We start from the raw sequence: 878,276 nt of genomic DNA on the forward strand, positions 1-878,276 counted from the left end.
TAGACGGTTCCTACGGCGAGGGAGGGGGTCAGATAATAAGGACTGCAGTTGCCCTTTCAGCGGTGACTGGCAAACCGGTCAGGATAACCAAGATCAGGGCCAACAGGCCCAATCCGGGTCTGAGGCCCCAGCACCTCCACGGAATCCTCGCCCTAAAGCAACTCAGCGGGGCGAAGGTCAAGGGGGCCCAGGTCGGCTCTACGGAGCTTGAGTTCATCCCGGGGGAACTAAAGTTCGAGCACGTGAAGGTGCCGATAAAAACTGCCGGGAGCATAACGCTTGTCCTCCAAGCTTTGCTCCCGGCTATGGCGTTCGTCGGCGGGAGTTTTGAGATAACCGGCGGTACAGACGTTCCGTGGAGCCCGCCGGTTGACTACCTCAAGAACGTCACCCTCCACGCCTTGAGGAGGATGGGGCTCAACGTCGAGCTTGATGTAAGGAGGAGGGGGCACTACCCGAAGGGTGGCGGGTTAGTTGTTGGGAGCGTTGAACCCTGGGAGGAAAGGAAGCCTCTCAGGGTTCTCAAAGCTGGGAGAATAAGGGGGTTCTCCGGGATAAGCCACGCCACTAACTTACCGGCCCACGTCGCTGAGAGGCAGGCCAAAGTAGCTCGGGAAAGGCTGGGGGAGTTCTACAACGTCCCCGTCGAGATAGAAACCGAGGTTTCCCGGTCTCTCGGTCCAGGGAGCGGGATAGTGGTGTGGGCCGAGACCGACGGGCTTAGACTCGGCGGGGATGCACTCGGAAAGCGTGGAAAGCCCGCCGAGGTCGTGGGAAGGGAAGCTGCAGACGAGCTGATAGGCAGTTTGAAAACTGGGGCCTCGGTTGATAAGTTCCTCGGCGATCAGCTGATACCGTTCCTGGCCTTCGCTGGAGGAGAGGTAGCGGTTTCGGAGATAACCAACCACCTTCTCACCAACGTCTGGGTGGTTGAGAGGTTCCTTGGAAAGATCTTCAAAGTTGAAGGGAACGTTGGGGGCCCGGGAAGGGTTGAGGCCCGCGGTGTTTCGTTCTGATTTTCTTTTTCAATGGGTCCTTCCCTTCGAGGTCTGGGCGGACTATCTTTTATCCTCCTTGTAACGAAAATGTCTACCGATAACGATTTAAATCTTGATGCCATTTCCCCTAAAAGGGGTTGGAATGAGGAGGTACCTCGCGTCTTTGTTGCTGCTCGTGCTGTCACTGTTCCTTCTCGCCTCCGCATCGAGCTACTCCCCCCTTTCTCCGGTTCAGATAGAAAAAACAGTCTCTGGTGGGGCCGGAGTTTCTGGGCCTCTTGGTCGGGAAGTGCCACAGATCCGTAACATGCCCGACTCATACTTTGTGGTTTCCCCCGGTCCTGAAGTTTACCTTCGTCTGGCCGTTTTCGACTCTCCGGGAGATAACTGCCGGTGGAAAACTTCTGAGGTGATAAACTCAAGCAGGAGCTCTCCTCCGAGTGATCAACCCCCGGAGATCCCCGTGAAATCACTCAGAACAATCAATGTCTACTATCCCGCCAACCTCAGCTTCATCCTTTCTCCACTCTACCCCAGGAACTTTTCAGTCCCGGTGGAGTACAATCCACTCCTGGATCTTTACATACCAAAGGGACCCCTCTCCAACTACTCCATTACATACTGGGAGACGGAGAGGCCTTCCTCCGGCGAGTACTTCCCGGCTCCGGAGGGTTTGTTCAAGTTTTATATGGGATTCCCCTATAGTTTGATGCATCTGGCTATGGCATTTGGAGCTGCGGACAATCCGGATTATGAAAACCTGCTTGCCCTTGAACGCTTCTTTAGGGAGAACTTCATCGTGAGTGAGGATTCAAACTCCGACTGCGAAGGCCTGTTTGACATGGCCTTCAGGACAAGGCGGGGAAGTTCCTACGACATAGCCTCTGCCTTCGCTGTAATTGCCAGGATGATGGGGTTTCCGACGAGGCTGGTGGCAGGCTACAGGGTTCCGGCCTCCGAAGATTACCGCATCGTCCCATTCTCCAACGTGACCTACTGGCCGGAGGTGGAGTTCAGGAATCTGGGCTGGGTCAGGTTTGATCCCGTTCCCTCCTCCCCGGTTGTCTTCACTGAGGCTTCCTACGACAGACACTTTAAAATCAGGAACATTCAGGGAAAAGTTTACTGGGATGGTTCTCTGAGGGAGCCGCCTTTTGAGATCGATCTTGAGAGAAAAACCGTCCTCTACTTGCCAGTCTGGGGAGGCACCTTCCGCTACCTCCGCCTCGTTCCCGGGGACGTGGGGATAGATGTTGTAGATCTCCCGCCGTTTCTTTCCCCCGGTGAGGAAGCCCGTGTGAGGGTGTTGCTTGTTCACGGACTAGAATTCACGATTTCTTCTGAGGTTCCCGTTGAGAGGAAGGGGGAGTACGAGCTCTCCATAAGGGCCCCAGATACTCCGGGGGTTTACTGGATCACTTTCACTTCTAAGGGGTTCTCCGTTAAGTTCCCCATAGTTGTGACCGACAACGTCACGGTTACTGTTGAGGGGTACCCCAGTGAAATAAGGGCCGGTTCGAACTTCACGGTCTTCGGGAGGGTTCTCTGGCATGGTCAGGCCCTATCAGGCGGAACCGTGGAAGCGGTTCTGGGCCTCAGGAAGGGAGAGGCGAGGTACGTGGTTGGACGTGCCGAGGTGAGAAACGGGAAATACACCATCCATGCGTCGGTTCCCAAGGACATAGCGCCAGGGAACTACTGGCTCGTCGTCAGATACCTCAACTTCCCTTACCTTGGCGATAGCGACCCCGTCGTGAGGATTCTTCCAGCCGAAAGGATAACGATAGGTTCTAGCGGGCTCGTTCCGGCCGGCGATTTCAACCTCACCGGAACGGCGCCAAAGGACGTTCCCATAGACGTCTTGCTCGATGGACAAAAAGTAGCCTCCGTCGTGCCCAAGAACGGCCTCTTTTCGGTTCCCCTCAACGCGTCTCCGGGGGATCATGAGCTTAAACTGATACCCAGATCGGGTGAGCTGGAGCCTTTAGAGACCAAGATCACTGCGGTAAAGGTCAATCTCGACATGAAACCCTACTCTTCAATGGGCAGGGACTATCTTAAGCTCATTGGAACCGTTGAGGGCATGAAAGACGGGAAGCTGGAGATCCAGACTCCTTCGGGGAAGGTTCCAGTAGAGGTCAAGGACGGCAGGTTTGAGCTCAACCTGCCCGTGGAATTTCCGGAGGAAGGATCGAGCGGAGTTAATACACTTCCGTTAAAGTTCCTGATCGATGGGACGACGATCGATGAGAAGGAGATAGCCCTGAGCTCTGGCAGGATACTCCCCAATTTGCCCACCGTCGTGAAGTCCAACGGTAAGTTCTTCGTCGCCCTTCCCGAGGGTTTGGAAGGCGAGAACCTGAAGTTCAGCATGGGGGCCTTCGACTCATCCGGAAGGTCGCTGTCCGGGAAGCTCGGGCTTAACCTTGGGGGAAAGAGAATAGAGCTGCCCCTCAAAGGCGGCATCGGCCACTTGGAGATTCCGAAGGCGGACTTTGAGGCCCCAAAGGTGAACCTCCCCTCTGTGGGGGATAAAGTTCCGTCCATAAACCTCCCATCCCCCGATGTGAGCGCCCCGATAGGTATCTCCGGGTTCAGTCCCTCCTTCGGAGGCAACTTCATCCTGTTCCTCATACTGCCCTTTGTCCTCCTGGGCGCGGTTCTCCTCGTGAGGGCAGGGGTTTCCGGTGGGGTTCCTGTCTCCCTTGACAGGCTTAAGTCCCTCGGAAGTCCTGAGATAGAGCTTGAGCGGGAGGTCTACCTTCCTGGGGAGAAGGTTAAGGTAGTTCTGTCGAGGGAGTCGGATCTCTACGTCGACGGAAAGCACGTCGGGCACGGCAGGGTATTCTCTCTCAGCCTCCCCGAGGGGGTTCACACCCTAAAAGCTGGAAGGAGGGAGAGGATTGTCTACGTACTGCGGCCCAAGAAGGCCGTCATAAAGCTCTACGAGGATTACTTCCTGCCCTTCGCTGCATCGCGGGGAGTACGTGTTGCCGACTCTACTCCAGAGGAGATAAAGGCCGCCCTCCTCTCAAAGGGGCTGCAGGAGGGTCCGCTCTCGCACATCACCCGGATCTTCGAGCTGGCCAGATACGGCGACGTCGAACTCTCGCGGGAGGAATTTGAGGAGTTTGTGGAGGCCCTCAGAAGCTTGGAGGTGGTCAAATGAAGTTCCGGTTCACTGCTGGTCTTGCGGTGTTCCCGATACTTACAGTGGTTTCACTGTTTATCTTCACACAGCCTCCCCTTGACGCGTACTCGGGTCTTCAGACCCCGCTCCTCTATCTGTTTGGAGTGCTCTCCCTTGCAAGCCTCGCGGGTGCCTTCGACCTTCCGGTCATCCCCGGCCTTTTGAGGGGGCTTGCGGTTTCAATGTTCGTGTACACGTACCCCACTTATCCCCCCTACGATCCTTCGCGGCTCCACTTCCAGACGGGCCTCGCGGTGCTGATCTTTGGATCAGTCCTTGCCAAGGAGGCATCCCAGACCCCTAGGAAGTTTGACCTCCTAGTTAGGGGTGTGGGGCTCTTCGTTGCCTTCCTCGGACTGTCCCAGCTTTTGAAGGATATGGGGGCGCCTCCGTGGCTCTCCAGTATTTTCTTCTACCTCGGCTTCGCCCCCCTTGTGGTTTACTCCCTCGGATTCGGGGAGGCCCTTCTTGGAGGGGACTACATCGAGAAGAGGGCGAAGGGGCTCATAATAGCCTTCGTGCTGATAGCCCTCTACGTGGGTGGCAGAGACTACTTGAGGGAGCTGTTCCCGGAGATTGCTTTTCTCATCGACCTTGCCCTCTTTGTCGCGGTATCGGTCGTTGTGCTCCTCATCGTGGGGAGGTACTTCATGGGTAGCGACCTGGAGCCGTTCCTCCTTGGTGAGTGGGAGAAGCACGAGGCCAGGGTTAAAATAGTGAAGGATGAGGCCCTTAGGGAGGCCAAGAACGCGATTGACGAGTTCGTGGTGAGAAAGAACAAGCTCCCCCTAATCGCGTACCTCTCCTACTACGGCTCCAGGGCGTACGGGAGTCCTGATGCGCTGATGGAGGTTATCAAACCCCTCGTCGAATACGAGGGTACATCTTACTCCTCCCTAACTCCTGGCTGGCTGGTTAAGAAGTACGAGAGGCAGGACATGGAGAGGAGGATCAGGATAGTTGAAGAAATAATCGGGAGGTTGAGGGGATGAGTCAGGTTGCCCTTCCGGAAAACGCCGAACGGGTGGAGACGTACTCTAAAATGGCCGATATAGTCGTCAAGGAGATCTCAAGGGTCTACATAGGGAACGAGCCGGTGGTGAGAAAGGCCCTCGCGGCCTCGCTTGTTAACGGCAACGTGCTCTTCGAGGATCACCCGGGCCTTGGAAAGACCCTTCTGGCCAAGGCCTTCGGAAAGGCCCTTGGCCTCAACTACCGCCGCGTTCAGTTCACCCCGGATCTGCTTCCGAGCGACATACTGGGTACCAAGGTCTGGCGCCAGAACCTCGGAAAGTTCGAGCTCGTTAAGGGGCCGATTTTCACCAACGTCCTCCTCGCGGACGAGATAAACAGGGCACCCCCAAAGACCCAGGCGGCCCTGCTTGAGGCAATGGAAGAGAGGCAAGTAACTATTGAGGGCGAAACCCTCGTCCTTGAGAGGCCCTTCTTCGTGATGGCCACCCAGAACCCGATAGAGTACGAGGGGACCTATCCCCTCCCCGAGGCCCAGCTTGACCGCTTTGCCCTCAGGATGAGCGTCGGCTATCCAAAGAGCCTCGACGACGAGATAGCCATACTGGAAGCCAGGATCAGGTGGGCCAAGGACGATCCGACCGTTGACATGGAGCCGGTCATAGACAGGGGGACTTTCCTGGCCATGCAGGACTTCGTGGAGAACAACATCTTCATCCACAGGGAGATCCTCAGGTACATAGCGGAGATAGTCAGGACAGCCAGGGCCGACGAGAGGGTTGAGGCCGGTCCGAGCCCGAGGGGAGCGTTAACGCTCCTCAAGATAAGCAAGGCCAATGCCATGCTCAGCGGGAGGGACTTCGTTATCCCGGACGACGTTAAAGCCTATGCTGTTGAGGCTCTGGCCCACAGAATGGTTCTCAAACCGGAGTACTCATTTGAGGACGTCACCACGGAGTCCATAGTGGAGGAAGTCCTCAAGAGGGTGGAGGTCCCGAAGAAGTTCAAACCGGGGGAGGAGGCTTGAGGTTAGCCAGATCCCTCTTTTACACCTCTGTAGGCCTGGCCCTCCTTGGAGCCCTCACCGAGATGACGGAGGTAATCTACCTCTCGCTCTTCCCGCTCTTTGCCCTGGCCATTGGACTGGCCATTCGGCCCCCTGCTGGTGTGGCCGTCGAAAGGGAAGTGGGGAAGGGGCCGTACCGCCCGGGCGATGAGATACCCCTGAGGATAAGGCTTAGGGTGGAGGGCGGAATGGGCTTCATCCTCCTCCGCCAGCCGCTCCCTCCTGAGGTCGAGCTTGTGGAGGGTTCTAACGTATGGGCAGTTTTCAAGGGACCCAGGAAGCTGGAGAAGGAGTTTACCATTAAAATCCGCGTTCCGAGGAGGGGACGCTATACTCTTCCCCAGGCGGAGGTCTACGTTGAACCCCTGCTGAAGTTTGGGCCTGGGGGAGTAATCCCTGCAGGAGACGTCCTGACTGTAACGGTTCTCCCCCTTGTAAAGCCGCCCAGAAGGGTTAGAACCGTAAACACGCGCTCCCAGATACCCATTCCCCTCACCAGCTACTCCCTGACCGGTCCGATCTCCACGGACTTTAAGGAGATACGGGAGTACCGGCCAGGGGATCCTGTGAAGTTCATAAACTGGAAGGCGAGCGCGAGGAGGGGCGATGTTTTAGTGAACGAATACGAGAGGGAGGGCAAAAAGACCGTCATGTTCTACGTCGATGCCAGGGCGGCTATGGGGGTTGGGAGCTTCATGGAGAACCCCCTTGAGTACGCGGTGTCTCTGGTGGCCTCTTTAGCCTACTACTTCCTCCGGAGGGGGTACAACGTCGGCCTCTACGTTGTTGGTAGGGGGGAGCTCCTGATGCCTTCCCCTGGCAACAGACAGCTCTACGCAATGGTCAAGAAACTCATGGAGGTCGAGCTGAGCCAGGGAACGGGCGAGGGTTTTGTCGGAGCTTTCAAAAAGAGTGAGAGGGTTCTCATCCAGTACTCCCCCCTTCTGGTCGTCGTGTCAAACCTCCTGGACTCGGAGGAACTCAGGACCGCCTTGAAGTCCGTAATGAAGTACTACAAGGGCAGGCCCCCGGCCATGGTCTTCGACCTGTTCCCGTACTCAATGTTCGAGGGAAAGGAAGTCGAGCTCATAAGGCTGAAGAAGCTCGCGGTGGAGAACGATCTCCGTGGACTGGCCCACGTTTTCCAGTGGGACGTTAGAAAAACTGACGTTTCCTCAGTCCTCTCAAAAACCGTGAGGATGGTGAGGTGAAGTGATAAAGGCAACGGCGTACTCTCTCAAAGCCCTCCTTGTCGTTCCCCTTGTGCTGGGCCTTGTGGATGCGGTGCTGGCTGTTCCGGGGGCAGGTGAGCTGATCTCATCGTACTTCCCGTTCATCTCCCCTCGCATACTCCTTCTGTCCCTCTTCGGAGCGCTCTTTGTTTCCGCATCGGTACTCGGGAGTACCGCCAGGATCATAAAGTTCCTCTCCTGGATCTACGTTATACCTCCTATCCTCGTTCTCGGCGTTTTCAACAGGGTTATGGAGTACTTCGGGGTAAATCTTAGCCCCTGGGGTCTCAACTTAACCTACCTGGCTTACTTGGTGGTATCCCTCCCCCTGGCCCACACCCTCGATGATACCGTTAAGCGTGCCAACCGGCTGGAGGAATGGGGGGTAGAGGGCTACGACGGGGCACTCCACGGGGTTCTCGGTTCAGTTGTTCTTCTGTTGCTCTCAGCGGGGGTGCTCTCACTCCTCTACTACAAGGAGGTGGCCCTCTCGGTTTCCCTTCCCCCTTATTCCCTTACGGTCGTTGTCTTCGTACTAGGGCTGGCGGCCCTCGTTGGATTCCTGCCGGGGCATGCCAGAAAAACGGTCGCCTTCGTTAAGGCGAAGGTAGAGCTTGGACCAGCTTACGAAGTCTCTGTCTCCGAAATTTGGGGAAACACCGTTTTGACAATCAAGGACTACGGCAACAGGCAGCTCAGGGAGTTTACGTACTCTTTTGATCTCAACGGAAAACCCCCGGACTCAGTGCTCCTGATGAGGGATGGAGTTGAGAGAAAAGTAAGGAAGGTCAGGGACGTGGTTGTGGACGGAGTCAGATACGTTGTATACTCCAACGAGAGATCTGAGGCCATCTGACGGTTTTCCTTTCTACTCCTTCACTTCGACCCCGTAGACCTTCTCTGGGTTCTCAACGTGTATTCTGTACACGTCCTCCTCTGTGAAGATGCCGTTCTGGAGGAATGCTTTCGTTCTCTTTGGTACGGTCTTGGGTCCGAGAACGGCTCCGGGTCTTCTCCTATCGTCTATGTAATCGGTCTCCATCATGAACCGGTTTCCCTGCTCTATGGCAGCTTTGATGTTCTTCCTGCTCGCTATCACGCTCGGAAAGACGCCGACCTCTTCGGCGACCTTTACAAGAGGAGGCGAGAAGTGCTTGACGACCTTGTGGGGCTTTATCCCCACTTCATTCACGTATCTTCCGAGCTCCCTGAACTTCTCCTCATCAAAGCTCTCAGTGTGCAGCTGGACCGCGCAGTCTGCCTCCTTGGCGAGTCTCATGCCGTACTTCATGAGCTCTATGCTGGCTTCCCAAATTTCATCGGGAACCGGGTAGTGCGGCCTGCCTATTTCACCTATTCCTATCGCCTTTCCCTCCAGGCAGAGCCCCTGGGCGTACTCGAGCGCCTTCATTACCTCGTTCTTCGCGTACTCGAGGCCCTTTTCCCTTGCCAGATAATCGAACTCTGCCGGGTGAACCCCAACGACCGCGTAGGCTTTAACTGGGGTCTCCCTGTTTATCCTTTCAACGAGCTCAAGGTGGAAGTCCATCGCCTTCATGAAATCCTCAGCCTTTAGCCCCGGGAAGCCGTAGTCGTGAGCCGTTTTGTAGACCACGACGAGGTGCGTTCCTCCAGCTCTGTGGAACTCCTTAACAGCTTCCAGAAAGAGGCCGTGGTAGGGATCAACGTGAAAGTGGTCGTCCCAGATTATCATACCATCACCTCACGACTGGTATATCTCCAGATCCTCCCCCTTCTCACAGGGGATCTCCCTTTCAAGAATGAGGGCAACTTTGTCGCCTGAGATCGCGAACTCAACTTCCCTGTGATCCTTCTCTATCCTCATCACAGGGCTCGCTTTCCTCCCCTTGACCTTGTAGCCCGGATAGATTATCCCCTCAACGACCTCCCCCACCAAAACTTGGCGATTTAAAACCGTCAGTTTCTTCTCCACGCGGAACCTTCCTGTGGGTCTCCTGGAGACTACCTCAACGCTCTGGTTACCTCTCCTCAGGAACCCCAGAAGGCCCATCAGAATTCCCCCCAATTCTCTCGCCCCATGAGACGATGTCCTTTGGAGACACCAGTACCCTGTTGATGTCATACATAAGAGTGAAGATCGACTTTTTGAACCTGATGTCTAAATACTCTCCAGTGTCCTGAAGGTGAACCACGGATGTGGCTATGTCCTCGAGGATCGGGAGTGGGTTGAGTTCAAGATTCTCCAGAATCGGCACATCAACGATGTAAACGTTGAACCTAACATTGGTATCCATTGAGGATTTTATGGAGTTGATTAGAGCGTAAACTGAACTGAAATCGTTGTGAAATGCCAAGTACCTCTCCAATCCAGGGTTTATTAGGAGGTGTTTTTTCTTCTCCCTTAGGTAGTCCCTTCTCTTTCTCGTGTACACCTCGGGATCATCTGATACATTTATCCTCCCTGCCACTTTCCCATAATCCTCTGAACCCCCTATCTTGATTACTTCCACTGAATTCAAGTCTATACCTAGTCCCATCATTTCCATGTGCTTGACGTAGAGAGGGAATATATCGAGGACGTCCTCAATGATAATGCTCATTCCCATCTTTTTTGCGTACTTTGAGAGGACGTATAACGTCATCTCCGCCCCCATGGATGATTCGTTCTCGATTAGAGTCATGCCTCCTGGCTTCAGCTTTTTCAGAAGGCTCTCAATACTGTCCAGTAACTGTAGAGGGCCGTTAGGTTCTTCCAATCAGATCACCTCCAAGTTGTATTGGGATGGTTTTCCCCACATCCTTGAGATTGAGGCTTTTTACCACCTTTACCTTTGCCCCTGCAGGCATTGGTTCCATGCTCATCACGGCCGTTGCCACTCGCTCTATTTCATGCAGAACAGTGGGGCTCATGTCCTCCAGTATTTCTTTGTTAACTAGATAGAATGCTTTTCTGGTTGGGGCCCCCGTGAACTTCTGAATTGTTAGTATTATTGAATATCGGTCTCTTAAATTCCTGGACAGTAGGAATAAGTGCTCTACGCCTACAACTAAGTTTATGAAAGTTCCCTCCAACTTGGCCATCGCAGGCTTAACGGCCTTCATGTACTCTCTTGTGTACACCCTGGGGTCAGGGTGAAACTTTACAGTTGCCAGAACCTTCCCCACATTCTTTCTTCCTCCGGTCTTTACGACGAGGACGTCGCTGAGGTCTATTTCAACGTCGAGCTTTTCTAGATGGGTTTTGAGGATGTAGAGGGTGTCGAAGTTATCATCTATTAGGAGGGGGATGCCCTTTTCCCTGCAGTACTCGATGAAGAACTTGAGCGTGAACTCCGGTATGTACGAGGGGACGTACTCCAGTAGAACCGTCTCCCCCGGGTGGGTTTTTTCCACTATCCCAACCGCGGGCTCGAGCTCCATGATCTCACCTTATTGTACATTGCATCTACGTTGATATAAATGTTTTGAGGGATGCCATCAGCTCTTCTAGGAATACCTCGACGTCTTCAACGGTGTTGTAGATGTGCGGCGATGCCCTTATCCCGTAGTGTCCCAAAACCCCGCGGTGGCTGACAGCTATTCCATTCTCCGCGAGCTTCTTGTGGATCTCCTCTTCTCTCCCGTAGCTCAGGCCGGTTTTTATCGTAACTATCGCCGAGCCCTCTGTGAACACCTCAAGTCCCGCGCTGATTGCCTCGTCATTTATCCTCTCAGTTTGAGGTCAACGGAGTTCACATCTCCCTCAAAGTCGAGGACGTCCGTTAGGAGTTTACTTACCTCGTGGAGAACCGTTAGGGGCATGAGTCCTATGCTTGCGGTGTTGAGGTAGGCTCTAAACTTCCCCAGTGCCGGAAACATGCTTTTCCTCATAGGAATCCCTAGTATGGCTGGATCTTTCCCTTCTTAAAGAATTCGGAAAGAAGAGACGGACTGCGGTCAGATAACGGCAGGAACCCCAGGAATCCTCGGAAACGGCTGCACTTCGGCTATGTGTCCTGCCCCCACCATGTAGCGGATGAGCCTCTCGACGCCTATACCAGCTCCTGCACTTGGCCTCAGGAGGCCAGCCTTCGCGACCTCAAGGTAGGGCCTGAAGGCTTCGAGGCTTATTCCTGCCCTCTTCATCTTGCGAACTATCACCTCATACTGCCACTCCCTCTCGCCGCCACTCGAGACTTCTCCATAGCCTTCCGGCAGGTAGAGATCGTAGTTCCTGAAGTGACCTGGTCTCTCTGGATCCTCCCTGTCGTAGAACTCCCTCTCGATGTCAGTTACCCAGAATGGCTCCTCCATCAGCCTGCTAGCCTCGTCCTCGCTTCCGAACTCCTCGACTATCTCCTCCAGCGTGAAGCGCTTGAAGGGTGCCCTCACCCTGGGAACCTCGCGCTCAAGCCCCCAGCTTCTTGCCTCCCTGAAGAGGCCGCTGATGAGTCCCTCGATGAGGGTCATGACGTCGTCCATGCTCGCGCCGGCTATCTCAAAGTCGAGCTGGGTGAACTCGTAGGCGTGCCTGCCGTCGTCGGCTTCTCTACCTTCGAGCCTGATGTTTGGGGAGAGAATGAAGAGCCTGTCTATCCCCATTGCGACAGCCATCTGCTTATGGAGTATCATGCTGTGGGTCAGCCTCAGCTTGGAGCCGTAGACTTCGACCTCAGGCGGCTTCAGTGCCTCCTCCGCCGCCGGATCCGGCCACAGGGGGTCGGTTATTGAGCTGAGCATCACGGGGAGCATCCACTTGAATCCCTTGCCTACCAGATATCTTGTCATATAGTCAATGGTCCTCGTCTGAACTTCCATTATTGGTTCAATCTTTCTTGTAACAATTTGGAGAGCGTTCATATTTATCACCTGATTACTGTCAGTGACTTCATCCTTTATGGCTTTTATGCAAATAAACTTGAATTTTGGGCAAAAATCGACATTTAATCAACGATTGTTTTGATTTTATGACAAGTTTTTATGGACAAATTGACGTTTAGGATATCCCCTTGGCGATAGCATTATAACGTTCCCCGAGAATCATGTACGGTGGTCAAAGCATGGGAGTCTACATATTCACCCCCGAAGACCTCGTTCGCTATGGGTCTGCAACTGAAGAACAGCTTGAGGTTCTTAAAGAGGCCATTTTGAGCAGGAAGGACATCCTCATCGCCGGTTCCAGCAGATCTGGAAAGACGAAGCTCGTTGAGGCCTTGATCCACTTCATCCCGGACGACCGAAAAGTAGCCGTTGTCACGGCCTACGGCGAGTTCAAACCCTTTAGGCCCAACATAGTCGTCATAGACACCCAGTTCGACAGTCAGCCTCTAGAAAGGCGCACTTCCGATGTTATCGAAAAGATAAAGGCGATAAATCCCGACTACGTCGTCATTGACACGATTCACACCATCGACGTTGCCCGGGTGTTCAGGGAGCTGATCGACGATTACGCATTCATCGTTACTTCCCTGGCCCTTGCGGACGATATAAAAGCCGAGGTGAAGCACTGGCTCCGCCTGGACGATGAGACCTTCGACAAGTTTGACATCGTGGTTGAGCTCAAGAGGGACTGGAGAACTGGGGCAAAGAGGATAAACAGGATATACCTGGTAAAGGATGGGGCTCTGGAACTTATCGCTTGAGCTCTCTTATCAGTGAATCCCACGTGTCCCTTACAGCGCTCTTCGTCCCTTTTCTAGCCTTTCTCCGGTTTTCCTCCGTCAGGTATCCCCTCCTCCATGCCCAATAGAGAACCCCGTTGAGGAGCAGCGTTGCCGCAACCGCCACACCGAGTGCACTCACCGTAACGCCTCCTATGGTCTTCTGGGTTCTCCTGAACATCCCAAGGGAAACGTAATCGTCCGGGCTCATGCGCCTCATTGGCAGGAATGTTCCCTTCGTCCCAGCCTCCGGGTTGAGGGAGAGCATGTGGTTCCACGTGACGACGTACATCCTCAGATGGGTTCCGTTTACGGAGCAGTTTTGAATGATGCTGTTTTCATCGGCCAGTACGCAGCTCCCGTTAGGGAATAGCTTCCCGTGGATGGCCGTGTGTCTATAAGTCTGGAAGTAGAACGTGCCGTTGTTCGGGTTCACCCTCACGACTTCTATGTCCTCGGTCGCTCCTCCGTAGACTAGCCCCCTGAGGAAGCGGTAGAGTTTGTCTATAAGGGAGTTTGAGAAGTACTCGTCCTGCCAGACGATGTAGTAGTATATTGTTCCGTGGCGATCCACCATGTAGAGAATGCCCATGGGCTCGTCGCCGGGAGTTGTGTGGACAACCGGAGCGTACCACTCCACCCTGTCGCTCTGTCCTGGAAGGTATCCTTCCAGAGAGTAGCCGCTTGAGACGAGACCTACGAACCAGAAGATGATGACGTTTAAAATGAGCCAGATGGTGATTGCTACCAATTTCTTTTTTGGGATCATACCCACCACTTCAATAAAAAAATAGAGGGATGATCATCCCTTAAGCCTTTCTATGACCTCGCGGAGGTTGGCGAGCATATCCTCAATGTCCTCGAAGGTCATGTAGCCCATGTTTCCAATCCTGAAGGTCTTCTCAGCAACGCTTCCGTAGCCCTTGGCCAGCTCGAAGCCCCTCTTCCTCATGGCATTGTAAACGTCAACGCCCTTCATGCCCTCTGGAACGACAACGGCGGTGATCGTCGGGCTCTCGTGGCCGGGTTCAGCCAGAATTCCAAGGCCCATCTCCTTGACGCCTTCCCTGATCCTCTCGCTTCTCTTCCTGTACATGCCGAGCCACTCCTTCTTTCCGCCCATCTTCTCAACTATCCTGAGCACGACGTTGAGGCCGAATATCTGCGGTAGCGGTGGGGTTGAGGGCGTTCCCTTCTTCTTCTCGTTGAACTTCTTGTACAGTGGTAGATCGAAGTACCAGCCGCGCTCCGGCATCTTCTCAGCTATCTCAAAGACACGCTCGCTGACCGCTGCCACCGCCAGCCCAGGCGGAACGCCAAAGGCCTTCTGGCTGCTCGCGAAGACCAAATCGATTCCCCACTCGTCAAACCTTATGTCGGCCCCACCCATGGCTGAAACAGCGTCGACGAAGAGGAGCTTGTCGTGCTCGTGAACTACCTTGGCCAGCTCAGGGAGCGGGTTTAAAACACCGGTGGAGGTCTCGTTGTAGGTTATGGTAACTGCATGAACGTCCGGGTTCTTCTTGAGTGCTTCATCGAGCTCCTCCGGCTTTATTGCCTGCCCAGGCTCTTTCTCAAGGACTACAGCCTCCCTCCCGTTGGCCTTGACTACATCTGCGAAGCGCTTTCCAAATGCGCCGATGACAGTGACGAGAACCTTTCCTCCGCGCGGGACGGTGTTTCTGACGGCGGCCTCCATGAAGCCCGTTCCGGAACTCGGGAAGAGGATTACCTCTCCTTTGTTTGCCTCAAGAAAGGCCTTGAGCCTGTTGAGGGTATCAACGTGAACCTCCTTAGCTTCGGCCGAGCGGTGGCTGAACATCTGGACGCTCATAATCGCGAGAACCTCGGGGAAGCATGCAACCGGGCCGGCGGTGAAGAGCTTGTACTTCGGCTTGACAAGCTCGTAAAGCTCCCTGTAAGCGTCTTCGTAGGTCATCTCAAACTTCAGCTCCACCAGCATCACCTCAATCCTAAATACTGGCACGGATAAAAAGGGTTTCGATAGGAAGAAACCCCTTGTTTTCGGAACCTTTTCGTTTTTGAAAAGAATCCTACAAAAAAAGTCCGGGAAGATTATTTCCTACGCCCAAGCAAAATATAACCAAGATGGGCAGCAGAAGGAGCCTCGGAATAATCCCCGTTGATGAGAAAGGTCTCTCTACCTTCGGTGGATTTCATTCCTATTGGTGTATATCTTCCCGCCTTCCATCCAGTAGTTTGCAGTATACATAACACTTGCTTCCTTCAAGAATAGAGGAGGGCGGTCGCCCGCCCTCCAAGCGGTGGTTGCCATGGCCAGCGGCTGCGGTGGTAACCGTAATGTCATCCCTCTCCGGTCCTATGGCAGGCAACCCAGTGCTTCTTCTCAAACTCGATGACCTTGGGTCTAACCTTCCAGCATTTATCAGTTGCAAGTGGACAGCGGGGAGCGTAGTTGCATCCAGTGATTTCGTATATCCCCTTTTCTTCTTCTTCCGGTTTAATTTCCCCTTTGAACTCCCATTTTACGTTGAGGTCCGGCACGCTCTCCAAGAGCATCTTGGTGTACGGGTGAAGGGGATTCTTGAAGACCTTCTCAGTGTCTCCAAACTCCACTAGACGTCCCCTGTACATTATTAGAGTCGTGTCGCTGATGTAGTATCCCAGGGCAAGGTCATGGGTTACAAAGAGAACTGAAGTCCTCAGCTTGTCTCTGACTTCTCCGAGAAGGTTCAGAACGTCTATTCTCGTGCTCGCGTCGAGCATTGAAACCGCCTCGTCCGCAACCAGGAGGGAAGGTTCGACAAGCAATGCGCGAGCTATTAGAATGCGCTGGAGCTGGCCGCCGCTGAGCTGGTGGGGATATTTTCCAAGGACTTCGTTGGGGTTTAGCCCCACGTCTTCCAGGGATTTAGCTATTAGCTCTTCTCTCTTCTCTCTGCTTGTGTGTGGGAGGAAATTCTCAAACACCAAATCAAATGCTCTGTCCACGGGGTACAGCGGGTTAAAGCTTGCGAACGGGTCCTGAAAAACCGCCTGTACGTGCTTGTAATAATACTTTCTGAGCTTATCTCCCTTGAATTCGTTAATATCCTCCCCCCTAAACAGGATCCGGCCTGAAGTGGGTTTTAAAAGCCTGAGGATGAGCTTCCCAACTGTAGTCTTCCCACTACCACTCTCTCCAACGAGTGAGATAATCTCTCCCTCTCGAATGTTAAAGCTGACATCATCAACAGCCCTAATCTGGAAGCCTCCAATGAAGCCTGAAGTGAAGAGCTTAGTTAAATGCTCGATCCTAACTAACGGCTCACTCATTCCTCCTCACCCCTAATAAATGGCAAGCGGCCAGGTGATTATCCCCAACACTGACCATTTTGGGTTCAGTATTTTGACAGACATCCATCGAGTAGGGACATCTTGGGTAAAAACGGCAGCCAGCTGGAGGATTAAGTAGACTAATCGGATAGCCGGGGATACCCTTCAATTTGGTCTGGTTATAATGCACTCCGATACGAGGCAGGGACTCAATAAGCAGAGACGTGTATGGATGTGCCGGCGAGTTGATGACCTCCTCTGTAGGCCCGATTTCAGCTACCTTGCCTGCGTAGAGTATCATAACTCTGTCGGCTATCTTATCTAGCAGGGAAAGGTCATGAGTGACAAAAATTATTGCCTTTACAATTCCCTCCCGCATGAAGTAGTGTAGCAACTCGAGAACGACCCTCTGCGTCGTTACATCAAGTGCCGACGTAATCTCATCCGCAATTAACAAGTCAGGATTCATGAGCGTTGAAACCACCATCGTAGTCCTCTGCCTCATGCCCCCTGAAAGCTCTATGGGATACATGTCGGCGACTTTTTCACTTAGCTTTACCATCCTGAGCCTTTCTCGAAGAAGCTTTTCAACCTCCTTCCTGTCCTCTGCCCCATGCTCCCTGGCTAAATCCCAGACGATGTCTTTGATCTTCTTCGTGGGATTGAGGGCGTTCATAGCGTACTGGGGGATGATTGATAATTCGGTGTATTTTATCTTACGCTCCTCTTCCTTGTCCAACTTCATTAGGTCCTTACCCTTGAAGATTGCCTCGCCGCCCATGTGGGTCATTGGGGGCTTCCTAAGGATAAGGGAGTTGACGAGGGTGGATTTACCGCAACCGCTCTCCCCAGCAATACCAAAAACCTCCCCCTCCTTAACGTCAAATGAGACGCCATCAACAGCCTTAACGAAGCCAACGGGGGTCTTATAATAGATTTTGAGGTTCTTGACACTCAACAAACTCATTCCCCACCCCTCCTGAGTCTCGGGTTGAAGACCTCATCGAGGCCGGTGTTTATGAAGTATAGACCTGTTATCAGAAGGGCTATAACTAGTCCCGGCGTGATTGCCCACCACCAGTATCCAAGCTGTATTGCGTTCCACAGTACTGCGTTCTGGAGGATGATTCCGAGGGATACCCCCTTGGTCGGACCCAGGCCTATGAAGTCAAGACCCACTGCGGCCAGTATGGCACCGCCGAACTGGAGGATGAAGACCATGAAGACGTAGGAGATCATGTTGGGCATTATTTCCTCGAAGATTATGGCCAAGTCTCTCATCCCTGCTATCTTAGCCAGCGCCACGAACTCTCTCTCCTTCAATGAGAACGTCTGTGCCCTAACGGCCCTTGCAGTCCATGGCCAGGCGGTAATCCCTATTATAATGCTCTCTATCAGGATGCCCCTGTACGTCACATAGGCGGCTATAATGATTAGAAGGGCTAGGGTGGGTATCACGAGCAGGATGTTGGTTAGCATCATGAGTATTTCGTCGGTCCAACCGCCTTTGTATCCTGCTACAAATCCCACCAGGAGGCCGATTAACGTTGCGAGGCCTCCCCCAACGAGACCCACGAAGAGTGAACTCCTAAGGCCATAAACAACCTGACTGTAAAGGTCCCTTCCAAAGCTGTCGGTTCCGAGATAATGCTTTACCTTAACTACCCCGTGGGGTGTGAATATCTCCCCTATTCCTCCAGGTGGAATGTTTGGGGTTGAAGCTTTTGTGATGCTCCTTTCCCCAATTTTAACAACATAGTATCCTAGGGGGTCAAATTTGGAAAACATCGGACCGATTAAAGCGAAAATTATGAAGAAGCTCACTATTGCAACGCCTATCTTAAACTTGTTGTTCCTCAAGGCGATCTTCAGAGTGTTGCTCCTCATTCATTCTCCCCCCGTGTAGGAGTACTTAACCCTCGGATCGATCACAACGTAGAGTATGTCTATCACGAAGTTGGCAACAAGGACGTTCAGAATTATCATGAGGAAACATCCCTGTATGAGGAAGTAATCCTGGTTGAGTATTCCCTGCATCAGGACGTAGCCTATTCCAGGATATGAGAAGACTACTTCTGTTGTTAGGGCACCTGCAACGATGAGGCCGAGCTGGAGCGCGAGTCCTGTTACCTGGGGGAGCATAGCGTTCCTGAACGCGTGCTTTAGTATGAGTTTCTCAGATGAGCCCAACGCCTCAAGATAGCGTGCGTAATCTGCCTCTACTTCGTAGATTATCATATTTCTCATACCTATTGCCCAACCTCCGAGCTGGACGAGGAAGAGGCTGAGGAAGGGCAGCGTCCAGTGGTGTAAAAAGTCCTTGATAAACGCCCAGCTCAGTGATGGCATTATGCCGTAGCTGTATGCACCCGAAACAGGGAACCAATCCAGCTTAACACCAAAGAAGTACGCAAGGACTATTGCGAACCAGAAGTATGGTGAAGCTGTCAGGAAGTAGAAGACGGGCATTAAAAATGAGTCTATCTTCTTGCTCTTACCTGCCAGGGCCCCCAGCCAGTTTCCAACTATCCAGCTGAGAACTATTGAAGGCACGAGAAGGGCAATATCATATGGTAGGGCACTCTTTATGATTTCAGCCACCGGCTTTGGATAGTAGTAAATGCTTACGCCTAAATCTCCGTGGAGAAGGGCCTTCCAAAACGAGAGATATTGTTCCCAAAGGGGCTTATCCAGACCAAAGGACTGGATGAAGTATGAGTGGAGATGTTCGGCAACGTTTGGCAGGGTAGCAAACCTCGATAAAAGCACGGAAACCGGATCCCCCGGCATAAACCTTGGGATTGCCCAGTCTATCGTGACCGCGAAGAAGAAGGTTAGTATGTAAATTGTTATCTTCCTCATGAGGTACCTCTTTATTCCGCTCACAGTTTTCCCCTCCGTCTTTCTCTCACTTTTGATCTGATGAGATTACTCTGGTTTTTGATTTTAAAAGCGCAAAACTGTAAAAAATTGAAAGTGTCGGGAAGTCACCCCTTCTTCCTTCTGAGAAGCAGTGGGACTACTGCGAGACCGACAATTGCCGCCGGCCCACAGATTCCTCCTCCCTTCTTTGAGGAACTGGTGGTAGGTGTGGTCTTGGAAGTTCCAGTAGTGCCACTAGCCGTGCTGGTTGTCCCGGTCGAAGAAGTAGCGCTCTTGACGGGCTTAATGTGCAGGAGAACCTTTAGGCCACCCATCTGCCAGTAGTTGTTCCAGGAGATTGGGTATGCGTAGGGGTTCTTCTCGGTGGGCCAGTTGGTCCAGTGGGCCGGGCTGGCCTCAAACCAGGCGCCGTTGTATATTATAGGAATGGCAGGTACGTCCTTGAGCATTATCTCTTGGAGCTCTTTGTAGTACTGGAGCTTCTTGTTTTTGTCCTTCTCCGTGTTTATGAGTTCGAGGAGTTTGGTGACATTATCGTTCTTGTATCTGCCCCAGTTTCCTGAGTAGGAGGGCTTCCCAACCGGTGTGACGTTCGGGTAGAGAACCCAGTTGAACCACTGCCACGGTGTCGCGTAGACCTGGCTTCCAAAGTTGTTTATTGCCATATCGAACTCTCCCTTTGTCAGGTCTTCCCAGTACTTGCTGTAGTCCGGGAACTTGGGCTCCACGCGTATTCCCACCGCTCCAAGCTGGTCGCTGATGATCCTGATCATTTCCATCCAGTCAGTCCATCCGTACGGGACTATTATCTCGAACTTCATTGGCTTTCCGTCGGGGAATTCCCTATAGCCATCACCGTTTGTATCCTTAAAGCCGAGGCTGTCGAGTATCTGCATTGCTTTCTCAGGATCGTACTTCCAGCCGTATTTCTCCTCGAGGTCCTTCGCCTTTATCTTTTCAAACACTGGAAGTGGGGGAAGTCCAATGGGATCAGCCGGGAGAACCTGGTTCTGCTCTGCCCTTGCGGCGATCTCCTTGGGGTCTATTGCATAGGCAAGGGCCCTCCTGAACTCCGGGTTGTTAAGTGGTTCCTTCTGGGTATTGAGGAATAGGAAGGCTGTGTTCGCTGAGAGGTGATAGGGCTTTTTATCATACCAGGTTACTATTTTGTAAGTGCTCTTCACGTCTGGAACGCCGGGGATGAAGAAGTTGCTCCAGTCGAGGTCACCCTTAACAAGCATCGAGAGGGCCACGTTGTTGCTGTAAACTATGACGTAAACGATGTACTTTGGAGCCGGCTTTCCAAAGACTTTTATCCCCCACCAGTCGTCGTTTCTAACCCAGATAGCTCTCATCTGGTCGGTCTTGTAGAGTTTGTACATGCCGGAACCAACGGGGTTGTCGGTGTTGGGGTAAGAAATTGGATCTTTAATGTTCTTCCATATGTGCTCCGGGATTATTGGAACGTTGTATATCCAGTACTTCCATTCTTCATAGTGGGGCTTGCTGAATATGAACTGGACGGTTCTGTCGTCTACAACTTTTACTTGGCTGAGCCAGCCCCAGATTTGGGACCACCCAACTCCCCCGTTTTCCTTGGCGATCTCAAAGGTGAACTTTACATCCTCCGCGGTCAGCGGCTTTCCATCTTGCCACTTGAGATTGGGTCTGAGCTTTATCTCGTAGGTGTTGTCACTTATCCACTGGCCTGATTCAGCGAGCCAAGGCTCGAGTTTGTCGTTCAGCGGATCGTAGATAAACAAAGTCTCGTAGAGGAGTCCTATTGTCCCGGTGACTGCAGCCCATGGGGTCAGTGGGTTGAAGTTGTTTGGCTGGCTCCAAAGGCCACCACCTACGTAGAGGGTCTCATCCCTCGGTAGCTCCTTTGCACTGACGTATCCAGCAGAACTCAAAACGTTTGCAAATACCACCAGGGCTATTAGAGCACCCAACAGTTTCTTCATGGACACCACCTCGACCCCGACTTCATAATTAGAGGGGTCTGTAATGTAATAGATAGTGAGTACTTATAAATTTTCCCCCAGATTTTATAATAACCTGGGCAAGAATTTATAAAATTGCCCAAACATTTATAAAATTGAACTCCCCAATTATCCAGTAGAGGTAGCAGTGTAATTTGACTGGAGGTGTATACGATGATGCCGGAAGAATTCCTCTGGGGAGTTGGGCAGTCGGGCTTTCAGTTTGAGATGGGCGACAAGCTCAGAAGGCATATAGATCCCAACACAGACTGGTGGAAGTGGGTTCGCGATCCGTTTAACATAAAAAAAGAGCTTGTAAGTGGTGATCTTCCGGAGGACGGAATTAACAACTATGAGCTTTTTGAAAACGACCACAAACTTGCAAAAGATCTTGGTCTCAACGCTTACAGGATTGGGATAGAGTGGAGTAGAGTCTTCCCTTGCCCAACTTGGACCGTGGACACAGAAGTTGAACTTGACACCTACGGACTCATAAAGGACATTAAAATAGACAAGTCCACTCTTGATGAACTTGACAAACTGGCCAACAAGGAGGAGATCATTTACTACAGGCGCGTTATCCAGCATCTGAGAGAGCTTGGCTTCAAGGTCTTTGTAAACCTCAATCACTTCACACTTCCGGTATGGATTCATGATCCACTAGCTGCGAGGGAAAAGGCTCTCACAAACGGGAGGATAGGGTGGGTTTCCCAGAGAACGGTAGTTGAATTTGCCAAGTATGCAGCTTACATTGCCCATGCTCTTGGAGACCTCGTGGATATGTGGAGTACTTTCAATGAACCGATGGTCGTTGTTGAGCTTGGCTACCTAGCCCCTTATTCTGGATTTCCCCCCGGGGTCATGAACCCTGAGGCAGCAAAGCTGGCTATTCTCAACATGATAAATGCCCACGCCTTGGCCTATAAGATGATAAAGAGGTTCGACACCAAGAAAGCTGACGACGACAGTAAGTCACCGGCGGAAGTTGGCATAATCTATAACAACATCGGCGTCGCTTATCCCAAAGATCCAAACGATCCTAAAGACGTTAAAGCGGCCGAAAACGACAACTACTTCCACAGCGGACTGTTTTTTGACGCCATTCACAAGGGGAGGCTCAATATGGAGTTCGATGGCGAAAACTTTGTAAAAGTCAGACATCTAAAGGGGAACGACTGGATAGGGCTCAACTATTACACCCGTGAGGTCGTCAGATATTCGGAGCCCAAGTTCCCGAGCATACCGCTGATATCCTTCAAGGGAGTCCCCAACTACGGCTACTCCTGCAGACCTGGCACAACGTCCGCTGATAACAGGCCAGTCAGCGATATAGGGTGGGAGGTCTATCCGGAGGGTATTTATGACTCAATCGTCGAAGCAAGCAAGTATGGTGTTCCAGTTTACGTTACCGAAAATGGCGTAGCCGATTCGGCTGACATGTTAAGGCCGTATTACATTGTCAGCCACGTTTCAAAGATAGAAGAGGCAATCGAAAATGGCTACACTGTAAAAGGTTATATGCACTGGGCGCTTACAGACAACTATGAATGGGCCCTCGGGTTCAGCATGAGGTTCGGTCTCTACAAGGTTGACCTGATCTCCAAGGAGAGAATCCCAAGGGAGAAGAGCGTTGATACCTACAGAAAAATAGTACAGTACAATGGAGTTCCAGACGATCTTAAAGATGAATTCCTTAAGGGGGAGGAGTGATGAAGACCATAGCGGTTGATGAAGACACTTGGGAAACGATAAAGAAGCTCAAGGCCAAGCTCGACGCACGTTCATACGATGAGGTGCTCAGAAAGCTCATTGAAGCATGGCACCTTGTAGAGTTTGACCTCAAGACGGAAAAGGTTGTCCTCGATGACGACGAAGCGGAGCTCATAATTAATCTTATAAAAGATAGAGAGAAAGCGAGGGAAAGGGGAGATACCCATGAGAAGGCTTCCCAAGAGGGTAGTCTTTGACCCACCTGCGCTGGTGGAGATAAACAGGAAAAGAAACCGGGATATCTTAGAGTTTATACTTGCCGAGTTCGAAGTTTTTGTACCTTTTCCCTCCCTCCACGCTTATTTTCTTGGAAAAGCCTACCTTGGTAGGAACGTCGAGGAAGACCTCTCCAGTTTTGAAGAGATTTACCGGACTATTTATCCCGATAGAGACCTGTTGATAAAACTGGTAACTGTAGAATCCTCCCTGATAAAAGAGGGAGTTTTCATGCCCCTAGAGGATCTCCTAACGGGCGTTTCCGCAATAATGGTTGAAGGTCTCCTCGTCTCAACTGAGCCCGAGAGATTCAAACCACTCAAAAAGTACGGCCTTGACTGCGTGAGTCTTGAGAAGTTCTTTGAGGAGGTCAGCGAGCTGGCGAAGGAGGAGATAAAAAAGAAGAGGTTAGGGGTAGAAATTGGCACCGTTAAATAAAGGTACTTTCGAGAGATTTTTATACTCGTTTCTTTATCATTGGTTCATGGAGCGCGGACGCCTTGCGGGGATATTGCTGCTCATAATCTCTGCCTTCACGGGTACGATGGCCTTCCGCCTCGCCACCCCTGCGATAGCATTCTACACGCGCGACATCCTCAAGGCCTCGATGCTCTCCGTCTCAATGGTCTCGATGTCCTTTGTTCTTGCGAGGGCCCTAACGTCCGTCTTCGGGGGTCTCCTTCTGGAGAAGGATAAAAGACTCGTTTACGTTGGTGCGCTGGCAATGATGGGCAACGCCCTGGCCGTCCAGCTCTATCCCCTAACCTCCACTTGGCTTCAGGTTGCTGGGATTAAGCTCCTGAACGGCTTTCTCAACGGCCTGAGCTGGCCGATGGCGCAGTTCGTAATAGCAGTGACAACTCCCGGCGAGATAAGGGCGAGGGTCACCTCCGTCTACTTCTTCTTTGGAAGCATAGCCTCTCTCCTCGGTAACTACGTGTATGCTTACACCCTTGGATGGGGCCTGAGCGGGCAGATGTGGATTTCCTCGGCCTTCTTCCTGATAACCGGTCTCATAATGGTGATCAGCTATGTCCTCTTAGGTGGATGGATAACCCCCAGGAGAAAGAAAACGCCCGACGGGGAGAAACCCTCCCTGAACCCGAAGAGGGTTTTGGTCATAGCGTCTCTGATGGCCGTCATAGTGGCCTTCACCTCCGGAGAGATAACGTACGTCTATGTCTCCGAGGCACTGGGATTAAACAAAGCCACCACAGCGACGTTGATTGGGTGGACTGGTTTCCTGGCGGCGCTGCTCAGCTACGGCGTTTCGTGGCTCGCCGATGTGGGGAGCGAGAGGAGAACTGTAGTGCTGACCTCACTCCTAGCGGCAGTATCCCCTATTCTGGCCGCGGTGAAGAGCGCCCCGACGGTGTTTACTGGAATTTTCCTGGCCCTTTTTGCATTCCAGAGCTTCCGCCCGGTTTCGAGGAAGGTGCTCGCTTCCTATCACCGTTCCTCCTTGGCTATTGGAGGAGTCAACGGGGTACAGAACTTGTCAACGTTCCTTGGAGGGATGCTCTTCGGAGTTGCTTACTCTCTGGGGGAGTTCCATGCGTTCTTGACGGTCAATCTGGCCCTTCTAAGCTTTCTTCCCTTTTCACTAGCCCTTCTGAGGGAAGCCGTTAAGCTTAAAGAGAAGTTGGGATAGATGATGCTGCGCTCTTTCCAAAACTTTTATAAAAGCGAGGGGGAGCTAAGTTTAGGCTTAGCTTACGCTCATTTGGAGGTGAGAGTATGGGACTGAGACCAGCCAAGATTGATAGGGACGTTGACAAGCCCGCTTACACGAGAAGGGAGTACATACGCGGTGCCCCCGGTCCGAAGATAACGATCTTCGACATGGGCAACCTCTCCGCCGAGTTCGAGTACGAGGTCAGCCTTCACGCCGAGCAGGCCATGCAGATAAGGCAGAACGCCCTCGAGGCCATCCGTATTCAGGTGAACAGGTACCTCCAGAAGAACGTCGGAAGGAGCAACTACCACTTCAAGATAAGGGTCTTCCCGTTCCAGGTTCTTAGAGAAAATCCGATGGCCACAGGAAGGAAGGCCGACCGTTACGGAAACGGTATGAGGAGGCCATTTGGGAAGCCAATCGGACTCGCCGCTCGCGTCAGGAAGGACCAGAAGATCCTAACCGTCTGGGTGAACGAGAACCACCTCAAGTTCGCCCTCGGCGCCATGCACAGGGCCAAGATGAAGCTCCCATACAGCGCCTACTACAGAATCTACGACAAAGAAGGCAACGACATCACCACCAAGGTTCTCTCCACGATGAAGCGCTGAAGCGCGTTTAAGCCCTCCGGGCTTTCTTTACCAACTTTTGTTGCGTTTCTTGTGATCGGTTTTCTGGCAGGTTTTCCGTATATTCATAATGATTATTAACGATGCCGCCCTAAACCCAGTGGTGGGAGGATGGTAAGCTCGTACTTTATGAGCCTGCTCCTTAAGATCGGCGTTCCGGAGGACAGGCTCCTTGTTCTCGAGGGCAAGGGGGGCATAGTCGAGGACGAGTTCGAGGGAATCAAGTACATCAGATTTCGGGATTCTGCGAAGGGCTTCCGCAGGGGGACGGTAGTCTTCGAGAACGGAGAAGTCGTTCTTGGTTTTTCCCACATAAAGCGCGTCGTCCAGCTTGAGAACGGGATAAAGCGGGTCTTCAAGAACAGGCCCTTCTACGTTGAGGAGAAGGTCGACGGCTACAACGTCCGCGTCGTTAAGGTTGGGGATAGGGTTCTTGCCCTAACGAGGGGAGGTTTCGTCTGCCCGTTCACGACCGAGAGGATAGGGGACTTCGTTAACTTTGAGTTCTTCGGGGACTATCCGAACCTCGTCCTCGCTGGAGAGATGGCCGGGCCTGAGAGCCCGTACATAGTGGAGGGACCGCCCTACGTTATGGAGGACATTCGGTTCTTCCTCTTCGACATCCAGGATAAGGGAACTGGAAAGAGCCTGCCAGTGGAAGAACGATACAAGCTGGCGGAGGAGTATGGAATACCGCAGGTGGAGCGCTTCGGTCTCTTCGACCGTTCACGGATAGACGACCTCTACGGGCTCATCGAGAGGCTGAGCCGGGAGAATAGGGAAGGCATCGTCATGAAGACGCCCGACATGAAGAGGATAGCCAAGTACGTGACGCCCTACGCCAACATCAACGACATAAAGATAGGCTCGCACATCTTCTTCGACCTCCCACACGGCTACTTCATGGGGCGGATAAAGAGGCTCGCCTTCTATCTAGCCGAAAAGCACGTTAAGGGCGATGATTTTGACGAGTATGCTAAAGCCCTTGGAAAGGCACTGCTGAGGCCCTTCGTCGAGAGCATTCACGAGGTCGCCCAGGGCGGTGATATAGAGGAAGTCTTCACGGTGAGGGTCAAGAACATAAGCACAGCCCACAGAATGGTCACCCACTTCGAGAGGCTTGGGGTCAAAATTCACATCGAGGACATTGAAGATTTAAAGAACGGCTACTGGAGGATAACCTTCAAGCGAGTCTATCCAGATGCGACGAGGGAAATCAGGGATCTATGGAAAGGGCTGGCGTTCGTGGATTGATGGAGTTTCAGGATAAGAAGAAAGTGTGGGGTATTCCTTGTTACATATGGAACAATTCAAGGGTGGGCTTAACGCTCCCTAGAAGGCCGGTGTTGGAGCCCGTAGAGGAATTCTGGAACGTCCTTCCCTGAGAGCACCCTGACGTTCCGCGGGTATCTTCCACTTTTAACGTTTCTTCCAGACTTCACCTCGACCCTGAGGCCGTCTGCTATTGCATCTATCTCGTAGGAGTTTCTGTAGTAGAAGACTTCTCCAAAGATCCGGTAGAGGTGTTCCTGAACCAGCCACTCGTAGAGTGTATCTTTGCCCACCTCTCTGCGCGTCCAGAGCGCCATGGCCTTTGACACCAGCGGGTCCCTGAGGGCGAGCTTCCTCTCTTTTCTTGGATATACCCTGCCATCGCCCCCGAGGTAGGGGATCTGGAGGAGCACTCGGAGGGCCTCGAAAATCTCAACGTAATCCCTTGCCGTGTGGGGGGATATTCCAACGGCCTTTGCAATGGAATTGAATGAAGTCGGGGAGGGAGCTTTATCGATTATGGCTCCCATCACTTCCCTTGCAAGCCCGGTAGAGCGCTCAAGGGCTTTCAGGTCGGCCTTTATTAGGCTCACGAGTTCCTCAACTCTCAGGGTTCCGTTCAGGTAGGCCAGATAACCTCCGGTTTTGAGGTAGTTTTCGAAGACCTCCTCGGCCTTCCCCGGGAAGAAGTCGTCGTAGAAGAGGCCGTAGTAGTCCCTGAAGCTCAGGGGTGTTACAGATACGTCCTTTCCCTTTCCCCTTCTCCCGCCGAAGGTCTCAACGTACCTCCCGATGAAAAGGGAGATTGAACCCGTAACGGTAACGACATCGTTCCGGAGCTCCCCGCTGTCTATTAGGAACTTTATTGCTTTCCACCAGTCGCGGACGAGGCTCACCTCATCGAGAAAGATGAAAGAGCTCTTTACCCCTTTTCTTTTTTTGAGCTTAATGTAGTCCCTTAGAATCTCAAGAAGGTCCCTGTAATCCTCAAGGACATCGCAGCTGAAGTAAAAGACTTGGTATGGGTTATCCTGTATCAGTTCCCTGATGAGGAGTTTTATCCCTAGTGTTTTTCCCACCCTCCGGGGGCCGACCACGAAGTTCAGAGAGAACGGTTCCCTGGAAAGCTCGTCGAGCCACTTTGGCCTTATCCTGTAGGGCAGGTTTTCGAAGAGGAGCCAGCTTATGTCGGGTTCTCCAAACCACCATGGGTTCTGTGTTTCAATCATGTTGGGTTATAGCACGGAGACAGTTATAAAGATTTTGCAGTATAAGTGCAAATGCATTTATAAGGAATTTGTATTTCAATTGCAAATACGGTTCGAATGCCCTTTGAGATGTTATTTCGGCTTCGCGAAGTCCCCTTTGCAATAATTTTTCACACTCCTCAAACTAAAAAAGGGTGGAAGGGTTCGAAAGCCTTTTAAATAGTCTCCATAGACCCCAGTTCAGCGTTGAAGTGACCACAGCGAAGGATGACGGAAAAATGGCCTGGCACGTCTTCATTCCAGATTCGCTCCTCGAAGAGACCGACGACCCGAAGATCAGGACGTACAAGGTCGGACAAATCGCTAGAGCCTGCGCAATCTTCGGCGTCGAGCACATCTGGATCTACAGGGCTGGCGGTAGGGACGGAAGGTTCATCAAGACTATCTTGGAATACGCGGAAACCCCCCAGTACCTCAGGAAGAGGATCTTTCCCATTATGTCCGAGCTCAAGTACGTCGGCGTTATACCTCCGCTAAGAACGCCGCACCACAAGCTCAAGGGGAAGCCGAAAGTTGGAGAAATCCGCGAGGGCTTCGCCTTCAGGAGAGGCAAGCGGGTCTACGCGGATATCGGCCTCGGCGACCTTGCGATGGTCGAGGGGAACGTTGAAGGGCGTGCAACGTTCAGAATCGTCTCGGTAAAGCCGCTCAGAGTGATGCCAGCGAAGCCGGAGGATTACTGGGGGTACAGGGTGCACCTGAGCAGAAAGTCTCTGGCGAAAACACTTAAAAAGGCCAGGCTGGATTTGGTCATCGCGACCTCGAGGAAGGGTCGCGACATAAGAGATGTGAAGCTTCCCCCGCTGGAGGGGGAGGTCGGATTGGTCTTCGGCTCACCGAGGAAGGGCGTGATGGAGCTCCTCGGCGAGGAGGATTATAGCTTTGATCTAATCCTCAACACAATTCCAAATCAGCGGACGGCTACCGTCCGCACCGAGGAGGCGTTGCTGGCTACGCTCGCGGTGTTTAATCTCATAAGGAGGGATTGAGATGGGAAAAATACACAGGCCAAGGAGAGGTTCACTGGCTTACTCCCCGAGAAAGAGGGCTAGGAGTATAGTCCCGAGAATTAAGAAGTGGCCGCAGGACAGCGAGGTCAGGATGCTGGGCTTCGCCGGCTACAAAGCCGGTATGACCCACATCCTCATGATCGACGACAGGCCAGGGCTCACGAAGGGCAAGGAGATCTTCATGCCTGTTACGGTGGTTGAAGTTCCCCCGCTCTTCGTCTACGGCATAAGGGCCTACAGGCAGGGCTACCTCGGTCTCGAAACTGCAACCGAGGTCTGGTTCCACGAGCTCAACGACCACGTCAGGAGGAGGATAAAGACCCTCCCGAAGGACTACAACGAAGATGCATTCCAGGCCAAGCTCGGTCAGCTTGAGGATCTCGTCAATGAGGGCGAGATAGTCGACGTTCGCCTTCTCGTCCACACCCAGCCGTGGCTCATCAAGCTTAAGAAGAAGCCGGAAGTCATGGAGTACGCCATAGGCGGCGACGACGTCAAAGCGAAGTTCGCCTACGCCAAGGAGAAGATCGGCAATGAGCTCCGCGCGGGCGAGGTTCTCCATGAGGGAGAGCTCCTCGACGTCATAGGCGTCACCAAGGGTAAGGGAACCCAGGGTCCGGTCAAGCGCTGGGGCGTCAAGATACAGTTCCACAAGGCCCAGAGGGCTGGCAAAGGCAGGCACATCGGCAACCTCGGCCCGTGGCACCCGACCAGGGTCATGTGGACCGTTCCGCAGGCAGGTCAGATGGGCTTCCACCACAGGACCGAGTTCAACAAGAGGCTCATAGCAATAGGCGAGAACGGCAAGCTCAAGCTCGACGAGAAGCACGAGATTGAGATAACCCCAAAGGGCGGCTTCCCGCACTACGGAATCATAAGGAGCGACTTCCTCCTCATCCAGGGAACCGTTCCGGGTTCCTTCAAGAGGATCGTCAGGGTGAGGCCCGCCATAAGGGCACCGAAGAAGAGGCCGCCGGTTAAGAGGCCGCAGATAACCTACGTCAGTAGGGAGTCCAAGCAGTGAGGTGAGATAGATGAAGGTTAAGGTTTTCAATCTCGAAGGCGAGCCGGTAGAGGAGATTGAGCTCCCCAAGGTCTTCAGCACTCCTTACAGGCCCGATCTCATAAGGAGAGCTGTCATCGCTTCCTGGACCCACAGGATACAGCCGCAGGGCAGGGACCCGCAGGCGGGCAAGAGGAGGGTCACCGAGAACATCGGAAAGGGCCACGGGATGGCCAGGGTTGAGAGGATAAAGACCTCCCCGAGGTTCGCTGCCTTCGTTCCCTTCGCCGTCGGCGGAAGGAGAACCCACCCGCCCAAGGTCGAGAAGATAATTTGGGAGGACATCAACAAGAAGGAGCGCAGGCTCGCTATAATGAGCGCCATAGCGGCAACCGCTAACTACGATCTCGTAAAAGCGAGGGGGCACGTCGTTGACAACGTTCCGCAGGTTCCGATAATAGTCACCGACGACCTTGAGAAGGTCTTCAAAACCGCTCAGACCCGGGAGATATTCAAGAAGCTTGGCGTCTGGGATGACATAGAGAGGGCCAAGAAGAACACCAAGATCCGCGCCGGAAAGGGCAAGATGCGCGGAAGGCGCTACAAGAAGGCAAAGGGCCCGCTCGTCGTCGTTGCCAAGAACGAGGGCATCGTCCAGGGAGCCAGGAACCACCCGGGCGTTGACGTGGTCACCGTTGAGAACCTCGGCGTTGAGCTGCTCGCTCCGGGTACACACCCCGGAAGGCTTACCATCTGGACCAAGGGTGCGATAGAGAAGCTTAGGGAGATCTACGGGTGATGGAGATGGATCCGTACAAGATTATCGTAAGGCCGGTCGTTACCGAAAAGGCCGTCTCCCTCATTGAGAAGGAGAACAAGCTCACCTTCATAGTGGACAAGAGGGCCACCAAGCAGGACATCAAGAGGGCCGTGGAAGCGATGTTTGAGGTCAAGGTTGAGAAGGTCAACACGCTCATCACCATGAAGGGCGAGAAGAAGGCCTACGTGAAGCTCAAGCCTGAGTACAACGCAAGTGAGGTTGCTGCCAGGATAGGATTGTTCTGATGGGGTGAGTGAGATGGGAAAGAGTTTGATTCAGCAGAGGAGAGGTAAGGGAACCACGACCTTTAGAGCCCCATCCCACAGGTACAGGGGCGCGGTCAGGTACGTTCCGCTCAACCTTACCAAAGAGAAGACCCTCGTTGGCAAGGTCGTCGAGATACTCCACGACCCGGGAAGGACCGCTCCGGTCGCCAGGGTTAAGTTCGAGAACGGCATGGAGAAGCTCATCATAGCCCCTGAAGGGATACTCGTCGGTGAGGAGATAGCAATCGGGCCGAACGCCCCGATAAAGATAGGCAACACCCTCCCGCTTGCAATGATACCCGAGGGAAGCTACGTCTACGACATCGAGGGCGTTCCTGGGGACGGAGGAAAGTACGTCAGGGCCGGCGGTTCCTACGCCCTCGTCGTCAGCAGGGAGAAGGACAAGGTCATAGTCCAGCTTCCGAGCGGTGAACTCAAGCAGTTCAAGCCGAGCTGCAGGGCGACCATCGGTGTCGTTGCCGGCGGCGGAAGGCTCGAGAAGCCGATAGTCAAGGCAGGTAAGGCTTACTACATAGCCAAGGCAAGGAACAGGTTCTGGCCGAAGCCGAGGGGTGTCAAGATGAACGCCGTCAACCACCCGCACGGTGGTAAGGAGCACCACATCGGAAGGCCCTCGACCGTTTCGAGAAGAGCCCCGCCCGGAAGGAAGGTCGGTCACATAGCCGCGAGAAGAACTGGTAGGAGGAAGTGATGAAGATGGCGAGAAAGAAGGAGTTTAGGTACAGGGGTTATACCTTCGAGGAACTCCTCAACATGTCACTTGAAGATTTTGCCAAGCTCCTCCCGAGCAGGCAGAGGAGGAGCCTCAAGCGCGGTCTCTCCCCGGAGCAGAAGAAGCTCCTCAGGAAGATACGCCTTGCCAAGAAGGGCAAGTACAACAAGCCTATAAGGACCCACAGCAGGGACATGGTCATCCTCCCAGAGATGGTCGGCATGACCATCCACGTTCACAACGGAAAGGAGTTCGTTCCGATCGAGATCAAGGAGGAGATGATCGGACACTACCTCGGTGAGTTCGCCCTTACGAGAAAGATAGTCCAGCACGGATCACCTGGTGTCGGTGCAACCAGGTCATCGATGTTCGTTGCAGTCAAGTGAGGTGGTTTAGATGAGCAGGGGCAGGTTTTCCTACTCATTCCAAAATTTTGATCCCGAGAGGATGGCGAGGGCAAGCGGAAGGGACCTCAGGATTTCACCCAAGCACAGCGTTGAGCTCCTCAGGGAGATAAGGGGCATGATGCTCAACGACGCTCTCCGCTACCTCGACGACGTCATAGCCCTCAAGAGACCGGTTCCGATGAAGAGGCACAACGACAGCCAGGGCCACAAGCCGGGCAGAGGCTTCGGTCCCGGAAGGTACCCAGTCAAGGTTGCCAAGGCCGTCAAGAAAATACTCCTCAACGCCAAGAACAACGCCGAGCAGAAGGGCCTCGACGTGGATAGGCTCAAGATAATCCACGCCGCAGCTCACAGGGGCCCTGTTCTCAGGGGATACATTCCGAGGGCCTTTGGTAGGGCCACACCGTTCAACGAGCAGACGACCCACATAGAGGTAGTCGTCGAGGAGATTAGGAGGTGAGACTTTTGGCGATCGAGAGATATTTCATCAAGGAGAACGTTAAGGAGATGCTCATCGACGAGTACCTTGAGAAGGAGCTTAGAAGGGCTGGCTACGGCGGAATAGACATAAAGAAGACCCCGCTCGGAACCAAGGTTGTCATCTTCGCCGCCAGCCCCGGCTACGTTATTGGAAGGGGTGGAAGGAAGATAAGGGAGCTCACCAGGATTCTTGAGAGGCAGTTTGGCCTCGAGAACCCGCAGATTGAGGTCGAGGAGATCAAGAACCCCTACCTCAACGCCAAGGTCCAGGCTGTAAGGCTCGCCCAGGCCCTTGAGAGGGGCATCCACTTCAGGAGGGCGGCTTATTCAGCGATAAGGGCCATCATGAGGAACGGCGCTAGGGGTGTCGAGATAAGGCTTAGTGGAAAGCTCACCGGTGAGAGAGCTAAGAGTGTTCGCTTCTACCAGGGCTACCTCGCCAAGGTCGGAAACCCCGCCGAGACCCTCGTCAGCAGGGGCTACGCACAGGCTCTGCTCAAGCTCGGTGTCATAGGTGTCAAGGTCTCGATCATGCCGCCCGATGCAAGGCTTCCTGATGAGATAGAGGTAGTTGAGAAGCCCATAGTCGAGGAAGAGGTGAGCACCAATGAAGCCGAGTGAGATTAGGGAGATGAGCATTGACGAGATCGATGAGAAGCTCAGGCAGCTCAGGCTTGAGCTGGCCAAGGAGCGGGGCATGCTCACCATGGGGACTTCCACCGAGAACCCCATGGTCATCCGGAACCTCAGGCGCGACATCGCGCGCCTGCTTACCATAAAGAGGGAGAAGCTTAGGGAGAAAAGGTGAGGTTCGGTGCCAAGGATTGTTAACCCTCTGGATGAGATGCTCTTTAAGGAGGTCCTGAAGGAGCAGCAGAGAATCCGGGTCTACATAGAGAGGGCCCGCTACGGAAAGCTCAAGACCATAATCGAGGGCATAGATGAGAAAGAGTTCGACCTTGAGGACATAGCAAAGAAGCTGAAGGCGAAGCTGGCATGCGGCGGGACCGTGAAGAAGGGAAGGATAGAGCTCCAGGGAGACCACAGAGAACGGGTCAAGAAGTTGCTCGGAGACCTTGGGTTCTCCGAGGATCTCATAGAGGTCGAGTGACGGCCAGAAACATAATATGGCACGAGCTCATAGGGCTGAAAGCAAAGGTTATAAGGGCATCTCATCCAGAGCTGGTTGGCATCGAGGGCTACGTCCTTGATGAGACGCGTAACACTCTCACCATAGGCGGTGATAGGGTCTGGACCGTTCCGAAGGACGTCGTCGAGTTTGAGTTCGAGACGGCCGCCGGCGAAAGGATTAGAGTCGATGGGAGAAATCTGGTCGGGAGACCCGAGATGAGGTTGAAGAAGAGGTGGCGAAAATGAGAGAGATCGGATTGAAGGTTCAGCCTCCAGCTGAGAAATGTAACGATCCAAACTGCCCCTGGCACGGGCACCTCAAGATACACGGCAGATATTTCGAGGGAGTTGTAGTCAGTGACAAGGGTAAGAAGACCGTCGTCGTTGAGAGGCAGCACTACAAGTACCTCAAGAAGTACGAGAGGTACGAGCTCAGGAGGAGCAGGGTTCACGCCCACAACCCGGAGTGCATAAACGCGAGGGTTGGGGACAGGGTTCTCATAGCGGAGACCAGGCCGATAAGCAAGACCAAGAGCTTCGTTGTAGTTGCCATAACCCAGAGGGCAGAGAGGGCAGAGGAGGTGTGATGGATGGCCAAGAAGGGTGCGGGTGCAACCAGGGGAATTAGCCCCGTCAGGCCCACCAGGGCCCTTCCAATCGGTGCGTACCTCAAGGTCGCCGACAACAGCGGCGCCAAGGTCATCCAGATCATAGGCGTCGTCGGCTACAAGGGCACCAGGAGAAGACTCGCGAGCGCTGGCGTTGGCGACATGGTCATCGCCACGGTCAAGAAGGGAAGGCCCGACATCAGGCACCAGGTCGTCAGGGCAGTCGTTGTCAGGCAGAGGAAGGAGTACAGAAGGCTTGACGGCATGCGCGTTAAGTTCGAGGACAACGCGGCTGCAATAGTCACCCCTGAAGGTGTCCCGAGGGGTACCGAGATCAGGGGTGCCATAGCTAGGGAGGCCGCCGAGCGCTGGGTCAGGCTCGGCAGCATAGCGAGCATAGTGTTGTGAGGTGAGAGAGATGAAGCTCGATTCCAAGAAACCCGGGAAGCAGAGGAAGTTCCTCTACAACGCTCCCCTTCACCTCAGGCAGAAGATAATTGCCGCTCCCCTCAGCAGGGAGCTCAGGGAGAAGTACGGTGTCAGGAACCTTCCGGTTAGAGAAGGGGACAAGGTGAAGATCGTTAGGGGAGACTTCAGGGGCAAGGAAGGGAAGGTCATGGAAGTTGACCTCAAGAGGTACAGGATTCACGTCGAGGGTGTCACCCAGACCAAGGTCGACGGCACCGAGGTTTTCTATCCAATCCACCCCTCGAACGTGATAATAGTTGAACTCAACCTCGACGATGAGGAGAGGAAGAAGATAATTGAGAGGAGGGCTGCTTGATGGCGAGAAAGGGAGCCAAGAGGCACCTTAAGAGGCTTGCCGCTCCGACTTCATGGTACATCCACAGGAAGGAGTACAAGTGGGCCGTGAGGCCCAGGCCGGGACCGCACAGCATGGGAACATCAATTCCCCTGCTCTACATAGTCAGGGACTACCTCGGCTACGCCAAGACCGCCAGGGAAGCCAGGAAGATCCTCAACGAGGGTAAAATCCTCGTTGACGGCAGGGTTAGGAAGGACTACAAGTTCCCGGTCGGAATCATGGACGTTATCTCGATTCCCGAGACCGGCGAGTACTACCGTGTTCTTCCAAACAGGATCGGAAAGCTCATACTCCACCCGATAAGCGAGGAGGAAGCGAAGCTCAAGCCCTTCCGCATCAACAACAAGAGGATGGTCAAGGGTGCAAAGGTTCAGCTCAACCTCCACGACGGGAGCAACCACCTCGTTGGATTCGCCGAGAAGGACTCATACAGGACCGCTTACACTGTCCTCATGAAGGTCCCCGAGAGGGAAGTGGTCGAGGTCATACCCTTCGAGATAGGGGCCTACGTCTTCGTTACCCAGGGTAAGAACGTTGCCAGGAAGGGTAAGATCGTCGAGGTCAGGCAGTTCCCAATGGGCTGGCCGGACGTCGTCACCATTGAGGACGAGAGCGGCGAGAAGTTCGACACCCTGAAGGAGTACGCCTTCGTTGTCGGTAAGGACAAACCCGTTATTTCCCTTCCGTGAGGTGAGATGAGATGGAGATAAACAGAGAGGCAATCCTCGCTGACTGGGAAGCTCATCCTATGAGGAAGCCCAGGATCGCGAAGGTCACCATAAACATTGGAGTTGGCGAGAGCGGCGAGAGACTTACTAAAGCCGAGACCATGCTTGAGAACCTCGTTGGCCAGAAGCCGATAAGGAGGAGGGCCAAGCAGACCAACAGGGACTTTGGAATCAGGAGGGGAGAGCCGATAGCCGTTAAGGTCACCCTCCGCGGTGAGAAGGCCTACCAGATGCTCGACAGATTGCTTGAGGCCGTCGACAGGAAGCTCAAGGCGAGCAACTTCGATGAGCACGGAAACTTCTGCTTTGGAATTCAGGAGCACATCAACATCCCGGGCGTTGAGTACGATCCGGAGATCGGTATCTTCGGCATGGACGTCTGCGTCACCCTTGAGAGGCCCGGCTTCAGGGTTGCAAAGAGGAAGAGGCAGAGGAAAAAGATACCGACGAGGCACAAGATGACCAAGGAAGAGGGTATCGTCTTCGCTATGGAGGAGTTGAAGGCCAAGGTGGAGGGATTGTGAGATGGCGAAGGCTGACTACAACAAGAGGAAGCCCAGGAAGTTTGGGAAGGGCGCGAGGAGATGCATGCGTTGCGGCCAGTACGGCCCGGTTATCAGGATCCACGGCCTTATGCTCTGCAGGCACTGCTTTAGAGAGATAGCCCCCAAGCTGGGCTTTAAGAAGTACGAGTGAGGTGAGAGGAGATGACTTTGCTTGATCCGCTGGCAAACGCGCTTTCACACATGACCAACAGCGAGAGGGTTGGAAAGAAGGAGGTCTACCTCAAGCCCGCCTCCAAACTCATCGGAGAGGTTCTCAGGGTTATGCAGGAGAACGGCTACATAGGTGAGTTCGAGTTCATAGACGACGGAAGGGCCGGTATCTACCGCGTTCAGCTCATAGGCAAGATCAACAAGGCTGGAGCGATTAAGCCGCGCTTCCCGGTGAAGGCCAGAGAGTACGAGAAGTGGGAGAAGAGGTTCCTTCCGGCCTTCGAGTTTGGAATACTCATAGTCTCCACATCCCAAGGTGTTATGACCCACAAGGAAGCCATCGAGAAGGGAATCGGCGGCAGACTGATAGCCTACGTCTACTGAGGTGAGAGAGATGCCGATAGACGCGTGGGTAAGGGAAGAGGTTGAGATTCCTGAGGGAGTCGAGGTTACCGTTGAGGGCAACACCGTCAGGGTCAAGGGCCCAAAGGGTGAGGTTGAGAGGGAGTTCAGCTATCCCGGTGTTCAGATATTCACCGAGGACGGTAAGGTCGTCGTCTACAAGGAGTTCCCGAGAAGGAAGGACATAGCCATAGCCAGGACGTTCAGGGCCCACATAGCCAACATGATCCGCGGTGTTACCGAGGGCTTCACCTACAAGCTCAAGGTCGTCTACAGCCACTTCCCAGTTACTGTCAAAGTCCAGGGAGACGAGGTGGTCATAGAGAACTTCCTCGGTGAGAAGAACCCGAGGAGGGCCAAGATCCTTCCGGGCGTTACCGTCAAGGTCATGGGACAGGAAGTCCTCGTCGAGGGCATCGACAAGGAAGCTGTCGGCCAGACCGCTGCCAACATCGAGCAGGCGACCAGAATAACCAAGTGGGACAGGCGTGTCTTCCAGGATGGAATCTACATCGTTGAGAAGGCTGGTAAGCCGATAAGGTTCTGAGGTGTGAGAAATGAACGAGAAGGCGAGACTCCTTAGGATAAGGGCTAGGATCAAGAGGAAGAAGCCCCGCTTCCTCCGCCAGGAGTGGTGGAGGTATCCCAAGTTCAAGAACAACCCGAAGTGGAGAAGACCCAAGGGAATCGACAGCAAGATGAGACTCAAGAAGAAGGGCAAGCCGCGCTCACCGAGCATAGGCTGGAGCTCACCAAGGGCCGTTAGGGGTCTTCACCCCAGCGGCTACGAGGAAGTCCTAGTCCACAACGTCAAGGAGCTAGAAGCTATCGACCCGACCAGGCAGGCAGCTAGAATAGCGGGAACCGTAGGGGCGAGGAAGAGAGAGATGATAGTCGCTAGGGCCAAGGAGCTCGGCGTGAAGGTACTCAACCCGTGAGGTGAGGGTCATGCTCAAGATGCAGAGAAGGATTGCCGCTGAACTGCTCAAATGTGGTGAGAACCGGGTCTGGATCGACCCGGAGAAGATCGACGATGTGGCCTCCGCGATAACGCGTGAGGACATCAAGAGGCTCATCCACGACGGCGTCATAAAGAAGAAGCCCGTCAAGGGCCAGAGCAGGGCCAGGGCGAGGGCCTACCAGGAGGCCAGAAAGAAGGGCCGCCACAGGGGCCCGGGAAGCAGGAAGGGCAAGAAGACCGCCAGGATGGGCAAGAAGGAGCGCTGGATGATGACCATAAGGGCCCTGAGGAAAGAACTTAGAAAGCTCAAGGCCGAGGGCAAGCTCGACGAGCACACCTACAGGAGGCTCTACATCAGGGCCAAGGGCGGCCAGTTCAAGAACAAGAGGCAGCTCTACCTGTTCATGCAGGAGCACGGTATCTTGAAGGAGTGAGGTGAGAGAGATGGCACACGGACCGAGGTATAGGGTTCCGTTCAGGAGGAGGAGAGAGGGTAAGACTAACTATCACAAGAGGCTCGCCCTCCTCAAGTCTGGAAAGCCCAGGCTTGTCGTGAGGAAGACCCTCAACCACCACATTGCCCAGATAGTCGTCTACGATCCGAAGGGTGACAAAACGCTCGTTTCAGCCCACACCAGGGAGCTCATGAGGGACTTCGGCTGGAAGGGCCACGGCGGGAACACGCCGAGCGCTTACCTGCTCGGTCTTCTCATAGGCTACAAGGCCAAGAAGGCAGGCATAGAGGAGGCCATCCTCGACATAGGCCTTCACCCGCCGACCAAGGGTTCGAGCATCTTCGCAGTCCTCAAGGGCGCCGTTGATGCTGGTTTAAACGTCCCGCACAGCGAGGAGATCTACCCCGAGGACTACAGGATAAACGGTGAGCACGTTGCCAACTACGCCAAGGCCCTCAAGGAGGAGGACGAGAGCCTCTACAGGAAGCAGTTTGGAGGCTACCTCGTCAGGGGCCTTGAGCCCGAGAAGCTCCCCGAGCACTTTGAAGAGGTTAAGGCAAAGATAATCGAGAAGTTTGAGGGGGCGAGAGAATGAGCGACCCGAGAGAGATGGCCCAGCGCGTTCTTGAGGAGTGGGAGCCGAGGACCAAGCTCGGCAAGCTCGTCAAGGAGGGTCAGATAACTGACATTCACGAGATATTCCGCAAGGGTTACCAGATCAAGGAGCCCGAGATAGTTGACGTCCTCCTTCCCGAGGTCAACCTCAGGGAGAACCAGGAGGTACTGGACATAGCCCTTACAGTGAGAATGACCGACAGCGGCAGGAGGATCCGCTTCAGGGTTCTCGCGGCAGTTGGCAACAGGGACGGCTACGTCGGTCTTGGAATAGGCCACGGAAGGGAAGTCGGTATTGCCATCAGGAAGGCCATTAACTACGCCAAGATGAACATCATCGAGATCAAGCGCGGCTGCGGAAGCTGGGAGTGCAGGTGCAGGAGGCCGCACTCGATTCCGTTCGCCGTTGAGGGCAAGGAGGGAAGCGTTAAGGTCAAGCTCATGCCGGGGCCGCGCGGTCTTGGACTGGTCATCGGTGACGTCGGCAAGAAGATACTCAGCCTCGCTGGAGTTCAGGACGTCTGGTCTCAGACCCTCGGTGAGACGAGGACAACCGTTAACTTCGCCAAGGCTGTCTTCAACGCGCTCTACAACACCAACCGCGTTGCCCTTAAGCCAGAGGACATCGAGCGCTACGGTATCGTCGTTGGAAGGGAGATGCCAACGAGCTTCCAGGTTGAGTGAGGTGAGAGGAGATGGCAAAGCTTGCACTCATCAGGCTTAGGAGCGGGATAAGGGCTAGGGGTGAGGTAAGGGACACCCTCGCCATGCTCCGCCTCCACAGGATAAACCACCTCGTCCTCGTCGACGACACCCCAAGCTACAAGGGCATGGTCCAGAAGGTCAAGGACTACATAACCTGGGGCGAGATAGACAAGGAGACCCTTGCAAAGCTCATCAGAAAGAGGGGCAGGCTCATAGGGAACAGACCGGTAACCGATGAGTACGTCCAGGAGAAGCTCGGCATGAGCATCGAGGAGTTCGCCGAGAAGGTCGTCAACGGCGAGATGAAGCTCACCGATTTGCCAAACATCAAGCCGGTCTTCAGGCTCCACCCGCCGAGGGGTGGCCTTAAGGGCGGCAAGAAGCGCAGCTTTAAAGAGGGCGGAGCACTCGGCTACCGCGGCGAGAAGATAAACGAGCTCATTGAGAGAATGCTCTGAGGTGGCGAGAGATGATAAGGAGGAGGAAGAAGGTTAGGAAGCTCCGCGGAAGTCACACTCACGGATGGGGCTGCAAGAAGAAGCACAGAGGCGGAGGAAGCAAGGGCGGTAAAGGTATGGCAGGTACCGGAAAGAGGAAGGATCAGAAGTTCACCTGGGTCATAAAGTACGCCCCTGACAGGCTCGGCAAGCGCGGCTTCCACAGGCCCAAGGCCGTTCAGTACACTCCGCAGACCATAAACCTCAGCGACATAGACGAGAACCTCCAGCTCTTCCTCGACATGGGCGTTGCCTACGAGGAGGAGGGGAAGATAGTCGTCGACACCACCCAGCTCGGCGTCGACAAGGTTCTCGGAACCGGAAAGCTCACCAGGCCCCTCGTGGTGAAGGCCTACTACGTCACCCCCAAGGCCGAGGAGAAGATCAAGGCCGCTGGTGGCGAGGTTCTCCTCGCCTGATTCATTATTTCTTTCAAAGCTTTCACGGGTGTTGAAAAATGGGCGTCCGCGAAGTGATCTACGCGATCGAAAGGTGGTTCCCCGAGGTTGAAAGGCCCAAGAGGCGGGTTCCACTCAAGGAGAAGTTCATGTGGACGGGCACGGCCCTGTTGCTGTACTTTATACTGGCTGAAATCCCGCTTTATGGAGTACCCTCATCGGTTCAGGACTATTTCGCGACCTTAAGATTTGTGCTCGCGGGTAGGAATGGATCGCTCTTAACCCTGGGTATTGGTCCCATCGTTACCGCTGGTATAATCCTCCAGCTCCTCGTCGGTTCTGAGATCCTCAGGCTCGACCTCTCAAATCCGGAGGACAGGAGGTTCTATCAGGCCCTCCAGAGGTTGTTCTCAGTTTTCATGGCCTTCTTCGAGGCGGCCATATACGTCCTCGCTGGCGCGTTCGGCAGGATAGGGGTTGATATGACACTGGCGATAGGGATACTCGTCATAGTCCAGCTTGGACTGGGTTCGACGATCCTTATCATGCTCGATGAGCTCGTGAGCAAGTGGGGCATAGGAAGCGGTATCAGTCTCTTCATCGCCGCCGGAGTCTCACAGCAGGTCATGGTTAAGTCCCTCAACCCGCTTCCGCTCCCCCAGAACCCCAACGAGCTCAGCGGTGCCCTTCCAGCCTTCATCCAGCATATAGTCAACGGCGATCTCAGCGGGGCAGTTTACAGGCCGGGACTTCCCGACATAATCAAACTACTGGCGACCATCGTCGTGTTCATGATAGTCGTCTACCTCGAGAGCATGCGCGTTGAGATACCACTCAGCTATGGAAGGGTAACCGTCCGCGGGAGGTACCCGATAAGGTTCATGTACGTCAGCAACATCCCGATCATCCTCACTATGGCCCTCTATTCGAACGTTCAGCTCTGGGCTAGGCTCCTCAACAACTACGGCTACACTTGGCTCGGAACGTTCCAGGGCAACACCCCGGTCTCTGGTATTGCCAAGTACACGGTTCCACCGTACGACGTCTACCAATTGATCCACAATCCCCTTCAGGCAACCATCTATGCACTCCAGACGATATTCTGGTCGGTGCTCTTCGGTTTCCTGTGGGTTGAGCTGACCGGTCTCGACGCGAAAAGCATAGCCAGACAGCTTCAGAGCGCCGGACTTCAGATCCCCGGATTCAGGAGGGACCCCAGAATACTGGAGAGGGTGCTCAACAGGTACATCCCCTACGTTACCTTCTGGGGTTCGCTCACCCTGGCGATAGTTGCAGTGCTGGCGAGCTTCCTGGGTGCCCTGGGTACTGGAACCGGTATCCTCCTGACGGTCGGTATACTCTACAGGTTCTACGAGGAAATAGCCAGGGAGCAGGCTACTGAGATGTTCCCGGCTTTGAGGAAGTTCTTCGCAACCAAGTGATTTCCCCTTTTTCCACTTTTGTCTTCCCAAATCTTTTAAAGAAAGGCCCCTACTTTTAGCTGGATCAGTATCAAGGTGGTGTTCATGCCGTTCGTCGTCATGATAACGGGTATTCCGGGTGTTGGCAAAAGCACGATAACGCGTCTCGCTCTTCAGCGGACCAGCGTAAGGTTTCGGCTGGTTAACTTCGGGGACATAATGTTCGACGAGGCCGTCAAGCAGGGGCTCGTGAGCCACAGGGATGAGATGAGAAAGCTCGACCCAATGCTTCAGAAAGAGCTCCAGCTCCGTGCGGCCCAGAGGATAGTGGAGATCGCCAGGAAGGAGCCGGTCCTGCTGGACACACACGCCACAATAAGAACACCCATGGGCTACCTTCTCGGTTTCCCGAAGGAGGTCATAGAGACCATCAGACCGAACTTCATAGTTATCATCGAGGCCACTCCGAGCGAGATACTTGGAAGACGGCTGAGGGATCTTAAGAGGGACAGGGACGTTGAAACAGAGGAGCAAATACAGAGGCACCAGGATCTAAACCGCGCTGCCGCGGTCAGCTATGCGATGCATTCCGATGCCCTTATAAAGATAATCGAGAACCACGAGGACAAAGGCCTTGAAGAGGCCGTCAACGAACTTGTTCAGGTACTCAATCTGGCGGTGAGGGAATATGATTGAGGGGATATACTCTTTCCTTGATGACCTGTTCGGGGGGTACATAGTTCAGCATCCCCTACTGGCGATAACCTTTGCGGGGTTCGTGATAGGTGGATCGTATACGCTGATCTACTACTTCTTCACCGACGTTGAGAAGACCAGAAAGCTCCAGGAAATGGCCAAGCAGATTCAGAAGGAAATGCGCGAAGCCCAGAAATCCGGGGATGAGAAGAAGATACGGAAAGTCCAGCAGAAGCAGATGGAGCTCATGAAAATGCAGAGTGAGATGATGAGGGACACGATGATACCGATGTTGCTGACGCTCCCAATATTCTGGATATTCTTCGGATGGCTCAGGAGATGGTACGCGGAGGTGGCGATAGCAAAGTCCCCCTTCAACTTCTTCCTCTTCGACTGGTTCCACAGCATGTACCACTCAGCCCTGATGCCCGACGAGCTGGGATACTTTGGCTGGTACATTCTTTCGAGCTACATAATCGGTATGGTCATGAGGAAGTTCCTCGACATGGGTTAAATTTAAAAATGATCCCCAAAAAGGAAAGGCGAGGTGAGAGAAATGAAGCCTATGTACAGGTCAAGGTCATGGAAGAGAAAGTACGTCAGGACTCCAGGTGGAAGAACGGTCATACACTTTGAGCGGAAGAAGCCGAAGATAGCCCACTGCGCCATGTGCGGCAGGCCGCTCAACGGCGTTCCGCGCGGCAGGCCGAGCGAGCTCAGGAAGCTCCCTAAGACCGCTAAGAGGCCCGAGAGGCCCTACCCGAACCTCTGCCCGAGCTGCATGAGGAAGGTTATGAAGGCTCAGGTCAGGGCTGGTATCGCTCTCTGAAGGTGTTTCCATGCCCAAGGGCTGCCTCGTCATAACCGTCAGCGGCCTGGCCGGCTCGGGAACAACGACCCTCTGCCGGAACTTAGCTAGGCACTACGGGTTTAAGCACATCTACGCTGGATTGATCTTCCGCCAGATGGCGAAGGAGATGGGGATGAGCCTGCAGGAGTTCCAGGAGTACGCAGAGCTTCACCCTGAGATCGACCGCGAGGTTGATAAGAGGCAGGTCGAGGCAGCCAAGGAGTGCAACGTCGTCATTGAGGGTCGCCTCGCGGGCTGGATGGTTGAGAACGCTGATCTGAAGATATGGCTTGACGCTCCGATAATGGAGCGTGCCAAAAGGGTCGCCCGCAGGGAGAACCTCTCCGTTGAGGAGGCCTTCGTAAGGATTGCCGAGAGGGAAAAAGGTAACAGGAAAAGGTATTTAAACCTCTACGGCATTGACATCGAGGACAAATCGATTTACGATTTGATCATCAACACGGCCCACTGGGGCCCCGATGGGGTCTTCGCCATCGTGAAGGCCGCCATCGACCACCTTTCCCCCGTCGGTGACGCGGGGGTAAAGAAAAAACGGTAAGGAGGTGGGATGAATGCCAGCTATTGAGGTTGGAAGGGTTGCCGTCGTTATAGCCGGAAGGAGGGCCGGGCAGAAGGTCGTCGTCGTTGACATCATCGACAGGAACTTCGTCCTCGTTACCGGCGCTGGACTGAACAAGGTCAAGCGCAGGAGGATGAACGTCAAGCACCTCGAGCCCCTTCCGGAGAAGATCAACATCGAGAGGGGAGCCGACGACGAGACCGTCAAGGCCGCCCTCGAGCAGGCTGGAATCGGCCTTGAGTGAGGGGCTTCCCCTCACAACTCTTACTATCCCCGTGAATTCTTCTTGTTCTTTGTCACCTTTTGACTGTTCTTGGCATGAAGATTCTCTGTTATTGAACGTTTTCACATATCGCTTTACGTATTAGGTGGATTTATAAAGTAGAGAGCGAACTTAGACCGATAACGCTCACTGGTGATACTCATGGCGAGGGACGAAGTGAGGAGAATCCTTCCCGCTGACATCAAGAGGGAGGTCGTTGTGAAGGATGAGAAGGCAGAGACCAACCCCAAGTGGGGATTTCCGCCGGAGAAGAGGCCCATTGAGATGCACATGAAGTTTGGCATAATAAACCTCGACAAACCCCCCGGTCCCACGAGTCACGAGGTCGTTGCGTGGATTAAGAAGCTCCTGAACCTGAGCAAGGCCGGCCACGGGGGAACGCTCGACCCGAAGGTGAGCGGCATTCTGCCGGTAGCTCTCGAGAGGGCAACGAGGGTCGTGCAGGCATTGCTCCCAGCTGGTAAAGAGTACGTTGCGTTAATGCACCTTCACGGCGACGTTCCTGAGGAGAGGATACTTGCTGTTATGAAGGAGTTCCAGGGGGAGATAATCCAGAGACCTCCGCTTAGGAGCGCAGTAAAGAGAAGACTGAGGACGAGGAAGGTTTACTACATAGACGTGCTTGAGATAGACGGCAGGGACGTCCTCTTCAGGGTGGGTGTTGAGGCCGGAACATACATCCGTTCGCTCATCCACCATATTGGCCTTGCCCTTGGCGTTGGTGCCCACATGGCAGAACTCAGAAGAACAAGGAGCGGCCCCTTCAAGGAGGACGAAACGCTGGTGACGCTCCACGATCTCATCGACTACTACCACTTCTGGAAGGAGGACGGAATAGAGGAGTACTTCCGGAAGGCAATCCAGCCGATGGAGAAGGCTGTGGAACATCTGCCCAAGGTCTGGATTAGGGATTCAGCCGTTGCCGCTGTTACCTACGGAGCTGATCTGGCCGTTCCGGGCATAGTCAAGCTCCACAAGGGCATAAAGAAGGGCGACCTCGTTGCGGTGATGACTCTCAAGGACGAGCTTGTTGCCCTGGGTAAGGCCATGATGACGACCGGGGAGATGATCCAGAAGAGCAGGGGCATAGCCGTCGACGTGGACAAGGTCTTCATGCCGAGGGACTGGTATCCGAAGATGTGGTAACTCTAAGAGCAAAAATTGCAAAGAGAGCAAAATACTTATATAGCTCTTTATTTGTAATTATCTTTGGTGAGTAACATGCCTGTTGTGGGAAGAATAATTCCTGAAGAAAAATCATTGGAAGGTTTGTTATCTGAAAGCAATCGAATGTTTGAAATCCCTAAGTATCAGAGGAGATATAGTTGGGGAGAGGAGGCATTAGAGTTTTTAAGGGACATTTTTACAGTAGCTAAACACAAAGAATATTTTATTGGACCGATGATATTTATTGATAATGAGACACAAAACTCTAACACTAGAGTTTATGAAATCATTGACGGCCAGCAGAGGCTAATCACAACAGCAATGATTATAGCCATTATCCGAGATATGTTGTATATTTTGTCAGAGACTGTTGATGATCAGAATCTTAAAAGCGAAGCCCAAAGTGCTGCTTCGGGCCTTAATAGGCTAATTCTTCTTACAAACTATAGAGGAAGAGCAGTTGGTTCAAAATTTAAATATTCAGCTTATGATGAAGCTATTTTGAGAACATTAGTTGACAAAGGAGTTGTTAATTGGGTACATAATTACTTAGTAAATAATCAGTCATTTGTTCCTAGAGAGGTTAGTAAACATTTGAAGAAACTTCTACGTGAGATGGGATATGGAAAATATTCAACAGTAATCTCAACTTATCTTGATCTATTTGAAGAAATTCCTAGTTTGTTATTTGGAGTTGATCCTGAAAACGAACTAATCTTGACACCAGAAATTATTACAATGGTGGATATGTTTATTGAAGTTCTTCAAAACGTCAAGACTGTTGTACTTATTGTGAATAATGAAAACGATGCATTTTTAATTTTTGAAACTTTAAATGATAGGGGTGTTAGATTGGGTCCATTAGATCTGATAAAGAATTATCTTTTGATGATTTTAGCCAGAGAGACAAATGATAATGATAAGATAACTTTATATTCTAACCTGTGGGATGAACTAACGGGGGATAATAGTGATGCTGAGAGATACATATGGTATTATCTTTTAGTTAGGAGATACAGAGATTCTCCTGACTCACCTAAGCTTAGCAAGAAGAATCTATATTCAGAGATTAAGAACAAAATACATACATCAGAGGACGTTGAGAATTTTATCATGGATCTTAAGAGAATCTTTGAGTACAAAGATATTCTTCGCGAGAAGTTCCCTTATGAGTATGATGATTTAGGTGAAGTGCTTACTAGAATTGAATCTCTGGGAGTGAAACAACACTTGCCCTTGGTATTTTCTCTAATACTTTGTGATTCTATTGAACCTAAACTTGCTTTTCAGTATCTCTTTGATTTTTATAAACTCGCACTAAGATTTAAAATAACAAAAACAAATTGGAACAAAATAGAGAGAAGAATAGGGCATTTAATCAATGCAATATGTAGTTCTGACTATGAGAAGTATCAAGAAATTCTTATACAGATAATGCCTTCGGATGAGGTAACTAGGCAATCGTTTATTGAGTATGTTGCTAAAAAACGCAATGACAACGTTGCACGGGAAGTTTTAGTGCGGATTAATGAATACATTCTTTCAAAGGAGAGTAGGCACCTAAGATCTAAACAAGGTCTTACTGTCGAGCACTTAATTCCAATATCGTCTAGTGAGCAGTATCCTGAAATCGACATGTTAGGTAATATCTTGTTAGTGGACAGGGAATTAAATTCAAAATTAAAGAATAAACCTGTACCAACAAAAATCAAAATTCTTCTAGACGAAAAAGGAGATGATCTCCCCCTAAACAAAATAATGCTTGAGAACTTCAAACAAGCATCCAACGACATTAGCAAAGTTAGAAAGGTTATCAAAGATAGAACTATAAACCTAGCTGAACTTTTTGTTGAGGCAACATCGATATAATTCTTCAATATAATTTGTTTCAAAATTCCTTCTTTTTCCCTTCTTCTGGTGTTTCCCATGCAGGGAAAGAAAGGTCTCAAGCTAATAGTTGAGACCGTTGTTTTTGAGATTATCGTACTCATGGTGCTTCTCTTTTTTGCCGCCCGCAGTAGTGATGTGCCTGTTGATGTTGGGCTACTCGCGACGATGTTTGCCCTGTTGATCCCTTTTGGGATTTCTGCTGTCTTCTTCCTTGGCCGATACCTTGAGAAGCACGACTATCGGCGGGAAGACGTTAAGCGGCTCTACATAGCCCTTGAGGAGACCTGGGGCAGGGACAGGTTCGTGAAGGACGTGCAGGAGATAATTGGTTACCACATAATAGCTTGGTATCTGCTCGGCATGGCCTTTTTCATGACTGGAAACGTTGTGGAAGCGGCAATTTCTGTTGTCGCCATATCCCTCAAGATTTTTTCATTCACTCCCCTCTTCCTTCTCATGTGGCAGTGGATAATAGACATTCCTTTCACTTTGTACGCTCTCGCCTCTGGAAAGGAATGGACGGTAACATCTGCTAGGAACACCGGCCTGTGGATTATACAGGCCTCCATATTTGGCGCTGGTTTGCTGGTTGGTATCTATTTCCTGGGACATACCGTAGAGAACTCTTCCCTTGAGATTGTCGAGCGCCTTTTAAAGTTGGGCAGAAACGGTCACATCATCAAAAACCTCCTCCTGCTGTCCGTGCAGAGTGCCGTCTTTGGTGCCGTTGAGGCTTACTTCTTCCCAAAGCGCAAAAAGCTGGCCTTCCTTGTCCTCATCGCTGTTGCGGCCTTGGGTACGGTCATTGTTTGGGACATGCTGTTGGGTGCTTGAACCCCTTCACCTTTATAAACCCATTACCCAATCTCCGACCATGGGTCACTACTACTCAGAAGAGCCGAACACTCCGCTGAAAACAAAGACGATCGAAGTCTGTGTTAGGGGGTACTGCTTCAAGTTTGTCACGGCCAGTGGGGTCTTCTCATTCGGAAAGCTCGACAGGGGCACCGAACTGCTCATTGAGAGCATGGTACTGGATGAAGATTGGAGGGTCTTGGATCTGGGTTGTGGCTACGGCCCAATAGGCATCGTAGCCTCCCGCTTCGTGGACTACGTCGTCATGACTGACGTGAACAAAAGGGCTGTGAGTATAGCAAGGAAAAATTTAAAAATCAACGGCATTAGGAACGCTGAAGTGCGCTGGGGGAGTCTCTACGAACCCGTTAGAGGGGAAAAGTTTGACACCGTAATCACAAATCCCCCGGTTCATGCTGGCAAGGACATCCTGAGGGAAATAGTTATAAACGCCCCACAGCATCTCAACGACGGGGGGTTGCTTCAGCTGGTCATCCGTACCCGACAGGGCGCAAACTATATTAAGGCCCTGATGGAGGAGAGCTTTACCGAAGTGAGAGAGCTGGCTAAGGGAAGCGGATATCGGGTGTATGCCGGGATCGCCTAGCCTGGGATGGCGCGGGCCTTGAGAGCCCGTGTCCGCTTGGACACCGGGGTTCAAATCCCCGTCCCGGCGCCAAAATCCTCTACGAAGGATTGACTGGAGGTGTATTGATAATGACTGAAAACTTCAGACACATCGTCCGTGTTGCGGGAGTTGATCTGGACGGAAACAGGCAGTTGAGATGGGCCCTTACGGGAATCAGGGGTATAGGCATAAACTTCGCCACGATGGTGCTCAGGGTTGCAGGGATAGACCCGTACATGAAGACCGGTTACCTCACAGATGAGCAGGTGGAGAAGATCGAAAAGATCCTTGAGGATCCGGTCGCCCACGGAATCCCGGCCTGGGCCGTCAACAGGCCGAAGGACTACGAGACCGGTAAGGACATGCACCTCATCACAGCGAAGCTCGCTATGGCCTGGCGTGAGGACTTCAACAGGCTCAGGAGGATCAGGTCATACAGGGGCATCAGGCTTGAGCGTGGGCTGCCCGTTAGGGGCCAGAGAACCAGATCGAACTTCAGGCACGGTAGCACTATCGGTGTGAGCAGGAAGAAGAAGTGAGGTGGTGTAAATGGGAGACCCCAAGAGGCAGAGGAAGAGGTACGAGACTCCCTCTCACCCGTGGATTAAGGAGAGGCTCGACCGCGAGAGAGTCCTCATGAGGAAGTACGCCCTCAAGAACAAGAAGGAACTCTGGCGCCACGAGACCCAGCTCAAGGAGTTCAGGCGTAGGGCGAGGAGGCTTCTCGCGGCCCGCGGAAAGCAGGCCGAGATCGAAAGGGAACAGCTCCTCCAGAGGCTCAACAGGCTCGGCCTCCTTCCGGCCGATGCCGTTCTCGATGACGTCCTCTCGCTTACCGTTGAGGACGTCCTAGACAGGCGCCTTCAGACCCTCGTTTACAAGAAGGGTCTTGCCAGGACCATCAAGCAGGCAAGGCAGCTCATAGTCCACGGCCACATAGAGGTCAACGGTCAGATAGTCCGCTCCCCGGGATACCTCGTCCTGAAAGCTGAGGAGGACGCGATAACCTACGCCAAGAACTCTCCGTTCTCTAAGGAGAGCCACCCGGAGAGGGTTGTTATTGAACAGGCTCAGAAGGGTGAGGCCGCATGAGCGAGCAGACACAGGGAGTTAGCCTTAAGAAGAAGGAGAAGTGGGGCGTGGCCCACATCTACTCCTCCTACAACAACACAATAATCCACATCACCGACATCACCGGGGCCGAGACCGTCTCCAGATGGAGCGGTGGTATGGTAGTCAAGGCCGACAGGGACGAGCCCTCGCCTTACGCGGCCATGATAGCAGCTAGGAGGGCCGCAGAGGAGGCCATGGAGAAGGGCTTCGTCGGCGTTCACATCAAGGTCCGCGCCCCTGGAGGGAGCAAGAGCAAGAGCCCTGGTCCGGGTGCCCAAGCGGCTATTAGGGCCCTCGCCAGGGCGGGTCTCAGGATCGGAAGGGTCGAGGACGTCACCCCGATTCCGCACGACGGCACCAGGCCGAAGGGCGGAAGAAGGGGCAGACGCGTCTGATCCCACAACTTCTTTTTTTGGTGGTGCCCATGAGCAAAACCATGAAGCCCAAATTTGAGGTTCTTGAAAAACGGGAAGATTCCATAAAGTTCATTCTCAGGGGGGTTGATGTCGCCTTCGCCAACGCCCTTAGGAGGACTATCTTAGCTGAAGTTCCGACTTTTGCAGTTGACGAGGTGGAGTTCTTTGAGAACGATTCAGCCCTCTTCGACGAGATAATCGCCCACAGGCTTGCCATGATACCCCTCACCACTCCCCACGAAAGGTTCTCCCTCGATGCCCTTGAGCTTGATGATCACACCGTCACCCTCTCCCTCGAGGCTGAAGGGCCGGGCATGGTGTATTCCGGCGACCTGAAGAGCGACGACGAAGGGGTAAAGCCCGCCAACCCCAACATACCGATAGTTAAGCTCGCCGAGGGACAGAGGCTCACCCTGAACGCCTACGCTAGGCTCGGGCGCGGCAAAGACCATGCCAAGTGGCAGCCTGGCTTCGTCTACTACAAGTACCTCACAAGGGTGCACGTGAGCAAGGATATCCCAGACTGGAAGGAACTCAAGAAGCTTGCCGAGAGGAGGGGGCTTCCCGCTGAGGAGAGCGACTCTGAAGTCGTTATAACTACGATAAAGGCTTTCTACCTCCCCCGCAAGTTTGAGCAGTACGAGGGTGACAAAATCCGCGAGGAGATCGTGCCCAATGCGTTCGTCTTTACCGTTGAAAGCAACGGAGAGCTCCCCGTTGAAGAAACAGTGGCCACAGCTCTCAAGATACTCATGAGGAAGAGCGATAGATTTATAAGTGAACTCCATAAATTAGCCGACTGACGCGGGGGTTGCCGAGCCTGGTCAAAGGCGGTGGACTCAAGATCCACTCCCGTAGGGGTTCCGGGGTTCAAATCCCCGCCCCCGCACTCTCATTACGCTCACCCCGTCGGACCTGTCGGTTTCCCACTGTGAGAGAGTGATAAGGAGGTATGTTCATGGTCAAGAGAACCGGACCAACTGACATAAACCTGAGGAGGCTCATCCGCTACCTCCGAAAGAAGTCGAACGAGGAAGGGGTTAACGTATGGAAGGACATAGCCTGGCGCCTTGAGAGGCCCAGGAGGCAGAGGGCTGAGGTGAACGTCAGCAAGATCAACCGCTACACCAAGGATGGAGACGTTGTTGTCGTTCCGGGAAGCGTCCTCGGTGCAGGAAAGCTCGAGCACAAGGTCACCGTCGCCGCCTGGAAGGTCAGCGAGACCGCTAAGAAGAAGATAGTCGAGGCAGGTGGAGAGGTCCTCACGATTGAGGAGCTCATTGAGAGAAACCCGAAGGGTAGTGGAGTAACCATAATGGAGTGATGGGCCATGAGGATAATTAACGCTGAAGGACTCATACTCGGAAGGCTCGCCTCGAAGGTCGCCAAGATGCTCCTTGAGGGCGAGGAGGTAGTCATAGTCAACGCCGAGAAGGCCATCATCACCGGAAACCGCGAGGACATTTTCGCCAAGTACAAGCAGAGGACCGAGCTCAGAACCAGAACCAACCCGAGGAGGGGCCCGTTCTACCCAAAGAGGAGCGACGAGATCGTCAGGAGAACTGTCAGGGGCATGCTCCCCTGGAAGACCGATCGCGGAAGGAAGGCCTTTAGAAGGCTCAAGGTCTATGCAGGCGTTCCCAAGGAGTTTGAGGGTAAGGAGCTTGAGACCATAAGCGAGGCCCACATGTCTAGATTGGCCACGCCCAAGTACGTTACCGTTGGAGAGGTTGCGAAGTTCCTCGGTGGAAAGTTCTGAGGTGAGAGGAGATGAAGGTCATTCAGACTGCTGGTAAGAGGAAGACGGCCGTTGCGAGGGCTACCATAAGGGAAGGAAAGGGCAGGGTTAGGATCAACCACAAGCCCGTTGAGATCATTGAGCCTGAGATAGCCAGGTTCACCATCATGGAGCCGCTCATCCTCGCCGGTGAAGGGATAGTTAGCAAGGTCGACATAGACGTTAAGGTCGAGGGCGGTGGCTTCATGGGTCAGGCCGAAGCAGCCAGGGTTGCCATAGCCAGGGCCCTCGTTGAGTGGACCAACGACATGAACCTGAAGGAAAAGTTTATGAAGTACGACAGGACCATGCTCGTTGGAGACAGCAGGAGGACCGAGCCCCACAAGCCCAACCGCTCAACAAAGGGTCCGAGGGCCAAGAGGCAGAAGTCGTACCGCTGATGCCTTTCCTTTAAAAATTTGAGGTGATACGGGTGATAGTTCCCGTCAGGTGCTTCACTTGCGGTCGCGTGATAGGCGACAAATACTACGAGTTCAAGGAGAGGGTTGAGAAAGGGGAAGATCCCGAGAAGGTGCTCGACGACCTCGGGATCGAGAGGTACTGCTGCAGGAGAACCCTCCTGAGCCATGTCGAGCTCATAGACCAGGTAATGGTCTACAAGGTCTACTGAAAAACCGGCCTTTCTGTGGGGCCGTGGGGTAGCTTGGTCTATCCTCCCGGCTTGGGGTGCCGGAGACCCGGGTTCAAATCCCGGCGGCCCCACCAAAATTTGCACTGGTTGGGTTGGCAGGTGGTGGTCATGTTCAAGTATACCCGCTTTGAAAAGGCCCGGATAATAGGAGCAAGGGCTCTCCAGATAGCCCTCGGTGCCCCGGTCCTGGTGGACGTTCCGGAAGGGGCTACTCCGCTTCAGGCCGCGATAATCGAGTTCGAAAAGGGAATAATCCCCATCACAGTAATACGTCCGAGCTGAGGGAAGATGACGGTCATAGAAAACGTCATGGGCAGGATTGCCGTCCTCAGGGGTGGCAAGTACTCCGTCGAGGTGGATGTGGTCACCGACTCTGGCTTCGGCAGGTTCGCAGCTCCCATTGACGAGAATCCCTACCTCTACATCGCGGAGGCGCACAGGGCTGTCAGCGAGGTCGATGAGATAATAGGGCCTGAACTGATAGGCTTCGATGCCAGCGAGCAGGAGCTGATCGACAGCTATCTGTGGGAGATAGATGGAACCGAGGATCTCAGCCATATAGGGGCCAACACGGCGCTGGCGGTTTCAATAGCCGTTGCAAAGGCCGCGGCCAGCGTGAGGAAGATGTCGCTGTACAGCTACATCGGCGGCACATTCACAACTGAACTGCCGATCCCGGTGCTGAGCTTCGCTGAGAGCGATGACTTTGAGTACTACGTACTGGTCAGGGATATCATGGAGATAACCGACGTCATTGATGCGATGACAAAGGTCGCTGAGAAGGCCTCCGACAATTCACTTGAAACCCTTTCAAAGGCGAGTGAGGAAGCTGGTGAGGAGCTCGGTCTCGAAGTCTCCCTCGGGATTGTCCAGAAAAAGCCTATGGGGCTGGAGGAACTAATGACTCTGGTGGAGGACAACAACATCGCCTACGTCAAGCCCATTGGCGACGAGGAACTGTTCCTTGAGCTCATAGCGGGAACCCACGGTGTTTTCATCGACGGCGAGCATCTCTTCAGGGAGAAGGGCATCATCGACAGGAGGTACTACAACGCCCTCTCGATAAAGCCCATAAACCTGGGCACGCTCACGGATCTTTACAATCTGGTCAACGATGTTAAATCCGAGAGGATAACCCCGATCCTGGCCGAGGCCAGGTATGAGTCGGCCGACGAGGCCCTTCCCCATCTTGCAGTGGGTCTTAAGTGCCCGGCCATGGTTCTGGGGAAGGACTCGGTGGCCAAGATAAACGAACTAAACCGCATAGCCGAGGATCTCGGCGAAAGGGGTAGGTTGATAACGTTTGAAGGATAGCAAAAAAAGGAGGTTGAGAAAGATGGAGGAGTATTTGGTTCCGCTCGATCAGTACCTTGCCGCCGGTGTCCACATCGGCACCCAGCAGAAGACTCAGGACATGAAGAAGTTCATATACAGGGTCAGGCAGGACGGCCTCTACGTCCTCGACGTTAGGAAGACCGATGAGAGGCTTAGGGTTGCCGGGAAGTTCCTTGCCCGCTTTGACCCGGAGAGCATCCTCGCCGTCAGCGTCAGGCTCTACGGCCAGAAGCCGGTCAAGAAGTTCGGTGAGGTCACCGGTGCCAGGACGATTCCGGGCCGTTTCCTCCCGGGAACCATGACCAACCCGCAGGTTAAGAACTTCATGGAGCCAGACGTCCTCATCGTCACCGATCCGAGGGCCGACCACCAGGCCATGAAGGAGGCCGTTGAGATAGGCGTTCCCATAGTGGCCCTCGTTGACACTGAGAACTTCCTCAGCTACGTTGACCTTGCTATTCCGACCAACAACAAGGGAAGGAAGGCACTTGCGCTCATCTACTGGATCCTCGCGAGGGAAGTGCTATACAACAGGAAAGAGATCGGTAGCAGGGACGAGTTCAAGATACCCGTTGAGGACTTTGAGATGAGGATCGTCAGGAGCTGAGGGGAAGATTTTTAACTTCCCCAGATTTACTCTCCCTCGCGCGGGGGTGCCCGAGCCTGGCCAAAGGGGGCGGACTTAAGATCCGCTGCCGCAGGGCTGCGCGGGTTCGAATCCCGTCCCCCGCACCAAAGGTTTAAAAAGCCGGAACTGTAGGGAGTTTGATCAGGATCATGGGGTGATCATCAATGGCGAGATTCCCTGAGGCTGAGGCAAGGATCTTTAGAAAGTACGTGTGCATGCGCTGCGGCGCCACCAACCCGTGGAAAGCCAAGAAGTGCAGGAAGTGCGGCTACAAGGGCCTTCGCCCGAAGGCAAGGGAGCCGCGCGGTGGAATGGGACGCTGATCTTAAACCTTCCTTCCTTTTGTGTATTTTTATGCGTTCGATCTTTTTTGTGCTCGGTTTAATGATCGAAAAAAGTCCTAGGTGTTCACAGCCCTTTGAGCTTTGACAGCGTTTCTTCTAGGAATTCGACACCTTCTTCAAGAAGCTTCTCGCCCTCTGGTGTGAGCTCGTAGTACTTCCTCGACGGCTTTCCAGTTTTGCTCTCCTGCCACTTAGCCGTCACGTAGCCTTCTTTCTCAAGCTTGTACAGGACGACGTAGGAGCTGACGGTCGCCGGCTCGAATCCAAACGCTTCTTTTATCTTCTGCTTCAGCTCGTAGGCGTACATTGGTCTCTCCTTCAGCAGTCTCAGGATGTAGAGCCAGAGGACTTCCTTTGTGATCTTTCCCCTCAATCTCTCCATGGGAGTCGTCATGATACCACCCGAAATAATTCATGCCTGGTAAATATTTCAACGCGGTATAATTTAAAGCTTTGGGAACCAGAAAACTATTTTAACCCTGAAAACCAGTTCGTACGAGGGGATAGCCATGCAGCTTGATCTAAACGGAATGATTGGAGATTTGGGCGTTGGTGGAATAGCCGGCTTTGTAACTGGGTACGCCCTCAAAAAGTTCATGAAGATCGTGATGACAATAATCGGGGCCTATGTGCTCAGTCTCTTCTGGCTTCAGCAGAAGGGGGTTATAACAATAAACACCGACAAACTGTTTAACCTCACCGGCAACGTTACCTCTCAAGTTGTAAGCCTCGGTCAGAAAGTAATGGGTATACTCCCAGGAACGGGGGCATTTATAGGGGGCTTTTACCTGGGCTTCCAAAAAGGGTGAAAGGATCAGGGCTTTCCGCGGTACAGAATTCTCACGATCTCCTCTGGCAGGTTCTCTCTCTTTATCCTCTCTTCAACGATTTTCTTGTCGTAGTCTATCTCTATGAACTTGGTGTGGAGGGTATCGACGTCAACGAGTGCGAAGGTTTCCTTGTGCTCTCTTCCAGGAGGATGACCGAGGCTTCCGGGGCATACCACCCTTCCGTATCTGGTCATTGCGTTTACAGGGTACCTCGGAGAGGAAACGAAGAGCACCTCATAGTCCTTAACGGGTCTCATTATGGTTTCGTAGTAGCTGGTCGGCTGATCTGGAAGGATTTCGCCGTTGAGGGGATCCATTGGACTACCGTAAACGCCGAAGATGTCGTTCTTGCCCATCCTGTCTACTAGGTACACGGGGAGATCCCTGATGGATTCTCTGCCCTCATGTCCCAGCTTTTCCCAAGTGTATTTCAGGGCGGTTTTTTCGTGCTCGGGAATGTCGAGCCTGTCTATGTAATCCGGTCCCTCCGCATGCGGATCACTGGCGGCTATTATCTGGTCGAATTTCCCCCTTATCATCATGACCTTGTTGTCCCTTAGGAGATCGTCGAGGGCGTCGAGAACCTCCCGCGGGTATGGAAAGAGACCGACTATGTTGCCGAGGATGTAGTATTTCTCGATGTTGTAGCCTTCCTCCTTGAGCTCCTCTATCTTCTCGAGCGCCTTGGTGAGTGCGGGAAGGTTCCCGTTTATATTCGCGAGAACAGCCACGTACGTCATGCCCTCACCCCCATCCATTTTTCTTACTAAACTATACTAAAAACTCCCACCTATTTAAACCTTTCGTGTACGAAGGGGGTAGCCGGGGAACACTATCGAGTACTCAAAGAACACCTTGGGAGTTTAATTCTGAGCAACGGCATCACGATTTTGGCTGGAAAAGCTCCGCAGAAAATGTTGGTGCGGTGGCCGGGATTTGAACCCGGGCCAGCGGCGTGGCAGGCCGCTGTCCTAGCCAGGCTAGACTACCACCGCACTCCAGCCCGTTAGATACTCATTTGGGAGTTGTTTATAAATCTTTCGGTTCATTCCAAAGGTTAAATTTATAAAGCGTCCCCGAGAATGGTTAGCTGGCAGATGCCCCGGTGGCCTAGTCTGGATAGGGCGCGAGGCTGCGGACCTCGAGGTCCGGGGTTCAAATCCCCGCCGGGGCGCCATAGAACCTTTGCTGGGCAAAGTTTCATCAAAGAGTGTAGCTCTTTCTAACTAAGAAGCAAATTTAACGTGATTTTCTCTTTAATGTGCCGTTTTGAACGTGAGAACTCTTGAGGTGTCCATTTGGAGTTTTGTTTAACTCCGAAAAATCGACGCCCGAAGGGCGTCAAAAAAGTGTAAACATCTTTTTGGGACTCTTATGTGATTGTTCTCCTTCTGAAACAGACTGGTTTAGTGTAAAATCCTTGGATATGGTCTTTTCTAAGAGGAGCTACAAGCTCTGGTAAGCTTCTGAAAAAAGCTCCCTCCACTCTCAAACTCTTATTTCTCAAAGCTGGAAACTGTGTTTCTCGCCTTCCTTTTTCTTAATCTTCCGCGGACTAACATACCAAAAGCAGACGTCCTTCGGACGTTAAAAAATGGTAACTCCTTCATTATACCCATTTCTTCAGAATCTTTGCTGGCGTCCTCAGAGGGCCTTAACGTTCTAAAAAGCTAAAATAACAGGAAAAATTCACCATCAAGCCCTCAGCTTCGCCAGCGCGTCCTCTGCCGCCTGGAGTATCTGGTATCCAACGGGCGAGGCGGTGAGGAGCGGGTGGGTAGCTATCTGTAGGGTGTAGAGCTCGCTCGCCGTGAGCCTCTTCTGTATCGCAAGGGCGAGGACGTTTATCATCTCACCGACGCTCTTTCCTCCGGCTATCTGGGCCCCGAGGATCGCCCCCCTGTCGCGGGAGAAGATGAGCTTCACCGTCACCATAGAGGTGTCCGGGAACTTCGCCGGATGTCTGTCGGGGCCTTTTCCGTAGCCAACTACTACCTCGAAGCCCTCCTTTCTGGCGGCTTCCTCTGTAAGACCTGCCGCCGCAAGGGTCAACCCGGCGACGTGGGTGGAGTATGCTCCTATCGTCCTCCTGTTCTCCCTGACTATCTGGAGCTTGAAGAGGTTGGCACCGGCAATCCTAGCCTCAAAGGTGGCCGTTGAGGCGAGCATGAGGGGATATGGCTTCCCCGTGAAGAAGTCCCTGTGCTCTACGCAGTCGCCGACCGCGAAGATGTCCGGGCAGGAGGTTCTCATGTACTCATCAGTCCAGATGCCGTAGCGGGTAACCCTCAGCCCCGCTTTTACGGCGAGATCTACGTTGGGGCGGTAGCCGATCGAGAAGATCACTAGATCTGCATCGAGCTCCCTTCCGTCGATGAGTTTGACCTTTTCTACCTTTTTGTCCCCGAGGAGCCTTTCGATCTGTCCATGGACTACGTTGATGCCTCTTTCCCTGAGCCTTTCCTCCACCATTTCGCTGAACTCTGGATCAAAGGAGCTCCTAAGGAGCCTGCTTCTCACGACTATGGTCACGTCCTTCCCGAGCTTCTGGATCTCGTCTCCGACTTCGAGGGCAATGAATCCGCCGCCGATTATCACGACTCTCCCGGCGTTCTCGAGTTTCTCACGGAATTCCTTGAGGTACTGATAGTCCTTGGGGACAGTGTAGACCCCTTCAAGATCCGATCCTGGAAACTCCGGCTTCACGGGCTTGGAGCCGGTGGCAATGACGAGTTTTTCCCACACTATCTCCTTTCCAGATCTCGTTCTTAGGGTCTTCCTCCGCGGGTCTATTTCCGTGACCTCGTCGGTGAGAATTTCGACGCCTAGGGGTTCAAGGAACCGCTCTACAGGCAGGATGTCGTCATCTACGCCTTTGAGGGTTCCAAAGACGTAGGGTATCCCGCATGGAATCATTCCCGTTTCTTCCTTTTTTATGACAAGAACGCTCTTGTCGGGATAGAACCTCTTCGCGGAAATTGCGGCGGTTAAGCCACCGGCACTTGCACCGACAACAACTACGTCGTACTTCATTTCCGTCACCATTTAGAAGTTCTCAGATAAATATTAAACACTTTCTTTAACTTTCGGTTCAAAACTTAAGCACATTTTGGAAGATGAAAGAACAGGAAAGGGCATCACTCACCGGTGGCGCCCTTAAGCGCGTCCTTGCATGGACAGCGCCGCTCCTTTGGAATGTACTTGATGGCGTTCATGAGCAGGTACTTTATCTCCTCGCCCTTCTGGGCCATGAGATCAACAACCTCCTTGTGGGTGAGTTTTTCGGTGCTTATTCCCGCCGCGAAGTTGGTGACAATGGCCACGCTGGCGTAGCATATTTCAAGCTCCCTCGCGAGCGCTGCCTCGGGGCACTGGGTCATTCCCACGACGTCCGCTCCGAGTATCTTGAGTGCCCTTATCTCGGCCCTGGTTTCGAAGCGCGGTCCCTCCATACAGGCGTAGGTCCCGGTTGGATGGTACCTGAAGTTCAGCTCTTTTGCCGCATTTATGACCGCCTTCCTCAGCTCCGGACAGTATGGGTCGGTGAAGTCAACGTGGGCAACGAACTTCCTGTCGTGCGGGCTCTCGTCACCGTCGTAGAAGGTGTAGTGTCTCGTTTTGGTGAAGTCCATTAGCTGGTCTAGGACAACGAAATCTCCCGGCTTCATCTCTAAGTTTAGGGAGCCAACCGCTGAAGTTGAGAGTATTCTCTCCACCCCAAGTTCGTAGAGCGCCCATATGTTTGCCCGGTAGTTTATCTTGTGCGGGGGAACACTGTGACCCTCGCCGTGCCTGGCTAAGAAGGCTATCTCCTCTCCGTTGTACTCCCCTATCTTCACCCTGACTTCCCCGTAGGGTGTTTTGACGGTCTCTTCACGGACGTTCTGGAGCAGCTTTGGATCGTAGACGCCAGAACCCCCAATAATCGCTATCCTCGGCATTTCTATCACCGGAGAAATTTGGGCAGGATCTATAAAACGTTAGCGCTTTTGTCTCTCTCTTTTTTATGCAGCGTGGCGCTCTCCTCAAGCTCCCTCTCGGGGTGCTCTCCGATGGATCCCCCCAGGATTCTCACCAGTATCTCCCCCATAAGCCACGAGCCCCACTCCCTGTCTGAGACGTTTTTGACGGCATCTATTGCCCCGTCTATATCGCCCCGCCTCAGTCTTTCTAGCGCTATCGCCCCGAACGCTAGGGATCTCAGGTATGGATCTTCCACCGGATCGGCGAACTTTTCAGCGAGATCGAACTCCCCGATCTTCGCCAGGTACGTTGAAACTTTGACGAGAACCGTTTCGTTTTCCGTATTCCTGCCTAGGTACTCAACCGTTTCTTGATACGATCTCGAAGGCCGTCTTTCGAGTATTGAATCCAGAATGGATTTTGCAAGGACGTCGAAGTTCTCTGGGGACAGTCTCAGAGATGTTACGAACTCATGGAGCTTTTCGGGCCTTTGAATCAGGAGGCCGGCCAGATATGAAGCCAGCTCCGCTATTCCCGGCAGTTTGGACGAGTTCAGTATCTCGGCCGCGCTCTTCGCCTCCCCCTTTTCCACCAGCCCAGCCAAGAACGATTTGAGGAGGTTCTTTCCCAGGCGCTCCGAAAGCTCTTTTGCCGCCTCTACGAATTTTTCATAGGTTGCGTAGGGGGTTGAGGCTTCTTTGAGTCTTTTGGCCGTCTCCTCGAGCGCCAGCTCTAGCCAGTAGCTGTTCTCAATCTTGGGAAGAAGCGATAGTGCACTCGCAAACTCCTCTCTTTCTAGGTGGGCTTTTAGGATTTCAAAAGCCGCCTGGGATTTCGTGGGCTCTTCTGTTATTGAACTCAGGACGGTTTTGGCAGAGCGCAGATCCCCTTTTTTTGTGAAGTATTTGGCGATCTCCAGAAGGCTCGTGTTCCGGATTGCATCGTCCTCTATATCAGTCGCATACAAAATTGCGTCCCTTCCCCTCCCAGATGCCAGAGCTTCTCTTATTATTTCGACCAGGAGCCTGTCCTTCACGTTCCCTTTCAGCAGTGTGGCGGCTTCATAGGCCCTGTGGAGCATGTTAGCAGAGAGTTCTTCTGCTCCCGCAACATGGAGATACCGTGCTATACTTACCATTGCCCTCACTATGAGAATAGGGTTGTCGATGTAGTCGAGGGATGATATCGCGTATCGAAATGCCCTCATATAGCCTTTATATCCATTCTCCTTCATTTTAATGGCCAGTCTGGCAAAAGTTATCGTCCTAACGTATGGATCGGGAATGTCCCCGGCTATTTCAAGAACTTCCCGGTAGAGGTCCTCATTTTTATCTTGCCCTTTTTCCACCAGGTTCACCGATACTATAAAAACGCGTTTTAATATTTAATATTTGCGAATTCTAAAAGCTTATTTTACGGGGCAATCAAACAACGAAACATCAGCTCATCTCATCGTAAACGACGCTGACGGTCTCTCCATCGTCAAGGACTACAAAGCTCACCCTGGCTTTCTTCCCCGTTTTCTGGTCGACGACGAGGAAATCGGGGTTTTTGAGGTATTCGCTCTTGGGGAGCTTCCAGACATCGCTGTAATACTCCCTGAGCTCTTTCAAAAACATGGAGGGCTTCCTCTTTATCACGGTTGTCATAGGTATCACCATTCATAGATACCACTTTAAAGTATAAAAAGATTTCGGAAAGACAATCGTTAAACATTCATTCGACGATCGTCTAAATAATTCCAGATCAGCCCTGGAGCATCTCAACGTACTCGAGCTCCTCTGGAATCGGCTTCCTGCGGGCCCTCTTCATGTCTTGGAGGGTCCTGTAGTAGTAGACCATCATCATCCACTCCATTCTCTCACCTCCTCTCCTTCTCATACATTTCATTCTTCTCTCTATAGGCTTAAAAAAGTTTTTAGTTCGAATTTTTGCCATATAGAACCCATATGTTCTTCTGAACCACAAAAAAAGAGTGTTGGACGCAGATTGGATTTGATGTACATAATTGAACGATAACAGCGGTTATTCTCTGGTCGTTTTAATAAAATGAGTACATTCTGCAGCCGCTTCCGAGGCATAAGGGTTATTAAGGATCCGCACCTTCAGGGTTCTGGAGGGAGAACTATGGCACTTGAGAAACTGGGTAAAGCACTCAACAGTGCCCTCAGAAAGCTCGCGAGATCGAGCACCGTTGACGAGGCCCTGATAAAGGAGGTTGTGAGGGACATACAGAGGGCGCTCATCCAGTCCGACGTTAATGTAAGACTTGTTCTGCAATTGACGAAGAGGATACAGGAGCGGGCCCTCAATGAGAAGCCGCCCGCAGGAGTCAGCCCAAAGGAGCACGTTATTAAGATCGTCTACGAAGAACTCACCAACTTCCTCGGCAGGGAGGCCGTTCCCCTTGAGATAAAGGAGAAGCCCACTGTTCTTCTTGCCGTTGGAATCCAGGGTTCTGGAAAGACGACCACAATAGCAAAGCTCGCCAGACACCTTCAGAAGAGGGGATACAAGGTCGGCCTCGTCTGTACTGATACTTGGCGTCCTGGTGCCTATTACCAGCTCAAACAGCTGGTTGAACCTTTCAAGATCGAGGTCTTCGGTGATCCGGAGGAGAAAGACGCAGTTAAACTGGCCCGGGAAGGTGTGGCATACTTCAAGGAGAGGGGTGTCGATGTTATAATAGTTGACACCGCCGGAAGGCACAAGGAAGAGTCTGGTCTCATTGAGGAGATGAAGCAGATAAGCGGGGCAATAAACCCCCACGAGGTAATCCTTGTAATAGACGGTACCATCGGCCAGCAGGCGTACAACCAGGCCCTAGCTTTTAAGGAAGCGACGCCGATAGGTTCGATAATAGTCACAAAGCTCGATGGGAGCGCGAAGGGTGGAGGTGCCCTCTCAGCGGTCGCGGCAACTGGGGCTCCAATAAAGTTTATAGGCGTCGGGGAAAGGGTGGAGGATCTCGAGCCCTTCGATCCAAAGCGCTTTGTTTCCAGGCTCCTCGGCCTTGGGGACATTGAAGGATTACTGGAGAAGTTTGAAGAACTTCAGCGGGAGCAGGAGCTGAAGGAGGAGGACGTAGAGAAGTTCCTGAAGGGGAAGTTCAACCTCAAGGACATGTACGCCCAGCTTGAGGCCATGCAGAAGATGGGGCCGCTTAAGCAGATCCTCCAGATGATCCCGGGCCTTGGCTACTCCCTTCCGGACGATGCCGTCAAAGTTGGGGAGGAAAAGCTGAGGCGCTACAGGATAATAATGGACTCCATGACCGAGGAAGAACTTGAAAACCCAGATCTGATAAACTACTCCAGAATAAAGCGTATCGCAAGGGGTTCGGGGACTTCAACTAAGGAGGTTAGGGAACTCCTTGCCCAGTATAACCAGATGAGAAAAATGTTTAAGAGCTTGGACAAGAGAAAGCTTGCCAAAATGGCCAAGAAGTTTGGCGGATTCGGGGGGTTGGGTATATGAAGAAGATGGAGGCAATAATCCTCGTTGTGGCGAGGCCCGGAACAGAGGAGAGGGTTCACGAGAAGCTTAAGGATCACCCTAGCGTTAAAGAAGTCTACAGGGTTTACGGCGAGTACGACCTCATCCTTCGAGTGGAAGTCGACGGCATTGAGGAGCTGGACAAGTTCCACGACGAGGTTCTCAGGAAGATACGTGAGATCGAGCTGACGGAGACGCTTATAGCCAGCACCTACGGAATTAGGGCATAGAGGGAATGAGGTGGGAGCGTGGCCGCCGATCCAGCGAAGCGTTTGGTGGCCACGGTTGATCTTTTAACTCTCGATATTTCAATCGAATCCGAAGTCCGCTTCAAGTGCCCGGAGAACTGCGGAAAGTGTTGCGTTAATCTGGAGATTCCCCTCAGGGACGAGGACATTGAGAGGATCGAGGATCTTGGGTACGGTGCTTGGGAGTTCGTGGATTATGAGAAGATGTTCTACAGGGGTGACAAGTTCCTCGGCTACGCCCTCAAAAAGCGCCCCTTCGACGGGGCTTGCATCTTCCTTGATCCCGAGACTAAACGCTGCAGGATCTACGATCACCGCCCCCTTGCGTGCAGGCTCTACCCCTTTGTCTTTGTGAAGCACGGGACTAAAATGGAGATCTACATTCGGGAGGACTCCTTCTGCCCCGGGATAGATCACCCCGAGGGGGAGCCCGTTGATGAGCGGTTTATACTGAGGGAGTACGGTGACGTTCTGAAGGAATACAGGGACAAGTTGTTGAAGGACCAGGGTGAATGAACGACCGAAACCTATTTATACATTTTTTTGTTAATCAGAGCCCACCGGAGGTGAGATAATGACACAGTTGAAGTCAGTAAAGGAAAAGCTTAGACTGGTAAACATGCTGAGGCTCCTCAAGAAGAGTTACACCTACGAAGAACTTTCAAAGATCACGGGATTGCCGATAACCGTCCTGAACCGGTACGTCAGGGGCAAGGTCCTTCCGAGCGCGGAGAGAACGAGGGCCCTTACCGAACTCCTCTCCCCCTACATAAACCTCAGGGGAGAGGTTAAAAAGAGGCTCAAGTTTGACAGCAGGGGTTTCTTTGATACGATGTCCGTCCTCAGCGACACGTCCTTGATGACCCTCCTTTCGGAGGAGCTGGCGGGCCGGTTCGTTGACCTGAACCCGGACAAGATCTTAACAGCCGCCACCGACGGCATACCCTTCGCGGTTCACATTGCGAGGGAGCTCGGTGTGGACGTCGTCTACGCAAAGAAGAAGAAGGAGGTTGGGGTAGAGAAGTTCTACGAAGTCAACTACGTCCCGAGCGCTTCTGGAAGTATAACCACCCTCTACCTGCCCACCTGGGCCCTCAGCAAAGGTGATAGGGTTCTCATAGTTGATGACGTGGTCAGGAGCGGGGAGACCCAGAGAGCCCTCCTGGAACTCTGCCATCAGGCCGGTGCAAAGCCGGTCGGCATGGTGTTCCTCGTCAGCATAGGGGACATCGCGGAGAAGTTTGGGGAAGAGCACGGGATCCCCGTTGAAAGCGTCATAACCCTGGAGAGATGACCATGACCAAGTTTTTGATATACAACGCGGCCGGCTTGACGATCCCCGTGGAGGCCGAGCCCGGCCTCCCGTTCCGCTTTGAATGCTCCAGCGAGGAGTGTGGAAAGAAAGTCGTCATCGAGGGAAGGATCGTGGAGGTTTCCCGGTCCAGCTTTGAGGAGGTTATGAACGAAGTCATCAGCGAAAACTCCGACTTTAAGCCCATAGAAAAAATTGAGGTTAGGAGATACCTGTTCGTGGGGAAGGTGAACGGCATCGAGGCAAAACTCCCTGCTGAGGCTATGGCTGACTTTGCCAAAAGGTTCATAGAGGGGCTGGATTCGATCATGATCCTGAAGTAGGTTCCTCGAGTTCTATGGTAAAGCTCTCCTTCGCGACGTCCATCACCACGCTCGTGTTCGTCTTTTCCACCCCGTCCAGCGAGAGCACCCACTTAACGAAGTGGTTCATGTCCGCTCTGTCCCTGAACTTGGCGACGATTATTATGTCGTACTCCCCGGTTACGTCGTAGACCTGCATTACCCTCGGGTTCTCCGCCAGCTTTCTCTCTATCCTTACGATTTCCCTCCCCTCTGCCTTGATCCCTATCACCGTCGTCAGCCCAAAGCCCACCTTCTCGTAGTCTATGTTAACACAGAATCCCTTTATGACACCCGTTTCCTCCATTTTCTTTATCCTGTTGTACACTGTGCCAACAGCGACGTTCAGTTCCCTCGCTATCTCCCTGTACGAGAGCCTCGCGTTCTTCTGAAGTAGAGAGAGTATCCTCCTGTCCAGCTCGTCCATGTTCATCCCCCATGATGTTCACCGTAAACTTTAAATACCCTTCCCCGGGAGGGAATAGCGGGCAGTGGACCGGTAGCCTAGCTAGGATAGGGCGGCGGCCTCCTAAGCCGCAGGTCCGGGGTTCAAATCCCCGCCGGTCCGCCAGAGTTCTTCTCGCTAACTCCACCGTTTAACAAAACCCATTTATACGGGTTCTCCTTATTGTGTCCGGTGATGGTATGGCGTTCCTGAAGGTCGTTCCGCTTGAGGATGCGATGAAGATAGTCAATTCCATGAAGCTGGAACCTAAAATCGAGGAAGTCCCCCTTGAAGAAGCCTTAGGACGAGTTCTCGCGGAGGACGTTGTTTCCCCCATTGATGTTCCCCCTTTTGACAGGGCCACCGTTGATGGGTACGCCGTCAAAGCTGAGGACACATTCATGGCGAGCGAGGCGGAGCCAGTTAGGCTCAAAGTGGTTGGAGAAGTCCACGCTGGTGATTTTCCCGATTTTGTCCTCGATGCGGGAACTTGCGTTTATATCTCAACGGGCGCCCCCCTTCCACAGGGAGCCGACGCCGTCATCCAGTTCGAGGACGTTGAGCGGGAGGGGGACGAGGTTGTAATCTACAAACCCGCTTATCCCACTATGGGAGTTATGAAGCGTGGTGTGGACATTCCTAAGGGCAAGCTGATCCTGCGGAGTGGAACACGCCTGGGGTTCAAGGAGACGGCGCTTCTATCTGCGATTGGGATGGCGAGGGTTAAAGTCTACAAAAAGCCCAGGGTGGCGGTTATAAGCACCGGGAGTGAAATCGTCCTCCCTGGACAAGAACTGGAGCCCGGTAGGATCTATGATATCAACGGTAGGGCCGTTTCCGATGCGATAAGGGAACTTGGCGGGGAAGCCTGCTTCCTTGGAGTCGCCAGGGACGAGGAGAAGCGCGTTGCCGAGCTCATACTTCAGGGGATTGCGGAATGTGATATGGTGCTTCTCAGTGGGGGCGCCAGCGGGGGGATGCGCGATCTGACGAGCTCGATCATCGAAAGGCTTGGTCGGGTTTACGTACACGGTATTGCCATACAGCCGGGTAAACCGACTATAATAGGGGAGATAGACGGAAAGCCCGTCATCGGCCTGCCGGGCTACCCGACCAGCTGTCTCACGAACTTCACTCTTCTCGTTGCCCCCCTCTTAAGAAAGCTTATTGGCAGGGAAACCGAGGTCAGAAAAACAAGGAAAAAGCTTGCCCACAAGGTTTTCTCCGTCAAGGGAAGGAGGCAGTTCCTTCCGGTCAGAATAGAGGGGGATACGGCGGTTCCAATACTGAAGGGCAGCGGTGCGGTTACCAGCTTTGTTGAGGCCGACGGCTTCATCGAGGTTCCCGAGAACGTTGAGATACTTGAAGCCGGGGAAGATGTGGAGGTCACGTTATTTGGTTAGAGCCCAAACTCCTCCGCCCATTTTTCGTACTTTTTAACGAGGGACTGCGTTATTGGGCTCTTTATTTTTCTCAGACCATATTTGAAGTCGTCCATTTCCAGGGGCCTTGTTGTGAGCTCCTTTCCCGCAAGTGAACCCACAAGTTTTGGGTTGGATAGCTCTGGATTCATCTCGCTTAGCATCTTCATCACGGTCATCCTGGCCAGGTTCGCAAGGTCTCTACCCGAGAACAGCCTTCTCACGGCGGTTCTTGCAACCGCCCGAAGGTCGGCCCTTACCGCAAAGCCCCTGAGGTGTATCCTCAATATGTCGACCGCCGACCTCTCATCTGGCAGGGGCACGTAAATCCTCAGCGGAAACCTGGATAGAATTGCTTCGTCAAGATCCCAGGGCCTGTTCGTGGCCGCGAGTGTTATCACCCTGTCTCTTGAGTTCCTCCTCTTGAAGCCATCTATCTCAACCAGGAACGTTGAGAGAACCCTTCTGGCGGCGTCTTCCAGGGAGGAGCGCTTCATTGCCAGGGCATCGAATTCGTCTATGAAGACTATGCTTGGACTCTTCCGACGTGCGAGTTCATAGACGGATGCCGCCAGCTTGGAGGACTCACCGAAGTACTTGCTCAGGACGTTGCTCACGCTGACGTTTATGAACGTGGCCCCAATGCTGCCCGCCACGGCACTGGCGAGGAGGCTTTTTCCCGTTCCTGGAGGTCCGAAGAGCAGTACTCCCTTCCACGGCTCGAGCTTCCCTGGAACCCTGGCCAGGTTGAGGCCTATCGCACTGGCCAGGATTCTCTTTGCATCCCACAGACCCCCTACATCATCCCAGGTCACGGTGGATCTCGATATGAGGTCGCTAATCTGAAAAGTGCCCTTCTGACGTGGTGGGGAATCCTTGAGTTCCTCAGCCCTCTTCTCCCACTGTGCCGCGAGCTCTAGATAGTAGTCGGAGAACTCCAGGTTTTCCGAGGCCATGTTCCTCAGTAGATCGGCGCACCTGATAGCGAGTAGCCTCGCCCTTGAGAAGTCCCCTCTCTCGATGGCTTCCTGGTACGCCTGCTCGTATCTGGCTATACGTGCTCCATAGGATACCTGCATCTTATTCTAGTCCTCTCCGAGTTTTATAGCGATTTTGTGTAGGTAGTTGTGTAGTTCCTACCCAATCAAAAACCTTTTTTAGGCCTCGGCCTTTCTCAATTGAGGTGAAGGAACATGCTCGACATAAAGCTCATCCGCGAAAATCCGGACGTTGTGCGGAACGACCTCATCAAGCGCGGGGAAATTGAGAAGCTCAAGTGGGTAGACGAGATTCTGGAGCTCGACGCAAAGTGGCGCGAGAACCTGAAGAAGATAAACCAGCTAAGGAAGGAGCGCAACCAGCTGGCAGTCCAGATTGGCAAGAGGAAGAAGGCAGGGGAGCCCGTGGATGATCTCCTCGCGAGGAGCAACGAGATAGTGAAACAGATCGAGGAGCTTGAGAAAGAGGTCGAAGAGCTGAGGAAGAAGATCGACTACTACCTCTGGAGGCTTCCAAACATAACCCACGAGAGCGTCCCGGTCGGAAAGGACGACACCGAGAACGTCCCGATAAGGTTCTGGGGTAAGGCTAAGGTCTGGGAAGGATTCATAGAGAGCTTTAAGGAGCAGAGCCTCGGGAAGATGGACTACGAGGTTCTCAGCTGGAGGCCCAGGCTCCACGTCGACATGCTTGAACTTCTCCGCGGTGCCGACCTCGAGAGGGCCGCCAAGGTGAGCGGTGCTCGCTTCTACTACCTCATGAACGAGCTGGTAATCCTCGATTTAGCTCTCATCCGCTTTGCCCTCGACAGGCTCATCGAGAAGGGCTTCGTCCCCGTTATACCCCCCTACATGGTGCGCCGCTTCGTTGAGGAGGGCGTCACCAGCTTCGGCGACTTCGAGGACGTCATCTACAAGGTCGAGGATGAGGACCTCTACCTCATCCCCACTGCCGAGCACCCGTTGGCTGGAATGCACGCCAACGAGATAATAGAAGGAAAAGACCTTCCGCTCCTCTACGTCGGCGTCTCCCCCTGCTTCAGGAAGGAGGCGGGAACCGCTGGAAAGGACACAAAGGGAATCTTCCGCGTCCACCAGTTCCATAAAGTAGAGCAGTTCGTCTATTCCAGGCCGGAGGAGAGCTGGGAGTGGCACGAGAAGATAATAGCCAACGCCGAGGAGATATTCCAGGCCCTTGAGATACCCTACCGCGTCGTGAACATCTGCACCGGCGACCTCGGTTACGTGGCAGCTAAGAAGTACGACATAGAGGCCTGGATGGCGGGGCAGGGCAAGTTCAGGGAAGTGGTGAGCGCGAGCAACTGTACCGAGTGGCAGGCGAGGCGCTTAAACATCCGCTACCGCGACAAGACCCACGAGAAACCCAAGTTCGTCCACACACTCAACTCCACTGCAATAGCGACTTCGAGAGCTATTGTGGCCATCCTGGAGAACCACCAGACGGAGGAGGGCGTCGTAAAGCTCCCGAAGGCCCTCTGGAAGTACACCGGCTTCAAGGAGATACTGCCGGCGAGCATGAAGGAGAGGTGCTGCCAGGATTAAACCCCTCCCCTTTCCCTTACCTTCCTCCTCACGTTCGGGTCGCGGTCGGCTATTACCTTCAGCGCCTCCTCGAAGCTCATCCAGTCTGGAACCTCCTCGTCTATGTAGATGCCGGTTCTCCCTATCGCGTCCCTTCTAGTTAAGACGTGAACCCTCTCGTTCACTATGTCGATGCTGACGCCGAGAGTTCTAGCAACTTCAGGTTCCCTTCCAACGACCTCCCTCTCGACGTGCCCCTTCTCCGTCGGGATTATCAGAATCAGCTTTTTGTTAACCCCTGGGGCGCGCCGCTTTGTCTTCACTCCCCATAGATCGACAGTTCCGCCCCAGCGGTAGAACTCCAGCTCCCTGTCGGTTGGCTCGATGAGAGGGAAGGTTACCGTTGTTTCCTCGTCTATCTCTATTACCCCCTTGATGAGGTGCCAGGGGGTTGCCATTACTATCTTCCTTCTCCCAACGAGGCCCTCAAGGGCGAGCTCAATGAGGTAACTCGGCACCCTAAACGGAATGAAGATGTCTATGTCACTGTCTCTCCTGACGTCTCCCCTAGCAACGCTGCCGTAGAGCTGGGGGTCGAACCCCTCAAGGCGCTCCATTATCGCCAGGGCCTTCTCCCTCTTCTCCCAGAGGTAGCGCCAGCGCTTTGGGGTGTAAACCACCTCGCGCTCGTCCCAGATTCTAACGACCTTCTCCCTAGGCATCGTTCTTACTCTCAGGGTGCTCCTTAAAAACGTGCCTCAGGTTTTTAAGGAAGTTGATTAAAGGATCCCCCGGTGAAAGAAATGCCGGTGATCGGAATAAACCTGACGAAGATAGAGTTTGAGAAGAGGGGCGTTCCCCCGATAGGCGGCAGGATAGAGGTCAACCTCACACCCAAAGTAAGGGACATGAGGCTGGGCGAGATAAGGGCACCAACCGGGAGGACTCACGGTGTTGAGATCCTCTTCAAGTACGAGATAACCTACAGGCCGGAGATAGCGGAGGGCCTCATTGAGGGTGCCGTTATGTACCTCCCCGCGAAAAAGGAAGACATCGACAGGATCCTCGACACTTGGGACTCCGAGAGGAAGGTTCCCCCAGAGGTCTTCGCCGAGGTTATAAACTTCATCACAGCCGAGATAAGCCCCATGCTCTTCGTCGTGGCCAAGGAGATGAGGCTTCCCTATCATATACCCCTGCCGAGGGTTGAGATAAAGCCCCCGGGGTGATAGTTTGACGGTAGTAATTCCAATGCGCGATGGATTGGACGAGAGGAGGCTTAGAGTAGCCGCGAGGTTCATACGCGAGGGGGAACTCGTCGCGTTTCCCACTGAGACCGTCTACGGTCTAGGTGGGGATGCGCTCAACAGGGATGCCGTCCTGAAGATATTCAAAGCCAAAGGGAGGCCCGCTGATAATCCCCTAATCGTCCACATAGCGGATTTTGAGATGCTCTACGAGCTGGCGCGGGAGGTTCCAAAGGAAGCGGAGCTTTTGGCTAAGCGCTTCTGGCCCGGCCCATTAACCCTAGTGCTTCCAAAGGCCGAGAAAGTGCCAAAGGAAACAACTGGGGGATTAGACAGCGTTGCCGTTAGGATGCCATCTCACGAGATAGCACTCGCCCTCATAAGAGAAAGCGGAAGGCCCATAGCGGCCCCGTCGGCCAACATAAGCGGAAAGCCAAGCCCAACCCTCGCTGAACACGTGATTGACGACTTCTACGGCAGGATAGCTTGCATAGTCGACGGCGGCGAGACCCCTATAGGGGTGGAAAGCACGGTTATAGATCTGACAAGTTGGCCTCCGGTTCTCCTGAGGCCTGGAGGTCTTCCCCTTGAGGAGATAGAGAAGGCCGTTGGGGAGATCGAGATCCACCCGGCGGTGAGGGGAAAGGAGGTTGACCTAGCTAAGGCCCCGGGGATGAAGTACAGACACTACTCTCCCAGCGCGGACGTCATAGTCGTGGAGGGAAAGAAGGAGAGAGTTCACGAGAAGATACGCGAGCTCGTTTCATCTTTCAGGAACGAGGGGAAGCGCGTTGGTGTCATGGCAACTGGGGGCTTCTACGAGGCCGACGAGTTCTTCGACCTCGGCGGGAGCGAGGAAGAAGTGGCGAGAAACCTCTTCAAGGCATTGAGGGAGCTTGACAAGCGGGGCGTTGATATCATAATCGCTGAGGGCATTGAGGAGAGGGGTTTAGGCCTCGCGGTGATGAACCGCCTCAGAAAAGCGGCCGGATACAGGATTCTGAGGGTTTAAGCACTCGACCCCTTCAGTTCCCAACTTTTTCAGCGTGGATAAGCTTAAATAGATAGACCAGTTAAGTGGGTTGATGGGTAGTCCCCATTAAATCAAGAGGTGAGAAAGTTGGCGCTGATTCCTGAGATGGCCTCCCCCGAGGATCTCGAGCACATGGGCTTTGAAAAGCTCGAAGGCGGCGAAATAAAGGAAGGCCTTAAGCTCATTCTCCGGGCCGCTAAGAAGTATGAAGATGAGAAGAAGCTTGAAGACGCGGCCAGACTGTACTACTACTTCGGCTACTTCTTCCTGAACAGGCTGGGAAAGCCGGAAATGGCGAGGAAGCCCCTCCTTAAAAGCGCCTCTCTCTATATCAAGCTCATCGAGGCGGAGCTTGACAGGTTCGAGGTCGACATGGTGAGGCTCAACGAGTTCTGCTCCAAAACCCTCTCGGTGTTCGCCACTGTCGGCGACGAGAGGAACCTCAAAAAATACGCGAAGTACTTTGCGGAGATATATGAGGATCTCGGAAAGGCTTACATGGACAACGATGAAGTTGAGAACGCTATCAGGGCCTATGAGGATGCCTTCCGGTACTACAAGGCCCTGGGGGATCCAGATTCCACAAAACGCATTGCCGATTCGCTCATAACCGCCTACGGGAGGCTGACCGAGGAGAAGGTGGCCGCCAACGACAGTGCGGGAGCTGCCGAGGCCTTTTACAGGCTCTCCTTCTATCTGCTGGAGATATTCGGCTACGACACCCACTACGTCGAGATAATGGACACCGCCGCCAGGAACTACGAGAAGGCCAGTAAGGTCTCCTACTCCCAGGGGGATCTTGACGGAACTACCACCCACCTCCTCAACGCCCAGTACGCTTACATGCTTGCCGGAAACAGCAGCAGGGCCAAGCTCATAGGCATAAACAACATCAGGATGGCGTACCAGGTGGTCGGCTCATACCAGAGGGCGGGTGACGATAGAAACACCGCCAGAAAGCTTCTGGAGCTTGCCCAAGCGCTCCTGGCTGTTGGTAAATACAAGGAGGCGTTCAAGGCCTATCACGAGGCAGTGCGCCTTGACAGCCGCATAGACAACAGAATAATTATGAGGGCGGCGCTTTTGAAGATATACGGTGCCGAAAAGAGGAGCGCGGGAATACTGTCAGCAGTTGGCGACGTGGAGTACTACCTCGAAAGGGGCAACCGGGAGAGGGCCATTGAGCTTGCCGATGGAACCCTGCGTGCTGTCCCAGAGCTTGAGTCTCTAATCAAGATGCTCCACGAGGCGGAAGGGATAAGCGTGGAAGAGTGATCACCCTTCGAAGGCCTCACTAAAGAGCGCCTCTGCCAGTCCCCTCAGGGATGTTCCCCTTCTTTTGGCTATCCTCTCCAGAGCTTTCTGAGCACCGCTGCCGTACTGTGCGGCCTTTTTCTCTCTGCTTGCTATCTCAGCTGGCAGTCCGAGCTTGAGGGCCAGCTTTCTGAGGATGGCCTTTCTAACTCCCCCGCTTATTTTGAGCTCCAGGGGGATGTTGAGGGCGGTCCACACCACCGGCATCGACAGGAACGGGTACCTCCCCTCAACTCCGTTGAGCATCGCTATCTTGTCGTCCCTGGCCAGGTTCCTCTCTGAGAGGTTGATGATATCCTCCTCCATCAATTCGGGCCTTTCGAGGTACTTTGCGTAGCCCCCAAAGAGCTCGTCCGCCCCCTGTCCGCTCAGGAGAACCTTCACACCATCTTTCCCTGCCAGCCTCGTCGCGAAGTACAGTGGGATGCCTATAGCGAGGTTCATGGGGTTGGGCTCCTCTATGGTGAAGGCTATCCTGGGAAGCTCCTCCTCCACCTCGTCCTCCGTGAACACGTACTCCCTCAGCTCAAGACCGAGGAGTTCGCTGGCTTTCCTCGCCCATTCGAGATCCTGGCTTCCCTCCATCCCGGCTGTGTAGAGGATGACGTCTGAATACTTGGAGGCCAGTAGCGCCACGATGGAGCTGTCAAGACCGCCGGAGAAGAGCACACCCGTCTTTTTTCCACACCTGATCCTCACCGAATACTCCAGGGAGCTCTTGAGGGCCTTTAGGGCGTGATCATGGCTGAGGGTCTTCCCTCTCAGCTCCAGGACGTCGAAGAGCTTTTTCCTCTCTATTCCATTCTCCGAGATCGTCACCAGTTCCCCCGGGCTAACGGGAATGGCCTCTTCCCCTACCGCCCACAGGACCTTCTTCTCGCTGGCAAAGAAACCGTTGGGGGAGTAATAGAGGGGCCTTATCCCTATGGGGTCACGGAACAGGTGTATCCTCTCCCCGTCGGAGATCCCGACCGCGTAGTCTCCCTCGAGCATTCTCATTGCCCTAGCCGCGGCCCCCTCGATTGAGAGTCCCTCTCCGAGCATGTTCTCTAGAAGGCGGAGTATAACTTCGCTGTCAACGTCGCTCTCAAACTCCACTCCTTTCCCCTCAAGGAACGTCCTGAGTTGGGAGTGATTGTATATCTCGCCGTTGTGCACCAGAACGAGGTCGTTGAAGAAGGGCTGGGTGTAGCTCTTTGAGCCCGTCATGCCGAGCCTGCACTGGAAGAGTCCGATATCTCCATCGGGGATTCCATCGAGGTCGCTGAAGTCCATGCTCTTCAGGAACCCCTCGTTGGTCCACACACCGAAGCTGTCCGGCCCCCTGTGCTTTCCCGAAAGGATCATCGTGATGAACTTCTCCCTCAAGCCCTTTCCTATTCCCCCGCCTACAAGACACACGGCTCTCACCCCAGGGCGTTGGTTGGGCCGTTAGAAAAGCCTTCCCCATTCTCACTTGAAAATGTAGCCAGAGGCGTGAGGAAGAAATGAACGGAAATCCATCAGGTCAGGTCTCCGCATGTACAGTAGTGCTCGTAGGTTAGGGTTTCCAGTTCTTCAAAGCCCCTACCATCCACGGCGGACGCGTAGACTACCCTGACGGGGGGCGCAATTTCGGGGAAAAACGAGCACATCTTGTAAGCCATGAGGCCGCTCATGCTCGGGTCGAATTTGAGCCTCGCGGTGAGGTACTCAACGTCCTCAAGGTACCTCCTGTGCATGTTCAGCTCTTCATCTTTCAGTGTATCGATCTTGTTCAGCACCGGAACCGTGGTGGCCCCTAATCTGAGGTCTATCATGAGGGCGAAGAACCGCACGAAGCAGTAGTCGTGGGGCCTTCTGAGTATCTCCGGGCTGAAGAGATAAGCCACCAGGGGCTCGCTGAGGGACTCCATAAGCCTAACACCGAATTCATGGAAGAGAAAGCTCTCCATCTGCCCGGGGGTGTCTATAAGGGTGTAGTCCCGTTCGTTAGTCAGGGAAATGATGCGGGAAGCTATCCCTGGAACGTGGCTTAACAGCCGGTCGTAGCTCTCCACTATGGCCCCGTTGGGTCCGTAGCCCTCTTCCATTATCTCCTCCACCGTCACGATATCCCTCACGTCCAGGTCGGGCCTGTATGGGAGCCTTCTGACACCTGTGTCGAGGTTAACGTAGGCGACGGAGCTTCCCTCTTTCTCAAGGTACTTTCCAAATGAACCTGCCAGCGTGGTCTTCCCGCTTCCTGCCGTGCCGAGAAAGGCCAGTATCATGGCCCCTCCCTCAGTACATAACCCTGGCTTTGAATCCTGCTATCCTCACGACTTCTTCGGCGAGACTCATGAAGGCCTGGGCTCCCTCCGAATCGGGGGCGTATTCAACCACTGGAACGCCTTCCAGGGTCGCCTCCCTGACCTTTGGATCCTCGGGGACGATCGCCAGGAGGGGGACCTCCATGACTTCTTCCGCCGCTTCCGGCGGAATGTCGTTCTCACTCCTTCCGTACCTGTTTAGCACGAACCCGAGGACAGCTAGCCCGGCCTTTTTGAGCACGATGCCCACCTTCATCGTGTCGGTTATGCATGAGATCTCGGGGTTCGTTATCAGGATAACCTCTTCACCGCTGAGCATCGCGTTCATAGCGTCCATCTGGAGACCCGCGGGGCAGTCTATAAGCACGAAATCGTAGTATCCCTTGAAGGGCTTTATCACTCCGGGCAGCTTCCTTGGGTCCGCCCTCTTCACGTGCTCCCAGTCTATAGCCGCCGGGATGAGGTCTACGTTCTCAAAACTAGTCTGATAAACGGCGTCCCCAATCTCCGCGCTCCCGGCTAGAACGTCGTGAATCGTGGTTTCAGCATCGTCTATTCCCATAACTAGGCTTAGATTGGCCATGGTTAGATCCGCATCGATGGCCAGGACCCTCCTACCGAGCTTTCCAAGGGCTATCGCCAGATTTGCCGTCGTCGTGGTCTTTCCCGTGCCCCCCTTCCCCGAGGCGATGGAGATCAAATGTCCCATGGTTCCACCCGTAGGGTTTTCATCTCAACCTTTATCTTCTTTTCTCTCGAACTCACCGGCTCGCTTTGGATGCTAAACCTTATGAACCGTTTGGTCAAGTGGAAGCGGGTGAGAGAACATGAGGGTTTTCGTTCCAGATACGAGCGTGATAGTTGACGGCAGGCTGACCCAGTTCCTCTCAACCCTCGGCGAGAAGGTCAAGGTCGTCGTTCCTGAGGCTGTTGTGGCTGAGATAGAGCATCAGGCCAACGAGGGAAAGGCCATCGGCCACGTCGGCCTGGAGGAGCTTAAAAAGCTCCGCGAAATGGCGGAGGAGGGCGTGATCCTCCTTGAGTTCTACGGGGACAGGCCGGAGCTTTGGCAGATAAGGAGGGCCAAGGCCGGCGAAGTAGACCACATGATCCGCGAGGTCGCGAGGGAGCTGAGTGCGACGCTTATAACCGGCGACAGGGTTCAGAGGGACGTTGCAATAGCGAAGGGCATCGATGTGATCTATCTGACGGCAAGGAAAGACGTCAGGCACCGCCTTGAGGACTTCTTTGATGACACTACGATGAGCGTCCACCTCAAGGCCGGCCTTCCTCCTATGGCCAAGAAGGGAAGACCAGGTGAGTGGCGGCTCGTCAGGATCAGCGAGGGGGCGCTCTCCGACGATGAGCTTGAGGAGATAGCCGACGACATAGTTGAGAGGGCCAAACGCGACCCCCAGAGCTTCATAGAGATGGACGAACCGGGGGCGACCGTGGTTCAGCTCAGGAACTACCGCATCGTCATAGCGAAGCCGCCCTTCGCGGACAGGATCGAGATCACCGCCGTTAGACCCGTGGCCAAGCTGAGCATAGAGGACTACGGGCTGAGCGAGAGACTCATGGAGCGCCTCAAGGACAAGGCTGAGGGAATCCTCATCGCAGGTGCCCCCGGCGAGGGAAAGACGACCTTCGCACAGGCTTTGGCTGAGTGGTACGCGGGAATGGGCAAGATAGTCAAGACCATGGAGAAGCCCAGGGATCTCCAGGTAAGCGAGGAGATAACGCAGTACACCGCTTTGAACGGAAGGATGGAGCTGACTGGTGATATACTCCTCCTGGTGAGGCCCGACTACACGATATTCGATGAGATGCGGAAGACCAGCGACTTCAAGATATACTCGGACCTCAGGCTGGCTGGAGTTGGAATGGTTGGAGTGGTTCACGCGACTAAACCGATAGACGCGGTGCAGAGGTTCATAGGCAGGGTCGAGCTTGGGATGATTCCGCAGATAGTCGATACGGTGATCTTCATCAAAGCCGGAAGAGTGGCTAAGGTTCTAACCCTTGAGTACCTCGTCAAGGTTCCGAGCGGGATGAGGGAGGAGGATCTAGCGAGGCCCGTCATAGAGGTTCGCGACTTCGAGACCGGCGAACTCGAGTACGAGATCTACACCTACGGTGAGGAGGTAAGCGTCGTCCCGGTGAAGAAGGAGGAGAAGGCCCCTGCTCTCAGGCTCGCTGAGAAGAGGCTCAAGCAGGAGATCAAGAAGTTTTTACCGGACGTCAACACCGAGGTGGAGATAGTCAGCCCCCATAAGGCCGTCATATACGCCGACGAGTTCGACATCCCAGCCATAATCGGCAAGAAGGGGAAGCGCATTACTGAGCTGGAGAAGAGGATAGGGATAAGCATTGATGTCAAGAGCTTCGCAGAGCGCGAAGCTGCTAAGCCGAAGGAGAGGGTCCCGGTTGAGGTCGAGGAAAAGAAGAAGACGATAGTCCTCCGCGTTTCGCCGGACTATGCAAAGAAGCCGCTCAAATTCTACGGCGGCGAGCAGTACGTCTTCACCGCGACGCCGAGCAAGAAGGGCCTCGTCAAGGTGGGCAAGAGCACGCCGATAGGCAAAGAGCTCAAGAGGCTCTTGGAGGCGGGAATAGAGATCTGGGCCTCAACCTGAATCCTCTCTTAATTTTGTCGTTTCTGCTTTTCCTCGTTCTTCCGTCCGCCCCGGCAGGTTTTTTAACCCTTTCCATTAGTGGGTAACATGCTGGTTCTGGCCTCTGGGAGTCCAAGGAGGAGGGAGATCCTCGGGAGGTTCGTGGGGGAGTTCGAGGTAGTCCCAAGTGCAGCGGAGGAGAGCTGTTCCATAACGGATCCAGTGGAGCACGCGAAGGAGCTGGCCAGGCGGAAGGCGCGGGAGGTCCACCGCCGCCTCGGGAAAAACGCGACGGTCATAGGGGCAGATACAGTGGTCAGCATCGACGGGAGGATCCTGGGGAAGCCCGGGGATGAAGAGGAGGCATTCGGAATGCTCAAGACGCTGAGCGGGAGAGTTCACAGGGTCACCACCGGCTACTGCATCATCCACCGCGGTGAGGAGCACTGCGGGGCGGTCGTCACAGAGGTCAAGTTCAGGGAGCTGGACGAGGGCATCATCAGGGCTTACATAGAAACCGGCGAGCCGATGGACAAGGCGGGAGCGTACGGGATACAGGGGCTCGGGGGCCTCTTCGTCGAGTGGGTTCGGGGTGACTACTACAACGTCGTCGGCTTTCCGATGGAGATAATCTGGAAGCTCAGAGAGCTGGGTTTTAGAGTCTTATCAAAATGAGGGAGCCTTGATCCTAAATATCTCCTTCTATTTTGCTTTTTCTGGCAGTCATGGGATTTTTGTGGATCCGGGACTCTTTAGTAACTTGTTGTTATTATCAAACAGGTGGTTACAGATATCTGGTGATCTTGTGACGAAATTTTTTCGAAATTTTGAGAGGGGATTTGTACTGGTTTTTTGATACCCCTCCCACTGCAAATCGAGGATTTTGGCATAAAAGGGCATGAAAAGGGACTAATTTGTATTTGGACCCTTAACACCGTCCGGGAAGTCTCATGTTCAAGAGAGTGCATGATTCTGGGGAGGTGATTAGAATGGATTATCCAATGTGAAGTCCCTTTAGAGTCCTTGAATTGGGAGCTTCTGGGGGCTCTTTGAAGTACCCTTTGCGGAAAAGCTTATAAGATTGGAGCGCTCTCATCAGTTTAGGGGGCAAAAGAAGGAAAAATCCGCCCTGTTGCAATAAGACTCTAGGAGAATTGAAACTACGGAACATGGAGGACATTCAAATCTTCATAAAGAGGTTGCAATAAGACTCTAGGAGAATTGAAACCTGTAAAAGGGCCTGAGCAAAAATCAAGGCCCCATAAGTTGCAATAAGACTCTAGGAGAATTGAAACCCTGGTGGCCTGCAATGGAAGAAGCTACGCGATGGTTTGTTGCAATAAGACTCTAGGAGAATTGAAACTTGGAAGCGTTCCACTACCTCTATTCCCGGCCATTGCCATGTTGCAATAAGTTGCAATAAGACTCTAGGAGAATTGAAACTCCTCAAGGGCCTCAAGAACGTCCTCCGAGGCTTCCCTTATCTTCTCAAGTTGCAATAAGACTCTAGGAGAATTGAAACTGAACGCCTTCGCATAGGGGTTGATCGGTGTGATTCCCGTTGCAATAAGACTCTAGGAGAATTGAAACATGATGACAAGAGTAACAAGAGCAAGCAAACCCACGTTGCAATAAGACTCTAGGAGAATTGAAACCAAATAAACGACAACTACGCCCTCATTGAGCTCCAGGTTGCAATAAGACTCTAGGAGAATTGAAACTGATTAGTGACATTGGGAGTTTGTAGAGGTACTGTGTGTTGCAATAAGACTCTAGGAGAATTGAAACAATTGGGGGAAGCTCCGGGCTCCGTTGGTGTTCGTTTGTTGCAATAAGACTCTAGGAGAATTGAAACCCGCCGCTCTAAGAACTACTTCGCGCGCCTGGTCGGGTTGCAATAAGACTCTAGGAGAATTGAAAGCAAGCTCAAGGCGCACGGTTATTCTCTCAAGGTCAAGTTTCAATAAGACTCTAGGAGAATTGAAAGAAGCTTAACTAAATGTCCCTGGTCCAACATCTCAATAAGTTGCAATAAGACTCTAGGAGAATTGAAACTATAAAGGAAGAAGGCATTGAGGGTGAGTTTGCCGCCCTTCTTCTTGGGGGGTTTCATTTAAAGAAGATCCCCGAAAAGCAGATCCTCTTTCCTCCCCCCTGCCTTGAGGAAGATCTTCTCGCTCCAGCCGACGTCTCCGACTCTTCGAGGTGTGTGGGCGTCGCTGGCGAAGGTCAGCTTTATGCCCCTCCTCACGCACTCCTTAACGAACTCCAGATCCGGGACTCTATAGCGCGAGCTTATCTCAAAGGCCTTTCCGTTGGCCTCCGCCAGCTCGAGTATTTCCTTAAGCTCCTCGTTGCTGGGAAAGCCAATGTGCGGAAAGTTTGCCCCGAAGTGGCCGATTACGTCAACGTTCTCGTCCATCAGGGCCGCCTTGACGAGTTCTACGTATTCCCCCGGCTCATCGAGCCACTCGTGGACGCTGGCTATCACGTAGTCTAGCTTCTCCACCATCCAGTCCGGTACGTCAGTTCCGCCGGGGACGATGTTTCCCTCCACTCCGGCCAGAACCGTGATACCGCTCTCTTCGCCCCACCTCTTCACTTCACGAACGTAGCGATTGAAGCTCCTCGGCCCGAGGTAGTGGCTGTGGTCAGTTATCCCAAGCAGACTGAAGCCCTTCTCCTCGGCTGAGGCTATATTGTCCGCTATTCCTCCAACTCCGTCCGAGTAGACCGTGTGGGTGTGGGTGTCGTGGGGAAAGGCAAGCATCATCATCGCCCCCCTAAAGTTCCAGGCGCTTAAGCCTTTTTTGGTGGTGGACAAAATATCCAATGTAAAGCGCTGACTTTAACTTTGACAAACCTTTAAATATGCCTGCGCCCAAGATAGTGCGGTGGTGAAAATGGTCGAGCGCTCGAAAGTCCGCGTTGTCATTGCTAAGCCGGGTCTGGATGGCCACGACCGCGGCGCCAAGGTCGTTGCGAGGGCCCTCAAGGACGCAGGCTATGAGGTCATCTACACGGGAATAAGACAGACCCCGGAGCAGATCGTTGAGACCGTGATTCAGGAGGACGCCCCGGTTCTCGGCATCAGCATCCTCTCTGGTGCCCACATGGTTCTCATTCCCAAGATACTCAAGCTCCTTGAGGAGAGGGGCCTGAAGGTGAACGAGGACGTCGTGGTCTTCGCCGGGGGAATAATCCCGCCCGACGACGCAGAAGAGCTCAAGAAGATGGGCGTTGCGGAGGTCTTCGGACCGGGAACGCCGCTGAGCAAGACGATAGAGTTCGTTGATAAGGCGGTCGAGAACCTCAAGAGGTTCAAGGCTTAACTTTATATCCCCTTTGGATAATTTCTCCAGTGATGGCAATGCTAGAGGAACTGGTCCGCAACGCTATAGCAGGGGATAAAAAGGCCGTGGCAAGGCTGATTACGCTGGTCGAAAACGACGAGGAGAAGGCGCGGGAGATAATCAAGCTCGTGCATCCCCACACGGGAAAAGCCTACGTCGTCGGCATAACCGGCCCGCCTGGGGCCGGGAAGTCAACGCTTCTTGACAAGCTCATAAAGCTGGCTAGAGAGGAGGGACACAGGGTTGGCGTCATAGCCGTCGACCCGACTTCTCCCTTCACCGGCGGTGCCCTCCTCGGCGACAGGCTCAGAATGCAGAGGCACTCCACCGATCCGGGGGTTTTCATAAGGAGCATGGCCACCAGGGGCTCCCTCGGCGGTCTGGCGAAGGCCACCAACGACGCTATAAAGGTTCTCGACGCCTCCGGCTACGACGTCATATTCGTTGAAACGGTCGGCGTCGGCCAGACTGAGGTTGACATCGTCAGGACGGCCGATACGGTTGTTCTCGTGCTCGTTCCGGGTTACGGCGACGAGGTTCAGGCACTAAAAGCCGGCCTCATGGAGATAGCGGACATCTTCGCCATAAACAAGGCCGACCGGGAAGGTACGGAGATGCTTCACCTGGAGATTCGGATGGCCGTTGAGTTCGAGCGCGACCGCTGGAGGCAGCTCGGATGGGAGCCGCCGATAGTGGAAACCACTGCGTTTACCCTAAGGGGCGTCAGGCCCCTCTGGGAAGCGATTAAGAAGCACAGGGACTTCATGATCTCCAGCGGGAAGCTGAACGAGAGGAGAAGGCTTAGGGCCGTTGAGGAGGTCAAGGCGATAGTGGCCGACTCCGTTGTTTCCCGCGTTGAGGATAGGCTCCGCTCCCCTGAAGCAGAGGAGCTTATTGAGAAGGTTCTGTCTGGGAGGATAGACCCCTACTCTGCCGCGGACATCGTTATGGAAAGGGTTTTTGACGGGAGGTGATGGCATGTTCAAGAAGATAGACCACGTTGGTATAGCCGTTAAGAACCTTGAGGAGGCCATAAAGGTCTGGGAGGGCCTCGGCCTCAAGGTTGACGAGATAGAGGAAGTCCCCGACCAGAAGGTCAGAACCGCGATAATCCACGTCGGGGAGAGCAGGATAGAGCTCCTCGAGCCCACTTCTGAGGATTCACCGATAGCCAAGTTCATAGCCAAGCGCGGCGAAGGCATACACCACATAGCCCTCGGCGTAGACGACATCGAAGGACATCTTGAAAAGCTGAAGGAAGCAGGCTACCGCCTCATCGATGAGAAGCCGCGCATAGGGGCCGGCGGTGCAAAGATAGCGTTTGTTCACCCCAAAGCCGTGACGGGTGTTCTTCTGGAGCTCTGCCAGAGGGACTGACTTTCTCTTTTTTAACGTCGCTGAGGTTCAGCGTCCCCGCCCCAGTTTGATATGGGAACATTGTTGGTTAGATTGTGGATTCTGGAGGTTTAATTCTTTCTCATGTTACTTTAAGGATGGATGTTATATTTTGACGTACTTCAATGTAACATTATTCCGAAAAATTTATATACAATGAACCCTTCCTTTCCGTGAACCGGGTGTTACCTTATGGTTCAGGTGTTTAAGGTAAGTAATGTGAGGGGTGCCACTGGGGAGGGGGAAGTGGGCTCATCTTTCATATATCCCAATCAGTTAGTTGGGTTTCTTGAGTCCAGGCTCTCCCAGGGAGTCCCCGTTTTCCTCATAACCCGTGATTACCCGTTGCTTCTTCAGAGGTTTTGGGATGAGGGTTCCCTCTTGAAAGCCGTTTGGATCACGACCATTGAGCATCCTCATGCTGTACATCCTCGGGATCTCCATAAAATCGAGGCCGCTGTAATAAGGGATACTTCAATCAGAAAGTCCGACGTTGTTCTGGACGGGTTCGAGTACTTGATGCTTGAGAACGGTCTGATACCGGCTTTGAAGTTCGTTTCCAAGGTGAGGGATATAACTTTAGTAAACGGCACTCGATTCTACGTGGTTCTGAGTGATGCTCTGACTGAGAGGGAGAGGGCACTCCTGAAGAGGAGCATGGGCATTCTTTGATTGGGGGAGAACGGTTGGTGGTTGGGGGGGTTTTAGAAACGTGGAATGGTGCGGTGGCCGGGATTTGAACCCGGGTTACCGGCTTGGGAGGCCGGTGTCCTAGACCAGGCTAGACTACCACCGCGCGGGTTTTAGTATTCCGGCGGTATTTAAAAAGTTTACCCCGGAATGCCTCCCCAGTCTGGCTACCCTGATGAACAGTAATGTCCCTCAAGGGATCCTAAAGGACAAAAATCGCTTCTTAAACTTTTCGTAAGCCCTATAAACCTCTTACCTCAGTTTATCCACGAAAAGCTTATATAGGTGAACCCAAACCGGGGGGTAGTGGCAATCATTCTGAAAAACTGTAAGGGGGCATTTCTCGGTGGCGGCGAAGAAAGAGTTTAACGTGTTTATGCACGAGCTGGTTCCGGAGCACAGGATACTCAGCGAGGAGGAGAAGGAGGAGCTCCTCAGGAAGCACCGCATAAAACTGTCCCAGCTTCCTCAGATAAAGGCTTCTGATCCAGCCGTCGTTCAGCTTGAGGCAAAACCCGGGGACGTTATTGAGATAAAGCGCAAGAGCCCGACGGCCGGCGTATATTACTACTACCGTCTTGTTGTGGAGGACTGATTTTGAGGTGAGATCATGAGCGCGAGAGGTCCTACCGTTGTTGATGTTACTCCCGACGATCTCTGGCTCGTTATGGAATCCTACTGGAAGGAGAAGGGGCTCGTAAGGCAGCACCTCGACTCATACAACGCCTTCATCGACCAGGGCCTTCAGGAGGTCATAAACGAGTTCGGCGGGGTTAAACCTGACATACCGAACTTTGAGGTTAAGTTCGGCAAGATCCGCCTCGGCGAACCCATCTTCCAGGAGGCGCAGGGTCAGAGGAAGCCCCTCTACCCGATGGACGCTAGGATAAGGAATTTGACTTACTCCGCTCCGCTCTTCCTTGAGCTTATACCGGTCATCAACGGCATAGACCAAGAACCCGTTGAAGTCCGCGTTGGGGAGCTCCCTCTGATGCTGAAATCGAAAGCCTGCAGGCTCTACGGCCTGAGCGACGAGGAGCTGATAGAGCTCGGTGAGGATCCGAAGGATCCTGGTGGATACTTCATCATAAACGGCTCCGAGAGGGTTATCGTCTCTATCGAGGATCTTGCCCCGAACAAGACCTTGGTTGAGAGGGACGAGAGGCAGAACAAGGTCGTTGCCAAGGTCTTCTCCTACAGACACGGTTACAGGGCCCTTGTGACTGTGGAGAGGAAGAAGGATGGAATACTCTATGTCAACATACCGAACGTTCCCAAACCCGTCAAGTTCGTCTACGTCATGCGCGCCCTCGGGCTCCTCAGCGATAAGGAGATAGTCGAGGCCGTTAGCCACGACCCGAGGATCCAGCAGGTTCTCTTCGACAACCTCGACGATGCGAGCGACATAAGAACCCAGGAGGAGGCCCTCGACTACATAGGAAAGCTCTCCCTCCCTGGCCAGCCGAAGGAGTACAGGCTCAGGAGGGCCGAGCACATCATAGACAACAACCTCCTGCCCCACATGGGCGTCGAGCCTGAGAGGAGGAGGGCGAAGGCATACTACCTTGGCATGATGGCCCTTAAGGTTCTCGAACTTTCACTCGGCCTCCGCGGTGAGGACGATAAAGACCACTACGCCAACAAGAGGTTGAAACTGGCTGGAGACCTCCTCAAGGATCTCTTCCGCGTCGCCTTCGGCCAGCTCGTCAAGGACATGCAGTACCAGATGACCAAGACCTACCAGAGGAAGGGCGAGAAGTACACCTTCGAGAACATCCAGAGGTTTGTTAGGAACTCCGTCAGGCCCGACGTCCTGAGCGAGAGGATAGAGCACGCCTTGGCAACGGGTTCCTGGCCGGGAGGAAGAACCGGTGTGAGCCAGCTCCTCGACAGGACCAACTACATGTCAACCCTCTCACACCTCAGGCGCGTTACTTCTCCGCTCAGCAGGGATCAGCCCCACTTCGAGGCCCGTGATCTTCACGGAACCCACTGGGGAAGGATCTGCCCGACCGAGACTCCAGAAGGTCCGAACTGTGGTCTCGTCAAGAACCTTGCCCTCATGTCCCAGATAACCACGGGAATCCCCGAGGAGGAGGCCAGGAACTACCTCCTTGATCTCGGTGTCGTCCCTGTTGAGGAGAGGAGGCCAGCCCCTGGCCTCTACCGTGTCTACCTCAACGGCGTTCTCATTGGAACCATTGAGGATGGGGAGGCCCTTGTTGAGAGGATAAGGGCCGACAGGCGGAGCGGAAAGATAAGCGACGTTGTTAACGTGGCAATTTACGAGGAAGAGGACGTTAAAGAGGTTTACGTCAACAGCGACGACGGAAGGGTCAGGAGACCGCTCATCATAGTAGAGAACGGGAAGCCGAAGCTCACTCGGGAGCACGTTGAAGGCATAAAGAACGGCACCCTCACCTGGAGCGATCTCGTGAAGATGGGCGTCATCGAGTACCTCGATGCTGAGGAAGAGGAGAACGCCTACGTTGCCACCTGGCCGTGGGAAGTAACCGAGGAACACACCCACCTCGAGCTCATGCCCGCTGCAATCCTCGGTATCCCTGCTTCCCTCGTTCCCTATCCGGAGCACAACGCCGCCCCGCGTAACACCTACGGTGCGGGTATGGCCAAGCAGAGCCTCGGTCTCGGCTGGGCCAACTTCAGGATTAGGGTTGACACCCGCGGTCACCTCATGCACTACCCGCAGGTCCCGCTCGTTAACTCCAGGATAATGAAGGCGGTAGGTTTCGAGGAGAGGCCAGCAGGTCAGAACTTCGTGGTCGCGGTCCTCAGCTACGGCGGCTACAATATGGAAGATGCGGTTATTATGAACAAGGCCTCCATCGAGAGGGGTCTCGCCCGCTCAACCTTCTTCAGAACCTACGAGGCCGAGGAGAAGAGGTACCTGGGCGGCCAGACGGATCGCTTTGAGAAGCCCGATCCGACCATTAAGGGCTACCTGGGCGACAGGTACTACCGCAACCTCGACGAAGATGGTATAATCTTCCCGGAGTCAAAGGTTGAAGGAAAGGACGTTCTCGTTGGGAGAACTTCTCCGCCCAGGTTCCTTGAGGAGCAGAGCGGCCTCGGTGGAATCGCCCTCCAGGAGAGGAGGGAAACCAGCGTTGCGGTGAGGCCCAGCGAGAGGGGCATCGTTGACAAGGTCATCATAACCGAGACCGGCGACGGAACCAAGCTCGTGAAGGTCACAGTTAGGGACCTCCGCATTCCAGAATTTGGTGACAAGTTCGCTTCAAGGCACGGTCAGAAGGGTGTTATCGGACTCATTGTCCCACAGGAGGACATGCCTTGGACCGAGAGTGGAATCGTGCCAGACCTCATCGTCAACCCGCACGGTATTCCGAGCCGTATGACCGTCGGACAGCTCATAGAGGCCATCGGTGGAAAGGTCGCCGCGTTGAAGGGAAGAAGGGTCGACGGTACCGCGTTCATCGGTGAGCCGGAGGAGAAGCTCAGGAAGGAGCTTGAGGAGCTTGGCTTCAAGCACAGCGGAAGGGAAGTGATGTACGACGGAATCACTGGAAGGCGCCTCGAGGCCGACATATTCGTCGGCGTCATCTACTACCAGAGGCTCCACCACATGGTAGCGGACAAGATGCACGCGCGCTCACGCGGTCCGGTTCAGGTGCTCACCAAGCAGCCCACCGAGGGAAGGGCCCGCGAAGGAGGTCTCAGGTTCGGTGAGATGGAGAGGGATGTGCTCATCGGCCACGGTGCCGCGATGCTTCTCATCGAGCGTCTCCTTGAGGAGAGCGACAAGACTGAGGTATGGGTCTGCGAGAACTGTGGACACCTCGCACTTGAGGACAAGCGCAGAGGAAAGGTCTACTGTCCGGTGTGCGGTGAGGAAGAGAGGATCAGCAAGGTCGAGATGAGCTACGCGTTCAAGCTGTTGCTCGACGAGCTGAAGGCGATGGTGATAAGGCCGTCCCTCAAGTTGAAGGATAGGGTGTGAGAGCCATGCAGTCGATGAAGAAGGTTATCGGTAGTATCGAGTTCGGAATCCTCTCACCTCAGGAAATCAGGAAGATGAGCGCGGCCGAGATAACCGTTCCAGATACCTACGACGATGACGGTTACCCAATCGAGGGCGGGCTGATGGACAAGAGGCTCGGTGTCATCGACCCGGGTCTTCGCTGTGAGACCTGCGGTGCCAGGGCCGGGGAGTGTCCCGGCCACTTCGGTCACATCGAGCTCGCCAGACCTGTTATCCACGTCGGCTTTGCGAAGACCATCCACCGCGTTATGGAGAGCACCTGCCGCGAGTGCGGAAGGATAAAGCTCACCGATGAGGAGATAGAGGAGTACATGCACAAGTTCGAGGTTGTGGGAGACAGGAAGAAGGCCAAGGACAGGCTCATCAAGGAGATCCACAAGAAGGCCAAGGAGAGAATGATATGCCCGCACTGTGGAGCACCTCAGTTCCCGCTCAAGTTCGAGAGGCCCACCGTTTACTATGAGCTCAGAAAGGACGAGGAGGGGAACGAGTACAAGCACAGGATGATGCCGAGCGAGATAAGGGACAGGCTTGAGAGGATCCCCGATAAGGACCTTCCACTCCTCGGCCTTCACCCTGAAAAGTCCAGGCCCGAGTGGATGATCCTCACGGTCCTTCCAGTCCCACCCGTTACCATGAGGCCTTCCATCACCCTCGAAAGCGGCATCCGCGCCGAGGACGACCTCACCCACAAGCTCGTTGACATAATCCGTATCAACAACCGTCTCAAATCCAACATCGAGGCCGGTGCACCACAGCTCATCATCGAAGACCTCTGGGATCTCCTTCAGTACCATGTGACTACCTACATCAACAACGAGACCTCGGGGGTTCCTCCGGCGAAGCACAAGAGCGGAAGGCCCCTTAAGACCCTCGCCCAGCGTCTCAAGGGTAAGGAAGGCAGGTTTAGAGGGAACCTCAGCGGTAAGCGTGTCAACTTCTCGGCAAGAACCGTCATAAGCCCCGACCCGATGATAAGCATCAACGAGGTCGGCGTTCCGCTCGCGGTCGCGATGGAGCTCACCGTTCCAGAGAAGGTCACCGAGTTCAACTACGAGAAGCTAAGGCAGAGGGTTCTCAACGGGCCTGAGAAGTACCCAGGGGCCAACTACGTCATCGATCCCGAGGGGAGAAGGATCCGCCTCATGGAGACCAACCTCGAGATGATAGCGGAGAAGCTCGATATAGGCTGGACCGTCGAGAGGCACCTTGAGGATGGGGATATCGTCCTCTTCAACCGTCAGCCTTCCCTTCACAGGATGTCCATCATGGCCCACCGCGTTCGCGTTATGCCCTACAGGACCTTCCGCCTCAACCTGCCTGTCTGTCCGCCGTACAACGCGGACTTCGATGGAGATGAGATGAACCTTCACGTGCCCCAGACCGAGGAGGCGCAGGCTGAGGCTAAGATCCTTATGGAAGTCCAGAACCACATCATCTCCCCGAGGTACGGTGGCCCGCTCATAGCCGGAATCCAGGATCACATCTCCGGCGGCTACCTGCTAACAAGGGAGGGGGCGTACTTCACGAGGATGGAAGTTGAGGTGATGCTGACCTTCGCGGGAGTTGACGTTGATGAACTCCCAGCCCCTGACAAGTTCGAGAACGGCGAGCCCCTCTGGAGCGGCAAGACCGTTTTCTCGCTCCTCCTTCCGGAGGACCTTACGATATGGTACCGCAACAAGCTCTGCGACGAGCCGGAGCGCTGTGAGGCCATCGAGAAGCTCATAGAGGAGAAGCTTGTTCCGGATCCGGAGGAAGTCAGAAAGATAGCCTACGACGGCTTCGTATACATCCAGAACGGAAAGCTCCTCAGCGGTGCCATTGACAAGAAGGCCTACGGAAGGGAGGACGGAAAGCTTCTCGACCTCATAGTCAGGGAGTACGGTGTCGACAGGGCCAGGCAGTTCCTTGACCAGGTCACGAAGCTGACCATCTGGGTGATAACCCACAAGGGCTTCACGACCGCCATAGACGATGAGGATCTCCCGAGCGAGGCCCTCGACAGGATACACGAGATAATACGCGAGGCTGAGGAGAGGGTCAACAGGCTCATCGAGGCCTACAAGAACGGGGAGCTTGAGCCCCTCCCGGGTAAGACCCTTGAGGAGACCCTTGAGAGCAAGATCATGGCAGTTCTGGCTGAGGCGCGTGACAACGCCGGTAAGGTCGCCGAGCGCTACCTCGGTATGACCAACCATGCGGTCATCATGGCCAAGACTGGAGCGAGAGGTAAGATACTCAACATCACCCAGATGGCCGCGATGCTCGGTCAGCAGTCAATCCGCGGGAAGCGCCTCTACCGCGGCTACCGCGGAAGGGTTCTCACCCACTTCAAGCCGGGTGATTTGGGGGCCAAGGCGAGGGGTTTCGTTACGAACTCCTACAAGAGCGGTCTGACGCCGCAGGAGTACTTCTTCCATGCGATGGGTGGTAGGGAAGGTCTCGTCGATACCGCCGTTAGAACTGCCCAGAGCGGTTACATGCAGAGAAGATTAATCAACGCCCTTCAGGATCTCAAAGTAGACTACGACGGAACAGTCAGGGATCCAACGGGAATAATCGTCCAGTTCAAGTACGGTGAGGACGGCATCGATCCGATGAAGAGCTGGGGCGGCAAAACGCTCGACGTCGACAGGGTGATCATCAGGAACCTCGTGAAGATGCGCGGTGGAGGGAGGAGGTGATTGAGAATGGTCGCCGCTAAGACTATCAGGGATATGGTCTGGAAGTCGGAGCTCCCCGACAACATCAAGGAAGACCTCTACAACAAGCTCGTCGAATACAACAAGAAGTACAAGCTTAAGAAGGCGGAGGTCCAGGCCATCATCGAGGACGCCGTGAGGGAGTACGAGAGATCCCTTGTTGAACCAGGTGAACCGATAGGAACCGTCGCCGCTCAGTCCATAGGTGAGCCCTCAACTCAGATGACCCTCAACACCTTCCACTACGCTGGTGTCGCCGAGATCAACGTCACCCTCGGTCTCCCGAGAATCATCGAGATAGTTGACGCCAGGAAGAACCCGTCGACACCGGTCATGACCGTTTTCCTCGATGAGGAACACCGCCACGATCTTGAGAAGGCCCGTGAAGTCGCCAGGAGGATCGAGGGTACCACTATAGAGAACCTGGCCAGGGAGACCAGCATCGACATCCTTAACTTTGAGTTCATAGTCGATATCGATCCGGAGAGACTTGAGAAGGCCGGCCTTGACATGGACAGGATCCTCAAAAAGCTCTCGGGTTCATTCAAGAGCGCTGAGTTCGAGGCCGATGGCTATTCCCTCATAGTTCGGCCCAAGAAGCCCGGGAAGCTCTCCGACCTCAGGAAGCTTGCCGAAAAGGTTAAAAAGCACCGCCTTAAAGGCCTCTCTGGCGTCGGTAAGACCATCATCAGGAAGGAAGGCGACGAGTACGTGATCTACACCGAGGGCTCTAACTTCAAGCAGGTGCTCAAGGTCCCGGGCGTTGATCCTACCAGAACGAGAACCAACAACATATGGGAGATCGCGGAAGTGCTTGGCATTGAAGCTGCCAGAAACGCCATTATAGAGGAAATCGTCAACACGATGCGCGAGCAGGGTCTTGAAGTTGACATCAGGCACATAATGCTCGTCGCCGACATGATGACCCTGGATGGGGTCATAAGGCCGATAGGAAGGCACGGTATTGTTGGCGAGAAATCGAGCGTCCTCGCGAGGGCGGCTTTCGAGATCACCACGCAGCACCTCTTTGAGGCTGCCGAGAGGGGTGAAGACGATCCCCTCACCGGTGTGGTCGAGAACGTCCTCATAGGACAGCCGGTTCCCGTGGGAACCGGGATGGTCAGGCTGACAATGAGCCTTCCCCTGAGACCGAAAAGGGAGTAGGGAGGTGTAGTTAATGGTTGATTTCGCCTTTGAGCTTAGGAAGGCTGAGGAAACTGGAAAGATCGTCATGGGAGCCAAGAAGAGCATCCAGTACGCGAAAGTTGGTGGGGCAAAGATGATTATAGTGGCCAAGAACGCCAGGCCCGATATCAAGGAGGATATTGAGTACTACGCCAAGCTCAGCGGGATTCCGGTTTACGAGTTTGAGGGGACCAGTGTTGAGCTTGGAACCCTGCTGGGAAGGCCGCACACGGTTTCGGCCCTCACCGTAATCGACCCCGGTGAGAGCAGAATACTTGCACTTGCTGGGGGTAAGGAGTAATGCCGCTCAAGCTCAATACGGATCAGATCAAGTACATAGCCCTCTTCGAGAGCATGACAGGGGCAACAGTGCTCGACTGTCTCATAGACACCAACAGGAACAGGCTCATCTTCGTCATAAAGAAGGGTGAGATGGGCCTTGCCCTCGGAAAGAAGGGGGCCAACGTTAAGAGAGTGCAGAACATGCTCGGGAAGGACATCGAGCTCATCGAGCATTCGGAGAACCCCGAGGAGTTCCTGAGGAACATTTATAAAAGCCTCGGGGTTAAGGTTAAAAAGATCCACATCACCGAAAAGAGAGACGGAAAGAAGGTCGCCCTACTCGACATAAGCCCGCGCGAGAAGCCTCGCGCGATAGGCAGGGGCGGCCAGAACATAAACCTCGTGAAGGATCTGATGGAGAGACACCACGGTATTAGTGATGTGGTAGTAATCTGAGGTGATGATCATGGCTGGAAAGAAGGCTCCGTACGGAGAGTTTGCCGGAAGGAAGCTCAAGCTCAAGAGAAAGAAGTTTCGCTGGAGCGATATAAGGTACAAGAGAAGGGTTCTCCGCCTCAAGGAGAAGAGCGACCCGCTTGAGGGTGCTCCCCAGGCGAAGGGGATAGTTCTTGAGAAGATCGCCGTTGAGGCTAAGCAGCCCAACTCGGCTATGCGCAAGGCAGTCAGGGTTCAGCTCATCAAGAACGGTAAGGTCGTCACCGCCTTCACCCCGGGTGACGGTGCCATCAACCACATCGACGAGCACGACGAGGTCATCATCGAGGGCATCGGCGGTCCAAAGGGCGGTTCGATGGGTGATATCCCAGGAATCAGGTACAAGGTCGTCAAGGTCAACCGCGTTAGCCTCAAGGAGCTCGTCAAGGGAAGGAAGGAGAAGCCGAGGAGGTGAAGTGAATGGCCAAGCCGCTTACCGAGAGGTTCTTCATCCCGAAGGAAGTCAAGGTCATGGGCAGATGGAGCGTTGAGGATGTAACCGTTGAGGACCCGTCCCTCAGGCCCTACATCAACCTCGACGCCAGAATACTCCCGCACAGCCACGGAAGGCACGCCAAGAAGGCCTTTGGCAAGGCCAACGTTCACATCGTTGAGCGCTTAATCAACAAGGTCATGCGCAGCGGTGCCAGCAGTCACAAGGTCGGCGGCCACTTCATGAGGCGTGAGCACCGCTCCCTCATGAGCAAGAAGATGAAAGCCTACGAGGCCGTCAAGGAGGCTTTCATGATCATCGAGAGGAGAACCAAGCAGAACCCGATCCAGGTTCTCGTAAGGGCTATAGAGAACTCCGCCCCTAGGGAGGACACAACCACCATCGCTTTCGGTGGAATCCGCTACCACATGGCGGTCGATGTTTCCCCGCTCAGGAGGCTCGACATAGCCCTCAAGAACATTGCCCTCGGTGCTTCGGCCAAGTGCTACAGGAACAAGACCACCCTCGCTCAGGCCCTCGCGGAGGAGATCATCGCTGCCGCCAACAGGGACCCGAAGAGCTTCGCCTACAGCAAGAAGGAAGAGACCGAGAGGATTGCCCAGTCCTCACGCTGAGGGCTGGAGACTTTTCTCTACTTTCTCCAAATTTCCCCTTACTCGCTTCCAAACGCTTTTTAAATCCCTTAATCGGAGTTTTTTTGGGTGGTAAGATGATATTCCTAATTGGATTCTCCGGGGATGAAGTGAAGTTGATAAGAGAGGCCTTTGAAGGGGTTCCGGTCTATGAAATACCCAGCTACTGCAGGGACTGGGTTCTTAGCGAAGTTGTTGAAAAGGCGGACTCTCTTAAGGGGAGCGGGAACTGGCACGAACGGAAGTTCTTCCTGATGCACAACCTGAGCAACGAAGAAGTCAAGGAAGCGCTGAAAAAGATGAAGTCCCTCGGCTTCAAAGGAGTCATCTACGCAACCACGACCCCTAACTCCATGACCATGAAGCTCGACGAGCTGATAGAGGAATGGCTTGAGGAGGATGCCTACTTCCGACAGCTCAGGAGGATGAAGAAGGGGCCGTATCTGGACATCGGGGGAGGGCCTGGTTAGATTTCAAGAGGTATACCTTCAGCTTTTACCGTTCTTATGAAGCTGTCGTTCCTCTTTTTGAATTCATCCGGCTTGATGATCACAGGACTTATAAGTTCTCCGTATCTGAGGAGCACATCCGTTACCAGCCCAATTACTTCGTCAAAATCGACATCTCCAACTATCAGAACATCAATGTCGCTCTCCTCATCATAATTTCCTCTGGCGTAGGAACCGAATAGAAAGACCTCATCTATTGAACTTCCAAAACGTTCCTTCAAAAGACTTAAAAACTCGTTAAGGGCCTGAGCTTTCTTGTCCATTTTCACACCCAAGGGATGTTGTGAAGGGTCATTTAAACCCTTCTCCCCAGTATTATACCCTCCGGTAGGAGGGAAATATATAAGTACCCGGAGGTAGGAGGGAAATGGAGCTTCGGGACTATTTAATGCCTGGGGAGTATATTCTAGCGGTTGTTAAAAAGATAGACGCTACGGGCAACTTTAGAAACCTGGCAGTCACAAATAAGCGCTTTATCCTATTTAATACTAAACGCAAGATGATTCCTTTTGGGAAGGATAAGGAGGAAATCTCGAACATGCACTCGATAGTTTTTGAAAATTCTCCTGCGATTCAGATTCTTGAGAATGAAGAGCGTGTTGAGATCTCCATCTGTCGCTTCTTTAACAGAGATTTAATGAAGCAGGTGGAGAAGAATGGAGAGACGTATTACTGTTCTTTCGCATATAGCTTTTCGATATATACTACATTCAATGGACCATCTCTCTCTGAAATTTCCTCTATGATCCGGGAAGCATTAAGGCCACTAATTAAAAGAGAGTTAATTGGAAACAGAGGAAAAGAATGGAAGTCCGTGTCTTACCTATTATTCAGAGAAGACCGATAAGGCGGAAATCTCGATTAAACTTTGATGTCCGCTTTTTATCTCCTTATCAAGCTCTTCCCGACCATATTCCCAGGCTTCTCAACGCCGAAGAACCTCAATATAGTCGGCGCTATGTCCATCAAGCTCGGCTCCTCAAGCTCAACTTTATCAAAGCCCCAGAGTATTAGCGGGACCTTCACCACTGGCTCGTTCATAGAGCCATGCATTCCCTTTACCCAGTGGCTCGCACTCTTAACCCCTCTGCACATCCGGTGGGAACAGAACCAGTAGCCCGGTTTGGCCGAAACTATAAGCTCACCGCTGTTTGGGCTGTCCAAGTGGGGAAGCTCCTCGCGGAAAAAGACCTCCTTAACGCCAGGTGCTCTTCTAAGAACTTCAAAGGCCTCCTCGCTCTGGTTTGGGTCTTTGAGGTAAACGTGGACGCCTCCCCCGGAGGAGACCCTCAGAACTTCGATTCCTCTCTCCCTTAAGTATGTCTTCAGGTTCACCCAAGTGTGGACTTCCTCCTGTCCGTGGTCGGCGAAGATGATGAAGGCGTACTCCTCCTTCAGCCTCTCCCAGAGTGTCCTTACTGCTGTATCAACGGTCTCAACGGCCTTCATTGCACCATCGCTTAGCGGCCCGTGGTCGTGTTGCATCCCGTCTATCGAGGCGAAGTGAACTAGTAGAAGGTCGGGTTTGCACTCCTCATAGAGGTATAGGGCCGAGTTGAGTACCCAGAGGTCTTTCCTCCAGTCACGGCCGTGTTTTCTGTACATCTCGTTGCTCGCGAAGAACGGGGGGAAGATCCTAACGTCTGTGCCGCTGAAGGGTGGCATCGTGTAGCCCGAAACCGAGGCAGTCCTAACTCCTCTCCCCTTCAGAATGTCAACTATAGTGGGGGCCTTGATGACCTTGTGGGGATTGAACGCAACCTCGTATTCGTAGAAGTTAACCTTCCTGTCGGCTATCCTGTCGTAGTAGCCGTTCTCAACTACACCGTGATCCCTTGGCCACACGCCCGTCATGACGCTCGTGTGGACTAAATCAGTCAGCGTGGGAAATATTGAATCAACAACAGCGAAGTGTCCGCTTTCGGCGAGCTCGCTGAGGAAGGGCATGTGCTCAAGGTTGTAGATACCGTTCCCGTCGAGGCTTATGAGGACTAACTTCTTCCTCACTCCTTCTCCCCCTTTTGAGCTTTTTCGATCTTTTCAAGGGTTTCGCTGAGTTTGTCAAGCTCTTCCCTGAGCTTTTTAACTTCTTCCGCCATTCTTTTGAGCTCTTTGACGTTCTCATCCATCTTAATCACCGTCAGCCTGACGTGCACTCCTCACCGCTCGGTGGGATGGAAGGCTCATCATCCGGTTTGGGCAATCACGTTAAAACATTTCCCAGCCACTCGTCTAAAGTTTTCTGCCTTGCGAGCGCTCCGAGGACGTAGCTTCTCTGAAGGTACCTCTCAAAGGGATGCTCTAACCTTCTTCTGATGACATCCAGGGCCTCGTTTAGGGTTTCAAAGCGGCCTATTGGATTGCCCATCGCCTTCTTCACCCCCAGGCGGAGCTGCCAGACCCCAACCGGGGCGTAGTATTCTGGGGTGACCTCTCTGAAGACAACCGCTCTTGCCTGTCTCCTCCTAGCGCGGAGGGCTTCGAGGACGCTCAGGCGGGCGGCGTGATATGCACCCGCTGTTTCCCTGACGTACTCCTTCCTCCCCCGGAAGTCCTCGTAGTCGTGGATCACCCTAGGTTCTTCGGCACCGAAGAGCGAGCCCTTCAGCCAGACCTCCAGGAGCTCAAAGGCGTAGGTTTCAGGCATCAGCAGAACCGTGTAGCGGTTCCCCATGAAGCGGTAGAAGTAGACCTCGTAGTCGTTTATCTCCGGGTAGTGGAGGATCTCGCGCCTTAGGTTCTTGCCTATCGTGTCCTGGACGGTGGTGATGCTCCAGCGTGTTGGTACGAGCCTCTTATCAACGCCGAGCAGTCCCGCGGAGAGGAGCCTTATGATGTAGTACTCGTCGAAGCCCCAATTGTAGAGGCGCATTATTGCTTGCTCAGCCTTCAGCTCGTCGCTCACAACGTAGTCCGTCCTGCGCGGTATCCTCGGGTTCTCCGTCAGCTCAAAATCCAGGAGCTCTGCCTTGGGTCCCACAGGTGGGGCAAACTCGCTGGGAATGACCTTGAGAACCGGCTTTCTCCTGAGGAGTATCTCGCTGTCCACGGGCTTGACGCTCATAGCCAGCTCCTGAACTTCGCTGAGGATTCTTCCGCTCTTTCTGACGCTAACGTCGGCTTTGGTCTCACCCATCACAAGCATGGAGCGGTAGTAGAGGATGTCCTTTATCGTCTTGTTCTCCCACTTGAGCGGATTGTCGAGGTAGTCAGTCTTCCCCTCAATTGGCGGCACAAGGGGGCCTATTCTGACCTTCGGATAGCCGTACTCACCGACGAAGACGCTTGGTGGTGAGGAGCCGAAGAGATGGCGTTTATTCAGCTTCTGCTCCACATTACGAGCTACCCTGAACCTCTCAAGTATCGGGCAGGTCGGCCTTCCGCAGAGGAGCTTTCTGCCCTTGCAGATGGCGCAGAGTTTGGAGTTGAAGAGTTCTGACATCACGCCTCATATAGTTTTTCTCGTTTAAAACTTGCCCCGTGTTTTTGGATAATAAATCCGTTTAACATTTGGGGGACATGTCCTCTGTTGTGTTTTCCTAAACTCTTATATACTTCGATGTACTTAGATGGCCTGAGGTGTTTTTATGTACGGCAACTGGGGAAAGTTTCTGCGCGTCAACCTCTCCACTGGGGAGGTGAAGGTTGAGGAATATGACGAGGAGCTGGCCAAGAAGTGGCTCGGAAGCAGGGGTCTGGCCATATACTACCTCCTGAGGGACATGGATCCGAAGGTCGACCCCCTGAGCCCTGAGAACAAATTGATCATAACGCCCGGCCCGCTGAGCGGTACGAGCGCTCCCACGGGTGGAAGATACAATATTGTTACAAAGAGCCCAGCTACGGGCTTCATAACAATGGCCAATTCGGGCGGCTACTTTGGGGCAGAGCTCAAGTTCGCGGGCTGGGACGGCATAATAGTTGAGGGCAAGGCCGAGAGCCCGGTCTACATCTACATAAAGGACGACCAAGTTGAGATTCGCGACGCTTCCCACCTCTGGGGCAAGATCGTGAGCGAGACCGAGGAGACCCTCAGAAAGGAGATAGGGAGCAAGAGGCTCCACATAGCCAGCATTGGTCCCGCTGGTGAGAACCTCGTCAAGTTCGCCGCCGTTATAAACGACGGCCACAGGGCCGCAGGCAGGGCCGGTGTCGGAGCTGTCATGGGGAGCAAGAACCTAAAGGCGATAGCCGTCGAGGGGACGAAGAGTGTTCCAATAGCCGACAGGCAGAAGTTCATGCTCACCGTCAGGGAGAAGATAAACAAGCTCAAGAACGACCCCGTTGCGGGTGGGGGACTGCCCAACTACGGTACCGCAGTCTTGGTGAACATCATCAATGAGAACGGCCTCTATCCAACCAGGAACTTCCAGACGGGTGTGTTTGAGCTCGCCTACGAGCACAGCGGTGAGGCAATGACCAAGAAGTACCTCATAAGGAACCAGCCCTGCTACGCGTGCCCGATCGGTTGCGGCAGGGTCAACAAGCTTCCGACAGTTGGCGTAACTGAGGGACCTGAGTACGAGAGCATCTGGGCACTGGGCGCTACACTGGGAATAAACGACCTCGCTAGCATCATCGAGGCCAACCACCAGTGTGACGAGTACGGTCTTGATACCATCTCAACAGGCGGAACGCTCGCGGCCGCTATGGAACTCTACGAGAAGGGCTACCTCACTGACGACGATCTTGGAGATGCTCCTCCCTTCAGGTGGGGCAACACCGAGGTTCTCCACTACTACATTGAGAAGATAGCCTACAGGAAGGGTCTGGGAGACAAGCTGGCCGAGGGAAGCTACCGCTTCGCCGAGATGTACGGCCACCCGGAGTTCTCGATGAGCGTCAAGAAGCTTGAACTCCCTGCCTACGATCCGCGTGGAGCAGAGGGACACGGCCTCGGCTATGCAACCAACAACCGTGGCGGTTGCCACATCAAGAACTACATGATAAGCCCGGAGATCCTCGGCTACCCGTACAAGATGGATCCGCACGACATAAGCGACGACAAGGTGAAGATGCTCATCCTGTTCCAGGATTTGAGTGCAGTAATTGATGCCGCTGGCCTGTGTCTCTTCACGACGTTCGGCCTCGGCGCGGACGACTTCCGCGACATGCTGAACGCTGCTCTCGGCTGGGACTTCTCCACGGAGGACTACCTCAAGATCGGTGAGAGAATCTGGAACGCCGAGAGGCTCTTCAACCTCAAGGCCGGCCTCGACCCGCTCAAGGACGACACCCTGCCGAAGAGGTTCCTCGAGGAGCCGATGCCAGAGGGCCCGAACAAGGGCCACGTGGTCCGCCTGAAGGAGATGCTGCCGCGCTACTACGCCCTCCGTGGCTGGACCGAGGACGGAAGGATCCCGCCTGAGAAGGCGAAGGAACTTGGAATAGACGAGTTTATGTGATTCCCTTCTTCCCATTTTTGTCCAGCAAGCTTTTTAACATAATTCCGGCAAAGAGATGGATTAATCAGGTGGTACCATGGTGAAGGTTAAGGTGTTCGCGACTCTCATAGATATCGCTGGAAAGCGTGTTTTTGAAGTAAACGGTCCCCAGACCGTTGGGGAGCTTCTTGATGAGCTTGATGGGTTATTCCCTGGCTTCAAGAAGGAGCTGGAGCGGGGTTTCATAATCCTCGTCAACGGGAAGAACATAGAGCACCTCAACGGCCTTGACACCCCCTTGGGGGAGGAGGATACGGTTAGCATCTTCCCACCGGCCGGAGGCGGTTGAAGTGGCGATAAAGTTAAACCTTGATAGGGAGTATACCTTCACCCTTTGGGACGGGAAGGTCATAGTGAAGCCGAAGCTCGACATGAAGTACCTTTACATAGAGGTCACCAGCCGCTGTAATTTAAAGTGCGAGATGTGCTTCAAGCAGTACTGGGAAGACACCGAGGGGGATATGGACTGGGATCTCTTTATAAAAATCCTGGACGATGCAGAGGAGTTTCCGGAGCTTAAGATGATCTACTTCGGTGGAATAGGGGAGCCCACGGTTCACCCGCGCTTCATGGACATGGTTCGCGAGGTTAAGAGGCGCGGCTTTGCGCTGGGCATGAGCAGCAACGGGACCCTGATGACCGATGAAATGCTTAGGGAGTTCGCGAAGCTAGGCGTTGAGCTGATATACTTCTCCATGGACACGGTTCCAACTGCTCAGAACGCCATAACCCTCGGCCATCTTGCCGCTGCAGCAACCGCGGACAGGATAAGGAGGCTCGTGAAGTACCGGGAGGAGTACGGAACTCACAGACCTAGTATAGGGGTTGAGGTGGTCGTTACGAAGGAGAACTACAGACAGCTACCCGACATGGCCCGCTTCCTCCTCGATCTTGGCGTGGATTCCATGCTCGTGTCGAACCTGCTCCCCCTAACTGAAGAGCAGACGAAGGACATCGTCTACGATGGAAGCGTTGATATGAAACCCATCCTCGACGAGCTCTACAAGATCGCGCACAACGGGCTCTACATAAAGCTCCCGTACTTCGAGCTGAAGACTGAAAGGAGCTGCGACTTCGATGAGAACAACGTTGCAGTTGTCAGATGGGACGGGGAAGTTGCCCCCTGCTACCGCTTCCTCCACAGCTACTACGAATACATATTCGGTCGTAAGAAGAAGGTGAACGCATACTCCTTCGGCAACGTGAAAGAAAAGAGCCTCGCGGAGATATGGACGAGCGAGAAGTACACATGGTTCCGCTTCACCATGAAGAACTACATGTATCCCTCCTGTACCGACTGCCCGCTGGTTGATGCCTGCGACTTCGTCAAGACGAGCGACATCGACTGCTGGGGCAACGAGCCGAGCTGCGCCGACTGCCTCTGGGCCAGAAGAATAGTTCAGTGCCCGATACCCCAGCACAACTTCGGTAAGTTCTACTGAAGAGGTTCCAAAAAGCTTAAAAACCCTCAGCGGCTCATATACCTCGGGCGCAAAATGCCGCGGTAGCCTAGCCTGGTAGGGCGCCGGCCTGCTAAGCCGGTGGGCGGTGCCCACAGGGGTTCAAATCCCCTCCGCGGCGCCAAAAATCTTCTTGGGATCAATGCCGGGATAGCCTAGAGGTGAGGCGGTGGACTGCAGATCCGCTTTACGGGGGTTCAAATCCCCCTCCCGGCTCCAGGTTTCTCGATTTTCAGTGTTTATGGAGTGAGTAGAAATGCTTTTCAATAAATATCGTTTCAAAACACGTAAACGGTGGGAGAGGCTAAAACCTTCTCCTCCTTCCTCCCCACCTTCTTCGGTACTCGCTCTCCAGTTCCTCGTTTCTGAACTCTTTGGGGGTTTTCTCGCTGAGGGATGACCTCCTCACCTCCACCCCAGCGTCCTTGGCTATGTACCTGAACTTCCTGAGCTCGCCCGGCTGGAGGAATGTTATGGCTCTTCCCCTCTTACCCATTCTTCCCGTTCTCCCAATGCGGTGGATGTACTGCTCCGGGTTCATTGGGATGGAGTAGTTTACGACGTGGCTTATGTCCCGAACGTCCAGACCCCTGGCCGCGACGTCCGTCGCGACGAGTATCCTGGTCCTCCTTTCTTTGAACCTCTTGAAGGTTCTTTCGCGGGCTGCCTGGTTCATGTCCCCGTTGAGAGCTTCTGCACTGTAGCCGTCTCTCCTGAGCCTCTCGCTCAGCTCACGGGTTTCCCTTTTGGTCTGGCAGAAGATTATGCCGTAGAAATCCTCGGTGAGAACTTCCCTGAGCTTTCTGTACCTCCTCGCCGGAAGGACTTCCACGTACTCTTGGTCGACCATCTCTGGAACAAGCTCGTCTCTGCTGACTATCACGACCTCGGGGTTCCTCATGTACCTCTTCGCCAGGAGGAGGATCTCCCTCGGCATAGTAGCTGAGAACATCAGGATGCGCTTTTCCTCGGGGGTGTTCCTCATTATGCTCTCTATGTCATCGATGAACCCCATGTCGAGCATCCTGTCGGCCTCGTCGAGGATGAAGAACTTGACCCCGCTCAGGTCGATGGTGCCGCGCCTTATGTGGTCGAGAACCCTTCCTGGAGTTCCGACGACGACGTGCGTTCCCCTCTCAAGCGCCCTTATCTGGGGCCCTATCGGCTGGCCGCCGTAGACAGCGTAAACGTAGACCCTCTTCCTCCCGCGGAGGCTTTTGATTTCATCCGCCACTTGGAGGGCGAGCTCCCTGGTGGGCGTGAGGATTATCGCCTGAACGTTTTTCTCCTTGGGGTCTATCGCCTCTATTATCGGAAGCGCAAAAGCAGCTGTCTTCCCGGTCCCGGTCTGGGACTGGCCGATTATATCCTTCTCGCCCGAGAGAAGCAGGGGTATGACCTCCCTCTGAATGTCCGTTGGTCTTTCAAAACCCTTTTGCCTGACGGCCACTAGGGTGGCCTCGGATAAACCTAACTTTTCAAAACTCATTTTTCTAACTCCTTGTACGTTGCTCAAACGCATTCCTCCTCAAACGGAACGCGCCGAGAAGAAACGCGGTCTGGCGGGCCGGGGGGGATTCGAACCCCCGACCACGGGATTAAGAGTCCCGCGCTCTAACCATGCTGAGCTACCGGCCCTCAACCCGAAACCATAGACGGGAAGTTGCTTTATAAATTTTTTGGTTCCTTTGAGTGGAGCGGAGACAGAAAAATTTATAAAGGCCGCTCAACCCTTATAGTTTGGCAACGCGGGGGTTGCCGAGCCTGGTCAAAGGCGCGGGATTGAGGGTCCCGTCCCGTAGGGGTTCCGGGGTTCAAATCCCCGCCCCCGCACCATTCAGCCCTTTGCTTCGCAAAGCGCTGGCGGAAAACACTGTGCTCTTCTGAAAATTAAATTTGAGCGGGGTTTGCGCATTACTTGCTGTTACACAAGTGTTTGCCTTCAACAAGGCGTCCTGTGGACGCCAGAACAAAAAACAAACCTCTTAAAAGACTGATTTTAAAGTTAAACCCCTGCTAATGCGTCACAAAAAGAGTGCACGCTTGATGCTTAGCATTTTAGGAGGAGAGCATTTTTGATTAAACCTTGTTTTAACGCACGGGACGGTAGTCTCGTTGAGTTTGATCAAGGCTTGTGGTTCCTTCTAAAATTGCTCTTCTACGAGGATTTTCACGATATACGGGCTAAAAACAGGCGAATTCCCGTAAGTATCGCTCAATTAGAAATGAGTTTTCCCACCTTAACGCCCTTCGGGCGTCGATTATAAAACAAACTCACAGCTGACAAGCAAATAAAAGTAGAATTCACACCAGAAACGCCAGTACCAAAGAGAAAACATCTTCCCAACAGCTTACAAGAGGAACCACCAACTTTTATGAAACTTTGCTTTCAAAGTTTCAGCGTCGCTTTCACTCGTTCAAGCATCCTTAACGGATGGCGGAAAAAGAGCGTGCTTTCTGAAAATGTAAATTTGAGAGGAGTTCGCGCGTTACTCGCCTTTCTAACAGTGTTTGCTCCCATAGAGAAAATAAAAACGGTCAGTTTTCACTTTTCCCCGAATATCTCCTGCTCTATGAGCCCAACTATGTCTTTGTGGATGTCTTCGATGCTGTTCTGGGCGTTGACTATTCTCATCTCCGGGAACATCTCGGCGAGCTTGAGGTAGTTCTCGCGCACCTTCTTCTGAAGCTCCACTATTTTATCGAACTCCGTCTTTATGCTCCTGCCGTTTATGCGCTTCATGCTCTCCTTAACCGGCAGATCCAGGAGTATAACGAGGTCCGGCCTGATTGCAAACCTGTTGAGGTCTATAAGCCACTCGAGGTCGAGTCCCCTGGCCCACTGATATGCGAGCGATGAGTAGAAATACCTGTCTGAGATCACAACTTTCCCAGCATCTAGGGCGGGTTTTATAAGCTTGTGAACGTGTTCAGCCCTGTCGGCGGCGAAGAGAAGTGCCTCGGCTTCATGGCTTATCCTGGCACCGTCGATTATGCCCTCCCTTCCACCCGTCAGAACGAGCCTCCTGATGAGCTTTCCAAAGGCCGTATCTGTCGGCTCCTTCGTGAGGATTACCTCGTACCCCCTCGTATTGAACCATTCCGCCAGCATTTTAGCCTGTGTTGACTTACCGGCGCCATCGATGCCTTCCATGACCACAAAAATGCCCACTGCTCTTCACCTCCGGTGATGGAATGGGGTGGGAAAGGGGCCTTTTAACGCTTTGCCCCGGATAAAAATTCCATCGCGAAAATCAAATGTTCTTCTTGAGGTAGTCCGCTAGGCTCCACATGCTCCCGAACTCGGTTTCTTCTCCATCAATGTGGAGCTCAACAACGCCATCCGGCCTAAAGCGCAGGCCGAAGTCGTAGTTTTCCTTCTTCAGCTTGTGGAGAAACACCTCCTTCGGCTTGGGAGGAAGGTAGCTGGTCATCATGTCGTTTATGATCTCAACTTCCATGCCGAAAGCCTCCGAGAGCCTCGGGAAGAAGAGAACCGCGGGCGTGTTCATTGCATCGACGAGTACCCTCTTCTCAAGCTTGAGGCGGTACTTCTTCAGAAGATCGTTCATGAAATCATCCAGGGCGTTGGGATAGTAAACGGTCGCTCCAATGTCGCTTGGATGGGCGTCTATGAAGCTCCTGCCCTCAAGTACGGTTTTTATCTCGTCCACGTCCAGGCCGCTTACTTCAACCCTCACTCCACCGTAATAGTAGACGTAGGCAAGTGGCAGGCCCTTCTTGTGGGCGAAATCCTTGAGGGCTATAAGAGGGATTAACCTGACGTCCATTATCGTTGATCCGGTGCTCACTATTCCAACCACCATGGCCCTCTTCCCATACCTGGAAAGAGCCCTTCCGTCCCTACCGACTATTGTTGTTCCGTGGGCGATGGTTCCTATGGCCCTGCCCAGAAGGGCGAGTTCCTCCGGGTTGAACTTCTCTGAGTGGTACAGTTCCATACATTCACCCCCGTGTATCACCATGAGTGTTATCCTTTTTCAAGGTTTTCCTTAATACAAAGGCGATGCCCATGATAAACTTTGTGGTTCAATGTCCTTAAATATCCTACGGAGTACTCACCATCACCGACAAACTATTTAATACACTCTCCCAATGATCCCCGGAGGCGATACCATGGAGCCCCTTGAAAGACTTGAGAAGCTCCTCGATGGAGAGCAGTTTGAGAAGATAAAGTCCATAGACAATCCGGAACTTCACGCTTTTTTGGCGGAGTGGATTGAGTGGCTTGAGCCCGATAGGGTTTTCGTCTGCACAGACAGCCCGGAGGATGAGGCCTACGTCAAATGGAAGGCCCTGTACTACGGCGAGGAAAAGATGCTCGAGATGCCCAACCACACCGTCCACTACGACAACTACTACGACCAGGCCAGGGACAAGGCAAACACCGCCATCCTCACTCCGGGCGGAAAGCCCCTTCCCTATCTCAACACCAAGGACCGGGAGGAGGGCCTTAAGGAAATACGCGAGCTGATGAAGGGCATAATGAAAGGGAAGGAACTCTTTGTGTGTTTCTTCGTTCTCGGGCCCAGGAACTCGATATTCACGATCCCAGCCGTCCAGCTCACAGATTCGGCTTACGTTGCCCACTCCGAGTTCATCCTCTATAGGAAGGGCTACGAGGAGTTCAAGAGACTGGGCAGGAGTGCAAGGTTCTTCCGCTTCGTCCACAGCGAGGGCGAGCTCGACGAGAGGAAGACGAGCAAGAACCTCGACAAGAGGAGGGTGTACATCGATCTTGAAGATGAAACGGTTTACTCCGTCAACACCCAGTACGGCGGCAACACGATCGGCTTGAAGAAGCCCGCCTTCCGCCTCACCATCGCCAGGGCCGTCAATGAGGGCTGGCTGAGCGAACACATGTTCTTGATGCGCGTGAACGGCCCGCACGGCAGGAAGACCTACTTCACCGGCGCCTATCCGAGCATGTGCGGAAAGACATCAACCGCCATGATAAGCTGGGAGAACATAGTAGGTGACGATCTAACCTTTATCCTGCCGGTCAACGGCGTGGCCAGGGGAGCGAACGTTGAGAAGGGAGTCTTTGGAATCATCCAGGGCGTCAACCCGGAGGACGATCCGATAATCTGGGAGATTCTTCACTCCCCCGTCGAGATAATCTTCTCAAACGTCCTCGTCAAGGATGGAAAGCCCTACTGGAACGATATGGGCGTTCCTATTCCGGATGAAGGTGAGAACCACAGCGGAAAGTGGTGGAAGGGCAAGAAAGACGCCGAGGGCAACGAGATACCTCCGAGCCACAAGAACGCGCGCTTCACCGTCTCGCTCGAGCACTTCCCCAACGCGGATTTGGAGGCCCTTGAGAGCCCGTGCGGCGTTGAGGTTGGAGGAATGATATTCGGCGGCAGGGACGCGGACACGTGGCCTCCTGTTAGAGAAGCGTTCAACTGGAGGCACGGCGTAATAACAATGGGTGCCGCCTTAGAGAGCGAGACCACCGCGGCAACCCTCGGAAAGGAGGGTGTTAGAGCCTTCAACCCGATGGCCATCCTCGACTTCATGAGCGTTCACCTCGGAGACTACATAAGGAACTACCTCGACTTCGAGAAGCGCGTTAAGAAAACGCCGAAGATTTTTGCCGTTAACTACTTCCTCCGCGAAAACGGGAAGTGGCTCAACCACAAGCTGGACAAGGGCGTCTGGCTCAAATGGATGGAGCTTAGGGTTCACGGCGACGTCGATGCGATAGAGACGCCCATCGGTTACATCCCGAAGTACGAAGACCTGGCCAGGCTCTTCAGGGAGGTCCTCAACAAGGAGTACACGAGGGAGGACTACGAGATGCAGTTCAAGATAAGGGTTCCTGAGCTTCTGGCGAAGATAGACCGCATCGAGGGGATATACAGGAAGCTCGACAACGTGCCTGAGGAGCTCTTCCAGATTCTCGAGGAGGAGAGGAGGAGGCTCCTCGAAGCTAGGGAGAAGTACGGCGACTACATAAGTCCATTCGCCCTTGAAGGGGTGTGAAGTCTTCTTTTTTCTTCACTTTCGTCATCTGCCGAGCGGCAAGACTTTTTAAGCCTTGGTTCCATTTGGTATCACTGACAATGATATACAGGTGGTTGCCATGGCGGACGTTTCGCACACTGTTGAGGATTCAATAAGAAAGAAACTGCCGTATCCCCTTGAGGATCTGGTTGATCTGGCGTACAACTACTGGTGGAGCTGGAACAGGCGCGCTACTAAACTCTGGGAGTACATTGATCCCGAGCACTGGCGCGAATACAAAAACCCTGTTAAACTTCTCCTTGATACTCCCAGAGAGCGCTTCAGCGAGCTGGTTAGGGACGACGACTTTATGAACCTCTACGAGCTTGTTATGGATCAGTTCACAGCTTACATGAACCCCCGCTCGACGTGGTTCTCGACGAACTATCCCAAGTGGGACAAGCCGATAGTGTACCTCTGCATGGAGTACGGAATAAGCAAGAGCCTCCCGATTTACTCTGGCGGTCTGGGCATCCTGGCCGGCGACCATGTTAAAACTGCGAGCGACCTTGGACTGCCGTTTATAGCCGTTGGCCTGCTCTACAAACACGGCTACTTCCGTCAGGAAATCGATGAAAAGGGCGGCCAAAGGGAGATATTCCCAGAGTACCGTCCGGAGGAAATGCCCATAAAGCCCGTCGTTGGAAAAGACGGGAAGCCCCTCTTAATCGAGGTTCCAATTGAGGATAGGATAGTCCACGCCCGGGCCTTTGAGGTGAACGTCGGGCGGATCAAGCTCTACCTTCTCGACACTGATGTCCCTGAAAACAGTCCAGACGACAGAACAATCTGCGACTACCTCTACAACGCCGAGACAGACAAGAGGATAAAGCAGGAGATACTCCTGGGCATCGGTGGCATGAGGCTTCTTAGGGCCATAGGAATTGAGCCCGGTGTGGTCCATCTCAACGAGGGCCACCCCGCCTTTGCCAACCTCCAGAGGATAGCCTGGTACATGGAGAAGGGCCTGAGCTTTACGGAAGCCCTGAGCATCGTGAGGGGCACTACCATATTCACCACCCACACTCCCGTTCCCGCCGGTCACGACAGGTTCCCGATTGAAGAGGTCAGGAAGAGGCTCTCGGGATTCCTCGCGGGTAGGGATGATCTCCTGGAGCTCGGCCGCGAGGGTGACCAGATCAACATGACCCTTCTCGCCATCAGAACATCAAGCTACGTCAACGGCGTGAGCCAGCTCCACGCAGAGGTAAGCAAGGGAATGTGGAAAGACCTCTGGCCCGGGGTTCCCCTCAACGAGATCCCGATCGAGGGGATAACCAACGGCGTTCACACAATGACTTGGGTCCACAACAGCATGAGGAAGCTTTTCGATCGCTATATTGGCAAGGTCTGGCGTGAGCACACGAACATTGAGGGTATCTGGTACGCGGTTGAGAGGATCCCTGACGATGAGCTCTGGGAAGCCCACCTCGAAGCCAAGAGGCAGTTCATCGAGCTCCTGCGGAGAAAGGCCATCGAGAGGAACAGGCGGCTTGGAATAGACGATCCGATACCAGCGATCGATGAAAACGCCCTTATAATAGGCTTTGCCAGGAGGTTTGCCACCTACAAGAGGGCCACACTTTTGTTCACGGATCTTGAGAGGCTTAAGAAGATAGTCAACAACCCTGAGAGGCCGGTTTATCTCGTCTTCGGCGGCAAGGCCCACCCCATGGACGAGGGGGGTAAGGCCTTCCTCAGGAGGGTCTACGAGGTTTCCCAGATGCCGGAGTTCAGGGGTAAGATATTCGTCATGGAGAACTACGACATGGGAAGCGCGAGGCTCATGGTTGCTGGCGTTGACGTTTGGCTCAACAACCCGAGGAGGCCCCTTGAGGCCAGCGGGACGAGCGGAATGAAGGCCGGACTGAACGGGGTTTTGAACGTCAGCATCTACGACGGCTGGTGGGTGGAGGGATACAACGGAAAGAACGGCTGGGTGATCGGTGAGGAGACCACCGAACCTGAGACTGAGGGAGATGATCCCAAGGATGCAGAGAGCCTCTACAGACTCCTGGAGGACGAGGTTATTCCGACCTACTACGACAACCGTGCCCGCTGGATCTACATGATGAAGGAGAGCATAAAGAGCATCGCCCCGCGCTTCAGCACCCACAGGATGGTGAAGGAGTACATGGACAAGTTCTACTCCAAGGCCATGAGCAACCACATCTGGCTGACGAGGGAAGGATACAGGGGAGCCAAGGAGATAGCCGCATGGAAGGACCGTGTTACATCTGCCTGGGACAGCGTTGAGATAAGGGAGGTCAAGGTTGAGGGAGGAAAGCTCTCGGCTAGGGTCTATCTGGACGGTCTCAAGCCCGAGGACGTCAAGGTTGAACTCTACTACGGCGTCAGGGCTGAAGGCTACGAGATAGAGAAGCCCCACATAGTTGAGCTGAGGCACCCCCGCGAGCTGGGACAGGACGAATGGCTCTACGTCTACGAGGGCGGTGCCCTGAGGCACCTCGGCGACCCGTGCTGGCACTACGCCGTCAGGGTTCATCCACACCACGAGAAATTGCCCCACAAGTTCCTGCTCGGGCTCGTCAAGTGGGAGGGCTTGGACTGATCTTTCTCTCTTTGTCTTTGTCATCCACAAAAGGATAAACGTTTTTAATCCTCTGAGTGCAAGATTATGGGAAGGATACAACGGGGGGTGGAGCATGGATCAAATTAGGAAGTGGACGTTCTATCTGATAATCCTGGTAGCGGGTTTTGCAATGGGCATAGGAACTGTGGGCCTCTTTCCCCAGATGTGGCTGAAGTACGGGATAAACGGCTTACTGGTTCACATAGCCTTCCTCGCTGTGCTCACCTACTTGGCCATCCTCGAGGCAGAGAACGTCATGAAATCCGGCTATTACTTCACCGAACTCTACACGAAGATCTCGCAAAAACCCGGAATGATCCTGGCTATCCTAACTGTAAACGTGATATTCCTCTCGTACTATACTGCCAACACTGCCCTCTCGATCCTGGTCCCTGTCCTAGGAACTGGAACCGTAGCCAGGCTTGTAGCAAAGCTCGTGATGATCATTCTGGTAGGGCTGATCATAACCCGTGCCAAGGATAAGACCTTTGCCATAATGGCTATAGGTGCTCTGATCCTCGTCTTTCTGGTGCCCCTGCTGACCCTCCTCTTTAAGACTCAGATCGCTTCGAATGCCGAATACCTGAACTTGGCATGGAACATGCTAGTTGCTAAGAAGGCCATCTCTGCAGAGATGATTCGGGCGGCGGCAGACAGGGCGCTCTACGGGGTTGGCCTCGGCTTTGGATTCTATATCATGTTGGGGAGCTTTATGAACGAGCGCTTCAATGCCCGGCTCATCATAGGAACCGGTGTCTTCCTCCAGCTGATCCTTGGTATCCTCTCAACGTTTGCTGTAATCTATGCAGTTACACCTTCAGATCCGGACCTGTTTATTAAGTACGCTGGGGGCGGTGAGGAGGCGGCCATCGAGCTGATGGGCAGTTTTCCGAAAATACTCTCGAACCACAGCTTCCTACTAGCGGTTATGGGCCTTACTATCTTCATGGCGGGCCTTACCAGTCTGCTTCCGACGGCTGAGGTTGGCGTTCAGATCATAGAATCAACGTTCCGGATGGGCAGATCCAGGGCGGCGCTGTACCTGCTGGCCGCCGTTGCCGTTGTAGGTGTCTTTGATTCGCCTCCCTCAATAGCCGACGTGCTTCTGAAGGGCGTCACGACGTCCCTGGCAGTAACCGCGATCTTCGAGGCCTACCCCTTGATTTCAGGAACGAAGAAACCAAAGACTGCCCAGCTTGCGGTAATCGGAACCGCGGTGCTCCTCTTCGTTCTGGGCTTCATAACCCAGTCTTACTACGACGCGAAACTTGGGGGTGCCTACTACATTTCAATAGTCCTGGCAATATTTGTGGCGGCCCTGGGCTTCCTTGGAGAGGGGCTTCTTCCTGGCTCGTAGGCCTCTTTCTTTTTTAAGAAACTTTTCTCGAGAAATCTAAAAATTGGGGGAAGAAAGATCACTTGTGGGCAAAAATCGCAACGACTTTCTCCCCAACCTCGTCGATCCTGACGAAGCCAAAGCGCTCGAACTGGACGATGTCGTCCACATTGACATCAGCGTCGCTCTCCAGCAGGCCCTTTCTGATGATCAGCTCCTCTCCCTCGGGAACGAGAACCTCACAGGGCTTCCCTTCCGTGACCCAGTGAACCATCCTCCAGCGGTTCTCCCTGGCGACCTCGTATTCAACGCTGTGGAACCTCGCCTTTATGCTCTCCCCGCTAACTTCAAGGATTTCAACGTTGAAGAGATCCTTAAGGCGGACGAAGCTTCCTGGCTTGAAGAGCTCCATGTCGTCCTTCGAGACGTAGACCGGCTTTCCGGGCTCGAACTTAAGCTTTCTGGTTCCTCTCTCAGGATGGTCCGGGTGGAGCGGTATCTCCGCTGTGAATTCCCTGGCTCCCTCGATGTACATCGGGATTGGGTCGGCGACGAAGAAGTAGCGGTTGGCTATGGGCTCGATTATGCGCCTGTTTATGGCGGCTAGATTGTCCCAGCTTATCGTGGTGTCGCTCCTCTTTAACCCAACCTCGATGATGAGCTCCCTTATTGCCTCAGGCCTTATGCCGCGCCTTCTCAATGCCCTTATCGTTCCCAGGCGCGGGTCGTCCCAGCCGAGGTATTTTCCTTCCTGAATCCCTTTCCTCGTCTTGGACTTGCTCAGGATGACGCCCTCTATCGAAAGCCTCCCGTGGTGAACCGTAACAGGATATTCCCAGCCGAAGTACTCGTAGACGTAGCGCTGCCTCGTCTCGTTCTCTGCGTGCTCCTGGCCGCGGAAGATGTGGGTAACGCCGAGCTCGTGGTCGTCTATCGCTGATGCGAAGTTGTAGAGCGGCCAGACGCGGTACTTATTGCCAACGCGCGGGTGGTCCGGGTTGTCGATTATCCTCAAAGCGGGCCAGTCCCTAACTGCAGGGTTAGGGTGCTTGAGGTCGGTCTTAATCCTAACGACGGCTTCTCCTTCCTTGTACTCGCCGTTCAGCATCTTCCTCCAGCGTTCGAGCTGAACCTCCACCGGCTCCTCGCGATGGGGGCAGGCTATTCCCTTATCGCGGAGCTCCCTGAATTTTTCCGGCGGGCAGGTGCAGACGTAGGCCTTGCCCATCTTTATGAGCTTCTCGGCGTAGTCGTAGTATATTTCAAGCCTGTCGCTCGCTATGTGCACCTCGTCGATCTTGAATCCGAGCCAGTCTAGGTCTTCTTTGATCCATTCATAGAACTTCGGTTCGGGCCTCTTCACTTTGGGATCTGTGTCGTCGAAGCGCAGTATGAACTTGCCGCCGTAGAGCCTCGCGTACTCGTGGCTGAGTATTGCAGCGCGGGCGTTCCCGAGGTGGAAAGCACCATCAGGGTTGGGCGCGAAGCGCGTAACGACCTTGCCCTTCTCTGCCTTCGGAAGCGGGGGAAGGCCTTTCTTCTCCTCCTTCTTTTCCTTCTTCTCCTCAAAGAACTCCGGATAAATCTCCCTCAGCTTAGCCTCCTGCTCCTCGATGGAGAGGGCGTTCACCTTCTCCACTACCTCGTTCACCAACGGGATTATCTCCCTGGCCTTGGGCCTCAGCTCCGGGTTCTCTCCGAGAACCTTCCCTATGACCGCTTTGGGGTTTGCCTTTCCATTGTGCTGGTATGCGTTGATGAGCGCGTACTTCCAGATAACGGTCTCAGTCTCCATTTTCACCACCGGAAAGAGAAGAGAGGGGGAAGTTATAAAGTTAGCCCAGGATCACTCCGCAAAAGTCAGGATCCTGAGGTCTATGGGCCTTCTGACGACGTTGGCTTTCCTGGCGCCAACGAGATAGCGGACGTTGTTCTCGCTGACTATGTCGATGAGCCTCTGGGTTATTATGCCGTTGAATACGATCGCGTAGACGTTCTCCCTGCTGGATATTGTGCTGAGAAGATCCCTGACTGGTATCTCCGCAATCACGTTCATGTTCTCATCAAGGAGAACCGCGGTTCCCTCCTTCTTGACGCGCTCTATGAACTTCTCGAACCTCTGGAGCTCCGAGCCCTTGGGCTGCTGGATGGGTCTGATGATCCTGGCTTCCTCCCTCTCCCTGGGTTTGTGCTCAACTTCCTGCCTCTGCTGGGGGACTTTCCTCTGCTCTTCTGCGTGGACTTTTCCTGATGTCGTAACAACGGCTTTGATCTCCTTGGTCTGAGCGCTCTTCTCCTTCTCCTTCAGGATGTCGTAGAAGTTCTTGCCCCTGTGGAACATCTCTGTTATCACCTGCTCCGCTGGAATCTTGCTTCTGAGGGCCTTAACAAGCTCCTTCTTGGTGAGCTCCTCGACCTCTTTGCCTTCGGGCGCCCTCGCCACGTAATCAACGTCGGCAACCTGGAGTAACTCTTTGAGTATGAGTTCTCCGCCGCGGTCGCCGTCGGTGAAGGCGGTAACGATCCTCTCCTTGCTGAGCTTGATTATCGTCTCGGGAATCGATGTCCCCTCGACTGCTATTGCGTTCTTTATGCCGTGCTTGAGAAGGTTCAGCACATCTGCCCTACCCTCGACGACGATTATTGAGTCGGAGAACGGTACGTGGGGCCCTGCTGGAAGCTTCTCCGGGCCGTACTCAATGAGCTCCTTCGCCCTTACCGCCTTTTTGACCTCCTCTGTGAGCTCCTGGGTCTCAGGGATCTCCTCCTCCATGAGGGTCTCGAGTATCTCCTTGGCCCTCTCTATGATGTACTTCCTCTTGGTTGCCCTGACGTCCTCTATGCGGAGAACCTTGATGTGCGCCTCGGCAGGCCCAACGCGGTCGATGGTTTCTAAAGCTGCCGCTAGGATGGCCGTTTCAACCCTATCTAGACTTGAGGGAACGGTTATGGTCCCGTAGGTTTTTCCAGCCTTTGTGTGAACTTCAACCCTTATCCTTCCAATCCTTCCAGTTTTCTGGAGCTCCCTCAGGTCGAGATCGTCCCCGAGAAGCCCCTCGGTTTGACCAAAAATAGCGCCAACAACATCGGGTCTTTCAACAACGCCGTTCGCCTCAAACTCGGCGTATATTATGTATTTGGTCGTTCCAAACTCGTCCTTGGCTGACATGTTATCACCTCTTACCTTTTCTGCCTTCCTCTTTTCGGACAAAATCTGGTGGAGGACGTGCTTCTTCCTCTTCATTGAAACCCCTCCAGTTGGGGGCCAGAAACGGAGACGTAAAGGCTGTAAAGGTCTTCCACACCCTTTATGTCCTTCTTGACGATCTTTCTGAGTTCCTTCCTCGTCTCTGCGTCCACCCTGCAGGGATACCCCTCAAGGTAGGAAAGGAGTTTTTTCGCAAGCTCTTCCCCTTTCCTGTCGAAGTCTGTAAGGATCATGACGTTCTTGTAATGTGATGCGATGAGAGCTATTTCAGCGAGCGGTAAGCGTGACAGCCTTATTACCTCCGCTCTGACCCCCAGATTCCTCAGAGCCACCTCGTCTCGCGGGCCCTCAACTACGATGGCCCCCTCAAACTCTCGCAGTTTATCTATAAGCTCCAGGAACCTTTTATAGTTTTCGGGGTACATGCACCGTCGCTTGAATGACGGCCGATTGCAGTTATAAGCTTATTGGGTGCTTTTTAGTACACTCAGCAGACCTCTCTAACCCTTCCGTGGTAGGCCATGGGTTCCTCGTAGAACTCTTCGATGAGTCTCTGGAGCTTCCTTGAGAGTTCCATCTGGTTGCTCCACGAGCCCTCTATTTTCCCCTTGGCAGCCATCCTCCCCAGGAACTTTTTCATCTTCTCACTCAGCGGCGAGGGCTTGCAGCGCGACCACGGCGTTCCGGGCAGGGGCATGAAGTAGTGGGCGCGGACCTTTCCGCCCTTCGCCATTATCCATCTCATAAGTTCGATGCTCTTCCTCTGACTCTCCTCCGTCTCGTTGGGAAGGCCGACTATGAAGTCAACGACCGGCTCGAAGCTGTACTCCAGCATGTACTCCACTGCCCTCTGGACGTGTTCGACCTTGTGAATCCTGTGCATTGCTTTCAGCATCGCATCGTCGCCGCTCTGGGCACCTATGGCCAACCTCCTGTTGTCAGCGTAGTCTATTAAGAGTTCGAGCGTCTCAGGCAGGACGAACTCGGGTCTTACCTCGCTAGGGAAGGTGCCGTAGAACAGCCTCCTGCCTTCTTTCCTCAGCGGTTGGAGGGCTTTGAGAAGGGCCTCAAGCTTGTTGAGCTTCAGTATGGCCCCGGGGCTTCCGTAGGCGAAGGCGTTCGGTGTTATGTAGCGCATGTCCTTCATCCTGCGCGAGTACTTCACGATTTGATCTATCGGTCTGTGCCTCATTCGGAGGCCCTTAATGTATGGAGTTTGACAGTAGTAGCAACCGAAGGGACAGCCCCGGGTTATCTCTATTGGAGAGATCAGGCGAACGCTCTCTGGGTAAGGTGGAAAGCGCCAGAAGTCCTCCACTTTAGCAAAGCCCGTAAATGTGAACTCGCCGTTCAGGTAGAACGCGAGTCCTCTGATGCTGACTAGCTCCTTCGTTATTCTGTAGCCTGTCCTCTTCAGGGTCGTGAGAAGCTGATAGAGAACCTCCTCGCCCTCGCCGATAACCGCGATATCAAACCCGAGCTGGTTGAGGGTGTGCCTAGGCATCGCTATCGCGTGGTAGCCGCCTGCAACGAGGAGCGCTCCGGTTTCTTTTAGGAGTTTGACTTCTTCCCTCAGCGAACCCCATATCTCCTCAGTGAAAAAGGAGTACAGAACGACTTTTGGCTTGGCGTTCAGGATTTCGCGGAAGTCTTTGGTTATCAAAAGCTCGCTTAAATCGAACCCCTGGCTCTCCAGGGCTCCTAGGAGATGGACGAAAGCGTTGTGGTTTCTCTTTGTCATTCTGACGGCTATTTCCGGCATGGTTTGTGGGAGAAACAAGTTGCTTAAAACGATAACGGTACAAGAACGGGAACTTGGAAAGGAATGAAAAAAGGACCAGAGGGCCTTCAGGTCCTGATGGCGAGCTTGATGTCCTCGGCCTTGACGGTCTTCCTGCCAGCGTGCCTGGCGAACTCAGCGGCCTTCCTGGCGACCTCAATAGCGTACTCCTCAAGGTGCTCGGCGAGAACCTTGGCGGCCTCCTCGCTGACCCTCTCGGCGCCAGCCTTCCTTATCAACCTGTCGATTGGAGCAATCGGCAACTCAGCCATTTCCCACACCTCCGTAAAGGGATTTTCAGTATCCTTTTAGCTACAGAAACTATATAAAGGTTTCGGTGGATCGGGGGGTTCAGGGGGGTTCTATCAAACATCGGCCCGAGTGGGTGGGGGATGACAATAAAAAACCGGGATGTCTGGACGGTCCACTAAAAAAACGTGAAATGGGTGGAGTAACGAACTCTCTTTAGCTCGCCCCAATCGGCATTTAAAGCTTGTAGCGCCTTTAGTATGACACCACCTATGTGGGGGTTGAACCCCTAGTTCGCAATCGACTCTGAACATCGGATCTGGCAGGGAGTTTTCTTTCATGGTTAAGAAAGCGGTGCTGAAACTTTGCCCAGCAAAGTTTCATCAAAGTTCGCGGTTCTTGTTAGAGTGTTGCTTTTGGGAGGATTTTCTTTAGAAACTTGTTTTCTCGCCGTGAATTCCAATTCTTAGGGGCTTGTTGTCTGTGAGTTTGCTTTTTAATAGACGCCCGAAGGGCGTTATACTGTGAGTAAACCCCGTTAAAACTGCCAATTTGTGATGAGAATCACTGGAACCCAGCAGTTTAAAAAGAACATTCACTCTTTGATGAAACTTTTCGCCAGAAAAGTTTCTATGGTGGGCCCGCGGGGATTCGAACCCCGGACCTCCACCTTGTCAGGGTGGCGTCATAACCAGTCTAGACCACGGGCCCGCCCAGGGATGGTGGACCGGCCGGGATTTGAACCCGGGGCCTCCGCCTTGCCAAGGCGGCGCTCATACCAGGCTGAGCTACCGGCCCACTCCCACCAACGCCGTAATCACCTATCAGGGTGGGTTTATAAATTTTGCGGTGTGGAGGGGAAAAGGAGGGAGGGAAAAGAAAGCATCAGATGTTTCCTATTCTTTGAAGAACCATGCCCTCGATCTTGATGGGCTCGGTTCTCCTTGCAAATACTATCGCCTGATCGAGCCTAGCCTCGCTCTCGGCATGGACTGTGAAGAGCGGATCCCCTTCCTTGACCTTCTCACCAACTTTGACGTAGAGTTCCACACCGGCTCCCTTGTCCTCGGGAGCGCCGGCGGCTCTGGCAATCCCCGTTATTGCCCTGTTGTCGATGCCGGTTACGTAGCCACTCGTCGGAGCGACGAAGGTGTAGGTCTTGTCTCCAACAGCTATGTCCTCCGGCTTGATGTCCGGGTTTCCTCCCTGTTCCTCTATGATCTCCCTCATCTTTTCATAGGCCTTTCCGCTCTCAAGGATCTCCCTAGCCATCTTCTTGCCCATTCCAGCGGGGGCAACGCCGCCCATTTCGAGGAGTATCCCCGCGAGACCGAGGGCCTTTTCTATGAGGCTTCCAGGACCTTTGCCGGTCATGAGGGCCGAGAGGGCCTCCCTGGCTTCGAGTGCCGGGCCGACGGTGTGCCCTATCGGCTGGCCGCCGTAGGTTATTGCCACCTCAACGTACTGGCCGAGCCTCTTTCCGAGCTCAATGAAGTCCCTCGCAAGGCTCCTAGCCTGTTCAACGGTCTCCACTTTAACCCCCTTTCCGGTGGGGATGTCGATGAGGACGTACTGGCTCCCCATAGCGTACTTCTTCGACATTATGCTGGCGAGCATGAGGCCGGTCGGATCGACGCTGAGGGCGCGCTCGGACTTGATCGTTATATCATCTGCTGGAGCGAGGTTGAGGGCGCCTCCCCAGACCATACACGCCCCCACTTTTTCGACGATGCGCTTGATTTCCTCAAGCGAGAAGCTGACGTTCGTGAAAACTTCAACAACATCTGCAGTTCCCGCGGCGCTGGTGATTGCCCTCGAGCTGGTTTTGGGTATAGTGAGGCCAGCCGCCGCCACTATTGGAACGACGAGGATGTTGGTCTTGTTTCCCGGGACGCCGCCTATGCTGTGGACGTCCATTATCGGCTTCCTGTCGATGTCGAGCATGTCACCGGTTTCCGCCATCGCTATGGTCAAAGCAGCTATCTCGTCCATATCAAGGCCGTTTATCTCAAGGGCAGTCACGAAGGAGCTTATCTCGATGTCCCTGAGCTTTCTGTCAACGATGTCCCTCACGATGGCCTCTATCTCGACCTTTCTAAGTTTTTCACCGTGCATCTTTTTCTTGATGTAGCGGACGCTCTCGGGGGTCCCAGCCGGGGCTATTTCGACGGCCTCCCCCTCCGAGAGGCTGTGGAGCTGGAGGATGTCCCTGCTTATCCCAACCTCCCCCGGGCCTACCAGGTTGCTTATAACGAGGCTCCCGTAGATGGGTTTCTTCCCGGACTCTATCCTGACGAGGTCATCCGGGTGGAGCTTCGCCTTCTTTGCCTCCTCCTCGTTTATGAAGACCGAGTACCTACCGCTGTACATGTCCAGTATCTTTACCTTGGCTCTCATGCGGTTTCCCTCCTTCTTGCTGTGGCTGGCATAAAAGTAGGGCAGAACCCTATTTAACTGCTTCGATAGGCTCCCCAATAAATGCACACCTTTTTAAACCCCCTGCCGCAACTATGACCAACGCAGCCCCACGCCTCAGGAGAGGCCTGGGGGCGTAAGGAGGAATAGACATGATAAAAATCTACACCATAAGCGGTTACGAGGAAGTCGGCAAGAACATGACCGCCGTTGGGTATTCAAACGGCGGAAAGGAGGAAGTCGTTATAATCGACATGGGCATAAGGCTTGACAGGGTTCTCATCCATGAGGACGTGAACATACAGGAGTTCCCGACGAAGGAGCTTCAGAAGCTCGGGGCGATCCCCGACGATTCGATTCTGCGAAACAAAAAAGTGGTTGCCATAACGTTCACACACGGCCACCTTGACCACATTGGGGCAATTGGAAAGCTTGCCCCCCATTATCCAGACGTTCCCATCTACGGCACCCCCTACACAATAAAGCTCGCCAAGAGCGAGGTCAAGAGCGAGAAGTACTTTGAGGTCAAGAACCCGATGTACGAGACCGAATTCGGGGAGATAGTTCAGGTGAGCGAGAACCTCGCGATAGAGTTCGTCAGAATAACCCATTCGATACCCCAGGCTTCGATGGTGGTCGTTCACACGCCGGAGGGAGCCGTCATCCACACCGGGGACTTCAAGTTCGACAACAACAGTCCCCTCGGGGAGAAGCCGGACTACAGAAGGCTCAAGGAGCTCGGAAAGGAGGGAGTCAAGGTCCTCATTCCCGAATCAACGCGCGTTTCTGAACCCACCAAAACCCCGAGTGAAGCCGTTGCCCAGATGTTGCTTGAGGACTTCTTCCTCTACGAGGGCATGGAGGCAGACGGACTGATAGCAACTACCTTTGCAAGCCACATAGCCCGCCTCCAGGAGCTCATATGGATAGCAAACAAAATGGGAAGGCAGGCGGTCTTCATCGGCCGCTCTCTGGCAAAGTACACTGGTATAGCCAAGCAGCTGGGCCTAATCAAAATGAAGGGGTCGAGGGTTCTCAGGAGCCCGAACGCAATAAGAAAGGTCCTGGCGGAAGTTTCGGGGGCGAGGGAGAACTACCTGCTCATAGTTACGGGCCACCAGGGCGAACAGGGGGCGGTCTTAACGAGGATGGCCAACGGCGAGCTCTACGACATCGGAAAGCGCGACACGGTGGTTTTCTCCGCCGGCACCATCCCCAACCCGCTCAACAGGGCCCAGCGCTACATCCTCGAGACCAAGCTCAGGATGAAGGGCGTTAGAATGATCAAGGATCTTCACGTTTCTGGCCACGCCAGCAGGGAAGACCACCGCTACCTCCTTAGAATGCTCAACCCCGAAAACATAGTCCCTGCACACGGGGAGTTCCAGATGCTGACCCAGTACGCTGAGCTTGCCGAGGAGGAGGGATACCTGATCGGCAGGGACGTCTTCGTGTCGAGGAATGGATACACGGTCGAGATAAGGTGAGGGCAAAACTGATAAAGGGTTCCTCTTTTTTTTCCTTGGTTTAGACTCACACTCACTCTCATGGGGTGGTACGATGAGGAAGTATGACGAGCTGTTCGCAAGGATCAAGGAGAAGGCGAAAGACGTTGATAGGGTCATCTTAGAACTCGTTCCTGAAAAGGAGCCGCTTGAGCTTTACAAAGCTGCGAGGCACTATCCGCTCGCAGGGGGAAAGCGCGTAAGGCCCTTCGTCGTCCTCCGCGCGGCCGAGGCCGTTGGTGGCGACCCGGAGAAAGCACTCTACCCAGCGGCTGCCGTTGAGTTTATCCACAACTACTCCCTCGTCCACGACGATATAATGGACATGGACGAGCTGAGAAGGGGGAAACCCACTGTCCACAAGGTCTGGGGCGTCAACATGGCGATTTTGGCCGGAGACCTGCTCTTCAGCAAGGCCTTCGAGGCGGTAGCGAAGGCCGATGTTCCGTCTGAGAAGAAAGCGAGGATCCTCGATGTTCTCGTCAGGACTTCCAATATGCTCTGCGAAGGCCAGGCCCTTGATATAGAGTTCGAGACGCGGGAAGAGGTCAGCGTTGAGGAATACCTCAGGATGATAAGCGGCAAGACCGGGGCTCTCTTCCAGGGCTCGGCGGAGATAGGGGCCATAGTTGGAACCGACAACGAGGAGTACATTCAGGCCCTCTCAAAGTGGGGCATGAACGTCGGAATAGCCTTCCAGATATGGGACGACGTCCTCGATCTGATTGCAGACGAGGAGAAGCTCGGAAAACCCGTCGGAAGCGACATAAGGAAGGGCAAGAAGACCCTGATTGTCAGCCACTTCTTTGACCACGCGACCGAGGAGGATAAGGAGGAGTTCATGAAGGTCTTTGGCAAGTACGCGGGAGACGCTAAGGGTGACGCGCTGATACACGACGATAATGTGAAGGAAGAAGTCGGGAAGGCCATCGAACTCCTCAAGAAGTACGGCAGCATAGACTATGCGGCAGACTACGCCAAGAACCTGGTGAAAGAGGCCAACGAGGCCCTCAGGGTTCTTCCTGAGAGCGGAGCTAGGAGAGACCTGGAGCTTCTAGCAGAGTTCCTCGTCGAGAGGGAGTTCTGAGCCTTTTTTACTCTTTTACCTCCCTGTTCCCCCACCCGCTAAATCCTTAAATACCATTTCGACACCTATCTTAACGGTGGTTGCCGTGGATGTTCTCGAACTTCTCTCCAGGTTAGTGGCATTTGAGACTGTGAACGACCCAGAGAGGGGAATAAAGCCCTCCAAGGACTGTCCCGCCTTCATAAGAGACACGCTTGCCTCGTGGGGGATAGAGAGCGAGATAATAGAGCGCGACGGCTACTACGCGGTTTACGGGGGGGATAGGGGAAGGAAAGCCAAAGCTACTCTTCATGGCCCACTTCGACGTAGTGCCCGTAAACATGGAAGAGTGGGAGACCGACCCGTTCAAGCTCACAATCAAGGGGAACCGAGCCTACGGTAGGGGCAGCGCCGACGACAAGGGCAACGTTGCTTCAATAATGCTCGCACTGAAGGAGCTCTCGGAGGAGAAGCTCGATGGGAAGGTTCTATTTGCATTCACGGGCAATGAAGAGATCGGCGGCAGGATGGCCATGCACATCGCTGAAAAGCTCGCTCAGGAGGGCAATCTTCCAGGGTACCTGGTGAACGCCGACGGAACCGGGATGAAACCGATAATTAGGAGAAGGAAGGGCTTTGGAGTTACTATTCGCGTCCCTTCCGAAAAAACGAAAGTCAAGGGCACCGTAAGGAGAGAAACCTTTAGGATAAGAACGCCGGTGCTGGAGACGAGGCATTCTGCTTATTTCCTCTCCGGCGTTGATACTCACCCGCTCATAGCAGCCTCGCACTTCCTCAGGGGCAGAGAAGCGTTTGCCGTTTCTCTCGAGGGAAAGTTCCTCAAGGGCAACGTCGTGCCGAGCGAGGTGACCCTTACCTACGTGATCCCCGGTGAGGGCGAAGAGATGGAGGTTGACCTCGGCCTCACGGGGCTCCTCAGGGCGGTAGTGCCATTCGTGAGGGCTCCGATAAAAGCGGAGAAGTACAGTGATTACGGCATCTCGATCACACCCAACCTGTACTTTATCGAAAATGGAAAGCATGTTCTAAAGTTCGACGTGAGGGCGATGAGCCGCTCGAAGGACGAGATTGAGCGGGCGATGAAGGAAGTGGTTGAGTTCAACCTTCCCGGGGCGGAAGTCAAAGTTGCCACCAACGAAAAGGCGGGATACCTCTTCACCCACCCGGAGGAGAAGATCGTCAAGATAACGCTGGAAGTTCTTGAGGAGCTCGGCGAGAAGGTGGAGCCTGCTGAGGGGCCTGGGCATCGGATTCAAGGTTCTTCACTCCCCATGGTGTAAAAGCCATAGACTTCGGCCCGCGGGGATGGAACATCCACGGCCCGAACGAGTACGTTGAGATAGACTCGCTCCAAAAGATGCCAGCGCTTTACGCGGAAGTGGCGAGGAGACTGGTGAAGGGATAGTTGGAGATGCTTATCTCTCGGCAACCAACCATCCCACAGGTGGATGCTTGGCTCCCTTTTTCCACTTTTTATAGGCCCTATTCCACCGCTCCAAAAGTTCAGCGCGTTTTTCCCTGTCTTTTATCCGTTCCACGTACTCTCGTGGAATGTAGGCGAGGTAGTGAGGAAGGTTGGGCTCAAAGACTCCGCTCTCGATAATTTTCCCTCCGGCACGCTTTACAAATTCCTTCAGCTCTTCCATTGAGAAGTAGTGAAGGTCGTCCTTCTCACCGAAGAGAGCTTCAAATATCTCCTCCCTTAGATTGTATAAATCAAGGTGGGCCATCTGGCGCTCGTTGTTGGCTATCGGAAGGCTCTCTGCTATGAAGACCCTCTCGGAAACGCGGAGCATTTCGGAGATGACCTTGACGATGGTTTCTTCATTTTTCAGGCTTCTAACACCGTGGACGAGAACGGCCAGATCAAACGCCTTAAAGGGAAAGGGCAGTTCTCTTGCGTCAAGCTTCATGGGGATTACCCTGTGTTTCACTCCAGTTGCGGATGTTATTTCCTCGAAGAAGCGCCAGCGGGCTTTGTCTACGGCCACTACTCTGCCGGTTTCACCTACGAGGTAAGCGAGCGGAACGGTGGTTATCGCATGGGCACCACGCCGACTTCGAGAACGTTCATTCCTTCTTCCAGGGAAGAGAACCTGAGGACGCGAAAGCGTTCGAGCACCTCCTTATGAATCCAGTCTGGAGGTAAGGGTGGCTCGTTTCGGGGAGGAATTTTGGAAAGGACGTCTTTCTCAAACTTTTTCTCGATGGTGGGCATGGAGAACACCGGAGATGGCTAAAGTGCTTCCCTTTAAAGTGTTTTTGGAGAAAAGGTTTTATAATGTGGGGTTGAGTTTATGACAGGCGAGAATTTTATATTTGAGAAAATTCCTTTACAAACTCTAGAAAACTTTTTAGTTGGTAACACCAACCTGCTTATGGTGAAACAGGATGTTACCTATTAGCGAGTTGAAGCAAATTTTAGAGGGGGTTAAGAAGAACTCCAAAAATTCAATAGACTTATTCAGAGTCCCTCACACAGCCTGGGTAACTCATCCCGATACCAAAATCTCATTAGAAATGCCTGTTCTTGTCGACTTCCCGAGGATCGCATACGAGACAATTGGAACTTTCATCATTAATTATGTCTCTGAGAAAATTGAAGAAAGCGGGCTAAAAGAGGGATTACATAAGATTCTCGAGGAGAAAGAAGATTCCACTACACCAATTGGCTATGCAACCTCTGTATTACGGACGTTGGGCATTGAATGGGATGCGTATCCTTTGGGAGAAAAGTTGATACTAAGTGTTGACCCAGATGGATACTACAAAAATGTCTGGCCACATAAGATTCTAAGTTTTGTTAAACTGCTAAATGAGGGACAGGATTATCCGAGCAACATCTATGAAGTTGCCTCTATTCTGACACCTCAATTACCCCCAAGTGGCATTTCCACACCTTCAAAAGTTGCATTGCCTGCCATATTCTTTAATTTTGGCGCTACCACAGCCTTTAACGCGGTAATTGAATTGAATGCCCTTAAGAATGAGATACTTCAACTATACAAGCTAACCATATCTATAGGTGAAACTCCCGAGGACTACGAGTGGCAGATAGCCACAAAGAATCACTTAATGAAAATATTTACAGACATGCTTACCATTGTCCAGCATCTGGAGCTACTCTTAGAGTCCGGCCATTTTCACTCAGGATACTACCTAATGCGTTCACTCATAAGGGACTTGGGGGACGCTTTACTAACGGCCTCGCTCATTCAATACTATTCATTAATAGCTCCTAAGCTTGACGAAACCGCTCTAACAGAGGAAACAAAAGAAGATGCTGTTTGGAGTGGATTAACTTATGTAAATGAGAATTTTATTGAAAAGTGGCTTAGGGTGTACTATGATAGTTATGGGAGGCCGTTTGTAGGAGAGGTTATTTTAGAAAATCCCGAAGAAGAATCAAAAGAATGGAAAATCAAGTCATTATCGGATCTTAGAGAGGAGTTCAAAAAAGACATATTTTACAAATTGTTTTCAACAGGTTTTATAGAAAGGAAAGCAAACAAGAAAGTCCAAAAATACTCCGTAGTCGGTTTTTCGGATAGGATTTGTTATGAGTCCGTGGACATGTTTATTAAGACAGGGAAATCCCCGATAGATGTCGTTTTAGATGAGCATATTAAGTTGCCAACAAAAGCGAACCTTAAAGATACTTCCCAGTTTCCAGTTTCAAATGAGTATCACAAACTCAGTGATGTAGTTCACAATCCGGTTTTAGTCGACTTTCCACCGTATAGTTCCACTATTGAATATCTTGGCTTTCTCCACCATTTGAAGATACTTAGAAAGATTTTTGATAATGTACTGAGGGCCTACTTAGAGAGACATAAGCGGGAAAGAAAGATTATGAGAAAAGAAGAGAAAAACTAATTACTCCACGAACACCGCAGGCTTCAGCGGCATGGCTTGCTTCTTCTTTCCTCCTTTGTCCTCCTCGGCGTTGATGACTATCTCGATGCCAAGTTCTTTCTCAATGAAGTCCTTGGCCTCCCTCAGCGCCTTCTCCTCGTTGATCCTCGTGACGTCAAAGGCTCTCTCCTTGATGAGTCTCTGTATCAGCTTGCTTACCTCCTTGCCGTGCTTCCTCATCTCTGGATCCTTCATCAGCTCTGACATAGCGGATTTGAAGTCCTTCTTTTCAGCAACAACCTCAACAACCTTCCACTTCCACTCCGGAGCGGTGTAGATGTATGCCCTCTTCGGGTTCTCTATCTTTGCAACGTTTATGATCTCCTTGATGTCCTCGATGAGGGACTTGACGAACTCCTCCTCTGCCTCAACGGTTTCGTTCCACCACTCAGGAACCGGCTCGGGCCAGGGAGCGAGGCTCACGAAGCCCTCCCCGCCGAGCATCTCCCACAGCTCCTCGCTGATGTGCGGCGTGAACGGTGCCATCAGCCTGACCCAGACGTCGGCGAGCTTTCTCAGGACGTAGCGCTTCGCCTCGTCGTCCCTCCCCTCGGTTCTCCTCATGTACCAGCGTAGATCGTTGAGAACTGTATAGAATGCCCACTGCACTGCTGTCCTCGTCCTGAACTCCTCAAGGGCCTTAGTTGCTCCATCAATGGCCTTGTTCAAACGGTGGAGCATCCACCTGTCTATGTCCTTCAGCTCAACGCCTTCCTTGACATCGTAGGTTGCGAACTCGCTTATCAGCTCGTAGAAGCGCTCCACCTGCCTGCGGAGCTTTCCGACTTCCTTCCTCTTCCAGTCGAAGTCGCTGTCGTGCTCGGCCAGTCCCATAATGTAGAGCCTGACAACATCCGCTCCGTTCTCCTCTATGGCATCAATGAAGTTCAGGACGTTGCCCTTGCTCTTGCTCATCTTCGTGCCTTCCAGCGTTCCGAAGCCGTTCACCGCTATTCCCTTGGGCCAGTGCTTCCTGTCGAAGATGGCAGTGTGGTTGAAGATGAAGAACGTCAGGTGGTTCGGTATGAGGTCTTTGGCGGAGCAGCGCCAGTCGAGCGGGTACCAGTACTCGAGCTCCTCCTTCATCTCGTGGATAACCTCGGCAGGAATTCCGGTCTTCTCGCTCAGCCTCTTCTCCTTCTCCTTGTTGAACTCCTCCCTGAAGATGTAGTCGAAGAACTCCCTGTCAAGCTTCTCTGGGTCGAGCTTGCCCTCCTTCCTCAGCTGGTTCATGTGCCTGCTTATGGTGTAGTAAGCCATGTAGATGGTCGAGTCGCTCAGACTCTCGATTACCCAGTTCGGATCCCACGGGAGCGGCGTTCCAAGGCCGACCTTTCTGGCGCAGGCCTTCTTGTCGAGCCAGTCTATAACGGCTTCAAACTGTGCCCTCCTGCTCTCTGGATAGATGGTCATGTTCGCTAAAGCTTCCCTCGCCTTCTCCTTCCACTCTGGGTTTCCGTAGTCTATGAACCACTGGTCGTGGATTATCTTGATGACCGCCTGGTTTCCGAACCTTGAGATGACCGGCTTTTCCGCGAACTCGTACATTATCTCTGCGATGCCCTTCTCCTGGAGCTCCTTCGCTATCAGCTCCTTAGCCTCCTGGACAGGTTTGCCGGCATAGGGCTCAATCTTGAAAACTCCCTTGTGGTACTCGGCCTTGTAGATGTTCTTGGTCGCCTGCTCGAGCTTCTCAACATCCTTTTGGCTCTCAACACCGAGCTTCTCGGCCTCTTCGACAGCTGGGAACTCGCCGTAGCCTTCCAGCTTTATCAGCGAGATGTAGCTTATCTCCTCAACCACGCGCGGGTCGATGTCGTACTTGAGCAGAATCTCGGTCTCCTTCTTTAAGTCTTCAAGCGCTACATGGTCGAAGGGCGCGTGGGCAGGAACGCTCATAACAACTCCAGTTGCGTTGTCAGGGTCAACGAACTCCGCGGGTAGGATTATGACCTCGTCGCCGGTTACCGGGTTCTTGACGTACTTTCCGATGAGCCTCTCACCCTTGAACTTCTCAATGACCTCTATATCCCTGTCCTGGAAGGAGAGCTTGTAAGCGGCTTCCTTGCTGACGATCCAGGTCTCCTCTCTGTCGCCCTTCTTGACTTTGACCTTCACGTATGTGACTTCAGGGTTCAGCCACATGTTGGTGACGCCGTAGACAGTTTCGGGCCTCAGGGTGGCGGCCGGGAGATAGATTTCCTCGCCGTTTTCCTCGAGAACGAACTTGATTATGACGTATTCGAGTATCTGGACATCTTCACCCTCCATTATGTCGTGATCACCAAGAGGAGTGCCAACGACCGGATCCCATCTGACCCTGTGCGCTCCCTTGACGACAAGACCCATATCCTTGAGCGTCCAGAACTGCCACTCTATGAACTTGCTGAAGGGCGGGAAGAGGTTTGTCGTGTGGAACTCGCGCGTCCAGTCAACGGAGAAGCCGGCCCTTATGAAGGTCTCCTTCGCTGCCTTCATGAAGTACTTGACTATCTCCTTCGGATCCTCGAACTTCCAGAGGATGTCCTCGGGGACCTTGTAAACATCCCTGTAGATGTGGATGGTCTTGGGGTCGCGGTTCTTTATCCTCTCGGCTATTCCGACTATCGGCGCGCCCGTGATGTGCCACGCCATCGGGAAGAGAACGTTGTAGCCCTGCATCCTCTTGAAGCGCGCTATAACGTCCGGTATCGTGTAGGTCCTCGCGTGGCCGACGTGGAGGTGGCCCGAAAGGTACGGGAACGCGACCGTTATGTAGAACTTCTTTTCCTTCGGCTTCGCGTTTCTGTCCGGCTCGAAAACCTTTTCCTCCATCCAGCGCTTCTGCCACTTCTCCTCAATCGCCTTGAAGTTGAGCTCAGCCATGTCCAAAACCTCCTTTAGCTTCGATTTTCAATCCTAAGGATCCATATGGAACTCCAAAAGAGCGAGACTTCAGAATAGGGGGGCTATCTAGGCAATCAGAGCGAAACGCCCGGTGAACGATGGAGAAGGTACTCCCCCCTCATCGGCATCGGAGCGAGTAGCGGTTTTGGGTATTTAAGTTTTTTGGAGAAAGAAAGGAGAAAAGAAGTCATGCACTCCTCATGAAGAAACCGATATCCTCAGGCTAGACCGTCCAGTGTCAGTGCCCATTTCGGAAACCCTTTCCGTGGCCTCCCCTGTGAAGCTCCCTTTTTATAAAGTGGAGAGCTTTATAGAACTCCTTTATGGTCTCCCTATTGGCCATTATGATATTGAGGGCATCTGCATATTTTCCCTGATCCGAGAGTTCTTTGACCTGCTCGTAGACTCCCCTGAATGCATTCAGCCTTTCCTGGAGCCTTGCCGCGTTTCCACCGTTGGAGTTTACCCTCTCGATAACCCTCTGAGCGAACTCCATAGCCCTCTTCCCTCTTCTTAGGAATGCGTTGACGATTCTGTCCGCGTTTGCATAGGCGAGCTCCTTCCTTATCTCAACGAGCTTCTCATCCAGCTGCTTCTTGAGCTCTCTCGCCACTGCGAGGTCTTCCTTGGCTTTCTCAAGGTTCTTGTTCCGCATGTCCTCCATAACCTGTATGTAAGCCTCTTTAGTCTGGTTGAGGAGCTCAGGAGCGTTGCCAACGTCAATTCCCTGCTTCTGAGCCCTTTCAATTGTCTTCTCGGCGGCTTTGAAGTAGCCATTCATCCTTCTGATCTCCCCTGGAAGCTCCCGGAGTTCCTCTCTGGCGGTTTTCACAGCCTTAAGGATGACTTTGTAGTGCCTCATGGCGAGGATTCCGTTGGCTATGGCACCCTCGTAGTAACCGTTCTGATAATCCCCAACGGCAGTTTTCCTGTACTCCTCAGCTTTCTGGTAGTGCTCGAAGATCGTTGAATTGGTGCTGACGTTCGCCTTCTCAATTATTCCCGATGTTATGTTGTGGAGTCTCTCAAGGTTCGAGATTATCTTGCCCGCAACGAGCTCCATCTCCGTGGCGTTGGTGCCCTGGATCTCCTGCGGCAACGAGCCCTTGCTGCTTTCATCCGCAAGGACGGCTCCCGCAGGTACTATGGCCGCCACCAGCAGCCCTATTATCAACAGTGCCTTCAGGCACTTCATAGCCATCACCTCGATAGCGGATAGTGCCGAACTCCTATTTTAGGGACGCGGTGAAAAATTGGATGAAACGAACGTTTCAAGGGATTAAAGGTGTTTAATGGCATTAAAAGCCCAACAAAAATTTCAAGAAATCTATCTCACCAGTTGAAACGATATGAACCGAATAAAAGTTAAAATTTCAAGGAATGGGGTAACAGGGGTCAGAGGACAACCAGCCCCCTGTCCGCCCTCGTCAGCCTTTTACCTCTACCATCCACAACCGCAACGTCGTCCTCTATCCTGACCCCACCGAGGCCTGGAACGTAGACCCCGGGCTCTATGGTGAAGGTCATGCCCTCTTCCAGGACTACCTCACCGTCGGGTCCTATGAAAGGCTCTTCGTGGACATCCAGACCGAGGCCGTGGCCCGTTCTGTGGGTGAAGTAGTCGCCGTAGCCGGCCTTCGCGATGATCTCCCTTGCGGCGGCGTCTATCTCCTTCGCCTTCTTCCCCACCTTAACTGCCCTGTAGGCCGTCTCCTGGGCTTCTTTGACAGTGTTGTAGATCTCAATCAGTTTCTCATCGGGTTTCCCAACTGCTATCGTCCGCGTTATGTCCGAACAGTAGCCCTTCCATCTTGCACCGTAGTCAAGGATAACCATGTCCCCCTCCCTTATCCTCCTGTCTCCCGGGGCGTGGTGCGGGTTGGCGGCGTTCTCCCCGCTGGCCACTATCGGCTCAAAGGATATCCCGTCACTCAGCTCCCGTATCCTGAGCTCGATATTTAGAGCAAGATCCCTCTCACGCATTCCAAGAAGATCCCAGCTCAGGATCTCTTCAAAAACGCGGTCAACTACTTTCGCCGCGTGCTTCATCATCTCAATTTCCTCTTCGTCCTTCCTCATGCGGAGCTCTCGGATTACACTGCTGAGGGGATAGAACTCGAAGTTCCTGTTTCCGAGCCGGATGATGTTTATCAGCCAGTCTGCGCGCATGGTGTTCTCGATGAGAATCCTGCCGGATGAAAGCTCAAGTTCCCCGAGAATCCACGCGAGTTTGTGGTAGGGGTTCTCCCCATCCCTCCAGAACGTAGCCGGAAAGTTTCTCACGACGTTCTCGTAGAGGCTGGGTGCGAGCAGCTGATATTCCCCGTCGGCATTCACCGCCAAAACGGTAAGCCTCTCTCCAGTTTCGTGGAGATGCAGGCCCGTAAGGTAGTAGAGGTTCGTGCCTGGGCTTATGATGGCTCCACCGAACCCTCTTTCGTTCAGCAGGGAAACGAACTTTTCAAGGCGCATTTTTTTCACCACCACCGAATACTCCCTGAGATTTTAACGCTTTTTGTCAGAAGAAACCAAATCCCAGCACCGAGGACTATCCCCGCAACCGTATCCCAGATCCAGTGCTCGGCCAGAAGAACCGTGGAAGGGGGCACCAGGAACGGAAAAAGCGAGAGGAACCTTGCACTTTTCTCCCGTCTCATGAAGAGGGCGAGGAAGCTCACAGTCGCTATCGTACAGTGGGGAGAAGGGAAAACGAACTGGGGCCTGGCTAGCCAGCTCGGAGGGGAATACTTTCTCGGAAGGTCAGGGTAAATATGGTGGGGAGCGTTTACGTGGGCAGTCAAGAATATTATTGAAAGTACAAGGAAGGAAAGGGCGTAGGCTTTGATAAGGATCTTGCATTCAGGGGGATCCCTCAGGAGGAGATAGAGGAACGCCACAACCATCGGTCCGCTAAACCCGAAGTGATAGACCGCGTCCATAACGGTGTAGAGTACGGGATGGGACTTGGTCCACAGGAGAATGGACAGAACGAAATCCCTTGAAGTTCCCGGGAGCTCAAGGAGCAGACCGTTCCAGCTGATGCTCCAGCGGCCCAAAAAGGGGTAAACGATGCTGTAAACCTCCCAGAACAGATATACCGCAAGAAACTCCACTACGAGCCTCTTCCTGTCGTTCATTGAATCGTCCCCTGAATGTAAAGGGACGCCCACTTAAAAAGCTCACCACCGTAATCTTTATAAATACTCCACGCTTCCCATAACTTGGGTCGAGCCGCCGTAGCTTAGTTGGTAGAGCGCCGGACTGTTAATCCGGCGGTCCCCGGTTCGAATCCGGGCGGCGGCGCCATCAGTGGGCCCGTAGCTCAGCCTGGTCAGAGCGCGCGGCTCATAACCGCGTGGTCGGGGGTTCAAAGCCCCCCGGGCCCACCATTACAGCCCTTGCTTGCGCAAGCGCTGGCGGAAGAGTGGTATGCGATTCTAACAAGCTAGTTTTTTGTATATCCATGCTTTCTCCGGAGCTACCAAAAAAAAAAGATCGAGCTTCTGATAAAGAAGTCGGTGGGGTTTTCAGAGCCTCCCCAGTATCTCGCCCTCCACTTCAGGATCGCTCAGGAGTATCAGGACGAGGGCGGAGAGAGCGAACAGCGTTGCTCCCTGGGCTATGACCCCGAGCATCATCCAGAGGAGTGAGAAGATAAGATCCACGAACGATATGTACTTTCCAAAGCCTATCCCCCACTCTTCTCCTCTCCAGAGCCCCCATAGAATTGCTACGTGGAGGAGGCCCACAAAAACGCCTCCTGTGGCCTGGAGGGGGTAGTTTGTTGAGAGAGCGGCTATGCCGAAGAAGTAGAGGGCTATTGAGAGGAAGGATACCATCACGGCACTCTTGGGTCTGATTCCAAACTTCACTATACCACCTCACAGTTTTCCGAGGAGCATGAGAAGTCCGAAGGCCACGAACAGAATCCCCGCCCCCTTGTGGAGGAGATCGACGGGAATGAAGTCTCCGAGCCTCTCACCGATGTACGCCCCGATAAAGTTCACAAGCGCCAGTCCAAGTATTGCCCCGATGAATGCTGTCTTCCATCCGTATTTAGTCGCAAATGCCATCGTGGCCAGCTGGGTCTTGTCGCCAAGCTCCGCGAGAAAAACTGCGACAAAAATGTAGAGAAGGGAATTCATGCTCCGCCCCCTCAGAGCGTTTCTAGGGCCTTCTCCATCCTGTCCATTGCCTCAATCAGCTGTTCCTTCTTTGTGGCGTAGCTGATCCTTATCCAGCCTTCGCCCTGTTTTCCGAAGGCCGTTCCGGGGATGACAACTACTCCGGCGTTATCAAGGAGCCAGTTGGCGAAGTCTTCGCTGCTCATGTCAAGCTCTGGGTTTATCTTGGCCCAGATGTAGAAGGCTCCCTTGGGCCTGAAGGCCTCGATGTGCGGAATGGCCTTAAGTCCCTTCAAAACTAGCTTTCTTCTCTCCGCATAGGTCTCCCTCATTACTTTGAGGGCGTCCCAGCTCCTCTTGTCGCGGAGGGCGGTTATCCCGGCTATCTGGATGAAGGATGTAACATTGCCAACGATGTAGGCGTGAAGCTTTATCATGTCCTTAATAACCTGGGGAGGGGCTATGGCGAATCCTAGCCTCCAGCCGGTCATGGCAAAGGTCTTTGAGAAGCTGTTGGCGAGAATTGTGTTGTCTGGGGCGTACTTTATCATCGGGTGGTGTTTAGCCCCCTCGTACAAGAAGTGCTCGTAGGGCTCGTCGCTGAGGATGTATATGTTGTAGTCCTCCGCTATATCCGCTATCGCCTTTGCCGTTCGCTTGTCTATGGTTGCACCGGTCGGGTTGTTGGGGTAGTTCATCACAAGCATCCTGGTTCTCTTCGTCACCATCTCCACGAGTTCGTCCGGGTCGATACGAAATTCGTTCTCCTCCCTCAGAGGTATGCGGAGTATCCCAGCTTCCGCTATTTTTGCATCTTCTACGTAGCAGACGAAAGCCGGATCGGGGATGATAACATCGTCGCCCTGCTCCAGAAGGGATTCAAATGCCAGGTATGTCGCCTCATAAGCGCCGGCCGTGACTATTATGCTGTTCGGGTCAACGTCCACCTTGTAGAAGTCGCGGTAGTACTCCGCTATGGCCTCCCTAAACTCGGGTATCCCCGCGTTGGGGGTGTAGTGGGTGTAACCCTCATCAAGGGCCCTTTTGGCGGCGTCCTTTATGACCTCTGGGGTGTCAAAATCAGGCTCCCCTATGCCGAGGGAAATGACGTTTTCCATCTTCCTTGCCTTCTCAAAAAGCTCCCTGATCTTGGATCTCTGGATGAGGTTTATCCTGCCGGCCATGAAGTACTTCCTTTTCTTGTATCTCATGAAGATCACCTCAGCATTTCGAACTCAGGTGGGGGCTCCTTATAAAGTTAACCTGAAAGAAGGGTCGATTTATCGAAAATCGGCCTACAAAACCTCGACTAGGGCGGATTTTTCAAAATATATCTTCGCTTCTTCCTCTGTGCATTGAATCGGGAGGGTGGAACTTAAACCAAGCCTCTTTACGACCTCCTCCGCCTCGTCTCCGGTACCGAAGACGACGAGGTAGTTGAGCCCCTTGCCGACACCGCGGGCTTTGATGGCGTCGCTTATCTGGAGGGTTCCCGCCAGTCGGAGCAGGAGCTCCCCCCCTAGAGTCTTTGCGTGGTTTGTTTTTCTCTCGAAGGCCCTTCTGGCGAGTATCGCCGCATGGACGACCTCTTGATAACACTTGGCCCTCACCAGCTGAACTTTCCCTCCGAGCAACGGAAGAACAGCCTCTGGATCTTCAACGATGACGGCCTCTACGACTATTCCATCCGCGACCTCCCTCATGCTCTCCCCCACTGAAAGTTGGATTCGCATTTATAACAATTGTCCTAGTATCATGTCCAGAATTATTCATCCAAAATTCTTTTTGTTAAATCGATAATATCCAAAAAATTTTTGAAAAAAATATTATGTTAATATTATTAACAAGCCGCAAAGTATTTAACTACTTAAATCACTAACTAAAGTAGCGACTCACTGGACTGGGTGATACAGTATATGACAAAGATGCGCATCATAAGCGTGCAGGTGCCGCAGAGTTTCATCAACGCTATGGATCAGCTCGTGAGGCGCGGTATCTATCCCAGCAGGAGCGAGATAATAAGGACCGCACTCAGAGAGTTCCTGAAAAGAGAGATGAACATAGAGCTTCCAGAGGACGAGGTTCCTGGGTATGTTATAAAATAATCCGCCGCACGATGGAGAGGGGGTAAGAAATATGGTGTTTAAACTGCTGGAGCAGGCCGGGATAAAACTGGATCTGGACGAGGGACCGAAGGTCGAGAAGAGGGAGGATTTCTTTGATGAAAACCTCGACGACTTCATAAAGATATCAATAGTCGGCGTTGGTGGCTCTGGAAATAATACTATCACCAGGCTCTACGAGCTCGGTGTTGAGGGTGCCGAGTTAATAGCCATGAACACCGATGCCCAGCACCTTTCAAGGGTCAAGGCCCATAAGAAGCTCCTTCTCGGCAAGGAAATAACTCACGGAAAAGGATCTGGAGGAGATCCAACCGTTGGTTATAAGGCCGCCGAGGCGAGCGCCCACGAGATAGCCAAGACGATTGGGGACGTTGATCTGGTTTTCATAACCGCTGGTATGGGCAACGGTACCGGAACTGGAGCGGCTCCGGTGGTTGCGAAGGTCATCAAGGAGCACGCGAGGAACAGCGGCAGGTTTAGGGAGCCCCTAGTTGTCAGCGTTGTCACGTTCCCGTTCAAGACCGAGGGGACCATACGTCTCGAAAAGGCCCGCGCTGGAATAAAGGCCCTCCTTCAGTACTCTGACACCGTCATAATCATTGAGAACGACAAGCTCCTTAAGCTCGTGCCGAACCTCCCGATAAGCGCCGCCTTCCGCTTTGCCGACGAGATAATCGCCAGAATGGTTAAGGGAATAACCGAGACCATAAAGCTCCCCTCAATGGTTAACATAGACTTTGCCGATGTCTACAGCGTTATGAAGGACGGTGGAGCGGCTCTCATAGGAATTGGCGAGAGCGACTCCAAGAACAGGGCAGTTGAGGCGGTAAAGGCCGCCCTCGAGAACAAGATGCTCGACGTCAAGTTCGGAAGCGGAAACAAGGCTCTCGTTCACTTCACCGTCGGTCCAGACGTTAACCTCGGGGAGATAAACGAGGCCATGGAGATCGTCTACAACAACCTCGGGGCTAAGTCTGAGATCAAGTGGGGAGCCAGGGTCGACGAGGACATGGGCAAAGTCGTCCGCGCAATGGTCATAATGACCGGTGTCGAGAGTCCGCACATCCTCGGTGGTGAAACTGCGCTCACCACTGAGAAAGACGCGGTCGTCGTTCCAAAGCCGACTTCATTCCCATTTGAGGGTTCCAAGTCAAGGGGCTCCAAGGACATATACTCAATCATCTCGGGGCAGGATGACAGGATAAAAGACAGGGCAAGTGATGAGAGAAAGAAGAGGATTGAGGAGATCTTTGCTAACTCTGGCATCGAGGAGCTTTGATTCTTCCACTATTTAATTCCATAAAGTTTTTATCGTTCGAATCCTCAACTGGTTAGGCTTTAGTAGGAGAAGTGCGGGTGGTAGAATGGCCGTTGTAATCAGTGTGGCCAACCAGAAGGGTGGCGTTGGAAAAACGACTCTGACCATGAACCTCGGCTACGGCCTTGCCAGGGCAGGCAGAAGGGTGCTTTTGATAGACGTTGATCCACAGTTCAACCTAACCTTCGGCCTCATAGGGATGGACGTTCTCAAGTACGAGGGCAACAACGTTGGAACCCTCATGAGCAGGGAGAGTGATGTTGAGGATGCCGTAGTAGAGGTCACCGAGAACCTTCATCTGATCCCGAGCCACCTCAACCTTTCTGCTAAGGAGATAGAGATCATCAACGCATACAACAGAGAGAGGAGGCTCGTAAAGGCCATCTCGCCGATCCTGCCGGACTACGATTACGTTCTCATAGACAACCCCCCGAGCATGGGCATCTTCCTTGTCAACTCCCTCACTGCCTCGGACTACGTCCTGATACCCTTGGAGCTCAGCTACTTCGGCGTCATTGGCATGCAGCTCATGTTCAACCTCATGTCAATGATAAGGGAGGAGACCAACGAGAACCTCACCCTCATGGGCCTCGTGCCCAACAAGTTCACAAGGCAGACGAAGGTTCCCCAGACCCGGCTCAGAGAGCTCAAAGCGGCTTACCCGGACGCACCGATACTCACGACGATACCAAAGGCGGTAGCCCTTGAGAAGGCCCAGGGGGAGGGCGTTAACATATTCGAATACGAGCCGGATGGAAGGGCCGCGCGGGCCTTTGAGAAGCTTACGAAAGAGGTGATTTCAATTGCCGAAGGAGAGTAAAATTCCCAAGCTGTTTTCCGGTTCCGTTAACGATCTGACCAAACCTTCAAAACCCAAAAAGGAAAAGGACAAGGAGGATTTAAAGACCCAGAAGAAGCAGAAGACCCTCTACATAAGCCTCGACATAAACCGGAAGCTCATCGAGCTCTACGGTGATGAAGGGAGGAGGCAGAGCATCATAGTTGAGGACGCCGTCAACCTCTACTACTACCTCAAACAGGCTCTCGGCGAGAAGAAGTTTGAGGAGCTTATGAGCGCAGTCAGGAGAGAAGACCCCGACTTCCTGAGGGACTACATGGGAAGGTTCCGCCTCTGATGTTTTCTTTCATTCACAGAACTCCTCAACGATTCTCTGGAGGATTTTGCTAGTCTTTGCCCGGTCGCTCCGGTAGAGGTAGGGGATCCTTATGACCTCCGCGTTTATCCCATGCCTCCTCAGCTCCTCCTTTAACCTCCTGCAGTCGAAGGTCTGATCCGGCCCGATGGCCACTATGTCTGGGTTTATCCTCCTGACCATATCGTAGTCTATCGCCCTGGGCGAACCTATGTAAACCTCATCGACGTATTTTATGGCCTTCAACAGCTCTGCCCTGTCCTCCGCCGGGTTCACGGGGTTTCTCCGTTTGTTCCTCCGGACGGTCTCGTCGTGGGCTACTATAACTACCAGCTCGTCCCCGAGCTCCTTTGCCTGTTTCAAGAAGTGGACGTGGCCCACGTGGAGGATGTCGAAGACTCCCCCCACGAGAACCCGGATCTTCTTTTTCCCTCCCTCCGGCTTCTCCATATCAGCCCACCGTTAGCTCCCATATCCTATCCTTGGCGTGGTGGATGTTCTTCACGGCCTTTCCTTTGGGCTTCTCTTTCATCGTCTTCCCGTCCATGAGGGCTATCCCTATCGCGAGGGGCCTTCCGTAGTCTTCCTCTACCACAAAGACGAAGTCTCCTTCTCTGATGTTCTCATCGGCGTCGGTTATTCCGGCGGCCATAACGTCCGCACCGTTTAGTATAAACTTGACGGCACCTGAATCGACAACGACGCGCCTCGGCCACTTCCTCAGGTCTTCCTCGTTGGAGAGTTCGTAGAGCGCTATTACCAGTGGGAACAGGAGTTCCTTCCTCCTTATGAAGAAGGGCTTGCCGTTCACGAGGAGGATCTCGGTGGTCTTGTCGAACTCCGCTACCTCGACCCTGTCCTTTTTGTCCAGCATCTTCTTCGCTATCTCCTCACCAAAGATTTCGCCCATCTCGCGGATTATCTCCTTCACTTCCTTCTTGCTGAGCGGGTGCTTGACCTTCAGCTCCACCTTCTCACCCTCCTATCTCTTCGTATATTCTCTTTGCCGCTTTCCCTGGATTCTCACTCTCATAAATCGCGCGCCCGACGATTATATAATCCGCGCCCGCGTTGAGGGCTTCCCTGGCGCTTCCGCCCTGCACCCCAACTCCAGGAGTGATAACTTTAATCCCTGGCATAAGCTTTGACCGGGTATACCTCACCCTCTCGGGCCTCGTCGCGGGGGCGATTACGCCGAAGGGTCCAAGCTCGTTGGCGAGTTCAATAAGCCTGTCGGTTACGGGCTGGATGAACTCCTCCGCTCCAGGATGGCTCATTTCGACGACAATTATCGTCTTTCCAAGCTCCATGACTGCCTTAACGCTGTCCCTTCCAACGAAGCCGTGGGCGATGATATAGTCCGCCCCAGCCTCGAAGACCTTACTTGCTATCAGCCTGTTCGTGTTGGGTATGTCTGCGAGCTTCAGGTCGGCTATGACTGGAAGTCCGGTTCTTTCCTTTAGTTCGGTAATGATCTCCAAACCGGAGCCTATGATAAGGGGCCAGTTTACCTTAACCGCCCACAGGTATTCCGCAGTACTCTCCGCTATCTCCAGGGCTTTCTTGAGCTCGTAGACGTCGAGTGCTAGGATGAGTCTGCTGTTCCCCATGGGTTCACCTCACGAGCGACTTTATTTCCTCTGGGATGTGTTCGCCCTTCAGGAAGAGTGCAACGTGATAGGCGCTCTTCATGGCATCCGCCGAGTTCTCGGCCCAGGTAACGACGACCATGTCACCATCTTCGGCTTCGAAGGCGTTCTTTATATCCTCGGCCAGCTCCGGCATCGTCTCGGAGAGGGCGCGCATGTCCTCGGGGAACACGGGCTCTCCGTCTTTAACGGTGAGAACCATGGCACCTTTGGCAAAGTACCTCACGGCCTCGTCTCGAAGCTCTATGCTCTTGAAGCTTCCTGGTTTTCTGATCAGAATGGCGTAGGCCGGGAACCCCTCCACCTTTCCTGCTTTGTGAACCTCGGAGAAGTGCTTCTCTATTTTTTCTAGAATCTCCTTTCCTCTATCGCTGAGCGAATGACCCCTTTGGGTGGATCTGATAAGATCAAGAAAGCCGAGCTTTTTCAGGATCGTCCTGACGCTTCCCTCCCCGAGATCGAGCATCTCCGAGATGAGCTTTCTGCCGGTGGGTTCCTTAAGAAGAAACATGGTCGCTATAACGTCCTCGAGTGTGAACTCAGGATAGGCTCCTCTCTTCCAGCTCATCGGCTTCCCTCCGAAAGAACTAGGACGGGGAGAATTAAAAGTTTGTGGAGAAAAGAAGGAAGGGAATTCAAAGCCACTTGGGCTTCAGTCCGGCCCACATCCTGGCCTTCTCGTGGGCGATTATCCTCGGTATGTTCGGCTTCTCCTTCGGTCCGGGGTTCTTCATGTAGAAGGCGTTGACCTCGTAGACCGTTCCGAACTCCTTCTTCTCAACGGCCATCTTTCCGAGCCTCACGAGGTCGACGAGCAGGCCGGCGAGGGCTGGGCTGTCGTTTATCCTTCCAGTGATGACGAGCTCATCGTGGGCGCCGTTGAAGCTGACGTACTCGATGTGCATGGCGATGAACTTCTTGTCGCCGAGGGGCTCGAGGAAACCGGTCGGCTTGATGTAGTGCGGGGCGTCGTAGCCGAGTAGATCCTTAACGATCGAGCTCTTCGTGAACTCCTTGCTCTTGTTCCTCTCCTTGTCGGTGAGTGCTAAGAAGTCGTTGTTGCCGCCGATGTTGAACTGGGCAACGTCGAGAACGTAGCGGTTCCTCTGGGCGAGGTGGCTGAGAACGTCTGCGGTGAGCGGTGTCGCACCGGTGGCTCCGTCGTCGCCGAAGATAACGAGGTTGCTCTCCTTTGCGAGCTCAATGTAGACCGGGTCGTTGGCTATGAGGGTTGGAATGGCGTTCACGAAGGCCGCTCCGCCGACTTCCTTGGCGTACTTGGCTGCCGCGTAGACGTAGACCTGGGTGGCGGTGAGCCTCTCGCGGTTGTCTTCCTCGATGGCCTTCTCGAGCTCCTCCCTGCTCTCGAAGGGGACGAATGCCTCGGTGGTGCAGACGTTGACGAAGACGTCCGGCTTGAGCTCCTTCCACTCGCTAACGAGGTGCTCAACGGCCTCCTTGAGCGTTATCTCGTCGTCGAGGCCTGTTGCCTCAATCGGAAGGTTCCTGAGGCTCCTCAGGTGGATTCCCTTCCTCACGGTTATCCCCTTCAGGCTCTCCGGGGCCTCTGGATCGTAGGCCTTAACGACCTCGTGGAGGTCCTTTCCAACCTTGCTTGCGTCTACATCGTAGGAACCAACGATTTCGATGTCCTTTATCTTGATTGGGAGCTCGTCGGCCATTGGAACGCCGTAGGGCTCCATCTTCCCTGCCTTTATCTTCTCAAGTCCGCTCGCAAAAATGCTAGCAACGAATCCCTGTCCGAGTATAACAACCCTAACCATTTCATCCACCTCCTGTGCTGGTCTAAAATATTTTACAGCAGTTAAATAGTTTTCGCTTGCAAAACTTTCTTTGAGATGAAATAAGCTGTCAGGAGAACACGGGTGTTTGTGAGCAGGGCCAGTGTGATGAAAAGAACTTTTATGGAAAGACCCGCTGGGTAGAGGAGGAACAGCATGGTCAGAAAGACCCTTTCGTCCCTCTTCCCGGGCAGTTTTCTGAGCGCTGGAACATCAGCGTAGGCATCCCTGCAGAATGCCCCCTTGAACCTCTCCGTCGAGTAGCTTACCATCACCGAGCCAAGGAGGGCCAGGAGCGCCACCAGATACCATACCGGCTCCCTGAGTGTGGTGTATGCGAGAAGCGCGAGAAAGCTCCCGTCCACGTAGCGATCCAGGAGGGAGTCTATGTACCCCCCAAGTTTGCTCGTTCTCAGCTGAGCCCTTGCCAGTTCCCCATCCACGCCGTCGAGGATTGAGCTGAGCTGGTAGAGTATCCCCGCTAGGGGCAGGTTTACGGGAGTTGTTAGCGCAGAGATAATGCCCAGGAAGAACGTTACCACCGTCATCTGATTCGGAGTGACCTTCTCCACAAGCAGTTCGCTGACTCTTGTTGAAACTCTCCTGTTCAGGTGTCTGCTTATGAACCCGTCCCCGGTTCCCTTCACCGCCGTCCTGATGAGCATTCTCCTCGCCCTTTTGATCTCTTCGGGGGTGTCAACATCAGTCCATCCGAGGCCGTCAACGAAAGTAACTGGAACCTTTGCGCGCCCGATAACTTCGCTCAGGGGGTAGTCGCCGTTCTTCTCGCTTTCGAGGATTGCTGTAACTTTGAAAATCCCCTCATCGAGGACGAAAAATCCGGTGTCTACGGCGTCCCACTCCTTGAGCCCCTTCCCTATCCTCAAGACCCTTCCGTCCTTTACCGTGACTTTTGTTGCCTCGTTGATATCAACCCACCTCGGCTCCCTGTCCGCTATCAGCCCCTCGCCCCTAACTGCCTTCTCGATGAACCCCCCCGAATACACGTGATCGCTCATCACGAGAACGAACTTTCCCTCAACCTTTTCCCTGGCGAGATGGAGCGAGTGGCCGTTGCCCTTCTCAGGCTCGGGGTTTACGACGAGCTCAGTGTCAAAGCCGTGCTTCTCTATGAACTCCCTGTAAAGTGGTGAGTACTTCTCGTTGGTAACCACTACGAACTTTTTGACGCCGCTTTCCTGGAGTAGTCTCATCGTTCTGTACAGAATCTCCCTTCCCGCTATCTTGACCAGCCCCTTGGGTTTTCCACCCATCCTCGTCCCGAAGCCGGCTGCGAGAATCACTGCCGTCCCTGGCACCATCCCCATCACCTTTTTAAGTGTGGCTCTAAGTCCGGTAATGTTAAGGTGGCCATGATTTGAAGCTTTCGGGTGAGAGAGATGCGCGTTGCAGTCCTCTACTCAGGCGGGAAAGACTCGAACTACGCCCTCTACTGGGCTTTGAAGAAGGGCTTTGAGGTTAAGTACCTCGTCTCGATGGTGAGCGAGAGTGAAGAGAGCTACATGTACCACGTGCCTAACATCCACCTCACCGAGCTTCAGGCTAAAGCTGTTGGAATCCCCCTCGTCAAGGGCTTCACCTCCGGCGAGAAGGAGAAGGAAGTCGAGGACATGAAGGCCGTTCTCGAGGGGCTGAAGATCGATGGGGTAGTTGCAGGTGCTTTAGCGAGCGAGTATCAGAAGCAGAGGGTCGATAGAGTTGCAAAGGAGCTGGGCATTGAGAGCTTTGCTCCTGCCTGGCACCGTGATCCAGTCGATTACATGAGAGAGATAATCAGCATCTTTGATGTTGTCATAGTCGGAACCGCCGCCTACGGTCTCGACCAGAGCTGGCTCGGCAGGAGGATAGACGAGAAGGCCTTTGAAGAGCTGATAAAGCTCAATGAGAAGTACAAGGTTCACGTTGCCGGGGAGGGCGGCGAGTTCGAAACCTTCGTGAGGGACGCACCGTTCTTCAGGGCGAGGATAGTCTTCGACGAGGTTGAAAAGAAGTGGGACGAGTGCAGCTATTCGGGCGTGCTGGAGGTGAAGGGGGCACATCTGGAGCCGAAGGGGTGAACTGCCGCTGGTAAAAAGTGATAGCGGATAAAGTGAGGCTCAGCCGAACAGCCACCTCCGTATCCAGGAGCGCCTTCCCATGTCTCTTTTGACCAGGATTACCGTTTTCCTGCATTCCTTTCCGACCTCCACTGGAACTTCACCGAACAGAGCCTTCCGGAGAAACGTTCCCTCCGATGCCCCCATTATCACCATGTCGTACTCCTCGCATCTGGAAAGGATTGCCCGCTTGGGGTTCTCGGCCCTGATTATTTCCAGGTGTCCCCTGGCACCGTTTAATAACCTCATAATCGGCTCAAGACGGCGCTCTATCCTCTTTCTGTCTTCTCCCTCTCTGTCCACGTAGAGGATCGTGACACTTGCATTGTTCTTAATGGAAAATATCCTTGCCACATCTGCGGCCAGAAGGCTGTGAGGTCCACCGCTAGTGGGGAAAAGGATTTTCTTGATCTCCTCATCTTTACCTGGCTTCACGAGGAGAACGTCGCATGGGACTTCCACCAGCCTGTCGAGGTTGCTCCCGAGGATGTAGCCCAGCCTAGAGCGTCCCCTCCAGCCGAGGATGAGCAAATCTGGGTTTTTATTCCGTATAGCGCTCATTATTCCACGGTAGACGCTGTGGGCGTAGTAAACGACTCCCCTGATGTTTACCTTTCCACTCAACGAGGCTTTGACTTCTCTAATCAGCTCGAACGCAGGCCCGGCAAAGCGGCGTGCCTCCTCAAGCGGCGTCTGCTCCGGGACAGTAACGACGGTAACTATCGCCAGTTCTCCGTTTTTAGCTTCTGCTATCGTCTCACCGATTTTGGCAATGTAAGGGGCAGTCTTGGGGTTTGAGACCGCTGCAAGAACCTTGTAGCCCTCGGGAAGCCACTCCCCGAAGACCACCTCCCTTTCGTGCGTCTTCCTTGCCTCCTTTGCTCCCTTGTACTTCGTGCTTATGACGAGGCCCAGTCCCAGCCAGCCCAGGGTTACGAGCCATGCGGTTGGGCTGACGTTGAAGACCCATACTGAGAGAACTGCCTGGAGAATTATGGCTATTATCGGAATGGCCGGGAAGTAAGGCATTAGGAAGCCGTATTCGAGTTCGCTTCCCCTCTCGTGCCTTATCTTTATGACAGCCGCGTTGACGAGGAGGAATATGAGGAGGAATACTATGTCGGCGCTAGCGGCTACATCCTCTATCGGGAGGGCCATCGCAACGGTTATGATTATGATCGAGGAGAGGGCGAGGGCTATGTGAGGCACCCTCCTAACTGGATGAATTCTCGAGGCGAACTTCGGAAGCCTTCCGTCTCTGCTTATAGCGAACAGAACCCTCGTTGAGGAGTATATGGTGGCGTTGAGGGCGGAGGTGGAGGAGAATATCGCCGCCAGCGTTATCAACAATCCACCATAGGGCATCAAATCCTTTATCGCCTCGCCCATCCCAACGGCACCGTGGGAAGCGAACCACGCTGTTAGGTTCTCTGGAGAAACGTCCGCTCCGACTATCGCGGCGAAGGCGAAGAGGAGGTATGTTGTAGTTACTGCAACGACCGAGTAGAGGATGGCCTTTGGGATGCTCTCCTTGGGGTCAAAGGCTTCCTCTCCGGCGTGGGCTATGACCTCGTAACCTTCAAAGCCGACGTAGGTGAATCCCATCGCCGCCAGAACCTTGCCCCAGCCGTTGGGGACGAAGTAGGTGAAATGTGAAAGCCTTTCCGGGTGTAAAATCGTGTAGAAGACTGCGAACAGGCCTATGAATATGAGCGTTGACATCTGGCCGATGGTTATGAGGTTCTCTATGTTTCCTGTCTCGGAGACACCGATGTAATTGATGGCCACAAAGACGATTATTATGAAAAGGGCCAGCGCCTTTATGGCCAGCTCGCTCCCGATTCCGAGGGAGGAAAACCAGTCCGTTCCTTCGAGGAGGAACACTGTGTAGGTTGCGAAGGTTATAGCGTACAAACTCCCTGCAACCGTTAGGGCGAACCAGTTGAGCCAGCCTGAAAGAAAACCTACCAGCCCCTTAAAGGCCTCGTCTATGTAGGTGTAAGCTCCACCCGCCGTTGGAATGGCGGAGGCAAGCTCTGCGAAGGCCATTGCCGAGAAGAGCGCCACGAGACCGTTTAAAGCGAAGGCCACGAGGATTCCGCCGGGGCCAGCGAAGCCAATCGAGATTCCCGTTGCCACGAAAACCCCAGCCCCTATCATCATCCCCATGCCCATCATCATGAGGTGCCATATTGACAATCCCCTGGACAGCTGGACTTCCTCCTCCATGTTACCGCCTCCTCGAGATTACTGCGCTCCTAACAGAGTGCACCTTTTGCCTGATCCGGCGCTTTCTCAAAGATTCTCTCTGTTTCTTTAGTCCTTCGATTATCCTCCGGGATTTCTGGAGCAGATAGAGCATGAACGCGTACGAGCCCGAGATTATTGTTATTCCTATTATTTGAGAGCCGTTCAAGTTACCCCCTCCTTTGGCTAGGTTGTTCTCTGTTAATATCTTTAAGATGAACGATGAAGTTAAAAACAGTTCGGGTTCTTGATAACTTTTCCAAAATGCGCATGCTGGTCTCGAGTCCTTTTGATGTTGCCCAGATGACTCCTGAGGGGTTTGATCTGGCTTCTGGTTTATCACGGTCCTATTATGCCCCTTGAGAAATGAATGTATCCACCCTGCTGTTCTGGATATTAAGAAGGCCCCGCCGGAGCCGAAGTGAGTTAGAGCTTCGATATCCTTATTTTATCCTCGTGAACCGTAACTATCTTGCCGTAGAAATCGATGTCTCGCGTGACCACGTTTTTGAGCATCGTGTAGATAAAATTGATGTTTTTCGGTTGGAACCTGAGCAGGATGAGGCCGGGTATTTTCAGACCTTCGACGAACACTATCATCCCAAAATCTTTGTCAAAGGTCACTAGAACTCTGTTTTCCTCGGTGGCCATCCTTGCGACTTCTTCATCGGTGATGCCCCGCTTTATATCGTAAACTGAGACAATGTCTATTCCTTCCCTTTTCAGCCGCCTGACGACTCCGTAAGGGACGTTTTCGTCAGCCAGAAACCTCAACGTACTGCTCCTCCTTGAGAATTATACTTGCGTATCGTATCGCCGCGAGAATGTCCTCCTTAGTGAGTTGGGGGTAGTTTTCAAGGATTTCCTCAAAGCTCCAGCCGTTGGCAAGAAGTTCGAGTATAAAGTAGACCGGGATTCTGGTGCCCTTTATTACGGGTTTCCCCCCCATCTTTTTTGGATCTATCTCTATCCTCTCCATCATCATCGGAGACTGATAGTCAGGGGGGGCTTAAATACCTTGCGAAGGGAGAAAGGAAGGAGGCATCAGCCTCCTCTGACGTCCAGCCCGAACCACACCTTCGAGCAGCCTCCTGAAACACCGCAGACGTCGAAGTCCAGCGACCAGTACTTGCTCGGGATTCCCGATGTTGAATCCCAGTCGAAGTAGTCGTCGTCGAAGACTACCGTTATCCCAACGTTGCCCATCGGGTCGTCGTCGTTGCCCCACTTTCCGGAATCCTCTTCCCAGCCGGAGTACTCCATGTAGAGGAAGGGAACCCTCGCGTCGTCGCGCTCCAGCATAGCCAAGCTAGGCTTCAAGGAGAGCTTGTTCCCGCCGATGTGCTTGTGGAAGAGCTTTGACGCTGAGCAGGGCTGGCGGTTGAAGGTTGCCCCCTCACTTGAGCTCACCGGATAGGAGTAGGCGTATCCAATGGGGACCAGAACATCAACCTCGACGTTGTGGAGCCCTTCCGTTTCGCCAAGGCTCTCGAAGCCGGAACAGGCTCGGGCGTAGTAGTAATACTCGTCGTCCCCAATCTCGGTATCCTTCGTGAAGTCCACCTCCAGGAGCTCTGCCTTGATGTTGTCGTACTTGAGGAGCTTTGGCACTTCCACCTCGTAGATGAGGTAAGTTACCCGCATGTTGCCGTCCTTCGACTCTGCAACCACGCGGTAGCCCCTCGTGAAGTCGGCCTCGTTCGGATGGAGCACGTAGACTGCGTTTCCAACCTTGTCCGGCTCGGCACCGGCCAGCCAGTTGAAGACGCTCCCCCACAGCTCGTCCCCGCTCTGGCCCGTCGCCAGCCAGTTCATCCAGGTGGCCCCTTTGTATGCGTAGTCCGCAGCGGTTCCAATCTCCCCGGTCGCCATTCCCACGGCGAAGTCCGTGAGGTAGCCGGCAGTCTTGGTGACGTATTCCCCTGGCTCGTCCCTGTCCCATCCTGCAGTCTCGAGGACTATAATCTTGTACTTCTTCGCCTCATCCATGGGCATCGCGAGGATTGGGTAGCCGTTCACGAACGGCCTGCCGAGCGAGCCGGTCATCCTCTCGTCGTGATACAAAAGTCTGCTGTTGTCCTCAGCCTCGACCCAGTGGCCGATTGGGTAGCCGAAGGTGTAGAGAGAGCTGTGGTTTATCGGGTAGGCCTTTCCCTCGGGCCAGGTCATCCCGTAGGCCCACGAAGAGAGCTGTATCTCTCCCTCTGCGTAGTCCCCGTTTTCTTTTATAAAAACGTCCTCCACAACCGCCACCAGGTAGCGGTCAACGTCCTTCTCGATGCCCATTCCCTCGCTCGCGTCAACCCAGAGGTTGCTTTTGGATGGGAAGCGTTCAATCCAGTTCGTTGCCCAGAAGCGGAACTTCCTCCACGGGACGAGGCTGTAGAAGTTCTCTATCCTGAGGCTGACCTTCTTTCCGAGCTGGGTGTCCTCAACGGTTACGTTTCCATCCCGGAAAAGGCTCCCAGACCCGTCCTTCAGCTCGTAGCTCCCATCCTTAACCTCGAGTATCCAGTCTGCTTTTCCCTCGTCGCTGCTGTCTATGAAGCCCGTGAAGGATAGCCAGTTCTCTTTCCTCAGGTAGAACTCCAAAATCAGGTCGTAACCGTTGCTCGTGGCTCTGATGCTCACCGGCTCATCCTCGATACCAAAGAAGGCGCTGGTGTAGTAGTCTATCCTGCCCTCTTTAGCCTTGATAACGAAGCTCTCCTTTGAGGGGTAGCTGAAGGTCTGGAGCTTGGAGCTCATCGGAACGGCCTCTACGCTCATGTATGTCTTCTCCGGAAAGATTGATGAGAAGTTCTCTATCGTGAAGCTCGCAGAGGAGCCTTTCAGCTCAACCTTTCCCTCCTGGAGCTTCAGAAGGCCGTTTCCGGTGATCTCGTAGAGCGTGAAGCTCCCCTCGCTTATCCCGCCGTAGAGGTGGACCTCCCAGCGCTTCCCAAACTCGTTTCCATCGCTCAACTTCACTACAGTTGGCCGGTATGTTATCTTCTTTCCGGTTACGGGGTCCATGATGAAGGGGACGTGGATATACTCCCCGAGGAGGCTCTCGTTCCTGAAGTGGAGAGTTAGAGTCACGCTTTTTCCGGGTTCTTTTGATGGCGTAACCAGGCCAACCCACTCGATAACTTCCTTTTCACTTGGAACGCTTGCCATCGAGCTCAAAGGGCCAACGTAGGTCATGTTAAGGGGGTTTATGGGGGCAAGCTGGAGAACGGGCTGGAGGGTTATGTTCAGGACTATGTCCTCCGGTAGGGAGAAGCCCGGCCCACTTCCCTCGATGGTCTTGTTGTCCTCGCATCCGAGGTCTTCGTCCATATCCCCCGCGCATATTGGCAGTCCATCTTCGTCGAACTGGACGCTCCCGTTCGACACCGGGGTCTCGGTTGTTGTTTCCGTAACCGTTCCAGTGCCGGTTGTGGTGGTTTTGGTTGTGGTTGTCGTCTCGGTGTCTGTCTCGGTTACGCCTCCCGTGGAAGTTCTCTCGCTCGTTCCGGTCTCTGAGGGTGTTCCGCTGGTCGTCTGCCCCCCTCCATTCGAGGTGGGGCCGTTGCTTATGCACCCGCCGATGATGACTAATGCAACCATCAGAATAAAAATCAGAACACCATAGGTTCTTTTCATCACGACACCTCCGCTCCAAACCAAGGCGAGAAAAGGAAATCGAATGCCTACAGCGGTTTGGATTATATCCATTTTGTTCCCATTTTATTTAAAAGTTTCCTCCTGGGTGCGTCAGTTGGCGTCGTGAACTGCAATATAAAGGCTTTCGAACGTTAAGACTTGAATAGAAAAGACTTTTATTTGAGATGGTGTTCATCTTAAATCGGTGGTGTTATGGAGCGTCTTGAGTATTCGGCGCACTTAAAGTGGGACGGCAACGTCGGCAGCATGGCGAAGGTCAGAGAGTTCGAGTTTTCCATAGACACGAACACAGACGGCCATAACGCCGGCCCAAATCCTACAGAGTATCTATTGGCGGCAATCGGGGGCTGTTTAACCGTCAACTGGGGCAGGCTGATTAGGAAGATGCGCCTCGACGTGCGGGGCTTTGAGCTGGAGGTCAGGGGCTGGCGCGGGCTTGATGAACCCCAGCTGAAAGAGATAACCTACAAGATCACCGTTTTTACAAACGAAGCTGAGAAGAAGATTATGCGCGTTAAGGAGCTGGCTGAGAAGTACGGGACGGTCTTCAACACCGTAGGTGCAGAGAAAATCAGGGGGGAGGTGAAGATAGTAAAGCCATCCCCATAAATCATTTCCCTTGCATTCCAGCGCCTTTTCGGAGCCCCTCGGTTTAATCTCTCTTCCCATGCATCTCCGCTGCAACGGTTGTTGTACTCTCCTCTTCGTATTTTCTTTTTCCCTTTTCAAATTCACCAAATATTTTTCATGTAAATCCCAATTCAATCGAACCAATGTTTATAAGTCCCTCAGATCCCCACTGTTCGGTGAGCCTAATGAAGGAAGATTATCCAAAGTTATTTGAACCGATAAACATCGGAAAGGTCCAGCTCATGAACAGGGCCGTTTTTCCACCGATATCCACGAACTTCGCCCTTGAGAACGGCCGCCTAACAGAGAGGTTCGTCAGGCACTACGAGAGGAGAGCTAGGGGAGGAGTCGGCCTCATAATCGTCGAGAACACATCGATAGACTTCCCAGAGGGCAAGCACATGCCCTTTCAGCCGAGGATAGACTCAAAGGCCGTCCTCAAGGACTGGGAGTGGCTGGCTTTTGAGGTTCACAAGTACGAGGACGTCAAGCTCTCCATAGAGCTCGCCCACGAGGGCTGGAAAAAGGACGGAGTTGACTACCTCTCCCCCGAGAAGATAGAGGAGTTGGTGGAAAAGTTCGCATACTCCGCCAGATTAGCGATGGAAGCCGGCTTCGACATGGTGGAGATACAGGGCGCTCACGGTCTTCTCGTGAACCAGTTCCTCTCACCGCTGACCAACCACCGCGACGACGAGTGGGGACAGAAGACGCGCTTCGCCAAGGTCGTCAGGAAGCGGATAGCTCAAGAATGCGGCTGGGACTTCCCGGTGACGATAAGGCTGGCAGTTGATGACTTCCTCGAAGGCGGAATAAACCTCACGATGGGAAGGGAGATAGCGCTGGAGCTGGCGAAAGCCGGCTACGACATGATACAGGCGGATATCGGTCTCGGTCCGAAGGAGAAGCGCCTTGAGCCTATGCACTACTCGCAGGCCTGGCGCGCCTATCTCGCTGAGAAGATCCGCCCGCTTCCGGTTCCGGTTGCAGCCGTTGGAATGATAAGGGAGCCCGCCGTTGCGGAGAGGGTTCTCGAAACGCAGGCCGACCTGGTGGTCCTAGGAAGGACTCTCATAGCCGACCCCGACTGGGTGAAGAAGGTCGCCGAGGGAAAGGAACATCTGATAAGGAGATGCATCGGCTGTAGCGAGTGCATCAAGGCAGTTCACGACGAGAAGGGGCCGATAAGGTGCGGAGCTAACCCGAACGTCGGAAACGAGGAGGAGATAACTCCAGCTCCCGAGAAGCGCGTAATAGCTATCATAGGCGCCGGACCGGGCGGACTTGAGGCAGCTAGGGTTGCCGCGTTGAGGGGTCACGAGGTTCACCTGTTCTACGAGACCTTCGGAGGACAGCTCGTTCTGGCGAAGGTTCCACCTGGGAAGGACAAGATAGGATGGCTCATAGAGTACTACCGCAACGTCCTGAGCGAGCTTCCGAACGTCCACCTCCACGAGGGAATGGCCACAAAGGAGGACGTCCTCGCCGTAAAGCCCGATGCGGTCGTCATAGCCACCGGGGCAAAGCCGTTCCTCCCGTGCAGTGGGGAGCGCGGGCTGATAACTCCCTTTGACAAAATCCTACGCGGGGAGGTCAAGGTCGAGAACAAGAACGTCCTCATAGGTGGCGGAGGCCTTGTCGGCGTCGAGACAGCTATCTACCTCTCCCAGTTTAACAACAGGATAAAGATAATCAAGCGCAGTCCAGCCATACTGCCAAACGTCGAGAGGATTACGCGCGGATACCTACTCCGCGAGCTTGAGGAGAAGGGAATTCCGATAATTGTCAACAGGCGCTTCGTGAGTGCGGGAGAGGGCTACGCGATAGTTGAGAACACCGAGACAGGGGAGAAAGAGATGATCGAGTGCGACGTCATAGTCGGGGCCTTCGGCATGCGCCCGTACGTTCCCTTCGTCATAGACGGAACCGACTACCACATAATAGGCGATGCGAAATCCGTCAGGAACATTGCCAGCGCCGTTCGCGAGGGCTATGAGGTCGGAAAGAGGCTCTGATGCCTTTTTCTCTTCTTAATTTAGTCATGGAAAAGTTGATTAAGTCTCACTTCGATTTTGATTCAGTGACCGAAATGCTCGGGATGGGCTGCTGTAAAAAAGCTAAGAGGGGTGTAACCCCTGAGGTGCGGGAGAAGGTCAGGGAGCTTTTAAGCAGGGCCGAACTCGTGGAGAAAGGTGGTAAAGTCGTCGTCTTCGTGGACGGGAGGAAGGTTGGGAAGCTAAAGTTCATAGCACCAGTCGAGGAACTCCAGGTTGAGAGCGTCTGGAAGAGTCCCTTTGGAACTAAAGTGGAGCTGAGCTGGAACGGGAGGTTCGTCGGCAGTTTACTGCTGAGGGAAGGTCTATGAAAGAAGAGGCGAAGAAGCTACTAAAGTTCGAGTTCCTCAGTCAGGGAGCTCTCGGCGGTGCCGAAGGGCTCGCGGAGGCGTTCTTTGAGGTGATAATCACAAGGATGGGAGCATCCCCCTTCATGATAGGCCTCCTCGGGAGCAGTGCCTACGTCTCGAACCTCTTCTCCCCACTCTGGGCAAGGAGCTCGCGGAAATTCGGAGCGAAGAAGCTCGTAATAATCTCCATGCTTCTGGCGTCGCTTTTCATATTCCTTTCCGCGTTCTCCCAGAGCGCCTTAGCGTTTCTCATTTTCGTCTTCCTTTACTACATCGCCTACGGTGTCAGGGAAGTCCTCTACCCCCTGATAGTTGAGAAGGTCTACATGGACATCCAAATCCTTGGCCATGCGGAGGCGACTTACACGATACTCTACACCATCGCCGTTGGAGTTGCTGGTTACATAATGGACGTCGAAAGCTACAAGCTCGCATTCATCCTGGCTGCGGGCCTGCTCTTCATCGCGGCCCTCTCAAGGCTCCCCTTCCCAGACGTTAGGGAGGGTGAAGAGGAGGACCTCGAGCTACCGTACAGGGATAAGCTGATTCTGGGTATGGTGGCAATGTTCATGGTAGCTGGGACAGGAATGCTGATGATGCTTCCTGCCATTCCAATCCTAGAGGTCAGGGTTCTAAACCTCTCCAACGCCGTAATCGGAATTGCAATGGCAGTAAACAGCATGACGTACGTTTTCTTTTCCGAGCTGTGGGGCAGGGTCATTGAAAAGCCGTCCCATGTAATCAGAGTCTTCCAGCTCGGTTTCATTGCCATCGGTGCCATGGCAGTGGTTTACTTTCTTAGTACCTCCGCTTGGTATGTTTACCTCGCGAGTGCCCTCTGCGCCATCGGAGGCTCGGCCGTCTCGATAGGCTGGCAGGCCTTCTCGATGGGGATCCCCGATTACAGGACGGAGGACCTCTCGGCGCTCCACCTGACGACCTGTGGGATACGGGGGCTTTACGCGCCCCTGCTTGGGAGCCTCTTTATTGAGCTCGTCGGCGTTAGATGGACTTTTATAATCGCTTCAGTCCTCGTTGTGAGCTCTCTCTTCATAGCTGAAGCCTTAATAAAGCCTCTAAGGGAGCGGTTTGAGCTCTAGACTTCTCATTTTTGTCCAAAACCTTAGGTTTATGTTTGAAAAGCTTTTTATATGAATTTAAATTCATTAGAATTGGGCGATTGCAATGTCAGTCAAGGGTACAGTCTTCATAGATTTTTCAAGATGTGTTGGGTGCAAGCTCTGCGAGATTGCTTGCTCTCTAACCCATGAAGGAGTAATCTCCCCAAACCTGTCAAGAATCCACGTACTAAACTACAACTGGTTCAACATCCCTCTTAACTGCCGCCATTGCGAGAAGGCTCCCTGTGTTGAGGTCTGCCCAACTGGAGCACTCTTCAAAGACGAAGACGGCGTAGTGATGATCAACCAAGAAAAGTGCATTGGATGTAAAATGTGTGCAATAGCCTGCCCCTTTGGAATTCCACAGTTTGATGAGGTCACTGGTGTCATGTTCAAGTGCGATCTCTGTGCAGACAGAATAGCTAAAGGAGAACTTCCAGCGTGTGTTGAAGCGTGCCCTATGGATGCCCTTATGTTCGGTGACATAAACGAGATAGTCGCTAACAAGAGAATCAAAAAGGCTGAAGACATCGGGAAATCGCTAAAGATAATTTGAGATTTGTACAACAAGGTATGGAGGAGATGTTAGAACTCTTCATGGGAGGATGCTGAAGATGTCTGGATACACTGGGGAAATACTCTTCGTTGATTTGAGTTCTGGGACTTTTAGGACAGAACCAACGGAGAAATACGCCAAGGACTTCCTTGGTGGGAGGGGAATCGCCACCAGAATCCTCTATGAAAATCCCGACGCACTGGCCTTTATGACCGGACCACTGACCTCGTTCGTGCCTTCTGGTTCAAGAATGGACGTGGTAGGGATATCTCCAGTAACGGGACTGATCGGGGGAAGCAGTACGGGTGGTGAGTTCCCCGTTGCCCTGAAGTTCGCAGGCTACGACGGAATAGTGGTAACCGGAAAGAGCGAAAAGCCCGTTTTCATAAGAATAGAAGACAGTGAAGTCTCGATAGAGAGCGCGGGGGAACTCTGGGGCCTCAACGCTTTTGAGACCATAGATACACTCACTAAAGACGACCCAGATCTTAAAGTTGCATGCATAGGCAGGGCAGGCGAAAACGGCGTGAAGTTCGCGGGGATAGCATTCTCCCACAGAAACCTCGCCTCAAGGGGTGGACTCGGTGCCGTCATGGGCGCCAAAAAACTCAAGGCCATCGTCGTTCATGGTACAAAGGCGGTCAGTCCCCACGATCCCAATGAGCTTATGTCCATCTTTGAGAAGATAAAAGAGAGCATAGTGAACAGTGGAGAGTTCCTACGCTTCAAGGACTGGCACGTGAACTTCGTCCCAACGATCCTAAAGCTGAAGATGCCCTACTTCGGGGACTATGAGAGAGAGTGGGAAAAGGCTGAAGAGGCCGCCATGAAAGCTAAAGAATGGTTTGAAAGGCACACGGTCGGTAGGGCCAGCTGCTTCTCCTGCCCGCTGAGATGCTGGGGAGTAGTGAACTACGAGGGAGAAACCCTGCCCATAAACCTCTGTCAGGGAACTTTTCCGGCCGTAACCTTCACTCTCAAAACGGAGGATCCAGAGCTCGCCTGGAGAATTTACCGGAAGTGCCAGAGCGAAGGACTGGACATGATGAGTGCAACTGCTGTTATTGCCTACGCCTCCCGTCTTGGCTTAGTGAGGCTCGGAACCGAGGAAGTCCTTGAGCTTATCGAGAAGATAGTGACCAGGCAGGATGAAGGCAACATTCTTGCCGAGGGCATTAAAAAGGCAAGCGAGCACTTCGGCGTTCCAGCAGTTTACATGAAAGGGGGAATGGAGTCCTGGAGCAGCGATGTAAGGCCCTTCGTTGGTTCTGCACTCGCAGCTGCAGTGGCGGACTCAGGAAGCGTCAACCGTGCCCTCTACGGCTTTCCCGAGTTCTACTACCACATAAAGAAGGAGCAAGCCGAGATGATGGCAACCAGGTTCGTCGGGGACGTTGAGGCAGCCTATCCGTGGAGCTACTCGGAGAGCAAAGTCCGCTTTGCAGTCCTCTGGGAGAACCTTCACATCATAGCTGACTCCCTTGGGGTCTGTGTGATAGCGCTCCTCACCACGCCGCTGAAGCTGTGGGCGGAGGCCTACGAGGCCGTGACTGGGGAGAAGATAGCTGAGGAGGAGCTCATGACAGCGGCTGAGAGGATAAGAACCCTTGAGAGGCTCTTCACCCTCAAGCACGGAGACGGAAGGGACGACCTCTCCCCAAGGCTCTTCAAGGACGAGCCGAGGTTGGATAAGGAGAAGCTGGAGGAGATGAAGCGTGTTTATTACTCCTTGCGCGGCTGGGACGAGAAAGGAGTTCCCAAGCCTGAGACGATTGAAAAACTCGGGATAAGTGGCCTGGTAGAACTTTAGCGGGAACTCTCCCGAATTCTTTATCTTTTTGCCCTAGATGAATGTTAGGAACCTCAGTTTCTGGTAGGAGCAAGTGGTGCTCTGTAGGATGACGCTGTTCTTCAATGATGCACTTGAGACCATGTTCACGCCAGTTCTTGCCGAAAGGGGAAGTGTCACTGCCCCCATACTGCGCGGTCCGATATATTATAAACATGGTTTTCTCTTTGTCAGAACATCATGTTACAACCAGAAACATGTATAAAGGCTAAGTAAACCTCCTTTCAAGTACTTTTTTGTGTATCCCCGAGCCGGTCAGGAAGAATGCCACTGCAAAGAGAGCCAGCATTGTCAAATCAAGCCAGACCGGTAAGTAGCCGCCCCCAAGGGAGTGCCTCACTGCATCCACATAGTAGGTCAGCGGCGAGACGAAGGAGAGGGCCCTTCCATAGGTCGGTAGCTTATCCAGTGGGACGAAGATGCCGCTTATGAAGAGTAGCGAGAACTTGACGAGCGAGGAGAGCATCATGACGTCGGCTGGAACGTCCGTCGGCGGGTAGGAGGACATCAGTACGGTCATTGCCGAGAAGCATGCTAGGGCAAAGAGTGTGCTTCCAAGGAAGAGGGCAAACCCCGGGTGTATCCCGAGGTAGAGCATCGTCGGTACTGAGACGGCTAGAGAAACGCCGAGCCCGAAGTAGAACGAGGCCTGAAAGTCACCCAGGAGGACCGTGGCGAGCGAGACCGGGGCGGTTATAAGCCTCTCGAAGGTTCTTCCCCTGCACTCCCAGGGTATTATAGTCGGCCCAACGGCGGTCGAGGTGAAGAAGACCGTCATTCCCATCAGCCCGGCGAAGAGGGTCTCCCCGCTCAGGTTCCTCCCGATTACAAAGGCCAGGAACAGAAAGAACGGGAAGAGCAATCCCATTATCACGACCGGCCCTTTGAGATAGAATATGAGCATGTCCTTCTTGGCTATCGCAAAGGAGCGCTTGAACTGGTCAATCGCGTTCATTCTTACCACCCACCAGCTCGACGAAAACGTCCTCGAGGGAGGGCGTCAGCGTCTTTAAGCTCACTATCCTCAGCTTATTCTCCTCCGCGTAGCGGACGATCTCCTTTATCGTTGCGTCCGGATCCTCTGTTTGAATTCTAAGCTTATCGCCCTTTCTCTCGATCTTTGACGCGCTGGAGATCCGAATTTCCGAGGGCATCGGTTCAAAGCTGGCCTCCACGAAGATGTGCTTCTTGCTCAGGGTTTTGAGCCTCTCAGGGGTGTCTATCGCTATCAGCTTTCCCCGCCTGATTATCGCCACTCTGTCACAGAGCTCGTTTACGTCGGCCATGTTGTGGCTCGTAACGAAAACAGTCTTCCCGTTCTTTCTCTCCTCCTGGATTATCTCCTTTATCATCCTAGCGCTGATGACGTCGAGCCCGCTCGTGGGTTCGTCGAGGAAGTAGAGCTCAGGATCGGCTATCATGGCCATCGCCAGACTTAAGCGCTGCCTCATGCCCTTCGAGAAGCCCCTCACCTTGGTGTCCCTCTTCTCGTAGAGGTCAAAGAGCTTGAGGAGCTCTATCGAGCGCTTCTCTATCTCCGTTTTGGGCATACCATAGAGCTCGCCCATGAGCTTTAGGTTCTGCATGGCCGTTAAGTCCACGTACGGGTTGGCAGTCTCGGGCACTATTCCCATCCTCTCCCTAGCTCTTATCTTCTCGCCCTCGTTGAGCATATCGTAGCCGAGAACCCGCACTTCGCCCGAGCTCGGCTTTAAAACCCCCGTCAGCATCCTTATGGTTGTTGTCTTTCCAGCACCATTGGGCCCGAGGAAGCCGAAGATTTCGTTCTCCTTAACTGAAAAGCTCACGCCGTCAACTGCCAGAAACGAGCCGTAGTACTTGGTAAGATTAACGGCCTCTATTGCGTTTTTCATTTTCATTCCCCTATGAAGTCTATTTCAGACATACTAAAAAAGTTGGGGTCAAATAAGAAAAGTTGAAGGGACATCACGGGGAGGGAATTCCCTCCTCGACCACCGCTCTGCACTTCCAGAGGCCGGCTATGCTCCTCCAGGCTTTCACGTAGCCGACCAGGAACGGTATCTGGACGATTGGAGTGACCGCCGGTGCTATAGCCATCAGCCCGGTTCCGGCGGCGAGTGCTATTGCCATGGCCGTTCCCTCGTTCTTTCCGACTGAGGTGAAGGTCATCGCCATGTGGTCTTTGTATGGTATGCCTATGGCCCTGTCAACGAAGGTCATGAAGAGCAGGGCGAGGGTGTAGTAGAGAACCAGCGGGACGAGGGCGAGGCCAACTATGCTCGGCTTGCTGGCTATGAGCCTGGCCTTCTCCATGAAGATGAGGAAGACGATGGTGTACATACCGAGGAGCGAGATGGCCGGGAATGCCGGCTTTATCCTGAGGAATCCCTCCGTTCCGAGCTTTTTGATTAGGTACCACCTTGTCAAAACGCCGAGTATCATTGGGGTTATGACGACTATGAGGATGGTCTTTATGAGGAGCCAGACGGATATGCTGACGTGGTAGCTTGAGGCAAAGATCTTGAGCCATCCCGGAACTGTAACTATTGCCAGCGTGAAGCTGAGGGCGACGACGATCGTTGCGAGCTCTATGTTGCCCTTCGTAAAGCCGGTGTAGGCTATGCTCATCGAGGAGCACGGAACGACAACGGCCAGGAGAAGGCCGAGGGCGAGCTGGTGGTTGATCGGGCGGAAGAGTTCGGTGAGCCATATCGCTCCGTACATGATGAGCGGCGAAATGATGAGACCCATTGTGAGGGCTATGGTGAGCTGCTTCCCGAGCTTCGCGCTGTTCTTGAGCTCGCCGAGGCGAAGGTTGATCATCATCGGGTAGATCATGCTGATGACGACGAGCATGTTGAGGGTTTTGAGAGTGCCCTTGTACTTCTCCACCTCGGCGTGAGTGCCGACGTAAAAGCCGGCTATCATAGCGAGAGTAACGTAAACCGGAAGGTATTTGTCTAGATGGTTCTTCAGCTTAAGCCAGTTCATTCCCCTTCACCTCCGCACCTGCATTTTGGTTTGAGGAGCAATACCGGCCGGAAGGTCTTCTTCACGACGCGCATGGCTGTTGAGCCGAGGAGCTCCTTGGAGAAGCCGAGCTTCCCGTGGGTCGGGAGGAGTATGAGCGAAACGTCCTCTTCTTCAGCAACCTTAACTATCTCCTCCCAGGGAACTCCGAATCTAACAACGGGCTTGACCTTCTCGGTCTTGAAAACCCTCTTGACGTCCTCCACTTTGGCTTGGAGCTTTTCCATGACCTTTTCCCTGAGCTTCTCTTCAACATCTTTCAGCTCGAGCTCCTCATTCTCGTAGAGGAGGGAGTAGCCGTTCATGAGATCCTCAATGGTTCCCTCGTCTATGACGTGGAGCAGGATAACCTCGCCCACGGGCACTTCGTTGACCTTTTCGAACCGCTTGGCGGCCTTCTCGGCCCCATCACTGAAATCAGTCGGAAACAACACTTTCCGAAACATGGATCTCACCTCATTTGGCAATTTTTTCACTCCAAATTGATTTCATCTTTAGGGTAGCCTAATCATTTAAAAGCATTGCTGGTCAAAATTGGGTAAGGTGTGGTAAAACATGGGATTGATTAGAGCTTCTCGAGAATCGCCTTAACCCTCTCTACTAAATGGACCGCGGCCAGTCCAACATCGTCTACGACCTCAACGGAAGGCTTCTTTGAGCAGGGCATTTTAATGCCTAATGCCTTCTCGAGATTGAGATGCTCGTCGTAGTGTACTCCAAGAGCTTTAGCACGCTTTTTACCGCACTCCTCGGAACAGGAGTCCACAACTACCACGTATTCCGCATTTTTCGTGTTATTTGTGGGGCCCCTAACTTCCGCGGCATCCTCACTCAACGGACAGAGGGCGACATCACTACCGAGCTCTTTAAGGGACTCCCTGGCAACCAGCTCGGAGAGAGAATCCTCACACACGATTATGCACACTTTGGGAGCCTTCATGGTCAACCACCGGCAATGTTCTCTTCTGCTCCAACCCGTATATGCCTTTTCATCATCCACGCAAAGAGCCTGACGAAGAGTATCATCAGGAGCATGTCGCTGAAGGGGCCGCCCAAGGCAGTCCCAACCGCGGCCATTGGGCCGGAACGTCCCTATTGCTATGGCCGTTGCGAGTGTCATGTTTGAGCCGGTGGATTGACATCTTTCCCGCCCTGAAGGGCGAGGCTTTCGGAAGAAAAAGTAATATTTTTCATATTTATGCCCAAAAATAAAAGGCTCAGGCGAGCCAGATGAAGCCGACAACCCTTCCGTCCTTTACTAGCTGGACTTTGGTTCCCCACTTCCCGAACCAGTAGGCACCAACTTCAACTTCCTTCGGGTCAACGTCCTCCCAGAGTTCCCCTATTATTCTCCCATCAACGACGATGGGAATGTGAACGCTCCCCCACTTTCCGATCCATCTTGCGCCCTTGCTGGCTTTTGAGAGGACTTCCTTGGCTCTGGCCTTTATCTCCTCGTAGTCCGGCTCACTCTCCATGGTGTAGCCGAATCTCCCAACCTTCCACTTCCAGCCCGGGACCCCAAACGGCATCTCAACCACCTCCGCAGGGTTTTCAAATCATCAAACAACGAAAGAGTCATGGAGCAGGGAGGGCCTTCCTCCTTCCCCTAAGCTTCTTGCCCGTTCCGTAGAGGAACGCGAGCAGGCCAGCTCCCACAGCCCCAACGCTGACCGCGTAGAGCATCTCCGGAACCCTAGCGGCGAATATCTTCGCGGTTATCTCAACGAAGGCCAGGCTGAGTATTGCGAGCATGGTGTAGCGGACGTAGAGCGGCTTTATCCTGTGCATGAGGAGTGCTCCAGTTATTCCGCCGAGGAATCCCGCGGTCGCTATTGCCACCAGGGTTCCCGTCGCTATCGGTATGCTCGGCAGGAGAACCAGGTATGTCGCAAGGGTGACGCTCGAAACGCCGAGAGCTGCTGCAGCGGTGTTCGCTGAGACCTTCTTCGGGTTTCCGAAGAGGTAGGAGAACGCTATGAGCGCTATTGGAGCCGCGTCCATGCCTATCAGTCCAGCGGTAAAGCCCTCCACCGCTCCAAGGAGGTATATCTTCCAGCCGTCGCTGCTCTCAATCCTTCCGGACGAGAGCATGCGATAGAGCGCGAAGAGCAGGAAGAGCGCAAATGCCACCAGCACGAGAACCCTCGGGATGTGGATGTTTATGTACGCTCCGAGAGGGACGAAGATAGCAGCTGGAACGAAGACTTTTGCCACCTTTCTCCATTCAATAAGGCCCCTCTTCCAGTTCAGACCGGTTGCCACCGTCAGCTCGGCCGTGTTCTGAGTGAGTCCGAGGAGCATTGCGGCGTGGACGCTCAGACCGAGGGCTATGTAGTTTGGTATGAGCACTCCAGCTGCTCCCATGCCGGCTATTGCGAAGATGCTCGCGAGGATGTAGGTCAGGATCGCAACGCCTATCATCTTTCACACCTCCAGCTTTTTCTCCACTTTGTAATATCACAAAAGTATTTATAAAGTTTTCTATAATATTGTAGCTAGACTTGTCCTAAAGCGGTAATTTTATAAGGTTTAAGGGTTAACAAATAACGGTGAGGAAGATGCCTAGGTGGATGATGGCTGAGATGGGGAACCTGAAGACGCTCATGATGCTCCTCAAGCCACTTCTGGCCGAACCGAGGAGGAGCATCATTACAATCCTGAGTGAAGGCGTTAAGGGTACCAACGAGATTTATCAAGCACTTCAGGCAAGAGGTCTAAACATGCCCCGCTCAACGCTCTACTACCACCTCTCCGCCCTTGAGGATGCGGGAATAATCGAGATGGCCGGCTACCGTGAGGAAGGGGGTGGTGCCCCGGAGAAGCTCTGGAAGCTGAAGGTCAGGAGGATCGGGATAGACCTCGTAACCGGGGAGATATTCAAGGAGTGAAGACGTGCATATGCACAAGGTTTATATTTGAAGAAACTTTCATAGAAGGTGGTGATGGCATGAGGATCGCACTTCCTGTTGATGAAAACCTCGGACTGGAAAGCCCGATGAGCGGGCACTTCGGAAGGGCTAAGTACTTTGCCTTTGTGGACGTGGAAGACAATGAGATAAAAGGAATTGAAGTCGTTCCCGTTCCCTTTGAGGAGCACGGCCCGGGTGATCTGCCGAACTTCATGAGGGAAAACGGCGCCGAGGTCGTCATCGTCTATGGAATGGGAAGAAGGGCGATGGAATACTTCAACCAGTTTGGAATAACTGTCGTAACCGGGGCCTACGGAAAAGTCGGGGATGTTGTTAAGGCGTTCATCGAGCAGGTTCTCGAAGTCGACCCGTACTGGAAGGAAAAGATAGAGCGGGAAAAGGAGAAGAGGGGCCACTGCGAACATTGAACGTTGTTGCCCTTTTGCGCTCTTAATTTTGAGCCTCTTTTGGATTTTAAAGTTCAAAGAATCTTGAGAATCATCTTCAGTGCTATCAGGTAGAGAATCACTCCGATTATCTGTTTCACCTGCTCTGAGCTCATCTTGAAGTGCATGAGGTGGGTTCCAAGCCAGCCGCCCGCTATCGCTGAGATGGAAACAACCCCCAGGAGCTTCCAGTCGAGGGCACCCATACCCCAGTAAGTTAGGAAGCCGCTCAGAGATGAGAAGAAGACCACCAGAGCTGTTGTGGCGGCCACCTTTTTCGGCTCGTATCCGAGCATTATGAGGGTCGGACTTATTATACCGCCCCCGCCGACGCCGAGCAGTCCGCCGAGGAATCCCGCCAGCCCTCCGATGAGCGAGCCCTCGACGATGTGGTTTCCACTTCCCTCCCTCGGCCTCGGTCTGAAGAAGATCATCATGGTTCCGGAGTACAGGAGGAAGGCGATGAAGACCCAGAGAACGTACTTCTTGGGTATTAACTTCCCGGAGTATGCCCCGAGGGGGGCGAAAATCGTGGCCATAATCAATATTGGGAGGCCGAAGCGGTGGTCGAGCTTGCCGTGCTTGATGTTTTTAACCGTCGCCGAGAGCATTGAGAGGGTGTTTATAAAGAGGCCGGTGGGCTTTGCCACCATGAGCGGTATTCCGAGCCACGTCATAGTTGGAACTATGGCTATCGCGCTTCCGACTCCTCCAATGGAGAAGACAACGCTCAGAATGAACGCTATGATGCCGATAGCTATGTAGTCCATTAGGCCCACCCATTTTGATTGTTCCTCCGAATGAAATTAGATCCATTTAAAAAAGTTTTGAGGCGTTGAATTATTTTGGTGGGAAAACTTTTTTAAGTCCACCTAAACCCCGTCGTGTGGAATAAAGAACAGACGGGGGGAGGTTCATGGAAAAGCTGAGGGAGTTCAATCCAGCGGTGTTCGCCAGCGTCATGGGGACGGGGGCAGCGGCCATAGCATCATACCGCTATGCAGGCTACCTGAGCTGGTTGCGGGAAGTTGGGATGGGGCTAACTTACTTAAACTTTGCTCTGTACTTTATCCTGCTCGTTCCGTGGCTTTTGAGGTGGGTGTTCTACAGGCACGAAGCTTTGGAAGACCTCAGGCATCCCTCCAAGGGCCACTTCTACGGCACCAGCGGAGCGGCGACCATAGTTCTTTCGGCCCAGGCATTGGCCATACTGAAAAACCAGACCCTAGCATGGTACCTGTGGCTCTGGGGACTGGTTCTGACGTTCATATTCGCGTTCTGGATGTCATATGAGGTCTTCATAGCGGGTGAAGTTGACCTCAGGCATCTCTCGCCCGCCTGGTACATACCGCCCGTTGCGCTGGTCATAGTTCCCTTCGGAGCGGCCTTCATGAGAACGACTTCGGGCTACACTCAGGAATTAACCGTCATCGTTAACTACCTCGGCTGGGGAGCCGGCTTCTTCCTCTACCTGGTGCTCTATGCAGTTGTCACACTGCGCTTCATCAGGCACGAACTCATGCCTCCCCAGATGGCCCCCCTGATCTGGATGAACCTCGGTCCCATCGGGGCAAGTATAACGGCCCTCTTTGCCCTGATAGAGAATTCCACGATTCCGATACCGAAAGAACCCTTCATGGCGTTCGCCTTTTTCCTCTGGGGGCTCGGCTTCTGGTGGCTCGTAATGGCAACCGCTATGACACTCCACTACATCAAGAATCTGAGTCTTCCGTACAGCGGCTCGTGGTGGGCCTTCGTTTTCCCGCTGGGGGCCTTTGTGAACGCCACAAAAGACCTGGGGAGTACTTTTGGATTGAACCTCATGTCCTACTTTGGATTCCTGCTTCTCTGGCCGCTCTTGACAATCTGGCTGGTGACCATAATAAAAATGGTCAGTCCTGTGAGGGGCGAGAGGAGCTGATGCACTCGCTCTCTTTCTCCTCCAGTTCTATTATTTTTCTAAGTATGCACTCGAGGACGTCCAGTTCCTTCTTGATTCCTTCAAACTGACGTTTTCTGTCCTCATCTGCTTCGTTCACGAGCTTTTCCACGATCTCCTTTAGGGGCTTTATCTCCCTCTCAAGCGTGTCCTTGGGTATCTTCAGGAACTTCTCCAGGAAGATCGGCATGGCCGTAAAGTACTTTATCCTGCCCCGTCTCCTGCAGGCCACGAGGTACTCCCTTGTAAGCTTGCTGAGGGCTATTGAAATCGAGGATCTGCTCAGTCCTGTTTCTTCCGCGAGGGTGGATATCGTCATTGGTTTTCCATGGAAAAGAAGAACGGCATAGACCCTGGCCTCGGTTGAACCGTAGCCCCATCTTGTAAGCATCCTCTCAATTATCTCCACGAACTTTGTCTTGTCCTTTGCCTTCACTGACATTCTTCGTCCCCCTCACAGATTAAGATTTTAGAACGCTCCCTATAAAACTCTTACCCAAAAAGAAAAACGAAAAGAGTTTGGAAATCGAAGGAATCATTCCTTGGCAGTGGCTATTATGGCACCGCCTATTAGTGCGATCCATGCACCGATAGTCCAGAAGCCGCCATCGAAGGGCATCGTTATAAGAGCCAGGATGACGATCGTCCATCCAACCGCTCCGGGGCTCTTCTTGTAGTAGTAGGCCAGGCCCATCATGATCAGGCTCAGGATTATCTCCGTCCAGCCGACGACGCTGGCACTTCCATAGTGCCAGCCGTAGAACGACTTGTTAGCCAGGACGACTATACCATCGAGCAGTATCAACAGGGCACCTGTAAGGGCCGTCCAGAGACCGGTTTTCGCAGAGGCCATCCCAATCACCTCCAGGGGTTTTCATTATACGGTCTCTTTAATACTATTTAAATTTTTCGGTTATTTTTGATATGTCAGAAATAACTAACATAACGAAAACTTTATACGTAAATGTCATCGACCCTCTATCGGTGGTGGGGATGAGCGCTGGAGAGGGTGTTGAAGCTGAAATTAGAGAGTCAGGGGGAAATCAACTCAGCACCGCATTAACCGCTTTCAAACTCATACTCGGGAATCCGCTGGCGAGGGCTCTGTTGCGTCCGACTTTGAAGAAGTACAACATAAACGGCAGAGAACTGCCTGCCCTCTACTGGGCGCTCAGCGTCTATGCCGGCGAGAGCCTCAACGAGCCGATGATGATACGCTTTCAGGCAGACGTCCTCAAGGTTCTCCTCAAGCTGGGCATAAAACTCGCAAGAGGTGACGAAGAGGCAGTAAAGGAAGCCCTGCTGAGGGACCCACACATAAGGCGCGGCATCTGGGTAGTTCTGGAGGGGATAGCCAAATACGGAATAACCGTTCCGCAAAAGTTAGCCGGACCGTTCCTCATAGTTTGGAACTTCACCAACATGTGCAACTTTCGGTGCAAGCACTGCTACCAGAGAGCTGACAGGCCACTTCCTAGCGAGCTCTCCTTGGAGGAGAAGCTGAACCTCGTTGACCAGCTCGACAAGGCTGGAGTCGCGGCGGTAGCTATAAGCGGTGGCGAGCCAACTATTCACCCGGACTTCTACCGCATCGTTAAAGAACTCGCCAGCAGGGGGATCCACACTTCAGTTGCCACGAACGGCTGGACGTTCGCCGACAAGGAGAAGCTACAGAAGGCGGTTGACCTTGGTCTGAAGTACGTCGAGGTGAGCGTTGACTCTGCAAAGCCGGAGAAGCACGACGAGTTCCGCGGAATTCCAGGGGCGTGGGAGCACGCTACAAAAGCCCTTGAGAACGCTGTTGAGCTGGGCATCAGCCACGGGATGGCAGTGGTTATGGACAAGGAAACCTTCCAGGAGATAGACGACATCCTGGATTTGGCAGAGAACATAGGAGTGAAGCGCGTCATATTCTTCAACCTCGTTCCAACGGGAAGGGCGGAGGAGATGGTGAAGGTCGACCTAACGCCAGAAGAGCGCGAGGAGTTCATGAAGGAGGTGTACCACCAGATGAAGAAGAGGAAGCTGGAGATACTGACGACGGCACCGCAGTACGCAAGGGTTACGCTCCTTGAGAGCAAGGGAAAGAACATCACCCCAGCCCACTTCTACATAGGGGAAAACAACGCCGTCAAAACCCTGGCGGAGTTCATCGGCGGTTGTGGCGCCGGAAGGATATACGCGGGCATAGAACCGGATGGAAGCGTCGTCCCATGTGTCTTTCTGCCGTTGCCAGTTGGAAACGTGAGAACCAGAAACTTCAAGGACATCTGGGAGAACAGCAGAATATTCAACCTGCTGAGGGACAGGGACAACTTTACCGGCCAGTGCAGGAACTGTCCCTACAGGAACATCTGCGGCGGCTGTAGGGCGAGGGCATACCACTACACCCTCGATTTACTCGGCGACGACCCAGGATGCATAATCAACAAGCGCCTCTGGGAGCAGATCGTGAAGGAAGGAAAGCCCAAGGGCATCAGTGAGGTCAGCTGGGTGGACGAGAGCGTCGTCCTGAGGGGGCCGGCCCTCTACATACCGAGCTATTACAAAGCCGTTGAAGTAACCGGGGAGAAGCTCCTCTCCTCGGTCTCAACGGGTCAAGGAGTCAAGGCCTATCGCCGCTAAACTCTTTTCAATTTTCCTTTCATTTACCCAGCAGACCTTTGATTATCAGCCCCGTTGCTTCTTCCTCGGTTAATCCCTTGGCCATCAGTTGGATAAGCTGGGCGTCGTTTATCCTGCCTATGGAAGCTTCGTGTGTAAGCTCCGCCTTATCGTTCTTCACCCTCAGGAGCGGCACAGTTTGAACGTCCGCGTTCCCTTTAACTATCTCGTGGCACTCCACATGGCCTTTCGCATAGTCCCCCAAGCCGTAGGCCTCGTTCACGACGTTCACCTTAGCTTCGTCGAAGGCTATGACAGTGCTCTTGAGGTTGGCCCTTGAGTGGGCTCCCTCAAGGTAGGCGACCTCCCTGATCTCAACGGAGTCATCTTTAACCGCCTTGACCCTCGACTCGAGCTCAAGGACTGCCCTCTCGCCGAGCTTGACTATCATCTCAAGCTTCAGCTCCTTAGCCCTGTGCTTTGTAAGTGAGAACTTTCCAGTGTAGCGGGCGTTTCTTTCGAGTTCAACCTCCGTCTTTGATATCATCCTCACGCCTTCGCCATGAATATGCTCATCTTCGTAGGAAATCCGGGAGTTCTCACCGGCTTTTATAACCGTTAGAGCCTCGTGGGTAAAGTCCTTCGCGTAGGGGAAGATGCAGTGGGAAAGGAACTTCACCTTAGAGTTCCTGCCGGCCTTGATGTTGAAGACGATCTTCTGATAGCCCTCACTCTTCAGGTAGCCTGTGCAGAGGTGTATCGGGAACGGAAGCTCTACATTGTCTTCTATCTCAACATCCGCCTTGACGCCGTTCTCTATCTCCTCTCCCTTTATCCGAACCCCTGGGGCGTTGTTGAAGCCGATTATCTTCTCCCCGCTTATGATTATCGCCGCTATCCTGTCGCCGAAGAGAGAGGTGTCGAGGCCCTCCTTCTCGTAAACATCTATTAAGGCCTCGTACTCCTTAACGCGGTCAATCCTTATCGTCATCCCCCACCATCCCCGTCAGAAAGCATCTTCCACAGGTCTTCTTGTAGTAATCGACCACCTCACGGGAGAACCCCTTCTTGAGGAGCCTGCCGGCGCAGACGAAGTAAGCAAAATCCGTCTTGGCCGCTATCTCTTCGTGGTGGGTGATGAGAATCACAGTGGTTCCCACCTTTCTGAAGTACTCCAGAACGTTCTCAATGAGTTCTCCCGCTGTTATGTCGAGGCCAGAATCAGGTTCATCGAGTATCGCATACCTGGACCTCAGCAGGAGGAGGGATGCCAGCTCAATCCTCTTTCTCTCGCCGCCGCTCAGGCTCTTATCAACGAAGCGGTGGGCGTAAAGTTCGTAGGGGAGCCCAACTAGCTCGAGGACTTCTTTAAGTTCGTTTTTGTCCACTTTGACCTTTCCGCCGAGGGTGAGGTACTCCTTAACCGTTATCCCGTCGTAGCGTGCAGGCTCCTGCCAGAGCAGAGTAATCCCGAGCCTCGCTCGCTCTGTTACGTTCAGCCCGGTTATATCTCGCTCATCAAGCAGAACTTCGCCCCCGGTGGGCTTCACGACTCCCATTAAAACCTGGGCTATGGTCGATTTTCCCGCCCCGTTGGGGCCAAGGATGGAATAGCTCATGCCCTCTTGGAACTTCATGTTTATTTCGCTTAGAATCCTCCGCCCGTTCCTCTCGTAGGTGATGTCCCTTAAACACAGCATAGGCATCAAAAGAATCTCATATGAAAGAAATTTAAAATTTTCTGGACAGTTCTGCCCAGAACCCTTGGTTGGAAACTAAGACATATGAAAAAGATTTTAAATAAATGTAACCTAGCATAAACTGAGGTGAGTGAAATGGCCGACGTTAAGGCCCCGATCATTGGAAAGGATGCCCTCGGGCGCGAAGTCAAGGATCTGAGCGTTATTCCATGGTGGGGCATTGATAGAAAGGAGATAGAATGGTATCCAAAAATAAACTACAGTGTCTGCGCCCGCTGTGGCCTCTGCTTCGTTACCTGTGGGAGGAGGGTCTTTGACTGGGACACCGAGGAGGGGAAGCCAGTCGTTGCTAGGCCCTACAACTGTCTCGTAGGGTGCAACACGTGCGCGATGGTCTGCCCCTGCAACGCCATTGAGTTCCCGCCGAAGGAGTACGTTAAGAAGCTCGTCGTGGAGCATGGAGTCATAAGAAAAGCCTTCGAAATAACGAAGCCCCTGACGAAGAAGAGGGAAGAGAGCACCAACGGAGCGGAGAGCGTGTTCAATCCCTGAGAAGGTTTAGAACGTCTTTAACATTTTTCCCAGCTTCCACCTTGATTATTCTGACTCCACCAGCGTCAAGTATCGCCTTTCCCTTCGGGCAGTCCATTGGGGTTAACAGCACGTTCACCCCAAGGTTGACCAGAAAAAGAGCCACCTTGGAGCCGGCACCGTAGGGCTCTCTTCGGTATGGGTTCTCGACAACTTCCACGTTTTTCACTTCCCCATCCTCAAGCTCAACAACTGTGAAAGTTTCAGCCCTTACGAGGCTCTCATGAACCCCATCATCCAATCCGCCTTTCGAAGTCGGAATGGCCACTCTAGTCATTCTTCTCACCGCAGATCGTGTTTTTATCTTCGCACCTTCCAGCCTCAAGCTGAACGGTTACGTGGGTTATTCCAAAGCGTTTAAGCTTTTCCTCAACCTCGTCTATGAACCTCTGCGCCTCCCTTATAGGCATGTCGTCGACTTCGACGTGGCACTCGAAGTGGATTTCCTTTTCCCCTATCCGCCAGACGTGGAAGTGGTGGGCGTTCCTGATGCCGGGGATGGCCTCGATCTCTTTTTTGATCTCGTTTAGATCAATATCCGGTGCCGCCTCCATAAGCACTTCAATGCTCTCCTTTAATATCTCGTAGCCCTCTTTGAAGATGTAGAGCGAGATCAGAATCGTAACGAGGGGGTCTACCCAGAGGACCTTCCACCGTATTATCGCGATTCCGCCGACAACAACCGCAACCGATGAGAGGGTGTCGCTAAGGAGGTGCAGATAGGCGGAGCGGACGTTCATGCTCTCGTGTGCGTGACTGTGAAGGAGGAGAACTGAGATCAAGTTGGCGAAGAGGCCTATCAAAGCAACGCCGAGCATAAGCGGGCCGTCTATCGGCTCCGGGTTCTTGAAGCGTCTGTATGCTTCAATGAGAAGGAAGAGCGCAACACCGACCAGAACAGCGGAATTAACGAACGCTACCAGAATCTCGGCCCTCTTGTAGCCAAAGGTATACTTCTCGTTCCTCTCCCTTTCGCCGATCTTTATGGCCAGATAGCTCGCGAGGATGCTCATAGAGTCGCTGAAGTTGTGGAGGGAATCGCTGAGGAGGGCGAGACTTCCAGAGATTATGCCGCCGATGACCTCGGCTAGGGTTATTACAATGTTGAGGGCAAAGGAAAACAGCATCCTGCCCTTAAGCTCGCCGTGGTGATGATGGTGGGCCATTTTCTTCCACCATTTCGATCTATGTTCACCCGTTAAAAAGATTTTCGTTATGTGAACGGATAGTTTAAAACTCAGCCATTTTTAAGGTGGCGCTACTAAAGCACTTCGGTGATACCATGCACGAGTGGGCGCTTGCCGATGCTATAGTGAGGACAGTCCTCGATTATGCCCAAAGAGAGGGAGCAAGCAGGGTGAAGGCGGTTAGGGTTGTTCTCGGTGAACTTCAGGACGTTGCCGAAGACATCGTGAAGTTCGCGATGGAGCAGCTCTTCGCAGGGACGATCGCGGAAGGAGCTGAAATAGAGTTCGTTGAGGAAGAGGCAGTATTCAGATGCAGGAACTGTAACTACGAGTGGAAGCTCAAGGAGGTAAAGGAGGAGTTCGACGAGAGGATCAAGGAGGACATACACTTCATTCCTGAGGTGGTTCATGCATTCCTCGCCTGTCCCAAGTGCGGAAGCCACGACTTCGAGGTCGTTAAGGGAAGGGGCGTTTACGTGGCAGGCATAAAGATCGAGAAGGAGGGGGAGGCATGAACGCGATAGACCCGAGGGAGATAGCGATAAACGCGAGGCTCGAGAGAGTTAAGCGCATCATCCCGGTGGTCAGCGGAAAGGGAGGTGTCGGAAAGTCCCTCGTCTCAACGACCCTCGCCCTAGTTCTCGCGGAGAAGGGCTACAAGGTCGGCCTCCTCGACCTCGACTTTCACGGGGCAAGCGATCACGTGATTTTGGGTTTTGAGCCCAAGGAGTTCCCGGAAGAGGACAGAGGGGTTGTTCCTCCGACGGTTCATGGAGTAAAGTTCATGACGATAGCCTATTACACTGAGGACAGACCGACCCCCCTTCGCGGGAAGGAGATAAGCGACGCCCTCATTGAGTTGCTCACGATAACTCGCTGGGACGAGCTGGATTACCTCGTCATCGACATGCCGCCTGGCCTCGGCGACCAGCTCCTCGACGTTCTGCGCTTCCTCAAGCGTGGAGAGTTCCTCGTCGTCGCTACACCTTCAAAGCTCTCCCTCAACGTCGTAAGGAAGCTCATCGAACTCCTAAAGGAGGAGGGGCACAAGGTCATCGGCGTCGTCGAGAACATGAAGCTGGACGATGAGAAGGACGTTGAAAGGCTCGCTGGGGAGTTCGATGTTCCCTACATGGTGGGCATACCGTTCTATCTCGACCTCGACTCGAAGATTGGAAACGTTGAAGAGTTGATGAAGACGGAGTTCGCGGGGAAGATAAGGGAGCTGGCGGGGAAGCTTTGACTTCCCTTATTTTATTTCCGGTGATTGAAATGAACGCCCTTGAGGAAGTTTTCTCCGGAAAGAAGAGGATCGTGATATGCGGAATCGGCAACGAGGTAAGGGGCGACGACGCCTTCGGCGTCCTCGTTGCGGAGAGGCTGAAAGAGCTGGTGAAAAATCCCGACGTTCTTGTCCTCAACTGCGGCGAGATGCCTGAGAGCCATGTAGGAAAGATCACAGACTTCAGACCGGATTTAGTGGTGTTCGTTGACGCAATACACTTTGAAGGAGAAGTGGGGGAAATCATAATCGCAGACCCGCTGAAAACATTGGGGGAGGTCATATCAACCCACAAGCTTCCTCTGAGGCTTGTGGCGAGCTATCTGAAAGAACAAACTGGAAGTGATGCAGTCCTTATCGGCTGTCAACCGGGTTCGACGGGCCTCTTTGAGGAGCCGAGTGAGCTGATAAGGGAGCGGGCTGAGAAGCTAGCCAGGCTTCTCGCCGAGATTTTGAGGTGACTATGGTGGATGCCTCGATTATCTGGCTTGTGGCGGGAATATTTGCCCTAGTCTCATTCGCTCTGGACTTCAGGGCTGAGGAGAATGTTAGCCAGAAGCTAGTGGATCTCTTCCTTGGGCTGGGCTTTCTCGCCTGGTACATCGGAAGGGATTACGCAGGGGCAGTCTTCATGCTTGCTGCAGCCATTTTGTACTACCCTCAACTCAAAAGGAAGTTGATCAGGTGGAGGCACGGGTGAGTCTCCTCAAATCCCCCCTCGTGTTCACGTTGAAAAAGCTCTCCCGCCAGTCCTCCGGCAGTTTTTCGATCTCGATGTAGCAGGCGTCGCTCTCCCTTATCGCCTGGTTTATAGCGTAGTTTCCTGACTTTATCCGTTTCTCCAGAAAGTCCCTAAAAGAACCCGAGTAAGCGGCGTGGAGGGGTTCAAGGTAACCGTTGCTCCACCTCGGTACGCAGGCGGACTTTTTGGCCTCTTCAAAGCGCTCAATGATGAAGTCTACGAACTCAGGAACGAGGAGCGGCATGTCGCCGGCAACGAGAAAGGCATCCCCGAGGCTCAAAGCCGTGTAAATACCGCCCATCGGCCCAACCATCAGCTCATCGACCACAACATCGTACCCAAAGCCCTCCATCTTCTCCGCGTTTTCCTTTGAGGCAACTAGGATTATCTCGTCTATTCTCCTAGCCTGCTCCAGTCTCTCAAGGGTGTAAAGAAGGAGGGACTTCCCGTTGATCCTGAATAAAAGCTTGTCCCCGCCGAAACGCTTTGCCCTGCCTCCGGCCAAAACAGCACCCATCATGACCATCACGCGATTTGAGGTTCTAAACCACTGGTTTTAAAAAGCCCTATAAGAGCCTTGCCCAACTTCAGAACGGTGGGGAAAATGTGTCTCGCAGTGCCTGGAAAGATCATCGAGGTCAACGGCCCGGTCGCGGTGGTTGATTTCGGGGGAATAAAGAGGGAGGTGAGGCTCGACCTCCTGCCCAATGTTAAGCCCGGAGACTGGGTGATAGTCCATACCGGCTTTGCAATAGAAAAGCTGGACGAGAAGAGAGCGATGGAAATCCTGGAAGCCTGGGCAGAGGTTGAGAACGCGCTGGGGGGATTCTGATGGAGAACCCCTTCAGTAGCTACCGCTCCCGCGAAGTCGCCTCCAAGCTCGTGGAGAGGATCAAAGAGGAAGCAAAAACCCTCGACGGCGAAATCAGAATAATGCACGTCTGCGGAACCCATGAGGACACGATAACGAGGCACGGGATTAGATCTCTCCTCCCGGAGAACGTCAAAGTAGTCAGCGGGCCGGGCTGCCCCGTCTGCATAACCCCCGTTGAGGACATCGTGGCGATGCAGCTCATAATGAGGAAGGCGAGGGAAGAGGGTGAAGACATCATCCTGACGACCTTCGGGGATATGTACAAGATTCCAACGCCAGTGGGGAGCTTCGCCGACCTAAAGAGCGAGGGCTTCGACGTCAGGATCGTGTACGGCATCTATGACACCTACAGGATAGCGAAGGAGAACCCGGACAAGACGGTCGTTCACTTCTCACCGGGCTTTGAGACGACCACCGCTCCGGCGGCCGGAATGCTGAACTCAGTAGCCCAGGAGGGGCTTGAGAACTTCAAAATCTACTCAGTTCACCGCTTAACCCCTCAGGGAATCGAGGTTTTGATAAAGCAGAAGAGCAGGATAGATGCACTCATAGATGCCGGCCACGTCTCTACTATAATCGGTGTGAAGGGCTGGGAGTTCCTGAGCGAGAAGTATGGAATTCCCCAGGTCGTTGCGGGCTTCGAGCCTAACGACGTCCTTATGGCGATACTCATGCTCATAAGGATGTACAAAGAGGGCGACGCGAGGGTCGTGAACGAGTACGAGAGGGCAGTTAAGTATGAGGGCAACGTTGTGGCACAACAGCTGATCGACAAGTACTTCAAGGTCGTCGATGCCAAATGGAGGGCCTTAGGGATCTTCCCCGGAACGGGCCTTGAGGTCAGGGACGAGTGGAGGGACTTTGAGATAAGGAACTTCTACAAGGTCGAGATTCCGAAGAACCTGCCGGATCTTGAGAAGGGATGCCTCTGCGGCGCCGTGCTGAGAGGCTTGGCGATGCCAACGGACTGCCCGCACTTCGGAAAGACCTGCACGCCGAGACACCCCGTCGGGCCCTGCATGGTGTCCTATGAGGGAACCTGCCAGATATTCTACAAATACGGAGTGCTGTTTTAACACCAAAGGTTCAAAACTCCCCTACCGTTTTCAACTTTTGGTTTTGGAAACCTATAAAGCCTCCAAAGCCCCAATGAAAAGCGGTGGGAGGAATGAGGGCTTATCATTTTCACGTTCAGGGAATCGTTCAGGCGGTCGGGTTTCGGCCGTTCGTCTATCGGATAGCCCACGAGCACAACCTTCGGGGCTACGTGAAGAACCTCGGCGATGCAGGCGTTGAGATAGTCGTTGAGGGGAGAGAGGAAGACATCGAGGCCTTCGTCGAAGACCTCCATAGAAAGAAGCCCCCATTGGCGAGGATTGACAGGATTGAGAAGAATGAGATTCCACCCCAGGGATTCGACCGCTTCTACATCGAGAAGAGCTCCAAGGGTGGAACGGGAGGGGACTCGATAATCCCGCCTGACATAGCGATCTGCGACGACTGCCTGAGGGAGCTCTTTGACCCGACCAACAAGCGGTACATGTATCCCTTTATCGTCTGCACGAATTGCGGGCCAAGGTTCACGATAATAGAGGATCTCCCCTACGACAGGGAAAACACCACGATGAAGGAGTTCCCGATGTGCGACTTCTGCCGGAGCGAATACGAGGATCCGCTCGACAGGCGCTACCATGCTGAACCAACGGCCTGTCCCGTCTGCGGCCCTTCCTACAGACTCTACACCAATGACGGGCAGGAGATATACGGCGACCCGCTCAGGAAGGCGGCCGAGCTGATTGACAGGGGCTACATCGTGGCAATCAAGGGGATCGGCGGAATACACCTGGCTTGCGATGCAACAAACGAGGAGTCCGTTGCCGAGCTGAGGAGGAGAACCTTCAGGCCACAGAAGCCCTTTGCTATAATGGCCAAAGACCTCGAGACCATCAAAAGCTTCGCCTACGTCAGTAAAGAAGAAGAGGAGGAGCTGACCTCCTACAGGCGACCGATACTAACGCTCCGCAAGAGGGAACCCTTCCCGCTCCCGGAGAACCTCGCGCCGGGCCTCCATACCATCGGAGTCATGCTCCCCTACGCTGGAACCCACTACATTCTCTTCCACTGGAGCAGGAGCAAGGTCTACGTCATGACGTCAGCCAACTACCCTGGGATGCCGATGGTTAAGGACAACGATAGGGCCTTCCAGGAGCTTAAGGAGATGGCAGACTACCTGCTCCTCCACAATAGGAAGATACTGAACCGCGCCGACGACAGCGTGATAAGGTTCGTCGACGGAAAGAGAGCCGTGATAAGGCGCTCCCGCGGTTTCGTGCCCCTCCCGATAGAGATACCCTTCGAGTACAACGGCTTAGCCGTTGGGGCTGAGCTCATGAACGCCTTCGGTGTGGCAAAGAACAGGAAGGTCTACCCGAGCCAGTACATAGGCAACACTGGGAAGGTCGAAGTCCTAGAGTTCATGAGAAATGCCATAGCCCACTTCAGGAAGATTCTGAGGGTTAAGAGCCTCGACCTAATCGTAGCCGACCTCCACCCGACATACAACACAACTAAGCTTGCGATGGAAATGGCGAACGAGCTGGACGTTGAGCTTCTCCAGGTTCAGCACCATTACTCTCACATAGCGAGCGTTATGGCGGAGAGGAACCTAGATTCGGTCATCGGGATAGCGCTCGACGGCGTTGGCTACGGAACCGATGGGAACACGTGGGGTGGCGAAGTCTTGTACTTGGGCTACGAGGACGTCGAAAGATTAGCCCACATTGATTACTATCCCCTCCCTGGAGGAGATTTGGCGAGTTACTACCCTCTGAGGGCCCTTATGGGGATACTGAGCAAAGTTTACCCGATTGACGAGCTTGAAGGGATAATAGGGCGTTGCTGTCCGAAGGCCGTCGATAGCCTCAAGTACGGAAGGGTAGAGTTCAACGTGGTTTTAAACCAGCTTGCCAAGGGGATAAACACCGCATACGCCTCGTCAACTGGAAGGGTCCTCGATGCAATAGCCGTTCTCCTCAACGTCGCATATAGGAGGCACTACGAGGGAGAGCCGGCTATGAAGCTCGAGAGCTTCGCCTTCAAGGGCAAGAACGACCTGAAGTTTGAGGTTCCAGTTGAAGGAGAGCTGATAAAGGGCGAGGAGCTGTTTGAGGAGATTCTTGAGGTGGTTGAGAGGGCCCCACCAGCGGACATAGCTTATTCCTCCCACCTCGCCCTCGCGAGGGCCTTCGCCCAAACAGCAGTGGAGAAGGCGAGGGAGTTCGGGGTGAGGAACGTGGCTTTAAGCGGTGGCGTAGCCTACAACGAGCTGATAACCAAGACAATAAGGAAGGTCGTGGAGGCGAACGGGCTTAACTTCCACGTGACAACCGAGGTTCCGAGGGGCGACAACGGGATAAACGTCGGCCAGGCCTTCCTCGGGGGTCTTTACCTAGAGGGATACCTGAAGAAGGAGGATCTGATGCTGTGAGAAAGGATATAAGCAGTGGAGACTTAGAAGTTTGGGGGAGAGCGCGAATGCCGATCCTAGAGAGGAATGAGCTCGAAGGAATACTCAGGGAGGTGAAGGCAAAGCTCCAAGAGATTCTTGGGGAAAACCTAGTTGAGGTTATCCTCTTCGGCTCCTATGCGAGGGGGGAAGCTGAAGAGTGGAGCGACGTGGATGTTCTCGTCGTTGTGAGGCAGTGGCCAACGCTTGAGGAGCTCGACAGAATGGCAGAGGCGACTAACAAATATGCCATCGAAAAAGGAGTGGTGATAGCGCTCATACCCTACGTCGAGAAATCGGAGATGAGCTCGGACCCACTAATACTTAACGTGATGAGGGAGGGCATAAGGGTATGATCAATTATCCTGCCATAATACACAAGGCCGAGGAAAGCCTGGAAGCGGCCAAGGCTCTTCTAGAAAAAGGGGCCTATGAATTCGCTGTTTCCAGGGCGTATTACACGATGTTCTACTGCGCAGAGGCCATCTTATTAACAAAAGGCATCTCGGTTTCGAAACACTCTGCCGTCATAGCACTCCTCGGGAAGGAGCTCGTGAAAACTGGGGAAATCCCATATAAGTTCTTCACCTATCTGAGGCTGGCCTTCCAACTTAGACCGGTGGCAGATTACTCCTTTGAGACCCACCTGTCGGAAAAGACGCCAGCGCCCAAATCAAAAGGGCAAAGGAGTTTTTGGACTTCACGCGCTCATACCTGAGGGAGAAAGGCCTGATAGGTGATTGAGATGGGTGAAAAAATAAAGCTCGAACACGGAGCCGGCGGAGAGATAATGGAGGAGCTTTTGAGGGACGTTATCCTCAAAACTCTGACGCTGAAGTCAGCCGGCGGAATAGGGTTGGATGCACTAGACGACGGTGCCACAATACCATTCGGGGACAAGCACATGGTATTCACCATAGACGGGCACACGGTAAGGCCCCTCTTCTTCCCCGGCGGGGACATAGGTCGCCTAGCGGTCAGCGGGACGGTGAACGATCTGGCCGTTATGGGAGCTGAGCCGATAGCTCTCGCCAACTCGATGATAATCGGCGAGGGCCTCGGCATGGAGATACTGAAGAGGGTTCTCAAGTCGATGGACGAGACGGCAAGGGAAGTCCCGGTTCCAATAGTCACGGGCGACACCAAGGTCGTTGAAGATAAGATTGAGATGTTCGTGGTAACAGCCGGAATAGGAATCGCGGAACACCCGGTGAGCGACGCCGGGGCGAAGGTCGGTGACGTTGTGTTGGTCAGCGGGACGATAGGCGACCACGGCATAGCGCTGATGAGCCACAGGGAGGGCATAGCCTTCGAGACCGAGCTGAAGAGCGACGTCGCACCGATATGGGACGTTGTTAAGGCCGTTGCCGACTCAATCGGCTGGGAGAAGGTCCACGCGATGAAGGACCCGACGAGGGCCGGTCTGAGCAATGCGCTCAACGAGATCGCCCGTAAGAGCAACGTCGGAATCCTCGTAAGGGAAGCTGACATCCCGATAAGGCCTGAGGTGAGAGCGGCGAGCGAGATGCTCGGTATAAGCCCCTACGATGTCGCCAACGAGGGCAAGGTGGTTATGGTCGTCGCGAGGGAGTACGCGGAAGAAGCTCTTGAAGCCATGAGAAAGACCGAAAAGGGCAGGAACGCGGCAATAATCGGCGAGGTGATAGACGACTACCGCGGCAAGGTTCTGCTCGAGACGGGAATAGGTGGAAAAAGGTTCATGGAACCCCCGGAGGGAGACCCCGTTCCGAGGATATGCTGATCCCTCACTTTTCTTCCCTTGAGAACAGCCTCCAGAAGGAGACCATCGAGGCGCCGTAGAGAATACCCGTTACGAGGAACGGGATCGTGAGAGAGCGGTCGAAGATTAAGCCGCCGACGTACTGGCCAATTCCAAAGGTGGCCGTCCAGGAGAGGTTTCTCAATGCTAAGGCAGTTGAGCGCTCCTCGGTGGAGAAGAAGCGCATCATGAATGCGTCCCATATTGGGTTCACTATGTTCATGAGGATCGTCCTCACGATGTAAACTAGGGCCGCCAACGGAAAGGTCGGCAGGAAGGGCATTCCTGCTATCAGGACTGTTGCGCTGCCGTTGAAGCCAACTATGGTCTTAACGCTCCCGAGCTTATCTGCTAAAGCCGGAAGGAGGAAGGTGCCGAGGCCCATTATGAACTGCTGAATCGCGAAGAGGCCGCCTATGCTCTCCAAGCTGGTGCCGAACTTCCTGTTGAACCACAGACCCATGTATGGAATCGTTACACCGGCCCCGAGGCCTATTAATGCACTGGGAAGCGAGAATTTGAGAATCTTGATCACAGTCTCGCGCTCAAATTTTATCTGCCGTCCCTTCCTGTCAAGTATCGGATGTACAAGGGAGATAACAGCCAGTTGGAGGAAGATAAAGCCTACCGATACCATCAGCGTATCCCTGTACGGGTTCTCGCCGTCCAGGACTCCTGGGAGGAAACCTCCAAGGAAGGTTCCAAAGGCGGCTCCGAAGGTTCCCATAGCTGAGTTGAGGGAAAAGAGGTAGTGTCTGTTCTCATCTCTCGCCTCCTCGCTGAGGAGGGACATTAAGGCGGGCCCCTCGAGAGCCATGCCCACGCCGAGGAGCACGGATGCAATGGCCAGGAATAGAAATTCCGGTAAGAATACCTGGATGAGTCTTCCCGAGGCGAAGAATGTAAGGGCGAGGATTATGCTCCTCTTGTAGCCGATCTTCACCGAGAGCGGGCCTGTAAAAAGAAGGAGAACCGCCTGGGCTATCGTGGAGAGTGAGAAGAGCACGCCCATGTTCGTATAATCCATACCGAGGGACTTGAAGTAGAACGGGACTATGAACCAGGCTATATTGCCCCCTAACCAGCCGAAGAAGGAGTACAAAACCACTAGATAGGCGTCGCGGCTGAACCCTGCGTATCTGCTCAGCGGCATGGGGAAAGCTCTGAACTTCCGTTTATAAATTTGTCGAAACGATGAGATACAAATAGCACCCATGAGCTATTTTTGGAATGGCTGCCAGTTGGTTTCGTAGAGTGTGTCTCTGGGCTTGAAGGCACTTTTTATAGGGGGAGCCCCAAAGTAGGGCGGTGGTATCATGGCAATCATGGGGCTGTGGCACGGCACGTACAGGGGAGAAAGGTTGCCTAAGGAGAGATGAAGGGAGCGAGACCCACTTCTTACTCGTGACGATGTGGGATTCCATCAAGAAGTTCGCGGGTGAGAATCCAGAGTTGGCGAAGTACTGCCAGGAAGACGACGAGTTTCCCCTGGAGGAGGAAGAGTACGTCCAGCACTGCAAGATATTCTACGAGAAGTGAGATAGCCTTTTAATTTTTGAATTCCAATCCTTTTTTGGTGGTGTCAATGAGGAAGTCCCAGCTCCAGGCTGGGTTAGTAGCTCCCCTCGTGGCTTATTCCGGCATCCTCACGGCGATCTACGTGAACCGCTCGTGGTGGAAGTTGACTGACAACGCGATAAGCGACCTCGGAAAGGTCGGCCTTTCTAACAAATGGCTCCTCAACGTGCCGCTCGTGGTAACGGCGGCATTGGCAATATACTACGCCGCAGGCCTTCTTGAGACGGCAAGAAACAGCATTGAAAAGGCTGGAACCGGGATGCTCATAGCGGGCTTCGCCTTTCTGGCGTTGATAGGCATCTTCCCGGAGGGAACTTCACCGCACTACTACGTCAGCTGGTGCTTCTTCCTGACGGCCGGATTCGGCTTTCTGATAGCGGGTGTGGGAATGGGTCTCGCCGGGGAGAGGGGGATGCTTTACTTCACGGTGGCTCTCTTCGTCTTGGCCTGGATTCTCTCCGTCTGGGCCATGAGAACATTCAGGGGTGTTGCAATCCCCGAGTTCGTCGGGGCACTGACGATAACGGTATGGCACTATGTCGTGCTATTGAAGTTTTGGGGGGATGAATATGCGGCACTACGAGCTCATAAAGATTAAGGAAGATGGGAAGGTGGAGATCCCGCTGGATTTCGCCTACGAGCTCGGGCTCGTTAAGGGAGCCTACTTCCTGGTAGAGGTTGATACCGACCTCAAGGAGGCCCACCTCGAGAGGATAGCCCTTCCCGGGAAGAGGCTGGTCGAGGTTGAACTCGTTGTGGAGGACAGGCCGGGGGTTCTGGCCAAGGTCAGCGGGCTCTTTGGAAAGCACGGGATAAACATCCTCTTCAACGAGAGCGAGGAGCTGGGCGAGCTGGGTCTCGCTGCAATAGTGGCAATAGTGGACGTCAGCGGGAGCAGGATTTCACTTGAGGAGCTTGAAAAGGCCCTCAAGGGACTGGAGGAGGTCAGGGAGCTAACCCTGCGAGAGGTGGAGTAGGAGGAGCAGAAAGAGGGCGAAGAGGGCCGCCCCGATGTTCACATCCTTCGGCGTTATCTCCCTTTTTGGGAGCTTTACTTCAAGCAAACCGCTCGCCTTGAGCAGGGTGAAGAGCAATACTCCCCCCAGGAGCAGGTAAGCGTCAATCGCCTTGGGAACAGCTCCGAGCGAGATCCCAGCGAGGAGCGCCGCGAGCGCCATCATGAAGGACGGGAGGACCAGCGCGCCGCTCCTCCCCCCTTCACCATGCATGAGATAGTAGTTGAGCTTCGTGAAAGAGGCGAGAGTCCCCAGACCCGCCAGATAAAACAGTTCCTTACCGTACGGCAGTCCCTTAAGGAGAACGGCCTTCGCGGGAGAGCCGACGAACGGCCATATCCCGCCTATTGCAAGGCTGAGCATCAGTGTAGAGAGCATTAAGAGAGGGTCGCCCCTGTAGGAGAGCTTTTCCAGTTTCCTGCTCTTGGCTTTGTCCACCATAGCCCCTGCAGAGAGGAAGAGGCCGCCCTTGAAGAGCATGTGGGCGAAGGCGTAGTAGACGGCTCCGAGCGGGTTGAGCGTTCCTATTCCGAGGAGGACGTAGCCCATCTGGCTGACGGTGTGGTAGGCGAGGAGCCTCTTGACGTCCTTCTGGAGGAGCGCCATGGCAACGCCGAAGAGCATGGATGCGAAGGCCGTGCCGAGCAGAACCTCCCTAAAAGTTCTGCTGAGGGGAAGGTAGAGCGAGAGGAGCACCATGCCGTAGGCTGGGGCCTTGACGACCGCCCCGGAGAGGAGCGCCGAGACAGGGGAGGGGGCGTTGGCGTGGGCATCCGGAAGCCAGAGGTGGAGGGGGAAGATACCGGCCTTGAGGAGGAGCGAGGCTAAAGCGAGTGCAACGGCCGCCCTTATCTCCGCTGAGGGCGGAACCCGGGAAATCAGCTCGAGGTTTAGATAGCCAGTCTTGAGGTAGATAACGCCTATCGAGAACACGAAAAAGTAGGAAGCTAGGAGCGAGAGCATTAGGTACTTGTATGCCGCCCTGGTTGCCCTCCTCTCTCCGGAGAGGCCCACCAACGCGAATGAAGACACCGAGGCTATCTCCATGAAGATGTAGAAGTTGAAGAGATCCCTGCTTATGAAGGCCCCGAGGAGGCTGGCATGGACAAGAAGGAGCAGGACGAGGGCCTTTACTTCCCTTTTGAAGTAGCTAATGGAGTACAGGGCAACGGCGGAGAAGAGGATAAGCTCGCCAAGGATAAGGAGGGAGTTGTAAGCGTCGAGGGCGACCTCTATCCCCCCCACCCTCGGCCAGTTACCCACGACCCCGCTCCCTTCACCAAGGGCGAGGTAGACGAACCATGGGAGAAGCGCGCCGGCCAGGAAGAGGTACTTAGCGTACTTTTCCATTCTAACGGGGATTGTTAGGGCTGTAAGGAAAGCGAAGAGGAGTGGAACTGCAACGAGGACGGCTATCACGCCCACTCCCCCCCGTTGCGCAGTATCATCGCAAGGGCCAGCGCGGTTATAGCCACGTCAACGACGAGCGTTGTCAGCATTAGCGTGGCAGGAAGCGGGTCAACCGGAGTGGAGGGCATTATCGGGAAGTCCCCTCCCTCGACGTAACCTGTGCCTATGAAGAACAGTATCAGACCGAGGGAAACCACGTTGATGGAGAGCACCTGCTTTATCGCCTTCTCCTTCGATATCAGACCGTAGAGACCTATGAGCATCACGATTATTCCAGCGGTCTCGGCGTTAATCACGGTCAACCCACCTCGCCAAGATGTAGAAGACGAGGACGAAGGAGGTACCCACCTTGAGGGCAACGCCTACGTTGAATGTCATTATGGTACCTCCCGGGATGTAGGGGCGGAGGAAGTTGAGGAAGAAGGCCCCGAAGGCTAAACCCATGAGTGCGACCCCTACTATAAAGAGGGCCGCAGAAGATTCTACGAGCTGGACCGTCCTGAGCGGGAAGTGCTTTCTCGTTCTCCTGTAGCCGTAGGCGGTCATGAGCAGGATAACGCTCACGGCGAAGATTACCCCTGCCTGAAAGCCGCCGCCGGGGCTCTCGTAGCCGTAGATGGTGAGGTAAGCTCCATATGTGACCAGGAAAGGCGCCACGAGCTTTGTCGTCGTCCTCACGACGAGGCTCATCTTCACTTCATTCTCCTCCCGAGGAGCAGGTAAAAGGCGGTGGCCGCCGCGAAGAGGAGGGTAGCTTCGCCAAGGCTGTCGTAGGCCCTCCAGTCTGCCAGTATGGCCGTCACGAGGTTCGGGATTCCAACCTCGCGCCAATTAGTTAGGTAGTAGGCGTAGCTCCCCCCTGAAACTTTGGTGTAGTCAAGCCTGAGGAGCTCCAGCAGGAGGGCCGAACTGATGAGCGCTCCGATGAGGCGCTTCACTCCCCCACCTCCTTTATCGTGTAGAGGAATAGCCCCGTTACTATCGCCCCAACCACGACGGCCGAGAGGGCAACATCGGGAGCTTTAAGCTGGATCAGGACGATTACGAAGGCTAGGCTGAGGAGGCCGTAGCGCAGTACCGCGGAGGTGAGTTTCTCAGCCTCCACCACCGAGGCCGATAGGAGGATTATCGCAATAAGCAGGACTTCATGGATTGTCCCAGGCATACATGTCCACCACCGCTTTCGGCTTTACCCCACTCTTATAGGCGGCCCTCGCTATCGCATGGCTGACCATCGGGTTTATCATGGCTATCATGAAGGCTATCACGAGGAACTTGAGCTTTCCCGTGAGGGAGAAGTCCGAGGCGAGTGCCAGGGCCAGGAGTATGCTTATCGCCCCACCAGTGTCGCACTTCGCTGTTGCATGTAGCCTCGTGTAAACGTCGGGGAAGCGGAGTAACCCGAGGGCCCCGAAGAGCATTATGAAGAGGCCGAAGAGGAGGAAGAGGAAAGCTATCACGCCCTCACCTCCATGTACTTAGCTATGATGAGCCCGCCCACGGCGTTGACCATGAGGAGCACTATGCTCACGTCGAGGAGGTAGGGGGCATCGTAGAGGAGCGAGAGCATTGCTATTATCACCACGGCCTTCGTCGTTGCCGTGTTCAGTGCAACTGCCCTGTCAGCCAGCGTCGGGCCGAAGATAACGCGGTAGCTAACCAGCGTCGCGGTAAACACTAGGAAAGCCACCGCGTATGGTAAAATCACCAGAAGATTTTCTTCAGCCATTCCTCAAGCTCCCCCTTTATCTTCATTCCAGCCTTCTCCTGGTCGAGGGTTTCAACATCAATCCAGTGCACGTAGAGGTAGGCCTCACCGAGCTTCTTGTTGACGTCCAGTGTGAGGGTACCCGGTGTTAGCGTTATGGAGTTCGCGAGGACGGTCAAGCCCGTGTTCGAGTGAAGGTCAGCCTTCACCTTAACTATCCCGGGGTTTATGTCCATGAAGAGGACGTTTTTAACGACCTTAAGGTTGCTCTCAAGCAGGCGAAAGGCCATGATGAAGAGGTACTGCGGGACGAGGAACAGGAATATGTAGGCCGCCTTTGAGAGCAGATGTCCCGTCTGCCTTATGTCGTCCGTCAGAAAGTCCCTCGTTACCGTGGCAATGGCAAGCGTCACCAGGGCCCCGGTGATCAGATGGGAAGGTGAGAACTTCCCGCTTACGACGAGCCAGAAGGCAAATAGGGCCAGCCACGTGATCCCCACCCTCTCCCAAGCCGGAAGCTTTCTCGCCTCGTAGCTCTCGTAGAGAACCCTGCCCCTAACCTCATCCAGTCTCTCACGTAGGTAGAAGTGCACCCTGCCCATGTATCGATTTCTACCCCAAACCTAAAAAGGGTTTTGACGGAGCTATGTCTCCGCATCCCAGAGAGCCAGCCCGTTGTCCTGCGGTTTTCTCTCCAGAGGTTCCCCTAAGAGCTCCTGAATGAAGACCTCCGCAACGAAGACCTCTCCTTCAACCAGATGGCCGCCGTAGAGCCTTCCGTCCGGGCCTCCAAGCGAAACGTGGATGTGCGCGAAGGGTTTTCCCTCCTTGAGGCTTATGTTTCCCATCAGGGAAACCAGCTCAAAGGTTCCCTTCAGTTCGATCACTTTGTATTCCCCGGCTTTCTCATCGAAGTAGCCTATTTCGGGGTTCCTCAGGCTTCCTATCGCGTTGATGATTCCTATGAGAACGTTGTGCTCCTCGGCGAAGCGGTTTATGTAGCTTAAAAGCTCTTCCCCCTCTGGAACCCTGAAAAGAAAGTTCCTTCCCTTTGAAAACCTCATCACCCTCACCTAAACCCTAATAAACCGCACCCGATTTAATCCTTTGGGTGAGAAGATGGACGCGAGAAATGCTGTGATGAGGATTCTCCCAGAGCTTAGGGAGCTTGAGGAGGTGGATTTTTCGAAGTACTCAAGCCGGTACCTTCCGCTAATCAGCGCCTTTGCTGAAACGGGTAGGACTGGTCTGACCGAGTTCGAGGCTTTCGTGAGGGAAAACGGCCTCGAATCTTCCACCGTCGGAAACTTCCTCATCTCGCTCTTCCAGTACCTCCTGATCCGCTACCGTCGTTACAACGAGTACTCCGTCGTTAAGCCGGCAATTAAGGTCTTCATCACCCTCAAGGGCTGGCTGAACGAGAACGGCTTTGAAAAGGAGTGGAAGCTCCTCCTCCACAACTTCGCCGGGTACATCGTGGACATGGCCGGAAAAACGGCCGAAAGGGAGGACTGCGAGACGGCCCTCGCTTACTTTACCACCGCCTACAGGCTTGCGGAGGAAGCTGCAGAGAACTTTAAGGAGAAGTACTTTGGGGAGCTCAGGGAGAAAGCGGGGGAGATGCTGAAGTCCCTCCACGAAAGGTGTGGGATTGAAGGAGAGCCCCCTGAAAAGAGGGAGAAGGGCTGTTAAGCCTTCCCTTCCTCGATCTCCTTCTTGAAGTACGCGTACATCGCATCGTAGAGTGGAAACTCCTTCTCGAGGGTCTCGTAGTCGTCCTTGGATATCATTCTGTAACCCCGTGCGAGAATATCCAAGGCCACCGCCAGCGGCTGGGGATTCTCCACGTGGGTGTCGGCCTCCCTAACGATCTCCGCTATCTTCAAAACGGCTGGATCGGTTATGTTGTACTTCTCTACGAATGCGTCGAAGGAGCATTTACCGTCGTGGTGGCCGAGCTCAACGCCCTTGAAGTCGAAGGGAATTCCCTCTGTTATGGTCGAGGGGTCGGTGTCGCGGGGCACGAAGATGAACTCCGCCTCGGGGTCGATAAAGCGCTTTATAAGCCACGGGCACGCCACGCGGTCCACGTGGACGTGCTCTCTCGTCACCCACTTCATAACATCGCCTCAGATCGGGTTGGCGCTCATACTATTTACGGGTTTTGAGGGGAAAATTCAGAGAGAACCGGCCGATGAGAAGCTACCTCTCCAGCGTTACCTCCGCGTAGCTCCTTGGATCCTCCCATATCTTTACCTTTATCTTCCTCACGTTGTCCCCCGCCTTCTCGGCTATCCTCTCCGCGAACCACTCGGCTATGTATTCAGCCGTCACATTGGGCTTGTCCAGAACAACGGCCTCGTCTTTGGGGAGCTCGAGCCTCTTCCCGTTCTTCTCGATAACGAGAACACCATCCTCTCTCTCGACGACCCACCCCTCACTCACGAGGATCCTGTGGTCGAGGAGCTTTATGAGCTTGCTCAGGTGGTTGAAGTCGAATATCATACCGTTCTCGTTGAGTTCGCCCCATATCTCGACGTCGACGTTGTAGGTGTGGCCGTGTATGCGGAGGCACTTGCTCTCGTAGGGCAGAGCGAGGAAGTGGGAGCTGTCGAAGTCCTTGTGCCAGCCTATCTTTCTCTCACTGATTCTGAACCCCATGCTCTCACCTCCCAATAAATCCATCAAAGGCGTTATAACCCTTTTTGCCCAAACGGCATGGTCTCTCAAAGGGTCAAATTGTTTAAGAATATAGACTTTCACACCTCCTGTATCGAAGGTACGCGGGCAGATCAATCCTCTCCTCCAGTCATTATCAATGGGGGGTTGTGTTGCTTATAGTTGCTTGGTCATGAGTTTAAAAAAGTGTGAATTTGCAGTAGTTAAAAATTATTTAAACGATAAACTTTAATAGTAGAAGGCATTAAGAATCAATCAATGACTAGTTATTCAAATGAGGACATAAAGAATACACTGAAACAGTATTTTAACAGAGTATCAATCTTAACAACTCAAGTTCCAATACAGCTCAGAGAGGTGTTGCTCCCAGAATATATGCTTTATCAAGGATTTAAGAGCGTGGTTTATATTGATGATAGTGGTAAAGTTGGATTTGAGATCCTTCGAAAGCGAGCAAGTAGGGTTTCCATAAAAATCAAAAAAACCAAAAAAAACTGTGGAGGAAGAGATATTCGGGATTTCAGGCGTTAATGGTGCATTTGTGGTAACCGGGAAGGATTCGGGATTTTGGAGGATTATATTCACCAATCATGGCTTCATTGGGAGATATAAAAATCAACTCCCTGAAGATTCAACAATTTTTGTACTGGCTAATGATACGATCCCTGTAAAAGTAGAACACAACGGAGAAGCAAAGTTAGTGGATGTGGGAATATATTGGGTAGTCAGAAAACAACGGCATGTTAAGCACATTCCCTTTGCATGGATTTTTGGGAAGTCTTCTACTCTTAAAGAGATTAGCCCACTCTCTCACGCCGAGTCTGATTTCTACTTTATACTTTTCAATAGACTCTATGAGATAATCACAAATGGTTATCAGAGGATTATTGATAAAATCGCAAAACTCAAGGCTCTTGAAATGTATATGGAACTCATAGCTAGGATAGAAGACGAAATCAGAAACACTATATATACAACTAAAGCTGATGAGCAAGTTTTTCAGGATATGCTCACACGATACAAATTTTTCTTATGGCCCGGTGCAATGATGATAGAGAGCCAACCGACACTTCAAGGAGAACTCCTAAGAAGACCAGATTTTCGTATTCAAACAAAGGAAGGTAGAGAAATTTATGTCGAGATTGAACCTCCAAGATATAAGCCGTTTATTGGAACAAGGAAATCTACCCGCCTGAAAGGTGCCCTAAATCAAATTTCAGACTGGAGAAAGATAATAGGCAATAACAGCAATGTTTTATACATGATAATTATTGGGCTTTTTGAAGAGTTAACTGAAGAAGAGAAAAGAGCGTTGAGCTCTTTTAATGAGTCACAAGATAATTTGGTCGTTGTAACTTGGGAATACATACTTGAAAATGTTGAGAAAATCAAAGAGGGGATTAATAAAGAACTTGCTGGAGATATGTAAAAATAAAAACGTCAAATACCTCTGCTCCGCATATATGCAGGCAGATCAATCCTCTGCTCCAGCCACTCCCTCGTGAACCCTGTGACCACGATCGGCACTCTCCTCAGCTCCTCGACGTTTCTGGCCCCGACGAGGAACATGGCATTGCGGATCTCCTCTATGTAGCGCCTGAGGATTTTTATGACCCCTTCAACGTCGCCCTTGACAGCCGGCTTGAGGAGAGGCAGGGCAACCCCTGCGAAGGTGGCTCCCATGGCGAGAGCCTTCGCCATCGCTATACCGTCCCTCATCCCGCCTGTGGCTATTATTGGAAGTTCTGTGGCGTACCTAACTTCGGCAACGCTGATGGCGGTCTTTATCCCCCAGTCCCAGAAGCGGAGGGCCAAATCCTTCCCCAGCTCGTCCTTTGCCCGATAATACTCAACGCCGCTCCAGCTCGTCCCGCCGAGGCCGCCAACGTCTATCGCATCAATGCCGATGCTCTCCAGTTTTATCGCGACCTCCATGGAAACTCCCGCGCCTGTCTCCTTAGCTATTATCGGGTACGGGAACTCGGCCTTCAGCTCTGCCAGGGCGTTGAGAACACCCCTGTACTGGGTATCTCCCTCCGGCTGGACGCTCTCCTGGAGCGGGTTCATGTGAATTGCCAGAGCATCGGCCTGGATGGTCTCAACGGCCTTGAGCGCCTCCTCGATGCCGTAGCGCTCGGGAATCGTCTCGGAGAACTGGGGAGCGCCGAGGTTCCCAACGAGAAATACATCCGGGGCGACGTCCCTAACGTAGTAGCTCTCCCAGGTTTCGGGCTTCCTTATCATGGCCCTCTGACTTCCAACGCCCATCGGTATGTTGAGCTCCTGAGCGGCCTTCGCTAGCGTCTTGTTTATCTTCCCAGCCAGCTGAGAACCCTTCGTTCCTCCGGTCATTCCCGCTATGAAAATCGGGTAGTCGAACTTCCTTCCAAGGAACTCGACGCTCAAATCTATCTCGTCCTTATCTATCTCGGGAAGGCTCATGTGGACGAAGTGCACATCTTCAAAACCGTTGCTCACGTGAGCCTGAACGTTCCGCTTTAGGCAGTGCTCTATGTGCTCGAACTTTCTGATGACCGTGAGTTCTTCCTTATCAAAGGCCTGCATTCGCACCACCGAAGGGGAAAGGGGGGTGGAAGTTAAGAGGTTTTTGGAGCACCGGCTGGCGGTTTGACCCTCGATAATCTCCGCAAACGTTTATATATTTCAAAAACAAAGTTGACTTATTACGTTCTTATTCAAAAGGAGATGCGTATGATGTCAACCACCACTGGAACTGAAGAAAGCTATGCCCTGTTTATAGACCTCGACAGGGAAAAAGCCGTCAGGAAAAGACTGGCGCCTTCTGAAGTTAAAGCCTACCTCGGCGGCAGGGGCTTCAACTCAAGGAAGCTCTTTGAGATGGTCAATGGAAAGATAGACCCTCTCGGCCCGGAGAACGTTCTCGCCCTCGGAAACGGCACCTTCGCCGGCACTGTCCTTCCAATGACCAGCAGGCTCCACGTGAGCACAATATCCCCTCTCTCGGGGATACTCGGTGACGGGAACGCCGGCGGGGAGTTCGCGGCGATGATGCGGTATGCGGGCTACGACCAGATTGTCGTGCTCGGAAGGGCGGACAAACCGAAGTACGTCTGGATCGAAGATGAAACCGTCGAGTTCAGGGACGCGGAAGGACTGTGGGGGATGAAGACGGGGGAGCTGGTTGACGTCCTCCGTGATGAGCACGGGGACGATGTAAGTGTGGCCGGTATAGGACCGGCTGGAGAGAACCTCGTCAGGTTCGCCACCACCATGGTGGACAAGTACCACGCGGGGGCGAGGGGAAGCGGGGCCGTCTGGGGTTCTAAGAACCTCAAGGCGATAGCCATCAGGGGGACGAAGGGCGTTGAACCCGCCGACCCGGAGACCTTCTACGGGCTTGCCAAGGAGGATCTGGAGTACTTCAAGAGGAGCGAGTTCGTGAGGAAGATTTACTCCGTCATAGGTACCCACTATGGTCTTCTAAGCTGGCACCCGGGCTGGAGGTACTTCTCGAAATATCTCGGCCCTGACGAGCTTCCGAAGGGCCTTAGACCCGAGGATTTAGCAGCTTACGAAGTCGGCAGAACTCAGTGCTACTCCTGCCCCCTAGCCTGCAAGGACGTCTACTACCTTCCGAAAACTGGAGAATACGGCACGTCGAGCGAGTTCGAGTCCATCTACGCCCTCGGCTCGAACAACTGCATCACTGACACCGAGGCCGTCCTCCAGATGGAGCACATGGCGGACGAGTACGGGATGGACGTGATAACCCTCGGCGACACGATAGCCCTCGCGAGGCTTTTGCACGAGAGGGGAATCCTGAGCGACGAAGTTCTCGACGGCGTTTCCCTCGAATGGGGAGACGCTGAGGGGCAGATCGAGCTGGTTAGGATGACAGCCTACAGGAAGGGCTTTGGGAATATGATCGCAGAGGGCTACCGCAACTTCGCGAAGCTCGTCGACAGGGAGGCTCTGGCATACAGCTACGACGTGAAGGGTCTCAACAGGGGCTGGTACGAGGTCGATTTCATGAACGGAATCTTCACCCTCGCCCACGCCACCTCGACTAGGGGAGCAGACCACCTCAGGGGCCGCTCCTGGGCCTACTGGGAGAACGATGTCAACATGGACCCGGAAGCGGTAAGGGGAATGCTTGAGGCAGGGCTTCCCGATTACCGCGTCGATCCCGTTGGGGCGGTCATAGCGGGGGAGAGGGCCTGCACCCTAGCGGATTCCCTCGGAAGGTGTAAGGGTTCGATAAACATGTGGTTCCAGGCAGTTCCGCTCGTTTGGAAGTACCCAATCTTCAGGGGGACTGCGATGCTCCTCACGGCCTTCACGGGAATGGAGTTCAGTGAGAAGGACGTTGTTGAGGCCCTTGACAGGATATACCTGACGGAGATGGCCATAAACGTGAAGCAGGGCATCAGGAAGAAGCACTACAACGTGAAGTTTCCGCCCGAGCTGGCGAAGACCGAGAAGTTCAGGAGGCAGGAAAAGCGGCACTGGGAGATGGTGGACGAGTACCTCGAGAGGAGGGGCTGCGACGTGGAGACGGCCCGTCCAAAGGGGGAAACGCTGGAGAGGCTCGGCATTGGCTACGTGGCGGACGAGATAGAGGGAAAGGAGTTCCCTGAGTGGGACGGGCCAGCCCTCTGGCCGCTGGAGAGCTATCCTGGGGGTGAGTGAATGCAGATTCTGGGTATCATCTACGAGAACTGCACAGGTTGCCACCTGTGCGAGCTTGTATGCTCCTACACTCACGAGGGAGTCTTTAACCCGCTGCTCTCGAGGATAACCGTTCTGACGAAGCCAGAGGTTCAGGCCTCCGCCCCTGTCTACTGCCTCCAGTGCAGGGACGCCGCATGCGAGAGAGTCTGCCCGGTGGATGCAATCCACCTCGATGGAAAGGTCGGGGCTTATCTCATAGACTACTCCCGTTGCATAGGGTGTCGCGAGTGTGCCTATGCCTGCCCGTTTGGGGCCATAAGCTTCGACTTCGACGTCAAGCCGATAAAATGCGACCTATGCGGCGGCGATCCAGAGTGCGCCCAGGTCTGCCCCCGCGACGCGATAATTTATGGCCCGAAGGAGAAGGTCATGAGAGAGCTGAAGAAGGCCAAGGCCGCGGGGGTTTCCTACGGAATATACGGGCAACTATCAGGTGAACCTTCTCCTTATCGGACCAAAAAGGCCGAAGAGGCCACGGCACTCCTCAGGGAGATATGGAAAAGGAACGAGGGGCTTGAGCTGTGAACGGGAGAGAGTACCTCCTCCACGTCCTCTCTGAGAAATGCACGGGCTGCGGGGACTGTGTGGAAGCCTGCCCGATGGATGAGCCGGCGATAAGGATACCGGAGGTCTCCGGCGGCTGGGACGTCGTCGTATGCAGGCACTGCAGTCCAGCCCCATGCGTGGAGGCATGCGAGTTCGGGGCGCTCTGGGTGAAGGATGATGGAACGGTGTTCCTTGCCAGGGAGTTATGTACCTCCTGCAAGGCCTGCACCGCCGTCTGCCCTTTTGGGGCTGTTTTCCTTGGGACGACGGGAGAGATGGTCAAGTGCGACCTCTGTAAGGGAAAACCGAGGTGCGTGGAAGCCTGCAGGGAGGGGGCGCTCATTTACGATAGGTTCACTGAGAAAAAGGCCTTAATGGAGGAGAAGAAGCCGGTGAAGGAGCTTCTGGCCTTCAGGGGGCTGGTCTGAGGTGTCTCCAGGGGGAACGGTCATCATCGGGGGCGGCGTTGGAGGAATCTACACCGCTATGAACCTGATAAAGGAAGGGGTCGAGCCGGGGGAGATAACTCTCATCGCTAGGGAGTGGCCGCCCTACACGAGGCATAGGCTCGCGGAGTTTCTGGCATTGAGCGCGCCCTTCGATAGCATAGCCCTGAGGCTCGCCGGGAGGCTTCAAACGATGGGCGTTAATGTCTTGGAAGGGGCGGAGGCTCTTTCGCTGAACCCAAAGGAGCGGAGAGTTACGGTGAGACTCAACGGCAGAACTCTTGAAGTAAGCTTCACCAACCTCGTCATCGCGACCGGAGGGAGGCCGGCCGTTCCCCCGATTCCGGGCGTGAACCTCAAAGGCGTCATCTCCTTCCACGGGGTTGAGGATGTTGAGTTCCTCGAATCTCTGCCTGCTCAGGAGGATGTCGTTGTCATCGGAGCCGGCCTCGTGGGGCTGACGGCGGCGGTTGCCATGAGGAGGCGCGGGCAGGGGGTAACCGTCGTGGAGGCCAGGGAGAGGGTTCTTCCCGGACTGATCGAGCCGGGGCTTTCGGAGTTCGTCGAGGAGTATCTGAGGCGGGAAGGGCTTGAAGTCCTGACTTCAACCCTCGTCAAGAGGATTGAGGGGAGAGAAAGAGTCAAAGCTGTAGAGCTGAGCGATGGGGGAACCCTAAATGCCGGGGCGGTCGTTCTGGCGACGGGTGTGAGACCGAACTCGGCTCTCCTGAGGGACGATGGTAGGACCATCGAGGTGGACGGGCGCGGCGAGACTGCTATACCAGGGGTTTACGCCCTCGGCGACTGTGCCTTGAGCAGAGACTTCGTAACCGGGAAGTTCACATACAGACCGTTGGGCTTCGTTGCGGCCCACTACGCGAGAGTAGTTGCCAGAGCCATAACGGGGAAGCCCGTGGAGGGTAGGGGAGTAATCCCCACTATCTACGAGAAGATAGGCCGGCTGGATGTCTACAAGATCGGACTCGGGAAGGGAGAAGCCGAAGGGCTTGGGCTTTCAACGGAAGTTGAAGTTTATGGGGGCAAAAAATGGGCAGAAGCGAATCTGTTTGACTTAGAGGGCCGTCTGGTCGGCTGGCAGCGGGTTCAGGTGGGACACTTCCACTCCACTGGCTCTGCGAACGCATACCTCGCGATAAGGGGGATCCTGAGAGACAAGCTTATTAACCCCCTCGTTTAAGATCCAGGGGTGGTTCTATGGAGAGCAGCGTGAAAGAAGTTGTTCTTCTCACCGGCCCGCCGCTCAACGGCAGGGACGAGTACATAAGCGAGGCTCTCAAAAAAGCCAGTGGAGGGAGCTATGCCTACTACCACGTTTTTGACTACATCAGGGAAGTCGGCAAGGAGAGGGGAGTTAAAATAACCAGGAAGAACGTCCTCGACTTTGCCATAACCCACCAGGACTTGATGAACGAGATACGCGACGAAGCCTTTGAGCGGGTGAGGAGGGAGATAGATGAAAGCGACAGGGAGTATCACCTCGTTTCGACACCCAGTTTGTTCCGCTGGGGAAGCGGTAGCGTGATAGGCTTCACCACCAGCAACCTCAAGCTCCTGAAGCCGAACCGCGTGATCATAATCCTCGACGATGTCCTCTCGGTCAGGAGGCGGATCATCAACGATCCCGAGTGGTTCGAGCGCTTTGGAAACGACCCCGAGAACATAAAGCTCACAACCCTCGTCATGTGGCGGGAGGATGCCATCAACCACGTGAAGACCCTCGTCCACGAGCTCAAGAAGGAGGGGCTGGAAGTCCGCTACATTCTCCAGTTCGGCATAAGGCACCCTCCTGAAGTGTTCCTCGACCTTCTGTTCCACGAGAGGGAGAAGCCCCTCGTGTACCTAAGCTACCCTATGACGGGCCACGAGGATGAGTACTACCACCGTGTCAGGGGCTTTTACTCCAAACTCAGCGAGCACTTCACTGTCCTCGATCCAGGGGCCCTCGACGACTGGTGGGTCGTCGCCGAGTACGACGCTCAGGTCAACGCCGATCCATCGATAAAGCGCATTAAGATAAAGCACCTCCTGGATGGTGAGGAGGTTGAGGAGCTGGACAGGGAGGACATAGAGCAGGCGACCGACATACTGAGGAGACAGCTAGTCGAGAGGGACTTCAACCTCGTCGATGTCAGCAAGGCTATAGCGGTCTACCACTACGCTGAGGGCGTCTCTGCGGGCGTTATCAGCGAGATGGCCGAAGCTTACAGGACGCTGGCGGCAATATACCTCTACTACCCGTTCAAGAGGAGGCCAAGCCCGTTCATGGAGTTCTACGGCATGCAGAACCCATCGCGGAGGACGATGTTCAAGGACGAGGACGAGATGATAAACGCAATGGTGGAGGAGAAGGAGTACTGGGCGAAGGTCTGAATCTTCTCGTGTTTTCATTCCCCCGAAAAAGACCTAAAAAGGGAGACACTCAGAACACTTGGTCGAACTCACTCTTTAACTCCTCGTATGCTTTTCTCTTATCTTTCCTGTCGAAATCGCAGGGGAGAACCTCGTCCCATCCCACTCCATCGAAGAGGGGCCTTTCGTTGGTGGAGAAGAGCAGGTAGCGGTCGACGTGGTACCTGAAGGATGCGTAGTGATTGGCGAATCTTGCCATGCCCTCGTGCCTTCTGCCCATTATTAGGGTGTAGAAGAACTGGGCTACGAGCACCAGCCCTGCGACAATCCCCAGTGCATAAAAAATGAACCCGTACATGATCGCAAGCGGAATCCTCAACAGGGCTTCTACTCTTTCTCCCAAGGTTTTACCCTCCTGATTACGATTCAGGAAGGTATCAAGAGAATCATTTAAAAAGTTAACGCCGCGCTTTTGTAATGGCGATGGAACAGAAACAAGAAACGAAGAGAAAAGGGAGGAGAATCACTTCTTCACCCATCCGCGGTCCTTCATGGCCTGGTAAACCCTGCTGACCGCGACGACGTAGGCGGCGTCCCTCATGTGGATGTTCTTGTCCTTGTGGGTGTTGTAGACCTCCCAGAAGGCCTTGGTCATCTTCTTGTCGAGCTTCTCGCGGACCTCCTCCTCGGTCCAGTAGTAGCCGTTTATGTTCTGGACCCACTCGAAGTAGCTGACGGTGACGCCACCGGCGTTGCACAGGAAGTCCGGAATCTGGAGGATGCCCTTCTCGCGGAGGATGTCGTCTGCCTCTGGCGTAACTGGACCGTTGGCAACCTCGGCGACGATCTTGGCCTTGATGTTGTCGGCGTTCTTCTCGGTGATGACCTCTTCGATAGCTGCCGGAGCGAGGACGTCTACCTCGAGCTCGAGGAGCTCCTCGTTGGTGATGTTGGTCGCTCCTGGGAAGTCCTTAACTGAGCCGTGCTCCCTCTTCCACTTGAGAACCTCGTCCGGGTCGAGGCCGTCCGGGTTGTAGATGCCGCCGCGGCTGTCGCTGACGGCGACGACGGTCATGCCGAGCTGCTCCTTGGCGAGCTTGGCGGTGTAGTAGCCGGCGTTACCATAGCCCTGGACGGCGATCTTCTTGCCCTTGAGGTCGATGCCGAGGGCCTTGGCGGCCTCCCTGATGGTGAATATTGCACCCTGGGCTGTTGCTGTACCCCTACCGAGTGAACCGCCAATGCTGAGCGGCTTTCCAGTGATGACACCGAAGGCCGGGCCCTTCCTCCTCATTATTGTTTCATACTCGTCCATCATCCAGCCCATGATCTTCGGGTTGGTGTAGACGTCGGGAGCCGGAATGTCGGTCCACGGACCGATGACGTCATAAACGGCCCTTATGTAAGCGCGAGCGAGCCTCTCCTGCTCCCTCTCGGAGAGCTCCTTCGGGTTGACGATGATGCCACCCTTACCTCCACCGTAGGGGAGGTCGACAACTGCAACCTTCCAGGTCATCCAGGTAGCGAGGGCCTTAACGGTGCTGAGGGTCTCGGCCGGGTGCCACCTTATACCACCCTTGGTCGGGCCGCGAGCCCAGTTGTGCTGAACGCGGAAACCGGTGAAAACCTTAACAGAACCGTCGTCCATCTCTATCGGAACGCTAACTTCGACGATCCTCATGGGCTTCTTAAGCCACTCGAGGGCCTCTTCGCTTATGTCCATGTACTGAGCAGCCCTCTCAAGCTGCTTAACGGCCATCTCAAACGGGTCAATCTCGACCATCTGTACCACCTCAGTTTCGGTAATCTGCGAAACGGGTTAAGGCGTTTACATATATAAACCTTTCGATAAAATGGCTGGAAAAGGGTCTGTTTAAAACAAAAAGTTAACTACTGAAATTTTCCAGTGAAAGAGCCCTTTTCATCAAAGATTCAGCCAAAAGGAGCGATGTGCATCGAGGATTTTGTATACATTAGAGAACGTTTAAGTTCATCGGAGTCCATAAAAATAAAGGGATGTCCTCAGCGAGAAGTCGGTCATCATCTTTCAGCTCACTCTCGTTTCAATCATCGGACAAAAATAGTCCGGGGGCAGATTAAAAGGATTTTTGGTTCGTCTCACTCACCCTCATGCCACTTAAACGACGGTGAAAGCGGCGCTGAAGCTTTTGGGAAAAGCTTCATCACAAGTTTGGATGTTTTTGAGAATCGGCCTTTTTGATAAGTGAATTCTGCGGAAAACTGGTATGGTGGGCGGGTTTGTTTTCCTTTAACGCCCGGAGGGCGTTGTACTATGAGTAAACATCTTGAAAAACCGCTGATTAAATGTGAGAACTACTGAAAACCCAGCACCCTAAGGGGACATTCCTTCTTGATGAAACTTTGCAGGGCAAAGTTTCTATGGAGCCCCGGGCGGGATTTGAACCCGCGACCGGCGGATTACAAGTCCGCCGCCCCGCCAGGCTAGGCTACCGGGGCACCGTTCTAAGGAGCCCCATGAAAAATATAAATCTTTCGGCTTTTCCGAAAATGTTTTAATGTTTGCCTTCCTGTTAAACTTTGGTGTTTAAAATGAAGAGCTTCCTCACTGATCAGCAGGTTAGGATTCTCCGGTTGAGGGCGAAGGGGCTGAGACAGAGCGAGATAGCCGAACTCCTCGGTACCAGCAGGGCCAACATAAGCATACTGGAGAAAAGGGCCCTCGAAAAGGTGGAGAAAGCGAGGAACACCCTTTTGATCTGGGAGCAGATCAACGCGCGACTCAGCGTTGAGGTGAGGGAGGGAGAGGATATATTTGATGTTCCTGAGAGGCTCTTTAAAAAAGCCGACGAGCTTGGGATAAAGGTTCCGTACAGCACGGCGGAAATAATAGCGTTTCTCGTGGAGCACGCTCCCGTCCACGACAGGCTCGCGAAGAGGGACTTCACGCTCTTTCTCGACGCCAGGGACAGGCTCAGGATAAGCGAGTGTCTACTTGAGGACTTCGATGAGATAGGGAAGCACAAGGGAGGTAAAGACGCCGTTTAGGGCCATCGCCAGGCCGCTCACTGCTCCAGCAAGCTCGTCGTCCAGGATTATCCTGGCCGTGCCGAGGCCGTGGGAAGTGACTCCCATAGCTAAACCTCTGGCTATTCTGTCCCTAACCCCTGCCGCGCTGAGAAGTTCAACACCTATCGCGTTGCCCAGTATTCCCGTGAGGATCACCAGAACTGCAGTAAGGGCAGGAATTCCACCTATCTTCTCGCTGACCCCTATTGCTATGGCAGTCGTCACGCTCTTCGGCGCTATGCTGAGGAGGACTTCGCCGCCCCCGCCAAGGATTTTTGCGATGTAGAAGGCGCTCAGAATCGCCACGCTTCCTCCGGCGACGATCCCAATGCTTATCTCCCGCGCGTAGGCCTTTATCGTCTCCCTCCCCCTGTAGACTGGGATCGCGAGGCTGACCACAGCGGGCCCCAGCAGGAACTTCAGTATGACCGCGCTCTCCATGTAGGATTCGTATGAAAACCCGCCCACCCAGAGGAGGGACGCTATCGTGAGTATCGAGAGGAGAACGGGGTTGGTGTAGAAGGCTCTCCTCCTCGCGTGGAGTTCAGAGAAGAGGTAGAAGACGATCAGTGTTACTGCTATCCCGTAGGGGTTCATTCTTTTTCCCTCCTCATGAGCTCTACGGTCTTTGCGGTGACTAGAATGGTGATCAGAAAGCTTATCACCAGCGCCCCGAAGACCGGAATGGCCTGGCTCTTGAGCAGACCAACGTAAGTCACTATCCCGACCCCGGGTGGGACGAACATGACGCTCATGTTCCTCACGAAGAGCTCCGCCTCGTCCTCGACCCACTCAAGCTTCACCACGCCGCCGAGGAGCGCACCCAACAGGTAGAGCATGCCGAGGACGCTGCCGGGGATGGGGAGGTTCAGCGAGGAACTGGTAAACTCGCCCAGCGTGTAGAAGCCGAAGATTATGGCCAGTCCGCGGTAGGGCTTCATAATTCACGTTGCGGTGTTGGGGTATAAAAGCCTCCCGAAGGCGAAAGGCCCATAAGGACGGACGCTTTAACACTCCCGGTGATACCATGCTCCTCGGGAACTACCGTTTTCCAGGGAGGTACGGCCCCGAGTGGGGCAGCGGTGGAATTTTCGGCCTGAGGTATCACAACGGGACTCTGTACTTCACGCTGGCTTTCGAGGCAGAAGCACATTTCATCGACATGAAAAGTAGTGAAGAGAGAACCTACGACTTCACCCTCGTTGGAGATGCCCCAACGAGCGGCGGCGACACCTACAACGCCGTTGAAACCGTTGACGAGTTCATCTACTTCGGCGGCTGGGTTCACGCCCCGGCGGTCTATCGGGAGGACAGGAGGATACTCTTCCACAACAAGTACTCCCACGTGCACGCCTACGACACTGAAGAGGGATCGATAAAGCTCCTCTGGAAGGAATCAATACATCACGAGACGGATTGGGCCGGTGAGGTGAGTGACATTACCTACGACCCGTACAACGACAGGCTCCTGCTCGCGAGGGAAGATGGGCACAAAAACCTCGGCGTCTACTCCCTGGACAGGAGGACGGGGAAGGCCGAACCCCTCTTAACCGAGCCTTCCCCCAAGGGAACGCGCGTCCACGACGTTACCTTTTTTGGTGTTGGGAACAACTTCACAGAGGGGCTGAGGGGGTTCAGGGCGCTCGACCTGATAAGTGGGAAGTGGGACTCTTTCAAGCCTGGAAAGAGCGTGGACGGGAGGCCCTACGAGAGACCCGAGCTCGGGGCAATGTCTTCAGCTTACAACCGGATCTTCGCCTTCGTTCGCGGCGGGCTCTTCGCTGGCAACCCGTACATGGGCGAAGAGTTCGCCTTCTACCGCCTCTTTGACTTCCCGACGTTCTACGCGCCTTTCCGCGTGAACGCGATAAACGCCGGCGGTGGAATCCTAACGGCCTTCAACGCTCACCACGATGCGACATATAGGAGGAACCCAGCCGACGCTGGAATGGGCTGGGACTTCACGAATAACATCGTGGGACCGAGCGTTCTCGTTTACATCGCTCCGCCGATGGTGAAGATAGTTGGAACCTTTGGGGCCAGGGTAACGAGCATTGAGAAGATGGACGGGAAGATTCTGATAGCGGCTAACACGGCTCCAAACACCGGGGCGATTGAGGCGACACCCTTCGACACCGGGAACCGTGACATAGTGGTTCTGGACGAGAAGGTACTCCAAGATAGGCCGCCGGCGGTGAGCTTTTCAGTCCCCCTGGGCCTCCTGAGAAAGGCGAGAAAAAGAACCTTTGGGGGCATTCCCCTCGATGGATACAGGAGCGCCAGGGCAATCTTTTACGTGAAGGACGACGTGAAGCTGAAGGTTTATGAGTACGACCTCTCGCTCCCCGGGGAAACGGCAGAAGAAGAAACCCTTGATCTCAAGGCCGGAAGAAACGTGGTTGATCTGAGGACTTTCTCAGGGGCCGTCAGCTTCGAGTTGGAAAAAGAGGTAGAAGGGAGGGTAAGGATAGAGCTCCTCTGAGTTTCTTTTTTACAGTTTGAACTTGCTGATGATGTCCCTTAGCTTCCCAACGATGGCTTTCAGATCATTGGCAGCCCTCTGGAGTTCTTCTATTGCCGCAGTCTGCTCCTCGACTGCTGAGCTGACTTCTTCTGCCGAGGCAGTGGTTTCTTCAGCACTGGCAGCCAAATTCTCCAAGGCTTTAAGAGCCTTATCAACCTCCTCCTGCGTCCTAATAATCTGCTCCTTCACATGCCCAAGCCTAGCCCCAGTATCACTAATCAACTCAGCAATATTCGTCAAGTACTCAGTAGTCTCCCTAAGAGTCTCCGAAGACTCACCAACAACACTAACACCCTTCTGCGTAGCATTCACAGCATCCCTAATCTCCTCAGTCATCTTAGCAATAATGTCCTTAATGTTGTCCGCAGCCTTCTTACTCTCCTCTGCAAGGTTTCTAATCTCCTGAGCGACAACAGCAAAACCCCTGCCAGCTTCTCCAGCCCTGGCCGCTTCAATAGCAGCATTGAGGGCCAGCAAATTAGTCTGTTCTGCAATACCAGTAATCACGTTCGTGATCTCTTCAATGCTCCTGCTCATCTCGTTGACCCTGCTGACGGCATGCTCGATCTCGCCCATCATTTCTTGGATACTCTGGATCTGCTGGGCTGAGACTTCACCCTTCTCTTTTCCTTCTTCGGCAATGTTGACGACCTCGTTCACTGCCCCCTCAAATTCTTCCATTGCTCTGACGCTTTCTTCGCTCATGTCAGCCACTAATCTCATGCCTTCGGTGATTTCGTTGATGTTCTCCTGCTGGCGCTGAGCTTCAATACTAACCTGCTGCACGGCTTCATTCACCTGATTGATGGCCTCAGTAACATCACTCGAAACCTGGGCAAGGACGTTTGCCCTCTTGTCCAGCTCGTTCGTGACGTTAACGATCTCACCGATGAGACCTTTGAGCCTGTGGGTTGTGTCCCTCAGGTCCTCAAGAACATCCCTCAGTTCACCTTTTGCTTCAACGCTCAGCCCGTTGCTTAAGTCGCCCTCAGCAAGGCGCTCAAGTTTGGCAGCTATGGTGTCTAGGGCTCCAACGAGGTCCTTCCCCACGGATTCGAAGGCTTTTATGAGCGCTCCAATTTCGTCGTCCTCGAGGTACTGTATCCGCTTGAGCCTCTCCCTGACTTCACTCAGCCTTCCATCTGCCAAGGCCTGTGCCACGTCGCGGAGCTGTTCTAGGGGCTTTAGTGTGCTGTTTATAGTCTTGTAGGCAATGCCCAGGATGACCAGGCCGAAGATCGCGGCGAGAATCGAGCCAAGGAAGGCATTCTTTATACCTGCGTCCACGTCTGAATTTATCTCTTTAGTCACCTTATCCGTGTTTTCTTTGAGGGATGCATCTATGGCGTTCATCATTGGATCAGTGAGCTCGTGTATGGGGACTGTTGCCAGAACTATCCAGCCTGTTGTTTTCATCCTCTTGTAGCCCGCTATCTTGTCCACACCTTTGAAGGTGTACCTGACCCAGCCGGTATCTTTGTTCTTGTCGAGTTCATCGGCGAGGCTTGCCAGGTTTGGATCGTCGTGAATGTTGAGCTTCTGGACGAGGCTCTCATCGGGATGGACTATGATAGTCCCGTCCTTGTTGGAAATCGCTATGTACCCGCTCTGGCCTATCTTTATCTGCTTGGCCTGCTCTATCAGAGTGGAGACGAAAACATCAACGCCGATGACACCAACGAACTTGCCGTTGATGTAGACAGGCTCCGAGAAGGTCACTATCCATTTGCCAGTTGACGCGTCTTTGTAAGGCTCCGTCCACACCGGGCCGTTCTTCGAAACCGCTTCCTTGTACCATGGCCTCACGCGGGGATCGTATCCCTCAGGAAGCGGCTCGTCGGGCCACATGTACATTCCACCGGTAGTGCTTCCGAAGTAGACGTAGGCGACGTTGGAATCAAGGTTCTTGACCATCTCAAAGCGCTTGAGCAGAAACGCTTTGAACTGAGGGTCGCTTTCGTCGTACTTCGAATACGCCTCCTGAACGTCTTGAACGGCTACATCGCCCATCATGCGCATCTTGTCAAAGTAGTCGTCGAAGAGCTTGGCCCCCAGCTCGGCCGCACTTATGGCTATAGTACCTGCTTCCTCAGTGACCGGCTTCTGGACGCTTTTTTCCATTTCCTTGGGCAGGACTTCGTTGAGCTGAACGTGAAGCGTTTGGTGGATACTGTCCCTCATCCTGAGCGTTGAGTACCCGACGGTGGCAGTACCAATGAGAAGTGTTATAAGAACTGCGGCTATTATGGTCACAGCTATCTTCTTTCGGAACTGCAACGGGATCACCTCCACTCCTGAAAGCTCTAGAAGTAGTTTATGACTTTAATTGTTAAATTTCTTTTGTGTAGGGACTTGTGTAGGTGGTTACGATGATGAGAGGGGAGAACACATGAAATAAAAACAGAACAAGGATAGTTAGGAACGGCTAAGAATGGGAGAAAACGTTGTTCCAGCTCATGCTCTCCTCCACGAGTTCGGCCACTGTGAGCCTCTTCAGCGACTTTATCTCCGGCTCAAGGTCTTTCAGGAGTTCGGTGAGCTGGTCTTTATCCATCTGCTCTTCGTCGAAGATGACAAAGCCGTTTTTGGAGTAGCCGTTGAGGAAAACCCTCCAGATGCGGGTGTCTTTTTCAAGTTCGTACTGCTTTATCTGGGCACTCTCGGGGTTTATCTTCCCGAACTTAAGGTCGAGCCTCACGAGGTTTTTCTTGAGGACGGTCTCGCTCATTCCAACCACCTCACTCCCTGTTCAGGCCGAAGTAGTCCTCAATATCTATGTAGGTCTTCCGGTAGACCTCGCTGTTCCTCATCTTCTCCACGAACTCCTTTGAGCGGAAGTACTTGTCCTTCTTGTAGTCCCAGTCTGGGTGCAGGGCCTTCCACTCCTCCCAAGTGTAGCTGAACTGGGCCTGCACCTTGTCCCTGTAGAGCTCTGGGATGACGTTGAAGGTACAGAACGGAACGATTCTTCCGTCGGGCATCGCGTAGTGGATGACGCAGCGCTCAACCCTCTCAACGTCGTAGTTGTACTCGTCCATGAAGTGCATCATTCCGATGAAGAGGGCGTTTTCGTGGAACTTTCCGAGGGCGTCGTAGTTGCCGTGCATGAAGGCGTTCTTTATGAGGTCGAGAACCTTGAGGCCCTTGGGAGCGTACTTCTCGTCATAGAAGCTCTTGAACTTCATGAATATCTCAGCGCCGAGCTTGAGCTTTCTCAGCTTGCCCATGGTCTTCCACTGCTCTACTTCTTCCGCCTTCTCTTCAAGGAACTCGACGAAGCCCTCAACGTCGAGGAACCTCGGGATGGGCGTAACCCTCTTGTTCTCCCTGTCGAGGAAGACGTAGGTGGCGGCCCCGCAGGCGAAGTGGCTTGTCATGTAGTACTTGCTTCCGGTGAAGGCCTCAAAAAACCTTGCTATATGACCAGCTATCGGTATCGGGTACCAGTCGTCCTTGGATATAGCCCCGTTGGTCTGCTCTTCTATCCTCCTGATGGCGCCTGGTATCGTTATCCTGAACCTCTGACGCTCCTTCTTCGGAACCCTGCCGACCTGTGAAATCGGCTGGAAGTTTACACCGCGGACTATGTCGAGGTGGTTTAGTCCAAAGTTGATTATAGCTCCTAACTCGTGGTCGTTGACGTTTCTTATCGTTGTCGGGACAAGGACTATTCCCGGCCCACCAGCCTTTCTGACGTTCTCGAAAATGAGGGGAATCTCCCAGTGGTTCTTCCAGTTGGTTTGGGGTGTCATTCCGTCGTAGCTGAGGTAGAGGGTGTTCGTTCCGGCTTCCCTTATCCTCTTAACGAGTTCAGGATCGAAGGCGAGCTTTATTCCATCGGTGTTGAGCTGGACGTGATCATAACCTTCCTCCTTTGCCATCTTGAGGATTTCGATGAGGTCTTCCCTAAGGGTGGGCTCTCCGCCCGTGAACTGGACTGCGTTGGCGCCTATTGGGTGCTCCTTCTTCGCATTCCTGAGCATCATTCTTATCTGCTCGAGGGTGGGCTCGTAGATCGGCTGGCCCTCCTTGGCATAGAAGAAGCAGTACCAGCAGCTCAGGTTGCAACGGTTGGTGAGGACGATGTTGAGCAGACTAGTGTGCGAGCGGTGTCTGGGGCAGAGGCCGCAGTCGAGGGGGCAGTTGACGCCGCTGTTCTCGACGTTGGCGCTGAAGAGCTCTTTCTCCTCCCATCTCCATCTCTTGAAGCGGTTGTACTGCTCAACGTCCTCGTAGTAGAGGTCGGTTATCAAGCCCTCAGGGCACTTTTTTGTTATCCACACTTTGCCGTCCTTCTCCCAGACGAGGGCAGGTACAACCCTCCTTGTCTCGGGACAGAGGGAATACGTCCTGTGGGGGAGCTCTCCCCCATAGCCCCTGCTGGCCTTTTTCAATCCTTCATAAAACTCATCCTCGCTTATCTCAGGAAACTCAACGATGTCCCTTATCCTCTTAGTTGATTCCGCGAACTCTTTCTCCCCGCTGGGGATTTCACCAATGTTCTCGGCCATGATTCATCACCTTCTCTCGACAACTTCAGCTTCTAGGCGTTGGTTCAATTTGAGGGTATAAAAGCTTTTGCGTAAATATGAAGATTTTACTTCATAGGTATGGGGCATTTTTGGGTATTCCGCCTGCACAAGCGTTAAAAACACACCGATGAATCACCGGTGGGATGGAAAATGCCGGCTAGGGAAATGAGGGTTGAGATGTTCCTCAGGGCGCTCCTCAGGAGGGACTTCTCCAAAGCCAAGGTTCATCTGGAGAAGCTCCAAAAAATGGCTGGGAACGACGAATGGGGCAGGGGCTACGCGAGGGCTGTGAACGGTTTTCTCAGTGCGATCCAGGATAACGACCCCGATTCCCTTATAGTCCAGCTCATAAACGAGCACGACCGGGAGAAAGCCGAGAAGCTCATGGAGCACTTTGAGTCGATACTCAAACACGAATTCAGGGACGACTATGAGAAGGGCTACTACACCGCTTGGGTTGAGTTCCTGAAGGCGTACCTCTCCCAGAAGACCCTTGCATGAGGTGCTCGTATGGGAAAGGAGGAGCTCATGAAGAGGCTTGAGAGGAGGATAAAGGGCTGTCAGAAATGCCCCCTGGGCCAGCTCAGAACCAACGCCGTTCCCGGTGCGGGAAGCTACGATGCGGAGGTAATGTTCGTGGGAGAGGCCCCGGGGTACTGGGAGGACCAGAAGGGACTCCCCTTCGTTGGGAGGGCCGGAAAGGTTCTCGACGAGCTTTTGGGGGCCATAGGTCTCAGCAGGGAAGAGGTGTACATCACCAACATAGTCAAGTGCCGCCCGCCCGAAAACCGCGATCCAACTGAGGATGAAATAAAGGCCTGCTCCCCCTACCTCGACAGGCAGATAGACATAATCCGGCCGAAGGTCATAGTCCCTCTGGGCAGGTACTCGATGGGCTACATCCTTCGGAAGTTCGGCTTTGAGCCGGAGCCGATAAGCAAGATCCACGGAAAGACCTTTGAGGCGCACACCCTCTTCGGGAAGATCGTTATAATGCCGATGTATCACCCCGCCGCAGCCCTCTACAAGCCGCCTTTAAGGGAGGAGCTGAAAAAGGACTTTGAGAAGCTTAAAGAGGTAATAAAGTCAGATAAATGAATATTTTCCGATCTTCCTGATTACTTTTTCGAGTTATTTTGGCTGGTCTGGCGGTTTTGTGGGCTGAAAACTCTTATCTCGAAGCTTATTTTGCGAAAGGTTTTTATGGATTAAATGGACAATTATGTACTTGAGAATCCCCTTAAATGCAGTGGTGTCAAAAAGTCAGCAACTCCACTCTAAACTTGGAGTGGCCTCGTCGTGGATTTCAGGGAAACTTCGGCTTTCGAAGAAATCTTTCAGAAGAATCTATATTTGGTCTAAATATCTTTGGTTCAAACCCGCTGGAGGTGAAAACGTGTCGGACTTCGGTGTGCTGTCTTTGCTGCCCCCGCTTGTTGCTATTGGTCTTGCTATATGGACAAAGCGGGTAGTTTTGGCTCTGTTAGCCGGTGCCTGGATTGGGGGCCTTATGGTGGAGGGATGGAACCCAGTGACGGGAACCACCCAGACCCTTGAATGGGTAGTCGGCAGCGTGACGAGTGATTGGAACGCTAGGATATTGGTGTTTGACTTCCTGATAGGGGCAGGAGTTGGCTTGATCTACAAGTCTGGTGGAGTCCATGCCTTGGCAAAAGTCCTGGGAAGCAGGATCAAAACGAGTCGGGGCGCCGCGGTGCTGGGGTGGCTCATGGGCGTCCTGGTGTTCTTCGATGACTACACAAACACGATCATCGTTGGCAACACCATGAGGCCGATAACTGACAAGACCCGCGTTTCTAGGGAGATGCTGGCTTATATCGACGATTCCACGGCCGCGCCGGTCGCTGGCCTGGCACTGATATCCACGTGGATCGGCTACGAGCTGGCCATGATAGGTAAGGGCTTTGATGGTGCAAAGGTCGCTTACAATTCCTACGATGCGTGGCTTTCAAGCCTTCCCTTCAGGTTCTACTCGATCCTGGCGATAATCCTCGTCTTCATAGTAGCATACACCCACAGGCACTACGGAAAGATGCTCCATGCAGAATATCGCGCTAGGACAACGGGAAAAGTCCTCCGTGACGGGGCCAAGCCTTTGATGACCACCGAGACCGATCTCGGAGCCCCCCAGCCAAACGGAAGTCCCTGGGACTTCGTTATACCGATCCTCACCCTTGTGATAGTCTCGATCATCGGCCTCTGGTACACTGGAGCGGCCAACCTCTACGCCTACGATCAGGGGCTTGACTGGTGGACAGACCTCGACAACCCCTTCGGTGTGAGCTTTACCCACTACAGCTTCGTCGATGCATTCAGGGAAGCTGACGCCGCAACTGCCCTGCTCTGGGGTTCCTTCACCATGGTTCTGGTAGCAAGCATAATGCTCCTAGGAAGGAAGAAGATGACGATAGAGGAGTGGGAGGACACGGTTATCCGCGGTATGAAGCAGATGCTCTTCGCCAACACGATACTTGTCCTTGCATGGACTCTCGGAACCGCGGCAGACGCAGTTGGAACCGGGAGCTACGTAATCAACCTTGCCACCAGCTCCGGTCAGAACCTCGGCCCGTGGATGCCGCTGATAATGTTCCTGGCGGCTATGTTCGTGGCCTTCACCACCGGAACGAGCTGGGGAACCTTCTCCGTCATGGTGCCCCTGGGTGTCCAGCTGGGTCTTGCCTTCACCGGCGGCCAGGTGAACGACATAGTCTTTGCAACAATTGGAGCAACCTTCACCGGTGCCATCTTCGGCGACCACTGCTCCCCGATAAGCGATACCACCATCATGAGCTCCATGTTCAGCGGTTCCGATCACATAGACCACGTTACCACCCAGATACCATACGCCTTCACAGTGGCATCAATAGGCGCAGTCCTCTACCTCCTGTTTGCCGCGGGAATCCGCAGCTGGGTAATCCTCCTGACTCTTGGCATAGTGCTTCTCGTTGGCACATGGTACTTCCTGAGCGAGTGGTACGGCAAGAAGTACGGGATTCCACACGGAAAGGTGCCGATATACGTTGTCGAAGAATGAGCCCCTTTTCTTTTTTATTGCCATCAGACCAGCTAAAAGAAAAAGTCATTTCTGGAAGGCTGAAGAGACCAGTCCAACTGAGAACCCAACCCACGCCAGCAGGTAGCCCGATCCGATTCTAAGACTGCCCGTGCTCCTCCCGTTTCCGTAAACCAGTGCGAGCGTCAGGATCACCATTCCCACCAGGCCTATCCCATGACCGAACTTCCCTTTGAACAGGCCTGTAACTGCCCCGATGATTATGAGGGGAAAGGCGATGAAGGAAAGGAGCATTCCCGGGACTCCTCCCTTTTCTTCCAACCGAAGGTTTTGGTTGAGGACGTCCCTATTAAGGTACACGTTCCTGGCGACGTCTATGAAGCTCAGTCCTGCAGAATCCTTGTTGTCAGAATGCTCTCCAACGGAGGCTACCCCGAACATCTGGATTCCGGGTTCCTTGCTTCCGGGGGTGAACCATGGCATCGTCATGGCAACGATGACCAGCAGCGCCGCTAGGAAGGGCACTGGTTTCATGCTATCACCTCTTTGGTGATCTTAATTAAGCGAGCCGTTTATGAGCTTTTCGGCGTTAAAATTACTCTTTCCGTCTTTAGATCGGATACTCAGCCCCAAAGTTGTAATCGAACACGCGGGATACCATCTTCCCCAAAACTCTTTTATTTGTGTGGCCGTACCCCTGAGGGGTGTGGGGAGATGAGAGAAATTCAGAAAGCGGTCATTGGGCTGGTATCCTCTTTCAGCCCGGAGGAGACGGGCCTCAAACTATCCGGGATACTCGTTACACGCGAGAAGAACTCAGCATACAATTTCTCCCTCTTTGACGTGAGCGAGAGCGAGGTAGTCCTCATGCTTCAGATAGGGAGCGTTGTCGTTTACCTGGCCTTCGAGGGTGAGGAGGAAATCGATGAGGAAGAATACCCTGAACTCGTGGAAGAACTCATAGGGAAGTCCCTGCCAGGGGTTAAAGAACTCATCCGTACGATTGAGGGTTCAGGACTCGCGGAACCAAGGATCGTTTACGACGAGATGAGCCCCGAGCTTAAGGAGTTCATGTACGACGTCCTGATGAGGTATCTAAAGGGAAGGTCGGTTTACGACCAGACCGAGCTCGCATGATTGTCTGAATGACGGGTTTTTACAGGATTCTCATTGAGTTTCCGTCATCTTTCCAATTCGATGGGGAAAAGAGATTTAAGGCTGGTGACCTTCCCATATCCGATGCCCAATGACAGTCAGGAGTGAGTGTTTTTGGCGCTGAAGGTTCCCCCTTCTTCCTGAGGGTTAGTCTAAAGACTACAGGGCGGGATTGTTTTTGGAGTGATTAGGGGGGCTTTCTTTTGGCCGCCGTTTCGTTAGTGATTTTACAACGGGCCTAGCCAGGATAGGGAATTCCAGTTCGGATTCAGGCATCATACTCATTATTCCCTCGCTTTTGGGATTTCTTTCCAGACTTGGAGGAGATTTTAAGCGCGTATTAAAGGAGGTGTTGAAATGAAAGCCGTTCTGCCCGATTCGAAGATACCGAAGAAGTGGTACAACATACTGCCCGACCTTCCGGAGCAGCTGGCACCGCCGCTCGACCCGGAGACGGATGAGCCGATGGAGCCGGAGAAGCTCCTCAGGATTTTCGCTGGGGAGCTCGTGAAGCAGGAGATGAGCACGGAGAGGTATATTGAAATCCCCAAGAAAGTGCGCGAGCTCTACGCGAAAATAGGCCGCCCAACCCCGCTCTTCCGCGCCACGAACCTTGAGAAGGCCCTCGACACTCCAGCGAGGATTTACTTCAAGTACGAGGGAGCGACCGTGACTGGAAGCCACAAGATAAACACCGCACTGGCACAGGCATACTACGCGAAGGAGCAGGGTATAGAGAGGCTAGTTACAGAGACGGGGGCAGGTCAGTGGGGAACCGCGCTGAGCCTCGCGGGAGCGCTCCTCGGGCTGAAGGTCAGGGTTTACATGGCAAGGGCAAGCTACCAGCAGAAGCCATACAGGAAGACCATAATGCGCCTGTATGGAGCTGAAATCTATCCGAGCCCGAGCGACAGAACGGAGATAGGAAAGAAGTTCCTGGCTGAGGATCCGAACCACCCGGGTGGCCTAGGTATAGCGATAAGCGAGGCGATTGAAGATGTTTTAAGGGACGAGAAGGCCCGCTACGCCCTGGGAAGTGTCCTCAACCACGTCCTCATGCACCAGACGGTCATCGGCCTTGAAGCAATGGAGCAGATGAAGGGGTTTGAAGAGCCGGACGTCATAATCGGATGCGTCGGTGGAGGCAGCAACTTCGCCGGCTTGGCTTACCCCTTCGTCAGGGACGTCCTGAGTGGAAAAGATGACTACGAGTTCATAGCCGTCGAGCCAAGGGCAGCTCCATCGATGACGAGGGGAGTTTACAAGTACGACTACGGCGACTCCGGAGGATACACACCGAAGATGAAGATGCACACCCTCGGACACACCTACTACGTCCCGCCGATACACGCTGGCGGTCTGCGCTATCACGGGCTTGCACCGACGCTTAGCGTCCTGATAAACCACGGGATAGTGAAACCGGTAGCGTATCACCAGAACGAGGTCTTCCAGGCGGCCGAGCTGTTCGCGAAGACCGAAGGAATTATCCCGGCCCCGGAGAGCGCCCATGCCATAAAAGGGGCTATAGACCGCGCTCTGCAGGCAAAGAAAGAGGGAAGAGAAGAGGTCATCCTCTTCAACCTCAGCGGGCACGGCTTCCTCGACCTTGGGGGCTACGAGGATTACCTCAACGGGAAGCTGGAGGACTACGAGCCGGACTACTTCCCGGCGCTTGAATGATGGGAGGTCTTTTGGCTTTTGTTATTTCCATTCATTTGAGCCTGAGGAGGATCTTTCTCGGATAGAAGTTCAAACTCGCCCTCGCCTGCGGAAATTCCATTCCAAGGTTTATTCCGAGGCTCATCAGATCCCTCGGCCCGCGGACTTCCCATCTGCTCTCGGCCGAGCTCGTTATGAACCTTGGAACGGAGTACTTATCGACGAGCTGCCAGGTCTTGGCCATGAAGCGGAGGATCTGAACCCTCTCGTAGGGATTCGCCCTTAGGAGCGGTGCCAGCGAGAAGCCTATAGCGACGTTCCTCCTCGCGGCTATTCCGGCCAAGACGTGGTCAAAACCTGGATCCTTTCGCCCCAGCCAGGGGCTTATCAAAGCGTCCACGCCGGCCTCAAGGGCCGCCCGGTTGACCCTCATGTCCCCTCCCTGGACGTAGATAAGTGCCTTTAAGTTCCTGTTCTTTACTTCCCTGATCAGGCTCGGTTTTTTAGTTACTAGCAGGAGGGCGACCTTTCCGTACCTCCCCCGGAGCTCTTTGAGCTCTTCCTTGAGAGTGGGCCAGTCTGGGGAGTTCTCCAGGACGAGCGTCTTCGTGAAAACGACCTCGTCGAACCATTCTTTGGCCAGCTCGTAGGCTTCCTCGCTCCTCACGTCCATCTCGATGAAGTTGTCACGGGAGAACGAAACCTCCTCTGCCTCGGGGGAGTATTGGCTCCCGCTCATTCCTCCAGCCACTCCCTCACGGCTTTGACAACGGCTTCCTTTCTCATCGGAAAGGCCTTGGCCTTTATCCTGATCTGAATAACGTCTGCACCCTCATCTATCTCGACCTCGCCGAGGTAGGCCTTCTGCTTGTTGAAGCGGACGTAGAGGGTCCCCTCCTCATCAACCTTCTCATCGATGTGCTCGAGGAGGTAACTCCGGTCCTCTTCGCTCAGCAGTTCCTTGAAGTATTCTAGGAACTTTCTCACCGCTCTGCTCCTCTTGATCTCGGCGTTGACTACTTTGATGGGGTTGCCGAAAAAGCCCGCGGTCTCGTCAATGTCAAATATTATATCTTCGTCATCTATGTCCTCAGGTATGAAGGTCGCTATCGCCTCCAGAACCTTGTCCTCGTCCTCCGTTGCCTGGATGAAGGTTGTGAGCCTGATGTGGTGTGCCCTAAGTTTTGTCATTTTTTCCCACCGGGGAGGGGTGCGATGCCGGGCTTAAAAACCATTCCGCTGTTTATGGTCTCGAGGGGGAAGGGAGTGGCCCGAAGACCTCACGCCGGAACACCCACCAAATTGCCCCGCCTCTTAACGCTGAGGGCCAAAAATCCTGCAAGCAGGGTTTTAACAACGTCTACGGCCACAAAGGGGAGCACTCCAACCTCAAAGGCTCTTTCGGGGCTGTCCAGGAGGAGGGTCAACCTGGCCCAGCCGAGGAGGTAGATAACACCCAGGGCGAGCAGGCCGAGTGCAACGTGACGGAGCAATCCCCTGCTCTCGTATGCGAGACCTGCAACTGCCGCGGCTATCGGGAAGGCCATCAAATAACCCCCTGTGGGGCCGTAGATTACAGCTGGGCCTCCGCTGAACTTTGCAAAAACTGGAAGGCCAACGGCACCGGCTAGAAGGTAGGTTATCTGGCTTAAAAATCCCCTCTTGGCTCCCAGGAGGAACCCGCTGAGGAGCACGAAGAGAACTTGAAGGGTTACAGGCACTTCTCCGAGGGGAACGCTTATCCATGCCCCAAGGGCAGTCAGCGCTCCGAAGACCGAGGCGTAGCTTATGTCCTCAACGTCCACATCCCTCACCGACCCTTCGATTACGTTAACTTTTAAAATGTTTTAGGTTAACGAAGTTCCATGAAGCCCCTAAGAGACAGCCCCCAAAAGAGGAGGATCCTAGAATTCCTACGGAAGAACGACACCGTCAGCGGGGAACTTATAGGGAGGGAGCTGGGGATATCGAGAACCGCCGTTTGGAAGCACGTTGAGGAGCTCAAGGAGCTGGGATACGGGATAGAATCCACTTCCATTGGGTACCGGCTCGTTTACGATCCGGGAATACCTTACCCCTGGGAACTGGACGTTGAGTCGGTTTACTACAGGGTTACGAGGTCGACCATGGATGAAGCAAGAAAACTGGCGGAAAAAGGCTCTCCCTCGGGTCTCTTCGTGATAGCTGGGGAGCAGAGAAGCGGAAAGGGAAGGAGGGGTAGGGGGTGGCACTCACCTCCGGGGGGACTGTACTTTTCCCTGATCCTCAGGCCTGGTATGCCCATGGAGGACGTTAGAAGAGTTGAAGAGTCGGCGCTTCTGGCCGTTGAAGGATTCATGAACTCCCTCGGTCTGAATGCGGACGCATCTCGGAGGGGGATTATTGTAAATGGAAGAAAGATCGGGGGGATTCTAACTGAGGCCTACGGGGAGGTCGATGAGGTCAGGTTCGTGATCCTGGGGGTGGGCATCAACGTGAACAACCCCGTGCCAGAGGGGGCAACCTCCCTGTCCCTGGAGCTAGGGAAAAGTCCCAGCCTCCTTGAAGTTGCAAGGAGTCTGTTCGGGGTTCTGCTCAAAGAGCTGTCGTGGGCGGTGGGAGGGTGATAGAGTTCATTGACGTCAGTTATAGGTACCCGGACGGCACGGAGGCTCTGAAGAACGTCTCCCTCTCCATCGGAAAGGGGGTGACAGCCCTCCTCGGACCCAACGGGAGCGGAAAAACTACGCTTGCCCTCCACATGAACGGGATCCTGAAGCCTACGAAAGGGACTGTTCTCGTCAACGGGACAGACACGAGGAAGGCCAAGGCGGCCGAGCTTAGTAAGGTGGTTGGCTACGTCTTTCAGAATCCTGAGAGGATGTTCTTTGAGGAGACCGTGCTCAGGGAGGCCGCCTTCGGTCCTTCAAACCTCCAGTTGCCGCGGGAAGAGGTGCTGGAGAGGGCTTTCTCAGCGCTTAGGGCCCTTGGACTCGATGGTTACGAGGAGAGAAACCCGCTCTCCCTGAGCGGCGGTGAGCAGAAGAGGCTTGCAATAGCCTCGGTTCTTGCCATGGATCCTGAGTACATTGTTGTGGACGAACCCCTGGCCGGCCTCGACTGGAATGGAAGAACCGAGGTAATCCACGCCCTCCGAGAACTCGCGAAAAGGGGGCGGGGCGTGGTCGTTATAACCCACGATGCCGAGCTCGCCCTGGAGCTGGCTGAGAGGATCGTTCTGATGGATAAGGGAAGGATGGTTTTCGAGGGGAGCGTGGGGGAGTTTCTTGCCATGGATCTTGAAAAATACGGAGTGAAAACCCCTGATTTCCTGAGGATATCGAGGGAGCTCGGACTCGGCTCGGTTAGGAGCGTTTCGGAACTCCTGGAACTTTTAAGGGGGAGGACGTTGGGATGAGAAGTAAAGGTGGGCTTGGCCTCTCCTCAGAATTTTTTTGTGCGGTTCTTGTCTCAATTACCGCTCCTTTCATGGGGATGAGGGGCCTCCTCCTGGTTCTGGGCTTTCTGCTGATTGGAATGTGGCTGATGGAGGTTGAGTTCGGGGTTCTTCTGGACGGTTTAAAGGTAGTTCTCCCGTTTATCGCTATTGCGGTGGTGTTGAGACTCACTTTTGGGGTGGGAAGTTCCTCAACTCCTACTGGGTCCCTTGAGTATTTCCTCAGGCTTCTCCTGATGTTCCTCCCATTCTTGATCCTGGCAGAGACATCAAAGCCCAGTGAGCTCAGGGACTTGCTCCTGAACCTGGGGTTCCCCCTGTGGCTGGTGATCTCTGTGTTTTTACTAATGAAGAACGTGGAGGCCGGTAAGAGGATCCTGAGGGAGGTGAAGATCGCCCAAACCTCCCGGGGGATGGATTTTAACCGGGGAAACTTTGTGGCGAGACTCTGGAACTCGAAAACCCTCGTGATTCCCCTGGTTGCGTGGGGGCTGGTGAGGTCTGGCGACCTTTCGAGGTCACTTGAGGCCAGGGGCTTCTCGCTTGAGAAGAAGCCGACGACCCTCACTGATGGGGGAATTGGGGGAAAAGATATTCTGACAATGGGAGTGATGCTTCTTATCCTTGCAATAGCTCTAAAACTGTAAAAGAGAAGTGCAATTAAAAGATAGAGCTGGATCACTTAGTCTTGCCCTTGTTGGCCCTTACGCTGGGCCTGACCTTCTCGGCACCCTTACCCTTGTTCCTAAGTCCCCTGCTCTTCCTGCCGGCGCTGGTGAGGCCGCGGAAGACGCGTCCCTTGTGGGCCTTGCCGGCTATCCAGTTGATCTTCGGGTCGCTCTTGATGACCGGGTGGTGCGGATCAACGAGAATGACCTCGAACCACTTGTACATACCGTCCTCTCCGACCCAGTAGGAGTTGAGAACCTCAAGGTTCGGGTACTTTCTAGCTGCTTTCTCCTCGGCTATCCACTGGAGGCTCTTCTTCGGTGAGTACTTGACCATACCCATCTTGCTCGGCTTCCTGCCGCCCTTCCACCTAGGCCTCTTTCTGCCGCCCTTCCTAACCCTGACGCGGACGATGACGTAGCCCTGCTTGGCCTGGTAACCGAGGCTCCTAGCGCGGTCGAGCCTCGTCGGCCTCTCGGCGCGGACGACGACCGGCTCTCTCCTCCACTTTATCATCCTGACCTTGAGAAGGTCCCCAACGTAGCTCTTCTTCGGGCTCTTCCAGGCTTCCCTAATGTACTTGTACATGCTCATCTCGTTCACCTCTTCTTCCCTGTTTGTGGTTCTCCCTTACGGGAACATCCCGCGGGTCTGCCCCGCCTAGTCGGTCGAGGTTGGAGGTTGAGTTTTTAAGGGTTGCGATCCGTGGTAGGATGGCATACCGGGACTCTTGGGGGATTCGTTTTTATGGATGGGCCTAAATAAGGGGCGGCTTTATTTTTCTTCGATTTCGTGGATTCCCCCCTCTTTGGTCAGGTTTTTGAGTTTCTCGAGCTTCATCAGCTTGTAGTCCTTCTCTGGTGACGGTGCAAGATAGATTGGCGTGGTGGAGTTTCCCATGAACTGCCATGTTCCTATGAGCTTGAAGTAGACGTGATCCCCATCGTCCGCTGTTTTACCAACCCACACGTCGACGGTAACTCCCTCGAGTTTCTGGTTGAACTGGAGGGTGAGCGTTCCTGTTTCCAGCTCTTCAGAACAGGTTGGATTTCCTATCTCCTTTCCTGTTAGGAACTTGTACATCTTTCCGTCAAACTCGTATACTTCAACCTGTCCAATTTCGGGGGTTACGTAGGTGAAGGCAACTGAACAGTCGGTAAGGATCTCCCCCTTGATCTGGTATACCCCCTCATATTCACCGTGCTCGCTCGAACCCCTTTGAAGGGTTACCGAAATGAGCTTTGGAGGGGCAGGATTGGCCTTCTCCATGATATCCCCCCAGAACACCCCCACCACCAGCACCGCGGCGAAGAAGGCCGTGGCTATGACGGCGACTTTTCGGTCCATCCTACCACCCTAACATGTTCGTCATCCTGTTTGATATAGCTTTTGTGCAGGTAGTTACTCTGCCATGGAATAAAGATGAAACCCGGTTCTTCTGCAAACCTTAAAAAGTCCCGGATTCATATGAGTCACAGGTGGTAGCATGGACATCCTGGGCTGGCTGGTGTTTTTCGCGTACGCTCCTGCTCTGATCCTGCTTTGGTACTTCTACCATGAGGACAGGCTCGAGCCTGAGCCGAAAAAGTACGTCCTGATGACGTTCCTCTTAGGTGCCACCCTTTCTGTGGCGGTAGCGTTTGTTGTGGAGGCGCTTCTTACACCCCGGTGGGGATACCAGAGGTCCCTCCTTCCTGCGGGGGCGTTCTACATGGCCCTCGTTGCGGGTGTGGTTGAGGAGCCTTCAAAAGCCCTGGCGATCCTTTATCCTTTCAGGGCTGGCCAGATGGACGGCATAATGGACGGCGTTGTTTACGGAGTCGCGGCAGGGCTCGGCTTTGCGGCGACCGAGAACTTCCTCTACGGACTGGGATACGGCCTCCATGTAACCGTGTTCAGGGCGTTCCTTACCCCATTCGCCCACGGCACCTGGAGCGCCATAGTGGGGGTCGGCTACGGCCTGCTCTCTGAGGGGAAGGCAGATTCAGTGGGGGGCTTCCTCATGACTGCCATGCTTCTCCACTTCCTCTGGGACTACTTCGCCTTCCTCAGCGTTGCCGTTCCTGCCTACGACATAATGCTGATACTGCTCCTCTTCGTCAACGTCGCCATCCTGAGGTACCTCCTCCTCATGGGGAGGGCTGAAGACGAGCAGAAAAGGTGGTACTACGTCCTGCGGGGTATGTGGAGGTGATAGTGTGAAAGATCCGCGTGAACTCGTGGAGGAGGCGCTCTTCGAGGCGAGGCCCTACGTTGAATACAGCGATCGGCTCAGATCCGTGATCCTATCGGCTCTTAAGGAGACGGGTGATGTTGAAGAGCTTAAGGCTAGGATCGAGTCCCTTATGGAAAAAGAAAGCGAGCCGTTTAAAACTGATCTCAGGATATTCCTGCAGAAGCTTGAGGGCCTTTTGGGATGATATCTTTGACCTTTTCTTTGTTTTCGTCTTTCTGAATGAGATTCAAGTCCAGAATGGACACTTTAATCCAAAATTCTTCCCTTGGAGTTGTTAAAACGTACCTTAGCAAAGATTAAAAACCATGAACTAAAAAATCTAAACTTGGGAAACTCTCGCGAGGTGAAGAAAGTGAGAAGAACCTCCCTGTTGCTCCCGGTTGCTTTGGCCCTCATTGCGGTGGGTGCGGTTCACTTCTTGATGGTCTACACACTGGAGGAGAACGAGAGTTCTGTGAATTCGTCCCTTGAATACAACATCTCACCTGAGGCCCTTGGTGAAGCCTACGTTTACACGTATCATATGAGGGGCTCGGGCTTCATGACGCCCTCTGAGGATGGTGTGGGTATAATATGCCCCGGGAAGTTTGGAGCCTTTTATGGGGTGGACATCAACCGCGAAACGGTCTTTATAACGGCTGAGAATTTAACCAACAAAGCCAGGAGAGGCCTCAGGGATCCGTACCTCATAGTTGAACGGATTCTCAAGGATCAGAGATCCAAAGTGATCAAGGAAGAAAACGGAACTCGGGTTTTGAAGCTGTACTGGAACACCTCCGAGAAATACGGTCCTGAAACTGTTGTAATCCACCACACCCTCAGGGCGGTGTTCCAGAACGGCTCCCCCGTTGAGGTCTACGAGAGTCATACCAATGAAATCGTAAACGACTCACCCAGTGTTATCGTGGACTACGTGGACACTAGGTCGGTTTACACCATAAGAAAGACTTACTGTTGGCCCGATATCTTCGGCAGGAATAAAACCGTGCTGAGGTGGTACCTAGAATTGTTGTTCAAAGGAGTCTCCAGGCCTAGTTAATTGATTAAGAACTCGACTATAAACCTCTACGGGGGAGAGTTCTATTATCTATCCTGCTTTTTCCGAGTATTAAAAACCGAGTCCGAAAAGTATTTAAATCATCTTGAATGTTCGCCGATGGTATACCTGGGGGGGAGATAATGAAAAAAACCCTCTTGATCTTTTTAATAAGCTTGGTGATCATAACAGCCGGCTGTCTCGGAGGGGAGACGACAAAAACCAGCCCGACTAGTTCAGTAATAACTCACTCTGAGAAAACTACTTCCTCCACCACGGCAACCCACGGAAGTACTGAGGGGCTTACAAAGGGGGACTTACTGTCGGTTCTTGACAACATAACGACAGTGAGGTACACGATAAAAATGACCGGGGACGTAGAGCTAACCAACCTGACTTCCAATGAAACTATCGACGGGGAGATCTACTCCAACTTTACTGGGAGCTTCGATCTAAAGAACAGCCTTGGCTTTTGGGATCTTAACATCAGCGTAAAAGCTCCAGGAACGAATGGGGGAATGGAAAAGGAGATGGGCATGAAGTACTTTGTTAATGGTACGAAGACCTATGTGAACCTTAACGGACAGTGGTTCAGGGTTAACACTAATATCCCAGCCTTTGAGCATCGGAGAGAAGCTTCCTTGGAGATAGACTACGTTAAGAGAATTCTCAGAAAGACCGACTCAGTACTCAGGAAAACTGGGGCCGGGTACGTCCTAGTATCTAACGTCACGTTTAATGACTTACGGGGTATCCAAGCTGAACTCGGAAACCTCATTGGGGGCATCTTTGGCATGAGGGTCACCACAAACAAGGGGGTGGGTAGGGTGTACTTTGATCAAAACGGAACGCCCCGCGTTATAAAAACGTACATTGACTTCACGATTACTTTTAAAGAGGATCTGCGTTTTAGGTACAGAATCCACAAAACAACGGTGATTACGGACATAAACAAAGCCAGGGTGCCCGTACCGCGGGGGATTGAGGACGCACCTCTTCTCAACGATGGCTCCTCGATCTGACGCCTATCTCCACTTTTTGCAGACTATTTAAAGTAGTCCGCAAAATTTGAATACAAAAAGTATTTAAGGATCCCTTCGATGTTTCTCTGGTCACAACAGCAGGAGGTAACGCCATGAGGAAGATACTGGCGTTGTTTATAGTGGGGTTTGTGGTCTTTGCAAGCGGGTGCGTGGAGGAGAAAACCGGGCTCACGAAGGAGGATATCCTTAACGCTTTGGAATCCATAAACACCATGGAATACGGAGAGAACATCACCATAAGCATGCACGCGAAAGATCCCATGAGCAATGAAACCCTGAGCGTTAGGGAGAGTATTGCCATCCGCGCGCTCATCGACGGCACGAAGAACGTCTCTTTAGTTCGCGGAAACGTTACAGTCCACGCTAACGGTGATGCTCTGTACATACCATTGGAGGCTTACGTCAACGGCACCAGCGCGTTTATAAACATAAACGGAACCTGGTACGACGTGAGGAACATGACCCAGGCATACGAAGAACTTTATCAGGGTAATGCAGACATTAAATACTTGGAAAAACTCATACGGGAGAAGGACATAGAGATAGAGCAGAGGGGAGACCTTTACGTGTTCAGAACAAACATCACCTTTGATGAGCTCATGAACGTCCTTAACAGGAGCACCGTCCTCCACAACTTGATGGACATGGCAAACATGAGCGTCAGAACGAACGAGGGATGGATCGAGGTTGGCTTCAAAGAAGACGGAACACCGGTTTATCTCAAGGACTACTTCAACATCACTATGACGTTCCACGTTTCACAGTCGATGATAGTGAACTCCACCATCGACCAGAGCTCCATTAACCCAAGCATTGAATTCATAATACAGGACAGCGAGAGGATATTCAGCATAAACGAGCCGCTGAACATAACTAAGCCGCAGGGAGTTGAGAACGCAGAGCCGTTGGTCAAATCACCGTTTGTAGGGTAGATGAGAACCCTTTAAGAACTTCAACTTTCTATTTTTTCAATCCCCTTTTTCTGGAGCCTCTTGGAATTTCAGGCGGAAAAAACAAGGGAAAATGGGTTTAAGATGTCTTCAGCTAAGCCCCCCTCGTGGCCACTATTTTTATTCCCTCCCACTCTGCAACTACCCGGCCGATCTCAATAGGTGCCTTTAGCTTCAGTCCGGCCAGGAACCTCATCAGTTTGGGTATCTTATCCTTCGGCACAGGTTCGGCAGTCTTGACGCTCACCGTTGGGAGGGCGCCCCCTTCAACGGGCACAACGCTCATCACGATCCTCTTCGGACTGGTAACCTCCTCTATCGCCCACTCCTGACCGCGCGGACAGGTGTGCCCTGTGACGTCCACGATCTTCCCGTTCTCCACTTTGACCTCGATCGAGCATCCTAGGGGACAGACGATGCAGGTGAAGCGGTAAACTTTCATGCCCCCACCACCTCGACGGTGAGCTTTTCTCCAGCCTTCTGGATTTCCTCCGCCTTAAGCTTCAGCCTTATCATCTCGGCCGGCTTCACCACTGGTAGGCGGAGGCGCTTCCCTATCTCCGGAACCCTTACCTCGACGTCCTCCATCGGCCTTGCAACGCGAAGGTAGAGGTGTACATCGCGGTCGCCGCTTAGGTAGTGCGGAGCTATTAGGCGTACGTTCTCACCCTTCTCCACCTTCACCCAATTCCTGCTCTCTATTCCTCCCTTATCAATGAACTCTTTGGCAGCTTCGGCGGCAAGTTCGCCCTGCTCAGCCACGTAGTCAACGAGGTCGTTTATGAGGAGGGAGTTTCCGGCAACGAATATCCCTGGAACGCTCGTCTCAAGTCTATCGTTTACGATTGGGCCGCCCGTTGCCGGGTCAATTTCAACGCCTATCTTCTTCAGCTTCTTAACGCTCGGAACCAGCCCTGCGGATATGACCAGGGTGTCTGCCTCGATCCAGAACTCGCTTCCCGGGACTTCGTTGAAGTTCTCGTCCACTTTAACCACTTTGACCCTCTGGACTCTTCCCCTTCCGCGGACTTCAACGACCTTATGGCTCAGGTAGAGCGGGATGTTGAAGTCCTTCAGTATCATCACGTTCCTTGCAAGGCCTCCCGGATAGGGCATGAGCTCAACGACGGCCTTAACCTTCGCGCCCTCGAGGGCAAACCTCCGCGCCATTATCAAGCCGACATCACCGGAGCCGACTATCACAATCTCCTTGCCCGGAAGGATGCCGTAAACATCCATGAGGGTTTGGGCCTCTCCGGCTGTGTAAATTCCTGCAACGCGGTCTCCGACTATGCCGATCTCGAAGGCGTGCCTCTCCCTCGCTCCGGCCGCGTAGATGATCGCCTTCGCCCAGGCCTGATAAACTCCAGCGGGCGAGGTGAAAATCACAACCTTCTCAAGGTCGGAGTAGTTCCTTATCTCAAGAACCCTGGAAGAGGTTCTGTACTCAACGCCGAGCTCTACCATTCTCCTCGCCAGCCTCGACGCAAACTCCGGCCCGGTCAGCTCCTCCTTGAAGTAGTGGAGGCCGAAGCCGGGGTGTATGCACTGCGGGAGGATTCCGCCCAAGTAATCGTTCTCATCGAGGAGGAGCACGTTGAGTCCGAGCTCCTTGGCTTTTACGGCAGCTGCCATTCCAGCTGGGCCGCCGCCTATGACAACGACGTCGTAGGAAAGCATTGGAATCTGCGGCATCGGCTCCATCATGCTTCATCCCCCCTGAGAAGGGCCTTGACGTCACCTATTCCAATCTCGCTTCCCCTTCCCTTGAGGGTTATTTTCCAGGGCTCAACACCGTATTCTCTGGCGAGAAGCTGGACGATTCTCGGCCTGCAGAAGCTTCCCTGGCAGGTTCCAGTTGTTGCCTTCGTCCTGAACTTGACGGAATCGACGCTCGGCGTTTTAACCCCTATGAACTTCATCCTCTCGATGGCCTCTAGGATATCCCCCTCGCTCACGTGGTTGCATCTGCACACTATCTTTCCATAGGCAGGGTTCCGTTTTACCATCTCGTTCGCCTTCTCCGGCGGAAGCATGAAGAAGTGCGTTATCTCCTTTCTGTACGGATTCCACCTCTCCTTCTCCACGAGTTTAACGCCGAGGTCGCGCTGGATGATCTCAGCGACCTCGTATGCTATGGCAGGGGCGCTCGTTAAACCCGGGGAGCGTATCCCCGCTACGTTTATGAAGCCCTGAACCTCCTCTTCGGCCTTGATTATGAAGTCCCCACCTGTTGGCTCAGGTCTTAAACCTGCGAACGTCCTTATCACCTTGCTTTTAGGTGGGAGGTTTGGCCAGAGCTTCCTGGCTCCTTCCCAGACCTCCCTGAGGCCCTCCTCAGTCGTGGCGAAGTCCTCCTTCTCCTCGGGCGGAAGATCCTGGGCGTTCGGCCCTATCATCATGTGGCCGCTGACCTCGGTGGTTACGACTATTCCCTTGCTTACGGGCGTGGGTGTCGGGAAGAGAACCCTCCTCGGTCCGGGAACATCGTCGTCAAAGAGGTAGTACTCGCCCTTCCTCGGGTGTATCTCGAAGTAGTCTATCCCGGCCATCCGGGCGATTTTGTCCGCGTAGAGACCGGCGGCGTTTATAACAATGTCCGCCTCGATGAAGCCGTTGTTGGTTTCGACCCCCTTCACCTCGCCGTTCTCGACCTTTATGCCTGTAACCTCGGTCTCAAGGTGCGTTTTAACTCCGTTCGCCACGGCGTTCTCGACTAGGGCTATAACTGCTGGAATCGGAGCTATCTGCCCGACTATCGGAACCCAGAGGGCGCCTATAGCCTCTTTGGTAAGACCCGGCTCGAGGTGGAAGAGCTCATCCCCCTCGACTATCCTCATCTCGGGGACGCCGTTTTTCCTCCCCCTCTCCAGGAGCTTCTCAAGCTCGTCGAAGTCCTCCTCCTTCGTGGCGACTATCAAAGCACCGTTCCAGACATGGGCTATCTGAAGCTCCTTAACCCACTGGTGCCAAATCCGGTTCCCGCGGATGCAGAGTCTTGCCCTCACCGGATACTTCTCGGGATCGTCGTCGTAGCCGCCGTGGATGAGGGCGGTGTTGGCCTTGCTGACTCCCCATCCGACGTCGGGAGCTTTCTCTATTAGATGAACCTCAAGGTTCTCGTATCTGCTCAGGACGCGCGCTATGCTAGCGCCGCTTATTCCAGCGCCAATTATGGCCACTCTCGTCTTCATGCTCGCACCTCCAAACTAAAACGAAAAACGGATTTTTTCATTTTAAAGCTTTCTCTAACCTTTGGTTTAGCCTATGGACTGTCAGAGGACGGTTTTGAACATAAAAAGGGAGGACAAGGGTGAACACCAGGAAAATGAACAGTTATGTTCCTCATGTTACTTGGCCCCAACTACCCTAGCCCAGCCCATCGCCCTCTTCACAGCCTCCTTCCAGCCGCGGTAGAGCCTTTCGCGCGTCTCCTCATCCATCCTGGGTTCGAAGACCTTCTCGGCTTTCCAGAGATCCTTTATCTCTTCAAGGCTCTCCCAGTAGCCGATGGCCAGTCCTGCGAGATAAGCGGCTCCGAGTGCTGTGGTTTCCTTCACAACGGGCCTTATGACTTTTCTGTTCAGTATATCCGCCTGGAACTGCATGAGGAAGTCGTTTGCAGTGACTCCTCCGTCGACGCGGAGGTCCTTAATCTGGACGAGCTTTTCCATCTCCTCAACGACGTCCCTCGTGAGGTATGCGATGGCCTCAAGCGTCGCCCTCGCCAGGTGCTCCCTGCCGGTACCGCGTGTTATGCCGATTATCAGCCCGCGCGCGAACTGATCCCAGTAGGGCGCCCCAAGGCCGACGAAGGCGGGAACGAAGTAGACCCCCTCGTTGCTCTCAAGCTTCGTTGCAAGCTCCTCGGTCTCCGAGGCGTGTTGGATTATCTTTATTCCATCCCTGAGCCACTGAACGGCGGCACCGGTCACAAAAACGCTTCCCTCAAGGGCGTAGCTGACCCTTCCCCTGAGGCCCCAGGCTATCGTCGTGAGTAGGTTCTCGGAGTAGCGCACCATCTTTCCAGTGTTGGCCAGGATGAAGCTCCCCGTTCCGTATGTCGCCTTCACCATTCCAGTCTCGAAGGCTGCCTGGCCGAAGAGAGCCGCCTGCTGGTCGCCGGCGTCGCCGCTAACGGGGATTTCAGCACCTAGGATTTCCCTCTTCGTGTAGCCGTAGACCTCGCTTGATTCCCTAACCTCGGGAAGGACGCTCTCAGGGATGTCGAAGAGCTCCAGCAGTTCTCCGTCCCACTCCAGCTTGCGTATGTTGAAGAGCATCGTCCTTGAGGCGTTGGAGTAGTCGGTGACGTGCTTTCCTGTGAGGCGGTAGATGAGGAATGTATCGACAGTTCCAAAGAGGACTTCGCCCCTCTCCGCCTTCCCCCTGAGGCCGGGCACGTTGTCGAGGAGCCACTTGAGCTTTGAGGCAGAGAAGTAGGCATCGGGAACAAGGCCCGTCTTCTTCTTTATCATAGCTCCGTACTCGCGCTTTATCTCCTCTACCATCTCCGCGGTTCTCCTGCACTGCCAGACTATCGCGTTGTATAGCGGCTTTCCCTCTCTGTCCCATACGAGCGTCGTTTCGCGCTGATTTGTGATGCCTATGCCCGCTATCTGGCTTGGCTCGATTTTGGCCCTATCAATTGCGGTTTTTATGGCCCTAAGCTGGGCCTCCCAGATTTCCTCGGGATTGTGCTCAACCCATCCAGGCTTGGGATAGTGCTGGGGGAACTCGTACTGCCCAACCCCGTGGACGTTGCTCTCCCTGTCGAAGATTATCGCCCTCGCCGATGTGGTCCCCTCGTCAAGAGAGAGTATGAACTTGTCCATCCATGCTCACCAAAAATGATAGACGACTGGAGAATTTATTAGGGTTTCCGCGTTCACCGTTTTGGTTTCCATCGCCCAAAAATAAAAGGACACGATCCCGTAAAAGCTACCTCACCTCAACCCGAGCCCGGTTAGGTAGTTGAGCATCCTCTCAACGTCGTTGACAATGAGAACGTCGAAGAGACCGCCGAGCCTCACCAGATTGTCGTTGGCATAGTAGAGTTCCTCGTTGAGCGACCAGAGGGCTATCCTGAGGCCAGCACTTCTTGCCATCTGAAGGGCCCCAACGGTCTTCTCAACACCGAGGAGGGCCATCGCGTCAATCGGGGGGTTGAGGGACCATGGTTTTAGTTCGGCTATTAGATGGGGAAGCTGCGCCAGTGCCTCCTCCTTGTCTACTAGGATCCCAATCTTGGTCTCATCGTCGTACTTGCGGTATTCGCGGAGGGCATCGATGTTGAAGGACGAGACGAGGATTCTATCGGGGTTATTCGCCTTTATAAGCTCCGCAGTCTTCTCCACCGCATCGATGTCCTTGAGCTCGACGTTGATTATAACGTCCTCCGGAAGGGCCTCAAAGACCTCCTCAAGGGTGGGGATCCTCTCCCCGTTCCCGAAGTCGAGGGACTTGAGCTCCTCAAGCGTCATCTCCTTGACCTTACCGCTTCCGTTGCTCACCCTGTCAACGGTCTCGTCGTGGATAACCACCACTTCCCCGTCCTTTGTGAGCCAGACGTCGAGTTCAACTCCATCTGCTCCGGCCTCTACAGCTTTTTTGAACGCCAGAAGGGTGTTCTCGGGGTACTTCGCGGAGTAGCCCCTGTGCCCAAGAACCAGGGTTTTATTCCAGTTCACCATTAGAGTTCACCTCCGTCATCTTGGCCCCTGCGGTAGAAAAACCTTTCTCAACATAGCGGGATCGTCGGAGATCACGACGTCCGCGAGGGGCTCTAACCGGGGAACCCAGAGGAGTTCGTCCATTTTGTAGTTCCACAGGTACAGCTTGAAACCCCTCTTTCTCAGTGTCCTCAGCAGGGCAGTGAACGGACCGTAGCCCACGTACGAAACGCCGTCTATCGGCACGTGGATGGAGTAGAGTCCCCTCAGCCTCGGGATCCACGCGACGGAGGAATAGCCGACGATAGAGAAGCCCACCCGGCAGTAGGGGCATTCATGGAGCAGTGCCCTGGCCGTTCCCGGGTCATCGGTGGAAAAAACAGTTCTCTCCACTGCCCCATATTTCTCGATGAGATCAAGGGCCTCTTCCCCGGCTTCCGCCTCCTTCACGTCCACGTCGAGGTGTACTGGGGGAAGCTCCCTCAGCAGGGCATCAACCGTTGGGATAAGCTTTCCAAGGGGGTGGAGCCTTCTGAGCTCTGGGAGGGTGAGGTCTTTGAGGTAGTAGCGCTCTTTTCCAACCGTGAAATGTTCGTCGTGGTGCACCACGACCTTTCCGTCCCCGGTCGTTCTCACGTCGAACTCTATCCCCTGGGCGTACCTTATGGCCCTCCGGAAAGCCGGCAACGTGTTCTCCAGTTCTCCCCTGAAACCCCTGTGTCCAAGGATGAGCACTCCCATCTTGCCCTATTATGTTCAAAAAACCCTTAAAAATCCTTCTTTCCATCCCTCAAGGATTAAAATAGAGGGGTGATGAACTTGACCGAGTTCAGGTACAGCAGAATCTTCCTGCTTGGTTTCGGTTTCTTCGGTATAAGCATAATCTGGGCCCTCTACAACGCGTACATTCCGATATTCCTCCAGGACACCTTTGGAATGGGCAAGACTGTAACGGGCTTCATCATGACCATCGACAACCTTTTTGCGGTTCTCCTGCTCCCCTTCCTCGGGGCCCTTAGCGACATGACGCGGACCAGGTTTGGGAGGAGAAAGCCGTACATACTCCTCGGTGCTCCATCCGCCGCGCTTATGTTTGCCCTCATTCCGATAGCAAGGGATCACGGCAGTCTGGCCCTGTTCATGGGGACGATAATCCTGATGAACTTCTTCATGGCACTCTTCCGCTCCCCCGTCGTTGCCTTCATGCCAGACATAACCCCGAGTGAGAAGAGGAGCCAGGCCAACGGCATAATCAACTTCATGGGCGGACTCGGGGCTCTGCTTGCTTATTTCGGCGGTAAAGTTCTCTACGACATTAACTACGCCTATCCATTCTACGCCGGTGCGCTCATAATGCTCCTCGCCAACCTTTTCGTTGTCCTTTTCGTTCCCGAGCCCGAGGAGTACCGCGTTCCCGGAAAGAAGATCAGCATCAGAAAGCTCCTCTCCGAAACTTCTCACAAGAGCTTCGGCGAACTCAAGGAAAACCTCAAGGACGTCTTCGCCAGCCACGAGAGAAGCCTGCTCGCTATTCTGCTGGCCATCTTCCTCTGGTTCGTTGCCTTCAACTCCCTCGAAACGTTCTTCACCAGCTACTTCAAGTACCACCTCTTTGGCATCCCCGTGGGGGCCCCCGAGACGGAACTGACGCGGAAGATAGAGAGCACTGGCGCCTTCATGCTCGGAGCGGTATCACTCAGCTTCATGCTTTCGGCGATCCCCGCGGGGTTCCTCGGCGCCAGGATCGGCAGGAGGAAGACCATAACGATTGGCCTTGTGATAGTGGCCCTCATGGTGATCACCGCCTACTTCCTCGGTCAGGCCCACAGGCCCGAGAGCCCCTCCCTTTCGGATCCCGTCGTCATGGAGTTCATGGGGCTCTTCTTTATAGCGGGTATTGGGTGGGCCATGGTCAACGTCAATTCCCTGCCGATGGTCGTCGACATGACGACCGAGGAGAAGCTTGGCGGCTACACTGGCCTCTATTACTTCTTCAGCCAGGCCGCCAACCTGGTCGCCCCACCGCTCGCGGGCATTTTCATCGACCTCCTCGGTTACTGGACTCTCCTGCCCTTCGCCACGGTATTCTTCCTCCTGGCGGCGCTGGTAGTCCAGTTCGTCAGGAGGGGAGACGTGGTCAGAACGAAGGGCGGCGCCCTCGACTACGTTCCGGACATGGATTGACTCTCCTCTCCCTTTCCTTTGTGTGGAGTGGGAGATTAGGAATGGTTTATTGAGTAATTGAGGTGGGTGGTTGCAATGGAAGGAGATAAAGGATTCAAGTGGGGTGTTGTCCTCGGCCTCGCCCTGTTGGGCTTCAGCAGGAGCGTTGGATGGGCGCTGAACAAGGGGCTCTCTTTTCCCCTGCTTTCGAGCTACACGGAGTCCCCCCTTGTGAAGGGAACAATACTGGCCCTTGAGGGCCTTATTGGAATAATAATCCCGCCGCTCCTCGGCTATTACAGCGATACCCTCCGGTCGAAGCACGGCAGGAGGAGACCGTTTGTCATGATGGGCGGTGTGCTGGCCGGGATCGCCGCGCTCTTCATATACACAGCCTACGCATTGGGCATCCCCCTCGCCTGGTTCGCCCTGTCTCTGGCGTTCTTCTACTTCTCGATGCACCTCTACACTGCTCAGTACCGGGCGCTGATGCCGGATACCGTTGAGAGCGGTCAGAGGGGGCAGGCTAGTGGGATAATAACCCTATTCGAGTGGGCCGGGAACCTCTTCCTCTTTGGACTTGCGGGCCTTTTGATCGCGAAGGCCGTTGCCGAAACTGGGGAAAAGGAGGGCATACAGGCCCTTGCTCAAACTCCTTACCTCAAGATCCCGTTCCTCGTTACGGCGCTCTTCCTCATCGGTGCGGCGCTCTTTGTGTATTTCGTGGTCAGGGAGCCAGAAAGCCCGGAGGTTGAGGAGAACGAGAGTCTCGGAAGCTACCTAAAGAGCATAGTTGAGAACAGGGACTTTCTCAAGTTCTACACGGCCCAGACCCTCTGGTGGATGAGCTTCGAGTTCATAGGGGTATTCCTGTACGGAATTCTGGCCTTCATACTCTACGGTTCGGCGGGTGAAGAGAACATAAAGGCAGTTACCTCCCTGGGCCTATATTTAATGGCCCTATTCAACGTCACCGTGCTCATCGGGGCCCTTCCAGGGGGCATTATCTATGACAAGCTCGGGAGGAGGTTGAGCATAATCCTCGGCGGCGTCATCTTCGCGATCCCCCTGCTGTGGGGGTGGTTCATAACGACCAAGGCAGAGATAACGATAGCCCTCGGAATAGCTGGAGTAGGCTGGGGAATCCTCATGGCGGCGTCTTACCCAGTCATAGGCGACCTCCTGACCAGGTTCGAGAAGGAGGCCTTCACTGGGAGATACTACGGCTTCTTCGAGGCAACGCGCTCCCTGCCGGTTCTGCTGGCTGGGATCATCGGTGGAGCGGTGGTTCAGCTGGCCGGGAATAACTACCGCGTTCTCTTCCCGCTCGGCGCCGTACTGGTCCTCCTCGCGATGCCGATGGTGTGGATGATGAAGAACCTGGAGGCGAAGGGGGTGGAGAGATGATAGGCCCGTTTCTCTCCATCATCGTTTTCCTCGTGTTCGTTTTTATCGCGTTTGTAGCCTTCGTGGGCTACAAGATGGTCAGGCCTCCGAGGCTCATCGAGGAATGGACGCCGAAGGATCTGGGCTTTGACTACGAGGATGTAACATTCGAAACGGAGGACGGGCTCAAGCTCAGCGGCTGGTGGATCGACAACGGGAGTGATAAAACCATCATCCCGCTCCACGGCTACACGGCGAGCAGATGGTATTCGCTCTACATGAGGCCGACGATAGAGTTTCTCTTGAGGGAGGGCTACAACGTCCTGGCCTTTGACTTCCGAGCCCACGGAAAGAGTGAGGGGAAGTACACCACCGTTGGGGATAGGGAGTTGCTCGACGTCAGGGCCGCCGTGGAATGGCTGAAAAAGACTCACCCGGAGAAGGCGGGCAAAATCGGACTCACCGGCTTCTCAATGGGGGCTATGGTCACCATAAGGTCGCTCGCGGAGATCGAGGAGGTCTGCTGCGGCGTTGCCGACAGTCCGCCGATGGACCTGGACAGGACGGGAGCGAGGGGACTTAAATACTTCGCAAACCTTCCTGAGTGGCTTTACCTCTTCGTTAAGCCCTTCACAAAGCTCTTCAGCGGCGGAAAGGAAATCCATCCCATAGAGTATGCCGATAGGGTGAAAAAGCCCCTCCTCCTGATAGCAGGCGAAAAGGATCCCCTCGTTAAGGTCGAGGAGGTGAGGGAGTTCTACGAGAGAAACGGGAAGATCAACCCGAACGTTGAACTCTGGATCACTGACGCCCCCCACGTCAGAACCCTAAAGCTCCACCCCGAGGAGTGGAAGGCTAAAGTCGGAGAGTTCCTGAGAAAGTGGGTGGGCTGATCTCCTCTTTTTTTGGGTTCTGAAAAGGTGAAAAATACCGCGTCACTGGAGCCTCCTGATCGCCCAGCGGTAGAGGAGCACCGCAACAATGAGCATTCCAAAGGCTCCGGCCGCCAGCCAGACCACATCGGGCGCGATTTCCTGGGGAGGCCTGTGGTATATCTCAAGGAGGCGGAGGTCTTTGAGGGCCCTTCCGAGCGGGAAGTACTCGGCTATTGGTTTAGCCCAGTTGGGAAGTATGCTCTCGGGTATGACCACCCCTGCGAGGAAGAGGAGGGGCATCGAGATGAGGTTCACCACGGCGTTCGTGGCCTTCATGCTCCTCGTTCCCATTGCTATCGCCAGACCCAGGCTCATCGAGAACACTGCCGCGAGAACTATTATCGCCCAGCCGAGGGGACCCGGGAAAACCGTCTCCCCAAAGACGAGCTTTGAGTAGCCCACGCCTATCAGTATGCTGACGGTTATCACGATGAAGGTCGAGATCATCTTGCCGGTGAGGAAGTCCCAGGCCGTAGCCGGGGAAGCCGCTATCCTCCTCAGCGTTCCCTTCTCTATCTCCTCGAAGACGAGGCCAGATACCGTCAGCATGGTCGCAAAGAGGAACTGTATCCCTATGAAGCTCGTGACGTAGAACTGCATCGGAGAGGCTTTCTTTCCCCTAACCGCCTCCTCCCGGAAGCTGAGGGGATCTATCATGCCTACCAGATAGGGCTTTATGCTCTCTATGGAAAAATTGGCGGCGTTTCCGGGCATGTATTTCTCCATGTAGCCCAGAGTTATGTTGAGCCTCTTGTAGGCCATTTTCCTTTCGAACTCGGAGAAGAAGCCCTTGACAACCCCGCTCGTTATCTGATACTTCTGCGGGTCGCTCCTGTCGAAATAAGCTAACACGGTTCCCCGAAGGCCCCGGCTCAAGTTCTCGCCGAAGCCCTCTGGGAACACCAGCAGTACGCCGACCCTGCCGGACTTGAGTGCCTCGATGCCCGCGCTCTCGTTCGGGTACCGGGTTACCCTGAAGACCCTCGTCCCATCGACGGTGACGTTCTCCATTATCCCCACGACGTCCCGGGCCGAGAGGGGGGCATCCTCGTTGAAGTAAACCGCCCCGACCTTGACGACAACCGGGGGACTGGAGCCGCCCCATATTCCTCCGAAGAGGGTTATCCACATGAGGGGAAAGACGAATATCCAGAATATCGTCATCTTTTCCCTGCCCACTTCCTTCAGATCCTTCATTACTATGCCCTTCACTGCCCTCGCCTTCATCTCAGCCCCCTCCCGGTGAGCTTCAGGAAAACGTCCTCCAGGGTAGGCTCCTCCACCCGTATGCTCTTGATCTCGCTCCCAGCACTCACGAGCGCTTCAACGAGCCTCGGTAGGACTTCCCTCGCGTTCTCCACGGCCACTCTGATGTAGTTCTCCCCTTCTATCGCCCGGAACTCTTTCTTGAGGAGCTGAACTCCCCTCAGGATCCCCTCAACGTGAATTACACTCTCACTGCCCGCCGTCCTCTTGAGCTCCTCCGGGGTTCCAACTGCTATCACCTTCCCCTCGTTCATTATGGCCACCCTATCGGCGAGCTCTTCTGCCTCTTCCATGTAGTGGGTTGCCAGCAGAACAGTTTTTCCCTCGTCCCTGAACCCCCTGATGATATCCCACAGCTCCCTCCTAGAAGGAACGTCGAGGCCCACGGAGGGTTCGTCTAGAATGAGGATTTTGGGTTCGTAGAGGAGCGCTACGGCCAGGTTTAGCCTCCTCCTGAAGCCGCCGCTCAGCTCCTTCGCCCTCTTCTTTGGTGGAAGCTTGAGCCTCCCGATGAGATCCCCTACCCTCTCGCCGGGAACGTTGTAGAGGTCGGCATAAAAGCCGAGGTTTTCCTCGACGGTAAGAAGATCGTAGGCCAGGCTCTCCTGGGGTACGTAGCCGATAAAGCGGGCCGTCTTTTTGGATAGGGGCTCGCCGAACACTTTAACCGCGCCAGAGTCGTAGGCAAGGCCCTCAGCCAGAATCCTTATCAGCGTCGTCTTTCCAGCCCCGTTTGGGCCCAGAAGGGCGAATGTTTCTCCCTCCTCAACCTCAAGGTCTATCCCCTTCAGGGCCTGAAAGTTGCCGTAGCTTTTCTTCAGGCCCCTGATCTCAATTGCCCTCAATCACCTCACCTGTAATCTAAACCGCTCTCATGGGATATAAAACCTAACGAAACTCTGTGGTTCAGAACGGCCTCGGCTAACCCTCTTCTCCTCACCGCTCAGCGTGGCTAACGCTCGTCATCGGCCTTCTTAATTTTGGAGAACCCTTTTAAAAAGAAACCGGAAAATTCACCGGGGGATGAAGAGCGTTTACCGGTCTGATTCGCTACCGGATGAAGAGACTGGCACTGGCAGACCCCAACAAGAGAAAAGAAAAGGGATTGGTTCAGTAGTCGACCTCTCCCTTCTCCTTGAGCTCCCTGTACATCCTCCAGGTGATTATCGGCTTCTTAGCCGCCAGAACGTCGTCCACCCTTCTCACTGCCGTGTTGTGCGGGGCCTCCTTGACGATTTCCGGATTCGTGTAGGCCTCCTCGCTTATCTTCTTGAGGGCCTCAACGTAGGCGTCGAGCTCCTCCTTGCTCACCGTCTCAGTCGGCTCAATCATGAGGGCCTCATGGACTATCAGCGGGAAGTATATGGTCGGTGCGTGTAATCCGAAGTCGAGGAGCCTCTTGGCAACGTCAAGAGCCTTAACGCCAGTCTCCTTCTTCATAGGCTCGGCTGAGAAGACAGTCTCGTGCTTCCTGAGCTCCTTCCCCGGAAGCTCGTAGCCCCTCGTTCCATTAAGCTTCCGGGTGATGTAGTTGGCGTTGAGAACCGCTATCTCGCTGGCCTCCCTCAGGCCTTCCCTTCCCATTATCTTTAGGTAGGTCAGGGCCCGAACCATTACGGCGAAGTTGCCGTAGAGTTCCTTCACCTTGCCTATGCTCTTCGGAACATCGTAGTCGAGATAGTAGCGGTCGTTCTCCTCATCGTAGCTAACCAGCGGAACCGGCAGGTAGTCCTTGAGGAAGTCCTTAACACCAACCGGACCGCTTCCAGGGCCGCCTCCGCCGTGCGGCGTCGAGAACGTCTTGTGGAGGTTGAGGTGGACGACGTCGAAGCCCATATCGCCGGGCCTGACCTTTCCAAGGACTGCGTTTAGGTTGGCCCCATCGTAGTAGAGCAGACCACCGGCTTTGTGAATGATCTTGGCAATCTCAAGTATCTCGTCCTCGAAGATGCCGAGGGTGTTCGGGTTGGTCAGCATCAAACCTGCCGTTCTCTCGCTCACCGCGTTCTCAAGGGCCTCAAGGTCAACGGTTCCGTTCTCGTTGGAGGGTATCTCAATGACCTTGAAGCCGGCCATGGCAGAGGAAGCGGGGTTGGTTCCGTGGGCGGAATCCGGAACTATCATCTCAGTCCTCTGCGTCTCCCCCCGGTCGAGGTGGTAGGCCCTTATTATAGAAACGCCGGTGAACTCGCCGTTGGCTCCAGCGGCGGGCTGGAGGGTGAAGCGGTCCATTCCGGTTATTTCCTTCAGCCACCCCTCGAGCTCCCACATCACTTTAAGCGCTCCCTGAACGGTTCTTTCGTCCTGGTACGGGTGGATGTAGGCAACACCCGGATGGGAGGCTATTTCCTCGTTTATCTTGGGGTTGTACTTCATGGTGCACGAACCGAGAGGATAGATGCCAGAATCGACGCCGTAGTTCATCTCGCTTAGGCGAGTGTAGTGCTTGACTACCTCCGGCTCGCTCAGCTCTGGGAGGTTGAGTGGGCTCTTTCTCCTAAGCTTCTCGGGAATCTCAACCTCAACGTCCTCGATCGGCTGTGGGAGGGTGTAGCCGATCCTCCCGGAGCGTGAGAGTTCAAAGATGGTTGGCTCATCCCATTTGGCCTGGCGGAACATCTCAATCACCTTCCCCCAGCTTTATAACGTCAACAATCCCAACGTCAAAATCTCCGTTTAGGGTGAAAATCTTCCTAATACCAAACTTCAGGGCCGTGGCAAGGATCAGGGCATCGTTCGGGAGGAGGCGGTGCTTTTCCATCAGCTCGTTGGCGATCTTCACGGTTTCTTCGTCAACTTCGAGCACCGTTAAATCACCCTGCATCAGGCCGCCAAGCAGGAAGTTTGTATAGAATGCTCTGTAGTATTCCAGTAGCTCTTCGTTCTTCTTGAGCTCTCTCTTGACGTCAAATGCCGAGTAGCGGCCCTTTTCTTCCACGTACTTTGCTGCTATGAGCTGGAAGGCTACCTCGCTGAAGATTATCGGGTTTATTGCCAACTGGTGCTCTCTCACTAGCCCTCCAAGCTTCTCCTTAACCTTCTCGTTGCCGCGGAGGAGCTCGAGTATGACGTTGCTGTCAACGAGAACCCGCTCTCTCAAGGACGTAGTCATAGTAGGCCTCCTCCAGCTCCTTGATCCCTATTTTTCTCTGCTTCAGTATGCCAAAGCTGGCCTCAATAAAATCCCTGATGACCTCCACTTTGACCCTCTCACCATCCTTCAGGTTGAGTGGTTTGACGGGTTTTATAACACCCCCCTGGTATACGGCCTCAACGGGCATTCTCCCACCTCACAGCTCCGCCTCGCCTATTATCTCCTTTAGAGCACCGATGAGACCATCAACCCACTCCTTTCTCGTGGTTTCGGTAGCGGCGAAGAGCGTGGTCTCTCCAAGCTCCGGGAAGTGCTCTCCGAGGTAGTAGCCGCCGTGGATTCCTTTTTCAAGGAGCCTCTCGTGGATAACGCTGTAGGGAACCTCAAACTTAACCGGAACATCCTTGAAGTTGATGCCCTCAAAGGGAACCTCCGCAACCTCACCGAGGCGCTTCTTCAGGTATGCAGTGTTCTTGAGGATGACCTCGCCGAGCTCCCTAATTCCCTTTGGCCCTAGGGTAGCGAGATGGATGGCGGCGGCAACGGCAACGAGGGCCTCGTTTGAGCATATGTTCGACGTTGCTTTGGCCCTTCTTATGTGCTGCTCCCTCGTCTGGAGCGTCATCACGAAGGCCCTCTTTCCGTCCGCGTCCTTCGTCATGCCGATTATTCTTCCCGGCATCTGCCTTATCAGCTTCCTGTCGTTTCTAACCGCGAAGATACCGGCTCTGGGCCCGCCGAAGTTCATGGGGTTGCCGAAGTAGGCCGCTTCACCGACAACGATGTCTGCCCCAAGTTCTCCCGGTGCCTCGACTATTCCGAGTATCGTCGGATCTACGCCGACCACAAATAGCGCGCCAGCATCGTGGGCAATCTCCCCGATCTCCCTTAAGTTCTCCTCTAGGAGGCCGAAGAAGTTCGGCATCTCGACGTAAACGCCTGCGGCTCCCTTAACTGCCTCCTTGAGCTTCTCAACGTCCATCTGGCCCCTCTCGTCCCAGGGAACCTCTACCGTCTCAAGGGCCGGGCCGGCCGTGTAGGTCTTGAGGACGAGCTTTTTCTCGGGGCTTAGGGCCTTCGGAACGACGAACTTTTTCCTCTTCGTAACGCGGGCGCTCATCAGGGCCGCTTCCGCCATCGCCGTTCCCCAGTCGTACATCGAGGAGTTCACGATGGGAAGGCCTACGAGCTCGGCTATGAGGCTCTGGTACTCGAAGAGTGCCTGGAGCATGCCTTGGCTTACCTCGGGCTGATATGGAGTGTAGGCCGTGAGGAACTCGCTCCTCTCGATGAGGTACTTGACGTGTGCAGGGACGTAGTGGAAGTATGTCCCAGCTCCCAGAAAGCTCGGCATCTCGAGGACTATCTTGTTTTTGCTCAACGTCTTGTTGAGCTCCGTGAAGACCTCGTATTCGCTCTTCCCCTCTGGGAGGTTGAACTCCTTTGCCATTCCCTCAGGGACGTCGGAGAAGAGGTCTTCAATCGAGGTGAACCCGATCTCTTTCAGCATCTCATCCTTATGGGCCAGGTTGGGAAGGTAGTGTTTGCCCATCTTGATCACCCTTTGAGCTTTAAGATGCTCGTTGAAAATTGAAGTACCGGTAATATATGCTTTGTGGCCCAGTGAACTTGGTTGGGGCAATGAACAAAGATGGGTATCTCTTGCGTTAAAGCTTTAAAAACCGGCTCCACCCCAGTTTTATGGGCGGGAAAAAGGGATTCGTGCTGGTGCTGGTTTTTCTAGTACTGGGAAGTGGCTGTCTGGGAGGCGGAGGGGATAATTTAAAACATGGGCCTGGAACCGTCCCGTGGATACCCGATGGAAGGATAGACCCGGGGGAGTACACGGTGCGGAAGAACTCCGATGGCATGTCCATATACCTCCGCGCTGAGAACGACACCCTCTACGTCGCTATCTCCTCCGAGACCCGGGGCTGGGTGGCAATCGGCTTTGGAGGCGGGCCTGGCATGAAAAATACAGACATCGTGATAGCCTACGTCCTGCCCAACGGAACCGTCGAAATAAGGGATTCCTACTCAACGGGCTTTTCCGGGCCTCACAATCCGGACACGTTCCTCGGGGGACGCGATGATATAGCATCTTACGGCGGGCGGGAAAACGAGAACGGGACCGTTGTGGAGTTTTCACGGCCCCTGAAAACCGGCGACGAATACGATTATCCCGTACCCATTGGAAGGCCTTTCAGGGTGATTTGGGCCTACGGACCAACTGATGATTTTCAATCGATGCACATAAAAGCGGGGCACGTTTATGTAACGCTGGAGGGAGAGGGATGATAATAGCTTTCGACTTCGACGGAACTCTTGCCGATACCTACTCATGCATCGAGGAGGCCTTCAAGCGCGCCCTGGAGAGGCGCTACCGCTGGCTTCCCGGAAAGGCTCTCTGGGCTAAAATTTTGGCTAAGATCGAGCTCCAGTTCGAGAGGCCCTCTTTCGGGAAGCACAAGAAGAAGGGCAAGCCACCTTTCTTCCTCAGGACTAAGTTCTTTGAAACCTGGTTCGAAGAGAGGGCGAAGCTGACGAAGCCGATAGACGATTCCCCGGAGCTGTTGAAGAAGCTCAAAGAAGAGGGCCACACCGTCATCTCCTTCTCTGCGGAGGACTTCATAGACGGCATGAAGGTCAGGAGGCTTAAGGAGATGGGGATCTACGACCTCTTCGACGATGTGATAGTCTTTGGCAGGGAGCTGACGATAGACGAGGCGTTCAAGCTTGTCCGCGAGAAATACGGGGATGATATCTTCATCTGGGTGGACGACAAGCCCTGGCGCTTCATAGGGCACGGCGATGAAAACACCGAGTACGTCTGGTACTACTTCCCCTTCACGGCGAAGTTCGTGGAGAAAAATAGGGAGCGTTTGGCTCTGATCCCTCACCTGCACGTGGTAAGGGATCTCTGGAGCATCTTCGACGTGATAGAGAGGGTCAAGCAGGAGCGCTCAGTCTGAGTCGGCGTTGGTGTACTCCACAGTGTCCTCTATGAACTCGTCAAACGTCTCTTTGTCCGTTTTTTCGAGCTCGAATGTGAACTCCCTCCCGAGGGACCACCTAACGGCCACGTGCCCCTTTTCCCCCTCAACGATGACTATCCCGAAGGGAAGGTCGCCGGCCCAGTGGTGCTTTGTAAAGGAAACGTCAAAACCCCTCTTTTTGAGCTCCTCAAGGATTACCTCCTGGGTCTTGTGGGGCCCGTAGGGACTCCTCGCTTTTCCAATGTAATACATTCTTACCCACCAGTGTATAGTTTGGGGCAGGATTTAAAATCTTTTCGGTTTCCCTAACAAGTTTAGAGGGAACAACGTTTTAAAGAGTGCCTTCGTAGGGGGGTTCGATGAGGTGGAAGAAACTATCACCCCTGGTACTCCTCCCTTCACTCGTCTTTCTCATCCTGTTCTTCTACTACCCCATAGTCCTGATCCTAGAGGATGGACTCTCCCCGGGGGCCCTGATGGATGTAATCGGGGACTCCTACTACCGGAGGGTGATCCTCTTCACGTTCGAACAGGCGGTTGCCTCGACCCTCCTGACGCTCGCGCTCGGCTTGCCCGGGGCGTACATCTTCGCCAAATACGACTTTCCGGGAAAGCGCTTTTTGAGGGCCCTCCTAACAGTTCCCTTTGTTATGCCGAGCATAATGGTGGCCCTCGGGTTTATCGTACTCTTCGGGAGAAATGGTGTGATAACCAACCTCATCGGGCACGATCCCGGGATAATCTACTCGTGGAAGGGAATACTCCTCGCCCACGCCTTCTACAACTTTCCTGTCGTCGTGAGGATGGTCTCAGCTCTATGGCAGAGGATAAACCCCCACTACGAGGAGGCCGCCATGAGCCTTGGGGCGAGGGGCTTTACCCTCTTCAGAAAGGTGACGCTGCCGATGCTCTACCCAGGAATATTCGCCTCGGCGATGTTGACTTTTATCTTCTCCTTCCTCAGCTTCTCGATCCCGCTCATAATCGGCGGCTACCGCTACGCGACGATCGAGGTGGCAATATTCACAGAGATAATGACCCTTCTCGACTTCAGGAGGGGCTCTGCCCTTGCCGTGATTCAGCTCTTGCTCAGCTTCACCTTCATGTACATCTACCTAAAGAGCCTTGAGAGGTATTCAAAGGCAGAAGAGCAGAGGATCTTCCAAAAGGCGAGACGTATAACTCCTGGGGAGCTCCTTGGGATCAAGGGAGCTTTGATCGTCGGGTACTCTCTAATCGTGGGGCTCTTCATCCTGGCCCCACTTCTGGCGATAATCTATGAATCTTTCACCTACGGGGGGAGGTTTACCCTTCAGTGGTACAGCCACCTGTTCGATTCCAGGTACAACCCGATGTTCGCCTCGGACAGCCTGCATGCAATAGGGTACACCTTTGTTTTCGGCTTCTCAACTGTCGTGCTTGGCCTTTTGGTTGCCCTTCCGATAGCATACTCCATGAGGAGGTGGAGCTTTCCAGGGAAGAGGCTTTTTGACACCGCCGTCATGCTGCCCCTAGGCTCCTCTGCAATCGTTATAGGGCTTGGCTACATAAAGGCGTTCCATCGGGAGCCCCTCCAGCTTATAGGAAGCCCTTACCTCATAGTCTTTGCCCACACGGTGATAGCATATCCCTTCGTCCTGAGGGCATTGTCAGCGTCGCTCGGAAAGATAAAGAGGAACCTGCGGGAAGCGGCAATGAGCTTGGGTGCGAGGGATCTAACGGCCTTCCTGAAGGTTGAGCTTCCATTAGCCGCTGGGGGGCTTCTCGTGGGAGCGATCTTCGCCTTCGCCATGAGCATAGCCGAACTCGGTGCAACCTACATGATCTACCGGCCTGAGTACACCACGGTTACGATAGCGATATACAAGTACATCGGGACGAGGCAGTTCGGGCCCGCGTCGGCGATGGCCGTTGTACTTATGGCCGTAAGCCTCGCTGGCTTCCTCCTTATCGAGAGGACGGGTGAGGAGATATGGTAGAGGTAAGGCTCGAGGGAATCAGGCTCACGCGCGAGGGGTTCACCCTTGAGATACCTGAACTCGAAGTTAGGGACGGGGAGCTGATGACGCTCCTTGGACCGAGCGGATGCGGAAAGACGACGACGCTGAGGATAATAGCAGGGTTTGAAAGATCCGGGGGTAGGGTGTTCTTTGACGATGAGGACGTGACCGAGAAGGAGCCTTACGAGAGGAACATCGGGATAGTCTTCCAAGACTACGCACTCTTCCCCCACATGACGGTATTTGAAAACGTTGCCTTCGGGCTCAGGTTGAAGAGGCTCCCGAAGAGCGAGATAGAAAGACGGGTGAGGGATGTCCTTGAACTCGTTGGATTAACCGGAATGGAGAACAGATATCCGGAACAGCTGAGCGGCGGCCAGCAGCAGAGGGTCGCCCTGGCAAGGGCGCTTGTGATAGAACCGAAGGTTCTCCTCCTCGATGAGCCCCTAAGCAACCTCGACGCTAAGATCAGGGAGAGGCTCAGGGGGGAGATAAAGAGGATCCAGCGGGAGACTGGCACTACAACCATCTACGTTACCCACGATCAGGAGGAGGCCATGGCAATAAGCGACAGAATAGCAGTGATGAAAGACGGGAGGATCCTCCAAGTTGGGGAGCCCCTTGAGCTGTACTACCACCCGAAGACCGAGTTCGTTGCGAGGTTCCTCGGAACCGCCAATATACTCGAACTTGAGGCGGAAGGAGGCAAAGCTTCTCTTGGAAACCTGTGCTTCAGCCTGGGAGACGTTAGCGGAAGGGTGAAGGTGTTCTTCAGACCGGAGAGCGTGATGATAAGTGAGGGGGAGGACGCTGAGGTGGTTGGCTATGAGGTCCTTCCCGGGAGGATGAGGATGACCCTTGAGATTGAAGGCCAAAAAATAACCGCCGAGAGACCCCTTCCGGAGCTCCCGTTCAGTCATAAAAAAGTGCCAAAAAAAGTGGGGGTAAAGATCCTGGAGTACTCAACTCTTCCTTGAGGAGATTATTTCCTCGGGACTCTTGTCCTGGATCATCAGCGCAGTCCACTCCCTTATCCAGCGGTTGAAGTTCTGCCTGACGTACTCCGGATCAAGGCTGACGGGTTTTATCTCGTCAGGGGAGACGGCGTACTTGTAAACCTCCGGAAGCTTGACGTTCGGGTTGACCGGGTACATCCACTGGTTCGTGGGCACTTCGCTCTGGAAGTCCTCGGTGAGAAGCCACTCTATGAACTTCTCGGCCAGCTCCTTCTTCTTCGTCCCCTTGATTATCCCTGCCCCCTCAACCTGGAGGTAGTTGCCCTCTGTGAAGGCGACTGCCCTGACGTTGGTGTTGTTGTCGTAGTAGACGGTTGCAGCCGGGGAAGTTGAGTAGCTGAGGACGAGCGGATAACCCTCCTGCATGAACTTTCCGTACCAGGCATCGCTCCAGCCCTCGGTTATGACGACGCCGTTCTCCTTGAGCTTCTGCCAGTAGTTAAGATAGCCGTCGTCGCCGTAAACCGCTATCGTCCAGAGGAGGAAAGCGGCTCCGGGTGAGCTCGTCCTGGGATCTTCTATAACAAGCTTGTCCTTCCACTCGGGCTTGGTGAAGTCTTCGAGGCTCTTCGGCGGCTCACTCACCTTGTCGAGGCGGTAGTTTATGGCGATGTAGCCGTAGTCGTAGGGTATCAAGTGGTAGGTCGGGTCGAGCTTGTCGATCAGCCACTTTGGAACGATGTCTATGTTCTTTGGCTTGTAGGGCTCTAGTATTCCCGCCTCTATTGCCCTAGCGGCGAGACTGTTGTCTATTCCAATGACAACGTCCGCTTGGGGGCTGTCCTTCTCAAGGATGAGCCTGTTCAGGAGCTGGCCAGCATCTCCAACCGTTACCAGCTTTACCTTTACCCCGTACTTCTGCTCGAACTTTGGAAACGCGGCCTTGGCGACGTACTCAAAGCTCTCGTAGGAGTAGACAACGAGGGTCTGGGGCTTTAAGGCTGTAGTTGAAGTGGTAGTTGTCGATGAGCTGGATGAGCTTGGGGAGCTGCTGGTCACGTGGGATGAAGCAGTAGTTTGCGGAGCGCTGGTGGTTGTGGTGGTGGTTTTGTCCTGGCCGCCCCCGATGCAGCCCAAGGCGAAGGCGACCATCATAATCAACAGCAACCCAACGGCTTTAGACTTCATACCCTCACCCCTACAACCTGGTTGTTGTTTTCGATAACCCCTTCAAGACCCGGTTAATAAGTTTTGCTGGGCATAACCGGGTAATCCGCAGTTATCCGAAGCAGTGGTCTGAAAGTTGCAATCTGGGATTTTTTCCGAAGATGTTCGAATGTGGTATCAATTTGTCAAAATTTAGGCGAAGATTGTGATGGGCCTCCGAAAGGATTTTAAAGATGTCTGCCATAGAGATCCAATGTCCTATCTTGTCCCCGTGTGCATTTGTTTTCTTGGGGAAGCCCAAATAAGGGGGTGAATGGAATTGGAGCAACAGAGGGATCAATGGGCAACTAAGATTGGTTTGATTTTGGCCATGGCCGGCAACGCCGTTGGCCTTGGTAACTTCGTCAGGTTCCCAACGCAGGTCGCCCAAAACGGTGGCGGCGCCTTTATGGTGCCGTACTTCATAGCACTGTTCTTCCTTGGTATTCCAGTGATGTGGGTCGAGTGGGTTGCCGGTCGCTACGGTGGCAAGTATGGTCACGGTACCCTCGGCCCAACGTACTACCTGATGTCCAGGGAGAGCCTTAAACCAAGAACCGCCCTGTGGTTTGGTGTCTTTGCAGGGATGCTGGCGTTTGCGCTGACGGTCCTCCTGAACAGCTACTACCTCCACCTTATCGGATGGTCAGCGGCTTACACCTACTTCAGCGCAGCAGGATCGTACTTTGGCCAGAACACCGGTGAATTCTTCGGCAACTACCTGAGCAACCACGGTGAAGTGATGCTCTTCTGGGGCATAACCGTGATTCTCCTTGCCATAGCGGTTGGCCAGGGTGTCAGCAAGGGTATCGAGAGATGGGTCAAGGTAATGATGCCGCTCCTGTACATCTTCGCTATCCTTATGGTTGGCTACATCTTCGTCCTTGGCTCACCGGTTGATCCCAACTGGAGCACTATAGATGGCTTCAAGTTCATCTGGAGCCCGAACTGGAGCTACCTCGGCGACCACCTCTGGGACGTCATGCTTGCGGCAACTGGACAGATATTCTTCACGCTCTCGCTCGGTATGGGTATCATCCAGAACTACGCTTCCTACTTGGGTCCGAAGGATGACGTTGCCCTCTCTGGAATAGCCACCGTTTCACTCAACGAGTTTGCGGAGGTCGTTCTTGGCGGTTCAATAGCCATCCCGCTCGCTACCGCCTACTTCACTAGGATCGTCGATGCGGACCTTATCATGAAGGCCTTTGGTAGCGACCCCAAGACTCTGATGACCCTGGGAGTGCCTCAGAACGTTGCCAATAGCGGCAACACAACGATGATTTCCAACTACCTCAGTGCGCACTGGAGTTCAATATTATCTGCCCTATCACAGCACAAGGACATAGGTCTCGGGGCAATAGGAAAGACCTTTGGCCTTGGGTTCTCCTACGTCAACCTGCCCAACGCCTTCGTCAGTATGGGAGAAGCTGGAAGGTTCTTTGGTGCACTGTGGTTCCTCCTCCTGTGGTTCGCTGGCTTCACTTCCGCCATAGCAATGTACAACTACCTCGTTGCCCTGCTTGAGGAAGACCTCAACATCAAGAGGAGCACCGGTACATGGATAGTCTTCATACTCTACTTCCTCATGGGTCTGCCTGTCGTCTACATCAGCGGCTACATGGACCAGGTCGACTCGTGGGTCAGCTTCCAGCTCACGCTGCTGGCGCTTGTGGACATCATAGTCGCGGTGTACCTCTTCAAGCCCGACAACTTCTGGAAGGAGCTCCACGAGGGTGCATGGATGAAAGTGCCTGAGTGGTACAAGTGGGTTACCCTCTACATCGCGCCCATACTGCTGCTCCTGCCGCTGATTGGAACCTTCAAGAGCTTCGTAAGCGGAAGGATTGGAGTAGCGCCGTGGACGGCAATACTGTCAATGTTCCTCATCGGTGCCATCGAGAGCTACTATGCCATCAAGAAGAAGTACGGCGAAGAGCTGGAGAAGAACGAGGTAATCATAAAGGTCTGAGGTGATGGCAATGGGAAGCTGGGCAATCTACATGCTGACCGCTTGGATCATCATCCTAGGGATGGTCTACTGGAGCGTTACAAAGCTCATGAAGTCGGAGAAGGAAGCGCAAGGGTCTTAAGCCCCCTCTTCTTTTATATTTTGGAGGTGTTCTCGTGAAGAGTAAGGAAGTTCTTCTTGAGACAGCCGAGGTTCTGGAGTCAGCTCTGGATAGAATCGACAGGCTCAAGGTCCTCTCTCAGAAGGAGAAAGAAACCGTCAGGAGGAAGATAGAAAACGCGGCTTCGAACTTTAGGAAGGTGGCGGAAGAAGCCGAGAAGGAAAACGAGGAGCTTGCGGAGTTCTTCTTCAAGAAGGCGAAGGAGTTCAAGCTTAACAGCACCGATAAGAAAATCGAGGAGATGGGAAAGAAGAACTACATGAAGCTGGCGAGCAGGATCGAGCTCTACTCCCTCTCCGCGGAGTACGACTTTAAACCGGAGAAGCTCAAGGAGCTCAAAAAGGAGTACAGGAAGTACCTGTTCGGGATGACATCGTTCTTCGTCCTAACGGGCATTTATCTAAACCAATTCCTGGCTATAACCGCCTTAATCCTGGCGATACCCATAATCCTCTCGATGCTCTCCCTTCAGCGGAGGGGATACCTGGGTCTTCTCCTCGCGTACTCGGCCATTCCAATACCTGTGATAGTAGGGGCCATGGCCCTGAGCTATGGAATGAGAACCCTAAACGACCCGGCGAAGATTGCCAAAATAGCCCAGCACCTCGGCAAGAGCACGGCATTTGCGAAGGGCTACCTCGTGGTCATTGTACTGCTGGCCGCTGTTGAGCTCTACCTGGTTCTGAGTTCCGCGGTGGGCCTCTACAGACACAGGCACGCTTTCCTCTGAAAAATAGAAGCCCTCAATAGAGGGCCTCGTCCCCTTTTTCTCCGGTTCTTATCCTTATCGCGTCGTAAACCGGCAGCACGAAGATCTTTCCGTCCCCGGGTATTCCCCTTCTCGCGTTCCGGGTTATGATGCCGACCACCTGATCAACGTCCCCGTCCTTCACGACTATCTCAAGCTTCACCTTGGGCAGGAGGTCGTAGGGAGGAACCCCTCCTTGAACTCCCCTTCCCTGAACGGAGGAGACCGTCATGGGCACGAAGCCCGCGCTCTTCAGGGCCTTCTTGACGTTCTCAAAATCTTCGGGCCTTAAAATAGCCTCGATCTTCTTCATGGTACCACCTTGAAGAAATAGGGTAAAGTCCGGAAAAGGGTTTCGGAATAGTCATTGAACCTGCTCGATGAACTTCCTGATCCTCTTTGCTGATATCTTCGTCTTTCTTGCGATCTCCTCTGGATCTGCGTTCTTCAGATCCTCAACGGTTTGAATCCCCGCCCTTTTGAGCTTCGCAAGCGTTTTCGGCCCTATTCCCTTTATGGAGAGGAGATCGGTTTTTTCTGTTTTTCCGGATTTTGCTCTTTCCTTCCGGGTTTTGGAAACCTTCTTGGTTTTGGAAGCCCTTACTGCTCTTTTCTTCTTCCTCTTCGCTTTTACAGCCTCCACGGCTATCTCAGTGGAGTAGGCCCTCTCCTCAGCTGGCTTCTCCGGTTCCTCGGTTTTCTCTGGAGGGACCTCTGGAGGCTCAACGTAGTCCTCAAGTTCGGGGGCGTTTTCCGAGATGTAGTGCTCAACGATCACCGGCTTGAATGCACTGTCGCGTTCCTCAAGCTCCTCAAGCACCTTTTCATCGAATTCGCCGGTTTTAACGTATCTAATCAGCTCGTTGGCCAATCTGTGGAAGTCCCTGCTGTGGACAAGAACCCTTCTCCTTCCGTACTCCTTGGCCTGTCCCGTCGTTATGAGGAACTGCCAGTCGCTCGCCTCCAGTATCAACAGCTCCCGGGCCAGCTGCTCGATTGCCCTGTTGGTCAGCTCGTCCCTCCCGTAGAACCTGCTGGCTACTGCGACCATCCTGTCCTCCGCGCGGTATACGTGCTCCCACGTCCACTCCGTCTCCTCGTTCCACCAGGTCGAGTGGTCTGCGTTGGCACCCCACGAACCCTCTGGCAGTTCTATCTCGTGCCTTTCACCCGAATAGCTATCGAGGAACTTCGAGAGGGTCGTCGTCTCTATTCCCCTGCTCGCCATCAGCTCCAGCACCCTCCCGAGCCACCTCACTCCCTCAAACCACCAGTGGCCGAAGAGCTCGGTGTCGTAGGGGGACACTATGATGCCTTTCTCTCCGAACTTCTCCTCGTGTTCCCTCAGGAGGCCCTCAACGAGGGAAACAAAGTGCCGGGCGTGCTCCTCAACCCTCTCCATGGCCTTCTCCGGGTCGTAGAACTCCTTCTCGCCTATGTCGACGTCCTTGCTCGTTATCCTCCAGTACTGCCCGCCGCTCTCCGGTGCCTTCTTGTGGAACTCGCGGTAGTGGAAGTCCCCGGGGTAGCCGAAGTGGGCGCTCCATACCTGATGCCCCGTCTCCCTGTTGCGGGCGAATACCGCAACCCTGGAACCTTTGATCCAGTACGGCCTCAGGGTGGTCTTTTCGGCATCGGCCAGAAGAACCTCCCCATAGACCTTACTAGCCGGGCCTTCATCGATGAGCTTGCTCTCGACGAAGAAGTATTCCAGTCCGAACTCTTCCAAAAAGCGCTCTATCCCCTGTCTCCTTATTTTTCTCCCCCCTGAAAGCTCCCACTCGCCTTCCGGACGATAGGCGCACTCGGGAAGCCATATTCCCTTTGGTCTCCTGCCAAAGTGCTTCTCGTAGGTGGCAACGCCGTTCGCGATCTGGGCCCTTATCGCCTCGTCCCTTCCGAGGAGTGGAAGGTAGCCGTGCGTTGCAGCTGATGTTATGATCTCTAAGTAGCCGGCGTCCTGGAGCTCCCTGAGCTTTCCTATGATGTCCCCGTTTATTGCCCTCCAGTAGTCGTACACCCTTCTGAAGTAGTTCAGCATGAACGATACTGCTTTCTCATCGTACTTCCCGGACTCCAGGTCTTTTTCCATGGCCTTCAGCTTCCTATCCATGTACTTTTCGAACTCTCCCTTGATGTATTCATCCGTCAGCTGCTCCGCCAGAACGGGCGTGACGTTTATGACTATGTTGAACTTCACGCCGCTTTCCCTGAGCCTCTCGAACTCCATCAGGAGGGGAAGGTAGGTTTCGCTGATGGCTTCGTATATCCATTCCTCGCCGAAGGGCCACCTTCCGTGCTTCTTGACGTAGGGAATGTGGGTGTGAAGGACGAAGGTGAAGTAGCCTCTCATGTGTATCACCGGGAGTGTTTACACTTTGCAGTATTTAACGTTAGTGTGTCCCCTTCTGGCGGCCGATCCATATGGATACATTGGTTCATCCCAACCGAAAGACTATTTAGTTCGAGAACCGAAATCCCCCGGGTGGTACCATGATCCCCGAGGAAGTGGAGAGCGGATTGATAGCGGGTTCCATAGGGATACTCCTTTTGGGGGCCATCATAGCTGTACTCGGCAGTTCGGTGAACGGGGTCACAAAAGGGGGATGGATCGTATACGACATCGGCGTTGCGGGAATCTCCTGGGTGTTCCTGGACAAGGCCTTCGATGAGAAAACCTCCGAGAACCTCAGGGTAGCCCTTGTTATAGCCGCGGCGATTATAATCGCGTTCGGCTTCAGAATCCTGGCCGGGTTCTGATCTCCTTTTCGTTTATTTTTTAATGAATGCTACGGGCTTAGGCGTTTAAGCTCTGCCCGATCGTTCTTCTCCAGCCACTCCAGAAGCTCCTTCGCGAACTCGAACTTCTTCCTCTTGCTCTCCCATATGGGGGAATGATCCCTAAGGCCCGGCTTGCTCCATTTGCCCACCAGTGATCCAAAATCGAAGCCCACGAGGGTTATCTCCCTGACCCCAAGCTCCTCAGCCAAGAAAACTGCCCTGTCGCCGTCGGTGAAGCCTCCGAAGTTGTAGACAATGTCGAGCGGCTCTGTCTGGGTAGTCCCAAGTATTCTGGAGAACATGGGGACGTAAACGGTTAGCTTATCAACGTTGTCACCGTGGGCATGAATGACCATAAAAGCTCCTCTGTCGTTGGCTATCTTGAGATCCGGGATTCTGCCGTCGAGATCGGTAACGATAATGTCCGGCACGATGCCGTTCTCAAGGAGGGCTGACGTTGCTCCATCCGCCGCTATCAGCGTCCCGTCCGAGAAATCGAACTTCTCCAAGGCCTTCTCAAGGCTCGGGCCGGCACCGAAGACATAAGCTTTTCTTCCTACAACAGCCCCCAGCTCTTCCTTCAGAATGTATTTGTCCCCCTCCAGGAGAAGCGCGCGGAGTATCTGGGCGGCTTTTCTGTCCTCTTCAATCGAGTACCCCATCTCGCGGACTATGCGGAGGTAGAAGGGTTCCCAATCTTCCCATCTCATACCCCCTCCTCCGATGGGCCGCTTATTAACCTTTGCCGCTGTCATTAGATTTGCATTGTAGGAAACTAAGGGACATTGACAATTGTACAAAGACAACTACGAAAGATTTAAAACGTTGGTGGTCATAAAAGATCATTGGTGAAATCCATGAAGAAAACCAAGATTGCAGTTTTGGTTGTTTTTTTGGTTGTTTTTTCTGTAGTTGCCAGCGGCTGTATTGGAGGCGGCGGTAGCAACACCACGAGTTCGAGCCAGTCCACTACCCAGAGTCAGGGCACCTCAAGCTCTGGTCAGTCCCAGACGACGTCGAGTTCCAGCGCTGGAGTTGCGGAACAGCTCGTTATTGGAGTTACCGACAAGGTTACTGACCTCGATCCAGCGAACGCCTACGACTTCTATACCTGGGAGGTTCTCAACAACGTCATGGAGGGCCTCGTGAAGTACAAACCTGGAACCCTGGAGATAGAGCCCGGCCTCGCCGAGAAGTGGGAGGTAAACAACGACTCAACCGTCTGGACATTCCACCTGAGGAAGGGTCTTAAGTTTGACGACGGAAGCCCGTTCACGGCCCAAGATGTGGTCAGGAGCATAAACAGGATCATGACCATAAAGGGAGATCCCTCTTGGCTCGTAACCAGCTTCGTTGACCACGTCGAGGCCAAAGATGACTACACCGTCGTCTTCTACCTCAAGCACCCGACTGCCTACTTCCTGGCCCTGCTCACGACCCCACCGTACTTCCCGGTGAGCCCGAAGTACGACAACGACAAGATCGACAGCGACGCCACCTTTGGCGGAATCGGCCCGTACAAGATAACCAAGTGGGTCCGCGACCAGGAGCTCGTCCTTGAGGCGAACCCCAACTACTACGGCGACCAGCCCAAGACCAAGAAGATAATCATCAGGTTCTACAACGACGCCTCGACAATGAGGCTCGCCCTCCAGAACGGTGAGATAGATATAGCCTGGAGAACCCTGAGGCCGACCGACATAAAGAGCCTCAAGAAGAACAGCAAGGTCAGCGTTATAGAGGTTCCCGGAGCGTTCATAAGGTACGTATGTCTGAACACCAAGATCGACCCCACTAAGGAAGTTAAGGTGAGGCAGGCCCTTGCGGCCGCGATCAACAGGCAGGAGATATCGAACGTCGTCTTCCAGGGAACCGTTGAGCCTCTCTACAGCCTTATCCCGAACGGAATGTGGAGCCACAAGGACGTCTTCAAGGATGCTTACGGAGACGCCAACCTCGACAAGGCTAAGCAGCTCCTCCAGGAAGCCGGCTACTCCAAGGACAACCCGCTCAAGATAACGCTCTGGTACACACCGACTCACTACGGTGACACCGAGGCTTCCCTGGCCCAGGTTCTCAAGAGCGAGTGGGAGAAGACGGGCATGATCAAGGTCGATATAAAGAGCGCCGAGTGGAACACCTACACCGACTACGCTAGGAAGGGCCAGATGCAGGTTTATCTCCTCGGCTGGTACCCGGACTACCTCGACCCAGATGACTACACCACTCCGTTCCTCGACGGAGACGCCAACGGCTGGGCTGGAACAGGCTACAACAACACCCAGATGAACACCATACTCAGGAAGGCCCAGACCATAACCGACCAGAACCAGAGGGCTAAGCTGTACGAGCAGGCCCAGGACATCCTGGCCCAGGACGTTCCGTACATACCGCTTATACAGGGCAAGCTCTTCGTCGTGACCCAGAAGAGCGTTAAGGGCGTCACCATCGGTCCGGACATGATATTCCACTACAGCACCGTCTACAAGACGGGCTGATCTCTCTTTTGTTTTCTTTTTGTCTGTTTGTATTGAAGTAAAGGGGTGATCAACGTTGGCTCGGGGACTTGGCAGGTACATCTTAATCCGGGCGTTGATGATAATCCCCATGATACTCATCCTGTACACGATCGTTTTCCTGTTCCTGAGAATTCTTCCCGGCAACCCCATTCTCGCGGTTGTGGGAACGAAAAATATCCCGCCTGAGCAGCTTCACCACCTAGAGCACCTTGCCGGTTTGGACAAGCCGCCTTACGTCCAGTACTTTGACTACCTCTGGAAGATGCTCCGCGGTGATCTTGGCGTGACCCTCGCGTCCCCGATGGGAAAATCGGTCGCCAGCTACATAAAGCTCCGCCTTCCAGCTACGGTTGAACTCACGATCTTCGCCTTCACGGTCAGCGTTCTCCTTGGGCTGGCCACCGGTGTTCTGGGCGCCGTTAAGAAGGGGACGAAGGTTGATACCGGGATGAGGGTCTACAGCATAATCGCTTACACCCTGTTCATACCATGGTTCGGCATGATGCTCCAGTACCTCTTCGGCGTCAGGCTCCACTGGCTCCCAACCTCCGGGAGGATCGATCCGGGGATAAACTTCCATTCAATAACAGGCTTCTACGTTCTCGACGCCCTCTTTCAGGGCAACTGGGCGGCTTTGAAGAGTGTTTTAGCGCACCTGGTTCTGCCCAGCATAACCCTTGGAATAGTCCTCAGCGGCGCCTACACGCGTCTGGTCAGGAACAACATGGTCGATGTCCTCAGCCAGGACTTCATAAGGGCGTACCTCGCCAGGGGTGTTCCCGAGAGGAAAGTCCTCTGGTATGCCCTCAAGAACGCCTTCATCCCCGTGGTAACGCTGATGGGACTCCAGTTCGCGATACTCCTCGGGGGTGCGGTTTTGACGGAGACGACCTTCAACTGGCCTGGCATGGGAACGTTCATCATGGAGAGGATAAACTACCGCGACTACAACTCGATCCAGGGTGCTGTGATAGTCTTCGCGCTCTTCGTCGGCCTGATCAGCCTGATAGTGGACGTCATCTACGCCCTCCTCGATCCGAGGGTGGAGTACTAAGGGGGGAGGAGAATGAGGGTGATAGACTATCTGGTAAAGCCCCTCCGTGAGAGGAGGCCTGGTAGGGGACTCATGATCTTTGGGCTGTCGGTGGTTTTAGTCGTTCTCTTCATGGCCCTGCTGGCCCCGTGGATCTCCCCTTACGACCCGACTGAAATAGGTCCGGACATATTCTCTCCCCCCAGCTGGAAGCACCCGATGGGGACCAACAGCCTCGGACAGGACGTTTTCTCAAGGATAATCTGGGGATCGCGGATAATCCTCTACGTGGTTGCCATCGCCACAACCCTCTCTATAGTAATAGGAGTCCCCCTTGGCCTGCTCTCTGGGTACCACGGCGGCAAGACTGACAGAACCCTGAGCATGATAATGGACAGCGTCTACTCCTTTCCGTCCCTCATACTGGCCATAGTCATAGCCGTCGTTCTGGGCCCCAGTCCCATCAACACAGCCGTGGCAATAAGCTTCGTCTACGTGCCCACCTACTTCAGGATGGTGCGCGGCCAGACCCTCAGCCTCAAGGGACAGCTCTTCGTCGAGGCGGCGATGGCCATGGGCGTTAAGGACAGGGAGATCATGCGCAAGTACATACTGCCGAACGTTCTGCCCACCGTTTTGGTGGTGTTCACGCTGAGCGTTGCCGATGCCATCCTGACGGAGGCGGGTCTGAGCTTCCTGGGACTGTCCGTTACGCCGCCAACTCCCGACTGGGGCTACGACCTCCATGTTGGACAGCCCTTCCTGCTGGACGGCTACTGGTGGCTGGCCTTCTTCCCGGGAATAATGATCATGCTCCTGGCAATGGGCTTCGCCATGATAGGCGAGGCAATAAACGAGAGGTTTTCCCTTGGAACGAGGTGATGATGATGCTCCTTGAAGTCAAAAACCTCAGTGTGTACTACTACACGCTCTCGGGGGTTGTCAAAGGTGCGGAAAACGTGTCCTTCTCCCTGGAGGAGGGGGAGTGGATAACCTTCGTCGGAGAAAGCGGGAGTGGAAAGTCAACCGTGGCCCAGGCCGTCATGAACCTCGTTCCGTCCCCCGGGAGGATAGTCTCGGGTGAAGTTCTTTTCAGGGGCAGGGATCTGGTGAAGATGAAGCCGGAGGAACTGAGATCCATACGGGGAAAGGAGATAACAATGGTCTTCCAGGATCCGATGACCAGCCTCGATCCCCTTAGAAAGGTTGGAGACCAGATAGTCGAGGCAATGGTCGTTCACGGTGTTCCTGAGGATGAAGCCAGGGAGAGGGCCAAGGATCTCTTTGAAAAGGTCAATCTCCCGGCGGACAGGCTGGACTACTACCCCCACCAGCTCTCGGGTGGACAGAGGCAGAGGGTCAGCATAGCCATAGCAATGGCCTTCAACCCGAAGCTCCTGATAGCCGACGAACCGACGACCGCCCTCGACGTCATAGTCCAGGACGCCATCATGGATCTCCTCGACAACATGAAGTCCGAGGGGACTACGATCTACTTCGTCACCCACGATATCTCCCTGGCAGCTGAGAGGAGCGACAGGATAGCCGTCATGTACGCCGGAAAGCTCGTCGAACTCGGAACTGTGGAGCAGATAGTTGAGAGCCCGCTCCACCCGTACACCAAGGCCCTTCTAGAAGCCGTCCCGGATCTGTGGAAGGAGGGAGAAGTTAAGGCCATCCCCGGTTACCCGCCCGACCTGAGAAACCCGCCGAGGGGCTGCCGCTTCCACCCGCGCTGTCCCCTTGCGAGGGCAGGGGTGTGCGACAGTGAAGAACCGGAGCTCAGGGAAGTTGAGAAGGGACACCTCGTTGCCTGCCACTTCCCAGGGGGGTGGAAGGAATGAGCGAGCCCCTCCTCAGGGTCGAGAACCTCAGGAAGTACTTCCCAATAAAGAGGAGCGTAATGGAAGCCCTCAGAAAAGTGCCACCGAGGTACGTAAAGGCCGTTGACGGCATAAGCTTCGAGATAGAGAGGGGTGAGGTTCTGGCCCTCATAGGCGAAAGCGGCTGCGGAAAGACGACCGCCGGAAGAACGGTCCTGCGGCTGATAGAGCCGACCGACGGGAGGATAATCTTCGATGGAACGGACATAACAAAGCTCTCGAAGGATGAACTGAGGCCCTTCAGGAGGAGGATGCAGATAATCTTCCAGGATCCTTACTCCAGTTTAAGCCCGAGGATGAAAATCGGGGATGCCATAGCTCACCCCCTCCTCGTTCACGGACTTGCCGACAAGGAGGAGGCCAGGGAAATCGTCCTGAAGATGCTCAAGCGCGTCGGATTGACCCCCGAGGACGAGTTCTACGACCGCTATCCCCACCACCTCAGCGGTGGCCAGAGGCAGAGGGTCGTTATAGCCAGGGCGATGGTGCTGAAGCCAGAGTTCGTGGTTGCTGACGAGGCTGTCTCAATGATAGACGTCTCCATGCGCGCCTCCATACTTGATCTCCTCGAGAGCTTCGAAAGGGAGTACAACCTCAGCCAGCTCTTCATAACCCACGACATAGCCGTCGGAAAGCTCATAGCGGACAGGATAGCGGTGATGTACCTCGGAAAGATAGTCGAGATAGGCCCCACTGAGGAAGTCCTCAAGAACCCCGCTCACCCCTACACAATGGCCCTCATCCAGGCCGTCCCCTCCATAGCCGTCAGGAAGAAGGAGAGGAAGTTTAAGATAGCCGGCGAGGTTCCAAACGCCGCGAACATACCGCCTGGCTGTCGCTTCCACCCAAGGTGCCCCTTCGCGGACGAGAAGTGCAGGAGCGAGGAGCCGAAGCTGATCGAGGTGAGCCACAACCACTTCGTCGCCTGCCACCACCCGCTCGGGTGAGGCCCTTTCTTTTTAATCCTCCTCCTTTGATTTCCCCAGCCTGAGCTTTCTATCAATCTTAAGCATCTCCCTCCACTGCCTCCCGGGCCAGTAGATCTGGCCACAGTCCTTACACACGTAGAACTCTTCGTATTTTTCATAAACGCTTTCCGGTACTCTGCCCTTTACTTCTTCCTTCGGAACCCTCTCTATCGGCCCATTGCACTTTGGACAGCGGGCGTTCGCCGGGAAGAGCTCCCTGAACTCGACGCCAAATCTCCTCAGCTCCTCGACCTGTCCCTCCAGGGAGTTGGAGGAGAGGAGAAAGACTTCTACCCCCGCCGCATTAGCCTTCTCCGCAAGCCCCTCATCGCGGGTTATAATTACCCTGCCCCCCTCAAGGGCTCTCTTAATGATGTCATCATCGTCAACTATCCCGTAGAGGGTATTGTAGCCGTACAGCCTAAGCCATCTCGCCAATCTTCCAAGCATCATGTCGGCGATGAACTTCATGGCTATCGCTGGGATTTTGGTAATTAAGTTAAAGTGCCTTCCGGTGGGAACGCTTATAAATCGGTCCTGTATTTTACAGTTATAAAACACCTTGATGCCAGGTGGTGAAAATGCTCGTCTACTTCATCGGCACCGGCGGAAGCGAGGGAATTCCAGCACATCTATGCACCTGCTCCTCATGCAATCAAGCCAGAAGATTCGGTTTCGCCCAGAGAAGACCCTCGACGCTCGCGGTGATCACTGAAAACCAGAAGGCAGTCCTCTTCGACGTTGGCACTGACATAAGGGACTTCCTCAACGTTCCGCTTGAAGCTATCTTCCTGACCCACTGGCACCACGATCACATCTACGGCCTCTACAAGCTCCGCTGGATGGCAAAGGAGACTGAACTCTACGCCCCAAAAGGACACGCCGATGCCCTCATCCTCAACGACCCCAAAAACCTGAGGCCGAAGACGCTTAAACCCGGCGATACTCTGAAAGTTGATACGCTTAAAATAACGGCCATAAAGCTCAACCATGACGTTGAAACCCTCGGCTACCTCATCGAAGAGGACGGGAAGAGCGTGGCTATTCTCTACGACACCAAAGGCCTCTCCGAAGAAACCTGGGAGTTCCTGAAGGAGAGAGCACCGCTGAGGCTCGCTATTGTGGACGCGACCTACCCGCCGGGAACCGACGATCCTAATCACAACAACGTGGATGAAGCCGCGGAAATTGGCCTCCAACTGGCGGAGAGAACCGTTTTAAGCCACATTTCCCATAAAAACCTTCCCTTCTTGGAACTGGTGGAGTACGTTAGAAAGAGATGGGGAACAAAGGTTCTTGTCGCCTACGACGGGATGGTGTTCTACGTCTGAACTTTTCCATAGATCTTCTCTGAATAATCTGAGTAGAGGGCGAGAACGACCATGGAAGTCGTTTCCGTGTTCGTGTCGCCTACGGGGGTTATTTTCCCGTTTTCCAGTTGGTAGCCTGTGATTATTCCTCCATTCCGCGCTTGGAGGTTGGAAATTGCCCCGATGCATCTCTCATAAACCTTCTGGCCGCTGGAGGGCTTTCCCAGCATTCTATAAAGATAGACGAAGAGGGCGCACTTGTAGGTCTGATAAACGCCGCCGAAGGCTTTATCCCGGAAGCCGTTTCCATCCCACATCGCGAGGAGCGAACGGTAGAACCGCATCGCGCCGGTTCTGTTTCCACTTAAGGTCTCGTTGATGGCCGCATAGGCAAGCAGGTCTGCGTAGTCATCCCAATCGCTCATTTGACAGGAGGGGTTCGCCCGCTCACGTTTTACGGTGAACTCCGCTTGGAACTTCCGGGAGTAGACTTTTCCCATTATATCTGTCTCCGAGCAGAAAAATCCCTCTATCGGCCGTCCAAGGAGAACATCGACCTTCCCGCTTCGGCCGCTCGAGTAGTTCTCGTTGAGGTTTTTCTGGATCCGTTCCCCAAGCGGCGAGCCGAGGAGGATCAGCGCTCTCGCCGCCAGCAGGTTGTCGTTTGCCACGTAGATGGTCTCGTTGTCGGGATAGGCCGTTACCGCCGCCCTCAGCAGTCCCGCCTCCGGAACGTACTGGGACTCCAGGAAAGAGCGGAGGGCTGATTCGTTTAGTTCTGTGGCATTTCTGGTTTTAGGCCTCTCCTCAAGTCGGTGGAGCCCGAGGAAGGACGCCCCAACCAGCAGTAACACGACCAGAGCGGCTATATGTTTCTTCATTGGTAAAACCTTTTGCTTGCCCCATAAAGCTTTTTTGCAGAACGTCCAAAGGGCAACGGTGGTGGGATGCGCGTCCTTGAGCTCGCTAAGAGGAGGAAGACCATCAGGCAGTTCCTCCCGGACAGGCCCCCAAAGGAGGAGGTAATGAAGGCGATAAAGGCTGCGAAGGAAGCTCCTTCCGGGATGAACGCCCAGCCATGGAAGTTCGTCGTTGTTGACGACGACTGGCTGAAGGCTAAAATCCGCGAAGTCTGTGAGAGGGAAGAGGAGAAGTTCTACTCAAAAACCAAGGGCGATCTGATGGCCTGGCTGAACGCGAAGGGCTTCAAGCCGGAGAAGCCGTTCCTGAGTGAAGTGCCTTACCTGATCCTTGTCTTCGGCCACACGAAGGCACCGTACTGGCTCCAGTCAACGTGGATCGCCGTCGGCTACCTCCTGCTGGCGCTTGAGGAACTCGGCCTCGGAACCGTGACCTACACCCCACCGAACCCCAAACCCGTGGAGGAACTGCTGAACGCCCCGAAGGATTACAAGCTCCAGACGATACTGCCCGTCGGATACCCGGCGGATCCAAAGCCGAAATACGAGAGGAAAAAGCTGGAAGACGTGGTGAGCTTCAACGGCTTCTGAGGTGTCTTTCCAGCTCTTTCAAAATTCCCATCTGCTCCCAAGTCTCAACCGCTCCCGGACGGAGCGAGCGGACTCTCATCAGTGCCGTTCTCAAAGGAAGATCCTTGGAGTACATGAGCCAAGCTACCGCCACCGTTCCGCTCCTTCCCAGGCCGCCGATGCAGTGTATAAGGACTCTCTTTCCTTCCTTAACCCGCTTTTCAATCCAGCGGAGAATTCCGAGGAGCTGGTCAAGGTTTGGGGCCGTGAAGTCCGCTATCGGGCTGTGGAGAATCTCAACTCCTCTTTTCTTCCATTCTTCGAGGGAGTAGGGGACTTCGTGCTCCTCAACGAGAACCACTACGGCATCAAACTCCTCTGCCACTTCATCGATCTCCTTCTCCGTCGGCATTCGGGAGAAAGCCACATTCTCATCGATGAACTTTGCAGAGGGCCACATCGTCTCACCACACCCTCGTCCCGACGGGCACTTCCTCTGGAACGGGGAGGAGGTAGACTTTTCCCTCCTCGGTCTCAGCGACGATCAACATCCCCTGGCTCTCGACACCGCTCAGCTTCTTCGGCTTGAGGTTGAGAACGAAAACAAACTTCTTCCCTTCCAGCTCCTCCGGAGAGTATTGGTCGGCTATGCCCGTTATTATTGTTCTCTCCTCGCTGCCGAAGTCCACTTCGAGCTTAATGAGCTTCTTCGTGCGCTTCAGCTTCTCGGCTTTCTTAACCATACCGACGCGGAGGTCGAACTTCCAGAACTCATCAACGTCGTAGAGCTCCATGGACTTCACCGAAGATAATGAGGCGGAGCATATTTTAGGGTTGCCCTTCCCATAGGAGGATTTCATCTCCCATGCTCTCGGCAATTAGCCTTCCATCCCTCTCAAAAACCCACGCGCCGCCGGGAGGATGGCTGTTCACGATGAAAGCCTTAACGCCGAGTAGCCTAACGCGCTCCGACATGGCTCTGACGTCTTCCTCGTTGGGCTCCCCGTAGTCGGGCGAGTATTCCATGGGCACGAAGAGGAGGTCTGGCTTTTTCCTCCTCACCCATTTGGCTATGCGCTTGTTGTAGAAGTCGCCGCAGATGATAATGGCAACCTTCCCGAACTCGGTTCTGGCAGTTTTCACCGTGTTGCCGGTGCAGAACTTGTGGGGTTCTTGGAACTTGTGGTGCTTGAGGAGGACTTCGCCGTTCCGCCCAATGAGCAAGGCCGAGTTGTAAATGCAGTGCTTGTATGGCTCAAGCAGGCCGAATACGATGTAGACGCCGTTCTCCCTTGCGAGGTTGCTCACCCTCCTGAAAATCTCATCGTAAAGCCCCGCCCCTGAAAAGTCCCACTCTCTAAAGCCCGTCAGGCAGTACTCGGGAAAAACGAGAAAGTCTGGATCCTGCTCTAAGGCCTCGCTAAAACGTCTTTTGAACTCCCTCCAGTTGGCCTCGAAGTTTCCATCTTCAACGCGCATTGGAATTAGAGCAACTCTCATCTCAGCTCCCTCGAAGCGTTTAGGAGCTCTTCTGCCAAGCTTTCGGGAATCTCTTCCGGTTTTTGATACTTTGAAAGCTCTTTAAAGAGCTCTTGAAGCCGTTTGAGGGCCTCAAGGTTGTCCTTTACTCTTGTCCTCATCTTTTCGGGCTCATCGTTTGAAACGTCGGTAAGAAAGCCATCTACGCTGGACAGGGCTTCAGAAAGAGTTGAATATTTTCTCTCACCTGTCAAGTCGTATAGCTCCGAGAAGACGTTCCCAAGGGATAACACGTTTTCTTCATAGCGAATCAGCTGAAGCCGTAGGTAGGCATCTGAGGCGTTATGCTCAATGGAGTGTTCAAGAAAGTCGGCCATATCGGAGAGCACCAGCCTGGAGCGGAGGGAGTCGAGGTAGACGCTCTCTACAAGCCTTTCGTTCTTTTTCCTGCACCCTGCCCACGCGTAGGTGGCGGCGAGGAGAGCAATGGCCAGCAGGAGTGCGATTATCTTGAGGGTGCGCTTTTTCTTCATCCTAAATCACCTACTTACCACTAACCTGCAAAAACTTTAAAACTTTTTGTCCACAAAAATGCTTAGCTCTAGGGGGTCCTGAAATGAGAACGTATTCCTTTGGAGTCGAGACGGTTCCGGCCGCTTTAGCGGGTGATCTGCTTATTGGAAGCGTTCACAACGGGAGGAACTACAGGATCATGCTGGCGAGGGCTAGAGGGGAAGAAATACTCGAAACGCGCTTTCTAGGTGAGAGAAACGACTGGGAAGGACACGCTATAGCGCGAATTGAAGACGGCTACGTAATAGGGGGAGCCGTTGAGGGAAAGGCAACGCCTGATGGAGGAGAAGGATGGAAGGCCTACATCGCAAGACTCGATGAGAGCTTAAACCCCCTCTGGGAGCGGGAGATTGAAATTAGGGGCAACGAATGCGTTTACTCAATTTTGCCGGCTGGCGGTTCAATCTTCATAGCCGGCGAGACGGGAAGGCCCAGAAACAAGGGGTTCTTTGTTGGAAAGCTCTCTATGGAAGGAGAACTGGATTGGCTGAAGGATTTTGGCAATTGGGAGGACGTTGTGACGGCATCCCTTCTTCCAGGGGAAAGGCCGAGGTTAGTCGGGAACGTTAAAGATGAAGGCTGGAAGGTCATCACCTTTGATTTCGCTCCTAACGGGAACTTCTTAGGCCAGGAACTCCTCGCGGAAGATGGGATAGCGCTCACCGCGGCACTTTGGAACGGCAAGCTCATCCTGGCCGGTTATGATGGAGACGACCTCTGGGTCTGGGGTGGGGGATGGGAGGTAACCATTCCAAACGGCTCCGCAACATCTCTCCTCCCACTTGAGAGCCGCCTCCTCGTTGGGGGAGAAATTGAAGGTAGGGCCATCGTTATGGAGTTTGGCTCCAATGGGGAAATCCTCTGGAAGAAGCCCCTCTGGGAGCGCGGCTGGGTTGAGGTTCTGGCTCGTGAGATTGCGGCAGGGGTGAAGGAAGAAGGCGAAAGGACCGTCATGGCCCTCGAAGCGATAGGGAGATAAACCCCGTTCCCTAAAACGTTGGGGGGGTTCAACATGGATCTAATCAGGAAGTTCAAGCTCCTGATGGCCCTGATAAGCACGGGCTTCCTTGGGAACCTGCTCGTTATCTACTTCCTCTCCAGGGGCTTCAGCTACGCCCAGATAGGCCTTGAGACCTCTATAGGTGTCCTTGGGGCTTTCCTCTTTGAGGTTCCAACTGGAGTCGTGGGCGACAAAATCAGCAGAAAGCTGAGCGTCCTCATGGGATTTAGTATTCACGCCCTCGGGAGTGTTATTCTCCTCTTCCTCCGCAACTTTCCCATGCTCCTGCTCTACGCCCTCATCTCCTCCCTCGGTGCCTCATTCGTCAGCGGAAGCTTTGAGGCGTGGCTCTTCGACGACCTGAAGCACATCGGGAGGGAGAAGGAATACAGAAAAGTCATGAGGGACGCTAAAAGCATAACCATTCCGCTCTCAGCAACAGCGCTGATAATCGGAGGCTTTCTGGCGCAGTTCTACGGCTTCATCCTTCCCATAATCCTGAGCCTCGTCGTTGAGCTTTCGGCGATAGTCCTTATACTCTCAATTCCTGAGTACGAGTTCAAGAAAACTGAGAGAGACTATCTGGGCCACACATTGTCCTCTTTAAGGGAGCTCTTCCAGCCGAGGCTCTTCTGGTTGATCCTCCTCTCCATAGTCGTGAGCATGCAGGCCAACCAGTTCAGAAAGTTCTTTGAGCCCTACCTTGGAGATATACTAGCAAGAAGCCTCGGAACAACCCTCATGGGCACTCTAGGACTCCTTGGTGTTGTCGAGGTCACGGTTAGGACGGTTCCGAGGCTGGTCGGAGTCCGCCTCCGCGACTCCTGGAGCAGAAAAGCCTACTCCCTCGCCCCCATCCTGATTCCAGTGTTCACGGTTCTCTCCGTGGTCTACCCCAACCCCCTCTGGATAGTCACCCTTGGGATAGTCCTCACAATCCTAACGGCGGCATTCAGCTTCAACCTCAGCGTGGAGTTCCAGCACAGGATACCAAGCGAGAAGAGGGCCACCCTGCTCTCCCTTGACAGGATGATCGCGGGATTGATGATGGCCCTTTTCTATGCCGTTTATGGCTTCGCTGTGGACAAACTGGGCCTGGCTGAGGCGAGGCTAATGTTTGCCGTGATTCTGCTGGTAGTTGGGGCAAGTTTCAAGGTCGGGGAAGTTCTGGGATTCCTTGGGGAACACCTGAGGTTGAGCCACCTTGAGGGAAGCGGGAACTGAATCATGCCTTGCTTCCCCTCCTTTTCAGCATTGAAAGTTCAGCGTAAACGATCCCCAGCATGGAGAATCCCACAAAAGTTCCCCAGAGCAGACCGCCGGTGGAGTATACGCCGCTGAGATAATCAGCGGCCTTAATTAGCTCGTTCCTGAAGATCACTGGGAGCAAGACTGCAAAGAGAGCCGCAGTTCCCAGGATCACCTTTCTGGCGCTTTCATACTTTACATATGCCCAGGGGAGCATATTCCCAAGCCAGTGAATCCCCATCACCAGAAGGAGACTGCCAGTGTAGAGGTAGGCCCAGCCGAGGACAAACCCGATGAGGATGTTGAAGAGGAGCGTACTCCAGCGTCTGGTGGGATGCGAGAACTTGTGAGAGATTCCGAAGAAGATGGAAATCCCAACGAGGCCAGCCAACGGATTCCAGAGCGATAGAAGACCTAGGAAAACGTAGCGGTAGGTCAACTCCTCAGGCAGAGCGGCGCTTATAACCTGGATAACGGCTGCCTGAGCGAAGGTAAGGCTTTTCACGAGCTCCAGCTCTTTCCTTTCTTCCTCGCTTTTAGGGTGAAAAAAATCCCGGAATTCTGGGATGGCTGGGATGGAGCTCAAAAGTGCCAGCGAGAAGAAGGGCAGAAAATCCTTTAGGGGGAAATCCCAGCGGACGAAGTAAATCCCTGGACAGAGGAGGGTCACAAAGATCGCAAGGAAAACCGTGAAGAGTGATGTGAAGAGCCAGTAGCCGGCTATCTCCCCAAATTTTCTTTGAAACGCCTTTACAAGGGGCTTGGTATACAAACCCTTTGTTACGAAGAGGAGAAACGCTAGGATGAATACAATCAGTGGGTTCATGGCATCACCATTCTAGTTTGAGGTGGTATTTTAAAAATCTTTTCATAATAGTAATGATTGTTTCCATAGTTAAAACAACGAATCTCTCCCGGACTTTCTTTCTGCCAAAAACCTCCTCAGCATCTCTGCCTTCTCGATCCTTCCAAGCTTCAGGTAGGCCTGATACTCGTACTCTAAGTCGAGAACGGGTATTTTCATGCCCTCAACTTCCACGAAGCGCCTGTACCTGTTTACGTCCACAGGCTCCTCCCACTCATCGTTGACCCTCTTCTGAATGTCGCCCATTATTTCGACTTTGATCCCATCGATCATCAGAGCCCCAAAGTGCGAGCGGATTCTCTCGCTCTCCTTAAATTTGACAGGTTCGATTACAAACTCAGAAAAGAGGCGTTCGATTTCATAAGCTCCCTCTCTGTCCGTTTGGATATCAATATCATGGGGCTCAACAGGGATACCTTGGAGGGCAAAGCCGAGGCTACCGGTAACCGCCCAGGTGACGTCGCTTTTGCTCAGCCTTTCATAGATCCTTCGGAGGACTTTGAGATGTTTCTGAGGAATCATCGTTTGTACACCTCGTCGATTTATAGCTCAAACAGGATAAAAACCTTGGGAACTCTGACAGTCACGAATTTTCGTCACAGCTCCTCAACAACCACCAAAACGCCCCTCGTAGGTCGCTATGGATCTCTGCACAGTCAGCATGGTGCTATGAATGCCTCGCTTTTGAAATCTCGGAAACATCATCCGCTAATATCGAGAGGAGAGCTCCGGCAAGGGGAACATAGTGATGATACCCCACCAACCTGAAAGTCTGGGGTTTAGTGCTATGAACACGCGCCCTGGCGGCTAAAAAGCTGACCAAAAGGGCCTTTGCAGTACTTAATGAGGAGGGCAAACTCATTGGGACAGTCATCTTGAGCGGAATAGAGTTCAGGAACGGAACGGCGGAAATAGGGTATGTTGTAGGAAAGAATACTGAAATCAGGCTACGCAAGTGGGCACTGACCTCCTCCCCGTCCTAAAGAGCGAGGCTTTCATAAGAAAAGGTAACAAATCCTAAGCGTGTACAAAAACATTTTATACTTCTGATACTAAGTGAAAACTGGTGATTATCATGAGAAAAATTGTGGGAATTCTCGTGGTAGTTATGGTTCTTGCTTCGGGGTGCCTTGGGAACGATGGGGTGAAAACGAAAACACCCGGGACATCACAAACGGAATCCCCCAAAACCACCGTTTCTCCTGGAGAAGGGAACCCCGACAACCCGTCCCTGGCTATCGAGAGAATCGCTCCCTCTGATCCTCTCTGCGGTTTGGACCCGAGTGAAGCTATCTCGCAGTTTATTGGGGCTCTTCAAGATGACTACTCGCTTAAACCTACCGAGCCTGATTTTCCGGTTCCAGAGGGAAGCCTTGCCAGCGAGGTCTTCGAGGTTTCTGAGGTCTCGGGAGCTTACGTTGCAGTTTTTGCTTATCCCGACTATTACTCAGCCTCCAGCGCCTTGGAAGACCTTAGAGAAAAGCTTAACATCAAAGCAAACACCACAGACGGATTCCAGTGGGAGGGAAAAGGCAAGGATGCACTTTACTCGGCCTTTTCAATGTATTTCGGAGGGTTCTATCTAGTTGTCTTGTTCAAAGTGCCATACAGCCAAGATCTGATTGACGAGGCTGAGTACACCCTCAAGGATCTTATGTTCCATACAATGTGGGTTGGTCCCTCTCCGGGGAAGATGCTGGGCTTCTTTATGCATACGAGAGTTCTCAACCAGACCTGGGGAAGTAATGCCTTCTCCGGCGATCTCCTATCGATCAGTGGACTAACTCCAGAGGGGGCAAGGATTGAGGCGGCCGTTTATAGAGAGGGATGCGGTTGGGAAGTCTATGATACACTGAAGGAAAAAATTGAAAAGCTGGGGTTCAGGGAAAAAGCTCTTCCACAGCTTAAATCTCACGATCCCGCTGGGGAGGTCGTCCAGAGGGCCTACTTTGAGGGGGATCTCGGAGTGTACATAGAGCTGTACCGGGGGCCGGGAATGGACAGAGTGATGCTCCTCTACGGGAACAAGAGTGCCGTAAAAACGGCGGTTTTGAACATGTGGTCGGAGGGTAGTTCTGCCGGCTGATTTCATTTTATTTAAAAGGCGTGTCTTTGAGAGGAGCGGGGAAATTCAGAGCCTGGCGGTTCTGGCATCTTCCATGGCGGTTGCCTCATCACTGTTCCTTCTGAAGACCGTCAGGAAAGCAAAAGCATAAAATCCAACGGGCAGACTTACCAACAGGTGAAACATCATGGAACCAAAGATTCGTGAAGCTAAACCCGAGGATAAACCCTTCATTGAGGAGATAGCGAGGCTGACATGGGGCGGGGAGGATTATTTAGCGCGCGTCTTCGATGAGTGGGTTGAAGACGGGAACTTCTACGTGCTTGAACTTGAGGGAAAGGTAATCGGAACCGTCAAGCTGACGTTCCTTCCAGGAAAGGTCGGCTGGCTGGAAGGGCTGAGAGTTCATCCTGATTATCGCGGCAGGGGCTATGGAAAGCTCCTCCATGACTTTATCCTGTGGAAGGGCGAAGAACTTGTGGAAGAGGGAAAGATCGAAGCCCTGGAATTTGCGACTTACTTCCTCAACAGGGAGAGCATAGAGATGGCAAGAGGAAGCGGGTTTATAGTTAAAGCGCGGTTCTTCGCGGCGGGCGCGAGGGTTGGCGATTTTGAACCCGAAGAGCCTACGATGATAGAACCAACGATGGAAGACTTAACGCTGGGCCTCATTCCAGTCGGCTGGCGTTTCGTGAAGCGGAGCGAAGAGACCCTTGAGTGGATACGAAAGAACGCTGAGCTCTATGACTACAACGGCCTCCGCTTCATAGGGCCAAAGGATGGAACAACGTTCACCCCCCTCGACCCGGGCCCTGCTGTCCTGAGGGCTCTCCTGCCGGCGATGGCGTGGGTGGCGAAGGAAAGGGATAAAGAGCAGTTCGACCTTATGTTGCTCAGTGCGATAAAGCCTGTTCTCCCAGGCTTTAAAAGGGCAGGGATTTGGATATGGGACGGTTCAGAGGAGCCGAACGTTCTTGTTTTCAGGAAGAAGCTGGTTTAGTTCCTTTCCTTCTTAAAAACCAGCTCCCTCCAGTTGATATCAACAAAAAACTCCCTCGTTAGGACATTCGCGATTTCCTCTGGGAGGCCTTCCTTCTTAAGGGCTCTTTTGAAAGCCCTCCTTCCCCGGCGGACAACCCTGGTTAACCCTGCGATTTGAAATAACAGCCTTGGAATATGCAAAAATAGAAGCTTGAGAAGAGAACGAACTAAATTCACTCCTCTTTCTCCTCCTCTTCAATCTCGACTTCTTTGACTTTTCTCGGCTTGGTGGGGATGTTTATGCTGACGTTACCGCCTTTCTGCTTTATCATGTTCACGAGGGCTTCGGTGAGTGTCTTAGCGACGTTTATGCTGGCCATGTACTCCTTCGTCAGCTCGAGGGCGGCCTCTTTATCCATCCCGGCCTCCACGAGGTTCTTGTAGAAGTCAGCCACGCTTTTGCCCATGGCGGCCATCTTCTCCGGGTCGTAGAGCTCCCTGAGGAGCTCCTTTATCGGCCCCATAATGCCCTCCATCAGGGTTCCGACCCGGTCCATCATCATGGCTACCTTGTCGAGATCCCTGTCGCCTTCGACGGCATCTATCAGGTCTTCAAGCATGTCCACCTTCCGCTCGAGGGCCTCAAGCTCCTCTGGTGTCTTTGCGTTCTTCATCTCCTCGGCAATTTCTTCAATCAGTTTCTCAATCTTCTCCGTGCCCACCATATCAACCACCTCAATAATCATTAGTCTGCTCAAACCTAATCGGCATTCCGATCAGCTCTAACCACCTCTTGACCACGTCGCGGGAGAGGACGTAAACTCGGCCCTTGGAGCTCTCAGAAGAAACCTCCTTCACAACGCCCAGTTTTTTCAGCTCCTCAAGCTTCGCCCTTACAGTGTTCCGTGAAGCCTTTCCGCGCCTCCCCTTAAGTTCCCGGGCTATCTGGCTAACGTTGGCTCTCCTGAGATCGAAGAGAATCTTCACAATTTCCCTGGCTATTGGATCGTGCTTTATCTCGGGGATAACAACGTCTATGCTCAGCCCGCCGTATTCGGCATAGAGGTTGAGGAGCCTGAGGTAAGACTGGGCCAGCTGGGAGACTATCTCGAAGCTCTTTCTGAGGGCATCAAGAGCCTCCCTGAGCTCCTGGACTTCCCTGGCCAAGTCTTCATCGGGCATGTTCGTTATTTGGATGCTCAATCATTTAGGGATTGTGGTCAGAGATGAGCAGTTTTTGTGCTTTCCCAGATAAGTCCGACTTCCCCTTTTCCGTTCCCACAACAAATCCAGCCAGGTTCGCCGCTGAGTGGAAGGTGAAGGCCGTTAGGAGCGAGCGCGTTACTGCAAAGAGGTAGCCAGCGGAGAGTCCAACCAGGAATGCTCCCAAGAGGGTCAAAATCTTTCCGACGAGATTTCCCTCGAAGGCCATCCAGTGGGGAAGGGCGAAGAGGATCGCTGAAAAAACGACCGCACCCCAGAACGCCCCAGAGCCTAAAAGGTAGCTCTCCAGGAGTTCCCTGTAAAGGCTCTCCTCCCCAAGGGGAGCGAGGACGAGGAGAAGAAACCACAACTCAACTTTTCTCTCGGGAAGCTCCGGCGGGGTAATCTCCACTCCGAGCCGCTTTTGGACTAAGTTAAGCACCAGCGAGAGTAAGAAGCCGCCCAACAACGCCTCTGGAAGGTCTGATAAGCTTGAATTCATAGGAATCCCGAGGAGAATGATCAAAATAAGTGAAAAGGCTAGAAAAGAGGCCTGGATAACGAATCCTGTCGCCTGCTTATGCTTTCGGGCAACGAAGAAAGAAACCAGGGAAGATGAGACGAAAACGATGAGCCAGAGCAGGAGCGCGATAAGGTACTCAATCACCCCCAACCACCTCGCGGAGGATTTTAAGGGCCTTCTCAAGCTCTTCAATTCCTTCCTCAGTAAGCTCCACGAACTTCCTTGGTCGCTTCCCGAAGCCGTAGTAAGTCCTTACAATTCCAGCTTTTTCGAGGGCTTTCAGGTGAAACTCGACGTTCCCCGGCGTCATCTTGAGCGCCTTAGCTATCTCTATGAAGGTGCTTCTCTCCCTCGAGAGGAGGTAGAGGGCTATGGCAAGCCTCGTCGGGTTGCCGAGTGGCGAAGTGGAGAGTTTTCTAAGCTTTTCCGCCCTCATCTCACTCCCTCATGGCTTTTCTGATGTAGAGGAAGGCGACGAATGCGAAGGCCATTGAAATAACCATCACCGCGAGAGCGAGCCTGGGAAGGGGGAGCTTTCCTACTAATGATATTGACGAAAGGATTATCAGACCGCCGAGAAGCACCTCCCATTCAGCCCTTTTCACGAAGACGAAGTCCACAGCGGCCATAAGGAGAAGCGCGAGGCCAACAAATGCTAACATCCACTCTCCCTCGGAGGTGTAAGCTAAGCTGGCAACTAGTGCCGAGATAATCCATGCTGAGATCTGAGCGACTAGGTAGGCCTTTTTTTTCTCCCTTTTCATTCCAAGAACCCGCTCTATAGCCTCGACTTTCTTGAAAACCCTCTCGTTTTCAACAATGAACCAGGCCACCACCAGTATGGAAAGGATTGACGAAGCCCAGTCCCAACTAATTCCCGCGTAGGAGTTAAGGATGAGCGTCAGCAGGTAGAGCAGGGGAAGCACAGCCGCCCAGAAGAGGAAGGGAAACGCCAAATACACCCTCTTCGCCAGGTTGAGTTCCTCCTCCACAGCCTTTAACGCCTCAGCGAGTTCTTTCTCCTCCATCCCCATCACCGGATAAAATTGGTATCTCCACCTATTTATAACCGGCCGAAAGTTTGGGGAACAAAGCCAAAGCGCGATCATACACGGGGACAATCGAAGGCCTTTTAACTTCCTCCGGCGGAAACACTGGGATGAGGGATGAGTATGGAAATCCTCCGCGTTTCTAGAGATAACCTAAGCGATTTTCAGGCTATGTACGTCGAGTTCTTTAAGGAACTCAGGGGAAAGCAGGGATGGAGCGCGGGCGATGAAGAGGAGTACCGGAAGGAAGCCGAGGAATACTTCAATAGAGGGGATATAATCTTCCTCGCATTTGACAAAGCTCCCGCGGGGTTCATCAGGATTTCGAGCAGGGACGGGAGCTTCTGGATCGAGGAACTATACGTTAGGCCGGAATTCCGTGGAAGGGGGATCGGAAGGGCGCTCGTCGAGCGGGCGGAGAAGGAGGTTCTCAAGCACGATGCTTTTCTCTACCTCCTCGTCCTCCCCCAGGACAAGAACGCGATAGGTTTCTGGAAGAGGATGGGCTACACAACGATAAACACGATAGAGCTCGTCAAGGAACTTAAACCTGGAGAGAAGGGGTTCCACACGGTTGAAATCCTTGGAGAAGGCTTCAGGATCTTTAAGTGGAGGGACGAGAAGTTCAGCGATGGGGAGATCCGCTTCATGGAGTTGCTGGAGGAGTTCTACTCGAAGGGCGGAACGAAGGAGGAGTTCCTCAAGCTGGTGAACAGGGCCCTTGAGGGGTGGCTTAAGAAATGATTAAGCCAGCCAGTCAAAACGAAAAGAACGGCTTCGGGAGTGTTGCCAGTGGGACGAGAAGCGCTGATCTACGTGAAGGCCTCCACAAAGGTTAAGGCCTGGTGATCTCTCCTTTTCCTTATGCGCTGGAGCGAGATCCCGAGAGATGCCAAGGCCTACATGATCTACCATACTCTAATAGCGCCCGGGCTAATAACCTGGACGCTCTTCCCGCTCTACCTCATGATGACGGGCTATTCGATCCTGGAAGTCGGGGCGTTCTTTACGGTAGTTAACATAGCCTCAATCCCGCTCACCTACATATTCGGCAGGCTCTTCAACCGCTGGGACATCAAAAAGGGCCTGATAGCGATAGACATCCTCGACGGGATAGCCTACGTCATGTACGGCCTTGCAAAAGGAGCGATAGCGCCGCTGATGCTCTTTGGCGGTAAGCTGATCGACAAGCTCTCCACTCTCTTGTATCCTCTCTACCAGGCCTACGAGCAGGTGATCTATCCAGAGGACAAGTACGAGGAGATATTCGCTTGGCATCTAAGGTTGCCCGAGATAGCAACTTTAGTGAGCTTTCCGATAATGGGCTACCTCCTCGGCTATGTTTACAACAAACCGAAGCACTACCGCTTAACCTTCCTCTTCTTCGGCCTATTCTCGGTTGTTACCGTTACTTATCTCTGGCTCTTTCTGCCTTCGGTGGGAAAGGAGGAGAGGATAAGCCCTGAGGGCTTCACTTTCAAGGCTGGGGAGTTCAAGCGTTTGATCGCGTTTGAAACGCTCCTAGCTCTAGCCTGGGGATTGGCTCCTGAGTTCATCCTCATAAACTATGTTGTCTTCGTCCTCCATAAAACGGTCTTCGAGCTAACGCTCATAGCCGTTGCCTGCAGTCTGATGAGAATAACCGGAACTTACGCCAGCGAGAGAGTCCCTAAGGGCAGGGGCTTCCACGCGATAGCCGTAGGAATGTTCCTCAACGCCTTCTACGCCTTGGTGATGGCCTTTGCACCACCCTTCTGGCTGGCATTAGTAGTCTACGCCATCGGGGACTTCGGAAATGCGCTCTGGTTCCCCTTCTACCGCTCGTGGCTCTTCAAGCTCATCCCGAAAGAGAAGACAACCGAGTTCCACGCGGCGATATCGAGCTATCGGAGGGTTCTCGGGCTGATAACACCGCTCCTGGCCGGCTTTCTTGCGAGCCTACATCCAACACTGCCCTACGGCGCTAGCCTTGGTGGATTTATAGCGGCAGGACTTTTCCTCCTGTGGATCGCAAAGAGAAAGTAACGGACTCACGCCCTTCCCATCTGAGAGGTGTAGAGCCTGTAGAAGTAGCCTTTCCTCGCGAGCAGTTCCTCCGGAGATCCTTCCTCCACTATTCTCCCATCATCAACTACTACGACCTTGTCAGCGAAGCGCGTTATCCCGAGGCGGTGAGCGATTATTATGCTCGTCCTTCCCTCCATCAGCCTGAGCATGGCATCCTGCACCAGCCTTTCGGTCTTCGGGTCAACGCTTGAGAGCGCCTCGTCGAGGATGACTATGTCGGGATCCTTTAGAAGTGCCCTCGCGAGCGATATGAGTTGCCTTTCCCCAACGGAGAGGAGCTTTCCGGCCTCCCCCGCGGAGGTGTTGTAGCCCTGCGGGAGCCTTTCTATGAATTCGTGGACGCCGAGCCCTTTGCAGACCCTTATCACGTCCTCCTCACTCGCCTCCGGGTTCGCCATGAGGATGTTCTCCATTATCGTTCCCGGGAAGAGGTAGGTCTCCTGCGGGACGTAGCCTATTCTCTTCCTCAGGCTCTTCCTGCTTATCTCCTTCCCGTCGAGGCCATCGTAGCGAAGCTTCCCGCTCGTAGGATCGTAGAAGCGCATTATTAAGCTCGCCATCGTGGTTTTTCCAGCGCCAGTCTTTCCAACAACGGCCACCTTTGTAGCGGGAGGAATGTGGAGGTCTATCCCCTTGAGAACAGGGATGCCATCCTCGTACTCGAACCAGACGTCCTCGAACGTGAGCTCGCCCTTCAACCTCTCGACGTCCCTTCCCGAGTAGTCCTCGACGTTTCCATCCTCTAATACCTCGTATATCCTCTCCAGCGCGGCCAGAGCTGACTGTAGGCTGTCGTACATGCTTACGACGTTGTTTATGGGCCCGCGGAATCGCTGGGCGTACTGGATGAAGGCAACCACAACGCCGACGCTAACCGCGCCCTGGTGGACAAGGTAGCCGCCGTAGGCTATGACTACTATGACCGAAATCAGGCTTGTTATATTCATGAGCGGCCAGAAGATGCCCATGTATACAGCCACCCGGAGGTATGCCTTTATCGTCTCCCTTGAGGCCTTGGAAAACTCCCTTTCTGCTTCACCCTCCCTGCCGAAGGCTCTTATCGTCTCAATACCCGCGACGCTTTCTTCCACGACGCTTGAGATCCTCGCTATCTTCTGCCTCGTCTCCCTGTAGGCCCTCCTCATCTTCCCCCCGAAGTAATAAGCGACAAGGACCATCAGCGGGACGCTCGTTAGCGTTACGAGGGTCAGCTTAACGTCGAGGAGGAGCATGGCGATGATTATGCCTGTGAGGCTGAGCAGACTCCCAAGGCCCCCCAGAAGGCCCGAAACGAGGACGTCGTTCACTATTCCCGTGTCGTTCACTATCCTCGACACGAGGTCCCCGGTTGATTTGTCCTTGAAGAAGTTCAGACTCGAGCGAAGAACCTTCTCGTGTAGCCTCGCCCTTAAATCACGGAGGACTTTCTGACCGAAGACCTCGATGTAGAAGGTTTGAAGCGTCGCGAAGAACCACTGAGCCACGAGAGAGGCAAGGTAGAGCAGGCCTATGACCCAGAAGCGGGAATAGTTGTTCACCAAAATGTAGCGGTCAATCGCTATACTCAGGATGTACGGGGGAGCGAGCGTGGCCAGGGCGGAGCCCACTATGCTCGCAACGACTATCGCGAGGGTTTTCCTGTGGGAGAGGGCTTCACCTATGAACCTCCTGAGGAGCGAGAGGGACGACTTACCTTCCATTCCACCCACCCCTTCCGAGCATCTCGCTGAAGAGTCCCCCCGCCTTTGCGAGCTCCTCTGGGCTTCCGTCCTCGACAGCCTTACCGTCCACCATAACGATAACCCTGTCGGCGAGCCTGGCCATTGAGAGCCTCTGGGAGACGATTACTGCAGTCCTGCCCTTGAGGATGTCCCTAAGATCCCCAATCAGGCTCTCCTCTGTCTTTGCGTCGAGGTTCGAGACCGGGTCATCAAGGAGGATTATCTTGGGCTCGAGGAGGAGTGCCCTCGCCAGAGCGATTCTCTGCCTCTGGCCTCCGGAGAGGGTTACGCCCTTCTCGCCGACAACAGTGTCGTAACCCTCTGGAAGCGAGGAGATGAAGTCGTGGATCTTCGCTATTTTGGCCGCTCTGATGATCTCTTCAAGGCTCGCGTCGGGCTTCGCTAAAGCTATGTTCTCCCTTATGCTCCTGTTGAATATGAAGGGCTCCTGCGGGACGTATGCCACTATCTTCCTCAGGCTGGAGGTCTTTATTTTCCCCACGTCCACGCCGTCAATCAAGACTTCGCCCTTGTCCGGCTCGTAGAAGCGCGCTATGAGCTTCAGCAGGGTGCTCTTCCCGGAACCGGGCGGGCCGGTTATTAGGACTCTCTCGCCCGGCCGGATTTTAAGGTTAAGTCCTTTGAGGACCGTCTTCCCGGTGTGGTAGGTTAGGTAAACGTCCCTGAACTCTATTTCCCCGCGCGGGCTGGTGAGCTCTACAGCGTCAGGCGGGTCTATATGTTTCGGAGCGGAATCAATCACCTCAAAGAGCCTTGAGGCAGCGGCAAGACTCCTCTGGATGTCGCCTATCGTGAAGCCCAAAGCCCTCAGCGGCCACGTCATGGTGAGCATGTAGGTCAGAAAGGCGGTAAGCTCGCCAACGGTCAGGTTTTGGGCCATTATGGCCCTCCCGCCATAGTAGAGCATGGCACTCATCGCAATTCCCATTATCAGGAAGGGCGCGTTTCCGTAGAGGGCGGTTATCTTGGTCGCCTCGACGTTGAGGGAATAGAGCTTCTCGTTCTCTTCCTGGAACTTTCCCTGGATTTCTTCCTCCACCGAGAGGGCCTTTATCGTCTTAACCCCCGCTATGCTGCCCGTTGAGACCGAGGCTATGACTCCGGTCTGGTGCCTCACTTCATCGTATATAGGTCTCACCTTTTTCGCGTACGTGGTGTTTAAAGCAACCACTAGGGCTATCGTGATGAGGGCAACACCCGTAAGGGCAGTGTTCATTCTTGCCATGTAGTAGAGCGAGATTATGATGAGGAAGACTGAGTAGACGAACATCCTGATGCGGAACGATAAAAAGCGCGTTATCCTCTCGGTATCGTTGGTTATCCTGCTTATGAGCTGGCCCGAGTAGGTCTTATCGAAGAACTCCATCCTCTGCCTCTGGATGGCCTTGAATGCCTCCATGCGGAGGTGGTAGACAGCGTGCTGGGCCGCCCTTACGAGGAGATAGCGACCGCTGAAGCTGAATGCCCCGTTGAGAACAGCGACGAGGAGGACGAGGAGAGCGTAGCGGATAGCTACGCGGTACTCTCCGGTGGTTATTCCCCCGTCTATCGCCCCCCTTATTAGGACGGGGATTACTCCGTTGGTGTAGGACATCAGGAGGACCAGGGATAGGCCCGCGATGAAGTGAAACTTGTGCTCCCTTAGATAGCCCAGCAGCCTTTTGAGTTGCCGCACCGAGTCGCCCATATTGGAAACGTTGCGTCCGCTACTATAAATATTTGCCGGTTAAGACGTCCATCTGATAATGCCTTCAGCACGCCCAGGGCTTGACCATTAGTGCCGATGTGGTTAAAAACCACGTGAAGACCACCAGAGCGAGCTCGTGAAGCTGTTTTTCGTAGTATTCGTGCTGAAGGAGATACGACAGGCCGGTTGCGAGGGAGAGAAAGTAGAGCATCGTTACAAAGCCCCAGTCTTGCAGAGGCCAACCGGGACGAGGAGAAGACCGAAGAGTAAGTGGCTCTTCGCGTGCTCCCTTATGGCCTCATAGCGCTCAAGGAGAAGGTAGCTGAGGAGCAAGGGGGCTATCAAAATAGCTAGAGCAAGAATCCAAGTGGAGGTAACGCAGTAAAACTTAACACAGGGGATCCCGCCAACCCTTTGGGTAGTCCGGTAGAGGTCGGCGACCTTCCTGTGGATTCCGAGGGATGCCTCAACTAGAAAGACGAAAAGGGAATACGCCACTGACGGGGCTGGCCTTCCCCTCATTCTCCTCTCCTCAGAACTCTGGAATCCTTATAGGTGCCTGGAGCTCCTTCTCGTTCTTCTCAAGGTTAGTCGCGAGCATCCGTATTCTCTCACAGCCTTTGATTTCCCTGATGAACTCTGCAACGCTTTTGGGGACGAGCTCCTCCCAGGGTTCCCCCTCAACCATGCGCCTCCTTATCTCGGTAGCAGATAGAATGTCCTTCCTGAACATCGGCTGGACGATAACTTCGTAACCCTTCTCGCGGAAGAGCTGAGCCACCAGGGAATTTCCGGTAAAGACCACGTCGAAGCGCGGAACCATGCTCACCACGTAGGTCGCCCAGATGGCGTTGAAGTTTATGTCTGGCAGAGGGATGAGGTAGTATCTCTTCTCCGTTAAGCCTGCCTCGTCGAGCGCCCTTATGAGCATCTCCATCCTTTCGCTCGTCGTGAATGGGTTTTTAAGCGTGTGACTTGCCTGTGCGCTTCCAACTCCTATTATCACTTCATCAACCTGCGAAAAAACGAATTCGAGCGCCTTTATGTGTCCGTTGTGGACGGGCTGAAAGCGGCCGACGAAGAGGCCTCGCTTAACCATTGCTTTCACCTCCCCTGTTGTCTAACATTACAAACGCATTCAATTCCCTCGGCAGTTGATGCCCCCTCAAAATCGGAGTCCATGGAGACCAGTGAAAGCTCATAAAATTTGGCGGTTGCGAGGATTATCGCATCGTTTGGCAGGAGGCCGTATTTCTTCAGGAAACCGAAGGCCATATCAGTGATCTCTTCGGTAACCGGCAGTTCCACGAAGTTATCTCTCAAGAATAGATAGAGCTTCTCGATTTTATCCTCGTGTGCTTTTATCTCCTCAGTGTTATTTCTAAGGGTCAAGTAGCTCTTCCCGGTTACCTGTTTAAGGAACACAAAGAGAACTTCGCTGAAGATCACAGGATTTATGAACTTTGGATCGTTTTCTACTGACTTCAACAGCTCCTTCGCCCGGGAGTTCCCCCTGAGAGCCTCCAGGATGACCGAGGAATCAACCAAATATCTCCTCATAGAGCTCCATCCTCAGCTCTTTTGCTGACTTCTCCGAGGGCATCATTCCGAATACGTCATCAATCTTCACTCTCTGCTTTTTCTTGGCCTTCCAGAGGGACTCAAGAATCGCTGAGAGCTCCCTCTTGAAAATTTCCTCCATTCCGTCTGGAACCATAACCCGGACCTTTACTTCTCCCATTTTCTCACCACTTCTTTATTTTCCCCAAAGCTGATAACGTTTTCTCATAACAGCTTTTCAGCTACTCCTATAAACTCCCCCATCTTTGGAAGGATATCCACAATCTCATCCGGGTCTGGAGGGAAACCCACGTCATACTGGGTCTGGTGTCTTAAGTTTCTAACGTAGTCCAGATACCTCACCCATTTAACGTCGAGAAGGCCGGGCTTTACGTAGAACTCCCTGAGGTAGGCTGAAATGCAAGTGTGGCTCTTCTCCCTCCATCCATCTTTGAGAAGCAAAGCCCTGGCGGCGTGAAACAGTGCAAGGTACGCCATCACGAGCGCACCGTCGTATATTCCCATCTCAAGGTTTCTTCGCGAGGACTCCAAAAAGGAGCGTGCTTTGTGGATGCTGAGGCGGGCAAGCTCTGGCTGGGGCTCCATTCTTCTCAGATAGCCCCTTTCCACACATTCTTCAAACCTCATCAAGATCACCCCACAGCACGATGGAGGACAGTTTGATACTCCAGTACAGGTAGGGGTTTTCCTCCTTCAGGCGGGCAAGTTTTTCCTTCGTAAGCACCAGGAGATCAACTTCTCTGCCAGTAACGGTCTCGAGCTTTTCTTGTAGCTCCATAATCCTGAGTGGATCATTTTCCTTGGTTAATACCCAGACGTCGAGATCACTCTCAGGCCGGTTTTCACCGCGGGCAAAACTGCCATAAACACCGAGGGCAAGCATCCACTCTTCTCTGAGTGGGAGAATTTTATCCCTGAGGGTCCAGAAGTTGAGGAAGCGCTTTGTTTCCCTGAGCTCTACTCCAGACCTTAAGAAGAACTTCCTCCCCTTCTTCTCCAGCAACCCAAGCTCAAGTAATTCTTTGAGGTAAAGAGAAACCAGCCCCTTGCTGATCCCCAGTGCATAACTTACGTCTTCAACCCCAAACTCCCCCTTTTCCAGTATGTATTCAAGTATCTTCTCCCGCTTCTCCGTCGATGCAATTCTGTGGATCATGGTAGAGACTCTCGTTCAAGATTTTTGAACCTTTCGTTCAAGATTTTTGAACGAGCCTCACCCTTACTTTATCACCAACCTTGAGGCCCAGCCTCTCAGCAGCAGAACCCTGGTTAACCGCTATCTCAAGGTAGCCGTGGCTTCCCGGGAGGGCCAAGAGCTCACCGGGCTTGACCTGGCCATAGGTATCGAGGTAGGGAACTTTAATGTCAAAATCAACGAGTTCAACCCTACTCGGACTTCCGTAGTCCTCAAGGTTCAGGATAACGTTTCCGAAATCGTCTATGTAAATAACCTTGAGAAGCCAGGTGTCGTTCTCTTTCCTCGGCCCGACGTCGAGCTTAACGAGGCTTTCAAGCTCTATCTCACGGGCGAACTCATCAGGGTGGATCCCTTTATCTATCAGAGCCCCCGCCGGTCCGAAGACGTCCCTCCCGTGGAAGGTTGAACTAACATCCCAGCCGGTAAATCGTTTGAGCCTTCCAATATCGATCTCCCAGGCCCTATTTGGTCTGATGTGTTTGAGCGGGAGCGTGGCTAAGCCGTTGTCGGGGACGACGAGCCATTGTTCACCCTCGATTATCAGGGCTCTCCTCGAAGTTCCAACTCCAGGGTCTATAACGCCGACGTGGACGGTTCCTTCTGTGGAGTACTTAACAACCTGCTCCATGACGAAGGAGCCCTCGATGATTGAGTGGCGCGTTATGGAATGTGTTACATCAACGATGGTCGCGTTTGGATTCATCCTGAGCATGGCCACCTTCATCTCGCCGACGTAGGGGCCTCTCATGCCAAAGTCGGTCGTCAGCGTTATCACCCTCACCACCGGAAAGGATTTATGTGATCTGCCTTAAGAGGTTGCCGGAGGGAGAGCATGATAGCGGTGCTCAGGCTCGGACACAGACCGGAGAGGGACAAGAGGATAACGACCCACGTGGCTTTAACCGCGAGGGCCTTCGGTGCCGAAAAGATAATCATAGCGGCCGAGGAGGACGAACACGTCAGGGAGAGCGTTGAGGACGTCGTGAGACGCTGGGGAGGGCCGTTTCAGATAGAGTTCAACCCGAGCTGGAAGAAGATCCTCCGCGAGTGGAGGGAATCGGGAGGGGTTATAGTTCACCTCACGATGTATGGAATACACATCGACGACGCCATTCCGAGGGTCAGGGAGGAGCTGAAGGCTGGAAAAGACGTCCTAGTGGTGGTTGGGGCAGAGAAGGTGCCGAGAGATGTTTACGAGATAGCCCACTACAACGTGGCCGTTGGGAACCAGCCCCACAGTGAGGTCGCGGCTTTGGCGGTCTTCCTCGACAGACTGCTGGAAGGTAAAGGCCTCAGGAGGGAGTTCGAGGGGGCAAAGCTTAAGATAATTCCCCAGGAGAGGGGGAAGAAGGTCATCGAGCTGGAGTGATGGGCATGGTGCTCAACAACTACCGGGATAACGTTAGGGGCTACCTTGAGGCCATCGTTAGGCCGCTGGCTAAGATGGGAGTTACTCCGAACACTATAACCTTTGTTGGTCTTCTAATAAGCCTCCTCGGAGCTTACCTTTTCTACATTCGGAGCCCGAGGCTGGCGGCATTGGTCCTGCTGATTGGATCCGCGATAGACGCCCTCGACGGAACATTGGCGAGGATGACTGGGAAGGTGAGCCGCTTTGGGGCGTTCCTCGATTCCACCTTCGACAGGATCAGCGACGGGGCAGTTCTGTTCGGCATAGCCCTCGGGAACCTTGCGGACTGGCGCTGGACCTTCCTGACGTTCATAGGTGCCTACCTGGTCAGCTATGAGCGCTGTCGGGCCGAGCTTGCCGGCTCGGGAAAGCTGGCAGTGGGAATAGCGGAGAGGGCCGAGAGACTGCTAATCTTGATAGCCTTCTCCCTCGCGGGTATCGATTACGTGAAGTGGGGAGTTTACCTCGTTGGAATCCTGGCATGGATAACGGTCTTCCAGAGGATGTGGGCCGCTTACAGAAGGCTCAAGGAGTAATGGGCAAGAACGGGGGATGACGAGAATTTCGCTAGGCGAGCCTTACGGCGATGAAGAGCCCTGCCGTTACCGACCCATCTTTTTCTCTTTCCTGAGGAGAAGTTCGGCGGTGAGGGCTCCCTGGAGCTTTCTCATGCAGGAAGAACAATACGCGGGAGGTCTTCTGTCCCAGTCATCTATGTCGCTGGGGGGATTCATAACGCACTCATTGGGACAGTGTTCAAGCTCGAAGCTGTGGCCGAGCTCGTGGAGGACGCCCTTGAAGATGCGGGACTTCATAAGCTCCTTGTCTTCGCTCTCGAAGGGCTTCATCGACAGAACCATTATCTTCATCCCGAGGATATCCTGCTGGAAACCAAGAAACTTCTCGTATATGTGGAAGTACTGGTTGCGCGAAACCAGGGGAAAGGTAGTCAGGCCGAAGATACGCCTCATCTGGAAGCTCTCATCCTTGTGGATCTCCTGGAGAAGCCTCGCGTAGAGGGCCTCAATGAGTGCCTCTAGGGGGTACCCCTTAACCTGCTTGTCCCCAACCGGGATGTTGATCAGATATCCAGGGCCAACTTCCAGTTTTCCAAGGTACAGGAACCTGATCGGGAGGTCGTTCTGGGCTAGATATCGGTTGGCCTCGTCGAAGACTTCGAATATGAGGTTTTTGTCCGTGAAGTTCCCGATGTAGGTGGCGCCTATGTAGCTCAGTCGTCGGTCCCTTGGATACTGCATAGTGGGGGAACCTCCTGGAAGTTATTAAGTTTTATGGGCAAACGCTTTAAGGTCTCTTTGAGATTTCCTAATGCCCCCGGGAAACCGCGGGGAGCGAGCGCTCGGCGAGCCGTGAGTTCCCTTCGCTCCCCGGGGGCACAGCTTCATTCTTCCTCAACGTAGGGAGCTGTAATGACCTTCCTTATCTCCCTCGCCTTCTTCGGGCCTATGCCTTCAACTTCCTTCAGCTCCTCCTCTGTGGCGGTGAAGACCCTCTCAACGCTGCCAAAGTGCCTTAAAAGCCTCTTTGCAAGGGTAGCCGAGACGTTTGGAAGGCCCTCGACTATGAGCCGCTGCCTCTCGGCAAGTGTTAGTGCCTTCTTCTCGCTCCTCACCCTTACTTCCTTCTTCCTCTCCTCCTGTTCGCGCTTTGCCAGGAGGTAGATGAACTGTGCCGTCTCCTCCGGCCCGGAGGAGAAGAGTATCGGAACCCCCCAGTCGAGGGTCACCGCCGCTATCGCACCCCTTATGGCGTTGGGGTGGACGTTCCTTATGCCGTAGAGGTTGCCCTCGATGATTATGACTGGCTTCTCGTAGGCCCTCTTCAGCCTGTCAACCTGGTCGAAGAGGCGACCGTCTATTATGGACTGGATGAAGTCGTTGGCGCTCTTCCTCTCTATCCCAACGTCCTCGCTCACAACGTAGTCTGCAACATCGAGGGTTCTAACCTCAACCTCCGCTCCAAGTTCCCTCAGATGCTTAGGAACTCCGCTCCTCAGCTCGCGGTTGTCCACGTAAACAACTATCCCCTTCGGCTTTCTCACAAAGATGGGCTTTATCGGAAGATCCTCGGCGGTTTCTTTCGGCTTCTCGCTGGATTTTTCTTTCGAGGCCGCGGAAACGGCCCCCTCAACTCCGTCAGCATTTATGGCCTCGGCCTTTTCAGGTTTCTTCGGCTTCAGAAAAGCGTCCAGCGGGGTTATCTTACCCTTAGCCATCTCGGCACTCCCCTTGGGTTCGTTCTCACCTGATTTCACAACCTCATCTGCCCCTGCATAGGAGCGAACCTTCCCGGACTTTTCCAGCTCCCTCGCTATCTTCTTTATCGCGCTGAACATTCCCCTCTCCTTCCTTTTAGAGGCCCAGTAGTAGGCTTCATCTCTCGTTCCCTTCGCCATCAATATTACGACCTTCCCTGGCCTGTGTCTTCCCGTTCTTCCCCTCCTTTGTATGCTCCTTATGGCTGATGGTACGGGCTCGTAGAATACCACCAAATCCACTTCGGGAACGTCGAGGCCCTCTTCACCCACGCTTGTGGCAACCAGAACGTTGAACTCCCCCCTGGAGAAGCGCTCCAACGTTTCCTTCTGCTCCCTCTGGCTCATGCCTTTATCCTTTCCCCTGCTGGCCTGCCCTATGAACCTCTCAGCAGAGATTCCCATCGAAGTGAGCTCCTCGACGATTTTCTTTCCCGTATCGCGGTAGTTCGTGAAGACGATTATCTTGGAGTTCGGTTTTCTCTCCAGTTGCCTTTTGACGAGCTCCTTCAGCTTCTCCATCTTGGGGTGGTCTACTCCGCTCTCCTTCGCCTGGACGAGGAGGTAGATGACCTTTCTCATGCGCGGGTCTTCCATGAGCTCCCTGCTCGACTTCGTCCTCCTGTCCTCGCGGAGCTTTCTCAAATATGAGCTCAGGGCTGTGAGGCCCTGGGTTTCTAGGAGTTCAATCGCGTGGAGGAGCTTTACGGCCTTCGCCTGATGCATTCTGAGCCGTCCTATCTCGTAGTTTCCTCTTGCAACTTCCTGGTTTATCTTTGAGCCCGCCTGGAGGACTTCCCTCTTTGATATGTCAGGAGAATAAGTAGAAACGAGCTTGAAGTGGGCGAGGGGCTTGAGGGTCTCCTTAAGCATCTCGCGGAGGAGCGAGCGAACCTCCTTGTATATCCCGGGGAGATCCACTTTAACCCACTCGAACGCTATCCTCTGAACGTAGGGCTTAACGTCGGGCGAGCTTTCGGTTCTGATCTCGATCCTCTGGATTCCGAGGTTCTGGATTATCTCCCTTATCTTTTCCTCGTCGCTTCCTGGAGATGCGGTTAATCCAAGAACAAGCGGGTGTTTTGCTGTCTTGAGGTATTCCTTCGCGATGAAGACGTAGGAGTAGTTCCCGACCGCGCGGTGAGCCTCGTCTATGACGAGCAGAACAACATCCTCGAGGGAGATCTTTCCTGTGAGAATGTCGTTCTCGATGGTTTGGGGGGTTGCGGTGATGACAACGCTGTTCTCCCATACTTCTTTCCTCTTCTCCGGGGAGAGCTCACCGGTGAGGACGTTTATTTTATCTGGCTGAAGGCTGAACAGCCTTTTGAAGCTCTCGGCGTGCTGGACAGCTAGAGGTTTGGTAGGGGCGAGCATTAGAACCTTCCCGCCGTACTTTGAGAGCCTGTAGTCGGCTATGAGCATGGCTATCAGGGTTTTTCCAAGGCCCGTCGGGAGGACAACGAGGCAGTTCCACTCTTTACAGTGGGCGTATATAACCTCCTGGTAAACGCGCGGTTCTATTAGATCCCTTCTGAGGTACCCCATATTCTTGGGGACGGTGGGGAGGATAAAAAGCTTCTCATGGGATACTGAACAGCAAGCCCGTTGTCGTCAGGGCGAGCTGGAGCGGGGACGTCCCCGTGAGGAGAAACGCGTTGTTGACAACCGGCAGGGCTTTTAACAGGACGAAGAACGGGGGAAAGTATCCCGCGGCAGGCACCCTCTCCGCTAGCTTGATGGAGAGGAGTATGAGGGCGATTCCGAGGATCGTGAAGAGGGCGAAGCTTCCAAAGAACAGGGTCGGATTGGAGATCCGGGAGGCTATAACTGGGTTCCCCTCAGCGAATCCCCTTCTCACGCCTGCCCACGTTGTAAGGGCGTCGAGCACTGAGAAAACTGAGAAGGCCAGTGCGTATTTCAGCCCCTCAGTTTTAACCCCCATTTTGATCGTACTTTTTACGCTCCCATTCCTTAAATACTTTGTGCATTAGTCAGAACCTACATGTGTAGGTACACATGTATGCTGGCAAACGTTTTAACTCCCCCATCTAAGTGGGCAACATGCTCCTCACTAGGCACGCGAGGGAGAGGCTCATCAAGAGGCTCGCAAAGAGGAGAAGCTCCGAGAGGGTTTACCGGGCCCTGTGGGACTTCCTAGATCGCTCGAAAAAGCTCATGATTAACGACGAGGTCGTGATCTTCACCGACGGGAGGAAGAGCCTCGTCTGCGTTAAGCTACCCTGCGAAAGGCTTCCACTTGAGGAAATTCGGACGAGGGTAAGGGGAATAAGCGAACCCTACGAGTGCGTTTTTCCAGACGGAAAGCTGGGGAAGACGACAGTTCCCTCTAAATTCCTCGAGATGATACCCGACGGAATCTACTGCTTCTACCTCAACCGCGAGAAAAGGTCGCTCTACGTTGGAAGTGAAAGCCCGCTCCTGGCCGTAACCCTGAGGCCAGCCAAGAGATGGGAGAGGGACTCGTGAGAAAAGCTCTTATCCCGTCGTTCTAATTTAATCCGGTGAGATCATGGATGTGAAAAAGCTCGTTAAAGCCCGCGATCGTGTGGTTCTTTGGAAGCTAAAGATAACGAGGGCGGCCAGCTACCTCAGCATCGCGAACAGCTTTATGATCCTATTCGTCTTCGCTAAGGAACTCTACTCAATTCCCTGGATAGCGGAGAACTTCAGCTTCCGGGAGTTCGTGCTCCTGGCCTACGGTCTGGCCGTTGTCGGCTTCATAGCCCTTGCGGAGATCGACTGGCACTTCATGTACAAGAGGGAGCAGAGCTACGCCCTAACGCGGAACCCCCTCCTCCCCGCCCAGTGCTTCACCGCGGAATACCTCCTTGAAAAGGCCGCTGAGGAGGGCAGGATAACGGAGGAAGAAGCGGAAAAAATAATGGCATCCCTCAGGCTGGCTGGCTGTCCTCAAGGGGGACGACGGTTATCTCGCCGAAGGGCTCCTCCTGAATGAGGTCCACCTTCCCCATGTTGGAGAGGAAGAGCAGGTACAGGAACGTCCTCGCTACTATCTTCGGACTCGGGTCGAAAACCAGCTCCCAGAATTTTATCGGTTCCCCTTTTTCTCTGTAGAGCTTGACCACAATATTGTGGAGCCGGTAAACGTGCTTCTCGATGTCAACGCGGAAGTCGTCGACCACGAACACCTGCTCCTCTATGTTATCCTTCTTCCGCCTGCGCGGCTTCCTCTTTTCTGCCTCCTCAAGCGCGTCCATCAGGGCCTCAAGAAGATCATCGAAGGTGTAGTAACGTTCGCTCCGCCTTATTGGGGGAGCCAGAGGTTCGACTTCAACTCGTATGCGTTCCTCCGGTTTTTCTTCCTCCTCGCCGTCTTCTTCGTTGAGCAAAGCCTCGGTCTTCATCCTAACAAGAATTGAAGCGGCTAAAATTGCCCTCGCCGAGATGCGTAAATCCAGCTCCCTCATCTCGCGGAGCATCTTTATGTACTTCTCCGTTAGGTCAACGATGTCTATGTTCCAGGGGTCAACTTTACCCATCTTGACGAGCTGGAGGAGGATGTCAACGGGAGTTACCTCAGGTTCGAATCGGGATTCCATGGTATCACCCCACCTTTATCCAACCTCTCTCAAAACGCTTGAACTTTCTCTTTGCCCTATTGAAGGCTCTCTTAACCTCCTCAACATAAGCCTTCTCGCCGTAGAGAACCACGCCGTCGCTTAGGGCGTCCATTATAAGGGGATGTCCCTTAGCGAGCATCCTTCTGACCTCACCTGGCGTGTAGCCTTTTACATCGAGAGGGGCCCGGGTTTTATCGAGATCGTAGAGGAGTTTAAGCCTCTCGACTGGGTTGCTTGGGAGGTCGTCTGCTACAACAAGAACGTCAACGTCGCTTCCCAGACCAAATGAACCCTTGGCCGTCGAGCCGTAAAGGATAACCAGACGGACTTTGAGGGCCCGCTTGAGGCTTTCAACGTACTCCTGAACATCACTGAGGTAGGGGATGTCACCGGGCTTCATCATCAACCCTCCCCACGAACTCAATAACTCTCTTGGCGGCGTTTATAGCTTCCAAGGCGTCGTTCTTTCCGTAGTACTCGTGGGGGGCACCTTCAACGTATGCATCCGGATAGCGGGGAGGGATGTAATGCCTGTCCAGAAGCCTTGCAACGTCAAAGAGCTCTTCCGGAACATCAACCCTCTGCGATAGTACGTCCAAGAGCTTCTTTATCGAATGTCCGTATGCCATGATTCCAAAGCCAAAGAGGGCCGCTTTTACGGCGTACTCTGCCGCCTGCTGGGCTTTAAAGCACGCCCATGAGTAAAAGCCCCCCCTAATGTCATTCTCGGCACTTTTTAACGTGTAAAGGGCCTGGTCGAGCCACCTCTCGTACTCCTCGCGGTCAAACATCCTCAGACCCCCAAATGGCCGAACATCTCCGCGTGCTCGGCCTCGCTCTTTTTCCTCGCCTCCTCGAGGATCTTCATGGCCTTCTCAAGGCTCAAGGCGACGACCCTGCTTATGCCGTTCCTCATGCTCACCCCGATGATCTTGTCGGCGTTGGCCATCATGACGTCGCGGAGGGTTATCACTATGAACTGGCTTGACTGGGAGGATTCCTTTATGAGATCGGCGACGCGCTTGACGTTTGCATCGTCGAGGTGGGCGTCTATCTCGTCGAAGAGGTAGAACGGGGCCGGCTTGTAGCGCTGTATGGCGAAGACAAATGCCAAAGCAGTCAGAGCCTTCTCGCCGCCGCTCATCGCTTCGATCCTCTTGACGTCCTTTCCTGCAGGTTTGGCCTCTATTTCAAGACCTCCCGCGAAGGGATCCTCTGGATTCTCAAGGATGAGCTTCGCGCTTCCCCCAGGTGAGAGCTTGGCGAAGAGCTCCGAGAAGTTCTTCGCTATCTCGTTGAGCGTCCTCATGAAGACCTCCCTCTTCTGTCCCTCGATCTCGGCTATGAAGTCCTCTATGCTCTCCTTCTCAGCCAAGACCTGCTCGCGCCTGCTGCTGAGCTCCATGTACCTCCTCTCAACGACCTCGAAGTCCTCTATGGCCTTCATGTTAACGGGCTCGAGGGAGCGTATTTCCTCTTCCATTTTCTCTATCTCTCCCTTGAGCTCCTCAAGCTCCTCCGGCTCCGGGATCTCATCTGGCTTTATCGACTTCACCAGCTTTTGATCGAAGTGCTTAAGCTCGGCCTGCCTCTCCTTCAGCTCGTTCTCGTACTGGGCGAGCTTTATTTTCAGTGTGTTCGCCTCTATCCTGAGCTCCTGGATCCTGTTGGAGAGCTCGTCCTTCCTCTCGCGGAGCTCTACTATCTCGTTCCTCAGGCTCTCGCGCCTCTCGCGGAGCTCCTTGAGCTCGTCCTTGACGTTCTCCTCGGCCTTCTTCAGCTCTTCAAGCTCCGCCTCGAACTTCTTTATTGCCTCCTCATTCTCGGTTATGTTGGCTTTGAGGGCGTTTATCCTGTTGATCAGGCCCTCTATCTCCTCCTCAAGGTCGGCCTTTCTCGGCAGGAGCTCGTCGTTTATCCTGCTCTCCAGGCTTTCGAGCTTGCTTTCGACCCTGCTCAGCTCTTCCCTGAGCTTGGCGATCTCGCCCTCGACCTCCCTGATCTTTGCGTTCAGCTCCCTTGCCTCTGGGTTTTCGAGGGCCTTCTTGAGCTTCTCCCTCTTCTTCTCAAGCCTCTCTATTCTTCCACGGAGCTTCGCCATCTCGCCAGTGTACTCGTGTATCCTCTCGTTGAGCTTCTCTATCATCCTCTCGATTTCGGCTATCTCCTCCGCCAGGGCCTTGTCTTCCTTTAGGAGCCTCTCCATGTCCCTCTGGGACACCTGAAGGTCCTTGCTCAGCTCGCTCTTTTTCATGCGCAGGTTGAAGAGTTCGTTTTCAAGCCCCCTTATCTCGAGCTTGAGGGCGTTGACGGCAGACTCCAAGCTCTCTTTCTCGCGCTCCAGCCTCTCGACCCTCTTCTTTATCTCGTCAGTGTTAATTCCAAGCCTTCCGCGCGGACGGTAGTGGCCGCCGGTTATGGCGCCGCTCTTTTCTAGGAGCTCCCCTCCAAGGGTGACCATCCTGACCTTTCCGATTCCAACGGTTCTTGCCTCGTCCATGTCCTCGACTATGAGCGTGTCGCCCAGGGCGTAGGCCACGGCGTTCTTAAAGCGCGGGTCGTACTGGACGACGTCGAGGGCGGGAACCCCCAGAGGGGGCCTGGATTTCATGGAGCGGGGCTTTATCTTGTTGAGGGGGAGAAAAGTCAGCCTCCCGAGCTTCTTCTCCTTGAGGAGTCTTATTGCCTCCTCGGCGACGCGGTCGTCCTCAACAACAACGTTGTCGTAGTTGCCGCCGAGGGCCACTTCAACCGCTAAAGCGTACCTTTCGTCCGAGACCTTTATGAGCTCTCCGAGCGTGCCGTAGAGGCCTGGGATATTCTGCTTTTTGAGGAACTCTGCCGCCCTGTTGCCCCGAACTTCCCTCTGGGCCTCGGCTTTGATCAGCTCTTCCTTGGCCTTGGCGAGATCGGATTCAACCTTTTTGAGCTTCTTTGCCTTCTCTTCAAGCTCCTTCTCCGCCTTCCTGAGTCTGCCCTCGGCTTTGTTCATCTTGCCCTCTATCTCGACGAGCTCGGAGCGCTTCCCCTCAAGCTCTTCCTTCGCCTTGGCTATCTCCTCCTTGAGGGCGTTCCTCTTCAACTTCGCCTGGGTTATTCTCGTTTTCCCCCTCTCGATTTCCTCTTCGAACTTCTTTACCTCCGCCTCCCTGGTGTAGAGCTCCTTCTTGGCCTCTTCGAGTTCGTTTACAACCTTGTCGAACTCCTCCCTGGCAACCGCGTAGCTCCTGTCTATCTCACCCAGCCTGACGACGAGTTCGTTCCTGGCCGTTTCCTTCTCCTTTATCTCGACGAGGAGCTTCTCCCGTCTCTTGCTCCAGCGCGTTATTGCCCCCTTGCTCTTCTCAATCTCGTCGGAGACCTTTTTCAGCTCCTCCTTGGCCTTGGCGAGCCTTCTCTGATCCTCTTCAATCTCCTTCCTCGCGTTCTCGATGTTCCTCTTGGCCATCTCTATCTTGGATTTTACCTCGCTTATCTTCCTCGTGACCTCAAGAATACCGTCCTCGCTCTTCTCCTCCAGCTCCCTCTCAACTTCGTTCAGCTCCCTCTCCTTGGCTATTATCTCCTTAACTAAAGCTTTCAGCTCCTCTTCCACGGAGCTCGTTTCCTTCTCGATGAGCGTGTCTCTTTCCTCGCTATCAGCTATTAGGGATTCGAGCCTCTTGATCTCCCCGAGGAGGAGGGCAACCTTGGCGCGCTCAACCTTCTCCTTGAGATCCAGATATCTGAGGGCGTCGTTCCTCTCCTTCTCAAGCTTGTCTAACTGCTTCTTCACTTCTTTGATGAGGAGATCGACTCTGGCTAGGTTCTCTTCGGCCTGCTTGAGCTCTTCGATGGCCTTCTCCTTTTTGGCGTCGTATTCCGCTATTCCGGATATCTCGTCGATGATGAGCCTCCTTTCGGTTGGGGACATCTTGATGAACTTGGTTATATCCCCCTGGAGAACGAGGTTGTATCCCTCGGGCGAGATCATCGCCGCACTCAGAAGATCGAGTATCTCGCTCCTCGTTGCCCTCTTTCCGTTCAGCCAGTAGTTGCTCCTTCCGTCGGGATAGACGCGCCTCTTAATGACTACCTCGTCCTCATCGATGGGGAAGCCTCTGTCCTCGTTGTTGAAGTACATGGCAACCTCCGCATACTTCGCCGCTGGTTCTGCCTTGTTCCCGGCGAAAATAAGATCGCTGATCCTCGTTGCGCGCATGGCCTTAGCGGAGAGACCACCGAGGACGAAGAGAACGGCATCGCCGATGTTGCTCTTTCCAGAACCGTTGGCTCCAACTATCGCCGTGAAGCCCTTTGAGAGCGGAACAACGACTTTTTTGTTACCGTAAGATTTGAATCCCTTCATTTCAATCTTCTCAATGTACGGCATATTCGACACCTAAGAGCGTGAATGGCATCAGGGCTTATATAAGTTTGCCGCGGCCTGTGGGTGCCTATAACTGTCGGGAATACCCCCGGCTCGGATAAATTACCATGGCGAATGAAAAAGGTTTTATATGTCTTTGTTCAGAGAATAGAGTGGTGAGATGCATGCAGATCGTAGAACTCGATATTAAACTGCCCTACGAAGGAAGGGGAAAAATTCTAGGCCGTCTGTACGGCAAGGTTAGGGGCAGGATCAGGGATATACATTTCTTCCCGCCCGACGTGAGGGGCATCAGCGAGATCAGGATGGAGGTAATCGAGGAGGATGCTTCAAAACTCCTCTCCGAGCTCAAAAAGATAGTTGGGAACGGAAAGGTGACCTCAAAGGTTCTCTCCGAGGCCTGAGCCTCACCCTTTTATTCCTCTGTTCAGCTCTATCAGCTTTTCTCTGGCCTTCTCGATCGAGCCGGCCTTCTCTATAGCGGTCCCCGTGACTATTATGTCGGCACCTGCCTTCACGGCTGCCCTCGCCTGTTCTTCGGTTCTTATTCCACCACCGACTATGAGCGGAACTTCTATAACGCGCTTCACCAGCGCTATCATCTCCGGCGGAACCGGCTGTGGCGCGCCGCTTCCGGCTTCAAGGTATACCAATCTCATTCCAAGGTACTGGCCGGCAAGGGCGTAAGCTGCCGCTATCTTCGGCTTGTGCCTTGGGAGTGGCTTTGCATCCCCAACCCAGCCGACGGTTTCGCCGGGCTCGACGATGAGGTACGCCATCGGGATCGGCTCTATTCCATAGCGCTTCACCTGAAAGGCCCCAAGAGCCTGGGCCCCGGTTATGAAGAACGGGTTCCGCGAGTTGAGGAGGCTCATGAAGAAGATTGCATCGGCGTATTTGCTTATTCCCCCATGGGAGCCGGGGAAGAGTATCACAGGGAGGTTCGAGTTCTCCTTTATTCCCTTCACAACGCCGTCAAGAACCTCTCCTTCGGCTCCAGTAGAGCCTCCCACCATTATGGCATCGACGCCTATTTCTTCGCTCATCCTCGCGAGCTCTCCCGCAACTTCGGGTGAGACGTCGTCCGGATCGAGGAGGACGAAGTGGAGCTTTTCCCTCTCAAGCTTTTCGCGAATGTAGGTTTCGACTTTTCCAAGTTTAATCATCATCACACCTCCATAAACTTTCTAATATCGTCTTCACTGATGGATTCATCGATCAAGAGACAGTCAACATCAAGTCGATGGGCATGCGCGCACATAGGCCGGTCCCGAGTTATGAGCGAATAACCCTTCTCAATGGCGAGGGCAAGGAAGTAAGTGTCGAATCCTGAGGGAGATTCAATGGCCGCAATGCCCTTAGCGGTACTGTATAGCTCCTCTTCCCTCACCACTTCAAATGAGTTCTCGACGGCGTTACCAAGCCTTACTGCAAGTTTCTGATCGCCGCTTAGCCTCTTGGCAACGCTGATAACCTCGACTATCGCCACACGGGGAACTGCAATCTTCTTTCCCCTTGAAAGTGACAGTACAAGGCGGCACTTGTCAAGGATACCCCGCTTCTGTTTTAACTGAGGGTGAGTGGAGTTGTAAAAAAACGCCCCTATAATGACGTTTGTATCAATAACGAACCCTTTTTCTGCCCCTGACATCTTCCAGCACTTCCTCAATACTGGCGTTAACGGGGATTCCATTTATTTCCTCCAGCATGTCCCAGATCGTCTCACCAACGATGATCTTAACCTTTGCTCCCTTGGGCAGGTTAACCCTTTTGAGGGGCCTGAAACTCTCACCATCGTAAACAGCCTCAATGACCGTCCCCATAATCCCACCGTATTCTTGATACTTCCTCCCCACTTTTAACGGTTTTCCAGCGAAGGCTCATGCCCTCAAGAATTCTGACCAAGACCTTGTCCGGCTCTTCATCAAAGCGATAGAGGTTCGTGCTCACCTTCACATCCCCGGCCCCAAAGCCTTCAACTGGCTCCCCAAACTTCGAAACCTCCACTGAGAGCTTTTCTTCCAGCCTTTCTTCGCTGGGGATTAAGTAAGCCCTCAGAAGTTCTGCCTCCTTCAAGAGGTAGTCGATGTGCCAGTGGAGCTTCTTTTTTCTTGAAAAGTGCCTTGCAACGCGCTTTTCAAGCGAGTTCATGGCGGAACCAACGTAGACGTAGTAACCGGCCTTCAGAGAGAACTCCCTAGCCTTCGTGTGCACCGTTTTATCCCTGTCAAGCCTGATGACAAGTAGGTAGGATCCCTTCATGGGCTCGACTTTCCGGCAGGGTTTATAAATGGTTCCGCCGACTCAGCTTAAAGGTGTTCGACATGGACGAAAAGGAAGGAAAAAGAAAGCGCCCGGTGGACGACTTCGCCTGGCAGGAGTACGACAGGGAAGAGTTCAAGCGAACCTTTCCCGCCCTTGCAAGGGAGCTTGAAGAAGATGCGGAACTTCAGATAACCGCCTACAGGACGTCGGAAGAAGCGGCGCTGAAGGATGAGGAGGTCGAGCTCCAGGACTTCTCTGGCTACAACCCCACGGTAATCGACTTCCTGAGGAGATGCGAGACCGACGAAGAGGCCCTTGAGATAATCAACTGGATGGAGGAGAGGGGTGAGATAACCCCTGAGATGGCAAAGGATCTTAGAATAACCCTTACCAAGAAGGGTGTGAGGGCTTTTGGTCCCAAGAAGGAGTGGGGCTGGTACGAGAAACACGGCAGACATTGAGATGCCCATCGAAAAGTTAATATCCCCCTCTTCCCTTAGATTTGTCGGTGGGCCTCATGAACTTCGACCCCGTTTCTGAGGCTAAGAAGATTGAAGAGCGGATAATCTCCTGGAGAAGGGACTTCCATATGCATCCCGAACTCGGTTATGAAGAGGAGAGAACCTCAGAGATAGTCGAGGAACACCTCCGCGAGTGGGGATATTCAGTTAAACGCGTTGGAACCGGGATAATAGCTGACATGGGGAAAGGCGAGAGGACGATAGCTTTGAGGGCCGACATGGACGCCCTCCCGATTCATGAGGAGAACGACGTCCCGTACAAGTCCAAAGTTCCAGGAAAGATGCACGCCTGCGGCCACGATGCCCACACGGCCATGCTCCTCGGGGCGGCCAGGATAATAGCGGAACACAGGGATGAGCTGAACGGAAGGGTTAGGTTAATCTTTCAGCCGGCGGAAGAGGGTGGAAACGGAGCGGTCAAGATGATAGAAGGTGGTGCCCTCGAAGGCGTCGATGCCATCTTCGGCTTCCACGTCTGGATGGACCTTCCAAGTGGGCTTATCGGCATCAGGGAAGGGCCGTTCCTGGCTGGAGCGGGGATATTCAACGGGAAGATCATTGGAAAAGGCGGGCATGGTGCGTCTCCACATGAGACGATTGACCCGATTCCAATAGCGGCCGAGGCGGTTCTGGCGCTTCAAACGGTAGTCAGCAGAAACGTAGATCCAATTGAGACGGGAGTTGTCAGCGTTACATCCATTCACGGGGGAACCGCATTCAACGTCATCCCCGAGGAGGTCAAGTTCAAGGGAACCTTCCGCTTCTTCAAGCCGGAGATAGGCGAGCTCATTCAGAGGAGGATGGGGGAGATCCTCGATGGTGTTACAAAGGCTCACGGGGCAAAGTACGAGCTGAGCATAGAGGAGCTCACGCCGCCAACGATAAACTCCAAGGAGATGGCCGACTTCGCCAGAAAAGTGGCTGAAAAGTACGGCCTGAGGTACGGGGAGGTCAGGCCGACGATGGGAGCTGAAGATTTCGCCTTCTACCTGCAGAAAGTTCCGGGAGTGTTCCTTGCCCTTGGCATCAGAAACGAGGGGAAGGGGATAATCTATCCCCACCACCATCCGAAGTTCGACGTTGATGAGGAAGTCCTCTACCTCGGAACCGCGATGGAAGTCGCTTTAGCCTTCGAGTTCCTCCGCTAAAGCCGCTTCGCTATTATCGGCACCTTTCCCTTCTTTTCCGCTCCTAAAGCGTCGGCGGTTCCTTCGTCCAGAACGGTTAAAACGCTCTCAAATCCAAGCTCCCTTGCGCGGCCTATGGCTTTGGGGATATCTTCTAAATTCCCCCAGAGGAAGAGGCTCGCCTTTCCGGGTCTTCCAGGCAAGGGCTTGAGGACGTAGTGGGAATCTCCGATTTTTCCGGCCTCCGCGAGCTCGTGAACGCCTGCGAAGAGATCCCTGAAGCTTGAGAACCACATGTCGTAGGAACTCTGAAACCTGCCCGCTACAAACTCAAGGTCTTCCACGTCCTCCCAGGGGAAGAACTCCAAGGTTTTAACTTCTCCCGCGTTAAATCTAGAGGTCTCAACTTCCACTAGCCGGTTCTCGTAGAGAACTCTATCAAAACCCAGCTTCTTGTAAAAGCCAGCCGCTTCCTCGCTCGGCTGGGTCGTTAGGAGTTCCGCCCTATCCGCAAAATTTCGCTCAATGTACTCGATGAGCGCCCTTCCCACTCCCCTGCCCCTGAAGTCGGGGTGAACCTCTATGAGGTCGAGGTGGGCTATCCTCTTTATCTCGCCTTTTATTGGCTCCTCCGAGAGAAATACTTCCGCTTCCCCGACTATTCTCCCGTCCAGCTCGGCCACTATCGGATACTGCCCATCGAGGAGGAGGGCGTTGATATGGACTGAACAGGTCTCAACGCTCATCCAGGGGCCGCCGCGGAGGTATCTTTCACGAACGGAAAGGCCTGAAAGCTCCTCCCCTGCAGTGTGAACGTTGACGATCCCTTTAACGTCGTCGAGGGTGGCCTTTCTGATCACGGGTTCCATGAGCTCACTCCTCCAGATAGCCAAACTTTCTGAGGATGTGCATCACTGCCTCCGCTCCACCGTCACCGTAGGGCTTCTGGGTGACGTAGTCTGCTTTCTCTTTCACACTCTCCGGGGCCTGGGCTATCGCGACGCGGTAGCCAACGACGCGGAAGGCGTCGAGGTCGTTCTCCCCGTCGCCAACGTGGGCGACCTCCTTTGGAGAGATGCCTAGGTACTCACAGGCCTTCTCTATTCCAGTCCCCTTGTTTATCCATGGCTTCTTCACGTGGATTGCAAAGCCCGAATCGACGGCAACCAGGTTGAGGCCGAGTTCCCTGATGATCTCCCTGACGGCCTCAACGGGGATTGTTCTCCTTATGACAAGGCCGGCTTTCCTCTCCATCGTTGAAAAGCTGAGCTCAGCTTTAGGATAGCGCTTCTTCAGCTCGCTCCAGAGGATCCACTCCTCGTCCATGTCGGTTAGAAAAACGCGCTTTCTCATCGTCCCTTTCCCTTTAAGCGAAAGGGCTCCTCCGTCCTCCGCTATGACCGGCCCGCTAGTGCCGATGAAGATCGCCGCTGCCTCGGCGAAGGGAACGGAGTTTCCCGTTACGAGCATAACCGGAACGCCAAGGCTCTCGGCAAGTCTTATCGCTTTCAATGCCTCAATGCTCAGCCTTCTATCCCGATAGGTTATCGTGCCGTCTATGTCGAGAGAAATCGCCCTTACCTTCATTCTCTTCACCAGAGAAAGGAGGAAAGAGGTGTATTAAACCTTTCCGGCGAAGGTCAGGAATTCCCTACCAAGGGCCCTTACCGAGTAAGCCCTCAGCTTTCCATCGAGGAAGTCTTTTATCGCCTCAAGGGTCTTCTCGCGCCTCTTGAGTTCCTTTAGAGCTTCGTTAGGGGTTACTTCCTTAAACTGAACCTTTGTTCCGGGCCTGCTCTGGGCGAGACGGGATAGATCGGCGCTTATCACCGTCGCTATCTTAGCGTAGCCTCCAGTGGTTTGAGCGTCCTTCATCATAACTATCGGCTTCCCGTTGGCCGGCACCTGGACGCTTCCTGAGATGAGGGGGCCGGTAACAATGTCAGCTCCCTTCTCCGAATGCTCAACACTCGGCCCGTCCAGACGGTAGCCCATCCTGTCGCTTTCGGGAGTTATGGTGTAGGCCGAGTTCAGGAAGGTCTCGATGCCCTTCTCCGTGAAGTGGTCCAAATCCGGGCCGAGGACGACGCGGACTTCCACCTTATCGCGTGAGTAGTTTGGCCTCAGCTTTGGGGGAAGAAAGCGACCCTCCCTGCCCGTTAAGAGGGCGTAACCAACACTAAGCCTGTCGCCGGTCTTCAGCGGCCTCCCAAGATCGGCACGGGGATAGGCCGAACAGCTTCCCAAAAGCCTCTCGCACTTTATCCCACCGGCGAGGGCTATGTAACCGTAGAGGCCGCTCCTCAAAGTTCCGACTTCGAGGATGTCGCCTCTCTTCGCCCAGTAGCTCCGCCAGGCTTCAATGGGGACTCCGTTTAGCTTGACTTCAACGTCCCCAGCGACGGCGAAAACCACAGAGGCGTTAAACTTTATCTTTGGCCCCGCAAGGAGAAACTCGAGGAGAGGCGCATCACCGGGATTCCCTACTAGGTAGTTGGCTATCCTCGCAGAAAAGCCATCCATGAAGCCAGAAACCGGAACACCGAGCCTTCGGTAGCCGGTCCTCCCCGCGTCCTGAACGGTTAAGAGCGATGGAACGCTGATGAGTTCAATCATTACCCATCCCCCCACTCGGCTTTGTGGATCTCCCAGAACTCCTTCTCGCCTATAGGCACAAAATTGACTTCATCCCCCGGCTGGAGTAACGTGGGTGGGTCTCTGCCTGGATCGAAAAGTCTCAGCGGGGTTCTCCCTATGAGCCGCCAGCCGCCGGGGCTTTCGATGGGATAGATGCCTGTCTGCCTTCCAGCTATCCCAACAGAACCCGCTGGGACCTTCAGGCGGGGCTTTTCGAGCCTCGGAATGGTGATCCTCTCATCAACGGGGCTAAGGTAAGCAAACCCGGGCAGGAAGCCGAGGAAGTGGACACGGTATGTTTTTCCGGAATGTAACTCTATCACATCATCAACGCTCAGCCCGTTGTACTGGGCGACAAATTCGATGTCCGGCCCGTATTCGCCGCCGTATAGGACGGGTATCTCGATTCTCCTCCCCATAAAAGCCTCGGCACTCACACCGAGCAGTGGCTGGATGGCCTCTCTAACGTCTTCAAATGAAGCCCTCAGCGGGTCGAAGATAACCGCCAGGGAAGAGTAAGCGGGAACGGTCTCTACCAGCCAATCGAAGTCTTTTTTCTCAATGGCCCTTGCAACTGCGTGGACTCTCGCGTTTATGGAGTCGTCTATGACCTCACCGAAGGAGATGAGAATGGCCGAATCTCCAAGCGGCTTTATCTCCATGCTCTCACCTAACCACTTCCCTCATTGGAGCTACCTTAATCCCTTCCTCCTCAAGCACCTTCCTGATGTGAGCGGCTATCTCAACAGCTTTCGGGTTGTCCCCGTGGAGGCAGATAGTATCGACCTTCAGCTCGATCCACTCGCCGTTTATCGCTTTGATGCCGCCGTCCTTGACCATCGAAATTACTCTTTCGGCTATCTCTTCCCTGTCCTCTATCACCGCCCCCGGCTTCGAGCGTGAGACGAGGGTTCCGTCGGGGTTGTAGGCCCTATCCGCGAAGACTTCATGGGCAACCTTAACCCCCATCTCCTCCGCGATCTCCGCCGGCCTTGAGCCGGAGAGTGTTACGAAGATCAGGTTTTTGTCGAAGTCGGCTATCCCCTCGATCACACCTCTCGCTAGTTCTTCCTCCGTCACAAGGGCGTTGTAGAGTGCTCCGTGGGGCTTGACGTGCTGAAGCTTAAGACCCTCAGCTCTGACAAAGGCGTAGAGCGCCCCAACCTGGTAGAGAATGTAGTTCCGCGCCTCTTCCTGAGAAAGCCTCATGTACCTCCTGCCGAAGCCGAGAAGGTCTGGATAGCCGGGATGGGCGCCAACCGCTACGCCTTTCTCCTTCGCCAGCTTTACCGTCTTTCTCATGACGAGCGGGTCTCCAGCGTGCCAGCCGGTCGCTACATTGGCGCTGGTGATGTAGTTCATCACCTCCTCGTCGAGGCCGAGCTTGTACCTCCCAAAGCTCTCGCCGAGGTCGGCGTTGAGGTCAACCTTCATGCTCCCACCGAATCCGTTTCGACGCAAATCTAAAAAAGCCTTTCTCCAAGCTTTCCTCATGGGCGATGAAAAGGAACGAACGAAAAAAGCCGTCATAGACTCGGCCTTCTTCATTCAGGGAGCGGATGTTGAAGGCTTAACTACTCCTGGCGTCGTTGAAGAGGTTAAAGACCCCGAATCGAGGCTCTTCCTAGAGGGTCTCATCAGCGCTGGAAAGGTGAAAGTAGTTCTCCCATCGAAGGAAAGCGTGGAGGCAGTAAAAGAAGCCGCTAAGAGGACGGGTGAACTTGAAGAGCTGAGTGAGGCCGATATTGAAGTCCTAGCGCTGGCCTACGAAATCAACGGAATCCTCCTCACCGACGACTACAACCTCCAGAACATCGCGAAAACCCTTGGAATAGAATTCAAAACCCTAAAGCGCGGGATAAAAAGGGTAATCCGGTGGAACTACGTCTGCATAGGCTGTGGAAAGAAGTTCGAGGAGATGCCACCGGGGGGTATATGCCCGGACTGCGGAAGTCCTGTAAGGCTGATACCGAAGAGGAAGCGGAAGAAGCGAAAGGGAAAAAGGAGGACTCAAGGATAGATATCAACTACTATTCTGTCCGGGTTCGAGAGGGTGAAGTCCCTGTATGGAAGATACGGACTGTTGAGTTCTACCACGATGAAGGCCGTGTTCCCGCTCTGGGTTGCATAGATTATTGGGGCCGTGTTCGAACCAGTGTAGGAGTAATACCAGCCGTTGTAGGTTGCCCATCCTAGGTCGGCGAGCTGGGCATTGTCAACCTGGATAACGAGGTGGTAGCCGTTTGAGTAGGATGTGTAGTAGACGTGGTACCCAGTTAACTGGCTCAGGTCGAGGACAACGCGGAAGTAGCTTCCGTGGTCGGCAAAGCGGATTCTCGTTACAGTCGGTAGTGGGTCGTGGACGGGAACGCCGAAGTAGCGCTGGACGCCGTGGAGAATGGCAGAGGCGTACTTCCACTGGTAGGTCTCGTCGCTTATTATCCCGGCATCGTAAGAGTTGGTCACAAAGCCGGTCTCGATTAGGATGGCGGGCATTTTGGTGTACTTGATGACGTAGTAGCCGGCGCTCTTAACCCCCCTGTTCTTTAGGGGTATCAGCTTGGCAATCTCTTCGTCAACGTAGGTGGCAAGGACAGTTCCCTTGCTTGAGGTGTAGTAATGGTAGACCTCAAAGCCAGTGGCCGAGCTTGGACCGGAGTTGGCGTGGATGCTGATAAAGATGTCGCAGCCGGCGGAGTTGGCTATTTGAACCCTTCCCGAGAGGGTAACGAAATAATCGCCATCCCTTGTAAGCACAACGTTGGCCCCGTCCATCTCTAGAGCTTTGGCGACTTTCAGTGCTATGGCGAGGTTGACGTCCTTCTCCACGACGTAGCCGACGGCTCCAGGGTCTTTTCCGCCATGACCGGCGTCAACGCAGATTGTATATCCGCTCAGATTGTATCCACTTGCTCCCACCTTTGGTGTCCAAAAAAGAACACCAACGATCAATATAGTCACTAATAGGGCCTTGAATTTCATTTATTTCACCCCCAATGCATTAGTGTCCAAACATTTAGCGGTTGGAAATTATAAAATTTACGGAGAGATGTGGACGGAAGGCTAGATAAAAAGAACGACAGACATCAAAGGCGCAAGTATGGAAGAACTTCGTCGTAAACCTTGCTCCAGTCCACGATACCGACCCTTTTCTTAACGCCCTTTCTTATGAGGTCGAGTATCTCCTCGACGACTTCTTCCGGCGTTTTTCCAGTGGTGTCAACCTCGATAACGTTCTCGTTCTCTTCAAGGGCCTCTACGAGGATTACATCCACAAGCTCGGCCTCGACGTTCTCCCCGAGCTTCTCCCTGCTGTACCCTCTCTCCTTCAGTCTCTCGGCTATCAGCTTGGGATTCGCCCTGAGGACGATAACAAGGTCCGCGTTGAGGAAGTGGCTTAGATGACCGTCGGCGACGACGTTTTTGCCCTTAAAGTCTCTCTCGAAGTTGTAAGCAAGTTCATCCACCTCTACCTCGAGTTCATCCCCCTTCATCTCTCCTATACCCCTTTCGACGGCGTAGTCCCTGAGGTTAACGTATTCGTAGCCGAGTCTCTCAGCTAAAAGCTTCGACACGGTCGTCTTTCCAACTCCAGGTGTTCCGGTTACCGCGATTATCATTATCCCACCCTCCGTATTTGTCCAAAATTGTCCGAGTGAGTTTAAAATCACGTCCCGGACGGGCTCGGCGCTCATAGGGTACGTCATCGCCTGAACGGCTAAGCCCGTCTTGGATTCGTCACTGCCCGCCCGGGACGGCGTCAGATGACGTTTCTCTTCACGGATCCGCGCAATTCGCTGTCATCATCCGCATGGGTTCATCTCATATAATAGGATATAAGCTTTCTCAGCTCGGGATCTCTCCTGAGCGGGAGCTTGAGGAAGCGCCTCAGCTGGTTGTTTTCAGCAATTAAACCCGAAAGCTCGATGGCCAGGATCTTGTTGTCCTCGCTCAGTCCGTAGGCTTTGAAGCGGAGCGGTGCGTATTCCTTTTCCAGCTTCCAGACTTTTCCTTCGAGTTCCCCCACTTTCTTTTCAAGCTCTTCAAGATCTCCCTCCTGTTTTCTGAACTCGCCGGTAAGGGCAATCTCAACAACCTTCTCAGCCGGAACTCCATAGCGTTCGCTAAGCCCCTTTATCTCGCTCCAGAGCTCGGCGGAAAGTTCTATCTCTATCTTCCCGAGGCCTTTCTGGGGTTTGATGGTGAGCTTCATTTCGTTCACGCTCCATGAACGATTCGTTCACGCTTTGTGAACTTTCCTCTTCTCCAGCTCCTCTCTCAGCCTCTCGTTCTCCTCTCTCAGCTCGCTTCTCACAGCCAAGAACCTTTCCTTATCCTTTTTTGCTTTCTCGTAGAACTCTCTCATCTCTTCCAGCTGGTTCTCCATCTCGGATAGTTTTTTCTCAAGCTTCTTGAGCTTTTCACGTAGGTACTCTTCCCTTTCCGCCCTAAGGGTTTCCTCGGTTTTCTCGAGGTTATCCAGGATAAGTTTCTCGACATCCAGTCCTTTCAGGGCTTTGAACTTCTCTTTGGGTAAAACCACAACTATCTCGCTCATTTTCTTCTCCTCTCCAGCTCGGTCTTCCTGTCGTAGCAGGTGATGTAAAAAGCCAGCAGGCCCTTCCATTTACCGTACGGCTCAAGGATCTCCCTAACGTTTTTCTCCTTGACTTCCTTCACGCTCTTTCCGAATATCTTGGCTATCCCCCTTCTCAGCCCCAAATCTCCAGCTGGGTAGGTGTTCTTCCTCAGACCGTAGGCAAGGAACAGCTCGGCCGTCCACTTTCCTATCCCATGAAAGCCAGTTAGATAATTTATAGCTTCTTTCTCGTCCAATTCCCACAGATCGAGCTTCAGCTCACCCTTCATGTAGAGTTCCGTAAGGTGCTTTATGTATTCCGCTCGATAACCGAGCTTGGCTTTTCTAAGCTCGTCGAGAGTTAGAGAGGCTATCCTTTCGGCCGCTGGAAAGGCGTAGATCTCATCGACTTTTTCACCGGCAATTTCCACGAGATTCCTTATCGTCCTCTGCGCGAAGTCGAAGTTTACCTGCTGTTGCGCTATCACCTCAACGAGGGCCTGATATTGGGAAGGTGCGGCGGGAACCGTTAGACCCTTGAACTCCTCGGCGAGGAAAGAAAAGGGTGAATCACCTATCTCTGAGTAGAACGAATCAAGGTCGGTGTTAAGGCCGAGGATGAAAGAGATCTTTTCCCTTGCTTCTTTTCTCTCCCTCTTACTCCATGTCCCGGGGAAGAGAAAATCCCCGTTGTATGTTGCGACCCCGATTACACCGTTTTCCAATCTGAGGGCCTGATAGAATGTATCCCCTTCGAGCTTCCACGTGCCGTTCTTTATCATTTCGCTTGCGGTCTTCCTAAGGTCAATCACTCCCTCCACCCCATCACCCTCGACTGGTAGTGCTGCTTTGGGAAGATTGTGAGTGGGTCGATCCCTTCCTTCCTCAAGAAATACCTCAACTCGACCTCATAGTCGCTCTTCTCAAGCTCCTCGCTCTCGCGGATTTCAACCATGAAGAGCTTCTCGGTTAATTCCCTTATCGTCTTGTAACCGAGGCCAAGGAGGGGCCTTATGTAGGCGACGTTGAAGCGATCCTCGAGCGAGCGGGCTTTCGGAAGGTCAAGGAAAGGAACCCTGTCGTCCCTCCGCGTTCCGTCGCTTATCCTTTCGACTTCAGGAAGGGAGGCCAGGGCCTCAAGGGCCTTTTCGTGGATGAACTGGATGGCGTTGTTTGGGTGTCCGTCTTTCACTGCCATTTCCGCGGCTTTTTCTAAAATCTCCGTTGGCAGATAGAGCACCCTGTGCTCAAAGCCGAGTCTCTCAGCCGTCTCCCTCGCGTACTTCCAGCTGTCAAGGATGCCAAAGTTCACCGTGACGAGCTCGACATCGTAGCCCATTCTGGTTAGAATCCATGCGGCCAAGCTCGAGTCCTTGCCCCCGGAGTAGAAGTGGTGCACGATCATGGTTTCACCGGAGGAGGTTTGTATGTCCCCTCTTAAATCCTCCCCCGAAAGGGTTATTAGGAAATCCGGGTAATACCATATTGGTGAATGTAATGCCAGTTGTCACTAAGAAATACCAGGTTACGATCCCCAAGGAAGTTCGAGAGAGTCTGGGCATCAAAGCAGGGGATGAGGTGGTTTTTGTACGCAAGGGGGATTCATATGTACTGATGAGGCTGGATGACCTTTTGAATGAGTTCACGGAGATCATGGAAGGGGTCGATGAGACTGTTGAGGAGAGCAGAAGGGGTATTGCACGAGGTATCGAGAGAACCCTGAGGGAGCTGGAGGGAGAGGAGTGAAAGTTGTACTCGACACCAACGCTTTTAACGACAGAAAATTCCTTGAGTGGCTCATGGGATCCCCCTTCCAACCGGTGACGAGTTCTGTGGTCTACATGGAGGTTTTGTATAGGTATGCCAGGAGAAAGGGATTGCCTGAGGCCAGAAGCAAAGTGAAAGCAGTTTTCGAGTCCCTTTCCTTGGAGATCCTAGACTTCGATGAAGAATCCGCGGAAATAGTCGTTCAAAATGCCCTCGGCCGCTGGGACTTCTCCAAGAACGCGAGGGATTACATGATAGGTTCACTCGCGCTGAAGCTGAACGCCCCGCTCGTCACACACAACAAGAGGCACTTCGAGTGGCTCCCAGAGGTGTACACACCCGAGGAGTTCATGGAGAAGTTTGGATCTTGAGTGGGTACAACATCTTTAAAAGGCCAACCTTTATAAGGCCTTCAGCAAACCGCGAGAAGCTTAGAGGTGAGAGATATGGAAAAACGCTTACCCGGTAACGTGAGGAGGGCCATCCGTGCGAGATACTACGATATTCCCCCGCGAGCGTGGGTGGGGAAGAAGGGATTAGATGACGGCGTGATCGAGGAGATAAACACCCAGCTTGAGAAGGACGGAGTCCTCAAAGTTGAGATAAGGAAAGGCGCGCTCATAAGCACAGGGCTTGATAGGAAACAGCTGGCTGAGAAGGTCGCGGAGCTCACCGACAGCGAGCTCATTGAGGTTCGCGGCAAAAGGTTTATATTGTTCAAGCCGAGGGAAGGCTGGGAAAAGTATTTAAGGAAGCTCCAGAGAAAGGAGCTTTCGAAGGAGAAGCGGGAGGAGAAGCCCGTTCGCAAGGTCAAGCTCGACATCGCTGGATTCAGGAAGAAATTCAGAAAAGGGAGGGATTGAAGTATGGCGACGGTTTATGACGTTCCCGGTGATTTGCTCGTTGAGAGGGTTGCCAAGGCCCTGAAGGAAGTGGAAGAGATAAAGCCGCCCGAGTGGGCCCCCTTCGTCAAGACCGGAAGGCACAAGGAGAGGCTTCCAGAGCAGGAGGACTGGTGGTACTACCGCGTTGCCAGCGTCTTCAGGAAGGTCTACGTTGACGGGCCCGTTGGTATTGAGAGGCTCAGGACCTGGTACGGGGGAAGAAAGAACCGCGGTCACGCTCCAGAGCACTTCTACAAGGCCGGCGGAAGCATTATAAGAAAGGCCCTCCAGCAGCTTGAGCAGGCTGGCTTCGTCCAGAAGGTTCCGGGCGAGGGAAGGGTTGTTACCCCAAAGGGCCAGAGCTTCCTCGACAAGATAGCCACCGAGCTCAAGAAGGAGCTCGAAGAGCAGATTCCGGAGCTCAAGAAGTACTGAGCTCCGTTCCCCAACTTTAACTTCCCCTTTCTAACCTGGTTTCTCCCGCGAACCCAATACCTTTTTAACCGGGGGACCAACCTAAGCATGGAGGTGAGACCATGGCCGAGGACATCGAGGAGATCAGGAAGAGGAAGCTCATGGAGCTCCAGAAGAAGTACCTCGAACAGCAGAAAGCTCAGGAGGAGGCCATAAAGCAGGAAATGGAGCTTGAAGCTCAGCTTGAGGCGATAATGCGGAAGATCCTCACCCCTGAGGCAAGGGAGAGGCTCGGTCGGGTTAAGCTCGTAAAGCCCGAACTTGCGAGGCAGGTCGAGCTCATACTGGTTCAGCTCTACCAGGCGGGCCAGATCAGGGAACCGATAGGTGATGATAAACTCAAGAGAATACTGGCACAGATCGATGCCAGGACTAGAAAGGAGTTCCGTATCAAGTGGTAGCGGAAGGTGACCGGATGGACGTCAAGAGGATCATAGAACTCCTCGATTCCAAAGGCGAGGTGAGCCTCGACACCTGGAAGGCCGTCTCGGTTAAGAACAACCGGGATGGGACAGTGGATATTCTCTATCGCAACCTCCACCTTGGAAGCGATGAAGATCCGGTCTTCCTCTGGATATACGCCAACCTAGTTGAAGACGGCGACGAAGACGTTAGGGTTCTCGAAAGGATAACCTTCAAGAGGGAGGATCTGGCGTGGATACTCCGCTACATCCCTGCCAAGAAGAACGGGAAGAGAAACCCTGAGGAAGGTTTATAAGGCCTATCCCGATAGGGCCGGCCGTGGGGGTGTTTGAGTGAGTAAGAAGAGGGTCTGTCCTGTTTGCGGCTCCACGGAGTTCATCTACGATCCAAGCAGGGGAGAGGTCGTCTGTAAGGTTTGCGGTTACGTTATTGAGGAGAACGTCGTTGATATGGGGCCCGAGTGGAGGGCCTTTGATGCGAGCCAGAGGGAGAAGAGGGCACGCGCGGGCGCCCCAGAGAGCATACTCCTTCACGATAAGGGCCTCTCCACGGATATAGGAATAGACCGTTCCCTTACCGGCTTGATGAGGGAGAAGATGTACCGCCTGAGGAAGTGGCAGAGCCGCCTGAGGGTCAGCGACGCCGCCGAGAGAAACCTGGCCTTCGCCCTGAGCGAGCTGGACAGGCTGGCCAGCAACCTGCGCCTTCCGAGGCACGTTGAGGAGGAGGCCGCCCGTTTGTACCGTGAGGCCGTTAGAAAGGGCCTGATAAGGGGCCGCTCCATTGAGAGCGTCATAGCGGCCTGTGTCTACGCCGCCTGCAGGCTTCTCAAGATCCCCCGAACCCTTGATGAAATAGCTGAAGTTTCTCGCGTCGACAAAAAGGAGATAGGCAGAAGCTTTCGCTTCATAGCGAGACACCTCAACCTCACCCCAAAGAAGCTCTTCGTTAAGCCGACAGATTACGTCAGCAAGTTTGCAGATGAGCTGGGATTAAGTGAGAAGGTTAGAAAGAAGGCCATAGAGCTCCTTGAGGAGGCATACTCCCGGGGTTTAACCAGCGGGAAGAGCCCGGCCGGCCTCGTTGCGGCGGCGCTCTACATAGCCGGCCTCATGGAGGGGGAAAAGAGAACCCAGAGGGAAGTGGCCGAGGTGGCGAGGGTCACGGAGGTCACAGTCAGGAACAGGTACAAGGAGCTCATAGAAAAACTAAACCTGAAGGTGCCGATGGGCTGATCAGCCGAACCAGCTTTCCAGTGTCTTCTGCTTCCCCGCTTTTACTGCTTTCTTCAGTCTTTCAAGACCGTTCTTCACCCTCTCCTCGCTGAAATCGTGCTCGTCGCACAGGAACTTGAGGATTCTTTCTTCATCGGGCTCTCGCCACTTGAGCTCGTATTCGTCGGTAACCGGGGGATTGAGGAAGAACTCCTTTATGGCGTAGAGGTCGACCTCGCTCTCCTTCTGGTACCTGGCGAGGGGGTCTTTACTCCTCTTGACTATCGTCAGGGCCTTCTTTGGCCCGATGCCCTTTATCCCGCCGGGGTTGTAGTCGGTTCCTATTAAAATCGCCATCTCGATGAGCTTCTCCCTGTCTATGCCTAGTTCTTTGAGCACCTCATCCAGAACGACCAGTTCGGGCTTGACATCGACGTAGACGTTCTTTCCGGGGAGCTTTCTCCTCCCGGTTATCGTGAGGTTTCTCACGAGCCTTGGGGCCCCGAAGAGGAGGGAGTCGTAGTCCTGACTGGCCGATGCGTAGACCCTCTTTCTGGCCGCCATGTACGCCGCCTGGGCTTCTCCCTCGCTTGGGGCCTGTACAACGGGGATTCCCATAAGCTCCAGGAGTTTTTTGGCGTCGTTGATTAACCCTTCATTAACGCGCGTCGCCCTCATGGCGTACTTCTTGGCTTCTTCAAGGTCTCCCCTTTCTAGCGCTTCGTGCCACTTCTCTTCGGCCTCTTCTCGGGCTTCCCTTCTCTTTTCTATCTCCCTCTTCTTGAACTCAGGAGGTTTGCCGTCAAACACATAAGCGGGCTTCACCCCAGCTTCCATGAGGTTTATGGTCCTGTAGAAAAAGCCGCTGAGGTGGGAGGTTATCCTTCCCTTTGAGTCCATTAGCGGTGTTCCATCGCGCTGCCTTATGATCGAGAGGAACTGGTACATGGCGTTGAAGGCGTCGATAGCAACTTTTCTGCCGTAGAGGTTCTCGATTCCAATCTCCTTCCGAGGCACAAGCTCTCCGATCTGTACTCCCATCCTTCCCCACCTAGAGAAAAGTTGGGATGAGGGATATTTAGCCTTTGCTTCTGCCCACATCCCCCTCATTGATTGGAGGACCACTGTTTATTTATTCCATGCTCAATAATGAACCTCTCCTCCTCTGAGATCCTCCGCCTCTCCTGGACGTATATCCATCCGAGGACGAATATTACGGCCGCCATGCTAATCAACGTCTGCCATCCCAGGGCGTTGTAGTCCGCGGTTATAACCAGCTTTCTGACTATGGCCACAACGCCGAGTTCGGCCACGCGGCGCATGCTGACGTGGTGCTCCTTGATGTAGAGGGAGAGCAACTCAAAGAGCTCCAGGAGGATTATGACGAGGAGGAACTCGTGGAGCGCCTCCTCCACGTCGGTGCCGTGGAGCATGATAAGCGTGAGGTCGTAGAGCATGTATGCAACGTAAGCCATGGTGAGGAGTGCCAGGATTATCACGACCAGGTCAAACGCAAGGGACATCCACTTGAGTGCCGCAGTCTGAAGGGGGGTCAGCTCTCTCTTTGGCTTTTCGATTATCCCCATTAGACCACCCTAACTGATTGCATCCCTTGGTTTAAATCCTTTTTTGCCTTTAACGGCTGTCGATTCAATCATCGTCAAAATGAGAAGGGAAAGGTTTTAACGGCTTTCACAGACGTAAAACTGTAAATGTCATCTGAGGTGATAGAGATGGTTGACCAGAACATAGTTGCCCTGTTCAGACCGAAGAGCATCGCCGTTATCGGCGCTTCAGAAAAACCTGGCAAAATCGGATACGCTGTCATGAAAAACCTCGTTGAGTACGGCTATGAGGGCAAGATCTACCCTGTCAACATCAAAGGGGTAGAGATTGAGATAAACGGAAGGAAGTTCAAGTCCTACAAGAGCATCCTCGACGTTCCGGACGAGGTTGATATGGCCGTCATCGTCGTCCCGGCCAAGTTCGTTCCCCAGGTGGTTGAGGAGTGCGGAAAGAAGGGCGTCAAAGTTCTCCCGATAATCAGCTCTGGATTCGGTGAGCTCGGCCCAGAGGGCAAGAAGGTTGAGGAGCAGCTCGTCGAGACTGCCCGCAAGTACGGCATGAGAATCCTCGGCCCGAACATCTTCGGCGTCGTCTACACCCCCAAGAAGCTCAACGCCACCTTCGGCCCGACCGACGTCATGCCGGGCAAGCTCGCCCTCATCAGCCAGAGCGGTGCCCTCGGTATAGCCCTTATGGGCTGGACCATCCTTGAGAAGGTTGGCCTCTCGGCGGTTGTCAGCATTGGAAACAAGAGCGACATCGATGATGCGGACCTGCTTGAGTACTTCGAGGATGATGAGAACACCAATGCAATCCTCATCTACATGGAGGGCGTTAAGGACGGAAGGAAGTTCATGGATGCAGCTAAGAAGGTCAGCATGAAGAAGCCTATAATCATCATAAAGGCCGGAAGGAGCGAGCGCGGTGCCAAGGCCGCAGCTTCCCACACCGGTTCACTCGCCGGTTCAGACAAGATATACGAGGCCGCGTTCAAGCAGAGCGGCGTACTCAGAGCTCTTACCATCGGAGAAGCCTTTGACTGGGCGAGAACACTCAGCAACCTCCCAGAGCCCGAGGGAGAGAACGTGGTCATACTCACCAACGGCGGTGGAATAGGCGTTATGGCCACCGATGCCGCCGAGGAGGAGGGACTTCACCTCTACGACAACCTCGAGGACCTCAAGATCTTCGCCAACCACATGCCGCCCTTCGGAAGCTACAAGAACCCGGTCGATTTAACCGGTATGGCCGGAGCAGAGGCCTATGAGGGAGCCGTCCGCGATGCACTCGCCAACCCGAACATGCACAGCATAGCCGTCCTCTACTGCCAGACAGCGGTCCTCGACCCAAGGGACCTAGCAAAGATAGTCATCCGCGAGTACAACGAGAGCGGAAGGAAGAAGCCGCTCGTGGTAGCCATCGTCGGCGGCATAGAGGCCAAGGAAGCCATTGACATGCTCAACGAGGAGGGCATTCCGGCCTATCCGGAGCCGGAGAGGGCCATCAAGTCCCTCGCGGCCCTCTACAAGTGGAGCAACTGGAAGAAGAAGCAGAAGAAGGAGTGAATCTCCTCTTCTCTTTTCTGGATATTTTACCCAAAGATTTTTATGTGCATCAGGAGTAATATTTGTGATGTCCTATGTACAGGAAAATAGTTTACGTTCTGGGATTTTTGCTGTTATCCCTGGGTGCAGTCCTAACGGCAACTTACAGTCCAGCAAACTGCGGCGGCCTGGCCTGCATGCTTCCATCATCCGTACTCTTTGACGCAAACTTGAACACAACTCCCGAACTCGCCTCTTCTGGGGGAGGTTTTGTCTTTACCTCGAATTACTCACTGAACGTCTCAAGATTTGTCGTGGTTCTAGACTCTCCCGCGGGGACTTCGTTCCACATCGAGAATGACGCTCTGGTTCTAGAAAGCGGTCCACTGAAGAACCTGACCTTCATCTATTCCAACGGAACCCTTGAAATCCGGAGAGATGAAAGGGGAAAGAAGCCTGTGAATCTTCGGCGGCTGATCTTCAGAAAGGGCCTCAAAGTGGAGTCCCTGACCGTTTACGGCGATCCGAGGGAGTACCTTGACTTCGAGTACTGCTCCAAGCACTTCGATGAGCTCAAGAGGGAGTGCGAGGAGAGCGGTTCTCCCGCGTATCAGCTCTACTCTGGTCTTCTTCTGATGGTTTTCGGCCTTGCGGTCTTTGGCTTCGGCATGCTACGGGGAGTTCCTGAAGTGATTTAAGCCCTTCCCCCAATTTTATTGTCGGGTGGTCTCATGCTCATAACCCTGATGAGCGATATTCACTCCAACTGGGAGGCCCTTCAGGCGGTCTGGAAGGAGGTTAGAAAAGCGGATGTGATACTCTGCATGGGTGATTTGGTCGGCTACGGAGCGAATCCAAACGAGGTCGTGGAGTTCGTCAGGGAGCAGATGGAGAAGAGGGAGTTCCTCTGCGTCCGGGGCAACCACGACAACGCGATAGCCTTCGGAGCGGAGTGGGGCTTCAACCCCTACGCGAGGGAAGCGGTTCGGTGGCACCAGCGGGTCATGGGCATTGAGAACCTTGATTTCCTGAGGAGGCTCCCAGTGAGACAACTGTTCACCGACGACACCGGGAGGAGCTACCTTCTCATCCACGGCTCGCCAAGGGCACCTCTCGATGAGTATCTCTTCCCCTGGCTTCCGGATAGCGAGTTTAACTCCGTTTTGAGCTACGTAAGGCAGGACGATCTCCTTGTCGGCCACACTCACGTCCCAATGCTGAAGCTGATAGGGGAGAGACGCATCATCAACCCCGGTGGTGTTGGTCAGCCAAGGGACGGGGACTGGAGGGCTGCTTACGCCATCATAGACACGGAAGAGGAACCGCCGGATAACGTGGAGTTCCGCAGGGTGGAATACGATGTGGAAGAAGCGGCGAGGAAGATAGTGGAGGCGGGCCTTCCGCGGTTCCTCGCGGACAGGCTCTTTGAGGGCTATTAACGGTGCCTTATACCGCGGAGCTTGGACTTAACCGCGAGCTTGTTGGAGTCGATGATGATCACCTCACCTATGCTCCTAACTGCGCTCACCGGTATCAGAAGGAGCCCCTCGTGATCGGTGACGAACTCGCTGGTGTCGAGGTCTTCGTCGGGCTCGGCCACGATGACGAGAAGCTCTCCAGTTTCCTCATCGAAGCTGAGGTCGTAGACCCAGCCGAGTCTTACACCCGTATCTGTAATCAGCTCCACATCCCTGAGCTTTGAGGCGAGGATCTTTACCATCTTCTTTCACCCCTTGTTTTATGCACATTCCTTTGTGGATTTAATCGTATAAAACTTTTCCGATGTCTTTATACCGACGGAATTCAGGGAAAGTCTTTCCCACAAAAGCAAAGGAGAAAAAGCAGGGAGTTCAGATCCCGGCTCCAATGTCCTCCGCGATGTCCGGGAGGTCGAGGGTGAGGAGCTTGACCTTGGTCGGGATTCCGTCCCTGCTCCAGCCCCTTGCCTGGTAGTATTCATCCAGCATCCTGTCGAGCTCCCAGGGCGGGACGTGCAGGCCCTTGCTGACTCCCTCTGGGATCGGCTCCCACATGATCCTGTACGGGAGCGTGTCGTCCTTCCTGCTGAAGCCCTCCCTGACGTTGAATGCCCTTGCGACGTTCATGATCCTCTCTCCGACGGTTATTATCTCGGCCTCGCTCATGTGCATTCCGGTCACTGCCTCAATGAGCTCCGGGAAGCCCTCGAGGAAGTACATGTGCCTTGAGAACTTGCACACTCCAAGGGCATCGTAGACCGCCATGAGGTTCTCGTGAACGGCTATCTCGTATCCCTTGTTCTCGCCCTTCGTCCTGTCGATTCCGTCGAACTTCCACCACTTGCCGACGAGCTCGGTTCCGTAGGCTCCGGCAGTTAGGTGGTCGGCACCGCGGACGCTGACGGCGAACGCTAAAGCCATTCCCTTTATGCCGCGGACGTCGTAAGCGGGCGGCTCCATTCCCTTGACGTGCATGGCGAACTTCCAGCTCTCCTTTCCAAGCCTCTCGCTGGCCCTCTTGACACCATCGGCGAGGAGCTTTCCGAGGTTGCCCTCGCGGTAGGCCATCTTTCTGAGGGCCTCAACGGCTGCCTCACCGTTGCCGAAGGTGAGCTCTATGCCGTCCGTGTCTTCCTTGGTGAGGAGACCGCGCTCATAAGCTTCCATTGCCCAAGCTATCGTGACACCGGCCGAGATGGTGTCGAGGCCGAGCTGATCCGCGAGGTAGTTGAGGTAGGCAACGGTTTCAAAGTCGTCTATCTCAAGCACACCGCCGAATGAGTAGAGGGTCTCGTACTCGGGACCGTCGACCTCAAAGGTTCCCCACTTCTGGCTCTCAACGTGGACGTACTGGCTGCACGGCTTGTTACAGAGCGGGCACGGCTTCCTTCCCTTCCTGTACTTCGGTGCCCAGAAGTAGGGGTCTATGCCGATGTGCTCCCTGCCCTCCTCCTTGGCCTTCTCGTAGGCCTTCTTGAAGAAGCCCATCTGCCAGTTCCTGACCGGGAAGGTGCCCCTCTCGCGGTTCATCCAGTCGAGGAACTCGCCGCTTCCGTAGTCCATGTCGGCCTTGGTAGCCGGGTGGTCCTTGAAGATGAGCGCCCACTTCTTTATCAGCTCGCGGAGCTTCTCTGGATTAGCTATCGGAACCTTCTTGCTTCCCTTTACAAGTATTCCCTTGAGCTTCTTGCTTCCGAGAACTGCACCCGGACCGCCTCTGGCGGCCTGCCTGTCGTCGGTCTCGATTATCGAGATGAGGCTTAGCCTCTCGCCGGCGGGACCGATGAAAGCGGTAGCGTAGCCGGGATACTCTTCCTTGGCCTTGCTCCTGGCCTCTCCGGTGGTGAGGCCCCAGTAGCCGTCGGCCGGGACTATCTTTACCTCGTCATCGTTGATAACGAGGAGAACGGGTTCATCGCTCTGCCCCTCAATGATGAGCATGTCGTAGCCGGCTCTCTTGAGCTGAACTCCGAGCTCGGCACCGGCCATAGATCTGCCGTAGCCGCCTGTGAGCGGGCTCTTGAAGTTGAAAGCGGTCTTTGAACCGGTTCCGATTCCGGTGTCAACGAAGAGACCGGGGGTTATTATCATCTTGTTCTCCGGCCCGAGCGGGTCCGCTCCTTTCGGAACCTCGTCGTAGAGAATCCTGGTTCCAAAACCGACACCGCCGAGGTACTTCCTCGGGAAGCCCTCTGGGAGCGGTTCGACTTTGGTCTCTTTGGTAGTCAAGTTGACCCTAAGGATCTTTCCCCAGTATCCACTCATATAAGATCACCCACGCTCAGTAATGTGCAGGTTCTAATAAACCTTTTGGGTTCACAGAGAGCTTTAATTCTCTCCAGATCTGAAAACACTCCCGTTTAACGAAAAAGGCCAAATAAGCTTCCATATTTAGCGCCGGCACATGAAAGAGTTTTCGGGCTCTGGTGAAAGAGCGAAAATTCTTGCATGAAAAATTGATAAACCCGAAAATTCAGAGCTTCCACGGCTCAAGGGATATCCCCCTATCGTTCAGAAACTGAGTCACCTTATCTACCTCTTTCTCGTCCTCTGCAAAGATTATCAGCCCTATGTACTTCCCAAAGCCCTTTGGGGACGAGTGTATCCTGACGTTGAATTCCTCCAGGGCTTCTTTGAGGAGAGGGGCCAGTTTGCTCTCGTCGGTTATCTCCGCCAAAAACTTCCTCTGGACGAACTTCCTCTTTCCAAGCCTCGGGAGAACCTCCTTTTCGAGCATTGCCTTCATCTCCCTCGGCATGCCTGGGAGGACGAATATCTTAACGCCATCGTGCTCAATGAAAGCCCCCGGCGCGGCACCTTCGGTGTTCTCAAGCGGCTCCGCCCCCTCCGGCAGGTAGGTCATCTTCCTCCGGCCCTCGTTGAGGTTTGGATCGTCTATGTATCCCTCCCTATAAAGCTTCTCGTAGAAGACCTTTATCCTCTCTAGACACTCCTCACATTGGACTAGCTTTCTCTCAAGTGCCTCAGCAACAGCCAGCATTGTAACGTCGTCGTGGGTCGGCCCGAGGCCGCCTGAGATGACGAGGACTTCAGGTTTTCTGCCGAGTATCTCCATAACAGCTACCTTTATCTCCTCAACGTCATCGCCAACCGTTGTTATCCTCCTCACCCAGTAACCCCTCTCCGTCAGCTTTGATGCTATGAACGCCGCGTTGCTGTCAACGGTGTTGCCGCTCAAAAGCTCATCTCCGATGGTCAAAATCTCAGCGAACATCTGGCCTCACCTCAGCCTAGTTCCGAATCCGTCCCCCCTGATGGCCCCAGCCAGTCTTCCGGGGATTTTCCCGTTCACAAACCAGACCTCCGAGTAGTTGGCCATCTCGTAGGCCTTCCTCAGCTTGTTGCATATCCCCCCGGTGACGTCCGTTCCGGAGGCTGTGCAGTTGAGGCGATCTAGAAGGCTAGGAACTTCGTCTCTGGCAAGCTCCTGAATGAGCGTCCCCTCACCGGGTTTTCCGTCGTAGATGCCGTCAACGTCCATGAGGAATACGGCTTTCTTCGGCCTGAGCATCTTCGTGAGGTACGCCATTATTTGGTCGCCTGAGAGGATGTCTATTCCTTGGGCAACATCAACCGCTACATCCCCGAAGAGAATTGGGACGAAGTCCAGTTCAAGGAGCCTCTCAATGACCTCTATGTCGGCGTAGATTATTTCTCCCCTTTCCGTTAGGAAGATTGAAGACGTTGAAACCGAAAACGCTGGCAGGTTTTGGGAGAGGAAGATGTCGATGAACCTCGCGTTCGCCCTCAGCATCGACTGATGGGTGAGGGAAAAGCCCCTCCTCTTTCCCTGATCCGCTTCCCAGTTCCCAGAGAGACCGTCCCGTATTGCGTGCTCGCTCGCGTGGTAGTGGCCGAAGCTGCCGCCGCCGTGAACCACTATGAACTCCTCGTTTGGATAGAACTCGGCAATCTCCCCGGCGATTCTCCTCACGGTTTCAGTGTCAAAGTTCTCCGCTTCCCCAGCCTTGTTGCTGAAGACGCTTCCTCCGATCTTTATGAGTATCATGGCAACACCCAAAAAAGAGTTGAAAAAACAGTTTAAGAGTTTGTTGGACCCACTCAGGCGAGCTTTACTTCCATCATTTCAATACCAGGGTTAAGGGCTTTTGCAACCCTAACAACGTCCGTTCCGCTGGCCCTTTCAATTTCGATCACTGTTGTCGTAAGCTCAGCTACCAGGGGAATTATGTACGGCGAAACCTCTTTCATTAGAGTTCTGTTTATAAAGCAGAAACCCTTAACGCGCTCATCTCCGACGTGGGAAAGCATTGTGTTTACTATGTTCAGTATCCCCCTCCTTGACTCGGCGAAGAGCATCATGAGCTTTTCAAGGCCCAGGACTATCATAACTACATTGCCATCCTTTACCGCGCTTTCGTACGTTCTGGAGAATGCCTTTTCCCCAACCGTCGATCCCGTTATATTAAGCTGGCCTATAACATTACCCACAACGGTTCTACCGCCTATCTTTATAACGTCGATATCTTTGAACTTTTCCACGTTCATTCCATTGAGCCTCATGTGCTGGTAGTGAAGGTAGAGCGTATCGAGGATGTCAACGATAACTACTTTATAATGCCTTTTCTCTGCCCATGAGGTCAGATAGTAGAGGCTCCTAACGGGTGTTGAATATCCGGAGTACTCAATCATTACTATCTCCCCGAACTTTATACCATCGAGTACTCCCTCAAACTCACCCACGGCCTTCTCCATCCTCTCACCCCCATGATGGTGAAGGACATAAAGCTTATCTCACCGAACGGAATGGAATGTATGGAATATTTTAAAACTTTTTGTGACTAAAAATGTCCAGGCCGGCTCAAATCTATAACTCCCATGATTGCCTTTAAAACAGAAAAAGGAGCCATACACTTCCAAAAAATGATTATGGGGTGGTATAAGCGGATTATACCTCCACCTCCTCAATCCTTAAGCCTTCCCTGCTTATCCTCGTCACCATCGGTGTCCCGCCCGCTATCGTTATGGCGGTTGCAACCTCGCTCTGCTTTCCTGGTGCGAGTGCGTACATACAGCCGCCTCCTCCAGCCCCGGTGATCTTAGCTCCAAGTGCACCCGCTGTCCTGGCCGCATAAACCAGCTCGCTCAGCTTTTTAGTTGAGACGCCGAGGGCATCGAGGAGGCCATGGTTTATGTTCATCAGCTTACCTAGGGTCTGGAACTTCAGCTCTCTATCAAGGTCGGAAGTGATGACGTCTTTGGCCTTATCAACGAGTCTGCCCATTGAATTCAATATTGGCTCGAATATCTCTGGCATCTCCTCGTAGTTTCTCCTGACCATTGCCACGAGCTCCTTAGTCGAGCCGCTCGAACCGGTGTAGCCTACAACGATCGGGAGCTCCATGAAGGGTAAATGCCCAAACTTCCCACCCTTGTAGTGAATGAAGCCGCCTATGGCAGAGACCGTCGGATCTATGCCGCTCGATGCACCCTGGACGAGGAGTTCAACTTTATGCCCGAGCTTTCCAACTTCCTCGTTGCTCAGCTCGAGGCCGAGAAGCCTTGAGACGGCACCGATGGTGGCCACAGCAACCGCCGCGGAGCTTCCCAAGCCAGCGCCAACGGGAATCTGGGAGGTTATTGAAACCGTTATTCCCCTCCCGTTTACGTCCGCCTCTTCCTTCACCAGCTCTATCGCCTCCCGGACGTAGCCGAGAACTTCAGCGGCTTTTCCATAGTCGCTCTCGAAGTAGATGCTGTCCTCTGTAAAGGAAACTATTAAGCCCGGCGTCCTTATGTCGTGGGCCTCTATCTTTATCGCTCCAGTGTCGTTGAACTCAGCCCGAACGTACGTCCTGAGGTCTATGGCCGCCGCTATGGCCGGCTTCCCATAAACGACGCTGTGCTCCCCAAAGAGGATAATTTTAGCCGGTGCCGAGGCGAGAACCCTTTTAGCGCTCATCTTTGACCCTCCAAAAGCCGTTTTAAAGCATCTTCAAGCTGTGGGAGATCATTCTGGAGTGTATACCAAACTATCGAGAGATCAACACCGAAATAAGCGTGAATCAGCCTGTCCTTCATACCAGCTATCTCTCTCCAAGGCACTTCGGGGTGCTTCTCCTTGAATTCGGAGGGCAAATTCTTTGCGGCTTCGCCGATGATTTCAAGGTTTCTCAAAACAGCGTCTACTGTCTTTTCATCCTCGATAAAATCCTCATATGCCATGCCTTCGGTGTATCTTTGTATCTTTTCAATGGCCTCAGGAACCTCTTCAACGTAGAGAAGGGGGTCTCTCATAGGTATTTCACCTCTCTCAAAACATGCTCCTTGATCCTTTTTTTGAGAGCCTGTGGAGTTACCAGGTCAACCCTTACGCCCAGAAGGCTTTCAAGGTACTCCTGAAGGCGGATAAAGTCTATCATCCCAATCGGACTCTCAAACTCGACCAGAATATCCACGTCGCTCTCCGGCTTCTGCTCACCTCTCGAGTACGAGCCAAAAATCCCGATTCTCTTTACTCCGAACCTTCTACGAAGCTCGCTCCTATGCAAGCGGAGAATCCTTTGGACATCGGAGAGGTTTCTTACCCTGCGAGTCTGCATGGTAGAAAATATTGAAAAACCCTTATCACACTTTCGCTAGCGCCTGAAGACTATGCTCGCGTATCCCACAACCGCCTCTGTGCTCCTGCTGACCTCGAAGCTCGTCGTGTAGTGGAGGAGTTCAGCCTCAACCGCTCCAGCCAGGCGGGAATAGACTATCGCAGTCCCAACTCCGCCCGGTCCGCACATCGTGTGGTTCATCTCTCTTATCCCCCTGAACATTCCCTTGACGTCGAAGTCGAGAATCCTCCTGATTATCCTGAAGTCCCACTCCTTTATCCTGTGGGGAAGTTCGTCAGCTCTAACTCTGAAGGGCACGTAGCCGTAGACAGGGCCGTAGTGCATGAAGTCCGTGCTGGCTATGACAACCACGTCCCTGCCGAGTTCCCTGCTCGCCTCGAAGATGGCCCTTCCGAGGTCTTCGGCAACTTCTTCGTCCTGCATTCCAAGGACTATCGGCACGATTTTGACTTCCTTTCCAGCCTTCTCAGCTAGATACTGTATAAACGGAACCTGAACCTCGATGGAGTGCTCGTATCTATGCGCGAGGTCGTCCAAGTCGGCTATGCCCGAAATCTTAGCTATCTCCTTTGCCAGCTCTCCGTCAACCTCTATCTCGCCGAGCGGTGTTATCCACGTGCCCGGTGGGTGGATTGCTATGGGTGAACCAAGACCGGTGTGGTTCGGTCCGAGGATTATGAACGTCTCTGGAAGGCCGTCCTCAAAGATAGCCTTGTAGGTTCTGCTCGCTGTGTAGCCCGAAAATATGTAGCCGGCATGAGGCGCAACTCCAGCCGTTATCCTCCTCTCGCTTCCTTCTTCCCCAAGGTCTTTGAAAAACTCGTTCAGCATTCTAACTAACTCCTCGTCAGCGGGGTAGAAGCTTCCGGCAACGGCGGGATACCTGACTGTCATACTCTCACCCCCAATTGTTAGTCATCCTCAGGGTTCAAATACCTTGGGTTAACTTGAGCCCCGAACCAGTTAGGGGGAGTAGGATCTTCGAGCCGTCTGGTATCTCCCCAGTTTCAACGAGTTCCCACAGTGCCGCCAGGACGACCGCCGAAGTCGGCTCCACGAGGAAACCCGCTTTTCTGAGCCACTTCAGTGCGTTTTCTGTCTCGTACTCGTCGACACTCACGCATGTCCCTCCCGTTTCCTGCAGGGCCCTCTTCATCTCTTCTCTCCTTGGGGGCTCGGGAATCGCTATTCCGTCGGCAAGAAGATTTTGAATCGGTGAGCGCTCGCAGAGGCTTTCGTATCCCGAAGCCTGCACCGCTATCAGCCTTGGGATCTCGCTAACGACGCCCATTTTCCTTAACTCGAAGAATCCCTTCCAGAGGCCTAGGAGGAGTGTTCCACTTCCGGTTGGGGCGAAGACGTAATCAGGGACTCCAACCTGCTCGTAAGCCTCGAAGGCGGCAGTTTTCGTTCCCTCGATGAAGTATGGGTTGAGCCAGTGTGAGGCGTAGGTTATCCCCTCGCTCTCTGAAAACTCTACCGCCCTCTCGTGAACTTTCATCCTGTCCCCATCTATGAAGTGGAGAACCGCACCGAGCCTTTGTAAGAGGGATATCTTCTCCGGGCGGGCGTCGTAGGAGAGGAATACGTGGACGTTTATGTTGGCGGGGAGGGAGTAGAGGGCCAAGCTGAGCGCCGCGTTGCCCGAGCTGTCTATCGCAACCTCGTCTATCCCCTCCTCAAGGAGCTTTGAAACCGTTACCCACGTCCCCCTATCCTTGAAAGATCCGCTCGGCTGGAGGTATTCGAGTTTGAAGATGGCCGTGACGGTCTCCAGGTTCAGCTCGCTCACTGGCGTTATCGCGGGCGTTGCTGGGGGGAGCAGAGAGCCGCTTATCGGGAGGAAGTTGATGTACCTCCTCATATCTAGGTACGGCTGAAGGTTCCCGAAGAAGTCGAAGTAGTTCCTCTCGACCAGCAGTGTGCCGCCGCAGCCGCACCTTAGGATGAACCTCTCGTCGTACTCCTTTCCACACCGCGTACACTTCAGCATTCTCCCACCCAAGGGTTTTTAGGTTTGAGTTCCATATTGACCCCAGAGACTAAAAAGGTGATGGGTATGGGTGAAAAGTTCGTTTCGGCTGAGAGGCCCCAGACTGAGGAGGGATACCAGTACCACATAGCCTGCAAGCCGGGGGACGTTTCAAGGTACGTTCTCCTTCCGGGAGACCCTGAGAGGGTTCCAAAGATAAGCTCCCTCTGGGACGAGGCCAGGGAGATTGCCTTCCACCGTGAGTACAGGACGCACACCGGGAAGTACAAGGGCGTGCCTATAAGCGTGACCTCAACTGGAATAGGTGGGCCGTCGGCGGCGATAGCCGTCGAGGAGCTGGCGGCTATTGGAGCTGACACCTTCATCCGGGTGGGCTCTACTGGAGCCATACAGCCGGGAATGGAGATAGGAGACCTCATTATAGCTAAGGCCGCCGTAAGGCTCGAGGGAACCTCCAAGCAGTACGTACGGGTTGAGTATCCTGCTGTGGCTGATCTTGAGGTTACCCTTGCCCTCATAGAGGCCGCTGAGAGCCTCGGAGTACGCTACCACCTTGGCATAACGGCCTCGACCGACAGCTTCTACCTGGGCCAGGGCAGGCCTGGTTTAAACGGCTACTTCCCGAGCTTCGCGAGGAACATAATGGACGACCTCAGGCAGGCCAACGTTACCAACTTCGAGATGGAGGCGGCGACACTCTACACCCTCGCGAGCATCTACGGCCTGAGGGCAGGCTGTATCTGCGCCGTCTTCGCCAACAGGGTTACCAACGAGTTCGGCAAGGCCGGCGAGAAGGAGGCGGCTTTGGTTGCGAGCGAAGCAGTTAAGATACTCTCCGAGTGGGACGAGGAGAAGGAGAAAGCCGGAAAGAAGGTCTGGCATCCGGGATTGAGGCTTAGAAGGTAACGCGGTGAGGGTTTTGGATGAGAGGCTGATCGAGGTTAAGAGCCTCATCAACAAAGGCGACCTTGGGGCGGCACTCGCACTGGCCGGGAGAATAGATGATCCATACTGGAGGGACTACGCCCTCAGGTGGGTGGCTGAGGCCTACGCCCAGGAGAACCCTGGGAAGGCCCTTGAAGTCGCTGGAAAGATAGCGACGGAGTCCCTGCGTGATGAGGTCTTCAGGGATCTTTCCTACATTTTCTCCAAGAACTGGATGTTCAAACCTGCCATCGAGGCGTCGAAGAAGATCCGGAGCGAATTCGTGAGGAAAAAGGCCCTTAAGGCGGTCTCCGCCATGCTCGCAAGGGCGATCGTGGAGAAGGGAAGTGCCGGCATGAGCCTCAGCGAGCTCGGCCTCGATGAGGGGGATATAGAGGTTCTCAAGCCTCTTCCCCCCGGAATCAGCCTTAAGAACGGCAAACTGATGCCGGGGGCAGAGCTCCTCCGTATGAAAGGGGAATTCAGGAACGCCGTTGTTTCTCAGAACGAGGTGGCTAAGGTAGCTCCACCAAAACCTTCGGTTAAGCCCCTCGAGCCCCAGCTGGGAGGTTACCTCGTTGGGTACTTCAAGCTGATCGCGGATCTGGCCAACGCCGAGGAGCTCCAATACTGGGCGTCCCTAGTGGGGGAACCCCTGAGAAGTCGCCTTCTGGAGGATCTGGGGCTCATCTACCTGAAATCTGGGAATTTCGAAAAGGCGGCGGAAATCTACGAAAAGGCCTCTCGTGTGAGCCAGCTGGGCTTTCTCCTGGCCCTCAAATGTCTGGAGAATGGCGATGCCAAGCGGGCCGTGGAGTTCGCCGAGAAGATAGCGGATCCTGTTAAGCGGGTGGTTCTCCTTGAGGAGATGCTGAGAAGAGGCTTTCTCGATGAGGAGCTTGCTCGAAAGGTTTTGACTCCCAAAAGCGACTACGTCTTAGCGAGGCTCCTTAAGTTCTTTGCCTTTGAACTCTTGGAGGAGTCAAAGATGAGAAACGACTCCGAGCTGAGGGAGCTCTCGAAGCGGATCTTTGATCTTGGGGTGAAAATTCAGAGGGAGTATGAAGCCCGGCTGTTTTAGCTACCAGTCCTCGTCCTCTTCCCAGTCCTCTTCTTCCCACTCCTCCTCCCAGTCTTCGTCCTCGAAGTCCTCCTCGAACTCCAGTTCCTCCTCCAGATACTCCTCGTCCTCCCTTTTGGAAACCTTCTTTTTGGGTGGGATCATGGGACTACCTCCTGAAAAATTTCGTGCGATCGGATTTAAGACTTTCTCCAGGGGAAGGTTTTTGAGCGTTCCCGGAGATGAACGACCATGCGGGTGGCCGTTATCACCGAGGATGCGCGGGTCTACTATCTCATCGTAAAAACCCTCAAGGCTTACGGGATAGGTTTTCACAGCCTTAGACCTGGGGAAAAGATACCCTTCGACGTTGAAGCAGTCCTTACTGACGAGAAGAGCTTTGGTAAGGTGGATTTTCCTGTTAAGATAGTGGTGAGGGACGAGAGCTTTGTAGACGAACTCCTGGCAGTTCTTGAAGGTAGGGAGAGGTTCAAGCAGGTTTTCATCGCCATCGATCCGGGAGAGAGGCCGGGTCTGAGCGTCGTCGCAGACAACAGGGTTCTGGAAGTCCACAGGCTCAAAGGTCCGAGGGACGTGGGAATCATAATCGATCTTTTGGAGCGCTATCCGGGTGCGAAAATAAAAATCGGCCACGGAGCGAAGAGGCAGCGGACGCTGACTTTGAAGGCCCTCGGTCAGCTCCTCGGCTACGATTATCCCGTGATCCTGGTCAACGAGGCGAGAACCACGCCTAGGGTCGGCAACACCGAGGCCTCTGGAGTTCAGGACATAGTCGCCTCAATAAACATTGGGCTGAGACGGGGAAGGGAAACCACGATAGCGGACCTCCTTGAGGTTAAGGAACCTACCAAAAGGGAACTCGAGGACATAAAGCGCAGGAGCAGGGAGCTGAGCGGGAACGTGACGATATCAACTAGCTTGGCCAGGGAAGTCGCCCTCGGGAACATGACCCTTGAAGAGGCCATAGAGAAGCAGCGGAGGAGGAAGGGTTAGCGGAGAGGTTTTATACCCTCTCGTCCTATAACGAAGCGTTGGGAGAGATGTTTGGGGGTGATCATTATGATATTCGGAAGGGAGGAGAGTGTGGACGAGATCAAGCTCAGGGTTGCAGAGGCTCTCAAGGTCGACGTTGGGAGGGGCATAGTCCGCTTTGACAGGCCCTACCAAAAGAAGCTCGGTGTCAGCACGGGCGACATAGTCGAGCTCGTAGGATCGCGTTCAACTGCTGCCATAGTTGCCAACGCCCACCCCGACGACAGGGGACTGGACATAGTGAGGATGGACGGGTACATAAGGAAGAACGCGGGGGTCAGCATAGGGGACTACATCACGATACGCCGCGCCCAGGTTCAGGAGGCCAAGAAAGTGGTTCTCGCCCCGGCCCAGAAAGGTGTGATCCTCCAGATCCCGGGGGATCTGGTCAAGGGAAACCTCCTCGGGAGGCCCGTGGTCAAAGGGGACATAATCGTCGCTAGCAGTAGGGGTGAGACCGGTTACTACGGCGGTTCCCCCCTGGACGACCTCATAAGGGGCCTCTTCGAGACGATGCCCCTCGGCTTCGGTGAGCTCAAGTTCGTTGTCGTCAACACCATCCCCAAGGGGATAGTTCAGATAACCTACAACACTGAGGTTGAAGTTCTCCCTCAAGCGGTGGAGATCAGGGAGGAGAGCATCCCAGAGGTTACCTACGAGGACATCGGCGGTTTAAGCGACGCCATCCAAAAGATCCGTGAGATGGTTGAGCTCCCGCTCAAGCACCCTGAGCTCTTCGAGAGGTTGGGCATCGAGCCGCCCAAGGGAGTTCTGCTTTACGGTCCGCCCGGAACTGGTAAGACTCTGCTCGCTAAGGCCGTTGCCAACGAAGCCAACGCTCACTTCATAGCGATAAACGGTCCGGAGATAATGAGCAAGTACTACGGCGAAAGCGAGGAGCGCTTGAGGGATATCTTCAAGGAAGCTGAGGAGAACGCCCCGAGCATAATCTTCATTGACGAGATTGACGCAATAGCGCCGAAGAGGGAGGAAGTCGTTGGGGAGGTTGAGAAGCGCGTTGTTTCACAGTTGCTCACCCTCATGGACGGCCTCAAGAGCAGGGGCAAGGTGATTGTTATAGCCGCCACCAACAGGCCCGATGCACTCGATCCAGCCCTCAGGAGACCTGGAAGGTTCGACAGGGAGATTGAGGTAGGCGTTCCGGATAAGCAGGGCAGGAAGGAGATACTTCAGATCCACACAAGGGGAATGCCGCTCGAACCGCCCTTTGAAAAGACGGAGGTCCTTAGAATACTCGATGAACTGGCCGCGAGGGGAGGCCAGTACCTTCAGAGCGCGGAGGTCATGAAGAGGCTGGTTGCGGAAGCGGGGAGCGAGGACGAGATAAGGGAGGTTCTCAAGAGGAACAGCGAGATCTATTCGGAAGTCAGGGCCAGGCTCGTGGACAAGATGCTAGAGAGAATCGCCGAGAGGACTCACGGCTTCGTCGGTGCTGATTTAGCGGCCCTCGCCAGGGAGGCCGCGATGGTGGTTCTCAGGAGGCTCATAAAGGAGGGCAAGGTGAGCCCCGAGCAGGAGAGGATACCGCCGGAGGTTCTCCAGGAGCTCCGCGTTCGGGAGGAGGACTTCTACGAGGCCCTCAAGATGGTCGAGCCGAGTGCGCTCAGGGAGGTTCTCATAGAGGTTCCGAACGTCCACTGGGAGGACGTCGGCGGGCTTGAGGAAGTCAAGCAGGAGCTCAGGGAAGCGGTAGAATGGCCCCTGAGGTACCCCAAGGCCTTTGAGAGGCTTGGGGTGAACCCGCCGAAGGGGATTCTGCTCTACGGTCCGCCTGGAACCGGCAAGACCCTACTAGCCAAGGCGGTCGCCAACGAGAGCGAAGCCAACTTCATAGCCATAAGGGGGCCTGAAGTGCTGAGCAAGTGGGTTGGGGAGACGGAGAAGAGGATAAGGGAGATCTTCAGGAAGGCCAGGCAGGCCGCCCCAACCGTGATATTCATCGATGAAATAGACGCAATAGCCCCCGCCAGGGGAAGCTACGAGGGCGGAAGGTACCTCGACACCCTCCTCAACCAGCTCCTCACCGAGATGGACGGAATTGAAGAGAACAGCGGTGTGGTCGTCATAGCGGCGACCAACAGGCCGGACATCATTGATCCTGCACTCCTCAGGCCGGGAAGGTTCGACAGGCTGATAATGGTCCCCGCTCCTGATCAGAGGGCCAGGCTGGAGATATTCAGGGTGCACACCAGAAGAGTTCCGCTGGCCGAAGACGTTGACCTCGCGGAGCTGGCGAAGAGAACCGAGGGTTACTCCGGTGCCGATATAGAAGCCCTCGTAAGGGAGGCGGCGATGATAGCCCTCAGGAGGGCGGCTTCATCGGCTTCGAGGGAAGCTCTGGAGAGCCAGAGTGAGGAGTTCCTCGAGAGCCTGAAGGTTACTAAGAGGGACTTCGAGCTCGCCCTGAAGAAGGTCAAGCCGAGCATAACCCCCTACATGCTGGACTACTACCGGAACTTCGAGGAGAGCAGAAAGAGGAGGGCCGAGAAGGAGAAGCGGGGGGTCGATTACTACACGTTTTGACCCCTCCCCCCGAAATCTTTAAATACCCTTTATCCAAAGCGCCATTGTGGTTTTTCTGTTCTATACAGACCATCAGGGGTGTTACTGTTGAACGGGAGTCTAAACGCCACGAAGGGCACAACAACCGTAGGCGTAGTGTGTAAGGACGGAGTGATCCTAGCGGCCGACAGAAGGGCAACGCTCGGCAACATGATAACGTCGAAAGAAGTCACCAAGGTGTTCCAGATAGACGACCATCTGGGCATAGCCGGCGCCGGTCTGGTTGGGGATATACTCGGCTTAACCAGGCTTCTAAGGGCCGAGGCCAAGCTTTACCGGGCCAAGGTGGGAAAAGAGATGTCGGTCAAGGCCCTTGCCACCCTGCTCTCGAACGTTCTCCACGGAGGCAGGGGCTATGCCTACTTCGCGTGGTTTCTGGTTGGAGGCTACGACTCTGCCCCAGCACTCTACTCAATAGACGCCGCGGGCGGAGTTACTAAGGAGAAGTTCGTGGCGGCGGGTTCTGGTATGGAGTTCGCCCTTGCAATACTTGAGGATGGATTCTCGGAGGATATGGGTCTTGAAGAGGGGATAAAACTCGCCGCCAGGGCCGTGAAAGCCGCGATAAAGAGGGACGTTTACACCGGAGAAGGTGTTACCCTCGTGACGATCACGAAGGATGGGTATAAGGAGCTCAGCGGGGAGGAACTTGAAGCGATTCTGAAGTGAGGTGGTACCTTTGATCAGGAGGGAAACTTTTGTAGAGGACATTCTAAAGGACATAAGGGCAGTGATAGACCAGATGGTCCCGAGGGAAGCCAAGGTTACGGAGGTTGAGTTCGAAGGACCTGAGCTAGTCATCTACGTCAAGAACCCCGAGGCAATAATGCGCGACGGCAACCTCATCAAGAGCCTTGCCAAGGTTCTAAAGAAGAGGATCAGCGTCAGGCCAGACCCGGAGATTCTCCTGCCCCCGGAGCAGGCCGAGGAGCTGATAAAGCAGATAGTCCCGCCGGAAGCGGAGATAACGAACATAAGCTTCGATCCATCGGTGGGTGAAGTTATAATCGAGGCGAGGAAGCCGGGTCTGGTCATAGGCAAGAACGGCGAGACGCTCAGGGAGATAACGCAGAAGGTTCACTGGGCACCAAAGGCGGTGAGAACTCCGCCTATTCAGAGCCAGACCATCTATTCGATCAGGCAGATACTCCAGGCCGAGGCGAAGGACAGGAGGAAGTTCCTCAGGCACGTTGGCAGGAACATCTACCGCAAGCCCGAGTACAAGAGCAAGTGGATAAGGATCACCGGTCTTGGAGGGTTCCGCGAGGTCGGAAGGAGTGCCCTTCTCGTTCAGACCGACGAGAGCTACGTCCTCGTTGATTTTGGTGTCAACATAGCCGCGCTGAGGGATCCGAGCAAAGCCTTCCCGCACTTCGATGCCCCCGAGTTCCGCTACGTTCTCGACGAGGGCCTTCTCGATGCCATAATCATCACCCACGCCCATCTCGACCACAGCGGAATGCTTCCCTACCTCTTCCGCTACAAGCTCTTCGACGGGCCGATCTACACGACCCCGCCAACTAGGGATCTGATGACCCTCCTCCAGCAGGACTTCATCGAAATCCAGCACATGAACGGCGTCGAGCCGCTTTACCGGCCGAGGGACATCAAGGAGGTCATTAAACACACCATAACCCTGGACTACGGCGAGGTTCGCGACATAGCGCCGGACATAAGGCTCACCCTCCACAACGCCGGCCACATACTAGGTTCCGCCATAGTCCACCTCCACATCGGAAACGGCCTCCACAACATAGCGGTCACCGGCGACTTCAAGTTCATCCCGACGAGACTCCTTGAACCGGCGGTCTCTCGCTTCCCGCGCGTTGAGACCCTGGTGATGGAGTCGACCTACGGAGCCAGCAACGACTACCAGATGCCGCGCGAGGAGGCCGAGAAGAGGCTTATAGAGGTCATCCACCAGACGATAAAGCGCGGTGGAAAGGTTCTCATTCCCGCTATGGCTGTTGGAAGGGCCCAGGAGATAATGATGGTCCTTGAGGAGTACGCCAGGATTGGTGGCTTCGAGGTTCCCATTTACCTCGACGGAATGATATGGGAGGCGACGGCGATTCACACCGCCTACCCTGAGTACCTGAGCAAGAGGCTGAGGGAGCAGATATTCCACGAGGGCTACAACCCGTTCCTCAATCCGATATTCAAGAGCGTCGCCAACTCCCGCGAGAGGCAGGACATCATAGACTCGGGAGAGCCGGCGATAATCATCGCGACCTCTGGTATGCTCGTCGGCGGGCCGAGCGTGGAGTACTTCAAACAGCTCGCATCCGATCCGAAGAACACAATGATCTTCGTCAGCTACCAGGCTGAGGGAACCCTCGGAAGGCAGGTGCAGAGGGGCCTCCGCGAGATACCGCTCGTAGGGGAAGATGGGAGGACCGAAGTCGTCCAGGTCAACATGGAGGTTCAGACCATAGACGGCTTCTCAGGTCACGCCGACAGGAGGGAGCTGATGAGCTACGTGGCAAGGCTCAGACCGAGGCCGGAGAGGATAATCACAGTCCACGGCGAGCCTCACAAGTGCCTTGACCTCGCTTCGAGCATACACAAGAAGTTCAACCTCTCCACTAGGGCCCCCAACAACCTCGACGCCATAAGGCTCAAGTGAAAACTTTAAATCCCTCCTCCTCTTTTAACTATTGGTGTTAGGAATGGTAGCCCCCGGCCCAATGAATAACGCCGATTTTGCCATCATCGCCCCTTACGTCTACACCGCGCTTCTGTTGAACGCGGCCCTCTGTGTCCTCGCGTACCGGGAAGTGCGGGCGGTCTGGGAAGAACTCCCCCCTATGAAGTGGAGGACCATATCCTTTCTCCTGGGCCTCATGGCCGTTCTCGTTGCTTCCCTCCTTGAGTTCCCGTTCATAGCGCCCCTGAAGTTCGGGGAAAAAAGTGCTTCTCTCTTTGCCCTCTTCCTCCTTGGAATGGCGGTCGGCCCTATAGAAGAGTTCTCAAAGCTTCTCCCGGTTAAGATCTTCCACGAGGAGCTCTGGGTGCTCTGGAAGAAGGCCGTGGGAACGGCGTTTTTCTTCGGCCTGATCGAGGCAGTCCTTTATTCCATCGTCCTTACGGTGGCTGGTGAGCCCGTTATGGCTCTCCTGAGGTTCGTTCTCGTCGGATTTCACGTTGCCCTCACCGCTATCTCTGCCACCATCCTCCTGGTTGAGGGGAGCTGGGGTGGCTACATCAGGGCTTCCGTTTACCACTCACTATACGATCTCCCTGTTCTCCTGTTTGCGGGAGGCTACACCGGTCCCCTCCTCTACGCCCTGATGCTCGTGGGAGTTGTCGCTATCATAGCGATCATCGTGGACTTCGCCCTCTCCGTGAAGAAGGCCGGACGGCTGAAGGTGGGGGAAATACCCGGGGAAGGCTTTGTTTACCCGCCTTTTGGCGATTTTGATCTCTGATTTTCCCTTGATTTAATTCAAAAGCAGGAAATATGATGCCTCTTCCGCCTCACCTCTTCGCTTTGAACCTTTCCTGGAGTTCGTAGAGCTGTGCAACTCTCTCTATCGTGTCGGCCTCTTCAGGACTCTTGTCTTCCCTCAGGGCCACGTAGCGCGGGAAACGAAGGGCAAAACCGCTCCCGTACTTTGGACTCTTCTGTATCTCCTGGTAGGTGACCTCTATAACCACCTTGGGCTCCAGTTCGACGTATTTTCCCTCCTCCCTGACTATCAGCGGCTTGAGCATCTTTGTGAACTCGGCCAGATCCTCATCGGTGAAGCCGCTGCCGACCTTCCCAACCGGGACGAACTCGCCGCTGTGGGGATCGAAGGCCGCGACGAGGAAAGAGCCGAGGAGGTGCGCCCTCCTTCCCTCTCCCCACTCGGCGCCTATAATGACCAGATCTAGATCCTCCATCGTGGGCTTCACCTTGAGCCACTTCTTGCCCCTGTTGCCTGGCTCGTAGATCGAATCCAGTCTTTTTGCCATAACCCCCTCATGTCCGAGCTCCAATGCCTTCTCGTAGAATTTCTGAGCTTCCTCAACGCTGTTCGTCACCAGCTGTACGGCGAGCTTTATCTTCTCGCTCTCCTCGATGAGGTTCTCAAGTCTTCTCCGCCTTTCCTCAAACGGGGTCTCTATGAGGCTCTCCCCGTCGATGAACATCACGTCGAAAAGGTTGAGCTCCAGGGGGATCTTCTCAATCATCTCCTCGATGTTGTACTTTCTCCTGAAGCGCCTGAGGACGTACTGGAAGGGCCTTGGTCTTCCGCCTTCGCCGACCGCTACAAGTTCGCCTTCCACTATCGCCCTTTCGGCTTTGATGCTCTCCAGGACTGCTGAGACAACATCAGGGATTGCCCTCGTGACGTTCTCCAGCCTGCGGGAGTAGATGACGACGCTCTTTCCGTCCTTGTGCACCTGAACCCTGGCCCCGTCGTACTTTATCTCGAAGGCGGCCTTTCCACCCATCTCAAGGAGGGCTTCCTTGACGTCCGCGGCGTTCTGGGCCAGCATCGGTCTTATAGGCTTCCCTACCTGAATCCTCACCTTGGACAGTCCATCGTTGCCCTCAAGTTTGGCTATCTTTGCCACGTGGCCAAAGTCGCTCGTGAGCATGTACGCCCTCTCAACGAGCTCTGGTTTGACGTTGAAGGCGCTCGCTATGGCGTCTCTAAGTATCCCCTCGGCAACCCCGGTTCTCATGGTTCCGAGAACGGTCCTCGCCAGGTATTTAGCTTCCTCGCCCTCCGCGTCCATGAACAGGTTCGCCAGGTACTTCATCTTTCTGTCCTGGCTCCCCTCCCCGCTCGCCTCTGCGATCTTGATGAAGGTGTCGTAAACGCGTTTTATAGTGAGGGGCTGGGAAAAGAAACTCTTCTGCTTTTTCTTTTTGACTGCCAGGGCTATGCTCTCACCCAGATCCCCCGTGTCTTTGATTGAGTTCTCTATTTCGCTCTCCGAAACTCCCGTTGCCATGGAAACTGCCTTTATCAGAAGCTTCTCCCCAACACCCAGCTCCCTCTCATCCCAGTCCGGGAAGACCTTGCCCAGGATGAGGTAGGGAACCACATCGAGAAGCTCGTCCGGCGTTCTCTTCAGAAAATCTGCGACGAACTTTGTCTTGAGGGTTTTCAGCGTGGTCTTTTCAAGCCTCCTGTAGAGGTCGGCGAGCTCGGAGTACTTCATGTCTGCCATGATTATCACCTGTCTTAACCTTGAATCGAAAAGATAAAAAGTCAGCGCTTCCGCGGTGAGAGCCCCCACTCAAAGGCAACCGTCAGGAGAAAGCCTGTTGAAAACGACACCAATGGATTCAGTCTTCCCTCGAAGAGGAGCCAGAGGGCAAAGCCTCCAGCGAAGCCCGATAGAAGGGTTCCCCATTGATAGACTCCCTTCATGTTGGCGTATGTGGCGAGGGCCACGAAGAGGAGTGTGAGAAAGATTAGGTACCCGTTCATTCCGATCCCCCCTCGAACCATCTTCCAACCTTCGGTCTCTCCCAGTGTATCCCGGTTATGTCGTAGGGCACACCTAGATCCGCAAGGAGGCTTTTTACGTCATCCACCTCGTTCTTCCTAAGCAGGGCGAAGAGGCCCTTCCCGAGCATTATCATCGAGCTCGGGTTCTTCAGGACTTTATCGATCTCTCTCGCGAGCTCCATGAGGTCGCCAGTGAGGAGGCCCGTCCCCTCTGCAAAGGACCTTGCCAGGACCATCATTCTCTCCGGCCTTGGATCCTTCAAAAGGGCATCAAGGGCCTTTGAGCCCTCCACCTCAATAGCCTTCACGACGTCCCCGTCTAGGACTTCCCTCGTGTGGAGGGGGCCTAGGGGGACGACGAGAACCCGGTAGTCCTCGAAGAACAGGTTGTCCACGACCCCTATTCCTGGGCCCCCCGCCTTTACCCTGACTTCAATTCCCCCTGCGAGCTGGCCCACAACGTCGCCCAGTCCGCCCTTGTGGATCACCTCTGCCTCGTGAGCCAGCTTCGCCGCGGAGAGCCACGTGCCTCCAAACGCGTAGCTCAAAGCTAAAGCAGTTCCAAGGGCGCCCCCCGCGCTGTTTCCGAAGCCGTGGCCGTTGGGAAAATCAAAGTACTGCCATATCTCAACCTCCCCAAGGAAGTCCTCGGGAACGAGATTTTCGGCGACGTAGTAGGTTATCTCTGCATCCCTCTTCCCCACTGGCTCCCCGTTGAAAGCCGCGTGTATGTGTCTCTCCAGCGTCCCGCCCTCAATACTTGCAAAGACGTTGGTTCCTTTGTCAAGGTTTATCCCCGCCCCGAGGGAGCCAGCCTTCAGGGGATCATCGTGGAACCTTGGGACGAAGAAGGCAGTTATGTGAGCCGGGATGAAAGCCCTGACCAGCATTCACTCACCCCCTTTGACTTCAACAATGTCCCCGTTTCCCGGTGGAAGCGTTGCCATGATATCCTCCTCGCGCACCCTGTAGCCCCACTTCTCAAGGAGGTGCTTAATCTTCTTAACCAGCTCGCTCTTCTTTAGTCCTCCGGGCCTTATCACAATGTACCTGTCGGTGTGAGCCTTTATGGCATCAACAGGCGCGCAGACGACGTAGTCTTCACCTTCGTAGTTCACAACTCCAACCGCGAGCTTGAGCGGAAGCCCGTGAAGCCAGTTCCTCTTCCCGTACACCATGAAAGCACCCTTGCCGAGGTACTCACCGCTCGGCGTCTGCTTGGTAACCTGGTTGGGATACGCCCAGTATGCATCTTCGCTGTAAACGCCCCTGCTCCAGGCCTTGCTCATGGAAACCGCGAACTGGCAGGCCTCGAAGATGGTTTTCTCTCCAGCCTTCTGGCCGTCCTTGATAACGACGTGGGGAGCACCGTAAACGTCGGCGTGGCAGTAGAGGTCGTTCTCGTCCATGTGCCTCTTGATGAGTATCTCGTTCGTGCTCGCGTCCTTTCCGGCTAAAACGAGGAAGCCCTCACTTGATATAAACCAGCGGAACTTCTCGAACCACTTCTTCTTTCTTCTCTCGATTCTCTTAACGTTGAGTTCCTTCTTCATCTCCTCCTCGATGAGCTTCTCCACCTCGTCGAGCTTCCTCTTCGTGTCCTCGTAGGCCTTCAGCGCCCCCTCGTACTTGTGCCTGAACTTCTTGGCCTTCTCGTAGTAGAGTTCGGCGTTCTCGCCTATGCTCTTATGGAGGTAGAGCCTCACCTTTTTGCCTTCGAGCTCTATCGTTACCGCCTTCTCCTTCGGGTCGATCCCCTTAACCATGAGCGCCACTTTGTTGCCCGCCTTCTTGCCCTCCTCTATCCGTTTCTTGAACTCGTCCCAGCCGAGCGTTTCCGTTGCCTTTCTGAATTCCTCCAGAAGGCGCTCCACGAGCGAGAAGTTGGCGTAGATTAAATCTCCTATCTCCTGGTTGGCCTTCGCTCCCTCCTCGAAGCCCTTCAGCATCTCCTCCTGCTTTTTGAGGGTCATTAGGAGCTGTCTCTTTTTTCCTTCTAATCTCTTCGTCTGCTCAAACCGGGCCTTCTCAATCGTTATCTTTCCAAAGTATTCGTCGAGGGCCTCGCTGAAGGTGGGGAAATAGCGCTTCTCAAGCCCCTCGTAGATCTTCAGCTCTATCGGAACGACGTCGTGCATCGCTCCGTCTTTGAAGACTATGTTGGGCATCGGCTCGTCGTTGAAGGTCTTCATCATGGATTCGTAGACTTTCCTCAGGTCATCGTCGCTTAACTCCTTCACGGGCGTAGTCTTCTCGAAGCCGGCCCTTCTCGAAATCTCCTCGGCGTACATGCCGCCCATGTTGAGCTTTCTAGCGAGAGCGCGGACGAGCTCAAGCTCTTCCTCCTCGCGCATCAGCTCAAGGAAGCGCTCAGGAGTAACCTCAAGAGGGTTCTCTCTAGCTGGAGGATACTGGTAGTCCGCCTTCGGCATTATCCGTCTGTCCTTGTACTCCTCGTAGCGGAGGGCGGCGATGATTTTGTTTTCAGAGTCCACGAGGAGGATGTTGCCCTTCCCGAAGAGCTCCCCCACGATGGTGTACTCCCCTATCCTGATCTTCACAATTCTATCGAAGGAGTGCTGTTCGATGGCGTCTATGAAACCGCCGCTCAGGTGCTTTCTCAAAAGCATCGTGAAGCTTGATGGCTGTTTCGGTGCTTCCTTCACGTAGCTCGTGACGTGGAAGCGCTTTCCTGCCTGTAGGATCAGATCTGCCCTGCCCTCCTTAGTGCGCAACTTTATCCTAATCTCGTCCCCGTCGTGGTAGACCTTGTCAACGCGGGAGCCAACGAGCCACTGGAGCTCCCTAACTATGTAGCGTATGTCAACGCTGCTCATTCCCTCCTTCATTCTCCCACCGGTGTAAGTTGGGGGAGGAGTTTAAATGGTTGTGCCCGAGGCTTTATAAGCTCCACAACTGAGTAGAGTTAGGTGAACCAAATGAAGACCGAACGCGCGAAGGAGATACTCCTTCAGCTTTTGAGAATACCCTCGCCTTCTGGAAGAGAGGACAGGGTTATGCTCCACATCATGGAGTTCCTCCACAGACTTGATTACGACGTCCACATCGAGAGCGACGGCGAGATAATAGACCTCGTTGTGAACCCAAACGCGGACCTCTTCTACGAAGTCCACGTCGATACAATACCCGTTAGGGCCGAGCCCTTCGTGAGGGGCAACATCGTCTACGGAACCGGTTCCAGCGATATAAAGGGCGGTGCAGCTGCGATTCTCTTGATGATGGAGAACCTGAAGAAGGAAGGGAAGGACCTCAACGTTGGAGTGGTTTTCGTCAGCGACGAGGAGATGGGAGGAAGGGGAAGCGCCCTCTTCATGGAGCGCTACAAGCCCAAGATGGCGGTGGTTCTCGAACCGACTGATCTGGAAGTTCACATAGCCCACGCAGGTAACATCGAGGCGTATTTTGAAGTTGATGGAAAGGAGGCCCACGGTGCCTGTCCTGAAAGCGGCGTCAACGCGATAGAGGAGACTTACAAGATGCTCGAGGAGATGAAGAAGCTCGAACCCTTCAAGCAGAAGGGGAAGTACTTCGACCCGCACATAGGCATCCAGGAGCTCGTCTGCGAGAACCCGGTCTACCTCATCCCGGCCCTCTGCAAGGGAAGGCTTGAGGCTAGGCTTCTGCCGGACCAGGAAGTTGAGGACATACTGGACCTCCTCGACCCGATATTCGACGAGTACACGCTGAAGTACGAGTATACAGAGATTTGGGACGGCTACGAGCTCGATGAGGATGAGGAGATAGTCCAGCTGGCGAAGAAGGCCATGGAGAAGACCGATGTTGATGAGTTCGGCGGAATGAGGAGCTGGACAGATGCTATAAACTTCATGTACAACGGGACTAAGACCATCGTCTTCGGCCCCGGCAATCTCGACATCTCCCACACGAAGAACGAGCACATCGACGTTAGGGACGTAGTAGCTGCAAGCGAGTTCCTAAAGGTTCTCAACGAGCTCTATGGTGAGTGAAGGCAACCCTTATTAGGACTGACCCCCCACCAGTAACTGGTGGGGGGTAATGCTCTTCAATCCAAAACCCAAAACAAGGAGAGACGAACTCTACGACCGCGAGGAAGAGCTCTCAATTCTGGAGGGTTCTCTCAAAAAAGGCGTTCCTCTTATCGTCCTGCTCGGCATAAGGCGCCTTGGAAAAAGCTCTCTCCTCAACGTCTCCCTCGGTGAGGTCCCGGTTAAAAGCGTCAAGATAGACGCCAGAAAGGTTTATTCCGCCTTTGGAAGCGTCCCTGGAAGCGCCCTGGCAAAGCTTATTCTCGAAGGCTACATCAAAACTTCGCCCCGTGAGAGGGTTAAAGATGCTTTAAAGGACATCAAAGGTGTTCGCCTAGCGGGTGTTGGCCTTGAAATCCGTGTGGATAGCAGCGTAAACCTCTTCAAGGTCCTCGAGAGGATTGACTCAATGGGAGAAAGGTTCGTCATAGCCATAGACGAGGCCCAGTACCTTCGCTTTTCCCGCTCCCGCTATGCCGAGCTGATAGCGTGGGCGGTTGACGAACTCCAGAACGTCGGATTCATCCTGACCGGCTCGGAAGTCGGCCTTCTGGAGGACTTCCTCCGCCTTCACGATCCGGAATCGGCGCTCTTCGGCAGGGCCCACGTTGAGGTGAAACTCAGAAGGTTTGAGAAAAGCCAGAGCCTCGATTTTCTCAGGAGGGGCTTTGAGGAGATTGAACTCGACATAGATGAGCACGAAATTGAAGAGGCCGTTGACGAGCTCGACGGCATAGTCGGCTGGCTGACTCTCTACGGCTACAACCGCTATCTCGGCCTTTCCCACGGCGAATCCCTCCGGAAACTGAAAGACGATGCCAGGAGGTTAATCCTCAGTGAGTTCTCAAAGCTTAAAGAGCTCTCCCCCCGCTACGGGCTCGCCATGATGGCGGTCGCCAACGGCAGACACAGATGGAAGGAGATAAAAGAGGCCGTCGAACTCCTCGAAGGCAAAAGACTGGACGACAAAAACTTCTCCAACGTCCTCAACAACCTCGTCCGCTACGGCTACCTTGAAAAAAGGATAGACGGATACTTCATACCCGACCCCCTCGTTGAGCTGGCGTTTAAGTAACCCCCACCAGTAACTGGTGCCCCTTCAGAGCTCAGGACTCCCCGTCTTTTTCTTTGCCATTTTCCTCACCCTTCTTATCCACCCAGAAGCGCCTCGTCCTTATGAACTGCCTCTCGCGCTCCATCAGGGCGACCAGGAGTGCATCCCCCTTATACTGGGCAAGAATCCTTGCGGCAGTATCAGGTCCGGTTCCATAGCTGGCAAGAGCTAAGACAGCGTCGAAGCCGTAGGAGTCTACGAGGTCCGCAGCCTTCAGCAGCTTTCTGTAAACCCTTTCCTCCTTTCTCTCAAGCGGTCTTCCGTGCCTGACCTTATCAAGAACCGGCAGGAACTCCTCCGCGTCTATCGGGTGGGCGACGGCCAGCATCTTCGAGCCGCAGCGGGGGCACTCCCTTTTTTTGATGCTTCTAAGGCGGGCAACCTTCGTCTTCGAGTGCCAGCCGCAGTTGGTGCATACTAAAACCACCTCGTGGTCTAGGAGTCTATTCCTAAACAGTTCAAGGATTTCGTCCCTCTCAAGCGCTCCGCTCAGAAGGAACTCTCCTCCAACGGTTACGTTCAGCTTTGCAAGCGTTGACGGCTCCCCTCTCAAAGCCGTCTTCACTCTCAGCGAGCCCCTCTTCAGCATCTCAAGAACAAGCTCTGCCTTTTTCACGTCGACTTTGTCGTGGTAGAGCTCGTTCAGGGTTTCCCTCTCTATCACCGTCCCCTCGAAGAGCCTCTCAACACGCCTTATCTTCGCGTCTCTCCGCAGAGCCCCGAAGCGCTTCGCAACGTTCAGCATCCTCCAGCGGTAGGCGTGAGAGTCTCTCAAAGCCCTAGCCACGATGAACTCGACGCTCTCCGGCTCCTGGTAGAGGTAGCGCTTGACTTCGTCGGGGTTAAGCTGGAATGGCGTCTTGAAGACTATCGCATGCGCTTGAGCCCTGACGGAGAAAACCCTTCCGTAGCGGAGGATTAGGAGTGAGTGGACTATCCTGCCTATCGCCTCGTTTGCCCTGTTGCCGAAGTCCGCGTGGATAACGAGCGCTTTCGGCGTGCTCTCCACGACTATATCGCGGTCCGTCGAGAAGGGTTCGCCCTTTATTTCTCCGAAGGCCCTCCTGAGCTCCTCCTCGCTGAACTCAACTCCTCCAAGGAGGGAAAGCGCGTTCTTGAAGTCAAATGCCAGCTCTCTCTTTAGCCTCCCAACGGCAAAGGCGACACTGAAAGGAACCGGTATCATCTCGCCCTCCCAGCTCGGTATGGCGCTCTCAATGCTCGAGCTCTCGCGCGCCTTGATGATCTTGGCCTCGTCGTCTATCTCCAGAACTATCCAGCTGCGCCCGTTCATGACGAAGTCCATCCCTTCCTCCAGATCCATGACGAACCTCTCGTCCAGCCTTCCGATTATGTGACCGCTCCTCGCGTCGAAAACCCGCCAGGAGACCTCGTCCGGTATCGTCGAGAGGTTCTCGTAGTAGTACTGGAACGCTCCCCTCCTGAGGTAGAGCAGGCCGGTTTCCTCGTCGTAGCCGATCAGGCGGGCATCTTCGAGCACCTTGAGAGTATCGAGATAATCCTCCCAGGTTAAATCCCTGTAAACGTAGGCCCTTCTGGCTATTTCATAGGGCCTCTCTCTCGGCAATCTCTTGTATTCAACGAGCAAGCCGACGACAAAATGTGCCAGAACGTCCAGACCGCCAATAGGCTCAACGGCCTCAAAGCGGCCTTCCAGCGCGTGCTTCGCTATGACTAGACTCTGGAGATAGTCCTCAACGTTGGAGGTTATCACGTAGGCCTCGCTGACCTCCCCAATGCGGTGCTTCGCCCTCCCGGCTCTTTGAACGAGCCTGTTAACCTGCCTCGGGCTCATGTATTGAATCACGACATCGACGTCGCCGATGTCTATGCCAAGCTCCATCGATGAAGTGCATATCAAAGCCTTTATCCTGCCTTCCTTCAGGCCCTTCTCGGCTTTAATGCGCGCTTCCCTGGAGAGCGAGCCGTGGTGGACTTCAACCGGTTTGCCCCAGGCCTTCAGCCTGTGGGCAAGGATTTCCGCGAACTGGCGCGTGTTCGTGAATATGAGGGCTTTACCGTGCCTCTCGACTATCTCCCAGAGGAGCCTCAGACGGGCGGCTATCTCCGGCGAGAGGCTCAGCTCCCGGCCGAGCTTTTCGTCTTCCTTGGTCGGAGTTGGATAGAGAACATGGAAGCGGTAGGCCTTCTTCCAGTTGGGCTTCACTATGACGTCAGCCTTCAGCCACTCCCTCACTTCCTCCTCGTTGCCGACGGTAGCGGTCATTCCTATCCCTCTAAAGTCCGCTATCTCCTCCAGGCGCTCAAGGCCGAGGAGGAGCTGGGCGCCGCGCTTGTTATCAACGAGCTCGGCTATCTCATCCACGATAACGAACTTGACGTTGGTCAGGTGTTTTCGGAGGGATTTGACTGTTAGAATCACGCCGAGGGTTTCCGGAGTTATTATGAGCATCTGTGGCGGGTTCTTGGTTTGTTTGGCTTTTCTGTATGCGGAGGTGTCGCCATGGCGCACCTCGACGGTTATTCCGAGTTTCTTCCCCCACCACTCGAGCCTTTCGAGGAGGTCGCGGTTGAGGGCCTTGAGTGGGGCGATGTAGAGAGCTGAAATCGGCTTTAGCCCATTCTCAAGGATTTCGTTGAAAACTGGAAGAACAGCGGCTTCAGTCTTCCCCGAACCTGTGGGGGCTATTATCAGAACACTCTTTCCGGAACTAACCTCGCGGAAAGCGTCCTGCTGGAGCCTGTTGAGCCTTCCAAAGCGCTCCTTTATGGCCTTCTTGAGGAGGGGGTGCATGTTTTCTACATCTGCGGGACGGTTTATAATTTCTACCGACCGCTAGCTTTATAAGTGATATATCGTTCGATAGGTCGGTGATAAAAATGAGGGTAGTCGAGAAGGGGCGGACATACGACTTGGCCTACGCAAAGAAGGCGATGATGGTGGTTGTCATCCTCCCTCTCCTCGTCATGTACACGGAGGCCATGCTGACACCCGCTTTACCAACTATCCAGAAGGAGTTCGCGATAAACCCAAACGACGTCAGCTGGATTCTGACGATTTACCTCCTCGTTGGAACCGTCAGCGTCGCCCTATTCGGAAAGCTCGGCGACATGTACGGAAAAAAGAGGATGTTTCTGGTAGCGCTCGCCTTCTACACCATTGGCGTCATTCTCAACGGCTTCGCGCCGAGCTTCAGATGGCTCCTTGTCACGAGAGCCATCCAGGGCTTTGGAATGGCCATATTCCCCCTCGCCTTCGCGCTCGTCCGCGAGGAGTTCCCGCCGAGCATGGTGCCGCAGGTCCAGGGGATGATAAGCGCGATGTTCGCGGTGGGTATGGTCATAGCCCTCCCGCTTGGGGCATGGGTCACCCAGAACTACGGGTGGAGGTGGACGTACCACTCGGCGGCGCCCTTTGCAGTCCTCATGTTCTTCCTCGCTTGGTACGTTCTCCGTGAGAGCCGCTACGTAAACCCCGGAAGGATCGACTGGGTAGGCGCGTTCCTTCTCACCGTTGCCGTTGTGCCAATGCTCGTCGCCGTAACGAGAGCTCCCAACGTCGGCTGGGCGGCGAGGGAAACGCTTATACTCCTTGGAATAGGTATAATCGGCACGATATTCCTCGTCCTCTGGGAGCGGAGAGTGGAAAACCCGATAATTCCCCTTCGCATCATAACCGCCAGAAACCCAGCCATAGCCAACCTGGGGATAATGTTAGCAGCCTTTGGACTCTCGATGATGAGCCAGGCAAACACCTACCTCCTCCAGATGCCGGAACCGTACGGTTTCGGAAAGACGATACTCCAGAGCGGCCTGTTAATGACCCCAATGGCCCTCGTCATGCTCATCGTTGCCCCGCTCGCCGGGAAGTTCATGCCGAAGATCGGAGCGAAGCCCATAGCAATAGCGGGTGCCCTCACCGGAAGCGGTGCCCTCGCGGTAATGTCCCTCTACGCAACGAAGATGTCGCTCTGGCAGTTCGTGACGATGATAACCGTCGTAGGGGTGGGCATAAACCTCATGAACATCTCCCTCATCAACGTGCTGGTCTTCTCGGTGCCGCCGAGAATGATGGGAGTTGCAACAGGCTCCAACAGCCTCTTCAGGAACTTCGGCTCAACCTGGGGGCCAGCCATAGCGGGAACGGTGATGAGCACCTACTACGCCCTCTTCCATCCGCCTGGGGCTCCCCCCTTCGTTAAAATAAAAATTCCAACAGAGAGGGCCTACGAGGTGCTTTTCGGCAGCGCCGCAGGGATTTATTTCATCCTTGCCCTGCTTGCTCTGGCCATCGTTGAGGTCATGAAGGGCGGAAGGATACGCGAGGTGGAAGAGGAAGGAGAAAAAGAAGTGGTCGTTGAATAATGGTTCTTTTTTCTTTCTCTTCTGTTCCCATTCATTCCCCGTAGAAAGCCTTCAAATACAGCTTCCTTATCTCCTCCGGTTTTGGTTCCACTGGATTAAACGCTATCAGCCCGTCATGGTAAGCCTTCTCCACCATCTCGTCGAGCTTTGCCGTGAATGTTTCTTCATCAACAAGGTCATTAAGCTTTGGAACCCCAAGCTGCTCGTTGAGCTCTTTGACCGCTTGTATCAGCTCCTCCGCGCTCTTCAGTCCAAGCTCTCTCGCTATCTCATCATAGCGCTTCCTCGCGTACTCGCTTCTCTCGGCGTTGAACTTCATCACGTAGGGTATCAATATAGCGTTGAGAAGGCCGTGCGGTCCCATCCACGCTCCCTTGTGGCTCATGGCATGTGCCAAACCAAGGCGTGCGTTGAGGAAGGCTATCCCAGCCATCGTCGCCGCGTAGTGCATCCTTGCCCTCGCCTCGGCATCACCTTCAAGGGACTTTGGAAGCCACTCGAAGACGGTCTTTATAGCCCGAATCGCCATCGCGTCGCTGAAAGGTCCCGCAACATTCGTCGTGTAAGCTTCTATCCCGTGGACAAGGACATCCAAGCCGGAGTTCCGGGCGACTTCCTTCGGCATCCTCCTCGGTAGCCTCGGGTCGAGAATAGCCACATCCGGCGCTATCTCCGGGGTGACTATGTTGTACTTGACCCCACCTTTCTTCAGCACGCTCGCGGCGGAAACCTCGCTTCCGGCGCCGCTCGTTGAGGGGACCGCTATGAGTGGAGTCTTTAACTTTGGAACGGGCTTTGGCTTCGAGAAGCGGTCGATGAATGCTATCTCCTCGAAGACGAGGTCAGGGGCATCGTAGAAGACCTTCAATGCCTTAGTCGTGTCGATGACGCTGCCACCGCCGAGGGCTATGAGAAGGTCAGGCTGGAACTCCCTCACCTTCGGCAGTAACTCCTCCACCGCCTCGACACTCGGCTCCGCAGGAAGGCCCGCTATGCTCATGGTCTCTGCGCCCGCTTCCTTAACGTAGTCCTCGGCCTCGCTCAGGAATCCTCCTCTCTTCATGGAACCTGAGGACAGAATGAGAACGCGCTCGTGGTTCCTGGCCTCGTTCTTGAGGCTCTCCAGTGAACCCTCACCTTCAACTATGCGGGTCTTAAGCCAGAACATGGGCACCACCAATGTTGGTTGATTGGTCGACTTTTAATCCTCTCGCATGGGGGAAGTACTGGGGGTGCAAAACTGCAACATGCGATGAATAGTTGCGTCAATGATGTCACCAATCCGAGTACTGTGCGTGGAAAGGATGAACCACCAGAGGGGCCCCAACAGGAGCTCGATTTCCAAAGGGTTTTTCTACCCTTGAGGTTTTAGTGTTTTCCATGAGAACGTTCATCATTAAGGCAAACACTACCGTGACTTCCCCGGACTTCTCGCTCAAAGACCTTCCCGGGACAGGAGGGAGGATAGATCTCCTCTGCAGGTTCCTCAACAGCGCATTCCTCCTCTCGCACGGCATAAGAAAGGACGTCAGGGTCTTCATGACGCTCTACGGCAAGCCCAATCCCCCGAAGACCGTCCACTTCGAAGGACCAAGACTGAAGGTTCGCCTCAATCCAGACGAGAGGAGCACGGCGTTAATCCTCAAGAGGGCCCTTAAGGCAGGAAAGGACCTGCGGGATCCCCTAAAGGAATTGGAAGTCTTCCCGGGAGTTTACGTCAGCAACATGACTTTCGAGGATGTGATACGGAGGGTAATGAAGGACTCGTCGCTCTACTACCTCGTCGAGGATGGAAAACCTATAACGGAAGTCAGATTTCCTCAGAACCCTGCATTCATTCTCGGAGACCACATTGGCCTCAGCAAAGATGATGAACGATTCCTTGAGGGCATAGTGGAGAAGGTTAGGGTGGGGAGGAAGAGCTACCTGGCCTCGCACGTAGTGGCTTTCGTCAACATCTGGCTGGATGGGATAGGACACAGAAATGAGAAAGGATAAAGAAAAGCCTCATCCCAGCTTGAATAGCTTCTTTAGATTCCTCTCGAAGGGCGGCCAGACCACGCCCCTATCGGTTATTATTCCAGTCAGGTACTTGTGGGGGGTGACGTCAAAGGCCGGGTTGTAGACGTCAACGTCCGGCGCTATCTTACAGCCGCCGCAGGTGAGAACCTCTTCCGGCTTGCGCTCCTCTATGGGTATTTCCTTCCCGCTCTTCAGGCTCATGTCTATCGTTGAGAGCGGTGCAACCGTGAAGAACGGAATTCCATGTTCTTTTGCCAGAACAGCCAAGGTATACGTTCCAATCTTGTTGGCGAAGTCCCCGTTGGCAACGATCCTATCTGCTCCGACTATTATCGCGTCAACTTTGCCCTGCTGCATCACAAAGCCCGCCATGTTGTCGGTTATCAGCTTGAGCGGAATTCCATCGTAGTGGTACTCCCATGCGCTCAGGCGGGCGCCTTGAAGGACGGGCCTTGTCTCGTCCACCCAGAGGAGCTTCAGAGCTCCATCGCGGTGCATGACCCTCAAAACGGCCCCAACAGTTCCGAGTTGAACCGTTGCAAGGCTTCCCGCGTTGCAGTGCGTTAGAACATTACCCTCGGGGAGAACATCCGCACCGTAGTGGCCCATCCTCAGGTTGGCCTCAACGTCCTCGTCGGCTATCTTTTGAGCCTCAGCAACGATGAGCTTCTTTATCTCATCAAGGCTATCCTCCATGTGCTCCTCAACCAGCTTCTTCACCCTGTTGAGGGCCCAGAAGAGGTTGACGGCTGTGGGCCTCGTGTTCTTGAGCCTGTCGTAGGCTGAGTAAAACCCGTTCATGAACTCGTCCTTGGTCTTGGCCTTCGTCGTGTCCGCGTAGAGTGCCAAACCGAAGGCGGCAGCAGCGCCTATTGCCGGCGCTCCGCGGACTTTCATCGTAACTATCGCATCGGCGACCTCGTCAACGGTCCTGAGTTCTATCTCCCTGAACTCCCTCGGGAGAAGGGTCTGGTCTATCATGATGACCTTTCCTGGCTCATATCTAACGCTCCTTGGTAACCTGGTGAGTTCTTCCGGCTTGTACCTGATCTCCATACCCATCACCCCAAAGTGTTTAAGGGAGGAACTTAAAGCTCCTTCGGTGAGCGGAATGGTGCTGAGAATATTCGTAACGGGGCCAGTTGGAGTCGGAAAAACAACGCTCGTTGAGCGGGTGGCTAAAGAAGCCGACCGCTGGGGCTACATCGTCGGCGGAATGATAACCCAGGAAGTGCGCAGGGGCGGAAGGCGCGTCGGGTTCAAGATAACTGCCCTCGACACCGGCGAGGAGGGAACCCTCGCCAGCATTAGGGGCACCTCACATCTCCCTGGCGTTCCGTTCGGGAAGTACATCGTCCACGTCGATGAAATCGAGCGCGTCGGCGTTTCTGCGATAAGAAGAGCCCTAGTAGAGGCAGACCTGATAGTCATAGACGAGATCGGCCCGATGGAGTACAAGAGCGACGAGTTCGCCAAAGCCGTCGGAGAAGTCCTGAAGTCGGAAAAGCCTCTTCTTGCGGTCGTCCACCGCAAATTTGCCGACAGGTTCAGACCGCTTGGAGAACTTCATGCGCTTAGCTTTGAGAACAGGAACGCAGAATTTGGAATAATTTTGGATAAGGTAATGAAAGAACTGAAGGGAATCAGAGGTTGAGGGAGTCCTTACAGCTCTCGCAGACCCACTTCTCTCCTCCTTCAATGTAGACCTTGTAGAGCGGGCCGTACTGACCGCAGATCTCGCAGATGCCGTAGACCTCGGTCTCCTCCTCCGTCTCTTCCTCTTCCTCACTGTTGTACGTGTTGAGTGCCGTGAGCAGATCCGCAGCCGTAACGAAGCCGATGGGTTTCCCGAGTCTGGTGACGAGGAGCCTTCTGACACCCTTGTCCATCATCCTGTCGATCGCGTCCTGGATGCTGTAATCGTCTTCGATTGTTATGGGGTTCTTGGTCATGACGTCCTTCACTTTGACCTTCTTCGGATCCTTCCCCTTGGCAACGACCTTGTCAAGGATGTCCCTATCAGTGATAATCCCTACGATCTCATCGTTTTCATCAACGACAACGGCACTTCCCACCTTGTTACGTGCCAACACCCTCGCGACCCTGTGCACGGTATCGTTTGGCTTTACGATTACTGCCTTTCTCTTGACCACCTGACCCACCGCGATCTCTGCCAACTCTATCACCCCATCAGTGGGGGTTACTCGCGACTCTTAAAAACGTTTTGGGATTTCCTCTTAAGAAGCCAGTATGCGACCAGAAAAACGATAATGAACGTTATTATTGCTAGATACAACGGAAGGGAACTCCAGTTAGAACCGTGAGTTTGGGCTACGCCGCTTACTGTGCCATTTGAAACCGTATGTAAGGGCGTGGTTGTTGCTGCAGGCGGCCTTGTGGTGTTGGTGCCTGTGATAACGAACTTGGATATGTTTTCACTCACCGAATAGCTCTCAGTGACGTTTGTGGTGTTTGTGATGGCGAGCGTCCCCGCGGGTTTAGCTCCAAGGAACCTCTTTGAAACTGCATACACGACGGTGGAGATGAAAGCGGCCAGTCCCAGGCTTATCACGTGGAGCCTTTCTATAGTGTGCAGTTTTTTGCTCACCTTCGTAGCATCGCGCCGGGGGACTATGAGGATCGGCCTGTTGGATGCACGGTAGAGCTTCACCTCTTGGAGCTTTTTGCCGTACTTCTTCCCTGCCAGTTCAACGAGTCCCACCCGTAGCATTCGCTCTATGTGGTAGCTGACCGTGGAGAGGGGGAAGTTAAGCTCCTCCGCTATTTGGGTTATCGATTTCGGCTCTTCCTCAATAGCGTGAAGAATGGCCAGTGCCTTCTCGTTTGTTATGATCTGCGCAAGAAGCTTCGCGCTTTCGTCGTTGATGTCTATGACATTGCCGTCTCCCACTAACGCCACCAGAATAAGATTGGGGACGATAGGTATTAAAACTTTCCACAGGTTCAAGGCGGCTTGAAGTAAAAGGGGTTAGAGTAAAAGGAAAGGGATTTAATCAGTTCACGGCTTCTCGAGAACGATCTCGATGGTCGAGGTGTTGGCAGTCCTGCCGTCGGCGGTCGGAAGCTCCTCGGTGCCGATCTTGATCTCCTTAACCCTGACCTCTGGGAGGAACCTGTTCCTGACGATCTCGGCGACGTCAACGGCCCTGCTGATAGCCCTACCGCGAGCCTTCACGGTGACCTCCTTGGCACCCTCGTTGAACTGGGTGATAACGGCCAGGACGTAGTTCATAACCGGCTTCTTTCCAATGTAGACAACGTGCTCCTCAGCCATTTCTGGCACCTCCGGAAGTTTTGTCGTTAGGCTATCGCCGGGATAGGGTTAAATACTTTTCGGTTTTCCCATCGACACGAAAGGGAGTTGCCCCTCTGCAAGGGGATTCCGCGAAAGGCCGCTTCACATCTTAACATTATTGTGCCAAAGAAAAGGTTTTAACCCCTTTAAATTGACATGTAGATGGTGATAAAATGGCCGTTCATCCGATCGACTACCGCTATGGAAGCGAAGAGATGAGGCGCATCTGGGACGAGGAGAACAAGCTTCAGAAGCTCCTTGACGTCGAGGCTGCCCTAGCGAGGGCCCACGCAAAGCTTGGCAACATCCCGGAGGAGAGCGCGAGAGTAATCTCTGAGAGAGCGAACACGAGATGGGTTAAGCTCGAGAGGGTTAAGGAAATCGAGGCGGAGATACACCACGACATAATGGCGGTAGTTAAAGCTTTAAGTGAGGTCTGCGGCGAGCATGGCAAATACGTCCACCTAGGTGCAACTTCAAACGACATAATAGACACCGCGAACGCGCTCCTCATAAAGGAGAGCCTTGCTATAGTCGAGAGAGACCTAAGGGAGCTGCGCTCAGTCCTCAAGAAGCTAGCGAAGGAGCACAAGTATACCGTCTGCATCGGAAGGACGCACGGTCAGCACGCCATCCCAACGACATACGGCATGAAGTTTGCGATATGGCTTGATGAGGTGCAGAGGCACATAGACAGACTCAACCAGCTCAAGGAGAGGATCCTCGTGGGTCAGATGAGCGGCGCGGTTGGAACCATGGCGAGCTTCGGAGAGAAGGGGCTTGAGATACAGAAATTGGTTATGGAAGACCTTGGTCTCAAACCAGCGAGGATAAGCAACCAGATAATACAGAGGGATGTTTACGCCGAGCTCATGGCCTTCCTTGCCATCGTTGCCTCAACTCTCGACAAGATGGCCCTAGAAATCAGGAACCTCCAAAGGACCGAGATACTTGAGGTCAGCGAGCCCTTCGGGAAGAAGCAGGTCGGCTCTTCAACCATGCCTCACAAGAGAAACCCGATAAGGAGCGAGAAGGTGAGTGGCTTAGCTAGAGTTCTCTACTCCAATGTGATCCCCGCTTTGCTGAACAATCCGCTCTGGCACGAGAGGGACCTTACCAATTCCTCCGTCGAACGCGTTGTTCTACCAGAGAGCTTCGTTCTCCTCGATGAGATGCTGAGGAATATGATAAAGGTGCTCTCTGGCCTCGAGTTCTTCCCGGAGAACATAAAGAGGAACCTCTATATGACGAGGAACCTCATAATGGCCGAGCCGCTGATGCTGAAGCTCACCGAAAGGGGCATGGGGAGACAGGAGGCGCACGAGCTTGTAAGGAAGCTGGCCATGAAGGCCTTCAGCGAGGGCAGAGACCTTCTTGAGATCGTGAGGGAGGACAAGACCGCGAGGGAGCTCCTGAGTGAAGAGGACTTCAAAGCACTAAAGCCTGAGAACTACATTGGGCTTGCACCGCGGATAGTGGACAATGTAATCGCGTTTATAGAGGAGAAAGAGCGGGAAGAAGTATCTAAAGGCCAGTAATCTTTCTTTAGGCCTTTCTACTGCCTTTTTCTTTGGGCATTCTTTTAGAGTATTTTCTACAATTTATCTCTCAGATTTCTCAGTGAATTATTACATTTAGTATTCTTAAATCTGAAACCTTAGATAAGATGTTTTTCATTTATTTTAATATAAAAATAAAATAATAATATAAAATATCTAATTTTTATTAATATTATGGCTTTTAAAATAAACCTAGAAATCTAAAGTTGTTTAAAAACTATTATAAATAGTAAAAAATGGTAAATTTATACTACTTAACAATGTTAAATGAACAAAGGCGAGCATTTGGTTGCCTGGAATGTTGGGATGCCAAGAACGTCAATTGTTCAAGTGTGAAGCCCGCTATTACATGACCAGTTTTCTATTACAATGAAAGGTAGTTATCCACCTGATGAGGGCATCCAGTATGCCCATTTAGGAAACTACCGATATCATATTGATCTGCCTCCCTGAAATACTTAATAAAAGCCAGAATGCAAGGAGGACTGTGATCATTTTTCACTATGCTTGTTATAAGAAGCCCAAGGCCTACCCCAATTATCCGCGAGCACCTTCTAACACCCATCAAAGTTAGAAGGAAAGCTGAGGTCATGAAATAATCAAGAGATAAAACCCTTCTCAGGAGGTTAGATGGAAGGTCCTTTTGGAACGTGTCTGAAGGGAAATGTTGAGGGTACTGTTTGCAGCGCTGTTAAAGGCCCTATGGCCGCAACTAGGCAGATAGTTTACTCAGCTACACATTATTGGGGTACCAATGATAAACGTCGTCTCCTCAGAGAACCCGTCTCCTCAATTTGGCTTTTCAACTGCATTGAGCTTCCTAATTAATTAGATATCGCTTTGAAATTGAGTAGTTGATCAGGAGATACAAGAAATCCCTCTGCATTGAGGGGTTTTAAAAGTTGAGTTTATGGCTTCCGTAGCTTTAACCCTCGAATGACTGGATGGGTTTTTGTTCCTGCTGTCCTCTTGCTTAATCCGTGAGCACTTTCCGTGGTGTTTTTCTTCCAGCAGATCTAATAAGAGCTTCTTGAAAAACTGTTCCCATCTCTGCTTGAATGCCCCATTAAGTGCTCGTTTTTGTTCTTTAGTTTTAGATATAATGTATCTTATATGACAAACTAAAGTACAGCAAAGAACATCAAAACAAGGGGGAGCTCACAACCATAATAGCATCTAAATTGGAGTCCATGAAATATAAGAGAGGCCACGCCACAATACCCCAATGGGGGCAGAAACCGGGGCAGATACATAATGGCCTTGTACCACAGTCAGACATTATATCTCAAACCCTGTTCCTGAGGCATGGTACAAAGCAACCTCAACAGATTTGAGGCGGTACTCATACTGTAACAAGGCCATGGACAGGTTCGAGGCCTTTTCTCAAACGTAGGGGAGGACTACAATGAAGCCAAAAACTGATATCCCACCTGAAATTGCCGTTAGGTACCTTCACTTATCTCACTGTGTAGCTGAGATACGGAGGCCCAGGTTGAAAGCCTACACAACCCGTGCTGACTCTCAGCCGTTTATCGAGGTGAACCGACAGACAAGGAAGTTGGAGCTGGTTAAAAAAAGCCCGCCCGTACGAGGAATGGTAGGGTTATAGTCACCGTCACAGGCCAGTCTGAGCTTGAACTGGTGACGGGTAAGCCGCTAGAGTGGGGCTCCGCGCGTGTTATTCTAAATCCAATTGCTAGGTCGGCACTAGCCCGATCAATAACCACCTTTGCTCGTAACCAAAAACTGGTGGTGTAAGAGCGGGCTTTAATTGAAAAATTTCCATTACCCCCAACGGGTTCCCATTATGGTATCAAGCTAAGGTATCAGTGAATAATGAATTAATTTTTTTATTTTTATAAAGTTAGAATTTTAAGTTTAATATAAGTATAAAATTGCCATTTTTTAACATTTTTAAAAATAATTTAAATAATGGCTATCAAATTTTCAAAATTTAAAACTATAAAATGTATAAATTTAAAACATATACAAAAATTCTAAAAAAATATTTTAAATAATTATTAATATTACGTTTTAATAATGTAACAAATCACAGAAAAATTCATGACATAAGAAAACGGGAGGGGTACAAGAACAAAAATCCAATATGTTGAAAAATCTACAAGAAAGCGCTAAAGCGGGGCTATATGCTAACCGATTAGTATTAAAACGATGGGAGAGTATTCTTATGGAGGGTGAGGGTGATGAGGTTACCATCACATAAGACGAAGATAGTGGCTACGATAGGTCCAGCGTCGAGGGATAGAAAGACTCTAGAGTCGCTGATAAAGGCCGGAATGAGCGTTGCCAGAATAAACTTCTCCCACGGCACGTTTGAAGAGCACAGGGAGACTATCAAGAGAATAAGGGACGTTTCTGTCAGACTTGGAAGACGCGTTGCCATACTCGGGGATCTCCCTGGGGTCAAGATCAGGGTGGGTGAGATCATAGGCGGAAAGGTGGAGCTGAGGAGAAACCAGACGGTAACTCTAACGATTAGGGACGTTGAGGGCATGGAAGGAATGATCCCCGTGGAGTTCAAAGAGTTCCCGAGGCTTGTGTCCCCAGGGGACACCATCTACCTGAGCGACGGCTTCATAGTTCTCAAAGTGGTTAAAGTAACGGGAACGGACGTTGTCTGCAAGGTTTTGGTTGGGGGCGTCTTGTATTCTCACAAGGGAATAAACGTTCCAAATGCCAGGATACCCCTAGAGGCAATAACAAAAAAGGATCTCGAGATTCTGGAGTTCATGATAGAGAACGGCGTCGACGCTGCGGGAGTAAGCTTCGTCGGTTCTGCCTACGACATCCTGAAGGTCAGACACTTCATAAGCGAGAGGGGAGGCAACCTCTTCATTGTGGCCAAGATAGAGCGCCCGGATGCCATCAGAAACTTTGACGAGATACTCTCAGCCGCGGACGGAGTGATGATAGCTAGGGGTGACCTGGGTGTGGAGATGCCTATTGAGAAGCTTCCCATACTCCAGAAGAAGCTCATAGAGAAGGCTGTCACTGCTGGAAAACCGGCTATAGTCGCAACGCAGATGCTGGAGAGTATGACTGTGGAGAAATTGCCAACGAGGGCCGAGGTTACAGACGTTGCCAACGCCATCCTCGACGGTGCCGACGCCGTTATGCTCTCGGAGGAGACCGCAGTGGGCAAATACCCTGTGGATGCCGTGAGGATGATGGCAAGGATAGCAAGGGCCACCGAGGCCTACAGGGAGAGCTTTGGAAACGTGAGGATGCTTGAGTGGAAAGAAAAGATTCCAAAGAGGGGAACGATAAAGGACGCGGTTACTAGGGGCATAATAGAGGCTCTCCAGGTAATCGATGCAAAATACATCCTCACTCCCACAAAGAACGGCTACACTGCGAGGCTGATTTCAAGGTTCAGGCCAAAACAGTGGATCCTTGCCTTCACCAAAGACGAGAGGGTGGCAAATGGGCTTATGTTCAGCTACGGTGTCTATCCCTTTGTTGTTGAAAGCGACAATGAGTGCGAGATAGTACGCCTTATAAAGGGCCTGGGATTGGTGAAGGAGGAGGATACAGTTCTCTTAACAAAGGGGGCACCAATCGGAAAGACCGTTGGAACGAATACGATAAGGATATTCCAGATCCCGTGAGGCTTGTTTTCTTTTTGATTTTTCTTGAATTTTCAAAAGGAAAATAAAAAGTTGGTAGTTTTTAGATCTTGATCCTCTTCCACACGGTTCCCTGCGGCGTGTCCTCGAGCTGGATTCCAAGGTTTCTAAGCTCGTCTCTTATCTTGTCGGCCAGGTCGAACTTCCTCTCCTTCCGGAGCTGGGCACGGACGTCGATGAGGAGCTTTATCAAAGCTTCCTCCTCTCCGGCCTTTTCTTCGCGGAAGTAGTCTTCGAAGATTCCGAAGACCTCGCTGACAATCTTGAAGAACTCCCATGCCTTCCGCAGGATGCTCTCCTTCGGCCTCTCGACCTGGGTAAGGTAGCGGTTCACGGCGTTGCTTACCTCGAAGACTGCCTTGAGGGCTTCAGCCGTGTTGAAGTCGTCGTCCATAGCATCGTAGAACTTCTTCCTGCCGTCCCTTATGGCTTCGTAGGCCTCGAACTCCTCATTATCCCACTTGAAGGATATCTCCGCCCTCTCCATAGCCACGCGGATGTTCTCAAGGGTGTTATACAGGCGCTCAAGGTTGTTCTTGGCATGTTCAAGGCCCTCCTCCGTGTAGTCGAGAGGTGAGCGGTAGTGTCTCTGAAGGACGAAGAGCCTTATTACCTCCGGATCGTAGCGCTCCAGCGCTTCCCTAATCGTCACAAAGTTGCCGAGACTCTTGCTCATCTTCTCGCCGTTCACCATGAGGAATCCGGTGTGCATCCAGTAGCGAACCCACTCGTGGCCGGTGCACGCTTCCGTCTGCGCTATCTCGTTCTCGTGATGCGGGAAGATTAGGTCGCTCCCTCCCCCATGGATGTCGAAGCTCTCGCCGAGGTATTTCGTGCTCATCGTGGAGCACTCGATGTGCCAGCCGGGCCTTCCCTCGCCCCAGGGACTCTTCCACTTGGGTTCGCCAGGCTTGGCCTTCTTCCAGAGGGCGAAGTCCTCGGGGTTCTTCTTGCCCTCGCCCGGCTCAACGCGCGCTCCCTTAACGAGCTCCTCAACCTTTATCTTGCTGAGCTTTCCGTAGTCCTTGAACTTCCTGACCTCAAAATAAACGCCATCGCTTCCCTCGTAGGCGTAGCCCTTCTCCTGGAGCTTCTTCACGAAGTCGATGATATCGTTAATGTGCTCGGTGACGCGGGGGTATATGTCCGCCGGTTTAACCTTGAGAGCTTTCATATCCTCAAGGAAGTATTTGAGAAACTTCTCCGCGAGTTCCTTCGGGTCTTCGCCAGTCTCGTTGGCCCTCCTAATTATTTTATCGTCTATGTCCGTGAAGTTCATGGCCATTAGGACAGTATAACCCTTGTGCTCGAGGTAGCGCCTTATCACATCGAAGGCAATGTATGTCCTCGCATGGCCGATGTGGGTGTAGTCGTAAACCGTTGGACCGCAGACGTACATCCTGACCTCGCCTTCTCTCAGCGGCTTGAACTCCTCCTTCTGCCTCGTTAGGGTGTTGTATATTTTTATGGCCATTTTCTCACCACCGGGACAACTTCACCGGGAGTTTTATTAGGTTATCGCCGTCCAAATATGGGTAGAACGTCGCGGCAAAAGCTTAAAAGTGGTGGCCTTAAATGCCACTCAGGAATTAGAGGAGGTAATGATCATGACGAAGGTTCAGAAGGGAGACGTCGTAAGGCTTCACTACACCGGAAAGGTCAAGGAAACCGGCGAGATATTTGACACTACCTATGAGGAGGTTGCCAAAGAGGCCGGGATCTACAGCGAGAAGGGTATCTACGGCCCGGTTCCAATAGCGGTTGGGGCGGGTCACGTTCTCAGGGGATTGGATGAGCAGCTTGAGGGCCTTGAGGTCGGGAAGAAGTACGAGATAATCGTCCCGCCCGAGAAGGGCTTTGGGAAGCGCGATCCCAAACTCATCAAGACCTTCACCCTCGGCCAGTTCAGGAGAAGGGGAATGTACCCGATTCCGGGGATGGAGATTGAGTTTGAGGGCAGCGACGGGAAGAAGCTTAGGGGAAGGGTTCTAAGCGTCTCAAGCGGAAGGGTTCGGGTTGACTTCAACCACCCCTACGCCGGCAAACATCTCGTCTACGAAGTCGAGGTCGTTGAGAAGGTGGAGGATCCTATAGAGAAAGTCAAGGCCATGATAGAGCTTCGCCTGCCGATGGTCGACAAGGAGAAGGTCGTAATAGAGGTGGGGGAGAAGGACGTCACCGTGAACTTCAGCCCTGTACTGGAGAGCGTCGATAAGAACACGCTCGTCCTCGGCGAGATACTCCTTGAGAGCGACCTCAAGTTCATAGGCTACGAGGAGGTCAAGTTCAAGCCGACGGTTGAGGAACTCCTAAAGCCATCTGAAGCGGGGGGAGAATCTGAAGAAGCCGGGGAAGGCGAAGAAAACGAAGGCACTTCAGAATCTCCGGAAACCGTTGAGAATGCCACGGAAACCCCACAAGAGGAGGGAAAAGAGGGCGAGGAAACAGTGGTAGAAGACGAGAAGGTTGAGGAGGTCCCGTCTGAGGGCTCTCCACAGGGAGAAGCGTCCGTAGAGGCCCCGGGAGAACAATCCCACTCTGAGGATGAGCAGGAGGAGTGATCCTTCTTCCTTTCTCTTCCAATTTCCGCGAAGTTTATAATGTTCGATGCAGAATTCTTCAGAAGGTGAGAGTATGCCTGCCCTGAGTAGGGAGAGATTTGAGGTGTTGATCCGGGATCTCACCAGCAGGTTTTCACAGGCCGACGAGAAGAAGATACGCGAGGTTCTCCCGGCTTTCGCCAGGGTTACTGAGATCCCAGTTTCTTATCTGAATCCCTCGTCGCGGTATCATCCCGTCCTTATCTTAAAGAAGCGCTTTGGCAACTTGGAAAAGGATGTCAGAGTTTCCCTCGTTGATTTCAGGATACTCAATAAGTACAACATGCCAGGGTGGAGGAGGGAAGTCGAGTTCAGGCTCGACAGGGATGTTGTTCTGAGGGAGCGGGTTGGAGGTGTAGAGGCCCTGCTCATTGGGGATCCCTCACTCGTCTCTCGCATGAGGGACGCGGTGGTGAGGATCCTCCAGCAGATGAACTTTAGGCCGAGAAACTTTGTGATGTTCTACAACCAGATCTACATGGACTTTGGCAACAACAGGTTCATCCACATCGAGATCCTGGGAAGCGACCTCCGCCTGAGGCTTGTAAACCTTAAGTTCACGGACGCCAGCAGGATCCTTGGAAAGGCCATCCCCTACATGGACTCCGTCTTCGGCAACAAGAACCCCGAGTTCTACAAGCTCCTTTTCGTCTACGCCTCTGAAACCACCGGGAGCTTTGACTGGTTCTTCCACAGGTATATAATGCCCAGGCTGAACCCTGAGCAGAGGGAGTTTCTGAACGAGATGCACGACTACCACAACTTTCTGAGGCTCCTCTACACCTACGTTGCAAGGCTCAACAAAGATCGTCTTGGGGACGAAGTTGGCATCAGGGTTGTCAGGAGGGCGAACCCCAACAGGCCCCTGGAGATAGGCATAGCCTTCACCAACAGGGGCATTGAGGTGAAGAGGTATCCGAGCACGACGACGATAAGCTTTATGGTGTAACTTATGGGTGTTCGGAGAAATCCCTATGTTCTTTTTCTTATCCTTCTGCCGGTTTCTTTTGTACCCCGACTCTTTGGGGGCTTCCTGGAAAGCTGGGCCCTCTGGCTGACTCTGTGGTACCTCATCATCCCGCTAGTAGTTTCCCTCTCTCTCGGCTTCAAGCTGAGGGATCTTGGACTTGCCCGTCCAAGTGGAGGATGGAGGGCTTTCGGTGTCCTACTGATGCTGGCGGTCGTTCTCAGCTTTGCCGGCATCTTCGTTCCTTCCATGAGGGGTTACTACCCCCGATTTGCCTATTCGAGCTGGTGGGAGTTTGGGGAGAAGGAAATGATTATGGGTCTCGTAATGTTTGCCCATGAGGCATTTTTCAGAGGCTTTCTGCTATTCCCCCTGGTAAGGGAGAATAAAGAGCTCGCCATCCTTGCTCAGGACATTCCGTACACTCTGGTACACCTTGGCAAACCCGGGGTGGAGGTGCCGTACTCCTTCTTCGCTGGCATCGTTTTTGGGTGGCTTGATTTAAAGTCTGGAAGCTTCCTTTTGAGCTTTCTGCTCCACTGGCTCGGCTCGGCGTTCTTTGACTTCCTCTGTGCCCTCGTTAAGGCGGGAGTGATTCCGCTGTAATCCTTCAGAAAAGTTTGGAATGAGAGAAAAAAACTTCACTGGAGCATTCCCTCAAGCTTCTCCACGAACTTGATGCTTCTCCTGAGGTCTGCGAAGTATTCCTTGGCCTTCTCCACGTGCTCCTTCTCGACCTTTCCACCCCTGGCAAGTATGCTGGCTGGTGCTAGAAGCTGGACTGCATAGCGCAGGCTGGTCTTCTCGCCGAGCTCAGCTAGGTATTCAATTGCCTCCTCGCTTATCTCAATCTTCTCTTCCTTCGCGCGGATCTTTACTATTTCCCTGACCTCCTCCTTCTTGTACGGTTCGGTGTTTATTATGAGGAGCCTGTCGAGCATGTCTATGGGGATCCCGTGCGGAGCTTTTATGTCGGTGCCCCTTATCGTCGTCATGCCCCTGTTTGTGGCCAGGATGAGTATCGGCGCGAGTTCGCTTTCCATGGCCCTTGCCAGGAACGAGAACGCCTCGATATCGAGCATGTGGCACTCGTCGATGAAGAGAACTCCCGGAACGAGAACGGCCCTTCCTTCCTCTATCCACTTCTTGACGGTTTCATCAACCCTGCTCCTGACTTCATCACTTATCTCTGCCCCCGTGCTGAAGAGCAGGCCGAATATGTTGCCGCGGGCGTTTGCAACGTCTAGGTCGTGAAGTGTGACGGTGTAGGTGAACTCCTTGATCTTGAGAACCGGGCCGCTCGGGAGGTTGACCTTCTTCTTGAAGAAAAGCCCCTCTTCCTCCTTCGTTGTTCCAACCTTGGATATCCTGCCGGTTTCGGCATCGATCTGGATAACGTCCCCTTCCTCGATGTCGCTCTCCATGAGCTGGTAGGCGATCTCCCTGCCCGCCCTTATCGTCTTCTCGTCGTCCTTGGTGCGGAGGGTTATTATCACACTCTCGGGTATCTCAACGTAGGGGTTGAAGGGGTGCTTGGTCTTCCTGACCTCTATCTTTTTGACCTCTCCCTCGTAGACCTTCCTCTCCTCGCTTATCCTGACTCCGATGGCTCGTCTCATGGCCTGCTTAAGGAACTCCGTTTTGTTCACCTCACTTGAGTAGATCTCGCTTCCAGCTATCTGGACGAAGGGCACATCTTCGCCTAGTTCCCTGGCTATGCCCATGGCTATGGCTGTTTTACCGCTTCCCGTAGGGCCCGCCAGCAGTATTCCCTTGCCGGCCAGTTTGCCCTTCTTTATTAGCTGGACCGCTATTCCAGCCGCTTCCCTCGCCTTAACCTGTCCCACCATTCCGTCGGCCATGAACTTCGCCTTGCCGTTCTCGTCGAGGCCGAGGCCCCTTATGTGGGAGTGCATCCCCACCCTCTCGAGGCTCCTTGGCGCGGCCACTTCTTCGATGATGGGCATGGTCTCACCCCCTTTATCTTTCCAGAAGTTACTAAAAAGGGGATGGGTTTAAAAATTTGACGGGCTCAGGCCGTCGATCCCGGGCATCGTTCACCCCAAAGGCCAATCTCATCATAGCCTTGAATAGTTAAAGTGAGGGGATTTAAGTGTTCCTCTTAAGGATCACCCATGCCACCCGTACTCACCTATCAGTGGAACGAACGCAACGCCGCCGTGGTTTTTGACCCTTACCGATTCATCTGGGAGCTTAATAACTTCCAAAAGATCCTGCCAGAGGTGGTAGTTTCCCACGGGAATTATCAACTTTCCGCCCGGCTTCAGCTGCTCAACGAGCGGCTTTGGAATATCCGGTGCCCCTGCCGTAACTATGATCCTGTCGTAGGGAGCTTTAGGGGGAAAGCCCTTCGTCCCATCCCCCTGGATGACGTGGACTCTGTGGGAATAACCTGCCCTCTCAATGTTCTTCCTTGCGAACTCGACCAGCTCAGGAATCCTCTCGATGGTGTATACGTCGGTCTTCACGAGCTCCGCTATCAAAGCCGCGTTCCAGCCGCTCCCGGTTCCAATCTCCAGAACTTTCATTTTGGGCCTCAGTTTAGCCAGCTGAAGCATTATGACTACCATATGCGGGGCGCTTACCGTCTGGCCCGCGGGGATTGGGAGGGGTTCATCAACGTGTGCGTATCCTCTGTACCTCTCCTCAACGAAAAGATACCTTGGGATCTTGAGAAGGGCCCCTTTGACTTCCCCATCTTTCAGGATCTCCTCAAGTTCCAGCCTTTTGACTGTCTTCTTCCAGAGTCCCTTCAGCTCGTCCTCATCCATAGCTATCACTCCAAAATTAGGATGAGGATGGCTTAAGGTTGTCCCTCAGAGGGCGCTGAAGAGGACACCGAGGAGCTGGGTTTGGCTTCCTCCGCTCGTAATGCCCATCATCCTCTCCATTAGAACCTGACCGGCGTACATGCCCGCGGCAAAGATCCAGAGGAGTATCACGAAGTACTTGAGGGCGACTATCCAGTGGCCGCCGTCGGCGGTCTTTATAGCGAGGGCGGAGAGGAGAGAGTGGATTATCATTATCGTAAGCATAACGTACATGACGAAGCTCATTCCAGTCGGCGGAATGACGTGGATTATGTCGCCTATGTACTCCGTCGGGATCTGGAGCTGGCCGAAGAGAGTGTTTATAGACGCTGCGACCTGAAAGGAGGCCGCAAGGGCAAAGGCGAAAGAGGCCGTGAGTCCGTAGATTATACCTATGAAGCTGGCCATGCTCTGCTGCCTCTTTCTCCTCAGCCTGACCAGCCGCTCGAAGTTCCTGCTTATGACCAAGCCAACGTAGTCGGGCTCGGCACCGAGCCTTATTGCCTCCCTGAATATCTCGGAGAAGATTCCAATGAGCCAGCTTCCGGTTCCGGCTATGAAGAAGTCCCAGGCCCTCTCCCGGTCCACTCTGATTGCCAGCCGCCTGTAGAGGGCCCTTATGTCGTCGGTAAGCGATCCAAAGTCGTGGGCGCTTAGGTACTTGAGGACGAGGACGAGGGAGGTGCCGCTCGCGGCCAGTGATGAGCTCAGACTCCTTATGAATGCGGCGAAGTTCTCGTCCTTTCTAAATATTGACTCTTCCTCCTTGGCCGCGAGGTGGCCAACGTAGTAGAGGGGGGTGAGCACCAGGGCCACTACGAAGGGCTTGGGTATCTCAAACCGCGGTCCTATGAAGAGATAGTACGCTAGGCCGGTTATGACGATCCCAAGAACGGAGATCTGAGCCGCCCTCTTCAGGCGCTTCATTCTCTCGGTCTCTATCCCCTTGGTGCTGGCCCATATCGGATCCTCCGGCATTCTGAACTTTATGACTAGGAAAACACCTATCTCAGCCGCCAGGATGATTGCCAGGGTGTAGAGGGAGAGCTTTCCTATATCCTGACCCGTGATCAGGGGTCCTATGATGATGAAGCTGGCCATGAAGACGACGGAGATGATTATTGACTCATAGATCTCTTTGAACACGTCCAGATCGTAGAGGGCGCCCTCGTAAAATGTCTCGTAGTCGTCCATAACTGTTTTCTGCTCTTGGAAGAGGTACTCCTTCATGTCGACACCGCTGTCGAGGGAGTATGCCAGCCTGTCGAGGAAGTCCGCGAAGACCTTGCTCGGGGTTCTTCTCGCGAGAAAGCGGAAGGCCTCGGGCATGGATCTGTGGAGCTTTTCCACGATCACGTAGACTTTCTTGAGCTCGCTGGCTATTGCCCCTAGCTTTGGATCGTGGGCGAGTATCCTTATCAGGTCGGACCTCCCCATCTCGCTCGTCGAGAGGACAGCGAAGTAGGTTATGAAGTAAGGAATGTGGGAGTTTATCGAGATCTTCTTTGAGTCAGCCACTATGTAGGGGTAAACCGCGGCGTATATGAGGAGAATGACCGGGATGGAGTAGAGGAGGAGTGAGAGGGCGGACGATATCATCAGAAGGTTGGAGAATATGGCCGCGACTATGAAGAGAACCGCTGAAATGGCCACGTAGGGTATGAGGATCTTGCGTATGTAGGTCTTCATGTCAAGGTCTGCCTTGGTGAAGATGCTGATCTTTCCGTCGCTCACCTGGATCCCCCCTCAGATCCTAAAGCTCAGACCCTCGATACCGCGCTGGTAGAAGGCCTTGATCTCGCGGTAGACGTCCCAGTAGTTGGTTATGCCCAGCTCTCCCATCCTCTGGAGAATTCTAGCCCTAAGGAAGAGTTCGTTGTAAATCTCTTTGGGGTCCTCGTAACCCGCGACCTCTGCTATCTTGTTCTCAAGGATGTAGGAGTTGTTGAAACCGCGGAATATGTGCTTGTCAGCCACAGGGTCCCACTCAAAGACGTTCCTCGTCGCAACACCGCCGAGCTCCTCGTAGTAGCCCTCTATCTCAACGACGCTGATCGTCCTTCTGAGGAACTTACCCTTGACGTAGACGGCCTGCTGGAAGACGGCTATGTTGAGGTTGTCGATGAAGGTTATCGGGACGTTTATAGGGGAACCGGTGAAACGCTGTATCATCTTCTTGATGTCACCTGCGTGGAAAGTGCTCATGACCGGGTGGCCGGTCTGCATTGCTTGGAAGGCTATGGCACCCTCGGCACCACGGATCTCACCGACGATGATGTAGTTCGGCCTTGAACGCAGTGCCGCCTTCAGGAGGTCGAAGAGGGTGACCCTGCTCTCCTCCGGGCCCCTCTCACGCGTTATGAGCCTCTGCCAGGTTGGATGCGGCACCTGAACCTCCGGCGTGTCCTCAGCGGTGTAGATCTTTGAACCCGGCTTGATGAAGGGTATTATCGAGTTCAGGAGCGTTGTCTTACCTGAAGCGGTCTCACCGCAGACAAAAACACTCATGCCGTATTCAAGGGCTATCCACAGGTACGCCGCGACCTCAGCGCTCAGGGTTCCCCAGTTTATAAGCTGGACGATGCTTATCGGGGTGGCTGAGAACTTACGGATGGTGGCGCTCGGTCCCTTGAGGGAGATATCCGGGGAGTAGATTATGTTGATACGCGAGCCGTCGGGGAGGGCGCCGTCGACTATCGGGTTCCTGTCGCTGACCGGCCTTCCTATGCGCTCCGCGATGTTCTTGAAGTAGTCGGCCAGCTTAACGTTGTCTCCGAAGGTGATGTTGGTTGGTAATGCCTCGAATATCTTGTGGACGAGGGAAACGTAGTTCGCACCTATGATGTGGATATCCTCTATGTACGGATCCCTTGCTAGGGGTTCGAGGGGACCGATTCCTATGATATCCCTCTTGATGAGGTAGCGGAACTTCTCCATCTCCTCCTTGGTTATCGTGAAGGCCTCCTTTGTCCCCCCTATTTTCTGCTTGCTTTTCACCAGTGCCAGAACAGCCTCATCGAAGAGGGAATCTAGGAACCTCTCGAACTCTTCCTGATCCTCTGGAATTTCCCTGGTTGGAGCTATCTCAAGGATCTTGTCTTTAACCATCTCGTACTTCCTTTCTTCGTTTATGTTCTCGATCCTGGGCTCGATGACTATGTACTTTTTCTCTGTTTTAGGGTCGCCGTATATGTGGATGAATATTGGATCTCCGACGGGATAGAGGATGTTGGGGTACATTATGTCCTTCATGTCTCTGCTGAGCTGGGCGTAGAACTCGGGCAGTTTTCCGTATTTTTTCCTGAAGTTTTCCACGTACCTCCTGAGGTGTGGGTTTCTCTGCATGGCATCTTCCAGGGTGTCGCTCTTGATCATCTGCGCGGCCATATCACACCACCGCCGCTATTTCTACTATCAGTCCTACCTTGGGTTCGACGCGGAAGGGGATAATCTTCTGGAAGATGCCCTTGGCGTTGTTGTACTTGACTATGGTTGCCGAGTTCTTCAAGTCACCACCAAAGACCTTGACGTTGAGCCTCACCAGCATGGTGGCCGCTTCCTCGAGGACGAAGAGGGAATCTCTGTCGATCTCCTCAGTGTTTGCGGTCAGTATTATCACCTTGTCCAGGGAGGCAAGCTTCTTCACGTAGAGGAGGAAATCCCTAACGGCGTTTGGATCCTGCTCCCTGGATAGGAGTGATGAGAATGAGTCGATTATCATGACGTTCGGCTCCCAGAGTCGGGGCTCACCGAGGAGCCTGCTGAGAAACTTCCTCTTCTCGCTTATTCCACTGAGAAGTGGATACAGGGAAACAAAGACGAGCTTCTTTCTGATTAGAAAAGGGATTATGTCGTAGCCGAGCGAGCCCATCTGCTTTATGTACTCAACGGTGGTGTACTGGCTGGAGATGTAGCTGGCAGTGTAGCCGTTCATGAGGAAGCCGTAGAGCAGCCTCTGGACGAATATGGACTTACCAGTACCCCTGTCTCCCTCTAAGAGCATGATTGTCCCTGCGGGGATTCCTCCACCGAGACGACGGTGAAGCTCGTCGCCCTTGAGTTCCATCTTGAGCAGTTCCTCGACCACGATGATCACCACCGTCAACGTTTGATTTTAGCCGATTTCAGGGCTTCACGTCCGATCACTTCTTGAATACCAGCGATCTCTTCTTGCCGTTCTCGAGCACTATTTGGATCCTGTGGTACCCGGTGTCTATGGTGGTTTGAACGTGGATGACTCCCACATCGTACGGGTTGAGGGATGTTATCTCGTTGTTGTTCACGTCCGTGAAGGTGAGGTTCGCCGGTGGGATGATGTTGCCGTCGATGAAGACCTGCACGGAGTCGCTGCTGAACGGGAAGCTCACCTTTCCAATGTTTTTGATGTAAAACATGTACTTCCCGTCGGCATCTGTGGGAATGTTGTTGGGATCGTTGATTATCGCAAAGTCCGTCCTGAGCTTGTCAGCCATCAGGGCTCCGTTATCGTTTATCCCGTGGGCTATGTCGTTGGTTACGTAGGCAAGAGCCCCCGCAACACTGCCAGCGACGATTATCGCCACGATGAACATTATCAGCTCGCTCGCTGGCCCTCCTGCTGCCATTAGCTCACCTCCGTTGGACAGTATGTAGCGGAACTTACCAAAGTTACACCTGGCGCCGTTGAGGAATACTGGTACGCGAACCAAACAATGCATCCATTGGGGAAAGACACGGTCTCGTTGTGAACATTAGTAGTATCTACGAGGGCATTAACGACTACGTAACTGAGATTTCCCCCAGGGAGTAAGTAGCCTCTGTCCAGATTACCGATGTATATTCCATCATCAATGACATCAAACAAAGCCCTCACTGTGGTGCCGTTGTTCCCAAGTACAACTTCAAGGTCATCGGCAGATCCATCGTTATCATAATCTCCCCTTGAGAGACTCACTACATTGACGTTAAAGTACATCTGAGATATCCTCAAACTGTACCAATCCTCCCTGGCGGCCTGGACGTTGCTGTAGCTGCTGTCCCATGCGGAGTAGAGTGTGCCGGCGGCCACTAAAAATGAAATGAAGATTATCGCTGCACTCGCTGACACACTGAACCCCATGGCCCTTCCCCCGCCGCTGTTTTGCTGCCACGCTCAGATTCCGTAGAACTCATCGAGCGTCTTTTCCAGGAGCTTTATCTCCCTCTCCAGCTTGTCGAGAACGTCTCTGTTGATTCTGAGCCCTCTAAGCCTCTCGATGAAGAGCAGACTTATGAGGTGGTCCTGCACGGTGAGCTTGTCCGCCGGCTTCCACTCCGGGTCCCTGTGGTGCGGCCTGGTTCCCTTCGCGTAGCGGAGCAACTGGTTGAGCACTTCCTCGCTTATCCAGCCTATCTCGTAGTAGAACTCAAGGACCCTCTCAAGGTTCTGAATGCCGACCCTGTCGATGAGGAACCCGAGCCACTTGAGGGCTATCATGGTTGATACGACGTCTTCCGGCAGTTTCTCAAGTCTGGCCTTCCTGGGCTCTTCCTCGAACAGCAGGTTGGCAATATCCTCGGGAATCTGAAGTTTCTCGGCCATCTCAACACCACCTTCCTCTTTTTCTTCCTCAACTTCGGGGGAAGGAACCTCCTCAACTTCAACCTCGGACGGAACCTCTACCTCTTCATGAACGTGAGCTTCCTCCACAATTTCCTCGGGGGCGGTTACCTCTTCAACTTCTTCAATTTCTTCCTCAACTTTCTCCTCTTCGGGCATTTCCTCAGGCACTTCGGCCTCTTCAACGACCTCGGTTTCCTCGGGAACTTCTTCCACTACCGCCTCCTCAGGAACGGCTACCTCTTCAACTTCTTCAATTTCTTCCTCAACTTTCTCCTCTTCGGGGATCTCTGGGGCAATTTCTTCAACTTCAGGTGCCGCCTCCTCTGGGACCTCCTCAGGAGTTTCCGCCTCTGCTTCGGCGGCTTCGACACTCTCCACGGCCTCGGCGAGTTCCTCTGCTGTGACCTCCTCGCCGCTTTCGAGCTTCTTCTCCAGCTCCTCGACCTTGGACTTTGCCTCTTCAATCATCTCAGTTGCGGTTTTTCCTGTGAGCTTAGCTTCAAGCTCCTCGATCTTCTCGCGAAGCTCATCGAGCTTCTTCTTGGCCTCTTCGGGTATGGCTTCCTCTTCACCTTTTTCGAGCATCTCTTCGAGCTTCCCTATTCTCTCGTGAACCTCCTCAACCTTCTCTGTGACCTCCTCGGCCCTCTTCTCGTGAACCTTGAACTTGGTCTCCTCGAGGCTTTCTATGAGCCTGCTCAGCTGAAGGCCGAGGTCGCTCAGCCTCTTGCCAAGTTCATCCACCCTTCTGCTCAGCTGTTCGTACTTAGTGGCCTGGTTGCCGTAGGTTTCGAGCACCTTCTTGACTATCTTGTCGAGCTGCTCTGGCGTGAGCTGGTCCTTTCTGGCTATCAGCTTCTCCCTGAGGTCGTTGATGACGACCGTTGGCACCTTGCCCTTAAGTTCTGAGAGCCTGGCGTTTATGTCTGCCTCAGTGACGAACCCTGCTATCTCCATCGATCACACCTCCGCGAGCACTTCGTAGATTATCGAGTCGAGGTCTACACCATACCCAGCGAGCACCTTAATGTCGTTCTTGACCTGCGCAAGCTCCATCTTGAGATCCTCCAATTCCTTTCTGAGCTCCTGTATCTCGTTGCTGAGCGGGTTCTCCTGTCCCATCTGCTCTTTGAACGGATTGATCTCCTGGCTGATGACTTCGTAGAGCATCATGACGTCCTTTATGGTTTTGTCCAGCCTCTCGATGTCGTCTCTGAGCTCCTGGATCTGCTTCTTCAGGGTGTCGATGCCTATCTTCATCCTCGGGAGGTCGTTTTCGATCTCGTTTATCCTTTCCATGAGCTGGTTTATCTGCTCGTTCTCTTCCCTGCTCTCAACCCTTTCCTCAAGCTCCTCTACTGCAATCTCCTCTTCGGGGGCGGTCAGTTCTTCTTTCTTCTTTTTCCCTCCAAATAAAGATGAAAGGAAAGCTAGGGCCATCTGACCACCCCCTCACTGGAGTTCGAGCACCTGCTGGGTGTACGAGTGCGGTGTTGTGAAGTCTATAACCCCCGCGGCACCGTTTTCGGGTATGACCTTTCCTGTAACGTGCGTGGCCGGTGGGAGTCCGTGGCCCTTGCCGAAGTCGGTTGTATCTATGAGTATGCCTGCTATGTCTCCCCAGTTCAGGACGGGGTTGTCTTGGCTATCCTTCATACTCCTGTCCGAGTCCTGGACGACGGCGATTCCGAAGCTGGTTCCGCTTACGCTACTCCAGGTGGATATACCGAAGATGTTGTCAATGTCCCCAGTGTAGAACGCAGTGGGATCGTAGTTGAAGACGGTCATCTTCGCACCGTCGGTCAGCACTACCTTAACGTTGCTGAGGTCTATGCCCCCGCTTCCGGCATTGGGAGTGACGTAAATGACCATTCTGGTAATGTTGGATGACGTGGGGTTGGCGGAGTTAACGTAGCCGTAGACGTCCATTACCCGTATACCGCTCGCCACCTCCATGGTCGTCTGCCTGCCGGTACTCATGGCCTTCTGCTGGAGGTAGCCGCTGGTGGCTATGAGTACCCCTGCTGCCACCGCGGCAACCAGGACCATTGCGATGAACACTATGAGCGTTCCAATACCTATCGCACCCTTCTTCTTCATCTGCCATCACCTCACTGGAGCTGCATCACGTTCTCGCCGAAGGTCGCCGGCGTGGTGAAGTCAATGACTCCTGCGGATCCCCTCTCGGGTATGACCTTTCCTGTCATCTTCGTGCTCGGCCCGATGCCGTTTCCGCCATCGTGCTGGAACATCGTCGTCCAGATGCAGAGCGCAACGGTGTCGCCGAACTCCAGCGTGGGGTGGGTGTCCTGCATCTTGCTTCCTATGTCGTTTATAACGACTATTCCAAAGCTGGCTTCGTCCTGTATGGGGCCCCATATGGTTATCTCGGTACTGTCAAACAGGTCCTTGACGTTCCCAGGATTCAGGAACTGTGACGAGTAGTTGTAGACCACCAGTCTCTTTCCGTCGCTCAGGACTATCTTTACGTTGCTGAGGTCGATGCCCTCGCTCCCGGCGTTTGGAGTAACCATTATGGCCATCCTCTCTATGAGGCCGCTGCTCGGCGGGTCTGCTGGAGTGTAGCCGTATATGTTGACTATCTTTATACCGCTCGCTACTTCCTGGGTCGTCTGCCTCCCTGTGGCCTGAGCCTTCTGCTGGAGGTAGCCCGCTGTCCCTATGATAACCCCTGCCGCTACTGCCGCCACTAGCACCATGGCTATGAAGACGATCAGCGTTCCAATGCCTATTGCTCCCTTCCTACGCATAGCACCACCTCCTGAAAATCTCAAAGAACGAAAAGGAAAGCTGAAGAAGCGAAGGTTCACTGGAGGTCAACGATGTGGGCGGTGTAGGTGCTTGGTGTGGTGAAGTCGATGACGCCTGGAGCGCCGAACTCAGGTATGACCTTGCCGGTTATGTGGGTCCTCACAGCTATTCCGTTAGTTCCACCATAAAGGGCTTTCTGGACATCTATGAGGAGAGCTGCGATGTCTCCTTTGTTAAGGGTGGTTCCTCCGTCGAGTGCTGACCCATCATAGTCCTGGATGATCATAGCAACATAGTGGGTCTCGTTGGCGTAGCTCCAGTAAGTTGCAGTTGAGTCAAAGATGTTGGTGACACTCGTTCCATCTACGGTGGGGGGGCTAGTTTGGTCGTGGAACTTGAGGTAAACCTGCTTGTCCTTGTTGGCAAGGAGGATCTTGGTGTTCTTGAGGTCTATGCCGGCACTGCCAGCGTTCGGGGTAACGTAGACTGCAAGTTTAGTGATGTAAGTCTTGTCAGGAGTGTATCCGACCACCTTCATGACTTGTATTCCGCTTGCTACTTGTTCGGTGCTTTCTCTGCCGGTGCTTGAAGCCTTCTGCTGGAGGAAGCCGCTCGTGTTGATGAGCACTGCCGCGGCCACCGCCGCCACTAGAACCATGGCTATGAAGACAATAAGAGTGCCTATTCCTATAGCACCCCTCTTCTTCATGATCTTCATCTCACATCACCTCCTCACTGTAGGTTAACTATGGGCGTGGTGTAGGTGCTTGGTGTGGTGAAGTCGATGACGCCCGGAGCGCCGAACTCTGGAACGACCTGTCCAGTGATGTGCTTTCTTACGCCTATCGCACCGAAGAGATCCTTCACGTCAACTGTGAGGACGACAATGTCCCCTGCGTTTATGGTTGGAGAATTCTCCTGAACGCTGGTATCGTAGTCCTGGATGACGATAATTCCGAAGTAGGTTGCGTCGGTTGCTGTTGTTGGCCATGCATTTGCGCTGAATATGTCGTTGTTAGTACTGTCAAACAAGTGCTTGTCCTTGTCATACCTCAGAACAGCCTGCTTGCTTCCATCACTGAGAATGACCTTAGTGTTGCTGAGGTCTATGCCGGCGCTGCCAGCGTTCGGGGTAACGTAGATGGCGAGCTTGATGATACCGTTGTCGCCACTGTTGTAGTATCCGGTGACCTGCATAACCTGTATTCCGCTTGCTACTTGTTCGGTGCTTTCTCTGCCGGTGCTTGAAGCCTTCTGCTGGAGGAAGCCGCTCGTGTTGATGAGCACTGCAGCCGCTACCGCGGCCACTAGAACCATGGCTATAAACACTATCAAGGTTCCAATACCAATCGCACCTCTTCTGTTTCTGGCCTTCATCAGCCATGCACCCCCTAGGGTTGTTTGCACTCATGATTACAAGCCGTAGATATAAATCGCTTTTTTGTTCTTAGTAGTGTAGGTGGACATGTAGGTGCATATGTAGGTAACTGTTTAATTTTTCTTGAAGTGGGGTTTGGATCAAACGATTTCATGTGGTTCTGGAGAAATTTTTTCGGGGGTTCTTGAATGTTAAAATGAATACAAGGATAAACCAAAAACGTTATATACTATACAATCGAGAGATAGTTACGGTGCACACCTGTAGGTCGTTCCAGTAAAATCAGGGATGGTCAAAGGAGTCAGTAGACCCAGCTAATGCCAGTGGGGGGTGAAGGGGGATGGCGGTGAGAACCATGATAATAGATCCGCAGGTGCTCAGGTCTATACACCGAAGCGAGCTCAGGAAAAGAATACTGCTGTACCTGAACGAAATATACCCTTCTGCCACGTATCTCTCGGAGATAGCGAGGGTTGTCGGTTCTGATCCTTCTAATGTCCGCGGTGCCCTCGTCGGTCTCGGCAATCGCTACAACGGCGAAAGTTCTCTCGTTTATCTCGGTCTGGTGGAAGAGATCAGCAACAACGGCTTCAAGTACTACCGGCTGACTGACTACGGAAGGCAGGTTGTAGAGTACCTGAGGGAGTACTACAGGTATTACAGGAAGTTTATGTGAGGTGACGGGGATGGAGGAAGTGAAGCGCAGGGTGGCCGTCGTTGACTCCAACATCGAGCAGATGGTCAAGATGTCAATACTCCACGTAATCCAGCTCGGAACGAAGCACGGCGTTTTTAAAGTCCTCTCAAGGGGACCTACTCAGAGGGAAGTCCTCGACAGCGTTGACCTCCCGAACAGGAAGCTTCTGATGGAGTTTCTGGATACCCTGAGGGCGATAGGGATCGTGGAGGAGCAGGGAAATCAGCTCAAGCTCAATGGGTTCTCATACCTCCTGAAAGTCCCGCAGGAGCACTACGATTCGCTTCTACCCGGATGGGTTTCCATCCTTGAAGAGATATACAGAATGGTCGATTATGCGTTCATAACCCCAACCCATCCGCACGTTCTCATGGACTTCGACAAGGACGCCGACTTCTGGGACATAAGGATGAACACTGACTTCGCGACCCTTTACAGGGATGCGATAGCCGCTGCCGGGGAGATAAGCAGTGGGGCGAGTGTCCTGGATCTTGGGTGTGGTTCGGTAGCACCCTACGATTTTGGAAAGAGAATAGGGTACACGGGCTTCTACACTGGCGTAGACTATTCGTCAGCCATACTGGAGATAGCCAGGATGAGGGCCGAGGAGAACAGCCTCCCAGTCGAGCTTAAGGAGCTGGACGTGAGGCTGATAAGGCCCGTCAACGAGTACGACACCGCAGTGATAAGCTTCCTTCTTGAGTACCTGAAACCGGAAGACTACGGACGGGTTCTCAGAAGGACGCTTGAAGCACTGAAGCCTGGAGGAAAGCTCGTGATCGTGGAGCCCTTCAGGGACAGGTTCAAGCATATTGAAGCCCTTGAGTTCTTTGAGAAGCTCAACAAGGACTTTAAGCGGTTCCCAGAAGCTAAAGAGGTTATAGGTGCTGTGGAGAAAGAGGGGTTCGATGTAGCAATAAAAGAGTATGGAAGGAGCATGATCGTGGTTAGCCTGATGCCCTGATTTTGGATTTTTTACAATTTGTCCCGGTATTTCATACGGGAATTTGTATATTTTGCAGGGATTCTAACGGGTCCGGTGGTGTAGCTACATACCTACCTACACAGAAGGGTTTTAGGGGTGTTGTTTAAATCTGGTGAAGTAAGGAGGGGACGTCAATGGCAAGGGTGCTCATAGCGGACGACGCTCTATTCGCGCGGATTCTCCTAAGGAAGATATTCACCGACGCAGGGCACGAAGTTGTTGGAGAAGCCTCAACAGGTAAGGAGGTTGTCGAGAAATACGCGGAGCTGAGGCCGGATATAGTGACCCTGGATATAATAATGCCTGACATGGACGGTATAGAAGCCCTCAAAAAGATCATCGAGATGGATCCCAATGCCAAGGTGATAATGATAACCTCCGTCGACAGTGAGAAGAAGGTTATTGAGTGCATAAACGCCGGGGCATCGGGGTATATAATCAAACCCTTCGAGCCCTCACAGGTGCTTAGTGAAGTAAACAGGGTGCTTTCAAAGCGGAGGGCATAGAGGCCGGCCGGGGAAGTAATGCCTTGGGGGCGTTATTTCAGAGTGCTTGGCGGCATGGCCCGGCCGGCCCACAGCGATCTGGGGGTGGAAGCATCTCCCGGCTGTATATGAACGAGTTCATTGAGGAAGCAAGGACCAAGTTTGAGGAACTGGAGGATCTGATGCGGGAGCTCAGAGACGGGGTAGCCGGAGGAAGGGAGATTGGGCCGGTCCTGAGGAGAATGATCCGGGAGATTCACACGATAAAGGGGCTAGCCTCCCTGGCTGGTTTTCCAACCCTTAACAAGGCCGCCCACTGGCTTGAAACCCTCCTGGAACTGGCCTCTGAAGGGGAGCTCAAACCAGGGGAGGATTTTCTGAACGTCGTTGGTGACTTTATATCGGCGATGGAAAGAATTCTGAACTCAATCGAGACTTCGGGGGAGGAAGGTGATGCTGGCATTGATTACCTGGTGACCCGCGCTACTCTTCTTTTGAAAAAATCCAAGGGAAAAGGATCTGTTTTCGCGTCCCTAAAGGAAAAGGGAAGAACGTACCGGGTAGTTCTGACTCTTGACAGCGTCCCTGAGAAGATTCCATCCTGGCTCTTTTCCATCGTCTCAAAACTTCAAACGGCCTGTGAGATATTGAGCTCATCGCCAGACGTGGAGGAGGTGCTTAAGGGAAACGCAGAGCTCTCAAGCAGGTTTGAATTTCAAGTGCGCACCGCCCTTGATCCGGACAGGCTTAGGGATCTTCTCCTTGGGTGTGAGGGGGTCAGAAGCGTGGAGGTGGTGGAAGGTGAAGAAGTCGAAAAAATCCCCCTCCTTATCAGGGTTTACTTCAAGGAGGAGGCTCCTCTTAAGGCGGCACGTGCTCTTCTTATCCTTAAGGATCTCAGGGATCTTGGAAAGGTCGTATCGGTGAATCCACCTGAGGCGGAACTTAAAAACGGCATCCTTCTGGGCGGTAGGGTCTTGGAAGTCCTGATTGAAACGTCCAAGAGGCCGGAGAGAATAAAGAACGCTATCCTTGCCCACCAAGATGTGGACACGGTCGAGATTTTGGAGGATTTTGATGTTGAGACCCTGAAGCCTAAAAACGAAAGGCCCCCCTCTAAACCGGCTCGCGCTGTGGTAGAAAGGCCCTCTCTGGGGGAGAAGTCCGTCAGGATCAACCCCACCGTTCTGGACAGGCTTATGGCCGCCGTGGAGGAGTTTCTACTTCTGAAGGAGTGGCTGGAGGAGGCCGATGAGGGCGATCTGGGGGAGATAAGGGAAAAGTTCAAGAAGTCCTTTGAGGAGCTCAGGAAGACCGTTTTGGAGATGAGAACCGTCTCGCTTCGCGATGTTCTGAAGAGCCTCATCCCCGGCATCAAAGGACTGGCCAGGGACCTGGGAAAAGAAATCAAGGTTGTTGTTGATGGAGATGATGTAAGGGTTGATCGGGGGATCGTTGAGGTTCTCTTGGAAAGCCTTGTGCACATACTCAACAACGCGGTTGTTCACGGTATAGAGAGCCCTGAGGAGAGAATCCGCAAGGGAAAACCGCGGGAAGGTACCCTCCGCATTTCGCTTTCTCAGTATTCCGACTACGTTGAGGTATCCGTGAGCGACGACGGCAGGGGCATAGACCTTGAGACGATAAGGAAGAGGGCGGTTGAGAAGGGTGTGGTACCTCCTGAGAAGGTGGATCGGCTCTCCAAAAAGGAGGTTCTTGGACTCCTCTTTCTTCCCGGCATGAGCAGTGAGAAAGTGGCTTCCGAGAGGTCGGGGAGGGGCATAGGCCTCAGCGTTGTTTGGGAGGCTGTGAGAGCGGTTCACGGAAGTATAATCGTAGACACCGAGCAGGGAAGGGGCACGACTTTCAGGATCCGCGTTCCCTATACTTTCTCCGTGATCCCCGCGTACATCCTGGATGTGGGGGGCAACCTGTACGCGTTTCCCTCCTTGGGTGTGCTGGGGGAGGTAAGGGTTGAGAAGGCCCTCGTCCGGAAGTTGGGCGGGGGTTACCTAACCGTTGCTGAGGGAGAGGTTCTCCCGGCGGTTATGCTCCACGACCTCGTGGACTTCGCAGCTTTTCCGGGCGAGGAGCTTTCAGGTCTTATCTTTGATGCCGGGAAATCCAAGGTTGTCCTATTGGCAGACAGGATCGTGGACAAGAGGGAGATAGCCGTTAAACCACTGAGGGAAGTCCTTCCTCCTTCCCTTCTGGGAGAGGGGAAGCTGTACACGGGGATCACCCTGCTCGGTGGGAAGAGGATCGTGCCCGTATTGGATCACCTCGAAATCCTGGGGGTGCTCGGCTATGAGCCTGGTGGGGAAGCTTAAGCTCCTTTTTGAGAGCCTTTTTGAGGATGTTCTAACCCGCATAGATCCGGAGGGAAGACTGAGGCTTTCTTCGGTTAGGGTGGTCCCCTCCACAACCCTTGTCCGGGAGGCGCTTCTGGAGGGCATTAACGCCGTCTGCTTTACGCTGGGAAACCCGCCGGAGGTTATAATCGCCTTTAGCTTTGAAGGTTCATCGAAGGTGTGGGAAGACCTCATCAAGGGCGGCATTGGCTCGGATCTCCTTCACTCCTCTGATCCGACCGCGTTCCTGAGTTCCCTGCTCAAGGAGACCGGCAACATAATAGTGGGCCCCCTCTCTACCAGATTTTCGCGGGCCCTGGGAAGGGAGGTGCTACCGAGTGTTCCCTTCACCCTGAACGGCGTCGATAACTTGGAAAAGCTCCTTCAGATCATGGGTGAGGGGCCGCTTCCGGTGTTTAGGGGGAGGATAAGCGACGGCCATGTCGGCTCCATACAGGTTTACGTTATCCCCTCACGGCGCTTCCTCAGTGAGCTCAATGAGAGGCCAGAGATCGTTGAGAGGGCAAGGGGCCACCCCAGGGGGAGGGGCCTTGGGAGAAGAGGGGGGATTGAAATTGCCTGAGGGGAAAGTTCGTGCGCGGGTTATGGTTGTTCCAGACTCATCCCCCGGTGGAAGTGCCGATACCTGGAAGGAGGCTGAGCTCTCCATCGAAGGTGGCCTCAGAATCCGCTACTTGAAGGACGGGCTCTTCTCCGGTGAGGACTTCTTCTCGTTTTCCTCCGTTGTTGATCTGGGTTTCAAAGTTCCCTCCCACATTGGTACTGGGGACGTGTTCGCGGTTAGGTTCCAGGGAAAAACCCTTTTCATGGCGCCGGGTAGCAATCCCCTCATATACAGTCCCTCAAAGTTCCGGGATTTCATCCATGGAATCTTTGAGGCCCTGCTGAGGGGAAGGCCAGTTCTGTTCTGGGAGGGCGGTGAAGTTCCGGTTTGGGAGAGGGGATACCTCGGTGCGGTGGGAGTTGGGAAGCTTTTGATCATCGGGCCCAACAGGGCGCCGATTCTGAGCTTTCCCTCCGTTGTAAAGGCCCGAACAGAGACCGTGGATGGAAAGATCGCCTGGTTCCTGGAAAGGTACACCCCACTGGGCATCTCCGGGGTCTACCTGCACATTCCCGAGAGGAAGACCCGGCTATTTGTCCTCAGGTACCTATCCCGGTTCGGCGGCGCCGGGTACCTCCCGGAACTTGCCAGGGAGTTCCCGGATGTCCTGGCGGATCTCAAAGTGCCCGACGTTTCCCCGGAGGAGAGGGAAGTTCTAATGGCGCTCATGTCCGGTATAGATCCCCTTGAGCTTCCCGGTCTCCTGAGGATGGACGTCAGAAGGGTCGAGGAGATATACGACAGGTTGATAAGGAAAGGCCTCCTAAGTCTTGTTGGCATAAGGAAAATAGTGGAGCCGACACCGCTCGCTGAGACGGCGGTAGAACTGGAGGAAGGTGAAGGGGAATGAAGAAGACCGTTGCGTTCACTTTGCTCGCGGTGCTTTTCCTGCTTTTGGGGACTTCAGTCCAGGCGGAGATGTACCCAGTGGTGTTCCAGGGCAGCGTTGGTGAGGATATCCCCTACCAGAAGACAATAGAGGCAGTCGCTTTCGGGAACGGTACCGTCTACGCGGCGTGCGACTATCGGATGCAGGCTGGAAAGGAGCTCATAGGTATCTACTACCTTGGCCTCATGGGGGCGTACTCAACAAACGGTTCGAAGCTCTGGGTCAATGGCTCTGGCTACGTTGTTAAAATCCAGCCTGTCGGAGACGGTGTCCTCGCAGGAAGCCTTGGAGGCTTCGTTTTCTTTGATAAAGATGGTCACATCGTAGCGAACGCCCCGACGATAAACAAGCTCTACGATTTCGTTGTTGGGGACGGCTACGTATATGGTGTCGATGGGGACGTGTGGTATAGCAACGGAACCTACAGCAGTTCCGGGGAGGTTTTCAAGGCGAAGCTGTATGAAAACGGAAGCGTTGCCCTCTACAAAACCGGATGGGTCCTGAACCTCACATCGATGCCGAGCAGGGTTAGGCTTGGGGATGTGGTGTACGTCGGCTCGGGCATGCCCTCTGGCTACTCCACCGGTTACAGGTTCGGTGCCGTATACGGCGTTTCCTACGATGGAAAGCTCCTCTGGACAATCAGAACAGGTGATTGGGTCAGGGATCTTGAGGTCTGGGACGGAAAGGCCGTGGCAGGGGTTGGCTCCAACGACGGAAGGGGACGGATTCTTCTGGTTGATGAAAGCGGAAAGGTCCTCTGGAACGAGAGCGCTTTTTCCATTGACGACCTTCTGGTCAGCGGGAACACCCTCTACGCCTCTGGAATAGACGAGGACGGCAGGGGAAGGGTGGCCGCCTACGATCTGGGGAAGAAGAAAAAGCTCTGGGAGATCACCCTTCCGTACAGGGCGAAGGTTCTCGCTTACGGTGATGGAAAGCTCGCCGTCGGAATCGGAAAGTTTGAGAGCAGGAAAGAGGGGAACGTAACTAAGGTCTACAGTGAGGGCGGCCTTTACGTCCTCGATCCCAAGAACGGAAAGACCCTCTGGAAGAGCACGGACTTTGGCTACGTTAGAAGCCTCGCCGTCAGCGGCAACCTGCTTGCGGCCGGAACTGCCAGCTCATATTTCTACGTCGTGGATCTGGATAAGATCAGGTCGTCCTCGGGCATCTGTGGGCCAGGTATCTTTCTCCTTACCATCCTGCTCTCGATGGCCGTTGTGAAGGGAGGTGGTGGAGGTGCCTCCTGAGGAAGAGCTTGACGTTAGGGAGGCCCTCGCAACAGGTGAGAGGCTGGACGAGATCATTGTGCGAGCCGCTCACGACCGCGATCTCCTTGAGGAGCTCATCAAATACCTTGACGACGACCTCTGGACAGTCCAGAAAAACGCCCTCATAGCGATAGTTGAGGTCATTGAGGATTACGAGGAGCTTTTTGATCCACTCCTGCGGAAGCTCCTCGTTATGATAAGGAAGAGCGAAGCGGTTCCCCTAACGATAGAGGTGGCGAGGGCCATAGGAAAGCTCTCCAAGATAAAACCCGACCTCGTTAAGAACGCCGTTCCGGTGATATTCGCAAACTACCGCATAGGGGATCCGAAGATCAAGATAAACATGGCGTACGTCCTTGAGGAGATCATGCGCCAGAATCCGGTCCTCATCGGCAACATGCTCAGGGATATCGTTAACCTTCTGAACTCCCCCGACGAGACAGACAGGCTCACCGCACTGAACTTCATATCCGCCCTGGGGGAGAACAGTCCGAGGTACATCACCCCCTTCCTGCCCAGGCTCCTCTCCCTGCTCTACGATAAGGACGAGATAGTTAGGGCAAGCGTTGTCGAGACGCTGGTGGAGGTGGCGGTGAACAGCCCCAAGTTCAGGAAGATAATTAAGGCAAAGCTCGCCGAGCTTAACGATAGAAGCGAGCTCGTTATGGGCAGAGTTCGGGACGGGCTCAACAAGATCGCCCTCGCTGAGATCGAGGAGATTCATGATGAGTCCGAGGAACCTGAGGAGTCTGGGGAGTCTGAGGATTAGCCTTCCTCCTTGCCTTCTTCTCTTTTAGGTATGGGTACCTCATGATGTTGCCGCAGTTGAGGCACTTCACTACCACATGGCCGTTTCTGAGCCTGACCCTGGCGTTGATCCCGGGGACGAGGAAGGAGTGGCACTTCTTGCAGTAGCGTCTCTTCCACTTCCTCGGCATTCTTATCTTGGCCTTCTGCTGGACTGCTAGGGCTATTTCAACGTAGCGGTTGGCGAGCTCCCTCTCGTAGGGAAAGACCCTCTCCGCCAAGGTGAACAGTGTCTCGACTCTCTCCCTCGCCACTCTTTTCTTTTCCCTCTGCTCCTTTTCCCGAATAAAACGCTTTTTTCCCATTCGTTCTCACCTAACAAGTCTGAGCTTTCCGGCGGCCGGTTCGTAGAGATAGCCCTCCCTTATGAGCATCTCCAAAGTCCTTGCCGCCCCCTCCTGGCTGAAGCCGGCCTTAATCAGTGCTCTCTCGAACTCGGCCCTGCTCACGGTTCCTCTGAGGGTCGTCGACTCCAGATCCCTGAAGATGGTGAGTGCTTTTGCCGCCCTCCTGTCCGAGGGCACGTACCCCCTGTAGTTTTTGAGGAGCCTCTGCACCTCGCTCTGGGGAAGGGACGACAGCACGGTCATCCAGTCGTTGAGGATTTCGTCGTTTATAGTTTGAACGGTGCGGATATGGCTTCTCCTAACGTTCCCCTCAAGTCTGGCGATGGAGCCGAAGAGGCGGAGACTGAGCTCATAGCGGCTTCCAACGTCAAAGACTCCCCCCGGGATAGTTAGGACGTCGAACTTCCACCCGTACTCGCTCCGCTTCTCCATGAGCCAGTCCTCGAACTTTCTCCTGAAAGCTTCTCCAGTCCCCTTCGAAGCCGACAGTGCCGATACCTTCTCCCTCTCGAGGAATACAGTGACGATGAGGTTGGGCAGGTACTTCCTTATCCTTCCGCCCTCCTCAAGGTACGGCCTTTCGTCCTCCTCTGGTATGAATACGAAGGGAGTCTCTGCCTTTCCAGTTATGCTGTCCCCTGGATGGGCCCTCTTCGGAAGGGCCAGCAGTCCTACGGTCCGTTTCTCTAAAATGGCCCGTTCGGCTCCCTTCGACAACCTCCCCGGCGAGCGGGGAACGTAATACCTGAGGGGAGTGTTGTTCGGGTCAAACACTTTAAAGTCCAGATCCAAAAAGTTATCCACGAAGTTTTCCTTTCTGTTCTTTCTGAACCGAAGCTCCCGCGGCAGGAGGGAGTGGAGAAACTTGAGGATGCGCCACAGGGTTAGAACTCCGCTTTCCCTGCCTTTGTAGCCCAGAACAGAGAATTCGTAGCCCTCTCCCCAGTCCCTAGGAGATTCGAGGATTCGAGGACTCCCGTAGAGGGAATAAATAAGGCCCAGCTGGAAGTCGTGGTTAGCATAGATCGACGTTGAGATGAGTTCTTCAACCTCCTCCGGCTTCAGGGCCATATCTTTGTACTCCTTCCAGTACTCCGAGTAGTCCTCAGGGGTTATGGAGGTCGCCCTCACCATCCTCATGTTTCCCCAGGGGTAGGCATCGATGACGCCGTGCACCACCACGTAGGATCCGGAGAGGAACTTTCCGGAAAGAACGGTCTTTTCGTCTATCCGGACTGCTACGTATGACCTCGGCGAGTTTGCGGGAAGCTCCCTAAGCTCGCCCGGGCTGAGTGGAGAAAGCAGGTAGTAGGCGGCATCCTTCGGCGCGTTTGGAGGTTTTCTCAGGAGAAGGAAGCCCGAAACTTCGACTTCCTCCCCGTTTGGAATCCTCTGTATCCTTTCCTGAAAGTCTCTAACCCTCTTCTGGGGCGTGAGTGCTTCCCTCTCCTCCCGAAGGAGCTCTGCGAGTTCAAGGTACGGATCCTTCATCACCATCCGATAGGGAGGGGGGCTGATAAAATTTTGGTCTGCAGGACCGTAAACTTTATAAACCCCCGGCGGCAGGTATGTATCGGTACGGCGGTCAGGGCGGCGGGGTTACACCCGGTCTCGTTTCGACCCCGGAAGTTAAGCCCGCCAGCGATCCCGGGTGTACTGCCCTCCGGGAGGGGGCGGGAAACCGGGGACGCCGCCGGCCACTATATTCTCTCTATCCAATTCCTCCTAGACGCTACTAGTTCTTACTGTCCCAACTGGTAACGGCCTACACAAAACCTATTTAAGTTTTGGATCCCTTAATTCTCCGAGGCGTTATGTTCGACAAGGGAAAGTCAGGCATTACCTGGGACTACCTGAAGGAGAGGCATCCTGAGATCCTCTCGGAGCTGAAGACCCTTAGGGAGTGGGATACTGTAAAGTCTATAGTTCCTGAGTCCGAAAAGCTTGATGATTACTCCCTTCTTGCCCTCCAGGCTTTGGCTTCTCTCATCCGTGAGTTTCATATAGAGAGGAACATTCTGGGTGAGAGGATCGAGATCCTAAACGGGAAGCTTGAGGATCTCAGAACCGAGGTGAGAGAGAGCAACTCCTCCCTTGAAAAGCGCATAAAAGCCCTCGAAGATGCCATCAGGGACATACAGAGGAAGATGCTTTTCGTCGAGGGAGTGAGCAATCTAATTCCTCGCATCAACGAGCTTGAGGAGAAGATGGAAGCAAATCAGGCAGAGCTCCTTGCCAGGCTGGAGAAGCGCTACGCTCAGCTCATTGAGGAGAGGGTTGACGAGATGATCAACCAGCGCCTTCAGGAGTTCGAGAGATCCATTCTCGGCATCAGCGGCGACCTCGCCAAGACCCTCAGGGAGATGCAGGAGAAGCACGAAACACTTGTTATTGAAAACTACCGCCTGAAGAAGGAAGTGGAACCCCTCAAAGCCGCACTCAGGGCCCGGGAGAGCGAGATAGCTGAGCTCAGGAAGAAACTTGCCCGGTGCAACGAGCTCAACAAGAAGATAGACGAACTCCAGAGGAGGGTCAAGGAGTACGAGGAGCGGGTTGGAACGCTCTCCCCGATAGAGAAGGAGCTTCTTGAGATAACTGGTGCCCCGACTCCAGAAGGAGCCATAGCCCTCGTCAAGAGGATGAAATCGGAGTACGTCCCCAGGTCTAAGCTTACCCCCCTCCTTGCTGAGGTCAAGCGCCTTAAGTCAAGGATTGAGGAGCTGGAAGATGAGAACCGCTCCCTTAGGGAGAAGAACGAGAAGCTCGGCCAGGCCCTCAAGATGCTCCTTGAGAGGGGAGAAGAGGAGGGCGAATAGGCCTAAAGAACTGCGACCGCCCTTACGGGACTTCCAGAGCCGCCCTTTATTTTCAGCGGAAGCGCTATGAATGTGAACTCTTTGCCCCTCAGTTCTTCGAGGTTCCTCAGGTTCTCGAAGATCGGCACTTCCTCGCTCAGGAATATGGTGTGCACAGCATCACTCCCTATGCTCATTGCGTCGGTTCCAACTGCCTTTATCCCCTCCGCTACTAGGAAAAGCGCCACCTCTGCCGAGAGTTCCCTCCCGCCTGTCAGAATGAGGACTACCCTGTCGTAGTAGCCTGAATCTGGGATCTCATCGAGCTTTACTTCGCCGTCCCCGCCGCGGACATCGATGACGACTCCCCTTCCTATGAATCGCTCCAGGGGCAGTTCATCGACGGTCTTTCCGTTTGGAATGAAGTGCGCTGGGGCGTCAACGTGAGTCCCCGCGTGCTCCCCCAGTTTGAGGACGTTCATGTAGTAACCGTCCCTCCATATCAGAGCCCAGGGCTTGACACTGATCGGGGGATCCCCAGGATAAACCTCGGTTTCCTCCCCCAGCGGAAGGGAAAGATCCACTATCATGGCCTCACCGTTCAAACTACGCCAAACTCCATAAAAACCTTCCTCCACCGGCGTCTTTGTTCGCTCTTAGACGGGTCAAATACTTTTTAACCTTGGAACCGTTATTGTTCAGGGTGGTCCATGTGAACTGCACGAAGAATTACTGCGTTAAGGACATCTCTTTAGCACCGAGCGGGGAGAGGAAGATAGACTGGGTCTCCCGCTTCATGCCCGTCCTCCAGCACATCAGGAGGGACTTCGAGGAGAGAAAGCCGTTCAAGGGAGTGAGGATAGCGACGACGCTCCACCTTGAGATGAAGACGGCTTTTCTGCTTCTGACGCTCAAATCGGCTGGGGCTGAGGTTTCTGCCGCTGCAAGCAATCCTCTGAGCACTCAGGACGATGTTGTTGCGGCTCTGGCTAGAGCAGGGGTTAAGGTCTACGCAATCAGGGGCGAGGACAGGGAGCAGTATTACGAGTTCATGCACAAGGCCCTCGACATCAAACCGAACATCATCATAGACGACGGTGCCGATATGGTAAGCACAGTCCTCAAAGAGAGACAGGAGCTCATCCCTGACCTCTGGGGTGCGAGCGAAGAGACCACAACCGGCGTCATAAGGCTCCGCGCTATGGAGAAGGACGGTGTTTTGAAGTTCCCGATTATAGCGGTCAACGATTCCTACACCAAATACCTCTTCGACAACCGCTACGGAACCGGTCAGTCAACGTGGGACGGCATAATAAGGACCACGAACCTCCTCGTCGCCGGTAAAAACGTCGTCGTTGTCGGCTACGGCTGGTGCGGCAGGGGCATAGCCATGCGCGCGAGGGGACTCGGAGCGACTGTCATAGTGGTCGAGGTCGATCCGATAAGGGCACTGGAGGCGAGGATGGACGGGTTCATAGTCACGAACATGATGGAGGCCGCTAAAATAGGAGACATTTTCGTGACCTCTACCGGCGATATCAACTGCATAAGGCGGGAGCACTTCGAGGTCATGAAGGACGGCGTCATAATGGCCAACGCCGGCCACTTTGACGTCGAGATAAGCAAGCCTGACCTTGAGGAGCTGGCGGTTGAGATAAGCGAGCCGAGGCCGAACATAACCGAGTACAAGATGGCCGACGGAAGGAGGCTCTACCTCCTTGCTGAGGGCAGGCTGGTGAATTTAGCTGCTGCAGACGGCCATCCTGCGGAGATAATGGACATGAGCTTCGCCCTCCAGGCTAAGGCCGCTGAATACATCATGGAGAATCATGAAAAGCTTGAGCCGAGGGTCTACGTCCTCCCGAGGGAGATAGACGAGATGGTGGCGAGGATAAAGCTGGCCTCGATGGGGATCAAGATTGAAGAGCTGACGGAAGAGCAGAAAAGGTACCTGGAGAGCTGGGAGCACGGGACTTGATCTCTTTTCATTTTGAGGTGGGACGATGGATTTCGAACCCTTCAAAATTGTCCCAGTGGGTTACCTGAGAAATGACGAGAGGCTTCATGAGACGTCCATTGAAGTCCTCCCTGAGTTTACCGAAGCCATAGAGGGCCTCCGCGAAGGAGACTGGATAAAGCTCCTCCTCTGGTTCCACGAGAGTGACGGACCTGAAAAAAGAAGGATCCTCAAAGTCCACCCACGGGGAAATCCCAGGAACCCTGTTAGAGGTGTCTTCGCGACGCGCTCACCGTACAGGCCGAATCCAGTAGCGCTCTACACCGTCCAGATACACCGAATAGAGGGCAATATGCTCTACATCGATTGGATAGACGCCCGCGATGGAACACCTGTCGTTGACATAAAACCCTTCGTTGAGAGGCTTGACTGCCCTTTCGACGAAATTGAGGAACGGGAACTTGATCTCGATAAGGCATTCTGGATTGGAAAGCTTAGAATAATTCCGCGGAAAAGCGAGCACCTGGATGAGCTTGAGGAGGTTTCACCCGAAGAGTACGACTCCTTAATCATTGAAATCGGCCCCAAGGCTACGACGCTGAGTGCCAGGGAGCTGAAAGACTTGATAAACTTTCTAAAGGAAGTTTATGATAACCTCCCAGTTGAGATTAAGGACAGGCTCGGTGAGCCCGAATGCTGAGGGGAATCATCTTCGACGTTGACGAGACCCTCGTTTACTACGAGGGCTACGACCATAAGAGGTGGTTCGAGGAGTGGGTCAGGCCGGAGCTTGAGGGGCACGGGATAAGGCTTGACTACGAACTCTACTCCAAGACCGCCCGTCTGGAACTTCCAAGGACTTACGTGAAAAAGTTCGGCATAGATCCTGTGGAGCTGTGGAAGATAATAGATGCCGTAAACAACAGATACCGGAAGAAGATGCTCGCTGAAGGAAAGATAAAGGCTTTCCCCGATGTTTCGGCACTCAAAGAACTTAAAAAGCTCGGTTTAAAGCTCGCGGCAGTCAGCAACGCCTCACTCGAAAATACCCTCCTCGTGCTGAGAGCCTTCGACCTCCGGAAGTACTTCGACGTTATTCTCGGGAAGGACTACTCCAACCTCGATGGGGTGAAGCCCAGCCCGTACCTCATAGAAAAGGCACTAAAAGAACTCGAACTTCCGCCGGATGAGGCCCTCGTTGTGGGAGACAGCTCAAACGACGTCCTCGCTGCTCACGGAGCTGGGGTAAAGGCCGTAAACGTGGTCCGCTTTGGAAAGGTCGATGGGGCGGACTACCACGTAAAAAACCTATGGGAACTTGTTGAACTCGTTGAAAGCATGATCCGATGATCTTTTTCTTAACCTCTCAGTCTCCCTTGAGCGGGAGGTGCTCTTTTCTAGTTAGTGAAAAATCCTTTTATGTGCCACTTTTGCATAGCCGGAAAAAGAGGAGATGGGGTTAGGGTCCGAACTTCTCTTCAATGTACGCCCTTATGAGCTCCTTGGTCGCTAGGAGACCCTTTACGTGCGTCCTCTCCATGCCGTGGCTCGCGTGGACGCCCTGGCCGATGAGGGCAACCCTGAAGTCCCAGCCGGCCCTTAGAGCCGCGCTCCCGTCGGAGCCGTAGTAGGGGAAGACGTCCACCGTGTAGGGGATTCCCCTCTTCTCGGCGAGCTCGATCAGCTTGGTCGTCATCTCGTAGTCGTAGGGGCCGCTTGAGTCCTTCGCCGCTATTGAGACGGCCGTCTCCTTTCCGACTACACCCTCGCCGACGACGCCCATGTCGACGACTAGGAGTTCCTTAGTGCTCTTTGGATAGCCGGCTGAGCCTCCGTGTCCTACCTCTTCGTAGGGCGAGAAGAAGAACGCCACCGGGAGCTTTTCGAGAGCTTCCGCACCGAGATCTAGCATGAGGTCGATGAGTACTGCAACGCTCGCCTTGTCATCAAGGAAGTGGGCTTTGACGAAGCCGTTCACGTACTCAAACTTTGGATCGAAGGCTATGAAATCCCCCGGCCTTATTCCGAGCTTCTCAGTGTCCTCCCTCTTCTCGACCTCTGCATCCAGTCGGATGTACATGTTCTCCTCCTTGCGCTCTTTCTTTCCCACTTCCCTGTTGACGTGGACGCTCGGGTTCTTGAGGAGGAGAGTGCCCCTATAGCGCTTCCCTGAGCGGGTGATTATAGTGCAGTACTCCCCCTCAAACGTTGGAAGGAGTAGACCGCCTATCCTCGTGAAGCTTAGGTGTCCGTCGGGGAGGATCCCCTTCACCATCGCACCGAGAGTATCAACGTGGGCCGCTATCACAAGCTCGGGCTCCGGGTGGTTGCCCGCTATTAGGGCACCCTTGTTGGTGTAGTAAGTCTTAATCCCGGCATCGTTAAGCTTCCCCTCGATGTGGGACAGGACCTCCTTGGTGTAGCCCGTGGGGGAGGGTATTTCCAGTATCTCCTTCAAAATCTCGACGACGCGCTCCATGATGACCACCGTTCAAAAATTGTTCGAAGGGTTGAAAAGGGAATCGGTTAGAAACCGATGGCCCTGAGGGTTGTGAAGAAGACGAGAGTGATGAGCGTCAGAACCACGGTAACCCCAATCCCCTCCTCTGCCTTCAGCTTATAGTGGGCCAGGATGACGTTCGCCATTATGGCCGGCGGCATCGCTGACTCCACCAGGACGGCGTAGTAGACATCTCCAGCGCCCTTCAGGGTCAGGAAGACGAAGATGAACGGGAGGACGTTCCTGAAGAGACCGACCTCGACGAGGTGCCTCAGCCTGAACTCGCGGAGGTCTATTATCGATCCGAAGTAAACCAGCAGGAGCGGGATGCTCCACCAGCCGACTTCCTTCACTGGGTTCAGGAGCCACGCCGGGAGCCGCACACCAGCGAGGACTAGGGCCAGCGCCAGAAGGTTTGCGGCCGTTGGAGGGAACTTAAGGGCCCTGACCAGGCTGTTCTTCACCGAGGCCCGGCCGCTTGAATAGTGAGCCGCTATGAACGTCGCTAGCGGGAGAACGATGAGGCTGTTGGTGGTGGAGTAGAGTATCGCGGGCGTTATGTCGTCCAGGAAGAGGCTCGCTATGGGGAAGCCCATCGCCGCGGTGTTCGGGTAAGTTGAGAGTATCATGAGCGCCCCGCGCCAGTTGTCGTCTTTTACAAAGCTTCTCGCGTAGATGTAAGACATGCCAAGGCTCAGGGTTATGATGAGGACGACGTAGATGAAAACGAGCCGTATGCTCAGGAGGTAGCCCAAATCCTTGCTCGCCACGTTGCCGAAGACGAAGAGTGTGAGCAGTATCCTGGTTGAGAAGACGTTGAGCCACTGGAAGGGCCTTTCGTCCCGGACCAGCCACTTCAGGACGCACCCAACGGCTATTACGGCGAGCATCTCGTAGATGTTCATGGTGAGAGCTCGGGCTTAGCGTTTAAAAGTCTGTCGAGTATGTCCGAAAAATAAAAAAGAGAAAACGGAGAGGGGGCTCACTCCTTCTTCTCAACCCTGTGCAGGGGCCACCAGGCTTTCTCCCCAAAGAGGGCCATTGTGGCCGGTCCTATGAAGTACACCGCCAGCGTTGCCGTTAGGAGGACGCCGAGGGCCAGTGCAAAGCCTATCTCCCTGATGCCCCACGTTGCACCGGTCATCAGTGAGCCGTAGGTAGCCGTGAGCACGGCCGCTAGACCTACCACTAGAGTGTCCATGGTTCCCGCCGCGACTATCAGGGCATCCTCGGGCTTTCTCCTCTCGAACTCATCCCTGGCCTTCACGAGGTAGAAGCTGTTGTAGTCGATGCCGACACCCATCAGCACGATGAAGACCATCAGCGGCAGGAACCACATGACCTGCTGTCCGAAGACCCTCTCGAAGAGCCAGCTCGATATCGTTATGCTGAGGAGAACTCCAGTGGCTATCGTGCCCATAGTTGCTATGACCGCCGGCAGGCCCCTGAGCGTCGGTATGAGCGACAGGAACATCAGGAGGAGCGCCACTGGGAATATCCTGTGCCAGAAGACGTCGTTGATGAGGTTGCTGAGGTCGAGAGCTAGAGCCGTGTTCCCCCCGACCATTTCACCGGCGATACTTCCGGAGTCCTTCTCTCCCTTTACGATGTCCCTTATCTCCCTGACCATCTCCTTTGAGCGCTCGTCAGTGGCGCTGTACTTTCCAACGACCTGGATGAGAACCTTGTTCTCCTTCTCGGAGAGATAGCGGTCTCCGCCAAGAGATTTCAGGGTTTCGATGTCGCTGGTGTTGATGGCCTTCCCGTAGGGCATGGTGAAGGTGTAGACGTGCTGAACCCCTTTTACCCCGGCTATCTTTTCCGCTATCGAGTTTATCTCCGCCAGATCATCCGCGCTGATCCTGTGGCCGAGGTCGAGGACGACGTAAGTCGGTGAGCTGACCCCAGCTCCGACGGTTTTGTCGCTCAGGTCAAGGAAGTGGTACGTCTCGCTGTCCTTGGGGATGAAGAGCTTGACGTCGTGGGTTCCGTGGAAGTTGGTGAAGTTGTACGCCGCCGGAACTGCTATGAGAAGGGCTATTATCGTGACGACCTTGGCGTGCTTTACCGCCCATTCAGCTATTCTGCTCCTCTCGTGGAGGTCAACGTTTCCGATGTGGTGCTCGATGTGCCTTGGCCACCAGAATATCGGCTTGTCCCCTATCAGGACGGTTATCGCGGGGATGAAGGTCAGGCTCGCGAGGAGGACTATGATGACGGCCAGGGGCGCTATTACGCCCATCGTCTTGAATATTGGGAACTCCCAGGCGAGGACAAAGCTGGCGAAGGCTATGATGTCCGTTGATGCGCTCGCCAAAACTGCATCCTTAGCCCTCTTTAGGGCCTCGCTCGCGGCCCCGTCGTGGTCGTAGCCTTCAGCCAGGTACTCCTTGAAGCGGTGGAGGTAGTAGGTTGAGTAGTCTATACCGAGACCGAGGGCGGTGGTTACCGTGAGCATCTGGGCCCAGCTTCCAACGTCGAGGATGTCTCCCCTGGCGAGCAGGTAGAGCATTCCAAGGGCGGTCAGGGTAGAGGTCGCAACGCCCGTGAACGGCAGGAGCGTCGCGAGGAGGGCCACCCCCATCAGGATCAGGAGCACGAGCAGGGCACCAGCCACGCTGAACTTCGTGGTCTTGTCGTTGTCCTCCTTTCCGTACTTGATGGCCTCGTAGGTCTGTATCGGGGTTCCCGTGACGTAGGCCTCGACTTCCTTGAAGTCCTTTCCGAACTCCTTCAGGGCCAGTTCCTTGACCTTGAGAGAGCTCTCGTACTGCGCTTTGCTGGCCTTTTCCAGGTCGCTGATCCCCTCGCCGCCCTTCGGGGTGAAGAGTATCAGCATCGTCCTGTTGTCCTTGCTCTTCAGCATTTCTATGTAGTCCCTGGCGTTTTCGTAGAGCTTGGAGTAGAGATCGTCCGAGAGGGGTTTGACTTCGTCCTCGGTTATGGAATCTGGATCGTCCAGGTGCTTCATGGAGATATCGATAACGAGGCCCGCGTCGAGATCCTCCGTCACCGGGTTGTCCTTGAGGTTCTCGGATATTATTTCGAGTGCTTTTTCCCTTACGAGGGCCTCTGTTCTGCTCTCATCAATCGGGTATTCCGAGGCCACACTCTCGGCTATCTCAATGACCTTTCCCTTCACATCCTTGGGGAGGTTCCTCTCCTTCATCTCCTCCTCAACGCCCTCAAGGAAGAGGGCCCTGGCGATCTCACCTGGGGATGAGCCCTCGTAGAGCCTTTCAACCACTTCCTCGATGGTCCAGTTCCCGGGCAGATCGACGTTTCCCGCCAGGCTGACCACGACCTCAACGGTGGCGTTCTCAATTCCCTCTCCCCTTGCGAGGCCTTGGGGGTTGCTTAAAGCCGCGTTTAATATCTCCTCCGCCGTTTTCTCGGAATCACCAATACCTTTCTCCTCCAGCTTTTCGATGAGGCCGCTCAGCAGGATCTCTCTGGTCACTCTTTCGAGCTTCTCCGCGTCTCCCCCGCTCTCATAGATCTCCCTCAGGTACTTTTCGTCTATTACAACTCCTTCCTCCGCGAACGCTTTCTCCGCCGCTTCTATGGTCGCTTCCTCAAGGGAGGTCTCGTTTTTGGCAATGCCCTCCGCAACGTTCACAATGACATTGGCGAGTTTGGCCGGGTCTTTGACTTTTCCCTCCAGCCTCTTTGAGACCTCTTCAGCGAGCACCTCTCTGGTCACGGTCTCGGGATTCTTCCCCTCGTAGAGCTCCCGGAGGTATTTCTCGTTCAGGAAGACGCCCCTTTGGGTAAGGATGCCTTTGATGATTTCGATGGTGGCGTCCTCGAGCTCTTCAGCACTCGTTGAGATTCCCGGATTGGAGGCGGCGGTGTCGACTATTATCCCGGCCATTCCCTCGGGGTTCTCAGTCCCTTTCTCTGCCAGCTCTTCGGCTACGGCTTTTCTGAGCACCGCCTTTGCCACCTCTGAGATCCTGGCTTCGTCACCACCGCTCTCGTAGACCTCCCTCAGGAGGGACTTGTCCGTGGGAACGTTCTCCTCCTTTAGAATGGCCGCTGTGGCCTCGATGGTTGCGTTTTCGAGGAGGGCGCCGTTTGAAGTGAGGATCCCCTCCGCGTTGGGGTCGTATGTCATGGTCGCGTTGACTACGATGGGTGCAATTGACTTGGCCTCGTTTCCAACCTCCTCCATAAGTCCCTCTTCGAGGAGGGTTCTTTCGAGATCTTTCGTCGGACCTTTCCTGAGGAGCCCGGTGAGAACCGCCTTTGGGTCGGGAAGCTTGAGGAGCGGACTATCAGGCTGGGTCTTTGAGAGGTACTCCATGGCAAACTCAGCTGTCTCTTCCTCGACGGCTTTGGGAGTGGGATTGGGGCCCAGGGAGATGGAGACGTTGACCAGGAGTGAGAGGGTCTCCGAGTTTATCTCCCCGAAGCCGGGAACGGTCATGCTCTCCCCGCTGGCCGCTATCACCTCGGGGGTGTTTTCAAGGGCGGCTGTGGCCAGCTGGGAGGAAACCCTGGGTAAGAGATCCTCCGGAAGTTCTTGGACAGCGTAGGGGCTTCCGTGTGTTCTATCAAAACCCTCAACTGCAAGGTAGAAAGCGTAGGCGTAGGCTTCGGCCAGCTTTCTCTCGCCTGGATCGCTGAGGGTGGAGAGCACTATCCCTGAGGTAACGTTTGCAAGGGCGCCGTCCGTTACACCGGCGCTTCCGTAGTGGGAGTAGATCTGGCTGGTCGCGTTGAAGACGGCGTAAACGAACTCCACAGAAGTTCCGGTTGCGTTGGCAACGGCCTCGGCGGTGGTGGGATCGAGGGATCCGCTGGAGTAAACCCCTGCCGTGGTGAGGGCCCTGTAGACACCCACCGTGCCAGCGTAGGCCCTTCCGTAGGTTTCGTTGAGGGCGTAGAGGCCCCTGTTTATCTCCCATATTGTGGCGTTGAGGGCCTTAAGGGTCTCGCTTGTCCTGCTCAGGTTCTCGTGAAGCACAACGTAGGCCGCGTCGGTCGAGTTGATTGCCGTGCTGAGGTTTGCCATTTTGCCGTACAGGAGGGTCAGGTTCTCCATCAGCTCGGAGTAGACCTGGGCAGTCTGGTTCAGGGCGCTGGAGAGCTCGATCATCTGAGCTTGGAGTTGGGTCAAGTTGTAGCTGAGCTCGACGTAAGCGCCGGAGGTCTGGTTGATCGCATTCTGGAGTTCAATCATCTTACCGTATGCCTCTGTGAGGTTCTCCCTTAGTTCAAGGTACACCTTCGCCGTCTCCTGGATAGCTTCTTTCGTGTCGCTGATGCTCGCCGCGAGGTCGCTCATGTTCCTGAGAATGGTTCCGTAGGTTTCGTTCATCTCAACCGTCGTGTTGTAGAGCGAGGAGGTCAGATTGGCCGCGATCAACGTTACGTTCAGCGCCACTTCATCGGACTTGTTCCTGAGCAGATCAACGGCGTCGTAGTAGCTGGTGAAGTTGCTCCCGTACGTTTCTGCCTTGCCCTTGAGCCTCTCGTAGGCTTCCCTGGCCCTCGGATCGTTCACGTCTATACCAGTTACTATCATGTACGTCTGGTTCGTGCTCTGGGAGAAGCTCGGGAACTCCCTCTCGAGGGTGTGCTGAACCTTCACCGACTCAACATCGTTCGGAAGGAACTGGTCCATGCTGTAGTTGGTTACATCATGGAGCCTGCTTGCGAGCGGTATCGAGAGGAGTACCGCTATTATCCAGACGGCCACTATAGCCTTCGCGTGCTTTACAATCCACTCGTTCCACGCCATATCCACCACCAATGTCGCTTTTCAACATGGTGTTTCTTAACATGTCGAAATCCGACATGTCGTTTGGAGAAGCCTTTATAAACCTTTTGCCCGAAGTTTGGAACAAAGGTGGTGAAAGATGAGCGAAGACGTTGAACGACGAATAATAAAGGGTCTGTTTACGGTGCCTCTGAAGGACATAATACTTGTTATAGTTGGCCTTAAGGGTGAGGCCCACGGCTACGAGATACTCAAGGAGCTGGAGAAGCTTGCGATAGGTCTGTGGAAGCCCAGCCACAGCAACCTCTACACGATCCTCAACAAAATGGTCGAGGAAGGCCTGCTGGAGCCTAGGGAAGAATACCGGGGAAAGGTCAGGAGGGTGAAGTACAGCCTCACCCCCAAGGGATTGGAGTATTTGAAGGTCTCCAACGATCTGGCTTTGAGGGTTCTGTACACGGCCGTGAACTATCACGAAGCCCTCAAGCGGAAGCTGGATACTCTCGGTGAGAAGAGGGAGATGGACAAGGAGGCCGTCAGGGAGTACCTCGAACTGCTGAAGAGCATACGGGACATTCTGGACGAGGAGATAAAGACGATAGAGGAAAAGCTCTCCTAATGCCTCCCCTTTTTTGCCTTTTCCGGATTCCTGCGTTTCTGGTGGGGTTCCGTTCCTCCCCAGTGTCTCGGATGATTGGGGTCTCGGGCTTTAACTCCGGACCGATAAACTTTTATATACCTACAGCACTAGTTGAGTACAGAAAAGTGTACTACAAAAATCTGTACCTGGTGGTAGCATGGACGATTTGAAGGCCCAGCTCGAGGAGCTGAAGAAGAGGCTGGAGGTGCTTGAGGAGAACATCGACCCAGTTGACGAGGTCATGCTCTCCATAAAGGCCCGTCTGAAAAAGCGGCTTGAGGGTGGGGTTCTGCCTGAGATAGACGAAGAGAAAGCCGCCAAGACCCTGAAGGCCCTCGCCAACCCCGACAGGATAAGGATCCTGAAGATGCTCGCCGAGAGACCGATGGGCTTCAAGGAGATGAAGGAGATCCTGGGTGTCGAGAGCCCAACCGTTTCTCACCACCTCAAGCTCCTCGTCAGGACTGGAATGGTGAGGAAGGGTGATAAGTATGAGATTTCGCCCAACGGACGTTTGTTTTTGCGCTTGCTCGAGATTATAACTGCCCTTGAGGAGGTGGAAGAATGATGTACGGTTTCCAGGAAGAGAGTGGCTTCCGGTTCAGACTGGCCGAATATCTGAAAGCTCTCACGGCGCTCCTGCTTATACTCTGGCTCTTTAAGGGGCCGCTGAAGCTTGAAGCATACAACGACTACATGGTGTATGCGATAATAGCGCTCATCTTTGTCTTCGAGCTCCTGAGCGTCGGGAAGTGGTTTGGGGTAACGATAAGCGGGGTCGTTTTTGCCCTCGCCAAGGCCTCCTTTTGGACGAGCGTATTCCTGTTCTTCGGGAAGTGGCTGGGGTTATCCAAGACCTTCACAGGTGAGAACGCCACCATAACCGCGGGCACGATGTTCGCCTACGCGGTCGTCCTCTCCATAGCCGGCCTTCTGCTGACCAAGTTCGACGAGAGGAGGCTTGAATGGAAGGTTGAAAGGAATGCTTACGAGTTCAACGGCGCCTCTTTCGGCGGGGTCAGGCTCAATGGAAGCGGCAAGGCCTACCCGGTGAAGTTCGGAAGGAAGCTCGTTGGCTGGGTCATCGACGGCGACCTCACCGTGGAGGCAGAGACGCCTATTGGGAAGGTCACGAGAAGGCTTCTCTCTCCGGTTGCAGTCTGGACTTCGGAGAAGATTGCCGAAAAGAAGACCTCGCCAGATCCTGGTTTCGTCAAGAGGGCAAACGAGCTGATAAACCCCGACAGGCTCTACCACCCCAAGGACAAGGCGAGCGTCGTTGATCTGGGGATTGTAAAGGTCTACGAGGGCAGCGGCTTCGAGTACGTGAAAGTGCCCTTTGTGGAGGTCATAAGCACTCCCGCGGGGGAGGAGGTGAAGATAGGGCCGATGAGGTTCCGCGAGGGCAGGGTTGGAAGGTTCGTGGAAGAAATGCTCACCATAAGGGAACTCACCAACGGCTTCCAGCTAACCAAGGCCGGCGATAGGCTGACCATCAAGACTGAGGAGTACACGATAGAGACCGACGGGAGAAAGGTAACGTACAGAAGCGGCGATGAAACCCTGAGCCTTGGAGAAACCGTCTCCCTCCGTTCGGGAGACATCTCCGTCACCGTCGGCAGGGGGAGGGCCAAGCTCAGGATAGAGGACGTGGTTATCTCCGCCCGCGATGGAACTGTGAAAATCCGCGTCGGGGAGAAGACCCACACGATTGAGAGCAGGGAAGCCTGCAGCCTCGTCCTCAGGAAGGCGAAGGAGATAGTAGAGGAGCAGGGCGTTGAAATGGTAGAAGGTCTCGGCATAGACCGCGGAAAGCTGAACGCGCGCGTCAGGGAGCTGATAGACGAGCTGATGAGGTATTTGGGGTGATGGCGGTGATCTTTGAAAACGTGAGGGAAGTTGAGATATCTGCCGTGAACGGCAGAGTGGAGATTGAAGGCTGGGAGAACGACCACGCGGAAGTAAGTTACACCGTACACGGGGAGGCAGAGGTGGAAGTCGAGCGGAAAGGGGGGAAGCTCATCGTCAGGGAGGAGCCGAAGAAGAAGTTCCTCAACCTCTTCGGGAAGAGCGGCTGGGCCGAGGTTAGGGTAAGGGTGCCAAGAAAAGTCGCCGTGAGAGCCTCTACAGTGAACGGGGAAATAAAGGCAAAAAACGTCTCCTTCGAGAAGGTCTCCACTGTGAACGGAAGGATAGAGCTTGAAGACTGTAATGCGGGGGAGATAAGCAACGTGAACGGGAGGGTGAGGGCGCATTTAGCGTTCGCGAAATCCCTGAAAGTGGGCAGTGTCAACGGGCCGATTGAGGTTGAGATAGAGGAGCTTGAGGGGAACGCGAAGATAAGCACGGTGAACGGGCATATCAGAGTGGGTCTCTCCGACTTCTGCGATGCGACCATAAAGGCGGGCCGCGTGAACGGGGCGGTAACCTTCGAGGGCATTGACCCCGAGAACCCCGTGATCGGCACCGGCGATTACGAGGTGAAGGTCTCCACGGTGAACGGCGACATAACTGTTGAGCTGGTTTAGCTTTCTTTTTCTGCTCACTTCTGCGCGGAAGGCGGAAGTGGACTGAGCGGTCTAGTGCAGTTGTAGTAAGGGGGTTAGGGAAGATGCTCGACGACTTGAGGTCACTCGGAAAAAACTTCTGGCTATTCGCGGTGGGGCGCTTTATTTCACAGCTCGGCTGGGCGGTTCAGGATGTTGCGTTGCCCCTCTATGTTCTCGACAAGACCCACAGCGGGGGCATGATGACCGCATTCATCCTCGCCGAGATGATCCCGGCCATGATAGTAATGCCCTTCGCCGGGGTCGTGGGCGACCGCTACAACAGAAAGAAGCTGATGGTTTGGTTCGATATCGCGAGGGGGATTCTCCTCTTCGGCGTCCTGGCCTTCAACCTTCTGGAGCTGAACCAGCTTATAGTCGTTCAGGTTGTAATGGCAGTCATGGGCACGTTCTTCGGCTCCGCCACAAGCGCGATGTTTCCGGATCTTGTGGAACCAGATGAGCTTGAGAGGGCCAACTCGGTGAACTCTTCCATGAACATACTGGCGAGGCTGGTGGGGCCGGCCCTCGGCGGCTTTATCTACGCAGTCGGCGGCATAAGGCTTGCCATACTAATCAACGCGGTCAGCTTCTTCGGCTCCGGCCTGTTTGAGGCCCTCATAAAGTACGAATGGAGGACAAAGGAGCTTGAGAGCTTCTCCCAGGTTGTAGACGATCTGCGGGAGGGGATCTCGTACCTGCTTTCGAACAGGTATCTGAGGACCCTCATGTTCTTTGCCCTGTTTATGATGGCTTTCGGACAGCCATTTGGAGCCGTTCTCATGCCCTACTCATTCAGGGAAGTCCTTAAGTTCTCCAGCTATCAGTTCGGTCTTCTTGAGAGCGCCTTCATGCTCGGCGCCCTCGCCGGGAACATGCTGATAGGGATGAAGTTTGGCAGAAAGGCTGGAATGTATCTCTTCCACGCGCTCCTCTTCGACGGCTTCATGATACTTCTCTTTACGTGGGCAATAAGCCCGCTCTCAGCTTTTGATCGGACGGGGGTGTTCCTCTTCCTGGCGACAATCAACGTGCTCTGGGGGGCGGTTGAGGCTTTCTTAAGCGTCCCCTTAAACTCAAAGATTCAGCGCGCCGTCCCTAGTGAGCTGAGGGGGAGGGTGTTCTCTGCCATGGCGGTGATGATGCACGTTTCCGGGCCCCTCGGCCTGGTTGCAGTTGGGCCTCTCCTCGACAGGTTCCCAGCATGGGGGGTGTCACTCGGCCTCTGGGCCGGAATGGGTGCCGTGGTCGCTTATTTCTGGATGAATCACAGGGAAACCCTTCTTGCGGATGTGGGGGGAGAAAAGAATGGGAACGCGGAGGTTACTTAACCTCCTTTACCTTCCCCTCCCTCTTCTCTATGACCCTTGCCATTATAAAGAGCAGGTCACTGAGCCTGTTGAGGTAGACGAGTGCGTTCTGGCCGAAGCCGTAGTCGAGGACGAGCCTTGCAACCTTCCTCTCCGCCCTTCTTGCAACGGTCCTGCAGATATCGAGCTTGGCGCTGGCTATGGTTGAGCCCGGCAGGACGAAAGCCCTCATCTGGAACTCTTCTTCATACTTATGAATAAGCTCCTCCATCCACTTTACCTCTTCTTCCCCTATCTTTGCGTACTTCCCCTTGCTCGCCAGCTCTGCCATTAGGTCGTAGAGCTGAACCTGGATCTTTTCGAGGATCCCAACCATCTCCTCTGGGACGTAGTGCTTTGCCTCGCCGATGAAGCTGTCCAGCTCGTCTATCGTTCCGTTCGCCTCCATAATCGGCGAGTACTTTGCAACGCGCTCCCCGGTGAAGAGGCCGGTCAAACCCTTATCTCCAGTTTTCGTGGTAATGGACATTTTGACCACCAATCTCGATGGGGCAAAAACCTTTATTGCCTTTTTGGATGGGTGGGTTTTTATACTCCCTCGACCGTCGCCCAATGGGGTGAGAGAAATGGAGATAAGAGAGTTTCAGGACATGATAAGGGAGATCTACTTTCACAAGGATTCGAAGCGCGGCGTTGAGAGGACGTTTCTCTGGTTCGTCGAGGAGATTGGTGAGCTGAGCGAGGCGATAAGGAAGCGCGATAGGGAATCGATGGAGGAGGAGTTTGCAGACGTTCTGGCCTGGCTTGCGAGCCTTGCTAACCTGCTTGGGATTGATCTTGAGGAGGCGGCGAAAAAGAAGTACCCCGGCGTCTGTCCATACTGCGGGAAGAAGCCCTGTGAGTGCGAGGAGAAGTGACTACTCGTAAACGTTCTCCCGCTTTCCAAATTTAATAATCAAAATCAACAACTCATCTTTTTCAAGCTCGTAAATTACCCTATATCCTCCCAGACGCACTCTGAACGTGTTTTTACGGCCTTTGAGCTTTTTAATATCAAATCTTTCCGAGGGAATTGGGTTGAACCTGAGTTCTTCAACAAACTCATAAAATCTTTGTTTGATGCTATCAGGAGCTTGTTTTAAGCTTTTTAGTACATTTCGATGAAGAATCACTCTGTAGGACATAAAAAGTCCCTCACAGTCCGAGCTCTTTCTTCGCTTCTTCCCATAAGATCCCACTCTTTCTGGCCTCTTCAGACAGCTTGTCAATCTCTTGGAGTTCGTCCTCGGTGACTTCTTCCTCCTCAAGCTCCTGAATTTTCAGCTTGAGAAGCTCTTTTTCGATCTCATCCAGCTTTTTTCTCATTAATTGAATGTCTCGGAGGATTAGGGAGATGTTCACACTATCGCTCATGTCCTCACCACTTGTCGTTCTGTTTCGGGAAACTTAAAGCTTACGAGTCTTTTCGACCATCATCTAAGCGAAAAGATTTTTATACTCCGGAGAGCACTATCCTATGCAGTAAACCGAGGTGGTGTGCATGCATGAACTTGTGGAGTTCGCCGTTGAGAAGGCCCTCGAACTGGGGGCGGATTATGGGGAAGCGCGCTTCGAGGAGAAGAACGGCACTTCCCTGGCAATGAAAAACGGAAACCCCGAGGGGCTCTCGATAGAGGCAGACAAGGGGATTGGCATCAGGGTTCTCGTAAACGGTGGAATGGGCTTCGCCTCAACCAACGTTCTAACTAGGGAAAGCGTGGCCGAGGCGGTGAAGAAGGCCGTAAAGCTCGCTAAGGCCGCATCGAAGGTAAGGAACGAGCCGATACGCTTCAGCGAGGAGGACTTTCACGAAGTTTACTATGAGGTTAAGATGAGGAAGGACTTCCGCGGCGTTTCTCCGGAGGAGAAGCTTGAACTCCTGAAGAAAATCGAGGAGGAGGTAAAGGCTACCGGCGTAAACGTCCCGATGCGCTATCTAATGTACTCTGACCAGGTGTGGCACAAGATCTTCATGAACAGCGATGGGGCTTTGGTTGAGAGCGTTATTCCGCGCGTCTCAACGGTCTACAACCTCGTCGTCTTCGAGAACGGCCAGATGGAGCAGGCTCCATTCGTCCAGAGGGCCTTTGCCGGCGGGCTGGAACTTCTCGAGAGGGACGAACCCTGGAAGTGGGCTGTCAAGGATGTTCAGGCACTCAAGAGGCTTATCCAAGAGGGGCAGAAGGCACCCGAGGGGAAGGTTGACCTCGTGATAAGCCCCGAGGTCGCTGGAATAGCAGTACACGAGAGCGTCGGGCACCCCTACGAGTCAGACAGGATATTCGGAAGGGAGGCGGCCCAGGCGGGAGAGAGCTTCGTAAAGCCGGACATGCTCGGCGAGAGGATTGGAAGCGACGTCGTTACCGTCATTGAAGACCCAACGATACCGAACAGCTGGGGCTTCTATCTCTACGACGACGAGGGCGTTAAAGCCCGTCCGAGGTACCTAATAAGGAACGGAATCATCACCGAGTTTCTCACCAACAGAGAGTACGCCTACAAGCTCGGGCAGCGCTCAAACGCGGCCGCTAGGGCCATCAACTACAACCGCGAGCCGATAGTGAGGATGGCGAACACCTACCTAGCTCCAGGCGATCACTCCTTCGAGGAGCTGATTGAAGATATTAAGCTCGGCGTCTACATGGTGAGCTTCAACGAGTGGAACATAGACGATAGAAGATACCAGCAGAGGTACATAGGCAGAGAGGCTTATCTCATCGAGAACGGCGAGATAAAGCACCCTGTCAGGAGGCCCATCCTCGAGATAACGACGAGGGCTTTATGGAGCAGCGTCGATGCCGTTGGCAAGGATGTCGAGTTCTATCCAGGAACCTGCGGAAAGGGCGAGCCAGGACAGGGCGTTCCAGTCTGGATGGGCGGTGCCCACGCGAGACTACGCGATATTCCGCTTAGGAGGCCGTGAGGTGGTGGAGATGTTCGACGTTAACGAGTTCATCCTCAAGAAGGCGAAGGAACTCGGCTTCGGTGACGTGGTTGTCCTGAGCTACGAAACAAACCGGAGGCAGGTCCGCTTCGCCAACAACGAAATAACCATCGCCAAGAACTGGCACGAGAGGAAGGTCGAGCTCTTCGTGGAGCTGGAGAAGCGCGTTGCAGGAACGACGATAACCGAGCTGAGCGAGGAGAACATCGAGCGGACACTCAAAACGCTCCTCTCCAACATGAAGGGCATGGCCCCGAAGGAGGACTACTACGGCATAGCCGAGGGGCCGTTCGAGTACAGGGACATCTCGGAGACCTTCGATAAAGCCATAGTCGAGCTCGACGAGCCGAACGAGTACGTTGAGAGGGCAATAAACGCGGCCCTTGAGGAGGGGGCGAAGAGGGTAGCCGGAGTGCTCTACACCGACCACGACAAGATTTACCTCACAACGAGCAACGGCGTTGAAGCCTTCGACGAGGGCACCGGGATAGAGATAAGTGTTCGCGCCTTCATCGGCGATCTTGAGAGCGGCCACGGGACGAACTCGGTTCGCGTTCTCAAGAAGTTTGACCCCGAGAGCGCCGGAAGGAAGGCCGGTGAGATAGCAAAGCTCGCCCAGAACCCGGAGCAGGGGCCGGAAGGGAAGTTCGACGTCATCTTTGACCCATTGGCCTTCGCCAACCTGCTGAGCTACATGAGCTTCATGACGTCCGCCTATGCCGCAGAAGCTGGTTTCTCATTCCTCGTGAACAAGCTCGGGCAGAAAGTCGCCGCCGAAGGGGTCACCATCAAGGACGTTGGAAACATGCCCAACGGCTATGGAACCAGGAAGTTCGACGATGAGGGCGTTCCAACGAGGGAAACTGCAATAATCGAAAACGGAACCTTCAAGACGTTCCTCCTCAACACGAGCCTCGCCAAGAAGTACGGGACTGAAACGACTGCCAACGCCGGTCTTGTAATACCCCACGCCTGGAACATAGTCCTTGAGCCGGGCGACTACTCGAAGGAGGAGCTATTCAGCGATGTGAAACAGGGAATTTACATCACCAACGTATGGTACACGCGCTTCCAGAACTACGTTGCGGGAGACTTCTCAACCATTCCAAGGGACGGCATCTTCCTGGTTGAAAACGGCGAGCTGAAGCCGATAAGGAACATAAGGGTGAGCGACAATCTCCAGAGGATTCTTGAGAACATCGTAGCCCTCGGAAGAGACCTCTACCATATCCACTGGTGGGAGGTAAACACCCCGGTCTCGGCGCCGTACGTGCTCGTCAAAGATGTTGGTATAACCAGGGCGACGAAGTGAAGGTTGTGAGGTTTCATCTCTCCAGTTGTTTTTTCTTTTCTTCTGAAATCCCCATTGTAAGGACAAAGGAGCTGAAAGCGGCTTTTGGATGGACGTTGAAAGAGGGCCAAAACCTTATTAGCTTCCAAGGGGTGGTGTTAATTGGTGAGAGACTGTGCTTGAGATATTGAACGTGCTCATGCGCCTCTTCACTTGGGGGCTTGCCGTATACCGCTGGGGGAAAAGAAGGGAGGGGTTCATGTTTCCCCTGACCCTCGCCCTCTGGATAGATTTTCTGGCGGCCCTGACTCAAAGGGCAATCTTAACCGACCTGGGATGGACCCCCAGTGCAAACGCGCTGGCTCCTTTACTGAGCACGTTCGCTGTGCTGGAGGGTACGCTCTTCATCACGGTGGCTCTCCTCGTTCTAGACAGCTTTGATACACTCAAGGGGCAGCTGACCGTCCTTGTAAGCTCCGTTATTGGGCCCGCCTACGTCCTGGTGGCGGTTCTGCTCAACGAGCCCTCAACGATCCTCTTCGCGTTTCCCCTTCCCTTCATGGGGGCCTCTCTCATCCTCATGGGATACGCCCTCATCAAGGAAGAGGTCGGTGTTAAAAGCGTGGCCACTCTGTTCCCCTTGGGAGCATTGTTTTTGGGCATCATAAACCTCACGTACCCCATAACAGTTAAAACCTCTCTGTCCGGTTATCTCTATGCACTGGGAGCCATCTTTAGGGCGATGATATTCATAGGGATGCTGAACTACGCATTCCTTCCTGTGAGGCCTCCCGAGAAGCCCATAACAGAGCTCCCCACCGGGGCATTCTACTCCTCGGAGGCGAAGGTCCTCAGGATCCTCCTCCAAAAGATGCAGTCCAGCGGAAACGGCATTCTCATAACTAGAAACCTACTGCGGGGCCTCAAACCCAGGTTTCCTGTTTTTTGGGTGAGCAAGGTCTCAGAAGGCGAAATGGCTGAGGGCATCATGACGATATCCCCGACGGATATGGGCATCCTGATCGACCTCATAAGGAAGTACCTCGAAAAGGGCCACTCCCTTGTGGTTATAGACTGCTTCGAGTACTTGATGATGGAGAACGGCTTTGAGAGCGCCCTTAAGTTTCTGCTCTCCCTGAAGGACTACGCGTCCAAGTACGGGGGCACCCTAGTCCTGGTTACAGATCCCTCCGCATATCCAGAAAAGGAGTGGAGGATAATAACCCGGGAGCTGGAGAAGCTGGAACTGTAGCCCTCGCTGGAACGTTTTGGCATAATCAAAGAAGAAGCAAAGTTCCCGGATAAATCCGATGCGTTGTTCAAAGGCTTAGGATCTGGAGATATCTCTGCATATGCTTCGATTCTGTGGTTTTCAATGGTTGATATCTTCCCGCATGGAAACTGAAACTGGAGTCCGAGTAGGCCCCTAAACGTTTTTATTTTCCCTGCTCAACTCCTACCGGTGAGAAAATGATAGAGTTCGTGATCCTCCTCGGCGTCATCGGCGGCTGGTTCATAGCCGCGACCACACTGCTCCTGATGCTGGTTTTTGGAAAAATGTGGGGACTTCTTGGGGTCTTCCTCCTAGTCCTGGGGGTAGAACTCAATAAGTTCTTAAAACGGAGGTACATGGGGGTTATAGTCTCAAACTCACCGCGTGCTCGTGAGGTTGCGAGGCACATCTTCGAGATGAACGAGCTTATAATCCTCTCCTCCTACGCGGCGGCGCTGTTCCTTTACATAGTGGTTCAGAAGTACGTCGAGATCGTAATCAAAGTTCCCGCGGGGTGATCGCATGTTCAACGTGGTTATCGTGAGGTACGGCGAGATCGGAACGAAATCGAGGCAGACGAGGAGATGGTTTGAGAACATCCTCATGAACAACATCAGGGAGGCCCTCGTCAGCGAAGGGATTGAGTTCAAGAAGATAGAGGCTAGGCATGGAAGGGTTCTTGTGAAGACTAACAGGGCAAGGGAATCGGTAGAAGTCCTCTCCAGGGTTTTTGGTATAGTATCGCTCTCGCCGGCCATGGAAGTCGACGCCGAGATGGAGAAGATCAACAGGACTTCCCTGAAGCTCTTCAGGAAGATGAAGCGCGAGCTTGGCCTTGAGAGACCGAGGTTCCGAGTTACCGCTAGGAGGATAACGAAGGAGTTCCCGCTCAAGAGCCCGGAGGTTCAGGCCAAGGTCGGTGAGTACATCCTCGAAAACGAAGAGAGTGAAGTCAACCTCCATGAGTACGATGTAGAAGTCGGCGTTGAGCTGATGGAGGGTAGGGCGTATATCTACGTCGAGAAAGTGAGGGGCTGGGGGGGTCTTCCGATAGGCACTCAGGGCAAGGTCGTTGCCCTTCTCAGCGGAGGTATAGACTCGCCGGTTGCCGCCTTTCTCATGATGAAGCGCGGCGTGGAGGTCATTCCAGTCCATATTTACATGGGCGAGAAGACGCTTGAGAAGGTCAGGAAGATATGGAGCCAGCTCAAGAAGTACGGCTACGGTGGAAAAGGCGAGCTGATAGTGATAAAGCCGAAGGAGCGTGAGAAAATAATTCAGAAGCTCAAGGAGCTCAAGAAGGAAAAGTACACCTGCGTCTTCTGCAAGTATATGATGGTAAAGCATGCGGATAGAATTGCGAGGGAGTTCGGCGCAAAGGGGATAGTCATGGGCGACTCCCTTGGCCAGGTGGCAAGCCAGACTCTCGAGAACATGTACATAGTCAGTCAGGCGACCGATCTGCCGATTTACAGACCGCTCATCGGCCTCGACAAGGAGGAGATAGTTGAAATGGCCAAGAGGATCGGCACCTTCGAGCTGTCGACGCTTCCCGAGGATGAGATACCTTTCATACCTAAACACCCGGTAATAAGGGGTTCCTGGGAGGAGTTCAAAAAGATATACAGGGCAGTGTTTGAGGAAGAACCGAGAAAGAGGGAATGCTGAGGGATGGAACATGGAGTTGACAAAGCTCGCAGGCTACGTTGCCCTTTCCCTTCCCGCTATTTTCATTATCGGGCTTTCCCTGGTTATTCACCACAATCCCTGGTTCTCGTTCACCGACAACGCACTCAGCGACATGGGCTCACTTGAAAATCCCGCTAGGTGGTGGTTCAACGGATTCCTGATGGTATTCGCGATCTTTACTATGGTACCATCGATCATCGCCTTCAGAAACGGCCTCAGCTACATGATGCCCATAGCGGCGGTGTTTTTATTCCTAGTTGGGGTTTTTCCTGAGGAAACCTCCCTCCACGCTCCCTCCGCGGTGCTCTTCTACCTTTTAGCCCTGGGGGACATAGCGGTGATGGGCTTCAAACTGGGGGAAGGAGGAGTAAGGGTTGGATACGTTTGGAGTGCCTTGGCAGGGGTTACTTTTCTCTTAATGCTGTACCTAGCCGGTGTCGTGGCCTTCCGGGGTCTTGCAATACCCGAGCTTGTGGGGGCCACCACAATACTCGCGTGGTTCGCCTACCTGGGTTTTCTTCTTCTCAGGGGTTTTAAACTTTAAGTTTTGAAAAGAGCCTTAAGGCGTTGAAGGAATGCTCTGCCATGAGAGCGGTAGCGTTGCTCAGCTCTGGAATAGACTCACCGGTGGCCATATATCTCATGCTCCGGAAGGGGATAGAGGTTGTTCCCGTCCACTTCAGGCAGGATGCTGTGAAGGAAGGGAAGGTCTTGGAAATAATTGATGTCCTGAGGAGATACGGAAAACTCGGTGATCCGATCGTTGTTGACTTCTCGGAGGAACATATCCCGGCTTTCAGGAGACTTCAGGAAATCGGCAAGACCCGCTATACCTGCGTCCTGTGCAAGTGGCTGATGGTGAGGAAGGCCTGTCAAGTGGGGCATGAGATCGGTGCACAAGCTTTAATAATGGGTGATTCCCTCGGTCAGGTGGCAAGCCAGACCCTCGACAACCTGCTGGTTGTAAGCTCCGTCAGCGACCTTCCGATTCTAAGACCGCTGATAGGATTTGACAAGGAGGAGATAGTAGGGATTGCGAAGGCCATAGGTACTTTTGAGATTAGCTCAAGGAGGGAGCCTCCCTGTCCCTTCACGCCGAAATACCCTGTTGTCCGTGCCTCCTTCGCGGAATTTCTGGATATAACAAGGGCCGTGAGAAAAGTTTTATAAAGCAACATATCAAGCGATATATCCGTGAAAGAAAAATGGAGAAGCCGAAGTTTAAGGGACACCTCAGAATTCTCGTTTTGAAGCTTCTCGCGGAGCGACCCCTTCACGGCTACGGCATAATGGCGGAGCTTGAAAAGAGGTACGGAATGCCCCACCCAAGTCCCGGAACCATATATCCCATACTTGCCTCCCTCAGGAGGGCCGGTCTCATAGAGATCGCCAGCGAAGGCAAGAGGGAGAAGAAGCTCTACCGCATAACGGAGAAAGGAAAGGAGTATCTCAAGGAGCATGACTACGAGGTCAAAGAAGCCCTTGAAATGGCAGAGAGCTTCAGAGAGTTCGCCAGGCTTGGAGGAAGAGAACTCGCGGAGGTTCTTAAGGAGGCATTCGGTTCCGTTAGCAAGCTGAGCGAGGAGCAAAAGGCGGCCCTAGCAAAGGAGTTTGAAGAGTTCGCGAAGAGAGTTAGGTTGATTCTGCTGGGGGAGATCCAGGGGAAAAACAATAGCCCGTGAAATTGAGTTCAGAAGTGAGAACCAGGGTTTGGCGCCGGGGCAGGGATTTGAACCCTGGCGGGCAAACGCCCACGGACTCTCCAGGCCCGCGCCTTCCCAGGCTAGGCTACCCCGGCGCATAAATGAGAGGAATTAAGAGATGAGCTCGATCTCGATGGTGACATCCTCGGGAACGCGGATGCGCATGATCTGGCGCATGGCCCTTTCGTCTGCCTCAATGTCGACGAGCCTCTTGTGGACGCGGAGCTCGAACCTGTCGAAGGTGGCGGTGCCCTCTCCGTCCGGGCTCTTTCTGGTGGTGATCCTTATCCTCTTGGTTGGGAGCGGTATCGGGCCGCTCATCCTGACGCCGGTCCTCTCTGCTATCTGCTTGATCTGGTCAGTGACCTCGTTGAGGGCCTTAATGTTGGTGCTCGCAAGCTTAATCCTTGCCTTCTGCATTTCCGTCCCTCCTAAGAGTTCAAGGAAGTAAAGGAAAGGTCAGAGAAGGCCTTCACTCGGCCTTCTGGATGGATATAACCATACCCGCGGCAACGGTCTGGCCCATGTCACGGATGGCGAACCTGCCCATCTGCGGGATCTCCTTGACCGGCTCGATGACCATCGGCTTGGTCGGCCTGAGGATAACGATGGCCGAGTCACCGGTCTTGATGAACTGCGGGTTCTCCTCGACGATGTTTCCAGTCCTCGGGTCGAGCTTGGCGAGGAGCTGCTCGAACCTGACGGCGACCTGGAGGGTGTGGGCGTGGAGGACCGGGGTGTAGCCGACGGTGATAGCTGTTGGGTGGTTGAGGACGATGATCTGGGCCTTGAAGGTGTCCTTCGGCCTGACGACGGTCGGCGGGTTGTTGGTGTGTCCGGCAACGTCACCGCGCTTTATGTCGTTCTTACCGACGCCACGGACGTTGAAACCGATGTTGTCGCCTGGGTAGGCTTCCTGGAGCGGCTCGTGGTGCATCTCGATGGACTTAACCTCACCCTGGATCGGCTTGTGGAAGATCGTTGAAGCCGGCTCGAAGATGACGACGTCACCGACCTTGAGGACACCGGTCTCAACACGACCGACCGGAACGGTACCGACACCCTTGATGGAGTAAACGTCCTGGATCGGGATGCGGAGCGGCTTGTCAGTCGGCTTCGGCGGCTCTGGGATCTGGTCAAGGGCCTCGAAGAGGGTCGGGCCGTTGTACCAGGGCATCTTGTCGCTCTTCTTAACGATGTTGTCGCCTTCCCAAGCGCTGGTCGGGATGATCTGGACGTTCTTGTAGCCGAGCATCTGCAGGAGCTTCTTGACCTGGTCGGCAACCTGCTTGAACTTCTTCTCGTCGTAGTTGACCATGTCCATCTTGTTGATGCTGACGATCATGTGGTTGATACCGAGGGTCCTGGCAAGGAAGGCGTGCTCCTTGGTCTGCGGCATGACACCGTCGGTGGCGGCGACGACGAGAACTGCCGCGTCGGCCTGGCTGGCACCGGTGATCATGTTCTTAACGAAGTCCCTGTGGCCCGGAGCGTCGATGATGGTGATGTACCTGTGCGGGGTCTCGAACTTGGTGTGGGCGACGTCGATGGTGATACCCCTCTCGCGCTCCTCCTTGAGCCTGTCCATGACCCAAGCGAACTTGAAGGACTTACCCTTCTCACCCATCTGCTCGAACTTCTGGATGATGTTCTCCGGGATGTTCTGGCTGTCGAACAGGAGCCTTCCGACGGTGGTACTCTTACCGTGGTCGACGTGTCCGATAAAGACAATGTTAATGTGTGGCTTCTCCTTAGCCATTTTCAAACACCTCCAAATTTTGGTCTAGCCTCATTGACTAGGATGGCTTTTTAAATCTTTCGAACCTCGGCCCCCTCGGGCGGGAAACCCGCCGTTTTCGGGGGGACCTCATGAGTCCCGGTGTTGATTTAAAGGGGAGGTTTAAAAAGTTAACTAAAAGCCGGTTCTCCTCTAGCGGAGTTCTTTTTATTTTTCATGGTTTGTGTCCATAAGGTACCTTATGCTCTCCGCAAGGAGTCTCGCGTGCTGTCTTTCAGCTTCCGCGAGCATTTTAAACGTGTCTCCGTTGGTCATCAGTTTTTTCGCTAGATATTCGTAGACCTCTGCCATTAGAAGCTCGTTTTCGTGTAGAATCGAGAGAAGATCCATTAATCTAGAACTTCTTATCATGGGTTTTACCCTGTTTTCAAGCAGGATAACCTACATTGGAGGCAGATCCACGTTTTTTGTAGGTTCTTCCCTGAAGAGAGATTTGTACGTCTTTAACAGTATTTCAGAGTGTTGGAGGCGCTGGTTGGCCAACTCCTCGAAAACCTTTGGAATTCTATCGTCCCAGACGATGTCTCGGATAGTTCTGGCGAGCTCGGAGTACATCTCGGCTTCCTCTAGTTCACCCTCAATCCAGTAGGAGATTAATTCCTTCTCGTCTAGTCTCATCAGCTTTCCTAGGAGGTCTCTCAGTTCGGGGATCAGATTATCGTCGGTCTTTTCCATGGATCTCCCCAAAAATAATGCCAAAAGAGAAAATAAAAAGTTACTCTCACTTTGAAGATATTACGACAAAGCCATCCATTACAAGCAAATCTAAACCGGCTTTTCTGAACGTTTCCAGCGCGTCCCGGGGTGAGCAAACTATCGGCTCTCCGTGCATGTTGAAGCTCGTGTTGAGAACCGCACCAATTCCTGCTTTTTTGTTGAATTCTTTAATTACTGAATAGTACAATTCATTAGACTCTTTCCTTACAGCCTGCGGCCTCGTTGTTCCGTCAACGTGTACAACGGCTGGGGCAAGTTTCCTAAATTCCTCTGTGGCAGTGTAGCTCATCGTCATGAACTCGTTGGGCCTTCCGTTAAGGTCTTCAAGGTATTCTCCTGCCTTCTCCCAGAGCACCGAGGGTGCAAAGGGCTGAAAGACGTCCCTTTTCAGGGCAACGTTGAGCCTCTCCTTTACTCCTTCGTCCCTCGGATCGGCCAGAATTGAGCGGTTGCCCAAAGCCCTCGGCCCGAACTCCATCCTCCCCTGGAAAAGGCCGACGAGCTTTCCATCTAGGAGGGCATCGGCGACGAACCCGGGAATATCGGTTACCTCCGCGTACTCAAATCCCTCCTCTTTAAGAACGCTCTCTATCTCTTCACTCGAATACTCAGGTCCCAAATAGACGTGCTCCAGCTTGAATGGTCTCCACTTCCCATCTAGCCTCTCGAACTGAGCCTTGACGAAGACCGCCGCCCCAAATGCTAGGCCTCCGTCATCCATAGCTGGGAACACCCAGAGGTCCTCGTCTCCAAAAACGTGCCTTAAAACCGCGTTGGCCTTGACGTTCTGGGCAACACCGCCAGCGTAGGCCACCGGCAGGGAGTAGCCTTTAAGGTTGAGTCCGAGCTCTTCAACAAGCTTTTCAAGGTGGGCTTGGGCGCTGGCGGCTATCTCTATCGCCTTCCTCTGGAGCTTTCCATCGAGCTTTCCGTGCTTCATCTGAGTGGCTATCTCCTTTGCATGCCTGAGAGGGTAATTGAACAGCTCAGCTAATTTTCTCGTCGCCTCGATGCCAACAACTTTGAGGTGGTTCTCGAAGGTCAGGCCGTTTAACTCGATTATTGAGCTTAAATCGTAGGTGGGCTTTCCGTAGGCAGCTAGGCTCATCACCTTGCCCTCGTGCCTCATCGGCTTAAATCCTAGGAGTTCAGTAACGGAGGCATAGAAGTCGCCGAGGGAGTCTAAATAGGTGCTCTGGGCTATCCTGATCATCTCGCCGTCTCTGGCTATGTAAACCGACGAGCTAAGCCCGTCTCCTGCCGCGTCTATGCTCAGGACTACCGCATCCCTCCAGCCTGACGTGTAGTATGCAGAGGCCGAGTGGGCAAGGTGGTGTTCGACGAAAAGAACCTTCCGCTTAAAATCCGGCCCGAGGATTGATTTTAGGTTCTCCTCAAGTTCTATAAGTCTCTTCTGCTTTCGGAATATGCCTGCTATTGCTATTACCTCAACGTCCTCTGGGGAAGCCCCGGCCATTTCAAGGACTTTCTTGATGCTCAGCTCAGGGAAGCCGCGGTACTTTTTAATTCGGTTTAAGCGCTCCTCGTTCACCGCAAAGATTCTGTCGCCGTCTATCAGAACGGCTCCCGCGTCGTGACCGTCGTGGACTCCGAGGATCATTGTCGCCACCATAAAATTAAATTTTGAAAATTAACGCCGATTCAAAAATGGGAAATCAATAAGTTCTCGCGAACCTCGCGATGAACTTGGCTTCCCTGCCGCAGACCGGGCACTTCTTGCTCTCCGGGGCTTTGGCCTTCTCCTCCGGATAGGGAATTCCGAGCATCTTGGCGTCCAGTTCCTCCTCCATCTTGAGGCCGCACTCCTCCTCACCGCACCAGGGAATCTCGACGATTCCGCGCCTGTCCTCGAATACCTCTTTGGCCTCCTCGATGGTATCGACGCGCTTGATGTGGCTCTCGAGGAACTCGCTCGCCCTCTGGTAGAGGTTCTCCATTATCTCGTCGAAGGTTTTCCTAACGGCCTCAACGAGCTCCCCCCTCTCGACGACCTTCTTGGTGAGAGTGTCGCGCCTCGCTATGACGGCCTTCTTTCCTTCCACGTCCCTCGGGCCGACCTCTATCCTCACCGGAACTCCCTTCATCTCCCAGTCGTAGTACTTCCTGCCTGGTCTTATGTCGCGTTCATCAACGTGAACCCTTATTCCAGCGGTTCTGAGTTCATCGGCTATCTCGCGCGCGTAGGCGAAGACGTCGGCTTCGGCATTCTTCTTCGGTATCGGGACGATGACGACCTGTATCGGCGCTATCGTGGGCGGGAGAACTAGACCGTTGTCATCGCCGTGTATAGCCATAACAGCAGCCAGAAGCCTCTCGCTCATTCCGAAGGTCGTCTGGTGAACGTACTCGTGCTCTCCCTCCTCCGTCTCGTACTGGATGTTGTAGGCCTTGGCAAAGTTCTGCTTGTAGTTGTGCATCGTGCCTATCTGGAGCGTCCTGCCGTCGGGCATCATCACTTCAGCGCCGAGCGAATAGTACGCCCCGGGGAACTTGTCCCACTCCGGCCTCTTGGAGACTATGTACGGAATCGCCAGGAATTTGGCGAGGTTGTCGAATATCTCAAGGTCCTCCTTTATCTGTCTCTCCGCATCTTCGTAGCTGTCGTGGGCCGTGTGGGCCTCAAAGAACCTGCTTATCTCTCTGACCCTGATGAGGGGCCTTGTGTGCTTGGTCTCGTAGCGGTATGTGTTGACTATCTGGTAAACCTTGAAGGGAAGGTCAGCGTGGGATCTTATCCAGAGGGAGAACATCGAGTACATAGCGGTCTCGCTCGTTGGGCGGAGGATGAGCCTAACATCAAGAGGATCCAATCCAGCGTGGGTAACCCAGTAAACCTCCCCTTCGAACCCCTTTATGTGCTCGGCCTCCTTCTGAAACTCTGTTTCAGGAATTAAAGCCGGGAAGAGAACCTCGTCGTGGCCTGTTCTTTCCATCTCGGCGTGAATGAAGCGCTCTATGTTTCTCATGATTTTAAGTCCGTACGGGAGCCAGATGTTCATTCCCTTAACCGGATAGCGCTTGTCCTGGATTCCAGCGGTCTCGATGAGCTCGTTGTACCACTCGCTGAAATTCTCGCTCCACTTTTCCCTCTTAACTTTACCCGCCATCTGCACCACCTAGCCGTTGCAGGGAAAAGCTGTTTATTAAGTTTTTTTCGATAGAAGTCGAGGGCGGAAAAGTTGGGAAAGAAAGGGGATCTAACCCTAAAACTTTAGAACCCTGGCGAGGACTATGAGCGGGTCCCAGACTGGGGCAAAGGGTGGTGCGTAGGCCAAGTCCGTGAAGAAGGCGTCCTTCGTGGTGAACCCTGCGGTTAGCATAGCCGCGGCCGTGTCTATCCTCGGGAGTATCTCGGCACCTACAGCCTGCACACCGAGCAGTTTGTTCGTCTCGTTGTCGACTACGCCCTTGAGCCATATCGTCCTGGAGCCAGGATAGTAGTGGGGCTTTGTTCCGGCCTTTATGAAAGCAGTCCTGACATCGTAGCCCTCCTTTATTGCCTCCGCCTCAGTAAGACCTGTCTTTCCTATCTCGAGGTCGAGGAACTTGGTTATACTAGTTCCAAGGACGCCGGGGAAGTGGACTTCCTTGCCCGCTATGTTGCTTCCGGCCACGTAGCCCATCTTGTTTCCGGCTGGGGCGAGGGGCATCCATACACGTCTGCCCGTTATCATGTGTTTTGTCTCGGCGACGTCTCCGGCGGCGTAGACGTTCTCGACGCTTGTCTGCATTTTATCGTTTGTCCAGATTGCCCCTGTCTCTCCCACCCTAACACCAAGCTGCCTGGCCAGCTCGGTGTTTGGCTTTATCCCGGTGGCCACTATGACGAGGTCGGCCGGGTACTCGCCGGCGTCGGTGATGACCTTCTCGACCCTTCCGTCCCCTTCAAAGCGCATCGTCAGCTCCTCAAGGCGGAGGTTGAGGTTTTCCCTGAGCTTCCCCTCCACGACTTCGGTTATCTCCTTGTCGAAGGTCTTTCTGAGAACCCTCTCGCTCCTGCCGATGAGGGTGACGTTCTTCCCGCGTTCAACAAAGGCTTCTGCCATCTCAATGGCGATGTAACCAGTTCCGATGACGGCGACGTTCTTAACGTCGTGCTTCTCCATGTACTCGGTTATCGCAACGGCGTCGGGCGGCAGGTCTGCTGTGAATACTCCTTCCAGGTGACAGCCCTCTATCGCCGGAACCTGCGGCGAGGCACCGTTTGCGAAGACGAGGTAGTCCCACTCGTAGGTGTGCTCCCCATCTGGTTCTCTCACGCGCACGCGCCCCTGCTCGACCTCGATTACCTCAGCCTTCATGTGGAGGTCTATGCCGCGCTTTTTGATGAAGACCTCCGGCGGATAGTGCATGAGCTTCTCCTTGGGCGAAATACCCTCAACTACGTAGGGGATACCACAGGGAGCGTGGCTCACCCATTCCGTCGCCTCGAAGACCTTGACGTCCCACTCGGGCTTGAGCCTCTTGACGCGCGATGCGGCGCTCATTCCTGCCGCTCCACCGCCTATGATAACAACGCGTTTCCTCTCCATACCAACCACCAGCGGGCTTTCGAACCATCAGTTAAAAACATTAGGTGACAGAAATGTCCTCAGGTCTTTCTTAGTATTATCTCGTAAGTCCTGTCCCCCTTCATCATGCTTAAGACGAGGCTCTTGTCGTAGTCTATGAACTTTGCTCCAGTGAGCGAATAGCCTTCCCCCTCAAGGAACTCCCGGATTTTAAGGCCTAGATCATCAAAGAGCTCCGCAGCCAGGGTTGCCAGGCTGGGCTCCTCGATCTTCAGCTCACCGTGGTATCTCCTTGCCAACTCAAAAACATCGACTTCTTCACCCATCACGATCACCATTCCCTACTCGTCGCAAACCTTTTTATTACCTTCCCGCATACCCCCATATTGGCTGGAGGTGAGAAAAATGGCGGGATTGAAGTTCTGCCCAAAATGCGGCACTCTCATGCGTCCGGACAGGAAGAAGAACGTCTGGGTCTGTCCAAACTGTGGCTATGAGGAGCCGATAACTGACGAAGACAAAAAGAATGCTAAAATAACACAAAAGGTGGAGCACAAGCCTGACGAGGGAATAATCGTGGTCGAGCAGGACGTCAAGACCCTTCCGACGACCCACGTAATCTGCCCCAAGTGCGGCAACGACACCGCCTACTGGTGGGAGATGCAGACCCGTGCTGGAGACGAGCCGAGCACGATATTCTACAAGTGTACCAAGTGCGGCTACGTCTGGAGGGCCTACGAGTGAGGGAGCTCACCGAACTTGAGAGGGAAACCCTCAGAAAGCTCGCGCAGAAGGCCCTGAAGGAGCTTGAGGAGGCCTACCGCAGGGTACCCGGTACCGACAACGGAAAAGCTTATCTATTCCGGGGGAAAGAAAGGGTTAGGCTAATGCTTGGGATACTGAATAAGGAGGGATAAAGATGGCGTTTGAGATCGTTTTTGATGGGGCAAAGGAGTTCGCGGATCTCATAGCGACCGCAAGCAACCTGATAGACGAGGCCGCATTTAAGGTCACGGAAGAGGGCATAAGCATGCGCGCCATGGATCCCAGCAGGGTTGTTCTCATAGACCTGAACCTTCCGGAGAGCATATTCTCCAAGTACGAGGTCGAGGAAGAGGAGACAATCGGGGTTAACATAGACCACTTCAAGAAGATACTCAAGCGCGGAAAGGGCAAGGACACCCTCATCCTCAGGAAGGGCGACGAGAACTTCCTTGAGGTGACCTTTGAGGGCACTGCCAAGAGGACTTTCCGCCTTCCGCTGATCGATGTGGAGGAGCTGGAGCTCGACCTTCCGGAGCTCCCGTTCACTGCCAAGGTGGTTCTCCTCGGGGAGGTTCTGAAGGAGGCCGTTAAAGACGCCTCTCTAGTCAGCGACGCCATGAAGTTCATAGCCAAGGAGAACGAGTTCACAATGAAGGCCGAGGGTGAGACCAACGAGGTCGAGATAAAGCTCACCCTCGAGGACGAGGGCCTTCTTGACCTTGAGGTCGATGAGGAGACCAAGAGCGCCTACGGAATAAGTTACCTCGCAGACATGGTGAAGGGCATCGGCAAGGCCGACGAGGTGACGATCCGCTTCGGCAACGAGATGCCGCTCCAGATGGACTACTTCATCCGCGACGAGGGCAAGCTGACGTTCCTCCTCGCTCCCAGGGTTGAGGACTGATACCTTTTCTTCTTTTGATAATCTCCTGAACGGTGGAAAGCCATGGACATCGTCAAGCTCAGGGAGATGCTAGAAGGAGAACTCTCCAGCGATGAGCTCTCACCTCTGGATGAGGGCTTTTACAGGGACTACGACAGTCTCATGAAGGCCCTAAAACTGGGCGCCGAGAGCTCAAGGGAGAGGGGAGAGGAGATCGAAGAGAGGCTCTACCTCGAACAGCTTAAAATAGCCGAGGGGCTGATGAGGGAGATACTTCGGGTGAGGCTTCACAAGCTCGTCGATATGGCGTTCTCGGGGACTCCTCCTGAGCTTGTGGATGAGGAGAAGAGGATGTTCCTCGTTCTAAAGGCCTTCGTGGAACGGGGTGAGCTCCCTGGAATTGAAGTGGTCTCCCCGGAGAGCATACCTTCAGAGTCCGAAACCGCTAATGAAGAACCTTCGGTCTCCCTTACCAGCAAAGCTCCCACGGAAGCGTACATTGTTACCGAGGATGTTCCCCGGATTCTCGACGAGAACCTTAACGAGTACGGTCCGATAAAGGCCGGTGATCTCGCGGTTCTGCCAAGGAGTATCGCGGATGTTCTTTTAAAACGTGGGGTTGCCCAGAAAATCAGGCTCTCATTTTGAATTCTTTTCCATTTGGGAATAAAGAAAAGTGGAAAGGGGTCAGCCGTACATGGCCATGTAGTACTGGAGGGTGTACTGGGCGAGCACGGCGTACTTGTAGGCCTGCTTCATGTAGTACTGGCTGACCATCGGGTCGTAGAGCGCGTACTTCATCGCCTTGCCCCTGAACTCCTCCGACTTCTGGATGTAAGCGTTCGTGACCGCGGATATCCTGGCAACGGTCTGGATCGGAAGTGTCTCCATGGCCTCGGTGAGCTCGGCGTAGTATTCAGTCACGGTTTCCTCGTACTTGGACTCGATCTTCTTCACTTCTTTGGTTGCCTCTACCTTCTGGTTGAGAACGAGTACCGTGTCAGTGTATCCGTAGTTCGGGTTTATCACGGTGATGTGGAGGAGGTTGTCCCCGGCTTTGACTTTGTACTCGAACTTGACCGTTCCGAGGGTGGTGTAGTAGTACATGCCGTTGACGTACACCTTGGTGCCGCTGGTTATGAGGTCACCGCTGTTCGGATCGCGGAGTTCGAGGGTAACGTTAACTGTGTTGCCTGGCTTGATCTCGCCCTCAACGTACGGAACCACGGCAACCTGCGGGGTTCCAACGTCAACGATGACCGGGGCGTAGTCTATGAGCTCCCCTGTCTCGGCGTTGACGACTTCGACGACGCCAAGGTAGGTTCCGGTTTCGTCCACTTTGGCCATCAGGTTTATGGGCATCTCCCCGTTGTTATTGACCTGAACGTTAGAGGGCTCAACCTGGAGGTCTCCGTTGTCTCCAAGGAGCTGGTAGTAGAACAGGTAGTGGATCGGGTTGTAGCCGACGGTGTCGTAGCCGTAGACCGCTATTAGGTAGTAGCCCGGAGCAGGCATGAAGGCCTCGTAGTACTCGTAGCTGGTTGGACCAATCTGGTCAGTGTAGAGCTCGTAGTTCGTGAAGTTCATGAGATCATCGTAGGTCGGGAAGTAGTACACGTAGAGGTCGAGGTCTGCGCTTGGATCCTCTGGCTGGGTTATGCCGACGCGGAAGTAGTAGTCGCTTGAGGTGACGGGGATGACGCCGATGACGTCCCACCCATCCTGGGTGACGTTCCTGTCCATGGCGTAGGCGAGGTCGAGCCTTCCGAGACCGAGGCCGGTGACGTTGACCTCAACGTCGCCGTACCCTCTGTTGACGAGCTCGGCCTGGGTCTTAACTACGCCGGGCTTGTCGGAGTAAGTCCTGACGATGTGCGGTGAGACTCCAAGTGAAGCAGCCTCAACCTCTATCTCGTAGTGGGACTCGTTGTAACCTGTCCTCGGCTTGGTGAAGGTGCTCGTGTAGGCGGTTATCTCCCAGGTTCCGGGCTCTGGATCCTTGATAACCCAGGTGTATTCCGGAAGTCCTGGACCGACGAAGTAGTATCTCGGGACGTAACGGGCAACGACGGCTCCCTCTGGCCTGGCTATCATGAGGGTCGTCCTTCCCATCGGGTTTCCGTTCTCATCGAGGGGAACCCTGAGGGTGACGCGGAGCTCCTTGGTTCCCGGAGCGACCTGGAAGTAGTAGTGCTTGGCGACGCCCGGAAGGGCAGTGTCGCTCAGAGAGGCGTGGCTCTCACCGTTCGGGTTCATCGGATAGTCCACGATGACAGGGATGAAGCCGTCGATGTAGCTCGTGTCAGGGTCGTCGATGTAGACGAGGCCGACGTAGATGTGGCCCGGCTGGAGCTTCGAGTAGTCGATCTGGATTGAGAAGGCTCCGATGGTCTGGTTGCCTGCCACAACCATGCTGGTGCTCGGTGTTATCCAGTCGACGTTGGTGCTTATTTGGTAGGCCTTCTCAGATCCGGTGTACCAGAGGCCCCATCCTGGGTAGTAGTCCATCGGGTAGAAGTAGAGCGGCACGCTCTCCGGGAACTCGTTCCTGATGTAGACACCGCGGTAGAAGTACGGGAGTCCAAACTCGCCGTGGAAGTAGCTGTTGAAGTCAGCGTAAGCGGGGCTGAGCGGTATCTTCTCTTTGTCGAGGGCATTCCTGAAGCCGGTAAAGGTCGTTCCGCCGTAGATGTAGGTGGTGGGCTCCTTGCTCAGGTTCTCAAGGGCGGCTATGGCGTCCTCGACCTGTATAAGGCCAAAGCCCTCGTCGATCATCGTCGTCTCTTCGAGGTGCTTTCCGGTCATCTCAAGGGCGCGCTTTATCATGAACGGGTCGTACCTGAGGCCGTGGGCCTTTGCATAGCTGATCATGAGGGCGACGGCACCGCTGACGTGAGGTGTTGCCATAGAGGTTCCATCCCAGATGCCGTAGTACCTGTACCACTTGCCTGTTATAATGGTATTCCAGAGCGGCAGACTTGAGAATATCATCTCACCAGGCGCGGTTACGTCCGGGTCGAGCAGACCGTCCATCCTCGGCCCCCTGCTTGAGAAGCTCGCCATGGTGTCGGCAACGCCGTCAACACCGTAGAATATCTGCCAGCGCTGGCTTGAGCGGTATGCGCCTACGGTTATGACAAGGTCGCTGTCACCTGGGGCGTGGACGGTGTTGGTGGTTGGTCCCTCGTTGCCGGCGGCTATGGCGAAGGTAACTCCAAAGTAGTCGGTTAGGAGGTTGGCGAAGAAGATCTCCGGGGTCTCAAGACCGTCGTTTATCTCTCCACCGCCGCCGAGGGACATGCTTATGACGTCCGCACCGTTAAGGGCCGCGTAGAACATTCCGTTGATGATCCAGCTCGTTCTTCCAAATCCAAGTTCGCCAGGGAGGACCTTAACTTCCATGAGCTGGGCGTTGGGAGCCATTCCATAGACGTCGCTGAAGACTGGATCATCCGGGAGACCAACACCAGCTATAGTACCGCTGACGTGGGTTCCGTGGCCGTGGGCATCCCACATGAACATTGCGTAGCCGATTCCCTGCCCGTAGGGTATCGTGTACGGGTAGTTCTCGTCGTTGCTCATGTCCCCGATGTGCACCCTTGAGAGGGCAATGTCGACGAGAGTCGGGGTCTGGAAGTAGTCGCCGGTCAGGTTAAACAATCCGAGAGGCTGGTCGTCGGTAAAGTCATTGTTGAGGTTGTAGTCGATGTAAGCAACGAAGTTTCCGCTCTGGTTGACGACGAGGACGGGGTAGACGTCGCTGAGGTCTCCGAAGAGGCCAAGGTCGTATGGGTCGTTCGGAGTGCCTGCGAAGTTGTTGAGGTCGAAGTACCTCTCCGGAAGGAGTCCGAGGTAGTACTCGTCTCCGCTTATGTTTCCGACGTAGTAGGAGGTCATTGTGTACTCAGTGGTTGGGTTGTGACCATAGTATTTGGCATAAACACCCCAGTAAACCGGAACCGTCATGTCAACTGTGATGGTTCCATTCTGAACCTCGTCAGTGGCGTAGTAGAGCTGGGCGATTCCCTCATCGCTTGCGTCGTAAACGTCTATGATCTTCCTCCTGCCGTCAAGGGTCCTCTGGAGGAAGGGGTGGCCGACGTCGATTCCAGTATCAAGAACCGCAACGGTAACGTTCTCACCGAGAACACCGTAGTCGACCCAGGTGTTGTAAGCTTGGGTGGTGAAGACGCTCAGGAACATGTTGGGCATCTGGGGGGCGTCCTTTGGTGGGAGGGCATCGGGCTCCTTTACAGGCTCGGGGAGCTTAACCATCCTGTCCTCCCAGATCCCGATTATCCCATCGATCTGCCTGAGCTTCTCAAGGTTCTCCCTCGGGATCGTGGCAACTATAAACTGGTACTCGGGTTTGCTTATGGGGTCGATCTTACCGATCTTGGATATCTCGTCGTAGACCTTCATGGTCTTGTCCTTCGCCGGCGCTATGATGAGCCTAAGCTCCTTTTCGTCTCCTTGGAGAAGCTTTTCAATCTGCTTATCAACTGGCATAAGTTTCGCAGTGGTTGGATTCTGATTTGCAACCGTTGGAGTGGCGGCAGCTGGCGCTGAAGTCACTGGAACGATGGCCAGGGCCATAATCAAAACAACCAAGACGCTAAGGGTCTTTCTGCTCATAATTCAAGACACCTCCATGCAGTAGTGTGCAGTGGTGTATACACTAAGGGGATTATTAAATTTTCCGTTTTCTCTGGCACTTATTTCCCGTGAAGCTTCAGGATTAACGAGGCCCAACAAGTTACAGTGGTGTGGAAAGTTAATTCCCCGTAGAATTAAAGAGGGGGACGTTTTTATTCATCAAAGTCGATGAAAATTCACTGATCACCTCAATTTTCTCTTGGATCGTTTGGATACATGAGAACAGGCAGAAGAATTTGGATCTCCCTAAGATTATTCCCCAGAGTCCCCCAGACCCCTTAAAAAGTTGTCCCCTCCCTCCGGGGGGTTAATTTTAAATAGGGTTTACTTATATCACCACCGGTAAGTACTTTAAAAAGGAGGGATCGCCATGAGCGAATACAAATTTATAAGGTGGTTTGAGGAGCTCAGGAAGACCGACGTTCCCCTCGTCGGTGGAAAGGGTGCCAACCTTGGAGAAATGACCAACGCGGGAATACCCGTCCCGCCCGGATTCTGTGTCACCGCCGAAGCCTACAAGTACTTTGTCGAGAACGTCAAGCTCGAGGACGGTACCGTTCTCCAGGACTGGATTATGAACATCATCGCCCAGACGAATGTTGATGACTCAAAGCAGCTCCAGGAGAACACCGCCAAGATCAGGCAGAAGATCATCGAGCTCCCGATGCTCCCTGAGATCGCCCAGGAGATCGAGGACGCCTACAAGAAGCTCAGCCAGAGGTTCAACAAGGACGCCGTTTACGTCGCCGTTAGGAGCTCGGCCACCGCCGAGGACCTTCCGGAGGCTTCCTTCGCCGGCCAGCAGGAGACCTACCTCGACGTCTACGGCGTTGACGACGTCATAGACAAGGTCAAGAAGTGCTGGGCCAGCCTCTGGACCGCTCGCGCTACATTCTACAGGGCCAAGCAGGGCTTCGACCACAGCAAGGTCTACCTCTCAGCCGTCGTCCAGAAGATGGTCAACAGCGAGACCAGCGGTGTCATGTTCACCGCCAACCCGGTCACCAATGACAGGAGCGAGATAATGATCAACGCCGCCTGGGGCCTCGGTGAGGCCGTCGTCAGCGGTAGCGTTTCCCCGGACGAGTACATCGTCGAGAAGGGCACCTGGAAGATAAAGGAGAAGTACATCGCCAAGAAGGAAGTTATGGTCGTCAGGAACCCGGAGACCGGCAAGGGCACCGTCTACGTCAAGGTCGCCGACTATCTCGGCCCCGAGTACGTTGAGAAGCAGGTTCTTACAGAGGAGCAGATCGTTGAGGTCGCCAAGATCGGCGCCAAGATAGAGGAGCACTACGGCTGGCCGCAGGATATCGAGTGGGCCTACGACAAGGATGACGGCAAGCTCTACATCGTCCAGAGCAGGCCGATCACCACCCTTAAGGAGGAGGTTAAGACGGAGGAGACCGAAATGACCGAAGAGATGAAGGTCCTTCTCAAGGGTCTTGGAGCCTCACCCGGCGTTGGTGCCGGTAAGGTTGTCGTTATCTTCGACGCCAGCGAGATCGACAAGGTCAAGGAAGGAGACGTTCTCGTTACCACAATGACCAACCCGGACATGGTTCCGGCAATGAAGAGGGCTTCCGCCATCGTTACCGACGAGGGCGGAAGGACCTGCCACGCGGCCATCGTCAGCCGTGAGCTCGGCATTCCAGCCGTCGTCGGTACCAAGGAGGCCACCAAGGTCCTCAAGGACGGCATGCTCGTCACCGTTGACGGTACCAGGGGTGTCGTTTACGAGGGCATAGTCAAGAGCCTTGTCAAGGGCAAGGAAGAGGAGAAGGCCGCCGGCGGCCAGGTCGTCGTTGCCGGTGCCCCGCTCGTCACCGCCACCGAGGTCAAGGTCAACGTCTCAATGCCCGAGGTTGCTGAGAGGGCAGCCGCCACCGGCGCCGACGGCGTTGGACTTCTCCGCGCTGAGCACATGATCCTCGGCATCGGTGCCCACCCGGTCAAGTTCATCAAGGAGGGCAAGGAGGAGGAGCTCATCGAGAAGCTCGTCGAAGGCATAAGGAAGGTCGTTGAGGCCTTCTACCCGAGGCGCGTCTGGTACAGGACCCTTGACGCCCCGACCAACGAGTTCCGCGAGCTTCCGGGCGGAGAGGACGAACCGGAAGAGAGGAACCCGATGCTCGGCTGGCGCGGAATCAGGCGCGGTCTCGACCAGCCGGAGCTCCTCAGGGCCGAGTTCAAGGCCATCAAGAGGCTTGTCGACGAGGGCTACGACAACATCGGCGTCATGCTCCCGCTCGTCAGCTACCCGGAGCAGGTCAGGCAGGCCAAGGAGATCGCCCTCAGCGTCGGCCTCGTTCCGCACAAGGACGTCGAGTGGGGCGTCATGATCGAGACCCCAGCCAGCGCCCTCATCATTGAGGACCTCATCAAGGAGGGCCTTGACTTCGTCAGCTTCGGCACCAACGACCTCACCCAGTACACCCTCGCCATCGACAGGGACAACGAGCGCGTCTTCAAGCTCTACGACGAGAAGCACCCGGCAGTCCTCAAGCTCATCGAGAACGTCATAAAGGTCGCCAAGAAGTACGGCGTCGAGACCAGCATCTGCGGCCAGGCCGGAAGCGACCCGAAGATGGTCAAGCTCCTCGTCAGGATGGGCATCGACAGCATTAGCGCCAACCCGGATGCCGTCGAGCTCGTCAGGAAGACCGTCGCCAGAGAAGAGGCCAGGATTCAGCTCGAGGCCGCCAGGAAGGCCCTCAAGGAGTGAAGCCTTCCGGCTTCCTTCTTTTCTACTTCGTTTTGAACCGTTTCACATTTCTAGTCCCTACGGGGCTGTATTCCCATAGCTGGCTCTTTTATCCACGATAAGCTTTTTATACTAACGTTTAGATTGCTATCTGATCGAACATGCGGAGCGAGAAAGTAGAGCGGATGCGCGAACAGATACTCAACGGCCCGATAATTAAAACGCTTATCCTGTTATCCTACCCATTGATTATCAACCAGCTCGTTCAGGTGCTCTACAACCTCACAGATACGTTCTGGCTCGGAAAGCTCGGAAGGCTTGAACTCTCCGCCCCTGGAACGGCGTGGCCTCTCGTGTGGTTCTTCATGAGCATAGGGATGGGCTTTGCCACAGCAGGCTTCGCCTTCGTGAGCCAGTACGTTGGGGCAAAGGACTACGAGAAGGCCAACCGCTATGCAGGAGCGCTCTACTCCCTCATGCTCATCTTTGCAACGGCAGTTGGAATTCTCGGCGTCATACTAGCTCCCTATCTCCTCAGTTTGATGGGCGTCAGCGACACGATATTCCCCTATGCCCTCCGCTACACCCGCGTGATATTCGCCGGGATACCGTTCTCATTCACCCTCTTTGCCTTCAACTTCCTCCTGAGGGCGGTTGGTGACACTAAAACCCCTGTAAAGATAAACGTCGGTACAGTTCTCCTCAACCTCTTTCTGGACCCCTTCTTCATCTTCGGCTGGGGACCCTTTCCACAGCTTGGGGTCGTCGGCGCTGCGGTAGCTACTATGCTCTCTAACACCCTAGGTTCCCTGATCGGCGGCTACCTGCTCTTTACCGGTAAGGTGGGCATACACCTGACGCCGGAGACCCTTAGGCCCGACATCCACTTCTACTCGCGGATATTCCGCGTCGGCCTGCCTTCGAGCATTGGATCATCAACCACTGCCCTCGGCTTCGTCATCCTGGCGAGGGTAATCTTTACCGTTGGACGGCTCTATGGAGAAGCACATGGCATTCCACACTACGAGGACGTTGCCTTTGCCACGTACAGCATAACCAACAGGCTCACCAACTTCATGTTCGCCTTCTCCGACGGCATCAGCATGGCGATGGGGACGATGGTAGGGCAGGCCATCGGTGCCGGCCTCTACGAAAGGGCCAAGAGGATAGCGGAGAAGACGATGTTGATCAACTTCACCATCCTGAGCATTGGAACGCTCCTCTTCGCGTTCTTCCGCGTCCCAATATTCAGGTTCTTCATCAACGATCCGGCGATAATAGCCGAGAGCGGGAAGGTGGTTCTCTACTTCTCTGCCTCACTTCCATTCTTCGGGGTATTCGCGGCCGTGAACAATACGTTCAACAGCGCGGGACACACCAAGAAGAGCATGGTCATAGGGATGGTCCGCCTCTGGGGCATAAGGCTCCCGCTCAGCTACGGCCTCGGAGTTCTCATGAGGGACACCGCCGGAATGTGGCTTGGAATGGGCCTCAGCAACGTCCTTGGAGCAGTCATAGCGCTCGCCTGGTTCCTCAGGGGCAGCTGGATGAGGGCGATAATCGAGGGGGAAGCCCATTAACTTTTTATATCCTCGCTTCGATGCCCATCTTACCGTGATGGGGATGGAGCGCGGAAAGATTCAAGCGATGCGTGAGCAGATACTCAACGGGCCGATAGAGAAGACCCTCCTCAAGCTAGCTTACCCCCTCATCGTCAGCAACCTCGTTCAGGTTCTCTACAACATAACCGATACCTTCTGGCTTGGAAAGCTTGGAAGGGAAGCATTAGCGGCCCCAGGGACGAGCTGGCCGATAATAGGGACGCTAATGGCCCTTGGCATGGGGTTCGCTACTGCCGGCTTCGCCTTCGTTGGGCAGTACATTGGGGCTGGGAACTACGAAAGGGCCAACCGCTCAGCTGGAGCGCTTTACTCACTAATGCTCCTCTTCTCAACGGCGACGGCAATAATAAGTCTCGCGATCCTTCCTTACGCGCTCCAATTCATGAAGGTCACACCCAACGTCTACCCCTACGCCAAGGCATATGCCACGGTAGTTTTCGCGGGCGTTCCCTTCTCCTTCACGTTCATGGCCTTCTCTGCCCTTATGAGGGCCTCTGGAGACACAAAAACTCCTGTAAAGATAAGCATGCTCACAGTGGCTATGAATATAGTGCTCGATCCTCTCTTAATCTTTGGAATCGGACCCTGTCCGAGGTGGGGCGTTGCGGGGGCGGCGGTAGCAACGGTTATCTCCAACGCAACCGGCGCCGTGATAGGTGCAAGGCTCTTAACGAGCGGAAGGGCCGGCCTTCACCTCACGAGGGAAACACTTAAACCTGACACGGAGTTCTACTCGAGGATCTTCCGCGTTGGCCTGCCTTCGGCCGTCGGTCAGTCTGCCAACAGCTTCGGCTTTGTTGTCCTTACGAGGATCATCTACGGCTACGGAGATGTGACCTACGCGGCCTACACAATAACCACCAGACTGGTGAACTTCATAACTAGCATAGCAAGGGGCGTCAGCATGGCGATGGGGACGATGATAGCCCAGAACATCGGGGCGGAGAAGTACGAGAGGGCAAAGAGAATAGCGGAGAGGGCAATGGTGATTAACTTCCTCATTGCGTCCTCTGCAGTCTTGACAATAGGCCTTTTTAGAGTTCCCGTCTTCAAGGTCTTCCTCGATGACCCAAAGGTCATAGCCCAGAGCGAGTACGTTCTCAAATACTTCCTGATATCAGTCCCGTTCTTCAACGGGATCTTCGTCGTCGTAACGAGAACCTTTAGCTCCGCCGGACACACGAAGAAGAGCATGGTGCTCAGCATGCTCCGCCTCTGGGGCTTCAGGATACCCCTGAGCTACCTCTTCGGCTACGTAGCTTCGATAACGGTTTTTGGTCTTAGAATTCCTCTCGCTGAGCTCTTTGGGATGAGCCCCAAGGGAGTCTTCTTCGGGATGGGTATGAGCAACTTTCTAGCGGCGATAGTTGCTTTCCTCTGGTTCAGCAGGGGGACGTGGATGAAGAGGATAATAGAAGAGGAAGTCAGGAGAGAGCCTTAATAACAAACGCGAGGAGATCCGTGAGCTCCCTTGCCCTCGTCTCCGGCGATGCCCCCATGTGGCCGCTCTTCGTTTCAACTCTAAGATAGACTGGTGCACCTGTCTCCTTCAGCTTCATGAAGAACTTGAGGGCGTGCGCTGGATGAACGCGGTCATCGTGGAGACCTGTGTAAATGAGCGTCGGCGGGTAGCGCTTGTTCGGGTCGATGTTGTGGTATGGGGAGTACTTCAGCAAGAACTCCCTGTCCTTCGGGTCATCGGGGTTTCCGTATTCCGGAACCCAGACGCTACCGATGTAGAGCTTGTGGAAGCGCATCATGTCGATGACGGGATAGCCGATTAGCGCAGCGTCCATTACATCGGGCCTCTGGGTGAGGGTTGCTGAAACCAGAAGCCCACCGTTGCTCCTTCCCCACGCGGCAACATTATAGCCCTTCTCCTTGAGCTTCCCAAGGACTGCTATGAAGTCATCGAAGACGTTCTGCTTGTTTTCCCTCATTCCAGCTCTGTGCCATTCCTCACCGTATTCTGAGCCTCCGCGCAGGTTGGCCATGGCGAATGTTCCACCGCGCCTGATGAACGGAATCGCCTGCGGGAAGAAGCGCGGGGTTAGGGAGATGTTGAAGCCGCCGTAGCCGAAGACCCAGACCTTTTTGTTGTCATCCTTTCCCTTAACATGGAAGTAGTGAATTTTAGTTCCGTCCCTGCTCACCGCGAAGTCCTCTTCAACGGCAAACTCCCCCTCGATTTCCTGCTTCTCCACGAGCCTAAGCTCACCTTTGAACTCGTAGAGCCTGTAGGGAACCGTAAAGCTCTCGTAGCGGAGCAGGACCTTTTTACCGTCTGAATCAAGTGGATAAACGCTTCCAGGAAGTTCAAAGCCGAGCTCACTTATCTTCTCACCTTCAAGGGAGTAAACCTCAATCCTGTGGCTCGCATGAACGAGCCTGCCGGCGAGGATTTTGTCATCCAGGATCACGGCCCACTCGAGCGGGAACTCGCTTTCTGGAATGACCTCGATGGTTTTCTCACCCTCTATGGCAACGACCTTTCCGAGGCCCTTTCCTTCCCTCGTGAGAACGTAGAGCCTGCCGTTGATGACATCGATCGGCTCCGCTGGAACTTCGGCAGAGTAAACCTTCTCCCATAGGTCGGGGGCCTCAATCGGTCCAATGTAGATATCGGCCTTGTTCCAGCCGAAGGTGACGGTGAGCATCGCCCACTTCCCGTCGGTGCTCCTTCTGAGACCCATGAAGTAGCCTGAACCCAGACCCTTTCCAAAGACCATCCTCTCTCCGTTTTCGTCCCCCCAGAAAAGCCTTACCGCGGGCGCTTTAACTCCATCTGGAGTCTCCCCGTGCCTGTAGAAGCGGCTGAAGTAGTATCCGTTCTTGAGGAACGTGACGTTCCACACCGATGGCTTGAGCTCGTCTATAAGTTCGCCGCTTTCGAGGTCGATAATCCTCGTTATCCCCTCGTCCGCCCCTCCGATTGAGAAGCTGTAGGAAAGCCGTTTGCCCGTTTTATCAACGGTGAAGCCCTGGAGAAGAACCTGGTCGTTTACTTCCTCTTCCAGCTCCTTTGAGTCGATTATAACGTCCCCACCGAGCCACCTTATTATCTGCCTGTCTTTTTCGCGGTACATTGCGATAGTGCCCTTTTCAGTCAGCATTGCACTTCTGAGGATTGGGATCGAGTACAGCCCCCAGACCTCTGGGAAGAGCTCATCGCTGAGATCGCCCACAAACCCTCTGAAGCGCTTGTTCTCCTCCTCAACGAGCTTCAAAACGCGCTCGTCCTGGAGGTTCTCCATCCATGCATAAGGGTCTTCCATAGAAACCACCGAAGGGGTATATGAAAATTGGAATATAAACGTTTAGGCAGTGGTATTAGTGATCATTTGGCGGAGATCCTGTTCTTCAGATCCTCAATCAGCTCGATGAGCTCATCAACGTCCTTGATTTCCTCAAAGCTCTCCTTTGGAATCAGGGGAACCTCAGAAACGACTTCAAGCTTTGACTTCTCAAGAACGAAGAGGCCGCCGCTGTTTATTATCCTTCCCACTTCCGCCACCATCTCTGCGCGCTTTACAGTCGAGCGGGTTTTCTTCTCATCTATGCCAGTCAGTATGGTGAACTCGTCCTCCTTGGAGAGGGCGTTGAAGGGAGCGCGCTTCACCTTCACCACGCCCATACCCAGCTCGGTGAGCTTGTCGAAGACCTCCTTTTCCAGGGGCGTCTCGGGTTTGGAGGGCTTGAGCTCCCCCTCAACCTTAGCCCGGAGCACGTCTATGGGCTCCGCTATGGGCTCGTCGAATATCTCCTCCATTCTCACAGCGACTTCGAGCGAAACCGCCCCCTCCTCGCGCTCGTAGTTCAGGATGCTCTTCCTCGAAACCCCGAGGAGAGAAGCGAGCTCGCCAACGGAGTAGCCGTGCTTCTCGCGGAGCCTGCGCAGAAGTTCCCCGTTTATCCTCACGTACAATCCTCCGCGCTCGGCGAATATCGCCGGAAGTTCACCTTCTATTATGACCCGGTAGAGGGTGGCTGGGCTCAGCGCGTATATTCCAAAGCGCTCGTATATGACGTCCTCCTCCAGCTCGGAGTTCTTCGTCTTAAGTCCCACTATGAGCGGGGAAGCCTTGAACACCTTTGAGAGCCTCTTTAAGTCCTCCGCCTGCTCCTCAGTGACCGTATCTATGTTGGTGGCGACCTTGACGAAGAGGAGCGTCAGAAGCCCGCTGGCGACCAGATCAAAACACCCTCCTCTAAGCTCGACGCGCGCAACCTTGAAGCCACCCCTCTGGAACACCCTTGAAACGATCTCTATGAGCCTTTCCCTGTCCATCAAGGTTTAAATATGAGAAGGAGCTTTTAAAGTTAAGGTGCAAGCCATGAGGCCCGTTGTTATCAAAGGTGACAGGGTCAGCCTGGGAGTGCTCACAAGGGAGGATCTCCATACCGTCTGGAAGTGGTACAACGACAGGAGGGTGAGAAGGTACCTCTCCTTCCCTCACGAGGTCTTCTTCTACGAGGATGAAATGGAGTGGTATGAAGCCATAAGGCGGGAGAAGAGCAGGGAGAAGGTCTTTGCCATCGTGAAAAACGAGGAAAAGACCCTTGTGGGGTTGATAGGCCTCCACAACATCGACCTCTACAGCAGGAACGCCGAGCTCGGCTACTTCCTTGGCCCAGAGCACTGGGGGATGGGGTACGCGACGGAGGCTGTTTTTCTGGCCGTCAGATACGCCTTCGAATGGCTTAACCTGAGGAAGCTCTATGCTAGGGTTTTTGAGCCCAACGTCCCCTCCAGCAGGATCCTTGAGAGGAACGGCTTCACCCTGGCTGGAAGGCTCAGGGAGCACCAGTACGTACCTGGAAAGGGCTTCGTTGACGTCCTCCTCTACGAGCTGCTTCGTGAGGAGGTGTAGGGACTTGTGTGAGTACGTCTACGCCAACGGGAAGAAGTGCAGGCTGAAACCGCTGGAGGGCTCGAAGTTCTGTCCTCTCCACGTTCCCTACGAGGAAGGAGAGTCCCTTTTGGGTGATGGGATAAGGGAGATAAAAAGGAAAAAATTCGAGGAGAGACTCAAAGCGGGGAGGTCATACTTTGAGGGCGTTTATCTCTACGATGCCGTCGTTAAGGATTTCAACTCAGAGAAAGCCATTGTGTTCAAAAACTCCCATGTGAAGACCCTCATCATTGAAGGCTCCACTCTGAAGGGTCTGATAGTGGTGAACTCAAAGATAGAGCGGGTAATAATCTTCGAGACGAAGGTGGAGATGCTCTTCTTCAAAGGGTCCGAGATATTCGGTCTCAACATCCTTCGCGTTGATTTCACCGGCCACATCTCCATAAGAGACTTAGAGGTCAGGTACCTCATGATAAACTCCACCCGATACGTCAGAGACGGTGAGGGCGGAGAAGAAGAGGCTTACGGTGAAAAGAAGGGCATCATCGGAACTATAGAACTCTCGGGCCTCAAAAACGTTAGGAGAATAGGAATCAACACGCGGTATCCCCTTCTCAGGAAGATATTGGAGGAGCACGGTGTAAGCGTCTCCGAGAACCGTGAGCGCATGGTAAGGGTGGTGTCCCTGATCCTGAGGGACGTGAGCTTCGACGTTTCCCCCCGCTTTAAAAGGCAGGTCAGACTTGCCGTAAGCGGCCTCTCCGGCCAGCTGGTAATGGAGAACCTTGAGGTCTTCGGCCATGTGGAGATACGGAGGAGCAGGCTCAGATCACCTGAGTTTATACACGTGAGGATCGAGAGCAACCTGATCCTGAGGGGATCATCCTTTATAGCGGACCCCTCGTGGAACATAACGGTACTGCCGAACCTGCCGATAGAACTCATCATTGGCGGTTTTATGATCGTTGAGGACTGCGAGTTCAGCAATCCCCACGCGGCTGAGGTCTTCTACCGCCTCGCCAGAACGAGCTGGGAAAGGAGCGGGGATTTCGAGAAAGCCGATGAGTACTACTATCTTGAGATGGTCGCTAAAAGAAAGATAAAATCCCTTGGGCGGAGAAGAGGGTGGAGGAAGATACTTCAGAGGCTTGAGGTCGCCTTCGAGTGGCTCTTCGCTGATTTGACCTGCAAGTACGGAACCGACTGGAAGAGGCCCGTTATAATCTGGATCATTGCAGTCAACGTGCTCTTTCCGATCCTCTTTTACGCGACGGAAAGCGTGGAGGGTATCTCTGGGGCAATGGGATCCCTGGACTACGAATACTTCAGCATAGTCACTGCCACCACCCTCGGCTACGGAGACTACCACCCGATAGGTGTTGGCAGGGCCATCGCCTCCCTTGAAGCGCTCTTCGGAATGTTCATGTGGGCGGTATTCCTCACGGTCTTCGCGAGGAAGTACATGAGGTAGAAACCTTTAAGCTACCTAGGCGTTCTACACTCCGGGGATACGTATGACGGAGAAAAGACTAAGAGTGGGCCTCGTAGTCAATCCCATAGCCGGAATGGGGGGAAAGGTGGCCCTAAAGGGAACCGATGGCGTTGTCGAGGAGGCTATAAGGCGTGGGGCCAGACCAATCGCCCCCGACGTGGCGAGGCTTTTTCTGAACGAGCTCAGCAACTACGAGGAAAATGAGCGGATAGAGTTCCTGACGGGCCCTGACGGACTCGGTGAGGATATAATACGGGAGTTCGAGTTTCCCCACGAGGTCATAATGCACAGGGAGATAGGCTACCGGGAGGTTCTGGGAGTCAAAATTCCTGACACAAGCGGCGACGATACGAAGGAGCTTGTAAGAAGGATGCTCGGAGCGGTTGACATCATAGTCTTTGCCGGCGGTGATGGAACCGCCAGGGACGTCCATTCCGTTGCTGACAAAAAAGTTCCGATCCTCGGTGTGCCGACCGGTGTAAAGATGTTCTCCGGGGTCTTCGCGGCTTCTCCAGAGGACGCAGCGAGGCTCGTCGTCGAGTTCCTCAAGGGAAACGCGGAGCTTGTCGAGAGGGACGTCATGGATCTCGACGAGAACGCCTTCAGGCACGACGAGGTGAAGCCGAAGCACTACGGAAAAGCCCTGACGCCCTACGCGGAGCTGCTCCTCCAGGGCGCTAAGGAGCCCACCAAGACCGACGAGGCAGAGGACGCGGATTCCATGATACGGGCCCTCGCGGAGGAGCTTGAGGACGGCGTTTACTTCCTGGGGGCAGGTTCAACGGTCAAAAAACTAAAAGATCTCCTCGGCATAAACGGCACTCTCCTGGGCGTCGACGTTGTTGAGATAAAGGACGGGAAGGCGAGGCTTCTTGTTAAAGATGCGGCCGAGAAAGACCTCCTGAAGTTCGTTGACCGGAATCCAAAGATAGTGGTCACCGTTATAGGCGGGCTGGGCTTCCTCTTCGGCAGGGGCAACCAGCAGTTCTCGGCGGAGGTTCTGAGGCACATACCCAAGGAGAACATCATAGTCGTCGCCACGCCCTCAAAGCTGAGAAACGGCATCGTGAGGGTCTATACTGGGGATAAGGAGGTCGACGAAAAGCTCAGAGGGTACATGAAAGTCCGCGTTAGCCCCTGGATGGAGAGGATGGTGAAGGTGGTTTGAGCGGACGAACCAGAAGCCGTTTATACAACCTCCCCCTATTCTTAACCTGTGATGCGTATGAAGTACAGCCGCATAGCGGTTCGACTTTTCGAGAGGGAGGGCCAGGATGTATTCTACGACCCCGTTTACCACGGCAGAACCCTCAAGGTCTTCGGAATGGACGAGTGGCCTGGAAAGGCCCTCCAGTACTTTGTGGGAAAGTACTGGGAGATAGGCTACGGGACGGTGGTCTTCGACACCACAGGGACTTTTCGAGAGGAAGGCTTTGACACGGTAATTAAAGTGAAGGACGGTGAAGGAACGGGCCTTGATCCGCTGGCCCTTGCTTCGAAGGGCATCTTGGACGGCTACACTGCGGCCACAATAGTTCAGACTATCTACGGCCTCGACAGAACACTCACCGAGAGGCTCTACGCGGACTTCCTCTCGGGAAAGGTCAAGAGCGTTCCGGAGGCGGCGAAGTCGGAGAACAAGTACTCAGAGGTCATTCAGGAAAGCTACACCCCCCTTGACGAGGCTTTTTACAGGGGAAATGCTCCCGAGTTCGGTAAAAACATTTTAGTGAACCTGGGGGAGACGTACAGCGTAAGCCTCGCGGGAATGGCTTTTCTGATAATGGGCGCGGTCATCAGAACGAGAAGAAACGTAATGGTGGGTGTTAACGACGCCGCCGTTCTCGCATACACGGAGATAGGCAGCGCCGCTGTGCCTCTGATAACCAAGCCCCTGAGGAGGAGGGTGGCGATTCTGGCAACACAGTACGCCCTTGAGAGCGTGATGAACCTGGCCGGCCCGAGCCTGCTACTCTACCACGATCCGGACACTCAGAGCGTCGTCTACGAGACCAACGGGGTTCCCCCGGGTCCGATGAGGAAGTACGTCCACAAGGGGCAGGCGGCATTTATATACCGCACGCCGGAAACGATAGACGTGGAGTGGGGGAGATGGCTTTCTAACCCCCCAGGTTCTTTACCAGCTCCTCCATAACCCCGAGGAAGGTCTCGACCTCTTCAGAGCTGTTGTAAACGTGGAACGAGGCCCTAACAGTGCCGTTTATTCCGAGCTTCTTCATCACCGGCAGGGCGCAGTGGTGGCCGGAGCGGACCATTATGCCGTGTTCGTCGAGGACAGCGGCAACGTCATGCGGGTGGAGCGGGGGAACGTTGAAGCTCACCACCCCGGCGTGCTTCTCCATGTCCCTCGGCCCGTACCACGGAACCTCAAGTTCGTCGAGACCCTCGGTGATGCGCTTTACCAGCTTGTGCTCCTGCCTCTCGATTTTTTCTATCCCAATCCTCTTGATGTACCTTATTCCCGTAGCGAGCCCTATGGCTCCCCCTATGTTCGGAGTGCCGGCTTCAAAGCGCTCGGGTGGTTCGGCCAGCCTGTAGTTCTCAAGCCACACGTCCTCTATCGTCCCGCCGCCTATGAGGGGCGGTTCAAACATATCGAAGACCTCCTCGTTTACGTAGAGCACCCCAATCCCGGTCGGTCCCATTGGCCCCTTATGGCCAGAAAAACCAAGAAAGTCCGCGTGGAGTTTTCTCACATCAACCTCCATGTGACCGGCGCTCTGGGCCGCGTCAACGACGAATACCGCCCCCTCCTCCTTCGCCATCCTTCCGAGCTCCTCAACCTCGTGGATGACCCCTAAAGCGTTCGAGACGTGCTGGACGGCGACGAGCTTGGCACCTTTTATTTTCTTCTCCGCATTGTCCAAGTCGAGGTTTCCCTTGTTGTCCCCCTCTATGAACTCCAGCCTGAGACCTTTCTTCTTTGCCAACCTCTGCCAGGGGAGTAAATCTGAGTGATGCTCGTAGGGCGTCGTAACTATCTTGTCTCCCTTTTTAAAGAGGTGCTCCAGCCCGAGTGCTACTAAGTTCAGGCTCTCGCTCGTGTTCTTCGTGAAAACGATCTCCTCGAACTTCGCGTTGATGAAGTCCGCCACAACCTTCCTGCTCTCCTCGTACTTGTGCGTCGCCATCTGGGAGAGTCTGTGTACTCCGCGGTGGACGTTGGCGCGGTACTTCAGGTAGTACTCGTTCATCGCCTCGACAACGGGCTTTGGAGTGAGAGAGGTTGCAGTGTTGTCGAAGTAGATGACCTCGCTCGTCAGGGGTATGTCCTTCCTAACGTCTTCGGGGATTCTCATGATACCACCTCCAGAATCCCGGCGCAGTCGTATACGGTTTCGGCCAGCTCCTTTCCTTTCCTGGAGTCTTCAAGGAGCTTGATTATTATCTTCCCGCTGGGATAAACGCTCGTCTCGTAGCCATCCATCTCAAGGATGAGCATCATACCTGGAATGAGCTTTTTCACCGTGTAACCCCTTTCCTTAAGACACTGGGCGGTTTTTGTCAGGTCTATCTTAATGGGCTTCTCCCATGAATAAGCTCCGACAACTATCCCCCTCATGGTGGTGCAGGGTTTTGCTATCATCATTCCACGCTCACCTGAGGCTTTTTGGCGCCTCGGAATTTATACGTTTCCTAAACCAAAAGTTGAGGGCGGATGTGTCCAAAGGTTTTAAACCACCGGTTTAGGAAAGTCTAAAAATTGGGTTCTCCCAAATCCCGATCATGAGGGCCGGTGAGATTGGAAGGTGGAGGGAGCTCTGGTATCTGCTGCTTATAGTCCTCCTATCATTTGGGATAAGTGGGGTCGCTCTGTCCCTGCTGGGAATGTCCTACTTTATTCCCCAGTTCCTCACCTTGGCACTAACGGATTCCGTGAACCCGTGCACCTTCGCGGTGTACACCCTCTTTCTGATAGCCCTGTCGGTTAAGGGCGTCGACAAAAAACGCCTTTACCTGGTCGGTTTCTCCTTTGTGGTGGCAGTTTACATCTCCTACTACACCCTCGGGCTTGGTCTGACGTTTATAGCTGGAAAGATACCCGTTAAGTGGGCCGGCTACTTTGCGATAGCCTTCGGACTCTACACGATAGTTACCGGAATAGCGGAGCGTTCAAGAACGGGGGATAAAAAGACCCTGAGGAAAAAGATGTTCTCGTCCGATACAACCGTCCTCGGGGCGATGATACTGGGTATCAGCGTTTCCACTACTCTGCTGCCGTGCTCAGCGGGTCCTTACATAGTTTACGCCGCGGTTATAGCCAGATCCTCTATGGGGCTGGCGGCCCTCTTGCTGGCCCTCTACAACATCATCTTCGTTCTTCCCTTGATGGTGATCCTCTTTGCCATGGGAGGATTGAGGGAGAGCAAAGAGTTCTCCAGGGCCATGGTCAGGCACTCGGCCGAGCTCTCCATATTTGCGGGAGCGCTCCTGATCCTTGTGGGGCTCTGGATTCTGGGAATTGTGGGGTTCTAGCGAAAGGCTCTTTAGAGGAACTTCCAAGAGGGCACGGGTGGTAAAATGAAGATAACCCGCTTCGGCGTCTCAATCCCGGATAACCTCCTCAGAAAGTTCGACGAGATAATCGAGGAGAAAGGCTACGCCAACAGGAGCGAGGCCATCAGAGACCTCATCAGGGACTTCATAGTCCGGCACGAATGGGAAACCGGCGATGCGGAGGTGGCGGGAACCATAACGATGGTCTACAACCACGATGAGGCGGACGTCGTCAAGGAGCTTCTCGATCTCCAGCACGACTACTTGAGCGAGATAGTCTCAAGCATACACATACACATGGATGAACACAACTGCCTCGAAGTCGTTATAGTCAAGGGGAAGGCAAGCAGGATAAAGGAGATAGCGGACAGACTGCTGAGCCTGAAAGGGGTAAAGCACGGAAAGCTCGTCATGACTACAACGGGGAAGGAGATAGTGTAGTCATCGAAAGATTTAAAAAGGCCCTCCTGGAGGTATAGGTCGAGCGCTCGGGCAGTGCCGGGGTAGCTTAGCCTGGTCAGAGCGCTCGGCTCATAGGGCCGCTCCCCTTCGGGGGAGCCTGAGAAACCGAGAGGTCCGGGGTTCAAAGCCCCGCCCCGGCACCACCAAGCCTTTTCTGCGGCGTTTAATGCTGGACACAGCATTTGAGAACTCCAGAGCTACCTCGAAAAGCTTTTATTGATGCTCTCAAACTTATAATGTGGGGGATGGGTTATGGAACCGAACGAGTTCAAGCTCACGGAGGAGGGAATAAGGGCAGTACTGCCCCCCCTCGAAGCCGAGATAATGGAGTACATGTGGAAGGTAAAGGTCGCCACCGCCGGAGAGGTCTACGAACACCTCAAACCAAAGCATCCTGACATGAGGCGCTCAACGGTCAGCATCCTCATGAACCGCCTCTGCGAGAAGGGCCTGCTTTCGAGAAGCATCGACCACGGAAGGGGCGGCATGAGGTACGTCTACTCAATAACCACCACCAGGGAAGAGTTCGAGGAGAGAATCGTCCAGAAGATCCTGGACGCACTCATGAGCAACTTCAGGGAAGCCACCTACGCCTACCTCTCCAGGATCAGGCGTGACTGAGGGATTGGGGATGCTGCCTGTCCCAATACTGCTGACCTTCCTGCTCGCGTACCTATCCGCTGGAAGGCTGGGGATAACGATTATTGCGGCCCTTCTTGGGGGGGTCCTTCTTATCGGAAAGCTCTCGCTCTCCCAGAACCACCGCAACTGCACCCCCCTCCGAGAATCTGCCCCTCAGGGGTTCGCCAGGAGAGTCCAGAGGATCCTCGATAGGGCAGGTGTGGGGGGGCTTGAGGTTTACACGATAGACGACTACATTCCCAACGCGTTCTCCTACGGCAAAAGGGTCGTTCTTTCCCTGGGCCTCTTTGAAATCCTCGATGACGATGAGATACTCGGCGTCGTTGCCCATGAGGTAGGGCACGTAAAGAACAAGGACACGCTGATCTTTCCCCTCGTCGCTTATTTCCGCGTTTTCATGATACTGAGCTCAATAGCCTTGTTTTTTATGACGCTGAACCTGTGGGTGGGGCTTTTAGCGCTTTTCCTGTACGTGTGGTACGAATTCGAAAGATCCAAGTTCCTTAAGGACAGGGAGTTCAAAGCGGACTACGTGGCGCTCCACCTCCTAGACACTCCCCTGAGCCTCAAGAGGGCCCTTGAGGAGCTCAAGTACTACGAGGACATAAGGGCCGCCGTCAAGAACCAGACCCTTCCGGGAATCGAGCCGAGTATAGAGAGGAAGTCGAGCCCCAAAAAGCGCTACTGGACTCCAAGCTTCATAGTCTTTCCAACCCATCCCAGCTACGATGAGAGGATATTCAGGATAGTGGCCTACTCCCACAACTTCTCCACCAAGTAAGCGGGGTGGTCCTTTGGGAGTCGAGATAATCCTTGACCGGGAAAAGGCCGAGAGGATAAAAAGAATCCGACCGACCAAAGACGAGTACTTCATGCTGATAGCAAAGCTCGTTTCCCTTAGGGCAACATGTCCAAGACTCCGCGTTGGAGCGGTTGCAGTCAAGGACGGCTACATTCTGGCGACCGGCTACAACGGTGCTCCTAGAGGAATGGATCACTGCATTGACGTTGGCTGTCTCATCGTTGACGGCCACTGCCATAGAGCGGTTCACGCGGAGCAGAACGTCATAGCGATGGCGGCAAGGAAGGGCATAAGCCTCGAAGGGGCAACGCTCTACGTCACACACTTCCCCTGCGACACCTGCTTCAAGCTCGTGATAAACGCGGGCATAAAGGAGATAGTATACGAGGAGATGTATCCAAATAAGGCCACTGAGATACTCCTGAAAGAGGCTCGGGAAAAGGGGATAATAAAGATAAGGCAGTTCAAACTGCCGAAGGAGCGCGTTAAGCTCTTCCTTGAGGAGCTCTTTGATGGAGATCTTTAGCCCTTCTTCTCGATCTTTTCAAGCTTCTCGTTTATCTCCTCCAGCTCTATGGCCACTTTCCTAGTGAGCTCCGTTATCTCCCTCTTCGTCCTGTCTATCTCCACGTAGAGCTGGAACATGAGGAGGAATATCAGCCCGATGGAGACTACGAAGAGGGCATCCAGCCCCCTTCCAAGGCCGAGGAGGTCTTTAATCTCCATTGAAACCTTTAGTGGGAAGAGGGCAATCAGTCCGAACACTGTGAATATCACAAGCCACGAGATAACACCGGACCAGTCTATCCTTCCCTGCCGGTAGTCGTTCAGCATCTTAACCAGTAGATAGCCGATAACCACGAGAGCTACTATCTGGGCCATGTACATACCCATCACCTCACCTTGTCAAACAGAAGGTTGAGGGCTATCTTAACACCCTCCAAGACGTTAGTTCCCTTCTTCATTGAATATTCGGTGTAAACTGCCTTAATCGGGACTTCAACGATTCTGCACCCTTTCTTGGCGGCCTCGATTATTATTTCGCTTGAAACTGCGTATCGGTCGCAGGTTATTTTAATCCGCGAAGCACAGCTCTTGTTGAAGCATCTAAGTCCGCTCTGGCTGTCGCTGACGTATTTGTGGGCAAAGAGAGCGGTTATGGCATCGAGCACGAAGTTCCCGAACTTCTTCACAAAGGGCATCTCGCTTACGTCTCCCTTGAGCCTCGAACCAACTGCAAAATCGGCTTTTCCTTCTGCAACGGGCTTCATGACCCTCAATGCGTCGCTTATCAGATGCTGGCCGTCGGCGTCGAAGGTTACAACTAGTTCCGCCCCCTTTCTGACAGCGTAGCTCAATCCAGTTCCGAGGGCCCCGCCAAGGCCTCGGTTTACGAGGTGAGTGAGAACGTGAACCCCGTAGGAGCGGGCTATTTCCTGGGTTTTATCCCGAGAGCCGTCGTTGACGACGACTATCTCCTCCCTCTTGAAGTACCTCAGCAGGTCTTCGAGAACCTTCCCGATGGTCTTCTCCTCGTTGTAAGCAGGGACAACGACGTAGGTCGAATATAGACGCTTTAGCAGATCCCGAAGATCCGAGATCGTTGCCACCTCGAAATTGGGTTCTGACTCCACGGCAAAACTCATTCTCCCCGAGTCGTGGGAGGTTATCAGGACGCTCAGCGTTCCGGCCTTTCCAGCGGCTATAACATCGTACCCGTGATCACCGACCACCAGGGTTTTCTCGGGAGGGATCCCGAGGTCTTGGAGGGCCTTCTTTATCTGCCCCGGCTCCGGTTTGAGATCCTTCGGGGGAACGTCCTCCCTGGCAACGATGAGGTCGAAGTAGTTGGAAATCCCGTTTCTTTCGAGGGCAATTAGTGCCGCTTCCCTTGAGCTCCTCGTCACAAGAGCAAGCTTTATCCCCCACTTCTTTAGATCGTCCAATACATCCCGAACACCATCGAAAAGAAAGCTCTCCTTCATTCTATCGACTTCAAGCTCAACCTGGATTGAGTGAAGCTCCTTGAAGTCTATTCCTGTCTCCTTTGAGATCCTTATCAGGCTCTCGTACATGGGGGTCAGATCTCCGATTAGATCTTCGGATATTCCCATCTCAAGCAGACGTTTCTTAAGCTCCTCCTTTATCTCCGCAAACGACCTAGGGGCCCCCACGAGGGTACCATCAAGGTCAAAGATGACCAGCCTTATGTCCATGGGAACCACGCCTCTCGGCTTTATTTTCAATCCAGCACTCTTTAAAGGACTGGTATATCGTTCCCCATTCGATATAATCAAGGGCGTTTCCAAGGGAATTCTTCAGTCTGGCCGCGAACCGTTTCATTTCCTCCATGTCCTTGAACTCCGCTATTATCATGACCTGCGTCCTGCCGGTGGTTCGGTAGAGGCTCTGGACGTTCTCTGTGGCGGCAAACTTTGCCAGGATCCAGTCTATTTCCGGTCCCTCGACCTTCAGCTTAAGGAGCATAAAGACCCGAACGTACCTGTCAAGGAAGGCGTGATCGATCACGGCCGAGTAGCCCTTTATAGCCCCCAGTTTTTCAAGCTTCTCAAGCCGGTTTTTAACGCTCGCGGGGGACAGGTTCACCCTCCTTCCCAGCTCGGTGAGGGTAATCCGGCCCTCCCTCCTGAGAATCCGCAGTATCTCCCTGTCCTTCTCGTCTATTCCTGGCATTTCTTCCACCGGAGTAGAGTTTGAGAAAGCAAAAAGAAGGAAATCAGCGGGTTATCTTCACCTGGTTCATGAGCTCAAGCGGCTCCGGGTGTTTCTCGAAGTAGTCCCTGACCGGCTTGAGGAGTTCGATGAGGTATTCCGCAACTCCGTTCTTGAGGTCGAGCGGGTGGAGCTTCCCTTCTGCAAAGTCCCTCTTGAGCTCCTCAAAGGTGGTGTAAGTTACATCTCCACCGAACTTCGCCGGGCGGTGGATGGTGAACTCCGTTGGCTCTTCCCTGAAGATTATGTATTCTGCCCAGTCCAAGACGGGGTTGTAGTTTACCTCTCTAGCCGGGCAGAAAGCCTTTCTGAGCTTCTGCTTTATCTCCTCGGGACTGTCATGGATGAAGACGGCTGAATACGGCTTGCTCTTGCTCATCTTCATCTGGGTCTTTAACTCCTTGAACTGCTCCTCGCTCTCTATCGGCCAGACGGGCGGCTCCTGGAGGCCGAGGAGGAGGTGGTGGTGTAAAGCTACCGGCTTGAGCTTCTCGCCCTTCCACTCGAGGGCGTGGTACTTGAGCTTCTGAGCAACTTCAATCGCTATGACGTGGGCCTTTCTCTGGTCCATTCCCGCATGGGCAATGGTGACGCCCTGGTAGAAGATGTCGGCGACCTGCATTGCAGGGTAGATGAGCTTGGCGAAGTCTATGGCCTCTCCCATCTGACGGCCCATGATGGTTATGGAGCGCATCATTCTGGCAAGGGTAACGTTCTTGGAGATGTCAATGACGGTCTGCCAGTAGTCGCCCTTCTCGAGTATCTCGCTCGCTAAGACGAACTCGACCTTATCCGGGTCGCCTCCCATGACCTTAATGCTCTGCTTCATGCCCTCCTTGAAGTAGGTGAGCGCTACCTTTTGGATGACCTCGAGGTCTCCACCGAGCTTGTCGTTTATCCAGCTGTGCCAGTCGGCAAGGAAAATTCTCGTCTTGACACCAGCCTTCTGGAGGTCGGCTATCTTCGCTCCGGCCATCAGTCCGGTTCCGAGGTGAATGTAACCGCTTATTTCAAAGCCTATGTAGTGCTGCATCGGGATTCCAACCTCGAGGAGGTGCCTGAGGTTCTCCTCTGTCAGGAGCTCTTCCGTTGGTTTTCTCGTGATGAGCTCGATTCTTCTCTCCATGTCCATTCTAACCACCTAAACGATGAACGGCTTTGAGTTTAAGGGTTTTGCGGCCGAAAGCTTAATTAGGTTTCGTGACTACACTGGTCTGAACGTTATGGGGGTGTTCGACATGAAGATTCTGTTTCTGAGTGCCGACGAGTTCGAGGATCTTGAGCTGATATACCCGCTCCACCGCCTTAGGGAGGAGGGACACGAGGTCTACGTGGCCAGCTTTAAGAGAGGGAAGATCACAGGGAAGCATGGCTACACCGTTGAAGCTCAGCTCTCCTTTGATGAGGTCGATCCAGATGAGTTCGATGCGCTCGTTCTTCCAGGTGGCAAGGCTCCCGAGAGGGTTAGGCTGAACGAGAAGGCAGTGAGCATAGCCAAAAAGATGTTCGAAGATGGAAAGCCCGTCGCCAGCATCTGCCACGGGCCGCAGATACTCATCTCAGCCGGCGTTCTCAGGGGCAGGAAGGGAACAAGCTACGCTGCCATACGGGACGACGTGAAGAACGCCGGGGCGGAATGGGTTGATGAAGAGGTAGTCGTGGATGGAAACTGGGTCAGCTCAAGGCATCCAGGAGACCTGTACGCTTGGATGAGGGAGTTCGTGAGGCTCCTTCGCTGAGGTCTTTTTTGTATTTTTTACTAATTTTTGCAAATTTTTCAAATCATGGCCCGTTATTTTGCACCAACCAGTGCATTTCGAAGGGCCAGCTCCCTTAAACCTTCCTTGTACATATTCCAATTTTGTGGGTTTTCGGTAAATTTTTGTAATATTCTGAAGACATGCACTCGACTTATTGGAAAAAATCCAATTAAAAATCATTTATCTTATGAAAAATCCAAGATCTTGTTAACTATTTTGGAAAATCTTTAAATAGGATGAGAGCGCAGTAAACTAAGGAGGTGATGAGTATGAAGACCTGGGAAGGAGTCAGGATGTATGAGAACGTTGTCTGCAAATCACCGGAGGATCTCTTCCTGCTCATCCAAGAGGCACTGCGCATAGGTGATGGGGCCCTCGTAAGGGTGTTCTCATCGAGCGGAAACTACTACTTCCATCTCCTCTTCGACGACGAGAAGCTTCTCCTGGGTGAGGCCCGCTCTTTAAGAACCAACGGCAGGATAACGGGCAGGCCAATGCTCAGCATGCTGATGGAAGTCCTCAAGGAGCCGTTCGTAGCCGATGTGATGGCCCTTACGGACTCGGATATAAAGAACACCCTGCTGGCCAACATAGACCTCTACGAATCCACGCCAAAGGTACTGCTCTTCGAAATGTTCACACCAAGGCTGTGGCAGTCCCCCTTCACCCCCGAAGCAGGAGTAAAATCAGAAACATCGCTCTCGCTTGAATAAGGGGGCTCAAATCAGCCTTCCTTTTCTATCAGTGCGTAGAAGAAGCCTATCGTCCCGTGCCTGTGGGGCCATGCCCTCATCGTCCCTTTGAGAAAGCCGGGATCGTAGGGGCCATCAAGCGGAATCAGCTTTGCGTCCCCATGCCTTCCAAGGAACCACTTCACAACCTCCTCGTTCTCTTCTGGGAGCATCGAGCAGGTGGAGTAGAGGAGCCTTCCATTGGGTTTTAAAAGCTTCCAGGCGCTTTCCATAAGCTCTCTCTGAAGGGCCATCACTTTGGAAATGTTCTTTTCCCTTAGACGCCACCTCAGCTCTGGGTTCTTCGCTATCGTTCCGTCGCTGGTGCACGGGGCATCGAGCATCACTCTGTCCGCTACCTCTTCCCCGAGGATCTCTGGGGCTTTCCTTCCGTCGGCTTTGATTGTTTCGGCGATTTCAACATCCGCTCTTTTGAGAACCTCGTCCATGCGCTTTATTCTCGCTTTATCCACGTCGAAAGCGTATATCTTTCCCTCGTTGTTCATGAGTTCAGCCATGTGGGCCGTTTTTCCTCCGGGGGCCGCCGCCAAATCGACCACGGTTTCACCCGGTTCCGGAGAGAGAACTAGCGATGCGACAGCCGCGGCTTCCTCCTGCGCTATGGCCCAGCCCTTGTTAAACAGCCACTCGGGATTGAATGGATCGAGGATTCTGATTACGGTCTCAACCCTCTCGCTTCTCTTGAAGCGGACTCTCTTCTTCCTTAAGTAGCCCTCCACCTTTTCGACGTCCGCCTTCAGGCGGTTCACCCTTATGCTCGTTGGGAGCGTCTCGTTTAGTGCCTTGAGAAGTTCTTCGGCCTCTTCCCCGAGAAGGGCGCGCATTCTCGCTATGAACCACTCGGGAAAGAGGTAGTCCCACTTCAGCCGTTTCTCTTCGGAGTCTATCACGGGAACGTATTCGAGAATCTTCGGAAGGAGGTCGTAGTAGTAATACCCGGCGTAGGGGTGCGTCCTCTTTGAGAGGAACTGGGCGATTCCCTTGAGGTGCTGGATGGTCTTCCCGTTAGGGTCGCGGAAGACTGCCACCTCAACAGCCACCCTCAAAGCGGCCCTGAGCCAGGGATCGAGGATGAGAGGAGAAACGCCGACGAGTTCTTCAATGACTTCATCTATCAGGCCCAAGCGCCTTTGGACTGAGTAGAATATTCCCGTCAGCTTGGAGTTCTCCCAGCCATCGATTTTGTACTTCGCGAAGGCCTTTCTCTTGGCCCCCTGGCTCGGCTTTACTTCCTCGCCGAGCTTGACCGCCTCAATGAGCGCGTAGAGCTGTCTGTCGCTGAGCTTGAGCTTCCCCATCTCAATCCCTCTCAAAGCGGTAGATATCAACCAAAATCCTCTCGATCCTCTTCCTGTGGAAGTGGAACTGGGCTGGAATTTCGAACGGTAGTGTTAGGCGGTGGGTGATTTTAAAACCATTGTCCCGGGTGAAGACTTCTATGAAACGTCTCACTTCCGGTTTTGCAAGGTGAATTGAGTAAACGGCATCGCCCAACTCGAAGGCCTTAAGTAGGAATGGCCTGTCTGCATGGGGGTTCTGACTGCCGAAGGGAGGATTCATAATAACCGTATCCACCTTCCTGGAGAACTCGGAGACGTCCGCGTTTATGAACTCGATTTTATCCTCAACCCCAAGCGAGCGAGCATTTTCCCGGGCTACCTCAATGGCTTTTTCATCCTTTTCAACGGCGTAAACTTTCTTGGCTCCTATCAATGCGGCGCCGATGCTTAAAACTCCGGTTCCAGCCCCCAAATCCGCGACGATCTTCCCCTCAACGTCGTCCAGAGAATAGGCTAACCACAGCAGTTCCGCGGCCACATCGCCGGGGGTCCTGTACTGCTCCAGTTCCGGTCTAGGACGTTCAAAACCTCTCAGCTTTGAAAGGAGCATTGCGAGGTGCTTTTTCTTTATTTTCATATTCATAACTGCTGTTAATCGCAATTTATTTATATTTTTAGTGTATACACAGTAGAAGGGGAGAACAGAGATGAATTTGATACCGACGGGAATACCCAGTCTTGACGGGGCTCTGAGTGGTGGGTTTCCAAGAGGTTCCACAATTCTTCTCGCAGGAAATCCTGGAAGCGGAAAGACTCACTTAGCTGTTCACATCCTCTACAACAACATGAGAAGAGGGTTGAGAGGAGTGTACGTCTCCTTTGCGGAGACAAAAAAGCAGTTCTACAGGAACGCCCATCAGAGCGGGATCGATCTATCGAAAATGGAAGAAGCCGGCCTGTTTAAGTTCTATGACATGCTCACCGTCCCGCGGGATGAACTTGAGGGCATGATCGCGTACCTTATCAGCGACATAGTTGAGTTCAAACCGGACATTATAGTTTTTGACTCTGTTACGGTCTTTGGTCAGATGTTTGGAGAGGCTCACCTGAGGTCCTTCCTTCATTCTGTAATCGGCCGAATAGTGAACGCATTGGACTCGCTGGCTATCTTAATAGACGAGATTCCCTACGGTGAGAGAAGGGTCGGCTTTGGGCTTGAGGAGTTCGTCGTTGATGGCGTCATCGTCCTTGAAATGGAGCGGATGGGCGAGGTTATACGACGGTACCTCACAATACCCAAGATGCGTGGCAGGCCGCTCAGGCGCTCTGCCTACGAGTACGTTATAACGGAGGACGGTCTTGAAGTTCTCGCCATCCCGGAGCTTGAATTTGCCGAGCCGGAGGTTCTACGTTCCCGCTTGGATACGGGGGTCCCCGGCCTTGATGAGCTGCTCGGTGGGGGTCTTTACGAGGGGAGCATCACCCTCATAGCCGGCCCAACAGGTTCTGGAAAGACTATCATGGCACTCAATCTGGCATCGAACCTCGCCAGCTCTGGCAAGAAAGTCCTTTACATTGCTTATGAGGAAAGTCTGGCCGCCCTCAGGGACACCCTTGAAAAGTTAGGTCTCAAGGAGAACTTTAAGATAGTTTCAATGATCCCAGAGGGGAGAACTCCTGTAGAGTACTACGCTCTGATAAAAGGGCTCGTTGAAAAGGAGGGCTTTGATGTTCTTGTAATAGATTCCCTATCGGCAATGCAGACTCACATGGATAAAAAAGAGTTCATAAAGGCAGTTCGCTACCTTCAGCTCCTCACCAAGGAGAAGGGAATCACGTTCATACTAACGTACATCACGGGGGGTGCTTATCAGCTGACCTCCACGGGGTTCAGTACACTCTCGGACAACCTCATATTCCTCACGTATGAAGTACCTGAAAAAGTCGGAGAGTCTCTCAAAAGACACATCCTTGTCCTCAAAGCGAGGCGCTCAAAGAACGACCCAACGCTGAAAAACTTTATCATTGGGGAAGGGGGGATAAGGATTGAGTAAGCTGAATGCCGAGATTAACAGGGCCCTCGTAGTTGCCACAGCTAGGGAGCTCCTAACCCAGCTCGGCCCCCATTTTCTTCCGACGGTTGAAGCGTATCTAAAAGCTAGATACAACGCGGATCTTGAGATAGCTGGTGAAGACCCGAAAAAGTTCTACCGTGCCATAGAGGAGCTCTTCGGAGAGTTCGGCGCGGCGATGTTCTTCTACAACCTCCTGATGGAGCTCCACCTCAAGCCGGATAAGAGAGATAAGGAGACCGTGATCTCTCTTATAAAAGAGTTTGCTGGTGTTGAGGATGGGGAATGAGATTGTCAAAGCCCTTAAGGAGAAGTACTCTTTTCTGTCCCTGATGCTGGACAGCATCGAGGGGGCTATCTCAGGCTTAGAGAAGGGGAAGGATCCGGAAGATGTTTACCACACCCTTGTGACCTTTCTCGGAGAGTTCCCGACTAGGGCAATGCTTCAGAAGCTTGCCGATGAGGAAGGCCTCAACATAAAAGTCAAGGATAAGGAGAGCGCCATTGAGGTCATCAAATTACTCGGCGGTTGAAGAGGACCTTGAACCTCGATGCCATCTCTTCCAAAATCCTTATCGCAAGCTTCTGCTCATCAGGTAATGCCGTCTTTTTGATCCGCTCGAGCAGGGGCACATAGTCCCTGAGAAGTTTCGCTTTCTCGGCCGGAATGGAAGTGACAATGGCTTCAAGTACCATTAGCGCGTCGAACCTGAGCCTATCATCTTTGAGGAACCTCCTCAGCCCGGGGAGAACCATTCTGGCGGTCTTCTCATCCCACGTTTCCAGGAAGTAGTAGCTGAAGAACTCCAGCGCGGATATAGCCCTCCTCTTTTCTCTAGAAAGGTAGCCATCCAGAAACTTTCCGACTATTTCGTCCCTCCTTTTACTCTTCAAAGCCAGCGTTGCCAATGTCCTAGTGGCCCTTAATCTCATCCATCTGTTTTTTGTCGAATGTGCCACTTCGAAGAGCTTCGCCACAACCGGCTCCAGAATGAAGACTGCTTTTGGTTTGAGCTTCTCAGATAACTTTGAGAGCGCCCAGAGGGCGTCCATTTTCTCTAACTTGCTCCCTTCTTCGAGCTTTCTTTCGAGTTCAAACACCACTTCGGGCTTTCTCAACGCCAGATCCACCAGTTTGCTGGTTTTTCCGGAGGTTAGGACAGCTTCCAGCTCTCTCCTTGTTTCCTCATCGGGCATTCTGGGAATTTGTTTCGATATTTCAGCGTTTTTGGTCAGCTTTTCAAGGTCGAGCTTCCCGCCCCTGAACTTGTGGAGGTCCGGCATGTTTAGGGTCTTCTGGGCTTTGCTTTCCGGCGGTGGGGAAGGATATTTCGGCCCGGGCAGTATTCTCTCGTTTATTTTTAATCTCTCTTTCTCCATTCTTTCAAGCTCTCCCTCAAGCCATTTGAGGACGTACGTGTCCCCCACGGCCAGCGCAAGATCAATTGCCTCATAAAACCTCTCGTTTATCAGGAGTTCCTGTATCTTCTCCTTAGCTTCCTCTGGCTGGTTTTTGTAGTACCTGTATATTGAATCCTCAAGCTTCTCCGCAACAATTCTGGCCTTTTCCCTGAGCTCGGACCTTCTCCCAATGGCCAGATTCTTCACGAGGGTCAGAACGCCCGCAACCTCGTCCACGAGTTCTTCCTGTAGGGGACAGTCCGATACCTCGAGGAGGATGTTGAGGGCGAAGTCGGTGAGGGCAATGTCTTCCCCGGTGAGCATATCCTTGATCTCTGAAAAAATCATCTTCAACAGCGAAGAGTCGCCGGTGTATGAGCTCGTGTTTAGAGTGAGCCTCAAACCCATTGCCTTCAACCTTGGATTTCTGGAGTGCAGAAGCCTGGATATTACATCGTAAACCCTGGGATCGGAAGAGGTTACCCTGACGTTCTCCAAAATTGATGGGATCTCCAGGAGAACAACCTCATTCCCGCGTTGCTTTACGAGGTCTTTGAGAGCGTGATTGAGCTTTACGAAGCTCCTGGGATCTAGGGGGATCCCTGTAATCAGGGCCCTTATCGTCCTGAGGGCGCGGATCAAGAGATCATCATCCCCCTCCTTTGCGAGGTCGATTAGGGTATCCAGCAACACTTTGACCAGTCCGAGCCTTCTTACGTCGGGCATCCCTTTTAGAGCCTCTTCCAGCGCTATAAGGGCGGCCTTTTTCAGTTCCTTATCTTTCCCGTGAAGGATGGACAGAAGGGCGCGCAATGCATCATCGCTGCTCAGGACTAATTCAGCAGCCTTCCCGATCCTCCAAGAAGCTAGGTGCTCTTTGAGGGGTCCGGGCTCCCCTTCCATTTCCCTATTCTGTCCGAAGTTAAACCTTATACGCTTTTTGCCATTTCTAGATGTCATAAAAATAAAAGATAATTCCAACGATAAGTTCCAACATTGCTCTATATATGCAGGCTCACACCAAGGGGCTCGTCCTCCCCCCTTTCAACGCCGAGTATCTCGTCGAACTCGTAGTCTTCGCGGAGGCCTAGGAGGATTTCAACTTCCCTCGGGGTCAGCACCGGCTTCCTCCAGTTCTCGTAGTCATCTATTGGGACGCGTGGGCAGGCAACGACGACGTATGCGTCAAAATCGAACCCCTCTAGTGCGGGATAGTTTATGTGGTTCATGGTTATCAGCCTGGCGTACTTTCCGTGTCCGCGGAGGAGCCTGACTATCCTTCTGGCCTCGGCAAGCCGGAGCTGGCCCTTCTTCGTGCTCGTTACTACTCCGAACCTTTGGGCGTCCATAGCCTTCGCTATCTGCGCCCAGCGCTTTCTAACGAGCCTCTCGGCCTCTTTGTCCAGCCAGATTGCATCGCCCGAGTAGGGGTTAACGGCGAGCGTGGGCTTCTTAACGGCCATCGCAACGCCAATCGGGTGAAAATAGCCGGCGCCGATGAAGAGAATCCCATCAGCGTCAACCTTAGCCGCGCTGAAGTTGCATCCCAAAACCTGCCCCGGCCAGCTCACCCTTGAATCGCCCCTCCCGATGAGCACTTCAAAGCCGTTCTCTTCGAGAAACTTCCTCGCCAGTTCAAGCCGGTGAATGTGCTGTGCAGTTGTGACGAGGGCAATCCTCTTCCCGAGCTTTCTGATTTCATCGAGGTTTTTCTCAAGGGCTGGGATAACATCCACCTTCGCAAACGCGGGTACGAATATCGTTGGAACCTCAAGGTGGAGGGTCATGTATGAGTGTCCAAGATGAATCAGCGCGTCGCACCCGAGCCTCTTCGCCTCGCCGTCAGCTGGATCGCAGGCTCCGTAGTTTATATCGCCGCTTATTATGGCCTCTATTTTGTTCTCCTCCAGAAAATCCGCAAGTCCCTGAGCTTCCCTCTTGAGCCCCTCCGGAGTTTGAATGAGAACCTTCGTTGCTCCCAGATCCCTCAAAACTCTCAGAACTTCTTCCCTTCCTATCTCGTGCATCTTCCTCTCCCGACCCCTCTGGACATTTTGGTGATTTAAACCTTTGGAAAAAAGCACGATGGAATTATGCACATATTTTAACCATCCACGATTAATAGTGGTAAGCAAAAACATTTATTAGGCATCAATGTACATAGAAGATGCACATCTATTGGAGGTGGCTGAAATGAAGCGGTTGGTAGGACTGATACTGGCTTTTGCCGTGGTTGCCCTTGTTTTCCAGCCGGTTGGTGCCACCGGAAGCAAGGGGGGAAGCAACTACTACCATCCGTATCCCTACGGTCTCAAACCGGGGGACATAGTTATCGGTCACAACCCCGTTAGCAGCATCATAATCCCCGGCTACTGGACGCACACGGGAATGATAGCGTACTACGACTACTACGCCAATGATTGGGTGGTAGTCGAGGCATGGGACAACCCCAGTGCGGTCAGGCTCGTTTACCTCTCGGACTTCATGAGAAGGTACGACACCCTTGCGGTTCTCCGCGTCAACACCAACGACTACGTCAGGCAGAATGCAGTCTACTTCGCCCTCCAGCAGCTTGGAAAGCCCTACGACTGGGGCTGGTACACCAAGCAGGTCTACGGCGACAGCTACTACTGCTCCGAGCTCGTCTGGGCGGCTTACAAAGCGGTCGGCGGTCCGGACATCGACGACCACCCAGGATTCTACTTGAAGTACCTCTACGGCGTTGCCCCCCAGGAAGTTTACGACGATGACGACACCTACGTGATCTACTACCACTCTGCCTGATTCCCTCCCTTCTACCTTTCTTCCACAACCGATCAAAAAGCTTTTATATCCTTCACTCCAACAATACCTCGAAGTTCGATGCATCGAGGTGATTAGTATGGAGACCGTCGAGGGGATCGCTGTTGTGACGACCGAAACTATCCCCGGCTATCGCATTGTGGAAGTAAAGGGCATAGCCAGGGGAGGCATAGTAAAGGCCACCCACATAGGGAGGGACATAATGGCCGTCCTGAGGAACATCAAGGGTGGTGAGGTTAAGGAGTACACCCAGATGATGGCCGAGGCGAGGGAAGAGGCCCTGAAAAGGATGGTGCTTCACGCTAAAGAACTCGGGGCCAACGCGGTCGTGAACGTCCGTTTTGCCACTTCAAACGTCGGTTCAAGCGTTGCCGAAGTTTATGCCTATGGAACAGCGGTAGTGATCGAGAAGGAGGAGTGAACATGTACCTCCCGCCCTTTCCCGTTCTTGGCGGGCTCCTCGCTTGGGCGACGGTTTACTTCATCGGCTTCAAGAGAACGCAGTGGGGTGACTTCCTCCTCGGCCTGGCAGCTTTTCTCCTGGCGATGGTGGTGCAGAGCCCCGTTCAGCAGCTCCCTCTAATAGGAATGGGAATCCAGAAAAACGCGGATATAGTCGCGAGGGGTACCGTTTTCATCGTTGGAACCGCCCTCTGGGTCGGTCTCGTTGCGGGCTTTGTGCAGGAGGGCGTTAAGTACTTCCTCGTAAAGGACAAGAGCACCAGAACGGCGTTCTTCGTGGGACTCGGCTTCGGGATTACTGAGGTCGTGTTTGTAACAGTTGCGCCCATAATCGCTGTGGCCTCCGTTGGAGGGACGCTGAATGTCCCGCTAATTCAAGCACTCCTCTCGCTGATAGAAAGATACTCTGCGGTGCTCTTCCACATCGGGACAACGGTTTTCCTGGCTTACGCTGCCAGGAAAGGTTTTGGGAGATGGGGGTTCCTCTCCATGGCGGTTCTCCACGGCTTCGTGGACTCACTTGCCACTTACATCCAGCTCCTTTCCATCGAGAATGATAAGCTCGCCATGAAGTTTGCCCCCGGCTTCGAGGCCTTATTCGGCCTAATAGCGATAGTTTTAATTGCATACACGCTGCCACTCGCCAGGATAGAGAAACCGGAAGAGGAAAAGATGATATGGTGAACGAACTTGCTCGGGAAGAGTGAGGAAAAGGCACTCAAGAAACTCAGGAAGGAGCTTCGCTCCGGCCTATACTCCTACCTAGTGCTTTCCATCCTCGAAAAGGAGGGGGAGCTCCACGGCTACGCGATAAGGAAAAGGCTGGAGGAGCTGAGCGGTGGAGAACTCGTCCCGAGTGAGGGCGCTCTGTACGACCTCTTGAAGAGCCTCAAGAAGCTCGGCCTCCTCCAGGACAGCTGGGCTGAAGTTGGGGGAAGACCTAGGAAGTACTACTCCATCACCGAGATGGGGAAAAACGTACTTGCCCGGATGCGGGATGAAATAAGGGTTATCGAGTCTGTTCTTGAGAAGCTGGGGGGATTGGAATGAACGAAATGGCATTTGAAGTTTTTATCTCACTCACCCTTCTGGCAGCAGGTTTGCTGACCTACGCCTTCAGGAACAAACGGAACTACTTCATAGGCTTCAGAGTGGGCTACACCTACATGTCCGAGAGGGCGTGGAGGGAGACCAACGCATTCGCGGGACTTTTTATGGCGGTCTTCTCAATATTCCTGCTCGGGCTTGCACTCGCGGGGGTTGAGATTCCCGTCTTCACTCTGGTTATGCTGGCGGGGGTTATTTTACTCATGGTGGCGGGCTTCAGAATAGCCAAAAGGGCCTACGAAGAGGAGGAGCTTTCAATAGAAGCCCCAGAAAAGCCGCCTGAGAGAATACGGGTCAGTGTTAAACCATATCTGACACTCCAACTCCTGGGACTGGCCGCGTATTTCATTCTCCTGGCCCTTCTCTGGGATAAACTCCCGGAAAAAGTCGCGATTCACTTCAACGCCTCAGGAAAACCAGATAGCTTCGCCTCAAAGACCGTTGGTGTCCTTCTGTTTCCGCTGGTTGTCTATCCTCTCTTTCTCGTCATGACATACCTCCTCAGGGAGCCTGCTTTCGTGCCTCAACTGAAGTTCAGTGAAAGGGGATGGAAAGCCTTTGCGGAACTTATGACGGTCATGGCCCTGGGGCTGGTCTTCCTGGATGCCATGCTCCTGCTCTACAACGCAAGCTATGTCTCCTCTGAGTGGATAGGTTACTCGGTCTGGGCTTTCCTGGCCGTTACATTTGGGATGATCTTCAGGCTTTTGTGGAAGAGGTGAGGCAACTTGAACCTGTACTTCATCCTCAGGGTTCTCTACGGCGTTTTCCTTGGACTGGCTTTCATGATAGGAGGCATACTGACCGCAACCTCCAAGGGCGAACCAGGGATAGGGTTCAGAATTGGATACACCTACCTCAGTGAGCGAGCAAGGAAAAAGGCGAATAGGGTGACTGGAATCGGTCTGATAGTACTTGGTGTGCTGTTTATGCTCTCCTCGTTCTTCCTGCCGCTCTACGGCATGTTCGTCCTCCTCATCGGAGGAGTCGCCGTTGTCCTTGCGATCGGCTACGTCGTGGCCAGGCGCGAGTACGAGCTTGAGGACATCTCCAGGGAAGCGCCAGAAAAACCTGGGAAAAGGGTAGAACCGCCCAGGCTCGGGAAGTACTTGGTAACACAGCTGGCCCTCGCTTTCCTCTTCCTTCTCATGTCCCCAAAGCTCCCGAGGAGGATGACCTTTGTCCTCGGCTCAGTGATGGCCCTCTTCGTGGCCCTGACGCTCCTCGCATCCCGGCCGCTCGTCTTCCAGCTCACCCCAAAGTTCTCGGGAATAATGGCGCGCGGCTTTGCGAAGGCCCTTACGCTGATCTCTGCACTCATGACCTTCGAAGTCTTTCTCGTATGGATGGGCTTTGAGGATGACGTTCTGGGAATACTGCTACTTCCGATTTTCCTGCTGGTTATTTTCTACGCGGCCTACGTCATGCTGACCTCTGCCTACGAGGAGGGCTACTACTAACGGGGCCCATCTTCCGTTATCTTTAAATAATTTCACCAATTTTCTTTCGTGGTGATGCCATGTCCCTTGAGGAGCTCTACAAATACGCCCGGAACTACATGGATCCGAAAAACGAAGGGGCAAGAAGGAGGTTCAAAGGGCTCGTGGAGTTCTTCAAAACTCTGGACTTACCAAGGGGTGGACGAATTCTAGACCTCTGCGCCGGGACAGGGATAGTCGGCGCGGCCCTCGCCAAGGCAACAGAGGCCAAGCGCTTGACCCTCGTGGATCTCAGGAGGAAGGATCTCGGAAGGGTCTGCGAGTGGCTGGAAATTGGAGGGGTAAAAGTCGACGTCGAGACGGTTGAGGGGGACATCCGGGAGCTTCCAGAGCTGGTGGGGGAGCATGACATAGCGACCCTCTTCGGGAACAGCATGATACACTTCGACCCCTTCGATGCCGTGAAGATTTTCTCCGGCGTTGCCTCGGTTCTGAGCGATGACGGGATTTTCATGATCGAGGACACGGACAGGGTCTACCGCTTCCTCTACCTCGTGGGATACAAGGAGTTCTTCGTGGAGCAGAGGGAGGAGGACTACTCCCTCGCTTCTGTTCACGAGGGCTACGACATCAGGAGGGGCACGTTCAGGAGGGGCTACTACCTGCTCCCGGGCTTCAAAAAGGTGGGGACTTTCGACTACCACCACTGGGATTTAGCAACCCAGCTCGCCATTGGAAGCATCTTCTTCAGGGAATACCGCATGATACTCCCCTCAGAGCACGGCTTCTCAAACGTAGGGCACGTCTTGGTCTTTGAGGAGCCGAAGGAAAGCTTATAAACTCTCGCGGAGATTACCCCACAGGTGAGTACATGGGGGAGAAGAGGCTCGTGCGCTCAAAGAGAGACCGCATGTTCCTGGGGGTTCTAGGCGGCCTCGCGGAGTATCTAAACGTAGACCCAACACTGGTCAGGCTGGTGTTTGTGATACTCCTCGTTTTCAACCCGGTCACGATGGTGATACTCTACCTCCTTGCTGCCATCGTCGTGCCCGAAGAGGGGGAGAATGAAAAACCCGTTGAGGAGAGGCTCAACGACATCATGAGGGAGGCGGAAAAAGTAGTCTCGGGTGAGGAAGGAAGTGAGATCATAAAAATCGTGGCGATCGTTCTCATCCTAATAGGTGCCATGTACCTTGCGGTTTTCGCACTGCCGGCGCTCTTCATATTCCGCACACCAGTCGGGACAAACCTGCTGGCGATCCTCCTGATACTGCTTGGGATAATCCTCCTTTTCAGGGGTGACTGAAATGGGGAAGAGGCTTGGGGCCCTCCTCGTCCTCCTCGGGCTCCTTCTCCTTCTTAGGCACTCTGCCCTTGGGATGGAGCTTAGAAACCTTCTGGAGCCGTACCGATACGAGATCAAAGAATATTTCTGGGGAATAACGTTCATAGCCGCGGGGCTTTACATGATAACTGAAAGGGCCCTCAGGAAGGCCGTTTTGACGCTCTACATCATCTACCTGCTGCTCTACCTGGTGGTGTGAATGGAGCGCTGGAGGATCGTTAAGGCTTTCACTCTGGGTCCCATGCTTGAGGCTGCTATCCCCAAGCCCGGCAATGTGAACCGCTTCGCCGACTTCGAGGATCTCAGCCTGTACCACTTCCTCTTCGGCAACACTTCAGTTTTGCCTGTGTACTACGAGGCAATCAAAACCGGGGAGCTCGTCAGGAAGGGAATCATCGAGCCGAACGAAGCAGGCATAGGAGAGCTGATCAAGAGGGCCGTTTCCGAGTCCAGGAAGGCCCAGGACGCGAACCCAAACTTCGGAGTAATAACGCTCTCCATACCGCTGATGATGGGCCTCGCAATGGCCAGGAACATAATGGAGGGACCTGAAAAAGCGGCAATGCTCCTCAGGGAATCCACGGTCAGGGATACGATGGAGCTTTACAGGGCGATAAGGATAGCCAATCCAAAGGGCATTCCAAGCGGGGTCAAGTACGACGTGTATTCAGACGACTCGTTCAGGGAGCTCTTCCGCGACGGGATCGACCTCTGGGCCCTGGCGGAGATGAGTTGCGAGAGAGAGCTGATATTCTGCGAGTGGGTCAACTCCTACGGGCTGAGCTACCAAACCGCCGACAGGCTTGTCGAGCTGTTGAAGGAGTTTCCCCTTGAGGAGGCAGTGGTGATGGGGTTCATCGAGCTCATGGCTGAGGAGACAGACACCCTGATACTGAGAAAAGCCGGGGCTGAAGAGGCGGAGAGGGTTAAGGATGCCGCGAGAAAAGTGCTCACCGGCGATATGACCGTTGAGGAGCTGGATACGTTCCTTCGTGAAAAAGGGGACCTCAGAAACCCCGGAAGTCTGGCGGACATAACGGCGGTTTCGCTGAGCCTCCTTGCCCTTTCCGGTCTGAGGGTGGAAATGAGAGGAGGAAAAGTCTTCGGCGTCATTTGATCACGGTGAGCCTCTTCGCCCCGCCCAGGCCCAAGCCAATGGCGCTGCTGTCTATGACGACCGCGTCCCCTCCGAGCTCCTCCAGAAGTCTCACTTTAAGCCCCGAGAGCTCCAGGAGCTCCTCATCGCCGCCGAACTCTTCCCTCACCTGCTCCTTCACGAACTCGTAGGCCTCAACGCCCATGAGAACGACGTCCGGCTCGTAGCCGTCGAGCTTGAGCTCGTTGGCTTTCTCCTCGATCCCGCTGAGAACCCTTATCAGGTCGCCGCGCATTTTCAACACCGGGAAAAATAGGGGGAGGAGGTTAAAAAGCCTTGCTCAGCCCGAGGATTACCTTGTTAGCCATGGAGTTCGTGTACAGCCAGCGGCTCTTTTAGGGCCGTTGCCGAGAAAATCTCCGCCGCGGCCTTGGTCAGTTCCTCGTTACCCATGGCCATGAAGACCCTCAGCAGACCGGTGTTCTTGACCTCAGCGACCTCGACGTAGAGGTACTGCTCATCCTTCCTGTAAAGCGCAATCATCACGGGCTTAAAGTCCTCGTTCTCACGGGGCTCCCACCAGTTCTTGACCCTTTCAAAACCAGACTCCTCAATGGAGCGCTGAAAGGCCTGAGCGAACTCCTCTGGATTGCATGAGCACGTCGCGTTGAGGCCCCTCATCCTGGGTATCATTCCTCCTGTCTTCAGAAAATCACTCTCGTTTATGGTTATGATGTTCTCCATGATCTTCCAGCTCCCGTTTTGAATTGGGATCATATATTGAGCCAGGTAAATCTTGCCGGCCGGGAAGTCCCTAAACTGGCCAAGGACGCTCTTACCCCGGATAGTGTAACTAAATCTGGCCGTCGATGTTCTGTTGGAGACAAAAACCTCCCACTCGCCGGTAAGCGCACACGGAGGCTTTATACCCAGTTCTTTGGGCCAGTCCTTGGAGAACGCCTTTCCGTAGCTCTTCCCCTCCAAGAGATGAACCTCGGGGGTGAGCTCCATCCCCATGAAGAACAACGATTTTCCGCTGGTGGCGTTGAATATCATCGCGCCTCCACCCGCATTGGCCAGCTCAAAGCTCGTGTTTGATATTAAAGTGCAGGAGGGGGATTTTGGCTTCTCCACTTCAGTTGAATTCAAATTCTGGGAATCGTCTCCAGAGGAAGGCTGGTTCTCCATTGCGGTGCCCTTCTCGCTCCCCCCTTTAAAGTGGAGGGCCGCCACCCCCGAGAGGAGGGCGAGGACGAGGAGAGCCGCCAGGATTTGGGATTTTTTCATGTGGATCACCTCCAAACTTAGCTGGAAAGAAACAGCTCTGAAACGGCTTTCACGACGTTCTCATCGCCCATGACCATGAGAACCCTCGCGGCGTCCATGCCGTTTATGCCGGCCACTTCAAGGTACAGGTATCCTTTGGATCCCCTGTATGTGAGCCGATGAACCTCGGAAAACACACTGTTTCCGTCGACCCTCGCGGAGGAGATCTGCTTAAATCCCGCCTTCTCGATCCGGCCCTTCAGGTCCGAGAGCACGGATTCAACGCCGCAGTGGCACGGCAACGTAAAGTTCTTGACCCACTTCTCTGGATGGCCGCAGACCGAAAGGAAATCCACCACATTGGAGCAGTAGACGTGATCCCACCTGTCCCACGAGGCGTTCCCTGTGGGCACGACGTACATTGCCAGGTAAACCCTGCCCGCCGGAAGCTCCGCCCTTTCGCGGAGGCTCTCCCTCCCGTTGCACGGGGAGTTCATCAGGCTAGTCTCGGAGGAGTTGGACGTGCAGAGCAGGGCATTGTAGAACGCCTTGGCCGTGGAGTTTGCCTCAAACACGCCCTCGCCGCCCTGGACGTAGCAGGGGGGTGTGAGGTTCAGCTCGGACGTCCAGTTTCTAAGGTATAACCTGCCGTAGCTCTGGGATGCTTTGAAATCAACCCTGGGAATGAGGGAGATCCCCTCTGTAAACCTTGTCCAGTGTCCATCAAGCCTCTCGGCAACTGCCAGGGAGCCGAAGGAGTTGAGGGCATCGGGAGGCGCTCCAGAGGGGCAACTTTGATCCGTGATGTTTCCATTTTTTGTAGAATCCTGGCTCACTGCAATTCCCGCGACCACCAGAAGAACCAGCAGGATTAGGATCCACCGAACGCCTTTCACACGGATCGCCTCCCGAAATCCGGCGATATTAGGATAACTTTCTCACCACTCCCCTTAGCCGGTGCCGGTATCACGACCCCCCCCCAACAGGAGGAGTCCAAGAAACAGGGCAATCGTTGGTTTCCCCTTCACACTCCGCACCTCCGGTGGTGACTGCACTGTGGAGTTGAACTTCATCTTATTTAAGGGTTTCTTCACATTCGAAGTGATAACCGGACAAAAACGGATTAAACCAAAATCGACCATGAAAAGTTGTCCATTAATTTTGAACTCGGATGTTCAGGCTGATCGGAAAAGAAGGGATCAGAGCCCGAAGGCCCCCTTGATGCCGTTGATTATCATCTGAACCGCCATAGAGGTCAGTATGAGACCCATCATCCTCGTCATGACCTTGATGCCGACCCTTCCGAGCCTCTTCTGTATCCTGTTCGAGGAGCAGAGGATCAGCCACACGGTAAGTCCTATTGCCACTATGCTCCCTATCACCGTGGCCTTTTCTGCCAGACCTCCGCTTTTGGCCATGTAAATCATAACTGTGGTTATCGCGCCCGGTCCGGAAATCAGAGGTATAGCGAGCGGGATTATCGCGACTTCCTCCAGGGTAACTACCTCCTCGCTGAACTCCTCCGTCTCCTCGCTGCTTATCTTAACCGTTGAAAGCTTTCCCGAGAGCATCTCCATGGCCATCTTGAAGAGAAGGATTCCACCGGCTATGGCGAAGGCGTCAACGCTGGAACCAAAGAACTTGAATATCCACTCGCCGATAAGGGCAAAGGTAACCAGCGTGATGATGACTGTCAGTGACGTCTTCGTGGCTATTTCGCGCCTTTCTCGGAGGCCGAGATCGTGGGTAACGCTCAGAAACACTGGAACGGCTCCCACGGGGTTGGTTATCGCGAACAGCCCGCCGTACAGGAGCACAAAATACTTGAGCAGCTCTATCACACCATCACCGTAGGGGCCAGATGGGAGGGGGTTAAAAAGTTAATCCCTCCCCTTTTCCGGAAGTATCTCAAAGGAGTACGTCAGCTCGGCCCCGCTGAGCTTAACGTGGGCCGAGGCGGAGCAGTACTTGTCCTGGCTCAGCTCTATCGCGCGCTTGACCTTCTCCTCCTTCACGTTACCGTATACCCTGTAGTGGAGGTGCACCTTCTTGTAAATCCTCGGGTGCTCTTCCCTCCTCTCGCCGCTTATCTCGACTTCAAGGCCCTCTATCGGCTCCCTCATCTTTTGAAGTATCATTACGACGTCGTAGGCAGTACAGCCCGCGACGCTCAGGAGGAGGAGCTTCATGGGGCTTATCCCGCCCTCCCCGAGTATCACCGAGCACTTATCGTCGGCTATCCTTCCTATAAACTGGTAATCCTTAAACCACTCGACCTTTCCCCTAACGGGTTCCGACATGAGCACCACCGCTCCCCTCTCTGGGAAGGGATTTAAAGTCCTTTCCCAAACCGATGGTGATGTACATAAGACCGTTCGATCCCTGGAAGGCGAAGCTCTGCACATGCCCGTTCAAGTACACGCTGAACGTTTACACCGGTTGCGACCACGCCTGCGTCTACTGCTACATAACGGGCTACATTCCCAACGCCTTCCGCGTGAGGATTAAGGAGGGGCTCCTGCCTAAGCTTGAGAGGGAGCTGAGGAAGTTCGATAAGCGCTACATTATAGCCCTCTCATATTCCTCGGATCCTTATCCGACCATAGAGCGCGAACTGGGGATAACGCGAAAGGTGCTGGAGCTTTTCAGGAGGTACGACGTTAGGTGCCTTCTCCTCACGAAGTCCGACATTTTTGAGCGCGATCTGGACATTCTGAGCGGGCTTCGCTGTGCGGTTGGGATAACGGTGACAACCGTCGATGAGCGGAAGGCCAGACTTCTGGAGCCGAACGCCCCCTCACCCAAGGACAGGATCCGCGCGCTTAAAAAGGCTAAGGAAGCCGGAATTCCGGTTTACGCCCGCATAGACCCGATAATCCCGTTCTACACGTGGGAGGACTTTGATGAGACCCTCGATGCGCTCTCCTTCGTTAGCCACATAACCGTTTCAACCCTCAAGCTCCGCCCTGACTCAAAGAGGAGGATGTTCGCCAAGTTCCCGGGGCTGATGGAGAAGCTGTGGCCGCTCTACGAGAAAGGAGAGCGCATTGGGGGTTACTACTACCTGCCGCGCGAGTTCAGGCTCAAAATACTGAGGGAGGCCGAGGAAAAAATCCTGGAGAAGGGGATAACCTTCGGCTCGTGCAGGGAGGGCTACCGCTCCTTTCCAAGTTGCGACGGTTCACACCTCGTTCCCTGAGTTTTCTGCTTCGGCCTCTATCTGCTCCCTCTGGATCCTCCTGAGTTGACTTTCGTGGGCGGCTTTAACGAAGCCCTCGTAGAGGGACCTCATTTCGGGGAGGAACTGGGGGTTCCACTGAACGCCGATGTAGAAGCCGTCCTTCATCTCAATGGCCTCGGCTATGCCGTCTATCGAGAACGCAACCGACCTGAAGCCTTCGCCGACCCGTTTAATGCCCTGGTGGTGGAAGCTGTTGACGTGGATGAAGATCTCGTTGGTGCTTGCCACATCGAGCCGATCCTTGAGAATATCGTAGAGCTTCGAGGCGGTCTTCATCCTTATGCTGTGGAGCCGCTGGGATGGATCGGTCTCCCTAGGATCCCAGCTGTGCTTGATCGCCTTTGGGATCTCCTTTTCGAGATCCTGATAGAGGGTGCCGTTCATAGCGACGTTCATTATCTGCATTCCCCTGCCCACTCCAAGAACCGGGATGTCCATCTTGAGGGCCCTTTTGAAAAGCTCTATCTCAAACTTGTCCCTCTCATAGTTCACACTTCTCATGTAGGGGGATGGGTCCTCGCCGTAGAAGTAGGGGTGAACGTCGGGACCCTCTATCAGCAGTATTCCGTCCGCTATCGCGGTAACGTTTGATGGATCCCCCCTGCTCAAAAAGGCCGCGGGAATGCCGCCAGCTTCGCTCACCACTGAGAAGTGCCGCAGGAGCCACTCAGAATTTATATTCCTTTCATTCCCAACTATGATTGCAATCAGGGGCTTCACAATCACCACCAGAGGAAGTCCCCGGAAAATTATAAAAAGGTTCTGGAAGGTTTAAAAGGGCTCAGCCCTTGACCCTCTTCATCTCTTCCTTGATCGTCTCCGCGAGCCTTCTGACGCCTTCCCTTATCGTCTCCTCGGGAACATAGGTGAAGTTGAGCCTCATGGTGTTCTTCTTGTCCCTGTGGACGAAGAACGCCTCTCCCGGGACGTAGGCCACTCCCTTTGCGACGGCCCTCTCCATCATGAGCTTGGTGTCGATTCCCTCTGGCAGTGTCACCCAGACGAACATTCCGCCCTCGGGCTTCGTCCATTCGACTCCCTCGGGCATGTACTCCTCGAGGGCCTCAAGCATGGCGTCCCTGCGCGGCTTGTAGAACTCGATTATCTTCGGTATGTGCTCATCGAGGTAGCCGTTCTCGACGTACTTCCAGGCTATTGCCTGCCCAAAGGTGTTAGTGCAGAGGTCGATGCTCTGCTTGGCTATCTCCATCTTCCTTATGAGGTGCGGGTGGGCCGCCACCCAGCCGATCCTGAAGCCGGGGGCCAGTATCTTGGAGAACGTGCCGAGGTAGATGACGCGCCCGTAGTCGTCGAAGTGCTTTATCGGCGGGGTTGGCTCCCCGGAGTAGCGGAGTTCGCTGTAGGGCCCGTCCTCAACGATCAGGAAGTCGTACTCGTTGGCAAGCTCAAGGAGCTTTTTCCTCCGGTCAACGCTCATCGTTACTCCCGCGGGGTTCTGGAAGGTCGAGACGGTGTAGACAATCTTAACCCTCTTTCCCTGCTTCCTTAGCTCTTCAAGCTTCTCCTCCAGCAGGTCAACCCGCATGCCCTTGTCGTCGAGAGGGATCGATATGAACTCGGGGTCGTAGTACTTGAAGGCCTGGATCGCGGCCAGGTAAGTTGGGGCCTCGACGACTATGGGGTCGCCGGGGTTGAGGAAGACCCTTCCTATGAGGTCGAGCGCCTGCTGGGAGCCGGCAACGGTCATTATTTCGACTTTGCTCATTGGGATATCGTATCTCTTCTCCATCCACCTTGCGAGGGCAAGGCGCAGGGGTGTGAAGCCCTTGGTTGTCCCGTACTGAAGGGCCTTGTCGGCATGTTCCTCAAGAACTTCCACGGCGATCTTCTTTATGGTCTCCACGGGAAAGGTCTCAGGGGCGGGCAGACCCCCGGCTAAACTTATAACATCGCTCGTCTCGACAAGCTTGAGGAGTTCCCTCACTTCGGAGGCCTTCATCAGCATTGCCTTCTCCGAGAAGAACGAGTCGAAGTTTATGGGCTCGGCGGAGAGCTTCTTCTCAAGTTTTTTCATTTTTTTCTCCACGTTCCTCCCTCCCGATGATCATTTCAATTCATCAGTACTGAACTGTACATGAGTAGATTGGGGGCAGTGGTTATAAACTTTTCTTTAAAACCGGACCGATCTTTTTCTATTTGTAAAGAAAAACCCTGGATAAACTTCATGTGCATTCATGACGCTTTTGGTGGTTGAATATGCAGAACAGCACTCTAACGGAGGTTTTTGGACTTGGCATGGAAGCGGATTCAGATACTTTTAGACAAGATCACGGCAGAAGAAGTTCTGTGGCGGGCCGGACGGGATTCGAACCCGCGGCCACGGGGTTAAAAGCCCCGCGCTCTAACCAGGCTGAGCTACCGGCCCAGACCCGCGGATTGATAAAGGCTGAGCTTTTATAAGCTTTACCCCTCTCACCGCTTGTAAACCCTGACATCAACTACAACGTGCCAAACTCCTGGAGCGTAGCGCTTGATGATCAGCTCGTTGAGCTTTTCCGTCTCGTAGCCGTGCTCCTTCGCTATCCTCTGGAACGTCTCGAAGGGCTCCTTTGGCATGAGCCTCTCGGGAACGGTGTTGTGGTAGTGGATTACAGCTTCGTCCTTCGCTATGCTGAGGGCCTTTGGAATGAATTCGTGGGTTGTCACCACGTACCCCATGAGAACCCTGTCGGCGATGTTCTCACCTGGAAAGTCCCTGTTGTCCATGTTGTAGGCCGTCATCCTGTCCCATACCCCGTTAAGCTCTATGTTCTCCACGAGAAAGCTGAAAGTGTATGGGCTCTTCTCTATCGCTATAACCCTCGCCCCCTTGTGGACTGCCATGGGGAGGCTGAGGTGCCCTACCCCCGCGAACATGTCCACAACCAGCTCCCCCGGCTTTGCCACCTCGGCCATTCTGACCCTCTCCTTGACGTTGGCCGGGGAGAACATGATCTTTGCCACGTCGAGCTTGTATTTTATCCCGTTCTCCACGTGGACAGTTACCGTGTCGCTCCCGTAGAGAACCTCGTAGTTGGTCTCGCGGAACTCGCCGCCGATGCGGCCCTTCCTCAGGACGGTCTTGGCGCCGATGACCCGAGCGTAGACCTCCGCTATGCGGTGCTTGTACGCTTCAAGCTCCGGGCGGAGCGGCAGGATCAAAACTTCTCCTATCTGGACCCAGTGTTTGGGGAGCGTATTCACTAACTCAGGGGGGAGCTCGTGGGAGAGGATCTCCCTTATACGCGGCTTTATGAGCTGTGTTCTCTTTGCCATCGATGATCCGTTGGGGGAAGGCTTTATTAGCCTTTTCCGTCATTTCGTCAAAAAACGAGGAAAAAGCTTTAAAAGGCGAAAGACCAAACTATAGCCGAGAAAGGTGTCGACCGGAGGTCGATGAAGCGTATGGACGAAGACCCTTCAAGTAGTAGCTGGTTCTCCCGGATATTTAAAGGAAGGAAGGAGGAGTTCCTTCTTGAACAGGAGTTGAGTTCCAGAGCGTACGAGGAATACCGCAGGCTCCTCCTCAGGGCAAGGCCCGAGATCGAGGGAAATAACATCTACGTCAGGCTTCCTGACGGCGAGGTCGAGCTGTCCCACGGCAAGCTCATTGTCAAGGCAAAGGACAGGAATACTGCAGAGAAGATACTCAGGAACCTCCACCACTACGAACAGCCCCCAAGCCTTTGGCCGGCCTACGGCCTCAGCTACTCCCTGAGGAAGGCCGGAAAGCCTCGAATAAGGGCATGAGGGGGAGTTCTTTTTTCGGGGCAAAGGGTTTTAAGTTCCTTCTTTTACCCCCTCTGCGGATGACGACCCTTGCCCAGTCTGATTTGTGATGACGTCGGTATTAGCTGACGCCGGGGCGGCGAGGTTCGCGGGCCGATGACCCGCCCCCCATCTGGAGGGAGTGACATGAGCGGCAACGGAAGCAATGGGGACGATGGCTTCATTGAGTTCTACGCGAGCGAGGCCTTAACCTGCCCGCGGAGGATATACTTCCGCCTCATGGGATACCCCGAAAGGTGGCCGGAGTTTGTCAGGGTTCGCCTGAACCAGGGGATAAACACCCACAGCGTTCTCGGGGAGATCCTGCAGAAGCGCTTCGGCTTCGAACTTGAGAAGCACCTCGTCCTGCGCTCCAACAAGCTGGGGTTTGAGATCCACGGCAGAATCGATGCGTTTAGGGATTTCCCGATAGAAATAAAGGGGAAGACCAGCCTTCCAAAGACCCCCTACGACTACCACATGGCCCAGCTCAACATCTACCTCCGGTGGGCAGAGGCAGAGTACGGCTACCTCTACTACATCAAGCTCCACGACGAGCCTATGAAGATCATAGGAAAGCTCGACTTCTCGGACTTCCCAGTGGTCAGAGGGCCGAACTTCAGGGTCTTTGAGGTTCCCTACGACAAACACCTCTTCAGGGAGACGTTGAGGCACTTCTACAACGTGAAAAAAGCGTACGAGAAGGAAAAGCCCCCAAAGGGTCAGTACTCTTACATGTGCAAGTTCTGCCCATATAGATACCTGTGCTATCCCGACGAGGAATGAGTCTGTGAATTGCAACCTCAAAGGTCAGCCTAATCTCTGTGGTTGCCAACCACATAATTTCGAGCAAGCTTTGTGGTTAGTAACCGCAAAGTTTAAGGGAGTTGTGGACAAGGATTGAGCATGAAGATCGAGGAACTCAAAAACGTTCTGATCTCTCAGAGGGAAGAACTTCTGGACTTCGTGAGCAGGGAAAGACTAGTGGAGAGGGACGTCGAGAGAAGCGCTAGGGAGTTCCTTTCCTTCCCCAACGTTCTCGCCATACTCGGCGTGCGGCGTTCTGGAAAATCGGTTCTATCATGGCGCCTCGCGGGGGAAGACGCTCTTTACGTCAACTTCTTCGACGAGAGATTGATCGGCTTCAAAAGCGGGGACTTTGAGAGGCTTCTCAGTGCTGCACGGGAGCTCTGGGGGGAGCCCACAACTATAGTCCTCGATGAGGTTCAGGAAGTAGAGGGCTGGCAGAAGTTCGTCTCACGCATGAGGGTGAACAAGAGGATCATCGTCACCGGCTCGTCCTCAAAGCTCCTCTCCGGTGAGATGGCCACCTATCTGACCGGGAGGCACGTTGAGCTCACGCTCTTTCCGTTTTCATTCCGCGAGTTCTTAAAGCTTCGCGGGGTCGAGCTTGGGGAGAACTGGGAGCACTCAGATAGAAAGCTGGCAGAGATAAAACGCGTCCTCAGCGAGTACCTTGAGATGGGAGGTTTCCCCGAAGTTGGGAAGTTCGGAAAACTGTACCTGAATCAGATATACCGCGATCTCGTGGAGCGGGACGTGATAATGAGACACAACGTAAGACACCGGGAGGCTCTAAGGGAACTCGCGAGGTACCTGATTTCGAATTATTCCTCTGAGTTCACCTACTCCAAGCTTGGTTCGATAGTTGGCCTAAGGGACGTTCACACAGTCAAGGATTACGTTTCATACCTAGAGGAGGCTTATCTAATCTTCACGCTGATGCGCTTTTCTTTCAAGCCCAAAGGCCAGCTGCTAGCCCCTAGAAAGGTCTATCCGGTAGACACGGGCATAGCAAGGACGCTCTCCCTGAAGGCCCATCCCGAAAGGGGAAAGCTCATGGAACTGGCGGTGTTCCTCGAAATCCAGCGTTCACTGAGCTACTCTTTTATCCCTGGAGAAGTCTATTACTGGAGGGACGATAAGGGAGAGGTGGACTTTGTAGTTCGGTTGTCTCATACATTGCTTCCCATCCAGGTGACTTTCTCCCTTGAAGACGCACATGCAAGAGAAATTGGAAATCTGGTGCGGGTTTCTAAACTTCTCCGGTCAAAGAAGGCCCTCGTGGTCACATGGGAGGAAAAGGAGAAGAAGACCATAGACGGTGTTGAAATTGAAATCCTTCCCTTATGGGAGTTCCTGATGAAGGGGCTCAGCCCCTTCTTACCCTCCACTTGAGTCCTCTATCAACGACTGCCTCTATTTTTCCTTCGTTGTACAGCTCCGCTATGAAGGCCCTCACCGGGACTAGGTTGAGGGCGAGCTTCTGGGGCGTGACTTCGACGCCGTAGTGCTCCATTATCCTGAACGCCAGCTCGTCCATGCCCATTGGGCTCTCAAGTAGTCTCAGCATCAGCGATTCAGTTTCTTCCACCCGGTTAAGGTTGAAATCGAGCAGTTCGGTCGCTTCCTCCCCTTTAACGGGCTTTCCATGGGAGGGTATCAGGAGGTACCCCTTTTCTGAATAATTCCGTAATTCCCTAATCGAGGTTTTAAATAATTCTGGGTCAATGAGGTAGGGCAGACCAACGGAGATGATGACCCTCTCGCCGAAGAAGGAGTCGCCGGCGTAGAGAAGGCCGTTCTCTTCATCGAGAAAGCCCGTCATCCCCGGGGAGTGGCCGCTGAGTTTGATTGCCTTCATCCCGAAAATTTCGTCCCCCCACTCGAAGACCGCGTGAACCTTCACCTCATCCGGGAACTGGAAGATGAGAAAGCCGCGCGGTGCCTTGGAGCCGAAGGTGAGCATTTCTCTGTTCAGCGGGCTCTCGGCGATGGAGAACTCAAAGCGGTGCATGAAGAGGGGAGCCTCCAGCCTGGGAGAAACGGCTATGTGATCGGCGTGTCCGTGGGTTGCTACCTGGGTCTTGATTTCCACGCCGAGTTTCCTGATCTCCCTCCTAAGATCCTTGTGCCGCCCGCTCCCGTGGCCGGGATCAACCAGAACGGCCCCTCCCTCAAGAACCCTGACGAGGGTCGAGGGGCTTCCGGGATAAAGGTACGCAGAATCACCGAGTTTTCTAAGCGCCATGTTACCACCGTAGAAATTATGGATGGGAGAATAAAAGGTCATCGATGAAATTGAAAAAAGCAGGGAAAAGGGACTTCAGACGTGTCTTGGGTAGAGGGTCTTCTTGCCCTCGTCCTTGGCCCTCTTGACTGCCTTCTCAATGAGGGCCTTGATCTCGGCCTCGAGGGCGTCGTAGAACTCTGGGTTAACCCTCATCTCGGCATCAAGGCTCTTAACGTAGTCCTTAACCTTTGACTTAACTATCATTTCGGCCATTTTTTAACACCTCCTACAGCGGGCTGTCGCGAGGACAGCTCCGCCCATAACTGGTAAGAAGAGTTTATAATCTTTCCTCTGTCCCCATCAAGCAAAAGGTTAAATCCTCGAAGTCCTATTGATATCAAGGTGGTGGGATGAGGATAGCCCTAATTGACGGGGAGCACTATCCCGACGTGGTGAAATGGGCTCTCGGACAGCTTGGAGATGTCTGTTGTGCCGTCTTCCTGGGGGGAACGGAGAAAATAGGGAGTCTGGAAGAGGTTAGGCAAAAGCTGGGCATCAGGATTTATTACGAACCATCGGATTACCTCACGGCGCTTTTCCTTGCCCTCCGGGAGAACCCAAAGGTGGAGGAAGTTGTTGACCTCAGCGACGAACCCGTTCTCAACTACGAGGATCGCTTTAGGATAGCCTCCCTCTGCATGCTTTTTGGGGTTCGGTACCGCGGCGCCGACTTTGTGTTCACACCAAAGCCCTTGAGGAAGACAAGGAAGCCCAGCATAGCCGTTATCGGTACTGGAAAGAGAATCGGAAAGACTGCCGTGAGCGGGTTCGTCGCGAGAACTCTGAAATCTATAGCTAGGCCCGTTGTCGTTACGATGGGGCGCGGAGGGCCGGAGGAGCCGGAGGTAATAGACGGGGAGAAGTTTGAGATAACCCCCAATTTTCTCCTGAAGATGGTTGAGATGGGCAAGCATGCGGCGTCTGATCACTTTGAGGACGCACTGACCTCCCGGGTAACGACGATAGGCTGCAGGCGTTGCGGCGGAGGTATGGCTGGCTTCTCCTTCTTCGACGTCGTCGACAAGGGGGTAGAACTCGCGGAGAGCCTTCCCCATGACCTCATAATCCTCGAAGGTAGCGGGGCAACTTTTCCAGCCTACCGGGCGGACGGCTATATCACGGTTGTGGGTGCGTCCCAGAGGGCGGATTTCATCGGGAAGTACTTCGGCCCGTTCAGGATCGCCCTTGCGGACATAGTGGTCGTTACTGGATCCGATGTCGTCCCCGGGGAGCGGCTGGCTGGGCTGGAAGGGGTGATCCAGAGAATCAACCCGAACGCGGATATACACTTCACAGCATTTAGACCGAGGCCCCTTGGGGAGGTCGCCGGAAAGAAGCTTGCGCTGGTGATGACATCACACACCGCCCTTTCCCGGGCAGGGGAACACCTAGAGGCCATGGGTGCTGAGGTTCTCCACGTTTCTGGCAATCTCTCGAACAGACCCGCACTCCTTGAGGATCTGAAGGCTTTCCAGGGCATCGATGCGGTAGCCGTTGAACTGAAGGCAGCAGCGGTGGATGTAGTAACTAGGTGGGCGGTGGAGAGGGGGATAGAGATTGTCTACCTCGACAACGAGCCTGTCAATATAGACGGAAAAGACCTGAGGAGCGCGGTTCTTGATCTGGGAAAGAGGATCCTCTCAAAGGGGGACGGGGGATGATAATAGTAACGGACTCAGAGCGGAAGGTGAGGCTTCCCTTTTCTAGGGGTATACTAACGCGCTCGATAACGCTCGCTGGTGTCGACGTTGGCATAGCCTACGCGATAGCCGCAGAGGTTCAGAAGGAGCTCGAGAGGAGGAGGAAGTACGCGGTTACGAGCGAGGAGATAAGGGAGATCACCTATTCAAAGCTCGTTGAAAGGGGTCTGAAGGAGGCCGCGGAGAGGTACCTTTTCTGGAGGACCCTCAGAAGGAGAAGGGTGAGGCTTGCCGTTCTTCTTGGAGGCGCTACGGGAGTGGGAAAATCAACGATAGCAACCGAGCTGGCCTTCAGGCTCGGAATAAGGAGCATAATAGGCACGGACACAATAAGGGAAGTTATGAGAAAGGTGATAGCGAAGGAGCTTCTCCCGGATATCCACGTTTCGTCCTTCATGGCTGAGAGGGTTGTGAACACTCCGAAGGGCATGGATCCGCTTATCTATGGCTTCGAAACGCAGGTGAAGCACGTTTCAGTTGGGATAACGGCCGTCCTGGAGCGTTCAAGAAGAGAAGGTTTAAACGCCCTGATAGAGGGGATCCACGTTGTTCCGGGGTTTATAGAGCCCAAGGAGAACGAGTTCATGTACATCATCACCGTTCCGAGCCAGGAGCATCTTGTATCCCACTTCTATGAGAGGGCCAGGTATTCGGTGAGGAGCGCCGAGAGGTACGTGAAGAACGCGGACAGGATAATGCGGATACAGGAGTACCTTGTGGAGCGCGCGCGGGAGTTCGGGATACCCGTTATAGAGAACGTCGAGCTCGAGAAGACCGTCTCGACAATAATGGAGGATATGATGAAGAGGCTGGGAAAGGGGGAGAGCAGGGAGGGAGGTTAGCTCTTCCTCTTCCATATCCCAAGGAGCTTCTTGCTCCCCCACGTGGACTGAACCTCCCAGACAACGACCATGTCTGTGTAGATGTCGATGAGGTTGAAGCTGTTCCCGAAGGGGTTTCTGTGTAGCTCCCAGCTGACGGAGCCGGCGTTGACTATCGGGGTGTTCTCAATTTTGACCCCATAAGCGTTCCCGCCGTGTCCAGTGAGGACCAGCTCGGTTCTCTCCTCGGTCAGCACCTTCAGAACGTCGCCCGCGTCTTCCAGAAAGCCTATTTCCCTGCTCTTAGGTATTGGAATGACGTTGTGGTGCATCGCCACTATTCTGAACTTCCCCTCGTACTCCTCGAGGATCCTCCTAAGCTTCCTCTGCCCCATCCTGCCAACCACGCCGATGGGTGTCTCGTACTGGGCGCTCAAGACTGGTATTATCACGACGCCGTTGAGCTCCAGTATTTCCGGCTCCCCGAAGTACTCCTGGAACAGCTCGTAGCCGAGGTAGGTTATGTCGTTGTGCCCCGGAACCACGATCTTCGGCGCCGAGAGCGACTTGTAGTACCCGTAGGCCTTATCGTAGTAGCGCTCTATGCCCGCATCAACGACGTCCCCGTTGTGTACAACGAGATCGGGCTTCAGCCTCTCGTTTATCATCCTGATGACGTTATCGAGGGTTCTCTTCCTGAAGTAGATCCTGTCCGAGACGTTGCTCTCGCTCACCTGGACTATCCTCAGAACGCGCCTCCCTCCTGGAACAAAGATCTTGGGCTTTATCGGGCTGTGCTCCTTCTCGATCTCGTCCCCGGTTACGCGCCGTATGTTGACCCTTACGCTTCCATCTTCATGGAGCTCTATGATGTTGTAGCTGTTCACGTCCCCCCTCCGCGTCTTCCGGCACGAGGTACATCCAGCGTTGTCTATGACGAGGTCTTCCACGCGGTACACGTTGGGAACGTGCTTGTGGCCGCAGGTGTAGAGCGTGACTTCGTTTCTGAGGAGGAGATCGAGGACATCCCCCGCGTTGAAGAGGACGTTCCGCTCCCTTCCCGTGTCTGGAAGGGGAACTAGGTGGTGGTGGGCAGCTACTATCTTGAACTTCCTGTCAGAGTACTCCTCAAGCGTCTCCTTGAGCCAGCGGAACTTGTTGCCGCCGATCCGGCCGTCGCTTAGGTCCGGAATGGTTGAATCCACCCAGATGACGACCCCTTCCTTGAACTCGTAGACCCCGTTTAGGGGACCGATAAACTCTTCAAAGAGTTTGTATCCAACGTTCCTGACATCGTGGTTGCCTGGAAGAACGACCAGCGGCTTTTTTATTTTCTTCAGCTGGTATGCGGCCTGTTCGTACTCCTCGCGAAGACCCTGGTTGGTTATGTCGCCCGTGTGGATAACAAAGTCGAAGTTCCCGCGGTTTATTTCTTCCACGATGAGGTCGTAGGCGTAGCCTTTGAAGGCTCCCTCGTTGGTTATGTGGGTGTCGCTTATGTGGGCTATCCGTATCATGGCCATCACTCCGTAGCTATCGCCGTTTCGAGCTTTCTCCTGCTCGCTTCAAGGAGGTCCGTTATCGAGAAGATGCCGGTTATCTTTCCCTCTTCCTCCACTAGGATGTGCTTGATGCCCTTCTTGCTCATTATGTCGAGGACTTCCCGCAGGGGGGTTTCGGCCGAGACCGTTACGAGCTCCTTCGTCATTACCTCTTTCACCGGGGTCGTGTTGGGGAGCCCTGGAACCACCACGCGCCTTATGAGGTCCCCCTTTGTGAGGAATCCTATCACGAAATCCTCCTCATCGACAACCACCAGCGAGCCTATATCGAACTCCGTCATGACCTCTCCCGCGCGCTTTACTGTGTCGTCGGGCCTTACCCCAATAAGTTTCCGGCTCATGTACACCTTTATGGGGGCCCTCATCTCCATACGGATCACCGGAAACAAATTAAGGCGGAAAAGTATAAAACCCTACCTCAACCGAGGACGAGTTCCTGAACGCTGAAGGTCTCGTCTCCGAAGTCAATATCAACGTAGAACGCGGTGCCGTTCACTGCGTTCTTCCATTCTGCCCTGTGATAAAGCTCCAGCGTTGATGAGCCCACCGCAAAGAGGTTCTCCCTCCTAAGAACGATCTGCCTGACGTAGTCCCAGTTCTCGCGCTTCAGCAGGTAGGTGGGCTTTGAGTAGGCCGTCACGAAGCCGGCGGCGTTTCCAGAGGGGCCCAGGAAAAGCGTCCCTGTGTTGAAGCTGGTGTTCGCTGTTTTTGCAAGTATTGAGTAGTGCTTTAGAACCTCGTCCCTCTCAAAGGAATCCAGCTTCCTGCACAGGTAGGCACCCATTGCATAGCTGTCGGAGGCGCCTTCAAAGTGAGTCTCCTCGAAGTCCGCCAGTTTTATCACCTCTGCCTTGTTGAGGTCGCCGTTGTGGTAGACCCAGTACGAGAACCCCTTTCTGCTGGAAAAAGCGAACGGCTGGACGTTGAACAGGTTTTTTGCACCTTGGGATGCCGCCCGTGTGTGGGCGATAACGGCCAGGAACCCTTGAAGGGAGTCTTTAAGCCTCTCAACGCCTTCAATGTCTTCGAAAATGGGTCTGCTGGAGCGGTAGTGCATCACCGATTCCTTCTTGAGGAGCGCGTACCCCCAGCCGTCCCTGTGGGCCTTTCCCTTTCCCCTAGCTTCCTTGTAGGGATCGTTTTCAGAAGCCTTAACGAGGGCATCGAGGAGGGGCTTGATCTTTTCACCTTCCCCCACTGCGAAAAGAACGCGGCACAACTTGATCACCGGTATCCCTTGGGGTGGAGAGGCTAAAAACCTGCCGAATCCAAAACGTTTTTTAGGGTGTGGTGTTTAGTGTACTAGTGGCATAAGTGCAATCGGTGAGTTCTAATGGTGGAGAGCAAATCCAGCGTTCTGGACTCTTCACATCTTTCATCGAGATCATCGGTGGCAATGGACCTCGGCCCAATAGCCGAGAGCATAATGCGAGTCCTGAAGAAGATCAACGCCCACAGGAGCCTTTATGAGAGCAACGAGGAGGCGGTAAAGCAGCACCTCATAGGGGAGATAATGAGGGCCCTTGGATGGGAATGGAACGACCCGGAGGAGGTAAGGCCCGAGGCCAGGACGGAGGAAGGAAGGGCAGACTACGCACTCATAATCGGGGGCGAGATCGTCGCTTATCTGGAGGCGAAGAACCTCAGCGTTAACGTGTTCAAAAGAGAGGACCCCCTCCGTCAGCTCGCCAAGTACTGCTTCAACACCGGCGTTAAGTACGGGATCCTCACCAACGGGGCCATGTGGATAGGTGTTAAGGCCTTTGAAGTTGGATCCAGCTTGCGTGAGAGGATACTCGTCAAGGTGAACATCCTCGAAGAGCCCCCGATGAAGGCAGCACTTAAGCTCTCCCTTCTCTCTAAGGGCCGGATAAACGAAATGGAGAGGCTCTCGTCCCTTCTGAAGGCCTTAGAGCTCAGCTTTATGGGGCTCATAAAAGAGGGTTACCCCAGAGAGGCGCTCTTCGAGTACCTCAAGGTCGACAGGGGGAAGAGGATAGTGCCCATATACCTCCTCGAAGGCCACGAGATCCCGAAGGTGGCCTACGTCTACGACAACGGCTGGAAGATGCTCCCGCTTCCCGAGAGAACCATGAAGGGTGTTCTCCTCGCTGTTCTTCTCTACATGGGGCAGAGGGCCTTTGGAGATGAAAAAAAGGAGATAATGGCCGCCTACGAACAGCTCAAGAGGATTCCCCTGGAGCAGAGAAAGGCCCATGAGATACTCCTCAGGCTTGAGGAAGAGGAGAAGCTCAACATCTCTGTGGAGCTATGAGGCTCGTTATAAGAAGGGATGATCTGGTGGGGATCATAAAGAGCGCAGGGGAGAGTGAGGGGGAGATCTGCGGCTTCCTCCTCGGCAGGATAGAGGGTTCGGCAGTCTTCGTTGAAGAGGTAAGGGGGACTAGAAACAAGCTCAACTCGCCTATTGCCTTTGAAATCGATCCCCTTGAAACTGCGGAAGTTCTCGACGAAGCCGAGGGGAAAGGGCTTGAAGTCGTTGGGGTCTTCCACTCCCACCTCGAGTGTCCGCCAGTGCCCTCGGGAAAAGACATTGAGGGCATGGATCTTTGGAGGAACGTCTGGCTGATAGTAACTCCCTCCGGAGGATTCCAGGCTTGGATCCTTGAAAACGGCGAAGTAAAAGAAGTTAGAGTTGAAACTAGGTAGCTACTCCCCGAATACCTTCCACAGCTCGTCGGTTTTTGGCCTTGGGAAGGGCCGTTCTTCCCCATCCACTATTGCCACGCGCTTCTTCTCGGCCAGGAACTCCCCGATAACGGCCGCATTTATGCCCTTTGAAAGCAACCTCTCAACGACAAACTTCGCGTGATCCCTTGGAACTGCCGCCAGGAGGGAACCCGAGCTTATCAGCGCGAGCGGGTTTAGGCTGTAGAACTCGCACACCTTGAGAGTTTCGTCCCTGATTGGCACCCTGTTTGGGAACACCCGAAAACCCAAGCCTGCCGCATCGGCCATTTCGTAGATTCCATTTGCTATTCCTCCCTCCGTCGGGTCGTGCATGGCGTTGGCGTAGTCCCGAAGAACCGTCGCCTCAGGAACGATGCTGATATAATCTATGAGCGAAGAGGCCCTCTCCACGAAGTCTCCTCCGAAGGCGCTGGCCAGTTCCTCCCTTTTCTCCCGCGCTATTATGGAGGTTCCCTCAAGCCCCGCCCATTTCGTCATGACTATTGCATCCCCGGGTCTCGCTCCATCGGATCTGACGAGCTTTTCCTTCTCAACCTCCCCCAGCATCGTGCCGATCACTATGGGCCTGTTCAAACCAGGGGTTACCTCGGTGTGGCCCCCCACTACGGAAACACCGATATTACGTGCCGTTTCGACGATATCCCCCATCAATCCGGAGAGTAACGCCTCATCTCCGTTCTCGGGCAGGAGTATCGTGACTAGGAACCACCTCGGCCTCGCACCGAAGGTAGCCACGTCGTTCGCGTTTACGTGGACGGCATAGAATCCGATGTCCTCAACGGCTCCGGTTATGGGATCTGTTGAAGCAACCACTATCTTTTCGCCGAAGTCTATCGCCGCCGCGTCTATCCCCTGGCCGGGACCGGTTATGACCCTTGGATCCGATTTCTCAAGCCGTTTAAAGACGAGTTCCTCCAGCTTCTCGGGCGGAAGCTTTCCAGGTGGAAGACCCATCATTATCACCTCACACTCCAGATCACAAGGAACATTAGGATGTAGGTGAGAACGGAGAGGATTATATGAACCTTGGTCCACAGCCCGGATCTCCTTCCGTTGAGGAAGATCAGTGCACCGCTCAGCATGGCGGCGCTCATGAGGGTGAAGGTAAGCCAGCCGAGGGTGTGGTGGTCCAGGTTCATCTCAAACCCTCCCAACCGGGAAGATGTAGAGGGGCCTGCCCTCCGTTCCGAGGATCTCTGAGACCCGCTCATCGTCGAAGGCCCCAACCGCCACCGTTCCGAGTCCGAGGGCGGTGGCCTGCAGGTATATGTTCTCCCCTATATGCCCGGCTTCCATGTGAACGTACCTCACTCCCCGTTCCCCGTAAACTTCGGTCGCCCTCCCATAAAAAGCCACGAGAACTATGTCGACGGCCGCATTTCCGACCCAATCCTGGTCGAGCGCTGCCCTCTCCAGATCATCCCTGTAGTCTCCCCTCTTGATGAACATCAAGCTGTGCCTTTGGGGATTGTACTTGTAGATGCCGGGTTCCAGACCCTCCACGTTCCCAGCCACCACGAACACTTCGAAGGGGTAAGTGGCACCGGCGCTCGGGGCGGCGCGCTTTCCATCTGGGCTCGTTATCCCCTGTGCTGCCCAGAGAAGCTGGGAGAGCTCCTCAAGCTTCAGGGGCTCGGGCAGGTAATCCCTCATGCTCCTCCTCCTGAGTATGGCCTCCTCAACAATCATCTCCCCCTTAAACCGGGGTTTTGGAAGGGCTATCTCCTCTCCCGAGGCCGTTCCGCCGCTCTCCCTTGGGAGGTAAGGCTTCACTAGGAGGAGTGAGCTCAGCACGATGACCGTGAAGACGACGAACCAGCCGATCCCCCTGTAGTTCCAAGGCATGTTGAAAGTTTGCACCGGAAACTTTTAACATATTCGGACGGGGTAGTTCACCCCTTGTCAAAAAGTTTGGGAAGAAATCCGGGGAAAGGCCGCCAAAAGAAAGTCAGGCGGCGGTGTAGTAGTACTCACCCATCTCCTTCTGCTCCCTGTCCTTAACGGAGCCCTCCTTGTTGGCCCTCGGCCTTCCGGTGTCGGGGTCGCGCCTGAAGGTTATTCCAATGTTCGCTAGGAAGCGGTTCATTCCATCCCTCATGCCCATCGGCGGGAGGGCCCTTCCGTGCTTTCCAGGCTCGCCCTCGAAGACTATCAGGCGGTCGCTGAGGTAGTCGACCATCATGACGTCGTGCTCGACTATCAGAGCGGTCTTCTCGTTCTTTGCCATGAGGGAGCGGATGGCCTTTGAGACCGCTAACCTCTGCTCGACGTCGAGATGTGCCGATGGCTCGTCAAGGAGGTAGAGGTCAGCGTCCCTGAGCAGGCAGGCCGTTATGGCAACGCGCTGGAGCTCACCGCCCGAGAGCTCGTTGACCTGCCTATCGTAGAGTTCCGGAATTCCGAGCGGGTTGAGCAGTTCCGTCTTGTAGAAGTTGCTCATGAGCTTAGCGGCGTCTATTTTGCTCAGCAGGTCAAAGACAGTTCCCTCGTAGTCGGTCTTGATGTACTGGGGCTTGTAGCTAACGGTAAGCGACCAGTCAACCTCCCCCTCGGTGGGCTTCTCGACTCCAGCTAACATTTTCACGAAGGTCGTCTTTCCGATACCGTTGGGCCCGACTATGCCGACGACTTCGCCAACGTAGAGCTCTCCACCCTCTGCCTCAAGCCTGAAGGAGCCGTTTTCGTACTCCTTAACGAGGCTTGGGTACTGGACGAGGATTTCACCCTCCTGGCTCTTCCTCTCGCTCTTCTTGGTGAAGCTTATCTCGAAGGGTCTGAAGCGGACGTTCTCGTCCCTCAAGTATCCCCTAAGGAACTCGTTTATGCCGTTCCTCGTCGATTTCGGCTGGGAGAAGATACCGTAGGCGCCTGGCTTGCCGTAAACTACATGGATGATGTCGCTCATGTAATCGAGGATGGCCAAATCGTGCTCAACCGTTAGAACCGCCTTCCCTGAATCGGCGAGCTTTCTTATCGTCTTGGCGATCCTGAGCCTCTGCCTTATGTCGAGGTAGCTTGAGGGCTCATCGAAGAAGTAGAAGTGCGCATCGCGGAGGAGAGCGGCGGCTATGGCGACGCGCTGGAGCTCACCTCCCGAGAGCTGCCTTATGTCCCTGTCGAGGATGTTCTCCAGTTCGAGCTCCCTCGCGACTTCATCGAGCCTTCCGCTCTCGTCGGCCCTCTTGAGGAGGTCTCTAACTTTGCCCTTAACCGCCTTAGGTATCAGATCGACGTACTGGGGCTTGACGACGGGCTTTATCTCCCCGTTTTTCAGCCTCTCGAAGTAGTTCTGGAGCTCGTTGCCGCGGAAGGTCTTGATCACGTTGTCCCATTCCTCGTTGTCGCCGCAGAGGTTGGGGATAAGCTGGCCCGAGAGGATTTTAACGGCGGTTGTCTTACCCGTTCCGTTCGGACCGAGGATTCCAACCACCATGCCGTCCTTGACGACGGGGAGACGGTAGAGGACGAAGGCGTTTATCCCGTACCTGTGAACACAGTCCTCGTCGAGCTGTTCCGGGAGGTTGACTATGGTTATCGCGCCGAAGGGGCACTTGTGAACGCAGATTCCACAGCCGGTACAGCTGGCCTCCTGGATAATCGGTCTGTAGTTCTCCTCGTCGATTATTATCGCTTCCCCGCCCATTCTGTTGACGGGGCAGACTCTCTCGCAGAGGAAGTGCCCGCACTTGTCGGGGTTGCACTTGTCGTAATCGATGACCGCTATCCTGCTCATCCTCACCACCGGGCCGGACTGGGAAAAGGTATTTTAAAGGGTTGCGGGGGTGAAACGGTAGCTCCTCCTATTTTGAATGACCCACTGTACTCCAACGCAACTAATGGACAAAAAATGTAAAATACAAGCCCTCACATTTTCCGCTTTCTCCAGAGAAGCGGGAGAAGCGGCAGGAATACAATTAGCCCTGGCCCGCAGGTGACGTTGAAACTGAACCCGTTTGAAGTTTCCGAAGTCGAAGTAGTGGGTTTGGAAGAAGGCTGGGATGAAGGGTGGAATCCAGTTTGGCTCTCCGTTGTGGTCTGCTGAGTATGTGGGGAGGATTTAGTTGGTGCCTCTGTTTGTGTGGGCTGGGTTGTCCGAGTTTGGGAGGGGGCAGTTGAAGTAGACGCTGAGGTGCAACCCCACGCGGTTTCAAACTTTGGGGTGACATTGTAGATTTCGGCGTCTGTATCGTGGATCTGGGCGTTTGAATCTTCCACCTCGGGGTTTGTCCCGCTCACTTTGGCGTTAGAATCGTGCACTTCAACGGAGGCTTCCTCATCCCAATTCCATCCAGAGTACTGGGGAACGCGACTAACGTTAATGAGACCTACATAAGGTCCACCGGCGAATACTGCGGTTCCGTCCTCCCGGATTTTGACGCTCGTCGTGTACATTGCCCTGGCCCACTTAAGGTTGCCGTTCGTGTCGAGAGCGAGCAAATAGGAATCCCCTGCTACCAAAATATCCCCGCCGGGGGTTAGAACAACCGCGTGAGCGTAGTCATCCTCGCTTCCGCCGTACGTCTTCTGCCACTTAACGTTGCCGTTCCCGTCGAGTCTCAAAAGCCAGAAATCCCTTCCGCCAGCACCGAAGCCCTCGGTGTCCCCTGCGACGATAATGTCGCCGTTGGGAGCAATTGCAACTGCACTAGCTTCATCCCACTCTTCTCCCCCGTAAGCCTTTCCCCATTTGAGGGTTCCATCCTTGTCAAGCTTCAAAACCCACGCGTCAGACCTGCCAGCACCAAAGCTACCTGTGTTCCCAGCTAGGATAATGTCGCCGTTTGAAGAGATTGCAACTGCGAGAACAGCCTCTCCGCCGCTTCCGCCGTACGTCTTCTGCCATTCAATTTTTCCGTTCTTGTCCAGCCTAATAACCCAGACATCATTCTGACCAGAGCCGAAGCTGTAAGTGTATCCTGCCACTATAACGTCGTCGTTGGGAGCTACAGCAACCGCGAGGGCTACATCAGGGTTGCTTCCTCCGAATGCCTTTCCCCATATCACGTTTCCATCTTTGTCGAGCCTGAGAACCCACGCATCATCATATCCCGCGCCGAAGCTTGAGGTGTCCCCTACGACGATGATGTCCCCGTTTGGGGCTACATCCACAGAGTAAGCCCAATCGTAACCCCTTCCTCCGTAAGTTCTTCCCCAGTTGGCATTCCCGTTTTCGTCAAGCCTCAAAACCAAAAAGTCCTCGTTACTAGCGCCAGAACTACCGGTTCTTCCTATGATAACTATATCGCCGTTTGAAGCTACGGCAACCGCATTAAATTGGCCGTCTTCGGAATTCTTCACCCAATAATGAGCGCCTCCTGTGGTGGCTTTCGCTGATGGCGTCATAAGAGCCGCCACTAACATCACGAGCCCTAATAGGGCAATAATGTTCTTTTTCATTTTCTATCTCCCCTCAGCACTCAACGTGAAAAAAGAAAATGTCACTCCCTCCGCCTTCTCCACAGAAGCGGTAGAAGGGGTAAGAGGGCGATTAGTCCGGGCCCGCAGGTGACGTTGAAACTGAACCCCTTTGAGGTTTCTGAGGAAGTGCCCGCCGATGAAGACCGGGATGGGGTGTGGAATCCCGTTTGACTTTCCGTTGTGGCCCGCTGGGTGTTTGTGGGAGAAGGCTTGGTCGTGGTTTCCGTTTTTGTCCGGGAATTAGACGAGCTTGTCTTCGTATGGGGTGGCGAACTTGCTGTGGAAGTTGCCCCACCCTGGCCTCCGGGCGAGAGCTTGATAACGTAGACATCGTTACTTCTAGTTTCAATTGAATAGGTGTATCCCACTATTATGTAGCCTCCATCACCAGTCTGCCGAATAGAATACCCTTTATCCCAAACGCCGCCTTGTGTGGGATCGTGGACACTTTCCGCATCGAATGCCTTTTCCCATTCCAAGTTCCCATCGGGGTCAGTCTTGATCAGATAAACATCGTATCCCTTTGAGCTCGAGAATGTGTACCCGACGATCGTGTAACCTCCATCGTCAGTCTGCAGGACAGAGAAGCCACAATCAGCGTTGCTTTCCCCGAATGTCTTTTCCCATCTTAGGTTTCCCGTGGGATCGACCTTAATCAGGTAAACATTGTAACCACCTGAATCGGATGAAAATGTAGTTCCGGCTATTATGTAATCACCATCCGCGGTTTGCTGGACGGAGAAGCCTCTGTCATCCCCCTCCCTTCCGAAGGTTCTTGTCCATTCTATATAACCACCTGAATCAGTTTTAACCAAATAAACATCGTTACTTTGAGTTTTAGTTGAATATACGTATCCAACTGTTATGTAGCCTCTATCTTTGGTCTGCTGGACGGGATGATCGCCAACATGCCCAAAAAAATTGTCACGGATTCCGCCGTACTCGTTTTCCCACTCAATGTTCCCTTTTGAATCAATCTTGGTCAAATAGATCGAATTGGGTGTGTATTTGCGTCCAGTGATAATGTAACCCCCGTCGTCGGTCGGCTGAACAGAGTGGCCTTCAATCGCCCTCTCCCCTCCAAACGCTTTTTCCCATTCCAGATTCCCGCTGGAGTCAGTTTTGATTAAGTATACTTTTCTACCGCTCTTGAGCGATTCTGTATACCCAACAGTGATATAACCCCCATCGGGGGTCTGCTGAACGTCGTAGGCACCATCATTGTCGTCTCCTTCGAACCTCTTCTCCCACTCGAGGTTTCCCTTTGAGTCGATCTTGACCAAGTAAACGTCGTCTGAGCCTTGAAGCACCGTGGTTCCAACTATTATGTACCCACCGTCTATAGTCTGCTGCACCGAATAACCGTAATCATGGTCGATCTCCTTTCCAAAGGTTCTCTCCCACTCCACCTTCACTCCCGCCTCGGACTGGGCGTGTACTGAGGCAACCATAAAGGTCAAAAAGAGAATTATCGCCACGCCAATTAGTGGTTTGCCAATCTTTCCCCTCCAGGCCTTGGGGGGCCCGTTTTGGGCAAAAACAGGGATTTTCATAACGCTCCCTTCCTACCCTTTTAGACTGCCGCCCCAAGAATCTCCCAAACCGGAAGAACTCAGGGTTAAGCGGTCTTGTTTTATATTGCCGCTTTCAAAGTATTTATAAGTTTCTGAGGGATGACTAAATATCAACATTAAGCCCATATATACTTTACAAAAACCAGCTAAAAACTGAAAAAGTTAAAGTTAAAACCGCAATGATCGTCATCCTAGGATGCCCCCTTGTTTCCGGCGAGTAACATGAAAGGAAAAGACTCACGCTTCCCTCTCTATCCTGTGGAGCAAAACCTTAAGCCGCTCGATGAAGTCCTCGCCAATCGGGATGCCCTCCTTCAGCATGAGCTCGACCTGAGAGATGGCGTTCTGAAGCTCATCGTGCTGCTCCTTCGTGTAGAACTTCAAGTCTTCAAGGGCGTTCAGGAGCTCGGCCTTGTCGTTTAGCCTCGCGCTCAAGAGAGCAAGCTTTGCAGTTTTTTCAACGGCCTCCTTTGTTAGCCTCTTGATTTCCTCCCTGGAGCGGCTCCTCTTCAGGGTTTGCTCGGTTTCCTCAAGGCTCTTCTTTAACTCCTCGCGCTCCCTGTGGAGGATTTCAAGATCCTCCAACGCGCGCAAGAACTCTTCAACGCTCTGGTAGCGCTCCTCCTTCCTCTTTGCGAGAAGCTTCTCGATTATCCCGTCGTACCTTGCTAGGGCTGGGTTGATCTTCGATGGTGGAACGGGTTTAACATCCTTCGCCAGGATCTTGCCCACGATCGCCCCCGGCGTGTATCCCTCGTAGGGGAGCTTTCCAGTTAAGAGCTCGTAGAGGATGACGCCGAGCCCGTAAATGTCAGTTCTATGATCTGGAGAGCCATAAGTCCCCTCGTCGAGCTGTTCTGGAGCCGCGTAGAGCGGTGAGTAGCCGCTGTGAGTTGAGAGCGAGCTCCTTGCGCTTATCTTCGCCAGCCCCCAGTCGGTTATCTTCGGGGTTAAGTCACTCCTAAGGAGAACGTTGAGGGGCTTGAGGTCGAGGTGCCAGATGCCCTTCGAGTGTGCGTGTTTTAAACCCTCAGAGATTCCCCTGATGAGCTTTAAGGCGGTCTTCTCATCAACCGGCTTGGGATACCTGTCAAGGTCTCTGATGGTCTCTCCGTTGAGGGGTACCCCTTCAATGTATTCCAGCTCAAGGTACGGAACAGGCAGAATGTCGGCCTTGTAGAGCCTCACGATGTTTGGATGGTTGAGGTGGTACCACGCGGCAATCTCCTTCAGGAAGAGTGAGCTCGTCTTCTCGTTTATGCGCGGGATTTTTAGGGCGACGATTTCGCCGTCGGATTTTCTCTTAACCTTGAAGACTTTGGCGAAACCACCCTCACCGAGGAATTCGAGGGGCTCGTACCTGTCGAGGAGTTGGGGCGGGAAGCCGGGGAGAAGGGGCGGTTGAATCGTAGAAGCTGGTGTGGGTTGTGGTTTGGGCTTCTCCGACGGTTCTTGCGTGGGGCGTTTCTCCAGCTTAGCCTCCGGCTTAGAGGAGGGTTCACTGGGTTTCTTTTCACCTCTTGTCTTTGCTGCGACCCCGCCAAAGAGTGCTAAGAGGATGAGGGCTCCGAGAGCGTACGGGAGTTTGGATGAGCTCCCTGAAGAGGAACTTAAGGGAGTCGTTGATGAGGGAGAAGTTGAAGACTGGATAGGGCTTGATGTTGTTGTAGTCGTAGTGGTCGTTGTTGTGCCGGTAGTTGTCGTAGTGGGCTGAGAAGTCACTGCAGTGGTAGTTGTTGTAGTTGGGGTTGTGGTGGTTGTTGGTGATGTTGTAGTGGTCGTTGTACTGCTCGGCGTGCTGGTTGTCGCGGTTATGGGTTTCAATTGTGGAGTTAGCAAGAGTGTTTTTCCGGCAGTTATCGTAATGTTCGCGGAATAACCCTCGTATCCTTCCTTGACGAGCCTTAACTCATGTTTGCCCTTTGGAAGCTTATAGTCAGTAATAGGAGTCGTGCCAATGAGGGAACCGTCCACGTAAACTTTGGCCCCTTCTGGGGAAGTTATTGACAAGTACCCGAAAAGGGGCGATAATGCTGGGGAGAGCGTCTTGTTTTCTCCGGGGTTAAGGGTTATCGTGGTAGTGTAGTTCTCGTAATCCTCCTTTGAGAGTTTTACCTGGTAGGTTCTGGGGTTAAGCCTGAGGTTTATCGGTGTTGTTCCTTTGTAGGTTCCGTTAATGTAAACCTCAGCTCCGCTTGGGGTAGAGTTTATTGAAAGAGTTACTGGTTTTGGACTCAGAGTAGCTTCAACAGTAGTTGTCTTGCCTGGTTCAATAGTTACAGCGGTAGAGTAATCCTGGTAGGTTTCTTTTCTGATTTTTACCTCGTGTTTTCCCGTTGATAATTTGTAGTCTTTTAGGGGAGTCTCCCCTATATAAGAGCCGTTAATGTAAACTTTAGCGTTTGAGGGGGTTGATATGACAGTTATATATCCAAAGCGAGACTCAAGAGTGACGTTAATAGTCTTGATCTCTCCAGGATGAAGAGTTACTGTCTGAGTATAGTTTTCGTAGTCTTCTTTGGAGAGTTTTAATTGGTAAGTTCCATGGTTGAGGGTTAGTGTTAGTGGTGTCACCCCTTCATAAGTTCCATTAATGTAAACCTTAGCCCCGCTTGGCTTAGAGTTAATTGAGAGGATGGCGGAACTGTATTGTGTCTCTACATGAGGGCTCCATAATTGGGGATAAGCAGTGGAATTTCCCACTAAAGCCTGGGAATCCTCTGTTATTGCACTTGAAGAAGTGATATCAGCAGATGCGACAATTGAAATTGCGTTTGAGTCCATACAAAAGTCACAACTTGCCAATTCCCCGGAATAAGGTAACCTAAGAACCCAGGCATCCGACCAATCAACGCTGAAGCTGGAAGTGTAGCCAGCGACGATAATGTCACCATTTGGAGCCAAAGCAACTGCTAATGCCTCTTCACTAAACATTCCTCCGTAAGTCTTCTGCCACTTGATATTTCCCTCACTATCAAGCCTGAGAACCCAAACATCCTCTTTGCCAGCGCCGAAACTGTCAGTTTTCCCAGCAACGATGATGTCCTCATTTGGAGCGATTGCAACCGCGTAAGCCTCATCCCAATCACCTCTCCCGTAAGTCTTCTGCCATTTCACGTTACCATTCTCGTCAAGTCTAAGAACCCAAGCGTCATCATTATAATATCCGAAGCTTAAAGTGTAGCCTGCTACGATAATGTCCCCATTCGGAGCTATAGAAACCGCGGTAGCCATATCTCCCTCTTCCCCTCCGTAAGTTTTCTGCCATTTTATATTGCCATTCTCGTCAAGCCTGAGAATCCAAACATCATAACCACCAACGCCAAAGCTTTTAGTCCAGCCTGCTACAATAATGTCCCCATTAGGAGCTATGGCAACTGCTTCAGCCACATCACTATCACTTCCTCCGTAAGTCTTCTGCCACTTGATATTTCCCTCACCATCAAGCCTGAGAACCCAAACATCCTCTTTGCCAGCGCCGAAACTGTAGGTGCCCCCAGCAACAATAATATCCCCATTTGAAGCTAAGGCAACCGCAAGAGCCCCATCCTCACCGCTCCCTCCGTAAGTCTTCTGCCATTTCACGTTACCATTAGAGTCGAGCCTCAAAACCCACACATCCATTCCTCCAGCGCCAAAGCTTTCAGTCCAGCCTGCTACAATAATGTCCCCATTAGGAGCTATAGAAACCTCAGAAGGATAATCATTCCGGTCTCCTCCATAGGTTTTTGCCCAGGCAACACTTCCGTTCGGGTCAAGCTTCATTACAGAAATATAGTTTCCGAGGGCTCCAGTTGAGCGAGTATCCACAACCGCAATGATGCTCCCGTCTTGTAGGACTTTAACATCGTTGATGGCGTTGGCATCTCCAGTACTCATCCCCCCGTAAGTCTTGGCCCAGTAACTATCCTCTGCGGTTGCTTTAGCAGTGGGTATCATAAATGACCCTACTATGAGAACGGCAAACATCAGCGTGACGAGCCTTTTCATTTTTATTCCTCCAGGCCCGTTTCATCCCTGAAAATTATAACTTTGTTCCTTTTATTGGTTTCTTCCTAAGCGGACAAAATTTCAATCCATTGTTTAAATGGGAGACATCAGGGGTTGTGGGGCGAAGCCCCACTTCGGGGGTTTGAGAGTACAGGAAGCTTTTGGGAAAAGCTTCACCAAAAGCTTGAATGTCCTTTGGAATTGGTTTGGTAGTGTTGGATTCTCTAGGCAAATGGGCAGAGAAGTGCGGGTTTTCTTCTTTTTTTTTAACGCCCGGAGGGCGTTGCACATGAGCAAACCCTTTGGAAATTTGCAAATTAGATGTAAGAATCCCACTAAAATTGGGGCAAGTGCGAACGGGCATTCACTTTTCAAACCAATCCTGTTAAAAGCAATCAATCATTTTCCGCCAGCGCTGAAACTTTGCAAGCAAAGTTTCATCAAAGTTTGTGGCTCCCATTAAGGGTTCTGCCTTTGAGTGATTTCTCTTGAAAATTTGTTGTTGGAGTGGAATTCCAGTTTTAGCGAGCTTGTTCTCTGAGAGTTTGCTTTATAATCGACGCCTGAAGGGCGTCAAGGAGAGATAAACTCTTTTTAGTAGGCCGAATTTTGGAATTCATGCCTTTTTAGCCTGTGTATTACGAAAATCATTGTAGAAGGGCAATTTTAAGAAGAACCACGAACTTTGATCAAACTTTTGCTTGGCAAAAGTTTGTTTTCTGGCGGGCCGGGCGGGATTTGAACCCGCGACCTTCGGCTCCGGAGGCCGACGCCCCGTCCAGACTAGGCCACCGGCCCACGACCCGAGGATAGTATGGTCGAGCGTTTAAAAATCTAACCCGCAACTAAGCTTTTTAAGACCCTCGGCTAAATCCAATGGAGGTGGAGTCAATGACGATAGTCGATGTCAGGATCCTTGTGGAAGGTGCGAGCGACGTTGAGGTGGTAAGCAAGGCCCTCCAGGGGCTGGCCCTTGGGAGCGAGTACAACATAACGATCTCCTCGATAATCCCAACGACCAACATAGAGATAGCCAAGAGCGCCGCCGCTGGAGCAGATCTGCTCATAATAGCCACGGACGCAGACAGGGTTGGGAGGGATCTAGCGGAGAGGCTCTTTAACGAGCTCGGGCAGATGGTCGGCCACATAGAGAGAATGAAGCTCCCGCTCGGCCACGATTTGGAGCACGTCGACGTTGAACTCGTCAGGAAGGAGCTCAAGAACACTCTCGTGAGGGCGGGATTGAAGAGCCTTCAGGTTCTTCCTGAGTACATGGAGCTGAGAAAGGAGCTTTTGGACGTAAAGGGAAGCTACGACAACCTGGCCAGTCAGTACGAGGCACTAGAAAGGGAGCACGAGGAGCTCAGGAAGAAGTACGAGGAGCTCAGGAGCGAATACCTCAGGGTCAAGCAGGAGAACGAGAGCCTCCAGGCACTTCTTGAGAAGAAGACGAGGCCCGTCAAGATAGAGGAGGCCTGGAAGGCGCTCTTCCCGGCGGAGCCTGTTCCTCCCGAGGAGTACCTCGCGATAGCAGTTGAAAAGCTCGGCCTCAACGGAAAGATAGTCGTTGGACAGGGCTTCGTATACGCCGAAGACGAGGAGGCGGTGAACGAGCTGCTCAAAACGGTTTACCTCAGCATAGCAATCTCTGGAGAGCTGGCCAAGACAACCGAGACCAAAGAGAAGAGCGAGCCCGTGGAGAGAAGTCCCGAGATCATTGCAGAACAAACACTCGAGGTCGAGGAGGAAGAGGACGAGATAAAGAAGCTCCTCTCAAGCGTTGGAGGCGGCGAGAGCTGAGCTGATAGCTATGGAGCAGGGAGTAGACGATATCGTAGAGGAGTTCGCCACATACCTCGACCTGGAGGGAAAGAGCGGGCACACCATTCGAATGTACACCTACTATGTAAAGCGCTACCTGGAATGGGGCGGGAGCCTGAACTCGCGCTCCGCCCTCAGGTTCCTAACGACCCTCAGGAAGAGCGGCTACTCCAACAGGAGCCTCAACCTCGTGGTTCAGGCCCTCCGCTCCTACTTCCGCTTTGAGGGGGCGGACGATGAAGCCGAAAGGCTCAAGCCCCCGAAGGTTCCGAGGAGCCTTCCCAAGGCCCTGAGCAGGGAGGAGGTTAGAAAGCTCCTCTCCGTGATTCCTCCAACTAGAAAAAGGGACAGGCTCATCTTCCTTCTCCTCTACGGTGCCGGCCTGCGCGTCAGCGAGGTCTGCAACCTCAAGATAAGTGATGTTGACTTTGAGAGGGGTTTTATCGTTGTGCGCGGGGGTAAAGGCGCAAAGGACAGGGTTGTGCCGATCTCCGGTACCCTCCTCGATGAAATCCGTTCCTACCTCTCAACTAGAGACGACGACAGCGAGTACCTCATAGTCGAGGAGAGGCGCAGGAGAAAGAACAAGCTCTCCCCTAGAAACGTTTGGTATCTCCTGCGGAAATACGGACAAAAGGTCGGAGTAAAGGTCACCCCCCACATGCTCCGCCACAGCTTTGCAACACACATGCTCGAGAGCGGAGTTGACATAAGGGCAATCCAGGAGCTCCTCGGCCATTCAAACCTCTCAACCACCCAGATCTACACTAAGGTTACAGTTGAACACCTCAAGAAGGCACAGGAGAAGGCGAGACTGCTCGAATCCCTCCAGGAAGGAGAGTAGGAGGAGAATAAAAAGAAACGGTCAGTCCTCCCAGGGCTCCCTGTACTTAAGCGCCCAGCCGAACTCCTCCTTCAGGATGTCTATTGCCGCGTACGGCGGGATTATGCTCTTCTCGGTGATGATAACGTCCACGTACTCCGGCGGCGTTACGTCGAACGCTGGGTTCCAGACCTCTATGTTCTTCGGCCACTCCTTGAGCTCCTCCTCTGGGATGACTTCGGTTGGGTCGCGCATCTCTATCTCAACGAGCTGACCGAGCATGGTCTCGGGGTGGAACTTGTAGGTTTCAGCGGCAATCATCGTCCAAACCCTGTGCTCCTTGGCTGTGAGGGCTATTAGCGCGGTTCCGATCTTGTTGATGACCGCTCCGTTGGCGGTGATGCTGTCGGCGCCCATGACCACCTTATCTGTCATCTTCATGTAGTGCCTAGCGGCCGAATCAACAACGTAGATAACCGGAATGCCGTAGCTTGCCAGCTCCTTCGCCGTTATCTTGCCCTGCCACTTGGGCCTCGTCTCGGTGACGATGACCTTTATCTCCTTTCCCTGCTCCCACGCGGTCTTCATGACGCTTATGGCAGCTTTGCTGTGGCAGTGGGTCATTATGACGTCTCCATCTTCTATCCTCTTGGCGCCGATCTCACCTATCCGCTCCACGGCCTTCTCGGAGTTGTGGATGAACTCCTTTGCGGCCGTTATTATGACGTAGCGGAGTTGATCAAGGTCGGCCCCGCTGGAGTAGGTGACCTTACCGCGGTGCATGACGTAACGGAGGGCGTTCGGTAGGGAGACCGCCGTTGGCCTCGTCTCGTAGAGTATCTTTGAAGCTTCCTTCATCTCCTTCCAGAATTCCTCAATGTCCTTGGCTTTGCTCTCCTCGGCCTGTCGCTGAAGGGCGTAGGCGGCAGATCTGGCTATTTTTCCAGCGCCCCTTATCTCCATGTTCCGTATCTTCTCCGCTATTTCAAGGACTTCCCTGACCACAGGCATGTCAACACCTCCAAGTGTGCATTAATGGGTAATTTGGAAGTTGGGGCAGGGGGTTTATATCGTTTGTGCAGGCTGAAGAGGAAGTTTTTTAAAGCGATCCCTCAACACCACTCGGGAAAGGGCAGGGCCCAATGAATCCCGCTGATGAATGGAGGTGGGAGGAAATGGCTACGTTCAAGGTTGTTGTGTCAAACCCCAAGACCGGAACCGCAAAGCAGATCGAGCTGAGCGGAGACGCGGCTGACAAGCTCGTGGGAAAGCGTATAGGCGATGAGATACCCGTCAGCGAGCTCGGAATAAACCTCTCGGAGATCTTCGGCGAGGAGATCCCGGCCGATGCAAAGCTCAAGATCAAAGGCGGAACCGACAAGGACGGCTTCCCGATGAGGCCGGACGTTCACGGCCCGAGAAGGGTCAAGATCCTCCTCTCAAAGGGCCCGGGCTTCAGGCCGAAGGAGAAGGGCGAGAGGAGGAAGAAGACCGTCAGGGGCAACACCATAAGCCCAGAGATAGTCCAGATAAACGCGGTCCTCGTTTTCTGAGGACCCTCTTCTTCCTTCCGGGTTCCTTTTAGTTTCCAAATTTCAGAACTCCTCAATTTTCCTGGGGCTGGATTCTCCAAACGCCGAAACGTCAAAGACCTGGTTTAGCTCCTCAAGCACTGCCTCATAGAGGTGCCTGTTATCCCTCAGTTTTTCCCTCCCGAGGATCAGGTACTCTTCCCAGGGTTCCCCCTTTAGGTTCTTCACTGCGGCGAGGAAAATGTAGCCGGCCCATGCCAGAGGGTAGTTCGATCCCTGTCCCATCCTTATCATCTCCCCCGCGTCCTCCTCGGCTTTCTCAAGCTCTCCACTCCCTATGAATGACACACAGCGGTAGGCAAGGGTGTCAACTGCCCTCCGGTAGTTCCTCATCCTCTTGAAGTACTCAGCTGCCTTACTGGAGTGCTCGACGGCCTTTTCGTAGTCACCGAGATGGTAGTACACCTTCGCCAGCTCCATGTGGGCCAGATTCTCGAAGAAGGGAATGCCGTGAAGTCTCGCCACATCCACCGCTTCGCTGTAGTACTTTAGGGCCTCCTTCGGTTTGCCCATCCATGAGTTTATGTCCCCTATGTGGAGGAGGACAAGCGCCTCAAGCTCAGGATTGCCGCCGATTTCCCTTAGAATCTTCAGCTCCATAAAAGCGCTTTCCATGGCTTTCTCGGGCTCGTTTTTGTAGTAGTGGAACTTGGTGAGCGTCATGTAATACCAGAGCTTAACCTCGGGATCCTCAGAGGCCTTAGCGATTTCCTGGCTCTTTTTGAGGTATTCCTCTGCCTCCTCCAGCCTGTTCATCTCCAGGTAAGCGTCAGCTATTGAGGTGAGCACATCCGCCTTGAATACGCCGTCAACCTTGCCTTCTACCCTCAGCCAGATATCCAGGGCTTTCTCAAAGAAGCCGTTCTGGAAGTAGAGGTGGCCGAGCTCGAGGTCAACGTAGGGGTTCCCCTTTCCTGCGGAGAGCACCTTGAGATATGGCCCCTTAAAGCTCCTCACGAGACCCTTAAATCTCCTGAGCCTCAGCTCCACGAGCCTCTTTATCAATTCCTCATCCCCGAGCATGAGGGCGTACCTGAAGGCACTTATGAACGCTGTCTCTTCTCCTTTCTCCATCAGGTATTCCACGTATTTCCGGTAATACTCTCCCCCCTCTACCTCCCCGACCCTCTCCACGAAGCTTCTTATGAGGTCATGGAGGAAGTACACCCCACCCCTCCTTTCCACAAGCCCCTTTCTGAGGAGGGAGTGCAGAACGGGAAAGAGTGACTTCTCCCCGTAGAGCTTTTTAAGTGCTCCATACTCGAGGGGTTCCTCGAAGAGGGATATTACCTGAAGGAGGAACTTTTCTTTATCGCTCAACCTTGAATAGACCTCCTCCAGGAGGAATTCAAAGAAGTTCTCCGCTGCGGTTTCCACTCTTCCAGGATACGCCTGGGAAAAGAGTGTTAAAGCCAGCGGATGTCCTCTCGTGAGCCTGTAGATCTCTGCAAAGTCGCGGACGTCCACGTTCCCTCTCTTGGTCTTGAGGAGCCGGTATGAACTTTCAACGTCAAGACCGTCCAATTTGAGGTAAAAACTCCCCAGAATCCCGAACTTCGGCCTCTCCCTGGAGAGGATCACCGCCTTTCCCCTCTTCATTCTTTCGGCAAGAAACGTTATGAACCTTCCAAGCCTTTCATCCCTGCATCTGTGGAAATCGTCGATTACGATAACGGCGCCGGTCTCGTCAATCCCCTCCAGGGCTATTTCGAACAGCTCCCTTTCCTCGGTATTTCCCGTTCTGAGATATTCAATGAGACCCCGGTAGCCAAGACGGTTCAGGTGGAGGCCGAGCTGCCAGGTGAAGTATTCAAAGCTGTCTCCTTCCCTTACAGGATACCAGAGGGCATCGGGGAACGCTTTGGCCGCTAGGGTGGTCTTCCCTATTCCGGCCATCCCGTAAATGACAACAACAGGCTCTTTCACGGAACTGAGGAGATTAAGCTCCCTCCTCCTCCCGAAGAACTCCTCAACGACCGGTGCCTCATCCTTAACGATCCTAGTGCTGTAGTCTTCCTCTCTCTCGGCCTCCACCCTAATTCCCTCGGGCTCGAAGTTCACTCTAAGCTCGTCAACCCTGAGGGAGTACTTCCTCACGTTCCTGTTCCCGATCCTGACCCACCTTCCCTCCACCAATCCTGCCTTTTCGAGGGCCTTCAGCCTTCTCGACACGTCGGTCTCGTCTCTTCCCAGAATTTTGGCGAGCTCCCGCGGGTTGAATGAACCTGAGCGGAGAATCGAGAGTATCTCAAGATTGACTTCACTTGAGAGGAGCTTCAGAACCGACGGTACGTTTTCCTTCCTCTGCGGCACCCCGACCACCTTCGAAGGGAGCTCTCACAGCGACCGTTGGAGTCCAACCCTAATAAGGCTTGCTTTGGGTTTGAAGTTTTTCCTCAAACCCACCTCGTAAGTAGTTCGCGTGCGTATTCTCCATGGGGATCACCATGGGAGTCGGTCCAAAGGTTATACTCTCGGTTATCCTCGCCGGCCTGCTGGCGTTCTCGCTGGCAGGCTACGCCGGAGCTTTCGGCGGTGGCGGGGGAGAGGGGAAACTCGAGTATAAGGTGTACAACAAGGACCAAATCATGAGCGGCGCCTACAAGGTCTACGGAAATCCGAAGCTCGGCTTCTGGGTGGCGAAGGTCGTTCTAAGGAACACTGGAAAAGGTGACATCACCGACATCAGGATAACGTACTCGATAGACCGCTATGCAACGCAGAGCGAGAAGAGCTACCCAATCCTAGTCTCGAACGGCACGATAGTTGACCTGTACTTCCCAATCCTCTCGAGCGAGGTGACAAAGCTCACCGCCTCAACGCCGGTCAACCTCCACATAACCATCCGCTACAAGGTCAACGGTGAGGAGAGGGAGGAGACGATAACGAGAAGCCTCAGCATACTCGGAGTTAACGACTTCGTCTTTTCCTCGCTCTCTCCGGAGGAGAGCACAGGGAGCTTTTACGACACCTTCAACAACGCTCCCCTTCTAGCGGCGTGGGTTACACCGAGCGACCCCGTTGTCAGGGAGTTCGCGGACATGGGCAACAAATTAGCGGGAGGAGCAGGGGCGAGCCTGAGCGACGATGAAGCTATCAAAAGCCTCAGCGGGATGTGGGAGCTGGCATTGAGGAACGGCTTCTCCTACAAGACCGAAGCTACCGAATACTGGACCGGCAAGTTCTCGGAGCACATAATGTTCCCCAGGGATGTCATAAGGGACAAGAGCGGAACCTGTGTTGACCTCGCCCTGTGGTTCTCCTCGTTGGCCATGAGCCAGGGCCTCAAGGCTTACATCGTCCTCATGCCCGGCCACGCCTTCCCTCTCATCGAGCTCCCAAGCGGGGCGATAATCCCGGTTGAGGCCACGGCCATAAACAGCGGCGTCTCCTTCCAGGAGGCGGTGCAGGTCGGCATGGAGAAGAGCTGGCAGATGGCCATGAGCGGGCCCCACTTCATACTGAACATAGCCGAACTGCAGAGCGAGGGGATAGCGCCTCCTGAGCTTCCCCAGCTCCCGGCAGACATACTGAGCAAGTGGGGCATAACCCTTGGAGGAGCGAACCAGGGAGCCGGGGGCAACACCGGCGGTGGATACGGTGGGGGAAACACCGGTGGCAATGAAGGTGGCAACAACGGAGGAAACGAAGGGAATACCGGTGGCAATGGAGGGAACAACGGCGGGAACACCGGAGGAAACTGGGCCACCTACAACGGGAACTACTTCTCCTTCCAGTATCCGGCCGACTGGGGAGCTCCCGAGGACTATGGAGGCTACGTTTACATGACGAGCCCGGACGGCGAGTTCGAGTTCATGGTGCTCTACGCTCAGGGGGCAGGCGTTCAGGATATGGTCTACGCATTCGAAAACAGCCTGCAGGAGGGTGGAATAACCATAAATGCGAGGCAAGAAACGCAATCAAGCATAGCGGGAATGACGGTTTACACCGTTATATACTCGCTCTCGTCGGACTATGGAGACTACGCGGCTCTGGCTAGATACTTCACCGCTGGGGGAATGGGCTTTGCGGTCGTTTACGACATAGACAAGAGCAGCGCCAACTACGACGCCTACAACCAGCTCGGAGAGTACATGGTTAGCACGTTCCAGGTGGGGTGATGGCGATGAGGAAGTTGGTCCTTGCCGTGTTGCTCCTCTTGATCTTTCTGCCTCTGGTATCGGCCGAGATAAAGATCGAGGAGTACAAGATAGACGGCACGATGAAGGTGAGCATTGACAATGCCGGAAACGCGCACGTCACGGAGGTTTGGAAGTTCACGCCCAACCTCTACCTCCAGATGAAGCAGGCCTATCCAACCACCTACATGCTGAAGAGGGAGTTCGAGAACAAGAGGGCAGATGTGGAGTACAAGGACATGAAGATCGAGTGGGACGACTCGAACAACCAGCTCAAGAGCACCTACACCGTTCTGGGGGCGGCGGTGAACAAAGGCTCCTACTGGGAGTACAAGCCGGAGGAAGGCGACCTCACCCTCTCAAGCACCAACGGGAACGTCGTTGTCCTGACGGCGGCACAGCCGATCTTCGGTGGAGACGGGAGGTTGATAGAGACCATAACGGTTGAGTTGCCAAAGGAAGCTAAGAACGTCCGCTTCGAGAACGGCGTCATAAAGTACGAGCTCCAGGAGAAGTCCGGTGGGGGAAAGACCCTCTACCTGGCCCTCGCCGCGGTCTCGGTCATAGGTCTCATAGTAGTCAACCTGCCCCTGCGGAGGTAGCGGCGGAATCTTCAGGCGTCTTTTTATTTTTTCAACTGAAGGGGGCGGGCCGATGCTTGAGAGGGTAAATAACGAGCTCGTTAACTTCATAGTGGCAAGAACAGGGCTCAGCAGGGAGACCGTGGTGAGGGTTCTAAAGGCGGAGGAGGCTTTCTTTGAGCTTGAGGTTGAGAGGGCCTTGAATGGGGCCCAATCCCCAAGCAAAGGGGGTGGATCAGGAACCTCCAACGGTCGGAGTAACCCAACCATTGAGCATGACCCATGACACGAACGTCACTGAGATGGGGTGAAGTTGAGGAACGTTACCGCCGAAATCAATGGGTTGGGTATCATGCTGGTCCAGCGGAACGTTGATCCCAATCCGGAACCCCCCCGGAAAAGCCATCACGGTCTTGATTTCTTTTTTAGATCAAGAGCTGGATTTATAAGCAGTCTCCGCATAACCTTTTTTCGGGCGATGAAGAGATTCATCCCTCCTGACGGGGACTCGCTCCCCCCGAGATGAAGACGCGGTCCCCCCTCGAGCCCCTTCTGGAGGTGGAAGGGTGAGGATAAGCTCGATCGAAGGGTTTCCGAGGGAGATCATCCCGATTGAGATTCCCCCTCACGTCGTAATGCTCCGTGGGATAAGCTGGGACTCCAACGTCTACCTAGTTAGGGATGGGGATGGAGCACTCATAATCGACACCGGAACTGGTGTGAACTGGCACGTCTACGCGGAAATCTGGGAGCGAGGAGGCTATCTTGACGGAGTTAAGAAGGCGGTTATATTTAACACCCACGAGCACTTCGACCACGTCGGCGGGAACTCGGTGCTTAAAGACTGGCTGGAGAGAAAAGGAATCGACGTCCTCTTCGCGGCTCATCGGGTAACGGCTGAGACACTCGAAAAGGGCGACGATTATGTGATCCTTGCCTACTCCTACGGGAGGAGATTCGAGCCGCAACCGGTGGACCTCAAACTTGAAGATGGGGAAGCGCTGAAAGTGGGCTCGCTGAGGCTTGAACTCCTCCACACACCCGGTCATACCGCCGGGAGCTCCTGTTTGTATCTTGACGACGGGAGGAACAAGATCATGTTTACGGGCGACACGGTCTTCAAGGGCACCGTCGGCAGAACGGATCTTCCAACGGGAGACGGCTGGGCGCTCAGGGAAAGCCTCGAGCGGCTCATGGAGTTCGAGGTGGATTTTGGCCTTCCCGGGCACGGAAAGATTATTGAGAACTGGAAGGGCAATCTTGCTGAGGTTCTGGGGTGGCTTTGATGAGGAAGGGTTCCGTTAAGGAAGTGCTCGCGAAGATAAAGTACGATCCCCGGGAGAACGAGGATGATTACTACATCGTCATTGAGCACAGGGGGGCTTACGGAAACGTCAAGAGAATCCCGGTAAGGTTGATAGAACTTGGCCACGGATACTTTTTCGTGGATGAGGCTCAGATACCGTACCACCGCATATTGAAGGTTGTGAGAAAGGACGGAAGGGTGGTATGGGAAACGAGAAAAAACAGATAGCTACACCAGGCCTTCCATGTTGGCCTGAAGTATGGCCCAGTTTGTTGGGGTGAACGCCTCTTTTTCAGCGGAGACCACGAGATAGAACCCGTTTTCTATTGCCAGGTCGCGTATTAGAAGAACGAACTTAATCAGCTCCCTCTCCTCGAAGTCAAGAAGAAGGTACTCAACTCCCTCGAGCAGTATAACCTTGAATCCCTCTGATTTCACCCATTCAGCGAGGGTTTCCACGTTCGTGAGGAGGAGTTTGGAGGACATGACCCTGACCCCGGTGGCCTTAAGGGTACCTTCCGAGAGCCAGAGGACGGGAACCTCTCTCTTCATCCAGCTCCGGAGCTTCTTTGGATGTTCCCGTGTTATAACCACACCGTTCCCTTCCCCGATGAGATCCAGGAAGAAGTATCTAGCTTTTATCTTATCAGTAAAGAGGTATCCGCCCGCCTCAAGCTCACCGGGTATGAGTCTTCTTCTCTTCGTCCGAAGCACCATCTCGTAGGCCTTCTTTATCCTCTCATAGTGGGAATGTTCCATTATGGATAGCTGAACAAAGAGGCCCCTGGCATCTTCATCGACGGCCTTCTCCGAGAGAATTTCATAGGCTCTCTTAGCAAAGAGCTCGCTCTCCATACAGTACTCCAGGGCTTTGAGGTAATCCTCAACCTTCTCAAACTCTGTGTAGAACGGGACGACTTCCACGGGGGGAGCTTCCACCTTTACAGGCTCCTCGTCGGGAAAAACCTTTTTGAAAAGAGCGTAGAGTTTGTTCCTGTGATTCCTGCTCTCATCGCTCATTTGAATAAAGAGAACCTTTATGCTAGGCCGTTTAGCCTTTTTGGACAGTCTAGCGTAATAGTCAGCCTCGCCTTCCTCATCGAATATCGCGTAGCTTAAGGCCTCCTTAAAGGAGAGGGATTTGAGCTTTTCAACGACTTCCTCCAGGTATTCGTCAAGTTCTCTATCCTCAATTGTAGGCATGCAGTTGCACCTGTTGTCCTATAGGGGCTCCATTAGAAAAGCTTTTCTACTCCATGTTTTTCATTCGCCGGGGGAGAAGATGATTGACGCCCACTGCCACATCGAGATGTTCAAAGGAAGGGCCGGGGAAGTGGTTGAGGAGAGCAAAAAGCACCTTAATGCCGTAGTGGACTCGATAACAGAGTACAGAAAGTTCCACGTCTGGAAGAGCTGGGATCTCCTAAAGCCTTACTTCGACTTCGTCTTTCCAACACTGGGTTATGCTCCTAACGAGGCCAGAAGGGGAAACTGGGAGAAGGTCAAACGGGTGGAGGAATTTATAAGGGATCACGCCAATGATATAGTGGCTGTCGGTGAGATTGGACTCGACTTCTACTACGCTAAAACAGAGGAAGAACGGAAGAACCAGAGGGAGATCTTCCACCACTTCTTAAATCTGGCGGCCGAGCTTGACAAGCCCGTTGTCCTGCACGCGCGCGATGCCGAGAAGGAGGTTTTCGAGGCCATTCAGAAAGCTGGAGTTAAAGCCTACTTCCACTCCTACAGCGGGCCGAAGGAGCTTGCCCTGGAAATAGCAAAGGAGGGCCATATAATTGGAATAAACACGGGGATAGACTTCATCCCCGCGGTCAGAGAGGTGGCCGAGATAATTCCGCTTGAGAGCATCGTTGTCGAAACGGACGCTCCCTACATGAGCCCGTACAAGGGCGAGAAGAACTATCCCTGGAACGTGGAGTACGCGGTGAGAAGGATATCCGAGATAAAAGGGCTTGGGTTTGAAGAGGTTGAGAATGCAACGGAAAGGAACACGGTTAAGTTCTTTGGGCTGAGATTAAAAGAGTAAGGGGGAATCGGTATGGCCGTTGAGGTTCCGGAGGTTGATGAGGTTAGGGAGCTGCTCGAAGGGCTTGGGGAGAAAGCGCTCATCGCCAGGCTCGACTCGTTCATAGCTCTGAACGAGGGGCTGGAGAGCAAGAGGGGCGAGGACTTCATCAGGGTTTCGATTCTGGGCTTCCTTGAGGGGCTTCTCGTAAGTCTCAGGAAGAAGTATCCCGACGAGCAGAGGATTGAGGCGCTCTACGAGAGGATAAGCGCGAGGAGACAAGAGCTGGACGAGCTGTTCAGAAAGCCCGCAATGCAGAACTTGAACGTATAACGGCATGCCCCGATACCTGCAGTACGGGTCGCAACTGGCCAGGAAAAGCCCATTGTATATCTTCCAACATTTCGCAGGCTTACCGAAAGCCTATTATACTTTGAGCGAGTTATATGAAATATGAATACACGCAAGAGGGGCCCAAACGTCGCTCTCCAATAACGGCCCCCTCAAATCAAGTTTCAATTTCCCCCTCGACGTTCGGACTCTTCTTGCCAAGGGGTGATACGTATGAAGAAGCGGGTTATCCTGTTGATCTATCTTCTTCTGGTCTCTTATTTAAACGTGGGCTTCGTGGGCTTTGCACCCGTTAGTGCGAGTGGGAACGTCGTTTTTTCCGATGACTTCAATGACAACAGCCTCGATACCTCCGAATGGACGGAAGACGTTGTTGGGAGCGGAAATTCTTACACCGAGGCCAACGGTGAGGCGAAGTTTGTGGTCTACGGCCACCAGGGCTGGGACTATGGACACGCGGTTCTGAGGAGCAGGGGCATCCATCTGAACAACTGGAGCTCGATAACCCTCTCCGGAAGGTGGAAGTTTACCAACCCGGGAACTGCCGAGATGCTCGTGAGGGTTGAGGACCTAAACTCCAGCAACTTCGTGGGGATTCACTACGTAAGCTGGCCGAGCGAGCAGGTCTCCTACCGCTACTACGGCAACAGCGTCAACGAGGCGAGAACTATACCCCGAAACTACGCCACATTCAAGGTGGTCATCCACAAGGACCGCTTCGAGTTCTGGGAGAGCGGGGCGCTCGTTAAAACGATTTACACAACGAGTATGGCCAACGCGACGGACTTTCAGGTCGTTATCGGCGGCTGGGACTACTCGGCCTATTACTCCCACGTGTACTTCGACGACATAGCGGTTGAGTACACCCTGGAAACGCCACCGGAGAATCCACTGAGTATTACGATAGTTTCTCCGGAGGAGGGAACCTACAGCACGACCACGATAGACCTCAACGTCACGGCAAACAAGCCGGTCGACGAGTGGCGCTACTCCCTGAACGGGGGGAAGAACATCACGTTCACGCCGAACACCACAATAGAAGCCCAAGAAGGCGAGAACTCCCTTGAGGTCTACGCTTTAGCTGGCGATGAGAGTGTCATGGCCCAGGTGAACTTTTACGTTGAGGTGAAAGACACGACCCCGCCGGGGACGGTGAGGAACCTCCGCCACGAGGTCGGGAGCGACTACATCCTCTGGACGTGGGAGAACCCGGATGATAAGGACTTCGACGAGGCCCTCGTTTACATCGATGGGGAATTCGAGGGTGGAACAGCCGACGGCGAGTGGCTCCTCGACGGCCTCTCCCCGGGCGAGACCCATACCATAGGAATCCTCACGAACGATACCTCCGGAAACGTGAACACGACGTGGGTGAACGATACGGCAACGACTCCCTCTCCCTCGGAGACCGTCTACGTCAACGAGAGCGGCTGGTGGTATGAGGGGGGAACCTTTAACCCGAGCGAGACGCCCCTTCAGAGTGGGATAGACGCCGCCTCCGAAAACGGGACCGTTATCGTGCTCCACGGAAACTACGGTGAGAGCGTCGAGATCGACAAACCCCTCATGCTCAGAAGCTCCGGCCTGGCCGTAATCGAGGGCGATGGGAGCGAGTTGGACGAGGGCGTGAAGCCCGTCGTTTACGTGGGTTCGGATAACGTGACCCTGAGGGACCTAACGATCGTCTCGTCTATATCAAACATAGGAATATGGCTCGACGGTGTTCATAACTGCACCTTTGAGGGAAGCAACGTCACCATAACCGAGGCGAGCGAAGATTTCCGCTACGGGGTTTACCTGAGCTACGGCGGGGGCAACACGGTTAGAAACAACGGGATAAGTGTCTTTGGCTCCCAAGGAGTCGGAGTTTACGTCTACGAGGAAGAGGGCAGGAGCGGTGTTTACGGCAACACCGTGACCGTTAATGGAGACAGCGCGGACGGAATTGAGGTCTTCTACACCTCCGCAGACGTTCACGGCAATTCCCTTCAGATTTCAGGGATCGGTGAAAACTCCGGCTATGCGCTCTACCTCTACCTTGCCGGCAACTCCGGCGTTGAGGACAACGACGTTGCCACTTCACTAAACGAGGCGAACGCGTGGGCAATAACCGTTGTTGAGGAGTTCAGCGGTACGCTCAGTGGAAACCAGATAAACGACCTCTCCGTGGAGATAAGGTGTCCCGGGGACTGCATGGTTAGGGGCGTTGGGGAAAGCGAAAGGCCGGCTCCTCCAGAGGGCTACTCCGACATAGGCGAGTTCATTGAGGCGAGCGCCGACACCTGGCTCTACCTAACATTCCACTACGATGATTTCACTCTCGAAGGCCTCAAAGAGGATTCGCTCGGGATATGGCGCTTCAGCGAGGGCTGGACGCTCGATGGGGTCAGCGACCCGAGCCTCGATACTGTGGAAAACACCGTGGGAGCCAACTTAACGCAGTTCAGCATCTTCGCCCCCCTGGCCCAAGCCGAAGAGGACACGACGCCACCGGTTCTCACATTAGTCGAGCCGACGCCCGAAGACGGCTCCCTCCTCGGCGACTCGATCGTAACCATAAACGTTACAGCTAACGAGAACCTCACCTCAGCTTTCCTAGAGTTCGACGGGGTAAACCACACGATGAGCGGGAGCGGGAGGGAGTGGAGCTACACGCTGAGCGTTCCCGACGGTTCACACTCCTTCAGGGTTTACGGACAGGATTTGGCCGGAAACAACGGGACGAGCGAGGAGCGGAGCTTTGAAGTTGATACTCAAGCACCGAGCTACTCCAGTGTGGGGCAGGACAAAGAGGACATTCCACAGGGCGAAACCCTCCACGTTTATGCCCTCTGGAGCGACCCGCATCTGGAGGAGGCTCTACTGCACACCAACATCAGCGGCTCGTGGGAGGTCTTGGACGGGTTCTCCTTCGAGGGAACCTCTGGATGGAGCAACTTCTCGATAAGCGCAGACGAGCCGGGCCTCTACTGCTGGTACATAGAGGGCTTGGATGAGCTTGAGCACTCGAATGAGACGCCGGTTCACTGCTTCGAGGTCCATTCGCCTCCGGAGGTGGTCTCCTACTCGCCCGAAAGTCCCGTCGAGAGCTACGTCGGGGATTCCGTTACGTTCACCGTAACGGCCAATGGAGTAGTGAACGTCACCTGGTACGTCGGTGAGGACGAGGTTAAGAGCGAGGAGAACGTCCAGACGTCGAGCTACACCGGTTCAATGCCAGTAGAAGGGGAGTACAGCGTATATGTGGTAATCGAGAACGCCTACGGGAGCCTCACCCATTACTGGACATGGTACGTCTACGAGAGGCCGGGCTTCGTTATCTCTTTTGCCGACCCCACTCCCGAAGACGGCGCGATGCTGAACGTGAGGAGCGTTACGATAAACGTCACCTCTTCGCTTGACCTCGACAACGCCACCCTCGAGTGGAACGGGGCAAACGAGAGCATGAGCGGTTCCGGAAGGAGCTGGTGGCTGACCAAGGAGAACCTGCCGGATGGGGATTACGCCTTTAGGGTCTACGGTTCGGCGGACGGCGTTACCAACAGAACCGAAGAAAGGACGATCGAGATAGACGCGACGCCGCCGGAGCTTTTGGAGAGCGGGCAGAGCGCAGATCTCCTTAGGGTTGGGGAGAGCGTTACCCTCTTCGCGAGATGGAGCGACGTCCACTTGGAGAGTGCCGTCCTCTGGAGCAACACCACCTTCACCGACGGCGTTTTCATCTGGGAGGAAACACCACTGGAAATAGCTGACGGCTGGAGCAACTGGACGGTGAGCATCACCGAGGAGATGGCAGGAAAGACCTTCTGCTGGTACATGGTTGCGAACGACACCTTTGGCAACGAGGAACAGAGTGACGAGCTATGCTTCTCCGTTGAAGAGAGGCTGAGGATAACCTCTTTCTCGCCTGAGGGAGAAGAGGCCACCTATCCTCCCGACGGGAGCGCCGCTTTCTCCATAGCGCTTAACCAGATAGCCAACGTCACCTGGTTCGTCAACGGAACGGAAGTCCTAAACAGAGAGGGCAATTCTTCAACCTACATTAACTCGACGCTGGTAGTCGGCCTCTGGAACGTGAGCGTCGTTGCCAGCAACGAGAACGGGGAGGTTTCACACTGGTGGTTAATGCGCGTTGAGGAAGCCGACACGACTCCACCGGCGCTCTGGTTCGTCGAGCCGACACCCCATAATGGTTCGGTTCTCAACGATTCCAGGGTAATCATAGCAGCCTCCTCCAGCGAGGATTTGAGAGAAGCAACACTTTACGTTGACAACGTGGCCTACGAGATGGAGGGCTCAAACAGATCGTGGAGCGCCGAGATCAGTCTAACGGACGGAACCCACGTGCTAAGGGTTCAGGGAATTGATCTGGCCGGGAACAGCGGGAGTACTGAAAGCAGAGAACTCGTAGTGGACACGACACACCCGGAGATAGCCTTCGGATTACAAACACCGAAAAACGGTTCATTCGTGAACACGACTGCCATCCAGTTCGTTGTTTCTTCCAGCGAGAACCTCTCGTCGGCGGTTCTGGTGCTCGACGGCGAAAGCTACGAGATGACCGGAGGGGGAACCGAGTGGACGCTTGAGCTCACCCTACCTGAGGGACTTCACACCTTCCACGCTGAGGGGAGGGACCTTGCGGGAAATCCCGGATCAACGGGATGGAGGAGCTTCACTGTAGACACGACTCCGCCGGAGATAGCGTTTGTTCCGCCAACACCTGAGAACGGGAGCTCTCTTGGAACCGGAGACGTGACGTTCTCCCTGAACTCGTCGGAACCCCTGAAAAGCGCTACCCTTCACCTAGACGGGAGCACGTATGATATGGTGCAGAATGGGGACCTCTGGACCCTTCATTTGACCCTGGGGGATGGGGATCATACCTTCTACGTCACGGTCCGTGACAGAGCCGAAAACCTAGGTATGAGCGGGATCAGCAGTTTTGAAATAGACACGACCCCACCCGTCCTTGAGCTAGTCTCTCCAACACCAGAAAACGGTTCATTCGTAAACAGAACCACTATCACCGTAGAAACGAAGGCGAACGAGAACCTGAGCTCCGCGATACTCGAATTCGATGGGGTAGACTACACCATGGGCGGATCTGGAACAAAATGGAGCATTACGATCGAAGCCTCCGAGGGCTCCCACAGCTTTCTAGTTTACGGCTTTGATGAGGCTGGCAACCGCGGATTCACGGAGAGGAGAAGCTTCGTCATAGACGTAACACCTCCGACTTTGAAGCTGATAGGGTCAACGCCAAGGGCAGGTTCGATCCTTAACAGAAGCGCTGTGGAATTTGAAATAACCTCTAGCGAGGCCATCTCAAGTGCCGTTCTCGTGCTCGACGGAAAAGAGTACGTAATGGAGGGCTCTGGAGAGTCATGGAGAGTAAGCCTGAGCGTTGAAGACGGCCATCATGAGTTCTACGTAGTAGGGAAGGACCTCGCGGGGAACGAGGGCAAGAGTGAGGAGAGGCCCTTCACAGTCGATACGGCCCCTCCAGAGATAGAATTCAAGCCGCCCACCCCCACAAATGGGTCGGTTGTAAACACGGAGGAGGTACTGGTACGGGTAACCTCCAATGAGATCCTGAAGGCGGCATTCCTGGAGCTCGATGGTGTGAACCACACGATGACAAATTACGGAGCAGACTGGAGGTGCAGCATTGCTGTTTCAGAGGGAGATCACAGGATCAAAGTGTACGCGATAGACCTTGCGGGGAACCTGGGAGGGAGCGGGATACTGAACTTCAGTGTGGATTTAACCCCTCCCAGTGCAGCGTTCATTGCTCCGACTCCCGCCAATGGCTCTCTGACGTCCTCCAATATCGCCGAATTCAGGGTGGTCTCCAGTGAGGGGCTGTCTAAAGCCGTGCTCCACCTGGATGGGGAGACGTACCCAATGGAGAGACACGACCCATACTGGACCGCAACTCTAACCCTCTCAGACGGCATTCACGTGTTCTGGGCCGAGGTAACTGACGAAGCCGGCAACGTCGGGTTCACAGAGGGAAGGACCTTCACAGTAGACACAACCCCACCCACTCTGACGTTTGTGCCCCCAACTCCTGAAAACGGCTCACTCCTCGGAGCGTACGTCTACAAGTTCGCGGTGAACGCGAGCGAGAACCTCGCCTCCGCGGTGCTCGAGCTAGACGGTGCGAACGTCACCCTCTTCGGCTCCGGGATGCACTGGGAGTCCGGGTGGAGATATATCCTCAATGATGGCTTCCACAGGTTCAGGGTTTATGGAACGGACCGTGCAGGAAATCTCGGCATCAGCGAACTCCACGTTTTTGAAGTGGACATCACCAAGCCGAGCGTGGGTGAGGGCTTTGTGAACCTCACAATCACTTCCTCCACGGGGGATGTAATCCACGCAAAGGCAGAGAGGAAGAGCGGAGCGGGCACTGTTCTCAACGCGACCGACGCCCACCCCGGCCTCTACACCGTCGATTTCAACCCCAACGCCAACACGCCTCAGGAAGGGTGGTACCGGCTAGAGACGGGCCCATATGAAAGCGGCGTTCCGTTCCTCATTCCCTTCAACACAAGCGAGGAGGCCTACGTGATATACTCCATTGAGGTCGCCGATGCCACAGGGAACAGGGGCTACCACAAGTACATCTACCTAACCGTCGAAGACACGACGCCGCCCGGAGGTATGGGATACTTCGACGTCAGCACGTACGTCGGCGGTGCTATCGTGAGCTGGATCAATCCGAACGATGAGGACTTTGACCACACGGAGCTGTGGGTGAACGGTAGCCTTGTGGGCAACTTCACAGGCGAGCCCGGAAGCGGGATGGAGCAGGCGGTTTCCCTCACGCCCGGCGGCACATACAACGTCTCCGTGGTGCCAGTTGACAGGTACGGCAACAGGGGAGTTCCATCGTGGAGGGTCGTCACCATCCCCTACCCGGACCTGAGCAAGGCCTCCTACGTCCTGCCTACACCGGAGGACGGCATGGAGCTTCCAGCGAATACATCGAACGTGACGGTGAAGGTGAGCTCCCCTGAGAGGATAGCCTCGTGCAGGATAGTGTGGGACGGAGACAGCTACAACGTCCCGGTGGAGCACAGGTTCGTGAGATACATCGACGAAAAGGGAAGGATGCATTCGAAGCTCGTCTACACCTGCGAGAAGACCTTCTCGGGGCATCTCAACGGGGGGCACTACTTCTACGCCCTCGTTTACGACGGCTACGGGAACAGCAGAACCCTTGAGGTTCGCCACATAAACGTCCAGTGGCCGTGTTTCGAGGACTGCAGCCTGGAGGTAACGTCTCCGAGAGAGAAGAGCAACGTCATGAGCCTGCTGGTTCCGATAAACTTCACAATGGTTGGAAACGCCCTGCCGGAGGGGTATGCCCTAACAATAGGGGGACTCGATTACAAAGAGAGCTTCCTCCCCAACATCAGCCACACGTGGGTGGGGGATGAACTGAAGATCACCGGAAGCTACGTCTTCGACATGAGGCCCCTCCTCGAAAAGCTTGGAAAGCTTCTTGAGTCCGGGGAGCCCCTGAGACTCACCATAACAGCGGAGGGAAGATGCGGAAGGAAAGTGAGGGGAGAAACCGTCTTCACGCTCTGCAAGGGCAACAGGCCGCCGGAGATGAAGGTGAATCTCCACACCAACTACAGACCGGATGAAAGCGTCGTTCCGGAGATAAGGGTCAACGACCCGGACGGAAACCTTGAAGGCCTCTACATCTCCATAAACGGAGGGCCCTACGTGAGGTACACCGAGGGAACGGACGTCTCCGAGAACCTAACCCCCTACGCAGGGAACATCGTCCGGATAAAGGCCGTCGACCTCTGCGGAGCCGAGACGGTTGAGACGTTCAAGGTCGAGGTGTCGGGGCCGCCAGTCAGCGGCGACTGGGTGGTGAACGGGAGCCAGGCCTGCTACGGCATGGAGTACACCGTGAACGGGAGCATTCTGATAACCGAAAACGGCTCCCTCACACTGAAGAACTGCAGGATTCACGTTCTCGGTAAGGGGGTAGATGTCAACGGCACCTTCCGCGTTCTCGGGGGTTCGTTCGTGGAGGGCTTGTCCCTGAGCCTGAGGGGGACGGGGGGAACGCTCGACGTCGAGGATTCCGCACTAGGGGGCTTCAAGAACGGCGAATTCACTGGAACCGTCTCCACCCTCAATTCTCACCTCATCGGCAACTTCGCCTTCACCTCTTCGGAGGTTAGCCTCGAAGGGAGCGAGATCGAGGGAGGGGCAACCGTCAGCGGGAGCTTAACCGTGGAGGGGAGCACCTTCCACAGTGGAGCGGGGCTCAGATACCTCAGGAACGGCCTCCCCGGAGAGAGCCTGAGCGTGATCAACAGCACCTTCGTTGATGGCGATAGGGGAATCGAGGTCATAGGGGACCTCTCCGACTGGCACTGGACCCTTAGGGACCTGGAGGTAGAGAACAACCGGGGATGCGGCCTCTACTTTGAGGACCCGAGCTACTCCTACGCCACCCAGACGGTAAAGGGGGCCGTGGTAGGGAACAACGGGAAGGGGGTCTGCATCAGGAACGCCCGGCTGAGGTTTGAGAACTCGGTTGTGGAGTCCAACGATGATGCAAACTTCGACCTCGACCTCGGAACGAACTGGCTCTGCCTGGTGAGTTCAAATGTAACCGGGAGCAGGTATGCCTTTCTCGCCAAGAACACGGGCGGTATAGAGATGTGGGACACCAACGTGAGCGGGAGCGTCTCGCCGTATCCCACCTACCTCATCGTCCACGTGAGCGGTGGGAAGAGGACGAGCTTTGAGAATGGAGACGCGGGCCACTTCTACGCCTACGTTGACGGTGAGCTCGTCGTTAAGAGCTACCACCTCCAGGACGGCAAGATAGAGGTTCATCCGGGAGGAACCCTCCGCGTCGAGGACACCGACGGGATTCCGGCAACGAACCCGCTCGACGATGACGCGAGCGTGCTCAAGAAGATGACGATAAGCGGGGAAGCGGGAAGCGAGGAGTCAACGCTCCTTCTGCTGAACTCGAAGCTTGAAGACACCACCGTCGAGAGCTACTCAAAGGAGGTTCTCGTCAGGGGCTGCCACATTGAGGGCGGAAGCCTTGCGTTCAACACGAACCTCTTCTGGAGCCAGGAGGATACTGAAACGCTGAACGAGGTCATTGGAGAGGGCTCGGAGTGGTTTTACTCCACCTCAATGCCTGCTGAAGACTGGATCTACACGACCTCCACCGCTGGAATGGAAGCGAGCGATGGGCCCTTCTACGCTGATTCCTCTAGGTCCCACTTTACTGGTGGAACCGAGGTGGGGAAGTTCACCGACCTCTACCTCAAGAAGGTCGTTACGCTCGATACGCTCCCTGCCCAGGCCTGGCTGAACTACTACGCGGTAAGCGGCGTGGAGGTATACATCAACGGCAGGAAGGTCGTTGATGAGCTCGACCACAGGGCCCAGCTCTCCTACGCCTACGGCTGGGGAGGAGGGGTAATAACGGCCCACCCGCTCATGGACGTCATTGATGTGGGCGGCTACCTCAGGCGCGGTGAAAACGTGATAGCGGTGCACGTGAGAAGTCCTACCCACTACCCATACCTCCAGCTCGGTGCCTTCAAGGCGACGCTCCACGTGGTCGAGGGGATGGCCGGATTAACTGACAGCGTGGTGAGGGCACCAATCACGGGAGCGGCGGCGAGGCTCATCGTGGCAAGGGACGAGGTGGACTCGAACATCACGTTTACCTACTACGCCAGAGTTAGGATAAGCGATTCGACGCTCCATGGAGGCATCAGTGTAGCGGGCAACCTCGAACTCCTCAGGAGTGAGGTGATAGGAAGCGAGAGCGGCCAAGGAATACATCTAGGGGCGGTGTTTAACGCACTCGTTAACGAGAGCACCGTGAGGGGCTTCTCCCAGGGAATCTACGCGCAGCCCGGAAGGAGGGGGACCTCGACCCTCGGCATCTACTCGAGCAGAATAAGCGGGAACGGCGTTGGAGTCCATGCTCGCGGCATCAACATGACGGTGAGGAGCAGCTACATAATGCACAACAGCGAAGGAATTGATCTCAGCCACGTTGAGGGAAGGGTGGAGGACAGCCTGATCTTCGACAACGGTGTTGGTATACTCGTCCATCCCTACGTCGGTGGGGGACTCCTCGTTGACCACGACACCGTGGTGGGCAACGACGTGGGTCTCTTGGTGAAGGACGGAAACGGTGAGGGCGTCGCGATAACGAACAGCCTCATTCAGAACAACGACTTAGGCCTCCTCGTTAACGGCAGCGCGTCAATAATAGCCATGAACAACTCCATCGTCAACACCCGCGGGGTTCACGTCGTCAGGAACTCCGGCTACACAGTATTGAAGAGGACTGACTGGGGCGGCCACGAGCCGGTTCTCGTTGAGAACTACACCGGCGGAACCATGTACACCGTCGACGGCAAGGAGAGCGAGGACTACGACATTCTCGTCGAGAGCGGAACTCTGACCCTTGGAGACATAGTTGAGACCGGAAGCGGCTGGGGCTCAAGCCTCCTCGGTGCCTTCCTCTCCGTCTATCCGATGAACGGGGACGAAGTTAAGGGAGTTGTAACCCTCGCAGGGAGTGCCAGCTCGAGGAGCAAGATAGTCAAAGTGAACTACACCCTTGTATGGAATGGCACGGAGGAGCTGATAGGGGAAGCGACGCTGAATTCCCACGAATACCGCGACTACGTCACCTTCGACTCCCTCGCGAGGAACCTCACGGGCGTCGGCTACCTAAAGTTCACGGCGGAGGACGCGGACGGAACGAGCGTGAGCGCGGTTAGAAAGGTGTACTTCGGAAACGCCCACATAGATATAGTCTCGGTCTCAGTAAACCATCCAACGGCCGTCTACGTCTACCGCCGCTACCACGAGGGAGAGAAAGAGACCAGCATGCCCTACGACGAGCGCTTTGCCAACGTCACGGTTACCCTCCGCAACACGGGCAACCTGACGGGAGTGGTCAAGGTCGAGCTCGTCCTTCCGGGGTACATAGAGCGCCACACCGGCAGGGTAAGTCTCTTGGTTGCAGTTCCGGGGGGAATGAGCGGCGAGTTCCACGCGCTGATCCCGATAACCGTCTACGACCCGATAACGCTGAAATGGGACCCTCTCCCTGACGAACTGCCCTCTAACCACAAGATACCTATGGACGTTAAGCTCTACGACCTGGACGGCATCGTGAGGGACGAAGCCTCCAAGGAGATAGGCTTCGACCTCGGCCCGGTGTTCAAGATAGAATCGTACTCAGCCTACCCGTACACGCGCCAGTTTTGCCAGAACGAGCCCGGACACTGCCACGTGAAGGAGTTCTCGGAGGGAACGACGTACACCTACGACGGGGACGGAGATGATGACCTCGAGGCGGCGGAGAGCCACCACTTCAACCTCGACATAAGGAACGTTGGAGACAAAACGGCATACATAAAGCTGGTGGACGTGAGGGATCAGATACCCGAGCGCGATCCAAACGCCCACTACAAGTTCCTCAGGATGATGTCGGTAGCCATAGAGGAGGAGAACAGCGTCTACACCCTCGACGTTGAGTCAGCAAATTTAACGGGCCTCGCTCCCCCTGGAAGGCTGAAGTGGATATGGGGGGCATGGATGCCCTGGTGGCACGACGATCCGCCTAAGTGGATACCCCCCGTCAACTTCTCGGGCGACTACATGACCTCGGTTGCCGTTAACTACGTCCCCTACGAGAACGGCCAGCCCTCTGACTGGATATACACCACCTACTCAATAAACTACGAGAAAACCCCGGTGAAGGCCCTCAACAAGACATTCGCCCCCTTCAGCGAGTCCCTCGGGCCGGTTCAGATAGACGTGCTCGGCATCAACGGGAACAAGACCTACATGAGGCTCAGAAACACGGACGAGAACATCTACTACAGCTACTACGCCGAGGGAGCCTACGACATGAGCCCAGAAGGCTACGTGTGGTACCACGTCATACCGCCCGGCTTCGAGTTCAAGGCAATAGTGGATCAGAGCAGGGAACCGGGAACGGTCATTCCCCACTACAGGGTCAACGCCGGCGTTGACTACTCCCTTCTGTTCAACGAGCTCCAGCTCGCGGCCATAGCCACCGAAGGGGCCCTCAAGGTCTACGACATAGACGTTCCCGTCGAGACCATAGTGATGGCCATAGCCAAGTCGGGGCTGAAGATAGGGAACATCGTCGGAAACATAGACTTCCCCGACGACCAGACGATAGAGGAGTACTCGAAGAGCAGCTCGGCAGTCCAGGTGAACGCGATGCTCTCCGCCGACAACACCACCATCGTTCCCCTGACGCTGAACGACTTCGCGCGCTGGGAGGAAGACTACGGGATGGATCAGAACTACTACTACAACCTCACCCACCTCTCGGAGATTCCGCTCGATGCGAAGGTTAACGTGCTAACCACCCTCGCCAAGGCTATAATCACGGACGAGGAGCTCCAGACGGTCTTCATAGAGACGGTGCTCGAGGTTGTGGACAACGACGTCCTCAACGACATCTACAAGAACGTGCAGGAGATGAAGGAGCCCCCCGATCCTGGGGATGAGGTGGAAGAGAACCTCAACGACATGAGGGACGATATAAACGAGATGCTCGTGGAGTACCTCAAGGAGGAGATAAAGAAGCAGAAGTCCTTCCAGGAGCTTGATCCCAAAGAGCAGAAAAAGGCCCTCAAAAAGAGCGGAAAGAGCATCGCTGCCGCGATAGAAACCTTTGAGAAGATGGGCGAATGGGCCTTTTACAACATCTACGCCGTGATGACGAAGCCATCCCCCATGCAGATACAGGTTCTCGACCCACCGGCCAACTACACGGTCGAGGCGGAGAAGATGGACACTGTGGTTCTCCTCGGCGGTGAGGGCGGAAACCTCGACGGCTGGGGCAACGTGAGCCTCACCTTCGGAAACCCCGACGTTTACCGCGCTGAGTACATAGTGCCGACGCCAGCCACCAGGGTCGGCCCGCTCTTCAACGGCACCTTCGAGAGGATGGGGCTTGAAATCCATGGCCGCAGGGACGGGGAGATGAAAGGAACCGTGACGGTCAGGATAACCCCCGACGCCAGGAATGCCTCAATGGTCTTCGCGTTCTTCAGGAACGGGGCCTTCGCGAGGGCTTTCATCGGTGCATACATGACGAGGATTGAGTCATTCAACGTCAGGATAGAGAACAACACCGTGCTCATCATCGCGGAGGGCGAGCTGGCCGCCCTTCCGGAGGACAAGGAAGTCCACATAACCCTGAACGTCGGAAGGATTCTCACCAACGCCACCATCGTCAGGAAGGGCCACTACGGGGTCGTTGAGTTGAAACCGGCCTTTGGCATAGACCCCTCAAAGGTCGAGACGTCCCTCGGTGGAAACGCTACCATCTCCGAGGACAGTACAGGAAGCGGAGTGATAATCGTTGCATCTTCCGGGAACGAGACAATAGAGCCGCCTGAGATAGCCGTGAGCCCGATCGAGCTCTATATCGGTGGGGCTATAGGGATAGAAACCTCGAAGCCGTGTCTCGTGAGCTGGACGCTCGGAAACCGCACTGGAGAGGGGGCTCTCGTCCCAACCGGAGACCTCGAGCCCGGCAACTACACCCTCGGGGTGATCTGCACCTACGGGAACCTCACCGTGAGGAGGGAGTTCTCCATGAGGGTCCTCAAGAGGCCAATCGTTGAGAGAAAAGCATCGGGAGACGTAGTCTCCGGAAGAGGAGGTGAGTGGATAAGGGTCATAACCAATACAGACTTATACAGGCTCTACTTCATTCCAGCATCAAGCGTGAGTGGCACGGTGGTGGTTCGCCAGAGCCCTGGCGGGGTAGAGAACTACCTCACCTACGCCCTCTTCAACGTGACCCACCCTGAGAACTGGTCGCTGAGGAACGTCACGCTCCGCTTCCGCGTCTCCAAGAACTGGCTGGCGGAGAACAACGTGAGCGTCGATAAGGTTCTCCTCCTCCGCTGGGAAGGTGAATGGGTGGAGTACAGGCCGGAGTTTGAATACGAAGATCTCAGGTACGTCTATTACAAGGTCAGCGTTCCGGGATTGTCCCTCTTCGCTGTGGCGGAGAAGATCGAGGCCCCCTCACCGGGAACCAACGGGACAAGCGAGACGGAAACAACAATCACCCCCGGCCCAACGGGGACCACATCAAGCTCCCCATCGCCGCCGAGCGCTTCAGGAGGAAGCAACCTCCCATACTACGCATTAGCAATAGCGGTGCTGGTACTCATTGGACTCTACCTCTACAGGAAGCGGTGAGTCCTTCTTTTTCCTTTTTTGCTTCTTTTTCTCCCCCTAAAGCACTCCTGCAGTTTTAAGGGCTTCCCTGATGTCTTCAAGGGCCGTTTCGCCGAGAGAGAGCGACGGGAGCCTTGGTTTGCCTACGGCCAGTCCCCTCATCTCCATCGCGGCCTTTATGGCGCTTATCTGGTTGTACTTCTTGACCACGACCTCGTTCAGGAGGTTCACTTTCAGCTGGAGCTCCCTAGCCTTCCTGTGGTCTTTTTCTTTGAAAGCCTTCCACAGCTCAACGCAGAGCTCAGGTGCAACGTTCGCAACGGCAACAACCGCGCCTTGGGCGCCGAGAACCCAGGAAGGATACATGACATCGGCCGTTCCGGCTAGGATGGTAAACCTGTCGCCGAGCCCCCTGACGAGCTCGCCTATTCTTCCCATGTTCGCGTCGGAGTCCTTGATGCCGATGATGTTGGAGTGCTCCTCCGCAAGGCGCTCGATGACCTCAATGGGAATGTTCAGGCCGGCAAATTTTGGAACGTTGTAGAGCAGGATTTTTCCGTCGAGTTTGTCAGCAAGAGTGGAGTAGTGTGCAAAAAGCTCCTCGGAGGACGGTTTGAAGTAGTAGGGCGGGCCTATCAGAAGAAAGTTGGCACCGAGGTCGAGGAGTGCCTTTCCGAGCCTCAAAGCTTCTCTCGTTGAATTCTCGGTGGCTCCAGCGACTACCGGAATCTTTGATGGAGCTTCCTCCCTGACTATCTCAACAACACTCAGCTTTTCCTCAAAGCTCAGGTAGGGAAACTCCCCGTTGCTCCCGAGGGAGACGAGGCCGTTCAGGCCGGAGCTGATGAAGTAGTGAACGAGCTCCCTGAGAACAGGCTCGTTGATGTTTTCGTTCTCGTCAAAGGGCGTTATATGGGGAACGAACACTCCTTCCAGCATAGGCATCGGGTAGAGTAGGAGCGGGAGGTTAAACGCTTTTCGCGGGGAAAGGCTTAAATAGTTATTGGCCGAGTATAATACCATGCCAATAACTTTCATTGACAGGGAGAAAGAGCTCACCTTCATGGAATCCCTCTGGAATAGGGATAACTCCTTCCTACCGATCTACGGCAGGAGGAGGGTTGGAAAGACCCGCCTGGTTAAGGAGTTCATCTGGGGAAAGCCCTCAGTCTATTATCTGGCCAGGAACAGCACCTACCGCGACAACTTGCTCGAGTTCTCAAGGGTGGTTCTTGAGAAATACCCAAGCCCCTACCTCACCCCTTCATCATTCTCAGGCTTCGTTGACGTCTTCAGATATTTGAGCGAAAAAGGAAAGGTCATCGTGGTCATCGACGAGTTCCCCTACCTAATCCAGTCCGATAGAAAAGTCTTGAGCGAGTTCCAGTACATAGTGGACGAAGTCGTGAGGAACTCTAAAATCCACCTCATCCTCGTCGGTTCGAGCGTTGGCATGATGGAGGAGCACGTTTTGAGCCAGAAGAGCCCCCTCTACGGGAGGAGGGACGGGCAGATAAGACTCCAACCGTTAGACTTCTTCAGCTCGTGGAAGCTATTGGGGGTTGACGTGGAGGAGGCCGTTAGGATATACGGGATAACCGGGGGAATTCCCGCTTACCTTCTCCTCTTCAGGAGGTTCGAAGACGTTAGGGCGGTTGCCTTCACAAAGCGGGGCTTCCTCTACGCTGAGGGCGACTTTCTCCTGTCGAGCGAACTGAGGGAGCCGAGGGTTTACAAGCTGATCCTCAAGGCCATAGCCGAAGGGAGGAGGCGCTTCAACGAGATAAGCAACTTCACCGGAATCCCGCGCTCGAACCTCTTCAAGTACGTGGAAGCCCTTGAGAGACTTGGCTTCCTCCGGCGGGAGGTTCCCGTAACTGCTTCACCAAAGACCAAGAACACGCGTTATGCCATAGCCGACAACTACATGGCCTTCTACTTCCGCTTCGTCGAGCGTTATAGAAACGAGGTCGAGCTTGAGAGCTTGGACTTTTGGGGAGAGTTCCTTGAGGATTACACCCGCTACCTTGGAGGGGTGTTTGAGGGAGTTGCCAAGGAGTTTCTCCTGGGGCTTAACAGGGCTGAAAAGCTTCCCCTCAGGTTCACGAAAATCGGCCGCTGGTGGCATAAGAGCGAGGAGATCGACCTCGTTGCCCTTAACGAGCGGGAAAGGAAGGCGTTGTTCGTCGAGGTGAAGTGGAAGGACCTCAAAGAGAGGGAGGCGAGGGGAATTCTGAAAGATCTTGGGAGGAAAGCAGAGCTGGTCGGACTTAATGGATGGAGTAAAGAATACGGGTTGATTGCCAAAAGGCTTGAAAAGAAAGAAAACCTAAGACAAGAAGACTTTTTGGCCTGGGATTTGAGAGACTTCGAGAAGGTAAAAACCTATCTTCCGCTCCAGTAGAACTCCCGAAAAAGCTCAACTTCCTGAATGTAGCTCCTCCTCAGCTTTAACGCCGTGTGAGCCCTCTCAAGCTCTCTGCCTAGGTAGAAGGCGTGCCTCGGGCTTATCTCGAAGCGCTCCAGAATCGTGTCGATTATCGCGTTCGGTTCGTCTCCGACGATTGTCAGAACTGCCTCGGTGCCCCTGTGGGCGTTCACCCATATCCTCCCGTCTTCCACCCAGATGCGGAAGTATATCGGCTCAAGCTCAACGGGTTTTTCCTCCGCCTCTATGACTTCTCTTGCAGGCTCGAATTGCCATTCGCTCTCCCTCTTCTCCTTGAGGATAAGGAGGTCGAAACCGAGGTTTTTTGGAATATCGAAGAGATCCATATCAACTGCCCTTCTCAGCTCCCTTACTGAGCCTTTGACCTTCGCGCTTACCTCCGTCGTCAGCAGGAGGTTTATCGAAAGTTCCTTCGCGATCCCCGCGAGAAGCGCGTTCATCCCAACGCTGTCGGCATCGTAAAGCTCCACAACGTTTCCAACGCCAGCTAGGAGAACGTCTTCGGGATTTCTCTCGCGGTAGAGCTGAAAGGCCGCTATTGAGCGCGCTAGATGGGGGACGTGTTCAAGGATGAGGTCTGGGATGATAGTTTTGTAACCGAGGTCGAGGGCTCCCTCTTTGAGCTTTTCAAGGAACTCAACCCTTTCGGCAGGCTTAGTGGGGAAGTAGCCCTTCCTTTGGTTGGTGGGGATTAAAACAACGGGCTTCTCCGTTACGAGGGCCTCAAGATTGCCCTCATCTACGCTGAGGAAGAGGTCAGCATAGTCAAGCGCGCTCTCGATTTCGGACGTGTTAAGCGAATCGAAGCTGATGGGGACGTCGAAACCTGCCTCTTTCAACCTCTCACGTATTTCAGGGAGTTTTTCAATAAAGTTGAGGTTCGTCTCGCCTGCAACCATGCCGATGTCGATTATATCCGCTCCCTCACGGAGGTAGTAGAGGGCCTTCTCCAGGGTTTTCTCGACGCCTAACTTGGGAGAATCGACCACCTCTCCTAAAATCCTCGCTGGAAAGTCCCTCCCAACTGGCAGGTTTCCAATGAGGACGTTCCAGGGCTTTTTCAGGGCTTCCTCAATGTAGTTCCTGTTCCTCGTCTTATTCCTGATGTCCTCAACCCTCTTGAGCGCATCGAAGGAGAAGAGCTCATCTGCGGGAATCTCCTTGCTGAGCTTGAAGCCCTCTTCTAAGGCCTTTAAGACCTGCGATAAATCCATCGCGTTCCTCGGCCCTTTGTAAGCTGGAATCCCAAGCTCGTCCTCGATAAGCTGGGCAGAGCCCCTAACGAGGCCAGGGACGAGAATAAGGTCGTATTCCTCGCTTTTTACTCCGGCCTTTTTCAGGTATCTCGCAATCAACTCTGGAGTGAGAAAAGCTGCCACGCTCACGGGGGTTACAAAAACGTCGTAGCCCTCACTGTACTTCCTCACAAGGGGTTCGGCGAGCCTGCCAGTTACGAGGAGAATTCTTCTGGGTTTCTCCATAGGTTGGGGTTGGAGGAACGACTTTTAGGGGTTGCGGTCTTCGGGCGAAAGGTTTTTGTTCCAGGGGAGAAATCAACTAAAGGTGGTAATATGGAGGCAGATGCCGTTGGAATCGTGTTCGGTGAATCCAGCACCGACCACTTCACGTTCATAGTGAACCCGAGGAACGAGCTTCCGCGCTTTGGGGAGTTCCTGATAGTCAAAAATCGGGATGGGGACGAGGTTCTGGCGCTTCTGAAGTCGATAAGGAACGTAAACTGGCTGATGGACGCTGGCAGGGGAAGCTACGACTACGTTGAGAAGACCGTTAACGTCTTTTCCAAAGGAGTTCTGGACAAGAGCGAGGAGATATTAGCTACTGCCAAGGTTCTTGGAGTGCTTAGGAGACACGACGGCGAGTTTCTGCCGAAGCCGGCCCCGAACCGTGTCCCAATAAAGCCAGGGGAGAAGGTCTACCTGGCAAGGGACGAGGACTTGGCAAGGATTTTCTCAAACGGACACATAAGGCTCGGCAGGCTCATAGCGAGGAAGGACATCGAGGTAAAGCTCGACGCCAACAGGCTGGTTTCAAGGCACTTCGCGGTTCTGGCGGTTACAGGTGCTGGAAAGTCCAACACGATAGCAGTTCTCGCGAAGGAGATGGTGAGCAACGTCAATGCTACCCTTGTTCTCCTCGATCCGCACGGTGAATACCAGAGGCTCAGCTGGCCTGGGGCGCGCGTGAACCCGATAAAGGCCACGATAGATCCAGGCAGGATAAGGCTCAGCGAGTTCGCGGCTCTCCTTGGAATAGCCGAGAACGCCAGCCTGCAGAGGCGCTTCCTGGGACTGGTCTACAGGACCGTGAGGGAGGAGATGAGACGCGAAGGCCAGGTCGTTGGGGGACTTGACTTCATACACGCCATGGAGGACAAGATAGAAGAGTGGATACGCGTTTACGAGAACACCGACGAGAAGGTGATTTATTATTACGACGAGAAAGGTGTGGAAGTGCCGAGGAAAATACAAGCTAAAGACCTCGACTCACTGATAAGGCTGAAGGACTACCTGAGCGAGCTCCGCGCCAACTTCGGCGAGTTCATAAGCCCGATTGACGTTCTCGGAGAGATAAGGCCCGGAATGGTGAACGTGATCGACCTGAGCGGCATGGAAGAGGAGCAGATGATAACCCTAGCGAGCTTTGTCCTGCGCGGAATCCTCAAAAACAGGATAGACTACGTGAAGGGTGTTAGAACCAACGACAGAAACCTCGTCAGGGAAGTCGCCGACAGGTATCCCGCCCTCACCCGGCCGGTTCTCGTTATAGTTGAGGAGGCGCACATATTTGCTCCGAGGGGCGAGAAAAACCCCGCAACGCTCTGGCTCGGCAAGATAGCACGCGAGGGGAGAAAGTTTGGAGTAGGCCTCGGCATAGTCTCCCAGAGGCCGAAGAAGCTTGACGACGACATACTGAGCCAGACTAACACCAAGATAATCCTCAAGCTTGTCGAACCAAACGACCAGCGCTACGTCCAGCAGGCGAGCGAGCAGATAAGCGAGGATCTGCTCAACGACATAGCCTCCCTCGGCGTCGGTGAAGCGGTCATAGTCGGCTACGCGATAACGATTCCGGCGATGGTGAAGATATACAGCTTCGAGAAGGACATGAACGGCCACTACGGCGGCGGGGACATCGACATCGTCGGAGAGTGGCTCGAGGGGAGAGATGACGAGGAAGACGTAACCGAGGAGGAGGCCATAGCGGAGCTCCCGCTGTGAGGTGTCCGTATGAAGTTCGCTCATATAGCTGACGTCCACCTTGGGAGGGAGCAGTTCAACCAGCCCTTCAGGTACAACGACTACCTCAAGGTGTTCCGCGAGGCGATAGAGAAGTCGGTGAACGAGAGGGTCGATTTCATACTCATCGCCGGAGACCTCTTCCACGTCAGCAGGCCCTCACCGAGGACGATACGCGATGCCGTTGAAGTCCTTGAACTCCCTATGAAGAAGGACATTCCCGTCTTCGCCATAGAGGGCAACCACGACAAGACCATAAGGGAGACGTCAGTTTTCGACCTGCTTGAGCACCTTGGGCTTCTCCACACCGTTGGGCTGAGGAGGGAGCCGGGTAAGGGCGAGTTCATCAGGAGCAAGAAGCTGTCCGAAAACCGCTATCTCGTTTGGGGCCAGGTTGGGGATGTTGAGATATACGGGCTGAGGCACCACACGCGCTGGCAACTCATAAGGAACGACGGTGCAGTAAACGTCCTCAAGGCGCTCTTCAAGGGCAGAAAGGGGATTCTGATGCTCCACCAGGCGGTTGACTACCTCGCCAAGGACACGCCCTACCAGGACGCCTTCGACCTCAAGTTGAGCGAGCTTCCTGATGGCTTCTCCTACTACGCCCTCGGCCACATCCACGTTCACCGCGTTGCTGAACCGTCACAGACGGGTTTGAGCGGACCGATAGTTTATCCCGGCTCGCTGGAGAGGACGGAAGTTAGGGAAGCCAGTCATATAATTCGCTACTCCTCCAGGGACAGAAAGCCGAAGGTTATTGACAACCGCGACGGGCCGAAGGGATTCTACATCGTGGAGGACTTCCAGCCTGAGTTCATAGAGGTTGATGCGAGACCATTCTACTCGGTTAGAGTGGAGGGCGAGAGCAAGGCCGAGCTCAGGAAGAAGGTTGAAGAGGCCGCCTCGCTCATTCCGAAGGATGCCCTAGCGGTCATAACGCTCGAGGGAACGATAAAAGGCGGAGTGAGCCTCGCGGAGTTCAATGACCTTCTGAAGGACTCTGGATTAAGGTACTACACCTTCAGGAGCAGGGTCGTTGGAGAGGCAGTCCTCTCGAAGGAGAGGCTGAGCGAGGAGGAGCTGTTCACCGACTGGGAGAGGGAGCTGCTCCTGCACCTCCGCGTTCCCCCCAAGGAGTTCTCGGAGGGGCTTACCGAGTTCGTCTCCTGGCTGATGGAGAGGTACAAGAAGGGCATCCCGAAGAACACTCCAAAGAAAGCCGCCGAAGTCCAGAAGGGAGGAGAAAAAGAAGAAACCTGGGAGAAAGGGGACGAAAAGCCAAAAGCCGTGAAGGGACCCACGAAGGAGGAGAAACCCAAACCCACGGAGGAGAAAGTTCCCAAAAAGTCTAAGCCCGTTCCCAAACCCAAGAACCCGTCGAGCCTCGATGCCTGGCTGAGGAGGGGTAAGCCGTGAGGATAAGGAGGTTGAAGATCAGGAACTTCAGGGCGCACGAGAAGAGCGAGGTCGAGTTCAACGACGGCATAAACCTGCTGATAGGGCAGAACGGGGCGGGAAAGAGCTCGATCCTCGAGGCGATATTTGCAGCGCTCTACATGGGGCATCCGAGCTTTCCAAGGGGCTACCTCCAGGCGAACACGCGCGTCAACGCGAAGGGCGGCATAGGACTAACCCTTGAGTTCGAGCACGATGAGAAGAGCTACAAAATCCACAGGGACACCAAGAAGAGCGAGCTGATAGAAGATGGAGCTTTGATAGCGGAGAAAAGCTCGGACATAGCGCGCTGGGTCGAGAGGAACATCTACCCGATACAGGTCTTCACGAACGCGCTCTACATACGGCAGGGCGAGATTGAAGGCATAATCACCAACCGCGAGATAATGGAGAAGGTTCTGAGGAAGGTTCTGGGCATAGATGACTACGAGAACGCCGAGAAGAACGCAACCGATGTAATAAGGGAGCTGAAGAGGAAGAAAGACTACCTCAAAAAGCTCATCGAGAGGAAGGCCGAGGTTGAGGAGAGTCTCCGCGAGGCCGAGAAGCGCTTCTCCGAGACGCTGAGGAGGATAAGCGAGCTGCGCGAGAGGGAGAGGAAGCTCCAGGGAGAATTTGATGAAGCTGAAAAGGAGTATTCAAGGCTCAGGAGCCTGAAGGAGGAGCTGGATAAACTGGAGAAGGAGAAGGCCATCATAGAGCAGAGGATAAAGGCCGAGAAGGAAAGGATAAAAGACTACGAAACCCAGATCGAGGAGGCAAAGAAGGAGATAACGGAGCTTGAGGAAAAGGCTGAACGGCTTAAAGATCTCGAACCCGTTGAGAAGGAGTACGTGAAGCTAAAATCCCTCTTATCTCTCAAGGACGAGCTCTCGAAGCTCAGCCTCTCTGAGGCAAAGCTGGCCGAGAAGAAGCGCTCTCTTGAAGAGAAAGTCGCTAAGGTTGAGGAAGTTCAGAAAAACATCGAGGAGCTTGAGAGAGAGGAGAAATCCCTCAGGAGGGACTATGAGGAACTGAAGAGGAAGAACGGTCTCTACCAGCGGGCCCTCCAGCTGACGGCCGAGGCGGAGAGGTACAGGAATGAGCTTGAGAAGGCTGGAACCACTCCGGAGAAGCTTGAGAAAGAGCTGGAAGAGGTTGAGAGCGCTAAAGAGAGGCTTGAAGACCTCCGTGAGGAGATGGCAAGGACAAGGGAAGAGATAGCGAGCTTAACCGGGCAGAAGGAGAACCTCTTAGAGAACCTCTCGAAGCTTGAGGGTGCCAAGGTCTGCCCGCTCTGTAAGAGGCCAATCGAGGAGCACGAGGAAGGGGAGATAAAAGCGGAGTACGACGCCGAAATAAGCTCCATCGAGAAAAAGCTGGAGAAGCTCTCAAAGAAGCTTGAAAAGCTTAGACAAGAGGAACTCAAACTCAGGGAGGTCATAAAAGGGGAGTCGAGGCTCATACGGCTGAAGAAGACGGCCGACCTTTTACAGGAAGTTGAGGAGAAACTGTCCAAGTACGACATAGAGGAGCTTGAGAGAGCCGCCGAGGAATTTGAGAACACGAAGGCCAGGCTCATCGAGATAAAGAGGGAGCTGAGGCACCTCAGGGAGGAGCTGGAGGAGCTTGAGAAGGCTAAGGAAGAGCTGGAAAGGGTGGAGAAGAGGCTCGAAGAAATAGGGAAGGAAAAGGCGGAAATTGAGAAGAAGCTCCAGGCTGAAGGTTTTGGCTCCTTTGAGGAAGTTGAAGGCAGGATTAAGGAGCTTGAACCTGCTTACAGGGAGTACCTTTCGCTTAGAAACGTTCCTTCCCAGCTCGAAAGGGCGAAGAAAAGGCTGGCCAGCCTTGAGGGGAAGCGCAGGGAATCGGTTGAGAGGCTTGAAGGGCTCAGAACTGAGCTTAACGTGGTTAAAGGAAAGATAAAGAAGCTCTCGGAGGAGTTTTCACTAGAGGCCTACAATGAGGCAGAGAAGAGGTACATGGAGAGCGCCAAGGAGCTTGAGAAGGCAAAGGCAGAGCTCAAAGGTGCCGAGGAGCTTAGAGATGAGGTCATGAAGCTCCTCGACGAGCTGAAGGTCAAGAAGAGGGAGATAGAGAAAGCGGAGAAGGAGATAGAGGCCGTCGAGAAGGCCATAGCTGACATGATCACCTTCAAGGAAAAGGTGGCCAGGCTCAAGGCTGAGGAGGAGCTCCGCGGGCTTGAGGAGGTTCAGAAGATAGCGGGCGAGACGTTCTCAGAGATGACCGAGGGCAAATACCAGGGAGTGAAGCTCAAGCGGGAGAAGAAGTACGGGAAGGAGAGGATAGACCTGAAGGTGCTCTACGCTGGCAACGAAGTTGGTCTGGAGTTCCTCAGCGGCGGCGAGAGGATAGCCCTCGGACTGGCGTTCCGCCTGGCGCTCTCGCTGTATAAGGTGAGAAACCTTGAGCTGCTCATCCTAGACGAGCCGACGCCGTTCCTCGACGAGGAGAGGAGGAAAAAGCTCGTTGAGATAATATCGAGCCAGCTGAGGAAGATACCTCAGGTTATCATAGTTTCGCACGACGAGGAGCTGAAGGATGCGGCAGATTACGTGATAAGGGTGGAGAACGTAGGTGGAAAGAGCAGGGTAGAGGTGGAGAGCCTTGGAGCGTATTAGCGACGTTCACGTCAGGGAGATCAGGGAGTTCCTTCTGAAGAGCCTCAAGGACGTTGAGAGGCTCAGAAAGGCGGTGGGAAAGTACTTCTCATGGAAGCCGCTCCCTACTCAAAGGGAGGCGAGCGTTTACGCCGTTGACGGCAGTAGAATGATGAAACGCCTCAGCGGGGCGATAGTCTACGCGGTTTCAGCTTCGGCCATTGGGGAGAAGCTCTACTACTGGAACGACATCGGCATGGTCTTTCCCTACAAGAGCGTCGACGACCGCGTTGCCCTCCACATGGACATCCTGGAGAAGAGGATGGGTGCGATGGCCCTCGAACTAGGTGCTGACTTAGTTCTTATGGACGGCACGATAAGCAGCGCCATAATCACGCCACCAACTTACGTAACGTCCACGACGAGAGACCTCTACAGCAGGCACGGCGACAAACTGCTTAACGCGGCGCTGGAATTCCTAGACTTCCTAGACGAACAGTGGGTTGAGTGGAGGGAGAAACTCAAGGAGGAGGGCGTCCTCAACGGCTTTTCACTTCCTTCGAGGAGCTGGAACGGGGAAGAGGTATTCTCGATTCTGATGAAACGCGGGGCGAAGAGCATAAAGGGCAGCTTCTGGTGGGTCAACGACAAGGAGGACCTTATAGTCCTCTTTGAGTACCTTGAGTATCTCCACGCGCTGGACAGGCTCCTTGGGGGAAGGGTAGCGGCGATAGCGAAGACATTCTACAAGTCTGATGTCGTGAAGACAGTCAAATCGAGGGAAGGGGACAATCTCAAGGGCACGCCGATGATAATCGACACCCCCGTTGTCGCTTCACTCTCTGAGGAAAGCGGCTATCTACCCTTTAGTTATCTCAAGGAACCAAAGGGCGGCTTTCCAAGGCTGGTGGCGGAGCTGATGGCCCGCGGAAGGTTCCAGAACCTTAAAGACACCTTAATAATGGAGGGGGGGAAGATAGTCGGAGCGAGAATACGGCCTGCTTACGTGCGCTTTGCCGAGGGAGGACTGATATACCTCCTGGAGGTTCCCGAAAAGCAGGACTTCGAGAGAACCCTCTCGGAAATCCTCTCCGTTGCGGAGGACGAGTATGTCATCCCCCTTGAGTACGCCCACCACTCGGTCGTGATAAAGAAGAAGGAGTTCGACGCCTACGTCAACGCGGTGCTGAGCGCGCTGGTCGGAGAAGATGAGCGCTTCCTGAGCTTTCTGCGCTACGGGAGGGAGCCGCTGGAGTGAGGGGAATGATAGCGGTCGGAACCTGCGGCTTCTGCGAGGCCCACTCGAAGTACTACCGCGACTTCGATGCAATCGAGATACAGCAGACGTTTTACCGGATCCTTCAGGAGAAGACGCTGAGAAAATGGAGGGAAGAAGCTCCAGAGGGCTTCACCTTCTCAATCAAGGCGTTTCAGGGAGTAACTCATCCCCCGAACAGCCCCACCTGGAGGAGGAGCAACGTCAGGCCGCCTAAAGAGGCGGGTCTCCTTAGGCCGAACGCGGAAGTCCTCCACTTCTGGAGGCTGACGCTGAAGGAAGCGGAAACCCTCGGCGCGAAGTTCATACTCATACAGCTGCCTAAGAGCTTCAAAGAGAGCGAGGAGAACTTTGCGAACGCGGAGAGGTTCTTTGGGATGATCGACAGAAAGGACTTTGAAATAGCCGTTGAGCTGAGGGGCTGGAGCGAGAAAGGGGTTAAACGCTTCGTTCGGGAGTTCGACTTAATAGATGTTACAGACCCCCTCCTTAGGATTCCATTGCATAACGGCAGCATCAACTACTACCGCCTGCATGGGCGCTATGATAAGGGAAGGATAGTATACAACCACACCTACAGCGATGAGGAGCTTGAGAAGGTACGGGAGAGGGTTCTCAGCTGGAACCGGGAAGAGAGCTTCGTCTTCTTCAACAACTCGAACATGTGCAGGGATGCGAAGAGGTTCAAGGAGATGGCACAGTGCAACAAACTTAACCGTTTAGTGCAGTACTACAATAAAGCTTAAAAGCTTGAAAATGAAAGATTAAGTGGCGAGTTATTATGAGCTATGAGGATAGAGTACAGTTATATGAGCAAATTGAAGAAATTAGAGGTCGCCCGTTAATTGCATACTATACCAGCCTAAGACCTAATGCTTCTGGCCAAATAGCGTCCGATGTCATACCGCATTTTGCCCGACAAATATCCAAAATCTCAGAATCCACAAAGGAAGTGGATATTCTAATAGTAAGTTATGGAGGGGATCCTACTGTAGCATGGCGCCTAATCACTATGTTAAGAGAACGCTTTGATAAAGTAGGTGTTTTAATACCCTTTGCGGCATACAGTGCTGCAACACTTTTGGCACTTGGAGCAGACGAAATTGTGATGCATCCATTTTCAAATTTGGGACCTGTAGATCCCCAGCTCACTTATCCACGGAAAAACCCTGATGGAACCGTTGAGCAGATTCAATTTGGAGCGGAGGATTTGAGGCACTTCCTAGACTTCGTAAAAAAGGATGTTGGGGTATCCGACCAAGAGCCGCTAGAAAGAGCATTTGAATTGATTTGTACAGATGTAGGATCAATTCCTATTGGTGTTGCCAAAAGAAGTTCTTATCTTGCACTCTCTCTTGGGGAAAAGCTACTAAGTTTACATATGAAGGATCAAAACAAGGTTAGAGCCATATCTGAGGCTCTTAATAAGTCTTTTTATCATCATGGCTACCCAGTGGGAAGAAGAGAAGCCAAGGAAATAGGATTACCCGTAACTGAGCCTAGTGAAGATCTCGAAAAGTTAATGTGGGAGGTATGGAAAGACATTGAAAAAGAAATGGAATGTGATAAACCGTTCGAGCCCATCGAGCTCGTCCTGAATAGTCCAGAGGCCGGGAAACTACTCAGTCCAGTAACGCAGATAGACATTCCAATGATAAATGGGCCTCCAGAGATCGCCCAACAAATTTATACACAAATAATGCAAGGAGTAATGAGCTCAATAAAAGTGCGTGAGATTAACCCTGTTCCTTACGAGTTGTTAATAGCAACAATAGAAAGCCCCAGAGCTAGAAGTGAGTTTAAAGTAAAAGGAAAAATCTTGGCAATGCGCTTGCCGGACCTGCGTATCACAGTAAACGTTTTAAAGACAAGTGGTGAATGGGCATATGAAGATATATAAGGAAGTATATAATCTCAATTAAATTTATCCAAGAAACTTTCAGGTGGTGTGGATGATTAGAAAAAAAGAGATATATTCTTCATTCGCCCAAGAAAGTGTCCTAAAGAACTTGGGGCCATTCAGGATGGTCACCCAAGATAGATCTCTAAAGGGCTCTTATACTATACTCCAGAGGACATATTCTGGGATTATTGCTGGGCAACAGAAAACATTTCATGGGATGGAGATACCCCCTAAAGAGTACTAATCCTGAATGTTAAAGGAACCGGGTTCTTTTACTTTACAGTTTTCTACTCTACTATTTGCAGCTTCCAGTTAGTTGGTCTTGTGATGGATTTGCAATTGACAAATAAGCCAAATACTCAGTACGTTTGCCCCTTCCAGACAGAAGAGCATAGAAAAGAAAAAGAGGCTCAGTAGGCGAGGTTCCTCTTCTTCTTCCACTTGTGGGACCAGCTGTACTTCCTCATTCTCCTGCTTCTGCCGAACCCGCAGGCGGCGCAGTAGCCCTTCTTGACGTTGAAGGCCCTCCTACCGCAGCGCCTGCAGCGGATGTGAGTAGGAGTATGGTTCCTCCTGCCCTTTGGCTCTGTTCCCGCTCCCATGCTATCACCTCGCTAAGGTTCACTCAATCTCAACCGGGGAAATGGCGAGGACGTTGTCTCCCCTAACGACAATTTTACCGTAGCTCTTCACGACCTCGCCGTCCTGGATGTAGTCGGCCTCGGCGAGGACGACGTTCAGGTGGATGTCATAACCGATGAGCTTGCCCCTAAACTCCCCTCCCCTCTTGAGGAGCACGAGCACGTCCTTCTCAAGGGACCTGTGGATAACATCGAGTGGTCTTTCCGCCATTTTCACGCACCTCCAAATAATCAAAGCTCATAGCCTAAACGAGGGAAACGGTTTATAACTCTTTCTCTATTCATCGGCAGGGAGAACAAAAATTGCGAAGTCTTTTCTCGGAATGCTTTGATCAAACCACCTTTATCAACATGAAAATAAGGAGATCCGTCTTTAGGGAGCTGAGAAAAGTGGGTTTTCTACTTTTTATTTCCTTTCTTTTTTAGTAATTTTAATTAAATGCATACTTTTTCTGATTGTTAATTTGAATAGACAGAAGGTTTAAATACTATGAGTGCGCTGAATTATATTGACAGCCCTGTTGGAGGGGTTAGATGCGGCAAAAAATGGTGTGGTTCGTACTTGGGCTCATGATTGGAAGCCTGTTCTTAGTAGCGGCATATCCTCAGGGAAGTAGTCCTAAGAATGATACACCCCCTTTCCAAAAGATTGAGAATAGCATCCTAGTTTACTATATTGGAAATGAAACTCCGAGCTACTTTCTCAGGACAGCAAAAGTGACTGGGTTCAGGAAAATCAAAACCCCACACGTATTGATAGTGGAAGGGTCATACGTAGAAAACAGCTCCCAGCTCAAGCAGTTCATAAAGGAAGAAATTCTCTCTGGAATTCCTGTAATAGTGAAGGACAATCCCGAACTGCTTAAAGGCATTTTCAAAGGCCAGTTCTATCCCAGAATAGTGGGAGGTCGAAACCCAGACGGAACACCTCTCGGATAAGGAGAGAGTCTACGGCTACGTTACATATCCGCTTCCGGAGGGCATTCTAATAACCAAGGTATTCATTTCAGTTGATTCAAGTCCCAGGGCAATTGAGAACGCGTATAATTGGGCCGTTGAAAACCTCCAACCCCATGCAGGGTCGCTTGAGATTGAGCCCTTATCCTCTGGAGCATACTGGGAATACCAGGCCCAACTTGATCTAACTACTGTAGACGACTGGAAGCCATATGGTAGATTCAACATTAGGACGATCTACTATTACCTTATGAACGACAACTCTGCATCTTATGGCTGGTTTGATATTCACTTAAGGCAACAGTCCGTTCCGGGAAAGGAATTGGGATGGTCTGAGTGGAGAACAGCAGACATGTATACATGGATAGACACAGATTACTACAACTCCGATGGATTCCTATCCGATTACTCTCCTACAACAACGTATGGGGTTAGAGCAGTAACCGTCTCAATAGGCGCTGGTGCAGGAGAAAGCAGAGCTCAAGCTAGCGCATCTCAATCTTGGAGTTATACTATTCGGGATGTCGTGGTTCATGATCAGAGTGATTTCTCTCAAGAACTTGCAAAATGGTGGCACGATGTTGCAGAAGATAAAGCAGTTGGTAAAGACACTTACATGATAGAGCCCGGAGCAACTCTAAGGTTCCCAGAATCGGGAGCCAAGGAATGGAAAGAGCACTATGGGATCAGATATGCAAAGCCTCCCAAATGGTGGGGACTTGGGCGGAATTGGCATTACACCACTGAAAGTTGGATTGAGGTCCATATCGCAATGGGGTGATTTAAAGGCTTTATTTTTTTATTGTTCTTCTTTCTTATGGATGAAATCATCACAAACCCTTCTACAATTCCTGATTCAAAAACTGTATAAGCCTGTCACATCTACCTTAACCGGATTTTCCTCTCAGGAATGAAATATCCTCTCCTGAACTGGGGGGCTCTGTTTCCATTTAATTTGTTTGGCACACTGACAAAGGTCTTCCCAAAAGCTTTTTATGAAAATCCCCGACCCACTCTCCAGGTGGTGAGCGATGGGAGAAAAGCCCGACAAGTACGAGGTTCTTCAGGATTTGATGAGGAGAAGGGGCTTTGCCTGGGGTAGCTTTGAAATCTACGGCGGCTCACGCGGATTCTATGATTACGGCCCGCTTGGAGCGGCGATAAAGCGTAAAATCGAGCGGAAGATAAGGGAGGCCTTCCAGAGGGAGGGCTTCTTCGAGCTTGAGACGCCGGACATAACGCCTGAGAAGGTCTTCATAGCTAGCGGCCACGTAGAGAAGTTCGTTGACCCGCTGGTGGAGTGTAAGAAGTGCGGGGCAAGGTTCAGGGCGGACCACCTCGTTGAAGAAGCCCTGGGAATAGACACAGAGGGAATGAGCGCCGAACACCTTACAGATCTCATTCGCGAGCATGATATTCGCTGCCCGGAGTGCGGCGGTGAACTCGGTGAAGTGTGGTACTTCAACCTCATGTTCGAGACGAGGATAGGTCCCTACGGCGACCAGAAGGGTTATCTAAGGCCCGAGACTGCCCAGGGAATATTTGTGAACTTCAGGAGGTTGAACGCCTTCGCAAGGAACAGGCTTCCCTTTGGAGTCTTCCAGATAGGGAAAGCTTATCGCAACGAGATTTCGCCGAGACAGGGAATGTTGAGGCTTAGGGAGTTCACGCAGGCTGAAGCTGAGATATTCTTCAACCCCAAGGAGACAGAACATCCGCACTTCGACGAGGTCAAGGATGAAGTTCTCAGGCTTTACCCGATTGAGAACCAGCTCAAGAACCTTGGGATGATCGAGATAACCGCGGAAGAGGCAGTCAAGAGGGGCTACGTAATGAACACTTTCTTCGCCTACTACATGGTCATGGTCAAGAGAACGCTCCTCGACATAGGCATCCCGGAGGACAAAATCCGCTTCAGGCAGCAGCTCCCCGAGGAGAGGGCGCACTACTCCCGCGACACCTGGGACGCCGAAATCCATAGCGAGCGCTTCGGCTGGGTCGAGTGCGTCGGAATAGCCAACAGGGGAGACTACGACCTCAGCAAGCACATGAAGATGAGCGGGGCCGATTTGACCGTCCTCATCCACTACGACGAGCCGAAGGTAGTCAAGCACCTCAAAGTGAGCCTCAACATGAAGCGCGTCGGGCCGAAGCTCAAGAAGGACGCCAAGAGGATAAACAACATCATACAGGGCTGGGACGAGGAGAAGAAGCGTGAGCTGGTTGAGCTCCTCGAAAAAGATGGAAAGGTCACGATCGAAGGCTATGAGCTTGAGAAGGATGACTTCACCATCAAGGAAGTCGAGGAGAAGATAACCGGTGAAAAGATCGTTCCCCACGTCCTTGAGCCGAGTTTTGGAATAGACAGGCCCTTCTACCTTCTCCTTGAGAACTCGTTAGTTATCGAGGAGGACAGGACGTACCTCAAGATCAAGAAGGACATGGCACCGATCGAGGTGGCGGTTCTCCCGCTTGTTGCCAAAGAACCGCTCAAGAGCATAGCCTACGAGGTCTTCAGGACGCTCCAGAAGGAGGGCTTCATAGCCGTTTACGACGAGAAAGACACCGTCGGAAGGAGGTACCTCCGCTACGACGAGATAGGAACGCCCTACTGTGTAACCGTCGACAACCAGACTCCAGAAGACAACACTGTAACCATCAGAGACCGCGACACGAGGGAGCAGATAAGGGTTAAGATCGAGGAGCTGCCGGGGAAGCTTAGGGAGCTGATTTTCGGAGGTTAACACGCCTCCATGATTATTTTTTCCACATCTTCTTTTAGCTCTCCAAGTTGGGAGCTAACGATAACCCATACAACCGAGAGATCAACGCCGAAATAGTGATGAACAACGACGTTTCTCAGGCCCACTATCCTTCTCCAGGGAATGGACGAATATTTCTCCCGAATATTCTCAGGAACGTTCTTCGCAGCTTCTCCGATTATTTCAAGGTTTCTTAGAACCGCGTCAACGGTTTTTCTGTCCTTTACAAAGGTTTCAAAGTCGTAGCCCTCGATGTATTCTTCGATTCTTTCAATTGCCTCCAGGATATCGGTGAGGAAGAGACACGGATCACGCTTAGACATAGACCAGCTCCCTCTTTATATGCTCCCAGAACTTCTTCCGGCTCATTGCGGCATTCTTTGTGACGAGATCGACTTTCACTCCCAGCAGGGACTCAAGGTAGTCCTTTAGGTCCACTATTTCCCAGCCTATTGGGATCTCAAATTCAACGAGGATATCAAGGTCGCTGAGCTCGCTCTCCTCGCCCCGCGCGTAGGAGCCGAATATAGCTATAGTTTTAACCCCAAAGCGCGAATGGAGCTCATGTTTGTGCTCTTCCAAAATTCTCCTGATCTCTTTCAATTTTCGAGCCATCATTTAACTTGTAGGACTTCAAAAAATAAAAATGCTTTGCTGGCTATCCAACAACCATTTGAGAAATTTCACCCACTCAGGCACATGAGAATCCTGATACTTGCTACCATATCCCTCTCAGCCGGCTTCATTGGCTCCCTCATGAGCGGCGGGAGCATCGTGATATTCTTCTTGCTGACCTTTCTAGGAATCCCTGTGCAGAGCGCCGTTGGCTCTGCGCTGACTTACTACCGCGGCGGTGCCATTGAGGTGAGAACCGCTCTGTATCTGATTACCTTCTCCGTCCCGGGGGCAGTAGGGGCAGTTATCTCTTCTCGTCTCTCCCTGTGGAACCGGCCGGTGCTGTGTCGCTGGCTCTGCTCCTTGTGGGACTGTATTTCTCGATCCCACCGGACTCGGAGGTGAGTGGGAATGGGATGAAGAAGACCAGTTCCGCCTGGGTCTCAGGGGTGGGGTTCTTCATCGGGGTCTACATCGGAATTCTGGGAATAGCATCAACGCTCATAGTGATAGCAGCATTGAAGGCCTTTTTCGGAATGGACATGCTGAAGGCCAACGGTACGGCGAAGGCCCTCATCTTTTTCAACAATTTTGTCGCGACCGCAGTGTACGGGCTTAGGGGGTTAGATAGACTACGCCCTGCTTCTCCCGGTTGTCGTTCCGGTCTGCGTTGGCGCGTGGCTTGGTGCCAGGATCGTCCTAAAACTTGGAAGCGGGAGGCTCAAGTGGTCTATCGCCCATGTTGCCACAACACCATTAAGGCCCCTGGAGGATAACATGAGCGGGAGAAAAGTGGGGACTCATATGAATCCCGTCTTCTTCAGTCCCCTTGCGTTGAGCTCCTCGTCTATAACGCCCCGGACTGTGCTCTCAAGGGCCTCCGAGACCAGCTTTTCCAGGAGCTCCTTCATCTGATCGATGTCGTGTCTTATTCCCTCAAGGAGCTTTATGTACTCCCTGGCCATCTCAAGCTGGCCCTCCTGGCGGATCAGCTGCTCCTTGAGGTGCTCGAAGTCCTCTTTCATGACCTCGTAGCGCCTGAGCTCCCTCTGGGCCTCGTCGAGCTGACGCCTCAGCTGGGAGTTCTCCTCCTTCAGGCTCTTGAGAAGGGTCTCCTTCTCCCTCAGCTGGCTTGCAAGATCCTCGTACTCGCTCTGGAGCTGGGTCATGTGTTCTATCTCCCTCAGCGGGGGAACCTTTCCATCACCGAGGATTATAACGTCGGGTCCAACGTTCACTATGTCCCCCGGCTCTATCCTGATTTTGGTCTCGTTTGTGAAGACTCCCTGGCCTTTACCGAGGTTCTCGACTATCTTCATCTTGAGAATGAAGTAGAACTTCGTACCCTCGACCTCAACGTTGATATCGGTAACGTAGCCGAGTATCCTACCCGTGGTCAGCGAGATAACGAACTTGTTCACCAGCTGATTAGCGCGATCGCTTCCAGTTACCATAAGCACCACCGGTTAAAGTGCTTCTTTCAAATACTTAACTTTTCCGCAAGAGTTTATTAACCCTCCACCACAGAGGAATGGGGGTGAGAGGGTGATAATATTCGTGGGGAGATCGAACGTTGGGAAGAGCACTCTGATCCACAGGCTCACAGGGAAGGAGGTCAGGAGGGGAAAAAGACCTGGAGTAACGAGGAGACCGATTGAGATAAACTGGAGGGGCAAGAGGGTCATCGACATGCCGGGCTTCGGCTTCATGAGCGGGGTCCCCAAGAGGGTTCAGGAGAGGGTGAAGGATGAGATAGTCCACTTTATAGAGGATCACGCTGAAGAAATAGAGCTCGCCGTCCTGGTAATAGACGGAAAAGCCGCCCCGGAGATAATAGAAAGGTGGGAGAACCGGGGGGAGATACCGATAGACGTTGAGTTCTTCCAGTTCCTCAGGGAGCTTGAGATCCCGACGCTGGTGGCGCTCAACAAGGTGGACAGGGTTAGGAACGTCGAGGGAACCGTGAACTTTCTCGCCGAGAAGTTTGGGATAACCCACACCGAGGCCAGGAGGATAATCATTCCTATTTCAGCAAAGTTCGGGAGGAACATTGAAACCCTGAGAAGGGCCATAAGCGAGACCCTGGAAAAGGGGAAGAAAGCCTCAGAGAACCTCGAGAACGACGTGGGTGATGGTCTCTCTGACCCCGTCGAGTGAGGCTATCTCCTCAAGGATTTCATCGAGCTTGCTCTTGTCAGCCTCAATGATGAGGTCAATGTCACCGGTGACGCGGTAGATCCTCTTTATTCTCATCTTTTGAAGGGTTTCATAGACGTGCTTCCTCTTGGTGGGCTCAATGCGGACGAAAACGAACACGTCCCCTTTCCTCTCTCCGAGGAGTTCAAGGGCCTTATCGGTCAGGTCTATAAAGCCCCTGCCGGTCCTTATGTAGCCGAGCTCCTTGAGGACCTTGAGGTGATTGCTGAGTGCCTGCCGGGTTATTCCAAGCTCGTTGGCCAGCTCATCCTGAGTCTTCTCCACGGTGTAAACTTCAACGGGTTTGCCCTCTTCGTAGAGCTTCTTCAGAAGTTTGACCTGCCTTGGGGTAAGGGATTCCCTTTCCATCGAATTCACCTCCATGCGATCAGCTTTACTCAGTTAGCATTTCTGGTTTTATTTTGTCAAGCAACACTGAGTAGAGGGGCAGAGAATTTTATAAGTCTTTCCCATAAGATCAGGCAGGGGAGAGCATGGAGGGAGAAATCACCTCAAACAAGGCCGTTTACACACGGAACGTGCCTGAGGACAGGCTTCAGCTGGTTGAGATCATTGACAAGAGCAGGGCAAAAGTCGTCATGTTCATCGGCGACGTTGACAGCGGAAAGACCACTACCCTGACCTTCGTGGCCAACGAGCTGATAGGGAAAGGATACAGGGTTGCCATCGTCGACAGCGACGTTGGACAGAAGGGTATCCTACCGCCTGCAACGATAAGCCTCGGGATCGCTGGTGGGAGGTTTTCAAACCTGAACGAGGTAGCGCCGGTTGCGCATTACTTCATAGGGACAACGACTCCAAGCCAGCATACAGCAGAGACGGTGGTTGGGGTCAAGAGGCTCGTTGAGCTGGGAAAGTCAATGGCAGACGTTGTCCTGATTGACACAACGGGCTTCATCAGCGGCCGGGGATTTGACCTTAAGAGGCTCAAGATAGAGGCCACAGAACCCGACTTAACGGTTTTTATTAAGGGAAAAGGCGAGAGGGAGGGGGACATAAGGAGGCTGATGGATAGCGTCTCCAATCTGACCAACACGTTTCTTCTCCAGAGGAGCGGGGAGGTCAGAAGATACGATCCAGCTGAGAGGAGGGAGATCAGAAGGGTCAAATGGAGGAAGTACTTCGAAGGCTCCAGAACGGTTGAGGTAGATCTCTCCCATCTCAGAGTCTCAGGGACTTCAATGTTTTCAGGGAGGCCCCTTACACCCGAGGAGAGGGAGCTTATAGAGAGGATCCACGGATGGGTAGTGCTGGACGGATGGAAAGGAAAGGAGGAATACGCCGTAATAAAAGCGGGGGACGATGGAAAGCGGTATTACAACCGCTCCGTCATCAAGGCAGTGGATTTTGAGTCCCTCAGCAACCTCCTGGTAGGGTTCATAGACGGGAGGGGGCTGTGCCTTGGGCTGGGCATTCTGAAGTGGCCGAGGCTGAGCGAGGGGAAGCTTGAGGTCTTGACCCCTCTGAGCGAAGGAGAGCTCGCCAAAGCCACTGAAATACGGTTTGGAAGGATAAGGGTCACAGAAACGGGGGAGGAGCTGGGTCTTCTGATGCGCGATGAGCTTTAGCAAACATTTTTAAATCTCCCCCCGATTTTTATTAGGTGCGTCTAATGGAGGTCAGGGCTTTTGTAGAGATAACCAGGCCGCACAACTGCTCCTTGGCTGGCATAGTCGGTATTCTGGGTTCCATCGTTGCCCTCGGCTCCGTTCCCCAAATAAAAACTGCGTTGCTGGTGTTTCTAGTGGTGACCCTCGGATGCGCTGGTGGGAACACGATAAACGACTACTTCGACTACGAGATAGACAGCATCAACAGGCCGGAGAGACCCCTTCCCAGGGGTGCGATGAGCAGAAAAACGGCTTTCTGGTACGCGATGTTTCTCTTCGCCATTGGCCTCCTGACGGCGTGGTTGATATCAACTTACGCCTTCCTCTTCGCCCTCGCCGCTTACGTCCTCATGTTCCTCTACGCGTGGAAGCTCAAACCGATGCCGTTCATAGGCAATCTCGCCGTTGCTACCCTGACCGGAGCTACGCCCCTCTACGGGGCCATCGCAGTTGGCAGGTTTGGACTTGCTGGAACCCTGGCCGTCTGTGCCTTCCTCGTCAACGTCGCCAGGGAGGTCGTCAAGGACATTGAGGATATGAAGGGTGACCTTCAGAAGGGGGCAAAGACACTGCCGATAATAATCGGGCCAAAAAAAGCGGCCTATGTGGGAGCTGGCTTCGGAATAGCCACGGTTATAGCCTCTTTCCTTCCCGTGAGGGCGGGAGTCGGAGTGGGGTACTACGCCATGGTTCCCGTGGATCTCATTATTCTCTACGCGGTTTATCTGATAGCCAGGAACCAAGATAAAAGAACCGCTCACAGATCCCAGATCCTGCTCAAGGTGAGCATATTCCTGGCCGTTATGGCCTTCCTGATAGCTGCACTCGTGTGAGGTGGTGAGAATGGAGTTTAAGGACGAAATCGTCAAAAACCTGGAGAGCGAAGGGCTCTGGACCGTGATCACTTTCAAAACTCCCCACGGCCCGGGAGAGACTATGAAAGAGCTCTCAAACGCAGTAGAGGAGGCCGGCTGGAGGATAACGTTCAAAGCCAACTGGTGGACGGCGGACATACCCTACGGCCTCATAAGGATCGACGCCGTCAAGGATGGAAGGGAGAAGATAATCCTCGGAAAGTGGGTTCTGGGGAGCGAGTACTCCCTGATAAAAATAGAGAACATGGATCTTGAAAGAGGTAAGGAAGAGTTCTTCCGTATGGTGGACAGCATAACGTCGACGCTCATACACGACCCGGTGATAAGAACCATGAGGGAGCAGTACTGACCGCTTTTTCTTTTCCTTTGAGGTCGAAAGAAAATGGACAAAGTAGAGCCTCAAAGGGGCTCGTAATAACCGGTCTCCGGCTCGTAGATCTCCCCCTCGGCGAGCAGCTGGGTTATTGCCTCCTCGACTATCTCCTCATCGAAGTCCTTTGAGAGCTTCTTAACGATGAAGCGGTGGGAGAGTGGTTTTCCTTTCTCTGTGAGGAGATCCATGACGGCTTTCTTAGCCTTTTCGAGTTCTGGGTTCTCCTCGGGCTTTTCCTCCTCGACCGGCTCCTCAAAGAGCTCCTCCTCAAGCTCCGCGCTCCTCTGCTCAAGCATCAGTGTGTAGAGCTCGTCTATGGTGAGGAGAAGATCCTCATCCACCCCCTTGTTCTTGGCTATTACCTTTGCCTTGGCGGTTATGCCGTAGCGGTCGTAGATGTCGAAGGCTATCCTGGCCTTTCTCGCGTGTTCGGCCTTCTCCTTGAGGGTCTCAAAGCGGTGGAGGATCATCATGTTCGGGTGAACCGTGGAAACGCCCTCAACGAGTATCTGCTTGTCGTCGCGCCACTCGGCAACCTTTCCGATTACCTGAACGAGATCACCCTTCTTGACGAGCTTGACGAAGCGGGTGTTGTCGCGGAAGGCGAGAACCCATATGGTCCCGGTTCCATCGTCGATCTGGAACTTGCCGTAGGTCTCGTCGTCGCTTATGAAAGGCTCGCGCACAACGGTGGCAACCACTTTAACGCGGTAGACTTTCCTGGCGTCTTTGGTTATGATGTAGTTCGGCTCCAGGTCGCCGTCGCTCTTTATGTAGTAGCCGTCTATGATGTCCCGCAGGTAGACCCTGCTGGCTGGCAGGCGCTTCTTCATGCCTCCTCACCCCCTTCCCAGAAGGCAGTCTTTGCCTCTATCTTCGGGAGGTACTCCCTCTCTAGCTTCTGTATCTCCTCTAAGCTCTCCAGATCAGCGCCGCTGAAGTCCTGGAGCACCTCCCCATAAATGTGGATCCCTTCGTCGTTCCTGATGACCCTGCCGATAACCCTTACAAGCTGTCCTGGCTCTGGAAGCACGTTCTCCTCGCTCTCGATAAGAATGACACCGGTTCCGTCGTCGAGCCAGAAGGTATAGTCCATTTTGTCTATCTTGAAGGCCTTTCCTATGAGGGCGACGCGCGTGTCGTCTTCCTTTATCTCGGCGATCTTCCTCTCAACGGCGGGCTTCCTCCGCCTGAACCTGGGCTCGCCTTCAACTTCCATCTAGATCACCCCTCAACCTCTTCGAGCCTCTTTAAAGCTTCCCTGAGCTGGCTCCTCTCGATGGAGATCTCCCTCTTGAAGTCTATCTCGTCCCAGCCGAAGGCCTTCAGGATGAGACCGAAGAACTTGTCGTCGATGACGTTGCCCCTCGTCACTATCTCCTTCCCGAGAACCGTGTAGAACTCCTCCTCCGCGAGCTTTCTGGAGGCCTCCTTGGGAGTAGCCCCGGCCTCGATCAGTTCCTTCTGCTTCTCGTAGATCTCCTCGGGATCCACGCCGAGAAGATCCGCCGCCTCGTCCCCGAAGAGTGTAACCCTTATGTAGCCGCTTCCGTCGTCGAGGCCGAAGTCAACGACGGTCATCTTAACCGGTTCGACTTCACCGTGCTCCGGGCAGATCCATGTCTCGGTGGCTGGATCGTAGTCAACCTTCCTCCTGCACTGGGGGCAGGCGTCGTAAACTGTGACGCGGTAGAGTCTAGCCACAGTTCCCCTCAGCTCTATGAACTTCTCTCCTCCCATGAGGTCGCCTATCTTAACGCGCTTGTAGTTGTAGCTCCTGACCTCTTCAATGGGCGGTATCTCCTCAACGCGGGGATCGTCGGTCGGGTTAACGATTATCCTGCTTCTGAAGTTGACGTGGAGCTCAACTCCGTTTCTCCCCTCGCGGACGCTCGGGTTGATGACCTTAACGACGTCGCCGGGGTTTATTTCGTTGTAGTACTTTCCAAACTGCGAGTCCCACAGGACGAGCCTGACCTTTCCTGTGGCGTCGTAAATGATGAGGTTGGCCACAACGCCTTTTCCGCCGTCCCTCCTCGTGTATTCCCTTGGTGGATACTTCCTGAGAACCCTGCCCACGACGTTGACGCCGGTCATCCCGGGAACAAGGTCTCCGAGCTTAAGGGCCTCTTCCTCCTCTTCAAGACTGATTCCAAGTTCCTCTGCAAGGAGAAGCGCAGCGGCGTGTTCTCCGACACCCTCACGCTTCATGATCTCCTTGAGTTTTTTCTCTATCTCTCCCTCACTCATGCCGGTCTTTGACCGGACGAGTTTGAGGATGTCCTCCTTTGTAAGCACTGCCATAAAACTCACCTAGATGGTAATTCATGTCCCCGTATTTAAACCTTTCCGGCTTTTGGAGAGCCGGAGAAGTGAGAACCTGCCGCAACGTGTAGTGCCCTCTTTGGCCCGTTTGAGGGCATTAGCATCTCGTTCTTGTGCTTCGGCCCAAGGATCTAGACAACTCACTTCTGGTTATCATTGAAGAAATGAAAATGGCCGGAGGGGGACTTAATTGCCTCACGTCTCGTTTTCCCGTTTTATTTCGTGAACTAAAACTTTCAGTCTTTCTATGAAGTCTTCGCTAACAGGGAGGTTCTCTTTCAAGAGGGTCTCGGCCGTGCTTATCGCGCTGAGGAGGTCGTTCAAGTTCTTCACCGTGTAGAACTTGAGGTCGTTGAGGGTGTTGAGGAGTTCGGCTTTGTTGTTGAGTTGCGCGTACGCGAGGGCCAGTTTTCCGAGTGTTTCAACTACTATTCTCCTGTTTTTCCGAATTTCCTCTGGTGTTGTGCTCTTCTTCAGTGCCGAAACACTCCAGCTGAGGGTCTTTTTGAGTTCTTGGACTTCGCTTTCCAGCTCAGCTTTCCGCCTCTCAACTTCTTCAAGCTTTCCAACGTCTTTTAAGAACTCGTCAACGCTCTGATAGCGCTCCTCCTTCCTTTTGGCTAAGAGCTTCTCGAAGATTTCATCGTATTTTGCCAGCTCCGGATCGATCTTTGATGGTGGAGTGAACCTGTAAGTTTCGTCAACTATCTTTCCGAAGACCTCTTCATAGGTGTAGCCCTCAAAGGGAAGCTTTCCAGTTAGGAGCTCGTAGAATATGACGCCCAACTGCCAGATATCGGTTCTCGCGTCCGTGTGGCCGTATTTTCCGGGCAGGAGGTGCTCTGGAGCCGCGTAAAGGGGAGTGTAGCCCATTACGCTCCTGCTTGAGCTCATTGTTCCAATTTTTGCCAGGCCCCAGTCAGTTATTTTGGGAGTTAAATCGCTCTTGAGGAGGACGTTTTGAGGCTTTAAATCACGGTGGTAGATTCCTTTAGAGTGGGCGTGTTTTAATCCTTCGGCAATTCCCCTGACGAGTCTCAGTGCAGTGCTTTCATCAACGGGCTTCGGGTACTTTTCCAGGTCTCTGATGGTCTTTCCGTTCAGTTTGAAGCCCTCAACGTACTCCATTTCAAGGTGCGGTACTGGGAGGATGTCCGCGTCGTAGAGTTTGACGATGTTCGGATGGTCGAGCTGTAACCATGTGGATACTTCCCTGAGGAAGGTCTTGCTCGTCTTCTCATCTATACGCGGGATTTTAAGGGCCACGATTTGGCCGTCTTTCTTTCTCCTTACTTTGTAAACTTTGGCGAAGCCGCCCTCACCGAGGAATTCTAAGGGCTCGTACTTGTTGAGGAGTTCTGCCGGGAATTCCGGATGATAGTTCGATGGTTGAGATGCTGAAGTTGCTGCCAGTTGTGGTGTGGGGCTCTCCATATGTTCTTGGGCGGGGTGTTTTCCTTGTGTGGCCTCTGGTCTCCGAGAGGGTTCACTGGGTTTCTTCCCGCCCCTTGCCTTTGCAGCTATCCCTCCTATGAGAGCAAGGATGAGGATTGTTCCGAGAGCGTAGAGGAGTTTTGATGAGAATCCTGTTGAAGAGGAGCTTACCGGAGTCGTTGATGATGGGGAAGTTGAAGACTGAATGAGGTTTGATGTTGTAGTGGTTGTGGTAGTTGTTGTAGTGGTCGCTGTTGTGCTTGTGGTAGTCTTGATTATGGGCTTCAATTGTGGAGTGAGCGAGAGGGTTTTCCCGCCCGTTATCGTAATGTTCGCGGAATAACCCTCATAACCCTCTTTAACAAGTTTTAACTCGTGCTTGCCCTTCGGCAACTTGTAGTCTGTGATTGGAGTCGTGCCGATGAGTGAACCATCAACGTAAACTTTAGCTCCTTCAGGGGAAGTTATTGATAAGTAACCGAAAAGAGGTGATAGTACTGGAGAGATCGTCTTGCTCTCCCCTGGGTTAAGGGTTATTGTGGTGGTATAATTCTCGTAATCCTCTTTAGAGAGTTTTATCCGATACGTCCCGGGGCTGAGGGTCAGATTTAATGGGGTTATCCCCTCGTAAGTTCCGTTAACGTAAACCTTAGCACCTGCTGGATCTGAATTAACCGAGAGAGTCGCTGGTTTGGGGGTTAGCTGGGCTGTTATTGTCTTGTTTTCCATTGGAGCAAGGGTTACTGTGGTAGTGTAGTCCTTGTAGTTCTCTTTGGAGAGTTTTACCTGATAGGTTCCGGGATTGAGGGTTAAAGTTAATGGTGTTACCCCTTCATAGGTCCCGTTAATGTAAACTCCTGCTCCACTTGGCTCAGAGCTAACTGAGAGGGTTGCGGGCCCATACTGCGTCTCCACCTGTGGACTCCATGAATGAGGATAGGCGTTTGAGTATTCAACTTCGGCGTTAGTCTCGTGGATTTCTGCGTTTGAGTCTTCAATGGTTGGGTAAGGCTCATTAATCTGGGCGTTTGAGTCTTTGTAGAAGCTACAGCCGGGAAGGTTCCCGTCCGGTGGGAGGCGGAGGAGCCAAGCATCTGCTCCAACATCAAGGATGGTAGGTTCTGCTCCATTGTCTCCTGCGATGATGATATTCCCATTATCCATGATAGCAACTGCGTGAGCATCATCAAAATCGTTTCCACCATAGATCTTTTCCCATTTAATGTTCCCATTATCATCAAGCCTGAGAACCCAAACATCAGTCCCGCGAGCACCAAAGTTTGAAGTTACTCCAGCTATAATAATATCTCCGTTGGAAGCGATGGCAACCGCATAAGCCTCATCATAAATATCTCCCCCATAAGTTTTCTGCCATTTAATGTTCCCATTCTCGTCAAGTCTCAAAATCCAGGCGTCATTATTACCAGCACCAAAGCTACGAGTCTCTCCAACGAGGATAATGTCTCCATTTGGAGCAATGGTGACTGCGTAAGCCCAATCGTTGTCTTTCCCTCCGTAAGTTTTCTGCCATTTTATGTTTCCATTCCCGTCAAGTCTGAGAACCCAAACATCACCATATGCAACGTCAAAACTCCACGTTTCTCCTGCCACAATGATGTCTCCGTTGTTAGCCAAGGCAATCGCGTAAGCCCTATCGATACTACTTCCCCCATAAGTCTTCTGCCACTCCACCTTTCCGTTCTCGTCCAGACGAAGAATCCAAACATTGGGTCCGTTAGTTCTAAAACTCCTAGTGTATCCAGCAACGATAATGCCCGCATTTGGAGCTATAGTGACTGCATGAGCTTCGTCATCATACTCTCCCCCATAAGTTTTCTGCCATTTTATACTCCCATTCTCGTCAAGCTTCAAAACCCAAACATCTTTACCCCCAGCGCCGAAACTTTCAGTCCAGCCTGCTACGATAATGTCCCCGTTATTGGCAATAGCAACTGCTGAAGCTGAGTCATTTTTGCTTCCACCGTATGTTTTTGCCCAAGCGAGGCTTCCATCTGGGTTGAGCTTCATCACAAAAGCGTCGTATCCTCCTGCTCCGGTTGAGTTGGTATAACCAACCGCGATAATACTCCCGTCCGACCAAATCTTGACGTCATTGATAACGTCAGTGCCAGCCCCGCCGTAGCTCTTAGCCCAGTAATAGTTGTCTCCTGCGACGGCTTTCGTTGGAAGTATTACGAGCGACCCCACCAGAACGGCGGCAAGTACCAGCGTGATGAGCCTTCTCATCTCCCTCACCTTCAGCGTTTTGTGAACGTGGAAAAGAAAAAACTTTTCCCTTCATCTTCAAAATCTTCCTAACTTAACCTTATGGGAGTGTTTTCCTTGATTTTTCCTTTAAAACTTCTTCCAAATCCCAAAGGTCGTAAACTCCCTCAAGCCCTTTCTTCCCTTTAACCTTCCTCGCCACGAGGATTGGGAAGGCCTTCCCCCTGTACCCAGTGGCTTTTATCCTCTCCCCTAACCACTCAAGCTCCCTCTCGGCCTCCTTCCTGTTCAGCTCTTCCCACTTAACCTCAAAGAAGGCTGCCTCGCCCCTCCCAACGGCCACAACGTCTATCTCGAATGACTCCTTTCCCTTCTCTTTATCCTTGAACTTTCCCCACAGCTTTCCCCGGCTTTCAATCTCAAAGGGAACAAAGAGATCTGCCAGCGCTTCTATTAGCTCCTCAACCTTCCTCCCGATGTATGAGTTGAACTCGTTATCGTTCCACCTCAGCGCCCCCCGCTCGATCTTCCCGTAGTTCCTCCAGAGGAAGCGGAACCAGAAGTGAACGAGGTTCTGAGAGATATAATAGCGGTTTCTGCCCCTCCCGAAGGCGTCCTTCTTCTTCACGATCAGCTCGTAGTCCTTCTCAAGCGCGTGGAGGTACTTGGTGAGGCTCGTTTCCTTCACCGAGAGGTGGGAGGATATCTCGCCGAGGGTGTGCTTTCCCTCGCTTATCGCCTGGAGGATGCTGAAGTAAGTTCGGTACTCCTTCCCAAGCTCCTCCTTGAGCATGAGCATTACCTCAGGGAACATTGGATAAGGCTCCTCAAAGAACATCGTCCTTATGAAGTCCTCAACGGGCATTGAAAAGCGCTCAAGGGTCTCGTAGTACTTCGGAAGCCCGCCGAAAACCGCCCACATCTTAACGGCATCCTCAACACCATAGCCGAGGTCTTTCATAATCTCCAGGACGGTTTGAAAGTCAAGCTCCCTCAGCTTCACCACGATGTCGAACCTGCCGTAGAGAGGGCTGTTGTAGTCCTCTATGAGCTTCTTTGACATTGAGATTAGGGAGCCCGTAACAACGAGCTTCGCCTCCCGGTGCTTGTCGAGGAGCCTCTGGAGGTCATAGACGAAGGAGGGATTAACTTTGAGAGCATTCTGGAGCTCATCTATGAAGACGGTCTCCCCCTCCCTCATCAGGAACTCTACGATGCCCTTCATGGTGCCTATCTCCGGGATGTAGCGCCTTTCCCTTATCTCCTCCAGCCAGTCCCTACATATCAGGGCCTCGTTCTTCTCTGCTGGTATGAAGAGCGTTATGGGATTTAGGGCCTCCTCCACGAGTCTCGTCTTCCCCACTCTTCTCCTCCCTATTATCGCAGCTCTCTTAGCCTTCCTCAGGAGTTCAACCTCCTTCTCCCTGTCGTAGAACTTCATGGTCATCCCCGGCCGTTGTTTATACCTGGCAGGTATAATACCTAACAGGTATAAAAATGTTGAGGATCAGCTCCCAACCTCTTAATATTCCTCATGCTCGTTCAACTTACTTCCTCACCAGCGGGCTCTTGACCTTCCTGAACTTCCCCTTGAGATCCTTCATTCTCTTCCTTCCCTTCCAGCTTGGCAATGATGTCGGTGTACTCCGCGTGCACGACCCTCTTGAAGGCCTCCTTGATGACGTTCGGGTCGTTCTCAGGGAAGCCGTAGAGCTCAGCGAACTTCTGAGTCGTTCCCAGAAGTTTGGTCCTCTCGTAGGGCTCCGCGTAAACAAGTCCCATCTCAACAAGCTTCTTTATGTGCTCGTAGGCCTGGCTTCCGCGGAGTTTGATTATCTTACTCTGCTCTATCGGCTGGAGGTAGGCTATCAAGGCGAGAGTCTTGAGCTCACCCGTCCTGAGGTCGGGTCTGGGCATGAGGTGAATTACCCTCTGGCTGTACTCCTGCTTCACCTGCATAACGTATTTGTCCCCGAGAACCCTGACAATCTCTATCGCGCTCTTCCTCTCCGCGTACTCGGCCGCTATCAGCTCTATGAGCTTTTCGAGGTAGTCAATGGATTTTATCCCAAGGGCCTTTGAGAGCTCCTTCAGACTGAGGGGTCTTCCAGAAACGAAAAGTGCAGCCTCGACGAGGGCCTTGTCTTCGAGCAGTCCCATGATTCTCACCACCGAAGGGTTTGGGCGCTTAGTTAAATAAAGGTTTGGGGTGTTGGGTGGGGGCGTATCGTCCATGAAAGCACAAAAATCAAGAGAAAACGGGAGATCACTTCTTTCTTCTTACAAAAACCATTGGAGTGAGAGCGGCTAGGGCTACGAACCCCGGCCCGCAGATGCCGCTTCCCCCTTCGCTGGATGTTGTTGTGGGGAGCTTCTCCGGTTCTCCCGCCTTAACGAAGAGGTAGTAGAGCTTGTTCACGGTTTCCATGCTTTTCGTGCTGTTCCATGGGAGGAGGTAGGTTTTTCCGCCAACGAACAAAAGGGTGCCGTTGTTTTGAAGGGCGATCCTAACTATCTCGGGGGTTGCGCTGACGTTGTACTCGCCCTCGATGATTCCCACCAGCTTACCGTCGTAAACAATCCCGATGGCCGGGACACCGGTTATACCCGTCAGCCTGCTGATGTTGGTAAGGACTTTCCCGTTGTGCTGGTTCCCGTTGAGTTCGTAGTAGGTGAACCTGTCGTATCCGTATGTTTCCGGTATCAGCTTCTTCATGTGCCTGCAGTGTGGGCAGGTGCTCATGCCGTACATGTAGAAGTGGATCTTTGATTTCTCAAACTTCCAATCCGCCGCGCTCGCCAGCGGGAGGAGCAGGATGGAGAGGATCAGGAGGATGGCAAACGCGGACTTTAACTTCTTCATTTCTATATCACCATTCAAAATACCTCCCGAGCGTTATAACGTTTCTCCCTCCACCAGATTTTTATACTCCGCGGACGTGCATTAATCAAGGTGAAGGGAATGGAGATAGGCGTCACGATATATCCCCAGTTCATAACGAAGGACAAGACCCTCGCGTCGATACTGGCGGACGTTAAGATAAAGGAGTACGACTTCGTCTCGGTGTTCCCGCACACCCTTGGACTGATCGTCAACGGCCAGGTCGTTGAGAAGAAGCTCCGGAACATTGAGAACACCCTGAAGGGGGTTGGAATAGACTACATCATAAGGATGCCCACCTCAATGAACCTCAGGGATCACATCTACCACACCAGGCACTTCCGCGTGGCCAAAGCCATAGCGGACGTCTCCATAAAGCTCGGGGCCAAGGTTATAGTCATGCAGAGCGGCAAGACCGGAAGGCTTGACCTTGAGATAGAGGCCCTCCAGCAGCTCGCGGACATGGTGAAGCCCTTTGGAATAAAGATAGCCCTGGAGAACACTTACAGCGTTAAGGACACCCTATACGTGGTTGACAACGTTGGGAGGGACAACGTGGGCTTTGCCCTCGACGTTGCACACGCCTTCCTGAGCGCCCAGGGTGACGAGAACAAACTACTTGAGGACGTCAAGCTCGGAACCGACAAAACGATCATCCTGATGATACACGACAACTTCGGGAAGCTCTTCCCCCAGGTCGAGCCGGAGGATGCCCTGGCGTACGGCGTCGGTGACCTGCACCTGCTCCCCGGGGAGGGGAAGATACCCTTCGGCAAGGTTCTCAAGCTCTTCGGGGACGTTCCAATACTCCTGAAGGTCAAGGATCCCGAGAAGTTCTCAAAGATACCGACGAAAAAAGGATTGATAGAGCTCCTGACGAGCCTCTGAACCTTTTAAACTCTTTAAATTTAAAGTCGGGAGGGGGGCTCACTCCTCTCCAAAGATCAGGTCGACGAACCACTTCTCGTCGAAGGGCCTCAGGTCGTCGTAGCCCTGACCAACGCCCACGAAGAGAATTGGAGCGCCTATCGCGTGGCTTATGCTCAAAGCTGCTCCTCCCCTTGCATCGGCATCTAGCTTGGTGAGTATGACCCCGTCTATCCTAACCGCCTCGTTGAACTGCCTGGCCTGCTCTATTATCGAGTTGCCCGCCAGGGAATCCCCGACGAAGACGACAAGATCGGGCTTGGTGACGCGGACGATCTTCTTCATCTCGTCCATGAGGTTTCTGTTCAGCTCGTTCCTACCTGCGGTATCGACGAGCACCACATCGATCCCCCTGGCCTTGGCGTGCTGGATGGCGTCGTAGGCGACTGCCGCTGGGTCGGCCCCGTAGGAGTGCTTTATCACCTTAACGCCAACGTTCTTCGCGTGCTGTTCCACCTGCTCTATCGCCCCCGCACGGAAGGTGTCGCTGGCCGCTATGACAACGCCCAGACCGTTCTTCTTGAGCCAGTGGGCAAGCTTGGCTATGGTGGTCGTCTTCCCGGAGCCGTTGAAGCCGACGAAGACTATCACGTAGGGCTTTTCTCCCTTCTTTTTGATCTCCTCCAGAAGGTCGATCCTCTTCGGTGGAGTTAGGACTTCAAGAACGGCCTCCTTAACGGCCCCCTCGATGATCTTGCCCTTGTCTGTTCCGATTCTAACCTTCCTCCCCACGAGCTTCCTCTTTATGCTCTCCCTCAGCTCGTCAACGACTTCTAAAGCAACGTCCGCCTCAAGGAGCTCTATCTCCAGATCCTCAAGGGCCCTCTCCACGTCCTTCTCCTTTATCTCAACCTGGAGGAGCTTTCCAAGAAAACCTGGTTTTTTCTCTTCCTTTGCGGAAACCTCTTCTTTCTTCTCAGCTTCAGCGGGCTTTGTTCCTACCTCAGGAAGCTTCTTCTCTTCTTCCTCAACCTTCTCCTCGACCTGCTTTGTGAACTTCTTAAGCTTCTCCCTGAGCTTCCCGAACATTCTCACCACCGCTCACCGGGCAACTTATTCCTATATATGAGTATCGGACGCCTCAGCGATAGCTGGTGTCATCACAGCTCAGACCCGAAGCCACACATCATCGGCCTTTCCTAACAAGTTTCGAGGACTCAACCACCTCACCGTTCTCGAGCTTATATAGGTTGACCACTTCGGTGTCAACGGTTTCACGCCTGTAGGCCACGAGGTAATCGACGAAAAACCGTATCCTGTACCGGCTTATCGAATCGCCAATGTACTTGCCCTCGTAGAGGAGAACAAGCTTATCCCGATTCGACTCAAGCCATGAGTAGAGCTTTTCCTGGGCGGTTTTCGATCTAGAGAGGGGATTCACGATGAGGTAGGCGTCAAAGCCCGGATTTTCCAGGGGATCCCCTATGAAAACCTCTCCTTCAACTTGGAATGGCAGGCTCTCGGCCAGTATTTTCCACCCTTCTCTTCCCCACTCGTTCAGGAATATCCTCGCGAGCCTCTTGGCGTTTCCCGTCATCATTATTCTCCCTGATTTGAGGTAAACTAGGTCTGTCAGTTTCAGCGGCACTCCCACACCCCCTCACAAATCGGAGTTTTAAACTATTAACGGGCGGGAATTCAAAAGTTTTTCGTCAGAATTTCTATGTATGGCAACAACTTTCATTTACGAACTCGACAAACCGCAAACTATATATCTGGGGCGGTGTCATCATCACCGACAACCAATTTAGGGGTGTTTGCATGAAGAAAGCCATCTTTGCCCTGTTGTTGATAGGGCTCGTAGGATTTAGCGTCGTGGCCAGCGGCTGTATCGGCGGCGGTGGAGGCGGAAAGACCAGCACCACCAGCTCAAGCCCAACCAAGACCTCCACCGAGGCCTCTGGAACTGGTACCACAACCCAAAGCCCAAGCCAGACCGCAACCTCAGGCCAGGGATACAAGGGCGCCATAGCCATCGTTTATGACGTTGGCGGCAGGGGAGACCTGAGCTTCAACGATATGGCCTACCTCGGGGCCAGCAAGGCCGCGAAGGACTTCAACCTCCAGCTCGTCGAGCTCCAGAGCAGCAGTGAGGACGACTACTACAAGAACCTTGAGACCCTCGCCAAAGAGAAGAAGTACGCCCTCATAATAGCCGTTGGCTTCATGATGACCGAGTCGGTTGAGGCAATCTCCAAGAAGTACCCCGACCAGAAGTTTGCAATCGTTGATGGTGACGTTTACGACAGGCCGAACGTTATGAGCATCAAGTTCAAGGAGAACGAGGGTTCCGCCCTTGCCGGTGCCCTCGCGGCCCTCATAGCGGCCAACGACAACAAGAACAAGGTTGGAATCGTTCTGGGTATGGAGATACCCGTTCTCTACAAGTTCGAGGCCGGCTACCGCTTCGGTGTCAAGTGGGCCGAGGACTACTACAAGCAGAAGCAGGGCAAGGACGTTAGTATAGACGTCATCTACCAGTACACCGGATCCTTCAACGATGCCGCCAAGGGTAAGGCCGCGGCCGACGCCCAGCTCCAGGATGGGGCATGGGTAATATACCAGGTCGCCGGTGGAACCGGTCTCGGAGTCTTCAACGCGGTTCAGGAATACCTAAAGTCCCACGGGGATAAGAAGATGGGACCGCCTTTCGCCATCGGTGTTGACTCAGCCCAGGACTGGATCAAGCCGGGAGTCATCATAGCTAGCATGATGAAGCGCGTTGACGTCGGTGTCTACAACGCCGTCAAGGCTGCCCTCGACGGTAGCTTCAAGGGCGGGGCCCTTGAGCTCGGTCTCAAGGAGGGCGGTGTCAAGCTCAGCACCGTCGACGACGTTATGACCATGTTCAACTCCCTCCCCGAGGACCGCCAGAAGGACAAGCTCAAGGAGCTCGGCTTCAACAGCAAGGACGAGCTGAGGCAGTTCCTTGAGAACACGAGGAAGCAGGTTCCCGACTGGATATGGCAGGCCGTCGACGAGCTCCAGCAGAAGATCATCAGCGGGGAGATCAAGGTTCCGGCTCCGACCAACAAGGACGGAATCGAGAAGATCAGGAGCGCCGGCACCTGGCAGGAGATGGAGCAGCTCGCGGGCTGACCTTTCTTTTATTCTCTCTTCCATTTTGAGGGGGTGTTTCTGTGAGCCGGGAAGGACAGCCGATCATAGAGATGAAGGATATAGTCAAAGTCTATTCGGACGGAACCAAAGCCCTTAGGGGCGTGAATCTCACCGTTTATCCCGGAGAAATCCTGGGTCTCCTCGGCGAGAACGGAGCCGGAAAGACGACTTTAATGAAGATCCTCTTTGGCATGCTCAAACCGACTTCTGGTAAAATCGTTGTGAAGGGGCAGGAAGTTCGTTTTAAGAGCCCCTCCGATGCCATTGCGATGGGCATCGGTATGGTTCACCAGCACTTCACCCTCGTTGAGGTTTTTGACGCTCTACACAACATCATCCTCGGTATGGAGGGTCACGGTCTTCTCTCCAAGATCGACGTTGGGAAGGCAAGGGAAAAGCTCCAGAAACTCATGAACGACCTCAACTTTCAGGTTCCCCTCGATGTCCCGATCGAGGATCTACCTGTCGGGGTTCAGCAGAGGGTCGAGATTCTCAAGATGCTCTACAGGGACGTTGACGTCCTCATCCTAGATGAGCCCACGGCCGTTCTGACGCCAATAGAGGTCGAAGAGCTGTTCCAGGTTCTCAGGAAGCTCAAGAGCGAGGGGAAGACGATAATATTCATCAGCCACAAGCTCAACGAGGTAATGGAGATAACCGACCGCGTTACCGTGATCAGAAAGGGGGAGGTTATAGGAACCGTCAACACGAGCGAGGCAACGCCGCAGCTCCTGGCAAAGATGATGGTCGGGAGGGACGTGGTTCTGAGGATAGAGAAGCCGCCGAAGGAGCCTGGAAAACCCGTCCTTCAGGTGAGGGACCTCTGGGTCAAGGGTGACAGGGGGGAAGAGGCGGTAAAGGGTCTGTCCTTTGAGGTTAGAGAAGGCGAAATATTCGGCATAGCCGGCGTGGAAGGCAACGGACAGACCGAGCTCATTGAAACTATCACCGGGCTGAGAAAGCCAGAGAAGGGGGAGGTTGTCCTGAACAACACCCCTATAACCGGGAGATCCCCAAAGGAGCTCTACGACATGGGGATGGCCCACATCCCCGAGGACAGGACCAACATGGGGCTCATCCTCGACATGACGGTGACGGAGAACTCCATCTTGGGTCTCCAGTGGAGGAAGAAGTTCCAGCGCTGGAAGGGGGTTATCCACTGGGGAAAAGCCAGACAACACGCGGAAAAGTTGATCGAGGACTTTGACATCTCCGCGCCTGGAACAGGAGCTCCGGTAAAGAGCCTTAGCGGGGGCAACCAGCAGAAGCTCATCGTGGCAAGGGAGGTCAGCAAGGAGCCTGTTCTGATCGTGGCCTCCCAGCCGACGAGGGGTGTTGACGTCGCATCAACGGAGTACATAAGGAACTACCTCGTGAGGCTGAGGAACGAGGGAAAGGCCGTTCTCCTCGTTTCGGCCGACCTGGATGAGGTTCTCCAGCTGAGCGACAGGATGGGGATAATCTACGAGGGAGAGTTCATGGGCGTTGTAAAGCCTGAGGAAGTTACTATCGAAGAGATAGGCATGATGATGGGAGGTATCCGCTATGAAGAGCTCGGAAAAGCCAGGAGTGAGTGATGTACTCTCCAAGATCAACGTGAAAGCCTTCGTCGAGAGTCTCATAGCAATAGCCATCGGCTTCGCCATAGGCGCGGTTATCCTAGTTGCTTTCGGCTACGACCCCGTTAAAGCGTACAGCGCCCTCTTTAGGGGAGGCCTCGAGTCAACCGACAACATCGCCGCTACTCTTCACTACTCAACCCCGATCCTCCTAACGGCCCTGACCTTTGCAGTCGGAGCCAGAACGGGAATCTTCAACATCGGTGCCGAGAGCTCCTTCTACTTTGGAGCCATAGCGGCGATAGCCTTCACGAACATCTGGGGCAACCTCTGGTTCGGTCTGCTGATGGGAATGATCCTCGGCGCCCTCTGGGCCCTCCCGGCTGCTCTGCTTAAAGTCTACCGCGGGGTTCACGAGGTCATCTCCACCATAATGCTCAACTGGATAGGCTGGTACTTAATGCTCTACCTGATAGTCGGTCCCTATGCAAACCCCATGAACCCAATCAAGACTATAAAGGTCCCAGATAGCGCGAGGCTTCCCCTCATCGGAGACACCATTCTGTCATGGGGCTTCTTCATCGCGGTGCTGGCGGCTGTGGTTACGTACTTTATCCTCTGGCACACAACCCTGGGCTTTGGAATGAGGGCCAGCGGCTACAACCAGAGGGCGGCTAGATACGGGGGAATTAACCCGAAGATGGCTATCATCTGGTCTTTTGTAATCGGAGGGATGGCGAGCGGCCTTGGTGGAGCGATGAAGATAATGAGTGAGTTTCCTGGATACGCCATAAGCCAGGGTGGGGCGAACATCTACGGCTTCGGCTTCGACGGAATCGGCGTCTCCCTCGTCGGCAGGAACCACCCGCTCGGCATAATACTCTCGGCGATCTTCTTCGGAATGCTGAAGGCGGGAACCTCATCGATGCAGCAGACTGGTGTTCCCCTTGAGATAGTCAAGGTTATCCAGGGCATCATAATCATCACCGTCGCCATCCCCGGCCTCTACGATCTGCTGAAGAAGAGCGTTAAGAGGGGGGCTGCCTGATGGACGCGGGAGCGATCATCTTCATACTCAAAACCTCCCTCATGGCAATGGTCCCCATAGTCCTGACGAGCGTCGGAGCCGCTTGGAGCGAGAGGGCCGGAGTCGTCAGCATAGGCTACGAGGGCGTCCTTCTTGCCAGCGCATTCTTTGGGGCCATATTCGCGGAGATGACGGGACATGCGAGCGTGGGCCTCCTTGGTGGTATTCTGGTTGGGGTGCTCTTTGGAATGCTCCACGGGGCCCTCACGGTCTACCTCAAGGGAGACCACGTCATTCCCGGCATAGGAATAAACCTGCTGGCCGCGGGCCTGGTTCCCTTCGGAATCATAGCCTACTGGGGAACCGCCGGTCAGCACCAGCTCCCCGATTCGGCAAAGCTGTGGCACATTAAGCTGGGCCACAACGGTGAGATAAGCCCCATGGTCATCATCACGGTGGTGATCGCCCTGGTGACATGGTGGGTGCTCTTCAAGACCCCGCTCGGCCTCCGCGTCCGCTCCGTTGGTGAGAACCCAGAGGCGGCGGATGCGCTCGGAATAAACGTCGAGAAGTACCGCTTCTGGTCGACGGTCTACGGCCACGCTCTAGCTGGACTGGCGGGGGCATACATGAGCGTGGACTGGCTTGGGATGGTCCACAAGACGATGTCCGGGGGAAGGGGCTTCATAGCACTCGCCAACATGGTCTTCAGCAACTGGAACCCGCTGATTTCGCTCATCGGCGGCTGGCTCTTCGGATTCTTCGACGCATTAGCTACGTGGCTGGCACCGAAGCACATGGTACCGGAGCAGTTTATCTACATGCTGCCCTACATAATGACCCTGATAATCGTCGCGGGAATAATAGGAAAGGCAAAGCCGCCCAAATGGGACGGAAGGCCCTACAAGAGGGAGTGATCCCTCTTGTTCCTTTTCAACTTTTCAAAATATAGCCAAGGGCCGTTCCTAGTGCCAGACCGGCGAAGAGGGCTGAAAGGATATAGGCTGAATCTGTGCCTCCGGAGTTCTTCTGAACGATCACCTTCTCTCCGGCGGCTTTTAGAACGCTCACCGTGTTCTCCTTAAGGATCTCAGTGTAGGGTTTACCCTCCCAGAAGACCACAACTCCCCCAGTGGGCTTTCCGCTCTTTTCCGCGAGCTCGAAGGCGGCTTTCTTAAGCTGCTCCGGGCTCTGGAGGGAGTAGAGGACGAGGTCAGAACGTTCGGCGGTGGGAAGGAGATCATCAACCCCCAGGGCCGGTACTTCTTCCTCAGGCTTTATCGATGCAACCACCTTTATCCCGAGCCACTCCACCGCGTACTGCACAGGGGGCATGTTCACAACGGCGCTCTTGTTTCCCTCCAGAAAGCCAGCGTAGGCCTCTTTTATGGCCTCCACCTTCACCCTGAACGACTCGAACCCGGCTCTGTATTTATCCGCGTTGCCAGGATCGACCCCTTCAAGCGCCTTCTCTGTGGCCCTCGCTATCGCCAGGGCGTTGTCGGGATCAAGCCAGACCCCGTGGGGGTTGTCCTTGTCGTTGTACCATCTCTCGGGCAGATAGCGGAAGCCCTCGGCCCTGTAATCATCTATCAGGAGCACCTCCGCCTTTATAACTCCTTCTTCCTTGAGTTCTGCGATTTTAGCCTCAACTGGGAGGTGGCCGCCCGTTGTGACTATCACGCTGGCCCCCCGAAGGAGATTCACCTGCTCAGCGCTGAGCTGATACTCGTGGGGATCGGCACCGAGGGGAATTAGGGTTACCACGTCAACCGAGTCCCCAAAGGCCTCTCTCACGATGGAGGCTATCGGTCCTATGCTCGCGACGACCAGGGGCTTTTCCGATGCCTCTGTCGTCGGAATGAAGAGCCCGCTTAAAGCGATTACAACGGCCACAGTAATCAGCGCCCTGCGCATGTTAGATCACCCTAACCCATCATAACCGGCTCCCTTTAAAAGACTTCCACAAAAAACATAAAAACTTCAGTTTTTCAATTCCTACTCGGTGATAACATGAAGAAAGTATTTGCTGCAATAATAATTCTGGCAATACTTGGCATTAACATAACCCTCGCCGCGCCCGTTGAGAGCGGCACTGTGTACGTGGATGAGAATGTAAAGGTCCAGATACACCCGAACGAGGAACTTCTGGGAATAGTCTACTACTTAGCTTTCGGCAACGACACCTTTGTGATAGACAGAGGGGACTACATAAATGAAGTGGAAGCCCATTTTGGAAAATATCGGAACTCCACGGCTGTGATTGTCCTTAAGGACTACCTCTCCCGTTTCGACAGCATTTATCAGAGGGACGCGTACTTAGCTACAATTGAGGCCACCCTCCTGCTCTGTTCGGAGCCTCCTGAGCTGAAGATGTCTGAAGAGGAAGAAGATGCATCCGGGGATTATCTTGATTATCTTAACTGGTTCAAAAACAAATTCCTGCCAGCCCTGAGAGAGTTTGCCAACGAAACCAACTTCACGGAGTTTTACCGGACTCATCAGGATTACTACATGGAAGACCTGAGGGTATACAAAGGGGCACTCTCCCTTCTCCCCCCTGACGAGTTCATGGAGGAGTACGCTGGTGTCTCCAACGTCACGTACGTCTTCCTTCACCCGTATTTAGTGGCTATCCACGGCCACAACTGGATGAACACGGAAAACAACAGGACTGTGTGGGGAGCGGCGGGCTTCCTTCCGCTCGTGAGGAGGACGCCTCAGAGAACTGTGTGGAGCTACAAAACCGCCCGCGACACCATGATGGGACTCCCCCTCAACAGGGACCTCATAAACAGCACCGGCCTCGACGAACTGCTGTATCTGACGTTTATTTACCACGAACTTGGCCACGATATCACACTTCCCGCCCTCTATCTCTCCAACGTCGAGGAGTACGAGTACCTCCAAGACGTTATAGCGGAAGACATGGAGTATCTGGCAAAATATGACCTACACTTCTGGAATCCTATAGGGATGATTTACGAGGGCTTCGCAGACGCCTGGGCCGACTATGCCACAAGCCACGTCAACCACAACTACACCCTCCTTGCGATGCAGATGCAGAAGGCCTGGGGTGAGTTCTGGATCGAGCGGCTTTACAACGAGATTCAGAGCTGTGCACTCGAAGTTAAAAGTGGAGAGCTCAAAAACATCTCCCTCTGCGTCCCTCGCGCGCTGGAATCCCTTGAGGAGTTCGCATCCCCCGAAAACGTCACAGAGGTATACAACCTTGAGGTGCCGGTTACACCCTTAAGAGCTATCGATAGGGGGTGGATGGGTAATAGAGTCGTTGTAATCTATGGAACTGCAAATCTAAGCCCGACTGAAAGGGAAAACATCAAAAGCTTCGCTGATGAGGTCGCGGAAACCCTGAGGGAATTCTACAGGAAGGGCGGCGGAATAGACGATGTTGTCGTCAAACCCGACGTAAACGTTACCCCTGCAGACCTCAGTTCTTACCTTGTACTCATCGGAACTCCTTCAACCAACAGGATCGTTGACATCTTCGACGACTACTTCCCGGTCCGGCTTGAGAAGGCCGGCGGGGAGTGGAGAGTAGTCCGCGGGAACAACGTCACCAGCTTCCTCCTCCTTGACGAGGAAAGTCCCCTCAGAGCAGTCTACGGCAACACCTCCGTCGCGGCGGGTGGACTAAAGGAGGTTGAGGAGGCTGCCCTTTTGATGGCGTCCGTAAACCCATACAACACGGACCATTACGTCGTCTGGATATCGGGAACGGACGAAAACCTGATTCAGCTTTTCAAAAACCCCACGTACTACCTGAGCAGCTACGAGATATGGACACCCGGGGCCATTGAGGTCGGGTTCTACAACAAACCCCTCGCGGAGAGGCTCAGCGAGTCGTTCAACGCAACCCTTCTATTAAGCCCGCAGACAACCACAACGACTACAACAACCGTCAGGACCGTCACTACCACGGCCCCCGAAACGACCACCACGACCAGCACAACTACCACGTCAACAGCTGCATCAACCACAACAACCTCCACGACCTCGCCATCTAAAAGTCAAACCACGAGCCCGGCGAAGACTTTGAGAACTACCGTGACGGACGAAAACATGTGCGGGCCGGCGGCCATTGCCGTTCTGGCTCTCTTTCCGCTTCTAATTAGAAGGAGAAGGTGAGGAAAAGTGGAAAAGCTTATTCCTTTTCTTTTTTTCCGTTTCCGTTGCTCTTTATGTGGGGCTTTCCAATGGCTATCGTGAAGCCCTTGAAGCTGTCGTCCTTTCTGTTAAACTCTATCGCCAAAGGAAGGCCGTTGTCCTCGTTGAAAACGACCCTCACGATTCTCGCCCGCGAGTGGTCGCTGAGGTAGCTTTCCTTTAGCTCCTCGTAGTTATCTATCACCTCGTCGATGCTCTCGCTGTGCATGTCATAGATTTCCCTTGAATAGACGCTGTGGTTCTTGATCTCCTCAACCTTCTTCTCCCTGTCCAAGCTACCACTCCCTCAGGCTTTGCGCCATTTGCCGTCCGAGAGCTTAAAAACGTTCCTCTTCTCCGCCATCCTGAGGGCTTCGTCAAGCCTCCCCCTTGGGACGTCGATTCCATGGAGCTCCTTGAAGAGGTCGAGGATTTCATCTGTGGTTAGAGCGTCCTTCTCCTCGAAGAGGTTGTTGACGAGGTTTATCATGTCCTCAACGAAGTTCCATGGGAACACTATCCATGCCCAGTCGATTTCCTCACCGTAATAGTCCGGTTTGAAGCGCGAGCCCTTTATCGTGAGGAGCGTCGCAGCTTTGACCTCCGCGGGTTTCTGACTCTCGACGTAGTTTTTAGCCAGCGTGAGGCTCTCGCCGGTGTCGCTGATGTCGTCGACTATTAGGACCTTCTTGCCGCTCAGGTCGTAGTTGCTGCCGTACTTCAGCTTCGCCTTTCCATCGGGGGTAGCTGTGACTCCCCAGTGCTCCACCTTGAGGCTGACGAGGTCCTTAACGCCCAGGTAGTCGCAGTAGAGCCTCGCGGCTACCCAGCCGCCCCTTGCAAGCCCAACCACAACGTCGGGCTTCCATTCATCTTCGAGAACCTTCCAGGCGCCTTCCTTCGCCCACTTCTCTATGTCTTCCCAAGAAGCCAGATAAGCCGGAAACTTCTTCATTGGATTTCCCTTAACGAAGCGGGGGTGACGATATATTTAAGCCTTTTGGCAGGTTTTGACATGAAAATGAAAAAGGGTTCACTTCCCGAAGAGCTTCACGTAGAGGTTTATACCGCTCTGGAACGCGGCGAGCCCGTTGAGCGTCGTGAATATCCAGTCCCTCCCCGCGTAGGCGTATATCGTCAATAGAACTGAGGCCGTGAAGTATATCAGGATGAACCCCATGTTCAGGGGGCACTCCTTCTTCTTTATCGTCTCTACCGTCTGCGGAACCCACGAGCCAACGAGGAGCAGCATTCCGATGAGTCCGAGTATCTCCGCTGGTGTCATTCTCTCACCCCCTAGCTCCGCTCTGGAGGCACTAAAAAACGTTGTGGACTTAAAAGGCTCAAAAAAGTTCTGGAAAGGGGCTTGGATTGACAGATTGAGACTAAACCGTCGTCGCCATCCGGGACATTGCCCAGGTCTTAACGTCATCGTCCAATATGTCGTTGATTATCCTCATCGCCTCGGAGACGTTGCCCCTCCTAGCAAGATCGAGGGCAACCTCCGCCTGTATCTTCGAACGGTTGGGGAGATCCCGGATGAACTCGGCCACCTTCAAAGCTTCATCGTGAAGGCCGAGGGAGAGGAAGTCAAACGCGAGGGCCATGAGGATCTTGGTGGCGTCTCCCAGGGGGAGATCTGAGGTGACGTTGACTGCCATCTCAACGGCCTTTGAGTAATCCCTTCCCTCTCTTGCAAGCTGAACGGCTATCTTGGAGAGGGCCTTTGCCTTGACTTTGTCGTCGGGTATCTCGCCGGCCATATCGATGGCCTCTGAATAGCGACCGGAGTTAAGGAGCCTCATTACTGTATCGTAGAGAGCCCGCGAGCGGTACCACACCTGCATGGTTCTTCCCCTTAATTCCTACGCCAAAGAGGTTTTAAAACTCCCGGTCGGCAACTTTAAAAGAAAGCAGGCCCTATTAACTCGGGTGAGCGGAAGTGAGAAATGAAGTCTGGAAGTACCTCACGTTCATCCTTGTGCTCGTTCTTGGAGTCTTTGTAACCTCAACCACCATCCTCTACCTTCAGAATCAGAGCATACAGGGTTATATCCCCGGAAACGCCACATGTAAAACCGAAGTAACCGTTGGAAACAAGACCCTTGAAACTGCCTTAAATGCAAGGATTGGAGAGCTGGAAGCACAGATTCAAGCCATGATGCTGGAGAGGGAGAGAATAAATGGCACCAACGTCACCATCGCCGTCGTCCCGATTTTTGGGGTAATAGACGAGCAAACTGCCCTCGACACAATTTCCACTCTGGAGGAGGTTGGAAAGGACAAATCGATCGGGGGGATACTCCTTTGGATTGAGAGCCCCGGAGGAGACGTTGGGGCGGTGAGGGAGATATACCAGGAGGTCCTTGTAGTCAGGTCCAGAAAGCCCGTCGTGGCGTACACAGGGGGTATGGCCGCCTCTGGGGGATACTACATAGCCGTCGCCTCGGATAGGATAATAGCGGATCCGCTGGCGGAGGTCGGAAGCATCGGGGTCATCTACGTCCACTACAACATGAAGAAGAACTACGCGATGAACGGTATAGATGTTGACGTTTTCAAAACCGGGCCCCACAAGGACATGGGCGCAGAGTGGAGGGCCCTGACGGAGGAGGAGAGGAACAAAATCAGGGGGATGATAGACGTCTACTTCCAGAGCTTCCTGAGCGCCGTGGGCATGGGACGGAACATGACGATCAACGAGACGAAAAAGTACGCGACCGGGGAGACGTGGTTCGCCACGGACGTTAACGGAACCCTCGTGGACGACACGGGCAACCTCCAAACAGCCATTCACGAACTCGAAAAGCTTATGGGTGTGGAGGGTGCAGAGGTTAAAATGTACGACTCCCCAACCCACAGCTACTCCCTTGGCGTCATGGGGGATGCCGCCCTCTACCTGGATCCAAGGTACCTCGCTCTGAGGGGGTGATGGAATGCTCTGCGAGGAGAAGCTTGAGGTCTTCGAGAACGGTTTCGAGGACGGAAAGTTCAACCTGCGGATCGAGTTTTACGGGAGGGACGCGAGGAAAGTCCTGCTGGCGGTTATAAGGGAGCTCTACCTCCCCGAGTACGGCGAGGCCTACGTCTATCCCTTCGAGTGCGCCAAGGAGTTCTGGGGGCTGGCACTGGACGCCGAAGGGATAAGAGCCGAGGAGTTCAGGCCGAACCCGATAAAGTTCATGAACCAGAGCGTTAAGAGCAGGCTTGAAAAAGCGCTGGGCGAGATAAGCGCCCCCCTTAAACCCGATCTGGAGAGGGCAACCGTCCATAAGTTCAAGAGCGGCTACCTAGCCGTCGGAAAGGACTTCGTCCTGGACGAGGGGAGAGGGGTTCTCTTCGTGTTCAACAAACCTGGGGCGGGAGAGCTTCTGTTAAAGTATCTGGGGATGCTCGATGAGAAATGAAACCCTCGCATGGGCAGTTATATCGGCCGTCGTTCTGTATCTGGTCTGGCTAGTTGTACGGCCCGTCATCTCACCCATACTCCTGGCCCTTACGATAGCATACGTTACTTACCCCTTCCACGAGGGCCTCTCAGAGAAAATTGGAAGAAGGAAATCCGCCTTTCTCCTCGCTTCCATACTGGCAGTCCTTTCTTTTCTATTTCTCCTCGGCTTTGTCCTCTGGATAAACGACGTCAAGTACCAGATTGTAAGGTACATGGAGATCTTTTTCAGCTGGCTCCAGTCGGTAACCGTCTCCTCCCCAAAGGTGAACGAGGTTCTAACGGCCATAACGGAAGGGGTCAGCACGAGGATCGAGGCTTATATAACAAGCTACACGTACTCGATCCCGAAGCTGACCCTTGAGATCTTCGTCATGCTTTTCGTTTACTACGGCGCCCTCATAAACGCGGAGGAAATCAGAAAGGAACTCTACGCCCTGCTGCCTCCTCATAGGAAGGAGTTCGGTGTGAGGCTCATCGAGGCCGCCAAATACACCCTAGACACCCTTCTGAAAAGCTGGCTCACCCTGAGTGCCATAAAAGGTGCCTTCACCGCCCTCGGGTTCTGGGCCTTCGGGATAGCACAGGTGAGCGGGGCAATCGCCCTCGGGATCCTCACCGTTTTCATAGAACTCCTCCCCCTCATAGGAGGCTGGTTGGTGTGGGTTCCAGGGGTGGTATACCTCGTTCGCTCATCCCACATTGCACTGGCGCTGATATTTGTAATCTACTCGGTCGTCTTCATCTCACCCTTCCCCGATCTCTTCCTTGCCCCAAAGATGACCATCAAAAGGAAAGGCCTGAACGCCCTCATCTCGCTCCTCGGCATCTTCGGAGGGCTCTGGGCCTTCGGACTAGTCGGCATAATAATCGGACCGGTTTCCCTCGGTCTCCTCGCGACGGTAATAGAAGAGTGGAAGAGCAGCGTTGAATAATGAAAGAGCGTCACGGTCGGAACCGCTTAAGGAACGCGGCCATCTTAACCGCATCTAGGGTTTCTTTAACATCGTGGGTTCTAACTATATGAGCCCCGTTGAAAACGGCTATCGCCGTTGCCGCTAGACTTCCTGGGAACCTCTCAGAGGGGTCTTTTCTGCCGGTTATCGCCCCGATGAAAGATTTCCGCGAGACACCGATGAGTATGGGCCTTCCCAGCATCTTAAGCAAGTTTAGATTAGCTAGTATCTTTGAGTCCCACTCGTACCAGGGGGGCCACTCCGGACGGAGGAAGCCTATCGCCGGGTCGACCGCGATATCATCGATCCCGGCCTTCTCCGCGATAACCAGGCTCTCCTTGAGGAGATCCAGGACAGTATGCACCGGGTCGCTGAAGTCCCTAACTTCGCCATGAGCACAGAGGACAACTGGAACGTCGTAGTCAGCTGCAACTTCCGCCATCCTCGGATCGCCCTTAAGGCCGGTCACGTCGTTTATAACATCGGCCCCTGCCTTGATGGCCTCCTCTGCAACTCTTGCATTGGTCGTGTCGATGCTTATCGGGACATCAACGTGATCCCTAACGGTCTTCACCGCCCAGACGGCCCTTCTTATCTCTTCCTCGACGGGGATCTGGGTTTCGAGGTAGGGAGCGGTGGACTTTGCTCCTATGTCTATAAAGGAAGCACCATCCTCCACCATCTTAACGGCCGCCTCAACGAGCTTCTCCTCATTGTTTCGGACGCTCCCTTTGTAGAAGCTCTCCGGCGAGACGTTGATGACGCCCATTATCCTCGGTTCGCTCAGCTCGATTCCCGCGAATTTCATACCACCACCGCACCCATTAGGGAAGTGATATAAAAGGGCTTTTCCTAAAATCGGGAGGTGGTGTTCATGATAATCCGCACTCCAAAGAGGCTTCATCTGGGTTTAATTGATCCATCAGGAGAACTGGGAAGGCGATTCGGTGCCATGGGAGTCGCTCTATCGGGAGGGTACGAAGTCAAGGTAACCCCAAGCGATGAGCTGAGAATAAACGCCCCGAAGGAGGACGAGGAGACGATAGTGGAAGTCCTGAAGGCCATGAACGGGGCGTTTGAAACTGGGACCGGGTACTCCATAGAGGTTCTCAGGGCCCTTCCGAGGCACGTGGGACTCGGCTCGACAACGCAGCTTTCCCTCGCCGTTGGAACGGCGGTGGCGAAGCTTAATGGGCTTAAAGTCAGCACGGAGAGAATAGCGGAGGTGCTCGGGAGGGGAAGGAACAGCGGAGCGGGTATTTACACCTTCAAAAGCGGCGGCCTCGTCATCGACGGCGGGGTCTCTGGAAGGAATGTCCCCCCGCTGATAGTGAGGCACGACTTCCCGGAGAGCTGGGCGTTTTTGCTGGTAACCCCAGAGCTCAAACCCGGCTTTGATGAAAGGGAGGAACAGCCCATAATGAGCTCCGTTGGGGGAGATCCTCTCGCGGCTAGGGAAATAAGCCACAGGATTCTTCTGGGCCTTCTGCCTGCCCTCATCGAGAGGAACATCAGGGACTTCGGGAGGCACCTAACCGCTATTCAGAGGCTCGTCGGGAGGCACTTCGGAAGCCACCAGGGTGGGGAATTCAGGGAGGACGTCAAGCCGATTATAGACTTTCTCACGGAGAAGACCTACGGCTACGGCCAGAGCAGCTGGGGACCGACTGTTTACGGCCTCATTCTGAGGGACGGGGGGGAAGAGCTCGCGGAGGAAGCCAGGGATTACCTGAGGGAGCACGGGATAAAAGGAAGCGTCGAGGTGGGAATGCCCCAAAACACCGGAGCAGAGGTTGTGAACGAGAACGCGTTCCTGGAGAGGCTGATAAAGTCTGTCTCGTCGGGGTGATGAGATGACCCTCGATCGCTTCATTAACTTCACGCCAAAGGAGAATCGCGAAAAGGTATCCCGCCTGAAGGAGGTACTCTCGGAGCTTGGTGTGGACTGCGCCAGAAGGATTGAGGAGAGGGTTGACCTCCAGTTTGATGCGCTGAGGAACCTTCATAAAAACCTTGGAAACGATGAGCTGTTCCTAAAGCTCGTTCTGGCGAACTCGGTGGTGAGCTACCAGCTCAGCGGGAAGGGGGAAGACTGGTGGTGGGAGTTTTCGAGGTATTTCTCGGGGAAACCCCCTGAAGGGGAGATATGGAAGGCCTACTCGGAATTTTTATCCAGTTCCAGAACAAACAGGCGGCTCGTGGCTGGGAAAATCGGGAGGCTCAAAAAGCTCGAACCATTCCTTACCTCCCTCTCCCTCGACGAGTTGAGAGAGTACTACACGAGGGGAATGGTGAAGCTCAGGGATGACATTGCAAGAACTCTTGGATCGAAAAAGAGCGCGAAAACCATCGTCTTTGCCGTCAAGATGTTCGGCTACGCCGGCAGAATAGCCTTTGGCGAATTCGTACCGTACACCATAGAAATTGAAATCCCAGACGACGTCAGGATAAACGCCTACACGAGGAGGTTTACGGATGAAAAACCTGTTCTTTTCTGGGCTAGAATTGCCAGGGAGACAGAAATTCCACCGCTTCACATAGATTCGATCCTGTGGCCCGTTCTGGGAGGGAAGAAGGAAGTTCTCAGGAGGCTTGAGAGGCACTGTGGGGAGCGGGCAAAGCTCATCCTTGAACTCACTAAGCTTTGAACTTCTTTATTTGTCTAGTCGGAAATTTTAAATACTACTGATCTTATTAAGGTGGGTGGTCTCCCTGTCCAGTGAATTTATCAAAGGATTCAAGCGAAGCTTTCAGCGGTGGACTATCCTGCTGGCGTTTGGAACTGCGATGATTCCATCGTTCTTTATTTTCAAAGCTGGTAAGAGGCTTCCCCTCCGGGAAAACGGATACGTGGTGAAGATCATCGCTGAAAACGTTAATCCCCCACTGCCCCTGGAACTTTCGGCTCAGGCGGAGGTTTTGTTCCTCTTTCTTGTTATTCTAGTGGGAGCAAACGCCATAAGGGATGAGCTCAGAAAAAAGGCAGGTGAATCATCAGTTGTTGATCTCCGGTATTTTCTGGGCAAGTTTGTAGGTCATGCCGTTCTCTTCTCCGTTGCTTCAATAATCTCGGTTCTCATTGATGCCGTGCTCCTTATCTACGTTGGGGCCCCCTCCAGTCGTGTTCTGCTCAAAGATGTGCTCCTGGAGGGAATGGTGTTCTCCCTCATGGTCATACAACTCCTCGCGCTGGGTTATCTCCTTTCAACTGTTTCCTCAGAAACCTCCACTCCTCTGATCTTGGCCCTGGTGGCCATGTACGTAATCTTTGTTACAGTCCCAATGGCCGTGGAGTTTATGCTCTACCTGACCTACGCCCCGATGGGAGAGCTGGTTAAAGACCCGCGGATCGTGGATGCGGAGGTTAGAACGTTAGTTACTCGTTATCTTTTCTTTGAGCCGAATCTTCAGATGTCGGAGATAATCTCAGGGGCATGGGAAGGAGGTGAAAAGTATATCGGAATGTCATTCGCCCTGCGTAAGGGGATATACAACATAGCAAACTTGCTTGTAATGTCGGTGATCTACCTATGTCCTGCAGCCTTTCGAGTTTATAGGTCATCAAAGAAGAATCCTGAATACCGCTGAGTCCCATCGTGATCTTGCTTTCTCACTAATCTAACAAGCAAAATATTTTTATACTGCCATTAATAAACCGCAGTGAAACCTTTGGAGGTGTTGGCGTTGTTGTGGGGATTTAAACTGGAATTCAAGCAGAGCCTCAGGAGCAAGAAGTTCATCGCCACGATAGTGATAATGATGCTCCTCTACGTGCCGTTCTTCTACATAATACGGCAGGACAGCGACATTGGCACTATGACAACCGGGGAGTTCATTACGGGCATTATCCAGTTCCTCGGTGGAATGGCGACGTTTTTTATAGCGATTCTTGCCCTCCTGATGGGCGCAACCGCCATAAACTCGGAGATAGAGAAGGGAACCCTCAGAGTGGCAATGAGCAAGCCCGTTTCGAGGCTGGGCTACATAACCGGCAAAATGCTGGCCCAGATAACCACGCTCCTAATAGCCCTCCTGATCTCCGCGCTCGTTGGCATAGTTGGCTTCATGGCAATCGGTGCGCCCGTCAACGGCACGGTGGTGAGGGAGGTAATCCTGCTCAACCTGCTCCTTTTAGTGGGCCTCAGCCAGCTCCTGCTCCTCGGCTACCTCATATCGACCGTTGTCAAGTCATCCACCAGCGCCCTCGGACTGGCCCTGGTCCTCTTCTTCGTCATATCCCTCATAATGCCGAGCGTAGTTGGGTACATGGCAATGACCTCCGCGGATCACCAGAACAAGGGATTTGAGGAGGTGTACAAGGACTACGCCACAAAGTACCTGTTCTTTGAGCCCACCACCCAGCTCAAGATCATCATGAACGAGGTCGAGGATCATGAACACCAGGAGTGCTACAAGATCGTCAGACGCGTTGATTTAACGACCTACAAGGACGAGACCATCAATAAAACAAAGGTGGAGAAATGTGAATACAGCAGTTACGAGGAGTCTCACATTGAGGGGAACTACAGGTACTATACAACCTGCACGTGCGAGCCTAGGTACGGAGGCCTGATCTACGCCATAAACAAGAGCATGACGAACTTTCTGATCGTCGTTGGGATGGCGGTTCTCTACACGGGGCTCGCCCTGATCCGCTTCCTCCGCATGGATTTGAGGTGATGGGGATGATAGAGATAGAGAACCTGGTGAAGAAGTACCGCGACGTTCAGGCCCTCAACGGCCTCACCCTCACCGTTAAGAAGGGTCAGATCTATGGCTTCCTTGGCCCCAACGGTGCCGGGAAGAGCACAACTATACTGAGCACCCTCGGTCTCATCCGTCCGCAGGGAGGAACCATAAAACTTCTCGGTGAGGAGGTCTTCAGAAACGGAAGCTATCGTGAGAGTACCTTGGTGAAGGTCAAGAAAAACATCGGCTACATGCCGGAGCACGCTACCCTCTGGGACTTCCTGACTCCTATGCAAACCCTCAGCATAATTGGGGAGTCGTTCGGCATGCCGAAATCGGAGAGGGAAAGAAGGGCCAGGGAACTCTTGGAGATGCTGAACCTCTGGGAGGTCAGGGACAAGAAGATCGGCAAGTTCTCAAAGGGAATGAGGCAGAGGGTCCTCCTGGCCCAGGCCTTGATAAACGACCCCGAGCTCCTCATTCTTGACGAGCCGATGACGGGCCTCGATCCAAGGGGAATAGCGGAGTTCAAGGACATAATCAGGGAGCAGAAGAGAGAGGGCAAGACCGTGTTCTTCTCCTCACACATCCTCGCCCACGTTGAGGAGGTCTGCGACACCGTTGGGGTCATAGTAAAGGGAAAACTCCGCGTTGAGGACAGCATCGACAGCATAAAACAGAGCTTCCTAAAGAAGGCCGGCTACCTGATCCTGCTTGAGACTGACAAACCGGTGAGATTCGACATGACCGACTGGAAGATCGAACAGGTCAGCCCAACCAAGTACAAGATAAAGGCTTCCGGAGATATCAGGCCGAAGATAAACGAAATCGTTTGGAGTCAAGGAGCCAAGATTCTCCAGCTCATGGTTAGGGTCCCCAGCCTGGAGGAGATCTTCCTGAAAATGGTGGAGTGAGGGCTAAACCTTTGCCCTCTCAAACTCTTCTTTTCCCTCGAGCGGTTTTGTAGCGTCGATGCCCCACTTCGCCGTGAGGCTTTTAGTCGCCGAGGGGTCTAAGGAGCTTCCCCTGGCGTTGGGGACGATAACCAGATCCCTGTCGGCCTGGAAGCGCGTCGCTATGGCCCATTCAACTTCCCTGTCGTCGTAGATGTTTATATCATCATCAACGACAACGACGTGCTTTAAGCTGGGGTGTCCAACGAAGGCGGCGAGGATCGCGTTCTTGCCGTCTCCGTCGTGCTGTTTGGTGATCGAAACTACCGCGTGGAGCCACATTGCCCCTCCCTCGGTTAAGCGGACGCCGTGAACCTTTGGCACTACTTTTTTAACGCTGGCATATATCTGGGGCTCCTTCGGAAGGCCCATCAGCATGAAGTGCTCGTAGCCGCCCGGAAGGAGAGCATGGAAAATCGGGTTGTCCACGTGATACATCCTCTCAAAGACCACCAGTGGTTGCTTTCTCACGTAGTCGTAGGTTCCGGTTATGTCGACGAACGGTCCCTCATCGACGAGCTCGGGGGTTATCTTAGCCTCGAATACGAACTCGCTCTCAACAGGAACCGGGATCCCCCCGAGGTCAACTACCTCAAGCGGCCTTCCGAAGGCCTTCTCACTCATCCTCGACGCTATCTCAAGCTCGCTGATTCCGTAGGCGGTGCTAACTGCCCCCGCTAGGAGAAGGTGTATCGGGTTGCCCACCACTATCCTGACTTCCAGCTCCTCCCCCAGCTCGGCTTTCTCCTTCCACATGGCGTAGAGATGCCTTGGGACGAGCCTTATGGCGGCAGTTTTTTCATCCCTCACCATTATCCTGTGAAATGACATGTTGACGAAACCATCATCGTCCTTGGCTATAACCATAGCGGAGGTAAAGTACTGTCCGCCGTCCTTCGGATAGTACTTCGGAATCGGCAGTTCTTTAAGCGAGAAGTCTCTCGTGGAATTCTCCAGGAACGGTGCACTCTCAACGGTTTTGTATGGTGAAGGGCTTTCCATAGCATCGGCGATGAAGTGGAGAAGATCCTCCCGCTTAACACCGAGGAACTCCGCTATCCTCTCTCGGGTGCTCCAGATGTTTCCGGCGACCCTTCCTCCCTCAACGTCCTCAAAGAGAACGGGCCTCGTGCGATACTTGAGGAGGTACCTCGTTATCTCCAGCTCCTTTTCCACAGGCTCGTATATCCTAACGACGCTTTCCCCAAGGGAGTTCAGTATCTCCTCCAGCATTTTATCACCACTTTAGGTTTCCAAAAAACCTATAAATCCCTTTTCATCTACCTCCACTTTGACTGGCTATGTCTATGGTCACCATGCGGATCCCGGATAGGTCAACAAGGGTGTACGTCGAAAAGGCCGAGCCGAAGGTTTACTTCAAGATCTACGATCTTCTAACCTACAAGAAGGACTATGGGAAATGGGAGAAGCCGGAGAGCCTCTACGACCCCTATACCAATAGTTTTCCAGTCGGCCTTATTCCTAGAGTGAAGAAGTTTCTGAACTCCAAAGGGTATAGGGTTAGGATAAAGGACGAGCGCCGGGTTATGGGCGAAGAGCTGGACTCCCTCTGGAACCCCAACTATAAGCTCAGGAGGTACCAGGAGAGGGCAGTCAAAAAAGCCTTGCGGGAGAAGATGGGAGTCCTCGCCCTGCCGGTGGGAAGCGGAAAGACCATAGTGGGCCTCGGAATAATAAACCGGCTCAATCTCTCAGCCCTCATCGTGGTTCACACCAAGGAGCTTCTCTACCAGTGGGCGGACAAGGTGAACGAAGTCCTCGGCATCGAGGCGGGGATTATCGGCGACAACAAGTGGAAGGAAGGCCCTGTAACCGTAGCTATGATACAGACCCTTCTCTCCAGGGGTGCAGACAAGCTTCAGGGGAAGTACGGCGTTGTGATCTTCGATGAGTGTCACAGAACCTCTGCCGCGGAGAAGTTCTACAAGCTGGGCCTTTCCCTCCCCCAGGTCTACAGGTTCGGCCTCTCGGCGACCCCCTGGAGGCGGGTTAGGGGGGAGGAGATAAAGATCGAGGCCGTTGTCGGGCCGATAATCTACGAGGCCAGGGCGGAGGACCTCATAAAGGAGAAGTTTCTATCCAGACCGCGCTTTGAGATAATCCACTACGAGTCGGAGATGCCCTCTTTCAGCGAAAGGTACAAAGAGCTCTACGAAGACGTGGTGATGAACAACGAGCCCAGGAACAGGGCCATCGTGGAAAAGGCGGCGGAACTAGCCAGGAAAGGACATAGGGTCCTAATAGACGTTAGGAGGCTTGAGCATGGCAAGATCCTCAAGGAGATGCTCGAGAAGAAGGGAATAAGGGCGGAATTCCTGAGCTCCCAGAGCCCCAATCGGTGGGAAATACTTGAGGAGTTCAAGGAGGGAAAGATACCCGTTTTGATCTCGACGCTGCTCAAGGAGGGTGTTGACATACCTGAAATCTCAGCTATAATCCTTGCCGGCGGTGGGAAGAGCGACATAATGACGATCCAGACCATAGGAAGAGCTTTGAGACCCAAAAAAGGTATGAAGGCTGTTATAGTGGACGTAGAAGACGACGACCCGCTACTCTTCACTCACTTCATAGAGAGGCAGAAGGCGCTTAAGCAGTACTACGGGAAGTACTACGACAGCGAGGCCGAGAAAGTTTACAGGGAGATAAGCCAGTCTCCCAGGAAGGCGGCGCGCGCTAGAGCGTGAGCGTAGCGCGAGAAGACGGCTTTTTTGAATTCCCTTACTCCCCTTTCATCTGCTTCAAACTCGATCCCTTCGTAGTCGATTCTCCAGAGGACGAGGTTTTCAGGGGGAGCGGGGGGAATCTTTCGGTCGAATCTTCCGGAGAGCATTCCCGAGACTTCCTCTGGGGTCAGGAGGCCGAGCCCGCAGAGGGAAATGGAGTTCACTATCCTCCTCACCATCTCCCAGAGGAAGGATTTTCCTGTAACCTCAACTATGTAGTATCCGCTTCGGGGGATGATCTCCACCGAGGTGATCTCACGGATGGGCTCTTTTCCGGGTTCGAGCTTTGCAAAGGCGGAGAAGTCGTGGGTTCCCACAAAGAGCCGGGCACATTCCGGCATTGCATTGGGATCAAAACCCCTGTCCACAAGGTAGTAGCGGTAGGTCTTCGACTTTGCCCAAAACCGAGGGTGGAAATCGTCGGGAACCTCCGTCCACCCCAGAACCCAGACGTCCTTCAGATGGTAGTTCAACACCTCCGGTTTGGCAAGGTAGGCTTTTTCCGGTACTGGATCGAAGGAAACCACGTTGAAGAAGGCAGAAACGCCTCTATCAGTCCTTGAGGCACCTTTGAAGTTCGAGGTCGGAGGATCCTCTATGATCCCCAGCTTTTGAAGAACTCGAATTATCTCCCCTTCAACCGTTCTGAGCCCCGGCTGTCTCTGAAAGCCGTAGAAGGCGGTCCCATCGTAGGCCACGCGGAGGGCAATCCTCATCGTATCACCCGGAAAACTGGTAGAGTCTCCAAGATTTGAATCCAGGTCATAATCGGGCTTTAAAAACATTATTACCCGGTGGATTTTGTCTTAAGAATTATTTCAGCCATTCGTCAAGGACGCTTAAACGCCAGTGAAAGCGGCGCTGAAACTTTGCCAGCAAAGTTTCATCGGAAAATCTCTTTCTCTCAGAAATGCAGAACACTAAGCGTGACTCTTTCGTGACGCATTAGCAAGGGATTTAACTTTAAAATCAATATTTTAGGAGGTTTGCTTTTTGTTCTGGCGTCTGAAGGACGCCTTGTTGGGAGCAAACACTCTCAAATTGGATTTTCGAGAATAAATCCTTTGGAACTCGTATTTTAAAAGAGCACATTTTCTTCCGCCAGCGCTTTCGTCAGAAAGGGCTGAATGGTGGGGCCGCCGGGATTCGAACCCGGGTCACGGGCTCCCAAAGCCCGCAGGATAGACCAAGCTACCCCACGGCCCCATGCCCGGGAATAGGGCCCCTGCAAAGCTTATAAAGTTTGCGGGTTTTAATTTTCTGGCCCGGGGGGAATGTAATGAACGGAAAAACGCATAAAATAAAGGTGTCCGTGATAATACCAACGTACAACGAGAGAGACAACCTGGAGGAGCTCTTCGAGAGGATCTCCGATTCACTGGGGAGGGCGGGCTACGATTTTGAAATCGTGGTGGTCGACGATGACTCCCCTGACAAGACGTGGGAATACGCCGAAGCACTGGGAAAGACCAAGGGCTATCCAGTCAAAGTCATCCGAAGGATAAATGAGAAGGGCCTTTCTTCCGCCGTTATCAGGGGCTTCAAAGAGGCCTCCGGGGATGTTTTTGTAGTGATGGACGCGGACTTACAGCATCCGCCTGAGAAAATACCTGAACTCGTCGGGGCCATCGAAGAGGGAGCGGATATAGCAATAGCCAGCAGGTACGTGCCCGGAGGAGGGGTTAAGAACTGGTACTGGTATCGGAAGCTCATTTCAAAGGGCGCCATAATGATAGGGCGCATTGCACTTCCCAAGATAAGGAGCGTCAAGGACCCGGTAAGTGGGTTCTTTGCCCTTAAACGAGAGGTCGTCGAGAACGCGGAGCTGAACCCAATAGGCTTCAAAATACTCATGGAGATTCTGATCAAAGGTACCTACAAAAGGGTCGTCGAGGTCCCGTTCACCTTCGGATTGAGGAAAGCGGGTGAGAGCAAGCTGAGCGGAAAGACGATGATAAACTACCTCAAGCATGTCTACCGGCTTATGAAGTGGGAGGGCGAACTCGACAGACTGATAAAGTTCAGCATCGTCGGAACGTCCGGCATATTCGTAAACGAGGGATTTCTGTGGTTCTTCGTCTCGGAGCTGGGGATGGACAAGTATGTGGCCAACGTACCGGCAACCGAGCTTGCGATACTAAACAATTTCCTCTGGAACGACCTCTGGACTTTCAGAGACCTTAGAAAGCGTTCCCTGTGGAGAAGGCTCCTGAGCTTCCACGTTGCGGCATTAACCGGGGCCATCGTCCAGTGGATCATATACGCGCCCCTCGTGTACTTGGGGATAAACTACCTCCTAGCTAACCTCGTTGGCATAGGTGCATCCTTTATCGTCCGCTTCCTCTTCAACAGAAACGTGACTTGGGGATGAGGGATATCCTCTGTTTGGAATTATTATCTCGGAGAAAATTTTATAAACTATTTTAATGTAAGTAAGTTGCAAAATAACAATAATGAATAAAAGTAGGAACTAGTCCGACTGAAGGGCGATATAAACACCATCCATATTACCTTTGAGAAACTACAGTTTCGAGATAAACTGAGCGGGGAGATACGATGAAGCTAAAGGTGTTTTTAAGGCACTACTTAAAGTCGTTTTCATTCTTTGCCATCCTGGTGCTCCTTGTTTCTGTTTTTCCTGCAGTGATCGTGGCCACGCTAGAGATCGCTGGAAACCCCAGTCACGAAGGCTTCTCCAATACATACCTGGTAATGGAGCTTGAGAGGGGTCTCAGCAGCGGGAAAATAGAATACCTGAGATCAAACGACCGCTTAATTTTCAACCCAAACTTTGTTGAAGTCTACCTGGGAAATAGAACTGACGAACTCCGACTTGGCGACGTTGAGAGAATAGTCGAGGAAGCGGGGCTCAAACCCGAGATCTACTATCCAGCATTCGTCGACGGGAGGCATGTCCTTCTGGTTCCCCTCGACGGCCCAATTGGAGAAGCCGACTGCTACACTTCACCAAACAAAAGAATCACAAAAGGCACCATCCCATATTCACCGTGGATAACCACGAAAAAGGGATACACAAGGAATCCACTCTACAACATTACGATAGAGTGTGCACTCCCCTTAAACACTTCCAGTGAAAAAGCCCGCGTTCTCTCATCCCTCCTTGACTATTCGCAATATGAAGAGTGGTGCATCTCCTCGGGAAAACTCTTGAGCAGGTTTTTGAACTACACTGAAACCGATCAGAACCTCAAGAATGTCGGCGCTGGGGAGTGGATTTTCGTTATTCTCCCTGGAAAAGTTGATGTTAACGCATTTTACGACCTCATCCTTCCCAAATTCAGAGAACATAACGTAAGTCCGTCTCTGTACGTCATCACCCCCGAATGGGTAAAGGCAACGGAAAGTCAAAAAACGCCTGTGAGCCATATCCTGGAGTACCTAATCTTGCTCCTCCCAGTCACTCCCGCGATATTGATCCTGTTCAAGCAGGAACAGGCAAACGAGCTGAAAATGAGGGAGGTCATGGGGGTAAATGGAGGGAGTGACTTCGTAGTCGATGTCTTAACAGCGGGCATAGTTCTGCTGGGAGCAGGGACATCATTCCTATTGCTGGATAGAGCGATGGGATTGGCAACCGCTTTTATTGTGCTGGTTCTCTTTTCTCTGAGGGTGTTCCTAACAGGCAAGGAAATAACTCAGTGGAGGGAGATACTTGTCTTCATCTCCCTGTTGGGTGTCCTCGGAATAGCCTCCTACTTCAACATGGCGCTGAGGATCAAGGCAACTAACGTCCTCACTCTGGGACTCCCCCTATTTGACATTAACAAACGGGAATCGCTGTGGATATCTCTCTTCAGATACGGGCCCCTTGCTCTAATGGGGATTGGAGGGGTGTCAATACTTCCCCTGCTGATTGAAATCAAAGGGAGCATAGGGCAGAGGGGAATTACACGGACAATAGTGCCCAGCGTCCTTCCCCTAGTACTGCTTTTTCTTTATACCGGCTTCATACTGTCCACACCCCTCACCTCAATAGTGAGTGGAATTGACATGACCGTAGGTGCTACAGGCATCGTGGGATTCAAATACACTCCAAGCAGATTCAACCAAACAAATGAAGCCTATGACGCTGTAACGGCGGTCCTAGAGGCGAGAGAAACACCCTATACAACAATATGGAACGCTGGAAGTGTTGTCAGAGTGGACAGTGAACAGTTTATTGAGGGGCGGGGAAACCTGCCCTGCTACAAGGAGGATTTTTTGGAGTTTTTAAGAAATTCGGCACGAAGGAGTTCCTTGGCAGGAAAGCTCTATTCCCTGCTCTCGTCAAACAGAGGAAAACTCATAACAACGGAGGATCAGCTGAACTTGAAGTTCCAAGGCTTCAAAAAGGAGAAAGGTCTTCTCGCCTTTGGGCTTTCAACGGAAAACGGCATGGTCCGTACATTTTCGATACCATATAAAGTAGTCGACCTTCCCAGTGACGTTGGCTTTGCAGACACATTTGTGGAGTGCTCTGTATTTGGCAAGGGGGATGAATCCCAAAGATTGTACCCGCAGTACATCCTGTTCTATGGGGATATGGATACGATCAAGGCTGTCAACTTAACAGCCTCCGAATATAAAGACGTAATCGGCGAGTTTGCCTCGGTTAGAACGACCAGTGGAACTATCATTCAAGAGTATTCAAAAATAAGCGGTACACTCCCCATGCTGCTCTCAGCAATCCTTATGATTTTAACTTCCGCTGTAGTCGGAGCCAGGGACGCAGAGAGGGCTGCTGTTGTACACTGCCTAACAGAGATAAACGGTGGGGATATTAAAGAGCTATTCCTTCCACTACTCCTTCTACTCCCACCGCTCTTCCTGCCATTCACCATTTTCAGAGATGCCTACGAAGTGTACTCCATGGGCTTTCTCCCGGATGCAAAACTCCTGTGGTATCTAACGCTTCCAATGATTGGTTTCACAGCAGGAATCCTAATTTACAGCGCGGTGTTTGGGGCAAGGATTAAGCGGGGGTGTGAATTTTGAATGGTTTCCAATCAATATCAGTTGAGAACCTGACGGTAGTGTACAGGCAGCGTAACGGCAGGGGCTGCCCGCACTCAAAGAATTCACCGGTACTTTCCCGAGGGGCGCGCTCACCGTTGTCTTTGGACCAAGCGGTTCGGGAAAAACGACCCTCCTAAAAGCCATCGGGACTCTCCTTCCCCCAACGTCTGGAACGGTTTGGTACGGCAATACTAACCCGTACTCTCTAAGCAAAGAGGATCTGAGGAATCTGAGAAAGAGGATAGGCATAAGTTTCCAAGAACCTATCTTTGTCCCCTCATTAACTCTTTGGGAGAACATAGAACTAGCCCTCAATGCCGCCGGAAAGCTCAATGCTGAACACAAAAAACTGGCCCTCAATCTCGCAGATGAACTTGGAGTGAGACAGCTTTTGAACAAGAAGGCACACCAGGTCAGCGGAGGTGAGAAGCGAAGAATAGCGATAGTCATGGCACTTTCAAAGAACCCGGAGGTTCTGATAATGGATGAGCCCACAGCGTATCTCGACGGGGAGTCGACAGAACGCCTCCTGTCCTTGATACAACGCCTAAAAGAGGACCGTATCATCATAGCAGCAACCCACGACCCGGAACTTGTGAAGGTAGGAAACGTCACATACAGGCTCCGTTACGGAAAGAAAATATCCGAGAGGTAGGTAGAAAGAAAAATCACTCCCCGTACCTCTTTTTCTTTGCCGCCCCAACGAGCCCCCTGAAGACGGGCGCCGGGTTCATCGGCCTCGACTTGAACTCGGGGTGGAACTGGGTCGCTATGAAGTATCTGTGATCGGGAAGCTCAAGGATCTCCATCCTCCTTTCGTCGTCGCCAGCTATGCCGCTGAAAACGAGGCCCGCCTTTTCAAAATCCTCCACGAACTCGGGGTTAACTTCCCAGCGGTGTCTGTGGCGCTCGTAGATGAGCTCCCTTCCATAGAGGCTGTAGGCCAGGGTCTCCGGGAAAACCTTCACCGGATATGCGCCGAGCCTCATCGTCCCCCCAAGCCTGTCAAGCTCGCGCTGCTCGGGCATTAAATCAACGACGGGGTAAGGCGTCTGGGGGTCTATCTCGGTCGAGTGCGCCCCTTCAAGTCCGAGGACGTTTCTCGCGAACTCCACAACGGTGAGCTGGAAGCCGAAGCAGATCCCGAGGAACGGGATGTCGTTCTCCCTGGCGTACCGTATGGCCATCATCTTGCCCTCCGTACCCCTGGCACCGAAACCGCCGGGGACGATTATTCCGTCCACCCCTTCTAGGAGACCAACGCCGTGCTTCTCCACGTCCTCGGCCTCGACCCACCTTATTTTCACCTTTACGCCGTTTGCCACGCTAGAGTGCTTCAGGGCTTCCTTGATGCTCAGGTAGGAGTCCGAGAGCTTTGTGTACTTGCCAACTATGGCTATCTCAACGGTATCGGTGAGGGACTTGTACTTCCCAACCATCTCGCGCCAGGCTTTCAGCTCCGGCTCCCTCTCCGGAAGGCCCAGCCTCTTGGTGAGGTAACGGGGGAGGCCCTCCTTTTCAAGCATCAGCGGGACTTCGTAGGTGTCCTCCACGTCGTAGGCGCTTATGACTGCTTCCTCAGGAACGTTGGTGAAGAGGCTTATCTTCCTCCTCGCGGACTCCTCAAGGGGCTCTTCCGAGCGGGCCACTATGGCATCCGGCTGGATTCCAAGGGAGCGGAGTTCTTTGACGCTGTGCTGGGTCGGCTTTGTCTTCTGCTCGCCGACAACTCGGAGCTTGGGTACGTAGGTTACGTGTACGAATGCCACGTTCTCTCTTCCCTCTTCGAGCTGCATCTGCCTTGCCGCCTCGAGGAAGGGCATGCTCTCTATGTCGCCGACAGTTCCGCCGATTTCAACAATGACTACGTCGTGATCCCTCGCTATCTCCCTTATGCGGGATTTTATCTCGTCGGTTATGTGTGGAATGACCTGAACTGTGGCCCCCAGATAATCGCCTCTCCTCTCCCGCTCTATGACCGCGGAATAGATCTTGCCCGTGGTTATGTTGTGGTCAAATGTCAGGCTGGTGTCGAGAAAGCGCTCGTAGTTGCCCAGGTCGAGGTCAACCTCCCCGCCATCATCGAGAACGAAAACTTCACCGTGCTGGTAGGGGTTCATCGTTCCGGCGTCGTAGTTCAGGTAGGGATCTATCTTGATGTTGGTCGTCCTGAAGCCGCGGGCCTTCATGAGCATGCCGAGAGAAGCGCTGGTGATACCTTTTCCAAGGCCACTAACGACACCACCCGTGACAAATATGAACTTCGCCATGGCAAAACCTCCAACGGTTATGTCTGTGGTTGATTGGGGAGTGTTTAAAAGTTTTTGTCCGCCGCTGGAAACCATTAAATACACCTTGTACAACACAACTCGGTGGGGGTATTATGGAAACTCCTCGTATTGACATTGGGAGGACTATCCGCGATAAAAAGTTTCTGAGCTTGATCTTTATAGCAGTCCTCTTGACATCGATTCTTCCGTTTCCGCTCCTCATTGACTTCACGAGGGATTACAGCAAGATGCACGAGCTCATGGACAGGATGGTGAAGGAGGATGACGCGATAGCATGCCACAGGACACTGGATATTATCCCGAACACTCGGAACCTCACCCTGAAATGCGATGATGAGTACTACCACCCAGATGAGAGGATAACGGAGTGCTGTGGACTTTCAGTCTATCAGAGCACGTATCAGGAGTACCGTCGGGTGGTAGACCGGGTGAAGAGGGATCTTCCAAAGACCATTGTAGCTTCGATATGGATACTGCTGTCGGTTCTGTTCTCCTACTACGCACTCATCGATGCCGCGGTATCTATATCCCAGAAAAAAGAGGTCTCCATCGGGGAGATCATTAGATCCTCTCTCAGGGCATTTCCGGCTCTCATCGCTTCAGAGGTCTTAACGTTTCTCGTTGTGTTGGTGTTGCTTCTCATTGTTTCCATACCGCTGATTATCTTTGGCCCCTTAGCCAGGATCATCGAAGTGATAATCGGCATGCCTGCCCTTCTCCTAGTGGTCCCTGCCTACTACTTCATCCGGAAGGTGTACGTGCTCGATAGAATCTGGAACGTCGTGAGGAACAACCCCGGAGGTTACATCGTCCTTGGCATAGTTGGGCTGGTGTTTGCTGAGCTCTCAAAGCTCCAGTACTATCACTATTTCGGAGCCACCACGCTTCTCCTGTCTGCGGCTATGTCGACCGTTGGGCTCATAGTGTATAGCCTGGGAGGATTGGAGGTCTACTTATCCGCCGAGAAAAGCGAAGGGGAGCGGGAGGAAAATCCCGAAGAAAAGCTATTCTAACTCCACCCCGTTTCCTTCCTCTTCCCCCTCGATCTCCCTTATCTCGTAGACCTTCAGCGGAACCTTTTTGAGGGCCTTCCCAACCACGGCTTTGGCTATTCTCTCCGCGTGCTCGATGCTCTGAGCGTTGAAGACCTTGAGAGTGAGGTACATCCCAACCAGACCCACGGAGCCTATTACAAAGGCGCTCTCGAAGTGGGCCCCGCAGACGGGGCACTGGGAGTAGCCTATCTCAACCCTCACGAAGTCGAGGTTCTCCTTGTTCAGCGCCTTGGCCACCTTGCTCACTGCCACGTTTATGGCATCCTCGCTCGTCTCAACGTCCCGGACTATTATAGGGGCCTCAAGCACAACCACGTAGTCTCCCATCCTTCTCACCTCAGCCAAAGGCGAACAGCCTGTCGTCCTCCCCTCTGAAAACCCCGAGTCTTACACCTGCGTCGATAAAGCCGTGGGCGTAGTTTAGAGCGGCGAAAGCGGTAACGTAATCCCCCCTCTCGTAGTAGTACCTCGCGTCCTCAAAATAGCTCCTGGCCATGGTCAAAAAATCCTCCGCGACCTTCATAAGGAGGCTCTTCTCGTGGACTGCCACCTCAAGGGTTTTTAGGGCCTCCTCCGTTATTCTAAAATACTTCTGGAGCTTCTCCTCTGTTATCTCTCGCTCCACCGGTCTCGCCTCGGAGATGGTTGAGCCGCGGTTTTATAAACCTTGCCCACCATCATCATTAAATACCATCCCAACCAAACTCGGGCGGTGGAAGCGATGATAAAGGTCGTTCTCTTCGACCTGGATGACACCCTCATAGACACTACAAAACTGGCCGAGATGGCGAGAAAAAACGCTATTGAGGGTATGATTCGAGCGGGAATGCCCGTTGACTTTGGAATAGCCTATCATGAGCTCCTTGAGCTGATAAACGAGTACGGGAGCAACTTCTCGCACCACTTCGACTACCTGCTGAGGAGGCTCGATCTCCCATACAATCCGAAGTGGGTAGCCGCGGGGGTCATAAACTACCACAACACGAAGATGGCCCACTTAAAGACGGTCAAAGGGGCAAAGAGAACCCTGCTCCGCCTTAAGGAGATGGGACTCAGGCTCGGGGTCATCACCGACGGCGATCCGATAAAGCAGTGGGAGAAGATACTGCGAACTGAAATAGAGGACTACTTCGACGAAGTCCTCATCTCCGACTTCGTCGGCGTGAAGAAGCCCCACAGGAAGATCTTTGAGAAAGCGGTGGGACGCTTCGGGGTAAGTCCTGAAGAAGCCCTGATGGTCGGGGACAGGCTGTACTCCGACATCTACGGGGCAAAGCAGATCGGCATGAGAACGGTGTGGTTTAAATACGGCAAGTATGCTAGCAGGGAGCTGGAGTACCTCGAATACGCCGACTTTGTGATAAGATCCCTGGAGGACGTCGTTGAGATAATAAGGGGGATCGAGAGTGAGGAGAGGGAAGAGCGTTCAGATAAGGAAGTTCATGCTGATTGACTCCGCCTACAAGTCGAGGATCCTGAGCGGGAATAAGGTAACGACGATACGCTACGGGGACTACGAGGCAAAACCTGGGAAGGAGGTTTACCTTGTTATAACTCCAAGCGACACAGTCATTGCCAAGGTAAGGATAACCAAGGTGGAGAAGAAGAAAGTTAAAGAGCTCACCAACGAGGATGCCAGGCTGGACGGCTTCTCCGACGTTAAAGAACTGTTGAGGGCACTGAACAAAATCTACGGGGAGCTCTACGGGGACGACGAGGTTACGATCATCGGCTTCGAGGTCGTCAAGCGCTTCGATGATGGAATTCCGCTCAAGTGGCTGAAGGGCCTCAACTACCGCGAGCCGGTGGAGATAGCGCGCCTCTACCTTGAAAACCAGGGCAAGCTCAACCTCAACCGCGAAACTGACTTCATCCTCAGGCGGATTTACAACGAAGGGCTTGGGAAGGCGGTCAGAACTTTCGGGCCGAAGAAGGTTCAGCAGGCGCTTCTTAAAGCCTATCATGCCCTCTACAACGAAGGACTGATCTAGGGGGGTTCTGGGTGAGGGGTTTTCTTGAAATCCTTGCGATATCACTTTTTCCAACTCTCGAAGGCAGGTACGCCGTAGTCTACGGGATCGGAAGAGGATATCCGCTCTGGGAGACGATAACCGCTTCAAGCATCGGTGTTCTTCTTCTATCTCTGCTCCTGCCGCTCTTTCTTCCGTACATAGACGGGATGATGACTTGGCTAGAGGGAACCCCTCTGAGGAAGCTCGCCCGCCTGTACCTCTACTACGTGGGGAGAGTAAGGAAGAAGGCCCATCCGTACATCGAGAAGTGGGGTTTCTGGGGTCTCCTGGTTTTCGTCGCAATCCCCCTGCCCGGGACGGGAATATGGACCGGCGCCCTGGCAGCTTACATCCTGGGCATAGAGAGGGGGCGTGTGTTTCCGGCCCTGCTCCTGGGGGGCTTCATGAGCATGGGCATAACCCTTCCCCCCAGCCTCGGGATCTGGGGGTGATATCTTGTTCTCGGTCTGCATGCGGGACTGCTACGACACCTGCTCAATAATAAGCGAGTTCAGGGATGGCAAGCTGGCAGTTAAGGGTAATCCAGAGCACCCTATAACCGGGGGCTTCCTCTGCCCGAAGGGGGCGCTTCTCCCCAGGTGGTTCCAGTCAACTGAGCGGTTAAGGGCCCCTCTGATACGTACAGGGGAGAGGGGAAGCGGTGAGTTCGAAGAGGTGGGCTGGGATGAGGCAATAGCTCTCGTGGCTGACAAGCTTAAGGAAACGATAGAGAGTCACGGGAGCGAGAGCGTTCTGGTCTACCAGTACGCAGGTGATAGGGGTGCTGTTAACTACGCCTTCCCTCTGAGGCTCTTCCATTACTTAAACACAGCTATGCTTGACCACGGGATATGTGACAGGGCCGGGCAGGAGGCGCTAAGGGACGTCTATGGAACCGCCGTTGGTCTCGATCCGGAAGAGATTAAGAACCAAAAGCTGATCGTCTACTGGGGCCTCAACCCCTTCTGGACGAACCTCCACGGCTTCATGCTCGCCAAAAAGCACAGCCTTGAGATCTGGACGGTTGATGTTGTGAAAACCGAGACGGCAAAGCGCTCCCACCGCTTCTTCCAGATAAGACCGGAAACAGACGTCCTCTTCGCATTGGCCGTCGCAAAACTGATGATAGAAAACGAGCTCTACGATGGGGAATTCGTGAGGGAAAACGTCTATGGTTTTGAAGAATTCAAGAATTATGTAAAACCACTATCGCTTGATTATGTAATTAAAGAAACCGGCCTCTCGGGGGAAGAGATCGAGGATTTTGCCTTTGGATTTGCAGAGAAGAGGGGCATAATCCACATCGGCTATGGCTTTCAGCGCTCCCTCTCAGGGGGAGAGGCCGTTAGGGCAATAGCGATCCTTCCAGCGCTCGTTGGCCACCGCTTCGGCTTCATCTACGACATGAAGACTATCGATAAGTCCTACGCGGAGGGGGCGTTCCTGAGAACCAGACCCGCCAGGAGAATCCCCCAGATGAAGCTCGCCGAATACATCGAGAATGGTGAGATAAAGTTCCTCTACGTTTACAACTCCAACCCGCTGGCCAGTCTGCCCAACCAGAATCGACTCAGGAGGGCCCTTAAAGAGAGCGACGTTTTCGTAGTCACCCACGACATCTTCCTTACGGATACGGCGCTCTACTCAGACGTAGTTTTGCCGGCGAACACCTTCTTCGAGAGGCTCGACATAGCCGACAGCTACTACCACCGCTACGTGGCTCTGAACGAGCCGGTTGCAAAGCTCTACGGGAAGAGCAACAGCGAGGTCACGAGGCTTCTCGCGAAGGCCCTCGGCATCGAGAGCCCCCACCTCTACGAGACCGATGAGGAGGTTGTACGGAAAATACTGGAAATCAACGGCCTGAGCTGGAAGGAGCTGAGGAGAAGGGGCTTCGTCAAAGTTCCTGAGAAGCCGAGGAAGTGGAGCACCCCAAGCGGAAAGATAGAGTTCTGTTCCCAGAGGGCGATATCAAGGGGTCTTTCACCCTTCCCGGAGTATCGGAAGAGAAAGGGGAAGTATCCGCTGAAGCTTCTAACGCCAACGTACAGGATGACGATAACGAGCCAGTACCACAACACATACGGAATGATCGATCCAAACCTCTACATGAACCCACTCGACGCCGGAGAGAGGGGGATAAGGGAGGGCGACGAAGTTGAGGTCTTCAACGATAACGGAAGGGTAAGGACCACCGTGAAGCTCACTGAGGACGTTCCCAGAGGTGTGGTGATCCTCTACAAGGCCTTTTGGGTCAAGCTCCTCGGCTGGAATGCGAACTTCCTGACGGCTGACGAGACCGTTGAGGGATACGGAGACGGATCCGCCTACCACTCTGCATGGGTGGAGGTAATAAGAGTCGGCGCTTAACATCGGAAGGGCGGGAAGCGTTCGGCCCTCTTCACATCAGCCCGAACCGGGGCCCCATCACGCGATAAGAGGCAGTGGAGATGGAGGGATATCGGGCCTGAAGCGATGCTTGTGGGCTGATGGTTCAAGAAAATTTTAGGATTTTCATGCTCCCAGCAACACGCGCTCAGAGCATCACCACGACTTCTTTAAAACTCCTCCGCCTCTTCCGCGGCTTCACCTCCTCTTTGGGCCTGCCAACGGGGATAACCCCGACGAGGTAGTAGTTTTCATCGAGGCCGGCGAGCTCTCTAACCTTCTTCTCGATTCCCCTGAAGTTGGTAACGCCTATGTAGACTGTTCCAAGGCCCAGCTCAACGGCCTTGAGCATGAGGTTCTGGATTGCCATCGCCGCGCTCTCCACGCTCCAGATGAACTCAACCTCGTCGAACTCCTTCCCTTTGAGGAAGCGAACCCTCCTGTCTATAAAGACGGCGATGTAGACCGGTGCCCTGTACATTCCTTCCTCATAGATTCCCCTCTTGAGCTTCTTGATCTTATCCTCCGGAAGGTTCACTGCGCGGTAGTATTCGACCATGCCCTCCCCGATGAGGTCGTAGATCTTTTTCCTGGCTTCAGCGCTCTTGAAGACGACGAACAGCCAGTTTTCAAGGCCGCTTGCAGTCGGCGCACGTATAGCGGCTTCTACGAGTGCCGTTATCTCATCGTCGCTCACCGGTTCCTCCAAGAAATACCTCACTGATGCACGCCTCATGATGGCTTCATCAAGCTCCATCTTCCCACACCGGGGAAAATGAACTTTTAGGCTTATCAAAGTTTCCGGAACCAAAGGTTTAATAGCCCTTTTCTCAGACCTCTTTAAGGTGGAAGATATGTACGGATGGCGCGGAAGGCTCGGCCTTATAGTTCCCTCCTCAAACACAACGATGGAGATGGAGCTTCACGGTTACCTCCCCGAGGGGGTTTCCCTTCACACATCGCGGATGCCCCTGAGGAACGTTACGGAGGAGGAGCTCGTTAAGATGGGCTCACTGGCCGTTGAGAGCGCGAAGCTCCTGCGCGATGCAGGCGTTGAGCTCATACTCTACGGCTGCACGAGCGGTTCATTCATCGGCGGAAAGGACTATGAGAAAGAGATCGAGGCAAAGATAGAGGATGAAGTCAAAATACCCGTTATAAGCACGAGCACGGCGGTGATAGAGGCGCTAAAAATCCTCGATGCACAGTCGATACTCGTGGTAACCCCCTACACCGACGAGATCAACCAGCGGGAGAAGGAGTTCCTCGAGGCCAACGAGTTCGAAGTTCTGGACATCAGGGGGCTCGGCATAGAGGACAACCTGAAGATAGGTCGGCTGGAGCCATACGAGGCCTATCGCCTCGCGAAGGCAAGCTTCATGGACGAGGCGGATGCTATATTCATCAGCTGCACCAATTGGAGAACCTTTGAAATAATCGAGGCCCTTGAGGAAGACCTTGGTGTTCCGGTCGTTACTAGCAATCAGGCCTCACTCTGGCTCGCCCTCAGGGAAATGGACGTTATGGAGAAGATTCCGGAGCTGGGCAGGCTGTTCGTGGAGTATTAAGGATTTTTCATTCTCCCTTTGGTTTCAATACGTGTTTCAAGCCTCTCTTGGATTTCACAAATTGTAAGTTGCAAACTGCCAGAGATTATCCTCGTGATAAACCACTATCAAACCCTCCTCCTTTGGAATTCCAGCGAGCTTGTATGCTCCTTCTGCTGTTGAGAGCTCGTGATAAGTGTAAGCGTTGTACGCGAAAAAAGAAAAGAGAATGAAAATTATTAAGATAGCTAGGGAATGCTTTATCACTGTATCACCTTCTCCCTAATTACAGTGATAGCCGTTTATGTAATCAAACTTTCTTCTGTCTATTCTTCCTGGAGGGTATATTCTCAGCTCGGCGTGAATATTATCGTTCTTGTCTATCCATCTTATCCACGCGTACACTGTTCCAGCGTCTTTGAAAATGCGAAATCTTGCTCTAGAGTTTCTTCCAATAGCTTTCTGAAGTTGGGGTGAGTTGAGTTTCTGAAGGATCTGCCTTATCGAGACTTCTTTTAAATCCCACGTGGTGTTTTTTGAACAGTGCCCAGCCAGTGTGTCTGAGAGCGTGATGTTCCCAGGATAGTGAATCATTCTTTTAATAGTCCCATTGTCCGCGGGCAGGAACTCCACGACAACACCCCTTGTGAAATTTAACATGGGGCTCGGTAGGTAAAGCAACCCTTTACCATAATAAGCATCGTCTGTGGGGAACATTTTGTCCCCATAGACATCTACAATTGTTCCAGTAGTAATCTCTGAATCTTTGAGAATGGCGATTTGAGTGTAAGTGACATTTTCCTTGCCCTTGATTACTTCTTCAATCGACGGGTAAATGCTCTCAATCTCCTCATCCCTGTAAATCTTGTCCTTGTAGAGGAGTTCTCTGCAGTTATTGCAGTTTTTGACGTCATTCAACTTTTCTGGGCTCGTTGCTAGGAGTGAGTAGTTAAAGGGAGTCTTGCAGGTTATCTTACTTTTCTTCATTCTCGGCCAGATCTTCAAGAATTTGTACGTCTTGAAAGTGTAAATGCTGAGGGCCTTGCTATCTGGGGCATACAAAGCGAACTGGTACTCTCTAAAGCCATTAAAACCAGTTTGAGAGTAATAGTAAGCCGCTATTAATTGAGAGTTTTCCCTAACTTGAGCTGGAATCTCCTGGTAAAGGTCGTTCATACGCTCTGAGGGGAGGTAGAAATAACTGAAAAGCAGGAGGAAAAATAAAAGGAAGCTAAGGGCTACTACACCTTTCCTCATCCCCATATCACCCTTACCACATGCCCTTTTACTCGGTTATGTTTGCTGGGATGTCCGTGCCCTCCATCGTGGAGTATGCAGGTGGGAGCTGCTCTTTCATGGATATGCCCTTCCAGTATCTGGTGAGGGCTATAAAGCCGGCATGAGCCCCCGAACCGTCAGGGTTTGCATAGTACATCAAACTAATAAAGGCTGTTTGTGTTCCCTCAAGGTATTTAAGAGCACCAAGCCCAGTGCTCACGGTTTTGTCTGTAAAGCGGAAAGGTCTTAAGTCAGTTGCCTTCCCGCGCCCTGTAATCCTGATATTGCCGGGATAAAGGGCCTCATACGTGGAGATCTCGTTGTTGACAGCGACTTCGGCATACCATACAAATTTTTTCCCTGGGTTTTCCTCCAAACTTGGAATTGCCAGTACTTTCCCAGAGCCAACTGAACCGTGAACTGCATCTCCCCCTACGAGCCTTATTCCCCCGACCCATAATTCTCTCCCAGCCCAGCAGGCAGTAAGGCTCCTCAATGGTTTATCCCAAAATTCCCTGTTCACATCCTCCGCTCTTGGGAATTTTAGTGGGTTTTCTCTTGTGTACCATTTTCCGTTGAAGAGGAGTGCTGGGGTCTCTTCTGGGGCTTTTTCGAGGAGTTTTAAATCGAGTGCGAGGGGCGAGTAGTTCAGGGGTGTTTCAACGCTTTTAACATCGTTCCCCCATGGCAAAATTGGGTTCTCTGAGTAGATGGCGTAAACTTTCAGCTTCCTAGTTTCTGGATTGTATGTAGCGAACTGCCAGAAGCTCGTATCATGATACACGGCAATGAGTTGCTCGTTCTCTGCAATCCTCGCCATTTTGTAAGCCCTAACTGCCGGAGGAAGAGAGTTAAGATAAGCTAAGTACCCGATGAAAAGAAGGAAAAGAATAAAAGCAGCGAAGAGCTTTCTCTTCATCTTAGGTTATCCCCCTTTTTCTGGTTGTTGTTTTGATTCTAGAGGTTTTCTGACTCTCCTCTTCTCAGTTGATTGAACAGTGAGTTATGTAAACCCTCCTGAAGTGTATTCTCCTGAGAGGAATGGGGTCTTTTCCAATTTTCAAGTAAGCGTAGGTGCGTTCTTCCGGGATTATCCATTCAATCCACGCTGTGTCAGGATCCCATATAGAAACTTTGAACCTCCACGCTTTCTCTGAGTACTCTCCAAACTCTTTGATCCCCCTTATAATATCCTGAAGCTTGGGGTTTTCAGCCGTCCATAGTGTACTGCTATTGACATCTTGTTGATAAATGGAATGGAGCGTTACATTCTCGGGATAATGTATGGCCACTCTGGGTCTATCGTCCAAATAAATGGTTATCCATGTGGCTTTCTCAACGTCTTTTCCCTGGCTGGGCAGGATAAGTGCTCCGGGGTATCCTTCAAAGCCTATGTCTCGAATAGTATCGCCCGAATACATGCTAACTGCCCCAATGGAAATTTCCTGGCTTTTTATTCCAGTAACCTTCCAGTAATTTAAGTCAGGTCTCAGAAGTTCATCTAATCTTGGCTGAAGGTTTTCAATCTCCTCGTTCCTGTAAATCTTATCTTTATAGAGGAGTTGTCTGCAGTTGTCGCAGTTTGTGAAGTCTTTCAGCTTTTCTGGGCTCGTTGCTAGGAGTGAGTAGTTAAAGGGAGTCTTGCAAGTTATCTTGCTTTTCTTCATTCTTGGCCAGATCTTCAAGAATTTGTAAGTCTCGAAAGTGTAAATACTGAGGGTCTTGCTTTCTGGATTGTAAAAAGCGAACTGATACTCTCTGAACCCGTTAAAACCTGTTTGGGAGTAGTAGTAAGCGGCAACAAGCTGGGAATTTTGCCGGACTTGTTCTGGAATCTCCTGGTAGAGATCGCTTATGCTCTTTGAAGGGAGGTAGAAATAACTGAAAAGTAGGAGGAAAAATAAAAGGAAGCTAAGGGCTGCTACGCCTTTCCTCATCCCCAGATCACCTCCATGAAGTAGCCGACTCCGGTATACGGCCCTGTCTTGGGTGTGAAGTTTTCGTCAATCCTGAGATTAATATTGAGTAACGGTCTTCCCTTCATGTAATCCAGTTTTGATAGCCAAGGTGGCTCATTTGAGCCCGTAAGAATTGTGTATAAGGTTTCCCAAGCGGAACAGTGCCAAATCTGTTTGTCGTTCTTTTCGTCATATATATCCACAGAGGGATCTCCCCATTGATTCGTAGTGTATGGCTTCCAGTCACCGTATTCATTTGTTAAGTATTGGTGGAATTCTTCGTAATCTTTTGGCGTGCTCAGCTCGCTCCAGGACCATTCGTGCTTCATGACTGAAGGCGGGGCGGCATCGTAAACTGGATGCGGTGCTACTAGAATCGCGGCGAGGGGATTGATTAGGGCGGCATATTGGTAGACGTCAAAGTATGGCTCGTGCCAGTAATAAGACCTTTGATTCCAGTCCTCGTACTCGTCCCCAAGCCAGAATACGTAGTGCCCGAGTTCGTGGGCGAGCGTTCTGCCCCAGCGCACGTCCCCAATACTGGTAGTACCTGTGGGAGGCGTGTACTCCTCGAACTTCTTAGACCTCATGGCGTTACCTCCCACTCAAAATGAGATTCTATCTTCTCCAGCACGGTTTTCCATAGTCATGTCTTTTCACGCTTCCATTGCTGTAAATTGTGATTTGGGAAACCATTCTGCATTCTCCCAGTTCATCAACAATGTTCCAAGGATCGGGGTTAAGGACGACTTCCCCGTTCATCACGAGGATCCCCCAAGCTGAGTCAAAGTACTGGGAAACATTGGTTGGAAGGTTTGTGCGCTCAATCTGAGGCAAGTTGAGCCTTGGAGCATAGCCGTAGACAGTGCCGATTGGATACTCTATCTCAATAAGGTCATGAGTACCGTTGTGCGGCAGAATTTTCAATACGAATGATGATGCACACTTGCCTTTCGATGGAAATACGAGATATCCTCCAGTGACGTTAGTGTGCCCCAGCCTTACGAGCTCCCAGCCATCCCCCAGGGCAGCCTTGCACTCTGGACAGAGGGTTATGAATTCCCGACAGGGGATAGATTTTAGAGCTCCTTCAAAAATTCTTATTGTGTCGTTGGACTTTACTAATAGTTCCTCTTTAACACTCTTGAGGTTCCCAACTCTTTTTGCTTCAAATGAGAGGGGCGAATAGTCAGCGTACGTTTTAACGCTTTTTTCGTGATGCTCCACTTTTGGGATTATGTTCCCCTTCAGCTTGAGGACGTGAAGTGTTAGGGTTCCATTCTGATATGTTGCTATCCTCCACTCGTTCTCGTGATGTTGCATGAGAATTATCCCCTCATTAATTCCCGCATTATTTAGAACACATGAAGGCGTATTGAAGCAAGTGGTAGCTTCATGTCGTTCCCATAATACTAATGAAGATGCCAGTAAAAGGAAAAAGACGAGAGAAAGTGCGAGGAGTGTTTTCCTCATCCCCAGACCACCTCCATGAAGTAGCCGACGCTGATATGTGTCAATCTGCACCTCTGGAGCATACCATTCTCTGAGGTTGCACACTTCTTTATGGTAGTGCGGGTCTTGCCGTTCCTCATCCGCACCGGTACTCCCTTATGAATTTAGAGTTTCTCCAGTAAACCTTACCTGCCGGATATACTCTCCATTCACTGTAAATTCCCTTTCCCACGTCAGTCCAAGTAACCCACGCTTCTAACCGCTCGGTACCCCATTTGGAAATCTCGAACCTGAACCTAGTGGGAGTGCCGATCGTTTTCCTGACTTTTTGAGAGTTCAAAACCTGAGTGAGATTGGCAAGAACTTCTCTTTTGAGCGTCCATGTGGTATTATCTGAAACTGGAATCCTGTAATACTCTGACAAGCGGATTGTATCGTTCAAGATGACGTTCTCTGGATAGTGGATTATGCGCTTCACCGTCTCGTTGTTCAGGGGCAGGAACTCAACTATGATTCCCCTTGTGAGATTCTTCATTGAACTGGGCAGGTAGAGAAGCCCGTGAGCGTGCCATACGTAGTCTGTGGAGAACATTTTGTCACCTGATGCAAGCACCATTGCTCCAGTTGAGAGTTCCGAGGATTTGACAAGGGAGAGCTTAACGTACCTTGTACTCCTGTTGCTTCCAACTATCTGCTCAAGAGACGGGTAAATGCTCTCAATCTCCTCATCCCTGTAAACCTTACCCTTGTAGAGGAATTCTCTGCAGTTATCGCAGTCCTTGAAGTCCTTCAACTTTTCTGGGCTCGTTGCGAGGATGGAATAATCGAGGGGAGTCTTGCAAGTTATCTTGCTTTTCTTCATTCTTGGCCAGATTTTCAGGAGTTTGTAAGTCTTGAAAGTGTAAACGCTGAGGGTCTTGTTTTCTGGATTGTAAAGAGCGAACTGGTACTCTCTGAACCCGTTAAAACCAGTTTGGGAGTGATAGTAAGCGGCAACAAGTTGCGAGTTTCTCCTAACTTGCTCCGGAATCTTCTGGTAGAGATCACTCATGCTCTTTGAAGGGAGGTAGAAATAACTGAAAAGCAGGAGGAAAAGTAAAAGGAAGCTGAGGACTGTTAAAGCTCTCTTCATCCAAGGTCACCTCATCTGAGTTCAATATTTGAAATGCACCCTAAGTCTGTAATGTTGGTGGGGTTGGTACTTTTGGCCTCTACTTGGCAATATCCGCCGTTTAGTGATCTTCCAAAGGCGTAGTACCCAGGAACCCGCTTTAGAGTCTCGTAGAAGATTAGCTGAACATACTTAGGATTCTTTGTCTCAAGTTTTTTGATTATTTCTTTGGCCATTTTCTGGTCGACGTCCCGGTATGTAAAAGCAATTCCTCCTTTCGCCAAACCCCTAAGGATTACTCCAGGATAGTATGCGAGTACCTCAGAACTATTCTGATTCCCAGGCTTTTCCTTTACCCACAGGAGTTTTGTGTCCTTGTAGGAGGGGAAGACGAGTACGCCGTTCACTCCAATACTCCCATACCCCACGGTATCCCCAGCGAATCTACTGTCCCTCCTAAGGACTTCTTTTGACCTTATCCACATCTCTTTACTTGTTCCGAGCGCGTAAATCTGGTAAAACGTTTCATTCGGCTTAATGACTTCACTGAGATTCCACCAGTACGAGCCATCAATCTCATCATCGTACTTCCATCCGATGGTCTTGAAGAGTAATGCCCTCTCGTGGGGCGTGTAATCCTTCAAAACTTCCAAGTCCAGTATTACTGAAGAGTAATTCACAAGGGTTTTCGAGCTTTCAACTCTCCTGCTCTTCAACCAGAAGGGGGTTGACTGGCTAACAGTGTAAAGCTTGAGCATGTTAGTCTTCTCGTTATATGTCGCGAACTGCCAGAGATTGTTCTCGTGATAGACTGCTATTAAGCCCTCCTCTTTTGGTATTCCAGCGAGCTTGTAGGCTCCTTCTGCCGTTGAGAGCTCGTGATAGGTGTAAGCGTTATACGCGAAGAAGGAAAAGAGGAGGACAAAGAGTATTCCGAGGGAGAGTTTCTTCATTTTTGAGTCCCCCTCCAGTTAGGGTAGTTTCTCCCGTATGTCGCTCCCATACCAAGTGCACACGTACCCGCCGAATTTCCTGAACCCTGCGCGCTTGATTTTTCCTTGGGGGTATATTCTCCAAATCCCCTCAACGCCTTTCCTGGGATTCACCCAGGTTGTCCACGCTTCAATTCTTCCATCCTCTCTCGTGATCGAGAACTCAAAGCGGATGGAGCCTTCAATATTACTCACGAGTTCCTCCGACTTCAATTTTTGAACAATATCCTTCAAGGAAACTTCCTCCAGCGTCCACGTTTTATTACTTGGAGCTTTGACTTTCGCCGTTGTTGAGAGTGTAACATTGCCCGGATAATGAGCGACCACCCTAATCGTACCGTTCTCTCCAGCGATGAACTCCAGTATTACACCCCTCCACGGAGCACCCATAGAAGAAGGCAAGTGAAGCAAACCCCCATAACCCAAGGGGCCTCGTAGTATTCCTTTATCTCCTACCCATTCTACTATTTTGCCCGTTGAGATTTCTTCGTCCTTGGTGAGTACAAGGTTTACGTAAGTAGTGTTCTCCTTGCCTTTGATGACTTCATTAATTGACGGGTAAATGCTCTCGATCTCCCCATCCCTGTAAATCTTACCTTTATAGAGGAATTCCCTGCAATTGTTGCAATTTTTGAAGTTTTTGAGTTCTTCTGGAGTAGTTGCAAGGATTGAGTAGTTGAAAGAAGCCTCACAACCTACTACGTCATCCCTCATAGCTGGAATAAATTTGAGAAGCTTTACTATTTTGAAAGTGTAGACCCTAATTTTCCGCGCTTCCGGATCGTACAAAGCGAACTGGTACTCTCTGAATCCACTAAAACCGGTTTGAGAGGAATAATAAGCGGCAACAAGTTGCGAGTTTCTCCTAACTTGCTCCGGAATCTTCTGGTAGAGATCACTCATGCTCTTTGAAGGGAGGTAGAAATAACTGAAAAGTAAGAGGAAAAGTAAAAGGAAGCTGAAGGCTGCTATACCTTTCCTCATCCCCAGATCACCTCTAAATAACCCTATCCGAGTTTTCCTGATCTTTCATCGCCACAACACCCATTGCATTTGAGGGTTACAGCGATCCATATTGCCTCATTACTGCATTTTCTAGAGGCTCCATCCACAGGCCTGCCAATGAAAAGGGCCATTCTTCCCGATCTATCCCATTCCATGTTTTGCTCCCACGCTTTACGAATTCCTTCTGAATCTTCAACTTCAGATGTACAGTTTGAAAACCTCTGCATGCTCCCTTCCAAGTTCTTCTTGCCTTCTTTGCTGCAGATTGCCATCCCAAGTCTGCCCCCAAAGAGGAAAAGGCTACATTCAGGGGCTGTTCTCGTGCTCAGGTTCAAAACTGTCCCGTCAAAGAAGGTTAGGAGTGTCTCTGAGTTGTTGTTCTTTCTCGTAATCACTGCGGAGACAGTCGGTGAACCAGTCCCAGTAACGTCTGGTGGGACTAAAATACTTCCAGGTCCTGCTGAAGGATATCCAAAATCTGAATTACAGACTCTAATTTTATCGAATCCCATCCAGAAGTCGTCTTTCGAGTAGAATAGGCCAATTATTGTGGCATTAGTCCCCGATATGCTTTGGAAGACAGCAGTCTGATTGGTATTTGGCTTGTAGTGCCATTTTCCATTGAAGAGAAGCGCTGGAGTATCCCCATTCCACCTCTTGATCAATTTTGGGTCAATGGTGAGGAGTGAGTAATCGTATTGGGTAGTATAAACCTTGAGCTTCTTCGTGAGCCTGGGTATTATGCTAATTTTCTCGCTCAGGGAAACTATCGCGACTTCTTGGGTTTGAGGGTTGTATAACACCAGTTCCCATTTTGGTCCGAGTGTTCCTTTTTTCACGTAGGATCCGATGAGGGCTTCATTTCCGTTTTCCTTTGAAAGCTGGAGCATTTTCTCCGGATTTGTGAGGGTCTGGTGAACCTGGTATGCCTTAAGGCTCCAAACGGCCAGGAACAAAATGAAGAGGAAAGAGATAAGTTTCCTCATCCCCAGATCACCCTGTTAGCTACAGCGGTAACCGAGGAGGGACTTAAATCTTCTTTCGCGGGTTAGTTCGGTGGGATAAACTTTCAACCCTCCATAAATTCTGTTCTTTCTGTCTATCCATATTATCCAAGCTTCAAGTCTCGGTGTCTCCCCCCATAATGGTTCTTTTGATATTTCAAATCTAACCCTTGAGTCTTCCTCGATGACCTTTTGAAGCTGTTTAGAGTCGAGCTTTTGGAGAATTTGTCTTATTAGAACTTCCTTTAAAGTCCAAGTCAAGTTCTGCGTGATATTAACACGGTAGTACTCCGTAATTTTGAACTCGTCTGAGAGTGTGATGTTCCCAGGATAGTGAATCACTCGCTTGATGGTCTCGTTGTCCACGGGCAAGAACTCTATAACAACACCCCTTGTGAAATTTAACATGGGGCTCGGCAAGTAGAGCAATCCCCTCCCATGCCAAATGTAATCCGTGTAAAAAATTATGTCCCCAGTTGAAGATGACAGCTCCATTGCTCCCGTGCTTATTTCCGAGTCTTTGAGGAGGGAGAGCTTCACGTAAGTGGCATTTTCCTTGCCCTTGATTACTTCTTCAATTGACGGGTAAATGTTCTCGATCTCCTCATCCCTGTAAATCTTGCCGTTATAGAGGAACTCTCTGCAGTTATCGCAGTTTTTGAAATCCTTCAACTTTTCTGGACTTGTTGATAAGAGGGAATAGTTAAAAGGAGTCTTGCAAGTGATTTTGTTTTTCTTCATCCTCGGCCAGATCTTCAAGAATTTATACGTCTTGAAAGTGTAAACGCTGATGGTCTTGTTTTCTGGATCGTACAAAGCGAACTGGTACTCTCTGAACCCGTTTAAACCAGTTTGAGAGGAATAATAAGCGGCAAGAAGTTGAGAATTTTGCCTGACTTGTTCTGGAATCTTTTGATAAAGGTCGTTCATACGCTCTGAGGGGAGGTAGAAATAACTGAAAAGCAAGAAAAAGAGTAAAAGAACGCTGAGGATTACTAGGCCTTTCCTCATCCCCAGGTCACCTCCATAAAGTAACCGACTCCGGTATATGGCCCCGTTTTGGGTGTGAAGTTTTCGTCAATTCTGAGATTAATATTGAGTAGCGGTCTTTCCTTCATGTAATCCAGTTTTGATAGCCATGGGGGCTCATTTGATCCCGTGAGAATTGTGTATAAGGTTTCCCATGCAGAGCGAGTCCATTGTTCGATTATCTGTTGAGTTTGGGGATCCATATCACCTGCCCACTGGTACGTAGTGTATGGCTTCCAGTCACCGTACTTGTCTGTCAGGAATTGGTGGAATTCCTCGTAATCCTTGGGAGTGCTCAGCTCGCTCCAGGACCATTCGTGCTTCATAACCGAGTCAGGAGCAGCGTAGTACACATCCCTATCGAAATAGCATGCAAAATCATCGCACGTTATATAATTCCAATAGTAAGAGTTCCCCCGCCAATCCATGTACTCGTCTCCAAGCCAGAATACGTAGTGGCCGAGCTCGTGGGCGAGCGTTCTGCCCCAGCGCACGTCCCCAATACTGGCAGTGCCGGTAGGCGGCGTATACCGCTCAAACTTTTTGGACATCATAATATGACCTCCCCTCCAGTATCCTCCAGGGTCTGCCCTTGGCCATCCCTGATAGAGAAATTCCCCTTCAGTCTGTGGGAGAACTCCAGTCTCGTGCACCCTCACGTCTGCATCATTCCAGTGCCTCTTGTTGTCCCATATCTGCACGCTGGTTATCATCGCGTACCCGTCGGTGTAGTCGTAAACAAAATCGCTCGCCTTCCTGATGCTGTAAATCAGATTTTTCTTGTCCCCCTCGCTCAGGGGCCACTCTGTAGAAACCTTGAGACTAATCCCTAGAATGTCCCTCTTCGCCGGGTCTTTTCCAATCATCAGCTCGACGATGTTTGGAACCCCATCGCCGTCGTAGTCTCCGTAGGAGTCGTTATCGTTGCTTTCATCGCGCAGGGAATCGTCGTTGAGGTAGTACCCGTCGGTGGGATCGAACCTCCAGGGAAGCCCCGCCGCTTCGAGCTCCTCGTTCAGCTCGACCTCGCGCCAGTAGGGGATCCCATCGCCCTCGCCGCCGGAACCCAGAACAGTTACCACGAACCAGATCTCCCCGTCTGGGGCTCCATCCGAGGAGTACGTGACGACCTGCCCTTTGATCTTGGTCTTCTTCCCTCCAAGGGAGAGGACAACGTCCCCCTGGGGCGAACCGGGAGACATTGCGCTGAGGAGCCGGCTCACCCTCGCACCGTGCGTGTTCACCAGGGTGAAGTTCTTGAGCTTCCCATTGGGCAGTTCAACGGTCACCAGTTCCACACTCCTAGGCCTGGAGACCTGTACCCATCCCCTCTTGGAGGGGCCTCTTACCTCCTTCACTCCCTCAGGGGAGACAGCGCTGATGACTTTCCCGTTGATCCCGTTTTTCTTTAGAATGTTCTCATACTTGGAGTACACTTTCACGTCTTTGCCCGGGTCATGTGCCGAAATACCACATGAGCCGTCGCCGCATCCGCTGAGGTGACCGTAGCCGTAGTACTGTTTCTCATCGCCTGGATAATCATCGCCGCTCCAGGTTCCCGTTCTGAGATTGTAGTGTATCGTAGCTGCGTTTCCTGGGCCGGGGGATATATCAATGGGATCGTCTGGGTCGTCGTCCCTATCACGGAGCTGGAACGTTATATCCACGATCTCGGCACTATCCGGAACGTCGAATACAGCTTCTCCTACTGCATAGTTTTGCAAGTTGCCTAGGATGTCAATTCCTGGCACGATTTTGCCAGTATAAGACTCGGTGTCTTTGGTGTCGCTTTTGAAGTTCAGCGTTTTTGATGAATCCCAATCCCCTGACCTCGCGGTTATATCGACGCTCATGTCAGGATCAGAATGCAGGATTGGATCGGGAACTGCATCGATCGCCTTTGCGCGTAGAACGTAAACCATGATCCGAGCGTCTCCAAAGGGATCCATGTCTTCGAGATCCATGATACCATCGCAGTCAGCGTCCAGCTCTAAAGTGGCGGTTTGGGTTTTTGAACTAATGCCTCCGGGATAGACTATCTCAGCTTTAAACGAATGCTGGCCGGAGAACACTCTCAGGGAAACTTCCTCCACAGTGGGGGTGTATGGATGCACCTCGAATCCACCGCTGTATTTTTCTATTCCATCCACGTATATCTTTAGCGTCCCTACTGCAGTTGTTCCTCCATAGTTGTTCAGGCTTACCCCAATCCTGACGTATCCCCAGCAGGCCACAGGCTGAATGTCCATTCCGGTTATCACTGGCTCAGGAGCAGGTGCGCCGGAGGCTATATTCTGGCCAATGAAAGTCCCTGTCCCTACCACCAGTATCAGGAGGGACAGAACAAGGCCGAGTGTTTCTTTTATTCTCCTCATTGTTCTAGCACCTCGAATGTTTTCGAATACTGTATATACTTTCTCATATTTAAAATTTCTGAAAACTTGATATAACAGGATAATAAAGGCCCCGAAACCCTTTTAAGATCCTCAGACTGTTAGTCACTGAGGGTGATACATATGGTCACGGGGATCCTTGAGAAGGCCAGGGAGCTTTCGGTGTTCACAGCGTACAACACGAACGTTGATGCGATCGTTTATCTCAACGGTGAGATCGTCCAGAGGCTCATAGACGAGTTCGGTGCGGAAGCTGTAAGGCGGAGGATTGAAGAGTACCCAAGGCAGATAAACGAGCCCCTTGATTTCGTGGCCAGGCTTGTTCACGCCCTCAAGACAGGGAAGCCGATGGCAGTTCCTCTCGTTAATGAGGAGCTCCACTCCTGGTTCGATTCTCACTTCACCTACGATGTTGAGAGGATGGGCGGTCAGGCTGGGATAATAGCGAACCTCCTCGCCAACCTCGACTTCAGGAAGGTTATCGTCTACACCCCTCATCTGGCGAGAAAGCAGGCTATGATGTTCGTTCCAAAGAGAAACCTCTTCTATCCCCTCGTCGAGGATGGAAAACTCGTTCTCAAGCATCCCCACGAGGCCTACCGCGAGAACGACCCGATAAAGGTCAACAGGATTTTTGAGTTCCGCGCTGGAACGACCTTCAAGCTGGGGGAGGAAAGAATAACCGTCCCCTTCTCGGGCAGGTTCATAGTTTCCGCTCGCTTTGAGAGCATAAGGATCTACACTGAACCTGAGCTGAAGCCGTTTCTCCCAGAGATCGGACTGATGAGCGACGGAGCAATCCTATCGGGCTATCAAGGGATAAAGCTCCGCTACTCCGATGGCAAGGACGCGAACCACTACCTCCGCGAGGCCAAGAAGGACATCCTCCTCCTCAAGCGGGAGAAGGACCTGAAGGTTCACCTTGAGTTTGCCTCCATCCAGAACCGCGAGCTGAGAAAGAAGGTGATCTACAATCTCTTCCCGCTCGTCGACAGCGTTGGGATGGACGAGGCAGAGATAGCCTACGTCCTCAATGCCCTAGGCTACTCCAAACTCGCCGACAGGATATTCACCTACAACCGCATCGAGGACACGGTTCTCGGTGGAAAGATACTCATAGACGAGATGAACCTCGAGCTTCTCCAGATCCACACGATCTACTACATCATGTACATCGCCCATTCCGACAACCCACTGAGCGAGGAAGAGCTCAGGCAAAGCCTCGAACTGGCCACAACCCTGGCGGCGGCTAGGGCCTCCCTCGGGGAGGTAACCTCACCGGAGGACTTCAAAGTCGGCCTCAACGTCCCTTACAACGAGCGCGGCGAATACGTCAAGCTCCGCTTTGAGGAGGCAAAGAGAAGGTTGAGAACCAAGGAGTACAAGGTCGTCATAATCCCAACCCGGCTCGTGGAAAACCCCGTCTCAACCGTCGGCCTCGGTGACACTATCTCAGCAGGGGCCTTTACGAGCTATCTCGCAATGCTGAAGGAGAAGGGCGAGCTCTGAACTCTGCTTTCCTTTATCTTTGGGGCACTTCGATGCCTCGTGTCAGTTGGGAATGGGGAGGGAATTTTTGGAACTATATGATGTACCAAATGCTTATAAGGATTGGTACAGTATAATGTACCATGAATGCTGAGGAGATAAAGAGATACATTCGGCTGTTCCACGAGAGGGAACTTCCGAGAATTTTCAAGAGGGAGCTGAAGCCGCGTGTCTACCCCGGAAAGGCCACGGTGGTGATCGGACCGAGGCGCTCCGGAAAGACATACCTGCTCTATTCGCTCATTGGGGGGGAGAGGGAGAGGCATGTCTACTTAAACTTTGAGAACCCGCTCCTGTTTGGGATCGTTCCGAAGGATTTCCCGGCGGTAGTTGATGCATATTTTGACCTGTATCCAGAGAACATCGGCAAGGAGGTCTTTTTCTTCCTAGACGAGGTCCAGAACGTCCCGAACTGGGAGCTTGGAGTAAGGTATCTCCTGGACGAGGGGTTCAAAGTTGTCTTAACGGGTTCATCTTCGAAGCTCCTCTCAAGGGAAGTCGCGACGCAGCTCAGGGGGCGAGGCATTTCTTACACCCTCCTGCCACTTTCATTCAGGGAGTTCCTTGAGTTTAAGGGAGAAAAGGTGGAACAAAGGGACCTTTACGGACGGAAAGTGCATAGGCTCAAGAAACTCCTTGAGGAGTACCTCAAGTTTGGGGGATTCCCCGAGGTGGTGCTCTTCGATGATAAAGTCCGGATCCTCGAGGAGTATCTATCTGTGATGATAACCAAGGACATCGTGGAAAGACACGGGATAAGGAACTTTGGACTCATTGATGCCATCATAAAAGTGGTTCTTTCAAGTTATTCAAAGTACTCCTCCTACAGTTCAATACACCGGTACCTGAGGTCAGAGTTTGGAACCTCAAAGACCACTGTTTTGGAGTATCTAAAGGCCCTTGCGGATTCTTTCTTTTTCTTCTTCCTGCCTAAGTATAGCCCCTCTGAAAAGGAAGTTCAGCGAGCTCCTAAAAAGGTCTACCTGGTGGACACGGGACTTTCAATCTTCTCCAAAAAGGACGTCGCCAGGGACATGGAGAACGCAGTTTTCTTGGAGCTCCTGCGGAGAAAGCACTACTGGGAACCCGAATGGGAGCTCTACTACTACGGCGGTTCCGGGGAGAGGAAAGTGGATTTCCTTTTGGCAAAAGAAGGGAGACCAGTTGAACTCATACAGGTTACGTTTTCGCTCTCTGAGAGTCTTGAGAGGGAAGTAAGCGCCCTGATCAGTGCCGGAAAGGCTGTAGGATGCAGACGTCTCACCATCGTGACGTGGGATGAAGAGGAGATGATAGAGAAAGACGGCATGAGAATCAGCGTCGTCCCGCTCTGGAAGTTCCTGCTTTCCTCTCCCAGAAGGCCAGCCTCTCAAGCCCATCCATGAGACCGGCTTCCCTTAAAATCGCCTTCAGATTCCTGAAGCGGGAGCGCATCACGAAGAGCTCGTAAAATCCTTCGAGATTTCCCCAGTGGCCGTAGGCTGAGAGCGCTAGATACATGACCTCCTTCGGGGTGAGCTTCCTTCCGAGACTCTCGTTGAGGACACTGAGGGCAGGTTTTATCCTGCCAAGCAGTCCCTCCCGTTCTATGAGGTGGAGCATCAAGTCCTCTACTGTGGGCTTCTTCCATTCTATAAGCTCATCCTCGAAGGGCAGGCCGATGACGAGCGGGACGACCTCCGTCATCCCCACCTTGTATCCTGCTCTTCCTTTCTCGGCCCCAACCTGGGCCAGCTTCCCCTCTATCGCCTGGAGCGCTGATTCCCTGTCCTCGTCTATATCCACGGCGGCTCCTATCCTGTTAACCGAGAAGTTGAAGACTTCCATGGCACGGATGAAGTTTCCAAGGTTCCTGATAACCCCGGAGTTGCCCTCACTGGGTATCACAGCAACGTAGGTTTCGTCCGATGCCCTCTTGAGGAGGTCGAAGTTGTCCCTCTCGAATACACGCTCGATGAACATCAGGTTTTGAGGGACTTCTCTGCTCTCCTTGAGCTCGAAGAGCTTCTTGAAGACGGCTTTGAAAAATTTGGCGTCGGTCTTCCCTTCCACGAAGAGCACGCTGACCCTTGATTCCTCTCCAGAAAAGCCGCCCCTGACGTCGAAGTCGAGGTATTTCCTCAGCTCATAGACTTCCTTCAGCGTCAGCGCTTTCCCTGTATCAGAGTAGATGAGAACGTTCTCCTCCCCCTTCCGAAACTTTCCCGCCAAGAGGTCGATGAGCTCAAGGCTGGCGGTGACGATGGTTTCATCGCCCTTTAGTGCCCTTACAAACTCCAGCAGTTCCTCTCTGTTCTTTCCGTACTCAGGGAAGAGAAACGCGGAGTGGGCTTCGTCCAGGTTCTCGTACTTTCCTCCGGTTACTACCTTCATTCACTTCACCATATCGACTGTTATAGCGCCTATAACGGCGAATGTGCTGATTAACACAGTCGCGTTTAAGTACTGGACCGTGTTGAAGTGCGCGACTGAGTTTATCCCGTAGAGGTAAATCAGGAGAGCAGAGGCAGTGTAGGAAATCCCCGCGACTGTAAAGAGCCTTTTGGGGATGTGGAAGAGCTCCTCCTTTCGTATGTTACCTATTCGGGACTTAGTTAAAAAGAGGTACGCTATTCCCAGCGTCATTATGAATATCGTCAGCGAGCGCTCTATCGAGATGTCCTTCGCCACGTCCCACAGCTCTCCCGTGAAGAGGAACGGCAGGGCAAAGGTGACGGCGCCTATCAGCTCTTGGGTTACGTCGTCCCATCCCAGCTTATCTGGAATCTTCTCCCTTGTCATGCCCGATTTAAGCGATTCCACTTCGTCCACCAGCTCTTCAAGTAGCTTCTCAACCCTCTCATCCTTCTCCTGAATCCCGCGCTCAGGTTCGGGGCTCATCATCCCTTCAGTATTGGATTCACTCATCATCGCGGTATCTGATCGGATGGGGACGTTATAAACCTTGAGCCCCCATAGAATCGCTGGAAAGAAGGGGGAGGCAGAAAACTCAAAGCCTGAACTGGTCCACGCTCTCGCGGAGCTCGCTGGCTATTTTCCTGAGTTCGACGGCCTCAGCGTTTAAGAGCTCTATCTCTGCCCTCTGCTCCTGCATTGCGGAGTTGACCTCCTCGGCGCTTGCTGTCGTCTCCTCCGCACTGGCCGCGAGCTCTTCGAGGGCCTTCAGGGCTCTCTCAACTTCCCTGTGGGTGCTGAGGGTCTGCTCCCTTACCTCCGCAACCCTTTCACCGACTTCCCTTATCATCTCCGCTATGTGTCCGAGGTAGCTCAGGCTCTCGTTGAGGGTTTCCGTTGAGTCGGAGACGGTTTCGGCTCCCTTCATGGTTTCCTGTACTGCCCTCTCAACCTTTTTGTTCATTTCGTTGATTATCTCTCCGATCTTCTCCGCGGCCTCTTTGCTCTCCTCTGCCAGGGAGCGTATTTCCTGAGCGACGACGGCAAAGCCCCTGCCGGCGTCTCCAGCTCTAGCCGCTTCAATAGCCGCGTTCAAAGCGAGCAAGTTGGTCTGCTCGGATATGGTGCCTATGGCCTGGGTTATCTCCCCTATGCGCTTGCTCATCTCGCTTACCGCGTTGACGGCCTCCTCGATAAACTTCATAGAGCGCTCTATGCCTTCCACTTTGGATATTGCCTCATCCCCCCGAACTTTGCCTTCCGTGGCGGTCTTAACGACTTCCCTTATTGCCTCCTCGAACTCCTCCATAGTCCTGAGAGTGTTCATTGTGGTGTCCGAAACGACTCTCATGCCCTCGGTTATCTCGTTTATGCTTTCCTGCTGTCTCTGTGCTTCAACGCTGACCTGTCCGATGGCCTCACTCACCTGATTGCTTGACTCGGTGACGTTTCCAGCTATACTGGCCAGCCTGTCCGCCCTGCGGTCAAGCTCCATGCCAACCTCTTTAATGTTGCCGATCAGGGCCTTCATCTTTGAAGAGGTTTCTCTGAGGGCGTTTATAATGCTCTGGAGATCACCCTTAGCTTCTTCATTTATCGAATAGTCCAGCCTTCCCGCCGCTATGGCCTCCAGCTTGGATATAACTCCGTTGAGCGTTCCTATAACCTCGCGAGATATCTCCTCGAAGGCCGTGATGAGCTTCCCGATCTCATCGTCGCGGTGGGGGTAGTCTATTGCCCTGACTTCCTCCCGCGCCTTCTCCAGCTTGCCCTCGGCTATGTAGCCCGCGGCCGCGGTGAGCTTCTCCAGCGGGCGAAGGGCGCGCTTGAGGTACCTTACGCTGAGGAGAACAAGGCCCACCGCGAGGGCCGTGGCCATTGCCGTCCCGTAGAAAGTGTTCTTCGAGGCATCTTTCTTGGCTCCCTCCAGGGCGTTAACGAGTCCGCTTATAAGCTCGTTCTTTGGGGCCACGGCAACGACGGCCCAGCCCAGGGTCTTGGTCTTGGAGAAGGAGACCACCATGTCTTTGCCATTTAGGTTCATTTCAAAAACGCCGCTGTCTGAGGATCTGAGGGAGTTCTCAAGGGAGGAGTACCTTTCGTCTTCAAACACGTTGAGCTTTCCAACGAGGTTTTCGTCGGGATGGAGAACAACGGATCCGTTGGGGGCAACGGCGAAGAGATAGCCGGTTTTTCCAACTCTGGTCTTCAGCATCTCCTCCGAGATGCTTGAAAAATCAACGTCTATACCGAGAACCCCCTTTATTTTCCCCTTATATTCAACGGGCGTGACGTAGGTAATGACCACTTTTCCGGTTACTTCATCCCTGTACGGGCCCACCCACGTGGCGCCGTTTGAGATGGCATCCTTGTAGAGTGGAGAGTTCGTGGCGTTGTACCCATCTGGGAGCTCAGCGGGGGGATATATGAAGACCCTTCCAAGACTGTCGAGGTAGTAGGCGTTTATTATGGCCTCATCGGACTCCTTTAGCTCCTTCATCTTTGAGATCACAGTGCTCTTGAAAACGCTCCCCTGAGAATACATGGGGTTGAACTCCTCATTAACGTAGAGCGATCCGACGGAGTCGGCGTAGGCATTTCCCAGAAGGCTGAGGGGTCTCAACTTCTCGTCTATCGCTAAAGCATACTTCTCACTTTCGAGCAGGGCCAACTGCTTGGCGTGGTCTGTCAGGGTTGGACTAACCTCCCTCTCTATCTCGTGCCCCATCGTGTTGACGGTCCTGAATTGGGCAATTGCCATTATCAAGATTATCAGCAGGACGGTGCCGAGAAGTGCAGTGTAGAGCTTCTGTCTGAATTTCACGAACATCCCCTCCTGGATAATATCCACAATTTACGTGAGTTCCTTGGAGGTTCTACCACAATAACCTTCGCCCCTTGGGATCTTTTAAGTTCTTTGTGTAGAACCATGTGTAGGTTCGAACTACGAACGTAATTTCCGTTCGTGACTTTGTATCAACCGTAAAGACGACACCCCGAGCTGGAGGGGAAGCCCGACTAACGTTTTTAAACAGAGGTGTGAACCTACCGCGGGTGAGAGAGATGGTAGTAAAAGAGTGTCCCGAGTGCCACGGTACTGGAAAAGTCAAGGTCGGCGAGAAGGAATGCCCGGTGTGCAATGGGTGGGGCTACGTTCCAGCTGACTTCAAGATCGGGGACAAGCTGAAAGGTTACAGAAACCTGGATTACCTCGGCGTTGAAGATGAAGTTGACGAGGTTCCCTGTCCTGAATGCCACGGTAAGGGGACGGTTCCGGTCTACGACACCTGCCCCACATGCGGCGGGACTGGCAGGGTTCTGGCCTGCGACATCTGCGGGAAAATCAAGGGGCCCTGGGAGCCCGGCATGGAGACGACGTGGGTCTGTCCTGACTGCCTCAGGAAGTACAAGGTGGTTTACATTCTCGACAAAACGTGCGATTATGAAGATGTTGAGGTTGGCAACGTTTACAGAGGGACCATAGACCGCGTCGAGCGCTTTGGAGTGTTTGTAAAGCTCAACCCACATGTCACGGGCCTCATCAAGCGGAAAGACCTTCTCGGCGGCAGGGAGTACAAGCCCGGAGAGGAGATACTCGTTCAGGTTCTCGACGTCAGACCCGACAAGCGCGAGGTCGACCTCGTTGAATCCGCCCTCAGAAACTACAAGACCGTCGTCGTGAGGAAGGAGATACCCGTTACCCCGATAGGGGAGCTCACCAAGGACATGGCGGGTGAAACCGTCCGGCTCCAGGGAAGGGTTACACAGATACAGGTCACCGGTGGGCCGACTGTTTTCACCATAACCGACGGAACCGGGATAACATGGGTTGCCGCCTTTGAGGCCCCGGGGGTTAGGGCCTATCCGAACATCAACGTCGGCGACATCGTGGAGGTAATCGGTAAGGTGGCCTTCCACGCGGGGGAGATCCAGATCGAAGCGAGCGACATGGCGAGGCTCTGGGGCCCGGATGCGGCGAGAGTGAAGCAGCAGATAGAGGCCGAACTCGACAGGAGGGCACAGCCCGAGGACGTTGGCTTCTTGGTGGAGAGCGAGGTTCTTGAGAAGCTCAAGCCGAAGATAATGAAGGCGGCATTCATGATAAGGCGCGCTATCCTTGAAGGCAGGCCGATACTCCTCAGGCACCACGCAGACACGGACGGCTACACCTCCGGCCTCGCGTTGGAATACGCCATAGTCCCGCTCATCGAGAAGGTTTCGCCGGATCCTGGAGCACGGTGGAAGCTCTTCAAGAGGAGGCCGAGCAGGGCACCCTTCTACGAGCTTGAGGATGTCCTCAAGGACATAATCTTCATGGTCGAGGATCACGAAAAGTTCGGCGACCCGCTTCCGCTGGTGGTGATAGTGGACAACGGCGGAACCAGCGAGGACATCCCTGCCTATAAGCGCATAAGGGCTTACGGCGTCCCGATAGTGGTCATAGACCACCACGATCCAAGGGAGTGGGTGAGCGAGGACAAGGCCAAGGTGGACGATTACGTCGACGTTCACGTCAATCCGCACCACGTCAAGCGCGGCTACTACGAGCTAACCGCTGGAATGCTCGCTACCGAGGTTGCGAGGTTCATCAACCCCGAAGTTGAGAACAAGATAAAGCACCTCCCGGCAATAGCCGGAACCGGCGACAGGAGCAAGGCTCCGGAGTTCTACCAGTACCTTGAGATAGCGAAGAAAGCTAAAGGCCTCGACGAGGAGGATCTGAAGAAGATAGCCGAAGTTATCGACCACGAGGCCTACTTCTGGAAGTTCATGGACGGACATGGCATAATCGACGAGATACTCCTCCTCACTGGCAACCTGCAGAGGCACCGCGAGCTCATCAACGCGGTCTATCCAGAGGTCAAGGAGAAGCAGGAGAAGGCTCTGAGGGCTTCCCTGCCGCACGTCAAGAGCGTCGTCCTGCCGAACGGCATAAGGTTCAACACGATAGACATAGAGCTCTTTGCTCCGAAGTTTAGCTATCCATCCCCGGGCAAGCTCTCGGGATTAATCCACGACCACTTTAAGGAGAAGTACGGCGAGGACGCTCCGATACTTACCCTCGCCTACGGACCCGACTTCGCGGTGGTTAGGGCAGCGGACGGAATGGCAGCTTATAACTTCGACCTCAACGAGATAATCCCTAAGCTCCAGGAGGCCCTGCCGAGCGCGGGCGTCGAGGGCGGCGGCCACAGCTACGCGGGTTCTATAAAGTTCTTCGAGGGTATGAGGAAAGAAGTTCTTGAGGAGTTCGCGAAGCAAGTAGTGAAGCTGAAGAAGGTTTGAGATTTCATCTTTCTTCTGCCAACCTTTTTAACCCCCTGCGAGAAGGTACTTCGAAGAAAGATATGGAGGAATGTTGATGAAAATCGTTCTGGAAGTCACCTTTAAAATGGGGGGCGTTTCTTACCGCGGCTACAGATGGGAGGAGGATGCCCTCGTCTTTGAGTTCGAGAGGCTTGGAGATGCTTTCATTCAGGTTCTCAGCACTAGGAAGGTCGATGCAGAGGTAGAAAAGCCACCCGCGAAAGTCCTCGTCGAGCTCAAGACCAAGGAGGGCGGAAAGGTCTTCGAGGCATTCGAGAGGGAAGGGATCTACATAGCCTCTGAACCGTGAATTTTTATATTCCTTATTCTCACTATTCCCTGGTGGTTCTCATGAAGCTGGCCTCATTCGACGTCTGGAACACGCTCCTCGACATAAACGTCATGCTCGACGCGATGGCGGTTGAGCTCTCCAAGCTGATGGGAGCCTGCATAGTGGACGTCGTGGAGGGCATGATGCTCACCAGAGAGAGAATAAAGCGGATGAGGGCCGAAACTGCCGGCGACCCTGCCAGGGCTCTGGAGGAGAGCCAGGAGCTTTTGGCGGAGCTCCTTGGAATCGACGTTGAGCTCGTCAAGAGGGCCGCGGCAAGGGCGGTTATGAAGGTCGGGGACGAGATAGTGCTCCCGGGAGCGAAGGAAGCTCTTAAGGGAGTTAAAAAGAAAGACCTCAATGTAACTGTCACAGGGAACGTGATGTTCTGGCCCGGCTCGTACACGCGCCTCCTTCTCGAACGCTTTGGGCTGATGGACTACATAGACAGGACCTTCTTTGCCGACGAGGTTCTGGCGTATAAGCCTATGAAAGAGATGTTCGAGAAACCGCTCGAGGTTTTCGGTGTGAGGCCGGAGGAAGCAGTTCACATCGGCGACACGAAGGAGGAGGACTTCGAGGGAGCTCTAAGGGCAGGAATGTGGGCCGTCTGGATCAACCCGGAAGCAGGGGGAGTTAGAAGAATCCACGAGCGGGGCTTTGAGGTGCCATCAGTTGAGGGGATTCTTGATGTGATGGGGGAGATTGAGGGGAATGGTTAGATATTCGAATCTGTAAATTTACGGACAAAAAAAGTGAACTTGAAGTCCTGATGAGGCCTACCTCGCCAGCTTCGCCTTTACGTAATTCCGAGCTGCATAGTACTGTTTCTCATCAGCAGTGTGGAGTTCTGCATTGAGGGCCTCAGCCAGGGCTATGTAGAGGGCATCGTAAATCGTGATGCCCTCCTTAAGGGCTATCTCAAGGCCCCGCTCGAAGAAGTTCTCAGCCCGGAACAGGAGCATCCCCTCCCCTAGGAGCCTCAGAACCGTTACAAGGCTTTTGGCGTTCTCCTCCGTTATTCTGTTCCTTCTGACGGCCTTCCAGATGGCGTTCATTCCTTCGACGAGCGCGTAGTCCAAGGTTGCCGTGTCCGTCCCAAGACCTATTTCCTCCCAGCCGGGTTCTTTGAGGAGGACTTTGATGAGAACGGATGCATCAGCGACTATCACGGTCATCCCTCACGGATTTTGCCCCAAAGCCCTTTTCAACCGAGACGGGAGTGCGCTTCAGTATTTCCATCGCCTCATCTATCTTTTTCCTCCGCTCCTCTTCGTCTATTCTTTTTCGTATGAACTCCCTTATCTCCTTACTCCAGTTTATGTTAAGCTCCCGCATCTTGAGCTTCAACTCGTCGGGAACCCTAACGGTTATGACCGCCATGTGATACACCTCGAAATACATTTTGTATTGCGAGGATAAAAGGGTTTTGGCCACTCAACGAATCCTTGAAATACTCCAGAGTAGCAAAGACCGGGAGAGAAATTAAAATCAAACGGAAAGGAAAACACCAGTACTGGGTTCACTTGAAGACTTGAATTTCACCCCTTCCCCTTCGGCTTTAACCAAGCCCCAAGCCCAACCTGCCTCGTCTTCTGGTAGCGTAAATCCTCAGCCCGGTAGCCAAAGGCCTTCAGAATCCTCTCCACCGCAGGGAGAACCTGGTTTTCGATGTAGTAATCGGCGTCGTACTTGTGTTTCGTCGGGTCGAACTCGTCGAAGGGAATCGCCCTGTCGCCTATCCTTCCAGAGCCCTTGAGCACGATGTAGCTGATGACCGTCCCTGGCCGGATTTTAATTCCCTTCGCTGCCAACCTCTTCGCTATGGCCACGTGCGGGCCGGTGGCCTTGTAGTCCTTTAGATCCCTCGTTATCTGCTCGTGGATAACGAGCTTCTCCGGAGGAACCTCGTACTTGCTAAGCTTTTCGGTAACTTCTTTAACAATGCTCACGGCCTCCTCAACGTTACCGTCCTTCAGAAGGGCCTCCAAAACTCTCGCCTGCGTCTCCTTGGCTATCTCGCTCCAGTCACGCCTCACGATTTCAAGTCCACGCGTCGTTATCTTGCCTTCCTCGTCTATTAAAGCGTACTTCTTCTTGGTGACGAAGAAACCGCGCTTGTAGAAGCCTTCGTACTCAAGCTCAAGAGCTCCAGGGAGTTTGGAGTTGATATCCTTAAGAAATTCCATCGCCTTCTTTTTGACAGTTTCGGCGTCAGCCCCGGGGATTGTGGAAAAGAAGCCATCAGTATCCGCATATAGGACTTTAAATCCGTATTTTTCCTCTATTTCTCCAATGGTCATCGTTATGTACTCCCTTCCCCAGGCAGTGACGCTCTCGGCACACTCCTTGCAGTACCAGCGAGCTCTTGCATAGCCATAGTAACCGTAAAAGCTGTTTGCCAGGATTTTAATCGCCCGCTGCCTGTAATCGAGGAGCTTCTTCTCGATTGGGTCAATTGTCACCTTCATCTTCCTCTTTATCTTTTGTCTCTCCTCGAGCAGGTCTCCGAGGAGGCTTGGGATAAAACCTGGAAAGTCCTTGCAGAAGCGATGACCAACCTGAGGAGCGGTGTCATACTCCCTGCAACCCTCGCGGTTTAGAGTGTCGGGTGAAACGTTGTGAGTGATTATGATAGAGGGATACAGTGAGCGGAAGTCCAAATAGACTATGTTCTCCCACAGGCCCCTCTCTGGTTCCTTGACGTAGCCGCCCGCGTATCCACCGCGCCTCTCATCGTACTCCCTTCCAGAGGGCTTGTTCGGGGCCAGCTCGTTCCGCTCGTAGGCCTTTCTCAGGAGGAACCACTCGACCAGATTGCCCGTACTTGAGCGCGCGACGTCCCAGAAGCTCTGGCCGACCAGCCGGGAAAGCTGTGCCTCCATCGGAAAGAACTCCTTTCCGAGCTCGTAGGTAACCTTCGCGTCCTCCATTGAGTAGCGAGCGACCCTCTCAAGTCCCTCGTTGGTTTCCCAGGCGGTAGCTATCTCCTCAGCGTAAACCTTCTCCTTCGGCTTTCCAAAGATGGCCTCGTAGACTGCCTCAAGCGTATAAGTGGGCAGGTTTATCGTTCTTCTTATCACGGGATAGAGGTCAAAGTGTATCCTCCCCTTCACCTCGACGGCGAAGCGGTCGCCCATTCTCTGGATTTTCGGCTCGCTCCCATCCCTTCCAAGGATGAAGTTCAGCCCGAGCTTTTCAGAGCGCTTCTTCAGGTAGGCGAAGTCAAAGTTGTCGCCGTTGTAGGTTATGAGCACGTCGGGGTCCTTCTCCTTCACAACGCGGAGGAAGCGCTTTATCATCTCCTTCTCGGTTGAGACGGCGTCAACGTAGGGGAGGTTGATCTTCTTCCAGGTTATAACCCTCGCCCCTTCCTCGTCGGCGTAGCTTATCATTAGAATGGGCCCCTCGGCGAACTCCTCGCCCTCGTGGTAGAGCGTCTCGATGTCGAAGGCGAGCATCTTAAGCTCCTCGTCACCTTCCATTGGGATTAAGCCCTTGTCGATGAGGTACCTCTTTGCGAAGGGTATGTCGTACTCGTAGATGTCGATGACAACTGGATGCTTCCTTATCTTATCCCTTATCGCCGGAACGTCCTGCGGGTGGGTGAAGTAGAGCTTCCAGACCTCAGCCGGCCTGCCGAGAAACTTCTTCTCCACTTTCTCGGCACGCTTGACCTTCACTACAGTCCCGTGTCTCTCGGCGGTTATCTTCTTGACTTCATCAATAGCAGAGTCGTCCTTCAGGAGGGCATAGATGTAGGGCTCAAAAGTCCGGTCGTAGTCAATCTTGAACTCGCCGTTTTCCTTCTTGAAAATCCGTATGACGGGCTTTCCATCCTCGGTGATATAGTCAGTATCGAGGATCATCTTCCATCACCGAAATGATAACCGCTAACTCCCAGCTCCTCCTTTACTTTTTTCAGTTCCTCAATCTCAAGTTCTGCCTCCTCTTCATCGAGAAGCGAATATTCAACGCCAAGTTTGTCGAGGAGGAATGCTAGCTCTTCCATCTTCATTCCGAGCAGTTGAGCGGCTTTCTCAAAGGTTACCTGGTGACTCACCAGGAGACCAACTACCTTGAGGAACCGCTCCTTTTCGTGATAGTCCTTGAAGAGGGGGAAGTTGAACACCATGCGGTCTATCTCCTCCATGCTCCCACCGCACTCAATACGAACTCTAACCTAATAAATTCACCGCCACCTTTTTAAGCCACCTTTCAGAGGAGCGAGCATGGAGCTGTTTTACCGAGTGAGCTTCCAGGAAGTGGTCGCCGATGCCTTAAGCCTCGTGGAAGAGCGTGAGCTGTCATCGAAGCACGCCTTGGAGAGGGTCTTCAGGAGGGTAGCAGGGAGAGACAGAGAGAAGGCTCGAGGCTTAGCCCATGCCTACGTCTTTGAGATCGAGAAGTGGAGGGCTAAAATAGACTTCATGATCAACTCCGTCCTCAAAGGCTCGAAGGTTGAAGACCTCGATCCTTACCTCGCCAACCTTCTCAGAATAGGAACTTTTGAGATACATTTCCGCAAAGTTCCCCCAGCTGTGGCTACGGACTCTATAGTCAGGGTTGTCAAGGAGAAGTTTGATTTTTCCAAAGCCAAGTTCGTCAACGCCTTGATGCACTCGATAGAAAAGTTCGACGTCGAGAAGGCTTTGAAGAGGCTAAAGGAGAGGGATAGGATAGAATGGCTCTCCGTCCGCTTCTCCCATCCTCGATGGTATGTGGAATACGTTATAGGCCTCTTCGGCTACGAAGAAGCGGTGAGGCTCCTCCTAAGCAACAACAGGCCGCAGAGGTACTACGTTAGGGCGAACACTCTAAAGACAGATGTTGATTCCCTCCGCGACTACCTTGAGGAGAAGGGGGTTAGAACTGCATTAACCCCAGTTCCGGACGTTCTCAAAGTCCTCGAGTACAAAACGCCCGTTACGAGGCTGGACTGGTACAAAGAGGGTAAGTTCGTAATCCAGGATTTAGCGAGTGCCTACGTAGCCCACGTACTCTCTCCAGAGCCGGGGGAAAGGTTGCTCGATCTGGCCGCCGCCCCAGGCTCAAAGACCTTCCACGCCGCTGCGCTCATGGAGAACAAGGGCGAGATTATAGCGGTGGACTACTCCTACGACAGGCTTATGCGCATGAAGGAGAAGGCGAAAATTCTGGGTGTTAAGAACGTCCGCTTCGTCCACGCCGACGGCCAGAGCTTCAAGGACAAGGGGAAGTTCGACAAAATCATCCTCGATGCGCCCTGCTCAAGCTCCGGAACCTACCGTCAGTTCCCGGAGGTGAAGTGGCGCTTCGACGACGCCAAAATCAGGAAGATAATCAGCGTCCAGAGGAACATGCTCCGCAATGCTTACGAGAACCTCAAAGAAGGCGGAGAGATGACTTACTCAACCTGCTCTATCAGGATGGATGAGGACGAGGAGAACGTCCTCTTCGCGGTCAATAAGGTTGGGTTGGAGCTTCTGAACTACGACTTCAGCTGGGGCGATAGGGGCTTCCTCGAGATTGGGGAGAGAGTTTTCAGAGCGTGGACTCACAGGCATGACTGCAACAGCTTCTTCATTGCGAAGTTGAGAAAGGGTTAAATCTCCATACAGCGAAGGGATAAATATGGAAACAGTAAATTCCCCTCAAACGGATGAAATTTTTGCACTGGCGAACCTGCTTAGAACCAGATATAGCCACAAGAAATCAAGAAAGTCAGTTAGACAACTAAAGGGGACTTGGAGGGAGCTTTGTGAGTACCTTGAGGAATACAGGGACGTTCCTGGACAGTAGCGTGATCGTTAACCTCATTGTCGAAACCGAGCTAACGAAACTCGCAGAGAACGTTATTGAACACCGCCCTCTTTTGACCTCCGAAACCGTCATAGATGAGAGTATCTACGTAATAATCCGGAAGCTCTTTGCACTTCATGGTATCAGGAATCGCTTTGACGTTAAGGAAAAGATAACCACTCCGGAAGGCAAAGAAATCATTAGAGAAGCAATAGAGCTCGTTATGAACCTCCTTGAGGATAAGGGCGTGGGTGTACTCCGGGATGCAGACATATACCTAACTATGGCCACGATGGAGAAATACGGCCTTCTCCCGCATGATGCAAAGATACTGGCCACAATGTTTCAAAACGGGATTAGACGGCTGGCAACATTTGATAGGGACTTCAGAAATGTTTCTGGAATTGTTTTACTTCCAGAAAATTACTGGAGAAGAAAAGAGTGATAGTTTAGCCCCAGAACCTTCACACCAGCGGCTTCCTCCTAACCGGCCCCCAGGGTTTTTCTTCCTCAAAGACCTCAGCAGTAAAGCGGTAGACCTTCGTGTCCTCATCGAGCCAGCAGTCGGGCGGAAGGCCGGCCTTCCAGCATGTCTGGGCCAAAAACTCTTCCTCGTCCCAGCCCCACTCGATCGGTACCTGAGGGAGAAGTAGGCCGGAGTAGATGCCCTTCTCAACTATCAGCCCATCCCTGCCGACCTTGATCTTCTTCGGCCTCTCCTCCGGCGGACCTTCTATGGGCTCCGGGGGCGTTAGGACGCTGACCTCTACAACTAAGTCGTCGAGCTCGCTCTCCCTCACCGGCGGGAAGCGAGGATCATCAACGGCGGCATAGATAGCAGCCTTTATCGTCGCCTCAACGAGCGGATATACCGGGAGCGGGAATCCTATGCATCCCCTCAGCGCCGTCTGCGGAGGGGCGTGACGGTTGTTGAGCGTGACGAAGACGCCCATCTTCTCCCACAGCTCAGGCGGGGTGTCTTCAGGTGGCTTGATGGTCTTCCCGTGCCTCACGTATTCCTCAACGGCCCTCCTCGCGAGCCTGACGAGGAACTCACCCCATTCGTCTTTTATGCGGTACATCCTCTCACCCCACGTTAGTTTAGGGCGCTCCCGCTTATTAGGTTAACCTGCCGCAAGGTTTAAAATGCGCCGAAACGACTTAAGTCGGGTGTCGAAAGTGGTTATTGTGGAGTTCGTGGTGGTTCCCCTCGGTGAGAAAAGCCTGAGCCGGTACGTAGCTGAAGTGGTAAAGTTTTTAGATAGGAGGGGGGTTAAATACCAACTGACGCCCATGTCAACGATAATTGAGGTTTCGACTTTGAAGGAGGCCTTTGAGATAATTGGCGAAGCTCACGAACTCATGTTCAAGCTTGGGGCCGAGAGGGTATCAACAACGGTGAGGGTCGACGACAGAAGGGACAGGCAGGTCCATATGGAGGACAAGGTGAAATCAGTGCTGGAAAAGGCCCGCGGGGGGTAGTGATGAAGGTTTTAGTGCTGGCCATCGATAGGGATGATGACTTCGGTAAAAAAGCTGGGGTTAAGGGTCCGGTTGTGGGTAAGGGCAAGTGTATAGACGCCGCGTTGAAGCTCAGCCTCGCCGATCCAGAGGACAGTGATGCAAACGTCGTCTACGCCGCGGTTAGGCTCTACGATGAACTGAAAAAAAGCGGCGAGTTTGAGGACGTTGAGGTCGCCCTTATAACCGGCCACCCCGATGTCGGCGTTAAAAGCGACCTGGAGCTCGGCAGGCAGCTCGACGAGGTTCTTGAAAGGTTTCCTGCTGATGGCGTTATACCCGTCACCGACGGTGCCGAGGATGAGCAGGTCTTCCCGATCCTCTCCTCCCGCCTTCCAATAGTGAGTTCCAGGAGGGTCGTTGTCAAGCAGAACGAAACCATTGAGACCACCTACTACGTTATCTACCGCTACATCAAGGAGATCCTCAGCGACCCGGAGGCTTCAAAGGTCTTTCTTGGCATCCCCGGTTTGATATTCCTGCTGTATGGTGTTGGAAAGCTCATATCCGTCAGCTACCCCCAGAGCATGAGCATAATCTCAAACATTGTGGTGGGCATAATACTGCTCTTCATCGGTGGCTACGCTTTTACCAAGGGATTCCGCATTCAGATATTCAAGGCCATTATGAACGAGTTCATTCAGGTCATCTTTGGCGTCTCGGGCCTCCTCATAATCATAGCCGGCATGATAAACTCCTACGCCAACATAGACGTATACGCCCAAGAGCTGTTGAATGAGATACCCCAGCCCGGGCTCATAAAGTTCATACTCTACGTCCACTCAATAAACACCACTATCATAATCGGTATAGCTGTCATCCTCATAGGTCGCATCGTTCAGGCATACCTCAGAAAGGATCATCATATATGGTACAACATAGCCGGACTGCTGATACTGCCTACTTTCTGGATAATAGTGGATGTTACAAGCCGTTATGCACTTTCGGTAATAAACTTCCACTCTTTCAAGACCATAATGGAGATCTCGGCGGCCTTTGCCGACGTGATATTCAGCGTAATGATCGCGACGTTTATTAGGAAGTACTTCATCGAGTGGGCCAGTGGTGGTGAGCTTGAAGCTGGAAGAAGCGATCAGGAAGTACGAGTTGCTGAGAAAGCAACGTGAAAAAGAGCTTGAAGAGTTAAAAGACCATTATCTCAAGAGAGTCACGGAGATAATCCGAGAGATCCTTGAGGCGTTAGATGAGCTTGAAAGGAAGGAGCCCCCAAAGGACGTTGATCCTCACCTCCTCAGCATTGCTCTGAGGGAGAGGAACGCGTACGTTTCTGCACTCAGACGCATCCTCGGGGGGATAAACTCGCTTGAGGAGCTTGAGAGGCGGCTGGGGGAGATCTCCAAACTCCACGTTGGCCATGGTCGGTATCTGATAGCCCTCTTCAAAAAGGATGTCTACCGTGTAAACAGGCTTCTCAAGGAGCTAAGTGAGGTCTACACCGAATACACTCTCAAACTCCGGGAAATCTCACTTCCCGATCTAAAGATCGTGGGGATCAAGAGGGAAATGGACGAACTGAGGGGGAGGATCTCTCAGACCGAAAGGGAACTCAAAGCCCTAGTGGAGTACTCTAAGGGACTTGGATCAGAGAAAACTTCCGAAAAGGGGGAGCTGGAACCTTTGGAGGAGAAGGAAAATGAACTCCAGGTCAGGATCAGAACCCTCCAGACCGAGATAAGGTCGAAGGCCTCAAAGCTCCAGAAGCCCCTTAAGAGAATGCGCATTCCAGAGGCTTCTCCCTTCCTTGAGGACACGTCCTATTCCCTGCGGTATCCTGAGGAGTTCCTGGAACTCCTGAAAATGGTTTATCCCTCCCTTGATGGGAAGTCCAAAAAGTCCGCCGACTGGCTTATCAAGAACCTCCCATCCAAGATTGAGGAGATAAACACCCTGAAGGAGCAACTTGAGACCGTTAGGAGGGAGATTGAGTCTGCGAAATCGGCATCCAGGAGATCAGAGGAATTGGCTCTGGAAGTCAGAAGAAAGATCTCGGAGCTCGAAGAGGAGCTTAAGAAACTCCGCAGTCATTACCGTTCCATTGAGGGGGAGCTTGCAGGGGAGATAAAAGTTCTCGAAAGGATTTTGGGAGAGAGAGTTGAGCGGGGCTAAGTTTATAAATTAGGATGCCCTAATTAAATACGGTGGTGATAATGCTGAAGGTTGACCGCCTGCGCTTCGGAACCGCGGGGATACCTCTCTCAACGCCGAAACGCTCAACCATAGACGGGATAAAATGGGTGAGGGAGCTTGGATTGGACGCCATGGAGCTTGAGTTCGTTCGCGGGGTCAATATGAAGCCGGAACTGGCTAAGAAGGTAAAGTACGTTGCCAAGAAGAACGACGTTCTCCTAACCGCCCACGCTCCGTACTACATCAACCTCAACGCCAAGGAGAAGGAGAAGGTGGAGGCAAGCAAGAGAAGGATAATCCAGAGCGCGGAGCGTCTGTATGAAGCAGGGGGGTGGAGCGTCGTATTCCACGCGGGCTACTATCTCAAACAGCCGCCCGAAAGCGTCTACCAGAGGATTTTGAACGAGCTGAAGGAGATACAAAAAGAGCTCATGGACAGGGGAGTTAAAGTTTGGGTGAGGCCTGAACTGACCGGAAAGCCCACCCAGTTCGGAGATTTAAAGGAGATAGTGAAGCTCAGCGAGGAGCTTGAGATGGTTCTTCCAACGATAGACTTTGCCCACGCACACGCGAGAAACAAGGGGGAGTGCAACAGCACCGAGGAGTGGCGCGAGATGCTCTCATACATGGAGGATCACCTCGGAAGGGAAGCTTTGGACAACATGCACATCCACATGAGCGGCATAAACTACGGGCCCAAGGGAGAGAAGAACCACCTGCCGCTCCGGGAGAGCGATATGAACTGGGAGGATTTACTTAAGGTCCTGAAGGAGTTTAAAGTTAAAGGCGTAGTGATAAGCGAGAGCCCCAACATCGAGGAGGACGCCCTGCTGATGAAGAAGAAGTACGAGGAGATAGAAGCTTAATTCCTTTCTATCCTCCCGTATTTCTCCAGAATCTCAACTACTTTCTCAACCGGCAGTGCGTACCTCACGTGCCCGTTTCCCTCAACGGTTTCTGCCTGAAGGAGAGCGTTTATTATCGCCTCCTCCGTAGCTTCAGCAGTGGCCCTGAACAGGAAGCTAAGGGCGTTGTCCGGCAGAAAGCTCACTAACTCTGGCTCCTTACCAATAGGGACAGTTTGAGCTGTCGAGAACGCCAGAACCACATCCCCGCTCCCGTGGTAGGCGTAGCCACCGGTTCTGGCGAGCCCAACAACGGCCCTTTTGGCAACTCTCTTCAACTGCCTGGCAGTAAGGGGAGCGTCGGTAGCAACTACCATTGAGATGCTGCCCTTACCGGAGGTGCCCCTGCCAGGATAATCCTTCAGGAGTTCTCCCACAGGGACTCCAGCTATCGTCAGGTCTTCCCGCCTTCCGAAGTTTGCCAGGACAAGGGAAGCGACCGTGTACTCCTCCCCACCTATTTCAACGACCCTTGAGGAGGAGCCTATGCCGCCTTTGAACTCGAAGGCGCTCATCCCGGTTCCGGCTCCAACGGCACCCTCCTTAAAGTCGAGTGATGCATTCTTAACGGCCTCGAAGTAGTGTTCCTCCTTAACTGCCAGCTTCCTGATGTCGTTGAGGTAGGAATCGTTGCACTCCATAACGACTGGCGAGACGCTCTTCAGGTCGGGGTTAAGGTCAATCATGTGCCTGACGACGGCGTTAGCCACGGTGTAAACACCCAGCGTATTGGTTAACGCTATCGGCGTTTCGATGTAGCCGAGTTCGTCAACCTGAATGAAACCTATCGGCTTTGAGAAGCCGTTCATGACGAAGGTAAAGGCGAAGAGTTTCTCCTTAAATGGGTTCTTCACCGGAGGCAGAAGCACGGTAACGCCCGTTCTAACATCGTCTCCCTCAATGAGCGTTCTGTGCCCAACTTTAACACCGAGATCTGCTATGGAGTTCATCCTTCCATGCTCATGGAGACCAATCCTTATACCAAGGTCGGGAGCCTTCATACCGATCCCCAGTGAATTAATGCTGGGGGTTTTTAAGACTAGCTTTAAAAGCTCTCTTCAAAAAATAGGATGGGCGATGAAGAGTAGCAAGCAAACTGAAGGCTCACGGATGATGACGTGAACACCCTCCGAGCCCGCTCAGACCCTTCTGTGGTTCCCAATGTGTGTCTCAACGACCAAATTCGACCGGTTCTCTAATCTCCCTCAGAGAAATTTCCAGAATAATTAGGCCGGGCGAACGCTTCTCAACCTTTGGTTTAGAATTTTCGGGTTTAAAAACGCTTTTTTATCCTCCGCCGGAGCCTTAATTGAGGGGATAGATATGAGCACGTGTATATTTATGTTCACCGGAGGTGGTTCGGTTGAGGTACGTTAAGCTTCCGAAGGAGAACACCTATGTCTTCCTCGAAAGACTTAAGGAGTGGGGCAAGCTCTACGCCCCAGTTAAGATCTCCGAGAAATTCTACGATTTCAGGGAAGTTGACGACGTCAAGAAGGTCGAGTTCAATTACAACAGAACGGTAATGCCACCGAAGAAGTTCTTCTTCAAGCCTAGGGAGAAGCTCTTTGAGTTCAACATCAGGAACGCCGAGTATAAGGAAGTCATCGAGGAAGTTGAGCCCTTCGTGATCTTTGGAGTCCACGCCTGCGACATCTTTGGCCTGAAGATACTCGACACGATCTACCTCGACGAACTTCCGGACAAGTACTACAAAGTTCGCAGGGAGAAGGGCATAATAATCGGCATAAGCTGCATGCCCGATGAATACTGCTTCTGCAACCTCCGCGAGACAGATTTTGCGGATGACGGCTTTGACCTCTTCCTCCACGAGCTTCCTGATGGATGGCTCGTTCGCGTGGGAACCCCAACAGGCCACAGGATAGTCGACAAGAACATCAAGCTCTTCGAGGAAGTTACCACCCGTGACATCTGCAACTTCCGCGAATTTGAGAACAGGCGCGCTCAGGCTTTCAAGTACCACGAGGACTGGAGCAACCTGCGCTACCTGCTTGAGCTCGAGATGGAGCACCCGATGTGGGACGAGCAGAGTGAGCTCTGCCTCGCCTGCGGCAACTGCAACACCACCTGTCCGACATGCAGATGCTACGAGGTACAGGATATAGTCAACCTCGACGGGGAAACCGGCTACCGCGAGAGGCGCTGGGACTCCTGCCAGCTCAGGAGCCATGGACTTGTGGCTGGCGGCCACAACTTCAGGGCCACCAAGAAGAGCCGCTTCATGAACCGCTACCTCTGCAAGAACTCCTATAACGAGAAGCTCGGCCTCAGCTACTGCGTTGGCTGTGGAAGGTGCACCTACTTCTGTCCAGCTGGCATAAGCTTCGTCAAAAACCTGCGCACGATCATGGGGCTTGAGGAGAAGTCCTGCCCGTCCGAGGTAAGCGAGGAGATTCCGAAGAGGGGCTTCGCATACGCGACCGGGATAAGGGGTGATGACGTATGAGCGAGAGCCTTAACCTTCCAAAAGAGATAATGATGCCCGAGGAGAACCCCTACGCACTCCACAGGGCCAAAGTCCTCAAGGTCTATCAGCTCACCGAGACCGAAAAGCTCTTCCTGTTCCGCTTCGAGGATCCCGACTTGGCGGAGAACTGGACGTTCAGGCCCGGACAGTTCGTCCAGCTCACCATCCCCGGCGTCGGCGAGGTTCCGATAAGCATATGCTCCTCCGCCATGAGGAAGGGCTTTTTCGAGCTCTGTATCAGGAAAGCCGGAAGGGTGACCACCGTAGTTCACCGCCTTAAACCCGGAGACACCGTCCTCGTCCGCGGCCCCTACGGAAACGGCTTCCCCGTTGATGAGTGGGAGGGAATGGACCTGCTCCTCATCGCCGCTGGTTTGGGAACGGCACCTCTGAGGAGCGTCTTCCTCTACGCCATGGACAACCGCTGGAAGTACGGCAACATAACCTTCATCAACACTGCCAGGTATGGCAAAGATCTCCTCTTCTACAAGGAACTCGAAGCCATGAAAGACCTCGCCGAGGCTGAGAACGTCAAGATAATCCAGAGCGTCACGCGCGACCCGGAGTGGCCGGGTCTCCACGGAAGGCCCCAGAACTTCATAGTCGAGGCAAACACCAACCCGAAGAAGACCGCGGTGGCCATCTGCGGCCCGCCGAGGATGTACAAGTCCGTCTTCGAGTCCCTCATCAACTACGGTTACAGGCCCGAGAACATATTCGTGACGCTGGAGAGGAAGATGAAGTGCGGAATAGGTAAGTGCGGCCACTGTGTTGTTGGGACGAGCACGAGTCTCAAGTACGTCTGCAAAGACGGGCCCGTCTTCGGATACTTCGACATAATATCAACGCCCGGCCTGCTTGACTGAGGTGGTGATGATGGGAGAGAAGATAAGGATCGGGTTTTACGCTCTAACGTCATGCTACGGCTGTCAGCTCCAGTTCGCCATGATGGACGAGATACTCCAGCTCATCCCGAACGTGGAGGTAGCCTGCTGGTTCATGCTGGAGAGGGACTCCTACGAGGACGAGCCGGTTGATATAGCCCTCATCGAGGGGAGCGTTTCAACCGAGGAAGAGATCGAACTCGTCAAGAAAATCCGCGAGAACGCCAGGGTCGTGGTTGCCGTTGGCTCCTGCGCCGTTCAGGGAGGCGTCCAGAGCTGGGAGAAGGACAAACCGCTGGAAGAACTGTGGGAGAGGGTCTACGGTGATGCGAAGGTCAAGTTCAAGCCAAAGATGGCCGAGCCGGTGGAGAACTACATCAAAGTTGACTACAAGGTCTACGGCTGTCCGCCGGAGAAGAGGGATCTCCTCTACACACTCGGAACGCTCCTCATAGGCTCGTGGCCCGAGGACATTGATTACCCGGTCTGCGTTGAGTGCAGGCTTAGGGGAAACACCTGCGTACTCCTCGAGAAGGGCGAGCCCTGCCTCGGCCCGATAACGAGGGCCGGCTGTGACGCGAGGTGTCCAGCATATGGAATAGCCTGTATCGGGTGCAGGGGAGCGATAGACTACGATGTAGCATGGTTCGACTCCCTCGCCAGGGTCTTCAAGGAGAAGGGGCTGACCAAGGAGGATATCCTGGAGAGGATGAGGATGTTCAACGCGCACAACCCGAAGCTCGAGGAGATGGTTAACAAGATATTCGGGGGGGTGAAGGAATGAAGAACGTTTATCTCCCGATCACAGTCGACCACATAGCGAGGGTCGAGGGAAAGGGGGGCGTTGAGATCATCGTCGGCGACGGTGGAGTGAAGGAGGTCAAGCTCAACATTATCGAGGGGCCGAGGTTTTTCGAGGCCATAACCCTCGGCAAGAAACTCGACGAAGCCCTGTCTGTTTACCCGAGGATATGTTCCTTCTGCTCTGCCGCACACAAGCTCACTGCCGTTGAGGCGGCAGAGAAAGCAGTTGGCTTCACTCCGCGCGAGGAAATCCAGGCCCTCAGGGAAGTTCTCTACATAGGCGACATGATAGAGAGCCATGCCCTCCACCTCTACCTCCTCGTCCTTCCCGACTACATGGGCTACTCCGGGCCGCTCCACATGATAGACGAGTACAAGAGGGAGATACGCATAGCTCTCGACCTCAAGAACCTTGGGAGCTGGATGATGGACGAGCTTGGCTCAAGGGCCATCCATCAGGAGAACGCGGTTTTGGGAGGCTTTGGAAAGCTCCCGGACAAGAGTGTGATTGAGAAGATGAAAGAAAAACTGAAAGAGGCCCTTCCAAAGGCAGAGTACACCTTCGAGCTCTTCACAAAGCTTGAGCAGTACGAGGAAGTCGAGGGGCCGATTATACACATTGCCGTCAAACCGAGGGATGAAGCTTATGGCATCTACGGCGACTACCTCAAGGCCTCGGATGGTGTGGAGTTCCCGAGCGAGGAGTACAGGGAGCACATAAAGGAGTTCGTCGTCGAGCACAGCTTCGCCAAGCACAGCGTCTATAGAGAAAAGCCCTTCATGGTGGGAGCGATATCGCGCCTTGTTAACAACTCAGATCTCCTCTACGGAAGGGCAAAGGACCTCTACGAGGGTCACAAAGATCTCCTGAGGGATACCAACCCCTTCGCCAACAACCTCGCTCAGGCCCTTGAGCTCGTCTACTTCATAGAGAGGGCGATAGACCTCATCGATGAGGCACTCGCGAAATGGCCGATAAGGCCGAGGGATACAGTTGAGATACGGGACGGGTTCGGCGTCTCGACTACCGAAGCCCCGCGTGGAGTGCTCGTTTACGCGCTCAAGGTCGAGAACGGAAGGGTTTCCTACGCGGACATAATCACACCGACGGCCTTCAACCTAGCCATGATGGAGGAGCACGTGAGAATGATGGCTGAGAAGCACTACAGCGACGACCCGGAGAGGCTTAAGTACCTCACGGAGATGGTAGTTAGAGCATACGATCCGTGCATCTCCTGTTCGGTTCACGTGGCGAGGCTTTAGCCTCTCAACTTTTTTAAGTTTTCAATCCTATTTCCAATGGTGAGGGTATGGAGAAAGTTGTGATTGAAGTTGAAGTTCCAGAGGAATACGCAGAGGAGTTCAAGCGGGAAGTTGAGGAGATGGCAAAGTACCTCAGGAATAGAAAAGCCTTATGGGAAGAGATGAAGAAGCTAAAGGGAATCCTGAAGACAGACAAATCGTGGGAAGAGCTGAAGGAGGAATACTATGAGGCACACGTTGGTAGACACCTCCGTTCTGGTTGAATACTTGAAGGGCAACGAGCGTGCTGAGAGGCTCCTTTCAGAGCTGTTTAATGGAGAGAACATCCTCTACATAAACTCAGTAGTCTTTAGTGAAGTAGTCTACGTGATGATGGGCATTATTCAGGAAGATCCCCAAGGAGCATAAAACGGAAGCCAGACAAGTTGCCGGAGGAACTTAGGCTTGTCTTCTCCGCACTTTCGAAGTATGGTTGAGACTACGAGGAGGACAACTGAAATCGCACGCGAGCTGATAGAGAAGTACGCTCTCCTTCCCAACGATGCCTGATTTTGGCCACCTGCATCGAGCATGGCTTTTCTTTAACCACGATGGACGAGGACTTTAAAGCTCCTGCTGAAAACGAGAAGGTGGAGATCGTGAGCGGCATCGAAGTTTAAAGCTGGAAACGAAAAAGAAAAGACCTCACCCTTTTTCAAACTCCTCGTACGGGAACTGCAACTTGTCGAAAAAGGCGAGGCCCTCGTTTGAGGCAACATAGATGGCCGCTATGGGTTGCGTGACCACTACGATCGTGTCCCCACTTTTGCGGGTGTTAGTTAATGGCACAGTGAGCGTCTTGTTTGTCCAGAGGACCAGGTAATCCTCCGTATCTGGAAGGGAAAGGTTGGAGGGTGTGTCCGGTGGAAGTATCAGTATCCGGTAAGTCTTTCCAAAGGCGCTGAACTCGCTCACGCTGAGGCCAACTGGAGTTAGTCGGTACCCGTTTTCGACTTCCTCAACACTAAAGTGTACCTCCTGCATAACACTCTCGGAAGGTTTTCCCCTCCAGAGGAGGTCGAGGGAGCCGGGGGTGCCGTTCTTGAACCGTATCAGAAGGGACACGTGGTTCCAACCCTTTTTGAATCCGGTGTCTGTTGAGTAGGTGGGTATCAGGTAAGTGTTGTTCCCCAGGGGAAAGGCGCTCATGTTGACGACATCATTACTCGCCTTTAGGAGTATTAAAGTCCGCTCCTTGGTCATGAAAATGGACCTGTTGCTGGGCAATATGTAGTATTCTGCAACCCTGAGGGACACGGCCTTCCAATCGGCAATTGCCTTCGATCCTTCGGGTTCTACTTGGATGGTGAACCGGCTTTCGTTTTTGTCCTCACCCACTCTAAGCGTGCACCCGCTTGAGAATACTATTACGGCCAGGAGCAGGGCGAAGACTGCCCACCGTTTTTTCATCTTTATCCCCCCACTTATAGATGTCATGACTATGCTTTATAGTTAGTTGAGTATTTAAGCTTTTCAATGGGTTTAAAAGTATCCTCTCGAAGTATGTCCGGTGGGAGAATGAGAGCCCTGATCCTAGCCCTCGGAAACGAGCTGATGAAGGACGACGGGGTTGGTCTCAAAGCCGGCAGAATCCTCGCGGAGAAGGGATACAACGTCCTTGAGGTTGGAACGGACATATTCCGCCTGGCCAGCCACTACCGGGGAGAGGAGAGGCTCATAATCATAGACGCCATACTGAGCGACAAGCTGAGGCCAGGTGAGGTAGTCCACTTCTCAGGGGAAGAAGTCTTCGAGAAGCTGAAGGCTGAAATCCGGAGCGCCCACTTCATGGGCGCGATAGACGGCCTCAAACTCCTCATGGCGCTCGATGAGAGGCTGAAAGGGGTGGAAATCCACTTTATAGGTGTTGTGGCCAAGGACATAGATCTTGGAATGGAGCTGAGCGATGAGGTGGATGGAGCAGTCCCGAAGGTCGTCGAGATGGTTGAAAGACTTGCCAAATAGGGATCTAATGAGAACTCAAATTGAAAGAATCAGGAGAAGAGCCCAGTGATCGTGCTCTCCTCCTCCACGGCCTTTTTCACCTTCAGCTCCATTCCGAAGGCGTTAGTAACGGTGCCCTCCTTGGCGGCCCAGAGGCCTGCGGGAAGGACCAGGACGTCTCCCCTCAGCTCCTTCTCGGCCCTTCCAACCACGACGTAGGCCCTGCTCTCCGGAATTCCCGTTACACCCGCCTTGATGAGTCCGGCGGCGTTCACTCCCTCGTGGAGGATCAGCGTCGGGACGTCGAGCGGCTCAGCCGGCCCCTCAAGTATCGCGACATCGTAGCCCTCCTCAACCATCTCCTTGCCCTTCAGGAGTATTTTGAGGAGCGGGTACTTTTCGGGGTCTGCCTTCAGGAGGACGCGCCTTGCCTTTCTGACCTCCTCAAGGGTGGCCGTTGAGAGCCCGCCCTCAACTGTTGAACCTATAGGAATGCCACGCTTCTCAGCGAACTCCTTGAAGAAGGTTATCTCCTCATTTGTCAGTTCCGGCGTAAGGATGAGTGCGTAGTCGTTCTCCTCCATGAACCTCTTGGCTTCCTCCCAGCTCACGGACTTTCCGTTGAGGAGTGGCTGGATTAAATCCTCTGCCCAGGGTCTGGCGAAGCGGCAGAGGTCGCAGAGGTGTTTGTTCCAGCTATCCTCTGCCCTCGAAGCCCTAACGAGCATGCCGTCGTAGACCTCTATGTTCATCTCGCAGGCGAAGGAACAGCCGTTGCAGACGGTTTTGATGGGGGTGGTCTTCCACGGGCCGGGCTTGACGAAAGGCAACCTCTCCGTTATCGCTCCAACGGGACAGACGTCTATGGTCTCACCGATAAAGAGCCCTTCAACGTCCCCCAGCGTCTCGCCGAGGGGCGGCGAAATCCTCGTCTTGAAGCCGCGGAAGAGGTAGTCGAGGACTCCCTCACCGGCAACGTCGTGGGTAAAGCGAACGCACTGGCCGCAGAGGACGCACTTGTTGTTGTCGAGGACAACGAACGAGTGGCTCTCGTCGATCTCAAACTTGTTCTGCTCACCCCCGAAAGTATCCTGCTCCGCGTTGTAGAGCGTGGCATACTCCCTCAGCTTGCACCTGAAGACCTCCATACAGCCGCAGCTCATGCACCTCTTGGCCTCTTCAAGAACCTGCTCCTCAGTTAGGGAAGGCTCGACCTCCTCGAAGTTCCCCTTCCTGATTTCGGGATCGAGGAGCTCCACCCTCGCCCTCGGTTTTCTCTCAACGCCCTCGTAGTCCTTCTCCGTGACCTTCTTCCAGTGGTTGTAGGGCCTCAGGTCGAAGAGCACGCGGTAAAGGTCATCGTCGGCCAGAACTTTCTCGATGTGCTTCTCGGGCTCAAGCAGAACTTCCCTAGCCTTCTCAAGCTTGCCCTTGAGGTAGAGGTCTATCATCAAAGCGGCTCTTCTCCCCGTGGCGATGCTCTCTATGACCGTTGAAGGCCCGAGGACGAGGTCTCCGCCGGCGAAGACACCCGGAATGCTAGTCTGAAGGGTTACCTCATCAACAACGGCCCTCCCGCGCTTCGCCTCTATGCCGAGACCCCTGAGGAAGTCCTCGTCGCAGTACTGGCCTATCGCCAGGATGACGTTGTCGGCCTTAACGCGGAACTCTGAACCCTCTATCGGTATCGGCCTCCTCCTGTCGCTTGCGTCCGGCTCTCCGAGGTGCATTTTTATTAGCTCGACTTCCTCAACTTTGCCGTCTCCGAGTATTCTGACCGGGTTCGTGAGGAAGAGGAACTCGACGCCCTCCTCGATTGCCTCCTCAACTTCCCTCGGGTTGGCCGGCATCTCCGCCCTGGAGCGGCGGTAGACGACGGTAACCTTAGCTCCAAGCCTCAAAGCCGTCCTCGCGACGTCCATGGCAGTGTTCCCGCCGCCGACTACTATAACGCGCTCGCCGAGCTCAACCTTCTCGCCGGTGTTGACCCTCCTGAGGAACTCTATGCCGTGCATCACTCCACCAAGCTCCTCTCCTGGAATGCCCATCCTCCTGCTCCTCCAGGCCCCGACGCCGAGGAAGACGGCATCGTACTCCTCACGGAGCTCCTCAAGGGTAACGTCCCTCCCGAGGGCGGTGTTAGTCTTCACTTCAATGCCAGTGCCGATGACGGTCGCTATGTCCCTGTCGAGGACGTCCCTCGGGAGCCTATAGGGCGGGATTCCGTAGCGCATCATGCCGCCCAGCTTCGGCATGGCCTCGATTATCGTTACCTCGTGGCCCATAGTGCGAAGGTAGTAGGCACAGGCAAGGCCAGCTGGCCCACCGCCAACCACTGCTACCCTCTTTCCGGTCGAAGGGGGAATCTCGGGCATCCACGGGCCGTGCTCAAGGTCGTAATCAGCGGCAAAGCGCTTGAGCTGTCTTATCGCTAAAGGCTCGTCAACTAGGTTCCTCCTGCAGGCCTCCTCACAGAAGGCAGGGCAGACCCTCCCGAGAACCGCCGGGAGAATGTACTTCTCCTTCATCAGCTTCACAGCCTCGTGGTACTTGCCCATCGCTATCAACGCAAGGTACCCCTGAACGTCGCTGTGGGCGGGACACGCGTCCTGGCACGGCCCTATACAGTCGCCGTAGTGGTCTGAGAGGATCAGTTCAAGGGCAGTCTTCCTCATCGAGATAACTTCTTTGCTCAAGGTCTCGACGGAAAGCCCTTCCATCGGTTTGAGGGTACAGGATGTCGTTACTCCCCTCGGCGTGCTAACAAGGCAAAGCCTACAGGAGCCGTAGGGGTCGAGCTCCTCGCTGTAGCAGAAGCCCGGAACGTGCTCCCCAATTTCCCTGAGAAACTCTATGAGGGGCTTTCCATCGGGAACCTCCGTTTCCTTACCGTTGAGGATAATCTTGACCATCACTCATCCCTCCCGGTGAGGATCTCTATAGCGTTGAACCGGCACACCTCGTAGCAGGTGCCGCACTTGATACACGCCTCTTGGTCAATGAAGTGGGGCTTGAGCCTCTCGCCGCTGATAGCTTTGACCGGGCAGAATATCGCGCAGGCGGTACAGCCGGTACACTTGTCGGCGATTATGACGTACCTTATGAGCGGCTTGCAGACCTTTGCCGGACAGCGGCCGTTTATGTGCTCGATGTATTCTTCCCTGAAGTAGCGGAGCGTCGTTAGGACGGGGTTTGGAGCCGTCTGCCCGAGCCCGCAGAGCGAGCCGGCCTTAACCTGGTAGGCGAGCCTCTCAAGCTTTTCAAGATCCTCCTCGGTCGCCTCTCCCCTCGTGAACTTGTCAAGGATTTCCCACATCCTCTTGGTGCCTATGCGGCAGAAGGTACACTTGCCGCAGGATTCCTTAACCGTGAAGTCGAGGAAGAACTTGGCAACGTCGACCATACAGGTGTCCTCGTCCATGACGACCATTCCGCCGCTGCCCATTATAGCTCCCGTCGCGTTCACGCTCTCGTAGTCAACGGGAGTGTCAAAGAGCTCTTCCGGAATACAGCCGCCCGAAGGGCCGCCGAGCTGGACAGCCTTGATCCTCTTGCCCGTCTTCGTCCCCCCGCCGATCTCGTAGAGTATCTCGCGGAGCGTTATTCCCATCGGAACCTCAACGTTGCCGCCGTGCTTTATCTTGCCCGACAGCGCGAAGACCTTGGTGCCTTTGCTCTTTTCCGTTCCAAGGGAGGCGTAAGCTTCCCAGCCGTGCCTTATTATCCAGGGCACGTTCGCCCATGTTTCCACGTTGTTTATGTTGGTCGGCTTTCCGAAGAGCCCCTTCTGGGCGGGGTAGGGCGGCCTTGGCCTCGGCATGCCGCGCTTTCCTTCAATCGAGGCTATGAGTGCCGTCTCCTCACCACAGACAAACGCCCCGGCACCCTCTTTGATGACTATGTCAAAGGAGAACCCGCTACCGAGGATGTTCTCGCCGAGGAAGCCCCTCTCCCTCGCCTGCTGGAGGGCTATCTTCAGCCTTCTTATGGCCAGCGGGTACTCTGCTCTCACGTAGATGAAGCCCTTTGTAGCCCCGATCGCGTAGGCACCTATTATCATACCCTCGATAACTCTGTGAGGGTCGCCCTCAAGGACGTTCCTGTCCATGAACGCTCCGGGGTCGCCCTCATCGGCGTTGCAGACTATGTACTTCTCGTCCCCCTTTGCTTGGCGGGTGAACTTCCACTTCAGACCAGTTGGGAATCCCGCACCGCCTCTACCCCTGAGGCCCGATTTGGTGATTACCTCTATTATCTCCTCGGGCTCCATCTTGAGGGCCTTTTTGAGGGCCTCGTAACCGCCAACGGCTATGTACTCGTCTATGTTCTCGGGATCTATGTAGCCGGAGTTTTCGAGGACGATCTTCTTCTGCTTGGCAAAATAGCCATCAACGTCCCACGTCTTTCTCTCGCCGTTCTCCCACCAGTCGCGCTTGACTACCCACTCCTCCACCGGTTTTCCGTTGATGACGTGCTCCTCTATGATCCTCGGGACTTTCTTCGGGTCAACGTGACCGTAGGTAATGATCCCGTCCCCTGTGATTACGTCAACCAGCGGCTCTCGGTAGCACATGCCGACGCAGCCGACTATCTTGAGCTTGATGTCTAGCTCCCTCTCCTCAAGTTCCCTCTTTATCGCCTCGTAGGTCTCCTTTGCCCCGGCCGCTATTCCGCACGAGTTCATGCCGACCGCTATGGCCTTGACCTCAGACATCGAGCTTCCCCTCCCTGAGCTGCTTCATCAGCTTCCTCACCTTCTCCGGATTGAGCTTGCCGAAGACCTTCTCATTGATCATTATGACCGGCGCGAGGCTGCAGCAGCCGAGACAGGCGACGCGCTCAAGCGTGACAAGGCCGTCCTCCGTCGTCTGGCCCTCCTCTATGCCGAGCTCCTCCTTTATGGATCTGGCTATGTTGACAGCTCCGTTGACGTGGCAAGCAGTGCCGTGGCAGATTTTGACGACGTACTTCCCGAGCGGCTCGAAGCGGAACTGGGCGTAGAAGGTCGCGACACCGTAAACCCAGCTGAGTGGAAGCCCAAGGTAGTTCGCTATCTCCTCCATAGCCTCCCGGGGGAGGTATCCAAAGCGCTCCTGCGTGCGCTGGAGGAGCGGAATAAGCGAGCTCGGCTCTGGGGGATAAGAGCGTATGTAGCCGAAATCAGACGCCATTTTCCTCACCACGTACCACCATTTTAGAAAAACCTCGACTCCAATGTTTATAAAAGTGCACTAAAGTACAAGTTTGTAACATTTGGTTCAGAACCATTTGTTTGGAAAATCCTTAAATCGGTGCTTTACAAATATCAAGTATAAGGGCCTATACGGCGGTGGTGCCATTGAGATATATAAAACTTCCTTCCGAAAATTTTGAGACCTTCTTCAATTCGCTTAGGGAGTGGGGCAAAATCTATGGGCCAGTTAAGAAGGGGGAGGTTTATTCTTTCCAGGAGGTTCAGGGGGCCGGGGACATGGCCCTCGACTACAACAGGACAATGCTACCGCCGAAGAAGTTCTTCGTGAGACCAAGGGACCAGATACTCCACCTAAAGAACGGTAGATGGGAAAACGGTGTCGATGATGAAAGGTTCGTTCTCTTCGGCCTCCACTCCTGCGACATCCACGGCCTTAAGATACTCGACAAGGTGTACCTTGGAGAACCGGCCGACCCATACTACAAGGCAAGGCGCAAGAACGCACTCATAATTGGGATAAGCTGCATGCCCGACGAGTACTGCTTCTGCAAGAGCCTGGGAACCGACTTTGCCATGGACGGCTTTGACCTCTTCCTCCACGAGCTTCCGGATGGATGGCTCGTTCGCGTGGGGAGCGTGAGGGGGCATGAAATAGCCTGGGAGAACGAGGAACTCTTTGACGAGGTCACCGAGGAGGACATCCAGCACTTCAAGGAGTTCGAGGAGAGGCGCGCTTCTTCATTCCAGAGAAAGCTCAGCAAAGAAGGTTTGGCAGACATGCTTGACCTGGCCTACAACAGTCCCGTATGGAAGAAGTACGCGGACATATGCCTCGCCTGCGGCAACTGCAACATGGTTTGCCCCACTTGCCGCTGTTACGAGGTGTGTGACAAATGGATCAACGCCTACGAGGCTGTGAGGGAGAGGCGCTACGATTCCTGCTTCATGGAGAGCCATGGTCTCGTTGCCGGCGGCCACAACTTCAGGCCTACGCGATTGGACCGCTTCAGGCACCGCTACTACTGCAAGAGCTACTTCGACCCCTCAGCGGGCTTCAACTGCGTCGGCTGTGGGAGGTGTGACGAGTTCTGTCCGGCCGGGATAGAGCACGTTAAGGTTCTCGACGAGGTGAGGGGGTCCCTGCAATGAGCGAAAACCCCTACGTTTCCCATGAGGCGCGCATTCTGGAGGTAAAAGACTTAACTCCCAGGGAGAAGCTCTTCACCCTCCGCTTCGTTGACCCAGAGGTGGGAGAAAACTTCAACTTCAAGCCGGGCCAGTTTGTCATAGTGGACGTTCGGGGCTTCGGCGAGTTCCCGATAAGCCTCTGCTCATCCCCAACCAGGAAAGGCTACATCCAGCTCTGCATAAGGAAAGCCGGCAGGATGACGAAGTTCGTCCATAAAATGCGGGAGGGGGAGATAGTTGGCATTAGGGGGCCCTACGGCAACGACTTCCCAATGGAAGAGATGGAGGACTCAAACCTCGTTCTTGTCGCTGGCGGCCTCGGGATGGCGCCCCTGAGGTCAGTCCTGTGGTATGCCATTGACTCAGGGAGATATGAACAGATCTGGCTCTTCTACGGGACTAAGGCCTACGAAGACCTGCTCTTCCGCGACGAGGTAGTCCACCTACTAAAGCATGGGGATGCCGTGAACTGCAAAGTGAAGCTCGCCTACGAGGTTGAGAGTCCCTCGTGCGTCTACCTTGAGAAGGGCTTCTCGGACAGGGTTTGCCGGGGCGTTGTGACGGACCTCTTCCGCGGTGAGGAGTTCGACGTTGAGAACACCTACGCCCTCATCTGCGGCCCTCCGATAATGTACAAGTTCGTAGTGAGGGAGCTCCTGAACAGGAAACTCTCTCCCGGGAGGATTTACATGACCCTTGAAAGGAGAATGCGGTGCGGAATAGGCAAGTGCGGCCACTGCGTTGTTGGGACGAGCACGAGTCTCAAGTACGTCTGCAAAGACGGACCTGTCTTCACCTATTGGGACGCGCTCTCCACAAGGGGGTTGATATGATGGGGAAGCTCAAACTCGGAGTTTTCGAGCTGACGGACTGCGGAGGCTGTGCCCTCAACGTGCTTTTCCTCTACGAGAGGCTCTTCGACCTCCTGGAGTACTACGAGATAGGCGAGTTCCACATGGCGAGCAGCCTTCAAGATGGTGGCCATTACGACGTTGCCCTCGTTACAGGAACGGTTTCCACCCACAGGGATCTCGAAGTTCTCAGGGAAGCGAGAAACCGCTCGGACTACCTCATAGCCCTCGGGACCTGCGCGACACATGGCAGCGTGCAGGGAAGTGTTGAAATGCCGATTAAAGAGAAGCTGAAAGCGATTTACGGAGATGAGGGCAACCCGATGCGGGCGATGGACTCGAAGCCGGTCGTCGAGTACGTGGCCGTGGATTTGGCAATTCCTGGCTGTCCCTACGACAAGGAGGAGCTGTACCAGGCGCTCATGAACATAGCGAAGGGCATAGATCCGGTTCGTCCAGACTACCCCGTCTGCGTCGAGTGCAAGCTCAACGAGTACGAGTGTGTTCTGGTGAAGAAGGGCCTCCCATGCCTCGGCCCGATAACCCTAGGCGGCTGCAACGCGGTCTGCATAAAGTCCGGTCTCGGCTGTATCGGCTGCAGGGGCCCACTGCCGGGCGAGGTGAATCCAGCGAGCGAGTACGAGATACTCAAGAGCAAGGGCTACGATGACGAGTACATCATGAAGAAGTTCAAGACCTTCGCGAGGTGGAAGCCATGATAATCGAGATTGGGGAGTTCACCCGTGTAGAGGGGAACGGGAAGGCCGAGATAATCATAGAGGACGGCGAAGTGAAGGACGTGAGACTGAAGATCGTTGAGGGGCCGCGCTTCTTCGAACTCCTCACTCTCGGGAGGCACTACTACGATGTACCAGACCTTGAGGCGAGGATATGCGCCATATGCTATCTCGCCCACAGTGTCGCATCGGTCATGGGGATAGAGAGGGCCTTCGGAGTTGAGGTTCCGGAGGAGATTCAGCTGTTAAGGGAGCTTGGTCTCATCGGGGAGTTCCTTGAGAGCCACGCATTGCACCTTTACCTCCTCGTCGCCCCTGATGTCTTCGGCTATCCCGATGCCATTAGGATGGCAAGCAAGCACGGCGAGCTTGTGAAGGAAGGGATAGCACTCAAAGCCTTCGGGAACAGATTGAGGGAGCTGATAGGCGGGAGGGAGATAGGCGGGATAAACGTCAAGCCAGGTGGCTTCGGGCGTTATCAGACTACTGAAGAGCTTGAGACAATTGAGGAAGAAAGTGGGGCTCTGCTGAGGCTCGCTAAAAGGGCTGTGAGGCTCTTCGCGTCGCTTGAGCCCTACGGCGAAAGGGCGGAGCACTTCGTAGCCACCAACGGCTACCTGTGGGGAGAGAGACTGATCGCCGAGGACAAGGAACCGTTCCACTACACCGAGAGAATAGAGGAGCACTCCCTCGTTTACAGCTTCGCCAAGCAGAGTTGCTACAACGGCGAGAGCTTCCTCGTTGGTTCCCTCGCAAGGCTCCTGCTAAAGAGCGATCAGCTGACGCCGGAGGCGAAGAGGCTCTTCAAGGAGCACGAAGATAAGCTTTCAACGGGATACGTCAGCTACAACAACCTTGCCCAGGCTATCGAGCTAGTTTACTCCCTTGAGCGGGCAGGAGAGATAGCGAAGATTCTCCTCGACCGCGGCATCTCCGGCGAAAACGTTCCAGTGGAGCCGAGGGAAGGGGAAGGAATAGGGTACGTTGAGGCACCGAGGGGAGTTCTGATACACCACTACCGCACCGATTCCAAGGGCAGAATCGTGCACTCGAACATCATAACGCCAACGGCGCTCAACCACGCCATGATTGAGGAGAGCCTGCTGAAGGAGGCTAGGGTTCTCTACGGTGAGGCCGATGAGGAGGAGATGATAGGCAGACTGGAGGAGACGGTAAGGGCCTTCGACCCATGCATATCCTGCTCGGTTCACATAGTGAAGCTTTGAAGTTTTCTTTTTTCTTCTGAGATCCTATGGAGATGGGAACGTTTTTAACCTTAATATCGATTTTCGATATCGGTGTTCGATATGATCCGGCGCGTTCTCCTTGGCTTCATGGGTCTGCACATCCTCCACCATGCGAGCCGGGAGGAGATCACGGGAAAGTTCGTGATGGAGGAACTGGAAAAGCACGGCTATAAAACGAGTCCCGGGACGATCTATCCCCTCCTCCACAAAATGGAGGACATGGGGCTTCTTCAGAGCAGAACCGAGGTGAGGAACGGAAAGCGGGTGCGCCTCTATCGAGCAACCCCGAAGGGGGAAGAACTGCTTGAAAAAGCCAGGAAAAAGGTCAAGGAACTCTGCACTGAAATCCTGGGGGAATGAGGTATGGAGGATAGAGAATCCTCAAAGGCCAACGAAAGGAGGATCTTTGGGATAAGCTGGAACGTTTTCGTTCTGGGTCTCGTCAGCTTCCTCAACGACATGAGCAGCGAGATGATAAGCCCGGTGGTTCCAAAGTACCTCACGGACGTCCTCAAAACGGGTGAACTCCTCGGTGGAACGCTGATGGGAGCAATAGAGAGCTTGAGCTCACTCTTCAAGGTGGCCTTTGGCTACATCAGCGACAGGTTCAGGAAGAGGAAAGTCTTCATCTTCACTGGCTATGCACTCTCAGCCTTTTCAAAGGGTGCGCTGGCCTTTACCCGGTACTGGTGGGACTTTCTAAGCTTGAGGATCCTTGACCGCGTCGGTAAGGGCATAAGAACTGCCCCAAGGGATGCCCTTATAGCGGAGTCCTCGGAAAAGGGGAAAACTGGAAAGTCCTTCGGCTTCCACAGAATGATGGATACCCTCGGCGCCGTCACCGGCCCGCTCGTCGGAATAGCGCTCCTCTACCTGATGCGCGGCATGATCGCCGAGAAGGCCTACCGCTACCTCTTCCTGTTCTCCGCAGTTCCGGGGCTGCTCTCCCTTCTGATAATAGCCCTCTTTGTAAAGGAACGCGGTAGAGAAGTCAGGAAAAAGATAACAGGAATTTCCGCGCTGAAAAGCAGAAACCTCAGGCTCTTTCTGGCGGTGGTTGCAGTCGGGGCCCTTGGAAGGTACAGCTACGCATTTACCCTGTGGAAGGCCTCTGAACTGGGGTACTCGCTCAGGGATGAGATGGCCTTCTACGCCCTCTTCAACCTCATGTACGCGGCCGCGGCCTATCCGATCGGCTTTTACTCCGACAGGGTGGGGAAAAGGAAACTGATAACGGTCGGCTTCATGATAGCAGCGCTGGCCTCTCTGGCTTTTGCCTACGCAGAGGACCTGCCCTCACTCATAGCCGCCTTCGTCCTCTACGGCCTCTACATCGCTATTGAGGATACGGTTCCAAGGGCGTACATGGCGGATCTGGCCGGGGACTTTGAGAAGGGGACGGTGATAGGTACCTACCACACGGTCTTTGGCATCTTCGTCTTTCCCGCTTCGGTCGTGGCGGGCTACCTGTGGCAGAACTACTCCCTCAGCCACTCCTTCCTCTACGCCGCGGCAATGAACCTCCTTGCCTTTGTCATGATGCTCTCAGTTCCGGAGAGAGATTGACATTTTTTCAATTTCTGACCCTTCTTTCTATTCAATCTTGTCAAAAAGACTAAAAAGGGTCCCTTAAACTTACTTCGGTGAGAGCTTTGAAGATCCTAGTACTGGGCACCGGCGGGACGATAGCCAGTGCAAGGACGGAGATGGGGTATAAGGCCACCCTCGGCGTTGATGAAGTTCTTCAATTGGCTGGAATTGAGAAGCGGGACGGTTTTGAGGTGGAGACGCGTGATGTGCTCAACCTGGACAGCACCCTGCTCCAGCCAGAGGACTGGGAGGTCATAGGGAGGGCCGTCTTTGAGGCCTTCTCCGAGTACGATGGGATAGTCATCACACACGGCACAGATACCCTCGCGTACACCTCCTCAGCCCTGAGCTTCATCCTGAGGAATCCGCCCGTTCCCGTCGTTTTAACTGGTTCGATGCTCCCGATAACCGAGCCGGGGAGCGACGCCCCCAGAAACCTGAGGACTGCTTTGACGTTTGCGCAGAAGGGGTTTCCAGGGATATACGTCGCCTTCATGGACAAGATAATGCTGGGGACGCGCGTTTCTAAAGTCCACTCCCTCGGCCTGAACGCATTCCAGAGCATAAACTATCCCGATGTTGCCTACGTGAAGGGAGGCGAACTGCTGATAAGACACAGACCGAGGGTCTTTGGAAAGGGAGAGCCCGAATTCGATCCCCCCGTTGACCCCAACGTCGTTCACCTCCGCTTAACCCCAGGTCTCTCTCCGGAGGTGTTCTTGAAGATCTCAGAAGCCGTCGATGGGATAGTCCTTGAAGGCTATGGGGCCGGGGGGATTCCCTACAGGGGAAGGGATCTTCTCTCGGCAGTCTCCAGAACGGCCTCGCAGAAACCCGTTGTCATGACCACTCAAGCCCTCCACGGGGGTGTGGATCTAACGAAGTACGAGGTTGGGAGGAGGGCCCTGGAGGCCGGCGTCATCCCAGCCTACGATATGACAAAGGAGGCGACCCTGGTAAAGCTGATGTGGGCCCTGGGCCACACCAAGGAGGTCGAGAACGTCAGGAGAATCATGACAACGAACATAGCAGGGGAGCTCAGCATCGAAAAGGAAAGGCTTGGGTGATCAACCCAGAATTTTCACTTAGTTCTCGTTCCCAGCTGGGGGAGTCTCTGACTCTCTGGGGAGTAGATGAATTCGATGGTAGAGTCCGAGGATGGAATGTATTGACAAGATTCAAAATTTATTCTTAATTTTATCAAGTTTTATGGGTTTTTCCGGAACTTATTTATAGAAAAAACGCGTATTTTATCTAGTAAAATCATGATCTCCGATTCCTTTTCTTCTTGAGTCGGAGATCCCAGTTCATTGAATTTTAATCATCTCCGCATTGGGAGGTAGGGAGATGAGGCGAGAAAAATTCGTCTCCTGCTTGTTTTTGGTTATCGTTCTAGCGTCCAGCCTCCAGGTTCTAAACTACGACCGGGCAGGTGCTTTTCCAGTGGTGCACAACGTCAACACGGGCGAGATTTTTCAGAGCATACAGGAAGCAATAGACGACCCTGAAACCAAAGACGGGCACGTCATCGAGCTCGATCCAGGAAATTACAGGGAGAGCGTGGTCGTCAGCAAAGGGGTGATCATACGCTCCGCATCGGGAAACCCGGAGGATGTCATCATAGAGACCTCCGAGCCAGGGGTTCCGGTATTCAGGATTACCCACGACAACGCGGCCATAAAAGCCGTCACCCTCACAGGAGCCAAGAAAAGCGGGACTTACGCGGTGGTAGTTGAGAAAAAGGTATACAACTGCCAGATCATCAACGTCAGGATATTCTCAAGCTACGGAGGAATTTACCTCGACGAAGGGGGAGCTAACCACAGGGTAGCTATGGGCTACTTTGAGAGCGTCGCCATTCCAGTAACCCTCAACTCCGTCTCGACCACCGAGGTCTCCATGAACTTCATGAAGGGTCCCGATAGGGGGGTTGTGCTGCTGTCATCAAGCAGAAACTCCATCACAAACAACACCATAACAGACCCAATCTACAACGGCATCCTGCTGAGAGACGGCTCGGCCGTCAACGACGTAAGCGGGAACGCCATTTCAGGCAGTCAGGGGGACGGGATAATGCTCTACGCGAGCCACAACAACACTATCGAGTCCAACAACCTGACCCAGAACGTTCGTGGGCTTGAGATAGTCGGAGGGAGTCAGGGGAACATCGTCAGGGACAACTTCATCACCGGGAACGACCTTGGGGTCTACATCGCTGACACTAACGGAAACCTGCTCTACAACAACTACCTCTCGAACGGCCAAAACGCCCGGGACATGGGAGAGAACTACTGGAACACCACGAAGAGGGATGGCCCAAACATAGTGGGCGGCCCCTACATAGGCGGCAACTACTGGAGCGACTACGGGGGAGTTGACAAGGACGGCGACGGGATAGGCGACACAGAGGTTCCCCACATCTCCGGTGGGGGCGTGAGAACCGGGGACTGGCTTCCCCTCGTCAAGACGAGGCCCGAAGGGGGCCTTCCGGACTTGATTGTAACGGACATCTGGAAAGAGGGCGGAAAGCTCTGGTTCCAGGTGAGGAACGTCGGAGATGGTGACTCAGGCCCCTTCGATGTGGCCCTCCTCCTAAACGGTGAACCCGTGAAAACTCTCAGCGTTGAAGGCCTCAAGGCCGGGGAGTTCAGGGATGGAAGCTTCGACCTGCCCGAATGCCACGAGGGAGTTCTGAATGTAGGCGTGTGGGCAGATTCAGGCGGAAAAGTCCACGAGGGCGACGAGGAGAACAACGCCCGCCTTGAGGAGTGGAAGTGCGACGAGGAGCCGCCGAGGATAGTTGGCCTGAAGGTGGTGGAGGTCGGAAGGGACTACGCGGTTATCTTCGTCGGCACGAGCGAGGAGAGCAGGGTAAAGGTGAAGTACAGCCCGGACACGCTCCCAAGCGAGGTTGTCGACGACGAACTCAAGGAGAAGCACGTCATAAGGCTTGAAGGATTGCAATCGGGAACGCTCTACTGGTTCATTGCGGAGGTCTCGGACGGGAGTGGAAACTCGGCCGTCTCCGAAAAGGCCTTCTTCAAGACGCTACCGGTTCCGGACGGAGAAAAGCCGACTGTTGAGCACCTAACGCTCCCCATGAGACCAGGAAAGCCGCTTAGGGCTTACGTGAGCGACAACACCGGTGTTGACAGGGTGGAGTTCTACGTGGACGGAAGGCTTGTGGGGGTTGACTACTCCCCGGGGAACTTCTCCATGATGTACCTCACCCCCGGAATCCTCGGGATGGCCGGGATTGGTGGGGAGAACTACTACACGGAACACGAGGTCATGGTGAGGGTGTGCGACATTAGTGGACTGTGTGACAACATAACCGAGGTATGGAGGCCCTCCTACGATGTCCAGAGCGTTGAAGTGGAAGTCGTTTCCCCGCCCGACCGCTACACGATGAGCACCATCCAGGCGAACAGCACGGGAAGCGTTGAGGTGAGCGTTTACGCCGCTGAATACGAGCTATCCATGAGGGACTGCCCCTCCTCGGAGCTGGGCCAGCTCATGTGCCTCAACAGCCCGGGAGAGCTCATCCCCCATCCAGTTGACAGCCTAACCCTCTACATATTCGGGCCAGAGGACTACGAGGTTAAGAGGGTTTTCTACCCCCACACGGACGAAGACACCACCTTCACCTACGAGTGGGACGTGAGGAACCTCGAGCCTGGGCTGTATCTCATAGCGGCCATGGCCAACTCAACCAACGGGGAGAGCTACTTCTCAAGGGCTGTAACGGTCGAGATAGCTTCCCCCCGGAAGGAGTACTCCTTCCACCAGGAGGTCAGGAGGGTTGGAAACTACTTCAACGTCACGCTAAGCGTTAGGAACACGGGGGAGGTCCCCATAAGATTAAACGAAATAACGGAGACCCTAAAGGGCTTCCAGGCTGTTGTCAAGGACGGAGCCGGCTACACCATGAGGGGGCGCTACTACGTGGAAGGGCAGTATGAAGAGGTCACCTTCAGCTTCAACAACACCATCCTCGAGCCGGGGGAAATGGCGAGGGCGAGCTACCTTGCGGTTCCCATTCTGTATTCCCATACGGTCTACAGGGGAATCGGTGTACCCGTTGTGGTCGAGGTTGATGGAGACCTGGAGACCTTCCACCCATCCCAGACCGTAAGGGGTGAAGGGGGTCTCGAGGGCATATACGATGCCGCGATAAACGCAATGAGGCAGAGCGACTACCTCATAGTCACGAACCCCGAGAACCTATACTATACAAACGAAAACACAAGCAATGTCCAGAAGGTTTTCTCGGCGATGGCGGAACTGGCCACCCTCCGGAACGGCGTTATAGGCTACCTCGGGGGAGGGGGAAAGATAAGGAAAGACGTTAAGAAGGCGCTCATAGCAATCGGCGACCCCAACGGAGATGGAAAGGGCGACATCGTGATATACCATCCCGACAGCGGAAAGCTCGTAGTTCACAGCCTCCTGGGCGGTGAAGAGAGCGCAGAGCTGGCGAAAGGAGCTGGAGGGTTAGCCCTTCACGACCTCGACGATGACGGAAAGGACGAGATAATCCTTGCCGGGGAGTACGGGTTCGTGAAGGTGTACGGCAAGGAGCGGGTTAGGGACAAAAACGGGAACCAGAAGGAGAAGTACGTGGAAGAGAGCTATTCCCCCAATACAAGAGCGGAAGGGCAAGCGGACGTTGCCTGCGGGTACGTTTATGGGTCAACGATATTCGACGTGTACCCCACCTGCGCGGTGCTGGACGGCTCCCACGTGTACCTGATAACATCCAGTCTCCAGGAACCCATTCGGCTTCTCTCTGGTGAACATGACATTGGAACGGACAGAGGTAAGAGGGTCTTCTTTGCCGACGTGGGCGGCGACAAGGGAGACAGTCTGCTCGTCCTGCTCTCAACGGGGGAGCTCAGGGAGTACTACATCATAGCCGATTCGCTGGAGCTTCGGAGAACAATCCAGGTTCCCTACTCAGACGACAACGGCTACGCCACAGGCGACATAGACGGCGATGGAATGGATGAGTTCGTTGTCTTTGATGCGGAAAACAATAAGATTGAAGTCTACACAATGGACGGCCTTGAGGAGGAAGTCCCCTTCTACTTTGGAACAACCCATGAGATTTCCATAGGGTCCGGAAGCATGGCCACCCCAATATCCGCCTACGTCGGGAGCGTTATCATGGGCGGTATCAGGATTGGAAACGTCCTTCCCGGAAGGGGCGAGGAAATAATCTTCCCCAGCTCCGACGGTGAGTGGCTGGAATTCCACACATGGGACGAGCTTCAAAACTTTGAGCCGCTGTCCTTCACGCTCATACAGGAGTGGAGCAACTACCTCACGGACGGCTGGCTCGACCACGGCTACCTCGTCATAGTGGGCGAGACGGAGATAGTGCCGGCGCTTAAGGCGAGCTACAACCCGATATGGCTCGACTGGGGTAGGGTGAAGGTCATCAGGACAACCGACGTCCCCTACGCCAACACCGAGGGAGACGTCCTTGACCCCGAGCTGATAGTTGCGAGGTTCCCGGGAAACAAGGCGGGCGACATACTCAAGGGCATGGAGAACGCCATAGCCGTGGCGAGGGGGGAGTGCTCCTTCGACCGCTCCCACGCGCTCATACTATCGGGATGGCCCGAGTCGAGGGGCGGCGGCTCAGATCATATTGACTTCTATGAGACCAGCCTTGCGGTTTACAGGGCACTTAGAGATCAGGGCACCAATGTGGCGATTCTTAGAAGCACCCAGTACCCGGACGAGGAAGTGAACAGCCGTAAAGTATCACACAGGGAAGACGTCGTGAACGCTTTCTTCACCATTGCCCGCGAGAGGGACATAATACACCTCGAGGGACACGGAAACTGGAACGTGATAGATGATCTCTACGTCAGTGACTTCTCGGGAAGGGCGGAACCCTTCGGCGGAACCTGTCCCTTCGTTTACGCGGAGTCCTGCCTGACAGGGGACTACACGAAGGGGAAGAGCGTGGCCGAGGCATTCCTCCAGGCCGGGGCGGCCGTCTACCTGGGATCAACTGAACTTGTCTGGAGTGCACCGTGGACGGCAAGGGCCAAGAGGCTCTACCGGAAGTGGGACTCCGGAGAAAGCATAGGCATGGCCCTCAGGGAGCTGAAGAGGGAGATGGGAGGCTGGGAACTTGAAGACGATACGGACATGGTATGGGTGCTTGAGATGCACCTCTACGGCGACCCCAAGCTTGGATTGGGAGTATCCACACCAGAGGAGAGGAGAAACTCGGGAACCCCGAAGAGCCTGGAGTTGCAGACTCCGGAGTACAGCATAGAGAGGACGGACGAAGGTGATGTGATGAGCATCGAGGACGGCTCCTACGTGGAAGTGCCCGGCAACCCCCTGCTCCCCTACTACACCTACACCCTCAATGTTCCTGCCGGGAGCAGGGTAACAAGTGTGAGACTTGTGGAGAAGGAGGTCAGGGAGAGGGTGCCCCTAAACCCGGCCATCGCGAGGATCGGAAGGCTCGGAGGGGAGGCAACATCCAACTCCACCACCGTTAACCTCACCCTTCCGGACTACAGGTGGCGCATCATCGAGAACCCCGATGGCAGCACAACGCTCGTCATAAAGGTGTTCCCCGTCAAGTACAACGAGCTCACCGGAGAGGCTACGATCTACGGCTCCCACCGCTTCGAGATATCCTATGTCGAGACCGGGGTGAGGCTTGAATCCTTGGTGCTCAGCGGGGAGAGGATAAAGCGCGGGGATACCATCAAAGCGGGCCTCATCCTCACGAACAGGGAAAGGGACGACGTTGTATTAACCGCGAGGATCAGAAAGGCTTCGGACAACTCCGTGGCCTTCGAAGCTCCGGCGAGGCTCCTCGAAGGCTTCGGCGGCGTCGGAAGGTTCTCGATGGAGTTCGGCACGGAGGGCCTTGAGGGAGGGGAGTACTACGTTGAGATGGAGGTGAGGGATAAGGGAGGAAACGTCCTCGACAGGAAGACTGCCTACTTCAGCGTGAGCTTTGCCGAGCTGGTGGTGAGCCTGTATCCAGCAGGGGAGCTCTCTCCGGGGGAGGAGTTCACGGGCGTGATGGAGATAACCAACGTAGGTGACCTTCCGGTTAGCGGAAGCGCGCACATAACCTCTTCCGAGGGGGAGGAACTTGTCAGGAACGTGACGGTGATGCCCGGCCAGAGGGTAACCGTGGAGGGAACCTTTACTGCCGGAAAGGAGTGGGCTAACCTAACCGGCTACGTCCTGTACGATGGAACGATGAGCGAGCCAGCTTACTTCTCGCTCTCCTTTGCAAAGCCCGAAGAAGAAAAGCCGCCTGAGACTACCACAACAGCCCCATCCTCCACGTCATCTCCTTCACCATCGCCAACAAGTTCATCAACGACTCCCCCTGAGGAGAGCCCCTCAACAACCCCAGGGACACCGGGGCCCACGATCCCCGGAGGGATGATGAGGATTGCCGCACTGCTCCTCGGAGCCCTTGTCCTCTTCGCCATCCTCCTGAAGAGGAGGTGAGGCTTTCTTTTCCCCACTTTTAAAGGAGGAGTTCGGAATGGAAAGGGTTCGAGTGGTATCGCTCGTTTTTGTTTTTCTGCTCTTTGCCGCCGTACCCGGCGCGGCCTGCCGCTGGTAGACTTGGACTCTGAAGAGGGGAACCTAGCCGCCTTGGATGAGGAGTTATTTCAAGAACTTCCTCCCCTAATACACTCAAGACTAAACTTTACAGAATTATAGGGGGAGAAATTGGGGCTTAAGAACCCTCCAGCATTTTAATCTCTTCGTCCCCAACTATCAGAGGTCTCTTGGACTCTATAACGTAGCTCAGCTCCCATTTTACATCTCCTTTGTTCATGCCCTCCGCGTAGCGCTTTGCCTTCTCCTCTGCATCCTCAATGCTTGACGCTTCGATGATCCTCCTCACGTACCACTTCCTTTCTCCATATCTGAGCTTGAACTCGGCCATGTACATCGACACCACCGCATTAAAATGCATCTGTCGGGTTAAAAATCCTTTCCCCGGGGTTAAACGATCTTCCTTAACAGGACAAAGGTTATTAACTGAAAAAATGAAACCAGTGCGGTGAAAAAGATGGGAACCGAAGAGCACAAAAAGAAGGCCCCCAAGAGCTTCAAGTTCGCCGTCATAACCGTCAGCGACACGGCAAGCAGAGGGGAGAAGGAAGACAAGAGTGGGAAGTTCCTCGTTGAGGAGCTTGAAAAAGCCGGCAATGAGAGGGTTCTCTACAAGATCGTGCCAGATGAGAAGATGGAGATTATTGGAGCTATCGTTGATGCCTTCCGCGCCGGAGCCGATGTTGTTGTTACCTCGGGAGGGACAGGAATAGCGAGGAGGGACGTGACTATAGAGAGCCTCAGACCCCTTTTCGACAAAGAGCTATCATTCGGCGACATTTTCAGATTGGTGAGCTATGAGGAAATTGGAAGTGCCGCCCTAATGACGAGGGCAACTGGGGGAGTAATAAGAAGCTCGGGAAGGGCCATGGCAGTGTTCTGCCTTCCAGGGAGTCTTGGGGCCGCTAAAACTGGGATAAAACTCATACTGGCGGAGGCAGGGCACGTGCTAAAGCACGGCCGTGAATAGTTTTAAGGACAAGTATGCAAGGATATAGTGGGTGGGAACATGGAAAAAGCGGATGCGGTGGGAACCCTCACCCCAAAAAATAGCAGTAACTCCTCGTTAAATCAGGACAAGAAACAAAAAATAAAACGGTTCAGAGGAATACTCGGGAAGATCAGCGAGGAGACAATACTATGGGCCATCAAGGAGGCTGAAGAACTTTGAGCGGCCTTCTATTCATCGACACCAGTGTCCTCGTGGAGTATTTGGTGGACGGTGAAAAAGCCGGAGTAGCTGAGGAAATACTGCTGGGTTCCTGGGTATTTTTAACGTCCCCTACAGTTTACAGGGAAGCCTTGGGTGCGCTGGCCCTCATAGTCGGCAGAGAAAAGTTGGGAATAAAAGGAAAGCACAGCCTGAGAAAATTCGTGGCCAAGAAGGGATGGGAGCCGTTTTCGAAAGTGGTAGCATCTCTGAATGGCCTTCTTGATGAGCTTGGGATCGTTATAGTCGGCGATTCATTTAGGAGAGATGAACTGTATGAGACAATGAAAAAATACAACTTGATGCCGTCTGATGCTCAGATCGTACTGACCTGTCAGAATCACAACGTTAAAAACATTGCCACGTTTGATTCTGACTTTAAAAGGGTAAGCTGGCTTAAAACTCTGGGGGTGTAAATATGAGGGAGTTCAAAAAGCTCACGCCTTATAAGGAGGCCCTTTCCCTCCTTCTGAACGATCTGGGGGAGATACCCGAAACCGAGGAGATTCCCCTGGATGAAGCCCTTTGGAGGGTTCTGGCCGAGGACATTGTATCGCCGATTGACCTTCCACCCTTCAGCAGGGCCGCTGTCGACGGCTACGCGGTTAGGGCTGAGGACACCTTCCCAGCTAGGGAATACAACCCCGTCGAGATAAGGGTCGTTGACGAGATAATAGCCGGGGAAGAGAGCAACACCGAGGTTACCCCCGGAACGGCAGTCAAGCTTCTGACCGGTGCCAAAATCCCTGAGGGGGCAAACGCAGTCCTCATGCATGAGATGGCCGAGAGGGACGGCGATGTAATCCGGGTTCTCAGACCGGTTGCACCGGGCCAGAACGTTGCGATGAAAGGCGAGGACGTACGGAAAGGAGAAGTTGTTCTAAGAAAGGGACATATCCTAAGGCCCCAGGATATCTCGATTTTAAAGGCGCTCGGCTTTAGGACAGTCAAAGTCAAGAGAAAGCCGAGAGTGGGGATAATAGTCACCGGAAGCGAGCTCATCGAGGAGTTTGATGAAGAGGCGCTGATGCACGGCAAAATCCTCGAGAGCAACTCGGTGATGCTCAAAGGGCTTGTTGAACAGTACTTCGGTGAGCCGAGGTTCTACGGTGTCTTTCCCGACGATGAAGGGGAGATCGGTAAGGCGATAGAGAAGGCCCAGGAGGAGAACGACCTCGTCCTTGTAACCGGTGGCTCCGCCTTTGGGGACATGGACTTTGCGCACAGGTTTGTTAAGCTCCTCTTCCACGGCACCACCATAAGGCCGGGTAGGCCCATCGGGTACGGCGAAAGGACGTTCGTGATGAGCGGCTATCCCGTCGCCGTCTTTGCTCAGTTCCACCTCTACGTCAAGCACGCACTTGCGAAGCTTGTCGGGGCGAGGAACTACGAGGTGAAGGTCAGAGCAAGGCTCACTGAGAGGGTTCCGAGCCAGCTTGGGAGATACGAGTTCGTTAAAGTGTGGTATGAGAATGGAAAAGCGAAGCCGATAAAGAAGAAGGGGAGCGGCATAATAAGCTCCCTGGTGGAGAGCAACGGGTACATAACCATTCCAGAGGACAGTGAGGGATATCTGGAAGGAGAAGAGGTTGAAGTGGTTCTCTATTAGCCTCAATCGGCCAGAAATACTTCCCATCTTGGTCTTTTTGTTATATCTCTGACTTCCTCTGGGATCTCGGAGAGGGATAGTGAATCCAGAACCTCAAGAACCTCGCTTATTTCTCGCTTTCTCTCTTCCATGATGGCCTCCAGATAATCCGACCTGGCCCAGGGCAGAACCTCTTTGATCGGCTCTTGGTTTTTCCCCGTCACCACCGCCTTCATGGTCATCGTCGTATTATGCAATTTGATAGTATATAAGGGTTTTCTATTCCAATTTTTCATTTAGCCAGTTTGCTACCGCAAAATATGTTAAACTACTGGGGATGGTACTCAGAACACGTGGAGGGCTGTGGCTTTAAAGCTCACCCAGACCTCTTTCCCCTCCCCCAGTTCCATCTCAACCATCGAGGAGCGGGTTATGAAGGCCCTTAGCTGAAGACCGTCCACGTTCAGGTGCACCCTCACCAGAGGGCCCAGCTCTTCGACTGACTCGACAACACCCCTGAATTCGTTTCTGGCGGAGCTTCTTAGGGGTTTTAGAGAGAGGATTATATCCTCCGGCCTCAGCCCGACCCTCATCCTCCCGCTGATCTCAATGGGAAGTTCTATCTTGATCCCGTTGGCTTTCAGTGTTCTCCCCTCTGCAGTCCCCTCGATTATGTTCTCGAAGCCCAGAAATCTGGCCACTTCTTCATTTGAAGGCCTTGAGAAGACGTCCCTCACTGAACCAACTTGAACGAGCCTCCCGTTGAGCATGACACCAACGCGATCCCCCAAACCAACGGCCTCTTCAAAGGAGTGGGTTACATGAATGGCAGTGAAGCCGATTTCCTTCCTCCAGCGCTTCATCTCCATCATCAGGGCTGAGCGCGTCTGAACGTCGAGGTTTGCAAAGGGCTCGTCGAGGAGTATCAGCGGCGGCTCCACGGCGAGCGCCCTCGCTATCGCCACGCGCTGCTGCTCTCCTCCACTCAGAGTTTTGGGCTTCCTGTGGAGCAGGTGACTTATCCCCAGCACTTCGGATATCTCGCGAACCTTCCTGCGGGTTTCTTCTTTTGGGACTTTTCTGACTTTTAGGCCGAATGCAATGTTGTCGTAAACGCTCATGTTTGGAAAGAGGGCGTAGTTCTGGGGCACGTAGGCGAGGCCGCGCTTTTCAGGAGGTAAGCCGGTAATGTCTACCCCATTCAGGAAGACCCTCCCAGAGTCCGGCTCGATTATCCCCGCTATCACTTCAAGGAGAACCGTCTTTCCGGCACCACTCGGGCCGAGTATTATGAAGTGCTCTCCCTCTTCAACGTCGAAGCTTATATCTCGCAGGTGGAACTCACTGTAGTCCTTTGATACGGACTTGACCTCAAGCATCCTTCATCCTCCCGGCCATCCATCTAAGAATGACGAAGACCGTAAGGCTCATGGCTATCAGAACAACGGAGATCGGCCTTGAGGCCCTCAGTCCGTAGTTGTTGAAGTACTCCAAAACGAGAACCTGGGCAGTCTTGGGGTAGTAGGCGACGACGAGTATCGCTCCGACTTCGCTTATGGCCCTGGCCCACGTCATTATGGCCCCGCTGAATATTGAGGGAAGCGCCATTGGAAGGGACACTGAGAAGAAGGCCCTGAACCTCGATGCGCCCAGGGTTCTTGCCACGCTCTCGAGCTTCTCATCGACGGCGAGGAATCCATCCCTGGCGGCGTTGATTGTGAAGGGTGCCGAAACGAAGAGCATCGCCGCTATTATCCCTGTGTAGCTGTCCAGGATGGATTTCGAGAACGTGACGAGGAGCATTATACCGACGACCGAGTGGGGTATCACTATAGGGACGTCCATCAAGGCCTGAACCAGGCTTTTGCCGGGGAATTCGAGCCTAGCCAGCGAGTAGCCTAGAGGGATCCCCAGGATGAGCGCTATTAACGCCGTCGCGGTCGCCGTTAGGAGGGAGTTCTTGAGTGCCTCAACCACAGTCGGATCGTGGATGGTTTTCCTGAGCATGCCAATGTCGAAGGCCTGTTTTTCAAATATCACTATGAGTGGGAGGGCTATGTACACTACCAGGAAGCTCCCAATGGCCGCGAAGAGGTAGAGGGTGTAATCGCGCCTCATTGCAGAGTCCCTATGGAAATTCTAGTATTTAAGGGTTCTGGAGGAGTTAAATAAGTTCGTTAACGGATCTGGCTGAAGAGCGGATCGCGGGCGGGGAAGTCAGGGTCATTCTTATATAACCAAAGGGAATCGGTGTTGGATATTATATTTGGAAATCATCGGAGGAACACTGAATATTCTTTTACATCTTCGCCGTTTCAATTCTTGGGTAGACCTCAGGTCACGCAATAGCCGAAAATATGGTAGTGCAGAAATGACTCAAAGTAACTCAGGGGCAGGCCGATCAGAGAAATCAGCGTGGACAGGAAGAAGTTCCCCCGCGAGATGATTAGCAGGGCCACCCACACGAGAAGCCAAAAGGTGATGTAGATTAATCTAGGGGGAATTATGGATTTTGGAGACAGTTCCTTACGGATCAGGTTTTCTACGCCCCTCTCGTTCTTGATAAGATACTTCTTCGGCTCCGGCCATCCCCTCCTCTTCATCCCCCTGTCGCCCATGGCAAGGAACGCCTCTCCTCCTTTAAACAGAAGGAGATAAATGTAGGGCTTCTCGCTTGGTAGAACAAGGGATTCGACGTCAAAATCAGCGGAAAGGGCAACGCTTAAGTTGTGGAAGCTAAATCCCCATTCATTCAGAACCCGGAGGACTTCCTCAGGCTTCTCATCCTTGAACTTGAAGACCAGTCCTTTGTACCTGGGCCTTGTGACGCGTTCGAGGAACACGATGACCACCCTAGAGAATCGTTTTTAGATTACTAATCATGTTTATAAAGCTGTCGGCGCGAACCATCAGGTAACTTTTTTAGGGGGGCCGCCATTCTCCAAACGATGAAGCTCAGGATGAACCCGGAGGCTAAAGCCGTCTACCGCTCCATCCGCGACGAGATCAAGAGGCGGTTAGTCTTGGAACCAAGTGCGGCTTTTCTAGACCGTTTTGAACCAACCTCCGACCCTGGTGAGATAACCCGAAGACAGAAGTACCTCCGGGATAACCTCCCAAAAGTCCGGAGGGAGCTGTTGGAGTATATACCCAGAGTGAGAGCGATAAAGCTCCGCAGGGACTACCTCCATGACAGGATCCTCATAGTGGATGAAAGCGAGGTTGAGAAGGCCGAGAAGCTCGGCCTCTGCGAGGTCTCTTCAGATCCAAGGGACGCTGAGGGCTATCCCCTGGTTCTCAGCACCGTGGGTTACGGCATCGATGTCGATCTGGCTCCATCCCAGATAGCGCCGGAGCTCTACATCCTCCCACTTTGGGAAAATCGGGAGACGCTGACGGCCCTTGAGGAGATAGGCAGGCTGACTGGTGAGGGAAGCATTGCAGGACAGATACTCTCGGCCATCGGGGATATCGAAGCCGTCATGGAAAAGAGAACCTTATTGGACGGTCTCGAAGAGCTGGTGGCCCAGAAGGAGAGGGAGCTGAACGAGAGGATCTCGGAGAGGCTTGAGAAGTTCAGCCTGACGTTGAGCGGAAGGGATCTCCTTTCATTCCTGAACGAGCTGAAAGAAGGAAATTACGAGGCCATATTCCGGCACTTCGGGGACGTCGAGAGCGAGATCATGGCTATGATAAGCGAGGCAGAGATGGAGCTGGGGGAGAAACTGGGGGTAAGCTTTGAGATATTCTCGCGGGAAGAACTCTACCCGGTGAGGGCTCCGCCGGAGAGGATTGAAATCCTAAGGGAAGAGCTTGAGAATGAGCTGAAAGTTGAATTATACCTCAAGAGCCGGGAAGCCGTTGAAAAGATACGTCCCCTCCTTCCAGCGCTGAAAGAGGAGATCGATAGGGTTTATGAACTCGACTTCCTCAGGGCGGTTAAGGAGTTCACTGAGGGCTTCTCCTTCCCGGAGATGTGGAGTGGAGGCCTTGCATTCGTCCGGGGGAGGCACATATCCATAAACGACCCTCAACCTGTCAGCTACGTGGTGGGAAAAACGCCGCATGAGTTTGATGTCCGCGGAGCTAACGCAATCGAGGACGAGAGGATAGTGATATTGACCGGAGCTAACAGCGGCGGAAAAACCAGCCTCCTTGAACTGATAACGCAGATAGTCGTTCTGACCCACATGGGGTTTCCAGTTCCGGCCGAGAGGGCCTGGATTGAGCCCCTTGAGGAGGTTTTCTTCTTCAGGAGAAAGAGGAGTGTTTATGGTGCAGGGGCCTTTGAAACAGCTCTCCGCTCCTTCGTAAGGGCTCTAAAGGGCGATGGGAGAAAGCTCATCCTAATAGACGAGTTCGAGGCCATCACCGAGCCTGGTGCAGCCGTTAAGATAATCGGGGAACTCCTTAAGGTGGCGAATGAGAAGGATTTCTACGTTGTGATAGTCTCTCACCTGGGAGAGGATCTGAAGAAGGAGCTCCCCTTTGCGAGAGTGGACGGAATAGAGGCCAAGGGACTGGATGAAAACCTGAACTTGATAGTGGACAGACAGCCTGTGTTTGGAAAGCTCGGGAGGAGCACACCGGAGCTCATAGTGGAGAGGCTCGCGAGAAAGAAGCGGGGAACGGAAAGGGAGATATTCGAGAGGGTTCTAAGGGCTTTTAGGGAATAAAGGATGTGTAGGTTCTTGTGTATGTAGTTACCACACTTTTTGGTTGTTGGAATATTACTTAGACCCATTAGAAATCCTTAAATACTATGAGAACCTAGACGTTTGGGGGATGAGCCATGAAGGGCAAAGCTACGGCATTGATGTCACCATCAATAGCTTTTATCTTCACTGTTGCACCTGCGGCCTTCGCGGGCCTCTTGGGGGCACTGATCGGCGGAGTACTGGGAATAGCGGTGGCGTTCTTCCTCACCAAGGACGCCTTCGAGGTAAAGGAGATACCCACCGACGTTCTAAGATACAAGCGCGAAATAGATGAGCAGATAAAGGCCATAACAGAGATCCTCGACAGGATAGCGGAGGGAGACCTGACGGTTGAGGATACGGAGCTCTCAGGCCACCTCGGAGAGATAAGAGAGGCGGTAGAGAAGATGCGCAAGAACCTTCAGAACATGGTTATGGCAATACAAGACGCCACTGAGACCGTGGTGGAGAGGAGCAAGCTCATCAAGGAAAACGTTGAGCAGATAAGCGAGGCCATACAGCAGGTTGCAGAGGCCATAAACCAGGTCAGCATTGAGGCCCAGCGCGAGCAGGAGAACATCAACCAGATGACCGAGACCATGAGGTACATAGACGATATTGGAAAGGAGACAGTCAGCACCATGGAGGAGTTTGAGAGCTCAATGCAGGAAGCCGTTTCCCTCGCCAGAGACGGCGGCCAGAAGGGGCAGGAGGCGGTGAATCAGATCGAAGAGATAAGGAACATGATGGGCAAGATCGATGAGACAGTTAGAGGAGTCGCCGAGATGGGCAAAAACATAGCCAACATTACGAACGTCATTACCAATATTGCCGAGCAGACTAATCTCTTAGCTCTGAACGCGGCTATAGAAGCGGCCAGGGCCGGTGAAGCTGGAAAGGGCTTCGCGGTGGTTGCGGATGAGATAAGGAAGCTGGCTGAAGAGAGCAAGAGTGCCGCCGACGACATCAGAAACATAGTCAACAAGATAATGGAGAAGATACAGGAGAGCGTTGAGGTGACTGCCAAGAGTGCCGAGACAGTCGAGCAGTCAACTGAGGTCCTCAAGGAGAGCGTTTCCTACCTCACGAGCATAGCGGATCTGATGGCCGAGATGGAGGTCAAGGCCAACGAGCTGAAGAACAAAGTCCTTGAGGAGGGCGAGAAGATAGAGGAGGGCCTTAGGTTCCTTGAGAACCTTGCCGCCAGCGCTGAGGAGACGACGGCAGCGGCAGAAGAGGTAAGTGCAGCGGCAGAGGAACAGACGTCGGCCCTCGAAGAGGTCCGTGCGGCGATAGCCGAATTTGAGAGGGTCGTTGAGAATCTAGAGGCAGTCGTCCACAGGTTCAAAGTTTGATCAGACCTTTACCGTTTTCCACTTCCCTTTTCTGAAGATCCACCAGTAGAAGGCCGCGCTTGTGAACGTTTCAAGACTCATTGCAAGCCACGCCGCTATTACTCCCAATCCCTCAAAGTGGAAACCGAAGAAATTGAAACCAAAGCCTAGCAGATATGCAGGGACTATCCTGAAGAGGAGCTTACTCACTGCCGTTACGTACATGGGGCTCTTGGTATCGCCGGCTCCCCTTAGGGAACCGCTGAGGACGAACACCCAGCCGAGCGGGATCTCGCTTATCCCAACGATTATGAGGTAGATGCTCGCGAGCCTGAGAACCTCCGAGTAGTTGGGGTCGCTGGGGTTGAGGAAAGGCATGACAAGGTACCTGGGAAAGACTATCAGGACGAACGCCATAACCGACATAAAAGCAGTTACCATCTTAAGGGCTTCTTTAACTGTCTTCTCTGCCTTCTTTGGGTCCCCTTCGCCTAGGCTCTGTCCCACGAGTGCTGAAGCTGCCACGTTGAAGCCGAAGGCGGGCATGTAGGCTATGCTCTCGACCCTGAGTCCGATCTGGTGGGCGGCGAGGGCAACGTCGCCAAAGCGCGTTACTATGCTCATGTAAAGGAAGTTGTAGAAGCTGAAGAGGCCCCTCTCGACGAGCGCTGGAATGCCGATTCTCAATATCCTCTTCGCCATGTTGACCTCTATGCGCCAGTGTGGTTTGAGTGTGAGGATCAACCTGTTGTCCAAAAGGAGATACGTCCCAATGAGGAAGGCGGTGCTTATCCCTATCCCCGACGCCCATGCGGCTCCCACGGGCCCTAGCTTTGGAAACCCAAACTTTCCGTAGATCAGAAGGTAATCAAAGGTGGCGTTTATTACGTTCATCAAAATCCCGAGTTTCATTGGGGTCTTGGTATCTCCTGCTCCCCTGAGGGCGGAGTAAAAGGAGAACGCAACGAACCGAATCGGATAAAATAGAAAGACCACCTTGAGATAAGAGTAAGCCAGCGACAGGAGCTCTCCCTTGGCCCCCATTATCCTGAGGACATCGTCGCCGAAGAACCAGCCGAAGAGGAGAACCGGAATTCCGAGGAGGAGGGAAAGATAGAGGCTCTGCTCCAGCACCCGCTCTGCACTATCGAAGTCCTTTGCCCCAACGAACCTCGCGACGAGGGCCAGCGTTCCAATGGAAACCGCCATCATGATGGGCATCATGAACCAGCTCACCTGGCCTCCGAGGCCCACAGAAGCGACCGCCAGAGCGCTCACATGACCGACCATAAGCATGTCAACTAGGTTGAGGAGGGTCTGCGAGATGTTCCCCATTATGGCCGGCCACGCTAAAGACCACAGTCTCTTCCTGAGATCGGCGTCCATGATGCCACCCTACGATAATAATCTACACGATAAAAGAACGGTAGAATATTTAAGAGTTTTCCTTGGGTGAAAAGCTATGCAGAAAAACGGATCAGAACGGGTAGAAAAGACAAAGGGGCTCACTCGCCCCTGATCTTCATGATCTTGATCCTGCCGAGGGTCTCCCAGTACTCGACGTTTATGCCCTCGGTGAGCTGGTCCTTGATATCGTCCTCGACGCCGGTCTCGATCGGGACGTCGAAGGTCTCGTAGGTCTCCATGTCCATAAGCTGGACTGTGTCGGGGGTGAGGGCTATAATCTGGCCGACCCTCTTGTCGATGATCGGAACCTCAACCTCGGCGCTGGTGGGCTTGACGATGCTCCTGACCTTCTTGTCGAAGATTCCAACCGCCTCTATCCTGGCCTTGGCCGAACCGTGCTTGCCGGGTGAGGAAACGGTTATGTTGGCGATTCTGCAGGGCTCACCATCGATGAGGATGTACCTTCCGGGCTTGAGCTTGCTGACCTGAACCTTGGTCTTGTCTCCCATTTTCCATACCTCCTTAAAACGTTCTACGTGGAGTCTGAAAGGGCATTTAAAAAATTTTTGAAAACATCAGCGGCCACCCCTGGACTGGGCCAGAAGGTAGCCGTTGAAGAGGAGGGGCAGGAACAGCATGAGGCTTAACAAAACACCGAGGGTTACGTAGGTTCCCCCGGTCTTCAGCATGTAGTAGACACCAGCTAGGCCAACGAGGAGGGTTCCCAGTATCGCCGCTGTTACTGTTCCCCTATCAAAGGGTGAGGCTCCTTTGATCAGTGGAACGGCCTCTATGGCCATGATGATGGCACCTACGGCGAAGGGAACGGTCAGGAGCATCTCGCGGATTCCCACAACTATCGAGATAAGCCCAAGGACTGCCGTGCCAGCACTCAAAAACGTGACGCTCCCGACCCTCCTGAGCTGGAAGACCTCCGCCGAGATCTGAGCACCTATCTCTACGAGGACTATGAGGGTGGTGAACCCGGCGAGGAAGAGCGAGCTCATGAGAAGGAATATTATGTTTGATGCTTCTGGGAGTTTGCTCTCCCTAATGACCTTGGAGAGGAAGTAGAAGTTTTCGATGGCCCTCATTGGGGGCTGGGTGCTACTGTTTGCATAAATCTGAGCTTTGCGCGCCGTCTGAAGCTTTTTGTTGGCCACCGTAAGCGTCTGATTCATCCTGGCTAGGGTCTGGTTCATCTTTTTGAGGGTCTCTTTCAACTGCTGCTGCTTTTTGAGGATCTCGATAGCCTTGTTTGGATCGGACTCGGGGTTTGAGAATATCCTGGCAAGTTCCTCATGGATCTTGCTGTACTGGATCTTGGCGCTCTGGTAGTTCCTGTACTCCGTCATGTATGTCGTGTACGCGTCGTCGTAGCTCTGGTAAGCCGCACCTATGGCGTAGGCGGTCGTCAGTGCGGCCGCAAAGCTCAGGATTATCTGAAGGATTATCACGGCACCCAGGAGCTTCTTGAGGTCAAGCTCTGCCGGAGCGAAGCTCCCCAAAACATAGTAAACACCCGCACCTAGACCGAGGCTCAGCAAAACCGTGATGAACATGAGCACGAGGCCCCTCACGGTGAGCGGGTGGTTGAAGGAGAATATGGCATCGCGATAGGCGTTCAGTTGCTGAAGGGCGTTCTCCGTTCTGACGAAGCTGTGAACTTCCTGGCGCATGACCAGCGTCGCGGCGATGGCGAATATTATGAAGAGAACAGCCATGGCCCCTATGAACTCAACAGAGCGGCCTTTGAGGAGCACCAAGAAGACCCATATAACAAGGATGACGCCTATAATAACGGAGGCAAGGGCCCTGCTGTTGAGCTCAAAGATCTCCCCCAGGGCGCGGGAGGAGAAGTAGAGGGTCAGGCCGCCCATTATCATAAGGAACATCAAGAGGGTGAGCGTTACCGCTGGAAAGCGGGCGACTTTAACGAAAAATTCGTGGATCAGATACCTCGTCCTGCGCGTTGCCTCAAGCTCGCTGAATATCAGGAGGAGCCCGATGGCGAGAACGATCAGCGAGATAGCGAAGCCCTTGAGTCCGAAGGTTATGTAGTACTTCGGCATCAGCAGGAAGTTCCATATTCCGAGAACGTATCCGGTTATTAGGAGAGCCATCAGGATTGATATCTTCCTCATTTTGACCACCCCAATTCAATTCCCTGGCAGTGGGGGAAGTTGTGTTTAAAAATATAAAAGCGTTATGGGCTCTAAGATTTTTGGGGACACAAAGTCATGGAGGGCAACGTTATGAAAATCCTTGGAATAACGGACGTCCACGGTAAGACATCGAAGGTGATGAAGCTCGTTGAGGTGATTGATGATGTATCCCCGAGCATCGTAATGATCGCGGGGGATATAACAAATTTTGGAAACTCCGACCGCGCGAAAAAGGTTCTCGAACCCTTAACGACCCTTGAAGTTCCAATAGTTGCGGTCTTCGGGAACTGCGACGGAAGGGACGTGCCCGGCATTTTGGAAGAGATGGGGATACTAGCCCACGGAAGGAGAGTGGAGGTAAACGGGCTCGGGATCGTGGGGATCGGTGGATCCAACGTAACACCATTCGGCACGATTTGGGAGCTTACGGAGGATGAGATAGGCTCAATCCTGGAGAAGAACTACCTGCCCGGCAATGTCATTCTGAGCCACGCCCCTCCCTACGGAACCCGGGCGGACAGGACCCACTCCGGGGTTCACGTTGGAAGCAGGGCACTGAGAATGTTCATCGAGGAAAAACAGCCGCCCTTCGTCCTAACTGGGCACATCCACGAGGCGAGATCCGTAGATAGAATCGGGAGAACTCTAATCATAAACCCCGGGCCGCTGTTCAGGGGGTACTACGCGGTAATTAAGATTGAAAAGGATAGAGTGGAAGCGAAACTAGAGAAGCTGTGATCAGATCAGCCCCTCCGCCTTCGCCGCCTCTTCCGGCTCCTCGTTCCTGTGTATGACCCTGATGAGGGCCTTTATGAACGGCTCGGGGTTCTCACGCTGGAAGATGTTCCTTCCAACGACGGCCCCAGATCCTCCAGCCTCGATGACCTCCCACACCAGCTTGAGGAAGTCCACTGGATTTTCTGTCTTCGCCCCGCCGCTGAGGAGAACCGGCACTCCAGCGGCGGCATCGACGACCTTGGCGAAGGTCTCCCTCGAGCCAGTCCAGTAGGTCTTTATCATGTCGGCACCGGTCTCGGCCGCCGCTCTTGCGCCGTACATAACAACCCTGTAGTCCTCCTTTTTGCCGTACTTCTCGTTGATGTACGGACCCCTCGGATAGGCGAACTGCACAACAGGGAAGCCGAGGTCGTGGGCGTAGCTCGCTATCTCGGCGAACTGGCGCATCATAACGTCTTCAGCTGGACTGCCCCAGTAGACAGTAGCCGCTATGGCATCGGCGCCGAGCTTTACCGCGTCCTCGACAAAACCCAGCTGGCTCTGGAGGAGCTGTTCATCCTTCGGCCTGAGGTTGGTCTTGCTGGTTAGCTTTATCATCAGCCCCCTGTCGGGCTTGACCTCATCGCCGGCCATCCTTACGATGCCGGGGAGCATCATGACGCCGTCCACGCCCGCCCGCATGACCTTCCTCACGATGACCCTCGGGTTCACGTGCTCCCAGACGGGCTCGAAGTCTGTCGGTCCGTGTTCAAAGCCGTGATCCATTGCGAATATCAGTGCCCTTCCGTCCCTGCGGAAGAAGCGCTTCAGCCTTCTCCTAACACCAACGCTCTGGTATGCATCCATAGTAATCACCGTGAGTGATATATGTTGGTGATGATTTAAGGTTTTTGCCTTCACCAAAATGTCAAGATAACTACAGCAAAGCTTATATCAGATCATGACAGGATTAAACAGTGCAATGAAGGCCCACTGGCTTGAGTCGGGCATTAAATTTAAGGGGTGATCCCAATGGGTAAGAGTCTGTTTCGGCGCTATCTAGACTACCCAATTCTCCAGAAGATTCTCTGGGGATTGATACTGGGTGCCATCGTTGGTCTGGCTCTTGGAAAAGCCGGTTACGCCGATGCCACCAAGGCGTATATCAAGCCCTTCGGCGACCTCTTCGTCCGCCTGCTGAAAATGCTCGTGATGCCCATTGTGCTCGCGTCCCTGGTGGTGGGTGCGGCGAGCATCAGCCCGGCGAGGCTCGGCAGGGTTGGCGTCAAGATCGTCGTCTACTACCTCATAACCTCGGCCTTCGCCGTCTTCTTTGGCCTCATCATGGGCAGGCTCTTCAGCGTTGGAACGGGAATCCACCTCGGAACCGGAACCGGCAAGGCTATAGAGGCCAAGGCGCCGTCGCTGGTTGATACCCTGCTTAACATAGTACCAACCAACCCCTTCGGTTCGCTCGCCAAGGGTGAGGTTCTCCCGGTGATCTTTTTTGCGATAGTCCTGGGCATAGCGATAACCTACCTCATGAACCGTGAGGACGAGAGGATCAGAACATCTGGAACCACACTCCTCAGGGTCTTTGACGGTCTCGCCGAGGCCATGTACCTCATAGTGGCGGGTGTCATGCAGTACGCTCCGATAGGCGTTTTTGCCCTCATAGCCTACGTCATGGCGGAGCAGGGGACGAAGGTGGTTGGGCCTCTCGCCAAGGTAGTTCTGGCCGTCTACGTCGGCCTGACCCTCCAGATACTCCTAGTCTACTTCGTCCTGCTTAAGATATTTGGCATCGATCCAATGAAGTTCATTAGGAAGGCCAAGGACGCCATGGTGACGGCGTTCGTTACGAGGAGCTCGAGCGGAACCCTTCCAGTTACCATGCGCGTTGCTGAGGAGGAGATGGGCGTTGACAAGGGAATCTACTCCTTCACACTCCCGCTTGGCGCGACAATAAACATGGACGGAACGGCCCTCTACCAGGGTGTCACTGTGCTCTTCGTCGCCAACGCCATCGGCCACCCACTAACCCTAGGCCAGCAGCTCGTCGTCGTCCTAACGGCGGTTTTGGCGTCGATAGGAACAGCGGGCGTCCCTGGTGCCGGGGCCATAATGCTCGCCATGGTTCTCCAGAGCGTCGGCCTTGAGCTCACAGCGGGCAGTCCAGTGGCATTGGCCTATGCAATGATCCTTGGAATCGACGCCATCCTGGACATGGGCAGAACCATGGTCAACGTGACCGGTGACCTTGCAGGAACCACGATAGTTGCCAAAACAGAGGGAGAGCTGGACGAGAGCAAGTGGTGAGCTTTCCTTTTCCTCCACTTTTCTTGGGATACTGTTTTAAGAGCACTTCCCCAATTCGGCCCGGTGGGGTCGTTGGAGTGGAAGATTATTCACCTTGAGGAAGTTGATTCTACCAACGAATACGCCAAGAAAATAGCCGGAACTTCCCCCGAGGGCACTGTTGTAGTCGCAAAAAGACAGAGCTCCGGCAGAGGGAGAAAAGGTCGGTCCTGGGCTTCTCCTGAGGGGGGCCTGTGGATGAGCGTCGTTCTAAAACCAGGAAAGATAGACCCGAGGCTGGCCTTCGTCGGGGCCCTCGCGGTTGTGGATGTCCTCGGAGATTTTGGCATAAATTCTGGAATCAAGTGGCCCAACGACGTCTGGGTCGGCGGAAGGAAGATAGCGGGCATACTCGTGGAGGGAAGGGGGAGCGAGTACGCGGTTCTCGGGATAGGCCTCAACGTCAACAACCCCATCCCGGAGGAGCTTAAGGAAAGCGCCACCTCGATGATGCATCACGTTGGAAGGGGGCTCCCCCTTGAAAAAGTCCTAGAAAGGCTCCTGTTCCATTTGGGTGGATGGTATCGGGTCTACCTGGAGCGACCCGATCTGCTCATGGCGAAGGTCCGCGAGAGGACGTTCATACTTGGAAAAACAGTGCGGGTGGTGGAAGAGCACAGCGTCATTACCGGGCGCGCCCTCGACGTTCTGGACGACGGTTCTCTCCTTCTTGAGGTGGGAGGTGAGCTGAGACGGGTGATCTACGGGGACGTCTCAATTCGGCCCATTTGACTGGATGCTTTTGCTGGGAATAAGGTTAAATACCCGTACGTGGCGCTATGTAGCGGTAAAGTCTGAAGGAGGTAATAGGTAATGTTAATGAGAAAGCTTTCTGCCCTTTTGCTGGGTTTAATCCTCCTCGCCCCGGCCTTTGGACTGGCCCTGGGGAACGGGGATGTGCAGGACGATGGGAACACGTTCGTTCAGGATTACACGTTCCATGTGAGGCTTTTTGAAAACGGAGACGCCAACATAACCATAACTACCACGTGGCTCGCCCCGAAGAGTGAGATCCGCAACCTAGTGGAGAAGTACCTCAACTACACGAACGGTAGCCTGTCAGAGGCCATTGAGATCTACAAACAAAACCAGCTCCAGTCCATCCAGCGGGGCCTCGAGAGTATGGGCGTTAAAATCGAGAACGCCAGCATTCGGGTTTTCAACTTTGACAGTGGGGACAACATAACCATGGTCTTCAACGCGATTGGTAGGGGGGTCTCAAAGTACTACTCCCACGGCAACTTCTGGGAGGTCCTCGTTGATCCCACCAGGGGTTTCTCGACGGCCTTCCCGGACACCGGCTACCCCTTTGGAATCAGGATGCACAGCAAATTCATAGTTGACCTTCCGACGAACGCGACGCTCCTTTCCTACCCAACTGGCTACCGGAAAACCTACAACCAGAGCTCCTTCGAGGTCGTGCCCGATATCGAGGGCAACACCGTGATAGTTGAGTCAAAGATCAACCTTGAGCCCTACCTCTCCAACGAGGGGTACCAGTGGCTCTTTGGCGACTACAAGGGGTTCTCCATAACCTACCAAACGCCCTACAAGGGCAACGAGACCTACACCAAGAGGATCATGAGGGAGCACGTCACGGTTGAGGTTCTGAAGAACGGAACCACGATACTGACCATGAGGGATGAGTACGTGGAACCCATGGGCGAAATACTCATGAAGAAGCTTCAGATCCTCCAGTACGGCAAACAGAAATTCGAGCAGCAGCTCCTTAAGTACCATGCCCAGATGTTCGCCCAGATGGGCGCCGTTGTGGAGGGTGCGGGGATCAACATCAAGAACCTCAACACCACCGACCCCCTCGTCGTCGAGGCCAGGTACATACTGTCCAACTACACAAAGCTCGTGAACGGCACGTACGTCCTCACCCTCAACCCCACCATGGGTCTCAAGGATATGGTCTACCTCAGAACTGGTTCCGAGTTCAACTACTCCTTCAGCGCCGAGATAAAGCTTCCCAAGGGCTGGAAGTTCGTTTCCTATCCGAACAGCACCACAAGGAACGTTCACGGCAACACCTTCGTGATGAACGTGAAGCCCGAGGGCAACCGCCTCATCATCAACGCCACGACGTTCCTGTTCTATGGTGCATCGGAAGAAGACGTCAACAGCCTCCTCGGTGAAGTAGGCTCCGTTGAGGTGAAGTTTAAGAAGGGCAGGAGCGGCATCTGCGGTCCTGCATTCTTAGTCGGGCTTGCGATAGTGCCCCTTCTGCTGAGAAGGCGCCGCTGAGCGGCTTTCCTTCTTCTGCTCTTTTCGATATCCATTTAAATGAAAACTCCAAACTCCTTTGGGTGATGAAGGTGACGAGGAAGCTCTACTACGAGAACGCCTACTTGAAGGAGGCAAAGGCGAAGGTTCTGGAAGTGAGGGACAGCGCCCTACTTCTCGACCAGACGATATTTTACCCGACAGGTGGCGGCCAGCCCCACGACAGGGGGACGATAAACGGCGTTGAAGTCCTCGATGTTTACAAGGATGAGGAAGGCAACGTCTGGCACGTCGTTGCCGAGCCTGAGAAGTTCAAGGTTGGAGATGAAGTCGAGCTAAAGATAGACTGGGACTACCGCTACAAGCTGATGAGAATACACAGCGCTATGCACCTTCTCGACCACGTGCTCAACGAAGTCCTAGGAAAGGGCAACTGGAGGCTCTACGGGAGCGGAATGAGTGCCGAGAAGGGGAGATATGACATAGAGTATCCGGAGAACGTGAACCAGTACAAGGAGAGGATAATCGAGCTCTTCAACCGCTACGTCGATGAAGGTGGCGAGATGAAGATATGGTGGGAGGGAGAAACGCGCTACACCCAGATAAGGGACTTTGAGCCTATTCCCTGCGGCGGGACTCACGTGAGGGACATAAAGGAGATCGGCCACCTGAAAAAGCTCAAGCGCTCCAGCCTCGGAAAGGGAAAACAGAGGCTAGAGATATGGCTTGAGGAGTGAGCATCTGGGTTTTCTGAATCCTCACTCCTTTTGAATGCTGATTTCGCACCCGTAGTCTTCGGGGAATATGGACTTGACAACCTGGAGACCAATCTTTTCCCGAGAAAAGACGACCATAAGGGCCCGTGTGGCGTGTTCCCGGAGTTCCTTCAGCGTTTCAAGGGGTATAATGTCCGCATTGACCATATAGATGGTTATTTTCTCCCTCTTTCCAAGGTGAGGCCGTATTAGATATCCGAATATGCCCTCGATCTCTCGCGGATCTCCCCTCTTGCTCGAAAGAATCTTTTCAAAGCCGACCACGATCCTGAAGAGATGCTCGCCCTCTACTTTGGCCAGCAGTTCCTCGTAGTGCTTCTTTCTAACTGGAGGCTCTTTGGTCATATCAACCCTTCCGACCACCTTCCCCGTGGGCAGGATCCCACCCATCTTTATCACTGCGGCGCTGTCAATAATGGAGGTGTCCCCTCCGGACAGGAGGATGTGGGTTCTAAAAACGTGGAGCTGATCGAGGTCGTCAACTATGATAAAGCCCTTCCCGCTCTTCAGCACACCACGGATCAAGGCCTGGAACACGAGGTAAGCGGGCTCTTCCGAGCGATATTCGACGACCACGTCTTCTCCTGGCCTCAGTCTTTCAATAAAGTCAGAAAGGGTGAGATGTTGACTCTCACACATAGAGATCCCCCATGTTTACACTACCAAAAAGAGAATAAAAACCTTTTTAGTCCCTATGGTTTTTCAAAAGATGCTGCACGCCGACAGAGGAGAAAAAAACTTTTAGGAGGTCAAAAAGAAAGAAAAGGGAGATCATCCGCACGTCAGGAGGCCAATGAGTATCAGAATGAATCCGAGGATGTTGCCCGTAAGCAGGTCACCACCAATGGGAGGGTTAGCTTTCCTTTGGCCTCCTTGACTTTTCCTTCATCAAACAGCTTCTCGGCCTCCGCTAGGGGGTGTGTTATCAGGAAGTAGGTCAACAGTACAACTATAACCAAGAGCCCCAGACCTACCGCTGCAGATCCCACCCCCAGGAGAAGTGCTATGGGCACTATACCGAGCAGTACCCCAAGCCAGACCAGTATTCTAGTTGCTTTCAGTATTCCGCATCCCTAGTCATCCTTCCCCATGGCAGACATGGGGGATTTCAACAACGTTCACGGGCGATCCCTGAGGCGCCCGTGGATGCCAACCACCCGGGGAAGGATGGTTGGCACCGGCATAAATAGGTTATATTGATACTTATAAGTGTTACGTTTTATTTTTGGCTGTGGAATATTTTTCTGACGATATTGCTTATGCAATCTTGTTAACATGTCCCCTCGGACATGCCCCAATAGGCCAGATTGCCAGTAGATTCCAGCCTCGGGATATGAACTCCAAAATATATCCGCCGTGGCATTGTGCATTAGGGGGAATAGTAACTTTTAGAGTAATAACCTGGATCACTTATCCTGAAACCGACCGCTTCTCTTCCATGAAGGGAAAATGGTCTGCTTGAGGAAAAGTCAAAGGTTCCCGTTTCTCTCGTTCACCTGGCCTTCTCGAACACATAGAAGTACCGCTCAAGACTCTTGTGAACCCTCTGGTAGTACATCCCTACCGTCCTGAACCCCACAGCTTCGGCCTCCCCCTTCCCGTCGAACTCTATCGGAAACGCTATCGCGAGCCTGCCGCCGTCCTCAAGCACGTTGTAGATGCTTCTCAGAGCCTTTCTGTAAAGCTCGTCTCTCTTTCTTCCAGCGAGTGTCGCGGCGGTTCCGTAGGGCGGATCGGTAGCTACCGCCTCAAACTTCTTGTTCGGGAATAGCTCCTCCAGCCGCGTAGCATCTCCTAGCTCCAGGGTGTAGTCTCTCACTCCGTAGTTCCTGAGGTTGGTCTCGGCCCCTTCTACCATCTCTGGCCTTATATCCACTCCGTAGACCTTCAGGCCGAGCAGGCCTGCCTCTATGAGTATTCCGCCGGCACCCATGAATGGATCTAGTATTTCCCGCTTCGCCTTCGTCAGGTTCACGAGGGCCCTTGAAAAGCGCGGATGGAGAGAAATTGGCCTGAAGAACGGCCTGTGGTGGGCCTTCCTCCTTTCGAAGTCTTTGGGGTCAAAGTAGCGGAGCCTTATCCCTGCGTAGAGCTTCTCGCCGCAGTAGGCCCTCACTAGATTATCCGGCTTTGAGAGGTTAACCTTGAACCCTTTGGAGTGTATAACCCCACCCAGCTTCCGAGGAAGGTCTAAAACGTCGTGTTCGCAGTTGGCCATAGTCTCTGTATCCACTTTGAAAGTCCCCTCTATCGGCCATTCCACTTCATCGGCCTTTTTGAGGAGTTCATCAACGGAATCCGCCTCGATGGTGAGCTCTCCATACTCGTGGGCTAATCCGAGCCTGTCGAGAAACGGGTAAGCTTTCTCATCAGCCTCGACCTTGAGGAGGAGGTAGTCCTCCCCGGTTATCTTACCGCCGCCCAGCTCAAGCATTGCCCTGACTTCATCCCTTGCCATCTCGGGCAGACTTCCGAGTATCTCCACGTAAAGCATTCAACCACCTCACAGGACGTTGAGGTACTTGTGAACCTGGAAGCTGAGCCCGACGTTCTTCCTCCCCATTATTTGGGCCGCCTCGCGGTAGAGCCCCATCAGCTTTTCCTGAGTTATGTTGATGGGCTCCCTCGGCTGGATGACGAGCGGGGCAAGGTCTTTCAGCAGTGAAGCGTACCAGCGGACGTTCTCCACTTTAGTCTCTCTAGTAACGACGAGCTTGGCATAGGTTTTCACTCCAGCTTCCTTCAGGATCCTTATGCTCTCCACTTCACGAAGGACAAGACCCTTCCAGTCCTCCGTCGCTCTGGCCGTCTCGTCCTTTATGTCGACGCTCGCGTAGTCCGTCAGCGGCGCTACTTCTCTAATCAGCTCTGGAAGACCCCCATGGGTCTCGAGGAAGTTGTCGAAGTCGAGCTCCTTCATTCTCCCCATCAGAGCTTTCAGGGGCTTTACCTGGAGTGTTGGCTCACCACCGGTGTAGCTTATGGAGTGGATATCCCCTGTATCGAGCCTTAAGACCGCATCAACCACCTCATCAACGCTCGCCGGGTTTGGCTTGTACTTGAACTTTCCCGTGAAGGGCTCAACCTCGTACCTCCAGCGGGAAACGTGGGAAGCATCGATGTACTCCTTTGAATCGCACCAAAGGCAGTGAAGGTCGCAGCCGGCGAAGCGAACGAATATCTGCCTCCGTCCGAACGCTGAGCCTTCGACGCTTCCGCCTTCCCCCTGCCAGCTGTTGAAGACCTCCGCCATGATGACTTTCATCGTATCACCTCAAAGCTCATCGACGTCCACTCCCTTCACATGCTCGCTCACAAAACCCTCCAGAATTTCAACCCTTACTTCCCTATTCTCACCCCTCATGTCGGCCATTAGCCTTACAGCCCTCGCGTAGTCCCAAAGGCGCCTCTTGGCGCTTTCCTCTGCCCTCTCTGCCATAACGATGAGTTCCCTCTCCTCGGGATGGGCGCTCATCCACTTCACAACCTTTCTCGCATCCTCCTCTGTGAAGAGGCCCCTCTTTTTAAACAGCATCCTGCCACCCTCCATGGCTATGTGATTGTTTAATCATGTGATTAAATAATTAAACGATTAAACATATTTGAGCAGGACTTCCACGGCTTCCTCGAAGAGCTCCTTTTCCTCCCCATCGAGAACGCTTTCAAGGTAGTGAACGGCCGAAATATCCAGGATCACGTAGGCGGTGTTTCTGTCAAGTCCTAGGTCGTAGGCGTCGTAGTAGACCCTCTTCTCTCCCAGGGCTTCGTTCATGAGGTCGACAAAGTTGGCTATGTCCTCGACGCTCAGTTCGTCCCACTTGCTCTCCATCTCGTCAAAGTACTCCTCTAGGGTTTTTATCGTCTCAAGGTCGAGCTTGAGAGTTCCTTCAACGAAGGGGAACTCCCCTACACGAAAAACCTTGAGACCCTCCTCGTCTCTCACCGCTATATTGTTCCACAGAACGATCCCTTTTACGGGGTTGCGTCCATACCTGCCCTCCAAGTAGGAGAATCTCTCAAGGACGAAGTCCATGTCGTCTATAAAAATCTCCTCGTCATTGAAATGGATTATCTTGCTCACCGTTCCGACCATATCACGCACCGCTCTGAGTTTGGCATGCGGTATTAAAGGCTATCGGCCCGTCAGGTTTTTAGTCGGGTGAGTCTATTACTAATGCCCGACGAGTATCGGGTTGCGATGAAGTCGGGACCCCCAGGGGGGCGACATTCCCAAAGCCCCCCTTTCGCTTCCTCCAAGGGCCTTTCCGCAGGATTTTTATATGCCCTCCCGTACAACGTTGAGGTGTTGTCATGGTCACGCTCATCATCGCGGAGAAGCCCAACGTTGCCAGGAAGATAGCCTATGCACTGGCAGAAGGCAAGCCGGTTAGAAAAACCATTGGGAAGGTGAGCTACTACGAGTTCACCCGCGATGGGAAGAGGATAATCGTGGCTCCTGCCGTCGGGCATCTCTTCTCCCTCGCCCCCAAGGTGAAGACCTACGGCTACCCGATCTTCGATATCGAATGGGTGCCCGTTTATGTGGCTGAAAAAGGAAAGAGCTATGCGAGGGACTACATAAAGGCCCTCGCAACCCTGGCAAAGCGGGCCGATGAATTCGTGGTTGCCTGCGACTATGATACCGAGGGTGAGGTGATAGGTTATACCGCTTTGAAATACGCCTGCGGCGTCGATCCGTCAAAGGCAAAGCGCATGAAGTTCTCTGCCCTGACAAAGAAAGACCTCCTGAAGGCCTGGTACAACCTCGAACCGACTATCAACTTCGGCATGGCCGATGCTGGTGTTGCCAGGCACGTCCTAGACTGGTACTGGGGCGTCAACCTCTCAAGGGCCCTCACATCGGCCATAAAGCGCGCAAGTGGGAAATGGATGGTTCTCTCGACTGGAAGGGTTCAGGGGCCGACCCTGAAGTTTCTGGTCGAGAGGGAGAAGGAGATCCAGAACTTCAAGCCGACACCGTACTGGGTCATCAAGATGACTCTGGAGAAGAACGGGGGGCAGTACACCGCCAACTACGAGAAGGAGCGCATCCTCGACGAGAATGAGGCCAAGAGGATAGTCGAGGAAGCTAAGAAGGGGCCTGCTTTTGTGGAGAAGGTAGAAATCAAGCAGCAGAAAAGGAATCCCCCCGTGCCCTTCGACCTCGGAACCCTCCAGAGGGAAGCCTATTCCGCCTTCGGCTACACTCCAAAGAAGACTCTGGAGATAGCACAGAAGCTGTACGAGAAGGGCCTTCAATCGTACCCGAGAACAAGCTCCCAGAAGCTCCCCAAGAACCTCAACTTCAGAACAATACTCCAGAATCTCGCCAAGTTGCCCGAGTACAAGCCCTTTGCCCACGAGCTTCTGGGTAAGGAGAAGCTCAAGCCCGTCGAAGGAAAAAAGGATGACCCGGCGCATCCGGCCATATATCCAACCGGCGAGCTTCCAAAGCCCAGCGACCTCACTAAGGATGAGGGGAACATCTACGACCTCGTTGTGAGACGCTTTCTGGCGCTCTTCATGGAGCCCGCATTGAGGGAGACGATGAAGGTCATCATAAACTCCAACAACCACCGCTTTATCCTCAGCGGGGCGAGAACCGTCAAGGAGGGCTGGCTGAAAGTATACGGCAAGTACGTTAAATTTGACGAGGTTATCCTTCCCGCTTTCAAGGAAGGAGAACCCGTCAGGGTCATTCAGATAAAGCGCGAGAAGAAGAAGACCAAACCGCCAGCGCGCTACTCTCCAGCGGCGGTCATTAAGAAGATGGAAGACCTCGGCATAGGAACCAAAGCGACGCGCGCCCAGATCTTGGAAACCCTCTACCAGAGGGGATACATAGAAGGCAAGCGGAAGATAAAGGTTACCCCTCTTGGGATGCGTGTTGTCGAAGCCCTGGAGAAGAACGTACCCGACATAGTCAGCGTTGAACTGACGAGAGCCTTTGAGGAGAAGATGGAGGAGATAATGGCAGGGAAAGCGAACAAGGATCAGGTCATCGAGGAGAGTAAAGACCAGCTGGTTAAGATCCTCCAGATCTTCAAGGAGAAGGAGCTTGACATCGGCAGGATTCTCCTGGAGAGCACCGGGACTGGGGTAACGACAAGTAAAGAGACCGCAAAGAAGGCCAGAGCAGTGAAGGAACTCACCGAGGATGAGGAGAAGGAGATCCAAAAAGCTGTGGATGGGGAATCCGCATCCGGATCTTCCAGAAAGATTGAACGTAAGCCCCTCGTGATCGGTAAGTGCCCCAAGTGCGGCGGCGATTTGGTCGTTAGGTACAACAGGAAGACCGGAAAGCGCTTCGTCGGCTGTTCGAACTGGCCCAAGTGCGACGTAACTTACCCCCTCCTCCAGCGGGGTGAAATAATTCCAACCAACAAGACCTGCTGTGGTGGGGCGCCCGTCGTGAAGATCCGCGAGAAGGGCCGCGAGTACGAGATATGCGTTGATATGAACTGCAAGGACTGGAGCAGAAAGAAAAAGAAGTAGTCAGAGTGCGCTGAGGGAGATTCCCATAAGAACAAACAGTGCGAACGCGATCATGATCTCCACTACGATCGTCATTATCACGGCCAAGAACGCCCTGAGCCAACCCGTGTCGAAAACTGTCTTTACCACCCAGATATAGGCTATTGGTGCCAGTATCCATCCAAGGACGGGAATAATGCCGATGACCATTGCGAGAATCCCGCCTCCAACAACCGCCACCACGGATTTGCCGATCGTGGCTTTTTCTATACCAACCAGCTTCGCCCCGAGGTATAAGAAGAAGCCCGCTATAAAGAGCGCTATGAATATTGCCAGCAGTCCAAGGGCGCCAATTGCACCTACGGCTATTATACCGGGCCCAGCATGTCCTGGCATGCTTCACCACCCCCTTACGAAAAATTGGGCCTTCAACATCTTCATTATTGATCGATGGGCTATATTAGGGTTTTGATGGTCCATGCTCCACGAAGAAAACCTTATTAGCGAACAAGTTGAAGTTTTCAGGAGTGGTTGCATGGGCGAGGGGCTTGCTGAGGATGAACGTGTCCCAAGGGTTCTGCTGGACAGTGCGAGGGAGGTACTTGGCCAGCTCAGGGAGAGGGTGCTGAACAGAACTGTGGATTTGGGGCTTCTTCTAGATGTCCAGTCCCTTTTCATCCTGGGGCTTTCAGATGCAAGCCTCTACGCCTTCGCGCTCCGGTTTGATGATCTGGTTGAGGAATCCTACGGGATCTTCCGTGAAGGGTATGTCCTGCTGAAGCATAACGGGCTCCTCGTAAGCGATCCCGAACTTGATCTCCAGCTTGGCATGCTGAAAAATTTGGATGTTAAAAGGGGATTTTCGCTCGACCGGCGGCTTTCAATGCTCGGAAGCCCCAGGGAGATACAGGTGTGGGTGAACAGGATAATCAAACTGAGGAACGCCTTGTATGGAGTTTTCCCACGCGACCCTCTGCGGGAGCTTGGCTATGGAATGTCCAAGGAAGATAGGAAGTTCCCCATGCTTCTAAAGGCCGTTACGCGGGTTTATGAGATGAGTCCCCCGACCGTTGAGGCCCTGGCGAAGTTGCTCTACCTTGAGATGGAGCTTGGATTAGACCCCTCCAAACTTCCCTGCAGGAACGGCCGCTGTGAGGAGATTCTCTCCCTCGGAAGCGTTGAGGGTTTTGAAGTCGTGAATTCCGGGGACGTTGAGCTTTACTACCGCTTCAAAGAGGGGAAGCATCTGGATTCTCCGTGGGGCAGAATCACCATGGGGGAGCCGGTTGAGATAGTAATATTCTCAAAGGAAAAGAAAAGGGGCTTCAGGTGCGTCAGAAGTTAAAGAAGCTGCCTGAGCAGGGAGATCCTGCGCTTGCTGAGGAGGACCTTCGGGTGCTTGAGGAGTGCTTTGATAACCTCCCCGTAGTCGCCTCCCGCTATCTTCTCCGCGTCGGCGCCGCTGAGAACCTGAATAAACAGGTCGAGGTCCTCGTCGGTGAGCTTCTCGGTTACCTTTCTGACCTTGAGGACTTTTTCAAGCCTCTTTCCGTCGGTCTCCCACCACTCCTTGGTGTAGTTCTGGAGGAGGGCAATGTTCTCCTCTTCGAGGGCCCTGTTTATCCACTTGCTCGCTATAGTTCCTGCTTCCATGGCCTCGGCCATTCCGCCGCCGTGCATCGGGTTGACCTGCCTGGCGGCATCGCCGACGACGATAACGTTGTCCTTGGCAAGCTCCTTGACGAAGCCGCCAACTGGAACAACGCCGACGTTAACCTCGAGTATCTTCTTAGCTGGAATGTTGTTCTCCTTGAGCCACTTGTCGAGGTAGTACTTGGCGGTCTCCGGGTGGTCTGAGGCTATACCAATGCCAACGTTTGCCCGGTCCTCGTCCTTCGGGAAGACCCATACGTAGCCGCGCGGAGCGACCTCGTTGCCGAACCAGAGGTGTATGAGGTCTGGGTCGTAGCCCTCTATGAGCATCTCGTACTCATAGCTTGAGTCGAACTCATGCGGGGGAGCGTAGGTGTTTATCCCAGCTTTTCTGGCTATGGTGCTCTCAACACCGTCGGCGGCGACGATTATATCAGCATAAATCTCAACGGGCTCATTCTCGTGCTTGGCCTTGATTCCAACGACTTTACCGTCCTTCCTGATGACATCGAGGGCCTCTGTCCTTGAGAGGACATCTGCTCCGGCCTTTGCCGCATAGTAAGCTAGCATCTTGTCGAAGACCTTTCTCTCAAGGATTACGCCGCTGGCTTCCTTGTACCTGAGCTCCAGCTCGTGGCCGCTTGGGGAGTAGAGCTTGGCACCATAAATCTCACGGTTTATGTAGCGCTTGTCGTAGGGGATGTCGTACTTGTCGAAGACCTTTATGCTTATGCCCTCAGCACACTGCTTGGGTGAACCAATGGCAGGCTTCTTATCGATGAGAAGGACCGAGTGACCGGCTTTAGCAACGTTCCTGGCTATTATCGGGCCGGCTATTCCCGCACCGACCACAACGACATCGTATTTCCAGCTCATTCTTTCACCTCCAGGGGTTCAGCGCTGAGCGCTCCAACGGGGCATGCGTTGATGCATATCCTGCAGCTTATGCACTTGTCCTGGAAGAACTCCCAGCCGCTCGAGTGGACTTCAATGGCGAGGGTCGGGCAAACACCGGCACAGCCGCCGCAGAGGTAGCACTTATCCTCGTTGACTACGACTCTAATCTTCTCCGGCATTGGTTTCACCGCCGTTCCTTTGTTTCAGCCTTTCTTCGTCGATTTTAATGAGGCCGTCTTTTATTATTAACGGTACGAATCTGTCCAGTTCCTGGGCCTTCACGAGAACTTCCCTCTCCTTGAGGTTGAGCCTGTCGGAGAGCTCGTCTACAGTTGCTTCCCCTGTGAGAAGGACGTAGTGGAGAATGGCCAGTTGCGTCATGTCGCCGATCTCACTGAGGTAGGTCTCTTTGATCCTCGCCATCAGTCTGTCCCTCTTGTGCTCGATGCTCTGCAGGAGCGAGAGAACTTTGTTGAGCTCCCTGGTCAGCCCCAGGAACGCTTCTATCTGGGAGTGGAGGTCCTCAATCTCAACGTCAAAAGAAGAGACGTCAACCGTGGCCCTCTCAAGCGAGCCTCCGTCGAGGTCGAGCCCAGTGTACCAGAACACGTTGGGGGTTATCGTTGTTACGAACGTTTTTGATATGTTTATCTCGTAGTACTTTCTGGCGGGGCCGATGAAGGGCCCTTCCCTCTCGTAGGAGCGGAGGATTCCTTCTCTCTCCATGATCTTGAGGTGCTTGGCAACGGCGGTCGAAGAAACGCTAACTTTGTTGCTCAAGAAGCTGAAATAGCACTCGGTACAAGTCAGATGGCTTAAAAGGTCTCGGCGGACCTTGTTTCCCAGGATGTAAAACACGTCCGGTCCTGTCTCAGGCATGACCCACACCACCCAAATCTGTGACGTAAAGCTTATATAGTGAACATTTAACCTTAGGTTGCAAACCGGGGATTATGCTCCTGGCTAGGTTTCACTCGAAACGTTATAAACCTTTAGATATGGAGGTGTTTGGACATGGGACTGATTAGCGATGCCGACAAGAAGGTAATTAAGGAGGAGTTCTTTTCAAAGATAACCAACCCCGTTAAGATCATCGGCTTCACAGGTAAGGAGCACTGCCAGTACTGCGACCAGCTCAAGCAGCTCGTTCAGGAGCTCGCCGAGCTCAGCGACAAGCTCAGCTTTGAGTTCTACGACTTCGACACTGAGGAGGGCAGGAAGATAGCGGAGCAGTACAGGATCGACCGCGCTCCAGCTGTAACCATAACCCAGGACGGCAGGGACATGGGCGTTCGCTTCTTCGGCCTTCCGGCCGGCCACGAGTTCGCGGCATTCCTTGAGGACATAGTAGATGTCAGCAACGCCACCACAGACCTCATGCCCGAGAGCAAGGAGGAGCTCGCCAAGATCGAGAAAGACGTCAGGATACTCGTCTTCGTTACCCCGACCTGCCCGTACTGCCCGCTCGCCGTCAGGATGGCCCACAAGTTCGCCATCGAGAACACCAACGCCGGCAAGGGCAAGATTCTTGGAGACATGGTCGAGGCCATCGAGTACCCGGAGTGGGCCGACAAGTACAGCGTCATGGCGGTTCCGAAGATCGTCATCCAGGTGGACGGCGAGGACAAGGTTCAGTTCGAGGGCGCCTATCCTGAGAAGATGTTCATGGAGAAACTTTTGGCTGCCCTCGAGTGATGCCTTCTCCTTTTTGTTCGTTTTCTTCCCTCTGGCTTCCGTGTTAATTCGGCGCCTTTCTAGGATCGAGTTTTCACGGAAAAGTTATAAATCCTCCTACTCAGCCCATATTGGGGGAGCCAATGGGCATGAGGATCGGCGGTGTAAACGTCAGGTTTACCGGTGAACTCGACGACGGTTTTGAGGACGCTTTTGGTGGGCTCTTCGCGAGGCGCTACCTCCCCGACGTAAGACCGGGTGAAGGAGACCCCCAGGTTGTAATTGAGCGCTTTAAAGGTAGCGAGTTCAGGGTCTTCAGCGCGGCCTACGACTACCTTGGAAGGGACGAGTACAAAATAGAGTCGGGGGTTCCCTCCGCCTACGGCAACGAGGCCCCGGTGTTCTTCATACTTCAGGCTGCGGCAAGGGCCGCCGCGAAGTCTGGAAGGATGTTCGTAACTGACTCCGTCGGCGTCGTTGCACCCGGCGGCAAGGCTATTTTGTTCGTGGGTTATCCCCACACCGGCAAGAGCACGATGTCCGTTCTCGCCCTTTCCCAGGGACTCCCGGTTCTGAGCACGGAAAACACCGTAGTCGAGGTCAGGGACGGAAAGCTCTACATCGTTGGCGGGACCGACGTTCTCGTCTACGACCCGCGCGTTGAGGGCATCTACGACGTCGACGTTCCCTACGACGAGCAGACTAGGAGCGGCTACAGGATAAAGGACCTGAGGAACGACCTCGAGAGAAAGCGCCTCCTTGAAAAGGGCGTTGAGATAGACATGATGGTGGTCCTTCACGCGGCATTCAACTGCATGGAGGCCAGCTTCTCCAGGATAAAGGGGAGGAAGGTCAGGAAGACCCTCTGGTACTTCTCGACAGCGCTCATGAAGGGCCTCGACTACTACGAGCCCGCACCGCTCCACGTCCCGATGAACGAGGAGATAAGTAACAACCTTCGCGAGTTCCTGGAAACGGCATCGGAGAACTACTCTAACAGAATGTACGAGGCCTTCGGCAACCACAGGACGGTTTTCGAGAGGGTTCTTGAGATGGAGTCCCTCCCATGACGCCCCTCTGAGTTTTTCATTGATCTGAAGTGTGATCTGGGAAACGCGTATAACTTCATCCGTCCCTATTCAATTAGGTGATGGGGGTGGATGTTGGAACGGCTGAGGATGTTAGGATCTACGTTCTTGCCGATGACTACGCTGGATATAACAGTCCATTCTGGGCACAGCATGGGGTTTCTTTTCTCATCGACGCGCAATCGGGGGGAATCAGGCGGAGGATCCTTTTCGACACGGCCTCCTACGCCGAGCCGATCCTGTTCAACATGAAACTGCTCAAGCTCGATCCCGGCGAGATAGACGCAGTCCTCCTCTCTCACAGCCACTTCGACCACACAGGGGGCCTTTTGGGCATCATGCGGGAGATAAAAAGGGAAGTGCCGGTGTTTGCCCACCCCGATATATTCAAGGTGAGCTTTGCAATGGATCCGGAGTTCGTCTATGCTGGAATTCCGCCGCTCAGGGGAGGAACGAGGGAGAAAATCGAAGAGCTTGGAGGGATATGGATCCTCAGCAGGGATCCTATACGGATAATGCCCGGGATCTTCACCCTCGGGGAGGTTCCGGTTGAGCAGAGGGCCGACTTCGAAAAGGAGACCTCGATAGGGCTCTACAAACTTGAAGATGGAAGGGTGACTAAGGACGACGTAAGCGATGAGATAGGGCTTGCGATAAACACCAGAAAGGGGCTTGTCGTGGTTGGGGGCTGTTCCCATCCCGGCATTGTGAGTATGGTGAGGCGGGCAAGGGAGATAAGCGGAGTTGAGCGCGTTCATGCAGTTGTTGGCGGTTTTCACTTGATAGACGCTGACGATGAGAGGATTCAAAAGACCGTGGAGGCTCTGAAGGGGATGGGAGTTAAGAAGGTCTACGCCGGCCACTGCACGGGCCTTAAAGCTGAGGCTCTCTTTGCCAGTGAGTTCGGGGAGAACTTCGAAAAGCTCCACGCGGGGAAGGTGTTGGACCTTTAGTGGAGCCTTTTCTAAATTTTGTCTATCTAGGTCTTATTGTAACCAGGGATCCTGGGCCCGTGTTGACGCAGTCATCGGGAAGCTTTCAATTCTCCTAGAGTCTTATTGCAACGTGCCCGTCCTCAGTTACTAAAACCACCTGCTTAAGCTTTCAATTCTCCTAGAGTCTTATTGCAACCCGTCACCCTTCTTTTTAACCCTCTTTTTGTCTTTCTTTCAATTCTCCTAGAGTCTTATTGCAACCTTTTTGATGTACTCGACGATCTGTTCGGCCATTTTGCTTTCAATTCTCCTAGAGTCTTATTGCAACAATAACTCTTTTAAGAATGTCCGGGGAAGCTCATATCTTTCAATTCTCCTAGAGTCTTATTGCAACGGCCTGCACTAGTGGGGGCCTCGGAGGTCAGCTACTCCCTTTCAATTCTCCTAGAGTCTTATTGCAACAAGCTCGCCGAGGCGTGGGAGCTCATGGGGACAGAGTACTTTCAATTCTCCTAGAGTCTTATTGCAACCTGCAAATTAGGGGATCCTGAACAGCCAAACTTTTACTTTCAATTCTCCTAGAGTCTTATTGCAACCATAGCTCCCTCACCCGAGGATCACCGCTAAGAGACCTTTCAATTCTCCTAGAGTCTTATTGCAACTGACCTCTCAGAGTTTCCGAAAGGCAATATTATTGATTCTTTCAATTCTCCTAGAGTCTTATTGCAACCTGATGGTGGAGTGTGTGCTATCGACGAGCTTGATAAGACTTTCAATTCTCCTAGAGTCTTATTGCAACTGATTTTTCCGTCTTCCCGTTCCTTGAGGTGTACGATCTTTCAATTCTCCTAGAGTCTTATTGCAACAGCCCCCGCCCTACTCGTCGTCCCCAACTACGGAGGCCTTTCAATTCTCCTAAGAGTCTTATTGCAACCTTTCTTTTCATCTGCTTTACTGCCAACCAGAAAGTATCTTTCAATTCTCCTAGAGTCTTATTGCAACTATGACCTGAGCGGCAACACTGCCAGGTACCCAGCTAACTTTCAATTCTCCTAGAGTCTTATTGCAACCCTAACTGGACAATACCTACACTCCCAGTCAAAAACTTTCAATTCTCCTAGAGTCTTATTGCAACCGGACATTTCTCAAGCGGCGAGTGAGGGCTAGCCTTTCTTTCAATTCTCCTAGAGTCTTATTGCAACTTCAAAGTGGAGCTTCCGGCTTGTAGTGACGGCAATACCTTTCAATTCTCCTAGAGTCTTATTGCAACAGAGGAGAAGATTCAGGCGGCGCGGCAGCTCAAACAGACTTTCAATTCTCCTAGAGTCTTATTGCAACCCAGATCAGGGTGGGTGTACTCCTCTGGGAGGTTGCTCCTTTCAATTCTCCTAGAGTCTTATTGCAACTTTGAGGTTAAGGGCCTCTTTTCCTCCGATGTCGGCGTCTTTCAATTCTCCTAGAGTCTTATTGCAACCTCATGCTGCTCTCATTGACCGGCTCAACCGTGACGCTCACTTTCAATTCTCCTAGAGTCTTATTGCAACTCCGAGGCCCTCTCCTTCTTCGAATGCTCTTATAATCTCCTTTCAATTCTCCTAGAGTCTTATTGCAACAAGAAGCTTAGGGCGGCGGGTTGGGAGCCGGACCCGGCTTTCAATTCTCCTAGAGTCTTATTGCAACGAATTCTACGTGAGGTATAAGGAGGCCTTCGAGCCTTCTTTCAATTCTCCTAGAGTCTTATTGCAACACAACGGTGATCTGGAGGGAGCTAGGTATCTTGACAGTCCTTTCAATTCTCCTAGAGTCTTATTGCAACCTTTCGTTTGGACGATTGCGGTGGCTTCAACTTCATCTTTCAATTCTCCTAGAGTCTTATTGCAACTTGACCGTCAAAGTAGTTTCTAATCACGTCCCTTACTGCATCTTTCAATTCTCCTAGAGTCTTATTGCAACCCTCCCACCGTTTCCATTTTCCACCCTCCTTTAAAGCTTTCAATTCTCCTAGAGTCTTATTGCAACTTGAGGGTGCAGGCTTCATAAATAGTTGCATACTCCCTTTCAATTCTCCTAGAGTCTTATTGCAACAGAAGCCCCTAAAAGGGACGGAGAAGGCTGAACCAACTTTCAATTCTCCTAGAGTCTTATTGCAACAGGGCAGATTTTTCCTTCTTTTGCCTCCCTAAACTGATGAGAGCGTTCCAATCTTATAAGCTTTTCCGCAAAGGGCGCTTTAACGAGCCCCTAGAAACCCCCAATTTAGGAACCAAGAGGAGAGTTTACTTGCGGATCTTAGCTCTTGATCTCGTTATGCTGTTATGCACAACTGTGAACATAAGATCTCCCGGGCATTTTTAGGGGCTCAAACATTAATTGGTCTGTTCTCATGCTTTTTTATGCCAAAATATTCGATTTGCACGAGGAAGAGGTACTAAAGAAGGCATCACACCCCTCACTTCAAAATTTTGAAAAAATTTCGTCACAAAATCCTAAATATTCATAACTATTTGGTTGATAATAACAACAGGTTACTAAAGACTTCCAGGAACCAATCAGCTGATATCTTCCAAATTAATTTGTTAATAAAACCCGCTTTGAACAACAGGATGCTTTAAACGTGATACGGCCAAAACTATAAAACAGTCGGGCCGTTAGCATATACGGTGATGGAATGTACGTCATAGTGGTCTACGACGTCTCGGTTGAACGGGTCAACAAAGTCAAAAAGTTTCTGCGTCAGCACCTCCATTGGGTCCAAAACAGCGTCTTTGAGGGTGAGGTGACGAGGGCGGAGTTTGAGCGCATAAGGGAGAAGATAAGAGAACTTATCAACGAGGATGAGGACTCCGTTGTCATCTACAAACTCCGCTCAATGCCAGAGAGGAAAATAATAGGGCTGGAGAAGAACCCCCTGGAGGACATTATCTAGACTTCTCCCATGGCTTATCTATCGCAGCACATATGGGTCTGAAGGGGCAAGAATCACATTCATCGGAACGACGGGGGGTTATCCACGCCGGGAACTTTCCCTGGTCAAGTTCCTCAACGCCCCTTATTACAACCCAGGCTCGCCTGAGTAATTTGTCGAATAATTCTTTGTCCTTCTCCACTTTGAAGTGTTTAAAGTCCAACCCATCTCTGTTAAAAACATATATGTAACCTTCCTCCAGGCCAGCCATGGTGAGGTAGGCGTTGAGTTGTTCTTTCCATGTCCATGATGGTTCCTCCATTTCCTTCAGGCTACCCGGCCCGTTTTCCTGATTGAAACCCTTGAGCTTGAACTCGAGTATTTTGTCTCCCAGTATTGCGTCGGCCCTCCCCACAAGGATCCATCCATCGGAGATCTTGTACTCCAATGGCACCTCAAACTCTATGTCGCCTACCTCCACATTCTCCTGAACCCACTTGTGAAGCAGAGTACCCAAGAGCATGTCTCCAGTGCGTTCATACTTGGACGTTCCGAGATATATTGAAAGAGCTGCCTTTCTGAGGCAGAAACTCAGAGAAGTGACCCATATCCTTCGTGGAGACTTTCTTCCGGCTATTTTGTCCTTTATCTCTCTGTTAAGTGTTTTAAGCTCGTCTGGGATTTCCATTCACACCACCTCCACCATACCAAACCCGTGAGGATTCCTCATCCCAATTCCAAGATCGTACGCAACCCGGAGAAACTCCTCCTCACCCCACATTCTGAAATCAAACTCCCAGGCGCGGGCGTAGATTGGCTTTCCTGTTTTCTTGTCCCTCTTCATGAAAAACTTCTTGCTCTTTGGCCTCTTGGTCAGCACCTTGATCCTGAAGTCTCTCTCGTAGGGTTCACCGTAGACCATCATGTACTTGGACTTCAGGTTTTCAAAGAGGAGCTCCTTCCATAACTCGGGCTCGTCCTCAAAGGGACTGTTCGGCTGGCCAACAGGAGAGAGATCCCACTGTCGGAAGCCGTTGGGCGGGTTGTTGTGGTAGACGCTGACGGGTGAGAGGGTTTTAAAGCGCTTTCCCGACAGGCGTTTCGGGGTCTCTTCAAGCTCGGCCGTGTAGCTCTGGAGTTTCTGTCCTTTTACGTGAAGTTCGTTGGGTCCGTATCCAAGTCCCTCAATCAGAGTGCGGAGAATGGTAATTTCTGCAGAACCGACGTAGAGCTCCACCGTTCCCGACTCAACTATAATGCCTTCACTAACGCTCTTGGCATTTCCCACGGGCCTGAACTTCGATGTGACGAACTTGACGTCCCTCTTGTTGTTGTGAATCCTGCCCGCGACTTCCCTATCGGCGAGCTCAATGGCGTGAAGGAGGAAGGAGTAGAGGTAGCGAGGATAGTTGTAGGGAATGAGGAAAGGAGGTTTGAAGCGGAGGAGAAGTTTAATCCTCATAACATCTTTCCCCCTTGATCTTCAGGTAAAGCCTTCCAGCATTGGTTGCTTTATATCTTGGAGCCCTTCCATCGGGCTTTTCGGCTTTAACAAGACCGTATTTTGTCATTTCTTTCAGCTCATTACTGATAGTTGCCGGGGAAACCCCAAGCTCCTCAGATATCTTCCTCACACTTTTACCATCAAGGAAGCCACAGATTATCCTTGTCCATCTTCTGTTGGATGGTGCTAGAAACGGCCCCAGTTCAAGAGAAATATGTCCTGAGAGGTTCTCAAAGTCGCTTTCTACTATAACTCTAACGTCCTCGATGGTCAAAAGTGCCAGGAGCGTGGATACAATGAGCGGCCTCATGCCACCCGAGAGGACTGCCAGAATGAGGCGATCGTTGGTCAGGTTGTCGTTTATAGCGTGGGATATCTTGGTTACTATCTCCTCGCCGTTAAGAGGGACCTCCAGGATCACCATGTGCTCTCCCCCAATTATGGGGGAGGTTATGTTTTTTATTGCGTTGATTGCGTTGACGGTTCTTTGCTCCCCCTGATATCCCTTAGGAACGATCGCCAAGAGCTTGTCCCCGGCTTCGAGCCCATTGGCGCCTTCCCTCTTTCTCACCAGTGCCCTAACAATGAACCTCTCATCAAAGCCCACCGGAAAGACCACGAGCAACGTCCCACCCCCTAACGTTTAGGACTTCAAAGATCTCTCTTCCAAGGGTGCTGCCAGTTCCACCCCTGTTTAATGCCGCAGCGTAGTTGTCTGCAACGACCAGAGGAAGCAGAAGCGAATAAACGCCTTTCAGGTTTCTTCTCATGACTTCTTCTGCTTCTTGCATAAATTCATTCCACTTTTTCCATGGGAGTTCCCTAGGTAGCCTTTCTCCCGAAAGCTCTTCGAGTACGGATAAACAGTCATTACAAAGCTCAAGGTTCTTTGGTTTCTCAGGGCTTCTGTACCTAACCCAGTCGTGATGGTGGAGGAGTATCGCGACGGACATTACATCCCCCACTCCCCCGTATTTCCCGAAGACCTCTCCCGCCACAAGAGCAGAATAAAACTCATGAAATCGGAACTTTTCCCGTCTTTTCTGAAATCCTTCGAGGCACTTTCCAACGTCGTGAATGATGTGGGTTTTTTTCAGAACTTCCCCTGCGAGCTTAGGATCCACGTTCAAAACCCTGGAGAGGAAGCTAGCATAGCCCCTGCGAAGATACAGTCCCTCAATGATATCGAGGCCCCGCCTTATGTGGGCTTCCATCGTTTCTACACATGTTCCATTCTCAAAATATGCACACGCGTTCATTGGATACCACGCTCCCAGTCGTACTCGCCCGTGAAGACAACCTCAACGTTCTCTCCTAATGCAATTGATTTCGCCACTTTGTAGGCATCGTTTAAGTTCTGCATCTCTCCCTTCCAACCCTTTATCTCCACGACTCCCCTGGAGTAAAGCTCCACCAGCTTGGAGGGGCTTATCAGTACGGCTTCACCCCCCACTGAAAGCGGAATTAGGAATCCTCGCATAACCGGAGTGCCACTGGCGGTTAAGTGCTCTATCGCACTTAGAACATGGGGTGCTCTTTTGGTATGATCCGCCATGAGCTTGACAAGAGTCCCTTTGAGCTTCCGATTAACGTTCTTTGTGATGGATGTTAGCTTCTCCCCGTGAACCTCCGTAACTATTGCCTGATATGTGTCCGGCACCCTCGGAAGGAGCTGGCTTTCCTTCATCAACTTTACTGTCTTTTCGACTTTATCCTCTGGATATGGTCCGCAGGGTGCATCTTCAAGGACGACTATTTTCGCTTTCATTTCACTCCCATATCGGGCCACCCTTCCAAAGCGCTGGAGGAGGGAATTTATAGGTGCTCTGTCCGTGACCATAGTGTCAACTGAAAAGTCAACGCCCGCTTCGACCGCCTGCGTTCCGATGAGGAGGAAATTCCCATCTTTTATCCACTCTCTCAAGCGTCTGACAAGCTCCCGTTTGTGACTTGGTGTCATTCTGCCATGGATCAGCATAATTCCCTCGCTTTCAGGCCAAATATATGGATCGTTCTTGGCTTTGTTAAACAGCTCAACGGCTCTTTTAACCGAGTTCACTATAATTGCGTTTCTCTTTCCCGGTTCTATGAAATCGAGGGGATTTCCTTGCTTGAACTCGATATCAACCTCTTTTTTCAGCTCTCTCTCGATGAATGGATCGTCCTCCTGGGGGGATAAAACGCGGAAGTCGTAGCCGTTTTTCTTTGCGTATTTCTCGAAGATTCTCCTGTGAGCTTCCGATAATGTGGCGGTCATAACCACGATGGGAACTTTCTGGGATGTGAGGAACTCAATAACTGATAGAAATGCAGTCACCATTGATTCGTCCTCAAGAAGGAAGTGGGCTTCATCGAAGATTATCAGCGAGGTCAGTATCGAGGCCTGGGTTAAGTAATCATAGCCAAACTCCAAGCCAGCTTTAATCCTGTGCCTCTTCTTTGTGTTGAGCTTTAGCAGATCCCATGTGAACGTGTCCGCGGTGGTGATGTTGAGCGGAAAGAGGTGGAGGAACTCACCGCTTGACCCCATCATCTTGGTTCTGGAGAACCCAAATGCCTCCTCCGCTGTTTTCTGGATGTCTTCTATGATCGAACGCATTGGGAGAACGTGAATTACCCTATCAAAGATGGAGGCGTCCCAAAGGGAGTGAACCGCCAGGGCAAAGCTTAGGAGAGTTTTTCCGTAGCCTGTGGGGGCCTGGAGAACTAAAAAAGGTGGATTCTCGGAGGAGGTGATAAGATGAAATGCCTCCTCAAGTAGGGGCCTTCTCTCCGGCTCGAACCCCTTTGCCTCCGCGAGCTTCAGGAGTGCCTTCTCAAAAGCTTTCAAAGTAGCACCCCCAGGTGTTCCTGCCACATGAAGGTTTTCATAACCTTCCGAAACTCCCCACTTGCCCTGCCGCTACCCTCCAGAAGGGCCCTGCCCTGCCGGAACAGTCTGAAAACGGCGTCTCTGAGTAACTCCCGCCTTCCGCTGTTAATGGCCCTGTACAGGTCTTTGAGGAAGATATATGCCAACATCTCACCGTCACCGTTGACGCCCTTCCAGAGTTCCTTTTCTGCGATATCCACAAGGGCCCAGAGAGGGTATTTCCGAACCGTAGCGTTCCTATCTTTGAGCTCTACGAGAAGGGGCAGGCCTCCAATGCCGACGGACTCTATTCTCTTCACGTATTCGGTCATGTACTCGCTTAATCCCGTCAAGTTAAGCTGTATGGTCTTGAGCTCGGTGTAAACCTGTCCTTCAAGGCTTATCAGGTGTAGTGTCACAGGATAAACTTCCTCAGCGACGTTCCGTCCTTCCTCAGCGAGCTTCATCGCCAGCTTCATCTCGTAGAGCTCTTCCGTGCTCAGAGAGATTCTGCCCGAGGCTCCGGCACCTGTTAAGGGGAGGATACCTTTCTCAATGACATCCTCAACCTCATAGGGCCAGAAACCCTCAATCCCCGGCTTTGTCATCAGGTAGTACTTTCCCCCTATGAAGCCTGCGAAGCCCGTGAAGAAGCCTAAGGCTATAAAAGAGAACCACAGGGGATCCATGCGTATCTGGGCCTTCTGGCTGGTTGTAGGACTTAGAAATCCGCTCTGGCGTTCGTAATACTCCGGTTGCTTGATTATCGCCGGCAAAATGGCCTGCTCCCTGTTGTACACTACTCCGAGATATGTCCCGTTTTTATCTGTTTTTATTGTGGATAATGACTCAATTGGGTCTATCTTTCCGTCCCTGAGCAGTTTTATGGTTTCCTTAACCACAAGCTCAAAGAGTTCACCGTAGGTTTCAGGAGCACTCCTCCCGAACCATGCCTTCAGAACCTTGTCAAAGGAACTTCTGTCATTTCTTCCCATTTTTGAAGTGTGAACCTTCATCCTGTTACCAAGGGATTTCAATGCCCCCTCAATTGCATCGGCAAGCTCTTCTTCGTCGGGTTCAATCCCGGCGTCCATTATAACCCACGACATGCCCAAGGCGAGCAGTTCTCTGGTTAGACCTTCGTAGGGATAGCTTGAGAGAGCCTCAAGGAGCAAGGACAACCACCTCCCCATCGAGTTCTGCAATCGACAGTCTCCCTTGGACCTCAACTGTTCCTTCGGGGTAAAACATTACCATGCGTTTGGCGTTGGAGTAGTCGCCGATTCCTGAGCGCCAGTCAACGACCATTTGGAGAGTTCCTTTACCCTGCACGTTAACTCCCTTAAAGGGGAATGCATATGCTGTTTTGACATTATTTGCCTCGCGAAGCTGCACTTTTCCTTTCTTCACGTCTTCAACGCTGACTATCGACTCTCTTGAGCCAAGCCTCGTTATTCCCCATGATGCTCTCTCTAGGTCTTTTGTACTGTAGGTACTCTCGGAGAGAACGTCCTCATCAACAAAATACGCGGCTGTTAGGGAGTTGGTGGAGTCTCCATAGAAAACTGCAAAGGGGAACGAAGTTACTGCACTCTGTACTTTCCCGCGGTAAATTGTATTGATTTTCAGGAGGGAACCATAGAGCTTTGGTCTGCCCTCCGTCTTAATAGTGACCCACTTAAAGAGGCTCATTACGGATTCCGCTTTGCTTTTGAAGTTTTTCTTCTCGTAAGTGGTCTCTCCTCTGTTGCCGCTGATGTGGAGGAGAGGGTACGCTATTGCACCTATCAGTGTGGTCGGTGGAACGTAACGCAGTGCAGTGCGCATCTTGCTCTGAGGGAGAGCGCGGAGGGCTATTATCCCGGTGGGCCTCAGCTGAACTTTTAAAAATAAAGTCAAAGGAACCACCTCAGAAGGCTCCCTTTTCGTGGAGGTAGTCAATCGCCTCCTTCAGAGCCTCTTCTGGGACTTTCTCCTCTCCCGCCACGGCAAGGAAGCTCTCTTCCCCAAAGCTCCTGAGGACTTCCAGCCTCTTCTTAGTTTTCACTATATAGTCGTCGTAAATTGGCGAGGTGACGACGAAGGGATAGTCCGTGGCTGCCACAACAAGCTCCGTTATGCCCCCAACTGGGAAGAAGCGGGAGAGCTTAGCTCCAAACTGACTGGATGATAGCATTCTGAAGAGTGCCTTTAGCGACGCCTCGCGTCTCTTCTTTATCTCGTCTTCATCGAGTATGGGTTTTGATGTTATCGCGCTCACGCCTACTGCGTCAAGGTCCAGGTTGAATGTGAAGCCGTAGAGTGCGGTGCCAGTTTCAACGTAGTATATCATCTGCTCGGAGGCGTTACCCTTCTTGCTCGATGCGTCCATCTGCGCGTGCCTGGCGTGAAGTTGAGGCTCAGATGTGGCGAAGAGAGCAACTGACTTGACTGGGAGGGCGTAGCTTACCTGGAAGGCGGAGCTTCTTCTAACCGGTGGCTTCTCAGCGTATAGAAAACCACCAACGTCTTCAACAACGCAGGCCTTTACAATGGCTTCTTCGATAGATTTGGGATTATCCGGAATTGGGTCGACCTTTTTCTTAAGATGCACTTTGTTCATGGACTTGTAGAACTCGCCCCTCTGGCAGTCATCACAGACGGGTAGACCTGCGGAGAGAGCCTCCCTAACGAGGTGCTCCTGGTATGCATGGGCTAGGCTTTCGCCGCTCATGGCTGGCACATAGACCGTCTTCAGTTTACCCTCCTCCTCAACTAGGTAAGGAACGCGCCTGTGCTTGCCGTAGTTTCCGGCCGTTTCGACCATGTTGAGGGCCTCAACGTTGGCCTCAAACCTGACTCCAACGCTTAAAAACATCATTCACCACCTCCCGAGTTTTCCTTCCTTGAGGGATACGCGAGAGCGAGGGTTGCCACGAGTTTGGCAACTCCCATATCCGAGCGAACATCGTCGAGGAACTTCTTTATCTCCTCATCGCTTGGAATTCCCGGCACGGGGATCTTATTCCCGTCCTTCTCCACGTACATTCTCCCGTTCTTGTCGATGGGGGCGCTCTCTCTAATTGACCTAAATGCCCTGAGAGCCTCAAGAAGGGCTACTTCAACGGGTTCCGGATTCAGTGCGTTTCCAATCCTGTCTACATAGCTGAAGTTCTTCGTCTGGACAAAGAACCTCAGCATTTTCACGATTCCTCCATACTCTGTGTTTACCATGCGGTTCACCTCAATCATAGTAAATGCATTACCGGGATTTAAGGTTTACGTTTAGTTTATGTTTAATCAGGACTAGGAAGATGTTTAGAAAAATTTAAACATAATCCTCTCGTCTGCAAAACTAATACTAATCAAGCCATTTTTTTGTAGCCACTATCCGAGGGCGTGTGCATTCGTTCAGGAACATCTAAACACTTCAGAACCACGCCACCAGCGGTTCGTACTCCTTAACTCCAACGAGATGCTTTATCAGTTTATACGCCTCAAGCCGTATCAGCCTCTGCTTCGTGACGTTCTTCTTCAGCCCTGGATGCCTCACACTCTTGCCGAGCTCCCTGTTGTAGTGCTCAAGGATGGTCCTCATTCCTTCCTTCGTCAGCAAAACGCCGTTAAGCTCGCCCCTGAAGTGCTCCCTCCTGATTATCCCCTGCTTCACGAGGCGCGTCGCTATCCTGTCGGCTATTATCGGCTTGAAGATTTCACTCAAGTCGAGAGCGAGAGAAAACCTCCTCTCGCCCGGCTCATGGAGGTAGCTCACCGTCGGAGCAAGCTGGGTGTTGTAGAGCTCGCTCACGATGGTGGCGTAAAGGCGGGAATTGAGGAAGCTTATCAGCGCGTTCATCTCGTTCCCCGGCGGCCTTCTCGTCCGCTTGACTATCTTGAAGCCCTCCGGCAGGTGTTCGTCCCAGCGGGCATAGTACTCCCCTCTTATCCTCGCCTCGACGTTCATTACCTCGGTTATTTTCTTCGCCCTCTCAAGCTCTTCAAACAGCTCCTCCAGAAGATTGGGAAAGCCATCGGCAACTTTCCAGCGCTTTAGGTTCTTCTCCATGTTGAGGGCGGAGCCTTTCACGAAGAGCTTGGCAAGAGTTAGGCGCTTTTCCCGGTTGAGGTAGTGCTCGGCCTGTGCCACGACCAGGTTCCCGGAATGGAGCTTCTCCCGCGGGTAAAAGCTTCCGTCGTAGTGGCCGTAGTGGTTGAAGAAGTGGACGGCTATTCCCTTCTGCGCCAGGAAATGGAGGGCCTGTGAGCTTATGTTAACGTGGCCGTAGACGTAGATGTCGTAGATGCCCTCAACAGCGAGGGGCTTCCTTCCCTGGGCGTTCTCGAAGTATAGGGTGTTCTCCCGCCGGAAGAGGTTCCCGTCGGATAACAGGGTGAGGGAACGCTTTCTCATCTTACCACCTCACACCCAGCACAGCTCGTAGTAGGCGCATTTTTTGCACCTCTTCGATTTAACTGGCTCTGGTGGAGCGGGGAGTGATTTTATCCGCTGGACTTCTTTGATCGCCGCTTCAACTTCATTCTCCCTGCCGTTGAGAGTTATCTCCTTCGTCTCGTTGAGTTTTGGATAATGGAGAACCGCTTTTGCCTTGATGCCGAGCCTCTTGAGGTAGTAAAGGTAGTAAAGCGCCTGCATCTCGTGAGCTTTCTCCATGCTCTTGCCGAGCTTGACCTCATGGACTTCTATGGTATCTCCTTTCCTGATGAAGTCTATCTTTATGCTCCCGATCTGCACTTCCTTCTCCTCGTTGGCGTAGTGTTGCTCATGAAGGAACCTCCCGAGGTCAACCCACTCGCTCTCCTGCTCCATTGTAATGCCCTTGGAGAAATACCACAGTTTGGTAGGGCAGATGAAGAGGTAGTTGATTTCTGTGCCGCCGATGAGGAGCTCGTGGAGGGGATACTTATTCATTCCATCACTTCCTTATGATTACGGTTGTCTAATAAACCTAATTTCTTGTCATATGGGAGGTCTATGAAACGGATCCAGGGATACTTGGAGATTAATGGCTCTCCGGGGCAGTAATTCAAACACAGGTAAATGGGAACATTCACCATGTACTGAAAGACTCTCCGGATGAGAGCTAGTCCCTGATAATGTTGGGTTAGGTTTAATATCTTCTCGTGAAAGTCGATTGGTATCACGGGCACTGTAGCTAGGCCTTCTCTAATCCCCCCAATCCCGTAAATATCTCTCCAATCCCCCACATCTAATGAAAATATCCCTCTATCCTGGACTTTTTTATGAATCCTTGTTGCTAGGTCCAATTTTCTTTCGAACATTGGACTTATGTTGAGCCAGTATTCATTGAGGATCTCTTTATACCTAGACTCGGGAATTGTCTTGTACTTGGTGAGTATTTTCCTAGTTTCACGTATCAAATCAGGATCATACGGATGATGACTAGAGATTTCAAACACTTCAATAGTCGCAGGAGTGTTCTTGGTACTGTCCCTTCTTCTATTGATTCTGCCTGCAGATTGAACCAAGGAATCCAGGGGCTGGACTTCAGTGTACATCTTGTCATAAGATATGTCTACTCCTGCCTCTATAACCTGGGTCGAAACTAAGATAATGCCCCTTTTGCAGTTAGGATTCCTTGTGTCACCTTGTTTCACTTCCTCTAATTTACCTTTGCGATCTTCTGCGATAAACCTAGCGTGGAATAGGTTGACTTCAATGTTAATTCCCTTCTTTTTTACAAATTCTTTAATCTGTAAAAAGACATGTTGAGCCTTCCTCACAGTATTTACCTTTACAATTATGTTCTTTCCACCCTGAGCCTCATGAATAATCTCTGCAAGTATTTCTTCATTTAACCCAATGTCACCGCTATCATTTCGTTCGAGTAGGAGATCTGTATTGTATCTAAGTTGAGTTCTATCTGGAATGTGAATCTTATCAGCTATGTTTAGATAGCTCTCTAAATTCACAAATCCTGTTTCACTGAGTCTTTCCTTTAAAAACGTTGGAATAGTAGCAGACATGACTAACATTCTTTCGCTCTCAAAATACTCTGATTCCAGCATCCTCACAAGTATTGCTAAGGGTAAAAAGCCATAGAGTTGAGGTTCGTCGATAACAATGAATGACTTTTGATTAACAAACACTTTGGGTGGGTATCTACCTGAGTTCAGATAAGGTAATAGCACCTGATCCAATGTGGTGAATGCAATTGGACGTAGAAGAAATTTGTGGATCTTGTATGTTTTCTCTAATGTGTCATCTTCTTTTAGCTGTTTTGAGAGTCCAAGAAATAGAGAGGTATACCAAACTGGTTGTAATGAAGTATCATCTCTCGCGACATTTTCTGTGAATCTATTGAATATATCCTCAATTATCGTAGTTATCGGAAGTGTATAGAGTAGCCTCGAAGACTTTGTTTTCGTGAAATAGAAGTATGAAAAGCTTGTTTTTCCAAAACCTGTTGGTAATTCAATATATGCCTTTTCTGGGAGAGAAGTCGCAGATATCAATCTTTCATGAGCAGGAGTGAAATTAGGGTTGTAGGCGTGATTCACCCGTTCCATAAACCTCTTGCGACCCTTATCACTTAATTCAAGTTGAAATCTTTCTTTAAAACCTGCAGACTTCCAATCTGAAAGATTTAAAGAGCCAGAAAGCGTAGAAAATAACATTTTGAATCTAGTGTCCGTGGGAACCCTTTGAAGTGATCTTAAGTTCTGTTGCTTAAGTTTAAGCATAAACTCCTCAAGTACATATTTCTCTGGAACTTTAACAGTCATTTTAAGGGTTAATGGCTGTAGTAACTCCTCAAAATTCTTTGGCAATAAAAAGAAGGATTCATCTTTTCCCAGAAGGAACTCCTTTTGATGTTCTGGTAGGAGTATTGATGGCCTTGAATGATGAGATGTAATGACCCAAAATACAAGTCTTTTTAAATCAGGCACGCTAAGATTTGTTGTCCTAGAAAATTCCTGTTCTAGTGCTTTGGATTCGTTTAGAATTCTAAGGGCCATCCATGCTGAAAGAAGTGCATGTCCTCTAGCTCCTATGTTGGCCCTAAGAGTATGTTGTATCCCTAAAGTTGCTTTTCCAATGTCATGAAGATATCCGATGAACATTCCTAATTTCATGAGCTCAGGAAATTTAAGAGAAAGGAAATGAGCTATGTATCCCATAGTCTCTGTAAGGTGAATGGTTAATGGTTGCCCCGGTCGAGCTAGAACATTACTATGTTCCATGATCCCACCTTCAGCGCGTGGATTCTCCTCTGAACCTTTATTGGTCCCCCATTTAGTGAATACGCAAAAGTTCCCGTTTTCTTGACTCTTCTTGTTCCTGTTTCTGATACCAATTCCAGTTCAACGGGAACTAGTCCCACCGTAGCCCAGTTGCTAGTTGTTGGATCTGGAAGTGCAATTTTCTGGTTTGCTAGTGTAACGGGCAATATAGAATCAACGCTAGTGGTTTGAACAGGCTCGACTTCTCTAGGATTGAATGAGAGTATTTCTCTGATAAATGCAATAAATTCGTTTTTTCCTAGGGATACTGGATAAACAAAGTCCCTCGTTTCGAGTCTTTTCTGGAGTTCAGCGCTAAACTTTTCATTGTTTGAATGAACAAATATGGTGTAATCCGGTCTAATCAGTAACTCCATCTTAACTGGGCTGAATATGATATTTTTCTTATCATTCTCAAACTTCCATAGCCGCACGTAGTCCAATGCTTTTTTGGGAGTTTTGTTGAGTTTTATGGCCACTTGTATTGTGTTTTGCAAATTTAGAACCTCTAATGGAGAGTATCCCATTATAGCTCCTAGCATCCCAAGTACTGTTGGTTTTGGTGGGAAAGGATAAGTAGAGAGATAACTGGTAACGAACGGACTTCTAAAGTGTGCAAATTCTCCCGTAACCCTGAAAGCCACTAAGTCGGCTTCCGCGTTCACCGCCCGTTCACCCGGTTTTGTTGCTGTAAATATTTATCTATCTCCTCTTTGATGGAGGATATTGGCTTGAAGACTACCCTGCCTGCAATGTCAGTCTTTGACTTTACAGTCTTCTCATCTTTACTATTCAAGATTGCTTGTAGCTCATTAGTGTACTCATCAGCAGACTTCACAAAGTAGCTTTCCCATATCCCAATGGTTATGCTCTCAATGTCTGAAGCCCAGAACTTAATGCCCTCTGCTAGAATCTCAAGGTCTATGTCAAATTCAACTTTCCCAGTGGAGATTGTTCTGTATCTGGTTTCTCCTGTGTGGGGATCTTGGTATGGAACTAACCGTATGTCTTTGACACTGACCTGAAAAGCCCTCATGATTTCGTCATATATCCCCACGTTAGGCTTTAAGTATGTTCCAACAACAAGCATTTTTGGAATAAGCGGGCTCCGATAGTTTCCTGTCTTTCCAAGGTGGAACAGTGCATCAAAGAAGTAAGCAAGTCTTTTTTTCTTTTTGTTGTCATCAATCTCCACAGAAAATCCATTGAATTCCCATTTCCCGAGCCTTGGCACATCGATCCAGAATGGTAGTAGGAAGGTGTTTGTGTATATCTCTTTTGTAACCATGCTTCCACCACTTTCTTTTCCCGTGGTGCTGATAACTGATGTCATGAAATCGTAGTCCCCAGGATACTCAAAAATTCCTCTGGCGCCTATGCTCCTGATGGGACCAGGTCTAGTGATGGCACCGGGAGCACTGCTTATCTCCTTAAGCCTTTTTTCATCGGCATTGAAAAGTTTCTTAAGGCCTGTCTTATAGTTGTCTACCCCACCACTCACCGGCAACATAACTCCAAAGAGGTCTACGTCGATATATTTCTCCAGATCTCCTTCTAATTCATCTTGTCTTTGCTTTTTCCTTGAGATATCCACTGGAAGCTCCAGCACATCTTCCCAGTAATCTCTAATCATCCTCATAATGCTCTGGGGGGACATTCTTGGAACAATCGTGCCATCTTCTAGGTGGATTTTCTTTACGTCGATATCATTTGTCCCGCCTTCTCCAGCGTTTATATTGGAGAGTTCCACTCTAAACACGTCTACGACTTCCGTCCACCTGCTTTTTAGGATGTTATCTAATATCCCTCCTTCGTTCATGGCTTACCACCCCCTTCTTTAAGTGGTGAGAAAAATCCAAAATATGCACCTGTTACAAATAATTCTCTAGCTCTACTATCCGTCACGATTTTTGGGAAGTCCTTGTGTTTTGAAAAGAGAGTCCCAATCTTCTCATTTCCGGGAATCTCTCCGTTTTCGGTTATTTTCTGGATCATATGCCTGACAGTGTCGGAGAGCACATTTATGTTTGGGGTATCTAGCTTCATGATCTTCGCTTTGTAGCTGTTGAATCTGGTCTTATCCGCCTCTGCAAGATTTCTCCACAGCTCTCCTAGGGTTACTCCAAAGTTATATATCTCCTTATATACATCCACATTTCTCTTCTTTGACAAACTATCACCCCCGCACAGGCTCAGGTAAGAAGAAATGAAATATTTTCCATAAAGCTTTGGATTCTTGGCTTTTTGAGCTATTGTCTTTGCCATGGTTTTTATAAAGAGCACATTAAGAGATTTAATATCAAAGTTAGCATACATAGAAGCCAGCATATTTGCTAGTACTATTTTGTGCTGTTTTGTCTTCTTGGATGCTTTCATATATTCAGCAACTGTGCGCTGGAACTGGTTTGTGTGAAAGTGGTACTTGCCAAACTGTGCTAACTTACTGAAATCTGTTAGGTGATATGATGCAATAACTCTTTCAGCTTTTCCCGGGAGAACTAGGTATAACCACAGCTCGCCGGAGTTGATCTCCATTAGGATCTCATCTATATTCTGTCTGTTAGTTATGTTCCAAACCGCCTCAGGTAACGCAAAAAGACCCTCAGCTTTGTCTCTAATTTCATCTAAAACCATCTCTGCAAACTGTATTCCCTCATCAGTATAGCCATAAGGATAAGCGAGAATGTTTGCATGATATTTACTCCTAATGGCAAACTGTGTGTAAGGGCTTGTCAGTCTTAGAAGTTTATACGCACACGTAACACATACCATTTGCTTCCCTTCGGGGGAAAAGTTTGGAAGGAAATTTAGAGTTTTTTCTGACTGAATGTTTATTGGGAAGAATATCTTAACATCATTCCATTGATGAGCCCTCCCACATAGGGGGCAATGATAAGTGTCTTCAGATAGAGAAGGCTTATCTCCAAAGAGAAGTTTTTCTATTATCCACTTTCTGGCATCAATGTCAGTGATTTTGTCCTTTGGTATAATCACAATGCTCTTGATGCTCTTATCAGTTTCGAATTTCTCAACTAATGCGAGTGCGCCCTGAAAGTTAAGATTGATGCCCTCTTTTTTTAGCAGGTTTCTCAAATGCTCCACAACTAATTTTTTAAGCTCTTCTTTCTCTTCTCTGTTTAATGAAGTGAGTTTCTTACTGTTAAATTTATTCTTCAAAATCTCATTTTTAATGTTTGATATAGCAAATTTGCTCTTTTGATCTTGTTTTTTAATGATAATTCCACCATACTTCTTAATATTTCTCGAATTTAGTATCGGATGATTTGCCCCGACTGCATTTTTAGCTTTACCGGATAAATTAGCTAATGGAAAAATCTTGAGCCTCACATTAATATCTGCTTCCTTGTAATCCTGCTTTTCTATCTCATAGACGTATATCAGCGTAGAGCGGAAATCTACTGCGAACTTAAAGAAGTCCATTAACTTATCTAGAGCATCCGCTCTGTTTTTAAGGAGCACCTCCTTTACAAGCCCCTCGAAGGAATCTAAATCAAGGCCATCTTTTTTAGCAAGGTATTCCCCGTATCGTACCATTGCTTCAATCACTCATACCCCTCCTTCCAGCGCCTTTTCACCCTCTCCTTCCGTCCATCAACCTTCACCATCCCAAACCCAATCGAGTTCTTCTCGCCGAAACCAGCGAGGTAGCCTGCCCTCAAGAGACCTTCGTCTCCGTAAGCCTTGAATACAAGATGCCACGCGGTCTGGAAGATGCCGGGCTTGACCTCAAAGCGCTTTGGTTTGGAGCTTATGATTTTAATTTCGAAGTCCTCCGGGGGCTTCAAACCAAAGATATGGACGTACTTCTCGCGGAGGTTCTCTCTTATCAGCTCATAGAACCCAGGTTCGGCTGGACTGAGGTCGTAGCTCCTCGGCTTTCCAAACTGCATCCTCTTCGTCGTCACGGCTATCGGAGAAAGCGTCACGAACTTCCTTCCGCTCAGCCTCTCGGGCTCGGCTAAAGCCTTGACTTCTTCGACCGTGAACTTCTCCCCCCACAGCTCGACCTCGGGCTTTTCTAGGAGCCCCTTGATGAACGCCTCCGCGATCTCCGGAACGGCTGTGGAGAAGTAGAAGAACCCGCGGTTGTAGCCAAGCAGACCGCTCCTGTCCTCTGCCAGCTCCCGCCTTTCGGCCATGAAGAGGGAGTACGTAAAGAGCTTCGGAACCTTGGGGTTGTGGAGCCTTAAACTAAGGTCCGGATCAACGCTCCCTATCTTTCTGTAAACAAGACCCTGGAGAAAGCGCATGTTGTTGAAGGGGATTTTAAAGGGCTCTTCCTCCGGTTGAAGTCTTATTAGGAACCTCAAGGTACCACCCCGTAACAGACGAACTAGTACGCATCTGGTATGTGCTGGATGCTTTTAAGGTTTTCCTCCGATCCGATGTTTGAAGATGACTTGGTGATGTTGTTGATTGTATCCCAATTGAAGTGGATCCTGGGAGAATCGCGGCTGGACCGGGAGTTCCAACGTACTTTTGTGTCCACAAAGAATTTAAACTCCTGGGGTAGTTCAAATACTAAACAGAAGGGGAAAATTAAATGTGGCAATCCCAACGCGGAGGTGTGCACTTTGGGAGAAGCTACTCACCGCAGGTTTGCATGGATCGCGGTTCTGCTTCTGGTTCTGGGGTCACTGGAATCCCTGTGGACTATAACCTATGCTGAGACATTTCCTTTGGGCTGGCACGTAGAGCACGGTCAGGTGAACTCCTGGAATGGCAATCTAAAAACGTCCGAGATAAATCACGGGGCTCTGGAAAGCGAACTGAAGGTGGGCTACGCCATAGTAACCACCAAAGCGATAGTCAACGGCAGCGGGGAGCTTCCCAAATACGTTGAATACCTCAAAAGCAAGGGCTTTGAAGTGTATCTCCTGACAGAGGACGACTACGGTTATGCGGAGGGGCAGGAGAGGGCCGTCAACATAAGGAACTGGCTGAAGGAGCACTACAAGCCCCTCCACATCACGTACGTGCTCCTGATAGGCAACCCCGATCCGGACGATCCGAGCGATCCCAACGACACCTACGGCGACGTCCCCATGATTATGGCCTGGCCAAGGGTTAAGTACACCGATCCGAGAACCAACGAAACGCACTGGTACAACTCCACCCCCACGGATTACTTCTACGCAGATCTAACTGGAAACTGGGATCTCGACGGGGACGGCTACTACGGTGAGTACCCAGACGATTTTGGGAAGGGGGGTGTCGACCTCTCCCCAGAAGTCTTCGTTGGAAGGATACCCGTTTACGACGGCAACTACACCGCCCTCGATTCGATACTGGACAGGATCATGGCGTTCAAAGGGGCTCCGAAAAAGATCCTCCTTCCAATGGCAGTCATAAACTACGAGAACGAGGACAACTTTCCGGGATACGCCAGAACTGACGGCAGGAAGCTACCATACTACCTCGGTCAGCTCGCTGAGGCCAGGAACTTCAGCGTGACAGCGATGTATGAGGGTGAGGGCCTTTCTCCGGTTCCAAGGGATGCAGCTTACTACACCTACAACATAAGCGAGGAGAACCTCATAAGGGAGTGGAACAGGGGCTACGGGATCGTTATGTGGCTGGCCCACGGGTACAGGGAGGTCGCCTACAGAAAGGTCTGGGCCCGCGACGACGGTGACGGGATCCCTGAGAGCTCGGAAATGGAGCTGTATCCTCTGATCGACGTTTCCTCAGCTTCCAAGCTTGAGCCGAAGAACACTTTCCTCTTTGAGGCCTCCTGCCTCAACGGCTACCCAGAGGACAGCCACAACCTCCAGTACACCCTCCTCAAGTCCGCCGCCATAGCAATCGTCGGCGCCACGAGGCAGAGCTGGTACTCAATAGGGATGTGGGAGCTCAACGCAGTCCCGGATGACCTGAGCCTTGGGTACGTTTACGTCAAAAACCTCATGGAGGGAATGACCGCGGGAGAGGCCCTCTACATGGGCAAATCCAGCTTTTCTGCCTCCGATCCAAAGTGGATCATGAACCTCTTCAACTTCAACCTCTACGGCGACCCCTCCCTGGGTCTCGATGGCGTTGGAATCTCAAAACACGGGAGGAACATAATCTTCGTGGACGACGATAAGAAGGACTTTCCCAAGGCGGACTACACAAGCATAAGCGCGGCGCTGGAGTATGCTCTTCCAGGGGAGACGATAGTGGTTTACCCGGGCCTCTACAATGAGACCGTGAGAATAACCAAACCCAAGATCACCCTAAAGGCCGTTTTTCCAGCGTGGACTGTGATAAACGGCTCTGTTTACATCTCCTCGAACCTCGTCACCTTTGAAGGTTTTACGATCAAGGGCAACCTTCAGGTGAGCGATGCCAAGGGGGTAAGCGTCAACGACCTCCTGGTGAAAGGTAGCCTCGGGGTGGGGAACTCATTCAAAGTCCTCATGAGCAACATCCGAGCTCAGCCGGGGTGGGGCGCGGGCACGCCCCTCGACATAACAGGTTCCGCCAAAGTCACCCTGATCCACGTTAACCTGAGTGCCGCTGGAAGTGACATGCCGGCTATGATATTTGACTCCTCCGAGGTGGAGATAGCCGACAGCCAGCTGGAGCTGGGGGAGGGCCTTTATCTGCGGTACGCCACCATAGTCCGTCTTAAGAACGTTGAGGTGATTGGGAGGACGCTGGACATCAAGGGGGAAAGACCCTTGGAGTACACCACCCACCTCTTCCAGAACGTCACCCTCAACGGTTATCCCGTTGTCTACGTGGCCAATTCCAAGGGGAAGAGGATAGAGGGAATCCAAGTGGGTCAAGTGATAATAGCGAACTCGACCGACGTTTACGTGGATTCAGTTAACGTCACGCCCGGAACAACTCAGGTGGCCTTCTCCGATAACGTGACCATCTCCAACAGCAATTTGACGGGCAAATCGGGAGGTTTCGTGGACATAAAGGACTCAGTTCACGTTTCTATCATCAACTCCTTCACGGCTGGCTCCCTGTGGATAAGGGGGAGCAGGCCGGAGCACTTCACCACCCTCAAGATAGACAATGTGAGTACCTACGACGGCGGGAGGATACTCCAGATCAGGAACAGGCAGGGGGAAACGGTGAAGGTGGATCCCGCGGGAGGTTCTGTATATCAGCTCATCATCACGAACGTAACTGACTCCAAGATCATTGGAACCGTCAACGTCACAGACTCCATTGAGATGTATGGTATCGGGAATTCAACGGTTGAATGGATGGGGAGTTCGCACAGCATATACCTCCGGTTCTCAAGGGGAGTACTGCTAACTCGTCTCATAGGGCCTGAGCTGGAGGTGGAAGACTCGACTGGAATAACAGTGACCAACTCCACGATAGGGAATCTGGACATCCATGGAAACGACCACTTCAGCCCAGAGGAGAACCTGGTGGAAGGGTGCGTGATCTGGTATCTCCGCATAAACACTGCGGATCCCATGGTGGTTAGGAGAAACACCATTTCTCACCTCATTATCTCAAGGAGCTCAAAGAAAGTTCTCGTTGAGAAGAACGTGATATCACCTCTATCGGAGTGGATGGCCGGTTACCCTGGCATCAGGATATCAGGGTCGGTCATAATCCGCTCCAACGTCATAAGCGGGTTCCGGGAAGGAATATGGTTCGCCCGATGGGGCAACACCCCGGAACCCAGCATCATATATGACAACTTCTTCAACAACACTGAGAACGTGTTCCTCCAGTATGACAATGGCCCGGTGAACTTCTGGAACCTCACTCTGAAGGAAGGGCCCAACATAGTCGGCGGCTCGTTGATAGGCGGAAACTACTGGGCAGATTCCAACGGGACGGGCTTCAGCGAAACCTGCACCGACTCCAACTCCGACGGTATATGCGACTCCCCTTACGTGATAGACGGGGACAACGTGGACTACCTCCCGCTCTCAACGCCGGGAAGGCTGAGGATACGGCTCTGGGATCTCTTCGGCCACCTTAAGCTGGAATTACCCAACGGCTCGAATGTGATTCTAAATGGATTCTATTTGGGCAAGAAAGGCGACTTCTACCTCCCACCAGGCCGGTACAGAGTTAACGTAACAAACCCCTACTACGAGGATTACAACACCACAGTTGTCATCCAGCCAGGGCAGACGGTAACATTGAGTCCTGAGATGAAGCCCCTCTTCGGCTTCCTCAACGTGGACTCAGTCCCAGGGGGGGCGGAGGTCTACATCAACGGCTCATTCTCGGGGGTGACACCGCTCAGCAGGGTTCTTCTGTCGCCTGGAAACTACACCATCCGCATTGTCAAGGGCGGTTATGAAGAATACTCATCGACGGTAACGGTGGTTAGAGGCCAAACAAAATCTCTGCTGGCGGTTTTGAAGCCCCTCCCGCCGGCGTATCTTAAGGTTACCTCGGTCCCCAATGGGACCTCTGTTTACGTTGACGAGTCTTTAAAAGGATCGACCCCACTGTGGCTTGAACTCACCCCCGGCAACCACACTATCAAACTTGTTAGAGATGGATATCAGGACTACGAGGCCAACGTCACGCTTGTTTCGGGTAAGGTTACGGAAATTAAAGCCGTACTAATCCCCAAACCTGCCGTCCTCTTCGTAAACTCAACGCCCACAGGAGCGGCGGTTTATGTGGACGGGGAATACGCTGGGGAAACCCCACTGGCCCTAGAACTCCCGTCCGGCAACCACACAGTAGAACTCTCCAAGGGAGGTTATGCAAACTACACACTCCACGTCAGCCTGTCAGCTGGGAAAGAGAAAAACGTAAGTGTTAAACTGGATGAAATTCCGCCGACAACAACCATCCCTGTGAGCACCACAAGCACTACGACTTCCGGCAACGGGACTTCGCCCAGTTCCAATGGAACCAGTACCAAGCAGAACTCTTCCGGAGGTATCTGCGGCCCGGCGATCCTGCTGGCCTTAGCTCTGACGCCCCTCTTAATTAGAGGAAAGGAGTGATGTGGGTCAGGGAAGGGCGTGCTCATCACACTCAGCAAAGCAAAAGCTCATCATCCCCTGTAGGTCCGGCCGGAATCCCCGCTTCACCCGTCCGCGGAGTGGGCGGGATGCCGGACCCGGAGGATTTTCGGTGGGGAGAATAAAAACTTCACTCCTCCAGGAGCCCCTCGATGATTTCCCTGACCTCACGAAGGCTCTCAACGACGTGGTCACCTTCAACGCCCTCGTGGGGGTTTATCGCTATGCTGACGTCGGCTTCCCTGAACATCGCTATGTCGTTGTAGCCGTCGCCGACTGCAACAGTTAAACTGGGCTTCAGCTCCTCCTTCAGTTTTCTGAGTATCGCCCCCTTTCCCCGAAAGTCGACGTGTGGTCTCACCTTCCCTGTTATCACACCGTTCTCGTCAAAGATCAGCTCGTTGGCGAAGACGTAGTCCGCACCGAGCTCCCTCCCCACCTTTGAGGCCAGGCACAAAAGCCCGCTGCTGATTATCGCTATCCTGAAGTTTTCTCTCTTTAAAAATTCGATGAGCTCTTCTGCGCCCTCCATGTACTCAACGGTATTGACCCACTCCAGGATTTCCTCCTTTGTATGCCCCTTCCAGAGGGAGGCGTCGAGCTCGGCCCAGGTTGCGTAGTCTATCTCGCCACGGAAGAACATCTCCGCGTACTCCTTCCCCTTCTCCCAGGTTCCAAAGCGCTTGTGGAGCTCGACCCAGCCGGAGACTGATTTCACGAGCGTACCTTCAAGGTCAAAAGCGGCCAGCATAACTTCCCCCACATCGATCACCCTTCACAGTTTGAGCCGGAGGTTATAAACCCTGCCGCCGGGCTAAGCTTAAATACATGATGACACTAAGATTAGTGGGGTGAAGCAGTTGTACGTGGGGGAGATTCTCAAGAGCCTCGACAGAGTTCCATCCGGTGTTCCGGGTCTTGACGAGCTCATAGGCGGCGGTTTTCTTCCGGGGAGGGTCTACCTTGTCACCGGCCCGCCAGGAAGCGGTAAAACCACAATCGGTGTTCAGTTTCTTGTCGAAGGGGCCAAAAACGGCGAGAAGGGAGTTTTCATATCCCTCGTAGAGAACCCCAAGATAATACTCCAAGATATGCTCAGGTACAACTTCGGACTGCTCGGCTACGCCAAATCAAAGGCCATAACCTTCCACGACCTTGGGCGGTTGCTTTTGCGGGCGGAGTACAGGCTCACATGGAACGAACTCTTCAATCAAATCCTTCAGATAATAAACGAAGAGGGGATAAAGAGGGCGGTTATCGATTCCTTTACTTCCATGGAGCACCTCGTCAAAGATCCCGGGAACAAACGCTGGGCCCTCGGAAGGTTCATACGCGCTCTCCAGGAGCTTGAAACCACGACACTGATAACATCTGAGATGCTCCAGGGCGACGCCTACACCGACGAGCACTACCTAGCGGACGGCGTCCTCGTGATCCACCACTTCATGCGCAACTACCAGATGGTCAGGGCCCTCCAGATTCTGAAGATGAGGGGTGTTCCCCATGACAGCAACCTCAAGAGAATGCGCTTTACAGACGAGGGTATTAGGGTGTACAACGAGGGGCCGTTCTGAGGTGGTAACATGGCGAAGAAAACCGATAATGAAAAGAAGGAGATTAAATCTCTGCTTGAGGAAGCGTACAACTTCGGCTACTTCGTGGGCTACAAGGGGCACAGCGAGTGGGTTTCCTGGGTCGGCGAGAAGAAGAACGAGCTGTACAAGAGGGCGGAGGAGCTGGGTGTTTACGACATAGTTAAGAGCGCCTACAACCGGGGAAAAGAAGACGGGATCCGAAAGAGAACGGAGGACATAAACCTGGGTCTGGTGGAGAAGGGCAGGATCACCGAGGAGGAGCGGTCAAAGCCCAGGGTGGAGATGCCCTCTGCCCCAGAGGCAGTGGAGGAAACCCGTAAGAGAATGGAAGTCGAGTTCGCCCGCTTTCTTGAGACCACAAAGCTCATCCTTCCTCCCGAGTTCCTCGACACCCTTAAGCATCTGGAGCTTCCAAAAATGCTCAAACTCGGGGAGGAGTGAGGTATGGCTCTGCCTCGGGAGTTCCTTGACCGGGCGCGGGTATTCAACCCCGACCGGGTTCTTCACGATATCGTGGAGATAAGTCAATTCCACAGGATTCAGGGTTCAAAAGAACTCGTTGAAGCCGTTAGATACATCAAAGAGGAGCTGGCGACGTGGGGAGTGTCGGCCGTTCTTCATGAGGAAATATACGATGGGAAAAGATGGTATCTGACTCTGAGGACTCCAATAGCGTGGGATCTTTTGGGGGCAGAGATTGAGATCGACGGCAAAAAGCTGGATTCTGCGAAAACTCCTCTCGTGGCCATGGCCCACTCACCACCGGGGGAGGGGGAGGGTGAGATCCTTCCGATCCTCCGGGAGGAAGATTGGGAAAGGGCAGAGGGAAAGGTCGTTCTCGTTGGAAGGAACTGGAGGGATTCTTACAAAAAGGCAAACGAAGCCGGTGCTAGGGCTTTCATAGCCTATCGCAGGGGCACCGGAAGCGCCATTCCATACATCGGACTCTTCCTCTCAAAGGAAGACCTTCAGTGGGCCAGGATACCGGCTCTGGCCATCCCCGAGAGCTGGGCTTTGGAGGTAATAGACAAGACGAACTCCGGCAAATCCGTGGGGGTCAGATTCTCCGTCAGATCCCAGATCAAAGAGCGCGAAATCCTCCCAATTCTGTACGCTGAAATCGGAAAAGAGCCCTTTATCCTGTTCACCGCCCACATCTGCCACCCGAGGCCTGGTGCCAACGACAACGCGAGCGGTAGCGCAATGCTCATTGAGCTGGCGAGGGCCCTTTCCAGACTCTACAACGAATCCTTCCGCTTTGGTTTCGCCTTCCTGTGGATTCCGGAGTACTATGGGACGCAGGCCTTCATCGAGCGGTACGCGTCCCCCGAGAAGTACTATGCGGTGATAAACCTCGACATGGTCGGCGGGAGTGAGGACCGTTCGGGTTCGACACTCATGGTCGTAAGGACGCCCCTCTCAAGGTTCTCGGTGGTCTCGGGGGTTCTCGAGTACTTCGTCGATGCCGCCAATGCCTCGGGGATAAAGAGCTTTTCGGGATCCGCACTCCCGGCCCTAAAGTCCAGAACCTATCCCTACGAAATGGGAAGCGACCACGACGTCTTCAATTTCTTTGGGGTTCCCTCTGTGATGCCGATAACGTGGCCCGACCGCTTCTATCACTCCAGCGAGGATACACCGGACAAGATAAGCAGGGAGACCCTCTCGATCATTGGGATGGCAGTCCTGGCCTCGGCCCTCTTCCTCTCAACCGCCAGCGGTGAGACGCTCCAGAGGTTCGCCAGGGGCTACGCCATGAGGTACCTCGGCGAGCTCGGGATGGAAAGGGAGACCGAAGTTGCGGAGAGGCTTGTAATGGGGGGCCTTGCCAGGGACACGTCTTTCCTGGGAATAAACATCGGACATAGGTTTGAGGAAAACGGCTGGCTCAGATGGAATGTGAGGGGAAGAATAACGGAGGAATACATACGTGGCAAAGATCCCTCCCTAGCGGACAGGTTCAAAGAGCTGACGGAGGACAGAAGGATACTAGTTTACCTCCACGAGCTCCTGATGCTCGGCGAGATTCTGCCGGAAGAAGAATCCTACCGCGCGCTGGAGGAGGAGTTCGGTTCAATTGACAGAGAAAAGCTAGGAAAGCTCCTGGACATACTGTTCCAGACGGGGATAGCGGAGAAGGTTTAGTCCGAGATCTCTTTTTCTATCTCGTTTATCTTGGTGATTATGCTTTCCTTTATCCTCTCGATAAGCTCCCGCGGGGAGGTGGCCGTATAGACGTAGCCGAGCCAGCCCTGCTCTATCAGGGTTCTCTTAAGGACGCCCTTTCTGTAGAGGTTAAGAACGTGCTCTCTGACGGATCTTTCACTTATCCCGAGCTCCTGCTGTATCTCCGTTATTCTCATGGGGCGCTTTCTCTCGAGGAGGAGACGATACACCCTGAGCTCGGTCTTTTTGAAACCCAGGGATTTGAGGAGCCCTTCCAGCTTCTCGTAAACCTCGTCCTTTGTAGACATCTTTTCTCCCCTATGAAGTTTTTCTTTCATATCATTTAAAAACTTTGCGTCATTCTTTTCAATATCCGGAAGTTGGCTGAAAAATTTCTAATTTGTCTGGCGATCTTTCAAAAAGATATCGACAAACAGGGGGAAAAGTTATAATGATGTCAATGTGGGCCGGGCACAGAGGCCCGCGTTCATTCATCGCGCGGGTGGATGCTCCCGGCCCTGTGGGCTCGGCGTGAGCACGCTCCGCTCACAGAACCCGATACCTCGCGGAGGCGGGTAAACCGAGCCCATGAGGAGACGAACTGTCCCCTCACTGTCGGCAGTTTGAATTAAGGTTGGGGTTCTTAAAAACATAGCGGGGATTGCTTTATCGGGCGGGATTTGTAAAAGAAGAAGTCACTCCAGGGGCATTCCAATGGTCTCTTTGTGAACCTTCAGCACCACCATAGTGTGGGTTGACTCAACACCCTCCACATCTCCTATCTTGTCAAGGAACTCGTTGAGTTCGTCGCTGTCCCTTGTACGTATCTTGGCTATCATGTCGTAGTCCCCGGTGGTCTCGTACACCTCGACTATCTTCCTGTACTTCTTGAGTTCGCTGGCCACGTGGGAGTACATACCAGCCTTGGCCTTTATGAGAACGAACGCGAGTATGTTGAGGCCCAGCGATCCTGGGTCGAGAACCACCGTAAACTTCTGTATCACTCCCCTTTCCCTCAGCTTCTTAATTCTCTCGTAGACCGTGGATTCCGCGAGATTAACCTCACGTGCTATTTCCCTGAGGGGAGACCTGCTGTTTTCTTGGAGGATCATCAAAATCTTCTTGTCAATCTCGTCAAGTCCCGTTCGCACTGGGATCACCCCTAAAAAATTTTCGGCACACTATATAAAGATGCCGATCTACTCCCTGCCTAACTTTTATAAAAGCCCCCAACCCCTTAACTTTGGAGAAAAGGCCAGGGGTGGTATCAATGCCAACGAACGTGACAGCGGAGTACCTAGCGGCCGAGGAAGAGTACAGGAACGCCAAGACCATTCCTGAGAAAATCCGCGCTCTTGAGAAGATGTACGCCACCGTTCCAAAGCACAAAGGAACCGAGAAGCTCAGGCTCCAGATAAAGAGGAAGCTCTCCGAACTGAGAAAGGAGCTTGAGAAGCAGCGACAGATGAAGAAGGGCGGCGGTGGGCCCTCCCTCGCGGTGAGGAAAGAGGGTGCCGCCCAGATAGTTCTCGCCGGCCTCCCGAACGTTGGAAAGAGTTCCCTCATGAAGGCCCTCACCAACGTCGATGCGGATGTGGCTGACTACGCCTTCACGACGGTGGAGCCGATCCCTGGAATGATGCACCACAAGGACGTTCAGATACAGCTGGTTGAGGTTCCTGGTTTAGTTGAGGGTGCCGCCCTTGGAAAGGGAATGGGACCACAATTGCTAAGCGTCATAAGGAACGCCGATGCCATAGCGATTGTTGTTGACATCTCTCAGGATCCACTCAGGCAGATGGAAATCCTTCTGAAGGAGTTCGAGAGAGCAGGGATAAAGCTCAACAAGAGGAAGCCCAGGGTAGAGATAAAGAGAACTGCCATGGGCGGAATCGTCATCAACGGCCAGGAGAACATCAAGGGAGATATAAGCGAGGTCATGAGGATGCTCCGCGAGGAGAGGATTCACTCCGCGGAGATAACCGTCAAGGAGCCGGTAACCCTTGAGGAGTTCGCCGACGCGCTCGATGAGAGCCTCGTCTGGAGGAGGGCAATAATCATCGCCAACAAAGGTGACGCTCCGGGAAGTAAGGAGAACTACGAGAAGCTGGTCAAAGCCTACGGTGACCGCTTCAAGATAGTTCCGGTATCGGCGAAGAGGAAGATACAGCTGGACAAGCTGAAGGATGAACTCTACGAGCTGGCTGGCATAATCAGGGTATTCACCAAGAGCCCCGGAGAGGAGCCAGCTTACCCGCCCGTGCCGCTCAAGAAGGGCTCAACTGTTATGGACTTGGCGGAGAGGATCCACAAGGACTTCGCCAGGAACTTCCGCTACGCTAGAGTTTGGGGCAAGAGCGTCAAGTTCCCCGGGCAGAGGGTTGGGGCAGACCACGTATTGGAAGACGGGGATATTGTGGAGATTCACGCTAGATAGAGTAAAGTTTTTGACAAGTTTTTACAAATCCTGGAGTGGTGGTTTTATGGAGAAGGCCGTTCCAGTGGACTTCATGGATCTCCTGGGGCCAAGACCCTCCGAGGAACTTCGCCTGCTCGCGGCCATTGAACTCTACCGGGAAAACAAGCTCAGTCTGGGAAAAGCCGCTGAGTTCGCCGGTATAAGCGTCAGGGAGTTCCTCTATGAACTCAGAAAGAGAAATATCCCGCTGAACTACGATGTTGAAGAGGTCCAGCGGGACATAGAGGTGATAGAGGGCCTTTTATGAGGGCTGTCTCCAACACCAGCCCGCTGATCGGGCTCTCGAACATAGGAAGGTTGGAACTTCTAAAGGACGTTTTTGGTGAGGTATTCATCCCGGCCCGCGGTGGCAAAGGAGTTTGGAGAACCTCTTCCAGATTGGATGCACATTAAAGAGCCAAAAGACAGGCCTCTGGTGAAAACCCTCATGAAACTTCTGGGTGCGGGCGAGTCAGAGGCCATAGCCTTGGCAATAGAGATGAGAGCGGATTTTCTTATTCTAGACGACCTTAAAGCAAGGAAGATATCTAGGGAGATGGGAATTCGGATTATAGGGACCGGGGGCGTAATACTGCTCGCCAAGAAACGGAAGGTCATTGGGGAGGTTAAGCCTCTCTTGAAGGAACTTTCCGAGAAGGGTTTCAGGCTCTCCGACGAAGTAATAAGAACCATTCTGGAAGCTGCCGGAGAGGATTAAAGAGAAAGGAGTTTACCTGCACCACGGCCCCCTACACCTTCTCCCGTCCTTTCCAGTCATCGCGTCGAGAGAATACTCCTTCCCGTCCAGGCTGTCCATTATGAGCCTCTCACCGCTCTTTTCATATATCCAGAAAACTTTGTAGGCCCTTTCATGACGAATTATCTCTATTCTCGGCAGCCACCATGAGACGACGCGGGAATTACCCCACGTTATTGCACTCTCGAAGGCCTTTCTCTCCGCCTCCTCATAATTGACCAGCGGCTCCATCACCTTCTTTTCTTCGACGTCCCATTCATAGAGCTCAATGAAGCCGTCTCCCCTCTCCGCGCCCAGCCGATACAGGTCAACGTAGGCGAAATAGTCGAAGACCCTGTCGCTCCTCCCGAGGCGTTTGTAGAACAGCCTTAGGTGGAATATGCGGTAGGGATACAGGACGAAGTCGGGATTCGGTACCTCTGGTTTGAATATCGGCCTCATTACAGCAACCTTCATCTCACTCCCCCTACAGTTTACAATCCCCGGCTAATTAACTCTTGCGGAAGGTCTGACGATATTTTTGAACATCTCGTCAAATGTCTGGAGCTTTTTCACCAATAATCTTATATTTACCGGGGCCATATAAGTATCTTGATGCCTGCCTCTAGGCATCCATGTATCGAGGTGGTTTAAAATGGGGCTGAGTGGTGAAGCCTGGGCAACGCTGTTGGTTCCAACGATTTTGGGTTTTTTGGTTATGATTTTGTACGGCTACTGGGACAGAATAACGGGGAAGGAGTACTACGTCGACGCCGATATTCTAGCCTACGACGAAGATCTCATAGAACAGCTCAAGGAGGAGGGTAAGGCATGAACGGGCAGATACTCATCGGCTTCCTGTTCTACCTGGGTCTGCTTGCCTACATAGGCTGGTGGGCCAACAAGTACACCAAGACCGAAGACCAGTACTTCGTCGGCGGCAGGAAGGTTCACGTTTTAGCGGCCACCCTCTCGGACAAGGCCAGCGACTTCTCCGGCTGGCTGATGCTGGGATATCCTGGAAGCGCCTTCAAAGCGGGTCTAGGAGCATTTTGGGCTGGAATAGGCTGTCTCTTCGGTACCCTCGCTGACTATGTTCTCATTGGTCCGAGGCTCAGGATTTATGCCGGTAAGTTCAGGGCGATAACGGTTCCAGACTACCTTGAGGCAAGGCTCAAGGACAACACCAAGCTCATAAGGATCCTCAGCGCGCTTATCATAATCGTCTTCATGACGGCTTATGTTGCCGCCCAGTTCGCGGCTGGCGGAAAGACCTTTGCAGAGGGCTTTGATGTAAGCGTAAACACTGGAATCATCATAACTGTTATCATCCTGACTGCGTACGTTATCACCGGTGGTTTCTTTGCGGTGGTTTGGACCGATGTTGTTCAGGCCCTCTTCATGCTGCTGACCCTCATTGTCGTCCCATTCCTGGCTCTGGCGGAGATAGGCGGCCTCGACAAAGCAACTGACATAATAGCCTCCGCCGACCCCAACAAGCTCCACCCCTTCGGCGGAGCAACCGGCTGGGCTGCGATAATCTTCGCCATAGGCTACGCCTCATGGATAGTCGGCTACCTCGGTCAGCCGCACATAGTTACGCGCTACATGAGCGTTGAGGATCCGAGAAAGCTCAGAAGGCCCGGTATCTTCATCAGCGGCATCTGGACAACCATAGTCCTCTGGGGAGCCTTCTTCGCGGGATTCCTAGGCTTTGCGCTCTACCAGGCGGGAATGCTTAACGTCAGCGATCCCGAGCGTGTTGTTCCGGCAATGGCCGTTGAGCTCATGCCCGGCTGGATAGCGGGCTTCGTCATAGCGGGCATAATCTCAGCAGTTATGAGCACCGCCGATTCACAGCTCCTCGTCGCTTCCTCGGCGATAGCGAGGGACTTCTACCACAAGGTCCTCGGCAAGGAGCTCGGCAAGAAGCAGATGGTCAACATCTCCAGGATTGTCGTTGCCGTCGTTGCGCTGGTCGGCCTCTGGTTCGCCATAAGTGGCCCGAAGGTCATCTACCAGATGGTTGCTACCGCGTGGGGTGGCCTAGCTGTCGGCTTCGGCCCGATACTAACGCTGAGCCTCTGGTGGAAGAAGGTCACCAAGGAGGGCGGAATCATTGGAATGGCCTACGGTCTGATCAGCGAGGTCATCTTTGAGGCCAAGATATACGGCTGGGCCTTCACCAAGGACGCTCCGGGCATCTGGGGAACGATAGGCGGCTGGTTCCAGGACGTTCCTGTGTTCTTCATCAACTTCTTCATAACCCTGCTCGTCATCATAATCGTCAGCCTCCTCACCAAGCCGCCGGAAGACGTCGTCAAGCTCCATGAGGAGCTCTTCAGGAAAGTTCCCATCGAGACCGGAAAGAAGACGGTGATGGAGACGAGAGCCAAGAGCCAGGTCGAGAACGTCGCCGACTTCCTGATTGAGAAGGGCCTCGCCTGATTTCTCTCTCTGTTTCTCCCTCTTCACTTGCCTTAGTTTATTTAAACCAAAGGTTTTAAACCATTTTTGGACAGCCTAACATTTATAAACATTGGTGTATATGAAAGAACGCCTATTGTAAACTTTTCGAGGTGGGAGCATGAGACCGCTCGACCTGACCGAGAAGGATCCTTCTAAGAAGATCACGATCTATTTCGAAGGGAAGCCCTACGAGGCCTACGAGGGCGAAAAACTTCCGGTGGCGATGCTCGCCAACGGGGTTTACTGGCTCACCACAAGCACGGAGGGTAGACACAGGGGGGCCTTCACCTTTGGCCCACTCCCGATTACCGTGAACGGTGTCAAGAACGTCAACGGAAGGAAAGTGGCCCTAAAGGATGGTATGAGGATTGAGAGACAGCGGTATGAGGAGTTCCAAGAGCAGGTTGAGATAGACGAGAACAAGCCCGTCCTCCGCTACGTTGTGGACGTCGCGGTCATCGGAGCCGGTCCAGCCGGCCTCGGCGTCGTGGAAGAAATCGAGGGAAAGCTCACAGTTGCCCTCATTGAGGAGAGGGGCTGGCTTGGTGGCGACATGTGGCTTAAGGGCGTTGATCAGGAGGGCTTTGGAAACCCGAGGGAGGCAATAGAGAAGCTAACAGACTTCCCGGAGAACGTCCGTGTCTTCCTCAAGACATCCTCACTTGGAGTATATGACAAGGGCGAGTACTTCTTGGTTCCCGCTGTGAGGAACGACCAGCTGATTGAGATAATGGCGAAGAGAGTTGTCCTTGCAACGGGGGCCGTTGACGGCATAATGCTCTTCGAGAACAACGACTGGCCGGGCGTTTTCAGGAGGAGCGATGCGCTGGAAGTCATGAACGTGTGGGGCGTTGCTCCCGGAAGGAAGGTCGCCGTCACCGGTGCTTTTCCAGATGAGATAACCCCCGAATTAGAGCGCTGGGGAATTGAGTACATCGTTGTTCCCAACGTCAAGAGGGTTGAAGGCGAAGACAAAGTTGAGCGCGTCATAGACGAGAACGGCAACGTCTACGAGGTTGACGCGCTGATAATGGCCGACGGCAGGATCCCGGACATAAACCCGGTAACCCAGGCAGGAGGGAAGCTCCGCTTCAAGCGCGGCTACTACAGGCCGGTTTTAGACGACGAGCACAGGATAAGGGACGGAATCTACGTCGCGGGAAGCGCCGTGAGCATAAAGCCGCACTACGCGAACTACCTCGAAGGGAAGCTCGTTGGAGCCCACATCCTGAGGGAGTTTGGCTACGAGAGCGAGCCGTGCATATACGAGGAGAAGCTGAGGGAGTACGAGCCAGTGGCAAGGCCGATTCCGAAGCTCCCGCTCGATAGCTTCAACGGCGAGGACGTCCAGATATGCGGCTGTGGAGTCACCCTCGGAAAGGTTGACGAGGTCGTGAGGAGCGGAATAACAGATCTGCAGATAATCAAGCGCCTAACCCATCTCGCGATGGGCTTCTGTCAGGGCCGCTTCTGCCTCTTCAACGGCACCCTTCTGGTAGCTCAGAGGAGCGGAATGGGAATGGACAGGCTAGATATACCCGTCGCGAGGCCGCCCATAAAGAACGTCAAGATGAAGGTTGTCGCGGGGAGGGAGTGAAGATGCCGACGAGGGAGCTTCCCGAGAAGAGCGAGATAACGATAATCGGCGGCGGAATAATTGGGGTAACCCTCGCCCACGAGCTCGCTAAGAGAGGCGAAGAAGTTACCGTCATAGAGAAGCGCTTCATAGGTTCCGGCTCGACCTTCCGCTGTGGAACTGGAATAAGACAGCAGTTCAACGACGAGGCCAACGTCCAGGTTATGAAGCGCTCCGTCGAGCTGTGGAAGAAGTACAGCGAGGAGTACGGCTTCCCCTTCAGCCAGACCGGCTACCTCTTCCTCCTCTACGACGACGAGGAGGTTGAGACATTCAAGAGGAACATCGCGATACAGAACAAGTTCGGCGTCCCAACGAGGCTCATAACCCCTGAGGAGGCTAAGGAAATTGTTCCCCTCCTCGACATAAGCGAGGTAGTGGCCGCTTCCTGGAACCCGACGGACGGAAAGGCCAGCCCGTTCCACTCGACGGCGAAGTTCGCCCTCCACGCTGAGGAGTTCGGAGCGAGGCTCGTTGAGTACACGGAAGTGAAGGACTTCGTAATCGAGAACGGCGAGATAAAGGGCCTGAAGACGAGTAGGGGGACGATAAAGACTGGAATAGTGGTCAACGCCACCAACGCCTGGGCCAAGCTCGTCAACGCGATGGCGGTGATAAGGACGAAGATACCGATAGAGCCGTACAAGCACCAGGCGGTGATAACCCAACCCATAAAGAATGGCTCGGTTAAGCCGATGGTCATCTCCTTCAGGTACGGCCACGCATACCTTACCCAGACGGCACACGGCGGAATAATCGGCGGCGTCGGCTACGAGCTCGGACCAACCTACGACCTCAACCCGACCTACGAGTTCATGCGCGAGGTGAGCTACTACTTCACCAAGATAATCCCGGCTCTGAGGGAGCTCCTCATCCTGAGAACCTGGGCAGGCCACTACGCTAAGACTCCTGACAGCAACCCAGCTATAGGCAAGATCGAGGAGCTGAGCGACTACTACATAGCGGCTGGCTTCTCCGGCCACGGCTTCATGATGGCCCCGGCTGTGGCGGAGATGATGGCCGACCTCATAACAAAAGGCAGGACGGATTTGCCGGCCTGGTGGTACGATCCGTACCGCTTCGAGAGGGGCGAGCTCCGCGGAGTTGCCCTTCAGATGGGGTGAGGTTTCGTTTTTCACTTCTTTTTAAATACTGCCACGGTTGGTTTCTCTGTGAACCAAAGGTGAAAAACCTTTTTATGAAAAAATCCTCATAAACGGCTTTTCTCAATCTACATCGGTGAAACTTCATGCGCCTCACTGAACATCCCATTCTCGACTTCTCGGAAAGGCGGGGCAGAAAGGTGACGATCCATTTTGAAGGCCAGCCAGTAGAGGCCTACGAGGGAGAAACCATTGCAATGGCCCTCCACGCCGCGGGAATCAGAGTTCTCAGCCACAGCGCGGAGAAGCACAGACCGAGGGGTCTCTTCTGCGCCATTGGAAAGTGCTCCTCGTGTCTCGTTAAGGTAAACGGTGTCCCAAACGTCCGCTCGTGCATAACCCTTGTCGAAGAGGGCATGAAGGTGGAGATGCAGAGGGGCAAGGAAACCCTTCCGAAAGGCGCCAAACCTCCCGCATGGAAGGATGCACCGCGCTATAAGGCGGACGTCGTCGTAATCGGCGGCGGACCGGCGGGACTGATGGCGGCCATTCACGCTGCTGACGCCGGTGCGAGCGTCATCCTCATCGACGAGAACCCCATGCTCGGCGGCCAGCTCGTCAAGCAGACGCACAAGTTCTTCGGAAAGAGGGAGCAGTTCGCGGGAGTAAGGGGAGTGAAGATAGCCGAAATCCTCGGGGAGGAGGTAAAGAAAAGGGGCAACATAGAGGTTTTCCTCGAAACTTCGGCCGTTGGAGTCTTCCATGAGGGAGAGGAGAAGCTCGTTGCAGCTGTGAGGAAGAATAAAGAGCTTTTAGAATTTTTAGGAAAGACCCTCGTCGTGGCAACGGGCGCAATGGAGAAGATGATACCCTTCGAGAACAACGATCTGCCCGGAATCTACGGCGCGGGGGCGATACAGACCCTCATGAACACCTATGGCGTCAAGCCCGGCGATAGAGTCCTCATCGTCGGAGCGGGCAACGTCGGGCTGATTCTGGCATACCAGCTCATCCAGGCCGGCGTTGAAGTGAAGGCGATAGTCGAGGCGATGCCAAAGGTCGGGGGATACTTTGTGCATGCGGCCAAGGTGAGGAGGCTCGGAGTTCCGATACTCACGAGACACACGATCCTGAGGGCAGAGGGTAAGGACAGGGTCGAGAGGGCTGTAATAGCTCAGCTCGACGAGAACTGGAGGCCGGTTCCCGGAACGGAGAAGGTATTCGAGGTGGACACAATAGCGCTCGCCGTTGGACTGAGGCCGAGTATAGAACTCCTCCACCAGGCGGGCTGTCAGGTGAAGTTCGTGCGCGAACTGAGCGGCCACGTGGCGGTCAGAGACGGGAGGATGGAAACCACAGTCCAGGGAATATTCGTGGCAGGTGACTCCGCGGGAATAGAGGAGGCCACTACTGCCATGCTCGAGGGCAAGATAGCCGGAATCGCCGCTGCGCTCAAGGCCGGAGCCGCTTCTCCCGAATGGCTGGCGGAGATAGAGAAGGCCCAGCGCGATCTCCTGGAGTTCCGCTCCGGTCCCTTTGGAAGGCACGTGCTTGAGGGAATAAAGAAGGTTCTCGTGGGGGTCGATGGATATGCCTGACGTTCCCTCCTACCTCAGAAGGGGCTACATAACGCCAGAAGAGCTCTTTGGGATGATTCCAAAGCCGAGCGAGGAGAGGCTCAGGGCAAAACCGGTAGCGGTTCCGGAATGTCCGCAGGAGATACCGTGCGCCCCGTGCAGGGAGGTCTGCCCAACTGGGGCCATAAACATGCCGACGCCAAACGATCTCCCAATCGTTGACTACGAGAAGTGCGTCGGATGCTCCCTCTGCGTTCAGATATGCCCGGGTTTGGCGTTCTTCATGGTGCACTACGTCGGGGACAAGGCAAGGATAACGATGCCCCACGAACTTCTCCCGGTTCCAAAACGAGGTGATGAGGTAGTCCTCCTAAACCGCATGGGCGAGCCGGTTGGAACGGGAAGAGTCATCCTCGTCATACCGCGCGAGAAGAGCATGGGCGACACGGCAGTGGTCACGGTGGAGGTACCCATCGAGCTCGCCTGGGAAGTGAGGGCAATTAGAGTTCCGGGAGGGAAGAGGAATGACTGAAGATCCAAAGGGGAAGATAATCATCTGCCGATGCAACGACGTCACACTCAAAGAGATCGAAGACCTCATAGAGGGGGGAATAACCGACATCGAGGAGATAAAGCGCCTCACGAGGATTGGGATGGGCCCCTGCCAGGGGAGAACCTGCATTCCTCTAGTGATCTCGATAATCGCCAGAAAGGCAGGTAAGAAGCCCGGCGAGATTCCGGTTCCAGCAACGCGCGTTCCCGTCAGGCCGGTGATGATGGGAGTTTTAGCGGGCGAGATGGGTGATGACGATGAGGAGTGAAGCCAAAACCGTCATTATCGGCGGCGGCATAATAGGTCTCAGCATAGCCTACAACCTTGCCAAGCTCGGCGAGAGCGATGTGGTTGTCCTCGAAAAGGGCTACCTCGGAAACGGCTCGACATTTCGCTGTGGGACGGGGATAAGGCAACAGTTCAACGACGAGGCGAACATCCGGATGATGAAGCGCTCCGTCGAGCTCTGGAAAGGTCTGAGCGAAGAACTCGGCATGGACGTCGAATTCACACAGAGCGGCTACCTTTTCCTCATCTACGAGAAGGATGAGCTTGAGGCATTTAAAAACAACGTCCGGCTCCAGAACAGGTTTGGAGTTCCTTCGAGGATAATAACGCCCGAGGAGGCAAAGGAGATAGTCCCGCCGCTCAACACCAACGGCGTTATAGCGGCCGCGTGGAACCACACCGACGGAAAGGCAAACCCGTTTAAAGCTGTTTTCGCCTATGCGGAAGCCGCCAAAAGGCTGGGCGTTGAGATATACGAGTACACGGAGGCGAAGGACATCAGAGTTGAAGAGGGGAAGATAAAGACAGTCGTGACCAACAGGGGCGAGATAAAGACTGGCAGGGTTATCAACGCAGCCAACGCCTGGGCGCCGCTCATAAACAAAATGGCTGGGGTGCCGATAAAAATCCCGATAGAGCCCTACAAGCACCAGGGGGTAAAAACCGAGCCAATAAAGCCCGGTCAGATAGAGCCGATGGTGATATCCTTCAAGCACGGCGGCGTTTATTTGACCCAGGAGGCCTACCAGGGGGGCGTCATCGGCGGCTACGGCCTCAAATACGGGCCGACCTACGACATAACTCCGACCTACGAGTTCCTCCGTGGAGTCAGCTACCGCTTTTCTCAGATAATACCAGCCCTGAAGTACGTGAACGTCATAAGGATATGGGGCGGCTTCTACGCTGAAACTCCAGACCACAACGCGGCCATCGGAAGGATAAACGAGATAGACGAGTTCTACATAGCGGCTGGCTTTTCCGGCCACGGCTTCATGCTCGCTCCGGCCGTTGCCGAGGCCCTAGCGGAGTTCATCGTGGATGGGAAGACTGACAAGCCGCTCGACTTCTACGATCCGTACCGCTTTGAGAGAGGGGAGCTTAGGGGTCAGGCACTTCAGATGGGCTGAATTTTCTTTTAATCTCCTATTTCCAGTCCGGCCTCCTTGTTCACCTTTTTCCAGTTTCTTCCGAAAAGGAAGGGTAGCTTTCCAGGCTTAACGATGCGCTCCCACCTTTCGAGGAGCTTTTCCTCCTCGAGGAAAGCCCACTCCGTTAAGGTCTTTAAGTCCTCTGGAGTCTTCTCTATCTCCCTCGCCCTTTGGATTAACTCCGCCTGGAGGGTGTCCCTCTCCCGGGAAAACTCGTCTATGCATGAGCGGTAGTTCGTCAGGAACTTCCTGTGAAAGGCCTCGAAGCGCCACCAGTAAGTATTGGGGTCGTACTTGTCGGTTGGCTTCTTTCCGAGGTCGGGAAGGCCTCCTTCAAAGCTCACCGGCTTGAAGATGCTGAGACATGGGTTGGAGGTGCCCGTGAACCAGTGGAGGCCCTTCCCCAGCTCCGAGACCTGTGAGGATGCCGTCTGAGAGGGTCTCGTTAAACCCCCGTAGTGCATGCATACGTCCCTCATAGAGCCCTTCTCCGGGCTGTATGGCTCGAACGAGTGGGAGCGCAGAAGGGACATCATGTATTCGAGCGTTATCTCGCCCTCTTTCTCCTTCAGCTTCCCAAGGGTGAAGGCTCTCCTCTCCCTTCCGTGGGCAAAGTGCGTGTAGAACCTGTCCGAGAAGTGCTTCGCAAAGTTAAAGTCCCCCTTTCCCGCGAGCCTCTCAACGCCCTCGGAGGCCATGTCCCAGTCCTTCTCTATTGTCAGAGCGTTTGATATCGAATAGACTCCCTCGATCCTCTTTGCCGCCCACTCCTTGCCGACGGTCTCAAGAACCCACGCTTCCCTCGGGTCTGCGATTATGAAGGAGCTGAAGTAGTAGAGCTTGTGGTTCTTGCTCCCGTTCCCGCCCTGCAGGCCCTGCTCCACAAGCGAAACTATGAAGTTCAGCGCCTCCCTCGCGCTCTTCGTCCTTTCAAGGGCGAGGCGGATCATGTCCATGCCGGTTATTCCCTTTTTCGGGCCTTTGACCTTCGTGAAGACAGCGGTGTTCCCTATGGCAACTTCGAACTCGTTGACGCCCATCTCTGCCCCCCACATCCACCAGGGACGGGAGAGGATGACCGCGTATGTTTCTTTCACCTGCGGGAATTCAACATAGGTCAGCTTTGTTTTCTCCTCCTCGTGCTTCATCCTGGGAATTAGCTCCAGAACTTGAGCTTCGTTCGGTTCCCTGTCGCTGTTTTTGGCGAAGATGGTTACCCCTTCCTTGGTGGCCTCAGGGGAGGCCACGAGAACATCACACATAGTTTCACCGCTAATTTCTTAGGGGAAGTTTTATAAGAAACTTCCTGTAGGGCGAGGTGATGCCAGGCCTGAAGAGGGAGCAAGCTCTGCTACAGGGACACAGGGAGAAAGCCAGCAAGCACAGGAGGATTAGGGTTAAGCGGAGGAATGTCGTCATCCTAGCCCTCTCCATGTTCGTCGCCAACGTGGCTTTTGGAATGGCATTCCCCTACCTGAGCGTCTACATGCAGTACCTTGGTGCGACTATGTTTATGGTAGGCCTTCTAAGCGTGGCATTCAATCTGACATCTACGGTATTCCAGTACCCCTTTGGCTGGCTCTCCGACGCAACGAGAAACAGGAAGGGCTTCATAGCGTTCGGTGCCGCTTCTATAGGGCTGTTCTACGCGGTGATGCCTTTCACTACCTCGCCGCTTCAGGTTTTAGTACTCCGAACACTTCAGGGAGCGTTCGGCTCGGCCATGACCCCCGCCCATTCCGCCCTCATTTCGGAGCTTTCAACAAAGGCTGGCTCAATCTTCGGTCTCTTCAACTCCATAGAGAACGCCGGCTACATGGTGGGAAACTTCGTGGGATCTGTTGTGGTTGAGTACCTCGGCATAAAAAGCCTCTTCGTTATCTCGGGTCTTCTCCTCTTCCTTTCAGCCGGAATAGTTATTCTCGTCAGGGAAAGGCCCGCCGGGAGAAGGGGCCTCATCGGAATGATACTCGTCCAGGAGGGAAGGGAGAGCTGGAGAGCAACTGTGAGAGGCTCCTCATTCGTGAAGCTCATGAGGGGCCATCTGGGACTCTTCTATCTTACAGTCTTCCTCGTGATGGTGGCAAGCGGACAGTTCTACAGCGTATCCTCCGTCTACTTCAAGAGAGCCTTCGGAGAGTGGAGCGTTGGGGTTCTGTTTGGAATAGAGAGCCTTGCGGCGGCCCTGAGCGGGTACTTCCTCGGGAGGCTGATAGACAGGTACGGTGCAAAGAGGTTCTACCTCGTCGCGATAGCCGGTTACGCCTTCGCCTTCGTCCTCTATGCCATCGTCAGAAACGTCTGGCTGGCCTTCGGAGTGGCGTTTCTATCCGGAATTAAGTGGATACTGACGATAAACTCCACCTCCGCCTACGTTGCCCAAAATGTGGGCGCATCCGAGCGCGCCCAAGGCATGGGGCTTCTAAACGCCATGATGAGCCTCGGGTGGGTGGTTGGGCCGCTTATAGGCGGTTATCTTTCGGGGATAAGCTTCCAGGTCAATTTCATCAGCACCACCATTCCTCTGGGCATCGCCTTTCTTCTGGCACTCAGGCTCCCAGAGTGAGGACATTAACCTCTTAAACCCTGAGTCCGATTCCACTCCGGTGGGAGAATGGCGTCCCTTGAAGAGCTCTACTCGTGGATTAAGTGGCCGATGGATCCTGGTGATGAGAGGGCACAGAAAAGGTTCCTCGCCGCCAAGGCTTTCTTCAACTGGGCCGTCAAGGAGAACATGCTCCCCGATAGAAGGAAGATTCGAATTTTGGATCTCTGCGCGGGGACCGGCCTGGCCGGCGCCGCCCTCGCTGAGGTTTTGATGGAGTGGGGGAGGGAAGTCAAGCTGACCCTGGTTGACAAGAGGAAGGAGGATCTTCTAAAGGCTGAGGGATGGCTCGATGGCCTTGAGGTGGAGGTCTACGGCGCTGTAATGGACTGTATGGAGAACCTCAGAAAACTGGGGACGTTTGACGTCGCGCTCCTCTGGGGACTCACCATGCCCCACTTCGACCCGTTCCAGACCGCGGACCTCTTCAGGAACATCGCCAAGACCCTGGAGGGAGACGGAGTTTTCATGCTTGAGGAAACGGACAGGATCCACCGCATATTTTACAGGGGAGCCTATCAGAAAATGCTCATGGAAAGCAGAACGGAAGATTCTGAGATCGTGTCCATAGACGCTGGCTACAACGTTAAGAGGGGAACGATAAGACGAATCTACTACCGCCTTCCTGGCTTTGAAAGGCTCGGTGAAGTGGAGCACCGCTACTGGGATCTTGCGGGGCTGGCTGGGATAGGAAAAGCCCTCTTCAGAGAAGCGCGGATAATAACCCCGGGAGAGCACTCCATTGCCCACGTATCCGACGTGATATACCTAAGAGAACCAATCCCCAGGGTCTAGCGGGCGTAGTACTCCGGGCGTCTGTCCCTGAATATCTCGTTGTAATCGTTCAGCCTCTTGTCCCTGGCAAGGCTCAAATCGATCTCGGCTATTCCTATTTCCTCCCCATCCTCACTGCCCTCAACCAGAGTCTCGGCCCTGGGTGAATTTATCTGACTCCTCCCTATGAAGCGGAGCCCCCTCTCTTCACCCACACGATCCGCTGTTATCGTGTAGACCCTGTTCTCAAGGGCCCTTATCGGCATGGCCCTCGGGGCGTAGGGCATGACGAGGTTTGCTGGATGGGCTATGATCTCGGCCCCCTTGAGTGCCAGAGTCCTTGCGCTCTCCGGGAAAAACCAGTCGAAGCATATCATTACCCCCACTCTCGCAAAGCCGAGGTGAAAGACCTCAAAGCCCAGGTTTCCAGCCTCGAAGAACTCCTTCTCGCGGGCGAAGAGGTGAACCTTTCTGTACCTCCCTATGTACCCTGATGGCCCCACTATGACCGCCGAATTGTACAGCCTGCCGAACCGATCCCTCTCGGCTGTTCCAGCCACTATGAAAATCCTGTACTTCCTCGCCAGCCGGATTAATACCTGGGTGGTTTTCCCGTCAGGAATTGGGGAGGCGACCTCCATGACCTCATCCCTGCTCTTGAAGTTGTATCCAGTATCAAAGAGTTCGGGGAGGACGATGAGCTTGACATCGTTCTCAGCGGCCTCGGCTATGAGCGCCTCGGCCTTGGAATAATTGGCCTCTGGATCCAGGAAAACGGGTTTCATCTGACCGAACGCTACTTTGACCATCACCATCCCACCCGGTTACATTCTGCATTCTCAGTAAATAAAGTTGTCGTGATCTATTGTGCTGATTTATCGAAGAGAATCCCACTGGGATTAGCTTCTATTAGGTTATCCAACCTTCAACTATCAAATGCGTTATTTAAAGTAACGCATTTTGAGTTTAGACCATGGATCTCAAGTACAAGCGTGAACAACCGATTTATTAGGGCAGAAAAAATTGGAAATGACAAACAACTTAACGTCCCCGTTTTTCCTGTAAAAATGCTTCCCATCCGGTATTTCTGTCGTTCATCTATCCTCTCCCGTATCGAGGAAAAAGCTTAAAAACCCTCCCGGCAACACCGGGCTGGTGACGCTCATGAAGAGGAGACCGAGGAAGTGGAAGAAGAAGGGCAGAATGAGGTGGAAGTGGATCAAGAAGAGGATCCGCAGACTTAAGAGGCAGAGGAAGAAGGAGCGCGGACTTATCTGATCCCTTTTTCTCTGTTTCACCTTTTGCGGTGGTTCTATGGGTAGTCTCTCTGAATACTTCGCATCGCTTTCCCTGGAACTGAAAACCTCCGCTGGAAGGCTTCTCGTTATAGCCGATCCCCACATCGGCTTCGAGTTCTCGCGGGGCCTGCGTGTAAGAACTCATTTTGAAGAGGCTCTGGCCGATTTTATCCTGGAAATGGATCCAGACCTCATCGTGATCCTTGGCGACGTTAAGGAGCCCCTTGGCCTCGGTCTCGGGATGAAGAAGCTCTTAATGGAGTTCTTTTCCCCCTTAAAGAACCTCAACGTTGTGATAACGAAGGGCAACCACGACGGCCGAATAGAGGACGCGGTGAGGCCCTTTAAGAACGTCTGCGTGGTTCCCTACTTCACCACAGACGGCCTGCTTTTTCTCCACGGGCACACGGCCCTCCCCGACGTCCCCTTTGAGGAAGCTTACCTCGGCCACATACATCCGGCTTACACCTTTAAGAGCGGGGGGATCCGGAGAAAGACAAAAGTCTTCGTTAGGGCGGGGAGGTTCCTGATACTTCCCTCGGTTAATCCGTACATAGAGGGCTTTGACATTAGAGAGGGCATCGGGATGGTGCCGTTTTTAAGGGGGGAAAGGGAACTCGATCTCTTCCTACCCGAGGGCTTGCATATCGGTAGAATTCAAGTTTGAATCACGGATAAAAATAAAGAACAAAGGCTGGACTCTATCCATCTGCATTTTATCTTTGTGGTATTTGAGTCCGACCCGATTTCAGCCCTTATTCCATGTTACCAACGAGATAACCGCGCTGGCCAACGCGGCGATCGAGGTTTATTTTATCTTTTTTCTAATTTTAGCCTATTACTCAGACGCTAAACGGTGGAAGGAATTATATTTAAGCTTTGTTGTCTTAAAAATCCAAAATCTCTCCCAGGCTTCTGAATATTCATCAAGTACCTACACAAATGCCTACATGTGGTCAGCTGTGTACTTGGAAATGATGCATAATATCTTAAGCCATGATAGGAATTCTCCAAAACCGGGGGATGGAGAAAATACGCTAAAACAAATTGGGACTACATCATACCCATTCCGTACTTCATCATCTTGTTGACGAGCTTTCTGCCTTCCCTAGTCAGGTCAACGACCTTCCTTATCATGACGAGCTTGAGCAGTCCCTTGTCCATCAGTCTATCGTATATGTCCTCGAGCTCCTTCTCGCTTATTCCAAACATCTCGTGGAGGGTGAGGGGATCCATACCCGAGTAGAGGGCCATCAACACCTGTTGCTCCATTTCATCGAGGCCGCCGAGTTCTTTAAGCTCCCTCTCAAGCTCCTCCTGGAACTCGGCCTTTATCTGCGGGAACTCCTCAGCGGCCTTCATGAGAAGCTCCACGTAGTCCTTCCTGTACGTCAGAAGATACCTGAGGATGTAGAGCCTCAGCTTCTTATCCTCAACTAAGAGGTACGACACAACGCTCTCGTTTTCGAAGAAGTGCTTTATCTTCCATGCCTCAACCTTCCTATCCCCCATTTCGATTTCTTCGATGTCCAAATCCTCCATATCTGCGAAGAGGGACACCGGCCGGCCCTCAGCGAGGACTATTATGTTGCGCTCCTTTCTGGCCCGCCTTATCGAGCGTACGACAACTATCTTAAGAACTCCGTCCTGCCACTTTGCCTCCATGTTCAGAGCTCCGCCCCTCATCCTGGCGAGAAGGAGCTTAACAGGGGCGCCGTTTATTAGAACCTCAAAAATTTTGTGAACGAACATCTTGAACGTCTTCTCATCGTATATGAGCATGTTCTTCCCTATCGTCAAAAACAGGGTCTTCTCGCCGGAGGGTAGATAGAACTTAAGGCCGAAGTACGGGAGCTCAGGATCCGATTTTACCTCGTCGGGGATTTTAATGCTGATATCCGCGAGCGCCGAAAATGGAAAGATGTCCTCACCAATTACCTCTCCCATCCTGAGGTATTTGAGACCTATTTTGTCGGACTCTATGTACGCTAACGCATCCCTCCATCTAATACCGCTCGAACCCTTCCACGTGGACTGAATAGCGGCCCTAACCCTGGCCTGCATTATTGGCATGGTTATCCCTCTCTTCAAATGTTCATGTTCATCTCTTCGAGGCGCTCTTCAAGCCTTTTAACCTTTTCCTGGAGCTTTTTCACCTCGTTGGAAAGCTTTATTTCCAGCGGGGTTATGGCTGGGCTCTCTCCGGCTTTCTCAATTAGCTCGTCCAGGATCGTCATGGCGCTGTTGAGGTATTCGGTTATCTTTATCAGCGCCTCCTCGTGAGTGAGCGTTATAATACCCTTGTCTTTAGTTTTCACTGCAACTGGAAGCTTCGCCTTGGCAACGTAGCTCATCATTAGCTCCAGCTTCTCCTTGTCCTTCCTCGATGGAAACTTCATGAGCCAGAGCCTCTTGAACTCGTCCAGCTCGTTCAACACCTTGATAAGGAAGGCGTTGTAGTCGTCCTCACTGACGTAGCCCAGAGCGTATCCCCTTGCGAAGTCCAGGAGGGTTAGAAGGCGGTTCTTCTTGTCCTTGGCTTCGTCAATTATCTTGCCCATCCTCTCGTTCAGGATCTCCCTGAGCTTTCTGACGAGTTCTTCTTCGCTGGCCGTAGGCTTTGGTACCGTTCCCTGGATCTTAGTAGGGGCACTCTCCACCTTCGGCGGGGACGCTTTTTCCTGAACTGGAACTTCCTGAAGTTCCGGCCTGCTGCTCCTGAGAAGCTCGTATATCTCGCTGGTGTATGTGCTCATCATCTTTGATATCAAAACTACCACGACCAGTATCGTTCCTATGAAACCCCCGAGGATCAACAACAGCGTCGCTGTGTCCATACCACCACCTCCTCAAAACACGGTCTCCATGACCTTACCCCCGGAGACCTTCCTCATGCGGACTTTACCCGTACTGACGTCCAGGTATATGGTTCTTCCACCCCTTCCCCCGGTGTCCTCGGCGACGAGCTTTATTCCGCGTTTTCTGAGCTCTCTCTTGGCTACTTCCACGTTTTTCTTCCCGATCATTAGGTTCTCGTTGTTGACGTTGGAGAACATGTGGGCCCCTCCAAAGAGCTTTGCCTCCAGTCTTCTGGGCGACGCTCCCAGCTTTACCATGTCCCTTATCAGAAGCTCCAGACCCGTGTCCACGTACTTGGCGGGATTTCCCTTGCCTCCGTAGCGTGAGCTCTCCGGGAGGAGCGCGTGGAGCAGACCGCCTACTTTGGTCAGACGGTCGTACAGAGTAATACCTACACAGGAGCCTAACCCGTAAGTGCTTATTATGCCCGTTTTTTTCGCCACCGCGTGATCCCCTATACCAACCTTGATCTCCACCCTTCGTCACCACCGCTTTAAAGATTGGAAAGGAAAAGGGCGTCAGAGCTTGAAGTTTGAAGTCTCCTTGCGGAGCTCGTCTACTATGTTCTTGAGCTCCTCAGCGGCCCTCTTGAGTTCTTCTATTGCTGCAGTCTGCTCCTCGACTGCTGAGCTGACTTCTTCTGCCGAAGCAGTGGTTTCCTCAGCACTGGCAGCCAAATTCTCCAAGGCTTTAAGAGCCTTATCAACCTCCTCCTGCGTCCTAATAATCTGCTCCTTCACATGCCCAAGCCTAGCCCCAGTATCACTAATCAACTCAGCAATATTCGTCAAGTACTCAGTAGTCTCCCTAAGAGTCTCCGAAGACTCACTCACAACACTAACACCCTTCTGCGTAGCATTCACAGCATCCCTAATCTCCTCAGTCATCTTAGCAATAATGTCCTTAATATTATCCGCAGCCTTCTTACTCTCCTCTGCAAGATTTCTAATCTCCTGAGCAACAACAGCAAAGCCCCTGCCAGCTTCTCCAGCCCTAGCTGCTTCAATAGCAGCATTGAGGGCAAGCAAATTAGTCTGTTCTGCGATCCCAGTAATCACGTTCGTGATTTCTTCAATGCTCCTGCTCATTTCGTTGACCCTGTTGACGGCATGCTCGATCTCGCCCATCATTTCTTGAATGCTCTGAATCTGCTGGGCTGACACTTCTCCCTTCTCTTTTCCTTCTTCGGCAATGTTGACGACCTCGTTTACTGCTCCTTCGAATTCTTCCATTGCTCTGACGCTTTCTTCGCTTACGTCTGCTACTAGCCTCATGCCTTCGGTGATTTCGTTGATGTTCTCCTGCTGGCGCTGGGCTTCAATACTAACCTGTTGTACAGCCTCATTCACCTGATTAATCGCCTCAGTAACATCACTCGCAACCTGGGCCAGCATGTTGGAGTGCTTCTCAAGCCTCTCCGTGAGTTCGACTATGTTGCCAAGGAGAGTCCTCATCTTGGCACTCATGTTCTTGAGGTCCTCTATGACCTCCCTCAGCTCACCCTTTGCCTCCACACTGAGGCCGTTACTGAGGTCACCCTCGGCAAGGCGTTCAAGCTTCTCCGCTATTCCCTGCAGTGTTCCGACCACGTCCTTGGATACTGCCTCGAATGCCTTTATGAGAAGTCCAATCTCGTCTTCTTCAAGGTACTGGATGCCGCGCAGCTTCTTTTTAACTTCGCTGAGCTTTCCTTCAGCAAGGGCCTGAGCCGCGGCGCCGAGCGCGACGAGAGGCCTGAGGGACGAGCTGATGAGTTTGTACGCGAGTGCTATCATCACACCGGCTATTGCCAGTATCAAAACCGCCGTCATTACGGCGTTCTTCTGGGCACTCTGCTTGGTTTCATCTATCACCTTTAAAGTGGGGGCGCTTATCTCACTTATGGGGACCTTAGCGAAGACGTACCAGCCTGTGTTGGGAATCTTGGCCCCTCCTGCAACCGCCGTCACCCCATTGAAAGTGTATATGACAACATCTTTGTCCTTACCGCTCCTGATGATATCTGCAACAGCCTTCAAGCTCGACTCCTTGAAGACGTTGAGCTTCATTATGTAGTCATGGTTGGGATGCATGTAGATAGTCCCGTCCTGGCCAACGACGTAGGCGTAGCCGCTCTGACCGATCTTTACCTTGTCTATGGCCTTGGTTAGTTCGTCTATGAAAACATCCAGACCTATGACACCCGCCAATTTCCCATTGTAGTAAACGGGAATTGCATATGTGATGACCCACTTGCCCGAAGAGGCGTCCTGGTACGGCTCGCTCCATGCTGGTCCGTTGACCTGAACCGCCTTCTGGTACCACGGTCTTACACGCGGATCATAGCCCTCCGGGAGCGGCTCGTCGGGGTACATGAACATATTGCCGTTCACATCTCCGAAGTAGACGGCACTGAGCTTGGGCTCGGCCTTGGCAATAACTTCAAAGTGCTCCAAAATTATCGGCTTTAGTTTTTCCGCGTAGCCGGGATCGCCAAAGCTGACCCCCTCGTCCTTGAGGTCGTTGAGCGATATGATGGTCAGCTCCCTCGTTGCCCGTCCTAGAGCCTCAACTGAATCAAAGAATCCCGAAAACTGTTCTGCTAAAGATTCTGCTTTAGCGGTGACAGCCTCCTTCGCCTGGTTCTCCACAACGGGCTCCATTTTCTCTTCGATGATCTTGGAAGTATGATTGCCTGTGTAGAACATCATCGCAGTGGCTATGAAAGTCACCAACAGCAAGGCAACGACCACGATGCCAACAACTTTCTTCTTGAACTCCATATCACTCACCCCGTTTCCTTCACCTGCTCCTCCAATCTCTTCACCAGCTTATCGAAGGACTCTTCATCTGGTATCAGGTAAAAATGGCTCTCGAATCCGATGTTCTCCTCGTAGAAACGGGTCTTGAAAAGCAGGACGTTCTCGACGTTCCTGAGGTCTGGCCTGTTGAGCTCCTTCTCGATGTCGTAGAGCGAGGTTATCGGCTTCGGGGGACTGAGGGACACGGCCTCTCCGAGGAGCTTGGCGAGTATGTCCGTGTAGACGGAGATGAGGATGTTGCCCACCTCAGTTATGGCCGACTTGCCCATCTCGTCGAGCTCCTCCATGCCCGAAGGATCCATCCCCATGAGGGCCGCGGAGAGGTTTATTGCGCTCCTCGTTGGAAACTGGAGTACTGTGATGCCGTTGAGACCCTCCGTTATGTCGAAGGCCACCACGAAGCTGTTGGAGATTCCGTTATGGGCCAGATGTCTGAGGAACTCCACCCTAGAGAGAACCTTGACGTCGGGGGGCTCCATCTCTATCGTTCCCCCGATCATCTGGGAGAGCGACGTAAGTGCATGGGACATCGCTATGTTGGAGGCCTCACGAAATATGTCCTTATACCACTCGTCTATCTTCATATCATTCCCCCCGTGAGCTTTTCTATGACCTTCATCATATCCTCAGGCTTCGGAAGGATGAAGAAGTGCTCCTTAAACTCCACTCCCTCAATACTTATGGTGGTTCCCAGAAGGATCGTGTAGTCACAGTACTGGCCTATATCCGCCAGGGCGAAGTCGAGGATCGCCGGAAGGAAGTCTATGGCAATCTCAGGGGGAGTCTGCTCTATGGTGAGCCCTAGAAACTCGCTGAGGGCGTTGGCGTAGGCTGATATGAGGATGTTTCCCATCTCCATTATCGCCGACTGCACCATTTCGTCTATCTCAGTCGTCGTTCCGGGTTCCTGCATCATCATGAGATCAAAGAGCCTGCAGGCATCCTCAAAGTCGAGCACGAAGAACGCATGCCCGCTGAATTCCTGTCCAAGCCCCACGTAAACGGCGACCTTAACGTCCTCCCCCACTTTCTCGGGGAGGGTTTTGATTGAGGTAACTTCGAGGCCGGGAACCGTGATGTTAACGGGGTGTCCTATCATCTCACTCAGCGCGTCCGCTGCCCTGGACGCCCCTATGTTGAACGTCTCGAGCAGGGCACTCTTTTCGAACTCTCCCAGTTCTTTTATTCCCTTATCATAGTCCACCGCCGATACCTCCCAGCAGACTGTTTATGTCCACGATCAGGACGACACTTCCATCTCCGAGTATCGTGGCTCCGGCAAAACCTTTCAAGTTGGAAAGGGCCTTTCCAAGGGACTTGATAACGATGTCCTTCTTGTGGAGGAGCTCATCAACCCTGAGTGCTATCTTCTGAGCCCCGAAATCCACTATAATTGCTGGGAACTCCTCTGACTCGGGGTAGGGCAGGTTGAAGAGCTCATGGAGCGATATAAGGGGTATGATCTCGCCCCTCAGGACGATTACCTCCTTTCCGCCGATGGTCTTTAGATCGTCCTTTTTGACCTCGATGGTCTCGAGTATGTTGTTTATCGGGATCGCGTAGGTTTCGTCCTGCACCTTTATGAGAAGGGCCTGTATGATGGCCATGCTTATCGGGAGCTTGAGCGTGAAGGTTGTACCCTTTCCGACCTCCGTCTTGACGCTTATGCTTCCGTTGAGGGCCTTGATGACGTCCTGGACGACGTCCATTCCGACGCCCCTTCCTGAAACGTCCGTGACTTTCTCCGCCGTGCTGAAACCTGGGAGGAATATCAGGTTTATCGCCTCGTCTTTGCTCATCTCAGCGGCCTGTTCCGGCGTGATGAGGCCCTTCTCGATGGCCTTCTTCTTGACTTTTTCTGGGTCTATTCCCCTGCCGTCGTCCCTGACGATGATAACCACGTGACTCCTCTCACGCTTGGCTATGAGTTCCAGCCTTCCTGCACGCGGCTTTCCAAGCTTCTCCCTCTCTTCCGGCGGTTCAATTCCGTGGTCTATTGCGTTTCTGAGCAGGTGAACAAGAACGTCGCCGAGCTTGTCGAGAATAGTTCTGTCGACCTCTATCTCAGTTCCTTCCATGATGAACTCTACTTCTTTTCCTTCTTTCCTCGCCAGGCTCCTCACCATGCGCGGGAACTTGTTGAAGACCTCCGCAACGGGGGTAAGGCGCATCTGCATTATCTCATCCTGGAGCTCTGTCATCAGCCTCGACGTCGTTGAGAGGGTCTCTATGAGCTCCCTATCGCCTAAGCGCTCTGCTATCTGTTCAAGCCTTCCCTTGTTGATGACGAGCTCTCCAACGAGGTTCATGAGCTTGTCTAGATGCGCCACATCGACCTTTATGAGCTTGGACATCTTTATCTTCTCGCGCTTTGGAGGCTGGGAAGCCTTTGACTCTGGCTTCTTTTCGGGTTTTGTTCCTCCCGCAGTTTCCCCAGTTTTCTCGCCTTCTTTTGCACTTTCTCCGCCTATAACCACGTCTTCAACATCTGGATGCTTCAGAACAGCCGCCTTTATCTCATCGATGGACTTTTGGGGAATCATAACCACTTCAAAATACGTCCCATCTATCAACTCACCGTTCTGAATGGCGTCCCGCGAGGGGTTAGTCTCAATGACCTTTCCCATACCTTGGAGATCCTGGAGGATCAGGAAGGAGCGTATGCCCTTGAGGGGAGCGTCCTTCTGGAGGATCACCTTGATCTTAACTTTTCCGCCGCCGGGGGCTTCGCTAGGAGCCTCTTCTGCCCTTTCTTCAGCACTGCCTCCCCCTATGGGGGTTATGACGACCTCCTTAACTTCCGGATGCCTTGTGATCACTTTCTCTATCTCCTCAGGTGAAAACTCCGTCCTAACCCTGAACTCCAGCTCGTTCTCCTCCGCGGAGCCGTCCTCTATGATCTTCCTGTCGGGTTTGGTCTCAAGAACGTCCCCCCTCTCCTCAAGGTCGTTGAGTATAAGAAAAGCCCTGACGCCCTTAAGCTGGGCATCTGGATGGAAGATAACCTTTATGAGGTACTCATTTCCACCCCCGACCTCCAACGGCTGGGGGGCTTCCTTGGGTGCTTCTTTCTCCTCCGGCGCCTCAGCGGTTTCAGGGGGAGATTCCTCAGCTTTTTTGGACTCTGCACCCTCCTTTTTCTTTCTCGTGTATCCCTTCAGTAGCTTATCGGCCTCGGCAAATATCTCGCTTATGTCCACATCACCCTCGCTCCCAGTCTCCTCTATGTTGTCCACCATTGTTTCGATTGCATCGATGAACTCTAGAACGAGATCAACGACCTCGGGTGTGGCCTCCACCACTCCGTTCCTTATCGCGTCAAAGAGGTTCTCCATCTTGTGAGCGGTCTCGCTGAGCTTCATGAAGCCCATCGTGGCCGCTGTCCCCTTGAGGGTGTGTGCGTCCCTGAATATCTGGTCTATGCTCTCCTTCTTCGCGGCCTCGTCCCCCTTCTTAACTGCATCCTCAAGCTTGAGAACCGCGTTGCTTATGCTGTCTATCCTGTCCCTGGCATCGGCGAGGAACTCCTCAATGTACTGCGACATGTCCTCCATATCCCTCACCTCGGGATCTTTCTCAGGGCCATAACAATGGTATCCGCGATTTTATCCAGGGGCACAATGTAGTCCACCATACCAGTCTCGGCTGCCGCCTTCGGCATTCCATAGATTATCGATGTCTCTTTGTCCTGCGCAATCGTTATTCCTCCCTTCTTCTTGATGGCCACTATTCCCTCCGCGCCGTCCCTGCCCATCCCCGTCATGACGACCCCAACGGTTTTTCTGCCGAAAACCTCCGCAACGCTTTTCATCATCGGATCGGCGGCAGGTCTGACGCCGTGGATCTTGGGCCCCTTGTAGAGTTTTATGGTGGGCTTGCCTCCCCGATTCACAACCTCCATGTGATAGTCGCCGGGGGCCACGTAGGCCCAGTTCTTGTAGACGACTTCCCCGTCCTCGGCTTCCTTGACGTTGACCCTGGAAATCCTGTCGAGCCTCATTGCGAACGACCTCGTGAATCCGGGGGGCATGTGCTGGACCAGCAGGATCCCGGCGTCCAGCTCTCCAGGTAGCTTCTCAAAGACCTTGAGCAGAGACTGGGGGCCACCAGTGGAGGCCGCTATTGCGACCGCCCTTCTTGCTGCTTCTTCCCTCTTCCTGACTTTTGTCAGCTGCTCCCGGAGGAGCCTCCTCCTCTTGAACTGGAGGAACTTGATCGGAACCTTTGCGGCTTCCTTCACCTTGGCTATTATCTCATCCTTCAGCTCCCTCATGTTTATCGAGATTGACGAGGAAGGTTTGGGGATGAAGTCCACGGCTCCGTACTCCAAGGCCTTTATCGTCGCATCCGCGCCCTCCTGAGTGAGAGCGCTGACCATTATGACAGCCGTCGGGTATTTGTTCATGATGAACTTGAGGGCATCGAGGCCGTTCATCCTGGGCATCTCGACGTCCAGGGTTATCACGTCGGGCCTGTGCTGTTTGACTTTCTCTATTGCCTCAACCCCGTCCCTGGCCTCACAGCATACCTCTATCTCGGGATCGGACTCCAGGATATCCTTGAGGACCCTTCGCATGAAGGCCGAATCATCTACGACTAGGACCCTGATCTTCTTTCTGAGTGGCATAGGACCACCTTTAAGAGGAGAGGACTCTGTTGACTTCTTCAATCACTTTCGGAGCCTGGAACGGCTTGACTATATAGCCCTTGGCGCCGCTCTTGAGAGCCTCCATGACCTTGGCTTCCTGACCAACCGCGGTGATCATTATTATCTTGGCGTTGGGATCGATCTTCATGATCTCCTTGACGGCGCTGATGCCGTCCATCTCCGGCATGACTATGTCCATGGTCACAAGATCGGGCTTGAGTTGTTTGTATTTCTCAACGGCCTCTTTTCCGTTGCTTGCTTCGCCAACTATCTGATGTCCGGCCTGAGTCAGGATCTTCTTGACCAGCATTCTCATAAACGCCGCATCATCGACGACGAGCACTCTTGCCATCCAAATTCACCTCCTTCTTGGGTTCGGGTTTTTCACATAGATCCTTGCAACCAGATCGTAGAGTTTGAACAGACGGGCAGCGTTGCCCAGAATGGTTTCAGTCTTCCCAAGGATGAGATAACCGTGATCCTCAAGGGATTCGTAGAGGTTGGAGAACACCTGCTCCTGTGCCTCGCGGGTCATGTAGATCAGGACGTTGCGGATGAAGATCATATCGAACCCCTTAGGGTACGTATCGGACAGGAGGTTGAAGTGCTTGAACTGAACGTAGCGTCTGATCTTCGGCGAGATCCTGTAGTGGTCTCCCATAGGGAGGAAGTACTTGGCGATGAGGGGCTTTGGAACGCTCTTCTCAACGACCTCTTTGGGGTAGGCCCCCCTGATTGCCGTGTTCAGTGCCTCCCTGTCGATATCTGTGGCAAGTATTTTGAGCTTGAACCTGGACATCTGATCGCCCAGGAATTCGCTGAACATCATGGCTATTGAGTAGGGCTCCTGGCCGGTCGAACAAGCGGCGCTCCAGACGTTTATCGTCATGCTGTAGTGCTTCTTTTTGAATTCGATAAGCTCCGGAAGGACCTTTCTTTCGAGGGTTTTCCAGACTATCGGATCCCTAAAGAACTCCGTGACGTTTATAGCCACAGTGAGCAGCAGGTCGTCGAGTTCCTGCTTGTTCTTTTTTATCAGGCGGTAGTACTCCATGAAGTCTGTTATGCCAAGCTTCCTCATCCTGGCCCGGATTCTCCGAAGTAGGTAGGAATCCTTATAGGCATCGCTACTAGTGTTCAGATGCCTGAAGAGCTCCTGCTTAATGAGCTGATAGCCCCTGTCTTTGACTTCCATCGCAGTAACCCCCGCCTGTTGGGATGGGTTCAAAGATCTGACCTGGGAATTAAATTTACTACAATTACTATGACCCGGCCAATTAAAAAACCCTTGCGTGTATGTGTATGTGTAGGTGCATATGTAGGTTGTTACGAGCTTTTTTCGGTGAAATTGATAAGCTTTGCTTTGGAAACGGTCAACGAAAACTTTTTATGCCCTTATTGAATAATAGACAGTGTTTACAAGAGTATTTTGATCAACCTACAACAGAGGAATAGAATCGGACTTGGACAATCTTCAAGTGCGGTGGTACCTATGAAAGCGGCAACAATAGGTGCGGTCACAGCGGCGCCCGTAGTCACTGGGATACTGGCTTACGGAGGTCATCCCCTAGTAGGCCTGGCCAGCGGTGTGATGGTTGGAGTCATAGCGGCCGGCTATATTGAAAGATTCTACGAGCAGAGAAACAAGTACGCCCTGGTGAAGAGGGTTCTCAGGGCTATGAGCAGGGGTGAGAGAGTTCCCATTCCCCCTGAGCTCAGCGATATCCGGGAGTACCTAGTGCCCCTCGCGGGAAAGGAGAGCAGCGATCTCCGCTTCCTCGTGGAGGATCTGAAGCGGGTCGCGAAGGGGGATCTCACGGGCAAAGTGCCGATCACGTCCGGACTTCTCCAGGCTTATGATAATGTGAAGAAGAGCTGGATAGAGATGCTGTCCAACATGAAGGAGACCCTTGAAGACGTCAGGAGTGAGCTGGAGGGAATTAAAGAGGCATCGGATTCTCTGAATGCTCTAGAACGCACGTATGATACTCTGAACGAGTTGATATCACGCCTCGAAACCCAGAGCGTCAAGATCGCCGAGCTCAATGACCACATACAGGCCCTTTCAGCAGCTATAGAACAGATAAGCACTCAGACACAGCAGGTCGCGGAATTCACAATAGAGTCAGCTAACGCCGCCGAGAAAGGAAAGGAGATTTCAGATGAGGCAGCTCTGAAGGTTGAGAAGATCAACAACGTCAGCAGGGAGATGGAGAGTGCGGTAAATATACTCTCTGAATACTCCGAGAAAATCGGTCAGATCGTCGACGTCATCACTGACATAGCGGAGCAGACGAACCTCCTCGCGCTGAACGCCGCTATCGAGGCCGCAAGGGCAGGTGAGCAGGGCAGGGGCTTTGCCGTCGTTGCCGACAGCGTTAGAGAGCTCGCGGAGCAGTCGAGGAGCTCCGCCAAGCAGATAGGGGATCTTATAAAGGAGATGCAGGAAAGCGTGAGCGGCGTCGTGTCATCAATACACGAGAACACGAGGGTGACCCAGGAGGTAGGGGAGTCCATACAGCACCTCATAGCGGCATTTGACGATATCGCGAGGAGGGCGAACGAGATAGCCAACATGATGAACGAGATCTCCAAGGGTGTTGACCAGCAGGCGAGCGCCGTCCAGTACCTCGTGAGTGCCGTGGATGAGATCTCCGCGGTCAACTCTGAACTCTCCGAGACAGCTCAGGAGGCCGTGGAGGTCTCCAGTGAGGCGGTGTCGAGGGTTGAGCCAATCAAGGATATGCTGGGCCGTCTGGTTGGGAAGCTCGAAGGACTTATAGGTATGGTTGCGCGCATTAAGGTTTGAGGTGAAGGGATATGGCCGAAGTTCAGGTCGTTGCCTTCAGGGTCGGAAACGAGGAGTTCTGCCTTGAGATATCCAAGGTTAGAGAAATAAAGGAGATGATGCCCATAACCAGGGTCCCCAACGCTCCCGAGTACGTGGAGGGCGTCATAAACCTCAGGGGCCAGATAACCACGGTCGTCAACCTGAAGAAGAAGCTGGGCTACTATGACGACGAGGATCTCAGCAACAAGAAGATCATCATAGCAGAGGTCAAGGGGGAGATAATCGGCATAATAGTCGATGCAGTCTCGGACGTGGTGACTCTGACCGAGGATCAGATAGAGCCAACGCCGAAGACCCTGGTTTCAAGAATGGACACCCGCTTCATAAAGGGCATAGCGAAGATAAACAACGGGGAAAGGCTCCTCATAATGGTCGACCTGGAGAGGCTCTTCGGAGAGGAGTGGTGATCAGAGATCCAGCTCCTTCAGGAGCTCTTCGAGCTCTTTTTTTGAGGGTTTCTTCTCGGCCTCTCTTGCATCTTCCACGGTCTCTTTTCCACCCAGCCTTGCCATCAGCATCTCTACCTGTTCTTCCAGCTTTCTGAGCTCCTCGAACTGGATTCTAAGCTTCTCGTAGAACTCCTTCTCTATGGGGGTTACGGGAACGGGTTCGTTTATCATCTCCGCCAGGGAATCAAGTTCTCCCGCAACTTTGTATACCAATCTGTGGATTTCAATAAAGCTTCTCTCTGGGTTGAGCTCCTTTCCGTTCCGTTCGTCTTTCATGGGCAGATTAAGCCTTTTTACGAGTATTATCGCATCTCTGAAGCGGGAATAAACACTCTCATCGGGAACTGACACAACGGCAAGCTTCCTCAGGTTCTTGAGGAGTCCTATGAGGTTCTCCTTTAGGGAGTCGAACTCTTCCTTTCCTTTCCCTGTTAGAACGTACACCTTGGCAATGTCGCGGAGCGACAGAAGGGCCCTCTTTGCCTCAAGGAGGCCCGAGCTTATCTTCTCGGGCTGAAGGGTTATGGCAGTCGTGATCAACTCGAGGAATTCCTCCACTTCCTCCTCTTTCCGTCTCTCGATGAGGTCCTCGAGGTGCTCTATCTCTTCCTCCACCTCCCTGAGGAGCTCCTCCTTCAGCTTTTCCTTGAGCTCCTCTTTCCCCTCAAGGACCTCGCTTTCTATCTCCTGAATTTGGGATTTAAGCTCGGAAACCTCTTTGTTGAGGGCGCCAAGTTCGTAAGCTGTCTGGACACTCTTGTTCTCCAGCTCTTTGAGCTTTGTCTTGAGCATCTCATCAAGCTTTGAGACCTTCTCGGAGAGGGACTTTATCCTCCAGTCCTCGGCTGATTCGCCCTCCATCCGCTTCAACCGGTCAAGCTCGGATTTCAGCGAGTTTATCTCCTCTAGAATCTCCTTCCTGAAAGACTCGATGTTCTCGATGGAGCTCTGTGTCTCGTTCTTGAGCTCAAAAAATCTGGACTTAACCTTCTCAGATATATCCATGGCGTAGTACACTGCGAACCCTGCGCCGATGATGGCCACTATCGAGAGGTACTCTAGCATGCCGATCACCGTGTTTCCACTGTATTAGTTTTCCTCCAACACTATTTAAGGCTTAGGCTTATGGAATTGAAGTTTGTCCAACGTGGAAGTTCAGAGGCACACCCTTCGAATCCCTCTGAAAAAAAAGGAAGCACAAAAAGTCCAGGTTTGGAAAGGGTGAAAATTGTCTATTCTAATTAACGAAGATAGATCCTCAAGCTTCCCTTTCACCGCTCTTCCTCTTAAACACAAACTCGCAGTACTCATATCCCTGTGCTTGGCAGTGAACTTCCTCTCCCTCCCACGGATCCCCAGTGTACTCCTCAAGGAACTGGGCTATCTCGCCCGCATAGTTTACGTGGGCAGGATACTGGAAACTCCTGAGGCGCGGGAACAGGTTTTTGCCTCTCAGGATTATGATGTCATCTGATATCTGGACAATATCGAGTTTACCGCCTCCTGAAGCTTCTGTCCCTTTGATAAAGCGTTCGAGAGTCTCCCTTAAGGTGGCATGGATATTTCTGTAGGTAGCTCCAGCTCCGCGAAACTCATAGCGTCCCCAGAGATAGAGAAACTTCTTACCCTCCCCTGGGCCTAGGTACTGATAGACGAACTCCACTAGTGAAGCCTCACTCTCCTCAGATATTATCTGAACCCTCGAACTCCCAGACCAGAGATTGCCCTCCTCATCAAGGGTGAGGTTCTCTTTGATATCCTTGAGAGTGTAGTAACTTTCCCAAAGGTCTTCGATTCCTCTCTCGGTTTTCTTATATGGGAGATACTTAGTGGGAAGTCCCACTGGATAGGGAGACCTCAAGATCTTGATCTTTCCCTCTTTAACCTCCAAAACGTACTCAAAGCCCAAGAGGAGCTTTGCCAGGTCTCCCTTTTCAAGGACTTCCGAGTTAACACCGGCAAAGACCTGCTCGTTGAGGCCTTTTATGGAGTTGACGAGTCTTATGATGATCCTTGTGTAAGCATCCCTATCCGCCTGGAGGGAGTACAGAACGGTGAGATCATCTATAATCAGAACATCGTAGTCCCCGGTTGAAAGCTCGTTCCTTATTATTCCCACGGTTATCCCAAGGTCACGGGGGTTTGGAATGACATCCTTCCCGGACTTGGACTGGGGCGCGTAGAGGTTGGTAAACCCGTCGAGGATCTTGGCCTGTCCTTTTTCCAGGTACTCCCCGTAGTCGATTCCATAATAGGAGAGCCAATCCCTGAGAATGGCGGGATCCTGTCTGAACTCTGCCACGAGAACCCTCAACCCCTGCTTTAGGAGAGCGTACGCTATCTGGTGCATAAAGAGAAGGTTGTCTTCTTCAAAAGAACCTACAATAGCTACGTTTAGACCCCGCTTGAACCCGCCTCCGAGTGCCTCGTCAAGCCTTTCTATCCCCGTCGAGAGCAACGCCAGCACCACTCCCGGTACGGCCGGGGCCCTCTTAAGTTTTTCTAAAAGGGGTTTGGTATCTGCGTATATCAAGATTGATTTTAGAAATTTACCATGTTCAATGGACTCAATATCTGATTTTTCATCGATTTCTTGTAAACAGACAAGTACAAAGAGAAAAGTGAAAATACCGATCAAGTAAAGGTGACCCCTTCCAGGCCAGTTTTTCTGATGATATAGGTGTCCTCGTGCTTGATAGCTCCCTCAGGGATCATCAGCGGTGCGTGGATTATGCTCAGAACCATGTTCTCTGCAACCTTGGTAGCCCTCGTCGGGACTACTATGGTCGGCATCGGGAGTTCCTCGATGAGAAGGCCAACGCCGTGAGTGTAGCCCGCTATGTAGGCATCACCGAAGCCCTTCTCTTTGAAAAAGTCCGAGATCTTCTTTTCAACCGAATTCAAGGTTGCCCCAACGCGGGTCTCCTGAAGGGCAAGCTCAAGGGCTTTCTCTTTGACTTCGATAGCCCTTCTAACCCTCTCTCCCGGTTCCCCGACGATGAAGGTTCTCGCGGTGTTCGCGTAGTAGTGATTCCAGTCGGTTCCGATGACCACCGTGACAACCCCGTTCTCCTTCACCTTCAAATCTCTGAAGGGCTCGGCGTGCGCCCTTGGGGTTGTTGAGACGTAAACCTTCGGCTCCTCACTTCCGCTGCTCATGAGCTCGCGGTAGACCTCGGCCGCTATTTCGGTCTCGCTCACTCCCGGTCTTATAACCTCTTCAGCGACCTTCATACCCTTTTGCGCTATCTTTCCTGCTTTCCTGATGTTCTCTATCTCCCAAGGCTCCTTTATCATCCTGAGACTCATTGTGAGTTCGAGTATATCAACCACCTCAACCATAGGGTTGAGCCTCTCAAAGAGTTTGATGAAGAGCATGTACGAGTCCCTCTCAACGCTAAACTCATGTCCAACTCTAGAAAAGCCGTTGCCGTTGACCCACGTCACAACGCCGGCCATTAAGTCCTCAACGCGCTGGAACTCGCGCACATCCTCGATCCAGCTCCTCCTCTTGAACTCCTCGGCTTCGCCTTTAACAACGAAGACCGTCGGCTCTCCCTCCGCTGGGATGAGCAGGCTCGGGCGGAGCCACTTGGTTCCGGTGAAGTAGATGAAGGTGGAGAGCGTCCTAATGACGGCCCCATCGATGTCGTTCTCCCTCAGGAGTTCCTGAAAGCGCTCGACCCTTCTTCTGAAGATTTCCTCATTGCCCCTCACTTCAATCCCTCCAGTCGAGTAACCGCTTCTCCCCTTTTATCCCTTTGTAGGGGGCTATGTCCATCGTCATCTCGAGTGTTCCGATGTATTCGCCCTTCTCGTTGAAGAGGGGGACGTACTTGATGTAAACGTACTTCAGCCCGAGCCTTATCCAGAAGGTAGCTTCCTTCTTCCTGCCCTCCTTAAATGCCCTGAGGATTTTGTTTACGATGTGGACGCTCTTCGGGGGGTGGCAGAGCTGGACGGGCCTTCCGAGGACGCTGAGGGAGCGGCCGAATATCCTCTCACCCGGGGAGAAAAAGCGAACACGGTCGTCTTTGTCTATGAAAGTAACGTCAACTGGTAAAGCTTCAAAGATGGCCTTGAGTTCCTCGATGTTTACGTAGCCAGTTCCAAGGTCTATGTCCCCTTCCCTCTCAAGCTCGCTTCTGTCGAACTCTAAGGGCTGGCCCTTAAGGGCTTCCTGGACTTCCTTCGGAAGGCCGAGTAGCTGTTCAATGCTGAGTTCAGGATTTATCTCCCAGGGGTGTAGGGGTTTAACGTCCTCTCCAGGATCCCATTCAGACGGATTAACCTTGTAGTAGCCATATTCCGCTTCCTGCATCCTGATGGCCTTCCACTCGCCGTCGCTGAGGAGGGCCTTAAGGGTTGGGTAATAGATGTTGTTTTCCCTGAAGACCATGTCGCTGAGGGCGAAAGATGCCTCGCCGGCCTTGTTCTTGAAGCGCTCCACGAACTCCTCCCAGGGCATCTCGTCCTTCTTCCTGAGGAGTTCGGCGAGGTATTTGATCATGAACCTTATCTCGTCGTGCTTCGTCCAGAGGACGGTGGCTATCGCGGTTAAACCCCTCCGCTCTATGTAGGGGAAGGTTAGCATCTCCTCGCGGTTGTAGTGGGTGAAGCCGACCTTTCGGAGGTTGCCCACTATCTCCTCAAGCACTCCCAGGATTTCCTTCCTCATGCGCTCGTCCTTGGTCGTTGCCAGAGTTCTCGCGTAGAGGTTGAGCATTTCGGCATCTTTCATTATCTCCTTGTTCTCAAGGTAGAGGGTCTTGAGAGGATGACCGTCCGGCAGATCCTTCTCCTCAAGCTCGTCGGTTCCCTTAACCGCTTCCCTGAAGAGTTCCACGTGGAGGTCGCACATCTTGGCTATGTCCTTTGCAGATACCCCCTCCTTCACGAGTTCCTGCTCTATTAGGGGTATCTCCAGCGGCGATATCCCACTTAGGACAGCTCTAAACTCATCTTTAAGCTTCTCAACGCTCTCTCCCTCGTGTATCCTGAGGAGGAGCTTTTTGAGCTGTTCTTTCTTATATTCGCGATTGTTTAAAAGCTCCGTCATGTTCTCACCTTCATGACAGGTGTCATATCATCGGTTTATAAGCATTGTTGGTCAAATTTGCCCAGAAATGTTTATATGCCACATGTCATATCTGGGTTCGGTGAAGGACTATGATGCTGGACGTTCGTGGGTTGAAGGCGCCGCAACCAGCGGTTATGATAATAGAGGCCCTTGGAAAGCTCGAAACGGGCGATACTCTCGAGGTCATAGGCGACAAGCCCTTCGTTGACCTGCTTCCAAAGCTGGAAGAAGCTGGTTATCAGATAGAGGTTAAGGAGGTTTCAGGCTTCTTCGTGCTTAAGGTTACCAAAACAGAAAACTCGAAGGAGCTTAAGATGGAGGTTAAGGAGGAGTGCGACGATAAGCTGGAGGAAATAACCGAAGACACCAACGTCGCAAAGCTCCTGAAGGCCTATCCCGAGTCACTTAAGATACTCGTCAAGTACGGCTTCTCTCCCCTTGAAAACCCCGTAATGAGGAAGACACTGGCCAGGACGATAACCCTGAAGGGGGCGAAGAGGCTCATAGGGATGAGCGACGAGCGCTTTAGGGAGATGATGGAGGAGCTGAAGGGGCTGAGAAAGAGGTAGCTTTCCATTTTTAGATTTTTACATAATTATTTTTATCTTCAATTCAACAAAACTTTAATGCTTCAACTGGGAAAACCTTAAATATTCCACGTGTCATAACAGCTATCATGAAAACCAACGCCTTCGAAGTCGCCTCGCGCTACATCTACCCATCCATCCGGAGACGCCTCGTGGAGGTGCTCCGCGAGAAGGGCCTAAAGCAGACCGAGATAGCGGAACTGCTTCACATTACACAATCGGCGGTTTCTCGTTATCTTAAAATGGACAGAGGGGCCCTTATAGATATCTCGGCCTTTCCCGATGTGGACCGAGAGATCGCTGAACTCGCCGAGAGAATACTCGACGAGAGACCCGGGGAGTATGAGATACACTCCTCGCTCGTTAAGCTCTCGCTGGAGTTCCTTGGAAAGGGCTATGCCTGCACTTTCCATTCTCAAATCGACCCAGAGGTGAATCCGGTGGAGTGCAGGGTTTGTATTGAGCTCTTTGGCTGACGAAGGCAACACGATAGAGAGAAGATTTGAGAAAGAAAATCAATAAGGAGAGAACAACGGGGTCCCCTTGGAACCCGCACCGAGGGCTGCTTGAATGCCCGTTTGCGGACATTTAAGGCACTGATCGGTCTCACTCGATTGGTAGACTGTTCTTCGCTTTCCTCGGCTTCTTCTTTTCAATGACCTTCTTCTTTCTCTCTTCGATCTTGGTCTTTCTCGCTTCGAGCTTTTCAGCCTTCGTTGCCTCTATGTCCCTCTTAAACGCCCACTTGAGCAGTGGTGGCGTTATCAGCACGGAGACTGTTATGAATATCAACGTTGCCGCGATGAACTTCGGGGCGTCTCCCTCTGGAATGGCCCCCCCGTGGATGGCAACCATCAGGTCAACCAGGGCCACCTCCGTTCTGGGGATCGAGCCTATGCCCATCTGAAGGGACATCCAGAAGTTGTCGCTCGTGAAGAGGAAGTCCCTTCCGCGGCCCCACGTGGTTATCCAGGCCCCGAATCCCCTTCCAACGACCTTTCCAACGATGGCGATTGTCGAGAGCACACCAGCGAGGATCAACGCATCAGCGTTCTCAAAGACCTTGAGGTTCAGCATGGCGCCGGTGTGTACGAAGAAGAACGGGATTAAGAGGCCGTAGCCTATGGCCCTGACGTCCTCCATGAGACGCTTTCCTTCTGGGAGCTTGGAGAGTACTAGGCCCATCATGAAAGCTCCCTCAATGGCCGCCGCGAACCACCCTTCGGCCAGGGCCGCGAAGAGGAACATCATTCCCAGTGCCATTCCGAGTATTCCCTTCTCGACGTGCAGCCTCTCAGCGAACTTGATGTAGTAATCGATGAGATACCAAGCCACAACGCCGGTTATTATAAAGAACGCCACTATCTTCGCCGTGAGGTTTATCAGACTTCCCGTTCCAACGGCGAAGATTATGAGCGCGATGCCGAGAAAGTCGTCCATGACGCTCGCGCTCAGCGAAGCCGCACCCACTTCGCTCCTCAGAACCCCGAGGTCCATCATGACCCTGACAGTGAGGCCGATGCTCGTTGCCGTGAGCAGAACGCCACCGGCGAAGGCTTCCCTGCTGGGATAACCCATGGCCATGAGGGCGTACCAGCCCATTACAAGCGGAACAAAAACTCCCAGCACAGTTGAGATAGTGGCCGTTACGCCCGTCTTCTTGAGCTGTTCTACATCCGTATCCAGGGCTCCCAGGAAGAGCAGAAAGATTATACCCAGCTTTGCGAGAACCTCCGAGACCTCGCTGGCGCTCGTGGTGAAGCTCCCCCCGCTGACTATGGGGAGGTACTGGGGAGCGACTATCCCGAAGTAGACGAGGTTTCCCAGGATCATGCCCATTATGAGCTCTCCAAGGACCCCTGGCAGTTCAAAACGCTCTATTACGCTGTCCCCTATCTTGGCCAGTATCAGGGCTACTCCGATCGTGAAGAGGAGCCATGTTGCGTCCATTTTACCTCACCCACCCTGAGCAGTCTCAAGAACTCATCTATAACAATGCGGAGGCTTATCTCACCGACCAGGCGATCGTCCTGCACAACCGCGAGGACCTGGCTCTTGTACCTCCTCATCTTCGTCAGGGCATCCAGAACCGTGGCGTCTTCGTCTATGGTCAGAACGTTCCTCTCAACGACGTCTTCAGCTTTCTCAGCCCCTCCAAGTATTGAACGCATCGTTCTGCTCGTCATCCCGAGCTTGAACTTATGTGCATCCAGGGGCAGGAAGACGTCTACGATGTCCAGGTACCTGATGGCCCCCACGAGCCTCATGCTCTCCCTGTCCTCAACGACCCAGACGTGGTGTCTCGTCCTGAGCAGTTTGAGGACATTGAGTATAGGGGAGTCAGAGGTAACTACTGGCATGGAAGTTATTGGGGGCATTATGTTCCGTATTTTTATCGAATGGAAGCTCTGAAGAGCTCTTTCGACGTCCTGCACAGACATCACCAGAGTTATAATCTATAAAAACTTCCTTTAAGGTTTTCTGGGCATTGGGGGCCTTCAATGAACGTTTAAGTTCACCATTCGTCTTATCCGACGCCGCTCCCTTTGATCCAGCCCAAAGGTTTATAGCAACCTCACCTAAGGAATTCTGGAAGATGATAACATGGTTGTGCTATACAGCTTCTTTATGGGTCTCGGTGGTCTCTTAACCCTGAGTGCGATATTCCTCACATGGAACCTCTCCCAGAGAGTTGAACTCGGCCGCCTTGGGAAGAGGCGGATCTCATGGTGCATTCTCCTCGGCGGCCTCTTAACCGCCATCGGTTTCTTCGGGATGATGGAGAACGTCGAAAGCAACATCGTGGCCTTTCTAGTGATCTTGGGGCCAGCGCTCATAGCCTACGCCCTCTCCGAAAGCGGTCTCGTTAAGGCCACGTCCGCCCTCCTTATCCAGTCTTTCCTCCTCCTTCCTCTGGTTCTCCTCCGAAAAGACCTCATTATGGACGTTGTTGAGCTGGGGTCAACCCTGTCCCAGCTGCTCTTGATAAACGCAGTCGTCGGCTACGTCAGAACTCCTCCTGAGTACAGAAGCCTAGCGGGCCTCTCCGCGTGGGGAGTCCTGATATCGGTCTGGTTCATCAGCTTCGACGCAGTAAAGCTGGCCGGTTCTGTGATTTACCTGATCTCCGTTGCCCTCTGGCTCTACACCCTGCTGAGACTCCACACGGTATCCATCGAGAGATTCCACAACTCTGCCCAGGAAGGGTTATAAGGGTGCATTCAGAGTCCCGAGCGGTGAGAAAAATGAAGGTTTACACACCAAACCGCGAGTGGCCCGAGCACTACAGGCCGGTTCTTGAGGAGCTCTCGAAAATAACCGATCCCGTGACGGGAGGAGACATCCTGGACTCCGGGGTTATAGCTGGACTTGAAGTGGACGACGACACTCTCAAGGTTTGGCTCAACTTCGAGAGCCACGCCGAATACAACATAACCGGGGAGAGCGCTATAGCCTACTCCAAGATAATCGGCGACATAATGGAGCGCTTTGCCCTCGTCAGGTTCCAGAACGTCTACGTTTACGACCTCAAGAACAATCCTGTGGGTGTTTTCGAGAACAGGAAAGGCTACCGCGCAGAGGATCTCTCCAGGTGAACCGGATGGGGCTTCTTGGCTTTTTTAAGTCCCCAAAAAGAGGAGTGAAAGATACCCTTCCCCCCGAAGTTAAAGGCGTTGTGAACGTGCTCAGAAGCGTTGTGGATCCCGAGACCGGAGTCAGCATAGTCGATGAGGGACTGGTCTACGGCCTTACCGTAAGCGGAAAAAACGTGGACGTGTTTCTGCTGATGGCGCGCTCTACCCCCGACTGCCACTTCTGCCAGATGCTGGCAATAAACGTCCAGAACAGGATACTGCGTGATGTTGTTAGAGTCCTGAAGGAGGCGGGGTTTGAAAACGTCAAGGCTTACAACGAGCTGGGCCTCCTCCTTATCGAAGGATAAACTGCCCCGATATTTTTATTCCAGAAGAGCGAAGTTAGTCGAGAAGGTTATTAACAGTACCGCCTGCATATTAGAAAAGATTAAGTGTTTTCGCTTTCGATTTTTAATGCCACAAGGAGTGTGAAAGCCATTACCAGGACTATCTCGTAGGTTTCTCCGAGTGCCACCGAGGGCCAGTGAATAAAGGTTCCGAACAGGGCAAGCAGAAAAATCAGAACCGAGCCATACCTGATCCCCTGCTTTTTGCTTCCAATTCCGTAAATCAGCGTCCCTAGGAAGAACTGGACGAAGAAGTATGTTGAGACGAAAACGTGAGGCCCAGTTCCGCTGTGGAAGACTCCTATGAGCGCCAGGAATACCGCCGAGACGCTGATGTAGGCCCCTCCGACTGTCTGGGGCTTGTTTTCAGCAATCAAGATTATATAAACGGCAAAGGCAAGGACGAAAAAGGATGTCACTATAAGCCCGTAGTTGTATATCCACGGCGATGCCGCCTTTGACGGATCGCCGAGGTCGCTTAGGGCATTGCCAAAGAAGGAGAACCACCCGTTCCTGCTTATGCTCCACGCGACGAAGAGCCAGTAGACGATGCCACCAGTTAATCCAGACCATTTGAGGATTCTCAGGACGTTCATTGAACTCCCTTAACAGACTTGGGTGTTCACCAGATAAGGATTACCAGTGCGGAGACCATTAAGGCAATCAAGAAAAAGGGAACTGAATAGCGATGGAACTCCCTTACTCCAACTTTACCTGTCCTAATCGCTATTAGGTTTGCCAGCGAGCCGATTATCAGGCCGGTTCCACCGACGTTTACGCCAGCGGCCAGCGGGAGCCACTCACCCCCTCCAAGCAGGAGAACCGTGGCCGGGACGTTGCTTACCAGCTGGCTCAGAAAGGCGGAGGTCAGAAAAAGGCCGAGTCCGGAGTGGGGGAAGAAAATCCTCGAGGAGGAAAGGATGAGTGCAATTTCCCCAGAGTCCGCAAAGATGAAGGCAAACGTCAGGAGAAGCGCCCAGTCAAAGGCGAGGAGAACCTTCCTTTCAGGCAGTAGAAGGACTCCGAGGGTAATTGGAAACGTCCAGAGCGCCTTCCCCTCATGGGCAAGGACAACATCTACCGCGAGGAGGAGTATAGAGATCCAGAGGAGGGATTTGCGAACGCTCACCGGGGGAAGCTCCCTTTGTTCAATCTCACCTTTGAGGATGAAGTAAGCGAAGAGCAGTAGGAGCAGAAGCCAGGTGAAGACGAAAGGGAGCATTCGAAGGACGAAGTAGTGGAGAGGAACCCCGTAGTGGTTCCATATTATGACGTTCTGCGGGTTCCCTATGGGGGTTAAAGCCGAACCGACGTTGGCCGCTATGGCTGAGAGAACGATGAGGCCGCTCAAGTCCTTCTCCGCGATCCGGGACAGGGTTACTATGAGGGGGATGAAAATCAGCATGGCGGTGTCGTTCATTATAACTGCTGAAGAGAGCGCTATCGTTGGAAGGAGAACGAAGGCCAGCCTCCTCTCGGAGCCGCGAGATAGGGAGATTAACCGACACGAGAGACGCGTGAAAATTCCCGACAGCTCAAGCCCCATTGAGAGGAGTATGAGGGAGCCTATCAGGGAAAGACTCCCCCAGTCTATCAAGCTGAGCGTTCTCCGGAGGAGGGAACCATCCCTGAGAAGGAGGACTAAGTAGAGGATCATTAGAGCGGAGAGGAACCACTCCCTCCTTGCGAAATCCATGAGTCCCTTATAGTCCATGGCGCCTTATCTCCTCTGTGAGCCCGTAGTCGGGGACTATCTCTTCCCCATCTGCCGAAACTCGGACGTGGATGACTACGAAGCTTCTCCACGCCACCGGAACAACCCAGCAGTTTTCAGGTTCTCTAAACTCTGCCGCTGGAAGGACCTGGGCTTTCCCCAGGATTCCCTCGACTTCCTCCTCAATTCCTTCAACATCAAACGGCCCCGAACTTCTGGGACAGCCCTTGGGGAGGGGCATTTTCCTCCCCGGGTCGTAGTGGAGCCTGTCGACGGCAAAATTCAGATATAGAACCGGGATGTCAACCCCATCTGGCTTCATAATAGGCTTTCCAGCTCTGAACAGGGGAAGGGCTTTCCCAACCAATTCAACGGCCCTCCCAGCCTTCTCAACGTCAACAGTACCGCCACACGGTCGGCCGTGGAGATGTGGAAGCGGCATATTTAGTTCACCGGAGTATAATCAGGCAAGGAATGTATATGTTTTGCGTCTGGAAGAGATAACAGGGACAACGGATCCCTAGTGCATTGAGCGAGAAGGAATGAGAAAAGCAGGAAAAGCCCGCATCACTGCTGCGGGCAGACGTCCTGCTCCTTCGGCGGGTTCGGGTCGAGTCCCTTCCTCTGCCTGATCTGCCTGATGATGTTGGTCGCGAGCTCGCTCGGAACCCTCTTGAATCCTGCGTGCTCGGTGCTCCAGAGGGCCTTTCCGCTGGTGGCACTCCTGAGGGCTCCGGCGAATCCGAACATCTCCGCCACTGGGGCCTCGGCGATGATGATCATGACCTCGCCCTCCTGCCTCATGTCGATGAGCTGGCCGCGCCTCTGGTTGATCTCCCTGCTGACCGGACCCATGTACTCGTACGGGATGTTGATGATGACCTTCTGGTAGGGCTCGTAGAGGACCGGGTTGGCCTTCATCATGGCGCAGTGTATAGCGGTCCTGATGGCAGGATAGATCTGGGCCGGACCGCGGTGGACGTTGTCCTCGTGTATCTTCGCGTCGTGCAGGCGAACCATCACCTTCATGACCGGCTCCTTGGCGAGCGGACCCTCGTCCATAGCCTGGTGGAAACCGTCAACGAGGAGATCCATAACCTCGTTGAGGTACTGGATACCCTTGGTGTTGTCGAGGAAGATGTTGCCGTTGTAGACGTCGACGATGCCCTTGGCAATTTCGTAGTCCATGCCGAGTTCCGCCAGCTTCTTGGCGACGGCCTTCGGGTCCTTCGGCCTGCCCTCTGGGATCTCTCCCTCGCGGATGGCCTCGTATATCTCGTCCGGAAGCGGTTCGACGGTGATGTAGAACCTGTTGTGCTTGTTGGGGGATTTTCCTTCGACGATCGGGCTCTGCTTGGTGACGCTCTCGCGGTAGACGACGATCGGCGGTGAGACGTCAACGTCGAGCTTCCATTCGGTCTTGAGCCTGTGGAGCTTGACCTCGAGGTGGAGCTCACCCATACCACTGAGGAGGTGCTGGCCGGTCTCCTCGTCGATCTTGACGTGGAGCGTCGGGTCCTCCTTGGCGAGCTGTCTCAGAGCTTCAACGAGCTTCGGAAGGTCCTTAACGTTCTTGGCCTCGATGGCGACGGTAACGACCGGCTCGCTGGCGTAGTGGAGGGCCTCGAAGGGCTCAACCTGCTCAACGGAGACTGTCTCACCGGCCATTGCATCGCGGAGACCGGTAACGGCGACGATGTTGCCGGCCGGGACGGCCTCCATGTTGACCCTCTCGGGCCCCATGTAGATACCGACTTGCTGGATCCTCGCCTTCCTCTTGCTATTGATGAGGTAGACCTCCTGGCCGGTCTTCACTGTTCCGCTCCAGACACGTCCGGTAGCTACTTCACCGGCGTGCTTGTCGAGGATGATCTTGGTGACGACCATGACCATCTTGCCCTTCGGGTCGCACTTCATCATGCTCTGGCCGACCTCGCTCTCGACGTCGCCCCTCCAGAGGTGCGGGATCCTGTACTTCTGGGCCTGGAGCGGGTTCGGGAGGTGCTTGACGACCATATCAAGGACAACGACGTGGAGCGGAGCCTTCTTCCTGAGGGTCTTGAGGTCGCCGGCGTTGGTGAGGTCGATGATGTCCTTGAAGGAAACGCCCGCCTTCTTCATGAACGGGACGCTGAGGGCCCAGTTGTAGTAAGCGCTACCAAAGGCAACGCTACCGTCGTTGACGTTAACCAGCCACTCCTTCTTGAACTCCGGCGGGGCGTACCTCTTTATGAGCCTGTTAACGTCGGTGATGACCTTGACGAAGCGCTCCTGCATCTGCTGTGGGTTGAGCTTGAGCTCCTTAATAAGGCGGTCAACCTTGTTGATGAAGAGAACCGGCTTAACGTACTCCCTGAGGGCCTGCCTGAGAACGGTCTCGGTCTGGGGCATGACACCCTCAACGGCGTCGACGACGATGATGGCACCGTCAATGGCACGCATGGCCCTTGTAACGTCACCACCGAAATCGACGTGACCCGGGGTGTCGATGAGGTTGATGAGGTAGTCCTGGCCTTCGTAGTTGTGAACCATCGAAACGTTGGCCGCGTTGATGGTAATTCCTCTCGCCTGCTCCTGCTCGTCGAAGTCGAGGACGAGCTGCTTTCCGGCAAGCTCCTCGCTGATCATTCCGGCACCGGCGAGCAGGTTGTCGCTCAGCGTGGTCTTACCGTGGTCAATATGAGCGGCAATACCCATGTTCCTGATCCTCTCGGGCTGGGTCATCAACTCTTTAATCTTCGCAATCATCTCTTCCCTTCTTCCCATTTACACCACCTTCTAACCTGATGATCTTGTTCACCTCTCACTTTAAAGGCCCAGTTATAAATCTTTCCCACGACCGAAAAGCCCGACGGATGGAAATTTTTTCTCCCACCTCCGGGGAGTTCCAAAGATGAAACCCGCCCAGAGGAACCCTTCTCAAAAGGAGAATTTGGCCCGGAAATGACATAAAAAGAAGCCAGAACCTCAGAACACGGAGTTAAGCCTTCCTCCGTCTACTGGGATCATAGCGCCGTTTATGTAGCTCCCGAGATCGCTCGCAAGGAAGGCCACCAAGTAGCCTATCTCCTCCGGTTCTCCCAATCTTCCGAGCGGTATCGGCTTCGCGTACTCATGAAGGGCCTCCTCAACGGTCTTTCCCTCCCTCTCCGCCCTATCCCTGGCCAGCTGTATCATCCTGTCGGTCCTTATAATGCCGGGCATTATGCCGTTCACGGTTATGCCCTTCGGCCCCAGTTCTTTAGCTAAAGTCCTCACGAGACCGGCCATTGAGATTCTGACCACGTTGCTCAGCGCTATGTTTGGTATCGGCTCCTTTATGGCCACACTGGTGGAGTAAACTATCCTGCCGAAGCCTTTCTTTTCCATTGCTGGAACAAGCGCCCTCGTTAGGTAGACCGCCGGATAGAGGAGCAGCTTAACGGCCCCCTCCCACTCCTCCATGTCCATCTCCATGAAGTAGCCCGGCTTGGGTCCGCCGGTGGAGAAGAAGAATACGTCCGGCTCGCCGATGTCTCCAAGCTCTTTCACAGTTCTCTCAAGGTCTTCCCTCTTTGTTAAATCCGCAACGATGTAATTAACCTCAACGCCGCTCTCGGCCCTTATCTTCTCCCTTGCCCTCTTGAGGTTCTCCTCGCTCCGCGAGAGGAGTATCACGTCCGCTCCAGCCTTCGCCAGAACCCTGGCAACTCCAAAGCCTATGCCCTTGCTTGAGGCGGTCGTGAAGGCCAGCTTTCCGGAGAGGTTTATGCCCAGCACGGTGATCACCGATGGGTGTACACCCAGCCCCTAAAAAACATAACTGGGCAGGATTGGACAAAAGTGCCACGCGATAAAGCTTTGATTGGTGATTTCTGCGGGGGCAGAAGGAGTTTGTGGGCCTTTCCGGCGGGTTTTCAAGAGAAGAACATCAGGCCCTCTTCATCACGACGAATTCCCTGTAGTCCATGACCTTGACGAAGCCCTTTCTCTTATAGTATGAATAAGCCTCAAGCTCGGGGAAGGTTATCACGTAGGCGTCCTTTCCAAGCTCCCTCAATCTCTCCACCGCGAACTCAAGAAGCTCCGAGCCGTAGCCCTTCCCCTTATACTCCGGATGAACCATAAAGAATTCTATAAAGCCCGTTCTCTCGTTCTTTATATCCTCGGGTACCCACCAGACGTCCTTGCCCCCGAGGTTGTAAACGAGGGCCACAACCCCAATGATTCTCCCCTCCTCATCCCTCAAGACGTACAGTTCATCGAACTCCTCCCCAAGCCGGAAGCGGAGGAAGGGCTCATAGACTTTTCTGAATCCATCAAAATCATCGGGAGAGGGCTTGTTCTCGACCCACTCAAGTGCTGGATAGGCCCCTTTGGTGGATCGGTAGACCTTGAAAACGAACTTCACCAGTTCATCCTTAAGGGAAAGCGGCTTCTCCACTTTTTCAATCCCCATACCCTCACCGCTTCCATTTCAACGGTCATTTAAAAGAAACTTTTGGTTCGAGAGGAAAGCTTAAATATTAGGAAAGCCTAACTAATTTGGTGATGATCGTGAACTATCTAGAAATAAAAGTGATTGACGAGAACGGGGAGGAGAAACCCCTTAAGGACTTTATCCTTGGAAGATGGACCGTGCTGTACTTCTACCCCAAGGACAACACCCCCGGATGCACTACAGAGGCGAAAGAGTTCACAGAGCTGATCGAAGAGTTTGAGAAGCTCGGAGTCCAGGTTATCGGTGTTTCAAGGGATTCGCCCAAGAGCCACAGGCGCTTCAAGGAAAAGCACGGGCTCAAGGTCAGGCTCCTCAGCGATCCAAACGCAGAGCTCCACAGGGCGTTGGGGGCGTGGGGCAGGAAGAAGAGCTACGGGCGGGAGTATGAGGGTGCGATCAGGAGTACGTTCATCCTTAATCCTGAAGGAGAGATCGTCTGGAAGAAGATAAACGTCAGGGCGAAGGGACATGCCGCCAAAGTTCTAGAAGAGGTCAAAAAGCTAATAGGGAACAGGGAGTAATCAATGGGGGTGATACCATGAACGAGCTTGAAGCCCTAGCCCTGGCACTTGAAGTTGAGAAGAACGAGCTCAAGTTTTACCTGAAGCTCGCAAGAAAGGCCAAAGACGAGAGGGCTAGGAAGATGTTCCTCTTCCTGGCGAATGAGGAGGCCGAACACTGGAACCTCTTCGAGGAGAAGTTCGTCGAAGAGCTAATAGAGAAGTGTGAGCTTCCGGCCGTTGACAGGGAGCTTGCCGAAAAACTGGTCGTTGAAGAACCTGAGACCCTCAGCGAGGTCGATGCAGTGAAGGTCGGCATGGAGCAGGAAAAGCTCACCTGGGAGTTCTATGAGAAAGCTGCAAGAGAAGCTGAGCATGAGAGCGTTAGGAGGATTTTCGAGGAGCTAGCAAAGGTTGAGAAGGCCCACTACGAGCTCCTGAAGGCTCAGTACGACGCAGTGATGAAGACGGGCATATGGATGGACTACCAGGACTTCAGCCTCGAGGTGGACTGATCTTCATCCTTTCACAAGCACGTTGACGAGCTTTACCTCTTTTCCCAGTCTCTTTTTCAGCGCCTCGATGATCTCCGGATCTTCAACGTCAACGACGCTCTCCCCGGTGATGAGGTTTATATGGGGTTTTGTGTTGATCTCAACCCTCGTTTCCCCTTCTATTGAAAACAGTTCAACGAGTCCAAGCTCCCTGAGCGTAAGCAGGTTGGAGTAAAGAGTCGAAAAGCTAACCGTAGGGAAGTCATCCCTTATCCGCTCAAGGAGGCTGTTCATGGACGGATGCTCGCTTCCCATTTCATCCAGAACTTCTATCAGCTTGAGCCTCTGAGGCGTTAGTTTGTGACCCCTTTTCTTCAGCGCGTTAACAGCTTCTTCCTTCCACATATTTGGGCGTGAGGTTTTCCAGTTTATAAGGCTTCCTATTTAGAAATTACTTCTAAATAGAAAGATTTATTAAGTAGGAATTACAACTGTCAACTGGTGAACCCAATGTCAGAACACAACAGAAGGCTCGTCAAGAGAGCGGGCATAGATGTGGAGAGGCTCTTGGACATGCTTCTGAGAGCCGCCGCGGCGGAGTTTACAACCTACTACTATTACACCGTTTTGAGAAACCACGCGGCCGGTCTCGAAGGGGAGACCATAAAGGAGATCGTTGAGGACGCGCGCCTTGAGGACAGGAACCACTTTGAGGCTTTGGTGCCGAGGATATACGAACTTGGAGGAGAACTCCCGAGGGACATTGCTGACTTTTCAAAGATGGCGTGGTGCCGCGATGCTTACCTTCCGGAGGAGCCTACGGTTGAGAACATCCTGAAGGTTCTCCTCGAGGCTGAGCGCTGCGCTGTTGGTGTGTACACGGAGATATGCAACTACACCTTCGGCAAAGACCCAAGAACATACGACCTGGCTCTGGCGATCCTCCACGAGGAGATAGAGCATGAAGCCTGGTTTGAGGAGCTCCTCACCGGAAAGCCGAGCGGCCACTTCAGGAGGAGCAAGCCGGGGGAGAGCCCCTACGTCTCAAAGTTCCTGAGGTGAAGGGTTATTAAGTTTGAACTCGACCTTAAGGTGGTGATACCATGCTTGCCAAATACCCATTTGAACTCCCCAAGGATCGGCCCCTCACCAAGACGGAGATAGCGCAGGCCCTCCGCTGGGCGATTGAAGCTGAACTAGATGCCATAAACATCTACGAACAGCTGGCAGAGGGAATAGAGGACGAGAGGGTAAGGCACATCTTCCTGGATGTTGCCAACGAGGAGAAGGAGCACTTCGGAGAGTTCCTCGCGGCACTCCTTGAGATCGATGAAGAGCTTGCAGAGTACCTCAAACACGGCTTTAAGGAAGTCGAAGAGGAAACGGGTATAAAGGTCAAACTCTGACTGCTTTCCCCCGTTTTTCAATGTTTTTCACTTTGATTTCAGATTAATCTTGGCGGTTGACGTACCTTAACGGACTATGAAAAACATTATTAAGGTTTGATGTTCATATTATCTCGGTGATGTCCATGTCTGAACCACTTGTTAAGCATGCATATGAGACGGAGAAGAAAGCCGCCTCCAGCTATACCGACGGGTTGAAGCTCATACGAGGGCAGGGGCTTAGATACACCAAGGTCGAGGAGATAGTCGGGAGGATAGCCGTTGACACGGTTATACACAAGCATCTCATGGAGGCTATCCTCGACGCCCAGAAGGAGCTTGAGAAGCTCGCCGGTGAGGGGCCCATTGAGGAGGTAAAGGATGTTGAGCTCTCTCCAGAACAGAGGGCCTTGGTGAAGCGCTTCGCCGAGATGCACCTTGAGATTGAGAAGGACATGATAGAGACCTACCAGAAGATGGCCGAGAAGATGACTCACCCACTCTTCAAGGGGATCGCCGAAGCACTCGTTAAGAACGAGCAGGAGCATCACAGACTTCTCGCTGAACTCATAGCCAAGTACAAGGAGTGATCTAAGAACCGATCTTGTAGGTTCTTCACTCTCCCCATTTCTTTGCGAAGTAAAAGGTGTAAAGCGACTGGATTTATTGGGAAGTGACCCTGATGGCAACTCTTGATAAACCGCTCCCCTACGTGGGGATGAAACCTGTTCAGGTGATAACCGCGATAGTTATCCTGATAGTTGGATACATCGTGGCAAAGATAGTGGTGGCCTCCTTCAAGAGAGGCTTAAAAAAGACGAAGCTCCCTGAGCTCGTCGTCGAGTTCCTTGGAAGGTTCCTGAGCGCGCTCCTCTACGTGGCGGTGATACTGTTAGCTGTGAGGGCGCTCGGCATCGCGGTTGGCTCTGTGGTTTTGGGCCTATCAGCTGTTATAGGCTTGATCCTGGGCTTCGGCATGCAGGACACGCTCACCAACTTGGCAGCGGGCGTGTGGATCGCAGCCCTCAGACCGATAGATATAGGCGAGGTCGTTGAGGTCGCTGGGAAGACCGGCAAAGTTAATTCTGTCGGCATAATGAGCACCGAGCTCTTAACCCCAGACAACGTGCTCATAACGGTCCCAAACAAACTTGTTTGGGGAAGCGTGATAACCAACTACACCCGGATGCCCATTAGGAGGGTGGACGTTGACGTCGGTGTTGCCTACGGAACCGACCTCAACAGGGCCATAAAGATAGCCGTGGAGCTCATGAAGAACCACCCGAAGGTTCTCGATGATCCAGAACCCGGCGTCGTCATAACCGCCCTTGCAGACTCGTCGATAAACCTCCAGCTTAGGGCGTGGACAAAGACGGAAGACTACTGGGCCGTCAAGGGAGACCTCACCAAGGGCATCTACGAGTCCTACATGAAGGAGGGCATTGAGATACCGTTCCCGCAGATGGACGTTCATGTGAAGGAAATGCCCCAGTGAGGCCCTTTTTGTTTTATTCCCGCGATTACCCAAGCATCGAATCGAGGAAGAGCATCACATAAAACCCAATGAAGAAGCCGAGGGTAACTAACGTCTCGTTTTCCTCCCTCTTGTATATCTCGGGTATCATCTCCTTCACCGTAACGTAGAGCATTGCCCCACCTGCCATTCCAAGTCCATATGGTAAGAGAGAATGGAAGGCCGTGAAGAGGAGAGCCCCGAGGATGACCATAATCATCTCGGCGACACCGCTCAGTGCGCCCATTATTATGGGGACGAGGCGCTTCTTCTGGAGGGTCGCTAGGGGAAGCGAGACGACAGTCCCCTCAGGAAAGTCCTGGATTCCGATGGCTATGGCGGTTATTAACCCTGTCTTCAGGTCATAAACGAGTGAAGTCCCGACCGCCATTCCTTCCGGTAGGTTGTGGATGATGACCGCCAGAACAATAAGCCACACCACTCTGAGCTTCTCCTTGAACTCCTTGGGGCCTTCGTAGCCCTTTACTAGGTGCTCATGGGGAACGAAGCGATCGATGGCGTAGATCAGTAGAACACCCAAGAGGATTCCAACGCCAGCTGGAGTAAATTTCCCAGTGGATTCTATCGCGGGCAGGATCAAGCTTGTAAAGCTCGCAACGATCATAACTCCAGCGGCGAAGGATAGGCTGACATCCACGCCCCACTCGGGCATTCTGTTGGCGAATATTGCGAGCAGGGCCCCAAAAGTTGTCATCAGTGCAACGAATATACCAGCGTAGACCGCCACCACCAGGAGACTGCCGCCCGAGATTGAGAGAAGCCACGACGAGAGGTTCGTTATAAACCCTTCCAGCATTGTTAGGCCCACCTAAAAACATTGGGAGAGCAAAATTTTATAAAGCTTTCGTTCTGCGAACCCTTCTGCTTGCCAGTAAAGTAAAGGAGAGAGCTCAAGGTCCGACGTGCATCATCTGGCCGTACATCTCCCAGTCGAGGAGGAGCTCGTATTCAGCTTTCAAGTTGTAGTAGTGGCCCCACTCCATATCGCTCAGATAACGCATGAGCCTCTTCTTCTCCTCGGTATCTACCATCTCCTCAAGCTTGGCGTAGAAGTTGGCCGCTATCTCCTCAGCCTTCATAGCCCAGCGGATGAGGTCTATGATGTCCTGCACCCCGTTCAGCTCCCTCGCTACCGGCTGGAGCTCCGGCCCTATGTGCTCCTTCGGGAAGATAACCTCCTTCCCAGGGAACATGTTGGCGTAGATCCTTCTCAGAAGCTCCTCGTGCTTCTTTTCCTCCCCAGCCAGCCATTCTATCTTCTCCTTGAGCTCCTGGATGTCGATCCTCTCGGCGAGGCTCTCGTAGAACTTTCTAGCTCCTATCTCGGCCTTTATGGCCATCCCGAGGAGCTCCTCGAGGGAGAAGTCCTTCATCTTTTCGAGGGGAAGCCCCTCTTCAAGTTCAGGTGGAACCATGGCTAATCCCTCCATCCAAACTTTGACTTTCAACATTATAAGGTCTGGGAAGGCTAGAGATCAGTAGGCTCAACGCCCTCCCGTATTCTCTTCTCGATCTCGAACGCCCGCCTCGGGTTGCCGATAACGACGGCGCCAACGACCCTTTCCTCGTCCGTGAAAACTTTGACTCCCTCATCTAACCAGCGGCCCTCCCCACGGGTTTTTCCAATGATTGCCAGGGGGAGATCACCGAACTTAAAGAGGGCCGAGCGGAAGGTGAAGTCATAACTGTCCTCCTTTCCAACCAGAAGGTTGGCCAGAACGCCAGCATGGCCGGTTGCACATTTTGCGGTGCCGCAGATTGTTCCACCGTACTCCGCACAGTCCCCTATCGCATAGACGTCCTTCGCAGACGTCCTGAAACGCTCATCTATGAGGATTCCCCGTCCTGCGTGTATTCCGCTTCTAACTGCGAGCTCCTTGTTGGGGACTATCCTAAAGGTACATACCTTGAGTGCGTCTGCGATATGCCCTTTATCGGTGTCCAGGCCCTTTTCATCTGCACTCAGAACGTTTGTGTTGAGATAAAACTCGACGCCGGATTCCTCAAGTTTCTCCCGAAGGATCCCCGTGAGTTTGTCGTCCAGTCTGAGAAGGCTTCCCCCTCTGTGAACGAGCCTGACTCTGTAACCTGCTTTAGCTATGTTCCCCGCGAGCTCAAGTGCTATAAAACCTCCTCCCAAGATCGTTTCCTAAACAAAAGGTCGGGGACAGAATTGAGCACTTCAAAAACAGAAACGTCCAAAAAGAAAGGATGGGATCACTCGAGCTTCTTGTAGCAGAACCACCAGTCGTAGCACTCGATCTCGCCCTTGGCCTTGGCCTCTTCCCTGGCCTTCTTCTCCTCGAGGTTGCTGGCAGGTGGAACGATAACCTTGTCGCCGATAAGCTCGTTGTTGGGCCACTTGTGCGGAAGGGCGACGCCCTTCTCGTCGCTGATCTTGAGGGCCTTGACAAGGCGGAGTATCTCGTCCCAGTCCCTGCCGACCTCGGCCGGGTAGTAGACGATGGCCCTTATGACGCCCTTGTCGTCGACGACGAAGACTGCCCTGGCGGTTATGGTGGCACCGCTGGGTATCATCCCGAGCTTCTCTGCAAGGTCGCCCCTGTCGTCGGCGATGATCGGGAAGGTTATCTCCTCGCCGAGGTTCTCCTTGATCCACTCCATCCACTTGATGTGGCTGAAGACCTGGTCAACGCTGAGTCCGATGGGCTCAACGCCGAGCTCCCTGAACTGGTCAACCCTCTTCTGCATGCCGTAGAACTCGGTCGTACAGACCGGGGTGAAGTCAGCCGGGTGGCTGAAGAGAACGAACCACTTGCCCTGCTCGGCGAAGTAGTCCGGGAGCTTTATCACTCCGTGGGTGGTCTTGACCTCAACCTCTGGGAACTTTTCTCCTATGACGACCATCTTACATCACCTCTTCCTTTTTCCTGTGTCGTCTTCACTATAAACCAATGTGGTTCGAATATATAAAGCTTTCGGTTTGTCTAACGGCATCATTATGGGATCCGGAAGTACCATTTTTCGGGGATTTAGGTTCCAGTTTTAGAACAAAATCTTATAAGAAAAGGAACAAATTTTTGAGCATGAGAAGCGAAGACGAGAAGTTCATGAGGCTCGCCCTTGAGCTGGCGAAGCGAGGAGAGGGCTGGGTGAACCCGAATCCAATGGTTGGAGCCGTTATAGTCAAGAACGGAGAGATAATAGGCGTCGGCTGGCACAGGAAGTTCGGTGAGAAGCACGCCGAGGTAAACGCCATAGAGGACGCAAAGGCCAAAGGCCACGATGTCAGAGGGGCGACGATGTACGTAACCCTAGAACCCTGCTCCCACTGGGGGAAGCAGCCGCCCTGCGCCGACAGGATAATCAGAGAGGGCTTTGAGAGAGTTGTTGTAGCAATGGAGGACCCGAACCCGCTCGTCGCTGGCCAGGGAATAGAGAAGATGAGAAAGGCAGGTATAGAGGTCGAGGTGGGGCTTTTAGAGGAGGAAGCCAGAAAGCTCAACGAGATTTTTCTCAAGTACATAACCACCAAACTGCCCTTCGTCTCGATAAAGCTTGCCCTCACGCTCGATGGATTCATAGCCACTCAAACAGGTTCCTCCCAGTGGATAACAGGAGAAAAAGCCCGCCATAGGGTACAGAAGCTCAGGAGGAAGCACATGGCAATAATGGTAGGTTCGGGAACGGTCCTAGCCGACAACCCAAGGCTCAACTGCCGGCTTGAGAACTGCCCTGAGAAGGTTAAAGTGATCCTTGACCGGTCGGGCAGGATAGCGGACGAAGTAAGCAATGGAAGAAAGTTCCGTCTCTTCGAGGACGGGAGGGTTATTTTCTTCACAGAGATGCCAGAGAAGTTCGAGGGGATAGCCGAGGCCTACTCGATAACTGAACCAGCGGAGATTCTGAAGAAGCTCGGCGAGCTCGGGATAGACAGCGTCCTGATAGAGGGCGGCAGGATAGCCTGCGGGTTCCTGCCTTTAGCTGATAAGTTCTACCTTTTCTACGGGCCTAAGCTCTTTGGCAACGGGATAAAGCCCTTCGAGTGCCTAAAAGTCAGCGACGCCAACGAGGCCCCCCTGCTGAGAATCGAGTCAATCGAGAGGCTGGGTGAGAGCTTCCTCGTCACCGCTTATCCGGGTGATAGGAATGTTCACGGGGATAGTTGAGGGAACCGGAAGGGCCCGCTACTCCGCTGGGAAACTCTACGTTGAGCTCCCCTTCGATGTGAAGGAAGGGGACAGCGTGGCTGTAAACGGGGCTTGCTTGACTGTTGTTTCCTTTGACGGAAAAACTGCAGTCTTCGACGTTGGTGAGGAAACCCTCGCGAGGACGAACCTGAGGGAGGCCAGGGTTGTCAACCTTGAAAGGGCCATGCCAGCCAGCGGCCGCTTCGATGGACACATAGTTACTGGCCACGTTGACGGGACGATAAGGTTCGTGACAAAGAGGAGGAGCGGAAACACGACCTGGATGGCCTTTGAGATGCCGAAGGAGAAGTGGGGGGTTGCGGAAAAGGGTTCCATAGCCCTAAACGGTGTTTCCTTAACCGTTGCGAGGGTTGAGGTAAGCCGCTTTTGGATCCAGGTCATCCCCTACACCCTTGAAAAGACGAACCTCGACCTCCTGAAGCCGGGCGAAAAGGTCAACTACGAGATAGATGTTCTAGCGAGATATGTGAAGAGGATACTTGAGCGCTAGCCCGTTTTTAGTTCCATTTTTAGAACAAATTTTTAAAAGATGTGGAACAAATTTGTGACAGGGGAATGAGAAATGAACTGGGACTCAATCAAAAACGCAGTTCTTGAGGGAAAGCCCGTTGTTCTCATCGACGACAGAAGGGAGTTTGAGGCAGATTTGATTTATCCGGCCGAGATAGCCTCTCCGGAGGTCGTCAACTTTATGCTCTCCATGAAAGGCCTCCTCTGCCTTACGATGGACATGGACGAAGCCTTAAAGAAGGGCTTCTTCCCGCTTCCGAGCAAGGAGGGAGAGACGAACTTTCTGGTTCCAGTTGACTATAAGGAAACCTTCACGGGCATAACTGCGGAGGAAAGGGCTTTAACAGCTAGAAAGGTTGCAGAAGGGCTTGGTGTTGAGGCCTTCCGCTATCCTGGCCACCTCCACCTCCTCGGCGGGATAGGCCTCAACAGGAGGAGGGGGCACACCGAGAGCTCCCTCGAGCTTATGGAGATACTCGGCTTCAAGAGGTACGCCCTTATCGTTGAAATTCTCGACGAGGAGGGGGACTCTCACAACAGGGAGTACGCCCTAAAACTAGCAGAGGAGCACGGTCTTCCCGTCCTCACCACAGACGACGTCTGGAAGGAGTTCGTCAAGAGGAAGCAGCTGATGAGGATTTACGCCAACGCGAGGCTACCAACTCACTATGGAGAATTCAGGATAATAGCATTCGACAACGAGCTCGACTTTAAAGAACATGTCGCCATCGTCAAGGAGCCCTACGGGGAAGTTCCGCTCGTCAGGGTTCACTCCAAGTGCCTGACCGGGGACACCCTGACGTCACTCAAGTGCGACTGCGGCAGCCAGCTCGCCAACGCCCTCAGAATGATATCGCAAGAGGGGGGAATACTCCTCTACATGGATCAGGAAGGCAGGGGGATCGGCCTGAAGGAGAAGATAAAGGCCTACGAGCTTCAGGACAGAGGTCTAGACACAGTCGAAGCCAATAAAGCCCTAGGACATGCAGAGGACGAGAGAACCTACGAGGCGGCATTCCAGATGCTCCGCGCGCTGGGAGTCTCGAAGGTTAGGCTGATAACCAACAATCCCCGGAAGGCACAGGCCCTTGAGGAGTTTGGGATAGAGGTTGTGGAGACTGTTCCGGCCCCTGGTGAGGTCACGGAGTACAACAGGATGTATCTTAAAGTCAAGGCCGAGAAGCTCGGCCACAAGCTTCCCTTCGAGGTCTGATACCCCGTTCAATTATTTGACGGCATAAATGCACAACGGAGATTTGGAGAGGGGTGAACGGTATGGACGTTCGGATCGTTGAAGGAGAATTTAAGGGTGAAGGGGTAAAGATCGGCATTGTCGTCGCCAGGTTTAACGATCTCCTGACTGACGAGCTCCTCAGCGGCGCACTCGACTGTTTCGAGAGGCACGGAGTTGAGGAGGTTGATGTCGTAAAGGTGCCCGGAAGTTTCGAGATACCGCTTGTTGCCAAAAAGCTCGCCGAGAGCGGAAAGTACGACGCGGTTCTCACGCTGGGAGCAGTCGTCAGGGGAGAAACGAAGCACTTCGATCTGGTTGCCAACGAGGTCGCCAAGGGAGTCGCCAGTGTCTCCCTCCAGAGCGGAGTTCCTGTTATCTTCGGCGTAATAACAGTCGAGGACGAGCTTCAGGGCTTCAACAGGGCTGGAGTTAAGAGCAACAAGGGCTTCGAGTACGCGATGGCCGCTTTGGAGATGGCAAACCTGATGAGGAAATTGAAAGGATAAGCCCCCTTTTCGGCAGAATGACGGAAATGCCTCTCCAAAGTTTCCATTTTTCATCGCTTTTCTGAAATCTCTTCGGAAAAAGATATAAGCCCCCTCGAGTTCTTCCGCCGACACACTTGGGGTGTCGACCATGGACGTGATATGGACGACAATAGGGATTTACATGGTAGCGATGCTAGGGGTTTCAGCGTACGCGCGGAAGTACGTCAAGACCTCGGCCGACTTCCTCCTTGCTGGAAGGAGGCTGGGACTGGGACTTACGGTGGGTACCCTCGCAGCCACCCACTATGGTGGTGGCTTTCATCCTGGGCGGAGCTAGCTGGGGAGCGACCTACGGGTTAGGCGGCATCTGGTACGGCTTCGCCTGCGGTCTCGGGCTTCTGATTCTCGGACTGACCCTTGCGCGGCCAATGCGCCTTCTCGCCCGCTACACTGTCCCCGAAGTCCTTGAGATGCGCTACAAGAGCAAAGCGATCCGCCTGCTCGCGGCGACGCTGTCTCTGCTGGCGCTCGTTGGCATTCTAGGGGCGCAGGTATGGGCAGCTTCGGCGGTCTTCGAGGCGATAGGCCTTCCTGGAACTGCGGGGGCGGTGTTCGCGACGCTCGTGTTCATAGCCTACACCGCACTCTCGGGACTGTGGGCGGTGGCCTTAACGGACTTCATCCAGATCATAATCGGGAGCATAGGAATACTCGTGGCGGTAATCCTGGGCCTGATTAAGGTCGGGGGCGTCTCGGGACTGAAGAGGGCACTGGACGGGATAAGCGGACTCCCGCAGCCGGCGGGACAGTACTTCAGCTTCACCTCGCTCGGCCCGTCACTGCTGGCACTGACGCTGATAGCGACGGTCATGTACACCCTCATCGGCCAGGACTTTTACCAGAGGCTCTTCGCGGCGAAAGACGAGAGGACGGCCAGGAAAGGCGCGGTGTACGCGGGAATCCTGCTCATGGCACTCTCAGTGCTCCCTGCCCTCGCGGGGATGCTGGCCATAGCCCTTTCCGGCAACCCCGGGACGGTGATAGACTCGCCGAAGACGGCAGTCCCGATGCTGGTCATTTCGGTCTTCGGCGGCACCGTGGGAGCGATATTCGTGGCGGCGGTACTTGCGGCCATTATGAGCACCGCGGACTCGCTGCTCTCAGCGGCGACCTCGCACATAGTCAAGGACTTCTACGAGGGGCTGGTAGGAAAAGCCGGCGACGAGAAGAAGCTCCTGAGGCTCTCGATGCTCACCACGATAGTGGTCGGGCTGCTGTCGCTGGGGGCGGCACTGGCGATCCAGGGGATTGTGGAGCTCCTCATATACTCCTACGACGTCTACACCTCCGGCGTCTTCGTCCCGCTGGTGCTCGGCCTCTACTGGAAGAGGGTAACCAAGGAAGGGGCTTTGGCAGGAATGGTCGCCGGGTCTCTGGTGGCGGTGCTCGGAGCGGCGGGAGTCCTGAACTTCCCGTACTGGGAGTACATCTACGTGAGCGGGGCGGTTGTTTCTGCCCTCGTTATGGTGGCCGTCAGCGTCATGACTGAGGTCGAAGAAATCGACGAGGAGCTTGAAGCGGCATTTGGTTAGCTACTCAGCCGTTCCAAGCTCCCATTCCTCTTTCCTTTCCACCACACCAATCGCCAGCACCCTGTTCTCAAAGGGAAGTCTCATAGCCCTCTCCGCCAGCTCCCTGGCCGTTGAGAAGCTCATCTCTACCTCCTGAAAGCCGTCAACGTTGTAGGTCGCCGTCAGGAAAGCTTTTCCTTCTTCGAGCTCAATCTCCCTCACCCAGAACTCTTCCCTGCCGGCAAAGCCCAGCCATCCCCTTCTTTCCCCGCGCTGGATTATCCCAGCTATCCTCGGAGTGTTGTAGCTATCTCTCTCGTAGTCAAGCGCATCCAGGACGTGAACGAGGGCCTTCCTCGGCCTCTCCCACTCGAGGGCCTGAGCGATAAAGTCCGTGTGGAGGCCGTTGGTGACGACCGCGTACTCTCTCGTCAGCCTTACAACGGGGTAGCTTACGTAGGGGTTATCAGTCTCGGTCTGGTTGATTATGTAGGCGGCATTCCCCTTCCTCGCGGCTTTTCTGTTCGGGAAGGAGCGGGAGCAGAGGAGGTAGAAGGCGAAGGGTTTCCCCATGTTCAGCCCTATTCCGAGCGTTCTCCCCACGTACCTCAAGTTACCACCTCCCCAAGCCTGTCCTCCTCTTCGGCAAGCCTGAGCTCCCTCGCAATCCTTCGCCCCATGCTGAGCCTCTCGCCCCAGTAAAGCTCCGAGTACCAGTGGTCGGCGTTGCTTCCACCGTCTATGCGGGAGGCTATACCTATCGCCCTGAAAGAGCCGTCGTAGGCGAAATGGAGGGCGAACGGACCGATAACTCCCGACGGTTCAAGCTCCCTCATGGCCTCGACGAAGGCCGTTCCGTAGTCGTAGAGCTTCGGAAGTAGCGACTCTCTAAGGGCTACCGCCCTGTTGCCGGATATCGTGTAGGGAAGAGGCTTCACCGGCCAGCGGGCGTTTCCGTCCGCTATTAAAACTCTCTCGTCAACGCCGAGGAGCTCAAGCCTCTCCAGGATGGGCGAGTAGAAGAAGTGGACGTAGAGATAAACGCCCGGAATGAAGCGCTCGATTCTGTAGGGTTCTTCAAGCGTTGAAATTCTCTCCTCAAGCTCGCTTCCCCTAGCTATAAAGTGGCCGCTCCCTCCCCTAGGTCCCTCGATTCTGACGAAGTAAAGTTCGTCCGACTTAACCTCCTCCAGCTCAACAACCTCTACCCTTGGAATACCAGCTCTGTCAAGGGCCCTATCCTGAAGCTCAAAGGTCGTCTCCCACTTGAGGAAGTGCCTGTTGCCAAAGAACTTCGCTTTGGCCTTTTCTATCGCCTCCAGGCCGAGGTAAGCAACGAAGGAGCCGTGAGGAACAACGATGCCATCGTCGTTCAGGATGGCGCTCATGTCCTCTGTAACTACGAGATCATCAACAATCGGAAGTGAAGAGTAGAAAGCCCTTCTCTTGGGAGAAACGTAGAGCCTCGTCTTAAATCCTTCTTTCTTCGCCCCCAGGAGTATCTGAAGCGAGGAGTGGGAAGCTATGGTCGAGACTATCACGCTATCACCTCCCTAAGCTCCTCTTGGCTCAGGAGCTTTCCATCTTTCATAACACGCATCGTGTCGCCGCTCAGTTCGTCTATTAGGATAAGCTCACCGTTTCTCCGGCCGAACTCCAGCTTGAAATCAACGAGCTGGAGGCCTTTAGAAGAGAAAAAGCTCCTCAGGATCTCGGCGACCTTAAGCGTTGTCTCCTTCATCTCCTTGACTTCCTCTTTCCCTGCTATCCCCAGCTTTACTGTGGCTTCCTCTGTTATCAGCGGGTCCTTGAGGGAGTCGTCCTTCAGGGTGAACTCCACTATCCCGAGCGGCTTCAGCTCCTCCACCCAGCCCCTGTATCTCCTCAGGAAGCTCCCGTAGGCTAATTCGCGGTAGATGACCTCGAGCGGTATCCTCTCCGCTCTCAGGAAGCGCGCCCTCCTCCCGCCAATCCGCTCAACGAAGTGCGTCTTTATCCCCTTCTTCTCAAGCAAGCCGAAGAAGAACTCGGTTTCATCGAGGACTGCACTTCCCTTGCCCTTTCTCTCGCCCACAACCTCGTTGCCGCCGGTGTCCTCCCTTCCTCCCTCACCGAGTATCGAGTCCTTGAAGTAGAAGACGAGGTAAGGGCCGTCCTCGTACACATCCTTAGTCTTTCCGCGGTAGATGGGCCTCACTCCCGCTCACCCGCGAGCATGTCGTTGATGAGCTTTATCGCGCAGAGGTCGCCGCACATCGAGCAGGCCTCGGTCTTAGTCGGCCTCTCCTTCCTTATCTCGATGAACCGCTCCTTGTCCATTGAGAGCTCGTACTGCCTGGCCCAGTTGAGCTTCCCCCTCGCCAGCGCCATAAGGTAGTCCTTCCTGAAGTCGGCCTCGAAGCGGGTTAGATTGACCGCGTGGGCCGCTATCTTCGCCGCTATTACGCCCTGCCTAACGTGCTCCACATCTGGAAGGCCGAGGTGTTCAGCAGGAGTCACGTAGCAGAGGAAGTCAGCTCCGTTGAGGGCCGCTATTGCCCCACCTATCGCGGCCGTTATGTGATCGTAGCCAGGGAAGATGTCAGTAACTATCGGCCCGAGCACGTAGAAGGGCGCGTTGTCCGTTGCAACTTTAGCCAGCTTTACCTGGGCCGCTATCTGATCTATGGGGACGTGGCCCGGCCCTTCGACCATCGTCTGGACTCCAGCCTCTCTAGCTCTCCTCACGAGCCTTCCGAGGGTGTAAAGTTCGGCCATCTGGAGCTCGTCTCCAGCGTCAGGAAGGCCACCGGGCCTAAGTCCGTCGCCAAGGCTCAGAACAACATCGTACTCCTTGGCCAGCTCAAGAAGGTAGTCGTAGTCCTTGTAAAACGGGTTTTCCTCGCCCCAGTGGAGTATCCAAGCGGCCAAAAAAGTCCCACCGCGCGAGACCATACCGACGGTTCTCTTAGTTCTCTTCATCTTCTCGACGACCTCTTTTGTAACGCCGACGTGGATGGTCGTGTAGTCCACTCCGTCCCTGAAGTGCTTCTCAACGGCCTTCCACATGTCCTCCTCGGTCATCTCTATGATGGCCTTGCCTTTAGCGAGCATCTCCTCCGCGGCCTGGTAGATGGGGACGGTACCAATGGGAACATCAACGGCGTGCATTATGGTCCTCCTTATCTCGTCGAGGTCGCCTCCTGTGGAGAGGTCCATTATCGTGTCGGCGCCGTATTTCACAGCTACCTTTGCCTTCTCTATCTCGGCCTTAACGTCAACGATGTCCCTCGAGGTGCCTATGTTCGCGTTCACCTTAACCCTAACTCCTTTACCCACTGCCACGGGCTTAACCCAGTCGTGGCGGACGTTGCGGAAGATGACGGTGTGGCCTTTAGCGACGTTCCTCCTCAGCTTCTCAGCGTCGATTCCCTCCCTCTCAGATATGAACTCCATTTCCTCCGTTATGATTCCCTTTCTGGCTTCCTCAAGCTGGGTCATGTCCATCACCCGGTTTTAAAACCAGTTTATAACAAAGTTTTTAAATTTCAAAACTTAGTTTTGAGTGCGGTTTAAAAGGTTTTAGGTGGTGGTCATGAGGGAGGTAGAGATAAGCAGGGCGATAGTTGAAGCGTATTTCAACGACCTTCTCGGGAACCTCCAGCTCGACGTTGCCGTAGTCGGAGCCGGCCCATCTGGGGTGGTCGCGGGTTATTACCTCGCCAAGGGCGGCGCGAAGGTGGCCATCTTCGAGAAGAAGCTCTCCATAGGAGGTGGAATCTGGGGAGGAGCTATGGGCTTCAATCGCGTCGTCGTCCAGGAGAGCGCGAGGGAAATACTCGACGAGTTTGGAGTTGACTACAGGCCGGCTGGAAACGGACTCTACGTTCTCGATGCGATAGAGCTCGCCTCGACACTAGCGAGCAGGACGGTGAAGGCTGGTGTTAAGGTATTCAACATGATTGAGGTGGAAGACCTCCTCGTTAAGGACGGCAGGGTCTCTGGACTGGTTATAAACTGGACTCCAGTTATGATGACGGGCCTTCATGTTGATCCTCTGACTGTTGAGGCTCGCTTTGTGGTTGATTCAACGGGTCATGGAGCGCAAATAAGTCAGCACCTCCTCAAGCGCGGGCTGATAAAGGCCATACCCGGGGAGGGACCGATGTGGGCGGAGAAGGGCGAGGAGCTCACCGTAGAGCACACGAGGGAAGTCTTCCCAGGGTTATATGCAACGGGAATGGCAGCGAACGCTCTGGCTGGTGCACCGAGGATGGGCCCGATATTTGGCGGAATGCTCCTGAGCGGAAGGAAGGCGGCCCTTGAAATCCTCCAGAAGCTTGGAAAGTGATGGAAATGGCCGTGCTTATCATAGCTGGCCTTGATACTGGTGGAGGGGCTGGGCTTAAGGCGGACATCGAAACTGTTTCAGCTTTGAACGAGCACCCGCTTCCAGTGATTTCCGCCATAACATATCAGAACCCCAAGGAAGTCAGGGGCATATTTCCAGTTCCGCCAGAAGTCATCGGGGAGCAGGTAAGGGCTGTCAGGGAGGTCTTTGATGTCACGGCCGTTAAAATTGGCCTCCTCCACGGCGGTGCGATAGACGTTGTGGCAGAGGAGACGAAGGGACTGACGAGGGTTCTCGATCCGGTTATAGCCTCCTCATCGGGCTTCCAGTTTTTGAGTCCCGAAGATGTGGATGTGTTGAAGAAAAAGCTCGTTCCGGGCTCCATAGTCACGCCGAACGTCCCCGAGGCGGAGGCTCTGACGGGAGTTAAAATAAGCTCGGTAGGGGATATGAAAAAAGCCGTGAGGGTTCTCGTGGAAGAGCTGGATGCCGAGGCGGCAGTTATCAAAGGCGGACACCTGAACTTCACCGACGTCCTCTACTGGGATGGGCGAGATTTTGAGTTCCCTGGGGAGAGTGTTAAAGGCTTTACGCATGGAACCGGCTGTGCCTTCTCCTCAGCATTAGCAACTTTCATAGCCAAAGGCTTAGAGCTTCCAAGGGCAGTCGAGATGGCCAAGCGCTTCGTCGAGGGGGCGATAATGTTTTCAAATAGGGAGGGAAAGGCCGTCAACCCGCTCTGGGAGCTCCAGAGAGACGCCCAGAGATGGAAAGCAATGAGAGAGCTTGAAACTGCCGTAGATAAGCTTGTGAAAACCGGCGAGCTTTTAAACAGATACATCGCTGAAGTCGGCACGAACTTCGCCCTGGCAACGGACTTCAACGAAGTCTTCGCGGTTAAGGGAAGAATCGTCCGCTACGGCAAAACGATAAGGCCAGTGGGGCTGGTTGAGCTTAACGCCAGCGACCACCTGAGGAGGGCCCTCCTAAAGATGAGGGAGTTCTATCCCGAAGTTAGGGCCGTAATAAACCTCCGTTATTCAGAGGAGCTAGTTGAGAGGGCAGAGAAGCTCGGGCTCAAAGTTTCCTTCTATGACCGGAGGGAGGAGCCGGAGGAAGTAAAGAGGGCTGAGAGAGGTACAATGGAGTGGGGCATCGAGAGCGCCGTGAGGAGGCTCGGGGAGAAGCCCGACGTGGTTTACCACCTCGGCGACTGGGGGAAGGAGCCGATGGTGCTGGTCTTTGGGGGGAACGCGGAGGAAGTCGTCGAGAGGGTGCACAGGCTCATTGAAGCCTGAAGGCCACTCAATCTCCCATTATCTTTTCCAGCCTCCTGCAGAGGTCAAGGTGGAAGAGGAACTCTCTCCGGATGTCACTGTCCCGGAATATCAGTTTAAGCTCGTTCAGCCTCCTCTTTCCCCCGAACTCCCCGTAGACCAGCGTCCCGTTTACCTCGATAAGGCCAAAGACTGCGGCTAGGTTGAAGATGAGCGTCCTGAGCTGGTAGGCCGAAACTTCGTGGGTTCCGAGCTTTGCCGTTGGATACTCGAAATAGAAGTACTCCAGTCCCTCCATTCTGGCGACGTCCGTTATCGCTAGATCTGCTGTCAGGAAAACAACCAAGGACGGGCTCATCTCGTCGTAGTGCTTGAGGGTCTTAACTATCAGCTCATCGTTGTTGTGGCCTTCCCCATAGCGCTCAACGATTATCAGCCTGTCCCTCAGCGCTTCGAACTCCTTAAGGGCTATGTACGCCGCCTTCCTCGATTTCTTCGTCCTCCTGTTGCTCAGCTCCCTAAGGAGGTGCCCGTTCCTGACGGTCTCCATAATTTCGTGGAGGTAGTTTGAGCGGTACTTGTAGTTCATGGCCCCCTCTATCTCGTTCTTCACGTCCTCGGCGATGGCAATCTGATAGCCGTCAAGGGGATGGTAGTTCGATATAAAGCGGTGGTAGAAGACGTTAGTATCGGGGGCAAAGACGACGCCCTTTTTGAGAACCCGGTATAGTTCAAGCATCCTCTCAAAGCTCTCTATGTTGTCGTAGGTTATTACGCCTGAGGAGATGAAAGCCTCATAGAAGTCCGAGTATGTGGGCAGTTCGGGATGCCTCACGCGGAAGTCCCTCTTCTCGGCCTTCACCTGGACGGTGTAGCCCCTCTCGGAGGGCTTAGCCGTGAAGAGGAGAGCATCATAAATGGGAAAGGAAACGCGGACTTCGCCCATCTCTTGGAGGAGGTTGACTAGTATCTGAAGCTCGGGCTTCTCGATGACGACATCATCGGTCATTCTCCTCACCCAGGAAGTTCTTGAGCACCTGCATGTGCTTGGGAAGCATCATATATGGTCTATTCGGGAACTGGACGTCGAGGAGGGCCATGTAGAGTATTTCCTTGACTTTTGACTCCCTGCTGTGAATTATCGCGGCGGCCACCAAAGCCTTCCTTCCGGAGGTCATGTTCAGGACTATGTCGCCATCTTCCTCCTTCAGCTCCGAGAACAGGTTCTTGAGAACCCGGTCGGCCTCTCTGAAATCGTCGTCAGGTATGACGAGGGTTCCCACCTCGGGGGAGAATCCGTAGGCATTCGAGATTTCCTTTACCGCCTCGGTTATCTTGGGGAGGTTGTGCGAATACCTCCTCTCGGTCACAATGTAGACCTCCCTCGGCCTCTCGCCCCCCATGACGGAGGCGTAGTAGGTGTTCACCAGCGCCCAGGGCGTTCTTCCGAGAAGGGCTATGTGGACGCTCATTCCACCATCACCATCCCGTAGAGGACGCTTTCGGAGAAGTCGATCTCAACCAGCGAGCTTACCTCAATCCCGATGGCGTCTATGCTCGGCCTCACCTTCTCCGGCATCCTGCAGGGCTCACCCCTTTCGAATGGGCAGTCGTCGCAGAGGTTGCAGTTGCCGGGAAAGAGTGCCATCGCATAGAGCTTCCCGTCCCTGAATAGCTCGGCCTCCCTCTTCAGAAGCCACAGAAGGACCTTTCTCTTCTCGTTTTCGAAGTCCTTCATATCAATCTCAAACTTCACGAGGAGGGCTTTCCTGAAAGACTGCACCCACTCTTTAGCTTCTTTCCAGTCAGGAGCATACGGCGGACAGCTCGGTCTCTTCCCGTACATCGGGCATGCCCGGCACTTCCACACCGGCCTTGGTGAGACCCTTATCCTCTCCGCTGGGATTTCCCTCTCCCATACCACCCGCATTTTTGCCACAGAAAAGAGTAGGGAGGGAAAGGTTAAAACGTTTCCTCAATCCATCAGCCTGCCGCCGTTGACGTCTACCACCTCTCCGGTAACGTGGTCGTTTTCGAGGAGGAAGATAACAGCGTGGGCTATGTCCTCTGGCTTCGCTATCTCACCGGTCAGAGAAAGCTTCCTGAGCTTCTCCTTTATCTCCGGGCTTATCAGCCCAGTATCGACCGGGCCGGGTGCAACAGCGTTGACGAGTATGTTCGGGGCGAGGTGCCTCGCGAGGTTGAAGGTGAGAGCTATCAGCCCGCCCTTCGAGGCCGCGTAGTGCGGCCCGACGGTTCCGCCGTCCTTGCCTGCTATAGAGGCTATGTTCACAATCTTGCCCTTCTTCATGTACCTGAGGACTTCCTGGGTAACTATGAAGGCCCCCTTAAGGTTGACCCCAAGGACTGCATCCCAGTCTTCATCGGTAACCTCCATCGGCGTTAGCGCCCTTCCGAGGATTCCAGCGTTGTTGACGAGGATGTCTATTCCCCCGAAGCGGTCAACGACTTTCTCCACCATGGCCTTTACTTCCTCCCGGCTCCTGACGTCGGCCTTCACAACCATTGCCTCTGCCCCAGCCTCCCTGCAGAGCCTCTCGGTCTCCCTTGCCCCACCCTCGTCGCGAGCGTAGTTTATGGCCACCTTCACCCCCTTCTTCGCAAGTGCCACCGCTATTGCCCTCCCAATCCCCCTAGAGGCCCCAGTAACTAGGGCAACTTTTCCGGCCAGCTCCATACCATCACCGCAGAAATTTCGGTGCTTTCTCCCAAAAACCTTTTTACTCCCAACAGCGTAACCAAAATCATGAGGGGCGTGCTTCCGCTGCTGCTTGCTCTACTGGTTGTCGCTTCCGGATGCCTCTCAGGAGGAGGTGAGAAGATGGAAAAGACCCTCGAGGTAGGCTCCGTCTTCCACGACGGGGAGTTCATACCGAAGGAGTACACCTGTGAGGGGGATGACATTAACCCGCCCATCTACATCGGAAAGCTTCCCCCGGAGACTAAATCACTCGTCCTCATCGTGGACGACCCCGACGCCCCGGGAGGAACGTTTACCCACTGGATAGCCTGGAACATACCCCCAACCGGTGAGATTCCCATGGGAGTGCCCAAAGAGAAAGCGATTAACGAGCCGATCCGTGCTACCCAGGGAAAGAACGACTTCGGGAAGATCGGCTACAACGGCCCCTGCCCGCCGAGGGGACACGGAGTTCACCACTACCACTTCAAGGTCTACGCATTAGACACCGAACTGCACCTGAAGGGCGGTTCCAGCAGGAGCGAACTGGAAAAGGCGATGGAAGGGCACGTGCTAGCGTGGGGGGAAGTCGTGGGGCTGTACGAGAGGAAGTGACTTCTCCTGTTTTCCCCTGCTCTTTTTAGACCGCGACCGGCTTCGTGCCAAAACAAATTCAATTATGATGTTTTTCTCACAATTTGGTGGTCTGTATACACGAGCTCTACACAGTTCTCGCCGAGTACTACGACACGATCTACGGGGAGAGGGTCGAGAGGGTTAAGGGCGAGATAGACTTCGTGGAGGAGATCTTTAGAGAGGACGCGGAGAGGGAAATCAAACGGGTTCTCGACCTCGCCTGCGGCACGGGCGTCCCGACCCTTGAACTTGCCATGAGGGGCTACGAGGTTGTGGGTTTGGACCTCCACGAGGAGATGCTGACGGTAGCGAAGGAGAAGGCGAAGGTTCGAGGGCTGAACGTCAGGTTCATTCAGGGCGATGCCCTCGATATCAACTTCGAGAACGAGTTCGACGCCGTCACGATGTTCTTCTCATCAATTACCTATTTCAATGATTCCGTAATTCAACAGTTATTTAATTCTGTGAAGAGTGCGCTCAGGCCGGGAGGAGTCTTCGTAGCTGATTTTCCATGCGGGTTCTACGGGGGAAGCAACGGGCCAACAGTATGGGACGAAAAGAAGGGGGATGAGAGGCTGATAATTACGGACTGGCGGGAGGTAGAGCCAGCGTTCCAAAAGCTACACTTCAAGAGGCTTGTTCAGATCATCAAACCGGACAGAAGCATCAGGGCAGTCTTTGTGGACGATGAGCTCAACATCTATACGCCGAGGGAGATGAGGCTTTTGGCAGAGAAGTACTTCAGTGAGGTCAGAATTTACGGGAACATGCATCGCGGGCTGAAGCCGAAAGAGGGGAGGTACTGGCTCGTCGCCATCAAGCGACCCTAAAATTTTTAAACCCCTGCCCATTCCTGTACGTGGGTGATGCCTATCGTCCATCGAAAGAGGGGAGCGTGGTCTGAAATGGGGCTACACAGCAACGGCGCTGGTGAGTTCTCTAAGCTCGGCGACCCTCGGGCCGTACTTGAGCCTCTGGCTTAAAGCAATCGGCTTGAGCTTTTCTGAGATAGGTTTAGTCCAAAGCGTTTCTGAACTCACGCAGCTCCTCACGGACTTCCCGACGGGAGGCTTTGCCGACAGATACGGCAGAGTAAAGACGTACTCCGCTGGGAGCATTCTCTTTGGGCTGGGATTGACCACCATAGCCCTATCCGACGGCCTAAAGCCCGCGCTTCTTGGGGCTGGTCTCTCTGGCCTCGGGAGTGCACTCATCAGCGGAACGATGGTACCCTGGCTCTACGACGCCCTCGGCGACAGAAAGGCTGTCAAGGAAGTTCTAGGGAGGATAAAGGAGCTATCCGGCCCGGTGAGGTTCATCGGTGGCTTCCTCAGTGGTTACCTTGCGTCATTTGCTCCCAACGTTCCAGTGCTGACAGCGGGACTGCTTTCAATTACGTCGGCGGTTCTAGCTGTCCTCCTGCTTCCAGATAACAGGGGCAAAGTTGAGCTTGGCTACTTAGGGATCCTGAGAAACGGACTCAGCGAGGTACTTCGAAACCGGGCCCTTCACCTTCTCCTGGCGTCATCATTCCTCCTCAGCTTCACGGCCAGAGCGTTCTTTACTTTCTGGATGATCCTTCTCGAAAAGAGGGGGCTCCCAACCAAGTACATCGGGCCCCTGTTCGCCTTAATGCTCCTCTCGACCTCGGTCGGTGCGGTTGCCTCAAGAAGGCTTGAAGCAACGCCCAGTGTTCTGGGGGCACTGACGGCCCTTCTCGGCGCAGAGATCCTGCTCTTAGGCATCTCTTCCAATCTGTGGGCCGGTATCGCACTGCTCTTCGCGGTGGAAGTTACGCTGGGAGCCAGAGGGCCATTAATGTCAGTGCTCAGAAACGACTTTATCCCAAGTGGGACTCGCTCTACAGTGAACTCAACACTGAGTACCACAGCAAGCGCTTTCATGGCAATTGCGAACTTTGTGGTTGGGAGTCTCGCCGAAAGTTTCACTCTTGGATGGGCATACGTTTTGGCCGGCCTCCTCGGCCTACTTTCTGCCTTCCCCATCTTGGGATTAACCTTTTTAAAAGCCCCTGACGAAGGGGAGAACATCCATGAAAAACAACGGAGGATGATATAATGTTGCCTAAAACCTACGACCCCAACGAGATTGAGCCCAAGTGGCAGAAGTTCTGGCTCGACGAGAAGGTGTATAAATACGAGCTCGATGAAAAGAGGCCGAGCTACGCGATAGACACCCCGCCCCCGTTCACGAGCGGAACGCTCCACCTCGGCCACGTGCTCAGCCACACCTGGATCGACATCATAGCCAGGTATAAGAGAATGACCGGCTACAACGTGCTCTTCCCGCAGGGCTTCGACAACCACGGGCTTCCAACGGAGCTGAAGGTCGAGAAGGAGTTCGGTATAAGCAAGGACCAGCCGGAGAAGTTCCTCCAGAAGTGTATCGAGTGGACGTGGCAGGCCATCGAAGCGATGAGAAACCAGTTCATCCGCATAGGATATTCTGCCGACTGGGAGCTGGAATATCACACTATGGACGACTGGTATAAAGCAGCTGTGCAGAAGTCGCTCATCGAGTTCTACAAGAAGGGGATGCTCTACCGCGATGAGCACCCGGTTTACTGGTGCCCGCGCTGCAGGACGAGTCTCGCCAAAGCCGAGGTCGGCTACGTTGAGGAGGAGGGCTTCCTCTACTACATCAAGCTCCCGCTGGCAGACGGTTCCGGTCACGTTCCGATAGCCACCACCAGGCCCGAACTCATGCCTGCCTGTGTTGCCGTGTTTGTGCACCCCGATGACGAGCGCTACAAGGACGTGGTTGGCAAGAAGGTGAAGCTCCCGATATTCGAGAGGGAAGTCCCGGTTATAGCCGATGCAGACGTTGACCCCGAGTTCGGAACCGGGGCGGTCTACAACTGTACCTACGGTGACGAGCAAGACGTGGTATGGCAGAAGCGCTACAACCTGCCGGTTATCATAGCCATCAACGAGGACGGAACGATGAACGAGAGGGCCGGGCCTTACAAGGGACTTAAGACGGAGGAAGCAAGGAAGAAGATAGCCGAAGACCTCGAGAAGATGGGTCTTCTCTACGACAGGAAGAAGATACACCACCGCGTTCTGAGGCACACCGAAAGGAGCTCCTGTATGGCCCCGATTGAGCTCCTGCCCAAGAAGCAGTGGTTCATCAAGGTGAAGGACTTCACGGATGAGATAGTCAAAGTCGCCGAGCAGATCAACTGGTACCCACCCGACATGTTCCTCCGCCTCAAGGACTGGGCCGAGTCAATGGACTGGGACTGGGTCATCAGCAGGCAGAGGGTCTTTGGAACACCGATACCGTTCTGGGTCTGCGATAACGGTGAGGTAATCCTCCCGAACGAGGAAGACCTGCCGGTTGACCCGCGCTTCGACAAGCCTCCGAGGAAGTGCTCTGACGGCAGCGAGCCCAAGCCCGTAACCGACGTCCTCGACTGCTGGGTCGACTCGAGCCTCACAGCACTGATCATAAGCAGGTGGCACGATGCCATCAAGGGAGATGCTGAAGGAAAGCGCTGGTTCGAGCACAACTTCCCGACGGCCCTGAGGCCACAGGGAACCGACATCATAAGGACGTGGGCGTTCTACACGATATTCAGAACCTGGGTTCTCACGGGAGAGAAGCCCTGGAACGACATCCTAATCAACGGTATGGTCGCCGGCCCGGACGGCAGGAAGATGAGCAAGAGCTATGGAAACGTCGTTGCTCCAGACGAGGTCATTCCGAAGTACGGTGCAGACGCTCTTAGACTCTGGACCGCCCTCGCTCCACCCGGAGAGGACCACCCGTTCAAGTGGGAGACAGTCGACTACAACTACCGCTTCCTCCAGAAAGTCTGGAACATCTACCGCTTCGCGGAGAGGCATCTGGAAGACTTCGATCCTGCAAATGCTCCGAAGGAGCTTGAACCTCTCGACCGCTGGATACTCAGCAGGCTCCACAGGCTCATCAAGTTTGCAACTGAGGAGATGGAGAAATACCGCTTCAACCTGCTCACAAGGGAGCTCATGACTTTCGTCTGGCACGAGGTTGCGGATGACTACATCGAGATGATCAAGTACAGGCTCTACGGCGACGACGAAGAGAGCAAGCTGAAGGCAAAGGCTTCGCTGTACGAGCTGCTCTACAACGTGATGCTCCTCCTCGCTCCGTTCACTCCACACATCACGGAGGAGCTATACCAGAACCTCTTCCGCGATAGGATAGGGGCCAAGAGTGTCCACCTCCTTGAGTGGCCGAAGTACGACGAGGCCAGGATTGACGAGGAGGCCGAGAGGCTCGGAGAGCTCGCCCGCGAGATAGTCGGCGTTATGAGGCGCTACAAGAACGGCCACGGCCTTGCCCTCAACGCCAAGCTCAAGCACGTCGCCATTTACGCGACCGACTCCTACGAGAAGCTCAAGACTATTGAGAAGGACATCGCAGGAACGATGAACATTGAGAAGCTAGAGATAATCAGGGGTGAGCCAGAGCTCGAGGAGAGGATCACCGAGATAAAGCCGAACTTCAGGACGGTTGGGCCGCGCTATGGAAAGCTCGTGCCGAAGATAACCGCCTACCTCAAGGAGAACGCGGAAGAAGTTGCGAAAGCACTCAAGGAGAGCGGAAAGATCGAGTTTGAGGTTGACGGCCAGAAGGTCGAGCTGACAAAGGACGACATCGTGCTCAGGAAGGCAGTCTTCAGCGAGGGAGAAGAGGTCGAGACGGCGGTAGTTGGAGACGCCGTCGTTCTCTTCTTCTGACCTGTTTTCATATTCCTTCCGATTCTTGCCTTTTTGTCTGATAATATTCCGGGAAAGCATTCAGAGTAAGTGCAGTGCCTTTCTCAGCAGTTGTAGCACAGCATCGCGGCTCTCTTTAGGAGTATGACCCTGTAGAGCCTGCCGTTGATTATCCGCGGATTGGATATCTTGTTGAGGTGGTGGATCCTCTTCCTCTCCAGGGCAATAAGGCCGAGCTCGCGGAGAACCTTCACGAAGTCCTCCCAGCGGATTTTCAGCCATCTGGAGTACTCGTCGAAGAGCTCCTTCTCCACGACGCGGTAGATCCTCCCGTCCACTTTATAGCGGATGGCGTGTTTTGGCAGCTCCTTCCTGAGGCGCCAGCGCGCATGGAGGGGTTCCTGCATCTCGTAAACTGCCCTGTCCATGTCCTTCCCTTCCACCATCATCTTCAGGATTATGCCGAGGATACGGTTTATCCTGTCGGGGACGCCAACAATGTCCCCCTTCAGAACGATCTTTCTCCTGCGAACCTTTATTCCAGCGTTCTCAAGCTCTTCACCGATCTTCGGGGTTGTCTTCTTCTTGGTGCCCCCGGTATCGACAATGCCGCCGATTATGAAAGCCTTAACTCCAAAATCTTTCTCATTCAGAACTTCCTCTGCCCAAGGGTCGAGGAGGACGACCTCGTCTATTCCCTTCCCCTTCAGGAATTCCGCGGTTGGCCCTTCGTAGATGGTTATCCTGTCGAGAGGGCCGTTGAACATCTTTTTGAACTCGTCGTTGGCCCAGGTGACGGCCAGCTCGCTCCCGGTGAAGTAATCCCTCAAGAGACCGTAGCTCTGCGTAACCTGCAGGCAGATCTTGCCCTTCTCCTTTTGTGTGTGCTTCTCCCAGTGGTAGAGGTCGATTATGAAGTACGGCCAGTTTGGAAGCTTCGAGCGAAGTTCCTCAGGCGTAAGGACAGGTTCGAACTTCTCCTTCATGCAGAGCGGAGCGTAAGCGTAATAAGAGCCATCAACGCGGTTTCCGTCGAGATCCCAGGCCACCACCGTCTTCTCCGGAACCCTGAAGATTGCTCCCTTCCCGTGAACTATCTCTATCGCAATGTCCTGGAGCTTGTTTTTAGATTTCCTGAAGCGCTTTGATAGGGTTCCTATGCTCTCTATGCCCCTTTCCCTGAGGGCCTCTCTGAAGACGTCGGCGAGCGTCATCATGGGCATCGGTTGAGGGTTGGGCCGGGGTTTAAAAAGATTGCCGGGGCCTCCCATACGAAAGATTTTTAAACGCTCCCCCTTCCCTTATATCGAGCCCCGGTGGTGTAGCCCGGTCAAACATGCGGGCCTTTCGAGCCCGCGCCCCGGGTTCAAATCCCGGCCGGGGCACCAGAATTGTGCTTCTCTCATCCAAAGGCTGTTCTTCCAGTGAGAGCCGCGCTCTAATGGCATCTTCAATGAAACGAGACCTGTTATAAGTCGCACTATCCAAGAGTTTGAGGACCTCTGGATCTAAAGTGATGTGAACGGGAATTCTACGCCTTCTCAGCCCTCTTTTAGGCATGTAAAGCACTCTCCACGGCTCTATTTGTGTGGCCACACGTGGCCACATGTGGCTACACGCCGAAAATCCGCGCCCCATTTTTATAGCCATTGTGGTCATGAGAATCACCTCGGCAGTTCTTCAGAACGTCCTCTGCCTGTATCTGTTGAGTAGTAAATGATGTATTCCAGGTACTTGTGGCCGGGTGATTTTCGCGATAATCTGTGGCTAAACCCAAGTAGGGAATCAACGATACGATGAAATATTTTAAGGTTGAAAATATGAAAAAGAAAGGCTAGAACTAGAATATGGTCTCTGCAAAGGCACTAAAGAACTCGGTGATTGGATATGGGACACCGAAGAAGGCACTGAAAAAAGTTGTTGAATATGCTATTATTGGGGTAGTTATTAGAGTTGTAGTACTTACCCTCTTTTGACTTTTGAGTATTACTAAGGGGAACAAGTCTATTCCGGTTTTGATGATGGCTTTGTTTGCAGCACTTCTTACCTTATTCTCACTCCAGCCAATTGCTGTTGTAAGTACTGACCATGTGAACACTGCAATGAAAATGAAGCCCATTATGACTTGCACCATGAGCACTACTTCTATATTCTCACCTCCTAGGGAAACTCGGCCCTCGCAAGAGCGAGGACTCGTTTTCCCCAATATAATTGTGGTTGTTTTGTATTTATAAAACAAAGCAAGAAAGTATGTACAATAGTCGTAAAACATTCCAAAAATTGACGTAATTCAGGAGCGAAATGTTCTTATATGTGCTCGTAATAAGAGTATTGCATTATCAAAAGGAGCGGGGGAGGGCCTTGGAATGGGAAAAGGTGTTACTGTAGCGTTGGTGATTCTGCTAGTTCTTTCTCTAGGTGCGAATGTTGTAATGTTTAAGTCTCACGCTGATTTGGCCTCTAAGGCTCTTGAAGCTGAGCAGCTTCAGTCTGAGGTCAAGGCTTTGAGGACCAATATAACGCTCTTGCAGAACAACATCTCAAGCCTTCAGGCGCTCGTCGAGATGCACAAGCGGAATGAGGCGACGCTGGAGAAGGTGAACAAGGAGCTTGAGAATGAGCTTGTTGAGTTGAAGAACAAGTACAACTCTCTTCAGCTAACGCTCCAGGACTATCAAACAATGGAAGCCAACTATGAGAAATACTACGAGTTCTCAAGGAAGTATTTCATGCTTCAGGACTTCTTGGAGAGCGTGCTGACCTCTGACCAGGAAACTGCGCTGAAGCCGCACGTTCTGGCCGCTGTTTCCCACCCGGATTACACTGCCAATTCCCTGGCAGATATTACTGAGTACGTCGCAGATCATGTAAAGTATGCGCAGGATCAGCCGGTTCCACTCCCCCCTTCTCCAGAGGAACTTAAGTATGGTTATTATTCTCCAATGACGGCTCCAAATGTGTTCTTGCCGCCAGCGGATACAATAGAGAAGGGTTATGGTGACTGTGATGATATTAACACACTCCTTGCAGCCATGGTCAAGGTGTACTTCAAAGATGTCTATGGCCATGATTATGCTGTCTATCTCGTCGTAGGGACTCGCAGGCACGGTTCCGGCCATCTCTTTGTGATGGTGCCTGTCAAGAGAGGCAAGATTGTAATTCTGGACGCGTCAGGATCGCCATACTGGACTGGAAAGTCGCTCCTAGACTCCCTCCTTGGTAATGATGCCGCCGAGGCAAAGCCTATCAGAGAGGCATGGGATGAGTACAGGGACCGTATTGGTTCGTCTTTTGACGAGATTGAAATATACTACATTGACTTTTATGGTGATGCCAGGAAAATGTTTGAGGGCACTCCTGCGGAGATGCTCAACTGGTTGGAGGAGAACACGCAGTAATGACGGGGGTTGGTCGGCTGCTGTGAGGTGAAATAATGGGAGGAGATCCTTTTTCCGGAATTGGGGACAGTTTCGAGGATGCCATCGGATTCCTTCTCATTTCTCTATTGGCTGGAATTTTTGGAATGATATTCACAATTCTTGCCAATGTAGCTATTCAAATGAATATTCCAGAGGCCACGTCTTGGACCTTGAGGATAGGGAGTTTGTATCTTTTGATGATTGGGTATTGTAGATATCTTTGGAGTCTTTGCTCTTGGAATGATGGGTCTTTTTGCATCTATATCTTATGTGGTTGGTAGAATTGTTGGGTATGCCGTTATGTATTGGTTCTTTTCGTTGATACAGCAGGCGATTACCATAATAAAAATCCCAACTACCTCCATCCTACTGAATACTCTCCTCCTTTTTATATTATTGGTGGCTAGAATCAGTATGGAAGGAGGCCAGACCACTTGGGGGTGGTGAATATGGAATATGAAAAGGTGCAAGTATATGGTGTGAGTTTAGCAGACATTGAGCAGATACTCAGGAGGGAGGGGTTCCAAGACACCCTCCTCCAAGTGCAAAAGCCTGGACAAGTTTTTGGTCTTGTAAAGCGTTTGAACCCACCATGGGAAATGCATGTTCGTGGGTTTGAAGATGGACATTTGGAGGCAGAGATTGAGATTTCCAGAGATTACTTGGAGCACTTGAATGACAGCTATAGAAGGTCCGCAGCTACAGAGTTATCTCAGCTTCTTAGTAAGTATGGCATTCCGCATACTGTTAAAAGGGACAGCAATGTTAAACTTGATTTAGAAGTTCCCGAAACATTAACACCCTGGAAGCCAATAGTGGCGGCCTTGGGCGTGATAATACTCACTTCGTACATTCTACGTAAAAAAGAATAAGGGTAATTTATTCTTTCTCCTTTATCACCCCCGGGAACATGTCCTGATTCTCTGCAATGATGACCTTTAGCAGCCGGACAGCCCTCTCGATACCTGTCCACGACCTCTACTGGGGATCCGGGAGGGCGATATGGAACAACGACCACGATACCGCTTACCTCTACAATTCCCAGGGCGAGCTGGTGGACGAGTTTAGCTGGTGAGCATCACTCTGAAAATCTTTTTAACCCTCTCTCCAATCCCTCTCCGATGCTCGCCGTAAAAGTCCCCAAGCGCGAAGCAGAGAAGGTTAGAAGAAAGCTCCTCGAACTTGGCGTTCTGGCTAAAGGGTACTCTCCAAAGCGCGAAGGCGATTTTGTGTTCTTCCCCGTCACGGAGCCGGTCGAGGGATTTGAACTCGTCGAGGCCGAGTTTGAGAAGACCGAAAAAAGGCCCCACAGCTACCGTGAGGTTGTGGAAGTTCCTAACGAGCTGAGGCCCCTCCTCCCGAGTTCGTTTGACATAATAGGAGACATCGCGATAATCGAGCTCCCGAAGGAACTAATGGAACACGGAAAAGCCATCGGGAAGGCTATCCTCAAAGTCCACCGCCACATAAAGGCTGTTTTTGCAAAGGGAAGTAAGGTTTCAGGGGAGTACCGCGTGAGGGAATTGATCCATCTGGCGGGTGAGAAAAGAACCGAAACGCTCCACCGCGAGAACGGGATAAGGCTGAGGCTCGACGTTGCGAGGGTTTACTACACGCCGAGGCTCGCCACAGAGAGGATGAGGGTCTTCGAGAAGACCCGGCCGGGAGAGATAGTCTTTGACATGTTCGCCGGCGTTGGACCATACTCAATCCTCCTGGCGAAGAAGGCAAAGCTCGTCTTCGCCTGCGACCTCAACCCCTGGGCGATAAAATATCTCGAAGAGAACAGGAGGCTCAACAAAGCTTTCAACGTCATCCCCATCCTTGGAGATGTCAGGAAGGTCGCAGGCAGGGTGAAGGCCGACCGTGTTGTAATGAACCTCCCCAAGTTCGCGGATATGTTTTTGAAGGAGGCCCTGATGAGCGTTAAATCCGGCGGGGTCGTCCACTACTACGGCTTCGGTCCCGAGGAAGATCTTTTCTCCGAGCATGAGGCGAAGATAAAAGCTGTGGCGCGGGAACTGGGGCTAAAAGTGGAGTTCCTCGACGAGAGGAAGGTCCGTCCTTATGCGCCTAGGCAGTTCAACATCGCGATAGACTTCAGGGTTGAGTGATGTTTTCTGCACAGAACAATCTTTTTAAATAGAATGTTTTATGTATAAAACATGATTGAACGTGCAACATGGGAAGAGGTAATCTCGGACTATCTGGAGCTGAAGGTTGAGTATACCAGGCGGGAAATCCAGGTTAGACTCCCCCGGAGCCGCGCCCTGGCCATTGTCGGGCCGAGGCGTGCTGGAAAGACTTTCTTCCTCTTTCAGCTGTGGGACGAACTCGATCCGGAGAGGGGAAGAAGCCTCTACGTAAACTTCGAGGATCCACGCCTTATGGGGGCAACCGCTGAGGACTTGATGGAGATGCTGAGGAGCTATTACTCCCTGATGTCCGTTCCCAAAGGCGAGAAACTCCTTTTCCTGCTCGATGAAGTCCAGGTGGTTGAGGGCTGGGAGCGCTTCGTCAGGTACGCCCTCGATATGGGCCACAGTGTAGCCCTGACGGGTTCCTCCTCAAAGCTACTCTCAAAGGAGATAGCAACCGTCCTGAGGGGAAGGGCGATAACGGTGAACCTCTACCCCTTTTCGCTCTCGGAGGTTCTGAGGGTTAAGGGACTTGAGAAAACCCTTCCTGGTCTTGAGGTAAGGGGAAAGCTCTTGGGAGCCGTACGGGAATGCCTCGAGTGGGGCTGCTATCCGGAAGTCGTCTTTCAGCAGGAGCTCAGGCGCGAGATTCTGCGCGAGATCCTTGACGTCACAATTTACCGCGACGTTGTCGAGAGGTGGCGCGTTGACAACCTCAAAGCGCTGAGATTTCTCTTCAAGCTCCTGGCATCATCAAGCCACACCTCGATAACCAAGCTCCACTCCACTATGAAGAGCCTGGGCATAGCTGTCGGAAAGCCAACGCTGGCCAATTACGTTGAGTACCTCAGCGACGCCCTGGTTGTGTTCCCGCTCAGGGCCCACGTGAAGTCCGAAAAGAAGAAAGAACTCCTCGGCTTCAAGCCGTACTTCGTTGACAACGGCCTGCTCCATGTTCTCGGAGTCAGCGACCGCGGGAGGCTCCTGGAGAATCTCGTGTTCACCGAGCTTCTCAAGCGTGATCTCACGCCGAACGAGGACTTCTTCTTCTACGTAACCGGGGGTGGAGGGGAGGTTGACTTCATAATCCCCGGGGAGGAGCTGATACAGGTCTCGTGGAAACTCCATCCGGAAAACAGGGAGAGGGAGCTATCGGCACTTATTGAAGCCTCTGCCGAAACAGGGATTAGAGAGCTAACGGTGGTCACGTGGGAAAAGGGGAAAGAGCGGATTGCTAAGCCCGGGGGACGCGTTATCAGGCTTCTGTCCGTGGAGGAATGGATAAAGAAAGGGTAGTCACTTCCCCGCTATCTTAACTCCCTCGAACTTTATGTGGGGCGTTATCATCGTGGCCATGAAGGGCATGATCGTCTGCTCCTTGGTGACTTCACTAGCCTGCTGGAGAAGCTCGTAGACGTTACCCGCTATCAGGAAGACGCTCGCACCCTTAACCTCGCCGTCCTCTATGAGGAAGGCTGGATTTGCCGTTACCGCGAAGTTTCCGTTGTCCGGGTTGCTTGAGTGCGCACCCTGGAGGCCGTCAACGAGGTAGCCCCTATCTATTTCGGAGATTATGTCCTCAAGGGGGCGCTTGCCGTTCTCGATGACGACGCTGTGGAAGCCTATGCTTATTCCGCCGCTCTTCGTGTCCCTCTTTCCGTTTCCGGTGCTCTCAGTGCCGTAAACCTTTGCCCAGTAGTTGTCCCAGACGAAGCCCTTGAAGGTTCCGTTTTCAATGAGAACGTTCTTCCTCGTCGGGACGCCTTCACCGTCCGCTATAACAGGTTCAAGGGAGAGCGGGTGGAACGGGTCGTCGTAGAGGGTAATTACATCACTCGCTATCTTCTCCCCAACCTTTCCGGCGAGCGGCGTGGTCTCCTTGACTAAGCGTTCACCGCTGAAGGCCGGAAGCAGGGCATAACTGAAGAGCCCGGCAATCGCCCACGGGCCGAGGATCAGCGGCACTTCCTCGTTCTTGCTCGGCAGGACGTTGTAGGCCCACTGGACCTTCTGGGCGGCTCTCTCAACAACCCCCTCAACGTCGAGGTTGAGGTCTCTCCTCGCGTCGAAGTCGAATATCCCCGGTGTTACAACGCTTCCCTTCCTCCCGACGAACTCGAGGAAGAAGAACGCCGCTCCGCCCTCTTGGGAGACATCTATCCCATGGGAGTTAAGGATTCTCCTCTCCTCCCAGCTCACGCCGCCCTCACCGCCGGCAACGACGAGGTTCTCGTCCTTCTCGCGGGCGAGCTTGACACCTTTGACCAGCATATCAACGAGGGCATCAGGCGAGGCCTCCTTGAGCTCGTAGTTAGGCTTCGGCTTCTCCCTGTATTTTCCGGGCCCTGGCAGGGAGACCCACTTTTCGTCGGGGGAATTAAGCTTCGCCATCTTGGCAGCCTGCTCTATGGCCTCCTTTACCTTCTCGGGCTCGTCGCTGTCTACAATAGCTAGCCCGAGGCGCTTGTCCTTGATTCCGCGAATTATCGTTAAGGCTCCGCTCCTCGTCGAGGCCATCGAAATCTCGTTGAGCTCAACACTAGCCGAGACATCCCTTGAGCGGTAAACGGCTATCTCAAGCTCGTCGAAAAACTTCTCGCCGAAGCGTATGAGATTCTCCATCTCCATCACCTCAACCGATGATTATTCCTCCGTCGAAGCGCATGTGCGGGCCACCCGAGCTGACGAAGGCAGTCTGCCCCTTACCGCAGAAGCCGACCTCAATGCCGAAGTCCTTGCCAACCGCTGAAATCTTCTTGAGCGCCTCGATGGCGACTCCAGTGATTGAGGTGTCCCTTATCGGCTCGGCGATTTCGCCGTTCCTGATTACGTAGCCCTCCTGGATTCCGACCTGGAAGGCGCTGTTCAGCTGAGCCTGACCACCGCGGAAGTCAACGACGTAGTAGCCGAACTTGATGTCCTCTATCAGCTCTTCAAAGGAGTGGTCACCGGGCTCGAAGAGCGTGTTGCGCATCCTGATTATCGGCGGGTAGCGGTAGCTCTCAGCCCTTGCATGCCCGTTCGGCTCCATACCCCACTTAGCAGCATACTCGCGGTTGAGCATAATCTGCTTGAGGATTCCGTTCTCGATGATGTGGATGTCTTTAACCGGAACGCCCTCGTCATCATAGCGGTCGTTTCCAAAGCCCCCATCCACGTAGCGCTCGCTCATCGTTACGTACTCTGGAGCTATCTGCTTGCCGATTAAGTCCTTGAACGGCGAGTTTATCGTCAGGTCAGCCTCGGCAAGGTGGCCAAGGGCCTCGTGCGCTATGATTCCGACCACTATCGGACCGGCAACGATGGGGAACTCACCGCGCTTCGGAGCTACACCCTTGAGCTGGCTCCACATCTTTCTCTTCAGTCTCTCGGCTACTTTCTCGTTGGGCTCTCTCTCGGTCATGAGCTCCCATCCGTAGTCGACGGCCCCAATGCTGTCCCTCGCCATGGCAAGCTTCCCATCGGCCTTGCCGGTAACGTAGGCCCCCTGGTAGAGGTAGTTGTAGTCCCACTCTATCCTCGTGCCTTCATTGGTGAGGAGGATCTTCTTACCTCCGCCATCCTCGTAGCGTATCTGGACGCTCTTAACCGCCTCGTCCTCCTTGAGAAGCTTCTCCAGCTCGCGGAGGTGGTTCACCTTCTCCTCGATGTCGACTTCCCTCGGCTTGACCTTCATTCCGCTCTCAACGAAGTCCTCGACAGGCTTTATCTCTGCCAGCTCTATCTTCTCCTTCTTCGTCTGTGCTGCGGCTTTAGCTAACTTGTAAGCCTCTTCAATCTTCTTCTCGAGGTCGGTCAAATCGCTGGTTGAAGCGAACCCCCACGCTCCATCAGCTAGAACCCTAATCGCCAGCCCACGGTGGAGCTTTCCGGTAAAGCTCGTAAAAACACCGTCCTTGAGACCGAGCGTTGTCTTCTTCAGATCCTCATAGCGGAGCTCTATGTACTCCGCCTTTAGATTGTCCTCAGCCCATCGAAGGGCCTTTTCAAGTGCCTCCATGGTCATCACCGTTGATGTTTGTCCAAGGTATGTTCTCCCCAGGATATAAAAGTCTTTTGAGGGCTTCGATGTGAGTCGAAATGGAAAGCTTTTCAACCTCAAACGAAATTTTAGGTTGGTGATGGAATGAAAGCCGAAATCAAAAACCTCATCGACCGCGGAACATACCGAAAACTCCCGCTCTTCGATGGGGAACTGCCGGAGGGGAGCTACGCCCAGATAGTAGAGGTCAAACCGGGGCAGACGGTTAAGAAGCACTACCACGAGCGCCAGTACGAGCTGTTCTACATTATCAGCGGCGAGGCAAAGCTTGGAATAGGGGATACCGAATACCTGGCAAGGCCTGGAGACATTTTCCTCGTCAAGCCGAAGACCGTTCACTGGGTCGTCAACGAGAGGGACGAGCCGTTCAGGCTCTTCGTCGTCAAGCTGAACTACTACGGCGACGACTCGGTATGGCTGGAGGAGTGACGTAAGCTGGTGGGATCATGAAAGAGCGTGTTATTGGCATTCTGGGCGGGATGGGACCTTTAGCGACGGCCGACCTTTTCAGGCGGATAGTCGAGAAAACGCCCGCGAAGCGCGACCAGGACCATCCGAGGATAATCATCTACGACAACCCAAAGATACCGGACAGGACTGCCTTCATCCTTGGAAAAGGCAAGGATCCGAGGCCGGAACTCATAGCCAGCGCCAGAAAACTCGAAAGCTGGGGCGCGGACTTCATAATAATGCCCTGCAACACGGCGCACTTCTTCGCGGAGACAATCCAGAGGGCGATAGGGGTTCCGCTCGTCAGCATGATAGAGGAGACGGCGAAAACCGTCAAGGGGATGGGACTGAGAAAAGTCGGTCTGCTCGCCACCGACGGAACCATAAAGGGCCTCGTCTACCACAGGGCGCTCCTGAAACACGGCGTCCAGATAGCGGTACCCAACAGGAAAGATCAGGGACTCGTTATGAAGGCCATCTACGATGGGGTGAAAGCTGGGGACATCGAGACGGGCAGGAGACTGCTTCTGGAAGTGGCGAAGAGGCTGGAAAAGCGCTCCGACGGCATCATAGCCGGCTGCACTGAGGTGAGCGTGGCGTTAAGGCCGGGGGATTTAAGGGTCCCCCTCATCGACCCGATGGACGTGATAGCAGAAAAAGCAGTAAAGCTGGCCCTTGGCCTTGAGGACTTCTAAATCCACCCCTTTCTCCTGAAGTACACCAGCATGCCGAGGGCGATGCCAAGCATTAGGAGCAAAACCACCGGGTAGCCGTAGCGCCACTGAAGCTCGGGCATGTGCCGGAAGTTCATTCCGTAGAGGCCGGTTATGAAGGTCAGGGGGATGAATATCGTCGAGACAACAGTAAGGATCCTCATGACCTCGTTGGTCCGCATCGAGATTGTGGAGTAGTAGAACTCAACGAGGCTGTCCGCGAGCTCTTTCTGGGTTTCGATGATACCGAGAATATCACGCACGTGGTCGTGGAGTTCCTCAAACTGCTTTGCTGTTTCATCCCCAAAGAAGCTCGCTCCCTCCATCCTGAGCCGTCTGAAGAACTCTAGGAGGGGAAAAACTGTGCGCCTCATGAAAAGGACCTCGCGTCTCATGTGGTGGATCTTTTTAAGGATCACCTGGTCGGGTTTCCTGAGGATCAGGGATTCGGTTTTCTCCATCTCGGCGCTTATGCGCTCCAATATTGGGACATAGTTTTCTACTATGGCTTCCAGGAGCGCAAAGAGGAGGTAGTCGGCGCCGCGCTTTCTAATGAGTCCCTCCCCCTCGCGGATCCTCTCGCGAACTCTGTTGAACACGTCCCCCTTTACCTCCTGAATCGTTACAAGGACGTTGCCCCTAAGGATGAGACCGATCTTCTCCCTCTTCAGACCTCCCTCCACCTCGTAAACCTGGTGGAGAAGAAGAAAGAGGTGATCGTCGAAGAACATGGCCCTGACCTCTGGGGCCTTTCTCCTCATGGCCCGCACGATGGTTTCATTGAGTTTGAAGTACTCCCCTATGGACTCTATCTCCTCGAGGCCGGTTACGTTTACCCAGACCACAGGATAATCGAGGTACCTTTCGAGCTCCTCCAGCGATCCAAGCTTCCTGCTCATGAAGTCCTCATTGGAGTACGCTATCAGGGTTATCCCCGGCTCGGCCATTATTCTCCTCTCCTTCTGAGGAGGAGCGGTACGATAGCTAGTCCAATGAGAGCGGCAGGACCGCAGATTCCCCCACCACCCTTCTTGCTGGAAGTAGTGGTGGTCGTTGTCGTAGTCGGCCCAGAAGTCGTCGTGGTATCCTCGCCGAGCGGGGCGGTAGTCGAGATAATGCCAGTTGTCGTCGTGGTCGCGGTTGAGGAAGTGGTCGTTGTCGTTTGAGCCTGGGAGCATGCGTTCAGGATCTCCTCGTTAAGGTTCTTGGTATTGAGTTTCGCCGCCCTGGCCACCACGCTAACACTCGGGGGGTTGCTTACCGCGGCCCCCTCCGCAACGGATATGTTAGCGTCCATCACCTTGAACGGGGGCCTCCTGAATGCCAGGGAACAACCGCTTCCCAGATCATCGAGGCTCACGTCTCTCAGGATCCCGATTAGGGGATAGTTTTTCACCAGGTTTCCGAGCTGGTTTGCCTTTCCGTCCACTCCTCCAGCCAGAACGAGTTCACCGTTGGGACCGCTCGTCAGGGCCCTTATCCAGTCCATCCCTGCCCCTCCGAACGTGATCCACCTCTTAACGTCTCCCCACGTGTCCATAACCACCAGCCAGGCCTGGGCTTCCCCGGTTGAATACGATATGCCCCCGAGAACGAGATCCCCCGAGGGCAGGAGGGTGACGGCGTTTGCCCATTCCTCCATTGGACTGCCCACAGCTTTGGCCCACTTAACCCTGCCCGAGAGATCTGTTCTGACGACTAGGAGGTCAACCGCCCCGGAGCCGAAGGACGAGGTGTAGCCGACCAAGGTCACCCCAGCTCCGTCCAGCTCGGCGTCGTAGAGCTTTTCAGTGCCGTTTCCGCCGTATGTCCTCTGCCATACCACCTTTCCATCGGGCGTTATCTGTGCAAGCCAGAAGTCTGGAGAGCCAGTTTTAGGGGAGTTTTTTATCCCCGCGATGAATATCTGACCCCCCGGAAGGGCCATTATCTTCACCGGTAAGGCGGTTTCGTTGGGCGTCAGCAGGTATGCCCCTCTAACGTTTCCATCCTGATCCAGGGACAGAAGTGTGGGAATCCCAGACGTCGAGGAAACGGCCAGGAAGCCATTTGAATACGGGACGATCGAATAGACCATGTCAACGTTGTACACCTTACTCCAGAGGGCGCTTCCGTCAGACCCTACCCGGAACACCCATCCGCCCCCAAGGGAGGTGCTTCCACCTGTGACCACGGAGCTCCCATCGGGCAGGGCCTTAAGGGAGTAGAGGATGTCCCTCCCGCTTCCACCGTAGGCCTTTGCCCATCTAAGGGTCCCGTTGGGAGTGAGGGCCATTAGAAACGCGTCGAAGTCCCCAAGACCGGTTCCGTTTGAGATCCCTCCGATTATTACACTCCCCCCGGAAGAATCGGCCGCTATTGGTGATGTGAGGCCGGGCATCTTCACTTCGATGAAGGAAGCCCCCGAGAACCCGGTGAACAGAAGCAGGATCATGACCGAACCTATGAGAGCAATCCTCCCCTTCAAAAGACACACCTCCAGGGGAAGAGAGGCAAGGGAAATAAAAAGTTTGCTGAATTTACCAAAAATGGAAGAACGGGAAAAACTCACTCCTTTCTTCTGAGGAGGAGCGGCATGATAGCTAGTCCAATGAGAGCGGCAGGACCGCAGATTCCCCCACCACCCTTCTTGCTGGAAGTAGTGGTAGTCGTTGTCGTAGTTGGCTTGGAAGTCGTCGTGGTCTTACCCGGGGAAGTCGTGGTTGTCGTGCTGGTTGTTGTGATTGTCGTCGTTGTCGTGGTGGTCGTCGTGCTTTCAAGCGGGACCAGCTCCACGTTGAAGGTCAGCTCCTTGTTCTCGAGGATGGAGACGTTGAAGGACTCCTCCCTGTATCCGTCCATCTTCACGGTAACCTCATGGGTTCCAACTGGCAGCCTGTACTCTTCGATGGGTGTCTTGCCGACTTCCTTACCGTCGATGAGAACAGTGGCGCCGCTTGGATTGGACGTCACCGTGAGCATTCCAGTTTTCGGGGTCAAGGTTATGGGGATGGACAGCGATCCGGGCGTTATTGAAACGTTGAACTCTTCGGTCATGTATCCGGAGAGCTGGAGCTTAACGACGTGGAGCCCAAGCGGGAGGGCGAGGTTCTCTACCGGAGTCTTTCCGACGTTGAAGCCGTCGATGATGACATTGGCCCCGCTGGGTTCGCTAGTTATGGTGAGGTAGCCCGTCTGAACCAGGGGGACCAGCCTAACAACGGCCAGGCTCTTTGAGCTGACGTTGTAGCTTTTGAGCTGTTCTTCCTGACTCTCTATAAACCAGTCCGGAACGAGGAGATCCATGACGCGCGGGGCAACGCCGGCTTCAACGGCGGCGGGGTCGGCGCCGCCAATTACCCACTGATCCGCGTTAGCACCCACATCTCTCCACTGGTCAACACCAAAGCCGTCCTGACTGCCGACCAGAACCGCGATCCTCGGGAACTTCGGTCCCTCCACCTTCAGGTCTCCGATGTACTTGGCGGGCACGGTAACGCTTACAGTGTTGCTCTCCCCGTCGGTGAAGGTCTGGAGATCCTCGATGACCGTTCCGTTCGGGAGGAAGAGGTCGGATCCCCATCCAGTTATCCTCAGGGAAACGTCCCATGGATGATCCGGATCGAGCCTCACGTTCGGCCCGGGTCCTATCGTGGAGGTGTTTCCACCGTCCTTGAAGTCAAAGTAAGCTTCAATTATCTGCAGGCTGAAGCCGTTAGGGGCTCCCCACGGGTTGCCGCCGAGGTTCTTGAAGTGGAAGCTGAAAACGTAATCGTTCCCGGCCCTCTCAACGTCAAGCCCGGTTATGTCGAAGAGGCCGCTCCCGTTGAAGGCCAAGTCAGTTGGATAAGTGTAGGTGCCGGGTCCGTTGTCGTCACCAACCGGGTCGCTCAAGCTGAAGAGCCTTTCAGGGGCACCCTTGGCCGCTACAAACGCCGCCCAGTGGATAACGTTGCTGACGAACTGAGGACCGTCAAGCTTGGTTCCCCACGCGAGCGGGCTCCATATGGGTTCATAATCGCCGTATGGACTCTCGCCGCTCACGATGAGAACGCTCCTCTTCCCGCTGTCGAGCTGGACTATCTGCGCGGCCATGAGGGTGAAGACGCCGGTATCGTCGGCTGTGTAGGCGTTTGCTGGCTGGTCGTTGTTCTCGACAATGGTGCCGTTCTCGCTGGTGACCACGATCCGGTATGTATTCTCGGGCATGCTCCCATCCGTTAAGGGGTGCCAGGTGCCGTTGGCGTCAACCCACGCCAGGGGGCCCGGACCGTGGAAGAGAACTTTTCCCCCGTAAACGAAGTTCTGTGTCAGAAGGCCCTTAAACGGGATTCCATCATCCGGGGAGACATAGGCAACGAGGCTGAATGGTTTCCCCGTGTTGCTAACGGGATCGTCAACGGAGCAGAGGTCAACGCGAAGACTGCTTATCTCCCGAAGAAGAGCGTTTACTGCACTCTGAGTCCTGTTTCCCGAGCCGAAATCACTGTCGCCCGCCACCCAGAGAACCTTTCCTCCCTCCAGGAACCACTCCTTAATGGCCTGGATTTCATCCTGGGTGAGGGGCTCCCTTGGCTGCCCCAGTATCAGGATATCGACGTTCTCAAGGCCCTCCTGAGTTATTGAATCCCCGAGGTTCTGGATCTTGTCAGCGGGGAGCAGGCTGGGGTCTCCGAAATACGCCCACTTGACGTCCCCAATAGCGTCGACGATTGAAGGGGCCACTATACGGCTCTTATTCTCCCGATCCAGGACTGGGTCCACTAGGTACCTTGTATTTTCCCCGTGAGAGAGATCAACGGCCACAGTGGTAGCACTGACCATCGCACTTCCAAAGACCCCAAAGAGAACGAACAAGGATATGAGTAGGGCAAACCGCCTCATGTTATCACCTGAGTAGTTTATCCGCGAAAAGTTATAAATCTTGCCAACTGGGGCAGTGAAAAGGGGAAATGTCCCAACTTGGGAAGCGCCTTCCCTCAACCCAGCTCGGAAAGGAGGTTATGAAAATCAACATTCGCCGTCATGTCGATGTTTATGGGGGTGATGCTGATCTTTCTCTCCATCTTGAGCGCATACGCATCCGTCCCCGGCTCGAATTCAGTGGTTCTCCTTCCCACTATCCAGTAGTAGGGGTGTCCTCTGGGATCGATCCGCTCCTCCACCGTCGGGCAGTAGCGCTTTCTGGCAAGTCTCGTTATGGCGATGGGCGTTTCCGGCGTAGCGTCGCTCGGCACGTTCACGTTGAGCATGTCCACCCCCTTGGGAAGTCCCCTCCTGAGAACTTTCTCGGCGATTCTGCGGAGGAAAAGGGCCGACACAGAGAAGTCGATGCCCTCGCCCTCTCCAAGGGTCTTCTTCCAGTCAACCTCAAGGCTCATCGCGATGCTTGGAATTCCGTGGGTGGCGGCTTCTATCGCGGCTGAGGCAGTCCCGGAAACGGTTATCTCGGTGCTGAGGTTCTCCCCAAGGTTTATTCCGCTAACCGCAAGGTTGAACTTTCCGAAGCGCGCTATTGCAAAGATGACGCAGTCCGTCGGGGTGCCGTCTATCCCGTAGGCGACCTTTGCACCTGGAACGTCAACGAGCTTCGCCCTTATCGGCCTGTGGAGCGTCATGGCCCTTCCGCTCGCACTCCTCTGAAAGAGAGGAGCAACCACGTAGACCTCGCCGAGCTCGCTGAGTGCTTTAACCGCCGCCCTGATCCCGTTGGAGTATATCCCGTCGTCGTTGGTGAGGAGTATCCTCATTTCAATCCCTCACAACCTTAACATCGAGCCTCTCAAAGTCCCTGTCAAAGGTATAGACCTCGGAGATGCCAGCTTCCTTCATTTTCACGTAAGCCAAGGCGTCGTTTATTCCGAGGTTCTTTTCCTCTGCCATGAGGGCCGCTTTCAAATAATCAGAGGTCGACACGTCCAGCACTTTGATGTTCTCCGCCGTTAGTATGCCCATCAGTATCTCAACTGCTTTTTTCTTCCCCGCCCTGCTCTCGATTACGTTGGCAACCTCGCTGATGTGGACGACAGTGGTAACTACCTCTTCTCCCTCGCTGACCCTTTTGAGTATCTCCTTAGCCATCTCCTTGATGGTTCTGACGTTCTCCGGCGGTTCCTTTTTAGGCTTGAGGAACGCATATATGAAAACGTTGGCATCTATGAACCTCACTTCGACCACAGCTCCCTCTTAAGTTTCTCCCATTCGTCGAGCTCCTCAATCTCGACGCTGTCAAAGAACTTAGTGAAATTAACCTTTTTCCTCGGAAGGAGCTCAACCCTGTCCCCGAGGTCAACTATGATTACTTCATCCCCCAGCTTCTCCCTCAGCTCCTTCGGGAGGAGAAGCCTCCCCTGGGAATCCAGTCTCTTCACCAAAACTTCCATTTTCTCACCATTTTTCCGTTGGTTCGCCAGGTATAAATAGGTTCCGCCATTCCCTTTGACCACCCGAAAGTCTTAAAAAGATTCCAACCAGAATCATTCTTATGAGAATCATTCCACGCAGAACCGAACTTGAGAAGATCAATGTGTCAGGCTGGAAGATGATCTACGGGAGGAGGAAAACGGGAAAGACATTCCTGGCCAGGAACTTCATTGACTACAGGAGGTACTTCTTCGTCAACAGGAATGGGAGCATCCTCGACGTGGACTCCAGAAAGGTTCTAACGTACGAGGATTTCAAGGACGAGCTTCTCAGAGAGCTGGAAAATGGAAGGATTGTAGTTGACGAGTTCCACCGCCTTCCGGAGGAGTTCCTCGACCTCCTCCACGCATATTCCGGAAATGGCGAGCTCCTACTGATAACCTCAACGCTCTGGCTCGCCATGAGGCTCCTGGGGAAAAGGGAAAGCCCTCTCCTGGGGACGGTCCTTCCAGTTAAGGTGGGTCTCATAGATGAGAGGGAAATAGTGATGGAGCTTTCGAAGGAGGTGAGTGGAAAAGAGCTGGTGGAGGCGGCAACTTACCTGAGAGAGCCGGTTCTCGTTCCCCTCTACCAGCCCCCACTCAGGCAGTTCCTGGCTTCCTATCTACAATCATCTGGGGCCATGATAGCAGAGCTCGTTGGAGAAGCCTTCTCCGAGGAAGAGGTCAGCCTTTCGGAGGTTTATCTGGCGGTTCTCCATTCAATAGCGGACGGGAAGTCAAAGAGCGGGGAGATAGGGAACTACCTCCTCTCGCGGGGCCTCATAGAGTCCCCCTCAAGCGTTCAGAAGTACCTCAAGGTTCTCACGGCAATGGGGCTGATAGAGAAAAGACCCATCCATGGAAAGAAGAAGCGGTTCCGCTACGCCATAGCCTCTCCCCTTCTGGATCTCCACTTCTACCTTGAAGCCAAGTACGGTTACACCGAGATGGACACACCCCTGGAGTTCATAAGGCGCGTAATAGACGAGAAGCTTCCCAGGCACATTGAAAGCTTCACCGAATCCCTGCTGGCCAAAGTCTACGGCTTAAGACCAGTTAGCGTTGAGCTACCGGAGCTTGAGCTCGACATAGCCCTTCAGGGATTCCGGAAGCTCGAAATCGTTGGGGAGGTCAAGTGGAAAGTCCGCGTCAAACGCGAGGAGATAGCGAAGATCGAGGACAAACTGGGCCAGTTTGACTGCAGAAAGCTCCTCATAGTGCCCGATGAAGCAGTACTGGAGCGCAAGCCCGAGGGAATCGAAGTTTTGACACCATCGGATCTCGTGGAGCTCGCCGAAAAGAGCCTAGGGGAAAGCACTCACCTTTAAAAACCCTAACCACCAGCCGCTCTCAGGTGAGAAGATGACGTACTGGACGAGCGAGGACAACGTGGCCGGAAAGACGGGGACGGCCCTCTTCATAATCCTGCCAACGATAGGCTGCTACCGCTTCCGCGTCGGTGAGCCGTGCTACATGTGCGCCTATCCAACCGCCGCGCCGAAGGTGATGTGGAGCCAGGAGGCAATAGTGGACTACGTGAGGGAAGCACTCAAAAAGATTGAAGGAAAGAAGGGGCCCTTTGCCGTGAGGATGTTCACCTCGGGCTCATTCCTCGACAACGGCGAGCTCAAACCGGAAACGAGGAGGAAAATCTTCGAAATCCTCTCCGAGCTTGATGATGTTGAGGAGATAGTCATCGAGAGCAGGAGCGAGCTCGTCAGATACGACGCCGTTAAAGAGCTTGCTGAGATAGTCCCGGACAAGCACTTTGAGGTCGCCATCGGTCTTGAGACTGCCAACGATGAGATAGCCGACGTCTCCATCAACAAGGGAAATACGTTCTCCGAATTTGTGAAAGCAGCCGAAATAACCCACAAAGCCGGCGCCAAGGTCAAAACCTACCTCCTCCTCAAGCCGATCTTCCTCTCCGAGCGCGACGGGATTGAAGATGCAAAGGCGAGCATAATCAAGGCTGAGCCCTACACGGACACGTTCTCAATCAACATAACAGACATCCAGAAGGGGACGCTCTACGAGAGGCTGTGGGAGAAGAAGGAGTACAGGCCGCCGTGGCTCTGGAGTGCGGTTGAGGTCCTAACCTGGGCAAAGAAGAAGTTCCCCCACAAGAGAATCCTGAGCGACCCCGTTGGTGCCGGTTCTAGGAGGGGACCGCACAACTGCCTCACCGACTACGACAGAATCATCGGAAGGGCGATAAAGAAGTTCTCGGCAACCCAGGATTTGAGCTACTTGGAGAACCTCGAGCCGGAATGCCGCGAGCGCTGGAGATACATCGTCGAGAATGGCCTCTTAGACTGGCAGCTAGTGACGTGGTGAATTTCCTTCTGCCTTTCGGCTCATTTCTTCCAGCTTTTTTATGGGGTGTATAAACCCGGCCGGCACATCTTTTGTGGACATTAATGGCCATCCACGAAAGCTTTAAATGTTGACAAACGTAAAAAGGCTTAGCAAATTGCGGGTGATGATTATGGCAGACGTCGAAGGGAAAACCGTTGTCGTAAAGGAGAACTACCTGGTGACTGGCAAAGCGGAGGGCGTCGTTGAAATTGACGTCGACACTTTTCTATGCAAGGGGTGCGGGATCTGCGTTGAGATGTGCCCCAGAAAGGTCTTTGAGTGGAGCAAGGAGCTCAGTGAAAAGGGCGTCCACTACCCAGTCCCGGTTCACGCGGAGAAGTGCGTCAAGTGCAAGCTCTGCGAGCTGCTCTGCCCCGACTTCGCCATCTCGGTAAGGTGGTGACGCATGATTATCCGCGGCGACGAGCCTGAGCAGATCAGGCTCATCAAGAAGCTCTACAAGCCGGGCAACTACTTCATGCAGGGAAACGAGGCTCTATCCTACGGCGCGCTCTTCGCAGGATGCCGCTTCTACGCTGGCTACCCGATAACCCCCTCAAGCGAAATAGCGGAGACGATGGCGAGGGAGCTTCCGAAGCTCGGCGGGTACTACCTCCAGATGGAGGATGAGATAGGGAGCATAGCCGCGATGGTTGGAGCCTCCTGGACGGGCTTCAAAGTCATGACGGCAACTGCTGGCCCTGGCTTCTCCCTCATGCAGGAGAACCTAGGATACGCCGTGATGACAGAAACACCTTTGGTTCTCGTCGATGTCCAGAGGAGCGGTCCGAGCACGGGTCAGGCCACTAAAGGAGCGCAGGGGGACTTCTTCCAGGCGAGGTGGGGAACCCACGGCGACCATCCCATAGTGGCACTTTCCCCAACGAGCGGACAGGATGCCTTTTGGGAAGTAATAAGGGCGTTCAACATTGCCGAAAGGCTTAGAACACCGGTTGTGGTTCTCTTCGATGGTGTTCTGGCACACACGAGGGAGCTCGTCAAAATACCCGACGTAGAGGAAGTCGAGATAACCTACCGCAAGCTTCCAGCTAACGAGGAGGAGGCTAAGCTTCCATTTGGAGACCCGCACGGTGACGGAGTTCCGCCGATGCCACTCTTCGGCCACGGCTACTTCACCCACGTTACCGGCTCGACCCACAAGGAGAACGGGTTAAGAGATGTTTACACTCCTGAGGTTCACGACAAGCTCGTAAGGCGCATCCACAGGAAGATAGAGCAGAACAGGCACGTTTACGAGAAGTACGAGGAGCACTTCACAGACGACGCTGAGATACTCGTGGTGAGCTGGGGGGTAACAGCTCGCCCGGCACTTGGAGCGGTCCTTAAGGCTAGGGAAGAGGGAATAAAAGCCGGCCTCTTCGTGCCGAAGACCGTCCATCCGTTCCCTGGCGAGAGAATGAGGGAACTCGGAAAGAAGGTCAGGGCTGTTCTCGTCGCAGAGATGAACCTCGGACAGATGATAATCGAGGTCGAGCGCTACCTCAACGACGACGTTCTGCTCAAGGGAGTGAACAAGATAGGCGGCGTTCCGCTCACCGTTGAGGAAATCCTGCGCGAGATAAGGGGTGTTGCCTGATGGCGAAGGAGATCTACTCGAAGTACCCACTCATCAAATACCTGAGAAAAGAAGCACTTCCAACCGCCCTCTGTCCTGGCTGTGGGGGTGGAACAGTCCTCAACGCTTTTGCAAATGCCGTTGATCAGCTCAAGATAGACCCGAAGGACCTCGTTGTCGTCAGCGGCATAGGCTGTTCTGCCTGGATTGCCTCCCCCTACTTCCTCGCGGATACACTCCACACGACTCATGGGAGGGCAATAGCCTTCGCCACGGGCGTCAAGGTCGGCCTTCCAGACAAGAAGGTCGTCGTAATAAGCGGGGACGGTGATTTAGCCAGCATAGGCGGAAACCACCTCATCCACGCCGCGAGGAGGAACATAGACATAACGGTTATCCTCGTCAACAACTTCATCTACGGAATGACCGGCGGCCAGGTCGCTCCAACAACGCCCTTCGGGGCAAAGACCACCACCAGTCCCTACAGGAACATCGAGCACCCGCTCCAGATTTCCGAGACCGTTGCCGCTGCAGGAGCATCTTACGTTGCAAGATGGACCACCGCTCACGTTTACCAGCTCATAGAGAGCATAAAGAAGGCCCTTCAGGTCAAGGGATTCTCGCTCGTTGAGGTCATATCCCAGTGTCCGGTTCAGTTCGGAAGGAGGAACCAGATGAAAGAACCAGCTGAAATGCTCCGCTGGTACCTCAAGAACTCAGTCCCAATAAGCAAGGCCAAGAACATGTCCCCAGAGGAGCTTGAGGGCAAGTTCGTCATTGGAGAGTTCGTTAACAGGGAGAGGCCCGAGTTCGTTACCGAGCTCAACAAGCTCATAGATGAGGTTCAAGAGCACTTCGGGCTTAAGGGTGAATCAGATGGAGTTTGAGCTCGTGGGCAGGAGAATAAGGGAGGCCTTCGGCGACAGGGTTAAGGAGGTCATTATCTTCGGTTCGAGGGCTAGGGGGGACTACAGAGAAGATAGCGACTTTGACATCCTCCTTATCCTTCGAGACGGAATACGGCCAGAAGACTGGGACATTATCGGGGAGCTCAGTGCGGAGCTTACCCTCGAGCTGGGGGTCTCGGTCATGATAGTGCCCCACACCTCCAGAAATGACAGCCTCTACATCACGGCGAAGACGGAGGGAATTGCAGTATGAACGGGGACGAGATCAGGGCGCTCCTTAGAAAGGCTGAAGAGAGACTTCGGGCAACTGAGGAGCTCTTCGAGAGAGGGCACTATGCATTCGCCATCTCAAGCGCCTACTACGTCATGTTCTACTGTGCTAGGGCGCTCCTCCTTTCAAGGGGCATAGCCCCGAAAAGCCATGCCGGTGTTCACTCCCAGCTCGGGAAAGAGTTCGTGAAAACCGGTGAGATGCCTGCAAGACTTTATACAGGCTACTCCAAAGCCCTCAACATGCGCCATACAGCCGATTATGACGCTTTCGTTGAGTACACCGAAAGAGAAGCCGGAGAGGTTTTGGAATATGCGGAGGAGTTTTTGACTTTCACAAAATCCTATCTGGAGGGTAGAGACGATGCAGATTAGGCTCGCGGGTATAGGTGGCCAGGGCGTCGTCCTGGCCGGGGTCATCCTCGGAGAGGCCGCCGCGATTGAAGGATTAAACGTCCTTCAGACCCAGGACTACAGCTCGGCCAGCAGGGGCGGTCATTCCATAGCGGACGTGATAATCTCAAAGGAGCCCATCTACGACGTGATAGTCACGAAGGCGGACGTTCTGGTGGCTCTGGCCCAGCTAGGCTACGACACTGTTAAGGACTCTCTGAAGGAAGATGGACTTCTTATCATCGAGACGGACCTCGTGAAGCCCGATAGGGACTACATAGGCGCCCCCTTCACGAGGCTTGCAGAGGAGAGCACGGGGCTGGCTCTGACCGTGAACATGGTGGCCCTCGGCTACCTCGTGGCGAAGACGGGTGTTGTGAAGAAGGAAAACGTGGAAGAGGCCATAAGGAGGCACGTTCCCAAGGGAACGGAGGAGATAAACCTCAGGGCCTTTAGGGTTGGTTTTGAGGAGGGATCAAAATGAGGTACCCATTTCCAGTCGGAAAGGCCGATTTCATAGCCGGTGACGAGGCTATAGCGAGGGCGGCTATTTTAGCCGGATGCCGCTTCTACGCGGGCTACCCAATAACGCCCGCAAGCGAGATATTTGAGGCAATGGCACTGTACATGCCGCTGGTTGACGGTGTGAGCATACAGATGGAGGACGAACTTGGAAGCATAGCGGCTGTAATAGGAGCATCCTGGGCCGGGGCAAAGGCCATGACTGCAACGAGCGGCCCGGGTTTCTCCCTCATGCAGGAGAACCTGGGATACGCCATCATGACCGAGACGCCGATAGTGGTCGTCAACATGATGCGTGGAGGCCCAAGCACGGGGCAGCCGACGTTTCCGTCTCAGGGAGACATAATGCAGGCCATCTGGGGCACGCATGGAGACCACATGCTGATAGTCCTCAGCCCATCGACCGTCCAGGAGACATTTGATCTGACCATCAGGGCATTCAACCTGGCCGAGAAGTACAGAACACCGGTCGTTCTCCTCGGCGACGCGGAGCTGGCCCACATGCGCGAGCGCGTATACATTCCAACTCCCGATGAGATCGAGATCATTGACAGAAAGCTCCCCGCCAACGAGGAGGAGGCCAAGCTTCCCTTTGGAGACCCGCACGGCGATGGCGTTCCGCCGATGCCGATCTTTGGAAAGGGCTACCGCACTTATGTTACCGGCCTGACTCACGACGAGTACGGCCATCCGAGGACTGTGGAGCCCGAGGTCCAGGAGAAGCTCATCGGCAGGATCTACAGGAAGATTCTGGATCACAAGGATGACATAATCAGCTACGAGAAGTTCGAGCTGGATGATGCCGAGATTGCCATAGTCTCCACGGGAATAGTCTCGCGCTCGGCCATCAGGGCAGTGAAGATGCTCCGCGAGAGGGGCGTTAAAGCGGGACTCCTGAAGCTCAACACGATATGGCCGTTCGACTTCGACATGATAGAGGAGCTTGCCGAGCAGGTGAGGAAGATATTCGTTCCGGAGATGAACATGGGGCAGCTCTACCACCTCGTCAAGGAAGGAGCGAACGGGAAGGCCGAGGTTGAGCTGATAAGCAAGATAGGTGGAGAAGTTCACACACCGATGGAGATCATTGAGAAGGTGGTGGGATGATGTACCTCAAGGACGCTTATGAGGTAAGGGACAAGTACCTCAGGAAGGACATGCTGCCGACTATTTTCTGCCCAGGCTGTGGTATAGGCTCGGCCCTCCAGTTCACCCTGAGGGCGATAGACGAACTCGGCTACAGCCAGGACGAAATAGTCTGGGTCAGCGGAATCGGCTGCTCCTCCCGCGTTCCAGGATACGTTAACTTCGACGGTCTGCACACCACCCACGGAAGGGCCCTGGCGTTTGCAACCGGCATAAAGCTGGCAAACCCCGACCTCAAGATAATAGCCTTCATGGGCGATGGAGACACGGCAGCAATAGGTGGAAACCACTTCATCCACGCGATAAGGAGGAACCTCGACGTCACGGTCATACTCATCAACAACTTCACCTACGGAATGACCGGCGGCCAGGTTGCCCCAACGACTCTAAAGGGCCTCAGGGGCACCACCGCCCCGTACGGCCAGTTTGAGAACCCCTTCGACATAGCCGGCCTGGCGGTTGCGGCCGGGGCGAACTACGTCGCCAGGTGGAGCGTCTTCAACTACCTCCAGGGAATGAACAGCATAAAGAAGGCCCTCCAGAAGGAAGGCTTCTCCCTGGTGGAATTCCTCTCCCCGTGTCCCGTCAGCTTTGGAAGAAGGAACAGGATGAAGACCGCACCGGAACTCCTCCGCTGGTATCAGAAGATAACTGTACCATTGAACAAGGCCAAGAAGATGTCCCCAGAAGAGCTTGAGGGGAAGGTCGTTATCGGTGAGTTCGCGGACAGGGACAGGCCGGGCCTTGTGAGGTCGTACATGGAATACAGGAAGCGCGCCAAGAAGATTATGGGGTGGGAAGAATGAGGAAGGAAGTCCTATTCAGCGGCTTCGGCGGTCAGGGTGTCATACTGGCCGGCGTCATTCTGGGAAGGGCTGCGGCAGTTTACGAGAACCTCTACGCCGTCCAGACGCAGGCCTACGGTCCAGAGTCCAGGGGAGGCGCGAGCAAGGCCGAGGTAGTCATAAGCGACGAGCCCATTGACTACCCCAAAACTCTCCAGCCAGAGTACGCGATCTTCTTCTCCCAGGAGGCCTACAGCAAGTACCTCCACAGCGTGAAGGAGGGTGCCAAAGTAATCGTCGAAAAGGACCTTGTCCCCAACCGCGACCTCGATTTCGAGAAGAAGCTCGATGTGATATCCCTCCCGCTGACGGAGATAGCAGAGGAGACGACCGGGCTGAGCCTCACGATGAACATCCTAACTTTGGGCCTCCTCACAGCTTGGACGGAAATCGTCAGCAGGGATGCCATAGAGAAGGCAGTCCTCGACGCCGTTCCCAAGGGGACGGAGGAGATAAACCTCAGGGCCCTAAAGAAGGGCTTTGAACTCGGAGAGAAGGCTAAGAGAGGGGAGCTTTGAGTTTTGAGAGCTCCTCCATAATCTCTTTCTCCCTCTTCTTGAGCCTCTCGATTTCCCTCTTGTAAACGAGTCTGCTCCTCTCGATGTGTTCTATTGCCTCGTCCTTGCTTATCTCCACCAGAAGGTCGCTGAAGGCCCTGTAGAGCCTCCTTTCGGGTTTAATGGAGGTTATAATGCCCTCTGCATAATCAAGTTCCTTCATCTTGAGCTCGAGGCTCTGCCTGAGGCCCCTTATCTGCTGGAGCTCGAGCTGGAGCTCGTAGGCCTTTAGAGTCTGCACATGATCACCCCCAGAAAAGGAAAGAATGAGATCACTTCCTAGACTTCTTGGGCTTCGGCTCCATGGCCTCAAGCTCCTTGAGGAGCTCCGTGACCTTCCTGCTGTCCTCCTCTATCTTCCTGAGCAGGGCAAGGCGGAGCTCCATCAGGGTGTTTATCCTCTTCTCGATGTTCTCCCTGGCCTCGTCTATGCTCGCCCCGACCAGTATGCCGGCCCCAACGTCGATTATAACGTCATCGGGCTTCTCTATCTTGCCCTTTATGGCTATGCCGCTTCCCAGGGGGATGTATATCTCCTTGCCTTCGCCCTTCTCCTTGATGTACGCGAGGGTGGCGTCGACCGTCCTGAGGTCGGCGATGGTGGCGTCGATCGCTCCAACCTGGCTCCTGAGATACTCTATCTCACCGAGGTAGCTCCTTATCTCGTCCTGAACCCTCTCAGGAGTCCTCTTAACCTTGGTCTCGGCCATCCCCACCACCCCTGTCCTTTCCATATTTTAGTTACATTTTGTATTTAAAAATTTTTCGCCGTTAGGGTTATTAAGCGGACCGAGAAATGAAGAACATGATAACCAACGAGACCAAGGGTAAAACCTGGCACGGGACGGTTAAGCTCGCCGATAACTTCTTCAAGCGCTTTAGGGGTTTAATGCTTGTCAGCAACGTAAACTACGCCCTGATCTTCGTTCTCCCGGCCGAAACGAAGGCCAACGCATCAATCCACATGTTCTTCATGCTGAGCGACATAGACGTTATATGGCTCGACTCAGCGAGGCGCGTCGTGGACTTCAAGACTGCGAGAAGATGGCGCATCTACGCCCCGAAGAAAGCAGCAAAGTACATAATCGAAGGGCCGGTCGGACTGATAAAGACGCTCGAAGTGGAGGAGGGGGATCTGATAGACTGGACCCCCACTGAAGAAAAAGGGCGGACGGTTCCAGTTAAATCCCTCATTCCTGGAAAGATAGATCTGAACGGTTCTAAAAATGGGATTGCAATGGTCGAGAGCGTCAAAGAAGTAAAGGCCAAGGAGATTTAAAACTCGAACTCCACCCCGTTTTCATCTCCCTCCCAGAGGACGATGCGCTGAAGCTTTACACCCGTGGGGAGCTTTTCCTGGACTTTTTCTGCAATCCAGAGGGCAAGGTTCTCCGTTGTGGGGTTCTCAAAGAGCGAGTTGAGGTTCCGATGATCGAGCTTCCCGAGTATTCCCTCCACGATTGCCCTGAGCTCCAGAAAGTCGATGACGTAGCCGTTCTCCAGGGGGCCCTCAACGGCAACCTCAAGGCGAAAAGTGTGGCCATGTATCTCCTCCGCCTGTCCGTTTATGATGACGGCGTGTGCCGCCTCGAACTTGAAGCGCTCGACGACGCGGGATTTCATGATTATCCCTCCAGCTCATTCGGGGAGGATATTAGCGATATTCCCTCCCGTTTACATGCATCCAAGAAGTCCGAATCAAGGGATACTAGAGCCTCTACCCCGTAGTATTCCGCAGTGGGAAGCATTAGGGCACCGTTGGACAGAAGTCCGTACTCAGAGGAAAGCCTCACCGCAATAGTAACCACATCGTAGTTGACCTCGAGAAAGTCGGGAATTGCAAGAAGGGGCAGGACAACATCCTCAAACTCCTGAACGGCAGATTTGACGAGTTCAGGTTTCTTCTTTGCTCTCCAATACGAACCAACCCTGATGCGAAGATAATGATAAAAGACCTCGCTGAAAACAACGTCGTTTATGAAAACACGGCAGTTTGAGTGGAACAGCTTTGAGAGAAGGATTTGTGCATCGGCATTACCTTTAAGGGCCTCAACGAACACGTTACTGTCCACGAGAAAGCTCCTCATAGAGCTCAGCCTCCAGCTCGCGCCAGGACTTCTCGGACCTTATGGAGCCAAAAGCCCGTTTGAGAACATCATCAAGGTTCGCCCTCGCCTTTGCCCTGAGTTCGTCCATTCTGACCCGCCACTCCCTGTTGAGGGATACGTATCCCGTTTTCTCCACGTATCTCACCATCGGTAAATTCAGGATGGGAATACATAAACTTTCCCACCGAAAGGCTAATCTGCTGGATATACCAATACTCATTTTGGGTGATGCCGGTGGGCTGTGGAATGGCCGTCGATGCCAACCGTGTTATTGCTGGAGGAGTTTTGGTCTTCGTTGAGCCGGAAACCTTCAAGAAGTTCCTGGAGCTGAAGGAGAAGCCCCTCGTGATAGTCGGCGAAACGGGAGGTTTTAAGAAGGTTAAACTCACCATGACGACCTACGACGGGGCTCTGATAATAACGCGCGGCGAGGTCGAGCTGCCGGAGACGGCGATAGTAGTGACGGCGAAGGAGCTGTCGGTTGGGAAGTGAGAGAAAAAAGCTAAAATGAATCAGTCGCCAGATTTTACCAGATCCTTTATTTCCGCCGGCACGTTTCCAAAGGCAATCGGCGGATCCAAAAAGCTCTGGTGGTTTTCCTTGAATACCTCCCTTCCCCTCTCCCCCAGGAGAAACTTAAGGAACTCAATGGCCAGATCCCGATGGGGGGCGTTCTTGAGAACGGTGACGCTATAAACTATCGGCTTCGCCTTCACGGTCTTCCCGGTTGAGCCGAGGGTTATCTCAACTTGGCCGTAGTAGGCAGCTTTGTTGAAGTCCTTGAGGTTGATCCCGTCCGGCAGGGTGATGTAGCTGAGGTTGTGCTGTTCTGCCACGCTCTTGTAGATGAAGAAGTAGTCGAGGCTTCCAGACTCAACTAAGCCAATTAGATCAGTTTCCTTAGGCCTTATGACAACTTTGTGGGTCTTGAGTTCAATTTCCTTCGGGGCGTATATGTGCATGCCGTTGGCGTAGATGTTGGTGTTCTTTTCCACGAGCGTCTCAAAGATGGGCTTCCCGTAGTAGAGATCGGCCAGCTTCATCACCATTACCGAGCGGTAGCCGCAGGGATCCTGGTTTGGATCTGAAAAGCCGAAGGTAACCCCATCCCTCGCCAGGATCTCGTACCACCTCTCGGGGTGGGTCTTCATCTCGTCGGCGTACTTGCTCCTGTCAGTAAAGGCTATGACGATCTCGTTTGTCGCGAAGAGGACGTAGAAGTCAGTGTAGTTCGGGATCAGCATCTGTGGAATCAGGGTGTAGTCCGCAACACCTACAACGTCCGCGTCCCTTCCAAGGTCAGTGACTTTCCTGACTGCATTGATGCTCCCGCTGGGCTCATCCTGAAACTTCACTTTGACGCCGAGGTTCTTCTCGGCATAGGCGGAGAACTCTTTCTCAAGCTGCTGAAAGGGCACGCTCAGCGAGCCCGCGTGGAAAACCACCAGCGTTATCTCCTTATCTGTGGAGTCTGAGCCGTTTGAATTTATACATCCAGCCGCAATGAGCGAGAACGCGAGAACCATTGTCAGGATTATACCTCTCCATCCCACGAGTACCACCGAGTTACTAAACAAAAACAGGGATTTAAACATTTCGAGTAAACAGGGAGATCTACAGCAAACAGTTTTGTTTTCTAGCCCTAACCAGCCCCTCGATGACGTCCTTAAAATGGGGGTACAAATCGCTCTTTCTTAGGCTTTCAAGGGCCCCCCAGAACTCATCCAGCGCATTAAAGCCGGCCCTTTCGTATTCACACGCCTGAACCAGCATCTCCAGCTTATCGGCGAATTTTACGAGTTTGCCCTCCAGCGTGCTCTCGGACTCGTACTCCTCAAACAGCTCCAGGTACTCCTCGGCCCGCTTGGTTGGTTTGAGAATGTCACGGAGGGCCTTTCTCTCTCCCGAAACTTTGTCGAAATAGCCCTGGGCGGGCATGGGTATGTCGGTTATTCTGGCCTCGCCAAGATCATGGAGGAGGGCCATCTTAACGGCCTTCTCCACGTCCACGTCGACTCCACGATTCCTAAGCTCATCCGCAAGAAAGAGAGTTATCAGAGCCGTTCTAAAGGAGTGGTCCGCTATGCTCTCCGGATTTGGGATTCCTCGCAGTACCCAGCCGCTCCTCCTGAGCTTCTTGAGGTTTCCAGCCTCAATGAAAAGATTGAGAAGCGACATCCTCAGTCCTCCGCGATGAACAGGGCCCTCTCTGTCTCGACGGCACTCGCTATCACGCAGTCTCCAAGGAACCTGCCATAGACCTTTACGTGATCCCCAGCGCCTATGCAGGGGCTTCCCGAGAACTCCACGCGTATACTGCCGAGTGAAAACGTCGTCCTGTAACTTGGCAGCTCCATTGGCAGGAACTCGATGGTGGGTTTGCCCTCAACTGCCCCCTCAAAAACAACGTTCTTTCCCCTAAAAGACCCGGATTTCAGCTCTTCCACGCCCACCACGTAGTAGTAGTGATGCCCGAGTTTTACCCGCCTCGGCATATAGCGTCCGCCCCATCAGTTTATATAACCCCATTTTGAGATGGTTGCCAATGGGAAGATAAACCTTGCGGGGGTGGGAGGTTGATAAAGGTTGCTATCATAGGTGCCGAAAACGTCGGGAAATCAACCCTTATGAACGCCCTAATCGGGGGAAACGTTAGCGAGGTGGAGAACCTGCCGGGAACTACCAAGGGAGTGATAAGAAGACGATTCGGCAAGCTCAAGATCCCGAAGAGCATGAAGAATCCTCTCGGAGGGGCGGACGAGTTCGTTCTCATAGACACAGCAGGACTCTTCGATCCAAGACACGAGCTCAGGGGAAAGGTTCTGAGCGAGGAGAAGTTCCGTGAGATAGTGCGCGAGATAGCCTCGGCCGATGTGGTCATCCACATGGTCGATGCGACCGTCGGCCTCCACAGGGGGATGGAGAAGCTCCACCACCTCCTCAAGTTCCGCTACGATAAGCCCATCATCGTGGTGATAAACAAGATCGACCTTGTCCCTTCCGAGAGGGTTGAGGAACTTAAGGGGACGATAAAGAAGAGGCTGGAGCAGGAGGCGATACCCCTCTCACTCGCCACCTTCGAGGGGTTCAACGACCTCCTCAAGGCGATAGCCTACTACGCGCAGTACTCAACCCAAAAGAGGTAACAGGCAGATGGGTGATTTAGTATTAATGGCATCTTCCATCCGTTAGGAGTACACATTTTCGCGCTTTCCTACTCTCAGGATTTTTACAATCCGTGCTTCTCTGTCGTATTCAAATATCACCCTGTATTCACCAACGCGAAGGCGGTAAAGATTACTGTACCCCCTCAGCTTTTGGACATCAAGCTTTGCCAGTGGAAATAGGGCGAGCTTTGAGATTCTGTCTTTTATTAAGTCCCTCCGGCCTGCGGGGATCTCCTGCAACTCTTTAAGGGCATTCTTGCTTACAAGAATCCTGTTCTCAAAGCTCATCTTTGATCACGTCCCATTCAAGGAACTCATCCTCCCTCCGTTTTGCAATGTCTTTGACTTCCCACTCTTCTGGCTCAGATTCTTCAATGAGCTGGAGGTTTACCTCTATGAGCTCTTGGAGGAACCGCTCTATTTCATTTATTTTCCGCTGTATTTCGGCAAGAGTAGCGCTCATTATTGACCCCCCATAAGGAATGATGAAAAGAGGTAAATTAATCTTTCCCTCAGCTCCACGTCTCGGCGATAACGTCGTGCTTGTGGATGCTCTCGTTGCTGACGACCTTCACATGGATCCTCCCACCAAAGCGCTCCTTAGCCTTGGCGAATATCTCCCTGGCGACATCCTCAACGAACTTGGGGTTGGAGAACATCCTCTGAACCACGGCGTTTTCGTCAGGGGTTTTCAGCAGGGTGTACGTAGGCGAACTGAAGGAGCTTTCAACGACGTCTATCATCTCTTCCAGGGGGATTTCCTCCTCAAAGGGCGCCCTTACCTCAAGCTCCCCAACGGCCCTCTGGATGTGGGTCTTGCCGTCGTTGTTGGCCATCGCGTGGGGGCAGACGGTGTTTCCTACCACCCTAACGCGAAGAACCTTCTCGAAGGAGCCGTCCTCGTTCTTGATGACGCCAACCTCAACGTCGTAGGGCTCGTAGCTCGTCTTTCCGCTGGCGGGCGTCTCGCGCGGGATGATCAGGTGTGTCTTTACCCAGACCTCTGCCCGTCTGTGTGGGTGCTTGCCCTCAAGGCGCTTTATTACGCACTTTCCGAGCTCCTCAAGGGAGCTGTGGGCTTTCATAACCTCCTCCTCGACGGCCTCGCTCATGGCATCAGTCACGCTCTCAATAAGCCTGCTCATGTGGATGCCCTTCTTCTCAGCCGGAAGGTCTATGGTTATCTCGAAGAGCGGGAGGAACGTGTAGACCTTCCCTTTCCAGTTTATCCTTGCAACGCTCCTGAGGTTTGTTATCCCCACCCTCCTCAGAGGTTCCATAATCCTGGGGGTTTCCTCCTGCGTCTCGAATATGGGCATTAGCATCACCTCTTCCGATACTGACTGGGCTTGGAGGAGGATCTTTTAACCTTTGGGTCTATCTCAGGTATCTCATCAGACGCTCATAGCTCTCCCTGGCAAGTTTGACGTCCTCTGGCTCCAGCCTGTCGGCGTACTTTGCCTTCTCGAACAGCCTAGTGAGAACGTCAAGATCTCCGAGATCCGGGAATATCTCCCTCAGCCTCTCCTCGTGCTCCCTGTGGGTCCAGCTCTTCTGATAGGGATAGCCCTTGAGTACCAGCCCGGCCACCACGTTCCTGTACATCCTAATGACCCGCTCCTTGGGAGGACCGCTGATGTCCTCGTACCTGAGGTCGGGTTCAAACCTAACCTTCGGACCGCCAATGGAAGGAGACCTTCCGAGCCTCCTCTTGATGATGAGGAAGATGGGCACGACAATAAGGAGGAGGTATGGAATCAGATAAGCGGAGCTGGGGAGCGCATTGTACAGGGCCTCTATACCGCCTTTTATCCGCTGGAAGCTTCCGGGATGGGGAATCCCCGTTTGGTTCGTTGGATGCTGAGGGCTGGGTCGGGGGTTGAAGAGGAGGTATACAGCTACCCCGAATGCTATTATCCAGAGGAGACCTGAAATTATTGCGTACCTGCTCTTTTTTCTCCTCCGCGGTCCTCCCCTGAGGCGTAGGTAGGAGAGGCCGTAGCCTATGAGGAAAAACGACAGCAGAAGACCGATGAAGTACAGGAGGTCAACGTTAACGGACGTCACGCCAAAAGAGACGGTCGAGCTCATCAGGAGGGCTATCGAGAAGAGAAGGGACAGGAAGAGAAGGGTTATCTTGAGGGGGGCTTTTTGGAGCATCCGCCCACCTCTGAGGCCCTCTCAATTAGGTAGTAGACCGTCCTCAGGGGTATTCCAAGGGTTCTGCTGATCTCCTTCGGCCCCTTCCCGGAGGAAAACATGTTAAGAACGGTCCTGACGGTCTCCTCCTTGTACTTCCTCGGCCTTCCCCTGGGATAACCCTCGGGAACGAGCTGAACGCCGATCTGGGCGAGGGCATTGATTATCTTTTTGGAGACCTTCGGGTAGAGACTGGGTGGACAGCTTATCCTCCTCACGTTGGGGGCGTTCTCCAAGATCCTCACAACTATCTCCTTCGTCGGGCGGAGGTTTATGTAGACTTCAGTGACGTCCGGACCGAGGCTCTCGCGGAGCTTCCTTATAAGTTCGCCGTTGTTCCTGGCCTTGACCTCCACCCTCATGGAATCACCCCTGGAGGAGGGCCAAGAACTGCCTCGCCCTGTCGCTCTTGGGCATGAACTTCTCGAATTTTCCGGTATCTGCAAAGAGGGTGTTGTGGAGACCCGAAATCACGAACTTCCTTATGCCGTCTTCCAGTTCATCGCGGGGAATTCCGAGGAGTTTGGACACCTTAGCCTCGTCCCAGGGGGTCATTCCGTACAGAAGAACCCCTCCAAGGATGTGGTTGGGGACGCCGCTTATATCGGTCCTCCTGCCGGACAGCATTCCCTCCATCTCACACTTTCTCATGACGAGCATGCTCCCGTAGCCGGTCTTGAAGTCGGGCTCGTCCTGGAATGGGATGTCGAATATCGAGTAGTGGCAGTCGATGCAGAGCCTTATGTCCGGGTAAAGGCCCAGTCCCATCCTTTCGGTCTCGGAGGTCAAGAAGTAGTAGCGGAAGAGGTCGAGACCGAGCTTTTTGGCACCGTTCTCTGGATCTAGGGTCGAGTAAGCCAGCGCAAGGTTGTCCACGGTGTAGTGGTTGTTTATGAGGACCCCCTTTGCCTTGACGAAGCTGAGGACCCTCCAGCGGAATCTCCTTCCGTAGCGCTTCCTCAGCTCTCCCTCTATGTCGGAGTCGGCCGGAAGGTCTATCCTGTCCTTCTTAAGCCTGTTTTCACTCCAGTACTCCACCTCTATCCTGAGCCCCCTCGTCTGAACGGTCCCCTTCTCCCTCAGCTTTCCCTTTATGAACTTGAAGGACTCCCTGACCTCCAGACCTTCCCTCGCGAGCAATCTCAGCACATCGCCGGAGTAGGCCAAATGGGGGAGGATTTCAATGCGGCCCAGTCTGATCTGTTTTGGAACCGCTTTAACCTCTCCAAGGTTTTCCTGCTTGATGTTGCCGGGGTTTATCTCCTTCTTTCCGATCCTGAGGGAGTAGTTGGCGGATATTAAAGCGAGGGCCATTTTATGTGCCGTTATAGAAGCCTTGAGCCTCTCGATGGCGAGGATACGATTCCTCTTCTTCCTGTAAACCCATTGGAGGTGGGGATCGCGGTTCTTCCTGTCGTAGGAGGTCGGGGAGGAAGGGAGCTCTCCAACCCTTCTCTCCAGCTCCTCCTCGAGATCGCTCAGTATCGAGAGGTTTCTGTTCAGGTAATACGAAAGGGTGGGAACGTCGAAATCCTCAAATAACCCTGCCATGTCTATCCCAATATCGTCCAGTATCTTGTTAACCTGCGCGACGAGTTCTTCCGTCGTCGTCATGGCAGGAGATCACCGCTGTTTATCTTTTCCGGCAGGTATTCCTTAGCGACGAACTCGAGGGACTTATTGGCTAAAGCCTGCTGCTCAATCCTGACCCCCATCTTAAGGGCCATCTTAAGCTGCCTCTGCCACTCCTTGTTCTGGAACCAGGGGTAGTTCATCTCCTCGATAATCCTCTTGTAGTCGCCCGTTGGGCCTCCCTTCTTGTTGGGCGGGATTCCCTTGAGCTTTTCAGTGACGTTCCTGAGTCCGTAGCGTTCTATGTCATCCATCGTCATCCCAACAAACTTGGCTTCAGGAGTCGCGAGCTTCTCGCTGAGGTAGGCGAGGTTTATCGAGCCCTGCTTTATGGTCGAGTAGATGTACCAACCGTAGGGGTCTCCATCGGTGAAGACTATTATTGGAAGCCCCTCCTCGTAGTGGAGCCTGTGGATGAGCCTCCTAACTCCACGTGAAGCCTGGCCCTGGGTAGCTATTATCAATGCGTTCTGCTTTTGGGCAAACTTTTCCTCGATTAGACGGTCGGCCATAGCAGCGGTCTCGACGACGAGCGCGTAATCGACGTTTATCTCTGGGAACTGAAGGTGCTCAACTGTTCCGGGGACGGCCCAGCCTCCCATACCGAGCTTGCCGGCGTTGAACTCGTCCTCCCCGTCCTTGATGACGATGTCGCCGTAGATGTAGCCGCGCCTGTCCGCGGTGAGGTGCATCTCCTCCCTCAAAACGCCCATCATCCTCTCGAGGTCCTCTATTATCGGGTCGCTCTCGCGCTGGTCCTCGAAGGTGTTCTCCTTCGTTCCCGGAATCGTGTGCTTGTTGGCGTAGTAGGCTTCACGAAGGCTCGCGTGCTTGTTTTCACTCACCAACCTCTTAACGTACGCCATGAGCAAAAGCGTTTGCATGAACTTCCTAGTGTGGGCAACGTTGAGGAAGTACCTCCTTGAGAGCTTGTCTCCCATCCTGATGACGCGCCTCTTCTCGTCGAAGTAGACGTTGCTAAGCCCGCGCATCGGGATGTCAAAGTAGGGATTCTTGCCCGCTTTGATGTCCTCGAGGATCCTCCTCCCGTACTCTTCCAGCTTTGTGAGCACCTTGGTCGGGTCGTAAGAAAACCTCTCCCTGGGCTTCTCGCGGTGGATTGCTCTGCGTTTAGGCATTCTCACCCACCTCCGCTGGGGCGGCCTCCTTCTCCTTGGCCGCGAAGTGGTTCTCTATGTATGATATGAAGTAGGCCTTAATGGCGTCCTCGGGCTCACCCGTGAGTATGCTCAAGGCCCTTGCTATCTCGGGCACGTACTTCTCGAAGGTCTTCCTCCTCTTCACCTGGGCCAGCTTTCTGTGCTTGCCGCTTAGGTAAGTTTGAAGCCTCCTCGCAGCGTCCATTATTGCCAGGCGGATCTCGCTGTAGATCTCGTCAACGTTGGCTATGCTCTGCTTTCCGGTTCCGGTGTAGGGAACGTGGACCGAAACGACGTTTATCATGACGACGAGAGGGGTTCTCTCGGGGTCGTCAACCTTGTAGCGCTTCCAGTCTATTGAGCGTGCCGCTATGGTCGTTACACAGGAACCAGCGTCAAAGAGAAGCGGAACGCGGTTGGCGTAGCGGAAGACGTCAAAGCCGCTCTGGATCTCGCCGCCGTAGGCTATCCCAACCTCGACCTGGAAGGGTATTCCACCGGAGTACACCTTGGGCGGTCTCGTCACGGCAGTCACGAACTCAGGCTTGAGAATCCCCTTCAGACCCTTCTCGATGTTCTCCTCCCCTATTGGCCTTAAGCCGTGGGTTGGCGGGGCAAGGAACTTCATGTACTTGAAGGCCTCAACTATCTCCTCAGCCTCGTGCCAGGTGAGCTTTTCCGGCGGCTTCTCCATAATCTTTGCCACCTGCTTGACGACCTTTGTGTAGCCCCTGAAGGAGCGGAGAACCTCCTTAACCTCACCCTTTGCGAGCCTCTCGTAGAGCTGTTCCTGAACCTTCTTGTCCTTCTCCGTTTTTATGAGCCTGAGCGCGGCGATGTACTCGACCAGCTCGTCGACCTTCTTGTCGCTTATCCTGGAGAACTCTCCTATGAGGAAGCGCTTTACGGTGTTTCTCCTCGTCTTCTTGGCCATCCTGTAGACGTCGTCCGTGAGAACTCCGCGTGGGTGGGGCTTCATTTCGACGGGCGGCTCCGGCACTTCATCGCTCGAACGCGGGAAGACTATGAGCTTTCCGTCGGGTTCAATCAACTCGATGTGGGCGTGGGGGTTGGCTATAGCAGTGAGCTTGAGGTACCAGTAAACCCCCTGCCTCGAGCGGATGTAGCGGACGTTCTTAACCTCAAGTTCAATTCTAGTTCCCCGCCAGCCGGTTGGATTGGGCTTTTTCTCCTTCTTGACGATTTTACCCTCGTTTTTGTCAACGTCGATTTTAACCCAGGCTTCGATTATAGTGTCGCCGCCAGTGGAAGTTATGACGCGCGTTGCCTTTCCGCTCGTTATCTGGGCGAACATGACGGCGCCGCTGATGCCTATACCCTGTTGCCCTCTGCTCTGTATGTTCCTGTGGGCCTTGGTTCCGGCGAGCATCTTTCCGAAGACGTGGGTTATGTACTTTTCCGGGATTCCGGGCCCGTTGTCTTCAACAACAACCTTGTAGTGCTCGCTTCCAAGCTCCTCTATCTCAACCCTGACGTAGGGCGGTATTCCTGCCTCTTCGCACGCATCAAGGGAGTTCGTTACAGCTTCATGGACTAAAGTTGTCAGCGAGCGGACCTTGCCCGTGTAGCCGAGCATTGCCGCGTTTCTTCTGAAGAACTCGCTGACACTCTGGATTTTGAATTCCTTAAAGAGCTGAGTTGCTTCGGCCATATTCACTCCTCTCCTTCCTCATTATCTTTGAGCTCAACGGGGGGCGCCCCTCCTTCGAGGGCCTCGTAGTAGGCGGTGCTCTCTAGCTCGAGATCCTTCTTCCTCCTTTCGAGGTACTTGTAAACGACGCCGTGAGGCGATCCCCTGGCGAGCTTCTCTATAGCGGTTTTTGCCACTTCCACCTGTATGGGGTTTCCTATTATGGCCACGGTCTTTCCGTAGACGCTCACGTCGGTGCCGCTCATCTCCTCGATTATTTCCCTGGTCCTCCCCTTTCTGCCTATTATGCGCCCCCTTACCCTTGGAAGGGCGTTTTTATCGTTTCCAACGATGACATCCGTTAGATTGATGACCTCAAGGGTCTCACCCTCGTTCAAGAGCCTGAACGCTCTCTCCGGGGAGAACCCCCTTCCTATGGCTAGAACTATGTCCCTCGCCTTCCAGACGGCGAGGGGGTCTTTGGCTTCCTTGGTCGCGGTTATGAAGACCTCACCTGTATCGCTGTCTATCTCGATCTTCGTCCCGGTTCTCCTCTCTATCTCCCTCTTCGTCTCCCCCTTCTTTCCGATAACTACGGCTATCCTCTCCTTGGGGATCCGGACGAACTCCTCCTGCTCGCCCTCGGCCGCGTAGGTTATGCCCTCCTCGGGTTCATCATCAACGGGCCTTCCGTCCTTGTCGACCCTCTCGTACTTCCTCAGCAGTCTCTCGAACTCGTCCATACTCTCACCCCTCAGATGCCAGCGAGCTGGCGAAACTTTTCTTCCGGATCTTCGGTGTCAACACCCCTCTTCCGGAAATAGCTGATTACATTCCTCAGATCCCTCTTTAGGAGTTCGAGGCTCATCCTGTTCCTTCTCACGGTCGCCTGGGACCAGTCTATAACAACGGGTCTGTTGTGGATCAGGATGTTGTACTCGCTCAAATCCCCGTGAACCATATCTCCCCTCTTCCAGAGGCGCTCTATAACACCGATTGTAAAGTTATAGAGCTCTTCAAAGTCTTCTTTTTCGAGCTCCCGCTCGACGTCCTTGAGCCTTGGGGCTGGAGCCTCGCCACCAATGAACTCCATCACCAGTACGTTGTTGCGGAAGGCTATCGGTTCGGGAACGCGAACGGCGTATTTTATGGCCCTCTGGAGGTTTTTAAACTCCCTCCGAGTCCACACAAAGACGAGCTTTCTCATATCCTTCGGGAGGTATCCCACCCTTGGATCAGCCGCCAGGTACTCCCATATCCTCCGGAACTCGGTGGTGTAGGTTCGGTATATTTTAACCGCTATTCTCTCGCCGTTGCCATCAATGCCCGCGAAGACATTGGCCTCCTTTCCGGTGCTGATGACGCCGTAGAGAGCCTCTATCTTTCCCCGCCTATGCAGGTAAGCCAGGGTCTCCTTCGTGGTCTTATCAAAGACCTCGTTGGCTATCTTGTACAGTTCGCTGTCCTTCTCCCTTCTTTCCCTGAGGCCCAGGATGCTCTCTATCTCGCGGTCAAGGTGCTCTTCCAGCATCGCCACCACTCTGATCAACAAAGCGGGCTCAGAAGAGGAGCTCGCCGCCGCTCAGGAAGTCCTGGCTTATCTTGCCCTTTCTGAGGAGCCAGTCGACCTGCGTCCTGGTGTAGCGGTAGACTATGTCCCCCCTCTCGTCGCTCTGAACGGGCCATGGCTGGACTATGACGACGTCGCCAACGCGCATCCACATTCTCCTCTTGAGCTTCCCCGGAATTCTGCATCTCCTTACCTTTCCATCCGAACAGCGAACGTCCATCCAGCCCGAGCCGAGGGCCTGCTCGATTATGCCGAAGAGCTGTCCCTCCTTCGGCAGGGGGACGCGGATTATCTCATCGCCGCCCTGATTGCTGTTTCCCCGGTGTCCACCCTTCTTTCCTTTTCCCTTATGGTAAGCCATAATCATCACCTCCCTTCAATCATCCGGCACCTTTATAAGCTTAAGCCTTGCAAAAATTCTCTACTGACCGTACAATTATGAGCTTTTAAAATTTTTGCACAGGAAAACCGTTATATTTCCCTCCCCGAACATCTTTCAGTGTTGCCTATGGCCGTGTACCTCTTTGATTTTGATGGAACCCTCGTGGACAGCCACCAAGCCGTGGAGAAGGCCCTCCGCCTGGCGATAGAGAGAACGATGCCAGCGGTGATAGAGAGCGACCTCTACGACGAGTACTACAGGGCGCTCTTCCTTTTCATCAAGGGGAAGCTGACCTACAGACATCTCGGCGTCATACACGAACTCGTTGCCCAGGGGACGATACACGAGTACTACCGCTTAATGCCCCAGTTTATACAGGATCTTCCCAATGCGAGGAGGGTCGTCAGAACCCTTAGAAAGCGCGGGAGGAGGGTTATCAGCTTCTCCGGCGAACACACGTATCCCGGAGGGAAGGTCATCTTCATGAAGAAAACGGACTGGTACGATGAGTTCGACTCGGTAGTAACGTTCAAGAGCACGCGAGATATGCTTCAGAAGTTTCAGGCCCTCAGGGATCTTTATCCAGAAGATCCTATAGTCTGGGTTGACGACAGCCCCGGCAGGTTCACTTACATAACCGACGGCAACACCCTGCTCGTCCAGAAAGCTTCACCGTACAAGCACGACGTTGCCCTGCTCTTCGAACGCTGGAACTTCATGAAAATCAGAAACCTGAGGAAGCTTCTCGAGATTGACAATGGTCTTTCCGAGTTCTTCGAATAGAGACAGTTTTATACCACCATCCCCAATCTAACCCGGTGAACGACATGAGGGTTCTGGTTCTTGGAGGAGGGAACATAGGAAGGGTTGTTGCGTGGGATCTCAGGGAGGACTTTGAGGTCTACGTTGGGGATGCCGATCCGGAAAAGCTGAAGTCCGTGGAGGAGTTTGCGGAGCCACTCAAAATCGACGCCTCAAACTTTGCCGAGCTCGTCAAAACCATGGAGAAATTTGACCTCGTAGTCGGCGCGCTCCCGGGGCGGTTCGGCTTCTCAACTGTGAAGGCGGCGATAGAGGCGGGAGTGGATCTCGTTGACGTTTCGTTCATGCCTGAAAATCCCCTTCAGCTCCACTCCAAAGCAGAGGAGGCGCAGGTAACTGTGGTTTTCGACGCGGGCTTCGCTCCAGGGCTCAGCAACGTCCTCATGGGGAGGATCTACCAGGAGCTCGACGAGCTGGACGAGGGGATCATCTACGTCGGAGGCCTCCCGAAGGATCCCAGACCACCACTTTATTACAGAATTACATGGTCCCCTAAAGACCTTATTGAAGAATACGTTAGAAAAGCAAGGGTTCTGAGGAACGGTGAGGTTGCTGCCCTGGATCCGCTCGGGGAGATAAGGCACATGAACATTAACGGAATGGAATTCGAGGCCTTCTTGAGCGACGGCCTCAGATCCCTGCTGGAGTCAATAAGGGCTAAAAAACTGGAGGAGTGGACGCTCCGCTGGCCGGGCCACCTTGAGAGGATGAAGGTTCTAAGGGAGCTCGGCTTCTTCAAACCGGAACACGTGGAAGCCACGCTCAGAGTCATTACCCCGCTCATGACCTACGAGAGCCCGGACTTTTCCATAATGGAAGTCGTTGGCAGGGGGACGCTGAATGAGGAAGAAAAGGAGATAAGGTACCTCCTCTACGACGAAGAGCGCGAGTTCACCTCGATGGCCAGAGTGACGGGATTCACAACCTCGATAGTGGCCAGGATGGTCGCTGAAAAGACGTGCACCTTTGGAGTAATACCGCCGGAGATCATTGGGATGAGGGAGGACACCTACGAAGTCCTCATAAACGGTCTAAAAGAGCGGGGAATTAATCTGAGGAGGTGGGAGGTTGCTTCACCTGATAATAGCTGAGGCGGAGCTTGAGCTCGTCCCGGAGCAGATAGCAGACCATCCCGCGGTAGTTAATCACGCGAGGCGAAGGGGCAAGAAGCCCAATGAGATCCTCCTCGACAGCACCTACCACCATGCGGCGCTGAGAGGGCTTAATGATGGCGAGAGGCGCGGGAGACCGGATATAGTCCACATCTGTCTTCTCAACGCGCTTGAGAGCATAGCGAACAAGGAGGGCGCGCTGAGAGTTTACGTCCACACTAGGAACGACGAGGTGATCTACATAAAACCGGAGACCAGGATCCCGAGGAACTACAACCGCTTCGTGGGCCTGATGGAGAGCCTCTTCAAGAATCGGGCTGTTCCAAAGGATCTGGAGCTTCTGAGAATGGAGAACAAAACGCTGAGCGAACTGCTGGATGGAATAAACCCAGACAGAACGTTCGTGGCCCATGAAAGCGGGAAGCTGATCAAGCCAGCTGAATTTGGAAGAACCCTGGCGTCACTTGAAAATCCGGCCGTTATTGTGGGGGGCTTTCCCCATGGGGATTTCAGGAAGCTGGGGGACATCAACGCGGAGAGGGTAAGCATATATGAAAAACCCCTTATGGCCTGGACCGCCGTGAACGAGATCCTGGTCAACTTCGAGGCATCCCTTTTCTGAAATTTCTTTCGAAAGCCTTTTAGGCCTCCAAGTCTTATTTTCGCCAGGTGAAAAAGGTGGAGAGGTTTAGGGAGCACCTCCGCCTTGGGAACTACCGGGGAGCGTTTGCAGAGGCCCTCCGCGAGAGGAACCCGTTCAGGAGGGCGGTGATGATAGCGGAGATCATAGCGAGATCTTATCGGGAGGAGTTCGTTCCCCAGCTCATCGAGGCACTGGAGGAGATAAAATCGCCGAAAGAGCTAGCGATAGCTGAATCCTACACGGCCAGGGCCTTTTACGCACTTGAAATGGAACGAGATGGGGAGAGGCACTTCCAGAGGGCCTTCGAGGAGCTCAGAAGAATGGCATCACCCATGGAAACGGCGGAAGTCCTGGGAATAATCGGGAAAAACCTCGTTCTCTCCGGGAGGTACAGCGACGGCCTTAAAGCCTTTAGAAAGGCCTTTGATACACTCCAGTCCGCCAGGGCTGTGTACTCCGAAGTGGTTTCTGGCCTTGTGAACCTCGCCAGAAGGGTGGAAATGAGTGCGGAGGAGATCCCCAACGAGATCGCGTTGAAGTTCTATGAACTGGCCTCGGACATCTACGAGAGCCTCGGCTTCAAGCTCCAGGCTAGGGAGATAAAGGAAAAGATGAAAACTGCAGAGGAAGTTTTCAAAAGGGGTTCCTTAGCAGTTACGGAGCTTCTTGAGAGGGGAGACGTTGACAGGGCTCTGCAGATGGCGAGGTTCCTTCCACCCGGGGAGAGGGCGGTGGCGATGCTGAACGTTTCTTACTGGCTCTTCATTCACGACTACAGCGATCTCGCAAGGGAAGTGTTCAACGACGCCACAGAGATGCTCCTCGTGGGAAAGTTCAAGGCCAGGGAAGGTGAGATCGAGGCTGTTGCCTACAAATTCCTCAGGGTGGGCAAGCTCAACGAGGCTATGGTTCTGGCGGGTCTTCTCAGGGACGAAAGGAGGTTCTCAGAGCTGATGGGGGAGATAGCACTAACCTACGCTCGCCGGGGAGAGGTTGAGCAGGCAAAGGAACTTGCCATGAGGATAGGCGATATCCTTATTAGGGATAAAGTCGCAAAGGCTATCAGGGAGGTTGAGGAAACTCGGGTGACCCCCGGACCTAGGACGCCCCCCGAACCGGATCTGGAATCAGATGATTCTAATCGTGAAGGGGGTGAGGGGGGCAGTTTGGATGCTGATAGAGAGAATTGAGGAGTATGTAAGGAGAGATAACGTCTGGGGGGCCCTGAGGCTGATCTCCGAGGAAAAGGACGGAGTCACCAGGGCCGAACTCCTAGCGGAGCTTCTCAAAAGAGTCACAAAATACGACGAGTACAGGGCGGTTAAGGACGAACTTCTGGAGTGCACTGCCGATGCACCCGACAGAAAAACAAAGGCGCTCATTCTCTCCATAATAGGTGAGGCGTTGCTCTCCTCAGGGGACTACGACGGCGTCAAGTTCTTTGAGGAAGCCATTTCAACCGCGAGACGCATTGGATTCCCGCTATGGAGGGCTGAGGCCTTTATCGGAGTGGCCCTCAACCTGATCAGAGCTGGCATCTACGAAGACGCATATTCCCTTCTCAACTCTGCCTTCGAAGGAGTTGTGGTGGCTAGAACCGAAGATCCCGACAGCGCCATAAGACTCCTCCGCAACCTCGCCGATTCTCTGCTCATTTCGATCGAGTGGATAGACGACGGTGAGTGGGCAAAGCTCTATCTCACTACCGCGGCCGAGGTTTACGAGTACATTGGAATCGATTTCCTAGCTAATTCGGCCAAGGCAAAGGCCTGGATAATAGACCGCGCCCTGGAGGGCAACACTACCTTCTTAAGGCGCCTCCTGGCAGAGAATCGGGTAGACGACGCCATACTAATGGCCCGCTACATCCCCAGAGAGCACAGGGGAATGGCGTTCCTTGAGATAGCGTTCTGGCTCTACGCCAACGACTATCCAGAACTTGGCAGGGACATATTCAACGATGCCACAGCTTTGCTCTCTGAAAACGCTGGGACAGAACACGAGATCGCCGAGATAGCCAGGGATTTCCTCAAACTCGGCTATCCAGATCTGGCGTTCAGGCTCACGCGCTTCGTGGAGAACGAGCGCCTTCTCTCGGAGCTCCTTACGAGGATAGCCGCGGAGTACCACAGGCAGGGCGACGAGCTCATGGCAAGAACCGTGGCAATGAGCATACCCAACGAAACCATTAAGAGCAGGGTAGTCCAGCAACTTGGCGGTGGAGAACATGTGGGATACGAGCAAGGACTACAGGTTGCTGGTGGCGGAAAAAAGCGTTGAGCTCTTCCTCAAGACGATCGAGGGCGCCAAGTTCAAGGGCAAGTGGGACAAGAAGAAGGCCATCCAGCTCGCGAAGGAAATGATCCCGGAGATTCAAGCCATGCGTTATTCCTACGTCGAGCCAAAGGAGTTAGTTGAGACGCCGCAAATGGAAGCCCTCAAGGAGAATGCCACGGGGATAATCGAAGCCCTCGGTGGGGAAGACTGGCACCACAAGTTCCTCAGCTTAGCCGACAAGAACGAGCGCGAGAAGGTCGAAGAGGCGGTAGCCAAGATCAAGTTCTTCCTGAACACCATCCTCAACCTTGACAAACGCCTCTCCCTGGGCAAGATCAACGATCCTGTAATAGCGGTCGATATTAGGGTCGGCGAAGTCATGAGCGTCGCCAAGCATCCGAACGCCGACAGACTGCTGGTCACAAACGTCAACCTCGGAGACAGGGCGATAACCGTCGTCACCAACGACCTGGGCGTTAAGGAAGGTAACCGCGTTGCAGTGGCCCTCCTGCCCCCCGCCAACTTCCGCGGTATAGTGAGCGAGGGCATGTTCCTAGGTGCGGGGGAGGGCGTCCTCAAGGACGTCAAGGGGGAAATAGGCGGTCTTCCAAAGGGAGTTCCACTGGAGGCCTTTGTTGAAACGAGAAACCTCGTGGAGGCTTTTCTTAAGTCCTGATTTTTCAATTCCCTATTTTGTTGAAAAAGAAAAATCAGCACTCAAGATCCTCATCATCCTTCCGTCAGCAACTGCCGAGGTCATCACCTAGAGGGGATCTGGGTTGGGGTTTATATCCCTCTTTTTGAGAATCATCGAAACGTTAAACTTTTAAACTGAACTATCCCTACCGTAACCATGAGTCAGATGGTTCTAGGCGTAGCGGCGGCCCTAACATCCGCCCTGTGCTGGGCTACTGCAACGATCTTGATAAAAGTCGGCATGCGCTCCAAAAGCCCCGTGGCGGCCAACATACTCCGGCTTTACATTGTCTCGGTCATGTATCTCATCGTCATAATCCCCACCGACGGAATCCGAGAGATCCTGAACTCGGATCCCCGCTACCTCCTCCTCGCCTTTGTTTCCGCCCAGTTTGGGTTCGTTATCGGGGACTACTTCTACTTCCACGCGCTCCATCGGATGGGCGTCTCTCGAACCGTCCCGATAACCTCAACCTACCCCCTCTGGACCGTCCTATGGGCTTCTCTCTTCCTAGGGAGGAAGGTAAGCCCCAGGGTCTACCTCGGCGCCCTGCTCATAGTTCTGGCGATAGTCATCGTCCGCAGGGCGGAGGTTGAGGAGCACGCCGATCCAAAGGGCTTCGCCTTTGCCCTCATAGCTCCCGTCTCCTGGAGCGTGGCGATAACCGTAATGGACTGGCTCACCGGGCACTTCACCTCCCTCACGCTGGCCGCGCTCAGGATGTTCTCCGGAGCGGTGGGAGTTTCGGTTTTCCTGCCTGCTTACGGAGAAGAGATTCGGAGCACCACAAGAAAGGAACTGCTGATACTGTCGGGGGCGGCTTTCAGCGGCCTTTTCCTGGGCCAGTTCCTCTTCGTATACTCCACCCAGGCCGTTGGTTCCCAGGTCTCGGCGCCGGTGTCTGCCATAAACCCCCTCCTGACCTCGTTGATGGCTGTTGCCCTGCTTAAGGAGAAGCCAAGCAGACGGATATTCGAGGGACTCGTCCTGGCAATCGTGGGCATAATCCTCGTTTCGATGAAGTAGTTCCGTTTCCACAATCCTTTTAACCCTTCGAGCGTTCCTTTCAACGGTGATCGAAATGGTCGCTATAATAGTTCATGGAGGGGCCGGCACCATAAGGAAGGAGGAGCGCATCCCAAAGGTCATCGAAGGTGTTAGGGAAGCAGTTCTGGCCGGCTGGCGCGAGCTGAAGCGTGGTTCCGCTCTCGATGCGGTTGAAGAGGCTGTGAAGGCCCTTGAAGACAACCCGATTTTCAACGCCGGAACGGGAAGCGTCCTGACCCTCGACGGGAAGGTCGAGATGGACGCGGCGATAATGCGCGGCAAAACGCTCGAAGCCGGTGCCGTCGCTGGAATCTGGGGTGTTAAGAATCCCATAAGCGTGGCAAGAAAGGTTATGGAAAAAACCGATCACGTCCTCCTCGCTGGGGAAGGGGCAGTTAAGTTCGCCCGTCTGCTCGGGTTTGAGGAGTACAGCCCGATAACCGACGGGAGACTCAAGCAGTGGGAGGAGCTCAGGAAGAAGCTGGTCGAAAAGGGGGAGACGAGGCACTGGAAGAAGCTGAACGAACTGATAAAAGAGTATCCCGAGGTTCTAAGGAGCACCGTTGGGGCGGTGGCCTTCGACGGTGAGGAGGTCGTCGCCGGAACCTCGACGGGAGGAGTCTTCCTCAAGATGTTCGGCAGGGTTGGTGATACACCGATAATCGGAGGGGGAACGTACGCAAACGAAGTTGCCGGAGCTTCCTGCACTGGTCTTGGGGAGGTGGCGATAAAGCTGGCATTAGCTAAAAGCGCCACCGACTTCGTCAGGCTCGGTATGGACGCTCAAGCGGCAAGTGAGGCCGCGATAAGTCTGGCCACCAAATACTTTGGCCCGGACACGATGGGCATCATAATGGTTGACTCTAAAGGCAACGTCGGCTTTGCAAAGAACACCAAACATATGAGCCACGCCTTCATGAGGGAAGGCATGAAGGAGCCGGAGGCTGGTGTTTAGTGGACAGGACTCTGAGAAACATCTGGCTCCTCAACCTGTCAACGTTTTTCTTCTTCCTTGGGATAAGTTCGGTCAACCCAATAATCTCGCCCTTTGCCATGACCCTTGGGGCCACGCCCTTCGTCGTCGGAATACTTGCGGGCGTTACCTCCGTGCTCTCGCTCATCTCGAAACCGATAGGCGGCCTGGTGGGGGACAGGGGCTACCGGCTTGAGGCCATGATAGCGGGAAACCTCATGGCCCTGGTCTCCGGGGTTCTGTACGTTGGTTCCGCGCTGACCGGAAGCGTGTGGCTGTTCGCCTTTACCCGAGCCCTCCACGGGTTTTCTATGGGAATTTTCTTTCCCTCCAGCCTTTCGACGGCGGTTGATCTTGCCCCCATCGGCAGGGTGGGGGAGACCCTCGGCTGGAGGGGCATGATGTTCTCACTGGGAAACATCGTCGGCCCTGCCCTGGGCGGCTACGTATCGGACTACCTCGGGTTCACGGCGGCCTTCGCCCTAACTGCGTTGTTTTCCGCGGTAGGAGCCGTCCTAGTTGTCCCAGTCTTAAAGGACGTCGGTGGAGGTATTGTTTCGAAGGGGAGTCGGGAAGAGGCCGATTACTCAGAACTGCTCCGCCCCGGCTTTATCGCCGCCTCCCTCTCCCTGCTCTTCTTCGCGGCGTCTTACTCGGGAATAACGACGTTTCTTCCCGCCCTCTACAAGGAGCTCTCTTACCCACAGAAAGTCTTTGGGACGTACATGATGCTCGTTGGAGCGGCGAGCTTCTTAACCAGGGTTTTCGGGGGGAGGAGTGCAGATAGAATGGGGCCGATACCGATAATAAGGGCGGGTATGATAACGGTGATAACTGGGTACGTACTTCTCCTTTACATAACCCTTCCCCCCGGCTCCTACCTGAGCGCCCTTGCCGTGGGAGCGGGCTTCGGGCTGGCGGTTCCCGCGATGCAACTAATGGCCCTTGGAAACCTTCCCCAGAGGATAAGGGCTATGGGATCGAGCGTTTACACAATGTTCTTCGACCTCGGGACGATGGCGGGGCAGTTCGGCCTGGGCTACGTTGCCAACGATGTAGGTTACAATGGGATACTGAAGTTCCTGCCGGTTCTGGCCGGGGTAGCACTTTTAATCATCCACCTCCCCCATCTCTGGAGGGATAGAAATGGTTGAGATGATAAGGGTATCCTACGGAACTGCCATAGCTATGGGCCTGATAAAAGCGAAGGCTTTGGTTAAACCAACGACGGCATACATGATGACGTACTGGCCCGGCCACTGCAGGAACAACTGTGCCTTCTGTGCCCAGGCTAGGGGAAGCAGGGCGAATCTGGAGAAGCTGTCTAGGATAACCTGGCCAGCCTTCGACCTTGAGGAGGTCATTGATGCCCTCCCAGCCGGGAAATTTGCGAGGATCTGCCTCCAGACCGTAGACTATCCGGGCATGGTGGACGAGGTTTTAGAACTGCTAGAATATTTCCGTCCCCTGGGCCTTCCAATTTCAGTTTCTATAACCCCCGTTGATAGGGGGACACTTGAAGAGCTCAAATCCCTGGGAGTGGACTACATCGGCGTTGGCCTCGATGCGGCGAGTGAGAGGGTTTATGAATCAGTCAAGGACTCCCTTTATTCCTGGAGCGATATGTGGGAGTTCACCGGGAACGTCGTAGACGTTTTTGGTAAGGGAAAAGCGCTCGTTCACCTCATAATCGGCCTTGGAGAGAGTGATAGAGAAGCCGTTGAAACAATGGAGAAGGCGTATTCAATGGGCGCTGATGTGTCGCTCTTCGCTTTTACCCCGATAAAAGGAACGGCGATGGAAAACCACAAAACCCCCAGCCTGGCGCGCTACAGGCGGATCCAGATAGCGCGCTACCTCCTGGAGAAAGGCCTCTCAAGCTTAGAAGACTTCCAGTTTGACAGCGACGGCAACCTTCAGGGGTTTGGGGTGAGTATGGATGAACTGAAGGAAATTCTGCCCCCCAGTGTCTTCTCAACCCACGGCTGTCCCGGTTGCAACAGACCGTACTACAACGAGAGACCTAGAGAAGAACCCTACAACTTCCCCGTCGTCCCTGAAAGAGGTTATGTCGAGAGGATACTCAAGGCCCTTCTTTAAGGACCGAGAGGGCCTCGTTCATCTCCCTTATGGGAAACTCCACTTCTATTTCCTCCCCCTTTGCGGCCCTCACCATGGCGTCTACAAAAGCCCTTAGGGTCTCGTCCTCACCGACGTGGGAGAAAAAGCTTCCCGTATCCCTGGTCAGATCATCCACCTTTCCGGAGTCCCGGATTATGTTAAACACGTCCCTGAGACGCTTGAAGCCCAGACGGTAGAGGTTCTCGTTGGGGGCCCTGGCTATTCCGCGGAGGGCGCACTTTACCGCACCGCGGTAGTTGTCCTCCTGGAGAAAGATCTCCGCGAGGCGGAAGCAGGCCTCGAAGTAGAACTCGGGCTCCTCATCTATACTCTCGTGGAGTATCTCATCGAGCTTCCTTTTGGCGGTCTCAAGGTCGTTGGCGTTTTCAGCTTCTATTGCCTCGCGAAAGAGCCTCACGATCCTCTCGCGCCGGTTTAGGGGTTCGTACTTAATCACCATAATCCTCCCCCCTGCTTTCTCTCCACGCCCTCTCAAACTCAGGCCAGACATCCTCAAACTTTCTCTCCACCTTCCACCTTCTCCTGAATGCATTGAGGAGCACAGTTAGATCTCTCTTGAGGAGTTCATAGCTCTCGGGATCGGCGGTTGGGATATATTGGGCCCAATCGATTATAAGGATGTCGCCGTCTTCAGTGAGGACTATGTTGAACTCGCTCATGTCAGAGTGGACTATACCAAAACGCACTATCTTCAGGTACTCTTCCAGAACCCGTTCCAGAACCTCGGAAGCCATCTCCCTGCTGATGTCAGTATCACGGATTTCAGCGAGTTCCCTTCCCTCAACGAACTCCATGACAACCACGTGCCGGTTCCACGCCACCGGCCTCGGAACCCTGGCTATCGGACTCAGAAGAACCAGGGCCTCGTGCTCCTTCTTTGCGATCAGCCGTGAGATGTAGAGCCAACTCGTGTGGTGTTTGTCGTGGAAAACATGCCTGTGATACGCTGCTTTCCTTGATGCCGTCCTTCCGCCGATCCTGTTGAACTTCACCGCAACCTTCTCGCCGTTTGGGGTTATTCCAACGTAGACGTCGGCGTCCTTTCCGACCCCGATGTGCACGGGGCTTATACCCTCGATCACTCCCTTCTTCGCCAGTGCCCTTATTGCCAGAGCGTCGTAGCCATGTATCGTAAGCTGGTAGCCAATGTAGCCGATGTCGCTCCTTCTAAAGACCAAGCCCCAGTCGTCCAGCTTTCCGAGGCGGAAGCTGGCCGTTTCGACATCGATCCTAGCGAAGCGGGCTATATCCTCCAGCGGAACCCAGCGGTGGTGGCGCATGTTGAGCTCGACACCCCGGAGTATCCTGAAATCGAGGTCTTTGAGGTTTGGGTAAGCCTCAAGCGCGAGTAATTTGCTGACCATCTTCCTCTCCGATTCTCCCGTTGGAGGCGGGATTTATAAATCACTCGGAGGGGTTTGGAACCGTAAAGTCCCACTCCCCCCTGTAACGCCTGAATCCTTTCTTCGCCACCACCTCAACGCGGAGGGAGATCAGCTTCTCCAGATTTTTTGGGGTTCTGTCCATGAAGATGAGCTCCACGCTTCCCTTGCCAAGATCCTTCTGAGGAGTGGCCTCAACAACCTGAGCCCAGCCGTTCCTCGTTTTCTCGCGGTACACTTTGAGGCTTCCTGCTCCAAATCCGGTATCCACGTAGAGGTCGTTGCCGTACTGCCTGTAAATCAGCACCTTCAAGCTCTCGATGGTATAGTCCTCTTTCGGTTCTGCCCGGACTATTATCCTTCCGGATTTCCTTAGAACGCTTATCACGAACGCGTTGCTGAAGTTGGCCCATGCTTCTCCGTGGATCGGAACCGGAGTGGGGTACACGTGCTCACCGCTGGAGGAGTAGTATCCAGTGGGGCGGAGGTTTAGGGTGCTCTCGGAGTAGACCAGGGCGGAGAGGCCAACGAGGCCGATAATTATGAGAGAGCCCCAGAGAAGGTACTTTCTCTTCATATTACCCCCCTGGATTAAAAACTCCGTCATCCTATAAAAAGGTTGTGATAGAAATGCAAAATCCGTACAGTTGAAGAACCATCACCGAAAATAAAAGATGGATCAGCCGTACATAACCTCGTGCATTGCTATCGCCTGGGCGAGCCTCTTCTCGGCCCCAAGGACTTTATCCACTGCTTTGAGGAAGTCTTCCTGGGTGATGTAAGTTCTCCTGTCCCTGATTGCGAACATTCCGGCCTCGGTAGCGATGGCCTTAAGATCCGCGCCGCTGGCCCCCTCGGTTATGTCAGCTATCACCGAGAGGTCGACTCCCCTGAGGTTCATCTTCCTCGTGTGAACCTTCAGTATCTCAAGCCTGCCCTTGAAGTCCGGAAGAGGGACCTCAATAAGCCTGTCGAACCTTCCGGGCCTGAGGAGGGCTGGATCGAGTATGTCGGGTCTGTTGGTTGCCGCTATTATCTTAACGTTTCCGCGCGGGTCGAAGCCGTCCATCTCGGCGAGGAGCTGCATGAGGGTCCTGTTCACTTCCCTCTCCCCGCCGGTCGTCTCGTCCATTCTCTTTGCACCGATGGCATCTATCTCATCGATGAACACGATGGTTGGTGCCTTTTCCTTGGCCAGCTCAAAGAGTTCGTGGACAAGCCTAGCTCCCTCGCCTATGAACTTCCTCACAAGCTCGCTTCCGACGACCCTGATGAAGGTGGCGTTGACGTGGTTTGCAACGGCCTTTGCCATCAGGGTCTTTCCACAGCCGGGCGGACCGTAGAGGAGGACTCCCTTAGGGGGCTCTATTCCGACCTTTTCAAAGAGATCCGGGTGCTTGAGCGGAAGCTCAACGGCCTCCCTGAGCTCGTGCAGCTGTCTGTCAAGACCCCCAATGTCGCTGTAAGTGACCCTGGGCTTCTCGATGACCTCGAAGCCGAGAACACTCGGATCCTTCTCGCTCGGGAGGAGCTCGACCACCGCCATCGTCCTCTGGTCGAGGGCAACCCTCGAGCCGGGCTTGAGCTTGTCGCGCTCTATCCATGGGGCTATCCTGACCACGAAGCGCGGCCCGTTGAAGTTCTGGACTATCGCCCTGTCGTCGTCGAGTATCTCCAGGAGAGTCCCCGCAAATGCCGGAGGCTGCCTCAGCCTGGACATCTCCATTCTAAGGCGCGAAAGCTCCCTTTCAAGCCGCTCCTTGTCCGCTTCAAGCGTTCTGACCTGGAGCTCTAACTGCCTGATCCTCCTCTTGAGGAACGTGATGTAATCATCGTAATTGGCATCCGAACCCTTAACCTCATCAAAACTGCTCATCGTTCTCACCTGATCATTAATCCGCTCGGGGCCTTTTTAACTCTATCTCTCATCCTGCGTAAAAAGAGCCCCAGTTTCAAAACAGAGGAACGCGCAGTAATACGGCCTTTCCCCGAAAGGTGAGCTCACAGGGGGATGTCAAAAGGGATGCGATCACCCTCCCATTTCTCCGGACTTTGCCCTGTCCTCATCGATTACCTTAACCATCCCAAAACCGTAGCGCGTCTTTTCGCCGAAGCCCAGGTCGTATCCAAAGCTCGCGATCTCCTGGGAGCCGAAGTATCTGAATATCATCAGGGAGCCCCTGTAGTAAGTGTCAGCCACGAGTATTCTGACGGGCTTGAACTTCACGACCTCGATCTTGAACAGAGAATCCTCGGGTGTGCGTCCATAGAGTTCGGAGTATCTGAGGAGCATGACCTTTCTGAGCTTGTCAAAGAAAGTAGGCTCGCTCGGATAGAGATCCCATATCTTCATCCTGTTGTTTTCGAACTTCACTGTGCGCACTATTATGGGGCTTAGCGTGGAGAAGAGAACTCCGTTGTGGATCCTCGGTTCCTTCAGGGGTTTAACATCATCGGCAACGAAGTCAGTCTCTCCAATCTTCATCGACGGGCTCGTCATGAAGCCCTCCACTATGGCCTGTATTACCTCTGGAGAATGGGACGAGACGTACAGGGAAACCGTGTCCGAAAGAATCCGTATTCCCCTCTCGGGAAGAAGTTCACGCTTCCTAACGAGAATCCTAGAGAAAGTGAAGTGATCAACGTGGCTGAGCTCCACTTCTTTTGCAATATCCGGTGATATCAGGGTTATTTTGTCAACTATCTGACGGTAAACCTCGTAGTTATAATTGAAAGGAAGTATGGGATCCTCGCCTATTGGTCTGAGCTTTATTTCTATCCTCATTTTAGCCCCTCCGGTGTGAGTTCTTGACATGGGCCTGGCGTATTAGACGTATTAATATTAAACCATCAATATTTAATAAGGCTTTCGCAATTATCTGACCATCGCCCAAAGAAATGAAAAAAGAAACTACCTCCCCTTTAAGGGCGCCCCAAAGGCCCTGTCACCGGCGTCGCCGAGCCCGGGAAGGATGTAGCCATTATCGTTGAGCTCGCGGTCAATCTTTGTCACGAATATCTCCACGTCTGGGAACTCTTCCTTTATCCTTGATATTCCCTCAGGAGCCGCCAGAACGCCGAGGACAATGAGTCTCTTTGGCTTTCCGTACTTCCCAACTTCTTTAAGGACTTTGATAAGGGTGGAGCCGGTTGCTATCATGGGATCCGCAACCACAACGGTGTCTTCGGGCGTTATGTTGGGTATCTTAATGTAGTTCATCTCTATCTCAAAGTTGGGGGCCTTTCCGCGCGAGGCCGAGACTATGCCCACCCTAGCGTGTTCGAGAACCTTTATCAGCCCCTCCATGAGGGGTATCGCAGCACGGAGAACCGTTATGATGACCACGTTTCTCCTGTCCTTGACCACCGTCCCCAGGGTTTTCTCAAGCGGCGTCTCGATCTCGACCTCCTCTGTATCCATCGTCTTTGTAAGCTCGTAGCCCATGTACCTTCCGAGCTTGACGAGCCCCTTCCTGAAGGATATGCTGTCCGTGTTCTTATCCCTCAGCTCGGTCAGTATCTCCATTATGAACGGGGAGTCCTCAAAGGAGTAAACCCCCTCCCACCTTCCGTCGGCCTTCATGGAATCACCTCAATAAACCTCATCCCAGTAGAGCATACGCGCCATCCTCTCTTTAACGTATTGGCCGTAGATGTAGCCGAAGGCTATGCCCACTATCAGACCGCCGAGGTGGGCTATTGCATTCACGTGGGGCATCCAGCTGTTTATCAGAAAGAGGAAGACCGCATTAGCCAGTGCGTTTTGGATGTTCCTCTTTAGAACTCCCTCGATCATTATGAGCGCCCCGGCTACCCCAAAGAGCGCCCCGCTGGCGCCGCCGCTTAAAACGAACGGATCCATGAGGGCAACGCTGAGCACGTTCCCAAATATCCCAGCCGTCAGGTAAAGCACGAGATACCTCAGCCTTCCCACGAAGACCTCAAGCTGGCTGCCGAGGTAGATCAAGAAGAATGTGTTCATAGCGAGGTGGATCCAGCTCAGGTGGACGAAGATGGCACTCACGAGGCGCCAGTACTCGTGGCATTCTGTAACGCAGAAGTTCAGGAGGCCCAGTCTGAGGAGGGCAGGGTCCTTAACGGTGAGGGAGCCGCTCAAGTAGAGCTCGTAGCCAAAGACCGCGAAGTTTATCAGGGCTATCGTGTAGGTCATCCAAGCATGCTTCACGGCCTTAACGAGTTCCCCGGTTCCCATCACTCACCCACCTCTTCGAGGATTATATCCAATGTCCTTTGATCGCTGGCAGCCACGAGGTTCATCTTCTCCTCCGCGCTCAGCCGTATTTTGAGATCTTTTCCGGTATCATCCACAACGATCGCCCCTGCTTCCCTCGCTATCATCGTTCCAGCGGCTATGTCCGTCGGCCTGACGTAGTTCCTCACATCGACGACTCCCTGGAGTGCTCCTTTGGCAAGGTACGCGAGTTCAACGGCGATCGCACCCAGGACCCTAACCCGTTTGACCCTCCGGATTATCCCGATGCCCCTTCCGCGGGTGTAGAAGCTCAGTGCGGCCTTCTCCGGCGGTTTCGGCTGAACTCGTATTGGTTCGCCGTTCATGTAGGCCCCTTTGCCTGGAACAGCCTCGTAGTAGTTCCCGGTTGAGAACTCGTATAGGGCCCCATAAACGGGCTTCTCCCCTTTGAATAGGGCGAAGCTGAAGGCGAATATTGGTATCCCAGCAGTGAAGTTGTACGAGCCGTCTATGGGATCAACAACGGCCGTGTAGTCGCTCCCGTTATCAATGAACCCTATCTCTTCGCTCACCACGTTGATTCCCAGCGGCCTGAGTCTCTCAAGGACTATGTCCTCTGAAACCCTATCCACGTAGTCCGTTACATCACCGCTCACGTTCGTCCCAACAACTTCTCCGGCCTTGGGCTTTCCAAAGAGGGGCATAACTGCCCTCTCGACGTCTTTAGCAAGCGAGAAAACTACCTCATTCCATCTGACCTCCATTCTCACACCCCCATGAGAGTTATCAGCAGGTTCCTCGTCCCGGGCCCGAAGCCGAGAATGAACATGGCCAGCTTAACGAAGTTTATCAGGTCCGGATCTTCATCTTCCATCATCCTGTCCAGTATCCATACCACCGGGAGGAGAATAACGAATTTTTCGAGGTACATAACAGCTGGCGTCCCCGTCATGTCTATCAGGGTTCTCGCTAGAACGTGCTGCTCCCAGTAGCCGAAGAACTGGATCCCCACGAAGGTCGTCGTTGCATCGTAGAAGTGAGTGTAAAAAAGAATCCTGTTGTTTCTGATGATTTCAAACTTCTTTGATAGGGCCCATATAAAAGCCTCGGCTGCCAAAAGGGCGGGAAGGAAGTAGTAAAAGTACGACCACCTGAAATCGACCTTGTCAAGGTTTATGATCAGAATGAACAGCAGTCCGCCCACCAGGAGTAGTCCCACGTCCCTATAAAGGGGGTAGAACTTTTCACCAGGTCCTACATGCCTCCAGACAACGAAGAGGGCGGCAATGGCAAAAGCGGCTATCACAAAGTATCCACCTGGGCTCACGGTGAGGTACGTCCTGGGGAGCATGCCCACGTCCGTCATCGCCCTCATCAGGGGGCCCAGGAAAATATAGGGCATCAGGGAGACGAAGAAGGTTTCGTTCACCCTTATTCCAAGCTTCTTGAGGAGCCTGTAGAGGAGAAGGACCGCTATTCCAAGGATTATCGCGTAGACGGTCGTGTTTACCGGATTGTAGCCCTGATTGTACTTTATCGGATCGACGAAGTACCTCTGGAAGAACTCTCCCGCCCCCATTGAACCACCGATGTGGGTAAGGGGAAGGGGTTAAAGCTTTTCCTATCCAATCATTTTTTAAGCGGGGGCGCCTTAGTTAAGTGAGGTGAAGAAAGTGCACCTGATGGAGCTGCCCAGGGAAGTGCTCCTCGGCGAGGGCCTCGCAGAAGAGAGCGTCAGCGTTGCCAGACGGCTTAAACTTGGAAGGAATGCCCTCGTTCTGTACGGCCCCAGGACAAGGGAGATAGCTGGTGAGGAGGTTGAGGAAAACCTCTCGCGCGAGTTCGACGTTTCTGGGATGGTGGTTAAAGGGGCCACTATGGAAGAGGTTAGTAGGGCCATGGAACTGGCGAAGGAGCTGAAAGCTGACTGGATGATCGCCGTTGGAGGGGGGAGCATAATAGACGTGGCGAAGCTCGCATCCTACCGGCTCGAAATCCCCTTCATAAGCTTTCCCACGACCGCTTCACACGACGGCATAGCCAGCGCAAACGCGTCGATAAAGGATCTGGGCTCCAAAACATCGGTGAAGGCGAGGCCTCCAATAGCCGTCATAGCGGATGTGAAGGTTATCAAAACCGCCCCATACCGCTACCTAGCTGCAGGCGTTGGGGACATAATAAGCAACCTCACTGCGGTTAAAGACTGGCAGCTGGCCCATCGCATCAGGGGAGAATACTACAGCGAGTACGCGGCTTCTCTGAGTTTGATGAGCGCCAAGATGGTGATGAAGAACGCCGACATAATCCGCATAGGCAACGAGGAGTCCGTTAGGAAGGTCGTAAAGGGTCTCATATCAAGCGGCGTTGCCATGAGCATAGCTGGATCATCCAGACCAGCCAGCGGAGCTGAGCATCTCTTCAGCCACGCCCTCGACGCCATAGCCCCAAAACCGGCCCTCCACGGTGAACAGGTTGGAGTTGGGACTATAATAACTGCCTACCTCCACGGCCTAAAATGGGAGAGGGTTAGGGAAACCTTAAAGAAGGTTGGCGCACCTACAAACGCATACGAGCTTGAAATCGAGCCTGAGATAATAATAAAAGCCCTAACGATAGCCCACACGATAAGGCCGGAGCGCTACACCATACTCGGGCGCGACGGCTTAACCTGGGAGGCGGCCGAGAAGGCCGCGAAGATAACCGGCGTCATCTAAAGATCACGTCTCATGGAGGTGTTTGGAATGGTCATCACACTGGTCGGTGAAAAGCTGGCGAAACCCGGAATGGAGTTTATCTACTACGGTCCAGCTGAGCCCTGCAAGACCTGCAGGCTGGCAAGGGTATGCGTTGGAAACCTCGAACCCGGTAGGAGGTACAAGGTCGTCAAGGTCAGGAACATAGAGCACTCATGCCCGCTCCACGAGGGGAAGGTCCGCGTCGTTGAGGTCGTGGAACCGTCGATCGAGATACTGCTCGACCCAAGAACGGCCATAGTGGGTTCAAAGATGACGCTGAAGTTCGTGGACTGCGAGGACCCCGAAAAAGAGAGCCTCGCCAAGCCCGAGGGGCTCTTTGAGGGCGACACCGTCAAGATCCTTGAGATACTAGATGACGTCGAATGCGGTGGCAAGCACTACAAGCTGGTCAAGGTGATCCGGGAAAAGGAGTAATCTTTTCTTCCTTTTTTATTTGGAGGGGCCGTAATGAAGCTGATCCACGATCCCATCCACGGATCGATAGAGATTGACGACTTCGTTCGCAGACTCATCGACACCCCCGAGTTCCAGCGCCTCAGGAGGATAACCCAGCTCGGATTAGTTTTTCTGGCGTATCCCTCCGCGAGGCACACCCGCTTTGAGCACTCCCTCGGAACCTTCTATCTGGCCTCCAAGATGGCGGAACGAAATCCAGAAGTGGAGGAGGGAACAGTCTACGCGGCCCTGCTATACGACCTCGGACACTACCCCTTCTCCCACACCCTAGAGGCCACCTACCCCAAACACGAGGAGAACACCCTTTGGTTCCTGAAGCGTGGGGAGGTGGGGGAGGTCATACAAGAAAGGTACTCCCTCAAGGAGTTCTCAAGGCTCCTCAAGCATCCCTTGGTGAGCGGCGACATCGATGCAGACAGAATGGACTACCTCGTCCGCGATGCTTACTACAGCGGAGTTGCCTACGGACTCGTTGACCTTGAAAGGCTCGTGAGGAACCTGATATGGGACGGTGAAAAACTGGTGGTTCTTGAAAAAGGTCTTATGGCCGCACAAAACCTTCTGCTGGCCAGGAGCATGATGTACTCGACGGTCTACCAGCACCACGTATCCAAGATAGCGGGAGCGATGCTCGTTGAGGCTGTGAAGCTTGAGGGGATACCCTTCGAGGAAATACGAGTTATGGACGAGATCGACCTGGTCTCCACCCTCCGGACGAGCGAAAGGGATGAAGTGCGCGAGCTGGTCAGGGCCATCGACGAAAGGAATCTCTACAAGAGGGCAGTCTACTCCGGGAATGAGCTCCCGCCGGAGAAGGTCAGGGAACTCGAAGAGGCGTTAAAGGAAGAGTTCGGACACCTGACCATCGTTGATTACCCACCCAAACCCAAGTTCGAAGAGCGGAACGCCTTCGTTAAAACCTCTACCGGACTCAAGCGGCTGAGCGAAGTTTCACCCCTCGTTCGCTCTCTGGTTGAACTCAAGGATACCCAATGGCGGTGGGGAGTCTACGCTAGGAGTGACGTTGTGGAAGAGGTTAAGGAAACCGTCGAAGAAATTCTTGACCAAACTTAAAGGACAGCTTTTGACACTGATGATCTTTAAAGCCCTTTGAAGTACCCTTTTTTCGCCAGGTAACGTTATAAACATTCCATCCAAAGGATTTCCGGTGATCACAATGGCGCTGAGCGATAGGCTGGAACTCGTTAACCCTTCTGAGATCAGGAAGCTCTTTGACCTCGCCGCGGGAATGGAGGATGTCATCTCACTCGGCATCGGTGAACCGGATTTTGACACACCGGAGCATATCAAAGAGTACGCGAAGGAGGGCCTCGACAAAGGGTATACCCACTACGGCCCAAACGCTGGTTTGCCTATGCTTAGGGAGGTCGTTGCAAAGAAGCTCAGGGAACAGAACGGCATCGAGGCCGACCCCAAGACCGAGGTTATGATCCTCACCGGAGCCAATCAGGCGTTTCTCATGGGTCTCTCTACCTTCCTGAAGGACAACGAGGAAGTCCTCATCCCCTCGCCGATGTTCGTGAGCTACGCTCCCGCGGTTATCCTCGCCGGGGGAAAGCCCGTTGAAGTCCCAACCTATGAGGAGAACGAGTTCAGGCTTTCAGTTGACGACCTTGAGAAGCACGTCACCGAGAGGACGAGGGCCCTCATCATAAACACCCCAAACAACCCGACGGGCTCCGTTCTGACGAAGAAGGACATCGAGGAGATAGCGGACTTCGCCGTTGAGCACGACCTCATTCTGTTCTCCGACGAGGTCTACGAGCACTTCGTCTACGACGGCGTTAAGAACCACAGCATAGCTTCACTCGACGGCATGTTCGAGAGAACCATCACCGTAAACGGCTTCTCCAAGACCTTCGCAATGACCGGCTGGAGACTCGGCTTCGTCGCAGCTCCAGCCTGGATAATCGAGAAGATGACGCGCTTCCAGATGTACAACTCCACCTGTCCAGTTACCTTCGTTCAGTACGCCGCCGCTAAGGCCCTTGAGGATGAGCGGAGCTGGAAGGCAGTTGAGGAGATGAGGAAAGAGTACGACAGGAGGAGGAACCTCGTCTGGGAGCGCTTAAATGAAATGGGCCTCCCAACGGTAAAGCCAAAGGGCGCCTTCTACATCTTCCCGAGGATAAGGGACACTGGCTTGACCGACCACCAGTTCAGCGAGCTCATGCTCAAGGAGGCAAAGGTTGCCGTGGTTCCGGGTTCTGCCTTCGGAAAAGCTGGGGAGGGCTACATCAGGATAAGCTACGCCACAGCATACGAGAAGCTTGAAGAGGCAATGGACAGGATGGAAAAAGTCCTAAAGGGGGAGAAGCTCGTCTGACTTTTCATTTTTCAAGGACGTGCTTTTCGAGGACGTAGCAGTGGAAGGTCCCCTCAAACACTTTCTCCCCCCTTTCGTTGAAGACCTCGGCTTTAACTACCTTTTTCCTCCCGAGGTCGTCCACAACATTTGCCTCGGCCCTCAGCTTCTCCCCGACTTTGACAGGTTTCAGAAAGCGCACCTCGGCCTTTCCAAGGACCACAGTGGGCTCGTTCACGGCCAGCATGGCAGCGTAGTCAGCTAGCCCAAAGGTGAAGCCGCCGTGAACGAGGCCGTATTCGTCAACCTTCATCTCATCGATCGTTTCAAGCTCCACAACAGCCCGTCCTTCCCCTATCAGCACCGGCCTTCCCACAAGCCTCTCGGAGGTGAGCGTGTGAGTCCTCTGCTCCATAGGGGTCACCGATCAGACTTTGATGAGATCCTTTAAAGCCTCTTGGAAGGAAGGATCAACAAGCTCAAGGAACTCCTCCTTCCGGGAGAACGGCCTTTTAGCCAGTATCCTGATGGATCTCTTCTTCCCTATTCCAGGGAGATACTGGAGAACCTTTGGACTCTCCCTGTTCACGTTGATCGGCACCGGAATCCCTGTTATGCTCCTGAAGCCGTGATCGACGATAAGAACGTCGTAGAACCTATTGAGAGGAACCTCCTTCGGCATGCCCACTATCAGCGGATAGCTCCCGATCTGCCTGCCGTAGGTGAGGCCGTCCTCAAAAACTTCGGCCCTAACATCGCGGAGGATCGTTCCAACGGGAACCACCCGCTTCAGCATCGGCAGGTCTATCTCGTGCCTTATCTTGTACTTGTAGTGCTGGATGAGCTTCTTGTGCTTTTCCGTCTTCACCTTATCCCTCATGTGCCAGAGCGGCGTCCCCGGGAATACAACCACCTGGCGGATGTTTATCCTCCTCACCATCAGCCCGTCGTCGAGGAGCCTTTTGAGGAACTGAAAGGTTATTTCGTAGCTCTTCTTAGTCTCTCCTGGAAGGCCGAAGATTATGTTTATTCCTGGTAGGAGCCAGGGCATCCCGTTGTAACCTCTCTCCCCACCGATCTCATTGAGGATCTTAACGGCCTCATAGGTCTCCTCCGCGGTAGCGTTCAGGTTGTTGAGCTTTGCCACCTTAGGGTCTGCACTCTCAAGGCCAAATGCCACTACGTTCCCGGGGGTGCCGTACTCTATGAGCGCCTTCGCTATCCTCCTGCTCTCCTCGGGATAGTTCGCTATAACGGCTGGATTGGCGTTGTCCACGTGGAGGGTTTTAACATCTGGAGCAACTGAGCGGATTCCACGGAAAAGCCGTTCTATAGCTTCTGGATTCGGAATTGGAACCCTTCCGTTGGGCTTCGCCATGTAGGAGAAGATGCAGCTCTGCCTTCCAACCCTGAAGTGTCTGACGCCGAGATTGTAGAGGGCCTCAACTTCAGCAACGACGTCCTCAACCGGCCTGTCTTCAACTTTCCTATAGCGAACCGGCTCCGTGCAAAAGGAACAGCCGCCTATTCCCATCGCCTTCGGACAGCCGCGCTGGGTTTCTATCTCAACAATAACAAAGTCAGGGTAATCCGGAAACTGTCTAACTACTTCTGCCCCGATAATTGCATAATCCCTTAGTTCAGCATAAGTCCTGAAGCGGAAGGGGTCGGCATCCTTCGGGTTGCTCAGATAATCGAAGAGAAAAGCCTCCAGATCACCGTAAACTATGTGGTCGAAAACGCTCTGGGCCAGCAGAAGCTCGCGGGAGGTAATCTTTGTCCCCCCGGCGTGGGCTGAACCCATAAAAGCAGGCCCGCCGAGGATTTTTACACCCTTGAACGGCCGTATAAACTCGGCTATCTCCTCCACCTGAGACGGAACCGCGGAGAGGTATTTGCCGGGGGTGTGGAGGCCGCCTATGTAGACAATGACGTCGGCTTTTTCCAGTATCTTCTTCGTGTTGGGGAAGTTTGGGGTCTTGTTTTTTGTTCTTATCCCATCTTCGCCCTTGAAGGCTGCCCGGAGGTCGTCTATGGTGAGGTAAAAGACCGAGGCGTCTTTTCTGGCCTTCTTTACCGCACCGTAGGCGTAGCGCGGGTAGATGCCGAGGTAAGGCGGCACGCCCAAGCCGGCCGGCTCATCCGTGTAGCCGTCGATGATAGCGACTATCATACCTTGAGCTTTGGGAAGGGATTTAAAAGAATAGCGGGCTCAGTAGAGATGTAAAGGCATCGGGGATCAAGAAACCCGCTACGGATCACGCCCCCGGGCGATTACCGCGCTCAGGGCCGCCAAGGGAACGCTCCCCGTTTCGATCAACAGCCCTTGACGACTCCATTTTTATAACGTAGTCGGCCGCGTTCTGGAGTGCAACTGAGAAGCCCGGATCAACGCCTATCACGACGGTCTCCTTCCCCCGTCTTTTGGCCTCGATGATGATCGGAAGGAAGTCGGCATCCCTCGAAGCTAGGGCTATAACGTCAACGTCCGCGTTGTAGATCATCTCCATGGCCTCTATGGCAACGCGAACGTCCGTGTCGCCGGCAACGATGACCGGTTCGAGGCCCTGGTTGACAACCGCCTCTATTAGCCCCTGGGGCGCGTACTGGTTGAGGATGACCTTGGCTATCCTAACGCTTCCGATCCTGGTTAGGGCCTCCATGATATCCTCGAGCTTGATCCCGAACTCCTTCCTCAGAATGTTGGGCCCGTCGATTATCAGGCCTATGGTTTTCTTTGGTACCTCCTGTCTCTCCTCCTTCTCGCCCCGTTTGAGTATCCGGAAGAGGGTCTCCTTCATTCCTCTTCACCGCCGAGGAGTATTGCGTAATCTGCCGCGTGCTTCAGTGCGGCTGAGAACCCGGGTTCAACGCCGATCACGACGGTCTCTTTTCCCTTCTCCTTGGCCTTGAGTATAACCGGCAGAAACTCCGCGTTCCTCGTTGCCAGTGCTATGACGTCGATGTGGGGGTTGTAGATCTCTTTCATGGCCTCAACGGCCAGCTTTACCCCGGTTTCACCCGAGACTATCAGGGGCTCAAAGCCCTGGTTGGAAACGGCCTCTATGAGGCCCTGGGGCGCGTACTGGTTGAGAACGACCTTGGCCACTCTTATATCCCCTATCTCCGAGAGAACCTCAACGAGATCCTCGAGCTTGATCCCGAACTCCTTCCTCAAGAATATTGGGTCCGTCTATGAGAAGGGCTATCTTCTTACCCCGTGAGACCTTCCGTTTCATCTGACCGATGATCCTGATCCCGCTCTTCGTCATCGAGACTATCTTTTCCCACTTGCCGGCCATGGGGAACACCGCTGATTATCGATGCCATTACAGGGGCAGTTAGAGAAGGAAGTTAAAAAATTATTCATCCCCTAAGCAGCCTCTTGTAGTAGTACCAAAGCCCCCGGATTATGTCGCGCACCTCTATCATGGTAAATGTCTCGGTCCTGTCTATGAGCTTCGCCGTTTCTTCCCAGCTGTGCGCCTGGAGAACGCGGTATATGAGGAGCTTTATCTGCCTCTCGTCGAGGTAGGGCTTCATCCAGCCGTCTAGGAAGTAGAGCTTCACTATCGGCTTGACCGCGTCTACAACGGTGTCGTAGGTGAGAACCTTGCCGGTGAAGGCGTCTAAGCGCTTCTTCTGTATCTCCGTCAGGTGAATCGGGTAATCCACCGCCTCACCGAAGGGCGTCTCGAAGAGCCAGCGCGCTATCTCGGGCTCAAGCTCCCTATGGGTGTCACTTAGCCACTCCGTCAACCTAACGCGGAACTCGTCGCTGGCCTTCTTAATCAGCTCCTTCGCTCTCTCGCTTATCGGCTTGAGGACTATCGCAGTGAACTCGCCGCTGACCGGGTTTCTTGCCGGGCTGAGGTGGACAACAGCGAAGCCGTTCTTCACCCAGAAGCGGGCCAGCTCTTCGCTCGCCCCGAACCCGGAACCTATCCAGTCGAGGCCCTTTTCGCGGGCTTCCTTCTCCAGCAATTCGAGCGCCTTGCTCCCCAGCCCCATGTCCATCGCGTCCGGGTGGGTGGCTATCCTGACTATGCGGTATCCCTTCAGCTTGGCGAACTCCTTGAGAATGTGGTGCTTGACCATCATGTCAGGGATTATGTTTCCGCGCGGCTTGTAGCCCTTGGCCATCTTCTCTATGACCTTCTTTGGAATGTTGCCCTCCTTCGCTATCTGCACCGCCGTCACTATCTTGCCGTTCTTGAGGCGGAGAACTCTCGCCTCGTGGTGGGGGGCATCGGCTAAAAGAGCCACGTCGCTCGGCCTGTTGCGGTAGTGAGCTAAAATATAGATGCCCACGAAATTTCTAAGATCTTCCCTGTCGTGCTCGAACCAGTCGTCGAGGTTGGGCTCCTCGAAGTAGACCTCCTTCTTCTTGATGAGCTCGTAGTCCTCCTCCGTCAGCTCAACAGGTTCAGCATCGAGGAGGAGAACGTCGAAGAGCCACTTCTCAATCGGATCGTGGTCGGCATAGCGAATCGGCTCGTCCATGTGGAGCTCCTTGAACTCCCTCTTTTCCCTCGCCTTCTTGAGGAACTTGACCGAGAATCCCCTTCCAGCCCCTTCGTAGCCATGGATCGTCGAGGAGTAGACGACGCGCGGCTTGTTCAGGTACTTGTGGAGTATCGGCACGTGGATTCCAGCCGCTTCATCGAGGATGTAGAGGTCGGCGCTCTTGCGGTAGCCCTCGGTGGGCGGGTAGTAGCGCAGCCCTATCTTCCTCGCGTAGAGCTCCTTTATGAGGCCCTTCTCCTCGACGACGTGCGGCTTGAAGCCGAGCCTTTCGAGGGCGCGCTTGGCGAAGCGGAATAAGGATTGAACGTTCTCGGGTTCAGGGGCAGTAACCACGATGCGCGTCCTCTTTCCGAGCGCGAGGGCAAGGCCGATGGATGCAATTCCAACGGAGACGCTCTTTCCGCGTCCCCTGTCCGCGGTGAGGACGAGCATGCCCTCTTTCTCCACCAGCCCCTCGAAGGCCTTTAGAACCTCAACCTGCCCCTCGGTGAGGGCCATCTCGTAGAGCTCGCGCGAGAAGGTGGTTTCCTCCGGAATCTCGACGCCCTTCCTTCCCTTTATCTTCGCCTGGGTCTTGTTCCTCTTCGGCTTCTTCCTAAGCTTCCCGTTCTCGGTGACGATGTATATCTCGCCGTATTCGGTGAGCTTTCTGATGAGCCTCCTGTTGAAGCGCTTCTTAACGTCGTCAATCGTGTAAGGAGGAGTAACGAGGCTCTTGTGGAAGCCCGTCCACATGTCCTTCCACTTGTTGAAGGGATGAGCCAGGATGAATATCAGCCCGCCGCCGCGGACGGTCTCTATGATCCTGCCGAGGTCGTTTGGCGAATAATCGTAGCTCATGTCCAGAACGAGCAAATCGTAAGTTCTTCCAAGGATGTCGCGGGTGTGCTTGAACGTAACCGCCTTGACCTCGGCGTTCCCTCCGGCCAAAACGTCGAAGTGCTTTCTAAAGGCCTCGTAGCGCTTTCTCCCAAAGGTGTCCTCTCCTAGGGCATCCGTGGCGTAGAGAACCTCTATGGTGTTCTCACTCTCATCGCGGAGGCGCTTCTTCATGAGCTCCTCAAGGACCGAATCCAAGACTCTCGCCGAAGCTCCGGCCAGAATTCCCGCAAGTTCGGCCTTCTTTACGGTATCTCCCTCGATTACTATCATTCTCCGGTGGAACTTCTCCAAAGCCTGAGCTAAAGCCGTCTCGGTGAGCCTGAGAACATCGTCCTTAACCTTCTCGCCTTTAGCGTAGTCTCTCACTTCCTTATCAAAGCGGACCTTGACGGTCATAGCGACCCCTCCCGGATAGAAGGGGGAAGGGGGATTTAAAAAGGTAGCTAAGAACACGAAACGTTGAGGGTTTTCTGGAGGGTGCTGAACTCTCCGCTGGTTAAGGCAGAGTGAAGGTAGTGAAGCACCTCGCAGGAAGCAGAGGTTTCGTTCTCCCAGACATAATCATCGGCCATGTTATAGAAGTCCGAATAGTGAGGATGAAGGGTGTCGGGGAATTTACTGCAGGACGGGGAGGAACCGGCGCCGTTATCCTCATCTGGCATAAGATAACCCAAAACGTAAACTAGGCCCTCCACTGCCGCGGACAGAATGAGGATGGCCAGGATCGATGCCAATAGGAACCTCAGCAGGCGGTTAGTCCTCTGGAGCTTCGCCAGGAGGACAAGCCAAAGGAAAATCGCTCCCACAAGGACGAGGCCAATGAAGGGTCCGAAAATCACGCCTTGGATGTAAGGGTCGGTTTTATCGCTGAAGGCAAAATCTCTTATGGCAAGCATCCAGGCCAAGGGGGGAGAAGGCCTGAAAACGACCTCTGTGATGTTCCTCTCGCCGTACTCCCGCGCAAACTTTAAAGCAGAGTAGCTCTTCTCTACCATCCTAAAGTCCACCAACACGTAGTCAGGGTTTTCCTCTTTGATGCCCTCTTCAAGCCATTCAACACTTTGATTCAAATCGGAGGAGATCATCCAAGTCAAGATCTCATAATCGCCTGAGTACCCTCCGAGTTTTCCTGAGACTACCGCCTCCACTTCTCCACGATATCCTATCCTGTGTCCGACGGCATTTCTAAGGATTCCAGATGGCGGCAGAAAAGACGTAACCTCCAGCCTGTAAGGAGCAAGCCGGGTGTCGCAGGGTAGGGATTCTACCCTCTCCTCAGCCCGATGGAACGCCAGCCACTGCACTGCCGAAAGTATGAGCATTCCCACAACCAGGACAAGGACAACTTTCAGTATGCGACGCATGAACTAAACTAGAGAATTGCCCTTATTACTTTTTCGCATTGTCATCTATTAAAACCGGTATCGAAACGCTAAGCTTTTATACGAAAAAGACTCAATAGTTTTGGTGATTCTAAATGGCGAAAGGTCTGACCGAGAAAGACCTCGGAAAGTTCAAGCTTGTGGGGAACATAGACGCCTTCAGGCGAAAGCTCGTTTTCCAGGTTACGGAGATAAGCGTCGAGAAGGACGACTACTTCTCCAGGCTGTACTTCTACGACGGGAGAAGGGTTAAGCCCTTCACCTCGGGGAAGAAGGACACCAACCCGCGCTTTTCTCCAGATGGAAAGCTGGTTGCTTTCACATCCAAGCGCGACAAAGAAAGCAAGGAGGCCGAGCTTTACGTCATTCCCACCGACGGGGGCGAGGCAAGGCTTTTAGCGAAGTTCAAGTACGGAATTAAAAACCTCCGCTTTACAGAGGACGGGAAGGGCATAGTGGTCGTTACTCCGATAGACGTCGAGAAGAAGCCTAAGGACGACGTCCACATCATCAAGGAACTCCCCTTCTGGTTCAACGGTGTCGGCTGGGTCTATGGGAAGAGGAGTGTCGTTTATCTTGTTGACATTGAAACCGGCAAAAAGAAGCGCCTCACCCCGAAGAACCTCGACACTGGCCAGATCCGCTTCCATGGGGGTAAGTTATACTTCATCGCCCAAGAAGACCGCGAAAGGAAGCCGATGATCAGCGACCTTTACGTCCTTGAGGGCAGGAAAGCCAAGAGGCTGACGCCGGGCAAGTGGGACATCTCGGACTTCATACCGCTGGATAACGGAACGTTCATCCTCAAAGCCAGCACACTCGAGCGCGGTATTCCAACGAACACACACATCTACCACTATAACCCTGAAACCGGTGAGATGAGGAAGCTGACGAGGGATCTTGACAGGGCAGCCTACAACTCCCTCAACAGCGACGTTCGCGGTGCTCAGAGGGCTGAGCTCGTCTTTAAAGATGGATGGGTTTACTACGTAGCCACCGACGGCCCGAGGGTGAACCTTTTTAGGGTAAACCTCAACGGAAATGTAGAGCGCATTATCGGTGGGGACAGGAGCGTCGAGAGCTTTGCTATTGGTGACTACATAGCATTCACCGCCCAGGACGCGGTTACACCGCTTGAACTCTACGTTCTCCGCGACGGGAAGGAGAGGAAAGTTACCGACTTCAACGGCTGGATTAATGAGTACAGCCTCTCAAAGCCGGAGCACTTTAAGGTAAAAGCCAGTGACGGCGTTGAGATTGACGCCTGGGTAATGAAGCCAGTCAACTTCGAACCGGGCAGGAAGTACCCAGCTGTCCTTGAAATCCACGGCGGGCCGAAGACAGCCTACGGCTACGCGTTCATGCACGAGTTCCACGTTTTGACTGCCAAGGGCTTCGCGGTGATATTCTCCAACCCGAGGGGAAGCGACGGCTACGGGGAGGAGTTCGCCGACATAAGGGAGCACTACGGCAAGCGTGATTATCAGGACATAATGGAGGTCGTGGACGAGGCAGTAAAGAGGTTCGACTTCATAGACCCTGAGAGAATAGGAGTAACCGGCGGCTCCTATGGCGGCTTCATGACGAACTGGATAGTCGGCCACACCAACCGCTTCAAGGCCGCGGTGACCCAGCGTTCAATCTCGAACTGGACGAGCTTCTTCGGAACGACTGACATAGGCTACTTCTTCGCCCCTGATCAGGTTGGCGGCGACCCGTGGAGCAACACCGAGGGTTACTGGGAGAAGAGTCCATTGAAGTACGCTCCCAACGTCGAGACGCCGCTCCTCATAATCCACAGCATGGAGGACTACCGCTGCTGGTTAGCTGAGGGACTGCAGTTTTTCACGGCACTCAAATACCTCGGCAAAACCGTTGAGCTGGCCCTCTTCCCCGGCGAGAACCACGACCTCAGCAGGGGCGGAAAGCCGAAGCACAGGGTTAAGAGGCTTGAGCTTATCGCTGGGTGGATGGAGAGGTGGTTGAAGGAGTGAACCCCTTAATTTTTTGAACTCCTAATCTCTCTTTTCTCCCTTCCATGCTGCATATCTACCACCCATTTCCTCGATGTGCCCGGGATAGACGTTCCTCATTCCCGGATGAAGGCCTTGATACCCCTTTCAACGAGCACGAAGAGTGTTCCGGTCATAATAGGAAGCCCTTTCACGACGTCCCCCGTGAGTGATATGCGCGCGAGCACAAATTTCTCCCAAAGGTTCTCAGGAGAAAAAACTTAAGTGGCCAGGGCCTATAAAAGGCGGTGGTTGGGATGAAAAGGAGATCCCTCACTCGGCTTATCACGCTCCTGATCATATGGAGCATCCTACCTTATTCCATAGCGGTTGCGTCCCAGAGCTATTGGGTCAGGTTCTACGGAGGGGATGGGGCGGACAGTATAAGCGGCGCCTCCCCCATGCCGAACGGCGACCTTGTTGCAGTCGGCAGCACGGGGATAAACGGAAAACCCCAGCCGTGGGTTCTGCGCGTTGACCGGTATGGGAGCGTCCTGTGGTCAAAGTACTACACCCTGGAGGTGGACGCGGAAATTCGCCTCAACGAAGCGGCCATCGACGAGGATGGGAACGTAGTCGTGGTTGGAACGTTGAAAAAGGAGATCCAGGGCATATCTGATTCCGACCTCTTTGTTATGAAGATAGATGAAAAAGGTAATTCCGTGTGGGCAAAGACCTATGGCCTGAGCGGACTGGATGGCGGAACCTCGATCGCCATAGAAGGCAACGCTATCTTCGTTGGGGGCTACACTGACGTCGACGGAACACCGGGCCTCTGGATACTCCGCCTCAACCCCTACGGCAACGTGGTCTGGCAGAGGGAATACTCGAGTGTTTACCCCTCGTTCAAATATTCTATGGCCACTGGAAAAGGCGAGCTGATAGCCGCGGGCTCCTCCGAGAGCGGCAACCTAATAATACTGCGCGTTAACCCGATAAGCGGCACGGTTGATGATGCCCTGGAGTACGTGAACTTTTCAGTCAGCGATCCCCTGCTCGAATCCTCCGGTGGAGGGATCACCGTTGCCGCGGGAAGCAACGGCTGTCTGGCACTGCTGAACCTGAACGAAGGCGGGGAGTGCTACAAAGTCGGCTCCGCAGGCCCAGTCCCGGGCGGTATCTTCAGTGCCGAAAACGGGGAACTCTTTGTGGCCGCCTCTGTATCCAAAAAAATATGGCTCCTTGGCCTTAAAGATGACGGCTCCGTTGCATTCAGCAAGATCTACAATCTGAGTGCCTCTGACGTCTTAAACGGACTTACTGGAGGGGACGGCTCACTGATACTCTCTGGGGATACCGACCGCTTTTCATCGATAAGAAACACCGACGGCTTCATAGTCAGATTGCCGTACAACGGAGCGCTTCCTGGATATGAATCAGAGGACGTGGAGCCGGAAGTCTTTGGAGTTGGAGGATACGAACCGACAAAAGTGAGCGTGAGGACGACGGTCACCAACGCAGTGGTCGAGAACCTCAACGTCCACCCCAAAGACTTCCCCCAGAGCGGGATCCTGGGGGTCACGATAAGCCCGAATCCGGAATCCCTGGGGAAGAAGGTGGAGATCTACCTGGACGGCAACCTCACGTCAGTGAAAGGAGGAGAGATCCTCCTGCCGCTGACCCCTGGTTCTCACAGCGTTAAAGTGGCTATGAACGGCTACCATCTCTACGAAACATCCGTGAGCATAAAGGCGGGCGAAGAAATTGACATTAAAGCCACCCTCATCCCCATGACGCCGACGGGAACCCTGAGGATAACTTCAACACCCTCAGGTGCGGCCGTGTTCCTGAACGGAACGTTCATAGGGCTCACCCCACTCAGCCTGAATCTGAGCGCCGGCCTCTACACTATCAGAGTTTCCAAGGACGGCTACGAAGACTACTCGAAGAGCGTCGAGATCAAGGGCGGGGAGGAGGTAGCCATCACCGCGGGACTTAACCCCATAACCCGGACCACTGCAACAACTACACCGTCCATCACGACCACAACCACCCCCGTCGGGACAACGACTACAACAACCACTGTGAGGACGACCACGACGACTCAGGAAACTACCTCGAGCACGGCCGCAACAACCACGACTACGTCAAAAAAAGGCGGGGGAATCTGCGGACCGGGGGTCATTCTCCTACTGGTTCCACTTTCAAGGCTCATGAGGAGGGGCCGCTAGGTCCCTTCAGAAACTCTTTTAACGAGGGGCCGTTATGTACTTCAGGCGTAAGAGTGCAAGGTGGTAGCATGTGCGGAATAATTGGATACATCGGGGATAGAAAAGCCTGCGATGTGATTGTCAAGGGCCTTAAAAGGCTCGAATACCGGGGTTACGACTCCGTGGGTATCGTCACGGCCGACGGAGACAAGATAGAAATCAGAAAGGGGGCCGGAAGGATAGACGAGCTCACTGAGAAACTCAACTTTCAAGAGATGAGGGGGAACAGGGGAATCGGCCATACCCGGTGGGCAACCCACGGCGTTCCAAACGACACCAACGCCCACCCTCATACGGACTGCACGGGCAGAATCGCGGTCGTTCACAACGGCATAATAGAGAACTTCGCTGAGCTGAGGGAGGAGCTCCTCAGAAAGGGACACACCCTCAGGAGCGACACTGACACCGAGGTCATAGCTCATCTCATAGAGGAGGAGCTCAAGAACGCCAAAAACTTTGAGGAGGCCGTTAGGAAGGCCTTACTCCGCCTGAAGGGTTCCTTTGCCCTCGGGATAGTCTATGCGGACGAACCAGATAAGATATACGTCGTCAGGAACGAGAGTCCACTGGTTCTTGGAATTGGGAAGGGAGAGACCTTCGCGGCGAGTGACGTTCCAGCTTTCCTTGAGTACACCAACAAGGTGGTCTTCTTAGACGACAGGGAATACGCGGTTTTAACCAAGGACTCGTGGATCGTTAAAAACCTTGATACAGGCGAAGTAGTTGAAAAACAGGTTCAGGAAATAGAGTGGACCCTTGAGATGGCCGAGAAGGCAGGTTATCCCCATTTCATGCTCAAGGAGATCCACGAGCAGCCGAAAGCCATCAGGGACGCGATACACGGCAACAGAGGCATCATAAGCAAGGTGGCTGAGGAAATAGCCGGCTACGACAGAGTCATCTTCGTCGCCATGGGCACCTCGTACCACGCCGCCCTCGTCGGCAAGTACCTCTTCCAGAGGCTCGCGAAGAGAATCCCAATAGTCGAGGAGGCCAGCGAGTTCCGCTACGAGTTCGAGGACCTTGTTGATGACGGAACTCTAGTGATAGCCATAACCCAGAGCGGCGAGACAGCAGACACTCTCGCGGCTATGAAGCTCGCCAAGAGGAAGGGCGCAAAGGTTCTCGCCATAGTCAACGTCGTCGGGAGTATGGCGACGAGGATCGCGGATTTAACCCTCTACACTCACGCGGGGCCGGAGATAGGGGTCGCCGCTACCAAGACCTACACCACCCAGCTTACCGTTCTCACGATGCTCGCAATAGAGCTCGCCAGAAAACTCGGCACGGTGGATCCGGAATACCTGGGGGAGCTTGAAAGGGGCCTTGAACTCGTCCCCGACCTGGTGGAGGATGTTTTGACTCACGAAGAAAGCCTCAGAGAGCTGGCAGAGGAGCTCAAGGACAAGAGGGATTTCTTCTACATCGGCAGGGGCGCGGGCTTCCCAACGGCCCTTGAGGGCGCCCTAAAGCTCAAGGAGATAAGCTACATTCACGCCGAAGGGCTCTCCGCGGGGGAGCTGAAGCACGGGCCGCTCGCACTGCTTGAGGATGGCGTCCCGGTTGTCGCGATAAACCCGAGCGGGAAGGTCTTCGACAAGATGGTGAGCAACATCGAAGAGGCCAGGGCGAGGGGGGCAATGATAATCTCACTCTCGGACAGGGAAGAGCTCAGCAGGGTTTCGGATGTGCTCATAAAGATGCCCGAGGTCGATGAGCTGTTGAGTTCGATAGTTTATGTAGTTCCCCTCCAGATTCTCGCATATCATCTTGCAGTGTTGAGGGGCAACGACCCCGACAAGCCGAGGAATTTGGCCAAATCGGTCACAGTTGAATGAAGGGGGTATCTAAAATGGTTAAAACGGACGTTAAAAAGAAGAGGAAAAAGGAGAAAGAAAAAACTAAACACCCCAAACAAACCAAAAAGGAATCAGAAGAGCTCAAAAAACTCGCCGGAATGTATCCTAGGCTGAAAACCTACGGACTGGCCCTGATCGTCCTCCTCGTTGCATACTACGGGTACTTGATAAGGATGAAAACGGCAAAGCTCAAGTATCTCGTTGATCCGGATACGTTCTACCACTTCGAGATGTTCAGGCAGGCCGTAAAGCACGGCATCCCGAGCTACTTCCCGATGGCGGAGCCCCCGACGGGAATAAAAGTCAGCGGCTCCCTCGGTCTCTACGTTATCCCCGCGAAGGCCTACAGCCTGATCTTCAGTCACCTTGGATACTCAGAGCTGGAGTTCTTCAAGATGTGGACACCCCTAATGGGTGCACTGACGATCATAGGGATCTACCTCCTAGGGAAGAAGCTTCACTCAGACTGGACTGGCTTCTGGGCGGCGGTGTTCCTGGCGTTCTCCTACGCCAACTACACCAAGACCTACGCGGGAAACGCGAGGGGTGAGGCACCCTTCCTGATGTTCTTCGTCTTCGCCCTGCTCGCGATGACCTACTACCTCGACGACGATGCCAACCTCCTCGACTTCAAGAGGTCTTGGAAGAAGCTCACCTGGGGTGCGCTGTTCGTCCTCCTCAGCTGGCTCTTCATGATGAGCTGGCAGGGAAGCGAGTTCGGTCTCGGCGTACTGCTGGCATTCATGGCAGTTCACCCGATAGTCCTCTTTACGTTCGGAAGGATAAGGGAGCTCAAGAAGTTCACGTACGAGTTCTATCCACTGATGCTTGTCATCCTCCTGGGAGCCCTTCCGCTGACCGGCATCTCGCTCATCGGCTACAAACCGTTCCTAATATTCTCCATTGAAGTTTACTTTGCAGTGGTTGCACTCACCGCAGTAATGCTCTTCGGTGAAAATGTCGGCCTCAACTACTCGGACAAGAAGCACAGGTTCGGAACGGTTCTCGGCGTCGGCCTTCTCGGCTTCATAGGGGCTTACGCTTACTTCGGAAGGAGTCTCTGGAAGTTCTTCGGAAGCGCGTACCAGTCCAACCCGCTTTACCAGACGGTTGCAGAGCTCGCCAGGCCCAACTGGGGCTATGTAAAGAACGTCTTCAGCATTCACTACAGCGGAGGCGCCGGTCAGGACGGTATGCTCTACATATTCTCCCTGCTGGGCTTCCTCGTGCTCATAATCAGGATGGGCTGGAAGCTCCGCAAAGGGGACATCACTAGCTACAAGGAGATATTCCTCGCCACGTACTACACCGCGGCAACTTACCTCCTCTGGACGGCGGTTAGATTCAGCTTCCAGGCCTCTGGAGCAGTCATACTTCTAGCCGGCCTTCTCTTCGGTGAGATGATAGTGGCAGTTGAAACCATGAAAGACACCCTAGGTACGAAGGCGATGTACGCCATCGTCCTCATCCTGCTTCTCCTGCCGCTCCCGGTGATCGGTGCGAGGGACATGGGCAAGATGGCAGATGCACAGGCTTCGAGTGAGGCAGTCCCGAAGAGCTGGCAGGACACCCTCCTCTGGCTCAGGAACAACAGCAACCCGCTCGACAGCGCTACGAGCTGGTGGGACTACGGCTACTGGATAGAGTCCAGCCTGCTGAGCGACAGGAGGGCCTCAACGGACGGTGGCCATGCCTACGACAGGAGGTACATCCTGGCGGACTTCTTCTCCCACAGCGGAAACGAGGCGGAGCAGGACTTTGAGGCATGGGGACTCAACTACCTGATAGCCTGGCAGAGCGATATCTACAAGTTCAACGCCATAAGCTACCTGGGTGGTGCGATAACCTACGGCGAGTACAAGCACAACCCGATGTTCATGCCGGTCGGACCCCAGTACGGCTCCTCGATAGTGTTCGACAACCAGAGCAAGACCTACTACGTCAGGGTCGCCTACAGGAACGGTCAGGTTCTGCAGTACGTACCGGACACGATCATAGACATGAGCACGGGCTCGGTGTACCAGAACAAACAGTCCAACGTGCCCTACGTCCTCTACAAGTTCTCGCCGGGTTTTGGAGTGCTAGCCTACGATAAGATCGCCTACAGCAACTTCGTTCAGCTGGCCTTCATCTACCTGAACCCGAGGAACATCACCGAGTCCATGAAGCTCAGGGCCAACTTCAAGCTCGTGAAGGCCGAAGGAGGCGTCAACACCTACAAGTTCCAGCCCTTTGCCGTTTACAGGATAGACATGCTCACCAACGGGACGATCGAGAACGGAACTTGGCAGCAGGTTTACTCCACGTTCATGCCCACAAAGCTTCCGATAGGCGACCACACCTTCAGGATTTACATATCGGCCTTTGGAAGGGACGTCAAGGACGGAACCCTGATATTCGAGGCCTACAAGAACGGAACCCTGATACAGAAAGAGGTGCTCGCCCGGAACCTCCACATCGACCACCTAAACGAGACCCCCATAACCGTGACCCTCAGCGTTCCCAACGCCACCAGCTACCGCATGGTTCTCCTCCAGGACGGTCCTATTGGAGTCCTCGATGGACCAGTCAAGGTTAACGGGAAGGAGGTCAACCCGAGCTTCCCGATAGCTCCGGGGCAGAGCGGCGATATGAGCCTCACCGCAGCCTTCAGGAAAGACTACGAGAACGTCAACCTAACCCTGAGGGCGAGCGTGGTCTACTACGTCACACCTAACGGAGGGGACATCTACAGCGACAAATTCTACCTCGAACCCCACCAGGACATTATAGCGTACGTCCCAGTGAAGAGCCTGAGCGTCAAGGCGGGGGACAACGAAGTAACCGCCCACGTCAGCGTTCCGAAAGATGTGTTCGATGCGTACATCGAAAAGCTCAAAGAGAAGTACGGGGACAACGTTGTCATCTACAAGAAGAGACTAGAGACCGTATTCATAACCCAGAAGGAGTACGTTGTGTGGGAGGGGTGATCATCCCCTCCGGATTTTCATATCTTCGAGCCTTCTAAGTCCGCTCTTCTCGGCGGTCTTCACAATTCCTGGGATGAACTTCCCCCTTGGGACGAGCACCAGGGCCTCTACTTCCATAACGCCGAGCTTCTTGAGGGCAAAGGCCCTGTGATGGCCGTCAAGAATGTAGTACCTCCCTGCGTGGGGGAGAACGATGATGGGGGCATCGTAGCCGTGTTTTATCTCCTGAAGAACCACTAGAAGCTTTTTCTCGCTCAGCTCGGACTGAGTCGGCACCACTTCTTCCAGGGAGATGAACTTCCGCTCCACTTCGAACTCAATCCCCGAGATAGTCCTATACTCGTCCCTTATGCGCTCGGCCCGCTTTACGGCTTCTTCCCGTGTTATGAGTCGTATTCCGCTCACTTCTTCACTCCCCCACACCTATGATTTCCCGCACCACCTCCCGTCCATCCCCAGATCAGCCCGATGAATGATCTGAAGGAGGAAAGAAAGTGTGCGTACTTTTCTGGGTGTTTCCACCCCTGACTTAAGCCACAGGATTAGGGTACTCTCCCGCACTGAGCCCCCTGTTCTTGGGAGGAACAGACAAATTTCGGCAACCGCCGCATCATCCTCACTCGTGCTCCTTCCTCTTCTCCTCGCGGGCGTGGATGTAGTCAAGGAGGGGCTGGATCCTCTTCCAGACCTCGGATATGGGACCGTCCCCATCGACCCGGACGTAGATGCCCTTGGCCCTGTAGAACTTTATTATGGGCTCCATGTTTCTGACGTAGATGTGATAGCGCTTCCTAACGACTTCCTCTCTATCGTCGGCCCTCTGAATTAGCTTTGAGCCGCAGACGTCGCAGATTCCTGGAACCTTCGGGGGGTTGTACTTAACGTGGTAAACCGCCCCACAGTTCGGGCATATCCTCCTGCCCGATATCCTCTCGACGCTTGTCTCCTCATCGATGAATATCTCCACTGCAAGATCCAGCCTTATTCCGTGATCGTAGAGGTAGTTCTCAAGGGCTATAACCTGCTCCGGAGTTCTCGGGTAGCCATCTAGTATGAAGCCCTCCCTCCTTCTGCGGAGTTTTGAGATTATCAGGGTGTTGACTATCGTGTCAGGTATGAGGTCTCCCCTGCTGAGATAAGCTTCCATCTCAACCCCAAGGGAACTCTTTCGCTCGATCTCCCTCCTTATCAGATCTCCGGAGGAAATGTAGGCAAGGCCGTATTCCTCGACTATCCTCCGCGAGTGAGTGCTCTTCCCGGAACCCGGGGGACCGAATATCAGTATGTTCATGGGGGATCACCAATAATCATTTATGCTCAAAAGCTGAATAACTTTTTGGTGATCCTCATGAAGCTGAGTACAGGCTATGTGAGGGCAAGTGGCTACGCGCATAAAGTACGGAGGGTGCTCTTCGCCCTGGTCCGGAGGAGGGTGGAGCCCAAAGAGGTAGTCAGGGCCGCAGGAGAGCTTAACCAGCGCATCTTCGACAGACTGGTTGAAATGAAGGTCGACAAGGCAGACGTCATCAGGGTGACGGTTCCGTTCTCAATAAGGGATGGACAAATAGTGTGGGACTACGAAAACCTTGAGATCGAGGTCTACAGGAGGGAGGAAGAGGAAAACCTGGCCAGGGCCATGGAAGAGGTCGAGGCACGCGAGAGGGAGCTCGAGGAGAGAATAAAGGAAGTCGAAGAAGTGGCTTTAAGGCTGAAAGAGCTCTCAGAAGAGCTTCTTGAAAGGATCGAGCGCCTTAAGGAGGAGCACACCTCACTAAAAATCAAGGCAGAGGAATGACGTTAATTGGAGGATGCCACTTTCAAAGAATGAAAAGGCAAAATGTCCCCACAGGGGTGTTATAACAAAAACACGGAACCACGTAGCTGGCTCTTCAACTTCCAGTTAAAAGCCGAAAGATTTTCAGTTTTTCGCCGAAAAGCATTTATATTTAAAAAGTGTACATTGAAGCGCAAAACTTAAATGGAGGTGCAAATATGAACTCTGCTGTAGTTATTCTGCTGGCCGCGACCATCTACGTGGCCATGTACTTCACCTACGGAAAGAGCCTTCAGAACAAAGTGGTACGTGCAGACCCCAACAGGCCCACACCGGCACACAGGCTCTACGATGGAGTGGACTACGTTCCAGCGCACCCGCTTGTCCTCTACGGACACCACTTCGCATCGATAGCAGGAGCAGGCCCAATCGTCGGCCCAGCAGTTGCAATGGCCTGGGGATGGCTCCCGGGACTGATCTGGGTCTGGTTCGGAAACGTCTTCATTGGTGCCGTCCATGACTATCTCGCACTGATGTCATCTGTCCGCTACGATGGTAAGTCCATCCAGTGGATTGCAGGAAAGCTCATGAGCAAGAGAACCGGTATAGCCTTCGAGCTCTACATCTGGTTCGCACTGCTCCTAGTTGTGGCGGCGTTCACAGCCGTTATCGCGGGTATCTTCACGAAGACCCCCGAGGCGGCGACCGCAGCACTGCTCTTCCTAGTCTCGGCCATGATAGTCGGTTGGCTCATGTACAAGACGAGCCTGCACTTCGCTGGAGCAACGGTTATAGGCCTAATCCTCGTGGCCATCTCAGTATGGCTAGGCTTCATGTTCCCGATACACGCGAGCTTCCACGCATGGGCAACGTTCCTGCTGTTCTACATCATAATTGCGGCATCGCTACCAGTGTGGATACTACTACAGCCCAGGGACTACCTCAACGCCTACATCCTGTGGTTCGGCCTCATACTCGGTGGACTGGCGTTCATCCTCGTCGGCAGTAAGGGAACCTTCACAGCCCCTGCATACACAACCTGGAGCGCTCACGTCGTCGGAGGCAAGCCCTCGCCGTTCTGGCCCACGATACCGCTCGTTATTGCCTGTGGTGCCCTCAGTGGATTCCACTCGATAGTCGGCTCTGGAACCTCGTCGAAGCAGCTCGACAACGAGATACACGGCCTCATGGTCGGCTACGGCGGAATGTTCACCGAGGGCTTCCTTTCAACAATTGTCATAGCCTCAATATCAGTCTATGGAATTAAGGTCTTCGCTGACGCTGGAATAACCATAAACGCCTCCAACTGGGCCGTCATCTACGCCCCCAAGGTGGCCAAGGTAGTCGGTAAGGTCGGCATCTTCGCCAAGAGTTACGCATATGGACTGCAGGACGCCTTTGGAATACCGTACAAGACAGGTGCAGTCTTTGCCAGCCTCTGGGTCTCGGCCTTCGCCTTGACGTCACTCGACACCGCCACCAGGCTTGGAAGGTTCGCCTGGCAGGAAGTCTTTGGAATGGTCGTTGACACCAGCCAGGGCTTCTGGAAGACCGTTACCAACAAGTGGGTCGCTTCAACTGTCATTGCAATACTCGGTGTCGCCCTTGCCTGGGGCAACCAGTGGCTCATCCTCTGGCCGGCATTCAGCGGTATGAACCAGATGCTCGCGAGCATTGCAATGATGACCGCCGCCCTCTGGGTTGCCAAAGTACAGAGAGCTGGTAAGTGGAGCTGGGCCGTTCTCATTCCAGCGCTCTTCCTGTGGATCACGGTAACGTTGGCGCTTGGATGGTTCCTCGTGGAAGTCGTACCGGGAATAAGCACACCGCTCACGAAGTACTCAGTGGGCCTGATAACCATCGTCGGCCTGCTCCTGAACTTCCTCCTGGCCTGGGACTTCTGGATCGCTTGGAAGAGGCCAGCAGAGGAGTACGAGGCCGCAAAGGCCTGAAGGCCCTTTCTCTTTTTACCACCTTTAGGGGCGATGGTATGAGAGAAGAAGTGAAGAAGGTTCTTTCAAAGCTCAAACTTCCGCTGACCTTCCTGTGGGAGTTCCACAGGGGCTTTGAACTTTACTACACGCAGGGGATCAAATGGGAGGAGGAAGAACTTGAGAACGTGTTCGCGCTCATCCTGTTTGGTGACTATATCGGCCTCCCCCATCCGCCAACGGAGCTTACCTACAGGCTGCTTCCCTACGTGATAAGGGAGCTGTACGTGATGGAGGAGAAGAGCACGAAGGAAGTCTCGATCAAAACCGGGTGGATAGGAGTGTGAGGGGATCGATATGCCGAAGAGGATACTTGAAGATATAAGGGCCTTCCTCAAGGGGTTTGGAAGCTCCTTCAAAGATCAGTCGACGGAGTACATAGAGTTCGAGGAGAGGGAGCTTGAGAACGTCTTTGCACTCGTGCTTATGGGCTCTTTCGTCGGCATTCCCAGCCCTCCAACGACCCTAGTTGTCAGGCTGATGCCCCACATGGTTAAGGAGATGCACGTTATGCAGCAGAGGGCCGTTAATATGGACGATATATTCGGCGAGATAGCCGGAATGTTCGACATAGATTGAGGTGATCGTATGAGGGAATTCCTGCTTCCGAAGGAAGGATTCAGGACGGTGTTCGTGATAGGGAAGGGGGGCGTTGGAAAAACGACGACCAGCGCCGCACTCTCGGTCGCCCTCGCGAAGAGGGGCTACAAAACACTGATAGTATCCCTCGATCCAGCGCACAACCTAGGCGACGTTTTTATGACAAAGCTCACTGACGAGCCCAAGAAGCTCGCAGAGAACCTCTACGCCAGCGAGCTGGACATGGAGAAGCTCATCAAGGGCTACCTCAAGCACCTTGAGGACAACCTCAAACATATGTACCGCTACCTGACCGTTATAAACCTGGAGAAGTACTTTGAGGTTCTCAGCTTCTCACCGGGAATAGAGGAGTATGCGACGCTTGAGGCGATAAGGAACATCCTGCTCAAAGGAGACGAATGGGACGTGATAATCTTTGACACCCCGCCGACTGGACTGACTCTGCGCGTTCTGGCACTTCCGCGCATTTCCCTCATATGGGCCGATAAGCTCATCGAAATCAGGAGAAAGATCCTCGAAAGGAGAAGAATGATAGCAAAGGTTCACGGCGATCAGAAGTTCGTGCTTGAGGGACAGGAGTTCACCCTCCCCAAGGACGAGGAGGAAGACCCCGTAATGAAGGAGCTGAGGAAGTACAGAAAAGAGGTAGAGTTCGTCGAGGACGTCCTAACCGATCCCGGAAGGACGAGCGTGATCGCGGTGATGAACCCGGAGATGCTGCCGCTGTACGAGACTAGAAGGGCTCACGAGAGCCTGAGGAAGTTCAAAGTGCCCTTCAACATGATAGTGATCAACAAGGTAATATCAGTTGAGCGGGAGATACCTGAGATAAAGGTCAAGCTCGAAGCCCAGGAGAGGGTTCTAAGGGAGATAATGGCAGAGTTCAAAGACGTTGAAATAGTAAAGGTGCCGATGTTCCCGGAGGAGCCCAGGGGCTTGGAGAGGCTGGAAAAGCTCGGAGGTATGGTGGTTGAGGGCTGAAGATATTTTGGAGCTCCTGAAGGGCGTGAAAAATCCTTTCACGAACATGGATATAGTAAGTGAAGGACTCGTCACGAAGATCGAAGTCGAGGAGGAGGAAGGGAAAGTCACCATATACGTTGCCTTTGCCAGGAACACGCCCCTTCACCCCTTTGCCATGGCCGTCAACTGGCCGATCCAGGCCAGGATAGTCCGGGACATGGTAAACGTTTTAGAGGATAGGCTGGGATACTTTGAGATAGTTGACGACACAACCCTGCAGAGGTATTACCCACTCGATGAAACGGAGGTATGATGATGGAACTGACGTCTACTCTAATTTGGGCTATAATGATTCTCGCGGCTGTGACATCGATACAGTTCTACAAAGGAAGAAAGTGGAACCTCCAGCTAATGCAGCACTACCTCCGCTCCGTGGAGGATGTAGTAAAACCCGAGGACAAAGACTACGTCTGGCTTGGTGGATACATCGGCTTTAGGGCAAACTACAAGATCAACAGGGACAACATAAGGAGGTTTGAGTACACCCTCACACTCCTCCCCAGGCACAGCATCCTCTACTTCCCGATCTCACTGGTTACTAGCAGACACGACAAGCTCTACGTTGTGGTGAGGCCATTCGCCCAGATAAAGCGCGAGGCACACCTCATACAGAAGGGTTACTACAGGCTCAAGCCGAACATTGAGAACGAGCCCCTGTTGCAGAGTGAGGAGATCGAGATAGCCGGCAGAAAGTACGAAGCTTTGTTCGAGAAGAGAAGGGACCTGGAGAACCTGAAGGCCCTCGTGGAGAGCATGCCTAGACCGCACAACATCAAGCACGTCGCGCTTACTCCAAAAACCAACGTCTTCTACGTCCAGATGAAGCCCGAACCTGACACCATAAAAGAAGACATCGAGAAAATCGTCCGCTTTGCCAACGAAAAGCTCAAGGAAAGCCCGTTCTCTTCTTAAGTTCTTAGCCCAAGAAAAACGTTAAATCTAATTTTCCCATTTTTACGGATGGTGAGTTTATGGAAATCTACAAGGCCAAATTTGGAACTCCCGAAAGGGGATGGGTCGTCCTCGTCCACGGCCTCGGGGAGCACAGCGGCAGGTATGGAAAGCTGATCTCAATGCTCAACGAAGCCGGCTTTGGGGTTTATACCTTCGACTGGCCAGGACACGGCAAAAGTCCGGGGAAAAGGGGCCACACAAGCGTCGAAGAAGCTATGGAAATAATTGATTCAATAATTGAAGAATTGAGTGAAAAGCCCTTCCTCTTTGGTCACAGTCTCGGAGGTCTAACCGTCATCCGCTACGCCGAGACGAGGCCGGACAAGATACGGGGCGTCGTTGCTTCATCTCCTGCACTCGCAAAAAGCCCCAAGACTCCGGGCTTCATGGTGGCCCTCGCTAAAGTCCTGGGGAGAATAACCCCCGGCCTCATCCTCTCCAACGGCATCGATCCCAATCTCCTCTCCAGAAACCCGGATGCAGTGAAGCACTACATCGAGGATCCCCTGGTCCACGACAGAATCTCTGCAAAGCTCGGCATGAGCATATTCAAAAACATGGAGAAGGCCCACAGAGAAGCAGGCAGGATTAGGGTTCCGGTGCTCCTCCTGGTGGGTACTGGCGACATCATAACGCCCCCAGAGGGCTCAAGGAAGCTCTTCGAAAAGCTCACTGTGAAGAATAAAGAGATCAGGGAGTTCAAGGGTGCCTATCACGAGGTATTCGAAGACCCTGAGTGGGGTGAGGAGTTCCACAGGACGATAGTGGAGTGGCTCGTGGGGCATTCGGAGAGGGCCTGAGATGAAAGTTAATAAGGAACGCCTTTTTCATGTTTCCACTTTTCTCCCCCTCCTGATGGTGCCGTGGCTTGGAACGACGTGGCTAATCTTCACGGTTTTGGGTACAGTTCACAAATTCAGGGAAAGAATATGGGCCCTCTATGAACGCCATGGAGGCAATTTCAAGACTTATCTGCTCGTTGGCATGGTATCCGCCTACCTGGTGGAAGTGCTCGCCGTAATCGACAACCTCACGCTTCCCCCGGAGGAGAGGATACTCCTCAACCCGGACCCGCTGGCCGACCTTTACCTCGCTTTTGCTTATTACCTGCCTTTTGTTCTGTACTGGGGATTAGCCGTGAGGGAATACGACTATTCCTGGAAGGATGTGTTCTGGATAGGAGGCGCCACAAGGATACTAATGGAGCAGACGGGAGCGGTCTTCCTCTCCTTCAACCCAGTGGCATGGCTCTACGTTCTCCTCGTTTACGGCTCTTACAAGGCCATTCCAGTACTCGCGGCAGGGGATTGTCTCAGAAAAAGGAGGAGAAAGCAGATTGGGACGGGGAAAAAGCTTGCCCTCGGTGCACTGATAGAGGCTCTGGCCTTCGTCTCAGCCGGAGGGCTGCTGTGGATCTTTCGGCGGATAGGAGGGCTGGGGTAAGCACCCCCATTAAAATCGAAACTTTAAGGCAAGGAGCGTCATTCAAAGCCCCAACCATCCCCACCACCTTTTTCCCTCTCCTCCTCTTTTTCCTCCTCCAGAACGACCTCGAAGGAGCCCTCCTCAGCGACGTCGGGGCGGAATGGGATGTCCAGGATCAGTCTAACCCCGTAGACCCCATGTCCCATGATGTACTGCCCCTCCCTCATAAGCCTCCTGAAGTCCTGGGGGGAGAAGCCGTCGTAGGCAACTATTAGGGTGTCCCCCTCCGGTAAAAGCTCCTTCGAGAAGTCGAAGGTTATTCCCTCTCCGATTTTGAAGCGGTTCCCCTGCCAAGCGGTGTGGAATATCTCAACCTTCGCTTTCCTCGCCTTTTGGAGGGTGGCGTATACGGTTCCGGACAGGGATTTGCCAGCTCCCCTGAGGGAGAGCTGGGCGGAGTCGTTTTCCGTGGCAACCTCTACTGTGCCGGAGGCGTTGACCGCCCCCTTTGAGGACATTTTGAGAAGCAGGATGTTCTTATACGGCTCACTCAGTATCCTCACAGCTGGAAACTCTATCAGGCCGCTGTCGTCCTGCTTCACTGTGGCGATGAAAGGACCTTCGGGGAGAGTTATTGTCGGTCCTTCCCCGATCTCGGCTCTCCTGAACGTGTGGGACGTGTAGTAGTGCCTGTTCTTCCCGCTACCTCTCCACTCCCCGGTGCAGGTGTAGGTTCCGACCTCGTAGCGAACGGGCTGGGGCAGGGTTACGGTCTCTCCTATGCTCGAGTCCCGCATGAAGGAAGAGACCCTGCTCCTGGCGTTCTTAAACCTGATCAGAAGAAGAACCGGAACTGCAAAGAATATCGCCATGAAAGTCAGAAATATCAGCTGGAAGTCCGCTCCTGCCATTTCTGTCAGCGGGAAGGCAAAAACGAAGAAGACAACGGCAATGGCTGTGAAAACGACCACTCCTCCGATCACGGTACTGGGGGGTTTGTACTCCAGAACCTTCATCCCAATCACCTCACGGCCGGTACCTGCTCTCCACCTGGGCCAGGCGGATCTTTGATGTTATTCCCCTCGGCACGAAGTCGTGTGAGATGACCTCCCCCGTGTGAGTGTTGAATTTGGCGAAGTAGGTTCCCCTCTCTCCGTAGCCTTTCACGCCGGCGATCCCTTCTTCAAGGTTGTGGAGAACCCACTCCACCTCGACTTCGTCCCCGTATTCTTCCTCCACAAGCTCCTTGAAGAGCTTGGCCAAAAAGCTCTCAAGATACTGGTTCTCAAAGGCCAGAACCTCGCCCGTGGTTCTGTGGACGACCATCCTGCCGAACCTCTTTGCCCCGCTGAACTCGACCTCCCAGTTCTCGCGGAGGGAGAGGCTCTCGACAACGGGGCCCTCATCGATTTCCGAGACTTTCCGGAGGGCGATCTCCTCAACGGCCTCCTTCTTCAAAAAGCGGTCGATCTCTTCTATCCTGCCGTCGGAAAAGACCCTGAGCTTAACGAGGTGCTTTTCCCCCTCCAGTGTGAGGTAGAAAGTTCCATCGCTCTCCTCGTCCAGTATGAGCTTAAAGCCATCATATCTGCTGAGGGCAATCCGTATAGCGGCTTCCCTGGTTATTTCGATCTCCTTCTCACCTATCTCACCGGTTTCCCCGTTGTACTCGGCCCTCACCGTAACACCTTTGCCTTCGAACACTGCCCGAACGTTTCTGTGCCAGAGCACTCCCTCCACCTTCAGGGAAAACTCCTCCGGTTTGAACGGCAGGTTATCGCCTTTCAGAATGCTTCCCAGTACTTGGAACGGGTGGATCAACCTCTTTACCTCACCGCTCTCCCCCGTCTCCGGGTCGATCCTCAGAACTACCAGGGCTTTTTCCGTGAGCACGTCCGCGATGACCGAGTCCCCCCGCTTCTCCACACCCACTATTCCCCCATCTGGATAGCGCTCGAGTATTATTGAGAGCATCGCCCCCTCGTTGAGCGCCTTTCTAAAGTGGCCTATCTCCCCGCTGTAGCGGTTTATCTCCCCCTCAAAGACGTACCTCTCCGTCCTCCCCCTCACCAAGAGAACCTTGCCCTTCCGGACTTTGCCGGTCAGGAATGGCTCCTCGCCTGTTTCTCTTTCCGCAACTGTGAGGACCTTTCTGATGAGCTCATCCTCCCTCAGGGGGCTCGCCCTGGCCTGGCCCATTCCGTTTTCAAGGTTGAACTTCACGGTCGCCCTGTTATCTCCAATTGAAAGCTCAAGAACCGCCTCCACCGGTAGGTACGCCCTCCTCCCTTCAACCGTCTTCAGGTCCAGAATCCCCGCTTTGGTGGCCTCCCTCACTAGCATCTCCTCTGGACTATCGATTCTATCAAACGAGAGCTCCGATGCCTGAACAGTCGCCACGTCCTCGAGGAGAACCCTCATCGCCAAACCCTTTAGTTTCCCTGAATCCGCATCAAGAACAACCCCCTCCTTCCGGATTAGGGCCCTTTTCGTGTTTCCCCCAGAGGCCCAGGTGAAGACATGGACTTCCCTGAGTTTCAATTTCAACTTTTCAGGCCGGATAAGCTCTGGATTAACCCCGTACCTATAGGAGAGCAGTTTTTTGGCCTCTTCAATGAGCTTCAACGGGGAAACAGGGTTGAGGAGCGGACCGTCGAGGACGAACTCCCTCAGGAAGTCCACCTCACCCTCCTGGGGAAGGAACTTCTCGAGAATGGTTCTGGGAGGCTTTATCTCGTACCGAGTGAAGGCATCGGCCAGCCACTCCAATGTCAGGATCTTCACCCCGTCCACAGTTCCCTCAATTCCGTCAAAGGGTATGATGACGGCGCTCTCCCCGCGATCCCCGAGGAGTTTTTTGAGTTTCTCTCCCTCGATAGTCCCCCTGCTGACGGCTATGATCATAGTCTCCTTCCGGGTGAATATGTTCTCCCTCTCCCCTATGACGATGGCAACCCTGGCTTCCCCAATCCTCTTGTACTCCCTTCCAACCTCTCGAAATCCAGCTTTTCTCAGGAGCTCTGACAGCCCCTCGACTATGAACTCCTCCGGGGCAACCCTGAGAACCGATGCGTCCCACTTCATTACAATCCCCCATAGCTCATGTGTCGCCGAGGGATAAATATCTTTCCACATTCGGAGGTATCAATTTGGAACGGAATGCTTTGATAAGAAGGTGCAATGAAACGAAAAGATGGAAATAAAGTGCGGATGTGACGTTCCCCCCTTTAGAGCCAGTCACGTGGAGTCCTCAAAGCAGAAATGAAAATGATGAGGTCTCCGGCTTCGGGGTCAGATGTTCTCCCTCAGGTCTATTATGTGCCCCATTTCCGGGCCGGTCTTTATGAGGCCAACGGGAACTCCAACTTTCTCTTCTATCTCCTCGATGAACTCCCTGGCCCTCTTCGGAAGTTTGTCGTAGTCGGTGACGCCAAAGGCCTCCCGATCGTACTTATCGAGCATGGTCACCGCGAGCATCGTGGCGCCGTTTAGTCTGGCAGAATAGCGGGCGAATTCAAAGTCGAACCAGCCAACTCTCCTCCTTCTTCCAGTGACGGTTCCGTACTCAACGAGGCCAAGCTTTTCAGCTTCTTCCTGGCTCATCTCCGTCGGGAACGGGCCGGCCCCGACCCTCGTTGGAAAGCTCTTGAACACAACGATAACGTCATCGACCCTCGTCGGCCCGATGCCAACGTCGCTTGCTATGGCCGAGGCGGTGGTGTCCTTGGAAGTCACGTAGGGGTAGGTTCCGTAGTAGAGGCTCAATCCAAAGCCCTGGGTTCCCTCAACGAGGACGAGCTTACCCTCGTCGAGGGCGTCGTTCACCTCGGCAGCGACGTCTGTTAGGTAGGGCTCAAGCTCCTTGACGTCCTTTGCGAGCTTCGCAGTCCTCATGACCCTGTCCGCGTTTGCAGGCCCGCAGCCGCTTCCCGTGGTTCCGATCTCCTCATGAAGGTGGTGGTTGCTCCTGTCAATCTGTTTGTGCTTTTCCTCAATTATCGCGCAGCGGTAATCTATCCCAACCCTCTCGGCAACGTTGAAGTCCTTCAGATGCTCAAGCTCATGGAAGAAGACCTCCGGGTCAACGAGGACGCCCGCACCAACGAGAAGCCGGGCTTTGGTCTGCATAAAGCCAGTCGGGAGCTGTCTCACTGCGTACTTCTTCCCGTTTATAAAAACACTGTGGCCGGCGTTCGTTCCAACGCCACCGCGCGCTATCACCTCAGGCCCGTCCTTCAGGGTAAGGTAGGCTATTATGGAACCCTTGCCCTCGTCTCCCCATTGACCACCAACAACGATGTAGCTCGGCATGGCTCCTTACCGGATTTTATGTTAATATGTTCCTTATAATCGTTTCGAAATTGACATCAAAATGTTCAATTCAAAACCTCACCTAGAGGTGCAACAACATCAAGATGAACGCGAAAAAGATAAAACTTTTCACGCCCAAATAACTTGGGGAAGGCCATGGTAGAAGTTGAACCTGTACTATCTGATAAGAGCATAGTCTTTAGAGACAAATCGAACGGAAATATAGTGCTCGAGCTGTCCCTTGAGGATCTGGCAGACATACTCGAGTTCAGGTACGCAATGCCATGGAACAAGAGCAAGGAGACGATGGAGAGGGCAGCGATTGTAATAGCCGACGTCCTGTACATGGTGGGGAACGTCGAAGGGGAGGTCGACAAGGATCTCCTGATAGACATGGTCAAAAAGAGGAAGTATTTTTAAGTAATCAGGAGCTATCTCGTTCATGCTGAGGGATAAACTCGTCGTTGTAACCGGGGGAGCCGGCTTCATAGGCTCTCACATAGCTTGGGAGCTCGTTAAGGACAACGAAGTGATAATCATAGACAACCTCTACACCGGAAAGGAGGAGAACGTCCCGCCCGGAGCGAAGCTCGTCAAAGCGGATATAAGGGATTACGAAACGATAGCTGAGCTTATAAGCAACGCGGACTACGTCTTCCACGAGGCGGCTCAGGTGAGCGTCGTCGAGAGCGTTAGAGACCCGGTTTTCACTGAGGAAGTCAACGTTCTGGGAACCCTCAACATTCTGAAGGCCCTTCTTGAGGGGCACGGAAAGCTGATATTCGCCTCTTCCGCCGCAGTCTACGGCGACAACCCGAACCTTCCGCTGAAGGAGACTGAGAGGCCGAGACCGCTCTCACCCTACGGAGTTACCAAGTGGGGGGCTGAAGAATACCTCCGCGTTTTCCACGAGCTCTACGGCCTTCCTGTCGTTGCGCTCCGCTACTTCAACGTCTTCGGGCCGAGGCAGGGTTTCAACCAGTACGCGGGGGTTATAAGCATCTTCATAAACCGCGCGCTGAAAGGGGAATCATTAGTCATCTTCGGCGACGGGAAGCAGACTAGGGACTTCATCTACGTCAAGGACGTGGTCAAGGCAAACCTACTCGTTGCCGAGAGCAGAAGAGCCAACGGAAAAGTCTTCAACGTTGCCACTGGAAAGCAGACGAGCATTCTTGAGCTGGCGACCAAGATAATCGAGATAACCGGCTCCAACGGATCAATAATCTTCGACAAGCCGAGGCCCGGCGACATAAAGCACAGCCTTGCAGACATTTCCGAGATTAAAAAGCTTGGGTTTGAGCCCGAGTGGGGTCTTGAGGAAGGCCTTAAAAGAACTGTAGAGTGGTATGCCAGCAACGCCGCTAGCGGATGATTCCCGGGGATTATTTTCCTCTCCTCTCCCCGTTTTCTGTTTGGGGTGTGGATTCGTGAAGTACCGCCCGAGGGGTTCCGGAAAGGGGCACCGCTAGAAGCCCCATTCCGTCCTCCTGAAGGGCATTGCTTGATCTCAGCGGAAGTGCTCGAGAGGCGGTTGAGAAGTCTGTGGCCGCGGCGGCAGGAGGTTGCGGGTAGAAAACGAGTTTGTAGTACCAATACCCCACGGATACAGAAGGCTCCGGATCGGCATAGTTCCGAACCACGACCCATCCGTAATAACTGGGCCCTCCGCTCCACTGGCCAAAACCTATCCTTCCATCCCCATCTACGTTCACAGTATAGGTTGAAATCTGCGTGTACGTGCTGATGTTACCCCAGTCTAAGCCGGATGTCTTTTGATAAAAACTAAGCCTGCCGTTGTACAGTGTCATGGAGATATAGCTTCCCGCCTGTAGTTGATAACTGTTGCTTGCAACAGAGGCACTCCAGTATCCGCTGGAATCTGGATCAGCAGGGATGACAAACCTAAGTGAGCCTTTGGCGTCTAGGCGTAAGCTTCCGAATATGTACGCGCCTCCAGCACCGTCCGCGTATGCAGTGTTGTCCGGGGCAATATACCCCATGAGGAAAGGTCCGAGGGAGTAATAGACGATGTTCCCATTATTGGGGGCATTATCAAACCTCCTCCCATCATCCGATCCCATGTAAGCAGCTATGTGGACCGCGTAATGCTGCCCGAAGCTTCTCCGTGTCCACAACCACTGTCCAGCGGAGAGCTGCAAAACCCCGCCGTTAACCGTTATCGGCGAGTTGCTCTCCCATGTTGAGGCGTTGAAAGCGTAGAAATCATCCACGAAGAGGAACGTTTTATATAAGTCGTGATAGCCCGCATACGGGTTAGGCCACACACCGTAGTTGAGGCAAACGACCTCCTTAGAATCTGCAGGGAGTTTCGGGAGCTTAACCCAGAGATAAGCGATCCTGGCGTTTGCATCAAGATACTGGACCCAGAAATAGAGGGGGCTGCCGTTTTCATCGGTGAAGTACAGATTGCTCGCGTTTATAACGTTCCAGTCAACTTTCCACAGCTCGGAATCGGTGTTGCCCGAGTCGTCCAGCGCAATCAGAACGCTGTAGTTGTAGAGGTCGTTCCCACTTCTCTCTGCTATGGTTATCGGGGTGCAGAACTTCGTAGTGTTGGCTATTCCCACCCCAATCTCCCTTACATTCACGGTTATGGTCCCGGAAGTCAGCGTCGTCTGATAATTTGGAGTTACGATCGTAACAACGGCCCTGACAACATCCGTCCTGGCGGCGTTGCTGGGGTTTTCAAGTGAATATCCAAGGACGCTTCCGGCCGGGAGATCACTTGAAAGTGTTATGGAATAGTTGTACGCAACGGTGTTATTGTTCGAGTCCTCGAGCGAAACATAGATCCGAGTCCCGGAGGGGAGATCCCGCGGAAAGACGAGTTCGCCCCCGCTGAGCCCCAGATTGAACCATATAGAACCGTCCAGGACCGGCGAAACCAGCCGCTGGGAACCCTCCCCAATCTCCTCTACACTGACGTTTATGGTGGGGACTGCTAACCCGACGACGGTAATGGATAGAACCAGCATTAGGAGGCCGGCTGATTTTAACGCCCTCATCTTCCACTGGTTCACCGCAGGACCTTAAAACCCTTCCCCAGCCTAAGCTTTATTAACCTTCAGCGGCCAGATATAACCGGTGGGCATTATGGTGCACATCCCACGTCCAATAGATCCAGCGATCATCAAGAGGATACGCAAGGAGCTTGGAATAACGCAGGAAGAGCTCGCTAGGAAGGCGGGGGTCACCCAGGCCTACGTGGCAAAGCTGGAGAGCGGAAAAGTGGATCCGAGGCTCTCAACCTTCAACAGGATCCTCCAGGCCCTTCTGGAGTGCAAGAAAGCCATTCCAAAAGCAAAGAACGTTATGTCGTCCCCGGTGATCTCCGTCAAGCCGTACGAGAAGGTCGAGAACGTCATCAGGCTCATGAACTCCCACAACATCTCTCAAATCCCCGTTATAAGCGGCACGAAAGTAGTCGGTTCTGTTACTGAGAAATCCCTCGTGAGGCGGAGCCTCGAGTACGAAGACATCTACGACAGAAAGGTTCTGGAGGTTATGGACGAACCCTTCCCTATAGTTACTGAGGAAGAGGACATTGAAGCCGTGAAATACCTTCTCGAGGAGCATCCCGCCGTTCTCGTCCAGGACAAGACCGGAAAAATAGTGGGCATCATAACGCGTGTGGACATATTCAAACAGAAGAGGGACAGGGAAAGCCTTTAAAGCCGCCCTTCCAATTCCCCCCGGTGATGAAAATGGCCGAAAACGTCGGAAAGAACGAGAAGCTTGAAAGACTAGCTTACGAGTACCAGCTCCTTCAGGCGCAGGCACAGCTCCTTAGCCAGAACTTGGAACTCCTCACACTGGCAAGAAACGAACTCACGGCCGTTAAGGAAACCCTTGAAGGTCTGAAGAACATGGAAGGCGAGAAGCTGGAGATCCTGGTGCCGATAGGCGGCGGCTCTTTCCTCAAGGGAATTATAGAGGACAAGGATAACGCCATCATCAGCATGGGAGCGGGCTACTCCGCTGAGAGGCCGCTTGATGAAGCCGTTGAACTCATAGAGAAGAGGATCAAGGAATACGATGACGCCATAGTTAAGACCCAAGAGGGACTCAAGAAGCTTGAAGCCCAGCTCCAGTCCCTAGCCAAGAAGGCGCAGGAACTCCAGGGATAACCACCCTTAAGATTTAATTTCTATCCTTTCGATCCCATCTCCGACTTCTCTTCTTCCTGCTTTAGGAGTATGAAGCCCCATGAATGGGGATTTATCCTAAAAATCCGAAAATGAATCAGAGGGCAGAGATGTGGAATAGGTTCTCCATCAGCCTGCCGAAGAGATAGCTCAGGAAGGCCGCCCCAAGGCCGGTCGTGACCATTTCCAAGACCTTCGTCCTTATTGAGATCCCAGAGAGCACCGATATAAGCGTCGCCACGATGGCCAGAGCCGTTCCCGCCAGGAGTACAGAGAAGGGAAGTGCCGCTAGGGATGATGACGCCAGGAAGTAGGGTAGCACGGGGAACGAAACGCCGAAGATGTACGCGAGGCCCGTGTAGAGGGCAGAGCGGACTTCGTTTTCCCCTTCCTCCTCCCCCACGAGGAGCTTCATGAGTGCCTCGTGGTTGGAGGCGAGCTTCTGGGCGACCTCCTCGGCTATCTCCTCAGGCATGCCGCTGTCCCTGAGCCTGTCTAGAAGTTCCTCCCTGGCCCTGTCGGGGGAAACCCTAAAGAGGACCTCCATACGTTTCCTAACGCTCTCGTTGACCTGCCTCTGGGAGCGCACAGAGATGAACGCCCCTATTGCCATCGAAAGGGCCCCCGCTACACCCACTATGAGGCCGCTTATCCCCACTATCCTGGGGGCGTTGACGTAAACCGCCGAGAGGCCGGTAACCGCTCCCAAAAGCTCAACTAGACCGTCGTTCATGCCGAGAACGAAGTCCCTTATGTTTTCAGTGTGGAACCGCTTCTTGGTCTCGGCAAAGAAGTGTTCGTGCTCTAGTTCATCAAGTATCACCGCGGAGAGGGCTTTTCGCTCCCCTTCCTCCAGCTCGAAGCTTGTGAGGAACTCAAAGTACTTCTCAACCGCTGAGTTCTCTCCCATTTCAAGGAGCGAGGCAACCGCCCCCGGCCCAAGGAGCTTTCTGAGGATCCTAACCGAGAGGAGCTTCAGCCTTCCAACTTTAACGCGGGGAACCTCAACACCCCGTTTGACCAAGAAATCGTGCCAGAACTTCGCGTGCTTTGATTCTATGTTTGAAAGCCTCAAAAACTCCCTCTTGAGGGTTTCATCCTTTTCTTCTCTGGCGAGCCTAGCGTAGAGAACAGAATCCTGATATTCGTCAGTATAGAACTTTCTGGCTAGTTTCGTTGCCTCCATGTTCTCACCCCATCATAATTGAACCGCCCTCAGAAAAAGTTTACCAACACCTTATACTGCCGACCGGAAGAAACGTTAAATACTGAAAGTTGCAACGAATTTCAGGTGGTACAATGGGACACAGAAAGAACGCACTCCTCGCTGGGGAGAGGGAATTTCTCCTGATCGGTGCGGGACTGGTGGCTCTAAGCGCGTATTTTGGGCCCGCTGGGCTTCTCGCTTTTGGAATCGGCATTATCCTCTACACCTGGGGCCTCTACCTCTGGAGCGTCGACATTGACTCCCGGCCGCTGATCCTCTTCATCGCAGAGGCCGGACTAATGACCGCTGGAATTCTCGCCATAAATTGGTGGATTCATCGTACAGCCCTCTCACCCACGTGGGGATTTGGCAGAATGGTTTTCACGCTCCTAGCGGGTTATCCGTTCTTCGTTGCCGCCGCGGTTCTCTACAGGATCAGAATGGGTATTTTTGCTGGGGAAACGGAAGAGCTTGGTTTTAACCTCGCGGGGAACGTCGTTCTCATCGGCGCACTTTTATTTCCCCTGCTCATCGGAGTACCGCTCTTCACCCTCGGCAGATTCATCGAGATGTTCTACCTCTGGAAGATGCCCCTCATCGGGAGCAGGGTCGACTACCTACCTTTCGCAGCAATCAAGAAGATCGGCGGGATAGCGCTTTCAGCACTGCTGATAGGGGGACTCGCCTATTATGCGGTCACACCAGATTACGATTTCTCCATTGTAAATGAGGCAGAGAAAATAGCGCTGTATGGGAAAGCCAAGGGCTCCCTCCTCGATCTAACTCTCCTCTATGCTCCAAGAACCTGCGGGAGTAACTACAAGGTGACTAAAGAGGGCATTGTAATGACATACTCCGCCCATACATGCGAGGTCGAAGTTTATGTTGATGGAAATAAATTGAATACCGGGACATATGAGGCCATGGAAGCCAGCGGTGCCCTTGAGAATCTGTTTGGAACACCAGGGGTGGGTATTGTAAGAATAACGTTTCAGGCTCCGGGAAACGCCAGCACCGTCGTCGTTTCGTTTGAAGGAGAGGAAAACGTGACTTTCCAGCTCCCACTAAAGCGCTAGTTCTGTCGTGTATAACTGAAAGCTCAGGAACTCTCTCCTTTAACACTCATCACGTTTTCCACTATCGTCAATATCAGGAGGACGAGCGTTCCTGTGTACAGGAAAGCAGAGAGCATCCTGAAGCCCAGAAAGAGTGAGAGTGCTGATACGAAGGCCATCACCCCCGCGGTGAGGAGTGGGAACCTGATCTCCGTCCCAAAGATCATCTCCATTGAGCTGAACCTCATCGCCGCTGTCCCAAGGATTATCAAAAGACCAGCTTCAAAGTAGAGGGAGCTTCCGGTAACTGCTACTGTTAGGAGGACGAGAAGGGTAATCAACCCGAAGAGCCAGTACATTGCTTTCTTGCCCGTATTTGTTGAGACAAAGCGCTCTATCTGAATTCCTGCCATCAGAATGATAGTAAACTCCAGAAGGGATATCCAGGAATAGTCAACTCCCCCCACCTCCAGAAGTGAAGTGATGAGAAGAAGGGCACCTACACCCAGCGCCCATGGGGAGCGGTACATGATCGGGTTCCTCCTTGAAAGGAATCCCACAATGGCGAAAACCGCGAGTATGAAATCCGGTATCCCCATGATCACGCACTCCATCACAACCACCTTGAGGCCCTTTCATAGACAACCATGGCCGAGTACAGGAGGAGCACTGAGGAAGTGAACATGACCATGAGTGCAGTATAGAATAGGCAAATACCGTTCCGGGTTAGCTGGTATGACCTCAACCACGCAAACAAGACCACGAGCCACGATGCTATGCGCAGGTTTCTTTTTTCAAAGTGCGTGAGCATCTCCACCGAGAGAAACCACCATAGTGCCAGCAGCATTATTGACTCAAAAAATGCTATGAACACTAATAATCCCAATTCCGAGGTCTGTCCTGCGTACAGTGAGACAACAAGGACCGGAAGGAACACTGCCGCGATCTGGAGGAGGAGCTCTTTTTTGATTCGGAATGCCCTGAACGTCACTATAGAAAGAACGTAGAGGAGCACCCCCACCAGAGCGCCGGCCTGAAAAACGTACCCCGGGACGGGGGGAGAGAAAATGACTCTCCAGAGAACCAGCGAGGCTCCGGTAATAAAAATTCCCAGGATATTGATTTTAAATGCCCCTTTACATCCTTCCACACAGTTTCCCAGCTTCCTTAGAGTGAGGGAGAGGTAACCGAACGCCACCAGCGTCGTTAGTATCACCAGCAGGTAAACGAGGGGCTCCTCATCCAAGGGCCTCACCCACGATAACCTTTCCGTCCCTGAATTCAATCCTGTAGAACCCGCTTACCCCTGAGGGGGACTTCTTCACCCGTATTCCCCAGACTATCGTAAACCCGGAGATTGTCTCCGATATTTCGAGGACGTGGGTGGCGCTGGCCTCAAAGCCCGCTATCTCCCTCTCCTTGAGGAACCTCTTGTCTAAGATTGCCAGGAGTATGAAACGACGTTCGAGTGCTATCTTCGTGAGTTGGGCGAAGAACTTCTGAACTACTTCGACTGGATGGAAAAGGAAGAGAGGCTGGAAGAAGAACACGCCTATGTAACTCTCCTTTGCCAAGTTTCTTATCAGGTCCGTTGTCTCAAAGAGGTTTTGCGGGCTTACCTCCTCCCCGAGGGTAATGAACCTTGCCTTCGTTATTCTTCTCTTCTCAAGCAGAAAGTGCTTGATCTGGGATGTTGCGAATATTATCGCCCTCTCCTCGTTGCCCTTGAGGAAGTTAAAAAAGATGTCCACTCCAAGGTCTCCCACCGTAAGCATAAGCAGTGTGCTCCCTGGTTCAATATCCCCAAGGAGCTCATCGAGCTTTGGAACCCCAAGCTTCATCTCCCTACCGTCCAGAAACTTTAAAATATAGACTCACGGGAGTAAACTACTATGCCCCTGTCGGTTATCTTGTACGGTCTTGTCTCCTCGTCAAAGGAGCTTCCCCTGAACTTCCTGATCTTAATGCCCCTGAGGGGCTTTCCACGTCCTTCGATTACATTCATCTCTATAACGCCGCTCACCAGGTACTCCTCAACGTCGCTTTCGGCAAGCTCCGAGGTGAAGATGACCGTCGCTCCGTGGCTGGCCACCACCTTTAAAAACGACATGAAGGTTCTTCTATACTCAAGTTCGTCCTTAATCGTGAGCTTGAGCATTGTTATGGGGTCTATGACCACTCTTGAGTATTTCTCTGCCTTGAGCTCTTGGATTATTGCTCTCGTGAGCTTCTCAAAGCTGACCGCAAAGTCTTCGTAGAAAACGTCTGCAAAAATGCTCCTCTTTTCCCCAACCGGTGTCGCATCTACGAGCTTTATATTCGGATTCTCAAGGTCAAAGCCAAAGTTTCTCATGTCCTCTTTGAGAGAAGAGACCGGCTCTTCAAGGCTGACATACAAGCATTTCTCCCCCTTTTTAACGCCATCCATAAGAAAGTGCATAGCAAGGGTCGTCTTTCCTGCTCCAGGTCCACCTTTCACGAGATACGCCCTACCGGGGATGAGGCCGCCGTTGAGCATTTCGTCGAGGCCTTCAATCCCCGTGGAAATTCTTGACATACTCCATCACCAGGAGTAACTTCTTGTCAAATCCTAATAAATCTTGCTGTATATGATCAAGAATCTAACCCCCCTGCAAAAACATTGAAATACAGCAGAAAAGGAAATGGATACAAGGTAGATTACTCGAGCGCAACCTCGTTCTCCCAGAGGCCGTGAATGTTGCAGTAGCTGAGTGCGTAGAGCTTACCCTTCTTCTGAGTCCTGAAGAAGAAGACCGCCCTCGGCTCGGTGAGCGGGTCGCTGTGGTTGCTGAACTCGACCTTCCCAACGAGTATCGGGAAGGCCCCATCCTCGGGCTGGAACCAGAGCTGTATCCAGGCTATGTGGTGCTCCGGGGTGTTCGGGTGCGGTATCTCCTTTCCAACGGAGACCTCGACCTTGACGAGGTCGCCCTCCTTCTCGTACTCTATAACGGGGACGTGCTTCTCCCCCTTCCAGTCTCCACTCTTTATGGTTTCGCTAAGCATTTTCCACCACCTCACTCAATTTTTTCAAACATGTCCTTGGGAGCGCCGCAGAGCGGGCAGACCCAGTCGTCCGGAAGGTCTTCGAACTTGGTTCCGGGGGCGATTCCGCTGTCCTCGTCCCCCTCATCCTCATCATAGATGTATCCACAAACTAAGCACTTCCACTTCGCCATTTCTTTCACCATCCTAATGTTGTTAGGTCGTCCTTATAAGGTTTGCGCCTCAAACCTGAGAAGTAGAAGAAAGAAAGGATCACTCAAACACCACGAACTTGTCCCTCGGTGCCCCGCAGACCGGGCAGTACTCGGGCGCCTCATCCACAGCCGTGTAGCCGCAGACGGGGCAGATGTACACCCTCTCTATCTCTATGTCCTTTCCGCCCTCCGCGGTTTCCTTGGCTTTCTTGTAGAGCTCGGCGTGTATCTTCTCAGCTTCGAGGGCATAGCGGGTTGTCCTAACCGCGTCCTTCTCACCCTGGAAGTCGGCGGCGTTGTTGTAAACCGGGTACATTTCCTCGACCTCGAATGTCTCACCGTCTATCCCCGCCTGCAGATTCTCAGGAGTCTTTCCAAGCTTGCCGAGGGCTATGAAGTGATTCTTGGCGTGAACGAACTCGGCATGGGCTATAGCCCTAAAGAGCTTGGCTATGTTTGGATAGCCCTCCTTCTCAGCCTTCTCGGCGAAGATGAGGTACTTCATGTGAGCCATACTCTCCCCGGCAAAGGCCTCCTCCAGAAACTTCCTTGTCATTGCCCTTTTGACTGTCATCTACACCACCTTGAAAATCATCAACCTTATTTGTCCGTTGATGTATAAAAATGTTTCCTGAACCTAAGGTTTGCCTTTATCCCTGCCGAGAAGTTTGTACTTCACAACGTAGCGGCCGTGTTCGAACTCATCCTCCTCCGCTTCAAGAACTTCGACGGGCTCAATCCTAAGTCCAAAGTCCATCGCATCCCACTTGATATCCTCAAAGTAATCGTAGAGGCCGCAGGTGGCACAGAAGGATCCCTCAAATTCCAGGATGATCTCGTCACCGGTTATTTCTCGTATCCTTGCAACGGCCTCACTGCCGTGAAGTTTATTGAATTCATTAATTACACGATTGAGTTCTTCCATAATTTAATCACCACCGATGTAGTCGATGGCCTCTTCGAGGAAGTCTTCAAAGGCCTCTTTATCGATCTCCTCCAGTCTAAGCCCGAACCCATCCCAGAGAGTCCAGCGGACTGCGATGTTTTCCCTGTCAGTTTCCGCGATCACGAGTCCAAAGGGCATATCCCAATCCCAATGGTGCTTGGAGAACGTCACATGGAATCCCCCCTCCAGCTCATTCAGTATGGGCCCGCACGTCTTAAGCGGTCCAACAGAGGTCCTGGCGAATCCAGCGTATGGCATCCTCTCACCTCGAGTTTTATATTCCACACATTAAGTTTGGCTTTCAAACTTTAAAGGTTTTCTCTTTGACAGACAGTCCCTCTTCAGTGGATCCCTCCACAAGGCCGGCGTTGCACGAAGGCACTCGGTCTGCAAGTCTGGGTCTAAAATTGGATTTTCCCTGCAGGCTTTTGAATTAACGGGGTCTGGTCTCTTATCCACCTGTTAGGACGAAACTTTCAAAAGAAGTGTAAAATAAACGGGTGGATCACCCTCCAGACCCCTTCACCTTTTCGACGACGTGAATGCCCTCTATCCTCGTGAACGGGTATTGGCCGTTCTCGTCCTTCTCCACTGCCTTTACCATGTCCCATATCGTCAGAAGGGCAACGCTGACGCCCGTGAGGGCTTCCATCTCGACGCCCGTCTTGTAGTAGGCCCTTACCTCGCAGGTGGCCTCTATGTAATCCTCCCCGAACTCAAACGAAATGTCGACGCCGGTGAGCGGTATCGGGTGGCAGAGGGGGATGAGCTCCGGCGTTTTCTTCACGGCCAGAATGCCAGCTATCTGCGCCGCCGCTATGACGTTCCCTTTCTTTGCCTTCCCGGCTTTGATAAGCTCTATCGTCTTCGGCTTCAGCCTTATCCTGCCCTTTGCAACGGCCTTCCTGAAGACCACGTCCTTGTGGCCCACCTCAACCATCTTGACGCCCTTCTCATCGACGTGGGTGAGTTCCCTGCCCATTCTATCACCGGAGAACTTTGGAGCCAGAGAATAAAACGTTTCCGCGGTGGTCAGCTCTGGGCTTCGAAAGAAAAATAAGTCCATTCCCAAATCAGTGACGGTGATAACATGAAACCCGGTATAGCGAGGCTCTTAGCCATCATAGTATCAGTTTTAATCGTTGCGTCGAGCGGATGCATGGGCGGGGGCGAGAAGACAGCATCGTCTTCTCCCAGCCGAACGTCAACCACCGCAACCCCGGCCTCCGGAAGTCCTACCACTCAAACAACATCAACAGCTCCCATCACGAGCACGGCCTCCGAGACAAGGACCTCTCCAAGCTCCACTGTAACTGCAAGCCCGAGCACGACCACCGCTATCTCCCACACCCACACCACAACGACGACAACCACGACCACTACAACCACCAGTACCGCTGAGACATCAGGGACGGTCAAAGTTACGTTCATTGTCTCGGTCCCTGACTACACCCCCAAGAACGACTCGATTTACATAGCGGGAGACTTTAATGGGTGGAACCCGGGAGATGAGGCGTACAAACTCCAGAAGCGCGATGATGGGAAGTGGGCGATAACGCTCGAATTCCCCCGTGGAAAGGTCATAGAGTTCAAGTTCACGCGCGGCTCTTGGGAGACCGTCGAGAAGGGCAAGAACGGCGAGGAGATTCCAAACCGGAGGTTTGTCTTCAGAAGCAGCGGGACCTACGAGTTCACCGTCTACAACTGGCGCGACTACGTGGAGGAAGTAGGGGTTGGCGAACACACGGTAACCGGAAACGTCAAGACGTTCAAGATGTTCATCCCCCAGCTCAACAGGACGAGGAGGATATGGGTGTACCTCCCACCAGACTACGAGACAAAAGAAAAGAAGCGCTACCCTGTCCTGTACATGTTCGACGGCCAGAACCTCTTCGACAGCGCAACTTCATTCGCAGGTGAATGGGGCGTCGACGAGGCCCTCGAAAGGCTCTACAACGAGAGCGGCTTCTCATTGATAGTTGTCGGTATCGACAACGGCGGAGATAAGAGGATCGATGAATACGCCCCATGGGTGAACGGGGAGTACGGAAGGGGCGGCGAGGGCGACGCAATGGTTCGCTTCATAGTCGAGACCCTCAAACCGTACATCGACGCCCAGTACCGCACCGTTCCCAACGAGACCGGGATAATGGGCTCCTCGCTCGGTGGGCTGATGGCGGTCTACGCTGGCTTTGCCTACCCCGAGACGTTCAAATACGTAGGAGCGATGAGCTCGGCCTTCTGGTTCAACCCCCAAATTTACGACTTCGTGAAGAACTCTACCTCCGGCCCAGTTAGGATTTACCTTGACTGGGGGACGGATGAGGGGGACAACCCAACCGCCTTCGCCGAGAGCAACGAGAAAATGGTCCAAATTCTGAAGGAGAAGGGCTACGTGGAAGGGAAGAACCTCAAGGTCGTGGTCGATGAAGGAGGAGAGCACAACGAGTACTACTGGGGCAAACGCTTCCCGAATGCTGTGCTATGGCTCTTCGGCGGTTGATTTTTAAACCCCCTCCACTTTTCTTCAAACATGCTCCTCCACATCGGAATCGACGACACCGATTCACCAAACGGCATGTGCACGACTTATCTCGGCGCACTCCTCTACCGCGAGCTTTCCCGGATAGCGGAGCCCACCGATCTCCCTAGGCTCATCCGACTCAACCCGAACATTCCCTACAAAACGAGGGGTAACGGGGCAGTTGTCATGACCTTCGAGGCGGACGAGAAGATCATTCCTGAAATCAAGGACACGGTTCTCTTCTACGTGAGCCAGCTCGCTGACTTTGAACACGAAAACACGAACCCTGGCGTGGTTTTCCTTGAGGGTGAAGTCCCGGATGAGCTGAGGGAGTTCTCACAGAAAGCGTTGAGGGAGCACGTGACCATCGAGGAAGCTGAAGAAGTCGCGCGGGAGGCTGGAGCGGAGTACTTCAAGTTCAAGCTCGGGAGGGGCGTAATCGGCTCGCTCGCTGCGATAGGCTACCCCCTGGAGAGGTTCACCTATGAGCTTCTCGTTTACAGGGAACCGGAGAACTTTGGAACTCCCCGGCGGGTGAACGCGGAGAGCGTCTTTCTGGCGGATAAGTGGGCCTATCCCTTCAGCTACGACAACATTGACCCATACAAGAGAACCGTCCTGATAACGCCCCACGGAAAAGATCCTGTTTTGGCTGGAATCAGGGGGATTAACAAAGCTAAAGTCCTCCAGGTCTTCGAGATGGTCGAGTTCGAGGAGCCGGTTGCCTTCTACCAGCTCTACAAGACGAACCAGAACACCGACGATCACCTAACGCCGAAGAAAATAGGTGAACTCAAGCTCTATGACAGCGCGGTGGTGAGGGGAAAAGTAGCTGGCCCTTACTGGGAGCGTGGAAGGCACGTCTTCTTCGAGCTTGAGGATGAAACTGGGAAGATTCGTGTGGCAGCGTTCGAGCCGACCAAGAAGTTCCGCAACTGGGTGAGAAAGCTCCTGCCGGGGGATGAGATAATCGCTGCCGGAGGAGTTAAGGAGCATGAGGGGATTCTAACGCTCAACCTCGAGAAGTTCTATCCCGTTAAGCTCGTTCCCAAAATCGAGTACAGAAAGCCGAAGTGCCCAAAGTGCGGCGGGACGATGAAGAGCAAGGGCGACTACCTTAAATGCAAGCGCTGTGGCTACAAGATGCCGAAGAAGCTTATTCCCGTTGAAGTGCCGCGCGATCTGGAGAGGAAGATCTATGAAGTCCCGCCCGATGCGAGGAAGCACCTCTCGAGGCCGCTCGTGCTGCCGGGTGGGGAGGATAAGATTCTGAAGCTCGTAGAAGAATATGAAGAGCTCGAGGGTTAGCCCTTCATAACCTTCCACACCAACACCGGGAAGACTAGCGTTGCATCGGCCCATATCTCGACGTAATCAGCTTTTGCCCTTATCTTGCCCCAGCTGACGCCTTCGCTAGGCGGCGCGCCGCTCAGTGAGCCGTCCCAGGGGATAGCTGTTGTGATGTAGATAGCGTAGTCAGTCCCGCCCCTGAAGAGGTTGGCGTTGATTATGGCGTGCTTCGGAAGTGAGCCACCGAGGATTATCGAGGCCGTTTCCTTCGCGGTAACCGCGAGGTTGTTGAGCTTCACTATGTCGTTGGCGATGTCTATGATGAGCTCTCTATCACCGCGCTCCTCCTTGAAGAAGTAGAGCATATCCCCTATCGAGCCGTCGGTTATTGCCGGGCAGAAGATCGGCACGTTCCTCTTGTAGGCCCAGTAGATAACGCTTTTCTCCTTCTCCTTTCCGAGCTTCTCATCCATGTAGCGGCCCATCTCGTAGATGAACTCGCTGGCAGTGAGAGGTTTCCCGCGCTCCTTCTCCATCTCAAGAACCCTCTCGAAGAAGGGTATCATGTACTTCTCGAACTCTATGTAGCGGTCGTTGGGCACGAAGATGTTCCCAATCCTGTTTATTCCCTTCTCGCGCATCAGGGCGTCGTTGACGTTCCAGTCGCCGAGGATGAAGGGCTTGAGCGTCTTTATGAAGTCCTCCTCGATTCCCCCTGCGGTGGTTACAATAACATCTACCTTTCCTTCCTTAACGAGCCACGCAACCAGCTCGCGGAGGCCGGAGGAGATGATGTTTGAGGTGTATCCGAGGAAGACTCTAACCTCTTTCCCCTCGGCGCGCCTCTTCTCGACCTTCTTCCAGATTTCGATGGCCTTCCCGAGGTGGGTCGCCTGGAAACCTATTCTTTCATAGTAGTCGAGGACCTCTTCAATGCTGGAAACATCATCAAGCCATGGCCCCTCTATCGGGGTTCCCTCAACCTCTTCGCTCTCCTTGAGGACGATATCTTTCGGCTCGGTCATGGATGGGGGTTGGGATGTGAGATTATAAATCTTTAGTGTTTGTCATTTCATCAATCAGGGGACTTAAATACCGAAAATATCTATTGAAATTTGCTTGAATGTACTATCATCTGTCTCTCACAGTATGTTCATCATCCAAAATTAATTAAAGTACAGACAGCAAAACTTATAATTTTATATGTTTTTACTCAGTTATCTTATATTTGGGAGGTCAAAAAATGAGAGGTAGAGCATATAAAACTGTCGCACTGCTGTTGATAATCTTCGGCATCCTGGTCAATTTTGTTCCGGCGGCCTCTTATTATTTCGGAACCTACTCTCACGTTCCCCACAAGGGAGTTATCACCAATGGCAGTTCTCTTGATTATTACATGTTAATCGGCCCATTCCCAGATAATAAGAGCGGTCAGTTATTTAATCTTGGCCTCGTGATTAACCCCACCTACCGCGGTAATGACGAGTACGAGGTCGGATATGATGTATACAATCTTAGTGGGAGAAAAGGAGGCCTCAATCCCAACCTTTTGCCAAAGTTTCCATTCTACGCCTCGGGAGGAGTACATGAGGTTGGAGAGTATCACAAGGCGGTCCAGGCTAACGATGACCTGATAGAACACCTCATATCCCCAAAGCCCCTCCCGGGCTGCTGGCTGAACGACACGTTCAACACATTTCCCAGCAAGTTCTACGGTATGCCGAGGGCATTCATGTGCGTTGGCAACGATACGAGGGGGATGTACGTGATCTTTGGAGACGGCCATTTCGTTCCAATCAACATACATCCGACCAATGCCACTTTCCTGCGGACGATCGTTCCGGAGGAGTACATCAACCCCGAATCAAAACCAGTGGTTGCAATCTTCCTCGGCTGGGGGAACACCGTTCCCAAACAGGACTGGAACGGCTGGTTAAAGTATGGCTTTGGTATTTCCTTCCCGCTCAACGTGGGCTTCGTGATAATCGGCATCCTCATGCTGATAGTGGCGTCAAGGAGGGCCTGACGTGACGATTGAGATAAACGTCGAAGGCCTGAGCTTCAGCTACGATTCGCGGAACAGGGCGCTTGACAATGTTTCCTTTCACGTTGAGGGGGAGAGGATAGGGATAGTCGGCCAGAACGGGAGCGGAAAGACGACCCTCCTCTCCATCCTCATGGGCTTCCTGAAACCAGACGAGGGGAATGTCACGATCAACGGTATCATCCCTTCGAGGGAGCGGGGAAGGATCCTCAAGGTCTTCGCCCCTTCCTTTGAAAAGGGCCGCCTTCCCTACAGGATGAAGGTGAAGGAGCTCGTGGAACTCCTTGGAAAGGTCACGGGCGATCCCTCAGGGGTAAGAGAACTGGCGGAGGACATAGGGATAAGCACCTTCATGGACAAGAGGGTTTACGGCCTCTCCTCCGGTCAGGAGCAACTGGTGTGGATTTTCAATGCCCTGGCCGATCAGAACCGCATTCCTGCCCTTGATGAACCCTTCGTTCACCTCGACATCCATGCTTACAGGAGGGTCGTTAAGGCGCTTAAGGAACGCTTTGACAGCTACATACTCATCTCCCACGTCCCGGAGGATGTGGAACTCCTGACGGAGTCACTGGTGGTTCTTGAGATGGGGAAGGTCCGCTGGTACGGGCAGCTCTCCGGCCTTGAGCCTGCGTACGAGGTGTTTGTGCCATCGGGAGCGAACGTGGATCTTCCCGGAGTTCTAGTGGACTTTGGGAACGTCCTCGTGTGCAAATGCAGCCCGGAGCTGCTCGATTCCATGATGAAGGATGGTAAAATCCTCGGATACAAACGTGCGGGGGTGCGGTTGCTCTATGCTCAAGTACTCGACTGAGATGTACCTTAAGGAGATACTGGCTAGCTCCACCTACTGGCTCGTGCTGGCCCTTCTTTTAGGAACCGAGTACTTTGCCATTACCCAATATAAGGAAGACCTCGCCTTCGTGGAGGTTCTCCAGTTCATAGCGATACCGGTGTACATATTCCTCGTCGCCGTCCCCTTCTTCACGGAGGACAGGGTTCTAACGTTCGAGCTCGTCATGTTCAGGGACTGGCTGACGGTTCCCCTTGCCAGGATGCTCTCCCTTCTGATTGCTCTGCTCCCTTTCCTCTTGACAACGATTGGGATAGCATGGGGAATGAATGAACAACCCTTCGCACTCCCCATCTTGGCATCCACACTCTTTTATGCCTCTCTGGTGCTCCTGATAACGGTCTTTGGTGGCGGGGGCAAAGTCTACATCCTCTCGATGGGGGCTCTCTTCATGCTCCCTTTCTCCTCGCTGGTTCTCATTCAGAACCAGGCGAGCATGGGTAACACCGTTGGAGGGCTCATCGGTTATCTCACCTACATAATGTCCCCCGTGTACGGTCTCCACGTCCATAACTCGGGCGTGCTAACGATCAGCGCCTCCGCGGGAAACGATGTCACGTTCCTTCTTTCAGCAGTATGGATGATTTTATACCTTCTAATCTCTCAGGTGAGGAACGTGAAGCCCTCTGGCTGATCAGCACTTTCCATTTATCACCTGGTTAACGAGCCTCGCCGCCATAGAAACTGGAAACACCCTCTTTGGAGCTTTCTTGAGGAGCCACTCTTCTATCTCCTTTGCCCTCGCTTTTCCTTCTCTCATCGCAGTCCCAATGTTCCTGGGTGCGACCACGTCACCCGCGAAGAAGATGCCGGCGTCCTTCAGTATCTCCTCGCTGGCGCAGACGACTTCCCTTATAGGGCTAGTGGGGAGCTGGCCGATAGCGTAAGCGACGATGTCGGCGTCGAGAAGGAAGTGCTCGTCCGTCGTGATGACGTTTCCCTCCTCTATCCTCGTCTTAGCAAACTCGACTCCTTGAACCCCTCCTTCTCCGATTATCCTCACTGGAGTGGCGAACTCTATGAACTCCACACCCTCGCTGATAAGCTTCCTGATCTCGGCCTTTGCGTAGCTGTGCTCCAGACCCCTCCTGTAAACCATTGTTATCTTTTCTGCTCCAAGGAGCCTGCCCTCGATGGCAACGTCAACCGCCGTGTAGCCGGCTCCGATAACAACAACGTGCTTGCCCTTGAAGTCGGGTATCCTATCCCAGGAGTAGTAACCTATTCTTGCCATTTTTATGTGGTGGAGCAGGGTGAGGGCGTCGTAAACACCCGAAAGCTCCACCCCCGGAATTTTCAGCTTCCTCGGCCTCCATGCTCCAGTGGCTATGAGAAGTGCATCGAACTCACTGAGGAGCCTCTCCAGCGAGATGAAGCGCTCTGCCCACTCGTCGCCCAGCTCTCTGGGAGAGTCGTAGACTACCTTCGTCCTGAAGTGGAAGTTCGCCCCAAGTTTCTCGAGGTCTTTTACCCCTTCTCTAACGGCCTTTATTGGTATTCTTACCTCAGGGATTCCAAAGGCGACCATTCCCCCACCTTCGGGCATTTTCTCATAGACATGCACCTCGTAGCCCCTGCATGCGAGGTAGCCGGCCGCCGTTAACCCCGCGGGTCCAGCACCAATGATGGCTATTCTGAAAGGCTTCGGCTCTCCTTTTTCCCTACAGATGTAGAACTTCACGTTATCACCCCAAAATTTTTCAGAATTCACAATTTTAACAAAAAGTTTTCAACTTTAAGGCACTTTTTATGAAAATTTTGCACATATGGCAAAAATCTCCCAAATTCAGGAAGCCTAATTCGTCGAAGAGACAAGGTTATTAACCTTTTTGTCCGAGGGAATGACATGAGCGTGAAAATCGACCTCAACGGGCTTAGGGTCATCGTCACTGCATCATCGAGGGGCATCGGCTTTAACGTCGCACGTGAGCTTCTGAAAAGGGGAGCGCGTGTTGTCATAAGCTCCAGAAACGAAGAGCACCTCTCGGAAGCAAAGAAAGAACTTGAGGAGTTAGGGGAGGTTTACACCGTAAGGGCCAACCTATACGACCAGAGGGATCTGGAAGACCTTGTAAAGACTTCCTGGGAGCTTCTCAGTGGGGTTGACGCCCTCGTCTGGAACGCAGGGAACGTCAGATGTGAGCCCTGCCTTCTCCACGGGGCTACCTATATGGACTGGCTCGAAGCGGCCGCACTCCACTCCGTTGCGCCCGGCTATCTCACGACACTTTTAGTTCAGACATGGCTTGAGAAAAAGATGACGGGAACGCTAGTTTATCTCAACTCGGTCTCCGTAAAAGAGCCCATGCCCCCACTGGTTCTAGCTGACGTGACGAGAGCTGGATTAATCCAGCTGGCCAAGAGCGTTTCGAGGACTTATGGGAAGAAAGGCATCAGGGCATATTCCGTGCTCCTAGGGAGTTTTGACACCCCCGGCGCGAGGGAGAACCTCCTACAGCTAGCCGAAGAAAGAGGTGAACCCTTTGAGAAAACGTGGGAGCGGGAGGTTTTAGCTAGAACACCACTCCACAGAACCGGCAGATGGGAGGAGCTTGGGTCACTCATCGCTTTCCTCCTGAGCGAGGAATCCGAATACATGCTCGGCTCGACGATCGTTATAGACGGTGCAATGACTAGGGCAGTGGATATCTGACAAAGAGGGGTTTCTATTTTTCTTCAAAGAGAATTCCTGAAAAGATGAAATGAACGAGGAACAAACTCAGAAGTAGATCCCCATCTCTTCCGCTATCTTCCTGAGCCTCTCTATCCTCGCCTCCGTTGGCGGGTGGCTGGCGAAGAGGTTCGCTATGCTCATGCCCCTGAAGGGGTTCACGATGAACATGTGGGCTGTTGCAACGTTACCTCCTCTCATTGGGCGGTACCTGACCGCCTGCTCTATCTTCATCAGCGCACTTGCTAAAGCGTGGGGCTTGCCGCTTATCCTCGCTCCCCCTTCGTCAGCAAGGAACTCCCTTGAGCGGCTTATGGCGGCCTGAATTAGCATGGCAGCTATTGGAGCGAGAATCGCAACGAGTATCGCCCCTATTACCTCACCACCGTCGTCTCTATCCCTGCTGAAACCTCCAAAGATCGCTATCCAGCGGGCCCAGTAGGCAAGCTGCATTATTGCACCCGCCATTGCCGCGGCTACGGTTCCTATGAGTATGTCCCTGTTCTTCACGTGTGTTAGCTCGTGGCCAATAACCCCTTCCAGCTCATCCCGGTTGAGGATTCTGAGGAGGCCCTGGGTCACGGCCACTACAGCGTGCTTTGGGTCCCTTCCCGTTGCGAAGGCATTGGGGGTTTCCGTTGGAACTATCGCCACCCTCGGAGTTGGCAGGCCGGCCCTTTCAGCCAGGTCTCTGACTATAGCATACAGTTCCGGAGCCTCGCTCTCGTCAACTATCCTCGCGTTGTACCAGCTCAGCACGATTCTGTCGCTGTACCAATAGGTGAAGAAGTTGAATATCAGAGAGAAGATGAACATCATCAGTGCCCAGCTCGGCCCGCCGAAGAGATAGCCTATGCCCATGAGAAGGCCGGTAAGCACCGCCATGAGGAAGCCAGTTCTCAACCACATTATGAGTCCCATCCTTCTCACCTCCGAATTCAATTAAAATAACGGTAGGGTACTAAAATCTTTTGGTCGCTCATCCCAAGAGTTTGCCCCTGCACTCATCTATCTTGGCCAGGAACTCATCCATCGGGAGACAGCTTTCACCGCGCTTGAGCTTAACGGCCGCTATCTTGTAGTTGCCTTTACCAAAGAACCTGCAGACCTTATCGGGCTCATCAACGAGTCGCGCAACGGCGAGCGTTTCTCCACCGCACTCCACGTAGTCTATGACTGTGTCTTGGAAGCCAGTGAGGGAAACGACGCACTTCCTCCCCGGGTTTAGGGGGGCAAGGTCTTCATCAACGGGAGGAAGTCTCTTCACGATGCATGAATCCGGATAGTCCCCGGATTTAATGGCATTTATAACATCCGGAAGCTCACCAGTTTTCTCAAAGCGCTCTATCTCCTCTTTGCTAACGGGGACAGGCTTCATAGAATAGCAGAGCGTCTCTTCATCGTGGTACATGATGTAGGTGCCGTCCTGAAGGAAGAGGAACGCTATCCTCTCTCTGGGAAGATCGAATAAGTATCCGGAGCGGCTCTTCTTAACCCCGTACATGTCACACCCACCGATAGAACTTCAGAATGAGGGCTTATAAAAATCTCTGGCCAGAAAAGAGAAGTGAAAGGGGGCATCACATACCCATGTCCATGCCGCCCATTCCACCCATACCGCCCATGCCGCCGGGCATTCCGCCGCCCTGGCCGCCTTCGGGCTTGCTGGCCTTCGCCGCTATGACGTCGTCGATTCTGAGGATCATTATGGCAGCCTCACTGGCGCTCTTGATGGCCTGCTTGGTGACGCGGAGCGGTGCTATTATTCCGCGCTCGAGCATGTCGGCCGGCTCGCCGGCGAAGACGTCGATGCCTATTCCGAGGCCCTTGTTCTTGTGCTCGCTGATGACCTTGACGAGGACGTCAACTGTGTCGAGACCGGCGTTCTCGGCGAGGGTCTTCGGGATTATCTTGAGGGCCTCTGCAAAGTTCTCGATGGCTAGGGCCTCTTTTCCTCCGACCTGCTTGGCGTACTCGTCGAGCCTTATGCTGAGCTCAATCTCAGGGGCACCGCCGGCCGGAAGAACGGCGCCGTCCTCCATGACGTCCTTGACGACCTTGAGAGCATCCTCAAGGGCCCTCTCAACCTCATCGATGACGTGCTCGGTTCCACCGCGGATGAGTATGGTTACCGCCTTCGGGTTCTTGCAGCCCTCAACGAATATCATGCTCTCGCCGGCTATCTTACGCTCCTCAACGAGCTCGGCCTCTCCAAGGTCGTCGCTGGTGAGGTCCTTCACGTTGGTTACTATCTTCGCTCCAGTGGCCTTGGCGAGCTTCTCCATGTCGCTCTTCTTGACGCGCCTGACGGCGAGGATGCCCTTCTTGGCGAGGTAGTGCTGGGCTAGGTCATCAATGCCCTTCTGGACGAACACGACGTTGGCGCCGGTCTCGGCGATGTGGTCAACCATGTCCTTGAGCATCTTCTCCTCCTGCTCGAGGAAGCTCATGAGCTGGTCCGGGCTGGTGATGTTTATCTTGGCGTCCGTCTCGGTCTTCTTGACTTCAAGGGCCTCGTTGATGAGGGCTATCTTAGCGTTCTCAACCCTGGTAGGCATCCTCGGGTGGACGCGCTCCTTGTCGATGACGACGCCCCTAACGAGCTCGCTCTCCTCAACGCTCTCGCCGGCCTTCTTCTCGATCTTGATGTTGTCGATGTCAACGGTATATTTTCCGTCCTTCTTCTCGGCGACCTGCTTAACTGCCTCAACGGCGAGCTTTGCGAAGAGCTCCTTGTGGCTCTCGGCGTTCTTGCCGGTTATTGAGGTCATGGCTATCTTCATGAGGGTCTCATCGTCGTCGGGGTTGACCTTGATAGCTATCTCGTCGAGTATCTCCTGGGCCTTCTCGGCCGCCATGGTGTAGCCCTTGACGATGATGCTCGGGTGGATGTTCTGGTCGAGGAGTTCTTCAGCCTTCCTGAGGAGCTCGCCAGCGATAACAACGGCGGTAGTAGTACCATCGCCAGCCTCCTTGTCCTGAGTCTTCGCAACCTCGACCATCATCTTGGCAGCGGGGTGCTGGAGGTCGATCCTGTCGAGTATTGTAGCTCCATCGTTGGTGACAACGACGTCGCCGAGGCTGTCGACGAGCATTTTGTCCATTCCCTTTGGACCGAGGGTGGTCCTGACAGTCTCGGCTATGATCCTAGCGGCGAGAATGTTGAGCCTCTGAGCGTCCCTACCAACGTACCTCTGAGTCCCCTCAGGCAGAATAACAACCGGCTGTCCACTAAGCTGTGCCATTTTAACATTCCTCCTATCAGATTACTTTTTGCAGAAACGCTTCGTCAGCGCTCTATAAAAAGTTTTGCTTCAGATATTTCAAAAAAATACCTCAAATTTGGCAGAATGATAAAAATGAGGTCAAAACACGGAGGAAAGGGCTAAAACGAGAGGGAGGTACTAACCAGAGATACAAAGTGAGACCGAGGAGTGGGACACGAACAAGGGGTGAGAACGTGGAGCTGATAAAGCAGGGTGCGGAGGCGAAGATATACCTGACCAACTTTGATGAATACTTCGGTGCAGACATCCTGCCCGGAGAAAAGGTCATAGTCAAGCACAGGATTCCGAAGCGCTACCGCATAGAGGAGATAGACGTAAGGCTGAGGAAGGAAAGAACCGTCAGGGAAGCGAGGGTTCTTCACAGGGCGAAGGAGTTCGGCGTCAACTGCCCCTACGTGTATGAAGTCGATCTGAGGGATATGAAGATCGTTATGGAGTTCATAGAGGGTGAGAGGCTGAAAGAGCTCCTTGAGAGAGTCCCGATGGAGGAACGCCTGAGACTGTGCAGAGAGATAGGGAGACAGGTAGGGAAGCTCCACAAAGCTGGGATAGTTCACGGTGATCTGACAACCTCCAACATGATCCTCCGTAAGGGAAGGGTCTACCTTATAGACTTCGGTTTAGCGGACTTCGATCCCACGCTGGAAGCGAGGGGCGTGGATCTTCATCTGCTCAGAAGGGCGATGGAGAGCACGCACTACACCTGGTTCGAGAGGGGCTTCGAGGAGGTTCTAGAAGGCTACGCGGAAGTGGTTGGCGAAGAGGCAAGGAATGAAATCAAAGAGAAGCTTGAGGAGATAGAGAGCAGGGGAAGGTACAGGGAGAGGGGCTGGATCGGGTAACAAGGCCCCATATTTTTCATTACGTTTCCATAATTTTTCCAAATCTTTGGCAGATTTGTCGAAAAATATTCCAGATTATCGTGAGATGTCAAAAACCTTGCATGGCCTCTCCGGATTATGGGAAGGTTTTTAAAGCCATCATGACGAGGGGGGAGTGGTGATGGGGTTGAAGTTCAAAGGCAGGGCCTTTGGTGAGACCGCGAGGATAGAGTTCGAGATCATGACCCTCAGCGAGCTTAGAGTAGAGGACATTCGCGATTTTGACGTTGATTCGTTCAAGCTTGAGTTCAGGCCCGCTTCTTCTGGGATAAGGATCGTTGGAATATGGGAGGGCCCGATAGAGAGGGCAGGTGAGGGCATCAAGAAGGCCCTGGAGGAAAGCGGAAAGCTCCGCGAGAGGATTATGGGTAGAATAAAGGCCAAGGCAGATTCCATAAGAAGCACAATGCTCCAAATGGGGTTTAAGGAAGAGGTCGTCGGTTATGGGAGTGCCCTCAGGTTCACAAAGCACGTTAACGGCTATGAGATAGTGGTTGTCGTATCGACCACCGACAATCTGGTCAGGGTCGAGGTCTACGGAAACGAGGGGAAGATACTCAGCCCCGAGATAGAGAGCATCTTCGGCGACGTCGAGGTTGAAGAGCTCGAAGTTTACGACCTCGAGGATCAGCGCGACGAGAGGCTGGTAATCAACCTTGAAATCTCCAAAGACGACGAGAGGCCGGACAGGAAGATCGCCGAGGCGATAAGGATAATTGAAAACATGCTGATGACCTGAGCAGTCCCCGTTCTTCCTTTTTATCTCTCAACACCTGGAACACGATGTAATAGCCCTCCTCGAAAAAGTTTTTAGGAAAGGGCACCCTATATAACTTAGTGATAACATGGGCGGCCACGAATCCCTTAGGAGGCTCTTTGAGAGCATCCTTCCCGGAACGACCGTGGCGTTCATCTACGAGACGTACTCAACGAGCTGGGAGCTTCCCCTATTTATGGTGAGGGAGAAGATTGAAAACGGAAACGCGGCGGTTATAACGAGCTACACCAAGCCCGCGGGGCATCTCTTCAGGGATTTAAGACTAATGGGGCTGGACGTTCATAAGGCCATGGAAGACGACCTACTTTTCATAATAGACATTTTCGGCTCCCGCTACCGCCTCCGCGAGACGGCAAAGAACCTGTTTTATCTGGAAAACGTTGAACCCGAGACCCTCAACCCGAAGATATGGCGCATCTACACCGAGCACATCCTTCCCAGGATAGAGGACAGGGACCTTATCCGCCTTATTTATCCCCTCCACGGCGTCGTGCAGTTCGCAGGGGAAGAACCGACGACGAAGCTGATGAGTCAGGTCGTAGCAAGGTACGCATCTATAAACAACAGGAGTTCAATGGTAGTCACGCTCAACAAGGACACGGTTTCCCGGAGCTTCACCGCATGGACGGTCGAGCTCAGCGACTACGTCTTTCTCTCCAAGATATTCCTCGGAAAGGGAAACATCGAGGAGCACCTGTACTTTCTCAAGGCCCCCCTTCCAAACTTTAAACCCGAAGAGTTCATACTGAAGAAAACCGGAAAACCCGGAAGGGAGCGCTTCAAGATACAGAGGGTCCGTGAAGAAGAAGGAAAAAGAAACGGTGAGAGGCTCACCCTCTAAACTTCGGCCTCCTGCTGAGGAGCAACGGAAGGGGCCTCGGCCTGTAGGGGAAGCCTTCCGTCTGCTGCTTGATTTCTTTGATGAGGTCTTCGAGCTGCATCTCCACCTGCTTTCCGTCGCTCCTCCTCCTTACGGTTACGGTGTTCTGCTCCTTCTCGTTCCTTCCGACGACGATTATGTAGGGAATCCACTCCTTCTCTGCCTTCCTTATCTTCTTGTTGAGCCTGTCGCCGGTGTCATCGACGTCGGCCCTTATCTTCGCGCCTTCGAGCTTGCCCGCAACGTAGAGGGCGTAGTCCATAACCTCGTCGCTGACCGGGATAACCCTGACCTGTATCGGGCTGAGCCAGAGCGGGAACATCGGCTTGATGCCTTTTGCTTGGAGCTTTGCCTGCTTCTCGAGGATTGCGTACATAACCCTCTCGATTGCCCCGCTCGGCGAGCAGTGGAGTATGAGTGGGTACTGCTCCTTGCCCTCCTCGTCGTAGTAGGTTATTCCAAAGCGCTCCGCGTTCTCAACGTCGATCTGGACGGTGCTGAGCGCGGCGGCTTTGTCGAGGTTGTCGACGAAGTTGAACTCGAACTTGAGGATGAAGTAGAAGAACCTCTGCTTCCACATCTCGATGAGGACGGGCTTTCCTATGATCTTGGCCAGCTCGACTATGAAGTTCTTGTTCTCGTTCCAGAAGTCCTCGGTGAACCTTATCGCAACCTCGTAGTCATCCGGAGTAAGCCCAACGCCCCTGAGGACTTCCATGCTGAGCTTGTACTGCTTCTTGAACTCGTCCATGGCCTGTTTCAGATCGCGAGCAACGGTGTGCATATCGGGCATCGTGAAGGCCCTGAGCCTTCTCAAACCTGAAAGCTCGCCGCTCTTCTCGCGCCTGAAGGAGTAGCGGGTGAGCTCGTACATCCTGAGCGGGAGGTTGCGGTAGCTTATGGTGGCGTCCTTCTTTATGAGGAACTGGCCGAAGCAGGCCGCAAAGCGGAGGAAGAACTTCTTGTCGCCGCTCTTAACAACGTACTGCCTGGCGGGGAACCTGTTAAGGTACTTCTCAAGGGCTGGGTGCTCGAAGTCATACATGATAGGCGTCTCGACTTCCATCGCTCCGTACTCGATGACCTTCTCGGTGACGTACTGCTCGAGGAGGCCCTTGATGAGCCTGCCCTTTGGATAGTACCTGAGGTTCCCAGGATCGCTTCCGGGCTCGTAATCAACGAGCTCCTGCTCGAGCATGAACTTGACGTGCGGCGGCTCCCTATCGGCTACCCTGTTCTTGCTTATCTCGTAGTTGGCGAACTTCCTGAGGTTCTCGTGGCCGGTGAAGTCGAACTTGTCGACCTCTATCAGCTCGCCCTCCGGCGTGAGAATGTACCAGTAGCTCTTCAGCTCCTCCTCCTTTTCGAGGGCGATGTTGCGCTCCTCCTTGCTGACCGCTTCGCCGCTCGGCACTATCGTCCTGCTGAGCTCAGCGAGCGGGTGTCCCTTACAGCTGAGCTTGAAGGCCTTGTAGTATCCAAAGGGTGCGCGCTTGACTTCAAAACCTTCCTCCTTGAGCTTTTCTTCGATTTTCTGCAGAACCTTGAGCGCTATATCTGGCTTCGCCAGCTCGCTGCTGAGGTGCGCGAAGGGGTAGACGAATATCCTCTCGGCCTTGACCTGCGATGCCACATCCTTGATCTCCTTAACGGCCTTCTCAACTACTTCATCCGGGTTGCTCTCGTCGGCCTTTTCAACGCTCATGAAAACCGCGAGAACCTCCTCCAGCCTGCCCCTCTTCTGCTCGTCGCTTATCGGCTCCGGGTTCTTCAGGGCCTTGTCCCTGACCTCGTATTCGAGGTAGTCCGAGTGTATCAGAAGCATCCTCATCCTTAACCACCACCTTAACATGGAGGGAAATTACTAAAAGTTTTCCCTCCGGCTTATAAATCTGCTTGAGGGGGAATTAACTTTCGCGTTCCCCCTCGATCTTTATTCTCAACGGCTCGGCGAACCAGTTGACCCTCTGCGGGAACGGTATCTCTATACCCTCCCTGTCTAGAGCCTCCTTTATCCTCTGAAGGAGATGATACTTGGAGCGCAGGAGGTTCTGCCCTACCCAGAGAGTACTGGGAACCCACGCCCAGATCGTTATGTTCACGGAGCTGTCGGCGAGCTCGCTCACATAAACTCTGGGATCGGGCTCGGCTAAAACTATGGGTTCCTCATCGAGCACTTTCATGATGGCGTCTATTGCCCTCTGGGCATCCTCTTTGTAGGCTATTCCAACCGTTATCTCAGCCCTCCTCGCTGGGTATTTCTGGAGGTTTACGATCTCGCTGTTGAAGAGCTTCTCGTTTGGAATCCTGACGAGGGTTCCGTCCCAGCGCCTTATCCTCGTCGAGAGAATCCTTATGTCAGTAACTATTCCCTCGAAATCCCCTATCCTGACCGCATCCCCTATCTTGAGGGGCTTGTCGAAGTACATGAAAACGCCTGAGATGAAGTTCGCAATAACCGTCTGAGCCGAGAAACCGAGAACGATACCTGTTATGCCGGCCGCAGCTATAACCGTCGAGAGCCTGCCGCTGAGTCCGGCTATATCGAGGGCTATGAAAAAGGCTATAGTGACGACGGTGTAGTAGAAAAGCTTGGCCTTTATTTGAGTCTCCGGGAGTTTATCGGGTGGGGTGCGCATTACCATGTAGTCCCTTGACTTCTTTGCCAGGAGGTAGCTGAAGTAGAAGACGAGCAGAGCCGTAAGGAGCGTGCTTATCTCAACGCCGCCGACCTCGAAGGAAAGCCCAAGGGCCTTGACCGCGTAGACGAGGGCGACGAAGATCGTCATGTTGTAAAGGGTTCCGGCGGTGTCCTCGTTGAATATCCAGACATAGTTTGTTTCCCGCGATAGCTTGAGAATGTAGTACTTTAGAAACCGGGCGAATATGTACGCGGCAGCCATTATGGCCACTGCCTCGGCGATGCCCTTTGGGGTTATGTTGAGGAACAGCGATCTATCCCATGCGGACACTGCGGCCGTGGTGTTAGTTGCGTTCACCGGGTTCATCCTCACCACCTCATCAGAAAGTTGGGAAGCGCATCGCCCGGTCCCACAGGGATGAGGCCCTCTTTGGGGGCCTTCCCGGTGTTGTTGACCTCGGGAATGTGGTTTTTCAGCGTAACAACGGTCAGGGGATAGTACGCTCTCTCAGGGGAGTAGTACATTGTGGAGTTCCATATGGGCATTACGAGTTTTTCCAAGGTCTTCCATTCCGCGGACGGGTTTGAGATAACCACCCTGAGTACCCCAATCGAGTCGGGCTCATCAATCCCAAAGTTCCCCACGTGGTATCTCGCGATGGCCCCGGCCTCAATCGTGCCGTAGAGCGCGTACTTCTCCCTAGAAACGTGGAACCTGTCGATGGTAGTTCCACCAACCTTCACCTCGACTTCCATGGGAACATCGATGAACCCGGAGAGGGAATCCTTTGGGGGTATAACGATTGGCTCGCGAAGTTTTACCATGAGAAGCCTCACGCCGTAGCCAACTGCGGGTGCGGGAAGAACCTTGAGTTTTTCACCGTCTCTAGTTTTTATCAGCTTTTCAACGTTTTCCCTCCGGTACCTTACCAACCCGGGGGAGGCCTCAAGGAG

929 protein-coding genes, 23 tRNA genes, 1 rRNA gene, 1 pseudogene and 3 CRISPR repeat arrays (2 of these 957 only partly in view) are annotated in these 878,276 nt (G+C 53.5%); of the genes and pseudogenes, 487 read left to right on the forward strand and 467 right to left on the reverse strand.

What is annotated here, in order from left to right; translation table 11 throughout:
• From rtcA to A3L09_RS02430, 6 genes are all read left to right on the forward strand, one after another.
• Nucleotides 1–1,016: the 3' portion of an RNA 3'-terminal phosphate cyclase gene (gene rtcA / locus A3L09_RS02405; protein WP_088857462.1), read on the forward strand. The gene continues 16 nt to the left of window position 1, outside the view; 1,016 of the gene's 1,032 nt are visible here — the last part of the coding sequence; the start codon falls outside the window, past its left edge; it ends in the stop codon at nt 1,014–1,016.
• 124 nt (nt 1,017–1,140) lie between these two features.
• Nucleotides 1,141–4,167: a transglutaminase domain-containing protein gene (locus A3L09_RS02410; RefSeq protein WP_198362282.1), complete on the forward strand. Its 3,027-nt coding sequence runs from the start codon at nt 1,141–1,143 to the stop codon at nt 4,165–4,167.
• Entirely contained in the window at nt 4,164–5,180 is a 1,017-nt protein-coding gene (locus A3L09_RS02415; protein WP_088857464.1) for a hypothetical protein, read from the forward strand. The genes A3L09_RS02410 and A3L09_RS02415 overlap by 4 nt, the downstream gene beginning before the upstream one ends.
• Nucleotides 5,181–5,230: 50 nt before the next feature.
• Nucleotides 5,231–6,187 (forward strand): AAA family ATPase, encoded by a 957-nt coding sequence (locus A3L09_RS02420; protein WP_088858956.1) that lies wholly within the window; start codon nt 5,231–5,233, stop codon nt 6,185–6,187.
• Nucleotides 6,184–7,437: a DUF58 domain-containing protein gene (locus tag A3L09_RS02425; RefSeq protein WP_157727186.1), complete on the forward strand. Its 1,254-nt coding sequence runs from the start codon at nt 6,184–6,186 to the stop codon at nt 7,435–7,437. The genes A3L09_RS02420 and A3L09_RS02425 overlap by 4 nt, the downstream gene beginning before the upstream one ends.
• Nucleotide 7,438: 1 nt before the next feature.
• The gene (locus tag A3L09_RS02430; protein WP_088857465.1) at nt 7,439–8,314 is read left to right on the forward strand and encodes a hypothetical protein; all 876 of its coding nucleotides are present in this window, start codon (nt 7,439–7,441) and stop codon (nt 8,312–8,314) included.
• A 12-nt stretch (nt 8,315–8,326) separates the two neighbouring features.
• On the opposite strand, the gene A3L09_RS02435 is transcribed toward A3L09_RS02430, so the two are convergent.
• The 7 genes from A3L09_RS02435 to A3L09_RS02460 form a co-directional block, all read right to left on the reverse strand.
• Complete coding sequence (locus A3L09_RS02435; RefSeq protein WP_088857466.1) at nt 8,327–9,172, reverse strand: TatD family hydrolase; 846 nt, start codon at nt 9,170–9,172, stop codon at nt 8,327–8,329.
• Nucleotides 9,173–9,181: 9 nt separating this feature from the next.
• The gene (pbp11, locus tag A3L09_RS02440) at nt 9,182–9,490 is read right to left on the reverse strand and encodes a tRNA-binding protein Pbp11 (RefSeq protein ID WP_088857467.1); all 309 of its coding nucleotides are present in this window, start codon (nt 9,488–9,490) and stop codon (nt 9,182–9,184) included.
• Nucleotides 9,459–10,196: a DUF257 family protein gene (locus A3L09_RS02445; protein ID WP_088857468.1), complete on the reverse strand. Its 738-nt coding sequence runs from the start codon at nt 10,194–10,196 to the stop codon at nt 9,459–9,461. The genes pbp11 and A3L09_RS02445 overlap by 32 nt, the downstream gene beginning before the upstream one ends.
• Complete coding sequence (locus A3L09_RS02450; RefSeq protein ID WP_088857469.1) at nt 10,183–10,860, reverse strand: DUF257 family protein; 678 nt, start codon at nt 10,858–10,860, stop codon at nt 10,183–10,185. Before A3L09_RS02450 ends, A3L09_RS02445 begins: the two co-directional genes overlap by 14 nt.
• Before the next feature lie 25 nt (nt 10,861–10,885).
• Entirely contained in the window at nt 10,886–11,113 is a 228-nt protein-coding gene (locus A3L09_RS02455; protein WP_198362283.1) for a hypothetical protein, read from the reverse strand.
• A gap of 29 nt (nt 11,114–11,142) precedes the next feature.
• The gene (locus A3L09_RS10825; protein WP_157727187.1) at nt 11,143–11,310 is read right to left on the reverse strand and encodes a hypothetical protein; all 168 of its coding nucleotides are present in this window, start codon (nt 11,308–11,310) and stop codon (nt 11,143–11,145) included.
• Between the two features lie 66 nt (nt 11,311–11,376).
• Nucleotides 11,377–12,285 carry an asparagine synthetase A gene (locus tag A3L09_RS02460; RefSeq protein ID WP_257789805.1) on the reverse strand — a complete coding sequence of 303 codons (909 nt, stop codon included), beginning with the start codon at nt 12,283–12,285 and terminating at the stop codon, nt 11,377–11,379.
• A 194-nt stretch (nt 12,286–12,479) separates the two neighbouring features.
• On the opposite strand from A3L09_RS02460, the gene A3L09_RS02465 reads away from it, so the two are divergent.
• On the forward strand, nt 12,480–13,061 hold the full coding sequence (locus A3L09_RS02465; RefSeq protein ID WP_088857471.1) for a P-loop NTPase family protein: 582 nt from the start codon (nt 12,480–12,482) through the stop codon (nt 13,059–13,061).
• Here the strand turns inward: A3L09_RS02465 and A3L09_RS02470 are convergent.
• The 7 genes from A3L09_RS02470 to A3L09_RS02500 all read right to left on the reverse strand — a co-directional run bounded on the left by A3L09_RS02470 (nt 13,051) and on the right by A3L09_RS02500 (nt 21,223).
• Entirely contained in the window at nt 13,051–13,848 is a 798-nt protein-coding gene (locus A3L09_RS02470; protein WP_088857472.1) for a hypothetical protein, read from the reverse strand. The two genes, A3L09_RS02465 and A3L09_RS02470, sit on opposite strands and share 11 nt — an antisense overlap.
• A gap of 33 nt (nt 13,849–13,881) precedes the next feature.
• Nucleotides 13,882–15,036 carry a pyridoxal-phosphate-dependent aminotransferase family protein gene (locus A3L09_RS02475; protein WP_088857473.1) on the reverse strand — a complete coding sequence of 385 codons (1,155 nt, stop codon included), beginning with the start codon at nt 15,034–15,036 and terminating at the stop codon, nt 13,882–13,884.
• Between the two features lie 368 nt (nt 15,037–15,404).
• Nucleotides 15,405–16,376, reverse strand: a complete 972-nt coding sequence (locus tag A3L09_RS02480) for an ABC transporter ATP-binding protein (RefSeq protein WP_088857474.1) — start codon at nt 16,374–16,376, stop codon at nt 15,405–15,407.
• Nucleotides 16,369–17,343 (reverse strand): ABC transporter ATP-binding protein, encoded by a 975-nt coding sequence (locus A3L09_RS02485; RefSeq protein WP_088857475.1) that lies wholly within the window; start codon nt 17,341–17,343, stop codon nt 16,369–16,371. The genes A3L09_RS02480 and A3L09_RS02485 overlap by 8 nt, the downstream gene beginning before the upstream one ends.
• The gene (locus A3L09_RS02490; RefSeq protein ID WP_088857476.1) at nt 17,340–18,263 is read right to left on the reverse strand and encodes an ABC transporter permease; all 924 of its coding nucleotides are present in this window, start codon (nt 18,261–18,263) and stop codon (nt 17,340–17,342) included. Before A3L09_RS02490 ends, A3L09_RS02485 begins: the two co-directional genes overlap by 4 nt.
• Nucleotides 18,264–19,238, reverse strand: a complete 975-nt coding sequence (locus A3L09_RS02495) for an ABC transporter permease (RefSeq protein ID WP_198362297.1) — start codon at nt 19,236–19,238, stop codon at nt 18,264–18,266. It lies immediately after the preceding gene.
• 125 nt (nt 19,239–19,363) lie between these two features.
• A complete protein-coding gene (locus tag A3L09_RS02500) occupies nt 19,364–21,223 on the reverse strand; it encodes an ABC transporter substrate-binding protein (protein WP_088857477.1) in 1,860 nt (619 codons plus the stop codon).
• Between the two features lie 192 nt (nt 21,224–21,415).
• Between A3L09_RS02500 and bgaS the strand changes: the two genes are divergently transcribed.
• The 6 genes from bgaS (at nt 21,416) to A3L09_RS02530 (ending at nt 26,785) form a co-directional block, all read left to right on the forward strand.
• Complete coding sequence (gene bgaS / locus A3L09_RS02505; RefSeq protein WP_088857478.1) at nt 21,416–22,951, forward strand: beta-galactosidase BgaS; 1,536 nt, start codon at nt 21,416–21,418, stop codon at nt 22,949–22,951.
• On the forward strand, nt 22,951–23,208 hold the full coding sequence (locus tag A3L09_RS02510; protein ID WP_088857479.1) for a ribbon-helix-helix domain-containing protein: 258 nt from the start codon (nt 22,951–22,953) through the stop codon (nt 23,206–23,208). Before bgaS ends, A3L09_RS02510 begins: the two co-directional genes overlap by 1 nt.
• Nucleotides 23,177–23,665 (forward strand): type II toxin-antitoxin system VapC family toxin, encoded by a 489-nt coding sequence (locus A3L09_RS02515; protein WP_088857480.1) that lies wholly within the window; start codon nt 23,177–23,179, stop codon nt 23,663–23,665. Before A3L09_RS02510 ends, A3L09_RS02515 begins: the two co-directional genes overlap by 32 nt.
• Nucleotides 23,666–23,711: 46 nt before the next feature.
• Nucleotides 23,712–24,878, forward strand: coding sequence for an MFS transporter (locus A3L09_RS02520; protein WP_088857481.1), 1,167 nt, complete (start codon nt 23,712–23,714; stop codon nt 24,876–24,878).
• An 86-nt stretch (nt 24,879–24,964) separates the two neighbouring features.
• A complete protein-coding gene (locus A3L09_RS02525) occupies nt 24,965–25,513 on the forward strand; it encodes a 50S ribosomal protein L16 (RefSeq protein ID WP_088857482.1) in 549 nt (182 codons plus the stop codon).
• Nucleotides 25,514–25,642: 129 nt separating this feature from the next.
• Complete coding sequence (locus A3L09_RS02530; protein WP_088857483.1) at nt 25,643–26,785, forward strand: RNA ligase; 1,143 nt, start codon at nt 25,643–25,645, stop codon at nt 26,783–26,785.
• 68 nt (nt 26,786–26,853) lie between these two features.
• Here the strand turns inward: A3L09_RS02530 and A3L09_RS02535 are convergent, their stop codons facing one another.
• The gene (locus tag A3L09_RS02535; RefSeq protein ID WP_088857484.1) at nt 26,854–28,032 is read right to left on the reverse strand and encodes an ATP-binding protein; all 1,179 of its coding nucleotides are present in this window, start codon (nt 28,030–28,032) and stop codon (nt 26,854–26,856) included.
• 257 nt (nt 28,033–28,289) lie between these two features.
• Between A3L09_RS02535 and A3L09_RS02540 the strand changes: the two genes are divergently transcribed.
• The 51 genes from A3L09_RS02540 (at nt 28,290) to A3L09_RS02790 (ending at nt 55,446) form a co-directional block, all read left to right on the forward strand.
• Nucleotides 28,290–29,060, forward strand: coding sequence for a putative RNA uridine N3 methyltransferase (locus A3L09_RS02540; protein ID WP_088857485.1), 771 nt, complete (start codon nt 28,290–28,292; stop codon nt 29,058–29,060).
• Nucleotide 29,061: 1 nt separating this feature from the next.
• Nucleotides 29,062–30,105, forward strand: coding sequence for a 50S ribosomal protein L3 (locus A3L09_RS02545; protein ID WP_088857486.1), 1,044 nt, complete (start codon nt 29,062–29,064; stop codon nt 30,103–30,105).
• Nucleotides 30,106–30,115: 10 nt separating this feature from the next.
• Entirely contained in the window at nt 30,116–30,883 is a 768-nt protein-coding gene (gene rpl4p / locus A3L09_RS02550; RefSeq protein WP_088857487.1) for a 50S ribosomal protein L4, read from the forward strand.
• 5 nt (nt 30,884–30,888) lie between these two features.
• Entirely contained in the window at nt 30,889–31,149 is a 261-nt protein-coding gene (locus tag A3L09_RS02555; RefSeq protein ID WP_088857488.1) for a 50S ribosomal protein L23, read from the forward strand.
• A gap of 13 nt (nt 31,150–31,162) precedes the next feature.
• Nucleotides 31,163–31,882 (forward strand): 50S ribosomal protein L2, encoded by a 720-nt coding sequence (locus A3L09_RS02560; RefSeq protein ID WP_088857489.1) that lies wholly within the window; start codon nt 31,163–31,165, stop codon nt 31,880–31,882.
• A gap of 5 nt (nt 31,883–31,887) precedes the next feature.
• On the forward strand, nt 31,888–32,289 hold the full coding sequence (locus A3L09_RS02565; RefSeq protein WP_088858959.1) for a 30S ribosomal protein S19: 402 nt from the start codon (nt 31,888–31,890) through the stop codon (nt 32,287–32,289).
• Between the two features lie 10 nt (nt 32,290–32,299).
• A complete protein-coding gene (rplV, locus tag A3L09_RS02570) occupies nt 32,300–32,770 on the forward strand; it encodes a 50S ribosomal protein L22 (protein ID WP_088857490.1) in 471 nt (156 codons plus the stop codon).
• A 5-nt stretch (nt 32,771–32,775) separates the two neighbouring features.
• The gene (locus A3L09_RS02575; protein WP_088857491.1) at nt 32,776–33,411 is read left to right on the forward strand and encodes a 30S ribosomal protein S3; all 636 of its coding nucleotides are present in this window, start codon (nt 32,776–32,778) and stop codon (nt 33,409–33,411) included.
• Complete coding sequence (rpmC, locus tag A3L09_RS02580) at nt 33,398–33,598, forward strand: 50S ribosomal protein L29 (protein WP_088857492.1); 201 nt, start codon at nt 33,398–33,400, stop codon at nt 33,596–33,598. The genes A3L09_RS02575 and rpmC overlap by 14 nt, the downstream gene beginning before the upstream one ends.
• Nucleotides 33,599–33,634: 36 nt before the next feature.
• The gene (gene yciH, locus A3L09_RS02585) at nt 33,635–33,901 is read left to right on the forward strand and encodes a stress response translation initiation inhibitor YciH (RefSeq protein WP_232473605.1); all 267 of its coding nucleotides are present in this window, start codon (nt 33,635–33,637) and stop codon (nt 33,899–33,901) included.
• A complete protein-coding gene (locus A3L09_RS02590) occupies nt 33,787–34,167 on the forward strand; it encodes a ribonuclease P protein component 1 (RefSeq protein WP_198362284.1) in 381 nt (126 codons plus the stop codon). Before yciH ends, A3L09_RS02590 begins: the two co-directional genes overlap by 115 nt.
• Nucleotides 34,164–34,508 (forward strand): 30S ribosomal protein S17, encoded by a 345-nt coding sequence (locus A3L09_RS02595; protein WP_088857495.1) that lies wholly within the window; start codon nt 34,164–34,166, stop codon nt 34,506–34,508. The genes A3L09_RS02590 and A3L09_RS02595 overlap by 4 nt, the downstream gene beginning before the upstream one ends.
• A gap of 3 nt (nt 34,509–34,511) precedes the next feature.
• Nucleotides 34,512–34,937 carry a 50S ribosomal protein L14 gene (locus tag A3L09_RS02600; RefSeq protein WP_088855830.1) on the forward strand — a complete coding sequence of 142 codons (426 nt, stop codon included), beginning with the start codon at nt 34,512–34,514 and terminating at the stop codon, nt 34,935–34,937.
• A gap of 10 nt (nt 34,938–34,947) precedes the next feature.
• Nucleotides 34,948–35,313, forward strand: coding sequence for a 50S ribosomal protein L24 (gene rplX / locus A3L09_RS02605; protein WP_088857496.1), 366 nt, complete (start codon nt 34,948–34,950; stop codon nt 35,311–35,313).
• Nucleotides 35,313–36,044, forward strand: a complete 732-nt coding sequence (locus tag A3L09_RS02610) for a 30S ribosomal protein S4e (protein WP_088857497.1) — start codon at nt 35,313–35,315, stop codon at nt 36,042–36,044. The genes rplX and A3L09_RS02610 overlap by 1 nt, the downstream gene beginning before the upstream one ends.
• Before the next feature lie 11 nt (nt 36,045–36,055).
• Nucleotides 36,056–36,607 (forward strand): 50S ribosomal protein L5, encoded by a 552-nt coding sequence (locus tag A3L09_RS02615; protein ID WP_088857498.1) that lies wholly within the window; start codon nt 36,056–36,058, stop codon nt 36,605–36,607.
• 1 nt (nt 36,608) lies between these two features.
• Nucleotides 36,609–36,779: a 30S ribosomal protein S14 gene (locus A3L09_RS02620; protein WP_088857499.1), complete on the forward strand. Its 171-nt coding sequence runs from the start codon at nt 36,609–36,611 to the stop codon at nt 36,777–36,779.
• An 11-nt stretch (nt 36,780–36,790) separates the two neighbouring features.
• Entirely contained in the window at nt 36,791–37,183 is a 393-nt protein-coding gene (locus A3L09_RS02625) for a 30S ribosomal protein S8 (RefSeq protein WP_088857500.1), read from the forward strand.
• 10 nt (nt 37,184–37,193) lie between these two features.
• The gene (locus A3L09_RS02630) at nt 37,194–37,748 is read left to right on the forward strand and encodes a 50S ribosomal protein L6 (protein ID WP_088857501.1); all 555 of its coding nucleotides are present in this window, start codon (nt 37,194–37,196) and stop codon (nt 37,746–37,748) included.
• 10 nt (nt 37,749–37,758) lie between these two features.
• Complete coding sequence (locus A3L09_RS02635; RefSeq protein ID WP_088857502.1) at nt 37,759–38,139, forward strand: 50S ribosomal protein L32e; 381 nt, start codon at nt 37,759–37,761, stop codon at nt 38,137–38,139.
• A gap of 10 nt (nt 38,140–38,149) precedes the next feature.
• The gene (locus A3L09_RS02640; protein ID WP_088857503.1) at nt 38,150–38,596 is read left to right on the forward strand and encodes a 50S ribosomal protein L19e; all 447 of its coding nucleotides are present in this window, start codon (nt 38,150–38,152) and stop codon (nt 38,594–38,596) included.
• Between the two features lie 10 nt (nt 38,597–38,606).
• Nucleotides 38,607–39,212: a 50S ribosomal protein L18 gene (locus A3L09_RS02645; protein WP_088857504.1), complete on the forward strand. Its 606-nt coding sequence runs from the start codon at nt 38,607–38,609 to the stop codon at nt 39,210–39,212.
• Nucleotides 39,209–39,916 carry a 30S ribosomal protein S5 gene (gene rpsE, locus A3L09_RS02650; protein WP_088857505.1) on the forward strand — a complete coding sequence of 236 codons (708 nt, stop codon included), beginning with the start codon at nt 39,209–39,211 and terminating at the stop codon, nt 39,914–39,916. The genes A3L09_RS02645 and rpsE overlap by 4 nt, the downstream gene beginning before the upstream one ends.
• Nucleotides 39,917–39,927: 11 nt before the next feature.
• On the forward strand, nt 39,928–40,395 hold the full coding sequence (locus A3L09_RS02655) for a 50S ribosomal protein L30 (protein ID WP_088857506.1): 468 nt from the start codon (nt 39,928–39,930) through the stop codon (nt 40,393–40,395).
• A gap of 11 nt (nt 40,396–40,406) precedes the next feature.
• Nucleotides 40,407–40,853, forward strand: a complete 447-nt coding sequence (locus A3L09_RS02660) for an uL15m family ribosomal protein (RefSeq protein ID WP_088857507.1) — start codon at nt 40,407–40,409, stop codon at nt 40,851–40,853.
• Nucleotides 40,854–40,891: 38 nt separating this feature from the next.
• A complete protein-coding gene (gene secY / locus A3L09_RS02665) occupies nt 40,892–42,274 on the forward strand; it encodes a preprotein translocase subunit SecY (RefSeq protein WP_088857508.1) in 1,383 nt (460 codons plus the stop codon).
• 84 nt (nt 42,275–42,358) lie between these two features.
• A complete protein-coding gene (locus tag A3L09_RS02670) occupies nt 42,359–42,949 on the forward strand; it encodes an adenylate kinase (RefSeq protein ID WP_088857509.1) in 591 nt (196 codons plus the stop codon).
• Nucleotides 42,942–43,463: an EMC3/TMCO1 family protein gene (locus A3L09_RS02675; protein ID WP_088857510.1), complete on the forward strand. Its 522-nt coding sequence runs from the start codon at nt 42,942–42,944 to the stop codon at nt 43,461–43,463. The genes A3L09_RS02670 and A3L09_RS02675 overlap by 8 nt, the downstream gene beginning before the upstream one ends.
• A gap of 42 nt (nt 43,464–43,505) precedes the next feature.
• The gene (locus A3L09_RS02680; protein ID WP_088857511.1) at nt 43,506–43,778 is read left to right on the forward strand and encodes a 50S ribosomal protein L34e; all 273 of its coding nucleotides are present in this window, start codon (nt 43,506–43,508) and stop codon (nt 43,776–43,778) included.
• 10 nt (nt 43,779–43,788) lie between these two features.
• Complete coding sequence (cmk, locus tag A3L09_RS02685) at nt 43,789–44,358, forward strand: (d)CMP kinase (protein ID WP_088857512.1); 570 nt, start codon at nt 43,789–43,791, stop codon at nt 44,356–44,358.
• Nucleotides 44,359–44,371: 13 nt separating this feature from the next.
• On the forward strand, nt 44,372–44,623 hold the full coding sequence (locus tag A3L09_RS02690) for a 50S ribosomal protein L14e (RefSeq protein WP_088857513.1): 252 nt from the start codon (nt 44,372–44,374) through the stop codon (nt 44,621–44,623).
• 180 nt (nt 44,624–44,803) lie between these two features.
• A complete protein-coding gene (locus A3L09_RS02695) occupies nt 44,804–45,808 on the forward strand; it encodes an RNA-guided pseudouridylation complex pseudouridine synthase subunit Cbf5 (protein WP_088857514.1) in 1,005 nt (334 codons plus the stop codon).
• A 75-nt stretch (nt 45,809–45,883) separates the two neighbouring features.
• Nucleotides 45,884–47,698, forward strand: a complete 1,815-nt coding sequence (locus tag A3L09_RS02700) for a DUF262 domain-containing protein (RefSeq protein ID WP_088857515.1) — start codon at nt 45,884–45,886, stop codon at nt 47,696–47,698.
• A 57-nt stretch (nt 47,699–47,755) separates the two neighbouring features.
• Nucleotides 47,756–48,553 carry a hypothetical protein gene (locus A3L09_RS02705; RefSeq protein ID WP_088857516.1) on the forward strand — a complete coding sequence of 266 codons (798 nt, stop codon included), beginning with the start codon at nt 47,756–47,758 and terminating at the stop codon, nt 48,551–48,553.
• A 40-nt stretch (nt 48,554–48,593) separates the two neighbouring features.
• Nucleotides 48,594–49,181 (forward strand): class I SAM-dependent methyltransferase, encoded by a 588-nt coding sequence (locus A3L09_RS02710; RefSeq protein ID WP_088858960.1) that lies wholly within the window; start codon nt 48,594–48,596, stop codon nt 49,179–49,181.
• Nucleotides 49,167–49,253 (forward strand) — tRNA-Ser (locus tag A3L09_RS02715). The genes A3L09_RS02710 and A3L09_RS02715 overlap by 15 nt, the downstream gene beginning before the upstream one ends.
• A 38-nt stretch (nt 49,254–49,291) precedes the next feature.
• Nucleotides 49,292–49,741: a 30S ribosomal protein S13 gene (locus tag A3L09_RS02720; protein ID WP_088858961.1), complete on the forward strand. Its 450-nt coding sequence runs from the start codon at nt 49,292–49,294 to the stop codon at nt 49,739–49,741.
• Between the two features lie 10 nt (nt 49,742–49,751).
• A complete protein-coding gene (locus tag A3L09_RS02725) occupies nt 49,752–50,294 on the forward strand; it encodes a 30S ribosomal protein S4 (RefSeq protein WP_088857517.1) in 543 nt (180 codons plus the stop codon).
• Nucleotides 50,291–50,710 carry a 30S ribosomal protein S11 gene (locus A3L09_RS02730; RefSeq protein WP_088857518.1) on the forward strand — a complete coding sequence of 140 codons (420 nt, stop codon included), beginning with the start codon at nt 50,291–50,293 and terminating at the stop codon, nt 50,708–50,710. The genes A3L09_RS02725 and A3L09_RS02730 overlap by 4 nt, the downstream gene beginning before the upstream one ends.
• Before the next feature lie 41 nt (nt 50,711–50,751).
• Nucleotides 50,752–51,534 carry a DNA-directed RNA polymerase subunit D gene (locus A3L09_RS02735; protein ID WP_088858962.1) on the forward strand — a complete coding sequence of 261 codons (783 nt, stop codon included), beginning with the start codon at nt 50,752–50,754 and terminating at the stop codon, nt 51,532–51,534.
• Nucleotide 51,535: 1 nt separating this feature from the next.
• A tRNA-Leu gene (locus A3L09_RS02740) sits at nt 51,536–51,620 on the forward strand.
• A 69-nt stretch (nt 51,621–51,689) separates the two neighbouring features.
• Entirely contained in the window at nt 51,690–52,055 is a 366-nt protein-coding gene (locus tag A3L09_RS02745) for a 50S ribosomal protein L18e (protein WP_088857519.1), read from the forward strand.
• A 6-nt stretch (nt 52,056–52,061) separates the two neighbouring features.
• Nucleotides 52,062–52,490, forward strand: a complete 429-nt coding sequence (gene rplM, locus A3L09_RS02750) for a 50S ribosomal protein L13 (protein WP_088857520.1) — start codon at nt 52,062–52,064, stop codon at nt 52,488–52,490.
• A gap of 11 nt (nt 52,491–52,501) precedes the next feature.
• Nucleotides 52,502–52,909 carry a 30S ribosomal protein S9 gene (locus tag A3L09_RS02755; protein ID WP_088857521.1) on the forward strand — a complete coding sequence of 136 codons (408 nt, stop codon included), beginning with the start codon at nt 52,502–52,504 and terminating at the stop codon, nt 52,907–52,909.
• Nucleotides 52,910–52,941: 32 nt separating this feature from the next.
• Complete coding sequence (locus A3L09_RS02760; protein WP_088857522.1) at nt 52,942–53,139, forward strand: DNA-directed RNA polymerase subunit N; 198 nt, start codon at nt 52,942–52,944, stop codon at nt 53,137–53,139.
• Between the two features lie 17 nt (nt 53,140–53,156).
• Nucleotides 53,157–53,234: transfer RNA gene (locus A3L09_RS02765), tRNA-Pro, on the forward strand.
• Between the two features lie 34 nt (nt 53,235–53,268).
• Nucleotides 53,269–53,442, forward strand: a complete 174-nt coding sequence (locus tag A3L09_RS02770; protein WP_088857523.1) for a DNA-directed RNA polymerase subunit K — start codon at nt 53,269–53,271, stop codon at nt 53,440–53,442.
• A gap of 6 nt (nt 53,443–53,448) precedes the next feature.
• Nucleotides 53,449–54,474 (forward strand): hypothetical protein, encoded by a 1,026-nt coding sequence (locus A3L09_RS02775; protein WP_088857524.1) that lies wholly within the window; start codon nt 53,449–53,451, stop codon nt 54,472–54,474.
• 22 nt (nt 54,475–54,496) lie between these two features.
• Nucleotides 54,497–55,102 (forward strand): 30S ribosomal protein S2, encoded by a 606-nt coding sequence (gene rpsB, locus A3L09_RS02780; protein ID WP_232473563.1) that lies wholly within the window; start codon nt 54,497–54,499, stop codon nt 55,100–55,102.
• A gap of 40 nt (nt 55,103–55,142) precedes the next feature.
• A tRNA-Leu gene (locus tag A3L09_RS02785) sits at nt 55,143–55,230 on the forward strand.
• Between the two features lie 57 nt (nt 55,231–55,287).
• Complete coding sequence (locus A3L09_RS02790; protein WP_014012517.1) at nt 55,288–55,446, forward strand: 50S ribosomal protein L40e; 159 nt, start codon at nt 55,288–55,290, stop codon at nt 55,444–55,446.
• 85 nt (nt 55,447–55,531) lie between these two features.
• Here A3L09_RS02790 and A3L09_RS02795 read toward each other — a convergent pair whose 3' ends face one another.
• A complete protein-coding gene (locus A3L09_RS02795) occupies nt 55,532–55,861 on the reverse strand; it encodes a PadR family transcriptional regulator (RefSeq protein ID WP_088857525.1) in 330 nt (109 codons plus the stop codon).
• Nucleotides 55,862–55,976: 115 nt separating this feature from the next.
• On the opposite strand from A3L09_RS02795, the gene A3L09_RS02800 reads away from it, so the two are divergent.
• Nucleotides 55,977–56,276, forward strand: coding sequence for an FUN14 domain-containing protein (locus tag A3L09_RS02800; RefSeq protein ID WP_088857526.1), 300 nt, complete (start codon nt 55,977–55,979; stop codon nt 56,274–56,276).
• A 5-nt stretch (nt 56,277–56,281) separates the two neighbouring features.
• Here A3L09_RS02800 and A3L09_RS02805 read toward each other — a convergent pair whose 3' ends face one another.
• Nucleotides 56,282–57,037: a metallophosphatase family protein gene (locus A3L09_RS02805; RefSeq protein ID WP_088857527.1), complete on the reverse strand. Its 756-nt coding sequence runs from the start codon at nt 57,035–57,037 to the stop codon at nt 56,282–56,284.
• A 178-nt stretch (nt 57,038–57,215) separates the two neighbouring features.
• Nucleotides 57,216–57,292 (reverse strand) — tRNA-Gly (locus tag A3L09_RS02810).
• Between the two features lie 104 nt (nt 57,293–57,396).
• Between A3L09_RS02810 and A3L09_RS02815 the strand changes: the two genes are divergently transcribed.
• A tRNA-Arg gene (locus A3L09_RS02815) sits at nt 57,397–57,474 on the forward strand.
• Between the two features lie 518 nt (nt 57,475–57,992).
• Here the strand turns inward: A3L09_RS02815 and A3L09_RS02820 are convergent.
• The 5 genes from A3L09_RS02820 to A3L09_RS11070 form a co-directional block, all read right to left on the reverse strand.
• The gene (locus tag A3L09_RS02820; RefSeq protein WP_088857528.1) at nt 57,993–59,330 is read right to left on the reverse strand and encodes an NAD(P)/FAD-dependent oxidoreductase; all 1,338 of its coding nucleotides are present in this window, start codon (nt 59,328–59,330) and stop codon (nt 57,993–57,995) included.
• 104 nt (nt 59,331–59,434) lie between these two features.
• Entirely contained in the window at nt 59,435–60,238 is an 804-nt protein-coding gene (gene mtnP, locus A3L09_RS02825) for an S-methyl-5'-thioadenosine phosphorylase (protein ID WP_088857529.1), read from the reverse strand.
• A 29-nt stretch (nt 60,239–60,267) separates the two neighbouring features.
• Entirely contained in the window at nt 60,268–61,608 is a 1,341-nt protein-coding gene (locus A3L09_RS02830) for a hypothetical protein (protein WP_088857530.1), read from the reverse strand.
• Nucleotides 61,609–61,699: 91 nt separating this feature from the next.
• Complete coding sequence (locus A3L09_RS02835; RefSeq protein ID WP_088857531.1) at nt 61,700–61,909, reverse strand: hypothetical protein; 210 nt, start codon at nt 61,907–61,909, stop codon at nt 61,700–61,702.
• 97 nt (nt 61,910–62,006) lie between these two features.
• Nucleotides 62,007–62,141, reverse strand: coding sequence for a hypothetical protein (locus tag A3L09_RS11070; protein WP_257789803.1), 135 nt, complete (start codon nt 62,139–62,141; stop codon nt 62,007–62,009).
• Nucleotides 62,142–62,387: 246 nt separating this feature from the next.
• Here A3L09_RS11070 and A3L09_RS02840 point away from each other — a divergent pair, with 246 nt between their 5' ends.
• Genes A3L09_RS02840 through A3L09_RS02860 form a run of 5 tightly spaced genes read left to right on the forward strand, consistent with a single transcriptional unit; the run spans nt 62,388 to nt 65,638 of the window.
• Complete coding sequence (locus A3L09_RS02840; protein ID WP_088857532.1) at nt 62,388–63,737, forward strand: signal recognition particle protein Srp54; 1,350 nt, start codon at nt 62,388–62,390, stop codon at nt 63,735–63,737.
• The gene (locus A3L09_RS02845) at nt 63,734–63,985 is read left to right on the forward strand and encodes an Lrp/AsnC family transcriptional regulator (RefSeq protein WP_088857533.1); all 252 of its coding nucleotides are present in this window, start codon (nt 63,734–63,736) and stop codon (nt 63,983–63,985) included. Before A3L09_RS02840 ends, A3L09_RS02845 begins: the two co-directional genes overlap by 4 nt.
• 18 nt (nt 63,986–64,003) lie before the next feature.
• On the forward strand, nt 64,004–64,519 hold the full coding sequence (locus tag A3L09_RS02850) for a YkgJ family cysteine cluster protein (protein ID WP_088857534.1): 516 nt from the start codon (nt 64,004–64,006) through the stop codon (nt 64,517–64,519).
• Between the two features lie 58 nt (nt 64,520–64,577).
• Nucleotides 64,578–65,297 (forward strand): phosphoribosyltransferase family protein, encoded by a 720-nt coding sequence (locus A3L09_RS02855; protein ID WP_088857535.1) that lies wholly within the window; start codon nt 64,578–64,580, stop codon nt 65,295–65,297.
• On the forward strand, nt 65,294–65,638 hold the full coding sequence (locus tag A3L09_RS02860; RefSeq protein WP_335755345.1) for a hypothetical protein: 345 nt from the start codon (nt 65,294–65,296) through the stop codon (nt 65,636–65,638). The genes A3L09_RS02855 and A3L09_RS02860 overlap by 4 nt, the downstream gene beginning before the upstream one ends.
• Here the strand turns inward: A3L09_RS02860 and A3L09_RS02865 are convergent.
• Nucleotides 65,622–66,083, reverse strand: coding sequence for an Lrp/AsnC family transcriptional regulator (locus tag A3L09_RS02865; protein ID WP_088857537.1), 462 nt, complete (start codon nt 66,081–66,083; stop codon nt 65,622–65,624). The genes A3L09_RS02860 and A3L09_RS02865 overlap by 17 nt on opposite strands.
• 66 nt (nt 66,084–66,149) lie before the next feature.
• On the opposite strand from A3L09_RS02865, the gene A3L09_RS02870 reads away from it, so the two are divergent.
• Both A3L09_RS02870 and A3L09_RS02875 read left to right on the forward strand, forming a co-directional pair.
• Nucleotides 66,150–66,227, forward strand: a tRNA-Arg gene (locus tag A3L09_RS02870).
• A gap of 74 nt (nt 66,228–66,301) precedes the next feature.
• Nucleotides 66,302–67,504, forward strand: a complete 1,203-nt coding sequence (locus A3L09_RS02875; RefSeq protein WP_088857538.1) for a molybdenum cofactor synthesis domain-containing protein — start codon at nt 66,302–66,304, stop codon at nt 67,502–67,504.
• On the opposite strand, the gene A3L09_RS02880 is transcribed toward A3L09_RS02875, so the two are convergent.
• Nucleotides 67,501–68,601, reverse strand: coding sequence for an ATP-binding protein (locus A3L09_RS02880; RefSeq protein WP_088857539.1), 1,101 nt, complete (start codon nt 68,599–68,601; stop codon nt 67,501–67,503). The genes A3L09_RS02875 and A3L09_RS02880 overlap by 4 nt on opposite strands.
• Before the next feature lie 114 nt (nt 68,602–68,715).
• On the opposite strand from A3L09_RS02880, the gene serS reads away from it, so the two are divergent.
• A complete protein-coding gene (gene serS, locus A3L09_RS02885) occupies nt 68,716–70,083 on the forward strand; it encodes a serine--tRNA ligase (RefSeq protein ID WP_088857540.1) in 1,368 nt (455 codons plus the stop codon).
• On the opposite strand, the gene A3L09_RS02890 is transcribed toward serS, so the two are convergent.
• A complete protein-coding gene (locus A3L09_RS02890; RefSeq protein WP_088857541.1) occupies nt 70,080–70,784 on the reverse strand; it encodes a nucleotidyltransferase domain-containing protein in 705 nt (234 codons plus the stop codon). The two genes, serS and A3L09_RS02890, sit on opposite strands and share 4 nt — an antisense overlap.
• Before the next feature lie 81 nt (nt 70,785–70,865).
• Here A3L09_RS02890 and A3L09_RS02895 point away from each other — a divergent pair, with 81 nt between their 5' ends.
• The 3 genes from A3L09_RS02895 (at nt 70,866) to A3L09_RS02905 (ending at nt 73,617) form a co-directional block, all read left to right on the forward strand.
• Entirely contained in the window at nt 70,866–71,291 is a 426-nt protein-coding gene (locus A3L09_RS02895; protein WP_088857542.1) for a hypothetical protein, read from the forward strand.
• Between the two features lie 4 nt (nt 71,292–71,295).
• Nucleotides 71,296–72,321, forward strand: coding sequence for an L-threonylcarbamoyladenylate synthase (locus A3L09_RS02900; protein ID WP_088857543.1), 1,026 nt, complete (start codon nt 71,296–71,298; stop codon nt 72,319–72,321).
• A gap of 99 nt (nt 72,322–72,420) precedes the next feature.
• A complete protein-coding gene (locus A3L09_RS02905) occupies nt 72,421–73,617 on the forward strand; it encodes a hypothetical protein (protein ID WP_232473564.1) in 1,197 nt (398 codons plus the stop codon).
• Here the strand turns inward: A3L09_RS02905 and asnB are convergent, their stop codons facing one another.
• From asnB to minD, 3 genes are all read right to left on the reverse strand, one after another.
• Nucleotides 73,618–75,057: an asparagine synthase (glutamine-hydrolyzing) gene (asnB, locus tag A3L09_RS02910; RefSeq protein WP_088857545.1), complete on the reverse strand. Its 1,440-nt coding sequence runs from the start codon at nt 75,055–75,057 to the stop codon at nt 73,618–73,620.
• 101 nt (nt 75,058–75,158) lie between these two features.
• Nucleotides 75,159–75,908 carry an ATP/GTP-binding protein gene (locus A3L09_RS02915; protein ID WP_088857546.1) on the reverse strand — a complete coding sequence of 250 codons (750 nt, stop codon included), beginning with the start codon at nt 75,906–75,908 and terminating at the stop codon, nt 75,159–75,161.
• Nucleotides 75,909–75,918: 10 nt separating this feature from the next.
• Entirely contained in the window at nt 75,919–76,656 is a 738-nt protein-coding gene (gene minD / locus A3L09_RS02920) for a cell division ATPase MinD (protein ID WP_088857547.1), read from the reverse strand.
• A 118-nt stretch (nt 76,657–76,774) separates the two neighbouring features.
• Here minD and A3L09_RS02925 point away from each other — a divergent pair, with 118 nt between their 5' ends.
• Nucleotides 76,775–78,583 carry a PINc/VapC family ATPase gene (locus A3L09_RS02925; protein ID WP_088857548.1) on the forward strand — a complete coding sequence of 603 codons (1,809 nt, stop codon included), beginning with the start codon at nt 76,775–76,777 and terminating at the stop codon, nt 78,581–78,583.
• An 87-nt stretch (nt 78,584–78,670) separates the two neighbouring features.
• Nucleotides 78,671–79,237: a Maf-like protein gene (locus tag A3L09_RS02930; RefSeq protein WP_088857549.1), complete on the forward strand. Its 567-nt coding sequence runs from the start codon at nt 78,671–78,673 to the stop codon at nt 79,235–79,237.
• 456 nt (nt 79,238–79,693) lie between these two features.
• Nucleotides 79,694–80,617: a CRISPR direct-repeat array (repeat unit 30 nt; unit sequence GTTGCAATAAGACTCTAGGAGAATTGAAAC).
• 58 nt (nt 80,618–80,675) lie between these two features.
• Here the strand turns inward: A3L09_RS02930 and A3L09_RS02935 are convergent.
• On the reverse strand, nt 80,676–81,332 hold the full coding sequence (locus A3L09_RS02935) for a PHP domain-containing protein (RefSeq protein ID WP_088858964.1): 657 nt from the start codon (nt 81,330–81,332) through the stop codon (nt 80,676–80,678).
• Nucleotides 81,333–81,465: 133 nt separating this feature from the next.
• Here A3L09_RS02935 and A3L09_RS02940 point away from each other — a divergent pair, with 133 nt between their 5' ends.
• The 4 genes from A3L09_RS02940 (at nt 81,466) to A3L09_RS02955 (ending at nt 83,982) form a co-directional block, all read left to right on the forward strand.
• Nucleotides 81,466–81,894 (forward strand): cobalamin B12-binding domain-containing protein, encoded by a 429-nt coding sequence (locus A3L09_RS02940; RefSeq protein WP_088857550.1) that lies wholly within the window; start codon nt 81,466–81,468, stop codon nt 81,892–81,894.
• Between the two features lie 38 nt (nt 81,895–81,932).
• Nucleotides 81,933–82,889, forward strand: a complete 957-nt coding sequence (gene meaB / locus A3L09_RS02945) for a methylmalonyl Co-A mutase-associated GTPase MeaB (protein ID WP_088857551.1) — start codon at nt 81,933–81,935, stop codon at nt 82,887–82,889.
• 4 nt (nt 82,890–82,893) lie between these two features.
• Nucleotides 82,894–83,292, forward strand: a complete 399-nt coding sequence (mce, locus tag A3L09_RS02950) for a methylmalonyl-CoA epimerase (RefSeq protein ID WP_088857552.1) — start codon at nt 82,894–82,896, stop codon at nt 83,290–83,292.
• Nucleotides 83,293–83,502: 210 nt separating this feature from the next.
• Entirely contained in the window at nt 83,503–83,982 is a 480-nt protein-coding gene (locus tag A3L09_RS02955) for a DUF835 domain-containing protein (RefSeq protein WP_088857553.1), read from the forward strand.
• Nucleotides 83,983–84,028: 46 nt separating this feature from the next.
• On the opposite strand, the gene A3L09_RS02960 is transcribed toward A3L09_RS02955, so the two are convergent.
• Nucleotides 84,029–84,106, reverse strand: a tRNA-Gly gene (locus tag A3L09_RS02960).
• A 240-nt stretch (nt 84,107–84,346) separates the two neighbouring features.
• On the opposite strand from A3L09_RS02960, the gene A3L09_RS02965 reads away from it, so the two are divergent.
• The 9 genes from A3L09_RS02965 to A3L09_RS03005 all read left to right on the forward strand — a co-directional run bounded on the left by A3L09_RS02965 (nt 84,347) and on the right by A3L09_RS03005 (nt 94,244).
• Nucleotides 84,347–84,595 carry a DNA-directed RNA polymerase subunit H gene (locus tag A3L09_RS02965; protein WP_088857554.1) on the forward strand — a complete coding sequence of 83 codons (249 nt, stop codon included), beginning with the start codon at nt 84,347–84,349 and terminating at the stop codon, nt 84,593–84,595.
• Nucleotides 84,596–84,610: 15 nt separating this feature from the next.
• Nucleotides 84,611–87,979 carry a DNA-directed RNA polymerase subunit B gene (locus A3L09_RS02970; protein ID WP_088857555.1) on the forward strand — a complete coding sequence of 1,123 codons (3,369 nt, stop codon included), beginning with the start codon at nt 84,611–84,613 and terminating at the stop codon, nt 87,977–87,979.
• 5 nt (nt 87,980–87,984) lie between these two features.
• A complete protein-coding gene (locus tag A3L09_RS02975; RefSeq protein ID WP_088857556.1) occupies nt 87,985–90,708 on the forward strand; it encodes a DNA-directed RNA polymerase subunit A' in 2,724 nt (907 codons plus the stop codon).
• A gap of 6 nt (nt 90,709–90,714) precedes the next feature.
• On the forward strand, nt 90,715–91,890 hold the full coding sequence (rpoA2, locus tag A3L09_RS02980) for a DNA-directed RNA polymerase subunit A'' (protein ID WP_088857557.1): 1,176 nt from the start codon (nt 90,715–90,717) through the stop codon (nt 91,888–91,890).
• A gap of 13 nt (nt 91,891–91,903) precedes the next feature.
• Entirely contained in the window at nt 91,904–92,212 is a 309-nt protein-coding gene (locus A3L09_RS02985) for a 50S ribosomal protein L30e (RefSeq protein ID WP_088857558.1), read from the forward strand.
• Nucleotides 92,212–92,649, forward strand: a complete 438-nt coding sequence (locus A3L09_RS02990; RefSeq protein ID WP_088857559.1) for a NusA-like transcription termination signal-binding factor — start codon at nt 92,212–92,214, stop codon at nt 92,647–92,649. The genes A3L09_RS02985 and A3L09_RS02990 overlap by 1 nt, the downstream gene beginning before the upstream one ends.
• Nucleotides 92,650–92,659: 10 nt before the next feature.
• Entirely contained in the window at nt 92,660–93,103 is a 444-nt protein-coding gene (locus A3L09_RS02995; RefSeq protein ID WP_014122317.1) for a 30S ribosomal protein S12, read from the forward strand.
• A 5-nt stretch (nt 93,104–93,108) separates the two neighbouring features.
• Nucleotides 93,109–93,756: a 30S ribosomal protein S7 gene (locus tag A3L09_RS03000; protein WP_088857560.1), complete on the forward strand. Its 648-nt coding sequence runs from the start codon at nt 93,109–93,111 to the stop codon at nt 93,754–93,756.
• A 95-nt stretch (nt 93,757–93,851) separates the two neighbouring features.
• Nucleotides 93,852–94,244: a DUF3783 domain-containing protein gene (locus A3L09_RS03005; protein ID WP_088857561.1), complete on the forward strand. Its 393-nt coding sequence runs from the start codon at nt 93,852–93,854 to the stop codon at nt 94,242–94,244.
• Here A3L09_RS03005 and A3L09_RS03010 read toward each other — a convergent pair.
• Entirely contained in the window at nt 94,241–94,546 is a 306-nt protein-coding gene (locus A3L09_RS03010) for a nucleotidyltransferase domain-containing protein (RefSeq protein WP_088857562.1), read from the reverse strand. The two genes, A3L09_RS03005 and A3L09_RS03010, sit on opposite strands and share 4 nt — an antisense overlap.
• A gap of 104 nt (nt 94,547–94,650) precedes the next feature.
• Between A3L09_RS03010 and A3L09_RS03015 the strand changes: the two genes are divergently transcribed.
• Nucleotides 94,651–95,130 carry a hypothetical protein gene (locus A3L09_RS03015; RefSeq protein WP_088857563.1) on the forward strand — a complete coding sequence of 160 codons (480 nt, stop codon included), beginning with the start codon at nt 94,651–94,653 and terminating at the stop codon, nt 95,128–95,130.
• A gap of 35 nt (nt 95,131–95,165) precedes the next feature.
• Here A3L09_RS03015 and A3L09_RS03020 read toward each other — a convergent pair whose 3' ends face one another.
• The 3 genes from A3L09_RS03020 to A3L09_RS03025 are packed head-to-tail and all read right to left on the reverse strand — an operon-like array spanning nt 95,166 to nt 97,725.
• Nucleotides 95,166–96,290: an alkaline phosphatase family protein gene (locus A3L09_RS03020; protein WP_088857564.1), complete on the reverse strand. Its 1,125-nt coding sequence runs from the start codon at nt 96,288–96,290 to the stop codon at nt 95,166–95,168.
• Nucleotides 96,287–96,439, reverse strand: coding sequence for a hypothetical protein (locus A3L09_RS10830; RefSeq protein ID WP_157727189.1), 153 nt, complete (start codon nt 96,437–96,439; stop codon nt 96,287–96,289). Before A3L09_RS10830 ends, A3L09_RS03020 begins: the two co-directional genes overlap by 4 nt.
• 47 nt (nt 96,440–96,486) lie before the next feature.
• Nucleotides 96,487–97,725 carry an Nre family DNA repair protein gene (locus A3L09_RS03025; RefSeq protein WP_088857565.1) on the reverse strand — a complete coding sequence of 413 codons (1,239 nt, stop codon included), beginning with the start codon at nt 97,723–97,725 and terminating at the stop codon, nt 96,487–96,489.
• Nucleotides 97,726–97,870: 145 nt separating this feature from the next.
• On the opposite strand from A3L09_RS03025, the gene aor reads away from it, so the two are divergent.
• From aor to A3L09_RS03050, 5 genes are all read left to right on the forward strand, one after another.
• Nucleotides 97,871–99,688, forward strand: coding sequence for an aldehyde ferredoxin oxidoreductase (aor, locus tag A3L09_RS03030; RefSeq protein ID WP_088857566.1), 1,818 nt, complete (start codon nt 97,871–97,873; stop codon nt 99,686–99,688).
• Between the two features lie 76 nt (nt 99,689–99,764).
• Nucleotides 99,765–100,016 (forward strand): MoaD/ThiS family protein, encoded by a 252-nt coding sequence (locus A3L09_RS03035; RefSeq protein WP_198362285.1) that lies wholly within the window; start codon nt 99,765–99,767, stop codon nt 100,014–100,016.
• Between the two features lie 82 nt (nt 100,017–100,098).
• A complete protein-coding gene (locus tag A3L09_RS03040) occupies nt 100,099–101,169 on the forward strand; it encodes a tungsten cofactor oxidoreductase radical SAM maturase (RefSeq protein WP_394335190.1) in 1,071 nt (356 codons plus the stop codon).
• Between the two features lie 56 nt (nt 101,170–101,225).
• Nucleotides 101,226–101,311 (forward strand) — tRNA-Ser (locus A3L09_RS03045).
• Between the two features lie 20 nt (nt 101,312–101,331).
• Nucleotides 101,332–101,406, forward strand: a tRNA-Cys gene (locus A3L09_RS03050).
• 85 nt (nt 101,407–101,491) lie between these two features.
• On the opposite strand, the gene A3L09_RS03055 is transcribed toward A3L09_RS03050, so the two are convergent.
• Entirely contained in the window at nt 101,492–102,676 is a 1,185-nt protein-coding gene (locus tag A3L09_RS03055) for a DEAD/DEAH box helicase (RefSeq protein ID WP_088857567.1), read from the reverse strand.
• A gap of 71 nt (nt 102,677–102,747) precedes the next feature.
• Nucleotides 102,748–102,825: transfer RNA gene (locus tag A3L09_RS03060), tRNA-Lys, on the reverse strand.
• A gap of 110 nt (nt 102,826–102,935) precedes the next feature.
• Here A3L09_RS03060 and A3L09_RS03065 point away from each other — a divergent pair.
• Nucleotides 102,936–103,023: transfer RNA gene (locus A3L09_RS03065), tRNA-Leu, on the forward strand.
• 709 nt (nt 103,024–103,732) lie between these two features.
• On the opposite strand, the gene tmk is transcribed toward A3L09_RS03065, so the two are convergent.
• Together tmk and A3L09_RS03075 are read right to left on the reverse strand one after the other, a co-directional pair.
• Entirely contained in the window at nt 103,733–104,359 is a 627-nt protein-coding gene (tmk, locus tag A3L09_RS03070) for a dTMP kinase (protein WP_088857568.1), read from the reverse strand.
• Between the two features lie 82 nt (nt 104,360–104,441).
• A complete protein-coding gene (locus A3L09_RS03075) occupies nt 104,442–105,149 on the reverse strand; it encodes a phosphohexomutase domain-containing protein (protein WP_088857569.1) in 708 nt (235 codons plus the stop codon).
• Nucleotides 105,150–105,324: 175 nt separating this feature from the next.
• On the opposite strand from A3L09_RS03075, the gene A3L09_RS03080 reads away from it, so the two are divergent.
• The 3 genes from A3L09_RS03080 to A3L09_RS03090 all read left to right on the forward strand — a co-directional run bounded on the left by A3L09_RS03080 (nt 105,325) and on the right by A3L09_RS03090 (nt 111,167).
• Nucleotides 105,325–107,196 carry a phosphoenolpyruvate carboxykinase (GTP) gene (locus A3L09_RS03080; protein WP_088857570.1) on the forward strand — a complete coding sequence of 624 codons (1,872 nt, stop codon included), beginning with the start codon at nt 105,325–105,327 and terminating at the stop codon, nt 107,194–107,196.
• Between the two features lie 100 nt (nt 107,197–107,296).
• Nucleotides 107,297–109,789, forward strand: coding sequence for a maltodextrin phosphorylase (malP, locus tag A3L09_RS03085; protein ID WP_088857571.1), 2,493 nt, complete (start codon nt 107,297–107,299; stop codon nt 109,787–109,789).
• A 94-nt stretch (nt 109,790–109,883) separates the two neighbouring features.
• A complete protein-coding gene (locus tag A3L09_RS03090; protein WP_088857572.1) occupies nt 109,884–111,167 on the forward strand; it encodes a sodium-dependent transporter in 1,284 nt (427 codons plus the stop codon).
• A gap of 58 nt (nt 111,168–111,225) precedes the next feature.
• Here A3L09_RS03090 and A3L09_RS03095 read toward each other — a convergent pair whose 3' ends face one another.
• The 8 genes from A3L09_RS03095 to A3L09_RS03130 all read right to left on the reverse strand — a co-directional run bounded on the left by A3L09_RS03095 (nt 111,226) and on the right by A3L09_RS03130 (nt 118,780).
• A complete protein-coding gene (locus A3L09_RS03095) occupies nt 111,226–112,941 on the reverse strand; it encodes a glutamate--tRNA ligase (RefSeq protein WP_088857573.1) in 1,716 nt (571 codons plus the stop codon).
• A gap of 51 nt (nt 112,942–112,992) precedes the next feature.
• Nucleotides 112,993–114,390 carry a DNA primase DnaG gene (dnaG, locus tag A3L09_RS03100; RefSeq protein ID WP_088857574.1) on the reverse strand — a complete coding sequence of 466 codons (1,398 nt, stop codon included), beginning with the start codon at nt 114,388–114,390 and terminating at the stop codon, nt 112,993–112,995.
• Nucleotides 114,387–114,779 carry a toprim domain-containing protein gene (locus A3L09_RS03105; RefSeq protein WP_088857575.1) on the reverse strand — a complete coding sequence of 131 codons (393 nt, stop codon included), beginning with the start codon at nt 114,777–114,779 and terminating at the stop codon, nt 114,387–114,389. The genes dnaG and A3L09_RS03105 overlap by 4 nt, the downstream gene beginning before the upstream one ends.
• Before the next feature lie 62 nt (nt 114,780–114,841).
• The gene (locus A3L09_RS03110) at nt 114,842–116,116 is read right to left on the reverse strand and encodes a TIGR04013 family B12-binding domain/radical SAM domain-containing protein (protein ID WP_088857576.1); all 1,275 of its coding nucleotides are present in this window, start codon (nt 116,114–116,116) and stop codon (nt 114,842–114,844) included.
• Nucleotides 116,117–116,202: 86 nt separating this feature from the next.
• Nucleotides 116,203–116,406 carry an archaeal histone HpkA gene (gene hpkA / locus A3L09_RS03115; RefSeq protein WP_088857577.1) on the reverse strand — a complete coding sequence of 68 codons (204 nt, stop codon included), beginning with the start codon at nt 116,404–116,406 and terminating at the stop codon, nt 116,203–116,205.
• Nucleotides 116,407–117,016: 610 nt separating this feature from the next.
• Nucleotides 117,017–117,094: transfer RNA gene (locus tag A3L09_RS03120), tRNA-Val, on the reverse strand.
• Between the two features lie 9 nt (nt 117,095–117,103).
• Nucleotides 117,104–117,181 (reverse strand) — tRNA-Ala (locus A3L09_RS03125).
• Between the two features lie 87 nt (nt 117,182–117,268).
• The gene (locus tag A3L09_RS03130) at nt 117,269–118,780 is read right to left on the reverse strand and encodes an AMP phosphorylase (RefSeq protein ID WP_088858967.1); all 1,512 of its coding nucleotides are present in this window, start codon (nt 118,778–118,780) and stop codon (nt 117,269–117,271) included.
• A gap of 170 nt (nt 118,781–118,950) precedes the next feature.
• Here A3L09_RS03130 and A3L09_RS03135 point away from each other — a divergent pair, with 170 nt between their 5' ends.
• From A3L09_RS03135 to A3L09_RS03145, 4 genes are all read left to right on the forward strand, one after another.
• Nucleotides 118,951–120,285, forward strand: a complete 1,335-nt coding sequence (locus A3L09_RS03135) for an RNase J family beta-CASP ribonuclease (protein WP_088857578.1) — start codon at nt 118,951–118,953, stop codon at nt 120,283–120,285.
• A gap of 73 nt (nt 120,286–120,358) precedes the next feature.
• Complete coding sequence (locus A3L09_RS03140) at nt 120,359–121,390, forward strand: polyprenyl synthetase family protein (RefSeq protein WP_088857579.1); 1,032 nt, start codon at nt 120,359–120,361, stop codon at nt 121,388–121,390.
• Between the two features lie 76 nt (nt 121,391–121,466).
• Nucleotides 121,467–121,772 carry a hypothetical protein gene (locus A3L09_RS11110; protein ID WP_335755346.1) on the forward strand — a complete coding sequence of 102 codons (306 nt, stop codon included), beginning with the start codon at nt 121,467–121,469 and terminating at the stop codon, nt 121,770–121,772.
• Nucleotides 121,681–122,670, forward strand: coding sequence for a M20/M25/M40 family metallo-hydrolase (locus tag A3L09_RS03145; protein ID WP_335755347.1), 990 nt, complete (start codon nt 121,681–121,683; stop codon nt 122,668–122,670). Before A3L09_RS11110 ends, A3L09_RS03145 begins: the two co-directional genes overlap by 92 nt.
• 135 nt (nt 122,671–122,805) lie before the next feature.
• Here A3L09_RS03145 and A3L09_RS03150 read toward each other — a convergent pair whose 3' ends face one another.
• Together A3L09_RS03150 and A3L09_RS11000 are read right to left on the reverse strand one after the other, a co-directional pair.
• A complete protein-coding gene (locus A3L09_RS03150) occupies nt 122,806–123,381 on the reverse strand; it encodes a class I SAM-dependent methyltransferase (protein ID WP_232473565.1) in 576 nt (191 codons plus the stop codon).
• Between the two features lie 44 nt (nt 123,382–123,425).
• A complete protein-coding gene (locus tag A3L09_RS11000) occupies nt 123,426–123,617 on the reverse strand; it encodes a hypothetical protein (protein ID WP_232473566.1) in 192 nt (63 codons plus the stop codon).
• Between the two features lie 164 nt (nt 123,618–123,781).
• Here A3L09_RS11000 and A3L09_RS03155 point away from each other — a divergent pair, with 164 nt between their 5' ends.
• Nucleotides 123,782–125,266: a hypothetical protein gene (locus tag A3L09_RS03155; protein WP_088857580.1), complete on the forward strand. Its 1,485-nt coding sequence runs from the start codon at nt 123,782–123,784 to the stop codon at nt 125,264–125,266.
• Here A3L09_RS03155 and leuS read toward each other — a convergent pair whose 3' ends face one another.
• From leuS to A3L09_RS03175, 4 genes are all read right to left on the reverse strand, one after another.
• A complete protein-coding gene (leuS, locus tag A3L09_RS03160) occupies nt 125,267–128,170 on the reverse strand; it encodes a leucine--tRNA ligase (RefSeq protein WP_088857581.1) in 2,904 nt (967 codons plus the stop codon).
• A 259-nt stretch (nt 128,171–128,429) separates the two neighbouring features.
• The gene (locus tag A3L09_RS03165) at nt 128,430–129,392 is read right to left on the reverse strand and encodes a hypothetical protein (RefSeq protein WP_157727190.1); all 963 of its coding nucleotides are present in this window, start codon (nt 129,390–129,392) and stop codon (nt 128,430–128,432) included.
• A gap of 194 nt (nt 129,393–129,586) precedes the next feature.
• Complete coding sequence (locus A3L09_RS03170; protein WP_088857583.1) at nt 129,587–130,663, reverse strand: M24 family metallopeptidase; 1,077 nt, start codon at nt 130,661–130,663, stop codon at nt 129,587–129,589.
• A gap of 5 nt (nt 130,664–130,668) precedes the next feature.
• Nucleotides 130,669–131,361, reverse strand: a complete 693-nt coding sequence (locus tag A3L09_RS03175) for a phosphatase PAP2 family protein (protein ID WP_157727191.1) — start codon at nt 131,359–131,361, stop codon at nt 130,669–130,671.
• Nucleotides 131,362–131,421: 60 nt separating this feature from the next.
• On the opposite strand from A3L09_RS03175, the gene A3L09_RS03180 reads away from it, so the two are divergent.
• Both A3L09_RS03180 and A3L09_RS03185 read left to right on the forward strand, forming a co-directional pair.
• Nucleotides 131,422–131,497: transfer RNA gene (locus A3L09_RS03180), tRNA-Asn, on the forward strand.
• 5 nt (nt 131,498–131,502) lie between these two features.
• Nucleotides 131,503–131,580 (forward strand) — tRNA-Ile (locus A3L09_RS03185).
• 138 nt (nt 131,581–131,718) lie between these two features.
• On the opposite strand, the gene A3L09_RS03190 is transcribed toward A3L09_RS03185, so the two are convergent.
• The 4 genes from A3L09_RS03190 to cgi121 all read right to left on the reverse strand — a co-directional run bounded on the left by A3L09_RS03190 (nt 131,719) and on the right by cgi121 (nt 134,018).
• Nucleotides 131,719–132,063 carry a hypothetical protein gene (locus A3L09_RS03190; RefSeq protein ID WP_088857585.1) on the reverse strand — a complete coding sequence of 115 codons (345 nt, stop codon included), beginning with the start codon at nt 132,061–132,063 and terminating at the stop codon, nt 131,719–131,721.
• A gap of 9 nt (nt 132,064–132,072) precedes the next feature.
• A complete protein-coding gene (locus tag A3L09_RS03195; RefSeq protein WP_088857586.1) occupies nt 132,073–132,336 on the reverse strand; it encodes a TMEM165/GDT1 family protein in 264 nt (87 codons plus the stop codon).
• Between the two features lie 11 nt (nt 132,337–132,347).
• Nucleotides 132,348–133,526: a pyridoxal phosphate-dependent aminotransferase gene (locus tag A3L09_RS03200; RefSeq protein WP_088857587.1), complete on the reverse strand. Its 1,179-nt coding sequence runs from the start codon at nt 133,524–133,526 to the stop codon at nt 132,348–132,350.
• 84 nt (nt 133,527–133,610) lie between these two features.
• Nucleotides 133,611–134,018, reverse strand: a complete 408-nt coding sequence (gene cgi121, locus A3L09_RS03205) for a KEOPS complex subunit Cgi121 (RefSeq protein ID WP_088857588.1) — start codon at nt 134,016–134,018, stop codon at nt 133,611–133,613.
• 213 nt (nt 134,019–134,231) lie between these two features.
• On the opposite strand from cgi121, the gene A3L09_RS03210 reads away from it, so the two are divergent.
• From A3L09_RS03210 to A3L09_RS03225, 4 genes are all read left to right on the forward strand, one after another.
• Nucleotides 134,232–134,420 carry a ribbon-helix-helix domain-containing protein gene (locus A3L09_RS03210; RefSeq protein WP_088857589.1) on the forward strand — a complete coding sequence of 63 codons (189 nt, stop codon included), beginning with the start codon at nt 134,232–134,234 and terminating at the stop codon, nt 134,418–134,420.
• A 31-nt stretch (nt 134,421–134,451) separates the two neighbouring features.
• Nucleotides 134,452–135,717 (forward strand): cell division protein FtsZ, encoded by a 1,266-nt coding sequence (gene ftsZ / locus A3L09_RS03215; RefSeq protein WP_088857590.1) that lies wholly within the window; start codon nt 134,452–134,454, stop codon nt 135,715–135,717.
• Between the two features lie 85 nt (nt 135,718–135,802).
• Nucleotides 135,803–136,576: a ParA family protein gene (locus A3L09_RS03220; RefSeq protein WP_088857591.1), complete on the forward strand. Its 774-nt coding sequence runs from the start codon at nt 135,803–135,805 to the stop codon at nt 136,574–136,576.
• Nucleotides 136,560–136,892 (forward strand): CopG family transcriptional regulator, encoded by a 333-nt coding sequence (locus tag A3L09_RS03225; RefSeq protein ID WP_088857592.1) that lies wholly within the window; start codon nt 136,560–136,562, stop codon nt 136,890–136,892. The genes A3L09_RS03220 and A3L09_RS03225 overlap by 17 nt, the downstream gene beginning before the upstream one ends.
• A gap of 9 nt (nt 136,893–136,901) precedes the next feature.
• Here the strand turns inward: A3L09_RS03225 and A3L09_RS03230 are convergent, their stop codons facing one another.
• The 6 genes from A3L09_RS03230 to A3L09_RS03255 form a co-directional block, all read right to left on the reverse strand.
• Nucleotides 136,902–137,360 (reverse strand): adenylyltransferase/cytidyltransferase family protein, encoded by a 459-nt coding sequence (locus A3L09_RS03230; protein WP_088857593.1) that lies wholly within the window; start codon nt 137,358–137,360, stop codon nt 136,902–136,904.
• Nucleotide 137,361: 1 nt separating this feature from the next.
• On the reverse strand, nt 137,362–137,880 hold the full coding sequence (locus A3L09_RS03235; RefSeq protein WP_088857594.1) for an RNA-binding protein: 519 nt from the start codon (nt 137,878–137,880) through the stop codon (nt 137,362–137,364).
• Nucleotides 137,881–137,884: 4 nt separating this feature from the next.
• Nucleotides 137,885–138,520, reverse strand: coding sequence for an orotidine-5'-phosphate decarboxylase (gene pyrF, locus A3L09_RS03240; protein ID WP_088857595.1), 636 nt, complete (start codon nt 138,518–138,520; stop codon nt 137,885–137,887).
• Nucleotides 138,521–138,524: 4 nt separating this feature from the next.
• On the reverse strand, nt 138,525–139,127 hold the full coding sequence (locus tag A3L09_RS03245; RefSeq protein WP_088857596.1) for a DUF4443 domain-containing protein: 603 nt from the start codon (nt 139,125–139,127) through the stop codon (nt 138,525–138,527).
• Between the two features lie 67 nt (nt 139,128–139,194).
• The gene (locus tag A3L09_RS03250) at nt 139,195–140,343 is read right to left on the reverse strand and encodes an inositol-3-phosphate synthase (RefSeq protein WP_088857597.1); all 1,149 of its coding nucleotides are present in this window, start codon (nt 140,341–140,343) and stop codon (nt 139,195–139,197) included.
• Nucleotides 140,344–140,384: 41 nt separating this feature from the next.
• Nucleotides 140,385–141,683: a bifunctional L-myo-inositol-1-phosphate cytidylyltransferase/CDP-L-myo-inositol myo-inositolphosphotransferase gene (locus A3L09_RS03255; protein WP_088857598.1), complete on the reverse strand. Its 1,299-nt coding sequence runs from the start codon at nt 141,681–141,683 to the stop codon at nt 140,385–140,387.
• A gap of 78 nt (nt 141,684–141,761) precedes the next feature.
• Between A3L09_RS03255 and A3L09_RS03260 the strand changes: the two genes are divergently transcribed.
• Nucleotides 141,762–142,439, forward strand: a complete 678-nt coding sequence (locus A3L09_RS03260; RefSeq protein WP_088857599.1) for a diphthine--ammonia ligase — start codon at nt 141,762–141,764, stop codon at nt 142,437–142,439.
• 39 nt (nt 142,440–142,478) lie between these two features.
• Here the strand turns inward: A3L09_RS03260 and A3L09_RS03265 are convergent, their stop codons facing one another.
• The 4 genes from A3L09_RS03265 to A3L09_RS03285 all read right to left on the reverse strand — a co-directional run bounded on the left by A3L09_RS03265 (nt 142,479) and on the right by A3L09_RS03285 (nt 148,352).
• Entirely contained in the window at nt 142,479–144,707 is a 2,229-nt protein-coding gene (locus A3L09_RS03265; protein WP_088857600.1) for an amino acid permease, read from the reverse strand.
• A 444-nt stretch (nt 144,708–145,151) separates the two neighbouring features.
• On the reverse strand, nt 145,152–145,499 hold the full coding sequence (locus tag A3L09_RS03275; RefSeq protein WP_088857602.1) for a DUF5615 family PIN-like protein: 348 nt from the start codon (nt 145,497–145,499) through the stop codon (nt 145,152–145,154).
• The gene (locus tag A3L09_RS03280) at nt 145,483–145,710 is read right to left on the reverse strand and encodes a DUF433 domain-containing protein (protein ID WP_232473567.1); all 228 of its coding nucleotides are present in this window, start codon (nt 145,708–145,710) and stop codon (nt 145,483–145,485) included. The genes A3L09_RS03275 and A3L09_RS03280 overlap by 17 nt, the downstream gene beginning before the upstream one ends.
• A 59-nt stretch (nt 145,711–145,769) precedes the next feature.
• Nucleotides 145,770–148,352: a hypothetical protein gene (locus tag A3L09_RS03285; protein WP_088857603.1), complete on the reverse strand. Its 2,583-nt coding sequence runs from the start codon at nt 148,350–148,352 to the stop codon at nt 145,770–145,772.
• A gap of 213 nt (nt 148,353–148,565) precedes the next feature.
• Here A3L09_RS03285 and A3L09_RS03290 point away from each other — a divergent pair, with 213 nt between their 5' ends.
• The 6 genes from A3L09_RS03290 (at nt 148,566) to A3L09_RS03315 (ending at nt 154,894) form a co-directional block, all read left to right on the forward strand.
• Nucleotides 148,566–148,982, forward strand: coding sequence for an OsmC family protein (locus tag A3L09_RS03290; protein WP_088857604.1), 417 nt, complete (start codon nt 148,566–148,568; stop codon nt 148,980–148,982).
• Between the two features lie 206 nt (nt 148,983–149,188).
• Entirely contained in the window at nt 149,189–151,018 is a 1,830-nt protein-coding gene (locus tag A3L09_RS03295) for an oxidoreductase (protein ID WP_088857605.1), read from the forward strand.
• Nucleotides 151,019–151,083: 65 nt separating this feature from the next.
• On the forward strand, nt 151,084–151,368 hold the full coding sequence (locus A3L09_RS03300; RefSeq protein ID WP_157727192.1) for a hypothetical protein: 285 nt from the start codon (nt 151,084–151,086) through the stop codon (nt 151,366–151,368).
• On the forward strand, nt 151,365–152,507 hold the full coding sequence (locus tag A3L09_RS03305; RefSeq protein WP_088857607.1) for an MFS transporter: 1,143 nt from the start codon (nt 151,365–151,367) through the stop codon (nt 152,505–152,507). Before A3L09_RS03300 ends, A3L09_RS03305 begins: the two co-directional genes overlap by 4 nt.
• A gap of 85 nt (nt 152,508–152,592) precedes the next feature.
• Nucleotides 152,593–153,084 carry a 4Fe-4S dicluster domain-containing protein gene (locus A3L09_RS03310; RefSeq protein ID WP_088857608.1) on the forward strand — a complete coding sequence of 164 codons (492 nt, stop codon included), beginning with the start codon at nt 152,593–152,595 and terminating at the stop codon, nt 153,082–153,084.
• Between the two features lie 49 nt (nt 153,085–153,133).
• Nucleotides 153,134–154,894, forward strand: coding sequence for an aldehyde ferredoxin oxidoreductase family protein (locus tag A3L09_RS03315; RefSeq protein ID WP_232473568.1), 1,761 nt, complete (start codon nt 153,134–153,136; stop codon nt 154,892–154,894).
• A 247-nt stretch (nt 154,895–155,141) separates the two neighbouring features.
• Here the strand turns inward: A3L09_RS03315 and A3L09_RS03320 are convergent, their stop codons facing one another.
• From A3L09_RS03320 to A3L09_RS03355, 8 genes are all read right to left on the reverse strand, one after another.
• Entirely contained in the window at nt 155,142–155,888 is a 747-nt protein-coding gene (locus A3L09_RS03320; RefSeq protein ID WP_088857609.1) for an ABC transporter permease, read from the reverse strand.
• Nucleotides 155,875–156,813 carry an ATP-binding cassette domain-containing protein gene (locus tag A3L09_RS03325; RefSeq protein ID WP_232473569.1) on the reverse strand — a complete coding sequence of 313 codons (939 nt, stop codon included), beginning with the start codon at nt 156,811–156,813 and terminating at the stop codon, nt 155,875–155,877. Before A3L09_RS03325 ends, A3L09_RS03320 begins: the two co-directional genes overlap by 14 nt.
• Nucleotides 156,814–156,880: 67 nt before the next feature.
• Nucleotides 156,881–157,906, reverse strand: coding sequence for an arsenic resistance protein (locus A3L09_RS03330; protein WP_088857611.1), 1,026 nt, complete (start codon nt 157,904–157,906; stop codon nt 156,881–156,883).
• The gene (locus tag A3L09_RS03335) at nt 157,903–158,391 is read right to left on the reverse strand and encodes a universal stress protein (protein WP_088857612.1); all 489 of its coding nucleotides are present in this window, start codon (nt 158,389–158,391) and stop codon (nt 157,903–157,905) included. The genes A3L09_RS03330 and A3L09_RS03335 overlap by 4 nt, the downstream gene beginning before the upstream one ends.
• 119 nt (nt 158,392–158,510) lie before the next feature.
• A complete protein-coding gene (locus A3L09_RS03340) occupies nt 158,511–158,885 on the reverse strand; it encodes a putative zinc-binding protein (protein ID WP_088857613.1) in 375 nt (124 codons plus the stop codon).
• 2 nt (nt 158,886–158,887) lie between these two features.
• Nucleotides 158,888–159,022, reverse strand: a complete 135-nt coding sequence (locus A3L09_RS11075) for a hypothetical protein (protein ID WP_257789804.1) — start codon at nt 159,020–159,022, stop codon at nt 158,888–158,890.
• 140 nt (nt 159,023–159,162) lie between these two features.
• Nucleotides 159,163–159,477 carry a hypothetical protein gene (locus A3L09_RS03350; RefSeq protein ID WP_088857614.1) on the reverse strand — a complete coding sequence of 105 codons (315 nt, stop codon included), beginning with the start codon at nt 159,475–159,477 and terminating at the stop codon, nt 159,163–159,165.
• Between the two features lie 46 nt (nt 159,478–159,523).
• Complete coding sequence (locus A3L09_RS03355; RefSeq protein WP_088857615.1) at nt 159,524–160,369, reverse strand: sulfite exporter TauE/SafE family protein; 846 nt, start codon at nt 160,367–160,369, stop codon at nt 159,524–159,526.
• Nucleotides 160,370–160,506: 137 nt separating this feature from the next.
• On the opposite strand from A3L09_RS03355, the gene A3L09_RS03360 reads away from it, so the two are divergent.
• Together A3L09_RS03360 and A3L09_RS03365 are read left to right on the forward strand one after the other, a co-directional pair.
• Nucleotides 160,507–160,836, forward strand: coding sequence for a winged helix-turn-helix domain-containing protein (locus A3L09_RS03360; protein ID WP_088857616.1), 330 nt, complete (start codon nt 160,507–160,509; stop codon nt 160,834–160,836).
• A gap of 59 nt (nt 160,837–160,895) precedes the next feature.
• Nucleotides 160,896–161,285: a NifB/NifX family molybdenum-iron cluster-binding protein gene (locus A3L09_RS03365; protein WP_088857617.1), complete on the forward strand. Its 390-nt coding sequence runs from the start codon at nt 160,896–160,898 to the stop codon at nt 161,283–161,285.
• 53 nt (nt 161,286–161,338) lie between these two features.
• Here the strand turns inward: A3L09_RS03365 and A3L09_RS03370 are convergent, their stop codons facing one another.
• A complete protein-coding gene (locus tag A3L09_RS03370; RefSeq protein ID WP_088857618.1) occupies nt 161,339–162,073 on the reverse strand; it encodes a sulfite exporter TauE/SafE family protein in 735 nt (244 codons plus the stop codon).
• A 146-nt stretch (nt 162,074–162,219) separates the two neighbouring features.
• Here A3L09_RS03370 and tdt point away from each other — a divergent pair, with 146 nt between their 5' ends.
• Nucleotides 162,220–163,224 (forward strand): TDT family transporter, encoded by a 1,005-nt coding sequence (gene tdt, locus A3L09_RS03375; protein ID WP_088857619.1) that lies wholly within the window; start codon nt 162,220–162,222, stop codon nt 163,222–163,224.
• On the opposite strand, the gene A3L09_RS03380 is transcribed toward tdt, so the two are convergent.
• A complete protein-coding gene (locus tag A3L09_RS03380) occupies nt 163,196–163,684 on the reverse strand; it encodes a GbsR/MarR family transcriptional regulator (protein WP_088857620.1) in 489 nt (162 codons plus the stop codon). The two genes, tdt and A3L09_RS03380, sit on opposite strands and share 29 nt — an antisense overlap.
• A 93-nt stretch (nt 163,685–163,777) precedes the next feature.
• Entirely contained in the window at nt 163,778–164,095 is a 318-nt protein-coding gene (locus tag A3L09_RS03385) for a hypothetical protein (RefSeq protein ID WP_088857621.1), read from the reverse strand.
• A gap of 140 nt (nt 164,096–164,235) precedes the next feature.
• Here A3L09_RS03385 and A3L09_RS03390 point away from each other — a divergent pair, with 140 nt between their 5' ends.
• Nucleotides 164,236–165,867, forward strand: coding sequence for a radical SAM/SPASM domain-containing protein (locus tag A3L09_RS03390; RefSeq protein ID WP_088857622.1), 1,632 nt, complete (start codon nt 164,236–164,238; stop codon nt 165,865–165,867).
• A gap of 19 nt (nt 165,868–165,886) precedes the next feature.
• Here A3L09_RS03390 and A3L09_RS03395 read toward each other — a convergent pair whose 3' ends face one another.
• Both A3L09_RS03395 and A3L09_RS03400 read right to left on the reverse strand, forming a co-directional pair.
• Nucleotides 165,887–166,837 (reverse strand): SufB/SufD family protein, encoded by a 951-nt coding sequence (locus tag A3L09_RS03395; protein WP_088857623.1) that lies wholly within the window; start codon nt 166,835–166,837, stop codon nt 165,887–165,889.
• A complete protein-coding gene (locus tag A3L09_RS03400; protein WP_088858970.1) occupies nt 166,821–167,546 on the reverse strand; it encodes an ATP-binding cassette domain-containing protein in 726 nt (241 codons plus the stop codon). The genes A3L09_RS03395 and A3L09_RS03400 overlap by 17 nt, the downstream gene beginning before the upstream one ends.
• Before the next feature lie 135 nt (nt 167,547–167,681).
• On the opposite strand from A3L09_RS03400, the gene A3L09_RS03405 reads away from it, so the two are divergent.
• Nucleotides 167,682–168,098, forward strand: a complete 417-nt coding sequence (locus A3L09_RS03405) for a 4Fe-4S dicluster domain-containing protein (RefSeq protein WP_088857624.1) — start codon at nt 167,682–167,684, stop codon at nt 168,096–168,098.
• Here the strand turns inward: A3L09_RS03405 and A3L09_RS03410 are convergent.
• Both A3L09_RS03410 and A3L09_RS03415 read right to left on the reverse strand, forming a co-directional pair.
• Nucleotides 168,088–168,414 carry a NifB/NifX family molybdenum-iron cluster-binding protein gene (locus A3L09_RS03410; RefSeq protein WP_088857625.1) on the reverse strand — a complete coding sequence of 109 codons (327 nt, stop codon included), beginning with the start codon at nt 168,412–168,414 and terminating at the stop codon, nt 168,088–168,090. The two genes, A3L09_RS03405 and A3L09_RS03410, sit on opposite strands and share 11 nt — an antisense overlap.
• A complete protein-coding gene (locus A3L09_RS03415) occupies nt 168,407–169,303 on the reverse strand; it encodes a cation diffusion facilitator family transporter (protein WP_088857626.1) in 897 nt (298 codons plus the stop codon). Before A3L09_RS03415 ends, A3L09_RS03410 begins: the two co-directional genes overlap by 8 nt.
• Nucleotides 169,304–169,419: 116 nt before the next feature.
• Between A3L09_RS03415 and hypA the strand changes: the two genes are divergently transcribed.
• Genes hypA through A3L09_RS03435 form a run of 4 tightly spaced genes read left to right on the forward strand, consistent with a single transcriptional unit; the run spans nt 169,420 to nt 171,306 of the window.
• A complete protein-coding gene (gene hypA, locus A3L09_RS03420) occupies nt 169,420–169,839 on the forward strand; it encodes a hydrogenase nickel incorporation protein HypA (protein WP_088857627.1) in 420 nt (139 codons plus the stop codon).
• Nucleotides 169,836–170,567, forward strand: coding sequence for an Mrp/NBP35 family ATP-binding protein (locus tag A3L09_RS03425; RefSeq protein ID WP_088857628.1), 732 nt, complete (start codon nt 169,836–169,838; stop codon nt 170,565–170,567). The genes hypA and A3L09_RS03425 overlap by 4 nt, the downstream gene beginning before the upstream one ends.
• Nucleotides 170,568–170,596: 29 nt before the next feature.
• Nucleotides 170,597–171,067, forward strand: coding sequence for a hydrogenase 3 maturation endopeptidase HyCI (locus A3L09_RS03430; RefSeq protein ID WP_088857629.1), 471 nt, complete (start codon nt 170,597–170,599; stop codon nt 171,065–171,067).
• Between the two features lie 5 nt (nt 171,068–171,072).
• A complete protein-coding gene (locus tag A3L09_RS03435; protein ID WP_157727193.1) occupies nt 171,073–171,306 on the forward strand; it encodes a hypothetical protein in 234 nt (77 codons plus the stop codon).
• Here the strand turns inward: A3L09_RS03435 and mobA are convergent.
• The gene (gene mobA / locus A3L09_RS03440) at nt 171,287–171,868 is read right to left on the reverse strand and encodes a molybdenum cofactor guanylyltransferase MobA (RefSeq protein WP_088857631.1); all 582 of its coding nucleotides are present in this window, start codon (nt 171,866–171,868) and stop codon (nt 171,287–171,289) included. The two genes, A3L09_RS03435 and mobA, sit on opposite strands and share 20 nt — an antisense overlap.
• An 84-nt stretch (nt 171,869–171,952) precedes the next feature.
• Between mobA and A3L09_RS03445 the strand changes: the two genes are divergently transcribed.
• From A3L09_RS03445 to hypE, 6 genes are all read left to right on the forward strand, one after another.
• Nucleotides 171,953–172,180 (forward strand): HypC/HybG/HupF family hydrogenase formation chaperone, encoded by a 228-nt coding sequence (locus A3L09_RS03445; protein WP_088857632.1) that lies wholly within the window; start codon nt 171,953–171,955, stop codon nt 172,178–172,180.
• Nucleotides 172,180–173,298 (forward strand): hydrogenase formation protein HypD, encoded by a 1,119-nt coding sequence (gene hypD / locus A3L09_RS03450; protein WP_088857633.1) that lies wholly within the window; start codon nt 172,180–172,182, stop codon nt 173,296–173,298. The genes A3L09_RS03445 and hypD overlap by 1 nt, the downstream gene beginning before the upstream one ends.
• Nucleotides 173,299–173,390: 92 nt before the next feature.
• Complete coding sequence (gene hypF, locus A3L09_RS03455) at nt 173,391–175,709, forward strand: carbamoyltransferase HypF (protein WP_088857634.1); 2,319 nt, start codon at nt 173,391–173,393, stop codon at nt 175,707–175,709.
• Nucleotides 175,710–175,756: 47 nt separating this feature from the next.
• Nucleotides 175,757–176,083 (forward strand): nucleotidyltransferase domain-containing protein, encoded by a 327-nt coding sequence (locus tag A3L09_RS03460; protein ID WP_088857635.1) that lies wholly within the window; start codon nt 175,757–175,759, stop codon nt 176,081–176,083.
• Nucleotides 176,080–176,445, forward strand: a complete 366-nt coding sequence (locus A3L09_RS03465) for a HEPN domain-containing protein (RefSeq protein ID WP_335755348.1) — start codon at nt 176,080–176,082, stop codon at nt 176,443–176,445. The genes A3L09_RS03460 and A3L09_RS03465 overlap by 4 nt, the downstream gene beginning before the upstream one ends.
• Before the next feature lie 27 nt (nt 176,446–176,472).
• Nucleotides 176,473–177,489 (forward strand): hydrogenase expression/formation protein HypE, encoded by a 1,017-nt coding sequence (gene hypE, locus A3L09_RS03470; protein WP_088857636.1) that lies wholly within the window; start codon nt 176,473–176,475, stop codon nt 177,487–177,489.
• Between the two features lie 4 nt (nt 177,490–177,493).
• Here the strand turns inward: hypE and A3L09_RS03475 are convergent, their stop codons facing one another.
• Nucleotides 177,494–178,660 (reverse strand): MFS transporter, encoded by a 1,167-nt coding sequence (locus A3L09_RS03475; protein WP_088857637.1) that lies wholly within the window; start codon nt 178,658–178,660, stop codon nt 177,494–177,496.
• 155 nt (nt 178,661–178,815) lie between these two features.
• Between A3L09_RS03475 and A3L09_RS03480 the strand changes: the two genes are divergently transcribed.
• From A3L09_RS03480 to A3L09_RS03490, 3 genes are read left to right on the forward strand one after another with little or no spacing between them, the layout of a single operon-like run.
• Nucleotides 178,816–179,046 carry a hypothetical protein gene (locus A3L09_RS03480; RefSeq protein ID WP_232473570.1) on the forward strand — a complete coding sequence of 77 codons (231 nt, stop codon included), beginning with the start codon at nt 178,816–178,818 and terminating at the stop codon, nt 179,044–179,046.
• A gap of 46 nt (nt 179,047–179,092) precedes the next feature.
• Complete coding sequence (locus tag A3L09_RS03485; protein WP_088857638.1) at nt 179,093–179,683, forward strand: DUF998 domain-containing protein; 591 nt, start codon at nt 179,093–179,095, stop codon at nt 179,681–179,683.
• On the forward strand, nt 179,655–180,062 hold the full coding sequence (locus A3L09_RS03490; protein WP_088857639.1) for an ACT domain-containing protein: 408 nt from the start codon (nt 179,655–179,657) through the stop codon (nt 180,060–180,062). The genes A3L09_RS03485 and A3L09_RS03490 overlap by 29 nt, the downstream gene beginning before the upstream one ends.
• Here the strand turns inward: A3L09_RS03490 and A3L09_RS03495 are convergent.
• Genes A3L09_RS03495 through A3L09_RS03535 form a run of 9 tightly spaced genes read right to left on the reverse strand, consistent with a single transcriptional unit; the run spans nt 180,039 to nt 184,283 of the window.
• Nucleotides 180,039–181,520, reverse strand: a complete 1,482-nt coding sequence (locus tag A3L09_RS03495; protein ID WP_198362288.1) for a proton-conducting transporter transmembrane domain-containing protein — start codon at nt 181,518–181,520, stop codon at nt 180,039–180,041. The genes A3L09_RS03490 and A3L09_RS03495 overlap by 24 nt on opposite strands.
• Entirely contained in the window at nt 181,517–181,807 is a 291-nt protein-coding gene (locus tag A3L09_RS03500; protein WP_088857641.1) for a cation:proton antiporter subunit C, read from the reverse strand. Before A3L09_RS03500 ends, A3L09_RS03495 begins: the two co-directional genes overlap by 4 nt.
• A complete protein-coding gene (locus tag A3L09_RS03505; protein ID WP_088857642.1) occupies nt 181,800–182,207 on the reverse strand; it encodes a Na(+)/H(+) antiporter subunit B in 408 nt (135 codons plus the stop codon). Before A3L09_RS03505 ends, A3L09_RS03500 begins: the two co-directional genes overlap by 8 nt.
• A complete protein-coding gene (gene mbhE, locus A3L09_RS03510) occupies nt 182,204–182,449 on the reverse strand; it encodes a hydrogen gas-evolving membrane-bound hydrogenase subunit E (RefSeq protein ID WP_088857643.1) in 246 nt (81 codons plus the stop codon). Before mbhE ends, A3L09_RS03505 begins: the two co-directional genes overlap by 4 nt.
• Nucleotides 182,446–182,676: a hydrogenase subunit MbhD domain-containing protein gene (locus A3L09_RS03515; RefSeq protein WP_088857644.1), complete on the reverse strand. Its 231-nt coding sequence runs from the start codon at nt 182,674–182,676 to the stop codon at nt 182,446–182,448. The genes mbhE and A3L09_RS03515 overlap by 4 nt, the downstream gene beginning before the upstream one ends.
• The gene (mnhG, locus tag A3L09_RS03520; protein WP_088857645.1) at nt 182,657–182,971 is read right to left on the reverse strand and encodes a monovalent cation/H(+) antiporter subunit G; all 315 of its coding nucleotides are present in this window, start codon (nt 182,969–182,971) and stop codon (nt 182,657–182,659) included. Before mnhG ends, A3L09_RS03515 begins: the two co-directional genes overlap by 20 nt.
• A complete protein-coding gene (locus A3L09_RS03525) occupies nt 182,968–183,240 on the reverse strand; it encodes a monovalent cation/H+ antiporter complex subunit F (RefSeq protein ID WP_088857646.1) in 273 nt (90 codons plus the stop codon). Before A3L09_RS03525 ends, mnhG begins: the two co-directional genes overlap by 4 nt.
• Nucleotides 183,216–183,821: a Na+/H+ antiporter subunit E gene (locus A3L09_RS03530; protein WP_088857647.1), complete on the reverse strand. Its 606-nt coding sequence runs from the start codon at nt 183,819–183,821 to the stop codon at nt 183,216–183,218. The genes A3L09_RS03525 and A3L09_RS03530 overlap by 25 nt, the downstream gene beginning before the upstream one ends.
• 42 nt (nt 183,822–183,863) lie before the next feature.
• Complete coding sequence (locus tag A3L09_RS03535; protein ID WP_088857648.1) at nt 183,864–184,283, reverse strand: PPC domain-containing DNA-binding protein; 420 nt, start codon at nt 184,281–184,283, stop codon at nt 183,864–183,866.
• A gap of 55 nt (nt 184,284–184,338) precedes the next feature.
• Here A3L09_RS03535 and A3L09_RS03540 point away from each other — a divergent pair, with 55 nt between their 5' ends.
• The gene (locus A3L09_RS03540) at nt 184,339–184,911 is read left to right on the forward strand and encodes a hypothetical protein (RefSeq protein WP_088857649.1); all 573 of its coding nucleotides are present in this window, start codon (nt 184,339–184,341) and stop codon (nt 184,909–184,911) included.
• Here A3L09_RS03540 and A3L09_RS03545 read toward each other — a convergent pair.
• A complete protein-coding gene (locus tag A3L09_RS03545) occupies nt 184,908–185,339 on the reverse strand; it encodes a chromate resistance protein ChrB domain-containing protein (RefSeq protein ID WP_088857650.1) in 432 nt (143 codons plus the stop codon). The two genes, A3L09_RS03540 and A3L09_RS03545, sit on opposite strands and share 4 nt — an antisense overlap.
• A gap of 82 nt (nt 185,340–185,421) precedes the next feature.
• A complete protein-coding gene (locus A3L09_RS03550) occupies nt 185,422–185,880 on the reverse strand; it encodes a 6-pyruvoyl trahydropterin synthase family protein (protein ID WP_088857651.1) in 459 nt (152 codons plus the stop codon).
• Nucleotides 185,881–186,156: 276 nt separating this feature from the next.
• Here A3L09_RS03550 and A3L09_RS10835 point away from each other — a divergent pair, with 276 nt between their 5' ends.
• Together A3L09_RS10835 and A3L09_RS03555 are read left to right on the forward strand one after the other, a co-directional pair.
• Nucleotides 186,157–186,429, forward strand: a complete 273-nt coding sequence (locus tag A3L09_RS10835) for a hypothetical protein (protein WP_157727194.1) — start codon at nt 186,157–186,159, stop codon at nt 186,427–186,429.
• Nucleotides 186,395–187,327, forward strand: a complete 933-nt coding sequence (locus tag A3L09_RS03555) for a DUF4263 domain-containing protein (protein WP_157727195.1) — start codon at nt 186,395–186,397, stop codon at nt 187,325–187,327. Before A3L09_RS10835 ends, A3L09_RS03555 begins: the two co-directional genes overlap by 35 nt.
• Before the next feature lie 11 nt (nt 187,328–187,338).
• On the opposite strand, the gene fni is transcribed toward A3L09_RS03555, so the two are convergent.
• Entirely contained in the window at nt 187,339–188,463 is a 1,125-nt protein-coding gene (gene fni / locus A3L09_RS03560; protein ID WP_088857653.1) for a type 2 isopentenyl-diphosphate Delta-isomerase, read from the reverse strand.
• 141 nt (nt 188,464–188,604) lie between these two features.
• Between fni and A3L09_RS03565 the strand changes: the two genes are divergently transcribed.
• From A3L09_RS03565 to A3L09_RS03585, 5 genes are read left to right on the forward strand one after another with little or no spacing between them, the layout of a single operon-like run.
• Nucleotides 188,605–190,569 carry an aldehyde ferredoxin oxidoreductase family protein gene (locus A3L09_RS03565; RefSeq protein WP_232473571.1) on the forward strand — a complete coding sequence of 655 codons (1,965 nt, stop codon included), beginning with the start codon at nt 188,605–188,607 and terminating at the stop codon, nt 190,567–190,569.
• On the forward strand, nt 190,570–191,136 hold the full coding sequence (locus tag A3L09_RS03570) for a 4Fe-4S dicluster domain-containing protein (protein WP_088857654.1): 567 nt from the start codon (nt 190,570–190,572) through the stop codon (nt 191,134–191,136). It begins immediately after the preceding gene.
• Nucleotides 191,133–191,585 carry a 4Fe-4S binding protein gene (locus A3L09_RS03575; protein WP_088857655.1) on the forward strand — a complete coding sequence of 151 codons (453 nt, stop codon included), beginning with the start codon at nt 191,133–191,135 and terminating at the stop codon, nt 191,583–191,585. The genes A3L09_RS03570 and A3L09_RS03575 overlap by 4 nt, the downstream gene beginning before the upstream one ends.
• A 1-nt stretch (nt 191,586) precedes the next feature.
• Nucleotides 191,587–192,801, forward strand: a complete 1,215-nt coding sequence (locus A3L09_RS03580) for an NAD(P)/FAD-dependent oxidoreductase (protein WP_088857656.1) — start codon at nt 191,587–191,589, stop codon at nt 192,799–192,801.
• Nucleotides 192,802–192,830: 29 nt separating this feature from the next.
• Entirely contained in the window at nt 192,831–193,994 is a 1,164-nt protein-coding gene (locus A3L09_RS03585; RefSeq protein ID WP_088858972.1) for a hypothetical protein, read from the forward strand.
• Between the two features lie 49 nt (nt 193,995–194,043).
• Here the strand turns inward: A3L09_RS03585 and A3L09_RS03590 are convergent, their stop codons facing one another.
• The 3 genes from A3L09_RS03590 to A3L09_RS03600 all read right to left on the reverse strand — a co-directional run bounded on the left by A3L09_RS03590 (nt 194,044) and on the right by A3L09_RS03600 (nt 196,451).
• Nucleotides 194,044–194,376: a DUF4389 domain-containing protein gene (locus A3L09_RS03590; protein ID WP_088857657.1), complete on the reverse strand. Its 333-nt coding sequence runs from the start codon at nt 194,374–194,376 to the stop codon at nt 194,044–194,046.
• Between the two features lie 120 nt (nt 194,377–194,496).
• Nucleotides 194,497–195,756, reverse strand: a complete 1,260-nt coding sequence (gdhA, locus tag A3L09_RS03595; RefSeq protein ID WP_088857658.1) for a glutamate dehydrogenase — start codon at nt 195,754–195,756, stop codon at nt 194,497–194,499.
• A gap of 618 nt (nt 195,757–196,374) precedes the next feature.
• Nucleotides 196,375–196,451: transfer RNA gene (locus A3L09_RS03600), tRNA-Thr, on the reverse strand.
• A 93-nt stretch (nt 196,452–196,544) separates the two neighbouring features.
• Here A3L09_RS03600 and A3L09_RS03605 point away from each other — a divergent pair.
• A complete protein-coding gene (locus tag A3L09_RS03605; protein WP_088857659.1) occupies nt 196,545–197,000 on the forward strand; it encodes a Tfx family DNA-binding protein in 456 nt (151 codons plus the stop codon).
• On the opposite strand, the gene A3L09_RS03610 is transcribed toward A3L09_RS03605, so the two are convergent.
• Complete coding sequence (locus A3L09_RS03610; RefSeq protein WP_088857660.1) at nt 196,944–197,618, reverse strand: CidB/LrgB family autolysis modulator; 675 nt, start codon at nt 197,616–197,618, stop codon at nt 196,944–196,946. The two genes, A3L09_RS03605 and A3L09_RS03610, sit on opposite strands and share 57 nt — an antisense overlap.
• Nucleotides 197,615–197,962: a CidA/LrgA family protein gene (locus A3L09_RS03615; RefSeq protein WP_088857661.1), complete on the reverse strand. Its 348-nt coding sequence runs from the start codon at nt 197,960–197,962 to the stop codon at nt 197,615–197,617. The genes A3L09_RS03610 and A3L09_RS03615 overlap by 4 nt, the downstream gene beginning before the upstream one ends.
• An 86-nt stretch (nt 197,963–198,048) precedes the next feature.
• Here A3L09_RS03615 and A3L09_RS03620 point away from each other — a divergent pair, with 86 nt between their 5' ends.
• Nucleotides 198,049–199,503 carry a DUF2139 domain-containing protein gene (locus A3L09_RS03620; protein WP_088857662.1) on the forward strand — a complete coding sequence of 485 codons (1,455 nt, stop codon included), beginning with the start codon at nt 198,049–198,051 and terminating at the stop codon, nt 199,501–199,503.
• A 9-nt stretch (nt 199,504–199,512) separates the two neighbouring features.
• Here the strand turns inward: A3L09_RS03620 and A3L09_RS03625 are convergent, their stop codons facing one another.
• From A3L09_RS03625 to tes, 3 genes are all read right to left on the reverse strand, one after another.
• The gene (locus tag A3L09_RS03625) at nt 199,513–201,822 is read right to left on the reverse strand and encodes a methyl-accepting chemotaxis protein (RefSeq protein ID WP_088857663.1); all 2,310 of its coding nucleotides are present in this window, start codon (nt 201,820–201,822) and stop codon (nt 199,513–199,515) included.
• 148 nt (nt 201,823–201,970) lie between these two features.
• Nucleotides 201,971–202,273 carry a DUF3213 domain-containing protein gene (locus A3L09_RS03630; protein WP_088857664.1) on the reverse strand — a complete coding sequence of 101 codons (303 nt, stop codon included), beginning with the start codon at nt 202,271–202,273 and terminating at the stop codon, nt 201,971–201,973.
• Between the two features lie 10 nt (nt 202,274–202,283).
• Nucleotides 202,284–204,056, reverse strand: coding sequence for a tetraether lipid synthase Tes (gene tes / locus A3L09_RS03635; protein WP_088857665.1), 1,773 nt, complete (start codon nt 204,054–204,056; stop codon nt 202,284–202,286).
• 171 nt (nt 204,057–204,227) lie between these two features.
• Here tes and A3L09_RS03640 point away from each other — a divergent pair, with 171 nt between their 5' ends.
• The 3 genes from A3L09_RS03640 (at nt 204,228) to A3L09_RS03650 (ending at nt 207,132) form a co-directional block, all read left to right on the forward strand.
• Complete coding sequence (locus A3L09_RS03640; protein WP_088857666.1) at nt 204,228–204,578, forward strand: hypothetical protein; 351 nt, start codon at nt 204,228–204,230, stop codon at nt 204,576–204,578.
• A 9-nt stretch (nt 204,579–204,587) separates the two neighbouring features.
• Nucleotides 204,588–205,175, forward strand: a complete 588-nt coding sequence (udg, locus tag A3L09_RS03645) for a type-4 uracil-DNA glycosylase (RefSeq protein ID WP_088857667.1) — start codon at nt 204,588–204,590, stop codon at nt 205,173–205,175.
• A gap of 298 nt (nt 205,176–205,473) precedes the next feature.
• Nucleotides 205,474–207,132 (forward strand): Na+/H+ antiporter NhaC family protein, encoded by a 1,659-nt coding sequence (locus A3L09_RS03650; protein ID WP_088857668.1) that lies wholly within the window; start codon nt 205,474–205,476, stop codon nt 207,130–207,132.
• Nucleotides 207,133–207,177: 45 nt separating this feature from the next.
• Here the strand turns inward: A3L09_RS03650 and A3L09_RS03655 are convergent, their stop codons facing one another.
• Nucleotides 207,178–207,645 carry a LuxR family transcriptional regulator gene (locus A3L09_RS03655; protein ID WP_088857669.1) on the reverse strand — a complete coding sequence of 156 codons (468 nt, stop codon included), beginning with the start codon at nt 207,643–207,645 and terminating at the stop codon, nt 207,178–207,180.
• A 180-nt stretch (nt 207,646–207,825) separates the two neighbouring features.
• On the opposite strand from A3L09_RS03655, the gene A3L09_RS03660 reads away from it, so the two are divergent.
• Both A3L09_RS03660 and A3L09_RS03665 read left to right on the forward strand, forming a co-directional pair.
• The gene (locus tag A3L09_RS03660) at nt 207,826–208,248 is read left to right on the forward strand and encodes a hypothetical protein (protein ID WP_088857670.1); all 423 of its coding nucleotides are present in this window, start codon (nt 207,826–207,828) and stop codon (nt 208,246–208,248) included.
• A gap of 375 nt (nt 208,249–208,623) precedes the next feature.
• Nucleotides 208,624–209,946, forward strand: coding sequence for a TrpB-like pyridoxal phosphate-dependent enzyme (locus A3L09_RS03665; RefSeq protein ID WP_088857671.1), 1,323 nt, complete (start codon nt 208,624–208,626; stop codon nt 209,944–209,946).
• A gap of 31 nt (nt 209,947–209,977) precedes the next feature.
• Here A3L09_RS03665 and A3L09_RS03670 read toward each other — a convergent pair whose 3' ends face one another.
• The 3 genes from A3L09_RS03670 to A3L09_RS03680 form a co-directional block, all read right to left on the reverse strand.
• On the reverse strand, nt 209,978–210,664 hold the full coding sequence (locus A3L09_RS03670) for a Ribonuclease P protein component 3 (protein ID WP_088857672.1): 687 nt from the start codon (nt 210,662–210,664) through the stop codon (nt 209,978–209,980).
• The gene (locus A3L09_RS03675; RefSeq protein ID WP_088857673.1) at nt 210,661–211,116 is read right to left on the reverse strand and encodes an RNA-binding protein; all 456 of its coding nucleotides are present in this window, start codon (nt 211,114–211,116) and stop codon (nt 210,661–210,663) included. Before A3L09_RS03675 ends, A3L09_RS03670 begins: the two co-directional genes overlap by 4 nt.
• 89 nt (nt 211,117–211,205) lie before the next feature.
• On the reverse strand, nt 211,206–211,739 hold the full coding sequence (locus A3L09_RS03680; protein ID WP_335755349.1) for a biotin transporter BioY: 534 nt from the start codon (nt 211,737–211,739) through the stop codon (nt 211,206–211,208).
• 51 nt (nt 211,740–211,790) lie between these two features.
• Between A3L09_RS03680 and A3L09_RS03685 the strand changes: the two genes are divergently transcribed.
• From A3L09_RS03685 to A3L09_RS03695, 3 genes are all read left to right on the forward strand, one after another.
• On the forward strand, nt 211,791–212,531 hold the full coding sequence (locus tag A3L09_RS03685; protein ID WP_088857675.1) for a biotin--[acetyl-CoA-carboxylase] ligase: 741 nt from the start codon (nt 211,791–211,793) through the stop codon (nt 212,529–212,531).
• Nucleotides 212,528–213,322, forward strand: a complete 795-nt coding sequence (locus tag A3L09_RS03690) for an energy-coupling factor ABC transporter ATP-binding protein (protein ID WP_088857676.1) — start codon at nt 212,528–212,530, stop codon at nt 213,320–213,322. The genes A3L09_RS03685 and A3L09_RS03690 overlap by 4 nt, the downstream gene beginning before the upstream one ends.
• Before the next feature lie 77 nt (nt 213,323–213,399).
• The gene (locus A3L09_RS03695) at nt 213,400–214,008 is read left to right on the forward strand and encodes an energy-coupling factor transporter transmembrane component T family protein (RefSeq protein WP_232473572.1); all 609 of its coding nucleotides are present in this window, start codon (nt 213,400–213,402) and stop codon (nt 214,006–214,008) included.
• Between the two features lie 31 nt (nt 214,009–214,039).
• Here A3L09_RS03695 and A3L09_RS03700 read toward each other — a convergent pair whose 3' ends face one another.
• Nucleotides 214,040–214,624 (reverse strand): 50S ribosomal protein L15e, encoded by a 585-nt coding sequence (locus tag A3L09_RS03700; RefSeq protein WP_088857678.1) that lies wholly within the window; start codon nt 214,622–214,624, stop codon nt 214,040–214,042.
• 180 nt (nt 214,625–214,804) lie between these two features.
• Entirely contained in the window at nt 214,805–215,377 is a 573-nt protein-coding gene (locus A3L09_RS03705) for a hypothetical protein (RefSeq protein WP_088857679.1), read from the reverse strand.
• Between the two features lie 139 nt (nt 215,378–215,516).
• Here A3L09_RS03705 and A3L09_RS03710 point away from each other — a divergent pair, with 139 nt between their 5' ends.
• The 5 genes from A3L09_RS03710 (at nt 215,517) to A3L09_RS03730 (ending at nt 219,277) form a co-directional block, all read left to right on the forward strand.
• Nucleotides 215,517–216,224: a PrsW family intramembrane metalloprotease gene (locus A3L09_RS03710; RefSeq protein ID WP_088857680.1), complete on the forward strand. Its 708-nt coding sequence runs from the start codon at nt 215,517–215,519 to the stop codon at nt 216,222–216,224.
• A gap of 4 nt (nt 216,225–216,228) precedes the next feature.
• Nucleotides 216,229–216,450, forward strand: a complete 222-nt coding sequence (locus A3L09_RS03715; protein ID WP_088857681.1) for a hypothetical protein — start codon at nt 216,229–216,231, stop codon at nt 216,448–216,450.
• A 168-nt stretch (nt 216,451–216,618) separates the two neighbouring features.
• On the forward strand, nt 216,619–217,305 hold the full coding sequence (locus A3L09_RS03720) for a hypothetical protein (protein WP_088857682.1): 687 nt from the start codon (nt 216,619–216,621) through the stop codon (nt 217,303–217,305).
• 140 nt (nt 217,306–217,445) lie between these two features.
• Nucleotides 217,446–218,324, forward strand: coding sequence for a hypothetical protein (locus A3L09_RS03725; protein WP_088857683.1), 879 nt, complete (start codon nt 217,446–217,448; stop codon nt 218,322–218,324).
• A 113-nt stretch (nt 218,325–218,437) separates the two neighbouring features.
• Nucleotides 218,438–219,277 carry an META domain-containing protein gene (locus A3L09_RS03730; protein ID WP_088857684.1) on the forward strand — a complete coding sequence of 280 codons (840 nt, stop codon included), beginning with the start codon at nt 218,438–218,440 and terminating at the stop codon, nt 219,275–219,277.
• 112 nt (nt 219,278–219,389) lie between these two features.
• Here A3L09_RS03730 and A3L09_RS03735 read toward each other — a convergent pair whose 3' ends face one another.
• The 6 genes from A3L09_RS03735 to A3L09_RS03760 all read right to left on the reverse strand — a co-directional run bounded on the left by A3L09_RS03735 (nt 219,390) and on the right by A3L09_RS03760 (nt 225,708).
• Nucleotides 219,390–219,737, reverse strand: coding sequence for a DUF1667 domain-containing protein (locus tag A3L09_RS03735; protein WP_088857685.1), 348 nt, complete (start codon nt 219,735–219,737; stop codon nt 219,390–219,392).
• Nucleotides 219,734–220,999, reverse strand: coding sequence for an NAD(P)/FAD-dependent oxidoreductase (locus A3L09_RS03740; RefSeq protein ID WP_232473607.1), 1,266 nt, complete (start codon nt 220,997–220,999; stop codon nt 219,734–219,736). Before A3L09_RS03740 ends, A3L09_RS03735 begins: the two co-directional genes overlap by 4 nt.
• Nucleotides 220,999–222,489, reverse strand: coding sequence for an NAD(P)/FAD-dependent oxidoreductase (locus tag A3L09_RS03745; RefSeq protein ID WP_088857686.1), 1,491 nt, complete (start codon nt 222,487–222,489; stop codon nt 220,999–221,001). The genes A3L09_RS03740 and A3L09_RS03745 overlap by 1 nt, the downstream gene beginning before the upstream one ends.
• A 156-nt stretch (nt 222,490–222,645) precedes the next feature.
• Nucleotides 222,646–224,130: a glycerol kinase GlpK gene (gene glpK, locus A3L09_RS03750; RefSeq protein WP_088857687.1), complete on the reverse strand. Its 1,485-nt coding sequence runs from the start codon at nt 224,128–224,130 to the stop codon at nt 222,646–222,648.
• A gap of 111 nt (nt 224,131–224,241) precedes the next feature.
• The gene (locus A3L09_RS03755) at nt 224,242–224,988 is read right to left on the reverse strand and encodes a glycerophosphodiester phosphodiesterase family protein (RefSeq protein WP_088857688.1); all 747 of its coding nucleotides are present in this window, start codon (nt 224,986–224,988) and stop codon (nt 224,242–224,244) included.
• Nucleotides 224,989–225,003: 15 nt separating this feature from the next.
• Entirely contained in the window at nt 225,004–225,708 is a 705-nt protein-coding gene (locus A3L09_RS03760; protein WP_088857689.1) for a glycerophosphodiester phosphodiesterase family protein, read from the reverse strand.
• 72 nt (nt 225,709–225,780) lie between these two features.
• Between A3L09_RS03760 and A3L09_RS03765 the strand changes: the two genes are divergently transcribed.
• From A3L09_RS03765 to A3L09_RS03775, 3 genes are all read left to right on the forward strand, one after another.
• The gene (locus tag A3L09_RS03765; RefSeq protein ID WP_088857690.1) at nt 225,781–227,151 is read left to right on the forward strand and encodes an SLC45 family MFS transporter; all 1,371 of its coding nucleotides are present in this window, start codon (nt 225,781–225,783) and stop codon (nt 227,149–227,151) included.
• Between the two features lie 75 nt (nt 227,152–227,226).
• Entirely contained in the window at nt 227,227–228,537 is a 1,311-nt protein-coding gene (locus A3L09_RS03770; RefSeq protein ID WP_088857691.1) for an MFS transporter, read from the forward strand.
• On the forward strand, nt 228,534–229,409 hold the full coding sequence (locus tag A3L09_RS03775; protein WP_088857692.1) for an alpha/beta hydrolase: 876 nt from the start codon (nt 228,534–228,536) through the stop codon (nt 229,407–229,409). The genes A3L09_RS03770 and A3L09_RS03775 overlap by 4 nt, the downstream gene beginning before the upstream one ends.
• A 42-nt stretch (nt 229,410–229,451) precedes the next feature.
• Here A3L09_RS03775 and A3L09_RS03780 read toward each other — a convergent pair whose 3' ends face one another.
• From A3L09_RS03780 to gcvPA, 6 genes are all read right to left on the reverse strand, one after another.
• Complete coding sequence (locus tag A3L09_RS03780) at nt 229,452–230,678, reverse strand: ABC transporter permease (RefSeq protein ID WP_088857693.1); 1,227 nt, start codon at nt 230,676–230,678, stop codon at nt 229,452–229,454.
• Nucleotides 230,675–231,562 carry an ABC transporter ATP-binding protein gene (locus A3L09_RS03785; protein ID WP_088857694.1) on the reverse strand — a complete coding sequence of 296 codons (888 nt, stop codon included), beginning with the start codon at nt 231,560–231,562 and terminating at the stop codon, nt 230,675–230,677. The genes A3L09_RS03780 and A3L09_RS03785 overlap by 4 nt, the downstream gene beginning before the upstream one ends.
• Before the next feature lie 265 nt (nt 231,563–231,827).
• The gene (gene gcvPB, locus A3L09_RS03790) at nt 231,828–233,336 is read right to left on the reverse strand and encodes an aminomethyl-transferring glycine dehydrogenase subunit GcvPB (RefSeq protein WP_088857695.1); all 1,509 of its coding nucleotides are present in this window, start codon (nt 233,334–233,336) and stop codon (nt 231,828–231,830) included.
• 1 nt (nt 233,337) lies between these two features.
• Nucleotides 233,338–233,829: a type II toxin-antitoxin system VapC family toxin gene (locus A3L09_RS03795; protein ID WP_088857696.1), complete on the reverse strand. Its 492-nt coding sequence runs from the start codon at nt 233,827–233,829 to the stop codon at nt 233,338–233,340.
• Nucleotides 233,795–233,998 carry an antitoxin family protein gene (locus A3L09_RS03800; protein WP_088857697.1) on the reverse strand — a complete coding sequence of 68 codons (204 nt, stop codon included), beginning with the start codon at nt 233,996–233,998 and terminating at the stop codon, nt 233,795–233,797. Before A3L09_RS03800 ends, A3L09_RS03795 begins: the two co-directional genes overlap by 35 nt.
• Before the next feature lie 9 nt (nt 233,999–234,007).
• Nucleotides 234,008–235,363 carry an aminomethyl-transferring glycine dehydrogenase subunit GcvPA gene (gene gcvPA, locus A3L09_RS03805; RefSeq protein ID WP_088857698.1) on the reverse strand — a complete coding sequence of 452 codons (1,356 nt, stop codon included), beginning with the start codon at nt 235,361–235,363 and terminating at the stop codon, nt 234,008–234,010.
• Nucleotides 235,364–235,512: 149 nt separating this feature from the next.
• Here gcvPA and A3L09_RS03810 point away from each other — a divergent pair, with 149 nt between their 5' ends.
• The gene (locus A3L09_RS03810) at nt 235,513–236,109 is read left to right on the forward strand and encodes a DOMON domain-containing protein (RefSeq protein WP_088857699.1); all 597 of its coding nucleotides are present in this window, start codon (nt 235,513–235,515) and stop codon (nt 236,107–236,109) included.
• The gene (locus A3L09_RS03815; RefSeq protein WP_088857700.1) at nt 236,106–236,783 is read left to right on the forward strand and encodes an HAD family hydrolase; all 678 of its coding nucleotides are present in this window, start codon (nt 236,106–236,108) and stop codon (nt 236,781–236,783) included. Before A3L09_RS03810 ends, A3L09_RS03815 begins: the two co-directional genes overlap by 4 nt.
• Here the strand turns inward: A3L09_RS03815 and A3L09_RS03820 are convergent.
• Complete coding sequence (locus A3L09_RS03820) at nt 236,775–237,059, reverse strand: hypothetical protein (protein ID WP_088857701.1); 285 nt, start codon at nt 237,057–237,059, stop codon at nt 236,775–236,777. The genes A3L09_RS03815 and A3L09_RS03820 overlap by 9 nt on opposite strands.
• A 107-nt stretch (nt 237,060–237,166) precedes the next feature.
• Between A3L09_RS03820 and A3L09_RS03825 the strand changes: the two genes are divergently transcribed.
• Both A3L09_RS03825 and A3L09_RS03830 read left to right on the forward strand, forming a co-directional pair.
• Nucleotides 237,167–238,786 (forward strand): ABC transporter permease, encoded by a 1,620-nt coding sequence (locus tag A3L09_RS03825; protein ID WP_088857702.1) that lies wholly within the window; start codon nt 237,167–237,169, stop codon nt 238,784–238,786.
• Complete coding sequence (locus tag A3L09_RS03830) at nt 238,780–239,784, forward strand: ABC transporter ATP-binding protein (protein ID WP_088857703.1); 1,005 nt, start codon at nt 238,780–238,782, stop codon at nt 239,782–239,784. The genes A3L09_RS03825 and A3L09_RS03830 overlap by 7 nt, the downstream gene beginning before the upstream one ends.
• Here A3L09_RS03830 and A3L09_RS03835 read toward each other — a convergent pair.
• On the reverse strand, nt 239,770–240,951 hold the full coding sequence (locus A3L09_RS03835) for a thiamine ABC transporter substrate-binding protein (protein ID WP_232473573.1): 1,182 nt from the start codon (nt 240,949–240,951) through the stop codon (nt 239,770–239,772). The genes A3L09_RS03830 and A3L09_RS03835 overlap by 15 nt on opposite strands.
• Before the next feature lie 292 nt (nt 240,952–241,243).
• Between A3L09_RS03835 and A3L09_RS03840 the strand changes: the two genes are divergently transcribed.
• Nucleotides 241,244–242,941, forward strand: a complete 1,698-nt coding sequence (locus A3L09_RS03840; protein WP_088857704.1) for an SLC5/6 family protein — start codon at nt 241,244–241,246, stop codon at nt 242,939–242,941.
• A gap of 155 nt (nt 242,942–243,096) precedes the next feature.
• Entirely contained in the window at nt 243,097–243,831 is a 735-nt protein-coding gene (locus tag A3L09_RS03845) for an alpha-glucosidase (protein ID WP_088857705.1), read from the forward strand.
• A 13-nt stretch (nt 243,832–243,844) separates the two neighbouring features.
• Here A3L09_RS03845 and A3L09_RS03850 read toward each other — a convergent pair whose 3' ends face one another.
• Both A3L09_RS03850 and A3L09_RS03855 read right to left on the reverse strand, forming a co-directional pair.
• Nucleotides 243,845–244,162, reverse strand: a complete 318-nt coding sequence (locus tag A3L09_RS03850; RefSeq protein WP_088857706.1) for a P-II family nitrogen regulator — start codon at nt 244,160–244,162, stop codon at nt 243,845–243,847.
• 51 nt (nt 244,163–244,213) lie between these two features.
• Complete coding sequence (locus tag A3L09_RS03855; protein WP_088857707.1) at nt 244,214–246,202, reverse strand: 1,4-alpha-glucan branching protein; 1,989 nt, start codon at nt 246,200–246,202, stop codon at nt 244,214–244,216.
• A 140-nt stretch (nt 246,203–246,342) separates the two neighbouring features.
• Between A3L09_RS03855 and A3L09_RS03860 the strand changes: the two genes are divergently transcribed.
• Nucleotides 246,343–246,609 (forward strand): hypothetical protein, encoded by a 267-nt coding sequence (locus tag A3L09_RS03860; RefSeq protein WP_088857708.1) that lies wholly within the window; start codon nt 246,343–246,345, stop codon nt 246,607–246,609.
• Nucleotides 246,610–246,638: 29 nt separating this feature from the next.
• Here A3L09_RS03860 and A3L09_RS03865 read toward each other — a convergent pair whose 3' ends face one another.
• Nucleotides 246,639–247,340: a 6-hydroxymethylpterin diphosphokinase MptE-like protein gene (locus tag A3L09_RS03865; RefSeq protein WP_088857709.1), complete on the reverse strand. Its 702-nt coding sequence runs from the start codon at nt 247,338–247,340 to the stop codon at nt 246,639–246,641.
• Between the two features lie 147 nt (nt 247,341–247,487).
• Between A3L09_RS03865 and A3L09_RS03870 the strand changes: the two genes are divergently transcribed.
• Genes A3L09_RS03870 through A3L09_RS03890 form a run of 5 tightly spaced genes read left to right on the forward strand, consistent with a single transcriptional unit; the run spans nt 247,488 to nt 253,012 of the window.
• The gene (locus A3L09_RS03870) at nt 247,488–249,128 is read left to right on the forward strand and encodes an ABC transporter substrate-binding protein (RefSeq protein ID WP_088857710.1); all 1,641 of its coding nucleotides are present in this window, start codon (nt 247,488–247,490) and stop codon (nt 249,126–249,128) included.
• Nucleotides 249,129–249,183: 55 nt separating this feature from the next.
• Entirely contained in the window at nt 249,184–250,203 is a 1,020-nt protein-coding gene (locus tag A3L09_RS03875) for an ABC transporter permease (RefSeq protein ID WP_198362289.1), read from the forward strand.
• Nucleotides 250,204–250,215: 12 nt separating this feature from the next.
• A complete protein-coding gene (locus A3L09_RS03880; RefSeq protein ID WP_088857711.1) occupies nt 250,216–251,064 on the forward strand; it encodes an ABC transporter permease in 849 nt (282 codons plus the stop codon).
• A 5-nt stretch (nt 251,065–251,069) separates the two neighbouring features.
• Nucleotides 251,070–252,026, forward strand: a complete 957-nt coding sequence (locus A3L09_RS03885) for an ABC transporter ATP-binding protein (protein WP_198362299.1) — start codon at nt 251,070–251,072, stop codon at nt 252,024–252,026.
• The gene (locus tag A3L09_RS03890) at nt 252,023–253,012 is read left to right on the forward strand and encodes an ABC transporter ATP-binding protein (protein WP_088857713.1); all 990 of its coding nucleotides are present in this window, start codon (nt 252,023–252,025) and stop codon (nt 253,010–253,012) included. The genes A3L09_RS03885 and A3L09_RS03890 overlap by 4 nt, the downstream gene beginning before the upstream one ends.
• Nucleotides 253,013–253,024: 12 nt before the next feature.
• On the opposite strand, the gene A3L09_RS03895 is transcribed toward A3L09_RS03890, so the two are convergent.
• Nucleotides 253,025–253,504, reverse strand: a complete 480-nt coding sequence (locus A3L09_RS03895; protein WP_088857714.1) for a Mut7-C RNAse domain-containing protein — start codon at nt 253,502–253,504, stop codon at nt 253,025–253,027.
• Between the two features lie 110 nt (nt 253,505–253,614).
• Between A3L09_RS03895 and A3L09_RS03900 the strand changes: the two genes are divergently transcribed.
• Complete coding sequence (locus tag A3L09_RS03900) at nt 253,615–254,364, forward strand: MBL fold metallo-hydrolase (protein WP_088857715.1); 750 nt, start codon at nt 253,615–253,617, stop codon at nt 254,362–254,364.
• Here A3L09_RS03900 and A3L09_RS03905 read toward each other — a convergent pair.
• A complete protein-coding gene (locus tag A3L09_RS03905; protein ID WP_198362290.1) occupies nt 254,355–255,224 on the reverse strand; it encodes a hypothetical protein in 870 nt (289 codons plus the stop codon). The two genes, A3L09_RS03900 and A3L09_RS03905, sit on opposite strands and share 10 nt — an antisense overlap.
• Nucleotides 255,225–255,290: 66 nt before the next feature.
• Here A3L09_RS03905 and A3L09_RS03910 point away from each other — a divergent pair, with 66 nt between their 5' ends.
• Entirely contained in the window at nt 255,291–255,854 is a 564-nt protein-coding gene (locus tag A3L09_RS03910; RefSeq protein ID WP_088857716.1) for a nitroreductase family protein, read from the forward strand.
• Here the strand turns inward: A3L09_RS03910 and A3L09_RS03915 are convergent.
• Genes A3L09_RS03915 through A3L09_RS03930 form a run of 4 tightly spaced genes read right to left on the reverse strand, consistent with a single transcriptional unit; the run spans nt 255,841 to nt 257,845 of the window.
• Nucleotides 255,841–256,293 (reverse strand): protein-tyrosine phosphatase family protein, encoded by a 453-nt coding sequence (locus tag A3L09_RS03915; protein ID WP_088857717.1) that lies wholly within the window; start codon nt 256,291–256,293, stop codon nt 255,841–255,843. The two genes, A3L09_RS03910 and A3L09_RS03915, sit on opposite strands and share 14 nt — an antisense overlap.
• Nucleotides 256,294–256,297: 4 nt before the next feature.
• Complete coding sequence (gene metG, locus A3L09_RS03920) at nt 256,298–256,627, reverse strand: methionine--tRNA ligase subunit beta (protein ID WP_232473609.1); 330 nt, start codon at nt 256,625–256,627, stop codon at nt 256,298–256,300.
• Between the two features lie 34 nt (nt 256,628–256,661).
• Nucleotides 256,662–257,333, reverse strand: a complete 672-nt coding sequence (locus A3L09_RS03925; RefSeq protein ID WP_088857719.1) for a carbon-nitrogen hydrolase family protein — start codon at nt 257,331–257,333, stop codon at nt 256,662–256,664.
• Nucleotides 257,330–257,845, reverse strand: coding sequence for a hypothetical protein (locus tag A3L09_RS03930; protein WP_088857720.1), 516 nt, complete (start codon nt 257,843–257,845; stop codon nt 257,330–257,332). Before A3L09_RS03930 ends, A3L09_RS03925 begins: the two co-directional genes overlap by 4 nt.
• A gap of 83 nt (nt 257,846–257,928) precedes the next feature.
• Between A3L09_RS03930 and A3L09_RS03935 the strand changes: the two genes are divergently transcribed.
• Both A3L09_RS03935 and A3L09_RS03940 read left to right on the forward strand, forming a co-directional pair.
• Nucleotides 257,929–258,864: a hypothetical protein gene (locus A3L09_RS03935; protein ID WP_088857721.1), complete on the forward strand. Its 936-nt coding sequence runs from the start codon at nt 257,929–257,931 to the stop codon at nt 258,862–258,864.
• Between the two features lie 33 nt (nt 258,865–258,897).
• Nucleotides 258,898–260,109, forward strand: coding sequence for an MFS transporter (locus A3L09_RS03940; RefSeq protein ID WP_088857722.1), 1,212 nt, complete (start codon nt 258,898–258,900; stop codon nt 260,107–260,109).
• 1 nt (nt 260,110) lies between these two features.
• Here A3L09_RS03940 and A3L09_RS03945 read toward each other — a convergent pair whose 3' ends face one another.
• The gene (locus A3L09_RS03945) at nt 260,111–260,959 is read right to left on the reverse strand and encodes a CPBP family intramembrane glutamic endopeptidase (RefSeq protein WP_088857723.1); all 849 of its coding nucleotides are present in this window, start codon (nt 260,957–260,959) and stop codon (nt 260,111–260,113) included.
• 69 nt (nt 260,960–261,028) lie between these two features.
• Complete coding sequence (locus A3L09_RS03950; protein ID WP_088857724.1) at nt 261,029–261,520, reverse strand: nucleotidyltransferase domain-containing protein; 492 nt, start codon at nt 261,518–261,520, stop codon at nt 261,029–261,031.
• 553 nt (nt 261,521–262,073) lie between these two features.
• Between A3L09_RS03950 and A3L09_RS03960 the strand changes: the two genes are divergently transcribed.
• Nucleotides 262,074–263,084, forward strand: coding sequence for a hypothetical protein (locus A3L09_RS03960; RefSeq protein ID WP_088857725.1), 1,011 nt, complete (start codon nt 262,074–262,076; stop codon nt 263,082–263,084).
• Nucleotides 263,085–263,250: 166 nt separating this feature from the next.
• Nucleotides 263,251–264,063 carry a GNAT family N-acetyltransferase gene (locus A3L09_RS03965; RefSeq protein ID WP_088857726.1) on the forward strand — a complete coding sequence of 271 codons (813 nt, stop codon included), beginning with the start codon at nt 263,251–263,253 and terminating at the stop codon, nt 264,061–264,063.
• On the opposite strand, the gene A3L09_RS03970 is transcribed toward A3L09_RS03965, so the two are convergent.
• Genes A3L09_RS03970 through A3L09_RS03995 form a run of 6 tightly spaced genes read right to left on the reverse strand, consistent with a single transcriptional unit; the run spans nt 264,060 to nt 266,804 of the window.
• Nucleotides 264,060–264,281: a hypothetical protein gene (locus A3L09_RS03970; protein WP_088857727.1), complete on the reverse strand. Its 222-nt coding sequence runs from the start codon at nt 264,279–264,281 to the stop codon at nt 264,060–264,062. The two genes, A3L09_RS03965 and A3L09_RS03970, sit on opposite strands and share 4 nt — an antisense overlap.
• On the reverse strand, nt 264,278–264,769 hold the full coding sequence (locus A3L09_RS03975; RefSeq protein ID WP_088857728.1) for a hypothetical protein: 492 nt from the start codon (nt 264,767–264,769) through the stop codon (nt 264,278–264,280). Before A3L09_RS03975 ends, A3L09_RS03970 begins: the two co-directional genes overlap by 4 nt.
• 10 nt (nt 264,770–264,779) lie before the next feature.
• On the reverse strand, nt 264,780–265,226 hold the full coding sequence (locus A3L09_RS03980; protein WP_088857729.1) for an ArsR family transcriptional regulator: 447 nt from the start codon (nt 265,224–265,226) through the stop codon (nt 264,780–264,782).
• Between the two features lie 25 nt (nt 265,227–265,251).
• Nucleotides 265,252–265,914 (reverse strand): CPBP family intramembrane glutamic endopeptidase, encoded by a 663-nt coding sequence (locus A3L09_RS03985; protein WP_088857730.1) that lies wholly within the window; start codon nt 265,912–265,914, stop codon nt 265,252–265,254.
• Nucleotides 265,907–266,206 carry a transcriptional regulator gene (locus tag A3L09_RS03990; RefSeq protein ID WP_088857731.1) on the reverse strand — a complete coding sequence of 100 codons (300 nt, stop codon included), beginning with the start codon at nt 266,204–266,206 and terminating at the stop codon, nt 265,907–265,909. The genes A3L09_RS03985 and A3L09_RS03990 overlap by 8 nt, the downstream gene beginning before the upstream one ends.
• Nucleotide 266,207: 1 nt before the next feature.
• A complete protein-coding gene (locus tag A3L09_RS03995; RefSeq protein WP_157727197.1) occupies nt 266,208–266,804 on the reverse strand; it encodes a hypothetical protein in 597 nt (198 codons plus the stop codon).
• Between the two features lie 132 nt (nt 266,805–266,936).
• Here A3L09_RS03995 and A3L09_RS04000 point away from each other — a divergent pair, with 132 nt between their 5' ends.
• Complete coding sequence (locus A3L09_RS04000; protein ID WP_232473574.1) at nt 266,937–267,563, forward strand: GNAT family N-acetyltransferase; 627 nt, start codon at nt 266,937–266,939, stop codon at nt 267,561–267,563.
• Nucleotides 267,564–267,683: 120 nt separating this feature from the next.
• Nucleotides 267,684–268,844, forward strand: coding sequence for an MFS transporter (locus tag A3L09_RS04005; protein ID WP_088857734.1), 1,161 nt, complete (start codon nt 267,684–267,686; stop codon nt 268,842–268,844).
• Between the two features lie 5 nt (nt 268,845–268,849).
• On the opposite strand, the gene A3L09_RS04010 is transcribed toward A3L09_RS04005, so the two are convergent.
• The 10 genes from A3L09_RS04010 to A3L09_RS04050 all read right to left on the reverse strand — a co-directional run bounded on the left by A3L09_RS04010 (nt 268,850) and on the right by A3L09_RS04050 (nt 275,869).
• Entirely contained in the window at nt 268,850–270,586 is a 1,737-nt protein-coding gene (locus A3L09_RS04010) for an ABC transporter ATP-binding protein (RefSeq protein WP_088857735.1), read from the reverse strand.
• A complete protein-coding gene (locus A3L09_RS04015; protein ID WP_088857736.1) occupies nt 270,576–272,315 on the reverse strand; it encodes an ABC transporter ATP-binding protein in 1,740 nt (579 codons plus the stop codon). The genes A3L09_RS04010 and A3L09_RS04015 overlap by 11 nt, the downstream gene beginning before the upstream one ends.
• A 64-nt stretch (nt 272,316–272,379) precedes the next feature.
• Nucleotides 272,380–272,526 (reverse strand): hypothetical protein, encoded by a 147-nt coding sequence (locus A3L09_RS11005; RefSeq protein WP_232473575.1) that lies wholly within the window; start codon nt 272,524–272,526, stop codon nt 272,380–272,382.
• A 2-nt stretch (nt 272,527–272,528) separates the two neighbouring features.
• Entirely contained in the window at nt 272,529–272,837 is a 309-nt protein-coding gene (locus tag A3L09_RS04020) for a hypothetical protein (RefSeq protein WP_232473576.1), read from the reverse strand.
• A 10-nt stretch (nt 272,838–272,847) separates the two neighbouring features.
• Nucleotides 272,848–273,414, reverse strand: a complete 567-nt coding sequence (locus tag A3L09_RS04025) for a nicotinamide-nucleotide adenylyltransferase (protein WP_088857737.1) — start codon at nt 273,412–273,414, stop codon at nt 272,848–272,850.
• A gap of 5 nt (nt 273,415–273,419) precedes the next feature.
• The gene (locus tag A3L09_RS04030) at nt 273,420–273,875 is read right to left on the reverse strand and encodes a type II toxin-antitoxin system VapC family toxin (protein WP_088857738.1); all 456 of its coding nucleotides are present in this window, start codon (nt 273,873–273,875) and stop codon (nt 273,420–273,422) included.
• The gene (locus tag A3L09_RS04035) at nt 273,856–274,056 is read right to left on the reverse strand and encodes a hypothetical protein (RefSeq protein ID WP_088857739.1); all 201 of its coding nucleotides are present in this window, start codon (nt 274,054–274,056) and stop codon (nt 273,856–273,858) included. Before A3L09_RS04035 ends, A3L09_RS04030 begins: the two co-directional genes overlap by 20 nt.
• Before the next feature lie 44 nt (nt 274,057–274,100).
• A complete protein-coding gene (locus A3L09_RS04040) occupies nt 274,101–274,523 on the reverse strand; it encodes a HEPN domain-containing protein (protein WP_232473577.1) in 423 nt (140 codons plus the stop codon).
• The gene (locus tag A3L09_RS04045) at nt 274,513–275,052 is read right to left on the reverse strand and encodes a nucleotidyltransferase family protein (protein ID WP_088857740.1); all 540 of its coding nucleotides are present in this window, start codon (nt 275,050–275,052) and stop codon (nt 274,513–274,515) included. Before A3L09_RS04045 ends, A3L09_RS04040 begins: the two co-directional genes overlap by 11 nt.
• Before the next feature lie 37 nt (nt 275,053–275,089).
• Nucleotides 275,090–275,869 carry an SAM hydrolase/SAM-dependent halogenase family protein gene (locus A3L09_RS04050; protein ID WP_088857741.1) on the reverse strand — a complete coding sequence of 260 codons (780 nt, stop codon included), beginning with the start codon at nt 275,867–275,869 and terminating at the stop codon, nt 275,090–275,092.
• Nucleotides 275,870–275,926: 57 nt separating this feature from the next.
• On the opposite strand from A3L09_RS04050, the gene A3L09_RS04055 reads away from it, so the two are divergent.
• Nucleotides 275,927–276,463, forward strand: a complete 537-nt coding sequence (locus A3L09_RS04055; RefSeq protein ID WP_088857742.1) for a tRNA (cytidine(56)-2'-O)-methyltransferase — start codon at nt 275,927–275,929, stop codon at nt 276,461–276,463.
• A 5-nt stretch (nt 276,464–276,468) separates the two neighbouring features.
• Nucleotides 276,469–277,041, forward strand: a complete 573-nt coding sequence (pgsA, locus tag A3L09_RS04060; protein ID WP_088857743.1) for an archaetidylinositol phosphate synthase — start codon at nt 276,469–276,471, stop codon at nt 277,039–277,041.
• Nucleotides 277,042–277,107: 66 nt separating this feature from the next.
• Here pgsA and A3L09_RS04065 read toward each other — a convergent pair whose 3' ends face one another.
• From A3L09_RS04065 to A3L09_RS04075, 3 genes are all read right to left on the reverse strand, one after another.
• A complete protein-coding gene (locus tag A3L09_RS04065; protein WP_088857744.1) occupies nt 277,108–277,764 on the reverse strand; it encodes a zinc metalloprotease in 657 nt (218 codons plus the stop codon).
• Nucleotides 277,765–277,907: 143 nt separating this feature from the next.
• Nucleotides 277,908–280,328 carry a DEAD/DEAH box helicase gene (locus A3L09_RS04070; RefSeq protein WP_088857745.1) on the reverse strand — a complete coding sequence of 807 codons (2,421 nt, stop codon included), beginning with the start codon at nt 280,326–280,328 and terminating at the stop codon, nt 277,908–277,910.
• Nucleotides 280,329–280,362: 34 nt separating this feature from the next.
• On the reverse strand, nt 280,363–280,725 hold the full coding sequence (locus A3L09_RS04075; protein WP_088857746.1) for a DUF5658 family protein: 363 nt from the start codon (nt 280,723–280,725) through the stop codon (nt 280,363–280,365).
• Between the two features lie 119 nt (nt 280,726–280,844).
• On the opposite strand from A3L09_RS04075, the gene A3L09_RS04080 reads away from it, so the two are divergent.
• Complete coding sequence (locus A3L09_RS04080) at nt 280,845–281,270, forward strand: hypothetical protein (RefSeq protein WP_088857747.1); 426 nt, start codon at nt 280,845–280,847, stop codon at nt 281,268–281,270.
• 43 nt (nt 281,271–281,313) lie between these two features.
• Entirely contained in the window at nt 281,314–281,760 is a 447-nt protein-coding gene (locus A3L09_RS04085; RefSeq protein WP_088857748.1) for a hypothetical protein, read from the forward strand.
• On the opposite strand, the gene A3L09_RS04090 is transcribed toward A3L09_RS04085, so the two are convergent.
• From A3L09_RS04090 to smc, 4 genes are read right to left on the reverse strand one after another with little or no spacing between them, the layout of a single operon-like run.
• Nucleotides 281,696–282,364 carry a segregation and condensation protein A gene (locus A3L09_RS04090; RefSeq protein WP_088857749.1) on the reverse strand — a complete coding sequence of 223 codons (669 nt, stop codon included), beginning with the start codon at nt 282,362–282,364 and terminating at the stop codon, nt 281,696–281,698. The two genes, A3L09_RS04085 and A3L09_RS04090, sit on opposite strands and share 65 nt — an antisense overlap.
• A gap of 4 nt (nt 282,365–282,368) precedes the next feature.
• Nucleotides 282,369–282,788: a nucleotidyltransferase domain-containing protein gene (locus tag A3L09_RS04095; protein WP_232473578.1), complete on the reverse strand. Its 420-nt coding sequence runs from the start codon at nt 282,786–282,788 to the stop codon at nt 282,369–282,371.
• On the reverse strand, nt 282,772–283,176 hold the full coding sequence (locus A3L09_RS04100) for a HEPN domain-containing protein (RefSeq protein WP_088857750.1): 405 nt from the start codon (nt 283,174–283,176) through the stop codon (nt 282,772–282,774). The genes A3L09_RS04095 and A3L09_RS04100 overlap by 17 nt, the downstream gene beginning before the upstream one ends.
• 2 nt (nt 283,177–283,178) lie before the next feature.
• Entirely contained in the window at nt 283,179–286,757 is a 3,579-nt protein-coding gene (smc, locus tag A3L09_RS04105; RefSeq protein ID WP_088857751.1) for a chromosome segregation protein SMC, read from the reverse strand.
• Nucleotides 286,758–286,918: 161 nt separating this feature from the next.
• Here smc and A3L09_RS04110 point away from each other — a divergent pair, with 161 nt between their 5' ends.
• Entirely contained in the window at nt 286,919–287,158 is a 240-nt protein-coding gene (locus tag A3L09_RS04110) for a hypothetical protein (protein ID WP_088857752.1), read from the forward strand.
• 3 nt (nt 287,159–287,161) lie between these two features.
• Here A3L09_RS04110 and A3L09_RS04115 read toward each other — a convergent pair whose 3' ends face one another.
• The 4 genes from A3L09_RS04115 to A3L09_RS04130 are packed head-to-tail and all read right to left on the reverse strand — an operon-like array spanning nt 287,162 to nt 289,016.
• The gene (locus A3L09_RS04115; RefSeq protein WP_088858978.1) at nt 287,162–287,920 is read right to left on the reverse strand and encodes a geranylgeranylglyceryl/heptaprenylglyceryl phosphate synthase; all 759 of its coding nucleotides are present in this window, start codon (nt 287,918–287,920) and stop codon (nt 287,162–287,164) included.
• A gap of 2 nt (nt 287,921–287,922) precedes the next feature.
• Nucleotides 287,923–288,405, reverse strand: coding sequence for a type II toxin-antitoxin system VapC family toxin (locus A3L09_RS04120; RefSeq protein ID WP_157727198.1), 483 nt, complete (start codon nt 288,403–288,405; stop codon nt 287,923–287,925).
• Nucleotides 288,374–288,577 (reverse strand): antitoxin family protein, encoded by a 204-nt coding sequence (locus tag A3L09_RS04125; protein WP_088857754.1) that lies wholly within the window; start codon nt 288,575–288,577, stop codon nt 288,374–288,376. Before A3L09_RS04125 ends, A3L09_RS04120 begins: the two co-directional genes overlap by 32 nt.
• Nucleotides 288,561–289,016, reverse strand: coding sequence for a GIY-YIG nuclease family protein (locus A3L09_RS04130; RefSeq protein ID WP_088857755.1), 456 nt, complete (start codon nt 289,014–289,016; stop codon nt 288,561–288,563). Before A3L09_RS04130 ends, A3L09_RS04125 begins: the two co-directional genes overlap by 17 nt.
• A 62-nt stretch (nt 289,017–289,078) precedes the next feature.
• Between A3L09_RS04130 and A3L09_RS04135 the strand changes: the two genes are divergently transcribed.
• Nucleotides 289,079–289,480, forward strand: a complete 402-nt coding sequence (locus tag A3L09_RS04135; RefSeq protein ID WP_088857756.1) for a DUF2095 family protein — start codon at nt 289,079–289,081, stop codon at nt 289,478–289,480.
• A 56-nt stretch (nt 289,481–289,536) separates the two neighbouring features.
• Nucleotides 289,537–290,688 (forward strand): M20 metallopeptidase family protein, encoded by a 1,152-nt coding sequence (locus A3L09_RS04140; RefSeq protein ID WP_088857757.1) that lies wholly within the window; start codon nt 289,537–289,539, stop codon nt 290,686–290,688.
• Here the strand turns inward: A3L09_RS04140 and A3L09_RS04145 are convergent.
• From A3L09_RS04145 to A3L09_RS04165, 5 genes are read right to left on the reverse strand one after another with little or no spacing between them, the layout of a single operon-like run.
• On the reverse strand, nt 290,685–291,536 hold the full coding sequence (locus tag A3L09_RS04145) for a GNAT family N-acetyltransferase (protein ID WP_088857758.1): 852 nt from the start codon (nt 291,534–291,536) through the stop codon (nt 290,685–290,687). The two genes, A3L09_RS04140 and A3L09_RS04145, sit on opposite strands and share 4 nt — an antisense overlap.
• Nucleotides 291,537–291,540: 4 nt before the next feature.
• Complete coding sequence (locus A3L09_RS04150; RefSeq protein WP_088857759.1) at nt 291,541–292,254, reverse strand: phosphoglycolate phosphatase; 714 nt, start codon at nt 292,252–292,254, stop codon at nt 291,541–291,543.
• Between the two features lie 33 nt (nt 292,255–292,287).
• Nucleotides 292,288–293,283 carry a 5-oxoprolinase subunit C family protein gene (locus A3L09_RS04155; RefSeq protein WP_088857760.1) on the reverse strand — a complete coding sequence of 332 codons (996 nt, stop codon included), beginning with the start codon at nt 293,281–293,283 and terminating at the stop codon, nt 292,288–292,290.
• A complete protein-coding gene (gene pxpB / locus A3L09_RS04160) occupies nt 293,283–293,966 on the reverse strand; it encodes a 5-oxoprolinase subunit PxpB (RefSeq protein ID WP_088857761.1) in 684 nt (227 codons plus the stop codon). The genes A3L09_RS04155 and pxpB overlap by 1 nt, the downstream gene beginning before the upstream one ends.
• A gap of 4 nt (nt 293,967–293,970) precedes the next feature.
• Nucleotides 293,971–294,738: a LamB/YcsF family protein gene (locus tag A3L09_RS04165; protein ID WP_088857762.1), complete on the reverse strand. Its 768-nt coding sequence runs from the start codon at nt 294,736–294,738 to the stop codon at nt 293,971–293,973.
• A gap of 58 nt (nt 294,739–294,796) precedes the next feature.
• Here A3L09_RS04165 and A3L09_RS04170 point away from each other — a divergent pair, with 58 nt between their 5' ends.
• Nucleotides 294,797–295,324 carry a type II toxin-antitoxin system VapC family toxin gene (locus tag A3L09_RS04170; protein ID WP_088858979.1) on the forward strand — a complete coding sequence of 176 codons (528 nt, stop codon included), beginning with the start codon at nt 294,797–294,799 and terminating at the stop codon, nt 295,322–295,324.
• On the opposite strand, the gene A3L09_RS04175 is transcribed toward A3L09_RS04170, so the two are convergent.
• The 6 genes from A3L09_RS04175 to A3L09_RS04200 form a co-directional block, all read right to left on the reverse strand.
• Complete coding sequence (locus A3L09_RS04175) at nt 295,315–296,286, reverse strand: N-acetylmuramoyl-L-alanine amidase (RefSeq protein ID WP_088857763.1); 972 nt, start codon at nt 296,284–296,286, stop codon at nt 295,315–295,317. The genes A3L09_RS04170 and A3L09_RS04175 overlap by 10 nt on opposite strands.
• Before the next feature lie 104 nt (nt 296,287–296,390).
• Complete coding sequence (locus tag A3L09_RS04180; RefSeq protein WP_088857764.1) at nt 296,391–296,924, reverse strand: adenylate kinase family protein; 534 nt, start codon at nt 296,922–296,924, stop codon at nt 296,391–296,393.
• 197 nt (nt 296,925–297,121) lie between these two features.
• The gene (locus A3L09_RS04185; protein WP_088857765.1) at nt 297,122–297,517 is read right to left on the reverse strand and encodes a hypothetical protein; all 396 of its coding nucleotides are present in this window, start codon (nt 297,515–297,517) and stop codon (nt 297,122–297,124) included.
• A gap of 27 nt (nt 297,518–297,544) precedes the next feature.
• The gene (locus A3L09_RS04190; RefSeq protein ID WP_088857766.1) at nt 297,545–297,862 is read right to left on the reverse strand and encodes a hypothetical protein; all 318 of its coding nucleotides are present in this window, start codon (nt 297,860–297,862) and stop codon (nt 297,545–297,547) included.
• Entirely contained in the window at nt 297,859–298,695 is an 837-nt protein-coding gene (locus A3L09_RS04195) for a DNA-3-methyladenine glycosylase family protein (RefSeq protein WP_232473579.1), read from the reverse strand. Before A3L09_RS04195 ends, A3L09_RS04190 begins: the two co-directional genes overlap by 4 nt.
• Nucleotides 298,692–299,288 carry a DUF7411 family protein gene (locus A3L09_RS04200; RefSeq protein WP_088857767.1) on the reverse strand — a complete coding sequence of 199 codons (597 nt, stop codon included), beginning with the start codon at nt 299,286–299,288 and terminating at the stop codon, nt 298,692–298,694. Before A3L09_RS04200 ends, A3L09_RS04195 begins: the two co-directional genes overlap by 4 nt.
• Nucleotides 299,289–299,380: 92 nt before the next feature.
• On the opposite strand from A3L09_RS04200, the gene A3L09_RS04205 reads away from it, so the two are divergent.
• From A3L09_RS04205 to A3L09_RS04235, 7 genes are all read left to right on the forward strand, one after another.
• Nucleotides 299,381–299,629: an AbrB/MazE/SpoVT family DNA-binding domain-containing protein gene (locus A3L09_RS04205; RefSeq protein WP_088857768.1), complete on the forward strand. Its 249-nt coding sequence runs from the start codon at nt 299,381–299,383 to the stop codon at nt 299,627–299,629.
• A complete protein-coding gene (locus A3L09_RS04210; RefSeq protein WP_088857769.1) occupies nt 299,626–300,021 on the forward strand; it encodes a type II toxin-antitoxin system VapC family toxin in 396 nt (131 codons plus the stop codon). Before A3L09_RS04205 ends, A3L09_RS04210 begins: the two co-directional genes overlap by 4 nt.
• 75 nt (nt 300,022–300,096) lie before the next feature.
• Entirely contained in the window at nt 300,097–300,513 is a 417-nt protein-coding gene (locus tag A3L09_RS04215; protein ID WP_088857770.1) for a YhbY family RNA-binding protein, read from the forward strand.
• 3 nt (nt 300,514–300,516) lie between these two features.
• Nucleotides 300,517–300,969, forward strand: coding sequence for a 30S ribosomal protein S19e (locus tag A3L09_RS04220; RefSeq protein WP_088857771.1), 453 nt, complete (start codon nt 300,517–300,519; stop codon nt 300,967–300,969).
• A 101-nt stretch (nt 300,970–301,070) separates the two neighbouring features.
• On the forward strand, nt 301,071–301,409 hold the full coding sequence (locus A3L09_RS04225; protein ID WP_088857772.1) for a DNA-binding protein: 339 nt from the start codon (nt 301,071–301,073) through the stop codon (nt 301,407–301,409).
• 14 nt (nt 301,410–301,423) lie between these two features.
• Nucleotides 301,424–301,726, forward strand: a complete 303-nt coding sequence (locus tag A3L09_RS04230; RefSeq protein ID WP_088857773.1) for a hypothetical protein — start codon at nt 301,424–301,426, stop codon at nt 301,724–301,726.
• Nucleotides 301,727–301,763: 37 nt separating this feature from the next.
• Complete coding sequence (locus tag A3L09_RS04235; RefSeq protein ID WP_088857774.1) at nt 301,764–302,666, forward strand: transcription initiation factor IIB; 903 nt, start codon at nt 301,764–301,766, stop codon at nt 302,664–302,666.
• Here the strand turns inward: A3L09_RS04235 and fen are convergent, their stop codons facing one another.
• Together fen and A3L09_RS04245 are read right to left on the reverse strand one after the other, a co-directional pair.
• Nucleotides 302,667–303,686 (reverse strand): flap endonuclease-1, encoded by a 1,020-nt coding sequence (gene fen, locus A3L09_RS04240; protein WP_088857775.1) that lies wholly within the window; start codon nt 303,684–303,686, stop codon nt 302,667–302,669. It abuts the gene before it with no gap.
• A gap of 65 nt (nt 303,687–303,751) precedes the next feature.
• A complete protein-coding gene (locus A3L09_RS04245) occupies nt 303,752–304,231 on the reverse strand; it encodes a phosphate-starvation-inducible PsiE family protein (RefSeq protein WP_088857776.1) in 480 nt (159 codons plus the stop codon).
• Between the two features lie 147 nt (nt 304,232–304,378).
• Here A3L09_RS04245 and acs point away from each other — a divergent pair, with 147 nt between their 5' ends.
• The 3 genes from acs (at nt 304,379) to A3L09_RS04260 (ending at nt 307,194) form a co-directional block, all read left to right on the forward strand.
• Nucleotides 304,379–305,776: an acetate--CoA ligase alpha subunit gene (gene acs / locus A3L09_RS04250; RefSeq protein ID WP_088857777.1), complete on the forward strand. Its 1,398-nt coding sequence runs from the start codon at nt 304,379–304,381 to the stop codon at nt 305,774–305,776.
• Between the two features lie 74 nt (nt 305,777–305,850).
• The gene (locus A3L09_RS04255; RefSeq protein ID WP_088857778.1) at nt 305,851–306,453 is read left to right on the forward strand and encodes a hypothetical protein; all 603 of its coding nucleotides are present in this window, start codon (nt 305,851–305,853) and stop codon (nt 306,451–306,453) included.
• 33 nt (nt 306,454–306,486) lie between these two features.
• Nucleotides 306,487–307,194: a metallophosphoesterase family protein gene (locus A3L09_RS04260; RefSeq protein ID WP_088857779.1), complete on the forward strand. Its 708-nt coding sequence runs from the start codon at nt 306,487–306,489 to the stop codon at nt 307,192–307,194.
• Here the strand turns inward: A3L09_RS04260 and A3L09_RS04265 are convergent.
• The 10 genes from A3L09_RS04265 to A3L09_RS04310 all read right to left on the reverse strand — a co-directional run bounded on the left by A3L09_RS04265 (nt 307,191) and on the right by A3L09_RS04310 (nt 315,831).
• Nucleotides 307,191–307,475, reverse strand: a complete 285-nt coding sequence (locus A3L09_RS04265; protein WP_088857780.1) for a PRC-barrel domain-containing protein — start codon at nt 307,473–307,475, stop codon at nt 307,191–307,193. The genes A3L09_RS04260 and A3L09_RS04265 overlap by 4 nt on opposite strands.
• A 130-nt stretch (nt 307,476–307,605) precedes the next feature.
• Nucleotides 307,606–309,498, reverse strand: coding sequence for an aldehyde ferredoxin oxidoreductase family protein (locus A3L09_RS04270; protein WP_088857781.1), 1,893 nt, complete (start codon nt 309,496–309,498; stop codon nt 307,606–307,608).
• A 208-nt stretch (nt 309,499–309,706) separates the two neighbouring features.
• A complete protein-coding gene (locus tag A3L09_RS04275; protein ID WP_088857782.1) occupies nt 309,707–310,468 on the reverse strand; it encodes a molybdopterin-binding protein in 762 nt (253 codons plus the stop codon).
• Between the two features lie 6 nt (nt 310,469–310,474).
• Nucleotides 310,475–311,263 (reverse strand): isopentenyl phosphate kinase, encoded by a 789-nt coding sequence (locus A3L09_RS04280; protein ID WP_088857783.1) that lies wholly within the window; start codon nt 311,261–311,263, stop codon nt 310,475–310,477.
• Nucleotides 311,264–311,316: 53 nt separating this feature from the next.
• A complete protein-coding gene (locus A3L09_RS04285; protein ID WP_088857784.1) occupies nt 311,317–311,970 on the reverse strand; it encodes a DUF257 family protein in 654 nt (217 codons plus the stop codon).
• A gap of 193 nt (nt 311,971–312,163) precedes the next feature.
• Entirely contained in the window at nt 312,164–313,177 is a 1,014-nt protein-coding gene (locus tag A3L09_RS04290) for a mevalonate kinase (RefSeq protein ID WP_088857785.1), read from the reverse strand.
• The gene (locus A3L09_RS04295) at nt 313,174–313,512 is read right to left on the reverse strand and encodes a HepT-like ribonuclease domain-containing protein (RefSeq protein ID WP_088857786.1); all 339 of its coding nucleotides are present in this window, start codon (nt 313,510–313,512) and stop codon (nt 313,174–313,176) included. The genes A3L09_RS04290 and A3L09_RS04295 overlap by 4 nt, the downstream gene beginning before the upstream one ends.
• Nucleotides 313,509–313,817 (reverse strand): nucleotidyltransferase family protein, encoded by a 309-nt coding sequence (locus A3L09_RS04300; protein WP_088857787.1) that lies wholly within the window; start codon nt 313,815–313,817, stop codon nt 313,509–313,511. Before A3L09_RS04300 ends, A3L09_RS04295 begins: the two co-directional genes overlap by 4 nt.
• Before the next feature lie 36 nt (nt 313,818–313,853).
• Entirely contained in the window at nt 313,854–314,732 is an 879-nt protein-coding gene (locus A3L09_RS04305) for an MEMO1 family protein (RefSeq protein ID WP_088857788.1), read from the reverse strand.
• 34 nt (nt 314,733–314,766) lie between these two features.
• Nucleotides 314,767–315,831 (reverse strand): pyridoxal-phosphate dependent enzyme, encoded by a 1,065-nt coding sequence (locus tag A3L09_RS04310; protein ID WP_088857789.1) that lies wholly within the window; start codon nt 315,829–315,831, stop codon nt 314,767–314,769.
• Nucleotides 315,832–315,897: 66 nt separating this feature from the next.
• Between A3L09_RS04310 and udp the strand changes: the two genes are divergently transcribed.
• A complete protein-coding gene (udp, locus tag A3L09_RS04315; RefSeq protein ID WP_088857790.1) occupies nt 315,898–316,737 on the forward strand; it encodes a uridine phosphorylase in 840 nt (279 codons plus the stop codon).
• Between the two features lie 4 nt (nt 316,738–316,741).
• Complete coding sequence (locus tag A3L09_RS04320) at nt 316,742–317,836, forward strand: hypothetical protein (protein WP_232473580.1); 1,095 nt, start codon at nt 316,742–316,744, stop codon at nt 317,834–317,836.
• Here A3L09_RS04320 and A3L09_RS11010 read toward each other — a convergent pair whose 3' ends face one another.
• On the reverse strand, nt 317,837–317,980 hold the full coding sequence (locus tag A3L09_RS11010; protein ID WP_232473581.1) for a hypothetical protein: 144 nt from the start codon (nt 317,978–317,980) through the stop codon (nt 317,837–317,839).
• 87 nt (nt 317,981–318,067) lie between these two features.
• On the opposite strand from A3L09_RS11010, the gene A3L09_RS04325 reads away from it, so the two are divergent.
• From A3L09_RS04325 to A3L09_RS04345, 5 genes are all read left to right on the forward strand, one after another.
• The gene (locus tag A3L09_RS04325) at nt 318,068–318,829 is read left to right on the forward strand and encodes a hypothetical protein (protein ID WP_088857792.1); all 762 of its coding nucleotides are present in this window, start codon (nt 318,068–318,070) and stop codon (nt 318,827–318,829) included.
• 66 nt (nt 318,830–318,895) lie between these two features.
• Nucleotides 318,896–321,412, forward strand: a complete 2,517-nt coding sequence (locus A3L09_RS04330; protein WP_088857793.1) for a CDC48 family AAA ATPase — start codon at nt 318,896–318,898, stop codon at nt 321,410–321,412.
• An 87-nt stretch (nt 321,413–321,499) separates the two neighbouring features.
• On the forward strand, nt 321,500–322,120 hold the full coding sequence (psmB, locus tag A3L09_RS04335; protein ID WP_088857794.1) for an archaeal proteasome endopeptidase complex subunit beta: 621 nt from the start codon (nt 321,500–321,502) through the stop codon (nt 322,118–322,120).
• Nucleotides 322,121–322,130: 10 nt separating this feature from the next.
• Nucleotides 322,131–324,077, forward strand: coding sequence for a beta-CASP ribonuclease aCPSF1 (locus A3L09_RS04340; RefSeq protein WP_088857795.1), 1,947 nt, complete (start codon nt 322,131–322,133; stop codon nt 324,075–324,077).
• Nucleotides 324,078–324,111: 34 nt separating this feature from the next.
• A complete protein-coding gene (locus tag A3L09_RS04345) occupies nt 324,112–324,879 on the forward strand; it encodes a hypothetical protein (RefSeq protein WP_157727199.1) in 768 nt (255 codons plus the stop codon).
• A 49-nt stretch (nt 324,880–324,928) separates the two neighbouring features.
• Here the strand turns inward: A3L09_RS04345 and A3L09_RS04350 are convergent, their stop codons facing one another.
• From A3L09_RS04350 to rqcH, 4 genes are read right to left on the reverse strand one after another with little or no spacing between them, the layout of a single operon-like run.
• Complete coding sequence (locus A3L09_RS04350) at nt 324,929–326,608, reverse strand: ATP-dependent DNA ligase (RefSeq protein ID WP_088858981.1); 1,680 nt, start codon at nt 326,606–326,608, stop codon at nt 324,929–324,931.
• A 50-nt stretch (nt 326,609–326,658) separates the two neighbouring features.
• Complete coding sequence (locus tag A3L09_RS04355) at nt 326,659–326,880, reverse strand: hypothetical protein (RefSeq protein ID WP_088857797.1); 222 nt, start codon at nt 326,878–326,880, stop codon at nt 326,659–326,661.
• Entirely contained in the window at nt 326,877–327,791 is a 915-nt protein-coding gene (locus A3L09_RS04360; RefSeq protein ID WP_088857798.1) for a pantoate kinase, read from the reverse strand. Before A3L09_RS04360 ends, A3L09_RS04355 begins: the two co-directional genes overlap by 4 nt.
• A complete protein-coding gene (gene rqcH, locus A3L09_RS04365; RefSeq protein ID WP_088857799.1) occupies nt 327,792–329,750 on the reverse strand; it encodes a ribosome rescue protein RqcH in 1,959 nt (652 codons plus the stop codon).
• Between the two features lie 90 nt (nt 329,751–329,840).
• On the opposite strand from rqcH, the gene A3L09_RS04370 reads away from it, so the two are divergent.
• Both A3L09_RS04370 and A3L09_RS04375 read left to right on the forward strand, forming a co-directional pair.
• Nucleotides 329,841–330,890: a M20/M25/M40 family metallo-hydrolase gene (locus A3L09_RS04370; protein WP_088857800.1), complete on the forward strand. Its 1,050-nt coding sequence runs from the start codon at nt 329,841–329,843 to the stop codon at nt 330,888–330,890.
• A 49-nt stretch (nt 330,891–330,939) separates the two neighbouring features.
• On the forward strand, nt 330,940–332,004 hold the full coding sequence (locus A3L09_RS04375) for an AAA family ATPase (protein WP_088857801.1): 1,065 nt from the start codon (nt 330,940–330,942) through the stop codon (nt 332,002–332,004).
• A 31-nt stretch (nt 332,005–332,035) separates the two neighbouring features.
• Here A3L09_RS04375 and A3L09_RS04380 read toward each other — a convergent pair whose 3' ends face one another.
• Entirely contained in the window at nt 332,036–334,819 is a 2,784-nt protein-coding gene (locus A3L09_RS04380) for a DEAD/DEAH box helicase (RefSeq protein WP_088857802.1), read from the reverse strand.
• A gap of 86 nt (nt 334,820–334,905) precedes the next feature.
• On the opposite strand from A3L09_RS04380, the gene A3L09_RS04385 reads away from it, so the two are divergent.
• The gene (locus A3L09_RS04385; protein ID WP_088857803.1) at nt 334,906–336,390 is read left to right on the forward strand and encodes an MFS transporter; all 1,485 of its coding nucleotides are present in this window, start codon (nt 334,906–334,908) and stop codon (nt 336,388–336,390) included.
• A gap of 31 nt (nt 336,391–336,421) precedes the next feature.
• On the opposite strand, the gene A3L09_RS04390 is transcribed toward A3L09_RS04385, so the two are convergent.
• The gene (locus A3L09_RS04390; RefSeq protein WP_088857804.1) at nt 336,422–337,558 is read right to left on the reverse strand and encodes an iron-containing alcohol dehydrogenase; all 1,137 of its coding nucleotides are present in this window, start codon (nt 337,556–337,558) and stop codon (nt 336,422–336,424) included.
• A 212-nt stretch (nt 337,559–337,770) separates the two neighbouring features.
• Here A3L09_RS04390 and trmY point away from each other — a divergent pair, with 212 nt between their 5' ends.
• Nucleotides 337,771–338,388, forward strand: coding sequence for a tRNA (pseudouridine(54)-N(1))-methyltransferase TrmY (trmY, locus tag A3L09_RS04395; protein WP_088857805.1), 618 nt, complete (start codon nt 337,771–337,773; stop codon nt 338,386–338,388).
• Between the two features lie 9 nt (nt 338,389–338,397).
• Here trmY and mtnA read toward each other — a convergent pair whose 3' ends face one another.
• The gene (gene mtnA, locus A3L09_RS04400) at nt 338,398–339,468 is read right to left on the reverse strand and encodes an S-methyl-5-thioribose-1-phosphate isomerase (protein WP_088857806.1); all 1,071 of its coding nucleotides are present in this window, start codon (nt 339,466–339,468) and stop codon (nt 338,398–338,400) included.
• A 55-nt stretch (nt 339,469–339,523) separates the two neighbouring features.
• Between mtnA and A3L09_RS04405 the strand changes: the two genes are divergently transcribed.
• Nucleotides 339,524–340,066 carry an NTPase gene (locus A3L09_RS04405; RefSeq protein WP_088857807.1) on the forward strand — a complete coding sequence of 181 codons (543 nt, stop codon included), beginning with the start codon at nt 339,524–339,526 and terminating at the stop codon, nt 340,064–340,066.
• On the opposite strand, the gene A3L09_RS04410 is transcribed toward A3L09_RS04405, so the two are convergent.
• The 3 genes from A3L09_RS04410 to albA all read right to left on the reverse strand — a co-directional run bounded on the left by A3L09_RS04410 (nt 340,056) and on the right by albA (nt 341,707).
• Nucleotides 340,056–340,589: a CBS domain-containing protein gene (locus A3L09_RS04410; protein WP_088857808.1), complete on the reverse strand. Its 534-nt coding sequence runs from the start codon at nt 340,587–340,589 to the stop codon at nt 340,056–340,058. The two genes, A3L09_RS04405 and A3L09_RS04410, sit on opposite strands and share 11 nt — an antisense overlap.
• Nucleotides 340,590–340,612: 23 nt before the next feature.
• A complete protein-coding gene (locus A3L09_RS04415; protein WP_335755351.1) occupies nt 340,613–341,332 on the reverse strand; it encodes an ArsR/SmtB family transcription factor in 720 nt (239 codons plus the stop codon).
• 99 nt (nt 341,333–341,431) lie between these two features.
• Nucleotides 341,432–341,707 (reverse strand): DNA-binding protein Alba, encoded by a 276-nt coding sequence (albA, locus tag A3L09_RS04420; RefSeq protein ID WP_010477671.1) that lies wholly within the window; start codon nt 341,705–341,707, stop codon nt 341,432–341,434.
• Nucleotides 341,708–341,901: 194 nt separating this feature from the next.
• On the opposite strand from albA, the gene purB reads away from it, so the two are divergent.
• Nucleotides 341,902–343,266 (forward strand): adenylosuccinate lyase, encoded by a 1,365-nt coding sequence (gene purB, locus A3L09_RS04425; RefSeq protein WP_088857810.1) that lies wholly within the window; start codon nt 341,902–341,904, stop codon nt 343,264–343,266.
• 2,225 nt (nt 343,267–345,491) lie between these two features.
• Nucleotides 345,492–346,916, forward strand: coding sequence for a pyruvate kinase (pyk, locus tag A3L09_RS04430; RefSeq protein ID WP_088857811.1), 1,425 nt, complete (start codon nt 345,492–345,494; stop codon nt 346,914–346,916).
• A 61-nt stretch (nt 346,917–346,977) separates the two neighbouring features.
• On the opposite strand, the gene cysS is transcribed toward pyk, so the two are convergent.
• A complete protein-coding gene (cysS, locus tag A3L09_RS04435) occupies nt 346,978–348,408 on the reverse strand; it encodes a cysteine--tRNA ligase (protein ID WP_088857812.1) in 1,431 nt (476 codons plus the stop codon).
• A gap of 133 nt (nt 348,409–348,541) precedes the next feature.
• Here cysS and A3L09_RS04440 point away from each other — a divergent pair, with 133 nt between their 5' ends.
• The 3 genes from A3L09_RS04440 to mrtA all read left to right on the forward strand — a co-directional run bounded on the left by A3L09_RS04440 (nt 348,542) and on the right by mrtA (nt 351,107).
• A complete protein-coding gene (locus A3L09_RS04440) occupies nt 348,542–349,495 on the forward strand; it encodes an FKBP-type peptidyl-prolyl cis-trans isomerase (protein WP_088857813.1) in 954 nt (317 codons plus the stop codon).
• Between the two features lie 73 nt (nt 349,496–349,568).
• On the forward strand, nt 349,569–350,483 hold the full coding sequence (locus A3L09_RS04445) for a hypothetical protein (RefSeq protein ID WP_088857814.1): 915 nt from the start codon (nt 349,569–349,571) through the stop codon (nt 350,481–350,483).
• Between the two features lie 3 nt (nt 350,484–350,486).
• On the forward strand, nt 350,487–351,107 hold the full coding sequence (gene mrtA, locus A3L09_RS04450) for a CPBP family archaeomyxosortase MrtA (protein WP_088857815.1): 621 nt from the start codon (nt 350,487–350,489) through the stop codon (nt 351,105–351,107).
• Between the two features lie 35 nt (nt 351,108–351,142).
• Here the strand turns inward: mrtA and A3L09_RS04455 are convergent, their stop codons facing one another.
• The 13 genes from A3L09_RS04455 to A3L09_RS04515 all read right to left on the reverse strand — a co-directional run bounded on the left by A3L09_RS04455 (nt 351,143) and on the right by A3L09_RS04515 (nt 363,062).
• The gene (locus tag A3L09_RS04455; protein ID WP_088857816.1) at nt 351,143–352,468 is read right to left on the reverse strand and encodes a RuvB-like helicase; all 1,326 of its coding nucleotides are present in this window, start codon (nt 352,466–352,468) and stop codon (nt 351,143–351,145) included.
• Between the two features lie 162 nt (nt 352,469–352,630).
• Nucleotides 352,631–353,293 carry a protein-L-isoaspartate(D-aspartate) O-methyltransferase gene (locus tag A3L09_RS04460; protein WP_088857817.1) on the reverse strand — a complete coding sequence of 221 codons (663 nt, stop codon included), beginning with the start codon at nt 353,291–353,293 and terminating at the stop codon, nt 352,631–352,633.
• Nucleotides 353,294–353,338: 45 nt separating this feature from the next.
• Complete coding sequence (gene flaJ / locus A3L09_RS04465) at nt 353,339–355,066, reverse strand: archaellar assembly protein FlaJ (protein WP_088857818.1); 1,728 nt, start codon at nt 355,064–355,066, stop codon at nt 353,339–353,341.
• Nucleotides 355,067–355,078: 12 nt separating this feature from the next.
• A complete protein-coding gene (locus A3L09_RS04470) occupies nt 355,079–356,719 on the reverse strand; it encodes a type II/IV secretion system ATPase subunit (RefSeq protein ID WP_088857819.1) in 1,641 nt (546 codons plus the stop codon).
• Between the two features lies 1 nt (nt 356,720).
• Nucleotides 356,721–357,419 carry an ATPase domain-containing protein gene (locus A3L09_RS04475; RefSeq protein WP_088857820.1) on the reverse strand — a complete coding sequence of 233 codons (699 nt, stop codon included), beginning with the start codon at nt 357,417–357,419 and terminating at the stop codon, nt 356,721–356,723.
• A 55-nt stretch (nt 357,420–357,474) separates the two neighbouring features.
• Nucleotides 357,475–357,936, reverse strand: coding sequence for a flagellar protein G (locus A3L09_RS04480; RefSeq protein ID WP_088857821.1), 462 nt, complete (start codon nt 357,934–357,936; stop codon nt 357,475–357,477).
• Nucleotides 357,936–358,430 (reverse strand): flagellar protein, encoded by a 495-nt coding sequence (locus tag A3L09_RS04485; protein ID WP_088857822.1) that lies wholly within the window; start codon nt 358,428–358,430, stop codon nt 357,936–357,938. Before A3L09_RS04485 ends, A3L09_RS04480 begins: the two co-directional genes overlap by 1 nt.
• Before the next feature lie 33 nt (nt 358,431–358,463).
• A complete protein-coding gene (locus tag A3L09_RS04490; protein WP_088857823.1) occupies nt 358,464–359,870 on the reverse strand; it encodes a FlaD/FlaE family flagellar protein in 1,407 nt (468 codons plus the stop codon).
• A 3-nt stretch (nt 359,871–359,873) separates the two neighbouring features.
• Entirely contained in the window at nt 359,874–360,353 is a 480-nt protein-coding gene (locus tag A3L09_RS04495; protein ID WP_088857824.1) for a flagella accessory protein C, read from the reverse strand.
• A gap of 12 nt (nt 360,354–360,365) precedes the next feature.
• A complete protein-coding gene (locus tag A3L09_RS04500; protein ID WP_088857825.1) occupies nt 360,366–361,013 on the reverse strand; it encodes a flagellin in 648 nt (215 codons plus the stop codon).
• Between the two features lie 11 nt (nt 361,014–361,024).
• Nucleotides 361,025–361,684: a flagellin gene (locus tag A3L09_RS04505; RefSeq protein ID WP_088857826.1), complete on the reverse strand. Its 660-nt coding sequence runs from the start codon at nt 361,682–361,684 to the stop codon at nt 361,025–361,027.
• A 56-nt stretch (nt 361,685–361,740) separates the two neighbouring features.
• The gene (locus A3L09_RS04510; RefSeq protein ID WP_088857827.1) at nt 361,741–362,403 is read right to left on the reverse strand and encodes a flagellin; all 663 of its coding nucleotides are present in this window, start codon (nt 362,401–362,403) and stop codon (nt 361,741–361,743) included.
• A 14-nt stretch (nt 362,404–362,417) separates the two neighbouring features.
• Nucleotides 362,418–363,062 (reverse strand): flagellin, encoded by a 645-nt coding sequence (locus A3L09_RS04515; protein ID WP_088857828.1) that lies wholly within the window; start codon nt 363,060–363,062, stop codon nt 362,418–362,420.
• A 341-nt stretch (nt 363,063–363,403) separates the two neighbouring features.
• Between A3L09_RS04515 and A3L09_RS04520 the strand changes: the two genes are divergently transcribed.
• The 8 genes from A3L09_RS04520 (at nt 363,404) to A3L09_RS04555 (ending at nt 371,138) form a co-directional block, all read left to right on the forward strand.
• The gene (locus tag A3L09_RS04520) at nt 363,404–363,739 is read left to right on the forward strand and encodes a helix-turn-helix domain-containing protein (RefSeq protein WP_088857829.1); all 336 of its coding nucleotides are present in this window, start codon (nt 363,404–363,406) and stop codon (nt 363,737–363,739) included.
• Nucleotides 363,740–363,749: 10 nt separating this feature from the next.
• The gene (locus A3L09_RS04525; RefSeq protein ID WP_088857830.1) at nt 363,750–364,724 is read left to right on the forward strand and encodes a class I SAM-dependent methyltransferase; all 975 of its coding nucleotides are present in this window, start codon (nt 363,750–363,752) and stop codon (nt 364,722–364,724) included.
• A gap of 155 nt (nt 364,725–364,879) precedes the next feature.
• Entirely contained in the window at nt 364,880–365,251 is a 372-nt protein-coding gene (locus A3L09_RS04530) for a response regulator (RefSeq protein ID WP_088857831.1), read from the forward strand.
• Between the two features lie 107 nt (nt 365,252–365,358).
• Nucleotides 365,359–367,560 (forward strand): chemotaxis protein CheA, encoded by a 2,202-nt coding sequence (locus A3L09_RS04535; RefSeq protein ID WP_088857832.1) that lies wholly within the window; start codon nt 365,359–365,361, stop codon nt 367,558–367,560.
• Entirely contained in the window at nt 367,538–368,164 is a 627-nt protein-coding gene (locus A3L09_RS04540; RefSeq protein WP_088857833.1) for a chemotaxis protein CheC, read from the forward strand. The genes A3L09_RS04535 and A3L09_RS04540 overlap by 23 nt, the downstream gene beginning before the upstream one ends.
• Nucleotides 368,157–369,056: a hypothetical protein gene (locus A3L09_RS04545; RefSeq protein WP_088857834.1), complete on the forward strand. Its 900-nt coding sequence runs from the start codon at nt 368,157–368,159 to the stop codon at nt 369,054–369,056. Before A3L09_RS04540 ends, A3L09_RS04545 begins: the two co-directional genes overlap by 8 nt.
• Nucleotides 369,053–370,348 (forward strand): outer membrane protein assembly factor BamB family protein, encoded by a 1,296-nt coding sequence (locus A3L09_RS04550; RefSeq protein ID WP_088857835.1) that lies wholly within the window; start codon nt 369,053–369,055, stop codon nt 370,346–370,348. Before A3L09_RS04545 ends, A3L09_RS04550 begins: the two co-directional genes overlap by 4 nt.
• Nucleotides 370,338–371,138 carry a PH0542 domain-containing protein gene (locus A3L09_RS04555; protein WP_088857836.1) on the forward strand — a complete coding sequence of 267 codons (801 nt, stop codon included), beginning with the start codon at nt 370,338–370,340 and terminating at the stop codon, nt 371,136–371,138. Before A3L09_RS04550 ends, A3L09_RS04555 begins: the two co-directional genes overlap by 11 nt.
• On the opposite strand, the gene A3L09_RS04560 is transcribed toward A3L09_RS04555, so the two are convergent.
• Together A3L09_RS04560 and A3L09_RS04565 are read right to left on the reverse strand one after the other, a co-directional pair.
• Entirely contained in the window at nt 371,056–371,481 is a 426-nt protein-coding gene (locus tag A3L09_RS04560) for a ribonuclease P protein component 4 (protein ID WP_088857837.1), read from the reverse strand. The genes A3L09_RS04555 and A3L09_RS04560 overlap by 83 nt on opposite strands.
• Before the next feature lie 6 nt (nt 371,482–371,487).
• Complete coding sequence (locus A3L09_RS04565) at nt 371,488–373,014, reverse strand: hypothetical protein (protein WP_088857838.1); 1,527 nt, start codon at nt 373,012–373,014, stop codon at nt 371,488–371,490.
• A gap of 86 nt (nt 373,015–373,100) precedes the next feature.
• On the opposite strand from A3L09_RS04565, the gene rrf reads away from it, so the two are divergent.
• Together rrf and A3L09_RS04575 are read left to right on the forward strand one after the other, a co-directional pair.
• Nucleotides 373,101–373,222: ribosomal RNA gene (rrf, locus tag A3L09_RS04570) — 5S ribosomal RNA — on the forward strand.
• Between the two features lie 115 nt (nt 373,223–373,337).
• On the forward strand, nt 373,338–374,339 hold the full coding sequence (locus A3L09_RS04575; protein WP_088857839.1) for a GumC domain-containing protein: 1,002 nt from the start codon (nt 373,338–373,340) through the stop codon (nt 374,337–374,339).
• A 2-nt stretch (nt 374,340–374,341) separates the two neighbouring features.
• Here A3L09_RS04575 and A3L09_RS04580 read toward each other — a convergent pair whose 3' ends face one another.
• Nucleotides 374,342–374,908: a cyclase family protein gene (locus A3L09_RS04580; RefSeq protein ID WP_088857840.1), complete on the reverse strand. Its 567-nt coding sequence runs from the start codon at nt 374,906–374,908 to the stop codon at nt 374,342–374,344.
• Between the two features lie 122 nt (nt 374,909–375,030).
• On the opposite strand from A3L09_RS04580, the gene A3L09_RS04585 reads away from it, so the two are divergent.
• From A3L09_RS04585 to A3L09_RS04595, 3 genes are read left to right on the forward strand one after another with little or no spacing between them, the layout of a single operon-like run.
• Nucleotides 375,031–376,296 (forward strand): adenosylhomocysteinase, encoded by a 1,266-nt coding sequence (locus A3L09_RS04585; protein ID WP_088857841.1) that lies wholly within the window; start codon nt 375,031–375,033, stop codon nt 376,294–376,296.
• A 25-nt stretch (nt 376,297–376,321) separates the two neighbouring features.
• Nucleotides 376,322–376,975 (forward strand): tRNA (N6-threonylcarbamoyladenosine(37)-N6)-methyltransferase TrmO, encoded by a 654-nt coding sequence (tsaA, locus tag A3L09_RS04590; protein ID WP_088857842.1) that lies wholly within the window; start codon nt 376,322–376,324, stop codon nt 376,973–376,975.
• On the forward strand, nt 376,969–377,625 hold the full coding sequence (locus A3L09_RS04595; protein WP_088857843.1) for an HAD family hydrolase: 657 nt from the start codon (nt 376,969–376,971) through the stop codon (nt 377,623–377,625). The genes tsaA and A3L09_RS04595 overlap by 7 nt, the downstream gene beginning before the upstream one ends.
• Before the next feature lie 109 nt (nt 377,626–377,734).
• Here the strand turns inward: A3L09_RS04595 and A3L09_RS04600 are convergent, their stop codons facing one another.
• The 3 genes from A3L09_RS04600 to A3L09_RS04610 form a co-directional block, all read right to left on the reverse strand.
• Nucleotides 377,735–378,754 (reverse strand): M42 family metallopeptidase, encoded by a 1,020-nt coding sequence (locus A3L09_RS04600; protein ID WP_088857844.1) that lies wholly within the window; start codon nt 378,752–378,754, stop codon nt 377,735–377,737.
• 47 nt (nt 378,755–378,801) lie between these two features.
• Nucleotides 378,802–379,680 carry an AEC family transporter gene (locus tag A3L09_RS04605; protein WP_088857845.1) on the reverse strand — a complete coding sequence of 293 codons (879 nt, stop codon included), beginning with the start codon at nt 379,678–379,680 and terminating at the stop codon, nt 378,802–378,804.
• 77 nt (nt 379,681–379,757) lie between these two features.
• Nucleotides 379,758–384,521, reverse strand: a complete 4,764-nt coding sequence (locus tag A3L09_RS04610; protein ID WP_232473582.1) for an MMPL family transporter — start codon at nt 384,519–384,521, stop codon at nt 379,758–379,760.
• 118 nt (nt 384,522–384,639) lie between these two features.
• On the opposite strand from A3L09_RS04610, the gene A3L09_RS04615 reads away from it, so the two are divergent.
• The 5 genes from A3L09_RS04615 to A3L09_RS04635 all read left to right on the forward strand — a co-directional run bounded on the left by A3L09_RS04615 (nt 384,640) and on the right by A3L09_RS04635 (nt 389,017).
• Complete coding sequence (locus A3L09_RS04615; RefSeq protein WP_088857846.1) at nt 384,640–385,119, forward strand: PadR family transcriptional regulator; 480 nt, start codon at nt 384,640–384,642, stop codon at nt 385,117–385,119.
• A gap of 178 nt (nt 385,120–385,297) precedes the next feature.
• Entirely contained in the window at nt 385,298–385,708 is a 411-nt protein-coding gene (locus tag A3L09_RS04620; protein ID WP_088857847.1) for an ArsR/SmtB family transcription factor, read from the forward strand.
• On the forward strand, nt 385,705–387,009 hold the full coding sequence (locus A3L09_RS04625; RefSeq protein WP_394335185.1) for a hypothetical protein: 1,305 nt from the start codon (nt 385,705–385,707) through the stop codon (nt 387,007–387,009). The genes A3L09_RS04620 and A3L09_RS04625 overlap by 4 nt, the downstream gene beginning before the upstream one ends.
• Nucleotides 387,009–387,668 (forward strand): DUF4097 family beta strand repeat-containing protein, encoded by a 660-nt coding sequence (locus A3L09_RS04630; RefSeq protein WP_335755352.1) that lies wholly within the window; start codon nt 387,009–387,011, stop codon nt 387,666–387,668. The genes A3L09_RS04625 and A3L09_RS04630 overlap by 1 nt, the downstream gene beginning before the upstream one ends.
• A 20-nt stretch (nt 387,669–387,688) precedes the next feature.
• Nucleotides 387,689–389,017, forward strand: a complete 1,329-nt coding sequence (locus tag A3L09_RS04635) for an MFS transporter (protein ID WP_088857849.1) — start codon at nt 387,689–387,691, stop codon at nt 389,015–389,017.
• Here A3L09_RS04635 and A3L09_RS04640 read toward each other — a convergent pair.
• Nucleotides 389,010–389,525, reverse strand: coding sequence for a cob(I)yrinic acid a,c-diamide adenosyltransferase (locus A3L09_RS04640; protein ID WP_088857850.1), 516 nt, complete (start codon nt 389,523–389,525; stop codon nt 389,010–389,012). The two genes, A3L09_RS04635 and A3L09_RS04640, sit on opposite strands and share 8 nt — an antisense overlap.
• A gap of 97 nt (nt 389,526–389,622) precedes the next feature.
• On the opposite strand from A3L09_RS04640, the gene A3L09_RS04645 reads away from it, so the two are divergent.
• Entirely contained in the window at nt 389,623–389,913 is a 291-nt protein-coding gene (locus A3L09_RS04645; protein WP_088857851.1) for a MazG nucleotide pyrophosphohydrolase domain-containing protein, read from the forward strand.
• Here the strand turns inward: A3L09_RS04645 and A3L09_RS04650 are convergent, their stop codons facing one another.
• Entirely contained in the window at nt 389,914–390,180 is a 267-nt protein-coding gene (locus A3L09_RS04650) for a type II toxin-antitoxin system RelE family toxin (RefSeq protein WP_088857852.1), read from the reverse strand.
• A gap of 10 nt (nt 390,181–390,190) precedes the next feature.
• A complete protein-coding gene (locus A3L09_RS04655; protein WP_088857853.1) occupies nt 390,191–390,409 on the reverse strand; it encodes a hypothetical protein in 219 nt (72 codons plus the stop codon).
• Nucleotides 390,410–390,536: 127 nt separating this feature from the next.
• On the opposite strand from A3L09_RS04655, the gene A3L09_RS04660 reads away from it, so the two are divergent.
• The 8 genes from A3L09_RS04660 (at nt 390,537) to A3L09_RS04695 (ending at nt 397,914) form a co-directional block, all read left to right on the forward strand.
• A complete protein-coding gene (locus A3L09_RS04660) occupies nt 390,537–391,958 on the forward strand; it encodes a TldD/PmbA family protein (protein ID WP_088857854.1) in 1,422 nt (473 codons plus the stop codon).
• 10 nt (nt 391,959–391,968) lie between these two features.
• Nucleotides 391,969–393,291 (forward strand): TldD/PmbA family protein, encoded by a 1,323-nt coding sequence (locus A3L09_RS04665; protein WP_088857855.1) that lies wholly within the window; start codon nt 391,969–391,971, stop codon nt 393,289–393,291.
• A 154-nt stretch (nt 393,292–393,445) separates the two neighbouring features.
• On the forward strand, nt 393,446–394,522 hold the full coding sequence (locus A3L09_RS04670) for a DUF835 domain-containing protein (protein ID WP_088857856.1): 1,077 nt from the start codon (nt 393,446–393,448) through the stop codon (nt 394,520–394,522).
• Nucleotides 394,523–394,740: 218 nt separating this feature from the next.
• Nucleotides 394,741–395,061, forward strand: coding sequence for a hypothetical protein (locus A3L09_RS04675; RefSeq protein ID WP_088857857.1), 321 nt, complete (start codon nt 394,741–394,743; stop codon nt 395,059–395,061).
• Between the two features lie 4 nt (nt 395,062–395,065).
• Complete coding sequence (gene thiI / locus A3L09_RS04680; protein WP_088857858.1) at nt 395,066–396,211, forward strand: tRNA uracil 4-sulfurtransferase ThiI; 1,146 nt, start codon at nt 395,066–395,068, stop codon at nt 396,209–396,211.
• A gap of 10 nt (nt 396,212–396,221) precedes the next feature.
• On the forward strand, nt 396,222–396,776 hold the full coding sequence (locus A3L09_RS04685; protein ID WP_088857859.1) for a DUF998 domain-containing protein: 555 nt from the start codon (nt 396,222–396,224) through the stop codon (nt 396,774–396,776).
• Between the two features lie 41 nt (nt 396,777–396,817).
• Nucleotides 396,818–397,402: an adenine nucleotide alpha hydrolase family protein gene (locus A3L09_RS04690; protein ID WP_088857860.1), complete on the forward strand. Its 585-nt coding sequence runs from the start codon at nt 396,818–396,820 to the stop codon at nt 397,400–397,402.
• A 35-nt stretch (nt 397,403–397,437) separates the two neighbouring features.
• On the forward strand, nt 397,438–397,914 hold the full coding sequence (locus tag A3L09_RS04695) for a PadR family transcriptional regulator (protein WP_088857861.1): 477 nt from the start codon (nt 397,438–397,440) through the stop codon (nt 397,912–397,914).
• 29 nt (nt 397,915–397,943) lie between these two features.
• Here the strand turns inward: A3L09_RS04695 and A3L09_RS04700 are convergent.
• The 9 genes from A3L09_RS04700 to A3L09_RS04740 all read right to left on the reverse strand — a co-directional run bounded on the left by A3L09_RS04700 (nt 397,944) and on the right by A3L09_RS04740 (nt 405,320).
• Nucleotides 397,944–398,030: transfer RNA gene (locus tag A3L09_RS04700), tRNA-Ser, on the reverse strand.
• A 16-nt stretch (nt 398,031–398,046) separates the two neighbouring features.
• Entirely contained in the window at nt 398,047–398,355 is a 309-nt protein-coding gene (gene rpsJ / locus A3L09_RS04705; protein ID WP_012571711.1) for a 30S ribosomal protein S10, read from the reverse strand.
• 52 nt (nt 398,356–398,407) lie between these two features.
• Nucleotides 398,408–399,694 (reverse strand): translation elongation factor EF-1 subunit alpha, encoded by a 1,287-nt coding sequence (gene tuf / locus A3L09_RS04710; RefSeq protein ID WP_088857862.1) that lies wholly within the window; start codon nt 399,692–399,694, stop codon nt 398,408–398,410.
• 186 nt (nt 399,695–399,880) lie between these two features.
• Nucleotides 399,881–400,084, reverse strand: a complete 204-nt coding sequence (locus tag A3L09_RS04715; protein ID WP_088857863.1) for a hypothetical protein — start codon at nt 400,082–400,084, stop codon at nt 399,881–399,883.
• A gap of 30 nt (nt 400,085–400,114) precedes the next feature.
• Nucleotides 400,115–400,408 carry a ferritin family protein gene (locus A3L09_RS04720; RefSeq protein ID WP_088857864.1) on the reverse strand — a complete coding sequence of 98 codons (294 nt, stop codon included), beginning with the start codon at nt 400,406–400,408 and terminating at the stop codon, nt 400,115–400,117.
• A gap of 46 nt (nt 400,409–400,454) precedes the next feature.
• Nucleotides 400,455–402,071, reverse strand: coding sequence for a carbamoyltransferase family protein (locus tag A3L09_RS04725; RefSeq protein ID WP_088857865.1), 1,617 nt, complete (start codon nt 402,069–402,071; stop codon nt 400,455–400,457).
• A gap of 55 nt (nt 402,072–402,126) precedes the next feature.
• A complete protein-coding gene (gene proS / locus A3L09_RS04730; protein WP_088857866.1) occupies nt 402,127–403,578 on the reverse strand; it encodes a proline--tRNA ligase in 1,452 nt (483 codons plus the stop codon).
• A gap of 96 nt (nt 403,579–403,674) precedes the next feature.
• Nucleotides 403,675–405,003 (reverse strand): CoA-disulfide reductase, encoded by a 1,329-nt coding sequence (gene cdr / locus A3L09_RS04735; RefSeq protein ID WP_088857867.1) that lies wholly within the window; start codon nt 405,001–405,003, stop codon nt 403,675–403,677.
• Between the two features lie 59 nt (nt 405,004–405,062).
• Nucleotides 405,063–405,320, reverse strand: coding sequence for a hypothetical protein (locus tag A3L09_RS04740; protein ID WP_088857868.1), 258 nt, complete (start codon nt 405,318–405,320; stop codon nt 405,063–405,065).
• 76 nt (nt 405,321–405,396) lie between these two features.
• Here A3L09_RS04740 and A3L09_RS04745 point away from each other — a divergent pair, with 76 nt between their 5' ends.
• Genes A3L09_RS04745 through A3L09_RS04755 form a run of 4 tightly spaced genes read left to right on the forward strand, consistent with a single transcriptional unit; the run spans nt 405,397 to nt 407,278 of the window.
• On the forward strand, nt 405,397–405,726 hold the full coding sequence (locus A3L09_RS04745) for a transcription factor S (RefSeq protein ID WP_088858984.1): 330 nt from the start codon (nt 405,397–405,399) through the stop codon (nt 405,724–405,726).
• Nucleotides 405,723–405,899 carry a hypothetical protein gene (locus A3L09_RS10940; RefSeq protein WP_198362291.1) on the forward strand — a complete coding sequence of 59 codons (177 nt, stop codon included), beginning with the start codon at nt 405,723–405,725 and terminating at the stop codon, nt 405,897–405,899. The genes A3L09_RS04745 and A3L09_RS10940 overlap by 4 nt, the downstream gene beginning before the upstream one ends.
• Nucleotides 405,900–405,901: 2 nt before the next feature.
• On the forward strand, nt 405,902–406,651 hold the full coding sequence (locus tag A3L09_RS04750; protein WP_088857869.1) for a DNA polymerase sliding clamp: 750 nt from the start codon (nt 405,902–405,904) through the stop codon (nt 406,649–406,651).
• 42 nt (nt 406,652–406,693) lie between these two features.
• Nucleotides 406,694–407,278: a DNA replication complex subunit Gins51 gene (locus A3L09_RS04755; protein WP_088857870.1), complete on the forward strand. Its 585-nt coding sequence runs from the start codon at nt 406,694–406,696 to the stop codon at nt 407,276–407,278.
• A 39-nt stretch (nt 407,279–407,317) separates the two neighbouring features.
• Here the strand turns inward: A3L09_RS04755 and A3L09_RS04760 are convergent, their stop codons facing one another.
• Nucleotides 407,318–411,265, reverse strand: a complete 3,948-nt coding sequence (locus A3L09_RS04760; protein ID WP_088857871.1) for a S8 family peptidase — start codon at nt 411,263–411,265, stop codon at nt 407,318–407,320.
• A gap of 391 nt (nt 411,266–411,656) precedes the next feature.
• On the opposite strand from A3L09_RS04760, the gene ppsA reads away from it, so the two are divergent.
• From ppsA to A3L09_RS04775, 3 genes are all read left to right on the forward strand, one after another.
• A complete protein-coding gene (gene ppsA / locus A3L09_RS04765) occupies nt 411,657–414,011 on the forward strand; it encodes a phosphoenolpyruvate synthase (RefSeq protein ID WP_088857872.1) in 2,355 nt (784 codons plus the stop codon).
• 140 nt (nt 414,012–414,151) lie between these two features.
• Nucleotides 414,152–415,570, forward strand: a complete 1,419-nt coding sequence (locus A3L09_RS04770) for an MATE family efflux transporter (protein WP_088857873.1) — start codon at nt 414,152–414,154, stop codon at nt 415,568–415,570.
• Nucleotides 415,571–415,613: 43 nt separating this feature from the next.
• The gene (locus A3L09_RS04775; protein ID WP_088857874.1) at nt 415,614–417,053 is read left to right on the forward strand and encodes an MATE family efflux transporter; all 1,440 of its coding nucleotides are present in this window, start codon (nt 415,614–415,616) and stop codon (nt 417,051–417,053) included.
• Here the strand turns inward: A3L09_RS04775 and A3L09_RS04780 are convergent.
• On the reverse strand, nt 417,037–418,887 hold the full coding sequence (locus A3L09_RS04780; RefSeq protein WP_088857875.1) for a prolyl oligopeptidase family serine peptidase: 1,851 nt from the start codon (nt 418,885–418,887) through the stop codon (nt 417,037–417,039). The genes A3L09_RS04775 and A3L09_RS04780 overlap by 17 nt on opposite strands.
• Nucleotides 418,888–418,949: 62 nt before the next feature.
• Nucleotides 418,950–419,900, reverse strand: coding sequence for a transcriptional regulator (locus A3L09_RS04785; RefSeq protein WP_088857876.1), 951 nt, complete (start codon nt 419,898–419,900; stop codon nt 418,950–418,952).
• Between the two features lie 46 nt (nt 419,901–419,946).
• Here A3L09_RS04785 and A3L09_RS04790 point away from each other — a divergent pair, with 46 nt between their 5' ends.
• From A3L09_RS04790 to A3L09_RS04805, 4 genes are read left to right on the forward strand one after another with little or no spacing between them, the layout of a single operon-like run.
• Nucleotides 419,947–420,483: a GNAT family N-acetyltransferase gene (locus A3L09_RS04790; protein ID WP_088857877.1), complete on the forward strand. Its 537-nt coding sequence runs from the start codon at nt 419,947–419,949 to the stop codon at nt 420,481–420,483.
• 4 nt (nt 420,484–420,487) lie between these two features.
• Nucleotides 420,488–421,936, forward strand: a complete 1,449-nt coding sequence (locus tag A3L09_RS04795) for a potassium channel family protein (protein ID WP_088857878.1) — start codon at nt 420,488–420,490, stop codon at nt 421,934–421,936.
• A gap of 43 nt (nt 421,937–421,979) precedes the next feature.
• Nucleotides 421,980–423,125 (forward strand): ATP-NAD kinase family protein, encoded by a 1,146-nt coding sequence (locus A3L09_RS04800; RefSeq protein ID WP_088857879.1) that lies wholly within the window; start codon nt 421,980–421,982, stop codon nt 423,123–423,125.
• Between the two features lie 51 nt (nt 423,126–423,176).
• Nucleotides 423,177–424,112, forward strand: coding sequence for a hypothetical protein (locus A3L09_RS04805; RefSeq protein WP_335755356.1), 936 nt, complete (start codon nt 423,177–423,179; stop codon nt 424,110–424,112).
• On the opposite strand, the gene A3L09_RS04810 is transcribed toward A3L09_RS04805, so the two are convergent.
• Both A3L09_RS04810 and A3L09_RS04815 read right to left on the reverse strand, forming a co-directional pair.
• A complete protein-coding gene (locus tag A3L09_RS04810; protein WP_088857881.1) occupies nt 424,078–425,277 on the reverse strand; it encodes a cysteine desulfurase in 1,200 nt (399 codons plus the stop codon). The genes A3L09_RS04805 and A3L09_RS04810 overlap by 35 nt on opposite strands.
• Nucleotides 425,274–425,567: a hypothetical protein gene (locus A3L09_RS04815; protein WP_088857882.1), complete on the reverse strand. Its 294-nt coding sequence runs from the start codon at nt 425,565–425,567 to the stop codon at nt 425,274–425,276. Before A3L09_RS04815 ends, A3L09_RS04810 begins: the two co-directional genes overlap by 4 nt.
• A gap of 137 nt (nt 425,568–425,704) precedes the next feature.
• On the opposite strand from A3L09_RS04815, the gene A3L09_RS04820 reads away from it, so the two are divergent.
• The 6 genes from A3L09_RS04820 (at nt 425,705) to A3L09_RS04845 (ending at nt 428,907) form a co-directional block, all read left to right on the forward strand.
• Nucleotides 425,705–426,454: a cytochrome c biogenesis CcdA family protein gene (locus A3L09_RS04820; protein WP_088857883.1), complete on the forward strand. Its 750-nt coding sequence runs from the start codon at nt 425,705–425,707 to the stop codon at nt 426,452–426,454.
• A gap of 45 nt (nt 426,455–426,499) precedes the next feature.
• On the forward strand, nt 426,500–426,916 hold the full coding sequence (nikR, locus tag A3L09_RS04825; protein WP_088857884.1) for a nickel-responsive transcriptional regulator NikR: 417 nt from the start codon (nt 426,500–426,502) through the stop codon (nt 426,914–426,916).
• Between the two features lie 56 nt (nt 426,917–426,972).
• Nucleotides 426,973–427,080, forward strand: a tRNA-Met gene (locus A3L09_RS04830).
• A 109-nt stretch (nt 427,081–427,189) separates the two neighbouring features.
• Entirely contained in the window at nt 427,190–427,558 is a 369-nt protein-coding gene (locus A3L09_RS04835; RefSeq protein ID WP_088857885.1) for a BlaI/MecI/CopY family transcriptional regulator, read from the forward strand.
• Nucleotides 427,559–427,568: 10 nt separating this feature from the next.
• Complete coding sequence (locus A3L09_RS04840) at nt 427,569–428,360, forward strand: M48 family metallopeptidase (RefSeq protein ID WP_088857886.1); 792 nt, start codon at nt 427,569–427,571, stop codon at nt 428,358–428,360.
• 13 nt (nt 428,361–428,373) lie between these two features.
• On the forward strand, nt 428,374–428,907 hold the full coding sequence (locus A3L09_RS04845; protein ID WP_088857887.1) for a deoxycytidylate deaminase: 534 nt from the start codon (nt 428,374–428,376) through the stop codon (nt 428,905–428,907).
• Here the strand turns inward: A3L09_RS04845 and A3L09_RS04850 are convergent.
• Genes A3L09_RS04850 through A3L09_RS04865 form a run of 4 tightly spaced genes read right to left on the reverse strand, consistent with a single transcriptional unit; the run spans nt 428,904 to nt 432,246 of the window.
• Nucleotides 428,904–429,275, reverse strand: a complete 372-nt coding sequence (locus A3L09_RS04850; protein ID WP_335755353.1) for a DUF2304 domain-containing protein — start codon at nt 429,273–429,275, stop codon at nt 428,904–428,906. The genes A3L09_RS04845 and A3L09_RS04850 overlap by 4 nt on opposite strands.
• Nucleotides 429,275–430,597: an HAD-IA family hydrolase gene (locus tag A3L09_RS04855; protein ID WP_088857889.1), complete on the reverse strand. Its 1,323-nt coding sequence runs from the start codon at nt 430,595–430,597 to the stop codon at nt 429,275–429,277. The genes A3L09_RS04850 and A3L09_RS04855 overlap by 1 nt, the downstream gene beginning before the upstream one ends.
• The gene (locus A3L09_RS04860) at nt 430,572–431,075 is read right to left on the reverse strand and encodes an Lrp/AsnC family transcriptional regulator (protein ID WP_088857890.1); all 504 of its coding nucleotides are present in this window, start codon (nt 431,073–431,075) and stop codon (nt 430,572–430,574) included. The genes A3L09_RS04855 and A3L09_RS04860 overlap by 26 nt, the downstream gene beginning before the upstream one ends.
• 43 nt (nt 431,076–431,118) lie before the next feature.
• The gene (locus A3L09_RS04865; RefSeq protein WP_088857891.1) at nt 431,119–432,246 is read right to left on the reverse strand and encodes a tyrosine--tRNA ligase; all 1,128 of its coding nucleotides are present in this window, start codon (nt 432,244–432,246) and stop codon (nt 431,119–431,121) included.
• 106 nt (nt 432,247–432,352) lie between these two features.
• On the opposite strand from A3L09_RS04865, the gene pfpI reads away from it, so the two are divergent.
• Together pfpI and A3L09_RS04875 are read left to right on the forward strand one after the other, a co-directional pair.
• Complete coding sequence (gene pfpI, locus A3L09_RS04870; protein ID WP_088857892.1) at nt 432,353–432,853, forward strand: deglycase PfpI; 501 nt, start codon at nt 432,353–432,355, stop codon at nt 432,851–432,853.
• Nucleotides 432,854–433,137: 284 nt separating this feature from the next.
• Entirely contained in the window at nt 433,138–433,587 is a 450-nt protein-coding gene (locus A3L09_RS04875) for a hypothetical protein (protein WP_232473583.1), read from the forward strand.
• Between the two features lie 11 nt (nt 433,588–433,598).
• Here the strand turns inward: A3L09_RS04875 and A3L09_RS04880 are convergent, their stop codons facing one another.
• Nucleotides 433,599–434,924: an RsmB/NOP family class I SAM-dependent RNA methyltransferase gene (locus A3L09_RS04880; protein WP_088857894.1), complete on the reverse strand. Its 1,326-nt coding sequence runs from the start codon at nt 434,922–434,924 to the stop codon at nt 433,599–433,601.
• Nucleotide 434,925: 1 nt separating this feature from the next.
• On the reverse strand, nt 434,926–435,537 hold the full coding sequence (locus A3L09_RS04885; RefSeq protein WP_088858985.1) for an METTL5 family protein: 612 nt from the start codon (nt 435,535–435,537) through the stop codon (nt 434,926–434,928).
• Between the two features lie 76 nt (nt 435,538–435,613).
• Between A3L09_RS04885 and A3L09_RS04890 the strand changes: the two genes are divergently transcribed.
• The 3 genes from A3L09_RS04890 to A3L09_RS04900 are packed head-to-tail and all read left to right on the forward strand — an operon-like array spanning nt 435,614 to nt 437,511.
• Complete coding sequence (locus A3L09_RS04890; protein ID WP_088857895.1) at nt 435,614–436,960, forward strand: ATPase domain-containing protein; 1,347 nt, start codon at nt 435,614–435,616, stop codon at nt 436,958–436,960.
• On the forward strand, nt 436,953–437,267 hold the full coding sequence (locus A3L09_RS04895; protein WP_088857896.1) for a NitrOD5 domain-containing protein: 315 nt from the start codon (nt 436,953–436,955) through the stop codon (nt 437,265–437,267). The genes A3L09_RS04890 and A3L09_RS04895 overlap by 8 nt, the downstream gene beginning before the upstream one ends.
• Nucleotides 437,257–437,511 (forward strand): hypothetical protein, encoded by a 255-nt coding sequence (locus A3L09_RS04900; protein ID WP_088857897.1) that lies wholly within the window; start codon nt 437,257–437,259, stop codon nt 437,509–437,511. Before A3L09_RS04895 ends, A3L09_RS04900 begins: the two co-directional genes overlap by 11 nt.
• Here the strand turns inward: A3L09_RS04900 and A3L09_RS04905 are convergent.
• Nucleotides 437,492–439,282, reverse strand: coding sequence for a hypothetical protein (locus tag A3L09_RS04905; protein WP_088857898.1), 1,791 nt, complete (start codon nt 439,280–439,282; stop codon nt 437,492–437,494). The genes A3L09_RS04900 and A3L09_RS04905 overlap by 20 nt on opposite strands.
• A gap of 98 nt (nt 439,283–439,380) precedes the next feature.
• On the reverse strand, nt 439,381–440,406 hold the full coding sequence (gene dph2, locus A3L09_RS04910; RefSeq protein WP_088857899.1) for a diphthamide biosynthesis enzyme Dph2: 1,026 nt from the start codon (nt 440,404–440,406) through the stop codon (nt 439,381–439,383).
• A 166-nt stretch (nt 440,407–440,572) separates the two neighbouring features.
• On the opposite strand from dph2, the gene A3L09_RS04915 reads away from it, so the two are divergent.
• The 10 genes from A3L09_RS04915 (at nt 440,573) to A3L09_RS04960 (ending at nt 446,651) form a co-directional block, all read left to right on the forward strand.
• Nucleotides 440,573–441,163, forward strand: coding sequence for a YiiX/YebB-like N1pC/P60 family cysteine hydrolase (locus A3L09_RS04915; RefSeq protein ID WP_088857900.1), 591 nt, complete (start codon nt 440,573–440,575; stop codon nt 441,161–441,163).
• Nucleotides 441,164–441,260: 97 nt separating this feature from the next.
• Nucleotides 441,261–441,602, forward strand: a complete 342-nt coding sequence (locus tag A3L09_RS04920) for a YbjQ family protein (RefSeq protein WP_088857901.1) — start codon at nt 441,261–441,263, stop codon at nt 441,600–441,602.
• A gap of 2 nt (nt 441,603–441,604) precedes the next feature.
• Nucleotides 441,605–442,327, forward strand: a complete 723-nt coding sequence (locus tag A3L09_RS04925; protein ID WP_088857902.1) for a YhfC family glutamic-type intramembrane protease — start codon at nt 441,605–441,607, stop codon at nt 442,325–442,327.
• Between the two features lie 6 nt (nt 442,328–442,333).
• Nucleotides 442,334–442,693 carry a PadR family transcriptional regulator gene (locus A3L09_RS04930; RefSeq protein ID WP_088857903.1) on the forward strand — a complete coding sequence of 120 codons (360 nt, stop codon included), beginning with the start codon at nt 442,334–442,336 and terminating at the stop codon, nt 442,691–442,693.
• A complete protein-coding gene (locus tag A3L09_RS04935) occupies nt 442,690–443,472 on the forward strand; it encodes an SdpI family protein (protein WP_088857904.1) in 783 nt (260 codons plus the stop codon). Before A3L09_RS04930 ends, A3L09_RS04935 begins: the two co-directional genes overlap by 4 nt.
• Nucleotides 443,473–443,478: 6 nt before the next feature.
• On the forward strand, nt 443,479–444,210 hold the full coding sequence (locus A3L09_RS04940; RefSeq protein WP_088857905.1) for an SdpI family protein: 732 nt from the start codon (nt 443,479–443,481) through the stop codon (nt 444,208–444,210).
• Between the two features lie 59 nt (nt 444,211–444,269).
• Nucleotides 444,270–445,028 (forward strand): class I SAM-dependent methyltransferase, encoded by a 759-nt coding sequence (locus A3L09_RS04945; protein ID WP_088857906.1) that lies wholly within the window; start codon nt 444,270–444,272, stop codon nt 445,026–445,028.
• Nucleotides 445,029–445,060: 32 nt separating this feature from the next.
• Nucleotides 445,061–445,495, forward strand: a complete 435-nt coding sequence (locus A3L09_RS04950) for a PspC domain-containing protein (RefSeq protein WP_088857907.1) — start codon at nt 445,061–445,063, stop codon at nt 445,493–445,495.
• A gap of 1 nt (nt 445,496) precedes the next feature.
• Entirely contained in the window at nt 445,497–445,733 is a 237-nt protein-coding gene (locus A3L09_RS04955; protein ID WP_088857908.1) for a hypothetical protein, read from the forward strand.
• Nucleotides 445,734–446,651, forward strand: a complete 918-nt coding sequence (locus A3L09_RS04960) for a triphosphoribosyl-dephospho-CoA synthase (protein WP_088857909.1) — start codon at nt 445,734–445,736, stop codon at nt 446,649–446,651.
• Here the strand turns inward: A3L09_RS04960 and A3L09_RS04965 are convergent.
• The 5 genes from A3L09_RS04965 to A3L09_RS04985 all read right to left on the reverse strand — a co-directional run bounded on the left by A3L09_RS04965 (nt 446,644) and on the right by A3L09_RS04985 (nt 450,196).
• On the reverse strand, nt 446,644–446,925 hold the full coding sequence (locus A3L09_RS04965; RefSeq protein WP_088857910.1) for a family 4A encapsulin nanocompartment shell protein: 282 nt from the start codon (nt 446,923–446,925) through the stop codon (nt 446,644–446,646). The two genes, A3L09_RS04960 and A3L09_RS04965, sit on opposite strands and share 8 nt — an antisense overlap.
• Nucleotides 446,926–446,990: 65 nt before the next feature.
• Nucleotides 446,991–447,917 (reverse strand): hypothetical protein, encoded by a 927-nt coding sequence (locus A3L09_RS04970; RefSeq protein ID WP_088857911.1) that lies wholly within the window; start codon nt 447,915–447,917, stop codon nt 446,991–446,993.
• 17 nt (nt 447,918–447,934) lie between these two features.
• Complete coding sequence (locus tag A3L09_RS04975) at nt 447,935–448,792, reverse strand: hypothetical protein (protein ID WP_088857912.1); 858 nt, start codon at nt 448,790–448,792, stop codon at nt 447,935–447,937.
• A 303-nt stretch (nt 448,793–449,095) separates the two neighbouring features.
• Nucleotides 449,096–449,737: a neutral amino acid NAAT transporter SnatA gene (gene snatA, locus A3L09_RS04980; RefSeq protein ID WP_088857913.1), complete on the reverse strand. Its 642-nt coding sequence runs from the start codon at nt 449,735–449,737 to the stop codon at nt 449,096–449,098.
• A 39-nt stretch (nt 449,738–449,776) separates the two neighbouring features.
• Nucleotides 449,777–450,196, reverse strand: coding sequence for an OsmC family protein (locus A3L09_RS04985; protein WP_088857914.1), 420 nt, complete (start codon nt 450,194–450,196; stop codon nt 449,777–449,779).
• A 59-nt stretch (nt 450,197–450,255) separates the two neighbouring features.
• Between A3L09_RS04985 and A3L09_RS04990 the strand changes: the two genes are divergently transcribed.
• Nucleotides 450,256–451,095, forward strand: a complete 840-nt coding sequence (locus tag A3L09_RS04990; protein ID WP_088857915.1) for an SPL family radical SAM protein — start codon at nt 450,256–450,258, stop codon at nt 451,093–451,095.
• On the opposite strand, the gene A3L09_RS04995 is transcribed toward A3L09_RS04990, so the two are convergent.
• The 4 genes from A3L09_RS04995 to taw2 form a co-directional block, all read right to left on the reverse strand.
• Nucleotides 451,078–451,866 (reverse strand): gamma-glutamyl-gamma-aminobutyrate hydrolase family protein, encoded by a 789-nt coding sequence (locus A3L09_RS04995; protein WP_232473584.1) that lies wholly within the window; start codon nt 451,864–451,866, stop codon nt 451,078–451,080. The genes A3L09_RS04990 and A3L09_RS04995 overlap by 18 nt on opposite strands.
• Before the next feature lie 52 nt (nt 451,867–451,918).
• On the reverse strand, nt 451,919–453,172 hold the full coding sequence (locus A3L09_RS05000; RefSeq protein WP_088858986.1) for an aminotransferase-like domain-containing protein: 1,254 nt from the start codon (nt 453,170–453,172) through the stop codon (nt 451,919–451,921).
• Between the two features lie 273 nt (nt 453,173–453,445).
• A tRNA-Lys gene (locus tag A3L09_RS05005) sits at nt 453,446–453,523 on the reverse strand.
• A 47-nt stretch (nt 453,524–453,570) separates the two neighbouring features.
• A complete protein-coding gene (taw2, locus tag A3L09_RS05010; RefSeq protein WP_088857917.1) occupies nt 453,571–454,413 on the reverse strand; it encodes a tRNA(Phe) (4-demethylwyosine(37)-C(7)) aminocarboxypropyltransferase Taw2 in 843 nt (280 codons plus the stop codon).
• A 129-nt stretch (nt 454,414–454,542) separates the two neighbouring features.
• On the opposite strand from taw2, the gene A3L09_RS05015 reads away from it, so the two are divergent.
• The 3 genes from A3L09_RS05015 (at nt 454,543) to A3L09_RS05025 (ending at nt 457,104) form a co-directional block, all read left to right on the forward strand.
• Entirely contained in the window at nt 454,543–454,887 is a 345-nt protein-coding gene (locus tag A3L09_RS05015; RefSeq protein WP_088858987.1) for a PIN domain-containing protein, read from the forward strand.
• 165 nt (nt 454,888–455,052) lie between these two features.
• Entirely contained in the window at nt 455,053–455,691 is a 639-nt protein-coding gene (gene cas4, locus A3L09_RS05020) for a CRISPR-associated protein Cas4 (RefSeq protein WP_088857918.1), read from the forward strand.
• Nucleotides 455,692–455,811: 120 nt separating this feature from the next.
• Nucleotides 455,812–457,104 (forward strand): ATP-binding protein, encoded by a 1,293-nt coding sequence (locus tag A3L09_RS05025; protein ID WP_088857919.1) that lies wholly within the window; start codon nt 455,812–455,814, stop codon nt 457,102–457,104.
• Here the strand turns inward: A3L09_RS05025 and A3L09_RS05030 are convergent.
• Nucleotides 457,079–457,957, reverse strand: coding sequence for an MBL fold metallo-hydrolase (locus A3L09_RS05030; protein ID WP_088857920.1), 879 nt, complete (start codon nt 457,955–457,957; stop codon nt 457,079–457,081). The genes A3L09_RS05025 and A3L09_RS05030 overlap by 26 nt on opposite strands.
• A gap of 75 nt (nt 457,958–458,032) precedes the next feature.
• Nucleotides 458,033–458,212 carry a hypothetical protein gene (locus tag A3L09_RS05035; protein WP_088857921.1) on the reverse strand — a complete coding sequence of 60 codons (180 nt, stop codon included), beginning with the start codon at nt 458,210–458,212 and terminating at the stop codon, nt 458,033–458,035.
• Nucleotides 458,213–458,349: 137 nt separating this feature from the next.
• On the opposite strand from A3L09_RS05035, the gene A3L09_RS05040 reads away from it, so the two are divergent.
• Complete coding sequence (locus A3L09_RS05040) at nt 458,350–459,660, forward strand: 2,3-diphosphoglycerate synthetase (RefSeq protein ID WP_088857922.1); 1,311 nt, start codon at nt 458,350–458,352, stop codon at nt 459,658–459,660.
• Nucleotides 459,657–460,541 (forward strand): 2-phosphoglycerate kinase, encoded by an 885-nt coding sequence (locus A3L09_RS05045; RefSeq protein ID WP_088857923.1) that lies wholly within the window; start codon nt 459,657–459,659, stop codon nt 460,539–460,541. The genes A3L09_RS05040 and A3L09_RS05045 overlap by 4 nt, the downstream gene beginning before the upstream one ends.
• On the opposite strand, the gene A3L09_RS05050 is transcribed toward A3L09_RS05045, so the two are convergent.
• From A3L09_RS05050 to A3L09_RS05060, 3 genes are read right to left on the reverse strand one after another with little or no spacing between them, the layout of a single operon-like run.
• Nucleotides 460,538–462,037: a metallophosphoesterase family protein gene (locus A3L09_RS05050; RefSeq protein ID WP_198362300.1), complete on the reverse strand. Its 1,500-nt coding sequence runs from the start codon at nt 462,035–462,037 to the stop codon at nt 460,538–460,540. The genes A3L09_RS05045 and A3L09_RS05050 overlap by 4 nt on opposite strands.
• Nucleotides 462,038–462,042: 5 nt before the next feature.
• Nucleotides 462,043–462,453, reverse strand: coding sequence for a CBS domain-containing protein (locus A3L09_RS05055; protein WP_088857924.1), 411 nt, complete (start codon nt 462,451–462,453; stop codon nt 462,043–462,045).
• A gap of 47 nt (nt 462,454–462,500) precedes the next feature.
• On the reverse strand, nt 462,501–463,310 hold the full coding sequence (locus A3L09_RS05060; RefSeq protein WP_335755355.1) for a class II glutamine amidotransferase: 810 nt from the start codon (nt 463,308–463,310) through the stop codon (nt 462,501–462,503).
• 105 nt (nt 463,311–463,415) lie between these two features.
• Between A3L09_RS05060 and A3L09_RS05065 the strand changes: the two genes are divergently transcribed.
• The gene (locus tag A3L09_RS05065; protein WP_088857926.1) at nt 463,416–464,357 is read left to right on the forward strand and encodes a type I restriction enzyme HsdR N-terminal domain-containing protein; all 942 of its coding nucleotides are present in this window, start codon (nt 463,416–463,418) and stop codon (nt 464,355–464,357) included.
• The gene (locus A3L09_RS05070) at nt 464,354–464,752 is read left to right on the forward strand and encodes a M67 family metallopeptidase (RefSeq protein ID WP_088857927.1); all 399 of its coding nucleotides are present in this window, start codon (nt 464,354–464,356) and stop codon (nt 464,750–464,752) included. Before A3L09_RS05065 ends, A3L09_RS05070 begins: the two co-directional genes overlap by 4 nt.
• Here the strand turns inward: A3L09_RS05070 and A3L09_RS05075 are convergent, their stop codons facing one another.
• From A3L09_RS05075 to A3L09_RS05120, 8 genes are all read right to left on the reverse strand, one after another.
• On the reverse strand, nt 464,753–465,748 hold the full coding sequence (locus A3L09_RS05075; RefSeq protein ID WP_088857928.1) for an AIR synthase family protein: 996 nt from the start codon (nt 465,746–465,748) through the stop codon (nt 464,753–464,755).
• A 5-nt stretch (nt 465,749–465,753) separates the two neighbouring features.
• Complete coding sequence (locus A3L09_RS05080) at nt 465,754–465,933, reverse strand: hypothetical protein (RefSeq protein ID WP_088857929.1); 180 nt, start codon at nt 465,931–465,933, stop codon at nt 465,754–465,756.
• Nucleotide 465,934: 1 nt separating this feature from the next.
• On the reverse strand, nt 465,935–466,639 hold the full coding sequence (locus A3L09_RS05085; protein WP_088857930.1) for a SagB/ThcOx family dehydrogenase: 705 nt from the start codon (nt 466,637–466,639) through the stop codon (nt 465,935–465,937).
• 103 nt (nt 466,640–466,742) lie between these two features.
• Nucleotides 466,743–468,527 carry a ribosome biogenesis/translation initiation ATPase RLI gene (locus A3L09_RS05090; protein WP_088857931.1) on the reverse strand — a complete coding sequence of 595 codons (1,785 nt, stop codon included), beginning with the start codon at nt 468,525–468,527 and terminating at the stop codon, nt 466,743–466,745.
• Between the two features lie 131 nt (nt 468,528–468,658).
• Nucleotides 468,659–470,092: a CGP-CTERM sorting domain-containing protein gene (locus tag A3L09_RS05095; protein ID WP_198362292.1), complete on the reverse strand. Its 1,434-nt coding sequence runs from the start codon at nt 470,090–470,092 to the stop codon at nt 468,659–468,661.
• A 140-nt stretch (nt 470,093–470,232) separates the two neighbouring features.
• A complete protein-coding gene (locus tag A3L09_RS05100) occupies nt 470,233–471,765 on the reverse strand; it encodes a CGP-CTERM sorting domain-containing protein (RefSeq protein WP_088857933.1) in 1,533 nt (510 codons plus the stop codon).
• A 258-nt stretch (nt 471,766–472,023) separates the two neighbouring features.
• Nucleotides 472,024–475,776 (reverse strand): PEGA domain-containing protein, encoded by a 3,753-nt coding sequence (locus A3L09_RS11015; protein WP_232473585.1) that lies wholly within the window; start codon nt 475,774–475,776, stop codon nt 472,024–472,026.
• A gap of 720 nt (nt 475,777–476,496) precedes the next feature.
• Nucleotides 476,497–476,574: transfer RNA gene (locus tag A3L09_RS05120), tRNA-Arg, on the reverse strand.
• Nucleotides 476,575–476,667: 93 nt separating this feature from the next.
• Between A3L09_RS05120 and A3L09_RS05125 the strand changes: the two genes are divergently transcribed.
• Together A3L09_RS05125 and xerA are read left to right on the forward strand one after the other, a co-directional pair.
• Entirely contained in the window at nt 476,668–477,576 is a 909-nt protein-coding gene (locus tag A3L09_RS05125; RefSeq protein ID WP_088857934.1) for a toprim domain-containing protein, read from the forward strand.
• Between the two features lie 10 nt (nt 477,577–477,586).
• Nucleotides 477,587–478,441 carry a site-specific tyrosine recombinase/integron integrase gene (xerA, locus tag A3L09_RS05130; protein WP_088858990.1) on the forward strand — a complete coding sequence of 285 codons (855 nt, stop codon included), beginning with the start codon at nt 477,587–477,589 and terminating at the stop codon, nt 478,439–478,441.
• Between the two features lie 21 nt (nt 478,442–478,462).
• On the opposite strand, the gene A3L09_RS05135 is transcribed toward xerA, so the two are convergent.
• Nucleotides 478,463–479,431, reverse strand: coding sequence for a ribose 1,5-bisphosphate isomerase (locus A3L09_RS05135; protein ID WP_088857935.1), 969 nt, complete (start codon nt 479,429–479,431; stop codon nt 478,463–478,465).
• A 164-nt stretch (nt 479,432–479,595) separates the two neighbouring features.
• On the opposite strand from A3L09_RS05135, the gene A3L09_RS05140 reads away from it, so the two are divergent.
• Nucleotides 479,596–479,973, forward strand: a complete 378-nt coding sequence (locus tag A3L09_RS05140; protein WP_088857936.1) for a 30S ribosomal protein S6e — start codon at nt 479,596–479,598, stop codon at nt 479,971–479,973.
• A 42-nt stretch (nt 479,974–480,015) separates the two neighbouring features.
• Here A3L09_RS05140 and A3L09_RS05145 read toward each other — a convergent pair whose 3' ends face one another.
• Entirely contained in the window at nt 480,016–482,325 is a 2,310-nt protein-coding gene (locus A3L09_RS05145) for a tetratricopeptide repeat protein (protein WP_088857937.1), read from the reverse strand.
• Between the two features lie 134 nt (nt 482,326–482,459).
• On the opposite strand from A3L09_RS05145, the gene A3L09_RS05150 reads away from it, so the two are divergent.
• The 5 genes from A3L09_RS05150 to A3L09_RS05170 all read left to right on the forward strand — a co-directional run bounded on the left by A3L09_RS05150 (nt 482,460) and on the right by A3L09_RS05170 (nt 486,266).
• Nucleotides 482,460–484,133 carry a cysteine protease gene (locus tag A3L09_RS05150; RefSeq protein ID WP_088857938.1) on the forward strand — a complete coding sequence of 558 codons (1,674 nt, stop codon included), beginning with the start codon at nt 482,460–482,462 and terminating at the stop codon, nt 484,131–484,133.
• A gap of 5 nt (nt 484,134–484,138) precedes the next feature.
• Entirely contained in the window at nt 484,139–484,753 is a 615-nt protein-coding gene (locus A3L09_RS05155) for a hypothetical protein (RefSeq protein WP_088858991.1), read from the forward strand.
• Between the two features lie 52 nt (nt 484,754–484,805).
• Complete coding sequence (locus tag A3L09_RS05160; RefSeq protein ID WP_088857939.1) at nt 484,806–485,018, forward strand: hypothetical protein; 213 nt, start codon at nt 484,806–484,808, stop codon at nt 485,016–485,018.
• 280 nt (nt 485,019–485,298) lie between these two features.
• On the forward strand, nt 485,299–486,018 hold the full coding sequence (locus A3L09_RS05165; protein ID WP_088857940.1) for an MBL fold metallo-hydrolase: 720 nt from the start codon (nt 485,299–485,301) through the stop codon (nt 486,016–486,018).
• Nucleotides 486,018–486,266, forward strand: a complete 249-nt coding sequence (locus A3L09_RS05170) for a DUF504 domain-containing protein (protein ID WP_088857941.1) — start codon at nt 486,018–486,020, stop codon at nt 486,264–486,266. The genes A3L09_RS05165 and A3L09_RS05170 overlap by 1 nt, the downstream gene beginning before the upstream one ends.
• Here A3L09_RS05170 and A3L09_RS05175 read toward each other — a convergent pair whose 3' ends face one another.
• Nucleotides 486,267–487,241 carry a ferritin family protein gene (locus tag A3L09_RS05175; protein ID WP_088857942.1) on the reverse strand — a complete coding sequence of 325 codons (975 nt, stop codon included), beginning with the start codon at nt 487,239–487,241 and terminating at the stop codon, nt 486,267–486,269.
• A gap of 79 nt (nt 487,242–487,320) precedes the next feature.
• On the opposite strand from A3L09_RS05175, the gene A3L09_RS05180 reads away from it, so the two are divergent.
• From A3L09_RS05180 to A3L09_RS05190, 3 genes are all read left to right on the forward strand, one after another.
• On the forward strand, nt 487,321–488,085 hold the full coding sequence (locus A3L09_RS05180; RefSeq protein WP_088857943.1) for a YchF/TatD family DNA exonuclease: 765 nt from the start codon (nt 487,321–487,323) through the stop codon (nt 488,083–488,085).
• 12 nt (nt 488,086–488,097) lie between these two features.
• The gene (locus A3L09_RS05185; protein ID WP_088857944.1) at nt 488,098–488,397 is read left to right on the forward strand and encodes a DUF3216 domain-containing protein; all 300 of its coding nucleotides are present in this window, start codon (nt 488,098–488,100) and stop codon (nt 488,395–488,397) included.
• A 231-nt stretch (nt 488,398–488,628) separates the two neighbouring features.
• Nucleotides 488,629–502,698, forward strand: coding sequence for a PGF-pre-PGF domain-containing protein (locus A3L09_RS05190; protein WP_088857945.1), 14,070 nt, complete (start codon nt 488,629–488,631; stop codon nt 502,696–502,698).
• A gap of 36 nt (nt 502,699–502,734) precedes the next feature.
• Here A3L09_RS05190 and dapA read toward each other — a convergent pair whose 3' ends face one another.
• On the reverse strand, nt 502,735–503,622 hold the full coding sequence (gene dapA / locus A3L09_RS05195; protein ID WP_232473586.1) for a 4-hydroxy-tetrahydrodipicolinate synthase: 888 nt from the start codon (nt 503,620–503,622) through the stop codon (nt 502,735–502,737).
• Nucleotides 503,623–503,698: 76 nt separating this feature from the next.
• On the opposite strand from dapA, the gene A3L09_RS05200 reads away from it, so the two are divergent.
• Nucleotides 503,699–505,081 (forward strand): ATP-binding protein, encoded by a 1,383-nt coding sequence (locus A3L09_RS05200; protein ID WP_088857946.1) that lies wholly within the window; start codon nt 503,699–503,701, stop codon nt 505,079–505,081.
• Here A3L09_RS05200 and A3L09_RS05205 read toward each other — a convergent pair.
• On the reverse strand, nt 505,063–506,607 hold the full coding sequence (locus A3L09_RS05205; RefSeq protein WP_088857947.1) for a dihydropteroate synthase-like protein: 1,545 nt from the start codon (nt 506,605–506,607) through the stop codon (nt 505,063–505,065). The genes A3L09_RS05200 and A3L09_RS05205 overlap by 19 nt on opposite strands.
• Nucleotides 506,608–506,697: 90 nt before the next feature.
• On the opposite strand from A3L09_RS05205, the gene A3L09_RS05210 reads away from it, so the two are divergent.
• From A3L09_RS05210 to A3L09_RS05235, 6 genes are read left to right on the forward strand one after another with little or no spacing between them, the layout of a single operon-like run.
• Nucleotides 506,698–508,365, forward strand: coding sequence for an ATP-binding protein (locus A3L09_RS05210; RefSeq protein WP_088857948.1), 1,668 nt, complete (start codon nt 506,698–506,700; stop codon nt 508,363–508,365).
• 9 nt (nt 508,366–508,374) lie between these two features.
• Complete coding sequence (locus A3L09_RS05215) at nt 508,375–509,802, forward strand: metallophosphoesterase family protein (protein WP_088857949.1); 1,428 nt, start codon at nt 508,375–508,377, stop codon at nt 509,800–509,802.
• A complete protein-coding gene (gene rad50 / locus A3L09_RS05220) occupies nt 509,799–512,462 on the forward strand; it encodes a DNA double-strand break repair ATPase Rad50 (RefSeq protein WP_088857950.1) in 2,664 nt (887 codons plus the stop codon). The genes A3L09_RS05215 and rad50 overlap by 4 nt, the downstream gene beginning before the upstream one ends.
• Nucleotides 512,449–513,699, forward strand: a complete 1,251-nt coding sequence (locus A3L09_RS05225) for a DNA double-strand break repair nuclease NurA (protein WP_088857951.1) — start codon at nt 512,449–512,451, stop codon at nt 513,697–513,699. Before rad50 ends, A3L09_RS05225 begins: the two co-directional genes overlap by 14 nt.
• Nucleotides 513,700–513,704: 5 nt before the next feature.
• Nucleotides 513,705–514,463, forward strand: a complete 759-nt coding sequence (locus tag A3L09_RS05230) for a DUF72 domain-containing protein (protein WP_088858993.1) — start codon at nt 513,705–513,707, stop codon at nt 514,461–514,463.
• Between the two features lie 35 nt (nt 514,464–514,498).
• Nucleotides 514,499–515,617: an SDH family Clp fold serine proteinase gene (locus A3L09_RS05235; protein ID WP_088857952.1), complete on the forward strand. Its 1,119-nt coding sequence runs from the start codon at nt 514,499–514,501 to the stop codon at nt 515,615–515,617.
• A 413-nt stretch (nt 515,618–516,030) separates the two neighbouring features.
• Here A3L09_RS05235 and A3L09_RS05245 read toward each other — a convergent pair whose 3' ends face one another.
• Nucleotides 516,031–516,222 carry a 50S ribosomal protein L37e gene (locus A3L09_RS05245; protein ID WP_058939635.1) on the reverse strand — a complete coding sequence of 64 codons (192 nt, stop codon included), beginning with the start codon at nt 516,220–516,222 and terminating at the stop codon, nt 516,031–516,033.
• Between the two features lie 19 nt (nt 516,223–516,241).
• Nucleotides 516,242–516,472 carry an LSm family protein gene (locus A3L09_RS05250; RefSeq protein ID WP_088857954.1) on the reverse strand — a complete coding sequence of 77 codons (231 nt, stop codon included), beginning with the start codon at nt 516,470–516,472 and terminating at the stop codon, nt 516,242–516,244.
• Between the two features lie 335 nt (nt 516,473–516,807).
• On the opposite strand from A3L09_RS05250, the gene A3L09_RS05255 reads away from it, so the two are divergent.
• The 3 genes from A3L09_RS05255 (at nt 516,808) to glyS (ending at nt 519,962) form a co-directional block, all read left to right on the forward strand.
• A complete protein-coding gene (locus A3L09_RS05255) occupies nt 516,808–517,200 on the forward strand; it encodes a hypothetical protein (protein ID WP_157727200.1) in 393 nt (130 codons plus the stop codon).
• Between the two features lie 268 nt (nt 517,201–517,468).
• On the forward strand, nt 517,469–517,999 hold the full coding sequence (locus A3L09_RS05260; RefSeq protein WP_157727201.1) for a hypothetical protein: 531 nt from the start codon (nt 517,469–517,471) through the stop codon (nt 517,997–517,999).
• 250 nt (nt 518,000–518,249) lie between these two features.
• Nucleotides 518,250–519,962 (forward strand): glycine--tRNA ligase, encoded by a 1,713-nt coding sequence (glyS, locus tag A3L09_RS05265; RefSeq protein ID WP_088857957.1) that lies wholly within the window; start codon nt 518,250–518,252, stop codon nt 519,960–519,962.
• Here the strand turns inward: glyS and A3L09_RS05270 are convergent.
• Together A3L09_RS05270 and A3L09_RS05275 are read right to left on the reverse strand one after the other, a co-directional pair.
• Nucleotides 519,959–520,303 (reverse strand): HepT-like ribonuclease domain-containing protein, encoded by a 345-nt coding sequence (locus A3L09_RS05270; protein ID WP_088857958.1) that lies wholly within the window; start codon nt 520,301–520,303, stop codon nt 519,959–519,961. The genes glyS and A3L09_RS05270 overlap by 4 nt on opposite strands.
• Nucleotides 520,296–520,598, reverse strand: a complete 303-nt coding sequence (locus A3L09_RS05275) for a nucleotidyltransferase family protein (RefSeq protein ID WP_232473587.1) — start codon at nt 520,596–520,598, stop codon at nt 520,296–520,298. The genes A3L09_RS05270 and A3L09_RS05275 overlap by 8 nt, the downstream gene beginning before the upstream one ends.
• An 81-nt stretch (nt 520,599–520,679) precedes the next feature.
• Here A3L09_RS05275 and A3L09_RS10850 point away from each other — a divergent pair, with 81 nt between their 5' ends.
• Both A3L09_RS10850 and A3L09_RS11145 read left to right on the forward strand, forming a co-directional pair.
• Nucleotides 520,680–521,000, forward strand: a complete 321-nt coding sequence (locus A3L09_RS10850; RefSeq protein WP_157727202.1) for a hypothetical protein — start codon at nt 520,680–520,682, stop codon at nt 520,998–521,000.
• Nucleotides 520,940–521,371 (forward strand): sulfite exporter TauE/SafE family protein, encoded by a 432-nt coding sequence (locus A3L09_RS11145; RefSeq protein WP_394335186.1) that lies wholly within the window; start codon nt 520,940–520,942, stop codon nt 521,369–521,371. The genes A3L09_RS10850 and A3L09_RS11145 overlap by 61 nt, the downstream gene beginning before the upstream one ends.
• 24 nt (nt 521,372–521,395) lie before the next feature.
• On the opposite strand, the gene A3L09_RS05285 is transcribed toward A3L09_RS11145, so the two are convergent.
• A complete protein-coding gene (locus tag A3L09_RS05285) occupies nt 521,396–522,049 on the reverse strand; it encodes a hypothetical protein (protein WP_088857961.1) in 654 nt (217 codons plus the stop codon).
• A 91-nt stretch (nt 522,050–522,140) separates the two neighbouring features.
• Here A3L09_RS05285 and engB point away from each other — a divergent pair, with 91 nt between their 5' ends.
• Nucleotides 522,141–522,752, forward strand: a complete 612-nt coding sequence (gene engB / locus A3L09_RS05290) for a GTP-binding protein EngB (protein WP_088857962.1) — start codon at nt 522,141–522,143, stop codon at nt 522,750–522,752.
• Here the strand turns inward: engB and A3L09_RS05295 are convergent.
• Nucleotides 522,699–523,160 (reverse strand): helix-turn-helix domain-containing protein, encoded by a 462-nt coding sequence (locus A3L09_RS05295; RefSeq protein WP_394335187.1) that lies wholly within the window; start codon nt 523,158–523,160, stop codon nt 522,699–522,701. The two genes, engB and A3L09_RS05295, sit on opposite strands and share 54 nt — an antisense overlap.
• Nucleotides 523,161–523,285: 125 nt before the next feature.
• Here A3L09_RS05295 and A3L09_RS05300 point away from each other — a divergent pair, with 125 nt between their 5' ends.
• From A3L09_RS05300 to A3L09_RS05310, 3 genes are read left to right on the forward strand one after another with little or no spacing between them, the layout of a single operon-like run.
• Nucleotides 523,286–524,380 carry a Clp1/GlmU family protein gene (locus tag A3L09_RS05300; protein ID WP_088857964.1) on the forward strand — a complete coding sequence of 365 codons (1,095 nt, stop codon included), beginning with the start codon at nt 523,286–523,288 and terminating at the stop codon, nt 524,378–524,380.
• A gap of 44 nt (nt 524,381–524,424) precedes the next feature.
• Entirely contained in the window at nt 524,425–525,255 is an 831-nt protein-coding gene (locus tag A3L09_RS05305; RefSeq protein WP_088857965.1) for a geranylgeranylglycerol-phosphate geranylgeranyltransferase, read from the forward strand.
• A 10-nt stretch (nt 525,256–525,265) separates the two neighbouring features.
• On the forward strand, nt 525,266–525,646 hold the full coding sequence (locus A3L09_RS05310) for a ribonucleoside-triphosphate reductase (RefSeq protein ID WP_088857966.1): 381 nt from the start codon (nt 525,266–525,268) through the stop codon (nt 525,644–525,646).
• A gap of 50 nt (nt 525,647–525,696) precedes the next feature.
• On the opposite strand, the gene A3L09_RS05315 is transcribed toward A3L09_RS05310, so the two are convergent.
• The 7 genes from A3L09_RS05315 to A3L09_RS05345 all read right to left on the reverse strand — a co-directional run bounded on the left by A3L09_RS05315 (nt 525,697) and on the right by A3L09_RS05345 (nt 534,518).
• Nucleotides 525,697–526,503: an OB-fold nucleic acid binding domain-containing protein gene (locus A3L09_RS05315; RefSeq protein WP_088857967.1), complete on the reverse strand. Its 807-nt coding sequence runs from the start codon at nt 526,501–526,503 to the stop codon at nt 525,697–525,699.
• Nucleotides 526,500–526,889 (reverse strand): replication protein RepA, encoded by a 390-nt coding sequence (locus A3L09_RS05320; protein WP_088857968.1) that lies wholly within the window; start codon nt 526,887–526,889, stop codon nt 526,500–526,502. The genes A3L09_RS05315 and A3L09_RS05320 overlap by 4 nt, the downstream gene beginning before the upstream one ends.
• A 5-nt stretch (nt 526,890–526,894) precedes the next feature.
• Nucleotides 526,895–527,974: an OB-fold nucleic acid binding domain-containing protein gene (locus A3L09_RS05325; protein ID WP_088857969.1), complete on the reverse strand. Its 1,080-nt coding sequence runs from the start codon at nt 527,972–527,974 to the stop codon at nt 526,895–526,897.
• A gap of 216 nt (nt 527,975–528,190) precedes the next feature.
• Nucleotides 528,191–531,676 carry a PEGA domain-containing protein gene (locus A3L09_RS11020; protein ID WP_088857970.1) on the reverse strand — a complete coding sequence of 1,162 codons (3,486 nt, stop codon included), beginning with the start codon at nt 531,674–531,676 and terminating at the stop codon, nt 528,191–528,193.
• A 79-nt stretch (nt 531,677–531,755) separates the two neighbouring features.
• On the reverse strand, nt 531,756–533,102 hold the full coding sequence (locus tag A3L09_RS05335) for an ATP-binding protein (RefSeq protein WP_232473589.1): 1,347 nt from the start codon (nt 533,100–533,102) through the stop codon (nt 531,756–531,758).
• Between the two features lie 95 nt (nt 533,103–533,197).
• Nucleotides 533,198–533,815 (reverse strand): SMC-Scp complex subunit ScpB, encoded by a 618-nt coding sequence (gene scpB, locus A3L09_RS05340; RefSeq protein ID WP_088857972.1) that lies wholly within the window; start codon nt 533,813–533,815, stop codon nt 533,198–533,200.
• Between the two features lie 106 nt (nt 533,816–533,921).
• The gene (locus tag A3L09_RS05345) at nt 533,922–534,518 is read right to left on the reverse strand and encodes a glutaredoxin (RefSeq protein WP_088857973.1); all 597 of its coding nucleotides are present in this window, start codon (nt 534,516–534,518) and stop codon (nt 533,922–533,924) included.
• A 99-nt stretch (nt 534,519–534,617) separates the two neighbouring features.
• Between A3L09_RS05345 and A3L09_RS05350 the strand changes: the two genes are divergently transcribed.
• Nucleotides 534,618–535,424, forward strand: coding sequence for a sugar phosphate isomerase/epimerase family protein (locus tag A3L09_RS05350; RefSeq protein ID WP_088857974.1), 807 nt, complete (start codon nt 534,618–534,620; stop codon nt 535,422–535,424).
• A 39-nt stretch (nt 535,425–535,463) separates the two neighbouring features.
• Here A3L09_RS05350 and ftsY read toward each other — a convergent pair whose 3' ends face one another.
• Entirely contained in the window at nt 535,464–536,492 is a 1,029-nt protein-coding gene (gene ftsY / locus A3L09_RS05355) for a signal recognition particle-docking protein FtsY (RefSeq protein WP_088857975.1), read from the reverse strand.
• Nucleotides 536,493–536,589: 97 nt separating this feature from the next.
• Nucleotides 536,590–537,051, reverse strand: a complete 462-nt coding sequence (locus A3L09_RS05360) for a hypothetical protein (RefSeq protein WP_232473591.1) — start codon at nt 537,049–537,051, stop codon at nt 536,590–536,592.
• Between the two features lie 173 nt (nt 537,052–537,224).
• On the opposite strand from A3L09_RS05360, the gene A3L09_RS05365 reads away from it, so the two are divergent.
• The 4 genes from A3L09_RS05365 (at nt 537,225) to A3L09_RS05380 (ending at nt 542,086) form a co-directional block, all read left to right on the forward strand.
• Nucleotides 537,225–538,562 (forward strand): BMP family lipoprotein, encoded by a 1,338-nt coding sequence (locus A3L09_RS05365; protein ID WP_088857976.1) that lies wholly within the window; start codon nt 537,225–537,227, stop codon nt 538,560–538,562.
• Nucleotides 538,563–538,633: 71 nt separating this feature from the next.
• The gene (locus A3L09_RS05370) at nt 538,634–540,160 is read left to right on the forward strand and encodes an ABC transporter ATP-binding protein (protein ID WP_088858995.1); all 1,527 of its coding nucleotides are present in this window, start codon (nt 538,634–538,636) and stop codon (nt 540,158–540,160) included.
• Nucleotides 540,129–541,190: an ABC transporter permease gene (locus A3L09_RS05375; RefSeq protein ID WP_088857977.1), complete on the forward strand. Its 1,062-nt coding sequence runs from the start codon at nt 540,129–540,131 to the stop codon at nt 541,188–541,190. Before A3L09_RS05370 ends, A3L09_RS05375 begins: the two co-directional genes overlap by 32 nt.
• Nucleotides 541,190–542,086, forward strand: coding sequence for an ABC transporter permease (locus tag A3L09_RS05380; protein WP_088857978.1), 897 nt, complete (start codon nt 541,190–541,192; stop codon nt 542,084–542,086). The genes A3L09_RS05375 and A3L09_RS05380 overlap by 1 nt, the downstream gene beginning before the upstream one ends.
• A gap of 16 nt (nt 542,087–542,102) precedes the next feature.
• Here A3L09_RS05380 and A3L09_RS05385 read toward each other — a convergent pair whose 3' ends face one another.
• Nucleotides 542,103–543,086: a metal ABC transporter solute-binding protein, Zn/Mn family gene (locus A3L09_RS05385; protein ID WP_088857979.1), complete on the reverse strand. Its 984-nt coding sequence runs from the start codon at nt 543,084–543,086 to the stop codon at nt 542,103–542,105.
• Between the two features lie 96 nt (nt 543,087–543,182).
• On the opposite strand from A3L09_RS05385, the gene A3L09_RS05390 reads away from it, so the two are divergent.
• Entirely contained in the window at nt 543,183–545,318 is a 2,136-nt protein-coding gene (locus tag A3L09_RS05390; RefSeq protein WP_232473593.1) for a CGP-CTERM sorting domain-containing protein, read from the forward strand.
• A 16-nt stretch (nt 545,319–545,334) separates the two neighbouring features.
• On the opposite strand, the gene A3L09_RS05395 is transcribed toward A3L09_RS05390, so the two are convergent.
• From A3L09_RS05395 to A3L09_RS05410, 4 genes are all read right to left on the reverse strand, one after another.
• Nucleotides 545,335–545,631: a hypothetical protein gene (locus tag A3L09_RS05395; protein ID WP_088857980.1), complete on the reverse strand. Its 297-nt coding sequence runs from the start codon at nt 545,629–545,631 to the stop codon at nt 545,335–545,337.
• Nucleotides 545,632–545,643: 12 nt separating this feature from the next.
• Nucleotides 545,644–546,291: a phosphoribosyltransferase gene (locus A3L09_RS05400; RefSeq protein WP_088857981.1), complete on the reverse strand. Its 648-nt coding sequence runs from the start codon at nt 546,289–546,291 to the stop codon at nt 545,644–545,646.
• Between the two features lie 78 nt (nt 546,292–546,369).
• A complete protein-coding gene (locus A3L09_RS05405) occupies nt 546,370–546,621 on the reverse strand; it encodes a PQ-loop domain-containing transporter (RefSeq protein WP_088857982.1) in 252 nt (83 codons plus the stop codon).
• A 100-nt stretch (nt 546,622–546,721) separates the two neighbouring features.
• Nucleotides 546,722–547,183, reverse strand: a complete 462-nt coding sequence (locus tag A3L09_RS05410; protein WP_088857983.1) for a hypothetical protein — start codon at nt 547,181–547,183, stop codon at nt 546,722–546,724.
• A 95-nt stretch (nt 547,184–547,278) separates the two neighbouring features.
• Between A3L09_RS05410 and sppA the strand changes: the two genes are divergently transcribed.
• From sppA to A3L09_RS05425, 3 genes are read left to right on the forward strand one after another with little or no spacing between them, the layout of a single operon-like run.
• The gene (gene sppA, locus A3L09_RS05415) at nt 547,279–548,268 is read left to right on the forward strand and encodes a signal peptide peptidase SppA (protein ID WP_088857984.1); all 990 of its coding nucleotides are present in this window, start codon (nt 547,279–547,281) and stop codon (nt 548,266–548,268) included.
• 4 nt (nt 548,269–548,272) lie between these two features.
• On the forward strand, nt 548,273–548,743 hold the full coding sequence (locus A3L09_RS05420; protein WP_088857985.1) for a PH1570 family protein: 471 nt from the start codon (nt 548,273–548,275) through the stop codon (nt 548,741–548,743).
• On the forward strand, nt 548,733–549,719 hold the full coding sequence (locus A3L09_RS05425; protein WP_088857986.1) for an AI-2E family transporter: 987 nt from the start codon (nt 548,733–548,735) through the stop codon (nt 549,717–549,719). Before A3L09_RS05420 ends, A3L09_RS05425 begins: the two co-directional genes overlap by 11 nt.
• Before the next feature lie 10 nt (nt 549,720–549,729).
• Here A3L09_RS05425 and folP read toward each other — a convergent pair whose 3' ends face one another.
• Complete coding sequence (gene folP, locus A3L09_RS05430; protein WP_088857987.1) at nt 549,730–550,548, reverse strand: dihydropteroate synthase; 819 nt, start codon at nt 550,546–550,548, stop codon at nt 549,730–549,732.
• 66 nt (nt 550,549–550,614) lie between these two features.
• On the opposite strand from folP, the gene A3L09_RS05435 reads away from it, so the two are divergent.
• From A3L09_RS05435 to A3L09_RS05455, 5 genes are all read left to right on the forward strand, one after another.
• Nucleotides 550,615–551,589 carry a beta-ribofuranosylaminobenzene 5'-phosphate synthase family protein gene (locus A3L09_RS05435; protein WP_088857988.1) on the forward strand — a complete coding sequence of 325 codons (975 nt, stop codon included), beginning with the start codon at nt 550,615–550,617 and terminating at the stop codon, nt 551,587–551,589.
• A gap of 4 nt (nt 551,590–551,593) precedes the next feature.
• Nucleotides 551,594–552,388, forward strand: a complete 795-nt coding sequence (locus A3L09_RS05440; RefSeq protein WP_088857989.1) for an N-glycosylase/DNA lyase — start codon at nt 551,594–551,596, stop codon at nt 552,386–552,388.
• A 55-nt stretch (nt 552,389–552,443) separates the two neighbouring features.
• Nucleotides 552,444–553,328 (forward strand): ABC transporter permease subunit, encoded by an 885-nt coding sequence (locus tag A3L09_RS05445; protein WP_157727203.1) that lies wholly within the window; start codon nt 552,444–552,446, stop codon nt 553,326–553,328.
• 90 nt (nt 553,329–553,418) lie between these two features.
• Entirely contained in the window at nt 553,419–554,420 is a 1,002-nt protein-coding gene (locus tag A3L09_RS05450) for an ABC transporter permease subunit (RefSeq protein ID WP_157727204.1), read from the forward strand.
• A gap of 5 nt (nt 554,421–554,425) precedes the next feature.
• Nucleotides 554,426–555,343, forward strand: coding sequence for an ABC transporter ATP-binding protein (locus A3L09_RS05455; protein WP_088857992.1), 918 nt, complete (start codon nt 554,426–554,428; stop codon nt 555,341–555,343).
• 3 nt (nt 555,344–555,346) lie between these two features.
• On the opposite strand, the gene A3L09_RS05460 is transcribed toward A3L09_RS05455, so the two are convergent.
• Nucleotides 555,347–556,615 (reverse strand): UbiD family decarboxylase, encoded by a 1,269-nt coding sequence (locus A3L09_RS05460; RefSeq protein WP_088857993.1) that lies wholly within the window; start codon nt 556,613–556,615, stop codon nt 555,347–555,349.
• Between the two features lie 74 nt (nt 556,616–556,689).
• Here A3L09_RS05460 and A3L09_RS05465 point away from each other — a divergent pair, with 74 nt between their 5' ends.
• Nucleotides 556,690–558,087 carry a DEAD/DEAH box helicase gene (locus tag A3L09_RS05465; protein WP_088857994.1) on the forward strand — a complete coding sequence of 466 codons (1,398 nt, stop codon included), beginning with the start codon at nt 556,690–556,692 and terminating at the stop codon, nt 558,085–558,087.
• Here the strand turns inward: A3L09_RS05465 and truA are convergent.
• Nucleotides 558,036–558,842 carry a tRNA pseudouridine(38-40) synthase TruA gene (truA, locus tag A3L09_RS05470; protein WP_088857995.1) on the reverse strand — a complete coding sequence of 269 codons (807 nt, stop codon included), beginning with the start codon at nt 558,840–558,842 and terminating at the stop codon, nt 558,036–558,038. The two genes, A3L09_RS05465 and truA, sit on opposite strands and share 52 nt — an antisense overlap.
• Nucleotides 558,843–559,254: 412 nt before the next feature.
• Nucleotides 559,255–559,332 (reverse strand) — tRNA-Pro (locus tag A3L09_RS05475).
• A gap of 73 nt (nt 559,333–559,405) precedes the next feature.
• On the opposite strand from A3L09_RS05475, the gene A3L09_RS05480 reads away from it, so the two are divergent.
• The 3 genes from A3L09_RS05480 (at nt 559,406) to A3L09_RS05490 (ending at nt 563,797) form a co-directional block, all read left to right on the forward strand.
• Complete coding sequence (locus A3L09_RS05480) at nt 559,406–560,497, forward strand: glycosyltransferase (protein WP_232473595.1); 1,092 nt, start codon at nt 559,406–559,408, stop codon at nt 560,495–560,497.
• A gap of 185 nt (nt 560,498–560,682) precedes the next feature.
• A complete protein-coding gene (locus tag A3L09_RS05485; RefSeq protein WP_088857996.1) occupies nt 560,683–563,121 on the forward strand; it encodes a hypothetical protein in 2,439 nt (812 codons plus the stop codon).
• Nucleotides 563,122–563,185: 64 nt separating this feature from the next.
• Nucleotides 563,186–563,797: an ABC transporter ATP-binding protein gene (locus A3L09_RS05490; protein WP_157727238.1), complete on the forward strand. Its 612-nt coding sequence runs from the start codon at nt 563,186–563,188 to the stop codon at nt 563,795–563,797.
• A gap of 13 nt (nt 563,798–563,810) precedes the next feature.
• Here A3L09_RS05490 and pyrG read toward each other — a convergent pair whose 3' ends face one another.
• Complete coding sequence (gene pyrG / locus A3L09_RS05495; RefSeq protein WP_088857997.1) at nt 563,811–565,412, reverse strand: glutamine hydrolyzing CTP synthase; 1,602 nt, start codon at nt 565,410–565,412, stop codon at nt 563,811–563,813.
• 113 nt (nt 565,413–565,525) lie between these two features.
• Between pyrG and A3L09_RS05500 the strand changes: the two genes are divergently transcribed.
• Nucleotides 565,526–566,446, forward strand: coding sequence for a hypothetical protein (locus A3L09_RS05500; protein WP_088857998.1), 921 nt, complete (start codon nt 565,526–565,528; stop codon nt 566,444–566,446).
• Here A3L09_RS05500 and A3L09_RS05505 read toward each other — a convergent pair.
• Together A3L09_RS05505 and A3L09_RS05510 are read right to left on the reverse strand one after the other, a co-directional pair.
• A complete protein-coding gene (locus A3L09_RS05505) occupies nt 566,438–566,815 on the reverse strand; it encodes a DUF555 domain-containing protein (protein WP_088857999.1) in 378 nt (125 codons plus the stop codon). The genes A3L09_RS05500 and A3L09_RS05505 overlap by 9 nt on opposite strands.
• 10 nt (nt 566,816–566,825) lie before the next feature.
• A complete protein-coding gene (locus A3L09_RS05510) occupies nt 566,826–567,113 on the reverse strand; it encodes a DUF357 domain-containing protein (RefSeq protein ID WP_088858000.1) in 288 nt (95 codons plus the stop codon).
• A gap of 96 nt (nt 567,114–567,209) precedes the next feature.
• On the opposite strand from A3L09_RS05510, the gene A3L09_RS05515 reads away from it, so the two are divergent.
• From A3L09_RS05515 to A3L09_RS05530, 4 genes are read left to right on the forward strand one after another with little or no spacing between them, the layout of a single operon-like run.
• Entirely contained in the window at nt 567,210–567,941 is a 732-nt protein-coding gene (locus tag A3L09_RS05515) for a TIGR02253 family HAD-type hydrolase (RefSeq protein WP_088858001.1), read from the forward strand.
• Nucleotides 567,931–568,479, forward strand: coding sequence for an ASCH domain-containing protein (locus A3L09_RS05520; protein WP_088858997.1), 549 nt, complete (start codon nt 567,931–567,933; stop codon nt 568,477–568,479). Before A3L09_RS05515 ends, A3L09_RS05520 begins: the two co-directional genes overlap by 11 nt.
• Before the next feature lie 11 nt (nt 568,480–568,490).
• Nucleotides 568,491–568,952: a COG2426 family protein gene (locus A3L09_RS05525; RefSeq protein ID WP_088858002.1), complete on the forward strand. Its 462-nt coding sequence runs from the start codon at nt 568,491–568,493 to the stop codon at nt 568,950–568,952.
• 19 nt (nt 568,953–568,971) lie between these two features.
• Nucleotides 568,972–570,870 (forward strand): molybdopterin-dependent oxidoreductase, encoded by a 1,899-nt coding sequence (locus tag A3L09_RS05530; protein WP_088858998.1) that lies wholly within the window; start codon nt 568,972–568,974, stop codon nt 570,868–570,870.
• A gap of 166 nt (nt 570,871–571,036) precedes the next feature.
• Here A3L09_RS05530 and A3L09_RS05535 read toward each other — a convergent pair whose 3' ends face one another.
• Entirely contained in the window at nt 571,037–571,645 is a 609-nt protein-coding gene (locus A3L09_RS05535; RefSeq protein WP_088858003.1) for a nitroreductase family protein, read from the reverse strand.
• Between the two features lie 97 nt (nt 571,646–571,742).
• Between A3L09_RS05535 and A3L09_RS05540 the strand changes: the two genes are divergently transcribed.
• On the forward strand, nt 571,743–572,456 hold the full coding sequence (locus A3L09_RS05540) for a maleate cis-trans isomerase family protein (RefSeq protein ID WP_088858004.1): 714 nt from the start codon (nt 571,743–571,745) through the stop codon (nt 572,454–572,456).
• Between the two features lie 54 nt (nt 572,457–572,510).
• Here the strand turns inward: A3L09_RS05540 and A3L09_RS05545 are convergent, their stop codons facing one another.
• From A3L09_RS05545 to A3L09_RS05600, 13 genes are all read right to left on the reverse strand, one after another.
• On the reverse strand, nt 572,511–572,702 hold the full coding sequence (locus A3L09_RS05545) for a hypothetical protein (RefSeq protein WP_088858005.1): 192 nt from the start codon (nt 572,700–572,702) through the stop codon (nt 572,511–572,513).
• 15 nt (nt 572,703–572,717) lie between these two features.
• On the reverse strand, nt 572,718–573,698 hold the full coding sequence (locus A3L09_RS05550) for a hypothetical protein (RefSeq protein WP_088858006.1): 981 nt from the start codon (nt 573,696–573,698) through the stop codon (nt 572,718–572,720).
• Nucleotides 573,699–573,720: 22 nt separating this feature from the next.
• A complete protein-coding gene (locus tag A3L09_RS05555) occupies nt 573,721–574,632 on the reverse strand; it encodes a hypothetical protein (protein ID WP_088858007.1) in 912 nt (303 codons plus the stop codon).
• A gap of 64 nt (nt 574,633–574,696) precedes the next feature.
• Nucleotides 574,697–575,650, reverse strand: a complete 954-nt coding sequence (locus tag A3L09_RS05560) for a hypothetical protein (RefSeq protein WP_088858008.1) — start codon at nt 575,648–575,650, stop codon at nt 574,697–574,699.
• Nucleotides 575,647–576,261 carry a hypothetical protein gene (locus tag A3L09_RS05565; RefSeq protein WP_088858009.1) on the reverse strand — a complete coding sequence of 205 codons (615 nt, stop codon included), beginning with the start codon at nt 576,259–576,261 and terminating at the stop codon, nt 575,647–575,649. The genes A3L09_RS05560 and A3L09_RS05565 overlap by 4 nt, the downstream gene beginning before the upstream one ends.
• A gap of 28 nt (nt 576,262–576,289) precedes the next feature.
• Nucleotides 576,290–577,144 carry a hypothetical protein gene (locus tag A3L09_RS05570; RefSeq protein WP_232473477.1) on the reverse strand — a complete coding sequence of 285 codons (855 nt, stop codon included), beginning with the start codon at nt 577,142–577,144 and terminating at the stop codon, nt 576,290–576,292.
• Entirely contained in the window at nt 577,141–577,263 is a 123-nt protein-coding gene (locus A3L09_RS11080; protein WP_257789802.1) for a hypothetical protein, read from the reverse strand. Before A3L09_RS11080 ends, A3L09_RS05570 begins: the two co-directional genes overlap by 4 nt.
• The gene (locus A3L09_RS05575; RefSeq protein WP_088858010.1) at nt 577,260–578,255 is read right to left on the reverse strand and encodes a hypothetical protein; all 996 of its coding nucleotides are present in this window, start codon (nt 578,253–578,255) and stop codon (nt 577,260–577,262) included. The genes A3L09_RS11080 and A3L09_RS05575 overlap by 4 nt, the downstream gene beginning before the upstream one ends.
• Nucleotides 578,256–578,266: 11 nt before the next feature.
• Complete coding sequence (locus A3L09_RS05580) at nt 578,267–579,187, reverse strand: hypothetical protein (protein WP_088858011.1); 921 nt, start codon at nt 579,185–579,187, stop codon at nt 578,267–578,269.
• Nucleotides 579,188–579,205: 18 nt separating this feature from the next.
• Nucleotides 579,206–580,210: a hypothetical protein gene (locus tag A3L09_RS05585; protein WP_088858012.1), complete on the reverse strand. Its 1,005-nt coding sequence runs from the start codon at nt 580,208–580,210 to the stop codon at nt 579,206–579,208.
• 23 nt (nt 580,211–580,233) lie between these two features.
• On the reverse strand, nt 580,234–581,217 hold the full coding sequence (locus tag A3L09_RS05590; protein WP_088858013.1) for a hypothetical protein: 984 nt from the start codon (nt 581,215–581,217) through the stop codon (nt 580,234–580,236).
• Nucleotides 581,218–581,232: 15 nt separating this feature from the next.
• Nucleotides 581,233–582,246: a hypothetical protein gene (locus tag A3L09_RS05595; protein ID WP_232473478.1), complete on the reverse strand. Its 1,014-nt coding sequence runs from the start codon at nt 582,244–582,246 to the stop codon at nt 581,233–581,235.
• Complete coding sequence (locus A3L09_RS05600; protein WP_232473479.1) at nt 582,243–584,639, reverse strand: hypothetical protein; 2,397 nt, start codon at nt 584,637–584,639, stop codon at nt 582,243–582,245. Before A3L09_RS05600 ends, A3L09_RS05595 begins: the two co-directional genes overlap by 4 nt.
• 141 nt (nt 584,640–584,780) lie before the next feature.
• On the opposite strand from A3L09_RS05600, the gene pfkC reads away from it, so the two are divergent.
• A complete protein-coding gene (gene pfkC / locus A3L09_RS05605) occupies nt 584,781–586,166 on the forward strand; it encodes an ADP-specific phosphofructokinase (protein ID WP_088858015.1) in 1,386 nt (461 codons plus the stop codon).
• 122 nt (nt 586,167–586,288) lie between these two features.
• A complete protein-coding gene (locus A3L09_RS05610; RefSeq protein WP_088858016.1) occupies nt 586,289–587,590 on the forward strand; it encodes an ATP-binding protein in 1,302 nt (433 codons plus the stop codon).
• Here A3L09_RS05610 and A3L09_RS05615 read toward each other — a convergent pair.
• The 3 genes from A3L09_RS05615 to A3L09_RS05625 all read right to left on the reverse strand — a co-directional run bounded on the left by A3L09_RS05615 (nt 587,520) and on the right by A3L09_RS05625 (nt 591,423).
• Complete coding sequence (locus tag A3L09_RS05615; RefSeq protein WP_088858017.1) at nt 587,520–588,578, reverse strand: DUF3226 domain-containing protein; 1,059 nt, start codon at nt 588,576–588,578, stop codon at nt 587,520–587,522. The two genes, A3L09_RS05610 and A3L09_RS05615, sit on opposite strands and share 71 nt — an antisense overlap.
• Entirely contained in the window at nt 588,579–589,112 is a 534-nt protein-coding gene (locus tag A3L09_RS05620) for a DUF2391 family protein (protein WP_394335191.1), read from the reverse strand. It lies immediately after the preceding gene.
• Nucleotides 589,113–589,194: 82 nt separating this feature from the next.
• Nucleotides 589,195–591,423 (reverse strand): methyl-accepting chemotaxis protein, encoded by a 2,229-nt coding sequence (locus A3L09_RS05625; RefSeq protein WP_198362251.1) that lies wholly within the window; start codon nt 591,421–591,423, stop codon nt 589,195–589,197.
• Nucleotides 591,424–591,662: 239 nt separating this feature from the next.
• Between A3L09_RS05625 and A3L09_RS05630 the strand changes: the two genes are divergently transcribed.
• The 3 genes from A3L09_RS05630 (at nt 591,663) to A3L09_RS05640 (ending at nt 594,959) form a co-directional block, all read left to right on the forward strand.
• Nucleotides 591,663–593,885, forward strand: a complete 2,223-nt coding sequence (locus tag A3L09_RS05630; protein ID WP_088858020.1) for a DHH family phosphoesterase — start codon at nt 591,663–591,665, stop codon at nt 593,883–593,885.
• 76 nt (nt 593,886–593,961) lie between these two features.
• Nucleotides 593,962–594,216: a hypothetical protein gene (locus tag A3L09_RS05635; RefSeq protein ID WP_088858021.1), complete on the forward strand. Its 255-nt coding sequence runs from the start codon at nt 593,962–593,964 to the stop codon at nt 594,214–594,216.
• Between the two features lie 41 nt (nt 594,217–594,257).
• Nucleotides 594,258–594,959 (forward strand): HAD family hydrolase, encoded by a 702-nt coding sequence (locus tag A3L09_RS05640; protein WP_088858022.1) that lies wholly within the window; start codon nt 594,258–594,260, stop codon nt 594,957–594,959.
• Between the two features lie 57 nt (nt 594,960–595,016).
• Here the strand turns inward: A3L09_RS05640 and A3L09_RS05645 are convergent, their stop codons facing one another.
• The 4 genes from A3L09_RS05645 to A3L09_RS05660 form a co-directional block, all read right to left on the reverse strand.
• Nucleotides 595,017–595,409, reverse strand: coding sequence for a type II toxin-antitoxin system VapC family toxin (locus A3L09_RS05645; RefSeq protein ID WP_088859001.1), 393 nt, complete (start codon nt 595,407–595,409; stop codon nt 595,017–595,019).
• Entirely contained in the window at nt 595,396–595,620 is a 225-nt protein-coding gene (vapB, locus tag A3L09_RS05650) for a type II toxin-antitoxin system VapB family antitoxin (protein ID WP_088858023.1), read from the reverse strand. The genes A3L09_RS05645 and vapB overlap by 14 nt, the downstream gene beginning before the upstream one ends.
• Before the next feature lie 158 nt (nt 595,621–595,778).
• Entirely contained in the window at nt 595,779–598,106 is a 2,328-nt protein-coding gene (locus A3L09_RS05655; RefSeq protein WP_088858024.1) for a DNA polymerase, read from the reverse strand.
• On the reverse strand, nt 598,103–598,390 hold the full coding sequence (locus tag A3L09_RS05660; protein ID WP_088858025.1) for a hypothetical protein: 288 nt from the start codon (nt 598,388–598,390) through the stop codon (nt 598,103–598,105). The genes A3L09_RS05655 and A3L09_RS05660 overlap by 4 nt, the downstream gene beginning before the upstream one ends.
• A gap of 79 nt (nt 598,391–598,469) precedes the next feature.
• Between A3L09_RS05660 and A3L09_RS05665 the strand changes: the two genes are divergently transcribed.
• Together A3L09_RS05665 and A3L09_RS05670 are read left to right on the forward strand one after the other, a co-directional pair.
• On the forward strand, nt 598,470–599,825 hold the full coding sequence (locus A3L09_RS05665) for an RsmB/NOP family class I SAM-dependent RNA methyltransferase (protein WP_088858026.1): 1,356 nt from the start codon (nt 598,470–598,472) through the stop codon (nt 599,823–599,825).
• A gap of 152 nt (nt 599,826–599,977) precedes the next feature.
• Entirely contained in the window at nt 599,978–600,463 is a 486-nt protein-coding gene (locus A3L09_RS05670) for a PIN domain-containing protein (protein WP_157727205.1), read from the forward strand.
• Nucleotides 600,464–600,482: 19 nt separating this feature from the next.
• Here the strand turns inward: A3L09_RS05670 and A3L09_RS05675 are convergent, their stop codons facing one another.
• The gene (locus tag A3L09_RS05675) at nt 600,483–601,100 is read right to left on the reverse strand and encodes a TIGR00296 family protein (RefSeq protein ID WP_088858027.1); all 618 of its coding nucleotides are present in this window, start codon (nt 601,098–601,100) and stop codon (nt 600,483–600,485) included.
• Between the two features lie 97 nt (nt 601,101–601,197).
• Between A3L09_RS05675 and A3L09_RS05680 the strand changes: the two genes are divergently transcribed.
• The 4 genes from A3L09_RS05680 to A3L09_RS05695 are packed head-to-tail and all read left to right on the forward strand — an operon-like array spanning nt 601,198 to nt 604,553.
• Entirely contained in the window at nt 601,198–601,500 is a 303-nt protein-coding gene (locus A3L09_RS05680; protein ID WP_088858028.1) for an MTH1187 family thiamine-binding protein, read from the forward strand.
• 2 nt (nt 601,501–601,502) lie between these two features.
• The gene (locus A3L09_RS05685; protein WP_088858029.1) at nt 601,503–602,666 is read left to right on the forward strand and encodes a DUF373 family protein; all 1,164 of its coding nucleotides are present in this window, start codon (nt 601,503–601,505) and stop codon (nt 602,664–602,666) included.
• Complete coding sequence (locus A3L09_RS05690) at nt 602,608–603,666, forward strand: coiled-coil domain-containing protein (protein ID WP_232473481.1); 1,059 nt, start codon at nt 602,608–602,610, stop codon at nt 603,664–603,666. Before A3L09_RS05685 ends, A3L09_RS05690 begins: the two co-directional genes overlap by 59 nt.
• Before the next feature lie 41 nt (nt 603,667–603,707).
• Nucleotides 603,708–604,553 carry a deoxyribonuclease IV gene (locus tag A3L09_RS05695; protein ID WP_088858031.1) on the forward strand — a complete coding sequence of 282 codons (846 nt, stop codon included), beginning with the start codon at nt 603,708–603,710 and terminating at the stop codon, nt 604,551–604,553.
• Here A3L09_RS05695 and A3L09_RS05700 read toward each other — a convergent pair.
• A complete protein-coding gene (locus A3L09_RS05700) occupies nt 604,550–605,593 on the reverse strand; it encodes a DmpA family aminopeptidase (RefSeq protein WP_088858032.1) in 1,044 nt (347 codons plus the stop codon). The two genes, A3L09_RS05695 and A3L09_RS05700, sit on opposite strands and share 4 nt — an antisense overlap.
• Before the next feature lie 362 nt (nt 605,594–605,955).
• On the opposite strand from A3L09_RS05700, the gene hydB reads away from it, so the two are divergent.
• Genes hydB through A3L09_RS11025 form a run of 6 tightly spaced genes read left to right on the forward strand, consistent with a single transcriptional unit; the run spans nt 605,956 to nt 610,439 of the window.
• Nucleotides 605,956–607,059 carry an NADPH-dependent hydrogenase/sulfhydrogenase 1 subunit beta gene (hydB, locus tag A3L09_RS05705; RefSeq protein ID WP_088858033.1) on the forward strand — a complete coding sequence of 368 codons (1,104 nt, stop codon included), beginning with the start codon at nt 605,956–605,958 and terminating at the stop codon, nt 607,057–607,059.
• On the forward strand, nt 607,056–607,946 hold the full coding sequence (gene hydG, locus A3L09_RS05710) for an NADPH-dependent hydrogenase/sulfhydrogenase 1 subunit gamma (RefSeq protein ID WP_088858034.1): 891 nt from the start codon (nt 607,056–607,058) through the stop codon (nt 607,944–607,946). Before hydB ends, hydG begins: the two co-directional genes overlap by 4 nt.
• Nucleotides 607,947–607,953: 7 nt before the next feature.
• The gene (gene hydD, locus A3L09_RS05715) at nt 607,954–608,748 is read left to right on the forward strand and encodes an NADPH-dependent hydrogenase/sulfhydrogenase 1 subunit delta (protein WP_088858035.1); all 795 of its coding nucleotides are present in this window, start codon (nt 607,954–607,956) and stop codon (nt 608,746–608,748) included.
• On the forward strand, nt 608,745–610,031 hold the full coding sequence (hydA, locus tag A3L09_RS05720) for an NADPH-dependent hydrogenase/sulfhydrogenase 1 subunit alpha (RefSeq protein ID WP_088858036.1): 1,287 nt from the start codon (nt 608,745–608,747) through the stop codon (nt 610,029–610,031). Before hydD ends, hydA begins: the two co-directional genes overlap by 4 nt.
• A gap of 47 nt (nt 610,032–610,078) precedes the next feature.
• Nucleotides 610,079–610,294, forward strand: a complete 216-nt coding sequence (locus A3L09_RS05725; protein WP_088858037.1) for a hypothetical protein — start codon at nt 610,079–610,081, stop codon at nt 610,292–610,294.
• Nucleotides 610,257–610,439, forward strand: a complete 183-nt coding sequence (locus A3L09_RS11025) for a PIN domain-containing protein (RefSeq protein ID WP_232473482.1) — start codon at nt 610,257–610,259, stop codon at nt 610,437–610,439. The genes A3L09_RS05725 and A3L09_RS11025 overlap by 38 nt, the downstream gene beginning before the upstream one ends.
• Nucleotides 610,440–610,715: 276 nt before the next feature.
• Here the strand turns inward: A3L09_RS11025 and A3L09_RS05735 are convergent, their stop codons facing one another.
• Nucleotides 610,716–611,480, reverse strand: coding sequence for a hypothetical protein (locus tag A3L09_RS05735; RefSeq protein ID WP_088858038.1), 765 nt, complete (start codon nt 611,478–611,480; stop codon nt 610,716–610,718).
• Nucleotides 611,481–611,588: 108 nt separating this feature from the next.
• On the opposite strand from A3L09_RS05735, the gene A3L09_RS05740 reads away from it, so the two are divergent.
• On the forward strand, nt 611,589–612,035 hold the full coding sequence (locus A3L09_RS05740; RefSeq protein WP_088858039.1) for a hydrogenase maturation protease: 447 nt from the start codon (nt 611,589–611,591) through the stop codon (nt 612,033–612,035).
• A gap of 29 nt (nt 612,036–612,064) precedes the next feature.
• Here the strand turns inward: A3L09_RS05740 and A3L09_RS05745 are convergent, their stop codons facing one another.
• Genes A3L09_RS05745 through nuoE form a run of 3 tightly spaced genes read right to left on the reverse strand, consistent with a single transcriptional unit; the run spans nt 612,065 to nt 617,185 of the window.
• Entirely contained in the window at nt 612,065–614,926 is a 2,862-nt protein-coding gene (locus A3L09_RS05745; RefSeq protein WP_088858040.1) for an NAD(P)-binding protein, read from the reverse strand.
• Nucleotides 614,926–616,728 carry an NADH-quinone oxidoreductase subunit NuoF gene (gene nuoF / locus A3L09_RS05750; RefSeq protein WP_088858041.1) on the reverse strand — a complete coding sequence of 601 codons (1,803 nt, stop codon included), beginning with the start codon at nt 616,726–616,728 and terminating at the stop codon, nt 614,926–614,928. Before nuoF ends, A3L09_RS05745 begins: the two co-directional genes overlap by 1 nt.
• The gene (gene nuoE, locus A3L09_RS05755) at nt 616,721–617,185 is read right to left on the reverse strand and encodes an NADH-quinone oxidoreductase subunit NuoE (RefSeq protein WP_088858042.1); all 465 of its coding nucleotides are present in this window, start codon (nt 617,183–617,185) and stop codon (nt 616,721–616,723) included. Before nuoE ends, nuoF begins: the two co-directional genes overlap by 8 nt.
• Nucleotides 617,186–617,352: 167 nt before the next feature.
• Here nuoE and shyB point away from each other — a divergent pair, with 167 nt between their 5' ends.
• The 8 genes from shyB to A3L09_RS05795 all read left to right on the forward strand — a co-directional run bounded on the left by shyB (nt 617,353) and on the right by A3L09_RS05795 (nt 630,321).
• Nucleotides 617,353–618,357, forward strand: a complete 1,005-nt coding sequence (gene shyB, locus A3L09_RS05760) for an NAD(P)-dependent hydrogenase/sulfhydrogenase 2 subunit beta (protein ID WP_088858043.1) — start codon at nt 617,353–617,355, stop codon at nt 618,355–618,357.
• Nucleotides 618,354–619,229, forward strand: coding sequence for an NAD(P)-dependent hydrogenase/sulfhydrogenase 2 subunit gamma (shyC, locus tag A3L09_RS05765; RefSeq protein ID WP_088858044.1), 876 nt, complete (start codon nt 618,354–618,356; stop codon nt 619,227–619,229). The genes shyB and shyC overlap by 4 nt, the downstream gene beginning before the upstream one ends.
• The gene (gene shyD / locus A3L09_RS05770; protein ID WP_088858045.1) at nt 619,226–619,966 is read left to right on the forward strand and encodes an NAD(P)-dependent hydrogenase/sulfhydrogenase 2 subunit delta; all 741 of its coding nucleotides are present in this window, start codon (nt 619,226–619,228) and stop codon (nt 619,964–619,966) included. Before shyC ends, shyD begins: the two co-directional genes overlap by 4 nt.
• Entirely contained in the window at nt 619,963–621,210 is a 1,248-nt protein-coding gene (gene shyA / locus A3L09_RS05775; RefSeq protein WP_088858046.1) for an NAD(P)-dependent hydrogenase/sulfhydrogenase 2 subunit alpha, read from the forward strand. Before shyD ends, shyA begins: the two co-directional genes overlap by 4 nt.
• Before the next feature lie 81 nt (nt 621,211–621,291).
• On the forward strand, nt 621,292–621,591 hold the full coding sequence (locus tag A3L09_RS05780; RefSeq protein ID WP_088858047.1) for a PadR family transcriptional regulator: 300 nt from the start codon (nt 621,292–621,294) through the stop codon (nt 621,589–621,591).
• Between the two features lie 3 nt (nt 621,592–621,594).
• Nucleotides 621,595–622,797, forward strand: a complete 1,203-nt coding sequence (locus A3L09_RS05785; protein ID WP_088858048.1) for an MFS transporter — start codon at nt 621,595–621,597, stop codon at nt 622,795–622,797.
• Between the two features lie 86 nt (nt 622,798–622,883).
• Nucleotides 622,884–623,888 (forward strand): asparaginase, encoded by a 1,005-nt coding sequence (locus A3L09_RS05790; RefSeq protein ID WP_088858049.1) that lies wholly within the window; start codon nt 622,884–622,886, stop codon nt 623,886–623,888.
• Nucleotides 623,889–624,168: 280 nt separating this feature from the next.
• A complete protein-coding gene (locus A3L09_RS05795) occupies nt 624,169–630,321 on the forward strand; it encodes a NosD domain-containing protein (protein WP_088858050.1) in 6,153 nt (2,050 codons plus the stop codon).
• 235 nt (nt 630,322–630,556) lie between these two features.
• On the opposite strand, the gene A3L09_RS05800 is transcribed toward A3L09_RS05795, so the two are convergent.
• Nucleotides 630,557–630,775 carry a hypothetical protein gene (locus A3L09_RS05800; RefSeq protein WP_088858051.1) on the reverse strand — a complete coding sequence of 73 codons (219 nt, stop codon included), beginning with the start codon at nt 630,773–630,775 and terminating at the stop codon, nt 630,557–630,559.
• Between the two features lie 120 nt (nt 630,776–630,895).
• Between A3L09_RS05800 and A3L09_RS05805 the strand changes: the two genes are divergently transcribed.
• The 4 genes from A3L09_RS05805 to A3L09_RS05815 are packed head-to-tail and all read left to right on the forward strand — an operon-like array spanning nt 630,896 to nt 633,257.
• A complete protein-coding gene (locus A3L09_RS05805) occupies nt 630,896–631,408 on the forward strand; it encodes a MogA/MoaB family molybdenum cofactor biosynthesis protein (RefSeq protein ID WP_088858052.1) in 513 nt (170 codons plus the stop codon).
• Between the two features lie 39 nt (nt 631,409–631,447).
• The gene (locus A3L09_RS10880; protein ID WP_157727206.1) at nt 631,448–631,609 is read left to right on the forward strand and encodes a hypothetical protein; all 162 of its coding nucleotides are present in this window, start codon (nt 631,448–631,450) and stop codon (nt 631,607–631,609) included.
• Between the two features lie 44 nt (nt 631,610–631,653).
• Entirely contained in the window at nt 631,654–632,064 is a 411-nt protein-coding gene (locus tag A3L09_RS05810; RefSeq protein WP_232473483.1) for a PIN domain-containing protein, read from the forward strand.
• A gap of 2 nt (nt 632,065–632,066) precedes the next feature.
• Nucleotides 632,067–633,257 (forward strand): molybdopterin molybdotransferase MoeA, encoded by a 1,191-nt coding sequence (locus A3L09_RS05815; RefSeq protein WP_088858054.1) that lies wholly within the window; start codon nt 632,067–632,069, stop codon nt 633,255–633,257.
• 2 nt (nt 633,258–633,259) lie between these two features.
• Here the strand turns inward: A3L09_RS05815 and A3L09_RS05820 are convergent, their stop codons facing one another.
• The 4 genes from A3L09_RS05820 to A3L09_RS05835 all read right to left on the reverse strand — a co-directional run bounded on the left by A3L09_RS05820 (nt 633,260) and on the right by A3L09_RS05835 (nt 636,079).
• Nucleotides 633,260–633,478, reverse strand: a complete 219-nt coding sequence (locus tag A3L09_RS05820; protein WP_157727207.1) for a hypothetical protein — start codon at nt 633,476–633,478, stop codon at nt 633,260–633,262.
• 102 nt (nt 633,479–633,580) lie between these two features.
• Nucleotides 633,581–634,615, reverse strand: a complete 1,035-nt coding sequence (gene wtpC, locus A3L09_RS05825) for a tungstate ABC transporter ATP-binding protein WtpC (RefSeq protein ID WP_088858056.1) — start codon at nt 634,613–634,615, stop codon at nt 633,581–633,583.
• Nucleotides 634,608–635,354 (reverse strand): tungstate ABC transporter permease WtpB, encoded by a 747-nt coding sequence (wtpB, locus tag A3L09_RS05830; RefSeq protein ID WP_088858057.1) that lies wholly within the window; start codon nt 635,352–635,354, stop codon nt 634,608–634,610. Before wtpB ends, wtpC begins: the two co-directional genes overlap by 8 nt.
• Before the next feature lie 215 nt (nt 635,355–635,569).
• Nucleotides 635,570–636,079, reverse strand: coding sequence for a hypothetical protein (locus tag A3L09_RS05835; protein ID WP_088858058.1), 510 nt, complete (start codon nt 636,077–636,079; stop codon nt 635,570–635,572).
• Between the two features lie 105 nt (nt 636,080–636,184).
• On the opposite strand from A3L09_RS05835, the gene A3L09_RS05840 reads away from it, so the two are divergent.
• Both A3L09_RS05840 and A3L09_RS05845 read left to right on the forward strand, forming a co-directional pair.
• Nucleotides 636,185–637,912 (forward strand): P-loop NTPase family protein, encoded by a 1,728-nt coding sequence (locus tag A3L09_RS05840; protein WP_088858059.1) that lies wholly within the window; start codon nt 636,185–636,187, stop codon nt 637,910–637,912.
• A gap of 116 nt (nt 637,913–638,028) precedes the next feature.
• Nucleotides 638,029–639,288 (forward strand): methyl-accepting chemotaxis protein, encoded by a 1,260-nt coding sequence (locus tag A3L09_RS05845; RefSeq protein ID WP_088858060.1) that lies wholly within the window; start codon nt 638,029–638,031, stop codon nt 639,286–639,288.
• Here the strand turns inward: A3L09_RS05845 and A3L09_RS05850 are convergent, their stop codons facing one another.
• From A3L09_RS05850 to A3L09_RS05860, 3 genes are all read right to left on the reverse strand, one after another.
• Complete coding sequence (locus A3L09_RS05850) at nt 639,289–640,653, reverse strand: MATE family efflux transporter (RefSeq protein WP_088858061.1); 1,365 nt, start codon at nt 640,651–640,653, stop codon at nt 639,289–639,291. It lies immediately after the preceding gene.
• A gap of 119 nt (nt 640,654–640,772) precedes the next feature.
• Complete coding sequence (locus A3L09_RS05855; protein ID WP_088858062.1) at nt 640,773–641,183, reverse strand: translation initiation factor IF-5A; 411 nt, start codon at nt 641,181–641,183, stop codon at nt 640,773–640,775.
• A 66-nt stretch (nt 641,184–641,249) separates the two neighbouring features.
• On the reverse strand, nt 641,250–642,818 hold the full coding sequence (locus A3L09_RS05860) for a sodium-dependent transporter (protein WP_088858063.1): 1,569 nt from the start codon (nt 642,816–642,818) through the stop codon (nt 641,250–641,252).
• A gap of 111 nt (nt 642,819–642,929) precedes the next feature.
• Here A3L09_RS05860 and A3L09_RS05865 point away from each other — a divergent pair, with 111 nt between their 5' ends.
• Nucleotides 642,930–643,577: a metallophosphoesterase family protein gene (locus A3L09_RS05865; RefSeq protein WP_088858064.1), complete on the forward strand. Its 648-nt coding sequence runs from the start codon at nt 642,930–642,932 to the stop codon at nt 643,575–643,577.
• Here the strand turns inward: A3L09_RS05865 and fba are convergent, their stop codons facing one another.
• Nucleotides 643,578–644,423: a class I fructose-bisphosphate aldolase gene (gene fba, locus A3L09_RS05870; protein ID WP_088858065.1), complete on the reverse strand. Its 846-nt coding sequence runs from the start codon at nt 644,421–644,423 to the stop codon at nt 643,578–643,580.
• A 165-nt stretch (nt 644,424–644,588) separates the two neighbouring features.
• Here fba and A3L09_RS05875 point away from each other — a divergent pair, with 165 nt between their 5' ends.
• From A3L09_RS05875 to A3L09_RS05890, 4 genes are all read left to right on the forward strand, one after another.
• Complete coding sequence (locus tag A3L09_RS05875; RefSeq protein ID WP_088858066.1) at nt 644,589–645,875, forward strand: dicarboxylate/amino acid:cation symporter; 1,287 nt, start codon at nt 644,589–644,591, stop codon at nt 645,873–645,875.
• Between the two features lie 72 nt (nt 645,876–645,947).
• Entirely contained in the window at nt 645,948–646,646 is a 699-nt protein-coding gene (locus A3L09_RS05880; RefSeq protein WP_088858067.1) for a biotin--[acetyl-CoA-carboxylase] ligase, read from the forward strand.
• Between the two features lie 87 nt (nt 646,647–646,733).
• Nucleotides 646,734–648,164, forward strand: a complete 1,431-nt coding sequence (locus A3L09_RS05885) for a CGP-CTERM sorting domain-containing protein (RefSeq protein WP_232473484.1) — start codon at nt 646,734–646,736, stop codon at nt 648,162–648,164.
• Between the two features lie 71 nt (nt 648,165–648,235).
• Entirely contained in the window at nt 648,236–648,880 is a 645-nt protein-coding gene (locus A3L09_RS05890) for an alanyl-tRNA editing protein (protein WP_088858069.1), read from the forward strand.
• 21 nt (nt 648,881–648,901) lie between these two features.
• Here A3L09_RS05890 and A3L09_RS05895 read toward each other — a convergent pair whose 3' ends face one another.
• The 6 genes from A3L09_RS05895 to A3L09_RS05915 form a co-directional block, all read right to left on the reverse strand.
• Complete coding sequence (locus tag A3L09_RS05895; protein ID WP_232473485.1) at nt 648,902–649,495, reverse strand: DUF257 family protein; 594 nt, start codon at nt 649,493–649,495, stop codon at nt 648,902–648,904.
• Between the two features lie 224 nt (nt 649,496–649,719).
• The gene (locus A3L09_RS10885) at nt 649,720–649,908 is read right to left on the reverse strand and encodes a hypothetical protein (protein WP_157727208.1); all 189 of its coding nucleotides are present in this window, start codon (nt 649,906–649,908) and stop codon (nt 649,720–649,722) included.
• Between the two features lie 503 nt (nt 649,909–650,411).
• A complete protein-coding gene (locus A3L09_RS05900) occupies nt 650,412–651,413 on the reverse strand; it encodes a TIGR01177 family methyltransferase (protein WP_088858071.1) in 1,002 nt (333 codons plus the stop codon).
• 9 nt (nt 651,414–651,422) lie between these two features.
• Nucleotides 651,423–652,184, reverse strand: a complete 762-nt coding sequence (locus A3L09_RS05905) for a 7-carboxy-7-deazaguanine synthase QueE (RefSeq protein WP_088858072.1) — start codon at nt 652,182–652,184, stop codon at nt 651,423–651,425.
• Between the two features lie 9 nt (nt 652,185–652,193).
• Nucleotides 652,194–652,454, reverse strand: a complete 261-nt coding sequence (locus A3L09_RS05910; protein WP_088858073.1) for a hypothetical protein — start codon at nt 652,452–652,454, stop codon at nt 652,194–652,196.
• A gap of 57 nt (nt 652,455–652,511) precedes the next feature.
• Nucleotides 652,512–653,012, reverse strand: a complete 501-nt coding sequence (locus A3L09_RS05915) for a hypothetical protein (protein ID WP_088858074.1) — start codon at nt 653,010–653,012, stop codon at nt 652,512–652,514.
• A gap of 218 nt (nt 653,013–653,230) precedes the next feature.
• Between A3L09_RS05915 and topA the strand changes: the two genes are divergently transcribed.
• Nucleotides 653,231–655,414: a DNA topoisomerase I gene (topA, locus tag A3L09_RS05920; protein WP_088858075.1), complete on the forward strand. Its 2,184-nt coding sequence runs from the start codon at nt 653,231–653,233 to the stop codon at nt 655,412–655,414.
• Here the strand turns inward: topA and A3L09_RS05925 are convergent, their stop codons facing one another.
• A complete protein-coding gene (locus A3L09_RS05925; RefSeq protein ID WP_088858076.1) occupies nt 655,415–655,789 on the reverse strand; it encodes a hypothetical protein in 375 nt (124 codons plus the stop codon).
• 139 nt (nt 655,790–655,928) lie between these two features.
• Between A3L09_RS05925 and A3L09_RS05930 the strand changes: the two genes are divergently transcribed.
• Entirely contained in the window at nt 655,929–656,738 is an 810-nt protein-coding gene (locus A3L09_RS05930; RefSeq protein WP_088858077.1) for a hypothetical protein, read from the forward strand.
• Here A3L09_RS05930 and A3L09_RS05935 read toward each other — a convergent pair.
• From A3L09_RS05935 to surR, 3 genes are read right to left on the reverse strand one after another with little or no spacing between them, the layout of a single operon-like run.
• Complete coding sequence (locus A3L09_RS05935; RefSeq protein WP_088858078.1) at nt 656,735–657,922, reverse strand: geranylgeranyl reductase family protein; 1,188 nt, start codon at nt 657,920–657,922, stop codon at nt 656,735–656,737. The two genes, A3L09_RS05930 and A3L09_RS05935, sit on opposite strands and share 4 nt — an antisense overlap.
• Complete coding sequence (locus tag A3L09_RS05940; protein WP_088858079.1) at nt 657,919–658,122, reverse strand: DUF362 domain-containing protein; 204 nt, start codon at nt 658,120–658,122, stop codon at nt 657,919–657,921. Before A3L09_RS05940 ends, A3L09_RS05935 begins: the two co-directional genes overlap by 4 nt.
• Complete coding sequence (surR, locus tag A3L09_RS05945; RefSeq protein WP_088858080.1) at nt 658,106–658,822, reverse strand: sulfur metabolism transcriptional regulator SurR; 717 nt, start codon at nt 658,820–658,822, stop codon at nt 658,106–658,108. The genes A3L09_RS05940 and surR overlap by 17 nt, the downstream gene beginning before the upstream one ends.
• Nucleotides 658,823–658,957: 135 nt before the next feature.
• Here surR and pdo point away from each other — a divergent pair, with 135 nt between their 5' ends.
• The 4 genes from pdo to cas2 all read left to right on the forward strand — a co-directional run bounded on the left by pdo (nt 658,958) and on the right by cas2 (nt 664,566).
• A complete protein-coding gene (gene pdo / locus A3L09_RS05950; protein ID WP_088858081.1) occupies nt 658,958–659,638 on the forward strand; it encodes a protein disulfide oxidoreductase in 681 nt (226 codons plus the stop codon).
• A gap of 122 nt (nt 659,639–659,760) precedes the next feature.
• On the forward strand, nt 659,761–660,687 hold the full coding sequence (locus A3L09_RS05955) for a hypothetical protein (protein ID WP_088858082.1): 927 nt from the start codon (nt 659,761–659,763) through the stop codon (nt 660,685–660,687).
• 80 nt (nt 660,688–660,767) lie between these two features.
• The gene (locus tag A3L09_RS05960; RefSeq protein WP_088858083.1) at nt 660,768–661,658 is read left to right on the forward strand and encodes an MBL fold metallo-hydrolase; all 891 of its coding nucleotides are present in this window, start codon (nt 660,768–660,770) and stop codon (nt 661,656–661,658) included.
• Nucleotides 661,659–661,740: 82 nt separating this feature from the next.
• A CRISPR array of direct repeats spans nt 661,741–662,507; the repeat unit is 30 nt; unit sequence CTTTCAATTCTCCTAGAGTCTTATTGCAAC.
• 105 nt (nt 662,508–662,612) lie between these two features.
• A CRISPR array of direct repeats spans nt 662,613–663,791; the repeat unit is 30 nt; unit sequence CTTTCAATTCTCCTAGAGTCTTATTGCAAC.
• 517 nt (nt 663,792–664,308) lie between these two features.
• Nucleotides 664,309–664,566 (forward strand): CRISPR-associated endonuclease Cas2, encoded by a 258-nt coding sequence (gene cas2, locus A3L09_RS05965; RefSeq protein WP_088858084.1) that lies wholly within the window; start codon nt 664,309–664,311, stop codon nt 664,564–664,566.
• Here the strand turns inward: cas2 and A3L09_RS05970 are convergent.
• From A3L09_RS05970 to cas6 (A3L09_RS06045), 16 genes are all read right to left on the reverse strand, one after another.
• Nucleotides 664,559–665,233 carry a CRISPR-associated protein Cas4 gene (locus A3L09_RS05970; protein WP_088858085.1) on the reverse strand — a complete coding sequence of 225 codons (675 nt, stop codon included), beginning with the start codon at nt 665,231–665,233 and terminating at the stop codon, nt 664,559–664,561. The two genes, cas2 and A3L09_RS05970, sit on opposite strands and share 8 nt — an antisense overlap.
• Nucleotides 665,234–666,007 (reverse strand): CRISPR-associated endoribonuclease Cas6, encoded by a 774-nt coding sequence (gene cas6, locus A3L09_RS05975; RefSeq protein ID WP_088858086.1) that lies wholly within the window; start codon nt 666,005–666,007, stop codon nt 665,234–665,236. It lies immediately after the preceding gene.
• On the reverse strand, nt 665,997–666,674 hold the full coding sequence (csa3, locus tag A3L09_RS05980) for a CRISPR-associated CARF protein Csa3 (RefSeq protein ID WP_088858087.1): 678 nt from the start codon (nt 666,672–666,674) through the stop codon (nt 665,997–665,999). Before csa3 ends, cas6 (A3L09_RS05975) begins: the two co-directional genes overlap by 11 nt.
• Nucleotides 666,646–667,308: a CRISPR-associated endonuclease Cas3'' gene (locus tag A3L09_RS05985; RefSeq protein ID WP_088858088.1), complete on the reverse strand. Its 663-nt coding sequence runs from the start codon at nt 667,306–667,308 to the stop codon at nt 666,646–666,648. Before A3L09_RS05985 ends, csa3 begins: the two co-directional genes overlap by 29 nt.
• On the reverse strand, nt 667,305–668,879 hold the full coding sequence (gene cas3 / locus A3L09_RS05990; RefSeq protein ID WP_198362252.1) for a CRISPR-associated helicase Cas3': 1,575 nt from the start codon (nt 668,877–668,879) through the stop codon (nt 667,305–667,307). Before cas3 ends, A3L09_RS05985 begins: the two co-directional genes overlap by 4 nt.
• Nucleotides 668,876–670,075 (reverse strand): type I-A CRISPR-associated protein Cas8a2/Csx9, encoded by a 1,200-nt coding sequence (cas8a2, locus tag A3L09_RS05995; protein WP_088858090.1) that lies wholly within the window; start codon nt 670,073–670,075, stop codon nt 668,876–668,878. The genes cas3 and cas8a2 overlap by 4 nt, the downstream gene beginning before the upstream one ends.
• On the reverse strand, nt 670,065–670,808 hold the full coding sequence (gene cas5a, locus A3L09_RS06000; RefSeq protein WP_088858091.1) for a type I-A CRISPR-associated protein Cas5a: 744 nt from the start codon (nt 670,806–670,808) through the stop codon (nt 670,065–670,067). Before cas5a ends, cas8a2 begins: the two co-directional genes overlap by 11 nt.
• Before the next feature lies 1 nt (nt 670,809).
• Entirely contained in the window at nt 670,810–671,757 is a 948-nt protein-coding gene (gene cas7a / locus A3L09_RS06005) for a type I-A CRISPR-associated protein Cas7/Csa2 (protein ID WP_088858092.1), read from the reverse strand.
• Nucleotides 671,757–672,113, reverse strand: coding sequence for a type I-A CRISPR-associated protein Csa5 (csa5, locus tag A3L09_RS06010; RefSeq protein ID WP_088858093.1), 357 nt, complete (start codon nt 672,111–672,113; stop codon nt 671,757–671,759). Before csa5 ends, cas7a begins: the two co-directional genes overlap by 1 nt.
• 196 nt (nt 672,114–672,309) lie before the next feature.
• Nucleotides 672,310–673,290 carry a type I-B CRISPR-associated endonuclease Cas1b gene (cas1b, locus tag A3L09_RS06015; protein WP_088858094.1) on the reverse strand — a complete coding sequence of 327 codons (981 nt, stop codon included), beginning with the start codon at nt 673,288–673,290 and terminating at the stop codon, nt 672,310–672,312.
• A 9-nt stretch (nt 673,291–673,299) separates the two neighbouring features.
• Nucleotides 673,300–673,809 (reverse strand): CRISPR-associated protein Cas4, encoded by a 510-nt coding sequence (gene cas4 / locus A3L09_RS06020; RefSeq protein WP_088858095.1) that lies wholly within the window; start codon nt 673,807–673,809, stop codon nt 673,300–673,302.
• Nucleotides 673,806–676,103, reverse strand: a complete 2,298-nt coding sequence (locus A3L09_RS06025; protein ID WP_088858096.1) for a CRISPR-associated helicase/endonuclease Cas3 — start codon at nt 676,101–676,103, stop codon at nt 673,806–673,808. The genes cas4 (A3L09_RS06020) and A3L09_RS06025 overlap by 4 nt, the downstream gene beginning before the upstream one ends.
• Entirely contained in the window at nt 676,082–676,807 is a 726-nt protein-coding gene (cas5b, locus tag A3L09_RS06030) for a type I-B CRISPR-associated protein Cas5b (RefSeq protein WP_157727209.1), read from the reverse strand. The genes A3L09_RS06025 and cas5b overlap by 22 nt, the downstream gene beginning before the upstream one ends.
• Nucleotides 676,804–677,961 carry a hypothetical protein gene (locus tag A3L09_RS06035; protein WP_088858098.1) on the reverse strand — a complete coding sequence of 386 codons (1,158 nt, stop codon included), beginning with the start codon at nt 677,959–677,961 and terminating at the stop codon, nt 676,804–676,806. Before A3L09_RS06035 ends, cas5b begins: the two co-directional genes overlap by 4 nt.
• Nucleotides 677,958–679,709, reverse strand: coding sequence for a hypothetical protein (locus A3L09_RS06040; protein ID WP_088858099.1), 1,752 nt, complete (start codon nt 679,707–679,709; stop codon nt 677,958–677,960). Before A3L09_RS06040 ends, A3L09_RS06035 begins: the two co-directional genes overlap by 4 nt.
• On the reverse strand, nt 679,706–680,473 hold the full coding sequence (gene cas6, locus A3L09_RS06045) for a CRISPR-associated endoribonuclease Cas6 (RefSeq protein WP_198362254.1): 768 nt from the start codon (nt 680,471–680,473) through the stop codon (nt 679,706–679,708). The genes A3L09_RS06040 and cas6 (A3L09_RS06045) overlap by 4 nt, the downstream gene beginning before the upstream one ends.
• A gap of 264 nt (nt 680,474–680,737) precedes the next feature.
• Here cas6 (A3L09_RS06045) and A3L09_RS06050 point away from each other — a divergent pair, with 264 nt between their 5' ends.
• Nucleotides 680,738–685,090 carry a PEGA domain-containing protein gene (locus tag A3L09_RS06050; protein WP_198362255.1) on the forward strand — a complete coding sequence of 1,451 codons (4,353 nt, stop codon included), beginning with the start codon at nt 680,738–680,740 and terminating at the stop codon, nt 685,088–685,090.
• Nucleotides 685,091–685,238: 148 nt separating this feature from the next.
• On the opposite strand, the gene A3L09_RS06055 is transcribed toward A3L09_RS06050, so the two are convergent.
• A complete protein-coding gene (locus A3L09_RS06055) occupies nt 685,239–685,859 on the reverse strand; it encodes an HAD-IB family phosphatase (protein WP_088859004.1) in 621 nt (206 codons plus the stop codon).
• A gap of 109 nt (nt 685,860–685,968) precedes the next feature.
• Between A3L09_RS06055 and A3L09_RS06060 the strand changes: the two genes are divergently transcribed.
• The 3 genes from A3L09_RS06060 to A3L09_RS06070 are packed head-to-tail and all read left to right on the forward strand — an operon-like array spanning nt 685,969 to nt 688,848.
• A complete protein-coding gene (locus A3L09_RS06060; protein ID WP_088858101.1) occupies nt 685,969–686,682 on the forward strand; it encodes an RAD55 family ATPase in 714 nt (237 codons plus the stop codon).
• A gap of 9 nt (nt 686,683–686,691) precedes the next feature.
• Nucleotides 686,692–687,144 carry a hypothetical protein gene (locus A3L09_RS06065; protein WP_088858102.1) on the forward strand — a complete coding sequence of 151 codons (453 nt, stop codon included), beginning with the start codon at nt 686,692–686,694 and terminating at the stop codon, nt 687,142–687,144.
• Nucleotides 687,145–687,147: 3 nt separating this feature from the next.
• Nucleotides 687,148–688,848, forward strand: coding sequence for a DUF4910 domain-containing protein (locus A3L09_RS06070; protein WP_088858103.1), 1,701 nt, complete (start codon nt 687,148–687,150; stop codon nt 688,846–688,848).
• Here the strand turns inward: A3L09_RS06070 and A3L09_RS06075 are convergent.
• Nucleotides 688,845–689,177, reverse strand: a complete 333-nt coding sequence (locus A3L09_RS06075; protein WP_088858104.1) for a transcriptional regulator — start codon at nt 689,175–689,177, stop codon at nt 688,845–688,847. The genes A3L09_RS06070 and A3L09_RS06075 overlap by 4 nt on opposite strands.
• 387 nt (nt 689,178–689,564) lie before the next feature.
• Nucleotides 689,565–690,020, reverse strand: a complete 456-nt coding sequence (locus A3L09_RS06080) for an Lrp/AsnC family transcriptional regulator (RefSeq protein ID WP_088858105.1) — start codon at nt 690,018–690,020, stop codon at nt 689,565–689,567.
• A gap of 119 nt (nt 690,021–690,139) precedes the next feature.
• Here A3L09_RS06080 and A3L09_RS06085 point away from each other — a divergent pair, with 119 nt between their 5' ends.
• The 3 genes from A3L09_RS06085 (at nt 690,140) to A3L09_RS06095 (ending at nt 692,045) form a co-directional block, all read left to right on the forward strand.
• Nucleotides 690,140–691,306, forward strand: coding sequence for an OBG GTPase family GTP-binding protein (locus A3L09_RS06085; protein ID WP_088858106.1), 1,167 nt, complete (start codon nt 690,140–690,142; stop codon nt 691,304–691,306).
• A gap of 46 nt (nt 691,307–691,352) precedes the next feature.
• Nucleotides 691,353–691,595: a UPF0175 family protein gene (locus A3L09_RS06090; RefSeq protein ID WP_088858107.1), complete on the forward strand. Its 243-nt coding sequence runs from the start codon at nt 691,353–691,355 to the stop codon at nt 691,593–691,595.
• 99 nt (nt 691,596–691,694) lie between these two features.
• A complete protein-coding gene (locus tag A3L09_RS06095; RefSeq protein ID WP_198362256.1) occupies nt 691,695–692,045 on the forward strand; it encodes a DUF3368 domain-containing protein in 351 nt (116 codons plus the stop codon).
• A gap of 12 nt (nt 692,046–692,057) precedes the next feature.
• Here the strand turns inward: A3L09_RS06095 and A3L09_RS06100 are convergent, their stop codons facing one another.
• Nucleotides 692,058–692,540, reverse strand: a complete 483-nt coding sequence (locus tag A3L09_RS06100; protein ID WP_088858108.1) for a hypothetical protein — start codon at nt 692,538–692,540, stop codon at nt 692,058–692,060.
• Between the two features lie 178 nt (nt 692,541–692,718).
• Here A3L09_RS06100 and A3L09_RS06105 point away from each other — a divergent pair, with 178 nt between their 5' ends.
• The 8 genes from A3L09_RS06105 to A3L09_RS06140 all read left to right on the forward strand — a co-directional run bounded on the left by A3L09_RS06105 (nt 692,719) and on the right by A3L09_RS06140 (nt 700,816).
• Nucleotides 692,719–692,898 (forward strand): hypothetical protein, encoded by a 180-nt coding sequence (locus A3L09_RS06105; RefSeq protein WP_088858109.1) that lies wholly within the window; start codon nt 692,719–692,721, stop codon nt 692,896–692,898.
• Nucleotides 692,895–694,511: a sodium/proline symporter gene (locus A3L09_RS06110; protein WP_088858110.1), complete on the forward strand. Its 1,617-nt coding sequence runs from the start codon at nt 692,895–692,897 to the stop codon at nt 694,509–694,511. The genes A3L09_RS06105 and A3L09_RS06110 overlap by 4 nt, the downstream gene beginning before the upstream one ends.
• 139 nt (nt 694,512–694,650) lie before the next feature.
• Nucleotides 694,651–696,129, forward strand: a complete 1,479-nt coding sequence (locus tag A3L09_RS06115) for an FAD-dependent oxidoreductase (protein WP_088858111.1) — start codon at nt 694,651–694,653, stop codon at nt 696,127–696,129.
• 2 nt (nt 696,130–696,131) lie between these two features.
• Nucleotides 696,132–697,292, forward strand: coding sequence for an NAD(P)/FAD-dependent oxidoreductase (locus A3L09_RS06120; RefSeq protein WP_088858112.1), 1,161 nt, complete (start codon nt 696,132–696,134; stop codon nt 697,290–697,292).
• A gap of 125 nt (nt 697,293–697,417) precedes the next feature.
• Nucleotides 697,418–698,869, forward strand: coding sequence for an FAD-dependent oxidoreductase (locus A3L09_RS06125; RefSeq protein WP_088858113.1), 1,452 nt, complete (start codon nt 697,418–697,420; stop codon nt 698,867–698,869).
• A complete protein-coding gene (locus tag A3L09_RS06130; RefSeq protein ID WP_088858114.1) occupies nt 698,862–699,380 on the forward strand; it encodes a 4Fe-4S dicluster domain-containing protein in 519 nt (172 codons plus the stop codon). Before A3L09_RS06125 ends, A3L09_RS06130 begins: the two co-directional genes overlap by 8 nt.
• The gene (locus tag A3L09_RS06135) at nt 699,373–699,669 is read left to right on the forward strand and encodes a (2Fe-2S)-binding protein (protein WP_088858115.1); all 297 of its coding nucleotides are present in this window, start codon (nt 699,373–699,375) and stop codon (nt 699,667–699,669) included. The genes A3L09_RS06130 and A3L09_RS06135 overlap by 8 nt, the downstream gene beginning before the upstream one ends.
• Nucleotides 699,659–700,816, forward strand: a complete 1,158-nt coding sequence (locus A3L09_RS06140; RefSeq protein WP_088858116.1) for an NAD(P)/FAD-dependent oxidoreductase — start codon at nt 699,659–699,661, stop codon at nt 700,814–700,816. The genes A3L09_RS06135 and A3L09_RS06140 overlap by 11 nt, the downstream gene beginning before the upstream one ends.
• An 8-nt stretch (nt 700,817–700,824) precedes the next feature.
• Here the strand turns inward: A3L09_RS06140 and A3L09_RS06145 are convergent, their stop codons facing one another.
• Nucleotides 700,825–702,099 carry a C69 family dipeptidase gene (locus tag A3L09_RS06145; RefSeq protein ID WP_088858117.1) on the reverse strand — a complete coding sequence of 425 codons (1,275 nt, stop codon included), beginning with the start codon at nt 702,097–702,099 and terminating at the stop codon, nt 700,825–700,827.
• Nucleotides 702,100–702,158: 59 nt separating this feature from the next.
• Between A3L09_RS06145 and A3L09_RS06150 the strand changes: the two genes are divergently transcribed.
• Together A3L09_RS06150 and A3L09_RS06155 are read left to right on the forward strand one after the other, a co-directional pair.
• Nucleotides 702,159–703,403, forward strand: a complete 1,245-nt coding sequence (locus A3L09_RS06150; protein ID WP_088858118.1) for an MFS transporter — start codon at nt 702,159–702,161, stop codon at nt 703,401–703,403.
• A gap of 48 nt (nt 703,404–703,451) precedes the next feature.
• Nucleotides 703,452–704,237 (forward strand): class I SAM-dependent methyltransferase, encoded by a 786-nt coding sequence (locus tag A3L09_RS06155; RefSeq protein ID WP_088858119.1) that lies wholly within the window; start codon nt 703,452–703,454, stop codon nt 704,235–704,237.
• Here the strand turns inward: A3L09_RS06155 and A3L09_RS06160 are convergent.
• Nucleotides 704,234–705,025 (reverse strand): nitrilase, encoded by a 792-nt coding sequence (locus A3L09_RS06160; protein WP_088858120.1) that lies wholly within the window; start codon nt 705,023–705,025, stop codon nt 704,234–704,236. The genes A3L09_RS06155 and A3L09_RS06160 overlap by 4 nt on opposite strands.
• A 346-nt stretch (nt 705,026–705,371) precedes the next feature.
• On the opposite strand from A3L09_RS06160, the gene A3L09_RS11085 reads away from it, so the two are divergent.
• Both A3L09_RS11085 and A3L09_RS06165 read left to right on the forward strand, forming a co-directional pair.
• Entirely contained in the window at nt 705,372–705,494 is a 123-nt protein-coding gene (locus tag A3L09_RS11085; RefSeq protein ID WP_257789807.1) for a hypothetical protein, read from the forward strand.
• Between the two features lie 36 nt (nt 705,495–705,530).
• Nucleotides 705,531–706,181 (forward strand): metallophosphoesterase, encoded by a 651-nt coding sequence (locus A3L09_RS06165; protein WP_088858121.1) that lies wholly within the window; start codon nt 705,531–705,533, stop codon nt 706,179–706,181.
• Nucleotides 706,182–706,567: 386 nt separating this feature from the next.
• Here A3L09_RS06165 and A3L09_RS06170 read toward each other — a convergent pair whose 3' ends face one another.
• Genes A3L09_RS06170 through A3L09_RS06215 form a run of 10 tightly spaced genes read right to left on the reverse strand, consistent with a single transcriptional unit; the run spans nt 706,568 to nt 717,017 of the window.
• A complete protein-coding gene (locus A3L09_RS06170) occupies nt 706,568–707,587 on the reverse strand; it encodes a CheF family chemotaxis protein (protein WP_088858122.1) in 1,020 nt (339 codons plus the stop codon).
• Nucleotides 707,588–707,601: 14 nt separating this feature from the next.
• Complete coding sequence (locus tag A3L09_RS06175; RefSeq protein WP_088858123.1) at nt 707,602–708,351, reverse strand: hypothetical protein; 750 nt, start codon at nt 708,349–708,351, stop codon at nt 707,602–707,604.
• Between the two features lie 12 nt (nt 708,352–708,363).
• The gene (locus tag A3L09_RS06180; protein WP_088858124.1) at nt 708,364–708,849 is read right to left on the reverse strand and encodes a chemotaxis protein CheD; all 486 of its coding nucleotides are present in this window, start codon (nt 708,847–708,849) and stop codon (nt 708,364–708,366) included.
• 42 nt (nt 708,850–708,891) lie between these two features.
• Nucleotides 708,892–711,135 (reverse strand): methyl-accepting chemotaxis protein, encoded by a 2,244-nt coding sequence (locus tag A3L09_RS06185; protein WP_088858125.1) that lies wholly within the window; start codon nt 711,133–711,135, stop codon nt 708,892–708,894.
• A gap of 5 nt (nt 711,136–711,140) precedes the next feature.
• Nucleotides 711,141–711,758: a chemotaxis protein CheC gene (locus A3L09_RS06190; RefSeq protein WP_088858126.1), complete on the reverse strand. Its 618-nt coding sequence runs from the start codon at nt 711,756–711,758 to the stop codon at nt 711,141–711,143.
• Nucleotides 711,755–712,378, reverse strand: a complete 624-nt coding sequence (locus tag A3L09_RS06195; protein WP_088858127.1) for a chemotaxis protein CheC — start codon at nt 712,376–712,378, stop codon at nt 711,755–711,757. The genes A3L09_RS06190 and A3L09_RS06195 overlap by 4 nt, the downstream gene beginning before the upstream one ends.
• On the reverse strand, nt 712,368–714,728 hold the full coding sequence (locus A3L09_RS06200) for a chemotaxis protein CheA (RefSeq protein WP_088858128.1): 2,361 nt from the start codon (nt 714,726–714,728) through the stop codon (nt 712,368–712,370). Before A3L09_RS06200 ends, A3L09_RS06195 begins: the two co-directional genes overlap by 11 nt.
• A gap of 5 nt (nt 714,729–714,733) precedes the next feature.
• The gene (locus A3L09_RS06205; protein ID WP_088858129.1) at nt 714,734–715,801 is read right to left on the reverse strand and encodes a protein-glutamate methylesterase/protein-glutamine glutaminase; all 1,068 of its coding nucleotides are present in this window, start codon (nt 715,799–715,801) and stop codon (nt 714,734–714,736) included.
• A 10-nt stretch (nt 715,802–715,811) separates the two neighbouring features.
• Entirely contained in the window at nt 715,812–716,174 is a 363-nt protein-coding gene (locus A3L09_RS06210) for a response regulator (protein ID WP_088858130.1), read from the reverse strand.
• A 6-nt stretch (nt 716,175–716,180) separates the two neighbouring features.
• Nucleotides 716,181–717,017: a CheR family methyltransferase gene (locus tag A3L09_RS06215; RefSeq protein WP_088858131.1), complete on the reverse strand. Its 837-nt coding sequence runs from the start codon at nt 717,015–717,017 to the stop codon at nt 716,181–716,183.
• A 297-nt stretch (nt 717,018–717,314) separates the two neighbouring features.
• On the opposite strand from A3L09_RS06215, the gene A3L09_RS06220 reads away from it, so the two are divergent.
• Nucleotides 717,315–718,631, forward strand: coding sequence for a methyl-accepting chemotaxis protein (locus A3L09_RS06220; RefSeq protein ID WP_088858132.1), 1,317 nt, complete (start codon nt 717,315–717,317; stop codon nt 718,629–718,631).
• Between the two features lie 11 nt (nt 718,632–718,642).
• Nucleotides 718,643–719,080: a chemotaxis protein CheW gene (locus tag A3L09_RS06225; RefSeq protein ID WP_088858133.1), complete on the forward strand. Its 438-nt coding sequence runs from the start codon at nt 718,643–718,645 to the stop codon at nt 719,078–719,080.
• On the opposite strand, the gene A3L09_RS06230 is transcribed toward A3L09_RS06225, so the two are convergent.
• From A3L09_RS06230 to A3L09_RS06245, 4 genes are all read right to left on the reverse strand, one after another.
• A complete protein-coding gene (locus A3L09_RS06230) occupies nt 719,081–720,187 on the reverse strand; it encodes a hypothetical protein (RefSeq protein ID WP_088858134.1) in 1,107 nt (368 codons plus the stop codon). It lies immediately after the preceding gene.
• A 193-nt stretch (nt 720,188–720,380) separates the two neighbouring features.
• Nucleotides 720,381–721,760 carry a V4R domain-containing protein gene (locus A3L09_RS06235; protein WP_232473486.1) on the reverse strand — a complete coding sequence of 460 codons (1,380 nt, stop codon included), beginning with the start codon at nt 721,758–721,760 and terminating at the stop codon, nt 720,381–720,383.
• Nucleotides 721,757–722,839: a M24 family metallopeptidase gene (locus A3L09_RS06240; protein ID WP_088858135.1), complete on the reverse strand. Its 1,083-nt coding sequence runs from the start codon at nt 722,837–722,839 to the stop codon at nt 721,757–721,759. Before A3L09_RS06240 ends, A3L09_RS06235 begins: the two co-directional genes overlap by 4 nt.
• Before the next feature lies 1 nt (nt 722,840).
• Nucleotides 722,841–724,181 carry a DUF438 domain-containing protein gene (locus A3L09_RS06245; protein ID WP_088858136.1) on the reverse strand — a complete coding sequence of 447 codons (1,341 nt, stop codon included), beginning with the start codon at nt 724,179–724,181 and terminating at the stop codon, nt 722,841–722,843.
• A gap of 110 nt (nt 724,182–724,291) precedes the next feature.
• On the opposite strand from A3L09_RS06245, the gene A3L09_RS06250 reads away from it, so the two are divergent.
• Together A3L09_RS06250 and A3L09_RS06255 are read left to right on the forward strand one after the other, a co-directional pair.
• Complete coding sequence (locus A3L09_RS06250) at nt 724,292–724,771, forward strand: DUF1858 domain-containing protein (protein WP_088858137.1); 480 nt, start codon at nt 724,292–724,294, stop codon at nt 724,769–724,771.
• 107 nt (nt 724,772–724,878) lie between these two features.
• On the forward strand, nt 724,879–725,265 hold the full coding sequence (locus A3L09_RS06255) for a transcriptional regulator (protein ID WP_088858138.1): 387 nt from the start codon (nt 724,879–724,881) through the stop codon (nt 725,263–725,265).
• Between the two features lie 130 nt (nt 725,266–725,395).
• Here the strand turns inward: A3L09_RS06255 and A3L09_RS06260 are convergent, their stop codons facing one another.
• The gene (locus tag A3L09_RS06260) at nt 725,396–726,739 is read right to left on the reverse strand and encodes a cation:proton antiporter (RefSeq protein WP_088858139.1); all 1,344 of its coding nucleotides are present in this window, start codon (nt 726,737–726,739) and stop codon (nt 725,396–725,398) included.
• Nucleotides 726,703–727,224 (reverse strand): CBS domain-containing protein, encoded by a 522-nt coding sequence (locus A3L09_RS06265; RefSeq protein WP_088858140.1) that lies wholly within the window; start codon nt 727,222–727,224, stop codon nt 726,703–726,705. Before A3L09_RS06265 ends, A3L09_RS06260 begins: the two co-directional genes overlap by 37 nt.
• Nucleotides 727,225–727,393: 169 nt before the next feature.
• Here A3L09_RS06265 and A3L09_RS06270 point away from each other — a divergent pair, with 169 nt between their 5' ends.
• From A3L09_RS06270 to A3L09_RS06280, 3 genes are read left to right on the forward strand one after another with little or no spacing between them, the layout of a single operon-like run.
• Nucleotides 727,394–728,002, forward strand: coding sequence for a hypothetical protein (locus tag A3L09_RS06270; RefSeq protein WP_088858141.1), 609 nt, complete (start codon nt 727,394–727,396; stop codon nt 728,000–728,002).
• Between the two features lie 32 nt (nt 728,003–728,034).
• Nucleotides 728,035–728,385: an iron-sulfur cluster assembly protein gene (locus tag A3L09_RS06275; protein WP_088858142.1), complete on the forward strand. Its 351-nt coding sequence runs from the start codon at nt 728,035–728,037 to the stop codon at nt 728,383–728,385.
• A 5-nt stretch (nt 728,386–728,390) separates the two neighbouring features.
• Nucleotides 728,391–728,732: an iron-sulfur cluster assembly protein gene (locus A3L09_RS06280; RefSeq protein WP_088858143.1), complete on the forward strand. Its 342-nt coding sequence runs from the start codon at nt 728,391–728,393 to the stop codon at nt 728,730–728,732.
• Between the two features lie 80 nt (nt 728,733–728,812).
• Here A3L09_RS06280 and A3L09_RS06285 read toward each other — a convergent pair whose 3' ends face one another.
• The 6 genes from A3L09_RS06285 to A3L09_RS06310 all read right to left on the reverse strand — a co-directional run bounded on the left by A3L09_RS06285 (nt 728,813) and on the right by A3L09_RS06310 (nt 734,923).
• Nucleotides 728,813–729,367: a DUF998 domain-containing protein gene (locus A3L09_RS06285; protein ID WP_198362257.1), complete on the reverse strand. Its 555-nt coding sequence runs from the start codon at nt 729,365–729,367 to the stop codon at nt 728,813–728,815.
• Nucleotides 729,368–729,393: 26 nt separating this feature from the next.
• Nucleotides 729,394–730,485 (reverse strand): SLC13 family permease, encoded by a 1,092-nt coding sequence (locus A3L09_RS06290; RefSeq protein ID WP_088858144.1) that lies wholly within the window; start codon nt 730,483–730,485, stop codon nt 729,394–729,396.
• Nucleotides 730,475–730,927 (reverse strand): hypothetical protein, encoded by a 453-nt coding sequence (locus A3L09_RS06295; protein ID WP_088858145.1) that lies wholly within the window; start codon nt 730,925–730,927, stop codon nt 730,475–730,477. The genes A3L09_RS06290 and A3L09_RS06295 overlap by 11 nt, the downstream gene beginning before the upstream one ends.
• Nucleotides 730,928–731,052: 125 nt before the next feature.
• Nucleotides 731,053–733,251 (reverse strand): elongation factor EF-2, encoded by a 2,199-nt coding sequence (locus A3L09_RS06300; RefSeq protein ID WP_088858146.1) that lies wholly within the window; start codon nt 733,249–733,251, stop codon nt 731,053–731,055.
• A gap of 201 nt (nt 733,252–733,452) precedes the next feature.
• The gene (locus A3L09_RS06305) at nt 733,453–734,244 is read right to left on the reverse strand and encodes an SDR family oxidoreductase (protein WP_088858147.1); all 792 of its coding nucleotides are present in this window, start codon (nt 734,242–734,244) and stop codon (nt 733,453–733,455) included.
• A 151-nt stretch (nt 734,245–734,395) separates the two neighbouring features.
• Nucleotides 734,396–734,923, reverse strand: a complete 528-nt coding sequence (locus A3L09_RS06310) for a GNAT family N-acetyltransferase (RefSeq protein WP_088858148.1) — start codon at nt 734,921–734,923, stop codon at nt 734,396–734,398.
• A 98-nt stretch (nt 734,924–735,021) separates the two neighbouring features.
• Between A3L09_RS06310 and A3L09_RS06315 the strand changes: the two genes are divergently transcribed.
• Both A3L09_RS06315 and A3L09_RS06320 read left to right on the forward strand, forming a co-directional pair.
• Nucleotides 735,022–735,486, forward strand: a complete 465-nt coding sequence (locus A3L09_RS06315) for a peroxiredoxin (protein WP_088858149.1) — start codon at nt 735,022–735,024, stop codon at nt 735,484–735,486.
• A gap of 17 nt (nt 735,487–735,503) precedes the next feature.
• On the forward strand, nt 735,504–735,980 hold the full coding sequence (locus A3L09_RS06320) for a ferritin-like domain-containing protein (protein WP_088858150.1): 477 nt from the start codon (nt 735,504–735,506) through the stop codon (nt 735,978–735,980).
• A 3-nt stretch (nt 735,981–735,983) separates the two neighbouring features.
• Here A3L09_RS06320 and A3L09_RS06325 read toward each other — a convergent pair whose 3' ends face one another.
• Nucleotides 735,984–736,364, reverse strand: coding sequence for a Fur family transcriptional regulator (locus A3L09_RS06325; RefSeq protein ID WP_088858151.1), 381 nt, complete (start codon nt 736,362–736,364; stop codon nt 735,984–735,986).
• 105 nt (nt 736,365–736,469) lie between these two features.
• Here A3L09_RS06325 and dps point away from each other — a divergent pair, with 105 nt between their 5' ends.
• The 4 genes from dps (at nt 736,470) to A3L09_RS06345 (ending at nt 738,839) form a co-directional block, all read left to right on the forward strand.
• Nucleotides 736,470–737,021 carry a DNA protection during starvation protein gene (gene dps / locus A3L09_RS06330; RefSeq protein ID WP_088858152.1) on the forward strand — a complete coding sequence of 184 codons (552 nt, stop codon included), beginning with the start codon at nt 736,470–736,472 and terminating at the stop codon, nt 737,019–737,021.
• A gap of 41 nt (nt 737,022–737,062) precedes the next feature.
• A complete protein-coding gene (locus tag A3L09_RS06335) occupies nt 737,063–737,365 on the forward strand; it encodes a ferritin family protein (protein ID WP_088858153.1) in 303 nt (100 codons plus the stop codon).
• Nucleotides 737,366–737,484: 119 nt separating this feature from the next.
• Entirely contained in the window at nt 737,485–737,934 is a 450-nt protein-coding gene (locus A3L09_RS06340; protein WP_232473613.1) for a ferritin family protein, read from the forward strand.
• 92 nt (nt 737,935–738,026) lie between these two features.
• Nucleotides 738,027–738,839 carry a mechanosensitive ion channel family protein gene (locus tag A3L09_RS06345; RefSeq protein WP_088858155.1) on the forward strand — a complete coding sequence of 271 codons (813 nt, stop codon included), beginning with the start codon at nt 738,027–738,029 and terminating at the stop codon, nt 738,837–738,839.
• A gap of 25 nt (nt 738,840–738,864) precedes the next feature.
• Here the strand turns inward: A3L09_RS06345 and A3L09_RS06350 are convergent, their stop codons facing one another.
• The 4 genes from A3L09_RS06350 to A3L09_RS06365 all read right to left on the reverse strand — a co-directional run bounded on the left by A3L09_RS06350 (nt 738,865) and on the right by A3L09_RS06365 (nt 741,746).
• The gene (locus A3L09_RS06350) at nt 738,865–739,674 is read right to left on the reverse strand and encodes a ZIP family metal transporter (protein WP_088858156.1); all 810 of its coding nucleotides are present in this window, start codon (nt 739,672–739,674) and stop codon (nt 738,865–738,867) included.
• A 94-nt stretch (nt 739,675–739,768) separates the two neighbouring features.
• Nucleotides 739,769–740,293 (reverse strand): ferritin family protein, encoded by a 525-nt coding sequence (locus tag A3L09_RS06355; RefSeq protein ID WP_088858157.1) that lies wholly within the window; start codon nt 740,291–740,293, stop codon nt 739,769–739,771.
• A 53-nt stretch (nt 740,294–740,346) separates the two neighbouring features.
• Nucleotides 740,347–741,018: an FAD-dependent oxidoreductase gene (locus A3L09_RS06360; protein ID WP_232473487.1), complete on the reverse strand. Its 672-nt coding sequence runs from the start codon at nt 741,016–741,018 to the stop codon at nt 740,347–740,349.
• 77 nt (nt 741,019–741,095) lie between these two features.
• Nucleotides 741,096–741,746 (reverse strand): peroxiredoxin, encoded by a 651-nt coding sequence (locus A3L09_RS06365; protein ID WP_088858159.1) that lies wholly within the window; start codon nt 741,744–741,746, stop codon nt 741,096–741,098.
• Nucleotides 741,747–741,925: 179 nt separating this feature from the next.
• On the opposite strand from A3L09_RS06365, the gene ribD reads away from it, so the two are divergent.
• The 6 genes from ribD (at nt 741,926) to A3L09_RS06395 (ending at nt 746,874) form a co-directional block, all read left to right on the forward strand.
• Nucleotides 741,926–743,008, forward strand: a complete 1,083-nt coding sequence (ribD, locus tag A3L09_RS06370) for a bifunctional diaminohydroxyphosphoribosylaminopyrimidine deaminase/5-amino-6-(5-phosphoribosylamino)uracil reductase RibD (protein ID WP_088859007.1) — start codon at nt 741,926–741,928, stop codon at nt 743,006–743,008.
• Nucleotides 742,989–743,540: a riboflavin synthase gene (locus A3L09_RS06375; protein WP_088858160.1), complete on the forward strand. Its 552-nt coding sequence runs from the start codon at nt 742,989–742,991 to the stop codon at nt 743,538–743,540. The genes ribD and A3L09_RS06375 overlap by 20 nt, the downstream gene beginning before the upstream one ends.
• Nucleotides 743,541–743,612: 72 nt before the next feature.
• Nucleotides 743,613–744,773, forward strand: a complete 1,161-nt coding sequence (locus A3L09_RS06380) for a bifunctional 3,4-dihydroxy-2-butanone-4-phosphate synthase/GTP cyclohydrolase II (protein ID WP_088858161.1) — start codon at nt 743,613–743,615, stop codon at nt 744,771–744,773.
• Between the two features lie 62 nt (nt 744,774–744,835).
• Nucleotides 744,836–745,300, forward strand: coding sequence for a 6,7-dimethyl-8-ribityllumazine synthase (gene ribH, locus A3L09_RS06385; protein ID WP_088858162.1), 465 nt, complete (start codon nt 744,836–744,838; stop codon nt 745,298–745,300).
• Nucleotides 745,301–745,430: 130 nt separating this feature from the next.
• Nucleotides 745,431–745,619 carry a hypothetical protein gene (locus A3L09_RS06390; RefSeq protein WP_088858163.1) on the forward strand — a complete coding sequence of 63 codons (189 nt, stop codon included), beginning with the start codon at nt 745,431–745,433 and terminating at the stop codon, nt 745,617–745,619.
• Nucleotides 745,588–746,874, forward strand: coding sequence for a sodium:solute symporter family protein (locus A3L09_RS06395; RefSeq protein WP_088858164.1), 1,287 nt, complete (start codon nt 745,588–745,590; stop codon nt 746,872–746,874). Before A3L09_RS06390 ends, A3L09_RS06395 begins: the two co-directional genes overlap by 32 nt.
• Here A3L09_RS06395 and A3L09_RS06400 read toward each other — a convergent pair whose 3' ends face one another.
• Genes A3L09_RS06400 through thiC form a run of 4 tightly spaced genes read right to left on the reverse strand, consistent with a single transcriptional unit; the run spans nt 746,875 to nt 750,333 of the window.
• A complete protein-coding gene (locus A3L09_RS06400) occupies nt 746,875–747,465 on the reverse strand; it encodes an IMP cyclohydrolase (RefSeq protein WP_088858165.1) in 591 nt (196 codons plus the stop codon). It abuts the gene before it with no gap.
• Nucleotides 747,462–748,394 carry a formate--phosphoribosylaminoimidazolecarboxamide ligase gene (locus A3L09_RS06405; RefSeq protein ID WP_088858166.1) on the reverse strand — a complete coding sequence of 311 codons (933 nt, stop codon included), beginning with the start codon at nt 748,392–748,394 and terminating at the stop codon, nt 747,462–747,464. Before A3L09_RS06405 ends, A3L09_RS06400 begins: the two co-directional genes overlap by 4 nt.
• Nucleotides 748,391–749,050: a phosphoribosylaminoimidazolesuccinocarboxamide synthase gene (locus A3L09_RS06410; RefSeq protein ID WP_088858167.1), complete on the reverse strand. Its 660-nt coding sequence runs from the start codon at nt 749,048–749,050 to the stop codon at nt 748,391–748,393. Before A3L09_RS06410 ends, A3L09_RS06405 begins: the two co-directional genes overlap by 4 nt.
• Entirely contained in the window at nt 749,047–750,333 is a 1,287-nt protein-coding gene (thiC, locus tag A3L09_RS06415; protein WP_088858168.1) for a phosphomethylpyrimidine synthase ThiC, read from the reverse strand. Before thiC ends, A3L09_RS06410 begins: the two co-directional genes overlap by 4 nt.
• A 94-nt stretch (nt 750,334–750,427) precedes the next feature.
• On the opposite strand from thiC, the gene A3L09_RS06420 reads away from it, so the two are divergent.
• Both A3L09_RS06420 and thiD read left to right on the forward strand, forming a co-directional pair.
• Entirely contained in the window at nt 750,428–751,183 is a 756-nt protein-coding gene (locus A3L09_RS06420) for a sulfide-dependent adenosine diphosphate thiazole synthase (RefSeq protein WP_088858169.1), read from the forward strand.
• Nucleotides 751,183–752,481, forward strand: a complete 1,299-nt coding sequence (gene thiD, locus A3L09_RS06425) for a bifunctional hydroxymethylpyrimidine kinase/phosphomethylpyrimidine kinase (protein ID WP_232473488.1) — start codon at nt 751,183–751,185, stop codon at nt 752,479–752,481. Before A3L09_RS06420 ends, thiD begins: the two co-directional genes overlap by 1 nt.
• A gap of 7 nt (nt 752,482–752,488) precedes the next feature.
• On the opposite strand, the gene A3L09_RS06430 is transcribed toward thiD, so the two are convergent.
• From A3L09_RS06430 to A3L09_RS06445, 4 genes are read right to left on the reverse strand one after another with little or no spacing between them, the layout of a single operon-like run.
• Nucleotides 752,489–753,469, reverse strand: a complete 981-nt coding sequence (locus A3L09_RS06430; RefSeq protein ID WP_088858171.1) for a PIN domain-containing protein — start codon at nt 753,467–753,469, stop codon at nt 752,489–752,491.
• Nucleotides 753,459–753,932, reverse strand: a complete 474-nt coding sequence (locus tag A3L09_RS06435) for a hypothetical protein (protein WP_088858172.1) — start codon at nt 753,930–753,932, stop codon at nt 753,459–753,461. Before A3L09_RS06435 ends, A3L09_RS06430 begins: the two co-directional genes overlap by 11 nt.
• Complete coding sequence (locus A3L09_RS06440) at nt 753,929–754,390, reverse strand: DUF2284 domain-containing protein (protein WP_088858173.1); 462 nt, start codon at nt 754,388–754,390, stop codon at nt 753,929–753,931. Before A3L09_RS06440 ends, A3L09_RS06435 begins: the two co-directional genes overlap by 4 nt.
• A 45-nt stretch (nt 754,391–754,435) precedes the next feature.
• Complete coding sequence (locus tag A3L09_RS06445; protein WP_088858174.1) at nt 754,436–755,158, reverse strand: SDR family NAD(P)-dependent oxidoreductase; 723 nt, start codon at nt 755,156–755,158, stop codon at nt 754,436–754,438.
• Between the two features lie 69 nt (nt 755,159–755,227).
• On the opposite strand from A3L09_RS06445, the gene A3L09_RS06450 reads away from it, so the two are divergent.
• The 4 genes from A3L09_RS06450 (at nt 755,228) to A3L09_RS06465 (ending at nt 760,542) form a co-directional block, all read left to right on the forward strand.
• Entirely contained in the window at nt 755,228–755,776 is a 549-nt protein-coding gene (locus A3L09_RS06450) for a YbhB/YbcL family Raf kinase inhibitor-like protein (protein WP_088859008.1), read from the forward strand.
• A 95-nt stretch (nt 755,777–755,871) separates the two neighbouring features.
• Complete coding sequence (locus A3L09_RS06455; RefSeq protein ID WP_088859009.1) at nt 755,872–756,627, forward strand: class I SAM-dependent methyltransferase; 756 nt, start codon at nt 755,872–755,874, stop codon at nt 756,625–756,627.
• Nucleotides 756,628–756,727: 100 nt separating this feature from the next.
• Nucleotides 756,728–757,876 carry an MFS transporter gene (locus A3L09_RS06460; protein WP_232473489.1) on the forward strand — a complete coding sequence of 383 codons (1,149 nt, stop codon included), beginning with the start codon at nt 756,728–756,730 and terminating at the stop codon, nt 757,874–757,876.
• Complete coding sequence (locus A3L09_RS06465; RefSeq protein WP_088858176.1) at nt 757,876–760,542, forward strand: valine--tRNA ligase; 2,667 nt, start codon at nt 757,876–757,878, stop codon at nt 760,540–760,542. Before A3L09_RS06460 ends, A3L09_RS06465 begins: the two co-directional genes overlap by 1 nt.
• An 83-nt stretch (nt 760,543–760,625) precedes the next feature.
• Here the strand turns inward: A3L09_RS06465 and trm10 are convergent, their stop codons facing one another.
• A complete protein-coding gene (trm10, locus tag A3L09_RS06470; RefSeq protein ID WP_088859010.1) occupies nt 760,626–761,738 on the reverse strand; it encodes a tRNA (guanine(9)-/adenine(9)-N1)-methyltransferase in 1,113 nt (370 codons plus the stop codon).
• 93 nt (nt 761,739–761,831) lie between these two features.
• On the opposite strand from trm10, the gene A3L09_RS06475 reads away from it, so the two are divergent.
• Nucleotides 761,832–761,909: transfer RNA gene (locus tag A3L09_RS06475), tRNA-Glu, on the forward strand.
• Nucleotides 761,910–762,361: 452 nt separating this feature from the next.
• Here the strand turns inward: A3L09_RS06475 and A3L09_RS06480 are convergent.
• Nucleotides 762,362–762,661, reverse strand: coding sequence for a hypothetical protein (locus A3L09_RS06480; protein WP_157727210.1), 300 nt, complete (start codon nt 762,659–762,661; stop codon nt 762,362–762,364).
• A gap of 226 nt (nt 762,662–762,887) precedes the next feature.
• Here A3L09_RS06480 and A3L09_RS06485 point away from each other — a divergent pair, with 226 nt between their 5' ends.
• From A3L09_RS06485 to A3L09_RS06505, 5 genes are all read left to right on the forward strand, one after another.
• Nucleotides 762,888–763,919 carry a coiled-coil domain-containing protein gene (locus A3L09_RS06485; protein ID WP_088858178.1) on the forward strand — a complete coding sequence of 344 codons (1,032 nt, stop codon included), beginning with the start codon at nt 762,888–762,890 and terminating at the stop codon, nt 763,917–763,919.
• A 470-nt stretch (nt 763,920–764,389) separates the two neighbouring features.
• The gene (locus A3L09_RS06495) at nt 764,390–764,812 is read left to right on the forward strand and encodes a hypothetical protein (RefSeq protein WP_088858180.1); all 423 of its coding nucleotides are present in this window, start codon (nt 764,390–764,392) and stop codon (nt 764,810–764,812) included.
• Between the two features lie 59 nt (nt 764,813–764,871).
• The gene (locus tag A3L09_RS10890) at nt 764,872–765,015 is read left to right on the forward strand and encodes a hypothetical protein (RefSeq protein WP_198362258.1); all 144 of its coding nucleotides are present in this window, start codon (nt 764,872–764,874) and stop codon (nt 765,013–765,015) included.
• Between the two features lie 46 nt (nt 765,016–765,061).
• The gene (trm5b, locus tag A3L09_RS06500; RefSeq protein ID WP_088858181.1) at nt 765,062–766,054 is read left to right on the forward strand and encodes a tRNA (guanine(37)-N1)-methyltransferase Trm5b; all 993 of its coding nucleotides are present in this window, start codon (nt 765,062–765,064) and stop codon (nt 766,052–766,054) included.
• 51 nt (nt 766,055–766,105) lie between these two features.
• Entirely contained in the window at nt 766,106–767,374 is a 1,269-nt protein-coding gene (locus tag A3L09_RS06505) for an ATP-binding protein (protein WP_088858182.1), read from the forward strand.
• Here the strand turns inward: A3L09_RS06505 and A3L09_RS06510 are convergent, their stop codons facing one another.
• Nucleotides 767,375–768,700, reverse strand: coding sequence for a TldD/PmbA family protein (locus A3L09_RS06510; RefSeq protein ID WP_088858183.1), 1,326 nt, complete (start codon nt 768,698–768,700; stop codon nt 767,375–767,377).
• Nucleotides 768,701–768,710: 10 nt separating this feature from the next.
• Nucleotides 768,711–770,078 (reverse strand): TldD/PmbA family protein, encoded by a 1,368-nt coding sequence (locus tag A3L09_RS06515; RefSeq protein ID WP_088858184.1) that lies wholly within the window; start codon nt 770,076–770,078, stop codon nt 768,711–768,713.
• 126 nt (nt 770,079–770,204) lie between these two features.
• Here A3L09_RS06515 and A3L09_RS06520 point away from each other — a divergent pair, with 126 nt between their 5' ends.
• Nucleotides 770,205–770,549, forward strand: coding sequence for a cupin domain-containing protein (locus tag A3L09_RS06520; protein ID WP_088858185.1), 345 nt, complete (start codon nt 770,205–770,207; stop codon nt 770,547–770,549).
• Between the two features lie 17 nt (nt 770,550–770,566).
• A complete protein-coding gene (locus A3L09_RS06525; protein WP_088858186.1) occupies nt 770,567–771,265 on the forward strand; it encodes a cysteate racemase in 699 nt (232 codons plus the stop codon).
• On the opposite strand, the gene corA is transcribed toward A3L09_RS06525, so the two are convergent.
• The 6 genes from corA to A3L09_RS06555 all read right to left on the reverse strand — a co-directional run bounded on the left by corA (nt 771,262) and on the right by A3L09_RS06555 (nt 777,645).
• Nucleotides 771,262–772,230: a magnesium/cobalt transporter CorA gene (corA, locus tag A3L09_RS06530; RefSeq protein WP_088858187.1), complete on the reverse strand. Its 969-nt coding sequence runs from the start codon at nt 772,228–772,230 to the stop codon at nt 771,262–771,264. The two genes, A3L09_RS06525 and corA, sit on opposite strands and share 4 nt — an antisense overlap.
• On the reverse strand, nt 772,230–773,750 hold the full coding sequence (locus tag A3L09_RS06535; protein WP_088858188.1) for a CGP-CTERM sorting domain-containing protein: 1,521 nt from the start codon (nt 773,748–773,750) through the stop codon (nt 772,230–772,232). The genes corA and A3L09_RS06535 overlap by 1 nt, the downstream gene beginning before the upstream one ends.
• Nucleotides 773,751–773,830: 80 nt before the next feature.
• A complete protein-coding gene (locus tag A3L09_RS06540; protein WP_088858189.1) occupies nt 773,831–776,146 on the reverse strand; it encodes a glucodextranase DOMON-like domain-containing protein in 2,316 nt (771 codons plus the stop codon).
• 95 nt (nt 776,147–776,241) lie between these two features.
• Entirely contained in the window at nt 776,242–777,012 is a 771-nt protein-coding gene (surE, locus tag A3L09_RS06545) for a 5'/3'-nucleotidase SurE (protein ID WP_088858190.1), read from the reverse strand.
• A 1-nt stretch (nt 777,013) separates the two neighbouring features.
• Entirely contained in the window at nt 777,014–777,430 is a 417-nt protein-coding gene (locus A3L09_RS06550) for a type II toxin-antitoxin system VapC family toxin (protein WP_088858191.1), read from the reverse strand.
• A complete protein-coding gene (locus tag A3L09_RS06555; RefSeq protein ID WP_088858192.1) occupies nt 777,427–777,645 on the reverse strand; it encodes an MraZ C-terminal domain-containing protein in 219 nt (72 codons plus the stop codon). The genes A3L09_RS06550 and A3L09_RS06555 overlap by 4 nt, the downstream gene beginning before the upstream one ends.
• 101 nt (nt 777,646–777,746) lie before the next feature.
• On the opposite strand from A3L09_RS06555, the gene A3L09_RS06560 reads away from it, so the two are divergent.
• The 11 genes from A3L09_RS06560 (at nt 777,747) to A3L09_RS06610 (ending at nt 786,202) form a co-directional block, all read left to right on the forward strand.
• Nucleotides 777,747–778,994, forward strand: coding sequence for an AAA family ATPase (locus A3L09_RS06560; protein ID WP_088858193.1), 1,248 nt, complete (start codon nt 777,747–777,749; stop codon nt 778,992–778,994).
• A gap of 34 nt (nt 778,995–779,028) precedes the next feature.
• A complete protein-coding gene (locus A3L09_RS06565; protein ID WP_088858194.1) occupies nt 779,029–780,003 on the forward strand; it encodes an archaeosine biosynthesis radical SAM protein RaSEA in 975 nt (324 codons plus the stop codon).
• Nucleotides 780,004–780,154: 151 nt separating this feature from the next.
• Entirely contained in the window at nt 780,155–780,427 is a 273-nt protein-coding gene (locus A3L09_RS06570; RefSeq protein ID WP_088858195.1) for a 2-oxoglutarate ferredoxin oxidoreductase subunit delta, read from the forward strand.
• Between the two features lie 3 nt (nt 780,428–780,430).
• Nucleotides 780,431–781,621 (forward strand): 2-oxoacid:acceptor oxidoreductase subunit alpha, encoded by a 1,191-nt coding sequence (locus A3L09_RS06575; RefSeq protein WP_088858196.1) that lies wholly within the window; start codon nt 780,431–780,433, stop codon nt 781,619–781,621.
• Nucleotides 781,621–782,487: a 2-oxoacid:ferredoxin oxidoreductase subunit beta gene (locus tag A3L09_RS06580; protein ID WP_088858197.1), complete on the forward strand. Its 867-nt coding sequence runs from the start codon at nt 781,621–781,623 to the stop codon at nt 782,485–782,487. Before A3L09_RS06575 ends, A3L09_RS06580 begins: the two co-directional genes overlap by 1 nt.
• Nucleotides 782,477–782,761, forward strand: coding sequence for a nucleotidyltransferase family protein (locus tag A3L09_RS06585; protein ID WP_088858198.1), 285 nt, complete (start codon nt 782,477–782,479; stop codon nt 782,759–782,761). Before A3L09_RS06580 ends, A3L09_RS06585 begins: the two co-directional genes overlap by 11 nt.
• Entirely contained in the window at nt 782,758–783,153 is a 396-nt protein-coding gene (locus A3L09_RS06590; protein WP_088858199.1) for a HEPN domain-containing protein, read from the forward strand. The genes A3L09_RS06585 and A3L09_RS06590 overlap by 4 nt, the downstream gene beginning before the upstream one ends.
• A complete protein-coding gene (locus A3L09_RS06595; protein WP_088858200.1) occupies nt 783,143–783,655 on the forward strand; it encodes a 2-oxoacid:ferredoxin oxidoreductase subunit gamma in 513 nt (170 codons plus the stop codon). Before A3L09_RS06590 ends, A3L09_RS06595 begins: the two co-directional genes overlap by 11 nt.
• Nucleotides 783,652–784,800, forward strand: coding sequence for a 2-oxoacid:acceptor oxidoreductase subunit alpha (locus A3L09_RS06600; RefSeq protein ID WP_088858201.1), 1,149 nt, complete (start codon nt 783,652–783,654; stop codon nt 784,798–784,800). The genes A3L09_RS06595 and A3L09_RS06600 overlap by 4 nt, the downstream gene beginning before the upstream one ends.
• A complete protein-coding gene (locus A3L09_RS06605; RefSeq protein ID WP_088859011.1) occupies nt 784,800–785,645 on the forward strand; it encodes a 2-oxoacid:ferredoxin oxidoreductase subunit beta in 846 nt (281 codons plus the stop codon). The genes A3L09_RS06600 and A3L09_RS06605 overlap by 1 nt, the downstream gene beginning before the upstream one ends.
• On the forward strand, nt 785,642–786,202 hold the full coding sequence (locus A3L09_RS06610) for a 2-oxoacid:ferredoxin oxidoreductase subunit gamma (protein ID WP_088858202.1): 561 nt from the start codon (nt 785,642–785,644) through the stop codon (nt 786,200–786,202). The genes A3L09_RS06605 and A3L09_RS06610 overlap by 4 nt, the downstream gene beginning before the upstream one ends.
• On the opposite strand, the gene A3L09_RS06615 is transcribed toward A3L09_RS06610, so the two are convergent.
• The gene (locus A3L09_RS06615) at nt 786,183–786,482 is read right to left on the reverse strand and encodes a prefoldin subunit (RefSeq protein WP_088858203.1); all 300 of its coding nucleotides are present in this window, start codon (nt 786,480–786,482) and stop codon (nt 786,183–786,185) included. The two genes, A3L09_RS06610 and A3L09_RS06615, sit on opposite strands and share 20 nt — an antisense overlap.
• 31 nt (nt 786,483–786,513) lie before the next feature.
• Nucleotides 786,514–786,975, reverse strand: coding sequence for a prefoldin subunit alpha (gene pfdA / locus A3L09_RS06620; RefSeq protein WP_232473490.1), 462 nt, complete (start codon nt 786,973–786,975; stop codon nt 786,514–786,516).
• 71 nt (nt 786,976–787,046) lie between these two features.
• Here pfdA (A3L09_RS06620) and A3L09_RS06625 point away from each other — a divergent pair, with 71 nt between their 5' ends.
• A complete protein-coding gene (locus tag A3L09_RS06625) occupies nt 787,047–787,520 on the forward strand; it encodes a DUF192 domain-containing protein (protein ID WP_088859012.1) in 474 nt (157 codons plus the stop codon).
• Here the strand turns inward: A3L09_RS06625 and A3L09_RS06630 are convergent.
• Genes A3L09_RS06630 through A3L09_RS06640 form a run of 3 tightly spaced genes read right to left on the reverse strand, consistent with a single transcriptional unit; the run spans nt 787,517 to nt 788,497 of the window.
• A complete protein-coding gene (locus tag A3L09_RS06630; RefSeq protein ID WP_088858205.1) occupies nt 787,517–787,864 on the reverse strand; it encodes a 6-pyruvoyl trahydropterin synthase family protein in 348 nt (115 codons plus the stop codon). The genes A3L09_RS06625 and A3L09_RS06630 overlap by 4 nt on opposite strands.
• 2 nt (nt 787,865–787,866) lie before the next feature.
• Complete coding sequence (locus A3L09_RS06635) at nt 787,867–788,313, reverse strand: type II toxin-antitoxin system VapC family toxin (RefSeq protein ID WP_232473491.1); 447 nt, start codon at nt 788,311–788,313, stop codon at nt 787,867–787,869.
• Nucleotides 788,303–788,497, reverse strand: coding sequence for a hypothetical protein (locus tag A3L09_RS06640; RefSeq protein ID WP_232473492.1), 195 nt, complete (start codon nt 788,495–788,497; stop codon nt 788,303–788,305). The genes A3L09_RS06635 and A3L09_RS06640 overlap by 11 nt, the downstream gene beginning before the upstream one ends.
• An 80-nt stretch (nt 788,498–788,577) precedes the next feature.
• On the opposite strand from A3L09_RS06640, the gene A3L09_RS06645 reads away from it, so the two are divergent.
• Nucleotides 788,578–788,841 (forward strand): hypothetical protein, encoded by a 264-nt coding sequence (locus tag A3L09_RS06645; RefSeq protein ID WP_232473493.1) that lies wholly within the window; start codon nt 788,578–788,580, stop codon nt 788,839–788,841.
• A gap of 20 nt (nt 788,842–788,861) precedes the next feature.
• Here A3L09_RS06645 and wtpA read toward each other — a convergent pair whose 3' ends face one another.
• The 3 genes from wtpA to A3L09_RS06660 form a co-directional block, all read right to left on the reverse strand.
• Nucleotides 788,862–789,875, reverse strand: a complete 1,014-nt coding sequence (gene wtpA, locus A3L09_RS06650; RefSeq protein ID WP_394335192.1) for a tungstate ABC transporter substrate-binding protein WtpA — start codon at nt 789,873–789,875, stop codon at nt 788,862–788,864.
• An 88-nt stretch (nt 789,876–789,963) separates the two neighbouring features.
• Nucleotides 789,964–790,527, reverse strand: a complete 564-nt coding sequence (locus A3L09_RS06655; protein ID WP_088858209.1) for an HD domain-containing protein — start codon at nt 790,525–790,527, stop codon at nt 789,964–789,966.
• Between the two features lie 2 nt (nt 790,528–790,529).
• Nucleotides 790,530–790,844 (reverse strand): GTP-binding protein, encoded by a 315-nt coding sequence (locus tag A3L09_RS06660; protein ID WP_088858210.1) that lies wholly within the window; start codon nt 790,842–790,844, stop codon nt 790,530–790,532.
• A gap of 81 nt (nt 790,845–790,925) precedes the next feature.
• Between A3L09_RS06660 and A3L09_RS06665 the strand changes: the two genes are divergently transcribed.
• Complete coding sequence (locus tag A3L09_RS06665; protein WP_088858211.1) at nt 790,926–791,495, forward strand: Era-like GTP-binding protein; 570 nt, start codon at nt 790,926–790,928, stop codon at nt 791,493–791,495.
• A 42-nt stretch (nt 791,496–791,537) separates the two neighbouring features.
• On the opposite strand, the gene A3L09_RS06670 is transcribed toward A3L09_RS06665, so the two are convergent.
• From A3L09_RS06670 to eif1A, 11 genes are read right to left on the reverse strand one after another with little or no spacing between them, the layout of a single operon-like run.
• A complete protein-coding gene (locus A3L09_RS06670; protein ID WP_088858212.1) occupies nt 791,538–791,804 on the reverse strand; it encodes a type II toxin-antitoxin system RelE family toxin in 267 nt (88 codons plus the stop codon).
• Nucleotides 791,794–791,979: a hypothetical protein gene (locus tag A3L09_RS06675; protein WP_088858213.1), complete on the reverse strand. Its 186-nt coding sequence runs from the start codon at nt 791,977–791,979 to the stop codon at nt 791,794–791,796. Before A3L09_RS06675 ends, A3L09_RS06670 begins: the two co-directional genes overlap by 11 nt.
• 49 nt (nt 791,980–792,028) lie before the next feature.
• Entirely contained in the window at nt 792,029–792,835 is an 807-nt protein-coding gene (locus A3L09_RS06680) for a GTP cyclohydrolase IV (RefSeq protein WP_088858214.1), read from the reverse strand.
• A gap of 58 nt (nt 792,836–792,893) precedes the next feature.
• Complete coding sequence (locus A3L09_RS06685; protein ID WP_088858215.1) at nt 792,894–793,676, reverse strand: DUF4129 domain-containing protein; 783 nt, start codon at nt 793,674–793,676, stop codon at nt 792,894–792,896.
• Complete coding sequence (locus A3L09_RS06690) at nt 793,649–794,077, reverse strand: DUF1699 family protein (RefSeq protein WP_088858216.1); 429 nt, start codon at nt 794,075–794,077, stop codon at nt 793,649–793,651. Before A3L09_RS06690 ends, A3L09_RS06685 begins: the two co-directional genes overlap by 28 nt.
• 4 nt (nt 794,078–794,081) lie before the next feature.
• The gene (locus A3L09_RS06695; protein WP_088858217.1) at nt 794,082–795,329 is read right to left on the reverse strand and encodes a DUF530 family protein; all 1,248 of its coding nucleotides are present in this window, start codon (nt 795,327–795,329) and stop codon (nt 794,082–794,084) included.
• On the reverse strand, nt 795,326–796,486 hold the full coding sequence (locus A3L09_RS06700) for a DNA topoisomerase IV subunit A (protein ID WP_088858218.1): 1,161 nt from the start codon (nt 796,484–796,486) through the stop codon (nt 795,326–795,328). Before A3L09_RS06700 ends, A3L09_RS06695 begins: the two co-directional genes overlap by 4 nt.
• Nucleotides 796,479–798,179 carry a DNA topoisomerase VI subunit B gene (gene top6B / locus A3L09_RS06705; RefSeq protein ID WP_088858219.1) on the reverse strand — a complete coding sequence of 567 codons (1,701 nt, stop codon included), beginning with the start codon at nt 798,177–798,179 and terminating at the stop codon, nt 796,479–796,481. Before top6B ends, A3L09_RS06700 begins: the two co-directional genes overlap by 8 nt.
• 2 nt (nt 798,180–798,181) lie before the next feature.
• On the reverse strand, nt 798,182–798,901 hold the full coding sequence (locus tag A3L09_RS06710) for a KH domain-containing protein (protein WP_088858220.1): 720 nt from the start codon (nt 798,899–798,901) through the stop codon (nt 798,182–798,184).
• An 11-nt stretch (nt 798,902–798,912) separates the two neighbouring features.
• Nucleotides 798,913–799,689, reverse strand: coding sequence for a serine protein kinase RIO (locus A3L09_RS06715; protein ID WP_088858221.1), 777 nt, complete (start codon nt 799,687–799,689; stop codon nt 798,913–798,915).
• Nucleotides 799,690–799,717: 28 nt separating this feature from the next.
• On the reverse strand, nt 799,718–800,089 hold the full coding sequence (gene eif1A, locus A3L09_RS06720) for a translation initiation factor eIF-1A (protein WP_088858222.1): 372 nt from the start codon (nt 800,087–800,089) through the stop codon (nt 799,718–799,720).
• Nucleotides 800,090–800,236: 147 nt separating this feature from the next.
• On the opposite strand from eif1A, the gene A3L09_RS06725 reads away from it, so the two are divergent.
• The 10 genes from A3L09_RS06725 (at nt 800,237) to A3L09_RS06770 (ending at nt 809,781) form a co-directional block, all read left to right on the forward strand.
• Complete coding sequence (locus A3L09_RS06725) at nt 800,237–800,893, forward strand: HAD family hydrolase (protein ID WP_088858223.1); 657 nt, start codon at nt 800,237–800,239, stop codon at nt 800,891–800,893.
• 44 nt (nt 800,894–800,937) lie between these two features.
• Complete coding sequence (locus A3L09_RS06730) at nt 800,938–802,023, forward strand: saccharopine dehydrogenase family protein (protein WP_088858224.1); 1,086 nt, start codon at nt 800,938–800,940, stop codon at nt 802,021–802,023.
• On the forward strand, nt 802,001–802,666 hold the full coding sequence (locus A3L09_RS06735) for a 16S rRNA methyltransferase (RefSeq protein ID WP_088858225.1): 666 nt from the start codon (nt 802,001–802,003) through the stop codon (nt 802,664–802,666). Before A3L09_RS06730 ends, A3L09_RS06735 begins: the two co-directional genes overlap by 23 nt.
• Before the next feature lie 47 nt (nt 802,667–802,713).
• Complete coding sequence (locus tag A3L09_RS06740; RefSeq protein ID WP_232473494.1) at nt 802,714–803,877, forward strand: tetratricopeptide repeat protein; 1,164 nt, start codon at nt 802,714–802,716, stop codon at nt 803,875–803,877.
• Nucleotides 803,840–804,967: an ATP-binding protein gene (locus tag A3L09_RS06745; RefSeq protein ID WP_232473495.1), complete on the forward strand. Its 1,128-nt coding sequence runs from the start codon at nt 803,840–803,842 to the stop codon at nt 804,965–804,967. Before A3L09_RS06740 ends, A3L09_RS06745 begins: the two co-directional genes overlap by 38 nt.
• Nucleotides 804,915–805,640, forward strand: a complete 726-nt coding sequence (locus tag A3L09_RS06750; protein WP_088858227.1) for a tRNA-binding protein — start codon at nt 804,915–804,917, stop codon at nt 805,638–805,640. Before A3L09_RS06745 ends, A3L09_RS06750 begins: the two co-directional genes overlap by 53 nt.
• A 177-nt stretch (nt 805,641–805,817) precedes the next feature.
• Nucleotides 805,818–806,687 carry a DMT family transporter gene (locus A3L09_RS06755; protein WP_088858228.1) on the forward strand — a complete coding sequence of 290 codons (870 nt, stop codon included), beginning with the start codon at nt 805,818–805,820 and terminating at the stop codon, nt 806,685–806,687.
• Nucleotides 806,688–806,742: 55 nt separating this feature from the next.
• Nucleotides 806,743–807,663: an isoaspartyl peptidase/L-asparaginase family protein gene (locus A3L09_RS06760; protein ID WP_088858229.1), complete on the forward strand. Its 921-nt coding sequence runs from the start codon at nt 806,743–806,745 to the stop codon at nt 807,661–807,663.
• Nucleotides 807,663–808,835, forward strand: coding sequence for an MFS transporter (locus A3L09_RS06765; RefSeq protein ID WP_088858230.1), 1,173 nt, complete (start codon nt 807,663–807,665; stop codon nt 808,833–808,835). The genes A3L09_RS06760 and A3L09_RS06765 overlap by 1 nt, the downstream gene beginning before the upstream one ends.
• Complete coding sequence (locus tag A3L09_RS06770; protein ID WP_088858231.1) at nt 808,828–809,781, forward strand: radical SAM protein; 954 nt, start codon at nt 808,828–808,830, stop codon at nt 809,779–809,781. Before A3L09_RS06765 ends, A3L09_RS06770 begins: the two co-directional genes overlap by 8 nt.
• On the opposite strand, the gene A3L09_RS06775 is transcribed toward A3L09_RS06770, so the two are convergent.
• From A3L09_RS06775 to A3L09_RS06815, 9 genes are all read right to left on the reverse strand, one after another.
• The gene (locus A3L09_RS06775; RefSeq protein WP_088858232.1) at nt 809,765–810,262 is read right to left on the reverse strand and encodes a hypothetical protein; all 498 of its coding nucleotides are present in this window, start codon (nt 810,260–810,262) and stop codon (nt 809,765–809,767) included. The two genes, A3L09_RS06770 and A3L09_RS06775, sit on opposite strands and share 17 nt — an antisense overlap.
• Complete coding sequence (locus A3L09_RS06780; protein WP_088858233.1) at nt 810,252–811,187, reverse strand: serine/threonine-protein kinase RIO2; 936 nt, start codon at nt 811,185–811,187, stop codon at nt 810,252–810,254. The genes A3L09_RS06775 and A3L09_RS06780 overlap by 11 nt, the downstream gene beginning before the upstream one ends.
• A 40-nt stretch (nt 811,188–811,227) precedes the next feature.
• Nucleotides 811,228–811,782 carry a hypothetical protein gene (locus A3L09_RS06785; RefSeq protein ID WP_088858234.1) on the reverse strand — a complete coding sequence of 185 codons (555 nt, stop codon included), beginning with the start codon at nt 811,780–811,782 and terminating at the stop codon, nt 811,228–811,230.
• Between the two features lie 102 nt (nt 811,783–811,884).
• On the reverse strand, nt 811,885–813,081 hold the full coding sequence (locus A3L09_RS06790) for a proteasome-activating nucleotidase (RefSeq protein WP_088858235.1): 1,197 nt from the start codon (nt 813,079–813,081) through the stop codon (nt 811,885–811,887).
• Nucleotides 813,082–813,234: 153 nt separating this feature from the next.
• Nucleotides 813,235–813,990, reverse strand: coding sequence for a CRISPR-associated endoribonuclease Cas6 (cas6, locus tag A3L09_RS06795; protein ID WP_088858236.1), 756 nt, complete (start codon nt 813,988–813,990; stop codon nt 813,235–813,237).
• Nucleotides 813,991–814,116: 126 nt separating this feature from the next.
• Nucleotides 814,117–814,788, reverse strand: coding sequence for a uracil phosphoribosyltransferase (gene upp, locus A3L09_RS06800; RefSeq protein WP_088858237.1), 672 nt, complete (start codon nt 814,786–814,788; stop codon nt 814,117–814,119).
• A 9-nt stretch (nt 814,789–814,797) separates the two neighbouring features.
• The gene (locus A3L09_RS06805) at nt 814,798–815,418 is read right to left on the reverse strand and encodes a rhomboid family intramembrane serine protease (protein WP_088858238.1); all 621 of its coding nucleotides are present in this window, start codon (nt 815,416–815,418) and stop codon (nt 814,798–814,800) included.
• Nucleotides 815,418–816,182 (reverse strand): bifunctional fructose-bisphosphatase/inositol-phosphate phosphatase, encoded by a 765-nt coding sequence (locus A3L09_RS06810; protein WP_088858239.1) that lies wholly within the window; start codon nt 816,180–816,182, stop codon nt 815,418–815,420. The genes A3L09_RS06805 and A3L09_RS06810 overlap by 1 nt, the downstream gene beginning before the upstream one ends.
• A 2-nt stretch (nt 816,183–816,184) precedes the next feature.
• Nucleotides 816,185–816,997 (reverse strand): DUF63 family protein, encoded by an 813-nt coding sequence (locus A3L09_RS06815; RefSeq protein WP_088858240.1) that lies wholly within the window; start codon nt 816,995–816,997, stop codon nt 816,185–816,187.
• 94 nt (nt 816,998–817,091) lie between these two features.
• On the opposite strand from A3L09_RS06815, the gene A3L09_RS06820 reads away from it, so the two are divergent.
• The 4 genes from A3L09_RS06820 (at nt 817,092) to A3L09_RS06835 (ending at nt 820,977) form a co-directional block, all read left to right on the forward strand.
• Nucleotides 817,092–818,132 carry an NAD(P)-dependent glycerol-1-phosphate dehydrogenase gene (locus tag A3L09_RS06820; RefSeq protein ID WP_088858241.1) on the forward strand — a complete coding sequence of 347 codons (1,041 nt, stop codon included), beginning with the start codon at nt 817,092–817,094 and terminating at the stop codon, nt 818,130–818,132.
• 27 nt (nt 818,133–818,159) lie between these two features.
• Nucleotides 818,160–818,588: a UPF0179 family protein gene (locus A3L09_RS06825; RefSeq protein WP_088858242.1), complete on the forward strand. Its 429-nt coding sequence runs from the start codon at nt 818,160–818,162 to the stop codon at nt 818,586–818,588.
• A 33-nt stretch (nt 818,589–818,621) separates the two neighbouring features.
• Complete coding sequence (locus A3L09_RS06830) at nt 818,622–819,704, forward strand: HD domain-containing protein (RefSeq protein WP_088858243.1); 1,083 nt, start codon at nt 818,622–818,624, stop codon at nt 819,702–819,704.
• A gap of 103 nt (nt 819,705–819,807) precedes the next feature.
• On the forward strand, nt 819,808–820,977 hold the full coding sequence (locus A3L09_RS06835) for a pyridoxal phosphate-dependent aminotransferase (protein ID WP_088858244.1): 1,170 nt from the start codon (nt 819,808–819,810) through the stop codon (nt 820,975–820,977).
• A 4-nt stretch (nt 820,978–820,981) separates the two neighbouring features.
• On the opposite strand, the gene A3L09_RS06840 is transcribed toward A3L09_RS06835, so the two are convergent.
• The 6 genes and pseudogenes from A3L09_RS06840 to A3L09_RS06865 all read right to left on the reverse strand — a co-directional run bounded on the left by A3L09_RS06840 (nt 820,982) and on the right by A3L09_RS06865 (nt 827,729).
• Nucleotides 820,982–821,371, reverse strand: coding sequence for a PaaI family thioesterase (locus A3L09_RS06840; RefSeq protein ID WP_088858245.1), 390 nt, complete (start codon nt 821,369–821,371; stop codon nt 820,982–820,984).
• Between the two features lie 12 nt (nt 821,372–821,383).
• A complete protein-coding gene (locus A3L09_RS06845) occupies nt 821,384–823,129 on the reverse strand; it encodes a radical SAM protein (RefSeq protein ID WP_088858246.1) in 1,746 nt (581 codons plus the stop codon).
• Between the two features lie 85 nt (nt 823,130–823,214).
• Nucleotides 823,215–823,757 carry a TIGR00288 family NYN domain-containing protein gene (locus A3L09_RS06850; RefSeq protein WP_232473496.1) on the reverse strand — a complete coding sequence of 181 codons (543 nt, stop codon included), beginning with the start codon at nt 823,755–823,757 and terminating at the stop codon, nt 823,215–823,217.
• Nucleotides 823,754–824,258, reverse strand: a pseudogene (locus A3L09_RS06855) (TIGR00288 family NYN domain-containing protein). The gene A3L09_RS06850 and the pseudogene A3L09_RS06855 overlap by 4 nt, the downstream one beginning before the upstream one ends.
• Nucleotides 824,259–824,322: 64 nt before the next feature.
• Nucleotides 824,323–826,761, reverse strand: coding sequence for a tRNA(Met) cytidine acetyltransferase TmcA (locus A3L09_RS06860; protein WP_088858247.1), 2,439 nt, complete (start codon nt 826,759–826,761; stop codon nt 824,323–824,325).
• Between the two features lie 47 nt (nt 826,762–826,808).
• Complete coding sequence (locus A3L09_RS06865) at nt 826,809–827,729, reverse strand: hypothetical protein (RefSeq protein WP_157727211.1); 921 nt, start codon at nt 827,727–827,729, stop codon at nt 826,809–826,811.
• Between the two features lie 113 nt (nt 827,730–827,842).
• Here A3L09_RS06865 and A3L09_RS06870 point away from each other — a divergent pair, with 113 nt between their 5' ends.
• The 4 genes from A3L09_RS06870 (at nt 827,843) to A3L09_RS06885 (ending at nt 836,797) form a co-directional block, all read left to right on the forward strand.
• The gene (locus tag A3L09_RS06870; protein WP_088858249.1) at nt 827,843–829,741 is read left to right on the forward strand and encodes a S9 family peptidase; all 1,899 of its coding nucleotides are present in this window, start codon (nt 827,843–827,845) and stop codon (nt 829,739–829,741) included.
• A gap of 275 nt (nt 829,742–830,016) precedes the next feature.
• Nucleotides 830,017–831,930: a PEGA domain-containing protein gene (locus tag A3L09_RS06875; RefSeq protein ID WP_088858250.1), complete on the forward strand. Its 1,914-nt coding sequence runs from the start codon at nt 830,017–830,019 to the stop codon at nt 831,928–831,930.
• Nucleotides 831,931–831,998: 68 nt separating this feature from the next.
• Complete coding sequence (gene glmS, locus A3L09_RS06880) at nt 831,999–833,807, forward strand: glutamine--fructose-6-phosphate transaminase (isomerizing) (protein ID WP_088858251.1); 1,809 nt, start codon at nt 831,999–832,001, stop codon at nt 833,805–833,807.
• A gap of 14 nt (nt 833,808–833,821) precedes the next feature.
• Nucleotides 833,822–836,797: an STT3 domain-containing protein gene (locus tag A3L09_RS06885; RefSeq protein WP_088858252.1), complete on the forward strand. Its 2,976-nt coding sequence runs from the start codon at nt 833,822–833,824 to the stop codon at nt 836,795–836,797.
• On the opposite strand, the gene A3L09_RS06890 is transcribed toward A3L09_RS06885, so the two are convergent.
• Complete coding sequence (locus A3L09_RS06890; RefSeq protein ID WP_088859015.1) at nt 836,798–837,202, reverse strand: ParB/RepB/Spo0J family partition protein; 405 nt, start codon at nt 837,200–837,202, stop codon at nt 836,798–836,800.
• 211 nt (nt 837,203–837,413) lie between these two features.
• Nucleotides 837,414–838,088: an adenylate kinase gene (locus A3L09_RS06895; RefSeq protein ID WP_088858253.1), complete on the reverse strand. Its 675-nt coding sequence runs from the start codon at nt 838,086–838,088 to the stop codon at nt 837,414–837,416.
• Between the two features lie 57 nt (nt 838,089–838,145).
• On the opposite strand from A3L09_RS06895, the gene A3L09_RS06900 reads away from it, so the two are divergent.
• The 9 genes from A3L09_RS06900 to A3L09_RS06940 all read left to right on the forward strand — a co-directional run bounded on the left by A3L09_RS06900 (nt 838,146) and on the right by A3L09_RS06940 (nt 844,582).
• Nucleotides 838,146–838,592, forward strand: a complete 447-nt coding sequence (locus A3L09_RS06900; RefSeq protein WP_088858254.1) for a single- stranded DNA-binding family protein — start codon at nt 838,146–838,148, stop codon at nt 838,590–838,592.
• 197 nt (nt 838,593–838,789) lie between these two features.
• A complete protein-coding gene (locus A3L09_RS06905) occupies nt 838,790–840,523 on the forward strand; it encodes a carbon starvation CstA family protein (RefSeq protein ID WP_088858255.1) in 1,734 nt (577 codons plus the stop codon).
• Nucleotides 840,524–840,561: 38 nt separating this feature from the next.
• Entirely contained in the window at nt 840,562–840,849 is a 288-nt protein-coding gene (locus A3L09_RS06910) for a hypothetical protein (protein WP_198362259.1), read from the forward strand.
• 10 nt (nt 840,850–840,859) lie between these two features.
• Nucleotides 840,860–841,141, forward strand: coding sequence for a hypothetical protein (locus A3L09_RS06915; protein WP_198362260.1), 282 nt, complete (start codon nt 840,860–840,862; stop codon nt 841,139–841,141).
• A 9-nt stretch (nt 841,142–841,150) separates the two neighbouring features.
• Nucleotides 841,151–842,143 carry an ArsA family ATPase gene (locus A3L09_RS06920; protein WP_088858256.1) on the forward strand — a complete coding sequence of 331 codons (993 nt, stop codon included), beginning with the start codon at nt 841,151–841,153 and terminating at the stop codon, nt 842,141–842,143.
• The gene (locus tag A3L09_RS06925) at nt 842,133–842,438 is read left to right on the forward strand and encodes an iron-sulfur cluster assembly protein (RefSeq protein ID WP_088858257.1); all 306 of its coding nucleotides are present in this window, start codon (nt 842,133–842,135) and stop codon (nt 842,436–842,438) included. Before A3L09_RS06920 ends, A3L09_RS06925 begins: the two co-directional genes overlap by 11 nt.
• A 2-nt stretch (nt 842,439–842,440) precedes the next feature.
• Nucleotides 842,441–843,097 carry a hypothetical protein gene (locus tag A3L09_RS06930; protein ID WP_088859018.1) on the forward strand — a complete coding sequence of 219 codons (657 nt, stop codon included), beginning with the start codon at nt 842,441–842,443 and terminating at the stop codon, nt 843,095–843,097.
• 59 nt (nt 843,098–843,156) lie between these two features.
• The gene (locus A3L09_RS06935; RefSeq protein ID WP_088858258.1) at nt 843,157–843,939 is read left to right on the forward strand and encodes an alpha/beta hydrolase; all 783 of its coding nucleotides are present in this window, start codon (nt 843,157–843,159) and stop codon (nt 843,937–843,939) included.
• Nucleotides 843,940–843,994: 55 nt separating this feature from the next.
• Nucleotides 843,995–844,582 carry a hypothetical protein gene (locus A3L09_RS06940; protein ID WP_157727212.1) on the forward strand — a complete coding sequence of 196 codons (588 nt, stop codon included), beginning with the start codon at nt 843,995–843,997 and terminating at the stop codon, nt 844,580–844,582.
• Nucleotides 844,583–844,620: 38 nt separating this feature from the next.
• On the opposite strand, the gene A3L09_RS06945 is transcribed toward A3L09_RS06940, so the two are convergent.
• The 3 genes from A3L09_RS06945 to A3L09_RS06955 all read right to left on the reverse strand — a co-directional run bounded on the left by A3L09_RS06945 (nt 844,621) and on the right by A3L09_RS06955 (nt 848,875).
• Nucleotides 844,621–845,580, reverse strand: a complete 960-nt coding sequence (locus tag A3L09_RS06945) for a hypothetical protein (protein WP_088858260.1) — start codon at nt 845,578–845,580, stop codon at nt 844,621–844,623.
• A gap of 10 nt (nt 845,581–845,590) precedes the next feature.
• The gene (locus A3L09_RS06950) at nt 845,591–847,648 is read right to left on the reverse strand and encodes a hypothetical protein (RefSeq protein ID WP_088858261.1); all 2,058 of its coding nucleotides are present in this window, start codon (nt 847,646–847,648) and stop codon (nt 845,591–845,593) included.
• Between the two features lie 207 nt (nt 847,649–847,855).
• The gene (locus tag A3L09_RS06955) at nt 847,856–848,875 is read right to left on the reverse strand and encodes an adenylosuccinate synthetase (protein ID WP_088858262.1); all 1,020 of its coding nucleotides are present in this window, start codon (nt 848,873–848,875) and stop codon (nt 847,856–847,858) included.
• A 156-nt stretch (nt 848,876–849,031) separates the two neighbouring features.
• Here A3L09_RS06955 and A3L09_RS06960 point away from each other — a divergent pair, with 156 nt between their 5' ends.
• Together A3L09_RS06960 and A3L09_RS06965 are read left to right on the forward strand one after the other, a co-directional pair.
• The gene (locus tag A3L09_RS06960; protein WP_088858263.1) at nt 849,032–849,295 is read left to right on the forward strand and encodes a hypothetical protein; all 264 of its coding nucleotides are present in this window, start codon (nt 849,032–849,034) and stop codon (nt 849,293–849,295) included.
• Nucleotides 849,296–849,317: 22 nt separating this feature from the next.
• Nucleotides 849,318–850,250 (forward strand): SDR family oxidoreductase, encoded by a 933-nt coding sequence (locus tag A3L09_RS06965; RefSeq protein ID WP_088858264.1) that lies wholly within the window; start codon nt 849,318–849,320, stop codon nt 850,248–850,250.
• A gap of 10 nt (nt 850,251–850,260) precedes the next feature.
• Here the strand turns inward: A3L09_RS06965 and A3L09_RS06970 are convergent, their stop codons facing one another.
• Nucleotides 850,261–851,904, reverse strand: a complete 1,644-nt coding sequence (locus A3L09_RS06970) for a DUF2341 domain-containing protein (RefSeq protein WP_088858265.1) — start codon at nt 851,902–851,904, stop codon at nt 850,261–850,263.
• 88 nt (nt 851,905–851,992) lie between these two features.
• On the opposite strand from A3L09_RS06970, the gene A3L09_RS06975 reads away from it, so the two are divergent.
• Nucleotides 851,993–852,571, forward strand: coding sequence for a CBS domain-containing protein (locus tag A3L09_RS06975; protein ID WP_088858266.1), 579 nt, complete (start codon nt 851,993–851,995; stop codon nt 852,569–852,571).
• A gap of 32 nt (nt 852,572–852,603) precedes the next feature.
• A complete protein-coding gene (gene pfdA, locus A3L09_RS06980) occupies nt 852,604–853,026 on the forward strand; it encodes a prefoldin subunit alpha (protein WP_088858267.1) in 423 nt (140 codons plus the stop codon).
• Nucleotides 853,027–853,141: 115 nt separating this feature from the next.
• Here the strand turns inward: pfdA (A3L09_RS06980) and A3L09_RS06985 are convergent, their stop codons facing one another.
• Entirely contained in the window at nt 853,142–854,230 is a 1,089-nt protein-coding gene (locus A3L09_RS06985; protein WP_088858268.1) for a VIT1/CCC1 transporter family protein, read from the reverse strand.
• 113 nt (nt 854,231–854,343) lie between these two features.
• On the opposite strand from A3L09_RS06985, the gene A3L09_RS06990 reads away from it, so the two are divergent.
• Nucleotides 854,344–855,327 carry a hypothetical protein gene (locus tag A3L09_RS06990; RefSeq protein WP_088858269.1) on the forward strand — a complete coding sequence of 328 codons (984 nt, stop codon included), beginning with the start codon at nt 854,344–854,346 and terminating at the stop codon, nt 855,325–855,327.
• A gap of 23 nt (nt 855,328–855,350) precedes the next feature.
• Here A3L09_RS06990 and A3L09_RS06995 read toward each other — a convergent pair whose 3' ends face one another.
• The 10 genes from A3L09_RS06995 to moaC all read right to left on the reverse strand — a co-directional run bounded on the left by A3L09_RS06995 (nt 855,351) and on the right by moaC (nt 860,455).
• The gene (locus A3L09_RS06995; protein WP_088858270.1) at nt 855,351–855,920 is read right to left on the reverse strand and encodes a hypothetical protein; all 570 of its coding nucleotides are present in this window, start codon (nt 855,918–855,920) and stop codon (nt 855,351–855,353) included.
• Entirely contained in the window at nt 855,920–856,552 is a 633-nt protein-coding gene (locus A3L09_RS07000) for a hypothetical protein (RefSeq protein ID WP_088858271.1), read from the reverse strand. The genes A3L09_RS06995 and A3L09_RS07000 overlap by 1 nt, the downstream gene beginning before the upstream one ends.
• Nucleotides 856,545–857,147, reverse strand: a complete 603-nt coding sequence (locus tag A3L09_RS07005; RefSeq protein WP_088858272.1) for a hypothetical protein — start codon at nt 857,145–857,147, stop codon at nt 856,545–856,547. The genes A3L09_RS07000 and A3L09_RS07005 overlap by 8 nt, the downstream gene beginning before the upstream one ends.
• Before the next feature lie 20 nt (nt 857,148–857,167).
• Nucleotides 857,168–857,863 (reverse strand): RAD55 family ATPase, encoded by a 696-nt coding sequence (locus tag A3L09_RS07010; RefSeq protein ID WP_088858273.1) that lies wholly within the window; start codon nt 857,861–857,863, stop codon nt 857,168–857,170.
• Between the two features lie 122 nt (nt 857,864–857,985).
• Nucleotides 857,986–858,333 carry a class II SORL domain-containing protein gene (locus A3L09_RS07015; RefSeq protein ID WP_088858274.1) on the reverse strand — a complete coding sequence of 116 codons (348 nt, stop codon included), beginning with the start codon at nt 858,331–858,333 and terminating at the stop codon, nt 857,986–857,988.
• Between the two features lie 11 nt (nt 858,334–858,344).
• On the reverse strand, nt 858,345–858,506 hold the full coding sequence (gene rd, locus A3L09_RS07020) for a rubredoxin (protein ID WP_088858275.1): 162 nt from the start codon (nt 858,504–858,506) through the stop codon (nt 858,345–858,347).
• 79 nt (nt 858,507–858,585) lie between these two features.
• Nucleotides 858,586–859,101 (reverse strand): rubrerythrin family protein, encoded by a 516-nt coding sequence (locus A3L09_RS07025; RefSeq protein ID WP_088858276.1) that lies wholly within the window; start codon nt 859,099–859,101, stop codon nt 858,586–858,588.
• A gap of 63 nt (nt 859,102–859,164) precedes the next feature.
• Nucleotides 859,165–859,452, reverse strand: a complete 288-nt coding sequence (locus A3L09_RS07030; protein ID WP_088858277.1) for a hypothetical protein — start codon at nt 859,450–859,452, stop codon at nt 859,165–859,167.
• A gap of 3 nt (nt 859,453–859,455) precedes the next feature.
• Nucleotides 859,456–859,731 (reverse strand): hypothetical protein, encoded by a 276-nt coding sequence (locus A3L09_RS07035; protein WP_088858278.1) that lies wholly within the window; start codon nt 859,729–859,731, stop codon nt 859,456–859,458.
• Between the two features lie 247 nt (nt 859,732–859,978).
• Nucleotides 859,979–860,455: a cyclic pyranopterin monophosphate synthase MoaC gene (gene moaC / locus A3L09_RS07040; protein WP_088858279.1), complete on the reverse strand. Its 477-nt coding sequence runs from the start codon at nt 860,453–860,455 to the stop codon at nt 859,979–859,981.
• A 108-nt stretch (nt 860,456–860,563) separates the two neighbouring features.
• On the opposite strand from moaC, the gene A3L09_RS07045 reads away from it, so the two are divergent.
• Nucleotides 860,564–861,976, forward strand: coding sequence for an alpha/beta hydrolase-fold protein (locus A3L09_RS07045; RefSeq protein ID WP_157727213.1), 1,413 nt, complete (start codon nt 860,564–860,566; stop codon nt 861,974–861,976).
• 30 nt (nt 861,977–862,006) lie between these two features.
• Complete coding sequence (tiaS, locus tag A3L09_RS07050) at nt 862,007–863,305, forward strand: tRNA(Ile2) 2-agmatinylcytidine synthetase TiaS (protein ID WP_088858280.1); 1,299 nt, start codon at nt 862,007–862,009, stop codon at nt 863,303–863,305.
• Here tiaS and A3L09_RS07055 read toward each other — a convergent pair.
• Nucleotides 863,302–864,312: a deoxyhypusine synthase gene (locus A3L09_RS07055; protein WP_088858281.1), complete on the reverse strand. Its 1,011-nt coding sequence runs from the start codon at nt 864,310–864,312 to the stop codon at nt 863,302–863,304. The genes tiaS and A3L09_RS07055 overlap by 4 nt on opposite strands.
• 218 nt (nt 864,313–864,530) lie before the next feature.
• Here A3L09_RS07055 and A3L09_RS07060 point away from each other — a divergent pair, with 218 nt between their 5' ends.
• The 3 genes from A3L09_RS07060 to A3L09_RS07070 are packed head-to-tail and all read left to right on the forward strand — an operon-like array spanning nt 864,531 to nt 866,818.
• Nucleotides 864,531–865,313, forward strand: a complete 783-nt coding sequence (locus A3L09_RS07060; protein ID WP_088858282.1) for a hypothetical protein — start codon at nt 864,531–864,533, stop codon at nt 865,311–865,313.
• Nucleotide 865,314: 1 nt separating this feature from the next.
• The gene (locus tag A3L09_RS07065) at nt 865,315–866,145 is read left to right on the forward strand and encodes an ATP-binding cassette domain-containing protein (protein WP_088858283.1); all 831 of its coding nucleotides are present in this window, start codon (nt 865,315–865,317) and stop codon (nt 866,143–866,145) included.
• Nucleotides 866,126–866,818: a hypothetical protein gene (locus A3L09_RS07070; protein WP_088858284.1), complete on the forward strand. Its 693-nt coding sequence runs from the start codon at nt 866,126–866,128 to the stop codon at nt 866,816–866,818. Before A3L09_RS07065 ends, A3L09_RS07070 begins: the two co-directional genes overlap by 20 nt.
• On the opposite strand, the gene A3L09_RS07075 is transcribed toward A3L09_RS07070, so the two are convergent.
• On the reverse strand, nt 866,819–867,865 hold the full coding sequence (locus tag A3L09_RS07075; protein WP_088858285.1) for an FAD-dependent oxidoreductase: 1,047 nt from the start codon (nt 867,863–867,865) through the stop codon (nt 866,819–866,821).
• 165 nt (nt 867,866–868,030) lie between these two features.
• On the opposite strand from A3L09_RS07075, the gene A3L09_RS07080 reads away from it, so the two are divergent.
• On the forward strand, nt 868,031–868,837 hold the full coding sequence (locus A3L09_RS07080; protein WP_088858286.1) for an SDR family oxidoreductase: 807 nt from the start codon (nt 868,031–868,033) through the stop codon (nt 868,835–868,837).
• A 66-nt stretch (nt 868,838–868,903) separates the two neighbouring features.
• On the opposite strand, the gene A3L09_RS07085 is transcribed toward A3L09_RS07080, so the two are convergent.
• The 3 genes from A3L09_RS07085 to thsB form a co-directional block, all read right to left on the reverse strand.
• The gene (locus A3L09_RS07085; RefSeq protein WP_088858287.1) at nt 868,904–869,776 is read right to left on the reverse strand and encodes a zinc metalloprotease HtpX; all 873 of its coding nucleotides are present in this window, start codon (nt 869,774–869,776) and stop codon (nt 868,904–868,906) included.
• Between the two features lie 58 nt (nt 869,777–869,834).
• On the reverse strand, nt 869,835–870,359 hold the full coding sequence (locus tag A3L09_RS07090) for a hypothetical protein (RefSeq protein WP_088858288.1): 525 nt from the start codon (nt 870,357–870,359) through the stop codon (nt 869,835–869,837).
• Nucleotides 870,360–870,435: 76 nt separating this feature from the next.
• A complete protein-coding gene (thsB, locus tag A3L09_RS07095) occupies nt 870,436–872,100 on the reverse strand; it encodes a thermosome subunit beta (RefSeq protein WP_088858289.1) in 1,665 nt (554 codons plus the stop codon).
• Between the two features lie 215 nt (nt 872,101–872,315).
• On the opposite strand from thsB, the gene A3L09_RS07100 reads away from it, so the two are divergent.
• The 3 genes from A3L09_RS07100 to A3L09_RS07110 all read left to right on the forward strand — a co-directional run bounded on the left by A3L09_RS07100 (nt 872,316) and on the right by A3L09_RS07110 (nt 874,642).
• On the forward strand, nt 872,316–872,984 hold the full coding sequence (locus A3L09_RS07100; RefSeq protein WP_088858290.1) for a Kae1-associated kinase Bud32: 669 nt from the start codon (nt 872,316–872,318) through the stop codon (nt 872,982–872,984).
• A 166-nt stretch (nt 872,985–873,150) separates the two neighbouring features.
• Complete coding sequence (locus A3L09_RS07105; protein ID WP_088858291.1) at nt 873,151–873,762, forward strand: hypothetical protein; 612 nt, start codon at nt 873,151–873,153, stop codon at nt 873,760–873,762.
• Between the two features lie 106 nt (nt 873,763–873,868).
• Nucleotides 873,869–874,642, forward strand: a complete 774-nt coding sequence (locus tag A3L09_RS07110) for a hypothetical protein (protein WP_088858292.1) — start codon at nt 873,869–873,871, stop codon at nt 874,640–874,642.
• Here the strand turns inward: A3L09_RS07110 and A3L09_RS07115 are convergent.
• The 3 genes from A3L09_RS07115 to A3L09_RS07125 form a co-directional block, all read right to left on the reverse strand.
• Nucleotides 874,632–876,512, reverse strand: a complete 1,881-nt coding sequence (locus A3L09_RS07115; RefSeq protein WP_088858293.1) for a threonine--tRNA ligase — start codon at nt 876,510–876,512, stop codon at nt 874,632–874,634. The two genes, A3L09_RS07110 and A3L09_RS07115, sit on opposite strands and share 11 nt — an antisense overlap.
• Before the next feature lie 76 nt (nt 876,513–876,588).
• Nucleotides 876,589–877,689, reverse strand: a complete 1,101-nt coding sequence (locus A3L09_RS07120) for a mechanosensitive ion channel family protein (protein ID WP_088858294.1) — start codon at nt 877,687–877,689, stop codon at nt 876,589–876,591.
• A 2-nt stretch (nt 877,690–877,691) separates the two neighbouring features.
• Nucleotides 877,692–878,276, reverse strand: the 3' portion of a protein-coding gene (locus tag A3L09_RS07125) for a DUF432 domain-containing protein (protein WP_088858295.1). 60 nt of this gene lie beyond the right edge of the window; only the last 585 of its 645 coding nucleotides appear in the window; its start codon lies off the right edge, out of view; its stop codon occupies nt 877,692–877,694.

The sequence above is a fragment of the Thermococcus profundus genome (assembly GCF_002214585.1).
GTDB classification, from domain to species: domain Archaea; phylum Methanobacteriota_B; class Thermococci; order Thermococcales; family Thermococcaceae; genus Thermococcus; species Thermococcus profundus.

What these genes read in the sequence shown, in the direction of transcription:
- A3L09_RS02410 (WP_198362282.1), top strand. Translation starts at nt 1,141, where the DNA reads ATGAGGAGGTACCTCGCGTCTTTGTTGCTGCTCGTGCTGTCACTGTTC.
- A3L09_RS02415 (WP_088857464.1), top strand. Translation starts at nt 4,164, where the DNA reads ATGAAGTTCCGGTTCACTGCTGGTCTTGCGGTGTTCCCGATACTTACA.
- A3L09_RS02420 (WP_088858956.1), top strand. Translation starts at nt 5,231, where the DNA reads ATGGCCGATATAGTCGTCAAGGAGATCTCAAGGGTCTACATAGGGAAC.
- A3L09_RS02435 (WP_088857466.1), bottom strand. Translation starts at nt 9,172, where the DNA reads ATGATAATCTGGGACGACCACTTTCACGTTGATCCCTACCACGGCCTC.
- pbp11 (WP_088857467.1), bottom strand. Translation starts at nt 9,490, where the DNA reads ATGGGCCTTCTGGGGTTCCTGAGGAGAGGTAACCAGAGCGTTGAGGTA.
- A3L09_RS02450 (WP_088857469.1), bottom strand. Translation starts at nt 10,860, where the DNA reads ATGGAGCTCGAGCCCGCGGTTGGGATAGTGGAAAAAACCCACCCGGGG.
- A3L09_RS10825 (WP_157727187.1), bottom strand. Translation starts at nt 11,310, where the DNA reads ATGAGGAAAAGCATGTTTCCGGCACTGGGGAAGTTTAGAGCCTACCTC.
- A3L09_RS02465 (WP_088857471.1), top strand. Translation starts at nt 12,480, where the DNA reads ATGGGAGTCTACATATTCACCCCCGAAGACCTCGTTCGCTATGGGTCT.
- A3L09_RS02470 (WP_088857472.1), bottom strand. Translation starts at nt 13,848, where the DNA reads ATGATCCCAAAAAAGAAATTGGTAGCAATCACCATCTGGCTCATTTTA.
- A3L09_RS02480 (WP_088857474.1), bottom strand. Translation starts at nt 16,376, where the DNA reads ATGAGTGAGCCGTTAGTTAGGATCGAGCATTTAACTAAGCTCTTCACT.
- A3L09_RS02485 (WP_088857475.1), bottom strand. Translation starts at nt 17,343, where the DNA reads ATGAGTTTGTTGAGTGTCAAGAACCTCAAAATCTATTATAAGACCCCC.
- A3L09_RS02490 (WP_088857476.1), bottom strand. Translation starts at nt 18,263, where the DNA reads ATGAGGAGCAACACTCTGAAGATCGCCTTGAGGAACAACAAGTTTAAG.
- A3L09_RS02495 (WP_198362297.1), bottom strand. Translation starts at nt 19,238, where the DNA reads ATGAGGAAGATAACAATTTACATACTAACCTTCTTCTTCGCGGTCACG.
- A3L09_RS02500 (WP_088857477.1), bottom strand. Translation starts at nt 21,223, where the DNA reads ATGAAGAAACTGTTGGGTGCTCTAATAGCCCTGGTGGTATTTGCAAAC.
- bgaS (WP_088857478.1), top strand. Translation starts at nt 21,416, where the DNA reads ATGATGCCGGAAGAATTCCTCTGGGGAGTTGGGCAGTCGGGCTTTCAG.
- A3L09_RS02510 (WP_088857479.1), top strand. Translation starts at nt 22,951, where the DNA reads ATGAAGACCATAGCGGTTGATGAAGACACTTGGGAAACGATAAAGAAG.
- A3L09_RS02515 (WP_088857480.1), top strand. Translation starts at nt 23,177, where the DNA reads ATGAGAAGGCTTCCCAAGAGGGTAGTCTTTGACCCACCTGCGCTGGTG.
- A3L09_RS02520 (WP_088857481.1), top strand. Translation starts at nt 23,712, where the DNA reads ATGGAGCGCGGACGCCTTGCGGGGATATTGCTGCTCATAATCTCTGCC.
- A3L09_RS02525 (WP_088857482.1), top strand. Translation starts at nt 24,965, where the DNA reads ATGGGACTGAGACCAGCCAAGATTGATAGGGACGTTGACAAGCCCGCT.
- A3L09_RS02530 (WP_088857483.1), top strand. Translation starts at nt 25,643, where the DNA reads ATGGTAAGCTCGTACTTTATGAGCCTGCTCCTTAAGATCGGCGTTCCG.
- A3L09_RS02535 (WP_088857484.1), bottom strand. Translation starts at nt 28,032, where the DNA reads ATGATTGAAACACAGAACCCATGGTGGTTTGGAGAACCCGACATAAGC.
- A3L09_RS02540 (WP_088857485.1), top strand. Translation starts at nt 28,290, where the DNA reads ATGGCCTGGCACGTCTTCATTCCAGATTCGCTCCTCGAAGAGACCGAC.
- A3L09_RS02545 (WP_088857486.1), top strand. Translation starts at nt 29,062, where the DNA reads ATGGGAAAAATACACAGGCCAAGGAGAGGTTCACTGGCTTACTCCCCG.
- rpl4p (WP_088857487.1), top strand. Translation starts at nt 30,116, where the DNA reads ATGAAGGTTAAGGTTTTCAATCTCGAAGGCGAGCCGGTAGAGGAGATT.
- A3L09_RS02555 (WP_088857488.1), top strand. Translation starts at nt 30,889, where the DNA reads ATGGATCCGTACAAGATTATCGTAAGGCCGGTCGTTACCGAAAAGGCC.
- A3L09_RS02560 (WP_088857489.1), top strand. Translation starts at nt 31,163, where the DNA reads ATGGGAAAGAGTTTGATTCAGCAGAGGAGAGGTAAGGGAACCACGACC.
- A3L09_RS02565 (WP_088858959.1), top strand. Translation starts at nt 31,888, where the DNA reads ATGGCGAGAAAGAAGGAGTTTAGGTACAGGGGTTATACCTTCGAGGAA.
- rplV (WP_088857490.1), top strand. Translation starts at nt 32,300, where the DNA reads ATGAGCAGGGGCAGGTTTTCCTACTCATTCCAAAATTTTGATCCCGAG.
- rpmC (WP_088857492.1), top strand. Translation starts at nt 33,398, where the DNA reads ATGAAGCCGAGTGAGATTAGGGAGATGAGCATTGACGAGATCGATGAG.
- yciH (WP_232473605.1), top strand. Translation starts at nt 33,635, where the DNA reads ATGCTCTTTAAGGAGGTCCTGAAGGAGCAGCAGAGAATCCGGGTCTAC.
- A3L09_RS02590 (WP_198362284.1), top strand. Translation starts at nt 33,787, where the DNA reads ATGCGGCGGGACCGTGAAGAAGGGAAGGATAGAGCTCCAGGGAGACCA.
- A3L09_RS02595 (WP_088857495.1), top strand. Translation starts at nt 34,164, where the DNA reads ATGAGAGAGATCGGATTGAAGGTTCAGCCTCCAGCTGAGAAATGTAAC.
- A3L09_RS02600 (WP_088855830.1), top strand. Translation starts at nt 34,512, where the DNA reads ATGGCCAAGAAGGGTGCGGGTGCAACCAGGGGAATTAGCCCCGTCAGG.
- rplX (WP_088857496.1), top strand. Translation starts at nt 34,948, where the DNA reads ATGAAGCTCGATTCCAAGAAACCCGGGAAGCAGAGGAAGTTCCTCTAC.
- A3L09_RS02610 (WP_088857497.1), top strand. Translation starts at nt 35,313, where the DNA reads ATGGCGAGAAAGGGAGCCAAGAGGCACCTTAAGAGGCTTGCCGCTCCG.
- A3L09_RS02615 (WP_088857498.1), top strand. Translation starts at nt 36,056, where the DNA reads ATGGAGATAAACAGAGAGGCAATCCTCGCTGACTGGGAAGCTCATCCT.
- A3L09_RS02620 (WP_088857499.1), top strand. Translation starts at nt 36,609, where the DNA reads ATGGCGAAGGCTGACTACAACAAGAGGAAGCCCAGGAAGTTTGGGAAG.
- A3L09_RS02625 (WP_088857500.1), top strand. Translation starts at nt 36,791, where the DNA reads ATGACTTTGCTTGATCCGCTGGCAAACGCGCTTTCACACATGACCAAC.
- A3L09_RS02630 (WP_088857501.1), top strand. Translation starts at nt 37,194, where the DNA reads ATGCCGATAGACGCGTGGGTAAGGGAAGAGGTTGAGATTCCTGAGGGA.
- A3L09_RS02635 (WP_088857502.1), top strand. Translation starts at nt 37,759, where the DNA reads ATGAACGAGAAGGCGAGACTCCTTAGGATAAGGGCTAGGATCAAGAGG.
- A3L09_RS02640 (WP_088857503.1), top strand. Translation starts at nt 38,150, where the DNA reads ATGCTCAAGATGCAGAGAAGGATTGCCGCTGAACTGCTCAAATGTGGT.
- A3L09_RS02645 (WP_088857504.1), top strand. Translation starts at nt 38,607, where the DNA reads ATGGCACACGGACCGAGGTATAGGGTTCCGTTCAGGAGGAGGAGAGAG.
- rpsE (WP_088857505.1), top strand. Translation starts at nt 39,209, where the DNA reads ATGAGCGACCCGAGAGAGATGGCCCAGCGCGTTCTTGAGGAGTGGGAG.
- A3L09_RS02655 (WP_088857506.1), top strand. Translation starts at nt 39,928, where the DNA reads ATGGCAAAGCTTGCACTCATCAGGCTTAGGAGCGGGATAAGGGCTAGG.
- A3L09_RS02660 (WP_088857507.1), top strand. Translation starts at nt 40,407, where the DNA reads ATGATAAGGAGGAGGAAGAAGGTTAGGAAGCTCCGCGGAAGTCACACT.
- secY (WP_088857508.1), top strand. Translation starts at nt 40,892, where the DNA reads ATGGGCGTCCGCGAAGTGATCTACGCGATCGAAAGGTGGTTCCCCGAG.
- A3L09_RS02670 (WP_088857509.1), top strand. Translation starts at nt 42,359, where the DNA reads ATGCCGTTCGTCGTCATGATAACGGGTATTCCGGGTGTTGGCAAAAGC.
- A3L09_RS02675 (WP_088857510.1), top strand. Translation starts at nt 42,942, where the DNA reads ATGATTGAGGGGATATACTCTTTCCTTGATGACCTGTTCGGGGGGTAC.
- A3L09_RS02680 (WP_088857511.1), top strand. Translation starts at nt 43,506, where the DNA reads ATGAAGCCTATGTACAGGTCAAGGTCATGGAAGAGAAAGTACGTCAGG.
- cmk (WP_088857512.1), top strand. Translation starts at nt 43,789, where the DNA reads ATGCCCAAGGGCTGCCTCGTCATAACCGTCAGCGGCCTGGCCGGCTCG.
- A3L09_RS02690 (WP_088857513.1), top strand. Translation starts at nt 44,372, where the DNA reads ATGCCAGCTATTGAGGTTGGAAGGGTTGCCGTCGTTATAGCCGGAAGG.
- A3L09_RS02695 (WP_088857514.1), top strand. Translation starts at nt 44,804, where the DNA reads ATGGCGAGGGACGAAGTGAGGAGAATCCTTCCCGCTGACATCAAGAGG.
- A3L09_RS02700 (WP_088857515.1), top strand. Translation starts at nt 45,884, where the DNA reads ATGCCTGTTGTGGGAAGAATAATTCCTGAAGAAAAATCATTGGAAGGT.
- A3L09_RS02705 (WP_088857516.1), top strand. Translation starts at nt 47,756, where the DNA reads ATGCAGGGAAAGAAAGGTCTCAAGCTAATAGTTGAGACCGTTGTTTTT.
- A3L09_RS02710 (WP_088858960.1), top strand. Translation starts at nt 48,594, where the DNA reads ATGGGTCACTACTACTCAGAAGAGCCGAACACTCCGCTGAAAACAAAG.
- A3L09_RS02720 (WP_088858961.1), top strand. Translation starts at nt 49,292, where the DNA reads ATGACTGAAAACTTCAGACACATCGTCCGTGTTGCGGGAGTTGATCTG.
- A3L09_RS02725 (WP_088857517.1), top strand. Translation starts at nt 49,752, where the DNA reads ATGGGAGACCCCAAGAGGCAGAGGAAGAGGTACGAGACTCCCTCTCAC.
- A3L09_RS02730 (WP_088857518.1), top strand. Translation starts at nt 50,291, where the DNA reads ATGAGCGAGCAGACACAGGGAGTTAGCCTTAAGAAGAAGGAGAAGTGG.
- A3L09_RS02735 (WP_088858962.1), top strand. Translation starts at nt 50,752, where the DNA reads ATGAAGCCCAAATTTGAGGTTCTTGAAAAACGGGAAGATTCCATAAAG.
- A3L09_RS02745 (WP_088857519.1), top strand. Translation starts at nt 51,690, where the DNA reads ATGGTCAAGAGAACCGGACCAACTGACATAAACCTGAGGAGGCTCATC.
- rplM (WP_088857520.1), top strand. Translation starts at nt 52,062, where the DNA reads ATGAGGATAATTAACGCTGAAGGACTCATACTCGGAAGGCTCGCCTCG.
- A3L09_RS02755 (WP_088857521.1), top strand. Translation starts at nt 52,502, where the DNA reads ATGAAGGTCATTCAGACTGCTGGTAAGAGGAAGACGGCCGTTGCGAGG.
- A3L09_RS02770 (WP_088857523.1), top strand. Translation starts at nt 53,269, where the DNA reads ATGTTCAAGTATACCCGCTTTGAAAAGGCCCGGATAATAGGAGCAAGG.
- A3L09_RS02775 (WP_088857524.1), top strand. Translation starts at nt 53,449, where the DNA reads ATGACGGTCATAGAAAACGTCATGGGCAGGATTGCCGTCCTCAGGGGT.
- rpsB (WP_232473563.1), top strand. Translation starts at nt 54,497, where the DNA reads ATGGAGGAGTATTTGGTTCCGCTCGATCAGTACCTTGCCGCCGGTGTC.
- A3L09_RS02790 (WP_014012517.1), top strand. Translation starts at nt 55,288, where the DNA reads ATGGCGAGATTCCCTGAGGCTGAGGCAAGGATCTTTAGAAAGTACGTG.
- A3L09_RS02795 (WP_088857525.1), bottom strand. Translation starts at nt 55,861, where the DNA reads ATGACGACTCCCATGGAGAGATTGAGGGGAAAGATCACAAAGGAAGTC.
- A3L09_RS02800 (WP_088857526.1), top strand. Translation starts at nt 55,977, where the DNA reads ATGCAGCTTGATCTAAACGGAATGATTGGAGATTTGGGCGTTGGTGGA.
- A3L09_RS02805 (WP_088857527.1), bottom strand. Translation starts at nt 57,037, where the DNA reads ATGACGTACGTGGCTGTTCTCGCGAATATAAACGGGAACCTTCCCGCA.
- A3L09_RS02820 (WP_088857528.1), bottom strand. Translation starts at nt 59,330, where the DNA reads ATGAAGTACGACGTAGTTGTTGTCGGTGCAAGTGCCGGTGGCTTAACC.
- mtnP (WP_088857529.1), bottom strand. Translation starts at nt 60,238, where the DNA reads ATGCCGAGGATAGCGATTATTGGGGGTTCTGGCGTCTACGATCCAAAG.
- A3L09_RS02835 (WP_088857531.1), bottom strand. Translation starts at nt 61,909, where the DNA reads ATGACAACCGTGATAAAGAGGAAGCCCTCCATGTTTTTGAAAGAGCTC.
- A3L09_RS11070 (WP_257789803.1), bottom strand. Translation starts at nt 62,141, where the DNA reads ATGAGAAGGAGAGGAGGTGAGAGAATGGAGTGGATGATGATGGTCTAC.
- A3L09_RS02840 (WP_088857532.1), top strand. Translation starts at nt 62,388, where the DNA reads ATGGCACTTGAGAAACTGGGTAAAGCACTCAACAGTGCCCTCAGAAAG.
- A3L09_RS02845 (WP_088857533.1), top strand. Translation starts at nt 63,734, where the DNA reads ATGAAGAAGATGGAGGCAATAATCCTCGTTGTGGCGAGGCCCGGAACA.
- A3L09_RS02855 (WP_088857535.1), top strand. Translation starts at nt 64,578, where the DNA reads ATGACACAGTTGAAGTCAGTAAAGGAAAAGCTTAGACTGGTAAACATG.
- A3L09_RS02860 (WP_335755345.1), top strand. Translation starts at nt 65,294, where the DNA reads ATGACCATGACCAAGTTTTTGATATACAACGCGGCCGGCTTGACGATC.
- A3L09_RS02865 (WP_088857537.1), bottom strand. Translation starts at nt 66,083, where the DNA reads ATGGACGAGCTGGACAGGAGGATACTCTCTCTACTTCAGAAGAACGCG.
- A3L09_RS02875 (WP_088857538.1), top strand. Translation starts at nt 66,302, where the DNA reads ATGGCGTTCCTGAAGGTCGTTCCGCTTGAGGATGCGATGAAGATAGTC.
- A3L09_RS02880 (WP_088857539.1), bottom strand. Translation starts at nt 68,601, where the DNA reads ATGCAGGTATCCTATGGAGCACGTATAGCCAGATACGAGCAGGCGTAC.
- serS (WP_088857540.1), top strand. Translation starts at nt 68,716, where the DNA reads ATGCTCGACATAAAGCTCATCCGCGAAAATCCGGACGTTGTGCGGAAC.
- A3L09_RS02890 (WP_088857541.1), bottom strand. Translation starts at nt 70,784, where the DNA reads ATGCCTAGGGAGAAGGTCGTTAGAATCTGGGACGAGCGCGAGGTGGTT.
- A3L09_RS02895 (WP_088857542.1), top strand. Translation starts at nt 70,866, where the DNA reads ATGCCGGTGATCGGAATAAACCTGACGAAGATAGAGTTTGAGAAGAGG.
- A3L09_RS02915 (WP_088857546.1), bottom strand. Translation starts at nt 75,908, where the DNA reads ATGATACTGGCCTTTCTCGGCACGGCAGGAAGCGGGAAGACCACGCTG.
- minD (WP_088857547.1), bottom strand. Translation starts at nt 76,656, where the DNA reads ATGGGACATTTGATCTCCATCGCCTCGGGGAAGGGGGGCACGGGAAAG.
- A3L09_RS02925 (WP_088857548.1), top strand. Translation starts at nt 76,775, where the DNA reads ATGAGGGTTTTCGTTCCAGATACGAGCGTGATAGTTGACGGCAGGCTG.
- A3L09_RS02930 (WP_088857549.1), top strand. Translation starts at nt 78,671, where the DNA reads ATGCTGGTTCTGGCCTCTGGGAGTCCAAGGAGGAGGGAGATCCTCGGG.
- A3L09_RS02935 (WP_088858964.1), bottom strand. Translation starts at nt 81,332, where the DNA reads ATGCTTGCCTTTCCCCACGACACCCACACCCACACGGTCTACTCGGAC.
- A3L09_RS02940 (WP_088857550.1), top strand. Translation starts at nt 81,466, where the DNA reads ATGGTCGAGCGCTCGAAAGTCCGCGTTGTCATTGCTAAGCCGGGTCTG.
- meaB (WP_088857551.1), top strand. Translation starts at nt 81,933, where the DNA reads ATGCTAGAGGAACTGGTCCGCAACGCTATAGCAGGGGATAAAAAGGCC.
- mce (WP_088857552.1), top strand. Translation starts at nt 82,894, where the DNA reads ATGTTCAAGAAGATAGACCACGTTGGTATAGCCGTTAAGAACCTTGAG.
- A3L09_RS02955 (WP_088857553.1), top strand. Translation starts at nt 83,503, where the DNA reads ATGGTTCAGGTGTTTAAGGTAAGTAATGTGAGGGGTGCCACTGGGGAG.
- A3L09_RS02970 (WP_088857555.1), top strand. Translation starts at nt 84,611, where the DNA reads ATGAGCGCGAGAGGTCCTACCGTTGTTGATGTTACTCCCGACGATCTC.
- A3L09_RS02975 (WP_088857556.1), top strand. Translation starts at nt 87,985, where the DNA reads ATGCAGTCGATGAAGAAGGTTATCGGTAGTATCGAGTTCGGAATCCTC.
- rpoA2 (WP_088857557.1), top strand. Translation starts at nt 90,715, where the DNA reads ATGGTCGCCGCTAAGACTATCAGGGATATGGTCTGGAAGTCGGAGCTC.
- A3L09_RS02985 (WP_088857558.1), top strand. Translation starts at nt 91,904, where the DNA reads ATGGTTGATTTCGCCTTTGAGCTTAGGAAGGCTGAGGAAACTGGAAAG.
- A3L09_RS02990 (WP_088857559.1), top strand. Translation starts at nt 92,212, where the DNA reads ATGCCGCTCAAGCTCAATACGGATCAGATCAAGTACATAGCCCTCTTC.
- A3L09_RS02995 (WP_014122317.1), top strand. Translation starts at nt 92,660, where the DNA reads ATGGCTGGAAAGAAGGCTCCGTACGGAGAGTTTGCCGGAAGGAAGCTC.
- A3L09_RS03000 (WP_088857560.1), top strand. Translation starts at nt 93,109, where the DNA reads ATGGCCAAGCCGCTTACCGAGAGGTTCTTCATCCCGAAGGAAGTCAAG.
- A3L09_RS03005 (WP_088857561.1), top strand. Translation starts at nt 93,852, where the DNA reads ATGATATTCCTAATTGGATTCTCCGGGGATGAAGTGAAGTTGATAAGA.
- A3L09_RS03010 (WP_088857562.1), bottom strand. Translation starts at nt 94,546, where the DNA reads ATGGACAAGAAAGCTCAGGCCCTTAACGAGTTTTTAAGTCTTTTGAAG.
- A3L09_RS03015 (WP_088857563.1), top strand. Translation starts at nt 94,651, where the DNA reads ATGGAGCTTCGGGACTATTTAATGCCTGGGGAGTATATTCTAGCGGTT.
- A3L09_RS03025 (WP_088857565.1), bottom strand. Translation starts at nt 97,725, where the DNA reads ATGTCAGAACTCTTCAACTCCAAACTCTGCGCCATCTGCAAGGGCAGA.
- aor (WP_088857566.1), top strand. Translation starts at nt 97,871, where the DNA reads ATGTACGGCAACTGGGGAAAGTTTCTGCGCGTCAACCTCTCCACTGGG.
- A3L09_RS03035 (WP_198362285.1), top strand. Translation starts at nt 99,765, where the DNA reads ATGGTGAAGGTTAAGGTGTTCGCGACTCTCATAGATATCGCTGGAAAG.
- A3L09_RS03040 (WP_394335190.1), top strand. Translation starts at nt 100,099, where the DNA reads ATGAAGTACCTTTACATAGAGGTCACCAGCCGCTGTAATTTAAAGTGC.
- A3L09_RS03055 (WP_088857567.1), bottom strand. Translation starts at nt 102,676, where the DNA reads ATGAGTTTTGAAAAGTTAGGTTTATCCGAGGCCACCCTAGTGGCCGTC.
- A3L09_RS03075 (WP_088857569.1), bottom strand. Translation starts at nt 105,149, where the DNA reads ATGGAACTGTACCACTCAGAGAAGTTCAACCCGGAGGAACTCGCCCTT.
- A3L09_RS03080 (WP_088857570.1), top strand. Translation starts at nt 105,325, where the DNA reads ATGGAGCCCCTTGAAAGACTTGAGAAGCTCCTCGATGGAGAGCAGTTT.
- malP (WP_088857571.1), top strand. Translation starts at nt 107,297, where the DNA reads ATGGCGGACGTTTCGCACACTGTTGAGGATTCAATAAGAAAGAAACTG.
- A3L09_RS03090 (WP_088857572.1), top strand. Translation starts at nt 109,884, where the DNA reads ATGGATCAAATTAGGAAGTGGACGTTCTATCTGATAATCCTGGTAGCG.
- A3L09_RS03095 (WP_088857573.1), bottom strand. Translation starts at nt 112,941, where the DNA reads ATGGAGACTGAGACCGTTATCTGGAAGTACGCGCTCATCAACGCATAC.
- dnaG (WP_088857574.1), bottom strand. Translation starts at nt 114,390, where the DNA reads ATGAAGAGGAAGAAGCACGTCCTCCACCAGATTTTGTCCGAAAAGAGG.
- A3L09_RS03105 (WP_088857575.1), bottom strand. Translation starts at nt 114,779, where the DNA reads ATGTACCCCGAAAACTATAAAAGGTTCCTGGAGCTTATAGATAAACTG.
- A3L09_RS03110 (WP_088857576.1), bottom strand. Translation starts at nt 116,116, where the DNA reads ATGCCGGAAATAGCCGTCAGAATGACAAAGAGAAACCACAACGCTTTC.
- hpkA (WP_088857577.1), bottom strand. Translation starts at nt 116,406, where the DNA reads ATGGCTGAGTTGCCGATTGCTCCAATCGACAGGTTGATAAGGAAGGCT.
- A3L09_RS03130 (WP_088858967.1), bottom strand. Translation starts at nt 118,780, where the DNA reads ATGAGAGCCAAGGTAAAGATACTGGACATGTACAGCGGTAGGTACTCG.
- A3L09_RS03135 (WP_088857578.1), top strand. Translation starts at nt 118,951, where the DNA reads ATGATAAAAATCTACACCATAAGCGGTTACGAGGAAGTCGGCAAGAAC.
- A3L09_RS03140 (WP_088857579.1), top strand. Translation starts at nt 120,359, where the DNA reads ATGAGGAAGTATGACGAGCTGTTCGCAAGGATCAAGGAGAAGGCGAAA.
- A3L09_RS03145 (WP_335755347.1), top strand. Translation starts at nt 121,681, where the DNA reads ATGGCCCACTTCGACGTAGTGCCCGTAAACATGGAAGAGTGGGAGACC.
- A3L09_RS03155 (WP_088857580.1), top strand. Translation starts at nt 123,782, where the DNA reads ATGTTACCTATTAGCGAGTTGAAGCAAATTTTAGAGGGGGTTAAGAAG.
- leuS (WP_088857581.1), bottom strand. Translation starts at nt 128,170, where the DNA reads ATGGCTGAGCTCAACTTCAAGGCGATTGAGGAGAAGTGGCAGAAGCGC.
- A3L09_RS03165 (WP_157727190.1), bottom strand. Translation starts at nt 129,392, where the DNA reads ATGGCTATGAAGTGCCTGAAGGCACTGTTGATAATAGGGCTGCTGGTG.
- A3L09_RS03170 (WP_088857583.1), bottom strand. Translation starts at nt 130,663, where the DNA reads ATGCGCCTTGAAAAGTTCGTTTCCCTGCTGAACGAAAGAGGGTTCGGT.
- A3L09_RS03195 (WP_088857586.1), bottom strand. Translation starts at nt 132,336, where the DNA reads ATGAATTCCCTTCTCTACATTTTTGTCGCAGTTTTTCTCGCGGAGCTT.
- A3L09_RS03200 (WP_088857587.1), bottom strand. Translation starts at nt 133,526, where the DNA reads ATGAGATACAAGAAAAGGAAGTACTTCATGGCCGGCAGGATAAACCTC.
- cgi121 (WP_088857588.1), bottom strand. Translation starts at nt 134,018, where the DNA reads ATGAGGGAGGTCGCGGATGGAATAGTCGTAGAGGCCGTCATCGTTGAA.
- A3L09_RS03210 (WP_088857589.1), top strand. Translation starts at nt 134,232, where the DNA reads ATGACAAAGATGCGCATCATAAGCGTGCAGGTGCCGCAGAGTTTCATC.
- ftsZ (WP_088857590.1), top strand. Translation starts at nt 134,452, where the DNA reads ATGGTGTTTAAACTGCTGGAGCAGGCCGGGATAAAACTGGATCTGGAC.
- A3L09_RS03220 (WP_088857591.1), top strand. Translation starts at nt 135,803, where the DNA reads ATGGCCGTTGTAATCAGTGTGGCCAACCAGAAGGGTGGCGTTGGAAAA.
- A3L09_RS03230 (WP_088857593.1), bottom strand. Translation starts at nt 137,360, where the DNA reads ATGGAGAAGCCGGAGGGAGGGAAAAAGAAGATCCGGGTTCTCGTGGGG.
- pyrF (WP_088857595.1), bottom strand. Translation starts at nt 138,520, where the DNA reads ATGGGGAACAGCAGACTCATCCTAGCACTCGACGTCTACGAGCTCAAG.
- A3L09_RS03245 (WP_088857596.1), bottom strand. Translation starts at nt 139,127, where the DNA reads ATGAGCTGGAAGAGAGGAGCCTATCCTGAGTTCACACTCGAGGACGTT.
- A3L09_RS03250 (WP_088857597.1), bottom strand. Translation starts at nt 140,343, where the DNA reads ATGGTTAGGGTTGTTATACTCGGACAGGGATTCGTTGCTAGCATTTTT.
- A3L09_RS03255 (WP_088857598.1), bottom strand. Translation starts at nt 141,683, where the DNA reads ATGGTGCCAGGGACGGCAGTGATTCTCGCAGCCGGCTTCGGGACGAGG.
- A3L09_RS03260 (WP_088857599.1), top strand. Translation starts at nt 141,762, where the DNA reads ATGCGCGTTGCAGTCCTCTACTCAGGCGGGAAAGACTCGAACTACGCC.
- A3L09_RS03265 (WP_088857600.1), bottom strand. Translation starts at nt 144,707, where the DNA reads ATGGAGGAGGAAGTCCAGCTGTCCAGGGGATTGTCAATATGGCACCTC.
- A3L09_RS03280 (WP_232473567.1), bottom strand. Translation starts at nt 145,710, where the DNA reads ATGATGATGGAGAGGATAGAGATAGATCCAAAAAAGATGGGGGGGAAA.
- A3L09_RS03285 (WP_088857603.1), bottom strand. Translation starts at nt 148,352, where the DNA reads ATGAAAAGAACCTATGGTGTTCTGATTTTTATTCTGATGGTTGCATTA.
- A3L09_RS03290 (WP_088857604.1), top strand. Translation starts at nt 148,566, where the DNA reads ATGGAGCGTCTTGAGTATTCGGCGCACTTAAAGTGGGACGGCAACGTC.
- A3L09_RS03295 (WP_088857605.1), top strand. Translation starts at nt 149,189, where the DNA reads ATGAAGGAAGATTATCCAAAGTTATTTGAACCGATAAACATCGGAAAG.
- A3L09_RS03305 (WP_088857607.1), top strand. Translation starts at nt 151,365, where the DNA reads ATGAAAGAAGAGGCGAAGAAGCTACTAAAGTTCGAGTTCCTCAGTCAG.
- A3L09_RS03310 (WP_088857608.1), top strand. Translation starts at nt 152,593, where the DNA reads ATGTCAGTCAAGGGTACAGTCTTCATAGATTTTTCAAGATGTGTTGGG.
- A3L09_RS03315 (WP_232473568.1), top strand. Translation starts at nt 153,134, where the DNA reads ATGCTGAAGATGTCTGGATACACTGGGGAAATACTCTTCGTTGATTTG.
- A3L09_RS03320 (WP_088857609.1), bottom strand. Translation starts at nt 155,888, where the DNA reads ATGAACGCGATTGACCAGTTCAAGCGCTCCTTTGCGATAGCCAAGAAG.
- A3L09_RS03325 (WP_232473569.1), bottom strand. Translation starts at nt 156,813, where the DNA reads ATGAAAATGAAAAACGCAATAGAGGCCGTTAATCTTACCAAGTACTAC.
- A3L09_RS03330 (WP_088857611.1), bottom strand. Translation starts at nt 157,906, where the DNA reads ATGAACTGGCTTAAGCTGAAGAACCATCTAGACAAATACCTTCCGGTT.
- A3L09_RS03335 (WP_088857612.1), bottom strand. Translation starts at nt 158,391, where the DNA reads ATGTTTCGGAAAGTGTTGTTTCCGACTGATTTCAGTGATGGGGCCGAG.
- A3L09_RS03340 (WP_088857613.1), bottom strand. Translation starts at nt 158,885, where the DNA reads ATGAAGGCTCCCAAAGTGTGCATAATCGTGTGTGAGGATTCTCTCTCC.
- A3L09_RS11075 (WP_257789804.1), bottom strand. Translation starts at nt 159,022, where the DNA reads ATGGCCGCGGTTGGGACTGCCTTGGGCGGCCCCTTCAGCGACATGCTC.
- A3L09_RS03350 (WP_088857614.1), bottom strand. Translation starts at nt 159,477, where the DNA reads ATGCCGTTTGGGGTCCCGGGCTGGAAGTGGAAGGTTGGGAGATTCGGC.
- A3L09_RS03355 (WP_088857615.1), bottom strand. Translation starts at nt 160,369, where the DNA reads ATGATAGGCGTTGCGATCCTGACCTACATCCTCGCGAGCATCTTCGCA.
- A3L09_RS03360 (WP_088857616.1), top strand. Translation starts at nt 160,507, where the DNA reads ATGCCTAGGTGGATGATGGCTGAGATGGGGAACCTGAAGACGCTCATG.
- A3L09_RS03365 (WP_088857617.1), top strand. Translation starts at nt 160,896, where the DNA reads ATGAGGATCGCACTTCCTGTTGATGAAAACCTCGGACTGGAAAGCCCG.
- A3L09_RS03370 (WP_088857618.1), bottom strand. Translation starts at nt 162,073, where the DNA reads ATGGACTACATAGCTATCGGCATCATAGCGTTCATTCTGAGCGTTGTC.
- tdt (WP_088857619.1), top strand. Translation starts at nt 162,220, where the DNA reads ATGGAAAAGCTGAGGGAGTTCAATCCAGCGGTGTTCGCCAGCGTCATG.
- A3L09_RS03380 (WP_088857620.1), bottom strand. Translation starts at nt 163,684, where the DNA reads ATGTCAGTGAAGGCAAAGGACAAGACAAAGTTCGTGGAGATAATTGAG.
- A3L09_RS03385 (WP_088857621.1), bottom strand. Translation starts at nt 164,095, where the DNA reads ATGGCCTCTGCGAAAACCGGTCTCTGGACGGCCCTTACAGGTGCCCTG.
- A3L09_RS03390 (WP_088857622.1), top strand. Translation starts at nt 164,236, where the DNA reads ATGAGCGCTGGAGAGGGTGTTGAAGCTGAAATTAGAGAGTCAGGGGGA.
- A3L09_RS03395 (WP_088857623.1), bottom strand. Translation starts at nt 166,837, where the DNA reads ATGACGATAAGGATTGACCGCGTTAAGGAGTACGAGGCCTTAATAGAT.
- A3L09_RS03400 (WP_088858970.1), bottom strand. Translation starts at nt 167,546, where the DNA reads ATGCTGTGTTTAAGGGACATCACCTACGAGAGGAACGGGCGGAGGATT.
- A3L09_RS03405 (WP_088857624.1), top strand. Translation starts at nt 167,682, where the DNA reads ATGGCCGACGTTAAGGCCCCGATCATTGGAAAGGATGCCCTCGGGCGC.
- A3L09_RS03410 (WP_088857625.1), bottom strand. Translation starts at nt 168,414, where the DNA reads ATGACTAGAGTGGCCATTCCGACTTCGAAAGGCGGATTGGATGATGGG.
- A3L09_RS03415 (WP_088857626.1), bottom strand. Translation starts at nt 169,303, where the DNA reads ATGGCCCACCATCATCACCACGGCGAGCTTAAGGGCAGGATGCTGTTT.
- hypA (WP_088857627.1), top strand. Translation starts at nt 169,420, where the DNA reads ATGCACGAGTGGGCGCTTGCCGATGCTATAGTGAGGACAGTCCTCGAT.
- A3L09_RS03425 (WP_088857628.1), top strand. Translation starts at nt 169,836, where the DNA reads ATGAACGCGATAGACCCGAGGGAGATAGCGATAAACGCGAGGCTCGAG.
- A3L09_RS03430 (WP_088857629.1), top strand. Translation starts at nt 170,597, where the DNA reads ATGAACGCCCTTGAGGAAGTTTTCTCCGGAAAGAAGAGGATCGTGATA.
- mobA (WP_088857631.1), bottom strand. Translation starts at nt 171,868, where the DNA reads ATGATGGGTGCTGTTTTGGCCGGAGGCAGGGCAAAGCGTTTCGGCGGG.
- A3L09_RS03445 (WP_088857632.1), top strand. Translation starts at nt 171,953, where the DNA reads ATGTGTCTCGCAGTGCCTGGAAAGATCATCGAGGTCAACGGCCCGGTC.
- hypD (WP_088857633.1), top strand. Translation starts at nt 172,180, where the DNA reads ATGGAGAACCCCTTCAGTAGCTACCGCTCCCGCGAAGTCGCCTCCAAG.
- hypF (WP_088857634.1), top strand. Translation starts at nt 173,391, where the DNA reads ATGAGGGCTTATCATTTTCACGTTCAGGGAATCGTTCAGGCGGTCGGG.
- A3L09_RS03460 (WP_088857635.1), top strand. Translation starts at nt 175,757, where the DNA reads ATGCCGATCCTAGAGAGGAATGAGCTCGAAGGAATACTCAGGGAGGTG.
- A3L09_RS03465 (WP_335755348.1), top strand. Translation starts at nt 176,080, where the DNA reads ATGATCAATTATCCTGCCATAATACACAAGGCCGAGGAAAGCCTGGAA.
- hypE (WP_088857636.1), top strand. Translation starts at nt 176,473, where the DNA reads ATGGGTGAAAAAATAAAGCTCGAACACGGAGCCGGCGGAGAGATAATG.
- A3L09_RS03475 (WP_088857637.1), bottom strand. Translation starts at nt 178,660, where the DNA reads ATGCCGCTGAGCAGATACGCAGGGTTCAGCCGCGACGCCTATCTAGTG.
- A3L09_RS03485 (WP_088857638.1), top strand. Translation starts at nt 179,093, where the DNA reads ATGAGGAAGTCCCAGCTCCAGGCTGGGTTAGTAGCTCCCCTCGTGGCT.
- A3L09_RS03490 (WP_088857639.1), top strand. Translation starts at nt 179,655, where the DNA reads ATGCGGCACTACGAGCTCATAAAGATTAAGGAAGATGGGAAGGTGGAG.
- A3L09_RS03515 (WP_088857644.1), bottom strand. Translation starts at nt 182,676, where the DNA reads ATGCCTGGGACAATCCATGAAGTCCTGCTTATTGCGATAATCCTCCTA.
- A3L09_RS03525 (WP_088857646.1), bottom strand. Translation starts at nt 183,240, where the DNA reads ATGGCTGAAGAAAATCTTCTGGTGATTTTACCATACGCGGTGGCTTTC.
- A3L09_RS03530 (WP_088857647.1), bottom strand. Translation starts at nt 183,821, where the DNA reads ATGGGCAGGGTGCACTTCTACCTACGTGAGAGACTGGATGAGGTTAGG.
- A3L09_RS03535 (WP_088857648.1), bottom strand. Translation starts at nt 184,283, where the DNA reads ATGAGGTTTTCAAAGGGAAGGAACTTTCTTTTCAGGGTTCCAGAGGGG.
- A3L09_RS03540 (WP_088857649.1), top strand. Translation starts at nt 184,339, where the DNA reads ATGGACGCGAGAAATGCTGTGATGAGGATTCTCCCAGAGCTTAGGGAG.
- A3L09_RS03545 (WP_088857650.1), bottom strand. Translation starts at nt 185,339, where the DNA reads ATGAAGTGGGTGACGAGAGAGCACGTCCACGTGGACCGCGTGGCGTGC.
- A3L09_RS03550 (WP_088857651.1), bottom strand. Translation starts at nt 185,880, where the DNA reads ATGGGGTTCAGAATCAGTGAGAGAAAGATAGGCTGGCACAAGGACTTC.
- A3L09_RS10835 (WP_157727194.1), top strand. Translation starts at nt 186,157, where the DNA reads ATGACTAGTTATTCAAATGAGGACATAAAGAATACACTGAAACAGTAT.
- fni (WP_088857653.1), bottom strand. Translation starts at nt 188,463, where the DNA reads ATGCAGGCCTTTGATAAGGAAGAACTCACGGTCATCAGAAAGTTCGAG.
- A3L09_RS03565 (WP_232473571.1), top strand. Translation starts at nt 188,605, where the DNA reads ATGCGTATGATGTCAACCACCACTGGAACTGAAGAAAGCTATGCCCTG.
- A3L09_RS03570 (WP_088857654.1), top strand. Translation starts at nt 190,570, where the DNA reads ATGCAGATTCTGGGTATCATCTACGAGAACTGCACAGGTTGCCACCTG.
- gdhA (WP_088857658.1), bottom strand. Translation starts at nt 195,756, where the DNA reads ATGGTCGAGATTGACCCGTTTGAGATGGCCGTTAAGCAGCTTGAGAGG.
- A3L09_RS03605 (WP_088857659.1), top strand. Translation starts at nt 196,545, where the DNA reads ATGAAGAGCTTCCTCACTGATCAGCAGGTTAGGATTCTCCGGTTGAGG.
- A3L09_RS03610 (WP_088857660.1), bottom strand. Translation starts at nt 197,618, where the DNA reads ATGAACCCCTACGGGATAGCAGTAACACTGATCGTCTTCTACCTCTTC.
- A3L09_RS03615 (WP_088857661.1), bottom strand. Translation starts at nt 197,962, where the DNA reads ATGAAGCCCTACCGCGGACTGGCCATAATCTTCGGCTTCTACACGCTG.
- A3L09_RS03620 (WP_088857662.1), top strand. Translation starts at nt 198,049, where the DNA reads ATGCTCCTCGGGAACTACCGTTTTCCAGGGAGGTACGGCCCCGAGTGG.
- A3L09_RS03630 (WP_088857664.1), bottom strand. Translation starts at nt 202,273, where the DNA reads ATGAGCGAGACCGTCCTCAAGAAAAACCTCGTGAGGCTCGACCTTAAG.
- tes (WP_088857665.1), bottom strand. Translation starts at nt 204,056, where the DNA reads ATGGCCGAGAACATTGGTGAAATCCCCAGCGGGGAGAAAGAGTTCGCG.
- A3L09_RS03640 (WP_088857666.1), top strand. Translation starts at nt 204,228, where the DNA reads ATGCCGGCTAGGGAAATGAGGGTTGAGATGTTCCTCAGGGCGCTCCTC.
- udg (WP_088857667.1), top strand. Translation starts at nt 204,588, where the DNA reads ATGGGAAAGGAGGAGCTCATGAAGAGGCTTGAGAGGAGGATAAAGGGC.
- A3L09_RS03655 (WP_088857669.1), bottom strand. Translation starts at nt 207,645, where the DNA reads ATGAAACCAGTGCCCTTCCTAGCGGCGCTGCTGGTCATCGTTGCCATG.
- A3L09_RS03660 (WP_088857670.1), top strand. Translation starts at nt 207,826, where the DNA reads ATGAGAGAAATTCAGAAAGCGGTCATTGGGCTGGTATCCTCTTTCAGC.
- A3L09_RS03665 (WP_088857671.1), top strand. Translation starts at nt 208,624, where the DNA reads ATGAAAGCCGTTCTGCCCGATTCGAAGATACCGAAGAAGTGGTACAAC.
- A3L09_RS03670 (WP_088857672.1), bottom strand. Translation starts at nt 210,664, where the DNA reads ATGAGCGGGAGCCAATACTCCCCCGAGGCAGAGGAGGTTTCGTTCTCC.
- A3L09_RS03675 (WP_088857673.1), bottom strand. Translation starts at nt 211,116, where the DNA reads ATGACAAAACTTAGGGCACACCACATCAGGCTCACAACCTTCATCCAG.
- A3L09_RS03685 (WP_088857675.1), top strand. Translation starts at nt 211,791, where the DNA reads ATGAAGCCCCTAAGAGACAGCCCCCAAAAGAGGAGGATCCTAGAATTC.
- A3L09_RS03695 (WP_232473572.1), top strand. Translation starts at nt 213,400, where the DNA reads ATGAGGGGCCTCCTCCTGGTTCTGGGCTTTCTGCTGATTGGAATGTGG.
- A3L09_RS03700 (WP_088857678.1), bottom strand. Translation starts at nt 214,624, where the DNA reads ATGAGCATGTACAAGTACATTAGGGAAGCCTGGAAGAGCCCGAAGAAG.
- A3L09_RS03705 (WP_088857679.1), bottom strand. Translation starts at nt 215,377, where the DNA reads ATGGACCGAAAAGTCGCCGTCATAGCCACGGCCTTCTTCGCCGCGGTG.
- A3L09_RS03710 (WP_088857680.1), top strand. Translation starts at nt 215,517, where the DNA reads ATGGACATCCTGGGCTGGCTGGTGTTTTTCGCGTACGCTCCTGCTCTG.
- A3L09_RS03725 (WP_088857683.1), top strand. Translation starts at nt 217,446, where the DNA reads ATGAAAAAAACCCTCTTGATCTTTTTAATAAGCTTGGTGATCATAACA.
- A3L09_RS03730 (WP_088857684.1), top strand. Translation starts at nt 218,438, where the DNA reads ATGAGGAAGATACTGGCGTTGTTTATAGTGGGGTTTGTGGTCTTTGCA.
- A3L09_RS03735 (WP_088857685.1), bottom strand. Translation starts at nt 219,737, where the DNA reads ATGAAAGTTTACCGCTTCACCTGCATCGTCTGTCCCCTAGGATGCTCG.
- A3L09_RS03740 (WP_232473607.1), bottom strand. Translation starts at nt 220,999, where the DNA reads ATGGAGCCGATGCCGCAGATTCCAATGCTTTCCTACGACGTCGTTGTC.
- A3L09_RS03745 (WP_088857686.1), bottom strand. Translation starts at nt 222,489, where the DNA reads ATGAAGACGAGAGTGGCCATAATTGGCGCTGGAATAAGCGGCGCTAGC.
- glpK (WP_088857687.1), bottom strand. Translation starts at nt 224,130, where the DNA reads ATGGACAAGTTCATACTCTCTCTTGACGAGGGGACCACATCGGCGAGG.
- A3L09_RS03755 (WP_088857688.1), bottom strand. Translation starts at nt 224,988, where the DNA reads ATGGTGAACTGGAATAAAACCCTGGTTCTTGGGCACAGGGGCTACTCC.
- A3L09_RS03760 (WP_088857689.1), bottom strand. Translation starts at nt 225,708, where the DNA reads ATGGGAGTGCTCATCCTTGGACACAGGGGTTTCAGGGGAGAACTGGAG.
- A3L09_RS03765 (WP_088857690.1), top strand. Translation starts at nt 225,781, where the DNA reads ATGAACTTGACCGAGTTCAGGTACAGCAGAATCTTCCTGCTTGGTTTC.
- A3L09_RS03770 (WP_088857691.1), top strand. Translation starts at nt 227,227, where the DNA reads ATGGAAGGAGATAAAGGATTCAAGTGGGGTGTTGTCCTCGGCCTCGCC.
- A3L09_RS03775 (WP_088857692.1), top strand. Translation starts at nt 228,534, where the DNA reads ATGATAGGCCCGTTTCTCTCCATCATCGTTTTCCTCGTGTTCGTTTTT.
- A3L09_RS03780 (WP_088857693.1), bottom strand. Translation starts at nt 230,678, where the DNA reads ATGAAGGCGAGGGCAGTGAAGGGCATAGTAATGAAGGATCTGAAGGAA.
- gcvPB (WP_088857695.1), bottom strand. Translation starts at nt 233,336, where the DNA reads ATGTTCCGCCAGGCCAAATGGGATGAGCCAACCATCTTTGAACTCTCA.
- A3L09_RS03795 (WP_088857696.1), bottom strand. Translation starts at nt 233,829, where the DNA reads ATGACTACGTCCTTGAGAGAGCGGGTTCTCGTTGACAGCAACGTCATA.
- A3L09_RS03800 (WP_088857697.1), bottom strand. Translation starts at nt 233,998, where the DNA reads ATGCCCGTTGAGGCCGTATACCAGGGGGGTGTTATAAAACCCGTCAAA.
- gcvPA (WP_088857698.1), bottom strand. Translation starts at nt 235,363, where the DNA reads ATGGGCAAACACTACCTTCCCAACCTGGCCCATAAGGATGAGATGCTG.
- A3L09_RS03810 (WP_088857699.1), top strand. Translation starts at nt 235,513, where the DNA reads ATGGGCGGGAAAAAGGGATTCGTGCTGGTGCTGGTTTTTCTAGTACTG.
- A3L09_RS03815 (WP_088857700.1), top strand. Translation starts at nt 236,106, where the DNA reads ATGATAATAGCTTTCGACTTCGACGGAACTCTTGCCGATACCTACTCA.
- A3L09_RS03820 (WP_088857701.1), bottom strand. Translation starts at nt 237,059, where the DNA reads ATGTATTACATTGGAAAAGCGAGGAGTCCCTACGGGCCCCACAAGACC.
- A3L09_RS03825 (WP_088857702.1), top strand. Translation starts at nt 237,167, where the DNA reads ATGAGGTGGAAGAAACTATCACCCCTGGTACTCCTCCCTTCACTCGTC.
- A3L09_RS03830 (WP_088857703.1), top strand. Translation starts at nt 238,780, where the DNA reads ATGGTAGAGGTAAGGCTCGAGGGAATCAGGCTCACGCGCGAGGGGTTC.
- A3L09_RS03835 (WP_232473573.1), bottom strand. Translation starts at nt 240,951, where the DNA reads ATGAAGTCTAAAGCCGTTGGGTTGCTGTTGATTATGATGGTCGCCTTC.
- A3L09_RS03840 (WP_088857704.1), top strand. Translation starts at nt 241,244, where the DNA reads ATGGAATTGGAGCAACAGAGGGATCAATGGGCAACTAAGATTGGTTTG.
- A3L09_RS03850 (WP_088857706.1), bottom strand. Translation starts at nt 244,162, where the DNA reads ATGAAGAAGATCGAGGCTATTTTAAGGCCCGAAGATTTTGAGAACGTC.
- A3L09_RS03855 (WP_088857707.1), bottom strand. Translation starts at nt 246,202, where the DNA reads ATGAGAGGCTACTTCACCTTCGTCCTTCACACCCACATTCCCTACGTC.
- A3L09_RS03860 (WP_088857708.1), top strand. Translation starts at nt 246,343, where the DNA reads ATGATCCCCGAGGAAGTGGAGAGCGGATTGATAGCGGGTTCCATAGGG.
- A3L09_RS03865 (WP_088857709.1), bottom strand. Translation starts at nt 247,340, where the DNA reads ATGAGATGGGAAGATTGGGAACCCTTCTACCTCCGCATAGTCCGCGAG.
- A3L09_RS03870 (WP_088857710.1), top strand. Translation starts at nt 247,488, where the DNA reads ATGAAGAAAACCAAGATTGCAGTTTTGGTTGTTTTTTTGGTTGTTTTT.
- A3L09_RS03880 (WP_088857711.1), top strand. Translation starts at nt 250,216, where the DNA reads ATGAGGGTGATAGACTATCTGGTAAAGCCCCTCCGTGAGAGGAGGCCT.
- A3L09_RS03885 (WP_198362299.1), top strand. Translation starts at nt 251,070, where the DNA reads ATGCTCCTTGAAGTCAAAAACCTCAGTGTGTACTACTACACGCTCTCG.
- A3L09_RS03890 (WP_088857713.1), top strand. Translation starts at nt 252,023, where the DNA reads ATGAGCGAGCCCCTCCTCAGGGTCGAGAACCTCAGGAAGTACTTCCCA.
- A3L09_RS03895 (WP_088857714.1), bottom strand. Translation starts at nt 253,504, where the DNA reads ATGAAGTTCATCGCCGACATGATGCTTGGAAGATTGGCGAGATGGCTT.
- A3L09_RS03900 (WP_088857715.1), top strand. Translation starts at nt 253,615, where the DNA reads ATGCTCGTCTACTTCATCGGCACCGGCGGAAGCGAGGGAATTCCAGCA.
- A3L09_RS03905 (WP_198362290.1), bottom strand. Translation starts at nt 255,224, where the DNA reads ATGAAGAAACATATAGCCGCTCTGGTCGTGTTACTGCTGGTTGGGGCG.
- A3L09_RS03910 (WP_088857716.1), top strand. Translation starts at nt 255,291, where the DNA reads ATGCGCGTCCTTGAGCTCGCTAAGAGGAGGAAGACCATCAGGCAGTTC.
- A3L09_RS03915 (WP_088857717.1), bottom strand. Translation starts at nt 256,293, where the DNA reads ATGTGGCCCTCTGCAAAGTTCATCGATGAGAATGTGGCTTTCTCCCGA.
- metG (WP_232473609.1), bottom strand. Translation starts at nt 256,627, where the DNA reads ATGGAGCTCTACGACGTTGATGAGTTCTGGAAGTTCGACCTCCGCGTC.
- A3L09_RS03925 (WP_088857719.1), bottom strand. Translation starts at nt 257,333, where the DNA reads ATGAGAGTTGCTCTAATTCCAATGCGCGTTGAAGATGGAAACTTCGAG.
- A3L09_RS03930 (WP_088857720.1), bottom strand. Translation starts at nt 257,845, where the DNA reads ATGAAGAAAAAGCGCACCCTCAAGATAATCGCACTCCTGCTGGCCATT.
- A3L09_RS03935 (WP_088857721.1), top strand. Translation starts at nt 257,929, where the DNA reads ATGAGAACGTATTCCTTTGGAGTCGAGACGGTTCCGGCCGCTTTAGCG.
- A3L09_RS03940 (WP_088857722.1), top strand. Translation starts at nt 258,898, where the DNA reads ATGGATCTAATCAGGAAGTTCAAGCTCCTGATGGCCCTGATAAGCACG.
- A3L09_RS03945 (WP_088857723.1), bottom strand. Translation starts at nt 260,959, where the DNA reads ATGAACCCACTGATTGTATTCATCCTAGCGTTTCTCCTCTTCGTAACA.
- A3L09_RS03950 (WP_088857724.1), bottom strand. Translation starts at nt 261,520, where the DNA reads ATGATTCCTCAGAAACATCTCAAAGTCCTCCGAAGGATCTATGAAAGG.
- A3L09_RS03960 (WP_088857725.1), top strand. Translation starts at nt 262,074, where the DNA reads ATGAGAAAAATTGTGGGAATTCTCGTGGTAGTTATGGTTCTTGCTTCG.
- A3L09_RS03965 (WP_088857726.1), top strand. Translation starts at nt 263,251, where the DNA reads ATGGAACCAAAGATTCGTGAAGCTAAACCCGAGGATAAACCCTTCATT.
- A3L09_RS03975 (WP_088857728.1), bottom strand. Translation starts at nt 264,769, where the DNA reads ATGGTGGGCACGGAGAAGATTGAGAAACTGATTGAAGAAATTGCCGAG.
- A3L09_RS03980 (WP_088857729.1), bottom strand. Translation starts at nt 265,226, where the DNA reads ATGCCCGATGAAGACTTGGCCAGGGAAGTCCAGGAGCTCAGGGAGGCT.
- A3L09_RS03990 (WP_088857731.1), bottom strand. Translation starts at nt 266,206, where the DNA reads ATGAGGGCGGAAAAGCTTAGAAAACTCTCCACTTCGCCACTCGGCAAC.
- A3L09_RS03995 (WP_157727197.1), bottom strand. Translation starts at nt 266,804, where the DNA reads ATGGGGATGGAGGAGAAAGAACTCGCTGAGGCGTTAAAGGCTGTGGAG.
- A3L09_RS04000 (WP_232473574.1), top strand. Translation starts at nt 266,937, where the DNA reads ATGAGTATGGAAATCCTCCGCGTTTCTAGAGATAACCTAAGCGATTTT.
- A3L09_RS04005 (WP_088857734.1), top strand. Translation starts at nt 267,684, where the DNA reads ATGCGCTGGAGCGAGATCCCGAGAGATGCCAAGGCCTACATGATCTAC.
- A3L09_RS04010 (WP_088857735.1), bottom strand. Translation starts at nt 270,586, where the DNA reads ATGGAAGGTAAGTCGTCCCTCTCGCTCCTCAGGAGGTTCATAGGTGAA.
- A3L09_RS04015 (WP_088857736.1), bottom strand. Translation starts at nt 272,315, where the DNA reads ATGGGCGACTCGGTGCGGCAACTCAAAAGGCTGCTGGGCTATCTAAGG.
- A3L09_RS11005 (WP_232473575.1), bottom strand. Translation starts at nt 272,526, where the DNA reads ATGCTCTACTTTCTCTCCCTCGCAACCGGCCTGTCGTATCTCCTTCAG.
- A3L09_RS04020 (WP_232473576.1), bottom strand. Translation starts at nt 272,837, where the DNA reads ATGAGGGGAAGGCCAGCCCCGTCAGTGGCGTATTCCCTTTTCGTCTTT.
- A3L09_RS04025 (WP_088857737.1), bottom strand. Translation starts at nt 273,414, where the DNA reads ATGGTTAAGCGAGGCCTCTTCGTCGGCCGCTTTCAGCCCGTCCACAAC.
- A3L09_RS04030 (WP_088857738.1), bottom strand. Translation starts at nt 273,875, where the DNA reads ATGAGGAGATATTTGGTTGATTCCTCGGTCATCCTGGAGGCTCTCAGG.
- A3L09_RS04035 (WP_088857739.1), bottom strand. Translation starts at nt 274,056, where the DNA reads ATGGGAGAAGTAAAGGTCCGGGTTATGGTTCCAGACGGAATGGAGGAA.
- A3L09_RS04040 (WP_232473577.1), bottom strand. Translation starts at nt 274,523, where the DNA reads ATGAGGTTTGAAGAATGTGTGGAAAGGGGCTATCTGAGAAGAATGGAG.
- A3L09_RS04045 (WP_088857740.1), bottom strand. Translation starts at nt 275,052, where the DNA reads ATGATCCACAGAATTGCATCGACGGAGAAGCGGGAGAAGATACTTGAA.
- A3L09_RS04055 (WP_088857742.1), top strand. Translation starts at nt 275,927, where the DNA reads ATGATAGCGGTGCTCAGGCTCGGACACAGACCGGAGAGGGACAAGAGG.
- pgsA (WP_088857743.1), top strand. Translation starts at nt 276,469, where the DNA reads ATGGTGCTCAACAACTACCGGGATAACGTTAGGGGCTACCTTGAGGCC.
- A3L09_RS04065 (WP_088857744.1), bottom strand. Translation starts at nt 277,764, where the DNA reads ATGCAGTATCCAAGGGACCGACGACTGAGCTACATAGGCGCCACCTAC.
- A3L09_RS04070 (WP_088857745.1), bottom strand. Translation starts at nt 280,328, where the DNA reads ATGGGGTACCTCAGAAGGGATCTAATAGAACCGCGCGTTTACCAGGAG.
- A3L09_RS04075 (WP_088857746.1), bottom strand. Translation starts at nt 280,725, where the DNA reads ATGGGGGTTAAAACTGAGGGGCTGAAATACGCACTGGCCTTCTCAGTT.
- A3L09_RS04080 (WP_088857747.1), top strand. Translation starts at nt 280,845, where the DNA reads ATGCTCCTCACTAGGCACGCGAGGGAGAGGCTCATCAAGAGGCTCGCA.
- A3L09_RS04085 (WP_088857748.1), top strand. Translation starts at nt 281,314, where the DNA reads ATGGATGTGAAAAAGCTCGTTAAAGCCCGCGATCGTGTGGTTCTTTGG.
- A3L09_RS04090 (WP_088857749.1), bottom strand. Translation starts at nt 282,364, where the DNA reads ATGGAATCCCGATTCGAACCTGAGGTAACTCCCGTTGACATCCTCCTC.
- A3L09_RS04095 (WP_232473578.1), bottom strand. Translation starts at nt 282,788, where the DNA reads ATGATGAAGCCCGGTGACATCCCCTACCTCAGTGATGTTCAGGAGTAC.
- A3L09_RS04100 (WP_088857750.1), bottom strand. Translation starts at nt 283,176, where the DNA reads ATGTTTGACCGCGAGGAGTACGAGAGGTGGCTCGACCAGGCCCTTTAC.
- smc (WP_088857751.1), bottom strand. Translation starts at nt 286,757, where the DNA reads ATGCCGTACATTGAGAAGATTGAAATGAAGGGATTCAAATCTTACGGT.
- A3L09_RS04110 (WP_088857752.1), top strand. Translation starts at nt 286,919, where the DNA reads ATGCAGATCGTAGAACTCGATATTAAACTGCCCTACGAAGGAAGGGGA.
- A3L09_RS04115 (WP_088858978.1), bottom strand. Translation starts at nt 287,920, where the DNA reads ATGATTAAACTTGGAAAAGTCGAAACCTACATTCGCGAAAAGCTTGAG.
- A3L09_RS04120 (WP_157727198.1), bottom strand. Translation starts at nt 288,405, where the DNA reads ATGTCAGGGGCAGAAAAAGGGTTCGTTATTGATACAAACGTCATTATA.
- A3L09_RS04125 (WP_088857754.1), bottom strand. Translation starts at nt 288,577, where the DNA reads ATGGGGACGGTCATTGAGGCTGTTTACGATGGTGAGAGTTTCAGGCCC.
- A3L09_RS04130 (WP_088857755.1), bottom strand. Translation starts at nt 289,016, where the DNA reads ATGAAGGGATCCTACCTACTTGTCATCAGGCTTGACAGGGATAAAACG.
- A3L09_RS04135 (WP_088857756.1), top strand. Translation starts at nt 289,079, where the DNA reads ATGGACGAAAAGGAAGGAAAAAGAAAGCGCCCGGTGGACGACTTCGCC.
- A3L09_RS04140 (WP_088857757.1), top strand. Translation starts at nt 289,537, where the DNA reads ATGAACTTCGACCCCGTTTCTGAGGCTAAGAAGATTGAAGAGCGGATA.
- A3L09_RS04145 (WP_088857758.1), bottom strand. Translation starts at nt 291,536, where the DNA reads ATGGAACCCGTGATCAGAAAGGCCACCCTCGACGACGTTAAAGGGATC.
- A3L09_RS04150 (WP_088857759.1), bottom strand. Translation starts at nt 292,254, where the DNA reads ATGAAGGTAAGGGCGATTTCTCTCGACATAGACGGCACGATAACCTAT.
- A3L09_RS04155 (WP_088857760.1), bottom strand. Translation starts at nt 293,283, where the DNA reads ATGATTGAACTCATCAGCGTTCCATCGCTCTTAACCGTTCAGGACGCG.
- pxpB (WP_088857761.1), bottom strand. Translation starts at nt 293,966, where the DNA reads ATGGAGATAAAGCCGCTTGGAGATTCGGCCATTCTCATCTCCTTCGGT.
- A3L09_RS04165 (WP_088857762.1), bottom strand. Translation starts at nt 294,738, where the DNA reads ATGAAGGTTGACCTCAACGCCGACCTCGGCGAGAGCTTTGGGAGGTAC.
- A3L09_RS04170 (WP_088858979.1), top strand. Translation starts at nt 294,797, where the DNA reads ATGGGCGATGAAAAGGAACGAACGAAAAAAGCCGTCATAGACTCGGCC.
- A3L09_RS04175 (WP_088857763.1), bottom strand. Translation starts at nt 296,286, where the DNA reads ATGAAATTCAAGGCCCTATTAGTGACTATATTGATCGTTGGTGTTCTT.
- A3L09_RS04180 (WP_088857764.1), bottom strand. Translation starts at nt 296,924, where the DNA reads ATGATAATCGCGGTAACCGGAACACCTGGAGTTGGAAAGACGACCGTG.
- A3L09_RS04185 (WP_088857765.1), bottom strand. Translation starts at nt 297,517, where the DNA reads ATGAAGCTCACCATCAAACCCCAGAAAGGCCTCGGGAAGATAGAGATA.
- A3L09_RS04190 (WP_088857766.1), bottom strand. Translation starts at nt 297,862, where the DNA reads ATGAGCGAGATAGTTGTGGTTTTACCCAAAGAGAAGTTCAAAGCCCTG.
- A3L09_RS04200 (WP_088857767.1), bottom strand. Translation starts at nt 299,288, where the DNA reads ATGATCGTGCACCACTTCTACTCCGGGGGCAAGGACTCGAGCTTGGCC.
- A3L09_RS04205 (WP_088857768.1), top strand. Translation starts at nt 299,381, where the DNA reads ATGCCAGTTGTCACTAAGAAATACCAGGTTACGATCCCCAAGGAAGTT.
- A3L09_RS04215 (WP_088857770.1), top strand. Translation starts at nt 300,097, where the DNA reads ATGGAAAAACGCTTACCCGGTAACGTGAGGAGGGCCATCCGTGCGAGA.
- A3L09_RS04220 (WP_088857771.1), top strand. Translation starts at nt 300,517, where the DNA reads ATGGCGACGGTTTATGACGTTCCCGGTGATTTGCTCGTTGAGAGGGTT.
- A3L09_RS04225 (WP_088857772.1), top strand. Translation starts at nt 301,071, where the DNA reads ATGGCCGAGGACATCGAGGAGATCAGGAAGAGGAAGCTCATGGAGCTC.
- A3L09_RS04230 (WP_088857773.1), top strand. Translation starts at nt 301,424, where the DNA reads ATGGACGTCAAGAGGATCATAGAACTCCTCGATTCCAAAGGCGAGGTG.
- fen (WP_088857775.1), bottom strand. Translation starts at nt 303,686, where the DNA reads ATGGGAGTACAGATCGGAGAGCTTGTGCCTCGGAAGGAGATTGGAATC.
- A3L09_RS04245 (WP_088857776.1), bottom strand. Translation starts at nt 304,231, where the DNA reads ATGGGGATAATCGAAAAGCCAAAGAGAGAGCTGACCCCCCTTCAGACT.
- acs (WP_088857777.1), top strand. Translation starts at nt 304,379, where the DNA reads ATGGTTGACCAGAACATAGTTGCCCTGTTCAGACCGAAGAGCATCGCC.
- A3L09_RS04255 (WP_088857778.1), top strand. Translation starts at nt 305,851, where the DNA reads ATGTACAGGAAAATAGTTTACGTTCTGGGATTTTTGCTGTTATCCCTG.
- A3L09_RS04260 (WP_088857779.1), top strand. Translation starts at nt 306,487, where the DNA reads ATGCTCATAACCCTGATGAGCGATATTCACTCCAACTGGGAGGCCCTT.
- A3L09_RS04265 (WP_088857780.1), bottom strand. Translation starts at nt 307,475, where the DNA reads ATGGTAAAGATCCTCGCCTCAAAGCTCAGGGATGTGGAGCTGATTACA.
- A3L09_RS04270 (WP_088857781.1), bottom strand. Translation starts at nt 309,498, where the DNA reads ATGAGTGGATACTGGGGAAAGATCCTTAGGGTCAACTTGACTACCAAA.
- A3L09_RS04275 (WP_088857782.1), bottom strand. Translation starts at nt 310,468, where the DNA reads ATGTTCGCTGAGATTTTGACCATCGGAGATGAGCTTTTGAGCGGCAAC.
- A3L09_RS04280 (WP_088857783.1), bottom strand. Translation starts at nt 311,263, where the DNA reads ATGATACTCATAAAGATCGGAGGAAGCGTCTTCAGCAACAAGGCTGGG.
- A3L09_RS04285 (WP_088857784.1), bottom strand. Translation starts at nt 311,970, where the DNA reads ATGGAGAAGGCCGTGGGTGAGTTTGAGGGAGTACTCGATGGTATAAAG.
- A3L09_RS04290 (WP_088857785.1), bottom strand. Translation starts at nt 313,177, where the DNA reads ATGAGCGCTAAAAGGGTTCTCGCCTCGGCACCGGCTAAAATTATCCTC.
- A3L09_RS04295 (WP_088857786.1), bottom strand. Translation starts at nt 313,512, where the DNA reads ATGAGAGACCCCCTTCTCTACGTTGAAGAGGTTCCTGAGGCCATTGAA.
- A3L09_RS04300 (WP_088857787.1), bottom strand. Translation starts at nt 313,817, where the DNA reads ATGCAGACTCGCAGGGTAAGAAACCTCTCCGATGTCCAAAGGATTCTC.
- A3L09_RS04305 (WP_088857788.1), bottom strand. Translation starts at nt 314,732, where the DNA reads ATGACAGTCAGGTATCCCGCCGTTGCCGGAAGCTTCTACCCCGCTGAC.
- A3L09_RS04310 (WP_088857789.1), bottom strand. Translation starts at nt 315,831, where the DNA reads ATGCTGAAGTGTACGCGGTGTGGAAAGGAGTACGACGAGAGGTTCATC.
- udp (WP_088857790.1), top strand. Translation starts at nt 315,898, where the DNA reads ATGGGTGAAAAGTTCGTTTCGGCTGAGAGGCCCCAGACTGAGGAGGGA.
- A3L09_RS11010 (WP_232473581.1), bottom strand. Translation starts at nt 317,980, where the DNA reads ATGATCCCACCCAAAAAGAAGGTTTCCAAAAGGGAGGACGAGGAGTAT.
- A3L09_RS04325 (WP_088857792.1), top strand. Translation starts at nt 318,068, where the DNA reads ATGCGGGTGGCCGTTATCACCGAGGATGCGCGGGTCTACTATCTCATC.
- A3L09_RS04330 (WP_088857793.1), top strand. Translation starts at nt 318,896, where the DNA reads ATGATATTCGGAAGGGAGGAGAGTGTGGACGAGATCAAGCTCAGGGTT.
- A3L09_RS04350 (WP_088858981.1), bottom strand. Translation starts at nt 326,608, where the DNA reads ATGAAGTACTCCGAGCTCGCCGACCTCTACAGGAGGCTTGAAAAGACC.
- A3L09_RS04355 (WP_088857797.1), bottom strand. Translation starts at nt 326,880, where the DNA reads ATGAACGGGTACCTAATCTTTCTCACACTCCTCTTCGTGGCCCTCGCC.
- A3L09_RS04360 (WP_088857798.1), bottom strand. Translation starts at nt 327,791, where the DNA reads ATGCTGGTCAGGGCTTTCATCCCGGCTCACATAACTGCCTTCTTCGTC.
- rqcH (WP_088857799.1), bottom strand. Translation starts at nt 329,750, where the DNA reads ATGAAGGAGGGAATGAGCAGCGTTGACATACGCTACATAGTTAGGGAG.
- A3L09_RS04370 (WP_088857800.1), top strand. Translation starts at nt 329,841, where the DNA reads ATGAAGACCGAACGCGCGAAGGAGATACTCCTTCAGCTTTTGAGAATA.
- A3L09_RS04375 (WP_088857801.1), top strand. Translation starts at nt 330,940, where the DNA reads ATGCTCTTCAATCCAAAACCCAAAACAAGGAGAGACGAACTCTACGAC.
- A3L09_RS04380 (WP_088857802.1), bottom strand. Translation starts at nt 334,819, where the DNA reads ATGCACCCCCTCCTCAAGAAGGCCATAAAGGAGCGCTTTGGAAGGCTC.
- A3L09_RS04385 (WP_088857803.1), top strand. Translation starts at nt 334,906, where the DNA reads ATGAGGGTAGTCGAGAAGGGGCGGACATACGACTTGGCCTACGCAAAG.
- A3L09_RS04390 (WP_088857804.1), bottom strand. Translation starts at nt 337,558, where the DNA reads ATGTTCTGGCTTAAGACCCGCATAGTTGAAGGTGAGGGTTCACTGGAG.
- trmY (WP_088857805.1), top strand. Translation starts at nt 337,771, where the DNA reads ATGAGAACGTTCATCATTAAGGCAAACACTACCGTGACTTCCCCGGAC.
- mtnA (WP_088857806.1), bottom strand. Translation starts at nt 339,468, where the DNA reads ATGGAGATCAGGTACAAGCCGGAAGAACTCACCAGGTTACCAAGGAGC.
- A3L09_RS04405 (WP_088857807.1), top strand. Translation starts at nt 339,524, where the DNA reads ATGGTGCTGAGAATATTCGTAACGGGGCCAGTTGGAGTCGGAAAAACA.
- albA (WP_010477671.1), bottom strand. Translation starts at nt 341,707, where the DNA reads ATGGCTGAGGAGCACGTTGTCTACATTGGAAAGAAGCCGGTTATGAAC.
- purB (WP_088857810.1), top strand. Translation starts at nt 341,902, where the DNA reads ATGGCCGTTCATCCGATCGACTACCGCTATGGAAGCGAAGAGATGAGG.
- pyk (WP_088857811.1), top strand. Translation starts at nt 345,492, where the DNA reads ATGAGGTTACCATCACATAAGACGAAGATAGTGGCTACGATAGGTCCA.
- cysS (WP_088857812.1), bottom strand. Translation starts at nt 348,408, where the DNA reads ATGGCCATAAAAATATACAACACCCTAACGAGGCAGAAGGAGGAGTTC.
- A3L09_RS04440 (WP_088857813.1), top strand. Translation starts at nt 348,542, where the DNA reads ATGACGAAGGTTCAGAAGGGAGACGTCGTAAGGCTTCACTACACCGGA.
- A3L09_RS04445 (WP_088857814.1), top strand. Translation starts at nt 349,569, where the DNA reads ATGCCTGCCCTGAGTAGGGAGAGATTTGAGGTGTTGATCCGGGATCTC.
- mrtA (WP_088857815.1), top strand. Translation starts at nt 350,487, where the DNA reads ATGGGTGTTCGGAGAAATCCCTATGTTCTTTTTCTTATCCTTCTGCCG.
- A3L09_RS04455 (WP_088857816.1), bottom strand. Translation starts at nt 352,468, where the DNA reads ATGCCCATCATCGAAGAAGTGGCCGCGCCAAGGAGCCTCGAGAGGGTG.
- A3L09_RS04460 (WP_088857817.1), bottom strand. Translation starts at nt 353,293, where the DNA reads ATGGATGAGGACGAGCTGAAGGGACTCTGGAAGAAGACAGTCAAAAGG.
- A3L09_RS04470 (WP_088857819.1), bottom strand. Translation starts at nt 356,719, where the DNA reads ATGGCCGCGCAGATGATCAAGAGCGACACCCTGGAAGATGCCATGCAG.
- A3L09_RS04480 (WP_088857821.1), bottom strand. Translation starts at nt 357,936, where the DNA reads ATGGCAGCAGGAGGGCCAGCGAGCGAGCTGATAATGTTCATCGTGGCG.
- A3L09_RS04485 (WP_088857822.1), bottom strand. Translation starts at nt 358,430, where the DNA reads ATGGGGTTCAGTGTGTCAGCGAGTGCAGCGATAATCTTCATTTCATTT.
- A3L09_RS04490 (WP_088857823.1), bottom strand. Translation starts at nt 359,870, where the DNA reads ATGGAGATAGCAGGGTTCGTCACTGAGGCAGACATAAACGCCAGGCTC.
- A3L09_RS04495 (WP_088857824.1), bottom strand. Translation starts at nt 360,353, where the DNA reads ATGGCCCTAGCTTTCCTTTCATCTTTATTTGGAGGGAAAAAGAAGAAA.
- A3L09_RS04500 (WP_088857825.1), bottom strand. Translation starts at nt 361,013, where the DNA reads ATGAAGAAGAAGGGTGCGATAGGTATTGGAACGCTCATAGTGTTCATC.
- A3L09_RS04505 (WP_088857826.1), bottom strand. Translation starts at nt 361,684, where the DNA reads ATGCGTAGGAAGGGAGCAATAGGCATTGGAACGCTGATCGTCTTCATA.
- A3L09_RS04510 (WP_088857827.1), bottom strand. Translation starts at nt 362,403, where the DNA reads ATGAAGATCATGAAGAAGAGGGGTGCTATAGGAATAGGCACTCTTATT.
- A3L09_RS04515 (WP_088857828.1), bottom strand. Translation starts at nt 363,062, where the DNA reads ATGAAGGCCAGAAACAGAAGAGGTGCGATTGGTATTGGAACCTTGATA.
- A3L09_RS04520 (WP_088857829.1), top strand. Translation starts at nt 363,404, where the DNA reads ATGGCGGTGAGAACCATGATAATAGATCCGCAGGTGCTCAGGTCTATA.
- A3L09_RS04525 (WP_088857830.1), top strand. Translation starts at nt 363,750, where the DNA reads ATGGAGGAAGTGAAGCGCAGGGTGGCCGTCGTTGACTCCAACATCGAG.
- A3L09_RS04530 (WP_088857831.1), top strand. Translation starts at nt 364,880, where the DNA reads ATGGCAAGGGTGCTCATAGCGGACGACGCTCTATTCGCGCGGATTCTC.
- A3L09_RS04535 (WP_088857832.1), top strand. Translation starts at nt 365,359, where the DNA reads ATGAACGAGTTCATTGAGGAAGCAAGGACCAAGTTTGAGGAACTGGAG.
- A3L09_RS04540 (WP_088857833.1), top strand. Translation starts at nt 367,538, where the DNA reads ATGAGCCTGGTGGGGAAGCTTAAGCTCCTTTTTGAGAGCCTTTTTGAG.
- A3L09_RS04550 (WP_088857835.1), top strand. Translation starts at nt 369,053, where the DNA reads ATGAAGAAGACCGTTGCGTTCACTTTGCTCGCGGTGCTTTTCCTGCTT.
- A3L09_RS04560 (WP_088857837.1), bottom strand. Translation starts at nt 371,481, where the DNA reads ATGGGAAAAAAGCGTTTTATTCGGGAAAAGGAGCAGAGGGAAAAGAAA.
- A3L09_RS04565 (WP_088857838.1), bottom strand. Translation starts at nt 373,014, where the DNA reads ATGAAGGATCCGTACCTTGAACTCGCAGAGCTCCTTCGGGAGGAGAGG.
- A3L09_RS04575 (WP_088857839.1), top strand. Translation starts at nt 373,338, where the DNA reads ATGTTCGACAAGGGAAAGTCAGGCATTACCTGGGACTACCTGAAGGAG.
- A3L09_RS04580 (WP_088857840.1), bottom strand. Translation starts at nt 374,908, where the DNA reads ATGATAGTGGATCTTTCCCTTCCGCTGGGGGAGGAAACCGAGGTTTAT.
- tsaA (WP_088857842.1), top strand. Translation starts at nt 376,322, where the DNA reads ATGGATTTCGAACCCTTCAAAATTGTCCCAGTGGGTTACCTGAGAAAT.
- A3L09_RS04595 (WP_088857843.1), top strand. Translation starts at nt 376,969, where the DNA reads ATGCTGAGGGGAATCATCTTCGACGTTGACGAGACCCTCGTTTACTAC.
- A3L09_RS04600 (WP_088857844.1), bottom strand. Translation starts at nt 378,754, where the DNA reads ATGGAGCGCGTCGTCGAGATTTTGAAGGAGATACTGGAAATACCCTCC.
- A3L09_RS04605 (WP_088857845.1), bottom strand. Translation starts at nt 379,680, where the DNA reads ATGAACATCTACGAGATGCTCGCCGTAATAGCCGTTGGGTGCGTCCTG.
- A3L09_RS04610 (WP_232473582.1), bottom strand. Translation starts at nt 384,521, where the DNA reads ATGGCGTGGAACGAGTGGATTGTAAAGCACGCGAAGGCTATAGTGGCC.
- A3L09_RS04615 (WP_088857846.1), top strand. Translation starts at nt 384,640, where the DNA reads ATGAGCGAAGACGTTGAACGACGAATAATAAAGGGTCTGTTTACGGTG.
- A3L09_RS04620 (WP_088857847.1), top strand. Translation starts at nt 385,298, where the DNA reads ATGGACGATTTGAAGGCCCAGCTCGAGGAGCTGAAGAAGAGGCTGGAG.
- A3L09_RS04625 (WP_394335185.1), top strand. Translation starts at nt 385,705, where the DNA reads ATGATGTACGGTTTCCAGGAAGAGAGTGGCTTCCGGTTCAGACTGGCC.
- A3L09_RS04630 (WP_335755352.1), top strand. Translation starts at nt 387,009, where the DNA reads ATGGCGGTGATCTTTGAAAACGTGAGGGAAGTTGAGATATCTGCCGTG.
- A3L09_RS04640 (WP_088857850.1), bottom strand. Translation starts at nt 389,525, where the DNA reads ATGTCCATTACCACGAAAACTGGAGATAAGGGTTTGACCGGCCTCTTC.
- A3L09_RS04645 (WP_088857851.1), top strand. Translation starts at nt 389,623, where the DNA reads ATGGAGATAAGAGAGTTTCAGGACATGATAAGGGAGATCTACTTTCAC.
- A3L09_RS04650 (WP_088857852.1), bottom strand. Translation starts at nt 390,180, where the DNA reads ATGTCCTACAGAGTGATTCTTCATCGAAATGTACTAAAAAGCTTAAAA.
- A3L09_RS04655 (WP_088857853.1), bottom strand. Translation starts at nt 390,409, where the DNA reads ATGAGCGATAGTGTGAACATCTCCCTAATCCTCCGAGACATTCAATTA.
- A3L09_RS04660 (WP_088857854.1), top strand. Translation starts at nt 390,537, where the DNA reads ATGCATGAACTTGTGGAGTTCGCCGTTGAGAAGGCCCTCGAACTGGGG.
- A3L09_RS04665 (WP_088857855.1), top strand. Translation starts at nt 391,969, where the DNA reads ATGTTCGACGTTAACGAGTTCATCCTCAAGAAGGCGAAGGAACTCGGC.
- A3L09_RS04675 (WP_088857857.1), top strand. Translation starts at nt 394,741, where the DNA reads ATGATAGAGTTCGTGATCCTCCTCGGCGTCATCGGCGGCTGGTTCATA.
- thiI (WP_088857858.1), top strand. Translation starts at nt 395,066, where the DNA reads ATGTTCAACGTGGTTATCGTGAGGTACGGCGAGATCGGAACGAAATCG.
- A3L09_RS04685 (WP_088857859.1), top strand. Translation starts at nt 396,222, where the DNA reads ATGGAGTTGACAAAGCTCGCAGGCTACGTTGCCCTTTCCCTTCCCGCT.
- A3L09_RS04690 (WP_088857860.1), top strand. Translation starts at nt 396,818, where the DNA reads ATGAGAGCGGTAGCGTTGCTCAGCTCTGGAATAGACTCACCGGTGGCC.
- A3L09_RS04695 (WP_088857861.1), top strand. Translation starts at nt 397,438, where the DNA reads ATGGAGAAGCCGAAGTTTAAGGGACACCTCAGAATTCTCGTTTTGAAG.
- rpsJ (WP_012571711.1), bottom strand. Translation starts at nt 398,355, where the DNA reads ATGCAGAAGGCAAGGATTAAGCTTGCGAGCACCAACATTAAGGCCCTC.
- tuf (WP_088857862.1), bottom strand. Translation starts at nt 399,694, where the DNA reads ATGGCTAAGGAGAAGCCACACATTAACATTGTCTTTATCGGACACGTC.
- A3L09_RS04715 (WP_088857863.1), bottom strand. Translation starts at nt 400,084, where the DNA reads ATGATAAGAAGTTCTAGATTAATGGATCTTCTCTCGATTCTACACGAA.
- A3L09_RS04720 (WP_088857864.1), bottom strand. Translation starts at nt 400,408, where the DNA reads ATGGAAAAGACCGACGATAATCTGATCCCCGAACTGAGAGACCTCCTA.
- A3L09_RS04725 (WP_088857865.1), bottom strand. Translation starts at nt 402,071, where the DNA reads ATGATCCTCGGAGTCCACGACGGTCACGACGCGGGAGCCGTTCTGATA.
- proS (WP_088857866.1), bottom strand. Translation starts at nt 403,578, where the DNA reads ATGGCGGGTAAAGTTAAGAGGGAAAAGTGGAGCGAGAATTTCAGCGAG.
- cdr (WP_088857867.1), bottom strand. Translation starts at nt 405,003, where the DNA reads ATGGAGAGGAAACGCGTTGTTATCATAGGCGGTGGAGCGGCAGGAATG.
- A3L09_RS04740 (WP_088857868.1), bottom strand. Translation starts at nt 405,320, where the DNA reads ATGGTGATCGTGATGGGTGAAGAAGTCGATGTTTTTGAGTTGGCAAGG.
- A3L09_RS04750 (WP_088857869.1), top strand. Translation starts at nt 405,902, where the DNA reads ATGGCGTTTGAGATCGTTTTTGATGGGGCAAAGGAGTTCGCGGATCTC.
- A3L09_RS04755 (WP_088857870.1), top strand. Translation starts at nt 406,694, where the DNA reads ATGGACATCGTCAAGCTCAGGGAGATGCTAGAAGGAGAACTCTCCAGC.
- A3L09_RS04760 (WP_088857871.1), bottom strand. Translation starts at nt 411,265, where the DNA reads ATGAGCAGAAAGACCCTTAGCGTCTTGGTTGTTTTGATTATGGCCCTG.
- ppsA (WP_088857872.1), top strand. Translation starts at nt 411,657, where the DNA reads ATGAGCGAATACAAATTTATAAGGTGGTTTGAGGAGCTCAGGAAGACC.
- A3L09_RS04770 (WP_088857873.1), top strand. Translation starts at nt 414,152, where the DNA reads ATGCGGAGCGAGAAAGTAGAGCGGATGCGCGAACAGATACTCAACGGC.
- A3L09_RS04775 (WP_088857874.1), top strand. Translation starts at nt 415,614, where the DNA reads ATGGAGCGCGGAAAGATTCAAGCGATGCGTGAGCAGATACTCAACGGG.
- A3L09_RS04780 (WP_088857875.1), bottom strand. Translation starts at nt 418,887, where the DNA reads ATGGAAGACCCTTATGCATGGATGGAGAACCTCCAGGACGAGCGCGTT.
- A3L09_RS04785 (WP_088857876.1), bottom strand. Translation starts at nt 419,900, where the DNA reads ATGGACAGGGAAAGGCTCATAGAGATCGTTTCAAGGGTGTTCCAGAGG.
- A3L09_RS04790 (WP_088857877.1), top strand. Translation starts at nt 419,947, where the DNA reads ATGAGGCCCGTTGTTATCAAAGGTGACAGGGTCAGCCTGGGAGTGCTC.
- A3L09_RS04800 (WP_088857879.1), top strand. Translation starts at nt 421,980, where the DNA reads ATGACGGAGAAAAGACTAAGAGTGGGCCTCGTAGTCAATCCCATAGCC.
- A3L09_RS04805 (WP_335755356.1), top strand. Translation starts at nt 423,177, where the DNA reads ATGCGTATGAAGTACAGCCGCATAGCGGTTCGACTTTTCGAGAGGGAG.
- A3L09_RS04810 (WP_088857881.1), bottom strand. Translation starts at nt 425,277, where the DNA reads ATGAGAATCCCCGAAGACGTTAGGAAGGACATACCCCTGACGAGCGAG.
- A3L09_RS04815 (WP_088857882.1), bottom strand. Translation starts at nt 425,567, where the DNA reads ATGATGATAGCAAAACCCTGCACCACCATGAGGGGGATAGTTGTCGGA.
- A3L09_RS04820 (WP_088857883.1), top strand. Translation starts at nt 425,705, where the DNA reads ATGAGGGCCGGTGAGATTGGAAGGTGGAGGGAGCTCTGGTATCTGCTG.
- nikR (WP_088857884.1), top strand. Translation starts at nt 426,500, where the DNA reads ATGAAGATAACCCGCTTCGGCGTCTCAATCCCGGATAACCTCCTCAGA.
- A3L09_RS04835 (WP_088857885.1), top strand. Translation starts at nt 427,190, where the DNA reads ATGGAACCGAACGAGTTCAAGCTCACGGAGGAGGGAATAAGGGCAGTA.
- A3L09_RS04840 (WP_088857886.1), top strand. Translation starts at nt 427,569, where the DNA reads ATGCTGCCTGTCCCAATACTGCTGACCTTCCTGCTCGCGTACCTATCC.
- A3L09_RS04850 (WP_335755353.1), bottom strand. Translation starts at nt 429,275, where the DNA reads ATGGGTATGTACATGGCCCAGATAGTAGCTCTCGTGGTTATCGGCTAT.
- A3L09_RS04855 (WP_088857889.1), bottom strand. Translation starts at nt 430,597, where the DNA reads ATGGACATAAGGCTGGTCATCTTTGACCTTGATGGTACCCTCGTGGGG.
- A3L09_RS04860 (WP_088857890.1), bottom strand. Translation starts at nt 431,075, where the DNA reads ATGCCAGGAATAGACGAGAAGGACAGGGAGATACTGCGGATTCTCAGG.
- A3L09_RS04865 (WP_088857891.1), bottom strand. Translation starts at nt 432,246, where the DNA reads ATGGACATGGAGAGAAGAATCGAGCTCATCACGAGAAAACCAACGGAA.
- pfpI (WP_088857892.1), top strand. Translation starts at nt 432,353, where the DNA reads ATGAAGATTCTGTTTCTGAGTGCCGACGAGTTCGAGGATCTTGAGCTG.
- A3L09_RS04875 (WP_232473583.1), top strand. Translation starts at nt 433,138, where the DNA reads ATGAGTATGAAGACCTGGGAAGGAGTCAGGATGTATGAGAACGTTGTC.
- A3L09_RS04880 (WP_088857894.1), bottom strand. Translation starts at nt 434,924, where the DNA reads ATGGGGAAGCTCAAGCTCAGCGACAGACAGCTCTACGCGCTCATTGAG.
- A3L09_RS04890 (WP_088857895.1), top strand. Translation starts at nt 435,614, where the DNA reads ATGAATTTGATACCGACGGGAATACCCAGTCTTGACGGGGCTCTGAGT.
- A3L09_RS04900 (WP_088857897.1), top strand. Translation starts at nt 437,257, where the DNA reads ATGGGGAATGAGATTGTCAAAGCCCTTAAGGAGAAGTACTCTTTTCTG.
- A3L09_RS04905 (WP_088857898.1), bottom strand. Translation starts at nt 439,282, where the DNA reads ATGGAAGGGGAGCCCGGACCCCTCAAAGAGCACCTAGCTTCTTGGAGG.
- dph2 (WP_088857899.1), bottom strand. Translation starts at nt 440,406, where the DNA reads ATGCACGAGATAGGAAGGGAAGAAGTTCTGAGAGTTTTGAGGGATCTG.
- A3L09_RS04915 (WP_088857900.1), top strand. Translation starts at nt 440,573, where the DNA reads ATGAAGCGGTTGGTAGGACTGATACTGGCTTTTGCCGTGGTTGCCCTT.
- A3L09_RS04920 (WP_088857901.1), top strand. Translation starts at nt 441,261, where the DNA reads ATGGAGACCGTCGAGGGGATCGCTGTTGTGACGACCGAAACTATCCCC.
- A3L09_RS04925 (WP_088857902.1), top strand. Translation starts at nt 441,605, where the DNA reads ATGTACCTCCCGCCCTTTCCCGTTCTTGGCGGGCTCCTCGCTTGGGCG.
- A3L09_RS04935 (WP_088857904.1), top strand. Translation starts at nt 442,690, where the DNA reads ATGAACGAAATGGCATTTGAAGTTTTTATCTCACTCACCCTTCTGGCA.
- A3L09_RS04945 (WP_088857906.1), top strand. Translation starts at nt 444,270, where the DNA reads ATGTCCCTTGAGGAGCTCTACAAATACGCCCGGAACTACATGGATCCG.
- A3L09_RS04950 (WP_088857907.1), top strand. Translation starts at nt 445,061, where the DNA reads ATGGGGGAGAAGAGGCTCGTGCGCTCAAAGAGAGACCGCATGTTCCTG.
- A3L09_RS04955 (WP_088857908.1), top strand. Translation starts at nt 445,497, where the DNA reads ATGGGGAAGAGGCTTGGGGCCCTCCTCGTCCTCCTCGGGCTCCTTCTC.
- A3L09_RS04960 (WP_088857909.1), top strand. Translation starts at nt 445,734, where the DNA reads ATGGAGCGCTGGAGGATCGTTAAGGCTTTCACTCTGGGTCCCATGCTT.
- A3L09_RS04965 (WP_088857910.1), bottom strand. Translation starts at nt 446,925, where the DNA reads ATGCGCGGCGACCTGATAAGGGTTCTCAGCGGGATCGAGGAGAAAGCC.
- A3L09_RS04970 (WP_088857911.1), bottom strand. Translation starts at nt 447,917, where the DNA reads ATGAAAAAATCCCAAATCCTGGCGGCTCTCCTCGTCCTCGCCCTCCTC.
- A3L09_RS04985 (WP_088857914.1), bottom strand. Translation starts at nt 450,196, where the DNA reads ATGTCGGAACCCGTTAGGGGAAAGGTCGAGTGGTTTAAGGATTACCAG.
- A3L09_RS04990 (WP_088857915.1), top strand. Translation starts at nt 450,256, where the DNA reads ATGTACATAAGACCGTTCGATCCCTGGAAGGCGAAGCTCTGCACATGC.
- A3L09_RS05000 (WP_088858986.1), bottom strand. Translation starts at nt 453,172, where the DNA reads ATGAAAAAACTTGAGAAGAAGCTCTCCGCCGAGCCCATAAACTTCGAC.
- taw2 (WP_088857917.1), bottom strand. Translation starts at nt 454,413, where the DNA reads ATGGCAAAGAGAACACAGCTCATAAAGCCGCGTATAAGGGAGATCCTC.
- A3L09_RS05015 (WP_088858987.1), top strand. Translation starts at nt 454,543, where the DNA reads ATGGACGAAGACCCTTCAAGTAGTAGCTGGTTCTCCCGGATATTTAAA.
- cas4 (WP_088857918.1), top strand. Translation starts at nt 455,053, where the DNA reads ATGAGCGGCAACGGAAGCAATGGGGACGATGGCTTCATTGAGTTCTAC.
- A3L09_RS05025 (WP_088857919.1), top strand. Translation starts at nt 455,812, where the DNA reads ATGAAGATCGAGGAACTCAAAAACGTTCTGATCTCTCAGAGGGAAGAA.
- A3L09_RS05030 (WP_088857920.1), bottom strand. Translation starts at nt 457,957, where the DNA reads ATGGCGCTTAGAAAACTCGGTGATTCTGCGTACCTTTATCCCGGAAGC.
- A3L09_RS05035 (WP_088857921.1), bottom strand. Translation starts at nt 458,212, where the DNA reads ATGGCCGAAATGATAGTTAAGTCAAAGGTTAAGGACTACGTTAAGAGC.
- A3L09_RS05040 (WP_088857922.1), top strand. Translation starts at nt 458,350, where the DNA reads ATGAGGATAGCCCTAATTGACGGGGAGCACTATCCCGACGTGGTGAAA.
- A3L09_RS05045 (WP_088857923.1), top strand. Translation starts at nt 459,657, where the DNA reads ATGATAATAGTAACGGACTCAGAGCGGAAGGTGAGGCTTCCCTTTTCT.
- A3L09_RS05050 (WP_198362300.1), bottom strand. Translation starts at nt 462,037, where the DNA reads ATGATACGGATAGCCCACATAAGCGACACCCACATAACCAACGAGGGA.
- A3L09_RS05055 (WP_088857924.1), bottom strand. Translation starts at nt 462,453, where the DNA reads ATGGAGATGAGGGCCCCCATAAAGGTGTACATGAGCCGGAAACTTATT.
- A3L09_RS05065 (WP_088857926.1), top strand. Translation starts at nt 463,416, where the DNA reads ATGGTGGAGAGCAAATCCAGCGTTCTGGACTCTTCACATCTTTCATCG.
- A3L09_RS05070 (WP_088857927.1), top strand. Translation starts at nt 464,354, where the DNA reads ATGAGGCTCGTTATAAGAAGGGATGATCTGGTGGGGATCATAAAGAGC.
- A3L09_RS05075 (WP_088857928.1), bottom strand. Translation starts at nt 465,748, where the DNA reads ATGGGTCTTCCACCTGGAAAGCTTCCGCCCGAGAAGCTGGAGGAACTC.
- A3L09_RS05080 (WP_088857929.1), bottom strand. Translation starts at nt 465,933, where the DNA reads ATGAACCTGGACCACCACACCCTCGGCTGGCTTACCTTCACCCTCATG.
- A3L09_RS05085 (WP_088857930.1), bottom strand. Translation starts at nt 466,639, where the DNA reads ATGCCTTGGAACTACAGGGGGATCGGCTGGTTCGTCGTCTTCACGGTC.
- A3L09_RS05090 (WP_088857931.1), bottom strand. Translation starts at nt 468,527, where the DNA reads ATGAGCAGGATAGCGGTCATCGATTACGACAAGTGCAACCCCGACAAG.
- A3L09_RS05100 (WP_088857933.1), bottom strand. Translation starts at nt 471,765, where the DNA reads ATGAAAATCCCTGTTTTTGCCCAAAACGGGCCCCCCAAGGCCTGGAGG.
- A3L09_RS11015 (WP_232473585.1), bottom strand. Translation starts at nt 475,776, where the DNA reads ATGAAAAGGCTCGTCACGCTGATGTTTGCCGTTCTCATAGTAGGGTCA.
- A3L09_RS05125 (WP_088857934.1), top strand. Translation starts at nt 476,668, where the DNA reads ATGACGATAGTCGATGTCAGGATCCTTGTGGAAGGTGCGAGCGACGTT.
- xerA (WP_088858990.1), top strand. Translation starts at nt 477,587, where the DNA reads ATGGAGCAGGGAGTAGACGATATCGTAGAGGAGTTCGCCACATACCTC.
- A3L09_RS05135 (WP_088857935.1), bottom strand. Translation starts at nt 479,431, where the DNA reads ATGCCTGTGGTCAGGGAAGTCCTTGAAATAGCGGAGAAGATACGGAAC.
- A3L09_RS05140 (WP_088857936.1), top strand. Translation starts at nt 479,596, where the DNA reads ATGGCTACGTTCAAGGTTGTTGTGTCAAACCCCAAGACCGGAACCGCA.
- A3L09_RS05150 (WP_088857938.1), top strand. Translation starts at nt 482,460, where the DNA reads ATGGGAGTCGGTCCAAAGGTTATACTCTCGGTTATCCTCGCCGGCCTG.
- A3L09_RS05155 (WP_088858991.1), top strand. Translation starts at nt 484,139, where the DNA reads ATGAGGAAGTTGGTCCTTGCCGTGTTGCTCCTCTTGATCTTTCTGCCT.
- A3L09_RS05160 (WP_088857939.1), top strand. Translation starts at nt 484,806, where the DNA reads ATGCTTGAGAGGGTAAATAACGAGCTCGTTAACTTCATAGTGGCAAGA.
- A3L09_RS05170 (WP_088857941.1), top strand. Translation starts at nt 486,018, where the DNA reads ATGAGGAAGGGTTCCGTTAAGGAAGTGCTCGCGAAGATAAAGTACGAT.
- A3L09_RS05175 (WP_088857942.1), bottom strand. Translation starts at nt 487,241, where the DNA reads ATGCCTACAATTGAGGATAGAGAACTTGACGAATACCTGGAGGAAGTC.
- A3L09_RS05180 (WP_088857943.1), top strand. Translation starts at nt 487,321, where the DNA reads ATGATTGACGCCCACTGCCACATCGAGATGTTCAAAGGAAGGGCCGGG.
- A3L09_RS05185 (WP_088857944.1), top strand. Translation starts at nt 488,098, where the DNA reads ATGGCCGTTGAGGTTCCGGAGGTTGATGAGGTTAGGGAGCTGCTCGAA.
- A3L09_RS05190 (WP_088857945.1), top strand. Translation starts at nt 488,629, where the DNA reads ATGAAGAAGCGGGTTATCCTGTTGATCTATCTTCTTCTGGTCTCTTAT.
- dapA (WP_232473586.1), bottom strand. Translation starts at nt 503,622, where the DNA reads ATGCCTATGCTGGAAGGAGTGTTCGTTCCCCATATAACGCCCTTTGAC.
- A3L09_RS05200 (WP_088857946.1), top strand. Translation starts at nt 503,699, where the DNA reads ATGCCAATAACTTTCATTGACAGGGAGAAAGAGCTCACCTTCATGGAA.
- A3L09_RS05205 (WP_088857947.1), bottom strand. Translation starts at nt 506,607, where the DNA reads ATGGAGAAACCCAGAAGAATTCTCCTCGTAACTGGCAGGCTCGCCGAA.
- A3L09_RS05210 (WP_088857948.1), top strand. Translation starts at nt 506,698, where the DNA reads ATGGAGGCAGATGCCGTTGGAATCGTGTTCGGTGAATCCAGCACCGAC.
- A3L09_RS05215 (WP_088857949.1), top strand. Translation starts at nt 508,375, where the DNA reads ATGAAGTTCGCTCATATAGCTGACGTCCACCTTGGGAGGGAGCAGTTC.
- A3L09_RS05230 (WP_088858993.1), top strand. Translation starts at nt 513,705, where the DNA reads ATGATAGCGGTCGGAACCTGCGGCTTCTGCGAGGCCCACTCGAAGTAC.
- A3L09_RS05235 (WP_088857952.1), top strand. Translation starts at nt 514,499, where the DNA reads ATGAGCTATGAGGATAGAGTACAGTTATATGAGCAAATTGAAGAAATT.
- A3L09_RS05245 (WP_058939635.1), bottom strand. Translation starts at nt 516,222, where the DNA reads ATGGGAGCGGGAACAGAGCCAAAGGGCAGGAGGAACCATACTCCTACT.
- A3L09_RS05250 (WP_088857954.1), bottom strand. Translation starts at nt 516,472, where the DNA reads ATGGCGGAAAGACCACTCGATGTTATCCACAGGTCCCTTGAGAAGGAC.
- A3L09_RS05255 (WP_157727200.1), top strand. Translation starts at nt 516,808, where the DNA reads ATGGTGTGGTTCGTACTTGGGCTCATGATTGGAAGCCTGTTCTTAGTA.
- A3L09_RS05260 (WP_157727201.1), top strand. Translation starts at nt 517,469, where the DNA reads ATGAACGACAACTCTGCATCTTATGGCTGGTTTGATATTCACTTAAGG.
- glyS (WP_088857957.1), top strand. Translation starts at nt 518,250, where the DNA reads ATGGGAGAAAAGCCCGACAAGTACGAGGTTCTTCAGGATTTGATGAGG.
- A3L09_RS05270 (WP_088857958.1), bottom strand. Translation starts at nt 520,303, where the DNA reads ATGTCTAAGCGTGATCCGTGTCTCTTCCTCACCGATATCCTGGAGGCA.
- A3L09_RS05275 (WP_232473587.1), bottom strand. Translation starts at nt 520,598, where the DNA reads ATGATGGCTCGAAAATTGAAAGAGATCAGGAGAATTTTGGAAGAGCAC.
- A3L09_RS10850 (WP_157727202.1), top strand. Translation starts at nt 520,680, where the DNA reads ATGAGAATCCTGATACTTGCTACCATATCCCTCTCAGCCGGCTTCATT.
- A3L09_RS05285 (WP_088857961.1), bottom strand. Translation starts at nt 522,049, where the DNA reads ATGGTAACTGGAAGCGATCGCGCTAATCAGCTGGTGAACAAGTTCGTT.
- A3L09_RS05295 (WP_394335187.1), bottom strand. Translation starts at nt 523,160, where the DNA reads ATGGAAAGGGAATCCCTTACCCCAAGGCAGGTCAAACTTCTGAAGAAG.
- A3L09_RS05300 (WP_088857964.1), top strand. Translation starts at nt 523,286, where the DNA reads ATGGAGGGAGAAATCACCTCAAACAAGGCCGTTTACACACGGAACGTG.
- A3L09_RS05305 (WP_088857965.1), top strand. Translation starts at nt 524,425, where the DNA reads ATGGAGGTCAGGGCTTTTGTAGAGATAACCAGGCCGCACAACTGCTCC.
- A3L09_RS05310 (WP_088857966.1), top strand. Translation starts at nt 525,266, where the DNA reads ATGGAGTTTAAGGACGAAATCGTCAAAAACCTGGAGAGCGAAGGGCTC.
- A3L09_RS05315 (WP_088857967.1), bottom strand. Translation starts at nt 526,503, where the DNA reads ATGAAGAAGCGCCTGCCAGCCAGCAGGGTCTACCTGCGGGACATCATA.
- A3L09_RS05320 (WP_088857968.1), bottom strand. Translation starts at nt 526,889, where the DNA reads ATGGAAGTTGAAGGCGAGCCCAGGTTCAGGCGGAGGAAGCCCGCCGTT.
- A3L09_RS05325 (WP_088857969.1), bottom strand. Translation starts at nt 527,974, where the DNA reads ATGGCAGTGCTTACAAAGGAGGACATCCTCAAACTCGTCCGGTCAAAG.
- A3L09_RS11020 (WP_088857970.1), bottom strand. Translation starts at nt 531,676, where the DNA reads ATGAGAAGGCTCATCACGCTGGTACTTGCCGCCGTTCTGGTGGGGTCG.
- A3L09_RS05335 (WP_232473589.1), bottom strand. Translation starts at nt 533,102, where the DNA reads ATGACCATGAAGTTCTACGACAGGGAGAAGGAGGTTGAACTCCTGAGG.
- scpB (WP_088857972.1), bottom strand. Translation starts at nt 533,815, where the DNA reads ATGGGACTGCTCGAAGACAAGGCCCTCGTCGAGGCTGCACTTTTCGTT.
- A3L09_RS05345 (WP_088857973.1), bottom strand. Translation starts at nt 534,518, where the DNA reads ATGAAGAAGTTAAAGTCCGCGTTTGCCATCCTCCTGATCCTCTCCATC.
- A3L09_RS05350 (WP_088857974.1), top strand. Translation starts at nt 534,618, where the DNA reads ATGGAGATAGGCGTCACGATATATCCCCAGTTCATAACGAAGGACAAG.
- ftsY (WP_088857975.1), bottom strand. Translation starts at nt 536,492, where the DNA reads ATGTTCGGGAAGCTCAGGGAGAAGCTTAAGAAGTTCACAAAGCAGGTC.
- A3L09_RS05365 (WP_088857976.1), top strand. Translation starts at nt 537,225, where the DNA reads ATGAAGAAAGCCATCTTTGCCCTGTTGTTGATAGGGCTCGTAGGATTT.
- A3L09_RS05370 (WP_088858995.1), top strand. Translation starts at nt 538,634, where the DNA reads ATGAAGGATATAGTCAAAGTCTATTCGGACGGAACCAAAGCCCTTAGG.
- A3L09_RS05375 (WP_088857977.1), top strand. Translation starts at nt 540,129, where the DNA reads ATGAAGAGCTCGGAAAAGCCAGGAGTGAGTGATGTACTCTCCAAGATC.
- A3L09_RS05380 (WP_088857978.1), top strand. Translation starts at nt 541,190, where the DNA reads ATGGACGCGGGAGCGATCATCTTCATACTCAAAACCTCCCTCATGGCA.
- A3L09_RS05385 (WP_088857979.1), bottom strand. Translation starts at nt 543,086, where the DNA reads ATGCGCAGGGCGCTGATTACTGTGGCCGTTGTAATCGCTTTAAGCGGG.
- A3L09_RS05390 (WP_232473593.1), top strand. Translation starts at nt 543,183, where the DNA reads ATGAAGAAAGTATTTGCTGCAATAATAATTCTGGCAATACTTGGCATT.
- A3L09_RS05400 (WP_088857981.1), bottom strand. Translation starts at nt 546,291, where the DNA reads ATGAAGAAGTTTCCGGCTTATCTGGCTTCTTGGGAAGACATAGAGAAG.
- A3L09_RS05405 (WP_088857982.1), bottom strand. Translation starts at nt 546,621, where the DNA reads ATGACACCAGCGGAGATACTCGGACTCATCGGAATGCTGCTCCTCGTT.
- A3L09_RS05410 (WP_088857983.1), bottom strand. Translation starts at nt 547,183, where the DNA reads ATGCAGGTGTGGTACCGCTCGCGGGCTCTCTACGATACAGTAATGAGG.
- A3L09_RS05420 (WP_088857985.1), top strand. Translation starts at nt 548,273, where the DNA reads ATGCTCTGCGAGGAGAAGCTTGAGGTCTTCGAGAACGGTTTCGAGGAC.
- A3L09_RS05425 (WP_088857986.1), top strand. Translation starts at nt 548,733, where the DNA reads ATGAGAAATGAAACCCTCGCATGGGCAGTTATATCGGCCGTCGTTCTG.
- folP (WP_088857987.1), bottom strand. Translation starts at nt 550,548, where the DNA reads ATGAAATTCGCGGGAATCGAGCTGAGCGAACCGAGGATAATGGGCGTC.
- A3L09_RS05435 (WP_088857988.1), top strand. Translation starts at nt 550,615, where the DNA reads ATGATAATCCGCACTCCAAAGAGGCTTCATCTGGGTTTAATTGATCCA.
- A3L09_RS05440 (WP_088857989.1), top strand. Translation starts at nt 551,594, where the DNA reads ATGACCCTCGATCGCTTCATTAACTTCACGCCAAAGGAGAATCGCGAA.
- A3L09_RS05455 (WP_088857992.1), top strand. Translation starts at nt 554,426, where the DNA reads ATGATAGAGATAGAGAACCTGGTGAAGAAGTACCGCGACGTTCAGGCC.
- A3L09_RS05460 (WP_088857993.1), bottom strand. Translation starts at nt 556,615, where the DNA reads ATGCTGGAGGAGATACTGAACTCCCTTGGGGAAAGCGTCGTTAGGATA.
- A3L09_RS05465 (WP_088857994.1), top strand. Translation starts at nt 556,690, where the DNA reads ATGGTCACCATGCGGATCCCGGATAGGTCAACAAGGGTGTACGTCGAA.
- truA (WP_088857995.1), bottom strand. Translation starts at nt 558,842, where the DNA reads ATGAGGATTGCCCTCCGCGTGGCCTACGATGGGACCGCCTTCTACGGC.
- A3L09_RS05480 (WP_232473595.1), top strand. Translation starts at nt 559,406, where the DNA reads ATGAACGGAAAAACGCATAAAATAAAGGTGTCCGTGATAATACCAACG.
- A3L09_RS05485 (WP_088857996.1), top strand. Translation starts at nt 560,683, where the DNA reads ATGAAGCTAAAGGTGTTTTTAAGGCACTACTTAAAGTCGTTTTCATTC.
- pyrG (WP_088857997.1), bottom strand. Translation starts at nt 565,412, where the DNA reads ATGGCGAAGTTCATATTTGTCACGGGTGGTGTCGTTAGTGGCCTTGGA.
- A3L09_RS05500 (WP_088857998.1), top strand. Translation starts at nt 565,526, where the DNA reads ATGGAAACTCCTCGTATTGACATTGGGAGGACTATCCGCGATAAAAAG.
- A3L09_RS05505 (WP_088857999.1), bottom strand. Translation starts at nt 566,815, where the DNA reads ATGGGAGACTACGTGGTTGTGCTTGAGGCCCCTATAATAGTCCGGGAC.
- A3L09_RS05515 (WP_088858001.1), top strand. Translation starts at nt 567,210, where the DNA reads ATGATAAAGGTCGTTCTCTTCGACCTGGATGACACCCTCATAGACACT.
- A3L09_RS05520 (WP_088858997.1), top strand. Translation starts at nt 567,931, where the DNA reads ATGCTGATTGACTCCGCCTACAAGTCGAGGATCCTGAGCGGGAATAAG.
- A3L09_RS05530 (WP_088858998.1), top strand. Translation starts at nt 568,972, where the DNA reads ATGCGGGACTGCTACGACACCTGCTCAATAATAAGCGAGTTCAGGGAT.
- A3L09_RS05535 (WP_088858003.1), bottom strand. Translation starts at nt 571,645, where the DNA reads ATGGAGCTTGATGAAGCCATCATGAGGCGTGCATCAGTGAGGTATTTC.
- A3L09_RS05540 (WP_088858004.1), top strand. Translation starts at nt 571,743, where the DNA reads ATGTACGGATGGCGCGGAAGGCTCGGCCTTATAGTTCCCTCCTCAAAC.
- A3L09_RS05550 (WP_088858006.1), bottom strand. Translation starts at nt 573,698, where the DNA reads ATGGGGATGAGGAAAGGTGTAGTAGCCCTTAGCTTCCTTTTATTTTTC.
- A3L09_RS05555 (WP_088858007.1), bottom strand. Translation starts at nt 574,632, where the DNA reads ATGAAGAGAAAGCTCTTCGCTGCTTTTATTCTTTTCCTTCTTTTCATC.
- A3L09_RS05560 (WP_088858008.1), bottom strand. Translation starts at nt 575,650, where the DNA reads ATGAGGAAAGGCGTAGCAGCCCTTAGCTTCCTTTTATTTTTCCTCCTA.
- A3L09_RS05565 (WP_088858009.1), bottom strand. Translation starts at nt 576,261, where the DNA reads ATGAGGTCTAAGAAGTTCGAGGAGTACACGCCTCCCACAGGTACTACC.
- A3L09_RS05570 (WP_232473477.1), bottom strand. Translation starts at nt 577,144, where the DNA reads ATGAGGAAAACACTCCTCGCACTTTCTCTCGTCTTTTTCCTTTTACTG.
- A3L09_RS11080 (WP_257789802.1), bottom strand. Translation starts at nt 577,263, where the DNA reads ATGAGGAACGGCAAGACCCGCACTACCATAAAGAAGTGTGCAACCTCA.
- A3L09_RS05575 (WP_088858010.1), bottom strand. Translation starts at nt 578,255, where the DNA reads ATGAAGAGAGCTTTAACAGTCCTCAGCTTCCTTTTACTTTTCCTCCTG.
- A3L09_RS05580 (WP_088858011.1), bottom strand. Translation starts at nt 579,187, where the DNA reads ATGAAGAAACTCTCCCTCGGAATACTCTTTGTCCTCCTCTTTTCCTTC.
- A3L09_RS05585 (WP_088858012.1), bottom strand. Translation starts at nt 580,210, where the DNA reads ATGAGGAAAGGTATAGCAGCCTTCAGCTTCCTTTTACTTTTCCTCTTA.
- A3L09_RS05590 (WP_088858013.1), bottom strand. Translation starts at nt 581,217, where the DNA reads ATGAGGAAACTTATCTCTTTCCTCTTCATTTTGTTCCTGGCCGTTTGG.
- A3L09_RS05595 (WP_232473478.1), bottom strand. Translation starts at nt 582,246, where the DNA reads ATGAGGAAAGGCCTAGTAATCCTCAGCGTTCTTTTACTCTTTTTCTTG.
- A3L09_RS05600 (WP_232473479.1), bottom strand. Translation starts at nt 584,639, where the DNA reads ATGAGGAGAATAAAAGAAACACTCGGCCTTGTTCTGTCCCTCCTGATA.
- pfkC (WP_088858015.1), top strand. Translation starts at nt 584,781, where the DNA reads ATGGTCACGGGGATCCTTGAGAAGGCCAGGGAGCTTTCGGTGTTCACA.
- A3L09_RS05610 (WP_088858016.1), top strand. Translation starts at nt 586,289, where the DNA reads ATGAATGCTGAGGAGATAAAGAGATACATTCGGCTGTTCCACGAGAGG.
- A3L09_RS05615 (WP_088858017.1), bottom strand. Translation starts at nt 588,578, where the DNA reads ATGAAGGTAGTAACCGGAGGAAAGTACGAGAACCTGGACGAAGCCCAC.
- A3L09_RS05620 (WP_394335191.1), bottom strand. Translation starts at nt 589,112, where the DNA reads ATGAGTGAATCCAATACTGAAGGGATGATGAGCCCCGAACCTGAGCGC.
- A3L09_RS05630 (WP_088858020.1), top strand. Translation starts at nt 591,663, where the DNA reads ATGGTAGTAAAAGAGTGTCCCGAGTGCCACGGTACTGGAAAAGTCAAG.
- A3L09_RS05635 (WP_088858021.1), top strand. Translation starts at nt 593,962, where the DNA reads ATGAAAATCGTTCTGGAAGTCACCTTTAAAATGGGGGGCGTTTCTTAC.
- A3L09_RS05640 (WP_088858022.1), top strand. Translation starts at nt 594,258, where the DNA reads ATGAAGCTGGCCTCATTCGACGTCTGGAACACGCTCCTCGACATAAAC.
- vapB (WP_088858023.1), bottom strand. Translation starts at nt 595,620, where the DNA reads ATGGCGGTCATAACCGTTAGGGTTCCCGACGAGTTGAAGCTCAAGATG.
- A3L09_RS05655 (WP_088858024.1), bottom strand. Translation starts at nt 598,106, where the DNA reads ATGATCCTCGATACTGACTATATCACCGAGGATGGAAAGCCCGTCATA.
- A3L09_RS05660 (WP_088858025.1), bottom strand. Translation starts at nt 598,390, where the DNA reads ATGGAGGAGATAGACCGCATGGTGTTCAACTTCCCCCTCTTCAAGGAC.
- A3L09_RS05665 (WP_088858026.1), top strand. Translation starts at nt 598,470, where the DNA reads ATGGAGCTGTTTTACCGAGTGAGCTTCCAGGAAGTGGTCGCCGATGCC.
- A3L09_RS05675 (WP_088858027.1), bottom strand. Translation starts at nt 601,100, where the DNA reads ATGTACCGCATAAAAGACGAATGGGGTGAGTTCCTCGTCAGGCTCGCG.
- A3L09_RS05685 (WP_088858029.1), top strand. Translation starts at nt 601,503, where the DNA reads ATGAAGGTTTTAGTGCTGGCCATCGATAGGGATGATGACTTCGGTAAA.
- A3L09_RS05695 (WP_088858031.1), top strand. Translation starts at nt 603,708, where the DNA reads ATGCTGAAGGTTGACCGCCTGCGCTTCGGAACCGCGGGGATACCTCTC.
- A3L09_RS05700 (WP_088858032.1), bottom strand. Translation starts at nt 605,593, where the DNA reads ATGAAGGCTCCCGACCTTGGTATAAGGATTGGTCTCCATGAGCATGGA.
- hydG (WP_088858034.1), top strand. Translation starts at nt 607,056, where the DNA reads ATGAGCGAGAGCCTTAACCTTCCAAAAGAGATAATGATGCCCGAGGAG.
- hydD (WP_088858035.1), top strand. Translation starts at nt 607,954, where the DNA reads ATGATGGGAGAGAAGATAAGGATCGGGTTTTACGCTCTAACGTCATGC.
- hydA (WP_088858036.1), top strand. Translation starts at nt 608,745, where the DNA reads ATGAAGAACGTTTATCTCCCGATCACAGTCGACCACATAGCGAGGGTC.
- A3L09_RS05725 (WP_088858037.1), top strand. Translation starts at nt 610,079, where the DNA reads ATGGAGAAAGTTGTGATTGAAGTTGAAGTTCCAGAGGAATACGCAGAG.
- A3L09_RS11025 (WP_232473482.1), top strand. Translation starts at nt 610,257, where the DNA reads ATGAGGCACACGTTGGTAGACACCTCCGTTCTGGTTGAATACTTGAAG.
- A3L09_RS05735 (WP_088858038.1), bottom strand. Translation starts at nt 611,480, where the DNA reads ATGAAAAAACGGTGGGCAGTCTTCGCCCTGCTCCTGGCCGTAATAGTA.
- A3L09_RS05740 (WP_088858039.1), top strand. Translation starts at nt 611,589, where the DNA reads ATGAGAGCCCTGATCCTAGCCCTCGGAAACGAGCTGATGAAGGACGAC.
- A3L09_RS05745 (WP_088858040.1), bottom strand. Translation starts at nt 614,926, where the DNA reads ATGGTCAAGATTATCCTCAACGGTAAGGAAACGGAGGTTCCCGATGGA.
- nuoF (WP_088858041.1), bottom strand. Translation starts at nt 616,728, where the DNA reads ATGTCTGAGGTCAAGGCCATAGCGGTCGGCATGAACTCGTGCGGAATA.
- nuoE (WP_088858042.1), bottom strand. Translation starts at nt 617,185, where the DNA reads ATGGCGTCTGATTTCGGCTACATACGCTCTTATCCCCCAGAGCCGAGC.
- shyC (WP_088858044.1), top strand. Translation starts at nt 618,354, where the DNA reads ATGAGCGAAAACCCCTACGTTTCCCATGAGGCGCGCATTCTGGAGGTA.
- shyD (WP_088858045.1), top strand. Translation starts at nt 619,226, where the DNA reads ATGATGGGGAAGCTCAAACTCGGAGTTTTCGAGCTGACGGACTGCGGA.
- shyA (WP_088858046.1), top strand. Translation starts at nt 619,963, where the DNA reads ATGATAATCGAGATTGGGGAGTTCACCCGTGTAGAGGGGAACGGGAAG.
- A3L09_RS05780 (WP_088858047.1), top strand. Translation starts at nt 621,292, where the DNA reads ATGATCCGGCGCGTTCTCCTTGGCTTCATGGGTCTGCACATCCTCCAC.
- A3L09_RS05785 (WP_088858048.1), top strand. Translation starts at nt 621,595, where the DNA reads ATGGAGGATAGAGAATCCTCAAAGGCCAACGAAAGGAGGATCTTTGGG.
- A3L09_RS05795 (WP_088858050.1), top strand. Translation starts at nt 624,169, where the DNA reads ATGAGGCGAGAAAAATTCGTCTCCTGCTTGTTTTTGGTTATCGTTCTA.
- A3L09_RS05800 (WP_088858051.1), bottom strand. Translation starts at nt 630,775, where the DNA reads ATGTACATGGCCGAGTTCAAGCTCAGATATGGAGAAAGGAAGTGGTAC.
- A3L09_RS05805 (WP_088858052.1), top strand. Translation starts at nt 630,896, where the DNA reads ATGGGAACCGAAGAGCACAAAAAGAAGGCCCCCAAGAGCTTCAAGTTC.
- A3L09_RS10880 (WP_157727206.1), top strand. Translation starts at nt 631,448, where the DNA reads ATGGAAAAAGCGGATGCGGTGGGAACCCTCACCCCAAAAAATAGCAGT.
- A3L09_RS05815 (WP_088858054.1), top strand. Translation starts at nt 632,067, where the DNA reads ATGAGGGAGTTCAAAAAGCTCACGCCTTATAAGGAGGCCCTTTCCCTC.
- A3L09_RS05820 (WP_157727207.1), bottom strand. Translation starts at nt 633,478, where the DNA reads ATGACCATGAAGGCGGTGGTGACGGGGAAAAACCAAGAGCCGATCAAA.
- wtpC (WP_088858056.1), bottom strand. Translation starts at nt 634,615, where the DNA reads ATGCTTGAGGTCAAGTCCGTATCAAAGGACTACAGTGAGTTCCACCTG.
- wtpB (WP_088858057.1), bottom strand. Translation starts at nt 635,354, where the DNA reads ATGAGGCGCGATTACACCCTCTACCTCTTCGCGGCCATTGGGAGCTTC.
- A3L09_RS05840 (WP_088858059.1), top strand. Translation starts at nt 636,185, where the DNA reads ATGAAGCTCAGGATGAACCCGGAGGCTAAAGCCGTCTACCGCTCCATC.
- A3L09_RS05845 (WP_088858060.1), top strand. Translation starts at nt 638,029, where the DNA reads ATGAAGGGCAAAGCTACGGCATTGATGTCACCATCAATAGCTTTTATC.
- A3L09_RS05850 (WP_088858061.1), bottom strand. Translation starts at nt 640,653, where the DNA reads ATGGACGCCGATCTCAGGAAGAGACTGTGGTCTTTAGCGTGGCCGGCC.
- A3L09_RS05855 (WP_088858062.1), bottom strand. Translation starts at nt 641,183, where the DNA reads ATGGGAGACAAGACCAAGGTTCAGGTCAGCAAGCTCAAGCCCGGAAGG.
- A3L09_RS05860 (WP_088858063.1), bottom strand. Translation starts at nt 642,818, where the DNA reads ATGAGGAAGATATCAATCCTGATGGCTCTCCTAATAACCGGATACGTT.
- A3L09_RS05865 (WP_088858064.1), top strand. Translation starts at nt 642,930, where the DNA reads ATGAAAATCCTTGGAATAACGGACGTCCACGGTAAGACATCGAAGGTG.
- fba (WP_088858065.1), bottom strand. Translation starts at nt 644,423, where the DNA reads ATGGATGCATACCAGAGCGTTGGTGTTAGGAGAAGGCTGAAGCGCTTC.
- A3L09_RS05875 (WP_088858066.1), top strand. Translation starts at nt 644,589, where the DNA reads ATGGGTAAGAGTCTGTTTCGGCGCTATCTAGACTACCCAATTCTCCAG.
- A3L09_RS05885 (WP_232473484.1), top strand. Translation starts at nt 646,734, where the DNA reads ATGAGAAAGCTTTCTGCCCTTTTGCTGGGTTTAATCCTCCTCGCCCCG.
- A3L09_RS05900 (WP_088858071.1), bottom strand. Translation starts at nt 651,413, where the DNA reads ATGCTTTACGTGGAGATACTCGGAAGTCTGCCCGAGATGGCAAGGGAT.
- A3L09_RS05905 (WP_088858072.1), bottom strand. Translation starts at nt 652,184, where the DNA reads ATGAAAGTCATCATGGCGGAGGTCTTCAACAGCTGGCAGGGGGAAGGC.
- A3L09_RS05910 (WP_088858073.1), bottom strand. Translation starts at nt 652,454, where the DNA reads ATGCTGTTTAAAAAGAGGGGCCTCTTCACAGAGGAGGATGCGAGAAAG.
- A3L09_RS05915 (WP_088858074.1), bottom strand. Translation starts at nt 653,012, where the DNA reads ATGGTCGGAACGGTGAGCAAGATAATCCATTTCAATGACGAGGAGATT.
- topA (WP_088858075.1), top strand. Translation starts at nt 653,231, where the DNA reads ATGGTCACGCTCATCATCGCGGAGAAGCCCAACGTTGCCAGGAAGATA.
- A3L09_RS05925 (WP_088858076.1), bottom strand. Translation starts at nt 655,789, where the DNA reads ATGCCAGGACATGCTGGGCCCGGTATAATAGCCGTAGGTGCAATTGGC.
- A3L09_RS05930 (WP_088858077.1), top strand. Translation starts at nt 655,929, where the DNA reads ATGGGCGAGGGGCTTGCTGAGGATGAACGTGTCCCAAGGGTTCTGCTG.
- A3L09_RS05935 (WP_088858078.1), bottom strand. Translation starts at nt 657,922, where the DNA reads ATGAGCTGGAAATACGATGTCGTTGTGGTCGGTGCGGGAATAGCCGGC.
- A3L09_RS05940 (WP_088858079.1), bottom strand. Translation starts at nt 658,122, where the DNA reads ATGCCGGAGAAGATTAGAGTCGTAGTCAACGAGGATAAGTGCTACCTC.
- surR (WP_088858080.1), bottom strand. Translation starts at nt 658,822, where the DNA reads ATGCCTGAGACAGGACCGGACGTGTTTTACATCCTGGGAAACAAGGTC.
- pdo (WP_088858081.1), top strand. Translation starts at nt 658,958, where the DNA reads ATGGGACTGATTAGCGATGCCGACAAGAAGGTAATTAAGGAGGAGTTC.
- A3L09_RS05955 (WP_088858082.1), top strand. Translation starts at nt 659,761, where the DNA reads ATGGGCATGAGGATCGGCGGTGTAAACGTCAGGTTTACCGGTGAACTC.
- A3L09_RS05960 (WP_088858083.1), top strand. Translation starts at nt 660,768, where the DNA reads ATGGGGGTGGATGTTGGAACGGCTGAGGATGTTAGGATCTACGTTCTT.
- cas2 (WP_088858084.1), top strand. Translation starts at nt 664,309, where the DNA reads ATGTACGTCATAGTGGTCTACGACGTCTCGGTTGAACGGGTCAACAAA.
- A3L09_RS05970 (WP_088858085.1), bottom strand. Translation starts at nt 665,233, where the DNA reads ATGGAAATCCCAGACGAGCTTAAAACACTTAACAGAGAGATAAAGGAC.
- cas6 (WP_088858086.1), bottom strand. Translation starts at nt 666,007, where the DNA reads ATGAGGATTAAACTTCTCCTCCGCTTCAAACCTCCTTTCCTCATTCCC.
- A3L09_RS05985 (WP_088858088.1), bottom strand. Translation starts at nt 667,308, where the DNA reads ATGAACGCGTGTGCATATTTTGAGAATGGAACATGTGTAGAAACGATG.
- cas7a (WP_088858092.1), bottom strand. Translation starts at nt 671,757, where the DNA reads ATGTTTTTAAGCGTTGGAGTCAGGTTTGAGGCCAACGTTGAGGCCCTC.
- csa5 (WP_088858093.1), bottom strand. Translation starts at nt 672,113, where the DNA reads ATGGTAAACACAGAGTATGGAGGAATCGTGAAAATGCTGAGGTTCTTT.
- cas1b (WP_088858094.1), bottom strand. Translation starts at nt 673,290, where the DNA reads ATGAGAAAGCGTTCCCTCACCCTGTTATCCGACGGGAACCTCTTCCGG.
- cas4 (WP_088858095.1), bottom strand. Translation starts at nt 673,809, where the DNA reads ATGAATAAGTATCCCCTCCACGAGCTCCTCATCGGCGGCACAGAAATC.
- A3L09_RS06025 (WP_088858096.1), bottom strand. Translation starts at nt 676,103, where the DNA reads ATGGAACATAGTAATGTTCTAGCTCGACCGGGGCAACCATTAACCATT.
- A3L09_RS06035 (WP_088858098.1), bottom strand. Translation starts at nt 677,961, where the DNA reads ATGAACGAAGGAGGGATATTAGATAACATCCTAAAAAGCAGGTGGACG.
- A3L09_RS06055 (WP_088859004.1), bottom strand. Translation starts at nt 685,859, where the DNA reads ATGCTGGCCGCTTTTGACCTTGAAGGTACGCTCGTGAAATCAGTCTCC.
- A3L09_RS06065 (WP_088858102.1), top strand. Translation starts at nt 686,692, where the DNA reads ATGGCGAAGAAAACCGATAATGAAAAGAAGGAGATTAAATCTCTGCTT.
- A3L09_RS06070 (WP_088858103.1), top strand. Translation starts at nt 687,148, where the DNA reads ATGGCTCTGCCTCGGGAGTTCCTTGACCGGGCGCGGGTATTCAACCCC.
- A3L09_RS06075 (WP_088858104.1), bottom strand. Translation starts at nt 689,177, where the DNA reads ATGTCTACAAAGGACGAGGTTTACGAGAAGCTGGAAGGGCTCCTCAAA.
- A3L09_RS06085 (WP_088858106.1), top strand. Translation starts at nt 690,140, where the DNA reads ATGCCAACGAACGTGACAGCGGAGTACCTAGCGGCCGAGGAAGAGTAC.
- A3L09_RS06090 (WP_088858107.1), top strand. Translation starts at nt 691,353, where the DNA reads ATGGAGAAGGCCGTTCCAGTGGACTTCATGGATCTCCTGGGGCCAAGA.
- A3L09_RS06100 (WP_088858108.1), bottom strand. Translation starts at nt 692,540, where the DNA reads ATGAAGGTTGCTGTAATGAGGCCGATATTCAAACCAGAGGTACCGAAT.
- A3L09_RS06105 (WP_088858109.1), top strand. Translation starts at nt 692,719, where the DNA reads ATGGGGCTGAGTGGTGAAGCCTGGGCAACGCTGTTGGTTCCAACGATT.
- A3L09_RS06110 (WP_088858110.1), top strand. Translation starts at nt 692,895, where the DNA reads ATGAACGGGCAGATACTCATCGGCTTCCTGTTCTACCTGGGTCTGCTT.
- A3L09_RS06115 (WP_088858111.1), top strand. Translation starts at nt 694,651, where the DNA reads ATGAGACCGCTCGACCTGACCGAGAAGGATCCTTCTAAGAAGATCACG.
- A3L09_RS06120 (WP_088858112.1), top strand. Translation starts at nt 696,132, where the DNA reads ATGCCGACGAGGGAGCTTCCCGAGAAGAGCGAGATAACGATAATCGGC.
- A3L09_RS06125 (WP_088858113.1), top strand. Translation starts at nt 697,418, where the DNA reads ATGCGCCTCACTGAACATCCCATTCTCGACTTCTCGGAAAGGCGGGGC.
- A3L09_RS06130 (WP_088858114.1), top strand. Translation starts at nt 698,862, where the DNA reads ATGCCTGACGTTCCCTCCTACCTCAGAAGGGGCTACATAACGCCAGAA.
- A3L09_RS06135 (WP_088858115.1), top strand. Translation starts at nt 699,373, where the DNA reads ATGACTGAAGATCCAAAGGGGAAGATAATCATCTGCCGATGCAACGAC.
- A3L09_RS06140 (WP_088858116.1), top strand. Translation starts at nt 699,659, where the DNA reads ATGAGGAGTGAAGCCAAAACCGTCATTATCGGCGGCGGCATAATAGGT.
- A3L09_RS06145 (WP_088858117.1), bottom strand. Translation starts at nt 702,099, where the DNA reads ATGTGTGATGTTCTCGTGGCCTCCCCTGAGGCCACCAAGGAAGGGGTA.
- A3L09_RS06150 (WP_088858118.1), top strand. Translation starts at nt 702,159, where the DNA reads ATGCCAGGCCTGAAGAGGGAGCAAGCTCTGCTACAGGGACACAGGGAG.
- A3L09_RS06155 (WP_088858119.1), top strand. Translation starts at nt 703,452, where the DNA reads ATGGCGTCCCTTGAAGAGCTCTACTCGTGGATTAAGTGGCCGATGGAT.
- A3L09_RS06160 (WP_088858120.1), bottom strand. Translation starts at nt 705,025, where the DNA reads ATGGTCAAAGTAGCGTTCGGTCAGATGAAACCCGTTTTCCTGGATCCA.
- A3L09_RS06165 (WP_088858121.1), top strand. Translation starts at nt 705,531, where the DNA reads ATGGGTAGTCTCTCTGAATACTTCGCATCGCTTTCCCTGGAACTGAAA.
- A3L09_RS06170 (WP_088858122.1), bottom strand. Translation starts at nt 707,587, where the DNA reads ATGCCAATAATGCAGGCCAGGGTTAGGGCCGCTATTCAGTCCACGTGG.
- A3L09_RS06175 (WP_088858123.1), bottom strand. Translation starts at nt 708,351, where the DNA reads ATGGACACAGCGACGCTGTTGTTGATCCTCGGGGGTTTCATAGGAACG.
- A3L09_RS06185 (WP_088858125.1), bottom strand. Translation starts at nt 711,135, where the DNA reads ATGGAGTTCAAGAAGAAAGTTGTTGGCATCGTGGTCGTTGCCTTGCTG.
- A3L09_RS06190 (WP_088858126.1), bottom strand. Translation starts at nt 711,758, where the DNA reads ATGAAGATAGACGAGTGGTATAAGGACATATTTCGTGAGGCCTCCAAC.
- A3L09_RS06200 (WP_088858128.1), bottom strand. Translation starts at nt 714,728, where the DNA reads ATGGAGGACATGTCGCAGTACATTGAGGAGTTCCTCGCCGATGCCAGG.
- A3L09_RS06205 (WP_088858129.1), bottom strand. Translation starts at nt 715,801, where the DNA reads ATGCCACTCAGAAAGAAGATCAGGGTCCTAGTCGTAGATGATTCGGCC.
- A3L09_RS06210 (WP_088858130.1), bottom strand. Translation starts at nt 716,174, where the DNA reads ATGGCAAGAGTGCTCGTCGTCGATGATGCGGCGTTTATGAGAATGCTG.
- A3L09_RS06215 (WP_088858131.1), bottom strand. Translation starts at nt 717,017, where the DNA reads ATGGAAGTCAAAGACAGGGGCTATCAGCTCATTAAGCAGGAGCTCTTC.
- A3L09_RS06220 (WP_088858132.1), top strand. Translation starts at nt 717,315, where the DNA reads ATGAAAGCGGCAACAATAGGTGCGGTCACAGCGGCGCCCGTAGTCACT.
- A3L09_RS06225 (WP_088858133.1), top strand. Translation starts at nt 718,643, where the DNA reads ATGGCCGAAGTTCAGGTCGTTGCCTTCAGGGTCGGAAACGAGGAGTTC.
- A3L09_RS06230 (WP_088858134.1), bottom strand. Translation starts at nt 720,187, where the DNA reads ATGCTAGAGTACCTCTCGATAGTGGCCATCATCGGCGCAGGGTTCGCA.
- A3L09_RS06245 (WP_088858136.1), bottom strand. Translation starts at nt 724,181, where the DNA reads ATGACGGAGCTTTTAAACAATCGCGAATATAAGAAAGAACAGCTCAAA.
- A3L09_RS06250 (WP_088858137.1), top strand. Translation starts at nt 724,292, where the DNA reads ATGATGCTGGACGTTCGTGGGTTGAAGGCGCCGCAACCAGCGGTTATG.
- A3L09_RS06255 (WP_088858138.1), top strand. Translation starts at nt 724,879, where the DNA reads ATGAAAACCAACGCCTTCGAAGTCGCCTCGCGCTACATCTACCCATCC.
- A3L09_RS06260 (WP_088858139.1), bottom strand. Translation starts at nt 726,739, where the DNA reads ATGGACGCAACATGGCTCCTCTTCACGATCGGAGTAGCCCTGATACTG.
- A3L09_RS06270 (WP_088858141.1), top strand. Translation starts at nt 727,394, where the DNA reads ATGGTTGTGCTATACAGCTTCTTTATGGGTCTCGGTGGTCTCTTAACC.
- A3L09_RS06275 (WP_088858142.1), top strand. Translation starts at nt 728,035, where the DNA reads ATGAAGGTTTACACACCAAACCGCGAGTGGCCCGAGCACTACAGGCCG.
- A3L09_RS06280 (WP_088858143.1), top strand. Translation starts at nt 728,391, where the DNA reads ATGGGGCTTCTTGGCTTTTTTAAGTCCCCAAAAAGAGGAGTGAAAGAT.
- A3L09_RS06285 (WP_198362257.1), bottom strand. Translation starts at nt 729,367, where the DNA reads ATGAACGTCCTGAGAATCCTCAAATGGTCTGGATTAACTGGTGGCATC.
- A3L09_RS06290 (WP_088858144.1), bottom strand. Translation starts at nt 730,485, where the DNA reads ATGGACTATAAGGGACTCATGGATTTCGCAAGGAGGGAGTGGTTCCTC.
- A3L09_RS06295 (WP_088858145.1), bottom strand. Translation starts at nt 730,927, where the DNA reads ATGCCGCTTCCACATCTCCACGGCCGACCGTGTGGCGGTACTGTTGAC.
- A3L09_RS06300 (WP_088858146.1), bottom strand. Translation starts at nt 733,251, where the DNA reads ATGGGAAGAAGGGAAGAGATGATTGCGAAGATTAAAGAGTTGATGACC.
- A3L09_RS06310 (WP_088858148.1), bottom strand. Translation starts at nt 734,923, where the DNA reads ATGGGGATTGAAAAAGTGGAGAAGCCGCTTTCCCTTAAGGATGAACTG.
- A3L09_RS06320 (WP_088858150.1), top strand. Translation starts at nt 735,504, where the DNA reads ATGAACGAGCTTGAAGCCCTAGCCCTGGCACTTGAAGTTGAGAAGAAC.
- A3L09_RS06325 (WP_088858151.1), bottom strand. Translation starts at nt 736,364, where the DNA reads ATGTGGAAGGAAGAAGCTGTTAACGCGCTGAAGAAAAGGGGTCACAAA.
- dps (WP_088858152.1), top strand. Translation starts at nt 736,470, where the DNA reads ATGTCAGAACACAACAGAAGGCTCGTCAAGAGAGCGGGCATAGATGTG.
- A3L09_RS06335 (WP_088858153.1), top strand. Translation starts at nt 737,063, where the DNA reads ATGCTTGCCAAATACCCATTTGAACTCCCCAAGGATCGGCCCCTCACC.
- A3L09_RS06340 (WP_232473613.1), top strand. Translation starts at nt 737,485, where the DNA reads ATGTCCATGTCTGAACCACTTGTTAAGCATGCATATGAGACGGAGAAG.
- A3L09_RS06345 (WP_088858155.1), top strand. Translation starts at nt 738,027, where the DNA reads ATGGCAACTCTTGATAAACCGCTCCCCTACGTGGGGATGAAACCTGTT.
- A3L09_RS06350 (WP_088858156.1), bottom strand. Translation starts at nt 739,674, where the DNA reads ATGCTGGAAGGGTTTATAACGAACCTCTCGTCGTGGCTTCTCTCAATC.
- A3L09_RS06355 (WP_088858157.1), bottom strand. Translation starts at nt 740,293, where the DNA reads ATGGTTCCACCTGAACTTGAAGAGGGGCTTCCCCTCGAAAAGATGAAG.
- A3L09_RS06365 (WP_088858159.1), bottom strand. Translation starts at nt 741,746, where the DNA reads ATGGTCGTCATAGGAGAAAAGTTCCCAGAGGTTGAGGTCAAGACCACC.
- ribD (WP_088859007.1), top strand. Translation starts at nt 741,926, where the DNA reads ATGAGAAGCGAAGACGAGAAGTTCATGAGGCTCGCCCTTGAGCTGGCG.
- A3L09_RS06375 (WP_088858160.1), top strand. Translation starts at nt 742,989, where the DNA reads ATGTTCACGGGGATAGTTGAGGGAACCGGAAGGGCCCGCTACTCCGCT.
- A3L09_RS06380 (WP_088858161.1), top strand. Translation starts at nt 743,613, where the DNA reads ATGAACTGGGACTCAATCAAAAACGCAGTTCTTGAGGGAAAGCCCGTT.
- ribH (WP_088858162.1), top strand. Translation starts at nt 744,836, where the DNA reads ATGGACGTTCGGATCGTTGAAGGAGAATTTAAGGGTGAAGGGGTAAAG.
- A3L09_RS06390 (WP_088858163.1), top strand. Translation starts at nt 745,431, where the DNA reads ATGGACGTGATATGGACGACAATAGGGATTTACATGGTAGCGATGCTA.
- A3L09_RS06395 (WP_088858164.1), top strand. Translation starts at nt 745,588, where the DNA reads ATGGTGGTGGCTTTCATCCTGGGCGGAGCTAGCTGGGGAGCGACCTAC.
- thiC (WP_088858168.1), bottom strand. Translation starts at nt 750,333, where the DNA reads ATGACCCAGCTTGAGGAAGCCAGAAAGGGAATCATAACGGAGGAAATG.
- A3L09_RS06420 (WP_088858169.1), top strand. Translation starts at nt 750,428, where the DNA reads ATGAGGGAGGTAGAGATAAGCAGGGCGATAGTTGAAGCGTATTTCAAC.
- thiD (WP_232473488.1), top strand. Translation starts at nt 751,183, where the DNA reads ATGGAAATGGCCGTGCTTATCATAGCTGGCCTTGATACTGGTGGAGGG.
- A3L09_RS06430 (WP_088858171.1), bottom strand. Translation starts at nt 753,469, where the DNA reads ATGACCGATGATGTCGTCATCGAGAAGCCCGAGCTTCAGATACTAGTC.
- A3L09_RS06435 (WP_088858172.1), bottom strand. Translation starts at nt 753,932, where the DNA reads ATGAGCGTCCACATAGCCCTTCTCGGAAGAACGCCCTGGGCGCTGGTG.
- A3L09_RS06440 (WP_088858173.1), bottom strand. Translation starts at nt 754,390, where the DNA reads ATGCGGGTGGTATGGGAGAGGGAAATCCCAGCGGAGAGGATAAGGGTC.
- A3L09_RS06445 (WP_088858174.1), bottom strand. Translation starts at nt 755,158, where the DNA reads ATGGAGCTGGCCGGAAAAGTTGCCCTAGTTACTGGGGCCTCTAGGGGG.
- A3L09_RS06450 (WP_088859008.1), top strand. Translation starts at nt 755,228, where the DNA reads ATGAGGGGCGTGCTTCCGCTGCTGCTTGCTCTACTGGTTGTCGCTTCC.
- A3L09_RS06465 (WP_088858176.1), top strand. Translation starts at nt 757,876, where the DNA reads ATGTTGCCTAAAACCTACGACCCCAACGAGATTGAGCCCAAGTGGCAG.
- trm10 (WP_088859010.1), bottom strand. Translation starts at nt 761,738, where the DNA reads ATGATGACGCTCGCCGACGTCTTCAGAGAGGCCCTCAGGGAAAGGGGC.
- A3L09_RS06485 (WP_088858178.1), top strand. Translation starts at nt 762,888, where the DNA reads ATGGGAAAAGGTGTTACTGTAGCGTTGGTGATTCTGCTAGTTCTTTCT.
- A3L09_RS06495 (WP_088858180.1), top strand. Translation starts at nt 764,390, where the DNA reads ATGGAATATGAAAAGGTGCAAGTATATGGTGTGAGTTTAGCAGACATT.
- A3L09_RS10890 (WP_198362258.1), top strand. Translation starts at nt 764,872, where the DNA reads ATGACCTTTAGCAGCCGGACAGCCCTCTCGATACCTGTCCACGACCTC.
- trm5b (WP_088858181.1), top strand. Translation starts at nt 765,062, where the DNA reads ATGCTCGCCGTAAAAGTCCCCAAGCGCGAAGCAGAGAAGGTTAGAAGA.
- A3L09_RS06505 (WP_088858182.1), top strand. Translation starts at nt 766,106, where the DNA reads ATGATTGAACGTGCAACATGGGAAGAGGTAATCTCGGACTATCTGGAG.
- A3L09_RS06510 (WP_088858183.1), bottom strand. Translation starts at nt 768,700, where the DNA reads ATGGAGAATCTCATACGCTTCGGCGAGAAGTTTTTCGACGAGCTTGAG.
- A3L09_RS06515 (WP_088858184.1), bottom strand. Translation starts at nt 770,078, where the DNA reads ATGGAGGCACTTGAAAAGGCCCTTCGATGGGCTGAGGACAATCTAAAG.
- A3L09_RS06520 (WP_088858185.1), top strand. Translation starts at nt 770,205, where the DNA reads ATGAAAGCCGAAATCAAAAACCTCATCGACCGCGGAACATACCGAAAA.
- A3L09_RS06525 (WP_088858186.1), top strand. Translation starts at nt 770,567, where the DNA reads ATGAAAGAGCGTGTTATTGGCATTCTGGGCGGGATGGGACCTTTAGCG.
- corA (WP_088858187.1), bottom strand. Translation starts at nt 772,230, where the DNA reads ATGGCCGAGCCGGGGATAACCCTGATAGCGTACTCCAATGAGGACTTC.
- A3L09_RS06540 (WP_088858189.1), bottom strand. Translation starts at nt 776,146, where the DNA reads ATGAGGCGGTTTGCCCTACTCATATCCTTGTTCGTTCTCTTTGGGGTC.
- surE (WP_088858190.1), bottom strand. Translation starts at nt 777,012, where the DNA reads ATGAGGATACTCCTCACCAACGACGACGGGATATACTCCAACGGGATC.
- A3L09_RS06555 (WP_088858192.1), bottom strand. Translation starts at nt 777,645, where the DNA reads ATGGAAGTTTTGGTGAAGAGACTGGATTCCCAGGGGAGGCTTCTCCTC.
- A3L09_RS06560 (WP_088858193.1), top strand. Translation starts at nt 777,747, where the DNA reads ATGAGAATCATTCCACGCAGAACCGAACTTGAGAAGATCAATGTGTCA.
- A3L09_RS06565 (WP_088858194.1), top strand. Translation starts at nt 779,029, where the DNA reads ATGACGTACTGGACGAGCGAGGACAACGTGGCCGGAAAGACGGGGACG.
- A3L09_RS06570 (WP_088858195.1), top strand. Translation starts at nt 780,155, where the DNA reads ATGGCAGACGTCGAAGGGAAAACCGTTGTCGTAAAGGAGAACTACCTG.
- A3L09_RS06575 (WP_088858196.1), top strand. Translation starts at nt 780,431, where the DNA reads ATGATTATCCGCGGCGACGAGCCTGAGCAGATCAGGCTCATCAAGAAG.
- A3L09_RS06580 (WP_088858197.1), top strand. Translation starts at nt 781,621, where the DNA reads ATGGCGAAGGAGATCTACTCGAAGTACCCACTCATCAAATACCTGAGA.
- A3L09_RS06585 (WP_088858198.1), top strand. Translation starts at nt 782,477, where the DNA reads ATGGAGTTTGAGCTCGTGGGCAGGAGAATAAGGGAGGCCTTCGGCGAC.
- A3L09_RS06590 (WP_088858199.1), top strand. Translation starts at nt 782,758, where the DNA reads ATGAACGGGGACGAGATCAGGGCGCTCCTTAGAAAGGCTGAAGAGAGA.
- A3L09_RS06595 (WP_088858200.1), top strand. Translation starts at nt 783,143, where the DNA reads ATGCAGATTAGGCTCGCGGGTATAGGTGGCCAGGGCGTCGTCCTGGCC.
- A3L09_RS06600 (WP_088858201.1), top strand. Translation starts at nt 783,652, where the DNA reads ATGAGGTACCCATTTCCAGTCGGAAAGGCCGATTTCATAGCCGGTGAC.
- A3L09_RS06605 (WP_088859011.1), top strand. Translation starts at nt 784,800, where the DNA reads ATGTACCTCAAGGACGCTTATGAGGTAAGGGACAAGTACCTCAGGAAG.
- A3L09_RS06610 (WP_088858202.1), top strand. Translation starts at nt 785,642, where the DNA reads ATGAGGAAGGAAGTCCTATTCAGCGGCTTCGGCGGTCAGGGTGTCATA.
- pfdA (WP_232473490.1), bottom strand. Translation starts at nt 786,975, where the DNA reads ATGGAAAGGACAGGGGTGGTGGGGATGGCCGAGACCAAGGTTAAGAGG.
- A3L09_RS06625 (WP_088859012.1), top strand. Translation starts at nt 787,047, where the DNA reads ATGATAACCAACGAGACCAAGGGTAAAACCTGGCACGGGACGGTTAAG.
- A3L09_RS06630 (WP_088858205.1), bottom strand. Translation starts at nt 787,864, where the DNA reads ATGAAATCCCGCGTCGTCGAGCGCTTCAAGTTCGAGGCGGCACACGCC.
- A3L09_RS06640 (WP_232473492.1), bottom strand. Translation starts at nt 788,497, where the DNA reads ATGGTGAGATACGTGGAGAAAACGGGATACGTATCCCTCAACAGGGAG.
- A3L09_RS06645 (WP_232473493.1), top strand. Translation starts at nt 788,578, where the DNA reads ATGCCGGTGGGCTGTGGAATGGCCGTCGATGCCAACCGTGTTATTGCT.
- wtpA (WP_394335192.1), bottom strand. Translation starts at nt 789,875, where the DNA reads ATGGTTCTCGCGTTCTCGCTCATTGCGGCTGGATGTATAAATTCAAAC.
- A3L09_RS06655 (WP_088858209.1), bottom strand. Translation starts at nt 790,527, where the DNA reads ATGTCGCTTCTCAATCTTTTCATTGAGGCTGGAAACCTCAAGAAGCTC.
- A3L09_RS06660 (WP_088858210.1), bottom strand. Translation starts at nt 790,844, where the DNA reads ATGCCGAGGCGGGTAAAACTCGGGCATCACTACTACTACGTGGTGGGC.
- A3L09_RS06670 (WP_088858212.1), bottom strand. Translation starts at nt 791,804, where the DNA reads ATGAGCTTTGAGAACAGGATTCTTGTAAGCAAGAATGCCCTTAAAGAG.
- A3L09_RS06675 (WP_088858213.1), bottom strand. Translation starts at nt 791,979, where the DNA reads ATGAGCGCTACTCTTGCCGAAATACAGCGGAAAATAAATGAAATAGAG.
- A3L09_RS06680 (WP_088858214.1), bottom strand. Translation starts at nt 792,835, where the DNA reads ATGCCCATATTCGAGACGCAGGAGGAAACCCCCAGGATTATGGAACCT.
- A3L09_RS06685 (WP_088858215.1), bottom strand. Translation starts at nt 793,676, where the DNA reads ATGCTCCAAAAAGCCCCCCTCAAGATAACCCTTCTCTTCCTGTCCCTT.
- A3L09_RS06690 (WP_088858216.1), bottom strand. Translation starts at nt 794,077, where the DNA reads ATGAGGGTGGAGGTCAAGGCCAGGAACAACGGCGAACTTATAAGGAAG.
- A3L09_RS06695 (WP_088858217.1), bottom strand. Translation starts at nt 795,329, where the DNA reads ATGACGACGACGGAAGAACTCGTCGCGCAGGTTAACAAGATACTGGAC.
- A3L09_RS06700 (WP_088858218.1), bottom strand. Translation starts at nt 796,486, where the DNA reads ATGCCTAAACGCAGAGCAATCCACCGCGAGAAGCCCAGGGAGAGGTTT.
- top6B (WP_088858219.1), bottom strand. Translation starts at nt 798,179, where the DNA reads ATGGCCGAAGCAACTCAGCTCTTTAAGGAATTCAAAATCCAGAGTGTC.
- A3L09_RS06710 (WP_088858220.1), bottom strand. Translation starts at nt 798,901, where the DNA reads ATGGACGAGTTCGAGAGACTGCTGAGGAAGTACGAGAGGGTCGACAAG.
- A3L09_RS06715 (WP_088858221.1), bottom strand. Translation starts at nt 799,689, where the DNA reads ATGCTGGAAGAGCACCTTGACCGCGAGATAGAGAGCATCCTGGGCCTC.
- eif1A (WP_088858222.1), bottom strand. Translation starts at nt 800,089, where the DNA reads ATGGCTTACCATAAGGGAAAAGGAAAGAAGGGTGGACACCGGGGAAAC.
- A3L09_RS06725 (WP_088858223.1), top strand. Translation starts at nt 800,237, where the DNA reads ATGGCCGTGTACCTCTTTGATTTTGATGGAACCCTCGTGGACAGCCAC.
- A3L09_RS06730 (WP_088858224.1), top strand. Translation starts at nt 800,938, where the DNA reads ATGAGGGTTCTGGTTCTTGGAGGAGGGAACATAGGAAGGGTTGTTGCG.
- A3L09_RS06750 (WP_088858227.1), top strand. Translation starts at nt 804,915, where the DNA reads ATGTGGGATACGAGCAAGGACTACAGGTTGCTGGTGGCGGAAAAAAGC.
- A3L09_RS06755 (WP_088858228.1), top strand. Translation starts at nt 805,818, where the DNA reads ATGAGTCAGATGGTTCTAGGCGTAGCGGCGGCCCTAACATCCGCCCTG.
- A3L09_RS06760 (WP_088858229.1), top strand. Translation starts at nt 806,743, where the DNA reads ATGGTCGCTATAATAGTTCATGGAGGGGCCGGCACCATAAGGAAGGAG.
- A3L09_RS06770 (WP_088858231.1), top strand. Translation starts at nt 808,828, where the DNA reads ATGGTTGAGATGATAAGGGTATCCTACGGAACTGCCATAGCTATGGGC.
- A3L09_RS06775 (WP_088858232.1), bottom strand. Translation starts at nt 810,262, where the DNA reads ATGGTGATTAAGTACGAACCCCTAAACCGGCGCGAGAGGATCGTGAGG.
- A3L09_RS06780 (WP_088858233.1), bottom strand. Translation starts at nt 811,187, where the DNA reads ATGGTCAGCAAATTACTCGCGCTTGAGGCTTACCCAAACCTCAAAGAC.
- A3L09_RS06785 (WP_088858234.1), bottom strand. Translation starts at nt 811,782, where the DNA reads ATGAAGAGAAAGTACCTTCTCTGGGGCTCTCTCATAATTATCGGCCTC.
- A3L09_RS06790 (WP_088858235.1), bottom strand. Translation starts at nt 813,081, where the DNA reads ATGAGCAGTTTTGATGAGGTTAAGGGTTCGGATGCCAATTACGATGAT.
- cas6 (WP_088858236.1), bottom strand. Translation starts at nt 813,990, where the DNA reads ATGAGGATAGAAATAAAGCTCAGACCAATAGGCGAGGATCCCATACTT.
- upp (WP_088858237.1), bottom strand. Translation starts at nt 814,788, where the DNA reads ATGAAGGCCGACGGAAGGTGGGAGGGGGTTTACTCCTTTGAGGACTCC.
- A3L09_RS06805 (WP_088858238.1), bottom strand. Translation starts at nt 815,418, where the DNA reads ATGGGAACCGGGGAACTCGTTAAGGCCGTGAAGCATGCTTGGATGACC.
- A3L09_RS06810 (WP_088858239.1), bottom strand. Translation starts at nt 816,182, where the DNA reads ATGGAGGTCAGATGGAATGAGGTAGTTTTCTCGCTTGCTAAAGACGTC.
- A3L09_RS06815 (WP_088858240.1), bottom strand. Translation starts at nt 816,997, where the DNA reads ATGGGGGCGGGAGAGTTCTTCCAGAGGTACTTCGTCGATCCGATAAAG.
- A3L09_RS06825 (WP_088858242.1), top strand. Translation starts at nt 818,160, where the DNA reads ATGGTCATCACACTGGTCGGTGAAAAGCTGGCGAAACCCGGAATGGAG.
- A3L09_RS06830 (WP_088858243.1), top strand. Translation starts at nt 818,622, where the DNA reads ATGAAGCTGATCCACGATCCCATCCACGGATCGATAGAGATTGACGAC.
- A3L09_RS06835 (WP_088858244.1), top strand. Translation starts at nt 819,808, where the DNA reads ATGGCGCTGAGCGATAGGCTGGAACTCGTTAACCCTTCTGAGATCAGG.
- A3L09_RS06840 (WP_088858245.1), bottom strand. Translation starts at nt 821,371, where the DNA reads ATGGAGCAGAGGACTCACACGCTCACCTCCGAGAGGCTTGTGGGAAGG.
- A3L09_RS06845 (WP_088858246.1), bottom strand. Translation starts at nt 823,129, where the DNA reads ATGATAGTCGCTATCATCGACGGCTACACGGATGAGCCGGCCGGCTTG.
- A3L09_RS06850 (WP_232473496.1), bottom strand. Translation starts at nt 823,757, where the DNA reads ATGAAGGAGACCCTCTTCCGGATACTCAAACGGGGCGAGAAGGAGGAG.
- A3L09_RS06860 (WP_088858247.1), bottom strand. Translation starts at nt 826,761, where the DNA reads ATGACCGTCAAGGTCCGCTTTGATAAGGAAGTGAGAGACTACGCTAAA.
- A3L09_RS06865 (WP_157727211.1), bottom strand. Translation starts at nt 827,729, where the DNA reads ATGCGTCGCATACTGAAAGTTGTCCTTGTCCTGGTTGTGGGAATGCTC.
- A3L09_RS06870 (WP_088858249.1), top strand. Translation starts at nt 827,843, where the DNA reads ATGGCGAAAGGTCTGACCGAGAAAGACCTCGGAAAGTTCAAGCTTGTG.
- A3L09_RS06875 (WP_088858250.1), top strand. Translation starts at nt 830,017, where the DNA reads ATGAAAAGGAGATCCCTCACTCGGCTTATCACGCTCCTGATCATATGG.
- glmS (WP_088858251.1), top strand. Translation starts at nt 831,999, where the DNA reads ATGTGCGGAATAATTGGATACATCGGGGATAGAAAAGCCTGCGATGTG.
- A3L09_RS06885 (WP_088858252.1), top strand. Translation starts at nt 833,822, where the DNA reads ATGGTTAAAACGGACGTTAAAAAGAAGAGGAAAAAGGAGAAAGAAAAA.
- A3L09_RS06895 (WP_088858253.1), bottom strand. Translation starts at nt 838,088, where the DNA reads ATGAACATACTGATATTCGGTCCCCCGGGTTCCGGGAAGAGCACTCAC.
- A3L09_RS06900 (WP_088858254.1), top strand. Translation starts at nt 838,146, where the DNA reads ATGAAGCTGAGTACAGGCTATGTGAGGGCAAGTGGCTACGCGCATAAA.
- A3L09_RS06905 (WP_088858255.1), top strand. Translation starts at nt 838,790, where the DNA reads ATGAACTCTGCTGTAGTTATTCTGCTGGCCGCGACCATCTACGTGGCC.
- A3L09_RS06910 (WP_198362259.1), top strand. Translation starts at nt 840,562, where the DNA reads ATGAGAGAAGAAGTGAAGAAGGTTCTTTCAAAGCTCAAACTTCCGCTG.
- A3L09_RS06915 (WP_198362260.1), top strand. Translation starts at nt 840,860, where the DNA reads ATGCCGAAGAGGATACTTGAAGATATAAGGGCCTTCCTCAAGGGGTTT.
- A3L09_RS06920 (WP_088858256.1), top strand. Translation starts at nt 841,151, where the DNA reads ATGAGGGAATTCCTGCTTCCGAAGGAAGGATTCAGGACGGTGTTCGTG.
- A3L09_RS06930 (WP_088859018.1), top strand. Translation starts at nt 842,441, where the DNA reads ATGGAACTGACGTCTACTCTAATTTGGGCTATAATGATTCTCGCGGCT.
- A3L09_RS06935 (WP_088858258.1), top strand. Translation starts at nt 843,157, where the DNA reads ATGGAAATCTACAAGGCCAAATTTGGAACTCCCGAAAGGGGATGGGTC.
- A3L09_RS06940 (WP_157727212.1), top strand. Translation starts at nt 843,995, where the DNA reads ATGGTGCCGTGGCTTGGAACGACGTGGCTAATCTTCACGGTTTTGGGT.
- A3L09_RS06945 (WP_088858260.1), bottom strand. Translation starts at nt 845,580, where the DNA reads ATGAAGGTTCTGGAGTACAAACCCCCCAGTACCGTGATCGGAGGAGTG.
- A3L09_RS06950 (WP_088858261.1), bottom strand. Translation starts at nt 847,648, where the DNA reads ATGAAGTGGGACGCATCGGTTCTCAGGGTTGCCCCGGAGGAGTTCATA.
- A3L09_RS06955 (WP_088858262.1), bottom strand. Translation starts at nt 848,875, where the DNA reads ATGCCGAGCTACATCGTTGTTGGTGGTCAATGGGGAGACGAGGGCAAG.
- A3L09_RS06960 (WP_088858263.1), top strand. Translation starts at nt 849,032, where the DNA reads ATGGTAGAAGTTGAACCTGTACTATCTGATAAGAGCATAGTCTTTAGA.
- A3L09_RS06965 (WP_088858264.1), top strand. Translation starts at nt 849,318, where the DNA reads ATGCTGAGGGATAAACTCGTCGTTGTAACCGGGGGAGCCGGCTTCATA.
- A3L09_RS06970 (WP_088858265.1), bottom strand. Translation starts at nt 851,904, where the DNA reads ATGAGGGCGTTAAAATCAGCCGGCCTCCTAATGCTGGTTCTATCCATT.
- A3L09_RS06975 (WP_088858266.1), top strand. Translation starts at nt 851,993, where the DNA reads ATGGTGCACATCCCACGTCCAATAGATCCAGCGATCATCAAGAGGATA.
- pfdA (WP_088858267.1), top strand. Translation starts at nt 852,604, where the DNA reads ATGGCCGAAAACGTCGGAAAGAACGAGAAGCTTGAAAGACTAGCTTAC.
- A3L09_RS06985 (WP_088858268.1), bottom strand. Translation starts at nt 854,230, where the DNA reads ATGGAGGCAACGAAACTAGCCAGAAAGTTCTATACTGACGAATATCAG.
- A3L09_RS06990 (WP_088858269.1), top strand. Translation starts at nt 854,344, where the DNA reads ATGGGACACAGAAAGAACGCACTCCTCGCTGGGGAGAGGGAATTTCTC.
- A3L09_RS06995 (WP_088858270.1), bottom strand. Translation starts at nt 855,920, where the DNA reads ATGGAGTGCGTGATCATGGGGATACCGGATTTCATACTCGCGGTTTTC.
- A3L09_RS07005 (WP_088858272.1), bottom strand. Translation starts at nt 857,147, where the DNA reads ATGAAGCTTGGGGTTCCAAAGCTCGATGAGCTCCTTGGGGATATTGAA.
- A3L09_RS07010 (WP_088858273.1), bottom strand. Translation starts at nt 857,863, where the DNA reads ATGTCAAGAATTTCCACGGGGATTGAAGGCCTCGACGAAATGCTCAAC.
- A3L09_RS07015 (WP_088858274.1), bottom strand. Translation starts at nt 858,333, where the DNA reads ATGCTTAGCGAAACCATAAAGAGTGGAGACTGGAAGGGGGAGAAGCAC.
- rd (WP_088858275.1), bottom strand. Translation starts at nt 858,506, where the DNA reads ATGGCGAAGTGGAAGTGCTTAGTTTGTGGATACATCTATGATGAGGAT.
- A3L09_RS07025 (WP_088858276.1), bottom strand. Translation starts at nt 859,101, where the DNA reads ATGACAGTCAAAAGGGCAATGACAAGGAAGTTTCTGGAGGAGGCCTTT.
- A3L09_RS07030 (WP_088858277.1), bottom strand. Translation starts at nt 859,452, where the DNA reads ATGGAAGAACTCAATCGTGTAATTAATGAATTCAATAAACTTCACGGC.
- A3L09_RS07035 (WP_088858278.1), bottom strand. Translation starts at nt 859,731, where the DNA reads ATGCCATACGCTGGATTCGCCAGGACCTCTGTTGGACCGCTTAAGACG.
- moaC (WP_088858279.1), bottom strand. Translation starts at nt 860,455, where the DNA reads ATGGGCAGGGAACTCACCCACGTCGATGAGAAGGGCGTCAAGATGGTT.
- A3L09_RS07045 (WP_157727213.1), top strand. Translation starts at nt 860,564, where the DNA reads ATGAAACCCGGTATAGCGAGGCTCTTAGCCATCATAGTATCAGTTTTA.
- tiaS (WP_088858280.1), top strand. Translation starts at nt 862,007, where the DNA reads ATGCTCCTCCACATCGGAATCGACGACACCGATTCACCAAACGGCATG.
- A3L09_RS07055 (WP_088858281.1), bottom strand. Translation starts at nt 864,312, where the DNA reads ATGACCGAGCCGAAAGATATCGTCCTCAAGGAGAGCGAAGAGGTTGAG.
- A3L09_RS07060 (WP_088858282.1), top strand. Translation starts at nt 864,531, where the DNA reads ATGAGAGGTAGAGCATATAAAACTGTCGCACTGCTGTTGATAATCTTC.
- A3L09_RS07070 (WP_088858284.1), top strand. Translation starts at nt 866,126, where the DNA reads ATGCTCAAGTACTCGACTGAGATGTACCTTAAGGAGATACTGGCTAGC.
- A3L09_RS07080 (WP_088858286.1), top strand. Translation starts at nt 868,031, where the DNA reads ATGAGCGTGAAAATCGACCTCAACGGGCTTAGGGTCATCGTCACTGCA.
- A3L09_RS07085 (WP_088858287.1), bottom strand. Translation starts at nt 869,776, where the DNA reads ATGGGACTCATAATGTGGTTGAGAACTGGCTTCCTCATGGCGGTGCTT.
- A3L09_RS07090 (WP_088858288.1), bottom strand. Translation starts at nt 870,359, where the DNA reads ATGTACGGGGTTAAGAAGAGCCGCTCCGGATACTTATTCGATCTTCCC.
- thsB (WP_088858289.1), bottom strand. Translation starts at nt 872,100, where the DNA reads ATGGCACAGCTTAGTGGACAGCCGGTTGTTATTCTGCCTGAGGGGACT.
- A3L09_RS07110 (WP_088858292.1), top strand. Translation starts at nt 873,869, where the DNA reads ATGGGCGGCCACGAATCCCTTAGGAGGCTCTTTGAGAGCATCCTTCCC.
- A3L09_RS07115 (WP_088858293.1), bottom strand. Translation starts at nt 876,512, where the DNA reads ATGAGGATGCTTCTGATACACTCGGACTACCTCGAATACGAGGTCAGG.
- A3L09_RS07120 (WP_088858294.1), bottom strand. Translation starts at nt 877,689, where the DNA reads ATGAACCCGGTGAACGCAACTAACACCACGGCCGCAGTGTCCGCATGG.